The organism is Stieleria magnilauensis (assembly GCA_007753675.1).
GTDB lineage: Bacteria > Planctomycetota > Planctomycetia > Pirellulales > Pirellulaceae > Stieleria > Stieleria magnilauensis.
In genome coordinates, this window is sequence record CP036432.1 from 1,548,837 (window position 1) to 2,471,582 (window position 922,746).

General features: G+C 59.1%; 620 protein-coding genes, 4 tRNA genes, 1 rRNA gene and 2 pseudogenes (2 of these 627 running past the window's edge). 315 read left to right on the top strand and 312 right to left on the bottom strand.

Annotation, left to right across the window (positions count from 1 at the left end):
* A protein-coding gene (lepB, locus tag TBK1r_RS05725; RefSeq protein WP_419581006.1) for a signal peptidase I crosses the window boundary here: on the top strand, nucleotides 1-1,536 show its 3' portion. The gene continues 474 nt to the left of window position 1, outside the view; 1,536 of the gene's 2,010 nt are visible here — the last part of the coding sequence; its start codon lies beyond the left edge, outside the window; the stop codon is at nucleotides 1,534-1,536.
* Nucleotides 1,537-1,604: 68 nt separating this feature from the next.
* Nucleotides 1,605-2,528: an LPS export ABC transporter ATP-binding protein gene (gene lptB, locus TBK1r_RS05730; protein ID WP_145208025.1), complete on the top strand. Its 924-nt coding sequence runs from the start codon at nucleotides 1,605-1,607 to the stop codon at nucleotides 2,526-2,528.
* 29 nt (nucleotides 2,529-2,557) lie between these two features.
* Here lptB and TBK1r_RS05735 read toward each other — a convergent pair whose 3' ends face one another.
* From TBK1r_RS05735 to TBK1r_RS05740, 3 genes are all read right to left on the bottom strand, one after another.
* Nucleotides 2,558-3,040 (bottom strand): hypothetical protein, encoded by a 483-nt coding sequence (locus TBK1r_RS05735; RefSeq protein WP_145208027.1) that lies wholly within the window; start codon nucleotides 3,038-3,040, stop codon nucleotides 2,558-2,560.
* 72 nt (nucleotides 3,041-3,112) lie between these two features.
* Complete coding sequence (locus tag TBK1r_RS38340) at nucleotides 3,113-3,274, bottom strand: hypothetical protein (RefSeq protein ID WP_419581007.1); 162 nt, start codon at nucleotides 3,272-3,274, stop codon at nucleotides 3,113-3,115.
* A 74-nt stretch (nucleotides 3,275-3,348) separates the two neighbouring features.
* Nucleotides 3,349-4,584: a DUF1559 domain-containing protein gene (locus tag TBK1r_RS05740; RefSeq protein WP_145208029.1), complete on the bottom strand. Its 1,236-nt coding sequence runs from the start codon at nucleotides 4,582-4,584 to the stop codon at nucleotides 3,349-3,351.
* A gap of 85 nt (nucleotides 4,585-4,669) precedes the next feature.
* Here TBK1r_RS05740 and TBK1r_RS05745 point away from each other — a divergent pair, with 85 nt between their 5' ends.
* The 10 genes from TBK1r_RS05745 to TBK1r_RS05790 all read left to right on the top strand — a co-directional run bounded on the left by TBK1r_RS05745 (nucleotide 4,670) and on the right by TBK1r_RS05790 (nucleotide 12,611).
* The gene (locus TBK1r_RS05745) at nucleotides 4,670-5,842 is read left to right on the top strand and encodes a GspE/PulE family protein (protein ID WP_145208031.1); all 1,173 of its coding nucleotides are present in this window, start codon (nucleotides 4,670-4,672) and stop codon (nucleotides 5,840-5,842) included.
* Nucleotides 5,839-6,894: a type II secretion system F family protein gene (locus TBK1r_RS05750; protein ID WP_145208032.1), complete on the top strand. Its 1,056-nt coding sequence runs from the start codon at nucleotides 5,839-5,841 to the stop codon at nucleotides 6,892-6,894. The genes TBK1r_RS05745 and TBK1r_RS05750 overlap by 4 nt, the downstream gene beginning before the upstream one ends.
* Nucleotides 6,891-7,733, top strand: coding sequence for a hypothetical protein (locus TBK1r_RS05755; RefSeq protein WP_145208034.1), 843 nt, complete (start codon nucleotides 6,891-6,893; stop codon nucleotides 7,731-7,733). Before TBK1r_RS05750 ends, TBK1r_RS05755 begins: the two co-directional genes overlap by 4 nt.
* A complete protein-coding gene (locus tag TBK1r_RS05760; RefSeq protein ID WP_145208036.1) occupies nucleotides 7,730-9,016 on the top strand; it encodes a type II secretion system F family protein in 1,287 nt (428 codons plus the stop codon). The genes TBK1r_RS05755 and TBK1r_RS05760 overlap by 4 nt, the downstream gene beginning before the upstream one ends.
* Before the next feature lie 89 nt (nucleotides 9,017-9,105).
* Entirely contained in the window at nucleotides 9,106-9,483 is a 378-nt protein-coding gene (locus TBK1r_RS05765; protein WP_419581009.1) for an acyltransferase, read from the top strand.
* Entirely contained in the window at nucleotides 9,480-10,001 is a 522-nt protein-coding gene (locus tag TBK1r_RS05770) for a hypothetical protein (protein ID WP_145208038.1), read from the top strand. The genes TBK1r_RS05765 and TBK1r_RS05770 overlap by 4 nt, the downstream gene beginning before the upstream one ends.
* A gap of 50 nt (nucleotides 10,002-10,051) precedes the next feature.
* Nucleotides 10,052-10,357, top strand: a complete 306-nt coding sequence (locus tag TBK1r_RS05775) for a hypothetical protein (protein ID WP_419581010.1) — start codon at nucleotides 10,052-10,054, stop codon at nucleotides 10,355-10,357.
* A gap of 62 nt (nucleotides 10,358-10,419) precedes the next feature.
* Entirely contained in the window at nucleotides 10,420-11,265 is an 846-nt protein-coding gene (locus TBK1r_RS05780; protein WP_145208041.1) for a DUF1559 family PulG-like putative transporter, read from the top strand.
* Between the two features lie 13 nt (nucleotides 11,266-11,278).
* The gene (locus TBK1r_RS05785; RefSeq protein WP_145208043.1) at nucleotides 11,279-11,833 is read left to right on the top strand and encodes a sugar O-acetyltransferase; all 555 of its coding nucleotides are present in this window, start codon (nucleotides 11,279-11,281) and stop codon (nucleotides 11,831-11,833) included.
* Nucleotides 11,834-12,005: 172 nt separating this feature from the next.
* The gene (locus TBK1r_RS05790) at nucleotides 12,006-12,611 is read left to right on the top strand and encodes an SOUL family heme-binding protein (RefSeq protein ID WP_145208045.1); all 606 of its coding nucleotides are present in this window, start codon (nucleotides 12,006-12,008) and stop codon (nucleotides 12,609-12,611) included.
* On the opposite strand, the gene fmt is transcribed toward TBK1r_RS05790, so the two are convergent.
* Nucleotides 12,612-13,550: a methionyl-tRNA formyltransferase gene (gene fmt, locus TBK1r_RS05795; RefSeq protein WP_419581533.1), complete on the bottom strand. Its 939-nt coding sequence runs from the start codon at nucleotides 13,548-13,550 to the stop codon at nucleotides 12,612-12,614. It lies immediately after the preceding gene.
* A gap of 49 nt (nucleotides 13,551-13,599) precedes the next feature.
* Nucleotides 13,600-14,184, bottom strand: coding sequence for a peptide deformylase (def, locus tag TBK1r_RS05800; protein WP_145208050.1), 585 nt, complete (start codon nucleotides 14,182-14,184; stop codon nucleotides 13,600-13,602).
* Between the two features lie 252 nt (nucleotides 14,185-14,436).
* Here def and mch point away from each other — a divergent pair, with 252 nt between their 5' ends.
* From mch to TBK1r_RS05815, 3 genes are read left to right on the top strand one after another with little or no spacing between them, the layout of a single operon-like run.
* On the top strand, nucleotides 14,437-15,489 hold the full coding sequence (gene mch / locus TBK1r_RS05805) for a methenyltetrahydromethanopterin cyclohydrolase (RefSeq protein WP_419581534.1): 1,053 nt from the start codon (nucleotides 14,437-14,439) through the stop codon (nucleotides 15,487-15,489).
* Nucleotides 15,486-16,415 carry an ATP-grasp domain-containing protein gene (locus tag TBK1r_RS05810; RefSeq protein WP_145208054.1) on the top strand — a complete coding sequence of 310 codons (930 nt, stop codon included), beginning with the start codon at nucleotides 15,486-15,488 and terminating at the stop codon, nucleotides 16,413-16,415. Before mch ends, TBK1r_RS05810 begins: the two co-directional genes overlap by 4 nt.
* On the top strand, nucleotides 16,412-18,112 hold the full coding sequence (locus TBK1r_RS05815; protein ID WP_145208056.1) for a fatty acid CoA ligase family protein: 1,701 nt from the start codon (nucleotides 16,412-16,414) through the stop codon (nucleotides 18,110-18,112). The genes TBK1r_RS05810 and TBK1r_RS05815 overlap by 4 nt, the downstream gene beginning before the upstream one ends.
* Before the next feature lie 620 nt (nucleotides 18,113-18,732).
* Here TBK1r_RS05815 and TBK1r_RS05820 read toward each other — a convergent pair.
* Nucleotides 18,733-19,386, bottom strand: coding sequence for a toprim domain-containing protein (locus TBK1r_RS05820; protein ID WP_419581011.1), 654 nt, complete (start codon nucleotides 19,384-19,386; stop codon nucleotides 18,733-18,735).
* Nucleotides 19,387-19,421: 35 nt separating this feature from the next.
* Nucleotides 19,422-20,288, bottom strand: coding sequence for a carbon-nitrogen hydrolase (locus TBK1r_RS05825; RefSeq protein WP_372898360.1), 867 nt, complete (start codon nucleotides 20,286-20,288; stop codon nucleotides 19,422-19,424).
* Between the two features lie 39 nt (nucleotides 20,289-20,327).
* Here TBK1r_RS05825 and bioD point away from each other — a divergent pair, with 39 nt between their 5' ends.
* A complete protein-coding gene (bioD, locus tag TBK1r_RS05830) occupies nucleotides 20,328-21,014 on the top strand; it encodes a dethiobiotin synthase (RefSeq protein ID WP_145208062.1) in 687 nt (228 codons plus the stop codon).
* Between the two features lie 257 nt (nucleotides 21,015-21,271).
* On the top strand, nucleotides 21,272-21,976 hold the full coding sequence (locus TBK1r_RS05835; RefSeq protein ID WP_145208064.1) for a 3-keto-disaccharide hydrolase: 705 nt from the start codon (nucleotides 21,272-21,274) through the stop codon (nucleotides 21,974-21,976).
* Nucleotides 21,977-21,980: 4 nt separating this feature from the next.
* Here TBK1r_RS05835 and TBK1r_RS05840 read toward each other — a convergent pair whose 3' ends face one another.
* From TBK1r_RS05840 to TBK1r_RS05865, 6 genes and pseudogenes are all read right to left on the bottom strand, one after another.
* Nucleotides 21,981-23,081: a GTP-binding protein gene (locus TBK1r_RS05840; protein WP_419581012.1), complete on the bottom strand. Its 1,101-nt coding sequence runs from the start codon at nucleotides 23,079-23,081 to the stop codon at nucleotides 21,981-21,983.
* 267 nt (nucleotides 23,082-23,348) lie between these two features.
* Nucleotides 23,349-23,678, bottom strand: coding sequence for an ArsR/SmtB family transcription factor (locus TBK1r_RS05845; protein WP_372898914.1), 330 nt, complete (start codon nucleotides 23,676-23,678; stop codon nucleotides 23,349-23,351).
* 111 nt (nucleotides 23,679-23,789) lie between these two features.
* Nucleotides 23,790-24,374, bottom strand: a complete 585-nt coding sequence (locus TBK1r_RS05850; protein WP_145208066.1) for a HupE/UreJ family protein — start codon at nucleotides 24,372-24,374, stop codon at nucleotides 23,790-23,792.
* Between the two features lie 92 nt (nucleotides 24,375-24,466).
* Nucleotides 24,467-26,149 (bottom strand): annotated as a pseudogene (locus TBK1r_RS05855) (efflux RND transporter permease subunit); the annotation flags it as partial.
* A gap of 128 nt (nucleotides 26,150-26,277) precedes the next feature.
* The gene (locus tag TBK1r_RS05860; RefSeq protein ID WP_419581013.1) at nucleotides 26,278-26,661 is read right to left on the bottom strand and encodes a hypothetical protein; all 384 of its coding nucleotides are present in this window, start codon (nucleotides 26,659-26,661) and stop codon (nucleotides 26,278-26,280) included.
* 96 nt (nucleotides 26,662-26,757) lie between these two features.
* Nucleotides 26,758-27,288, bottom strand: coding sequence for a hypothetical protein (locus TBK1r_RS05865; RefSeq protein WP_145208068.1), 531 nt, complete (start codon nucleotides 27,286-27,288; stop codon nucleotides 26,758-26,760).
* A gap of 113 nt (nucleotides 27,289-27,401) precedes the next feature.
* Between TBK1r_RS05865 and TBK1r_RS38345 the strand changes: the two genes are divergently transcribed.
* Nucleotides 27,402-27,914 (top strand): hypothetical protein, encoded by a 513-nt coding sequence (locus TBK1r_RS38345; protein ID WP_419581014.1) that lies wholly within the window; start codon nucleotides 27,402-27,404, stop codon nucleotides 27,912-27,914.
* 102 nt (nucleotides 27,915-28,016) lie between these two features.
* On the top strand, nucleotides 28,017-28,880 hold the full coding sequence (locus TBK1r_RS38350; protein ID WP_473772491.1) for a TolC family protein: 864 nt from the start codon (nucleotides 28,017-28,019) through the stop codon (nucleotides 28,878-28,880).
* Nucleotides 28,881-29,025: 145 nt separating this feature from the next.
* On the opposite strand, the gene TBK1r_RS05875 is transcribed toward TBK1r_RS38350, so the two are convergent.
* Complete coding sequence (locus tag TBK1r_RS05875) at nucleotides 29,026-30,582, bottom strand: sulfatase family protein (protein ID WP_145208070.1); 1,557 nt, start codon at nucleotides 30,580-30,582, stop codon at nucleotides 29,026-29,028.
* 482 nt (nucleotides 30,583-31,064) lie between these two features.
* Here TBK1r_RS05875 and TBK1r_RS05880 point away from each other — a divergent pair, with 482 nt between their 5' ends.
* On the top strand, nucleotides 31,065-31,346 hold the full coding sequence (locus TBK1r_RS05880) for a cupin domain-containing protein (RefSeq protein ID WP_419581536.1): 282 nt from the start codon (nucleotides 31,065-31,067) through the stop codon (nucleotides 31,344-31,346).
* Here the strand turns inward: TBK1r_RS05880 and TBK1r_RS05885 are convergent.
* From TBK1r_RS05885 to TBK1r_RS05900, 5 genes and pseudogenes are all read right to left on the bottom strand, one after another.
* Nucleotides 31,307-31,894: pseudogene (locus tag TBK1r_RS05885) on the bottom strand (DUF1559 family PulG-like putative transporter); the annotation flags it as partial. The gene TBK1r_RS05880 and the pseudogene TBK1r_RS05885 sit on opposite strands and share 40 nt — an antisense overlap.
* A 41-nt stretch (nucleotides 31,895-31,935) precedes the next feature.
* Complete coding sequence (locus TBK1r_RS38355) at nucleotides 31,936-32,106, bottom strand: hypothetical protein (protein ID WP_372895344.1); 171 nt, start codon at nucleotides 32,104-32,106, stop codon at nucleotides 31,936-31,938.
* 175 nt (nucleotides 32,107-32,281) lie between these two features.
* Nucleotides 32,282-33,016: a dioxygenase family protein gene (locus tag TBK1r_RS05890; protein WP_419581015.1), complete on the bottom strand. Its 735-nt coding sequence runs from the start codon at nucleotides 33,014-33,016 to the stop codon at nucleotides 32,282-32,284.
* A 231-nt stretch (nucleotides 33,017-33,247) separates the two neighbouring features.
* A complete protein-coding gene (locus tag TBK1r_RS05895) occupies nucleotides 33,248-34,312 on the bottom strand; it encodes a peptidase M42 (protein WP_145208079.1) in 1,065 nt (354 codons plus the stop codon).
* A 315-nt stretch (nucleotides 34,313-34,627) separates the two neighbouring features.
* Nucleotides 34,628-35,944 carry an MFS transporter gene (locus TBK1r_RS05900; RefSeq protein WP_145208081.1) on the bottom strand — a complete coding sequence of 439 codons (1,317 nt, stop codon included), beginning with the start codon at nucleotides 35,942-35,944 and terminating at the stop codon, nucleotides 34,628-34,630.
* Between the two features lie 242 nt (nucleotides 35,945-36,186).
* Between TBK1r_RS05900 and TBK1r_RS05905 the strand changes: the two genes are divergently transcribed.
* Nucleotides 36,187-36,906: a hypothetical protein gene (locus TBK1r_RS05905; protein ID WP_145208083.1), complete on the top strand. Its 720-nt coding sequence runs from the start codon at nucleotides 36,187-36,189 to the stop codon at nucleotides 36,904-36,906.
* 265 nt (nucleotides 36,907-37,171) lie between these two features.
* Nucleotides 37,172-37,939: a 3-keto-disaccharide hydrolase gene (locus TBK1r_RS05910; protein WP_419581016.1), complete on the top strand. Its 768-nt coding sequence runs from the start codon at nucleotides 37,172-37,174 to the stop codon at nucleotides 37,937-37,939.
* Between the two features lie 214 nt (nucleotides 37,940-38,153).
* On the opposite strand, the gene TBK1r_RS05915 is transcribed toward TBK1r_RS05910, so the two are convergent.
* The 3 genes from TBK1r_RS05915 to TBK1r_RS38360 all read right to left on the bottom strand — a co-directional run bounded on the left by TBK1r_RS05915 (nucleotide 38,154) and on the right by TBK1r_RS38360 (nucleotide 41,765).
* Complete coding sequence (locus tag TBK1r_RS05915; RefSeq protein ID WP_145208085.1) at nucleotides 38,154-39,668, bottom strand: HTTM domain-containing protein; 1,515 nt, start codon at nucleotides 39,666-39,668, stop codon at nucleotides 38,154-38,156.
* Nucleotides 39,669-39,705: 37 nt separating this feature from the next.
* Nucleotides 39,706-41,466 carry a hypothetical protein gene (locus TBK1r_RS05920; RefSeq protein WP_145208087.1) on the bottom strand — a complete coding sequence of 587 codons (1,761 nt, stop codon included), beginning with the start codon at nucleotides 41,464-41,466 and terminating at the stop codon, nucleotides 39,706-39,708.
* Nucleotides 41,467-41,690: 224 nt separating this feature from the next.
* Nucleotides 41,691-41,765, bottom strand: a tRNA-Glu gene (locus TBK1r_RS38360).
* Nucleotides 41,766-42,064: 299 nt separating this feature from the next.
* Between TBK1r_RS38360 and TBK1r_RS05925 the strand changes: the two genes are divergently transcribed.
* The 6 genes from TBK1r_RS05925 to dapA all read left to right on the top strand — a co-directional run bounded on the left by TBK1r_RS05925 (nucleotide 42,065) and on the right by dapA (nucleotide 52,148).
* Nucleotides 42,065-42,301, top strand: coding sequence for a DUF4339 domain-containing protein (locus TBK1r_RS05925; protein ID WP_372898466.1), 237 nt, complete (start codon nucleotides 42,065-42,067; stop codon nucleotides 42,299-42,301).
* A 1,224-nt stretch (nucleotides 42,302-43,525) separates the two neighbouring features.
* Entirely contained in the window at nucleotides 43,526-44,179 is a 654-nt protein-coding gene (locus TBK1r_RS38365) for a pentapeptide repeat-containing protein (protein ID WP_419581537.1), read from the top strand.
* A gap of 1,065 nt (nucleotides 44,180-45,244) precedes the next feature.
* Nucleotides 45,245-47,692 carry a hypothetical protein gene (locus tag TBK1r_RS05935; protein WP_145208091.1) on the top strand — a complete coding sequence of 816 codons (2,448 nt, stop codon included), beginning with the start codon at nucleotides 45,245-45,247 and terminating at the stop codon, nucleotides 47,690-47,692.
* A gap of 1 nt (nucleotide 47,693) precedes the next feature.
* A complete protein-coding gene (locus tag TBK1r_RS05940; RefSeq protein ID WP_145208093.1) occupies nucleotides 47,694-48,620 on the top strand; it encodes an ABC transporter ATP-binding protein in 927 nt (308 codons plus the stop codon).
* A complete protein-coding gene (locus TBK1r_RS05945) occupies nucleotides 48,617-51,217 on the top strand; it encodes a hypothetical protein (protein WP_145208095.1) in 2,601 nt (866 codons plus the stop codon). Before TBK1r_RS05940 ends, TBK1r_RS05945 begins: the two co-directional genes overlap by 4 nt.
* A 25-nt stretch (nucleotides 51,218-51,242) precedes the next feature.
* Nucleotides 51,243-52,148 carry a 4-hydroxy-tetrahydrodipicolinate synthase gene (gene dapA, locus TBK1r_RS05950; protein ID WP_145208097.1) on the top strand — a complete coding sequence of 302 codons (906 nt, stop codon included), beginning with the start codon at nucleotides 51,243-51,245 and terminating at the stop codon, nucleotides 52,146-52,148.
* 75 nt (nucleotides 52,149-52,223) lie between these two features.
* On the opposite strand, the gene TBK1r_RS05955 is transcribed toward dapA, so the two are convergent.
* The 15 genes from TBK1r_RS05955 to TBK1r_RS06025 all read right to left on the bottom strand — a co-directional run bounded on the left by TBK1r_RS05955 (nucleotide 52,224) and on the right by TBK1r_RS06025 (nucleotide 79,718).
* The gene (locus TBK1r_RS05955) at nucleotides 52,224-53,534 is read right to left on the bottom strand and encodes a homoserine dehydrogenase (RefSeq protein ID WP_145208099.1); all 1,311 of its coding nucleotides are present in this window, start codon (nucleotides 53,532-53,534) and stop codon (nucleotides 52,224-52,226) included.
* Between the two features lie 46 nt (nucleotides 53,535-53,580).
* On the bottom strand, nucleotides 53,581-53,946 hold the full coding sequence (locus tag TBK1r_RS05960; protein WP_145208101.1) for a PilZ domain-containing protein: 366 nt from the start codon (nucleotides 53,944-53,946) through the stop codon (nucleotides 53,581-53,583).
* Nucleotides 53,947-54,264: 318 nt separating this feature from the next.
* Nucleotides 54,265-55,143 (bottom strand): sugar phosphate isomerase/epimerase family protein, encoded by an 879-nt coding sequence (locus tag TBK1r_RS05965; protein ID WP_419581017.1) that lies wholly within the window; start codon nucleotides 55,141-55,143, stop codon nucleotides 54,265-54,267.
* A gap of 189 nt (nucleotides 55,144-55,332) precedes the next feature.
* Complete coding sequence (locus tag TBK1r_RS05970; protein ID WP_145208105.1) at nucleotides 55,333-56,835, bottom strand: glutamate synthase subunit beta; 1,503 nt, start codon at nucleotides 56,833-56,835, stop codon at nucleotides 55,333-55,335.
* Nucleotides 56,836-56,961: 126 nt separating this feature from the next.
* Nucleotides 56,962-61,539 (bottom strand): glutamate synthase large subunit, encoded by a 4,578-nt coding sequence (gltB, locus tag TBK1r_RS05975; RefSeq protein WP_419581018.1) that lies wholly within the window; start codon nucleotides 61,537-61,539, stop codon nucleotides 56,962-56,964.
* A 102-nt stretch (nucleotides 61,540-61,641) separates the two neighbouring features.
* Entirely contained in the window at nucleotides 61,642-62,616 is a 975-nt protein-coding gene (locus TBK1r_RS05980) for a LysR family transcriptional regulator (protein WP_145208107.1), read from the bottom strand.
* Between the two features lie 384 nt (nucleotides 62,617-63,000).
* Nucleotides 63,001-63,261, bottom strand: coding sequence for a hypothetical protein (locus TBK1r_RS05985; protein WP_095736431.1), 261 nt, complete (start codon nucleotides 63,259-63,261; stop codon nucleotides 63,001-63,003).
* A 644-nt stretch (nucleotides 63,262-63,905) separates the two neighbouring features.
* The gene (locus TBK1r_RS05990; protein ID WP_145208109.1) at nucleotides 63,906-64,973 is read right to left on the bottom strand and encodes a hypothetical protein; all 1,068 of its coding nucleotides are present in this window, start codon (nucleotides 64,971-64,973) and stop codon (nucleotides 63,906-63,908) included.
* The gene (locus tag TBK1r_RS05995; protein ID WP_145208111.1) at nucleotides 64,970-67,369 is read right to left on the bottom strand and encodes a hypothetical protein; all 2,400 of its coding nucleotides are present in this window, start codon (nucleotides 67,367-67,369) and stop codon (nucleotides 64,970-64,972) included. Before TBK1r_RS05995 ends, TBK1r_RS05990 begins: the two co-directional genes overlap by 4 nt.
* Nucleotides 67,366-71,337, bottom strand: coding sequence for a coiled-coil domain-containing protein (locus TBK1r_RS38370; protein WP_419581019.1), 3,972 nt, complete (start codon nucleotides 71,335-71,337; stop codon nucleotides 67,366-67,368). Before TBK1r_RS38370 ends, TBK1r_RS05995 begins: the two co-directional genes overlap by 4 nt.
* 214 nt (nucleotides 71,338-71,551) lie before the next feature.
* Nucleotides 71,552-73,675 (bottom strand): BatA domain-containing protein, encoded by a 2,124-nt coding sequence (locus TBK1r_RS06005; protein ID WP_145208113.1) that lies wholly within the window; start codon nucleotides 73,673-73,675, stop codon nucleotides 71,552-71,554.
* On the bottom strand, nucleotides 73,672-74,649 hold the full coding sequence (locus tag TBK1r_RS06010; RefSeq protein ID WP_419581020.1) for a DUF58 domain-containing protein: 978 nt from the start codon (nucleotides 74,647-74,649) through the stop codon (nucleotides 73,672-73,674). The genes TBK1r_RS06005 and TBK1r_RS06010 overlap by 4 nt, the downstream gene beginning before the upstream one ends.
* 29 nt (nucleotides 74,650-74,678) lie before the next feature.
* Nucleotides 74,679-75,668: an AAA family ATPase gene (locus TBK1r_RS06015; RefSeq protein ID WP_145208117.1), complete on the bottom strand. Its 990-nt coding sequence runs from the start codon at nucleotides 75,666-75,668 to the stop codon at nucleotides 74,679-74,681.
* A gap of 133 nt (nucleotides 75,669-75,801) precedes the next feature.
* Nucleotides 75,802-76,638 (bottom strand): DUF4159 domain-containing protein, encoded by an 837-nt coding sequence (locus TBK1r_RS06020; protein ID WP_145208119.1) that lies wholly within the window; start codon nucleotides 76,636-76,638, stop codon nucleotides 75,802-75,804.
* Nucleotides 76,635-79,718 (bottom strand): tetratricopeptide repeat protein, encoded by a 3,084-nt coding sequence (locus TBK1r_RS06025; RefSeq protein ID WP_145208121.1) that lies wholly within the window; start codon nucleotides 79,716-79,718, stop codon nucleotides 76,635-76,637. Before TBK1r_RS06025 ends, TBK1r_RS06020 begins: the two co-directional genes overlap by 4 nt.
* Before the next feature lie 20 nt (nucleotides 79,719-79,738).
* Between TBK1r_RS06025 and TBK1r_RS06030 the strand changes: the two genes are divergently transcribed.
* From TBK1r_RS06030 to TBK1r_RS06060, 7 genes are all read left to right on the top strand, one after another.
* Nucleotides 79,739-80,821, top strand: coding sequence for an AAA family ATPase (locus TBK1r_RS06030; protein WP_145208123.1), 1,083 nt, complete (start codon nucleotides 79,739-79,741; stop codon nucleotides 80,819-80,821).
* Nucleotides 80,811-81,692 carry a DUF58 domain-containing protein gene (locus tag TBK1r_RS06035; protein WP_095736441.1) on the top strand — a complete coding sequence of 294 codons (882 nt, stop codon included), beginning with the start codon at nucleotides 80,811-80,813 and terminating at the stop codon, nucleotides 81,690-81,692. Before TBK1r_RS06030 ends, TBK1r_RS06035 begins: the two co-directional genes overlap by 11 nt.
* Before the next feature lie 14 nt (nucleotides 81,693-81,706).
* A complete protein-coding gene (locus TBK1r_RS06040; RefSeq protein WP_145208125.1) occupies nucleotides 81,707-84,115 on the top strand; it encodes a BatA domain-containing protein in 2,409 nt (802 codons plus the stop codon).
* Nucleotides 84,112-86,919 (top strand): VWA domain-containing protein, encoded by a 2,808-nt coding sequence (locus tag TBK1r_RS06045; RefSeq protein ID WP_419581021.1) that lies wholly within the window; start codon nucleotides 84,112-84,114, stop codon nucleotides 86,917-86,919. The genes TBK1r_RS06040 and TBK1r_RS06045 overlap by 4 nt, the downstream gene beginning before the upstream one ends.
* A gap of 1 nt (nucleotide 86,920) precedes the next feature.
* Complete coding sequence (locus TBK1r_RS06050) at nucleotides 86,921-89,272, top strand: coiled-coil domain-containing protein (protein ID WP_145208127.1); 2,352 nt, start codon at nucleotides 86,921-86,923, stop codon at nucleotides 89,270-89,272.
* A gap of 52 nt (nucleotides 89,273-89,324) precedes the next feature.
* The gene (locus tag TBK1r_RS06055; protein WP_145208129.1) at nucleotides 89,325-91,139 is read left to right on the top strand and encodes a hypothetical protein; all 1,815 of its coding nucleotides are present in this window, start codon (nucleotides 89,325-89,327) and stop codon (nucleotides 91,137-91,139) included.
* A 118-nt stretch (nucleotides 91,140-91,257) separates the two neighbouring features.
* A complete protein-coding gene (locus tag TBK1r_RS06060) occupies nucleotides 91,258-92,259 on the top strand; it encodes a hypothetical protein (protein ID WP_145208131.1) in 1,002 nt (333 codons plus the stop codon).
* Nucleotides 92,260-92,764: 505 nt separating this feature from the next.
* On the opposite strand, the gene lysS is transcribed toward TBK1r_RS06060, so the two are convergent.
* The gene (lysS, locus tag TBK1r_RS06065) at nucleotides 92,765-94,363 is read right to left on the bottom strand and encodes a lysine--tRNA ligase (RefSeq protein WP_145208133.1); all 1,599 of its coding nucleotides are present in this window, start codon (nucleotides 94,361-94,363) and stop codon (nucleotides 92,765-92,767) included.
* A 246-nt stretch (nucleotides 94,364-94,609) separates the two neighbouring features.
* Between lysS and TBK1r_RS06070 the strand changes: the two genes are divergently transcribed.
* The 5 genes from TBK1r_RS06070 (at nucleotide 94,610) to TBK1r_RS06090 (ending at nucleotide 101,313) form a co-directional block, all read left to right on the top strand.
* The gene (locus TBK1r_RS06070) at nucleotides 94,610-94,936 is read left to right on the top strand and encodes a hypothetical protein (RefSeq protein ID WP_145208135.1); all 327 of its coding nucleotides are present in this window, start codon (nucleotides 94,610-94,612) and stop codon (nucleotides 94,934-94,936) included.
* A gap of 87 nt (nucleotides 94,937-95,023) precedes the next feature.
* Nucleotides 95,024-95,106, top strand: a tRNA-Ser gene (locus TBK1r_RS06075).
* 469 nt (nucleotides 95,107-95,575) lie between these two features.
* Complete coding sequence (locus TBK1r_RS06080; RefSeq protein ID WP_419581022.1) at nucleotides 95,576-97,357, top strand: serine/threonine-protein kinase; 1,782 nt, start codon at nucleotides 95,576-95,578, stop codon at nucleotides 97,355-97,357.
* Between the two features lie 356 nt (nucleotides 97,358-97,713).
* Entirely contained in the window at nucleotides 97,714-99,411 is a 1,698-nt protein-coding gene (locus TBK1r_RS06085) for an acyltransferase family protein (RefSeq protein WP_145208137.1), read from the top strand.
* A 249-nt stretch (nucleotides 99,412-99,660) separates the two neighbouring features.
* The gene (locus tag TBK1r_RS06090) at nucleotides 99,661-101,313 is read left to right on the top strand and encodes an alkaline phosphatase (protein WP_145208139.1); all 1,653 of its coding nucleotides are present in this window, start codon (nucleotides 99,661-99,663) and stop codon (nucleotides 101,311-101,313) included.
* Here the strand turns inward: TBK1r_RS06090 and TBK1r_RS06095 are convergent.
* Complete coding sequence (locus TBK1r_RS06095; protein WP_145208142.1) at nucleotides 101,285-101,887, bottom strand: c-type heme family protein; 603 nt, start codon at nucleotides 101,885-101,887, stop codon at nucleotides 101,285-101,287. The genes TBK1r_RS06090 and TBK1r_RS06095 overlap by 29 nt on opposite strands.
* 214 nt (nucleotides 101,888-102,101) lie before the next feature.
* On the opposite strand from TBK1r_RS06095, the gene TBK1r_RS06100 reads away from it, so the two are divergent.
* The gene (locus tag TBK1r_RS06100; RefSeq protein WP_419581023.1) at nucleotides 102,102-103,505 is read left to right on the top strand and encodes a Gfo/Idh/MocA family protein; all 1,404 of its coding nucleotides are present in this window, start codon (nucleotides 102,102-102,104) and stop codon (nucleotides 103,503-103,505) included.
* A gap of 350 nt (nucleotides 103,506-103,855) precedes the next feature.
* On the opposite strand, the gene TBK1r_RS06105 is transcribed toward TBK1r_RS06100, so the two are convergent.
* Complete coding sequence (locus tag TBK1r_RS06105) at nucleotides 103,856-104,572, bottom strand: hypothetical protein (RefSeq protein ID WP_145208147.1); 717 nt, start codon at nucleotides 104,570-104,572, stop codon at nucleotides 103,856-103,858.
* Between the two features lie 671 nt (nucleotides 104,573-105,243).
* On the opposite strand from TBK1r_RS06105, the gene TBK1r_RS06110 reads away from it, so the two are divergent.
* From TBK1r_RS06110 to TBK1r_RS06145, 8 genes are all read left to right on the top strand, one after another.
* The gene (locus tag TBK1r_RS06110; RefSeq protein WP_419581024.1) at nucleotides 105,244-105,855 is read left to right on the top strand and encodes a DUF2202 domain-containing protein; all 612 of its coding nucleotides are present in this window, start codon (nucleotides 105,244-105,246) and stop codon (nucleotides 105,853-105,855) included.
* Between the two features lie 135 nt (nucleotides 105,856-105,990).
* Nucleotides 105,991-107,331: a sensor histidine kinase gene (locus TBK1r_RS06115; protein ID WP_419581025.1), complete on the top strand. Its 1,341-nt coding sequence runs from the start codon at nucleotides 105,991-105,993 to the stop codon at nucleotides 107,329-107,331.
* A gap of 24 nt (nucleotides 107,332-107,355) precedes the next feature.
* A complete protein-coding gene (locus tag TBK1r_RS06120) occupies nucleotides 107,356-108,699 on the top strand; it encodes a sigma-54-dependent transcriptional regulator (RefSeq protein WP_145208153.1) in 1,344 nt (447 codons plus the stop codon).
* Nucleotides 108,700-108,880: 181 nt separating this feature from the next.
* The gene (locus TBK1r_RS06125) at nucleotides 108,881-112,657 is read left to right on the top strand and encodes an AsmA-like C-terminal region-containing protein (protein WP_145208155.1); all 3,777 of its coding nucleotides are present in this window, start codon (nucleotides 108,881-108,883) and stop codon (nucleotides 112,655-112,657) included.
* Nucleotides 112,658-112,676: 19 nt separating this feature from the next.
* On the top strand, nucleotides 112,677-113,570 hold the full coding sequence (locus TBK1r_RS06130) for a polysaccharide biosynthesis/export family protein (protein ID WP_145208157.1): 894 nt from the start codon (nucleotides 112,677-112,679) through the stop codon (nucleotides 113,568-113,570).
* A 325-nt stretch (nucleotides 113,571-113,895) separates the two neighbouring features.
* Complete coding sequence (locus TBK1r_RS06135; RefSeq protein WP_145208159.1) at nucleotides 113,896-115,509, top strand: ribulokinase; 1,614 nt, start codon at nucleotides 113,896-113,898, stop codon at nucleotides 115,507-115,509.
* A 156-nt stretch (nucleotides 115,510-115,665) separates the two neighbouring features.
* Nucleotides 115,666-117,798: a hypothetical protein gene (locus TBK1r_RS06140; protein ID WP_145208161.1), complete on the top strand. Its 2,133-nt coding sequence runs from the start codon at nucleotides 115,666-115,668 to the stop codon at nucleotides 117,796-117,798.
* 142 nt (nucleotides 117,799-117,940) lie between these two features.
* Entirely contained in the window at nucleotides 117,941-118,630 is a 690-nt protein-coding gene (locus tag TBK1r_RS06145; protein WP_145208163.1) for a metallophosphoesterase family protein, read from the top strand.
* Between the two features lie 445 nt (nucleotides 118,631-119,075).
* Here TBK1r_RS06145 and TBK1r_RS06150 read toward each other — a convergent pair whose 3' ends face one another.
* From TBK1r_RS06150 to TBK1r_RS06165, 4 genes are all read right to left on the bottom strand, one after another.
* Complete coding sequence (locus TBK1r_RS06150) at nucleotides 119,076-120,428, bottom strand: sulfatase family protein (RefSeq protein WP_419581026.1); 1,353 nt, start codon at nucleotides 120,426-120,428, stop codon at nucleotides 119,076-119,078.
* Nucleotides 120,429-120,547: 119 nt separating this feature from the next.
* Nucleotides 120,548-121,741, bottom strand: coding sequence for a Tm-1-like ATP-binding domain-containing protein (locus tag TBK1r_RS06155; RefSeq protein WP_145208167.1), 1,194 nt, complete (start codon nucleotides 121,739-121,741; stop codon nucleotides 120,548-120,550).
* Entirely contained in the window at nucleotides 121,738-122,604 is an 867-nt protein-coding gene (locus TBK1r_RS06160) for a phosphoenolpyruvate hydrolase family protein (protein ID WP_145208169.1), read from the bottom strand. Before TBK1r_RS06160 ends, TBK1r_RS06155 begins: the two co-directional genes overlap by 4 nt.
* A 200-nt stretch (nucleotides 122,605-122,804) precedes the next feature.
* Entirely contained in the window at nucleotides 122,805-124,292 is a 1,488-nt protein-coding gene (locus TBK1r_RS06165) for an arylsulfatase (protein ID WP_419581027.1), read from the bottom strand.
* A 268-nt stretch (nucleotides 124,293-124,560) separates the two neighbouring features.
* Here TBK1r_RS06165 and TBK1r_RS06170 point away from each other — a divergent pair, with 268 nt between their 5' ends.
* Nucleotides 124,561-125,319 (top strand): PilZ domain-containing protein, encoded by a 759-nt coding sequence (locus TBK1r_RS06170; RefSeq protein WP_145208172.1) that lies wholly within the window; start codon nucleotides 124,561-124,563, stop codon nucleotides 125,317-125,319.
* A gap of 25 nt (nucleotides 125,320-125,344) precedes the next feature.
* Here the strand turns inward: TBK1r_RS06170 and TBK1r_RS06175 are convergent, their stop codons facing one another.
* On the bottom strand, nucleotides 125,345-127,531 hold the full coding sequence (locus TBK1r_RS06175; RefSeq protein WP_419581028.1) for a sensor domain-containing diguanylate cyclase/phosphohydrolase: 2,187 nt from the start codon (nucleotides 127,529-127,531) through the stop codon (nucleotides 125,345-125,347).
* A 362-nt stretch (nucleotides 127,532-127,893) separates the two neighbouring features.
* Here TBK1r_RS06175 and TBK1r_RS06180 point away from each other — a divergent pair, with 362 nt between their 5' ends.
* Nucleotides 127,894-128,442 (top strand): RNA polymerase sigma factor, encoded by a 549-nt coding sequence (locus TBK1r_RS06180; RefSeq protein WP_095740419.1) that lies wholly within the window; start codon nucleotides 127,894-127,896, stop codon nucleotides 128,440-128,442.
* Nucleotides 128,443-128,448: 6 nt separating this feature from the next.
* Nucleotides 128,449-129,729, top strand: coding sequence for a Gfo/Idh/MocA family protein (locus TBK1r_RS06185; RefSeq protein ID WP_145208176.1), 1,281 nt, complete (start codon nucleotides 128,449-128,451; stop codon nucleotides 129,727-129,729).
* Nucleotides 129,730-129,800: 71 nt separating this feature from the next.
* Here the strand turns inward: TBK1r_RS06185 and TBK1r_RS06190 are convergent, their stop codons facing one another.
* On the bottom strand, nucleotides 129,801-131,000 hold the full coding sequence (locus tag TBK1r_RS06190) for a diadenylate cyclase (protein WP_145208178.1): 1,200 nt from the start codon (nucleotides 130,998-131,000) through the stop codon (nucleotides 129,801-129,803).
* Between the two features lie 606 nt (nucleotides 131,001-131,606).
* On the opposite strand from TBK1r_RS06190, the gene TBK1r_RS06195 reads away from it, so the two are divergent.
* The 4 genes from TBK1r_RS06195 to TBK1r_RS06210 all read left to right on the top strand — a co-directional run bounded on the left by TBK1r_RS06195 (nucleotide 131,607) and on the right by TBK1r_RS06210 (nucleotide 135,141).
* A complete protein-coding gene (locus TBK1r_RS06195; protein WP_145208180.1) occupies nucleotides 131,607-132,212 on the top strand; it encodes a hypothetical protein in 606 nt (201 codons plus the stop codon).
* A gap of 273 nt (nucleotides 132,213-132,485) precedes the next feature.
* Nucleotides 132,486-133,898, top strand: a complete 1,413-nt coding sequence (locus TBK1r_RS06200) for an MBL fold metallo-hydrolase (protein WP_145208182.1) — start codon at nucleotides 132,486-132,488, stop codon at nucleotides 133,896-133,898.
* On the top strand, nucleotides 133,895-134,461 hold the full coding sequence (locus tag TBK1r_RS06205) for a YeeE/YedE thiosulfate transporter family protein (RefSeq protein ID WP_145208183.1): 567 nt from the start codon (nucleotides 133,895-133,897) through the stop codon (nucleotides 134,459-134,461). Before TBK1r_RS06200 ends, TBK1r_RS06205 begins: the two co-directional genes overlap by 4 nt.
* 29 nt (nucleotides 134,462-134,490) lie before the next feature.
* Nucleotides 134,491-135,141, top strand: coding sequence for a YeeE/YedE family protein (locus TBK1r_RS06210; protein ID WP_145208186.1), 651 nt, complete (start codon nucleotides 134,491-134,493; stop codon nucleotides 135,139-135,141).
* A 24-nt stretch (nucleotides 135,142-135,165) separates the two neighbouring features.
* Here TBK1r_RS06210 and TBK1r_RS06215 read toward each other — a convergent pair whose 3' ends face one another.
* Together TBK1r_RS06215 and TBK1r_RS06220 are read right to left on the bottom strand one after the other, a co-directional pair.
* Complete coding sequence (locus tag TBK1r_RS06215) at nucleotides 135,166-135,723, bottom strand: hypothetical protein (RefSeq protein ID WP_145208188.1); 558 nt, start codon at nucleotides 135,721-135,723, stop codon at nucleotides 135,166-135,168.
* A 25-nt stretch (nucleotides 135,724-135,748) separates the two neighbouring features.
* A complete protein-coding gene (locus TBK1r_RS06220) occupies nucleotides 135,749-139,126 on the bottom strand; it encodes a DEAD/DEAH box helicase (RefSeq protein WP_145222119.1) in 3,378 nt (1,125 codons plus the stop codon).
* 202 nt (nucleotides 139,127-139,328) lie between these two features.
* On the opposite strand from TBK1r_RS06220, the gene TBK1r_RS06225 reads away from it, so the two are divergent.
* The gene (locus TBK1r_RS06225) at nucleotides 139,329-139,697 is read left to right on the top strand and encodes a 2Fe-2S iron-sulfur cluster-binding protein (protein ID WP_145208190.1); all 369 of its coding nucleotides are present in this window, start codon (nucleotides 139,329-139,331) and stop codon (nucleotides 139,695-139,697) included.
* On the opposite strand, the gene TBK1r_RS06230 is transcribed toward TBK1r_RS06225, so the two are convergent.
* The 3 genes from TBK1r_RS06230 to rsfS all read right to left on the bottom strand — a co-directional run bounded on the left by TBK1r_RS06230 (nucleotide 139,694) and on the right by rsfS (nucleotide 144,122).
* Nucleotides 139,694-141,199: a serine/threonine-protein kinase gene (locus TBK1r_RS06230; protein WP_145208192.1), complete on the bottom strand. Its 1,506-nt coding sequence runs from the start codon at nucleotides 141,197-141,199 to the stop codon at nucleotides 139,694-139,696. The genes TBK1r_RS06225 and TBK1r_RS06230 overlap by 4 nt on opposite strands.
* 407 nt (nucleotides 141,200-141,606) lie before the next feature.
* Complete coding sequence (gene argS, locus TBK1r_RS06235) at nucleotides 141,607-143,604, bottom strand: arginine--tRNA ligase (protein WP_145208194.1); 1,998 nt, start codon at nucleotides 143,602-143,604, stop codon at nucleotides 141,607-141,609.
* A 74-nt stretch (nucleotides 143,605-143,678) separates the two neighbouring features.
* The gene (rsfS, locus tag TBK1r_RS06240; protein ID WP_236649553.1) at nucleotides 143,679-144,122 is read right to left on the bottom strand and encodes a ribosome silencing factor; all 444 of its coding nucleotides are present in this window, start codon (nucleotides 144,120-144,122) and stop codon (nucleotides 143,679-143,681) included.
* Between the two features lie 154 nt (nucleotides 144,123-144,276).
* On the opposite strand from rsfS, the gene TBK1r_RS06245 reads away from it, so the two are divergent.
* Nucleotides 144,277-145,626: a Gfo/Idh/MocA family protein gene (locus TBK1r_RS06245; RefSeq protein ID WP_419581538.1), complete on the top strand. Its 1,350-nt coding sequence runs from the start codon at nucleotides 144,277-144,279 to the stop codon at nucleotides 145,624-145,626.
* Nucleotides 145,627-145,648: 22 nt separating this feature from the next.
* Here TBK1r_RS06245 and TBK1r_RS06250 read toward each other — a convergent pair whose 3' ends face one another.
* Nucleotides 145,649-146,902, bottom strand: coding sequence for a DUF481 domain-containing protein (locus TBK1r_RS06250; RefSeq protein WP_372896880.1), 1,254 nt, complete (start codon nucleotides 146,900-146,902; stop codon nucleotides 145,649-145,651).
* A 261-nt stretch (nucleotides 146,903-147,163) separates the two neighbouring features.
* On the opposite strand from TBK1r_RS06250, the gene TBK1r_RS06255 reads away from it, so the two are divergent.
* The 4 genes from TBK1r_RS06255 to TBK1r_RS06270 are packed head-to-tail and all read left to right on the top strand — an operon-like array spanning nucleotide 147,164 to nucleotide 150,958.
* Complete coding sequence (locus TBK1r_RS06255; protein ID WP_145208198.1) at nucleotides 147,164-147,523, top strand: TerB family tellurite resistance protein; 360 nt, start codon at nucleotides 147,164-147,166, stop codon at nucleotides 147,521-147,523.
* Nucleotides 147,524-147,528: 5 nt separating this feature from the next.
* Nucleotides 147,529-148,179: a phosphopantothenoylcysteine decarboxylase domain-containing protein gene (locus TBK1r_RS06260; protein WP_419581029.1), complete on the top strand. Its 651-nt coding sequence runs from the start codon at nucleotides 147,529-147,531 to the stop codon at nucleotides 148,177-148,179.
* Nucleotides 148,180-148,189: 10 nt separating this feature from the next.
* Complete coding sequence (locus tag TBK1r_RS06265; protein ID WP_145208200.1) at nucleotides 148,190-149,110, top strand: dihydroorotate dehydrogenase; 921 nt, start codon at nucleotides 148,190-148,192, stop codon at nucleotides 149,108-149,110.
* A 27-nt stretch (nucleotides 149,111-149,137) separates the two neighbouring features.
* Nucleotides 149,138-150,958: an ATP-binding cassette domain-containing protein gene (locus TBK1r_RS06270; RefSeq protein WP_145222128.1), complete on the top strand. Its 1,821-nt coding sequence runs from the start codon at nucleotides 149,138-149,140 to the stop codon at nucleotides 150,956-150,958.
* Nucleotides 150,959-151,436: 478 nt separating this feature from the next.
* Here TBK1r_RS06270 and TBK1r_RS06275 read toward each other — a convergent pair whose 3' ends face one another.
* Nucleotides 151,437-153,266, bottom strand: a complete 1,830-nt coding sequence (locus TBK1r_RS06275) for a TolC family protein (protein WP_419581031.1) — start codon at nucleotides 153,264-153,266, stop codon at nucleotides 151,437-151,439.
* A 392-nt stretch (nucleotides 153,267-153,658) separates the two neighbouring features.
* Between TBK1r_RS06275 and TBK1r_RS06280 the strand changes: the two genes are divergently transcribed.
* From TBK1r_RS06280 to TBK1r_RS06290, 3 genes are all read left to right on the top strand, one after another.
* Nucleotides 153,659-154,480, top strand: a complete 822-nt coding sequence (locus tag TBK1r_RS06280) for a DUF6690 family protein (RefSeq protein WP_145208202.1) — start codon at nucleotides 153,659-153,661, stop codon at nucleotides 154,478-154,480.
* Between the two features lie 113 nt (nucleotides 154,481-154,593).
* Nucleotides 154,594-156,192: an AI-2E family transporter gene (locus TBK1r_RS06285; protein WP_145208204.1), complete on the top strand. Its 1,599-nt coding sequence runs from the start codon at nucleotides 154,594-154,596 to the stop codon at nucleotides 156,190-156,192.
* A 59-nt stretch (nucleotides 156,193-156,251) separates the two neighbouring features.
* Nucleotides 156,252-157,772, top strand: a complete 1,521-nt coding sequence (locus tag TBK1r_RS06290) for a carboxypeptidase M32 (RefSeq protein ID WP_145208206.1) — start codon at nucleotides 156,252-156,254, stop codon at nucleotides 157,770-157,772.
* A gap of 289 nt (nucleotides 157,773-158,061) precedes the next feature.
* Here TBK1r_RS06290 and rlmN read toward each other — a convergent pair whose 3' ends face one another.
* Complete coding sequence (gene rlmN, locus TBK1r_RS06295; protein WP_473772492.1) at nucleotides 158,062-159,153, bottom strand: dual-specificity RNA methyltransferase RlmN; 1,092 nt, start codon at nucleotides 159,151-159,153, stop codon at nucleotides 158,062-158,064.
* A 109-nt stretch (nucleotides 159,154-159,262) separates the two neighbouring features.
* Between rlmN and TBK1r_RS06300 the strand changes: the two genes are divergently transcribed.
* The 3 genes from TBK1r_RS06300 to TBK1r_RS06310 all read left to right on the top strand — a co-directional run bounded on the left by TBK1r_RS06300 (nucleotide 159,263) and on the right by TBK1r_RS06310 (nucleotide 162,831).
* Nucleotides 159,263-160,450, top strand: a complete 1,188-nt coding sequence (locus TBK1r_RS06300; RefSeq protein ID WP_145208210.1) for a M20/M25/M40 family metallo-hydrolase — start codon at nucleotides 159,263-159,265, stop codon at nucleotides 160,448-160,450.
* The gene (locus tag TBK1r_RS06305; RefSeq protein WP_145208212.1) at nucleotides 160,447-160,692 is read left to right on the top strand and encodes a (2Fe-2S)-binding protein; all 246 of its coding nucleotides are present in this window, start codon (nucleotides 160,447-160,449) and stop codon (nucleotides 160,690-160,692) included. The genes TBK1r_RS06300 and TBK1r_RS06305 overlap by 4 nt, the downstream gene beginning before the upstream one ends.
* Before the next feature lie 687 nt (nucleotides 160,693-161,379).
* Nucleotides 161,380-162,831: an arylsulfatase gene (locus TBK1r_RS06310; RefSeq protein ID WP_145208214.1), complete on the top strand. Its 1,452-nt coding sequence runs from the start codon at nucleotides 161,380-161,382 to the stop codon at nucleotides 162,829-162,831.
* A 227-nt stretch (nucleotides 162,832-163,058) separates the two neighbouring features.
* Here the strand turns inward: TBK1r_RS06310 and TBK1r_RS06315 are convergent, their stop codons facing one another.
* Nucleotides 163,059-164,330, bottom strand: coding sequence for a hypothetical protein (locus tag TBK1r_RS06315; protein ID WP_145208216.1), 1,272 nt, complete (start codon nucleotides 164,328-164,330; stop codon nucleotides 163,059-163,061).
* Between the two features lie 100 nt (nucleotides 164,331-164,430).
* Nucleotides 164,431-164,501: transfer RNA gene (locus TBK1r_RS06320), tRNA-Cys, on the bottom strand.
* Nucleotides 164,502-164,984: 483 nt separating this feature from the next.
* Between TBK1r_RS06320 and TBK1r_RS06325 the strand changes: the two genes are divergently transcribed.
* The 3 genes from TBK1r_RS06325 to TBK1r_RS06335 all read left to right on the top strand — a co-directional run bounded on the left by TBK1r_RS06325 (nucleotide 164,985) and on the right by TBK1r_RS06335 (nucleotide 168,268).
* The gene (locus TBK1r_RS06325) at nucleotides 164,985-166,253 is read left to right on the top strand and encodes a tagaturonate epimerase family protein (RefSeq protein ID WP_145208218.1); all 1,269 of its coding nucleotides are present in this window, start codon (nucleotides 164,985-164,987) and stop codon (nucleotides 166,251-166,253) included.
* A 366-nt stretch (nucleotides 166,254-166,619) separates the two neighbouring features.
* Nucleotides 166,620-168,077: a YeiH family protein gene (locus TBK1r_RS06330; RefSeq protein WP_419581033.1), complete on the top strand. Its 1,458-nt coding sequence runs from the start codon at nucleotides 166,620-166,622 to the stop codon at nucleotides 168,075-168,077.
* Nucleotides 168,074-168,268: a hypothetical protein gene (locus TBK1r_RS06335; protein ID WP_145208220.1), complete on the top strand. Its 195-nt coding sequence runs from the start codon at nucleotides 168,074-168,076 to the stop codon at nucleotides 168,266-168,268. Before TBK1r_RS06330 ends, TBK1r_RS06335 begins: the two co-directional genes overlap by 4 nt.
* A gap of 356 nt (nucleotides 168,269-168,624) precedes the next feature.
* Here TBK1r_RS06335 and acs read toward each other — a convergent pair whose 3' ends face one another.
* Entirely contained in the window at nucleotides 168,625-170,580 is a 1,956-nt protein-coding gene (gene acs / locus TBK1r_RS06340) for an acetate--CoA ligase (protein ID WP_145208222.1), read from the bottom strand.
* 127 nt (nucleotides 170,581-170,707) lie between these two features.
* Here acs and rsgA point away from each other — a divergent pair, with 127 nt between their 5' ends.
* Complete coding sequence (gene rsgA, locus TBK1r_RS06345; RefSeq protein ID WP_145208224.1) at nucleotides 170,708-171,856, top strand: ribosome small subunit-dependent GTPase A; 1,149 nt, start codon at nucleotides 170,708-170,710, stop codon at nucleotides 171,854-171,856.
* Between the two features lie 5 nt (nucleotides 171,857-171,861).
* Here the strand turns inward: rsgA and TBK1r_RS06350 are convergent, their stop codons facing one another.
* From TBK1r_RS06350 to TBK1r_RS06365, 4 genes are all read right to left on the bottom strand, one after another.
* On the bottom strand, nucleotides 171,862-172,836 hold the full coding sequence (locus TBK1r_RS06350; RefSeq protein WP_145208226.1) for an NADPH:quinone reductase: 975 nt from the start codon (nucleotides 172,834-172,836) through the stop codon (nucleotides 171,862-171,864).
* Between the two features lie 67 nt (nucleotides 172,837-172,903).
* Nucleotides 172,904-173,821, bottom strand: coding sequence for an NAD(P)-dependent oxidoreductase (locus TBK1r_RS06355; RefSeq protein ID WP_145208228.1), 918 nt, complete (start codon nucleotides 173,819-173,821; stop codon nucleotides 172,904-172,906).
* 64 nt (nucleotides 173,822-173,885) lie between these two features.
* Nucleotides 173,886-175,076 (bottom strand): ABC transporter permease, encoded by a 1,191-nt coding sequence (locus TBK1r_RS06360; protein ID WP_419581539.1) that lies wholly within the window; start codon nucleotides 175,074-175,076, stop codon nucleotides 173,886-173,888.
* Between the two features lie 22 nt (nucleotides 175,077-175,098).
* Nucleotides 175,099-176,055, bottom strand: coding sequence for an ABC transporter ATP-binding protein (locus TBK1r_RS06365; RefSeq protein WP_419581034.1), 957 nt, complete (start codon nucleotides 176,053-176,055; stop codon nucleotides 175,099-175,101).
* A 668-nt stretch (nucleotides 176,056-176,723) separates the two neighbouring features.
* On the opposite strand from TBK1r_RS06365, the gene TBK1r_RS06370 reads away from it, so the two are divergent.
* On the top strand, nucleotides 176,724-178,172 hold the full coding sequence (locus TBK1r_RS06370; protein ID WP_145208234.1) for an IS4 family transposase: 1,449 nt from the start codon (nucleotides 176,724-176,726) through the stop codon (nucleotides 178,170-178,172).
* A gap of 1,255 nt (nucleotides 178,173-179,427) precedes the next feature.
* Here TBK1r_RS06370 and TBK1r_RS06375 read toward each other — a convergent pair.
* The 4 genes from TBK1r_RS06375 to TBK1r_RS06390 all read right to left on the bottom strand — a co-directional run bounded on the left by TBK1r_RS06375 (nucleotide 179,428) and on the right by TBK1r_RS06390 (nucleotide 183,826).
* Nucleotides 179,428-180,009 (bottom strand): hypothetical protein, encoded by a 582-nt coding sequence (locus tag TBK1r_RS06375; protein WP_145208236.1) that lies wholly within the window; start codon nucleotides 180,007-180,009, stop codon nucleotides 179,428-179,430.
* Between the two features lie 1,179 nt (nucleotides 180,010-181,188).
* Nucleotides 181,189-181,659 carry a hypothetical protein gene (locus TBK1r_RS06380; RefSeq protein ID WP_145208238.1) on the bottom strand — a complete coding sequence of 157 codons (471 nt, stop codon included), beginning with the start codon at nucleotides 181,657-181,659 and terminating at the stop codon, nucleotides 181,189-181,191.
* 112 nt (nucleotides 181,660-181,771) lie between these two features.
* Nucleotides 181,772-182,227, bottom strand: a complete 456-nt coding sequence (locus tag TBK1r_RS06385; RefSeq protein WP_145208240.1) for a PDZ domain-containing protein — start codon at nucleotides 182,225-182,227, stop codon at nucleotides 181,772-181,774.
* A gap of 1,149 nt (nucleotides 182,228-183,376) precedes the next feature.
* On the bottom strand, nucleotides 183,377-183,826 hold the full coding sequence (locus TBK1r_RS06390; protein WP_419581035.1) for an ankyrin repeat domain-containing protein: 450 nt from the start codon (nucleotides 183,824-183,826) through the stop codon (nucleotides 183,377-183,379).
* 791 nt (nucleotides 183,827-184,617) lie between these two features.
* Between TBK1r_RS06390 and TBK1r_RS06395 the strand changes: the two genes are divergently transcribed.
* Complete coding sequence (locus TBK1r_RS06395) at nucleotides 184,618-186,951, top strand: hypothetical protein (protein ID WP_145208244.1); 2,334 nt, start codon at nucleotides 184,618-184,620, stop codon at nucleotides 186,949-186,951.
* A 94-nt stretch (nucleotides 186,952-187,045) separates the two neighbouring features.
* Here the strand turns inward: TBK1r_RS06395 and TBK1r_RS06400 are convergent, their stop codons facing one another.
* From TBK1r_RS06400 to TBK1r_RS06430, 7 genes are all read right to left on the bottom strand, one after another.
* Nucleotides 187,046-187,828, bottom strand: a complete 783-nt coding sequence (locus tag TBK1r_RS06400; RefSeq protein WP_145208247.1) for a sugar phosphate isomerase/epimerase family protein — start codon at nucleotides 187,826-187,828, stop codon at nucleotides 187,046-187,048.
* Between the two features lie 153 nt (nucleotides 187,829-187,981).
* Nucleotides 187,982-224,863 carry a CARDB domain-containing protein gene (locus TBK1r_RS06405; RefSeq protein WP_145208249.1) on the bottom strand — a complete coding sequence of 12,294 codons (36,882 nt, stop codon included), beginning with the start codon at nucleotides 224,861-224,863 and terminating at the stop codon, nucleotides 187,982-187,984.
* Between the two features lie 175 nt (nucleotides 224,864-225,038).
* On the bottom strand, nucleotides 225,039-225,662 hold the full coding sequence (locus tag TBK1r_RS06410; protein WP_145208251.1) for an HAD family hydrolase: 624 nt from the start codon (nucleotides 225,660-225,662) through the stop codon (nucleotides 225,039-225,041).
* Nucleotides 225,652-226,497 (bottom strand): alpha/beta hydrolase family protein, encoded by an 846-nt coding sequence (locus TBK1r_RS06415; RefSeq protein ID WP_145208253.1) that lies wholly within the window; start codon nucleotides 226,495-226,497, stop codon nucleotides 225,652-225,654. The genes TBK1r_RS06410 and TBK1r_RS06415 overlap by 11 nt, the downstream gene beginning before the upstream one ends.
* 51 nt (nucleotides 226,498-226,548) lie before the next feature.
* Complete coding sequence (locus TBK1r_RS06420) at nucleotides 226,549-227,172, bottom strand: LutC/YkgG family protein (protein ID WP_145208256.1); 624 nt, start codon at nucleotides 227,170-227,172, stop codon at nucleotides 226,549-226,551.
* A gap of 46 nt (nucleotides 227,173-227,218) precedes the next feature.
* Nucleotides 227,219-228,598: a lactate utilization protein B gene (locus TBK1r_RS06425; protein WP_145208258.1), complete on the bottom strand. Its 1,380-nt coding sequence runs from the start codon at nucleotides 228,596-228,598 to the stop codon at nucleotides 227,219-227,221.
* A gap of 75 nt (nucleotides 228,599-228,673) precedes the next feature.
* Nucleotides 228,674-229,429 carry a (Fe-S)-binding protein gene (locus tag TBK1r_RS06430; protein WP_145208261.1) on the bottom strand — a complete coding sequence of 252 codons (756 nt, stop codon included), beginning with the start codon at nucleotides 229,427-229,429 and terminating at the stop codon, nucleotides 228,674-228,676.
* A 255-nt stretch (nucleotides 229,430-229,684) separates the two neighbouring features.
* Here TBK1r_RS06430 and TBK1r_RS06435 point away from each other — a divergent pair, with 255 nt between their 5' ends.
* Nucleotides 229,685-230,965 carry an aminotransferase class I/II-fold pyridoxal phosphate-dependent enzyme gene (locus TBK1r_RS06435; protein WP_145208263.1) on the top strand — a complete coding sequence of 427 codons (1,281 nt, stop codon included), beginning with the start codon at nucleotides 229,685-229,687 and terminating at the stop codon, nucleotides 230,963-230,965.
* Nucleotides 230,966-231,311: 346 nt separating this feature from the next.
* Here the strand turns inward: TBK1r_RS06435 and TBK1r_RS06440 are convergent, their stop codons facing one another.
* Together TBK1r_RS06440 and TBK1r_RS06445 are read right to left on the bottom strand one after the other, a co-directional pair.
* Nucleotides 231,312-233,126, bottom strand: a complete 1,815-nt coding sequence (locus tag TBK1r_RS06440; protein ID WP_145208265.1) for a tetratricopeptide repeat protein — start codon at nucleotides 233,124-233,126, stop codon at nucleotides 231,312-231,314.
* Nucleotides 233,127-233,218: 92 nt separating this feature from the next.
* A complete protein-coding gene (locus TBK1r_RS06445) occupies nucleotides 233,219-233,707 on the bottom strand; it encodes a hypothetical protein (RefSeq protein WP_095742467.1) in 489 nt (162 codons plus the stop codon).
* Between the two features lie 398 nt (nucleotides 233,708-234,105).
* On the opposite strand from TBK1r_RS06445, the gene TBK1r_RS06450 reads away from it, so the two are divergent.
* Entirely contained in the window at nucleotides 234,106-235,392 is a 1,287-nt protein-coding gene (locus tag TBK1r_RS06450) for a hypothetical protein (RefSeq protein WP_419581036.1), read from the top strand.
* A gap of 11 nt (nucleotides 235,393-235,403) precedes the next feature.
* On the opposite strand, the gene TBK1r_RS06455 is transcribed toward TBK1r_RS06450, so the two are convergent.
* Both TBK1r_RS06455 and queF read right to left on the bottom strand, forming a co-directional pair.
* Entirely contained in the window at nucleotides 235,404-236,405 is a 1,002-nt protein-coding gene (locus TBK1r_RS06455; protein WP_145208269.1) for a sugar phosphate isomerase/epimerase family protein, read from the bottom strand.
* A 61-nt stretch (nucleotides 236,406-236,466) separates the two neighbouring features.
* Nucleotides 236,467-236,829: a preQ(1) synthase gene (gene queF, locus TBK1r_RS06460; RefSeq protein ID WP_145208271.1), complete on the bottom strand. Its 363-nt coding sequence runs from the start codon at nucleotides 236,827-236,829 to the stop codon at nucleotides 236,467-236,469.
* A 14-nt stretch (nucleotides 236,830-236,843) separates the two neighbouring features.
* Here queF and TBK1r_RS06465 point away from each other — a divergent pair, with 14 nt between their 5' ends.
* Complete coding sequence (locus TBK1r_RS06465; RefSeq protein WP_419581037.1) at nucleotides 236,844-237,593, top strand: 7-carboxy-7-deazaguanine synthase QueE; 750 nt, start codon at nucleotides 236,844-236,846, stop codon at nucleotides 237,591-237,593.
* Nucleotides 237,594-237,696: 103 nt separating this feature from the next.
* On the opposite strand, the gene TBK1r_RS06470 is transcribed toward TBK1r_RS06465, so the two are convergent.
* Nucleotides 237,697-239,214, bottom strand: a complete 1,518-nt coding sequence (locus tag TBK1r_RS06470) for a Gfo/Idh/MocA family protein (protein WP_145208273.1) — start codon at nucleotides 239,212-239,214, stop codon at nucleotides 237,697-237,699.
* A 221-nt stretch (nucleotides 239,215-239,435) separates the two neighbouring features.
* Between TBK1r_RS06470 and TBK1r_RS38375 the strand changes: the two genes are divergently transcribed.
* Together TBK1r_RS38375 and TBK1r_RS06485 are read left to right on the top strand one after the other, a co-directional pair.
* Complete coding sequence (locus TBK1r_RS38375) at nucleotides 239,436-240,407, top strand: hypothetical protein (protein WP_419581038.1); 972 nt, start codon at nucleotides 239,436-239,438, stop codon at nucleotides 240,405-240,407.
* Between the two features lie 2 nt (nucleotides 240,408-240,409).
* The gene (locus tag TBK1r_RS06485; protein ID WP_145208279.1) at nucleotides 240,410-241,579 is read left to right on the top strand and encodes a glycosyltransferase; all 1,170 of its coding nucleotides are present in this window, start codon (nucleotides 240,410-240,412) and stop codon (nucleotides 241,577-241,579) included.
* 198 nt (nucleotides 241,580-241,777) lie between these two features.
* Here TBK1r_RS06485 and TBK1r_RS06490 read toward each other — a convergent pair whose 3' ends face one another.
* The 7 genes from TBK1r_RS06490 to TBK1r_RS06520 form a co-directional block, all read right to left on the bottom strand.
* Nucleotides 241,778-243,241, bottom strand: coding sequence for a DUF1501 domain-containing protein (locus tag TBK1r_RS06490; RefSeq protein WP_145208281.1), 1,464 nt, complete (start codon nucleotides 243,239-243,241; stop codon nucleotides 241,778-241,780).
* A complete protein-coding gene (locus tag TBK1r_RS06495; RefSeq protein WP_419581039.1) occupies nucleotides 243,238-246,132 on the bottom strand; it encodes a PSD1 and planctomycete cytochrome C domain-containing protein in 2,895 nt (964 codons plus the stop codon). Before TBK1r_RS06495 ends, TBK1r_RS06490 begins: the two co-directional genes overlap by 4 nt.
* 91 nt (nucleotides 246,133-246,223) lie before the next feature.
* Nucleotides 246,224-246,709 carry a DUF1579 family protein gene (locus TBK1r_RS06500; RefSeq protein WP_145208285.1) on the bottom strand — a complete coding sequence of 162 codons (486 nt, stop codon included), beginning with the start codon at nucleotides 246,707-246,709 and terminating at the stop codon, nucleotides 246,224-246,226.
* A 4-nt stretch (nucleotides 246,710-246,713) separates the two neighbouring features.
* A complete protein-coding gene (locus TBK1r_RS06505) occupies nucleotides 246,714-248,066 on the bottom strand; it encodes a DUF1501 domain-containing protein (RefSeq protein WP_145208287.1) in 1,353 nt (450 codons plus the stop codon).
* Between the two features lie 23 nt (nucleotides 248,067-248,089).
* On the bottom strand, nucleotides 248,090-250,279 hold the full coding sequence (locus tag TBK1r_RS06510; RefSeq protein WP_145208289.1) for a DUF1549 and DUF1553 domain-containing protein: 2,190 nt from the start codon (nucleotides 250,277-250,279) through the stop codon (nucleotides 248,090-248,092).
* A gap of 183 nt (nucleotides 250,280-250,462) precedes the next feature.
* Complete coding sequence (locus TBK1r_RS06515) at nucleotides 250,463-251,146, bottom strand: hypothetical protein (RefSeq protein WP_145208291.1); 684 nt, start codon at nucleotides 251,144-251,146, stop codon at nucleotides 250,463-250,465.
* 86 nt (nucleotides 251,147-251,232) lie between these two features.
* Nucleotides 251,233-252,084, bottom strand: a complete 852-nt coding sequence (locus TBK1r_RS06520) for a helix-turn-helix domain-containing protein (protein ID WP_419581040.1) — start codon at nucleotides 252,082-252,084, stop codon at nucleotides 251,233-251,235.
* A gap of 171 nt (nucleotides 252,085-252,255) precedes the next feature.
* Between TBK1r_RS06520 and TBK1r_RS06525 the strand changes: the two genes are divergently transcribed.
* Both TBK1r_RS06525 and TBK1r_RS06530 read left to right on the top strand, forming a co-directional pair.
* Nucleotides 252,256-253,248 (top strand): dihydrodipicolinate synthase family protein, encoded by a 993-nt coding sequence (locus TBK1r_RS06525; protein ID WP_145208295.1) that lies wholly within the window; start codon nucleotides 252,256-252,258, stop codon nucleotides 253,246-253,248.
* 260 nt (nucleotides 253,249-253,508) lie between these two features.
* The gene (locus TBK1r_RS06530) at nucleotides 253,509-254,933 is read left to right on the top strand and encodes an oxidoreductase (RefSeq protein ID WP_145208297.1); all 1,425 of its coding nucleotides are present in this window, start codon (nucleotides 253,509-253,511) and stop codon (nucleotides 254,931-254,933) included.
* Nucleotides 254,934-254,939: 6 nt separating this feature from the next.
* On the opposite strand, the gene wecB is transcribed toward TBK1r_RS06530, so the two are convergent.
* Nucleotides 254,940-256,121 (bottom strand): non-hydrolyzing UDP-N-acetylglucosamine 2-epimerase, encoded by a 1,182-nt coding sequence (wecB, locus tag TBK1r_RS06535; RefSeq protein WP_145222140.1) that lies wholly within the window; start codon nucleotides 256,119-256,121, stop codon nucleotides 254,940-254,942.
* A 516-nt stretch (nucleotides 256,122-256,637) separates the two neighbouring features.
* Between wecB and TBK1r_RS06540 the strand changes: the two genes are divergently transcribed.
* Nucleotides 256,638-258,578: a hypothetical protein gene (locus TBK1r_RS06540; RefSeq protein ID WP_145208299.1), complete on the top strand. Its 1,941-nt coding sequence runs from the start codon at nucleotides 256,638-256,640 to the stop codon at nucleotides 258,576-258,578.
* A gap of 175 nt (nucleotides 258,579-258,753) precedes the next feature.
* On the opposite strand, the gene TBK1r_RS06545 is transcribed toward TBK1r_RS06540, so the two are convergent.
* The gene (locus TBK1r_RS06545) at nucleotides 258,754-259,539 is read right to left on the bottom strand and encodes an undecaprenyl-diphosphate phosphatase (RefSeq protein ID WP_145208301.1); all 786 of its coding nucleotides are present in this window, start codon (nucleotides 259,537-259,539) and stop codon (nucleotides 258,754-258,756) included.
* Between the two features lie 264 nt (nucleotides 259,540-259,803).
* On the opposite strand from TBK1r_RS06545, the gene TBK1r_RS06550 reads away from it, so the two are divergent.
* A complete protein-coding gene (locus TBK1r_RS06550) occupies nucleotides 259,804-260,883 on the top strand; it encodes a DUF368 domain-containing protein (protein WP_419581041.1) in 1,080 nt (359 codons plus the stop codon).
* Here the strand turns inward: TBK1r_RS06550 and TBK1r_RS06555 are convergent.
* Complete coding sequence (locus tag TBK1r_RS06555) at nucleotides 260,858-262,048, bottom strand: hypothetical protein (protein ID WP_145208306.1); 1,191 nt, start codon at nucleotides 262,046-262,048, stop codon at nucleotides 260,858-260,860. The two genes, TBK1r_RS06550 and TBK1r_RS06555, sit on opposite strands and share 26 nt — an antisense overlap.
* A 438-nt stretch (nucleotides 262,049-262,486) precedes the next feature.
* Here TBK1r_RS06555 and TBK1r_RS06560 point away from each other — a divergent pair, with 438 nt between their 5' ends.
* From TBK1r_RS06560 to TBK1r_RS06580, 5 genes are all read left to right on the top strand, one after another.
* Complete coding sequence (locus TBK1r_RS06560; RefSeq protein WP_145208308.1) at nucleotides 262,487-263,863, top strand: hypothetical protein; 1,377 nt, start codon at nucleotides 262,487-262,489, stop codon at nucleotides 263,861-263,863.
* A 12-nt stretch (nucleotides 263,864-263,875) separates the two neighbouring features.
* A complete protein-coding gene (locus TBK1r_RS06565) occupies nucleotides 263,876-265,006 on the top strand; it encodes a glycosyltransferase family protein (RefSeq protein WP_145208310.1) in 1,131 nt (376 codons plus the stop codon).
* Between the two features lie 170 nt (nucleotides 265,007-265,176).
* Nucleotides 265,177-266,178, top strand: a complete 1,002-nt coding sequence (locus tag TBK1r_RS06570) for an NAD-dependent epimerase/dehydratase family protein (RefSeq protein ID WP_145208312.1) — start codon at nucleotides 265,177-265,179, stop codon at nucleotides 266,176-266,178.
* A 107-nt stretch (nucleotides 266,179-266,285) separates the two neighbouring features.
* The gene (locus TBK1r_RS06575; RefSeq protein WP_145208314.1) at nucleotides 266,286-266,855 is read left to right on the top strand and encodes a hypothetical protein; all 570 of its coding nucleotides are present in this window, start codon (nucleotides 266,286-266,288) and stop codon (nucleotides 266,853-266,855) included.
* 78 nt (nucleotides 266,856-266,933) lie between these two features.
* Nucleotides 266,934-268,115 (top strand): hypothetical protein, encoded by a 1,182-nt coding sequence (locus TBK1r_RS06580; RefSeq protein ID WP_145208316.1) that lies wholly within the window; start codon nucleotides 266,934-266,936, stop codon nucleotides 268,113-268,115.
* Nucleotides 268,116-268,144: 29 nt separating this feature from the next.
* On the opposite strand, the gene TBK1r_RS06585 is transcribed toward TBK1r_RS06580, so the two are convergent.
* Entirely contained in the window at nucleotides 268,145-268,426 is a 282-nt protein-coding gene (locus tag TBK1r_RS06585) for a sialate O-acetylesterase (RefSeq protein ID WP_145208318.1), read from the bottom strand.
* A gap of 55 nt (nucleotides 268,427-268,481) precedes the next feature.
* A complete protein-coding gene (locus tag TBK1r_RS06590) occupies nucleotides 268,482-268,853 on the bottom strand; it encodes a hypothetical protein (protein ID WP_145208320.1) in 372 nt (123 codons plus the stop codon).
* A gap of 399 nt (nucleotides 268,854-269,252) precedes the next feature.
* Between TBK1r_RS06590 and TBK1r_RS06595 the strand changes: the two genes are divergently transcribed.
* Nucleotides 269,253-270,485, top strand: coding sequence for a lipopolysaccharide biosynthesis protein (locus TBK1r_RS06595; RefSeq protein WP_145208322.1), 1,233 nt, complete (start codon nucleotides 269,253-269,255; stop codon nucleotides 270,483-270,485).
* Nucleotides 270,486-270,637: 152 nt separating this feature from the next.
* Nucleotides 270,638-271,588 (top strand): glycosyltransferase family 2 protein, encoded by a 951-nt coding sequence (locus TBK1r_RS06600; RefSeq protein ID WP_419581042.1) that lies wholly within the window; start codon nucleotides 270,638-270,640, stop codon nucleotides 271,586-271,588.
* A gap of 106 nt (nucleotides 271,589-271,694) precedes the next feature.
* Here the strand turns inward: TBK1r_RS06600 and TBK1r_RS06605 are convergent, their stop codons facing one another.
* The gene (locus tag TBK1r_RS06605) at nucleotides 271,695-272,342 is read right to left on the bottom strand and encodes a DUF1294 domain-containing protein (RefSeq protein ID WP_145208326.1); all 648 of its coding nucleotides are present in this window, start codon (nucleotides 272,340-272,342) and stop codon (nucleotides 271,695-271,697) included.
* A gap of 180 nt (nucleotides 272,343-272,522) precedes the next feature.
* The gene (locus TBK1r_RS06610) at nucleotides 272,523-275,543 is read right to left on the bottom strand and encodes a hypothetical protein (protein WP_145208328.1); all 3,021 of its coding nucleotides are present in this window, start codon (nucleotides 275,541-275,543) and stop codon (nucleotides 272,523-272,525) included.
* A gap of 323 nt (nucleotides 275,544-275,866) precedes the next feature.
* On the opposite strand from TBK1r_RS06610, the gene TBK1r_RS06615 reads away from it, so the two are divergent.
* The 3 genes from TBK1r_RS06615 to TBK1r_RS06625 all read left to right on the top strand — a co-directional run bounded on the left by TBK1r_RS06615 (nucleotide 275,867) and on the right by TBK1r_RS06625 (nucleotide 279,624).
* Nucleotides 275,867-276,196, top strand: coding sequence for a co-chaperone GroES (locus TBK1r_RS06615; protein WP_095740147.1), 330 nt, complete (start codon nucleotides 275,867-275,869; stop codon nucleotides 276,194-276,196).
* Between the two features lie 225 nt (nucleotides 276,197-276,421).
* On the top strand, nucleotides 276,422-277,066 hold the full coding sequence (locus tag TBK1r_RS06620) for a sigma-70 family RNA polymerase sigma factor (protein ID WP_145208330.1): 645 nt from the start codon (nucleotides 276,422-276,424) through the stop codon (nucleotides 277,064-277,066).
* On the top strand, nucleotides 277,066-279,624 hold the full coding sequence (locus tag TBK1r_RS06625) for a serine/threonine protein kinase (protein ID WP_145208332.1): 2,559 nt from the start codon (nucleotides 277,066-277,068) through the stop codon (nucleotides 279,622-279,624). Before TBK1r_RS06620 ends, TBK1r_RS06625 begins: the two co-directional genes overlap by 1 nt.
* A 120-nt stretch (nucleotides 279,625-279,744) precedes the next feature.
* On the opposite strand, the gene TBK1r_RS06630 is transcribed toward TBK1r_RS06625, so the two are convergent.
* Nucleotides 279,745-280,890 (bottom strand): AraC family transcriptional regulator, encoded by a 1,146-nt coding sequence (locus TBK1r_RS06630; RefSeq protein WP_145208334.1) that lies wholly within the window; start codon nucleotides 280,888-280,890, stop codon nucleotides 279,745-279,747.
* Nucleotides 280,891-281,076: 186 nt separating this feature from the next.
* Here TBK1r_RS06630 and TBK1r_RS06635 point away from each other — a divergent pair, with 186 nt between their 5' ends.
* Both TBK1r_RS06635 and queG read left to right on the top strand, forming a co-directional pair.
* A complete protein-coding gene (locus TBK1r_RS06635) occupies nucleotides 281,077-282,198 on the top strand; it encodes a Gfo/Idh/MocA family protein (RefSeq protein ID WP_145208336.1) in 1,122 nt (373 codons plus the stop codon).
* Nucleotides 282,199-282,207: 9 nt separating this feature from the next.
* Nucleotides 282,208-283,263, top strand: coding sequence for a tRNA epoxyqueuosine(34) reductase QueG (gene queG / locus TBK1r_RS06640; protein ID WP_419581043.1), 1,056 nt, complete (start codon nucleotides 282,208-282,210; stop codon nucleotides 283,261-283,263).
* A 76-nt stretch (nucleotides 283,264-283,339) separates the two neighbouring features.
* On the opposite strand, the gene TBK1r_RS06645 is transcribed toward queG, so the two are convergent.
* Nucleotides 283,340-284,545 (bottom strand): aminotransferase class V-fold PLP-dependent enzyme, encoded by a 1,206-nt coding sequence (locus TBK1r_RS06645; RefSeq protein ID WP_419581044.1) that lies wholly within the window; start codon nucleotides 284,543-284,545, stop codon nucleotides 283,340-283,342.
* A gap of 233 nt (nucleotides 284,546-284,778) precedes the next feature.
* Here TBK1r_RS06645 and TBK1r_RS06650 point away from each other — a divergent pair, with 233 nt between their 5' ends.
* The 8 genes from TBK1r_RS06650 (at nucleotide 284,779) to TBK1r_RS06680 (ending at nucleotide 292,969) form a co-directional block, all read left to right on the top strand.
* Nucleotides 284,779-286,164 (top strand): IS4 family transposase, encoded by a 1,386-nt coding sequence (locus TBK1r_RS06650; RefSeq protein WP_145208338.1) that lies wholly within the window; start codon nucleotides 284,779-284,781, stop codon nucleotides 286,162-286,164.
* Between the two features lie 359 nt (nucleotides 286,165-286,523).
* Entirely contained in the window at nucleotides 286,524-286,646 is a 123-nt protein-coding gene (locus TBK1r_RS38380) for a hypothetical protein (RefSeq protein WP_372897105.1), read from the top strand.
* A 153-nt stretch (nucleotides 286,647-286,799) separates the two neighbouring features.
* A complete protein-coding gene (locus tag TBK1r_RS06655; RefSeq protein ID WP_145208340.1) occupies nucleotides 286,800-287,606 on the top strand; it encodes a hypothetical protein in 807 nt (268 codons plus the stop codon).
* A gap of 93 nt (nucleotides 287,607-287,699) precedes the next feature.
* Nucleotides 287,700-288,329 carry a hypothetical protein gene (locus TBK1r_RS06660; RefSeq protein WP_145208342.1) on the top strand — a complete coding sequence of 210 codons (630 nt, stop codon included), beginning with the start codon at nucleotides 287,700-287,702 and terminating at the stop codon, nucleotides 288,327-288,329.
* 335 nt (nucleotides 288,330-288,664) lie between these two features.
* Nucleotides 288,665-290,656 carry a serine/threonine-protein kinase gene (locus TBK1r_RS06665; protein ID WP_419581045.1) on the top strand — a complete coding sequence of 664 codons (1,992 nt, stop codon included), beginning with the start codon at nucleotides 288,665-288,667 and terminating at the stop codon, nucleotides 290,654-290,656.
* Nucleotides 290,653-291,318, top strand: coding sequence for a hypothetical protein (locus TBK1r_RS06670; protein ID WP_145208346.1), 666 nt, complete (start codon nucleotides 290,653-290,655; stop codon nucleotides 291,316-291,318). The genes TBK1r_RS06665 and TBK1r_RS06670 overlap by 4 nt, the downstream gene beginning before the upstream one ends.
* A 162-nt stretch (nucleotides 291,319-291,480) precedes the next feature.
* Entirely contained in the window at nucleotides 291,481-292,098 is a 618-nt protein-coding gene (locus tag TBK1r_RS06675; protein ID WP_259636129.1) for a response regulator transcription factor, read from the top strand.
* Between the two features lie 511 nt (nucleotides 292,099-292,609).
* Complete coding sequence (locus tag TBK1r_RS06680; protein WP_145208350.1) at nucleotides 292,610-292,969, top strand: hypothetical protein; 360 nt, start codon at nucleotides 292,610-292,612, stop codon at nucleotides 292,967-292,969.
* A 94-nt stretch (nucleotides 292,970-293,063) separates the two neighbouring features.
* Here the strand turns inward: TBK1r_RS06680 and TBK1r_RS06685 are convergent, their stop codons facing one another.
* The gene (locus TBK1r_RS06685; protein WP_145208352.1) at nucleotides 293,064-293,948 is read right to left on the bottom strand and encodes a Vgb family protein; all 885 of its coding nucleotides are present in this window, start codon (nucleotides 293,946-293,948) and stop codon (nucleotides 293,064-293,066) included.
* Nucleotides 293,949-294,193: 245 nt separating this feature from the next.
* Between TBK1r_RS06685 and TBK1r_RS06690 the strand changes: the two genes are divergently transcribed.
* Both TBK1r_RS06690 and TBK1r_RS06695 read left to right on the top strand, forming a co-directional pair.
* Nucleotides 294,194-295,543, top strand: a complete 1,350-nt coding sequence (locus TBK1r_RS06690) for a DUF6666 family protein (protein ID WP_145208354.1) — start codon at nucleotides 294,194-294,196, stop codon at nucleotides 295,541-295,543.
* A 129-nt stretch (nucleotides 295,544-295,672) separates the two neighbouring features.
* A complete protein-coding gene (locus tag TBK1r_RS06695) occupies nucleotides 295,673-296,761 on the top strand; it encodes an SGNH/GDSL hydrolase family protein (protein ID WP_145208356.1) in 1,089 nt (362 codons plus the stop codon).
* 535 nt (nucleotides 296,762-297,296) lie between these two features.
* Here TBK1r_RS06695 and TBK1r_RS06700 read toward each other — a convergent pair.
* From TBK1r_RS06700 to TBK1r_RS06730, 7 genes are all read right to left on the bottom strand, one after another.
* Entirely contained in the window at nucleotides 297,297-298,427 is a 1,131-nt protein-coding gene (locus tag TBK1r_RS06700; RefSeq protein WP_473772493.1) for an AAA family ATPase, read from the bottom strand.
* Nucleotides 298,428-298,430: 3 nt separating this feature from the next.
* Entirely contained in the window at nucleotides 298,431-299,954 is a 1,524-nt protein-coding gene (locus TBK1r_RS06705; protein WP_145208358.1) for a hypothetical protein, read from the bottom strand.
* Nucleotides 299,951-300,901, bottom strand: a complete 951-nt coding sequence (locus TBK1r_RS38385) for a DUF4129 domain-containing protein (protein ID WP_419581046.1) — start codon at nucleotides 300,899-300,901, stop codon at nucleotides 299,951-299,953. Before TBK1r_RS38385 ends, TBK1r_RS06705 begins: the two co-directional genes overlap by 4 nt.
* Before the next feature lie 800 nt (nucleotides 300,902-301,701).
* Nucleotides 301,702-302,697: a hypothetical protein gene (locus TBK1r_RS06715; RefSeq protein WP_145208361.1), complete on the bottom strand. Its 996-nt coding sequence runs from the start codon at nucleotides 302,695-302,697 to the stop codon at nucleotides 301,702-301,704.
* Entirely contained in the window at nucleotides 302,687-303,763 is a 1,077-nt protein-coding gene (locus TBK1r_RS06720; protein ID WP_145208363.1) for a stage II sporulation protein M, read from the bottom strand. Before TBK1r_RS06720 ends, TBK1r_RS06715 begins: the two co-directional genes overlap by 11 nt.
* On the bottom strand, nucleotides 303,760-304,869 hold the full coding sequence (locus tag TBK1r_RS06725; protein WP_145208365.1) for an RDD family protein: 1,110 nt from the start codon (nucleotides 304,867-304,869) through the stop codon (nucleotides 303,760-303,762). Before TBK1r_RS06725 ends, TBK1r_RS06720 begins: the two co-directional genes overlap by 4 nt.
* A gap of 375 nt (nucleotides 304,870-305,244) precedes the next feature.
* Entirely contained in the window at nucleotides 305,245-306,639 is a 1,395-nt protein-coding gene (locus TBK1r_RS06730; RefSeq protein ID WP_145207138.1) for an IS4 family transposase, read from the bottom strand.
* Between the two features lie 303 nt (nucleotides 306,640-306,942).
* On the opposite strand from TBK1r_RS06730, the gene TBK1r_RS06735 reads away from it, so the two are divergent.
* The gene (locus TBK1r_RS06735; RefSeq protein WP_419581047.1) at nucleotides 306,943-308,475 is read left to right on the top strand and encodes an Nramp family divalent metal transporter; all 1,533 of its coding nucleotides are present in this window, start codon (nucleotides 306,943-306,945) and stop codon (nucleotides 308,473-308,475) included.
* A gap of 152 nt (nucleotides 308,476-308,627) precedes the next feature.
* On the opposite strand, the gene TBK1r_RS06740 is transcribed toward TBK1r_RS06735, so the two are convergent.
* The 13 genes from TBK1r_RS06740 to TBK1r_RS06795 form a co-directional block, all read right to left on the bottom strand.
* Nucleotides 308,628-310,268, bottom strand: a complete 1,641-nt coding sequence (locus TBK1r_RS06740; protein ID WP_145208367.1) for a HEAT repeat domain-containing protein — start codon at nucleotides 310,266-310,268, stop codon at nucleotides 308,628-308,630.
* A 450-nt stretch (nucleotides 310,269-310,718) separates the two neighbouring features.
* Nucleotides 310,719-311,543, bottom strand: a complete 825-nt coding sequence (locus TBK1r_RS06745) for a sulfotransferase domain-containing protein (RefSeq protein ID WP_145208369.1) — start codon at nucleotides 311,541-311,543, stop codon at nucleotides 310,719-310,721.
* Nucleotides 311,522-312,907 carry an ABC transporter ATP-binding protein gene (locus TBK1r_RS06750; protein ID WP_145208371.1) on the bottom strand — a complete coding sequence of 462 codons (1,386 nt, stop codon included), beginning with the start codon at nucleotides 312,905-312,907 and terminating at the stop codon, nucleotides 311,522-311,524. The genes TBK1r_RS06745 and TBK1r_RS06750 overlap by 22 nt, the downstream gene beginning before the upstream one ends.
* Entirely contained in the window at nucleotides 312,907-313,773 is an 867-nt protein-coding gene (locus tag TBK1r_RS06755) for an ABC transporter permease (RefSeq protein WP_145208373.1), read from the bottom strand. Before TBK1r_RS06755 ends, TBK1r_RS06750 begins: the two co-directional genes overlap by 1 nt.
* Before the next feature lie 105 nt (nucleotides 313,774-313,878).
* Nucleotides 313,879-314,967: a glycosyltransferase gene (locus TBK1r_RS06760; RefSeq protein WP_145208375.1), complete on the bottom strand. Its 1,089-nt coding sequence runs from the start codon at nucleotides 314,965-314,967 to the stop codon at nucleotides 313,879-313,881.
* Nucleotides 314,964-316,127: a glycosyltransferase family 4 protein gene (locus tag TBK1r_RS06765; RefSeq protein ID WP_145208377.1), complete on the bottom strand. Its 1,164-nt coding sequence runs from the start codon at nucleotides 316,125-316,127 to the stop codon at nucleotides 314,964-314,966. The genes TBK1r_RS06760 and TBK1r_RS06765 overlap by 4 nt, the downstream gene beginning before the upstream one ends.
* Nucleotides 316,120-317,022: a class I SAM-dependent methyltransferase gene (locus tag TBK1r_RS06770; RefSeq protein ID WP_419581048.1), complete on the bottom strand. Its 903-nt coding sequence runs from the start codon at nucleotides 317,020-317,022 to the stop codon at nucleotides 316,120-316,122. The genes TBK1r_RS06765 and TBK1r_RS06770 overlap by 8 nt, the downstream gene beginning before the upstream one ends.
* Complete coding sequence (locus TBK1r_RS38390) at nucleotides 317,019-317,192, bottom strand: hypothetical protein (RefSeq protein ID WP_419581049.1); 174 nt, start codon at nucleotides 317,190-317,192, stop codon at nucleotides 317,019-317,021. Before TBK1r_RS38390 ends, TBK1r_RS06770 begins: the two co-directional genes overlap by 4 nt.
* A gap of 110 nt (nucleotides 317,193-317,302) precedes the next feature.
* A complete protein-coding gene (locus TBK1r_RS06775; protein WP_419581050.1) occupies nucleotides 317,303-317,650 on the bottom strand; it encodes a hypothetical protein in 348 nt (115 codons plus the stop codon).
* Between the two features lie 277 nt (nucleotides 317,651-317,927).
* The gene (locus TBK1r_RS06780) at nucleotides 317,928-318,548 is read right to left on the bottom strand and encodes a zinc ribbon domain-containing protein (RefSeq protein ID WP_145208381.1); all 621 of its coding nucleotides are present in this window, start codon (nucleotides 318,546-318,548) and stop codon (nucleotides 317,928-317,930) included.
* Nucleotides 318,549-318,562: 14 nt separating this feature from the next.
* The gene (locus tag TBK1r_RS06785; protein WP_419581051.1) at nucleotides 318,563-319,102 is read right to left on the bottom strand and encodes a PilZ domain-containing protein; all 540 of its coding nucleotides are present in this window, start codon (nucleotides 319,100-319,102) and stop codon (nucleotides 318,563-318,565) included.
* Nucleotides 319,102-319,941 (bottom strand): polyphosphate kinase 2 family protein, encoded by an 840-nt coding sequence (locus tag TBK1r_RS06790; protein ID WP_145208385.1) that lies wholly within the window; start codon nucleotides 319,939-319,941, stop codon nucleotides 319,102-319,104. The genes TBK1r_RS06785 and TBK1r_RS06790 overlap by 1 nt, the downstream gene beginning before the upstream one ends.
* A gap of 68 nt (nucleotides 319,942-320,009) precedes the next feature.
* The gene (locus TBK1r_RS06795) at nucleotides 320,010-320,999 is read right to left on the bottom strand and encodes an ABC transporter ATP-binding protein (RefSeq protein ID WP_145208386.1); all 990 of its coding nucleotides are present in this window, start codon (nucleotides 320,997-320,999) and stop codon (nucleotides 320,010-320,012) included.
* A 131-nt stretch (nucleotides 321,000-321,130) separates the two neighbouring features.
* Here TBK1r_RS06795 and ispF point away from each other — a divergent pair, with 131 nt between their 5' ends.
* Nucleotides 321,131-321,634 carry a 2-C-methyl-D-erythritol 2,4-cyclodiphosphate synthase gene (gene ispF, locus TBK1r_RS06800; protein WP_145208388.1) on the top strand — a complete coding sequence of 168 codons (504 nt, stop codon included), beginning with the start codon at nucleotides 321,131-321,133 and terminating at the stop codon, nucleotides 321,632-321,634.
* A gap of 200 nt (nucleotides 321,635-321,834) precedes the next feature.
* Here the strand turns inward: ispF and TBK1r_RS06805 are convergent, their stop codons facing one another.
* The 3 genes from TBK1r_RS06805 to TBK1r_RS06815 all read right to left on the bottom strand — a co-directional run bounded on the left by TBK1r_RS06805 (nucleotide 321,835) and on the right by TBK1r_RS06815 (nucleotide 325,485).
* Complete coding sequence (locus tag TBK1r_RS06805; RefSeq protein WP_145208389.1) at nucleotides 321,835-322,452, bottom strand: class I SAM-dependent methyltransferase; 618 nt, start codon at nucleotides 322,450-322,452, stop codon at nucleotides 321,835-321,837.
* Between the two features lie 314 nt (nucleotides 322,453-322,766).
* On the bottom strand, nucleotides 322,767-323,810 hold the full coding sequence (locus TBK1r_RS06810) for a molybdopterin-dependent oxidoreductase (protein ID WP_145208391.1): 1,044 nt from the start codon (nucleotides 323,808-323,810) through the stop codon (nucleotides 322,767-322,769).
* A gap of 769 nt (nucleotides 323,811-324,579) precedes the next feature.
* Nucleotides 324,580-325,485, bottom strand: a complete 906-nt coding sequence (locus tag TBK1r_RS06815; RefSeq protein ID WP_419581052.1) for a LysR family transcriptional regulator — start codon at nucleotides 325,483-325,485, stop codon at nucleotides 324,580-324,582.
* A gap of 247 nt (nucleotides 325,486-325,732) precedes the next feature.
* On the opposite strand from TBK1r_RS06815, the gene TBK1r_RS06820 reads away from it, so the two are divergent.
* From TBK1r_RS06820 to TBK1r_RS06835, 4 genes are all read left to right on the top strand, one after another.
* Nucleotides 325,733-326,872, top strand: a complete 1,140-nt coding sequence (locus TBK1r_RS06820; protein ID WP_145208393.1) for an isocitrate/isopropylmalate dehydrogenase family protein — start codon at nucleotides 325,733-325,735, stop codon at nucleotides 326,870-326,872.
* Nucleotides 326,873-326,958: 86 nt separating this feature from the next.
* Nucleotides 326,959-330,156: a DUF5060 domain-containing protein gene (locus TBK1r_RS06825; RefSeq protein WP_419581053.1), complete on the top strand. Its 3,198-nt coding sequence runs from the start codon at nucleotides 326,959-326,961 to the stop codon at nucleotides 330,154-330,156.
* A gap of 41 nt (nucleotides 330,157-330,197) precedes the next feature.
* Nucleotides 330,198-331,202, top strand: a complete 1,005-nt coding sequence (locus TBK1r_RS06830) for a Kelch repeat-containing protein (protein ID WP_145208394.1) — start codon at nucleotides 330,198-330,200, stop codon at nucleotides 331,200-331,202.
* Between the two features lie 89 nt (nucleotides 331,203-331,291).
* Nucleotides 331,292-332,407, top strand: a complete 1,116-nt coding sequence (locus TBK1r_RS06835) for a glycoside hydrolase family 62 protein (RefSeq protein WP_145208396.1) — start codon at nucleotides 331,292-331,294, stop codon at nucleotides 332,405-332,407.
* Between the two features lie 320 nt (nucleotides 332,408-332,727).
* Here the strand turns inward: TBK1r_RS06835 and TBK1r_RS06840 are convergent, their stop codons facing one another.
* Nucleotides 332,728-333,354 (bottom strand): hypothetical protein, encoded by a 627-nt coding sequence (locus TBK1r_RS06840; RefSeq protein ID WP_145208399.1) that lies wholly within the window; start codon nucleotides 333,352-333,354, stop codon nucleotides 332,728-332,730.
* 369 nt (nucleotides 333,355-333,723) lie between these two features.
* On the opposite strand from TBK1r_RS06840, the gene TBK1r_RS06845 reads away from it, so the two are divergent.
* Nucleotides 333,724-337,647 carry a hybrid sensor histidine kinase/response regulator gene (locus TBK1r_RS06845; protein WP_145208401.1) on the top strand — a complete coding sequence of 1,308 codons (3,924 nt, stop codon included), beginning with the start codon at nucleotides 333,724-333,726 and terminating at the stop codon, nucleotides 337,645-337,647.
* Between the two features lie 155 nt (nucleotides 337,648-337,802).
* Complete coding sequence (locus tag TBK1r_RS06850; protein WP_145208403.1) at nucleotides 337,803-338,582, top strand: hypothetical protein; 780 nt, start codon at nucleotides 337,803-337,805, stop codon at nucleotides 338,580-338,582.
* A 491-nt stretch (nucleotides 338,583-339,073) separates the two neighbouring features.
* Here TBK1r_RS06850 and TBK1r_RS06855 read toward each other — a convergent pair whose 3' ends face one another.
* Nucleotides 339,074-343,096 carry an FG-GAP-like repeat-containing protein gene (locus TBK1r_RS06855; protein WP_419581054.1) on the bottom strand — a complete coding sequence of 1,341 codons (4,023 nt, stop codon included), beginning with the start codon at nucleotides 343,094-343,096 and terminating at the stop codon, nucleotides 339,074-339,076.
* Between the two features lie 421 nt (nucleotides 343,097-343,517).
* On the opposite strand from TBK1r_RS06855, the gene TBK1r_RS06860 reads away from it, so the two are divergent.
* Complete coding sequence (locus TBK1r_RS06860) at nucleotides 343,518-346,952, top strand: DEAD/DEAH box helicase (protein ID WP_145208406.1); 3,435 nt, start codon at nucleotides 343,518-343,520, stop codon at nucleotides 346,950-346,952.
* Nucleotides 346,953-347,197: 245 nt separating this feature from the next.
* Here the strand turns inward: TBK1r_RS06860 and TBK1r_RS06865 are convergent, their stop codons facing one another.
* On the bottom strand, nucleotides 347,198-347,953 hold the full coding sequence (locus tag TBK1r_RS06865) for a hypothetical protein (protein ID WP_145208408.1): 756 nt from the start codon (nucleotides 347,951-347,953) through the stop codon (nucleotides 347,198-347,200).
* Nucleotides 347,954-348,388: 435 nt separating this feature from the next.
* Here TBK1r_RS06865 and TBK1r_RS06870 point away from each other — a divergent pair, with 435 nt between their 5' ends.
* The 4 genes from TBK1r_RS06870 (at nucleotide 348,389) to TBK1r_RS06885 (ending at nucleotide 354,314) form a co-directional block, all read left to right on the top strand.
* Nucleotides 348,389-349,066 (top strand): sigma-70 family RNA polymerase sigma factor, encoded by a 678-nt coding sequence (locus TBK1r_RS06870; RefSeq protein ID WP_145208410.1) that lies wholly within the window; start codon nucleotides 348,389-348,391, stop codon nucleotides 349,064-349,066.
* A gap of 15 nt (nucleotides 349,067-349,081) precedes the next feature.
* The gene (locus TBK1r_RS06875) at nucleotides 349,082-351,871 is read left to right on the top strand and encodes a protein kinase domain-containing protein (RefSeq protein WP_145208412.1); all 2,790 of its coding nucleotides are present in this window, start codon (nucleotides 349,082-349,084) and stop codon (nucleotides 351,869-351,871) included.
* Nucleotides 351,872-351,935: 64 nt separating this feature from the next.
* Complete coding sequence (locus TBK1r_RS06880) at nucleotides 351,936-353,003, top strand: hypothetical protein (RefSeq protein ID WP_145208414.1); 1,068 nt, start codon at nucleotides 351,936-351,938, stop codon at nucleotides 353,001-353,003.
* A 237-nt stretch (nucleotides 353,004-353,240) separates the two neighbouring features.
* The gene (locus TBK1r_RS06885) at nucleotides 353,241-354,314 is read left to right on the top strand and encodes an AraC family transcriptional regulator (protein ID WP_145208416.1); all 1,074 of its coding nucleotides are present in this window, start codon (nucleotides 353,241-353,243) and stop codon (nucleotides 354,312-354,314) included.
* 22 nt (nucleotides 354,315-354,336) lie between these two features.
* Here the strand turns inward: TBK1r_RS06885 and TBK1r_RS06890 are convergent, their stop codons facing one another.
* Both TBK1r_RS06890 and TBK1r_RS06895 read right to left on the bottom strand, forming a co-directional pair.
* Nucleotides 354,337-354,921, bottom strand: a complete 585-nt coding sequence (locus TBK1r_RS06890; protein ID WP_145208418.1) for a cohesin domain-containing protein — start codon at nucleotides 354,919-354,921, stop codon at nucleotides 354,337-354,339.
* Nucleotides 354,922-355,096: 175 nt separating this feature from the next.
* Nucleotides 355,097-356,284, bottom strand: coding sequence for a cohesin domain-containing protein (locus TBK1r_RS06895; protein WP_419581055.1), 1,188 nt, complete (start codon nucleotides 356,282-356,284; stop codon nucleotides 355,097-355,099).
* 494 nt (nucleotides 356,285-356,778) lie between these two features.
* On the opposite strand from TBK1r_RS06895, the gene TBK1r_RS06900 reads away from it, so the two are divergent.
* A complete protein-coding gene (locus tag TBK1r_RS06900; RefSeq protein WP_419581056.1) occupies nucleotides 356,779-360,252 on the top strand; it encodes a cadherin domain-containing protein in 3,474 nt (1,157 codons plus the stop codon).
* 68 nt (nucleotides 360,253-360,320) lie between these two features.
* Here TBK1r_RS06900 and TBK1r_RS06905 read toward each other — a convergent pair whose 3' ends face one another.
* Nucleotides 360,321-361,565, bottom strand: a complete 1,245-nt coding sequence (locus TBK1r_RS06905; RefSeq protein WP_145208421.1) for a BBP7 family outer membrane beta-barrel protein — start codon at nucleotides 361,563-361,565, stop codon at nucleotides 360,321-360,323.
* 906 nt (nucleotides 361,566-362,471) lie between these two features.
* Nucleotides 362,472-364,003, bottom strand: a 16S ribosomal RNA gene (locus TBK1r_RS06910).
* Between the two features lie 632 nt (nucleotides 364,004-364,635).
* On the opposite strand from TBK1r_RS06910, the gene TBK1r_RS06915 reads away from it, so the two are divergent.
* Nucleotides 364,636-366,444 (top strand): ATP-binding protein, encoded by a 1,809-nt coding sequence (locus TBK1r_RS06915; protein WP_419581057.1) that lies wholly within the window; start codon nucleotides 364,636-364,638, stop codon nucleotides 366,442-366,444.
* Between the two features lie 23 nt (nucleotides 366,445-366,467).
* On the opposite strand, the gene TBK1r_RS06920 is transcribed toward TBK1r_RS06915, so the two are convergent.
* From TBK1r_RS06920 to TBK1r_RS06945, 6 genes are all read right to left on the bottom strand, one after another.
* A complete protein-coding gene (locus TBK1r_RS06920) occupies nucleotides 366,468-366,914 on the bottom strand; it encodes a PEGA domain-containing protein (protein WP_145208423.1) in 447 nt (148 codons plus the stop codon).
* Nucleotides 366,915-367,633: 719 nt separating this feature from the next.
* A complete protein-coding gene (locus TBK1r_RS06925) occupies nucleotides 367,634-370,888 on the bottom strand; it encodes a hypothetical protein (RefSeq protein ID WP_145208425.1) in 3,255 nt (1,084 codons plus the stop codon).
* Nucleotides 370,885-371,415 carry a KdsC family phosphatase gene (locus TBK1r_RS06930; RefSeq protein WP_145208427.1) on the bottom strand — a complete coding sequence of 177 codons (531 nt, stop codon included), beginning with the start codon at nucleotides 371,413-371,415 and terminating at the stop codon, nucleotides 370,885-370,887. Before TBK1r_RS06930 ends, TBK1r_RS06925 begins: the two co-directional genes overlap by 4 nt.
* 21 nt (nucleotides 371,416-371,436) lie before the next feature.
* Nucleotides 371,437-372,549, bottom strand: a complete 1,113-nt coding sequence (locus TBK1r_RS06935; RefSeq protein ID WP_419581058.1) for a KpsF/GutQ family sugar-phosphate isomerase — start codon at nucleotides 372,547-372,549, stop codon at nucleotides 371,437-371,439.
* Between the two features lie 285 nt (nucleotides 372,550-372,834).
* A complete protein-coding gene (locus TBK1r_RS06940; protein WP_145208429.1) occupies nucleotides 372,835-373,923 on the bottom strand; it encodes a redoxin domain-containing protein in 1,089 nt (362 codons plus the stop codon).
* Nucleotides 373,924-375,165, bottom strand: a complete 1,242-nt coding sequence (locus TBK1r_RS06945) for an NAD(P)/FAD-dependent oxidoreductase (protein WP_145208431.1) — start codon at nucleotides 375,163-375,165, stop codon at nucleotides 373,924-373,926.
* 433 nt (nucleotides 375,166-375,598) lie between these two features.
* On the opposite strand from TBK1r_RS06945, the gene radC reads away from it, so the two are divergent.
* From radC to TBK1r_RS06965, 4 genes are all read left to right on the top strand, one after another.
* Nucleotides 375,599-376,552, top strand: a complete 954-nt coding sequence (gene radC, locus TBK1r_RS06950) for a RadC family protein (protein ID WP_145208433.1) — start codon at nucleotides 375,599-375,601, stop codon at nucleotides 376,550-376,552.
* 140 nt (nucleotides 376,553-376,692) lie between these two features.
* Nucleotides 376,693-378,441, top strand: a complete 1,749-nt coding sequence (locus TBK1r_RS06955) for an alkaline phosphatase (RefSeq protein ID WP_419581059.1) — start codon at nucleotides 376,693-376,695, stop codon at nucleotides 378,439-378,441.
* 98 nt (nucleotides 378,442-378,539) lie between these two features.
* Complete coding sequence (locus TBK1r_RS06960; protein WP_419581060.1) at nucleotides 378,540-379,388, top strand: suppressor of fused domain protein; 849 nt, start codon at nucleotides 378,540-378,542, stop codon at nucleotides 379,386-379,388.
* Nucleotides 379,389-379,410: 22 nt separating this feature from the next.
* The gene (locus tag TBK1r_RS06965) at nucleotides 379,411-380,787 is read left to right on the top strand and encodes a DUF1501 domain-containing protein (RefSeq protein ID WP_145208437.1); all 1,377 of its coding nucleotides are present in this window, start codon (nucleotides 379,411-379,413) and stop codon (nucleotides 380,785-380,787) included.
* A 170-nt stretch (nucleotides 380,788-380,957) separates the two neighbouring features.
* Here TBK1r_RS06965 and TBK1r_RS06970 read toward each other — a convergent pair whose 3' ends face one another.
* The 3 genes from TBK1r_RS06970 to TBK1r_RS06980 form a co-directional block, all read right to left on the bottom strand.
* Nucleotides 380,958-383,759 carry a c-type cytochrome domain-containing protein gene (locus TBK1r_RS06970; RefSeq protein ID WP_145208439.1) on the bottom strand — a complete coding sequence of 934 codons (2,802 nt, stop codon included), beginning with the start codon at nucleotides 383,757-383,759 and terminating at the stop codon, nucleotides 380,958-380,960.
* A 274-nt stretch (nucleotides 383,760-384,033) separates the two neighbouring features.
* On the bottom strand, nucleotides 384,034-384,924 hold the full coding sequence (locus TBK1r_RS06975) for an aminotransferase class IV (RefSeq protein WP_145208441.1): 891 nt from the start codon (nucleotides 384,922-384,924) through the stop codon (nucleotides 384,034-384,036).
* Nucleotides 384,899-385,963 (bottom strand): hypothetical protein, encoded by a 1,065-nt coding sequence (locus TBK1r_RS06980; RefSeq protein WP_419581061.1) that lies wholly within the window; start codon nucleotides 385,961-385,963, stop codon nucleotides 384,899-384,901. The genes TBK1r_RS06975 and TBK1r_RS06980 overlap by 26 nt, the downstream gene beginning before the upstream one ends.
* A 271-nt stretch (nucleotides 385,964-386,234) precedes the next feature.
* On the opposite strand from TBK1r_RS06980, the gene TBK1r_RS06985 reads away from it, so the two are divergent.
* From TBK1r_RS06985 to TBK1r_RS06995, 3 genes are all read left to right on the top strand, one after another.
* Nucleotides 386,235-386,756: a hypothetical protein gene (locus TBK1r_RS06985; RefSeq protein ID WP_145208445.1), complete on the top strand. Its 522-nt coding sequence runs from the start codon at nucleotides 386,235-386,237 to the stop codon at nucleotides 386,754-386,756.
* A 172-nt stretch (nucleotides 386,757-386,928) separates the two neighbouring features.
* Entirely contained in the window at nucleotides 386,929-387,906 is a 978-nt protein-coding gene (locus TBK1r_RS06990; RefSeq protein WP_419581062.1) for a transglutaminase-like domain-containing protein, read from the top strand.
* 346 nt (nucleotides 387,907-388,252) lie between these two features.
* Nucleotides 388,253-389,710: an IS1380 family transposase gene (locus TBK1r_RS06995; RefSeq protein WP_145208447.1), complete on the top strand. Its 1,458-nt coding sequence runs from the start codon at nucleotides 388,253-388,255 to the stop codon at nucleotides 389,708-389,710.
* 248 nt (nucleotides 389,711-389,958) lie between these two features.
* Here the strand turns inward: TBK1r_RS06995 and TBK1r_RS07000 are convergent, their stop codons facing one another.
* Nucleotides 389,959-392,106: a 3-keto-alpha-glucoside-1,2-lyase-like domain-containing protein gene (locus TBK1r_RS07000; protein WP_145208449.1), complete on the bottom strand. Its 2,148-nt coding sequence runs from the start codon at nucleotides 392,104-392,106 to the stop codon at nucleotides 389,959-389,961.
* A 191-nt stretch (nucleotides 392,107-392,297) separates the two neighbouring features.
* On the opposite strand from TBK1r_RS07000, the gene TBK1r_RS07005 reads away from it, so the two are divergent.
* On the top strand, nucleotides 392,298-394,298 hold the full coding sequence (locus TBK1r_RS07005; RefSeq protein ID WP_145208451.1) for an alpha/beta hydrolase fold domain-containing protein: 2,001 nt from the start codon (nucleotides 392,298-392,300) through the stop codon (nucleotides 394,296-394,298).
* 117 nt (nucleotides 394,299-394,415) lie between these two features.
* Here the strand turns inward: TBK1r_RS07005 and TBK1r_RS07010 are convergent, their stop codons facing one another.
* Nucleotides 394,416-396,305 (bottom strand): sulfatase-like hydrolase/transferase, encoded by a 1,890-nt coding sequence (locus tag TBK1r_RS07010; RefSeq protein WP_145208453.1) that lies wholly within the window; start codon nucleotides 396,303-396,305, stop codon nucleotides 394,416-394,418.
* Between the two features lie 492 nt (nucleotides 396,306-396,797).
* On the opposite strand from TBK1r_RS07010, the gene TBK1r_RS07015 reads away from it, so the two are divergent.
* Nucleotides 396,798-398,774, top strand: a complete 1,977-nt coding sequence (locus TBK1r_RS07015) for a serine/threonine-protein kinase (RefSeq protein WP_419581063.1) — start codon at nucleotides 396,798-396,800, stop codon at nucleotides 398,772-398,774.
* Here the strand turns inward: TBK1r_RS07015 and TBK1r_RS07020 are convergent.
* Both TBK1r_RS07020 and TBK1r_RS07025 read right to left on the bottom strand, forming a co-directional pair.
* Nucleotides 398,689-399,405 (bottom strand): RNA polymerase sigma factor, encoded by a 717-nt coding sequence (locus TBK1r_RS07020; protein ID WP_145208457.1) that lies wholly within the window; start codon nucleotides 399,403-399,405, stop codon nucleotides 398,689-398,691. The two genes, TBK1r_RS07015 and TBK1r_RS07020, sit on opposite strands and share 86 nt — an antisense overlap.
* Nucleotides 399,406-399,450: 45 nt before the next feature.
* A complete protein-coding gene (locus TBK1r_RS07025) occupies nucleotides 399,451-401,070 on the bottom strand; it encodes a DUF1559 domain-containing protein (RefSeq protein WP_145208459.1) in 1,620 nt (539 codons plus the stop codon).
* Between the two features lie 518 nt (nucleotides 401,071-401,588).
* Between TBK1r_RS07025 and TBK1r_RS07030 the strand changes: the two genes are divergently transcribed.
* From TBK1r_RS07030 to TBK1r_RS07050, 5 genes are all read left to right on the top strand, one after another.
* Nucleotides 401,589-402,998 (top strand): CmpA/NrtA family ABC transporter substrate-binding protein, encoded by a 1,410-nt coding sequence (locus TBK1r_RS07030; RefSeq protein WP_145208461.1) that lies wholly within the window; start codon nucleotides 401,589-401,591, stop codon nucleotides 402,996-402,998.
* An 18-nt stretch (nucleotides 402,999-403,016) separates the two neighbouring features.
* Nucleotides 403,017-403,925, top strand: coding sequence for an ABC transporter permease (locus tag TBK1r_RS07035; protein ID WP_419581064.1), 909 nt, complete (start codon nucleotides 403,017-403,019; stop codon nucleotides 403,923-403,925).
* A gap of 1 nt (nucleotide 403,926) precedes the next feature.
* Nucleotides 403,927-404,832 (top strand): ABC transporter ATP-binding protein, encoded by a 906-nt coding sequence (locus TBK1r_RS07040; protein ID WP_145208463.1) that lies wholly within the window; start codon nucleotides 403,927-403,929, stop codon nucleotides 404,830-404,832.
* An 89-nt stretch (nucleotides 404,833-404,921) separates the two neighbouring features.
* Nucleotides 404,922-405,368, top strand: coding sequence for a cyanase (gene cynS / locus TBK1r_RS07045; RefSeq protein WP_145222183.1), 447 nt, complete (start codon nucleotides 404,922-404,924; stop codon nucleotides 405,366-405,368).
* A 3-nt stretch (nucleotides 405,369-405,371) separates the two neighbouring features.
* On the top strand, nucleotides 405,372-405,971 hold the full coding sequence (locus TBK1r_RS07050; RefSeq protein ID WP_145208465.1) for an ANTAR domain-containing response regulator: 600 nt from the start codon (nucleotides 405,372-405,374) through the stop codon (nucleotides 405,969-405,971).
* A 55-nt stretch (nucleotides 405,972-406,026) separates the two neighbouring features.
* On the opposite strand, the gene TBK1r_RS07055 is transcribed toward TBK1r_RS07050, so the two are convergent.
* Nucleotides 406,027-407,100 carry a nucleoside hydrolase gene (locus TBK1r_RS07055; RefSeq protein WP_145208467.1) on the bottom strand — a complete coding sequence of 358 codons (1,074 nt, stop codon included), beginning with the start codon at nucleotides 407,098-407,100 and terminating at the stop codon, nucleotides 406,027-406,029.
* Between the two features lie 308 nt (nucleotides 407,101-407,408).
* On the opposite strand from TBK1r_RS07055, the gene TBK1r_RS07060 reads away from it, so the two are divergent.
* On the top strand, nucleotides 407,409-408,350 hold the full coding sequence (locus TBK1r_RS07060) for a putative 2-dehydropantoate 2-reductase (protein WP_145208469.1): 942 nt from the start codon (nucleotides 407,409-407,411) through the stop codon (nucleotides 408,348-408,350).
* Nucleotides 408,351-408,423: 73 nt separating this feature from the next.
* Here TBK1r_RS07060 and TBK1r_RS38395 read toward each other — a convergent pair whose 3' ends face one another.
* The 3 genes from TBK1r_RS38395 to TBK1r_RS07070 form a co-directional block, all read right to left on the bottom strand.
* A complete protein-coding gene (locus TBK1r_RS38395) occupies nucleotides 408,424-408,564 on the bottom strand; it encodes a hypothetical protein (RefSeq protein WP_419581065.1) in 141 nt (46 codons plus the stop codon).
* A gap of 61 nt (nucleotides 408,565-408,625) precedes the next feature.
* A complete protein-coding gene (locus TBK1r_RS07065) occupies nucleotides 408,626-412,861 on the bottom strand; it encodes a beta strand repeat-containing protein (RefSeq protein WP_145208471.1) in 4,236 nt (1,411 codons plus the stop codon).
* A gap of 172 nt (nucleotides 412,862-413,033) precedes the next feature.
* Nucleotides 413,034-414,740 carry a BBP7 family outer membrane beta-barrel protein gene (locus TBK1r_RS07070; RefSeq protein WP_419581066.1) on the bottom strand — a complete coding sequence of 569 codons (1,707 nt, stop codon included), beginning with the start codon at nucleotides 414,738-414,740 and terminating at the stop codon, nucleotides 413,034-413,036.
* A 472-nt stretch (nucleotides 414,741-415,212) separates the two neighbouring features.
* On the opposite strand from TBK1r_RS07070, the gene TBK1r_RS07075 reads away from it, so the two are divergent.
* Together TBK1r_RS07075 and TBK1r_RS07080 are read left to right on the top strand one after the other, a co-directional pair.
* Nucleotides 415,213-416,499 (top strand): hypothetical protein, encoded by a 1,287-nt coding sequence (locus TBK1r_RS07075; RefSeq protein ID WP_145208475.1) that lies wholly within the window; start codon nucleotides 415,213-415,215, stop codon nucleotides 416,497-416,499.
* 45 nt (nucleotides 416,500-416,544) lie between these two features.
* Nucleotides 416,545-417,798, top strand: coding sequence for a DEAD/DEAH box helicase (locus TBK1r_RS07080; protein WP_419581067.1), 1,254 nt, complete (start codon nucleotides 416,545-416,547; stop codon nucleotides 417,796-417,798).
* Nucleotides 417,799-417,890: 92 nt separating this feature from the next.
* Here TBK1r_RS07080 and TBK1r_RS07085 read toward each other — a convergent pair whose 3' ends face one another.
* Nucleotides 417,891-418,655, bottom strand: coding sequence for a HisA/HisF-related TIM barrel protein (locus tag TBK1r_RS07085; protein WP_419581068.1), 765 nt, complete (start codon nucleotides 418,653-418,655; stop codon nucleotides 417,891-417,893).
* 141 nt (nucleotides 418,656-418,796) lie between these two features.
* Nucleotides 418,797-419,348 carry a DUF2617 family protein gene (locus tag TBK1r_RS07090; RefSeq protein ID WP_095740128.1) on the bottom strand — a complete coding sequence of 184 codons (552 nt, stop codon included), beginning with the start codon at nucleotides 419,346-419,348 and terminating at the stop codon, nucleotides 418,797-418,799.
* 336 nt (nucleotides 419,349-419,684) lie between these two features.
* Between TBK1r_RS07090 and TBK1r_RS07095 the strand changes: the two genes are divergently transcribed.
* A complete protein-coding gene (locus TBK1r_RS07095; protein ID WP_145208479.1) occupies nucleotides 419,685-420,263 on the top strand; it encodes an anthranilate synthase component II in 579 nt (192 codons plus the stop codon).
* A gap of 253 nt (nucleotides 420,264-420,516) precedes the next feature.
* Complete coding sequence (locus TBK1r_RS07100) at nucleotides 420,517-421,227, top strand: hypothetical protein (RefSeq protein WP_145208481.1); 711 nt, start codon at nucleotides 420,517-420,519, stop codon at nucleotides 421,225-421,227.
* A gap of 38 nt (nucleotides 421,228-421,265) precedes the next feature.
* On the opposite strand, the gene TBK1r_RS07105 is transcribed toward TBK1r_RS07100, so the two are convergent.
* The gene (locus TBK1r_RS07105) at nucleotides 421,266-421,730 is read right to left on the bottom strand and encodes a hypothetical protein (RefSeq protein WP_145208483.1); all 465 of its coding nucleotides are present in this window, start codon (nucleotides 421,728-421,730) and stop codon (nucleotides 421,266-421,268) included.
* Nucleotides 421,731-421,870: 140 nt separating this feature from the next.
* Nucleotides 421,871-422,407 carry a hypothetical protein gene (locus TBK1r_RS07110; RefSeq protein WP_145208485.1) on the bottom strand — a complete coding sequence of 179 codons (537 nt, stop codon included), beginning with the start codon at nucleotides 422,405-422,407 and terminating at the stop codon, nucleotides 421,871-421,873.
* A gap of 298 nt (nucleotides 422,408-422,705) precedes the next feature.
* Between TBK1r_RS07110 and TBK1r_RS07115 the strand changes: the two genes are divergently transcribed.
* The gene (locus TBK1r_RS07115; RefSeq protein ID WP_419581069.1) at nucleotides 422,706-424,820 is read left to right on the top strand and encodes a multiheme c-type cytochrome; all 2,115 of its coding nucleotides are present in this window, start codon (nucleotides 422,706-422,708) and stop codon (nucleotides 424,818-424,820) included.
* Nucleotides 424,820-426,709: a hypothetical protein gene (locus TBK1r_RS07120; protein ID WP_419581070.1), complete on the top strand. Its 1,890-nt coding sequence runs from the start codon at nucleotides 424,820-424,822 to the stop codon at nucleotides 426,707-426,709. The genes TBK1r_RS07115 and TBK1r_RS07120 overlap by 1 nt, the downstream gene beginning before the upstream one ends.
* A 12-nt stretch (nucleotides 426,710-426,721) precedes the next feature.
* Here TBK1r_RS07120 and TBK1r_RS07125 read toward each other — a convergent pair whose 3' ends face one another.
* Nucleotides 426,722-428,389: a glutamate ligase domain-containing protein gene (locus TBK1r_RS07125; protein ID WP_145208486.1), complete on the bottom strand. Its 1,668-nt coding sequence runs from the start codon at nucleotides 428,387-428,389 to the stop codon at nucleotides 426,722-426,724.
* 138 nt (nucleotides 428,390-428,527) lie between these two features.
* Nucleotides 428,528-429,490 carry a uracil-DNA glycosylase gene (locus tag TBK1r_RS07130; RefSeq protein ID WP_145208488.1) on the bottom strand — a complete coding sequence of 321 codons (963 nt, stop codon included), beginning with the start codon at nucleotides 429,488-429,490 and terminating at the stop codon, nucleotides 428,528-428,530.
* Nucleotides 429,491-429,596: 106 nt separating this feature from the next.
* Between TBK1r_RS07130 and der the strand changes: the two genes are divergently transcribed.
* Both der and TBK1r_RS07140 read left to right on the top strand, forming a co-directional pair.
* On the top strand, nucleotides 429,597-430,934 hold the full coding sequence (gene der, locus TBK1r_RS07135) for a ribosome biogenesis GTPase Der (protein WP_145208490.1): 1,338 nt from the start codon (nucleotides 429,597-429,599) through the stop codon (nucleotides 430,932-430,934).
* 150 nt (nucleotides 430,935-431,084) lie between these two features.
* On the top strand, nucleotides 431,085-432,458 hold the full coding sequence (locus TBK1r_RS07140; RefSeq protein ID WP_145208492.1) for a hypothetical protein: 1,374 nt from the start codon (nucleotides 431,085-431,087) through the stop codon (nucleotides 432,456-432,458).
* A 26-nt stretch (nucleotides 432,459-432,484) separates the two neighbouring features.
* Here TBK1r_RS07140 and TBK1r_RS07145 read toward each other — a convergent pair whose 3' ends face one another.
* Complete coding sequence (locus TBK1r_RS07145; RefSeq protein WP_145208494.1) at nucleotides 432,485-433,474, bottom strand: CPBP family intramembrane glutamic endopeptidase; 990 nt, start codon at nucleotides 433,472-433,474, stop codon at nucleotides 432,485-432,487.
* A 7-nt stretch (nucleotides 433,475-433,481) separates the two neighbouring features.
* Complete coding sequence (gene pgsA / locus TBK1r_RS07150) at nucleotides 433,482-434,174, bottom strand: CDP-diacylglycerol--glycerol-3-phosphate 3-phosphatidyltransferase (protein ID WP_372894555.1); 693 nt, start codon at nucleotides 434,172-434,174, stop codon at nucleotides 433,482-433,484.
* A 202-nt stretch (nucleotides 434,175-434,376) separates the two neighbouring features.
* Between pgsA and TBK1r_RS07155 the strand changes: the two genes are divergently transcribed.
* The 5 genes from TBK1r_RS07155 to TBK1r_RS07175 all read left to right on the top strand — a co-directional run bounded on the left by TBK1r_RS07155 (nucleotide 434,377) and on the right by TBK1r_RS07175 (nucleotide 438,354).
* On the top strand, nucleotides 434,377-434,835 hold the full coding sequence (locus TBK1r_RS07155; RefSeq protein WP_145208496.1) for a 3-hydroxyacyl-ACP dehydratase FabZ family protein: 459 nt from the start codon (nucleotides 434,377-434,379) through the stop codon (nucleotides 434,833-434,835).
* 26 nt (nucleotides 434,836-434,861) lie between these two features.
* The gene (locus tag TBK1r_RS07160; RefSeq protein ID WP_145222195.1) at nucleotides 434,862-435,671 is read left to right on the top strand and encodes an enoyl-ACP reductase FabI; all 810 of its coding nucleotides are present in this window, start codon (nucleotides 434,862-434,864) and stop codon (nucleotides 435,669-435,671) included.
* A 39-nt stretch (nucleotides 435,672-435,710) separates the two neighbouring features.
* Entirely contained in the window at nucleotides 435,711-436,568 is an 858-nt protein-coding gene (ilvE, locus tag TBK1r_RS07165; RefSeq protein WP_145208499.1) for a branched-chain-amino-acid transaminase, read from the top strand.
* 599 nt (nucleotides 436,569-437,167) lie between these two features.
* Nucleotides 437,168-437,566, top strand: a complete 399-nt coding sequence (locus TBK1r_RS07170) for a hypothetical protein (RefSeq protein ID WP_145208501.1) — start codon at nucleotides 437,168-437,170, stop codon at nucleotides 437,564-437,566.
* Nucleotides 437,567-437,694: 128 nt separating this feature from the next.
* Entirely contained in the window at nucleotides 437,695-438,354 is a 660-nt protein-coding gene (locus TBK1r_RS07175) for a 3-keto-disaccharide hydrolase (RefSeq protein WP_145208503.1), read from the top strand.
* A gap of 37 nt (nucleotides 438,355-438,391) precedes the next feature.
* Here the strand turns inward: TBK1r_RS07175 and TBK1r_RS07180 are convergent, their stop codons facing one another.
* A complete protein-coding gene (locus tag TBK1r_RS07180) occupies nucleotides 438,392-439,090 on the bottom strand; it encodes an RsmD family RNA methyltransferase (RefSeq protein ID WP_145208505.1) in 699 nt (232 codons plus the stop codon).
* 165 nt (nucleotides 439,091-439,255) lie between these two features.
* Here TBK1r_RS07180 and TBK1r_RS07185 point away from each other — a divergent pair, with 165 nt between their 5' ends.
* Nucleotides 439,256-440,620 carry a peptidylprolyl isomerase gene (locus TBK1r_RS07185; protein ID WP_145208506.1) on the top strand — a complete coding sequence of 455 codons (1,365 nt, stop codon included), beginning with the start codon at nucleotides 439,256-439,258 and terminating at the stop codon, nucleotides 440,618-440,620.
* A gap of 319 nt (nucleotides 440,621-440,939) precedes the next feature.
* Complete coding sequence (locus TBK1r_RS07190; RefSeq protein ID WP_419581071.1) at nucleotides 440,940-442,325, top strand: asparagine synthase-related protein; 1,386 nt, start codon at nucleotides 440,940-440,942, stop codon at nucleotides 442,323-442,325.
* Between the two features lie 518 nt (nucleotides 442,326-442,843).
* On the opposite strand, the gene TBK1r_RS38400 is transcribed toward TBK1r_RS07190, so the two are convergent.
* Nucleotides 442,844-443,080 carry a hypothetical protein gene (locus TBK1r_RS38400; RefSeq protein ID WP_419581072.1) on the bottom strand — a complete coding sequence of 79 codons (237 nt, stop codon included), beginning with the start codon at nucleotides 443,078-443,080 and terminating at the stop codon, nucleotides 442,844-442,846.
* 165 nt (nucleotides 443,081-443,245) lie between these two features.
* On the opposite strand from TBK1r_RS38400, the gene TBK1r_RS38405 reads away from it, so the two are divergent.
* Complete coding sequence (locus TBK1r_RS38405) at nucleotides 443,246-444,046, top strand: transposase (protein WP_419581073.1); 801 nt, start codon at nucleotides 443,246-443,248, stop codon at nucleotides 444,044-444,046.
* 351 nt (nucleotides 444,047-444,397) lie between these two features.
* On the opposite strand, the gene TBK1r_RS07200 is transcribed toward TBK1r_RS38405, so the two are convergent.
* Nucleotides 444,398-445,708, bottom strand: coding sequence for a CCA tRNA nucleotidyltransferase (locus TBK1r_RS07200; protein WP_419581074.1), 1,311 nt, complete (start codon nucleotides 445,706-445,708; stop codon nucleotides 444,398-444,400).
* 84 nt (nucleotides 445,709-445,792) lie between these two features.
* Between TBK1r_RS07200 and TBK1r_RS07205 the strand changes: the two genes are divergently transcribed.
* Nucleotides 445,793-446,236: an NUDIX hydrolase gene (locus TBK1r_RS07205; RefSeq protein WP_145208510.1), complete on the top strand. Its 444-nt coding sequence runs from the start codon at nucleotides 445,793-445,795 to the stop codon at nucleotides 446,234-446,236.
* A 15-nt stretch (nucleotides 446,237-446,251) separates the two neighbouring features.
* On the opposite strand, the gene TBK1r_RS07210 is transcribed toward TBK1r_RS07205, so the two are convergent.
* Genes TBK1r_RS07210 through ubiE form a run of 3 tightly spaced genes read right to left on the bottom strand, consistent with a single transcriptional unit; the run spans nucleotide 446,252 to nucleotide 448,733 of the window.
* Nucleotides 446,252-447,232 carry a 4-hydroxybenzoate octaprenyltransferase gene (locus TBK1r_RS07210; protein WP_419581075.1) on the bottom strand — a complete coding sequence of 327 codons (981 nt, stop codon included), beginning with the start codon at nucleotides 447,230-447,232 and terminating at the stop codon, nucleotides 446,252-446,254.
* The gene (locus tag TBK1r_RS07215) at nucleotides 447,229-447,927 is read right to left on the bottom strand and encodes a UbiX family flavin prenyltransferase (protein WP_145208514.1); all 699 of its coding nucleotides are present in this window, start codon (nucleotides 447,925-447,927) and stop codon (nucleotides 447,229-447,231) included. Before TBK1r_RS07215 ends, TBK1r_RS07210 begins: the two co-directional genes overlap by 4 nt.
* Entirely contained in the window at nucleotides 447,924-448,733 is an 810-nt protein-coding gene (gene ubiE, locus TBK1r_RS07220; RefSeq protein WP_145208517.1) for a bifunctional demethylmenaquinone methyltransferase/2-methoxy-6-polyprenyl-1,4-benzoquinol methylase UbiE, read from the bottom strand. Before ubiE ends, TBK1r_RS07215 begins: the two co-directional genes overlap by 4 nt.
* A gap of 299 nt (nucleotides 448,734-449,032) precedes the next feature.
* Here ubiE and TBK1r_RS07225 point away from each other — a divergent pair, with 299 nt between their 5' ends.
* The 3 genes from TBK1r_RS07225 to TBK1r_RS07235 all read left to right on the top strand — a co-directional run bounded on the left by TBK1r_RS07225 (nucleotide 449,033) and on the right by TBK1r_RS07235 (nucleotide 451,729).
* On the top strand, nucleotides 449,033-449,707 hold the full coding sequence (locus TBK1r_RS07225) for an HAD family hydrolase (protein WP_145208519.1): 675 nt from the start codon (nucleotides 449,033-449,035) through the stop codon (nucleotides 449,705-449,707).
* Nucleotides 449,708-450,042: 335 nt separating this feature from the next.
* The gene (gene purE / locus TBK1r_RS07230; RefSeq protein ID WP_419581076.1) at nucleotides 450,043-450,567 is read left to right on the top strand and encodes a 5-(carboxyamino)imidazole ribonucleotide mutase; all 525 of its coding nucleotides are present in this window, start codon (nucleotides 450,043-450,045) and stop codon (nucleotides 450,565-450,567) included.
* 7 nt (nucleotides 450,568-450,574) lie between these two features.
* Entirely contained in the window at nucleotides 450,575-451,729 is a 1,155-nt protein-coding gene (locus TBK1r_RS07235) for a 5-(carboxyamino)imidazole ribonucleotide synthase (protein ID WP_473772494.1), read from the top strand.
* A gap of 194 nt (nucleotides 451,730-451,923) precedes the next feature.
* On the opposite strand, the gene TBK1r_RS07240 is transcribed toward TBK1r_RS07235, so the two are convergent.
* Nucleotides 451,924-452,592 (bottom strand): redox-sensing transcriptional repressor Rex, encoded by a 669-nt coding sequence (locus TBK1r_RS07240; protein ID WP_145208521.1) that lies wholly within the window; start codon nucleotides 452,590-452,592, stop codon nucleotides 451,924-451,926.
* A 518-nt stretch (nucleotides 452,593-453,110) separates the two neighbouring features.
* Between TBK1r_RS07240 and TBK1r_RS07245 the strand changes: the two genes are divergently transcribed.
* Both TBK1r_RS07245 and TBK1r_RS07250 read left to right on the top strand, forming a co-directional pair.
* Nucleotides 453,111-454,862: a hypothetical protein gene (locus TBK1r_RS07245; RefSeq protein WP_145208522.1), complete on the top strand. Its 1,752-nt coding sequence runs from the start codon at nucleotides 453,111-453,113 to the stop codon at nucleotides 454,860-454,862.
* Nucleotides 454,863-455,250: 388 nt separating this feature from the next.
* Complete coding sequence (locus tag TBK1r_RS07250) at nucleotides 455,251-457,059, top strand: prenyltransferase/squalene oxidase repeat-containing protein (protein ID WP_419581077.1); 1,809 nt, start codon at nucleotides 455,251-455,253, stop codon at nucleotides 457,057-457,059.
* Nucleotides 457,060-457,245: 186 nt separating this feature from the next.
* Here TBK1r_RS07250 and TBK1r_RS07255 read toward each other — a convergent pair whose 3' ends face one another.
* Nucleotides 457,246-457,704 (bottom strand): DUF2752 domain-containing protein, encoded by a 459-nt coding sequence (locus TBK1r_RS07255; protein WP_419581078.1) that lies wholly within the window; start codon nucleotides 457,702-457,704, stop codon nucleotides 457,246-457,248.
* 124 nt (nucleotides 457,705-457,828) lie between these two features.
* On the opposite strand from TBK1r_RS07255, the gene TBK1r_RS07260 reads away from it, so the two are divergent.
* Both TBK1r_RS07260 and gluQRS read left to right on the top strand, forming a co-directional pair.
* Nucleotides 457,829-458,641, top strand: coding sequence for a sugar phosphate isomerase/epimerase family protein (locus TBK1r_RS07260; RefSeq protein ID WP_419581079.1), 813 nt, complete (start codon nucleotides 457,829-457,831; stop codon nucleotides 458,639-458,641).
* Nucleotides 458,641-459,573 (top strand): tRNA glutamyl-Q(34) synthetase GluQRS, encoded by a 933-nt coding sequence (gluQRS, locus tag TBK1r_RS07265; RefSeq protein WP_145222214.1) that lies wholly within the window; start codon nucleotides 458,641-458,643, stop codon nucleotides 459,571-459,573. The genes TBK1r_RS07260 and gluQRS overlap by 1 nt, the downstream gene beginning before the upstream one ends.
* A 101-nt stretch (nucleotides 459,574-459,674) precedes the next feature.
* Here the strand turns inward: gluQRS and TBK1r_RS07270 are convergent, their stop codons facing one another.
* Nucleotides 459,675-459,878 carry a hypothetical protein gene (locus TBK1r_RS07270; RefSeq protein ID WP_145208526.1) on the bottom strand — a complete coding sequence of 68 codons (204 nt, stop codon included), beginning with the start codon at nucleotides 459,876-459,878 and terminating at the stop codon, nucleotides 459,675-459,677.
* A 111-nt stretch (nucleotides 459,879-459,989) separates the two neighbouring features.
* On the opposite strand from TBK1r_RS07270, the gene TBK1r_RS07275 reads away from it, so the two are divergent.
* Nucleotides 459,990-461,588 (top strand): BBP7 family outer membrane beta-barrel protein, encoded by a 1,599-nt coding sequence (locus tag TBK1r_RS07275; RefSeq protein WP_145208528.1) that lies wholly within the window; start codon nucleotides 459,990-459,992, stop codon nucleotides 461,586-461,588.
* A gap of 165 nt (nucleotides 461,589-461,753) precedes the next feature.
* Here TBK1r_RS07275 and TBK1r_RS07280 read toward each other — a convergent pair whose 3' ends face one another.
* Entirely contained in the window at nucleotides 461,754-462,695 is a 942-nt protein-coding gene (locus tag TBK1r_RS07280; RefSeq protein ID WP_145208530.1) for a nucleoside hydrolase, read from the bottom strand.
* 119 nt (nucleotides 462,696-462,814) lie between these two features.
* Here TBK1r_RS07280 and trpD point away from each other — a divergent pair, with 119 nt between their 5' ends.
* From trpD to TBK1r_RS07300, 4 genes are all read left to right on the top strand, one after another.
* Nucleotides 462,815-463,828, top strand: a complete 1,014-nt coding sequence (trpD, locus tag TBK1r_RS07285) for an anthranilate phosphoribosyltransferase (RefSeq protein WP_145208532.1) — start codon at nucleotides 462,815-462,817, stop codon at nucleotides 463,826-463,828.
* Nucleotides 463,829-463,952: 124 nt separating this feature from the next.
* The gene (gene mqnE / locus TBK1r_RS07290) at nucleotides 463,953-465,095 is read left to right on the top strand and encodes an aminofutalosine synthase MqnE (RefSeq protein ID WP_145208534.1); all 1,143 of its coding nucleotides are present in this window, start codon (nucleotides 463,953-463,955) and stop codon (nucleotides 465,093-465,095) included.
* Nucleotides 465,096-465,230: 135 nt separating this feature from the next.
* Nucleotides 465,231-466,667, top strand: coding sequence for a pectate lyase (locus tag TBK1r_RS07295; protein WP_145208536.1), 1,437 nt, complete (start codon nucleotides 465,231-465,233; stop codon nucleotides 466,665-466,667).
* A 146-nt stretch (nucleotides 466,668-466,813) separates the two neighbouring features.
* Complete coding sequence (locus TBK1r_RS07300; RefSeq protein ID WP_419581080.1) at nucleotides 466,814-468,154, top strand: outer membrane protein assembly factor BamB family protein; 1,341 nt, start codon at nucleotides 466,814-466,816, stop codon at nucleotides 468,152-468,154.
* Between the two features lie 147 nt (nucleotides 468,155-468,301).
* Here TBK1r_RS07300 and TBK1r_RS07305 read toward each other — a convergent pair whose 3' ends face one another.
* The gene (locus TBK1r_RS07305) at nucleotides 468,302-469,873 is read right to left on the bottom strand and encodes a BBP7 family outer membrane beta-barrel protein (protein WP_419581081.1); all 1,572 of its coding nucleotides are present in this window, start codon (nucleotides 469,871-469,873) and stop codon (nucleotides 468,302-468,304) included.
* 700 nt (nucleotides 469,874-470,573) lie between these two features.
* On the opposite strand from TBK1r_RS07305, the gene TBK1r_RS07310 reads away from it, so the two are divergent.
* Both TBK1r_RS07310 and TBK1r_RS07315 read left to right on the top strand, forming a co-directional pair.
* The gene (locus TBK1r_RS07310; protein ID WP_145208542.1) at nucleotides 470,574-472,664 is read left to right on the top strand and encodes a hypothetical protein; all 2,091 of its coding nucleotides are present in this window, start codon (nucleotides 470,574-470,576) and stop codon (nucleotides 472,662-472,664) included.
* Between the two features lie 139 nt (nucleotides 472,665-472,803).
* Nucleotides 472,804-473,043, top strand: a complete 240-nt coding sequence (locus TBK1r_RS07315; RefSeq protein WP_145208544.1) for a hypothetical protein — start codon at nucleotides 472,804-472,806, stop codon at nucleotides 473,041-473,043.
* Nucleotides 473,044-473,404: 361 nt separating this feature from the next.
* On the opposite strand, the gene TBK1r_RS07320 is transcribed toward TBK1r_RS07315, so the two are convergent.
* Nucleotides 473,405-473,659 (bottom strand): hypothetical protein, encoded by a 255-nt coding sequence (locus tag TBK1r_RS07320; RefSeq protein ID WP_145208546.1) that lies wholly within the window; start codon nucleotides 473,657-473,659, stop codon nucleotides 473,405-473,407.
* 239 nt (nucleotides 473,660-473,898) lie between these two features.
* Here TBK1r_RS07320 and aroH point away from each other — a divergent pair, with 239 nt between their 5' ends.
* Nucleotides 473,899-474,327 carry a chorismate mutase gene (gene aroH, locus TBK1r_RS07325; protein ID WP_145208548.1) on the top strand — a complete coding sequence of 143 codons (429 nt, stop codon included), beginning with the start codon at nucleotides 473,899-473,901 and terminating at the stop codon, nucleotides 474,325-474,327.
* A 23-nt stretch (nucleotides 474,328-474,350) separates the two neighbouring features.
* Nucleotides 474,351-475,358 (top strand): hypothetical protein, encoded by a 1,008-nt coding sequence (locus TBK1r_RS07330; protein ID WP_145208550.1) that lies wholly within the window; start codon nucleotides 474,351-474,353, stop codon nucleotides 475,356-475,358.
* Here TBK1r_RS07330 and TBK1r_RS07335 read toward each other — a convergent pair.
* Complete coding sequence (locus TBK1r_RS07335; RefSeq protein ID WP_419581082.1) at nucleotides 475,355-476,134, bottom strand: hypothetical protein; 780 nt, start codon at nucleotides 476,132-476,134, stop codon at nucleotides 475,355-475,357. The two genes, TBK1r_RS07330 and TBK1r_RS07335, sit on opposite strands and share 4 nt — an antisense overlap.
* Nucleotides 476,135-476,443: 309 nt before the next feature.
* Here TBK1r_RS07335 and ndk point away from each other — a divergent pair, with 309 nt between their 5' ends.
* Entirely contained in the window at nucleotides 476,444-476,902 is a 459-nt protein-coding gene (gene ndk, locus TBK1r_RS07340) for a nucleoside-diphosphate kinase (RefSeq protein ID WP_145222217.1), read from the top strand.
* A gap of 240 nt (nucleotides 476,903-477,142) precedes the next feature.
* On the opposite strand, the gene lexA is transcribed toward ndk, so the two are convergent.
* A complete protein-coding gene (gene lexA / locus TBK1r_RS07345; RefSeq protein ID WP_145208552.1) occupies nucleotides 477,143-477,745 on the bottom strand; it encodes a transcriptional repressor LexA in 603 nt (200 codons plus the stop codon).
* Between the two features lie 898 nt (nucleotides 477,746-478,643).
* Between lexA and TBK1r_RS07350 the strand changes: the two genes are divergently transcribed.
* Nucleotides 478,644-480,347 (top strand): DnaA/Hda family protein, encoded by a 1,704-nt coding sequence (locus TBK1r_RS07350; protein ID WP_419581083.1) that lies wholly within the window; start codon nucleotides 478,644-478,646, stop codon nucleotides 480,345-480,347.
* Between the two features lie 267 nt (nucleotides 480,348-480,614).
* Nucleotides 480,615-482,057, top strand: a complete 1,443-nt coding sequence (dnaB, locus tag TBK1r_RS07355; protein WP_095736481.1) for a replicative DNA helicase — start codon at nucleotides 480,615-480,617, stop codon at nucleotides 482,055-482,057.
* 386 nt (nucleotides 482,058-482,443) lie between these two features.
* On the opposite strand, the gene TBK1r_RS07360 is transcribed toward dnaB, so the two are convergent.
* A complete protein-coding gene (locus TBK1r_RS07360) occupies nucleotides 482,444-484,372 on the bottom strand; it encodes a DUF3352 domain-containing protein (RefSeq protein ID WP_145208556.1) in 1,929 nt (642 codons plus the stop codon).
* A gap of 300 nt (nucleotides 484,373-484,672) precedes the next feature.
* Between TBK1r_RS07360 and TBK1r_RS38410 the strand changes: the two genes are divergently transcribed.
* Nucleotides 484,673-485,287, top strand: a complete 615-nt coding sequence (locus TBK1r_RS38410; RefSeq protein WP_419581084.1) for a BON domain-containing protein — start codon at nucleotides 484,673-484,675, stop codon at nucleotides 485,285-485,287.
* Nucleotides 485,288-485,351: 64 nt separating this feature from the next.
* On the opposite strand, the gene TBK1r_RS07370 is transcribed toward TBK1r_RS38410, so the two are convergent.
* From TBK1r_RS07370 to TBK1r_RS07380, 3 genes are read right to left on the bottom strand one after another with little or no spacing between them, the layout of a single operon-like run.
* The gene (locus tag TBK1r_RS07370; protein WP_145208560.1) at nucleotides 485,352-485,804 is read right to left on the bottom strand and encodes a hypothetical protein; all 453 of its coding nucleotides are present in this window, start codon (nucleotides 485,802-485,804) and stop codon (nucleotides 485,352-485,354) included.
* An 8-nt stretch (nucleotides 485,805-485,812) separates the two neighbouring features.
* Entirely contained in the window at nucleotides 485,813-487,123 is a 1,311-nt protein-coding gene (locus tag TBK1r_RS07375; protein ID WP_145208562.1) for an ABC transporter permease, read from the bottom strand.
* A 16-nt stretch (nucleotides 487,124-487,139) separates the two neighbouring features.
* Nucleotides 487,140-488,663: an efflux RND transporter periplasmic adaptor subunit gene (locus TBK1r_RS07380; protein ID WP_145208564.1), complete on the bottom strand. Its 1,524-nt coding sequence runs from the start codon at nucleotides 488,661-488,663 to the stop codon at nucleotides 487,140-487,142.
* Between the two features lie 614 nt (nucleotides 488,664-489,277).
* On the opposite strand from TBK1r_RS07380, the gene TBK1r_RS07385 reads away from it, so the two are divergent.
* Complete coding sequence (locus tag TBK1r_RS07385; protein WP_419581085.1) at nucleotides 489,278-491,692, top strand: CehA/McbA family metallohydrolase; 2,415 nt, start codon at nucleotides 489,278-489,280, stop codon at nucleotides 491,690-491,692.
* Nucleotides 491,693-492,399: 707 nt separating this feature from the next.
* On the opposite strand, the gene TBK1r_RS07390 is transcribed toward TBK1r_RS07385, so the two are convergent.
* Together TBK1r_RS07390 and murQ are read right to left on the bottom strand one after the other, a co-directional pair.
* Entirely contained in the window at nucleotides 492,400-493,335 is a 936-nt protein-coding gene (locus TBK1r_RS07390) for an N-acetylglucosamine kinase (RefSeq protein ID WP_419581542.1), read from the bottom strand.
* Nucleotides 493,335-494,234 (bottom strand): N-acetylmuramic acid 6-phosphate etherase, encoded by a 900-nt coding sequence (gene murQ, locus TBK1r_RS07395; protein WP_145208568.1) that lies wholly within the window; start codon nucleotides 494,232-494,234, stop codon nucleotides 493,335-493,337. Before murQ ends, TBK1r_RS07390 begins: the two co-directional genes overlap by 1 nt.
* A 470-nt stretch (nucleotides 494,235-494,704) precedes the next feature.
* On the opposite strand from murQ, the gene TBK1r_RS07400 reads away from it, so the two are divergent.
* From TBK1r_RS07400 to TBK1r_RS07410, 3 genes are read left to right on the top strand one after another with little or no spacing between them, the layout of a single operon-like run.
* Nucleotides 494,705-496,249 carry a sodium:solute symporter gene (locus TBK1r_RS07400; RefSeq protein ID WP_419581086.1) on the top strand — a complete coding sequence of 515 codons (1,545 nt, stop codon included), beginning with the start codon at nucleotides 494,705-494,707 and terminating at the stop codon, nucleotides 496,247-496,249.
* Entirely contained in the window at nucleotides 496,246-497,472 is a 1,227-nt protein-coding gene (locus TBK1r_RS07405; RefSeq protein ID WP_145208571.1) for an exo-beta-N-acetylmuramidase NamZ family protein, read from the top strand. Before TBK1r_RS07400 ends, TBK1r_RS07405 begins: the two co-directional genes overlap by 4 nt.
* 5 nt (nucleotides 497,473-497,477) lie before the next feature.
* Nucleotides 497,478-498,671 carry an exo-beta-N-acetylmuramidase NamZ family protein gene (locus TBK1r_RS07410; RefSeq protein WP_145208573.1) on the top strand — a complete coding sequence of 398 codons (1,194 nt, stop codon included), beginning with the start codon at nucleotides 497,478-497,480 and terminating at the stop codon, nucleotides 498,669-498,671.
* Between the two features lie 13 nt (nucleotides 498,672-498,684).
* Here the strand turns inward: TBK1r_RS07410 and TBK1r_RS07415 are convergent, their stop codons facing one another.
* Entirely contained in the window at nucleotides 498,685-500,157 is a 1,473-nt protein-coding gene (locus TBK1r_RS07415; protein WP_145208575.1) for a leucine-rich repeat domain-containing protein, read from the bottom strand.
* A 162-nt stretch (nucleotides 500,158-500,319) separates the two neighbouring features.
* On the opposite strand from TBK1r_RS07415, the gene TBK1r_RS07420 reads away from it, so the two are divergent.
* The 3 genes from TBK1r_RS07420 (at nucleotide 500,320) to TBK1r_RS07430 (ending at nucleotide 503,542) form a co-directional block, all read left to right on the top strand.
* Nucleotides 500,320-501,000 carry a hypothetical protein gene (locus tag TBK1r_RS07420; RefSeq protein ID WP_145208577.1) on the top strand — a complete coding sequence of 227 codons (681 nt, stop codon included), beginning with the start codon at nucleotides 500,320-500,322 and terminating at the stop codon, nucleotides 500,998-501,000.
* 157 nt (nucleotides 501,001-501,157) lie between these two features.
* Nucleotides 501,158-502,468 carry an ADP-ribosylglycohydrolase family protein gene (locus tag TBK1r_RS07425; protein ID WP_419581087.1) on the top strand — a complete coding sequence of 437 codons (1,311 nt, stop codon included), beginning with the start codon at nucleotides 501,158-501,160 and terminating at the stop codon, nucleotides 502,466-502,468.
* A 6-nt stretch (nucleotides 502,469-502,474) separates the two neighbouring features.
* Nucleotides 502,475-503,542: a phosphotransferase gene (locus TBK1r_RS07430; RefSeq protein WP_145208581.1), complete on the top strand. Its 1,068-nt coding sequence runs from the start codon at nucleotides 502,475-502,477 to the stop codon at nucleotides 503,540-503,542.
* Nucleotides 503,543-503,892: 350 nt separating this feature from the next.
* Here TBK1r_RS07430 and TBK1r_RS07435 read toward each other — a convergent pair whose 3' ends face one another.
* The gene (locus tag TBK1r_RS07435; RefSeq protein WP_419581088.1) at nucleotides 503,893-507,153 is read right to left on the bottom strand and encodes an efflux RND transporter permease subunit; all 3,261 of its coding nucleotides are present in this window, start codon (nucleotides 507,151-507,153) and stop codon (nucleotides 503,893-503,895) included.
* Nucleotides 507,150-508,718, bottom strand: coding sequence for an efflux RND transporter periplasmic adaptor subunit (locus TBK1r_RS07440; RefSeq protein ID WP_419581089.1), 1,569 nt, complete (start codon nucleotides 508,716-508,718; stop codon nucleotides 507,150-507,152). The genes TBK1r_RS07435 and TBK1r_RS07440 overlap by 4 nt, the downstream gene beginning before the upstream one ends.
* A 469-nt stretch (nucleotides 508,719-509,187) precedes the next feature.
* Here TBK1r_RS07440 and TBK1r_RS07445 point away from each other — a divergent pair, with 469 nt between their 5' ends.
* Both TBK1r_RS07445 and TBK1r_RS07450 read left to right on the top strand, forming a co-directional pair.
* A complete protein-coding gene (locus tag TBK1r_RS07445) occupies nucleotides 509,188-510,417 on the top strand; it encodes a c-type cytochrome (protein ID WP_145208585.1) in 1,230 nt (409 codons plus the stop codon).
* Nucleotides 510,414-512,795, top strand: coding sequence for a PVC-type heme-binding CxxCH protein (locus TBK1r_RS07450; RefSeq protein WP_145208587.1), 2,382 nt, complete (start codon nucleotides 510,414-510,416; stop codon nucleotides 512,793-512,795). The genes TBK1r_RS07445 and TBK1r_RS07450 overlap by 4 nt, the downstream gene beginning before the upstream one ends.
* A gap of 140 nt (nucleotides 512,796-512,935) precedes the next feature.
* On the opposite strand, the gene TBK1r_RS07455 is transcribed toward TBK1r_RS07450, so the two are convergent.
* Both TBK1r_RS07455 and TBK1r_RS07460 read right to left on the bottom strand, forming a co-directional pair.
* Nucleotides 512,936-513,823 (bottom strand): SPFH domain-containing protein, encoded by an 888-nt coding sequence (locus tag TBK1r_RS07455; protein ID WP_145208589.1) that lies wholly within the window; start codon nucleotides 513,821-513,823, stop codon nucleotides 512,936-512,938.
* A 64-nt stretch (nucleotides 513,824-513,887) separates the two neighbouring features.
* Entirely contained in the window at nucleotides 513,888-514,910 is a 1,023-nt protein-coding gene (locus tag TBK1r_RS07460; RefSeq protein WP_145208590.1) for an SPFH domain-containing protein, read from the bottom strand.
* A 291-nt stretch (nucleotides 514,911-515,201) separates the two neighbouring features.
* Between TBK1r_RS07460 and TBK1r_RS07465 the strand changes: the two genes are divergently transcribed.
* A complete protein-coding gene (locus TBK1r_RS07465) occupies nucleotides 515,202-516,104 on the top strand; it encodes an SMP-30/gluconolactonase/LRE family protein (RefSeq protein WP_145208591.1) in 903 nt (300 codons plus the stop codon).
* A 138-nt stretch (nucleotides 516,105-516,242) separates the two neighbouring features.
* Nucleotides 516,243-517,406, top strand: a complete 1,164-nt coding sequence (locus TBK1r_RS07470; RefSeq protein ID WP_145208592.1) for a transposase — start codon at nucleotides 516,243-516,245, stop codon at nucleotides 517,404-517,406.
* A 323-nt stretch (nucleotides 517,407-517,729) separates the two neighbouring features.
* On the opposite strand, the gene TBK1r_RS07475 is transcribed toward TBK1r_RS07470, so the two are convergent.
* From TBK1r_RS07475 to TBK1r_RS07510, 8 genes are all read right to left on the bottom strand, one after another.
* Nucleotides 517,730-519,187, bottom strand: a complete 1,458-nt coding sequence (locus tag TBK1r_RS07475) for a DUF1501 domain-containing protein (RefSeq protein WP_145208593.1) — start codon at nucleotides 519,185-519,187, stop codon at nucleotides 517,730-517,732.
* A gap of 4 nt (nucleotides 519,188-519,191) precedes the next feature.
* Nucleotides 519,192-521,549: a PSD1 and planctomycete cytochrome C domain-containing protein gene (locus tag TBK1r_RS07480; protein ID WP_145208594.1), complete on the bottom strand. Its 2,358-nt coding sequence runs from the start codon at nucleotides 521,547-521,549 to the stop codon at nucleotides 519,192-519,194.
* A 175-nt stretch (nucleotides 521,550-521,724) separates the two neighbouring features.
* A complete protein-coding gene (locus TBK1r_RS07485) occupies nucleotides 521,725-524,283 on the bottom strand; it encodes a DEAD/DEAH box helicase (protein WP_419581090.1) in 2,559 nt (852 codons plus the stop codon).
* Nucleotides 524,284-524,345: 62 nt separating this feature from the next.
* Complete coding sequence (locus tag TBK1r_RS07490; RefSeq protein ID WP_145208595.1) at nucleotides 524,346-525,053, bottom strand: spermidine synthase family protein; 708 nt, start codon at nucleotides 525,051-525,053, stop codon at nucleotides 524,346-524,348.
* A 109-nt stretch (nucleotides 525,054-525,162) separates the two neighbouring features.
* On the bottom strand, nucleotides 525,163-526,542 hold the full coding sequence (locus TBK1r_RS07495) for a cation:proton antiporter (RefSeq protein ID WP_145208596.1): 1,380 nt from the start codon (nucleotides 526,540-526,542) through the stop codon (nucleotides 525,163-525,165).
* Nucleotides 526,543-526,596: 54 nt separating this feature from the next.
* A complete protein-coding gene (locus TBK1r_RS07500) occupies nucleotides 526,597-530,343 on the bottom strand; it encodes a CHAT domain-containing protein (protein WP_419581091.1) in 3,747 nt (1,248 codons plus the stop codon).
* Nucleotides 530,344-530,603: 260 nt separating this feature from the next.
* Nucleotides 530,604-535,922: a protein kinase domain-containing protein gene (locus TBK1r_RS07505; protein WP_145208598.1), complete on the bottom strand. Its 5,319-nt coding sequence runs from the start codon at nucleotides 535,920-535,922 to the stop codon at nucleotides 530,604-530,606.
* The gene (locus tag TBK1r_RS07510) at nucleotides 535,919-542,785 is read right to left on the bottom strand and encodes a beta strand repeat-containing protein (RefSeq protein ID WP_145208599.1); all 6,867 of its coding nucleotides are present in this window, start codon (nucleotides 542,783-542,785) and stop codon (nucleotides 535,919-535,921) included. The genes TBK1r_RS07505 and TBK1r_RS07510 overlap by 4 nt, the downstream gene beginning before the upstream one ends.
* A 536-nt stretch (nucleotides 542,786-543,321) precedes the next feature.
* Here TBK1r_RS07510 and TBK1r_RS07515 point away from each other — a divergent pair.
* Complete coding sequence (locus TBK1r_RS07515) at nucleotides 543,322-543,903, top strand: hypothetical protein (RefSeq protein ID WP_145208600.1); 582 nt, start codon at nucleotides 543,322-543,324, stop codon at nucleotides 543,901-543,903.
* A gap of 264 nt (nucleotides 543,904-544,167) precedes the next feature.
* On the top strand, nucleotides 544,168-544,785 hold the full coding sequence (locus tag TBK1r_RS07520) for a HEAT repeat domain-containing protein (RefSeq protein ID WP_419581092.1): 618 nt from the start codon (nucleotides 544,168-544,170) through the stop codon (nucleotides 544,783-544,785).
* 508 nt (nucleotides 544,786-545,293) lie between these two features.
* Here the strand turns inward: TBK1r_RS07520 and TBK1r_RS07525 are convergent.
* The 3 genes from TBK1r_RS07525 to TBK1r_RS07535 form a co-directional block, all read right to left on the bottom strand.
* Nucleotides 545,294-546,637, bottom strand: coding sequence for a sigma-54-dependent transcriptional regulator (locus tag TBK1r_RS07525; RefSeq protein WP_145222236.1), 1,344 nt, complete (start codon nucleotides 546,635-546,637; stop codon nucleotides 545,294-545,296).
* Between the two features lie 10 nt (nucleotides 546,638-546,647).
* Nucleotides 546,648-548,399, bottom strand: a complete 1,752-nt coding sequence (locus TBK1r_RS07530) for a sensor histidine kinase (protein WP_145208601.1) — start codon at nucleotides 548,397-548,399, stop codon at nucleotides 546,648-546,650.
* Nucleotides 548,400-548,972: 573 nt separating this feature from the next.
* Nucleotides 548,973-549,170, bottom strand: coding sequence for a hypothetical protein (locus TBK1r_RS07535; RefSeq protein WP_145208603.1), 198 nt, complete (start codon nucleotides 549,168-549,170; stop codon nucleotides 548,973-548,975).
* A 203-nt stretch (nucleotides 549,171-549,373) separates the two neighbouring features.
* Here TBK1r_RS07535 and TBK1r_RS07540 point away from each other — a divergent pair.
* From TBK1r_RS07540 to TBK1r_RS07555, 4 genes are all read left to right on the top strand, one after another.
* A tRNA-Arg gene (locus TBK1r_RS07540) sits at nucleotides 549,374-549,447 on the top strand.
* A 1,323-nt stretch (nucleotides 549,448-550,770) separates the two neighbouring features.
* Nucleotides 550,771-551,181, top strand: a complete 411-nt coding sequence (locus tag TBK1r_RS07545) for a glyoxalase superfamily protein (RefSeq protein ID WP_145208604.1) — start codon at nucleotides 550,771-550,773, stop codon at nucleotides 551,179-551,181.
* Between the two features lie 46 nt (nucleotides 551,182-551,227).
* Complete coding sequence (locus TBK1r_RS07550; protein ID WP_145208605.1) at nucleotides 551,228-552,040, top strand: EcsC family protein; 813 nt, start codon at nucleotides 551,228-551,230, stop codon at nucleotides 552,038-552,040.
* Between the two features lie 152 nt (nucleotides 552,041-552,192).
* On the top strand, nucleotides 552,193-552,942 hold the full coding sequence (locus TBK1r_RS07555; protein WP_145208607.1) for a carboxylesterase family protein: 750 nt from the start codon (nucleotides 552,193-552,195) through the stop codon (nucleotides 552,940-552,942).
* 143 nt (nucleotides 552,943-553,085) lie between these two features.
* Here TBK1r_RS07555 and TBK1r_RS07560 read toward each other — a convergent pair whose 3' ends face one another.
* Complete coding sequence (locus TBK1r_RS07560) at nucleotides 553,086-554,894, bottom strand: arylsulfatase (RefSeq protein ID WP_145208609.1); 1,809 nt, start codon at nucleotides 554,892-554,894, stop codon at nucleotides 553,086-553,088.
* Between the two features lie 821 nt (nucleotides 554,895-555,715).
* On the opposite strand from TBK1r_RS07560, the gene TBK1r_RS07565 reads away from it, so the two are divergent.
* The 4 genes from TBK1r_RS07565 to TBK1r_RS07575 are packed head-to-tail and all read left to right on the top strand — an operon-like array spanning nucleotide 555,716 to nucleotide 560,406.
* Nucleotides 555,716-556,327 (top strand): glycosyltransferase family protein, encoded by a 612-nt coding sequence (locus TBK1r_RS07565; protein WP_145208611.1) that lies wholly within the window; start codon nucleotides 555,716-555,718, stop codon nucleotides 556,325-556,327.
* Nucleotides 556,328-556,357: 30 nt separating this feature from the next.
* The gene (locus tag TBK1r_RS07570) at nucleotides 556,358-557,434 is read left to right on the top strand and encodes a glycosyltransferase family 2 protein (protein ID WP_145208612.1); all 1,077 of its coding nucleotides are present in this window, start codon (nucleotides 556,358-556,360) and stop codon (nucleotides 557,432-557,434) included.
* Nucleotides 557,424-558,593, top strand: a complete 1,170-nt coding sequence (locus TBK1r_RS38415; protein WP_419581093.1) for a glycoside hydrolase family 26 protein — start codon at nucleotides 557,424-557,426, stop codon at nucleotides 558,591-558,593. The genes TBK1r_RS07570 and TBK1r_RS38415 overlap by 11 nt, the downstream gene beginning before the upstream one ends.
* Nucleotides 558,586-560,406 carry an acyltransferase family protein gene (locus tag TBK1r_RS07575; RefSeq protein WP_419581094.1) on the top strand — a complete coding sequence of 607 codons (1,821 nt, stop codon included), beginning with the start codon at nucleotides 558,586-558,588 and terminating at the stop codon, nucleotides 560,404-560,406. The genes TBK1r_RS38415 and TBK1r_RS07575 overlap by 8 nt, the downstream gene beginning before the upstream one ends.
* A 67-nt stretch (nucleotides 560,407-560,473) precedes the next feature.
* Here the strand turns inward: TBK1r_RS07575 and TBK1r_RS07580 are convergent, their stop codons facing one another.
* Complete coding sequence (locus tag TBK1r_RS07580) at nucleotides 560,474-562,774, bottom strand: serine/threonine protein kinase (protein WP_145208616.1); 2,301 nt, start codon at nucleotides 562,772-562,774, stop codon at nucleotides 560,474-560,476.
* A gap of 279 nt (nucleotides 562,775-563,053) precedes the next feature.
* Between TBK1r_RS07580 and TBK1r_RS07585 the strand changes: the two genes are divergently transcribed.
* Nucleotides 563,054-564,379, top strand: coding sequence for a Gfo/Idh/MocA family protein (locus TBK1r_RS07585; protein WP_419581543.1), 1,326 nt, complete (start codon nucleotides 563,054-563,056; stop codon nucleotides 564,377-564,379).
* Nucleotides 564,380-564,384: 5 nt separating this feature from the next.
* Here TBK1r_RS07585 and TBK1r_RS07590 read toward each other — a convergent pair whose 3' ends face one another.
* Nucleotides 564,385-565,077: a gamma-glutamylcyclotransferase family protein gene (locus tag TBK1r_RS07590; RefSeq protein WP_419581095.1), complete on the bottom strand. Its 693-nt coding sequence runs from the start codon at nucleotides 565,075-565,077 to the stop codon at nucleotides 564,385-564,387.
* Between the two features lie 422 nt (nucleotides 565,078-565,499).
* Between TBK1r_RS07590 and TBK1r_RS07595 the strand changes: the two genes are divergently transcribed.
* A complete protein-coding gene (locus tag TBK1r_RS07595; RefSeq protein ID WP_145208622.1) occupies nucleotides 565,500-566,306 on the top strand; it encodes a hypothetical protein in 807 nt (268 codons plus the stop codon).
* Between the two features lie 41 nt (nucleotides 566,307-566,347).
* Here TBK1r_RS07595 and TBK1r_RS07600 read toward each other — a convergent pair whose 3' ends face one another.
* The 4 genes from TBK1r_RS07600 to TBK1r_RS07615 form a co-directional block, all read right to left on the bottom strand.
* Nucleotides 566,348-567,250 carry a DMT family transporter gene (locus tag TBK1r_RS07600; protein ID WP_145208624.1) on the bottom strand — a complete coding sequence of 301 codons (903 nt, stop codon included), beginning with the start codon at nucleotides 567,248-567,250 and terminating at the stop codon, nucleotides 566,348-566,350.
* 128 nt (nucleotides 567,251-567,378) lie between these two features.
* Entirely contained in the window at nucleotides 567,379-569,097 is a 1,719-nt protein-coding gene (locus tag TBK1r_RS07605; protein ID WP_145208626.1) for a Na+/H+ antiporter NhaC family protein, read from the bottom strand.
* Between the two features lie 116 nt (nucleotides 569,098-569,213).
* Nucleotides 569,214-571,232, bottom strand: a complete 2,019-nt coding sequence (locus tag TBK1r_RS07610) for a serine hydrolase (RefSeq protein WP_419581096.1) — start codon at nucleotides 571,230-571,232, stop codon at nucleotides 569,214-569,216.
* Nucleotides 571,233-571,344: 112 nt separating this feature from the next.
* Complete coding sequence (locus tag TBK1r_RS07615) at nucleotides 571,345-572,967, bottom strand: N-acyl-D-amino-acid deacylase family protein (protein ID WP_145208630.1); 1,623 nt, start codon at nucleotides 572,965-572,967, stop codon at nucleotides 571,345-571,347.
* Nucleotides 572,968-573,308: 341 nt separating this feature from the next.
* Here TBK1r_RS07615 and TBK1r_RS07620 point away from each other — a divergent pair, with 341 nt between their 5' ends.
* The 6 genes from TBK1r_RS07620 (at nucleotide 573,309) to TBK1r_RS07645 (ending at nucleotide 582,867) form a co-directional block, all read left to right on the top strand.
* Nucleotides 573,309-575,765: a DUF1592 domain-containing protein gene (locus TBK1r_RS07620; protein WP_419581097.1), complete on the top strand. Its 2,457-nt coding sequence runs from the start codon at nucleotides 573,309-573,311 to the stop codon at nucleotides 575,763-575,765.
* Complete coding sequence (locus TBK1r_RS07625; RefSeq protein ID WP_419581098.1) at nucleotides 575,762-577,108, top strand: DUF1552 domain-containing protein; 1,347 nt, start codon at nucleotides 575,762-575,764, stop codon at nucleotides 577,106-577,108. The genes TBK1r_RS07620 and TBK1r_RS07625 overlap by 4 nt, the downstream gene beginning before the upstream one ends.
* Nucleotides 577,109-577,125: 17 nt before the next feature.
* Nucleotides 577,126-578,736, top strand: coding sequence for an ankyrin repeat domain-containing protein (locus TBK1r_RS07630; protein ID WP_145208632.1), 1,611 nt, complete (start codon nucleotides 577,126-577,128; stop codon nucleotides 578,734-578,736).
* Between the two features lie 310 nt (nucleotides 578,737-579,046).
* Nucleotides 579,047-580,492 (top strand): sulfatase family protein, encoded by a 1,446-nt coding sequence (locus TBK1r_RS07635; protein WP_145208634.1) that lies wholly within the window; start codon nucleotides 579,047-579,049, stop codon nucleotides 580,490-580,492.
* A gap of 248 nt (nucleotides 580,493-580,740) precedes the next feature.
* Nucleotides 580,741-582,258: a sulfatase family protein gene (locus tag TBK1r_RS07640; RefSeq protein WP_145208636.1), complete on the top strand. Its 1,518-nt coding sequence runs from the start codon at nucleotides 580,741-580,743 to the stop codon at nucleotides 582,256-582,258.
* Between the two features lie 339 nt (nucleotides 582,259-582,597).
* Complete coding sequence (locus TBK1r_RS07645; protein ID WP_145208639.1) at nucleotides 582,598-582,867, top strand: hypothetical protein; 270 nt, start codon at nucleotides 582,598-582,600, stop codon at nucleotides 582,865-582,867.
* A gap of 31 nt (nucleotides 582,868-582,898) precedes the next feature.
* Here TBK1r_RS07645 and TBK1r_RS07650 read toward each other — a convergent pair whose 3' ends face one another.
* Together TBK1r_RS07650 and TBK1r_RS07655 are read right to left on the bottom strand one after the other, a co-directional pair.
* Entirely contained in the window at nucleotides 582,899-584,482 is a 1,584-nt protein-coding gene (locus TBK1r_RS07650) for a sulfatase family protein (RefSeq protein ID WP_419581099.1), read from the bottom strand.
* A 375-nt stretch (nucleotides 584,483-584,857) separates the two neighbouring features.
* Nucleotides 584,858-586,306 (bottom strand): IS4 family transposase, encoded by a 1,449-nt coding sequence (locus TBK1r_RS07655; protein ID WP_145208643.1) that lies wholly within the window; start codon nucleotides 586,304-586,306, stop codon nucleotides 584,858-584,860.
* A 1,428-nt stretch (nucleotides 586,307-587,734) separates the two neighbouring features.
* Here TBK1r_RS07655 and TBK1r_RS07660 point away from each other — a divergent pair.
* From TBK1r_RS07660 to TBK1r_RS07670, 3 genes are all read left to right on the top strand, one after another.
* The gene (locus tag TBK1r_RS07660; protein WP_145208645.1) at nucleotides 587,735-589,144 is read left to right on the top strand and encodes a DUF1501 domain-containing protein; all 1,410 of its coding nucleotides are present in this window, start codon (nucleotides 587,735-587,737) and stop codon (nucleotides 589,142-589,144) included.
* A gap of 131 nt (nucleotides 589,145-589,275) precedes the next feature.
* Nucleotides 589,276-591,936 carry an FAD-dependent oxidoreductase gene (locus tag TBK1r_RS07665; protein WP_145208647.1) on the top strand — a complete coding sequence of 887 codons (2,661 nt, stop codon included), beginning with the start codon at nucleotides 589,276-589,278 and terminating at the stop codon, nucleotides 591,934-591,936.
* A gap of 148 nt (nucleotides 591,937-592,084) precedes the next feature.
* Complete coding sequence (locus TBK1r_RS07670) at nucleotides 592,085-593,632, top strand: sulfatase (protein WP_145208649.1); 1,548 nt, start codon at nucleotides 592,085-592,087, stop codon at nucleotides 593,630-593,632.
* 173 nt (nucleotides 593,633-593,805) lie between these two features.
* Here the strand turns inward: TBK1r_RS07670 and TBK1r_RS07675 are convergent, their stop codons facing one another.
* Nucleotides 593,806-595,941: an alpha/beta hydrolase family protein gene (locus TBK1r_RS07675; RefSeq protein WP_145208651.1), complete on the bottom strand. Its 2,136-nt coding sequence runs from the start codon at nucleotides 595,939-595,941 to the stop codon at nucleotides 593,806-593,808.
* A gap of 192 nt (nucleotides 595,942-596,133) precedes the next feature.
* Here TBK1r_RS07675 and TBK1r_RS07680 point away from each other — a divergent pair, with 192 nt between their 5' ends.
* Both TBK1r_RS07680 and TBK1r_RS07685 read left to right on the top strand, forming a co-directional pair.
* Complete coding sequence (locus TBK1r_RS07680) at nucleotides 596,134-598,107, top strand: DUF1592 domain-containing protein (RefSeq protein ID WP_419581100.1); 1,974 nt, start codon at nucleotides 596,134-596,136, stop codon at nucleotides 598,105-598,107.
* Nucleotides 598,108-598,165: 58 nt separating this feature from the next.
* Complete coding sequence (locus tag TBK1r_RS07685) at nucleotides 598,166-599,548, top strand: DUF1552 domain-containing protein (RefSeq protein WP_419581101.1); 1,383 nt, start codon at nucleotides 598,166-598,168, stop codon at nucleotides 599,546-599,548.
* 544 nt (nucleotides 599,549-600,092) lie between these two features.
* On the opposite strand, the gene TBK1r_RS07690 is transcribed toward TBK1r_RS07685, so the two are convergent.
* On the bottom strand, nucleotides 600,093-602,414 hold the full coding sequence (locus tag TBK1r_RS07690) for an efflux RND transporter permease subunit (protein WP_145208655.1): 2,322 nt from the start codon (nucleotides 602,412-602,414) through the stop codon (nucleotides 600,093-600,095).
* 5 nt (nucleotides 602,415-602,419) lie between these two features.
* On the bottom strand, nucleotides 602,420-604,396 hold the full coding sequence (locus tag TBK1r_RS07695; protein WP_145208657.1) for a redoxin domain-containing protein: 1,977 nt from the start codon (nucleotides 604,394-604,396) through the stop codon (nucleotides 602,420-602,422).
* Here TBK1r_RS07695 and TBK1r_RS07700 point away from each other — a divergent pair.
* Nucleotides 604,368-604,757 carry a hypothetical protein gene (locus TBK1r_RS07700; protein WP_145208659.1) on the top strand — a complete coding sequence of 130 codons (390 nt, stop codon included), beginning with the start codon at nucleotides 604,368-604,370 and terminating at the stop codon, nucleotides 604,755-604,757. The two genes, TBK1r_RS07695 and TBK1r_RS07700, sit on opposite strands and share 29 nt — an antisense overlap.
* A 237-nt stretch (nucleotides 604,758-604,994) precedes the next feature.
* Here TBK1r_RS07700 and TBK1r_RS07705 read toward each other — a convergent pair whose 3' ends face one another.
* Nucleotides 604,995-605,996, bottom strand: a complete 1,002-nt coding sequence (locus tag TBK1r_RS07705; protein ID WP_145208661.1) for an aldo/keto reductase — start codon at nucleotides 605,994-605,996, stop codon at nucleotides 604,995-604,997.
* Between the two features lie 543 nt (nucleotides 605,997-606,539).
* Between TBK1r_RS07705 and TBK1r_RS07710 the strand changes: the two genes are divergently transcribed.
* Together TBK1r_RS07710 and TBK1r_RS07715 are read left to right on the top strand one after the other, a co-directional pair.
* Nucleotides 606,540-607,619, top strand: coding sequence for a Gfo/Idh/MocA family protein (locus tag TBK1r_RS07710; RefSeq protein WP_145208663.1), 1,080 nt, complete (start codon nucleotides 606,540-606,542; stop codon nucleotides 607,617-607,619).
* 76 nt (nucleotides 607,620-607,695) lie between these two features.
* A complete protein-coding gene (locus TBK1r_RS07715) occupies nucleotides 607,696-608,286 on the top strand; it encodes a Uma2 family endonuclease (RefSeq protein ID WP_145208665.1) in 591 nt (196 codons plus the stop codon).
* On the opposite strand, the gene TBK1r_RS07720 is transcribed toward TBK1r_RS07715, so the two are convergent.
* Complete coding sequence (locus TBK1r_RS07720; RefSeq protein ID WP_145208667.1) at nucleotides 608,255-608,512, bottom strand: putative signal transducing protein; 258 nt, start codon at nucleotides 608,510-608,512, stop codon at nucleotides 608,255-608,257. The genes TBK1r_RS07715 and TBK1r_RS07720 overlap by 32 nt on opposite strands.
* Nucleotides 608,513-608,656: 144 nt before the next feature.
* On the opposite strand from TBK1r_RS07720, the gene TBK1r_RS07725 reads away from it, so the two are divergent.
* Together TBK1r_RS07725 and TBK1r_RS07730 are read left to right on the top strand one after the other, a co-directional pair.
* Nucleotides 608,657-610,072, top strand: coding sequence for a sulfatase family protein (locus TBK1r_RS07725; protein WP_419581102.1), 1,416 nt, complete (start codon nucleotides 608,657-608,659; stop codon nucleotides 610,070-610,072).
* A complete protein-coding gene (locus TBK1r_RS07730; protein WP_145208671.1) occupies nucleotides 610,069-611,064 on the top strand; it encodes a C-terminal binding protein in 996 nt (331 codons plus the stop codon). Before TBK1r_RS07725 ends, TBK1r_RS07730 begins: the two co-directional genes overlap by 4 nt.
* 112 nt (nucleotides 611,065-611,176) lie before the next feature.
* Here the strand turns inward: TBK1r_RS07730 and TBK1r_RS07735 are convergent, their stop codons facing one another.
* A complete protein-coding gene (locus TBK1r_RS07735; protein WP_145208673.1) occupies nucleotides 611,177-613,594 on the bottom strand; it encodes an alpha/beta hydrolase family protein in 2,418 nt (805 codons plus the stop codon).
* Nucleotides 613,595-613,865: 271 nt separating this feature from the next.
* Here TBK1r_RS07735 and TBK1r_RS07740 point away from each other — a divergent pair, with 271 nt between their 5' ends.
* A complete protein-coding gene (locus TBK1r_RS07740; protein ID WP_145208675.1) occupies nucleotides 613,866-614,498 on the top strand; it encodes an adenylate kinase family protein in 633 nt (210 codons plus the stop codon).
* A 32-nt stretch (nucleotides 614,499-614,530) separates the two neighbouring features.
* Here TBK1r_RS07740 and TBK1r_RS07745 read toward each other — a convergent pair whose 3' ends face one another.
* Nucleotides 614,531-615,781, bottom strand: coding sequence for an outer membrane protein assembly factor BamB family protein (locus TBK1r_RS07745; protein ID WP_145208677.1), 1,251 nt, complete (start codon nucleotides 615,779-615,781; stop codon nucleotides 614,531-614,533).
* Between the two features lie 167 nt (nucleotides 615,782-615,948).
* Here TBK1r_RS07745 and TBK1r_RS07750 point away from each other — a divergent pair, with 167 nt between their 5' ends.
* Complete coding sequence (locus tag TBK1r_RS07750) at nucleotides 615,949-616,932, top strand: hypothetical protein (protein ID WP_145208679.1); 984 nt, start codon at nucleotides 615,949-615,951, stop codon at nucleotides 616,930-616,932.
* A gap of 194 nt (nucleotides 616,933-617,126) precedes the next feature.
* Here the strand turns inward: TBK1r_RS07750 and TBK1r_RS07755 are convergent, their stop codons facing one another.
* Both TBK1r_RS07755 and TBK1r_RS07760 read right to left on the bottom strand, forming a co-directional pair.
* Complete coding sequence (locus TBK1r_RS07755; RefSeq protein ID WP_145208681.1) at nucleotides 617,127-617,948, bottom strand: ParA family protein; 822 nt, start codon at nucleotides 617,946-617,948, stop codon at nucleotides 617,127-617,129.
* A 92-nt stretch (nucleotides 617,949-618,040) separates the two neighbouring features.
* Entirely contained in the window at nucleotides 618,041-618,382 is a 342-nt protein-coding gene (locus TBK1r_RS07760) for a hypothetical protein (RefSeq protein WP_419581103.1), read from the bottom strand.
* A 411-nt stretch (nucleotides 618,383-618,793) separates the two neighbouring features.
* Here TBK1r_RS07760 and TBK1r_RS07765 point away from each other — a divergent pair, with 411 nt between their 5' ends.
* Genes TBK1r_RS07765 through TBK1r_RS07775 form a run of 3 tightly spaced genes read left to right on the top strand, consistent with a single transcriptional unit; the run spans nucleotide 618,794 to nucleotide 623,782 of the window.
* Nucleotides 618,794-622,885 (top strand): S1 RNA-binding domain-containing protein, encoded by a 4,092-nt coding sequence (locus tag TBK1r_RS07765; protein WP_145208683.1) that lies wholly within the window; start codon nucleotides 618,794-618,796, stop codon nucleotides 622,883-622,885.
* On the top strand, nucleotides 622,882-623,373 hold the full coding sequence (locus tag TBK1r_RS07770; RefSeq protein ID WP_145208685.1) for a hypothetical protein: 492 nt from the start codon (nucleotides 622,882-622,884) through the stop codon (nucleotides 623,371-623,373). Before TBK1r_RS07765 ends, TBK1r_RS07770 begins: the two co-directional genes overlap by 4 nt.
* A 40-nt stretch (nucleotides 623,374-623,413) precedes the next feature.
* On the top strand, nucleotides 623,414-623,782 hold the full coding sequence (locus TBK1r_RS07775; protein WP_145208687.1) for a VOC family protein: 369 nt from the start codon (nucleotides 623,414-623,416) through the stop codon (nucleotides 623,780-623,782).
* 151 nt (nucleotides 623,783-623,933) lie between these two features.
* On the opposite strand, the gene TBK1r_RS07780 is transcribed toward TBK1r_RS07775, so the two are convergent.
* On the bottom strand, nucleotides 623,934-624,713 hold the full coding sequence (locus TBK1r_RS07780) for an ankyrin repeat domain-containing protein (protein WP_145208689.1): 780 nt from the start codon (nucleotides 624,711-624,713) through the stop codon (nucleotides 623,934-623,936).
* A 137-nt stretch (nucleotides 624,714-624,850) separates the two neighbouring features.
* Here TBK1r_RS07780 and TBK1r_RS07785 point away from each other — a divergent pair, with 137 nt between their 5' ends.
* The 7 genes from TBK1r_RS07785 (at nucleotide 624,851) to TBK1r_RS07815 (ending at nucleotide 633,369) form a co-directional block, all read left to right on the top strand.
* Nucleotides 624,851-625,240: a hypothetical protein gene (locus tag TBK1r_RS07785; protein ID WP_145208691.1), complete on the top strand. Its 390-nt coding sequence runs from the start codon at nucleotides 624,851-624,853 to the stop codon at nucleotides 625,238-625,240.
* A gap of 94 nt (nucleotides 625,241-625,334) precedes the next feature.
* Nucleotides 625,335-625,580: a hypothetical protein gene (locus TBK1r_RS07790; RefSeq protein WP_372896086.1), complete on the top strand. Its 246-nt coding sequence runs from the start codon at nucleotides 625,335-625,337 to the stop codon at nucleotides 625,578-625,580.
* 41 nt (nucleotides 625,581-625,621) lie between these two features.
* On the top strand, nucleotides 625,622-626,380 hold the full coding sequence (locus TBK1r_RS07795; RefSeq protein WP_145208693.1) for an ABC transporter ATP-binding protein: 759 nt from the start codon (nucleotides 625,622-625,624) through the stop codon (nucleotides 626,378-626,380).
* The gene (locus TBK1r_RS07800; RefSeq protein WP_145208695.1) at nucleotides 626,373-628,028 is read left to right on the top strand and encodes a putative ABC exporter domain-containing protein; all 1,656 of its coding nucleotides are present in this window, start codon (nucleotides 626,373-626,375) and stop codon (nucleotides 628,026-628,028) included. The genes TBK1r_RS07795 and TBK1r_RS07800 overlap by 8 nt, the downstream gene beginning before the upstream one ends.
* Nucleotides 628,029-628,155: 127 nt before the next feature.
* On the top strand, nucleotides 628,156-630,294 hold the full coding sequence (locus TBK1r_RS07805; RefSeq protein WP_145208697.1) for an ABC transporter transmembrane domain-containing protein: 2,139 nt from the start codon (nucleotides 628,156-628,158) through the stop codon (nucleotides 630,292-630,294).
* Nucleotides 630,295-630,319: 25 nt separating this feature from the next.
* Nucleotides 630,320-631,663 carry an HlyD family secretion protein gene (locus TBK1r_RS07810; RefSeq protein ID WP_145208699.1) on the top strand — a complete coding sequence of 448 codons (1,344 nt, stop codon included), beginning with the start codon at nucleotides 630,320-630,322 and terminating at the stop codon, nucleotides 631,661-631,663.
* Nucleotides 631,660-633,369 carry a TolC family protein gene (locus TBK1r_RS07815; RefSeq protein ID WP_145208701.1) on the top strand — a complete coding sequence of 570 codons (1,710 nt, stop codon included), beginning with the start codon at nucleotides 631,660-631,662 and terminating at the stop codon, nucleotides 633,367-633,369. The genes TBK1r_RS07810 and TBK1r_RS07815 overlap by 4 nt, the downstream gene beginning before the upstream one ends.
* Here TBK1r_RS07815 and TBK1r_RS07820 read toward each other — a convergent pair.
* The 3 genes from TBK1r_RS07820 to TBK1r_RS07830 all read right to left on the bottom strand — a co-directional run bounded on the left by TBK1r_RS07820 (nucleotide 633,366) and on the right by TBK1r_RS07830 (nucleotide 637,418).
* Nucleotides 633,366-634,730 carry a Gfo/Idh/MocA family protein gene (locus tag TBK1r_RS07820; RefSeq protein ID WP_145208703.1) on the bottom strand — a complete coding sequence of 455 codons (1,365 nt, stop codon included), beginning with the start codon at nucleotides 634,728-634,730 and terminating at the stop codon, nucleotides 633,366-633,368. The two genes, TBK1r_RS07815 and TBK1r_RS07820, sit on opposite strands and share 4 nt — an antisense overlap.
* A gap of 304 nt (nucleotides 634,731-635,034) precedes the next feature.
* A complete protein-coding gene (locus TBK1r_RS07825) occupies nucleotides 635,035-636,117 on the bottom strand; it encodes a formylglycine-generating enzyme family protein (protein ID WP_473772495.1) in 1,083 nt (360 codons plus the stop codon).
* Nucleotides 636,118-636,152: 35 nt separating this feature from the next.
* On the bottom strand, nucleotides 636,153-637,418 hold the full coding sequence (locus TBK1r_RS07830; protein WP_145208705.1) for an outer membrane protein assembly factor BamB family protein: 1,266 nt from the start codon (nucleotides 637,416-637,418) through the stop codon (nucleotides 636,153-636,155).
* A gap of 205 nt (nucleotides 637,419-637,623) precedes the next feature.
* Between TBK1r_RS07830 and TBK1r_RS07835 the strand changes: the two genes are divergently transcribed.
* The 9 genes from TBK1r_RS07835 (at nucleotide 637,624) to ribH (ending at nucleotide 646,880) form a co-directional block, all read left to right on the top strand.
* The gene (locus tag TBK1r_RS07835) at nucleotides 637,624-637,980 is read left to right on the top strand and encodes a YbaB/EbfC family nucleoid-associated protein (RefSeq protein ID WP_145208707.1); all 357 of its coding nucleotides are present in this window, start codon (nucleotides 637,624-637,626) and stop codon (nucleotides 637,978-637,980) included.
* A gap of 19 nt (nucleotides 637,981-637,999) precedes the next feature.
* Nucleotides 638,000-638,599 carry a recombination mediator RecR gene (recR, locus tag TBK1r_RS07840; protein WP_145208709.1) on the top strand — a complete coding sequence of 200 codons (600 nt, stop codon included), beginning with the start codon at nucleotides 638,000-638,002 and terminating at the stop codon, nucleotides 638,597-638,599.
* A 185-nt stretch (nucleotides 638,600-638,784) separates the two neighbouring features.
* On the top strand, nucleotides 638,785-640,248 hold the full coding sequence (rpoN, locus tag TBK1r_RS07845) for an RNA polymerase factor sigma-54 (RefSeq protein ID WP_419581104.1): 1,464 nt from the start codon (nucleotides 638,785-638,787) through the stop codon (nucleotides 640,246-640,248).
* A gap of 153 nt (nucleotides 640,249-640,401) precedes the next feature.
* Nucleotides 640,402-641,736 (top strand): excinuclease ABC subunit UvrC, encoded by a 1,335-nt coding sequence (locus TBK1r_RS07850; RefSeq protein ID WP_145208711.1) that lies wholly within the window; start codon nucleotides 640,402-640,404, stop codon nucleotides 641,734-641,736.
* 4 nt (nucleotides 641,737-641,740) lie between these two features.
* Nucleotides 641,741-643,243, top strand: a complete 1,503-nt coding sequence (locus TBK1r_RS07855; RefSeq protein WP_419581105.1) for a class I adenylate-forming enzyme family protein — start codon at nucleotides 641,741-641,743, stop codon at nucleotides 643,241-643,243.
* A gap of 61 nt (nucleotides 643,244-643,304) precedes the next feature.
* Nucleotides 643,305-644,021: a zinc ribbon domain-containing protein gene (locus TBK1r_RS07860; RefSeq protein WP_145208715.1), complete on the top strand. Its 717-nt coding sequence runs from the start codon at nucleotides 643,305-643,307 to the stop codon at nucleotides 644,019-644,021.
* Nucleotides 644,003-644,722 (top strand): dephospho-CoA kinase, encoded by a 720-nt coding sequence (gene coaE / locus TBK1r_RS07865; protein WP_145208717.1) that lies wholly within the window; start codon nucleotides 644,003-644,005, stop codon nucleotides 644,720-644,722. Before TBK1r_RS07860 ends, coaE begins: the two co-directional genes overlap by 19 nt.
* Before the next feature lie 180 nt (nucleotides 644,723-644,902).
* Complete coding sequence (gene rho / locus TBK1r_RS07870; RefSeq protein ID WP_145208718.1) at nucleotides 644,903-646,417, top strand: transcription termination factor Rho; 1,515 nt, start codon at nucleotides 644,903-644,905, stop codon at nucleotides 646,415-646,417.
* Nucleotides 646,410-646,880, top strand: a complete 471-nt coding sequence (gene ribH / locus TBK1r_RS07875) for a 6,7-dimethyl-8-ribityllumazine synthase (RefSeq protein ID WP_419581545.1) — start codon at nucleotides 646,410-646,412, stop codon at nucleotides 646,878-646,880. Before rho ends, ribH begins: the two co-directional genes overlap by 8 nt.
* Before the next feature lie 174 nt (nucleotides 646,881-647,054).
* On the opposite strand, the gene TBK1r_RS07880 is transcribed toward ribH, so the two are convergent.
* Together TBK1r_RS07880 and TBK1r_RS07885 are read right to left on the bottom strand one after the other, a co-directional pair.
* Nucleotides 647,055-648,971 (bottom strand): DNA gyrase/topoisomerase IV subunit B, encoded by a 1,917-nt coding sequence (locus TBK1r_RS07880; protein ID WP_145208722.1) that lies wholly within the window; start codon nucleotides 648,969-648,971, stop codon nucleotides 647,055-647,057.
* Nucleotides 648,972-649,022: 51 nt separating this feature from the next.
* The gene (locus TBK1r_RS07885) at nucleotides 649,023-651,452 is read right to left on the bottom strand and encodes a DNA gyrase/topoisomerase IV subunit A (RefSeq protein ID WP_145208724.1); all 2,430 of its coding nucleotides are present in this window, start codon (nucleotides 651,450-651,452) and stop codon (nucleotides 649,023-649,025) included.
* Nucleotides 651,453-651,871: 419 nt separating this feature from the next.
* On the opposite strand from TBK1r_RS07885, the gene TBK1r_RS38420 reads away from it, so the two are divergent.
* The 5 genes from TBK1r_RS38420 to TBK1r_RS07910 all read left to right on the top strand — a co-directional run bounded on the left by TBK1r_RS38420 (nucleotide 651,872) and on the right by TBK1r_RS07910 (nucleotide 655,555).
* Nucleotides 651,872-652,489 carry a hypothetical protein gene (locus tag TBK1r_RS38420; RefSeq protein WP_419581106.1) on the top strand — a complete coding sequence of 206 codons (618 nt, stop codon included), beginning with the start codon at nucleotides 651,872-651,874 and terminating at the stop codon, nucleotides 652,487-652,489.
* Nucleotides 652,490-652,545: 56 nt separating this feature from the next.
* Complete coding sequence (locus TBK1r_RS07895; protein ID WP_372897151.1) at nucleotides 652,546-652,908, top strand: hypothetical protein; 363 nt, start codon at nucleotides 652,546-652,548, stop codon at nucleotides 652,906-652,908.
* A 208-nt stretch (nucleotides 652,909-653,116) separates the two neighbouring features.
* A complete protein-coding gene (locus TBK1r_RS07900) occupies nucleotides 653,117-654,010 on the top strand; it encodes a hypothetical protein (RefSeq protein WP_419581107.1) in 894 nt (297 codons plus the stop codon).
* A 10-nt stretch (nucleotides 654,011-654,020) separates the two neighbouring features.
* Nucleotides 654,021-654,290 carry a WXG100 family type VII secretion target gene (locus tag TBK1r_RS07905; protein ID WP_095741995.1) on the top strand — a complete coding sequence of 90 codons (270 nt, stop codon included), beginning with the start codon at nucleotides 654,021-654,023 and terminating at the stop codon, nucleotides 654,288-654,290.
* 749 nt (nucleotides 654,291-655,039) lie between these two features.
* Nucleotides 655,040-655,555 carry a hypothetical protein gene (locus TBK1r_RS07910; protein WP_145208726.1) on the top strand — a complete coding sequence of 172 codons (516 nt, stop codon included), beginning with the start codon at nucleotides 655,040-655,042 and terminating at the stop codon, nucleotides 655,553-655,555.
* Nucleotides 655,556-655,614: 59 nt separating this feature from the next.
* On the opposite strand, the gene TBK1r_RS07915 is transcribed toward TBK1r_RS07910, so the two are convergent.
* A complete protein-coding gene (locus tag TBK1r_RS07915; protein ID WP_419581108.1) occupies nucleotides 655,615-656,586 on the bottom strand; it encodes an ABC transporter substrate-binding protein in 972 nt (323 codons plus the stop codon).
* Between the two features lie 320 nt (nucleotides 656,587-656,906).
* On the opposite strand from TBK1r_RS07915, the gene TBK1r_RS07920 reads away from it, so the two are divergent.
* From TBK1r_RS07920 to TBK1r_RS07940, 5 genes are all read left to right on the top strand, one after another.
* Nucleotides 656,907-658,865 (top strand): hypothetical protein, encoded by a 1,959-nt coding sequence (locus tag TBK1r_RS07920; RefSeq protein ID WP_145208728.1) that lies wholly within the window; start codon nucleotides 656,907-656,909, stop codon nucleotides 658,863-658,865.
* A gap of 163 nt (nucleotides 658,866-659,028) precedes the next feature.
* Nucleotides 659,029-659,547: an adenine phosphoribosyltransferase gene (locus TBK1r_RS07925; RefSeq protein ID WP_095742005.1), complete on the top strand. Its 519-nt coding sequence runs from the start codon at nucleotides 659,029-659,031 to the stop codon at nucleotides 659,545-659,547.
* 1,071 nt (nucleotides 659,548-660,618) lie between these two features.
* Nucleotides 660,619-661,782, top strand: a complete 1,164-nt coding sequence (gene nadA / locus TBK1r_RS07930) for a quinolinate synthase NadA (protein WP_419581109.1) — start codon at nucleotides 660,619-660,621, stop codon at nucleotides 661,780-661,782.
* Nucleotides 661,783-662,087: 305 nt separating this feature from the next.
* A complete protein-coding gene (locus TBK1r_RS07935) occupies nucleotides 662,088-662,924 on the top strand; it encodes a hypothetical protein (RefSeq protein ID WP_145208732.1) in 837 nt (278 codons plus the stop codon).
* Nucleotides 662,902-663,102: a hypothetical protein gene (locus tag TBK1r_RS07940; protein ID WP_145208734.1), complete on the top strand. Its 201-nt coding sequence runs from the start codon at nucleotides 662,902-662,904 to the stop codon at nucleotides 663,100-663,102. The genes TBK1r_RS07935 and TBK1r_RS07940 overlap by 23 nt, the downstream gene beginning before the upstream one ends.
* Here TBK1r_RS07940 and TBK1r_RS07945 read toward each other — a convergent pair.
* The 4 genes from TBK1r_RS07945 to TBK1r_RS38425 form a co-directional block, all read right to left on the bottom strand.
* Nucleotides 663,099-663,890: an SDR family NAD(P)-dependent oxidoreductase gene (locus TBK1r_RS07945; protein ID WP_145208736.1), complete on the bottom strand. Its 792-nt coding sequence runs from the start codon at nucleotides 663,888-663,890 to the stop codon at nucleotides 663,099-663,101. The genes TBK1r_RS07940 and TBK1r_RS07945 overlap by 4 nt on opposite strands.
* Before the next feature lie 193 nt (nucleotides 663,891-664,083).
* Entirely contained in the window at nucleotides 664,084-665,433 is a 1,350-nt protein-coding gene (gene hflX / locus TBK1r_RS07950; protein WP_095742554.1) for a GTPase HflX, read from the bottom strand.
* A 430-nt stretch (nucleotides 665,434-665,863) separates the two neighbouring features.
* On the bottom strand, nucleotides 665,864-666,475 hold the full coding sequence (locus tag TBK1r_RS07955; RefSeq protein WP_145208738.1) for a MaoC family dehydratase: 612 nt from the start codon (nucleotides 666,473-666,475) through the stop codon (nucleotides 665,864-665,866).
* A gap of 86 nt (nucleotides 666,476-666,561) precedes the next feature.
* A complete protein-coding gene (locus TBK1r_RS38425) occupies nucleotides 666,562-666,684 on the bottom strand; it encodes a hypothetical protein (RefSeq protein ID WP_419581110.1) in 123 nt (40 codons plus the stop codon).
* 240 nt (nucleotides 666,685-666,924) lie between these two features.
* Here TBK1r_RS38425 and TBK1r_RS07960 point away from each other — a divergent pair, with 240 nt between their 5' ends.
* Both TBK1r_RS07960 and TBK1r_RS07965 read left to right on the top strand, forming a co-directional pair.
* The gene (locus TBK1r_RS07960; protein WP_145208740.1) at nucleotides 666,925-668,184 is read left to right on the top strand and encodes an FG-GAP repeat domain-containing protein; all 1,260 of its coding nucleotides are present in this window, start codon (nucleotides 666,925-666,927) and stop codon (nucleotides 668,182-668,184) included.
* Nucleotides 668,181-668,534 (top strand): nucleotide pyrophosphohydrolase, encoded by a 354-nt coding sequence (locus TBK1r_RS07965; RefSeq protein ID WP_145208742.1) that lies wholly within the window; start codon nucleotides 668,181-668,183, stop codon nucleotides 668,532-668,534. Before TBK1r_RS07960 ends, TBK1r_RS07965 begins: the two co-directional genes overlap by 4 nt.
* Before the next feature lie 139 nt (nucleotides 668,535-668,673).
* On the opposite strand, the gene TBK1r_RS07970 is transcribed toward TBK1r_RS07965, so the two are convergent.
* The 3 genes from TBK1r_RS07970 to TBK1r_RS07980 all read right to left on the bottom strand — a co-directional run bounded on the left by TBK1r_RS07970 (nucleotide 668,674) and on the right by TBK1r_RS07980 (nucleotide 671,662).
* Nucleotides 668,674-669,447: a class I SAM-dependent methyltransferase gene (locus TBK1r_RS07970; protein WP_145208744.1), complete on the bottom strand. Its 774-nt coding sequence runs from the start codon at nucleotides 669,445-669,447 to the stop codon at nucleotides 668,674-668,676.
* Between the two features lie 50 nt (nucleotides 669,448-669,497).
* Nucleotides 669,498-670,004, bottom strand: a complete 507-nt coding sequence (locus tag TBK1r_RS07975; protein WP_419581546.1) for a hypothetical protein — start codon at nucleotides 670,002-670,004, stop codon at nucleotides 669,498-669,500.
* Nucleotides 670,005-670,180: 176 nt separating this feature from the next.
* Nucleotides 670,181-671,662, bottom strand: a complete 1,482-nt coding sequence (locus TBK1r_RS07980; RefSeq protein ID WP_145208746.1) for a hypothetical protein — start codon at nucleotides 671,660-671,662, stop codon at nucleotides 670,181-670,183.
* Nucleotides 671,663-672,387: 725 nt separating this feature from the next.
* On the opposite strand from TBK1r_RS07980, the gene TBK1r_RS07985 reads away from it, so the two are divergent.
* The 7 genes from TBK1r_RS07985 to TBK1r_RS08015 all read left to right on the top strand — a co-directional run bounded on the left by TBK1r_RS07985 (nucleotide 672,388) and on the right by TBK1r_RS08015 (nucleotide 680,015).
* Nucleotides 672,388-672,837 carry a type II secretion system protein GspG gene (locus TBK1r_RS07985; protein ID WP_145208748.1) on the top strand — a complete coding sequence of 150 codons (450 nt, stop codon included), beginning with the start codon at nucleotides 672,388-672,390 and terminating at the stop codon, nucleotides 672,835-672,837.
* A 475-nt stretch (nucleotides 672,838-673,312) separates the two neighbouring features.
* Entirely contained in the window at nucleotides 673,313-673,948 is a 636-nt protein-coding gene (locus TBK1r_RS07990; protein WP_145208750.1) for a prepilin-type N-terminal cleavage/methylation domain-containing protein, read from the top strand.
* A complete protein-coding gene (locus TBK1r_RS07995) occupies nucleotides 673,945-674,466 on the top strand; it encodes a type II secretion system protein (RefSeq protein WP_419581111.1) in 522 nt (173 codons plus the stop codon). Before TBK1r_RS07990 ends, TBK1r_RS07995 begins: the two co-directional genes overlap by 4 nt.
* A complete protein-coding gene (locus TBK1r_RS08000) occupies nucleotides 674,463-675,434 on the top strand; it encodes a prepilin-type cleavage/methylation domain-containing protein (RefSeq protein ID WP_145208753.1) in 972 nt (323 codons plus the stop codon). The genes TBK1r_RS07995 and TBK1r_RS08000 overlap by 4 nt, the downstream gene beginning before the upstream one ends.
* A complete protein-coding gene (locus tag TBK1r_RS08005; protein ID WP_145208755.1) occupies nucleotides 675,434-677,119 on the top strand; it encodes a type II secretion system minor pseudopilin in 1,686 nt (561 codons plus the stop codon). Before TBK1r_RS08000 ends, TBK1r_RS08005 begins: the two co-directional genes overlap by 1 nt.
* A gap of 92 nt (nucleotides 677,120-677,211) precedes the next feature.
* Complete coding sequence (pilM, locus tag TBK1r_RS08010) at nucleotides 677,212-678,843, top strand: type IV pilus biogenesis protein PilM (RefSeq protein WP_145208757.1); 1,632 nt, start codon at nucleotides 677,212-677,214, stop codon at nucleotides 678,841-678,843.
* Complete coding sequence (locus tag TBK1r_RS08015) at nucleotides 678,840-680,015, top strand: cadherin repeat domain-containing protein (RefSeq protein ID WP_145208759.1); 1,176 nt, start codon at nucleotides 678,840-678,842, stop codon at nucleotides 680,013-680,015. The genes pilM and TBK1r_RS08015 overlap by 4 nt, the downstream gene beginning before the upstream one ends.
* Before the next feature lie 69 nt (nucleotides 680,016-680,084).
* Here TBK1r_RS08015 and TBK1r_RS08020 read toward each other — a convergent pair whose 3' ends face one another.
* Complete coding sequence (locus tag TBK1r_RS08020) at nucleotides 680,085-682,268, bottom strand: sigma 54-interacting transcriptional regulator (RefSeq protein ID WP_419581112.1); 2,184 nt, start codon at nucleotides 682,266-682,268, stop codon at nucleotides 680,085-680,087.
* A 217-nt stretch (nucleotides 682,269-682,485) separates the two neighbouring features.
* On the opposite strand from TBK1r_RS08020, the gene TBK1r_RS08025 reads away from it, so the two are divergent.
* On the top strand, nucleotides 682,486-683,838 hold the full coding sequence (locus TBK1r_RS08025; RefSeq protein WP_145208761.1) for a DUF1598 domain-containing protein: 1,353 nt from the start codon (nucleotides 682,486-682,488) through the stop codon (nucleotides 683,836-683,838).
* A gap of 261 nt (nucleotides 683,839-684,099) precedes the next feature.
* On the opposite strand, the gene recG is transcribed toward TBK1r_RS08025, so the two are convergent.
* From recG to TBK1r_RS08060, 7 genes are all read right to left on the bottom strand, one after another.
* The gene (gene recG, locus TBK1r_RS08030; protein WP_145208763.1) at nucleotides 684,100-686,271 is read right to left on the bottom strand and encodes an ATP-dependent DNA helicase RecG; all 2,172 of its coding nucleotides are present in this window, start codon (nucleotides 686,269-686,271) and stop codon (nucleotides 684,100-684,102) included.
* A 254-nt stretch (nucleotides 686,272-686,525) separates the two neighbouring features.
* Complete coding sequence (locus tag TBK1r_RS08035) at nucleotides 686,526-694,862, bottom strand: FG-GAP-like repeat-containing protein (RefSeq protein ID WP_419581113.1); 8,337 nt, start codon at nucleotides 694,860-694,862, stop codon at nucleotides 686,526-686,528.
* Between the two features lie 473 nt (nucleotides 694,863-695,335).
* Nucleotides 695,336-695,836, bottom strand: a complete 501-nt coding sequence (locus tag TBK1r_RS08040; protein ID WP_145208767.1) for a glycine cleavage system protein H — start codon at nucleotides 695,834-695,836, stop codon at nucleotides 695,336-695,338.
* A complete protein-coding gene (locus TBK1r_RS08045; RefSeq protein WP_145208769.1) occupies nucleotides 695,820-697,136 on the bottom strand; it encodes a coproporphyrinogen-III oxidase family protein in 1,317 nt (438 codons plus the stop codon). The genes TBK1r_RS08040 and TBK1r_RS08045 overlap by 17 nt, the downstream gene beginning before the upstream one ends.
* A 102-nt stretch (nucleotides 697,137-697,238) precedes the next feature.
* Nucleotides 697,239-698,327, bottom strand: a complete 1,089-nt coding sequence (locus tag TBK1r_RS08050) for an RluA family pseudouridine synthase (protein ID WP_419581114.1) — start codon at nucleotides 698,325-698,327, stop codon at nucleotides 697,239-697,241.
* A 291-nt stretch (nucleotides 698,328-698,618) separates the two neighbouring features.
* Entirely contained in the window at nucleotides 698,619-699,554 is a 936-nt protein-coding gene (locus TBK1r_RS08055; protein WP_145208771.1) for a tetratricopeptide repeat protein, read from the bottom strand.
* Nucleotides 699,555-699,757: 203 nt separating this feature from the next.
* Nucleotides 699,758-700,129 (bottom strand): DUF2237 family protein, encoded by a 372-nt coding sequence (locus TBK1r_RS08060; protein WP_095742366.1) that lies wholly within the window; start codon nucleotides 700,127-700,129, stop codon nucleotides 699,758-699,760.
* Between the two features lie 241 nt (nucleotides 700,130-700,370).
* Between TBK1r_RS08060 and TBK1r_RS08065 the strand changes: the two genes are divergently transcribed.
* The gene (locus tag TBK1r_RS08065) at nucleotides 700,371-702,764 is read left to right on the top strand and encodes an ATP-dependent helicase (RefSeq protein ID WP_145208772.1); all 2,394 of its coding nucleotides are present in this window, start codon (nucleotides 700,371-700,373) and stop codon (nucleotides 702,762-702,764) included.
* 60 nt (nucleotides 702,765-702,824) lie between these two features.
* Here TBK1r_RS08065 and TBK1r_RS08070 read toward each other — a convergent pair whose 3' ends face one another.
* The 3 genes from TBK1r_RS08070 to TBK1r_RS08080 form a co-directional block, all read right to left on the bottom strand.
* Complete coding sequence (locus TBK1r_RS08070) at nucleotides 702,825-704,273, bottom strand: sulfatase family protein (RefSeq protein ID WP_145208774.1); 1,449 nt, start codon at nucleotides 704,271-704,273, stop codon at nucleotides 702,825-702,827.
* A gap of 382 nt (nucleotides 704,274-704,655) precedes the next feature.
* Entirely contained in the window at nucleotides 704,656-706,056 is a 1,401-nt protein-coding gene (gene aroA, locus TBK1r_RS08075; protein ID WP_145208776.1) for a 3-phosphoshikimate 1-carboxyvinyltransferase, read from the bottom strand.
* A gap of 142 nt (nucleotides 706,057-706,198) precedes the next feature.
* On the bottom strand, nucleotides 706,199-706,471 hold the full coding sequence (locus tag TBK1r_RS08080; protein WP_145208778.1) for a hypothetical protein: 273 nt from the start codon (nucleotides 706,469-706,471) through the stop codon (nucleotides 706,199-706,201).
* A 248-nt stretch (nucleotides 706,472-706,719) separates the two neighbouring features.
* On the opposite strand from TBK1r_RS08080, the gene TBK1r_RS08085 reads away from it, so the two are divergent.
* A complete protein-coding gene (locus TBK1r_RS08085; RefSeq protein WP_145208780.1) occupies nucleotides 706,720-707,544 on the top strand; it encodes an NTP transferase domain-containing protein in 825 nt (274 codons plus the stop codon).
* A gap of 646 nt (nucleotides 707,545-708,190) precedes the next feature.
* On the opposite strand, the gene TBK1r_RS08090 is transcribed toward TBK1r_RS08085, so the two are convergent.
* Complete coding sequence (locus TBK1r_RS08090) at nucleotides 708,191-709,225, bottom strand: hypothetical protein (RefSeq protein ID WP_145208782.1); 1,035 nt, start codon at nucleotides 709,223-709,225, stop codon at nucleotides 708,191-708,193.
* A 263-nt stretch (nucleotides 709,226-709,488) separates the two neighbouring features.
* On the opposite strand from TBK1r_RS08090, the gene TBK1r_RS08095 reads away from it, so the two are divergent.
* The 3 genes from TBK1r_RS08095 to TBK1r_RS08105 all read left to right on the top strand — a co-directional run bounded on the left by TBK1r_RS08095 (nucleotide 709,489) and on the right by TBK1r_RS08105 (nucleotide 713,655).
* Nucleotides 709,489-712,161 carry a PSD1 and planctomycete cytochrome C domain-containing protein gene (locus TBK1r_RS08095; RefSeq protein ID WP_145208783.1) on the top strand — a complete coding sequence of 891 codons (2,673 nt, stop codon included), beginning with the start codon at nucleotides 709,489-709,491 and terminating at the stop codon, nucleotides 712,159-712,161.
* Nucleotides 712,162-712,379: 218 nt separating this feature from the next.
* Nucleotides 712,380-712,664: a hypothetical protein gene (locus tag TBK1r_RS08100; protein WP_145208785.1), complete on the top strand. Its 285-nt coding sequence runs from the start codon at nucleotides 712,380-712,382 to the stop codon at nucleotides 712,662-712,664.
* 343 nt (nucleotides 712,665-713,007) lie between these two features.
* The gene (locus TBK1r_RS08105) at nucleotides 713,008-713,655 is read left to right on the top strand and encodes a hypothetical protein (protein ID WP_145208787.1); all 648 of its coding nucleotides are present in this window, start codon (nucleotides 713,008-713,010) and stop codon (nucleotides 713,653-713,655) included.
* A 395-nt stretch (nucleotides 713,656-714,050) separates the two neighbouring features.
* Here TBK1r_RS08105 and TBK1r_RS08110 read toward each other — a convergent pair whose 3' ends face one another.
* The gene (locus TBK1r_RS08110) at nucleotides 714,051-716,648 is read right to left on the bottom strand and encodes a hypothetical protein (protein WP_145208789.1); all 2,598 of its coding nucleotides are present in this window, start codon (nucleotides 716,646-716,648) and stop codon (nucleotides 714,051-714,053) included.
* 935 nt (nucleotides 716,649-717,583) lie between these two features.
* Between TBK1r_RS08110 and TBK1r_RS08115 the strand changes: the two genes are divergently transcribed.
* Nucleotides 717,584-719,227, top strand: coding sequence for a S41 family peptidase (locus tag TBK1r_RS08115; protein WP_419581115.1), 1,644 nt, complete (start codon nucleotides 717,584-717,586; stop codon nucleotides 719,225-719,227).
* Between the two features lie 112 nt (nucleotides 719,228-719,339).
* On the opposite strand, the gene TBK1r_RS08120 is transcribed toward TBK1r_RS08115, so the two are convergent.
* The 3 genes from TBK1r_RS08120 to TBK1r_RS08130 all read right to left on the bottom strand — a co-directional run bounded on the left by TBK1r_RS08120 (nucleotide 719,340) and on the right by TBK1r_RS08130 (nucleotide 722,727).
* Nucleotides 719,340-720,083, bottom strand: a complete 744-nt coding sequence (locus TBK1r_RS08120) for a polyprenol monophosphomannose synthase (protein WP_419581116.1) — start codon at nucleotides 720,081-720,083, stop codon at nucleotides 719,340-719,342.
* 163 nt (nucleotides 720,084-720,246) lie between these two features.
* Entirely contained in the window at nucleotides 720,247-721,824 is a 1,578-nt protein-coding gene (locus tag TBK1r_RS08125) for an ExeA family protein (RefSeq protein ID WP_145208792.1), read from the bottom strand.
* A gap of 123 nt (nucleotides 721,825-721,947) precedes the next feature.
* Nucleotides 721,948-722,727 carry a hypothetical protein gene (locus TBK1r_RS08130; protein ID WP_419581117.1) on the bottom strand — a complete coding sequence of 260 codons (780 nt, stop codon included), beginning with the start codon at nucleotides 722,725-722,727 and terminating at the stop codon, nucleotides 721,948-721,950.
* A gap of 150 nt (nucleotides 722,728-722,877) precedes the next feature.
* Here TBK1r_RS08130 and TBK1r_RS08135 point away from each other — a divergent pair, with 150 nt between their 5' ends.
* The 8 genes from TBK1r_RS08135 to TBK1r_RS08175 all read left to right on the top strand — a co-directional run bounded on the left by TBK1r_RS08135 (nucleotide 722,878) and on the right by TBK1r_RS08175 (nucleotide 732,537).
* Nucleotides 722,878-723,534, top strand: a complete 657-nt coding sequence (locus TBK1r_RS08135) for a phosphoribosylanthranilate isomerase (protein WP_419581118.1) — start codon at nucleotides 722,878-722,880, stop codon at nucleotides 723,532-723,534.
* A gap of 507 nt (nucleotides 723,535-724,041) precedes the next feature.
* The gene (gene ahcY / locus TBK1r_RS08140; protein WP_145208798.1) at nucleotides 724,042-725,388 is read left to right on the top strand and encodes an adenosylhomocysteinase; all 1,347 of its coding nucleotides are present in this window, start codon (nucleotides 724,042-724,044) and stop codon (nucleotides 725,386-725,388) included.
* 669 nt (nucleotides 725,389-726,057) lie between these two features.
* On the top strand, nucleotides 726,058-726,804 hold the full coding sequence (locus tag TBK1r_RS08150; protein WP_095737391.1) for a ParA family protein: 747 nt from the start codon (nucleotides 726,058-726,060) through the stop codon (nucleotides 726,802-726,804).
* Between the two features lie 79 nt (nucleotides 726,805-726,883).
* A complete protein-coding gene (locus tag TBK1r_RS08155) occupies nucleotides 726,884-727,780 on the top strand; it encodes a ParB/RepB/Spo0J family partition protein (protein WP_419581547.1) in 897 nt (298 codons plus the stop codon).
* Between the two features lie 283 nt (nucleotides 727,781-728,063).
* Nucleotides 728,064-730,187: an NfeD family protein gene (locus TBK1r_RS08160; protein ID WP_145208800.1), complete on the top strand. Its 2,124-nt coding sequence runs from the start codon at nucleotides 728,064-728,066 to the stop codon at nucleotides 730,185-730,187.
* A 3-nt stretch (nucleotides 730,188-730,190) separates the two neighbouring features.
* A complete protein-coding gene (locus TBK1r_RS08165) occupies nucleotides 730,191-730,778 on the top strand; it encodes an NfeD family protein (RefSeq protein ID WP_145208802.1) in 588 nt (195 codons plus the stop codon).
* 154 nt (nucleotides 730,779-730,932) lie between these two features.
* Nucleotides 730,933-732,036, top strand: a complete 1,104-nt coding sequence (gene floA / locus TBK1r_RS08170; RefSeq protein WP_145208804.1) for a flotillin-like protein FloA — start codon at nucleotides 730,933-730,935, stop codon at nucleotides 732,034-732,036.
* A 42-nt stretch (nucleotides 732,037-732,078) separates the two neighbouring features.
* Nucleotides 732,079-732,537 (top strand): hypothetical protein, encoded by a 459-nt coding sequence (locus tag TBK1r_RS08175; RefSeq protein WP_145208806.1) that lies wholly within the window; start codon nucleotides 732,079-732,081, stop codon nucleotides 732,535-732,537.
* Between the two features lie 63 nt (nucleotides 732,538-732,600).
* Here TBK1r_RS08175 and TBK1r_RS08180 read toward each other — a convergent pair whose 3' ends face one another.
* From TBK1r_RS08180 to TBK1r_RS08215, 8 genes are all read right to left on the bottom strand, one after another.
* Nucleotides 732,601-733,947, bottom strand: coding sequence for a serine/threonine protein kinase (locus TBK1r_RS08180; RefSeq protein WP_145208808.1), 1,347 nt, complete (start codon nucleotides 733,945-733,947; stop codon nucleotides 732,601-732,603).
* 2 nt (nucleotides 733,948-733,949) lie between these two features.
* Nucleotides 733,950-736,163, bottom strand: a complete 2,214-nt coding sequence (locus tag TBK1r_RS08185) for an APC family permease (RefSeq protein WP_419581119.1) — start codon at nucleotides 736,161-736,163, stop codon at nucleotides 733,950-733,952.
* A 417-nt stretch (nucleotides 736,164-736,580) separates the two neighbouring features.
* Nucleotides 736,581-737,393, bottom strand: coding sequence for a TatD family hydrolase (locus tag TBK1r_RS08190; RefSeq protein ID WP_145208810.1), 813 nt, complete (start codon nucleotides 737,391-737,393; stop codon nucleotides 736,581-736,583).
* A gap of 126 nt (nucleotides 737,394-737,519) precedes the next feature.
* Complete coding sequence (locus TBK1r_RS08195) at nucleotides 737,520-737,795, bottom strand: hypothetical protein (RefSeq protein ID WP_145208812.1); 276 nt, start codon at nucleotides 737,793-737,795, stop codon at nucleotides 737,520-737,522.
* A gap of 100 nt (nucleotides 737,796-737,895) precedes the next feature.
* A complete protein-coding gene (locus tag TBK1r_RS08200) occupies nucleotides 737,896-740,199 on the bottom strand; it encodes a biotin/lipoyl-binding protein (protein WP_145208814.1) in 2,304 nt (767 codons plus the stop codon).
* Nucleotides 740,196-741,374, bottom strand: a complete 1,179-nt coding sequence (locus TBK1r_RS08205; protein WP_419581120.1) for an HlyD family secretion protein — start codon at nucleotides 741,372-741,374, stop codon at nucleotides 740,196-740,198. Before TBK1r_RS08205 ends, TBK1r_RS08200 begins: the two co-directional genes overlap by 4 nt.
* A complete protein-coding gene (locus TBK1r_RS08210) occupies nucleotides 741,371-743,140 on the bottom strand; it encodes an efflux RND transporter periplasmic adaptor subunit (RefSeq protein ID WP_419581121.1) in 1,770 nt (589 codons plus the stop codon). Before TBK1r_RS08210 ends, TBK1r_RS08205 begins: the two co-directional genes overlap by 4 nt.
* A 756-nt stretch (nucleotides 743,141-743,896) precedes the next feature.
* On the bottom strand, nucleotides 743,897-744,184 hold the full coding sequence (locus tag TBK1r_RS08215; RefSeq protein ID WP_145208820.1) for a DUF202 domain-containing protein: 288 nt from the start codon (nucleotides 744,182-744,184) through the stop codon (nucleotides 743,897-743,899).
* A gap of 904 nt (nucleotides 744,185-745,088) precedes the next feature.
* On the opposite strand from TBK1r_RS08215, the gene TBK1r_RS08220 reads away from it, so the two are divergent.
* Nucleotides 745,089-748,082, top strand: coding sequence for a vitamin B12-dependent ribonucleotide reductase (locus TBK1r_RS08220; protein WP_145208822.1), 2,994 nt, complete (start codon nucleotides 745,089-745,091; stop codon nucleotides 748,080-748,082).
* Between the two features lie 252 nt (nucleotides 748,083-748,334).
* Here TBK1r_RS08220 and TBK1r_RS08225 read toward each other — a convergent pair whose 3' ends face one another.
* The 7 genes from TBK1r_RS08225 to TBK1r_RS08255 form a co-directional block, all read right to left on the bottom strand.
* The gene (locus TBK1r_RS08225) at nucleotides 748,335-749,084 is read right to left on the bottom strand and encodes a YebC/PmpR family DNA-binding transcriptional regulator (RefSeq protein ID WP_145208824.1); all 750 of its coding nucleotides are present in this window, start codon (nucleotides 749,082-749,084) and stop codon (nucleotides 748,335-748,337) included.
* A 42-nt stretch (nucleotides 749,085-749,126) separates the two neighbouring features.
* Nucleotides 749,127-750,260, bottom strand: a complete 1,134-nt coding sequence (locus tag TBK1r_RS08230) for a cell envelope integrity TolA family protein (protein WP_145208826.1) — start codon at nucleotides 750,258-750,260, stop codon at nucleotides 749,127-749,129.
* A gap of 109 nt (nucleotides 750,261-750,369) precedes the next feature.
* On the bottom strand, nucleotides 750,370-750,816 hold the full coding sequence (rbfA, locus tag TBK1r_RS08235; RefSeq protein ID WP_145208828.1) for a 30S ribosome-binding factor RbfA: 447 nt from the start codon (nucleotides 750,814-750,816) through the stop codon (nucleotides 750,370-750,372).
* Between the two features lie 101 nt (nucleotides 750,817-750,917).
* Nucleotides 750,918-753,668: a translation initiation factor IF-2 gene (infB, locus tag TBK1r_RS08240; RefSeq protein ID WP_419581122.1), complete on the bottom strand. Its 2,751-nt coding sequence runs from the start codon at nucleotides 753,666-753,668 to the stop codon at nucleotides 750,918-750,920.
* Nucleotides 753,669-754,381: 713 nt separating this feature from the next.
* Nucleotides 754,382-755,851: a transcription termination factor NusA gene (gene nusA / locus TBK1r_RS08245; RefSeq protein WP_145208832.1), complete on the bottom strand. Its 1,470-nt coding sequence runs from the start codon at nucleotides 755,849-755,851 to the stop codon at nucleotides 754,382-754,384.
* Between the two features lie 151 nt (nucleotides 755,852-756,002).
* Nucleotides 756,003-756,878, bottom strand: a complete 876-nt coding sequence (locus tag TBK1r_RS08250) for a hypothetical protein (RefSeq protein ID WP_145208834.1) — start codon at nucleotides 756,876-756,878, stop codon at nucleotides 756,003-756,005.
* Between the two features lie 50 nt (nucleotides 756,879-756,928).
* Nucleotides 756,929-757,144: a hypothetical protein gene (locus TBK1r_RS08255; protein ID WP_145208837.1), complete on the bottom strand. Its 216-nt coding sequence runs from the start codon at nucleotides 757,142-757,144 to the stop codon at nucleotides 756,929-756,931.
* A 276-nt stretch (nucleotides 757,145-757,420) separates the two neighbouring features.
* Between TBK1r_RS08255 and TBK1r_RS08260 the strand changes: the two genes are divergently transcribed.
* From TBK1r_RS08260 to TBK1r_RS08310, 11 genes are all read left to right on the top strand, one after another.
* On the top strand, nucleotides 757,421-757,849 hold the full coding sequence (locus TBK1r_RS08260) for a type II secretion system protein (RefSeq protein WP_145222282.1): 429 nt from the start codon (nucleotides 757,421-757,423) through the stop codon (nucleotides 757,847-757,849).
* Nucleotides 757,850-757,931: 82 nt separating this feature from the next.
* A complete protein-coding gene (locus TBK1r_RS08265) occupies nucleotides 757,932-758,423 on the top strand; it encodes a response regulator (RefSeq protein WP_145208838.1) in 492 nt (163 codons plus the stop codon).
* Entirely contained in the window at nucleotides 758,416-759,936 is a 1,521-nt protein-coding gene (locus TBK1r_RS08270) for a PAS domain-containing sensor histidine kinase (RefSeq protein WP_145208841.1), read from the top strand. Before TBK1r_RS08265 ends, TBK1r_RS08270 begins: the two co-directional genes overlap by 8 nt.
* A gap of 16 nt (nucleotides 759,937-759,952) precedes the next feature.
* The gene (locus tag TBK1r_RS08275; RefSeq protein ID WP_145208843.1) at nucleotides 759,953-760,285 is read left to right on the top strand and encodes an STAS domain-containing protein; all 333 of its coding nucleotides are present in this window, start codon (nucleotides 759,953-759,955) and stop codon (nucleotides 760,283-760,285) included.
* Nucleotides 760,286-760,303: 18 nt separating this feature from the next.
* On the top strand, nucleotides 760,304-762,139 hold the full coding sequence (locus TBK1r_RS08280) for a GspE/PulE family protein (RefSeq protein ID WP_145208845.1): 1,836 nt from the start codon (nucleotides 760,304-760,306) through the stop codon (nucleotides 762,137-762,139).
* A 31-nt stretch (nucleotides 762,140-762,170) separates the two neighbouring features.
* On the top strand, nucleotides 762,171-763,403 hold the full coding sequence (locus TBK1r_RS08285; protein ID WP_419581123.1) for a type II secretion system F family protein: 1,233 nt from the start codon (nucleotides 762,171-762,173) through the stop codon (nucleotides 763,401-763,403).
* Between the two features lie 174 nt (nucleotides 763,404-763,577).
* On the top strand, nucleotides 763,578-764,690 hold the full coding sequence (locus TBK1r_RS08290) for a hypothetical protein (protein WP_145208849.1): 1,113 nt from the start codon (nucleotides 763,578-763,580) through the stop codon (nucleotides 764,688-764,690).
* Nucleotides 764,687-765,460 (top strand): hypothetical protein, encoded by a 774-nt coding sequence (locus TBK1r_RS08295; protein ID WP_145208851.1) that lies wholly within the window; start codon nucleotides 764,687-764,689, stop codon nucleotides 765,458-765,460. The genes TBK1r_RS08290 and TBK1r_RS08295 overlap by 4 nt, the downstream gene beginning before the upstream one ends.
* Nucleotides 765,457-766,152 carry a hypothetical protein gene (locus TBK1r_RS08300; protein ID WP_145208853.1) on the top strand — a complete coding sequence of 232 codons (696 nt, stop codon included), beginning with the start codon at nucleotides 765,457-765,459 and terminating at the stop codon, nucleotides 766,150-766,152. The genes TBK1r_RS08295 and TBK1r_RS08300 overlap by 4 nt, the downstream gene beginning before the upstream one ends.
* On the top strand, nucleotides 766,142-766,678 hold the full coding sequence (locus tag TBK1r_RS08305) for a hypothetical protein (protein WP_145208855.1): 537 nt from the start codon (nucleotides 766,142-766,144) through the stop codon (nucleotides 766,676-766,678). The genes TBK1r_RS08300 and TBK1r_RS08305 overlap by 11 nt, the downstream gene beginning before the upstream one ends.
* Nucleotides 766,679-766,829: 151 nt before the next feature.
* Nucleotides 766,830-769,367 (top strand): hypothetical protein, encoded by a 2,538-nt coding sequence (locus tag TBK1r_RS08310; protein ID WP_419581124.1) that lies wholly within the window; start codon nucleotides 766,830-766,832, stop codon nucleotides 769,365-769,367.
* Between the two features lie 1,694 nt (nucleotides 769,368-771,061).
* On the opposite strand, the gene rimO is transcribed toward TBK1r_RS08310, so the two are convergent.
* Nucleotides 771,062-772,483 carry a 30S ribosomal protein S12 methylthiotransferase RimO gene (rimO, locus tag TBK1r_RS08315; RefSeq protein ID WP_145208859.1) on the bottom strand — a complete coding sequence of 474 codons (1,422 nt, stop codon included), beginning with the start codon at nucleotides 772,481-772,483 and terminating at the stop codon, nucleotides 771,062-771,064.
* Between the two features lie 209 nt (nucleotides 772,484-772,692).
* A complete protein-coding gene (locus TBK1r_RS08320; protein WP_145208861.1) occupies nucleotides 772,693-773,913 on the bottom strand; it encodes a prenyltransferase/squalene oxidase repeat-containing protein in 1,221 nt (406 codons plus the stop codon).
* 213 nt (nucleotides 773,914-774,126) lie between these two features.
* Between TBK1r_RS08320 and TBK1r_RS08325 the strand changes: the two genes are divergently transcribed.
* On the top strand, nucleotides 774,127-774,702 hold the full coding sequence (locus TBK1r_RS08325) for a hypothetical protein (RefSeq protein WP_145208863.1): 576 nt from the start codon (nucleotides 774,127-774,129) through the stop codon (nucleotides 774,700-774,702).
* On the opposite strand, the gene TBK1r_RS08330 is transcribed toward TBK1r_RS08325, so the two are convergent.
* The 3 genes from TBK1r_RS08330 to TBK1r_RS08340 all read right to left on the bottom strand — a co-directional run bounded on the left by TBK1r_RS08330 (nucleotide 774,687) and on the right by TBK1r_RS08340 (nucleotide 777,004).
* Nucleotides 774,687-775,178, bottom strand: a complete 492-nt coding sequence (locus tag TBK1r_RS08330; protein WP_419581125.1) for a thioredoxin family protein — start codon at nucleotides 775,176-775,178, stop codon at nucleotides 774,687-774,689. The genes TBK1r_RS08325 and TBK1r_RS08330 overlap by 16 nt on opposite strands.
* Nucleotides 775,179-775,700: 522 nt before the next feature.
* Nucleotides 775,701-776,291 (bottom strand): ATP-dependent Clp endopeptidase proteolytic subunit ClpP, encoded by a 591-nt coding sequence (gene clpP / locus TBK1r_RS08335; protein WP_145208865.1) that lies wholly within the window; start codon nucleotides 776,289-776,291, stop codon nucleotides 775,701-775,703.
* 53 nt (nucleotides 776,292-776,344) lie between these two features.
* On the bottom strand, nucleotides 776,345-777,004 hold the full coding sequence (locus TBK1r_RS08340) for a ClpP family protease (protein WP_145208867.1): 660 nt from the start codon (nucleotides 777,002-777,004) through the stop codon (nucleotides 776,345-776,347).
* Between the two features lie 452 nt (nucleotides 777,005-777,456).
* On the opposite strand from TBK1r_RS08340, the gene yacG reads away from it, so the two are divergent.
* From yacG to crtI, 4 genes are all read left to right on the top strand, one after another.
* Complete coding sequence (gene yacG, locus TBK1r_RS08345) at nucleotides 777,457-777,654, top strand: DNA gyrase inhibitor YacG (protein WP_145208870.1); 198 nt, start codon at nucleotides 777,457-777,459, stop codon at nucleotides 777,652-777,654.
* A gap of 112 nt (nucleotides 777,655-777,766) precedes the next feature.
* The gene (greA, locus tag TBK1r_RS08350) at nucleotides 777,767-778,249 is read left to right on the top strand and encodes a transcription elongation factor GreA (protein ID WP_095740583.1); all 483 of its coding nucleotides are present in this window, start codon (nucleotides 777,767-777,769) and stop codon (nucleotides 778,247-778,249) included.
* A gap of 981 nt (nucleotides 778,250-779,230) precedes the next feature.
* Nucleotides 779,231-779,917: a hypothetical protein gene (locus tag TBK1r_RS08355; protein WP_145208872.1), complete on the top strand. Its 687-nt coding sequence runs from the start codon at nucleotides 779,231-779,233 to the stop codon at nucleotides 779,915-779,917.
* A 601-nt stretch (nucleotides 779,918-780,518) separates the two neighbouring features.
* Nucleotides 780,519-782,012: a phytoene desaturase family protein gene (gene crtI / locus TBK1r_RS08360; protein ID WP_145208873.1), complete on the top strand. Its 1,494-nt coding sequence runs from the start codon at nucleotides 780,519-780,521 to the stop codon at nucleotides 782,010-782,012.
* Between the two features lie 191 nt (nucleotides 782,013-782,203).
* Here crtI and TBK1r_RS08365 read toward each other — a convergent pair whose 3' ends face one another.
* From TBK1r_RS08365 to TBK1r_RS08420, 12 genes are all read right to left on the bottom strand, one after another.
* On the bottom strand, nucleotides 782,204-783,763 hold the full coding sequence (locus TBK1r_RS08365) for an IS1182 family transposase (protein ID WP_145207977.1): 1,560 nt from the start codon (nucleotides 783,761-783,763) through the stop codon (nucleotides 782,204-782,206).
* Nucleotides 783,764-783,928: 165 nt separating this feature from the next.
* Complete coding sequence (locus tag TBK1r_RS08370; RefSeq protein ID WP_145208875.1) at nucleotides 783,929-784,375, bottom strand: hypothetical protein; 447 nt, start codon at nucleotides 784,373-784,375, stop codon at nucleotides 783,929-783,931.
* A 9-nt stretch (nucleotides 784,376-784,384) separates the two neighbouring features.
* Nucleotides 784,385-787,093 (bottom strand): hypothetical protein, encoded by a 2,709-nt coding sequence (locus TBK1r_RS08375; protein WP_145208877.1) that lies wholly within the window; start codon nucleotides 787,091-787,093, stop codon nucleotides 784,385-784,387.
* 49 nt (nucleotides 787,094-787,142) lie between these two features.
* On the bottom strand, nucleotides 787,143-794,837 hold the full coding sequence (locus TBK1r_RS08380; protein ID WP_145208878.1) for a hypothetical protein: 7,695 nt from the start codon (nucleotides 794,835-794,837) through the stop codon (nucleotides 787,143-787,145).
* Nucleotides 794,838-794,981: 144 nt separating this feature from the next.
* Nucleotides 794,982-796,604 (bottom strand): type IV pilus modification PilV family protein, encoded by a 1,623-nt coding sequence (locus tag TBK1r_RS08385; RefSeq protein WP_145208880.1) that lies wholly within the window; start codon nucleotides 796,602-796,604, stop codon nucleotides 794,982-794,984.
* A gap of 35 nt (nucleotides 796,605-796,639) precedes the next feature.
* A complete protein-coding gene (locus TBK1r_RS08390) occupies nucleotides 796,640-798,082 on the bottom strand; it encodes a pilus assembly FimT family protein (protein WP_419581126.1) in 1,443 nt (480 codons plus the stop codon).
* Between the two features lie 9 nt (nucleotides 798,083-798,091).
* Nucleotides 798,092-799,573, bottom strand: coding sequence for a type II secretion system protein (locus TBK1r_RS08395; RefSeq protein WP_419581127.1), 1,482 nt, complete (start codon nucleotides 799,571-799,573; stop codon nucleotides 798,092-798,094).
* 81 nt (nucleotides 799,574-799,654) lie between these two features.
* The gene (locus tag TBK1r_RS08400; RefSeq protein ID WP_145208887.1) at nucleotides 799,655-800,878 is read right to left on the bottom strand and encodes a type II secretion system protein; all 1,224 of its coding nucleotides are present in this window, start codon (nucleotides 800,876-800,878) and stop codon (nucleotides 799,655-799,657) included.
* Between the two features lie 177 nt (nucleotides 800,879-801,055).
* The gene (locus TBK1r_RS08405) at nucleotides 801,056-802,495 is read right to left on the bottom strand and encodes a type II secretion system F family protein (RefSeq protein WP_145208889.1); all 1,440 of its coding nucleotides are present in this window, start codon (nucleotides 802,493-802,495) and stop codon (nucleotides 801,056-801,058) included.
* A 146-nt stretch (nucleotides 802,496-802,641) separates the two neighbouring features.
* Nucleotides 802,642-804,354, bottom strand: coding sequence for a GspE/PulE family protein (locus TBK1r_RS08410; protein ID WP_145208891.1), 1,713 nt, complete (start codon nucleotides 804,352-804,354; stop codon nucleotides 802,642-802,644).
* A gap of 104 nt (nucleotides 804,355-804,458) precedes the next feature.
* Nucleotides 804,459-805,568 (bottom strand): type IV pilus twitching motility protein PilT, encoded by a 1,110-nt coding sequence (locus tag TBK1r_RS08415; RefSeq protein WP_145208893.1) that lies wholly within the window; start codon nucleotides 805,566-805,568, stop codon nucleotides 804,459-804,461.
* A 407-nt stretch (nucleotides 805,569-805,975) separates the two neighbouring features.
* Nucleotides 805,976-807,736 carry a GspE/PulE family protein gene (locus TBK1r_RS08420; RefSeq protein WP_145208895.1) on the bottom strand — a complete coding sequence of 587 codons (1,761 nt, stop codon included), beginning with the start codon at nucleotides 807,734-807,736 and terminating at the stop codon, nucleotides 805,976-805,978.
* Between the two features lie 770 nt (nucleotides 807,737-808,506).
* On the opposite strand from TBK1r_RS08420, the gene uvrA reads away from it, so the two are divergent.
* Nucleotides 808,507-811,509: an excinuclease ABC subunit UvrA gene (gene uvrA / locus TBK1r_RS08425; RefSeq protein WP_145208897.1), complete on the top strand. Its 3,003-nt coding sequence runs from the start codon at nucleotides 808,507-808,509 to the stop codon at nucleotides 811,507-811,509.
* 105 nt (nucleotides 811,510-811,614) lie between these two features.
* On the opposite strand, the gene TBK1r_RS08430 is transcribed toward uvrA, so the two are convergent.
* The 6 genes from TBK1r_RS08430 to TBK1r_RS08455 all read right to left on the bottom strand — a co-directional run bounded on the left by TBK1r_RS08430 (nucleotide 811,615) and on the right by TBK1r_RS08455 (nucleotide 817,888).
* The gene (locus TBK1r_RS08430; protein ID WP_419581548.1) at nucleotides 811,615-812,100 is read right to left on the bottom strand and encodes a GxxExxY protein; all 486 of its coding nucleotides are present in this window, start codon (nucleotides 812,098-812,100) and stop codon (nucleotides 811,615-811,617) included.
* Between the two features lie 56 nt (nucleotides 812,101-812,156).
* Nucleotides 812,157-813,113: an ABC transporter permease gene (locus TBK1r_RS08435; protein WP_145208901.1), complete on the bottom strand. Its 957-nt coding sequence runs from the start codon at nucleotides 813,111-813,113 to the stop codon at nucleotides 812,157-812,159.
* Nucleotides 813,110-814,663 (bottom strand): sugar ABC transporter ATP-binding protein, encoded by a 1,554-nt coding sequence (locus tag TBK1r_RS08440; RefSeq protein ID WP_145208903.1) that lies wholly within the window; start codon nucleotides 814,661-814,663, stop codon nucleotides 813,110-813,112. Before TBK1r_RS08440 ends, TBK1r_RS08435 begins: the two co-directional genes overlap by 4 nt.
* Before the next feature lie 23 nt (nucleotides 814,664-814,686).
* Nucleotides 814,687-815,649, bottom strand: a complete 963-nt coding sequence (locus TBK1r_RS08445; RefSeq protein WP_145208905.1) for a sugar ABC transporter substrate-binding protein — start codon at nucleotides 815,647-815,649, stop codon at nucleotides 814,687-814,689.
* 40 nt (nucleotides 815,650-815,689) lie between these two features.
* Complete coding sequence (rbsK, locus tag TBK1r_RS08450; RefSeq protein ID WP_145208907.1) at nucleotides 815,690-816,634, bottom strand: ribokinase; 945 nt, start codon at nucleotides 816,632-816,634, stop codon at nucleotides 815,690-815,692.
* Nucleotides 816,635-816,727: 93 nt separating this feature from the next.
* Complete coding sequence (locus TBK1r_RS08455) at nucleotides 816,728-817,888, bottom strand: LacI family DNA-binding transcriptional regulator (RefSeq protein WP_145208909.1); 1,161 nt, start codon at nucleotides 817,886-817,888, stop codon at nucleotides 816,728-816,730.
* 309 nt (nucleotides 817,889-818,197) lie between these two features.
* Between TBK1r_RS08455 and hisA the strand changes: the two genes are divergently transcribed.
* Nucleotides 818,198-818,926, top strand: a complete 729-nt coding sequence (gene hisA / locus TBK1r_RS08460; RefSeq protein ID WP_145208911.1) for a 1-(5-phosphoribosyl)-5-[(5-phosphoribosylamino)methylideneamino]imidazole-4-carboxamide isomerase — start codon at nucleotides 818,198-818,200, stop codon at nucleotides 818,924-818,926.
* Between the two features lie 232 nt (nucleotides 818,927-819,158).
* Entirely contained in the window at nucleotides 819,159-821,228 is a 2,070-nt protein-coding gene (locus TBK1r_RS08465; protein WP_419581128.1) for a prolyl oligopeptidase family serine peptidase, read from the top strand.
* Between the two features lie 121 nt (nucleotides 821,229-821,349).
* Here TBK1r_RS08465 and TBK1r_RS08470 read toward each other — a convergent pair whose 3' ends face one another.
* Nucleotides 821,350-822,060 carry a hypothetical protein gene (locus TBK1r_RS08470; protein ID WP_145208915.1) on the bottom strand — a complete coding sequence of 237 codons (711 nt, stop codon included), beginning with the start codon at nucleotides 822,058-822,060 and terminating at the stop codon, nucleotides 821,350-821,352.
* A 119-nt stretch (nucleotides 822,061-822,179) separates the two neighbouring features.
* Here TBK1r_RS08470 and TBK1r_RS08475 point away from each other — a divergent pair, with 119 nt between their 5' ends.
* Nucleotides 822,180-822,596, top strand: coding sequence for a VOC family protein (locus TBK1r_RS08475; RefSeq protein WP_145208917.1), 417 nt, complete (start codon nucleotides 822,180-822,182; stop codon nucleotides 822,594-822,596).
* A 13-nt stretch (nucleotides 822,597-822,609) separates the two neighbouring features.
* Here the strand turns inward: TBK1r_RS08475 and TBK1r_RS08480 are convergent, their stop codons facing one another.
* Nucleotides 822,610-823,596 (bottom strand): SDR family oxidoreductase, encoded by a 987-nt coding sequence (locus tag TBK1r_RS08480; RefSeq protein ID WP_145208919.1) that lies wholly within the window; start codon nucleotides 823,594-823,596, stop codon nucleotides 822,610-822,612.
* Between the two features lie 583 nt (nucleotides 823,597-824,179).
* Here TBK1r_RS08480 and TBK1r_RS08485 point away from each other — a divergent pair.
* The 12 genes from TBK1r_RS08485 to TBK1r_RS08540 all read left to right on the top strand — a co-directional run bounded on the left by TBK1r_RS08485 (nucleotide 824,180) and on the right by TBK1r_RS08540 (nucleotide 847,390).
* The gene (locus TBK1r_RS08485) at nucleotides 824,180-826,795 is read left to right on the top strand and encodes a polysaccharide biosynthesis tyrosine autokinase (RefSeq protein WP_145208921.1); all 2,616 of its coding nucleotides are present in this window, start codon (nucleotides 824,180-824,182) and stop codon (nucleotides 826,793-826,795) included.
* A gap of 62 nt (nucleotides 826,796-826,857) precedes the next feature.
* Nucleotides 826,858-828,717, top strand: coding sequence for an exosortase U (gene xrtU, locus TBK1r_RS08490; protein ID WP_145208923.1), 1,860 nt, complete (start codon nucleotides 826,858-826,860; stop codon nucleotides 828,715-828,717).
* A gap of 1 nt (nucleotide 828,718) precedes the next feature.
* The gene (locus TBK1r_RS08495; RefSeq protein WP_145208925.1) at nucleotides 828,719-830,257 is read left to right on the top strand and encodes a tetratricopeptide repeat protein; all 1,539 of its coding nucleotides are present in this window, start codon (nucleotides 828,719-828,721) and stop codon (nucleotides 830,255-830,257) included.
* A 220-nt stretch (nucleotides 830,258-830,477) separates the two neighbouring features.
* Entirely contained in the window at nucleotides 830,478-830,867 is a 390-nt protein-coding gene (locus tag TBK1r_RS08500) for a hypothetical protein (protein WP_145208926.1), read from the top strand.
* A gap of 454 nt (nucleotides 830,868-831,321) precedes the next feature.
* On the top strand, nucleotides 831,322-832,917 hold the full coding sequence (cimA, locus tag TBK1r_RS08505) for a citramalate synthase (RefSeq protein ID WP_145208928.1): 1,596 nt from the start codon (nucleotides 831,322-831,324) through the stop codon (nucleotides 832,915-832,917).
* A gap of 8 nt (nucleotides 832,918-832,925) precedes the next feature.
* Complete coding sequence (locus tag TBK1r_RS08510; protein ID WP_145208931.1) at nucleotides 832,926-836,024, top strand: valine--tRNA ligase; 3,099 nt, start codon at nucleotides 832,926-832,928, stop codon at nucleotides 836,022-836,024.
* A 71-nt stretch (nucleotides 836,025-836,095) separates the two neighbouring features.
* A complete protein-coding gene (locus tag TBK1r_RS08515; RefSeq protein ID WP_145208933.1) occupies nucleotides 836,096-836,365 on the top strand; it encodes a hypothetical protein in 270 nt (89 codons plus the stop codon).
* Between the two features lie 908 nt (nucleotides 836,366-837,273).
* Complete coding sequence (locus TBK1r_RS08520) at nucleotides 837,274-838,575, top strand: DUF1501 domain-containing protein (protein WP_145208935.1); 1,302 nt, start codon at nucleotides 837,274-837,276, stop codon at nucleotides 838,573-838,575.
* A gap of 143 nt (nucleotides 838,576-838,718) precedes the next feature.
* Nucleotides 838,719-841,166, top strand: coding sequence for a pre-peptidase C-terminal domain-containing protein (locus TBK1r_RS08525; RefSeq protein ID WP_419581129.1), 2,448 nt, complete (start codon nucleotides 838,719-838,721; stop codon nucleotides 841,164-841,166).
* A gap of 148 nt (nucleotides 841,167-841,314) precedes the next feature.
* Complete coding sequence (locus tag TBK1r_RS08530) at nucleotides 841,315-843,783, top strand: DUF1549 domain-containing protein (RefSeq protein WP_145208937.1); 2,469 nt, start codon at nucleotides 841,315-841,317, stop codon at nucleotides 843,781-843,783.
* 339 nt (nucleotides 843,784-844,122) lie between these two features.
* Entirely contained in the window at nucleotides 844,123-846,120 is a 1,998-nt protein-coding gene (locus tag TBK1r_RS08535) for a c-type cytochrome domain-containing protein (RefSeq protein ID WP_145208939.1), read from the top strand.
* 259 nt (nucleotides 846,121-846,379) lie between these two features.
* The gene (locus TBK1r_RS08540) at nucleotides 846,380-847,390 is read left to right on the top strand and encodes a PIN/TRAM domain-containing protein (protein WP_145208941.1); all 1,011 of its coding nucleotides are present in this window, start codon (nucleotides 846,380-846,382) and stop codon (nucleotides 847,388-847,390) included.
* A 1,080-nt stretch (nucleotides 847,391-848,470) separates the two neighbouring features.
* On the opposite strand, the gene TBK1r_RS08545 is transcribed toward TBK1r_RS08540, so the two are convergent.
* From TBK1r_RS08545 to msrB, 4 genes are all read right to left on the bottom strand, one after another.
* Complete coding sequence (locus tag TBK1r_RS08545) at nucleotides 848,471-853,573, bottom strand: Ig-like domain-containing protein (protein WP_145208943.1); 5,103 nt, start codon at nucleotides 853,571-853,573, stop codon at nucleotides 848,471-848,473.
* A 736-nt stretch (nucleotides 853,574-854,309) separates the two neighbouring features.
* Complete coding sequence (locus TBK1r_RS08550) at nucleotides 854,310-854,855, bottom strand: DUF6580 family putative transport protein (RefSeq protein WP_145208945.1); 546 nt, start codon at nucleotides 854,853-854,855, stop codon at nucleotides 854,310-854,312.
* A gap of 107 nt (nucleotides 854,856-854,962) precedes the next feature.
* Nucleotides 854,963-855,742, bottom strand: a complete 780-nt coding sequence (locus TBK1r_RS08555) for a hypothetical protein (RefSeq protein ID WP_145208947.1) — start codon at nucleotides 855,740-855,742, stop codon at nucleotides 854,963-854,965.
* A 658-nt stretch (nucleotides 855,743-856,400) separates the two neighbouring features.
* The gene (gene msrB, locus TBK1r_RS08560) at nucleotides 856,401-857,042 is read right to left on the bottom strand and encodes a peptide-methionine (R)-S-oxide reductase MsrB (RefSeq protein WP_145208948.1); all 642 of its coding nucleotides are present in this window, start codon (nucleotides 857,040-857,042) and stop codon (nucleotides 856,401-856,403) included.
* Nucleotides 857,043-857,195: 153 nt separating this feature from the next.
* Between msrB and TBK1r_RS08565 the strand changes: the two genes are divergently transcribed.
* Nucleotides 857,196-858,146, top strand: a complete 951-nt coding sequence (locus TBK1r_RS08565) for an ABC transporter ATP-binding protein (RefSeq protein ID WP_419581130.1) — start codon at nucleotides 857,196-857,198, stop codon at nucleotides 858,144-858,146.
* Between the two features lie 44 nt (nucleotides 858,147-858,190).
* Here the strand turns inward: TBK1r_RS08565 and TBK1r_RS08570 are convergent, their stop codons facing one another.
* The 4 genes from TBK1r_RS08570 to TBK1r_RS08585 all read right to left on the bottom strand — a co-directional run bounded on the left by TBK1r_RS08570 (nucleotide 858,191) and on the right by TBK1r_RS08585 (nucleotide 863,992).
* The gene (locus TBK1r_RS08570) at nucleotides 858,191-859,630 is read right to left on the bottom strand and encodes an aldehyde dehydrogenase family protein (RefSeq protein WP_145208953.1); all 1,440 of its coding nucleotides are present in this window, start codon (nucleotides 859,628-859,630) and stop codon (nucleotides 858,191-858,193) included.
* Between the two features lie 49 nt (nucleotides 859,631-859,679).
* Nucleotides 859,680-860,813, bottom strand: coding sequence for an acyl-CoA synthetase family protein (locus TBK1r_RS08575; protein ID WP_145208955.1), 1,134 nt, complete (start codon nucleotides 860,811-860,813; stop codon nucleotides 859,680-859,682).
* Nucleotides 860,814-861,085: 272 nt separating this feature from the next.
* Entirely contained in the window at nucleotides 861,086-862,222 is a 1,137-nt protein-coding gene (locus tag TBK1r_RS08580) for an MSCRAMM family protein (protein WP_145208957.1), read from the bottom strand.
* Nucleotides 862,223-862,816: 594 nt separating this feature from the next.
* On the bottom strand, nucleotides 862,817-863,992 hold the full coding sequence (locus TBK1r_RS08585) for a carboxypeptidase-like regulatory domain-containing protein (protein WP_145208959.1): 1,176 nt from the start codon (nucleotides 863,990-863,992) through the stop codon (nucleotides 862,817-862,819).
* 188 nt (nucleotides 863,993-864,180) lie between these two features.
* Between TBK1r_RS08585 and TBK1r_RS08590 the strand changes: the two genes are divergently transcribed.
* Nucleotides 864,181-864,444, top strand: a complete 264-nt coding sequence (locus tag TBK1r_RS08590; protein ID WP_419581131.1) for a hypothetical protein — start codon at nucleotides 864,181-864,183, stop codon at nucleotides 864,442-864,444.
* A gap of 338 nt (nucleotides 864,445-864,782) precedes the next feature.
* Here TBK1r_RS08590 and TBK1r_RS08595 read toward each other — a convergent pair whose 3' ends face one another.
* The gene (locus tag TBK1r_RS08595) at nucleotides 864,783-867,260 is read right to left on the bottom strand and encodes a TolC family protein (RefSeq protein ID WP_145208961.1); all 2,478 of its coding nucleotides are present in this window, start codon (nucleotides 867,258-867,260) and stop codon (nucleotides 864,783-864,785) included.
* 528 nt (nucleotides 867,261-867,788) lie between these two features.
* The gene (locus TBK1r_RS08600) at nucleotides 867,789-868,445 is read right to left on the bottom strand and encodes a hypothetical protein (protein WP_145208963.1); all 657 of its coding nucleotides are present in this window, start codon (nucleotides 868,443-868,445) and stop codon (nucleotides 867,789-867,791) included.
* A 399-nt stretch (nucleotides 868,446-868,844) separates the two neighbouring features.
* Between TBK1r_RS08600 and TBK1r_RS08605 the strand changes: the two genes are divergently transcribed.
* The 4 genes from TBK1r_RS08605 to TBK1r_RS08620 all read left to right on the top strand — a co-directional run bounded on the left by TBK1r_RS08605 (nucleotide 868,845) and on the right by TBK1r_RS08620 (nucleotide 874,114).
* On the top strand, nucleotides 868,845-870,350 hold the full coding sequence (locus TBK1r_RS08605; protein WP_145208965.1) for a SpoIIE family protein phosphatase: 1,506 nt from the start codon (nucleotides 868,845-868,847) through the stop codon (nucleotides 870,348-870,350).
* Between the two features lie 180 nt (nucleotides 870,351-870,530).
* Nucleotides 870,531-871,136: a nitroreductase family protein gene (locus TBK1r_RS08610; RefSeq protein ID WP_145208967.1), complete on the top strand. Its 606-nt coding sequence runs from the start codon at nucleotides 870,531-870,533 to the stop codon at nucleotides 871,134-871,136.
* A gap of 176 nt (nucleotides 871,137-871,312) precedes the next feature.
* Nucleotides 871,313-872,641: a protein phosphatase 2C domain-containing protein gene (locus TBK1r_RS08615; protein ID WP_145208969.1), complete on the top strand. Its 1,329-nt coding sequence runs from the start codon at nucleotides 871,313-871,315 to the stop codon at nucleotides 872,639-872,641.
* Between the two features lie 18 nt (nucleotides 872,642-872,659).
* Nucleotides 872,660-874,114 carry a sensor histidine kinase gene (locus TBK1r_RS08620; protein ID WP_419581132.1) on the top strand — a complete coding sequence of 485 codons (1,455 nt, stop codon included), beginning with the start codon at nucleotides 872,660-872,662 and terminating at the stop codon, nucleotides 874,112-874,114.
* A 31-nt stretch (nucleotides 874,115-874,145) separates the two neighbouring features.
* Here TBK1r_RS08620 and hemL read toward each other — a convergent pair whose 3' ends face one another.
* Complete coding sequence (gene hemL / locus TBK1r_RS08625) at nucleotides 874,146-875,447, bottom strand: glutamate-1-semialdehyde 2,1-aminomutase (RefSeq protein WP_145208970.1); 1,302 nt, start codon at nucleotides 875,445-875,447, stop codon at nucleotides 874,146-874,148.
* A gap of 175 nt (nucleotides 875,448-875,622) precedes the next feature.
* Entirely contained in the window at nucleotides 875,623-876,198 is a 576-nt protein-coding gene (locus tag TBK1r_RS08630; RefSeq protein WP_145208972.1) for a hypothetical protein, read from the bottom strand.
* Between the two features lie 414 nt (nucleotides 876,199-876,612).
* Here TBK1r_RS08630 and TBK1r_RS08635 point away from each other — a divergent pair, with 414 nt between their 5' ends.
* The gene (locus tag TBK1r_RS08635; RefSeq protein WP_145208974.1) at nucleotides 876,613-877,392 is read left to right on the top strand and encodes an N-acyl amino acid synthase FeeM domain-containing protein; all 780 of its coding nucleotides are present in this window, start codon (nucleotides 876,613-876,615) and stop codon (nucleotides 877,390-877,392) included.
* A gap of 407 nt (nucleotides 877,393-877,799) precedes the next feature.
* Here the strand turns inward: TBK1r_RS08635 and TBK1r_RS08640 are convergent, their stop codons facing one another.
* On the bottom strand, nucleotides 877,800-878,987 hold the full coding sequence (locus tag TBK1r_RS08640; RefSeq protein WP_419581133.1) for an ABC transporter permease: 1,188 nt from the start codon (nucleotides 878,985-878,987) through the stop codon (nucleotides 877,800-877,802).
* 442 nt (nucleotides 878,988-879,429) lie between these two features.
* On the opposite strand from TBK1r_RS08640, the gene TBK1r_RS08645 reads away from it, so the two are divergent.
* Complete coding sequence (locus tag TBK1r_RS08645) at nucleotides 879,430-880,308, top strand: SGNH/GDSL hydrolase family protein (RefSeq protein WP_145208976.1); 879 nt, start codon at nucleotides 879,430-879,432, stop codon at nucleotides 880,306-880,308.
* A gap of 275 nt (nucleotides 880,309-880,583) precedes the next feature.
* On the opposite strand, the gene TBK1r_RS08650 is transcribed toward TBK1r_RS08645, so the two are convergent.
* Complete coding sequence (locus tag TBK1r_RS08650) at nucleotides 880,584-881,891, bottom strand: glycosyltransferase (RefSeq protein ID WP_145208977.1); 1,308 nt, start codon at nucleotides 881,889-881,891, stop codon at nucleotides 880,584-880,586.
* 349 nt (nucleotides 881,892-882,240) lie between these two features.
* Here TBK1r_RS08650 and TBK1r_RS08655 point away from each other — a divergent pair, with 349 nt between their 5' ends.
* Nucleotides 882,241-883,731, top strand: coding sequence for an FAD-binding oxidoreductase (locus TBK1r_RS08655; protein ID WP_419581134.1), 1,491 nt, complete (start codon nucleotides 882,241-882,243; stop codon nucleotides 883,729-883,731).
* A 14-nt stretch (nucleotides 883,732-883,745) separates the two neighbouring features.
* Complete coding sequence (locus TBK1r_RS08660) at nucleotides 883,746-884,624, top strand: class I SAM-dependent methyltransferase (RefSeq protein WP_419581135.1); 879 nt, start codon at nucleotides 883,746-883,748, stop codon at nucleotides 884,622-884,624.
* A gap of 167 nt (nucleotides 884,625-884,791) precedes the next feature.
* Here the strand turns inward: TBK1r_RS08660 and TBK1r_RS08665 are convergent, their stop codons facing one another.
* Nucleotides 884,792-885,556 carry an IS3 family transposase gene (locus tag TBK1r_RS08665; RefSeq protein ID WP_419581136.1) on the bottom strand — a complete coding sequence of 255 codons (765 nt, stop codon included), beginning with the start codon at nucleotides 885,554-885,556 and terminating at the stop codon, nucleotides 884,792-884,794.
* Between TBK1r_RS08665 and TBK1r_RS08670 the strand changes: the two genes are divergently transcribed.
* Nucleotides 885,444-886,694, top strand: coding sequence for an IS256 family transposase (locus tag TBK1r_RS08670; protein ID WP_145208982.1), 1,251 nt, complete (start codon nucleotides 885,444-885,446; stop codon nucleotides 886,692-886,694). The genes TBK1r_RS08665 and TBK1r_RS08670 overlap by 113 nt on opposite strands.
* A 153-nt stretch (nucleotides 886,695-886,847) precedes the next feature.
* On the opposite strand, the gene TBK1r_RS08675 is transcribed toward TBK1r_RS08670, so the two are convergent.
* From TBK1r_RS08675 to TBK1r_RS08690, 5 genes are all read right to left on the bottom strand, one after another.
* Nucleotides 886,848-887,834 carry a hypothetical protein gene (locus tag TBK1r_RS08675; protein ID WP_145208984.1) on the bottom strand — a complete coding sequence of 329 codons (987 nt, stop codon included), beginning with the start codon at nucleotides 887,832-887,834 and terminating at the stop codon, nucleotides 886,848-886,850.
* A complete protein-coding gene (locus TBK1r_RS38430; RefSeq protein WP_419581137.1) occupies nucleotides 887,835-888,170 on the bottom strand; it encodes a hypothetical protein in 336 nt (111 codons plus the stop codon).
* 508 nt (nucleotides 888,171-888,678) lie between these two features.
* Nucleotides 888,679-890,073: a hypothetical protein gene (locus TBK1r_RS08680; RefSeq protein ID WP_145208986.1), complete on the bottom strand. Its 1,395-nt coding sequence runs from the start codon at nucleotides 890,071-890,073 to the stop codon at nucleotides 888,679-888,681.
* Nucleotides 890,074-890,282: 209 nt separating this feature from the next.
* On the bottom strand, nucleotides 890,283-892,427 hold the full coding sequence (locus tag TBK1r_RS08685) for a nucleotidyltransferase family protein (protein WP_145208988.1): 2,145 nt from the start codon (nucleotides 892,425-892,427) through the stop codon (nucleotides 890,283-890,285).
* A 72-nt stretch (nucleotides 892,428-892,499) separates the two neighbouring features.
* On the bottom strand, nucleotides 892,500-892,796 hold the full coding sequence (locus tag TBK1r_RS08690) for a hypothetical protein (protein ID WP_145208990.1): 297 nt from the start codon (nucleotides 892,794-892,796) through the stop codon (nucleotides 892,500-892,502).
* Between the two features lie 1,178 nt (nucleotides 892,797-893,974).
* Here TBK1r_RS08690 and tnpA point away from each other — a divergent pair.
* The 3 genes from tnpA to TBK1r_RS08705 all read left to right on the top strand — a co-directional run bounded on the left by tnpA (nucleotide 893,975) and on the right by TBK1r_RS08705 (nucleotide 896,614).
* Entirely contained in the window at nucleotides 893,975-894,331 is a 357-nt protein-coding gene (tnpA, locus tag TBK1r_RS08695; protein ID WP_145207197.1) for an IS66 family insertion sequence element accessory protein TnpA, read from the top strand.
* A complete protein-coding gene (gene tnpB / locus TBK1r_RS08700; RefSeq protein WP_145207196.1) occupies nucleotides 894,328-894,678 on the top strand; it encodes an IS66 family insertion sequence element accessory protein TnpB in 351 nt (116 codons plus the stop codon). The genes tnpA and tnpB overlap by 4 nt, the downstream gene beginning before the upstream one ends.
* A 112-nt stretch (nucleotides 894,679-894,790) precedes the next feature.
* Nucleotides 894,791-896,614, top strand: a complete 1,824-nt coding sequence (locus tag TBK1r_RS08705) for an IS66 family transposase (RefSeq protein WP_145208992.1) — start codon at nucleotides 894,791-894,793, stop codon at nucleotides 896,612-896,614.
* On the opposite strand, the gene TBK1r_RS08710 is transcribed toward TBK1r_RS08705, so the two are convergent.
* Nucleotides 896,589-897,779: an IS1182 family transposase gene (locus TBK1r_RS08710; RefSeq protein ID WP_145208994.1), complete on the bottom strand. Its 1,191-nt coding sequence runs from the start codon at nucleotides 897,777-897,779 to the stop codon at nucleotides 896,589-896,591. The genes TBK1r_RS08705 and TBK1r_RS08710 overlap by 26 nt on opposite strands.
* A gap of 427 nt (nucleotides 897,780-898,206) precedes the next feature.
* Here TBK1r_RS08710 and TBK1r_RS08715 point away from each other — a divergent pair, with 427 nt between their 5' ends.
* On the top strand, nucleotides 898,207-899,655 hold the full coding sequence (locus TBK1r_RS08715) for an IS4 family transposase (protein ID WP_145208234.1): 1,449 nt from the start codon (nucleotides 898,207-898,209) through the stop codon (nucleotides 899,653-899,655).
* 160 nt (nucleotides 899,656-899,815) lie between these two features.
* Here TBK1r_RS08715 and TBK1r_RS08720 read toward each other — a convergent pair whose 3' ends face one another.
* The 15 genes from TBK1r_RS08720 to TBK1r_RS08790 form a co-directional block, all read right to left on the bottom strand.
* On the bottom strand, nucleotides 899,816-901,123 hold the full coding sequence (locus TBK1r_RS08720; protein WP_145209000.1) for a glycosyltransferase: 1,308 nt from the start codon (nucleotides 901,121-901,123) through the stop codon (nucleotides 899,816-899,818).
* A gap of 204 nt (nucleotides 901,124-901,327) precedes the next feature.
* Nucleotides 901,328-902,470 (bottom strand): acyltransferase family protein, encoded by a 1,143-nt coding sequence (locus TBK1r_RS08725; protein ID WP_145209002.1) that lies wholly within the window; start codon nucleotides 902,468-902,470, stop codon nucleotides 901,328-901,330.
* A gap of 152 nt (nucleotides 902,471-902,622) precedes the next feature.
* Nucleotides 902,623-903,282: an acyltransferase gene (locus TBK1r_RS08730; RefSeq protein ID WP_145209004.1), complete on the bottom strand. Its 660-nt coding sequence runs from the start codon at nucleotides 903,280-903,282 to the stop codon at nucleotides 902,623-902,625.
* A gap of 222 nt (nucleotides 903,283-903,504) precedes the next feature.
* On the bottom strand, nucleotides 903,505-904,944 hold the full coding sequence (locus tag TBK1r_RS08735) for an ANL family adenylate-forming protein (RefSeq protein WP_145209006.1): 1,440 nt from the start codon (nucleotides 904,942-904,944) through the stop codon (nucleotides 903,505-903,507).
* Complete coding sequence (locus TBK1r_RS08740; RefSeq protein ID WP_145209008.1) at nucleotides 904,941-905,642, bottom strand: SDR family NAD(P)-dependent oxidoreductase; 702 nt, start codon at nucleotides 905,640-905,642, stop codon at nucleotides 904,941-904,943. Before TBK1r_RS08740 ends, TBK1r_RS08735 begins: the two co-directional genes overlap by 4 nt.
* 279 nt (nucleotides 905,643-905,921) lie before the next feature.
* Nucleotides 905,922-906,617: an IS630 family transposase gene (locus TBK1r_RS08745; protein WP_145209010.1), complete on the bottom strand. Its 696-nt coding sequence runs from the start codon at nucleotides 906,615-906,617 to the stop codon at nucleotides 905,922-905,924.
* Nucleotides 906,614-907,057 carry a helix-turn-helix domain-containing protein gene (locus tag TBK1r_RS08750; protein WP_145209012.1) on the bottom strand — a complete coding sequence of 148 codons (444 nt, stop codon included), beginning with the start codon at nucleotides 907,055-907,057 and terminating at the stop codon, nucleotides 906,614-906,616. The genes TBK1r_RS08745 and TBK1r_RS08750 overlap by 4 nt, the downstream gene beginning before the upstream one ends.
* Before the next feature lie 79 nt (nucleotides 907,058-907,136).
* Entirely contained in the window at nucleotides 907,137-907,442 is a 306-nt protein-coding gene (locus TBK1r_RS08755) for a hypothetical protein (protein WP_145209014.1), read from the bottom strand.
* Nucleotides 907,443-907,802: 360 nt separating this feature from the next.
* Nucleotides 907,803-909,737 carry an asparagine synthase (glutamine-hydrolyzing) gene (gene asnB, locus TBK1r_RS08760; protein ID WP_145209016.1) on the bottom strand — a complete coding sequence of 645 codons (1,935 nt, stop codon included), beginning with the start codon at nucleotides 909,735-909,737 and terminating at the stop codon, nucleotides 907,803-907,805.
* Nucleotides 909,738-909,885: 148 nt separating this feature from the next.
* On the bottom strand, nucleotides 909,886-910,314 hold the full coding sequence (locus TBK1r_RS08765; RefSeq protein ID WP_419581138.1) for an acyltransferase: 429 nt from the start codon (nucleotides 910,312-910,314) through the stop codon (nucleotides 909,886-909,888).
* 259 nt (nucleotides 910,315-910,573) lie between these two features.
* Nucleotides 910,574-911,704, bottom strand: coding sequence for a glycosyltransferase (locus tag TBK1r_RS08770; RefSeq protein ID WP_419581139.1), 1,131 nt, complete (start codon nucleotides 911,702-911,704; stop codon nucleotides 910,574-910,576).
* 29 nt (nucleotides 911,705-911,733) lie between these two features.
* The gene (locus TBK1r_RS08775; protein WP_145209022.1) at nucleotides 911,734-914,478 is read right to left on the bottom strand and encodes a hypothetical protein; all 2,745 of its coding nucleotides are present in this window, start codon (nucleotides 914,476-914,478) and stop codon (nucleotides 911,734-911,736) included.
* 83 nt (nucleotides 914,479-914,561) lie between these two features.
* Entirely contained in the window at nucleotides 914,562-916,445 is a 1,884-nt protein-coding gene (locus TBK1r_RS08780; protein WP_145209024.1) for a carbamoyltransferase family protein, read from the bottom strand.
* 2 nt (nucleotides 916,446-916,447) lie between these two features.
* The gene (locus TBK1r_RS08785) at nucleotides 916,448-917,413 is read right to left on the bottom strand and encodes a polysaccharide deacetylase family protein (RefSeq protein WP_145209026.1); all 966 of its coding nucleotides are present in this window, start codon (nucleotides 917,411-917,413) and stop codon (nucleotides 916,448-916,450) included.
* The gene (locus TBK1r_RS08790) at nucleotides 917,410-918,642 is read right to left on the bottom strand and encodes a glycosyltransferase family 4 protein (protein WP_145209028.1); all 1,233 of its coding nucleotides are present in this window, start codon (nucleotides 918,640-918,642) and stop codon (nucleotides 917,410-917,412) included. The genes TBK1r_RS08785 and TBK1r_RS08790 overlap by 4 nt, the downstream gene beginning before the upstream one ends.
* Nucleotides 918,643-918,822: 180 nt before the next feature.
* On the opposite strand from TBK1r_RS08790, the gene TBK1r_RS08795 reads away from it, so the two are divergent.
* Nucleotides 918,823-919,986: an ISAs1 family transposase gene (locus TBK1r_RS08795; RefSeq protein ID WP_145207505.1), complete on the top strand. Its 1,164-nt coding sequence runs from the start codon at nucleotides 918,823-918,825 to the stop codon at nucleotides 919,984-919,986.
* A 48-nt stretch (nucleotides 919,987-920,034) separates the two neighbouring features.
* Here the strand turns inward: TBK1r_RS08795 and TBK1r_RS08800 are convergent, their stop codons facing one another.
* The 3 genes in view from TBK1r_RS08800 to TBK1r_RS08810 are tightly spaced (at most 5 nt apart) and all read right to left on the bottom strand, a layout consistent with a single transcriptional unit that may run on beyond the window.
* Nucleotides 920,035-921,138 carry a sulfotransferase gene (locus tag TBK1r_RS08800; RefSeq protein WP_145209030.1) on the bottom strand — a complete coding sequence of 368 codons (1,104 nt, stop codon included), beginning with the start codon at nucleotides 921,136-921,138 and terminating at the stop codon, nucleotides 920,035-920,037.
* A 5-nt stretch (nucleotides 921,139-921,143) separates the two neighbouring features.
* Entirely contained in the window at nucleotides 921,144-922,181 is a 1,038-nt protein-coding gene (locus TBK1r_RS08805) for a KpsF/GutQ family sugar-phosphate isomerase (protein ID WP_145209032.1), read from the bottom strand.
* A protein-coding gene (locus TBK1r_RS08810) for a glycosyltransferase family 29 protein (RefSeq protein WP_145209034.1) crosses the window boundary here: on the bottom strand, nucleotides 922,171-922,746 show its 3' portion. 204 nt of this gene lie beyond the right edge of the window; 576 of the gene's 780 nt are visible here — the last part of the coding sequence; its start codon lies off the right edge, out of view; it ends in the stop codon at nucleotides 922,171-922,173. The genes TBK1r_RS08805 and TBK1r_RS08810 overlap by 11 nt, the downstream gene beginning before the upstream one ends.

Consider the following 922,746-nt stretch of genomic DNA (forward strand, 5'->3'; position numbering starts at 1 on the left):
CGCTGGGACGTGATCGTGTTCAAGTTCCCGGGGAACCCGAAACAGAACTACATCAAACGGCTCGTCGGGCTGCCCAATGAAACGATCAGTGTCTTTCATGGCGATGTCTACGCGGCACCGACCGATGAACCGACGTCGGATGTCATCCTCCGCAAACCGGCCGACAAACTGTTGGCGATGCGGCACCACGTCTATGACACCGACCAGCAGTCGGACTTGCTGATCAAGTCCGGCTACCCCAGCCGAATCCAACCATGGCGAGAAAACACCTCGGCCCCGCCCGAGGACTCTTGGACGATCGATCGCAGCCAAGACGGTTTGGTCGCCTCGGTCGAGCCCAAGAACGAAACCGAGACCCACTGGTTGCGTTACTTCCACCGCTGGCCGACCGACACGCAATGGAACACCGCCGCCAAGGGTGGGCCGCTCAATACGGTTGCCCCCTACAGCAGCCGACTGATCACCGACTTCTACGCCTATGACTGCTACATCACGGTCCCCAGTCGCGATGTCTATGAAACAACACCCTCCAACGCACGATGGGCCGGTAAGCCGCCATGGAATCCCGATTACAAGTCGGGTGGTCCGTTGGCACAATTCGGCGGCGATGCCCGCTTCGGCGAACGCGGTATTGCCGATGACGGCTTGCACTGGGTCGGTGACCTGATTGTCGAATCCGAGGTGACGGCGTCGAGTCAATGCAAGGAATTGACGTTGGAATTAATCGAGGCCGGGATTCAGTACCAATGCCGCATCGATCTGACAAACGGCAACGCCAAACTCGTCATCTTAGACGGTGACCAATCGCTGCAGTTTACCGGCACCGATGGCAAACAAGCGGCTTCGGTGCAAGGAGCCAGCGGGGCGCGGGCCGGCGAAACGTTTTTGGTCCGATTCAGCAACTGTGATGACCAACTGTTGCTGTGGGTGGACGACGCGTTGGTCGAATTTGACGGCCCGACTACGTTCGACGCCCGAGCTTTTCATGGCGACGACGAAGCGTATCCGCGATACCAAGCGGGCGTCCATCCGATGGACGCCGCGCCGGTCGGCATCGCGGTGCGTGGCGGGGCAGCAACGGTTGACCGAGTCAAAATTGATCGCGACAAGTATTACGTCGCCACCGACAACAGCTCGTTCGGCATCTTTGACTACGACATGAACGAGCTTTACCGACTCGCACAGCAAAACGTCAGCTTTCGAGACATCCAAGACGTGATGGCGCGTCCTGAACTGTGGGAACAATTTCCCGTCTGGCAAACACGCCGCAAGGTGACGTTTCGCTTAGAAGAAAATCAATTCTTTCCGATGGGCGACAATAGCCCCGAAAGTCTGGACGCGCGCTGTTGGGCTGGAACCAAACTGGGTGCCCGACTGCCCGACCGTTTCCGCGATCAAGCCTACGCGTTCGCTGATGCGTCCTACGTCCCACGCGATTTGCTGGTCGGCAAAGCACTGATGGTGTTTTGGCCCCACCCCTGGAATTCACCCGTCCCCTTCACTCCCAATTTCGACCGCTTCCGATTCATACGTTAGTGCCGGCATTGGCACTCCTACTGGCACCGGCCGGTCATCAATCATTCTCGAAACGGATTTCAAGTGCGATGAGTATCGATCACGACGAGCCCACGACGGTTCTGGAAGCTATCGATTTGCAAAAGACCTACGGCAGACGCCGCGTCGTTGACGGAGTCAATTTGCACGTCGGCAAGGCGGAGATCGTCGGATTGTTGGGCCCCAACGGAGCCGGCAAGTCGACCAGTTTCCGGATGATCTGCGGAATGATCCAACCCGATCGCGGCCGAGTTTATCTGGACGGACGCGATGTCACCGATTGGCCGATGTTTCGCCGCGCCCGTGATGGACACATGGGCTATCTGCCCCAAGAACCCAGCGTGTTCAAGAAGCTGACGGTGGAACAAAACATCTCGGCGTTGTTGGAACTGCTCGGGATGGACCGCAAGCAACGCAAAATCCGAACCCAAGAATTGCTCGAAGAGTTCAACATCACCCATATCCGCAAGAGTCGGGCGGCGGGATTAAGCGGCGGGGAACGACGCCGGCTGGAGATCGCTCGGTGCCTGGTTTCGGATCCCAAGATCGTGATGTTGGACGAGCCGTTTGCGGGGATCGACCCGGTCACGGTGCAATCGATCCAGGGCGTGATCAAGCAACTGCGTGATTCGGGAATCAGCGTTTTGATTACCGATCATGCGGCTCGCGAAATCTTGGGCACGGTGGACCGCTGCTACGTGATCTACCAAGGTCAAGTTTTGATCGACGGGACGCCCGAGGAAGTGAAACGACACCCCAAGGTCCGCGAAGAGTACTTAGGGGACATGGACGGGGCCGAGCGTATGGCCGAGGCGATCGACCCGCTGCCCGCAAACGCGCCCACAAACGCCCCCACCGCCGTCGCCGCAGCCCCCGCGAACGTCCATCCGGCTCAAGAAAAGTCCCCCGTGCCACCACCACACTTCCGTCAAAAACGTGCCCTGCGGCGACGCACGAATGTTTCGGATGTGTAGGTGCAGCGTCGCAGCATTCTTTTCGCCAGCTATTTGGCAAGAGATGGCAATTGAGATGCCGGGCGACCGAGCTTCATTTCTCTCAGTTCATCGTCAATGAGAGGAGCCGCAAACGTCACGCAATAACTTCGGTCATCGTTCAGCTGTAGCTCAGTTGCGGGCAACCACGACTCAGCTGCCTTGCCATGTCGACGAGACGGAAAGAAAACCATATCCAGCTTGGTGATTACCGATTGTGACTTTGAGTAGTACACACACGCATAGGTGTGATTGTTGTCAATCGTCACAACCAGATTTCCTTCATCAGGATTTCCTTTGGCAAAGGCGAATCCGCCCTCTCCAAATTTAACTTGCCGGTCGGAGAGGGCCTTCTTTGAATCAGCGAGAGATTGCCCGATGAACAGCTTGGCCGGAGCGCCCGTTGTCGCTGTTTTTTGGGTGGTGTGTTGCGAGTAGCCTACACAGCAAATCGCAGAAAAAAGACAGACGGTGGCAAGCATCGAGATTCGCATAGGAAACTCCTATTGGCGAGCGATTCAATTCGAATAATCTGCTCTTGGTACGTCAACTCAGGCACTACATCTTTATAAAACGGGTGCCGGATCGACCTGTTCTGGCAGTACTTTGCCCGGCGGTTCGATTGGTTCACCGACAACTTCCGGTGGTTGTTCCACTTCATCTGATTCACAACCGATCGTCATCGGAATCAATCCCATCACTACGGCCAGAATGCGTGTTGTACTCATAGAGTGGTCCTCAGGTTGACCGGTAAAAGGACTCGATTAGAACGGATTTTGGCAGAGGGTGCATGGCAGACCGCCTACAGAGACTCGCCAACCATCTCATTCTGATTGCGTGTTCCCAACGCTCCCCAGAGCCCGAAGGGGCTTGGGCTGCCGGGAGTCAGGTGGCCATGTCCATCGAGCGTCACGGTGCCTTTCATTTCACCCGACTCAATCGAATCGGTCAGGAACACGACGGAACCATCGCCCATTGCGACGTGGCCGCCGCCTTGGTGACGACTGCTCATCGATAACGTTCCGATCGTTGTTGAGTCGCCGCCGAAACAGAGTTGCGTATTGGGCGGCAGGACGGTGTTGAACCCGGTCATCAACGGCATCGCGTCTGCCCAACGATAACCTCTTCCCTGGCCGCGAATCGACGACAGCTGAACCGCGCCGCGTGCATCCCAAAACCGTGGACGCTCTGGATCGATCTGGCTGCGACAGAGTTGCACATCGTCTAACACGCCACCGGTCCATCCGTTTTCCACCGACGGAACCGTTCGAATGTCCTTGTCGCCAAGGTCGGTTGCGATCTCACCCAGCATGATCGTCGTGGACAGACCGTCGGTGACGTCGTCAAAGGAGGTGATCATCCGGGGAACAAACATCCCGCGTCCGGTCGCCTGCATCTGTGCCTCCCCGCTGGGCGACCACTTCGAATCCTGATAACGCCACAATCCTTCATCCAACCCTTCGATCGCGTCACCCAGGCACGCCGCATAATTGGTCCGCCCCAACGCGGGTGATCCGATGCCCGGATCCGACGGACAACGATACGTCGGGACCTCATGATCCCAGGGTTCATAGGATCCCATTGACGGAACCGGTCCCATGCTCGGATAGCGATGTTCCGGCTCGTTAAAGTCGTCGTCGTCCATCGACATGTCATAGAAGTCATCTTGCTCGGCGAGTAAGTCTCCCGCAGGCGGTGGTCCGGTCCATTCGCTACTGATGGTTTTCCACAGCGGCGTGCTGCCGAGAAACGGCGTGATGGACACCAGGAAACTCAGACGAAACTGATTGGTCGCTGCCGGATCATTGGTGTTGTTGAACGTCCCGGTCCCGTGTGGCGGAAGGATCGTGAACGCATCGTGATACTGGGCTACACCCAACGCCACCTGTTTCAAGTTATTGCTACAACTCATCCGACGAGCCGCTTCGCGTGATGCTTGGACCGCGGGCAACAACAGTCCCACCAAAATTCCGATCACACCAACAACAACGAGCAACTCCAGCAACGTGAATCCGTTATCATACCGGCGGTGGTTCATGGTCTATTCCAGTGGGTTGAAAACCATAGCTTAGCAATCTCCCGCATCACGCGTGCTCCGTGACGCGAGCTTTTTGGAATTCGGAATGCAGGTTTCTTTCTCACGATCGCGACGATCATCCACCGACCCTGAATTCGCAATCGCGATGGTCAACGAATGTTTGACCGCCGCGTTGGCTCGTGGCGCGAGTGACGTGCACCTTCAACCGCGATCGGGGCGCTGGGAGGTCTCGTTTCGGCTCAACGGCGTCCTGCAACCGTTTGATTCCTATGACTCTAGCGAGCAAAGCGATCCGGTTGCCCGCTTGATGGCGTTGTCGGGATTGCCGTCCTATCGCGGTGGCGTTCCACAGGAAGGGCCGCTTCGTTGGCGAGACGCGGGCGGAACAGAATACGAAATGCGGCTGGGCATTTTCCCGACGGTGCACGGCAATCGCGCCGCGATCCGAATCATCAGTGACCGCGAATCGATTCGTCACTTGGATCAGCTCGGCTTTGATGCTCCAACAGAAAAACAACTGCGATCGGTGTGTGATTCACGTGACGGATGGCTTCTCGTCGCCGGCCCCGCCGGCAGCGGAAAGACCACGACGCTCTACGCCTGTCTCCGCTACATCGCCGGCAGCGGGTTTCAGCGCAGCGTTTTGACGATCGAGGATCCGATCGAGTCGGTGATCGATTCGATCAGCCAAAGTCAATTGCAGCCGACCAGCGGCATGACGCTGGCGTCGGCGCTTCGCGCGGCGGTTCGCCAGGACGCCGAGGTGTTGCTGGTCAGCGAGATCCGCGACGTTGAGACCGCCGAAGCTGTTTTGGCGGCGTCGATGACCGGCCATTTGTGTTTTTCGTCTATCCATGCCAGCTCAATCGGCGTGACGCTGCGTCGATTGGTGCAAATGAAGTTGCCCAGTTACGCGATCCAAAGCGGACTGCGCGGCATCTTGTGCCAACGTTTGGTGCGGCGACTCTGCTCGCCGTGTTCGTCCGAATCAAACTCAGCCCCGAATCCGAATTGCCAGGGGTGTCACGGTACGGGATACCAAGGACGCATCCCGATCTCGCAACTTCTCGCCTTCGACGGATCGTCGGCCGGCCAAGCAGTATTCGACGGGTTGGTCGAAGGCCGATCCGCGATTGAAATCGACGCGATCGCCGCACGCGCAGGGATCGATTCGTTGCACGACCAGGCGGCGCGATTGATCGACCAAGGCGTGACGGATGCAAACGAAGTGTTTCGTGTGCTGGGGCGACGACCATGATGTCAGCGGACACACCGAAGATCAACTTGGACGACGACTCGCTGGTGATGCTACTGAACGAGGTGTCGGCGATGGCGGCGTCGGGTCGTCCCTTGATTGCGGGGCTGGCCGATTTGGATGACGCATCGATGGGAAAAATCGGTTGGGCGGCCAGGGCGGTGCGATCCAAGATCGACCGGGGGCAATCGGCGTCAGAGTCGATTGCGTCGTTGTCACGTGCTTATCAGGCGCCGCTGCGAGTTGCGATGGAAGTCATGGCACGGACCGGGTCCACTGTGCCGATTGACGAGGCCGGACGGTTGATTCGCCAAGCCAATGAGTCGCGACGTCGGATCCGTTTCGCGTCGATCAATCCGGTGCTGAACGTCATCGTATCCGCGGCGATTCTGTTTTTCGTGATGCCCTGGATCCTCGTGTCGCTCTCCGAGTCGCAATTGATTCGACCAGCGTTCGCGCCGTCAGTCACGGAAATCTGCCAGGCCTTTGCCCAAGACTTTTTACTGGCCGCCATCGCGACCCTGGTCGTCGTCGGATTGTTTTCGCTGGTGTTGTATTGGGGATTTTCCCGTTCCATCAACGGCGGTTCGGTGTATCGCGATCACGCCACGTTCTGTCGCTGGTTGGCGATCCAGGTCAGTCCGCCCGACCGACCGGATGCGACGAATGCCGGTGACTTGGAACTGGGCCGGTTGCTCCAGTCGTCCGCCGAAGTCGTCGGTCCCACGTTCACCGCATCGTGGGCCGGCGTGATCGAGAACATTCGCGGCGGAATGACATCGGAATCCTCGTTGGCGATCCCTCCCGACACGCCCGATCCGGTCGGTCGCTGTGTTGCGGATTTGGTCAGCGGAAACCGCCCAGCGGAGAGCATTGCGTTGGATCTGCAACGATTGAGCGACCTCTACACGCAACAGTCTCACCGCAACCAAGTGTGGTGGACCGAAATGCTGCCGCGTCTGGTGACATGGATGTTGATGATCGGAATGATGGTGATTTTGGTGCAGGCCATTGTGAAGCCGCTGTTGGACGTCGTCGGCGAGGTGGTTCAGTGAATCAACCGCAAATCGACGTGGAAAACAGCATTGCCGCGACCGCCGAACTCGAACTCTGGCAATCGATACGTGAAGACACGCGGCGCCGACTGACTCGCGTGGTTTCGATCGGGGTTTTGTATCTGCTGACCGCCCTGGCGGTCGGCGTGTACTTGATTCTGACCATGGCCGAAGTCGCCAGTGACACCGTGGTGTTGCGTTCCTGGAGACCGGAGATGATGGACGTGACTTGGATGAAGGTGACGGCGTTGGGCTACGTCGTCGCTGCGGTCCTCGCGATCCTCGGCTACCTCGTCATCCTGATGATGATCCTGCAACGTCTCCCGCCGCTGTTGTCAACCGTCGCCGGGTCGATGCCATGGATCGGATCGACCATGCGGATGGTCGCGATGGGCGAGTTTTGTCAATCGATCTATCAATCGTTGCTGCGCTCACAGACCTACGGGAACGCGCTGCAGCAGGCTTCGGAGACGGTTCATCATGCCGGGCTGCGGCGCTGGTCGGCAATTTCATCCAAACGCATCGAGCTCGGCCATCCGCTGTCGATGGTTCTGCAATCGTCACCGATCCAAGAACAACCGTTGTCCGCGGTGGCCGCCCTGTCCACCGTAGGGCTTGCGTCCACCGAAGGGCTTGCCGCCGATCAAGCGACCGAGCAAGCCGTTCAGATCTGGCATCGCGCGACGTCGGAGTGTCACGTTTTGGCTCAATCGCGGCTTGATCGCACGGCCGCATTCGTGTCGGTCAGTTTTCTGTTGGCGTCCGTCTTCATCGCCTTTTTCGCACTGCTGTTGATGGGAGTGTCGATGCAGACGCAGATACGGGGGTTGATCTATTGACCGATTCGATCCTTCAACTGTTCGTCGCGATTGTGGTTCCGGCTGTTTTGGCGGCGACCCTGCGCGCGGTTAATCGAACATTGCTGCGGCGTCCGGCGATAACAATGCCGGTGTTGTTGATCGCGTTTCTGGACGTGATGGAATGGGTGATGTGGGTGATATGCTTGTTGGCGGTGTGCGCCGCGGCACCGCATCCGGTGACCTTGTTGTTGGTCGCACTGTTTGTCGTGTCCATCGCAGCGGCGAGCCGGATGCGTTATCGTGAGGAGCAGCGTTCGCTCAACCGATGGCTGCGGATGGCCGCCGACAGCGGCGTCGCTCTGCCCGCGTTGCTCGACCACCTGGCCAACGGATGTCGCAGCCGAATCGCTCGCCAAGCCAAACGTTGTGTCAGACGCCTGTATCGGGGCGAAGCGATCGCCGACGCCGCCCGTCGCGCAGGACTTCCATTGGATGCCGATACCGTGGCTGCGATTCTGATTCCCGGGCACGATGTTTCGTCCGACGAAGAATCGTTGCAACTGAATTTGATTCGTGATCCGGTCGCACCCGTTGAACACCAAAACGAAGCGTCGCGTTCCATGACGCTGGCCGCCCAACAGTTCACTTACGTCATCGTCACGGTGCTGCTCGCTTGGTTGTTCGGTATGATCATCCGATCGGTGCTGATCCCGCTGATCGCGGAACTTTATGATTCAATGCCGTTCGCACGCATTCGTGCCAACGCCGCGCTCGAAACCGCTGCCTGGGTTGGAAACATCGTCGTGGGCTTGCTGCTGGTTTGGTTGTTGCTCGCTGGAATCGTTCGCTGGTTGCCGCATTGGATAGCGCGCTGCGTCCCTTGGTTTGGTAAGAAGGCGATCGATCAGTGGCGCTGTGAAATCCTTCGGGCACTGCAGCGCGGAATGCGTGCCGGACAAGCCGAGACACAGATTCTGCGGTGTGCGGCTGAATCCACGCGCGTCCGTTGGATTCGTTCGCGTTGCCGATCGGCTCTCCGTTTACTCGATGCCGGCACTCCATTGGCCTTCGCGATGCGTGGCGGCAAAATTGTCTCCGCCCGTGAGCAAGTTTGGTTGACCTGCGCAGCGAACAACGGAAACTTGCCCGCTGCGATCACGAAATTGGTCAGCGATGTGGGACGCCGCCAATCGCATCGCTGGAAAATCCGCATGGCGTGGTTCGTCCCGCTTGGGACGGTACTGGTCGGCGGCTTCGTGCTGTCCCACACGATCTTTTTGTTTCTATTTTTGTATGGCCTGATCGGAGGGATGGCCGGCTGATCTCCAGTTCCTTCCGGCCGTGACAGAACAAGTGCGACGAGACGAATGACCATCCAACCGCCCCCCGCGTGAATAAGAGTTTGAACTCCATGACTCGTTCCCATCGACAGAACCATCGACGCCGACATGGTTACATGTTGTTCGAGATGTTGGTCGCCATGGCGTTTATGGCGGCCGCGACTGGGATTGCGCTCAGAACACATCAAGCCCGGATGGACTACGATCGCGATTCATTGGATCGATTGCGTCGACAGTTGGTGATCGAGAATCTGGCCGAGCAGTTGGCGAGTGTCCCCTATTCGCAGATTTCGACCACGGCCTCTGAGTTGCAATCCGATTCGGACGCGGAAGTCAGCGTCGAACCGTTCGAAACCGAATCCAAACAAGGAGTTCACCTGACGATCAAGATGGAGACCGGCGGTCGTCTATTGCGACATCACCTGTGGCGACTGGAGCCGACGTCATGAACCGAATCAAGACGTCGCTGACGCATCCACGCCCCAGGGTGGGACGTGCCGGAACGGCCGGGGGGTTCACGCTGGTCGAGTTACTGCTGGTGCTCACCTTGACCGCCTCTCTCTTGGGCGGCGTGATCAGCTTGGTGTCGATCGCGCGGCGAAGCAGCCTGGAAGCGACCCAAAACCAATTTCACCGACAAGAGATCCGCCGTTTTGCCGACGATATTCGCCGCGACGTGCGGCATTCCGCACGCAGCGTCGTGAAAGACGGCGAACTGGAGTTGACCACCGCGACTTCGGATCGAACCATTACCTATCAGATCGACAATGAATCGCTGGTCCAGCGACGGCTGGTCGAATCAAACGATTCGGCTCCGTCGGTCGACCGCTACGCGTTCGGCAAGGACGCCAAAGTGGACGTTCAGTGGCTGGAAGAAATCCGAGCCGTCCGGTGGACGATCACATCAACGCAGCGTCCCCAGCAACCGATTGAAATCCTCGCTTCGGAAAGGTCAACACGAGAATGAATCGTCGCTCGTTATGCATCAGACGCTTCGGGTCCATTGGGTTGATCCTGGTGTTGATTTTGGCCTTGCTGGTCGGCACGTTCGCCGTGTCGACGACGCGTCATGCGTCGAATGAACGTCACCACACGCTGCATCACCAGTCGATCATGGTCCTTGAATCGGCGATCGAGGCGGTCGAACAGTCCGATCCTGACCCTGGCTCAACGCTGCGACTGCCCCTGGACCAGAACTCGAACCGATGGATCCTGGTGGAATCCGTCGATGGTCCCGATACGAAACGTCAGTACCAGGCCACGCTCTACCACAACGATCAACCCGGCCTGTCCATCCAGCGACTTGCAAGGAGCGACTCATGAGCTGCCCGAACGAGACGACAATCTCCCCGATTTTTTTTGAACCTCCAATTGATTTGCCAGCGATGTCTACACCCCGTCGAGCGTTCACGTTGGTCGAATTATTGGTCGTGATCGCGATCATCGGAATTCTGGTGGGACTGGCCGCGCCCGCGTTGCAATCGATGCGGGAATCGTCGCGCCGGTCACTGTGCCAATCGCGGTTGGTGCCGATCGGGATGGCGCTGCAAAGCTATCACGATCGCTGGCAACAGTTTCCCGTCGGCACGATTGCCGATTCAGGGCCGGTGCAAAGTGAACCGGTGGGGAATCATCACAATTGGCTGGGACGTTTGCTCGATTTGCTCGACCAGCCGGTGGTCGCAGCTCAGATCGATCGCTCCGTCAGCATCTACGACGATACGAACGCGGCGGTCTTGAAGCTCGAGTATCCGGGCGTGAAATGCCCGTCCGCCGGTCGCTATCCCCCCAATGCCAGTTGCTATGTGGGCTTGCATCATCCGACGGAGAAGGCGATCGACGAAACCGACCACGGCGCCTTTGTTTTGAACGTGCCGATCAGCCGGGATGACATCAGTGACGGCATGTCCAACACTGCATTCGTTTCCGAAAAGCTGCTCCGCGACGACGACCTGGGCTGGCTCAGCGGCACCCGTGCGACACTCCGCAACGTGGGGAATGGAATCCAGATCAACGAAGATCCGTCCGCGTCGTTGGCCCCTTTGGAGGTCGGATCGATCGGCAGCCATCATCCCGCCGGCGTCCACGTGCTGTTCGGATCTGGTGAAATCCGCTTCCAGACCGATCAGACCGATCAGCGTGTCTTGGAACAGATGGTCGATCGCCGTGACGGCGGTCTGCCGCTGCACTTTCAATCGATGGAAGAACAACGGCGCCAGAGTGTCGAGTGACTTTCATTTGGGCATGCCAAGTGAACGCGAAAAAATGTTGGCCGGCGAGCGCTACGATCCAAACGATCCAGAGCTGGCAGAAGCCCGCCTGACGGCCCGGATGCGATGTCATACGCTCAACCAGGCGTCGCCACGTGACGAAGCCTTGCGACGCAGCATCTTGCGAAAACTGTTCGCCAGCGGTGGCGATTCCGTTTGGCTGGAACCGCCGTTTCGTTGTGACTATGGCACGAACATCCATCTCGGCGAAAAGGTGTACTTCAATTTCGATTGCGTGATTCTGGATGTTTGCGACGTCCGCTTGGGTGACTTCGTTTTCATCGGCCCCGGCGTCCACATCTACACGGCCACCCATCCCCTGGAAGCGGTGCCCCGCCGAACCGAGGAGTTTGGCAAACCCGTCACGATCGGAAGTGATGTCTGGATTGGCGGCAAGGCGATCGTCTGCCCTGGGGTGACGATTGGTGACCGCAGTGTCATCGCTGCCGGCAGCGTGGTGACGATAGACGTGCCGCCCGGCGTCGTCGTTGCTGGGAACCCGGCCAAGGTGATCCGCACGATCGACTGAAACTCAATCAGAAGGACGGCCTTGACTGACGAACGGCCGCCGCACTTTGCCCGTGAGCCCCTGTTGTCTCGCTGTCGTCGTTCCGCAGCTTGAGTACAGCGGCGGGGGCGGTGCTTGCCTGCCGTCTACATTGAACGGGTAAGCAAAGTTCAATACGTTGGAGTGGAAGCGGATGAAACGGTCAATGATTTATGTCACGGGATTCGTCGCAGTCGCCTTGATCGGCGCGTTCGCCGTGGCATTGACGACCCGAGCGGGGTACGAGTCGGCTGAATACAAGGTCATCGAGACTGACGGATCGATTGAAATTCGCGAGTATCCGGACCTGATGCTGGCCGCCACCGATTCGAAAATGGATTCGCAAGGCCGTGATGGAAGCTTTATGCGGTTGTTTCAATACATCAGCGGAGCCAACGAGGCGGAGCAGAAAATCGCGATGACAACGCCTGTGTTTATGGAGGGTGAAATCGGCGAGTCGGACGTTTCGATGGGGTTCGTGATGCCGAAGGAGGTCGCCGCCGAGGGCGCACCCAATCCGAAGGGTGAAGGCGTCAAGCTGCGTGAACGCAAGGGCGGACGATTCGCGGTGATTCGCTTTTCCGGTCGATTGGACTCCAAGCTTGCCAAGGAACAGGAATCGAAGCTTCGTGACTGGATGGAGTCCCGCGGTCTTGAAGGCGAAGACTCGGCAGAAGCGGCCGGCTACGATCCACCGTTCACGCCGGCGGCACTGCGACGCAACGAGATCTTGATTCGGCTGGTGTCCAGCGAGGAGTGATCACTGAAACTGCGATCCCCGTGACAGTTGATAGCCGCGTTGAAATTCTTCACCGGTCATCTCGCGTTTACCGGCCGGACAGAGGGTGTCGATTCGCAACGGGCCGTCGCCGGTCATCACCACCAACTCCTTGCTGCCGGTCAGTTGCCCGGGCTGCAACTCGTCGGTCGGCTCGTCAACCGGGGTGACCTTTAGGATGGTCAATCGCAGCGGCGGCTTGTTCTCGCGGACCTTGATCGTCGTGAACGCGATCGGCCAAGGTTGCATGCCACGCACCAGACAATCGATCTCTCGGCGGCTTCGTCGCCAGTCGACTTGTGCTTCCTGTTTGCTCAATCGCGGCGCTTTGGTAGCCAGCGCCGGGTCTTGGATTTCACCGATCGTCGACTCACCGTCCCAACGCGAAAGTTCGTCGATGCTTTGCATCACCAGCTCGACGCCGAGTTGCGAAAGTCGCTCTTCGAGTTGCCCGGCCGTTTCCTGGTCGGAGATGGCGGTACGACGAGTGGCCACGATGGGTCCGCCATCCAACTTGGGCGTCATATGGATCACGCTGACGCCGGTTTCGCGATCACCGTTGAGCAGCGCTCGCTGGACCGGGGCGGCACCTCGGTAGGCGGGCAACAGCGATCCGTGCAAATTAATTCCGCCCAACTTCGCCACCGCCAACGCGTCGGGTTTCAGGATTTGGCCGTAGTCACAAACGACCAACAGATCGGGCTGGAGGGATTTGAGTTGCGCGATCGCCTCGGCGTCGTTGATACTGACCGGATCCAGAATCGGTAGCTCATGCTGCGAGGCCCAGGTTCGCACGGGAGCCGGCGGAGGTCCCTTGCGGCTCTTGGTCGGCGGTTCGGGTTTGGTGACGACGGCCAGCAGCGTGTGATCGGAACGACGAATGGCTTCGAACGAGGGAACGGCAAAGGGACCGGTTCCCATGGTGATGATACGCACGGTGATGCTCTCTTTCAGAAAACGCTGATTCGACTCAGCAGTATTTATTCGTCCATTCGGCCAACCGTGCGACCAACTGGTCATCCGGCGGAATCGATCCGGTCGCCTGTTTGGAGCGAAAATCGGTTTCCAACTCGTCGATGCCGGCTTCCAGTTCCTGCGCCGCGTGTTCGCCCATGCGATCGAAAAACAGGGTCCCGTCCAGGTGATCGATTTCGTGCAAGAAAACGCGAGCCAGAAAACCTTCCAGCGTGGTTTCGATGGGATTGCCTTTCAGGTCGTACGCGCTGATGCGGATCGATTTGGGGCGAATCACGTCTCCGGTCAGTCCCGGCAGTGACAGGCACCCCTCTTCGCCCACTTCGCTGCCCTTCGGCCGACTGACTTCGGGGTTGACGACCACGAACTCTTCGCCACTGCCTTTTTCGCCGGTGGGATTTGCGACAAATAGTCTCAGCGGCAGATCGACTTGGTTTGCCGCCAGCCCCACACCGCGGGCCTCGTACATCAAATCCAGCATCTCGTCAGCAATTTTTCGCAATCCGGCGTCAACACGCTTGATCGGCTTGCTGACATAGCGAAGTGTGGGATGCGGGTAGTAGATGATTTCGAGCGACATGACAGGCCACAAGGAAGCGATGGCAAGGTAAATCGGGTTGGATCGCAGTGATCGAGCGTTTCGGCGACGGCTGCTGCCACTAAGATGACCGATTCGCGGAGGTTTGTCAGTCGGGCTTAGCCGGTATCCCTGGCCCCCTCTCGACATTTTGCCGTCCTTCGGCCACGATCCTGACAATCCATCGCAACTCCATTTGCGATGGAAGACGCAGTGCTGACGGTAGCCGCTCTCGTGCTGGCAAGTTCGTGTCAGGTGCCGTCACGGCCGACCTGGAAACCTCGCTGGTCCGAGGACTTCGTCAATCGCGTCCCCCCCGTCCCACGATCCGCCGACCGCTGTTTTCTGCCCATGGACTATTCGCCGAACCAAGCTGCCGCCGAAATCTGGGATGGGCTGCGATCTGCCCCACTGGCCCGTGTCCAGTTGCATCGCATTGCCGAAGCGACCGTGTTGGATTTTGGTGTGGAATCGCCGGGCTCGATTCGAGCCGGCGTACTGTTGGCGCGAGCCTGTATGGGCGGACTCGGTCAGGTTTCGGTCGTCCCCTGCGACCGAGCCAGCTACGGCGTTGCCAACGCCGTCTTTGTCGAAACCGACGCGCCCCGCGTCGGCTGCTTGGGCTGCCAATACGCGGGCTGGCCGGTCCAGTCCGACGACTACTTCGCGATGGGCAGTGGTCCGATGCGATTGTTGCGGGGCAAGGAAAAGATGCTGATCCAACAGGAGCTCGGCGACGAGGGATCTGATTCAGCCTGCGGCATTTTGGAGTCCGACAAACTGCCCACGGTCTCTGCGATTGAAATGATTGCCGGGGATTGTGGCGTGGCACCAAAGTCGGTGACCGTCGGGGTGGCGTCGAGTACATCGATCGCCGGTTCGATCCAAATTGTCGCCCGCAGCGTCGAAACGGCGATGCACAAACTGGACGATCTGGAATTCGACGTTCGATCGGTGATTTCGGCGACCGGCTCGGCTCCGTTGCCGCCACCGGCTGAGCGTGGCAAGATGATCGCGGGGATCGGTCGGACCAACGACGCGATGCTCTACGGCGCCACGGTTTCGTTGTGGGTCGATTGCCCCGACGAGTCGATCGAAGCGATTCTGGACAAAATCCCCAGTTCGGCGTCGCCAGACCATGGCCGACCCTTTGCCGAGATCTTCGCCCAATACAATCACGATTTCTACGCGGTCGACCCGTCGCTGTTCAGCCCGGCAGTCGTCTCGATTCATAATCTCCGCACCGGGCGGACCTTCACCTCCGGACGAATCGTGACGGAGATCTTGCGAGAGTCCTTCGGCACATGAGCGGTTCGCCGGTCGCGTCGCGACGCCTGTTGATGCTCGGCCCGGACAGTGGATGGCACGCCGAACGACTTCGCGAAGCGGCATGTCGGCATGGCCATCGCTTGGAGATCGCGCCGTGGGAATCGATCGCCGCACGCGTCGGTGATGATCAAGCGCCGGTTTCCCTGCTTTCGGACCGACAGCAGCTTTCCGACTTCGACGCGATCCTGACGCGAACGATGCCAGCCGGCTCGATGGAACAGATCACCTTTCGTCTGGCGGCGCTGCACGCGATCGCCGACCGCGTGACGCCACATCGCACCGCCATCGTGAATCCGCCGCGTGCGCTGGAGTGGTCGATCGACAAATTTGCGTGTTTGGCAAGGTTGGCCGGTGCCGGATTGCCGACCCCCTCGACACGTGTCGTACAATCACGCCGTGAAGCAATGCAGGCGTTTGAAGAATTGGGCGGTGACTGTGTGGTCAAGCCGATCTTCGGAGGCGAAGGCCGCGGCGTGATGAGGATCCGTGACGCCCAGCTTGCTTGGACCAGCTTCTCCACTCTCGAACAGTTGGGCGCAGTGCTTCAAATTCAATCCTTCATCTCGCCGGGCGGCCGCGACACGCGTTTGCTGGTCATCGGCGAGCAGGTGTTTGGCATGCGTCGACACAACGAGAACTGCTTTCGATCCAATGTTTCCGCAGGCGCGAGATGCCAGCGGATCGAAGTGGACGGGTGTTTGAAAGCGACGGCCAAACGAATCACCCGGTTGTTCGGGCTGGTCTTCGCTTCGGTCGACCTGATCGATAACGATCACGGGCCACCACTGTTTCTGGAAGTCAACGCGATCCCAGGCTGGAAAGGGGCCCAAAGCGTGATCGACGAATCGATCGCCGAACACGTCATCACCGCACTGGTGGCTGAATCCGAAAGAGTGACAACATGAGCACAGAAGTTCGCGACGGAAACGTCGCCTCGCGGCTTCGCATCATCGCTTCGTTGACCCCCGGAGCGATCGCGATTGCCGAACCGAGCGGACCGCCGGCCGAGGACGGGCCCCGAAACTATGCCTTGACGACGTTTCAGAATCTCGACGAGCGCACTGATTTGATCGCGCGGGGGTTGGTCGCCTGGGGGATTCGTCCGGGAATGCGGTTGGCGATGTTGGTGCCCTTCGGAGGTCAGTTCATCGAACTGGTCTTTGCGCTGTTGAAAGCCGGCGTGATCGTGGTGTTGATCGATCCCGGGATCGGGCGCAAACACCTGGTGCAATGCTTGTCCGACGCCCGGCCTGACGGATTTGTGGGGATTCCCAAAGCGCAGGCGATCCGCACGTTGCTTCGACACCGTTTTCCCTCGGCCAGCTGGAACGTGACGGTGGGCAGACGTTATTTCTGGGGCGGCAAAACGCTTGACCAGATCATCCAACTGGGCCGTGATGCTACATTCGATACCAATTCGGACTCGCGAAAGACGCTGGAGTTACCGATCATCAATCGGCCCGATCCGGCAGCGATCATTTTCACGACCGGCAGCACCGGGCCACCCAAGGGTGTCTTGTATAGCCACGGAACGTTCCATGCGCAAATCGATCGCATCCGCGAACGTTATGACATCCACCGCGGTTCGCGCGATCTGGCGTGTTTTCCACTGTTCGGATTGTTCGATGCCGTGATGGGCGTGACCACCGTCATTCCCGACATGGATCCGACCCGACCGGCCGACGTCAATCCGCGACGCCTGATCGAAGCCGCCGAGCAATGGGAAATCGACCAGGCATTCGGTTCGCCCGCACTTTGGAACACCGTCGTGCGGTGGTGTAACGACCACGGCGTCCAACGTCCCTTCCCCACCCTGCGTCGCGTGCTCTCGGCCGGCGCCCCCGTCCCCGCGTCGACGATGGCCAAGCTGCGTGATTTGATCGCCGAAGAAGGCGAAATTTTTACGCCCTACGGCGCGACCGAAGCACTGCCGATCGCATCGATCGAATCACGCGAGGTGATCGCCGAAACCGGACCGGCGGCGACCAAGGGCAAGGGCGTTTGCGTCGGCACTCGTTTTCAAGGCGTCCAGTGGAAGGTGATCGAGATCGATGACGGTCCCATCGAGACGATCGAACAGACCAAGGCATTGCCAACCCAAAAGATTGGCGAACTGATGGTCACCGGCCCCATGGTGACGCGCAAGTATGTCGTCCGCAGCGATCAAAATTCGATGCACAAAGTCATCGACGGCGACACCGTCTGGCATCGTATGGGTGACGTCGGCTACCTCGACTCACGAGATCGGTTTTGGTTCTGTGGCCGCAAAGCCCATCGCGTGCGTGGCAGCAACCGAACCTGGTTCACCGTCCCCTGCGAAGCGATCTTCAATGCCCACCCGCATGTCTATCGCTCCGCGCTCGTCGGACGCGGTGAGCCGGGAAACCAAACGCCCGTGATGTTGATCGAACCGATCGGTGAACATTGGCCGCAGTCCGAGCAGGAATCTGGACGACTGGTAGCGGAACTGTTGGATCTGGCCGCAAGAAACCCGATCACGCGAACGATCCAAGAAGTGATCATCCGCGACGAACCGTTGCCGGTCGATATCCGACACAACAGCAAGATCTTTCGCGAAAAACTCGCCGCGGAACTTCGCTGAATCAGGGGTTGGGGGAAATGTCTTTGACCGCCGCCCCGGACTCATCTTGGAAGGATGGACATTAAGCGTTTTAGGAGGCCCCGCATCCGAGCTGCCCCGACTCGGATGCGAGTTAAATCCCCTCCAGCTGAATTCGCGAAAACGGTCGCTTGGAACCGCACTCTTCCGGCAAGATCAGCAGCCGATGCCCCTTGCGTATGTGCCCCTGCGTCACACCCGGCCCTCTCATGATACAGCCTGACGGCAATAATGTAAATTGAGAACCCGCTAAAGCCCCGCAAAGGCGGCGACTGGCCTGCTAAAGAACGGCACCCGACCTCCCATCCAGGTGGGTATCGTCGCGGAACGAGACGCTTGGTCGCGACACGCGCCGACGGCGGGTCGATCTCAAGGCCACTTAACTAAGTCAACGTCCATGAGGAGGCCCGGACGCTGGCGCGAACCGGCTGATCTCAAACGATGACTAGCCGTTTGGCGCGAGCCTACGGGCCTTGCGCTGGTCAAAACCTAGCCGATTTAGCGGTATTGGGCGCGAGCCTACGGGCAACTCGTGGAAACGACGCTTCACTCAGTGGTATTGGCCTTAAGCCTGCCCCCTGAGAAAAGACAGCCCTTCAATCTTAATGCCGCTGCGGCCCGAAAACCGATCGGGCGGCCAAGGCGTCGCTGTGGCGGAGCAAGTAAGCGGTTCTGGAATTCGGATCGACGCAGAGTTCTTTCAACGTCGTCTCGCTCAGGCTTGCCAGTCCGCGGAAACGTTGATGGCGGTGAACGATGTTCTTTTCATCCAGCACCGTACGAATCCGCTGCAGGTGGTCTTCGCTGTAGGCATGCAGGGCGTCGCCGTATCCGCGAGCGCGGATTTCGAACAACGGTGATTTGACCAGCGAGACGCGGTTGGCGTCCAACAGCGGCCGCAAATAAACGTCAAAGAACATCAGCATCAGCGCACCGCAGTGGATTCCGTCCGCGTCGGGGTCAAACAAGAACAGGATGCGATCGTACCGCAACTCCGCTAGATCTTCGGCGTGCCAGCCCGTCCCCAATGCATCGATCAGTGCGGCGTACCATTGATTTTTCCGCACCGACGCATCGGACGCTTTCGTCGCGTTCATCGGTTTCCCTTGCATCGGCAACACGGCCTGATACCGCTGGTCACGCACACGCGCGACCGCCTTGGACGCCGAATCACCTTCGACGATGAACAACTCGCGATAGGGTTGTTCGGTCGGTGAGCAATCGATGAGTTTGGTTTTTTGAGTGATGAACGTCATGTCAGGCACTATCCCCATCCGGCCGACACGTTTGGTCAGTCGATCATACGCTTTAAGAGTCCGTCGTAGGCGTCGATGCGGCGGTCGCGCAAGAACGGCCAATGCGTCCGCACGACGTCGATTTCGCCCAGGTTACAATCGGCGCACAAGACATGGTTGCCGGACTGAGCGGCTTGGGAGACAACTTCACCACGGGGAGAGGCCACAAAGGACGATCCCCAGAATTCGACTTGGCCTTCCCTGCCGACACGGTTGGGCGCCCCCAGCCAAATTCCGTTGGCGATCGCATGGGCCCGCATCGACGTTTGCCAAGCGTCCAGTTGCCCCGCACCGAATTCCTCCTTTTCGCCGTCGATCCATCCGATCGCAGTCGGGTAGAACAGTATTTCTGCGCCGGCCAGGGCAAACAAACGAGCCGCTTCGGGGAACCACTGGTCCCAGCAAACCCCGACGCCGAGCTTGGCGTAGCGGGTTTGAATGGTACGGAATCCCATGTCGCCGGGCGTGAAGTAGAATTTTTCGTAATACAGCGGATCGTCGGGGATGTGCATCTTTCGGTACGTTCCCGCCAGGCTGCCGTCCGCGTCGACGACGACCGCGGTGTTGTGATAGACGCCGGCGGCGCGCTTCTCAAAAATCGGCGCGACGATCACCATTTCGTGCCGCTTGGCCAGGTCTTGCATGCGACGCACCGACGGCCCGTCGAGGGTCTCGGCGTAGTCGAAATTACAATGATCCTCGGACTGGCAAGGATAGGGGGTTGCAAAAAGCTCTTGAAGGCAGAGGATCTGGACCGATTCGGAAGCCGCCTCGTCGACCCGTTTTTCAACTTCGTCGAGCGTTGCGTCGCGTGAGCCGGCGTACGACATCTGCAACAATCCGATTCGCACATTTCGATTGATCACGGTTTCGTTCATTTCAGGCAAGGGAAAGGCATAGCATTGGAAATCGTCTTCGTTTCGGGAACCGGAACGGAAGTCGGAAAGACTTACGTTGCCCAACAGCTTGCGGTTGCGAAACGCAGCGCCGGTGTTCGCGTAGGAGTCTACAAACCCGTGGCGAGTGGTTGTATCCGGCAACCCCGCAATTCGGAGACGAATTCTGCAACTCCGGTCGCCCCGCTCGTCTCCAGCGACGCCGTTGCGCTCTGGGAAGCCGCCGGCCGCCCCCTGAATCTAGACGCGGTTTGCCCCCAGCGCTTCGAAGCCTCGGTCGCACCGGACGAGGCGGCCAGACGGTCGGGGCAACGGGTCGACGTCGACCAGTTGACGCGCGGCGCTGATCGTTGGCGCGATCACTGCGACACGTTGATCATCGAAGGTGCCGGCGGGCTGTTGAGCCCCATCGCCGACGACCTGTTGAACATCGATCTGTTTGGACAGTTTCAAGACGCCGAACTCTATTTGGTCGCGGCCAATCGGTTGGGGGTCATTCACGAAGTGGTCGCGACCTGTCGCGCGGCCGCGTTGTCCCAGGTCAGTGTCAGCCGGTTGTACCTGTCGGCAACCGGACCCACGGCGGACGAATCCAGCCCATCCAACGCCGAACAAATCCGCCGCTGGTTGCCGGAACTGGACGTCCGCGAAGTCGGCTGGGGACAAGTCGATTGGAGCCGGGGGCTCCTCTAGCGATCCGGCGCCCAGCGACCCACAGCGCTGTCCACGCGACGAAAAGTCGGATAGTCGATCAAGCAACGCTCGGTGTATGAGTGTCCGACGGTACGATTGATCAGCCGTTTGGCGCGAGCCTACGGGCACAAACGAGCGGAAACGACGCTTCGCTTAGCGGTGTTGGCCTGCGGTCGACAAACTGCCAATCGTTTCGGCCGGCATGGTAAACTACCGCGAATCGATTTCCGCTTTCTACTTGCCCTACAGTTAAGAACATGCGCTACCCGTCACCGCTGCTATTGCCAGCTTTGCTCGTTTCGGTCGTGCTCTCCGCCGGAGCTTGCTCGGCAGAAGAATTTAAATCGATTTTTGACGGTCGAACCCTGGACGGTTGGAAGGCGCTCGACATGAGTTACTGGTCGGTGCGGGATGGCGCGATCACGGGCCAGTCGACGCCCGAGCACCCCTGCACCTCGAATCAGTTTTTGGTCTGGCAGGGCGGCGACGTCAGCGATTTCGAAGTCAAGCTCAAGTTCCGGGTGACCGGCAACGGATGCAATTCGGGAGTCCAGTTCCGCAGCAAAATCAGACCTGACGGTCTGGCGGTCGGATACCAGGCGGACATCTACCAGAGCGGGCCATACCTGGGAGGCGTTTGCGACGAAATGCATTCGCGGAAAGGCCCCGAGTTGTTGACCGGCAACGGCCAGCGGACCGTGATCGATGCTTCCGGCAAACGGACGGCGACCGACTTGGGCACCAAAGCGACCATGAAACCGTCAGGCGAGTGGAATGACTACCACATCACCGCCAAGGGCCGACACATCACGCTCCGCATCAATGGCGAACTCTGTTCCGAATTGATCGACGAAGAAGAAGGACACTCCGATTTAGAAGGAATCCTGGGGTTACAACTGCGTTCCGGTCAGCCGATGACGGTGCAGTTCAAGGACATTTTTCTCAAGCAGTTGTCGGACTAACAAACTACGTCCCAGCACGGTAGGTCGGCACGGGACGTCCGGGGCGAAAACTTTCGACCGACCTCACCTCAGCCTCAGCAGCGAACTCGGCGGCCAAGGCATCGACAGCGCTGGCGACGGATTCCTGCAGCGCGTCGGGCCCCAGACTGACACGGGCGTTGATGATCAGCGTCAACGCTATGCCCTCAGCTTGTGAAGCGACCGACAGCGTCGTCGCAGTGTCGCTGCTGACCAGATTGGCAACGCCGACCGCATCGCCGGAGGAACAGAAAACCTTTAAATGTGCCGGTTCGGCATCGCGCGCTTCCAGACGCGTTCGAATCAAGTCGACAATCCGCATGACGACGCCATCGATCGGCATCGGATCGCTGCAGGTCAAGGAAACGGTCGCATTGAGCCAACCCAACTCCGCTTCCCCTTCGGCGTAGACGTCATAATCCACGTCCATCAACTGCTCTCGCGCCGCCGCGTCACCGGCCAGTGACTGGCAAACCGCCTCCAAGTTTTCGCCGGTCTTGGCTGAAAGAAAAATCACCGGCCGACCGGGATACTGCTCTTCGACACAGTCCCGCAACAGGGTTTGCTGCTGGGGAGTCAATTCATCGATGCGGTTGATCAAAATCAACTCGGACTCTTCGAGTTGCTTGCGAAAGATGTACTCCGCCTTTTCCGAAAAACCTCGTCCCTGGCCACCGGTCAAAATCTTTAGCCCGTGACTCGGTTTCAAAATCACCGCGTACGGACTGTGAACAAATTTCTCACCGAGTTGCTCCATCATCGGGATCGCAATCGTGGCGATCAGGTCGGTGCAACTGCCAACGGGTTCGGCGAGGATGATGTCGGGCCGCTGATGGGTTTCAAAGGCTTCGATGGCGTCGGTCAAGCCATGGAAATTGCAACAAAAACACGACCCAGCCACTTCGTTGACATTCAAACCTTGGCTGCGCAGCAACTCCGTGTCGACCAATCCGGCGGCCTGGTCATTGGTCACCACACAGACGTGTTTTCCCTGAGCCTGGTAATGCCGCGCCAAGCCGGAGATCAAGGTGGTTTTGCCGGCGCCGAGGAAGCCGCCGATCATGATAAACCGAATGGGAGACGTCATCGTCGCTGTCGCTGGGTACGAAGGGTTTTGCCGAGGGCCAAACATGTCACGGCTGGTGTTCACGCCCCAACATTCTGATGAACGTTAGAATGTCCGTCAAGCGACGCCGATTCCCGGTGTGCAACGCTGTGAAGCATTGATTCCCTGCGTTTGACGAGGTGTTAGCGGCAGGGCGCAAGCCCTCCGGTCTCTCATCGTTCCCGAAACACCGGAGGGCTCGCGCCCTACCGCTAAAAAATGCTTCACAGCGTTGCCCGGTGTCGTGGTTCAGTCCGCCGGCGACTGGCCGACATCCAAACGGCAGCAGCCGAAATCGAGCACGCGATTGCGTTTGCGTCGACCCGCGTCGAGAAACTGGTTGTTGAGGGAATAGTAGATGTACTTGCCGTCGCGGCGGGTCTGGACGATGTCCGCGTGGTAAAGCACCCTGAGATGGTGCGAAACAACGCCGATCTCTTGGTCCAACAGCTCGGCGAGATCGGAAACGCTCAATGCTCCGACTTGCAGCGCCCGCACGATGCGAATTCGGAGCGGATCGCCGACCGCTTTCAGGTAAGCCGCGCAACGTGTTTCTTCATCGGCGTTTGCTTGCGACACGATTCGTCGATCTCCCGAAGGCCTGCGAAGAAACGAGCGGACGTAAGCGGTGTAAGCTGACAGCTGACGGATTCGCAAGCTGGAAGCGTACGCCACTTGTTGAGGGTCTGGTCAAACGGTGCCGAGGAGCAATGCGACACCGACGGCGCAGGCAATCGTGCCGGTCCCACGCACCCAGGTTGATCGAGACCTTGTCTGGTTGAATGCAGTTCCGATTCCCATGCCGACCAGATGCAGTACGGTGGTGCCCAGGATCATGCCGGCGAGGTATGGCATCGAGACATCGCCCGCGCCCCATCCGGCGCCGTGGGCAAACCCGTGCAAGCCGCCGCAGAGGGTCACAATGGCTGGCAACATCGCGTGGTGAAATCGACGGACCAAGCAGACTCCCAACGCGATCAGGGCGATCGCGAGTCCAAGGTCCAGCCGGAAAATCGGTCCGATTGCCTGCCCGGCCACGCTCGCGACTGCCATCGCCCCACAAAACAACGCCGGAAGCATCCAGCGACGACGCAGCCCGCTTTGCGTCGCCATCACCCCGACCAACACCATCGCCATCAGGTGATCGATTCCGGTCCAAGGGTGCGCGATCCCGGTTTCAACGGCGCCGCTGAAGTCATGCGAGTGGCCGGGATGTGCGTTGGCGGTCGAGACGGCCACGAACAAGCTGATCAAAGCCAAGATGCGAAGCATCATAAAAGTTCATCCCGTAAATGGTGAAGCGTTTGAAATCGTTGCGATCGGGCAACAGTCTCCGAACACAGAAGATATCACGGCGAGAGAGGGGTTCAATGGCCCATTGTATCACGCTCGCCAGCGTCGCCCTGCCAGAGTTCATCTTCCAGACCGAAACGCATCTTCAGTTCCAGGTAGCCGCAATAGAGTGTCGGCACGATGAACGACGTGAAGGGCTCGACCAACATGCCGCCAAAAACGGGAATGGCCATCGCGCGGGCCACATCGGCGCCGCGTCCATCGGCGATCATGACGGGAATCAACGCCGCCAGAGTCGTGACCGTGGTCATCACGCAGGGGCGAATCCGTTTGAGCCCTGCTTCGTAAACCGTGTCGCGGATCTCCTGGACGCTTGTGATCCGGCGTTTTTGGAGCAATTGATGGACGTAGGTTGCCATCACCACCCCGTCGTCCACGGCCAACCCGAACAGCGCGATGAAGCCGACCCAAACGGCGGTGTTGAGTTCGACTTGCATCCACGCGACCAAGATCATCCCACCGGCAAAGGCGACAGGGATACCGGAAAAGACCGCCAGAGAAATCGGCAGGTTCCGGAACTGCACATAGATCAGCAAAAGATTGATCCCCATCACGACGGGGATGATCCACATCAATCGGCGATTGGCTTCGATCTGGTTGCGGAAACTGCCGACGGCTTCGAGCGAGTATCCGGTGGGCAGCGAAAGTCGATTGGGGTTGGATTCCGGCAACGTCTGGGCTTGTCGCAGCTGTTCTTCAATGGCCGCAACCGACTCCAGATCCCCAACGCTACCGTTGGTCATGAAGGCCACGTGCGCGATCAGACGTCCGTTCTCACTGTTGATCGCACCTGGGCCCCAGGTGGTTTCCAAACTGGCAAGTTCTTCCAGCGGAACGACGGCACCGCTTTGCGTGACCACCGGTAAACGGCTCAGTCCGTCAATACGTTCCCGCAAGTCACGGTTGTAGCGCAGTCGAACGGGATAACGTTCGCGGCCTTCGACGGTCTTGATTAAGTTCATCCCGCCCAGTGCCGTCTCAATCACTTCGTTCACCATGGACGCGTTCATGCCGTATCGCGACGCGGCTTCGCGATTGACGCTGAATTCGACGTAAGGCTTGCCGAGCACGATATCTGGATTGACGGTTCCGGAATTGACATACGGGGATTTTTTGAGTTGTGCGGATACAGCGATCGCGGCCGTCGCCAGGGTCTGCAGGTCGTCGCCGTAGATGCGGATGGCCATCGGAGCTTTGATGCCTGATTGCAGCATCACCACGCGGCCTTCGATCGGTTGCAGAGCCGATGCGGGTGTGACGCCGGGCAGCGTGGCGACCCGATTGATCTCTTCCCAAATCTGGCGAGCGGTCACTCCCTCGCGCCACTCCGATTCGGGTTTCAGCATCACGTACGTTTCGACCATCGCGGCCGGTGCGGGGTCGAGTGCCGATTCCGCCCGCCCGATCTTGCCGAGCACATCCTTGACCTCGGGGATCTGGCCGATCAACACGTCCTGCGTTTGCAACACCTGCATCGCCTGCGAAAAGCTGGCTGCCGGGTACAGCGTCGGCATGTAGAACCAACTGCCTTCATCGAGGGCGATCCAATCGTCGCTTTGCAGCCCCGTAAACAGATGCTTGGCGTCGACATAGCCTGGCACGGCGTTCAAATCGACGCCGAGAGAGGCGGCGGCGCGTTCGACCGGCCGCATCACCGTCGGAAGTCCGACGTAGGCACCGACACCGAAAACCAACACCGCACTTTGAACGGCGCCGAACCGTCGGAGCGCCTTCAACGAGCGGGACATCCATGTCGCAGCGACGCGCGCCAGAACGTAGACGGTCCAACGTCTGGCGGCGTCAGCGACTCTCAGGGGATCGCCTACTACTGTGGCGAGTCGGTTGCGTCTTCGGCATGCTCATGACCGGCGTTGTCATCGTCGGCGGCATGATCGTGACCGGCATGCGCATCAACCTTCGCGAACTTTTCGGCTTTCACATCCTCGTCGAGTGCCGCCCATTTCTCGGGGCAGCCTTCACAGCAAAAACCGATCGTCTTGCCCTCGTACTCCGCCGTCAGTTCGGCGGTCGGCTTGCCGCCCATGATGGGGCACTTCGTGTTCGCGAAGTTGACTGCGGTGGCCTCGACCGGATCCGAAATCGCGGGGTCAGCAGCCGGGTCGGAGGCGGTTGGAGTCGTCTCACCGCATCCGGTGATCGCAGCGACAAGAAGCAACAGTAACAGGGAAGAACCAATAAAAAAGCGCATCGTCAATCTCTCTGGTGGCGACGGAATCTGTCCGTCAGAATCAAAATGGAAATCAGCACGGTTGGTCACAGTGGGCGCGCGCCCTGTCAAAACCGGCTAAATCCGCCACACACAGAGGATGCGTTGAGAGAAATCGGCGCGACTGCCGGGCGTGGCATCGACCAAACGCGGACGGACGATCGGCGAAACGTCCTCGGGCAAGACGAATTCCAACGAAGCAAGTCGCAAGGACAGATCACGAACGGCCGAGTCGGACGTGCTGGTTCGATCCATCGGAGGGGCCGAGACACGGCACGTGCATCGGCGGTTGACCGCCCGGTAATCGGTCGCGTCTCGACTGGCTTTCAGATCGATCAAGCATCCTCGCGACGAACCGACCGATTTGCTGGACAGTTTGTCATGCCCCACAGCCGGACGACCTTCCGTCCCGTCGCCGCGATCGGGGCAACAGCAGCAACGCTGCTCTTGTTGGGCAACGTCACAGCATCCACCCCCCCCGCACGTTGGCTCTTGCTCGCAAACATTTCCCGAACAGGTTCCCATCAGCGCCAACGCCGATACCGGCTGCATCGTCGTCATGACGACCAGGCAAACGGTGAGGGCAGTGCGGGTTATTCGGCGGTGCATGGGGGACGGGAGTAGCAAAGAAGCGTGATTGATGCCAAGTCATTGTCACCGCATGCCGAAACAAAGTTCAAGGCGATTCTTTCGTCACGACTGGCACGATGGGGACAAAACGCATGATCACAACGCAACAACGCAGACGGGTCTTCAAGGTGAAATCGGCCCGTCCATTGCTGCTGGCCAGCCTGATCGCAGTCACAGGTTGTCGCGGCGGGCTGACCAAGGTCGAGCGATTCGATGACACCTTTGACAGTCATCCAACAATCCAAACACAGCCGCCCGAATCGCAGCGGTTGGCCGGCCACCCCAGCGACGAATCCGAGGTGGTGCCGGCGGACGTCCATCTGGTGGCATTCCAAGACGGTGAAGAGCCGGCCGACCTGACTGCCCCGGCCGACCAGCAGGACATTGTGACGCTCGATTCGTTGATTGCCAACGCATTGGCCACACACCCGTCGATCGCCGCCGCCCGTCAAAAGGTCGCCGCGGCTCAACATCGCGTTCCCCAAGCGACCGCATTGGAAGACCCAATGCTCGGCAACACGTTCTGGCCGATTCACGACCAAGCCTTGCAAACCGCTGGCGGCCGTGTCGGACATCAATTCGCGCTGACGCAAAAGCTGCCCTGACCGGCCAAGCTGAGTGCGCGCGGCGCGGTCGCGATTCGCGAAATCCAAATCGCAAATGCCGAGATCGCACAGACCGAACTGGAAATCACCGAAGCGGTTCGATTGGCCTATTACGAATTGTGGTTGGCCAGTGAACTGATCCGAATTGTGGACGAAAACACCGAACGCGTCGAAGATTTGATCGCCGTCTCCGAAGCCCGTTATCGAACCGGCGGCAGCCAGCAAGATGTCTTGCGTGCGGAAATCGAAGGAGACCGCTTGGAAGATCAACGGATCGCGCTGCGTCGCCAACAGGAACAAGCCCGTGCCGACCTGGGAGCGTTGGTTCGTCAGCCGTTGCACTACATGCCCACAACCGTTGATCAGCTCAATCTGGACGAGGCCAAACCAGAACTGGATCTACTGGTCGCCCAAGCCGAACAACGCAATCCGATGTTGCAGGGGCTGGCAGCGGAGATTGCCCGTGACCGCGCGAAAGAATCGCTGGCGTGTCTGCAGCAATATCCCGACTTTCAACTCGGTCTGGGCTATTCCATCATCAACGACAACCACGACGTGTTAAGCCGTGTTGCCAATGGCCACGACAACATCAACTTCACCGTCGGCGTGACACTTCCGATCTGGCGAGACAAGATCAACGCGGGGATTCGCGAAGCGGCCCACCAGCGCAGCAGCACCGCACTTCGTTTGGATGCCGAGCGTGATCGCGTTCGTGGCACACTGCGCCGTCAGGTCGCTGCCGCCGACGCTGCAATCGAGCAATTGGAACTGTTCCGCGATCGCCTGATCCCACGCACCGAGCAAACACTGCAGATCGCGACGGCCGACTACCAAGGCAAGAAAGCTGACTTTACAGACCTGATCGCCACCTATCGCGAATTGCTTTCCTTGCAAGTCCAAGTCGCCCGCGCCCAAGCCAATCTGGCCAGCACGCTGGCGCAGATCGAACGCATCGCAGGCGAGTGATCTTTGTCACCCTGCGATTCGGGTAGGCGGTAGTGGACGAGGCGACGAGTCCTTGCCAGTACCGTAGGTCAGGCTGTGCCTGACGGCGGCATGGCATGCACAGCATGCCCTACGCGCTTACCGCTGACCGATGATGGCAGCGTCACTACGAGGCAGGACGACTGCGTCCCTGCTCGATCAGGTCATCAAGCTGCTTCTTCAGTCGCTCGGCGACGTCCGGGTGCTGTTCGATCACGTTGGACGTTTCGGCGGGATCGTTGTCCAAATTGAACAGTTGAAAGGGCGGCACGCTAGTGTTGGCCAACTGGGTCTCAACCACGACGTTGCGAGCCGTTTTTTTACCATAGCGATGCAGTTTCCATTGGCCGGCCCGCATGCCGTAGGTGCCGGCGGCGCCGTTGTCCTGTTGAACCAGATGGTCGCGGCCTTGCGCTCCGTCTCTTCCGAGCAGCGCGTCGATGACATTAAAACTGTCCAAGAAAAAATCGTTCGGCAGCGACTGTTCGGTCAGCGCCGCCAGACTTGCCGCCAAGTCGATTGTGCAAACGACTTCATCGCTGACACCGGGTTTGATGCGACCTTTCCAACGCGTGATAAACGGCGTGCGCGTCCCACCTTCGTAGACGCTGTATTTGCCACCTGAATACTGACCGGCGGCGCGGTGATCACCGATCTTTTCGATCGCACCGTCCTTGTAGCCGTCGTCCAGCACCGGGCCGTTGTCGCTGCAGAACACGACCAACGTGTTTTCGGCCAGATTCAATCGGTCCAACGTCTTCATGACTTCGCCGACACACCAGTCGAGTTCGATGATCGCATCGCCGCGGAACCCGAGTGATGTTTTGCCTTGAAATCGTTCGTGCGGCATCCGTGGTACGTGAATGTCGTGTGACGAGAAGAACAGAAAGAACGGTTCGTCCTGATGTTGCTCGATGAATTCAACCGACTTTTCCACCCACTTGTCGGCCAGGTCTTCGTCGCGGAAACGCGCGGCGTGTCCACCGGTGTAGAAACCGATTCGGCTGATGCCATTATGGATCGTCGAGTTGTGCCCGTGCGACCAATCCATTTTCAGCGTGTCGCGATGCGTCAGCCCGGTGGGATGATCGGGACTAGGTTTTGTGCGTCCCACCCACAACGGGTCGGCGGGATCCAGATTGGGAACCCGATGATCGTGGACATACACCTGCGGCACACGATCGTTGGTCGTCGGCAACAAGAAACAGGTGTCAAAGCCGATTTCCAGCGGCCCCGGTTTTAACTGGCCATTCCAATCCGGCCCGTCTTCTCCACCGAGTCCGAGGTGCCATTTGCCGATCACCGCCGTGGCGTAGCCGGCGCGCTGCAACAGAGACGCAACCGTGTCGGTTCCCGGTTTGATGATCGCCGGTGCGTTGGGCGGTGCAATGCCCGTACGTTCACCGCGAAACGCATAGGTGCCGGTCAATAACGAATAGCGTGTCGGCGTGCACGTCGACGCGGAGCAGTAGCCACTGGTAAACCGCAGTCCTTCGGCACTCAACCGGTCAATGTTCGGTGTCGTCAACGATGTCGCGCCATAACACGAAACATCACCGTAGCCGAGATCGTCCGCCATGATCACGATTACATTGGGTTTTTCCGCGACCGCCGGCTGGATGAATCCGGTGGGGATGACAACGACCATCAGCATCGTCAACAGCGGCAACAACTTGATTCGCATTGTGGTACTCGTGGGAGGATGAGTCATGGATGAGCTTCCATTTCGCGGAAGTCCTTCGCTGGGGACTTCACTGGCCATCAGTAACCGGCGTCTTGTTCGGCCTGATGAAACCGCCGCCCCCAAAGTGGCGTGAGGAGTGACCATCTTGGAGGATGTAACAGTGTACCCAATCATCACGCCGGCTGTCGGGGACGGTGCAAATTCCGCATGTGAAAAACCGGCGGCATAACCTCAGCGTTTGTCTGTTTCACTCGTTGCGGTCCGTTGGTCCACGGCACGATCTTGGCAATGCGCCAAAAAACCACGTGAAACGCTGTAACAGTTGTCCCCGCCAATCCGTGTCTAGAGGAACCGGCGAAGGATCGCCGGCCGTGATCTGTTGAAGCGCCACCCATAGGACCCCTCAGTTGATGTTGCCGAGCCACACTCTCGTCACTGCATTGCTGGACCGCCTGTACCTGCCGCTCTGGACCGCCAGAGAAATGCAATTGGATGCCGATGCGGGCCTGGACGTGCCCGCTGGACTGGTTTGCATGTACGTCATCACCCACGGCAGCGCATGGCTCAAGCTGCCTGACGATGATCAACCTCCGACACGCTTGACCGATGGAGACCATGTCATATTGACCCGCAGTCAGCCCCATCAAGTCGTCGCCCAACCGACGAGTTCCAGTCGTCCCATCGCGGATTGGCTGGAGCGGCCGTTACTGATGACAAACTTGCGCTTCGTGGCATCGAAATTCAACAACCCGACATTGGATTGATGAATCGAATCGCCCGATGAAGCGGCGTAGTTGGTGCGTCCCTGAGCCGGAAAACCGACCCCAGGATCGGACGGGCAACGCAGCGTCGGAATCTCCGTCAGCCACGGCGCATACATCGCCGTATTGTGATTCCCCAGCCCCATATTGGGGACCGGCCCCATCGAATTGTAAACGTCATTGGTCGTCGTCGGATCGCCGTCGGCATCGAGCGGATTTCGAATCTGGTCCCAGAGCGCCTGCTGCTCCATGAACGTCGTCAATCCGACAAAGATGCTCAACTGCATCGCGTTGTTGCTGGTTGCCGGAACCGCGTTGCTGGTGTTCGTTGCCGAATCCGTGCCACCCATCAACATGGGAAGCTGTTTGTAAGCCGAATGGTAATTGTGAAGTGCTAAACCGATTTGCTTGAAATTATTGCTGCAACTCATTCGTCGTGCCGCTTCACGAGCCGCCTGGACCGCCGGCAGCAGCAAGCCAACCATGATGCCAATGATGGCAATCACGACCAAGAGTTCGACAAGTGCGAATCCAGATTGCTTTCGTGTCATTTGTTCACTTCCATAAGAGAATAGAGGGTTGGGGCAGTCGCTCATTCCGCTTCAATTTCTGGCGGCTCGGCGTTCGCGATCTCGGGGTTGTCGGCCAAGAAGTCACTCAGCTCACCGGCAGTGGGTGCCCCCTCCGGTTTACCGCAACCACTGACAAAAGAAAGACAGACGAGCAAGGTCAGAAGACCGCCCCATGCTTGGATAAACTTCACGCGATTTCGCCTCGATCGAAGGAGCTATTTGGGACCAGTCCATTAAAGGACCGAAACCCAAAAAAGTGCTTCGAGAGTTTGTCCAGATCGCTGTCGAAATTGTCCACCGGATCGGAAAGAGTCCGATCGGTCGAATGCCGCAAGGCAATGAAGAAGTGTCGCTATCGCGGTTCAATCAACTCCGGTCGGCACGTCCCTGGCGGCTCAGCCACTGAGACTTTCCGATGCCGTGCATCTTGCCGGATTCATCTTCCTTGGCCGTCACGCCCAACACGATGTCAAAGTTCACGGAAAGCTCGCCGAGTTTTGAGTTTTGAAGCGGCGCGAAGTCTGCCAACACGGTTTCGCGAGACTTGGGATCGATCCCTTGGAACAGTCGATCACGGGCGTTGCCCGGATGTCCTTTCACGTACAACTGCGTGGTGAGAATCCGCTCTCCTCCCTGGCTGATCCCGAAATGGATGTGCGGGGTTCGCCCCGGATAGGGGACAGGCTTGATTGTACGGAAGTAGTAGTGGCCCTTGGAATCGGTCAGGAATCGGCCATACCCTTGAAAGTTCGTGTCTTGGTTTTCCCGATTCGTCTTGTCACCGGTGTGGATGTACACCGCGTTATGGTCAACCTGCCAAATTTCGACGAACGCGTTGCGGACCGGATTGCCTTTGCTATCCAAAACGCGACCGCTCAGGTGTGTGATCTCACCAACGGCCGGGGTGATCGAGTCGTTGATCACCAGCAGATCGTTGTCGGTATCAAGCGGCATCTTGTTGGGATAAAACGGGCCTTCGGTTTGAGGCGGCGTCTCGATCAGCTCCGCGAACAAACCTGGCGTGGTCAGCGCCGTAGCTCCCAACGCCATACCGCCTTGAAGAATTCCACGCCGCCGCCACATCGCTGCACTTTCATTCATGACCATTCCCTTCTTCTGCGCAAGTTGGATCCCACAGGATTTCGATTCGAATAAAGACGCCTGCAATGAAACGTCCTTGACCGCGCCAAGTTCCGCCGAAAGTCAGACTTTCGGCAATGGCTTGATTATACAGGACACCCGTCGGTCCCGCGTCGTTCCGCGAAGACCATCGGCGAACTCTGTGGTGAATCGGCCGTGTCGAATCGCACGGGGCGACGCCGCTTCGAATCGTTACTGCGGATCAGGCAACTCACAGATATTCCGCAGCAGTCGCAGCATCGCGGCGATGCTGGTTTTCTCAGCCGTTTCCGATGCGGTGTGATACGATGTGGTGGGCAGTTGCAACGTCGTTCCGCGGACCACGCCATCGGTTGCGGCGATGATGCGTCCCAATTCCGTGCGGCCGATCGAGAGTGGCTTTTCACGCTCCAAGTTCAACAGTTCGACGTAGCGATCTTTGAAGCGATGACGAATCTTCAACCGATCGCAGATCGCGACCAGTTTATCGGTCAGTGGTTCGTCGAAGGTCGCCATCGAGTCTCGATTGCGGAGCACGACGTCCTGCTTGGCGACTTCGTCTAAAGTTGGGAAGGGACTGGTGTCCAACACAATCAGTCGATCGGTGCGAAGATCATGTCGTTGAAACCACTCCACGGCAAACCGCCAACTGCGTCCGGCTTCTTCACCGGCGGTGAACAACGCCGTCCCCTTGAACCCCGAGCGGATCAACTCGATCAGCATCGCGACGGAAACCACATTGTCCAGCTGTGCCGAGACAAAGTTTTGATCGACACGCAATCGATCGAGAAACGAAACGGGAAAGCCGGGTTGCAAAAATTCCAATCCGTCGAGTTCAAAGATCAAGTTGCGTCGTCGCGGGCAAACGTAAGAACGCGTGATCTGACCTTGGCCGCAATAGGTTCCGGCGTAGGGCGTGTGAGCCTGGACACGCTGGCCATCAAAACGCCCGGCGATCAACTCCATGAACTGTTCCGATACTGAGTCGCCCGTCAATTCACCGCGGTTGCCCGCGATGAACGCGGCGTACTGAAACTCATTCGGCCCGGTGCACAGCAGTCCGTGTCGGTCGATGTGCGCCGACAAATAGACGCTGTCCGGCTCGCAGCCTTGGGCCACCAACAGCCCGTGATAGCGATCCACCTTGACCGGATACTCTTCAAGTTCCCGGCGCAGAACACGAAAAAACGCATCTTCCACGCCGACGACCGACGGTTCTCTGACCAAGGCCCGAAGCAGATGCAGGAATTCGTCGATGTTGGCAGAGGTCTCTTTCACCGAAGCTCCCTAGTCGATGGCCCGTGTTAATCCGCACTGGAATGGTTGACCGGTCAATGATAGAGACTACGTCGATGGTAGCGGAAGGGCGCGAGGGCAATACCGTTAACAACGGGCACCGGAGGGCTTGCGCCCTGCCGCTAACACCTCGTCAAACGCAGGGAATAAATGCTTCACAGCGTTGCCCGGCCGGGATCGCAGCGAATCCATCCGCCGGCGGTGCCGCAGTCTGCGTTCGTAAAGGAGTTGATTGGTGAGCTTGAGCGTGCGGGCTGGCCGGGTCCGAGGGCGCCGACGTCATTTGCATCGACACCTTTAGATCGAACCGCTTGCGTTGTCCTGCGTTCCGTCCTCTTCGCCAGTCTGATCTGGCAAACTGGCCAGCACCGGGGTGTCCAACGACGCGGAACCGGGTCGGACGGCAACGGTTCGCACTCCCATTTCGTCCGAATCCACAATCAGCCGCGGCACCCGCAACAGCAGCCCCAACGCTATTAAACGCCCAAGCGATGAGAGCCCGAACAAGACCAGATAACCATGGAAACTCAGGTCAAAATGGAACAGCACTGCGCCGCCCAGCAGCGCCCCAATCACCCACGCGGTTGTATTGAGCAGGTTGTAAATCGTCAGCACACTGGTACGTTCTTCGACCGCAATCGATTCAAAAAACAGCAGGAAAAAAGCGAGTTCATAGGCGGCCCAAAACATGCCGCTGGCCGCTTGAGCAAACACCAGCCAAGCGTAGTTTTGCGAGACGACCCAACAGGCGCTGATCGGCACAATGCCGATGCTGCCGATCCAAAGCAGATTCTTGGCACCGGTCCGGCTGGCCACTCGCCCCCAAATCGACAAGGAAACGACTTTCGCCAAAAACGCGATCGAAAACAGCCCCGTCAACTCTCCGTAGGAGAACTCAAGCTTGTTCAACATGAACGGCGTAAAAAACGGCCCCGACATTTGCACCGCGGCCTGAATGGCAAACAAATAGACCAGCAACTTTCCGCCGCTGCTCTCACGCAAATGATGAAAGACACGTTTCCAGGGGATCGCGCGCATTCCCGGTGGCAAGGGAACCGGCTCGCTCTGTTTGAGCAGCATCCAGGCCGAGACCAGCCGGCATCCCCCCGCAACGCCAAACAAAACGGTGAACGCGACCAGCCGTAAATCCAGTGCCGTGAACCATTGCAGCAACACGCCGCCGATCAGGAACCCGGCGAACACGCATCCCTGGGAGACTCGGGTGCGATTGGCAAAATAACGCGCCCGGATCGGCCGGGGGACAATCGTACCGATCCAGGTGTTCCAGGCCGGCCCGGTCGCCAATCCGGTTCCCCAGTAGACCGACACCACCAGGATCAACGTCACTGAATCAATCGTCCCGATCCACGCGGCGATGACCAGTGGCAAGAACGTCAAGGCTTGAAGAAACGCGCAAATGACGACCCAGCGTTTGTGCGACTGCAAAACACGGATCGCCGCGGGGGACGTCAACTGCATCAGCCCCCCGGCGATCAACGGCAAACTGCTGACCATTCCTGCGGCCATTTCGCCCAAGCCGATCGCCAACGCGAACGCGGCAATGTAGGTCTCGCCGAACCCCACCATGCCGCCAAATGCCGCACCGTCAATCATGCTGGCACTCAAGTCACCGCGCAGGCGGCGCCTTTCGAGAGTTCCGTTCTCCGGCAGCGCTGTCAAACCATTCTCCGCGGTAGTCGTGCGTTCCGAACGTATCGTGTGGTGGGGCGTTGGTCGTTCGCTGTGCGACGTTATAGAGATCGTTTCCAGATCATCAACCCAGGTCCAATAAACAGATGTCGTTGGACAAACCGCGAACAGCGCATCGGGTCGCCAGCGGTGGGCTCTGGATCAACATGGCCACTCGAAACGTACGACGACGTCTCCCGGTTTTTCCGTTATTGATCGCGGCCAGCCTGGTCGTGGGATGGTTCATTCCGTCGTTTTATGATTGGACCGGTTCCGACCAAAGTCGGCCTTCGCCACTGATCGGACAGTTCGCCATCGGAATGCTCGTTTCGGTATCGATTCTTTCTTTGGCGCTTCCGTGGATGCCATCGCCATCGCTGCAGCACGCCAAAGATCCGGCGGCCCCCATGCGATTCACGATTCGAACCGTACTGATCGCCACGGCCATCGTCGCCATGCTGTTGGCGGCCGTCGCGAAGTTTCCGTTGGTCACCAGCGGCGGCCTCTACGCCATCGTCTGGTGCCGGGTGGTTTGGTCGATGATGAAATGTCGGCAATCTCGTTTGCCGACCGCGGCGATCTTGGCGTGTTTGTACTTGCCGTTCGTGTGGATTGCGTCCTGGAATGGGCTGTCCGGAATCCTGGAGGCCCTGCTGGGGATCGCATTGGGCTTACCCGCGTTCTTCATCACCCTGTTCGCCGGACGGTTGAGCGGACAGTACATCCAGGAACTCACGTGGCTGTCGATGCTTTTCACCGCAATCGAGTTGGCAATCGGGCTCTGGGTCGTCCGACTCGGTCCCAAAGTCACGGTCGCCTACTGTCTGTGGGTGCTGGTGATTTCCATCTTCGGATCGTTTGTGCTCAATGCGATGGTGAGGATGTAGTGTTCCGTCAGCGATTCGAATGAAGGTGCCGCGGAAAAGGGGTCAGGTACCAAAAATGCGAAGCACCCGATGGGCCATTTGTTTTTTGGTACCTGACCCCTTTTCCGCTCGACGGCCCCCCTGTGCGGCGATTGTAACCGAAACCGCCGATGCATCTTGACCGCAGCGCGGCTGCGATGAGAATCGATTATCCTGGCGCTGATCCACCGCGGTTGTCACCGTCGCAGCCGCCCATTTTCCATTCACCAGCCGTTCGAGAACCGAAGTGTCGCGAAACTTGATTGAACAAACGCTCGTCCAGGGGACCCTCGTCTGCCTGTTTGCCGTCAGCGGATTTGCCGACGGCGGCAACATTGATCCCTCCCAAGCAGCTTGGTACGCCAAATACAAGAGCCAGCAGAACGCCCCCAAACCGGAAGAAATGCTGCTGAACACCGATCCGGAGCCGGATTTGACCGAAGGCTTTCGCGATCTGTTCAACGGCAACGATCTGACAGGATGGTCACCCAAAGGCGGGACTTGCAAATTCGAAGCCAAAGACGGCGTCCTGGTGGGAACCGTCGTGCCCGGATCGCCGAGCACGTACTTGAGCACCGACAAGACCGATTTCAAAGACTTTGTTTTCACCTGCGAGATGAAATGGGAAGTCGACGGCAACTCGGGCGTCATGTTCCGGGCCCAGACCAAACCCGGAAAAAACGGTGAGACGGTGTTCGGCCCACAAGCCGAGATGGAAGGGATCAGCGGAGACCGATTCTGGAACGGCGGCATCTACGGCCAAAGTTGCGGCGGTTACTTCTATCCCGTCTGGTTGACCGAACACAAACAGGCCCGCGCCGCCCTGGATCGCGAGGGTTGGAACCGGTTGACGATCTCCGCCAAAGGCAACGTGATCAAAACGTGGGTCAACGGAGTCCCGGTCGCGCACTGGATCGACGACGGAACCTACGCACAGGGTTTCTTTGGTTTGCAGATCCACAAGGGCGCCAAAGGCATCGTGCACTGGAAAGGCATTCGCGTCAAAGAGCTGTAATCGGCAACATCGATTGCAGTTTACCTGCCACCAGTATTCCGCCGCACCTTGGTTTTCGGGTAGGCGGTAGTGGACGAGGCGACGAGTCCTTGCCAATATGCCGACTACAGAGGACTCGTCGCCTCGTCCACTACCAGAAAATTGAGGGCCCTGCACTGCTGACGGGCGACTGGCCGATAGGTACTGGCCGCTGGCGTGTTTCTCCACGTTCTGTTCAAGGCGATTGCGCGGCCCGCTGCTGCTCGCCCAAACGGTCGAACTCGGCTTCGGCTTCACTCGGCCGCATCGAGCGAAGCTCGCCGAACGTCGCCGGCAGTTCGGTCTGTTGCCACCACTGGTCAAACGGAACCCGCCACGGTTCTGCCGGCAACGGCCCTGGGTCTTGCATCACCCAGTCGTCCGAAAACCAGCCCCGATCGACCTGAGTCAAATCAACCGTCGGGTCGACCAGCGGTCGGGCGGGGCGTCCGTTGAGTGAGACGAGATGCAAGGCATAAACCTTGCACTCCGGCTGGCCCATCTGGGCGGCGAGGGATTGCAGATGCAGCGCCGCCTGGCGGACCAGTTCAGGATCGCGCGGTGCGCGGAGGATTTGGTTCGGCGTCATCACGATCTTGGCCGGCACGATCAAATAGTCGTCCTCGGTTTGCATCCTAAACCACAGCAAACAGTCTTTGTGACGCAGCATCATCCGCCAAGCAAACCGCTGGCCCCGCTCATTCCAGCTCGGATTGCCGGGTAACACCCAAGGTCGAATCGGCAGCAGCAGCTGAATCACGACGTAAACAACCGCCAGCCGGATTGCGACGCGGTGAGCGCCCGAAACGGGACGGTCCGGCTGAGCGGTTTCGACGCTGCTGCCGCCCCCGCTGCTTCCCAGCACACCCCGGAAACGCTGCAGCACCTGGGGGACAAACGAAACCGGAAAGAACACGTACAGCGTCGCCAACATGAACCACGGAAAGACGCCGATTCTAAAGATGGTGGCATTGGTCAGGTGGAACACCAACGCGGCCACCACCGCCAGCGGGCGTGTCTTGTTCCACATCAACGCCGGGACAATCGATAAATCAAATAGCAAACCTCCCCAAGCCATCACAAACGCCGCTCCGGGCAGTTGGAACAGCGTTCCGATCACCGGTGTGTCGAGCCGCGCATGGACGAACAGGTCTGCCGGTTGGCCGGCCAGCCAATCGGAATCGAGCTTGGCGATTCCGCCGAACACATACGGAAGCCCGAGCTGAAATCGAACCAGCCACCACTGCCACAGACGCATGCCGGCATCGCCGGCGTCCCGCCGGAATAGCAGACGGTCCAGCGAGAGCACGCGACCACAAGGCAGAAAACAGCACAGCAGCGCGGTGCAGGCCAGCAGGTAGTCGTGGTTGTTGTAGATCTGGCGTTCGACCAACAACACATACGTCATCGTGGCGGCCAGGACGGCGGCGCTGAATCGGGTCAGAAACCCCAGCGCGAATGCGATCGCCGCGCCGCGTGCGATCTGAAAATGCCACCAGATCCCATTGCCCGGCCAAAGATTCACCCACTCGAACCCAGCGTACTTGAACAACACCGTGGGCTGGACGAACAGAATCCGCCAGCGGTCATCGGCCAGATAGTCGGTCGCCCAAAACCAAAAGGTCACGCCGAGGATCAAACGCAAAACGGCCAGCGGACTTGCATCCACCGGCCGCATTCCATCGAGTTCACGAAGCGGTTGAATCGACATGGCAGGACGTCAAAAGCGCTCGTCTCTTGCCGGATTCCTAGTTGAGCAGCGCGTCCATATCCGCAGGCACGGTTGCCGCCGGTGGTGCCGCCGGAGCCGGCTCGGCGTCGGCAGGTGGTTCGCTGCCGGCGGGTGCTTCGGCGTCCGCGGCCGGATCGAGGGGATTACCGAAACGGAAAACGGGAGCGTTGGTCGAGGCCCGTTTCGAAACCGATTTCCCCTCGGCAAGTGCCTCCAGCGTTGCGACCTGTTCTTGCAGCGCGGTGACATATTTCTTGCGGGTGTCCAGCGTGCTGTCATTCAACTGGCCGGTCACTTCGAACAGTGACGTCAGCCATTGCTTGGTCGCGGCGAGGGCGTCGGCGGGGGCCGAAGCCATCAAGCCACCGGTCGCTTGGATCGATTCAACATCTTCGACGACTTTTCCTTGACCGGTGACGCCCAACAACACTTGCTGCAGGACGTGATTGAGTTTTTTCCGGCTCGCGACAATCTCGGCGGGCTGAGGTTTGGCAGCCAATGGACGCATGCCCATGCCCATCATGCTCATCCCCATCATCTCATCCATGCCTTCCATTTCTCCCATGCCCATGTCCATGTCCATGTCCATCTCCATTTCCATTCCGTACATGTCATCCATCTCCATCATCGATTCACCTCGCATGCCGGGGACAGCGGGCACCTTCTCGTTGGGATCTTTGGTCTCCTTCAAGAAGCTCTCCGGGGCGGCAGGTTGACGGACGCCTTGAGTGGTCGTGGTTTTGTCCAATTTGGCCAACCGCGCCAGTTCGGCTTGGTAGGCAGCTAAAACGCGTTTGGACCATTGCTTCAACACCTCTTGGGTTTCCACGTCGCCTTCGGGCATCTTGCCGGGAAGCCGGGCGATGGCGGCGGCGGAATGAAGCGCGATCAGATTCGGTTTGTCTTCGTTGGTGCTGATGCTGACGAATTGCTTGCCCAAGGATGCGTCGGTGCTCATCTGTGTCAGAATGCTCACCGCGTACCGCTGTAAGAACGCATGTGCCAATTCGTCGCGCCCGGTGGGCGGATCTGACTCAAGCAACTGAGTCATCGACTGGGTCAACTGGTCTTTGACCCCCACAAGTGTCGGATCGTTGGATGGCGAGTAGCGGACGTACCGTTCGATGCCCTGCAGCGCCGCGGCGCGGACGCCGTCGGGGTTGTTGGCATCGTCGTAAATCGTTTTCAGATCCGTCAACACGAACGAGTAGGGCCGCGGGACCCCGCCGCGTTGTGCCGGGGGACGCGCCAGTCTGGCGATGAATTGAATCGCATTGATCCGCGCCGCGGGCTGGTAATTCCCCATCGCGACGGGCTTGAGCCCGCCGTAGAGCCACCTCATCACGTTGCCGGCACCGGGCGTCTGAGACCGAACCGCGCTGTCCATCACCGCGCGAACGTGTCCCATCACGTCATTGATTTGATGCGTGGCATCGGGCTGCGTGATCTTGGCCGGTACGTACTGCTGGAAGTACCGCTGCACGACCGCCAATTTATTCTGCGAAAAACCGCTCAGATCGCGTGACGTCGCATAGGTTCTCGCTTCCCGTTGAACGGTCGCCAAATTGTCGTCGATCAGCGGTTCGACATCGAGCACATCGTACTTGGCCGCTTGGCCCGACGCGGTCGCTGCGACGATCCCGGCGGCGGCCAACGCGACGAACAATGCCAAAGCACGAATCCCTAGCTGTTTTCGACGCAATTCGGTCTGCGGAACCGACGCCGCGACCGCTCGAGATGGGTCAGGGTTGATGGTGGCACGTTGAGTTCGTGTCATGACGAATCCGTTGTTATGTGTTGAGCAGACGGTTGAGCAGACGGAGGCAGAAGAGAGAAAAAAGGTCGCGAGTCGATGGGCATCCGGCCGAAGGCGAGTCTGCTTTTACTCCGCGACGCATCATTATCCTATGGTTAAACGAAGCTCGTCAAACAAAATTAGAGAGCAATTGCACCATCGGATGCCAAATTTGGCGAATTTCACGGTTGCCGCCCAAAATGCAGTACCCCCTGCTCGATTTGAACGAGCGTTTCCAGGCGGAAAGCCTGACGTCCTAGGCCAAACTAGACGAAGGGGGCCAAGGCGAGTCGCTCACTATAGTTGTTGCGAAAGATCTTGCCATCGGAGGTTGACGAACCCCCGTCTGCCGAGGTAATTGCGTGCCATATCGCACCGGGTGCACCAAAAAACTTCACTTTGCCGTATTCCGCCCCATTAATTGGCGCGCACTGTGCGGTTACTCTTCGTTAAACTGTAGCTTCGGTGGAGAAAGCGACGATGGTGATGTGGGACAGAGGGAGGAAAAACGACACACGCTGCCAAGTTCATGAGAGGCTCTCTCCCCAACTCTTTTCTTTTTTCGAAGGTGGCGATCGAGATGTCAACTCAATGGTTTTATATGGCGAGCGGCTGGATCCGAAAGGCTCGGCGCATCGGCCCCATCTCTGAAGCCGACCTGCTGAACCGAATCGACAAGGGACAAATTGATCCGTCGACACTTGTTCAGAGTAGCAAGACACGCAACAAGTGGATTCCAATGAATAAAGTCGGCCCGGCGATGGAACATTGGCGACGCAGCCATCCGGAGGACTCCGGCAAGAAAGCGGCTCAGTAACGTTTGCGTCCCCCGGCCAGGCGGTAGTGGACGAGGCGACGAGTCCGTGCCAGCGGCTACGCGGTAGTGGACGAGGCGACGAGTCCGTGCCAGCGGCTACGCGGTAGTAAACGAGGCGACGAGTCCGTGCCAGCGGCTAGGCGGTAGTGGACGAGGCGACGAGTCCGTGCCAATATGCCGACTGCAGAGGACTCGTCGCCTCGTCCACTACCGGAACATTGAGCAGAGGACTCGTCGCCTCGTCCACTACCGGAAAATTGAATCCCGCTCCAATCTTGAATTCTGACGAAGGACTCTCGCGGTCCAGGTCATCACAGAGTTTCAATCCCTTGGCCAGTCGTCCCCAACCCGCAGACTATGCCGCCATCGGCGTCGGACCGGTGCTGATCTTCTTGATGATCAGTAGCCTGGCAAACTTCTTCGTCTCGCTGCTCTACGATGGCAACTTCTCCGATCGTATTTTCTATCTGATCCTGATGTACACGATGGGCTCGGTCGCGCTGGCCCGAATGGTTATCGAAGAGAGCCGAGCCTATTCGGCGGGCTACGCCATGGCCCTGGGCGCGGCCATGGTGTTTGTCATGACCGGCTTTGTCGGGTCGATGTTCTTCTCAATCGGGCTGGTCATCCTGATCGGTTACCTCGCCGACCGCATCGTCCACGACTGCACCGTGATCGATGAATCGGTCGACGCCAGCGGCGAAGGGCTGATCGATCGCGGGTTGGACGAGGCGAGTGGCTTGTCTCGCCGAATCGCTGCGGACAACCATGACGAGCAGGCACCCGTGTCGGAGAAAGAAAGACGGCGTCGGAAATCACACCAACCCGGACGCACCGTGTTTCTGCTCGCGCTGGCGGCGTTGCCCCTGTTCGGGATCGGCCAGTTCATGCTGCAGAACAGTCCACAAGTCTGGGCGCGAGCACAGTTGATGCTGGGGCTGTATCTGTTTTCAAGTCTCTCGCTCTTGGTGACCACCAGCTTTCTGAATCTCCGTCGCTACCTGCGACAACGCGACGTGGACATGCCCGGCGATGTCACGGTGGCCTGGCTCGCCGGCGGAGTCGCCTTGATCGCGGCACTGTTGATGCTGGCGTTCCTGGCCCCCATGCCCGGTGCGGCGATCGCTAATTTTGAACTACCCAAATTCTTGAAGTCGGACCCTAAGACCGCCAGCAGCGCGGGTTGGGGCAAGGAAGCCGCGGAAAAATCGGACAACCAATCCGATGCCGAAACGAATCACGATCGCGCGCCGGGACAAAAAGATCAGAAGGGAGCCGGCGTCAATCAAAACCGCCCCGGAGGCAAGTCAGACGGCGAGAAATCCGGCCAACAACAATCCGGCCAACAGCAATCCGGCCAACAGCAATCCGGCCAACAACAATCCGGCCAACAGCAATCTGGACAACAGCAATCTGGACAACAGCAATCTGGACAACAGCAATCTGGACAACAGCAATCTGGACAACAGCAATCTGGACAACAGCAATCTGGACAACAGCAATCTGGACAACAGCAATCTGGACAACAGCAATCGTCTGATTCCGACGCTCAGAAACAGTCACGATCAGCCGAATCGACCGATCGTGGCAAGCAACGAAGTGAATCGGACGGGTCACAAGCTTCATCGAAGAACGACTCGTCGCGGCGCGAAGACTCCGAGCAGTCTTCCAACGAGTCAGCGTCCAGTGAGCCCGCACCGAAGCAAGAAAATCGGTCGGAAGATCCACAGCCCGACGGGCAAACGGAATCCGAAGAATCAGAATCCGCGGCCGAGCGAGGAGATGCGGCGGAGACATCCAGCTCGTCGTCCAGCAGTTCGATGCCGTCGCTGCCTGATGTGCTGCCCGCCGTCAGCGGTCTGTTTCGATTGCTGTTGATACTCGGGCTGTTGGCGATCGTTGCGTTCTATCTCTATCAAATGCGGGAACGGTTGGCGTTATGGTGGCAGTCGTTGTTCGGCCGCGAACGCGACGCAACCGGATTGGCGGACGCGATCGGCCCGGAAAAACTTCGCGACGCCCCTCGGCGACCATTTGCTTCGTTCCGAAATCCGATCGGTCATGAAACCGATCCTCGGCGTGTGGTGGTGATGACCTGCCAGGCATTTGAAGCCTGGTCCCGTGAACGCGGGTTTGAGCGCAACCGTGACGAAACGTTCTCCGAGTTTGGTTTACGATTGAGGCAGGCGACGAAGCAGCGGCATGATGCGCGGGCACTGTTTGCACCGGTCGAATCCGCGACGGGCCGATTGACTGCAGCGTACGACCGGATCGTTTACGGCCGCGGCCAGGCGAGGCAAGGCGATCTCGATGCCGCCAAGGTACTGTGGAAACACATGACCAACGCCACGATCCACGAGATGGCCGGCGCGTGAAGCCCAATGCCGCCAAGTTAATATCAATGATGGGACCCGCACGCTGGCGCGCACCGGCTGACGCCAAACGAATATCAGCCGTTTGGCGCGAGCCTGCGGGCCCCAGCACAAGGAACGAACGCCTAACCGATTGACATCATCTTCCTACCTCCAAAATTTCCCGACCCATCCACCCAGCCACCGTGCCCCGTCAATTCGGTGAGAATCAGGGCAAGGATGGCAGAATGATACGGGGCAGAATGATGGGGTGGCGTAAGCTGGCACTGACCGGCTGATCCCACGAAGACCCTCGCTGGACGGCGCGACTTTTTTCAAGAATCATCGTGAATCCCCATTCAAACGCAGCGACCTTCGCCTGCAGGTGGATCTCTGGCGTTTTCCACGCTCTGGCGAACGTAGCTACGACCGTGTGAAGCATTCAATTTGAAGCATGTCACTTGCATCGCCAGTTGGCGAATCTGTGCATCGGGAATCCTCTCCGGCGCACCAATCGCGTACACTAGTCACGGTTCGGACGGGGCCGCCCCCGACTCGTCTCCCCTGCCACTTTCCCACGTCGATTTTTCGAATGCCGCGTTCCGCGTTTTTCCTATTCGCCTTGCTCACCGTCCCGCTGATCGTCGGCTGTGAAGGCTGCACGACGACCCCGACGGCCGACCCCAACGCCCAAGAAGAGAATGCACCGCAGGAGGCCTATTCGACTCGCTCGGCGATCGTGTTCCCATCGGACCAAAGCGAGTCGATCGGCGCGGTCAAACCGGGGCACTGGATGACGGCGGAGCAGTCGATCCGCAGCAACAAGGCTGACACACGCGGAGAACTGTCCAGTCGATCGGAGGTGATTCTGCGCGACATCAACATGGAACGCACCGGGACGATCGAAAGCCTGCATTCGGTTCGTCCGGTCGTGTTGCCCAAGGGCCAGATGCGCGGATTTGATTTCCGTTTCCGATGCCCGACTCCCAATTCCATCGACATTCGACGCATCAACCTGTCCAGCCGTTTCGTCCCTCGCAGCGGCGGCATCTTGGATACCGGTGGTCAACCATTCAACGTGATGCGCGGCAGCGAGTATTTTTTCGTCGTTTTGACCGAGCGTCCCGAGCGATTCACGCGTCTGCAAACGGCCAATTGGACACGATCGTTTGAATCGGAGATCCAAGACCCGACCGGACACAGCAACTATCGCGTGGTGGTGCCGGATGCAAGCGACTTGCTGCCGTTGCCGGAAACGATGTTGGATTGGTCCAGCACCGCCGTGGTGCTTTGGGACGACCTGTCCGAAGACGCGTTGACGCCGCAGCAACACACCGCGCTGGCCGACTGGATTCGCTTCGGCGGTCGTTTGATCGTCAACGGGCCGGCGGCCGGCGACGCCATCGCCAACACCTCACTGTCCGACGTGTTGCCGCTGGTCCCGACCAGCAATATCGAACTGGATGGCAACGCGGCGGCGGAGTTGTTGACCAAGAACTCCGTGGCGACGGATCGATCGTTACAAAAACAAATCGAACTGGTTCGCTCTCAGATCAGCCACATCGCCGTCGACGGGCGTCTCGATCCCGACGCATCAGCCATCGACAAGACGGCGTCACTCGTTTTGGAACGACGCATCGGTCGCGGCACCGTCATCCAACCGCGGTTCGATTTGACCGACAACTGGATCGAAGCATGGGACTCGTACGACAGCTTCGTCAACAGCGTGATTCTGAATCGTCCCCCGCGGGAATACGTCGAACCCAGTTTCGGCGACGTCAGCCAAGAAGAATTGGCCGAACAAGGATACAACCCCACCGAACTGCGATTGTTTTTCCAAGGAACCACGCTCCGCAGCGACGCCGCGGTGAACTCCAGATTCCGCATCACCACCCGCGACAGTCTGCTCGCCGGCACCGACGACGAGGAGAAAAAGAAGAACAGTCCCTTCGACGCGTTTTCCAGGGTGGACGCAGTGACGGGCATTTCCGCCTGGAACGATTCCAGCGACGCGATCACGATGCTGCAACAAAAGCTAACCAGCGAAGCGGGGATCGAGATTCCGGGTTCCGCCCTGGTGATTCGATCGCTTGCGATCTATTTGATCGTGTTGGTGCCGATCAACTATCTCGTTTTTCGCTTGATGAATCGGTTGGAGTACGCTTGGTTTGCGGTCCCGTTGATCGCCGTGATCGGTGCGGCGTTTGCCGCCCGGCAAGCACAGCTGGATATCGGCTTTGCCCGCAGCACGACGGAACTTGCGATCCTGGAAGGACACGCCGGATACCCCCGCGCGCATTTGACCCGCATGATCGGCATCTACAATTCACTGTCCAGCCGCTACGAGTTGCAATTTCGCACGGTCGACGGCATCGCAGTCCCGCTGGACAACGAGCCGGATCCGAACACCGACATCCGACCGCTCATCCGCACCTCGTTCGAAGAAGGCCCATCGCTGGCTGATTTTGCCGTCAACAGTAACCGAATGCGTTACGTCCACAGCGAAGAGATGGTGGACCTGGGCGGCGCGATCGAATTCGACGGCGACAACACCTTGACCAGCGAAGCCGACATCGAGTTTTCAGACACGCTCGTGGTGCGAAAGAATGATCAAGGAGACACGGAAATCGCCGTGGTCGGGACCTTGAATCGCGGGGAGACCAAGACGGTTGAGTTTAACACGACCGAGCGTTCAATGGTCGCCAACGATTTGCCGATGCAAGCCGACGACCTGATGAGACGATTGGCGGCGACCGATTCCGTTCCCAACGGGACGATCCGCTTGATCGCACGAATCGATGGTGCGCTCGATGGACTCGAAATCTCGCCCGCGGCGAGCCAGCAATCGGCGCAGACCATCGCCATCATTCACCTGAAACATGCCGATCTGCCCGAACCGGTCGCCGACAAGAACCTTGTCAGTGACTTTCGCCGTGTAAACCGCATCGAGACCACGACACCGGAATCGGAAGATTCGAAACCGGATTCGGAAGCAACCGACACGACCGACAACAAGACGCCGCCGACGGAGAGCGAGTGAGATGATAACGTTGACAGGATTCGGAAAGGACTATGGAGACTTCACCGCGGTGCAGGAGTTGGATCTTCATATTGAAGCCGGGGAGACGTTCGGATTCATCGGCCCCAACGGTGCAGGCAAAAGTACGACGATTCGATTTTTGGCCACGCTGTTACGGGCCACACGCGGTCGCGGTGAAGTCGCCGGATGTGACGTCATGGCCGATCCGGTCGGCGTTCGTCAAGCCGTCGGCTACATGCCCGACAACTTCGGCGTGTACGACGGCATGCGAGTCTGGGAGTTTTTGGATTTCTTTGCCGTCGCCTACCGGATCGGACGCAAGGACAGAAAACAGATCATCGACAACGTCCTGGAACTGTTGGATCTGACGCACAAACGCGACGATTTTGTCAACGGATTGTCTCGCGGCATGAAACAACGACTGTGTCTGGCCAAAACCCTGGTGCACGACCCGCCGGTCTTGATTCTGGATGAACCGGCCAGCGGCCTGGATCCCCGAGCGCGCGTCGAAGTGAAAGAGTTGCTCAAAGAATTGCGCCGCATGGGCAAAACGATTCTGATCAGCAGCCACATCCTGACCGAACTGGCGGATTGTTGCACTTCGATCGGCATCATCGAACGGGGACAACTGTTGATGAGCGGTCCGATCGAAACGGTCTATCGGCAGATCCGACGAAACCGGCACGTCGAGATTCAGTTCGTGTCCGGTGAAGAGGCCGGGCTGTCGATCTTGCGCAGCAGCCCTGCCTTGCGATCGATCGAACAAGAACCGACCTGCATCGTCGCCGAACTAGAAACCGACGACGAAGGCTTGGCGACGCTGATGGAGACGATGATCGCCGAAGGAGTTCGCTTGCGTTCGTTCAATGATCGCGCCCCGACCTTGGAAGATGTCTTCATGACCGTGACCAAGGGCCTGGTGACGTGATCCGATGTCTTGCGTCGGTAGCCTTGGTCGTTGCCGTCATTCTGGGATCGACCTGGCCGACGCTGTTGGGAAAACGCATCGCCTTTCGCGACGTCAACCATTTTTACTTGCCGCTGTATGATTACGTGGCCGAGCGGACGGCCACTGAGTGGCTTCCGTTCTGGAACCCGCTCGATCACACCGGCATGCCCCTGATCGGTGAGACGTCGACGGCGGTCTTGTACCCGCTGCGATGGCTCGTGTATGCGTTTCCGCTGGCCAGCGATCGGCTGTCCAACGAATCCTTGATGAGCATCTATTTGATCGTTCATCTGTTGTTGGCCTCCGCCGCCGCGGCCTGGCTGGCCAAGTCGATCGGCTGCCGGCCGTTAGGGGTGTTCGTGGCGGCAATCGTTTATCCGCTCTCGGGCAGCGTTTTCTCGCTGTGTTGCAACCCTCCATTCTTGGTCGGTGCGGCGTGGATTCCGTTCGCCCTGGGCGCCTGCCTGCCGACGATAACCTTGGCGGGCGGATCTCGTTCGACGCGCCGGCGGATTGTGATCGCCGCCACCGCTCTGGCCATGATGGTGCTCGGCGGCGATCCCCAGTCGGCACTGCACTGCGTGATGACCGCCGGTGCGATTTCGCTGTTCCACGCCAGGAGTCAATTTCGACAAGCCCGTGATCAAGGCCGGACGTGGTGGCAAAGCGAGTGCGTCCGCACCGTCGTCGTCAGCGTGAGCGGCTGCGCGTTGGCCGTCGGGATCAGCTCGATCCAAATCGCGGCGTCGTTGGATTGGAGTCGCCAAAGTGTTCGCGCGGCGCGTGTTGCCCAACGCAGCGAGGTCTACGAGTTTTCGCTCGCCCCTTGGCACGCCATCGAAACCGTCTCGCCACGTCCCTTCGGCAATCTGTTTCCCATCCATCGGCGGATCGCCAACGTGATCCCGGGCGAAGGACGGATGTGGACGCCGTCACTCTACGCGGGTTTGATCGTGGGGTTCGCACTGCTTTGCCGTCTGGTCCGACCGCGAAGCTATCTTGCCGAACCTTGGCTGGCCGTCTCGCTGGTCAGCTTGGCGATTTGTTTCGGACATTTCGGACTGGTCTGGTGGCTGCAACAGATCCCCGGTGTGCTCGAGCATAGCGACAGCGCGATCGGGGGACCGTTTTGGATGCTCTGTCAGTGGATTCCCGGCTACAGTTCGTTTCGCTATCCGGTCAAATGGTTACCGATCTTCGCCATCGCCAGTTCCATGGTCGCGGCGCAGTGGATTTCGTCCCAGCGTGACAGACGTGAATTGCCTTTGGCGTTGATGCTGCTGGTTGGTTTTGTCGCTGGCGGCGTGTCGGCGCACTTGGCCAGCGAGCAATGGGAACGCTGGCTACCGCTCGACCCCGACAGGCTTCCGATCGATGAATATTGGGGACCGCTGGACGTGGCCGGCAGCCTGACGTTGATACGTGCGTCGTGTTGGTGGACGGTCGCGGTGTTGTGTGTGCTGGTCGGATTGCGTCGGTTTACCGAGTGGCAAGATCGGCGCCGGCCCGCAATTTGGATCGGCAGTGCATGGGTCGCCTTGATCGCGCTGGATGCGATCGTCAACACGTCGACCTTGTTGCCCCGAGTGGACGTTTGGCGGGAACGACAGTTGGCACACCAGGCAAGTCCGGCTCCGATCCCGCGGACACGCACCTTACGCACGCAAGCCGGGATGTGGCCGCAGCGATGGCGGACCACCGGATCCATCGATCGCCCGCTGGAAGTCGCCGCAAGCGAACGGATTGCCTGGTTCGGACGTTGGCACCTGATTCATCGACAGGCGGTGTTCAACAGCATGGTCAGTATCAAGAGCCGCAGCTACGGAGAGTTCTGGTGGTCGTGCAACCACCACCTGCAGAGTCTCGATCGCGAACAACGCTCGGCGTTTTGGAAGGCGATCCGTCAGTGGCTGGCGATCGGAGCGGTCTCGCACGTCGACGGCCACTCGGCCACCGCCGCCGATGGAATGACATTGGTCTCGGTGGAACGCCGGATGACCGAACCGGTCCGCGACGTCCGCGTTTTCACCGATTGGTTGCCGGAAAAACCGTTGCGTGAATTGGTACCAGAAATCGGCCTTCGCCGCGGACTGCCGTTGCCCCACCTCGCGGCGGCTCCACCGTCGTCCCGCTCGGCCGCTGCAGCCCCGGCTGGTTCCAGCACACGATCGGCTGAACGATCCGCCGGGCGATCGGCACGCGTCGAACGCGCGGCCGACGGAACGATCGTCGTCCGCTGCGACATCGACTGCGTACTAGAACGATGTGTCTATCAAGACGGCAATTGGCAGGCCCGGCTGGACTCCGTCACCGGTGATTCCTCCCGATCGCTGCCGGTTTTCCGCAGCAGCCACTTGAATCAGGCGGTGGTCATCCCACCAGGAAATTGGCGTGTGGCGTTTGAGTATCGGCCGTGGTGGAAAGCGCCGACGCTCGTCGTGGCGACTTCAGCAGCCATTTTGCTGGCGATTTTGGTCTTTTTGCCGAACCAATTCGGCAAGGCGACGGTCCGGGGAATTGTGTTTTTCCTGATCCGCGGTAGGCTGCTGCGCTCGTTTCGACCCTACACTCGTTAAAAATTCAACACCCCAGGGACTCCCTATGACCCAGCGTCGTGGATCTGATTTCGCCGGACTATCGGTCGCCATCATCACGCCCTTTGCCAACGGCGGAGTGGACTACGACCGGTTGAAACAGCAGATCGAATTCCAAATCGAAGCGGGCACGCGTTGCATCGTTCCCGTTGGGACGACCGGCGAATCGCCGACGTTGACGCACGACGAGCATGAGCGCGTGATCGCGGAGACGATTCAGTGCGTCGCCGGACGCGCGAAAGTGATGGCCGGTACAGGCAGCAACAGCACCGCCGAAGCACTGCGTTTGACGAAACGGGCCGCGGACGAAGGTGCCGATGCGACGCTGCAGGTCGCACCCTATTACAACAAGCCGACCCAAGAAGGCTTGTACCAGCACTTCAAAGCGGTTGCCGAAGCCGTCGACATTCCGGTCTGTGTCTACAACATCCCCGGCCGCACCGGAAAAGAAATCGACGTGTCGACCATCCAGCGATTGGCCGAACTGCCGGGCATCACGATGGTCAAGGAAGCAACGGGCAAACTGGATCAGTGCTCGGCGATCGTCGGCACGACCGATTTGACCGTGCTCTCCGGCGACGACTCGCTGACGTTGCCGATGATGAGTGTCGGAGCTGAAGGCGTGGTGTCGGTCGTCGGCAACCTGGTTCCCGGCGACATGATCAAATTGGTCCGGGCGGCCAGCAGCGGCGATTATGAACTCGCTCGCAAAATGCATCATCAGTTGTTCGCCCTGTGCAGCAACATGCTGGGGCTGGCCACCAACCCGATTCCGGTCAAGGCCGCGATGCGGATGGTCGGACGCGACACGGGAGAATTGCGTTTGCCGATGACTCCCCTGGACGAAGCGGCCGAAAGCCAGTTGCAGCAAACCATTCTCGCCTACGGTCTGGCGAGCGCCGCAGCGGTTTGATTCGGCTGGGCGACGTTTCCGTCGCGATCAGCGAATGCCTGGACGCCGGCGTGATCCGGCGGGCGTCCGACGACGTTATTCTTTCACGCGGAATCGCGTGACGGGACCTTGGACGGCGGTCAGCGATTCGATCTCCGCGGTCGCCAACTTCGCCGCACCCTCGGTCGCTTCGTGCGTCATGATCACCAGCGGCACCAGTTCCAGGTCCCCGCCGGCGGCTTCGGTCTCGTGCTGGATCACCGAGGCGATCGAGATCGCATGCTTGGCCAAGACGTTGGCGATGGCCGCCAGCGTCCCGGGATGATTGGCGACATGCAGCCTCAGGTAGAACCGCCCTCGCAACGTTTCGGCGTCGCGGAGGATGGCGCGGGGAGGATTGTCGCTGGAGAAATATTCCAGCGTCTGAAAGGTCAGCTTCGTTCGACCGACCGCGGTGTCGATCAAATCGGCCACGACAGCGGACGCCGTCGGCATTTGGCCGGCTCCCAGCCCATGGAAGAACACGGGGCCGACGGCATCACCGATCGCGCGAATCGCATTGAACGCGTTTCGCACTTCGGCCAGCGGCGTCCCGATCTTCAACAGCGTCGGCGAAACCGACAGTTCCAAGCCGTCGTCGGTCAGATTGGCGACGGCCAGTAATTTGATTCGATAGCCCAGTTCCCGCGCGTAGCGCAGATCCACCGGATCCAACCCGTCGATGCCGACTTTGGGGATGTCATTCCAGTCGACGGCGGCGCCGAACGCCAGGTGTGCCAAAATCGCCAGCTTTTGCGCCGCGTCCGTCCCGTCGACGTCCATCGTCGGATCCGCTTCGGCGTACCCGAGTTCCTGCGCCGTTTTGACGACTTCCGCATAGTTGGAACCGAACTCGTCCATCTGGCTGACGATGAAGTTGCTGGTCCCGTTCAGGATCCCTTCGAGCGATTGCAGCTGGTTGGCCGACAGGCACTGGCTGATGTTGGCGATGATCGGGATGCCGCCTGCCACAGACGCTTCGAATGCGATGCTGCGTCCCAATTGTCGGGCGCGATCGAACAGTTCCGGACCGTGCTCGGCCAGCAGGGCCTTGTTCGCGGTGACGATGTCTTTGCCCGATTCCAGCAACCGCAGCATGATCGATCGAGCGGGTTCGAGCCCGCCGATCAGTTGCGCCACGACGGTGATTTCCGGATCGTCGACGACTTCATCGATCGAATCGGTCAACACACCTTCGGGCAGATCGATCCGTGCAGCGGCTTTGGCAAGGTCTCTGGCGACCGCCTTGCGCAACCACAACGTTCGACCGGCATGACGCGCCGTGCGGTCTCCATGATCAAGCAACAGACGCGCAACACCGCTACCAACAGTTCCCAGGCCAACAATGGCAATGTTTGTCTTTTCCATGACGCCAGATGTTACCCGCCCGACCGCGTTTCAACGAGACCCGGCACTAGCGATGCATGTTGATGAATTGCCAGCCAGAAATCTTCCAGTTCGGCCCGTAGGGACGACACCAGCGACACTGCGCCAACATTTTGATCGGCCCACCCTTAAGCGACTCAATCGTCAGCACCGCCGTGGACCGCTCGGGGATCTCGTTTTGCGTGATCAGCCCAATGCCGGCGGCAGAAACGTTTCGCGAAAATGCCATGATTTCTTGCTGAGCCCCTCGGATCAGCAACGCCACGGGCCGGACCAGATGCTCGCGGTGCGACGAACGGTTCTCGATGCGATCGTAAAACGCGTCTTCCTCGAGAAGATCCCGAATGGCGTTCTCGACGTCCATGTTCGGTGCGGTACCGGAAAGACGCAACATTGTGGGCAGACTCCTGCACGTTCTGTGGGTGACGCGTGGTTTCTTGCGTCGGCAAGGGGATTCCAGGGATGTTGATCGGGTGCGGGTTCGGGTCAGGCAGACTATGCCGACACCGAAGCTTCCCGTTAACTTCAACCTTGCCGGGCGTTCTGCCCGCGTGCAAATGGATTTCCGCACGAATGCTCAAGAAATCGCCCGGGATGCCATGACCAATTCGATCGGCCCCTTCACCCTGCCACGATCTGGTCACCGACCACCCCCCTAATTGGAATAGTGAACAGCGAGCCCAAGCGTCCAGCGCAACCCACCGTGCGAGCGTTACAGCGACCGCAGATAGTCCGCGCTTTGCTGAATGCTTTTGACCGGGTGCGGCGAGTGGTCTTGCTCGACGTGGCAGTGTGACACGCCGGCATCCGCGGCGGCGGCCAGGATCGGTTCCATCGGGATCACGCCGTTGCCCAGTTCCTTGAACGCTTCCTTGGGGATGCCGTCGTATTGCGGCGGCGTGACGGATCGATCCAGGTCCTTGAGGTGCAACTGCGTCACGCGTCCGGAGAGTTTGCGAATCAGATCCGCGGCATCCAATCCACCGACGGCGACCCAGAAGACGTCAATTTCAAACTTCATGTCCTCTGAAAACTGTTCGACAAAAACGTCATAACCACACTTGCCGCCCTCGAGCGGTTTGAATTCAAAGGCGTGATTGTGGTAGGCCAATTGAATCCCCGCGCGTTTCGCTTTCTCGGCTGCCACGTTGCACCGCTCTGCGACCTGCTTGTACTGGTCCAACGAACCACGCAGTTCGGCGCCCAGGTACGGGACCACGACGTGGGTCAGTCCCAGGTCGTTGGCTTTGTCGAGCAGCTCTTCAAACGGCTGAACGCCTTTCTGGTCAGGCTTTAGGATTCCGTCGGTGTTGATGTGCGACGAATGGACCGCCATCCCATTGGCTTTGGCTTCGCGAATCATGTCGTCCGCGCCGGGGAACCCATACGGTTCGACTTGCTTGTACCCCGCCTCGGCAACTGCTTTCAACGTGCCCGCGACGTCCTTGCCGATTTCGTTCCGCAGCGTGTAGAGCTGGATGCCGATCTCGTTGCGATACTTGTTGTCCGATTCCAGGGCGCTGAGCCACTTGGATTGAGCCAGGGCGGCGGTCAGCGCTGCACCGGTCGCAATGAATTGACGTCGTTTCATGGTTGTGATGGTGTGTGGGGGAACGAAAAGCAAAGGAGATCGATGAACAATCGTGGGGCGTGTAGGCATTCCCCACGCGATCAGCCGGCTCGCGCACGCGTTCGGGCCCCGTGCGTGAACGCGCGAGGCCCGTGAGCTACCGCCAACCGGCTGATTACCGGTCGGGCGTATCGATGGGAAACCGCGGCGTCAACCGACTTGCATCGCCGTTCCCATCGTAACCCCTGGCGCGGGCAAATTGCTCTCGCCTTGCAGAAAAAGATCGATCGCGCGAGCGGCACCCCGCCCCTCGTTGATCGCCCACACAACCAGACTCTGGCCGCGGCGACAGTCCCCGGCGGCAAAGACCTTGTCGATGTTCGTCGCAAACTGGCCGTGTTCCGCCTTGAAATTGCTCCGCGGATCGGTCTCCATCCCCAGCGATTCGGGGACGTACTGTTCCGGCCCCAAGAATCCCATCGACAGCAGGATCAATTGGGCAGGCCACTGTTTTTCGGACCCTTCGACCTCGGCCATCTGCCATTTTCCCGACGCGTCTTTGGTCCATTCCACTTCGACGGTCTTGATGCCCGCAAGCTCGCCGGCGTCATCGACGACGAATTCCTTGCTGAGGATCTGGTACTCACGAGGATCGCGGCCGAACTTGGCTTCGGCTTCTTCGTGTCCGTAATCGACACGGAAGATGCGAGGCCATTCCGGCCACGGATTATCCGAGGCACGCTCTTGCGGCGGTTTGGGCAGCAGTTCGAAATTGACCAGGCTGCGGCAACCGTGTCGCAAACTGGTCGCAATGCAGTCGGTTCCGGTGTCACCACCCCCGATCACGATCACGTCTTTGCCTTCGGCGCTAATGAAGCCGTCGCCGAGCGTTTCTCCGTGCACGCTTTGCCGCGTGTTGGCGGTCAGAAACTCCATCGCAAAATGAACGCCCTTGGCGTCCCGGTTTGGGATCGGCAGGTCGCGCGGTTTCGTGGCGCCACACGCCAACAGAACGGCATCGTTGTCGTTGACCAACTCCTTGGGGTCGACGTCGACGCCGACGTTCACGCCGGTCACGAACTTGATCCCTTCGGCACTCATCTTGTCCACGCGGCGCTGGACCGCTTCTTTGGAAAGCTTCATGTTCGGAATGCCGTATTGCAGCAATCCGCCGATGCGATTGGCCCGTTCGTAAACGGTCACGCTGTGACCGGCTTTGTTCAACTGATCCGCCGCGGTCAAACCGGCCGGGCCGCTGCCGACAATCGCAACCGATTTACCGGTCCGGCTTTCCGGCGGTTCGGGCACGATCCAGCCCTCTTCCCAAGCCCGGTCGACGATCGCGTTCTCGATGTTCTTGATCGTCACCGGCGGGTGATTGATCCCCAACACACAGGATCCCTCGCACGGCGCCGGACACGTGCGTCCGGTGAACTCGGGAAAGTTGTTGGTCTTGTGCAACCGCTCGATCGCTTCCTTCCAACGGTTGTTGTAGACCAAGTCGTTCCATTCGGGAATCAAGTTATCGATCGGACACCCCGTGCCGGACTGACAAAACGGGACGCCGCAATCCATGCAACGGGCGCCTTGTTCGCGGAGATGATCGATTTTGTGTTCGGTGTAGATTTCGTCGTAATCGTTCAGCCGAACGACCGGCAATCGCCACGGTACTTTTTTACGATCAAACTCTTTGAATCCGGTTGGCTTTCCCATCAGTCTGCTCTTGGTCTTACGTTTTGGATGTATTGGAAATAAAGTTGTTGCGGCAAGCTGGGGACGCTTGCGGATTGGGCTGGCAAGCTGGAAGCTTGCGTGCTTACTCGTAGGCAAGCTGGAAGCTTACCCCACGGGGGCTGCTTGTTCTTTCTGTGCCAGCAGCACGCGTTTGTAGTCCACGGGCATGACTTTGACGCACTGTGACATGAACGTGTCCCAATCCTCGAGTGCTTCGGCGGCGACTTCGCTACCGGTGTACTGCTTGTGCCGAGTGATCAACTCTTTGATTTCGGCTTCCTCGTCCGAATCGTCGATCCGCTCCAGTTCGACCAATGCCAGGTTGCACTTGATATTGAAATCACCGCTGCGATCCCAGACGTAGGCGATCCCGCCGGACATTCCGGCGGCAAAGTTCCGTCCGGTTTCGCCGAGGATCACGACGCGACCGCCCGTCATGTATTCACAACCATGATCGCCGACGCCTTCGACGACGGTCTTGGCACCGCTATTTCGCACACAGAACCGCTCAGCCGCACGACCGCGGAAAAACGCTTCTCCGCCGGTCGCCCCGTACAAGCACACGTTGCCGACCAAGATGTTGTCTTGCGACTTGAAACTGCTCTGCTTGGGCGGATAGACGATGATGCGACCACCGCTGAGCCCCTTGCCGACGTAATCGTTGGCGTCGCCTTCCAGATCGATGGTGATGCCGTGGGCCAAGAAGGCCCCCAAACTTTGACCCGCCGATCCGGTCAATTGAAGTCGAATGGTGTCGTCGGGCAGCCCCATTTGGCCGTAGACCTTGGCGACCTCGTTGCTGAGGATCGTTCCCACGGTCCGGTTGATATTGATGATCGGTGATTCGATCACAATCGGCTCTTTGGTTTCGATCGACTTGCGTGCCTGGTCCAACAACACCGTCATGTCCAATGATTTTTCCAAACCGTGATCTTGGGTCTGGCTGCAAATCACTTGAACGTCCGGGTGCGGCTTGGTGGCGACTCGCAAAATCGCGGTCAAATCCAAACCGTCCGCCTTCCAGTGTTTGATCGCGTCGTCGGTGTGCAACACGTCGCTGCGACCGACCATTTCATCGATCGTTCGGAAACCGAGTTCGGCCATCAGGCGACGCGTTTCTTCGGCCACCATGAACAGGTAGTTGACGACATGCTCCGGCTTGCCGGTGAACTTCTCACGCAGGTAGGGATCTTGAGTCGCGATCCCGACCGGGCAGGTGTTCAGATGGCACTTCCGCATCATGATGCAACCGAGCGTGATCAGCGGCGCGGTCGAAAAGCCGAACTCTTCGGCCCCGAGCAATGCGGCGATCACGACGTCGCGTCCGGTCTTGAGTCCACCGTCGGTCTGCAACACCACGCGGCTACGCAGATTGTTCAACACCAGCACCTGGTGCGTCTCGGCAATCCCCAACTCCCACGGCAAACCGGCATGTTTGATACTGGTCAACGGCGACGCCCCGGTCCCGCCGGTGTCACCGGAAATCAGAATGTGATCGGCGAACGCCTTGGCAACACCACTGGCGATCACACCGACGCCGACTTCGGAAACCAGTTTGACGCTGATCCGGGCGGCACGATTCGCGTTCTTCAAATCGTGAATCAACTGCGCCAGGTCTTCGATCGAGTAGATGTCGTGGTGCGGCGGAGGACTGATCAGGCCCACACCCGGCGTGCTGTAACGAATTCGGGCGATGTTGTCATCGACCTTCTTCCCCGGCAGCTCACCGCCTTCACCTGGCTTGGCACCCTGCGAAATCTTGATCTGAATCTCGTCGGCATTGGTCAAGTATTCGATCGTGACGCCGAAGCGGCCCGAGGCGACTTGTTTGATCGCCGAACGTTTGGAATCGCCGTTTTCGAGCGGTTGGAATCGCAACGGGTCTTCACCGCCTTCGCCGGTGTTGCTTTTCCCGCCCAGACGGTTCATCGCGATCGCCAACGTCTCGTGCGATTCGGCACTGATGCTGCCGAAGCTCATCGCGCCGGTGCAGAACCGTTTGACGATTTCCGACGCCGGTTGAACCTCTTCCAACGGGATCGAGTTTCCGGTTTCCTTGAACCGCAGCAACCCGCGAAGGGTGCAGCGGGAGCGGTTGTCGGAATTAATTTTGTCAGCGAACTTCCAGTACGCGTCTTCGTTGTTGTTCCGCGCGGCGATCTGCAAGTCGGCGATCGAATCGGGCGACCAAGCGTGCTTTTCACCTTCGGCCCGCCAATGGTACTCGCCCAGGTTGGGCAGGGTCGGCAAGTTATCGCTCTTGCGTTTGGGATACCCCAACGCGTGGCGACGGAGCGTTTCTTCGGCGATCACGTCAAAGGAAACGCCCTGAATTCGGCTGGCCGTTCCGACGAAGCACTTGGCGATCACTTCGTCCTTCAATCCCAGGGCTTCAAAGATCTGGGCACCCTTGTAGCTTTGCAGCGTGCTGATCCCCATCTTGGCCATCACCTTGAGCATGCCCTTGGCGACGCCCTTTCGATAGCTGGCGACAATCTTGTCATCATCCAGCGACGGATCCATCAACGCGTCGCGGCGTGCTTGCCAAAGGGCTTCAAAGGCCAGGTAGGGATTGATCGCATCGGCACCGTAACCGATCAACAGGCAGTGGTGGTGGACCTCGCGAGCCTCGCCCGTTTCGACGACCAACCCGATTCGCGTCCGCTTGGCCTGTTTGACCAGGTGATGGTGGACCGCTCCGGTTGCCAACAGGGCGCTGACCGGAACACGGTTGGGTCCGATCTTGCGGTCCGAAAGCACCACCAATTCAATCCCGTCGTCGGCCGCCGATTCGGCCTCGGCCGAGATTCGGTCCAGCGTTGCTTGCAGCCCCGCCTTGCCTTCGCTGCGGTCGAACGTGATGTCGATCACGCGACTTTGCCAGCCCTCGTGGTTGATGTGGGACAGCGCGGCGAGTTCCTCGTTGGTCAGAATCGGGTGCTCGACCAACAAACGGTGGCAGTGCGCCGGCGTCGCGTCCAACAGGTTTTGCTCGGGCCCGATGTAGCATTCCAGCGACATGATCACCTCTTCGCGAATCGAATCGATCGCCGGGTTGGTGACTTGCGCGAACAGTTGCTTGAAATAGTCATAGATCATGCGGGGCTTGTCCGACAGACACGCCAGCGCGCTGTCGTTGCCCATCGAACCGACCGGGTCACGCAGGTCTCGGACCAGCGGACGCAACATGAAATTCATCGTTTCGCTGGTGTACCCGAATGCCTGCATGCGGTGCAGTAGCGTGTCGCTGTCAAACCCGTGCGGTTCCGCTTCCGGATGCAGGTCCGACAGACGGATACGTTCTTGACGGAGCCAGTCGCCATAAGGCATCGCTTTGGCGAAATTGGTTTTCAGCTCCTCGTCGGGAATCAGTCGCCCCTGTTCAAAATCGATCAGGAACATTTTGCCCGGTTGCAAACGGCCCTTCTCTTTGACGATGGCCGGATCGACCGGCAACACACCGACCTCGCTGGCCATGATCACGCGGTCGTCGTGGGTGACGTAGTAGCGACTGGGACGCAAACCGTTTCGGTCAAGCGTCGCGCCGATGTACTTGCCGTCGGTAAACGCGATCGATGCCGGGCCGTCCCAGGGTTCCATCATGCACGAGAAATACTCGTAGAACGCCCGCTTGTCTTCGCTCATCGAGTCGTGTTTCTGCCAGGCTTCGGGAACCATCATCATGATGGCTTCCTGCAACGTGCGCCCGTTCATCAACAGGAACTCGAGCACGTTGTCGAACGTTCCCGAATCGCTGCAATCGGGCTCGACGACGGGAAACAGTTTTTGCAACTCCTCGCCGAACAACTTGCTTTCGGCGGTCCCCTGACGCGCCTTCATCCAGTTGCTGTTGCCACGCAGCGTGTTGATCTCGCCGTTGTGGCTCATGAATCGCAACGGCTGGGCGCGGTCCCAGCTGGGGAACGTGTTGGTCGAAAATCGACTGTGGACCATCGCCAGGTGCGTTTCGAAATCCGGGTCGCGGAGATCGGGGAAGTACGGCAACAGCTGCGCCGGCGTCAGCATCCCCTTGTAGATGATCACCTTGGTGCTGAGCGAGCAAATGTAGAACATCAGCGCCTGCTTGAGCGTCTTGCTGCCGCGCAACAGGTGGCTGGCACGCTTGCGAATCATGTACAGCTCACGCTCGAACGCTTCGCCCTTGAGTCCATCGGCGGCACCGACAAACAACTGTTCGATCACAGGTTCGGCGGCACGTGCGGTGGGACCGACATCAGCGAAATCGGTCGCCTGGTGCACGTCGCGCCAGCCGTAGAACACCTGACCGCGATCGGCGATCAGCTTTTCAATCGTCTGCTTGCACTCGGCCCGCTCGGCGTCGTCCTGGGGCAGGAAGACCAGCCCGGCACTGAATCGCCCCGGCTCGGGCAAGTCGACGCCCAAGTCTTCCTTGGCCACCTTGGCAAGAAACTTGTGCGGCAGCCCACACATCATGCCGCAGCCGTCACCGGTGTTCGGTTCGCAACCGCAGGCACCACGGTGATCCATCGCGCGGAGGATCTCGTCGGCGTCGAGCACGTTTTGATGGCTGGGAACACCCTTGATGTGAGCGATGAACCCGACCCCACACGCATCTTTCTCGTGCTCAGGGTCGTACAACCCTTGCTTTTTGGGCAGGTGAAACAGTGGATCACGCATCTCGATTTCTTTCGTTGATGTCATCGGAGTGAAGGCTTCAGTTTCGTGTGTGGGGATGATTCGCCTCTGCCGATGCGAACCGTGGTCTTGATTGGTGTGTGATTTAAAAAGGGTTGTCGCAGCGTGCTAAGCGACGACGGAGGTACCGGGGACGATCGGCGGCCCCTGCGATTGCGACTTATGCCGACCGCGTCCGCCGGGTTTGTCTCGGTCGGGTTCCAAGGGGCGGCCCAACAACAGCGATCCGAATTCGTAACCGGCGGCACTCGGCCGGCCCGAACGCCGGAACACGATCCCAAGGGGACGGACCATCCGTAACGCACGACAGGCCACCACTCGCAACGCACCGGTCGCGGTTTCCCGCCGCACCGCCGCCTCGGGCAGAAACCCCGCGCCGTCATTGGCCTGGATCGCACGCACGATCGAATCGGCGTTGTCAAATTCGTTTCGAAAATCCACCCGGATCCCGGATCGTTTCAGCGTCGCGTCGATCATCCGGCGCAACTCCAGGCTGCGGTCGAATCCGATCATCTCGATGCCATCCAGATCCGACAACTCCGCTTCGTTGCGGCGAGCCAACGGATGCCCGGAGGCACAAACCAGTCGTACCGGTTCCTTCTGCCACGGCACCACGACGAGTTGCTTGTTCGTCTTGGGAAAACTGATCAGCCCGATCTCCGCATCGCCGTTGAGCACGTTTCGGATCACGGCCTCGTTTTGACCGTAACCGATTCGCACATCGACATCCGGATACAAACGACCGAACTCCTCGATCGCTTCGGGCATGTAACTCAGTCCCACCGAATAGATCGCCGCGACATGCAACGGTCCGGTCAAGCCGCGCCCGGCCGTGATCACGCGCTCTTCTAAACGGTGATACTCCGCCAAAATCTCTCGCAGTCCGCAGTGATAGTTGGCCCCCGCGGCGGTCAGCGACAACGGTCGTGTCGAACGATCGATCAGTTGAACGCCGAGTGCTTCTTCGAGATGTTGGATCGCTTGACTGGCCGCACTCTGCGTCACGCCACGAGCGTCCGCAGCTTTGGAAAAGCTACGCAGCTGGGCGACGTCACAGAAAATCTCAAGCGTTCGTAGTTGCAATCGTGATCCAGTATTAGATGGCCTAATGCTGCCAGCCGAGACACTTCGGACTTGCTAATGCGAAGGTAAACAGGCTTGAAACCGTCGTCAAGCCACGGAAGCCGGCGTCCACCATCAGGGCACCTAAGGCGACTTGATCCGCCACTATCTGCCCAGAATGTTGATATCATTCGGGGGGATCGAGTGCGGCACTCGTATTTCGCGGCACAGAACATGCCGGAGCCCGCCGCCAATCCGTGCCGAAACGAGCTGCCATGAGCCGCCATGAGCCGCCATGGTTCCATCACGCATCGCGCACCGGTAGATCGAATCCAAAGGTCCGCGCGGGATCCGGATACGACGCCCGATCCCTGCGATGCTCAATCACCGCGATCACCGCGATGCTCAATCACCGCTGGGCCTGAATCGCTGGGGAAGCGTGAACGAGTAGATCACGATCAGTGACCCTACGCTCAACACCAACCACGGAAACCACTCTTTGGGCTGCCAGGTGATCGTGGTCTGTCCGGCGATCGTGGAGGGACTGAAAAACTCTTTGGCGCTCGAACCGCGATCGGAGTAGATGTTCGCGCTGTCGATCACCAGCGATTCGAAACCGACGATGATCGCCATGATGCCCAGCGCAATAAAAAATGCACGCCACATCGGAAGGTGTCTCCGGAAAAGGTGGTCAGGGGGTTGCCGAACGATCGCCTGCGGGAAATCCCCCGCAAGGATCGGCTCCGGCGATTGGTGCCTAACAAGTCCATCGTCCAACGCAATGCTTGCAAATCAGCGGGAGCAACCCAGACGCTAGGAACGTCACGTCCGCGCTAAGACGTATCCTGACCTAAGCTTTCGTAGAGTCATTTCTACGGACCACGCATGCCGGACGGATCAAGATGATAGCGACAACGCTTGGGTCATCGACAAAACACGAATCACTGAATCGATCGGAAATCGCGACGCAACCGGATGATCCTCGCCGCGTGACAGCATGGCCGCCATGACATGCTGGTCAAACTTGGACGGGCACGCGGCGCCGTCGGACCGATGACTTATGGTCGATTCCGATTCCCGCTGGGCATCGTCTAGTTGGCGTCCAGCCTTCAGGCCAATACTGCTTATCACCCTGCGTTTCCGGTAGGCGGTAGTGGACGAGGCGACGAGTCCTCTGCCAATATGCCGACTGCAGGGGACTCGTCGCCTCGTCCACTACCCAAACATTGAGCAGGGGACTCGTCGCCTCGTCCACTACCCAAGCATTGAGCAGGGGACTCGTCGCCTCGTCCACTACCCAAGAATTTACGTTATTCACCCCCAGGCCCTTTCTCGGTATCCGACGCATCCGCTTCGCCGTACAGCTTTGCCAGCTCCAAGAGAATGGGAAGCGCCTCGTTGCGAAGCTGTTCTGGATCAACATCGCTGAGCCGGTCGCGGAGATCACGGAGTTTCGATTCCAGCTCGTCGCGCAAGGCAAGCTGTTCGTCGGTCAGCCTAACGCCGCCATCGCTGATCGGAATACTGAACCGGCTCGCCAATTCCCCGTCGACGTTGGCACCGCCCTTCGACGTGGCTTTGCCCAGCACCAGCGCCGCCGACGATCCCTTTCGGTCATCGTTGTCGTCCAGCAATGCGTGCTCGGTCGCCAAGCGGCCTTGTTCTTTGTAAAACCGATCCACATCGACCGCGGCCTTCAAAAACGCTTCGCGAACACTCACCGAATCATCGTGATCCAAATCGGCGTCCGCGGCACTGAAGGCGGCGGCAAAGTATTCGCCGAACCGGGCAAAGTTCTGTTCCGATCCGCTCTTGGTGGCCGTCACGATGACACGATTGCGGCTCGACAACCGGTTCACGAACGGACCGCTGGACGAGGTGCAGTTGGCGATCACGAGCGGCCGCCCGATCGGATCGAGCCAGGTGTTGAGTTCTTTCGCGTTCACATCAGGGCCGACCAAATTGAAGTCGGCCGAGGCACCGTCCCACGTTCCGTGACCGATCAAGATCAACCAGAGCGGCCGGACGCTGTCAGCCGACGCGGACCGCTTTAACGCGGCTTGAAGTTGGTCGCGGTCGGGAGTTTCGCGGTCATCTCCCGCCGGCCCGATTAGTTGCATCGTGAGCCCGGCCCGCTGACAGGTCGCTTTCCACGTCTCGGACCACTGCCCGAACGCCTCGCCGAACTCGTCGGTCCCTGGTGCACCGACGACGACAATCACGTCGACCGGTTTCGCCGCGTCGTCGGCCCGGGCGACCGCCCCCACCACAACCAACAGCAACCAAAGTGGCGTAAGCTTCCAGCTTGCGATCCCCGGCCAAGGATTGGCCGCATGGCAAGCTGGAAGCGTACCCCACTGTTTTGAAACGATGCTCATGCGAGGCCTCTCCATCGACGCAGTCCCCATTCTCCGCACAGACAGCCGAGCGCCAACGCGATCACCCACCCGCGGTGCCAAAGCGGGAACACCCAGGTTTCCATCACGGGGACTTTCTCGGACTTCAGCCGCCGTGACAATAGATTCAAATCTTTTTCCGCGATGACGTCGCCACCACTTTGCTCGGCAATCCGCTGCAACAACGCTTGGTTGACAGCCAGCGTGTCGAATTCCCGCCCGGCGATTTGACGGGTCCAACCGACTGTGGGCGTGCCGACCAGCTCACCGTCTTCGGCGCGAACTTCCGCGGTCGCCGTGTACTGTCCGGGTTGGTCGTCATAGTAAGCCACCGAATACGCCCCCGGGATTTCTCCGATCGGTTTGGCGTCCAACGTCAGCGCGTCGCCTCCGGGGCGAATCACGTTGACGGTGATCGTGGGGTTTTCCAACGGTAAAAATGCCTCGTCGCGGGCATCGACACGAAGCACCATCGAGTCGTCGTTGTCTGGTCCGGGCGCGACCGACAATTCGGCGCGACGCGGAACGTCACCGACCAGCCATCGCGTAATTTGCCGCCAAGCCTGGGCGGAGTCATCGGGGTTTTGTGGATCGGGTTGCATCGACCATCGCCAGAGGTCCCCAACGGTGACCGCACCAACTTTGCCCCGACCGAACCGTTGGACCGCGATCGCGGGTTGAGCCTGACCGTCGCTACCGCTGACCGTCGCCAGCTGATAGGCACCGGGTTTCAAGCTGCCGACGACATTGACCGAGTCGAACCGCGGCATCGTACGCAACCGCTTCGTTTCCGCGTCGGCCGTTTTACGCAGCCGCATCCAAGGTTGCAACATCCCTTCACGGGTCAGCTTCATCGAGTACTCGGCCGGCAAACCGATATCGGTTCGGCTGACGTAAACCGGTGAAAGGTCGCCCAGGAACGAATCACCAAATGCTCGTCCGCGAAACATCTCTTGGCCGCCCAGCATCAACAACCCACCGCCACGTGAGGAAACGAATCGGCGAACCATTTCCAGTTGATCTTGCGAAAAGAACTCCGCTTCGATGTCATCGAGGATCAACGCGTCAAATCCGAACAGTTCCTCTTCGACCTTGGGGAACCCCGACGCGAGTTCTTCGGTTTCCTTGACACCGATGCGAATCATCACCGGCTCGTCGTACTGCTCGGCGGTTTCTTCGGCGTCGTCACCGAGTCCTTGAAACAGCGGGTTGGTGCTGGAAACTTCCTTGTCTCGGAAGCTGAACTTGGGCTCCTTGTTGGCCATCCGAATCAGACCGGTCAACTCAACTTCGGCGTCTTCTGAAATCGCGCGTCGCAGAAACTTAAATTCCCAGTTCGGCCGACCGGCGACGTAGAGCACACGGTATGGCCCGCCCTTTCGATCAACCGCGATCAAACGGGTGTTGTTGACCAGCGTGGTTTCCGAGGATGGCGTGTCCATCAATTGGTCCAGCTTGTCGAATGCCGCTCGATCGGCTTCTCGGAACAAATCGACGCGATAGAACCTCAGTCCGACGTCGGCGGGGCGAAACTGAAACGACACGCTGAATGTCTTTTCGTCCGACCGCAGCGGCACCGTTTTCTCTTCAACCACCGATTGCAGCGCGACGTCGGTCAATCTGGCGATGGCTTGCCCGGGGAACGACCCGTCGATCGCGAATTGTACCGCCAAGGTAACGGGCGAGATTTCAAAATTGGTCTGCCGCACCGTCGTGCTGGTGATTCGCAAATCATTCAGCCCCGTCGTACGGCTGGGGATCACGGGATAAACCGGAAACTTCAGCGCCGGCAATTCCTCGAGTTCCTCCGCGACGCCCGGAACATTGCCGTCGGTCATCAGAAGCACACCGGCGACGGGACGTCCTTCCAGCCGCCGCGAAAGTTCGCCGAGGTTTTCCACCAACCGGCTGCCCGTCCCTCCGCGACGCAAATCAACGACTTCACTGGCGCTGGACAATCGCTTGTCGAATCCATAAATCCGCGTTTCGAACAATTGGGCCATCGACGAAAACACCGGCGAATCAGCTGACATGTCGGATTCAATTCGATCACGCCACGATTCGGTCGACCGCCCGATCTTCAGCTCCATGCTGCCACTGGTATCGACGACGATCGGCAGCAAATTCGCCCGCGGACGCGGACGCTCGCCGCGCTGCATCGGTTGCAGCAGGCAAACGGCCAGCAGCGCGATCGCAATCAGTTTCAACGTGACGCCCAGCCAGGCCGTCCGTACCCGACGGCCACCGCTGGTCGAATAGTTCCACAACACTAGGAACGTCAACACCGTCCCAATGATGATCGCGGGGACCGTCCACTGGGGCGAACCGATGACCAGCTCGGCAAAGACGACAGGAAACGAATCGAAGACCATGCTCACCTCGGCGACTCCATCGAACCCGTCTCAACATCCGCACTGCCAAGGTTCTCGTAGTAGCGGCGCACGGCATCGGTGAACTGAGCAGGCACCGGATCGCGGTCGATCGGAACCAGTTCATTCTTTGAAGCCGTGCGTCGAAGCAATTCGGCGCGGACTTCTTGCTTTAACTCTCGCAGCGGCTCGGCCACCAAGTCTTCGACCAGCTCCCACTTCGGAGCCTCGCCGTGTCGTTTCATTTCGGTTCGCATTTGACGGACACGGTCACGGATACTGTTCGCCCGGGCCCGCAGGTCCGGATCACCGACCATCTCTTCGACGTCCCGCATTTGGTCTGACCAGGCGCGGAAGTCACCGGTCAGAGGACCGATCGGTCCACCGCCCTCGCTGGGTGATTCGGCGGCAAAACGGCCCCCGGCCGAATCCTGCTGAGATTGTGGCGCATCGGACGACTGCTGCGGTCCGCCACGCAGTCCAGGCTGCTGACGTTGTCCTTGCTGCTGTCCTTGTTGTTGACCTTGCTGTTGGCCCTGCTGCTGACCTTGCTGCTGACCTTGCTGCTGGCCTTGTTGCTGGCCTTGCTGCTGGCCTTGCTGCTGTCCTTGCTGCTGGCCTTGCTGCTGGCCTTGCTGCTGTCCTTGCTGCTGTCCTTGCTGCTGTCCTTGCTGCTGGCCTTGTTGCTGGCCTTGTTGCTGACCTTGCTGCTGACCTTGCTGCTGGCCTTGTTGCTGACCTTGCTGCTGGCCTTGCTGCTGGCCTTGTTGCTGGCCTTGTTGTTGACCTTGCTGCTGGCCTTGCTGCTGGCCTTGTTGCTGACCTTGCTGCTGACCTTGCTGCTGACCTTGCTGCTGACCTTGCTGCTGACCTTGCTGCTGGCCTTGCTGCTGGCCTTGTTGCTGGCCTTGTTGCTGGCCTTGTTGTTGACCTTGTTGCTGGCCTTGTTGCTGGTCGCCCGGCGTTTCGGGAGCCTCCCGTTGCAGTTCTTGCTCGACGCCTCGGGTGAGTTGTTCGAGCTGTTGGGCGGCGCGTCGCAGCCCTTCGGTGGAATCGCCGAGCACCGCGTCGGCGGCTTCGTCGATGCTTTTTTGCAGTTGCTCAATTCCCTTGGCAGCTTCCTGCTCAAATTGTTCAGCTTGCGGCATAAAGCCTCGTCGGACCAATTCGGCGGCGTTCTGTAGTTGCTGTTCGGTTTGAGACCGACGCGCCTGACGGAAACCGTCGTACAGTTTTTCCGCCAGTAACGGCTCGGCTTCGTCGGCTTCCCGCACCGTCTGCTCCATTTTGTCGACCAGATCGCGGAAACGTTCAGCCTGGTCTTCCAACTGCTTCGGCGCGGCGTCGGTTTGTTCGTCACCGCGGAGCCCTGGAGAGGCCTTTTCCACTTGCTCTCGCATCGAACGTCCGATTTTCTCTTGTTCGTTTTTCAGCTCGGTCGCTTCCCGCTGCATCTCGCGAACGGTCTCATCAAACGCGCCGGCGGCACGTTGACGGAACTCCTCTTGCAGCTCATCGAGTTGGCGTTCGGCGCGGCGTCCGGCGGCGAGTGCGGCTGAGGCATCGTTTTCCTCGGTCGCCTTGCTCGCCTGCTGCAGGTCTTCACGCGACTCTTGCAGTTGGTCGGCTTGCTCGCTCATCCGCTCGCTGTTCTCTGGCGAACGCATGCGAGATTCCAATTCATCGGACATGCGAAGCAATTCCTGCTGCTGCTCCCGCAACCGTTTCAGCTGTCGGCGAATCTCTTCCGCCTCTTCTTCGTTCTCGGCCTGTTCCAGTGCCGACTGCAGCTTCGCCAACTCCTCGGTCAGATCTTCGGTGCGTTTGGCCAGCTCGCGAAGCCGGCTGAGAACCTGGCGATCTTCCGCGGCGGCCTGCTGCTCGGCCGTTTGCTGCTGGGCCTGTTGCTGCGTTTCGTAACGGTTCTCGTCGTCTTCCAGTTCCAATTCATCGAGCTGCTGCTGTCGACTCTGGCCGCCTCCGCCGCCTTGGCTTTGTTGTTGCTGTCTCTGTTGCCGCGAGACCTCAAACTCACGCGAACGCAACTTCAGCAGATTCGAAAAACTTCGTTGTGCCGACGATCGGGCTTCGGGAAGATCCGTGGCGGCAAGGTTTTTCACGGTCTCGTTCATCGCTTCGTATGCCCGCAAACCAATTTCCTTGGATTTTGCGTCGGTTAACTTCTCCGCCATCTCTTCAAACTGGGCGATCGCCTCGGTTTGGGAGTCACTGATGGTTTGGATGTCTTCCGGCGCTGGTTTGGTGCCGGCCATCTCGAGTCGAATTTGATTCCAAATTGCGGTGATGATTTGTTTTTGAAGTTTCGCCAACTCTTCGGCTTGCTGCTGTTGACCGGACGGTTGGCCGGGTTGGGACGGCGGCGGCGACGCGCCTTCACGAAAGATCTCTTCGAACGGGCGCACATCGGCAAAGAACAGATCGCTCTCAGTACGACGCGGTTTTCCATCCGGCCCGATGTCTTCAGCCCAAAAATAGTATGAAACCAGGTCGTCCGGTTTCGCCTGCAACGATTCAAAATCCAGTGTGTGATCGATGCTCGAATCAACGTTGCGAGCCAGGTTTTCGGCAAGCTCGACGGTCACTTCGGGTTCATCTTCGATCCGGTACGTGATCCCCGAATTCGAAATCCCATAGTCGTCACGAACGCTTGCACGCAGCGGCAGTTCTTGCAGCGCCGAGACGGTCACGTCGCGAGCCTTTTCGAGCTTCAATTTGGGCGGCTTGTTCGGCAGCACCTTGATCGACAATTCAGGCGGATACTTGTTCTCGCGCTCTTCGTCGTCAATCAATTTCAACAGATAGGTTTCCGATTGATCCGCCGTGACGGTGGCAACATAGGCGGCATAACGCTGCGTCGGATCATCGGTTTTGGGGTCGACGATCCGGGTCGCGGGCGAACAATCGATTACCTCGCCGCCTTTCGTCGTCAGCGTGCATGAGACGACGGGTTTGTTGAGCAGCAATCGCCACGTCACCTGGGTTCCCTGGACCACGCTGACCTTGACGGTGTCTTCGACGGTGCGTGACTTCATCTGCGTGTACTCAGGAAACTCCAGCACGGCGTCGCTACGTCGCAACTCGGGAAACTCAAACACGTCGACCGAATACGTTTGGCTGTTCCATCGCGGCGATTCGATTCGATAAGACAGCGGTTGATCGACGCGAGACAGAAAACCGCCGACGATCGGATCGCTCAAGTTGCGTTTCATCAAGACCTCCGATAACCGGCCATCGACGAACTCCGTGATCAGCGTCGCGGTCTCGGGTGCCGAGACGCTGAATTCGGCGGTCACGACCAGACTGGTGCCGCGTTCGATCGACACGTCACCGGGCAACACCGTCACGTCCTGTTGCGTTTCTGATTGGGACATCAGCGAGGTCGACAACAACGACGCGTCGGGATCCTGCCGGAAATCGATCATGGAAACGCCGATCGCAGCGGCCAGCGCACCGGCGCCACACAGTCGCGAGGCCCACAACGACAAGGTCGACACCACGGTCTGCCAATCATGGGACCGGAAATGGTCGTGTGTTTCGCCGATCAGATGCTGTCCGAGGGGGCCGGAAGTCTGTTCGTCATCCAGGTAAGCCGCCGTCAAAAGCCGTTCGCCCAACCCCGGAAACGCGGTTTCGATCTTCGAAACCGTCGCTTGCACGCCCCCGGCCAATCGGCTCGCCAGAACCCACGACGCAACCACCGCGATCACCAACACCGAAACGATCAACGTCCATGTGGTGGCATCGTCGATTTGCCCGGACAATTGCGCCCCGCGAAACATCAACGCGAACAACATCGCGATGATCGCAAACACCGCCAACAACGTCCAAAAGTGTCTTGATCGGACACGTCCGGAAACATGCTTCATCTCACGACGAATGCGTTCGAGTTGACGTTCCGCCATGCCGAGTTTGGAATCGAATCGAAGATCGTTTCCGGTGGTGGGGGTGTCGCTCATCGTTTCGTCACCTGGGACGGAGTTCGCGGTTTTGGAGAAGAAATGATGTCTGAAACGAATCGCACGGGCATCAGCAACCGTTGGTGTCTAGCCTTTAGGCGACTTGCGGTCGCTGCGTCACAGCGACCGTGGGCGGCTAAAGCCTGCACACCAACACTCGAGCCGATGCGATCGGCGTTTGAAACCTTTTGCCACATTGTTGCTGGATGAAACATCATGCTGCTGCCTGTTGACGGGTGGAGTCTTTGGCGGCGAGCAGTGTTTCCGCCGCGATGAATCCGAGCGTGGCCAAGATCAACCACTGCCACCAGCCTTGTCGTGCTTCCAATTCGATGTCGCGCAGTGCCCGCTCAGCGGTTTGCTCCTGCTGTCGCGCCAGCGGCGACGAGACGACGGCACCGAACTGGACGATCCGATCCTGGTCGAACGACGTCGTCACACTTTCCGTTGGATCCAAGTTGACCGCGTACGTTTCTCCATCGACCTCGACAAACCCCGGTTCGGTCGCGATCGCATCGTCGCCGAGTGATTCACCGACGATCAGTGATTCCGGGGCGAGCTGCATGTTTCGCCCCAACATGCCCAGCAGGACCGGGACAAACTTGGTCGACAACGCCAACTGGCTTTCCGAAGGTTGCCAGCCACTCGTCAAGACCCAAACCTTACCAGCGGGAAGATCCGGATCGTCGTTGGCGACATCTCGTCGGATCAACAGCGGCGAACCGTCGTCCAACTTCAGCGTCACGCTGGGCATTTCACTGAGCCCGTCAAGCCGCCGGTGCTGCCAAATTCGAATGTTGCTGAAATCGTTCACCCCGGGATCCGAAAGCGGAGCGATCAGCGCGGACTTAAAATCGACCGAAGCGATCAAGCGGTAGTCTTCCGTTTGCGTTTCACCGATCGCCAGTTCGGGAGATTGCAGCAAGCTCGCCAGCGCGGCAACCGTGGCGTCGTCGACGGCGCGATCGAGCACCACCAGAACACGTCCGCCCGATGCCAGGTATTGCTCGATGGTCTCGAGGCCGGACTCCAGTACCGCCGAAGCATTCATGATCAGCAGCGGAGTCGTCACCGGATCCAAGCCTTCGCTCCAATCGTCCTCGGTCCGCCGCTTCAACGTGACCTCGCGCGTGGGGTCGGACCAGGGCACCTGGTTGGCATAGAACGAGAGGGTTTCACGAACCGACGATTCCGAGTCGGATTCGGCCGAAGGCTCGCTGGGACGCGAGGCGTTGCGCGATGCTTCGACGAAGCGAACTTCTTGCTCGATGCGTTTGGGGCGAATGAAATGGAACGTGTTGTCAAAACTGTCGCGGTCTCCCGAAACGGTCAATGTCGCCGTCCGCACCGGGTCGCCGGCTTCACCGGATTCGGGCAACTTGACCGAAAAGAAACGCGTTTGCCCCGGTGGCACTTGGATCACTGCGGCATCCTCGTCCTGGTTTTCGAAGCGCAGTCGGAACGTGGACGTCTCGCCATCGTCGGTTTGCGCCACCTGGACACGAACGACATCAGCTGCCGCCTCTCGAATGGCTTCATCGGTGTCGGCTGCTGGCATCTGTGGCATCACCCGCAAGCTGACGTTTCCGCGAGTGGTGGCGATCAGCGATTCCATGTCCAGCCATACACGACTGGGCCACTCATATCCTTGCAGCGTTTCGATTTCCGCGCCGGACTGCAGATCGCTCAACAGCACGATGCGGGTTTCGATCGTCGCGCTGGCATTTGGATTGTTCGGCGTGGACGACGCATTCTCCGTTTCCCCGAGTTCCAGCAGCGCTGCCTGATCGGCGGCGTAGCGGATGGCTTTGCCGACATCGGTCGATTCCCATGTCGGTGACAATTGATCGATCGCGTCCCGTGCGGCACTCTTGCGGGTCTCTGCGACCAACCGAGTGGATTCCTCCAGCGACAACATCGTTCGCGGTACCGAATCAAAGGCAATCACCGAAAACAAGGTCTCGTCGTCTGCCTGCTCCAAAATCTGTTTCGCCTTTTTGGTCGCCTGGTCCCACAAGCCGGCGCGTTTCATGCTCGCACTCTGGTCGATCAACACGATCACCGCCTGTTTGACGCCTTCTACCGAATCGGATTCCGACAGCGGCAGAAACGGTCTGGCGAAAGCGAAGGCGAGCAGCAAGATCGCCGCACATCGCAACAACAACAGCGGCCAATTCTCCAGTCGGCTGCGGCGTGTCAATCGCGGCGGCGTCGAATCGAGAAACATCAGCGAACTGAATTCGACTTCGCCCTTGGGTTGTCGCCGGATCAAGTGAAACAGGATCGGCCCGGCAACAGCCAAAGCGCCCAGAAAGTACAGCGGTGCCAAAAAACTCATCGTCGCACTCCCTCGCTGATCGACCGGTGCCCCGACTTGCCGAGTCGGTTCCTGGCGTGGATCAAACTCGACAGCGCCAGATCAAGCGGTTTGTCGGTGATCAGTTCATAGAACCCCACGCCCGTCGATTCACAAATCGATTCGATTTCACGGCGATGTTGCTCGAATCGCTCAGCGTAGTTGGCTTTCGCCGCGGCCGGGTCGACGTAGATCTGTCGGCCGGTTTCGACGTCAGTCACCATCGCCGGATCCTTGATCCCCAACTCAAGTTCCCCCGGATCGATCATCCGCAACAACACGACTTCGTGGCCGCGTGCGCGAAGCGCCGCCAATTGCGTCTTCAGCATGCCCGGCGGGGCCAGCAGATCGCTCATCAAAATCACCAGCCCGCGACGCGGCACCAACGAAGTCACTTGGCGAAGCGGGGCTTCGATGTCGGTGCCCTTGCCGACCGCCGGACGGGACAGTTCGACCAGAATCTGATGAAATTGTTTGGCACCGAGTTTCGCCGGCAGAAAATCACCGAGTTCCGCATCGAACGTCAACACACCAACCGCGTCGTGTTGCATGGTCAAGAAATAGGCCAGTGTCGCGGCGACCGTACGGGCATATTCCATCTTGCTGTACTCGATCGATCCATAGCCCATCGAACGGCTTTGATCGACGACCAGGTAGCAACGCCGGTTGGTCTCGTCTTCGAATTTCTTGATGAAGTAACGATCGCTCCGCGCGTAGAGCTTCCAATCGAGGTTGCGCAAGTCATCACCGGGCACGTAAGCGCGGTATTCACTGAACTCGATCGAACTGCCGTGGGTCGGACTGCGGTGCAAGCCGGAGAAAAAGCCTTCGACCACCGTCTTGGCGCGCAGTTTCAAACTCTTGATCCGCATCAGTGCCGCGGGGTCGACACCGGCGCGATCATTCGCATTCGAATTCGATCCGGCGGAAGGCGGTCCGGCAGTGTTTCGTCGCACGGGGGGCGCCCCGGCATTCGCGGCGGCGCTCATGGCTTGGGAATCGTCTCCAACAGCTTGTCGATGATTTGCTCGATCGTGACCCCTTCGGCTTCGGCCTTGTAGGTCGGCAACACGCGGTGACGCAGCGTCGGATGCGCCAGCGCGACGATGTCGTCGGTTTGGACATGGGCGCGGCCCATCAACAACGCGCGAGCCTTGGCGCCCAGCACCAGGGTTTGCGAGGCGCGTGTGCCGGCACCCCAGCCGACCCATTCGTTGACAAAGTCCGGCGAGCCGTCGCGATTGGGACGGGTGGTTTGAGCGATCTTGACGGCGTATTCGGCGATCGGCGTCGCGATCGGGACGTCGCGGACGGTTTGTTGAAACTGCAACACGTCTTCACCGGAGAACAGCGGATTGATCGGCTCGGGTTTCGACGCAGTGGTCCGCAACACCACCGACAACTCGTCCTCAGGTGGCAGGTAATCGATTTTGACGTTGAACAGAAACCGATCGAGTTGGGCTTCCGGCAGCGGGTAGGTGCCTTCCATTTCGATCGGGTTTTGCGTCGCCAAGACGAAGAACGGTTCGGGCAATTCGTAACGCGTGCCGGCCGCCGTCACCTGGTGTTCTTGCATCGCTTCGAGCATCGCCGCTTGGGTCTTGGGCGGCGTTCGGTTGATCTCATCGGCCAAGATCACGTTGGCAAACACCGGCCCTTTGACAAACGTCAAACCACGATGCCCGTCCTTCGTTTCCTCCAAAATCTCGGTCCCGACGATATCGACCGGCATCAGGTCGGGCGTGAACTGGATGCGGCTGAACTGAAGGTGAAACACCTGGGCGACGCTGCGGACCAGCAAGGTTTTCGCCAACCCGGGAGGCCCGGTGATCAAGCAGTGGCCGCCGGCAAGCAGACTGATCAGCAACTGTTCGATGACGTCGTGCTGCCCGACGATGGTTTTGGAAAGTTCGCCGACGATTTTTTCGCGGGCCTCTTGGATCTGCTCGACCACGTTGGTGTCAGTGACTGTCATTGGCTAGTTGCTAGGTGGGTCCGAACAATGAAAGGCGTCCCGATGCGGGAAGCCGCTGATGAAGTGGTGAAAGGCAAAACGGAAATAGCACTCGTACAAGCGATTCGCTGGGCGGGGTATAACGGGCAGCGGTTTAGTGAGTCATGGCGTAGGTGACGATGTTGATGCCCATCGGGTAGGCCTTTTTGACCGAAAACTCACGAAAGTACTCTTCGTCTTCACCTTCGCGTTCCCAACCGTCACCCAGATCCGTGTTGTGGCAAATGAAGACCATGATCCGATCCTTGTCGTCGACGATCGCGCGATAGTGCGGCACGCTGTTGTCGCTGCCGTCGCGGGTGTCTTCCCAAGTGACCGATCCCCAAGCCCGGCCGATGGCTGGGACTTGCGGCTTTTCTTTCATGTCGTAAACGTTGTGAAAGATCTCGTGGTCCAGCGGGACTTCGAAAGGCTTGCGATCGGGAAAGACTCGTTCGAGTTCGAACGCCAAGTTTTCGTACTGGGTGTCGCCCCAGAAATCGTCCACCATCAGAAAGCCGCCGTTGAAACAATACTTGCGAAGCGCCACCACCTCGGCTTCACTGAACACCAACCCGCCGGGTTCGATCAGGTACAGGAACGGATAGTCCGACAGGTTTTCGTCGGTCAGATTCACGATCACGGGATCCGGATTAACTTTGATCGTCGTCAGTTGCTGCAGCCGCAACGAGAAATTCAGGTCACTGTCGGGGTAATCCGTTCGCCAGCCGCCGCCGCCCCGTCCGCGACCGTAATACGAGTCGTAGTACACCCGGGCAAAGGTGAAGGTGTCGCCCGGGAATTGCCGATCGACCTCCCACTGCGGAACGCCACGACGGTCTTCTTCGATGCTGCGAAAGCGACGTCCCCACTGGGCCAATGCGATGCCGGCCGCACCGACGACCAACATCACCGTCAGCATCACGAAGGTCTTGGATCGTTGGCGCATCATTCGACGACACTCTCCGCAGCAGGAATCTCGGACGGTTTGGCTTCGCCCGCAGGCGAAGGATCAGGCGAATCGGCCGCGTCTTGCTCAGTCGCGTCGGGCTTCTCATCCGCCGTTTTCTCGTCCGCGGCAGGCTCCTTCTCCGACCGAGCTTGCTCCGCCGGCGTCGGCTGTTGCTGCAGCGCGAGCAGCAAATGGTGGGCATCGCGATACCGCGGCGCGATCAACAAGGCGTCGATCAGGTGCTCGGTTGCCGCGTCGATCTCGCCGGCGGCGGCCAGCGACTCAGCCATTTGAAACTCCAGACCGGCCACGTCCACCGGATCCATCGCTTGCAGCGCACGCAGCGATTCGATCGCTTTCTCGCTTTGATCCAGCTCACGACACGCCGTCACCAGCGATTGATGCACGTCCAGCGCGAACGGCTGAATCTCAAGTGCATGGACGGCAGACTGCAGCACCGACGACCAGTCGTTTTGCGATTTCTCCATTTCAATGAAACGCTGCAAACTCGGTAAAGCATCGGAAGAAACGGAAAAAAGCTGTTTCAAAACCTCACGCTCTTTCTCTACCTCTCCCAGTTCGCGGTAACAGACCGCAAGCGATTCCAGCACGCCTTCCGATTCGCCCGTCGCGGCCTTTTTCTCCACCAAAAACGCAAGGTGCCCCGCCGCGTCGGCGTATTGCTTCCTCGCCAGCGCCGCCCGTGCCATCGTCATGCGGGCCCAATAGTTGTTGGGGTTCTCCTCGGCCCACTTCAAAACTTCTGCCGGGTCGACGTCTTCATTTCCTGGTTCATCGGGCGACTGGCGCCGCGTGAACTCCAGCCCGCTGCCAAAATCAGTGGCCAACTTGCGCGAATATTCAGCAAAGCCGGTTTCGATCCGCTCCATCGGCGCGATGTTTTTCGCCAACGCTTCGTTGATCGGAATGCCTTCGGCAAGCGATTCGAGCGTCGCGTTCAACGCTTCCGCACCGTACTGGTCGACCAGGTAACGGACGACCAACGATGATTCGTAGTACGCGAATTGCAGGTGGGTTGGTGAGGGCGGATTGAGGAATGCACCGCTCAATTGGGACACCGGGGTGAAGTCGTCGCCCAGGATCATCTCTCGATAACGGGCGGTCATCGACTGTCCCCATCGGGGGTCCCGCTCAAGCTCTTCATAGACAGAGATCCCTTCGCTCAACCATCGCGGCATTCGGTTTTTGGTTTTGGTCAGCGTGATCACATGGCAAAATTCGTGCCACAGCACGCTTTTCCAGTTCGACGGCCGCGGCCCTTGCGACGCCGGGCTGTTGGCCGTGATCACGCGTCCGAAGCACACCCCCAGAAACCCCTCGCCGCCGGGAAGCCCGAAGGTACGGATCGCGAAATCGCTTTGCTTGGGAAAGATCTCCACGATCACGGGGCGTGTCAGTTCCAATTGGTACTTTTCGCAAAGCACCTGCTTGGCTTCGGACAACAGCTCCGCGACCGCATTGCCATAGACCTGGCGTTCACGCGGATCCATTCGAATCAGGATCTCTCCCGGTTCGTGGTGTTCCTCAAAGCCCAACTCGCTGACCGGGTCGTCGACGACACGCGGCGCTCCCTTGGCCTCGCTGGCACGGATCGTTTCGAACCCGTCGATGCGATCTTTCAGTGTCATCAAGTTGTAGGCGACGACGTTGTACGGATCTTCGGTGTTGACCTGTTCGGCGAGTTTCCAGCCGACGTCATCATCGCCCAGACGCAACAGATCTTGCGCCAACTGGAACGTGGCCGGGATGTGCGAGGGATCAAACGTCAACGCCAATCGCTGATAGTGGGCCCCCTCGGCGAAACGGTACTTGTCGGACAATTTGCGTCCGATCAGATGATCCACTTCGGGGTTGGTCGGCCACCACTGCAGTGCCTGTTCACGAAACGCTTTCTCTTTGTCGTAGTCGCCGTCCAGGTGGGCGAGCACGGCCTTGAGCGCGAACGCAGCAGGGCTCTTGGGATTCGTTTTCAGCATCCGCTCGATCGTCGCCTCCGCTCCGGCGTAGTCTTCGCGATCAATCTCCTTTTCCGCTTTCAGGATCAACGCCGGTTCATAGACCGGATTGAGCCGCAGCGATTGGACGAGTGCCACTTGAGCTTGTTGCGGGTTGGACGTCTGCAACGCGACGGCACGCAAGTAATCCAGCCGAGCGTCTTCGAGGTCGCGTTGCTGAGCTTTTGCGACCGTTTCGGCGGCGACGGCAAAATCACCTTTGCTGATCGCCAGCTCGGCGGTGGCGATCAACGCTTCGAGATTGGTGGGATCTGTCTCGAGCACGCGGTCGTAAAAATTTTTGAGAATGATCCGTGCGTCGATCCCATTGTCGGAAAAAAAACGTCCCGCGGCGATCAGCGTATCGGACGTCGCATACTTCAACTGGCCGGTTTGCAAGTAGCGCTGAATCATCGCCGCTTCACTGGCAGCGCGATCAGGCAGGTCGTTGAAGTGGGTGACATCGATTCCCAGCACACGGAGCGGCAAACTGGTCGGATAGCGGCCGATCGCGGCGTCGTAGGTTTCCAACGCCGGTTCGTATTGCCCGGTCGCCAGTTGGCATCGAATCAGCAGTTCCGACCAGCGGCGATTCCAAATCCCCCGGTCGACTTCGGCCTTGGCGATTTCTTCCGCCTCGTCAATTTTCCCCGACAGAAACAACGCTTCGGCTTCGGAGTAATTGGCCGCCAACGCGGCATGGCACGGTAGAAGCAACACCAACAAGGCGAATGTGGCGGCCCGCAACCGGCCGGCGGCGATGATGGAATGATGTTTCGGTTGCCCGCCTTGAGTCCGATCCGCCGCGATACTGGACACTTGGGTGATGTGTCGACAAACACGATGACTGTGACAACTCGGGACGGCGCGGTGCGGCAGCACAACGCGAAAGGCAGACGGTCGAAACACGGCGGTGGGCACCATTGGGCGGGTCGGTTCAATCGCACAACCTACGATTGTAGCGGAACGGACCAGGGCAAGGGTCGATCGAGACAGTTCGGGCGCGTTCCTATATCCGGCGCGTAGTCCGGCTGGTATCCTGTAGCGGTTCAGTAAGCGTGGCACCTTTTGATTGTGGGAACGGAATGGATAACTCGGTCGAGTCAGCAGGGAACGACGGGGCGGCGATGGGCGAGCTTTCGGCAGCCGACGCGGCACGTCTTCACGATGCCAAAAAACAGATCAGCCAGGAACTTGGCAAAGTCATTGTCGGACAGCAGGAAGTCATCGAAGAGATCATGATCGGGCTGTTCAGTCGCGGTCACGTTCTGCTCGAAGGCGTCCCCGGGCTGGCCAAAACATTGATGATCAGCACACTGGCACAGACGATGGACCTGGCGTTTTCTCGCGTCCAGTTCACCCCCGACCTGATGCCAGCCGACGTCACCGGAACGGAGATCATCGAAGAGGACCGTTCAACCGGGCACCGCGGGTTTCGGTTCATGGAAGGCCCGTTGTTCGCCAACATCATCCTGGCCGACGAAATCAACCGCACGCCGCCCAAGACCCAAGCGTCGCTGTTGGAAGCGATGCAGGAACGGCAGGTCACGGTCGGACGAACCCGCCACCCGCTGCCCAATCCGTTCTTTGTGCTGGCCACGCAGAACCCGATCGAACAGGAAGGCACCTACCCGTTGCCCGAAGCGCAACAGGACCGCTTCATGTTCAAGGTGTATGTCGAATACCCCTCATTTGACGAGGAGTTCGAAGTCGCGCGGCGAACCACCGGCATGGAAACCGGCGACGTCCAAGCGGTGCTCAACGCCGAAGAGATCATCCGTTTGCAAGACTTGGTGCGACGGGTTCCGGTCAGCGATCACGTGGTGCGTTACGCGTTATCGTTGGTCCGCCAAACCCGCGTCGGCGACGACGGCGTGCCGGATTTCGTCAACGACCTGGTCGGTTGGGGAGCCGGTCCGCGGGCCGTCCAGTTTCTGATCCTCGGCGGCAAGGCCCGGGCACTGTTGGAAGGTCGTTTTCATGTCTCGATCGACGACATCCAACAACTGGCCAAACCCGTCCTCCGTCACCGCATGGTGGTCAATTTTGCCGCCGAAAGTGACGGGGTGACCAGTGACAATGTGATCGATCGCATCGTAGCGGCGACACCGACGACCGAAGACGAGCTTTCGCGTGATGCCCGATTCCAAAAAATATTTGCGTCCTGAAGTCACGCAGCGAATCCGTCGAATGGAATTGACGGCGCGTCGTGTGGTCGAAGGATTCCTGTCGGGCATGCACCGCAGCCCCTACTTCGGCCAGTCGATCGAATTCCTGCAGCACCGCCAATACAACACCGGTGACGAGCTTCGTCATATCGATTGGAAGGTGTACGCGCGGCAGGATCGCTTGCACATCAAACAGTACGAAGAAGAAACGAACTTGCGGTTGACGCTGCTGGTCGATCGCAGCGCCAGCATGTCGTACGGCGAAGGCGAAACGAACAAGTTCGATTACTCCGCGTCCATCGCCGCTTCGCTGGCTTATTTGGCTCTGCGCCAGAAAGACGCCTGCGGAGTGATCACGTTTGACACCGAAGTCCGTGACATCGTGCCGGCCAAAAGCAATCAGCAACAACTGGCGCGAATCTTGTCGATGTTGGATCAGGTCGGGGCCGACGGCCGAACCGATTTGGTCCGCGTCGCTAAACAGGTCGGCCAGGCGATCCCCCGTCGTGGGCTGGTGCTGATCGTTTCAGACCTGTTGGGAATCGACTCGCTGGTCGAAGGGATGCGGGTGCTCCGTTCGCGGGGACACGACGTCGCCTTGTTCCACGTTTTGCATGACGACGAAATCGAATTCCCTTTCAACGGTGCGACGCGGTTCGAAGGGCTCGAAAGCGACGACATGCTCAATTGCAATCCCCGCGCGCTGCGACAGGGTTACGTCGAGGCGCTCGATCAATTCTTGAACGCAACACGTAAAGCGTGTGGTCGGCTTTCGATCGACTACATCCAAGTCCGGACCAGCGACCCACTGGATGCACTGCTGGCACGATTCCTGTCGCACCGCACCTCGCTTCCCAAGCTACGCCGGTAAGGAGGCCGCGAACCATGTTCTTGTATCCCGCTCTGCTGGCCGGCTTTGCCTTCGTCGCCGTTCCGTTGTTGGTCCATCTGATCAACATGCTGCGTCACCGCCGACGACGGTGGGCGGCGATGGATTTCTTGCTGGCCAGTTATCGAAAACAAAAAAAGTGGCTGCGGCTGCGGCAATTGTTGCTGCTGTTGACCCGCCTGGCCGTCGCCGCGGTGTTGGTCATGATGCTGTGCGGATGGACCGGCGGCCGTCAAATCCTGGGCGCCCTGGGTGGGCAAACGACGCACCACATCATCATCCTGGACGACAGCTATTCGATGGGAGACGTCAGCGGGGGCGGTGAAGCGACCTCGTATGATCGGGCCCTGCAGGCGTTGCAGCAGCTGACACAACGGTTGGTCAACGACGAGGGCAATCATCAAATCACGGTGATGCGTGCCAGCCGCGCCGCCCTGGCCGTTCAGGGTGGCAGCGATTCCGGCGACGTCGCCGCGGACCTGTCCAGCCAAACCGTCCTGGGCGACAGCAGTCTGATCGCACGCGTGATGGCGACCGCGGTGTCACCGATCCGAACCGATCTGGTCCCGGCGCTGGACCTGGCCGGCGAATTGGCCGCCGCAACCTCGGCGGACAACCAGTACGTTTACATCGCCAGCGACTTTCGTGCCCGCGACTGGGGATCGACCGAGCGGCTGGCCGAAGCGATGCGCAAGTTTTCCAGTGACGATTTAAAGGTCCGCATGATCGACTGTGCCAATCGTCCCGAGCGAAATTTGGCCGTCACCGATCTCGCGCCCGTCCAAGACGTCTGGGTCGCCGGTGTTCCCGTCGTCGTCCGCGCGACGATCAAGAATTACAGCGGCCGCGAAGTCAAGAACGTCACGTTGGCCTGCCGCGTCATTCGTTATGGGGACGAGGTTCAATCGGTCGATCCGTCGCGCCGCGTCAGCGGTGTCGTCGATTCGTTGCCCGGGTTGGTCATCGAGTCGCTGGCCGCCGGTGCCGAAATCACCAAATCGTTTCAAGTCTTCATCGCCGAAACCGGGACCCATGCGATCGAAGTGGAACTGCCCTCGGATGCGTTGGCCGCCGACAACCAGCGAACCTGCACGCTGCCGCTGAGCGATGTCGAACGCGTATTGGTGATCGATTCGGATGTCGACGAAGCCGGCGCGTACACTGTCGCTGCCGTGCTCGATCCCGGCAGCCAAGTTCGTATCGGTGCCCAGCCGGACATCAAACCGCCGGCGTTTCTGCGCAGCGCGACGATGGAGATGTTGGCACCTTACCGCGCGATCTATTTGATGGATTTGCCGCAGATCAACGAAACCACCGCGACGGCATTACAGCAATACGTCGAAGCGGGCGGCGGGATCGCCTGGTTCCTCGGAGACGCCGTCGAGGCGAGCGACTACAACCGCATCTTGCTGACTCAAGATCGACGCCTGTTGCCCGCACCGCTGCAAACGATTGAAGCGTTGCCCGTCGGCGGGTCGACCCAAACGGGCGATGTTCTATTCGGCGACAACGACACCTTCCTGGATCCGCTACGCAGCGCCGGGGATGCTTCGCTGTCGATGATCGGCGTCGCCAAGGGCTGGACGCTTGCCGATGACGCAGACGCGACGGGAGAGCCCCGGCGGTATCGCAAGGTGTTGGTCCGCCGCGACGGCGTTCCCCTGGTCACCGAACACACCTCCGGCGCAGGAACCGTCGTCACCGTGCTCAGCAGCCTCGCCCCGGACTGGACCAACTGGCCCGGCGACCCGACGTTTGTACCGTTCATGTTGCTGTCCAACGCGCGGCTTTGGAGCGGCGCCAGCGCGTCAACGTCCCACTCAGTCACCGAACCGCTTCGCAAAACCCTTTCCACCCGATCCTATTTTCCGGAAATGAAATTGGTGACTCCCGCCCAGTCCCCGCCCCGCGTGGTGATGGAAATCATCGGCACCGAAGCGGAAGCGGACACCGTCCGTGTGTCGCTCGATCCGGTCGAACGCTTGATCGCCAGTGAATCCAACGTCGACGAACTGCTGCGTCCCGGGTTGTTCGAGTGGGGACTTTTGAAAGCCGATGGCGGCGGCGAGGTCATCCCGTCGGCCAGCACGATCGTCGGGGGTGAGGGTGACTTGGAACGCGCCGACGCCGCCGAGATTCGTCGCGCCCTGTTGCCGATCGACGTGCAATTTGTATCCAGCGAAGATTGGCGGCAACAGAATCAGTTCGCCGGCAGTTCCACCCTCGGGCTGATGCTGTTGGCGCTGCTCGGGTTGCTGTTGGCGGCCGAACAGGCATTGGCCTATTGGGCCAGCTATCACACTCGGGCAGCCGTTTCGACCGGCGGCACGCTGGCAGCGGACGATCCGCGTGGCGGTTCAAAGCGTCACGAATTTGGTTTGGCGGCGGGAGGGCGATCGGCGTGAACGAAACACTAGAACAGTCCACCGAAAGCAGCGTGGCGCTGGAGAGCACCGTTTATGAATTCGCCCGCGCCGCTTCGATCGAAGGCTGGTGGTGGTGGGCGTTGTTGTTGATCTCGACCGCGGTGGTGATTTTTGGCTGCGCGCGGTTTTACCGGCGCGACACCGCGGAACTCTCCCGTTCGGTCAGCATCACTCTGATCTTTTTGCGGCTGGCGATGATCGTCGCCCTGCTGTTTTTCTTCTTTGACCTGCAACGCCGCACTCAACGAGAGATCTTGCGACCGAGCGAAGTCGTGGTGCTGGTCGACACCAGCCAAAGTATGTCGCTGGCCCAGTCGGACTCGATCGGCAGTGAGAGTCGCGCCAAACGCGCCGCCGAACTGCTGGCTGACAACGAATTGGTTGAACGTCTCGGCGAGCAACACCGCGTCAGTGTGTACAGCTTCGGCGACGCCGCCGAACCCCTGTTGTTGCAATCCGGTGGCGGAACCGAAAGGGATGCCGAGCCCGAGCAAGACGACGCGGTCCAGCCGGCAACGTCCAGCCGCCAACCTTCACCGGTCGCCATCACCGGTCTGATCTTGCTCGGCGTCGCACTCGCGCTGTCGCTCGCCTCGCTGTTGGTCGGCGGCTTGTCGGCCCCCACGTCGGATTCGCAGTCCGGCGGTGGACGCGAAGGCCTGGGCTGGTTGCTGGGCGTGACCGCGGTGACGATGTGCGTCGGCTTCTTGTTGTGTGGCTGGGCGTACAGCAGCGCCACGTCGCGATCGTTCGCGTCGCTTGTCGGGTTGGCCGACGATGCGCCCGAAGCAACCGACGGAGAAGAATCCAGCGAGCCAACGGATCCGGCTCAGCAACCGATCAAGGTGCTCAACTGGGAAGACGCCGTCGCGGCATCGGCATCGCAAAGCCGGATCGGTGATGCGATCACCAACGTGTTGGCCAGCCACGACCCCACGACGCTGGCCGGCATCGTGGTGATGACCGATGGGCAAAACAACGGGGGCAGCAACGTGGCCTCGGCGATGGCCCTGGCCAAACGCAGCGAGGTCTCGGTGTACCCGGTCGGACTCGGCAGCAGCAAGCCTCCGACGAACGTCCGCGTGGTCGACCTCGATGCCCCCAAACGCGTTTATCCGAACGACAAATTCGCCGTCTCAGCCGTGCTTCAAGGGACCGGCGGCGACGCCTTGGACATCGAAGTCCAGCTGCTCGACGGTTTGGACGCGACCACCGCCGACGGCGGAGCCTCCAATGCGCTGCCGACCGAAGTGATCGATTCACAATCGGTCAAATTGAACGGCGACGGCTCCCTGGTCGGCATCAAGTTCGAACTCGAGCCCCAATCGGTCGGGCGACGACGACTGGCGATCCGCATTCTGCCGGTCGAGAAGGATCAAAACCAAAAGGATGACGTCAGCGACGCGCGTTACGAAGTCGTCGCGCGTAAGCTACGCGTGCTCACGATCGCCGGTGGTCCGACCCGCGAATACCGCTTCGTCCGGAACCTGCTGCACCGAGAAAAATCAATTCGCTTGGACACCTGGCTGCAAACCGGTCAACCGGGAATGAGCCAGGACGCCGATCAATTGTTGACCGAGTTTCCCGGCACCCCGGCGGAGCTGTTCGAGTATGACGCGATCGCGATGTTTGATCCCGATTGGACTCAAATCCCCGCGGCCTCGATCGAGTTGCTCGATCGCTGGCTGGCATCACAATCGGGAGGCTTGATCATCGTCGGCGGACCGGTCTATCACCCCCGTTGGCTGCGTCTGCGGACCGATCCGCGCGTCGCCCGCATCGCCAGTTTCTTCCCCGTCACCTTTTCCAGTCGAGGCTTGATGATGGGGTCGGGTCGCGAAGGGGGCGAGACGGCTTGGCCGCTGGAATTCACACCCGAAGCGAGGCGCGCCGAGTTCCTGTGGGTGACCGATGAACCGGCGACCAGCTTCGAAGCCTGGGATTCGTTCGGCGGCGTCTATGATTACGTCGGCGTCAAAGCGGCCAAACCGATCGCCAAGGTTTACGCCTACTTCTCCGACCCGACGACGCGGATCTCGGATTCGTTGCCCGTTTACATGGCCAGCCAATTCTATGGCGCCGGCCGCGTGTTCTTTCAAGGCAGCGGCGAGATGTGGCGGATGCGCCGCGAAAGCGATGCGTACTTTGACAACTACTACACCAAACTAATCCGCTGGGTCAGCGAAGGACGGTTGTTGCGCGACAGCAACCGCGGCTTGCTGTTGGTCGATTCGCCCCGGGCAATGGTCGGTGACACCATCACGGTCCGTGCGGTGTTGACCGACGAGCAGTTCGAACCGCTGACCGTGCCGGAGGTCAAGGCAAAACTGATCACGCCCAAGGGCGTCGAAGATGTTCGGCTGACGCCCGTCGAAGGCGAATCGCGACCGGGAATCTACAGCGGCCGATTTGTCGTTCGCACCGACGGCAATCACGAGTTGCGCCTGACACTCGGTGACGCGCTCGGTGAAGAAGTCTTTCGCCAAAACGTGCAGGTGCGGTTGCCGACGGTCGAACTGGAACGCCCCCGCCGCAACGACGAAGACCTGGCGGGCTTGGCCGAGACGACCGGCGGAGAATACTGGAAAGTCGAAGCCGACGCCGCTGGCGACTCGCTGATCGAAAACATCGTCGGCACCATCAGCCCCCAGCCCCAAACCACGATTCTTCCCGGAACCCCCGACGCGATTTTCACCGAACGCAGAAACGCGATGCTGTTGTGGCTGATCGCCAGTGTGCTGACAATGGAATGGGTCATCCGCAGACTACACAGATTGGCTTAACATGCTTGATCCCGAACTTCAATCGTTGCTTCAATCGCTTCGTGGGCGGATCCGCCGCTACGTGGTTTGGGACTCGGTGCTGGCCATCATCGCCGTCGTTCTGGTGGCGTTTTGGATTGGGCTGTTGATCGACTACGTGCCCGTCACACTCGGCGGCGCCGAAATGCCTCGCTCGGCACGGGGGATCCTGCTCGCCGCCGTCGGTTTTGCCGTGTTCGTGATCGTTGTCCGAATGCTGATCGATCGATTGAGCCGGCCGCTTCCCGACGACAGCTTGGCGTTGTTGGTCGAACGCCACCATCCGCAACTGGCCGGCCGATTGGTGACCGCCGTCCAGTTGTCGCGGCCCGGCCGAACGGGCGATTCGCACTCGCCCGACCTGTTGCGTCTGGTGCACCGCGAAGCGTCCGAGTCGGTGGACGAGGTGGATCCGGGGCGCGTGTTACGGATGCAACCGCTGATTCAGAAAGCCGCCCTGGCCGGCCCGCTGTTGCTGCTGGCGCTGATGTTTGCCGCCTACAGCCCGAGTGCGTTCGCCCGCGCGGCGGCCCGATTGACGCTGCTGTCCGACGCCCGTTGGCCGCGGCGGGCCAGATTGGAAATGGTCGGAGTCGACTTGCCGACCGTCACCGCGTCCAACATCCAAGATTCCGACCCGCAGCGAATTGAATTTGAAAATGGCGTGATGCGATTGCCCACCGGCAGCAGCGGCATCTTACGGATTCGCGCGGCCGCCGAGGACGCCGAAGTCCCCTCGGCATGTACCGTGTATTACGAAACCGATGACGGCACCCGTGGACAATCCAACATGCGTCGGGTGGGACGTCAGCGCGACGGCTACCAAGCGTTTGTGCTCGACGGGCCTCCGCTAAGCAACCTCGCGTCGTCATTTTCGTTTTCCATCCAAGGCCTCGATGATCGGTTGGTCGACTATCGGATCGAAGCCGCCGAGCCGCCGGCGATTTCGGCAATGAATGTCAAGATTCTTTACCCCGATTACCTTCGTGATTCCGCCACGTCCACCGCAACCGATGAATCCGAATACGATTTTGAAACTCCCTACCAAGCTGGTTTGCGGATCAGCGAAGGCAGCGGTGTGACGCTGGAAGCAGTTTCGAGTCTGCCGTTGGGTGATGTCGACGTGGTGCTGGAATCGGATGGGCAAGAAACCCGAGTGACCGACTTGGTGTACGCCGACGACCGCCAGTCCGTGCGGTTGAAGCTGGACACCTTCGACAATCCGACCGCGATTCGCATCGTTCCCTCCGACCCCGATGGTATCAGCGCCCAAGCGCCGTTCCGATACTTCTTGGGGGCGATTCTGGATGAACCTCCCAGCGTCTCGCTGGCGCTCAAGGGCATCCAATCCGCGGTCACACCGATCGCACGACTGCCGCTGGAATGTGTCGCCGAAGATGACTACGGCGTTGTGTCAGTGACCGCGTTCGTCGCCCAGAGTGCCTCAGCCAACCCTGGGGATGGCGAAGGCGGCGCGGCCCCGCCGGCACTGGCCGAACCGATCTCGCAACGGCTGGAATTGGACCGCGATGGGCAGGCAGGTGCCGTCATCGATCTTCGTGAACTGACCAATTCGGGGCAGATCCCCGCCTTGCAGCCCGGCAGCGCCATCAGCGTCTATGCCGAAGCACGCGACGGATACAACTTGGACGGAACCCACCTGACCACCAGCGAAATCTATCGCTTGCAAGTCGTCACGCCCGAGGAACTACTGACGCTGATGGAGCGACGGGAACTGGGCCTCCGCACCCGGCTCGAACAAACCGTCACCGAAACCCAGGGACTGCGCGAACAACTCGCTGGGTTCCGATCGGACCGGTTCGAGCTGTTGATGGAACGCCAGCAGGGGGAGTCGGAACAACAGACACGGCAACGCGAACTGCGAATCATCGGGCTGCGGGTCCAACAGAGTGGCTTGCAGACCAGCAAAACCGCCGAAGAACTAACCGGAATCGCCGAGTCGCTCGATGACCTGCTGTTGGAAATGGTCAACAATCGAGTTGACTCCAAAGATCGACAGGAAAGACTTGGCAGTGGCGTCCGTGACCCGCTGCGGAAGATCGTCGATGTCTCCATGGAGCAGCTCAAGCAGCAGATCCGAGCGATCGAAGGTTCCATCGAACAGCCCGAACAGGCACTCGAGCACACCGAGGCCGCGATCCAAACCGCCGACCAAGTGCTCTTGGAGTTAACGGCCGTTTTGGAGAAGATGCTCGACTTGGAAAGCTACAATGAACTGTTGGACCTGGTTCGCGGCCTGATCCAGGATCAAGAACAACTCAAAGAAGACACCCAGCAAGAACGTAAAAACCGTGTCAAAGACCTGTTTAAGTAACCAGCACTAAACTGCCGCAGACCTGGAAAACGATATGTGGGACAATGACTTGATGAATGAATCGAATCGCTCGGTCACAAGTCGAGCCGCCATGCGTCAATCCACTCCCTTCCGCTTCCTCGCGGCGGCTCTCTTCGTCCTCTCGGCCTCCCTCTGCGGGGCCGGCACCGCCACCGCCCAAGATTCCGCCGCCGACTCGGATCTGGTGCTCCGACAAGCCGGCGTCGCCGATCGCTACCAACGTCTCGAAGAACTGTTGCTGCGTCTGGCCGACGTCGAGGCCGCTGAAAACCCCGATCGCGCGGCGTTGCTGCGTCAGGCGGCCAAACAGTCCCGCGAAAAGTTCGTGCTGCAGCAACTCAGAAACGCCAGCGAAGCACTCCGAAACGAAAAATTCTCCGACGCCGTCAGCAATCAAGATTCCGCCAGTACCGGGCTGGCCGAGATCCTGAAACTGTTGACCAGCGAAGACCGGGCCAACCGGATTCGCGATGAAAAAGAACGGTTGTCGAAGATGATCAAGGATCTCAAACGCATCGAACGTTCGCAGCGAAGCACCCGTGCACGGACCGAAAATGGGGCGGAACTCGATCAACTCGAAAAAGAACAGGAGTCGATCGCCGATCGCGGGCAAGAGTTGAAAGACCAGCTCGCCGAAGAAAACGGCGAAGAAATGAAGGGCGGAGCCGAGGGAGGGGAATCTAAGGAAGGGGAAGCTAAGGAAGGGGAAGCCAAGGAAGGGGAAGCTAAGGAAGGGGAAGCCAAGGAAGGGGAAGCCAAGGAAGGGGAAGCCAAGGAAGGGGAAGCCAAGGAAGGGGAAGCCAAGGAAGTAGAAGCCAAGGAAGTAGAAGCCAAGGAAGTAGAAGCCAAGGAAGGAGAAGCCAAGGAAGGAGAAGCCAAGGAAGGGGAAGCCAAGGAAGGGGAAGCTAAGGAAGGAGAAGCCAAGGAAGGGAAAGAGCAATCTGGATCGGAGCAACAGGGACAACAGGGGGAGCAGGGCCAGCAAGGCGAGCAGGGACAACAAAGTCAGCAGCCACAATCGCCGCAGCAACAGGCCGAACAGAAGTTGCAGCAGGCGATCGAAAAGATGCGGCAAGCGGAGCAGGACTTGGAGCAGTCCAAGCGAGACGAAGCCGTCGAGGACCAGTTGGCGGCCGAAGAGAATCTGCGTCAGGCGATCGACGAACTCGAGCAAATCCTGCGTCAACTTCGGGAAGAAGAGATGCAGAGGGAACTTGCCCGGCTGGAAAGTCGTCTGAAGAAGATGGCTGCGATGCAATCAAAAGTGATCGACGACACGGCGGAACTGGCCGCGACGCCGAAATCGCAACGCAACCGGCAAACGGACCTGAAAGCGGGCGATTTGTCCTTTGACCAGAAGAAAATCACGGTCGAAGCGGATCGGGCGATGTTGCTGCTGCGGGAAGAGGGCTCCAGCGTGGCGTTCCCCGAAGTGGTGGCGCAAATCCGAGACGAAAGTGATCGAATTGCCCAGAGATTAGGCAAAACACAAATTGATGCCGTCACGCAAGGCATTCAACAAGATGTCCTCGCCGCCATCGAAGAAATGATTGGCGCTTTACAGCAGGCTCAACGGGACCTGGAAAAACAAAAACAACAGGGCCAATCCGCCCCCCAACAGGCCGGACAGCCCGGAGAACAGCCGCTCGTGGGCGCGATTTCCGAGCTGAAACTGATCCGAACGATGGAAACCAGGATCAAATCGACAACACAACGTTATGCCGGACTCCTACAATCGGATGAGACTTCGGCACAGGACGTGCTTCCTTTGCTAAAGAACTTGTCCGATCGCCAGGCTAGGCTGTACAAAATAACGCGTGACTTGGTGATGCAGCGCAATAAGTAAGCGACTCCAACACAGGCGGACCACTGTGATTCGTAATCGAACCTCTCAGAAGCGGCGGAGTTTTCTCTGTTCAGTCCCGTCTTACTGTTTCGTTTTCTTGCTCCTCGGGTCGACCGCCATGGCGGATCAGTCGCTGGAAAGTGAACAGAGTTGGAAGGCCCTCGACGGCGATCAGATGTCTGCCTTGCTGCGAGGTTCGCTTAACGATTTTGGCGCCCCACCGGCCGCCAGCGCGGAAGCATCCGAGCGGTTCCGGCAGCAATTGGAACAATCCGACCAGGACCCGATGGATGCCTTCATCGAAGCCGTTGCCGGTCTGACTGACGCGGTGGAACGGCTGGCGGATATCGCGGCCAAAGACCCACTCGCAGCCGCGGCAAGTATCGACCCCTCCGCCGCCGACTATGCGGAAATCGAATCGTTGCCCAAGCCGATCCGAATGACCGTGCGAACCTGGCTGGGCCGGCTGTTGGTCCGATCACGCCTGTATGACGAAGCACTGCCGGTGATCGCCGAAGTCGACGCGACCGAATCGATCGACCCCGCCAGCTCGCTGTTCTATCGCGGCGCCTGCTACCACGCATTGCTGATGAAACAAGAAGCGCTCACGGACCTGCGTACCTTGCTGGAAAACGAAGACGATTGTCCGGTCCGTTTTTCTCGCTTGGCCAAGCTGATGGTCGCCGACATCAAACCGCTCAAAGAGGATTCACTGGACGAGATCTCACGCTTGATGACCGACGTCACCCGCCGCTTGGACCTGGGGCGAAGCGACGAAAAGGTGTCCGGCCAAGAACAAAAGATCATCGACAAGCTGACTAAGTTGATCGACAAACTGGAAGAGCAACAACAGCAGCAGCAACAACAACAGCAACAGGGCGGAGGCAGTTCGGGGGGCGAGCCGAAGAACGGCCAAGAATCGCCCATGCAGGACAGCCAGATCGCCGGCGGCAGCGGCGACGGGAACGTCAAGAAGAAAAACCTGGGCGACGACGACGGCTGGGGGAACCTGCCGCCGGCCGAACGCAAGGAAGCCCTGCAAAAGATCAGCCGCGATCTGCCCACGCACTATCGCGACGCCATCGAAGCCTACTTCCGCAAACGAGCCACCGACGGCTGAGCGCCCGCGCCAGCGCAAGTTGGTGTCCAGCCTTCAGGCGTATCCTCACGCGCTGCGAAGCAGCAAGACGAGCGGCTAAAAGCCTGCACACCAGCGCAAGTTGGTGTCCAGCCTTCAGGCGCATCATCACGCGCTGCGAAGCAGCAAGACGAGCGGCTAAAGCCTGCACACCAGCGCAGGTTGGTGTCCAGCCTTCAGGCGCATCCCCATACGCTGCGAAGCAGCGAAACGAGCGGCTAAAGCCTGCACACCAGCGCAGGTTGGTGTCCAGCCTTTAGGCGCATCATCACGCGCTGCGAAGCAGCGAAACGAGCGGCTAAAGCCTGCACACCAGCGCAGGTTGGTGTCCAGCCTTCAGGCGCATCATCACGCGCTGCGAAGCAGCAAGACGGAGCGGCTAAAGCCTGCACACCAACGGTTGTTGGTGTCCAGCCTTCAGGCGCATCCCACTCGCTGCTCCGCAGCGAACCGAGCGGCAAAAGCCTGCACACCAGCAACGCTTCCATCAACCATTTTCCGTCGGCCGCAAAACCGGGAACAGGATCACATCGCGAATCGATTTCTGTCCGGTCAAGATCATCACCAGGCGATCGATTCCGATTCCCAGTCCTCCTGCCGGCGGCATCGCGTGACGCAACGCGCGGATGAAATCGTGGTCCATCTTGGCCATCGACTCTTCATCGTCCTGCCCTTCCAATTGCGTCTCGAACAGTTTTTGCTGCAGATCGGGATCGTTCAGTTCGGTGTAGGCGTTGGCCAGTTCCATTCCACTGATGAACAGCTCAAAGCGTTCGGCGATCTCGGGGTTGTCCCGCTTTCGTTTCGTCAGCGGACAGATACTGGCCGGGTAGTCGATCACAAAAATCGGCCCTTCCAGCGTGTCTTCGACTTTCTCTTCAAAGATCTCGTTGCGGACGACGTCCAGGTGCTTGTGTTCGGTGTCCAAGCCTAGCTTTTTGGCATACTCGATCACCGCCTTGTCATCGGTCTCGTCGATTCCGGTCGCCTCTTTGAACAACTCGGCATAGGTGGCCCGTTTGAACGGCGGCGTGAAATCGATCGTCTTGCCCGCGTATTCGCGTTGGTATCCGCCACCGATCACTTCGATGGCGTTACAGATCACGCGTTCGGTCAGATCCATCATCGACACGTAGTCCCCGTAGGCCTGGTAGACCTCCAGCATCGTGAATTCGGGGTTGTGCCGCGGGCTCAGTCCTTCGTTGCGATAGACACGCCCGAGTTCGTAGACCCGTTCCATGCCGCCGACCATCAGTCGTTTCAGGTGCAGCTCGAGTGCGATCCGCAGGGTCAGCCCCATGTCGAGGGCATTGTGGTGCGTTTCGAAGGGGCGCGCCGCGGCGCCGCCGGCCACGGTATGAAGCGTGGGGCCTTCGACCTCGCAAAAGCCATCCGCATCGAGGGTGGCGCGGATCGATTTGACGATTCGCGTGCGGTCCAAGAACGTTTCCATGGTGCCGTCGTTGAACGCCAGGTCGGCGTACCGCATCCGCTGCTTCAGATCGACGTTGGTCAGCCCGGCGTGCTTTTCCGGCGGCGGTTCCAGCATCTTGGTCTGGAACGTCAGCTTCTCGGCAAACACGGTCAGTTCACCGGTGTTGGTGCGTCCCAACCGTCCTTCGGCGGCAATCAGGTCCCCCAGATCGAACAACTTGGCGAGCGTGAAATCATCTTCGCCGACTTGTTTCTTGCCGATGAAGATCTGGATCGATCCGGTCCAATCCTTGATGTTCAAAAAGATCAGCTTGCCGGTCGGCCGGGCCAACATGATGCGGCCGGCGACGCGAACGGTGGGACCGATTTCTTCGCCCGGGCCGTTGTCCGATTTCCACTGGCGGTAATCGACGTCTTCGGATTCGACGTCCGGCAGTTCCAGAAGTTGGCCGTCTTTGGTTTGAAACTTGATTTCCGGGATTCGTTTGCGGCAATCGCCGATCAGCGTTCGGTCGTCGAAACGCGAGCCGTAAGGATCGATCCCCAGCGCTTCAATTTGTCGCAGTTTTTCGCGGCGTGCCACTCGCGGGTCGGTGGTGTCACCATCGTCGGGAGTGCCATTTCCGTTGCCGCCGTCTGGGTTCTGATTCATCTTGACTGCTGATTGGGTTGAAAACTGCCGCGGAAAACGACCGGCATTCCGGGCCTGGGGCCGAATTGTCGAACCGATCGCGTGTTTTGACAAGGCGAGCGCCGGTTTTGACAAGGCCAGCGTCTGGGAGCTGTCTTGACCCGGACCGCGGCGGTTGGTTATCAGACGTTTTGTTGTCGCCGGCGTCGTCGTGACGCCGGACCACGACGCGTTTCTCTCCCGCCACCGATCGAATCCGAGTCCCCCATGAGTCGTTTTCTCGCCTTCACCTTGTTCCTTGTCGTCGCCACCTGCTTTTCCGCCAACACCCAAGCGTCGGCGGCCGAAGTCGTCCATTTCCAGTGCAAGGAATGGAAAGCGAAACACATCCACGATGCCAAAAAAGCGACCGCGATCGCCGGAACGTTGAAAAAATTGGGTTGTGAAGTCAAGGAAGAACAGCACAACGGCCATCTGGATGTCAAATACCGCTGCGTCAAAGAGCGCACGCTGCCCGTCAAATCCCACGCCGAAGCCGTCAAATGGGAAAAGTGGTTCAAGGAATTCGGGTTCAAGGTCTACCACACCCACTAGTGCTTACGCCACTTGCCCCGAACCCGAAGTGTGATTTACACTTCTGTAGTGGACGGCAGGCCGTTTCGACGACGAAGCCGTTCTTGAGGAGGATAAGCGAATTGGCAAGCAGACTGATTCGAAATCAGTTGCCGCGCAAGCGGTTGCGGGTTCGAGTCCCGTGTCCTCCGCTGTGACCATCACACCCTCGAAAACACTCTGTTTTCGAGGGTGTTTTTGTTGGGTCGCACCCCACCCGGACGAACCTCGACGACCGGCGGCTCCCCCGCGCCGAAGGCCGGGGCAAATCACCTCCCGTCTCTCTCTGATTACCGGAAATGGCACCGGCAAAAGTGTCGGTGTGCGGGCTTCAGCCCACTGTCGCTGCTTCGCAGCGACCGGGGATCGCCTGAAGGCGAAAACACCAACGGTTGCTGAATCGCGTGTTGCTTTCGCTCGTGCCATGCGTGTCGCAAAACTTTTTCTGCATCTTGCTGTCGGGCAGTGGCGGAAAACGGCGGTTGCTGGATTGGAGGGGAGCTGGAACACAAAACTCCGCCGGCGTTTTCCAATAGACTCCGGTGCGTTCGCTTTGGGCGATCCATGGAGCTTTGTCGGCCCCGATTTGTAACTCATGTCCGCAGGAATGGTTCGAAGACGATGAATGTTCGCCAGAAAAAGCTTCCAATTGCGGCCCTGGAACGGATTGACGATCGGTGCACCGAATTTGAACGACGATGGCAGTCAGGCGATCCGCCGACCATCGAATCGGTCTTGGAAGGAGACGTGCGCGACGCGGAGTGCGACGTGCTGTTGGCTGAACTGGTTGTCCTGGAAATGGACTATCGGCGACGACGTGGTGAGGGGCCGACGAAGCAGGAATACCTGGACCGGTTTCCCGATCATGTCAACGCGATCAACGGCGCGCTGAAAGACGACGACAAGCGAGCCGGTGCCTTCGTGCCGCCCACCATCGCACGTCTGGCCGAACGGTTTCCCGCCCTGGAGATCATCGAACTTCTCGGTGCCGGAGGAATGGGAGCGGTCTACAAGGCGCGGCAAAAAGGGCTCGATCGCATGGTCGCGTTGAAAATCCTGCCGGAAGAATTTGCCCACGAAGCGAACTTTGCTCTCAGGTTCACCCGCGAAGCGCGCACGCTGGCGAAACTCAATCACCCCAACATCGTCTCGGTGTTCGAGTTTGGAAACGTCCAGGACACGCACTACTTCCTGATGGAGTTTGTCGACGGACCGACACTTCGCGACGTCGTCCGAGCCGGCCAATTGTCACCCGAACACGCCTTGGCGATCGTGCCGCATCTCTGCGACGCGCTGCAGTATGCTCACGACAAGGGTGTCATTCACCGCGACATCAAGCCCGAAAACATCCTGATGGCCGAGGACGGTTCGGTGAAGATCGCCGACTTCGGTTTGTCGCGGATACTGGGCAACGAAAACCAACAGACGATGCTCACGGGCACCCACCAGATCATGGGCACGCCGCGCTACATGGCTCCGGAACAACTGGAAGGCGCCCGCGGCGTTGACCATCGGGCCGACATCTATTCCCTGGGCGTTGTCTTTTATGAAATGCTGACCGGCGAGCTTCCGATCGGACGATTCGCCGCGCCGTCACAGAAGGCCCAGATCGACGTGCGGCTCGACGAGGTGGTTCTACGCACGCTTGAAAAGGAACCGCAACGGCGATACCAGCATGCCAGTCAAATCAAATCGGACATGCAAACCATCGCGTCGACGGGCAACCCCGCGCTCGCCCCCACCCTGGTTGCAGCCGAAGTCGCCGGCCAGACCGACACCCCCTCGGCCATCCAGCCGTCAACGGCAAGTCTGCATCACCAGGAAGTGGCCGCGCGATTGTTGTTGACCCGGCGCGACCTGATGGATCGCATCGGCACGTCGCTGCGTCCACTGTTTCGAGGACAACTCTTGCAAATCATCATTGGCGTGCTGATCATCGTCTTGGGGGCTCAATGCTGGGCGCGCAACATGGACGTCGCCCATCGAGTGATCTGTGGAATCATTCTGCACGTCTACGGGATCCTCGTGATCGCCGCGGCAGCAGCGGTCTGCACCAAAATCAATCGAATCGATTACTCGGAGCCCGTCGACCAGATCCGCGACCAACTGGAAGCCGTCAGAAACATCTATCTGAAAGTCGGCGCGGTGATCGGATTCCCCTGGTGGTTGATGTGGATCCCGGTCACCGTTGCGATCGGTTTTGATGCCGTCCTACATCCGAATTCACTGGTCCCGTCACTCATCATCGGAGTGATCGGAATCGTTGTCTCCTACTGGCTGTACTGGCGAGTCCAGCGATCGGACCGGCCGTCGGCGGAGGCATGGCGAAAACGCTTCGCCGGCAACAGCATCACTAATGCGTTTTTGGTTCTCACCGAGATCGAACACGCACAGATTCGGTAACGGCTCGATTGCCGACCGCCGGCGACACCAGAGGAACCTTCGATTCTGAATCGTGTCGCCGGGTTGAAGCTGGGCACCGGTTTATAGCCAAATACCGCTACGTTAAGCGTCGTTTCCTCTAGGGAAGGCCCGTAGGCTCGCGCCAAACGGCTAATAATCGTTTGACATCAGCCGGTTCGCGCCAGCGTCCGGGCCTTCACTTAGCGGTACCGGTTTAAAGCGGGTCGCTGTGATCCGTCACCACGTTGATCCTCTCAAGTCAACGTGTCTCGCTACCTTACTGTCGCAACCGCCAGAAAGCCCATCCATCCGTTCGCTCGTTTTAATCCTTCCGGCACCTGCATCAGGAGTTCAACATGAGTCCTACACTCGACACCGCCGTGATCACGGACCCGCTGGAGGACACTTCGGGATCTGCCGGTGCAGCCGCGGCGCCAACGACTGAGCCGACGATCAAACGGCGACACGACCTGGACGCACTGCGTGCGATCGCGATGTTGCTGGGGATCGTGCTTCACGCCGCACTCTCGTTCTCGCCGATTCCCTGGCCCGTGAAGGATTCGCAGACAGGCGAGTCTTACTCCGTACTGTTCGCCGTGCTCCACGGGTTTCGCATGCCGCTGTTTTTTATGTTGAGCGGTTTTTTTACGGCGATGTTGTGGCGCAAACGAGGACTCGGCGGATTGATCAAACAGCGACTCAAACGGATCGCCCTACCGCTTTTCCTCGGCTGCCTGACCATCGTGCCGAGCATGTGGGCGGTCAGTGCCTTCGTCAGCCGCCCGTCATCGACAGGAACGCAGAACGCGGCCGCCTGGGAAGCGGTTGTCGCCGGTGAGACCGACCGCGTTCGGGCAGCGATCGAGAACGACCAGTTGGGCGTCGACGCGGTCAGCCAAGATGGCGCGTCGCTGTTGACCGTCGCTGTGTTTCTCGGCCATACGGAAATGGTTGAAATGCTGCTGGATAAGGGAGCCGATGTCGACCAGCGAAACAGCGACCAGGGGACGGCGTTGCACAGCGCGGCGTTCATCGGCCGTGCGGAGGAGGCCGTCCTGCTGTTGCGTGCCGGAGCCGATGCGGACGCTTCGGACGCCAACGGACAAACGCCAAAGACCCTGCTCAAAACCGACTTCGGCACCACAAACTTTATCGCGACATCGTTTGGGCTTCCGCTGGACGAACAAACCTTGAAGGCCGGTCGAGCCGACATCGCAAAGCAATTCGGTGTGCGGGACTACCTCGGTTCTGGCAGCGGTACCGCGGCAGGTCCCGGTTGGGAAACGATCGAGTCGCTCTTGTTTCAGTTTCCGGTGTTCATGCATTTGTGGTTTCTGTGGTTCCTGTGTTGGTTGATCGCGGCGTTCTTGATTTACGCCCCCCTGGCCGATGCGTTAAAGCTTCGCAAGCTCCCGGCATGGCTGGTGTGTTCGCCGGTCAGTCTGCTGTGGCTGATTCCGCTAACGATGTTACCGCTGTCGTACATGAACCCTGTCAGCTTCGGCGCGGATCCATCCATTGGACTGCTTCCGCTTCCCAGCGTGCTCGCTTACTACGCCGTGTTCTTTTTCTTCGGGGCGCTGTACTGGGACATCGACGACACCGAGCATCGTCTCGGACGCGAGTGGGCGATCAGCTTGTCGGTCGCGCTGATCGTTGTCTTTCCGATCGGTCTGGATTGGGTGTCCGGGACGCTCGGAATCGTGCCGTCACTGCAAGATCCCACCCTGAATTCACTCGCCGCAATCATGCTGCAGGCCCTGTTTGCCTGGCTGATGATCTTCGGATCGATCGGGCTGTGTCGTCGCCTGATGTCTCAAGAGAGCCGTACCATGCGATACATATCCGATTCGTCGTACTGGCTGTATCTGGCTCACCTACCGCTGGTCCTGCTGGCTCAGTGGTTCGTCCGAGATTCGACGCTGCCCGCGTTTGTGAAGTTTTCCGGAATCACCATTGTGATTTCTGCGTTCCTGTTGCTGACCTACGAGTACGGTGTTCGCTATACGATCATCGGCCGAATCCTGAACGGGCCGCGAAAACGGGCCGCGTAGCGAGGTTCGCCCGCGTTGTTGCGGAGCCTCAGGTGGCAAATGTGCAGCGGGCTGGAAAGCTAGCGCCCCGCATTTTGGGCCTCCAACAGCCAGTCCGTCCGACTGGCCATCTCCCCGCGTGGCCGAATCTGGGTCACAATCACTGGTCTGGCAGACTAAGTTCCGCGGAGTGGCTCCCGCTGATTAGAGTGGCCCCCCGCTGATTTCTGCCCCCCGCCTCGCCCCCTTCCACCGATAGATTCACCCGAGATGCAGATTCCCTGTTTCAACAAGCAATGCTCAACACTCGTTTTCCTGCTCGCCTGCAACCTCGGTAGCGGCCTGTCATCAGCTCAAGATCCCGACCCGATTGCGACGCTTCAGGAAGAAGCCGTGCGAGCGAACCGTTCCGACTGGGGCCATTGGGGGCCCAACGGAGACGTTTATTCGAGCTGGAAGAATCACAGCAACCGGCTGATCCCCATCTACACGTTTGGCATCGATTTGAAATCGGTTGCGGGGGAGAACAGCGTGTATCGCGATCGTGCGGCGCTGGAGAAACTTTACGGCCAGGTTCCCGAACAAACCTTGAATCCCGAGGCGGAATACTTTGACCAGACCGATGTTTATCGGCTGCAAAAATCGGCGATCGAATCGGGCAAAAAGCGAATCATCTTGTTTATCTTTGACGGCATGGACTGGGACACCACGCGAGCCGCGGCGATCGCCAAGCAGGGCAAAGTCAGCTACGACAGCGGCCGCGGCCAGGGACTCGCCTTTCAAGACTACCGCGGCGCGAAGACGGACTTCGGATTCTTCGTCACCAGCCCGCACAACGATGGGACGAACATCAACGTCGACGACCAGATCGTCACCTCACCCGGCGGCAAGGTTCCCGGCGGTTACGATCCGGGCCTGTGTGGTGCGACTCCCTGGAGTCCGATTACCGACGCCGACTACCCGATCGGCAACAGCAAGCAGACCAAACACGCCTTCACCGACTCCGCCTCGTCGGCGACTTCGATGACATCGGGCATCAAAACCTACAACGCCGCGATCAACGTGGATCCCCTGGGACGCGAAGTCCTTCCGATCGCCAGAACGCTGCAACAAGAAAACGTGGCGATCGGTGTGGTCACCAGTGTTCCGATCAGTCACGCCACGCCCGCGTGCGCTTACGCGAGCAACGTGCATCGCAGTGACTATCAAGACCTGACACGAGACTTGATCGGACTTCCATCCAGCTACCATCCCGGCGGATTGTCGGGCGTCGACGTCCTGATCGGCGGCGGCTGGGGGACCGAAAAGGAAACCGATGGTGCGCAGGGAAAGAACTTTGTGCCCGGGAATCGATACATCACCAACGAAGATCTGGCCGCTATCGACGTGGCCAACGGAGGTCGGTATGTCGTGGCGCAGCGGACGCCGGGCAGGACGGGCACCGAAGTGTTGAACGATGCCGTCAGGCAAGTCAAAACCAGCGGCGATCGATTGTTCGGCTACTTTGGCGTCCAAGACGGGCACCTGCCGTTCCGCACCGCCGATGGAAACTACAACCCGGTGATCAGTTTCGGCAACCCCACACCGGAACCCGCCGAGGTGTACAGCGACGATGACATCAACGAAAATGTCCAGTTGCGTGAGATGGCGCTCGCGGCGCTTGACGTCCTCGATGCACGCTCGGATCGCTGGTGGTTGATGATCGAATCCGGTGACGTCGACTGGGCGAACCACTCCAACAACATCGACAACTCCATCGGCGCCGTCCACAGCGGTGACGATGCCTTCGCCGCCGTGGTCCAGTGGATCGAGCAACACGGCGGCTGGGACGAAACGGTGTTGATTTTGACCGCCGACCACGGACACTACTTTCAACTCGATCGGCCCGAAGCACTCATTCCTGGATCCAGAACCAGCCCCTGAGTTCGCCCTCGTTGAACCCGGTGGCACGATCGTCGGGGTACAGTTGGGCGAGCTTCTGCTTGATCTCGGGCAAAATTTGCTCCTCGGGACCGTGGCATAGCAAACACTGCGCCTGTAGCTTGATCGGCAACAGGGCTGCCGCAGAGTCATCGGACAGCACGGCGAAAACCGGTGTGTCGACCTTCTGCTCAACCAACGCTGCGGCCCACTCGGGAGGTTGATTGTTGGGGTTACGAAGCCGGACGCCCGTGCGGCCGATTTGCACCGCGTGTTCGGCCCCCACTTCGTCGGCAATCTTGGCCGCTTCCTGACTGCACACCCCGATCGCCCCCGCCGGGCCGGCATCCGCCATCGCTTCCATCAAACGTCCCGACAGACGCGTGAACAAGGCGTCCTTGGCGGCAAGCATTGCCGCTTTGCTTTCTTCGCTCGGCATCGCGCCCTCAACGATCGACCGGGACGGCTCGCTGGTGCGCGTCTGGTCCGTCACCGGCGCCGTCTTCGTCCCAGTGCATCCGGTGGCCGTGAACAGCAATAGCAATAGCGCTGATGTTGGATGGTGCGTCCGTTTCATGCTTGCGATCCCCTGCGAGTTGGATGGAGTGGAGACACCGGTACAGCCGGATCTCGACAGACCCCGTTGTATCGTCAGTTCGCGAGGTGTCAAGCATTTTAGCGAAGGCAATTTGCCGCAGACGAAGGGCGAGAGCGACGATTCAAGAATGCCTATAATGCCCGGGGTCCGAATCACGCGTTCCATCGCGCCCCACCCACACGGAGCAACGGCTGTGAGTAACAAGACATCCAGTGATCATCAGACTTCCGAGCGTGAAACTGTCACAGTGGCGCGGCGGCGATTGCTGCAAGCCGGTGCGGCGTCAATTGCCTACGGTGCGCTCGGTGCCAATGCGTTTGCGGCGGCCGACCGTCCGGTCAAACGCGTCGGGCTGATCGGCGCGGGCTGGTACGGCAAGAGTGACCTGTGGCGGTTGATTCAGGTGGCACCCGTGGAAGTCGTTTGCATCTGTGACGTCGACCAACGGATGCTTGATGAGGCGGTTCAGATCGCCAGCGAGCGTCAGTCGTCCGGTAAGAAACCGAAGACTTACGTCGACTACCGCCAGATGTTGAAAGAAAATCGGCTGGACATCGTCGTCATCGGCACGCCAGATCATTGGCACGCGTTGCAAGCTATCGCGGCGATGGAATCCGGTGCGGATGTTTACGTCCAAAAACCGATCAGTGTCGACGTATTGGAAGGCGAAGCGATGGTCGATGCGGCACGGCGGCTGAATCGTGTCGTCCAAGTCGGTACCCAACGCAAGAGCACCCCGCACCTGATCGATGTGAAGAAACAGGTCGTCGAAGCGGGGCTGTTGGGCAAGATCGGTCATGTCGAAATGTGCTGTTACTACCACATGCGGGCCAACGGCAATCCCGACGTGATGCCGGTGCCGGATCATCTGGATTACGAAATGTGGACCGGTCCGGCGCCGCTGAGACCCTATGACGGCTTACCCCACAAGCGATGGTGGCGAACCTTTACCGAATACGGCAATGGCATCACGGGCGACATGTGCGTCCATATGCTTGATACCGCCCGCTGGATGCTGGGGCTCGGATGGCCGAATCGCATCGCATCGACCGGCGGCATCCTGGTTCAAACCGACGGCAAGTCGAACATTGCCGACACGCAGAGCGCGACGTTTGAGTTCGATGACTTCAACGCGCAATGGACTCACCGGACCTGGGGCTCGCCGACCGATCCCGATTACCCGTGGGCGTTGTTCATCTACGGGGACAAGGGCACGTTGAAGGCCAGCACGATGCGGGCCGACTTCATCCCGCAAGACAAACGTGCCAAGCCGCTCCATTTCGATTGTTTCTTCGAACGCGAAAAGTACCCCGAAGACTTGACGGAGAAGGACATCGAACTGAACGCTGCACCGGCGACACGACTACACATGCTCGATTTCCTCGAGGCGATCGAAAACCGAAGCCGCCCAGTGGCCGACATCGAAGAAGGCCACATTTCGACGGCGAGCTGTATATTGGCAAATCTGTCCATGCGGCTCGGGGGGCGCCCGCTGGAATATGATCCGAAGCAACGCGTGATCATCGGCGATGAAGAAGCGACACAGTTGCTGAGGCGAGAGTATCGCGCCCCGTGGCAGCATCCGTTTAATGCTTGAAGATCGGTTAACGGCCAATACCGCAAACTGCATCCGCTATCTGTTAGCGGCACGGCGCGACCGCTCCGGTTGTTCGTTAGCGGCAGGGCGCGAGCCCTCCGGTTCTTTGTTAGCGGCAGGGCGCGAGCCCTCCGGTTCTTTGTTAGCGGCAGGGCGCGAGCCCTCCGGTTGATTGTTAGCGGCAGGGCGCGAGCCCTCCGGTTGTTCGTTAGCGGCAGGGCGGGAGCCCTCCGGTTCCTTGTTAGCGGTAGGGCGCGAGCCCTCCGGTCTTGCAAGCTGATACCAACATGCTGATGAATCATTTGCCAGCCCATCGGCCGGCCCACCAGCAGCATGCATCGGGTGCTCGATCACCGCTTCGGCGGAGCGTGGTTCTTGGGCAGCTCCGAGTAGCCGTTCTTGATAAAGAGCGAAACGACTTTGGCATGCTCCTGCAGCAGTTTGGCGACGTAGGCGTCCTCCGACGTCTCGCGGACCAGGACACCGTGCTCGGTGTGTTCCACATCCATCTTGATTTTCTTCGCGTTGGCGAAAATCTCGCGGAACAGAGGGTCCCGCATGCGGATCGGGTTGACGTTTTCCATCCGATCGTACATCGATTCGACGTGCTTCTGGATTCGTGCCGCCACGTCTTCGTCGTTCGATTCGGTCAGCGTTTCGATGCCGTTGGGCAGATTCTTGACACTGCGTCGGATCGCTTCTTTGTGTTCGATTAGAAAAAAGAAGTCTTCGTGATCGATAGCGTGCTGGGCATCATGACCGCGTCCCATCGCTGCCCCGCGTCCCATGCCGGGGCCGCCGCGCATCGCCATCCCTTTCCCGCCCGACGCTGTCTGTTTCGCGGCAGCTGCATCGATGTCGGTCTTCGCCGCGGCGCAGTCTTTGCATTGCTGCTTGCATTCGTCTTCGTTGCAGAAAGGACAAGCCTTGTCCTTGCAACAGGCGGCAGTCGGCTTGGCCGGTTCGTCGGTTGGCGTGTCGGTGTCAGTCAATGGTGCACCGGTCAAACCTGAGGCGAGCACGATCAAAACAGTCAAGGTCGCCGACAACAATACAAGTTTCTTCATTGAATTTTCCCTTTACGGTTCGCTCCGTGGACCGGAGCCACAGTGGATGGTTTCAACCAAGCGGTTGGCAAGCGGCGTGCCGTTCGAGATCAACTTTCCACGTCGCACCGGCCGGGACCACCGGAAATCAGCTTGAAACCGGGGAATTGGTGCTCGATGGGTGGGAATTCTTTGTCGCGCGTTTTTCGTTTGCAAGGGCCGGACGTCGATTCTGCAACGGACGCGACCGCCAACTGCGCAAAAATTGCAGGGTCAATCAAGCCGGCGCCTGCATTCATTGCAGGGGGTGATGTCATTCGCCACGGCGCGTTGCCGGTGGCCGCCCCCGTTTGACACACAACGACGTGCGAAATTGAGCTCATTGGCACAATTCCCAGTGCCGGTCGCGGTCGCGGCATTGGATTTGCTTTATCCCATGCATGAACAATCCAACCAACACAAAGGTGAGTGCCATGAAACGGTTACTACTTGGACTATCCGCAATCGCTGTCCTCGCGATGGTCCCACTGGATGTCAGTGCTCAACAGAGGAGAGGACGAAGTGCTGCCGGACAGGGCTCCGGGCAGGGCGCCAGACAGGGCCCCGGGCAGGGCCCCGGACAACGATCCGCTCAGCGACGCGGTTCTCAAGGGGCAATTCAGCAATCCAACCGAGGCCGACAACCACCGGGGTTGTATGCCACCAATGACAACTCGATCGATCTGCTCCGCTTGTGGGAAGAAGAAAAAATGGCGCGAGATGTTTACAACACGCTCGCGAAGACTTCGAGTCAGATGGTGTTCCGAAATATTGCACGCGCTGAATCCCAACACATGCAGTCTGTGGCCAGGTTGATCGGAGGCAGTGGGGCTGGGCTGCAGCGGTCCAGCAACACGCCCGGCGTCTTTGTGACGCCCGAATACCAACGGTTGTATCAGACTCTGATCGCCGAGGGCAGTCGCGGCACGCTGGACGCGCTGAAGGTCGGCGCCAAGATCGAAGAAATGGACATCGCCGATCTTCGCAAGCAGTTGGCCGCCACCAGTCATCCCCAAACCCGTCAGGTGTTGGAGCGATTGATGCAGGCGTCGCACAACCACCTTCGCGCGTTCGCATCCCAGATTGCATCGCAGGGGTCCACCTACACGGCACAATTCCTGACTCAGGCTGACTTCGACGCGATCGCCAATTCCAGCGGCAACGGCCAAGGACGCCAGGGTGCCGGAGGCAAGGGTCGCGGTCGCGGTGCGGGAGGCGGCCAGGGAAACGGCGGTCGCGGCAATGGCGGTCGCGGCCCCGCGTAGGACCAATGGCTGTCTCCGCAATCGGATGGCAGCGAGTCGCCGGCGATCGAGCGACGCCAGCACCGCCGGACCGGCGAGGGGCAACTGCCTACAATGATTTCCTTCCCCAACGCCAACACGAAAACGATGCAGCGCATGATCGCCAAACGAATCCCCAAGCCACGAATCGTTGGACTCGTGGTTTTGGTTGCATTGTGGGTGATGTTTGCACTCTGGCAGCGCGCCGAACATGTCCATCAATGTCGACTGATTCACGACACGCTGTCGTCCCAGGGTGATGCCTTGTCGACCGCCGTCAGCAATTCAATTCAATCGCATCGTTGGTTCAGCCCGTTTGTCCGGCAGCAGCTTCCCACGACGCTCGACACTCTCGCGCGATCGACGAACGTGCTTGCCATCGCGGTGATCGCAGGTGGCGACGCGGAACAGACGTACGTCTCGGGAGACGAAAGCCTGATCGCGTATCAGTTGCCCGCGGGAGAACATGTCGTCGATGACACGTTGCAGTTGGTCCGTGAGTTTGAGATGCAAAACGATCCGCCGATGCCGGGAGGATTCTCGGTGCCGATGGAACCGGCGGGGACGCAATCGTTTCGATCGGTTGTCGTTTTGGATCGGACGGAAACCATGTCCCAGTTGTACCTCGAAGCGCGAAGCCGGATTCTGATTTTCGTTTTGGGGACGTTGTTGCTTGTCGCCATCGGTGCGGTCTGGCAGTTCACGGTTCGGCTTGCCCAATCCGAAGGAAGGACGCGTTTGCTGACGGCCGAAACCAGGCATCTTCGTGAACTCGGGCAAGCGGCAGCGGGGCTTGCACACGAAACACGAAATCCCTTGGGTTTGATTCGTGGCTGGACACAGCGGTTGGTCGATGCGGGGTTGCCCGAAGCGGACCAGCAACAACAGGCCGAAGCGGTCATCGAAGAATGCGACCGCGTGACCGCGCGGATCAATCAATTCCTCGCCTTTGCCCGCCAAGCCGATCTGCAGATTGAAACGTTGGCGATCGAAGACCTGGTGACGGAATTACGCACGCTGCTTCAATCGGACCTGGATGCCAAGGGTTTAGTTTTGGAAACAGAGGGACTGCAAGGGCAAGCCATTCGCGCCGATCGAGATCAACTTCGCCAACTGTTGTTCAATCTATTGCAAAACGCCATCGGCTTTGCGCCCGAGCACAGCACGATTAGACTTTCGATGCAGCAGTCGTCCAACGGCGCCTTCCGAATCGAGGTCGCCGATCAGGGGCCTGGTGCCTGCGAGGAAATCGTCGACAGCCTGTTCGAACCTTACGTCACGCGGCGTCCCGGCGGTACAGGATTGGGGCTTTCGATCGTTCGGCGCATCGCGGTCGCTCATGACTGGGACGTGGGCTACAGGCCCGGTGACAAGCTCGGCAGCGTGTTTTGGATTGATGGCATTCGCAGCGCATCCCCCTTGCCAATTGGCGATCGATTTTCCTCCGTCAACCATTAACGGTTCCTGGCGAATACTGGACACATGAAACAAGCATCGCCAGCCCAACCCGTTTTGATGATCGTCGACGACGAACCGGCCCAGCGCGAGTTGATCGGTGGTTTTCTGCAGCGTCAAGGTTTGGAGATCATCGAGGCGTCGTCCGCCGAATCGATGCTCGAATCGTTGCAGCAACGTGCTCCGGACATGATCCTGTTGGATGTGCGACTGCCGAACATGAGCGGCATCGAAGCGCTTCCAGAGATTCGTCAGCGTTTACCGACCGTCCCCGTGGTCCTGATCACCGCCTTTGCCGATGTACGTCAGGCGGTTGAAGCGGTCAAACGCGGCGCCGACGACTATTTGTCCAAACCGATCGACTTGGAAGAACTGAAGGTCACTGTCTTCGATGCATTGGGGATGCGTTCGGTCGACGATTCCGCGGACAAGCCGACGCTGCCGCCCCTACCGGCGGAGTTTGTTTGTGAAAGCAGCGCGATGCGGGGCTTGATCGAGACGATCGCAGTCGTCGCGCCCTCGGACGCTCCGATCCTGATCCAAGGCCAAAGCGGTTCCGGTAAAGAATGGATCGCCAAGTTGATTCATCAGTGGAGCCATCGTGCGAAACAACCCATCGTAACGACCAATTGCGCCGGTCTGTCCGCCACCTTGGTCGAAAGCGAACTCTTCGGCCACGTCAAAGGGGCCTTCACCGGCGCGTCGGAAAACCGTTTGGGCATGTTTCGATCGGCGGGCGGCGGAAGCCTGTTTTTGGATGAAATTGGTGAGATGCCGTTGGAAATGCAACCCAAGCTGCTGCGCGCCTTGGAGACCCATCAGGTCACGCCGGTCGGCGCGGATCGACCGGTGGACGTTGACACGCGATTGATCGCCGCGACCAACCGCAACCTGCAAGACGAAGTGACCGAGGGGCGTTTTCGCGAGGACTTGTATTACCGGCTGAACGTGGTCGAATTGATTGTCCCGCCGCTTACCGATCGTCGCGAAGACATCATTCCGCTGGCCAAGCATTTCGCCAGCCAGTTCTCCAATCGGCAGGTGCGTTTTTCACCCCAAGCCTCGCGCGCCATGCTGGCACACACCTGGGTCGGCAACGTTCGTGAATTGAGGAACGCGATTCAACGCGCCTGTCTGCTTTGCCAAGGCGACGTGATCCTGCCCGAACATTTGCCCGCCCACGTCGCCGTCGATCAGCGTGCCGACTTACCCGATGCAGGGCGTCTGTCCCAAGTCGAGCGGGCGACGATTCTGGCGACGTTGGAGGAATGTGATGGGAATCGAACCCAAGCGGCAAAGGTTCTGGGGATCAGCCGCCGCGCGCTGATTTACAAGCTGCGTGATATGGACGAGGGTATCGAGCGGCCATGATCCGCCCCGCATGATATTGACGTGCGAGGCGCCGGCGAGTTACTCCCGTTGTCTCGGATGACGCTGAGACCGATTGGCAGACAAATTCGAGACCGCACGTAGGGACTTGGATTTGCGCTGGCCAAAACGACTCTTCAAGATTTTCCGCCGTACCGGATTGGGACTGGCTATCCTTGCGCTGGTGATACTGGTTTCACGCAACGATGTTTCACGCCGGGTCGCCGAGTCTGTCACTTCTTCGGTTCTGAAAACGGATGTCACCATTGACTCGGTTTTCATCGGATGGGGGCATGTCCAAGTCGCCGGGATCACTGTCTTTGATCCCGTGGCGAAACGAAGTCCACAGATCGAGGTCGGCCGGGTCGATCTCACGACATCGCTGCTGCAAGGCCTCCGAGACGGAGTTTGGCTCGATCATCTCGCCATCGATCACCCTCTGCTGAACGTGCAGTTCGACCCCGACGGCAATCTGCTGTCTCGGTTTCCGGCACCGGAGTCAGCTCCATCGGAAGGGAAACTCAAGATTCCGATCCGCTCCCTTACGGTCAGAGGGGCACAGGTCATGATTCATCAAGGAGATTCCCAAACGGCGGTGGTCGACGGGGCTGACCTAGCCGCCACCTTCGGCAAGTCGATCCTGATTGAAGGTCGCGTCGACAAGCTGATCGAAGGACGCGTCGATTTTGCGTCTCGGGTTGACGCTGTCACCTATCAAGGCACGACATCGTTGCGCGTCGAAGACTGCAGACTGGATAGCGAATCCCTACTCGGACGACTGCTGCCCGAACCGCTTCGCAGCCAACCCTTTTCGGGATCCGTCTCACTGGTCGCCAAAGCCCATCATCCCGCGAGCGTCAATGACTTGTTGCATCATCCGCTGCAAGTGAAACTGCAATTGCAAGACATTCGTCTCGCTGATTTCGAAACGTTGGTCAATGAAGTGACAGTCATTGCCAACAGCGATTCCGACGGAATCGCCATCGACATCGTCGGTGATCCCCTGGACGGCGATGCCGAGGTCCGGATCGACGTCTCGTCGCCGGTTCCGCCCTTGGTGGCGACGATCGAAACCGAGGTCTCGAACTGCCGCTTCACTTCGCTGATCCGAAAACTCTCCGGCGACATGCCGATGCAGGCGTCTGGATCGATGCGTGCGTCGACGCAGATCGATTGGGACGGTCGCCTCGCAACGTTCCATCACGCGATGCATGCCGTCGCGCATGACTTGGTCGCCGAAGACATTGAACTGGATGACGTTGTCTGTGACCTGCACTGTGACGGGTCCCTTCCCGTGGGGACTGCCGACGTCGACATGATCTCTCAATTGCGTGGCACTCTGGGTGCCACGATTCAGTCGGACGGTTTGAACCTTGCCCAAATCTCCGATCGCTTACAGATTCCTGATCTACAGGGGCGTATCGCGGCGAGCACCGACCTTCACCTTCCATTGGAAACACTGCTGGATCCCAACACACTGATTGCCAACGCCCGAGTCGACTTTCAAAACGTTTCCGGCCGTGGCGTTTACCTCGACAACACGCAGGGCCAAATGGAAGTCGGCGGCGGGAAAGCAACGGTGAAACTTTCAAAAGCGACGTTAAAAGACGCCGACGGCCGGCAACTTGCAGACATGTCAACCGTCGTGCGAGCAAATTTGCCGACCGATGAGGTTGTGATTGACGCGCAATTTGATCACACCAGCCTGCAACACATCGCGCATTTGTGCCAACTGGATGAAAACCAATTTCACGGTCAGATCATGGGGCAACTCGATGCAACATCCAGCATCACTTCGGTTGCCAAACCCGAGAGTTGGAAATCGACGGCATCGATACGACTGCGCGACTTAGTCATTGCCGGTGAACCCCTTCGCGACGCCGAGATCCGAGGCACGCTGGAGCAAGGAAATCTTGTTGTACCCCGGACTGAATTCAGCTGGCGAGAGAATCTGTGTCACGTGCAGGCCCTCGGGACGCTGAACAATCAACTGGTGATCGACGGAACGTTTGATGCGGGCCCGATCGAATTGGATGACGTCGCCGAATTGGCGACACGGCTATCTCACCAGCCGCTTCACCTCACCGGCAATGCGTCGTTGAGTGGCAAGATTCACGTCGATGCGATCGCAAAAACGTTTCACAGCACGGGCACCGCCATGCTGTCCGATGCGACCTATGCGGACGCGCAAATCGGATCGGCCGACTTGGATTGGAGCGTCGAATCGTCTGGTGTCACGCTGCGCACACAGTCAAATGATTTCCTGGGCGGAACCTACGCCTTGGATGCGCACCTCGCGGAACTGGATTGGACCCGAACCACGCTCGACTTGCGATTCAAAGAGATCCAATGTTTGAAAGGACCAGAATTGTTAGGGATCGACATTCCGGTCACGGGAACGATTGAAGGTGGATGTCGGTTGACATCGATCGGGGCGTTGAACGATTTGCGCGGCAACGGCTGGATACGAAGCCCCGGCGTTTCGATACACCAAGTTCCCGTGAGCCTCAATCAAGGTCGATTCACCATTGCCAATGGCGCGGCAGAACTCTCCGCCGAAGGCGAGAGTTTAAACGGCACCTACAACGTCAACGCCAAGTGTCGGCTGGACGAAACCCTTGCGTTTGCGAAACAGAAGAATCGCGACCTGCGTCGATTGCCGGTCATCGCCAAGGCCACGTTGACGGGACTTTCGATTAGTCAGTCCGTACGTTCGCTCGGCGCAAGCGGTGCGTTACAACCGTTGACCGGCGTCGTGCACGCAAGCTGTGTCCGAGACGAATCGACACAGGCCGAGGGGTTGATATGCACGGCATCCGCGACCGCAGAACATCTAAGCTGGCATGGAAAGTCGCTCACGGATCGATCTACCGCAACGGTTCGCCTTCATCCCGATCGCTTGGAGCTTTCGGGCATCGACGGACGACTCGCCGGTGGTCGAATCACCGGTCGGGGTGAAGTCGCCTTGGACGGCTCACAGCGAGGTTATTTTCAATTGGCCGTCGATCGCATCAACTTGCGTCAAGCGGCTGCACCACTGGGACGGTCCATCAAAGGGGTTACCGGAACGGCCAGCATGCAGGTCGACGGCCGGCTGGGGAGCGTCATCACCGGCCGCGCACAGATTTCGGCGAACCATCCCTCCGTTTCAAACTTGAACGTCCGCGCGGTGCGGTTTCCCGTCGACTGGTCGTTCACGCCCGCCACGCAGCGTTTCGGATGGCGATGCCGAGCCGGGGTGATCGATGCCGGCGCCGGCAAGATCAATGTTTCCACCGAAGGTGACTTCGCACGAACGCTCAACATGCGAATGACGGCCAAGCTAGATCACATCGACACCTCGAAAATGCTGCGCGGGGGTGCCACCGACCTGGGAATCATTGACGGGCGAGTCCATCTCAAAGCCAATCGCGCGCGTTCGCTCAATCAAATCAGCGGAACGTTTGACGTCAACCTGTCGAAAGTCGATTCGATGAACCTGCCGATTCTGGATCAATTGGGTGCCTTGATCAATCTCGCTCCCACGCTATCCACCGACCAAGACAACCAGGGGACGATCCAGGGTCGTCTGGCGGGCGGGCTGGTCCATTTGGATCGACTCGCAATCTCGCAAAGCAATGTCCAGGTCTTGATGGACGGGCAGGCCACGCTGGACGGACGGCTGGATTTTGACATCACCGCCGCGACCGGCCAAACCGGCCCGGCTGACGGGCTGGCTGCGTTGGCCAGTTCTCCCCTCTTGCTGGCCGCACCGGCGCCGGTCGCGTTGGTCTTGAAAGCCAACGAAGCGATGAAAGACCGCGTGGTGCATGTTCACGTGGGCGGCACCGCGACCCGCCCCGTCTTGCGGCTCCAGCCCGGGAAACAACTCGCTCAAGACACGCTTCGATTCTTTTTGAAAAACAGTTTTGGTTCGCAGGTCGCAGACGCTGTTGATACGTCGCGACGCGGCTTTCGATAGGAAGACAGGAAATATTACGATGCAGTCAGTACAAAAGAAACGCGGACGTCGATCCACGACAGCGACACTGGAGTTCCCGGTGACGGCTTGCATGTTCGTCGTCGTCGTGGCGGCGTTGCTCCCGGGTTGCCGCACGGCATCGTCGCTAGGGCTGCCGGTATCGGCCAATTCGAATCGGTTACTGCCCTACGCGTCACATCTGCGACAAAGCGTGGGCCACCGCCCCGATATTGCCACCGAATTGGCAAAACAGGCCTTGCCACCGCACCGTGTCGAAGCCGGCGACATCCTGGTCATCGAACCCAACGATTTCAATTCGCCGATTCGTTTGCAGAGCGATCAAACCGTTCCACAAGACGGCGTCATCGAGTTGGGCGAATACGGTCGCATTGCCGTGACCGGTTTGAACACCGAAGAGATTCAACAACTCGTTCAAGCACGCATCGCGGCCCGCGAAACGGTCCGGCGAAAAGGTCAGATCGGTTTGGCGACACACCGTCAGAACGCTGATTCGGCCGGCGAAAGCGTCCCGGATTACGGGATCACGGTGCGATTGGTCAATCTGGAGAACGCACAGTACTACGTGATGGGTGAAGTGAATGCGCCGGGTTCGTATCCGCTTGTCGGCGCCGAAACGGTGCTCGATGCCGTGATTGCAGCAGGCGGGCTTTCCGATCGCGCCAATGAGCACCAAGTCATCTTGACACGTCCCCAATTGGACGGCCAGCCACGTCAGATTTTGCCTGTTTGCTACAAACAAATTCTACAACTTGGCGATGTCTCGACCAACTATCAGCTACAACCCGGCGATCGCGTTTACGTTCCCAGTGTCACGCTGTGGGAAGACGTCAAACAGAGTCTGACATTCGGCAGCGACAAAAGCTGTCCGCACTGCCGAACTTACCAACGCTAGCTTCCTGCAGGAATGAGTTTCGAAGGTCACGCTGGGCGTGACGCCAGGCATGCGATCGACTGACTGCGGCACGGTTGCGAAATGCCGCCCAGGCTGTCGAACACACGTCACGCTCTTGCTAGACTAGTGCTCTATCGCAGCTTAATTTCCGGGTGGTGGACGAGGCAACGAGTCCTTGCCAATATGCCGACTACAGAGGACTCGTCGCCTCGTCCACTACCGCCTACCGGAAAACCAAGGTGCGGCGGAATACTAGTCTTAGTAGACGACGTCCGACTGCCGTCAAGGTTGGCGTCGCCTCTGGGGCCTGATCAACTGGAAACTGATGACCGCTGTAAATGATTCTGTCGCGTTGGGACTTGATTTTGGAACGGAGTCGGCGCGGGCAGTTCTCGTCGACCGCAATGGATGCGAATTGGCTGTCTGTGAGAGCCCATATCGTCACGGACAAATCACGCAAACCCTGCCGACCAGCGGCGCCGCGCTGCCGCAACACTTCGCGCTCCAAAACCCCGCCGATTGGATTGAGTCGGCCGCCAAAGCGACGACTGACGCGATCAAAACCTCGGGCATCGATGTGCGCCGTGTCGTTGGCATTGGAGTCGATTTCACCAGCTGCACCATGTTGCCGACCCAGTTGGATGGCAAACCGTTGTGCGAGTTGGAACGGTTTCGCGACACGCCTCTTGCTTGGCCGAAACTTTGGAAACATCACGGCGCGATCGAACAGACCGATCGCATGAACCGAATCGCCGAAGAACGCAACGAGGCGTTCATGGATCGTTACGGCGGAACCATCGGTTTGGAATGGTTCTTTCCCAAAATGCTGGAAACGATTGACAAGGCACCGGAGGTCGCCGACGCCGCCGAAGTTTGGCTGGAAGCCGGCGACTGGTTTGTCTGGCAACTGGTGGGCTGTGATGCGGCTGAATTGCCAAGGTCAACCTGCCAAGCCGGTTACAAAGCATTGTGGTCGGCCGAGACCGGGTACGCATCGGACGCTTACTTTGCGGCCGTGGACCCGGCCCTGGCGGCCGCGGCGCGCGACAAAATGCCCGGCCGAATGTTGTCGCCGGGCCAGTTCGCCGGAACGCTTTGTGAAGCCTTGGCCGATCGTCTCGGATTGCCCGCCGGCATCGCGGTTGCCGCTGCCACCATCGATGCCCATGCCGCGGTGCCCGGCGTCGGTGAAGCCGAACCGGGGACGCTGGTCATGGTGATGGGGACCAGCAGTTGTCACATGCTCAATGCCCGCGAAGGCAAACCAGTTGACGGGGTGGCGGGAATTGTCGACGGAGGCATTTTGCCCGGGATGTTCGGCTATGAAACCGGGCAAGCCGCCGTGGGTGATGCGTTCGCCTGGTTGTTGAAACTACTAAACCTGGACTCGTTTGAGCAACTCGCCAAAGACGCGATCGCGCTGCCAGCCGGTGCCGACGGCGTGATGTGCTTGGACTGGATGAACGGCTGTCGCACGCCGCTGATGGATGGAACCGTCAAAGGGTCCTTCAGCGGATTAACGCTGGCGACCACTCCGGCTCACATGTATCGAGCTCTTCTGGAAGCGTCTGCGTTCGGGGTACGCTGGATTGTCGATGTCCTTCGCGAAGGCGGAATCCCCGTCGATCGGTACGTCGCAAGCGGCGGATTGCCCCATCACAATCCCGCCGTCGTCCAAGTCTATGCCGATGTGCTGGGGAGCGAAATCGAGGTGCATCCGTCCCAACAAGGACCCGCGATCGGTGCGGCCGTGCTGGGCATGATCGCCGCAGGCAAATCCAAGAGCGGTTTCGCCAGCGTTGCCGATGCGGCACGCGCGATGGCAGCCGTGCCCGAATCCCAAAAGCAGATCGTCAAACCGAATTGCGATCACGAATCAAGCTATCGAGAACTGTATCAACGTTACCGGAAACTCGCCGATGTGATGCAGAACTTGTAGCGTGGCGTTTGCGGTGGCGGAGCAATGGATGGCAGAATGATGGGAGGCGGAACGATGGGAAGCATGAGGATCGTACGGTAGAATCATTTCAGGCAGGATGCACGGCTGCGGCGCGACGACGCGGACGACTCGGAATCAATCACGATGGGGATGAACATGCGATACGACTGTTCGGCCGACCGCCATTGGCGCACCCTGGGATGCATCGGCGTGGCAGTGGTTTTCGCCCTGCCGGCAGTGGCCGCCGAAGAACCCCTGCGCGGTGAAGCAAAGCGACCGACCACGATCACGCAGCTGATCGACGATTGGTTTTGGCCAGATCCCTACAGTCATCTCGGGCACGTCCGATCCAATGGTGCGGGCTGGGAATGGGTACGCATCGCCGCTGACGTCAAGGCCGGGACCGACGCCGGATTGTCGTCAGAACAAATCTCTGCGATCGCCGCGATCTATCGCCTGACCACCGCCAGTACTCCGCAAGGACCACTATCCGACCGACAGCAACACTGGCACCAGGCGGAGCTGGAGACGCGAAACCTACTCAGTGAAACCCAGCAGCATCGAGTCGACCAGTTGGTCATCCAACGTCGCGGATACCGAGCGTTTCTCGAATCGGATCTTGTCACGCGACTCGACCTGTCAACCGATCAAACGACAAGGATCCGAGACGCGATCGCCAAGCACACCAAGAGGATTGCCGAGAACACCCGCAGACTGACCGCCCAAAGCGATCGGGCCGCCGAAAGCGATCGGGCCGCCGACCAACCACGACGTGCGAGCGAACAAGCTGGATCGCATTTGGAGAAGGCGCGACGCGAAAAAATTCAACTCGGCTGGCTTTCGCATCAAAAGACGTGGAATGAGATTCGGGAGATTTTGTCGCCCGACCAAGTCAAGCTGTTCCGGAAGCTTCGTGGTGCGCGTCCCGGAAAACGCATCGCCAACACGCCCGACGCGGCGCCAGAATCAATGGCAAACGTCCAGCAAACTCCCGACGCCACCAGCGATCCGCCCGTGTCGCAGCTTGTCCATCCCAAGCGCGTTCGGACGGCTGAGGAACAGGCTGCCTTCAAAGCCATCAAGCAACAGCTCCAAGATCGTCTTCTGGAGGACCTCAATGCCCCCGAGAATCGTAGTCCTGATTCCGTCCTGCAAACGTCTTACGGTGATGAGCCGCCGGCCGAGGGGTCATCGCAAGCCTTGTTCCGTTCAATGGTCCCGCTGACGTACCGGGAATACATTCGGCGGCATCCCAAGCTGCATCAGCTCGAATTTGACCATCACGCTACCGTCTTTGTCTCCGAACAAACGCTCGCAGTACTGGACAATGCGTTGCCGATTTCGCTCGATGCGGCGATCGACCTGATGCTGAAAGCGCCCGTTCGACCCGCCAGACTGGCTGCGGAACTGATTCGGCAGCGACGCACGAAACTGTCGATGGAACAATGGATCCGCATCGTCAAAGGGTACGAATTTGTGCCTGCGATCCGCAAAGAGTATCCCATCGGGGTGCCCGTCGAGATCTGGGGAAACGGCGCGATCCCTTTCGGATTCCTGCTGTTCGATGATCCGACCGTCGCCGGCGTCGAGACCGAGACGCGTGCGCATCTGGATGGCAAACACGTAGCAACGATGCCCGGCAGCGGCTGGCGATCTAACTTGCCCGGAGTTTCACTCGGCGATGAGTCGCTGGGAGATCACACGATCGAGTACCAACTTGACTACACGTTCACCGTCACCGCGCAGCCAATCACCGGACAGCTCAGTTCTGGAAAGATTCCATTGACGATCGTTCCTGCTCAACCCGACCCACTGGCGGCCGCGATGTCCAATCAACTTCGCGAACTCGTCGTTTCTGGGATCCGAGCATTGCCGATCGCCCGGGGGAGAGAACGCGTGTATTCCCAGCCGACCGAAGCAGGAGGATTTCAACGTGTTGCAAAACTCCGGATTCCGTATCTGGAGCTGAAGCGTCCACTGCCGGTGGGATTGGCCATGGAAGTCGACGTCTATTTCGCGGATTCCGATCAACCCCACTCGCGACCCGTGTGGGTGGTCCCGGCTGGTGAAACCAGCCAATACGAAGTGGAAGGTATGATCGGTGACGCTCGCCTGGTGCAAATGCTCTCAGAGCGGGTCGATCAAGAGGGAATGGTTGATGCGCGAGTTGTTCTGACACCTTCCCGCAGCACCGCACTTTCGCACGCCCTGTTGAATTCGTATTACCCCGAATCGATCGAGGTGCACGCTCAGTGGCAACTGTTGTCGGTCGAATCCGATCAGCGATAGCGGAACAGCGCCACACGCATCGCTATCCAGCGAGTCTGGATTTGGCTTTGAATAAGATCGTCGAACGTGGTATCACTTTAGCTGGGCCGTCGCGCGACGGATGTCATGGGGCTTTGATCAAAGTATTGTTGGCGTAGCGGAAATGCGTACACTGGCGATCGGGGATATACATGGATGCTACCAGTCGCTGAAGCGATTGGAATCGGCCGCGAAGTTTACGCCGGACGATCAAATCATCACGCTCGGGGATTTCGTCGATCGAGGCCCTGATACACGCAGTGTGCTGGACTGGTTGATCGATCGCCAGGAACACGGTTTGGTTGCACTTCGTGGCAATCATGAAGTGATGATGCTGGCGGCAAGGAAGTCATTCAACCGGCATGTCGAATGGCGTGCCTGCGGCGGCGACGCGGTTCTGGCGTCGTACGGCATCGACCATGTCGAACAGATCCCCAAACGGCACTGGGAATTCCTGTCGACCAAGCTGAAGTCCTATCATGTCGGCAAGAACCATTTTTTCGTGCACGCCAACGCGTACCCCGAAATGGAATTGGACGAGCAACCGAGCCACATGCTCTATTGGGAATCGTCTGCCGAACGAGCCCCCCACCGATGCGGCCGCGTGATGGTTTGCGGGCACACGCCGCAACGCAGCGGCGCGCCGCTGGACATGGGACATGCCGTGTGTATCGATACGGCGGCGTGTAAAGGCGGTTGGCTCACCTGCCTGGACGTCGATGCCGGGTACTGCTGGCAAGCCAATGAACAGGGCGAGGAACGCAGTTTCTGGCTCGATCAAGGACCCTACGGCGCACAATTGGAACGCGCCTGAGCGATCGCGTTTGGCTGCTGAGACGGCGCCCACTCCCGCTCGTCGAGGTCATGCGGTTTTCAAGTCACCCTCCTGCCAGGAGGGGCGAGCGAAGCGAGGGGCATATGCATCAAGTTAAGAAGTAACCCTCCCGTGTGCGGGAGGGTCGAGCGCAGCGAGGGGAGGGTTTTCAGCGGCCCCGCACCCATCGATGCCAACAACGACGCCAGAGCCCCCTCCCCGCGTCATCGCAAACTCCTCCGCGACTCTCTCAGAGGACATCGATTGTATAAGCGACGGATTTGATCGTAGCGGAAGGCGCCAAGACTTTTGCAGCGTGAGCCCTCTCTGGCGTTTGCTTGCTGCGCAAACGCCGTCTCTCCCAGAGGGAGAGAATCTGAATTGGTTACCAAAATCTGCCGTAAGACCGCACGACCTCCGTCGCAGAAGGCTGACCTCATGAGCACTATTTGCCGTGGAACGCTTTCATTTCGCTGACCAAACGGGCGACCACCTCGGGATGCTGCTCGGCGATGTCATCCCGCTCGCCGAGATCGGCGTTCAGATTGAACAACAACGGTGTGTCGTACGTGGTGATGGGACGTCGGCGACGGGTCACCGGGTCGGTCGGCAGGCTGCTTGCGACGTGAATCTTGTAGCGGCCCGATCGGAATGCGTTTTGATGATAGGCCCATGTCTGTCGCGCACTCGGCTTGCCCTCAAGCAAGGTGGGGCTGAGATCAGTGGAGATGTACCCAGGCTTGTCGGACGGTTCGCTGCCGCCGGTGAGTGACGCGAACGTCGCGTACAGGTCCAAGTTCGCCCCGATATCGTCGATCGTGGCCGGCTTGATCGTTCCGGGCCAATAGAAAATCGTCGGAACCCGCTGGCCGCCTTCCCAAGTCGTCGCTTTCTCGCCACGCAACGGACCGGCGGTGCCGCCGTGCGGGCCGAAACAGGACCAGGGGCCGTTGTCACTGGTAAAGACGATCAGCGTTTCCTTCTCGATCCCCAAGCGACGAACCGTCTCGACGACTTGGCCGACCGACCAATCGATTTCTTCGACCACATCTCCGAACCGGCCCCCCGCACTTCGATTCTGAAATTCAGGTGAGGCAAAAATCGGCGCGTGCGGCATGTTGTGGGCCAGATACAGAAAGAAGCGATTGTCTTTCTGTTGCTCGATCCATTTCACCGCTTCTTCGGTGTAGCGGTGTGTGAGCAGTTCCTGGTTGACCGGATACTCGACCACCTCGCGGCCGCGAATCAGCGGGACCGGAAACGAGAATTTATCACAGTTGTCAAACACCTCGCGCGTCTGCTTCTTGCCCGGCGGGGGCGGCACGTCGTTGCTGCCCGGGGTGCCATAGTGATAGTCAAAACCACATTCCAAGGGATGCATCGAGTCAACGGTAAAGTCTTTGGGGTAACCTGCCAGGTGCCATTTGCCAAGAATGGCCGTCGCATAACCCTGCCGTTTGAGCATCGCCGGCATCAGGGCACTGCGATCATCGTTCAGCCCGTTTGCCTGGCGGGGAATGAACACGGGATGTCGGCCACTCATCAACCCTTTTCGGCTCGGCACACAGGTTGAACCGGAAGAATAAAAACTCGTCCAACGCTGGCCTTCGGCAGCAAGTCGATCAAGGTGAGGCGTCTTGTTCTTGGTGTTTCCGTAACACCCCAGATCACCGTAACCCATGTCGTCGACGAAGATCAAAACGATGTTGGGAGCCGCTGGGGCGGCGTCCAACGCGGATGAAAACAACCCGCTGACGGACAACAGCATTAAGCTCAGCAGGGCGAATCGATTGTGCATGGTTGCTGCAGCAATTGGAGGGGAAGAATGACGCTTGCGATAGGAGAACGAACGCGGGGGGGCAGCCATCGTACCCCATTGCCACCCGCGGTGCACGATTCGTTCGGTCGCATCCCACGCTAGCCATTGGCCAACAGCCGCAACAGCTCGTTGGCCGCGGCCGAGGCAAACGCTTTGTCGTTGATTTCACACTCGATTCGAACGACGGGCTTGCGGGTTTTTCCAATCGCTTCAAACAGAGCCGCATCGGCACCGGGATCGTGAAACGGCTGCCCTGGGGCACTGATCACACTGATCGCCCTGGTCGGAATCATCACAGTCACGTGGTCGCCGTAGCGGTCCACCTGTTCGGCGAGGGTGCGTCCGAGTCGCGCCGATTCCTCCGCCGTCGTTCTGACCAACGTGTTGTCGGGATTGTGTTCGTAGATCAGCCGCGACCGGTAGCGGTCCGGGACGGTGCTGCGCGGGCCAAAGTTGGCCATGTCCAAACATCCCGGCGCGATGACGGTCGGCAATCCCGCTTTCGCCGCCGCTTCCAACCGATTCGGCCCGGCGGACATGATGCCGCCCAGCAATTCATCGGCCAGCTCGGTCGTCGTGATGTCCAACACGCCGGCAACCATCCCGCTGGCGATCAGATCTTCCATGGCCCGTCCACCGATGCCGGTCGCATGAAACACTAACACCTCGTAGCCGGCATTCTCCAAAATCGGTTTTGCGATCTCGATGCACTTGGTGGTGTTGCCGAACATGCTGGCGACGATGATCGGTTTCGCCGCGTCCGACTCGACCTCCGCCTGGACCATGCCACAAATCGCGCCCGCGGCGCGCGTGAACACGAGTTGCGAAATACGATTCAGCCCCGCAACATCAACGACACTGGGCATCATCACAATGTCTTTGGTGCCGATGTAGGCAGACGTGTCACCGCTGGCGACGGTCGAGACCATCAGTTTGGGGAATCCGATCGGCAAGGCGCGCATCGCAGCGGTCGCGATCGAGGTGCCGCCGCCTCCGCCGAGCGATAACACGGCGTCGATCCGCCTTTCCGCCGCCAGGCTCGGCAACGCCGCCGCCGCGGCGCGCCCCATCAACGCCACACAAGCACCGCGGTCGCCGGCGATCGGTTTCAAGTCCGCGTCGACGCTCGCAAGCAACTCGTCGCGTGTGACATCGGGCGTGATGCGAGGCGGCTCGCCCGTCCCCACGTCGATGGTCAAAACCGCGAAACCCTGGTCACGAATTTTCTGGGCAACGAACTCCAGCTCGTCGCCTTTGGTGTCATACGTCCCGAGGACGGCGATCGTCTTCATCGCGAACGCACCGGAATCTGCTTGAACTCGCGCGTCAGTTTCAGCAACGATTGTTCAAAGGCCATGCGTTCCAAACTGCTCGCGCCGACGAAGCCGACCGCATCGGTGTGTTGGTTGATGTAGGCGGCGTCGTCGGGTCCACAAATCGGACCGCCGTGAGAAAGCAAGAAGATGTCGTCACGCACACTTTTTGCGGCATCACAAACCTCTTGCGTGCGCTTGGCAGCGTCTTCGATCGTACAGCTGGCATCGGTGACGCCGATGCTGCCGCCGATCGTGGTCCCGACGTGGGCAATGATTGCGTCGGCCCCCGCCTTGGCCATCGCCTCGGACTCTTCGGCCGTTGCGACATAAACGATGCTGAAAAGGTCCATCTGACGCGCCAAAGCGACCATTTCGACCTCATGGGAAAAACTCATCCCGGTTTCCTCCAACACCTGCCGAAAGTTTCCGTCGACGATGGCGTGGGTCGGAAAGTTATTGACGCCGGAAAAACCCATCTCTTTGACTTTGCCCAACCAATGCCACATCCGCCGTCGCGGGTCGGAGGCGTGGACACCGCAGATGACCGGCGTCTCTTTGACGATCGGCAACACCTCGTACTCGCCGATCTCCATCGCCACGGCATTAGCGTCACTGTAGGCCATCAAGCCGGCGGTGCTGCCATGGCCGGCCATTCGGAAACGGCCAGAGTTGTAAATGATGATCAGATCCGCGCCGCCCTGCTCGAGAAACTTGGCGCTGATGCCGATGCCGGCGCCCGCGGCGAGAATCGATTCGCCGCGATCAAGAGTCGCGCGCAATCGCGCCACCACCTCTTCGCGTGTGTACGGGTTTCCTGTTCCAGTCCACGGGTTTGGCATTGCAGAAGCTCGTTCAAAAGGGCGCCGAAATTCATCACGGTTGACCAGGTCCGACATGATAACGCAATCGGATCCGGTCATTCCAGCGATGGCGCGTCGGACCTGCGAAGCGAGTGGCGCCGCGCGGCCCCTTTGCTGACGCGTGCGGGCTTAAATCGAAAAACCGCAAACCTGGTCGCGTTCTACGAGCCGGCGGCGGTTTAACGTTCGTCGTAGATCTTCATCGGGAAATCGGGCTCGAACGTGCGGTCATTGATGAACGCCAGCTCGAGCCGCTTGACGATTTCCGGATGCGACTTGGCCAGATCGTTGGTTTCCGCCGGGTCGTCTGCGAGGTTGTAAAGTTCCCAATCGGCCGCTTGTTTTTGGTTGATGTTGCGACGAATCGCTTTCCAATCTCCATCTCGCACCGCAACGATTCCGCCGTATCCGTTGAAATTCCAAATCAAGGGTTTGCTGCGTTGCGTTTCATTTCCCTGGATCAAACCGACCAAGCTGACGCCGTCGAGTATTTGTTGCTCGGGAAGTTTGCCGCCGGCGATCTCGGCCAACGTGGGAAACCAGTCCGGGAAGTACGACGGGAAATCATTTTCACTGCCTTGGGCAACCTGCCCGGGCCAGCGGACCAGGCATGGGATGCGAATGCCGCCCTCGTAGCAGCTTCCTTTGTAACCCTTCAATCCGCCGTTGGAATTGAAGAACGTGCAGGCCGCTCCACCGACATGAAATTCGGGATTGCGGCTGCCGTGCGTCGGGCCGTTGTCAGAAGTGAAAATCACAACGGTGTTTTCGGTCAATCCGTGTTTGTCCAGTTGATCCAAGATGGTCCCAACGTGTTCATCCAAATCGGAGATCATCGCAGCGTACGCAGCCCTCGGCCGCGGGTGGGGCAGGTAACCGTTCTCGCCTCGATAGGGTCCGTGTTGGTCGTCCCATTCCGCCGGATACTTGTCGATCCATTCTTGGGGTGGTTGCATGGCGACGTGCGGTTCGACGAACGGGCAATACAAGAAGAACGGATTGTCTTTGTTCTTGTCCAGAAACTTGACGGCCTCCTGCAGGATCAAATCCGGTGCATACGTTTCCGCCCGATAGTCGTCCGCGACCACTTCTCCATCCGGTTTGCGGTCGTGGCCCGGAATCGGGTACTTGTTGATCAGAACTTCTTTTTCATCGCTATCGAGAAAGGGCGGGAAATAGCTGTGGGCGTTGCGTTGGCAGTTGTAACCGAAGTAGCGATCAAATCCCTGTTTGATCGGCGAACCGGTGGTGTTGGACGGCCCCAGTCCCCATTTGCCGAAGGCACCGGTCGCATAGCCGGCCTCTTGCAACACTTCGGCGATCGTGACGATCTGCTCGGTGATCGGAAATTGTCCGGGATAAATGCGCCCGTTGCCGGAATCACGGTTGGTCCGAATCTCGGCGTGCCCCAGATGCTGGCCGGTCATCAGGGTGCAACGCGCCGGAGCACAGACCGGCGCGCCCGTATAGTGTTGCAGGAACCTCATCCCGTCTTTCGCGAGCCGGTCAATGTTGGGTGTACGAATCTTTTCTTGGCCGTAGCATCCGAGTTCACCATAGCCGAGATCATCCGCCAATATAAAAACAATGTTGGGGGTTTTGGCCAGGCCAAATCGCGGGACACCCGCCGTCAGCACAACGGCGGTGATGAACAGTAAAAGACGCATAACAGGCATTTCCAGGGCGTTACTCAGCAGGGACGGTACGGATCGGCGGGACCCAAAACCAAGTTGCGGATTTGGACCGGTCGCATTGCAAGCAGTGTAACGGATCCACGGCGTGAATTGCTCTCGGGCGACTGTTCAATCGTCAAGATCATCCGAGGACGTCACGGCCATTGCGTCAGCGAATCAGTTCTCGATCATGCCGCCAGGCACAGTGATTCCTACATGCTAAGGTTTCCTCGGCCCCCCCTTTTCTCGCCAGTGCCGAATCATGCCCACCGTTGCATCCCCTTCCTCCACGCCCTCCGGCGCTTCCAGGACTCAGCCGCCCGCACGACGGTCGGCCGAGACACCGAAAGACAAACTGTCGGAAACTTCGTCAAATGACGATGACCGCTACGAGCCTCGCTTTCAAGTGATCGGCGGGCAAGATGTTCGCGACATTCAATGCCGGCTTTTGGTTCCTGCTCCGCTGGGAGGCGACGATCAAATTCCCTGTCAGATTGTGGATCTGAACTCCAGCGGTTGCGCGATTCGCTATCGGCAAACCCGGTCGCTGTTCAAGTCAACGACGTTGGAAATTCGTAACCTCGCGGGACACGACACCTTACAGATGCTCGCGCGGGTTTGCTGGTCTCGTCAATCCGGACTCGATCAATACGCCAGCGGTTTGTATTTTCGCCGTTCGCTCCCCGATGACTTCATTTCAGCTGGCATCCGCGCCGGGCAACTCAGTCGCCGAACGGCACAGCGAGAAACGGTCGACGTCGCAGTCACCATCCGGCAGTGCCAGCCCCAAAACCGCAGCGAGGGTCGAATCGTTTCGACCAGTCGTAGCGGACTACAAGTCATCGGCTCGGATGAATTACTGGTCGGATCACGACTGATGCTGCAGCTCGATGATGGCAACGCCGTCGTCGGCACGAGCGTATGGAGCTCGCGACGAGGGACGCAGTATGCCTCCGGGATCGCGTTCACGCACGCCGGCAACGGGCGTCAGTTCCACAACGCCGTGCTCGAACAGGCGTAGCGGAAGCCGCCAACGGTTTGCCGACTTACTCGCCGCGGTTGATGATCTCGCCCATCAGATAACAGCGAAAACTGGCGACGAGCTGTTGGACCGCGTCGTTCAATTCACGTCGACGGCGATCGCGGTTTCGGATCGGCTTGAGTTCCAAATGGACTTTCGTGCTGCAACCCGGTGTCGCGTTTTCGGTCAGCAGTTCGTCTTTTTGTGCATCGCTAAGCGTCAGCACTGCGTGGAAGGAGATTTTGTGATCGATGCGACGGCGGCCGCCCGGACTGGATCCCGAGACGACTTTCAACGAAAGCTGGTTTTCGGCGACATTGACGATCTCGGCGTGGTGATCGGCGATGAAGCCGCGCAGTTTCTCGATCACCAGATCGACCGGGACGGGTGTCAAGATGTCGACCTTCGTCGCCACGGCTTCGTCGCCGCCGATCAACCAGTCGAACCAACCGACGCGGTGCGCGGGCTCGGCGACTTCGGACATTTTCCCCAAGCCCAGCTGAACGACTCGATTGCGGCCGTTGTCTTTCGCCTTCAGCAAGGCTCGGTCGGCTCGTGCCAACACGGTTTCCGCACTGTCGCCGGATTGATATTCGGTGACGCCGAAGCTGGCGGTGATGCATTCACCGCCGAGGGCTTCGATGGGTGTCGATTCAAGTGTTTGACGAACGACTTCAGCGCGTTTGGCGCCCGTGGCGTTGTCACACGCGTTGGCCAACAGCAGAAACTCTTCACCGCCGTAACGCGCCACCAAATCCCCTTCGCGACTCTGCGACCGCAGAACGTTGGCAAAGACCTTGAGTGCCTCGTCACCGGCCGGGTGGCCGAACGTATCGTTGATTCGTTTGAAATGGTCCAGATCGCAAATCACCAGCGCAAACGTTGGTCCGCCCGCGGCGGTGGCGGCGACCATCTCTTCCAGCGTGGTGTCGAAATGGGCGCGGTTGGCGACACGCGTGAGTCCGTCCAGTCGCGTTTGTTTGTGTAGCGTATCAAGTCGACGTTCCAAATGCTCGCGGTCGGACAGGTCGTGAACCACAATCACCGTCCCGTGAGACCCAGGGCGCTCGCCGTGTACGGGAGCGACTTCGACGTGCACCGAAACGGGATCGGTTCCAACGGCTTCGATGATCATCGCACGGCGTACTGATTCGCCCGTTCGAAAACACTCTTGCAACGGACAGATCGTTTCGTCATCGCGGTCGCGGTCGGTGTCACGCATCCGTAGTGCCGCGGCAGACCATTGTTTTCCGATAATCGCTTCGGCGGGTAGATCGGTTAGTCGCTCCATCGCAACGTTCCACTGCGAGACGTTTCCTTCGCCGTCGGTGAACGCGACGCCGTCTTTGAGTGTCGACAACAGGCGTTGATTGAAAAGTGTTTCGCGGCGGACGACCTCTTTGGTTCGATGGGACTTGCCGACCGCGGGGTTTGCAGTCCCGGTCCAGAACGCCTGAGAATCTTCGGGACGCAGTTGCTGGAGCCAGCGGTGGACCATCGATCCTTGCAGAATCTCCGGCCGGGATTCGAGCAGGCGGCTGAAATCGAGGACCAAATCTGGATCGAACTGGGTGCCGCTACCGCGAACGAGTTCGGCAATCGCGCGATCACGGCTCATCGCCGGCCGGTACACATGCTCGGTCGTCATCGCGTCAAAGGCATCGGCAATCGCCAACATCCGCGCGCCCAACGGCAGCGCCTCGCCCTGCGGTGTTTCGCCATCGCGTCGACTGTCGTACCAGAGGTTGCAGTAGCGAATGATGTCCAACAGATCAGGGTCCGTGGTACAGCCTTGCAGAATATCGCAGCCGAGATCAGGACAAGTGTCCATCACAAGCTGCTCGTCGACCGTCAGTTTCCCCGGCTTGCGCAAAATGCGATCGGGAATCCCGATCTTGCCGACGTCATGCAGCAGCGCCCCGACTTCGATTCGATCGCGAACGTCGTGATCGAGTCCCATTTGCTCGGCCCAACTGCTGCAAAACAACGCCACCCTCAATCCGTGTGCGGCGGTCGCCGGGTGCTTGGTCCGCAGCGCGTAGAACAACGAGGTCGCGATCCCCAATCGGACGACGGCCAAACGATTCTCGGCGTCTTTCTCAGGACGTTCCGCAGGGGATTCGCTGACGGCGTCCGAGGCGATCTGCAATTTCGCCAGCAGATTGGTGACGCAATTCGCCGCCCCCCGAGCAACCGTCGACGAATTCGGCACGCCCCTCGTGGCGGGAACGGCAGCGTTGAAGGTACTAGATTGGGGCTCGAAAGGGGTCTGAGGATGAGTCATTAGGCTCAAATGCGGAGGAGTGACGACGAGAATACCGGCTACTGGCAACCATAGGTCACGTCGGCCGCTCGGGGCGTCGAAAAGAGCGTGATTCTCCCTTGTCGCCTGACTGGTAGAACCGGGACAAGAGGCGCGACGCGCGCCCCCCGTGATGGCGGAGGTTTCCTTTCAAAGCTTGCGATTTGCTGTCACCCCACCTACCATAAAGGGGTCTGCTGGGCGAAGGGTGTCGCCGAAAAGAAGGCAGCAAGCACCGGCTATTGTGAAGCTTCTCTTTTGGTATCGGCACCGTGAGTCTCTCTGACATCGATCGAATCCTGCTACAACGCTGCATCGACGGAGCGCCGCGCGCCTGGCAGGATTTCGTGGAACGCTTTCTCGGATTGGTGATCCACGTCGCCAATCACACCGCCGAATCACGCGGCCTGACGCTCGACGAATCGACCCGAGACGACTTGGTCGCCGAAGTCTTTTTGGTCCTGTTGGCTTCGGACCGTGGGGTTTTGCGACGATTTCGCCGCGACAGTTCCCTGGCAACCTACCTGACCGTGATCGCACGTCGGGTGATCGCCCGAAGGTTGCATCAGGAAGGTTTCCGAACCCGGTTGTCGGTCACCGGTGCCGAACCGGCGATGAACGAGCCGACCGAACGGATCGAGAATCGCGAAGAAGTGGAACGTTTGATGAGCCGGCTTGATCCCGAGGAATCGAGTGTGGTCCGAATGTACCATCTGGAAGGGATGTCCTACCAAGAGATCAGTCAGGCGATCGGGCTGTCCGAGAACTCGATCGGGCCGATGCTCAGTCGAGCGCGACAAAAAATGCGCGAGGGTGCTTGAGGGTTGATGAACAAGTCAAAGGAAAATGCTCTGTCGTCGTGCGCTCGGCGGAGTTTTATCAAGGATAGCGGGCTGATGATCGCCGGGGGCGCCATCGGTGGCGCCGTCGCGGTCGGAAAAGCGGTTCAGGGCGGTAGCACTGCCCCAATCAAAATCGCGATCATCGGTTGCGGTCGCCGCGCCCGTGAACTCGCCGATGCCGTCTGGGCCATCGACGACGAAGCGGTGCAACTGGTCGGGCTGGCGGATTACTTTCATTCGCAAACGCAGTCGATGTACCGCAGTTTGAAAGGACGCTACACCGGCCAGATCGCAGCGGATTGTGTTCGTTCCGGCGGCGAAGATTGTCTCAGCCCGATCCTGGAGTCGGACGCCGACATCGTCTACGTGACCACACCACCGGTGGATCGCCCCGATTGTTTTCAACGCATCGTCGAAGCCGGCAAGCACGCCTTTCTGGAAAAGCCACTCGCCGCGGACGCCGCCGGCGTGCTCCAGACCATCGACACGGCGAAACAGGCCGAGGCCGCCGGATTGACCGTGCATGTCGGTTTTCAGCGACGCTATGACAACCGTTACCAAGACGTGATCCAACGCGTGCGCAACGGCGCCATCGGAACGCCCATCTTTGCCAGAGCGTTTTGCAATGCGGGATCCCTGCGGCCACCGGTCCACGCCCGCAACGAATCAGACGCCGAAATCCAACGCCGCAATTGGAATCATTATCAATGGACCGGAGGCGATTTCTTGATCGAGCAGCACGTCGCGGGGTTGGACGTGATCCGTTGGGCGCTCGACCAACCCGCCTTCGTCGCTCAAGGTCAGGGAGGGTGGGGCAGCTTCGACACCGCTGAACATCAATCACTGCCAACCGATCGATCGGGCGATGTATTTGATCATCATACCGTTGAATTTGAATTCGCCAGCGGCGCGGTGTTGCTGTCGCAATGTCGTCGAGTGGCCAAATCGTGGAACAATACCAGCGAACACGTCCACGGTACCTTGGGACGGGCCGAATTGTCCGCGGGCAAAATCTATTCCCTCGACGGCGAGGTCGTCTGGCAGTCCGATCAACCCTCGTCGCTCAAAGCGGCGACGGTCGCACAGCAACGAGCCTTCCTGCAATCGATTCGCCGCGGCACCGCGGAAAACCAGGTGGCGTCTGCGGCCGCCAGCACGCTGATGGCAATGCTGGGACACCAAGCGACGCGAACCGGCAAACGGATCCAGATGGTCAAATGGATCAACGAAGCCAAGTACCGCATGGGACAAGCCACGAACGCCTGAAGCGATTCACTGTGGCGGCATCGGTATTTCCAACGGTGACAAACGGCAGTGACTTGCTGACACGAACGAGGCTACGGTTGGCCCGCCGAATCATTGTTGGACTTGCGTCTGATCGTGACCGACACCACCTCCGGCAGCACCGACTCGATCTCCAGCGACTCGGGAATGTTCTTCAGGTGAGCTTCCGTCCGCCAATAGTTTCTTAACCGCCCCCCTTCTCGCTCGGTGTCCAACGAGACCGTTGCGGTCGTCGCGTCCAGCAGAGCGAATGCGGATTCGGTACCTGAGAGCGTCACTTCCGCATACGTCGGTTTCGGCTCTTCGATTTCCCAACCGTCGCGGAGGTTTCGAAATTCCACCGGCACGACAAGCGTGCGCTGGATCATTTCAGTCTCGAAGGCAAACATCAGCCACAGCAGCAACGCGCCGGCCACGGATAGAACCGGGACCGACACACGACGAAACCAACTGGGGCGGGCCATGTTGGCCGACTCGGCGCCCTGCAACGACCTGATCAACAACGGCACAAGACTTTCCGCTTCGACGCGTTGCAGTTCTCCATCCTTGGCAACGCTAATCGTGCCACGCTCTTCGGACACGACCAAGATCGTCGCGTCGGAGACTTCCGCCAACCCGACGGCAGCAGCATGTCGGGTGCCGCCTTCGGACAGCTTCGCCGCCTGTTGGGTCAATGGAAGATGCACGCCAAGTCGACTGATGCGCTCGCGCTCAATGATGATCGCACCATCGTGCCCCGGCGACTTGGGATGAAAAATACTCAACAACAATGGCTGACTTGCTTTCGCATCAACGTCCACGCCACCACGGAGGTGACGTTCCAAAGGCTGACGACCTGGTAGAACGATCAGCGCCCCGACGCGATGGTCAGCCATTTGACAAACCGCTTCCGCCAAGATCTCTGCCAGACCAAACGACTGCCGATCACCCGGGGCATCGGACCGCCAAAGGCCAGGCGACCACGTCCACGAAGTCAGCCGCTCGAAGCCGTGCCGGATGTCCTGTTGGAAAACAATCACCAATGCCAACAGAATGGCGACCGAGCCGTAGTGAAAGACCATTGTCACCAGATAAAGGTCCAACCACCGCGCGAGCAGGAAGATCATGGCGATCGTGGTGACGACCACGCCCAACGATCGAGACGCACGATCCCTGAGCCAAAACAGTATCAGGCAAAGCAGCACGCCAATGATGGCGACGTCCAGCAGATCAGTGAGTGAAAATGTCTGCCAAGCGTCGCGTACGATCTTCATCAGCTCGCCTCTCCAGGGTCCAACCGAAACAACACACAAACACGACCGCCCACAGTGCCCCGCAAACGCAGGAGTGTCGTGAATGGATCAGCCAGTTCCTTCGCGGCCACCTCAGCGCAAGGAGTGATACTGCGTCAAGTCACCGAGCCCTTCTGCAATTTCCATGCCGTAGAAACTAGCGAGCACACTGGTCGGTTTTCGCGCATCGGAATCAACCTTCCTCTGCAATCGACGAATTGACGATCTGAGTGCTTCTCCCTCCCAGCCGGATCATCGACTTCAGTCCCGAGCGAAGCAGTGAGCCGCGACGCTCAAGCGGCCAAAACATCCTTCAGCCCCCGATTCAATTTGCCACTTGTTCTCATTCCATCATTGCGCCCTCGAGAACACGTTGGCAACGAGCGGACGATGACGCTTCGGAACGACCAAACCTCGCGAATTCATGAAGATCACCCCGTTGGCGATACGGTTGGAACGCAAGTTGCCTGTGGCCTGTCGCTTGAATCGATGTTCCGACAAGGAACGCGACCAGCAGTATCGATACCGTTCATTGCTCACCCCTGGCGACGGTCCACGATAACAACTCGAAAATGGAAGGCCCTGCGGATGAGTGATGATCAACGGCAAATGCTCGGCCGGCTGAAGAACGACCTGTTCACCGCAGCCGTGATCGGCGTGGTGATTGCCCTCAGCGTCGGCATCTCGACCTTCGCGATGGGACACGTGGGCGATGGAGAGGCGCGGCGCCTACTCGAATCGGTGATCCCGACCAGTCGCTTGTTCTGCTCGAGCATCTTGACGGTTTCGGCCACCGTGCTGGCGTTGATGTTGACCATGATCGGATTGGGGCATAACGCCGATGCGGGTTTCTCCGACGCTCACTATCACCGGATCATCAAGATTGCACTCTACGACGCGATCCTCTTCGGGGGCGGCGCGATCGTGTTCGTTTTGCACTGCGTGCCGATCTACGAGTCAGACACGATTCCCGGCTGGTGGTATCCCACGATCTATTACGGAGTGCTCGTCACGCTCGCAATCCTGGCCGGCGGCGCCGTCGCGATCATCACGTTGCTCTACCTGGCCGTCAAAGATCTCATCGAAGTGATCGCATTGGGGAGAACGGATCACTGCCTCGCAATGTCGGTCTCAGACAGTGATGAACCAGACGGCGATCAACCAGACGGTAAAGCATCGGACGACGCTGAATAGCCTAGACCGCGACCGTTGGGTCTCTCCGAAACCATCGGGCAAGGGCTGAGAGACCTGGCTGAGGGATAGGGCGCACCGATGCATCCGGCGATCGACCAAGCTGGAGGATTCGAGACCAGACCCTGGCGTGAATCTGTTTGAAAATCGGTCGGCGCTTCGAAGCTGGATGGCTCTGCGACAGCGACGACCAGCTTGGCCCGTCGTTTGCATGGAAGGCTCAACCGCAAGTTGCTCTTTTGTCAACAATGACCGTCCGCAGGAGGATGACCCAGCATGTTCGTTCAAGAAACTGTGTTAACTGATGGCATCGCCCAGCTGTCTTATCTGCTCGGCGATACCGACACGGGCCGCGCTGCCGTGATCGATCCGCGAACCGACGTCGAGGTTTATGAACAGCTCGCGCGGAAGCATGGCTTGTCGATCACCCACATTTTCGAAACACACATTCACGCGGACTTTGTGTCGGGAAGCCGGTCATTAGCCCAGCGCGTCGGACGAGCAACAATCTATTTAAGCGGAGATCATGCGGACTATCAGTTTGATGGTGAGCCCGTCGTTGATGGAGATTCCTTCGACTTCGGTTCCTTTCATCTGACGGCACGCCATACGCCGGGGCACACGCCGGAGCATTTGACGTTTGAAATCGCTGAGAGCGACCACCGCGACACGCCGTGGGCCGTATTCACCGGCGATTCACTGTTCGTGGGTTCGGCCGGTCGGCCTGACTTGCTCGGGGAAGGCCAGACCGCGCAGCTGGCCGAAGCGTTGTATCACACCTTGTACGGCTATTTCTTGAAGTTGGATGACTTCGTAACGGTCTTCCCGGGCCACGGCGCCGGCTCGGCATGTGGAGCCGACATCGGCGATCGCCTGCAGAGCACGATCGGGTACGAGCGACGCACGAACGCATTCCTCAGTTATCCCGACCTGGAGTCGTTTTGCCAGTTTGTGGTCTCCGATGCCCCTCCGGTTCCATGGCACTACCCGAAATTGAAGAAGGTCAACGCGGCGGGACCGGAGATCATGGATCGTCTGCCAACCATCCCGGCACTTCCGCCAGACGACTTCCGTCGCGTCGCACGCGAACCCGGCGTCCACGTCGTGGACACCCGGTCCATGCTGGCCTTCGGCGGAGGTCACGTTCCCGGTGCGATCAACATCGGAGGGCGACCGGAGATGTCGGCGTGGGCGGGGCAAATGCTGGACCTGGACCAGCGTCTACTGTTGGTCGTCGAAAGCGAAGACGATCTCGATCGGATCCAGCGACTGCTCGTCCGTACCGGGCACTGTAATTTCGCGGGCTACCTGAGCGGCGGAATGAAGGCGTGGGAGATCGGCGGATTACCGCTGGAGACTCTGGAACAAATCCCTGTCCAGCGACTGCGTGAGTTGCAGGTCAGCGACGGCGATCTGACGATTTTGGATGTTCGCGCCCCCGACGAATGGGCGTCCGGTCACATTCCAGGTTCGAAACATCACTTCGTCGCCGACATGCGCGACCGCATCAATGGCTTGGACAAAAATGCACGGTACGCCACGTATTGTGCCAGCGGATATCGGGCCAGCATCGCCGCCAGCCTGATGAAGTCGCGTGGTTTCAGCGATGTCAGCAATGTTCCCGGAAGCTGGGGCGCTTGGAAGGCGGCCGGGTTCCCGAGTGAACAACCCGAAGGAGCGACGGCATGATCCTGCAAACGCGATTCCCTTCGCTGACAATGCTCGCCGAAGTCAATCCGCTCGAGTACTCCGGTCCCGCGTGGTCGCCCTACTTGGTCGGAGCGTTGATCGGCGTGCTGTCGATGTTGACGTTCTATTTTTCAAATAAACCCTTGGGCGCGTCGACAGCCTACGCGCGTGTGGCCGGCATGCTGGGCAATCTGGCAGCGCCACGTCACACGCAACGGCTGAAGTACTTCCAAGACAATCCGCCAAAAGTTGGCTGGGAAGTCATGCTGGTGCTCGGCGTGATCCTCGGTGCCTTCTTGGCGGCATGGAGCGGAAACGAATGGACCGGACGTCTGTTGCCGCTGATGTGGCAAGACCGCTTTGGAGCCGATAGCGGATTGCTTCGTGTCATCGTCGCGTTCGGCGGCGGCGTACTGATGGCGTTTGGTGCACGAATGGCCGGAGGCTGCACCAGCGGCCACGGGATCAGCGGCACGCTGCAATTGGCGGTCGGATCTTGGATCGCCGCCATCTGCTTTTTCATTGGCGGTATTGCGACCGCGATGCTGATGTATGCCGTTTAGGCGGCCAATCTTCCCCAGGAGCCCACCTCATGTCCACCACCACTGAAAAGCCAAGCGATACACCGGCGACCGATACAACGGCACACGACACCACAACACCACACGCCGAAAACGATCATAACAAGCAACCCAAGCCGCTGCCGGCGGCCCACCGTTCACTTGCGTTGGGCGTGCTCTTCGGCTTTGTCTTTGGCTTCCTGTTGCAAAAAGGCGGCGTCGCGAAGTTCCACGTCTTGATCGGACAATTGTTGTTAGAAGACTTCACCGTGGTGAAAGTCATGCTGTCCGCTGTCGTCGTGGGCATGTTGGGAATCCACGCCATGCACAGGGCCAAGATGGTGGAATTCCACATCAAGCCAACTCGACTGGCATCCAACGTGATCGGTGGCCTGCTCTTCGGATGCGGATTCGCGTTGTCGGCTTATTGCCCAGGCACGGGAGCCGCCGCGCTGGGGCAGGGAAACTTTGATGCGATCGCCATGGTGGTCGGGATGGTTGCCGGTTCCTACGTCTTTGCCGAGGCCTCAGGTTGGATCAGTCGTCACCTCGATCCGATCGGTGACAAGGGCAAGCTGACACTCTTCGACCTATTCCCGCAAAGCCGAACCGCCGTCACGCTCAGCAGTGCGTCGTTGTTGGTGATCGTGTTGATCGTCTTGGAACTGACGACCACGCGGTAATCATAGCGCACGCAGAGAGGCGTGTTAAATACGGTTGGGGGTGAAGCTGTCGGCACCGCCGGCCAGCGGCCTGTGGGTGTAATCGATGACCAGCCAGGAATCGTCGGGCTGTTTTTGAAACGTCAAAATCACGCGTCGCGGGACTCGAACGTTTCTCATCGTGCCCGACGACAGGCTGGCGGTGACGGAAGCGTCCAGATCGACGGTTGCCTCCAAGGGATAGCTGCCGGTGACGAACTTGATTTCGATGTTGCGAACCGTCAGACGATGGAATTCATAGTTGGGCAATTCATTCAACGCCCGCTGTCGCGTCGTGGAGTCCGCGACGTAGACCACCGCCGACTCGTGATCGTTTCGTTCGACCGCGTCAGCCGTCTCATAGATGGCTTCGAGGATCTTTTCTCGATCCGTGACGATGGCGTCCGCGGCATAGAACGCCGCGGGAATCAGCAGTGCAGTGCACAAGGTGGCGATGCCCAGCCGTTTATTGCCTGTCTGTAACCAGCCATAAAACAACCCCGCCACGACGATCCCGATCATGATCGAGATCAACAATGGGTTTTCAGCCAGGATCGTCCACATCGCATCGGCCCTCGGCGGCTAGGGATTATCGATCGCCCGCTTTGATCAGACGAATCAAATCTTCGGTGTCCATCTTCGCCGCGCGGTCGGTTCCATCCAACACACCGGCGACCAGTTCACGTTTGTCGGCGTGCATCTCCAGAATCTGTTCTTCGATCGTGCCGGACGCGACCAAACGATAAACCGTCACGGGACGTTCTTGCCCGATTCGATGCGCTCGGTCGGTGGCTTGATCTTCGACGGCCGGGTTCCACCAGGGGTCTAAGTGTATGACGTAATCAGCGGCGGTAAGGTTCAATCCCGTTCCGCCGGCTTTGAGCGAAATCAAGAACAACTCGCCCTCACCCTCCTGGAATGCATCCACGCGACGTTGCCGCTCTTTGGCCGGCGTCGCTCCGTCCAGGTACTGGTACTTGATGCCACGCTCATCGAGCAATTCGCGAATCAGCCCGAGGTGTTTGACGAATTGGCTAAAGATCAAGGCCCGGTGTTCTCCGTCGCGGAGTTCATCGACGAGCGAGTCCAGCAAGCTGAGCTTGGCGCTGCCCTTGTCCCACATCCGGTCGACCAACCGGGGGTGACAGGCCAATTGCCGCAGCTTGGTCAACCAGGCGAGTGTTCGCATCCGGTGTTCGCCCGGCTTCGCATCACCGCCGGACAATTCGGCCAGCGCCGCGACCCGCGCCTCGTCGTACATCGCGCGTTCTTCGCCGCTGAGGTGCGCCTGCAGCGTGATTTCGGTGCGCGGTGGCAATTCGCGGAGCACCTTTTCTTTGGTGCGTCGCAGAATAAAGGGGCGAACCAATCGTGCCAGCGACTGACGGCGTTCGGGATCTTTGTGGCGTTCGATCGGATCGGCAAAGCGGTTCCTGAATCGGTCCCACGAGCCGAGCAACCCGGGGCTGATCGTCCGCAACAGGCTCCACAATTCCCCGAGATGGTTTTCCAGCGGTGTACCTGAAAGGGCGATCCGCCAGTCCGCTTCGAGATCGCGGATGGCGCGGGAGGTCTTGGTTTGAGCATTCTTGATGAACTGCGCTTCGTCCAAAACCAGCGTGTTCCATTGTTTGGCGGCGAAACGCTTGGCGTCACGCTGGACCAATTGATAACTGACGATCACCAGGTCACCCGCCCCGGCCGCATCGATGACTTGTTGCCGATTGCCTTCGCGATACAAGACCGGATTGAGCTCGGGGGCGAACCGCTGCGTTTCACGAACCCAGTTCTCTCCGACACTGGTCGGCGCGACCACCAGCGTGGGACCGCCAGCTGCACGATCGACCAAAACACCGAGTGTTTGGACTGTTTTCCCCAGACCCATGTCGTCGGCCAAGATTCCGCCCACGCCCCAGCGGCTCAACCGGGCCAGCCAACGATAGCCATCCAACTGGTAATCACGGAAATCAACATCCAGCGACTCAGGCTTGGTCGGATGGTAGTCGGCCAACGAATCCAAGTTTTCGATCACTTGGGTCCAGCGTGCCGAGACCTCCAAGGTCACGTCGGTGCCCAGCAATTCTTGAACGGCCGGGACGGCGGCATCGGCGACTTTTAATGTTCCACGGTCGGCGACAAGTGTATCGCCGAGTTGCTCCAACCGCTTGCGAAACGCGTCGCTGATCTTTGCAAATTCACGATCACCGACGCGGACCAACGCGCGACGCTCGGTCACCGCGGTCAACAGATCTTCCAAATTGACTTCTTGCCCGGCGACCGAAATGGTTCCCGAAAGCCCGAACCAGTCTTTCGAATCGTCGATCTGAACACGGAGTGCGGACGGCGTGATTTCACCGCGCACGCGAATCGTTTCGCCTTCGGGCCAGATCATCCGAGGCGCCTCGTCACCGGCATCGTACAGCCGCGCCAACAGATCGAGCGCTTGCTCGTCGCTTTGGGCGACCCATCCATAAGGTTCTTCGGGAGCAAGGTGATTGATCTGGAACCGATGGATCACTTCACCCGCACGCTCGCGTTCGGCCTTGGTGTCGCGGACCAGGCGAATGGGTCCCTGGTCGGTGATTCCCGGGACGATGGCCGGTTCTTCACCCGGACGCATCATGTCTTGCAATCGGGAATCGAACATCGACAGACGGACGAACATGCCGGCACCACCGCGGGGCCGCAATTCCAAAACCATCTCGGCCTGGATCTCTTCGAGCGGGCCGGCGAGCTGGTCCGGCAAATCGACGCGGACGAGCGATCCGATTTGGCCGATCTTCATCGTCAATTGGTGCGCCGCGTCGTCGTCCACCAAGACTTCATGCAAGTCGCTTTTGAGCAAGTAAGAAATCAGACGAGTCGCCCGGCGATCGCGCAGCGCAGCGATGATCAGCCGATTGCCGTTGGTCTCGGCGATCAGCACGACCGGTTGGGCGGGATGCAAATTGCCCAGCACCAGTTCGCATTGATTGATATCGATGTCGATCCCGGGCACTTGCAAGGCGACGCGATAAAGCGTCTTTCGTTTGGCAGGATCGGACTCACGTTCGATCTGCGTTTCACCGGCCCGTTCTTCGTCATCCAAGGAGTCGATTTCGACGGGCTGTAGAGCGACGGAAATTTCACCGCGTGAGACTTCGATGGGCGTCGCCGAGGCGTCGTCCCAAGCGACATTGGGATGCCCCACCAACAGATCGACCGATTGGAACAGGTTGTAATACTCGCGGTTCATCTCCGAGCTTGGTTGCGACGTGAGCGCCGCAATCTGGCTGTCGACCGCTGTTCCTTCGCCGTCACGTCGAAGCAGATCAAACGCGGGAGTCTGACGCCCCTTGGACCAGCCCTTGGAGTTCTTTTTCAACCGCTGGACGAACGGATTGATGCTGACCGGGCCGTACAGTTGGTTGTTCGAAATCTTGATCCGCCATTGCACCCGCGTCGACGTGTCTTCTTCTTTTGCGTGCGCTTCGTCGGTCAGTTTCAGCAGTTGGCTGACCACGTCACGGCCGGCAGCGACGGTGTCGGTTTTCAAGTCGCTTAAGAACAGCAGCACCTCTTCGCTGTTGCGACGGGAGATCTGTTCGTGCACCCACCAGGCGACCGCCAGGGTGCAACTGCATCGGCCCCGTCCATTCATCCGCGATTCGGCGCGTTCGTATTCGGCACAGGCGCAGGTCACCGAAGCGCGAAGCGACAGGTCCAACGGCGACTCGATCGCGTCGCCGTCGTCCTCGTCCACGTCCGGTTCGATTTCCAAGTTCACCAGATAAGGAAGTTTTCGTCCGGGACGCATCCGAAACTCAAAGCACATCTTGCCGTCGCTTTGAGAAAATTTGGGCGTCTCGACTCGCAGCATCGCCGCCCGCTTGTCCAGCGATTGATCGTGATCGTCCACCAGCCGCGAAACGGCTTCGCCGAGCAACAATCCAAACGCTGCCGGCAAATTCTCCGTGATCAATTCCATACTCAAACTAGGTTCCTTTTTTCGATCTGCCGCTGTCCAGGCCGGTGATCTCTGTCCTGGCCGGTAATCTCTGCTGTGCGACTTTTAAAAACGTTGGCCAACCCGCTATTCTACCGCTAGGCTGCTCGGTTGCGATGCCAACCGCGGCCCGAATGCCGGTTCAGACCAAGATTCTTCATAAACTTTCAACGAGTGGAAACGAATGCCGAAATTAACTGTCGAGGGTGTGGGTTCTTTTGAAGTCGCCGAGGGAAAACGATTGGTCCAAGCACTCGTCGAAGACGCGGGGACGGATCAATTACACGCTTGTGGGGGAATGGCAAGATGCACCACCTGTCGGGTCCAGTTCACCGACGGCGAACCCCCAAAAATGACGGCGGCAGAACGGGACACCCTCGCCGCGCGAGAAATCAGCGACGAGGGCGTTCGGCTTAGCTGTCAAATCCAGTGCGATCATGACATGAGTGTCAAATTGATCAGCCGTCTGGAAGGCAGCGGACGAAAGGACCAGGGATCGCCCGTTGCAGACACGATCCAGCCCGAACCGGTCTGGGTCGAGAAAGACGTCTAATACGTGCCCGCCGGGCGACGTTGGGTGCCGGCGAGCACTTTGATTAATCCCGCCCGGAGCTCCCTGACTTTCAACGGCAACGCCAACAGTTGCCGACGGGGACCGCGGCGGGCTTCCGAAATGATGCGTGCCTGACGTCGGTCCACCAACAGAATCGCAGGGATTTCGCTGGTGTGTTCATCGCTGGCGAATCTGTTGTAAGCCTCCAGCGCCAACGCCCCTAACTCCGCGGCGCTGAAAATCACACAGTCCGCCGGGGGGTCGTCGCCGGGTTCGAAACGCGACAACGCTCGATTGGGGTCCTGCGTGATCAGCACACGGTAGCCGCGCGACTTGAGCCGTTCGCGGATCGCATTCTGTAGCGCCGCCTTGGATTCGACCAACATCACCACGTAACCTTCGCCCTCATCGGTCGGCGCATCGTCATCGTCGTAATGCTCACCGGCACCGGGCGTTGCCCCGTCCGCACTCGATTTGCTCGGCCCCTTTTCCAGGATGTCCATCACCTTGCGGATCTCGGCCTGCAGCGCGGCGGACGATTGGATTCTCTGCTGCGGATTGAACTCCATCATCTTTCCGAGCAGCTGGGTGACGACCCCCGGGATGTCGGGAACGTACTGGCTGATCGGTTTGATTTCTTGAAACCGCGACACATTCAAACGGGCAAGCCGGTCGCGTGTTTCGGTCAGCGCGGGCTCACCGGCCAGCATGTGAAAGAGCATGTTGCCGGCGAAAAAGACGTCACTACGCGGGTCGTCCTTGCGGACTCCGGTGCCTCGCTCCAATGCGGCGTAGTCGATCGCCCGCGCGTTGGGGCAATCCGCGATCTCTTCGGGGTTTTTCCGATCGCTCAACGCCGCCAACCCGAAGTCCACCAATTTCGCTTTGCCGTCGGAAGAGATCAGCACGTTGGAAAGTTTCAAGTCACGGTGCGAGATCCCCATGCTGGCCGCATGGGCCAAGCCGGAAGCGACTTCGTGAATCAAACGCAGCGCCAGTTTGGGCGGCAGTTTTCCTCGCAGGCGGACGAGTTCTCGAAGCGTCTGACCTTCCACGAACTCCATCACCAGAAACGGATTCCGCGGATCCGCCACGACCTCGTGAATGCTGACGATGTTCGGATGCCGCAGCTTCAATCCCATGCTGCCTTCGCGGAGAAACTGTTCCATCTCCTTCGGCTCGTCGCGAAATCGCTTGCGAAGCACTTTGATGGCGAACACTTCGTCGCCCTTGCTGGCACGGTAGACGCGCGCAAACGTACCGGCACCGATCAGATACAGCACCTTGTAGTCGCCGTAAAAGTACCCGATACGGTCGCCGCGGAGAATTTTTTCGGTCTGCAGCGTCGTCACCAATCCGCGACGCTGCATCTGTTTGATCACAGAATCAAGCGTCAACTCCGTGCCACCGAGTTCCCCCATCGCGTGATCGACTTGGCGCCGCTCGGCGAGGCCAAGGTCTCCGATTCGGCGAGCAAATTCCTCTGGGGTCGGTTGTTCCATCGTTGCAAGAGATAAGAGAGCAGATTGGCGGGCATCGCAGATCGAAAAACCACTGATCGGACAGTCTACACCAACAAACGCCGAATCGTCTGCGTTGTCCTCCCCGGGTTCCCAAAATCGACCGCCGACGAAACGATTCTTCCCCACAAACGAGGGGACAACGGGGATGTAAGGGGCATTGTGGACCGCGCGCGGCCAGTTCGAGGGCAGCATGCCCGGCCAAAGATGGCAAAACATCCGAAACGGACGCGGTCCCCTCAGGGAACCCTCAGGCAGCGGAAGCCGGTGGCCCCTTTAGGCGGTAGTGGACGAGGCGACGAGTCCTCTGTAGTCAGATTGGCAAGGACTCGTCGCCTCGTCCACTACCCGAAAATTGAGCTACGTTAGACGATTAGCTGCGGGTCCAGCTACATCCGCTCGACGACTTCGATGCCCAGCAATTCCAAGGCTTGCTTGATCACACGGCCGGTCAGGACGACCAACGCCAGACGCGTGCTCTGAATGGCATCGGTCTCGGCGTTGAGCACGTGGCACTGATCATTGAACTTCGAAAATGCTTCGGCGGTCGAATAGACGTAATCGACCAAATGGTTGGGCCGGTAGTCTTCATAGACGTTCTGAAGCGCTTCCTGAAATTGCAACAATTGCAATCCCAGCGCCCGTTCGGCCGCATGCGTGAACGTGATGCCGGCGGCTTGGATTCGCTCGACCACGTCGGCTTCGGTCACCTCGTTTCGACGCAAAATGCTGGTCGTACGTGCGAAACTGTACTGGGCATAGGTCGAGGTGTTTCCCGACAGTGCGACCATCTTGGAGAGATTGAATTTGTAGTCGCTGGTTCGATCGTGCGACAGATCGGCGTATTTGATCGCTCCGATGCCGACGCGTTCGGACACCAAACGTTTCTCCTGGTCATCCATGGGAGGATTCAGTTTGACCAACCGATCGGGATTGCAGACGACTTGATAGGCGGCTTCGACTGCGTCATCCAACAGACTTTCCAAACCAATCAAGGTTCCGCTCCGCGTCTTCATCGGCCGCCCGTCCTCACCGAGCACGGTCCCAAAACTGACGTGTACCAGTTTGGCATCGATCAGTTTCGTCGCTTCGGCGACGGCGAACAGTTTTTCAAAGTGTTCACTCTGCCGAGCGTCAACGACGTACAACACCTCGTCCGGATTAAACGTTTCTTGGCGGTAGCGGAGGGTGGCCAGATCGGTGGTGGCATAGAGGTACGCACCGTCACTCTTCTGAATGATCATCGGCGCGTCGAACTGGTCCAAGAACACGCAGATCGCGCCGTCACTTTCGCTGGCCAAACCTCGCTGTTTGAGATCGTCGACGATTTCTCCGAGCATGGGGTGATAAAACGACTCGCCCAAGGTGTGATCGAAGGTCACGTTGAGCCGCGAGTAGATGCGGTTGATTTCATCTTTGCAGTGCGGCAGGAACTGTTCCCAGAGCGCGATGTTTTCCGGATCGTCGGCGTGCAGTTTCGACGTTTCATCCAAGACGGCTTTGCCGATGTCAGCGTGTGCTTCGGCGCGTTGTTTCATCACAGGATCCGCGTCGGTCGCCGCGATCGTCGCCCGAGCTGATTCCAAATTGGCTCGCGCCGACGCCACTTTTTTGGCCAGCGATTCGGCGGCCTTTCGTTTCTTCTTGGCCTCTTTTCCCTCGGCTCCTTCGGCTTCCTGTTGCGCCGCCGCGTGCAGATCCTCCAAACGCGCGATTTCGGCTTCGTACTTGGGCACGTTCTTGATCGCTTTGTGATAGCCCATCAGCTGATGCACGATGCGATACAGCTTGGCCAATTCCGGCACCGGGTCCTGGCGAACGACCTCGGGGTCACCGAAATGTTTGTAACCGTAGATGATGATGCCGAACTGCGTGCCCCAGTCACCGAGGTGATTGTCGGTGATCACCTCGTGGCCGAGAAACTGAAGTGTCTTGGCCAAACAGTTTCCGATCACGGTGGTGCGAATGTGCCCCACGTGCATCGGTTTGGCGACGTTGGGCGACGAGTAATCGATCAGGATTTTCTTGGGCGAGGCAACCGGGGTGACGCCGCAGCGGTCGTCGGCGAGCATCTCCGCCAGACGGTCCTGCAAGAAGCTGTCTTTGAGCTTGAGGTTGATGAATCCCGGGCCGGCGATCTCGGGCGTTTCGCAAATGTCATCGAGTTGCAGCTGCTCGATCAATTCCGCAGCCACCTGACGGGGATTGGAATCGGCGACCAATTTTCCGATCGGCATCGCGCAGTTGGCTTGGTAATCCCCGAACTTGGGGTTCCCCGCGGGCCGGATCATGGCGGCGTATCGATCCGGGTCATCGAGTTGCGACGCAAAGGAACATCGCGAGAGTGCGTCTGAAAAGCGACCGGTGAACAATGAAGGGAAGTGCATTGTGATTGCCAGAACGTGCCACGAGCGCGACTCAATCGCGGTTGCGGACCAGAAAGTAGGGAGGAAAGCGGAGGTCAGTCGGCCTGCTCGATACCCAGCTCAGAGAGTGGGATGGCAGTCCCGTCGGCCCAGAGAGATTCCAGGTCGTAGAACTCCCGCGTCTCTTCATCGAACAGGTGGACGACGACGCTGCCGTAGTCCAAGACGATCCAGCGGCTCTCGTCATAGCCTTCGATGCCGTCACGTTTTTCGCCCATGCCTTTTTCCAGCGCGTCGTCGATTTGCTCGCTGATGGCGTGCAATTGCCGTCGACTTTGGCCGGTCACCAGAACGAACAGGTCGAATTCCGCCGACTGTCCGCAAACGTCGATCACGACGACGTCTTTGCCGTTGTTATCCAAGGCCACGCGCGCCGCCATGGCTGCAATTTTGCGGCTTTCGGTGGTACCATGGGGTCGAATCGCCCGCGACGGAGCGACCATCGGGTTCTGAGAATCAGTAGGTTTGTGTTCGGTCATGGGGGAAAGTCTATCAGTTTTGTTTTTTCTGTCACGGGTCGGCGGAAACCGAGTCAACATTCCGCAGCAGGCGGCTACTACACTATGAGCTCGATCGCCCACCCGCCGGGATTGTTCCATTTGTCCCGGCGACACGTTACCCCACCTCAGGAACATTCCAATGACCGATTTCGACAATAATCAATCGACGTCCCGAGCCCAGGATTCCACGTCGTCGAGACGTCAATTCTTGAAAAAGGGTTCGGCCGTTTCAGCCGGAATCACCGGCGCCGCGATGTTGCCGCGTGCCGTGCGGGGAGCCGAGCCCAAAGATCAAGGCAGCAACGACGTGGTCCGAATCGGCATCGTCGGCCTGGGCGGTCGCGGAACCGGGGCGCTCAGCGACACGATGACCATCAACGAGCACATCAAACTGGTCGCTACGGCAGACGTCGATGCCAACAAACAACGTGTCCTGGGTCGGCTGCAAAAACAATTCGGCGACAAGGTGGCCGTACGCGACGACAAAAACTACGTCGGCATCGACGCCTACAAACGCATCCTGGACGACCCCGAAATCGACCTGGTCATCATGACCACCCCCCCGGGATTCCGCCCTCAATACGTGATGGAAGCCGTCGACGCAGGCAAGCACGTGTTCGCCGAAAAACCGTCCTGTGTCGATCCGGCCGGCTATCGAATCTGTCTGCAGGCCCACGACAAAGCGATCGCCAATAAAACCGCAATCGTCACCGGCACCCAGTACCGCCGCCAAACGAACTACGTCGAAGCGATTCGCAAGATCCACGAAGGCGCCATCGGTGACGTCATCAACATGACCGCCCGCTACTGCAGCACCGGCATCTGGCACAAGACACGCAAAGAAGGCATGTCGGATACCGAATACCAAATCTACAACTGGATGCACTTCATCTGGCTCTCCGGGGACCAGATCGCCGAACAGGCCGTGCACAACATCGATGTGATGAACTGGGTCATGCAGGGACCACCCGAATCGGCTTACGGAAGTGGCGGCCGATTCACCCGCCCCGAAGGCAGCGAGATGTGGGACAGCAACTCCATCGATTACGCCTATTCCGGTGACCGACAAGTCTCCTTCATGTGCCGACAAATCCCCGGATCGCAAAGCGATGTCAGCAACCAGATCTTCGGATCCGAGGGCACTGCAACGATCTACGGCAGCAACGGAGGCGCGTCGATCAAAGACCGTGACGGCAACGAAGTGTGGTCGATGAAAGGCGATATCCAGTCCGCCTACCGTCAAGAGCACAAAGACTTGGTCGATTCGATCCGTGCCGGTGACCCGATCGTCGAGCTCAAGGAAACGGCCACCAGCTCGATGACCGCCGTGCTCGGACGCGTCGCTGCGTACACCGGGCAAAAGGTGACCTGGGACTTCCTGACCAACGAGTCTCAGCTGGATCTGTTCCCCAACGATTTCGATTACAACGGCCCGCGTCCCGAGCCGTCGTTCGCCATCCCGGGCCAAACCAAACTGATCTAGCCGACGCCACCAGATCGAAGGCTCAGAATTTGACCAGCAACAACAGCGAATAGTAAACGTCGTTCGGCTTGGCACCTTGCGGCGTGCTGTCGTAGCGATCGGTCAACGCCAATTTCAACGACAGATTGTCGGTGTCGTCGAGCAGGATTTCCCAGGCGACGTCACTGACAACCCGGTAATCGGAAAAATCTTCCCAGGCCGGGAAGTAGTCCACCTTGGCTTTCATCTTGTTGTAGCGGTTGAGCTGGTATTCCCCTTCGGCACCAAACACCGCTTCCGGTTTCCAGTCGTCGTCCGGCGCGCCGATTTCTTTAGAAGCACCTGCACCGAAACGAGTGGCAAACATCGCGTCGTCGGTTCGGATGAAGTGGTAGCCCAGACCGCTGTTGAGATTCAGCCGCGAATCGAACGCTTTGAACTGGTCCCATTCGGCCCCAAACTTTCCAAACGCCGACCACTTGGAATCCTGGAAAAGCCGGTCGTAGTCCAGGTTCAACCGGCCGTTGTCTTCCGTCGTCAACCCGCGATTGGTCGCCTTGCGATAATCGAAATCGATCCCCAACGTGTAGCGTTCAGTCTTGCGTTTCATCTCCAAGCCGGTCTGCAGTGCCAGCGTCCGCGAGTTACCGCTGCTGCCATCGAGCCCGAGCTCGGCGTGGTTTTTCCAACCGCGGGTGACCCACCGCCAAGGGATTTCGTACCACGACGCGGTTTCTTCGGCCAACGGAGCCGATTCCACAGCCGCGCCCGTCGCGAGCGCCTGACCAATCGGTGTCGACGGATCGGCCGCCGGAGGAACGGGAAGGGCCGTGCCGGCCGGGGCGACCGGCAAATCGAGCTGCGCCGCCGCGGGCAAGGGCGGCATCGGCAGGCCTGGAGAAACGACCGCCGCCGTTGCGCCGGATAGGACTGTGCCCGAGTTGATTTGGTAAGCCGCCGGCTGGACATCCGCGATTGACCGTTCTGTCGGCCCGGGCTGTTCAATGCTGCCGGGCTGTTTCAGCGGTCCGGTCGCACCGGCGGGCAGCTGAGCGATCTCCGAAGTCGGGGGCGGAAAATGAAACGAAGGGCCCGCCTGTGCCTGCTCCTCGGGCTTCTTGCCAGAAAAGGTCGGTATGCCCAATTGCCATAGCGGCGTTTCGGCCATCGCAACACCCGACGGCAACGCTCCGCTGCAAATCAACCCGATCGCGAGAGCTGCAAGGCCTGTTCTCCCCAAACTCTTTGCGTTACGTGTCTTACCCATCTGAAGAATTCCCATGACGTCCAATCGCATCCAATGAATCGTTTTGCCCACCCACTCAATCGGGTTAACAAAGATTCAGCGGTGCTGTCAGGATCGATCTGGCCCGCAGCCGGGCAATCTTTCCGCTTTTCACAATCGGGGGCCTGAAACGGCGTCAAGCCGATGGCGCCAGACGCCGAGCGTGCCTGATCGGCTCCCCTCGCTCTGCTCGCCCCTCCCTGCCAGAAGGGTGACATCGGAAACTGCACTGCCTCGCTAGGCAGTCGGGACCGGGAGAGTTACGATTTGGGGATGAGCGAGAAACATTTCAGTGATCGAATGCGCCAGCTACGCAACCTCGTCGTGATGGCGATGGCCGACGGGACGATCGGCGAACGGGAGGTCGCGTTTGTCGCCGAACGTTGCCACGAACTCGGGTTGGGCGAAGCGGAATTGAACCGCGCGATCCGATACGGGTTGGGCGACGACGCGGCGTTGGAGCTGCCCCGCGACCCGGAAAGCCGCAAGGAGCTGATGATCGACTTGGTGCGAATGATGGCCGCCGACGGCGTTTTAGACGAGAGCGAAAAACGTCTCTTTGCGCTCGCCGCTGCCAAAATGGAGATGTCGACTGAGCAGCTCAATCAATTGCTTGACCAAACCCTGGAATAGTCGACGTGGCAAAGATTCTGATCACGTCGGGGCCGACCCGCCAGTATCTCGACCCGGTTCGCTACATCTCGAACGCGTCGAGCGGACGGATGGGTGCGGCGTTGGCCACCGCGGCGTTGCAACTGGGGCATGAAGTCGTCATCGTCTCGGGGCCGGTTCCCACCGTTTACCCGGCGGCCGCCCAAGTGATCCCGGTGGTCACGACCGACGAAATGCTGGCGGCCAGTCAAGAGTGGTTCGCCCGATGTGACGGCGCGATCGGCGCCGCGGCACCCTGTGACTACATGCCAAAAATTGTCGAGACGCAAAAGATCGCCAAGACCGGCGGGCCGCTGACGCTGCAACTGATCGAAACCCCCGACGTCGTCGCGACGCTGGGACAAACCAAACGTGACGATCAGTGGGTCGTCGGATTTGCACTGGAAACCAACGACCGCAGATTCCGTGCGACGGTCAAGCTGGAAAAGAAACACTGCGACATGATCATCAGCAATGGTCCCATTGCGATGGATTCCGATGTCAACGATGTCGAATTGCTGGACACCGCCGGCGAAGTCATCGCCCGCGTCGAAGGCACCAAACAGAAGGTGGCGGACGTTCTGATGACAGAAATCGATCGTCGATTGATTCACAAGACGCCTGCGACACCCTTGTAACCGAAGGCTTATGACTGCAACGCAAACCATGGATTTGTCGACCACCCTGGGCCGGATGACGCTGCCCAATCCGATCATGGTCGCCTCGGGAACCTTCGGCTACGCAAGGGAGATGGAGCACGTCGTCGATGTCTCTCGCCTGGGCGCAGTGCTGCCCAAGACGATCACGGCCGAACCACGGATCGGCAACGCGCCTTGGCGAACGGTCGAAACCTCCGCCGGATTGCTCAACGCGATCGGCTTGGACAACGATGGCGTCGATGCGTTCATCCAACACCACTTGCCCTACCTACAATCCTTGTCGACGCCGGTCGTCGTCAGCGTGGCCGGACGTACCCAAGACGAGTTTGTCACCCTGGCCCGACGGATCGGTGAATTCGGCGTCGCCGCGGTCGAGCTGAATCTGTCCTGTCCCAACGTCAGCGGTGGCGTCGACTTCGGTACCCACGCGACCAGTTGCCATGACGTCGTCGCCGCGGCGCGCGAGGCGTGCGCGGTCCCGATCCTGGCGAAACTGACGCCCAATGTGACGCGGATCGCAGACATCGCCAAGGCCGCCGCGGAAGCCGGTGCCGATGCCGTCTGCCTAATCAACACGGTGTTGGCCATGGCCATCGACTGGCGACGACAACGACCGATGCTGGGCAACGGAATGGGCGGCATGAGCGGTCCGGCGATCAAACCGATCGCGCTGCGTTGCGTCCACCAAGTCGCCTCAGCGGTCGACGTACCGATCATCGGAATCGGCGGCATCGCCACGATCGACGACGTCATGCAATTCCTCGTCGCCGGCGCCTCCGCCGTGCAAATCGGAACGGCCAATTATTATGACCCCACCGTGTCGACTCGACTGGTCGACCAATTGCCGACCGCCCTGGCCGAACTCGGCGCCGCCCGCGTGGCAGACGTCGTCGGCACGCTCAAGGTCTGAACCGGAAAAGGAAGCTCGGCGATGGCACTGTTGACGATTGCGGATGTATCCATCGGGTTCGCCGGTCCGCCCCTGCTGGACGGCGTCACCGCCCAGATCGAACCCGGCCAGCGGATCGGATTGTTGGGCCGCAACGGAGCCGGCAAGACAACCTTGCTGAAATTGCTCGCCGGTGAGCTCCAACCCGACCACGGTGAAATTCAACTCGGTGACAAGACGCGTGTGGCGCGATTGACCCAAGACGTGCCCGCACACCTGTCGGGCACCATCGCCGACGTCGTGCTGTCCGGCATCCCCACCGAAAAGATCGCCGACCCGACCACCCAATGGGAAGCCGAGCATGCCGTGGAGACGACGTTGTCACGCATGCAACTCGACGGTACGCTTCGATTCGAATCACTTTCCAGCGGCATGAAACGGCGCGTCCTGCTGGCCAAATCGATCGTGGCCCAACCCGATATCCTGCTGTTGGACGAACCGACCAACCATCTCGATATCGAATCCATTCTTTGGCTCGAAGACTTTCTCTCTCGCTGGGACAAGACCCTGGTCTTCATCACCCACGACCGTTCGTTCTTGCAACAATTGGCGACGCGGATCTGGGAAGTCGATCGTGGCCGGTTGTTCGACTGGTCTTGCGATTACCACACGTTCCTGACGCGTAAAGAACAAGCGTTGGAGGCCGAAGAGAAACAGAACGCACTGTTCGATAAACGTTTGGCCGAAGAGGAAGCTTGGATTCGCCAAGGCATCAAGGCTCGACGCACGCGAAACGAAGGCCGTGTTCGAGCCCTCAAAGCGATGCGCGTCGAACGCAGCAAACGACAAAACCGAGTCGGCAATGCGAAACTGGAAGTCCAAGATGCCCAACGCAGCGGTGTGCTGGTCGCCGAATTGACCGATGTCAGTTTCGCCTACGGTGATCACACCATCGTGGATCACTTTTCCACCGAACTGATGCGCGGCGACAAGATCGGGATCATCGGTCCCAACGGCGCCGGCAAGTCGACGTTGCTGAAGTTGCTGTTGGGCAAACTCAAACCCGACTCGGGAAAGGTCCGCCTGGGAACGAAGTTGGAGATCGCGTATTTCGATCAAATGCGTGACACCCTGGACCCGGAAAAAACCGTCCAGGAAAACGTCGGCGACGGCAGCGAACAATTGAAAGTCGGCGGCAAGACCAAACACGTGCTTGGCTATTTGCAGGATTACCTGTTCACGCCGGAACGGGCGCGGACCAAGGTCAAGTTTCTTTCCGGTGGCGAGTGCAATCGCGCCCTGTTGGCAAAGCTGATGACCAAACCCGCCAACGTGCTGGTGATGGATGAGCCGACCAACGACTTGGACGCTGAAACGCTGGAATTGCTCGAAGAGTTATTGGCCAACTACGAAGGCACCCTGTTGTTGGTCAGCCACGATCGGACGTTCTTGAACAACGTCGTGACCAGCACGATCGTCTTTGAAGACGACACGATTCGACAATACGTCGGTGGCTATGACGATTGGCGCGATGCCGTCGCCAGACGCCAGCAGTCGGCAGACGGCAATGGCGCCACCGCAAAGACCACTGCAACACCGCGCAAGAAAGAGACAGCCCAGCCTGACGCAAACTCGCCAACGGAACCGGCGAAACGAAAGCTGTCGTACAAAGAGAAGCGCGAGTTGGAAGCGTTGCCGGAAAAGATCGAAAGCCTGGAACAGCAGATCGCCGACCTGCATGCGGCCATGGCGGAACCGGAGTACTACCAAAGTGGTGGCGACACGATCGCCGCCGACGCCGCTCAATTGGCTACGGCCGAAAAAGAACTGGCGTCGGCCTACCTGCGATGGGAAGAGCTTGAAGAATAGCCGCCGTCGATTCTGATAAAGCGAATCGACGGCGACCGGTGGGCATCTTGCCCCGAGGGCCCATCCGTCGGTTGATGAATCTACAGATTCATCCATCTGGGGACAGAGGAATCACGGTACTGATTTCGAATTTTTCTTAACGTTTTTTGTTGCGCAATGGATTCGATGACATTGGCAATCTGCAAGTGGTCACATTGGTCGCGCAACACGCCATTCTCATTGCGGGGGACCACAATGGAGTATGTGATACCCACACGACACAAAGCAGTGGGGGAAGCGTTTTGCTTGCCAACACCGAACGGTGTTCTCGGTTAGCGGTAGGGCGCGAGCCCTCCGGTCTTTCAAAGCGTTCTCAACGCTCGCACCGGACGGCTCGCGCCGTTCCGCTACGACCTTCCGTTTCTGTTAGCGGTAGGGCGCAAGCCCTCCGGTCTTTCTTCCGTTTCGGTTAGCGGCAGGGCGCAAGCCCTCCGGTCTTTCAAGGTGATTGGAAACTCGCACCGGACGGCTCGCGCCGTTCCGCAATCAACAGCACGTCGCTGGTCCGAAGCAACGTTCCTTTTTCCAGATGCACATTCTTGGTGGCAATCGTGTATTCGACCAAGGCGGCGTAGTACCGTGACTGCGATTCGCTGACGCGCCGTTGGGCATCGAGCAGTTGATCAAAATTGATCGGCATGCCGGCCTGTTGAGACGCTTCCAACGCGGCCAGGGCATCGCTGGCGGCAAGGTATCGCTGGCGGTTGGTTTCGACTTGCGCATAAGCCCGATCACACTCGGCCACCATCGCCGTCAGGTCGTGAATGATTTGCCGCTGTTGTTCCGCCAAGACCGCCCGCTCCCGCGCCACCTGTAGTTTCGCGTGCCGAACCGCCAGGTGCCCCTGCCGAAATCCCACCGGTAGTTTTAATTCCAGACTGGCTTCGTATTCCTGCAGATCAAACGACGCCAGGTCTGAAATCGCGGAATCACTACCGCCCAGGTTCTTGTCGAGACCGCGAAGTCGATACAGCGTGACAAAATCCAACGACGGCATCAGAAAATTCTTGGCCGCCAACAGTTCCATTTCGCTTTGTTTGATCTTCAATCGCTGTTGCTGCAACTCACTGCGCAGCAAGACGGCTTCGGTAAAGATCGATTGCCAATCAAACTCGATCCTTGCGATCGATGGGTCATCGCTGGGACGAAGCAATGTACCGTCACTGATCGGCAACCCCAGGATCAGCCGTAGCCGTCGCTCGGCCGCCTGCACGCCGCCGACTCCCGCGAATGCGCCTCCGGTCGATGAGTTGCCGTTCTGAGTCCGCATGGAAGGCTTTCCGGCAACGGCATCTTGGTACTCGCTTCGAAACCGGTAGTACTGTTCCCGCGCCAGTGCTTCGGCCGCTCCCGATTGGCGATTACTCGATTTCTGAGCCTGATAGCTCTTCCACGTCTGTTCGCTACGCAGCATCGCGTCGCGTTTCGCATCGGCGTCTCGATAGGCAAAGTACAAATCCCAATACGCGTTGATCACGTTGCTGACGTAATCACGGACGCCTTGTTCGAACCTGGCCGACGTGATCTCACTGTTGACCTTGGCGATCAACACGCCGTTGTAAACTCCCGGCGCCGCGGCGGGTCCCGCGATGCGATTGAATTGCAGACCGCCGCCTTGCAGCAAAGGCTGCCGCGCTTCGGCATGCAACTGGGTTTGCCACGCGCTATCGGTCAGATTTCCCGTCGCATTGTTGGCATCGTAATCGGTCACGCTGCGCACCGAAAACTGTGCCCCCGTTGGCGTTCGCTTGCTCAACTGAAACACGTAGTCGTGCGTGTCTTGTTTGAACGCGTTGGCACCGCCACCGAAGAAACGGTTGTTGAATCGGCGGTCATTGTTCTGCCATTTCCCGAAGGCATAGAACTGCGCGTCGAAGGCACTGAGTGCCGCTTCGACACTCTCTTGCGGATCCAACCGCTGCAGAGATTCGCTGTATTCCGATTGCAACTGCCCGGGAGCCCGCAGCACGCCGGCTCCCAAGTCACGCAACACGCTGCGGTTTTCCAGCGCCATGGACAACGCGTCGCGAAGTGAAATCTCGCGCATCGGAGACGATTCAAGTTGCTCGGTCGATCGCAAGGTCACCGGTTCCGGAACCTGATCCACCGTCGCGACCACGGCGGCAGAGGGTGCTCCGATTTGACACAGCAAAGCATCGACACAATCGGTACGCTGGCCGATCGTCTCGGGCACGCTGTGATACAGATGGCAGCCGAAGTTGGGCAGCGCGACCAGCAACCCCAGCGCCACGCATGCCCAGCGCCGCACGCGCAGCCCAACCCGCTCAGACCGAATGGTGGCTGAGTGATGGTTGGCGTCGGATGGTATCGGTGGTTGCAGCAAGAGTGTGAATCAACAAAGGAACGGACCTGGACCCCAAAGTCGCGTCAATCCTCAAACTTTCTCTAGGCATCGCTTTCGTCAATTATCGAACACCCCGTCGAAATTCCTGAGCCGAAACCGTGTGTTTCGATTGATCGTGTCCGACTTTGGCGACCCGCATGAAGCAGCCGAGGCGTGAAACCGAGTTTCACGGCCGTTCGGTACTACGATCGCTAGAGTCATCGTGACCACCAAGGTTGGCTGATTCGAGAAGAATGCCCACCTGGCGTTCCGATGAAAGTCGTTGTGTACACCCTGGAAAACTCGGGACCTTGACCATGCCATCCCTCCGCTTGAAACTGACCGCCCTTCTCGCCGCTGCCGCCGTCGGACCGTACGTCGCGACGGAGACCGAGATGGGTCGCCGAACGATGTCCACGGTCGGCTCGCTTTTTGACGGCGCATCGTCCGCAGTCAACGAACTGTCGGGTCTGGCGCCCGGCATTTCGACGGACGAAGAAACCCGAACGAGCGGCTACGCCAACCACTCGCACTATGAAGTCGAAAAACTGCGACAAGTCCGTGCGGATCGCTATCGCTACGATTCCGAATTGGCGCGAAAGCTGGGCGCCATCCCGGAAGACCCGAACGCAGAACCCACACTCAGTGGTTATCAAGTCCGAGACCTGCGCGAAGTGATGCGATTCGATATCGGCCCCGAATGGGTCGTCAATCGATTCTCGCGCGTCAGCACGGTGTTGGCGGATATGAACTTGAAAGGCTTGCGTGTTCCGGTGGTGACTGGCATCAGGGCCGACGACGTGGCGGGAACACTGACGTTCTATTTCGACTATTCGGATCGATTGCAACGCCTAACCTTCCACGGATTCACCGGTGATCCGACGCGTTTTTCCGAAACCATGACGGGCTACTACGGCTTGCAACGCGAGCCGGCGTTGGAGGCGGGTGCGTTTACCAAACGTTGGAACGGACGGCCCGTGCATTTCATGCGTCTGACGCACGCACCGGTCGTCTACAGCGACGCAATCCACCAGAAGTACACCGTGTTCCTGGAACTGAACCAACCCGATTTGGCGTACGGGATCAGCAACGAAGCGCGCAAGATTGTGATTTCCGACCGCCAAACCGGTCGCTGGTAATCTATTGGCGCCTTCTTACTGGCCATCTGAGCCTGTCCGGTAGCCCCGTGCTCGTGCCGGGTCTTATGATGCGTCCACACTGATTCTCTAGCTACTCCCAGGGCATCGTTGCCGTGAATTCAGAACCCTCCGCAAATTCCGATGACGCTTCCCGTGATCGAGAAGCGCCGTCGTCGGCAGAGACCGCCGGCGTCCCAGCTGACGTTCAACCCGAGCCCGCTGCAGCCGCAGATGCGGCGTCTGTCGGGGCTGATTCACCGCCACGGACCGCCTTGGAAAAGTTACCTTCGATGGCGCGGATCACTTCGGTGATCATGTTGATCGCCGGAATCCTGGTGGTCGGGTTGCTGTTCTACAAGGTCATGGTGGGATTTTTCATTCCCCTGTTCATGGCCGCGGCACTGGTCGTCATCTTCCGTCCGTTCAACGAATGGATTCTGAAGAAACTCAAGGGCCGACGACGGACCGCGGCGGTTGCCACGACGTCGCTGATCCTGGCAATCGTGCTGATGCCGATCGTCTTGCTGCTGACCGTGGCCATCGGCCAATTGACCGGGTTGGTCAGCCGAACCGATCTGGACGATCTGAAAGCGGCGTTCGAGCGAGGCCGAACCCGCCTCGGCCTGGAACTTCAACATGCCGACCGCTTCCGCCGACTCGACGACCTGGCCGGAATGTTGGACCAGATCGACAAACCCGAATTGGTGCGAGCGCAGATCGCCGAATCGAAAGAGTTGATCACGTTTCTGGAAAAAGAAGTGGTCGGCGCCGCTCCGACGGGCGAATCCAGCGAAGTTGCCAAAGAGCGACTCAATGAGTTTGCCGATGTGGTCGAGCAATTGGAGACGGTCCAAGAAACAGAAGACCCGGCCGAACGTATCGCGACCGAAGAGCGTTTCCACCGTGGATCCGTCGTCGCATCGGCATCGATTCATGCTTGGATGAACGCCAAACTGGGCGGATCCTTTCGGAAGGAAGTCAAACTGTTGACCAATCCGAGTGAAAAAGACTTGGCCGAAGCGATTCGCGCGGCACGGGAGTACTTGCAACCACGATTCGTCAAACTGTCCGGGGTGACGGGAAAAGTCGTCGTGCAAATCGCGATCGGCATGTTGATCATGGTGATCTCGATCTACTTCTTCTTCGTCGACGGACCGGCGATGGTGCACACGCTGATGCGTCTCAGCCCCCTCGACGACGCGTACGAGTTGCGGCTGTTGGGCGAGTTTGAAAAGACCAGCCGCGCGGTCGTGCTGGCGAGTATCTTGAGCGCCATCGTGCAGGGACTGCTCGCCGCGATCGCGTTCTTCTTCTGCGGATTCGAATCCTTCATCTTGCTGTTCATGGTCACAACCGTGATGGCGCTGATTCCGTTTTTGGGCGCCGCATCGGTCTGGGTGCCCTGCGCCATCTACCTGGCGGCAGTCGACCAAAGCTACGGAGCGGCGATCTTCTTGGCCATCTACGGCGCCGCAGTCGTCTCGTCGATCGACAATGTGATCAAAGCCTATGTGCTGCACGGCCACTCGGAATTACACCCACTGGTCGCGCTGCTGAGCGTCCTGGGAGGCGTGCCGGTGTTCGGCCCGATCGGAATCCTGATCGGCCCCATGGTTGTCGTGTTCCTGCAAACCCTGCTCGAAATCCTTAACCACGAACTCGAACTCCGCGATGCCCACCCCGAGCAAGGCGCCGTCGCCTCGGAAGCGTAAGTTTAGCTGTTAGCTGTTAGATTTTCTTGTCTTCGATTCCCCATTTTCCTTCCGTCCCCATGCCCCTCAACGAATCCCAATTCGAATCCGTCTGCTCGACCGCTCGCCGAGCCGCGATCTTCCACTCCGCCGCAGATGCTTTGGAATGGGACGAGCGGACGGGGATGCCGATCGCAGCCGGTGAGTATCGCGCCGAGCAGGTCAGCACACTCCGTTCCTCGGCGCATCAACTGCGCACCGACGCCCAATACGGCGACGCATTGCAGCAGTTGCTCGAGCACAGCGGCGACTTGGATCCGCACTCTGATCAAGCCGCCACGATCCGCTCCCTGCACCGTGATTTTGTTCGCGACCAAAAACTTCCTCTCGATCTGGTCACCCGCTTGAGCGTTGCGACCGTGCGGGGACAACAGACCTGGGATGACGCCCGAAAACGCGATTCCTTCGCCGCCTTTCAGCCCGCGCTGACTGAGATCATCGCACTGAAGCGAGAAGCCGGTTCCCGCATGGCCGAAGGAACTTCACGCAGCGTCTATGAAGCGTTGCTGGACGAGTATGAACCGGACGCCAAGGTCAGCGAACTGAATCCCGTTTTCAGCGACGTGAAACAGCAGCTGAGCGAACTGATTGTTGCGGTGACCGACTCGCCCCAACAGCCGAATGTCGAGCCGCTTCAACGCAGTTATCCGATCGCGTCACAACGCGCCTTCAGTCGCGACGTGGCCGAGTGGGTCGGGTTCGATTTTTCCCGCGGCCGCTTGGATGAAACCAGCCATCCGTTTTGCACCACCTTGGGGCCAAATGACTGCCGCATACTGACACGCTACGAAGAACATTGGCTTCCCAGCGGTCTGTTCGGCACCTTGCACGAAGCCGGCCATGGCATGTACGAACAGGGTTTGCGAAACGACTGGTTCGGTTTGCCGCCGGGCAGCTATGTGTCGCTGGGCATCCACGAGTCCCAGTCACGTTTGTGGGAAAACCAGGTCGGACGAAGCCGTCCGTTTTGGGACTGGTTGTACCCGAAAGCTCAGCAGACGTTTGCGGCCGAACTGGGCGGAACCGATTTGACGGAAGTCTATTTCGCGATCAACCAGGTGCGTCCGAGCTTGATCCGTGTGGAGGCCGACGAGGCGACGTACAACCTGCACATTCTGATTCGATTCGAACTGGAACAGGCGTTGATCAACGAAGAACTCTCGATCAGCGATCTGCCGGATGCGTGGAATCAACAGTATCAGCAGTGTCTGGGCATCACGCCGCCTTCGGACGCCGATGGCGTGCTGCAGGATGTCCACTGGAGTGCGGGGCTGTTCGGGTACTTCCCGACGTACACGCTCGGGAACTTGGCCGCGGCGCAGTTGTTCGACGCCGCCGCGGAAACGTTGGGCGATCTCGACGGCATGATGTCCCGCGGAGAGTTTGCCCCGTTGCTGGAATGGTTGCGAGACAACGTCCACCGGCACGGTCGCAATTACAGCGGCAGCGAATTGATCACCGCCGCAACGGGCAAACCGCTCTCATCAGAACACCTGATGCGCTACCTGACAAACAAGCTGCGACCGTTGTACGGAATCTAAATCCGTCTTTCGTGCATCGCCGGACGCGCCGTGCAACCGTCCCAGCACGCGGCATCAGCCGGTGGCGCGTGCCCGGAACACCACTACGCCGGTCGCTGACCGGTTTGTCGATTTCATCAGCCGTTTGATATCAGCCGGTTCGCGCCAGCGTCTGGGCCCCCTCACTGATGTTAGCGAAGCGGAACTGGGTTGCGGCCCGTACGCTCGCGCGATACGGCTAATCCCACGTACGATCCGATTCGATCAACAGACCGTCACGCGTCCCGCTAGAAACCGTCGGGCAACGTTTTCACGTGCCCTTTCGATTGCGTCGCAACTGTCCGCAGGCGGCGTCGATTTCGTCGCCTTTGCGTTGCCGAAACATGACGTTGACGCCACCGGATTCAAGGATTTGTCGGAACTCCGCGATCGCTCGTTGACTGGGCGTCTGGTACGGCAACCCTTCGACCGGGTTGTACGGGATGACGTTCAGCAGCACCGTGCGATGTCGCAGCAGCTGTGCGAGTTCTCGCGCGTGTTCCGCACCGTCGTTGACGCCGCCCAGCAATACGTATTCGAACGTCAGCCGCCGCCCGCTGGCGGCGAAGTAGCGATCGGCCGCGGCCAGGACGGCGTCGATGCCGATCTTCTCGTTCACCGGAACAAGTTGGCTGCGCAGTTCTTCGTTCGGTGCGTGCAGACTGACGGCAAGGTTGTAGGGCACACGATTGTTTGCCAACCGATCGATCGCCGGCGGTAATCCCACGGTACTGATCGTGATCCGGCGGGGGCTGATCCCCAGTCCGTCGGCCGACTTCGCGGTCTCAAGCGCCCCGAGCACGCGATCCAGATTTGCCAGCGGTTCGCCCATGCCCATCATCACGATGTGACTCAACCGTTCCTCCGGTTCCAGCCGAGCCTGCAGTCGAAGCATCTGCTCGACGATTTCACCACGCGTCAAATTGCGATCGACCCCATCGAGCCCGCTGGCACAGAACACACAGCCCATTGCGCAACCGACCTGGCTGCTGACACAGATACTGCGGCGATTTCCATCGCGCAACAGCACGCATTCGACCTCTCCACCGTCGGCCAATCGCACCAGCAGTTTATCGGTGCCGTCGCGGCTGGTTTGCACCGCCGCCTCGTCGGATCGGTAAATCACAAACTCCGACGCCAACTGTTCGCGGAGCGTTTTGGGCAGGTCGCTCATTGAGTCGAAATCGCGCGCCCGCTTTTCATAGACCCAACCGAAAACCTGCTTGGCACGGAACTTGGGTTGGCCGTGCTCGACCAACCATTGCTGGAAATCGGCAAACGACAGATCCAGCAGGTGCGTGCGGCCGTCCCGCGCCGGGGGCTCGTTCGGGGTAGACTCGGTTTGGATGACGGGAAGATTCACGCAGACCAACAGACGGTAAAAGGAGGCGAGGCACTCGACATGCCGACGGATTGAACCCTACGCTAATGGGAAAGCCGGCTTTCTGGAACGCCCTCAATTTAACCGCAAGATGAAAGAAATCGTAGTCAACGAAGATGAAGCCCTGGCCCGGTACCTCGAATTAACCGCAATCAAGGGCGGTAGCGGCCATGAACGCGACGTTGCCGACCGCATCGCCGAGACCTTGATCCAGGCGGGATTGGACGAATCGGCGATCCAATTCGATGGCGCCGAGACTCGCACCCGAATGCCCGGCAATTGCGGCAACTTGATCGTTCATCTGCCGGGCAGCGGCAAGGGCCCCCGGACGATGCTTTCGGCACACATGGACACCGTCCCGATCTGTCTCGGCAGCGACCCAGTCGTCGAAGGGGACCGTGTTCACAGCCGCGGCGGAACCGGGCTGGGGGCGGACGACCGGGCCGGCTGCGCAGCGATCCTGACCGCCGCGATCGAACGACTGCGACTGGGACGGCCCGACCTCGATCCCGCCGTGATCGCCTTTTTCATTCAAGAGGAAATCGGACTGGAAGGGGCACGTCATCTCGACGCGTCGATGGTCGGTCCCGTGGACCGGGCATTCAATTTTGACGGCGGCGCGATCGAAAAGGTCACCATCGGTGCCATCGGCGGCGAGCGGATGGAAATCAGTCTGACCGGAATCCCCGCGCACGCCGGTGCCGCTCCGGAACAGGGAGCCAGCGCGATCGTGATGGCGGCCAAAGCGATCGCCGACCTGGAATCCGACGGCTGGCTCGGTCGAATCGAAAAAGAAGGCCGCAGCGGGACGGCGAACGTCGGCGTGATCCAGGGGGGCGACGCCACCAACGTGGTCACCCCGCTGGTGACCTTGCGGGCCGAAGCACGCAGCCATGATCCCGAGTTCCGATCACAAATTGTCGCCCAAATCCGTGCCGCGTTCGAAGCCGCAGCCGACTCGGTCACCAATGTCGCCGGTCTTTGCGGCAAATGCGATTTCAAGTCTCGCGTCGACTATGAAGCCTTCTGCCTGGACGACAACGATCCTTCCGTCGAAACCCTTGAACAGGCACTCCAAGCCATCGGCCGAGAGCCCTACCGCCAAGTCGCCGGCGGAGGACTGGATGCGAACTGGTTGAAAGAACACGGCATCCATGCCGTCACCGTCGGCTGCGGCCAAGAGAACATCCACACGGCCGACGAACAGTTGAACATTCCTGATTACCTGGCCGCTTGCCGAGTCGCGACCTTGTTGATCTGTCCCTCTGACGATTCATGAACGACGATCAACCGATCTGCCTGTGCTTTGGCGTTGCCAAACGGAAAGTCGTCCAGTTCATTCGGACCGAGCATCCGAAAACCGCGTCGCAACTTTCGGAGTGCTTTGGGGCCGGCACTGGCTGTGGTTGGTGCCGACCCTATTTGGAACAACTTTGGAAATCCGAGACGCCGGAATCGGAAGCGTTACCGGACGCAGATCAATACGCGATCGATCGGCAAAAGTACCGCGACGCGAAGTAGGGTGGAGCCCGTCGGCCCCGCGCGATGCGTCTGATCATCGCCTGATCATCGTTTGACATCAGCCGGTTCGCGCCAGCGTCCGGGCACCTCCGCTGAAGATTGGTGTCGTGGATCGCTCGGGACGTCGATTGTATTACTGACGAATTACTTGCCGTACCGCGTTGTGGGAACGACTCGCGAGAGGCAACCGCTCCTGCGGCCCGCACGCCAGCGGCGTGCCACATCAAAGCTTGGGGTCGCGCCCGCGCACCCCAAGTTCCGGTCGCCAAAAGGCCGCCAACCCCAACGGGGTTGAACAGAGCAACACGGTTCGCCCGATTCACGCCGCCGTTTGCGCACCCCGGATTGTGCCGCGCCGTTTGTTGAACCCCGCTGGGGTTCCCCTGTCCTCTGCGCCCCCACCCGGGGTGCGCTTCGCGACCCCGGGCTTTGTTGTGGCACCGCTCTGCGGTGTGCACCACAGTGCGGTGCTTAGCCCAAAAGTCGCTCAGTTATACAATCGATGTCCCCCGCGATCCTATGTCGGATCGGCGGAGCGATCCACGACAATGCGACTCTTCTTTCCCGCTCGTTGCTTAGGTCGTGAACGTTGAATCGACTCGCCGCGATGCCGATCCCACGGCTGGATCGATGGGCTTTATACTGCGGGTCTGCCGACTCATTCCTACCCGCCTGATCGTGACACCGATGCCCCTACCACAACTCCTTCGCAATTTGCCGTTCGTTCTTGGTGCATGCATCGCGCTGGCGTCCTGCACCGCCATCGCCGCCGAGGACCGACCCAACATCATTTACATCATGGTTGATGATTTGGGCTATGGCGATCTGGGAAGCTATGGCCAGAAAGAAATCCAAACGCCCCACTTGGATCAAATGGCCGCGGAAGGGATGCGATTCACGGACCACTACGCCGGCCACACGGTATGCCGTCCGTCGCGTTTGGTGCTTTGGACAGGTCAACATGTCGGCCACACGGGGCTGACCGGCAATCGTCCGTTCTCATTGACCGGTAAAGAACAAACGGTCGCAAAATTGCTGCAACAAGCCGGATACGCAACCGGGGGCGTCGGCAAATGGGCACTGGGTAACGTCAACGAGCCGGCGGAGATCGATAACGAAGGCCACCCCAATCGAAACGGATTCGATTATTGGTACGGCTACATGAACCAAAGCAACGCGCACAACTACTATCCGCCGTTTCTGTGGGAAAACGATCGGCAAGACTTTTTGCCCGGAAACGTTCTGATGGACGCCCCGGGCGCCCGCGGACGCGTCTCGAAAAAGAAAGAAACGTATTCGCACGACAAGTTGACCGACGCGGCGCTGGACTTCATCCAACGTAATTATCGCAGCCCTTTCCTGTTGCACATCCACTGGACCATTCCGCACGCGAACAACGAAGGCGGTCGCGTGTTGAAGGACGGCATGGAAGTCCCCGACTACGGCGTTTACGCGGACCGCCAGTGGCCGAACCCGGAAAAAGGGTTTGCTGCGATGATCACCCGCATGGACGCCGATGTCGGTCGCCTGTTCAAGTTGTTGACGGATCTTTCGATCGACGACAACACGCTCGTGATCTTCACGTCCGATAATGGCCCCCACCGAGAAGGCAATCACGATCACGAGTTCTTCGATTCCAACGGCCCGCTGAAAGGTTACAAACGGTCGATGCACGACGGCGGGATCCGCGTCCCGATGATCGCCCGCTGGCCCGGCAAGGTCGCTGCCGGAACTCAATCCGATTTGCCGTCGGCGTTTTGGGATTTTCTACCCACCGCGTGTGAGCTGGCGGGAATCGAAGCGCCCGATGGCATCGATGGCATCGATGGCATCGATGGCATCGATGGCATTTCGTATTTGCCGACGTTGATCGGTGAGACCGATTCCCAGCAGAAACACGACTACCTGTATTGGGCCAGCCAAGAGGGCGAAACGTCGATCGGTATCCGCTGCGGCCCCTGGAAATTGGTGCGTTACCGAAAGGATCGAGCCGGCAATGCGGATTGGCGATTGTATGACCTCCGCAGCGATCTCGGCGAAGTCAACGACATCGCTGCCGAGCACCCGGAGCAGGTCCAGGAGATCCTGTCGTTGGTCCAGCGCGATGGGTTGCCGCTGGAGACGAAAGCGAAACGTTGATGCCGTCCGTACTTGTTCCCAGGCAAGCATCTGGGAACACACGGTGATGGAAGCTCCCGGCCAATGCCACGAACGTTGGCGTCAAACGGGGGCTTTTGTTAGCGGCAGGGCGCGAGCCCTCCGGCCGCGCCATCGGCTTGTGGCTCCGCCAATCGAGCGCGCCACTTGAGCGTGCCGGCGGAGCCGGCGAGGGTGGCAAGCAGGATGCTTACCCCACGTCTCGCTTGTTACTTCGTTTCCAGCCGATTGATAAACTTGCCGGGGAAGTCCGATTCGCGAATCACCGTCAGCTTCTTTTTCTCGGGCTCGAAAATCACATATCTCGCCCGCGTCGGTGCGAGCAGGCTGATCGACATTTCGTCGTGCTCGCGAAGCACCACGGCCAGCTCCTCCGCAGACACACTGCGAAACGGATGATGCGACATCGCCGTTTCCAATTCATTCCAGCTCCGTTTAGCGAGCGGATTGCGACTGATGTTGGGCGGTGGCCAAGTGATGTCGCGGTCCAGATAGGTCGGCTTGATCGCCAACACCACGTACGAATTCTCCCGGCGAGACGAAAACCACCTCAAGATCTCGTCATGATCCTCCTTGTTGATTTCCAGCACCGCGGGGATTCCCCACGTCGTGTCCACCAGCGGATTTAGAATCGAACGCATCGGACGCCCGACGATGTACGGTGCCAACGAGTCACACCAATCCCGACGCGTTTCGCAGTGCTGTTCCAACACCAACAGTCGCACCAGATCGCTCGTATCGCTCAGCTCGAACCGCAGTCGCACGTCAAACAGGTAACTCGGATTCAGCGACGAAACGAAGCGTGCGTACTTCGATACCCAGGCATCATCGACGGCCAACGACTCGTCCCAGCTCATCGGTTCGGCCAAGCGTTCGAGTGTTTCCTGATAAACGCGTTGCACTCGTTTGTTTGCCCGATCCAAGACCGCTTTCCCAATGGCAGCGGGATCATCGGGATGCAGTTGCAGCAACGTCTTGTTTTCTTCGGCGTCCTCGATCATCTGAATCAGATCGTCCGGTTCGGGCACACCGACGCTGAAATGAAGCAGCCGGTACTGCCCGTCGCAGATCGCCGTGATCGCACGTGGCGGTAATGACCGGGCGACGTCTGCCGTCAAGTTGGCCGGCAATCCCGCCACGACACGCTGGGCGATGCAGCGATCCTTCAGGTCGGGGCGTTCGACGAACAGCTTCTGAAAGGACCGTCGAAAATTTGGGCCACACCAAACATCCGGTCCTCCGCCGAGACGACTTTTGTCGGCCTTGTCCAGCTTGGCCTTGGTCCATTGAAAAGGATCTTCGTCGGTGATCAGAAACACGATCAGCTTGGATTCAATCTCGCTGGCCGAGAGCCCCGAAAATGGCTCTCGAAACACCAAGCCATCGACTTTGTCGGCATCGTCGACCACTTCATCGGCGACGACCACCGAGACGCCGAGCAAGAACAAGCCGGCTGCCCAACGACAAATCGAATTCCACATGCAAGCACTCCGCGAGAGGGGTAGTGCCTACCAATGTAGCAGCTCACACGGGGCCATTGAGCGATCTCGATCGGTGTCCAAGAACACACCTCTCAAAGAGAGGCGACTAGCAGATTCGAACTGCTGTAGACGGATTTGCAATCCGCTGCCTAACCACTCGGCCAAGTCGCCTTCAACTGATGGAAAGATTAAGAAAACTTTCCCGAACCGTCAAGAACGCCCAAAACCGTCCAGTCTGCCTTTCGGGACTGACTCGGAGAATCGTTCTCGTCGTGAAGAGAGGTATCGGACGCTTCCCACGCTCTCTTGAGAGACATCGGGCGAATAAAAGAAGTTCGCCAGATTTGCGTCTTCTCTTTGCAACGCCCCCGTGTCGGTCGCGGCCCGGTCGCGGACGCTCCGATCCGGCAAAATTTTTTCCCGATTTTCTTGTCGGCGACCTTGGGATGGCGGGGTCATTTTGGTGAAGATCTCCGGTGCATTGTTGATGTTTCGCCAGAAATCGACCGCGATGGGTGCCGACGACGGTTTCCCTCACGCCGCACGGCCAGACCGCTACCATGCAGGTGCTTCAAGGATCTCAGATCCGACCGTAAGCTACCCCCCAAACACCACACGATTCCCAAACGTCCCCTCCCTGCTCAATAGATCGCAATGACCAAAAAGTGCACGACCCTCGGACTTGAACCCAGCTTCGGTTTCGGAGATCGAACCGGCCTCGCAACCCCCGGACACGTCGCCGCGATGAAACGTTGCGGAGAAGGAATCACGGCGATCTATCCCCAGCAATCGATTCGCGAGATGACGCGAACCAAGCGGACGCCCGAGGGTGTGATGGCCGACGCGATGCAAGCGGCCGAGGCGGCCGGATGGGACGGCCCGATCGGAGCCGATGCCGACCACTTGAAAGTCAATCAGGACGTCGACATCACCGCGGCAGCCGGGTTCACGTTCTTCACCATCGATCCCTCCGACGACGTCGACCAAAAAGCCGACGACTACGACGAAGCGACGCTCCGAGAAAAGTTTTCGTCCGCCCGCGACGCCGCCCCCTGGTTCGATTCGTACGTGGGCAAGTCGATCGAATTGCCCACCGGATCGACGATCCAACTGGACGAAGAAGCTTGCATGCGTGCGGCGGTCAAATACGGACCCGCGATCGCTCGCGCTCTCAAGCTGGGTGACTACATCCGACAAGTCAACGAGAAGGCCGGACAAGATTACGAAATCGAACTCTCCGTCGACGAAACCGACCAGCCGACCACCCTGCCGGAGCACTACATCATCGCCGATCAATGCCTCCAGGGCGGCATGAAGCTGGTCAGCTTGGCGCCGCGATTCATCGGCGACTTTGAAAAAGGCGTCGATTTTAAAGGCGACTTGGCGGCGCTCGAAGCTTCATTGGCCGATCACGCGGCGGTGGCGAATCTGCTGGGCCCTTACAAACTGAGCCTGCACTCCGGTAGCGACAAGGTGTCGATGTACGCCGCGTTGGCTCGCACCACCGCCGGAAAATTCCACGTCAAAACCGCCGGCACCAGCTACCTGGAAGCACTCCGCGTTGTCGCCCGCCACGATCCCGCTGCCTTCCGCGGTATCATCGATTTTTCACGCGATCGATACGAAACCGACAAAGCGACCTACCATGTCTCGGCAACACTCGCCGACGCCCCGACGACCGATCAAGCCGACGACCAAACGCTGGAAAGCGAATACCTGGAAATGTGGGCGGACGTCCCCGAAGGAAAAGGGTTCACCAAACCTGGACGCCAGATCCTGCACTGCACCTTCGGCTCCGTCCTGACCGACGCCAAGTGGGGTGCCGTCGTCCGCGATTGTCTCGTCGCGCACCCGGACACCTACTGCGACGTTCTCGACGATCACTTCGGACGGCACCTCGACGCCCTCCGCAGCGGAATGTAGGGCCCTGAGTAGGGGCAGTGCCCCCTGAACGATAGTGCGAACCGGCTGATGCCAATTGATGATCAGCCGTTTGGCGCGAGCTTACGGGCCCTGCGCTGGTCAAAACCTTGTCGATTGAGCGGCAGGGCGCAAGCCCTCCGGTCCGTCTACGCATCTTCGACGCTACCACTGGACGGCTCCCCCGCCGTTCCGCTAACAAAACGCTTCACAGCGTCGCCCGTCGCGGTCGAGTGATTGCCTCGATCGAGGCCTGGGCGGTTTGGGGCAAGTCAGCTACATCGCTTGCCTGCGTCATGATATTCTGTGGACCGCCCCAGCCATTGACGGCTTTCCCACCGCAGCCTATCCTTCCGCGCCGATCCCCCAATGAGCAACCCCTACGACGCTCCCAGCGAAGCATCGAAATCCGACATTGTTGAACAGCCCCGGGTGAGCACCTGGGAACAAATGAAGACCACCGAGGACTGGTGGGCGATTTGGTGCGCGGGATTGATTTTGATCGTTGCCTTTGTCGCCGTCTGGATTTCCGTCCCGGCAAACTTCTTCACCGCGATTGACCAAGGTGAATCGGTTTCGATCTCCAGTCCGCTGAAAAGTTGGTTGGCCAAGCCGGGGAAATGGACGCAAAACCCGGTCGACGCGTTCTACGTCGCCGGTGACGAAGGCAACAGTGCGACGATGACCTACCGGGGCGTGTTGGGTGCGTTTGTCATCATCGGCGTGTTGTTCACCGTGGCGATGACGATTCGAAAGAAGAACGCGATCGGGTTCATCAAAGCCTTTCCCGTCGTCTTCCTGTTGGCGACCGTCGCGTATGTCCTGGCCGGGCAGAGTGTGATCAAGGCGTACAATCTGGAATACGCGCTGTGGGCCTTGCTGGTGGGTCTGGTGATCAGTAACACCATCGGGACCCCGCACCGATGGCGGCCGGCGATCATGACCGAGTTTTTCATCAAAACCGGGTTGGTCCTGCTGGGTGCCGAAGTCTTGATGAGTCGCTTGATGGCGCTCGGGATCCCCGGAATCGGCGTGGCCTGGGTGGTGACACCGATCGTTTTGATCAGCACGTTCGTGTTCGGACAAAAGGTCTTAAAAATCCCGTCCAAGTCGTTGAACATGGTGATCAGTGCCGACATGTCGGTCTGCGGCGTTTCCGCGGCGATCGCGACCGCCGCGTCCTGCAAAGCGAAGAAAGAAGAACTCTCACTGGCGATCGGCCTGTCGCTTTCTTTCACCGTCGTGATGATGATTTTGCTGCCGTTGGCGATCAAGGCGATGGGGTTGCCCGACGACGTCGGCGGGGCGTGGCTGGGCGGAACGATCGACGCAACCGGTGCCGTCGCGGTCGCCGGAGCGACCCTCGGTGAAGAAGCCCTGGAAGTCGCGGCGACGGTCAAGATGATCCAAAACATCTTGATCGGGGTGACCGCGTTTTGCGTCGCCGCGTACTGGGTCGCCTACGTCGAAAAAGACAGCGACGCGGCCAAACCCGGCATCGGCGAGATTTGGTACCGATTCCCCAAATTTGTGCTCGGCTTCATCGGAGCGTCGATCCTGTTTTCGATCCTGCACGCCAACCTGGCCGGCGGAAACCTGATGATCGAAGCGATGATCGGTGGTTCGACGAAGACGCTCCGCGGTTGGTTCTTTTGCCTGGCGTTTGTCTGCATCGGCTTGGAAACCAATTTCAAACAATTGCTGCCCTACTTTCGTGGCGGCAAGCCGATGATTTTGTACGTCTGCGGCCAGTCGTTGAACCTGCTGCTGACGCTGATCATGGCCTACCTGATGTTCGGCGTGCTATTCGCGGAGTCAGGCCAATGAGTCATCGACGCATTCGGTTCTTAGCCGTGATCCTGGCCATGCTCGTCGTCTGGGGCGTCGTCTTGCCCCAGCTGGCGACGACACGAACCGTGCGCGAACGGACGCAGTGGTTGGAACAACACCAAATCGACCCGGCGGCGATGTACTACACCGAACTTCCGCTGATGGACCGCATTCTCGCCGACGAGTGATCGGAGCACCGCACGCCGATCACGACGCACCCCGACAGGCTTAGCCAAGCTGTGCCTGGACTGCGTGGAATCAGTCGCTGAGGCGAATTCATGTCGATGCGGAACCCCTTCCGCAGCGCTTGCCCAAAGGGCATCCACAACATAGCCTGGGGTCAGGGAACGAGCGCAGCGGAGTGACCGCCACCCCAGGAAAGGAAGCCCGAACCCTCGCCCTCCCGCTTTCGATCGGCCGGCGGCGAAGCCGCCGGCCGATCGAAAGCGGGAGGGTATTCGGTACGTCGACGGCATGCACAGCATGCCCTACGAAACTTGTTCCCAGGCCACCGCGTGGGAACGGGTTGATGCACCGCACGCCGCTACTCTTCTTCGCGGAGCTGGGCCAGGACGGTGAAGTCTTCCAGCGTGCTGGTGTCACCGGCGGCTTCGCGCCCGGCAGCGATGTCGCGGAGTAGACGTCGCATGATCTTGCCGCTCCGCGTCTTGGGAACCGACGCGGCGAAGCGAATGTCGTCCGGCTGGGCGAGTGCACCGATCTGCTTCCGCACGTGGTTCCGCAACTCCTGACGAAGCTCCTCACCGGGGTTCGGGTCCGTCACGGTGACGAAGGCCGCGATCGCTTCGCCTTTGAGTTCATCGGGGCGGCCGACGACGGCGGCTTCGGCGACCGAAGGGTGACTGACCAGGGCGCTTTCGACTTCGATCGTGCTCAACCGGTGGCCCGAGACGTTGATCACGTCGTCGATGCGGCCCATGATCCAGTAGTAGCCGTCCTTGTCGCGGCGGGCGTTGTCGCCGGTCAGGTATTCTCCTTTGAACGTGGCCCAGTAAGTACTCACAAACCGTTCCTCATCCCCCCAAATGCCGCGCAACATTCCCGGCCAAGGTTGTTCGATACACAACTTGCCGCCGTGCTCCTCGTCGACCGATTGACCGTTTTCATCCAAGATCACCGGAACCACCCCTGGCAGCGGTTTGGTGCAGGATCCGGGCTTGGTCGCCGTGATCCCCGGCAACGGACTCATCATGATGCCGCCGGTTTCGGTTTGCCACCACGTGTCGACGATCGGACATTTTTCGCCACCAATCTTCTTGTGGTACCACATCCAAGCTTCGGGATTGATCCCTTCACCGACGGTCCCCAGCAATCGCAAACTGGACAGATCGTGTTTGTCGACGTGTTCATCTCCCCATTTGATGAACGCTCGAATCGCCGTCGGCGCGGTGTACAAGATCGTGACCTTGTATTTTTCGATCAGCTCCCAAAAACGATCTTCCGCCGGATAGTTGGGAGCGCCTTCGTACATCAGGCAACTTGCGCCTGCGGCCAACGGTCCGTACACGATGTAACTGTGCCCGGTGATCCAGCCGCAATCCGCGGTGCACCAATAGATGTCATCGTCGCGATGGTCAAACACCCACTGGAACGTCCGTTTTGCCCACAAGTTGTAGCCGGCCGTGGTGTGACGAATGCCCTTGGGTTTTCCGGTGCTGCCGGACGTGTACAGAATGAAGAGCGTCGCTTCGCTGTCCATCGGCTCGGCCGGCAGGTCACCGCTCTGCTTGTCCACGACATCGTGCCACCACACGTCTCGGCCTTCCCGCATCGCGACTTCGTTACCGACCCGCTTCAACACCAAACAGGTCTGCACCGACGGCGACTTTTCGAGTGCCTCATCCACGGTTTCTTTCAGCGGCAACACTTTGCCACGTCGATACAGCCCATCAGAGGTGATGACCATCTTGGCTTGGGCGTCGTGATTGCGATCGGCGATCGATTCGGCGCTGAATCCGGCGAAGATGACCGAGTGGATGGCGCCGATTCGGGCACATGCCAACATCGCGATCGCCAGCTCAGGCGTCATCGGCATGTAAATGCTGATGATGTCGCCCGACTGAATCCCCAGTTCACGAAGTGCCGCTGCACATTTGCAAACCTCAGTCTTCAGTTCGTTGTACGTCAGCGTGCGGGTGTCGCCCGGTTCGCCTTCCCAAATGATGGCCGGTCGATCCCCCAATCCGAGTTCGATGTTGCGATCGAGACAGTTGTAACTGGCGTTGGTTTTTCCGTTGATGAACCATTCGGCATGCGGCGAATCCCACTTGCAGGTCTCGTCGAACGGTTCGAACCAGTGCAGGTGTTCCAGGGCTTCTTGACGCCAAAAACCGTCGCGATCGTCGCGCGCCCGCGCATAGAGTTCGTCATATTGTTCCGTCGTGCGAATCACCGCTTTTTGAGTGAATTCAGCAGGCGGGGGGAAGAGACGGCTTTCGTCGAGAACGTGGTCGATCTGGCCAGAAGAAGATTCAGACATCCAACGCGTATCCGAAAAAGGTAGGAAAGTGGAGAGACTGATAGTCTAACCAACGGAAAACCACACCACCACACGGCATTGGAAGGGCGAACTGTGCTCGTTTGCCGCTCGCTGCTACACTTCACCCATGGCCAAAAAGAAACGAAAATCCAACCAGTCACGCGTCAGCTTTCGAAAGCGACATCAGGGGCGCGTGCGCGACAGCGACTTGACGCGACAGTTCCACGTCGGCGATGCCGAATCACTCGCCGACGCGGTGAAAAACGAACGTGTCAGCGGAAAAGGCGACTTGACGCGCAAACGCACCGTCGTCGGCGTCCAAGCGGGTGCGCCGGCCTCCGCGGATGACCCCCAATCGCACGACTCGTTGCTGATCGGCGGCCGCGTGCTCCGCGCCCACGGACTCCGCAACACCGTTTTGGCCGACGACGGGCGGACGTTCGAATGTTCGATTCGCCAGGTCCTCAAATCGCTCAGCATCGACGGTCGCGGAACCGTCGTCGCAGGCGATCGCATTCAGTTTCGCGCCGAATCGGAAACGACCGGCATGATCGAATTCGTCGCGCCGCGTCACGGGATCATCAGCCGACAAAGTCGCGGCCAGCAACACATCATCGCCGCCAACGTGGACCATCTGCTGATCGTCACCAGCGCCGCCGAGCCGACGATCAAACCCGCCCTGATCGACCGATTTCTGCTGTCGGCCGAACAATGTGGTTTGAACCCCGTGGTCATCATTAACAAATGCGATCTCGTCGACCCTGCGTCGCTGCAGCCGATCCTGGGCGTGTACGCCTCGCTCGGCTATCGCGTGTTGTTGACCAGCGCCGATCGAGGAACCAACATCGACTATCTGAAAGAACTTCTAAGGGGAAAGCAGACGGCGCTCTCGGGACAAAGCGGCGTCGGCAAAAGCAGTCTGCTCAATGCCGTCGAGCCCGGGTTGGCGCTGTCCGTCTCGGAGGTCAGCAAAGACAACCAAAAAGGCCGACACACGACGACCACTTCCACACTGATCCCGCTGCAAGGCGAAAATGCCGGCTGGGTGTTCGACACGCCGGGCATTCGCCAATTTCAATTGTGGGACATCACCGCCGAAGAAGTCGCCGGGTTGATGCCCGACCTGCGGCCCCATGTCGGTGAATGTCGCTACGCAAACTGCTTGCACCTGAGCGAAGACGACTGCGGTGTCAAGAACGCCGTCGCCGACGGCCGCATCGACGCCCGGCGTTATGATTCGTATTGCCACCTGCTCGAAGACGACTTGCTGCTATAGACGCGTTAGACCGTCAACACGATCTTGCCGCCGACGTTTTCGGCTTCCTGGATGCGGTGCGCCTCGGCGGCTTCGGAAAGCCGAAGCGTCTGGGCGATGTTCGCTTTCAGCCGTCCGCTCGCCATCCAGCGATTCATCGCTTCGGCACAACGCTGCATCTCCAGCGGCGTCGCTTTGAACATCACGAACCCGTGCAGCGAGCACTCTTTGACGTAGAACGGGCCGACGGGGAATTCCGGTCTGGAATCGCGACCGGCCATCAACACCATCCGTCCCCGCGGAGCCATCAAATCGATCGCTTCGTCGAAGTCCGGCATGCGGCGCGTCTCCCAAAAGAGATTCACTCCCTTGGGCGCGATCTCCTTGACACGCTCGGCGATCGATTGCGACGAGTAATTGATCACGTGGTCGGCACCCAGCTCCATCGCGCGTTCACATTTAGCGTCCGAGCCGGCGGTCGTGATCACCGACGCGCCCGCCGCCTTGGCCATCTGCACTACCATCGCGCCCACGCCACCGGTTCCCCCGATGATGAACACGGTTTCCCCCGGTTCGATCGCCGCGCTGCGGAATAGCCCCAAGTGCGCCGTCACGCCGACCAACGCATTGGCGGCGGCGGTGGCAAAGTCGACCGAGTCGGGCAGCGGAAAACACCAATGGGCATCGACCGCGATCTGCTCGGCAAAGGTTCCCTGCCGGCCCAACAACCCTTGGTTGGTGCACCACACGCGATCTCCGACCGAAAACGATTCCACGCCTTCGCCAACGGACTCGACGACGCCCGCCGCATCGCAGCCGGGGATGAAGGGATCGGGCAGCTCGAACGCCACCAGACCGCTGCGCACATAGGTGTCGATCGGGTTGACCGAGACGGCATGGTTGCGAATCAGAATTTGTCCGGGACCGACTGTCGGGGGCTCCATGTCACCGAATTGGATGACATCCGGCGTTCCGGTTTGCTTGATGTAGGCTGCTTTCATGGTGGTGCCTCGATGTTGTGAAGTGAAAGATTCACCCGGCCTGACCCACGCCGGATGGGAGACGGCACTAGCGGTTTTCGTTTTTCCAATCAAAACCGTTCAGCTTTGCCAGCGCCAGGATCAACGACTGTGTACCGTCGCGCCGGTGCCCTTGTGCGGCCACGGCATGATAGAGCTGGTAACCGAGCGCCAGACCGGGCAGGGCAAGATTTCGCTTGGACGCTTCGTCGAGCGCGATTTTCATGTCCTTCAAAAAGTGCTCGACGAAGAACCCCGGATCAAAATCTCCGTTGATCATCCGCGGCGCCAAGTTCGACAGCGACCAGCTGCCTGCGGCGCCGGAGGAGACACTTTTCAGGACGGTCGGAATGTCCAACCCGACCTTGTGGGCATACAGCAACCCTTCGCAAATCGCAATCATCCCGCTGGCGATCAACGTTTGGTTGACCATCTTGGTGTGCTGCCCCGATCCCGGCCCGCCTTGGTAGACGATCGTCTTGCCCATCAGTTGAAATAGCGGGTCGATCCGCCGGACCGTCTCGGCATCTCCGCCGATCATGATCGACAGCGCCGCGTTGCGGGCTCCGAGATCGCCACCGCTGACGGGGGCATCGATCGCCTGAACCCCGATCGCCTTGGCCGCCTCGGCGATTTCGATCGCCAGACTCGGGTCGCTGGTCGTCATGTCCACCAACACCATCCCCTCGCGAGCCCCCTCCAGAACACCCCCCTCCCCGAGGATCACCTGCCGCACGTCGCTGGGAAAACCGACGATGGTGAACACGACATCGCTGTTTTCCGCGACCGCACGAGGTGAATCGACGGCCGTGGCGCCTTTGCCGACCAAGCCTTTCGTTTTCTCGGCCGTGCGATTGTAAACCGTCGCCTGGTATCCCGCGTCGATCAGATGGCCGCACATGCTGTGCCCCATCACTCCGGTGCCGATCCAACCGATCCTTGTTTTGCCGGGTTCAATAGCTGTCATTCTACGTGGTTGAGATGAGGAAACTTGAGGGAACGACGATGGGAGAGGCTTCGGCGCCGCCGGGTCAATCAAATTCCCATCGTATCGCGAGCGCCCGAGCGACAAGTAGAAACCCTACCGCGGCAATCATCAACACCGCTAGCTGTGGTAGCAATGCATCGACTGGCAGATCACGCCAAAAAACTTTGTCGTAGCCGTCCAGCGCCCACGCGTTGAAGGTCCAAAGCCCCAGTTCTCGCATCCGTTCGCTCATCACATAGCGGGGCACCATCGACCCGCCGAGCGCGCTCATCGTCAAAATCAAAATCACCGACAGCCCATTGAGCTGCCCGCGCGTCTTGCAAAGTGTCGCCAGGAACAAACCGAACGCCGCTGCGGCCGAACTGGTCACCAGCGTCATCATCACGAACCCGTCCAAGTGCCCCCGCAAGTCAATTCCGAAAACGTATTGTCCCCAGACGAACATCACACACACCTGCACGAATCCCAGTGCGGTGAGGTAGAACCATTTCCCCAACAATAGTTGATCCATCGTCAATTCAGTCGACAACAATCGATCCAACGTCGTGTTCTCGCGTTCTTCCAGCAACACACCGCCGCCGCCGGTGGCACCGAACAGCAAGAACATCACCGCGATGCCGGCGGCGTACATGCTGACCACCGGGTTCGCCTTGTCCTCTCCGATGACGTCCACGATCTGCACTAGTTCGGACGGGTCCAACGATTCCTCCGGAACGACAGACTGCTGTCGAACGAGTGGGTTGGACGTCGCCGTCGCCTCACCGGTGGGGGGACGGCGCACCATCGTCCGCCGCGCCCTGGCCGCTTGTCGCGTCTTGGCGATCACCAGTTCACGCCCCACCAACGCCGACACGACCTGACCGGCAACCTGGTCGGACGCGTCGGCAAGCAAATCCGATCGGATCGCTTCGCCCTGTCCCGGTTTGAGCACAATGGCGATGGTCACGTTGCCATGGCGAACCATGTCCGACGCGTCGTGAAGGCTTAAAGCTTCGTCTTGCGTATCATCGTTCATCAATCGCAGACCGGCGCTGTTGCGCAACGATTCGACGATCGCGGTGCTGTCTGGCGATTGAACCTCGTCGACAATCACAACCTTTACCTTCGGCGTGGTTCCGCTGCCGATCCCGTTTCCGAAGATCAACGCAAACACGCTGAAGAACGCAATCGGGACCACGAACGTCAACAGAAGTTCGATCCGATTGTGTAGCAGTCGCCGCAGACTGAGTTGCATGATCGTCCAAATCACGAGCGTTCTAGTCCCTCAGTTCGTTGCCGGTCAGATGCAGGAAGACGTGATGCAACGAAGGCACCTGTACCTCCATGTCAGACACCACGTAGCCACCGTGCCGGACCGCCTTTAAAAACGGTCCCAAATTGACGGTCACATCGTCGATCCGTGTTTCGATCAGGTCCCGACCGGCTTCACCGACGTGAACCGTCCGACGTTGACCGCCGTCGCCGGGCACCGTCACCGGCGCGGTCAGCGGGCGATCCACACGCACTCGAACCAGCCGTGAATGCCCGACGGTGCTCAACACCAATTCATCGATGGTCCCGTCGGCAATCACGCGGCCTTGATCCAAGATCACGATCCGATCGCTTCGCTGTTCCGCTTCGTCCAGATGGTGCGTCGTCAACAGAATCGAAGCCCCCTCGTCACTCAACTGATCCAGCATCGTAAAGATCCGTTCGCGACTTTGGGGATCGACGCCGACGGTCGGTTCATCCAACAAGATGATCTTGGGCTGGTGTAGCACGCCGCAAGCGAGGTTCACACGCCGCTTCATGCCTCCCGAGAAACCACCCACCAGGTCTCTGGCGCGGTCGGTCAATCCCGTCCACTGCAGCGCCCAGTCGATGCGTTTTTTCAGCTCACGGCGCGGCACGCCATGAAACTTACCAAACGCCATCAGGTTTTCACGCGTCGTCAGGTCTCCGTAAAGTGCCAGATCTTGCGGCACCAACCCGAGTGCCTGACGGGCTCCGATCGAGTCGATCGGGTGGCCGAACACCTTGATCGTCCCCTCGGTCGGTCGCGTTCGTCCGGCCAACGCACGGATCAGCGTCGTTTTCCCGGCGCCGTTGGGCCCGAGAAAAGCGAGGCATTCCCCGCGGCCGAGTTCGAAATCCACGCCACGCAACGCTTCGATCCGCCGGTAGTGCTTGCGCAGGTTGACGATTTCCAGGGCGGGAGATTCGGCGTAGATCACGGCATTGGAATCCGACCAGGATGGAAGAGCCTCTATCGAACGCCGAGTATGTCAAACCTTGCCGACCACGTCACCGCGAAAAGAGCCGAAAAGCAAACTCGCCCAGACCACCCAAATCACCTGCTCTATCACTCAGAACTGGCTTCGATGCCATCCTTCCTGCCGGCACAGGTATCGACGCCTCCTGAATCGCCCTCCTTGGCAGGGCGGCCGAGCGCAGCGAGGGGCATACGCATCAAGTTAAGAAGTAACCCTCCCGTCTGCGGGAGGGAGGGTCGAGCGCAGCGAGGGAGGGCGAGCCTTAGGTCTGCCGATCACTGAAGGAGCCACGAGAGATCAAAACGGCGACGTTCCTCCGCACGGAAGCGATGTCCTTATCCCGAAGGGATCACAGCGAGTAGCCGGAGGTCAGCGCAGCGCTTAGGTTTGACCACATCTTTTTGTTTGCCGGCGGATGTGTCGAGTTGGCGCGGCTGTGAAACCAATTGTTGATCTTTGTAAATGAGTCAAGCTTGGTAAGGTTGATCTGGTAATTTGGCGATGCCTGGAGTTTTTTCCCTGTGGGAACCGTGGCGTGGAACACACGCTGCGATTGATTCGCGACGGCGGGTTGAGATGGTTGCTGGTGACGGAATGGCTACCAGCACTCGTATCACGGAAGGCCCCCCATGGTTTTGCCCCTGCAGACATTTGGACAAGTCAACTTTGCCAACGCTCAACTCGGCGACAAACGTAGAACAAATCGTCTCGTACAACTCGCTGACTCGATGGCTCGACGACCAAGTGGAACATTGCCACAGAAATTCAATAGCCCCAAAGACCTCAGGGCTTTCTACCGGTTGATGGACCGTGACCAGGTGACGCATGAGGCAATTCTCGCATCTCATCGTGAGGCAACCTGTCTCAAGATCAAGCAAATCAGAGGCCCAGTCCTGATTCTTCATGATGCCACCGAGCTGGATTTTACCAATCACAAGTCACTTTCCGATGACATGGGCCAAATTGGCAACGGCAATCGCCGTGGGTACATCGCGCAAAACAGCTTGGCCGTGAACCCGAAAACACGGCAAGTAATTGGATTGTACAATCAGGTTTTGCACCATCGGGAGGATGCTCCCAAAGACGAACTGACCGCTCAGAAACGCAAGCGTGAATCACGAGAGAGTCGATTGTGGTTGCGCGGTGCCGATCCACTGGCTAACAGCGAGAAACTCGTTGATGTTTGTGATCGAGGAGCTGACACGTTCGAGTTCCTCGAACATGAATTGGCCAGCGGCCGTAGGTTCGTCATTCGTGCCTCTCATAATCGGGCGATCATTCCTGGACATGGCGATCAAGGCAGTAGCGATCAAGCCTGTTACCTTCGCAACTATGCTGCCAGCCTTCCGCCAGCAGGACACTGGACGTTATCGGTAACGAGCAAAGTCGACAAGAAAGTACGGGTTCGCAAAGGCAAAAAGAAATCAGCCAATCGACGGGCTCGTGAGGCGAAGATGGCTGTCTCATTTGCCCCGGTTCAAATCAAACCACCCGCGAAGAAACTAGGAGAACACGGCAACGATCCGCTTGCCGTCTGGGTTGTTCGAGTCTGGGAAGAAGATCCGCCCGCCGGAGAAGAGCGTCTGGAATGGTTTTTGATTACAAACCAACCCGTACTTGATTTTGAAGATGCCTATCAGGTTGTCGGTTGGTACGAATGTCGCTGGATCATTGAAGAGTATCACAAAGGGATGAAAACAGGATGTAGCATTGAGAGCCCGCAATTCACTAGCGAAGAACGTCTGCAGCCAGCGATCGCTTTGATTTCAGTGGTGGCGTTGACTCTGCTGCAAATGCGTGATGCCAGTCGTCGTTGGGACGCAAAGAAACGCAAAGCGACCGAAGTTATCTGCAGCGACTACGTGAGTGTGCTGAGCGCTTGGCGACATGGCCAAATCAAACCCGACTGGTCAATTCACGATTTCTTCTATGCACTGGCGAGACTCGGCGGTCATCAGAACCGCAAATCCGATCACCCACCGGGATGGCAAACGATTTGGCGAGGCTGGAACGACCTCCAAGCGATGCTCTGCGGCGTTGACGCAATGAAGATTGTAAAAAGATGTGGTCAAACCTAAGGCGCAGCGCCACCTCCGGACAACGCCCCCCGTTCCTCTGCCCGACCCCGAACGGGGTCGCAGCGAATTCCAGCCCCCGCCCGCACTGAGTTCGCCACTCTCCTCCAGCCCCTTTTCTAGAGTCACCTGCACGCAGCTCATCAGCGCCGCGGAGCAAACCGCGTTTTGATCTCATTGGTGCACTTCCAACATCCCAAGCCACTCGACTCCGCCGTCACTTGCGTCGTGTGTCCGCTCGGATTCGACTTTCAATCAAAGAAAAACACCCTCTGACCACACGACGCGAGTCACGGCGGAGTCATGCGGCAGCGGATCACACGAAGGGCCACGAGAGATCAAGACGACTGCCGCACCAAAACGCTGACGACCTGCGGCCAGAGGATTCAAGAAGCTGGCGCCAGCCTGACGCCCCGGAGTCCGCCGCAACGCCGCCCCACCGCGACCGCGCGTCAACCGTCGAAGCGGAATACTATTCGATTAAGTTCAACGGCACGCGTCACTGGGCCGGGGAGGTTGAGTTTCCATTTGAAAAAACGGCAAGATCGGCTCTGCGTGCACGCGATGGTTACCCGCCGTTCTTTTTCGCAGCCATTCTATACGCCACATTTACGTCCGCCTTGCCAGCTTTCAGCTGCGTACCGCTTGTCTCGAATCTTAAAGACTTTGGTGCATGAGCAAACAACTCTTTCAACCATTTCTTGTTATCGATCGTAATGAGTAGTGCATTGCCCTCGGAGCGGCAGTTCACCCGAACACCGTCAACGTAGGACGCGCCGCTACCATCCGCTTCAAGCGCTTAAACGTTGGCCTGACCCGTTGACAGCAATTCATCGAACGTCCCAGACTGCGGAAACGCGTCTGGATTGAAGTAGGAAAAGCCAAGCTGATACGTTGTGTCGCTGCCTTTCACGGTAACCATCCAGGAATACTCGCATTGATTCGCCGGACTCACGCCCCACTTCCATTCGCGTCCAATGTCTTCGATTGGAAACGTAAAAATACACTTGTCGGGTAGGACAGTTGCCGTTGGCAGTTTGGTTTCGGATTCGCCGTTTCATCGGCGGACGCTCAAGAGGGCGAGACCAGGATAAGAAACGAAAGAGCGATGATGCGATTCATTTTGGCACTGCCAAAAGTGATTTGGATCGGCAAACGGCGGCGATATGCGGACGGCGGCGAGTGACTCAACCACTGCAAGAACGGCGACCACCGCTGCTCCGTATCATCGCATGGTTCCCCGCTTGAATCGCAATTGTCATCGAGGTGCCGACTGGTAGTAGGCACGCCCAGAATCGCGATCATAGCCGACCCAGACACCGCCGCCATTGCCTTGTAGGTACCCGCAGTATAGACCGTCGCGAATCGTCACACCACGTTTCGCGATCGCCAATGCCAACGCTTCAATCTCAGCTCTGGTAGGGTTGGATGGTTCTTCAGGAAGTGTCGTGGAGAACGCTAAATATCGAGAAATTTGCACAGGCTTTGTGATTTCCGTCAGATCCCACCGCGACCATTCACGGAATTCACGTTCACTGATGTCGAATTCGTAAGCGGTGTTGAGGTATGAGCGGTAATACGAGACGTTTGTTGCAGCATCAGGAAGCCAGTCGACGCTTTGCAGCGACTCGCCGATCTCAACGTCAGTTAGACCGCGGTACGCGCCATAGACGAACCAGATCGCGAACGCGATGAACGCAACTATGAAAAAGCGTTTCTTCATCGAAAAACATTGATGTAGCGCCAGGCGATTGATTTCTGTCGCACAACGATTTGCGAACGATCCGCGCATCCGCAGGAACGCGGATCCATCGCCCGTCAGAACGATGTCGGCTTTCACTTGGGCCGGTGATGGGACTCGATTAGAACGCATCCTGGCTGTGCGTGCCAGCGTTTCAGTCCCAGGCGAACTCAAGTTGAACAGACTCGCTCCATTGCTTGTGCGTAGAACGCCGGTTCACGCAGCGTTACGCCAGCGGCGTGCCACATCAAAGCTTGGGGTCGCGTGAGCGCACCCCAAGATCTGGGAACCACCTCGTCGCCAACCCCGACGGGATTGAACAAAGCGGTTCGCCCACCCCGCTACGCCATTTGCGACGTCCAATCAACACGACGCCAATCCTCCACGCCAAAGCGATGTTCTTATCCCGAAGGGATTACAGCCATTAGCCGGAGGTCAGCGCAGCGCTACCTCCGGACAACGCCCCTTTCCTCACCACGCCCCCGGACGCGGTCGCAGCGAGTGTCCGCATCCCCATCACCGGAGTCAGCGACCCATGCAAAAGTGATCACCACCCCAGGATGCGCAAGCCCAGCGGGCAGACAGAGTGCTTGCCGGGCCCGTCAGGGCCCGGTTCGGAGACACCTTCGGCGCAGGCCTGGAAGGCCGACACAGTGCACAGCGGGTCGAGCCGCAGCGTGGACTCTGTCGCCCTTCCAGGGCTGTCGCAGCAAAGGAAGTTCCCAACCCGGCGGCTCACACCGCCGGCAGACACTCTACCGGCCCTCCGGGCCTCACCCAAGCACAACGCTTGCTGTGATCGCTGCCACGTTCTCCAAACCGACCGTTTCCAAACTCTCTTGCACGCAGTTCATCAGCGTTGTACTAGCACCGGCGTCTTGATCTCATTGGTGCACGTCCAACATCCAAAGCCGCTCGACTCCTCAGGACCGGCGCGTCGTGTGTTCGGTCGGATTCGTCTTTGAGTAAAAGCAAAACACCGTGGACCACACGACGCGAGTCACGGGGGAGTCATGCGGCAGCGGATCACACGAAGGGCCACGAGAGATCAAGACGACTGCCGCACCAAAACGCTGACGACCTGCGGCCAGAGGATTCAAGAAACTGGCGTCAGCGTTGCGGCCTGGAGTCCGCCGCAACGCCGCCCACCGTGACCACACGTCAACCGTTGCAGCGGAAAGCAATTCGATTAAGTTCAATGCTACGGATCACGCGGTCGCCGCGAGCGATCCTCCACTTCACTGACCACGACTCGGCGACTCGTCGTGCATCCGGTTGTTATCGCTCCGGTCGAATCTTCTGCCAATCCCGATAAATCGCATCCAGCATTTCGTCCCAACTATTCACGCTGACACCGGTTCGTAATTTGTCCAGGAATTCTAGTCGCGACGCGTCTACCGGAAAGTCCGGAAATTTCCAGTTCGCATTGCGTTCGTTCACCCGGCATTCAACGTTCTGCACTACGACTAAATCGAGAATTGGGAAGCGTTGCAGATCGCCGTTGGAAACTGAAGAAAGCGCGTCTTGTGGGATGCTGATCGACTGAAGCTGTGAGCTCTTAAATAGCGAGAACCCGGTGTTGGAATAACGTACAGTACCACCTCTCGATTCAATGGCCTTTAAAACATCACGCCGACGTGCGTCTTTGTATGCAAGGATAGCAAAGATTACTGCGCAGATGGAGAGATTTGCCAACATTGCTCGAAGCGAGAATCGCACTGCAAACAGTCGCTTGGTCAGATCAGTCAATGCACTTTCTCGCATGAACTAAAAGGATTAACGAGTCGGCGGCAAAAACCATTGCGATGGCCAAACCGACTCGACTCCGCCGATCCGTTACATCCGATGGTTCTGCAATCTCTCATGGTTCGGACACGGGAACGAGGAAGCCTTGTTGAAGTCTTCGTTCGAGGTTTAGCTCACGAATCGTTAGAGCATCGCACAATACGACGTCTACAATCTTTTCGTGACCATCCCGCTGGAATTGAATCGCGACAACATCACCTGGGCTTGTGTCTCGAATCACCGAAAGGAAGTGCTGCCCCGTCTCTGTCCGCTCTCCTTCAATCCCAATTAAATGGTCACCAACTTCTATTCCCGCGTCCCCAGCAGGACCATCCTCCAATACGCTGGTTAAGATCATCTCGTTGGGAGGCAATCCGAAAGTTACGCCGAGCACTCCATGACCTGGTAGCGTTCCTGTGTGAATCGCAACGACTCCACCGACAAATCGCGGCCGGTTGAAATAGCCGTAGGCAACATAGGTGATGAAAGCAATTGCTGACAGTGCGATAAAAATGGTGAAACTTCGGCTCATAGGGTCTTGTGCAGAACGGCCGGGGTCACCGCGTCGGCGCGATGGATCTGAACTCAAATACAAATTCGACTCGCCGACTGCGGTCCACCACTTGGTTCACGCGGATCGGCCACGACGACAGTTTGAGCCATCTTCGTTGGTTGCCAATGTACTCGATTGAAATCGCCTAGGGAAATCGAGTCTCCCAGTCAGCAGTCGGCGCGTCGGTCGTTAGCGTTGCGTCGACAGGCGTCGGTTCGACTCGCGCGGCCGAGTCGACAGCGCACCAAGAGAGAGAAGGATCACGCAAAGACGCCAAGCCGCAAAGGAGCGGGTTCAAGTCTTTGCGGCTTGGCGACTTTGCGTGAGACCGTTCCAGCAAGTACGTCAGCGCACCTGTCAAACCGTGACATCAGGAGCGAATCACAGGAAACAGAGGTCTGATGAAATCGGTGGGCGCGATTCGAGCGCACCAATCGCAGGCGGGACGTCAGGCGTTGGACATTCGGGGAACCAGCGGTGAAGAGATTGTCCACGAATAGCACGAATGACACGAATGGATTTGCTGCGGCGAAACTGGCGTTCGCTGGCAGCGTGAACAAATTGCGATCGATCCGCATATCCAAAGGCACGCAGATCCATCGTGCGGCAGAGCGTTGTCGGCCATTACGTGGGCGGGTGATGGGGACTCGATCAGAAGGCATCCCGGCAAGGGATGCCAGCGTCTTCGTTGCAGGCGAACTCGAGTTGGATGGCGGGAACAGCGTACGGCGGGCAGCCGTCGGGCGTTGGTCAGGATGCCAACAGAGGTCAGGTACGGACGCGGCATCAAGGCACGTCGCCCGGGCAGCCCCGCCTCCACATCGTCCGCTTCCCGAATCAACTGGCCGCAGTTCATCTGCGATGTGCTAGCAACGGCGTCTTGATCTCACGGGTGCACTTCCAACATCCAAAGCCGCTCGACTCCCGGGGATCGGCGCGTCGTGTGTCCGGTCGGATTCGTCTTTGAGTAAAAGAAAAACACCCTCAGACCACACGACGCAAGTGACGGGGGAGTCATGCGCCTGCGGATCATCATTCCGATGGGATGGTAACGAAGCATCTAGATTCATCATGAAGCATCTCTTTGAGGTTTTGATCGCATAGGGAGGCTTCAGGTTGAGCGATTTGCTACGCGTCTTGACTGCCGGATGAAAACTGTTGAAAGAACGCGACCAAAGACGCATCGCCCGTTCGCTCGGCCGCACTCAACGCCGAGAATCCTCTCGCATCCTTGTGCAAGACATCACCGCCCTGCTCGGCGATGAACTTCGCGATCTCCCAATGGCCGCTTCCGGCGGCGATCGTGAGCGCTGTAAATCCATCGCCGTCCGTAAAGTGGATGTTCGCTCCCCGTTCGACCAATAATTGAACAACCTCCAAGTGGTCCTGGTTTGCAGCCTTCATAAGGGGCGACAACTCCTTTGGCATGCCAGGGTGCGTGTTTTGATCGCCCCCTCGGTCGAGTAGCTCCCGTACTTGATCGAGTCGCCCACCGCGGGCCGCTTCTTGAAGCGCTTTGAAGTCTTCAAACGACGTGTTCATGCCTGCCACCGTTTCTTTCGCCGAACGATTAATCATTGGCGGGCCGACCGAGGTAAGAAAGCGATACTTCGTGGTTGGACTACGGAGCATCACAAACCACCCAATCTTACGGGTCTCCGATCAGCTGGTCAACCAAACGCTCGTGAACGGTGCAGAAGGTGTAGACGAGCGTGCAGGTCTGCTCGGAAGGTGGTGGACGATGTGAGGTGGGAACCTGATGCGGCGCGAGCCCTGCCCGTTGCGCGGGCCCCGTGTTGATCCCGTTGTAAGCGTCGCCGTGGATCTCGGGCCGCTTGCTGCACGACCAACGTGCACGCCTCAATGGTCAGGAGATTCGTTGGCAAACGAGGCCATCTTGGCTCGCCTATTCCGATGTCAATGCTCCCGACGCTTTTGACAGCTCCGACGAAATACGGTCAAACTCCGGAGCGCTCGCACCTAATACCGCTCAATCGACAAGGTTTTGACCAGAGCAGGGCCCGTAGGCTCGCGCCAAACGGCTGATCATCAATTGATATCAGCCGGTTCGCGCCAGCGCGAGCGGCGCCCCTCAATGTCGATTGAGCGGTATTGGGCTCGCGCCCTACCGCTAACAAGACGCGCCCCAATTGGTGCAAAGCAAGTGGCGTTGGGCGAGTCACCTCGGCTCTCGAACGCTTGTCGAGTTTCTCCACCCGACACCGCGCTGACATAAACCTACGGACACTCGGCCTCCCATCCTCTGGCAGGAATTCACGAGATTCCCATCTTTTCTCTGGTCTACTCCCCCCACCCCCGTTCAAATGAAGGGGTCGACTCGAACGATCCCCCACAAGGAGAACATCGCGATGCTCCGCAAACTTCTTCACTTCATGGCGGCTCTGTTGGTTGTTTCAAGCTTCGGGATCGGGACACCGGCGGTCGCCCAGGAGATGCGGGTGCGGGATCTGATCGTTCCGGACGGGGCGACCGAGTACAGCATGATGAAGCGACGCGGTGACGTGCGGTTTCAAATGCCCTCGGACTTCAAAACGGTCGGCAAGCACTACGCCCAGAAACTGACCGAACAAGGCTGGCGTAAATCGGCACGCGACAATCTACAAAGCAGTTTCTGGGTCCAGACCTTTGCCAAAAACAACATGACCCTGGTCGTCCGCGTGAGTGAAGAAGACAGTGGCAGCGCCGTGCGTTTGACTCCCACCGGAATGATGTGGGAAGAAGACGACCAACCGACGCCCAAAGAATTGCCGATCCCTGACGACGCCACCGACCTCGAATACAGCGACTTTTTCGAAACCGTCGAATTCAAGACCTCGTCCGACCTGAAAACCGTTCAAAAGTTCCTCGTTGAGGAACTTGAAAAACGCAACTGGACCAAGGACAAGACGACGATGGATTTCGACCACTACGTCAGCATGAATTTCTCACAGAAAAAGTCAACGCTGAAGGTCAACCTGACCGCCGAGGAGGACGGCTGCGAAGTCGAATTTCGAACCGAGGGCATGCAGTGGGACGGAATGAAGGAAGAGATCGCGCGGATGAAACAGGAAGCCAAGCAGGCGAAGCAAGCGGCAAAAGCGATCGCGGCCGAAACGGCAACGCAGGAGGACATGGTCGAATCATCGGTGGCACTACCATCACGCAAAGAAAAAGCGAAACAAGGCATCGCCCAAATGCCCAAACTTCCCAACAAGGGCACGATCGTGATGGATGGCACCACCTATGAACTGCCGCACGTGATCGCGTACGAAGTCTTTCAATATGACGAGTGGAGGACGAAGATTGTGGCAACTCCAAAAGCCGTCAAACAGGACACGCTTCTCGCGCGACTCCGCAAGACCGGCAGCGACGAAGACGACGAGGGCGGTCCCTCTTGGCCGCAGCCGCACTTGCTGGTCGTGTTGGATGAAGACGACCAACCGGGTCAGTTGAACCTGCAAGCCGGTGGAACGCCCGGACACGGATCCGGCGACGAACTTGTCGGCACCGCGCTGGTCGAAGACGGCCGCGCGCGCGGCACTGTCGCACTGAGGGAACCCGGCGACTTTTTCGACAAGGTCTACACCGCCGAAATCAGCTTCGACGTGCCCGTTTTGACTCGCCAGTCCACGCCCGTCAAACGGCTCGCCGATGCGCCCAAGCTGGCCAATTCCGGCAAGCTGGTCATGGGCAACAGGACCTACAACCTGTCCAACGTGGTGGCGTATCCCGTGATGTTCTTTGACGATCCGATGACGTCAATTGTCTTCTCGGAAAAACCGCTCAACATGACCAAGTTGACCGCGGCCTTGGGCAGACCCGCCGCAGACGATTACTTTGAATTCACGCCGCAAGTCAAATTGCTGGTCGACGCCGACGACAACGTCAGCTCCGTGTCGATCTGGGCTGACAACAATAGCGTCGGCAGCAACAGCGACCTGGACGACGCCATCGTGATCGAAGACGGACGTGCCCGCGGAACAGCGAAAATGACCAAGCCCGGTGAGTTCTTGGACACCAAGTACAGTTTCGACGTCAGCGTCGACGTCAACATCCTTGGCAAGAAGTCTTCCGCCTCCCAGAAACCGGTCGGCGGACTGCCCGCAGACAGCTACGACGCGTTGCCGGTGCCGCAGGGCCACGAGGGAATCCAAGCCGAAGGCAGCCCGTTCCGCAAAGTGATTCAGACGACCGTCGCCGCGGAACTGGGCGCCGTGGTGGATTTCTATCGCCGTCAGCTCGCGTCGGGACAATGGGGCAAATGGGACGCGGCGGCGCAGGACACCATGATCGATCGCCAGAGCGCCGAGCTGTCGTTTACCGGGCCCACCGGCGGACTGTTGGTGCAGCTGGTCGGCAAAGGGACGGAAACGGCGATCACGCTGGTGTCACGCGATGCCCAAGCCGCCAAGGCCGCCGGTTTATGGCCGGCACCGGGCAAGGCGCGATTGTTCCTCGCCAATGATACTGCCAGCCCAGTCGTGCTGACGATCAACCGACGCGACTACACCATCGCCGCGGGTGCGGGTGCCAGAGATCCCAAGACGGGGATCAACTGGGAAGTCGCCCCCGGGAATTACACCATCGAAATCAAACCGGCCAGCGGATCAGGGCAGTCGGAGAAGTTGAAAATCAAAGCAGGCACCACGACGGGCGTGATCGTCACGTCTTCGGGCGCATTCATGAAGGTGGATCTCTACTGAGGCTGCGGTTTGCTGGCAGGCAGGCATCCACGCGACCTGGCGAAATGGTAGGAAGATTTTGGAGGTAGGAATAATCTTCCTACCCTCTCCCGGCCTACATCCCCAGATTCCCCAAGTACTCCACGCCTTGCTGCAGTTCCGCGAGCGAGGAATCATCTCGCCCGACGATGCACGGCCCGCGAAAGCCGACGTCTTCCAAGGTGGCGAAGATTTGCGGGAAATCCGCGGTGCCTTCGCCGATCGGCACGTGAAGCCCCCGTCCGGCGGCCAAGTCGAGCACGCCGTCGGTCGCGCACACCACTTGAATTCGCTGGCGAAGCAGTTTGACGGCATCGAAGACACTGTGCCGGTTGACAATCAATCGGCCGGGATTGAGCGCGACGGCGACAAAACCGTCTTCGTCCTTGTCGAGCAGGTCGGCGAGGGTTTTGCCGGATTCCGCGCCGGTCTCGGCGGCCAAACAGGCGCCCACCTTGGCGCCGTGCCGGCCCAGATCGCTGAGCACCGCTTGCAGCGATTCATACCGGGGGTCCGTCTCATCGTCGGGAATGAATCCGATCGAATTGATCACCGTTCGCGACTTCAACTTGTACGCCAGAGCCATCGCCGCCTTGGTCGCTTCGATTCGGCGTTGCAGGTCCTGGGGGTTGTCGTATCCGCGTCGTGTTTGGAACCGCAGACTGGCGACCGACAAGTTGCGTTCGTCCAACATTTTTCTCAGATGCCGTAGACCGGTTTCGGAGAGCGATTCGGGATGAATCTCGCTGCGGGCATTGAGTTCCACCGATCGCATGCCCATTTGGGCGGCGACATCGAGCGCACGTTTCAGGGGCAATCCAAGCGAATCGACGCGGATCGCAAGGTTCAGTTCAGCCATGGGGTGTGGTTTTCAAGAAGGTTAGGAGGTCAAGTCAGCTCAACCTTACAACCACAACCTCGCAAGCGGAAGTCGTGGCTACCGAGGGGGCTGAAGTAGGGCATGCTGTGCATGCCGGTGGTCGCGCACGCCAACCGTCACACGCAGCGTGACCTACATTTCGTCCAACAACGCCTCCAGCGCCTCGTCAAACGCTTCCGGTTCGGCGGCTTGCTGGCGGGCGACCTCGTTGATCACGCGGAGCGCGTCCCTGGGGGTGATGAACCCGTCGCCGTTGACGTCGTAGAACGGTGGCGGACCGACGGTGTCGGTGATTTCAAACAGCTTGTTGGTCGAGCGATGGTAGACCGAGGCACGGGCCAATTCGTTCAACACCACCAACGCGTCCAGCGGCGACACGGACTTCACACCGTTTGTGATTTTGTCATCGACGTCAAACGGGTTGATCGGATTCTGCCAACCGTTGCTTGCTTCCAACAGGATGTTGCTGACCTGGACCTGGCTGTTGTCCTCCCCGAACCCGACCAGATCGAACATCAACGTCGCGACTTCACCGCTCGCTTCGGGCGGCAGGCTGATGACGACATCGATCGGCTTGGTCAAGTCACCGATTCGGCCGCTGCGACGAACCCCTTCGACGGTCACGCCGTCGGCAAAGTACACCGTCCCATTTGCCTGAATCGATAGCAACGCATCCCCGCCGGACAGTTTCCCCATTTCGCCCATCCACGACGTCGCCCCCACCGAATCCAACAGCGCGACCTCAAACACCTCCGGCGGATGCACAGCATTGCCATCGGCCACTCCGCCGACATCCATCGAGATCCCCGTCAGCGTAAACGAAATCGTATTGACCCCATTGGGAACGACAAACGTCTGCGACAGATCGCTGAGCATGCCGACGTCTTCGCTGAGGGTCACTGCGTTTTCGGCGACGGTAATGTCACCGATCGATTGCCAGGACGAACTTGCAAGAGGCTGAAGACCGACGTTCGGCATTGACTGCAGCGCCGACTCGATTTGATTTGTCAAAGTCACAAATCCGGTATGAGATGCGACGTGTTGTTCGACGTGCAGAAACGCTGGTGTGCTCTCAACATCCTTCAGCGAGGACGCAGATTCGCCATACTTAAGCAGACTGGAAAACACGTCAATGTCGACATCGGTCAACGACTTTCGTTGACCGATTGGGAGCGTCGCCGACATAAGTGAATCACCGTGGGCTTGCGGCGATAGCTCATTGCCATTTGGTGCGAGAAGGTAACTGCCCTGATTACCGACGAACACAAAACCGTTCTCATCAACCTCCAGCATGTCGTTGAAGGTTGTGTAGATCGATCCAAAGCCGAACGCGTGTCCGAGCTCATGCGAGATGACGGTGGTGAGATCATAGCGGGCATTGGACGGATCGGACATCAGATGGCCGTCGATAAACTCGGCATCGTCGCCGGGTGTTTCATCGATGAACCAACCGTGACCATCGGCATCTCGATCCAGCGCGATCTCAAACGACTGCGGATCCGTGTCGCTTTCGGGAAGCCAGAGACCGCGGCCAAGTTGACCGGAAGGTAGATCCTCCCAGATGAAGCGGATCCCGGAAAATGTGGTCTCGATCACCTCCTCGGGGAATACTCGCTCAAATCGCTCAGCAACCGTGCGGGCGTAGGCGGTCAGCCACTCGATTGTGTCGACGCTGAATGCGGTTGGAATCGCTACGGTCGGAGTAACGTTCCCCTGTGGCCCCTGCTCGCTCAACAGAAAGACGGAGCTTCCAAACTGAACTTCTGGGCCGAACAGTGTGTTTGGCGCTCCGAGCGTTGGGCCGCCATATTTGAAGGGCGCGGGACCAAACAAGACATCGGGATTTCCAATCACTGGACCACGATAATTCGGGGCGGCCGGCCCGAACAGTACCGCTCCTGGCCCGTTGTAGGACGTAGAGATGTTCCAGGCGGTGACATCGATTTGGGGACCGTTCATCGGTGGATGCACGGCGCGTTGCAAGTCCTCAAACGCTTGCGTGCCGAATGCCGGCGGCTTTTCGAATTTCGGGTTGAATACCGGACGCCCGTCACCGGAGAACTTGATGATTGGCGCAAAGGGATCGTAGTTTCCTTTGACGACCGCTTTCGAATCGACTAGTTCAATATGCGCATGCCAGGGGCCGGCTTCATCAGCGAATCCCTTGATCGTTCTACCGTGAAACCCGACCGGATTCGGATCGATGCGTATCCCCAGCGTATAGCCGGTGTCGCGGCCGAACCGGTCTCGGATCGCTTTCGTCAAAACATTGGTCGGGCCAAATGCGGATGCGGGACTACTCGGATCAGCCTGTGTGAGCGAATAGCCACGCTTCCGGAACATGGAGATTGCGGATTCGGGGGTGATACCAGGCAATGTATGGAAGCCAGCGACTTGCTGGATTTCGTTCTGAATCGCCAACGCTCTCATATTTGCCGCGGTATTCCCGCTACCGAATGATTCCGGCACGGAGATGGGAGTTGGCGATGTACTGGGCCTCCCTGCGCTGTCCACACCTACTCGCGGGGCACCCAGTGCGGGGGCACCAGCAGAAGGAGCCCCCGGCGATTTAATACCTTGAGTGCTGGCCCTTCGGTTGGCCGAGTACTGCATTGCTCGCTTCGCTGACTCGAACGCCTTGAGGCTCGGTACGACGGCGTTGTTACCACGCTGCAACTGACCCACAAATTCGTCAATCAACTCAAACTGAAGCCCTTTTTGGTGCGAATTGCGGATCGCGATGAACTCATTGCCCTTGTACCGAACCCGATCGATCGCAGTCACCGCGTGCCCACTTTTTGCGATCACCACTGGTTTCCGAGACATCAATGCTGATCGGAGATCGTCAGCATTGCGTATTCCAATCGTCGCCGCATCAGAAAGCCCAGCTTTCCGCATAGCATTCTGAATAAACTCCAACTGAGCAAAAGCGCCGGTGAGCGTCTTGCCGCCGACGACAACGCGATTCAAATGCTGGTAAGCCTGAGCTCTACCAGCCCGAAGAATGCCGAGAAGTTCGGATGCAAGCCCTGGGATGGGGAAGCTTGATACACCTGACAATGCAATTTGTGCAGTAGCAATCTGTGCCGAATCGTTGGTGAATTTAATTAATGACCCCTTGAGGTCATTGGCGGAGTCCCCGAGTGTATACGGCTTTGCAGACGAACGATTGGAGTTTCCATTCACCGCAGCACATAGAGCTTGGTTTGCACAGTTGGGAATGGAACCCTGAGTTGAAACATCGTCAGCGTGTTTTCGAACCTTGGTGCGCGAGCTATACAATTCGTTTGTCAGGAACTTACCGCGTTGGTTTTCGTACGCACTCTTGACGCCCTTAACCCAAAGGTCAGCGTCCATGAAGTGCACCTTATCCAACGCGACTTCGCCATAAATCTTTCTGAACGAATCCTTAACGACCTCATAACTCCACTTATAGCCCGGTTTTCTGTCACCCGCCTTAAATGCCGTGACTCCCTCTCGCTGGATAATATCATCAGCCAGCTTTCTGGTTGCGTCGTCGAACCAATTGCTTTTCCCATTGTTTCCGAGAGCGGGTTGCGAATTCGCCCCCAATGAATCGTCAATCGAATTGAGCAACGCATCCGGCCCCGGTCCGGGCTCGGCAGCAGGCCGACCAGAAACGGCCTCTTTCGCCAACGGTTCAGGTCGATTGACTTTTTGCCTGGAAACATTGGTTGACGTATTGCCTTTTACTTCCGTCGCATTGGACACAGGCGGCTTCGCGCGAGGATTTGTTCTGAGCGCTCGTAACCCCGGTTTGACCGGACCGATTGACATTCCGATTCCCACGACACCCGCCGCAATCTTTCGCGGGTCGCGAGACTCATAACCGCGACGAATGTCATTCGCTCCCGTCGCGATACCGAACGCGCTTCCGGCCAGGGCAAATCCGCCGATTGCACCAGCAGGGTTGAAACCGGTCGCAACAAACCCGATTCCGGCCCCGACAACGCTTGCACCTAATCCGAGTGCAAAAGGTGCTAAATCGGACAGATTCGCTTCACCATGGAAATAGCTCTCCCAATAGCTTCCGAAGGTGTAGTAGTCAAAGTTTCCGGCCTGGCTTCCCTCGCCGTAGTAATCCAGAAAAAAGCCGGTGATTCCGATGATGAACGGATCGAAGACCAACCCGACAAATTCAGTAACCACCGAAACTGCTGCCTCAGGCAAGTAAACGAAAGCTTGCGCAAACAGCATCGCATCGTTTACGATGAAATCTCTGCTGCCGCTGTACGGATTTGCCCACGGATGTGGCTGTTGATCGACCGCCAATCCGGTCGGGTCCGACATCGTCACTGGATTATTTAACGCGTACCGGTACCCGTTGATGTCACCATCGATCGGCCCCAAAGGATCATCACTAATGAAACGACCGGAGACCGGGTCCATGTACCGGGCTCGCACGTAGTAAAGCCCTGTCTGCTCATCGTACTCGCGACCGGCCAGGAGGAACCGGACTGAATGCTGCGAGTCGGTCTGTTCGAGGATTCGGCCGAAACTGTCGAGCGTTATGTGATTCGCCAGGCTACCATTATCGAACGCCACATCTCGGATCGTCATTGACTGATCCGGCAATAGCCACAAGACCTTTCCGTTCGTGTCGTCAACTGCCAATACTTGGTCAACCTGGGGCCCGAACAGATTCACCGCGTCCAGCGATACGTTTCCGCCATCAAAGGAACCGTACTCCAAGACGATGTTGATTCCCTCGTAGACAAACCATTGATCCTGGACGCCTGCCTCAGTTGAGGTCCGGTCGGTCCGGATCCTGATCCGTCGATCTAAGGCATCGTATTCAAATTCGGTGATCTGTCCAGGAGAACCGTCACCGGAAAACTCTCGGATCTGAACAAGCCGATTCCGGTGGTCGTAGTCGAGCATTGTACGCGCGCCGCCATCCACCGCTATGCGCTCGATCAGATTTCCCTCGGCATCGTAACTGTAGGTGAACCTGCCATCAGCCAACAGGCGACTGTGGTCTCCAAACTCGAGCACAAATCCCGCTACCGATTCTCGTTGCCCGTCCGCTCCATAAATGTAGGTCTCATTGGACGCAACATTGCTGGAGTAGGATACCGACTCAAGTTGACCGGAGTCGTCGTAGGAAAGTGTTTGCGAGTCGTAGGAATCCGATCGGTCTGTCAAACGCCCCGCCGTATCGAATGAGAAGGTGTACTGATTCAGCGTCCCGTTGCCGGAATGCGTCAGCGACCGCAGATAGCCACGAACATCGTACGCGTGTGTCGAAACCACCGGAGTAGCTCCCGGACTGCTAGACGAACGCGTCACGGACGAGGTCGCATCGAGACCGGACGCATATTCCCATAAGACGTTCTTGTTGGTCACTGCGTCGCCCGACTGGGTGACTCGCGATATCCGCCCCAGAGGATCGTTGTACTCGAAGTCGTGACGTACGACGGTTTCGGTTCCCACCAGAAACTCGCTGAAATGTTTGCGTCCCAAATCATCGTAGTCCACCGATAGCTCGATCTCGCCTTGCCCCGGTACAAACGATGTGGTTTCGCCCGCCACGCGCCGGAATCCATCGGCTGAGTAGGTTCGCCGGACATCGTTGTCGCCGGACCGGGCCAGGCTTAACTTTCCATCTTGCGTGTAGTCAAAGTGCAGCGTGTGGACAAGGCCCCCATCGCCATCCAACCACCGCTCTTCAATTGGTTGATTGTAGGTATTGAAATCCCGCTGAATGACTCGCCCCAGCCGATCTATTTGCTGCACGGCATTTCCCATTGGGTCATACGCGCGGATGCGGTCTCCGAAGACCGTGGATTCCTTCCAGGGACGCCCGTCAATATCGCGTTCGTAGCTGGTCGTCGCGCCGGCCCCATCCGCGATCGATTCGATGAAGTTTGAATCGCCATAGGAATAGGTTGTTGTTGATCCGTCCGCCCCGGTACGAGTACGTAATCTGCCCAGGGTGTCGTACGTCATGACAGTCGGTGCTGCCAGCCCCGGTTCGAGCACGGAAAGAACATTGCCTTCCGCGTCATGCGTGAATTGCGTCACGTTGTCGTCACCGTCTTTCTGCTGCAGCAAGTGGCCACGATCGTCATACTCATATCGCGTGATCACAGAACCGATTGACTGCGTCTCCAGCAGCCCTCGTTCGTTGTAAGTGTAGCTTCTGGGAACGCCGCCCAGATTAGCACGCTCTAGAACGCGTCCGAGAGCGTCGTACTGTGTCCGCTGAACGAGTACATTGTCCCCGCTGCGTTGTTCAACAAAGTCACCCAACGTATTGGTCCCGTAGGTCCAAGCGAACGTCTCCGGATTGGATGAATCCGCCCCCACCTCGCGCGTCGTGATCCGATCGATGGCGTCAAAGGTCTGTCGCGTGGTGTAGCCGGTAGCGTCGACCTGTTCACGAAGCCTTCCAGCCGTGTCGTACAAGAAAGTCTCGGTCACGGGCGTCAGTGTGCCACCCACCGTGGCCAAATACGACTGCGACTTCAAAAAGTCCATCGCATCGTACTCGTAGTCGATTCGATAATCATCACCGCCGGCCGGAATTTCATAGTCCAATTGCCCGGTCGGAGTGTATCGCCACTGATGCACTGCCGCATCAAACCCCTGCGTGTTAATCCCGGGGATTTCGGGAGTTCCCGTTGGCTTGTGCTCTTCGATCAGCCTGCCCAAGTTGTCGTGCACATACCGCGCGGTGAAAAACTCGCCCCGAGGATCAACGACCGATTCTAAACGTCCGAGCACGTCATACGTCATCCTAGTGACCCGCTCGTGCTCGCTTCCGGCAGCCTCCTTCACTTCAAGCGGTAATCCGAAGGCATCGACTTTCGTTTCGGTAACCAATCCACGACGATCTTGTGTGCGGATGACATTACCGACCTCATCGTAAGTCGTTTCCTGAAATGTTCCGAGCGGGTCGATCGACTTCACTAGTCGCCCCATGGCGTCGAACTCGCTCTGCCCGATCAGCGTTCCGTTGATGGTCGTCTGGACGACGGCATCTCCCTGCAGGTATTCGATGACCTCAATGTTGCCAACCGCATCCTCGGTTCTGGTCAAGCGGTCGAGATCGTCGTATTGATACCGCGTCGTGCCCAGGGGATCGGTGATCACCGCTCGATTGTCGAATCGGTCATAGTCCAACACCGTCACTCGGCCGAGGGGATCTGTACTTTTCACGAGACGACCGCGGCCGTCGTAGACATTTTCAGTCACGTCAGTCGGTCCGGTCAGGGCGTGCATCCGCAGCAGATTCCCTTCCGCGTCATATTCGAAGCTCTCGGTTCGGCCTCCTGGGCGATCGTCGCTGGGATAGGTGATCGTCGATAAATTGTTTTGCAGATCAAACGTCTGCGTGTGGGCAAACGATTCGCCCCGCGCGTCAATGACTTTCACGGGGTTGCCGACGATGTCAAATTCAAACCGCTCGATGTTTCGCAAGACTTCGTCAACTGTTCCACCGGCTCGATCAATCTTGACCGTGTTCCCCTGTGCATCGACGGTGAACAGCGTGGCAAATCTCTCCCCTCGCGGATCCACCAATTTGATCAAGTTCCCGTCACCATCGTACTCATATACCGTTGTGATTCGATCGCCGGGTAACTCAACGCTACCCGTCGGTTCGTCAACTTCTCGGACACGGTTCGCGCCATCATAGGTAGTCGACACGTTGTAATACGCGCCGCGCGGATCGAGTGTCTCAATGACGTTGCCGACGGCATCACGTAGATAGCCCGTCACGTTCCCTTCAGGATCTGTTTGGGAGTTAACGTATCCCAGAGCATCGTAAGTGATCTCGATCTTGTTAGGATTCCCCTGCTTGTCCACCAAGGGGCCGAGCGCCTGAGTGAGGTTTTCCTGCGCATCGTAACGCCGCTCAATCACGTGAGTTCCAACGCGTTCGAATCGAAGCTGATTGCGTTGATCGTACTCGTACCGGGTGGTCCGATCTGGTCCGAATTCGCCACCCGGCTCTCGCATCAATTTGAGATTGCCTGCATCATCGTATTCGTATTCGGTGCGGTAGCCCGCCGCATCGATCTGGAAGTTCAGCGAATTGCGGCCGTTGTAGTCAAGTATCGTGACAAATGGATCCCCCGATTCGCTAACACGCGGGTGAGTGATCATGATCGGATTGCCGGCGTCATCGTAATCCGTTATCGTGACCGCGTCGGGTCCGGGCTGAGCGAGAGTACCGGTGGGTTCGATCCGCTTGGTCTGGCGCCCCGCGGCATCATATTCGTAGCGAATATCATACTCTTCTCCGCGATTGTCCCCCGACCGAATCAAGTTTCCGGCCAGGTCGTATTCGGAGTGGAACTCTGCGACAGGCCCCGGATCTGCCTCCGTCCCGGTCGGCTCTTGAAGGAGTACCAATCGGTTTCCGGCATCGACCGTCATGCGACTTGTGTAAAAGTTGCCTCGCGGGTTGGTAAGCGACGTCAGATTGCCTACTTCGTCGTAACCCCGCGTTTCGACTAGCGTTTCAGCACCATAGACCAAATGCTGCGTTGACTCAGTGAGTCGATAATGGCTGTCGTAGTCGTAAACGATTTTGTACTCCGCACCACGACCATCCGCGTGTTCCAGCAAATTGCCAATCACGTCGTAACGGTAGGTCTCCACTACCGTTTCTTCGCCGCCAGCGCCGGCTTGTCGCTCCACACGTAGAACATGATTCAGTCCGTCGTAAGTGTACTTTGACTCGAAACCGCGTTTGTCAATGATCGTTCGGGGATTCCCGACAGCGTCGAAGTCTTGCCACCGTCGAATGTAGCCCTCCGCGTCGGTGGTTGATTCCATCCAACCCATCGCGTTGTAGGTATTTATGGTCGTGTGTGTTCCGGCGTCGGCATCGGCGGTACACGTAGAGAGACCAGCGCCCGGACCGATTTCCCGGATGACGTTGCCGACCGCATCGAGGTCCCAGCAAGTCGCCCCAACACCCGGCTCGCGCATCCCGATCTCTCTATCCAGTAAATCAAAGTAGTACTCCGTCGTATACTCTGGGTCACCATGGGAATTGCCGCGTGGGTCAGTCACCGCGATCTGATTCCCGACCTCATCGTACGAAAAGTAGGTGACGTGACCGAGCGGGTTCTTTAACGTCTCCAAGCGTGAGTCGGCGTCATACTTGTATTCTGTTTTCCAGTCAGGATTACGCGGATCACTTTCCGATTTTAGATTTCCAATCGCGTCGTAATCGTATTCGATCTCGTACGGCTTTGGATCGTCGGGCGTCCCGGACGGCCCCCGCTTTAGCCGCACCTGCCCAACCAAATCAACGTCGTAGGTGGTCGTGTAAAAATCGCCACGGGCATCGGTGAATGAGCGAAGATCGCCCATTGTGTCGTACTCAAGTTTCCGGACAAAGCTCAACCCGTCGTCACCTGTCGTCGTGATCGAGCTAATTTGGTGGAGAGCGTCATACGCAAAGACCGTCTCAAGCCCCAGCGGGTCGACCTCCGTTGTCATTCGCCCCGCTGCGTCGTAATCAGACGTTCGCTTCGCTCGTTCAGGCCTACCCGCAACCGTCGTATGCGAACGCGTGCGATTGAGACGATCAAATGTCACTTCGGTTCGGTATTCCTCGCCCCGCGGGTCGATGATTCGGATCGGATTACCAACGAGGTCATACTCGTATTTGTTCAGCTGACCGAGTGCATCGGTCATCGTTTTGATACGGCCATCGGCAAAATGCGTCCAACGAGTACGCCGCTCGAGTCCTTCCTCCCCATAGATCTCTTCCAGATTCTTGTAGTTGAAATTAGCGTCATATCCCATCACCAGAACTCTGCCTTCGGGCTCCTCCATCCGTATGAGATTCCCGACGGGATCGTACGTCATCGTGGTCGTTGTCAACTCATCGCCGTAGGTTGCCGACCGTGGGGAAATGACCTCGGTCACGTTGCCCGTCCCATCGTACTCGTAGCGTGTCACATGCCCCATCGGCGTGGTGATCTTCGTTTGCCGGTTTGCGGCATCGTATTCATAGCGAGTAAGAAACGCTTCGTCGTCGCGACCGGAACCGCGGGCATCGACCACACCAATGATGTTCCCGACTCCGTCAAAGATCGTATGCGTCACCCGATTCTCCGCGTCGGTCTTGGTGAGCACAGCGTCGAGCGTCCCGTAAACGAAGGAGGTGACACCGCCTCGCGCATCAAGAATTTCCCTGATCGTTCCGTCACCGTTGTATTCGTACCGTGTCTCAGCAATTCCCGCCTGAGTCCTAGTCTTGATCCGGTTGCGGGCATCGTGCGTGAAATCCGTTCGGAATTCGCTTTGAGTTCCGGCAGCGATGATCTCGGCGGTTCGGTTCGACGCCGCATCGTAATATTGTTTGTGCGAAGCCAGTTCCGGGTCGACCATCAAGGCAACCTGATCGAACAGGTTGTAATCATAGGTCGTTACTTGATTGCCACCATTTGTGTTATTTAGTTTGGTCTGCTTGATGACACGATCAGCAAGGTCGTACTCGAACAGTGTCGTATTTTGGCTTCCGGCACCGGGCCCCGCGATCTTTTTGACCCGCCCGATCTGATCGGGTGTGTAGGTGATCGCGGAACCGTCGGGCAATCGAGTCGCTGTTCGATGATGATTCGTATTGTATTTGTGCTGAGTTGCACGACCGAGTTCGTCGTATTCACGAATCAGCAACCCATGCTCGTTGAACACCCTGGCGGTCCAGAAACCACGCGGGTCGCGTTCCAATTGGTATTCGTAATTCACGCCGGTTGCAATCGGGTAGATGCCGACCGCATCCTGCGGCTCGTAGGCGTAAACCGTTTCGAGATCCAGAATCCCGGCAGCGTCCACTCGCTCTGCGGGACGGTCAAGAACATCGTACTCAAATGTTGTCAGGTGACTGTTGTAATCGTCAATGCTTCGCAGATTCCCCTCGGCGTCGTAGCGTCGGGTTTCGGTGTAGGACTTCCCGTCGAGAGGTTCGTCGTAACGGGTTTCGACCAACCGACTCATCACGTCGTAGCTGTAGCTGACGATGTCGCCGGCAGCATCGGTGATCTTTGTGATATCCCCCGTCTCGTCGGAGTACGAGTTCGTGCGCACGCCGTCCGCGTAGGTAATGGTGTCCAATCGACCGAGATTGTCATAGGCGAAGAAGATCTTGTTCCCTTTTCCGTCAGTCGTTGATTCGACAAGCCCGCCTGCGCCAAAGCTGAATTGATTCATGACGCTTGCGGGACTGCCTTCGGGAGGACTTGGATCAACGATTGTCTCGCTCGTTGCGTTGCCGTTGTCATCAAGCACATAGGTGAACGTGCGATCGACGGCATCCTTAAAGAACTCGAGCTGATTCGCTTTTTCGTAGTTATAGCGATACTCTTGAACGGCCCTCGGTCCGGTGAGGCCCTCCGGAAATCGAGTGATTTTGACGACATTATCAAAGATATCTCGTTCGTAGCAGGTAACGTTGCCGCCTGGGGAAATCTCGGCAATCACCACGCCGTTGTCCGCTGCTCGAAGCATCTGGCGATCGATCTCGCCCTCGCGACGGGTTCGAACAAGCGACCCAAATCCATCCATGGAAAACTCATGGACGCGACCGTCAAAGTCGGTGTACATGGCATCGGCCAGATACTGCGTACCCAAACCCTCACTCGGATCAGGATCGGTGACACCGCACCACATCGTCACTTGATCGATCGGACGAATAATCGAATCGGTGTTGGAAAGCTCGGTCAGTTCCGGAGCGTCTTCGATCAGCCGGAAATCCTTCGGCAATTCGGCGCCCAGAATCTGTGCCGGCGTCAGCGAGAACTCGCGGTCGTTCAATCCAGTACCGCTACGAATACGACCAAACGTGTCATAGCTGTACGTTTCTCGAAACGGCCCTGTGGTTTCGCCCGGGCCGTCTGGATCACCATTTCCACGTTTGTGGATCTGCGCGGTGAGCAGATTTTCGAACGGCCGCTCGGACGGATCGTCGAATGCGATGCGGGGTTTATATTCGAATGACCGGATCGTTCCATCGGGATCGATGATTTTCACCAGTCGATTCTCTTGGTATTCAAACCGAGTCCTGCGGCCAGCCGGGTCAACGATTTCCGAAACATGATCGCCGGCGTATCGGAATAGCGTTTCCAGTCCGACCGGATCAGTCATTTTCACGAGCTGTTCGCCGTCGAACTCGAACGTCGTGGTGTTTCCGTTTCGATCTTTCGTGGTTTCGAGTCGTCCTTCCTCGTCATACGTCTCGACCGTTCCGTTGAGCTTCCTTCGTGTGAAGGTCCCGTCTTCCAATTGACGCAACTCGGAATGGTCGGGCACCAACGGTGTGTAAGGTTGACCTTGCTCCTGCGGACTCAGGAAAATCTGTTCTGTTCCGCCACCGTCGACCAGCAGTACGCCGTCCGGTCCCGGGAACAACTGCATCCAGCCTTCCAATCCCCATCCTGCACCGAACGGACTTTCAATTCCATTGACCACCGCCAATGGTTCAGTCTGAGCGATCGACGTTCCCAATTGATATCCGTCGCTGACGCGTCTGAGAATGGACGCGTCGATCTTCAAATTGTAGAGCCCAGTCGGCGCGTCGGTGAAATCGATCGGGATCCCTGCTCCATAGCCATTTCCCTCGGTCGGCGGAGGGATTCGGAAGAGCGCTTCACCACCGGTTAGCCCCGATGCGACAAGTTCCTCGGAAACCTCCAAGTCGACTCCAGCCGGACGGATACGAATATCACCGCCGATCGCCGTCAATCCGACGCTCAACAAATCCTCTTCCCTGGCGTCGACAGAATCCAAATTGCTGATCTGAAAATACTGCAACGTTCGCGGTTCGGCTCTCAGCGAATCGTAGCGCAATCGAAGGGCGCGATCCTCGCCCTGCGAGTGATAGGGAACAAGCACATGACCTTCGTGCAGCGTTCCGGTGTGGACTTCCGCCTGGGCAAATTTCCCCGCTTCGACCGTAAGTGATTCGCCTGGGAACGCCTGCAAGTTGGGACGGTTGCCGTAGGGCGTGGGCGACAGTTGAATCAGCTTCCCTTCAATCTTTGGCTGCACCGAAACACCTCGCGGCAGAGCATCGACACGGAGCGGTGCAAAATCATTCGGGTCGGATCCATCGGGGCCGATTTGTGGAACGCCATAGCCCACGGTCCGCCGGCCTTCGATCTCCGTATCGAAGTACCGATAGTCCGCCGCAATCGCCAACGCTGGTTGCAAAGCATCGATCGGTACTGTCGAAAGCGGTCCTCGCAGAAGGCGGCTCAGCTCTTCCGTGTTTGCCGCCGATTCCTCAGTGAATTGGCTCCAGGCGGGAATCACGCCCGAGTCATAGGCAGATTCAATGGTTCCGATTGTTCCAACCAGGTCGTAGGCAAAGACCGAATCGATGGACTGGAACGGTGTAATAAAGACACCGGTCCCTAGCGATGCCGCGACGTCATCTGGGAAACCGGATTGAATCGGCCGTGTCGCCGCTACAATACGAGGTTGCGTCAGGTCTGTGGTAAAGTCACCCAGCGGATTGCGTATGATCCCGATCGTACCGCCCGCTCCCAAAGGCACCGAAACCGATTGAAAGCTACCGGGCGATTCCGGATTTTCCAGACGAGGGTTGTAAGCGAAGAACGGCGCAAGTCCGGGGTCTTTTTTGGAATCGCCGATTCGCTGCGCATTGTATCCGACAATGAGCGCGTATGACGGGTGCTCTCCGCTGATTCCATCTTCCTTGTTCTCAAGCTGCCGCTGGAAAGTATTCGCGGGCACAAACACGACACTCTGTGCATTGCTCACAGCGAACGCATGGGTATCTCGTCCCTCGACCAATCGCGGGATCTGTCCAAATTCCACGACCGAAACGTATTCATCGGCGAAGGTTGAAACGCCATCCACCGAAGTTTCTTTCCGCAAAACTCCAAGAGCCTGCGAATCGGCGACACGATCGGTCACCAGAATGACGTTCGGATCATCGGTCGCGGTCACATCGAATGGCGCTGGTCCGACCGGCGTCACCGACTCAGGAAGATTGGTGTCAAACTGAAGCAGCATCGGCGGCGGATCGGTGTCACGTTGGAATGAACGATCCTGCTCTCTTGGCTGTTCCCTGAGACTTGCAATCGAAATCGTTAGCAATGCACCTTTTTCACCAAACCGCTGACGGAACAGATCCGTCGCCGGCGCGGCAACGTGCAAAAAGTTGCCATCCGCACTGACGGCAAGTCCTCGAAGTCCCAGCCTGCCATACACGGCATCACCGACTTGGCCCGATCCGAATTGGATGGTGCCCCGAACACGATGGAAATACGGCGAGAATCGATCGACATCGACCACGTACACCGAACTGCGATGTAAGTCGCTGATGAAAAGAAATCGTCCCTGCGGGTCCATCGCCAGGTCGAACGGAGTCGCACCAGAAGGCAATTGGATTGCTTGAACTCCGTTTTTATCGGAGTCAAAATCGATTTCCTGCAAACTCACAGCATCAACGACAGCAAGTCGAGCGCTGCGTTGTAGCGTGACATAGAGTAGTGAACCGTCGGTCGAGGGCACAGACTTTCGTGGCGCTTCTTGCACGTCTTCCCGCTCGGAATCCCCCGTCCCCAAAGGTATTTCCGCGATCACTTCGGGCTGGCGTTTGACCGGCTCGCCGTTGCGTTCAAGCACATTGGACAAATCAATGACCGTGACGGTGTCCTCGGATCCTGAGAGACTGAATCCGTATCGCCCATCTCCCACCGGTGCGACCGGGTTGCTCGTAAACACCTGCCGCCCGAATTTACCGTCCAAAGGCAATTCCATTGGACGGCTGACCGTGATCGTAGTCCCGCCGATCATGGCGTTGGGCGGGATCGAAACAAACAACCGCTTCTTATCGATTTCGGAGCCTTCCTCATCGGGCTCATCCTCAAGCCGAAGGTCATCACCGCTGATCTGATAGTCCGCTTGCCCTAAGACGATTAGGTCTCCGTTGGTGTCAAAAAAGTCACGACCACCGACCTCAACGGTGACAAACAGATCCTCCAGTTTGCTACCCAGGTCCGAAGCTTCTCGATAGGGGTTCTCGGCCAGGAAATTACTGCCTACCAACTCGATTTGTGGACCGGTCACCACCGTGTCAGTCCCGAACGTGACCTTCGCTTCAAAAATTGAAGGAGCCGCAGGCCCAGAAACCACCGCCCGCGGTTTTAATGGGACCAACAGTCCTGCGGTCTCTCCCTCCGAAACAAGGACATCGGTTCGAGCGATCTGCGTGAGCCCGTCTTCCTCTGCGGACAAATAACCCATCCGATAGGGGAAATCCGGTATCGCCGGAACGAGGAAATCGAAGTCCAATCCTGGATACACGTAAAACGCATCGGAACCGCCGAAGTCACCCGTGGCATCCATTTGGACGATCGACTGGTAGCCTCGCGGCTTCGAAGCGTGGTTGCGATAGGCGAGTTCACGAAGATCGAGATCCGTGATCGCCGCGAGTAACCCGAGCAGCGATCCCGGTGAAGCTGCCATCAACGCTCCGCCGAGAGTCGGCTTGGGAACGACACCCCCATTGGCCCAACGACGACGGCTCGCACCGATGTTCGGCAACGAAGTTGTTCGCGCCATGCCATCGTCACCAACGACCATTGAGTCTACAAGTAACCAACTTTGGTCGATGGTGCCGTCAGCGTTCAGGAATTCGGCCGGCTGAAACAGGTACAGCGGATCGCCCAGCGAGGAGCCGGCAGGACTAGGAATCGCGACCGAAAGCGGCTGTTCCGCGTCCACACCGCCGGTGTCGATTCGCAAGCCAAACGAGGCATTCCATCCGAACGGGGCGTCGTAGGGAAAGTCTGCCAAGTCCACTTCTTCGACGTCGATTGAAACAGATTGTTCATAGGCTCCCGCCGGAATGCCAACTTCGATTCCCTGCGAAGCGACCAATCCGCCGTTAATATCAATGACTGAGCCTCCGGCCTGAACCGACGCGACTTTGATCGTCGTCACGAAGCTTCGACCGCGGGTGACTACGGTAACCTCCGTGGTTCCTTCTGAGACCGCTGTCAGTAGGCCAGAAGCGTCGATCGTTGCGATCGATGGGTCCGCCACAACGTATCGCGTTCCTTCGTCCGCCGCCAAATCGATCACGCCATCCGGTGTTACTTCTCGAACCTGATATTGCCGCGTCTGCGAGCTGGCCAAAACGTAACTTTCTGGGAACACCCGTACGATCCGGTCTTCCTTCACCCCGACCTCGATTGCCGTCGCGGCAAACAAGCCTCCCACACCGAGCACGATGTTTGTCGTCCCGACCTCACCCGCGATGATCAATCCCTGGTCCGTGACCGCCGCAACCGAAGCGTCGGCGGTCGTGTAATCGACCTCACTGGTCGGGACCAACTCACGTGTCCCATCGGCCAGCACGCCAAAGACATGCAGCCTAGATGTTGACCCCGGAGATAAAACCGGATCACGTCGAGATAGTTCCAAGCGTTCGTAGTCCACCGATCGAATTTCGATCGGAATATCAAGCAGATTACTCTCCAGCAATCCATCGTCGGCGACGAGCGATGCCGCGCCAGCCGTTTCGCTGGGAGCAATTTCGATCAATCCGGCTCCGAGCGATCTTATCATTCCATTGCCATTCCCGTCGCTGACAAACACCGGATCTCCCTCCGGATCAGTCACAAGTGTCGTTGCATCCACAACGAAAGGAGTCGCCCCCCGACTGTGTAGCGTAGTGGGTGTTCCGGTGGGAGCTCTATTGGCCACAAAACCAAACATGGCGCCCAGGCCAATGCGGTCGATAGCGTCGATGTCGCCGTCTCTGTCGGAGTCGGCTGTAAGACTGTAATTGGCGTCAACCGAGGTGCTACCGAAGGCGATCGCGAACGCCGTGCTGTCATCGCTGTCGACTCGGTCGTCGCCGTTGAGATCACCGACCAGATAGAGTGCGACGGTGTAGCTTTCGTTGGCCGTACCCGCCACATTCAACCGGTATGTTCCCGGCTCATTGATCGTGAACGTGTTGATCGTCCGCGTGCCGTCGACAACACTCGTGCCGGCGGTCAGCCCAACAATCTGGCCGACCGCACCATCCACATCGATTCCGATCGTGATTCCGCCGCTGGGACTGCTGCGCAATTCGCCTTCGGTGATCGTGAACGCGTAGGTGTCGGCATCGCTTCCGAGTGTGCCCGTGATCGGGGCGGCCAGTATTTGACGCGTGCCGCCCAGGTGCGGTTGGATCGTGGCGATCTGGTCCACCGCACCGTCGACGTCGTAGCTGATCGACTGGCCGGCGGTGGAACGGGGACTGATCGTGGTCAGTCTAGAGTTCGTGTCGTAGCCGTAGAACGTCCGGTCGCCCGTTGACACGTCGATCGCGACTGCCAATCGGCCGTCGTCGTCATAGCGATAAACAATCTGCTCGCCCGCCGGCCCCACCCATTCGCTGATTCGCCGATCGCTATCGCGCACGATCGTCAACCGCTCCCCGCTCGGTGCAACGATCCCGCTGTCGGTCACCCGCAGCGATGTGCTGCCATCGGCCGCCGTGATCCGCACCAGTGAAAACGAGGCCGACGCCGTTTTCGCAGCATAGGAAAACCGTTCGCCGCTGGGGGAGACAAGCGTGAAAACGGTGTCGCCGACAGGGACCAGCGAGGGGCTGTAGGGTAGGCCGCTGCCGACGACGTAGTAGCCCGAACCGGCTTTGCGCAGGTTGGCTCCAAAGCTTTCGAGCGTCCAATCGACTCCCGAATCGGCTTGCCAAGCCGGCGCGAAGGTGGCGACAGTGCCCGAGGACAGGGCTGCCGGCGCGAATTGGAATCCGACGCGTTGTCCATCCGGCAGTGTGAGGTAGATCCGCGCGTCGTCGGTCATCGCCGCAAACGCGTCGCCGGAATCGCCTCCCAAGTCAAGCGACAATTGCGGATCAAGCAACGGCAGCGTCCAGCGGGCGCCGAAGGCCGAATCCGCAGCGGCGATCGTCAACGAATCGTGGACCCGCGTGATCGGCAGGGTGATCCCGCCCAGCGTCACCGAAAGATCCGTCGCCGTTTCAAACAGCGCCCCGGACTTATCGCTGGAATTGATTTCGATGTCGTGATTGAAGGTCGACGACAAACCGCCGAAATCACTCGCGGTGACACGCAAGGTGTAAAACCCGTTGCGGAATTTTGCGGGATCGACTTCGACGTTCTGCGTGATGCTGGTCGTCCCCTGACCGATCAATCGCGCCGACCCGCCGCCTTTCGGAATCAATTCGATCCGATACTCGGCCAGTCCCGTGTCGGAGATATTGACGATCAGATCCCGTGTCTCGGTGAACACCGGCGGAGCGAGTTGCAGGACTTCGATTACCGGTGCGGCGAAGTCGCTCGGGTCGCGAACAAAAATCGGCTTGGTGATCGTCGTCGTTCGGCCTTCGACATCGGTCACCACCGCCGTTGCCGTGAATCGTCCGGGAGCGCTCGCGATGAAGGTTCCGCGTCCGAGTGCGTTGAGCGCAACCGGCGTGCCATCGATGGACAACGTCGTGCTGGAAAGTGCGACGTCGCTGTCGGCGATCGGTTCGATCGTGATCGGTTGCCCCGGCGTGGCAGGAAAACTGGGCGTGGTGATGACTTGCACCTTGGGACCGACCGGCTCCAGCGACGCCAGAATCGTCAGCGGACGGACCGTGGTTGACTCGCCATCGTCCGCCGTCAATCGCACCGTAAACGTGCCGGCTTGGAAGCTGGCCGCGGTCCAGCGGATCACGTCATCGGCGTCCAGCGTTGCACCGGCGGGTAAGTCACTGGCAGTCAACGTGATGGTGTCACCGTCGGGATCGGTCGCGCGGATTGGAATTTCCAGCAGGGTACCGATCTGGGCGTTGCGCAATTGCGGCGCGCTGATCACGGGATCACGATTCGTTCCCGACACAGTGACCAAGACGTCGATCGAATCCTTTGCCCCCGAGGGATCCGTCACGCTAAACGGGAACGTGTAGCTGCCGGCAGAATCAAAATCGACGTCCCAAATCACCGTTCGGCCGGCTGGATCAAAATTAAATCCGTTCGGTGCCACACCGTCAAAGCTGTAGATCAGGGTCTCGCCATCGGGATCGCCGGCCGAGAGCGTGAACACCAACTGATCGCCTTCACGGGTGAACAGTCGCGGCAACGTGCTGAGCGTCGGTGGCTGATTGGTGTTGGTCACGGTCACCACGACGTCTTCGCTGCGCGATCCGGCACCGTCGCTGGCGGTGATGCGAATCCGATAGGTTCCCGCCTGGGATTGATTGGGCGTCCAGCGGAATTGCCCGGATTGGCCGTCAAACGTCGCACCGCCTGGCAGTCTTCCCACGACGCCGCCGACAACCAGCCCCGCCTTGAAGAAGACTGGGTCATTGTCCGGATCGGTCGCCGCCGCGGTCAGCTGCAACGTCTGGCCTTCGGCGATCGTCTGTTGCCCGATCGGGTCCAGGTTCGGACGGACGTTGTTGTCGCGCACGTTCAACGTGATCGTTCGCGTGTCCGACAGCTTCAACGCCTCGTCACCGTTGCCGCTGTCGGTGACCGTAAACGAGATCGTATGTGATCCGATGGCTGCGGCGGTCGGTGTCCAACTGAACTTGTGCCGCCCGTACACGCCGGTATCGATCAATGATACACCGGCCGGCAGTCCGGTCGCGGTGACGGTCAACGCATCTTGATCGGCATCACTGATCAACAAGTCGATCGTGAACGCGGTATCAACCAACGCGACCGAGTCGAAGAACGGCGTGAACTTTGGTGGCTCGTTCGGGCTGGTGACCTGCAGCGTGAACTCGACCGTCGATTTCAGCGGCAGCGGCCCCGTGGTTTCGGTGGCGGTCACCGCGACCAGAATGTCATCACGATCACCGGGCTGTGGAGCGAGTGACAACAATCCGGTTCCGTCTCCGTTGTCGGTGAAGGTTGCAAAGTCCGGCAGTTGTGTCGCGCCACTAAAGGTGACTGCCAATGCCAGCGGCGCGCCTTCAAAGTCGCTGGCGGAAATCGGAATGTCAAGTGTCTGACCGACCGCCACGGACTGCGCCGCCACTTCGACGATTTGCGGTGGGAAGTTGGCGTCGGCGACGGTCAAGGACAGCGTCACGGTATCGGTCGTCGGCACGCCCGTCCCATCGCCATCGTCGGTGGCCTGGAACGTGATGTCGTATTGACCGGAATCATTAAAGCCCGGGGTCCACGTCAGCAACTGCGTGGTCTCGTCGTAGTTCGCCCCGGCGGGCAATCCCGTCACGACGTAATTGAGATCGGGAATGAAACTCTGGTAATCGACGAAGAAGTCTTGCGTATTGGCAGACGGCGTCACGGGAGCGACAGTGAATTCGGGGTCAAACGCCGCGACTCGCAACTGGAACGATTGGCCTTCGAAAATTTCAAAGGGATCAATCGCCGGGAATCGAACGGGCCCATTGAGATTATTGACCGTCAACACCGTTTGCGTTTGGGCGAGCACCTGACCGTCATCAACGTACAACGTCAATTCATAGACACCGTGTTGGTCGAATCCTGGGGTCCATTCAAAGATTCCGGTATTGGGATCCAGAAACGCTCCGGGCGGTAGGTTCGGCGAGAGGTACCGCAGTTGGTCGCCATCGGCATCGTCGCCGAACACGGTGAACGAGATTTGATCGCCTTCGTTGATCGTTCGCGACGCAATCGGTGCGATCGTCGGTGCGACGTTGTTGTTGGCGATGACGACTTGGAACGACACACTGGATTCGACGAAACCGTCGCTGGCGATCAAGGTCACGTCGTCATACACACCGGCTTGATTGCCGCCCGGCCGCCATCGCAGGGCTTGGCCGAAGGGGTCGAAGACGGCCCCGGGCGGCAAGTTGTCGGCGAAGTAGAACAGGTCGTCGCCGTCGGGATCAAAACCGCTGATGGGGACCTCGATCAAATCGCCTTCGGTGGCAAAGACATCGCCGATGGGTGCGACGACGGGCGCGCGGTTGGCGCCCGTCACATCCACGATCCAGGTCTGACGTTTATAGGCCCCCCGCGCATCGTAGGCTCGCAGCTCGAACTCGGCTTTCGGCGATGCGTCTCGGCCCGGTTTCCAATCGACGACCCCGGTGTTCGGATCAACGGTCGCACCTTTCGGCCCGCCGGCCAACACATACGTGATTGTCGCACCATCCGGGTCTTCGGCCTCCGCGGCGTACTGATACTGGGCGTCCGCGGCCGCCGCCAGAGCGGGTGAGGACGCAAAGTTCGGCAACTGGTTCGGCGGCAACGTGGCCAGGATCCGAGGGTTGAAATTCAGATCCAACAAGTTGGGGTTGGCGATGGTGACGGTGTGCCATTGGGAACTCGAATTGGCCCCGAGCACGGTTCCGTCCGCCATGACTTGATAGCCATTGGCGCCGGCCGGTTGATTGGCATTGTCAAAGAAGACGACGGAGTTATCGCCGAGGTTATCGAAGACCACATTGATCGGACCGGAGATATCGAAATCGGCCGAATTGGACACCATCACGTCAAACAACAACGTGCCATCGGCGCGGTTGAGGCGTGTGTTGGAATACGAGAGACGGGTCGAGATCGAGACGTCTTCGAACACGCGGAAGGTTGTGGTGAAGCCGCTGCCCCCGATCGGGATGCCCTGTTCGCTCTCCACCGTCGACGACACCGTCAGCTCATATTCAGCCGGCGCGAGTGTTTCGAACAGCAACTGTGACGAGCGTGTGGCTTTGTCGTAGCGGACCGCGCCGATGTTGACGCTTTCACCGGTCTCTTTGTTCTTGAGCGCGTAGTTGGCGGGATTGTTGCCGCCGACGGGACTGGAGACGTTGTTGGCCAAGGCGACATCAAACACCAATTCGGCGCGGTTCATCCCGTCGGCAATCCGCGTTTGGATCACACGCGGCGCCGCGACGGTGAAGAAGACGTCGACTTGGTCGCCCCGCGTGACCAGGAATCGACCGTCGCTAATCGGTTGGATGCCTTCGACACGTCCACGTCCGCCGGTTGCGATTTTGGTTTGGCGCAGTGACAACGGGTCGAGCACCGTGACGCTGCCTTCGGTTTCATGACCGACCAGCAGCGCGCCTTCAAGGATCGATCCCACCGGACCGAATGCGATCGACTCGGCGCGGCCGCTGACCGTGGCGACGCGTTCGGCGCGGCCGCGGAAATCAAACCGCAACACCTCGCCGCCCTCGGGCCAGGCCGTTCCATAGAGTGTCCCGTCGGCTGCGACCGCCAGCGAATCGACGCGGATATTGCTGAACGGAGTTAGCTTGCGTGTCGCCGTGTCGAATCGGCTGATCCCCCCGGTCGTGGAAACATACAGAGCCGTCTGGCCGGGAATCGCCGCGATCCCCAGCGCGATGCCCGCCCCGATCCGATCCAACACCGCGCCGGTATTGGGATCCAATTGCAACAGGCCCTCGCCACCGGTCGACGCCCACAGTTGTCCCGACGCATCGAACGCCAGTTCATAAATCGGCGTGGTCGTGGCGTACGCTTCCAGCTTGCGCAACCCGGCCGAGGGCGAGCTGGACGTTTGCCCCACTTTGTACAACTCGTTCCTGCCCGCTCCACCGGACAGATAAACCGATCCATCGGGTCCGACCGCCATTGCCAGCGCCCCGATCCCCGCACCGCTTTCACCGGGAATCGTCGCAAAACGTTCTGCCGCCAACGGGCGAATCACCCGAGTGAACTTGCTCGGTTGCGTCGCGCTGGTCCGCGAGGGGATTCCAAACGCGGCTTCTGCGAACACGCGATCGGCGACAGTCTCCGGGCGAACCTCCGCTTTGGGGATCACCACGGGCTGGATCACACTGACCGACGGAGCGCTGCCGAGATTGATTTCCGGTACCAGTCGCGGCACCCGCACACCTTGGGCGACGGGTTCGACGTTGCCGGCGTTGTCGATCGCGCGGACCAGGAACAACGGTTGCTCACCGGGATCGGCCTGGTAGAGATACGACGTCTGATCGGTCCGATACAACACGCTGCGGTACCGCGTGCCGCCGTCGCGAGAAACCAACAACGAATAGGCCGCGACACCGCTTCCGCCGGCGTCATCGGTGGCGGTCCAGGAGACTTCGAATTGATTTCCGCCGATTGCGGTCGTCGTGACAGTACTGGCCGGCGCGAAGGCATCCAGCGTTGCCAATGAAACTCGGCTATCAACCTCCGCCCCTCCGTCGATGATCGAGCGAGCCGTCATACGGATTTCGTCGCCGGTGGCCAACGGATCCGTATCCCCTGCGGCGACCACATTATTGGCTGCCGCCCAGAAACCGACGGTGACCTGCTCACCCGGCTGTAGCAGACCGATAGCGGGGTCCACCGGTGGCAACCCGTCGCGGCCGTCGATCGCGCGCAGCAAGTACGATGCGACGCGGGTGTTCGCATCAACGCCGGCGGTGACTTGCAACACGTAGCCGTCGGTTTCGGTGAGATCAAATTCGCCGACAAAGTTAGGACGCGCCGCCGGAAGCGAGATCGAGCGACCGCCCAGTTGGATGTCCGCGACTTGGAAACTGCGTTCGTCGAGTGGGTCATCGAGCGGAACCAGAATACGGATTTCCCTCGCCGCATCCACCGCATCGGTGTCATAGGTCGTACGGACGGTGTACGGCAGCGGCGTCGCAACCGGGACAAAGTTCTCGTCGCCGAATCCGGTCGGCCCGGTCAATGACGTCGAATCGCCGAGCTGATTGCCGAGATTGTCGAGGTTAAACGCGATTTCATCGGCGATCTCGCCCGATTCAAACAACGGCGGAGGACCGGCGCGAAGCGTGAACGTGACGAAGGATGTCGGACTGGAGAGTCCACGATCAAAATCTTCGAAATCGGCGACAATGCCACCCCCAGTCACGTCAGGCGTGTGGCCGTAGTAATCGCGGATCAACTCGATGAACGCAGACAGATTGTCACTCGCCGAAGCCAGCGACACGGCGGCGTCATCGACGACCCCTGCCCCCGTTTCTCCACCCAGCAATCCGCCGATGACAGTGAAGAAAGCGTTGATGTTTTCGGCTTTGCCGTCTGCGATCGGCGGCGTGTCTTCAGGCCGCAGCAAGCCGCTGTCGGCCAAAGCTTGCAGATAGAGACTTGTGAACGATTCGGCGTCGCCGGCGATCGACACGAGGGCAGAATGGGCCCGCCGCAAGAACAGATTCGTACTATCCTCGGCATTCTCGACATCAATCTGATCTGCCAGAATCGCACTGCGCAGTTTTGCAGCTTCGTCACGTTGGTAATCCAAGTACTCATCGGCCGTCATCGGCGTCGCCGCGGCTGCGACGTAGAAGTCAAAGCCCAGATCCTCCAACTCGAATGGACTGAGTTCTTTCAGGAAATCCGGATCCGTCTCCAAGATTTCTCGCAAGCCCGGATAGATTGTCACCGCCGAACCGACTTCGGTCACCCCTTGATTGGGCAAATCGATTGCGACGCCGCGTGCGGTCAGCACGCCGGATAGATTCAGTTCCGGAACGACGCTCGAAAAGTCGAAGGTGCTGATTGAGTCAAACAAGGGCGCAACGGTCGACGCATCACCCCGCAAACCACTCGCAAATTCGATCGCCGGCCCGGGGATCAGATCGGGGCGACGATTGGGCGCATTGGGGAACGCGTACTCCAGCAACGTATAAGGCGTGTCGACGTTGGCCAGATTTTGGACGGCAAATCCATAGCCGCCGGTCGCCCCGAGGTCGATCTGGCTGGGACCACCGACGCCGACGTTGACTTCCAACGCATCAGCCGACTCGACTTGGAATCGGTACGGATCGACGGCGAGTCGCCCATCGGGATGCAAAACTTGGATGTCGTACAAACCGTACGGTGCATCGCGAAGATCAAACACGGCGACGATCTTGGTGGCGTCGATTCTCGAAACCGAGACGGGCGCGAATTCCGCCAGCGTCGGACGAACCAAACGCACCGCCGCCTGTTGGGGAAACTCGGCTCCGCGAATCGTCACCGTCACGTAGCGATCGTCTCCGCCTGAATCCGGCGTCACATCGGTGATACCAAACGGAAGCCGGGTCGCGTTCATCGTGACCGGGTATTCCGATCGGCCGCGTGGATCGTTTTCTTCGACATCGATCCGAACTCCGCCGCGGGCGAGCACGAAATATCGCCCGCCGAGTGTTTCGGGAATGATCATTGACTGATCGGCCGACAGGTATCCTTCGTAAGCGGCGTCAAAATCGAAAGGCGAAGGCAGTCGTTCGTGGGCGGCGTACAGTTCGTGCCGCCCGATACCGGTCGTACTGTCCAAGTCGACTCGGATGGTCTGGCCGGGCGAAACGTCCAACTGGAACAACCGACTGACGCCGACCGCCAACTGGTCTTCCAACGGGATGTCCAACCGCAGCAGCGGCACCGTGATGTTGACTTCGTCGGCCGATGCCGACGCGTTGTTGCGGTTGTTTTCGCCTTCGACGACGTCATCAAAAATGTCCGTGCGGACAATGATTCGATAACCGTCCGGCAGCACGACGGGGACTTCAAAATCCAGCGACGCGGAATAAGAGTCACCCGGTTGCAGCGTGCGAACCGAAGCGGATTCGACCCGCCCGAGGAAACGGTCACCGATGTCCCACTGGCTGTCGGCGGACAGATAAACGGCGTCGGCAATCCTTGCCTTGGCCTGCTCATCACCGCGGTTCTCGACGGTCCAAGAGACCGACAACACATCGCCGACGCTGCCCGATGTCGGTGCGGAAATGTCGATCACCTGCAAATCCGATGGCGGCGGTTGGACGATCAAAATCGGCGTCGCCGCGACGGTGATGTTGTTCGTTTCGTTGGTCTCGATGACTTCGCCGTCGGGCCGGTAGGCGTTAGGAAAGTCGGTCGCGACGATGATGAAATAATCGCCGGTGATCCCCCGCGGCAACCGCGCAGTCTCGGTAATCGTGCCGGTTTGTCCCGGGGCCAACGTTTCACCGCGCACAATCTGTTTGACGAAGTGGTCACTCGAGACATCGAGCAATCGGTCCCGCGACAGATAGACTCGATCGACGAACGGCACCTGCGAATCCGGGATCACGCCTCCGTCGTTCGTGTACGTGTAGGTAAACGTGAAATCGTTGCCGACCTCCACCACGTTGGATGACGGATTGGAGGGATTGACGAAATCGACCGAATCGATCACTAAATCCGGTGCCGGAACAAATTGCACGTCCAGCTGCACCGAGGTCTGGTTGTCGCCTTCGTCATTGAATTCCAAGACCTTGTTGGCCACGCCGCGAAGTCGCGGCCAGCCTTCGGCGATCGGATACGGCAACGAGTACAGCGCGGCACTTCGATCGGCGAAGGTGGCATCGGTTTGCGCGATCACGTGGAACTCGCCGCCGATGTTGTTCGGCAAACGCACCTGTAACGCCACTTCATAGCTCTCGCCGATACCCAGCACATTGTTCCGTCGGAACGTCCCCAGTTCGATGTCATACGCATCGGTCGACGTATCGGTCGACAGGAACACGCGATCGGTCCACTGGTCGACACGCGTCGCCCGAGTCCCTGAGTTGGTGACCGTGAACGAAACGTCCATCAGTGACCCACTGTCGGGACTGGTCGGAACGGCCGACAAATTGGAGATCACCAAATTGGGTTCGGCATACTCGATCGCGATGATCTGCGATGACGCAAAGTTGTCCGATTTGCGTCCGGCTTCCCACGTCTTGTCGACAAAATGTCGGGGCCAATCCGGGAAGCCACTTTTGCTGAACGCGGTCAAGACCGGTTTTCCACGGAACAGGCCAACGTTGGCAAACACGTGGGCGTACCAGTTACCGCTACTGCCCGGCGGCGACGACACGACCATGCTGGCGTTGTACGAACCATCCACCGCGATCGGACTGTTCAAGACTTTCGTCGGTGATCCGACCAAGATCGCTCGACTTGCATCAAACACAGGGTCTTTGGATAGATAAACGTATTGTTTGATCGATTGAGTGACCTCGTTGGTCGCGGAGTCACCGGCATTGCGAACGGTCCAAGCAACAGTAATCGGTTCACCGGATTTGCTGGTCGGTGTTGCGGTGACGTTCTCGACCAACAGGTCCGCGATCGCATCGACCACGGTGGCCTCGACCGAGCCGACATTGTTGTCGGTAAAGGGGCCTTCGTAGACTTGAACCAGGGTATTGGTTGGACCGGCAAGGATCGCCAACAACTCGCTACGTGAGAATTGTTTCAGATCCCCAATTTCAGTTTCCCCGATCGGTTTCCCCGTCGCCGCTTCGATTCGCTTCAGGACCGCCGCAACTTCCTCCAGAAACTTCGCTTCTTCGGTCAGCGCGATTCGTGGATCCACATTCGTCTGGACGAAAAAGTGGCTTCCCTTGGCCGACGGCGGCAGCGTGAATTCGACGTCGTGCCTGTAGTCGTCCCCCGGTTGCAGCCGACCGTCATGCGGAATCGCGAACACGAGTTGGTCACCGGAATCAAAAACAGCGTCTTCGGACAGATAGACGGCATCGGCCCAGGACTCACGGTCGGTCGCCACCGTCCCGATATTGTCGACGATCCAATTGAGTGACACCTTTTGTCCGCCCACGATCGGCTGATCCGTGGCGACGTTCAATTCACGCACACGCAAGTCTGACGGCGGCGTCAATAGAATATTGATCGGCGTGCTGGCATAATTGTTCCCGTCCAGATCGTTGGGCGCGTCGGGGTTCGTGTTCTCGGCAAACGACGCTTCGTAGACGCTGCGATAGCCATCGGCATAAACCGTCAAAAAATACTGACCGGTCAACCCCTTGGGAATTCGCACCGTGGTCTCGGCCTCATACGACTGGCCGACCTGCAGGACACCGCCATGACGGTAGGACCCGATGAATCGATCGCCGCGCGCCGAATTTGGACCGTCCAGTCCGAGCGTCAGCCACAGTTGATCCGTCCAGGCACCCGGATCGGTCACGCCCGCACCGCGGTTGGTGACCTTGTAACGCACCGTCAGCGAGGAATCATCGAACGCATCGCCGGGACCGGCAATGAAATCGGCGACCAAATCCGGCGGCGGAACGGGATTGGCATCGATCGCAATGGCTTGCGCATCGCGATTGTTTCCGTCGTTGGGAAATTCATCGACGGCGTTCTTCGCATCGGTTTCGACCAGCACGAACCAGTTGCCCGAGAGCGCGCGGGGAATCGAGAAAGTCGCGGAACTGCTGTACTCGGTCGCCTGTCCCGATGTTGTTCCGACGAACCCGAGCGCGGATCCATTTTGAAGTTCTCCCAGCAAGATCGCACCCGACGTGCTACTGGACGAAGACGACAGCCAGACACGATCGACCCAGCGACTGCCGGCCGAAGGCGTGTCGGCGGTACCGGCGTTGCGGACGGTGAACGTGACATCGATGGATGTCCCCGCGGTCACACCCGCCGGGTACTCGCTGGTCACGTCCACTCGTAAGTCGGGCCGTGGTCGGAAGTTCAATTGGAACGGATCGGAGAACGACGTGTTGTCCAACTCGGTCGCCTCGAGCACCCGGTTGGTGACATCGGTTTGGACAAACAGTCGAAACTGGCCGGTCGCACGCGGCAACGTCACCAGCTCGGTTCGCGCGACCGATTTGCCCGGTTCCAAGGGATCGGCGACGGCGAAGCGTCCCAATTCGAATGTCTGTGATCCGTCGGTCGATTGCAAATAGACGCGATCGGTCCAGCCGTTTTCGGTGGTGCCATTGGCGTCGATTGAATCATTCAGCACGGTCCAACTGATTTCGATCTGAGTGCCATCCTGGAAGCCGGCTGGGGAATTCGGAACGACAATGGAGCCGTCTTGGACGACCAAATTGGCCGTCGGCGGCACGAACAACACGTCGACTGCATCGCTGCGCCCCTGATTGCCTCCGCTCGCGTCGATGCCCGAATACAAGAATTCGTAGGGACCGCCGGTGCGAACAAACACGTAGTACTGGCCGTCCAAATCGCGCGGCAGATCAAACGCCTCCGTTCGCGTATACGTCCCACCGACCGCCAGCGCCCCGCCGTGGGTGCTGCTGCCGATCAATCGCAAGCCGCTGCCGTTTTCGTTCTTGCTGACGTAGATGTAGTCGATCCAAGTGTCGCGATCGGTCGTCGCGATGCCCCGGTTGCCGATCGTCCAATTGACTTCCAATGGCAATCCCGCGGTCGCCGATTGCCCACCGGTCACGGACACCGATTCGACAAACAAGTCGCTGTAGGGTGCGGTGGTGACATCGACGTTGTTTGTCGGTGAACCGACGTTGCTGGCGTGCCCGTCGAGTTCGTAGACGACATCGCCGACGTCTGTTTGAACGAACAAGGTGAACCGACCATTGGTCCGAGCGGCCAGGGGAATGATTTCTGTTCGCGTGTAGGACTGGCCGTCCGGAACGGCGCCGAAATGCTGAAAATCGCCCAGCACGATGTCGTCAGCGTCACCCAGAATGTCGTCGTTGGACAGGACGACGCGATCGGTCCAACTGGTTTGTCGCCCCGGTCCGGCACCGACGTTTTGGACGGTCCACGACACGGTTAAATCCACCGGGTCGCCGATCAACAAGTCCGGGGCGACCACTTCGCTGACCGTTAGATCCGCATAAGGGAATCCGGTGATGTCAAATTCCAGCGTCGCGATCCCCGTCGATTCTCCATCGCCCTCGTTGACCGTGTTGTCCGCATCGGGAACGACGATCAAATAGTTCGTACCGCTGACGCCATCGGGCAGCTTCACCGTCAGGCTGCTCTGAATTTCGCCGCCGACCGGCAGACCGCCCGCACTCGATTTCTGGCCCAAAGCGACATCGTCCGCGGACAGCGTCGAGTCGGCCGACAGATAGACGCGTTCGATCCACGGTGCTGCGGCGGTGGCATCGCCATTGTTTCGCGTCGTCCAGCTGACGGTCAGGTTTTCGCCGCTGGTGGGCGTGACGCCCGCGTCGATCGCGACGCCCATGGACACCAAATCGGGAAGCGGTGTCCGTGCCACGCCGACCTGCGTGTTGCTGGCCGAAATGTTATTGCCTTCCGCCGTCGGTTCGTCGACTCGATTGGTCGCATCGGTTTCGACAAGCACATAGTAGTTACCGACCGCGACGTGGGCGGGAATCACGGGACTGGCGGTCATCGTGTAGGACGCATCCGAAGCCAGACTTCCCGTGTGGGTGTAGCTGCCCAAGAAGGTGTCGTTGCCGCGCACGTTGTCGCTGCTCAAATAGAGCCGATCGGTCCAACTGTCGACCAACGTGGTCGCCGTGCCGTCGTTGCGCACCCGCCAAGTCACCTTCAGCGTGTCGCCGATGAACGCGGATGCTGGAATCGAAATCGCATCGACGATCAAGTCCGCCGGAGGGTCAGCTTCGGCGATCGTGATGGCTCTTGACAGCGTGTTGTTCATCTCGTCTTCTTCGAAAACCTGATTGCTGTGGTCGGTTCGAATGAAGACGTAATAATCACCGGCAATGCCGAACGGAATTGATGCTTCGATGGACGCGGTGTAGCTTACGCCCTGGACCAAGTCCACGTCATGAGTGACGCTGCCGAGGAATCGGTCGTCGCTGCCACCGTAAACGTTGTCCGCGGATAAGACGACGCGATCGGTCCATGGTTTCGCCGCAGTCGCACCGCCGCTGTTTTCGACGGTCCACTGAATCGTCACCGTGTCGCCGTTTTGAACTTCGCCGGGGATGGTCGCCGATGCGATTTCCAGATCGGGCGAGGCGAACATGACCGTTCCGCTGAACAGGTCCTCGATCGGTTCGCCAAAATTCCCGTCGCCATCCTGGTCCATCGGATTGCCGGCCAAGTCGGTGATTTGGGGACCGACCTGGAACGAATACGTGCCCTGCGCACTTTGGGTGCCGAACGAGACACGGACCTTGTTGACATCCATCGTGATGACCTGGCTGACCGGAATCGCTCCGCCGGGTCCGGAGAAATTCACGTCTTGGGGCGTGAAGCTGCCCGGCGTGATCGCTTCGTCAAACGTGAAGTCGATGAAGGCGTAGGGCTTGGTGACAAAGTCGGGCGTGTAGGCGGTGATGGTTGGTCCGGCGGCGTCGATCGTGAACGAAGCGTTGAAGACGTCCTGGACCGCTTCGCCGGCGATACCGTCGCGATCCTGGTCCATCGCCAGTCCGCCAAAATCGTCGATGTTGGGACCGATGGCGAAGCTGTACGTTCCGCCGGCGGACTGTGGGGGAAATGCCAGCGAGTAGGAACGGGGGCCGATCGGCTGGATCGACGTGATCGGGATCAATCCGCTGGGACCGCTGAAGACGACGTCGGCCGTCGTAAAACTATTCAGCCGAACGGGTTCGCTGAACGTGATCTCGGCGGTCTCGCTGCCCGGTCCGAGCGTACCGGTCGGTGAAAAGCTGGTGACATAGGGTCCGCCGCCGGCAACTTGCAGGGAGCCGACGTAACGGTCTTCCAGCTCGCCCGGTACGGCGTCGCCGTCGCCATCCATCCGATTTCCGGCCGGATCGGTGATGTCGGGGCCGATGAACAGTTGATAATTTCCGTCTTCGGTCGTCCGCTGGACGTTGACACGATACGTCGTCGCATCGACTTGCTCGATCGATGTCACGGTGACCACGCCGCCCGGCCCGATCACGCGGGCATCGGTGGTGGCAAAACTGTTGGGATCGATCGGGATGTTGAAGGTAACGGTGAAGTTTTCGAACGCGCCGTTGATGGACGTTGTCGGCGATTGGCTGACGACGCGCAGCGGATCTCGCGCGACCGTGATCCGGCTGATGTAGCGATCCTCGACCGGCTCGCCTCCGATGCCGTCGTTGTCTTGATCCTGCAAATTGCCCTGCAGATCGGTCGCCTTGGGATCGACCACCAACTGGTACTGGCCATCAGACGGTTGCGGCGAAAAACTGATTCGGAACGTCGTGTTCGATGGGTCGATCGGCTGGACGGACAGAATTTGAATGTCACTTGTCGGGGCAACCGGATTGGTTTTGACGGACAATCCGCCGGACGATCCCACCAACGCGAAGGTGCCGGCGTTGAACGTTGATATTTCGCCTTCGGCCGCGGCCAGTTCGAACCCCAATCCACCGGTCTGATTGAACATGACCAATCGAAGCGGGTAATCGCCCGCGGCGGGGAAATCGAAGACGTGCAGGTCCGTTGAGAGTCCTCGGAGCCCCGGGAATTCGCCGATCCGGCCACCAATGTCCAACCTGTAACCGTCGTCACTGCCGACCGAAAACGTCCACTTGCCCGCGGTCGGTATGGTGATCGTTGCGTTGGCGTCCAACACGATGTAATTGGTGTCGGTTCCCGATAGGGGCACCGATTGATCAGCGGCGTAGTTACCGACCGTCGAACCGTAATTGATCACAGACTCGTTGACGAATTGCTTGAATGCATGACGAGAGGAATCGTCGACGACCGTCAACGCTCCGCTGAGACCATTGAACGTATCGCTGGATTCGATCACCGCCACGCTAAAACCATCGATGAACGCGGCGGGGTCATGAGCATCCAAGGCAGCCAATGCCTCCGGATCGAACAACCGGACGTCATCGACCAAAAGCGAGTCCGGATCGATCGGCTCGTTGAAGGTGACGTCGATTGAGGAGAGAACCGTTCCGGTCGATCCCGAGGGAGACTGCCCCACGATCCGCGGGCCGAACGTGTCGATCAAGATGGATGTCTGGAAGACATCGTCAACCGGCTCGCCCGACACGCCGTCGGCGTCTTGGTCCATCAGTGTTCCGGCGGACCCCGCCACATCGGGCCCAATCGACGCGACGTAAGTTCCTGCGTTACTGAGGCGGCCCGAGAGCGTGACGACCGCCGAATACCGAGTCACGCTTTCGACCTGGACTGCAGAGACGGTCGACGGTCCCGAGATGCCAATGTCATCGGGTCCAAAGGTGGACATGTCGACGGGCCGATCAAACGTTACCAGGAATCGGTCTTGGGGGTTGAACGGATCGAGTGTTCCCGAGTCGCGCAAGGAAACGATCTTGTCATCGCTGACACTTCGTTCGACAATCGAGACCTCGTCGATCCGCCCATCGAAGAAACCGGCGTTGTTGAACGTTGAACTTCCCAACCGGACTCCAGAGGCCGACGGCACATAGGGCGTTGAGACAACAACGCTGTTGCGCAGCACACCGTCGGTATAGACGTGCAGCGTTCCGTCACGGAGAGTCGCCGCGACGTGCGTCCAAACGCCCTCCGACGCCGCGACGCCGCTGTCGAGGTGTTGGCCGTTACCATACAGCGCGATGTAGTTGCCATCACTGATCGAAATCGACCAATCGCGACTGGAGGACTGGCTGCCGGCCAGCCCCACCAACCCGGTCGCCGGAACGGTGTTCGGGTTGACCCAGGCAGCGACCGTCCAGTCGTCTGCCGGAGCCCAGGCGCCGAGATTGAAATAGTCGCCGTCGCCGTCGAGCAAGAACGAGGAACCACCCGTCCGCCCCGCGCCGTAGGTTGCGTCGCCTACGGGGGTTCCGTTGCGGGTGCCACTCGCGTCGAGCGCGTTGTTGGTGGCTTCGTAGCGATGATGAATCGGTTCGGTCGTCGGCGCCAGTTTTTCCATCGCAACGACGCGTGGCCCGATGGCTCGATTGGCCGGCGACGTCAAGAAATTGCTGTAGTCAACGTAGTCCGTCACTGGCTGACCGGCCGGGTTGTCGTTGACGATCCCGTCGAGTGCGGAGGGGTCATGCGGTCCTCCGGAACTGGCCCACCAGTTGTTTTGAAACAAAGCGAGTCCCGGATCCGTTCCGTCGTTTCGAACTGCGATCGTGTTGCCGATGAAATTGCTGTTGGAAACACTGGCGGATTGTCCATTGAGGACATAGACACCGAGATCGCCCGGACCATCGTTTGCGATCACATCCAAGTCGGTCGCGGTGAGTGTTCCATCGACCACGACGATCGCCGAACGGGCGGTATTGGCTGATGCGGTGGTCGAATCCAGTCGTCCCCCCGTGTACGTCACGTTCGCACCGCCCTCGATTCGCAGACCGCCACCGTAGGACGATTCGAGGTTGACGTTGGTCAGCGTCATGTCGGCAGAGACTTCGATCGCCTGCCTTTCACCAGCGAAAATCCCATTGCCGTCGGTGTCACCGGCATAGCGTACGACCACATTGGAAAGCACACTTCCCGCACCGTCGATGTAGATCGATTCCCAGAAACCTGGATAGGGGCTGCTGGCATCACCGTCGCCGGTCACATCGCCGCCGACGGTGTCGTCGCTGGCTGCGGTGAAGTAAATCGGCTCGGTCGGCGTTCCCGGGGCGCGCAATGCTCCGTCACGGGCCCAAACGTAGTTTGCTTTGTCGATCTTGATGACCGTCCCCGCAGCGATGTCGAGATTGGCGGGATTGGATTCCGCGTCGGCCCCCAGAACCAGATTGCCCGAAATAATGTGAATCGGTAGATCGCCATAATCCCAGACACGACTTTGCGTCAGTGTTCCCGCCTGAATCGCGATGCGATCGCCGCCGAGATTGTCTCGGCCGGTCAGATTGGTGACCTGGGGAGCGGCGTCGAGGTCAAAGTAGTAGGCCGCGCCGACGTTCTTGAACACGTCAACGTTCTCCAGCGTTGGTGTCGCTGCGAGGACGTTGATCCCGTTGGAGTAACCGTGGGAAACCGTGACGTTTGTCAGTCGGCTCTGGGTCTCCGGTGTGGTGCCCGCGTGTTCCAGTTCGATCGAACCGACCTGTCCGCTAAAAATCCCATTGCCATCGGTGTCGCCGGCGTAGCGAACCTGGACGTGTTCCAAGACGTTGGACGGTCCGTATAGGTAGAGCGATTCCCAAAAGCCGGGAAACGGAGTGCTTTTGTTCCGGTCGCCGTTGGAATCTCCGCCGACGGTGTCATCGGTGGCAGCGGTAAAGACGATCGGATCCTCCGCCGTACCGACCGCGTGGATCGTACCCTGACGCGATTCGAAGTACTGCGCATTGGGCATCTTGATCACCGTCCCGGCGGCGATCGTCAACGTGACCGGATTGCCTTGGGCGTCCGCACCGACGATCAAGTTGCTGGCGGTCAAGTGGATCGGCAGGTTGCCATAATCCCAGGTTCGATCTTCGGTCAACGTTCCGCCCTGGATCACAATCCGATCGCCGCCCAGATTGCCGCGTCCGCTCAACCCCGTCGTGTCGGGATCCGTATCGAGTTCAAAGTAGAACGGAACACCCAAGTTGTCTTCGGTGTGGATGTTCTGCAGGATCGGATCGCCGGCGCTGACGTTGATGCCGTTGGAGTAACCGTCGGAGATGCGAACATTGGTCAATCGCGTTTGCTTTGTCGGATCGTCACCGGCGTGCCGTAATTCAAAACCTCCGACTTGCCCACTGAAGATCCCATTCCCATCCGTGTCGCCGGCGTAACGAATTTCAACGTTCTCAAAGACATTGTTCGGGCCGTCCAAATAGATCGATTCCCAGTAGCCCGGGTAGGGTGCCGTCGCGTCACCGTCGCCTTCCGAATCGCCTCCGATCGAGTCGTCCGTGATGGCCGTGATGATGATCGGATCCGACGGCGTCCCGTTTGCGACAATCGTGCCTTCGTGAGACCACAGGTATTGCGCCTTTGACATTTTGATCACGGTGCCGGCCGCAACCGTCAACGTGACCGGATTGCTGGCCGCGTCTTTTCCGACAACGAAATCACCGGGTGCAACGTGCAGCGGAAGGTCACCGTAGTCCCAATTGCGGTCCTCGGTCAGCGTTCCACTTTGCAGCACGATCCGGTCACCGGCCGCGTTGTCATTACCGGTCAATTGGCGGGTCGATGGATTGGCGTCCAGATCAAAGTAGAACGGATAGCCGAGCGAATCCTCGACGTGCACGGTGTCCAGGTTCGGGGCACCGGCGCGGACGTTCACGCCGTTGGAATAACCACGCGAGATGCGGACATTGGTGAGCCGGTTCTGCAGATTCGGATCACGGCTGTCGTAGCGGACTTCGAACGAACCCGTCTGTCCGCTAAAGATGCCGTTGCCATCGGTGTCCCCTGCGTGGCGGACTTCGACGTTTTCAAAGACACTGCCCGGACTATCCAGATAGATCGATTCCCAATAACCGGGGAAGGCAGTGGTCGTCTCGCCGTCACCGTTGGAATCTCCCGCGATCGAATCGTCCGTCGCGGCGGTGAAGACGATCGGCTCGGCCGTCGTTCCTACTGCGTGGATCTTCCCCTGAGCCGCGTGGAGGTAACGCGCCTGCGGCACCTTGATAACGGTGCCGGGTGCAACCGAGAGTGTGACGGGTTGACTGTCACCGTCTTGCCCGACGACATAATCTCCACCGAAGATCGCAACGGGCAGCTCACCGTAATCCCAGGAACGGTTCTCGGTCAATGTTCCCGCTTGAACCGCGATGCGATCACCACCGGCGTTGCCGGTTCCGCCGATTCCCAACACGTCGGGATCGGCATCGATGTCGAAGTAGAACGGCACGCCGAGGGAATCGTTGACGGCGACGTTGTTCAAACTCGGGCTGCCGGCAAACACATTGACGCCGTTGGAGTAGCCGTGCGTGACCACGACATTGGAGAGCTGCGTTTGTTCGGCCGGTGCCGACGAGTCAAAGAATGTCTCGATCGAACCGGTTTGACCACTGAATGCCCCATCGCCGTCCGTGTCGCCCGCGTAACGGACTTCGACATGATCGAGCCGCGTGTTCGGTCCTCTCAGGTAAAGCGATTCCCAGTGTCCGGGATAGGGCACACCGTCGACGCCGGGTGTCAGGTCTTCACCGACGCTATCGTCCAAGGCACTGGTGAAGACGACGGGTTGTCCCGGCAAACCGACCGCCTCGATCGCGCCGTTTCCTGTCAGCCACTTTCCCTTTTCAAACTTGACCACCGTGTCGGGCTGGAGCGTTAATTTCGATCCCGCCGGGACGCTGACGTCGCCGGTCACATGGATCGTTCCTGACCAATCGTCGTCTCCGGCCAGCGTGCCCGAGACTTCGCGGGCGAGGAGCCGCCGTGCTTCAAGTGTTTCGAGATGACTGCGGCGGGTTGGGGACTTCTTCGTCTTCCGACTTCTTTTCGACCGGTGTGCTCCGGTCTTTTGCCACTGGAACATAGGAGGCTCGGCAAGGATGTTGAGGAGGCGGACGCAAGCCGCCTCAACACAACAGCTATTCGCCAGTCCCCCAGCAGGGATTTCTGCTCATTCTCCTCCCCAGGGTGGCGGAATACAACACTTGTCCACCAAGAAATGGCGACCTCTAAACGTTTCGCGAGACCGGTGGCCGGCTCTACTTCACGCCCAAATGTTGCTCGATCACGGATTTTGCCTGTTCGCCGCCCAAGCACTGGTGGGCGCGCCAGCCGCGCTCCGCCGCTGCTCGGACATTTTCCGGCTTGTCATCGATGAACAGAATCCGCTCGGGACGCACCCGCGCCGCTTTTTCGGCGGCCTCGTAAATCTTCATGTCCGGTTTCATCGACATCACTTCGCAGCTCAGAATTTTGACGTCATAGTCGATCTGCGAGACCGGCCAGGGTTGCTTTCGCACCCAACGCCAATGAGCAGGGCAGGTGTTGGACAACACGCCCACGCGACCGGCACTGCGGCGGGCAAGCTCCACGACCTGGACCATCGAATCGATGGGCGTGAACATGTCGCTGATCGCGTCCAGGACCAGATCTTGCGGCAACCGTTTGGCGTCTAAATCCAAGACTTGCCGCAGCGTCTGCGTGAACGAGCGGCTGGTGATCTGACCGCTCTCGTATTGATCTTGCAGTCCACTGTCATAGAGGACTTCGCGGGCCCTGTCGGTGGAGATCCCGGCCAGCTCAGAAAGATTGCGACAGGCGATCTCCGGGTCGAACGAAACCAGCACGTTGCCGAGATCAAAATAAACGAACTCAATTTGCATGATCTTCTTCGCTGTTCGCTCGGTCGCGGAAAATAAACTCGATGATCGCCGTCGGGTCTTTCAAGCTATGTGGGTGATGCCCGACTCCGGGTTTGTGGATGACTTCGATCGGTCCCCCCAAGTCGCGATACCGTTGTTCCAGGATCGCGGTGTTTTCATCCACCGGCACGACCACGTCGGCATCGCCGACGACGCACAGAATCGGAACATCTGCCGCCGCCAATGGTCCCAGTCCATCGATGGGATTGCAATGCGACTTGGTCGATTGCGGGTCCATCGCTTCCGCTTCGGTCAATCCATACGCGTTCAAACAACGTTTCCACTCGCCCGGGCTTCCCGCCCCCTTGCCTTTGCCGCCCGGCCAACTCTTGATGTCGCACACCGGTGCATCACCATAGATGCACTGAACCTTGTCGGGATTCGCTTTCGCCCAGTTGAAAATGATCAATCCGCCGCGGCTCATCCCTTCCAACACCGGCTTGGAATGGAATTGATAAGTCGTCGTCACGTGGGCGTAGAAGTCATCCCAAATCTGCACGGCCTGGGGCGCGCCGAACAAACCCGCCACATCCACGTAGGCAACGTGAAATCCACGTTTTAACAACGCGACGTCGACCTGAGGCTCGTGCCCGAAAAAGCGTGCCCGCCAAATCCACGGATTGCCTGGTGCGGGCGATTTCGGAGCCACGATGATGCACTTTCGGCCATTGTGTTGAAAGTCATACCGGGCAAAGGAATGGAAATCGGTCTGTTTCCCCGGCAGCTCGTCCGCTTGTACCGCGACAGCGCAACAAACCAGGGCGAGCACCAAGTGGGTTCGCATTAAAGCGTTCATATCACGGATGTCCGGGTGTCCAATGGCTTGCGACGAACGTGCAACGGAAAATTAAAGATCGCCGACGATGAGGACCTGCAGTTTACGGCAGCCGTGTGCCCCGAGCACCAACGACTGCTCGATGTCAGCGGTCTTGCTGGGGCCGGAGACGAAGACGCCGAATCGGGCCGAAAAGTTTTCAATCCGCTCGTAGGCCTGGTGCATGTTGGAAACGATTTGAGATCTCGGCACGACGATCGCAAGGTATTGGGCGATGAACAGCAGCACGCGATGCGGTAGGGTGTCTCCGTCGATCCAAATCGATCCGTTTTCCGCGACCATGAATTCACCGCGGGCGATCGTCCAGTCGACGGTTGACAAGTCGTGGGGATCTTCGATTTGCGTCGCGTCGATCGTCCCGGCGATGGATTCGGGCGCCAACGAAACGATGCGGGTTGCGGTGCGGAATACCTCGATCTCCTCCAGCTGCGCGCGGACGTCGGCTTGTGAATCGACTTGGTGTGCCTGACCGCCGACCATCGCCAGCATTTCGACAAACTTGTCGATCGGTTCATCGAATTGGATCACACGATCCACATCGACGTCCGGCAACGGCGGGATGTCGACATGTTTGGTGTTGATGCGATCCAGGATCCCCTGCCGCGCGTCGGTGTCGGCGAGTGTCGGTTTCATCATCTCGATTCTCAGTATTTCCGATGGCTCTCAGTGATTCCGATGGCTCTCAGTGGTTCCGATGGCGTCGATGCCATTGGTGAAAACTTTCTTTGGGAGGCTCGGGAAGCTCGCGTGCGATCGTCCAGACGTTCAAGCGATTGTGGGTGGCCCAACGCGGCAGCACCCGCAGCGCGAAGCGTCCGACTTTGCCGACCAGCCGAAACAGTGCGGGGAAGCGAAACAGATACGAGGCACAGCGCATCGAGAGCCGTTTGGAGAGCGGCAACAACTTTTTGCCGACCAGTTCCCCGCGCCACGCCAGCAATTGATGGTGCAGCGGTATTTTGACCGGGCAGACATCGCTGCACGATCCGCACAAGCTGCAGGCGTACGGAAGACTCTTGTAGGAATTCTGGTCACGGGTCGGCGACAGCACGCTTCCGATCGGGCCGGGCACGGTGGCGCGATAACTGTGCCCGCCGCTGCGTCGATAGACGGGGCAGGTGTTCATGCACGCGCCGCAGCGAATGCAATGCATCGCGGCGCGAAACGTTTCGCTCTCACGCAATCGGCTGCGGCCGTTGTCGACCAGCACGATATGGAGTTCGCTGTTTTCGTCGCGGGGGCCATTGAAGTGCGACGTGTAGCTGGTGATCGGTTGGCCGGTGGCCGAGCGAGCGAGCAAACGCGTGAACACGCCGAGATCGCGTTGTCTCGGCAACAGTTTTTCGATGCCCATACAGGCGATGTGCACCCGCGGCAGCGACGTTCCCAAATCCGCGTTGCCTTCGTTGGTGCAGACGACCAGTCCGCCGGTTTCGGCGATGGCAAAGTTGACGCCGGTGATGCCGATTTCGCCGGCGAGAAACTTGTCTCTCAAGTGCCCGCGTGCCGCTTCGGCCAAGTACTTCGGATCCGATGCCCCTTCGTCGGTCCCCAGGTGTTTGTGAAACGTATCGCCGACCTCTTCTTTTTTGATGTGAATGGCCGGCAACACGATGTGGCTGGGGGTTTCGCCACGCAGTTGGACAATCCGTTCTCCCAAGTCCGTGTCGACGACATCGATGCCATTGTCTTCCAAGTAGTGGTTCAACCCGCACTCTTCGGTCAACATCGATTTGCTTTTGACGATCCGTTTCGTCTTGTGGTCGCGAAGGATGCGGAGCACGATTTCGTTGTGATGGTCCGCGTCGCGCGCCCAATGGACGACCGCGCCGCGGGCGGTCGCGTTGCGTTCGAATTCTTGCAGGTAATGCGCCAGATTGGCGATCGTGTGCGTTTTGATTCCCGATGCGGTCTCGCGCAAGTATTCCCATTCGGGCAACGAGGCGGCTTGCTTGTCGCGTTTGCTGCGAACGAACCACAGGGCTTGGTCATGCCAGCGCGACCGGTTCGGGTCGTTGACGAATTCCTTGGCAGCGGCCGGATGCTGGACGATCGGGAGCATGGTAGCGGGTGGCTGAAGTGATTTTGGGAAAAGGTGTTGCGTAGTTGTTGGTCAGTCGCCAATCGGGTCACCGACTCACGCCGCGCCGAGCGGCCGCCCGGACAGGATTTGGGCGACGTGCATGACTTGAATCGGATTTTTTTCTCGGCGAATCAGGCCTTGCAGATGCATCAGACAACTCATGTCCGCCGACGCCAGCACCTCGCTGCCCTTGTCGCAGTGGTCGGCGATGCGGGCGCGGCCCATTTCGGCCGACACGTCCGCTTCATTGACCGCAAACGTGCCGCCGAAACCACAGCAATCGTCGGGACGATCCGGTTCGACCCACTCGATGCCTTCGACCAGATTCAACAGCTTGCGGACTTTGTTCTCACGCGGCGTCATCGATTCACTCGATTGGCCGAGCCTCAATTCGCGTAACCCGTGACAACTTTGGTGCAGCGAGACCCGGTGCGGGAATTTGACGTCCAGGTGGGTGACGCCGACGACATCGTGCAGGTACTCACACAATTCATAGGTTTTGGACGTGACGTGCTGAAATTTTGCGTCCTCGGGATCGAAATAGGCGGCGTAGTGATTGCGGACCATCGAGACGCACGATCCGGATGGACAGACCACGGCTTCGAAATCAGCGAACAGGTCGACCAGACGTCGGGCCACGGGCGCCGTGTCGGTCTCGCAGCCCGTGTTGGCCATCGGCTGGCCGCAACAGGTCTGGCCGTCAGGATACGCCACGTCGACCCCCAATCGTTCCAACAATTCAAGCGTCGCAATCGCCACGTCTGGATACAACTGATCGATGTAGCAGGGGACAAACAGTGCGACAGTCATGGATCAGTGGCGATCGAGAGGGAGGAACAGGGAGAGAAGACGGGTCAATGTGATCAGTATAGTAACCAAATGCGACCGGTTTGTTCAGCACGGTCCTGTGCGCGCCCCCCCAATTCCGCGGCCGACGTGACGATTCGGAGGCCGAATCCCACGTTCTTCGGAACAATCTGGGCGAACCCCTGGGAGGAAACGCGTTTCTGATCGACAATGGGGCGATCGTCAGTTCTTCCCCGGCGCAGTAACGGTTTGGCCAAAATGAGTGACACAGCCAGTCTCGATGATTCCAGTCTCGATGATTCTCCCAATATCGACGCACCCGCGATTGATGCGCCGACGACTGATCCCGTCCCCGCCCCGTTCGAGGTCAAGTTCGCCTCGCGCGTCGATCGCCTGCCCCCCTACATGTTTGGCCGCATCAACAACTCGCTGTACCAAAAACGGCGTGCCGGCGACGATGTGATCGACCTGGGGATGGGAAATCCCTCCGACCCGCCCGACCCGATCGTGATCCAAAAACTTCACGACGCGTCGTCGGATCCCGGCAACCACGGCTACAGTAAATCCAACGGCATCGCCAACTTGCGGCGGGAAGTCGCAGGAAAATACTATCGCAAGTACGGGGTGCGGCTGGACCCCGATTCCGAGATCATCTCCTGCCTGGGCAGCAAAGAAGGGTTCTCGCACATGTGCCTGGCCCTGATGGGCCCGGGTGACACCGCGATGATCCCGTCGCCCTATTTTCCCGTCCACATGTACGGCGTCATCTTGGCCTCGGGCAATGTCGTCGCCCTCGACGTGGCCGACCCGGACAAATTCTTGCGGAACGTGGCGTACACGTGCGAGAACATGATGCCGGCGCCCAAGGTCTTGATCGTCAATTACCCGCACAATCCCAGCTCGGCGGTGATCGAGCCCGACTTTTTTGTGGAAGTCGTGCGGCTGGCGAAAAAGTACGGGTTCATGGTCATCCACGACTTCGCCTACGCCGACGTCGCCTTCGACGGTTATGTCCCGCCGAGTTTCCTGGCCGCGGCCGGTGCCAAGGACGTCGGTGTGGAATTCACGACGATGAGCAAGGGTTACAACATGGCCGGCTGGCGGGTCGGATTCTGTGCCGGCAACGCGGACATGGTTCGCGGCTTGGGGACCATCAAGGGTTATTACGACTACGGGATGTTCCAGGCGATTCAGATCGCCGCGATCGTCGCGCTGCGAGAAACCGAAGCGAACGTCGAAAAGCAATCCGAAATCTACCAGGGTCGCCGCGACGTGCTGGTCAACGGTTTGCGTCGACTGGGCTGGAAAGTCGAACCGCCCAAGGCCGGCATGTTCGTCTGGGCGGAAGTCCCCGAGCCGTGGCGGAGCGCCATGAGCACGATGGATTTTGCGATGAAATTGCTCGAAGAAGGCAACGTCGCCGTCAGCCCCGGCAGCGGATTCGGCGCCGCCGGCGAAGGTTTCTTGCGGATGTCTCTGGTCGAAAACGAACACCGATTGCGCCAAGCCGTCCGACAGATCAGCAAATGCTTGGGGTAGGGCATGCTGTGCATGCCGGACACCCAAGTAGGGCATGCTGTGCATGCCGGACGTCCTCTGGTATTGCATCCCGAAGGGATTGCAGCGAGTAGCCGGAGGTCAGCGCAGCGAACACCGCCGGAGTAAAACCAGCGCCCTGCCACGCCCCCGAGGGGCAACGCTGTGAAGCATTGATTCCCTCCGTTTTACGAGGTGATAGCGGCAGGGCGCAAGCCCTCCGGTCCCTCATCGTTCCCGAAATACCGGAGGGCTCGCGCCCTGCCGCTAACAAGAAACACCTCGTTGCGTGTCAATGGAGAGCGCCAGCGAATCCACTATCCCGAAGGGATTGACATCACGCCACGACTCAGGTGTCGATCAAATCTTCGGGCGACAGAATCGGGACGGCGTTTTCTTCGGTCTCTTGTTTCTCGCGCCAAGGTTTTCCGGCACGGTACTGCTGCAGTTCCTCTTCGAGTTGTTGGAGCTGTTCGTGCTCTTGTGCCTTGCCGACTTCGACGGCCTTGCTGCTCCACTCGATCGCCTTTTCAAAGTTCCCCATCTCGGCATAGCCTGCCGCGAGCGTGCTGAGGATGTGGGGTTCCTTTCCGTCGGTCAGTTCGACCGCGCGCTCACCCAATTCGACCGAGCGGGCACCGTCGCGGACGCTGTCTTGGGGACTGGTGGCCAGGACCCAAGCGAGGTTGTTTAGGATTCCCGACAGGTCGTAGTTGGTGGAATCGTCTCCGGCGGCTTTGATCGCACGTTCGTAGTCCTCGATCGCTTTGTCGTGATCACCGACCGACAGATAGGCGTCGGCTCGTGAACGGAGGACGGAAACGTTGGTCGGATCGCGATCCAAGATCGACGACAGCACCTCGATCGCCTGACGCGGCCGCTCGTCTTGCAGGTACAGGTTGGCCAATTGCAGTTTGCGGCCGTCGTTGGTCGGATCGCGATCGATCAACGTTTTCATTTCGTTGATGGCGTCGGCCATGCGGCCTTCTTCGATTGCGATCAGGCAGCGGACGAAGATCGCCTGTTCGGCCGCGGCGACTCCGGGCGCGATCCGCTCGGCGGCCCGCAAGTCATCTTTGGCGGCTTGTAGATTTTTGCGTGCGACGGAGATCTCGGCGCGTTGCAGCAAGGAAATCGGATCTTGGGGTTGCATCGCGAGCGCCTTGTTCAGGTCCGCCAATGCCTCCTCTTCTTTCAGCTGCATCCGGTACAGGATCGCCCGCATGCGGTACAGCCCTTCGCTGGGTTTGGCTTCGAGTGCTTTGCTGAGCAATTCCAATGCATCGTCGACGCGGTCGAGATCGGCAAGCTTTTGCACGACGGTTTGCGCGACTTGCAAGTTGGTCGGGTCCTCGGCGAGCACCCGTTCCATGTCTTCGATCGCCCCGGCGACGTCTTGGTTTTGCAGCCGAACCGCCGCGCGAGCCTGCAACGCCTCGCGATTCTTGGGATCGTCCTTGATAGCGGCATCCAAATCGGCCAGACGCTTGTCTTCGTTTCCGGGTCCCCAAGTCAACGCGCGCAGCAAATACGCGGCGCTGCGTTCGACGGGATTGTCGGCCAACAGATCGATCGCGCTGGAGGTCGCTGCGGTGATGGCGTCTTTGTCGCCACCGGGCAGCATGTTCAGTCGAGCGACCAGAAGATGGGCTTCGACCAGTTCGGGGTCATTTTTCAGGGCGTCTTCGAGCGTCCGCAGGGCCTCGTCACGCAACTGGATGGCGCGGTTGCGATTGCCGGCGGTTTGCCCCATCGCGGCGATCAGCTGCTGACTTTTTTGCAACAGCACCGAGCCCAACATTTTTTTCGCGAACGACGCATTTTCACCGGAAAGTCCTTTCTTGATCGCCGTTTGCAGCAAACGTTCGACCGCCTCCAGTTCACGGGCGCTCTTGGCGTCGAATCGCAAGATCGCGGCCTCGTCCAGTTCGTCCTGTCCGGCATCGATGCCGTCGGCCGCATCGGCCGCGGGCTCCGTCTCGTCGGCGGCCTCGGCTTGAGGCGTCTCGGCTTGCGTGCCAGCGTCCGGCGAAGCGGACTCGCCCGTCTGCGGGGATTCCTCGGCCGCCTGTTGAGAAAACGCGGGGGAGGGAGCGAACAAGAGCGAGCCGCTCAGGCACAGCAAGGCGAGCAGCGTAAGGTGCTTGGAAGACGATCGTATCATCGGCGTAGGCTCGTGCGGGGTTGAGGTAAGACCCCTTCATTATGCCGTGCCGGCGAATCGATGCGTAGATGAGCTTGGCAAGAATCGCTCGATCAGGCCGACAATTCAGCCGACTCTCGCTTTTCCGCGGCCTCTGTCATCAGCTTCAATTCGTTTTCGAGTTCTTCGCAACGATTCTTCAAGCGGATGTGTTCTTCGTAGAATCGATTGAAATCCGTTGCCGTTTCCTGCCAAAAATCGCAGGGCCGGAATCGCAGCTTCATCGCCCGTCCGCCGTCGGCCAATTCATTCAAGATGCCGCGCAGGCGTAACATCGGGCCGGCGAAACGATGGCTGAGTTTGACGATGTCCCAGACGTACACCGGATACAACATCAACATAACGCACAACAGCGGTGCCTGGGCGCCGAACGACCGCGCGATCATCTGTCCGAACGTCTGGTTGCCGGGGGCGTAAATCAACTGCACGCCAATGCCGATCGCCAGCAATGCCAGGATGGTCAGCGACCAATGCATCGACATGCGGCGGATAATGGACCACTGGACCGGGGGATCGATCAGAAATCGGTTGCGTTGCGACATAAGTGAATTTCCGGTTCGCGGACGGTGCGACTGGCGTACGGAGGTGTGGTTTGGGGACAAGCTTACAATCGCTAGCTCGCGGTCTTTCCAGCGCTAGCTCGCGGTCTTCCCAACGCTAGCTCGCGGCAGGCGGCACCGCGCCGAAACGGGCACAATTCCACGTGAGGGATAGGGGCCATCGAAAACTTTGTCGCCGGAAAACTCAACGCAGCCCCGACAACCGAGTCAGACGGATCCGGTCCACCGCAATTTGCACGCTCCCGCTCGCTCGACGACCAGGAATCGCGAGGAATTTGCCGATTAATCGTCCTGTGAACTGCATTTCCGAAAACGGGATCGGCGTCGCTTCGTCGCCCGATTTTCACTTCGCGACCCTGTCACGGATGACGAGTCGGCTCATGCCAGGCAAATCAAATCAACAGCGACCCACGCCTCTCGATCCGCCCCGTCCGCGTCGAGTGACCCGACGAAAGCGTCTGGCAACCGCCGCGGCTGTGACGCTGGCGGCGCTGGGTCTGGCCGCGGCCGACCAGACGCTGCCCGAGGCCCACGCCGATCATCCCGCAACGATGCAGCGGCTGGGACGATTACTCGGCGTCGGTTGGGGCGATGGCTACCACGTCTGTCGCGACGGCGGATTTCGCCCCGGGGCCGATCTGCCGCCGCATGGCTATCCCGATCAATTCGGTCACGCCAGTTGTCGCGACGGCTGCGGCCAAATCTATCCGCCGGGCACCGGGCTGTCCCAAGTCCACAGCGGCCTGCCCCATCTGCTGACCGGTCTGCCGAGTCTGCCGGCCGTTTCGGGGCCCGTCGTCTACCCGAGCGGCGTCGCACCCTGCAACGACGAAGGATGCGACGCGTCAATTTTCCCGTCCGGCAATCCCCCGGCGTCGTGCGACGATGCGGGCTGCGATACCGCCCTGGACTCGCACGATTTCACCGCCACCGGCAATTCGGCCGACGACACGGGATTGGCCGACACTGGATCCGCCGACGCTGGCGCCCCGCCGACGGAGTCCGATGAGGCGATGGAGCTGCCCCAGGACTGGACGGTTGAACAAGACGTACCGATCGATGACGAACCAAGCGATGACAAAGCACTCGAAACGTCCGAGCCGCATGTCGTCGAACCGAATGGTATCGCCTCGCCGAGCGATCAATCGATGCCGTTCACCGTCACCGCGCCGAAGGTGAAACAACCACTGCTTGATTTTTCGGGTCCGAACCAGCTTCCGTTCGCCTCGGCCGACTCGGATCCCGCCGACGCCGGCGATCAGTTTGGCGGTGATCCACTCGACGTTGAGCCCGATTTGTTGAACGACGAAGCGATCGAACAACAACTGCCTCCGTCGGCCTATTTCCGTGGCGACGACGACCTGGGACTGGAGCATTCGGGCACCGCTGATCTGGTGGCGCCGCAAACGGAACTGCCGGAAACGGAGCTGCCAGTGCAACTGCCTTCGGTCCAGATGGAATCCCCACCTGCGGCGGACGCGCCGGAGGTCGAGGCGCCGACGGTCGACGCACCGGCAGTCACGGCACCGCCGATCCGCTCCAACCCGTTCCTCGGAACCGGCTTGCGATCGGCCCCGTCAACATCGCGGAACACGGTGCCGCGGGTGGCGACGTTGCCGCATGCCGCTCCCACACGCGACTGGAATCCGATTCACCAGCCCGACTGAACCGTCGGGAATCAGCCCTTGATGTCGGCAAACCCACGCAGCTCATACGGGATCTCGACATAATCGAGCACCCGACAGAGGCCGCGCAACGCGACGCCGAACCCGTCGGGGCCGCTGAATCCGCCGAACTGACCACCGCCTTTGACGTGCGGTTCCAGATCCAAGAACACGCCGTCGGCGCCACGCCGGGTCGCCCGCTCGTGCAGCTCGGGCAAGAAGTCTTTGAAATCGCGCAAGATCGCTTCGTGACCACAATCGCCGCGATCGGCGGGCACAAAGTTGTCCAAGCTGGCCTCGTCGACGTGTTCGACGCGGCCGGTGGGCGACGGATCGTGATAGTCTTTGATGTGCATCCATCCCATGCTGTCTTTCATCGCCACGTACTGGGCGAAGGTCTCATCGGCGGTGAAGCCCTGTGTGACGATGTTGGCACCGTCAAAGATCGTCAGCATCGCCGGATGGTTGACTTTCGCCGCGATGGCCTGCAGCAGCGTCCCGGTTTGCCCAACCAAATTGGCTTCGACTTCCAATCCGAACGTCAGTCCGCGTTTGTCACAGGCTTCGGCGATTTGCCCGAGCTGATCGGCCACCTGATCGATATGATCTTCCGGCGCCGTGCCTTTGGGATGATAGAACGCGAACCCGCGAATCAGTTTGGCACCGAAGGCTTCGGCGCGATCGCAGGCCGTTTGGACGTCTTCGGCCAAGTACTTTTCGAACGGGATGAACTTATTGGCGGTCCCGTCATCGACGTCCAACAGTTTGACCTTGCCGATCGGAGAGCCGATGCTGCTGACCTTCAGTCCATAATCGGACTGCATCTTGACCAGATGATTGATCTCGGCATCGCCCAACAACATCACGTTCTTGATGCCTTCGCCGGCGTCAACGAACCGGATGGAGTAGTAGCGCAACCCCAACGCGGCGAACGCCGAATATTGCTGGACGGCAAGTTTTTCGTTGGCGGCTTCGTCCGCGAAACCACTCAAAAGGACGGGAATTCTGTCAGTCATCTAATTTCAAGGATGGAGAGGGGGGAAAACGATCGGGGAATGGGATCAGGGTTCGCTCGGCCTAGGGCATTGGATACTGGACAATGATATTGCTGTGCAGGCCCCCGCGGGGCGTCCACTGGCTCTCCACCGTCGCACTTTTTGGCTGTACAACGGCGAGAAAGTCATCCATGATGCGGTTCGTCACGGCCTCGTAGAACATGCCTTCGTTCCGAAATCGCTGCAGATACATTTTCAAGCTCTTCAGTTCCACGCACAATTTGTCTGGAACGTACGTGAAAATGATCTTCCCATAGTCCGGCTGACCGGTCTTGGGGCACACCGAAGTGAACTCGGGGCAATGGTGCACGATGGTAAAGTTGCGCGACGTGTTGGGATTGTCGAACACTTCCAGGATGTCGCTAAAGTTCTCTGAATCACTCAACGCTGTTTTCTCCCTTGGGTAAATCACAATTTTCGCACGCACCGGCCGAATCCACCAGGGGACCGGGTCACGCCCAATTGCTGGTCAGTGAAACCTTTCTGAGCCGACAGGGCGAAGGCCGACTGACGGGGACGGAAAGCTTTTTCATCCGTACCAGCGGCTGCAACCTGCGCTGCTGGTTTTGTGACACCCCCTACGCGTCTTGGGACCCGTCGGGCGACCGCCAGTCGATCGAATCGCTGGTCGATGCCGCTCGGCAAAGCGGTGCCGAGCACGTCGTGCTGACCGGCGGCGAGCCCCTGTTGCCCGCCGCGGCGACGGAGCTGTCTCACGCGCTGATGGAGGCCGGGTTTCACCTGACGATCGAAACCGCCGGGACGATCGACAAACCGATCCCCTGTGACCTGCTTTCGCTCAGCCCAAAACTGGCCGACAGCACGCCCGACCCGCAGCAGCATCCGCGCTGGAGTCGTCTGCACGAGCAGCGCCGCATGCCACTGGACACGATGCGCAAACTGATCGACGCCGCGATCGCGTTTCAATTGAAATTCGTCGTCGGCGACGCGGCGCAATTCGACGAAGTTCAAGATGTTTCCCGAGGGCTGGAAGTGGACAACGACGACGTCTACATCATGCCGCAAGGTGTGACCAACGCCCAGATGGACGCCGCCGAGCGCTGGCTCCGCCCGCTGGCTGAATCAGCCGGCTACCAATATTGCGATCGCATGCAAATCCGCTGGTTCGGAAACCGTCGCGGGACGTGATCGCCGGGCAGGACGCATTGCCAATCCGTCCCGCATCGACTCGGTAGGTCACGCCGTGCGTGTCGAATCACACGCACAACACAAATTCCTCCCGCTGCGTCAATCAGACCGCATCGACGGAGGGGATTTCATAGCCCGGGTTGTTGGCGTCCTTGACCAACGCGTTGGCTTCGTCGGCCCGTTCGCCTTCGAAGCGTTCGGTCTGGGCGTTGAAGTTCAGCATCGGTCCGAGTTGGTAGCTCGCGTCACTGCCAGAGATCCCGACGCCGTCGGACATTACCTTGTGCAAACGGCCGAAGTGCTCGATCGCGTCTTGATTGCCGCCAAAATCGCTGGCCGTTTCGCTGAACGGGACTTCCGATCCCAAGCGGTAGGAGTTGTTCATGATGTGGCCGAGCACGCATCCGTAGTGGGCATCCATCACGTTGCCATTGGCCATCGACGGGTTACCGGCGCGGACGGCGGTGATGAAGGCATTCCAATTGCCACCCGGGGTGACGTCGCCGGGTTCGATCTTCAACGGTTCGGCCTTGGAGGCTCCCGGACGCAGGATCTGGTAATTGCCTTCGCCGGTGATCACGCTGCCGTCTTCGAGGTAGTACTCATTGAAGACCTGACGCTGGTAGCCTTTGTAGTTGACGTTGCGAACATTGAAGAACACCATTTGACCGTTCGGATACTCGGCCATCGCGAACATCGTGTTCGGGGTTTCTCCCTGATCGTCCCACTGAAAACGGCTTCCGATGGCCATCGTTCGCGTGGGGTGGGTCTGGTCGTCATCGATCGCCCAACGCGCGACATCCAGTTGGTGCGTGCCCTGGTTGTTCAAGTCTCCGTTGCCGGTTTCCCAGAACCAGTGCCAGTCGTAGGGGACATAGTTGGCGTGATAGTGGTCGATCACCGCGGGGCCTTTCCAGTGCTCCCAATTGAGATCCGCCGGCGGAGTGCTGATCGGCTCGTGACCGATGCCGCTACGCGGTTTACAACAGTAACCGTAGGCGATTTTCAACCGCGGCAGTTTGCCGGACTTCAAGGCTTCGTGCAGCCCCGCGACTCCGGCGTTGCTTCGTCGTTGGGTGCCGTGCTGGATCACGACGCCGTATTTTTTCTGGGCCGCGACGGCGACCCGACCTTCGGCGATGTCATGGCTCATCGGTTTTTCGACGTACACGTGTTTGCCGGCTTGGGCGCCCCAGATCGTCATCAGCGAGTGCCAATGGTTGGGGGTGGCAATCGAAATCGCATCCACGGTCGGGTCATCCAATGCCCGCCGAATGTCGTCGATTCCCTGAGTCGTCATCTTGCCCTTGACGCGTTTCTGGACACCGCTGATTCCTTTGGCCAGCGCCTTTTCCCACGGATCAGCGACGTAGGCCAGTTCCACGTTGGGCGTACCCAACCAACCACCGATGTGAGCTTGGCCGCGGCCATTGAGGCCTGCGACGGCGATCCGGACGCGGTCGTTGGCCCCTTCGATCGCACCACTGGCTTTGGTGCCGGTGATCAGAAAACTGCTGCCGGCTAAAAAACTGCCGCCGGCGACTGCAGACCCGGTTTTCTTCAAAAAGCTGCGGCGTGTATTGGCGTGAGTTGACTTCGGGCGGGGATTCGGGTTGCTCATGGCAAACAAGCCTTCTCGGTCTCGGGAGGGAATGATTGGCAGGGGGGGAGGACGGAGGCCGATAGACGGCCGACCGACATATTAACAGCTTCCGACAGGCCCAATGAGGGTTTTGGGGCACAATTTCGGAGGTAGACTGAATAGATCGGCGATGATCGTGTTGCGAGTGCAACGAATGGATCAACGTCGATGAGACTGTTTCCTCGACTGAGATCACCGAGATGACTGGTATCGTTCAACGAACTTCGACTGCGATTCGCTCTACCCTCCGCCGCATGCTTCCAACGGGAGTCGCGGTCGCCGGGCTGTTGTCCGTCCTGGTGGCCAGCGACGAAGCAAATGCACAATTCTTTCGAGGCTTTCGCGCTCGCGGCCCGGTGTTGGTCGGTCCGCCGATTTTGCCCACGCCCTACTACGGAAATGCCTGGGGGGCCTGGCCGCCGGCTCCGGTTGTCGTCGGGCCGCCGAGTCGTGTCCGTGTGCAGACCCCGTTCTTTTCGCTGAATATCGGACCCGGCTCGATCGTTCCGCCGCCCTATGCCGGTTATGACGATCGCTACGAATCGTATCGCCCCCGCTATGATTCACGTTACGATTCGCGCGATGACTCTGGCTATCGATCACCGTATCAACGCGGTTACATCGAGCCCCGTTCGCTCGTGCCCGAATACCGTTCGCCCGCGCCCGAATACCGTTCGCCCGCGCCTCAATACGGTTCGTCCGTGCCCCAATACGGTTCGTCGGGTAACTATCGACCGGGCAGCGGAGGCGGAATTCCTGACCTGACTTCACCGATCGAATTCTCGCTGCCCGAACTGCGTCAGGCCGCCGAAACGCTTTACCGCACCCTGGCAGCGCGTCCCGATGACGGCGAGGTGTGGTTGGAGTATCTGCAACCCGAACGCATCATCGCGGCGACCGAATCCGGTCAGCTCTCCGCATCGATGAGCGAATTGCATTCGCGGTTTCTGGGCGTGACAAAGAACCCCGACCTGGTGGTGATGACTCGAATCAACGGATTCCAACGCACCTTGCAACTGCTGGGAATGTGGATCGAGCTGGAAGGCGACGCATCGGCCACGGACGACTTTGTCGAGCCTAGCGAGGACACACAGACCTCACCGCCGCCGGACCCACAACCGGAAACCACTCAAGAGATCTTGCCGGCACCGCTCGGACAAGTCGATCTTTAGGCATGGCGGCCGATGAGAGGGCGGCCGAAGAAAGGGCGGCCGATGACACGAACTCAGCAAGCCTGTCGATCGCCTGTTTCATCCACTCGCTCCATGGCGGTGGTGCCGAACGTGTGATGGCAGGCTTGACGTCGCGTTTGGCCGAACGCGGGCATCGCGTCAGCTTGATCACGTTTGATGATGGAGCCTCTGATCGTCACGTGATCGCGCCGAGCGTCCAACGCGTGCCGCTCGCTCTGTCTGTCGACGCCAGGGGATTGTTGGCCAAGTTCCGTCAAGTTCGCGCGCGGCATCACGCCATCGCCGACGCCGTGGAACGACTTCGCCCCGACGTCGTGTTGTCGTTTTGTGATCGAACCAATCTGGACGTCTTGATGGCGACCGATCCATCAGGCCCACCGGTGGTGGTTTGCGAACGCAGCGATCCGGCGCGTCAATCACTCGGACCGTTCTGGAATGCGGTTCGTCGACACCAATACGGTCAAGCGGCAACCGTCGTCGCGTTGACCGAGACCTCGGCAAGCTACCTGCGTCCGTTTTCCAAGTCGGTTGCCGTGATTCCTTCCGCGGTCGACCGGCCTCCGCTGACCTCTGACCGCGAGCAAGCCGGTGCGCGAAAACGGATTGCCGGTGTCGGCAGACTGGAACCGGAAAAAGGTTTCGACCGCCTGTTGATCGCGTTTGCCCAGGCCACGTCCGACGATCCGAGCTGGCGGTTGGTGATCTACGGCGAAGGCACCCAACGTGACGCATTAATTGCCCAGGCCAAATCACTGGGAATCGACGACCGATTGGAATTGCCCGGCTGGGTGCGCCCGCTTGCCGAACCGCTCTCCCAGGCAACGCTGTTTTGTTTGCCCAGCCGGTATGAAGGATTCCCGTCGGCTCTGCTGGAGGCGATGTCGTTGGGCGTCCCTTCGTTGAGTGTCGATTGCGAAAGCGGCCCGCGAGTGATCATCGACCACGGCCGTGACGGCTGGTTGGTGGAATCATCCGTCGAAGGCCTGCGCGGCGGGATCGAGACACTCATCGCAGACGTCCGCCAACGCGAAGCACTCGGTCGGGCGGGAATGGGAATCGTTGATCAGTTCGGTTGGGACACAATGGTCGATCGCTACGAACAGCTGCTACGCGATGTGGTGCGAGAGCGTCCATCGACAAAACGTAGCTGACGTCGCCAGAAGGCGGCGTTGGCGAGACGAGGATGGCAGAATCATGGGGATGGCAGAATGATGGGGCAGCCGGACGATTCTGGCTCCGCGATCTGAGCGGTCAGAACATCATTTTGCCCCAAATCATTCTGCCACTTCAAATCGATCTGCGACGGCCATGCTCCGGCGAGCGTAGATACGGTCGTTTTCTGTTCGTCGCTACAGCAAGATCTCTTCGACCACCCGTGCCGGCTTCACGCCGGTCAGTTTTTGATCGAGCCCTTGGAACGGGAACACCATCTTGCGGTGATCGATCCCCAACAGATGCTGCATCGTCGCATGGAAATCACGCAGATGCACCGGCGACTCTGCGATCTGGTACCCCAGTTCGTCCGTCGCACCGAGCGTCATGCCTGGGCGAACCCCACCGCCGGCCATCCACAGGGTAAACGCATTGGGATTGTGATCTCGACCGTGGAACCGAGTCGCCTGGCCACCACGGTTTTCCGCCATCGATGTGCGACCGAATTCACCGCTCCAGACCACCAACGTGTCGTCCAACATGCCGCGGCGTTCCAGATCATTCAACAGCGCGGTCATCGGGCGATCGGTCTGCATGCACTTTTTCGACAGGCCTTTGCCCAGCGATTCACCTTCGTTGGTTCCGTGGGAGTCCCATCCCCAATCGAACAATTGAATGAAGCGGACCCCGCGTTCGGCCAACCGCCGCGCCAATAGACAATTGTTGGCGAAGGATTCTTTTCCGGGTTCGGTACCGTACTCCTCGTGCGTTTCTTTGGTTTCCTGACTGATGTCCATCGCATCGGGCACGGCCGTTTGCATGCGGAACGCGAGTTCATACTGCTTCATCCGCGTCAACGTTTCCGGGTCGCCGAAGGTTTCGTAGTTCATCTGGTTCAAACGATCCAGCGTGTCGAGCGCCAAGCGTCGATCGTCGCGTGAGACGCCGGTCGGGTTGGAAACATTCAACACCGGATCGCCCTTGGAACGGCACTGAACACCTTGATAAACCGAGGGCAGAAACCCGCTGCTCCACAACGCTTTTCCGACACGCGGTTGCCGTCCGCCGGACAACAGCACGATGAACCCGGGCAGATCTTCACTTTCCGATCCCAAGCCCCACGTCACCCAGGAACCGATCGAGGGGTACCCGACCCGCGACTGGCCGCAATGCACCATCAGCTGTGCCGGGCCGTGATTGAACTGGTCGGTCTGCATCGATTTAACGAAGCAAACTTTGTCGACGACCTTGGAAAAGTGTGGCAACCGATCCGACACCCACGCGCCCGAGTCGCCGTACTGTTGGAACGGGTAACGCGGCCCCAACATTTTTGGCGTGCCCTGGATGAAGGCGAACCGGTTGCCTTCCAGATACTCGGCGGGGCAGTCTTTTCCGTCGACCTCGTGCAGCGCCGGTTTGTAATCAAACAATTCCAATTGGCTCGGCGCGCCGATCATGTGCAAGAAGATCACGCGTTTGGCTTTCGCGGCAATCGCACCCAAACCACCAGCGCTGGGACTGGCCGACACCGCGCCGGCCTGGCTGGCCAACCATGCCGCCCCCAACCCAGTCGCGGACTGTTGCAGAAAATGTCGCCGTGTCTCGAATTGCAGACTCCGTGTGAACACCTCGCCGGCGAGTCGTTGTTCGATGCTACTCATTTCGTCAAAACCTCATCCAAGTTCAGCAAGACGCTCGCGACGGCGGTCATCGCCGCCTGCTGATTCGGCTCTTCGCCGTCGTGCTTTTGTAAAATTGAATCGTAAAGTTCTCTGATGGCCAGCGATTCCGCTTGCTTGGGCTGTCGACAGGTTGCCAATCGGAAACCGTAGCGAAGCTGTTGATCGACGTCGTCGTCTGCCGCGATCATGCGACCGGCCAATGCCTGAGACGCTTCGACGAACGTCGCGTCGTTGAGCGTCATCAACGCCTGGGTCGGCGTGTTGGAAGGCAATCGCCGCATTGAGCAAAACTCGCGCGACGGCGCGTCGAACGAGGCCATCATCGGATAGGGAATCGACCGTTTCGTGTACGTGTAAATCGTGCGTCGGTAGCGGTCCGGGTTGTTCGGGTCCACCGTCGCCCATTTGTCGCCACCTTGGAACGGTTTCCACACGCCGTCAGGCAGCGGCGGATGCACCGGCGGGCCAAATTGTTTTTCGCTCAACAGACCGGCGATGAACAACGCCTGATCACGAATCGTCTCGGCAGGCAAACGTCCCCGCGGGCCTCGGCTGAGCCACCGGTTGGCTGGATCGATTTCGTATCGCTCCGCGTCGACGGTTGCACTTTGACGATACGTGGAACTGAGCACCAATTCGCGCAACAACGTCTTCACACTCCATCCCATCTCGGTGCGGAATCGAACGGCCAGATCATCGAGCAACCGCGGATGCGTCGGGGGTGCCCCGGCGATCCCGAAGTCTTCTTGTGTTTCGACGATGCCGGTGCCGAACAGTTGCGCCCAAAAGCGATTGACGGCGACGCGTGCGGTCAGTGGGTTCTCGGGGCTGATCAGCCACTCGGCCATCTGTAACCGCGTCAACGAAGCGTCCGGTTCGACCGACGGCGTGGCCAAAAACGCTGGAATCGCCGGGTCAACGGGATCGGTTTTGGTGGTTTGATTGCCGCGATCAAACACACGCGACGGTCGGGCAAACTGCTGGGGCCGTTCGATCAAGATCGGCGTGTTGATCGAACGGATCGATGCCCGTTGGCGACGAAGCGCCGCGATCTGTTCGCGGGCCGCCACGCGTTGGGCGTCCGTCAGCCAGTCGGTAAACGCGCCGGATTGGCTGACCGCAATCCTGCCGCGATGGGCGATCAGTGGGAACGCCCCCAATTCGACATCATTGAACGCGATCTCCACATCCAGTCGGTCGCCCGGTTTGACCTGGACCGGCGGATTGGCCAGGAACGCGCCGGTGCGTGGGTGATGGATTCGAGAATACGGACCGAATCCGTGGTTGGACTTGGGGTTCAAACTTTCATTGGGTTGCAACAGCGGATCGGGTTCGTCGGAGATCACTTGCTCGAATTGAATCGCCGTTTCGGTCCCGTCCTGGGAAATCAGTTTGGCCGTTAGGTGCGAGACGATGAATCCCCATTCCGAATCGATCAGGGCTTGTTGCTCGTTCTTGGGAAATCCGGTGAACCGCAGGGCCGTGATTTGCGCGATCGATTCGTCGACCTTGCCGTTGATGTGCACCTTCGTCTTGGTTTGAACCGTTCCGGTCGTCTGATACTCCGCAACCCCATCGACGGTCGCGGCGATGACGCGTGTATTGTTGTTGGTGGACAATTCCAGATCGGAGATCGGTTTCCAGAGTTCGTCATCCTTGACCAATTCGCGAGCGCGTTGCCATTCGGTCAACCACAGCTGGTCGGCCTGTTCGTCCAATTGAAACGCTTCGTCGAATTGATCGTGATCGATGGGAACGGCCAGGGTCGGCAGATCGTTGCCCAGATCACTGTCGGCGGTGTTGTTGAAGAACGCCAGGAATTGATAGTACTCCTTGTGCTCGATCGGATCGTAAGGATGCGAGTGGCACTGGACGCAACCGAACGAGACGCCTTGCCATGCTTGCCACGTCGTGTTGACGCGGTCCATCACCGCTTCGGTGCGAAACGTCTCGTCATCCGTTCCGCCTTCTTCATTGGTTTGCGTGGTGCGATGACACGCGGTCGCAAGCAGATCGTCGAGCGTGCGATCGGGCAACAGATCACCGGCCAGTTGCCGGACCGTGAATTGGTCATACGGCATGTCCTCGTTGAACGCGCGGATCACCCAGTCGCGGAATTGCCAGATCGTGCGGCGACCATCCAGCCCCAGACCTCTCGAATCGGCATAGCGGATGACGTCCAGCCAAACACTTGCCCAACGTTCGCCGAACGCGGGCGAGGCCAGCAGATCGTCGGCGGCAACCCGGTATGCGTCTTCGCCGTTGCGGCGGACGTCTGCTTGAAAGGCGTCGACTTGTGCGGGCGTCGGTGGCAAACCCGTCAAATCCAACGACGCCCTGCGCAACCATTCTTCCGGCTCAGCATCCACCTGGGGCGCAAGCGCATGCTGCCTGATCTTGTCCAGCACAAACGGATCGATGCGTGTCCGCGACCATGGATCGGATTCAAGCAAACGGGTCTCGGCGCGTTGTGGCTGGGTGAACGCCCAGTGTTTTCCCCATTGGCCGCCACCGTCGATCCAACGCTTCAGAATGTCGATCTCCGCCGCATTCAGTGAGCGACCGTGATCGCTCGGCGGCATGTGTTCTTCCTCGTCGGCAGGGAGCAACACCCGTTCCATCAAATACGAATCTTCGGAGCTGCCTGGATCGATCACCGCCAGCACGCTGTCGGCATAGACGAAACTCAGCCCTCCGGCTTGCTTGACGCCGCCATGACAGGCGACACAGTGCTGGTTGAAGATCGGCCGCACGTCACGATTAAAGTCCACCGGTGGCGAAATTGTGTTGTCTTCGGCGGGGGCATCCCCCCCCAGCACACAGCCAAACCAGAACCCGATGCCTGCAATCAATGTGAGTAAACGTATCACGTCGCTCCGCCAAAAATGAACCTTCAACTAACCCATGAATCTCCTTCGCAGTCTAACCGAACTCTGGATTGGGATCTAACCGCTCGGGTGATTAGGCACGTCGATAGACCGTTTCCACGGCCTTGGCTTCCGAACCGTCCGGGAAGACGTTGAAAGCCGTGATCGTCAGTTCCTGCGGGCCGCTTTTTTTGTATCGCGTTTTCCAGCCCCAGCGGGGTGCATCCTTGGCGACGTCGTACTCGCCGACAACCTCAAAACCACTCTCATTCGCCTCGCCCTGAGAGAACATGATCGCATCGCTCATGTGAAAACTGTCGATCCAGGCAACTTGGAATTGCTCCGTCACACCGTTTTGCGAGATCAACTCTTCGCCGCGGCGGGGTTTTCCTTGCATCGCGCCTTCGTAGGTGTGTCTGGCGAACGAACCTCCCAGGATCAACTGAAACTCCCCTCGGACCGCGGACTCGTCGGCCAACTCGTCGGGCTCGAACCAGGTCCGACAGGTGCCCCCCCACTTGCCGGAAAGCCACTCAAAGAACGCTGCTTTACTGACGTCGGTTTTACTGATGTCGCTCATGGTTTCACCCGATCAGGTCGCCGATCACGGTCCCGTCGCGATTGACTTGAACGGGACGACCGTCGGCAGTGTTTAATTCCAAATCACCATCGATACCGATCAAATGATAGAGCGTGCGGACCAGGTCGGCCGGACTGATCGGTCGCTCGGCCGGTCGTTCGCCGTGCGCGTCACTTTTGCCGATCACTTGCCCGCCGACGATTCCGCCGCCGGCCAGGGCGACGCTGAAGGCACCGGGCCAGTGATCGCGTCCTCCCCGCAGGTTCAACTTGGGAGTCCGACCGAATTCTCCCATCAGAATCACGAGTGTGGAGTCGAGCAGCCCGCGTTCGGCAAGATCGCTCAGCAGCGCTGAATAAGCTTGATCCAGCTTCGGAATCTTACCCGCCGTCCCACCGGTGAAGCCCTCTTTCAAACGCAAATAGATGTCTTCGTGCGTGTCCCACCCGCGGTCGGTCACGGTCACAAATTTCGCTCCCGCTTCGACCAAACGCCTGGCCATCAGGCAGCCGTGTCCGATCAGGTGCCGCCCGTAGCGATTGCGATCACGTTGTGATTCTTGTTGCAAATCAAACGCCGCGCGTGCCTGGGACGATTGCACCAAGCGAAACGCCTGGTCGAACGCCGAATCGGATTGCCCCGACTCGGCCAGACGCGTTTCGGTCTGCCGGGTGAGTTCGTCGACGGCGTTTCGAAATTCGCGGCGACGCGTCAAACGATCGGGGGTCATGCCGGCGGGCAACTCCAAATCTTGAACACGAAACTCCGGTCGGGAGGGGTCGCCTTGAACGATGAACGGCATCGTCGACTCGGGCAGGTAACCGCTGCCGATCATCCCATTGGGTTTCGCGATCGCGATGTTGGTGGGAATCGCGGTCTGGGACTGCGAAAGGTGTTTTTGGACCGATGGAATGCTCGGATAGGTCAGCGCCCGATTCGGTTTGTATCCGGTCAGCAAATAGTGACTGGCGAAATTGTGTTCGCCCAGCGGCGACGTCATCGATCGCACCAGCGCGACCTTGTCCATCAGTGCCGCGGTGCGAGGCAATTGTTCACAGACCTCGATGCCGTTGACGTTGGTCGGAATCGGCGCAAACGGACCGCGAATCTCCGCGGGTGCGTCGGGTTTCAAATCAAACAGGTCCAGATGACTCGGGCCGCCGTCGAGCCAAATCAGAATGCACGCCTGGGCTTTGGCCGAATCATCGATGTGTCGTGTGGCGTATGATTCGGCGCGGGCCTGTTTCGCCATCAACCAGTCGCTGACACCGATCCCCAGCGCCGACAATCCGCCCACGTGCAGCAACTCGCGGCGGTGAACTCCATCACAGCGTCGATTGGGATGACGATTTCTCATTGGATTGGTCGCTTGTACGTCAGCTAGTGATTGGTCAGGAAAGTTTCACTGGTCAGCAAGCCCCAGAACACGTCGGCAAAGAACCTCTGTCGCGCGGTCGGATCATGCCATTGCCCGTCGGATTCGGTTGCCAATTCCAATCGCGTTGTCCAATACCGACGTTCCGATGCGTTGGGCGGACGGGACAAGGTTTGTTTGTACAGCCGATCCATCAGTGTGAAGTCGTCCGGGTACAGCTGCAACCATTTCGTCAATCGTCCCTGCGAATCATCCAGACGCCGGTTCAACAGGTCGCCATTGAGAAAATGCAGGACCTTGGCGAGCGAACCGGCACTCAGGTCCGGCGTTTCACAAGCCGCTTCGCGGTCGCAGCGACCGAGAATGTCCAGCGTTTCCGACGCCATTCGGTTGTCGGTCAGCCGGATCGCATCGCGTTGATCGTCTTCACCGTACACGATGTCGACACCGGTGGCGTCCGCGATCGCCCCGGCAACTACCTCGGCTTCCAATCCGCGAGGAATGAAGTGCGAATAATAGACCGATTCGGATTCATTTCCCGGACGTGTTTGTGACGTTCGTCCATAAGCGTCGCTGTTACAGATCAGACGAATGATCCGGCGGAAGCGAAACCCTTCAGCGGTGAACTCGCCTGCCAACGCGTCGAGCAATTCGGGATGGCTGGCGGGATTGGTCGCGCGGATGTCATCGACCGGATCGATCAAACCGCGTCCCATCAGTTGCGCCCAAATTCGATTGACCGCGGCTCGGGCGAAGTACGGATTGGAAGGGGCGGTGACCCAGCGGGCAAATTCCCCCCGACCGTCCTCGTCCGTCGACAGATCTCGTGTGCCGGGAATCCGCGCCATCGCAGGTTGCCCGGTCACCGGATGAGTGACTTCACCACGCGTCGAGGTGCTGACGACACGCCCGCGTTTGAGTTTGGCAAAGATCGCGGCCAGCCCGTGATAGTCATCTTGGGTCCAGTGGTCCAGCGGATGATCGTGGCAGTTGGCACAGCGCAGGCGAACCCCCATGAACACCCGTGTCGCCAACTCGGCCAGCCCATCGGGGCCATTGCCCGAACGCAAGAAGTTGACGCTACCCTCGACATAACCGTCCCCGTTGGCCGTCAACATCGCCAACGCCGATGCATTCCACGGGCTGTCCTGACGAAACGAATCGGTCAACCAACCGTGATACGCTTGACTGCCTTCGGGCTGCAGCGACTTGCTATCGATGCCCAACAGATTGGCCCACTTCAGCGCCCAGTACGCCGCAAATTGATCGGTGTTCAACAAGCGGTCGATCAACCGTTTCCGTTTGTCGTCGGCTTGGTCTGCCACAAACGCATCCAGCTGGCCGACCGACGGCAGGTGTCCGGTCAGGTCCAGCCAGACCCGCCGCGCGAATTCATGATCGTCGGCCCGGGGTGACGCGGGAATCCGTAGCTGTCGCAGCTTCTGATCGATCCATCGGTCGACAACGGACTGCGCCCCACCGTCAGGCGACGACTCGAGTTCCTTCGTTCCCAGCGGGATGCCCAGGCGAATAGCGTGAACCCGATCCAGATACCGCGCGATGACGATGTGCTCTCCACGGCGATGGACCGTCAGACGGTTGGCATCGCGGTCGATGGAAACCGATTCGGAATCGTCCGACGTCAGCGTCGTGACATCGGTCACATCCTGCGTCGATCCATCATCGAACCGCGCGATGACCGACACGGTGACCGAGTCCTGCACATTTTCCAGCAAGACGTTGCTGGGCGTCACTCGAACGTCCGCCAATTGCCGCCGCTGCAAACGTTTGCCGCCCTGGGCGATCCATTGTTCCAGCAGCGCGTATACGGGTGACGCATCGTCAAACCGTTCCCCTCCGCCATGCTCCATCGTTTCCGTCGCTTTGCGCAGCAACAGGCTCTGCTGCGGTTGATACAAATTGACGCGACGACCTTCCAATTCCTGCACGATGGCCAACTGGTCGTCGGCCGCTCGGGAACCGAACAGCGACAGCTTGAACCCGCCACGCCCGATCGCGGCACCGTGACAGGCCCCCGCGTTGCAACCGTACCGCGTCAGGATGGGCACGACTTGGGTATCAAAATCGATCGCTTCGTTCGGTCTCTCGCCCCACGCCCACTGCGACGCACCGCCAGCGCAGAGAACAAACGCCATCATCGAAAACCGGAACATGCGTCGAACGGTGAAGACCAAAGAGATCGCCTCGGGGTAGCGGTTAAATTTCAGGTTTCAGGTTTCAGGTTTCAGGTTTCAGATTTCAGATTTCAGATTTCAGATTTCAGATTTCAGATTCAAAAGCTAAAAGCTAAAAGCTAAAAGCTAAAAGCTAACAGCTAACAGCTAACAGCTTCACCCCCGTGGACTTTCCACCACTGCTCATTCCCTGCTGGGGTTCGGGCGTCTTCGCATGTTCATCGCTCGCCCGGGATAAGCAATTTTCTGGAGTTCTTCCGCGGTCGGCGGCGTCTTTCCGAGCGCTTTGGCGAACTCGCCGGCGATCTTCACGCCGTCGGTCATCGACGGTTGGATCAACGCGAAGTTTGCCAGCACCTTGTTGTCTTTGGCCACCAAGACGGTCAACTCGACGTTGCGATTGAGTCCATACGCGCCGGGCCCTTCGCCGCCGTCGATCGAAATGCCGACAGGGACCTTCAAATTCAACGACGGCCGTGCCCGATTCAGGAACGCTTCGGCTTCCGCTTTGTCGTCGTTGAGCCAAACGATGGCAGAGTAAGAGGGAGGGTCTTTGAGCGAATGTGCATAGTTGGTCAATCCGCGGGCCAATCCCAATCCGGGGCGGGTCAGTTTGTGAACGAACACCAGCAGCGTCGGTTTGCCATCGGCGTCCGCGACCGCGTCGAATTCTTGGCCGGCGGCGTCATCGTAAACGCCCGACAACTTCAACGGCGTCAACTTCTCTCCGGGTTGCGGTCCGGAGAACACTGGATCCTCCCCGCGCGCCACTGGCGCCGATGAGACGCCGATGAAACCAATCGTCCACAGCGCCACAAGGACCAGCCCGGTCGGCCTGAAGCGACGTTTCTCAATCACAGACTGCATCACAGACATGGGGGTTTTCTCAACCAGAAGGGGGATCGGAAGGTTTCCGTTATACCCCAAGCCCACCGCAATCGCGACTTGATTCTTCAATCCGCAGCGATCGATTGACGATAGCTCTTCGGCGATACCCCGACTTGGGATTTGAACTGGCGATAGAACGTCGACAAGTCGTTGAAACCGCATTCGAACGCGACCGATGCGATCGACAGATTGGTTTGCGCCAATTGATGTTTGGCGTGGTTGATGGCCAGCCGACGGACATGGGTCAGCCAGGTGGACCCGGTGACCTCTTGAAACAGCTTGGTGAAGGCGCGGCGCGACAGGCCCAGCGACGCCGCGGCGGCATCGATCGTCGACGCCTCATAGAACTCCGTGGACAGTCGCGCCACGTAGTCTTCGATGATCGCGCGGTCGTTGCTGCGACGGCCCCGCGAAACATTCGCCCCCGCCGTGGATTGCCCCAACTGCATGACCCATTCGACGATTCGCAGTGCCGACGCGACCATCGAGATCGGACGTGTCAGATCACCGCTGACTTGATGGTGTCGCATCCGACGAAGCTGTGTTGCCACCCGATTGGAAAAGTGCGGATTTCCCGAGACCAAGCCGCGGCGCAAACGGGAAATCAGCCCGTCGTCGAACGCGAATAACGACGGATCGATGCAACAAACGTACAAACTGCTCGCCGCATCCGGGGCATCGGTGATCCGGTTGGCGGTCATCGGCGGAACGATCACCAAATCCCCCGACTCGAAATGGTGCACGCGATCCTGGAACTCCAGCACGCCGCGGCCACGCAGGACGTAGACCAGTTTTAGAAACGAGTGCTCACGCCATTCCATCGTGAACTGTGGCGAATGGTGGCTCTCCAACACCAGCACGCCCCACTCGGGAAGATTCTCGTGCAGCGCTCGATCGGTCAGTGTTTGCTTTGGCATTGCCACAATCTCATTGACATCGGTCACACCGGCAAGCGGGCATCCATCAACCAGCCACATGCCCGAAATGCCAAACGCGACGTGACCGATTTTCCAAGACAGCCCTGGAAGAATCGTCTATTCTCTTCCGATCAGACATCAATTTTGCCCGAAACGCAACTGGCCAGGAACATGAATCAAGTGGAACCGATTGACCCGATCAAGATGTTGAAACCGCGGCGAAAAATCACCGGCGTTTCGGCGATTCTGTTGCCGCTGTTGAGCGATCTTTCGGTCGACTGGCCGGGCTTTGACGCCCATGTCGAGCGGACGTTCGATGCCGGATTGGCCCCCGCGGTCAACATGGACACCGGCTACGGGAACTTGATCGACGATGCGACCCGCCAACAGGCGCTGGAGCGGACACAGTCGATCGCGGGGGGCCGCGATTATGTCGCCGGAGCCTTCGTCGCCGACCAGCCCGGCGCCCCCTTCAACGCCGACGCCTACCGAGTCGGGGTCGAGCAGATTCAATCGCTCGGCGGAACCCCGATCTTTTTCCAGTCCTATGGGCTGACACAGGGAAGTGACGATCAGATCGTCTCCCGCTACGAAACCCTGGCCGCGGCCTGCGATTCGTTTTACGCGTTCGAACTGGCTCCCGTGTTCGCACCCTTCGGCTGCATCTATTCCTTGGACGTCTACGAACGTCTGATGCAAATTCAAAATTGCACCGGTGCCAAACACTCGTCGCTCGATCGAGTCCTGGAGTGGCAACGCTTGCAACTCCGCGACAAGATCCGCCCGGAATTCAAGGTCATGACCGGCAACGACCTGGCGATCAACATGGTGATGTACGGAAGCGACTATCTGTTGGGACTCAGCACGTTTGCGCCCGATGCCTTCGCCGCCCGTGACGCCATGTGGGAAAACGGTGACGAGGCGTTCTACGAACTGAACGATTTGCTTCAGTACCTCGGCGCGTTTGCATTCCGCCCGCCAGTCCCCGCCTACAAGCACGATGCGGCCATGTTTTTAAAGCTGCGTGACCAAATCCAAACCGATCAAACCTATCCCGGCTCCCCGGCTCGGCCGGACAGCGACCGCGAGGTGCTCGGCCACATCGCCCGCGATCTGGAATCAATACTCGATCGCACCGGAAAGTCACTCGAAACGACCGCGTAGGGTGTGAACACAATTAATTTTGGAGTTGCGTTGATCGAGCGGAAAAGGGGTCAGGGCGGAAAAAACACCCACGGATGGCAGCGCGAACCCAAGGATGATAAGGCGCCAAAAATCCGTGGGTTCGCGCTGCCATCGGCGGGCTCAATGACCATTCAACGCAACCCTCGAATGAAACCTGAACAAAGCACTCGCCACAGCCTGGTTGCCGGACGCACCATTCACTTCTCTTCACCTCATTTACCCCACTGACGTCATTTTCCATGCCGACTTATCCACGCATCGCCAGCCTGAAGACGTTTGACGATTTCCAAACGCGGCTTCGCGAACTTGATTTGCAGCTCGCCGCCGATGAAGTCGTTGACTCCGGCGACACCTCACCGCTAGCGCAATCCGCCAAGGTCGGCGAGTTGACGATCGGGAACCGATTCTGCATCTTGCCGATGGAAGGTTGGGACGGCACAACGGATGGCAAGCCGACCGAACTGACCCGACGGCGTTGGAAGAACTTTGGCATCAGCGGCGCCAAACTGATGTGGGGCGGTGAAGCCGTTGCGGTTCGGCACGACGGCCGGGCCAACCCGAACCAATTGTGCCTGACCGAAAACAATCTTTCCGAAATCGGTGCGCTGCGTGAACTGTTGATCGCGGCGCACGCCGAACGGTTTGGCGACACCGATGATTTGGTCGTGGGGTTGCAACTGACCCACTCGGGACGGTTCGCCCGCCCGAACGAAAAAACGAAACCTGAACCACGCGCCGCCCAACGAAACCCGGCGCTCGATCCGCGACTGAACATCACCGATGATTCGGGCATCATGACCGATGATGAACTCAAGTCGCTGATCGATGATTTTGTCATCGCATCGGCCCGCGCCGACAAGCTCGGCTACCAGTTCGTCGACGTCAAACACTGTCACGGCTATCTCGGTCACGAGTTGCTCAGTGGTGTCGATCGGCCGGGCGAATTCGGCGGCAGTTTTGAAAACCGAACGCGGTTCTTGCGCGAGATTGTGGCGGGGATCCGCGCCGAAGCTCCTGAGCTGGAATTGGGCGTCCGGCTCAGCATCTTTGATTTCCTGCCCTATCGGAAATCCGATTCGGGCGTCGGCGAACCCGAGCCCGCCGGCGACCCGCGACTGGTCTTCGGGTCCAATTCACGCGGCGACGGTGTGGAATTGTCCGAACCGATTCAGTTTCTAGAATTGATGCAGTCGCTTGGAATGAAATTAATTTGCACGACCGCGGGCAGCCCCTACTACACACCGCACCTGCAACGCCCGGCCTTCTTTCCACCCAGCGACGGATACCAGCCGCCCGAAGACCCATTGATCGGGGTGGACCGTCAGATTGAGGCCACCGCCGAACTGAAGAAGCGGTTTCCGGAAATGTTCGTCGTCGGCTCGGGGTACACGTATCTGCAAGACTGGCTGCCCAACGTGGCGCAAGCCGTCATCCGCGACGGGCTGGCCGATTCCATCGGACTCGGCCGCATGGTGCTTTCTTATCCGGATCTTCCCGCCGATGTCCTCGCGGGCACCCAGCTGGCCAGGAAGAAGGTCTGCCGCACATTCAGCGACTGCACGACCGCACCGAGGAAAGGCATCATCAGCGGTTGTTACCCACTGGATCCGTACTACAAAAACCTGCCCCAGCGGAAAGAATTGCTCGAACTGAAGAAGGGGTAAAAACTTCTACTCCAGCATCCAATCGACGATGCGATTGGCAGCCTTTCCGTCTCCGTAAGGATTGTCGATCACCTTGGCTCCGCTGCTGCGTTTGGGCTCGGCCAGCAATTCGCTGGCCCGGCGGATGATCCGATCACGATCGGTTCCGACCAGTTCCGCCAGACCAGCCTCGACCGCTTCGGGGCGTTCGGTTTTCGTCCGCGTGACCAGCACCGCACTGCCCAGCGACGGTGCTTCCTCTTGAACACCACCGGAATCGGTGATCACCAACGTGGCGCGATCCATCAGCCAAACGAATTCAGGGTAGTCGGCTGGCGGTAGCAGATGGATGTTGTTTGAGTCCGCTAACAGTTCATGAACCGGGCCCATCACGTTCGGGTTCATGTGAACGGGATAGATAAATTCGGTCTCGGGATGACAGGCGGCCAAATGCGAGAGCGCGGCACAGATCTGCTGCAGTCCGCCGCCAAAGTTTTCGCGTCGGTGGCCGGTGACCAAGACAACGCGGTCGGCCAACGCCATCGGATACTTTTGCCGCCACCGGGCATCGTCGGCACGTTCTTTGGCGACGCTGTGCAACAAGGCATCAATGACCGTGTTGCCGGTGACTCTGATGGACGATTGCGGAACCCCTTCGGCCAGCAAGGCGGACTCGCTGCGCTTCGTCGGGGCACAGTGAAGGCTGGTGACGATCCCGGTCACGCGGCGGTTGAACTCTTCCGGCCACGGCGCCATCAAGTCCCCGGTTCGCAAGCCTGCTTCGACGTGCACGACCGGCAACCGATGGTAGAACGCGACGATCGCCGAGGCCATCACGGTGGTGGTGTCCCCCTGAACGACGATGCAATCGGGCTCGTGTTGCTGAACGACCCGATCGACCGCGTCCAGGCAGCGTGCCGTCAGACCACTGAGCGTTTGCCCGGGCTGCATCAATCCCAAGTCGATTTCCGGGGTGATCGAAAAATAGCCCAGGACCTGTGCCAGCATTTCGCGGTGCTGGCCGGTGCTGCAGACGATCGGAGCGATCTGGTTGGGACGCGACTGGCACTCCCGCACGACGGGAGCCAGTTTGATCGCCTCGGGACGAGTGCCGAAGACGATCAGCGGTCGCAAATGCGGCCCCTGGCGACGGGGGATGACTTGTGACGACTCGGAAGAATACGTGGACGGGGCGGTTTGAAGAGGCATTCGCAAGCGAGGATTCTCGGGAAGACGGCAGAAATACCTGATTGATCGGTGATCCGAAGCTCCATTGGCCCGGAATCCCCTTGGGAAACCGGAGGTACGCGGCTATACATATAGACCACGTCCGTCAACAGAACCGACCGAATTGAAATCGGCCGGCCAATTCGGGCATCAATCACAGCAGACAGCCCCTTTTACGAGGACAGCGGCAGGATACACACCGTCGGGAAAGTGCGAGCTACCGGTGAACCGCACCTGATCTGGATTTGCCGGATCTGGAATTGCCGGACAACGACTCGCTGGAGTACTCAATCGCTCTGCCAACACCACTTCCGAAGCTGACACGTGTTTGCATTGGAACAGTCGCATCGTGAAAGACCCATCGACCAGATTCTGGGTGGGTGCTTCGGGCATCGAGCGAGTTGATCGGACTCCTTTTCTGAGGGAAACCCTACATCCGTCACGCAGCGTGGGTTGGTTGACTGCTGGCCCCTCCAAAACAACTCATTATTAGACCGAATGTCAGACAATTGGAACCTTCTTGCCAAGCTTCTTGGCACCCCTGGTCCGCCCGCACCCCCCAAAGCATCCGAGACGCCGAAGAAAGCCGAATCGAAAGCCGAAAACGAGGACGAACGCCCATCGACGTCGGATTCCTCAGGATTTTCCGACCAACAGTCGAACGAACCGGCATCACGAGACATGCCCCCGGTCGCCGAGGCGGTTGCGGATGTGCCTGACGAATCCGATGTGGTGGACAACGACCCCTCCGCCGAAGACGTGTTGCAAGCACTGACGGCCGAAACCGCTTCGACCCAGCTTCCTGGATTCGGCACCCGCGCGAAGGACCCTCGGATCGACGAACTCGCCGCCGGCGGCCCCCCGGCCAAAGAAGAGCCCGTCGTCGAAGAATTGCTTCACGTCGAAGCCACCGTAAGCGAATCCGACCGGCTGTTTGCCGACTCTACGTCGCCCGATGCCTCTGTCACCGAACAAGAACCCGAGCAAACGCTTGAGCCGGAACCGGAGCCCGACAGCGGCGCCTGGTCCGAACTGGCTGGCGAACTGGGGATCGAAGCCACCGACGAACCCCCGCCCCACCGAGCCCCCATGCAAATCAAACCGGCTCGCAAAGAATCGGCATCGTCGAAATCGAAAAAATCCCCGCGAAGCTTCGGCGACGGCCTGGGAATCGACCTCGGCCCCGAACCTGAACCCGAAGTGATCGACGAGCCGAGCGACTTGGAAGACGAACCGCACGTCGCGCCCGCGCCAACGCGGACGTTCGATGATGATCCGGCGCCGGCGGCGAAACGCGAGTCCAGCACAAACAAGCCGGTCGACCCGCTGTCGTTCCGCTCCTTTTCCGACCTTGAGGAAGACCTCGACGACTCGGAACCGGAATCGGTCGAAGCAGTGGCCGCACCGACCCAAGAATCGCCCCGCCAGGATCGATCCCCCGCGCGTGAAGAGCGACCGCGACGCCGTCGTGACTTTGACGACCGCGACGAATCCGACGACGACGATCGGCCCTCGCCTGCGAGAGAACCACGTGGACGTGGCGAACGCAGCGATCGCGACAACCCTGAGCCCGGCCGCGACCGACAGGAAGACGAGGAAAGCCCGCGACGAAGGTCCGGACGCCGTGGGCGGCGGGGACAACGTCAGCGGATGAGCGAAGATGCGCTGGAACTGGAACCCAAGACCGCCGACGCCGTCGCCAGCCGCGACGACGATGACATCAGCAGCGACGACGGAGACGATTCACGCCGAAACGCTCCCAAACGCCGCGGGCGAGGCGGACAATCCCGCCGCCGAACGATCAGCCGCGATGAATTCGATCCCGCCGACGGCGAAGAATTCGAATTGGTCGACGATGGATTCGCAACGGGCGTCGAACTCGACGCCGACGATTCCGAAGACGAAACGGACGAAGAGTCCGGCACGCGACGCCGACGACGTGGCCGCCGCGGCCGCGGTGGCAGACGATCGCGAGGCGCCGGAACCGGCGAATCCGAAGAAGCCCGGCCGCAATCCCGCGGACGTGGCGACTCAGACCGCGACGATGCCGACCTGGACGACGATCTCGACGACGAACCGATCCCCTCGTCCGCCTTTGACGATGACCACGAAGACGACGAAGAAGTCGATGTGATTCGTCGCGGACGCCGACGACGCGGACGCCGAGGCGGACGCGGTCGATCGAGCCGAGAATCCGAACCGGCCGACCAAGACGATCGCCCCGCCGCGGACGACTTGGACGACGAGGACGTGCGACCACGACGCGGCTCGCGAAGCCGTCAGGATGAACCCGAATCGGAATCGCGTGGCGAGACCCCCACGCGACGCAAGGTCGTTCCGACGTGGCAAGAAGTCGTCAACGTGCTGGTCGACAATAATCTTGAAAACCACAAGAAGTCGCCGTCGGGCAAAGGCCGCGGACGCGGACGACGCCGCTAGCGGCCTGCCGTCTTGAAGCTTCTTGATAGCGGAAGGGCGCGAGCCCTCCGGTCTTCCAAGCCGACACCGGACGGCTCGCGCCGTTCCGCTAACACCTGAGTGCGTCGCACGCTGACACGCCCCCGACGGGGCCAAACGACGGCTTCATTCGGCACGCCGCTGGCGTGCGGGCCGCCTAAACCAGCCCGGCAAAACACAGCCCCAGCACCAACACGCCCGCCGGAATGCACCATCCGGCGAACCAGTGCAAGCGTTCTTGACGGCTCCATCCGATCAGCCACTTGAGCGCGAAGATCCCGACGCCGAACGCGACCAACGCGCCGATGGTCAACTCGACGATCGAGTGATCCATCGGCACTCCCTCTTGCACCTCGTCCACCAGGTCCTTGATCGCCAGCACGGTCGCACCGGAGATCGCGGGGATCGCCAACAAGAACGAGAACGTCACCGCATCGTCGGTTTTCAGCCCCAGCAACCGGCCGCCCAGAATCGTCGACCCGCTGCGGCTGATCCCGGGCAGGATGGCGAAGGCCTGGAAACAGCCGACCACGAACGCGCCCCAATACGAACCGTCCCGATAAGCGCGTTGGCGAGCGGGCAGCCTACCCAGCACAATCAGCATGACCCCGGTCACGATCAACATCGCGCCGGCCAGCATCGGGTTCTTCAGAATCCAACCGAATTGAGATTTGATCGTCAGCCCGACCACCACCGCCGGTATCGTTCCGACAACCAATAAAGGGATCACACGCCGGTCACTGGTCAGCAAATCTAAGATGCGACGCCAGAAAATCACCAGGATCGACCCGAGCGTCCCTGCGTGCAAGATAATCTCCAACGTCGGCGACTCGCTTTGGGCGTCACTGAGCATCGCCCCCAAAATCACGAGATGACCGGACGAGCTGATCGGAAGGAATTCGGCAATCCCTTGCACTATGGCCAGGATGATGGTCTCGATCACGCCACTAGTTCCATTTGATTACTCACGAGGCTTGGATACAGATGGAAAAGGGGTCAGGCCCCAAAAATGCGGAGCACCCTTGGGGCCATTTGGTTTTTGGGGCCTGACCCCTTTTCCGCCCCGTTCTTAGTGCCTGCTTACAAAACACTACCCGAAAACTCAAAGTTAACAAAGCGCTCAATCGACCGCTTCTCGCGGCGCACCATCCTGTTCAAACTGTTGCCGCAGTATTCATCGCCGCAGCGAACGAGGGAACCATCCATCATGTCACCGGACCACCAGAACGCTGACACAGAGTGCATCGATCCGAATGCGCGGCCTGTAACGAATCAACCGACTTCGGAAGTCTCCGCCACACCCGCCGCACCGGATGTTGCATCGCCGCTCGCGTCGAATTCCATTCGCTTGGACGTCATCAATCTGCTGCGTGGATTTTGTATGGGGGCAGCCAACATCGTGCCAGGGGTCAGCGGAGGAACCGTGGCGCTGGTGCTGGGACATTACCAACGCCTGATCGATGCGGTCAGCCGCGTCGATTCTCACTTGATCGGCCAAGTCCTCTCGCGTCGCTGGAAAGAAGCTTGGGAATACGTCGATGCCCGCTTTCTGGCTGCGATCGGCGCCGGGGTGGTGATCGGCAGCGTCGCGCTGGCGGGGCTGATCAATTGGCTGTTCGACCATCACATGCCGGAGACCTTTGCCGTCTTTTTCGGAATGATTCTGGCCAGCGTGCTGATCGTGCGACGGCAAGTCAAACGCTGGGGTCCGGCCAGCTTGGCCGCCTGCGTCTTCGGCATCGGCGTCGCGGTGCTCGTCGGACGACTCTCGCCCACCGACGGTGGAGACTCGTTGATCTACCTGTTCGGATCGGCCGCCATCGCGATCTGCGCGATGATCCTGCCCGGCATCAGCGGCGCGTTCATCCTGCTGTTGTTGGGCGTCTATCACCCGATCACAGGACTGATCAAAAACACGGTGAAGCTGAACATCGATTTCGATTCCATCCTCCAGCTCGGCGTGTTTGTGTTCGGCTGCCTGTTCGGGCTGCTCGCGTTCTCTCGCCTGTTGAGCTGGATGCTCGATCACCACCGCGACAAGACGATGGCGGTACTGGTTGGACTGATGATCGGCAGCGTGGAAAAGCTATGGCCGCTGCAGATCCCGACCGCCGAGACGGCCGGATTAAAAATGAAGGAGCGGATCATGCAGGTCGTCCCGCCAAGCGAATGGAACGGAAGCCTGATGCTACTGATCGCGTTGGTCGTTGGCGCCGCAGTGTTCGTCCTAGTCCTCGAACGCGTGGCCGAAAGCGACCTGATCAGCGACCATGAACCCGTCGATTGAAAATATCCGGGTCGAAAGGGTTTTCAACCTTGGGCATGCGCCGAGTCCGCGGCGCGGCTTCGGTCATCGGTGGCCCTGCATTCCAAACCGATTCCGTCTGGAGCGTCTCCGGCAATTCAGGAATGCCTGTTGCCGAAGCCGCCTGGCCGACTTGATCGATTGCGGCAAGCTGCGGCGGTGACGCCGGAACCAACGGTTCAGCACCAGCACTTTGCTCCATCGCCGCCTCCCATTGCGACGGCGAATGGGCGGAAGGAAGCTGAGCGAGCCAACGGTCCAAGTTGGACATCATGGCCGAACCCTGGCTGCCAAAGGTATGCCGTCGGCCACCATGTCCGTCGGAAGCTCGCAAACGGATCAGACTGTTGGCCGGGGCATTCAGGTCGACGTACTTCATCACGGCTTGCAGGTTGTCTCTGGCCACATCCTTCGGAGCCCATTTGGAGGTCAGTGCGGTGTGGATTTGAAACTCATGCGTGTTGCGGTCGTCGCGGGCGTGACAACTGGTGCAGCGATTCATCAGGATCGGCTGAATCCGTGACGTGAACTCATACACCAGTCGCTCAGGCAACCCACTCGACTCGGCGGCCGTCTCAGGTTCGACGTCCCTGCGATCGTCGGTCACGACGGTTTCGTGCGAGACCATTCGCAGGGCAGGAGTTTGCTGATCGTCAGCAGCCGGCGGTTTCGCGGGCTCGGATTGCTGTTTGAGCATCGCTGCGATCTGACGCAGCAACTGAATCGTTTGTGGATTCGACGGCTCCAGCGACCTGGCTTCCAAAACGTCTTGGGCAGCTTCTCGCACCAACCCATGTCGCAAACCCCAACGCACGTCCGCTTGAACGCGTTTCAAGTCACCTTCAAAGCGATTCTTGCGTCGGTATTCGTACAGTTCGCTTAGCGATCGCCCCACCGTTTCGACCTGAGCGCTCGGTAGATTGATTTTCGACTGGTCGCTGCGCGTGATGCAGACCGTCCCGCCGATCTTGGTGACCGCACCGACCAGGACGTTGCCGTTGCGAAGCAGGACACACGATTCTGTCTGCGGGGCAACCTGTGGCAACTCATCCGCCATCGCAGGCGGAAACGATGCCAGCGTGATCGCGATTGCGACGACGAGCCCGGCGAACGGGAGGGGTGTCAACAAGGAAAGGGAATTGTTCATTCGCTTGGGCTATCAAACTCCACCACCCGACGTCAAGAGCGACGTTTTTCGGGCGTCAGCGTCCCTCGTGCTGCGGCAGCATTGATTCTTCGGGCTGCGTTTGTCGAGCGGACAAGGAGGCAGGGTGTAGCTTGCGGATCGATGAACTGACCACTGAGCCCACGGATGGCAGCGCGAACCCACGGATATCTGCCCCCTGCCATCCGTGGGTTCGCGCTGCCATCGGTGGATCAAAATTTCGATGGTCAGCCCGGTAAAACTGCTGGAATTCTTCGGGCTGATTGACGTTCGGGTCAAAGACATAGCGGACGCCGCCAGGGCTTTCGGCGAACCAACATGGACGCCAAAGTCAGGAATTGCTATGACCGGCTCAATCACTTCCGTCGCCCGGTCCGCACAGCGTTTGCGTTCTCACTGTCCATGTCCACCCCCCCGCCCATGACACCGCGAATCCTGTTCCTGGACGACAACGTGCGCGACATCGGCGGCCACTATTTGGAACTGGCTAGCCTACTCGCCGACGGCGCGCGCCAGCTCGGCTATCAGCCCCGATTGGTCACCCATGCGTCGTTGCCGCAACGCAATCCACAACTCGTTGGTGATTCGCGACTAGAACATCTCGAGATCGAACCGCGATTCGAAGTCCGGCGGATGGAAAATTGGTCACTCGGTGTCGATGGCCCTTCGATGGTCCAGCGAGACTCTCGCGGGATCCCGATCGGAGGCTCGCTGTTCCGCCGGATCCGACAATCGGTGGACGATTTACTCTGTCGACCGTCGCGACGCCCGCGCGCGATGCTCGAAGCCTGGTCGTCCGTCTTCATCGATTCGATTCGACGCTTTGGTCCCCTGCCGCACGACCGAATCGTGATCAACACGGGCGGCGACTTTCAAATCTTGGCATTGGCCCACGCCATCCAAACACTGGAGCGAGAGGGCAAGCTCGCCCCGATGACCATCCACGTCCTCTTCCATTTCGCTGTGTTTGAATCCACCGTGACCGAACGCGCGATCGCATTTGGTCGCCAAGTCAACGCAGCGGTGGAGGCGATCAAGGGTCATCGGATTCATCTGCACGCGACCACCGAATCACTGTGTCAACAATTGGCGACCGTCGGTGTGAACGCGACCGCGATTCCGTACCCCACCCGTAACGAACACCTCGCGTCTACGTCGAGTTCGTCGACCGCCGGCACGAAGATCCTGTTGGCCGGGATGCCGCGAGCCGAAAAGGGCCGCGACCTGATTCGCGACTTGCTAGAATCGATCGAAACCCCTTACCTCCGCGCGGGCCGTTTCACTTGGTCGATGCAGCTTCCTGAAAAACGTTGGCAGCGGATGATCCCGCCGTCGCTGCAACCCGCCTGCATCTCGTTGGCGTCGGGCCAAGCGGATCCTGACACCAGCGCTGGCATGGAAATCCTGCGTGGAAACTTGACCAGCGAAGCTTACCACGGCTGGCTGGACACGGCCGGGATCGGATTGTTTCTGTACGACGCGGACCGTTACGTCGCGCGGTGCAGTGGCGTCTTGTTGGAAATGATGATCCGCGGCGTCCCCGTGATGGTCCCGGATGGTTGCTGGCTGGCCGATCAAGTTCGCGCCGCCGAACCGACCGGCGCAATCGGCTGGATTTATCAATCAGTCGACCAGATTCCTCAACTGCTGAGCACGGTGGACGAAACGTTGGCGGAGGTCACTGCAAACTGTCGGCAGCACGCAAAACACATCGCCGCGTACCACTCTGGAGAGAACACGTTGCTCAAAATGGGCATCGTCGATCATGCGTCATCGTCGGTTCGGTTGGCCGGATAGGATGGATCAAAGATGAAACTAAAACACTTGCTTCGTTATCCGTTTGACATTCGCCTGGCCGAGCAGCAACTCGCTTCGCCGGCGAAATCGGCATCGGAATCCTCTGCCGCCACCATCGGAATGGATCTCTACGCCGATCATTTGCTGTTTGACGGCGGGCGGCATTTGGCCTGCCTGGCGGCGTTGGCCGGCAAGATCGGTTCACCCGTCGTGCTGCGATGCAGCCGCGTGCTGTTGGCGGCGATCGCGCACAAACCCCATGGCGGTCGCTTTCTGGCGATGCCCCATGTCAATTGGATCGAACCGTCCCGTCCGTTTCCGCCGCACTCGCTGGTGCTGCTCGATGTCGACGGCGGTCGCGCTGATCGGGTCCTCAGCCGACAACGCACCGTCGCCATGCTGATCGGACGCGAGCCCGCCGCAAAAACATTGGTCATGCCCTATCCGATGCATCCGCAACAGATCCAGGATTCGATCGACGGTCGGTTCAACACGCTGCGGACCCAAATGAAAGCGGGCATCTTCTTCGCCGGAAATCAGAACCGCCGCTACGGTCGCGATTCGATGCACAGCGAGTTCGGGGTGCTGTCGCGTTTAGAAATCGTGTCGACGTTGTCCAAGACCTTCGATGTTCGGATCAGCGCGCGTGAGGCGGACGGGCGTGACGACCGGATCGTGCTTCGCGACAGTGCGGTTGACCCGATTCCGGCACAAGATTGGATGGCGACCTTGGCGTCACACCAATTCTTTCTGTGTTGCCCAGGCGCGTCGCAGCCGGTTTGCCACAATGCGATCGAGGCGATGTCGGTCGGCACCATCCCGATCATCGAATACGCCGACCGCTTCCATCCGGAACTGGTCGACGGCGTCAATGCGATTTGCTTCCGCGGCCGCAAAGGCTTGATCGCGGCGATCCGTCGGATCGATTCCATGCCACCGGAGAAACGAGCCCGTCTGTCCCGAAACGTGTGCCAGCACTACGACGAACACCTGGACGGCGCCCGGTTTTTGAAACGATTACGCGACGAGTTGAACACCGATTTTGTCGATCAGGTTTCGATGCCTTTTCACAATCGCAATTTCTTTTCCACAGCCTCGCCGCCCAGCGGTCGTGTTCCCTTGAGCCACTCCCGCGCTGCTTGACGGATCGCGAGTCAGCATCGAAGATTCGAACCAGACTTCATCAACGCGGAAAAGGGGTCAGGCCCCAAAAATGCGGAGCACCCTGCGGGCCATTTGGTTTTTGGGGCCTGACCCCTTTTCCGCTCGCAACGAGCCCCGTTCGATTCTTCCCTTTGCTGGCCCTTTCCTTCATGCGTGTTCTCGTTACCGGACCGGCCGGATTTCTGGGCGCCGAGATTGTCAATCAGTTGCTCGCCCGCGGCGACCAGGTCGTCGGTGTCTCACGCGGTGACTACCCCGATCTGGCCGACAAGGGTGTCGCGTATCATCGCGGCGACCTGTCCGATGCCGCCGTCACCGAGCGACTGATTCGCGACGTCGACGCAGTCGTCCACACCGCCGCCGTCGCCGGCGTCTGGGGCGCTTACGAAACGTTTTACCGCATCAACACGCAGGCCACGCTGAATGTGATCGACGCCTGTCGCCACAACGGCATCGGCAATCTGGTTTTCACCAGCAGCCCGAGCGTGACGTTTGCCGGTGACGACCAACGTGGTGTCGACGAATCGGTGCCCTATCCCGAACGCTGGCTGTGCGCGTACCCGCAAACCAAAGCGCTGGCCGAGCAAGCGGTTTTGCAGGCGCATCGGACCGGCGAGTTGAACACGTGCGCCCTGCGTCCGCATCTGATCTGGGGCGCGGGCGACCCCCATTTACTCGCGCGTGTGATCGACCGCGCCGCGGCGGGCAAATTAAAAATCGTCGGCGACGGCAAGAACCTGATCGACACCGTTCACGTGGTCAACGCCGCCGCCGCCCACCTGGATGCACTCGACGCGCTGCAGCAGCGTCCCGAGGTGGCGGGTGGACGAGCGTATTTCATCGCCCAGGATGAACCGGTCAACTGTTGGGATTGGATCGCACAAATTTGCCAAATCGGCTCGGTCGCAGCCCCATCCCGACGTGTCCCGTTCCGCGTCGCCTACGCCGTCGGGGCTGCTCTCGAGGCGGCGTATCGCGTGGCCGGCAGACAAACCGAACCGGTGATGACCCGCTTCGTGGCGGCCCAATTAGCCAAAGACCACTATTTCGATATTTCTGCGGCCAAGGAGCGTTTGGGGTACACCGTCCGCGTTTCGATGGACCAGGGCCTGCAAGAATTGCGGTCGGCGTGGCAAGACCAAACGACTTGATCAGGGGCATCCCCCTCGAACGACGGTAGCTGCGCCGGGCAAAGCGTGGTCCAATGGTCCAGACGTTCCAGACCCGAATCCTCCCCCACACCATGCAAGGCGCTCCCATGTCGACTAGCGACGTGCGAAACATTGATTCGCTTCAGCGGCTCCGCACCGGGGTGCTCTCGATGGCCGAGAGCTGGGAAAAAACGCTGCAGGAGATTCGAATCTCCATCCACCGGGCCGATCAGTATTTCGGCGACGAGGTGCCGAGGTATTGGCGTCATCAGACAGAGCTTGCCGAGCGTGAGCTGACCGAGGCGAAAGACAATCTACAGCAGAAGCAGTCGGCCGCGCGGGCCGGTGATCGCGTCAGCGCCCTGGAAGCTCAAAAGCGGGTGGCCGCTGCCAAAACCCGCCTGGACATGTGCCGCGATCGATACCGAACCGCCAAATCGTTGGCGATCGAGATTCGCCACCAATGCGACGAACTGCTCGGTCCACTAGCGGACATGACCGAACACAGCGACAATCTCCTGCCCGCCGCGGCGCTCAAGCTCGGCACGCTGCTGGAATGGCTGCATCGCTACGCCGACGCCGCCCAGTTGCCCGTGTCGCCCGATGAAGCGTTCGCGGCACCGACCGGCCCGCCTTCGGATCCTCCGCCGAATCCCCCCGCATCGGACACCCCGTGAAGCGATTCGTGGGATCGGATTTCCATCCGTCGATGCTGACACTCTTCAACGACTCCTACCGTCATTTCAATTCTGTCGATGTCTGAACCTGCCAGCCAAATCTTTGAAACCCTCCGCCATTGTGACTCCTCTCGATCGGAATTGCTCCAACAGCTCGCGGACTACTTCCGCCAAGAACAGTTGCCGATGGAGTTGTTCGAGGCCCGCAAGATGATCGTCCGCGACCGACTGGGGTTGCCGCTCTTGACCAGCGAAGACGAGCCGACGCGGTCCGAAGAGGTCGAGCGGCAATTGGAAGCGGGCCTGTTGGAAGCGTGCCGCGAATCGGGCGAGATGCTGATCCAAGCCGGACGCGTTTTCGAAGGCTGGACCTACCTGCGGCCGACCGGCGACAACGAGCTGATCCGGAATCTGATCGCGGAAGTCGAAATCACGGACGACAACTACGATGAAATGCAACGTGTGTTGTTGCACGAAGGCGTTGATGTGGGGCGGGGATTCCAAGCCGTTCTAGACCATCAAGGCACCTGCAACAGCATCACGCTGTTCGACCAAGCGATCGCCCAACGCAGCAAAGCGGACCGCCGCGCCGCCGGCGAACGATTGCTAGAACATTTTTACAACGAATTGATCACGCTGGTCCGCGACGATATCACCGCCCGCGATGCCGCCCCCGGCGAAGACGAATCGCTGTCCGACATGCTGGCCAGCAGGCCTTGGGTGATGAAAGACGGCGGCTATCACCTCGACACCACCCACCTGTCATCGACCGTGCGGATTGCGTCCACGCTGACGGACCCGAAACAGCTTCGCAAGGCCTGGGAATTGACACAATACGGACGCCAACTGCATCACCAGTTCCAATACCCCGGCGAAGAACCGTTCGTCGATTTCTATCCCGCCTACGCCGCGTTCTATTCGATCTTGCTGGGCGAAAACGTCGATGCCGGGTTGAAGCTGTTCGAACGAAAAGCGATCAACGTCGATTCGCAAGAACACGGTACCGCTGCGATCGAAACCTACATCGATCTGCTCGACCGCGTCGGACGCCCCCTGCAAGCGATCGAGTTTGCGATCCGCCACGTGCCCGAAGACGTGCCGTCGCAATCGATCGTGCCGCTGTTGATCGAATTCGCCGGTCACGCCGCCGAATCGGGCGACACCTCAGGCTATGACCTGATCATGGACTACTGTGCCGCCAAGCAAGACGCACTCGGGTTTGCCGTCGCCAAACACGCCACCCTGGCAAACAATACTTGATCCAGATCATTCGTTCTCGCGAATCAATCTCACGGCGTTTTCGGCGAACCGCTTTCCCAGCGTCTTGTAGCCTTGAACCAGCGTTGGATCGGTTGCCCGCCGAGCGCGTCCTGGACCACGATCACGTTGTCCTCTCCCAAGGCTTCTTTGACAGCCGGTGTGAAAGCTTCCTCCGGCCGATGCCCCTGCATGTTGGACTGCCCGGAGAGAATGAACAAATGCTTGCCGTCTGTTTCCGCGGCATGGGAGTGAGCACCAAAAAAGGCAACCAGCGGGAGCAGAACGGAAGCAGCAAGGCGCAATAAACTCATCGATGAAATTCCTGGTGAGAAAGTGTCTTGTCTTGCCAGCTGGCACGCGACAGTGTCACGTCAACAATTGTGCGAGCCCCAGCATGACGAAGAAGGTCCCGAAAACCCCCACGATGATAACCAACTTGACGGCGACCAAGGGCGACAGGAAAACCGCGGCCGCGACCAACAATGCTCCTGCCAAGACGACGCTCATTCCCCGCACGCGTTTTTTCCGAGTTTGATGCCTCAATGCGGTGTCAGCTAATTCGTCTGCATCGACATCACCCAGCCCGATCGCGCGAAGCTTCCTGACGATCGCTCCCTTGGCTGCTCCCGTCGCAGCAACTTGGCGGGCCAGTTCACGCCCGCGTGCTCGCTGCTCGGGACCGGCAGCATTTCGTCGCGGTGGGGAAAACGGATTGGTCGGCTCCATCACAACATTCAATTCAGGGGACTCGGCGTTCGGCTAGTAGTCTATGGCAGGTCAATTTTCGGGTAGCGGACGAGGCGACGAGTCCTCTGCGGTCGGCAGATTGGCAAGGACTCGTCGCCTCGTCCACGACCGCCTGCCCGAAAACCGAGGTGCATCGTTTTCTCAGGTTGGGGCCCGTAGGCTCGCGTCAAACGGCTGATCATCGTTCGACATCACCTGAGCAACCGTCGTCAAGTCAATCAAGCCGGGGTTACCGGATCGCCCTCGGTCACTAAACTCTACGCACTCGAAGACAACATAGCCGAAACTGTCGCCAATGAGCCAGCGTTCTCCAATGATTCTCCGTGGCCACCGCCGATGAAACCGGCCGAACTTCTAGCACGTCTGCGGGGCACCGCGCGTGGCGACACGATGATGTCGTTAATAGATCAGGTCGTGGTCAGCGGGACGCGTTTTGCGACCACCGTCATGGTCGGACGATTCGGCTCGGAATCCGAATTGGGCTATTATTCGCTGGCCTTCAGTGTGTTTGTGTTGCTGGTCAGTTTCCAGGAATCGTTGGTCTCGGTTCCGTACACCGTTTTTGTCAAACGGCTATCGGCGGACGACCAACGCAAATACGCCGCCAGCTCGCTCGGGCAGTCGATCGGTTTAAATGGGCTGGCGATGCTCGTCTTGGCGGCGACCTGTGTGATCGTCCAGGTGACCCGCCCGGCGACCGGTCTGCTCGGCTTGTTGTGGCTACTGGTGCTCTTGCTGCCGTTCTTGATGCTGCGTGAATTTGCGCGCCGCTTCGCCTTCGCCCACCTCCGTGTTGCGACGGCAATGGCATTGGATGTGGCGGTCAGCGTGCTTCAATTGGGCGGGCTTGCCATGCTGGCACTGCAAGACCAGATGGATGCGACCGGCGCCTACCTGGTCTCCGGAGGCGCCGCGGGGATCGCCGGTTTGGCTTGGCTGTTTTTTGTCCGATCCGATTTCCAATGGGACCGAACGCGACTGCGAACGGACTGGATCAAGAACAGCAGCTTCGGCAAATGGGTCGTCGGTGCGCATCTGACGTCCGTGCTGCACATGTACTTCGCCCACTGGTTGCTGGCCGCGATCATCAGCGAACGCGCGACCGGAATCTACGCGGCCTGCATGACCGTCGTGATGCTCGCCAATCCGTTCATCTTGGGGATGAGCAATGTGCTGTCGCCCAAAGCGGCCCATGCCTTCGCCGCCGGCGGTGCCGCGGCGGCAAACCGCTTGGTTTGGCGGTTTACGGCCGTGATGGTCACGGTCCTGTTGGTCTTTGCCGTGCTGGTGGGGGTGTTTGGAAACGCATTGATCGTCTGGATCTTTGACGAACAGTACGGCGGGCATGGCGTCGCCGTTGCGGTTCTGGGCTTCGGAACCGTCGCGTCGGGGGTCAGCTATGCGATCTCCAGCGGCCTGCGGGCGATCAATCGTCCCGCGGCAAATTTTTGGGCCGCCACGTGGGGCTTGGTCGCGACCGTCGCGATCTCGTCGGCACTGGTTCACTCGATGACCATTTTGGGCATGACGATCGGGTTGGTCAGCGGATTCTACGTCACGGCCATTTATCGCGTGTTGGCCTTCCGAGCCGCGATCAACGAATATGCAGCATCCTCGGAGTGACCGTTGATCTTGTTGTAGTGGTTATGACGCATCTGTGGTTTTACGCCGCGTCCCGAGTCCGCAGCCAGATCAAGCCTGCTAGCTGTCCGCGTCGCATCAACTATGCTGGGCAGCACGCCGCACCCCACGCCCCGAACAGTGCCAGAAGAACGATGGAGAACCCCGTCTTGCCCGCGGATCAAGAACCAGACGTTTCCGTTTTGATGACCGTCTACAACGGCATGCCGTATCTGGCCGAAGCCGTCGAGTCGATCCGCGCGCAAACCTATTCGCGGTGGAAGATGATCATCGTCGATGACGGTTCGACCGACGAATCCGGCGACTACCTCGATTCGCTCGACGACGACCGGATCACGGTCCTCCATCAAGACAATGCCGGCACCGCAGTCGCCTCCAACCATGGCCTGAAACTCTGTGACACGGAGTTTCTGGCACGCATGGACAGCGATGACATCTGTGACCCGACACGTTTGGAAAAACAAGTCGCCTTCTTGCGCGATCACCCCAGCGTCGGACTGGTCGGTTCACAGATCGTCCCCCGCGGCGCCCAGAAAGCCGGGCGAGTGATCCCGCTGGCGACCGATCATCAATCGATCTACAGCCAGCTCCGCAAGGGACAACACGCCATGTGCCATCCCACCATTCTGATGCGCACCGCGCTGCTCAAGGGCATCGGTGGCTATTGGAAACAGCATGGCATGTTCGACGCCTGGGACATGTTTTTGCGGATGGGCGAAGTCGGTGAACTGGCCAACCTGCCCGAACCGCTGCTGGAATACCGCATCCACACCGGAAGCATCAACGGCAAGCACATGCGAAAACTGCAGGCGAGTATTGAATTCGCCTGTGAGCTTGCCCGGCGGCGTGAAGAGAACCTGCCGGAGATCGCGTATGAAGATTATTTTGCTCAGCGCGAGCGCGCCGGGCTCGCGAATCGGCTCGCGAAACAAATCAATGTCTATGCGTTGCTGCAATACCGTTTGGCATCGATCGATCTACTCGGCGGACACCGTCTTCGCGGCTATGCCCGACTGGCCTGGTCCGGCCTCTGTTCCCCGGGTCGAAGCGTCAATCGTCTGCTAAGACAACTCAAACTCGCCTGACCACCCACCCCATCATTCTGCCCCGAATCATTCTGCCATCCCTCACCGCATCAACGCGCCGCTCCACCGTTCGGTCGATCGCCTCATCTTCTGAACCCCGTCACGACTACTGGGCCCACACCAGCAGCACCGTGACGAGCATCACGCCGTTGAACAGCACGGTCAGTCCGAAGACGATGCGAAAAGACTGTTTTCGGGTCTTGTGACGCAGTTTCTCTTGCGCGATCAGTGCCCCCGGCCAACCACCGATCATCGACAACAGATGCAGCGTGCTTTCCTGTGTTCGCCAGTTGCCGCGGCGAGCCGCTGATTTATCGATCGCGTAAACCAGATACGTGACCAGGCTGGCGGCCAAATAGAACCACAGCACCAGACGAGGCAATTGGGAGGTCCAGACCAACAGTCCGACGAGCACCAAGAACAGCCAAGCGGCGATCACCGGCAGTGAGGTTTTCGATCCCGTTTTGACGGCCACCCGCAACGCCCCCGACCTCACACCGGCGGGGCGGGAACTGCTCGTGCCGGGTGAAACGTCACTCCGCCGGCCGGGCTCACTCACCAGTCTGGCCTGGTCGGCACAAGGCCTGCCCTGGCGATCGGAGGACATTTCATAGGTCACCGACTGGCCGGCAGTGGGGCGAGACGTTCGGTTTTGAAACGCTTTGATGTGGACAAACACCTGGCGGCCGCCCTCGTGGGGCGTGATGAACCCGTAGCCCTTTTCATCGTCCCACCTGGCAATGACACCTTCCATTGACGTCGTCCTTGTTGCTCGACACTCGTTTTCGATCGCGACCCGCCGAGAGGCCTGCACGGGACTTGCCACTCGCCGGCGCGTCTGGCGTAACGCGTCCGGCCGCAACGCGTCCGGCCGTAACGCGACCGGCCGTATTGCATCCGGTCTGGGGCGGTCCGGTGTTGCGACGACCGACGCTTACCGAATTCCCACCGGGCGGCTGGCGACGCGTTGGTGTTCGGTCGTTTTGCCGATCGAAATGCCGACCCAACCGTCACGCAATTCGAACTGCGTGATCCCACTTTGCTCCGGCAAGCGTTCGGCCAACAACTCCGGCGACGTCAATGGCAAGGGCCGTGTCGGCGAGAGCACTTTGTTGAAAATCGCTCGAACAGGGAATCGCTGTCGCATCGACATGCCGGGGCCGCTGATGCTGAGATGACCGTCGCGAACCAAGGCGGCATTGAGCCCGTCGACCTGAGCCGTGTAGGCCGCTCGGACAATAAAATTTCTCAGCCGCACTCGATCGCCCTGCAAGCGGATGATTCGCATCGTGATCCAGACCTTGCCGTCTTCGATTTCCACCGTGATCGGTCGATGCTTGGCAAATTGAATCATGATGTCTTCGGGAAGATCATCCGGCAGAGGACGATCGCTCACACCGAGCACGTCAAAGCATTGCGTCAACACCTGATCGATCGGCAGCGCCTCATCCTGGGGGACCAATTGCTCCAGCGTGTTGTTGATCGCCGACTGATGCAATTGCACGCTGAACAGGTTGTCGCTGAGTGCCCGCGGCCGTGGCGTCATCGCGGCCAGTTGCCAATCCCCGGCCATGCGATAGCGTGCGATCAATCGTGACGAAGTCGAACTCATGTCGATCACGCGGGGTTCCAGCTGCAGCCGATTCAACGGACCGAGGATCGTTTCGCTGAACTTCGCCGTCGCCTGGTCGACCTTTTCCGTCACACTGCGGTCAATCTCGTCGCCGATCTGCGAGCGAATTCGGTTGCGGCCGATGCGGTCCGCCAACGAAGCTTTTTCGAAGTACTGGGTTTCGGCAATGCTCTGGACCAACGTTCCGACCAGGGGCCAAGAATCATAGGTCGTGTTGATTCCACGCAGTCGCGATCGGCCGCCGACGTTGACCGAGGGATCGCCGAGGAAGATATCGTCCGGTTTGATGGTGATCGGCGTGGCCGCGGTAAACGGATTCACGCTGGTTGTCTTGATCGCCGCCGGCCCGCTGCGTCCGACGCTGCGTGTGGACACATCACCGATCGTTTCCAACGTCATTTCCCACGTGGACGGCGACGGAATCAGCCGCAACCGCAGGTCGGTGCTGACGCGACTGACACCGGTCACTCGGCTGCCCAGCATGGTGGTTCGAAGCGGAACCTCGCGGGTGGGCAATTGCGGCATCAGATCACGCAACAGTTCTTCGCTGAGCGAAAAGCGGACGTTCGCGTTGCGGTAGTGCGTGTCCAGGTTGGCCGACAACTGCTGGGCCTGAGGATGATTGGCATGACCGAGTGCCTGCATCGACTGTGCGATCTCGGCGGTCACCAAGTCGATCGCGTTGGACTCCGCCCTTTCGATCTGGTGCAACAACGCCGAGTAATCGATCGCGCCGCTGGCCCAAGGCTTGATCGCGACGGCGACGTCATTGACCGCCGGGTCGGCGAGGAATCGCTGATGCGGTGCCGCCAAGTTCGGCCACGTCAAACGCGACAAGAACGTTTGGGCGACTTCACGGCGGGCGTTGTTATCGCCGGACTCAAACGCGTCGCGAACCGACTCCAGCAGCAGGAACTTCGACCAGCCTGCACCGTCACCGGTGACCACCAACCGGCTTTCCAATCGATCAATCGCGTCGGCGACCGACGGCACATCATCACCGACATGCTGCACCGCGGGGAAACTGCCCGAATTGATTTTGAAAATCGGTTCCCACACCGCCAAACGTCGTTCGATCGAATACGCCGCTTGTAGCCACGCCACACGGCGACTGCGCGAACGCAAGGATTCCGCTTCGACCGATGCAAACTGTTGCAACTGTTTCAGTTCGTCCAGCAAGGGCTCGACGTCGCGCTGACCGAGACGATTGGCTTGGTGAAGCTGACTCAGCAGATCACGAACCTGTTTGGACCATTGCAGCAATTCGTGGTGACCGATGGTTGAGATCGGCGTCGTCGCAGGATCAAGGTCAAAATCATCAGCCGGCAAGTCCGTGCGAATGACAATCGAATCAAGGATGTCCAATTGTTCGATCAATCGATGCGGGACGGGCCACGCGGCCGAACGCGGCTGGGTCAGTTTTCGAGTCGAACCGGAGTCCTCAGCATCGCTTTCCTTTTTCCGCGTGACCTCGGAAACCTCCGGCGGAGCCTGGGTGTCGGCTGAGCTGTCGATGTTGCCGGGCGTCGCAGCAGGCGTGACCGACTTCTCTTCGGCACCCAACAAATCCGTGGCGGGCTCGCCCGGAGTCGCTTCGATTTCAGTCCGCTCGGGCGCGAGATCGGCGACCGTCGCGGCGGGTGCTTCAAACGCCGAAGGCAAGGCGACGTCGTAGGTCGGACGTTCGGCCATGCGGGGCGTGGGGTCATCCAAACGCGCGTGCGGTTGTCCCTGTGACAGCGGTCGCTCATCGGCGAAGAACACATCGGGATCGATTCGAATCACCAGCTCGTCCGGCGACGCGACCTTTGGTTTATCCAGCTCGACCGAAACCTGGTGCTCGGCCGGCGGAGTCAGCTCCAAGATCGGCAGATCCCCGATGGACGCCCCGCCGGCGGCCGCATCGAAATCAGCCTCAAACCCGAAAATGTCGCTGTGGCTGTCCAGCGAGGGTGCCGGGATGCCAGTGATGCTCGGCTGCTGAAGCTCGAACGACGCATCGCTCCAGGATTCGATCTGTGACAACTCGGCCCAGGCATCCGCGACGGCTCCGCGGGCCGGTGAAGCGGTCGTCTGGGCGGCTGTTTTGACCGTCGACGCCATCTGACCGGATGACAGGCCTGCCGGGGTGGCACTGAGGCGGGGGGCGAGTGGCCGGGCCGTCGGCGGCAAGATCGTCCGGGCCATGCCGGAGGTTTTCCAAAGCGAGACGGCGCCGGAGACAATCATTTTTGCCCCGGGATCGGCCTGCATCCCCAGCCAGCTGAGTCCGGTCACGAAAATAGACGCTGTCAGCGGCCACATCACGAGGGAACGTTTCACATCCTTGCGCATCGAAAGACCATCGGTCAAAAGAGAAAAGCATACGGTTTCCATTTCCGCCTGGGCTGTGAATCGGCCAGATCACTTTGGCCGGTCCAGCGCGGTTGCCAAGTGCTGCGAAAACTCGCCAAACGCCATGACGGCTGTTTGCCCGTCGATTTACCCTAATCGGCAATTCTTGCCGTTTTTACTCATGTTGCCACGGCCCCACCCACGATGCCGGGTGTACGAAAACGCCCTGTCTCGCAAGACTATTGCCTCAAACCCAGATCCCGACCAGCACTGATTCGGGGCGGAAAAGCATGAATCCTTACGGAGTGGAGATGGCGAAGAAAAAGGCAAACGCGGCGTTCGAATACGTCGAGCCGATTGGCGATCGAGTGTTGGTCCGCAAGGACGAGCCCAAACGCGAAACCCGCGGGGGCATTGCGCTTCCCGATGCGGCCGAAATCCCGACGATCACCGGACGCATCGTGACCATCAGCGCCGTGGTCGAAAACGACGAAGAGCTGCCGCTGCGCCAATACGACAAGATCCTTTTCCATCCCAAGAACGCCGTGCCGGTCGACCTGGAACACGACAATCAGCTGTTTGTCGTCCCGGTCGAGGATATCGTTGCGGTGTTCCGTCGCAACAAACCCGAGGACGATTGACGCCGCTGCCGCCGGAGCAACACCCCTGCCCGGCGACGACGTGCCGGGGACGGGCCGCAAACATTTGAGAACATTTTCGCCGTCGGTGCAGTTACACTACTTGGATAAGTTACACTGGGGGGCGGGCGGTCATCCGCCGAGGATGTCGCTAGATCGAACTCACTCGCTGTAGGGGGAGGATCGGTCGCGACGGACGCCAAAGTCGCTGATGCCTTAGCCGAAACGATGCCTTCAGTCACCGATTTAATTAGCCGCAGCCAAGAGGGAACCGAAGGCGACACCGACCGTCTGTTCTCGGTGATGTATGACGACCTGCGCCGCTTGGCAGGCCGATTCCTGCAGAACGAACCGCTGCGCAACCGACTCAGCAGCTCGTCGCTGGTCCACCAGGCCTACATGCGGATGGTCGACCATTCCAGGATCAACTGGCAGGGCAAGACGCATTTCTTTGCGATCGGTGCCACCGTGATGCGACGCATCTTGGTCGATCACGCCCGCAAAGTCCAATCGTTGAAGCGGGGCGGAGGCTGGGAACGACGGCAATTGCACGACGATGTCACGTTTCAGCTCAATCGAGACGACGATGTCGTCGCCTTGGACGATCTGCTCGAACAGCTCGCCCAACTGAACCCCCGACAAGCCAAAATTGTCGAATTGCGGTTCTTCGGCGGCATGACGATGCGCGAGATCGCCGCGGAAATGAAATTGGGACTCCGCACGATCGAAAAGGAGTGGGCGATGAGCCGCGCCTGGATGCGACGCGAATTGCGACGTGACAGCGAGGAAGCCGAGGAAACCGAGTCGTCCGCCGAACAGGACACCGACTCCCCTGTTTCTCCTCCCGCGGCAACGGAACCCGAGACGACTTGATGAATGCGGAGCGTTACGCGCGGGTCCGTGAATTATTTCTAGCCGTCGACGACCTTCCCACCGACCAGCAACACGCGTTTCTGGTCTCGCAGTGTGGCGACGACCAGACGCTGATCGACGAAGTGATGTCCTTGCTGGACGAGCACGACCACGAATCGGCTCGGCTGGAAGGCAACTCGGCCAAGCAACCAGCGATTCCGCCCGCCTTGGCGGACTCATCGCCCCCCGAATCCTCCGCTCAAGGCACCGACGGTCATGCGGCGACGTCCAACGCGCCGTTCCTGCCTCCCGGCCAACGCGACTCGATCAGCGATGCGTCGACCTCCCCGTCCAATCCGGCGCCCGCGGCCAGTGGTCGCCAGCCGAAGCGTCAGACCTACAAGAGCGGTGTTCGAAAATCGAAGTCCGGATCGATCCCCGCCCCTTCCAAATCAGCGCAGGTCACCCAGCAAAGTTCTCAACGAACCCACGCCTCGCCGCGGTATCGGGACGAAGAGCCGCGGGCCCGGCGACATCCCTCGGCCGGCATCTGGCAGACACGGGCGACCAAACATCGGCGTTTCAATGCCGGCTGGTTATGGCTGGCCACCATCTTGCCGACCGCACTGATCGGATGGTGGACCTACACGCAAGTGGAATCGAGTCTACGTCAATCGACCGCGAACGAATTGGCCGGCGTGGCCGATGCCGTCCGGACCAGCGTCGATCAATTCCTCGACGATCAATCCCGTCTGACCGAATCGTGGACGCGTCACCGCGACCTGAGGGATGCGATCATTGCCCTGGTTCACACGAGCGAACAAGATGATTCGGTCGACGCGCTGCGTGAGGCCCCCAGCGCGAAACAAATCCGCGCGGCGCTTGTCGCCCAATCAAAACAACCCGATATCAAGTATGTCGTCTGGGATCGCACCGGAAAGGTCCTCGCCAGTTGGCTGGTCGACGGAGCCGACGTCGGGGGCAACGTCGCGCCGGACGGGGCGGCCAACCTGGCACGTGCGATGCGTGGTGAAACGGTGTCGTTCGGTCCCGAGATCTTGATCGCCGACGAGAGCGGCGTTGAACCCGATACGCGTTTGCCGGTGATGGCTGAGATCTTGCCGATTCATGATGACAAAGGGCGCGTCGTGGCCACGATCTTGATTCGGGGCTTTGGCATGTACGACGCCTTGGACCAGATCTTTCGCGAAGCTTCCAACGCGGGCGGGCTGGACGTGTATGCCGTCAATGCCAACGGCATGATGGTCACCAACAGTCCCCGCGCGCTCGACTGGCTGACGCTCGGCGCGTCCGACGACGATTCGGTGTCTTGCCAATTACGAGTCTCCGATCCGGGCACGTCCGCGGCGTCTGCGACTCTTCTGGCAAGCCAAATTCGACGCACGCAACCGCTGACCTATTCCGTCGCGGCGGCTTCGTCGGGACAATCCGGCTCGCAACTGGCCCCCTACCGCAATTACGCCGGCATGGACGTGGTGGGTGCATGGCGTTGGGTCAATCGATGGAACGTGGGCATTGTCGTCGAACGAACCGCACCCTCGGCGTTTGCGACCGCGCAAACCGTCTGGTTGGGATTCGTCGCGCTGGGAATCATCCTGACCTTCACCGCGCTGACCGCCGCCGGACGGATCGCCAGACGAACCGCCATGGCTCAGGCCGCCGTCCACCCGTTGAGCCGCTATGAGTTGATCACCGAGTTGGGCAGCGGCGGGATGGGCGTCGTCTATCGCGCCAAACATGGACAACTCGGTCGCGATACCGCATTGAAGGTACTGCGCGGTGACCGCGATAACTTGGAAGACCGGCTGCGGTTCGATCGCGAAGCCAAACTGGCCGCCTCGCTGAGCAATCCGCACACGGTCACGATCTATGACTACGGCCGGGGTGACGAAGGCGAAGCGTATTGCGTGATGGAATTCTTGAAGGGAATCACGTTGTACGACGTCGTGGCACGCAGCGGGTTTCAGCCCATCGGACGGGCGCTGTTTATTCTGCGCCAGGTATGCGACTCACTCGGCGAGGCTCATAAGTTGGGGCTGGTGCACCGAGACATCAAACCCCAAAACATCATGCTGTCCCTGGACGCCTCCGTCGGTGACTGGGCGGTCGTGTTCGATTTCGGTTTGGCCAAGCCGCTGCAACCCGACGCCGATTCCTACCAGACCGCGGAAACGATCTGGGCCGGCACCCCGATGTACATGGCGCCGGAACGCTATCGCGAACCGAACAACATCGATCCCCGTTCGGATATCTATTCCGTCGGATGCATCGCCTACTTTTTGCTGTCGGGACGTCCGCCCTTTATCGAGTGCGACCCGGAATCATTGTTTGCGTTGGTGCTGACCGAACAACCGATCAGCATCGGTGTGCATCGCGACCAAGACGTCCCCGAGCCGATCATCGCGTTGGTCAAAAAGTGCATGGCCAAGAGCGTCGAAGATCGCTTCTCGACGATCGACGAATTGGCCTTGGAATTGGATCGGCTGATCGCGTTGCATCCCTGGTCGGTCGAAGAAGCACGGTCGTGGTGGCGAATCCACGGAGCGGAAGTCGGCTAGCGCCTTGTCAACCGTTGAGACGTGTTGGTGTGCAGGCTTTAGCCGCCCATTTTCGCTGCGTAGCAGCGCCCCGGAATCGCCTAAAGGCTAGACACCAACGGTCGCTCAATCGCTTCCCCATCAGCGGAACGAAGCTCGGTACTTGCCGGGCGTGATCCCACGTTGCTTTCGAAACATCACGCTCAGATACTCCGCATGCTCGATGCCGCAACGCCGCGCGATCAAATCGAGCGGGAACGAGGTTTCGCGCAGCAAGCGTTCGGCCCGCTGGATCCGCGTGGCGACAATCATCTCGTGTGGCGTCTTGCCCAACATCGCCTTGAAACGCAATTCCAACGCGCGTCGCGTCATCGAGGTTGTGGCCACCACATCGCCGACCCGAATCCCCGAACACGCGTGGGCCAAAATGTAGCGCGCGGCGTTTTCAATCTCGGGATCGTCCACCGCGACGGTATCGGTCGAGCGTCGTGTGGAGATCCCGATCGGCGGCAACAGGGTCCCCGTCGCCGGAACAGATTGACCGTCCATCATCTTTTCCAACAACTCCGCCGCGACGTAACCTGCCTGCTCGGCATCCGGAATGACGCTGGTCAACGGCGGAGACGCCAGCCGGCACAACAGTGGATCGTCGTCGACGCCCAAGACGGCGATCGAATCGGGAACACGCCGTTCCGCTTCGTCACACAAATCCAAGATCCGCCGGGCCAACGAATCATACGCCGCCATCAGTCCGCAGGGACTCGGCAAGTCCCGGATCCAACGCAACAGCTTCGGCCGCTGACGCGCCCACGTCGAGCGCGCTGTTTCCGGCGGGATGTCAAACACCGAAACCTCCAACCCACGCGATTGCGCCGCAGCGACAAACGCATCGCGACGCCAACACGCCCAGTTGAACTCGACTTCTCCACAAAACGCCAACGCGCGCAATCCCCGTTCGTGGAAATGTTCGACCGCCAGATCTGCGATTTGCTGATCATCGGTTTCCAACCATGGAATGTCAGGCAGTCGCCGCGCCGCGCTCAGATCAATCGTCGGCAACCCGGTCGCTCGGACGGCCTGGGCGATCTTGTCCGTTTCGATCCGCGCCAAAATGCCATCGCCCGGATACCGGCGCAACCAACTCGGCGGATCCGCCCCACGATGCTGCTCCGGTAAATCAACCTTCCATCGGCCGAACTCTTCCTGGTATCGCAACACCCCGCGCAGCAGCCCTCGGGCATACTCGTTACTGGATTCGATCAAAAGCGCCACGCTTCGTTGTTGCATGTGAAATAGCTTAGCAATGATGCGCGATATTGCATTGATGGCATCACGATTTTTGCTAAGTTTGTCGCTTGCCCCGGTCAAACACCATTGTTTTGTTACTGCGGTTTCGCCTCCCTGCGCCACCGTCGATCCGGCACCGGCACTGCGATCCGTTTCCTCTCTCGCTACCCTTGGTAAAGGTTTCCCATGTCCAAACCTGTTCGCGTCGCAATGATTGGCCTCGGCTTTGGCGCCGAATTCATTCCGATCTATCAAGCCCATGCCGGCGCCGAAGTCGTCGCTATTTGCCGACGAAACGAAGTCGAATTGAACAAGGCGGCCGACCAATTTGGAATCGAGAAACGCTTCACCGACTACGCCGATCTGCTGGCCGACCCGGACATCGATTACGTCCACATCAACAGCCCGATTCCCGATCACGCCTGGATGTCGCTGCAGGCACTCGATGCGGGCAAGCATGTGATGTGCACGGTACCGATGGCGACGACGATCGACGAATGCCGTCAGATTGTTGAAAAGGTCAAGGAGACGGGGTTGAAGTACATGATGGCCGAGACGGTCGTCTACAGCCGCGAGTTCTTGTTCATCAAACAGATGTACGAGAGTGGCGAACTGGGAAAGATCCAACACCTGGCCGCATCGCACCCGCAAGACATGGACGGCTGGCCGAGTTACTGGGAAGAAATGATCCCGATGCATTACGCGACGCACGTCGTCAGCCCTTGCCTGGGTCTGACCAACGCACTGGCCGAATACGTCAGTTGTTTCGGGTCCGGCGAAGTCCGCGAGTCGATTGCGAAAAAGTCGGGAAATCGGTTCGCCGTCGAGAGCTGTCATCTCAAATTGAAGGACAGCGACCTTTCGGCGCACATCTGGCGTTTCCTGTATGACGTCGCCCGCCAATATCGCGAAAGCTTTGACGTTTATGGAACGAAGAAAAGTTTCGAGTGGACGCTGATCGAAAACGAACCACACGTCCTGCACACCGCGAAGAAACCAGAACCGGAGATCGCGGAAAAGATCGAAGTGCCCGACTTCGCCCATCTGCTGCCGGCCGAAATTCAGAAGTTCACGCTGCCATCGGAAATCCACGACGCCGGCCATTTGTCGTTCGTCCAGGGTGGCGGACATGGCGGATCACACCCGCACTTGGTTCACGAAATGGTCAGCGCGGTCAGCGAAGATCGCGATCCCTGGCCCAACGCCGTCACCAGCGCCAACTGGACCTGCGTCGGGTTGTGTGCTCACGAGTCGGCGACCAAGGGCGGCGAGATCGTCAAGTTGCCAGAATTCACGCTGCAATCGTGAACCACGCCCGTGAATGAATCGCCCCCCGATCCCGCCGGATGGCTGCCGCTGTTTCGACAGCGGGCCGCGGAATTGGGGTTCATCAACGCCGGGATCGCCCCGGCGGTTGATTCCGCAGGCTTTACCGATCTCGTCAAATGGATCGAGTCGGGTTACGCCGCCGGGATGCAGTACTTCGCCGACCGCTTGGACGCCTACCGCCATGCCGACGGCGTGATGGCGGGGACCAAGAGCATCATCGTGTTGGCGTATCCTTATCCGGCCGATGCCGACCGTTCAGCGGCGGACGGACAGGGATCGGTGGCGCGTTACGCCTGGCCCGGTGTCGACTACCACGACACCATCCATGCCAAACTCAAGCAACTCAAACGTCTGGTCGCCGAAGCCGCGCCGCAGGTTTCCAGCCGCGGTTGCATCGACACCGCACCGTTGCTGGAGCGCGAACTGGCGCAACTGGCCGGGCTAGGTTGGCGCGGCAAGAACACCTTGCTGCTCCATCGCCAACACGGCAGCTATTTCTTTCTGGCGTGTTTTTTGGTCGATGTCGAATTGCCCTATGACGCACCGCACCACACCAGTCATTGCGGCACCTGCACGGCGTGCCTGGACGCTTGCCCGACCGACGCCTTTCCCGCCCCCGGCGTGCTCGACGCCAGTCGCTGCATCAGCTACCTGACGATCGAACACCGCGGTGCGATCCCGATGGAGTTGCGAGAGGGAATCGGTTCATGGGTCTTTGGCTGCGACGTCTGCCAAGAGGTCTGCCCGTGGAATCGCAAGCCGGCGCGTCGAAGCGAAACGCCGGCGGAGCAACGGGTGCTCGATCGCATCGATCTCCAATCGCTGTTTGAAATCGACGAAGACACGTTTCGTGCCCAGTATCGCAAATCGCCGTTTTGGCGAACACGGTTGCGGGGCATGCGTCGAAACGCAGCCATCGTGCTGGGCAATCAAGGCAACCCCGATGCGCTGCCCGCTCTCAAGCGTGGAGCCGACGACGAAGACGAAGTCGTCGCGGAAGCCTGCCGCTGGGCGATCCAAAAGATCAGGCAGTCGCATCCCTAGATGCGGTGGATGACGGTTTGGGCGTGACGACGTCAAACGGTTTCGATGTACGGAAAACCGTTGGAGTCAGGAGGTTCTAATTCCGTTCCGATTCCAAGCACAACGGCAATACGTCAGCCAGCCGCTTGTATTGATCCAGACTGTTGTACGCCTGGGCCGAAATCCGCAGACAGGGTAGCGTCCCTTTAAGCAAGAAGATCGGCACCTCGATCGCGTGCTCATGGAAGATCCGACGCTGCAACCTGTTTGCGGATTCGCCGTCACCGACACGTTCGGCCGGCAAGGGAACCGACGCCAGACTGCCCAGCATGTCCGCCGGCGCGGGAGGGTCACAACCAAGTGCGTTCAGCAACGCGTCCCGCCCCGCCAGCACGAGCGCGTGATTGTCACGCATCAACTGCGCCAAACCGCCTTCTTTGAGACCACACAGAAACTCAATCGCCGTCGGCATGGAAAGAATCGGCGTCGGGTCGTACGTGCCCACCCAATTGAATTCTGCCAGGAACGGCGTCTTTCCAAGCCCCGGTGAATTCGCACCATGACTGATCGTGGTCGGATGGACTTCATGCTGCCAGTCGCGCCGCACGTACAGGAACCCCGATGTCTTGGGACCACACAACCACTTGTGATGATTGCCGGTATAGTAATCCGGATTCAAATCAGACAGATCGACGGGGACCATCCCCGGCGCATGCGCCCCATCGACCAACACCCGCACTCCGCGGCGATGTGCCAGTTCAATCAGTTCCTTGACGGGCAAGCCCAAGCCGGTCGGACTGGTGACATGATCGATCAACAACAACCGCGTCTTGGACGTCAGCGTCGCATCGATCGCCTCGATCACCTGCGCGTTTGACTCAATCGGAAACGGCAGCTCGGCGACCGACACCGTGGCGCCGCCAGGCTGTTTACCGCAGCGTTCGGCTGCGTACCGCGCGGCATTGTTGCAGGCGTTGTAGCCGTGGTTGGTGATCACCACTTCGCCGCCGGGGGAAAAGGGGAACGATCGCAGCACCGCGTTAACCCCATCGGTCGCATTCCGCACGAACGCCAAATCCCGGGGGTCGGCACCGACAAGACTGCCAATGCAATCACGGACCCGATCCAGTTTTGGCAACAACGAACGTTCCGGTCCCAGAAACTCAATCGGGTCGTATTCAAGCCGTTCGATCCACTCGCGCTGCGCCTCCATCACCACCCTCGGCGTCGCGCCAAAGGAGCCGTGGTTCAGGAAGTCGACGTCAGGGTTGAGACGCCAATGCGATCGAAATGGATTTGACACACTGTCCCCAATTCATCGGTCAGGCCCGCGCCGCAAGCCCAAAAGGTGTCCGACACGAATGGCACGGGCATAAGTGGAATCAACTAGATGTGGTGCGATTGCGTTCGTGCTAGCACAACGGGCAGTGATATCAAATCGCAATCGCACTTTGCGTGCCGTAAATGAATTGAAAACACAGCGAGCCTCCGGTGCAATGGAGTTATCAAGCACATCACTTCACTGGAGGGCTCACCGTGAACGATCAGTCTACCGATGCAGGCTTCGAAGTTCAAAGCAAATTGCGAAAAGCCTCATCACTCGTTTTGGACCTCCTTCTGCCTCAGGTTGAGGTGGCAAGGGTTTGCGCTGAACTGAAGCACAAATACCGCGATTGCCCCTACAACCCGATGATCACCGTTTGGTTGTTCATTTCACAGGTCCTTTCGGCAGACCACAGTTGCCAACAGGCCGTCACCCGCTTCAATGTGTACCGCGTCGCGAAGGGGTTGCTTCGCGTCAGCAGCGAAACAACATCGTATTGCAAGGCACGCGGCAGGCTTCCTGAGCAACTCTTCGAAAGGCTGCTTGCATGGACCGCGAAACGTTGCGAAGAGGCGACCGACCAAGCTTGGCTGTTTCAAGACCGGATTGTCGAAATGGTTGATGGCTGGACCTTGACGATGGCTGACACCGACGAGAACCAAGAAGAATACCCCCAAATGAAAAGTCAAAAGCCTGGCTGCGGTTTTCCGATCGCCAGGATGATTGGCTTGTTTTCCCTTGCGACAGGTGCAATTCAACGCACGGCAGTGGGGCCGTACCGAGGTAAACAGACTGGTGAGACAGCGCTACTGCGGACGTTTTTGGACTGCATTTTACCGGGGCGAATCTTGCTGGCTGACCGCTACTACGCAAACTTCTGGTTGCTTGCCATGGGGCCGATGCGAGGTATCGACTTGGTGGCCAGGGCGCACCAACTTCGCAAAATCGATTTTCGCCGTGGGCTCAAACTTGGCTACCTGGATCAGTTAGTCGCCTACCGCAAACCGCCACGTCCCAAGTGGATGAGCAAGAAAGAATACGATCAGTATCCTTGTTTGGTCATTGTCCGTCACCTGAAGTACAAGGTTGAGCAGCGAGGTTTTCGAACCAGGGAAATTACCCTGGCCACGACGTTGGTGGATGCCGAAATCTATGCCGCGGAAGATTTGGCCGAACTGTTTCGCAAGAGATGGCAGGTGGAGCTTCACATCCGAAGCCTGAAAACTCAAATGCAGATGGAGCACTTGCGATGCAAGAGCCCGCAAATGGTTCGCAAGGAAATCCACTGCCACATGATTGGATTCAATCTAGTCCGCGCTGCGATCATGGCATCTGCGTTGAAGTTCGGGCGATGTCCGACAAGGCTGAGCTTTACCGGCGCGATGCAGGCGATTGAAGAGCTTGCAGCATTTCTCCGACTCCGCTGCGGAAGCCCGGGCGAACAATTCGACAACCTGCTCGAAACGATCTCCGAACTGGTTGTCGGCAATCGACCAGGTCGCCAAGAAAAACGGGAACTCAAACGCAGGCAGAAAAACTACAAGCTCATGAAAACGAGACGCAACCCGAACCGAAACCGTTACGCCACAGCAGCTTAGGCTTATGCCCGTGCCATTCGTGTCCGACACCTTTTGGGCACTCAATGCGTTCTAGGCAATCCTGGGTGTCACCCGCAAGGTTAGGCGACTTCGTGAGATCCCTCTGCAACGCTTCGCCTTCGAAACATCCGTTAGCGGCGTCGGCGACCGAACGGATGCATGTGTGCGCTTTCGAGGCGGGTGTCACGCGTGTTACGCTATCGAGTTAAGATGGTGGATAGCTGAATGGTGATAAGACGCAGCTGTCCGTTTTACTTTTCACTGCATAGAAGGGGCGTTTTGTGTTTGTTGAGAAATCGAAACCAAACCGAGACAACGAGTCGGTCCGTGAGCAAACTGGGGGGACGCAGTCGGCGCGCGTGGATGCTGCGGTTGATCCGGCGGCGGACCTTCAGGACTTGGTTTCTTACCTCCGCCGGGACGCAGCGGACGATCCGATCCACTATCTGATCCGCAGCAATACGTCGGGTGACGGCGAATGACGGCTGCCCCCGAGTGAACAAAACCGCGAAAGATCCCCAAATTTTTTTTCCGACCGCCCCAAGAACTCCGTTTGGGTGCCGAACAGGAGAGCGAAACCCGAGCCGACCCAATGAAGGCTCCCTTCGAACGCCAATTTTTGGGGATCTAAGTCCATGTTAAAGAAAGCCATCGTCGCCGGCGGTGCCGTCGCACTTTTGTCAAGTTTGGCCGTCGGTGTTCCGCTGGCCAGTTACACCCGATGCGGAGTCAGCTGGCTTCGCGATTCTGCCAGCGACGCCGTCCCCCTGGAGTGGGAGCTGAAGCGGGCCCGTCAAATGATCACCGACTTGAAGCCCGAGATCACGGACAATGCCAAACGGATTGCCCGCGAAAAAATCGAAGTCGTCCGGTTGGAAAAACAGTTGAATGAAACCGAATCTCGGCTGGCCTCGGCCCGAAACGACATCGAACGATTGACCGGCGATCTGGAAGGCGGCAACGAGTACTTTACCTACGCCGGTCGCACCTACACTTCGGTGCAAGTCCAAGACGATTTGAAGAACCGCTTCAAGCGTTTCAAGACGCGCCGCGCGACGGCGGATAAACTGCAACAAATGCTGACCGCTCGTCAGGCGACGTTGACCGCCGCACAACATCGCATGGAAGAGATGCTGAGCGCGAAACGACAATTGGAAGTGGAAGTCGAGAACTTGCAAGCACGCTTGGGTGCACTGCGAGTGGCCCAGACGGCGAGTGAGCTGAGTTTGGATGACAGCCATCTGTCCCAAACCCGTCGACTGCTGGACGAAATCGAAACCCGTATCGACGTCGAAGAAGAAACGATGAGCGTGGATGCGGAATACTTTGGCGAAATCAACTTGGAAGAGTCCGGTGACGAAGACTTGTTGGACGACATCGCCAACTACTTCGACTCCGAGCCCAGCCAACCCAAGGCGCTCGTCTCCATTCAATTGGACTGAACGTCGCGCCTAGTTGCCGAAGTAGTCTGTTCGCCGAAATAGTCTGTTCACCGAAGTCGCTCGCAACCTTCGCTTCTCCTCTGCTCCTGTCCGATGAACGAAACGATTCGCCCAACGACCGACACTGCTCAAACGTCCGCGTGGCGTTTGTGGATCGATCGTTGCGGCGGATTCGCGTTGTTGGCCGGAGAGAGTGTCAGCGTCGGCGGCGCGCGACCGGATTCAACGACCGACATCCAGGTCCGCACCGATTGGCGGCGCTGCGAAGGGACCGTGGTTCGCCGCAACGGTGACTATTTCTGGTCCGCTGCAGACGATCAAGCGTTACAACGACAGGACGCCGGTGGGCAATTGCTGATTGCCAACAGCGTGTTTCCGATCTCGGGTTCGGCCACGCTCAGGCTGCATCAGCCCTCGCCGCTGTCGCGTTCCGCGATCCTGTCGCTGGATCCGCCCCATCGGTTTGACCAGCACGTCGATCAGGTTTTGTTGGTCGATCAAACCGTTTTGATCGGGCCGAGTGCCGGCGACCATATCCGTTGTACCGCCCTGGACACGACGGCGGTGCTGGTGTTTCGCGACGGGCGCTGGCAAGCGAAGTTAAAACCCGGCGCGACGACGGCCGGATTGTCGCGTCGAACCAATCGACCGCAACCGGTCGACCTCGTCCCGGGACGCCGCGTCTCGATCGGTGAACTCGACATGATGTTGGAAGAAGTATGAAGACTCTCGCCCCCGAAACACGCACACTCGTTGGCCGAGACATGACAGAACAACCGATCGAGTCGGTCGAGGTTGCCGGAACGCCACAGGGCATCGACAATCCCCATGCCGCTCCGACAGGCGGCGAAGCGGAGCCCACGCAGCGTCAGGGACGTAAAAGCAGAGCAGGACTTGCCGCGAAGTTCTTTCGATGCTGCCAACCGAAGTCCAAGGAGCAAGAGCGAAAATCGAGCCACCCCGAACCGCAATTTTCGGGTGACGGTTCCGTGAATGAGGATAGAATGCAACCTGCGTTCACCGAAACTTCGCTCGGATCGCCCCCCGAAACTCGACCGATGTCCTTTACCTATGCCCCCGGTTCTCAGCCGCTGCCGCCGTACACGATACGGCGTGGAGTCGGTGTGGGTGGATTCGGCGAAGTCTATTTTGCGGTCAGCCAGGCGGGCAAAGAAGTCGCACTCAAGCGGATCCAACGCAACCTGGAAATCGAGTTGCGTGGCGTCTCGCAATGTTTGAACCTGAAGCATCCGAATCTTGTTTCCCTGTACGACATTTGCCGGGACGCCGACGGTGGGTCTTGGGTGGTGATGGAGTACGTGGCGGGGGCGAACCTGCGTGAGATCCTCGATCGCAATCCGGACGGGTTGCCCGAGGCCGAGGCGCGGCGCTGGTTTGCCGGCATCGCTGCCGGCGTGGCCCATCTGCACAGTGCCGGTTTGGTGCACCGTGACTTGAAGCCCGGCAACATCTTTGATGACCTGGGGATCGTGAAGGTCGGTGATTATGGCTTGAGCAAATACATCTCGTCGTCACAGCGGGGCGGCCACACCGAGAGCGTGGGCACGTTTCACTACATGGCGCCGGAAATCGGCCGCGGCAAGTACGGTCGCGAAATCGACGTCTATGCACTGGGCATCATGCTCTACGAACTGTTGACCGGCCGCGTGCCCTTTGACGGCGAGAGCTGTCACGAAATCATCGTCAAACACCTCACCGCGCTGCCCGATCTGTCCGGTGTGACGTCGCCGTATCGGGAAACGATCCTGGCGGCCTTGGACAAGGACCCGGCGAAACGGCCGGCAACGATTGCCGACCTGGTTGCCCCGCTGGGACTTTCCCTTTCCGACGCCGCGGCGGTCCCCACCTTGGTCAGCGCGACCATTGGGGACGCCCCATCGCCGGCCGGCAAGCCGGGTTTACACAATCGGCTGCAGGGCAATGGGAAGGACGACGTGCGGCACGACGGCCGATCCGCCGAAGCCATCGATCCGGTGCTGGGACTGGAGTATTCCGATTCGGCGGCGGCGGCTCCGGCCTCGATCGACGAACCGCTGCTGCGAGCGATCCGCTCGTCAGCACATGATCTACGCTGCTGGTGGAAATCGCTCGAGCAATCGCCGCGGTCACGGTTTTGGATCGGCGCCTTCCTGGCATTTGTGCTGTTCATCAACACACATTGGTTGTTGCCGGCGCTTTCGATCTTGGGGGCGTTCTATGTGCCGTATTACATCATCCGACAAATGGTGCTGCATTCGAGTGAACAGCCCAGCTATGCCAAGGCGCATCGGATTGCATCCCAAGCCGGCCCGTCCAACAAAGCCAGGACCAGGCAAGAATGGCGCAGCGAGGTACGTCATCTGCTGCGAGCGAAGCATAACTTGGTGCGAATGGCAGAGCTGAACACGTCGTGGATCGCGTCGTCGTTGACGGTGTTGACGATGGCGGTTGCCGCCGGAGTGATCGGACTGCGCAGCGGCGATGTCAGCGCCGTCGACGTGGCACCGTACTTTTGGATGGGCTTGGTCGTGTTGGTCGGGGCGCAGGGCATCTTGGGACTGGGAAAACTTTGGGAACGCGACGACGGCGAAGGGCTGCCCAGGCGATTGGTGCTTGCGGGGGTCGGTGCCGGCGTCGGACTGTTCGCCTATGCGTTGAATGAATTTTTCCTGCTGTCGCTGGTTCCCGGCGGCAGCGAAATGCTGGGCTCTGAATTGCCGCAAGCGCTGTATCGTGAGGATTCGACGATTCGGGCGTCGGGCATGATGGCCCACTTCGCGTTGTTGTTCGGAGGCATCCGTTGGTGGAAGTCCGTGGATCCACTGCGGCGAACACGATTGAGTCTGTGGAGCGTGGCGGTCGTGTGTGTCGCGGCCTGGGGAGTGCATCAATTGATTCCGGTGCCGCAACCGGTGGGATTGCTCGTCGCCGGCGGGCTGGCGATGGCGACGCAAATGTCGGCCCCTTGGATCAACCCACGCATGTTCGCGGCCAACCCGTGGCCGAGACGCAAGCATCCGTCACCCCGTCTTCGGGAGGCTAACGCATGAAAACGCTCTTTCCCGCCGCGTCGGCCTGTTTCGTCGTCGCGTTTGTCGCATCGGTCGGACTTGCCGAATCGTCTCTCGAAGCCACGGCCGAACGCGCCGGCAAAAACATCTCCGAGCAGCCGCTATCCCTGTCGTCCGCATCGGCCGATCCGGTGTCGTCGGCCAAGCCGAAACAGACGGAACTGTCGGTCGCTCCGATGCACCATGTGACCTATCCCGAGGATCGGCCGTCGTGGATTGAAACCGAACCGGACCTGCAGTCACCGGTCCACCGGTGGGTCGTCACCACCAGCGGCGCCGAGACCATGGAACAGTGTGAAGCGGAATTGGAGGTGCTCAAGCCCGCCGCGGTGGCGCTGTACATCAAAGAAACGACCGGCTGGGTGTGTGACGATGCGGTCCTGGATGAGCGGTGGATCGAAGACGAACTCGTCGATCGACGGTACGTTGGCACGCTGCAAATGGGTGATCGCCAATTGCACGAGATCGCGGTCGAGCTGACGTTTGATGCCGACAGCCGAAAGCGCATCCGCAGGGCAATGAACAATTCGGTCGTCGGAGAACGGTTGCGGGCGATGGCAGGTCTGTTTGCGTTGGCGCTGGTCGGGCTGTGTTGCACCGGAGGCGTGCTGGGGGTGTTTAGCCGGCGCTACACGTCGTAGCGATTGGTCATCGCCGTCATTGGCACCATCACCGGGGCGAGAATCGCGGTTTTTGGTAGTCGGGCCGCTGCGGTGGGATAGCCGATCGCGCACGCCTGTCTACAATCTGCTGTAAGCTTTCCCTTTGGTGGTTCCCGGTGCCAGGCAGCAGAAACGATGATCATGACAGACGAAATTGCCCCCGTTTACAATGCCGCGACGATTGGAGCGGACAGCATCCTCCTGGTGGACGACACGTTGATTTTGCGTGATCGACTGGCGATGGCGATGCGGCAACGCGGGTTTCGCGTTCAAACCGCGGGAAGCTACGACGAAGCGGTTGAAGTCTTCCAGCACTCGCCCACCGATTTGGCCGTCTTGGATCTGAGAATGCCGGGCCGTTCAGGACTGGATTTGCTGCGAAAATTGTTGCAGATGAATCCGAATGCACGAATCATCATGCTATCTGGATTCGGCAGCATTCCCGCGTCGATCGATGCGGTCCGCGCCGGGGCGATCAATTTCCTCAGCAAGCCCGCCGATGCCGATGACATCTTGGCGGCGTTCGCCCGCGGCGACGAGCCGTCGGTCCCGACCGGCGAAGTCAGTTTCCCGGCGCCCTCGCTGGCCCGGAACGAATGGGAGCACATCCACCGCGTGCTGTCCGATTGCGGAGGCAACATCAGCGAAGCTGCCCGTCGGTTGGGAATCCACCGACGATCGCTGCAACGCAAACTGCGCAAACGAGCCCCCGAAGATCCGGCCAGTCCCGAAGTCGTCGAAGACGACGAACTGGAGTGAATCCGCCCGGGGTCTGTCCCCGCGAGCAATCTGCGACGAATAGGACCCATAGGACAAATGGGACCTATGCGTCCCCTCTGTCCCATTGGTCCCATTTCTGACTGCCAGATCGAGGTCTGTCCCCGGTGGTGTGACCGATCGGGGTCTGTCCCCGGTGGGGCGGGGCGCGTCGGGTTGAACACCTTTATCGCGAGGTGTGTGACGATTCGCGCAGGCTTGATCCGCAGGCGCCATCATTCTGGCTGCTCCATCTGATTTCATGCAGCGGACCGCTGGCGGCCGTTACAAGCTCAGAATGGCTGCGAACCTGGATGCGGCCGCGCGGGGGTCGGCTGGTTTGGCCCCGTTTTGACCGGCATAACCGTCAAAAGGTACATCAATTGCTGCAAAAGATTAAAATCTGGGCGACTTGCATAAACCTTGTTGGTGAGCAAAACTTCGCCAATCAGATTGATGTCGCCCCCCCTTACCTGCGGCACCGAACGAGACACCCCTAGAAGAAGGAAAACCAATGAAAGGTCTTCGAGTTTTTGCGGCTTGCACTGCGTTGTTGATCGGTTCACTTGCCGCCGTGAACGCGTCGGCTGGTTGCTGTGAGCCTGCACCGGCTCCTTGTTGCGAACCCGCACCGGTTTGCTGCCCACCGCCGCCGCCAGTTCCCGTGACGTTCTGCGTCGTCGATCCCGTGACGTGCTGCAAGTACCCCGTCACCGTCTGCGTTCCCTGCGAGTGCGCCGGTGAAATCCCTTGCTACGTCGGATGCCGCAAAGGACTTCTGGGTCGCAAGATCCTGACCTACAAGTTCCAGTGCTGCGGCGCGTGCGTCGACATCGTGATCACCAAGCACGGCCGCGTGATCGTCCGCGACTGAGGGATTCTGTGACCCGTTTGCTGGCATCAAAGCCCCGGTTTTGAGGCCGGGGTGACGTCAGCCAAATGGTGCTCTGAATCTTCTTGACGAACGCTTAAAGAACAGGTTCCACCGCTTTGGTCTCGCGATCAAAGCGGTAAACCTGTTTTTTTTGTGGGTCGGCGACATACAAGTACTGGTCGTCGGCCGTGATCCCGACTGGTCCACCCAAAGGATCGCCTTCGAACCACTTTTCGGTCGTCCCATCGGCACCGAACCGCCAGATCGCCTTGCCATAGCCGTCGGTGACAAACCCTCCGTCGCCGGTCCAGACCAGACCGTTGGGGAATGCGTAGGGGCGATCACCGACAACGGTTTCCGCAGTCTTCTTCTCCACGTCGATTTTCTGAATCGCTTCGGCGTCTGGCGTCACCGCCCAAAGATTCCCCTCGTCGTCCAATGACAATCCGCGGGCGTTGACTCGGGCGACCAATTCAGGCTTGCCACCTGCGATCGGTAGCCGAAACACCGCCCGCCTCTCCGCGTCACCGACATAGATCGTCTTGCCGCCGTCACCAACCACGATCGCCATTGGAATCCCCAAGTAGCCATTGTTCAGTGCCACCAGTTTGGCGCCGGGCTGCTTGGCATGATAGATCTCGCGGGTGGCCGAATCGCCGATTAAAATGCCACCGTCTGGATGGGGGGTCACGCACCAGGGCGCGTTCATCGGCTTGCGCAACAGCGGCGTCCCGGGGGTGAAAACCTTAAACCCCTCTCCATCCTGAATCCAAACACCCGGCAAGAATCGGTCCACGACCAGCAGCTTGCCGGCATCGATCGCGACCGCTCGCGGGTAATTGACCGTCGCCTTGTCCGAATCGATCGGCTCAGGGACTTCGATCTCCTTGCTCGCTGCGGCAGGTTCGCTGCTCGCCGCCCCAGGTTCGCTGCTCGCCGCGGCAGGTTCGGCGTCCTCTTGGGCCATCGCCGTTCGCATGGGGCTCGCCACCCCCAGCGGAATGACCAGCAAGGCGAACAGGGCGGAACGGTGGCAGGATATTCCGATTGCGCAAAGTTTTCTAATGATCACGATTGGGAGTGCCGAACATAAAACAAGAAATGTACCGAGAAGCGGTTTCGGATGTCGCAACGCCTCCCAGCGGAAAGATTTGGAACATGATAACGTCAAGCCACTCGATTACGCGGGTCTTGCCTGGTCGAAACACGTCGAGTCGTCGAAAAATGTCTGCAACCGGCCCTTTCCGCCACGTTTGGCAACACGCCGCCTGGCTTTTGCTGGTCATCGCCGCTTTGCTGGCGTGGGGAACTCCGACGATGGCCGGGGAACCGGTCGTGCGTGCGGCAGCCGACGTCTTTGAAAGCGAGCGGGTTGATCTTTCCGGTGTGAAACCGGTCAAACGCGCAGCACGCGACGTCGCCGTTGGTCACGCGGTCGAAACCGACGGGGTGGTGCGGCCGGTGTCGTATTACGAAGGCGAGATGGGTTACGGCCCCGCCGTCTTCGAATCGAGCTGCGGCTGCGAGACGGTTTGTGACTGCCCGGTGGGCGGCGTGATTATGGATCCCGGTTGTGGGATCGAAGCGTCTTGCGGGTTCGAGGCATCCTGCGGTGCGGAAACATGGATCGAGCCGGCATGTGGATGCGAGGGTGTCGGATGCGACGCCTGTTGCGACGGCTATGACCCGATGTGCGGATGCAACGCGTGTTGTGGCGGCATCGGAGGATTCATCGATTGCTTGTTTCCGCGACTGCGGATCCAGTGGGCTCAGCTGGACCTGTTTGCCGGCGTGGCCGGGCACACCGGACCGATGAATTTCGCCAACACCAGCTCGACGGGAACCGACCGTCGCGGAACGGGCAGCTTTGGATTCTACGAAGGGTTCAACAAAGGAACGGCGGTTCGTTTTTTCGGCGCCGACCTCGCCTGGCAATCCGGCGTTCGCTTTACCCAAAATAATCTTTCTGGAGCCGGATTCAGTGACGAGACGCGGGGCCAAGTCTTTTTGACCAGCGGCATCTTCCGCACCGTCGACTACGGTTTTCAGTACGGGTTGGTGTTGGACTATCTGTACGAAGACTGGTACTACCGCAGCGATCTCGTCCAGCTCCGCGGCGAACTCGGCTGGGTCAATCGCGGCTGCAATGTGTTCGGATTGAAATTCGCAGTCGGCATCGACGACGACACCGCGACCACCAGTGTTGTGGACAACAGCGGAACCGTCGTCCGCAATGACATCGCGATGGAAGCGATGACGCAGTATCGATTGTTCTATCGCCAACGCCTGGCCCGCCTCGGTTCCTGTGAAGGTTTCGTCGGCTGGACCGACAATGACGACGGCTTGCTGGGCATGGAACTCGATCTACCGATTCACGGAAACCTGCTCTGGAACACCTCGGCGACGTATCTGATTCCCAATGAGGGAACCGGTAGCGGCGGCAACCAAGAGGAAGGCTGGAATCTGGCGATCGGATTCACCTACCGCCCAGGCGGACTGGGCGGACAATCACGCTACTCACGGCCGCTGCTGAAGGTCGCCGACAACGGAACCATGATGGTGGATCGGAAGTAATCCGATTGGCCGCTCCGGAGGTCTCTGGTTGGACGTCGTATGTTCTCTCTGATAACCTAAACGACGCGCCGGCGGCTTTTCGATCAGGCGATTTTGTTGTTTGTTTAAGCGGCTTGCTGCAGGACGACCGTGGTTAAAAAGAAATCGCCTTCCCAAAGCAAGCCAGCGCCGCCGCAAGCTGCTCCGCCACGCCCCAACCTTTCGGTCCGCCGGAAGGTCATCCTGAGCATCGTCGTCGTCGCGTCGTTCTTTTTGGTCGCCGAGGCGTTGCTGCGTGTTGCAGGGTATCGCGTGCCTCTGGGCGTGGAGCGAATGGAATTCACGTTTCCAATCGACGACTACAACACAAATTCCCCCCAGCCGTTCTTGGCTCGCGACGACACCCTTTTTTGGCGTCCGCGGCCCGGAGCGCTCGGACACAACAGCACGGGGTTTTACGGCCCCGAATTTTCTGCCGACAAACCAGACGGGGTGTTTCGCGTCGTCTGTCTCGGTGACTCCTGCACGCACTTCGGACCGATCACGTATCCCGACATGTTGCGTGCGTACCTGGACAAGGTCGCGCCGGGGAAGTTCGAGGTCATCAACGCCGGCGTCATCGGCTACACCTCCTTTCAAGGCAAACGGTTGTTAGAAACCGAAGCGATTGGATGGGAACCCGATTTGGTGACCGTGTATTTCGGCTGGAATGACCATTGGCTGGCGCGAGGGTTCCAGGACAAGGATCAACAATCGGGCGAATCAACCGTGGCCGACGGCTTGGGAAACGCACGCATCTTCCAGCTGATTCGAAGTTTCGTGAAGCGTCCCTCGGCGACCGCCGATTCGGGGATGCGAGTCGAGCCGGAGGATTATCGCGCCAACCTAAAAGAGATCGGCGCGATTTGCGAAGCCAACGGAATTCATTGTTGGTACCTGACCGCACCCCACGCGTTCGACATCGGTGTTCCGCCGTATCTGATCGAGTCGGGAGAAGCCAAGAATCTGGAAGACCTACTTGAGATTCATCGCAACTACAATCAGATCGTCAGAGACGTTGCCGACGCGCGGGGTGACACGCTGATCGATTTAGCGAAGGAGATCGACCCGATGAACAAGCTGGAGTTGTTCATCGATGATCACATTCATCTCTCGCAACAAGGCCGGCTGTTGGTCGCCAAGCGGCTTGCCGAGGAACTGCGCGCGTCAGGGATCTTGCAGGTTGATGACGCTGAGTAGTGGCGGTTAGATCAATCCCGCTCACTGAGGACAGGCTGAGGTGCCCGGACGCTGGCGCGAACCGGCTGATGTCCGTTGATGATCAGCCGTCTGGCGCGAGCCTACGGGCCCTGCGCTGGGCAACACCTCTTCGATTGAGCGGTAGGGCGCGAGCCCTTCGATCTTGCACCCTTTTTGTAAGCTGAAACCGGACGGCTCGCGCCGTTCCGCTAAAACCACCAGTGAAGCGTTACTTGTTAGCGGTAGGGCGCGAGCCCTCCGATCTTGCACGCTGTTTGTAAGCTGAAACCGGACGGCTCGCGCCGTTCCGCTAACACCACCAGTGAAGCGTTACTTGTTAGCGGTAGGGCGCGAGCCCTCCGGTCTTGCACGTGTTTGCAAGCCGAAACCGGACGGCTCGCGCCGTTCCGCTAACACCACCAGTGAAGCGTTACTTGTTAGCGGTAGGGCGCGAGCCCTCCGGTCTTGCACGTGTTTGCAAGCCGAAACCGGACGGCTCGCGCCGTTCCGCTAACACCACCAGTGCTACGACTCATCAATCGCGGGGGACTTCGATGCCTCGGATCATGGCCAGCAATTCTTCGTCGACGTCGCGTCCTTCGATTTCGGCTTCGGCGCTCAGCTGAACACGGTGCCGCAACGCCGGGATCGCCACTTCCACCACGTCATCGGGGATGGCGTAGTCGCGACCGCCGAATCCTGCCAGCGTGCGAGCGCATTGCATCAACGCCAACCCGGCGCGTGGCGAGGCACCGATGTGAAACGCCGGCCACGAGCGCGTCGCGCGAACGATTTTGTTGATGTAATCGACCAGTGCATCTTCGACGTTGACCGTTCCGCACAGCTGAATCATCTTCCGCACGGTCTCTGGGTCGGTGATCGTTCGCACCTCGTTTTCCAGCCGTTCATTCAGATTCACCTGCTTGCTGTGCAGTTTCAAGATCTCCGCTTCTTGGGCTTCGTTCGGGTAGTCGACCTTCAACTTGAACATGAACCGGTCCAGTTGAGCTTCCGGCAGGTTGTAGGTGCCTTCGCTTTCCAACGGGTTTTGCGTCGCCATGACCAGGAACGGTTGTGGAACGACGTGGCTGGTGCCGTCGATGGTGACGCGGTATTCCTGCATGATCTCCAGCAGCGCCGCGTGCGTCTTGGCGGGCGAGCGGTTGATTTCGTCGGCCAACAAGAGCTGAGTGAACACCGGCCCGGGGCGAAAGCGAAACTCGCTCTTTTGCATGTCGAACACGGGGGCGCCGGTGATATCCGAAGGCATCAGGTCGGCGGTGAATTGGATCCGGCCGAAATCACAGCCGAGTGCCCGTCCGAGTGTCCGGACGAACAGCGTCTTGCCTAGCCCGGGAACCGATTCGATCAGCACATGTCCGCCGGAGAACAGCGCCGTGAGTGTTCCGAGCACCAGTTCGTCCTGGCCGACGTACAATTTGGCAACTTCGGCCGAGACCGCTTGGTACAGCCTTTCGACCGGTTCGAATCGTTCGCTTTTGCCTTGAAACGCAACCGGATCCGTTGCCGCGGCAGCGGTCGCTGTCGAGGCCGTCGTGGAGGTCGTCGTGGAGGTCGTCGGCGCGTTCACGCTTGTGCCATGGGGTGCCAGCAGGTCGTCGGAACCTGATCCGGCTTGTGTGTTTCCAGGAGTCGGGTCAGTCAACGGTCAGCCTCGATCGGGTAGGTCGGAATCGTCTCGACGACGATCAGTAGATTCTGGATGGATTGTACTCGTGTCAACCGCCTTGGCTGTTTCGCCGGGCGGGTCACGGTGTGATTCACTGGATGTTTCGCCCGATGTTTCGCCGGGCGGGTCCGCGATCGGTTGTGGCGCCGTCACTTTCGGAGCCATCCGTTTCGGATCGGGAACGTGCAGGTGGAGCGCCGGGTCGGGGGCGTGAACGGGTTCTTCGATCACCCACGGTCCCGATGATTCATCTCGAACGTGTTTCATGTAGTCACTGATCCGACGCCGGGCGAATGTTTCGCCGCCGCGTCGCCGCATCAAGGTAGCCACAGCGGTCAAGTGGTCTCCGAAATGCGTCAAGACGCCGCGATCGACTCGCTTGGGCCGTCCAAAGATCGGCATCAACATCAAGCAAATGACAAAGCCCAAGATCGCGATGTGAAAGGTGACGAAGCTGAGCGGGAATTCGGTGAAAAATTCCGCTCCGGAAGCTCTGGGAACTTCGGTGCCGCGGTCGCTGATCGGCAAGGAGTACGATGCCGTCGCGAAACTCACTTGCGGCTGTGAGCCATCGGCCAATAACCGCTCTCGTGGATCCACCCGTTTGGACTGAATCAACGGCTCGAACGACGTGCGGATCAAACGCCCGGCGAGTGCCTGGTTTTCTGGTTTGGTCAATCCATAGTTGGTCAGCAAGGAACCGCCGGCGACCACCACGACTTGTGAGTTGCCCCAGGCTTTGCTGGTGAGGCGTGCAACGATGGCGTCACCGTCTTCGGACAACACGATGGGCTGGAACTCGGTTTTCGTGGACGTCGGTGTCACATTCTGTCCCATCGGCCAGACCGGCGCCCCCGGGCCGACCGGTTGAAACACGAAGGTTCCCTGCTGTGCCTTGTTTTTGCGATCATAGGCTTCCAGCACCCATTCGACGCGACGCGGATGCTCGGATTCGGCCAGATCACTCCATGCGTCATCGCGCGCGGCCTCGGAATCCGCCAACACCATTTGGGTCTGCTGCACCTTGGGCTGGATCGATAGCCAACCGTTGGACGGCAGCGCCGTTCGCAACAGTTGCCACTGGTGTTCTTTGATCAGGTTCTCGGCGTATCTCCTGCGATACTCCAGCCGTTGCTGCGGTGGCGCGAGTGGTCGGGCATCACGAAAAAACTCCGTTTCACTGCCGCTATCGGGCACCACATAAATCAGCGTCTTGTCGCCCATCCGCAACCATTGTTCCATCCACCGTGTCGTGTTGGCTTCGATTCCCGTCGGATGCGTCGGCGTCCAGACGATCACCGCGCTGCGTTTGGATCGGTTGGTCAAACGAGTCAAGTCGCGCGTCGCAAAACCGGCGTTGCCAAATGCGTTGCGCAACGTCGTGAATCCATTGACACTGCGTTTGGCCAAAATCCCGACGCTGGGGCCGTAGCTGGTCCGCAAACCGCTGTCACAGCCGACGAGTACCAACAGCAGCAGCACCGGGAGCATGATGCGTTTCATTTGCCCGCTCCGTACGCTTGGGTGGCCGATTCCAACATTTCGTTTTGCCGCCACAGTTGTTCAAACACGTGGGCGGAAATCTCGTGCCGACCGAAATAAGACTGCTCGAACGCGTCGGCAGTCGCCCGCAACCAAGTGGCGATGGTGTCGTCGTGGTTGCGGGTTTCGCGAACATAGCGCCCATTTGTCTTTCCGCGACTGAGCCGTAGCAGCCCGTTGCGATCCAACAACAAAAGCTGATGGCCGAGCATCAATATGATCGCCTGGTCGTAACGTCCTTCGTGCATCAAGCGTTGGCATTCGGTCCGAAGGTTCACATCCGTTCGCCGCAACTCGGGCGGCAAATGTTTGATGCGTTCCAGGGTCTGTTCATCGGGCAACCCCTTTGCTCGAGAGGCGGCGGCCGCTGACGTGCGATTTTCCATTCGCAATTCCGCTCGCGAGACGACGTAGACCGTGATGCCAACAATCCCCAGCACAATCACGGCCAACAGCACCCATCCAAACAGATTGCCCCACGTCAATGAGCTTCCGAACAAACCCGTTGACGGAGCGGCTCCGGTGGTCGCCGTATTGGACGACGGATCGGGCCGATCAATCTTTTTCGGTTTGGGCAACCAGCGGCTCTCGCGATGGACCGAGTCGTCTTGCCGGAGTTCCAGTTCGATGGGCACCAGTTTCCTGGATTCCGGATCGTACCAGGGCGTCGAATCGAGCGACTCGGTCACGCTTGAATCAACCTCGATCGTCGTGGACGATTTCGCAGCGTCGCCGGTTTGGACGAGTGTGATGGCGACGGGACGTTGTACGTTTGGCATCCGCCGGTGCGCGCCGGCGTCCGGGCCTGTCCCCAGATCCGCCCCAACCGATCGATTCAACGGTGCAACGCCGGCGTCGGCGACGTGCCCGGTCAGCGACGGTGGCACGATCAGTGCCAGAACGATCACTGTCAGGCCGACCAGGCAACGCTGTGAAGCGCTTATTCCCTGCGATTGACGAGGTGTTAGCGGCAGGGCGCAAGCCCTCCGGTCCCTCAGCGTTCCCGGACCACCGGACGGCTCGCGCCCTACCGCTAAAAATTGCTTCACAGGTGTTAGCGGAAGGGCGCAAGCCCTCCGGTCCCTCAGCGTTCCCGAACCACCGGAGGGCTCGCGCCCTACCGCTAAAAATTGCTTCACAGGTGTTAGCGGAAGGGCGCAAGCCCTCCGGTCCCTCAGCGTTCCCGAACCACCGGAGGGCTCGCGCCCTACCGCTAAAAATTGCTTCACAGGTGTTAGCGGAAGGGCGCAAGCCCTCCGGTCCCTCAGCGTTCCCGAACCACCGGAGGGCTCGCGCCCTACCGCTAAAAATTGCTTCACAGGTGTTAGCGGAAGGGCGCAAGCCCTCCGGTCCCTCAGCGTTCCCGGACCACCGGACGGCTCGCGCCCTACCGCTAAAAATTGCTTCACAGGTGTTAGCGGAAGGGCGCAAGCCCTCCGGTCCCTCAGCGTTCCCGAACCACCGGAGGGCTCGCGCCCTACCGCTAAAAATTGCTTCACAGGTGTTAGCGGCAGGGCGCAAGCCCTCCGGTCCCTCATCGTTCCCGAACCGCCGGAGGGCTCGCGCCCTACCGCTAAAAAATGCTTCACAGCGTTGCCAATCTGGATTCCCTGCCAGGATTCTGGCCGCCGGTCTCCTGGCGGCAAATGGCGCGAACCGCTGCGGGATGGTCGGCGAGAGACGCTGGGTCGAATCGGGATGCACTGAATCACGGCGATTCTCCGATTGCAGCGTTGTCGAGCGGGATCGGCGGCGGGACCGATTCGACCGGCCGCTGCGACGCCACTTTGGGGACGCCGGTTTCTTCGCCGAATTGACGCAGCGCCTCGGCCCGCACGGCCAGTTCGACGTCCCAGCCCTCCAGACGGATGCGTGTGTCCAGATAGGCGATCATCCGCACCACCACGCTCAACCCGCCGACCACCCAAAGGGCCAACGGATAAAGCACCAGCAGTGTCACCAGGCCAAAATTCCAATAACCGGTCGCGATCCCACGCACCCACACCAGACTATAAAACAGTCCGGCAAAGATGACGGTCAGCGTCATGGCGACCGCGATCCAGCGGCTGCCGACGTCACTACCGGCGGGCCGATGCAAGGCGCGTGCCCGGCGACCGAGCGTGATCTCGTTGGCATTCTTGCTTCGCAGCGGACACATCTCCAACAAAATCATCTCCGGCAGAAACGGCCGCCCGGCACGGACCACTAAGGCGACGAAAAAAATGATGATGGGCAGCGTGATGTCCAGGAACGTGTCGTAGGGCTGGAACAATCGCAACGCGACCAGGATCATCACCGGGATTGCCAACCGCCGAATCCCCAAACAATAGAACCAACGCCAGAATTGTTGCCGCGAGATCTTCAGCGCGCTGCGCCAACTGGGCTTTTGTTCGAACACCGCTTGGCCCAAGTAGATCGTCGTGACGACTCCCGCCGCCGGTGTCTGCAAAAATACCAGCAACGCCATCCAGGTGCCGTAGCGGATCAGTTCCCAAGTCGCCTCGGAATCATCCAAGCCATATTGGGCTTCGGTCAAGGGAATCCAAGACAGCAGCAGCGCGTTGGCAATCATCCAAGGCCAGGCACCCAACAAGAACCCGATCAACAGCATCGACGGGTAGCGGTGCAACAGCACGAGCGCCAGGTCGCCGATTTCCGTCAACGTTCGGACCCGGACGGCCACGTGGGTTTGATCAAGTTGCATCGCGGTCTCCATCGTCAGCGGAGACGCGCGAATCCACCAGATCGGCGTAGCGTGCCGTCCGCACCAACGATCCACGCTCGCTTTCGTTTCGGGGGAATCCGAGCACGACGAAATACAGCGTGATCATGCCGCTGGAAAAAATCGACCACGCCACCTTGATCAAATAGGGCGCCCCGCTGGGAGACAGAAACCCTTCGGTGAACGCTGCCAACACAAACATCGTCGCGCTGGCTGCCATGACCGGCACCGCGTCTCGTCCGGCTTGACGGACCGAGTCGACACGCGACAGCCCACGGGTGTAGAACAGCCCCATGCCCAATCGCAATCCCGCGCCGGCCGACAACGCGATCGCCGTGAGTTCAAAAGGACCATGCGCGGTCACAAATTCGAAGAAATGATCGGCCCCTTCGATCCCGTCGCGGGACATGTAACCGAAGGTCGCGCCCAGGACGATAGCGTTGTAGGCGAGTGTGACCAGACACGGAATCAACAGAATGCCATAGGCAAAACACTGCAGCCCGATCCCGGTGTTGTGGCGGATGTAGAACGCCGCCCGCGCGGTGTATTCTTCAGGACGCACCGCCAGCGGTTCCTTGAACGACTCCGCCGTCCCCTCCAACATCTTCGTGCCGCAGATCCGCTCGGCGAAACCTGGGAACTGTTCTTCACTGGCGCCCATCACCATCGAAAGCGCGAACAGTCCAAAGAAAACCAGCGTGGCGACGCGGACGCAGCCATCGTTGAAGATCCGTTGCGGGGCTTCCTGAAATAAGATGCGAATCCAACCGCCGGGGGCCGGGGTATGGGTGCGATAAAGCTGGTTGTGCGCGCGGGCGACTAACCGATGCAGGTAGGTGACGGTGTTAGGCGGTAGCTGGTAGGCATCGGCAAGTGCCAGGTCGGCGCAGGCCGCCCGATACAGCGAGGAAAACCGCGCCACGCCCGACGCCCCGCGGTGTTGGGGGCTGACCGAGTCCGTGCTGCCACGCAATTCCATCGCTTCGCACAAACGCTCCAGCTCCGTCCAATCGACGCGACGTTTTTCTAACAGCTTGGCGACATTCACTGGCCGTCCCCCGCAGTCCGAGGTGGCTCGCTTGTCGGTGCGGCGGGTGCCGGAGCGGTTGCAGGTGGCAGCGGAGAAGGTTTCGCCGCCACGCTCGACGACGCATTGCTCCAAACGTCCGGACGCTGCGTTGTCTGTCGACGCTGAAGCGGTTGCCGCTGTGCCGGTTTCCCCAGTTCATCCGGAATCGCGCTTTGCAACGGCTCGGCCAACCCCGACGGTTTGTCGGCATCTTTGGCCAGCGGGCTGTAGCCGGCCAACGGCCCCAGATCGGCCGGCTCGGTCATTGAATCGGCCAGAAACGTTTTGTAATAAAGCGCGTACAACAGCAAGTCGGGGTCAATGTCCTGGCGGAATTCAAAACGTTCGATCAGCGGGTCGGACAGGTTTCGCGCAACTTCGCGGCGCCGCGGTGGGGTCAAAAAATGTCGCCGTTCGACATACGTTGCCAGGGTCCGCGCCATCTTTCGTGTGACCAAGTAATCGCCAGGAACGTACGACGCCAGTGCCGGCACGCGTGCATCGTCGACTTTGGCGATCGGTAATTGCCATTTCCGCTCGTCCACCACGACCATCGTTCCGGCCGCCAAATCGCCCAGACGCTGCATCCGCTCGGTCATCATCATCGTGACCAGCCCGATGATGCCCGTGGGGATGAAGTAGATCGGCGGAACGTCGGGGTCCCAAGTATTGATCGCCGCGACGGGCGCGAGGTCCGCGACGCGGAGCAAATTGCGAAGCAACGCGCTGCGTGGCGAAACAGGGCGGCCATCGACCTCGATCACGCGGATGCCACAAAACCACTTCCCCACCGTGCGGCCGTTGAAATACGCCTCCCCGATCGTGCCGTAAAACCAATTGATCACAAAGATCAAGATCACGATGAAGGCAAAGGTCAGGGGGCCGTAAAACGTCGACAACGCGCTGAGCATGCCGCCGATGATCAATATCGCCAGCCCGACCCCCAAAATCACGCCCCAGCGGACCGCCAAATCAATCAAATACGCCGGCAAACGACGGAACGGCCCCGCCAATTGGTACTCAAAGGCGATGTTCTCCGGCGTGACCACGGCGATGGTCGTGTCGAGCGGTTGGACTGCAGCCATGCAAATGATTGAGAAGCGAAAATGGTCAACGGCGGTCCCCCGATTATCACCCCCCGAGGCCACAGGACGCAACCGTCGGGGATTTTTAAGTTTCAATTGGTGATCTCAAATCTTCTGACTCTAACGTTTTCTATGCACCGGATTTTGCCGGATAGGCGAAGTCCGGAAGGCCCGGAGGGCCGGCAGAGTGGATGCCGATGGCGTGAGCCACCGGACATCATTTCAAGGAGTCTCTGAGGCCCAGCGGGCCGACACAGTTCCCCATCTATTAGCAATACCCGCAGCTCATGAGACCGATTGTGCCGGCCTTTCAGGCCTCCGTGATCGAGGTCTTTCCATTCCGGTGGCTGACGCCCAATGCCACCTACTTTGTGGTCATTCGGGTGGTATATCATCGGGCTGCTGTTTTTTTCTTCGAAGTGACTTCTGGAATTTCGTTGTCTTTTGGCGCCGCGGGTGGGCTATGCGTGGGTAGCTGCGAGGCAATTTTCGATTGGGAAGTTTGCGGCCCGCTGCGCTCACCAAAGCGCCGTGATAAGCCAGCCTCCATTCCTCCAGGGTCGTAAGCTTTTCACGTAGCAGATGATGCTTGAACGTCGTCCAAACTCCCGTGAAGCTGAGCTCGCGAGGGTCAACTCGAATCAATTTCGCTGCTTGTTTGCGTAGCTGAGCGACAAGATTATAAGCGATGATCGATCCCATTAGCTCCTTCATCACCGTGTCGACACTCTTGGCGCGAATGTTTTCTGTGTCCATCGTCACTTTGACATCGCGGATATCGAACTCCACATCGTAGCGACGAACGTACAGGGCAGCGGCCGAGTGAGCGTCCGTCTCAAGGCTCGTCACGATCTCCAGCGTGTCTCCATTTTCAAGTTCAATTTGGTGGAGAAAGACTTCGATAGACGTGTCTTTACTAAGATCGAGATTGGTTCGGCGGTCCTTCGGTGTCGGCCGCCAAATCAAGTGAAACGTCTTGTACCCGTCCCCTTGGTCGACCAACGTAGCCGACTTGCGGTACGACCTGAATCGCTGTTTGGTCAGCCGCAGCACGAAGTCTTGATGATGTAATTGGCAGTGGTGGGCGACATTAAAAATCCCAAAACCGCTATCAGCCAGAACGATCGAGCGTTTCGGGAGTCGTTCAATAATCGGCTTGGCTTGCTCAAGTTCACTTTTGTTGTCCGCTCCGTACATCGGATCGACTTGCGGCAACAACGCGCACCCGGTCTGCATTTCATTTGCGACCAGCAATCTCGCAATAGGCCAAACCGTCTCTCCGTGTTGGTTGGACGCCGGCGGGAACGCTTTCTGAAGTGCTTCGGTCGGAGGAAGCGTGATCGTCGTCCCATCGATAATGAATACACGTCGATCGAGAAAGGCTTTGGGAGCGCGGGAAGCAAGGTGATCGCAGATTCGATGGGAAAACTCTTCCACGACAGCGAGCGGAATCCTTTTTCTGGCGGCGTTGTAGGCCGAATTGTTTTCGGAAAGGCGATTCTCTTGAACCCTTCGATTGTCAGGCAAAATATCCGTATGATTTTTGAGCAAATCTGCGACGGCATCGGTTAGTGAGATGCCTCCTTCGAGCCGTTGTAAAACGAGTAGCCAGAGGGTCGGGGCCTGCGTATAGACCATCCGCGCGTTGGCACAATCGTGATCTTCAAAGACCCGTTGTAGTTTGGGTAATTCAAGAAGCTCAGCCAGCAACGCTTTGGCTTTGCCAAAGCGAGACTCTTCATCGGCACCGAGTGTCGTCGGGTCGACCATGGCGATTCCCAGTCAGAAAGGCAGTAAGTGTAAACTTACCTGCCAGGCGCAAAAATCGTGCCAAAACCGGGTTTTTGGGACCGCGCCACCCGATAGGGTCCAGAATAGGTGGCATTGGGCTGACGCCACCGGCAAGCATTGTGCCAGCCCTCCGAGGCTTCACCGCGAACAAACATAGAAAACGCTAGAGTCTGAAACCTGAAACCTGAAACCTGAAACCTGAAACCTGAAACCTGAAACCTGAAACCTGAAACCTGAAACCCCAAAACCCCCGCCCGCTCCGGCTCTGCTAAACTTTCCGCCATGAATCAAGATCAAAGCGAAATCATTTCCCCTCCGACCTCGTTTGGGCGGATTCTATTGGCGGTAGGGCCGGGGCTGATCGTGGCCGGGTCGATCGTCGGAAGTGGCGAATTGATCGCCACGACCAAGACAGGAGCCGAGTCGGGATTCAGTTTGTTGTGGCTGATCGTGATCGGTTGCGTGATCAAGGTATTTGCGCAAATCGAATTCGGACGCTACGCATTGATCAGTGGCAAAACCACGCTGGTGGCGCTCGACGAAGTGCCGGGGCCGCGGATCAAGGGGCGTGGGAACTGGTTGGTGTGGTACTGGTTGATCATGTGGCTGGCCAGCATTTCGCAATTGGGCGGCATCGTCGGCGGCGTCGGTCAGGCGTTGTCGATCAGCGCCCCGCTGACGCAGCAAGGCGTCGCGTACAACCAGGCCGCCGACGCAGAGCAACTGGCCCGTTTCGACGCGTTTCGCGCCGCACATGATCGCGGCGAATCCGAATTCGAAGTCTCCACGCCGAACACCTGGGTCAGCTACGACGCCAGCTATCAACCGGCAACCCCGGGCGAACACCGACAGCCCCATGACACGGCGATCTGGGCCATCCTGATCTCGCTGATCACCAGCGTGATCTTGGTCGTGGGACGCTACAACCTGATTCAATCGTTTTCCACTGCGCTGGTGGCGTCGTTCACGCTGTTGGTCGTCGTCAACGTTTACTGGTTGCAAAGCGAAGCCGAATTCGCCTTTAGCGCCAAAGAGTTTCTTTCCGGGTTGATGTTTTCGTTCCCGGAAAAGACGGCGGGGGTCAGCCCGATTCGCACCGCGCTGGCGACATTCGGGATCATCGGTGTCGGTGCCGCCGAACTGATCACGTACCCGTATTGGTGTCTGGAAAAGGGCTACGGAAAATTCACCGGCAAGAACGATGGCAGCCAAGCGTGGAAGCAGCGTGCGGCCGGATGGATGCGGGTGATGCACGTCGATGCATGGGGGGCGATGCTGATCTACACCTTCGCCACCATCGCGTTCTACTTGCTAGGCGCCTCGGTCCTGCATCGGATCGGATTGAACCCCGAGAAAGGCGACATGGTGCGGACCTTGGCGGTGATGTTCCAGCCGGTTTTCTCGGAATGGGCCGCCACGGTGTTTTTGTTCGGTGCCCTGGCGGTGTTGTATTCGACGTTCTTTGTCGCCAACGCATCGCACGCGAGAACGTTTTCCGATGCGCTCCGCGTGATCGGCTTGATCGCCCACGACGAACAGACGCGAGACCGCTGGATCCGGATCCTCAGCGGCGTTTTCCCGATCCTCTGCGTGGTCATTTTCATCGCTTTTCCCGCGCCAGCCCAACTGGTTCTGATCAGCGGGATCGCCCAAGGCATCATGTTGCCGATGCTGGCCGCAGCGGCTTTGTTTTTCCGCTACAAACGCTCGGTCGAGGGTTTGGAACCGAACAAGCTCTGGGACACGTTCCTGTGGTTGTCCGCCGCGGCGATGCTGGTCACCGGCGCGTGGACCTTCTACGCCCAGTTCATCTAGTCGTCTATCGCAGCTCATTTTTCGGGTAGTGGACGAGGCGACGAGTCCTCTGTTGTCGGCATACTGGCAGAGGACTCGTCGCCTCGTCCACTACCGCCTACCGGAAAACCAAGGTGCGGCGGAAGACTAGAGATCACACGGAAATGAAGGGTCTATTCGTCCAGAAACACGTGATCGGGTTGAACGGACTTGTACCATTCACGCCATTTCCGTTGAGCCGTTCGGACCTCGGCATTGGTCGGCTCATCAGGCATACCAAAGCCTTCGAATTTTCGGCTGATAAAGCGTAGTCCGTCGCGTGCGTAGGAGCGGACAATTTGGTCGGGATCACTCAGTGCAAAGATCAACGCGGGGGCGACACGCAGCTCGTCGCTGGCTCCGAGCACCTTGGCCGAAACGCGTCGGGCCTGCCACGACCGGCTGCCGCGAAGCAGGCGAGAAAGTCGCTCGAGCTGTGCGGTTCGTTCCACCGGGTCGGTCGGCAGTTTCGCGTTGTCGATCATCGCTTTCCCGTCCAACTCGTCGGCATTGTCGCTTTCGAGCAGTTCCAGCATGTTGGACACCGATTCGGCCGGCACCGGAGAAACCGCTTGGCCGTTCTGCATCTTCGCACCGCTGACATCTTCACCGAACCCGAAACCACCGATCGTCGAGGCACTGGCTCCGGCACCGAGCGACTTTTTGGTGCTTCGGATCAGGAATAAGATCGCAAAGCAGGTGTTGCCCGGTCCGAAGATGTGTTGCGTTTCGCCCCAGCCACCCTCGGGCTTCTGCGACCGTCTCAGTTCACCCACGATTCGGTTGTACCAATCCGGTTCCGACTCGATCGGCAAACCCCGAGCGATGTCGAGGAAACTGCGATAACGTTCGGTGGTGTAGCAGGTGTAGTAGTAGTAACGGTCGTTGACGTGATTCGGCGTCGGGTTGGCTCTCAGCCAGTTCTCCATGCGGCCGATCGCCCCGAAGATGGCGTCTTTCTTGATCCGAGCGTTGTTGGCCTTGCGGGCCGTGTTTTCATCATTGCGCAGCACTTTGACCGCTTTGGGTAGCCCTACAATCCCCGCTTCCTCGGCCGTTTTGCTCGATCCCCACATGCCCATGACGTCACCGGCGATCAACAGCGTCGCCCCGGCGGCGAGCGACATGCCTTCGGTGATCCGTTCCTGCTGGATTAAGCGACCTCCGGAGGGAATCTCGCCCTGGTAAGGCCACGCGCCGCGGATATCTTGGACCTTGAAGAACCACTCCATCGTCAGTTGCAGGCGACTGTAGTCGACCTTGTATCCGAGTCGGTCGAGCGTCCACAGCGCCAAGATCACGTATTGGGTTTGCGACGTGTCGCCCTTCTTTTCTTGCGGATAGGTGTAGGATCCGTGATCGGGCTGGACCTCGTCAAAGTAACGCAGCAGCGTGGTGAGTTCTTTGCGATATAAGTCCGGATCGACTTCGCAAAACAGCAACGTCGACACCGCCGCGTGGTAGTTGGATTTAAATTCCTGGCTCCGAGAAACGATGCCGACAAACTTTTTCGCCTGTTCCAGCCCCTCTTGCACCACCGGATTGGTCGGATCGGGTGCCGCTTTCATGATCGTGTAAGCCGCCAGAACCAGCTCACCCTCGTCGGTAAACTTGGTCGATTCCAGGTATCCGATCGCCCGGCTCACCATTTGCTGCACCGCCGGATCTTCCGGCTTGATGGCCTGGGCGGTGGGGCTGACGACGAGTTGCAGGGAGACGGCCAACAAGCCGCCGAGGAGGACGAAACGATTCTGGCGTTGCATCAGAGAGACCATGCTGACGTCGAGGAAAAGGCTGTCGCGGGCCGCAAGAGAAGGGGCCGGCACTGGATCGGACAAGTATAGCACAACGGCTGGAAAGTGGCGATTATGGAGTTGTCCGTCCGCACGGCCTGGATCCCGCCGACAATATCAGCGAATTCACGCAAGTGGCCGATCCTACCGGAGGGATAATAGCGAGTAGCCAAAGGTAACCGCAGCGTCACCTCCGGGAACTGGCTGCAACCCCGTCCGGAAACGCGGTAATTGTTAGCGGTAGGGCGCGAGCCCTCCGGTACTTCGGGAACGATTGAGGGACCGGAGGGCTTGCGCCCTGCCGCTAACACCTCGTCAAACGCCGAAAACAAATGCTTCACAGCGTTGCCCGTCCCGGGGTAAGCCCACGATCGCGTGAACGATCACTCGCTCCAAACCGCCGCTCCTCACGGGGCAACCCCTCCCGTCCTTTCACAGCGGATAGCCGAGCTGCTGCAACGCCTCTTGATAACGTTCGTTGAACGCGGCGATCTGCTCGGCCGTCATTTCGTCTTTGTATCCCCCGCTGACGCCGCGGCGGACGAAGCGTTTTTCCGCGGGCCACAGTTTGTTGTCCCAGCCGAATCGCCGCTCACGATCCTGCATTCGATCGACTCGGGTAGAGTCGGCGATCGCGGCAAGTTCCGCCGTGCCCAGGTCCAATTGCATGAACGTCGCGATACGTCGCAATTGGTTCCCACAGTCAGTCTTCAAATCCTCGTAGCGGACCGTCAGAATCTCTGCGTCAAAGGGGTTCTGTTGCCAGGCGATCACGTGGCGATGCCATTGTCCCCAACGCATCTCCACCCGGCCGGCGATCATGTCGTCCAAATCGTCCGCCTCGCCGAGCGCTTCGTTGAAACTGCGATAGGAACACAGCACGTCACGTCCATCACGCACGATGTTCAACACCCGCTTGTAATCGGGGTGCGGAAGCGCGTGGGTCTTGAAGCACGTGATCGGCAAGAAACGTTTGTAAAACGCCTTGTAATGAATATCCGGGACGAGTTCCTGGACCAGCGAATCGGGCGCGTGGCTCGGGTCGAGCCGATACAGCATGGCGGCGACCATCAGCTGCAGCCACGTGTTTCCCGACTTGGGATAGCCGGCGATGAAGACGTCGGAATCCTGAAACAGGTCCGTCGGAATGAACGCATCGGCGTGTCTGGCCAAAGCGTCACGCTCGGCCGTCAAGGTCTCAATCTCGGCACGTAAGATTCGTCTTGCGATTCGCTTTAAGATGGTTTCGTCTCCCATTGGAAACAGGGCTGAAGCACTCCCGAACGCCGGGTGCGCTGCGCCCGGTCCAGTTCACTTTCATGAATCCTGAACTTCACCACCCCGGCTTGGTTGAATAGGTTTTCCACGTGTGGGATCCCGGCGTTGAGAGTCAGATAGTACCAGCCCGGACTGAGCAGGTGACCGGGGATCGTGCAGGTGCTGCAGTAGCGTCCCGGTAACCGGGGACCGCGACAGTCGGGGGCGTCCGAATCGTAGGCCTCCACCACCACCGGGCCTTCGCCGGACAGGATCTGGAATCCGACTCGCATCGGCGGCAACGGTTTGCCGACGGTGTACCGGATCGTGATTTGAAAGGCCTCGTCGGGCGAAATCACATTGGATTGGTCCGTCGCGTCGTACGATGGTTGTCCCTGACCGACGACGCTGACATGCTCAACGGCAAACGCCGCCGTCGGGTCGACGGTACCATGCCAATGCGCCCCGGTCTCCGCCCCGGCGTTGCGTTCAAAGTAATCGCGGATCGCGTCGGAAATCGGCGCCATCGTCACCAGTTCGCCTCGATCCAACACGACCCCTTGGCGACACAGCGACCGAACTGATCCCATGTTGTGGCTGACAAACAGAACGGTTTTCCCGCCACCGGCCGAAACCTCGCGCATGCGGCCGATGCAGCGGTTTTGGAACTCCGCATCCCCCACCGCCAGCACTTCGTCGACGACCAAGATCTCACAATCCAGGTGCGCCGCGACGGCAAAGCCCAAGCGAACGGTCATGCCGCTGCTGTAGCGTTTGACCGGCGTATCGATGTACTTTGCACAGCCGCTGAACTCGATGATTTCGTCCAGTCGCGACCGGATCTCGTGTCGCCGCATGCCCAACAGCGCGCCGTTCAAATAGATATTTTCTCGACCGGTCAGTTCCGGCTGAAATCCGGTGCCCACCTCCAGCAAACTTGCCACACGGCCCTTCGTTTTGATCCTACCGGACGTCGGCGCGGTGATCTTGGACAGCAGCTTGAGCAACGTCGACTTGCCGGCCCCGTTGCGCCCGATGATCCCCAGAATCTCGCCCCGTGGGACTTCGAAATCGATGTCTTTCAACGCCCAAACGTAGTCATTTCGTCGCTTGGCTCGGCGGCCGCCGGAGACGTTCCCCGATGTTTCGCCGCCGGCGCTGTCGCTTTGCACGTCATCGCTAGATCCATCGCCGAACCCGTCCGCAACCTCGCGATCGTTGATCGTCCCGACCAACGCAAACGGGTCCGGTCTGCCGAGCAAGCGAGCTACGAAACGATGCAAGTCATGCGAGAGCGTTCCGGTACCGACCTCTCCCAATCGGTAACGTTTTGAAACGGATTCAAATCGAATGGCTGCCGACACTAGACCGAGTCCATAAAGGTTCGTTCGACACGATTGAAAATCACCGTCGAAATCAGGAACGCAACGACCGCAAACGTCGCAGCATAGATCAAGCCGACGATCGACACCGTGCCCGAGCCCAAGAACCCGAGACGGGTCAGCTCGAAGACCGGTGCCAAGGGGTTCCAAGCCAGCACGCCGGAGATCCCTTCGGGGATCTGTGACATCGGGTAAATCACCGGCGTCGCATACATCAGCAACTGAACCCCGAACTGCAACAGAAAGATCAGATCGCGGTACTTGGTGGTCAATGCCGAAAACAGCATCCCGAAGGCAAGCCCCAGGGTCGCCATCACAAACACACTCAACGGCAACAGCAACGCCCATGCATTGGGTGTCACCTCACCGATCGCCACAAAGTAGACCAGCAACGCCAGAAACAATCCGAACTGGATCGCGAACCGAATCAGGTTCGACGTGACGATCGACAACGGGATCAACAACCGCGGAAAGTAGACTTTGCCGAACAACGCGGCGTTATCGCGAAACACGGTCGCGGTCTTGTTGAAGCATTCGGAAAAGTAGTTCCACAGCACCACGCCCGACATGTAAAACAAAATCTGCGGGATGCCGTCGGAGGAGAGCTTGGCAATTTTGCCGAACACCAACACGTAGACGAGCGTGGTAAAGATCGGCTGAATGAAAAACCACAGCGGCCCCAAGATGGTCTGTTTATAAAACGAGACGATGTCCCGATACGTAAACAGATACAGCAGGTCGCGGTACAACCAGACTTCACGCAATCGCAAGTTGAAGACCGCGGCGTTGGGCTCGAGAATTTCATCCCAATCCTCGGAACCTAAATCGGATTCAGTTTCGATTGCCATCAGGTCCGTTGTGCAGTTCAGGAGTGAAACACGATGCTGTTTCAGCGGTGGACGCGACTCCCTTCGAAGTCGCGCGTGCCAGACCCGGTGAGTCGGTCACCAAAATCACTCGGCGACCTGTCGCGACCGCCGCAGGACGGCGCGCTCGTAATCGTCCACTCGTTTCGCGACGGTGAACTCCGCACTGACTCGGACATGCGCAGCCCGCCCCATAGTCTCTCGCAACGCCGCGTCCCCCGCAAGCCGATCGATTGCGGCCTGCCACTGCGACAAATCTCGCACCAAAAACCCTTCCCGTCCGTCTTCGATGAGGGTCTGATTGAAACCGACGTCCGACGCCACCGTCGGCAGCCCGCTGGCCATGAACTGAATCATCTTGGCGTTGCATTTATACGTCGACCATTCGTGGTCCTCGGGTAATGGCATGATTCCGACATCGAGCTGTCTCAGTTCCGCCGCGATGTCGCATCGATCGATGTCGATCCAGCGCAACAGGTCTTTCGTTCCCGCGTCCATGCTTTCGTGTGCCGCCCGCGCAGTAATGATATGAAACCTCAACGGTTTTTGTTCGGCGAGTTTCTCGATGGCCGGCAGGATTGCCTTGAGCAGCGCGACATTGCCCGCCGATCCGACCCAGCCGATCTTGACAGCCCCCGTCTCACCGGCGAGCGAACCCGCCGACGCGAGCTGCTCCGATTCCCACTTCGACGCGTAAACACGCTCATCCACGCACGTCGGAATGATCGAAAGCGACGGATTGTACGGTCGGATCCAATCCGCGATCGCCTGGTTTCCGGCAATCACGTGATCGCACATCGCCGCAATCCTCTTGATTTTCTCGGGAAACAACAGAAACACGGCGTCGTCGATGTCGTACACCAGCCGTCTGGCCACCCTCCGCAGTTCATGCTCCAGCACGTCATCGTCCGAGTGAAGGGCACCGGTTTCGAGGATCACACTGTCAAACGAACCGTTGGCGATGCTTCGAATTTGCCATCGACGAATCGCAACCTTCAGCGTTTGACTGACTCGCCATCCCAATAGCGGCCAATGCTCATAGCGGTTGGGGATGCACGGATAGAAACGAACGTGATGCCCGAGTTCTTCCAAACGGTTCAACAGGGGCGTGCGGAAAATGACCGAGGGGACCCCCGAACCACCATTGAAATACGCGATCCGAGCTGGTTCACTCATGGAGCGCCATCCCGCCAAAGTGATTCGTACGTGTCGACGAGCGTGGCGGCGGCGCGGTCCCACGAGAAGCGTTGCAGATTCGCTTGCATCGCCGCCGGACCGACCTGTTCCGGTCTTTCGACCGCCGCTTGAACCGCACGGGCAAGCCCCGCCGGATCATTCGCAGGATGAAAGATCGCAGCGTCACCGGCCACCTCGCGAAACACGCCGGTGTCACACAGCACCGGGATCGTGCCGTAAGATTGCGCTTCCAGAACAGGCAACCCAAATCCTTCTCCCAGACTTGGGAAAACAAAACAGGCTGATTTTCGGTAGCACTCGCCCAACCGATCGTCGCCCACCGCGCCGAGTGAAACGATTTTGTGGGCAACCCCGTGCGATCGGATGAAGGCCTGTTCCGCTGCGTCGAACGGTGCCCCGACGACAACCAACGGCAGATCATCAGGCCACTGGGGCGTTGCCAGCGCACGAACCACCGTCGGAAAGTTCTTGTACAAGTTCCGCCCGCCGACAAACAGACCATAGCGTGGCGGCAGCACATCGTCGCCGCTGTGAGGTGCCGCATCGAAATCGCCCGTGGACTCGGGGACGCTGGCCGGCGACGGGGTCAGTTGCCCACGGTGGTCGGCGGCCAAGTGCATCACGGTCACCCGCCCGCGCATCGCGGGAAAGTACCGGACCAACCGTTCGGCGGCATCGTGGGAGATCGTCAGCACGTGGTCGGACTGTTCCACGCACCGCTGTTTCATTTCGCGTTGCAGCGCGAAGTCTCCCATCCAGTAAAAGTCTTCCGAAAGCATGTCGTAAACGGTCGCCAGACGTTTCGGATGGTCAGACCCCACAGCCCTGCCGCGTGGATCCAGCGAGAAAAACGTCGGGTGCCAGATGTGATCGGGGAACCGGGAGCGCAGACGACCGTGCAACATCGGGCGGAGCATACGCCAGACGACGTGCCGCCTGGTGACCAACTCGGGGCCGCGAACAAAACGGGCCACGTCAACTCCGGCCGGAATGTCCTGCTGTGGTGAGGCACCCACCAACAGCGTGTAATCCACCTCGTTTGTCGTTCGCGAAATCAACTCATAGAACAGCCGCCAGACGCCGATTCGCCCGCGGCCTTCAAACACCGTGCCGTCGATCAGGACTTGAGGCTTAGCCATCGGCGGGTTCAATCGGCGGTGTGTTCTGATTCGCTCCGTCGCGGTCCCAGGACTGATGCAGCCGCTGCAAGGCGAGTTGATAATCGGATTGGCGGAGTGCTTCGCCGGCTTGCAGGGCCGCTTCGGTTTTCGACACCGTCACCAGACCCAATTTCGCTCTCAGCTTGTTGATAACCTGACGAATCGGCCCGGCGTCGCAAAACGGATCGCGCGTGATTGTCTCGCGTGTCAACAGATGATGCGCCACGCCGTCGGTGTACAGCGCGGCACCGAATTGATCCGCGACATATTGCAAAGACGGTTGCGTATAGAACGACACGTGTTGGCCCGTTTCAGGCAAAAAGTACCACCACTGATCCGCGGAAGTCGGCGTCGGATCGGGGACCAAGATCGTTGAAAACAGCAGCGACCTTCCCCGACCAAGCAAGTCGTCGAAGACCGTCATCGGATCCTCGAGGTGCTCAAAAACTTCCCAAGCCGTGATGCAATCGAACGTTTCGTCGGTGGGGGTGTCCGCCAAGTCCACCTCGAACCCCTTGGCAAACAGGCAGTCGCAATAGGCGTCGGTGTGTTGGAACGGGAACCCGCGATCGCGCATCATTCGAGTGAACACGCCATATCCGCCACCATAGTCGAGCAGACGTCGGCCGTCGGGACAAATTCGGCGCAACACCGCGCAGGCCAGTTCGACCTTCTCCGCATTGCGTTGCAACAAGCCGATGTCCAGATCCGCGATCACCTGCTGGTAGGCTTCGTCAAGCCAGTACGGCGGCTCGGTTTGAATGAACCCGGTCTGATCACAACGAGAGTAGACGACTTCGTATCGCCCCAAGACCTTCGCCGAGAATAACGGTGAACAGGGACCGCCAGTCAATCGACTTTTCGAGGGGCTCACTTTTTCGCTTTGATTTCCGCCGCCTCGGCTTCCAATCTGGCGATCTCGTCTTCCAGCTCTTTCAGCTCGCTCAAGTCATCGGCTTGCTGACGCGAGCCGGCCAATTGTTGCCGCAAACTGGTCAGTTTTTTGTTGATGACGTCCAGCCGTTTCTTCTGCTTTTTGTCCACGTAGATCCTGCTTTTCAAACCGAAGTTGCGAAAGGGTGACTCGGGGTCGATTCGTCAATCGAACCCCGAGTCCTCAATAGAACTTCACCGGCGGTCGGATCGCAAGACGCTTAGAACCCGAATCCGATCGAGATCCCGCTACGGCCGTAGCCGTAACCCGGATAACCGCCAAAGCGGACGCTCGGTCCGATGTAACCGCCATAACCCGGTCGGTAACCATAGCCCGGTCGATAGGACGAGTAGGGGCGGTACCCGGGGGCAATGTAGGGGGACACCGGAGCGCGATAGACGCCGGAGTAAACACGTGAGACGGCGACCGGGGCGCGGTAGGCGTAGCCCGAGCGGACCACCGGTCGGGCAACCGAGCGACGGTAATAACAGTCCCCTGCCTGACTGGTCGATTCTGAAACGGCCAGTGAGCCGACGCAAACCGCGGCGGCGAGTAGTAGTTTGTTCATGGGAACGCTGTTCCTTGGGATTGGGAGTGACCTGGCTGGGTGCCCACGGCGAACCCTTCGACAACGGGTAGCACCCGAATCGATGATTCCGCGTGCACATGACGGGCCAATATATCGTCGAAACGGGAAACCGCGACCATGGCGCCGGAGTCCGCACCTCCTAGACACCCTTGCTTTCCTAGACACCCTTCTCTCACGCCCCACCGCAGCCGACTTGACGCCATTCACGCTCGACGCCGCGTGACCGTGGTGTCAAAATGACGCCACCGGTGTCTCATTACCAGCCTTTCGCGCGGCCCTCGGCGTAGATCTGCGCGATGTCTTCTTCGCTGATGCCGTGAACCAACGCCATGTGCGTCACTTCGCGATCGACGACCGATCCGAGAGTTTTGTTGAGCGCTTGGCCGGCGGCTCCCCCGCTGGGAATCTTCTTGGACTTGCCGAACGAAGACGCGATCATCTGGGAGTAGTCGCGATAGATCTGTTGACGCGTCGATTCGGGCAGATTGACTTCGCGATAGTCCGTGTCGGAGGGCGTCTCGTCCAGGTTCAGATTTTCGACGACCGTGGCTTGCGTCCGGACCGGAAGCTTGGGTTTTTCAGGCTCCTCCTCGCCCCCGCCCGAAAACAGGACCAGCAGAATCAGTCCGACGACGGCCACGCCGGCGACTCCGCCGACGACCAGCCACTGCCCGATCCGGTCCTCCGAACGGCCGTCGTCTTCGTCGTCGACCGCGGCGGATTTGGAATCGGCCCCGCGTTGTGGCTTGGCCTGCCCCGCCCCGGCTGCGGCGATTGCAAACGTTTCGCCGCACGACGCGCATCGCGTCGACGCCATCGAAGCGGGGACATTCATCGCCGCGTTGCAGCGAGGGCAGCTCACACGTTTAATCGACATCGACGGTTCCTGCGTTAAAGATCTTTGCGAAGCATCATCCAGCGACGTTGCAGATCCATCACGATGCGTCGAACCGTTGGTGGTGGATCGACGTGTTCGCCCTTGAATGCTTCGGGGAAGAACAATCCAAAACCGTTCGGCTCGATGCGTCGTACGATCGCTTCGAGTTCGATTTCCGTTTTATTCATCGACAGCCGAGCGCGAAGTTCGTCGTTGATGTCCAGGGGGATCGTGCGGTCCTTGGGGACTTCGACGAACACCCCGGTCATGCTGATGTTGGTCGGCTTGGACTCGCAACGTTCTTTGCCGGAGATCAGGGTGACGCGCAGTCCGCTGTCTTCGATCACCGGAACGCGAAACGACTCCCTGCGGTTTTCTTCTTGTGTCTGTGTCTCGGTTTCTTCCGGCGGTGAGAGAAGGTGCACGAAATCAACGAGTCCCTTGACCGACTTGGGATCGAAGGAGACGGATTTATCGGGGTCTTCGCTGCTGGAGATCTTCAACGTTTCGCCGTCATAGAAAATCTCAATGTCGCGTAGGGTGATTTCTGCCATCAGATTTTCTGGGCGTCCTTTGCTAAGTCGTACAAGCGTCGAATCTCGTCCAAGTCGACATCGACGGGAGGGAATTTCGGATCCATCTCGCTCAACGTCTTGGCGACGATGGAGGAGATGGCGGCATCGCGAAACCATTTGTGGTCTGCGGGGATCACATACCAAGGGGCGTATTTGGTGCTGCAACGTTCAAATGCATCTTCATAAGCCCGACGGACGTCGTCCCATTGGCTGCGGGCCTCGTAATCGCCGGGGTTCAGTTTCCAGTGTTTGGCCGGGTTTTCCAAACGCTTTCGAAAGCGTTCTAGCTGTTCTTCGGGGCTGATGTGAAGGTAAAACTTGAGAATCCGCGTGCCGTTGGCGGCCAAATTGCGTTCAAAGTCGTTGATGATCTCGTAACGCGGGCGCCAAACGGACTCGGGAACCAGGTTTTGAACTCGGACCACCAGCACGTCTTCATAATGCGATCGGTTAAAGATCGCAACCTTGCCGCGTGCCGGGGTGCAGGAGTGGATCCGCCACAAAAAGTCATGCGCCAGTTCCACACTGCTGGGGACTTTGAACGGGTACGTTCGGCATCCCTGTGGATTCATCTTGCCCAGCACCTTGCGGATCACGCCATCCTTGCCGGCCGCATCGGGGGCCTGCAGAACGATCAACAGTGACTGCTTGGCCTCGACGTACATGCGGTACTGCAGCTCCTGGATCGTGGCGATGTTCTTTTCCGTCGCTGCGACCGCATCCGCCTTGTCCTCGAAGGGGCCTTTGGTTTTCGTTTCGCGTTTCTTCAGCGAAACCGATTCGGAGGGCTTGATGCGAAATTCTTTCTCAAAATCCATTGAGCGATCGTGGTGGCTGGAGGAGCATTGGGAAAAAATACGCTTTTTGGCGATTCTGTTCAATCATTCTAGCTCGCCTGCTTCTCGCTCGTCTCCCGAAACAACCCGGCAATCACGTCTTCCAGTGGCGGATCTTCCACCGCCACGTCTTCAATCGGATGGTCGGCCAGACAGCGTGACAAGACCCGCGGAACGTCCGCCCGGGCGACCTTCAGCCGCACTTTCGGCCACGTTTCGGACAACACCTCCCCGAACGCCCGCAAGTCCGGATGATGCTCTTCGGCGAATTGCAGCGTGATGATCTTGTAGCCGGAAAACTTGTCGACGATTCCCGACAGCGAACCGTCGTACTCGATCGTGCCGCGGGCGATCACCACCACCCGCTTGCACAACGCGGCGACGTCCTTCATGTAGTGGCTGGTCAGCAGGATCGTGATCTTGCGTTTTTCTTGGTAGTAACGCAGGAATTGCTGGATGTTGTGCTGGGCGATGACATCCAACCCGATCGTCGGTTCGTCCAAAAACAGCACGTCGGGACTGTGCAGCAAGGCCGCGATCAATTCCATCTTCATCCGCTCGCCCAGCGACAGCTCTCGCACCGGCTGGCTCAGCAACGAACCGACCTCCAACAAATCCGTCAGCTCATCCATCGTGCTGCGAAACTGATCTTCCGGAACCCCGTAAATCTGTTGCTGCAACCGGTAGGACTCCTGCGCCGGCAGATCCCACCACAGTTGGTTTTTTTGCCCCATCACCAGGGCGAATCGGCGGCGATAGGCGTTTTTTCGTTGCCAGGGCACATAGCCCATCACCGTCGCATCGCCGCTGGTCGGGTCGATCACGCCGGACAGCAATTTCAGCGTCGTCGTCTTGCCGGCTCCGTTGGGTCCCAGAAACGCCACAAACTCCCCCGCCTGGACGTCCAGGTCGATTCCGCGGACCGCATGAACCTCCTGGTATTCCCGGTGAAAGAGCCCCTTGAGACTCTCCCTCAGACCTTCGCCCTTGCGATAAACGCGATAGGACTTCGTCAGGTCTCGGACTTCAATGATCGACATGGCACTCGGGTGACGCTGGAGAAAAATGACAAGCGGCGGTATTGTAGTGGCGAGATCCATTTGCCACGAGACAGCCTGTCTCACATCGTCTCCCGCTCGATCGTTCCCCGCCGCCAAATCCACGCCAATCGATGACCTCGACGCCCGCCAACGTGCCAAACCTCCGGATCGGATTGGGGTACGACTCGCATCGATTGGGGGCCGGCGGGCCGCTGCGGATCGGCGGCATCGACGTGCCGGCAGAACTGCACGCAATCGGGCACAGCGATGCCGACGTGCTGCTGCATGCAATCACCGACGCGTTGTTGGGCGCGATCTGTGCCGCCGACATCGGTCGTCTGTTCCCCGACACCAGCGACGTCAATGCGGACCGAGACAGCCGCGACTTTGTCCAAGCAGCCCTGGACAAAGTTCACCAACGCGGGATGGGAATCGTCAACCTGGACTGCGTGATCCTGGCCGAACGCCCCAAAATGGCGCCACATATCGACGCCATGCGGGCTCACGTCGCCGACATGCTGGGCGTCGATGCCGATCGGGTCAGTATCAAGGCCAAGACCGGCGAAGGTGTCGGCGAAATCGGCACGGGGAAGTCCATCGCCACCCGCGTCGTCGTGTTGTTGGCCGGTCGCTGAGCGGGGCAAACGACCGAGTCGATTTCACGCACAAGTTCACTACCGCAACGTAAAGCGTTGCTTCCTTGTGCGGGGGCCCGTAGGCTCGCGCCAATCGCGCTGATCATCGTTTGCTGATCAGCCGGTTCGCGCCAGCGTCCGGGCGGCACCTCCGCCTGTCTTAACGTCGCGGTTTCGAGCGGACGCCCGCGCGCGGATCGTCAATCGCGGACCTTGCGCAACAACCGCATCTCGTTGGGTCCGATGAACATCAACAGCAACGCGCCATTGGCGGCGTAGCGATCGAAAACATCTTCGTGGAATTGGTCTTCGCCCGGCCAGGGATAGGAATAAACGATCGCAAAATCGTCCAAGTCCAATTCCCACGCATGGTAGGCTGATTCGCCGGCGTGCCCCAGCGACGGCAAGGTCGGGTCGAAGGAAAGCTCCGCGGCCCCGGGCGGCAGAAAGTTGCCTTCAAACAAATCGACCGTGGCCGGCCAGCTCGCGATCGTCTTCCGCGCCTGGACAATCAGATCCACATGGGCTTCGATCGCGTGGGAATTCCAGCCCAGTTCATCGGCCAGACAGGCCACCGCGGCAAAACCACAACCCCACTCCAGAAATCGGCTTCCGATCAGCGGCTGGTACTGGCGCACCCAGTCGAGCGTCTGGTAGACCAATTCGTAGTCTGCCGCAACGAACTGTTCGGCTCGATGCTGATCCCAGCAATCTTGAAACGCTTCGATCCGCGCACGCATCGACGACAGTTGTGCGGCGACCGGGGACGGAATCGGTTGCGTGTCGACCTGGGACGGAATCTCGATGGGTTGCAACATCGCGGTACTATAGCCCGATTCGCCGTGGAGTTCACCGGCCCGATGCGATCGATCGAGCCCGCGCTGGCAGCGCGACACTCAATTTTCGGGTAGTGGACGAGGCGACGAGTCCTCTGCTGTCGACCTATTGGCAGGGGACTCGTCGCCTCGTCCACTACCGCCTACCCGTCATGCAAGGACTCGTCGCCTCGTCCACTACCGCCTACCCGTCATGCAGAGGACTCGTCGCCTCGTCCACTACCGCCTATCCGTCATGCAAGGACTCGTCGCCTCGTCCACTACCGCCTACCCGTCATGCAAGGTGACAAGACGCACTAACACAACGTCGCCGATTGCAAATGCAACCAATCCCGTTGCTCCGGTGTCAGCGCGTCGAGTGACGTTGCCGTGAACTTGGTCGTCGCATCGATCAAGGCAGCCTGTGAAAGTGTGCCATCGGCATTCACCACGCCGAAACTGACGCCGAACAGCGATGCATCGCGCAGGTCCGCTCCGCGCAGATCCGCGGCTGAAAAATCGGCTCCTTCCAGATCCGCCCCGCGCAAATTCGCGTCACGTAGATCGGCAGATTGCAGATGCGCGTTGGAAAGATTGGCGCCCCGAAACTCCGCGCGACGCAGGTTCGCGTTTCGCAGATCGGCGTTGCGCAAGAGCGAATTGTCGGCATGCAGGTTTTCCAAATCCAAACCGCGGGCTTCCAGACTCAACAGATCGCGGCCGCTGAAATCGCGATCGCGAATCAGCCGAGCGGCGTCTTGCTTGCTGAGACTTGCAGCGATGTACCGCTGCTCCTTCCAAGGGTCGGCCCCGTTGTGGTAACCGGCATCAGATTCCCAGTAACCGAGACGATCATCGGACAGAAATTCGATGCGTTCAAGCCACTTGATACTCTTGTAAAAATACTTGCCCGGCACGACCATCCGAACGGGTCCGCCGTGTTCGACTGGCAACCGCTCGCCGTCGGCTTTTAGCGCGATCAACGGATCCAGGTCCAACAGTTCGTCCAGGGGCAGCGACGTGCGATGAGAACGCTCGCTGCGAGCGACGAACGAAACAAACCGGGCTTGCGGATTCCAAAGCGGCTGACCGTTTGCATCTGCGACCAGTTCCGCAAATCGAACGCCTTCAAACTCCATCTGCAACTTCGACCACCGCGTCACACAATGCACGTCGATGCATCGAGTCGTTTGCGGCATTACGGCCAAGTCGTCCAAATCAACGCGACGTTCGGCCCGCACCTGGCCACAAACCGTGATCGTCCACGGTAGGTCAAGGTTGCCGGGAGACCGTTCGCCGACGACCGGCCAACAATCGCGGCGGACCAATTGCTGATTGGGAGGGATTGATTTGGAGTTCATAAGGGGAAATAGAAACACATCGAAAGAAGATTCGCAACCGCGCTGGTGTGCAGGCTTCAGCCGCACCGCTGCTCCGCAGCGAATGAAGATGCGCCTAAAGGCTGGACACCAACCTGCGCTGGTGCGCAGGCTTCAGCCGCCCGTCATGCTGCTCCGCAGCGAGTGGGGATGCGCCTCAAGCCTGGACACCAACCGCGCTGGTGTGCAGGCTTCAGCCGCCCGTCTTGCTGCTTCGCAGCGCGTGGGGATGCGCCTGAAGGCTGGACACCAACGGTTGCTGGTGTGCAGGCTTCAGCCGCCCCGTCTCGCTGCTCCGCAGCGACCCGTAGGATGCGCCTAAAGGCTGGACACCAACCTGCGCTGGTGTGCAGGCTTCAGCCGCCCGTCTTGCTGCTTCGCAGCGAGTGGGGATGCGCCTAAAGGCTGGACACCAACGTGCGCTGGTGTGCAGGCTTCAGCCGCCCGTCTTGCTGCTTCGCAGCGCGTGGGGATACGCCTGAAGGCTGGACACCAACGGTTGCTGGTGTGCAGGCTTCAGCCGCCCGTCATGCTGCTCCGCAGCGAGTGGGGATGCGCCTCAAGCCTGGACACCAACCGCGCTGGTGTGCAGGCTTCAGCCGCCCGTCTTGCTGCTTCGCAGCGCGTGGGGATGCGCCTGAAGGCTGGACACCAACGGTTGCTGGTGTGCAGGCTTCAGCCGCTCCGTCTCGCTGCTCCGCAGCGAGTGGGGATGCGCCTGAAGGCTGGACACCAACGTCCGCCCCCAAACTCACTCCGGCGCCAATTTCAACTGTTCGACCAAGTCCACCATCGGGTCGGTCAGCAAACGTCCTTTCCGCCACATCAACACGATTCGTCGCTGCCCCAGTTTGTCACTGAGTGATCGTGAGGCGAGTTTCTTACTCAGCTCGCCGTTGCTGCGACCGGCCAGAATTCCGATCCCCATGCCGGCGGAGACACAAGCGATCGTGAAGGCGCTGTTGTCGGTTTCAACGCTGATCTTGGCCTGCAAACCTTCGCGATGAAACGCCTGGTCGAGCGCGTCGCGTCCATGCGTGCCCGCCAACGTGACCACCAACGGGTGCTCCGCCAAGTCCGCCAATTCCGCTGATCGTGACTTCATGTAAGGGTGCGATTTCTTTGCCACCGCCAAGAACTCGACCGTGTAAGCCGGTTCATAGTGCAGGTGGGGTGACTTGCGGTCCGGTCCCGGTTCCAAGGCCATGGCGAGGTCAGCCTGGTCGTCCATCAGCAACTCTTCGGCGCGGCGATCGCTGCCCTGGCGAATCACCAGATGGTTGGGGTGCCGTTTGTGAAACGCCGCCAAGGGAACTGCCAGGTCTTCCAGCATCATCCGCGCCCCGGCGACCATCCGTATCGTTTGATCGATCGACGATCGCGCCACCACGTCAAACGTCGATTCGATCTGAACCAGGATCGAACTGACGTGTTCGTACAACGTCTCCGCCGCCGCGGTCGGCTCGACGTGTCGTCCCGCTCGCGCGAACAACTCCACCCCATATGCCTTCTCCAACGCCTGGATGTGTTGCCAGACCGAAGGCACCGAGAGATGCGAAACGCGGGCCGCTGCCGCATAACCGCCTTCCTGCATCACCAACTGAAACGTCCGCAGTTGGGCGATGTTTAAATCTTCAGACTGGATCGGACGGGGCACGACGCACCATTTACAAATACCAAATGAATGTTTCAGACTATTTTATTGTAACGAATGAGAGCAAGGGCCTACAATCCGCCTCTGCAGCGGGACACAGCGGCGGGCGCGACATCGCGTCGGCAACCGACAACGGCGTGTGCCGCGTGCAGCGTTGTGCTCCCCGTGCCCGGATCGGTCGAACGGACCACCCTCGGCTTTCCCCCCTGTGTTCTACCCTGTCCTTCCAGTCCTTTTTTGTTTGAGTCGTATGAGTTCTTATCGAATCGCATTGTTACCCGGCGATGGCATCGGACCGGAGTGCATGGACGCGACCTACCGGGTACTCGGCCACATGGTCGATCAGATCGACGGTTTGGATCTGGGGTTTACGTCCCACCGCGCGGGCGCAGAACTGTATCGTGACACGGGTGAAACGTTACCCGCGGCAGTGTTGGAAGATTGCTTGGCCGCCGATGCGGTGCTGTTGTCCGCGATCGGTCTGCCTGACGTGCGCTACCCCGACGGCACCGAAGTCCAGCCGACGATGATGGTCGGATTGCGCCGTGCATTGGCGGTGCACTCGGCCGTCCGTCCGGTCAAGCTTTATCGCGGCGCCCCTTGCGTGCTCAAAGACACCGGGCCGGGAATTGATTTCGTCATCATCCGAGAGAACCTCGAAGGACTGTTTGCATCCTTCGGCGGCGGCAGCAAGGTGGGCGACGAAGTAGCCACCGACACGCTGGTCGTGACCCGCAAGGGCACGTCGCAGGTATCGGATTTTGCGTTCCGTCTGGCCCAGCGTCGCAACGGACGTCCCGTCGACGGCAAGAAAATGGTCACCTGTGTCGACAAGGCGAATGTTTTTCAAAGCATGGCGTTCTTCCGCAAAGTCTTTTTCGATGTCGCGAACCACTATCCCGACATCCAACCCGACGCGGTGTATGTCGACGCGATGAGTTTGTACATGGTGCAAAACCCCTGGGACTTTGATGTCCTGGTGATGGAAAACCAGTTCGGCGACATCCTGTCGGACCTAGGAGCCGGCTTGGTCGGCGGGCTCGGTGTCGGACCCTCGGCGGAGATCGGCGAAGAACACGGTTTATTTCAGCCTTCCCATGGGACGGCACCGCAACTGGCCGGCAAGAACGTTGCCAATCCGCTGGCGACGATTCTGTCGGCTGCGATGATGTTGGATTGGCTGGGCGACAAGCACAACGACGCCGTTTGTCTGCGCGCGGCGGTGGACTTGGAACAGGCGGTCGAAAAAGTGATCGCCGACGGAAACGTGATCACGCCCGACATGGGCGGAAACGCGACCACGTCCCAAGTCGCCGCGGCAGTGTGTGACGCATTGGGATGTGACGCGCCGGGCCGCGATGTCCACAGCGTCGCCACCCCCGCCAATTGAATCCGATCCCTTTGCTTCCGCAACGTCGTTCCCCGACGAAGCGTATCCCCATTCCCCTGCTTCCCTCCCTTCCCCACCGGGCATACATGATGAGACGAACAACACGATTGAACCCCCACATCGCAACCACATGGCTGCTTTTCGTTGCCGCAGTCAGCGCCGCGTCAGCGCAGGCACAGCAGCCGATCGTCGATGAGTCGGTCGTGTTCGCCGAGCAGGACGGCTTGGTAGCCGTTGAAGCGGAGCATTTCTTCAAACAAACCGCCAACGACGTTCGTGCGTTTTACCTGACACACGCAGACTCGACACTGTCGATCACACCCGACGGAGATCCGTCACACGTCGCCGGAGCCAGCGGTGGCGCCTACTTGGAAATCTTGCCCGATACACGTCGCACCCACGGCGACAAACTCATCCGGGGCACCAACTTTTCACCCGAACCCGGTGCGATGGCCGTGCTGCATTACAAGGTCGATATCTCGACGCCGGGGACCTACTACGTCTGGGTCCGCGCCCATTCGACCGGATCCGAAGACAACGGTCTGCACGTCGGCATCGATGGCACTTGGCCCGAAAGTGGCCAGCGGTTGCAGTGGTGCGAAGGCAAACAGACATGGCGCTGGGAAAGCAAACAACGCACGGAGAAACAACATTGCGGCGAACCCTATAAGATCTTTTTGGAAATCAACGAACCGGGCGAGCACGTCATTCATTTTTCGATGCGTGAAGACGGTTTCGAATTCGACAAGTTCTTGATGACGACCGAGCGAGAATTCCCCCGCCCCAGCGGCGCCGGTCCCCAACCGCGCGTCAAACGTGGGACGCTGCCCAAAGCATTCCCCTTGGTTGCCGCCCCCCGCAGTGACACTGCGTCAACCACCACGGCGCCGACAGCACCAGCGTCATCTGCCAGTGGTGACCGGGCGTCGTTGAAATTGACCGCCGCCGAGTTCGCCGAAGGCAACAAGTCGGGCTACTACCTGGACCAGGGCAAATGGCTGGCGATCAACCCCGATCAACACAAACGAGCATCGTCCGCCAAAACCTTTCCGTTCCCTACCGGACGATACAACGTCACGCTGGAAACGGTCGGTGAAAACGATGGCCAATCCAGCTACGAGGTGTCGGTCGATGAGACGAAGATCGGCCAGTACACCAACCCGCTGGCCGATGCGATGTACAAGGAAGGCAAAGCGTTTCACAAGACATGGAAAAATGTGCCGATCACCGAAGGCGCCATGATCGGCGTTTCCTCAACGATCGGCAGCAAGGACGGACAAGAATTCAGCCGCGCCCGCTGGGCGGCCGTCGCCTTCACCGCCGCCGATGCCGCGACCGCTCAGTCGATCGCGCCGGTCCTGGCAAACCAGGCGGCACAACCGCAACACGTCGCCACGGGCAATTCCAAATCCAGCCCCACCAAACCCTCCAGCGACCAACCGCTGCAACTGCCACGCGGCAAAGACGGTGACGGCAGCGTCAACGTGTCCGGTGAATTGAAACAGTGGCACAAGGTCACGCTGGACGTGAACGGCCCCTACGCCCACGAAAAAGACAACCAGCCCAATCCGTTCACCGACTATCGCATGACGGTCCAGCTGAAACACTCCGGCGGAACCCACTACACCGTGCCGGGCTACTTCGCCGCCGATGGCAACGCCGGCAACACCTCCGCAGAATCAGGAACAACGTGGCGCGTCCATTTCGCTCCCGATCAAACCGGCCAGTGGACCTACACCGTTTCCTTTCATCAGGGCGAACTGGCGGCACTGGATTCCAACGTCTCCTCCGAGCCGGTGGCTCCCTTTGACGGGATCAGCGGGACGTTCACCGTCGCCGAAAGCGACAAGTCGGGCCGCGACCTGCGTGGCCAGGGCCGATTGACGTACGTCGGCAAACACTACCTGCAATTCGCAGGATCAAAAAAATACTTCTTGAAAGTCGGTGCCGACGCGCCGGAAACCCTGCTCGCCTACGCCGACTTTGACAACACGATTGCCGGCAACCCCAAAAAAGCTCCCGTGAAAACTTGGGCGCCGCACGTGCAAGACTGGAAAGATGGCGATCCGACCTGGGGCGACGGCAAGGGCAAAGGCTTGATCGGCGCGGTCAACTACTTGTCCGGCAAGGGCTGCAATGCGTTTTCCTTTCTGACGTACAACGCCGGAGGTGACGGAGACAACGTCTGGCCCTTCATCCAACGCGAAGACAAACTGCACTACGATTGCAGCAAGCTGGACCAGTGGGGAACCGTGTTCGATCACGGGACGGCCAAAGGCATGTACCTGCACTTCAAGCTACAGGAAACCGAAAACGACGACCACAACAAGCACAAAGCGTCCGGCGGTGTTCCGGAAAGTCTCGACGGCGGCGATCTCGGTTCACAGCGCAAACTGTACTGCCGCGAATTGATCGCCCGCTACGGTCACAACTTGGCGCTCAACTGGAACCTGGGCGAAGAGAACACGCAGTCGACTGAGCAACAACAGGCGATGATCAACTACATCGCCGAACTCGACGCCTTCGGGCACAACATCGTCGTCCACACCTTCCCGTCGCAACAGGACCAAGTCTATCGACCGCTGCTCGGTGATCGATCAAAATTGACCGGCGTTTCCCTGCAAAATAGCAGCCTGGAAACCACGCACGCGCAAACGGTCAAATGGGTTTTCGAATCCGCCAAAGCGGGCAAGCCTTGGATCGTCGCCTTCGACGAATCCGGCAGCGCCGCCCACGCCCAGTGCCCCGACCTCGGCTACAAGGGCTTTGACGGACACGACCGGACGGGCAAGATGGCGTACACGCAACACAAAGTCCGCAAACAAACGCTGTGGGGAACCCTGATGGGCGGCGGTGCGGGCAATGAATACTACTTCGGATACCAGTTCGACGAAAACGACATCGTTTGTGAAGACTGGCGCAGCCGCGATCAAAGCTGGGATTATTGCCGGATCGCGATCGGGTTCTTTCATGACCACCAAATCCCCTTTTGGGAAATGAAGAACGCCGATGAACTGATCGGAAATCCAGATCGTAAGCCGACCAAATACTGTTTCGCCAAAGCGGATGACACCTACCTGGTGTACCTCTGCGACGGCGGATCGTCGACGTTGGATCTGTCCGGCACCGCGGCAGACTACGGCGTCCGCTGGTTCAACCCGCGTGATGGCGGAGCGCTGCAATCGGGCAGCACAACCAGCGTTGCCGGCGGCGGCACCGTCTCCCTCGGCAAAGCCCCCTCCGATCCCGATCAAGACTGGTTGGTGGTCATAAAAAAAAAGTAGTCGCTGACTCGGGGCAAGCCGCTGACTCGGGGCGAACGGATCTGGGACAGACTGAAACGGGCAGCCGACGGCAGTGGGAAACCATCGATGCGATCGGCAGCCCGACGGCCCGCCACGAAGCCACCTTGGTGGTTTTCCGGAACAAGCTGTATCTGATCGGCGGGCGTCGGGTGAACCCGGTCGACGTCTACGACCCCGCGACGAACACGTGGACGGCGAAGTCAAAGACGCCGTTGGAACTGCACCATTTTCAAGCCGTGGTGGTGGGCGACGCGATCTACTTGATGGGGGCGATGACGGGGCCGTACCCCAACGAAACGCCGCTCGAAAAGATCGTCGTCTATTATCCCGATGAAGACCGTTTTGATTTCGTGCATGGTGTTCCTGAGAGTCGGCGTCGCGGCGGTGCCGGAGCGGTCTACCATGACGGCATGATCTATCTGGTCGGCGGCATCACCAACGGACACATCGACGGTTTCCAGCCTTGGCTGGATCGATACGATCCGGTGACCGGCGATTGGGACGTTCTCGCCGATGCGCCCCACGCGCGGGATCACTTTCAAGCCGTCGTCTCAGGCAACCGTCTCTATTCGATCGCGGGCCGAACGACGTCAAAAGCGACTAACGAGGTGTTCAGCCGTGTCGTGGCGCCGGTTGATGTTTACGATTTTAAAACCTCCCGTTGGCTTCCCGAATCCGAATGCCCAGTCCTTCCGACGCCGCGGGCAGGCAACATGGCCACCGTCTGGCAAAATGAAGTGATCGTCGGCGGGGGTGAGACGACACAGAAAACGGCGCACAACGACGTCGAAGCCTTTGACACGGTGTCGGGCACGTGGAGGTCATGGCCCGAACTCAATCGCGGACGTCACGGTTCGGGATTCGCGATTGTGGGCGAATACGTTTACACTGCGTCTGGATCGGGCAACCGCGGAGGGTCGCCGGAGTTGACGTCGATTGAACGATTGGAATTGCCGGTCGCGAAACCCGCCCCGTCATCCAGCACGACCCATCGGGGGCGACTCCGAACAGCCACGGCGGACTGATCCATTCAAATTGCAATCGCTTGGTACTCGCGCCCTGCTGAGGCGGTGCGGGTGCGAGAATCTTCCTCCTAACCTTGTTGTGATCGGGTATGAAACGACGTCTCTTCTTGACCACGTTACAGTCACTCATCGCGTCCAATGTTGCGGTGCTGCTGTGCCTCACCGGTTCCCCTTCAGGTTCGGTCGCAAGTGGCCAAGAAACAGGGGACGCCGCCTTGCAACATGTGAACGATCCCGACGCCAGTGATCCCCTCGATTCGGGCGTCTTCCGTTGGCGCGTCGGACCTCCGTTTCTGCAGGTCGACGCCCAGCGTTTGCCGGCATCACCGGAGCATCCCTGGCTGGCGGTCAAAGATCCCAGCATCGTGCGTTACGCCGACCGTTGGCATTTGTTTTGCACGTTGCGGAAACGCAAATCGGGCGACGGTCGGATTCGAATCGGATACCTTTCCTTTGCCGACTGGGCCGATGCCAAGGAGGCCGACTGGAGCGTGTTGGACTTGACGATGGGCTACCACGGGGCGCCGCAGATTTTCTATTTCCAGCCGCATCGCAAGTGGTACCTGATCTATCAGGCCAGCGATGACACCCGCGGCTTGAAATACGGCCCCTGTTTTTCCACCAACGATTCGATCGATCAGCCCGACCGTTGGACGCGTCCCGAACCACTGTATGTCGTCAAAGACGGCGCCAAAGCGGGATTGGATTTTTGGGTCATCTGTGACGATGCCAAGGCACACCTGTTCTTCACGTCGCTCAACGGTCAGATGTGGCGGGCCGAAACTTCACTCGCTGATTTCCCCAATCGCGGATGGTCGGATCCCCAAGTGGTCTTGCAAGCCGACATCTTCGAAGCCAGTCACACGTACGCGATCCAAGGACGACAATTGTATTTGACGGTGGTCGAAGCCCAAGCCGGCCGCAGGCGTTATTTCAAGGGCTTCGTCAGCGACCGGTTGGACGGAACCTGGAAGCCGTTGGCGGCAAGTCAGCAAAAGCCGTTGGTCTCACCGATCAACGTGGTCAATCAAGACCAATCGTGGGCGACCTCGTACAGCCACGGCGAACTGATTCGCAGCGGCTACGACCAGCGATTAGAAGTCAACCCCGATGATTTGCAATTGTTGTTCCAAGGAGCCAACGACAAGGAGTACCAACGCGGCAATTACGGCGACATCCCCTGGCGGCTGGGAATTCTAAAGTAGCGACGCTCGCCAGAGCTGGACGTTCAGGATGGTTTGATTTGGCAGAATGACACGGGGCAGAATAATGTTCTGACCGCTCCGAAGCGCGGAGCCAAAATCCGACGGCTCCCATCACTCTGCCTTCCCCATCATTCTGCCTTCCCCATCATTCTGCCTTCCCCATCACTCTGCCTTCCCCATCACTCCGCCTTCCCCATCGTTTTGCCCCCATCGTTTTGCCACCCCGTTTCGCCGAGGCCACCGTCTGGTGACACCCACTACCGCCCATCAGCCAGTCATCGTCCGCTCGTCGCTTTCACCTAACCGCTAACCGCTAACCGCTAACCTCCAACCGCATCTTCCTGCAGCAATCGAACGACCGGCGATGTCTCGCTCGCCGACTCGGACTCTTCGAATTCCGTGATTTCCATGAACGACACACGGGCGCGATTGACGATGGCCACACTCATCTGTTGCGGGCTCTCGGGCGACTCGGCATCGATGACGCTGGCATCGGCCACCGGAAAGAAGTCGCGGTTGGCGTGCAAGAATTCTTTGACGGTTTTGTTGCTCGTCATGTGCAACCGTCCCCGCACGATCCAACGATCGATGGCCACCACGGCCTGGAACAGTTGCAGCGCACGCCGACTGCCGATCCGTTTCTCAGCAGCCTCGTGATGGTTGCCCGCGATGCCCGCAATCATGATTTCGGGTTTGCGGACCTTGACGCTGTCGACGTGGTCGATCTTCTGGCCGCGGCGAAGCAGGCTGGCGTTGGTGCATTCCATGTAACCGCTGATCGACTGGTTCATCTCGTCGGACATCCGTCGCCCGCCCAAGTCGCAATCGGCATGAATTTCAAAACCGGTCGTCAGCAGACGAATGGCCGTCGCCGGCCTCTCATCGGTCTTCCGCACCAGCGACTGGCACACACTCAAGTTTTTTAAAAGCTCAGCTACATCGTCCATCGGAGCGCTCATCCAAGTTGATTCGGTGTTCATCGGACCGCGTTGCTGATCTGACGCCAGCGCATCAGAAAAACAGCGGGTATGGCTTCAATTAGGTCATCGCTTCACCTCTCCGATCCGCAAAGCGTCAAAAATAGGGGCCAGCCTCACCGCGCCGGGCTAGCGTTTCCACCAAAATGTGAATAACCCGCAAGACAACGAGCGTGGATGCGGGGGGAGTGTCCTCCCCGACCGAGACGCATGATCTTAGTGGGGGCCACAGTCGGTTCTGGTGCGGGGGCGAGCCGGTCGACGCGACCGCTGAGGTGGTTTTGGCGGGGATTGTTCACTACAACAGGGCTTGCCCCGTCCCCGTAGGGTCGCCAGAAAATGCGTCGCTTCCTCCGACTTTTCTTGTTTTCGCTCATCGCGTCCCTGTTCGCGATCAGTGGACTTGCGCAGCAACCGGCACCGATCGCGCGACCATGGCAAGTCGTCTCGTTCTTCGATGATGCCCAGTTGGCAGAGAAGTCGGTCACGCATGCCGACGTTGCGGCCGATGGATCGGTTTGGCTCGCCGTTTCCGACGGGCTGTATCATTACGACGGGTATCGCTGGAAACGTTACACCACCGCAGACGGTCTTCCTAGCAACTACGTTCGCTGTGTGTTGGTTGCCGACGATGGCGCACTCTGGGTCGGGACTGACCGTGGCGCAGGCCGGTTTGACGGTGAAACGTTTGATGGCAGCACGCTGCAAGGTCAATTGGCCGGCCCCAGCATCCGCCGCATCGTTGAAGACAGTGACGGGTCACTGTGGTTTTGTTGCGACCAGTGGCCCAAGGGCGATGTCACCGCCGGCCTGACCCGCATGCAAGACGGACAGTTCACCACCTGGCGTCAGAGCGACGGGTTGCCCAGCAGCTACACGTCCGACTACGTCCGAGTCACCAGCGGCCAACAATTCGTCTTGACCAACCAAGGCCTTGCCGAATTCACCGACGACGGTTTCCGGCAACCGCTCAAGGATGCCGGGCTGTGGGAACAAGACACCTACATCTGGTCCATGGTCGAGAGTGCCCGACACGGATTGATCGTCTCCACCGATGATCATTTCTTTCAATTCAAAGACGGATCGTGGCGTCGCATCCCCAATCAGATCGCGGACCTGGAACAACCGAAACTGGTCGCCACCCGAGACGGCGAAGTCTTCACCTGCACGCCGGGACGGGGACCGGTGATCTATCGTTGGGTCGGCGGCGGTTGGGAGAAAACGTCTCGCCAGTTGACGGACGTCACCGGTGGCAACAATTACCTATTCGAAGACGACCAGGGTGCGGTCTGGATCGCCGGCTCGGAACGCCTGCTCCGCTGGAACCGAGGTGAACCGGAGTGGCAGCTGCATCAAGATGTCGGCGGACCGGTCCATCGAGACACACAGGGCGGAGTCTGGTTCAAACAGATTCAAGGCGGTTTGGTGCGTTGGGCTTCGGATCGACCGACGCACTACCGCGACCTTTCCGAACCGATCTACGAAGACTCCCAAGGCGTGCTCTGGTCGGCGTCCGAAAAGGGTCTTTATCGATGGGACCACGGTCGTCTCCAGCAGGTTGATCTGGCAGACCACATCAAGCCGAAGCTGCTGGGGATCGACGGCCGCGATGTGGTCTGGCTCTCAGCAACAGACACCGATCGAAACCGATTCGTGATCGGGATCGCCGGCGACCAGATGTACGTCAAAGACATTTCGCATTTTCAAGATCGGGTTCGTGTGAGTCGCTCCTATGCCGACCCGCGTTCAGGGATTTGGGCAATCCTGGGCGCGAACAACTTTCCGCCGTTTCAACTGGTGCACTGTGATCCCGAATCGATCACCCCGATTGCGCTACCGAACCGGGCTCAGATCAGTCATCCGCCGAATGTGACAGCGTTGGCCGACGGCTCGGTTTTTGTGTCGGGATTTTTTGGGCTGATGCGGACGACCGATTTAGGTGCGAACTGGACCGAAGTCCCGATGCCGTCCTCGGCCTTGGGCAAGATTCGCGTGCTCGGCGGAGAAGCGTGGGTGCAATGTCGCGGCGACTTGGGCGGTCAAGCCGCGTTGGCGCGGTTCCGCGACGGCGAGTGGGAAATAATGTTTGATCGTCAAGGCAAGATCGTCGGTCAAAACGGAAGGAAACAATTGTTCGCATCGTCACAAGGCAAAATCGAAGTGCTGACCGCGGGCGTGGAAGAACTGCCGCCGCCGATCGCCACCACGCCGTTCGAAACCCGCGTGTCAAGCGTCGTCGCGGGAGACTCCGGTGAGCTGTGGGTGGGGGTAGGCACGCGTTGCTATCGCTATCGGTCCGATGCCGATGCGCCGGAAACTGAAATCATTGACGGCGATCAAACGCTCGGTGAAGACGAAACGCTGCGGTTACGTGTCCGTGGTTTGGAACGGTTCAAACCGAAGCAACAGAATCGGTATTTCCGTGTCTCCACTCGCGTCGACGACCATGATTGGACGCCCTTTGAAACGCTCGACGAAGAGATCGTCTTTCCGACCTTGCCGCTGGGCGAACACCGCGTGCAGGTGCGGGTTCAGGATGCCGCGGGCCAAATCGATCCGACACCCGCCGTGTTCCGCTTCAGCGTTCTACCGGTGCCGCTGCAATCGAGAGCCTGGTTCAAACCAGTCGTGGCTATCGGTTTTGTGTCCATTCTCGCCTTGGCGCTGCTGGCATTCTTCAATTGGGCCAGGGTTGGAAAAATGGCTCGCGATCTGGAGCGTCAAGTCGCCCTCAAGACCAATCGAGTGGTCGCCAGCGAGCGGGAATTCCGGCTGCTGTTCGAAGACTCACAAGACGCGATTTGTTTGTTCGCCGATGATGGGACGTTGCAAAGTTGCAACGGTGCCGGGACAGAGCTGTTGGGCAAGCAAGAAAACGCGACCACTCATCTGCGGACGCTGTTTGTGGACCTAGACGAAGCGGATCGGTTTGAGACGGAGTTGCGGAAAACCAATCATCTGCGCGGCAGCCGCTTTCGAATGCAAACCCTCGATGGGAAACCGTTTGACGCGATCGTGTCGGTCAATACGCGAACCGACGCCGCCGGAAAGCAGAGCGGGCATCAAGTCATCATTCGTGACATCTCCACGCTCGTCGATCTCCAGCAACAGCTTTCGGAGACCAAGAAGATGGAAGCGGTCGGCCGCATGGCCGGTGGCATCGCACATGACTTCAACAACTTCCTGGCGGTCGTGATGTACGGCGCCGAGTTTGTCCGAATCAGTGCCAAGGGCGACCCGGCGGTGGATCAAGGCGTTCAGATGATCTTGGACGCCGCCGAACGCGGACGAAACCTGACCGGCCAGATCCAAACCTTCAGTCGCGCGTCGACGAACAAGATGGACATCGTCAAGACGGACAAGGTGCTCGAGGGAATCGAACCGCTGCTGCAAGGCGTCGTCGATTCGTCGGTCGCGGTGGAGTATCACGTCACCGAAGGACTTGACAACATTCGCGCCGATGTCAGCCAACTGGAACAGATCTTCGTCAATCTGGCGATCAACGCCTCCCACGCGATGCCCGATGGCGGAACGCTGAGCATCCATGCGTCCAACGCGGACGTTACCGAAGAACAATTGCCGGAACTGAATCTCGATGTTCCCGGTCCCTATGTCGTCATCGAAGTTGTCGACACCGGTCACGGTATGGACGCGGCGACCTGTGAACGAATCTTTGATCCTTTCTTCACGACCAAACCGCACGGCCAAGGAACCGGGCTGGGGCTGGCAATCGTCTACGGCATCGTCCGACAGTTCCGCGGCCAGATCTCGGTGGACAGCCAGCCCGGTCGCGGGACGCGGTTCAAGATCTTCCTTCCAGCCACCAAAGAACACAGTGACGAACCGGCCACCGAATCCGCCGGCCAGGATCCCACCCAAGGCAGCGAGACGATCTTGTTGGTCGAAGACGAACAGGCGATCCGTGATCTGGCGTGCCGGTCGTTGCGACATTACGGGTACCGTGTCGTCGGCGCCGTCGACGGTTTGGATGCCAAACACAAGATCGAAACCGGTGGCGAGTTTGATCTGGTGATTTCAGACGTACTGATGCCTGGAATGACCGGGACGGCGTTGTTGACGTGGCTCCGCAAGTCGCGGCCGGATATGCCGATCCTGCTGATGACCGGTCACGCCGACGGTGGCCCCGATCAGGCGATGGACCAACTCGACGTGCCCTGTTTAAAAAAGCCGTTTCTTCCGGCGGCGTTGGCCGCGCAAGTCCGTCAATTGCTCGACGGTCGGTTGGCTCCGACCTCCTCTTGAATCTTTTTTGCGAAGATTTGGTCGTCCCGATGGCGACCGTTGGTTCCATCGAAGCACCATGAATCGACGCATTCAAGGCTCCATCGTCGCTCTGACCGGGCAACGAGCGATCTATGCTTCCGCAGATGTTTGTAACGTACACCTGCGGGGTTCCCATGAGTCGTCTATCCGTCATCCTGGTCGCGTTTCTGTTCGTCGATTGCGGTCTTGCCCAGGCGCAATGGTTTGGCAATCGCTCTCGGGGGATGCGTTCCGGACGTGCCACCCGAGGACACGCCAGTGCCACCGTGCCCAACAAGTATCAGACGCCGTACCCCACCTCCACCCGTGGCATCAGCATCGGTGTGTTCAGCTATCCCGATTACAACCATCCGCGTCCCGGCGCGTTTGATCCCTACCGGTTCGACAACTACGTCTACGATCCCTATCGATTCGGCAGCTTTGAAGCACCGGATCTGTTGAACGATCCCTACTTTCGCGAGCGGCACCGATACGACAGTCATTTCCCGGGTCGGCGGAAGCCGCCGTTGGTGATGCAAACGCCGCAGGTGGAATTCGCAACTCCGTCACCGCGAAACCCGTGGCTATACAAAGGCAGCCCGGAAGCGCTGCGGCATCCGGCGTCGCGCAGTCTTTCGCCGACCGAGTCGGCCTCCCAGCGACTGATCACCAGTCTGTCGGCGATGGAAGACGGAGAAGCATGGATCGAGTTTTTGGCTCCGGACCGCGTCGACGACTTGGTTGCCCAGGGTGACACCCCCGAACTGCGAGAACTGCTTTCGCACTACGACGGGATTCTCAACAGCCCGGCGTTGAAATCCATCGCCACCGCGGCCGGATTCGAAGCGACCCGGCGGCTGCTGCAACAGCAAGTCGAATCAGCCAACGAATCAACGCATTCCCCCAGCGACCTTCTGCCGACACCCCAGATCTAAGCACCATCCGCATCGTTGGTGTCCAGGCTTCAGCCGCCCCTTCCAAACGCAAGGCGTGCCACCCCCGCGTCCGTCACACGATTGAGCAGCCACCCCACCGAAAAAGGTACAAACATTGCGGGTAGGAAGAAGTGGTGCAATCGCTATGCTCTCCGTTGACCACCAGCGAAGTGTTTCTTGTTAGCGGCAGGGCGCAAGCCCTCCGGTTCACCATCGTTACCGAAACACCGGAGGGCTCGCGTCCTACCGCTAAAAAATGCTTCAAAGCGTTGCCCGGAGCGTGTCGAATCAAATCGCGCCCGAGCCTGGGGTCGACGAAATTTCGGGCCGTGCTTCCCGGAGGTGGCACTGCGCTAACCTCCGCCGACTCGCTGGGGTAAGCCTTCCAGCACGTGGCGTAAGCCGGTGGCGGGTGGCGTCGTTGCGTTGACCACATCGGCCGGCAAGGGAAACACAAGCACCAACGTTTCAATCAAATAGGCCGGCGGCCGCTAAAACAAACTTGCGATCGCATGGTCGATCGCCCACGGCGATTCGTCGGGTTCGCCGGTTTGACGACGGAGCGGATCGATCAGCACTTGGCTCAAGGATTGCCACGAACCGTCGCCATCCTGAACGGACTCTGCTTCGGCAACGACCGCTTGACGTCCGAGATAATTGATCACCATCAAGGCGTCGATCGGACTGAGCATCGAGTCGCCGGAGACATCGTGAAAGATCGGATTTGTCTGTTGGAACACACTCGGCGATCCCAACACTAATCCGTCTTCACCCCGACGTGCGATTTCGTTGATGACATTGAGTGCGTCCAACGGTGAAACCAATGCGGAGCGATCGACGTCATAGCGATCGATCGGGTTTTGCCAAAGTGACGGTCCGCCCACGATGACGCGATCCGACCCACGAACAATCTGACGTTTGAAGACATCGTTATCCCAAACCAATGGCCCGGTGGTCCACTGCGGTCCGGCATGCAATGTTTCCCCCGCGGCGAGCGTCACCTTTGAATCCGAAGACCGACTTCCTTGAAACGGCGCCGTGTAAATCTCGACGGTTTGCGAATCAACGGTTTGTCCGGCTTCATCGACTGCAACGAGCGACAGTTCGACAACTCCGGTCTCTCCCGCACTGGAAAATTGCTGCACCGTCACAAATTGAGGATCGTTCCAGTCGTCGGTGTCGAACACCAGCGACGGACGGGACACCGACAAAAAGTCTGGGAAGTCATGATGGATCTGCACGGTGAGATCGGAATCCGGCTCCCGACTCAGATGAACCGCGAAACGAACGGATCCGTCTGCAGCATCGGTCGAGAGGGTGTGGCCGGAGGTTCCGATCACGATCTGCGGCGTGGACGCAGTTATTGGATTGCCAACAAAGACCCCCGAATCGATGACTTCTCCGTCAGGTGCCAGCCCCGTCGGTCCCAAGTCCCGCGCGGAACTAACCCGCGTCCGCAGATACGTGACTTGACCCGCCAATGTTTTTGGAATGGACACGGGGATCGAGTGCTCGGCGACACTTTCCCAAGGACGAAGTTCCAGCCAATGACCGCGCACGATGTGCTCGCCCGGATCGTCCCAGTCACCATCGCGATTGAAATCCAACCATGCGTTGACGAACCCACCTTCGCCCCGAATCGGTATGGCCAATTGACTGAACTCGCCGGCGACAAAATCAGTCTGAATGACATATCCATCGTTGATTTCCTCCGACGAAGCGAACCGGTTGGGCATCGCATCGTCATCGGGGTCGACCTGGACTGACATACGCGGCCCACCCGACAGATGCCGGGCGCCATCATCAGCCAATCGACTCGGATAGCTGGAAAGAAAATCACTTTGAAAATCAGCGGGGGCGTCCCCGAAATCCATCAATCCCCACTCGATGACCTCGACCGAGTAATCTTCGACTTCGCCGTCGAGCGCCATGCCATCGACACCGACGCTTGCTTCGTCACTCAATCGAATGCGTGCCCAAGTTTTCCCCAACACCGCGTCGACGGGAACATCATATTCAAAGAGTTGCCGATCGAACCCACTGGCGGGCACCCCGTCGACAATCTGTTCCGAGTCGGACCAGATTCCATCGTGATCGAAGTCGACCCAGGCATTGACAAACAACTCGACGCCATCAGCGCCGCGAACATCGACATCGAAGTAATTCACGTTGCCACGAATAAGCCACGGAGACGTTTTCAGTGAACTGCCGTCGTCGCTCGATCGTCCCCATCGCACGTTGATACCCGACGCAAGATGAATCATGTCGTGTCGACCATCGTCATTGAGGTCGCCCCGTGCCGCGGACTTTAACGCCAGCGAGCGACCAGCGTTGCGCACCTCGTCCGCGATGATCGCACCTTGCAACGTGTAGACGAAGAGCGTGCTCCGATCGCCTTCGATCAAGACCTCGTCAACTCCATCTCCGCTCGAATCGCCCGCACTGAGTCGTACGGCATAACCATCCAGATCCAGTTCAACGAGTTCATATCCCCCCGCCCCGTCACTCACGTAAACCTCTTGGGGAGCATTGTAGACACCGCGACTGACAACGACGTCGGCGATGCCATCGCCGTTCAGATTCACGGCAAGAAATCGGCGTATCTGTTCAGGTGAATCGATCGTGAACAGATTTTCGGTCGTCGCGGACGATCCATTCGTCCCCAGTTCCGTGCTTCGTACGACGCCGTCGGCGTGGACGCTCAACAATCGACCGTCCAGCAAGCGATCGGAGGCGAACAGCGTCCGCGATGGGACGACCGTTTGATCAGAATCGTAGACGTAATCACCGCCTCCATCTCCACGCCAGACCTGCCAGCGGGCATCGCCGGCCAATTCGGTGATCGCCACCACGTCCACGTTGCCGTCGCCTGTAACGTCATCGAGAACAAATCCGTCAAGCGTCGCGCCGGCCTGGAAAACCAAATGCTCGGGCAGAGCAAACGTACCATCTCCGAGTCCAGCCATCCGCACCATCGACGCCGTTCCGTCTTCGGGGACGCCGAGCAGATCCACGAAACCGTCATGATTGTCATCCGTTGCCAGCACATGACCGATTGCCAGGCTGCCGGGCAGATCGTGTCGAATCACATCGATCTGACCGCGGTCTTCCAAACCACGCGCCCCCATGATCATTGAAAAATGATCGGTACGCCGATGAAAATAGGCGACGTCGTCAATGCCATCACGGTCAAAATCTGCGACGACATGGGAAATCGGCGACGGACTGTCGAACAACGTCACGTTGCGAAGCTGAGAAAAAGAAAGGGAGTCATCGACGTCCAACACGCTGGCAACCGTCGAGTGCTGGATCAACACGTCGTCAATCGAATCGCCGTTCATGTCGGCCAGTCGCAGGCTCGATCCGTCCGGAATACTGATCGTGTCCAATCGACTCACCGACGATTCATCGACGATCTGAAGCAATTCGATCCACTTGCTGGGAAAGTCGTAGGTGTTTTGCATCATGACGTAGACCAGCGGCCCGCCATCGGTCTCCGCCTCTGACACCGCCAGATCGACGACGTAGTCCGGCATCGCAATCGTTTCGAGCCGATAGCCGAACGATTCTTTGTACCAGACGCTGATCTGCCTGTGATAATCGGATGTCATTAGATCGGTCGCGCCGTCGCCATTGAAATCCGCCGCAGCAATCGCAAGAAAACTCCGGTTACCGTCGATACCGACCAGCGTTTCAAGACCACCAAATGTGCCGTCCCCGTTTCCGTGTTGAACCCAAACCTGATCGCTGTCGCCGAACACGAAAACGAGGTCATCCTTGGCGTCATCGTCGACATCCCCCAAGTGAAAATGTCGTACATATGAATCGTTGGTTTGCAACGTTTGCTGCGGCACCAGCGTTCCGCTGCCCGTTCCCAACAACACCCGCGTCTCGCTATGCCTCTGGTTTGACACAAACACAAAATCGGCAATCCCGTCGTCATTCAGGTCGGAACTCGCAGCCATGTCGGCACTGAAACGAAGCTCACCCGATTGATAGAGAATGCGGTCAAATCCTTGCTGAACGTCAAACTCCAACACAAAGACGCTATCTAGACAAGCGAAGACCACTTCCGATGCAGCATCGCCATTGGTGTCGGCCAAGGAAAAGTCTTCATTGACACACGTACTTAACGGTGAGAGATCGACGAGATTCGTATACATCCGCGGCCCCAGCGAACCGTCCGGTTGCTGCAGCCGAGTCATCAATGTGGTGTACGACAGGCTGACAATGTCCGAGCGGCCGTCTCCATCGATGTCTGCGACGCGTGTGCTGCGTGCCGCCGCCCCCAATGAAAACTCGCCGTGCTCCCTGTCGACGTTGAAAAGTTGATCCAGCATCCGGTCCTGGGTCGGGACCACGTTTCCACCGACCTGGCCAAGCGTCGCGTCGACGCGAACGTGCGCGGCGACTTGATCCAGAGGCGCCCAACCGAAGTCAACCGGGGCGACGTCGCCGGCGAGCAGGCGACGTTCTTCGAGGGGTTGAAGGCGCCGCGGCGAACGTTTTTTCATCGAGAAGAGAGGAGAGTGGTGACGCGGGGCGAGATGGCGTGGGAGATTGAGCATAACTGGTGAGAACGCCGGTCGCAATCAACGGCGACTGCGTTGCCTGACGTCAAAGCCCCGCGTCCCGCTGGGACGTCCCAGCACGTCCCTCAGTCAGTGTCGCGTGGTCCGCGACATGGCGTGATGCCCGACCGCTGACGAGAATCGGCTGATATCAATCGCGGGATCGGGCGTTTGACACAGTGGCGGATCGGATGCGGCGCGTCAAAACGACGCGACGCTCGCTGACGCGTCCCGCTGGGCCGCAGGATTCTCCATGCGTCGCGGATTTTGGGGTCGCTCGTTTTCACCACAGCTCTACAATTGGCGGCACGATTGACCATCCCATGATGACTTGAATCTGCCCCCGATTGGATTGGGTAACAACATGAAGTTGACAGCGGCCACAACGGACGAATTTCATTCCGGTGACCGTCGCCGCGGCGACACGGTGGAGATGATCGGAAAGGTTCGCTTGTTGGAAGTCGGAAAACTGGGGCTGCGGGCCGAAGTCGAGGGATCGATGGGCGACGCCTACGAGGTCCTTCTCGATTTCGCTGAACTCTTCGATTCCTCACTGGGCGTCTCGTGTAACTGTCCAAGGTTCTGCGACGGGTTCAATTGCAAACACCTTTGGGCGACGATCGCCAAGTTCGACTTACTCTACCCCAGCCCGCTGGTCGACACCGATACGCTTGACCTGTACGAGGTCGACGACGTGGTGACCGGGCACCCGATCACGCCGAGAGTCACCACAGGCCCATCGGGGGCGGCGCGTTCGAACAAGCCAGCGTCCGATTCGAAACCCCACACGCCACGCAAAACCCAGCCACCTTCCTGGAAGTCACAACTGGTCGGTATCGCGAGTTCGATGACCGCTGCGTCGGGTCCATCCCCGCTGGGATTGCCCCACGAACATCAGCCCGATTCCATTGCGAAAGCACAACACTGGTTTGTGTTCTCCACCTCCGATCCTGCCAACAGCGATACACTGCGCGTCACCGCGATGCGAAGCGAGCGCAAGATCGACGGTGATTGGGGGCGGCCCAGTGGTGTCGAACTGTTTGCCACGGACATCGCAAAACTGAGCGACCCGACCGAGCGGCACGCGCTGGCCATGCTCGAACCGCGACAGGAAGCCAACACGCATCGCTTCTATGGAGCGTATCGGCAATGCAACCGGCAGTTTTCGGTCAAGCCACTGTTGGTGCGGGAATCGCTCGAAGCCTTACATGCCACCGGACGGCTGGCCTGGAAACTGGGCGATTCGAAACAGCATTTTGAAGACGCCCGCCCGGTCGACCACCTTTCGGTCGCGACGCCGACGACGCTGCGATTGCGAGTCTCACCCGATCCGGAAAAATCGTCCCAGTTAATCGTCGCGGCCGAACTGGTCGTCCCCGACGCCGAGGTCTGCTCGATCGAGCAACTGATGTGGTCGTCGACGATCGGTTGTGCGCTGCTGCAAATCGACTCCAAGCCGACGGCGGTTGATGACGACGCGGAATCCAGTGATCCGCAAGAGACGCTCCGTACCCGCCTGGTCCGGATCACACCGAGCGATTGTCGTCGGATTCGGGCGTGGCAACAAACGCCTTCGATCCGCGTGCCGCGCAAGAGTTTAAAAAGCCTGTTGGTCGAGCTGTCATCGCACCACGACGACGTTGATCTGGTCTTGGACGATTCTCTGGAGATCCCAAAGCGCATCGATGAGCCGTCGGCGCACTGCTTGCTCGATCAGCGAGAACCCAAGTCGCCCGACTTCACCGTTTCGATGTCCGTCCGGTATCCGAATCGAGACCTGGCGTTCGACTGCACGTCACAGTGGTGGTTCGACGCGGATGCCGGTGTCGTGCAGCTTCGCAATTGGGACGCCGAACGGAACTGGTTGTCAAAGCTGGACCACGACGTGCTGGACTTTTCAATCGATCGCTATTCGTCCAATGTGCGTCTGGCTCCCGATCGATTCTTGACGGTCGTCGAATCCCTGCGTGCATCGGGCTGGAACGTGACGGCCAACGGCGCGCCGCTTCGCATCGCATCCGACTTTGACATCCAAGTCACCAGCGGGGTCGACTGGTTTGACTTGGACGCGGAAGTGAGCTTCGACAGCGTCAACGCTTCGCTGCCCAAGTTGTTGGCGGCGTTACAGAAAGGCGATGCCACCATCCAACTGGATGACGGCACGGTCGGCATGTTGCCAAAGGACTGGTTGTCGAAGTTTGTCGGCATTCGGGAATCGGGAAAAGAACATGACGGTTCGATCCGCTTCCACCGATCTCAAGGCTTGTTGCTGGACCTGCTGTTGGAGGAACAGGGCGAGGTCAAACGCGACCGCGACTTTTCTAAATTCTTGCGTCAAGTGAAATCGTTCGACGGCATCAAACCGGCCGACCCACCGAAGACCTTTACGGGCCAGCTGAGGGATTATCAGCGGAGCGGATTGGGTTGGTTGCGGTTTCTGCAAAAATTCGGCTTCGGCGGATGCCTGGCCGACGACATGGGGCTGGGGAAAACGATTCAAGTGCTGGCGTTGCTCGATGCGCGTCGTAAACGACGTGTGCCCCAGGGACAGACGCGAAAACCGTCGATCGTCGTGGTTCCCAAAAGTCTGGTGTTCAATTGGCTGGAGGAGGCATCGAAATTCGCGCCCAAGTTGCGCGTCCGCAATCACACCGGGACCGAACGAAAACTCAATTGGGACGCCTTGGCCGAGTCACCCGATTCGATCGATGTCCTACTGACCACCTACGGGACGATGCGTCTGGACGCACCCCTGTTGGCTCAGCTGCAATTCGACTACGCCATCCTGGACGAGGCCCAAGCGATCAAGAACCCCAAAAGTCTGGTCGCCCGGGCGGCGCGTTTGCTGCCTGCCGAACACCGCTTGGCGATGACCGGGACGCCGATCGAAAACCACTTGGGTGACCTGTGGTCGTTGTTCGATTTTCTGAATCCGGGAATGCTTTCCAACGCGAAATCGTCGTGGGGTCAGCTGCCTGACTTGGAAGACCAAGCCCAACGCCAGCATGTTGAACGTTTGGGCAAGTCGCTGCAGCCGTTTATTCTGCGACGCACCAAGTCGGAAGTCTTGACGGAGTTGCCGGAGAAGGTCGAGCAGACCTTGGCGTGCTCGATCGACAAGAAACAACGTAAACTCTACGACGAACTGCGGGAGCACTATCGCGTCCACCTGAGCAACAAAGTGAAGGAACTCGGTTTGAAGAAGGCCAAGATCCATGTGCTCGAAGCATTGTTGCGTTTGCGTCAAGCCGCTTGTGATCCGCGGTTGATCCATCCCGACTGTGGTGTACGGGGCGGCAAAATCGAGGAGCTGCTGGAACGACTGGACGAACTGCATCGCGAAGGCCGCAAGGCATTGGTGTTCTCGCAATTCACTTCGTTGCTGGGGCTGTTGAAACAAGACTTGGATCAACGGGGCTGGAACTATGAATACCTGGACGGCAAAACCCGCAAACGCGCCGAGAAGGTGCGACGATTCCAGAACGATCCCGAATGCCAACTGTTCTTGATCAGTCTGAAGGCCGGCGGCAACGGGCTCAACCTGACGGCGGCCGAGTACGTGTTCATCTTGGATCCCTGGTGGAACCCGGCCGTGGAAGCCCAGGCGATCGACCGTGCCCATCGCATGGGACAGACCCAGAGCGTGAATGCCTATCGAATGATCTGCAGCGAGACGGTGGAAGAAAAGATCGTCGAGTTGCAGAAGTCCAAACGCAACCTGGCAGATGCCATCGTCAGCCAAAATAAATCGCTGATCGGACAACTGACGGCCCAGGATCTACAAGACTTGCTGGGCTGATCGGAGGCGATCGGGCGGTCGGTCGAGGGGCCGGTACAGCGCCCCGTCACACGGTCTTGGGGCGTTTGGAAACGGTGTAGAGAGGGCAGAAAGATTGGGTGGGAGCGTGGGGAGGTGGGCGACAAGAAAAGGGGTGACAAGAAAATAGGGGGTGCGGGCGGACGTGATGCCCGTGTCATGGACATCGCCAGTGTCTGGACACTACGTCTGGACACCAGCGTCTTTTCCACGCTTGTGATTTCCGCTCAATCGTCTGCGTGGTCGATTCGCAGGATCTTGTCGCCGTCGGGGAGAACCATTTCATCCTGTTCCATCGGGTTCCCCTCGGCGTCGAACAACGCTTCGATGCCTTCGGGAGCGCCGATCTGGTGGGTGGATTCATAATTCCCTTCGCCGGCGTGTTGGCTAAGGCTTTCCATCACGCGTCGGATGAATTGAGGACTGTCATGGGGGCCTTGGATGTAACACGGTTTTCCATTGCGACCAAACCGAAAGGTCTGTTCACATTGGGATTCGTCGACGTCGTGCCAAATTCGGCTGGTGCGTTCATAGTCCCCCAAAGGATCGAGACCGAACTGGGCCGCCCACTGGACCGCATCGGTGACAAGTTTTTTGGCCACGCTGGGATCACACTTGATCAGTTTTGAGCGCGATCGCAAACGATCTAAATGGTCGGAGAACTGTGCGGGCGTCACCAATCGGGCAAACGCGTCCTTGACGCCCAAGCAAGCCTTGTCGACGAGAAAACAGGCGAACACGACTCGGCCGTCGGGAATCGGGCGGGTGACCAGAACCGCTCCGATCGCCCCGTCATCTTCGGTGTCGTCCATCAGCGATGCGTAGGCATAGCAGCGGTCGATCGGCAGTCGCATCGACGCAGCGATCTGGCCGGCGACCGATCTCAACGCGTTTTTCTCCGCCGCCAAACGCTTCCGTTTCGCAATTTCTTTGCTGCGTTTTTTCGCCAATTTTTTTTGACGACTCTGTTCCGTTTTTGCCATCGTCGGATCTCCGTAAGGGCCATGACACGTCGTTTACGACCGGAAGTACACCGCTCAATTTCGAATTTGACCACCGCAGTTGCCGGATTGTCCAGCCCGGTGGGAATGCATCGGATCAGACGCATTTCACTGTCTGGAATTCCGCTGTCTGGGAGGGATTCCAACGACCCGATGGAACTGTCCAAATGCCACCGTCGTCAAATTGCGTCCTATCTTCTGCATAGCGTGGGTTTCTCGGCGGCGATTGTTAGAGTATCAGAGTTTTCCTGACACTCGTACCGATCCAAAATCGAGCGGAAGATCATTACACCTATCCGTCGCTCCCGTGGCCAGATGGTGACGCGACGACGCTAAACGGGCGGTTGCGAGGACAGCAAAGTGATGTCGCAACGAACAGACGGTGGCCTCGCGCGAACGGACATTCCTAGAAAAAGCATGACCAGCATTTCTATCGACCCAGCCAATACGACCGAAATCGATGTCTCGCAGTTGCTGAGCGCAGCCCGTCAGGATGCAGCCCAACAGGATGCCGACGCCGCTGACGCCGAGGCACTCGGGCAATTGTTGCAGCTGTACCGCAACTACCTGACAATCTTAGCGACCACGCAACTTGACCGCCGGTTGCGGCGGCGGATGAGTCCGTCCGATCTGGTCCAGGACACGATGCTGGCAGCCCATCGCGATTTCCGGTCCTTTCGAGGGCGCAGCGAGCCGGAGCTGTTGTGTTGGCTCAGGCAAATCTTGGTGAACTGTCTGCGTGATGCCATCGACATGCATTTGAACGCTCAAAAACGCGACATGCGGCGCGAAGTGTCGATTGAACAGGTCGGCGCCACGCTGGACAAAAGTGCCTGTCATCTGGCCAACGTGCTGGCCGATCGCGGCCCCTCGCCGAGCGAGCCGGCCAGGCGGCGTGAGCGTGCGGTCGAGCTGGCCGATCAACTGGCCAAGCTTCGCCCGGAGTACCGCGACGTGATCGTGTTGCGCAATTTGCAAGGCCTCTCGTTCAACGAGATCGCCGACCGGCTGGATCGTCGCCCCGGCACGGTTCGCATGCTGTGGTTGCGGGCGATGGACAAGTTCAAACAGACCTACGACGATCCCCGAGCGTAACGACCGAACGACGTGTTGGACTATTCTTCGATTTCCGATTTAAGCGTCGAACCTTCGGCAACACGGCACCTGTCCGATGCCCAAAAGGATCGGATGACGCTATTGCTGGACCGTTACCTGTCGGCATTGGAACAAGGCGTTCCGCCGCTACTGGAGGATCTGGCGGTCGACGATCCGGAGCTGGTTCATCCGCTGCGATGCTACATCAATGGGCTGGAAGATCTGCATCAGATCGCAGCCGGGTTCACGCCGCAATCCGATGCCGATCGCGACGACGGTTCCGACGGAGGTTGCGACGACGAACGCCTGTTGGGCGACTTTCGATTGCTGGAGGAAGTCGGCCGCGGTGGCATGGGAGTGGTCTATCGCGCGCGACAGTTGTCGTTGGATCGAACCGTCGCGATCAAACTGTTGCCGTTTGCCGCCGTCTTGGACGCTCGTCAAATTGCCCGCTTTAAAAACGAAGCGCACGCGGCGGCGCAGCTGAATCATCCCCACATCGTACCGGTCTACACCGTCGGCGTTCAGCGTGGTGTCCACTACTACGCGATGCAGTACATCGAGGGACGTTCGCTCGATGCGGTGATCGCAGAACAAACCGACCGTGGGCAGATACCCGATATCGCGGTCACGTTGCAACGGGCGATCGACGTCGCCCATGCACTGCACGCCGCCCACGAGTTTGGCGTCGTGCATCGGGATGTGAAACCGTCCAACTTGATCTTGGACAACGACGACAAGATCTGGGTGACCGATTTCGGCTTGGCACGTTGTCAGACCGACGCCAGCATGACCAAGACGGGTGACATCGTCGGAACGATGAAGTACATGAGTCCCGAACAGGCTCGTGGCGAATCTGCGATCATCGACGGGCGCACCGACGTCTATTCGTTGGGTGCGACGGTGTACGAGATGCTGTGCTTGCGTCCGGCGCATGATGGCAACGACACGCCGGCCGTGCTGCGTCAAATCGGTGAACGCTCGCCCGCCCCGCTGCGGACGATGCGCAACGACATTCCCAGGGACCTGGAAACCGTCGTTGCCAAAGCGATGTCCAAATCGCGTGACAACCGTTACGAAACCGCGTTGCGATTCGCCGAAGACATGCAGCGTGTGTTGCGTGGCGAACCCACCGTCGCACGACCGCCGACAATGATCGACCGGTTGTCGCATTGGGCACACGCCCATCGCAACATGGTCGCCACGACGTTTGTATTCGGGCTGGTTGTCGTCCTCGGACTCTCGGTCAGCATTGCGATGGTTGCCGCGGCGAAACAGGAATCCGACGCCAACGCGCTGCTGGCCAAACGCAGCGACGCGCTCGCCCGCGCGACGGTCGATCGCCTGGGCGCGCAAATGGCCGAACTGTTGTCCGAGATCCCGTCGGCCAGTGCCGTGCGCCAACAGTTGCTCCGCGAGACGCTGGCCTATTACCAAGCTTTCGCCAACCAGGCCGACGACGATGTCAGCTTAACCAGAGACTTGGCGATCACCTACGGCAAGATCGGATCGTTGCAAAACGAAATCGGCTCACCCGGCGAAGCGATCGATTCACTACACGAGTCGCTGCGGTTGTTTCAGCAGCTGTCGGTCAGCGACCAAGACAGTCGGTCGATCAATCACCAGCTGGCGACCAGCGAAAACAATTTGGCGTTGGCGTTGGAACGCGCCGGCCAATACCGAGATGCCCAATGGCACTACGAATCTGCAATCCAGCGCTGGCAATCGCTCGCCGACGACGACGCCCAGGACGTGGAAATCCGCGCGGGATTGGCGATGTCGCTCAGCAACTTTGCGTTGCTGTTGAGCAAGACCGATCGCCCGGACCAAGCCGAGACGATGTTTCAACGCAGTGTGAAGATCGCGGAAGTCGAACCGCAGAATGACGTCCTCGTCAAGCAACTTGCATCGACTTACCAGAATCTCAGCGGATTGTTGGCCGAACGCAATCCGCAGCGGGCGGTCGGCTATGCCCGCGCCGCCCTGGAGCATCAGATGCAGGAACTGTCCGACGACCACGCAACCTCCAAAGCGGCCAGCCGTGTCGCGTTGACGATGAACAGTTTAGGTGCGGCCCAATCGGCGGGCGGGAATCTCGACGCCGCGATCGAATCCTACCGCCAAGCCGCTCAGATCCAACAACAATTGATCGATCGCTGGCCGGACGAATTGACCTACCAACGCGACTTGGCCGTCACGCAGAACAACCTCGGCATGGCATTGGCCTCGCAAGACCAATTCGACGCGGCGAGGCGGGCCTTTGACCATGCATTGAAGTACCAAATCAACTTGACCGACGTGTTCGACGATGACGCGGAACTGCAAAGTACACTGGGCGGAATCTATAACAACCACGCCTTCGTGTTGGAGCAATTGGGGCGCCAGCATCAAGCACTGGATTCCTATCGACTGGCGGTCGAGCATCAACACTTGGCCCATTTGGCGGCCCCCGAAGTCCCGCGCTATCGCGACTACCTGAGCAAGCACTTTTTCAACTGCGGCAGGCTGTTGCGGGAGAGCCGAAACTTCCGCGAAGCGATCGAGTTCGCGCTCCGTCGACGCCAATTGTGGATTGACGACGGTGAACGCCTGGCCGGTGTCGTCGAAGAACTATTGACGACCGCGTTACTGATCGATCGCACGGGTGCCACGCCGGAGAGCCAAGTGTCGAAGTCCGATTGTGTCGAGTATGCCAACGAAACGCTACAGATGGCGACCCAGACAGGCTATCGAGACGACACCGACTTGTTCGATCGTCCAGAGTTCGCGGAATTGCTGCAAAAGCATCCACTCGACGAAACCTGACAAACTAATCTTCAACGCGGTTTCTCGTTCAACCGATCCAGACGCCCCCATGAGACACGACTCCGTGAACCGTTCCCCACGCCCCCGCCGCGACGCCGCCCGTCGAACCCTGCGTTTCAAGGTCGAAAGACTGGAGTGCCGGACGATGCTGGCTGGTGATGTCGATTTGGGTCTTGCGTTGGACGTCGAAACGGACGATGCAGGCCACGTGCCCGCGGCGGAGGTCGCTACGCCGCGAACGGGGGCGACAGCTTCGCCAACCGCGCCGGCGATTCGTCTGGAGTCCATCCGGCCGACATCGCCTGATCCCCTGGCTCGAACCGCGAATCGTCAATCGACCAACGCCCCGGCTGATGAACTGCCGCAAGAACCGTCGGACAAAAAACGCAAGACCGGCCCGTCGGTCCCATCGACCGACGACGCGTCACCGTCGGACAAGCCGCTGACCGATGACGAGGGAGGCATGATCGCGGTACGAAGCCCTGAAATACCCTCCGATCACGCCGACGAACTGGCCAGTTTTGATTTCACCGCCGATCTGGGAATGCAGTTCCTGACCGTCGATTCCGACATGAGCGATGTTCAGCGGACGCCTGCGGTTTCGCCGGCAACCCTTCGATCAACGAACCTGTCGCAATCCGCCGTCACGGCATCGACGCCGCCAAACATTCAATCTGGGCCCCCGCTGGCGGACACCCCGATTCAGCCGCTGGTTGAAAACCCGGTGAAGCCGCTGGTCGAGAATCCGGTGCGGTCGCCCGCCGCCTCCGGCAGTGACCATGGTGGCATGATCCGCGTCTACAGCACCGCGCTTCCCACGTTGGGACCAACGGCATTGTCGTCCAAGATTCGAATCGAACTTGCGCCCAGCACGGGGCACTATCGGAACTTTCGAATCGCCGAAACACCGGGGCTGGATTCAGAGCGTGATTCTGAACGCTCGGCAACCTTGGTCAGCCGGTGGACGCAGGGCGATTCGGTCGACAAGAATCGAATCAAACGAAAATCCGTCGGTGTCCGTGGATTTCCTCGTTCTGTCACGAACACGCCCTCGGTGGTCTCGGGAAGTGCCCTGTTGAGTGGCGAAATCGCCGGTCGCAGCGAACCGGCAAACGCCGCGCGTTCGCAGTAGCCTTGACGTGGGATCGTCTTCCAGCTGATCCATCTGACACATGTTTTCCGCTCGATCCTGACGGGTGCGTGATCTTTTCTTAAAAAACTGTGCCCATGCCGTGACACTCGCACCGGGGTTTCCGCCTGGAACCCCATCGGCAGCGTCTTGTTTGGCGCTACCGCATCAGGTCCCAGTGGTATTGGATTGACATCTCATTTGCGTCTCTCGGTACCCGCAACAGCGGACCCTACGCCAATGAACGGTCGTCTGATGAACCCCTTGGAATCCGATCCGGTCACGGAACTCTTGTCGAAGCTGTACCTGCCCCGCTGGCAGGCCGCATATTGGCATCTGCCGACTCGCTGGGGCCTGGAAGTCCCCGCCGGCGTCGTCAGCATGTACGTCATCACGCGTGGCGGAGGCTGGTTCGTGCCCGGTGGCAACGGTACCAGCGGCAACATTGCAAGTGGCAGCGGGTTGGCAGGCAGCGGCTTGGCAGGCAGCGGCTTGGCAGGCAGCGGCTTGAGCGGCAGGACGTCCGACGCGACGGCTGCCAAACCGATCCGCGTCATCGCCGGTGACCACCTGATTACCACCGATGGCGGTCGACACCAATTGGTGAGGGAACTTGGCAGCGACACCGAACCTGTCGCCGAACGTCTGTCCGATTGCATCTGGCCGATCTTGCCGGGTCCACACGATTCGACCACCGTGCTGTATGGACAATTTGAATTGACGGGGCTGTCGATCAACCCCTTGGCGATCGGATTGCCGCCCCTGATCCACCTCAATCATCGCCGCGACCGTGAATTGAAAACGTGCCTTCCGCTACTGGATCTAACGCACCAGGTGATCCGCGATGCGGCGCCGGGTTGGCAGTTGACGGTCCGCAAGTTGTCCGAGCTGGTTTTGATTCAAACCATCGCGACCCAGCTGCATCGCAACACTCAGTCAGTCGACCAAATCGATCAATCGGGATTGCTGCGGGCGATGACCGACACCGTCATCGGTCCGGTGCTGAAGACGATGATCGAAACCCCCGAATCCCCCTGGACCGTCCCCACGATGGCTCAGCGGGCTAGGGTTTCCAAGTCCGCGTTTTCCGACCGATTTCGCAATCTTCTCGGTCGCGCGCCGCTGCAATACTTGACCGAGTTGCGGATGCAAAAAGCGCGTCGTTTGCTACGCGAAACCGACGTCGAAATTTCACACATCGCCACCCAAGTCGGCTACGAGTCTCCGTCATCGTTCAGCAGCGTGTTCAAACGATGGAACGATTGTTCTCCGGCCGAATTTCGACGCTCACGGTCTCTGGTCAAAACCGGATAGCGGCTTGTTCCGATTCAATCAGTCACCAACCCGACATCAACACGTCCACTCGATCGGGACGCAGCGGCCCCATCGGCGGATCGATTGCGTGATGGATCGTGTGATGGATTCGACGGGACGAGTGACCGGCGAGTTCCGACAAGGGTTGCGAGACCGGCAGGCGATCGACCGGCGCGGTGACCGACAATGCGGCGGCGCGCTCGTCGAAATGCACGTGGCTGACGGTGATCGGTGCCGCGCCGGGTTGGCTTACACAGGCCTCCTCTTGGAATCCAATGCTGATCAGATCTCCGTCGCTCGCCTCAACCGGTTCCGCCGTGAACAAGAACGCGGTGATCGTCCCGGCTTCCTGATCGATGTTGACAGACATGGAAACGTTTCCGTTCCAGAACTTCCCCGGTTCGACGGTCCATTCTTCGGCGCGGACGACGTTGGGGTCGTATTCGATTCGGATTTCCGCGGCGCGGATGTCATGGGCGTTTTCAACGCGTAGCGGCAAACGAAGCTCGCGTGCCGATTCGTCGAACGTTTGCGTCACGGAAACGGTTGCCAACAATCGCCTGAATTCCAACCGCTCCGCGGCAAGCCTGCGTGTCTGGACTGCCATCCTGGTACCACTGATCGAGAAGCGTGCCGTCCCTACACGGTGCGTCACGATCTGTGCTGTACCGATTCCCGGCCCCAGCGAACAAGACCAACCGATAGAAGTTGGTGAAGTGCGCGAGCCATTTGGACGATCGAGCAAGCCGCAATGTCGACGATGCCGCTTCTCCGCTGGCCGCCTACCAAAGCTGCGTCGTCGCGTAGACCTGATCGAGAGCTTCGTCTTCGTCCTGGGTTTTGTTTTCAGGCAACACAGCGCTTATTGCTGCGGGCGATCGGAACGTATCAAGGATCGCCTCGCTGGCCGCGGGAACCATCTCCCCCTCGCCGGCTGAAACACTCAGCAACGATTCGGATGTCGCTGCAGCAAGCGTTGCCGATTCATTCGCCGCGTCCAACGAACTCAGAGACGTTGCGGCGACCGCGGCGGAGGTGATCGTGGGTGCCGTCGCGACGCTTCCGGATTCTGCGTCGTCGTTGATTCGAGCGATTTCGTTGGACCATGCATCCGAACCGATCGGCATCACAAGTGTCGTCAGCAGCCGGTTGTACAAGAATGATGGAAGCAGGCCGAGTTCGGTGAAATTCTGATCCTGCAACGCTTCGCCGGCCGTCAGCGTCACAGTCAATTCGTTGTCCCCGCCATCCAAGTAGGCGACGGGTTGTTGTTGAGTGATCGTGTACGACCCTGCCGGTAATTCGGTGAACTGATAGCTTCCATCAGCTGCCGTCACCGTCTGCTGCTGCGCCCCAGACGTCGTGTTGACCAACGTGATCGTGACGCCCGGAATTGCCTCGCCAGCGTCCAAGCTACCGTTGGCATTGGCGTCTGCGAACACGAAACCTGAGATCGTCTCCGAGCCGGTTGCGACAATCGTCAGGGTCCCGTCGGTTTCATCGTCCCCGGCGATGGGTGACGGTGTGACGCTGAGCTGGCCTTCGTTTAAAACGACCGAGGTCAGATCAAGTGTGGTCGTAGCACCCACCGTTGCGTCGTGGTCGACGGTGAACTGCAACTCGACCAGGCTTCCCGCGGTCGCGGCCAATTCGGATGACGACGAGATGAAAATAATAATGGTGCCGGTCGCATCGTCGACATTCACGGTCACTTGGGTGTCATTGCCACTGTCCCAGACCGAACCGGCGGTGACATCGGCTTTTTCCAGATCCAAGAGATCGGTGTCATAGCTGAGCCGAATCTCGGCACCGCGGACTCCATCGGCGTCATCGATGTTGACGGGAACGGAAACGACCGAGGCCGGCGCCGCCGTCAAATCATCAGCAATGTCGACTGCGGCCAGCAACCGACGGGCCGAGAGACTTTCGATCGCCGGGCGCCGTCGTCTGTTTCTGGAAATCAATTTCATGGGGCTGTCAGGCAGGGATTCGGGTAGGTGCTCAGGGACTAGGCGGATTCGCGGGGCGAGGTGTCACAGAGATTTTGGAGAAAATCACGCTCGGTTCTTCCGAAAAGGCACTGGTCACCAACACATCCTAAGTCACCCTCCCTGGCAGCAGGCGGGACGAGCGGAGCCATCATGTACCAACATCAATTGTGCAAAAAACTTTCTTTGCGGTGTGACATCCCCGCTGACGATTCCGCCTGACAGGCACGGGCAGATCGTCGGTGTCGGCGGATCTGCCCTGTTAGCCAAACGCCGCAAAATGGATTTTTCGACGGCGATTGATCTTCCGCGATGGACTGCCCCACACCGCTTTTTGCACCGGCATTCCCCGGACAAGGTCACACGTCAATATGCGTCAACACACCAAGGGATTTTTCTCGCGTCTCACGTCACGCCGCTGGTCCGCCAAGCCTTTCGGAAATCGTTCGCGGAAACAATTCGGGCGAAGAAGTCGATTGGAAACACTTGAATCGCGACGTGTGTTGGCCGCCACGATCGCTTCGTTCAACCCCACGTCCAGCGGGTTTGTGGCGGAACTGAGCGAAGAAATTGACACGTCCGTCATCAACCTTTACGACGCTGAAAACGGGTTGGCCGGTGCCGCCGATGTCACGCTGACCGGAGCGACGACCGGAGACGTGGCGGGGTCGTTGATCATTGACGGCACGTCGCTGACGTTCATCGCCAGCGGCGGACCGCTGGCAGCCGACACCTACACCGTGACGCTGCGCAGTGCGACCGACGGGTTCAAGGATCTGGCCGACGGCGAATTGTTGGACGGCGACGATGATTCGGCGGCAGGCGGAGATTTTGTGGACACGTTTACGGTTTCCAGCGGACCGGCGCTCGTCGTCAGGTTGCCGGACTTCGTGCGCGGCCCGACGCAAGCGATTCAGGTTCCGGCCGCCGGCAGCGGACAGGATCTGCCGCCCGGATTGCCGATTCAATTGAGCGATGCAGACGGCGTCACGTCGCTGACGTTGACGATCCAGTACGATCCCACGTTGCTGGACATCAGTGGCGTTCAATTGGGTAGTGATGCCCCGGCAAACAGTCAAGTCGATGTCAATTTGACCGTCCCCGGCGTCGCCACCATCTCCTTCTTCAGCCTCGCTCCCTTGGCCGCCGGCGCCGCCGATCTGGTCGACATCATCGCCACGGTCCCCGAAGACGCACCGTATGGGACCAGCCAATCGGTCCGCATGACATCGATCGAAGTCAACGCGGGTGCGATGGATGCGGCCGCGGATGACGCCTTGCATGTCGTGGCGTTCCCCGGCGACGTCAATCAGAACCGACGTTACGATGCCGAAGACGCGCGACTGATCGCCCGGGTCGGAGTGGATTTGGATTCAGGGTTCGTGTTCTCCAACCCGACCGGCACCACCGCGTCGACTCGCTTGTTCCCCAACATTGATCCGGTCCTGTTGGGCGACGTAACCGGAGTCGACGGAGTGAGCCCGTTGGATGCCAGCGATGTGCTGCGCCGAGTCGTGGGGCTGTCGACACCGAACATCCCCGACCTTCCCGATGCTCAAGCTCCGACGGGAATCAGTTTGTCGTCCGACAGCATCGATGACTCGTCCGCCGTCGGCACGACCGTGGGAACCTTCACGACGTCCGACCCCGATTCCGGTGACACACACACTTACACACTCGTCAGTGGCACGGGCGACACCGACAACGCGTCCTTCACCATCAACGGCAACGCGCTCGTCACCGCGCAGACCTTCGATGCCTCTGCCCAGGACTCGGTTACGATCCGCGTGCGATCTACCGATTCGACCGGACGTTTCGTCGAACGGGTGCTGACGTTGACCGTCGAACATGCCAACGCCGCGCCGACGGCGCTGGCGATCAGCAGCACGACGGTCGACGAAAATGTTTCCAGCGGAACAGCCGTCGGAACGTTTACCACCACCGATGCCGACAGTGGTGACACCCACACCTACAACATCGTCTCCATCGACGGTAGCACCACCAGCACCGCGTTTACCATTTCGGGAAACTCGCTGCTGGTCGCAACGGCGTTGGACTTTGAAACCAAGTCCAGCTACAGCGTCGTCGTCCGAAGCACCGATGCGGGTGGATTGTCAGTCGACCAGACGTTTACCATCACCGTTTCGGACGTCAACGAAACACCGACCGCGCTGACCCTTAGCAGTTCCACCGTCGGCGCCGACGCCGCGGTCGGCACAACGGTCGGTACACTTTCCACCACCGATGTCGATTCCGGCGAGACGTTCACGTACTCCCTGGTCAGTGGAACCGGAGATGATGACAACGCCTCGTTCTCCATCTCCGGCGACGAATTGCAAACCGCCGCAACGTTAGACTTCAGCTCGCAAACCAGCTATAGCGTGCGGGTGCGGACGACCGATGCCGGCGGTGAAACCTTCGAACAGGTGTTGACGATCACGCAAGGTGATTCGGCACCCTCGGAAGTCACACTCAGCAGCGACACGGTTGCCGAAAACAGTGCGACCGCGACCGTGGTGGGTGACCTGCAAACCACCGATTCCAACCCCAATGACACGCACACGTACGGGTTTGTTTCCGGCGACGGTGACGACGACAACGCATCCTTTACGATCTCGGGCGGTCAACTTCTGACGGCTGAATCGTTCGATTTTGAGTCGCAAGATTCCTACACCATCCGCGTCCGCAGCACCGATTCGAGTGGCTTGTCTGTCGAGCAGGTGCTGGTGATTTCCGTCACCAATGTCAACGAATCAGCCACCGCGGTTTCGCTCAGTCATGCCAGCGTCGCCGACGGGCAACCCAGCGGCACCGTCGTGGGAACACTCTCCAGCGATGACCCCGACAGCGGCGACACGTTGACGTACACCCTGGTGTCGGGAACCGGCGACGATGACAACGCGTCCTTCACCATTTCCGGTGACGAGCTGGTGACCGCGTTCGCAGCGGATCAAAGCACCAAGTCCAGTTACTCGATTCGAGTTCAGGTCACCGATGCCGATGGGCTGGTCGTCGAACAAACCTTCACGATCTCCGTCACCGAACCCAATGCCGCCCCGACCGCGATTTCGATTTCCCAGAGCTCGGTTGCCGAAGACGTGGCGGTGGGAACCTCGGTCGGAACGTTGACGACAACCGACGCCAACTCCAACGACACACATTCCTATGACCTCGTTGCCGGCGACGGAGACAGCGACAATGCCTCGTTCGCGATCGTCGACGGTGTCGTGCAAACTGCGGCCGAACTGGATTTCGAAACACAATCGACGTACAGCATCCGTGTCCGCACGACCGACGATTCTGGCGAATCATTTGAACAGGCATTCTCGATTTCGGTCACCGACGTCAATGAAGCGCCGGAGAACCTGAGCCTCAGCTTCTCGTCGGTCGCCGACGATCAACCGGCCGACACGGTGATCGGAGACCTGTTCGCCGACGACCCCGACAGCGGTGACACACTGACGCTGTCACTCGTCTCCGGTGACGGCGACGCGGATAATGCCGACTTCAAGATCGAGAACAATCAACTGGTGATCACCGAAGCGGTCGACGATGCGATCCAATCGCTGTATTCGGTTCGAGTGCGAGCCGAAGATTCGCAAGGGCTGTTCACCGAACAGGTCTTCAGCATCGACGTGACCGAAGCCAACGTCGCCCCCTCAGCCGTCGCGCTCAGCAATTCGACACTCAACGACGGCGATCCATCGGGCACCGTCGTCGGGACGTTGACGGCGACCGATTCCAATTCAACCGACGTGCATAGCTTCAGCTTGGTAGCCGGAACAGGCGATACCGACAACGCCTCCTTCACGATCGACGGCGACCAACTGAAATCGGCGGTGCCCATCGATTCCGGATCCCCCAGCTCCTTCAGCATCCGTGTGCTCGCCCAAGATCGCTACGGATTGACGGTCGAGCAGGTGCTAACCATCACCGTCCAATCGTCCTAACAACCATCGCGAGAAAAGTGGCGTAAGCTTCCAGCTTGCGTTTCCAACAGCGTAAGCGTCCAGCGCCACTAGAACGATACCACGGCACCAAAGCTCAAACCGTGAGCGATGAAGGTGTCGGTTTCGAATTGGAACGAAGGGTCAAGCGTTCCCGAAGGGACCTCCGGAGGGAACTGCGAGACGTTGCGATCGATCATGTCTGCAACACGCAACGTGTTGGACCAGATGATCACGTTGTAGCCGATCGATAATTCGATGTAGCGATCCAAACGCGTCGTGAACATCACACCCAACTCAGGGATCACACTGAATTCCGACTCGTCATAGCTGCCGATGTTGGTCGATTGAGCCAGCAGCCCGCCGGTGAAGGTGCTCGAACCCGCGCCAGGAACGGTGTTAGTGGTTTGACCGTTGATCCGCGCCTCGGCCTGATTGACTCCGAAGCCGAGTTTGGCCATCGCGTTGAATGTGGAGTGGCTGCGGCAGCGGCGCAGGTAATGCAGTCCGATCTGAGCTCCGTGGAATCGGTTTTCAGCCTGAAAATCGTCGAACAGGGTTTGAGTCGTTCCCGAAATGATTTGACCCTGGGCGGCCGTGAATGCGCCGACTTGGTCGATCCGCAGCGATTCATCGAGGCGTCCATGCCGGTAACCGACCAACAGATCCAGCTGATCGCACGATGAGGTGCAAAGTCGTTGACGACGCAGGGCGTCAAAGGCATATAACTCACTGTCGACCTGTATGGAAACGCTGCCGGCCAAGAAGTCCGGATGGGCGATCAGCATCGCGCTTTCGCTGTTCGACCCGGTGTCAAAGACGGGGCGGGCCAACAAGCCGCGTCCGTCGCGAAAGCTCTCGCTGTCCTCAAAGACGCCCAGGCCGCTCAATTCAAACCCATCGCCGCACGAACTGATGCCCCAGCTCAACGTGACACGGGCCCCCGAACGCATTTCGTCTCCGACCCCGGTTCCGCCAAATAAAATCGACGTCCCGGATTGATCCAGACGCCCGGTGTCTTCCAACGCCGTCCCGGCGGGGCTGGTCGTGACCAAGGCGGGTAGCTCGACCGCATCGAGTGACCACAGCAAGTACTCGGTGTGGATCGAAAACGGGAATCGATGGCGTCTCATCACTCCCATGCTGTCACAGCCGAGACCGTCACAGCCGAGACCGTCACAGTGGGCGTCGAACGATTCGCCGGGGAAGTACTCGTGCGACACCATGGCGACCGAAGGGCGCTGGTGGTTCTGGGGACGTGGTTCACGTTTTCGTCTGGCATCGGCCTTGCCCGCCGTGACGGGCCGCCAGGTCATCAGCGGCGAATCCGTTTCTGACTGCGCGGCTTCTGACTGCACGACGATCTTTGTTTCCGCAGCGGAACGCCCCTCGGCGGCGGGTAGTGGTTCGAGGGTGGAACCGAAAGTGATCCACACAGCGCCAGCAACGGCGGCAGCCCAAGGGTTTCGCAGCAGCGATAGAAACGACATTTTGCAGACTCAGCGTCATCGACATAGGAAATGAGTTGCACGTACACAACTTCCTCAAATCCATTTATCGGTTACCAGCCACCTAATCGTTAATGCTTGCCTAATCGATAAACTCGATTGTCGAATCCGACCATCGCAAGTCAGCAGCCACACCATCGTCCAGGGTCTGCCCCCACCGCGGTCGCTGTTGCTCCGGGGTCTGTCCCCACCGCGGGCATTGAAAAAATGGGACCAATGCGACAGATAGGACACATGCGTCGCCTAGGTCCTATGGGTCCCATTTCTCCCAGCACACCGGGGTCTGTCCCCATTCGCCCGGGGTCTGTCCCCATTCGCCCGGGGTCTATCCCCATTCGCCCGGGGTCTGTCCCCATTCGCCCGGGGACTGTCGCCAGGGCGGGCGTTGAAAACAGGACCAATGCGACAGATAGGACACATGCGTCGTCTAGGCCCTCTTGGTCCCATTTCCCCCCGGCTAACCGCTAACCGCTAACAGCTAACTGCTAACTGCTAACTGCTAACAGCTAACCGCTAACCGCTAACCGCTATCCGCTCCCCCGGAGCGCGCACGAAAAAACCCGCGTTGGCTGGCGACAGTCCAACGCGGGTCTTCGTGATTCTTTGGTGGTGAAATGCAGTGCGAGCACTGCGCTGTTGAGTTGTTTGCGAGATCACTTCCACGGATTCGGTTCCCACTGTCACCAGTGAAAACCTATTTCTAAGAATCCTTAGAAAGGAGGTGATCCAGCCGCAGGTTCCCCTACGGCTACCTTGTTACGACTTAGTCCCAATCGTCGAGCTGACCTTCGGCGCCTGCGTCAGTAAACTGTTCGCTCAGCGACTTCGGGCCCTCCCAACTTTCGTGGCTTGACGGGCGGTGTGTACAAGGCTCAGGAACACATTCACCGTAGTATGCTGACCTACGATTACTAGCGATTCCGGCTTCATGCAGGCGAGTTGCAGCCTGCAATCCGAACTGAGGCACGGTTTTTGGGATTTGCTCCACCTCGCGGCTTAGCGTCCATTTGTCCGTACCATTGTAGGACGTGTGCAGCCCTAGACATAAAGGCCATGAGGACTTGACGTCATCCCCACCTTCCTCCGGTTTGACACCGGCAGTCTCTCTAGAGTCCCCGGCATTACCCGCTGGCAACTAGAGATAAGGGTTTCGCTCGTTAAGGGACTTAACCCGACATCTCACGACACGAGCTGACGACAGCCATGCAGCACCTGTGCAAGAGCTCCCCGAAGGGCACTCTCTACTTTCATAGAGACTCTCAAGCATGTCAAATCTAGGATAAGGTTCTTCGCGTATCCTCGAATTAAGCCACATCCTCCACCGCTTGTGTGAGCCCCCGTCAATTCCTTTGAGTTTCAGCCTTGCGACCATACTCCCCAGGCGGAACACTTAACGCTTTCGCTACGGCCGAGAGGATGTGGAAGTCCCCTCAACCCAGTGTTCATCGTTTACGGCTAGGACTACCGGGGTATCTAATCCCGTTCGCTACCCTAGCTTTCGTGCCTCAGCGTCAGAAAAGACCCAGTGTTGCGCCTTCGCCACCGGTGTTCCCTATGATATCAACGCATTTCACCGCTCCACCATAAGTTCCCAACACCCCTGTCTTCCTCAAGCTTGAGGGTTTGCGACGCAATTCCACGGTTGAGCCGTGGGCTTTCACATCACACCTACCAAGCCGCCTACGCACGCTTTAAGCCCAGTGATACCGAATAACGTTTGGACGGTTCGTCTTACCGCGGCTGCTGGCACGAACTTAGCCCGTCCTTCCTCTGAAGATCGGTCAAGACCTGCTCTGCACAGGCCCTTCCTTCCAACTGACAGCGGTTTACAACCCGAGGGCCTTCATCCCGCACGCGGCGTCGCTCGGTCAGACTTTCGTCCATTGCCGAAGATTCTCGACTGCAGCCACCCGTAGGTGTCTGGGCAGTGTCTCAGTCCCAGTGAGCCGGGCCATGCTCTCACACCCGGTAACCATCGCTGCCTTGGTGAGCCATTACCTCACCAACAAGCTAATAGTATGCGGTCCAATCCAAGGGCGGAATCTCACCTTTGATCCGAAGATGTCATCCAGTATTACCGCCAGTTTCCCGACGCTATCCTGGACCCCTGGGCATGTAACCACACGTTACTCTCCCTTTCGCCGCTGTCCGAGTTCAATGCAAGCAAAAAACTCTTCTCGCACGACTTGCATGCCTAATCCACGCCGCCAACGTTCATTCTGAGCCAGGATCAAACCCTTCAATTTTGTATTGCATCACGAGCGACCGAAGTCACTCGGGAAAATCAAGTTAAACCGAAAGTTCAATTCTGCTCCGGGCCGTTCGGTTAACGACCCAGCGATTCGCCATTTTGCTGCCAGGAAAAACACCCCAAGGGGCATCCAGCTTCCCAGCAAAGCGATCTCGCAAATGCTGAACTCAACAGAAGTTTCACCACCAAATTGTCAATGATCAGTTGGCTCGGGGAGAAGCGACTTGCGTCGCTCGCCCTCACCAAGGAGGCGGAAAGATAGGGGCGGGTTCGCTGATTGGCAAGAGGCATCGGTGAAATTTCTGAAAATTAATTGCGAGACGCGTTTTTTGGCAGGCTAATTGCCCTGGCCGCCGCACCGACCGCCTTCGGAGTGCGTTTGGCCGGCAATCCGTCCACCCCGGCTTTCGCCGCAATAGCTGCTCAAATGCCCACCCAAATGCCTCTCCCGATGCGGCTCGGTTGAGGGAATTCCGCCACAGCGGCGACCCCCACGCGGACTGACTTGTTTAACCCGAAAGGTCCGATGATTGGAAGAGTCGCGATCACGGCAGTCCGATATCGAAGAAGCGGCATGCTCCGTTGGTCCCCCCCACCGCCCACTCTCACTTCGAAGGTCGATTCTCGATGTCATTTACGCCTCCTTCTGCCGGCAACGGCGCGGATGCAGATCGCCAACTTGATGCCCTGATCTCTCGAATCCAATCCCTCACCGGGGGCGAATCGGTCGCTCCGGCTGCCAAACAACAGCCGCGGCCCGCCCAAGCCGCCGGCGGGCCGAGCCCGATGGCGACGAACCCATCGGCACCGGGACAGGTCGATCCCGGCAGCTCCAGCATCGGCGGCTCCCGTCCACCGGCCCCGCCGGCGGGACTCTCCGGCGGACCACAGCCGGCACAGCGGCCGACCGTGCCCCAGCGACCGGCCTCCCAGAATCCGACGCCAGCAGCCGGCGACACGCCTGTGACGCCGCAGGGAGCCCCCAGAACCCAACGCCCGGGACCTCCCCAGGGCGGAGCACCGGGCGGGGTACCGGGCGGCGCCACGCCGCCCCAACGCACACGCCCCCAACCTGCCAACCCGCCCGCCAAAGAAGCCGCCGGTGGGCCCAAGCAGTCGCTCGGCGGAGGCGTCGACATCCCTCCGGGCCCGCTCGGGTTCGAGCCCTCACGCGACGAAGCCTGGCGACCGGTCGAGCCGGAATCGATGGAAAAAGCCGGGATCAATGAATCGATCCTGGAGGCGATCATGTATCGCTATCTGCTGACCGCCGGTGAATCCGAAGGCCGTAAGATTGCCGACCAAGTCAAGGTGCCGTTCCGCCTGGTCGAACCGATTCTGACCCGCATGAAGATGGAACAGAACATCGCCTACAAGAACGCGACGGCGACCAACGATTACGTTTACATCCTGACGGAAACCGGACGACAAATCGCCCGCAACCACGCCTCCGATTGCACCTATTTCGGAGCCTGCCCGGTTCGACTGGAGGATTACATCAAGAGCGTTCGCTACCAGACGATCGAAGGACAGTATCCGAAAAAAGCGGATTTGGTTCGCGCGTTCAGCGACCTATTGATCAACCCCAAGATGCTCAATCGCCTGGGACCGGCGATCGCCAGCGGGCGGGGGATGTTTTTGTTCGGCTTCCCGGGGAACGGAAAAACATCGATCGCCGAACGGGTCACCGGGGCGTTTGGCAAGTACATCTGGATCCCGCGCAGCGTCGACATCGACGGCGACGTGCTACGGGTCTTTGACCCGATGAACCACGTGCTGGCGATGCCCGAAGAAAACACCGGGTTGCTGGACATCGGCGGTTTCGACAAACGCTGGGTGCGGATCGAACGGCCCACGATCATCGCCGGTGGTGAATTGACGATGGAAATGCTCGAAGTGCTGTGCAACTCCGACACCAACATCAGCGAATCACCCCTGCAACTGAAAAGCAACTGCGGCACGCTGGTCATCGATGACTTCGGCCGTCAGAAAATGCGCGTCGACGAGTTGCTCAACCGCTGGATCATTCCGCTGGAAAAACGCTACGACTTTCTCAACATGGCCAGCGGAAAAAAGATCCAAGTCCCGTTCGACCAGCTGGTGATTTTCAGCACCAACCTGGAGCCCAAGGATCTGGTCGACGACGCCTTCTTGCGACGGATTCCCTACAAGATCGAAGTCGAAAACCCGCCGGAGCAGGACTTTCGCAAACTGTTCGAAATCATGTGCCGGATCACCAAGGTGCCTTACAACGCCGACGCGATCGACTACTTGATCAAGACCCACTATCTGCCGGTCGGCCGTCCGTTCCGAAACTGCCAGCCGCGTGACTTGCTGCTGCAAGTCCGCAACTTCTGTCTATACAACGACTTGGAAGTGGAACTGAAGAACGAATACTTCGACTTCGCCTGCGACAACTACTTCTCGGTGATGTGATCGTGAGCGTTTCGCGTCGGTGATCACTGCCGCGGCGCGGTCACGATGCCCGAATTGGATTGCTGCCGCAGCCCGTCGGCTCTGGCGATGATCTCCTCCGACGCCGGTAGCGTCTTGGGGACCAACGTCACGTCGATGATACGTTCGTCACGAATCTCGCCTGGCCACAGCGTTTCGGCGACAAAATCGATGCCCGGCCACTGGTACCAAGGCGGGTTGAATCGGCGACGGATCGTCTCGGTGCGATACCCGTCTGCCTCGATACGGAATTCTCGCGTCCCGTAATAGACAAATGGGGTCGCAGCCGGTGACGCACCGATGACTTGATTGTCGACCGACACCATCGCACCGGGAGGATTGGTGCGAACCGTCATCCGCCGACGGACACAGCCTGTCGACGTCAAGCAGAAGCACGACACGGCCGCAACGAAAAACAAGCGGCGATCAAGACGGCTGGCGGGGATCGGCATGCGAAACAGGACCCAAACGGCGGACGGAAAGACAGACCCAAAAACGTAGTAGCACGTTGAGGGCCCGCTGTTCCAGGCCAATCTCGCCAGCCGCCGGGGTCTGTCCCCAGGCCGCCGGGGTCTGTCCCCAAGCCGCCGGGGTCTGTCCCCAGGCCGCCGGGGTCTGTCCCCAAGCCGCCGGGGTCTGTCCCCAGTGGAATGGGACCTAGGGGACGCAGGGGACCTATTTGCCGTATCTGTCCTATTGGTCCTATTTTCGACGCGCGCAAGCATCCGGGGTCTGTCCCCGAGCATCCGGGGTCTGTCCCCGAGCATCCGAGGTCTGTCCCCGAGCATCCGAGGTCTGTCCCCGAGCATCCGAGGTCTGTCCCCGAGCATCCTCCGGGGTCTGCCCCCGAGCAACCCGAGCATCCGACGCGCGCGAGCAAGCGGGGTCTGTCCCCGGTGGAATGGGACCTAGGGGACGCAGGGGACCTATGTGTCGTATCTGTCCTATTGGTCCTATTTTCGTCGCCGGCAAACAACCGGGGTCTGTCCCCGATCCGATGGGGTCTGTCCCCGGCGGGATGGGACCAATGGGACGCAGGCGACGTATGCGTCGCATTTGCCCGTATCGCCCTACAAGCCTCATTGGCCCTATTTTGCCGTGTGGCGCTGTGACACCTGAATCTGCGGCGCGTTCGCGTGCCCCGCGTCAGCGGATCACTTGGGCCAGCGGATCACTTGGGCAGTGTCACGTTGTTGAACTGGGCGTCTTGCATGACCGTCTGGAACTCAAATGTCTTCAGATTCAACAGCATCCTCGGCGAATGCGTTTGGAAGCCCTTGCGACCGTCCGGCCACGTCTGCCGCACGAAGGCGCTTTGGCCTTGGGTCCCTTGGACGTTCAACCAGGATTTCTTCGATTCGTAGGACACCCGCGCCGCGGTGCCTTCGATCAATCCCCGCTTTTCGGTGTTCGTCCGTACGACCACGCCGCCATCGGCGATCATTTCCCATGGCGTCGGCATGCCGGGAATGCTTCGCAAGTCGGCGGGGGTTCCCGGCGAAACGCCAAATTTTAATTGTCGGCAATCCATCGTCATCTCGCCGACGGCCAACCGTTCCATTTGCGCCACATCGACGACTTCATCCCAGGATGAGACCTTGCGGACGCCGGTGCGCACCCCGCCGGAGAATTCCAACGTCTCGTGCTTCAAGTCGCCGTGCATCGCTTCGCGGAACGTCAGGTGAACGCCTTGCAGCACCAAGCCGCCGAGATGGTCTGATTGGGCAGCCTCCGGAGCCAGAATCGAACTGTCCTGATCCATCAACATCCAGCCGCGATACCATCCCGGCCCCGTGCCCAACAGTCGGCCGCCGTCGCCGGGCGAAAAATCCAGACGGGCTGCAGTGATGACGTGGACGGACTGGGTGGCCAAATCAGCCGCACGCTGTTCCGCCCGAACAATGACCGCGTGCTGATCGGTCTCAACAAGACTAACGCTGGAAAGCTCCGCCGTCGCCATGGACGCTCGATCCATGAACTGAACCGGCTTGGCCAACGTGATCTGCATTTCGCCGCCGTTCATCCGGGCCAACCAAGGATCGGAGCCACTGACGAATTCCGAGTCGATTTGAACGCCACCGGTGAGCAACGCGGCTTGACCATCAAATTGCATGTTGCCGCCCCATCGGCACAGCGGCGGTGACGTCCAGTCGATGGACGACACCGAAAGCGCGTCACCACCCGCAGACACCTCCCCCGCGAGCGACGCGGCAACCTGCGGTTCGGCGGGTTTCGGCGCGGCATCGCGCGCGAGCAATTCCGCGGGAACCTTCATCTCGCCGGCTCCGGTCACTTGAACGACATTTTCACCCGGCCACACCTTGATCATCGGGCCGACAAAGTACCCGTCTCCCATTCGCAATCGGGCCGGTGCGTTGGGGCCGCTGCCGAGCTGCAGATAGTCCTGCCCGGAGGCCTGGGCAACGGCGCTGCGTTGCATCCGCATCGTCTGGCCGGACATCTGGATCGGCAGCGTGGTCGTGCCGGCGTTGACTTGGTGTTCGACCAACACGTCTCCGACAATGCTGACGTCTTTCGGTTGAACCCCGGCCGGCGTGATCAACAATTCTGCACTGACGTGATCTCCGCTTAGCTTGGGTCGTGGGCGAGCGACGGGGGAACGCAATTGGCTCGATCGGTCAGGCTGACGAGAAGGGTCAGGCTGATTGACAAAACTGGCCAGTCCACCCGGCGAGGTCGCTGCCGGACGTGCGCCCGGTTGGCCAGGTGCCGGCAGAATCGCACCACTCGTCTTTTCGGCTGTCGTTCGTTTCCCAAAATCCGCCGACGGCTGGAAAAACAGACTCAACCGGTTCGTGTTGGCGAGCAATTCGTTCGAATCGATCGTGACTGATTCCAGCGCATGAAAGCTTTCCGGAAGCAAGGTCATGGTGCGTTTGAATTGCTGAGCCGGCTGAATGATTGACTGGGACGATTCCGGTTGACCGATTGATGAGGAGCCGCCGAAGGAGTCGACGGGTTGTTCGACGTAATGCGGTTTCAAGATGCCTTCGACCGCTCCGGCACGGGCGATGCCGCCGTCGGACAATCGGGCTTGGATGTCGCCATCGATCTGAAACCGCAACTTGCTCTGCTCTCGCTTTTCCTTGAACGCCGTCACGGTGGCCTGCCCCGTCGGCTGCAGCTTGAAGCTTTCCGTCCAACGGACATCGCGGAGCATGATCCCGGCATCGTTGATGGCAACATGCCCTTGGCCGCGGACATCGATCACACCGATTGTCTCCGGCGTTTCGGGGTTGAACTGGTAGGCGAAACGGTCGAGCGTGGCTTGCAGGTTTCCGCGCCGGAGCACGACCGAATGGGCATTCTCGGGTTCGGGGGCGGCATCGGCAATCAACAGCCCTCCGACGGCATCGAATTCAATCTCGTCTGCGGCAAGTTGAAAGTCATAGGACGTCAGTCGGATCCGGGCGGGACGACCGGTGGCATGCACGCGGTCAATCCAATCGAGCGGTCCGCGGCGAACGACGGAGCGGTTGGACGGATCTCGCAAAATCAGGTCCACCGTGTCGCAGGTGAACGTGTCGATCGGTTGCCCCCGCACGGTCCGCACCATCGTGATCGAATCGCGCAACGACAGCCGATCGAGGGCAAAGTCGTAGACCAGCCCATTCTTGCATTTGATCGAGATCTCGCCGTGATCGTCCTCCGCTTGCTTGGTCCCGATCCGGCGCGGTCGATTCGCGTTCTGGGCGGGGTCATTGAGCGGAATACGCAGCTCTTCCAGATAGACCAGGTCCATGCGATCCAACAGCGTCGAGGGGACTTCGGCTTTGGTCGCGGAGGTTGCCGAAGCGGCCAGATAGATGGTCAAGTCACTGCCCACCAATTCGGCGCCGGCGACCTGCATGGCGATCCGCTCGGTCGTCCAAACCTTTTGGTTATCGATCCGAACGTTGCGGGTTTGCACGGCCAGGGTGTCGCTGCGTTTGGTCGTGCCCCTTCGCTCGATTTCAACGTCGCCGATCATCCGTCCCATTTTGATCGGCGGCGCGCTGCCTCCCATCATGTCCAATGACTGTGCGAATTGAATTTCCGCACCCTCTTTCGCGGTCAACACGATCGGCGTTGCCGCCGCATCGTCGGAAAGACCGCGTCCGACGATGATGGTCAGCGGTTCCAGTTTCCACTGGTCTTCGGAAATCTGGCGCCAGTTCTCGAACAGCAATGCACCGTTGCTGGTCAGCAATCGCTTGCAATCCCCCAGCTGCCACGCGTCGGCGGGAAAGAGATCCGCCAGGTCTTCCTTCAGATCGACGCGTTGGGTCGGCGGTCGAGGCTCCACGCGGGCGACATCGGGAACGGTCAACAGCCGCTGCGCCGCGGCGCGATACAGGCCGGCAGCGATCGACAGCACCGTCAAGGCGATCAAGTAATTTCGAACATTACGACTGATCCACTTCACGCTGTTGCCCCTGTCGCAGACCAAAGATTCTTGGCACGCAAAAGTCGCTCGATCGTCTCGCGTACGGCGCCGTGTCCGCCGCCGCTGGAGAGCACCCAATGCGCGACGTCACGCGCGTCGGCCGCGGCGTCCGCCGGGGCGACGGCAAGACCGACACGTTGCATCACGGGGACGTCCGGCAGGTCGTCACCGATGTAGCAAACCGACGAGAGTTCGCAGCCCCACTCCGGAAGAATCTGCAGCGCCCGCTGCAACTTATCACCGCTGCCTTGGCTGACGTGGCTGATGCCAAGTTCCACGGCACGCCGCTCGACCATGGGGCTGTTTCGGGCGGTGATGATCCCGAACGGGAATCCGGCCTGCATCCAGAGCTTGATGCCCAGCCCATCGCGAACATGAAATTGCTTGGTCTCCGCACCGGCCGAATCATAGATGATCCGACCATCGGTCATCACTCCGTCGACATCCGACAGGATGCATCGAATCGGCTGGGCAATGGAAGAATCGCTGTCAGATGGATCGGGCATTCGAAACGGCCGGCCTAGGGTTTAACCGCGAAAAGGAATCGTCGACGGCGAGGAGTGAACGCCGGATTGGTCGCTGATTTCGCCGAGCGTGATCAAATCGGTGATGTCGACCATCCCGATCGGCTTGCGATCAGAATCCACGACCGGCAGCTCGCTGATCCGAAGCTGACTGAGCAGCGCGATCGCATCACTGAGTAGCGTCTGCGGTGCGACACAATGGGGGTCGAGTGTCATCTTGGCCTGGATCGGACCGTCCAACGCTTCTTCGCATCGCGACTCCAGCAATCGCGCCAGATCGCTGTCGGTAAAAATCCCGGTCAGCTGGCCGGCACCGTTGGTCAACATCACCGCGCCGCTGCGGCGACCGGAGATCGAGCACGAAACCATGCACTGGCGAATGGAGACGGACTGGTTTGCGACGCGACAACACGTCAGCGGCCGCATCAACTGGCCGACGTTGGAAAGTTTTCGGCCCAGCGCGCCGCCGGGATGGAACTTGGCGAAATCACGGGCGGAAAATTCACGCAGCTGACTGGCCAATAGCGCCACCGCGTCTCCGACGGCCATCATCACCGTCGTGCTGCTGGTCGGCGCCAGACCGTGCGGACAAGCCTCGGCATGGCGTCCGTAGACCACCCTGCATGTCGCCGCCGCGGCCAATGGGTTGTCATCGTCAGCGGTAAACGAAATCAATCCGGATCCCTGTTGCCGCAATTGAGACGCGATCCGCGTGATTTCTTCGCTGCGGCCGGAATTGGAGAACGCCCAGACCAAATCGTCGCTTTTGACGCGGCCAAAGTCCCCATGAACGGCTTCGGTCGGGTGCAGAAAGTGGGCGGGGGTTCCCGTGCTGGCCAACGTTGCGACCAACTTTTTCCCCACCAATCCCGCCTTGCCGACGCCGGTGACGACGACGTTGCCCGGACAAGCAGCTGTCAATTCAGCCGCAGCGACAGACGATGGCCCGATGGCTTGGGCAGCCTGCGTCAGTGCAGTCGCCTCTCGGGAGATGATTTCGCGAATCGACCGGAGTCGTTCCAACAGTGTTTGTGGCACCTTCGGCGGCACGCCAAATTCGTCAGAAGTTGACTGTCCCGGAGTGCGATCTGACGGCAATGGCAGTGCAGCAGACACGTGGATCCTTCCCAAAAGCGTGGTTCAGCCGGTTTTCCCTACCCGGCCCGCCAACAAACGCCCCTCCACGGCACGCCCGATGACATCAGCAAATCCTACCCAAGATCCCCGAACCATTGAAAGGCCAGACTGGAGGGGTTAGCTGTTAGCTGTTAGCTGTTAGCTGGCCAAATCCCATGATCCGATTTTCCTGTCACCCATTTTCTTGTCCTCCAGTCCCATTTCTCTGCTCTCTCCTTGTCTCCTTGTCTCCTTGTCTCCCCCTCTCAGCGTCTCCCTATCCCCTCACTCCTCCGCTAGCAACTGCTCGATCGTTTCCCGCATCTGGGCCTCACCCGGCGTTCCCTTCCAGTTCATCTCACCCTGCCACCAACGCCGCAGAAACCCTTTCTTGTCGACCAAATAAACCGTCGGCCACATGGTGTTGGACCACTGTTTCCAATTGGCCGACTGGGCGTCCATCAAGACCGGGTATTGAATTTGTTCGGTCTGGAGTGCCGCGGCGACGCGATCGGCTGATCGTTCGGCGGCGGTTTCCGGCGTCTGGATTCCGATCACCACCAACCCTTTGTCGGCGTAGTCGGCGTGCCAGCGGTTGTAATGGGGCAGATTGCGTCGGCAGTTGATGCATTGAAATGCATAGAAATGAACGGCAACAACCTTGCCTTTCAAACCATCGAGTGTCAGCGGGTCGCCCTGCAACCAGCTCGCTCCTTCGCTGGTCAACTCCGGTGCGGCGGGATACATGCGTTTGACGGCTGCAAAGTTGAACGCTGGCCCGGTCAACGAACTGAGTGTGCGTTTCTGCTGGTTCGTCAACGCATCGACAAGTGCCTTCTTTTCGTCCGCTTTCGCCTTGTCGATTTTCTTGGCGGCGGCGGCAGCATCCAACGACTGAGCCTGCGACTGTTGCTGGACGCCTGCGACAACGCTGTCCGTTTTCGCAAACACTTCGTAAAGCGATTCTCGAGTCGCCGGCGACAACCCCAACGCGGTGGCAGTTTTGTCGCGAACGATCATTCGGGTCCCGAGAGCCTGGTTGTGCAGCTGGTCCAGACGGTTCAACTGTTTGGAATCCAGGATCTCGGCCAAAGCATCGGCCAATTGTTCGGACAATCGATCGATCGTCTCGATCCGTTCTTGGGCTGGGCGGATACGGACGCGAAACCAAGGCCCATCGATCGGTTCCAGTGCGGCGAAAACTTGGCGGACCTGATCTTCCGAAAGGTTTAACTCTCGATGAACCGCGTCGTCGCGGATCATTTGCAGCAGCACCGGCTGGATTTCCGGCGGGGCGGTCTGGGCTGGCAACGCGGGTGCATCGAAGGCGATCGCTAACAAGAACGCCATCACGACGAGAGATTTGTTGAACATTTACGTCGCCATCGACATCTTGGCTTGTTGGATCGATTTTTCCATGTCGTCGAACATCTTTTCGGCGCCTTCTTTGAAAACACGTCCGATCAGCAGATCGGTCAACGTCCCGCGATGCTCGGGGTGTTCTTTCATGAAGCGGCCGATACTGAATTCTTTGGTGTAGAACGCATGGACCAGCTTTCTCACCCACATCGCCCCTTGTTTGAATTCGTCGGCCCAGGCGGCCAGTCGTTCGCCGGACAGATCATTTTCTCGGAAGCCTTGCACGACGGCGTCACCGGCTCGTACGCCCATGTCGAGCGCAAAATAGACACCGGAGGAATAAACCGGGTCGATGAACCCGAAGGCGTCGCCGACCAGCACCCAACCGTCGCCGGCGTGTTGCTTGGTCATGTAAGAAAACTCTTTGGCGGTTCGCAAATTGCCCAGACGGGTCGCCGGTTCCAATCGCGGCTTCAGTCCCGGACAGCGATCCAGTTCCTCCGCGTAGACCTGTTCGGGAGTCCCACGGCCCTTGAGCAAATAGTCGTTGTCGGAGACACAGCCGATGCTGGTGATGCCGCGGGAGAGCGGGATGAACCAGAACCAAGCGTCCTTGGATTCGGTTTGCAGAATGATCGTCGCCCCTTCGTTGTCGCCTTCGTCCCGCACAGCGTCACGGTAGTAGCCCCAGATGGCCGCTTTCTTCAGATCGGGATTGACCTCTTTCAACCCCAGCTTGTTGGCGATGAAAGATTGCTGCCCGGTTGCATCGATGACGACCTTGCAATCGATCGGTTTGGTTTGGCCGGATTGATCTTTGACGACGACGCCGATCGCTTTGCCGGCATCATCAAAACGCACATCGGTCAAACGGGTCTCGTCGTAGCAGTCGGCACCGAGCTCGGCCGCCCGATCGAACAGCATCTTGTCGAATTCACTGCGTTCGACCTGCCACGTGTCGCTGCACTCGCGTTCGTCGTGCTCGCGAAAGAAAAACGGTGCCGATTCACTGCCTCGGTGGGAAACAAATTGCACACTCTTTTTGACCTGCCATCCCGCCGAACGAATCCTGTCGGTCAGGCCCAATCGTTGCAGTGGCCAAAAGGTTTCCGGCATCAGCGACTCGCCGACGTGAAATCGGGGAACACGTTCTCGCTCGATCAACAGCGTTTCCAGCCCGGCTTCGGCGGTAATGGAAGCCGCCGACCCACCGGCCGGCCCTGCACCAATGACAACACAATCGTAGGCAGACTTCATCTTCGTATTATTCGTTCGTCTAGAAGAAATGGGGCGGATTGACACTCAGTACGCCCGCTCTGATCGGGCCGATCCCGCGACGGTCTTCTCGCCGCAGGTGTGAAACACCTACTTGCCGCCGGCAGAACCGCAGCTTGGTTGATTCAGCAACGATCTGCGTGCCAGTTTAGCAACTCGAACAGTGGCGGTCGCGTCGTCGAAGACCGATCGCACGGTTCACCCAAGCCTGGCCAAGACCGAGAATCCACCCTTCTGGCAATGGTTGAGACGGTGGTTGGCCCGCCAGCAGACGGACGGACCGCACGTCGCAGGGCGTTCCATCCAGACGCGATTCCCCACAGGCGGGGCCAGCCACCCCACGAACGGGCTCAGGTTCGTTACGATCTGCGTATCAAATCGAACCAATCACGCAGGGAATCAGCGGGATCCAGCCATGGGGCAGCAGAAGAAACGCAAAGAAAAACTTCTTCAACTCTTCAAAACACTCTCGCCCATCAGTGCATTTTCGAAACAACAGGCACGGGAGCGGTGTACGGAACTGACCCCACATTTCGTCTCGTTGGCACTCAAAGACCTGGTCCGCGAAGGGATTTTGGATCGTTATGAATCGTCCGACCAGGAGACCTATGCCTGGCGGAACGCACAGGTCCGCGTCGATCCGTCGCATTGGATCGAACGCCAAGTCAGCGGCAACCAGGTCACGGCGCAACCGGAACAGGAACGACCGCGGGAACGGTTGCTGTCGTCCGGCGCCGAGACGCTCAGTGATGCCGACCTGTTGGCGATCTTGATCCGGGTGGGGGTAAAGGGCGAATCCGCGATCGAAGCGGGAAAGCGGCTGTCCAAGACGTTTTCCGACAAGCTTTCCGATCTGCGACGCAGCGGCAAAGACGAACTGCGAAACATCAGCCCGGCGATCACGGTGACCAGCTATGCCGCGATCATGGCCGGCATCGAACTGGGACGCCGCGTGGCGCGGCATGAACAACAGCATCGCCGGGCGCACGCTCCGATCACGAGCACCAGCGCGGCGGTGGAGTATTGTGACGACGCGTTCAGCGGGCTGGCGATCAGCGGGGTCCAAGAGGAATTTCACATCGTCACGTTGAGCACCAAACACCTGCCGATCAACACGCATCTGATCACCCGCGGCACGTTGGACGCCAGTCTGGTGCATCCGCGCGAAGTCTTTCGGCCGGCCATCCGCGATTCCGCTTCGGCCGTCATCCTGGTGCACAATCATCCCTCAGGGGATGCGACACCGAGTCGCGAGGACCACCAAGTGACTGATCGGATGACCGAAGTCGGAAAGCTATTGGGAATCACGGTGCTGGACCATATCGTCGTCGCCTCGGAGGGGTCGATCAGCATTCGAGAATTGGCGTGAGCCCCACTCGGAGAACGGCTCGACAGCGACTATTCTGTCCGCCCTCCAAACACGATTCGTTTCCGTATGGGACGCGGCATGTGATGCCGCTTGCGGACGCGATCGCACGAGCCCCGTTTCTTCATGAAATCTTAACGACCATGGATCCTCGCCAAGCCATCTCTGATCGGCGTTTCGGACCTGCCCTAGGACTGTTGATGGCCTCGCTGGCATCACTCTTCACGTTGACCGTCGTCGCCTCGGCCGAGCAGCCGACCACCGGCGGAACGGCAAAATCACAGCCGGCCAGATCACAACCGCCGGCGGCGGGCCGGGGGGACATGATGCGTGCGTTGCAACAGCGGGCGGCCGAGACACAAACACCCGTGTACGGTCATTGGGGCTTGGACGCGACCAAGTACAGCAGTTGGAACGAACACAGCAACCGCTTGGTTCCGGTTTACACCTTCGGTCTGACCCTTTCGGACTGGCGTGAACGGGGCAGCCTGTACGCCGACGCCCAGCGATTGAAACCATTGGAGCGGTCTTCGACGGCCAGTTCGATCAATCCGACCGCGATGTACTTTGATGAGACCGATGTCTATCAATTGCAGCGAGCGGCCGTCGATGCCGGTTACAGCAACATCATCATGCTGGTCTTTGACGGGATGGATTGGCAAACCGCGCGGGCCGCGGCCATCTACAAAACCGGTCGCATCGATTATGAATCGGGTCGCGGTACCGGGTTGGCGTTTCAAACCGACCGACGCACGCTGACGGACTACGGATTGATTTCCACCAGTTCGGCCGCCGATGAGGCGACGATCGACGTCGATGCGCAACGGGTTCTCAGCGTCAGCGAGCAACCGTCTTTCGGTTACGACGTCAGACTCGGCGGGCGAACGCCGTGGAATGAACGCAACGGTAGCGGGTACTTGATCGGCCAAGATCTTTCACGACCGCATACCGTCACCGACTCCGCCGCTTCGGGCACCAGCCTGTGCAGCGGCATCAAGACGTACAACGGTTCGATCAACGTCGCGCTCGATGGATCGCAAATCGTCCCCCTCGCGCGTGAGTTGCAACGCGACCAGGACTTCATGATCGGCGTGGTGACCAATGTTCCCGTCAGCCACGCGACTCCCGCGGCGGCCTACGCGAACAACGTTTCACGCAAAGATTATCAAGACCTCGCCCGTGACCTGATCGGGTTGCCGTCCGCAGCCCATCGCAACGATCCGCTACCGGGCATCGACGTGCTGTTGGGCGCCGGCTGGGGCGAACACAAGGACGAAGACGAACTTCAAGGCGCCAACTTTGCCAAGGGCAATCGATACTTGCATGAAGAAGACCTGCGGACGGTCGATCTGCGAAACGGCGGCCGATACCGAGTCGTCGAGCGCACGGCGGGAAAATCGGGTCGCAAGTCGCTGCACCGTGCCGCCCAAGCCGCGGCGGACAACCAGGAACGATTGCTCGGATTCTTTGGAACCCGGGGCGGCCATCTGCCGTATGCGACCGCCGACGGTGGCTATGACCCGGCCGCCGATGTCGTGGACGCGGAAACCTATTCCGCAGCCGACATCGACGAAAACCCGACACTCGCCGAAATGACTGAAGCGGCGCTGTTGGTGTTGGAACAGTCGATCGACGGGTTTTGGTTGATGATCGAAGTCGGAGATGTGGACTGGGCCAACCACGCCAATAACCTGGACAACAGCATCGGCGCCGTGCTGAGCGGTGAAGCCGCGTTTGTCAAAGTGATGGACTGGGTCGACGAGAACAACGCCTGGGACCATACCGCGGTCATCGTCACCGCCGACCACGGTCACTACCTGGTCCTGGATCATCCCGAAGTCATCGCGGCGGCGGGACGGAGCGAGACGGCAAAGGAATTGGCCGAAAAATAGGCAGCTGAAAGAGGCATCCGGAATTCCGCCGCTGAACAACTGTTAGACTGTTGCGTTGGTTGAAATCTGAGCGACGCAAACGTGAGCGGTGAATCGAGGTGGACGTAGAATTCCGGTGCCCCAAATGCGCCAAACGCTATAAAACCAGCGAAGCGCATTCGGGAAAAAAGACCCGATGCGGCGGCTGTGGCGAAACGATCGAAGTCCCTTTTCCGCCGCTGGAGATCCCGGACGAAGTGACCGACGGCGGCAGCACGGTTTATCGCCATGAAGCGAGATCGCGCGAGTTTGAATTGGCGATCGGCGACAGCGAGAATATTGAACGTGTCGAGGCTCACATCGCCGAACACGTCGGCGAGGTCGACAGCGTCTGGCATGAGCTGATTTCTGATCTGGTGCACATCGACGTGCACTGGGTCAAACCGTCGTCGGAGCGTCCCTTCCACACGCTGATCACCACCGGCATGAGCGATCGTCCGATGTCGCCACCCGAGGGTGCCGAAGAATTGGCGTACGCCGAGTTGATGCTCTGCCTGCCGCCGGATTGGAAACTGGACGAACAATCGCTGAACGACACGACCAACTACTGGCCGATCCAGTGGCTGAAATTCTTGGCCCGGTTTCCGCACGAGTACGAGACCTGGTTGTTTGATGGTCACACCATCCCCAACGGAGACCCCGCCGACCTGCTCGACCCGAGCGTCGACTTCATCGGCTGGTTACTGACGTTCCCATCGACGACCAACGAAGAGTTCATTCGACTGAAGATCTCTGAGGAAAAGTCCATCTACTTCCTCGCCGCGATCCCATTGCTGCAGAACGAAATGGATTTCAAACTAAAATACGGCACCGAAAGTCTGTTGAAACGTTTTGACAAGGCCGGCTACAACGAAGTCTTGGACGTCAATCGCAAAGACGTCTCGAAGAAACGATTCTGGTTATTTTGACTCCGCCCGCTACACCCAAACGATGCTGACACGACGACAACTGCTGGCAAGCTGCGGCACCGGACTGGGATCCTTGGCGCTCTCGGACCTGCTGGCCCGGGATGCGACGGCGAACGGATTGCATTTTCCGGCCAAAGCCAAACACGTCATTCATTTGTTCATGAATGGTGGTCCCAGCCAAGTCGATACCTTCGACTACAAACCGCGTCTGAACGATTACGCCGGCAAAACCGCGCCGACGGAAAAACTGAAAACCGAACGCCCGACCGGCAATGTCCTGGGCACGCCGTTCAAGTTCAAACCGTATGGACAGTCGGGGATTCACGTCAGCGAGTTGTTCGCCAAAACGGCCGAACACATTGACGACATCTGCTTGATTCATTCGATGCGCGCCGATGTCCCCAACCACGAACCGTCACTGATGTTGATGAACACGGGCGAATCGCGTTTGGTTCGCCCCAGCGTCGGATCTTGGCTGACCTATGGCCTGGGCAGCGAAAACAGCAACCTGCCGTCGTTTGTGACCATGTGCCCGGGCGGCTATCCGATCAAGGAGTCGCAGAACTGGCAGAACGCGTTTTTGCCGGGCAAGTACCAAGCGACCTATGTCGACACTAGCCACCGTCAAGTCGACAGGTTGCTGGAGAACATTCGCAGCGAATTGGTTGCCGCAACCGATCAACGCGAACAACTGGACCTGCTGGCGAACCTGAACCGCCAACACGCCGCGTCTCGGCCCCATGACGAACGGTTGCAGTCGCGGATCGAATCATTCGAGTTGGCTTATCGGATGCAGAGCGAAGCGGCCGACGCGTTCGACGTCACGCGCGAACCCCAGTCGGTCCGTGACGAGTACGGCGACGGTGACTTTGCGCGGCAGACCCTGATCGCGCGACGGTTGGTCGAACGCGGCGTTCGCTACGTGCAGCTCTACACCGGTGCGGGACAACCGTGGGACAATCACGACGATTTGGAAAAGCAGCACCGTAAACTGGCCCAGCAGGTCGACCAGCCGATCGCGGCGTTGTTGGCCGACCTCAAACGCACCGGACTGCTCGACGAGACGATCGTGATCTGGGGAGGCGAGTTCGGCCGCACCCCCGTCGTCGAGATGCCTCGCAAAGGCACCAACCAAGGCAAGATGAACGGCCGTGATCACAACCACTACGGCTTTACCGTGTGGATGGCCGGTGGCGGCGTCAAAGGCGGACAAACCGTCGGGGCGACCGACGAAATCGGATTCCAGGCGGTCGAAAATCGTGTCCATGTCCACGACCTGCACGCGACCTTGTTGCGGCTGATGGGGCTGGACCACAAACGATTGACCTACCGTTACGCCGGACGCGATTTCCGTCTGACCGATGTCCACGGACGGATCGTGGACGAAGTGCTGGCGTAGGTCTTACGTGATGCTGGCATGCACAGCATGCCCTACCAATCGGCAGACGGCCACTCAATCCGCGACGGCTGACGGTAGGTCACGCTGTGCGTGACGGCGGACGGTTGTGATGCCGGCATGCACAGCATGCCCTACCGATCGTCAGCGATGTCGGCATGCACAGCATGCCGTTACGGCAGCACTTCGACGGTGATCGGGTGCGAGGCCAATCCGCCGTCGACGCCGGCGGTCAGAAAGAACGAGCGTTTGCCGGGGACGGCGGTGGGATCGGCGGTCACAAAAAACTCTCGCTGCGACGCGCCGGCAACGATCAACAATCCGTTCAGACCGATGTTGTCGACGTAAACACCCTGGCTGGCGTTGCGACCGGATTGCTCTTTGCCGAACGAAACTTCATTTTCAAATTTGTCTCGACGCTGAACCAACACGCGTGCCGAAACCGTCTCGCCCCGCCGCACTTGCAGCGTCCAATTCTCGTGGGCGGCGATCTCGGCATCGACGGGTTTGATGATCGGGACGACCTGTGCCGGGCTGGGATCAAATTTTAATTTCCCCAGCGATCCCGCCTGCCGCTCGACGCGTGTTGCGTTGATCATCGCCGATGCGGTGAGCGTCGGTTCGATCTCGCCATCCCAGCCTTCTTCGTTGGGATCCGCCCAAATCACTCCCGTTGCGAATCGTTGACCGGCTTCGATCGTGAGGGGGAAATTGCTGACCAACCGATCCGGCAGCCCGTCGATTTCGAATGTCACGGCGCCGTCGAATCCATCTAGCCGATCGATCTGGACTTGAAATTCGCGTCCGGTGCCCGGATGCAGCGGTTTGCTGATGGCTTTGGTCGTCGGTCGGAATCCCGGTCGTGCCGGGCGGATGGCCAACCGATACCCGTACGACGAACCGCCTTCACCCCGCGTGTCACCGATGCGAACGGTGTACAGCCCATCGGCCGGAGCGGTAAACAACAACCGACTGTTCTTGCCCGCCAGTCGTTGCGGGTCATCGTCGTTTTCGTAGTACACATCAAACACGGGCAATCCGTTGGCCAATGGTTCGGCACCGGCCGGCAACGGTCGAACGATGTAGGCCGGTTCTCCGAGCGCGTGGGTCGTCCCGCTGGTTCCGAAATACGTCCAGCGATTCCCTTCACCGGGATACACATTGAATCCCGAATCGGGACCGCGTGGATGCATTTGTAAGCGCGTCACTTCGCCGGCCGCATACAGGTACTCGCCGAGTTGCATCTCTTCCCAATTGAACACGCGAAAGTCGCTGATCTGCTCGCTGTCTTTACCTCGAAAGGTGAAGTACGAATCCCGCACGGCTTGCAACCGGACTCTCAGGACGGGCTCGCCAGCGGCGTCCAGCACGGTGACGATCGGGTCGAGACGGCTATCCATTTCAGCGTCCGCGTCGATCGCCCAGACTTCTCCCTGGTGTGCCGGCCAGCGATACAGATCCACTTCACCGGCCCGGCCGATTTGTCCCTTGATCGACACGTTGCGGTCGACATCCAGGATGCCGGCGGAATCTGCCGCGGCGTCAGCCTTTGTCAGCGTTTGACGCAAGGTTGATTCGTCCAGTGAAATCGCGTCGCCCAGGTCCATCCAGACGGGCTGCAGTTCCTGTTCCGAGCGGCTCGTGCTCTGCGATTCGATCGGCGGCAAGGGGCGGGAGACGACTTGTCCGTTCATCATCGAGATCACCACCTGTAGGCTGTCTGCGGTGATAAAAAGATCGGTGCCCGATTCCGGAAGCGACTCCAGCGACGCCACCGGTTGCCAATCGGACATCCGAACGCGTTTGACGCTGCCGGATTCCGAGATTGCGACGAGCGATTGGTCGTCCGGGGCGATCGCGAAGTTGACGATCGGCGTCTCGTCCATGAATCGCGTGGCCACCAACGGGTTGATACGCGGCGTTTGGGTCGATCGCAATCGCCAGGCGCGAAGTCGATTGTCGGCACTGACCGCCACGATGTGTCGTCCGTCGTGGGTCACGGCAACGGCAAACACTTCGCCTTCGGGCTGGCTGAGCGTGTCCAGTCGGATGCCTTGCTCGACATTCCACACCTTCACCGTCTCGTCGGCACAGGCGCTGACCAACACCGTTCCATCGGGCGAGAACGCCAAGTCAAAGATGGCTCCGTTGTGTCCGGTCAAACGCCGAACCACATTGCCGGATGCGACATCCCACAGCACGATCGTTCGGTCGTAGCCCGCCGTCGCCAGCATCGTATCGTCGGGCGAGAAGACGGCGGCGTAGAGTGTGTCCTTGTGTCCGACAAATTCTCGAATCAGGGCGCCCGATTCGGTGTCGTAAATCGCCGCGCGACCGTACGCCCCCGTCAGACCGGATGCGACCAGCAATCGCGTCGCATCCGACGAGAACGCGAGCGAGTTGATTTTGCCCAGTTGGTCATCGGAAATTTCTGTCGTCGGTTTCGAGTCCCGGTCGCCGGTAGCGTGCCGGATTTCGATGCGTCCATAAGACGCGCGTGCGGTCGTCCTCCCATCGGGAGCACGGGCAATCGCAGTGATCGGAGCGACCAGGCCTGGAGACGGCTTGATCGAGGGCGTGCGCAGCTCGCGTTTGACCGGCATTTCACCCTGCGGTCCGACGGCGCCCTGTTCGATCCATCGCGCCAGAATTTCCAATTCACGTTCGTCGGGGCCGTCGGTACCATCGGGCGGCATGACGGGTTCGACTTCGCCGCGGACCATCATCAGCAATCGGCTGCTGGCTGGGACGCCCGGGGTGATGGCGACACCGGTTTCGCCCCCTTTCATCAGACCGACGAAATCATCCATCACCAAGCCGCCTTGCGGGTCGTCGGCGTTGTGACAGCCGACGCAGTACTTTTCCAGGATCGGATAGACATCGCGTTGAAAGTCAGCCGGCTCGGCCGCCAGCGCAGGCGAAGGACCGCTACACAACACAAAGACGATCACAGCAACGAGGGTTTGCAGTTTCATTTCGTCGGCTTCATTTCGTCGGCGAAGGGTGGGAGAGGAAGGCGAGCAGCGGTCCATTGTAACCGTCCACGAAGACAGCACCGATTACCGCCGCGTTTTTTGCCCAAAGGGCATGCATATCCCTAGCCTGGGGCAAGCAAACCGAGCATTTGCGAGGGTTGCGCCGCCCCAGGAACCTCATCGCAATGAGGTTCAATTCGGCCAACGGCCATGCACAACTGAAGGGGAAGCTACCGGCCGGAGCAGGACCCTCGCGCCGGCGCTGAGACATCCACTACCCGACACGGCCCTCGAATGCCGATCGGAGACGCTGATAGACGGGTCCGGCCGCTCGCAGCGGGGAGCGGTCGATCGAGTTGGCGAACCAGATCCCGCAGCTCGTTCCCGTCAGTAAGACTTCTTCTGCGGCGGCAAGTCGTTCGCGCGAGATCCGTTGCTCGCGCCAAGTGATCCCGATTTCAGACGCCAGTTCGCGGACCACTTGCAGCGAAACGCCGCTGAGAATCTGATCGCTCGGCGGACACACCACGCCGCCCGCTTCGACGATCAGCAGGTTTGCGATACTCGACTCGGTCACCGTGCCGTCGGAATCGACCAAAATGCCGATCGCGTCGCTGTCCGTCTGTCGTGCCTCTCGATCGGCCAGGTAGTAGTGCAGTCGACAGCGGACTTTGATGTTGCGCGACCAACACGCGCTCGGCGGTTGCTGGACGGACGTGACGACCAGGAGGCTGCCGGATCGTGTTCGCCGCTCGATCAATGCCGAGTCGATCGGGTACAGATCGATCACCAGGGTCGGTGAATCAGCCGTGCCGGGTGTTGCGAACCATAGCACGCCGAATTCTTTTTGCCTCGCTAACCACGCCCCGTTCCGCGCGATGGCTTCGTCAATCAATCGCGACAGCGATGGGCGGGACGGAAGTCCGGTCAGATCGAGCGCCTTGGTGGTGCGTTGCCAACGATCCAGGTGCCGGTCGAGTTCGAACAGCCGGCCGTTGTAGGCGCGGACGCGCTCGACGGCCGTCACCGCTTGGGTGACCGCGGGGTCTCGCGACGACAAACACACGTCATCCGCGTTGATCCATGATCCGTTGTGATACGCCAGACGCGTGACGCCTGAATCGACCGGACGGGTGGAATCAGAAACTGATTCGTCGGATTCCATTGATCAGCCTCGCCATGTCGACTCCGGCGTTGCAACCGCCTTGATAGTAGTCCATTTCCGAGTGGCGAAGTTTGACGATCGAGGCACAGTCGCGCGAGCGAACCGGCAATCGCGTGCCGTCGACACGATTCGCAAAGATGGTCGGCCCGCTGTAACCCAGTGCCGTGTCGCGGCGAATTCTCTCCAACAACCAATAGCGTTTCAACACCACGTCGCGTCGGTTGTAGAGCAACACGAGTTCGTCCATGTTCTTGGTCGCAGAACCATGGTAACCGTTGTCGCCAAGCCATTTCGACTCGATCGCGGGGGCCACCAAACCGACGCGAACGTTGGCACCGGTCAACGGAGGCTCGGGCAATTGTCGCCCTGAAAGTGCGCCCCCGGCCAACGCATGCAGTGCGCCGGTGGTCACGCGTGCTCCGAAACTGTATCCGATCATCGCCATCGGCACCGAAGCCTGGACATGGTGACGCAGAAACGAAGCCAGGTACAACCCTTGTGCGTCACAGCGATCTGCCTTGAGTCGAAAATCCTTGACACCGATCATTTCCTTTTCGCTCGGCCAACTGTAGATCATCCAATCGATCGGACCGCGGGCCCCACGCATCCGAATCCGATTTCGAATCATCGACGATCGGTTGACGACTTCGCACACCGGCATACGGTTGCCGTGGACATAGAACACGACGGGGCGTTCGGGCGAAACGGATGCCAGGTAGTCATGCTGATTGATCTCACAGACCGTTCCGCCATCGATGCGCCACATCCGAAAGGGAATCTCGACCAGCGAGGCGCGACAGCAATCCGCGGTGAGGTGACGGGTCGAGACGAGAAAGACGCGATCGTCATCACAAACGCAACAATCACTGGCGGCGAGAAAGTCGGCCACCGCCGCTTCATCACTATCACAGTTCGCGGCGATCGCGGCGAAAGTTTCCGGTTCGTTCGCCTCGACACCGTTCGGCTGGGACAGGTCGACCGAGGCCTCGACGACATCGACAATCACTTCGTGGTCGGTTGCCGCGGCATGATCGCCCATGCACGCAACGGGCAGTGCAATGGGCAGTGCAATGGGCAGTGCAACGCACACGAGCGACACGAAGATTCGGATTGACGGGAACATCCGCATCATATGGCTTGAGGTGGGATCAAAGGCGGGTGGGTGAGAACTAGCGTCTGACTGGACGCAACAAATTGTTGCTGAAAAAAAACGATGTTGCGTTTGCACATCATTCAGAGCGTCCTAGTTTTGTGTGGTTCTCGATCCGAGACCAACGAATACGCTCCCTGTGCATATCGCGGAATCTCCAATGAACAATCGTATTATTCTAGTCGCAATGACTGTCGCTGTCGTAACGACGACTTCGGGCTGCACCCCGTTCCGAAACTTCTTTTTCGGTCGCGGAGCCAAATGCGGTTTGTGCACGCGATTGGCCACCCCGCTGCGGCGGCAAGCCCCCCTGGCAGCGGACCAGCCGACCTGCAACCAGCCCCTGGCGGCCCAACCCCGATATGCCCCGCCGGCGGCCGGCTATGGATGCAACCCCGATCCCTGCGCCACCGGCTATGCCCCGGCGGCCCGCGCGATGAGCGCCTACCCGGCCGATCCGTACTGCTGCACCCCCGCCAACGGCGTGGCCCAGGGTGGAATCGTCAACGGCCAGGGCTACATTCAACCGTATAGCGGCGTTTGGCAACCCGCACCGACCGATGCCCAAGGCTATCGGGCGAACTACTACGGGTACCCCGACGTCGGCTACCGAGTCGACGCTGATGGCGACCGAATCATCTATGAAGAACCGTTGCCGCCCGGTGCCCGAGCGGTCAACTGATCCGGCATTCCCTATCGCACGAGACGCAAGCGGGTGAGACAGGCACGGGGAGACTCACTCGTTTGCGTTTCGTGCTTTCCATCGTTCAGACTACTCTAGGTAGGTTGCTGGGTGTCGTTCGGTCTCATCAGCCGACTCCCATTTCAACCCGCTGCTGCCCTCAGGAACCTCCATGCGATTTAACGATTCGATCCGTCGACGACATTGGATGAAACGCACGGCGCTGTGGGGCGCCGCGGCAGTCGGTTCGATCGATTCCCTTGTTTCATCGCCGGCCTACGCCCAATCACTGGTTTACGAAGAACAGCCGGTGACGCACTGGCGGATCGGTCTGGTCTTGACCACACCGGTGACCTGCACCAACGTCCTGGCCACCTTTCCCGTGCCCACCGACTGGCCCGAACAAACCGTCACGGTGCGGAATCAGAACATCGCCCCCCAAGTCACGCGTTGGGAAATCCGCGAGTTGGGAGGAGGAACAAAACAGGTCGTCTTGCAAATGGCGCGTGTCGCTGCCGGATCAACCGCCGAATTCACCATCGATGTCGACATTCAGCGGTCGCGAATCCTGCCCCCGGATGACACGTCGACGCTCGTGATTCCCAAACGACCACCACGCGACGTCAAACTCTACACCGGCAACAGTCCCTTCATCGATGCCTCGCACCGTTCGATCCGCGAAGCGTCCAAAGAAGTCGCGGAGATGGAAGCGGACAATGACTGGCGGCGCGTGGAATTAATCTATGACTACGTTCGCGACAAAGTGCAGTACGTCGAAGGCGATTTGAAAAACGCATCACAGGCCCTGCAGGAAGGCAAGGGTGATTGCGAAGAGATGACCAGTCTGTTTGTCGCGATCTGCCGCAACCTAAAAATACCCGCCCGCGTCGTCTGGATTCCCGATCACTGCTATCCCGAATTCTATCTGGAAGACGCCGACGGCAACGGACACTGGTATCCCTGTCAGGCTGCCGGTACCCGCCAGTTCGGACGCATGGACGAAACCCGTCCCGTGCTGCAAAAAGGCGACCGATTCAAAGTCCCCGAAAAGAAGACGCCGGTGCGTTACGTTTCGGAATTCTTTCGCTGTGACCGCAAGGGACGCGGAACGCCCAATCCGACCTTCATCCGAGAACGCTTGGACGCCTGAGCCGTGAGTACGGCACGGGCATGAGTGTTGGTGTGCAGGCTTCAGCCGCCCACGGTCGCTGCGTCGCAGCGATGTTTCCTCAGGTGAGGGCCCGTAGGCTCGCGCCAAACGGCTGACAATCGTTTGACATCAGCCGGTTCGCGCCAGCGTCCGGGCCTCCCCGTTGGTCTTCACGTAGCGGTATTGGGCTGCAGCCGCCCACCGTCGCTGCGTCGCAGCGACCGGGAATCGCCTAACCCGGATATTGCATCCGCTTATTCGACTGCCCCTATAGCGCGAAAGCCTTAGTTCGTGTATCTATTGGAGTTACGACACTTCATAGACCACAAAACCAAGGCTTTCGGCAATGACAAAGCGTAAACGAAATCGTCCCGCATTGAAACGCCTCAGAAGGCAGGCCGTTGAGGTAGATTTCGACGGCGGATCGCTCACTTCCGATGGGGGCCTCGTCCTGCTTCGCGAAGTCGACAAAAAGCTCAATTTGATCAAGCGGATCGACCAAGCGATTCACGACCCGCGTGATCCGATTCACACCGTTCATTCTCAAGCGGAAATCCTTATCAGTCGAATCTTTGCGATCGCGGCCGGATACGAAGACGCAAACGATCAACAGCAGCTTCGCGATGATGCCGCCTTTCAAGTCGCCGCCGGACGGCCCCCTCGAATCAATGACAGGTCGGATGACGATTGGGATCCCACTCTGGCGAGCCCCTCGACTCATTCCCGATTTGAAAACCGAATCACCAAAAAAGAACTCTTCGAACTCAGCAAGATCCTCGTCGACATTTTTCTTGACAGCTTCGACACCCCGCCTGATGAAATCACACTCGATCTAGACGCAACGGACGACAAGGTACACGGCGATCAAGATAAAAAGGCTTTCAATGCCTACTACGACAGCTATTGCTTCCAACCTCTGTACGTGTTTTGCGGCGACCAACTTCTCGTCTCGTATCTTCGTCCAGCCAACCTCGGTGATGGCCATCACGCACGCGGAATCACAAAATTGCTTGTTGCAAGGATCCGCCAACGATGGCCTCGGGTCAAAATCACCCTTCGTGGTGACGGAGGTTTTGCGATCGAACGCCTCATGCGCTGGTGCGACAAAAACGATGTCCACTACGTCTTTGGTTTGCCCAAGAATAAGGTTTTGGTCAAGCAAATTGCCTGCGAAATGACTCGCGCAAGAGTCGAGAGATTCCACCGTGGTGGCAAACAAGCCTTTTACAAGTGGTTTCGCTATCGCACCGGCAGGACGTGGGACCGCCATCGCTGGGTGGTCGGCAAAGCAGAGTATACCGCCAAAGGCCCCAATCCTCGCTTCGTCGTAACAAACTGTTTCTCAAGTGACGACATTGTCGACACGACCTACCATCGACCGATGGTCGATGGCAAAAGGCAGCCGCTACAAGTTAAGACTCCAGGGACATGGTGCTCTGTCGCTTATGACCCGGAGAAGTTTTATCGAGAGCACTACTGCATGCGTGGCGAGATGGAGAATCGGATCAAAGAGCAACAGCTTTGTCTGTTCGCTGATCGCACCAGTTGCACCCGTTTTATTGCCAATCAGTTCCGCGTGATGCTTTCATCATTTGCTTACGTTCTACTCGATGGGTTGCGTCGCCTGGGCCTGAGTGGAACGAAACAGAGTCGTCTACGTGTGGACACGATTCGATTGCGACTGTTGAAAATAGCAGCCCGAGTTCGAGTGACTTGTCGTCGGGTGGTATTTCATCTTTGCAGCCATTGCCCCTGGGAACCGCTGTTCAATCAGGTGCTGGCACGTCTGTGCCGTAGCGATTAGCCACTCCCATCGCATCGTGTGGCACCGCGCAGCGACTTCCGGTCGTCTGGGGGTAGGGGGCCCTCTGCCCGCAGCGAATCGATTGCAGCAAAAACCGGCTATCGTGGACAGCCTCGCCGTAACTCAGTCTAAAATCAGAGTCAACCAGTCAGCGGATGCAATATCCGGGCTAAAGGCTAGACACCAACGGTTGCTGAATGCGTTCTGCTGTTACCTTGGCGGCAGACGATCGGCGTGCACAACATGCCCTACTCGGTTTTGACGGGAAACGCGAACTCGCTGACGGCTTCTCCGTCGACCTTGTGATGACGGAGCGTCAATCGCGGCTCGTCTTCTTCACCGGCGTATTTCAATTCACCGGACAAAAATCCGCCGGCGACGCGTAGGAAGCGGTGTTGGGGGCGTTCGTCGCCCGGTTTCCAACCCAATTCATGTTCCTCGCTGCCCGGTCCACAGCCGAACTCCCAGAGGTCGGCTTCGGAATCGAACGATGCGTATTGCCAATGTCGGTCGCCGCACAAGACGATCACATTGTCGATCGTCGCCAGTTTGGCGCGAATTTCGTCGCCTTCATGGGCGAAGATCTCGTTGGCGTGATTGTCTTTCTTGTTGTCTCTGTCAGGGCCGACGACCGGCGTGGGGCTACAGATCACTTTGAATGTCGCAGTCGATTCATCGAGCGTCTTGAACAACCAAGCCTTCTGTTCGTTGCCCAAAATGGTCTTCTCCGGTCCATCCGGCATCGAGTTGGGGCTGCGGTAGTCGCGTCCCTCCAAGAACCAGACTTCCAGATCACGCCCCCAGCGAACGTTGGTGTAGCGTGGAGTCAACGAAGGGAATTGTTCTTCGTTGAACAGCTGGACGCCTTGCTCAAAACTGACCGAACCATAGGCTTGCCCGGCCCAACAATCGTTCTTCAGCGTGTCGTGGTCGTCCTTCAAAAAGTAGCTGGTGGTGTGGCTGTAAAAGTCACGGTTGCTCGGCAAAGCAAAGATCCGCCCCCACTTGAAACGCATCAATTCGATCGTCATCGCCCAGGGATCGGGTTTGTCGTAGTATTCGATGTCACCGGCGTGGACGACGAAATCCGGTTGCATTTTGGTCATCGTCGGATAGATCTTGTGTCCCTTCATCCCGTCGTCGCGGCGGATGAAGTCGTGACAAGTCGTGATGCAAAACTTCACGTCCTTTCGCGCGTTTGCTTTCGGTGCGGTTCGGAAGGCGCCACGGACGACCGCGGTTGTTTCGTCGCGATCGAGTGATTGTGCTTCGATAATCGCAGCGTATTGCGTGTCAGGCTTAAGCCCTTTGAGTTTCCATTGGGCGGTGAAGTCGCTTTCCGGTTTCGTTGTGATCCACTCGGTGGTTTTCAGCGCGTAGCGTTGCTTGCCCGGAAAGTACATCAGACGGACGCGGCCAGGCGCCCCAGGACATGCCCCCAGCATTTCGGACAATTCGGCGCCCTCGGGCAGTTGGACACGGAGCAATTTTTCGGCATCGGTTTCGTTGGCAAGTTTTCTAGCGTCGTTCCTGGAGACCGACACGAACGCTTTGCCGTCGGCGACGAAATCGGGCCGCGCGGTGGTGCGAGTCCAAATCACGATCGAATCTTGATCCGCCCAGCTGTTCCGCATCGCATTGCCGAGGAACGGTGCCGTCGCGATCGGCGTTTCGAGATCCGCGGGAGCGACGTCGATCGCGGTGAACTGAAACTTTCGATAGACCGCTTTTCCGCCGTGGTCGGTCAACATGATTCGATCGCCGGGCTTGGGGCTGCCGAAATCCTGCGAACCATAAAACTTGCTCAGCGCGATCGTCTTGTCCCAGCTCGGGCCGGTCGTCTTGGCAGAAGCAACGAGTTGGCCATTCAAATAGTGTTCCAGTCGATGGCCGCTGGCGACGACACGGGATTGGTTCCATTGGCCGGCCGGGTGCAGCACCTTCTCGTGCTCGGGCGCCACCAGATCGTAAATCGAAGCCGTGCTGCCCTTGGCCAGACTGGTCGGTTTGTCGTCGATGATCTGATACTCGATTCCCAAATAATTGTTGCTGAACAGGTGCTTGCCGAATCGACGTACCCGGTACTTTAGTCCCGTGTTCGTTTTTTCGTCGATCTTCCATTCCCATGACAATTCAAAATTGGGCGGCAACGGCCCACTGACGAGACTGCCGTTGCCGCCACGTGGCTGGACCAGACGCACCTCCCCATCGGCGAATTCCCAGCTGTCCGTCACCGGTTTTCCGTCAAGCGTTTCCCAAAATTCCGCAATGGCAAAATCGAGCGTGTTGCTGGATCGTTGATCGTCGGGTCTCGCATCTTCGGCGAAGGCTGCATGGAGACCAACCGACGACGCCAAAAAGAGGACCAGGAACGGAAAACGCTTGAATCGAATCATGAGTGGATGCGTTCGTTGGCAAGGGGAATGGAAGCGCGTCTTGTCTGTAGGACTGGCGTGCTGAGCAAGACGCTCGATCACGCGACCTCGCTGGAAGACACGAGGCGGCGGGTGGGGCTATACTCTAATCCATTCCAGCCTCCGGCGTGTTCCACGCCCCTTCCGATTTCTCTCCCGTTTTGGTGGCCCACATGTCCCACAGAGTTCCCGTTCTCCTGGTGCTGATCGCACTGATGGCGATCCCCAACGTCGGCGTGCACGCCCAGGATCAAGAAACCGAAACAAAGATGCGCGCTGCCGGAGCAGCGGTCGAGGTTTACAAGACCACCGAGGACGCCGAGGGAGCCCCGGTGTCGTTGAAACTGTACGTGTTCTACCCCGACGATCACAAACCGACCGATCGGCGTTCGGCCATCGTGTTCTTCTTCGGCGGTGGATGGAAAAACGGTACACCCAACCAGTTCCTCGAGCATTGCAAATACCTCGCCTCACGCGGCATGGTCGCAATGACCGCCGACTATCGCGTGCTGAATCGCCAAGGGACCAAGGCGCTCAAATGTGTCGCAGACGGCAAGTCGGCGGTCCGTTGGATCCGCGAGCAGGCCGATCGCTTGGGTGTCGATCCCGATCGCATCGTCGCCGGCGGCGGTTCGGCGGGCGGTCACGTCGCCGCCTGCACCGGCGTGATCGAGGGATTGGACGAATCCGGCGAAAACACATCGGTCAGCAGTCGCCCCAACGCGATGGCGCTGTTTAATCCGGCGGTCGTGCTAGCGAAAATCAATGACCGGCCGCCACTGGATCCGGAGAAACTGAAAGGACTCGCCGAACGAATGGGAACCGATCCTCGCGCCCTCTCGCCGGTCCACCACGTCGATTCAAACGCCCCGCCGACCATTCTGTTCCATGGGAAAGCGGACGAGACGGTGCCTTATTGGACGGCCGAAGCGTTCTGTCAGGCGATGAAGAAAGCCGGCAATGCATGCGAGCTGATCGGATTTGAAGGCCAGGGGCACGGCTTTTTTAATCACGGACGAGGCGATAATTCCAACTACCAGTCAACGATTCGCGAGCTAGATCAATTCCTGGTGTCACACGGTTTCTTGGAACCACAACGCACATCCAAGTCACCGCAGTTGACTACGATCGATCTGGGGGATGACACCGACCGTCAAGTGATTGTCGATCGCGAGCCCGGCCAATACCTCGGACACCCGACCACGTGTTTGCTGGAAGACGGCAAGACGATGTTGTGCGTTTATCCCAAAGGTCACGGTCGCGGGGGCATTGTTTACAAACGCAGCGACGATGGCGGATTGACGTGGAGCGACCGTTTGCCGACCCCGGAGAACTGGTCGACGTCCAAGGAAGTCCCCACGCTGCACCGCGTGATCGGCCCCGACGGGACCAAACGTATCATCATGTGGTCCGGGCTGTATCCCGCACGATTGGCGGTCTCGGAGAATGACGGGCTAGATTGGAGCCCGCTGAAACCGGTCGGCGATTGGGGCGGGATCGTCGTGATGGGATTTGTCGAACCGCTCAAGACCGGTCCTGGCCATTACCTGGCCATGTTCCACGACGACGGGCGATTCTTCACCGCCGATGGAAAGCGCTCCAAGACCTTCACGCTCTACAAATCGTTTTCGACCGACGGTGGCCTGACTTGGTCAGCCCCCGAATCCGTTTACCAATCCTCCGACGTTCATCTCTGCGAACCCGGTTGCATCCGGTCGCCCGATGGCAAGCGACTGGCGGTGTTGCTGCGTGAAAATGCCCGCCGAAAGAACTCCCACATCATCTTCTCCGATGACGAAGGCAAAACATGGTCGTCGCCTCGAGAATTGCCGCTCGCCCTGACCGGGGATCGCCACACCGGAAAGTACACCGCCGATGGCAGACTGTTCATCAGTTATCGTTGCCAATCGCCGGTCCAATCCCGCAAAGACCGTCCGTTTGAAGGCGATTGGGTCGGCTGGGTCGGAACCTGGGACGATCTGGTCAACGGCCGCGACGGTCAGTACTTCGTGCGACTGGGCGACAACACCAAAGGCGCCGACACCGCCTATCCCGGAGTCGAAGTGTTGCCCGATGACACAATCGTCACGACCACCTACGGTCACTGGATCAAGGGCGAGCAGCCCTACATCATGAGCGTCCGGCTGAAGTTGAGCGAATTGGACCAAAAGTAGGGCATGCTGTGCATGCCAGTCATCAACAACAGCGTGACCTACGGCCTGCAAATTGCGGCCTCAGAGTAGGGCATGCTGTGCATGCCAGCCGTCGCGCACCGCTTGAACAACCGTGACTCAATCCACCACGTTGGACGTTCCGTTGAGTTCGTTCAATGCTCGGTTCATCACGCGAACGCGGTACTTGCCATCGGAATTGAATCCTTTCTGATACTCCAATCCTTCGCTCATCTGATCGATCACCGGCCGCGCCTGTTCGTCGATCTCGTCAAGCACGATGGCCGCCTGCAGACGTTCCCATTGGGCGCCGGTGGTCATCTCATCAATCAAAACCGGTAGCGCTTGTTCGGGCAACTCCATCCGGCACAGCGCTCGTGCGGCCGCGGTACGAACCGCCGAGGAGGAATCGGTCAGCAACGTCTTCATCGCATCCGCCGCCGCGGCCCTTGCCGCCACGCCCAGATTGCCGATGCCGGTGGCCGCCCAATAGCGAATCACGCTATCGCGATCATCGGCCGAATCAACGAGCTTCTTGAGCGCCGACGGTCCGCTGGAAGCGGCGACCGCGATGTCGGCGAGTTGCGCGTTGTACTGTTCCGCGTCGGCTTGTCGTAGGATCGCATATTCACTTCCCAGTTCGTTCGCCCGCTCGGCGATGATCGCTTCGGGGATCAACCCCAAGTCACCCGTTTCGCCGATCCACTCGGTTTGTGCAGCACGCATGCGTTTCAACACATCGGCATAGTCGCTGTCGGCCGCCAGATTGTTGACTTCGTGTGGATCGGCCACGCAATCGTAGAGTTCCTCGACGGGCTTGGTCGGTGAGAAATAGTATTCCGCTTCGGCCGTCAATTCGCCGGCGTCATGCAACCGCCGCAACTCACGCATCGTGGCACCTTTTTCGCAGGTGTTGATGTACTGGTGATAAGTCTTCAGCGGTTCAAAATTGCGGAGGTAACGAAAGCGTTTGTCGCGCACCATGCGGATGATGTCGTAGCGTTCGTCCATCCGGTCGCGGGCACCATAAACGTATTGCCGTGCCGGCGGCAGATGGGTGCCAAGAAACGGTTGCCCCTGCACGTGGGAGGGAATATCCAGCCCGGCAAGGTTCAAGACGGTGGGACCAAAGTCGATCGAGCTGACCAGCCGATCGGAGACCTCACCGGGAGTGCCCTGTCCATCGACGCGATACGCTTTCGGGATCCTCACGACCAGCGGAATGTGCGTGCCGGAATCGTACAACCAGCGTTTCGCCCGCGGCAGTCCGACGCCGTGATCGGACCAAAACATGATGATCGTGTTCTCGTACAGACCGTCCTGTTTTAATTGGTCGATCAGCTTGCCGACCCAGTGGTCCATCGCCGTGATCAGTTCGTAGTTGCGTTTCCAATCTTCGCGCGTCACCGGCGTATCGCAGTAGTAAGGCGGCAACTGCAACGCCGCCGGATCTTGACGCTGGTCGTCGGTCAGAACCTCAGTCACCGATTGGTACTTGCTTTTGTTTGCGATGCCGGACTCATGGCAACCGGTGAAATTAAAAACGGCGAAGAACGGCGTGTCCTCATCGTCCCGGTCACGCCAATGTGCCTTGCCCGAAGAGACGTCCCATGTGTCGCGGGGTGTCTTGAATTGGTAGTCCTGTTTGGAGTTGTTCGTACAGAAGTAGCCGGCGTCGCGAAGATAGGTTGGGAACGGACGGATCGAATCCGGCAGGGTTGCCGTGCATCGCATGTGATGTGTCCCGAGCGTCGTTTGATACATGCCCGTGATGATCCCGCTGCGACACGGCGCACACACACCGGCGGTCGTAAACGCGTGCGTGTATCGAACGCCCTCGCTGGCCAATCGATCGATGTTCGGCGTGATCGCGTGTGGGTCTCCGTAACATCCCACGTGTGGACTGATGTCTTCACAGGAGAGCCACAAAAGATTGGGACGCGATTCCGAGGCGACCGATACGGAAACACAACAGGCGACGAAGCAGGCTTGGAGAAAATGTCTGAACATGTCGGGGGCGAGGCGGGAATCCGGGGAGGAAAACGGCGCGGAACCTTGCAGCGCCATCCGCATATGATAGCCCCCGAATCCAACGGCGTCGCGGAGATTACCGCGCTGGCTTCCACACGTTGCCCTCCACACGCTGGCCTGCACGCGCACGCCCCTGCGGCGTGTCGGCAACCGAAGCGTCAACGAAGCAGTTTCACATCGCTCTATTCTTTTTAATCTTTTTCCACGCAACATCCGTTTTGACACCACGATCATCTCAGCAGCGGGCATTCGCGAGGCGGCTCGAAGACTTCAGTTTTTCTAATGCAGGTTGACGATTCTGAATCCCTGTTCAGGCACCGTCAAAACCTCAATTCGCGAAAACATTGCCGATTGGAGAGCTAGATGACGACGCAACTGATTCGGCCTTTTCGCTCGGAAATCAAGTCAACCACGCCACAATCACGTGTGCAATCGGACACGCGAAGCGGATTCACTCCAAGTCTGCCGAAGATGATCTCACGATCCCAGCGGCTCGCTGCAGCGTTTTCAAAGCTGGGAAGTTGCATCGGCGACTTTGAACTGATCAGCCTGGCCGGCGAGGGATCGTTCGGCAAAGTTTTCCTCGCACGGCAACGCTCGCTCGACCGCGACGTGGCACTCAAGATCACCGCCGACTTGGGCCACGAGGGGCGCACGATGGCCCGTCTGGAACATTCCCATATCGTCCCGGTCTTTTCCGAAGAGGTGGTTTCGGAAAAGGGAATCCGATTGTTATGCATGCAGTATGTGCCGGGGGGAACCTTGCACGACGTGATTCAGGGCTTGAGTGCTCTGGATCGCGATCAACAGGACGGCAACGCGATCCTGGACATCGTTGACGCTCTCAACTCGCATCCGGCCGTCATGGATCCGGCCAGCCTGAGAAGCCGCGAACAGCTCTCCCAATGCAACCGCGACGAAACCACCTGCTGGATCGGCCAACAGCTGGCCGAAGCACTCGCGTACGCGCACAGCCGTGGCGTGCTGCACCGGGATATCAAACCCGGCAACATCATTGTCAATCAATACGGAAAACCGTTGTTGATGGATTTCAGTTTGTCGTTGCCGGCGGCGGACGTTTCGGATGATGGGGACGCGGTTTTTGGCGGAACGATCGGCTACATGGCACCCGAGCATTTTGACGCCCTCAACCCCCAACACCCCAGCGGCCCGGATCAAGTCACCGAGCAAAGTGATCTCTATTCGCTCGGCGCAGTGTTGATGGATCTGGCGATCGCGGGACACCACGACGCCCGGCTTGGGGTGGAGCGAGAACCCGACGTGGCCGACGCCGAGCAGGAAACCGAAGACGCCGCGTCGAACGCGTTTTTCGATCACCTGCACACCAACCATGCCGAATCAATCGACCCCGCGAGCCGACTTCGCAATGCGAACGTCGCTGCGCCGCTGACTCGCATCATCTGTCGCTGTCTCCAACCGTGCAAACAGGATCGATATGCTTCCGCAAAAGAACTCGCCGATGCACTGTCGGGCTGTTTCGAATTGCTGCGCGTCGAACGCTCCCTGCCGGCCAAGGGGACGCTGACCACCATCGCCCAAAGGTACCCGCTCTGGTTCATCTTGTTGTGCACCTGTGTGCCGAACGTGACCGCCAGTTGCATCAACCTGCTCTACATCGGCCTTGTCGTGATCAAAGATCTGACGGCGGCGCAGCAGACGGCGTTTGTTCAGATGGTCGTCGGCTACAACGTCGCCGTGATCTCGCTGATGGGCGTGATGCTGCACCGGACCTTGTTCCGCGCCGCGAAGAGCTGGAATACACTGCGCGGCGATCAATTGCTCCGTGCCAGTGAACTCCGCGAAGCGAGGCGGCAGACGCTGAGTTTGCCGTTCTGGACCTTCGTGCTCGGCAGCGTCGGATGGCTGCCGTTTGCGATCACGATCCCTCTGGGGATGGAACTGCTGGCCGGACCGGTCGACCGCGGCGTGATGTTACACACCGCCATCGCATTTGTGGTGACGGGGTTGGTCGGGATCGTCACGAACTACTACGTCGTTGCGTTCGTCGTCTTGCGAGCCGTTTACACCTCGCTGTGGCGTGACGTTTTTCGCCTACGCGAAACGGCGTCGCAAGAAATCGCTGACGTCCCGGCCAAGAATCGTGTCTGCCAGATCATCGCCGGGTTGACTCCCTTGGGTGCCGCGACGCTATTGATCTTGGTCGGGCCGGAACACTTCACCGCCGACAGCTATGATCAATTTCGTCATACGCTGGTGGTGCTGATCGCACTGGCGATGGCCGGGTTTTGGCTCAGCATGACGGCCACCGCGTTCCTGAACGAGGTGGTTGCGGTGATGACATTAAAATCACATGTCAAAACAGAGCGTATCTCGGGAAAGCTTATGTCTTGGGTTGGCAGTATTTTAGCAACCGCAACGTGCGCAGCTCCTGCCGAAGCTCTTCTTCGGTCGGGGAATCAAGAGTAGCGGCGACCTCATCGATTAACAATTTGGCAAACTTGTCACGAGCCCGGTGCAGCATCACCCGATAGCGATTCGCCGTGAACGGACTGTCGAGCATTCCCTGGACGATCCTCCCTTTTTCAGCCGCCGTCAGTTCTTCGTTTTCGACGTGCGCCCGCAGCACCGCCGCCAGCGTCGCACTGGATTCATCGAGTGCCGTCCAGGTTTTTTGCAGCAACTCGTCACGCCAGCAATCGACGAACTCGCCCTCACCGTCGATCGCGGCGGAGACGTCCTTGCTGGCCAGCGCATCGGACAACGCCTGCGACGATTCCCCGTCGGGGCGTTTGCGGTAGTGGTCCCTGACCAAGTTGACCAGAACGGTCTTCAAATAGTCCCGAAAGCGGCCCTTGCTTGAGTCGGCGTGACGCAAATCGCCACGCAACATTCGCAGTGCCAGCTCTTGAAACAGCTCCTCGGCAATTTGTTCGTTGCCGGTGACGGCGAGCAAATAGCGCCACGCCGCCCCGCAGTAGCGGTCGACCAGGGCGTGGCGCGCCGACGTTGCCGACGTGTCGTCACCGGCGTGCGCCTTGCGGATCAAACTCCAACGGGTCGCGATGTCGCGGATTCGTGTCGGGTCGTCACGGTCCATGGAATTTCACCTGGTTCGTCCATCGCAGCAGCGCAGGACAACACGCTAAAACTCGATCGGCTCGGCTCCGGCACTTGTCAGCAGTTTCTTGAACGTTTCGGGGTCGATCGAATTGGCAATAAACCTAACTGCGCCATCGCCCATCAGCACGTGAAACCCTCCCGGCCGGTTGCCACCCGTTTTGGCCAGCGGATCGGCAAGGTCAAATTCCATGTCGACCGGTTTGGTCCACGGCACCGCCGCCTCCCGACTGCTTTCGATCACCATGATCGTATTGGACAGGCCATCGATCACATCACGGAACGCGGTTGGGCCGGAATCATGGAACAACAACCCGTCACCGTGGGGAACCTGAAACACGGTATGTCCCGGCGGCACGATCGCACTGGGATCGGCGTAGACGCTCGGCATCTGATCCAGCAGGGGCCGGTTGTGGGGACTATCCCAGGGCTCATCGAGATGGAACTGCTCGTAGAGTTGCTGCTGTTCAATGAAGGGCAGGATGGCGACGCGCCAACTGAGCAGGGGCTTGCCGTTTTCGTCTCGGATCGCGCGATCGGGAAGCTTTCGAAACGCGGAGTGATAGTTATGCATCGCCAAACCGATCTGCTTCAGCTCGTTGCTGGCTTGCATCCGTCGCGCCGCTTCGCGTGAGGCTTGGACGGCGGGCAACAGCAACCCGACCAGCACGCCGGTGGTACCCACGTTGCCGGAAAGTTTCATCGTGACGATTTTCTCCCTGCGTTCAGGACGAAGCATCGCGGAGATTTCGGTGCCCAAACGTTCGATGTACTTTGCCATCGCCTGATTGACCGGATCGTCGCCTCGGACGTTGTTCATCATTTCGGATGTTGCCATCATGCGTCCGAAATCGATCGCCTGATTCAGCGTTTCCTCCAGCTTGGCCGCGGAATCTTCGTCGCGACCGATCGCCGAGATCATCAATGATCCGGACATCGGTGCGTAGTCCATGTTGACGTACAACGCATCGGTCAGTTCGCCGATCTCCGTCAGCCCCTTGAGCTGCGGCGGCAATTGCCCGGCATTTTGTTGCAGCATGCCGGTCACCAGAGGACGGATCTGCTGCATGCCGGCGACCAGCGTCACGCCATCTCGACGCGGAATCCGTGAAACCAGAGTTGGCACTTGGCCGGTTCCACCTTCACCGGCGGCAAGCATTTTCGTCAGGTAGCCGCCGCTGCCGACCAGAATCGTGCGTGGCCCGGCTTGATGAAGCCGAACGATCGGCGGACGTCGGCTTTCGTAGACCTCGAGTCCGTCGACTTCTTTCGCTTCAAATTCGTTCAGAATCATCGGATTCAGTTGGCCGATGGCGGTGTCCACGTTGAGTTCAAACACCGCGCCGGCCTGAGGGCCCATCGGGCCGGGCATGCCGACGATGACTTTAATGTCGTTGATATTCAGCGGGTCGACGCCGACATACTGCATGCCCGCGGCTTGCGCGACTTCGATCGGTGCCAATTTCCACTCCGGTGAGGTCAGCATTTGACGCGGAGAAAGGAATCCGGCGGCGACCGCATCATCGGGGATGTACTGATTGGAAAGCTTTTCGGCGGTTTGCGCCGATGAAGTCGACGGCAGCAACGAAACCGTCCAACACAGCCAACAGGCCGTGATCGAGCACAAAGTCTTGCGGGATCTCATGGTTGTCTCCGGACAGGGGGAATTGGGCGAACACAATTCTAACGAATTTCGTGTCAGCCATTCGTCGGGGGAATGATCAATCCGAGCCAGATGGATTTTTTGCACTCCCACACGAAGGGTCCCGGCGAGGTGTAGCGTTTGGCGTGATGACCGTTCCTTCGTCTCGCATTGCACGATCCATAAGCAGGCTTGCACCGACCTTGCGCAGCGGCGGTGCCTGAGCAATCGTATCGAAGATGAAAGCGATCGTTTTTTACTGCCGTCCGGATCGCCAAATCATTGACAAACAAGCGATCCAATTGCGCTGGCGTTGAGATCCATCGCATCAAACGAGATGTTTGGCACAACGGTTGCGACGTAAGAACGCCAGCGAAGCATCGGAGTGATCGGATGTTTTGAGCGATCAGACAACAAGCGGATGCGCATTGCGTCGTTCCGACTTTCTAACCCGCGGACCCTTCCGCCATCACGAGCCGGCGTGCTGCCGCTCGTCGATTCGTATTCCAAGGAGTATAGCCATGAGTGTCTTTCGCCGTGATCCGTTTGATCCCGATCAATCGCTTGAACACCAACACCACGCGGGATGCGGCCATGGACACACGCATTGCGAACCGGCCGATCAAACGCAGTGCCAACACAGTTCCGTCAATGATGTCCCGCAACGGGCGTTGTCGTCGGAAGACGCGATGAGCCGCGCGGTCGAAACGGCGGTGGTCAAGGCGATCTTTGGACAGAGTGATGTTTCGCGGCGGAAAGTGTTGGCGGCTGCGGGAGCCGGTGTGGTCGCTGAAATCGTCCGCGGCATGTTTCCCTTGGATACGGCCAAAGCAATGGCCATGGAAATCGGCAAGATCGAAAAACCGGATCTCTCGATCGGTTTCATTCCGATCACCTGCGCAACGCCGATCATCATGGCCGAACCGATGGGTTTCTACGAAAGACACGGGCTCAATGCCAAGGTCCGGCGTGCCAGCGGCTGGGCGATGGTCCGTGACTGGGCGATTACCAAAGAAGTCGACGCGGCACACATGCTCTCGCCGATGCCGCTGTCAATCACACTCGGTGCCGGTTCGCCCAAGGTTCCGTTCTACATGCCGGCGGTTGAGAACATCAACGGGCAAGCGATCACGCTGGCGAACAAGCACAAGGGCGTCAAAACCGCTCAGGACATGAAAGGTTTTCGGTTTTGCGTGCCGTTTGAATATTCCATGCACAACTACCTGCTTCGCTATTACCTGGCCGAAGGGGGATTGCATCCGGACAAAGACGTGCAAATCCGCGTGGTTCCGCCGCCGGAAATGGTGGCGAATCTGAAAGCCGGCAACGTCGACGGTTACCTGGCCCCGGATCCTTTCAACCAGCGGGCGGTGTACGAAAACGCGGGGTTCATTTTCAAGCTTTCCAAGGAGATCTGGGAAGGACATCCGTGCTGTGCGTTCGCGATCTCGCAAGAGTTCGCCAACACACATCCCAACACGTTCCTTGCGTTATTCCGTTCCATCGTCGACGCGACAGCCTACGCGTCGGACAAGGCCAACCGCAAAGAAATCGCCAAAGCGATCGCGCCGCGGAATTACTTGAATCAGCCCGTCACGGTGCTCGAACAGGTGCTGACCGGGCGCTATGCGACAGGCTTGGGCGGCATCGGCAACGCTCCCGATCGGATCGATTTCGACCCCATGCCGTGGCACTCGATGGCCGTCTGGATTCTGACCCAAATGAAACGTTGGAAGCACGTCGACACCGACTTCGATTACAAGACCGTCGCCGAAGAAGTTTATTTGGCGACCAAGTGCAACGAACTGGCTTCCGAAATGGGTTACGAAGATCGCACCAAAACCTACACCAAGCACGTGATCATGGGCAAAGAATTTGATCCGGACAAACCCGACGAGTACTTGGCAAGTTTTCCGATCAACAACCTTTAATCCCCGACAGGTGAATTCATGATGAATCGCAAAACCTGGCGCTTGCCGAGCGATCCGAAGTGGTGGCAAGCCAAAATCCTAAGCGTCGTGATCCTGGTCGTTTTGCTGGGCGGTTGGCAGTACGCGACCAGCCGGGCCGCGTTTGATCCGACAGGCAAGACCGAAGAGGAACTGATGTTGCTCGAGTTCAACGGTGACATCGTGATGAACGACGCCGGAGACTATGTGTTCAACGAGGAAAAGACCAGTGGCGTGCCCGGACCGCTGATGGTGGGCAAGAAGATCGTCGAAGAACTTTCGCATCCGTTTCACAAGAACGGAACCAACGATCATGGCATCGGACACCTGATTTTCTACACGGTGTCGCGGTTCAGCGTCGGGTTCCTGCTGGCGAGCGTGGTCGCGATCTTCGTCGGCGTGATCGTGGGACTCAATCCCGTCATCTTTCACGCCGTCAACCCGTTCCTTCAGGTGCTCAAGCCGATCTCTCCGTTGGCTTGGATGCCACTGCTGTTGTACACCGTTCAAAAACCGACGATCACCGCGATCCTGGTGGTGTTCATGGCGTCCCTCTGGCCCACGATCGCAAACACGGCGTTCGGATTGTCATCGATCGACAAGGACTACTTGAGGGTTTCGCGGATGCTTGAATTCGGATGGTTCCGGCGGCTGTTCACGGTCATCTTGCCGGCCGCGGCTCCGGCGATCGTCGCGGGGTTGAGAATCAGTTTCGGTTCGGCCCTGGTAGCCGTCGTGCCGGCAGAAATGCTGCTCGGGGAACTCGGGGTGGGCTATCTGACATGGATCGAGTGGAACAACTTGGACATTGCCGGCGTCTTGTTCGCCATCCTTGTGGTCGGCTTCGTGGGCTTCTTGATGGATGCCCTGTTCTCAAAACTTTCCAAGGCGGCCAGCTATGCAACTTGAAATGCCAACTCCCGAACTTCAATCCGCTCCGCCAGCCGAAGCGGACCAATCCAGCGACGGTCAATTGTCCGTCCGCGAGGCGTCAAAGTTTTTTCCGTCCCTGACCGGTGATGGCGAAGTCTGCGTTTTCCGCGACGTGTCATTGGACATCGCCAACGGGGAATTCGTTTCCATCATCGGGCACAGCGGCTGTGGAAAAAGCACGCTGTTGAACATCATCGCAGGATTCGACCAGCCGACGTCCGGAGAAATCCTGGTCGACGGCAAGAAGGTACTGGGACCGGGATTGGACCGGATGGTCGTGTTCCAGTCGTTCGCCTTGATGCCGTGGATGTCCGCCTTTGACAACGTCCGCGTGGCCGTGCGTTCGGCATTCCCGTCGTGGGACAGCAAACAAGTTGCCCAACACACGACGCGTTATCTGAATCTGATGGGACTGTCCGATATCGGCAAAAAGATGCCCGCCCACCTGTCTGGCGGAATGCGTCAACGCGTCGGACTGGCGCGAGCCTTCGCGGTTCAACCCAAAGCCCTGCTGTTGGATGAGCCGTTCGCTCAGATCGATGCGTTGACACGTGGATCGATCCAGGACGAATTGGTTCGGATGTGGGACGTGGCCGGCGCGACCGTTTGCATGGTCACACACGATGTGGACGAAGCGATTTTGTTGAGTGACCGAATTGCATTGATGACCAACGGCCCGGAAGCCCGGATCGCCGAAATCGTCGACATCAACATCCCGCGTCCGAGGACTCGCGAACAGTTGATCGAATCGGAGGACTACATGCGTCTACGGACACGCATCCTGCGCTTCTTGATCGACCACAACCGCCGGCCGACGGCGCTGGATGACACCGCCCACGCCATGCAAGCTTACCCCCACAGCGACGAAAACCAGCCGGATTGAGTGGTGTTCCTCGTTTGCCCCAACCCTTTCACCCAGCAGTTCCTTTCTCCTTTCGCAGAGTACGCTTTATGACCACGATGACAGAATCCATGCCAACCCTCGAGCAAGTCGTCACCAAGATCGAATCGGTCAAGGTCGCCAAAAGTCTGACCTGGGCCGAATTGGCCGAAAAGATGGGCCAGAGTCCCGTCTGGGTCGCCGCGGCATTGACCGGTCAATGCTCGATGAGCGAAGACGACTGCGCCGCGGTCAAGGACGCGTTGGAATTGACCGACGCCGATTGCAAGGTCTTGCAAGGCTATCCCTATCGGGGCTCGCTGACGCAAACGATTCCCAGCGACCCGTTCGTCTATCGCTTTTATGAAATCATGCAGGTCTACGGCATGGCGATGAAAGAAGTGGCACAGGAAGAATTCGGCGACGGAATCATGAGCGCGATCGACTTTTCGATTGACGTCGATCGTGAACCCGATCCGAAGGGAGACCGCGTGAAAATCACGTTCAGCGGCAAATTCCTTCCCTACAAAAAGTTCTAACTGATGGCGACACCGCTTCCGCCGCCGACGCTCAAGCTGATGCTGGTCGACCAGTCGAGCCAGCGTCGCGAAATTCTGGAAAAGATCCTTCGGGACAACGGCTACACCAACGTCTTCTCGACGTCTGGGCTGGACGACCTGTTCGCGCTGGTGGCGACGGTCAAACCCGACGTTGTCCTGATCGAACTGGATAGCCCCAAACGCGACACGTTGGAACAGTTGCGGGAGATCAGGCAACGCCAACCCACCCCCGTGGTCATGTTCGCCCAAGACCAAGACGCCCAAACCGTCCACGCGGCGGTCGACTCGGGCGTCTGCGCGTATCTGGTCGACAGCGTGGATCGTGTCAAAGTCAAGCCGGCGATCGACCTGGCGATGGCAACCTTTGCAGCCTACCGTCGCTTGCGGAACGAAGCCGACAAATATCGGACGCAACTGGATTCACGAAAAGACATCGACCTGGCCAAGTCGATGTTGATGCGGCACGAGCGCCTCGGCGAAGCCGAAGCGCACCGCATGCTTCGCAAAATGGCAATGGACAGCAACCGTAAATTACACCGCGTCGCCTTGGACGTGATTTCAACGTTCAAGAACAAACGCTGAATTCACCGGCACATCCATCCGAGATGGGAACCGCGTCCGCTTTCCGCTGGTTCGATCACTTCGACGGCGGTTGGCTGGTCAGATGAACGAGCGCTTCGGTCGCCCGGGCCTTTTGCTCCTCACGCAGAATCAAATAGCGGTCGCGTCCGTCGTCGGCCGGCTCAAACGTCGTCAGGCCGTCTTTGTCGACCGTCACCTGTCCGGGCGGCGAAAGGTCAAAGTAGCCTCGGTCCGGCCGCACCGCATGCAAGACCGACGTCAGGTCCCACGTCGGACGATCGTGCGGCGGGGGATTGTAGAGCACGTAAGCTTCGGCGACCGGATGATGTTCGACGTAACCAAAATCCTTTTCAATGCTCTCGTGCGGGTAGCGAAGATTCAAACCGATCTCAAATCCACTCCACACGATCGGGACGGGCCAATGTTCGGCCAAGTACTTGGCACTTTCCAAGTCCTTGACCACGTTGTATTCGCGGTGATCGTACAGTTCTCCCTTGTTGTTCGGGATCTTGGTGAACGCACCGGCCATCGCCGACAACAGGCGCACCTTCTGCTTGACCAAGTCCACGCCGGACAACTTGCTGTGCTCGTCCGGGCCGCTGCGCAGCAGGTTTGCCAGGTTGGTGGAGAAACCGACTTGGGCGATCACGATGCTGTGATCCTCGGCCCCGGCCAGCGTTCGTCGCAGCAAGTCGACCGCGTCGGGGGCGTCTTCGCCAGAGCGGAGGTCGTGCTCATAACGCAATCGACCGCCATCCTTCTGTTCGGCCAAGACATTGAATTTCCCTTTTTCGGGCGTCACGCCACTGTCGCAGACGCCGATGGGAATCTCGCCGCGTCCGTAGAACGTGTTGAGCGCGTCGGTGAAGGCGGCCGCCAACGGATTGTCCTTGGTGATCGTCACGGCCAGCAATTCACACTCGCCACGTGACTGCAGCGAGTGGATCACCCCGACGGCCATCACGTCGTCACAATCATTTCCGATGTCGGTGTCAAAGATCAATTGGACCGGTCGCTCGACCTGTTGCGCTGAAACGCTGGACACGGCGACGCTGGACACGGCGAACAGCGAAAGTGAACCGAGCACGAGGGGGGCCAGGCAGCTCAAAAGCGGTGAAAAAGATCTCATGAGTGTCATCGTAAGGTGGGGAAAAACACAGTAGCACAAACGTTTGTGCCAGATTGTACCCTCGGTCGACTCCGGTTTGCCAGTACGCGTGGACGGAAGTCGACTACCGCTAACTGAAGACACGCTGACCTGCTCTCGAACCGGCTGATCTCAAGCGAGAATCAGCCGTTTGGCGCGAGCCGACGGGCACCGACCCGAGGAAACGAGATGCAACGTAGCGGTCTTGGACTCAAATCGACAAACCGCCCCGAGTTTCGTAAGTTGAGCCCGCCGAGTCATTCGCGATCCTATCCACCTATCCAATCAAGATGATCAAACAAAGCTATGCGATTCTCGGGTCGGGCGCCGTCGGAGGACTGTACGGGGCGATGCTCGCCCGGGCCGGGCACGACGTTCATTTTCTGTTGCACTCCGACTACGAGCACGTCCGCGAGCACGGATGGAAGATCGAAAGCCACTGGGGCGATTTCGATCTGCCCCAGGTCAACGCGCACGCGTCGATCGACACCGTTCCGGCCTGCGACGTCACGTTGATCGGATTAAAAACGGTCAACAATCATCTGCTGCCCTCGCTGCTGGCCCAGCCGACTTCTCAAGGCGGTGTGGCGCTGGTGCTGCAGAACGGGCTCGGCGTCGAACAATCCGTCGCAGAACTGCTCGGCGCCCCACGCGTTTTCGGCGGTTGCTGTTTTCTATGCAGCAACAAAGTCGGGCCGGGCCACATCCGCCACATCGACTACGGACGCATCGTCTTCGGCCCCTATCAAAACTCTGCGGAGACGTTGTCCAAGGCCGAACAGATTTGTGCCGAGATGAGCGCGGCGGGAATCGAAGTTCAGACATCGGATGATCTGAACATGGTGCGTTGGCGCAAATTAATGTGGAACATCCCCTTCAACGGGCTTTCGGTTGCACTGGATGCATCGACGGACAAGTTGATCGGAAACGAGATGTCGGTTGAACTGATCCGTGACATCATCACGGAAGTCCATCGCGCGGCGACCGCTTGCGGCGCCTCGATCGACTCGTCCTGGATCGAAAAAACCATCGATCACACGCGGACAATGAAACCGTACGACAGCAGCATGCGGCTGGACTATTTGGCCGGGCGGACGATGGAGTTGCAAACGATCCTGAAGACCCCGATCGACACGGCACAGGCCGCTGGCGTACCGATGCCCAAGGTCGAGATGCTCTACCAGATGCTGTGTTTCATGGCGACATCTCGCCAGTCCCAAAGCGAATCTTGAGCGAGGAGAACAACGCGGGAGATTTCACAGCGATCGCCGCGAAACCTTAGAATCGCAGACTCAGTGCCGGACATCAAACCGTCAGCACATGAAGCATTGCAAACACAATAAAAAAACGCACGGCCTTCCCCCCGAAAGGCCGTGCGTTGGCAGCTTCCTCGCCAATGCGTGAGAGTGTCGCGTCGACGCGGTTGATCGGATCGTCTTTCAGCATTTCGCTACATCACCGGCTCCGGCGAAGTGCGAGACGAAGGATCATTCCGCGGGGACAGTCATCACGAGGACGCGAGGAAGCGTCGTTTCGATAGCACTTGTGCTCGTTCTCCAAAGTTAAATCCGGTTGCGTCTTCGTCGATTCCGAGGTCCAGATCGGTGAAGACGTCGTCGACGACGGTGGCGGTCGCTCCGCTGCCGACGGTGTTCTGACCGGTGACGAAATCATCCGGCTGAACCTCTTCGACCTGGTAGGTTCCGGCGCCCAATTGGGTGAATTGGTAATCGCCGTTTTCGTCGGTCAACACCGTGCGCTGAGCGATCGCATCACCGGAACTGTCGGTTCCGGTCAGTCGAATCAGAACACCCTCGATGCCGACTTCATCGGAATCAAAAACGCCATCGTTGTCCCGATCAAAGTAGACCGAACCGCTGATCGACCGAATCATCGGATCGACGGCCGTCGTCGCTGAGTCGGTGTTATTGGTATCGTCCGATTCATCCGTTGTCGTTGATACAACCACGACGTTTTGCAGGTTTCCACTTGCCGTGCTATCAACCGTTGCGTTGATGGTGAAACTGAACGACGCACCGGGCGCAAGATCGCCGGCGTCGACGGTTACCACACCGCCGCTGGCCGACAAGGCATTGTTGTCTTGGTCGGTACCGCTGACGAAGGTGACACCGGACGGAAGCGTATCGGTCGCGACCGAACCAAACGCCGTCGACACACCGTTGTTGGTCACCGTCACGGTGTAAACCAGTGTGTCTCCGGTTTGCACGATATCGTCATCGACCGTTTTCTCGACCGTCAAATCGGCCTGCGGCGTCGCGGTGATCGCAGCGGTTGCCGTGTTGTTGGTCGTGTCCGTCTCGCCCGTGTCGGCGGTGACGCTGGCGGTGTTGGTCACCGTCCCGCTGGTGTCGACACCGACGGTGAAGACCAACGTCGCAGTCAAGGTCTCGTTTTCGTCCAACGAGACCGCGGGGAAGGTCACCGTGCTGCCCGACAGCGTTGCCGATTGTCCATCGATGGAACCGCTGACAAACGTCAATCCGGTCGGCACGTCATCGGTCAGAACCACGTTGGTGGCCGTGCTCGGTCCGGAATTGGTCACATCGATCGTGTACGTCACATTGCTGCCCGGATCCGGAGTCGTATCTCCGGCGGACTTGGTCAGCGTCACATCAAACTGGGGTGTCACGTCGGTCGTCGCCGTGTCACTGTTGTTGGTCGTGTCGGTTTCCGTACCGGCCACGGTGATGCTGCCGGTGTTGACGATCGATCCCGTGGCATCTTCGTTGACCGAAACGGTGACGGTGAACGTTCGGGTCTCGCCGACGGGAATCGGGTCGTGGACCACGGTCACGGTTTGTTGGGCGGTGTCGAACCCGGACGACGTGGCGTCGGGCGCGTCAATGGTCAACCCGGTCACGCCGGCCGGCAGCGTGTCGGTGAAGGTGACTTCGCCGGAATCGCTGACGCTGTCGGTATCGTGAGAGATCGTGAACGTGTAGGTCAACGTGTCCTGTCCGGGGACCGCGGTCGCCGCATCGACGTCTTTGGTGATTACCAAATCGGTGTCCACGGTGATCGCGACGTCAACGTCGTCGCTGTCGTTGGTCGCGTCGGTATCGACATCGCTGGTCGTGATGTCGGCCTGGTTGTTCAAGGTGCCCGTGGCGGAGCTGGCGATGTCAACGACGAAGGTAAACGTTTCGGTTTGCCCGCTGGTCAACGTGCCGACATCGAACGTCAGGATCTGGCCGTTCTCGGTGACGGTGACGCCCGATGTTCCGGCGTCGAAGCTATTGAACGTTAAACGCGAATCCAACGTATCGACGACCTCGACGCCTCGGGCGACGCCCGGACCGCTGTTGGTGACTTCGACGGTGTAGGTCAATGACTCACCGGCGACGGCGGTGCCGGTCGTCGTTTTGGTGACGGCAACATCCACGTTTCGAACCACCGGCGTGGATTCGGTCGCCGAGTTGTTGGACGGATCGGAATCGGTGTCAGGCGATCCGGCGACGGTGGCGGTGTTGTCGAGCGTGTCGCCGGCGTCGGCCGCGACGAGCACGACGACGTCAATCACTGCGGTCGCCGAAGCGGCCAGATCATCGATGCTGATCGACAGGCTGCCGCTGCCGGCCGGATTTTCGGTCACCGTTCCGCTGCCGGTGGTGAACGTGGCACTGACGAACGACAGGTCGGCCGGCAGATTGTCTGTTGCCGTGATTCCCGTCGCGGTGTCCGGACCATTGTTGGTCACCGTGATGGTGTACGTGAATTCTTCACCGGCGACGACCGAACCGGTCGTGTTGTCGGACTTGGTGATGGCCAAGTCGGTCGTGACCAAGGACGCCACGGCGTCATCGGAGTTGTTCGTGTCGTCGGTCTCGACCTGGTCGCCACTGATCGTCGCGGTGTTGGTCAAATCGGCGGTTTGTCCGTTGTCGATATCGACGGCAATCCGAATCGTGTCGCTCGCTCCGGCGGCCAGCGTGCCGATCGCGACGCTCAGGTCTTGTCCGTTGATCGTCGGGGTGTAGCTGCCAAAGTTCGAATTGGCCTGATTGATCGTCATCCCGTTGGGAATCAAATCCGCGATCACCACGGTGGTGGCATCCAGCGGGCCGTTGTTTTGGAAGGCGATGTCGAAGAACGCTTCGCCACCGCTTTGCAACGTCGAGGCGGCCGAGTCGAGCGTCTTGGTGATCGCCAGATCGATCGTCGGAACGACACCGAAGTCCACCGACAAGTTGGTGCTGGAATCGGTATCGCCGTCATCGGTGGGTTCGGACCCGGCGACCAGAGTGATTTCGCCGGTGACGATTCCGACGCCCGCGACCAGGGTTCCGTTGTCGTCGTCACTGACGTCGTCATCCGGATCCGCTGCCGGGTCGTTTCCGGTACTGGAGATGTGGCCGAACAAGGATTGCCCGGTTCCCAATTCGGACTCGGGAATGACCACCAGGTAATTGCCGGCGGAGAGTTGGGCGAAGGAATAGTCGCCGTTGCCGTCAGTCGTTGTGGTTGCAACGGCGGCTTGCGTGCTCGGATCGATCGCACCACCGCCGCCGGGTTCGGCGTACAGTTCGACGGTGACTCCGGAGACCCCCGTTTCGCCGGCGTTCAGCACGCCGTCATTGGTGTTTGCTCCACCGCCGAAATCGGAGAAGACGGTACCGCCGAGGGTCAACAACTGCGTGTTCTGCAGATTGCTCGTGACCGGGGCTGGGCCTCGCGATTCGACGACGGAAAAGAAGATGTCGTTGTCGGCGTTGGTGACGGTGGCTTGGGCGCGAATCGCGATAATGCTGTTGAAGTCGGCCGGCGCGGTAAATCCAGGCTCGCTCGCGATGATTCCCCAACCGGCATCATCGAACTGGACAAAGATCGATTGCAGCGTCGCGTTTTGCTGAATCGGAATCGTGATCTCGGATCCTTCGGTCGCCGATGTGATCACGGTCACGATCATCGATTCTGCTTGGTTGGCCCCACGGCCGACGATTTCAATCCCGGTATTGGTCGGGACGGCTCCACCGGCGGTTCCGCCTGCTAACGACGAGATCGGTGAAAATCCAGGCGGCACGGTCAATCCGAAGGCTCCATCGTTGCCGTCATATTCGACCGTCACTTCGCTCGTCGCACCGCCGCCGGTGCTCAGACTCATCAGCTCGTTGGCCGTGTCGACTTGGAACGTCGTGTTGCCGGCCGCACCGGTATGCGTCAACCGGGCGTCTCGGAATCCACCCAAGGCATTGGTCGCCGAGACGGTTTGATCGACCGTCTGGGCAGCGATGGCGGTTGCGATTTGTGCGCCGCTGGTGAAATCATCGATCGTCACGATGGTTTCGCCATCGGCGTCATCGGCGGTGATTTCGACCAGTTGAGCCGACGGCTCGTCGATGTCACCGGGTGCCGCACCCTGGACCACGAAGTAGGTATCTACCGAAAGATCGTCAAAGCGGTACTGCCCCGGCACAGGGTCCGCACTCGTGTCGGTCGTCACAGTGTCGACCAACACGTCTGTTCCGGCATCGAAGGTGTTGTTGGCGTTGGTGTCGCGGTAAAGCTCCACCGTCACGCCTTCCAAACGTGGATCATCGCCGGTCAGACCGTCACCGGTCAGGTCCGTAAACGCGACACCGGAGATCGCACCAATATCAGCGGCCAGCAATTGGCGTTTGACCAACGACTCGTGCCGCAACACGCGACGGTTGTTGCTTCTTGTTTCGGTATCTGAACGATGCTTGCGACGCACCAGTCGCTGAATCATTCGCTGCCAGACCATGGGGACGTTCCTGTAATCGGGTGATCCGAACGCCGATCCTCACGATGCGTTGATCGTGAATGATTCACTGCCTGAATGCGATCGGCGTTCAATTGTTCGGGGGGAGACCAGTCTCAATCGCTGCTATCGGCCCGAGGCGGAGAAGAATTCACCCAGCTGCAGGTTTTAACGATTACCACCGGTACTCCAGGCCGTAGGTCAAGCCGTGAGCCCAGTAGTCGGTCGTGTCGAAGGCGAACAGGGGACGGGGATCGCTGGCACCGGTGATCGCCGGCGGCAACTGATTGGTGTCAATCATCGTCGGGATGTGTTGCCCCGGACGGACAACGTTGGACCAGTAGATTCCGGTGTATCCGAAGGTCGCCTTCAAGTGATCGGTCAACTGGTATCCCAGTGTCAGATTCAACTCTGGCAGCACGGAGAACTCATCTTGTTGGTGCGTCCCGCTATTGGACGCCAATGCCAACAGACCGGCGTCGTAAGTGTCCGTGGTCTGATTGCTCGTGTCGTTGCGATCGACGATCACCGTCTGGCCTGCGATGCGAACGGTTTGACGCGTGTTGCCGACCGCCAGGCGGACGAGGCTTTCACATGTCCAGTAGCCGCGTGTGATGCGGTAGTTCCAAGCAAAGTCGATACCGTTGAATTGGTTCTCGGTATCAAACTGATCCATGATATCGAAGTCACCAATGTTGAAGGTTCCGTTGTTGGTCAGGTCTTCGCTGATGGCCACCCCTTCATCGAGTTGCATGAATCGATATCCCACTCGAAATTCCGATCGCGAGCAGTAGTGGCCGGCACATCCGCAGAACAACCATTGGCGGCAACCCTCGTCGCAGCACATCATGCGTCGCAGATAAACGCTGCCACCGGCAAGTTCGCTGTAAGCGGTCACGCCGACCGTTCCGGTCAATTGAATGTCGGCACCGTTGTTCAACGCGACCAGCTCGGCGTCCTCTCGGCCCGTCAGTGTGTTGAAGAACGGTCGAGCCAAGATCGGGTCGCCCGTGCTGGTGGCCGAGAACGTTTCCGATTCGCGATCGAGTTCCAAGTAGTCTGCACCGACACCCCAGGTGTGGCATCGATCCAACCAGAACCCGAACTTCAGTCTCCAACCGGTCCGTGAATCGTCAAACAGAGCGCGGCCGGGGCCACCAAACACCGTCGTCGTGGTGTCTCGCGTCAACACTCCGGCGTCGGCTTGAGCGGTCCCCGAGGGTGATTGCGTGACCAGAGCGGGCAGCTCCATCCCGTCGGACCAGATCCCGAGGCCTTCGAATGAAACCCAGCCGTCTTGAGGAAGACTGAGCGTGATGGCCGGTCGCCAAGCACGCCCGCTGGGAAGCTCGCCGCACATGCTGCATCCGCAATTAGGCCCACAACTGCCCATCGAATCACAACCGATGCCATCACAGCCGAGCGAACCGCAACCGCAGCTCGCTCCCATTGCGTCACAGGAGCCGTCGACAATCGCTGATTCGTAGATGATTTCGCCTTCCATCGGCGGAGGCGTTGGGATTTGGTGTCCGGCTTGCCGGACGCCCGACGGACGCGCCGCGGCGGCATTCGTCGAAGCCGATTTGCCGGCAGACGTTCGCTTGGTCGGCCGCACCGCCTGGGCGTGGCGACTGTTCTTGGGTTGCACTGCCGGCTGGCTCGTTGGACGCTGGACTTGTTTCGTCACGCCCGCAGAGGTTCGGGTGGGAGACCAGCTGGCACGGGCCGCCTGCACATGCTCGGACGGATCGACGTCATCGCGATGCTGCCCCGATGAGGTCTGTGCGCTGGCACTCGGTGCGCCGAGCGGGCTGAGCGAAAATGCTGCCAACAAGGCGACAGCAAGCGGGCGGGATAATTGAAAGTTAGGCACGGTCGTCACCACTTGAGACTCTGGGGGGGTAAAACCCGGCTGCGGCCGGATCCGCGACGCTCGCGGAAGACTGACGTCATGGCAAAGGGAGGCCAAACGCAGCATGGGTTTTCGGAGTGCCGCCGCGTTTCACGCAGCGGGCACGACCTGTCAGTTGCGATATCGACGAGCCCCTGAAGTCTCCTAAAGGCAAAATCGGAAAAATCGGAAAATTCCTCAAACACGGCGTAACCGCTACAGCTTGCCAAACACAGCTACTGGGCCGGGGAGCATCGGTCCCATCGAGGTGTCATAGGACGAAGAGGACCAATGCGACCAATGCGACCAATGCGACAACCTGAAACTTGAAACCTGAAACCTGAAACAACAGGAACACTTGACCTGACCGCCCTCTGATTGGTACTCGACACACAGCGAACCGGTGCACCGGACGTTCGCTGTTGTTTCTTCAGCCAATCATCTGACTTTTTCAAAGCTCCTTGTGACAGCGCGACCGGCCGACTCCGTTCCCGTCTTGCGACACGCCAGGCTTCCCAAAGACGCCTGGGATGCTAGCAATCGCTCCGCGCGTTTCCCCGTCGCGCTGCTTGCGATCTGCTGTCTGATCGGATTGTCCCCAGGCTGCCGCGGCCGTGCCCACGAAGACCTGTATCGCGCCAAGATGGCCAATGAGATTCGTGTGCTGGAAGATCAGCTGTATGACGCCGATTACCAGAACCGCGTGCTCCGCGATGAACTGGAACGGTCGCGCAACCAAGACCTCCGCCCGGAAGGGCCGTCGGATCGAGATCCCCGAGAACGCATCCTGAACCAAAGCCCGCCGCAAGTGCCGGACGATCAGCGCGCGACCCCACCGGATGACTACGAGATCTTGGACCTGAATTCGCCCAACGTGACCGAACCGGCCCGGCCGACCACTCCAGACCAGACCGAACAACCTGGAACCGAAACACCCACACCGGCGCCAACGCCGGAGCCCGCCGCCGGATCGGGCCTGCCGCTGCCCCCGGCGATCGATAACGTGCCGGTCCAAGACGCCCCCAAGACGCCTGATTCGCCCCTGCCGCTGGTCGACCCGCCCACGGAAAGCGTTCCCAAAGAAGGCCTGGGCATGCCGACCGAAACGCCCGCCGCTCCGAAGCCGACGGAATCGGAAGGCCCGTTCCTGGAACTTCCTCCTCCGGCCGAACTCATTCCGCCCGGAGAGGGCGAATTGATGGACGATCAGATCATTCCCGGCCCGCCGCTGCCTCCGGACGAGGATCCAGAATCGCCGCCGGGTAAGGTGAAGAATCCTGACGACGCCAAAACAATGGGGTTCGAACCTCCCACAACCGAACCGCTCGCGATCCCGGACCGGCTGGAGTTGCACGACGGCCTGTCCGGCGGGCATCAATTTGACCAAGACGCCGACATCGACGGGCTGTTCCTGGTCGTGACGGTCGTCGACGACAAAGGCCGTTCACTCTCGCTGGAAAATTTCGACGTCGACGCGGACCTGACCGTTGTGGTGCTGGATCCCGACGACGATTCGGAAGACGCTCGGATCGGACGCTGGGACTTCAACCCCGAACAGGTCCGTGACATGGTTCGACAGACCCCCATCGATGGGATCCACATCCCGATCGCCTGGCAGGACCGGGTGCCTGCGGGCAACGACGTGATGGTGCATATCCGAATGGCGGCTGCCGAAGAAGAAATGCGGTGCCAGGGACGCGTTCGGCTGGAACAATCCGTCGCCTCGGCAAATTGGTTGCCCCGAGGGTGACGAGCTGTCGTAGTGGAAAACGCGCGTTGTCGCTATGCTAGCGGCATGAATGCAAATCAAATGGAAACCCTCGAACCTGCACAAGCCAGTTTCGACGACCTGGACCTGTCCCCGGTGATGCGCCGAGCGCTCGCAAAAGCCGGCTTCGAAAAACCTTCCCCGATTCAATCGGAACTGATCCCCTTGGCGCTCCAGGGGCTCGATGTGATCGGCCAAGCCCGCACCGGGACTGGTAAGACCGCCGCGTTTTCGATCCCGATCCTTGAACAGCTCGATTCACTCGAAGACTGCCGCGACCCGCAAGCGATCATCGTCGTCCCGACGCGTGAGTTGGCCGACCAGGTCGGCCGCGAGGCGCAGCGATTGGCAGCCGGCGTGCACACCGAAATCGCGGTGTTGGCCGGTGGCAAGAACATCCGCACCCAACTGCGACAACTGGAAAACGGCGTGCAAATCGTCGTCGGCACCCCCGGACGACTGCACGACCACCTGCAACGACGGTCCCTCCGCACCAAAGACGTCTGGTGCGTCGTGTTGGACGAAGCCGACCGGATGCTGGACATCGGATTTCGGCCCCAGATCGAGCGCATCTTGCGAAAGTGCCCGCGAGACCGACAAACGCTGCTACTTTCGGCAACGCTGCCCCCCACGGTCCAACGACTGGCCGAATCCTACATGGTCGACCCGATCGTGATCGATTGCTGCAAAAACGAAATGTCGGTCGAAACGATCGAGCAGCATTACTTCACGGTTCCGCAAGAACGCAAGCAAGACCTGCTGGTCGAGCTGCTGAAACGGGAGAAACCCGAGCAAGCGATCATCTTCTGTCGCACCAAACGCGGCACCGATCGCCTGTATCGTGCGATCAGCAAAGAACATCCCTCCTGTGCCGCCATGCACGGCGACATGGCTCAGCGTGAGCGCGATCGCGTTCTGCAACGCTTGCGTGATCGTGACCTGGAGATCCTGGTCGCCACCGATGTCGTCGGACGCGGCATCGACATCAGCACGATCTCACACATCATCAACTACGACGTCCCCGAAGACAGCGACGACTACGTTCACCGTGTCGGACGGACGGGGCGGATGGGCCGCGACGGCGTGGCGTTCACGTTCATCGTTCCCGGCCAGGGTGATTTCCTGACCAGCATCGAACAGCGGATCAACAAACTGCTGATCCGCGACTCGATCCCCGGATTCGAAGCCCCCGAGAAACTGGCCGAACCGGAGAAGAAAGAGGTCGACCCGATGCGAAAACGGCTCAACCCGATGCACCGCAAAGTCAAACGCCGCCGCTAGGGACACCGAAACTCCTTGCGGTTCTCCGTTGCAATCCCAACCGAAACGAACCGCAGACGAGTTCCGCGACGCGAATGCGTCAACCAGGACGATCACTCGGCAAACAGACTGGCGACGAGCAATTGATCAGCGCCGGCATCGAGCAAACACTGCGCATCGCCGGCGCTCCGAATCCCTCCGCCGGTCACGTAACGCGGTTGTGGCAATTGACGTCGAATCCGCTTGCACAACTCAAGCGTACGCTCGATCGACGTGCCCCCGACAGACGCCAGATCCAGTCCGATCACCGTGGCGATCGCGGCCCGGCGACAGGCCTCGAACCAAGCGTCTTCCGAAGTCGATGCGGACAACCAGCGCCCGTCTTGGTAGTCAAAGCTGACAGCCACTTGATCATGCGGAACGCGCGACAACACGTCTCCCAACAACGAGACATCGCCGGCGCATTCGGTTGCCAGGATCACCACGACGTTCGCGTTGCTGCGAACCAAAGATTCCATCCAGTCCCAACGCTCTGGAGCGACCGTCGCACGCAGCCCCAGGTCCAGGAACAGAGTTCCACGGCGATCGGAATCATTGGCCGCCGGCTCACGATGGACGATCGCTTCGATGAGCGACTGTTGCCAACGGTCATGCCGGATGCCATCCAGATCGGCAATGTAGAGAGAACCGATCCCGACGCTTTGGTAGCCGTCGATCAATCGACACGCATCTCCGTCGACTCGAAGGGACGACGGACCGGCGGTTCGAAAAATCGACACCGGCAGATACTGATCGCGCTGCCCACCGACACCGTGAACCGCGAGCCCGTCTTGCAGATCGACGACGCCGACGAAACGCGAAACAAGTGCGCTATCCAATTCAACCCCAAAGTGGCGTACGCTTCCAGCTTGCGAAACCGAAGCGTCCGGCTTGCGAAACCCAAGCACCCCGCTTGCGAGCTGTAAGCTTTCAGCTTGCGAAGACCGGCAAGCAAGATGCTTACCCCACGCCTCCGGACATCACGCGTCGGGCAGCGAGAACAACGATTCGACTTTCACGATCGCATAATCGTCGGGAAACGTGTGAATCGCCTGAACCAACATCGAGCGTTGGCGTGTCTCGATATTGACGTAGCTAAGTGCCCCGAGCGACATCCTGCCGCTGGCATCGAAGGTGTGTAGCAGGCCTTCGGTGGGCTGCTTGGAAAGTTGCTGCTGCACCATGAAGAACATGTCCGGCGCGACAGGCTCGAGCTGGAAATGGGTTCGATAGCCGATGCCGAAATGAAAATCGGCCTTGTCGGTGCGACTGCCCTTGAGCGAATGGCTGATCAGACAGCGTTTGGTGGGCAAGGGTTGATGGGCACTGGTGGCGACTTCACACACGGTCACCGGCGTTTTGCCGGTCGTGTTCCAGGTGATCACGTGCCCACAATTGGTGATATTGACTTGCGCGTGATACGCACTTCGCTCAATTCGCCGCGTGCGATGCACCCGGTAGAGTTCGGGGTGGAGCGAACGGCTGAAAACGTGAAACGCGAGTTCGGCGACTTTGGGGCGAACCGAGAGCACTGGCGGAATTCCGGGATCGACGAATGATAAGGGGGCAGAAACCGACAGCAAATCCGGGGCAACGCCCCCACCTTGCGATGGTCCGATTCTGCCGACAATGGACAACAGATTACGATAACGCGCGACCCGAGGTCGCAAACCGCCGAGCGTTTCGTCTCTTTTCCGATTCGAAGTGACGCGTCAGGCTCTCGGCAAATCGCCTGATGCACGTCATTATAGATGCTCTCGCGAACAAGACAGAAGAGCGTTTATCGCTCCAAAATGAAAGATTTGCATTTTGTCCAATCGCGTTCAGATTCCCATTGACAGACAGCCCCGTTGTTACCTGGTTCCCGCATGGTCATCGTCATCGATAACTACGATTCATTCACCTACAACCTCGTGCAACGACTGGGCGAGATCGACCCGACGACGAAGCTGCGCGTGTTTCGCAACGACGAAGTCTCGGTCGACGAAATGGAATCGCTGTCGCCGGATCGGATCTTGGTTTCGCCTGGCCCCTGCACGCCAAACGAAGCCGGCGTCAGTGTCGAGTGCATTCGTCGCTTCGCCGGCAAGGTGCCCATGCTGGGCGTCTGCCTGGGGCATCAATCGATCGGTCAAGCGTTCGGTGCGACGATCATCCGAGCACCTCAACTGATGCACGGCAAGACGGACGAAATCTATCACGACGACAAAGGGTTGTTCGAAGGGCTTCGCAATCCGTTCGTCGCCACGCGCTACCACAGCCTGGTGATCGACCCCGAAACCATGCCCGACTGTTTGGAAGTCGCCGCCTGGACTGACACCGGGGGACAACGACAAATCATGGGTGTCCGCCACAAGAACTTTCAACTGGAAGGATGGCAGTTTCACCCGGAAAGCTTTCTCACCCAGCCGGGGATCGAAATGCTGACTCGGTTTCTGCGCTGGTGAACCGATTCAACATCGATCATCAACAAAAGGTTGCTGCGATGCGTGACATTTGAAACGGCAATTTCCCTTACAAGTCAGGACGCGCGAGCGAGTGTGCCAAACCACATCCACAGCAACGCTTCGCAGCTTCCAAACTCACCGGTGCAGACGCTTGGCATGCGTTACCGAACAACCCGGGAATCTCATGCATCCGTTACGCCGTAACCCTTCACCGTCAACTCATCGGTTGGCTTGCATCGCCAGCGTGTTGGCGATGTCAATGATCTGCACTGCGCCAGCGCTGGGCCAAAGGGATACTGCCGATCGCAGTCCCGAGCGCGGTGGAGACCGAGACGACCGCAGCGTTGAAATCCGACTCGATGATTTGCCCAAACCGACACCCGAAGTCGCCGCGTTGATCCGTCGCGGGACGGTGCGATTGATCACCGGCGGTCAGCCGACCAGCGATGCGGCATCGCTACCGGTCGGTCAACGGTTGGCCGGTGAGACTCGGTTCACGTTTCGTTATCGCTACGACAGCCGCGCGCAATGGCAGATTGAAAGTCGACGAAACGCACTCAGCCAAACGATGGTGTCGATTCGCGTGCGCTTTCGCTCCATCAAATTAATTTCAACACACGATGTCTGGTTGCGTTCTCCGCCATCGACAAATCAGTTTTGGGACGACCGCGTGGTGCGTCACGAATTCGATCATGTCCGGATCTCCTCCGACCCACGGATTGAAAAACACTTTCTTGATGCCGCCAAAGAACTGGAAGTCATCCGGGCACCGCTGTCTTCGGTGGCGGGACGTGGCGGCAAGATTGACAACGCCAAAGTCCAATCGTTGATCGAAGCCGGAATGAAGCAGGCCTTGAACAACACGACCGACTATGTGCGTATCCGCTACCGTGAATTGGACCGCTTGACCCGGCATGGAATGCTGCCACTGCCCGATGACGCCGTACTGATCGACGAACCGTAAGCACACGGCGATGACGGCCGCATCAGCGGGGCGACGGGTTAGCGAAAATCGGGCGGCGAGGGTTCACCGGGGACGATGCTCGCGTTGAGCATTTTCTCTTTCTGGAACCGTTTCAATCGCTCCTGAAATTCCTGCTCGGTTTCTTCTTCTGACTTTTTCTCGAGTTGGGGTGGTTCAGGCGTCGGGTCGCCGTCGGATCCCCTGGATTTGACGCCACCGAGCGGTGCGACCCGCTCGCGGGCTTCGATTTCATCACGCCCCGCGTCGCGAGGTGAAACGTCTCCGACCCGCGCCCCGCCGGGATCAAACAGACTGCCGACGCGTCCCGAGTCACGCTGCGTCCGCTCCCAACTGCCACCATAGGCCGAATAGGCCTGGTCCTCGCGGTCGCAACACAGTCGGCAACCGGTGCTGGATGTCACGGCGAAGCCGAGCAGCGCTAGGCCCATCAGCGTGCGTGAAACACGACTCAGTCGCTCGTCTGGTTTGCGGTCAGCTCTCATCGTGTTGCTCTCGTTCACCACTTCACAGCGGGATAGAGTGTCAGCCCAGGTGCCAGGGCGCATTAAAAAATGGCGTCCGCGGATGCGAACACCATTTGTATCGGTTACGACGACGAGAGGCTTTAGGAAAGATTTGCGGGTTAGTGGCGGATTGCGTGCACCACGTCGGTGATGTTCTTGCTCATCATCGCCAGGGCCGATTCGATTCGGGGGGCCGTACCGAGCTGATCGCCGACGCCGGGCAGCGCCATGACGCAAAACAGCACCAACACGAAACCACCGTAGGCTGCACCACTATTGATGCCAGAGTCATATCCGATCACGCGAGAACCTTTGGTAAAGGGGAGACGAAATGCCCAGCGCTCTTTCGGTTCGTATTCACGGATCGTACCGACTTGCAATCGAGCCTCCCCTTGAACCGTTTCGACGAACGTTTCGGCGATGACTTGAATGCGACGACCGTCATAGCGAAGGTCGTAGCTTTTGCCCGACTTGATCTTTTTTGCCAGTTTGGGGCCAAGTCCTAGTGTGAAACCGCCACCGGATGTTTCACGAACGAAGACTTTCAGTGCCTTGCGACCGACCTGAAGTGTTGCGACGCTGTCTCCGACCACTTTGCATCGATACGTTTTCGCTTGCCCTTCGGTGGGCAAGGTCTTGTAGGAATACGCTGGCATCGTTCTGACAACCGTTGTGAGAGGGTCTGCCGGGATTGGACTGAGAACCAGTCCGGTTTGATTAGCTTCCGCGCCGACTGCGCGAACACTGAACGCTAGCTCGAAAAATCACCGACAACGTGACCTGCGGTGACCCCGCAGAGGGTTTTTCCTCAATAAGCTGTTCCGATTAGGAAGCCTGAACCAGCTATGACAGTCCGACCGGATGCAACGGTGCTGTCAGGACGAATCGAAGAGTCAGGCCGGTGGCAGTCGACCGGCCCCGTTTTGATCCTTCCGAGCTCCGGACAGGCGGGCAATGCAAGCCAAATCCATCGTTCTGGTGGCATCCATCACCGTGATCTTGACGCTTCGCCCAGCCCCCGCGGCGGCGCAGCAAACGATGCCGCAGTCCTGGTCGCATCCGAGCGACCGAGATTCCTGGCGAGAATCATGGCAGCCCCCACAACGCTCCCCCCACCCCGCAGCCTGGCATCCAGAGTCGTTCTACCAACTCCAACGCATCGCTCCGGCCCCCGATCGCGACACGCAGGCTCCGCTGTCGGTCGACCAATTGCGCAACACGCTGCGGATCGCAGCACGAGCCCAGCGTGAAACGCCAGCGGCAAACGACCTGTTGACCGACGGCGGTGACGATCTGCTCGGTGACGATCTGATCGGCGGCGACTTGCTCGGTGGTGGGCTGCAAGATGAGTTGCTGGACGGATCGTCCGTTGATCCGTTGGCCGGTCTCGGCCCGGACCAAGACCGCGACGCCACCGCCCCGCGTGATCCCCACGAAGACCTGTGGACCGAAGACTGCTATCCGTCGGCGGAATCCTGCCGTGCCTGCCACCCCGTTCAATACGAACAATGGAGGGCCAGTGGTCACGCCTACGCTAGCGTCTCGCCGATGTTCAATCGGTTTGACCAAGCGATGACGGAACTCACCGAGGGCACGGTGGGCAGCTTTTGCAATCGCTGTCATTCTCCGGTCCAAACCCAACTGAAAATTCCCCGCTCGACGAGCGTGCTCGATGCACCACCGGTGGTCCGCGAAGGCGTCACCTGCATCGCCTGCCACCGCATCAACGAACACTATTGGCGCAGCAACGGGGACCGCCGAATCGTCCCCGGCAACATCCACGCGCCGGTCTACGGCGGACGCGGCGGAGCGGGGGTTCGTGAAGCGATCGCCAATGCCGATACCTTGAAACTGAAACTTTCGCCCGAGGACACCGGTCCGGGACAAGCGATTCACTTGCAGGGTCGGTTCTTTCAGCCTCTGACCAACAGCGACGTGTGTGTGTCCTGCCATCAGGTCGCCGTCCACCCGGGCATCTGGTTGGAAGTCGTTCACGCACAGTATCGAAGCGGCCCCGCTGCCAAACGCGGTGTCAGTTGCCAGGACTGTCACATGGGTGCAGTGCCCGGCAAACCGCACGGCTATCAAAGTGACTTCGTGGCTCACCTGGGCGACAAGCCGTTCGGCGAAAAACGCAAACAATCCAACCACATGTTTTGGGGTCCGGGCTTCTCGATCGCCCACCCGGGAATCTTTCCGCACCACCCCAAAGCGAAACAATACACGCCGCGTGAGTGGCTGGCGTTCGACTATCGATCTGGTTGGGGAACCGACGCGTTCGAGAATTCGGTGACAGCAGCAATGACATTCCCCGAACCGTGGGACACCGCCGACGATCGACGCGACGGACGCAGGATCATCGACGCCAACCTGGCCAAGCTCGCCGAAAAACGCGCCGGTTCGATCGCCACGATGGAAGGCGGACTGAAAATCGAAGGCCCCTACTTTGAACACGAGCCGACCGCCGGACGCCGTTTGAAATTCAGCTACACGGTTTGCAACACCAGCGAAGGCCACAATCTGCCGACGGGCTCCCTGGGAGCTCAACCGCAACTTTGGTTGAACGTCGCGTTGATCGATCCCGACGGCTGTCGCGTTTGGGAAAGCGGTTATCTGGATCGACACGGCGATTTGGCCGACATGCACTCGGTCGATGTCGCGACACACCGCGTCCGGCGCGACAAAGATCTGTTCAACCTGCAAACCAAGTTTCTGATCAACAACGTGCGTGGGACGGACCGCGAAGCCGCGTTGCCGCTGAATTTCTCCCTCGACCAACTTGTCTTCTTACGCCCCGGTGCCGTTCCCGTTTCGGTGCTGAACCACCCGCCCTTGATCCGAATGGAAGCCCACTCGATTGCGCCGCTCGATTCACGAACGGCCCGCTACTCGATTCCCGCCCACGTGATGACAAAGAAAGGACCGTACCGATTGAGCGTGCGGATGCGAAATCGAACCGAACCGATTTACTTCATGCGTCAGATCGACAGCACGCCGGACATGATTCACCGCATGCTGGAAAACACGCTGGACTTGCACCCTTCCAGTCATACATTTTGGGTGCGCTGATGAAGAGTTCCAAACGATCCTTGTTCGGGCTCACGCTGCTGTCGTTGTGTGCGATCGGTGCGGACCGCCCTCGCCGTCTGCCGCCGGTTCTTCCACCGGCGAACGTGGCGGCTCCGCTGGACGCAACGCCATTGGTGACACGTGATTTCGAACGTGTGCTGCGACAAACGCTCGACGAGCTCGACCGGCAATCAATCCAGTCGGCGGTCGAACCACCCGCAGCGACCGATCCGCGTGCCGATTCCGGTGAACCGGCAGACGCATCGATGCGGCGTCTCCAAAACGTTCTGCGGCCACAAACGGGCCTGCAATCAGACCGCTTCACCGCCGCGCTGGATCGCTACCTCGCGCCGCAGTTGGAATCGCAACCTGAGATGGCGATTCGTCGTCTGCCCACGACGGAGACGCAACTGCCGCAATTGCCTGCGGACTTGCTGGGCAGCGACACGGCGGTATCCAACGCGACTCCAACAACTCAACCGCTGATTGACGTTGATCGACCCCATATCGAACCGGCACCCATCGTGCTGCACGATCCCGGCTTGGATTTCTCTCCGATGCCGCTGGATCCCGATGCCTGCTACCACGATTCCGGCCGCGAAGCCTGGGTCTACGATGCGAAACACGACGTCCCGACACAACATCCCTGGGTCGAATGGGGACGCATCTGGTATGGAGACGGGATCACACCGCGCGGGCGCGATTTGTTTGGTCCGATGAATCTGGTGCGGCCCAAATTCTATGTCTACGGAGACTTTCGCACCGGCATCCAGGCGGGACGCAACGCCGGTGGGCGGGCCGACAACTGGGCCAATCGCTTGAACCTGGACATGGATCTTCAGATCACCGACACCGAACGATTCCATGCCTTTGTCGGTCCCTTGGACAAGCAGAATCGATTCACGCGTTGGGAAGTGATCGACGGTGATTTACGTTACCGCAACGAAATGAACCTGACCCCGGCGACCGCGTTCTTCGAGGGCGATTTGGGCGTCATGCTGGGAGCCTTGGGTAATCAATCCTCGCCGTTCGAGTTGCCGATCTCGGCGGGACTGATGCCGCTGTTGTTCCAGAACGGCATCTGGATGGAAGACGCTGTCAGCGGCATCGCGTTTGCGTTGCCGGCCAAACACAGCCGTCTACTCAACTGGGCAAACTTTGACGTCAGCTTCTTTGCCGTGTTCGATCAACTCAACAGCCCCGCGTTTGCCGACAACAGCGACGCACAAGCGTTCGGGACCGCCTGGTTCATCGAAGCTTATGGCGGCTACATCGAAACCGGCTATGCGTATTTGAATCACCGCAACGATGATTCATTGAGCTACCACAACGCGACGTTCAGTTTTACGCGGCGCTATTTCGATCGCATCAGCAACAGCGTTCGTGTGATCGTCAATGCCGGGCAGGACCGGGCCAAGGCCGATCGAACGGCCGACGGCGGATTGTTGCTGGTGGAGAATAGCTGGATCACGGCGGCACCGTTGACCGTGGTTCCCTACGCCAACTTTTTCTACGGTTGGGATCGGCCACAATCGGTCGCCCGCGCCGGGATCTCCGGCGGCATCTTGCGCAACACCGGAATCAACTTCGACACCGACGGACTCAACGGCTTTGCCACACTGGACACCTCTGCCGCCGACACGGCCGGCGGTTCGGTCGGCGTGGATTTGATCGGCGACGACCTGGACCGACAACTGTTGCTTGAACTGAGCTATCTCACGCCCCACGGTGACCGCGCGATCGCGCGTGGTGATCAATACGCGATCGGTGCCCGGTATCAGTTTCCGATTTCCAACGCGACGCTGCTGCGGTTCGACGTCATGCACGGCTGGCGAGAAGGCGATGACGACGTGTACGGCACACGGATGGAATTCCGCTGGAAGTTCTAGGCTCTGTCAACATTAACGAAACAGTTTCAGCTTGATCGGAGCACCAACTTCCGCGGCGGAATCGGAGCCCGACGCGGCTTCTTCTTCGGCGTCCTGCTTGGACCGGGCGGCATCGACCAGTCGCGCCAGTCGTTCGATCTCGGTGCGTGAGTCGTGCGCCGACTGAACCCGTTGGTTGGTGATCACGACGATCGTGTCACGCGCTCGCGAGGATTCGATCGCCCACTCAATGGCTTTGTCTTGATCGGCGACCAAGCGAATCGCGGCGCACTTTTTGACTCCGTCGAGCAGTTGGTGGGAACGCTGCAGAAACGAACCGGCTTGGTTGGGACGTGACGTGACGACGCAATGATGCGCGAAGCGTTCGATCGCGTGGCCGTAGCTGGCCAACAGATCGTCGCCGTCGGCTTCCCCGATCGCCAAAACGCACCACACTCGACCGCCAGCCCCCACGGCCTTGGCCGTCCGCAAGGACTCGGTCACGCGGTCCACCGTCCCGCCGGTTTCCAGCACCACCGTGGCGTGGCCAAAATCGACCAGTCGCTGACCGCGGCCGGGAATCGATCGCAGCGTCGACAAGTGCTTGGCAATCTCATGAGGCGAATGGCCCAACAGCGATCCCAAAGCGGCGGCGGCGGCGATGTTCGACGCCATCGAAATCCCGCACAGCGGCGTTTCCATCATCGCACTGGTGTCTCCGGCGGTCAGCATCAGCGTCGCCATGCCACCGGATTGATCGATCATGATCGCACCAAACTCACTGTCCGACGACGTGCCGTACAAGATCGGCTTGCAGCGTGCCTCGTCCAACAACCGAACCGTCTTGGCGTCGTCACCGGGAGCGATCACGATTCCCGTCGGCGTCAGTTGTTCCAACAAACATTGCAACCCACACGGCCCAAAGTCATCGGACAGTTCGCGTTTGCCGGTCACCATCAGCACATCAAACTGCAGCGAGTCGTAGTGCCCGTCCCGAGCTGCGGTTTCATTGATTTCGATGATCGCGATGCGGCTGAGGCAGTCGCTCGATTCGGCAATCCACTCGATCAACTCGGCGCCGTAACAGACCTGTTGCGATGACGTTTCATTGACCACGCCGTCGCTGGATCCGAGATCACATTGGTACGCGGTTCGAATTCCCAACGCTTTGGTCAACGTTGCCGCCAACAAACACGTCGATGTCTTGCCGCTATGACCGAGGACGCCGACGGTCAACAACGTCCGATCGGGCTGACGGTGCCGGGCCGAAGCGATTCGGGCCAGGGCATGGTCGACGCTGCCGACGATGCACTGGGGCAGCGGACAAGGCAACATTTGTTCGGTCAGAATGCCGCTGGCACCGCGAGCCAACGCCACCGAAATCAATTCGTTTGGATCGCCTTCACCGATCCGATACAACACCACGTCGCCTTGATCACAATCCGCGACGTCGTCGACAAGATTCGAAACCGCAAGATCTTCGCATCCAAAAAACTTGGCCTCGGGAAACAACGCGGCCAACATGATCGGAGTTGCCGCCGCGTCGTCTTCGGCCGCAAAACGTTCCACGGTCACCGACGTCATCGGCGGGGCCCCCGTACCGGACACCTTGGACAGCGGAACCAGCTCTTTGTTGACCGAGTCATCGTCAAGGAGAGTGCGAAAAGAAACGCTTTGTCGAACGTCAAATGCGTGTCGCATGTGATGGCCTCCGTGCACATCGTGGGGTTCAGCTTTCACGAATGAGTAAGCGATCCTTTCGCTTACGTTTGGTATCCGCGATCGATGCACAGATTGTTCTCGTATCGCAAAACCGGTCAATACGAGTTTTTTCGGCGGCTACATCAAGCCGGCGTCGCGAAGCATCAGCTGTAAATCGTCCCAGGCCGCTTTTTTCGCGGCCGGATTGCGCAACAGATAAGAAGGGTGATACGTCACCAACACTTTGCTATCAAAGTATTGATGAAATTTTCCTCGCAATCGTCCGACGGACAGTTTGGTGCTAAGCAGTGCTTGGGCGCTGACCAGCCCCAAGCACACGATGTATTCGGGGCGCAAGATTTCGAACTGTGCTTGGAAGAACTCGCGACAGTTTTCGATCTCGGTCGGCTCGGGGTTGCGGTTGTTGGGCGGCCGACACTTGACCGTGTTCATGATGTAGACGTCTTCGCGGGCGAACTTGCACGCTTGAATCATCTTGGTCAGTAGCTGGCCGGCCTTGCCGACAAACGGACGTCCCGACAGGTCTTCTTCGCGACCGGGGCCTTCGCCAAAGAAGGCGACTCGCGGCGCCACGTTGCCTTCGCCGAAGACCGTTTTGGTGCGGCACTGGGAAAGGATTTCACAGCGCGTGCAGGCGGCCACCTGTTCGGAGAACTTTGCCAGTTCTGCGGCGCGCATCTCAGGGACCAGCGATGGTCCCGGGTAGGGCTCGGCGGGATCGGCCGAATCGCTCTGCAGCGAGAACCCAGTCGTGGGTCCTGCGGTGCTCGGCTGGGCGGAACCGGCGGCGACAGTTGGGGGCGCCGCTGCGGGTGGAACCGTGGGGGGGGAAACTGCGGGCGGCGCGGACACCTGCTCAGAGGTTCCCTCGGGGGTTCGCTCCGCAACTTGCTCGGATCCTTCTCCGGGCGAACCGTCGGCGGCGAACCGCAACTGTTCCGCCAACGCGGTCACGGAGTCGGGGTCGGCCGCCGGCAACCACTGGACGCCGACGCGTTGCAGATGTTCGGCCAATCCGGCGGCTTGGGCGAGGGTGACGGCCGGATCGGGCCCTTCGAGATTTTGATTTTCTTGCGGCATGGCACCATAGATAACACACGGCCTACTTGTTTTGCACCATGGCGTTTAACATAGCAGGCTTGTTTCCCATCCCGTTCCGCGCCACGCCTGTCCGACAGTCTTTTCCATGCCCGTCCCCCAAGTTGCGATTGTTGGCCGTCCGAACGTCGGCAAAAGCAGTCTTTTTAATTGGCTCGCCCGCCGCCGTTTGGCGATTGTTGACGACTACGAGGGCGTCACCCGCGATCGCATGACGACCCTGATCGAGACGGAGGACCAGTTTTTTGAGCTGACCGACACCGGGGGGTTGGGTATCGAAGATCCGGACGATTTGACCGCGGACGTTCGTCGCCAGATCGAATTTGCGATCAACTCCGCAGACGTCATCTTGCTGGTCGTCGATGTCCAGACCGGGCTGATGCCCCTGGACCAGTTGGTCGTCGAGCGGCTTCGAGCGGTGGAGCGTCCGGTGATTCTGGTCGCCAACAAATCCGACCAGCAGCACCATGACATCCACGCCGAAGAGTTTCACCGACTCGGCCGCGGGCATCTGATCACGGTCAGCACGACACAGAATCGAAACCGCGACGAGCTGTTGGAACTGATTCGCGACCGGCTTCCGCCCTCGGACGAAACGGCCAACGTCGCGACCATGAAACTGGCGATCGTCGGGCGGCGAAACGTCGGCAAAAGCACCTTCGTCAACACATTGGCCGAAACCGATCGGATGATCGTCAGCGAAGTGCCCGGCACGACCCGCGACAGCGTGGATGTGCACTTCGAAGTCGATGGCCAAACCTTCATCGCGATCGACACGCCGGGATTGCGAAAACGAAAGAGCCAACGCACCGACCTGGAATACTACGGCATGCACCGGGCCCAACGCAGCATCCGCCGCGCCGACGTCGTGTTGATGTTCTTTGACGCCAATGAAACGGTCAGCAAAGTGGACAAGCAGCTGATCGGTTACGTCATCGAAAACTACAAGCCGTGCATCTTTGTGATCAACAAGTGGGACCTGTTACACGACACGATTCCGACCGAGCGGTGGGTGCGTTATCTGCGCCGTCAATTTCCGACGCTCTCGTACGCGCCGATCGCATTCATCACCGGCCAGACGGGAAAGAACGTCAAAGCGCTGATGAACCATTCGTCGATGTTGTTCAAACAGGCTCGCGAACGGGTTTCGACCGGACAGTTGAACCGTTTACTGCGCAGCGCGATCGAAGCCCACCAACCGCCGCTGTACCAGAATCGTCGTCCCAAAATCTATTACGCCACACAGGTCGCGACCGAACCGCCGACGATCGTCGTGATGTGTAATGACCCCAAGGCATTCTCCAACGATTACCAGCGTTACCTGATGAACGTGATGCGCGATCATCTAAAATTTGGCGAAGTGCCGATTAAGATGTACCTGCAAAAACGCGCCCGCAACGACGAAGAGGACGTGATCAATCGCTGAGCGGCGATCGGCAACGCGGTGCGAGAGGCTTCCAGCCTGTCAGCCCCGAACTGAATCCAACCGGGCACGGCGAAGCCTAGCAACACCGCGAAGCCTAGCACCACTGCAAAGCCAAGCCACACTGCGAAGCCCATCAACCTTGCGAATGTCATGAAATCGAACGGCGGTCTGATTCGGTGGATCTTGTTCGTCTTGCTCGGCGTTGCCCTGGCCGCCGTCTCGGGCCGTCTCTCCGTACACACGGTCAATGACACGCCCAGCTATGTCAATTATCCGCTGAACTCATTGACCGATGCGTTGCTTTCGACTCGCACGCCGGCCTACCCGATCGCTTTGTCGATCATCGATGCGACCGTCGGCCTGTCCTGGGTTCCGCTGCTGCACGTGCTGCTGCACGCGACCGCGTCGTGGATCCTAGCCGAAGCCTTGATCGGTCGTGGCATGCCGCGACGTTCGGCAACCGCGGCGGCTGTTTGCGTGTTGGTCGGATGCACGGCGGCGGACCACATCAGCACCGTCAGCACCGACGCGCCGGCGGCGTCGCTGGGTGTGATCACCGCGGCGTTGTTGATGAACGCCATTCGCACACGATCGACGCCCCAAGCGATCGCCTGTGCGGTCGCCGCGGTATTGACCATCTTTGTACGACCGGCCTATCTGTACCTGATCCCGTGGCTGGCGGTGGCCGGATGGCTGTTGTCCCATCACCGCCAGACCGACGAGGTTGCGGGAACAACGAATCCAGCGTCCCAGCCGTCACGACTGCTGGAATTCAAACTGGCCCTCTCGGTCGCGGTGGTCCTCTTGGGCTGGATGTGCTTTCGGAAACTGGTGGTTTCCGATTTCGGCATCGCGCCGTTCGGTCACCAGAACCTTTCCGCGATCCTGGTTCAAACGGTGTCGCCGCAGACGCTGAGAGATCTGCCCGGCGAGTCGGGCGAGCTGGGACGAGCGGTCGCCGACGAACTGGAGAGAAAGGGGTTTCAACTGCCCGGCCCAAACGGCGGCTCGTTGCCCACGCTGACGATCGAGGAGCAATGGGGACAGATCAACTATGGCGTCGTTTGGCCGCTCGCCCGCGACCAGTTCGCACAACGAGATGCGGTCGGCTTGGTCGCGCCGCAAGTCGCCGTTCATCGACGAATCGGTGACTTCAACCGAGCGATCCTCTTGCAGTCCCCGGGCGGTTACGTGCGATGGTTGTTGTTGGCGGTGCGTCGTAGCGTCTGGGGCACCGCGGCGAACATCGCGATGCATCCGATCTTTCTGCCGATGATCTTGATGGGATTGTTGGGGCTGTTGATCAAAGCGACCAAGCAACCGACGCTCGGCCCGATCGTTGTCCCCGAGGGTTGGAATGCGTTTGCGGTCGTCGCGATCTCGTACGTGATCTTCAACGTCGGCTTTGTGATTCTGTCGAGCCCGCCGCTGGGACGCTTTGCCGACGCCGGCGCGATCTTTTTGCCAGGATTGATCGCCAGTGTGTTGGCCGCAAATGTTGCAACGCCAAACGCAGTCCGCTGATGCTGCCCGTTGACGCTCGACGGTGACTACAACCCCGCGTTGACGCGGCAAAACTCCATGCACAGCGTCGCCGCGTTGAGCAGCATGTGAACGACGATCGCTGGAACCAACCGTCCGGTTCGCTGGTACAAAAAACCCAATCCGACCGAAAGGAAAAACAGCGGAATCGGCGCGGCCCCTTGGCCCCAATGCATCGCCGCAAACAGCAAACTGGTGACGTAGATCGGCCAGGCAGTGGAGGGTTTCCAAAACGACATGGCGTCCGAATCAGGCGGCGGGTCGGCGATCTGCTGCAACCCGCCTTGCAGAAGCAGCCGGAATTGAAATTCTTCGACGATCGGGGTCAAACACGCCGCTGAAACAAGCAGGGCGAGAAACGTCTGTGTCCCGCTCTCTTCGGCCAGCAAGTTGGTCACCGTGTGTTCGTATTGAACCAGATTGGAAACCAGCAGATTCAACAACAAAACGGGAGCCAGGATCCAAACGGTTGCGAACAAACCGCGGCGGATGTCGTCTCGATTGGGAACCAAGCTCAAGTGCGCCAGCGTCGCCCCTTGCGTCAGTCGTAAGAAGATCAGGGTGAGCACGAAGGCGGCGAGATTGGCGATGAAGTGGATTCGAACCTGGCTGCGAAGCTTCGCGGCGCGATCACTCGGCGCTTCGGCAGGTGCATCATCAGCCGCAGCATCATCCGGCGGAGCGTCGTCGGCTTGCTCGACCACGGCGGCGGCGGGTGGCGTTTGGTCCGTCTCCTGCTGCGGTGTTGACAGCGATTGCTGCAACGACGCCCCCACCAGGATCATGATGCCGAACATCAACAGGAAATCAAAAACCGTCCAGCGTGGCCGGGGCTGGGGGAGCCGGGTGATCAAGTCGGGCGAAACGTCTCCGCACAGATTTCGTTTGCCCCGTCCACGCCACCACTGAATCCAGAGCACGCTGCCGGCAATGAGGAGCGTGAGCACGGTCAGCGAGATGGCGAGGAAGCCGATTTCAAAGAGGTTCACGCGCTGCATGGAGCGTTCATTCCGGTTCGTCGGGTTCGTCCTGCATCAGCCTTGCCGCGGCCAGTGTGTAATCGTAACCCGAGTACACGGTCAGCAGGATCGATCCCCACACCAAACCCAGCGTGGTGAAGGTCAGCCAGGACGGAGCCGTTTCGTATTGCAGATAGATCAGCGAGGCGACGACGGCGGCGCACTGCAGCACCATTTTCCATTTCCCCAGCCAACTGGCCGAGAAATCTTTGCCGCTGCCCTCGACCATGCCGCGCAAACTGGTCACCAACAACTCGCGACCGACCACCAGCGTGGCCATCCACGAGGCGACGGGTGAGTTGACCACCCCGACCAGAGCGATGAACGAGCCGCAAATGATGATCTTGTCGACAAACGGGTCAAAGATCCGGCCGAATTTGGTGACTTGGCCATACTTGCGTGCCCAATAGCCGTCCATCCAATCGGTCGACGCGGCGACCAAAAAGACGACCGTCGCGGCCAGGAAATAGCCCGCCGGGATCAGCGCCATCACAGCAATCGCCATCGCGAACCGGATGCTGGTCAACGCGTTCGGCACGTTGTAAATCGAACGCTTCCCGATCGAATCGAGCAGTTCGGGAGGCGATTCGGGAGGCACGGACTGCGGTGACGGCGGCAAGGGCACTGCTTTTTGGGGATGATTCAGACGCGTCGGGGCTGCACAACGGACTGTCGACATGATGATCGTCTCTGGCCAACGAGGAAAGGGGCACGTGGCGTTTTCGCCCGGATGAGCCTTTAGAGCCCTCTCGCAGCGTTATCCTGCGCCCGTTACCCCGCGCCACACTGCCTGCCGGATGCACTGGCCGGATGCCAGTCCCATGGCGTTCCCCTCCGCGTGCCGTCTTGGCGCTGCGCGAAACAACACTTCAATTACGCCCATGAGTATCGAAGCAATAGAACAGGCGATCCCCCACCGCCCGCCGATGCGTCTGATCGACGAAATCTGCGAGCAGAGCGAGACGACAATCGTCTGCAAAAAATCCTTTTCGGCGGATGAATTTTTCGTCCAAGGCCACTTTCCGGGGCAACCGATCGTCCCCGGCGTGATCCAGTGCGAATGCTGTCTGCAGGCCGGCGCGGTGTTGTTGCACCAACAGATGGACAGCGCACCGGGCAGCGTGCCGGTGGCGACCCGCATGGACAGCGTCAAATTCAAACGCATGATCCGCCCCGGCGACACCGTCGAAATCCACGTGACGCTGAACGACCAGCTCAGCAACGCCTACTATTTGACCGGCAAAATGCTGCTCGAGGGAAAAATGGCGATGCGGCTGGATTTTGCCGTCAGTGTCAGCGCGCCTGAACCGCCGGCGACGAGCGAGGAGACGCAGCGGTGAGTGACCCGAGCAACCAACCGGCCGTGATGGATTTTCTGCAGATGTCCGGAAAGACCTATCTGGTCCTGGGCGTCGCCAACAAAAAAAGTGTGGCCTACGCGATCGCACGGATCATTGAACAATCCGGCGGCAAGGTGATTTACGCCGTCCGCAGCCAAGCCCGCAAGGAAAGCACCGCGAAATTGCTGCGTGACCGCGACGTGCGGGTTTGCGATGTCGAACACCAAGACCAGATCGACGCCTTGGCGAACCAGCTCGGCGACGAAGGTGTCACGTTGGCGGGAATGGTGCACTCGATCGCGTTTGCCGATTATCCCGATGGCATTCGGCCGTTCCACGAAACGACGCGACAACAATTCTTGCAGGCGGTCGACATTTCCGCCTACTCCCTGATCAACCTGTCCAACGCCTTGAAAGATCGCTTTGCCCCCGACGCGTCGGTCGTCACCATCGGGATCAGCACCACCCGCATGGCCAGTGAAAGCTATGGATTCATGGCCCCGATCAAGGCGGCACTGGAATCGTCGCTGGCGTTTCTGACCAAGTCGTTCAGCCGGTTCAGTCGCGTCCGCTTCAACGCCGTGGCCGCCGGATTGCTCAAGACCAGTGCCTCGGCCGGCATTCCCGGCTACGTCGATTCTTACCTTTACGCCGAACAGGTCATCCCCCGCAAAGAGGCGGTGAAAACGGAAGAAGTTGCCCAGACGGCAGCATTCCTGTTGTCATCGCGAAGTAGTGGGATCACGGCCCAATCGGTGGTTGTCGACGCTGGAATGTCGATCAACTATTTTGACGCCTCGGTCGTCGGTGCCGTGACCGATTCCCAGCTCGGCTAATTTCGTTCCTCCCTACCGCGTCCCCTGTTTTCAATCGTCATGTCCCGACAGATCTATATCAACGGCCAATTCCATGCCCCGGAAGACGCGAAAATCAGCGTCTACGATCACGGGCTGCTCTACGGCGACGGCGTCTTTGAAGGCATGCGGATCTACGGCAAGAAGGTGTTTCGCTTGACCGAGCACCTGAAACGGCTCGACGAATCGGCCTGTGCGATCAATCTGCAACTTCCCATTTCCTTGGAACAGCTCGCCGCCGACACCAACGAAACGGTTGCCAAGAACGAGATTGTCGACGGCTACATCCGCTTGATCGTCACGCGCGGCGCCGGTCCGCTGGGGCTCGATCCCTTCAAATGTTCCGATCCACAAGTCATCATCATCGCCGACTCCATCACGTTGTACCCCGAGTCGTATTACGAAAATGGTTTGGAGCTGGTCACCGCGTCGACGATTCGAAACCATCCGGCGGCGCTCAGCCCACGGATCAAGTCGCTCAACTACCTGAACAATATTCTGGCCAAGATGGAGGGTCTCAAAGCCGGTTGCATCGAAGCGTTGATGCTCAATCACAAAGGCGAAGTGGCCGAGTGCACCGGCGATAATTTGTTCGTGATCAAAAATGGTCGACTGAACACGCCGCCGATCGAAGCCGGCATTCTGGAAGGCGTCACCCGCAACGCCGTGTTGGAATTGGCGCGTGAAGCGGGCATCGAAACCACCGAGTTGCCGATGACACGACACGATATCTACGTCGCCGACGAGTGTTTTCTGACCGGCAGCGCGGCCGAAGTGATCCCCGCCGTGACACTCGACGGACGCAAGATCGGCGATGGCAAAGTCGGCCCGATCACGCAGCAGCTGAACAAAGCTTTCCGCGAACTGGTGCGGAAGTAGACGGTGGCCCCCACGGGGCAACGCTGTGAAGCGTTTTTTAGCGGTCGGGCGCGAGCCCTCCGGTGTTTCGGGAACGATGAGGGACCGGAGGGCTCGCGCCCTGCCGCTATCACCTCGTAAAACGCAGGGAATAAATGCTCCACAGCGTTACCCAGGAGGGCAGCGGAAGTTTTACCTACCGTTCGCGGGTCCGTTGCCCCTCAATCGCTCGGCTGTTATCAATTCTAGCACCCTGAACAGTCGATCCATGTATGTGCAGCAGCAACTGACTCGGAGTGCGTGGGGCAGGCCGGGTCAAAACACTGCCAGCAGCAAGTCGAGCGACCTGGGTTTTCTCGAAGTGCCGGCCCGAGTGGCTGGTGCCTTGGGGCAGAAAGCCCGGGTCGTCTCGCATGCGCTGAACCCGCTGTCGAGCCAGCTGTAAACGGCAATTCCGCTCGAAAACCCTCTAAAAACGCCGTGCCCGATTTGACTTTTCGGTCGATTTGAGCGTTAATTAGGTCAATCGGTTGATCAAAACCGATCCCCCACCCACCTAAGCCCCCTATCTTGGGCATGCCTCCGCGTGCGAGGCATCGATTATTCCTCGGAGACAATGCATGAAACGGTTCGCAATTCTATTTGGTTGTCTCGCTCTTCTGGCCAGCCCCGCGTTGGCGACGAGCGAATTCAGCAAACAATGGAAAAACAAATACTTGAGCGGCGATGACGTCGACGAGGCATTCGTTAAAAAAGCACGCAAACACGGCTGCTACATCTGTCACGTCGACAAAGAAGACAAGAAAAAGGTCCGCAACGAGTACGGCAAGGCCATCCACGAGTTCTTGAAGGCCGAAGACTTCCCCAAGGACTGGGTCAAAGAAAACCCCGAAGAAGCTCAAAAGAAGATCTACGCCGGATTTGAAAAAGCCGGTGAGAAGAAGAGCAAAGACGGCAAGACCTTCGCCGAAAAGATCAAGAACGGCGAAGTCCCCGCGACTGATTCTGGCAAAGAATAGTCGTCGATCCGACTGCCGACACGGCCACCCCAAACGCTTGCAGCACCCCGGTGCCGCAGGCGTTTTTTTTCGAGCCTAGCCAGACTGTCCCCTCCCCCACGTCCCTCCCCACACACGAGTAGTTGCAAATGCGTTCGTTCGTCTGTTCTCTTGCCGTAGCCGTTGCCTGCATCGCCGGCACCCGCACCGCCCCCGCCGAAACACCCTCCACTGAAGACGGTTTCGTCAAGATTTTTGATGGCGAGTCGATGGAGGGCTGGAAACTGGCAGAAGAAAACACCGATGCCTGGCAGGTCGAAGATGGAAAGCTGGTTTGTCGTGGCGAACGCTGCCACGCGTTCTACGTCGGTCCGCTGGCTCCGATGAAGGACTTTCATTTCAAGGCCGAAGTCATGACGACGCCGGGCAGCAACGCCGGGATCTATTTCCACACCAAGTACCAACCGACCGGCTGGCCGAAATATGGTTATGAATGCCAGGTCAACGTGTCGCACAAAGACCCCAAGAAGACCAGCAGCTTGTACGCGGTGGAAAACGTTTCGGCCGAAGATCTCGCTGCCAACGGGATCAAAGACAACCAATGGTACACTCAAGAAATCATCGTGACCGGCCGTCGGATCCAATTGATCGTCAACGGGAAAACCCTGGTCGACTACACCGAGCCGGAAAACAAAGAAGCGTTCGACAAGAACTTTGAGCGGCGTTTGGGTGAAGGCACGATCGCGCTGCAAGCCCACGACCCCAAAAGCGTTTGCTATTTCCGCAATCTGCGCGTCAAACCGCTGTAGCTTCGTTGCCGCGTGGCCGACAGACCTGCGGTTTGATTCACATCCGCATGCCGCAAATCATCGGCGGCTCGATGAACGACAGACGTGTTCCGCCGTACAACCGGTGGTCCCACTGCCCCGGCGGCAATTGGGATTCGTCGTAGTGTTTATCCGTTTCGGCGACGATCAGACTGCCCGGCGGGGAGTGATTCATGGCCAGACGGATCAGCCCCTGCAGCGACTCCGCGGCGGTTTCCCACATCGCGTAGGGTGGGCACAGGTAAACAATTCGCGGGGTATCGTCCAATGGGGCGTCTGGATCGGCCGGCCCCAGAAGACTGCTGCCCAAACGAAACGCGTCGCCGTAAAGGATCTTGATCTTGGACGCCACACCCAACGTTTCGGCGGTCGATTCCAAGAACGCGTGGGCTCGCCGGTTCTTTTCGATCGCAATGGCCGACGACGCGCCCCGGCTGAGCGATTCAAAGGCGACCGCTCCGGTGCCGGCAAACAGATCGTACGATTTCGAACCCTTGATGCGGGGGCCGATGATGTTGAACAAACTTTCTCGCACGCTGTCCTTCATCGGCCGGGTGAATTCCGCACCGTGGTAAACCACCGTCCGGCCGCGCATCGAGCCGCCGATGATCCGCAGCTTTTGCGGACGCCGTTTTTGCGGTTTCTTCGGGGTTGGGGGTGGATCTTTCGATTCGAGAGATCCGGTTCGCGGTCGACGCGGCTTGCGGGAGCGGTTCATCTGGGGAAGTATACGCGGGCAGCGTTTTTTCGCGATCCCCGCTGGAGTCAAACGGCCCGCCGCCCGCCCCAACCGGCCCCGTCAGCGAACGCCCAAAACCGAAACGCAGCTCGATGCGTAGTGCTGCTGAGCTCCTTCGTTCCCACCGCAGGTTTCCAGAACTCCATGATCGTCCGCAGCCCACTCCAAACCCTTGTCCCCGTCTGCCTCATCGCGGCGCTGTCGCTCGGTCCGGTCCAGGATTCACGCGGCCAACAACCGGATGCCGAACCCTCGCAGCCGGCTCCAACCGCTGCATCGGCGGCTGATTCGGCGGCAGGGTCTGCGACGGTAGACCACAGCGGGCACGACCATGCCGCCGATTCGGCGACGGCCCCCCCTGACACAGCGAAGGAGACCGAAGCGATCCTCAAGGAATTCAAGGAGATGGCTTCGCCTGAGTTGTACGAAGAAGGGATGGCGGCCCGTGACGCCTTTGAAGACGCTTCGCAGCAGTTCAAGGACAAGGTGTTGCAGATGCGGCGCCACTACATCCTGTTCGTCAACGAATTCAGCGACGATCGCCAAACCTACCTGACGCTGCGAAACGAAAGTCGCGAGCTGATGAACCAGGCCTATCGAAAAGCACTCGATCTGATCGACTTCTATCCGGACCCGGTGGCCATGCGATACGTGGTGACGGTTCTGGAACAGCGATTCAAACACGACGTGTACAACGCCGAAACGCTCGAAGGTGCGGCGAAAATGCTCGATTACGGAATCCGGCTCCGCTACGTCGCCCTGGCAGCCGCGCGTGCCGCGATGTGCGCCGGCGATTTCCCGCTGGCCGAAAGTCTCTACAAGAATCTTCAGGAGGATGAAATCGAAGACAAGGACAAGGCGATGATGGTGCAGTTTGATGCCATCAAAAAGCAGTTCGAAACCGAGCAAGAACTGTTGCGCAACGATCCCGAAGAGCTGCCCCAAGTCCGCTTCAAGACGACGCGTGGCGAGATCATCGCCGACCTGTACATCCACGAAGCTCCGTCCACCGTCGCCCACTTCATCGAATTGGTCGAATCGGGGTTCTACGACGGATTGGATTTCTTTCAAGTCGTCGAAGGGCTGCTGGCGTTGACCGGTGACCCGCTCGGCGACGGCAGCTCCCGACCGGATCGCTTTCTGGCCGATGAACATGGCCGCGACGTCGTTCGCATGCCCCTGGCCGGCTCACTGGTGATGGCGAAACTGCCCGGCCCCAACAACGATTTCATCCCCAACACGGCGGGCACCCAATTCGCCATGCTGTTCATGCCGTTGCCCTCGGTCAGCGAGCAGCAAACCGTGTTCGGCAGAATCACCAAGGGGCTGGACGTCTTGGGAGCCTTGCGGAGAGTGGACCCGCACAAAGAAAAGAAGAAAGGCGCCGTGGTGATGCCGCCAGACCGCATCCTCGAAGCCGAAATCCTGAATCGCCCCGAAACGCTGCCCGAAGTGATTTACGCCGATCCCCTCGCTCCCCTGCAGAACGCGCCGGGGCCGGTTGGATGAGTGAGCCGCGACGCGTCAGCGGCCGGGCCCAACGCAATGCCCGAGGCCTTACGGCCAGCGACTCACCCTCCGTTTCGCATTCACAATTGATCCGATAGGCCGGGTAGTGGACGAGGCGACGAGTCCTCTGTTATCGGGTCGTGGACGAGGCGACGAGTCCTCTGTAGTCGGCAAATCGGCGGAGGACGACGTCGCCCACCGAGGCCCGCGGACTCACCGCAAACGGCTGATCCGCCACTAGCTGACGCTTCCCCCCGGGACCATTAAGCTATGCAGTAGCGAATCCCTCCCCTCCTTCACGTTTGATCCCGTAACCGCGATGTCTCAGCCAACCGACCCGATGTCACGCGCCGCATTTGATGGACAAGCCCCGGCACTTATCGACCGGGTGGTCAACCTGATGGATCCCGACGGGGACGTGATTTTGAACATGTCGCACGAGCAAGCGTGCGCGGCCGTGGCCAGCGGCGATGCCGAAGCGGTCCGTCGCATCCGCGGTCAGTTCGCGATCTGCCAACAGGAAGGAAAAACGATCCGCATGGCGCGGTCGATCGGTCGACCGATGCGATACTTTTTGGCCAAACGCGCCGAAGGGCCGGCATTGGTGATCGCCGAGCGGATGAGTCAGATTCTCGAGCAACTCAAGGTCGAAGGGCTCGCCGATCAATTCCATCCCTCCTACACCCGGATGGTGCCGGCCCATTATCTGCTCGAACTTCAGCTGGTCGGCTGTCCCGATCCGAACCCACAATTGACGCGTTACTTCGCCCCCGAACGCAACCGCTTGCCCGCCGACATCGATGCCATCGGCGCCGCCTACATCCAGCGGCTGGCCGAAGTGATCGATCAGTATTTGATCACGATCCCCGACCAAGAACCGATCGGCGTGATGTTCAGCGGCGGAATCGACAGCGGTTCGATCCTCGTGCTCGTCGATTACCTGCTCCGCCGACGCGGACATTCCTCGTCACGACTCAAAGCGTTCGCGTTGTCGTTGGAAGGCCGCTCGCAAGACGTCGATCAGGCACGTGAGTTCCTCAAGGCGATCGATTTGGAAATGTTGCTCGAGCCGATCGAGGTCGCTCTGTCGGACGTCCGTTGGCAGGACGCCGTCGCATCGATCGAAGACTACAAGCCGTTGGACGTGCAGTCGGCGACGATGGGCTACGCACTGCTCCGTGAGATTCGCAGGCGCTATCCGGATTGGAACTACTTGATCGATGGGGACGGCGGCGATGAAAACTTGAAGGACTATCCGATCGAAGACAACCCGGAGCTGACGGTCCGCAGCGTGCTGGGCAACCGGATGCTGTACCAGGAGGGCTGGGGTGTCGACGCCGTCAAACATTCCCTCGTCTACAGTGGCGGGCAAAGCCGGGGACACAGTCGCACCAGTGCGCCGGCCGCCGAATTCGGTTTCAAAGGGTTCAGCCCCTACGCCGTTCCCGATGTGATCGAAATCGCCGAAGCGGTCCCGTTCGTCGCGTTGACCAACTGGGACCATCAGAAACTCTACGCGCTCAAGGGCGACATCGTCGCCGCGGGCATTCGGCAAGTGACCGGAGTCGAGATGCCGGTGTATCAAAAACGCCGCTTCCAACACGGCGCCGCCGACCCGAAAACGTTCGAGCGATTGTTCCCCAAAAACGAACAAACCTACCGCGATGAATTTTCCCGAATGATTCGGGCGCACGTTGGTGTCTAGCCTTCAGGCGATTCCCGGTCGCTGCGAAGCAGCAAGACGGGCGGCTGAAGCCTGCACACCAGCGCACGTCGGTGTCCAGCCTTTAGAGACCGTCCAGCTTACGAGCGATATTTGCTGGCAAAAAAAATGGCCTCGCCGCTATAGGAGATTCGCACTAAATGTGCGAGTGCTTTCTTCTCCAAACGACAGGCCATTGGCAAGGATAGCCATGATTCGCGTTCAAAAAAATAGCATTCCGCGAGAATCCGCTCGGTCCGGGAGACCCGAAATGGGAAAAACTCCGAGAGAGATTCGCTGACGATAACCATGTCCAAGCGGTTTTAAGAACCATCGCCGTAGTCGATATTGACTCGCTTCACGCGGCGTATCGCGGCACTGGATCGAAGCCATTTCGCCCTGAATGTTTGCTTGCCATTGCCTTGGTCGAGACTCTTAAAGGCGTCACTTCACCGGCGGCATGGCACTCGGATGCCAGCACTCGCGATCAGTGTAAGTTCGTTGGCAACGGCGTCTGTCCTTCACGTACCGCCTGGTACGATTTCCGAGATCGATGCGGGAAGTTTATTGATGACGTTCATCAATCTCTTGTCACCGACGCGATCAACAAGGAACTGATCGATCCACACGAATGTTCGATCGACGGTACCTTTACAGCCGCCGCCGCTTCGCGTCACAAAATCTTCAATCTCAAACAAATCAATCGTCGCCTGGCGAAGCTCAAACGCATCATCCGAGAGCTCGACGATCCCGATCAAACAGCTTCTTCGAAACGCGTCAAAGCCATTCCGAATTGGGTAGGCAAAACGCCCGTTGGTCGCCAAGACCAGCGCCGTCGGCTTGCCGATGCGAAACGTCGAATGCTCGAAAATATTGGGGAAAATCGACTCAAACCCAGTCGCTACCGGAAAGATGAGTCGCGAATGGTCATCAGCCCCGCTGATATCGACGCCGTGATTGGCAAAGACAAAAAAAAGGTGGTTCGTCCACTTTACAATGTTCAGTACATGACGGACTGTGCCAGTGACGTGATTGTCGCTTATGGGGTTTGGGCGCAGAACAACGACAATGGAACGTTAGTTCCGATGATTCAGAAGACAAAAGCAATGACCGCTGGGCGACTTCGTAAGGTCCATGCTGACTCGGGATACTGTTCAATACTCGATCTTCAAGACTGCACCAACGAGAACATCGATCTGTTCGCTCCGGTTCCGAACAACACGGCAGCATCCCGCAAGCTTCCTAACGGTGAGATCCAGATTCCATCGAAAGACTTTTGCTTCGACGAATCCACACGCACGATGACTTGTCCCAATGGAAATGAGATGAGATTCGTCAAAGAGGTCCAAGTTCCGCGTGCATGTGGTCGCACCGTTGGTGAATTGCGTTTTGAGCAATCTGCTTCGGTCTGCTCGGCTTGCCCGCTTGCTTTTCGGTGCATCGGCGGCAAGTCAAAGCGGCGTACAGTTGCTCGCCAAAGTCAGCAAGGAGTTCTTGATGCCCAAAAAACGAAAATGGAGAGCGAGCAAGGCAAACGGAGCGGTCGACTACGTGGCCAAGTAATCGAACGGCGGTTCGCTGATGGAAAATTACATCGCAATCAGGAGCCCCAAAACGGACGTGGCCTGCACCGAGTGCGCCCCGAGGTGGGACTCCTCGCGGTTGCGCAGAACACCCTGACCCTGTACAACCTCGAAAAACGCGGGCCAAAGCCCGCCACCTAAGCTGGACGGTCTCTTTAGGCGCATCCCCCCGCGCTGCGAAGCAGCAAGACGAGCGGCTGAAGCCTGCACACCAGCACCCGTTGGTGTCCAGCCTTTAGGCGCATCCCCACGCGCTGCGAAGCAGCAAGACGGGCGGCTGAAGCCTGCACACCAGCGCACGTTGGTGTCTAGCCTTTAGGCGATTCCCGGTCGCTGCGGAGCAGCGAAACAGAACGGCTAAAGCCTGCACACCAGCACCCGTTGGTGTCCAGCCTTCAGGCGCATCCCCACGCGCTGCGAAGCAGCAAGACGAGCGGCTGAAGCCTGCACACCAACACGCATGCCCGTGCCAATCGTGTCCGACGCGTTTCGCTAACGCTTGGTGATCATCGCCAATGCTTCTTCACCGGTCGTGATCTGGCCATCGAGTTGGGCGTCGCGGGCGGCTTGCAACCAGGTTCGAAATTGGGGACCGGGCTGGTGGCCGGCGGCGCGGAGCATGTCGCCGGTCAGCAGCGGCCGAGGGTTCAAACGCTCCTCAGGCCACGCCAGTGCCTTGCGACACAAGTCCACTCCGGCTTGCGGCAGCTCCTTGGCACAGGTGATCGCCGCGGCGACGTGAAACACGCAATCGGCGTCACGATCAACCAGCGTCGGTTGCACGGCCGACCACTGCTGCCGATGCGCATCAGCGATGACCGACCAGCGTTTCGCCGCCGCGGTGATTCGACGCGTTTCTTCGCTGGAAAGTCGCCACTGATGCGAAATCCGTTTGACGAGTGTTCCGATCGGCGAGGCTGCCGGGTTTTCTGCGATCACGTACAAGATCAACGCCATCGAAGACTCGAAATCCAACGACTGGCGATGTCCCAGATAATTGACCAAGGAGGACGGTTCAGCGAAGCGCAATTCGGGCAGGATCAACCGGTCCAGCCCGCACTCGATCAACAGCTCCAAGCCGCGCGGGGCATGGATCGAAACCACAATGCGTCGCATCTCCGCGCCGATCCGTTCGGCGCTGACGACCGCGATCTCATCGGCGCGGTGAACGATCTCCGCTTTGGTCGCCGCATCGAGTTCGAAACCGAGCGTGGTCGCGAATCGAACCGCTCGCAACATTCTCAATTTGTCTTCTTCGAAGCGTTCGTCGGCGGCGCCGATCGTCCGCAATCGCCGCGCCGCCAGATCGACTTGGCCGCCGACATAGTCGATCACTTTTTCTTCGGCGGGATCGAAGAACAGGCCGTTGATCGTAAAATCGCGGCGCAGAGCGTCGTGTTTGGCGTCACCGTAATGGACCTTGTCGGGGCGTCGACCGTCGCTGTACTCGCCGTCGCTGCGAAACGTCGCGACTTCGGTGGGATGGACGTGATCGAGCTTGGCCCACGAGTCGTCGGCTCGTTTTTCGGGCAACACCCCGATCACACCGAACGACGCGCCGAAGGCGAGCGTCTTACGTTTTCCGAAGATTTCGCGGACACGGTCGGGGGTCGCGTCGGTGGCGACGTCGAAGTCCTTGGGTTCGCGACCGAGCAGCGCGTCGCGGACGCATCCGCCGGCAAAATACGCGACGTGTCCCCGCTCATGGAGCCGCGCACAAATCCGAGTCGCCTCGGCAAACGATGCGCGCGTCTCTAGTGAGTGATCGCTGCTGGAATCAAACAGGGGACCAATTTTCGTCAATGGTTTGCCGTGGAAGGAGGATGTTTCGGGCAATCGACCGGATCACGATTGTCGATTTCTCCGTGTTCGGTTACAAGCTGGGCTATGAACTCTCCCCCGATCAAGCCGAGAACGCGCCGCAAGCGAGGCGTCGTCGCCGTCGTCTTTCGCGACGCCAAACTGCTGATCATCCGTCGCGCCCTGACCGTGACGGCACCCGGCAAGCTTTGTTTGCCCGGCGGAGGGATTGAACCAGGAGAGACAGAAGCCGAGGCCCTGGTTCGCGAAATGCAGGAAGAACTCGCCATCGACGTCACTCCGGCCGGACTATGTTACCGCAGCGTGACGTCGTGGGGCACCAATCTGGCCTGGTGGCACGCCAATTTGGACGAGGGCCACCATCCGATCGCCAACCCGGACGAAGTGGCCGACGTGTTTTGGATGAGTCGCGATGAAGTCCGGTACGCCGCCGACGTGCTGCCGAGTCTGCCGCCGTTTCTGACCGCCTGGGAACGGGGCGAAATCGAGCTGCCGTGCGACTGGCGCTGATCGACCGTCGATTCGCTACAACCACAAACAATCGATCGATCCGGCGACCAACAACAACATGCTGATCGCGACGTTGGCGTGGAAGAACGCTTCGTTGACGCGATTCAGATCGTTCGGCCGCACCAGCGTGTGCTGTCGCACGACCAACGCGGTGATGCAGACCAGCGTGATCCAGTACAGCCAGCCGAATCCCACATTCGGGGCCAACCCGGGCAACAGCGCCAAAAGCACCAGCATCACCACGTGTGATCCGGCCGCGATTCGAAAGGCACCAGCCACCCCGAATCGACTCGGCACGCTGTGCAGCCCCGCGGCGGCATCAAACGCTTGATCCTGGCACGCGTAAATGATGTCGAATCCCGTCACCCACGCGGCCACGGCGGCGGCAAGCAGCAACGGCGCCACCAGATCGCTCGGCCAGGCGAACACCGCCGGCCCGCGAATCGCAACCCAGGCGCAGATCGGCGAAAGACTGAGCGCCACGCCCAGCCACAAATGCGCCGCACTGGTGAATCGTTTGGCCAGCGAATACCCCAGCAAGAACAACAGCACCGGGACCGAAGCGGCTAGCGGGATCCAGTTGGGCAGGAACAGGGCGGTCGATGCGACAAACAATGCCCCACATCCGACCGTGAACGACAAGACCGACTTCCGCGACAGCACGCCGGCGGGAAGGTGACGCCCTTGGGTGCGAGGGTTTTCCGCATCGATCTTGTGATCGACCAATCGATTGAACGCCATCGCCGCGCTGCGGGCGGCGACCATGCACAGCAAGATCCCCAGCAGATCGCGGAAACGCACGGTCACGGCATCTCCATCGGGCAACGGCGTCGCGATCGCCATCACGGTCGCCAAGGCCGCAAAGGGCAACGCGAACAAGGTGTGACTGAATCGAATCAGCCCTAGCCAATCGGCCAATCTGCCGCTGCCTGAGGCGCTGCCTGCACCGCCGCCTGTCGGCCCCTGATCGCCGGAATGTACACCGCCTGATGTCATGATCCGTCCTTCCATCTTTGGATCAATCGGTTGTCCAACGTCAGTTGATCCAAGATCCGACTGACGACAAAATCGACCAACGAATCGAGCGAGTCGACGTCGTGATACCACCCCGGCATCGCCGGCAAGATCACGCCTCCGGCCAACGCGATCCGGTGCATGTTTTCCAATTGCAGCGCGCTGACCGGCGTTTCCCGAGGCACGACGACCAGTTTACGATGCTCTTTCAAGTGGACTTCGGCCGCCCGCTGAATCAAATTACTCGCCGCCGCCCGTGCGATACCGCTGAGCGTGCTGCCGCTGCACGGACAAACGACCATCGCGCTGGTGCGAAACGATCCGCTGGCGATCGGGGTCATGTAGTCATCGTATTGGTGATAGTGAAACCGCTGGGCCAACACGCTTTCCCAATCGGTTTGCTGCACCACGTCGCGATGACGATCGGTCGACCACGCCGGGATGTAGGAAACCAGCTGGATCAAATCCAAACCGCGCAGATTGATCGCCAAGCCCGTTTCTTGTTTGATCACCGCCGCGCCGCTGGGACTGATCGTCAAATGCACGTCGATCTCGCAATGGGCCAGCGATTGCAGCAAACGGATCGCATACATCGCCCCACTGGCACCGGTGATCCCGATCACCAGCGGATCCCTCAGTGGCTCCCTTTGCGCGGCCAGAGTTCCCGCGGCACTCATTGGGGCTCCCCATCGGGGTTGGAATTCGACTCGGGTTTGGTGCCCTCGTAGATGGTGCAAACCCCAAACGTCAGCGGGGTGAATTTGACATCCGTCAATCCGGCAGCCTGCATCCGATCGGCCAATGCTTGCCCGTCGGGAAAGCGGCTAACCGAATCAGGCAGATACGAATACGCCGACTTGTTGTTGCGGGCGAACCATTGTCCGACCCGGGGCAGAATGTGCTTGAAATAAAAGTTGTAGGTCTGTCGCAGCCCCGGCAGAGTCGGCTTGGAGAATTCCAACACCATCACCTGGCCGCCTGGACGACACACCCGCGTCATCTCGCGCAGCCCTCGATCGGTATCGGCGACGTTCCGCAACCCGAAGGCCACGGTGACGCATTGGAATCGGTTGGACGCGAAGGGCAATTGTTGGGAATCGGCTTCGAGAAAATCGATCGATTCCGATCGCGCACCGACGACGCGTTTTCGCCGGGCGATTTCCAGCATCGCGAAACAAAAATCGCTGCCCACGACCTCGACGCCGTCCGGCGCCGCGTCGGCGATCGCGATCGCCAGATCGCCCGTCCCGGTGCACACATCCAATGCCGGCACGCCGGGAATCAGACTCAATCGCTTGACCGCCTGGCTCCGCCAGTATTTGTCGATGTTCAGCGACAGCAGATGGTTCATCAGATCGTAACGGGGCGCGATCTGGCGAAACATCTCGCGCACCCGAGCATTGCTCTTGTCCAATTCCCCGGCCGGTTCGGTGGGGGGCGTGTCGACGGTGGGAGGCGCTGGTTCGGTCACGTTGGCGGTCATGGAACGGGTTCGATGGATAGGCTGGGGGTGTGGCCGCGGCTTGACTTTCGGGGTAGCGAGCGAGCGTCAACGGTTTGGTGATTCTCCCAATTCAACGCGATCATGTCAGCCGGACGCGGAAACCGTCCTTAGGTTCTGGCATGACGGTCCCGATTTGGGAAGGACACGACAAGCAACCGCAAAACGGGCGGGCGCAAAACACGCCCCAAAAAAAGGCCCCAATCTAGGCCACAGTGCGTCGCGCCAGTTTCGGTGCCAAGGTGCTGCTGCGGGGCCCGAGATCTGCTAACTTTTTCGCCATGCGGACACTTTTTTTTGATATCGATGGGACCTTGCTCATCACCCAAAGAGCCGGCAGCGGTGCGTTGGTGCGTGCGATGGTGAGTGAATTTGGGGTCGCCGACCTGGCCATCGAACACATTTCCTTCGGCGGACGCACCGATCGCGATTTGGTTTGTGAGTTTCTGGTGGCCGGTAAAATTGACCCGACGCCCGAGAACCAAGGCCGATTGCGGCGGCGTTACGCCGTGACGCTACGCGAAACGCTGCCGACGGTGCGTGGCGAAGTGTTGCCGGGGGTCACGGAATTGCTGCCGGCGTTGTCAGCGACGCCCCACGTTTCGCTGGCTGTGATGACGGGAAATTTTCCGGAAACGGCGCGGATGAAACTGGAGACATTCCGTCTGATCGATTTCTTTCCCTGGGTCGTCGGCGGCGATCTGGACGCGGTTCGCTGCGACATGGCCCGCCGCGCGGCCGACCAATTGGCCCGGCGTCGAGGCGAGGCGGCCCGTGACGACATGATCGTCATCGGCGACACCCCCAATGATGTCCGCTGTGCCCACACGATCGGCGCCAAGTGTTTGGCGGTCTGTACCGGGACGGCCAGCCGCGAAGAACTGGAACACGCCGGCGCCGACCGCATCGTCGATGATCTGACCGATCGGGACGCGCTGGAGTACTTGGTTCGGTAGGGGGGGGTGAGTTTCAGGTTTCAGGTTTCAGGTTTCAGGTTTCAGGTTTCAGGTTTCAGGTTTCAGGTTTCAGGTTTCAGGTTTCAGGTTTCAGGTTTCAGGTTTCAGGTTTCAGTTTTCAGTTTTCTTCAATATTTTCCTGTCATCCATTTTCTTGTCTCCGTCTCCTCTGCAACGTCCCAACTTTCTGCCCCCCCTTTTTCTGCCAGACTCCCCAACCGCAGCCACCTGAGCCGACTGTTCTTTCCCACTCTCGCTACTTCCGGTTTGGCGAGTTTCGCTTTAAAACTCTTGTTGAACCGGTTTTCCCTCCTCCGCCAGCGCCACCAGCGAGCATGACGACACCCGAAACCGACGGAACGCAATTCCCCGCCACCGATGCTGTGGTCGGCGTGATCATGGGCAGCAAGAACGACTGGGAAACGATGCGTCCGGCGTGCGAGATCCTGGACGCCTTGGGGATCAAGCATGAACGGACCGTCGTCAGCGCCCACCGCACCCCGGCACGGATGTTCGCCTATGCCCAATCGGCGCGTCAGCGGGGACTGAAAGTGATCATCGCGGGGGCCGGCGGCGCCGCCCATCTGCCGGGGATGGTGGCATCGGAGACTTCGTTGCCGGTGATCGGTGTTCCGGTGCAGAGCCGGGCGCTGCAGGGGCTCGATTCGCTGTTGTCGATCGTGCAAATGCCCGGCGGGATTCCCGTCGCCACCATGTCGATCGGGTCCAGCGGGGCCAAGAACGCTGGCTTGATGGCCGCTCGCATGCTGGCGATCAGTGACGAGGCCGTCCGTGCGGCGTTGGAAACGTTCATCCAACAGCAGACTCAGCAAGTCCTCGCCGCCACCGAACTGGAGTGATCTCGACGTGTCAGCACTGAAATCGAACGACTCGATGGTGATGCCGGGGGCGACCATCGGCATGGTCGGCGGCGGACAACTGGGACGAATGTTTGCGATCGCGGCGATGCAGATGGGTTACGACGTCGTGATCTTTTGCGGCTCGGCCGACGAACCGGCCGGACAAGTCGCCACGCGAACCGTCGTCGGCGATCTGCTCGATCACGCGGTCGTGTCAAAGTTTGCCAAGCAGTGCCAGGTGATCACGCTGGAATTCGAAAACATTCCGGCCGAAACGATTCGCTGGTGCAGCGAGTTCGCGCCGACGTATCCCTCGCACCATGTGCTCGCCACCGCACAGGATCGACTGGTCGAAAAAACAACGTTCCGCGATGCCGGGTTGGCGGTGACACCCTATGCCGCGGTGGATTCGGCCGCCGGCGTCGGCGAGTTTGCCGAGCAGCATGGCTGGCCGGTGATCGTGAAAACGGCGCGGAGCGGATACGACGGCAAGGGACAGCATCGCTTGGATGGCCCCTCCGACGCGGAGGCGGTGCCGTGGGAGTCGGCGGATTCTTGGATCGCGGAGAAATGGATCCCGTTCGAGCGCGAAGCGTCCGTCGTGGTGGCGCGTTCGACCCGGGGCGAAGTCCGCTGTTTCCCACCGTTTGAAAATGATCACCGCAATCACATCCTCGACGTCTCGTTCTGCCCGTCGACGTTGTCGCCGGCACAACAACAATTGGCCACGACGATCGCCACCCGGGCTGCAGACGTGTTGCAGTTGGTCGGCGTCCTGTGTGTGGAATTTTTTGTCGTCGACGCGGAAACGATCTTGATCAACGAAGTCGCGCCGCGGCCGCACAACAGTGGCCACTTGACGATCGAAGCGTGTCACACCAGCCAGTTCGAACAACACGTCCGAGCGGTCTGTGGACTGCCACTCGGATCGACCGAACTGCGTGTCGGCGGCGCAGCGATGGCCAACTTGCTGGGTGATCTGTGGGGCAGCCAAGGACAGCCGCCATGCTGGGATCGGGCGGTGGCCGTGCCATCGGTTTCGCTGCACCTGTATGGAAAATCCGACGCCAAAGTCGGACGCAAGATGGGGCACCTGACCGCCACGGCGGATTCCGCCGCCGCGGCCGTCGCCACCGTCCAACAGGCGCGTGAAACGCTCTAGTAGGCCGCGTTAGAGAATGAGCCGTTCGGCGCAAACGCAATACCGCTAAATCGACAAGGTATTGACCAGCGAGCAGGGCCCGTAGGCTCGCGCCAAACGGCTGATCATCAATTGACATCAGCCGGTTCGCGCCAGCGTCCGGGCACCCCTCAATGTCGAGTTAGCGTTTTGGCGCGAGAAAATCGATCCAACCGTCAGCGGTTCTGGACGCTGAAGGCGAGCCGTTGCAATTCGCTGGCCAAGTCGACGTTCACGACGGCCGTGGATCCCGGCAACCGCAACGTGGTGGGCGCGAAATTCAGGATGCCGCTGACGCCGGCGGCCACCAAATCGGCGGCGACGAATGCCGCTTGGTCGACCGGGACGGCCAGGATGGCCAGGTCCGGCGAGAGTTCGGCCAGCTTGCCGGTCATCGTGGCGGCATTCCAAATCGAAACCCCGCCGATCTGTTTTCCAATCTTTGCCGGGTCGAGATCGAACGCGGCGACCAGTCGAAACCCTAAACGCTCGAACCCTCGGTAGCGGAGCAAGGCATCGCCGAGCGATCCGACGCCGACCAAGATGACCTGCCACTGCAGCCCACTTCCGAGCACCGCGCCGATCTGTTCGGTCAGTTTGTCGATCGGATAGCCCACGCCGCGGCGGCCGATCGTTCCCAAACTGCTCAGGTCGCGGCGGACGACGGCGGGAGACACATCGACGAGTGCACCGAGCTGTTTGCTGTTGAGATGGGTTTCGCCCTGATCGGCCAAGCGATGCAATTCGCGAAAGTACAGACTCAGCCGCCCGACGGCCGGCCGCGGCAGTTTGTTGACGCCGCTGTTGGGGTCCGAAGTCGTCTTGGGGTCCGGTTCTGAGGGCATGGCAGGATTGTAACGACCGAGCGGACGGGAGAGGGGCCGCGGGAGCGGGCAGAAACATGGATCACCGGGGGGGAGAGTCTCCAGTGTGAAACCTGAAACTCGAAACTAAGCCCGTTCCCCCCGCCGTCCCGATCGCTACATCTGTTACGGATTGCAATGACGGCACTCCTGGACAGCCTAGGCGTCTTATTTTGCCCTGATCGTGCTGTTTACTTGGTCGGATCACTTTACGCAGACGATGAATTGACAGCATAAGGACCCAATTCGTTGGCACGCAGAGTTTGTGTGTCCGCACCATCTTCCTCCCACCGTGAAGTGCGGGTAGATGGGAAAGAGGTTAATTCGGGCCACGATCGGCACTTTCGGGTGCAGTGACCGGAGTCGGATTCATCTTGAACGGGGGGTCTTTCGTCGCAGTGCACGTGCACGCAAAAAGTGCAGGAAGGTGTGAGCAATGGGTCTCGCATCATCCAGTGCGTCCCTTTGCAACCCAAAAGTGTTTTCTGGAGAAAGAAGAGATGAAAAGGCTGTGGTTATTGCCCGCCTTGGCGATCATTGCGATCGTCTCGGGGGCTCAATCCGCACGCGCCGCTTATTGTGGTGCGATCAGCTATCAAGGCTGTAGTAATTGCGGAGAGTCAGTGGTCAGCGACGGCACCGTCGTTGATGGCGCGTCACCCGTCGCTGACGGAGCTGCATCGGCTAACGCCGATGGAAGCTACACCGTCATGCGTAACGTGACCGAGACCGTGTACGAGCAAGTCCAAGAGACTCGCTATCGTACGCGGAACGAAACGTATTACGAAGACAAAGAAGTCCAAGCGACTCGTGTCGTTCCTTACACGGAACAGCGTGAAGTCCAGTACACCGTGATGGTGCCGACGTACGAAACCAAAACTCGTACGATCAACTACACCGTCAACAAACCGGTTTACGAGACTCACGAAAAGGTCATCAACTACACGGTCAAAAAGCCCGTGTACGAGACCAAGACGCGTACGATCAACTACACGGTGATGAAGCCGGTGTACGAGACGCACGAAAAGGTGATCAACTACACGGTCAAAAAGCCCGTGTGGGAAACCAAGACGCGTACGATCAACTACACCGTCAACAAGCCGGTGTACGAAACTCGCACGAAAACCATCAACTACACGGTGATGGTTCCCGTTCACGAGACCAAGACTCGTACGATCAACTACACGGTTTACAACACCGTGCGTGAAGACAAGGTTCGCACCGAGAACTACACCGTCATGGTTCCCGAACAGTACACCAAGACCATCACGGTCAAAGGTGGACATTGGGAAACGCAAACGGAAACCGTTCCTGGTCCGATGATGCGACGCACGGTTCGTGAACCGGGCACGTGGACCTACGACCCGGCGACCTGCCGTTGCGTGTACTGCCCCGGCAAGTGCCGCGTCGAATGCGTCCAAGGTTGCCCCAAGACGATCTGCAAGAAAGTCTGGGTTCCGACCTGCGAGGAAAAGGAAATCTGCTGCACGCGGTACGTCAAAGAGTGCCGCACGCGTGAGATCCCTTACACCGTTTGCCGACGCGTTCCTGAGTGCAAGACCAAGACTTGCACCTACACCGTCTGCAAGATGGTTCCCGAGTGCCGCACCAAGACTTGCAACTACACGGTTTGCAAGATGGTTCCCGAGTGCCGCACGAAGACTTGCGAGTACAAAGTTTGCAGCTACGTCTGCGAGCAACGCAGCAAGGTTTGCAAGTACACCACGTGCAAGATGGTTCCCGAGTGCCGCACGAAGACCTGCAACTACACCGTTTGCAGCTACGTCTGCGAGCCTCGTACGAAGGTCTGCAAGTACACCACTTGCAAGATGGTTCCCGAGTGCCGTACCAAGACTTGCGAATACAAAGTTTGCAAGATGGTTCCCGAGTGCCGCACCAAGACGATCTGCGTCAACAAGTGCCGCACCGAGTGCTACACGAAGATCTGCAAGGTCAAGAAGTGCCGTCAGGTCTGCGAGCCTTACACGGTCACCAAGTGCGTTCCGCGTACGGTCTGCAAGCAAGTCCCCGTGACGGTTTGCTGCCCGGCCCCGGTCTGCTGTGGTGCCGCTGACGCTTGCGGATGCTGCGAGCCGGCTTGCGGATGCAGCAAGGCTCGTGGCGGATTGCTGAAGAAGCTGTTCGGCGGACGCAAAGGCTGCTGTGACAGCGGCTGCGACGTCGCTCCCAGCTGCGGATGCGACGCTGAGCCGACTTGTGGTTGCGAAGCCGCTCCTTCCTGCGGCTGCTAATTGAAAAGGCCGGGCGGTCTCGCCGAGTCTCAAAACTCGGCGGACAGCCTAGCCGCTCAAAACTGCACGCGACAAGCCAGGCGGGGTGAGCCCCTCAGTTGAGGTGGCTCACCCCGTTTTTCGCGTCTCGTCTTGATTGGGAATCAAGTGGGAGAGACTTCCGGGCTGGTCCCAATGGACGCCACCAGACTGAAAGCCTCTCCCACTTCCCAAAGACGAGTGGATTTGGCGAGCGGATTTTTTGTCTGCTCTGGACAAATGCGATATACTGAGTAGAAGCACCGGGAGCCGCGGAACTCTTTCTCTTCTACCTTTCGAGTCGAATGCTGTGTCGCAGAGTCTTTTCACGAGTGACTCCTCGTCTGCCCGCACACCGCGATCGATCGATATGCCCTCTGTCCCGCCGGTCCCGCCACCTCCACCGTCCCGCGGAACCCCGCGTGAGCGCAGCCCCTGGGCCGCTGCAGACGGGGACGAAATGCCGCTGCCCGGACCGCCGCAACATGGCCCGCCGCAGCCGGCTGACGTGATCGATTCGGACGAAGAAACGCTGGGGGCCGAACCCGTCGACGCTCCACCCGATCACAACGCCCCGACCCAAAACGGCAACGTCACGCCGGCCCGAGACGTTCCCTCGATCCCTCCGCCCCCCCCGCCCCGCGCCACCCTGCCCCCGACGCGTCCGATCACCGAAGTGTCCCAGCCGCGAACCGGGATCGGGTCCGCCGTGACCCGCTGGCGCGGAAGTTTGCCCGAAGTCACGACTGCGGAGACCGAGAACGCCGAATCAGACGCCGCGGTTGCCGCGGCGGACCCAGACGCCCCCGCCCCCGCGGACGTCGTCACCCGGTCGGCCCCCTCCTGGCTGCTCAGCCTGGTGATCCATTTGATCGTGCTGCTGATTCTGGCCCTGATCACTTCTCCGACCGGCAACGGTTTCACCAATTTGGTGCTCGATTTCGGGATCAGCAACGAGCCGATCGAGGACGCGTTGGAACTGGACCTTTCCTCACCGCAAACCGATGACCTGATCGAAGCGCCTCAAGACGCATTGGACGACACGCTATTGGAAACGGAGATTCCGGAAATTTTTGAAACCGTCGAACCGGCGGAAATGGAAGCGATCCAGCCGGTGCTGCTGGGCGCGGCGCCGATCGAGATTTCCAAACCGATGTTCAGCGGTCGGACCGGGGCGATGCGAAAAGCGTTGATGGCGATGTACGGCGCGACCGATGACACCGTCAACGCCGTCAAACTCGGGCTCGCCTGGCTGAAACGACAACAACATCGCAGCGGTTACTGGAGCATGGTGCAGCCCTACAGCAACGGTGCCGTTTCGGAAAACCGGACCGCCGCGACCGCGATGGCGCTGATCGCGTTTGCCGGAGACGGCAACACCCACCTGGAAGGCATGTATCGTGACGAAGTCGACAAGGGGTTGAAATACCTGGTGTCACAACAGGATCGCGGCGGGTTCATGGCCGCCTCGGCCCGCGGCAACGAGCGCACATACGCCCAAGCCCAAGCGACGATCGCGCTGTGCGAACTGTACGGGATGACCAAAGATTCCTGGTTGCGTGCCTACGCCCAACGCGCCGTCGATTACGCACTCAAAGCCCAGGCGTCTGACGGCGGATGGAGGTATCGGCCGAACGAACCCGGCGACACCTCGGTCACCGGTTGGTACGTGATGGCGCTGCAAAGTGCGCTCGGCGCCGGGCTGGAAGTCGATCCGGAGAAGATGAAACTGATCGACAAGTACCTCGATTCGGCGAGCGTTTACTACGGGGCCGGCTACGCCTACCAACCCGGTCGCTCGGACGCCACGCCCACCATGACGGCTGAAGGTCTGTTGTGTCGCCAATACCTCGGTTGGGAACGAAACGATGGCCGCCTTCAAGAAGGCCTCAAGCTGTTGCGCACCGATGCCCCCTTCGACATCAATCAACAAAACGTCTACTACTGGTACTACGCGACCCAGGCATTCCACCATGTCGGCGGCCCGCTGTGGACCGAATGGAACAATGAAATGAAAGTCAAACTGCCGGCTCTGCAAATCAAAGACGGCAGCGAGCGCGGCAGTTGGGCACCGCAAGGAGACCGTTGGAGCATCGGCGGCCGACTCTACACGACGTGCTTGTCGATCTACTGCCTGGAAGTCTACTACCGACACCTGCCCCTGTACGACCAAAACTAAAACCGCCAAAGTGGGGTAAGCTTCCAGCTTGCCTGCAAAGTGGGGTAAGCTTCCAGCTTGCCTTGCTGGTTTCACTTGTGAAACGCGGGGAGCAGAAACGGTCCCCAATTTTCAACCCAACACCGCGAAGAGAAGCGTCGTTTCCTCTCGTTGTGGTCCGTCGCCAACCCCCACGCACCGCGTGACCTACTGCCCCAACACCCGCACGCCCCAATCGGCCAGCGTCACCGCCGCGATCGCGATCAGCGCAATCGTGTAGCGTCGAATCGTCCGGTCGGCCGGCATTTTTCCGCGACGTACGATCTGCAGCAACGTCGCCAGACCGCCCAACGCGTACAGGACCAACAGGAATCCGCCCACGTTAGCGCGCGCCGCGGCGACAAGATTTCCCTTCATCGCGTGCGCCCACGACGTCGTCATGCCGCAACTGGGACAACGAATCCCGAACAGGACACGAATGCTGCACGGCGGGAGTCCCAATTGGTGATGCGTCCCCAAGCCGGACGAGTTGGGATTCAGCATCCATGCGGTCGCCAGCAATCCGACCAGCATTAAAACCACCGATGCGGCAGCGATCCGCAACAACCAAGAGCGCAGCGGTGTCGCCTCGCATTCGGGTTGCGGCGACGATCGCGATGAGTCCACGCGCGTGAATCCTCGGCGGTTGGGTTTGGAGATGTGAAATGCTGGGCCCGTGCGAACGGATCTCCCGGCTGTTATTCTGTCGGTTCGTTTTAACACTCCGCAACTTGAACCCAAACCACAGCCCGTGAAGTACGCCATTTGTAACGAGACCTTCGGTGAGATGCCACTTGATCAAGCACTTCAGATCGCTCGAGAGGCGGGCTACACCGGCTGGGAAGTCGCCCCGTTCATGATCACCGACGACGTACCGTCCTTCACCGCCGACCAGCGGGCTGCGTATCGCGACGCCGTTTCCGCGGGCGGATTGGAAATCATCGGGTTGCATTGGCTGTTGGCCAAGACGGAAGGCTTTCATTTGACCACGCTGGACGAGGACGTGCGTCGAAAGACCAGCGAGTACCTCTGCGAACTGGCGCGGTTGTGCCGTGACCTGGGCGGAGACGTGATGGTGTTGGGTTCCCCGCAGCAACGCAATTTTCCGGCCAGCCAAACCGAAGAGCAGGCGATGGAAGCGGCGGCGGCGTGTTTGCGCGGCGCGGTGCCGACCCTGGAAGAATGCGGGGTCCGGATCGCGATCGAGCCGCTCGGGCGTGGCGAAGGTAACTTCCTCAACACCGCCGCGGCCGGACGCGATTTAATGAATCGAATCGACAGCGAGCAGGTGGGATTGCACCTGGACGTCAAAGCAATGAGCGACGAACCGACACCGGTTCCGCAGATCATCCGTGACAACGCCGACGTGATGATGCACTTTCACGCCAATGATCCCAATCTGCTCGGTCCGGGGATGGGTGACGTGGACTTTCGGCCGGTTTTTGAAGCGATCAAAGAAGTCGGCTACGACGGCTGGACCAGCGTCGAAGTCTTTGATTACTCGCTCGGCGCCGAGACGATTGCCCGCCAGAGCATGGCCAACATGCTCGCCGCCCAAACGTGATGCGAACCCGCCTGGCTCCCTCCCCGACCGGTGCTCAGCATCTGGGCAACGCGCGAACGCACTTGATCGCGTACTGGGCCGCGCGTCGTGCGGGAGGCGAATTGGTGTTTCGCATCGACAACCTTGACTCGCCCCGCGTCAAGACTTGGGCGATCGACCAGGCCGTCGAGGACCTTCGTTGGCTGGGCATCGATTGGGACGGGCAACCCACGCTTCAAACCGAACACGAAGCTCTCTACCAGCAAACGCTGGCGACGCTGACCCACGGCGGCGACAATCTGGCATACCCTTGCGTCTGTTCACGCAAAGACATCGCCGAAGCGCTTTCGGCACCCCATGAAAGTCGATTTCGCGGTGAAGGGCCGATCTATCCGGGAACCTGTGCCGGCTATCGCGACGGCGACGACGTCCCGCAACAGCCTCATTGTTGGCGACTTCGTGTCAGCGACCAGACGTTAGAATTCGACGATTCGGTGCTGGGGATTCAGCGTTGCAATCCGGCCCAGGAACTCGGCGATTTCCCGATCACGTCCAAAAACGATCAAGTCTCGTACCAGCTTGCCGTCGTGGTCGACGACCATGTCCAAGGCGTCGACGTTGTCATCCGCGGCAACGACCTGGTCGCCAGCACATTTCGGCAACTGGACCTGTATCGTCACCTCGGCTATCCGCCGCCGCGTTACGCCCACGTCCCGTTGGTCTTGGGCAGCGACGGGCGACGATTGGCCAAACGTCACGGCGACACGCGGCTGAGTCACTATCGCGAGTGTGGCGTCGCGCCCGAAGCGATCGTCGGTTGGGCGGCCCATTCGCTCGGGTTGACCGACACCGCCGAGCCGCAAAAAGCGGCCGACCTGATCGACCAGTTCGACTGGTCGCGTTTGCCCACCCAGGACACCGTGATGGACACGGACCGATTGTTCGGATTGTGAGCATCGTCGCGCCCACGTGTTAGATGCCGTCTGCCAAATCGTTCTCGCTTAACCCATCGCGGACGGTTGTCTCGATGCGTCTGGCAAACACGATTGCGAGATCACGGTCGACGCATCCCCGTCAAAATCGCCCGACTATCGCGGCGACGGAGCGCCGTGGAGTCGATGCAAAACGACAGCGACCGTTCGTTTCCGTTGAGTTCACGCGTGACCGCCTTCTCGACCGCACGTGCGATCGCCAGCCCCTCGTTTCGCCTCCCTTTGATGGCGTTGGGCTTTCCCCGCACCCGTGGTTGGTTCGTCAACTTTCTCTCACATCGAACGCGACGAAGCCACCTTCGTTTTCCAGGCCGACAGTGTCCGAGTAGGAAGCGACTTAAACAGGATGAAGGAGTAATACTGTGAGAACTCAATTGATGCGACACTTCGCAATCGCACTCGGATTCAGTCTCGGGGCCGCCGCCGCCCTGGACTGCACCGCAGGCAATCCCGGCGTTGCCGACAATGGCACCTATCAGGCCCCCGCGCGATGGAACAATTTTCGACGCCCGACTGCGCCGATCCAGCCCAATCGTTCCGGCAATATCGCATTGCCCTTCGGCGCTTCGGTTCAATCGGTCGCCGCGCAAAACGCGATTGAAGAACTGCCGCATCCCGAAGGCGAGCGCGTCTACCCACCGGTGCCGAGCATGCCGGCGGCACCCGGGTATGCACCGCAGCACAATCACCACCCCCATCCTACCGTAGCGGTGCAATCCCCGGTCGCCGCACAGGCCCCCTTGGGATCGTCTTGTGCCCCCGCGGGATCGTCATGCGCGCCCTGCGATTCCTACGGGCACACCAGTCCCTACGCCGCCGCCGCCGCGGCACCTTGGCAGGGTGCATCCAGTGGAAGCTGCGCGACGGCCCCCGCCCGGGGACCGCGCCCGATTTCACCTTGGTTTGGTGGTTCGAATCTGTTGTTCTGGAATATCGCCGGCAGCGACAACACTCCGCTGGTCACCGACGACAGCAGCATGGTGCTGTTGCGAAACAGAGACTTGGAACCGACCGACGACACCAGTTTCGACGTGCACGCCGGTCGCTACTTCGGATGTGGTCAGTACGCCATCGATGTGGGCTACATGCTTTGGGACCCGGACTGCTTGTGCCGCCAGGTTCCCGACAGCGGTGCCGGATTGCGATTGATCAACCCCGCGCTTCAAACCGCATCGATCAACCGGGGCGCCGGTGCGACGACCGTCTATGACGATTACGACATGAACGCGGCGAGCATTCAAGTGATCCGTGACTTGAGAATCCAAAGTCTGGAAGTCAACCTCGTCGGCTTCGGTTTGATGGGTGCCCGGCGATTAGGATCCTGCAGCCCGGGTTCGATTTGGGGCGGTGGCTGTGGTTTCGGAGGCTGCAAAGACAAAGCGTGCGGCAGCGCCATCGGTCCGCTCGCACGGGCCGCCGGCGGGCGACTTCGAATCCAGAACTCACACGGTTTCCGTTGGTTCCAACTCGAAGACGAACTGGAAATCGGCGGCGACGTCGACGGCATGACCGGCTACGGAGCGAATGACTTGTATTACAAGTCGATCACCGAGAACAACTTGTTCGGATACCAATTCGGCTCGCGACTGAGTTATTGCATGGGCAGCCGAGCGATGTTCAATCTGGGCGGAAAAATCGGCGTCTACGGCAACGATGCGGAATTCTTTCACAGCATCACCACCACCACCGCAACCGGCTACACCAACTCGCAAGGTGCCGGTGCCGGCGATCTTTACACCCGGCAATCGGACATCTCGGTGGCCGGACTGGGCGAATTGGACCTCGGACTCGGCTACCGAATCAGCAATTGCTGGACCATCAACGGCGGCTATCGCGTCTTGGCGGCTTGCGGTGTGGCCACCGCTGTGGGCCAGATGCCGACCGAATACACCTCCGCCGCTTCGGCCGGGGCGGTACGTGCGGACGACTGCTTGATCCTGCACGGGGCCTACGTCGGATTCGACTACAACTGGTAAGCGTCGCGAGCACTTCGCCGACGTCCCCTTTCAAACGCGAGCGTGGTTGCCACGCTCGCGTTTTGTTATTGGGGGTCAGCCGCGGGTCGAACTTCAGGACGAGGACCTCTCACAAGATCCACGACGGGTCCGTCGACTCTTGAACTTAGGTTTCCGCTCTCTGAACTACGACTTCTGCCCGGCGTAACGCAGGCTGCGGCAGACCAGTCCCTTGACCGCTTCGATGTCTGCCGACAACGCGACTTCCATGTTGGCTTGCCATTCCGGACGCAGCCGCTGGTCAAACACCGACATGCCGCGGGTGAGCAGACCTTGCGTTTCGACCTTGCCCGCCATTTCCGTCCACTGGAACAGCTCGGGTTCGACGACGGCTGCAATCGTCGCCGCATCGATCAACGGGATCAGCTCGCGTCCCAAGCGTTGGTGGGCGGTACGGAAAGCGAATGGCATCATTTGATGCAGCAATTCGCCGGCCCGAGTCTCAGTCGAAGGCAGTTGTTCTAATAATTCGACGCCAAACTGCACCTCGCCGGTAACATCCAACGGCAGCAGACTCTTGGTCGTCGGCGAGGCGAACACTTCACTGGCCGCAGCCGGATCAAAAAACAAGTTGAATTCGGCCACACAGCTCGCATTGCCGGCGACATTCACCGCTCCGCCGCTGATCACGATTTTGTCGAGCAAGTTGATGGCTGCCGGATCTCGGCGATACAGTCGAGCGACATTGGACAGCGGTCCCAGGCAAACCAGCGTGATTTCGTTGGGATACTTGCGGACCAGTTCCGCAATCACCTTTTCACTGCTCGGTAAATGCTGACGCTGTGTTTCACCGACCGACAGTTCGCCCAGGCCGCAGCGACCGTTTAAGAACAGATCGTCGATCGCCGACGCCGTCTCCGGCGGAATCGCCTTGCCGATTCGCGGATATCGTGGGGGATCGAGCATCGAGACGATGGCACAGACGTTGGACGTTGCCTGTTCGGCCGTAACGGTCCCCGCGGTCGCGGTGACCGCCAAAACCTCCAAGCGAGGGTCAAACAATGAGGCCGTCAGGGCGACGGCGTCGTCAATTCCAGGGTCGGTGTCGATGATGATTTTTCGTGTCATGCGAAAAGTGTAAGTTCACGGGCGTTTCGAAACGAGCCCGATCCGCTAAAGTGCTGGGCGTTCCACGAAACCGACGCGATCCCCGCCCCATTTGGCTCATCAAATCCCCCCAACTGCCGATGACAACTTTTGATGACGCGATCCAGCAAGCCACCGCCGGAGAAGACCTCTCCGCCGAGCAAACCGCCGTCCTGATCGACCAAATGCTCAGCGGTGAGGCACCCAAAGAGCAAATCGGGCAGTTGTTGCTGGCGCTGAGCAGCAAGGGCGAAGCGGTTTCCGAAATCGTCGGCGCCGCGACCGCGATGCGCCGCCACATGACGCGAATCCCACACCATCACGAGCTTTTGCTGGACACTTGCGGAACCGGTGGCAGCCGCAGCGGATCGTTCAACATCAGCACGGCGATTGCGATTGTCACCGCCGCCTGCGGCGTCCCGGTCGCCAAACACGGCAATCGCAAAGCCACCAGCGTGACGGGCTCGGCTGATGTGCTGGAAGAACTCGGCGTGGGAATCGAATCCGATGCCCAGCAAGTGGCCCGGCGGCTCGATGAAATCGGCTTGTGTTTTTGTTTCGCCGTAAAATTACACCCGGCGATGCGACACGTCGTCGGCATCCGACGAAAACTGGGCGTCAAAACCTTGTTCAACCTGCTCGGTCCGCTCTGCAACCCGGCCGGGGCGACGCACCAATTGCTCGGGACCAGCAACGTCGACGCCCAATCGAAAATCGCCGACGCGATCGCACAACTGGGCACGGCGCGGTCTTTTGTCGTGCATGCCGCCGATGGCCAAGACGAAGTGTCCCTGGACCGTTACACCGACGCCGTCGAAGTCGCGGGCAATCAAGTCACCGAGCGGTACCGCTGGACTCCGGACGATTTCGGCTTGCCGGCGGCGACCGTCGACGCTCTGGCCGCCAGCGGCCCTGCCGAGAGCGCTGCGATCATTCGCCGCATCCTGGACGGCCAACCCGGTCCCACTCGCGACACCGTCGTCGCGGGCGTCGCAGCGGCCTTGTTGCTGACCGGATCCGCTCCTTCGCTGGCCGCCGGCGTCCAACGTGCCGCCGAGGTGATTGACAGCGGGGCGGCAAAGGCCAAATTGGAGCAACTGGCGAGCGCTCTGTAATGGCCAGCGCGAGGCAAAAGCCGGCGCGTTGTCAAAGTCGCCACGTCTGATCCGGTTAACGTTCCCCAGGATTTGCGGTTCCTACCGCGTTTGAAACCAATTCACCCGATTTCTGCATCCCAACATGCCTGCAACCGATTACGCCGCACGATTCCGCGAAATCCGTGACAAAGTTGAATCCGAAGAACGGCTCAGCTTGGACGACGGGATCTTCCTCTACAATCCCGCCGTGCCACTGCAGGAAGTCGGACAATTGGCCAACCTGGTCCGTGAACGCAAAAACGGCAACGTGGGTTATTTCAATATCAACACCCACCTGAACCCGACCAACGTCTGCGTCTATCGCTGCCGGTTCTGCGCGTTCCGCAGCGACCTGCGCGACCCCAAGGGCTACGTGATGAACGACGAACAAATCGTCGAACGCGGCCGCGAAGCCACCGAAAACGGATGCACAGAAATGCACATCGTCGGCGGGCTGCATCACAAGATGCCGTACGAGTGGTACCGCGGCATCATCGAACTGCTGAACAAGACCTACCCCCAAATCCATCTCAAAGCATGGACCGCCGTTGAAATCAATTGGTTCGAATTCCAGACCAAGAAATCGAAACAATGGGTGCTGCAAGACATGCGCGATGCCGGGCTGGGAAGCATGCCCGGTGGCGGGGCCGAGATCTTTCACCCCGAAGTCCGCGACCAGTTGTGCGAGCACAAAGCGAACACGCACGAATGGCTGCAGATCCATCAAACGGCCCACGAAATCGGCCTGAGAACCAATTGTACGATGCTGTACGGTCACGTCGAACAGGCCTACCACCGCATCGATCACCTGATCCGGTTGCGTGAATTACAAGACCGGACGGGCGGATTTCAAGTCTTTATCCCGCTGGCGTTTCACCCCGAAAACACCAAGCTGGACAACATCAAGAAACCGTCGGCCCTGATGGATCTGCGGACGATGGCGATCAGCCGGCTGATGCTCGACAACGTCCAACACATCAAGGCGTACTGGATCATGCTGGGCATCGAAACCGCACAAACCGCGCTCGCCTATGGCGCCGACGACATCGACGGCACGGTCCGGCACGAATTGATTTATCACGACGCCGGCGCCACAACCCCGGAATGCCTGAGCGTCGATCACATCAAACAGTTGATCGCCGAAGCCGGTCGCGACCCCGTCGAGCGAGACACGGTTTACAACCACGTCCACCGCGAACCCCACGATTTCACGAAATGGACGTCCGGCGCTCCGGTCGGCGTCTGAGAGAAACCTGCGGGACAGGCTTCCAGGCGGTCGTGCTACTGATTCGATCGCGAGAAGCCTCTCCCCCCATCGGCCGCGGCGGCGGGTTAGAATTTGGGACACCCCGAATTCCCGCCCTCAAGCTCCGCCGGTCCCATGCGTCACCACACGTCGATGCCCCGTCCGCGACTGTCTTGCGTGTGTTGTGCCGCAATCATTGCCGCCCTCGCAACGCCAGCCCATGCCGATCTGCCCGGCGAAGCGCTCGCCGCGGCCAAAAAAGCGACGTCGTTTCTGGTCGAACAGGTCAGCACCGAAGGCGGTTACCTGTGGCGTTATTCGGCGGATTTAAAACATCGTGAAGGCGAAGGCGTTGTCGAAACGTCGACCGTTTGGGTCCAACCGCCGGGCACACCCGCAGTCGGTCAGGCGTTCGTCCAGCTTTACCAAGCCACCGGTGACCGTCAGTTTCTGGACGCGGCCCGTGCGGCCGCCGAGTCGCTTCGTCGCGGTCAAATGCAATCCGGCGGCTGGCAGGCGATGGTCGAGTTCGAACCGGAACGCCGCCGTCGCTGGGCCTACCGAATCGACCGCCCCGGTTCCAAGGCCAAAGACCAATCCAGCCTCGACGACGACAAGACGCAATCGGCACTGCGTTTCCTGATCCAATTGGATCGGGCGCTCGAGTTCAAAGACGAATCGATCCACGAGATGACCCTCTACGGACTCGATGGGTTGATCCAGCGGGGGCAGTTTTCCGGCGGAGGATTCCCGCAAGTCTGGACGGACCGACGCGACCTCGACACGCCGAAGTTGAACGCCAGTTATCCCGACTCCTGGCCGAGAACCTATCCCGGACACAACGAATATTGGTATCGATACACGTTGAATGACCACTTGGCACGCGACGTCATGAAGGTGCTGTTGTTGGCTGACGAAGTCTACGGTGATCCGCGATACCGGGCATCGGCCGTCAAGCTTGCCGACTCATTGCTGGCCGCCCAGATGCCCGCTCCCCAACCCGCCTGGGCGCAACAATACGACGCCCAGATGCAGCCGATTTGGGCGCGAAAATTCGAACCGCCCGCGATCACGACCAGCGAATCGTTCAGCGTGATCGAAACGTTGATGATGGTGTACCGCGAACTCGGCGATCGAAAATACATCGAACCGATCCCGCACGCACTCGACTACTTGGAAACCTGCCATCTGACAGACGGCCGCGTCGCACGTTTTTACGAACTGAAAACGAATCGCCCGTTGTACTTCACCCTCAACTATCAACTGACCTACGACGACAGCGACATGCCCACGCACTACGGGTTCCAGCTACAAAGCAAAGTTCCCCAGTTGCGGAAGAAGTACGAACGGATCGCCCGACTGACGCCGAAACAGCTCGCCGAATCCGAGCCGAGCCGCCCCCCAAGTCCTCGCGAGGTTCAAGAGATCATGGATGGACAAGACGAACGCGGCGCATGGTTGAGCGACGAAGCGATGCGGTACCACCGGGTCCCCGGACCGACGATCAACATGGACGTCGCGGTCGAGCACCTGACGACGCTGGCGGAGTATTTGGACGCCGTGGATCAATGAGCGGCTGTCTCTCGTGACGCTCTCGACGGCCGGCTGGTCAAAGCGGTCATGAAACATTCACAATGAAACACGGAAAGATCGCCTCGGCCAGACGGTATAGATCCGTAATAATGGCTGACCTGAATTCCTCAATGAGTAACCAATTGATGACAAAACACGTTCTTTTGATCGCCTGTCTGTGCGTCACCGGCTCGATTTTGACGAGCCCCGATCGAGTCAACGGCGAAGACTGGCCGGGCTGGCTTGGTTCCTCGCGAGATGGCGTTTACCGCGAGTCCGGTGTGATCGACCACATCCCCGATTCGGGGTTGCCGATCAAATGGCGAACCCCGATCGCGGGAGGGTACGCCGGCCCCGCCGTCGCCGACGGCAAGGTGTTCGTGTTTGACTATCAACGCAGTGGCGGCGAAGTGGTCAACGATCCCGGCCAACGCGCCACCCTGACCGGCAAAGAGCGTCTGCAAGTGTTGGATGCGAAAACCGGCGAGAAACTCTGGGAATACTCGTATGACCGCCCCTACGAAATCAGCTACCCCGCCGGCCCCCGTGCGACCCCGACGGTCGACCGGGACAACGTTTACCTGCTCGGTGCCGAAGGCGATCTGACCTGTCTGTCGGTCGCCGACGGTTCGTTGGTTTGGACACGCAATTTGCCCAATGACTTTGGCGCCGAAGTGCCCATCTGGGGCTTCGCGTCGCATCCCTTGGTCGACGGCGATCTGCTGTACACGATGGTCGGCGGCCAGGGACAAGGCGTGGTCGCGTTTGAAAAAGCGACCGGAGAGGTGCGTTGGAAATCGTTGGACGCCAAAGCCGGGTACTGTGCGACTCGCATCATCGAGGCCGGCGGAACACGTCAGTTGATCGTTTATCACCCCGAAGCCGTCGAGGGCTTGGATCCGGCCACGGGAAAATCACTGTGGAACATTCCGATCACGCCCGCCTACGAGATGTCGATTGCCCAACCGATGATCGAAGGCGACCTGATGTACGCCAGCGGGATTCATGCCGAAGCGGTCATGTTTCGGCTCGGCAGCGATTCGCCCACCGCGAAAGAACTCTGGCGCGGTGGCCCCAAGAACGCCGTCCATTGCAGCAACGCGCCGCCGATGATCGTCGATGGTGTGATTTACGGAACCGATTGCGTCAAAGGAAACCTGATCGCCGTCGATGCAACCAACGGCGATCGACTTTGGGAAACCTTCCAACCCACCGTGCCCGGCGAAAAACGATTTGCCCGACACGGCACCGCGTTCTTGACACGCTTGGGACAATCCGATCGCTACCTGTTGATGAGCGAAACCGGTGAATTGATCGTCGCCGAACTGACCGCCGCCGGCTACGAGGAAAAGGGTCGGATGCAGGTGCTCGAACCGACGAATGAATCGTTCGGCCGCCCAGTACTTTGGAGCCATCCGGCCTACGCCGACAAGACCGCGTTCATCCGAAACGACAAAGAAATTGTCGCCGTCGATTTGAGTCGCTAGACCACTGTGGCGTAAGCTTCCAGCTTGCGCTGGCGCAGTCGGTTGTCTAGATCACACCATCACAACCAAGATGTCTCAATCGCAAAAAAACCCCGCTCGTTATCCGAGCGGGGTTTTTGTCGTTGCGAGTCGCTGGTTTTCACAGCCCTACCACATGTATTCCGCACCGACGGTGAAACCTTGCAGGGTCAGACTGTCGTAGGCCAGGTTGCCAGCGGTCACCCGTTGGGGCGAACTGCTGGCCTGAAAGTCCATGCCGCCGAAGGCAATATCGTCGACAGCCAGGACGTAGTACGAACCGCGTAGGGTCAGCGAGTGCGTCAGGCGATAGATCCCTTTCAGTTCAAGGTCGGTCAGGATCGTTCCGCGTTGATCGCCGTCGACAACGGTTTGGGGTACGAGCGAGTTGGCCGAGATCCGAATCGTTCGGTCGACGTCGTTCTGCACCCAAGCTCCTTTCGCACCCAGGCCGAGCGAAATTCCCGGAGCCACGTTCCACCAGAAATCGAATCCGGTCTGCGGCCCGAACAACCGGTTTTCGGTATCGGAGTCGGCATTGAAGAACCGGTCATAGATCCCCGGATTGGGGCCGGTCGTCACGTCGGTTTGTCCTTGAGTCGAGTAGCGAAGCCCATCGTCATATCGCATGAATCGCAAACCGACGAGCCAAGAGCTTTGGAATCGGCAGTAGGGGAACATCGTGCGGCGGCGATAGTTGAACTCGGCCGAGTGAAATCGGCTTCGTGCTTCGATCGATTGCGTGGTCGAACGGTCGGTGTCATCGAAACCACCGGCGACCGGGGCGGTGCCAAAATCGGTGAGGAAGGAATACAGGTTGCCTTCCAAGTTGACGCCGATCACATCCGCTGTTGCCGATGCCCCTTCCTTCCATTCGTTGCCGCCCATGTAGGTCAATTCGACGTTGCCGCCCACACCCCAGATGAATGCAACCGACGCTCGCACGCCGGCTTCCAAATCATCCAAGCCGTCGTCGTTGAGCGTCAGTGCGGGAGTGCCGCTGGTGCCGCTACCACGTTGGGCGATGACCGAGGAACTGGTCCCTTTGATTTGCCGATCCAGGAACAATGCTTCCAAGCTGATGTCATACCAGCGTTGGTTGCAAATGCCGGCCTCTTCGTAAGGACGCAACAAGCTGACGGCCGATGCCAGGCACGAGCCCGCATAGCCGAACGGCAGTTCTTTACACGCCGTGCATCCGGCACCGCGACAGAACAGGCAACCCGTGCCGCCGCTGCGGAGTTTCCCAAGGATGCCGCCGCCGCCGAGCATGCCGTTGCACGAACAACCGCCTCCGCCGCCACAGGTTCCACAGACCATGCGGTCCATGCAAGCCTGCATCGGCAGTGCACCGCAACCGCCGGTGTCGCATCCATTGTTGTAGCCGACCGGCATCACCGGTGACCCACTCATACCCATCATGCCAGGAGCGCCGATCGGCGGCATTCCGGCTGGAGTGACGAAGCCGCTGGCGGCTAAGTCATAATTGGCAAGCGATACGCCCGATGAGGGATAGCCCTGTGCCGAAGCCTCGCCGGAGAGTAGTCCGGCGGCAAAAATTGCCGCGGCCACTGCTAGGCCGGTCCCCACCAGCGCCGAACCGGCACGGTAAAGACCAGGGAGAGGTTTGGCAGCGGGCAGACGGGACGTACCCGCTTCGCTGTCTGTGTTTGTCAAACGGTTGACCATGTTTCGAATCATTCGGTGCATCGCAAACGTCTCCGCGGTCGCAGCCGCCTCGCTGTTGGGGCTCGTTCGCCCGAGCCATGCGTGCACACCTGTGCCACGCTGGGATCCCGAGCCGCAATTTGGAGAGAGGAAATGACCGGCGCGTCGATGCAATGCATCCACGCCCGCCGCATCAAGGTGCAGCGATCAACCAGTTCCCCCCTGGTAATTCAATGTTGAAACGAATCCCGCTCGGCAAACCGCGTCCATCCAACCGGGTCAAACCCGGCCTCGATTGGTGCATCGGATGCGTCCTAAGAATCGCTTCAAGCGGAGTTATCGGCAAAGACCACCCCGGTGGTTTGGTTAATTCCGGTAGAACCACTCAGGAAATCTGTATCAGTCAATACGGATACGCCAAAAGTCATGTTTTTTTTGGCTTTCGTCGGGGGAGCAACACGCTGTTGGGTTTGCTTGACAGCTGTCTCCTACCGACAATAGCAGGTCGCTGAAATCAGGGTCGGTTTGCCCTCAACCGCCTCACGCCTCCCCAAGCCCGTTGCCACGCTCGGATATGTCCCCCTCCTCGCCCGACGCATCGAATCGCAATGGATCGCAAGACGTTCCCGCGACCAGGTCAGCGCGAAGAGATCGGAAACGTCCGCCGGGCGACAGCCAGCCCCGACCTACCCCTGCCGCCGCCGCTGAATCGGTCGCATCATTGGTAAGACGCTTGGGGACACCACCGCCGGATCTTGCCGCACAACTGGCACAACGTTTCAAGGACGCCTGTCGACAACACCTGGCCGATGGCGAAACCATCGCCGCGATCAATCTGGACGATTGGACGATTGGCCTTGATGGCGAGCTTTGCTTCACCGGTATCGCACCGCCGGCCGATCAAGGCAGCCGCGATCTCGAAATGCTCTCCGCAGAGTTCCTCCAACTACTTTCCGCGCCACGCCCCGCGATCGCTCGCCAAAGCGTCCCCTCCCGCACCCGGAACCGCGTCGATCGAGATCGCTTCCAATCCCACAATCGTTTCGAAACACACGCCACCGAACCGACGCAATCTCTCGCGCTGTCCAGCATCGAACAGGCTCGACGAGAAAAACTGATCGAACAATTCACCGCGTCGCTGGTCGATCGCTTCGGTCCAGCCGCGGTCGCCCCGCCCGAGCTGAGCGAGGAGAAAATTCGCCCCGGCAAACCCCAGCCGATCGCGCGCGATCGGCGATTCAACTGGAATCTGGTCCTGGGGGTCGGATCCGCCGCTGTCGCCGTCGCTTTGATCGGCACCGCGATCCGAATCCAGCAGCATCGCTCGCAGCGCGCCGAAATCCGTGCCAGCCAAACCACAACGGTCGAACAAACGGCGGCGCCCTCCGTGGGCGATCCCCCCGCCCCGCCAAAAACGACCGAACGCGAAGCACCACCAGGGCCGCCGCTCGTCGCTTCCCCACCCATTGATCAAGATCGTGATCCAGCCGACGCGCCTGCGCCGTTGGAGTTTACCGTCCCCTCGGTCATCGATCGTGAAGACATTCGCGGCGGATTCGATGTCATGGACGATCTGGATGACTTGCTCGCCAGCGGCCTCTCGGGTGATCCCACGGACCTGCTTGATCCCTCGGTCGATCTCGCGATCGAGCCCCCCGAAACAGCGAAATTCGAATCACCGGAAATCACGACGCCACTGGCACCAACCGAGGACTCGCGATCCGGCTCGGCGGCCCGCTCAAGTTCATTCGTTTTCTCTGAAAACGACGCCACGAACGACGTGAACGAAACGCTGGAATCGGTGCTCCAGTCGGATGCCTCCGATCAAGACGCCGCCGAAGTCCCTCAACAGACCCGGCCGTCGGCAGATCGATTCGTCGAATTGCCACCCCGCGTCGACAGCCAAACTGAAACCGTCATCGACCCATCGGCCGGCTCGGTCGAACGCATCGAGTTTCCCAGCGCGGTCGCTATCGCACTTTCCGACGCGGCAACGGACGATACGCGAAACCTGATCAATCAACAGACCGGAAATCCGATCGCACAACTGATCCGAACCGGCCCCGCCACGGTGCTCCGCTGGTCAGACAACGCCGCTCGAGACGGCCTGTCACAGAAACTGTTGCATGGGCGACTGGTGCTCTCCGACGGACAATCCGTCTACCTGCGACCGTCGATCGAGTCCGATCCCTATCCGTTTTCGCTGGATCCGCGCCGATGGCGCCCCAGTTGGCCACTCGGCGCCCCGCTGCCGGCCGACGTGTCGCGATTGGAAATCGAGCTGTCCGCCCCCGATTCGATCGACTTGGCTTGGCACACCCCCTTCGATCCGGAACACCCCCACCACGGTTCGGCGATCGCGATCTTGACACCGACCGACGGAGAGACGGTCGCAATTGCTGTCAAACTGGACATCGATTGCTCGCGCAAGCTTTCTTGCCGGATGCAGTTCGGCGGCCGATTAGATCCCTCGCTGCCCTGGGTTTCGCTCAGCCGAGAGAGCTTTGCCGCCGAAAACGCGTTGTGGACCGAAAATCACCGCAAACTGGTGATGCAACGCGGGATGTACAAACAAAGCTACAGTTCGGCCAACCAGATGGATCGCCAAATGATGCGGACACGTGGGCAGAGGATCGAAGCCGACCTCGAGCGTGCGGAGGCGGTTTTAGAGCGGTTGACGCTGCTCGGCGAGCTGGCGGTCAGAATCGAGCAGCATGTCAAATTGCATCTGCATGCACTCGTCCAATGGCCCGATGCCCCCCAGACACTTCTCCGCACGACAAGCCAAGACACGCCCAGCCAAGACACAGCCCCCGAAGAATAAGTGTGCCACGCCCACGATTTCGACAATTTCTGCATGCCCGGTTAATCTTTGCCGGTTATTCATCCGATACCGGTTGTGACGGGATTCGAATTCATTCGACGGCCCCGGTACGTGACGATTCAAACAAGGCATGGAAGCCATGAGCCGAAAATCGACATCTGGACGCATCACACGAGCTACCGCTATCGCCCTCTTTGCAGGCACCTGCCTGATCGGCGCGAGCGGATGCCAAGTGGGCATTAATGGGCAGACATTGCCGAGTCCTTACTACTTGCAGGACGACGTGCAGTATTTCCCGAGCGGGCCAGAGTTCAAACTCTCCCGTGAAGCGGCGGCCCTCAAAGCTGCTCGAGCCCAAGAAAAACAGTCTCGCAACTGAGCAAGCCTGAGCGATTGCCGGCTGCGTTGCGTGGCTGCGGCTCATCGTTGACGCAGTTCCGCATCACCGAGCTGAAATGCTGCGCGAGTGTTCCCGCTCGTGCTCTGGAATTCCATCTTGGGGTTGCGTTTGCCGAGCGGAAAAGGGGTCAGGCTGCAACTTGCGGAACAATCAAATGACCACTGAGCCCACCGCTGGCAGCGCGACCCCACGGATCTCATGCACCCTGTCATCCGTGGGTTCGCGCTGCCAGCGCTCAACAGGATTGGTGAGCCGCCGGCCGTAGGGCGCTGGCCGTAGGACCTCGGGCATGGCGCCAGCCCCGGCCGTTTCGATGCGTTTCAGCGGCCGTAGACGATTTTCAGGCGAGCTTTCCGATCGCCTCGGCGACCAACGCTGGGTCGTCTTTTTCCCGCAGATGTTCGATCTGCTCGGCCGGCAATCCGGCCTTCTCCAGATGGCTGATCAGCCGTTTCCAGACGGTTTCTCGCTTCTTGCCTTGGCTCAGGTACAGCTCGCTGACCGCTTCTTGAGCCTTTTGGATCCCGATCGAATCCCGGTTTTGGTAGTAATTCTTGATAATTCGTTCTTGATAGGGCGAACGGTGGTCGCTCATATTCAGTTTCCGAATGGAAAGGTGTGGTCGAATGTCATGGGCCGGTCAAGACGGTTATCGGCCGGGCGGTTCGGTCCCTATAGTAGGCGTTTCCGAGTAAGCTTTATACGGCTAAATCGGCGTCAGGAAACCCGTCAATTCTGACCACCGTCGAAATCGGGCGATGAGCGAAACGCGCCCGCGGGCGGCTCACGCCGATCCCACGGCGATTGGTCCATTGCCCTAAGGAATCAGAAAGTATGTTGGCTTGCCGAGGCGTCCGCGGTGCGACAACGGTCCAAGCGGATGATCGTGACGAAATCTTGCTCGCAACGAGACAGTTGCTGGCGCTGATGATTCGCCAAAACGGGATCGACACGGCGGACCTGGCCAGCGCCTACTTCACCGTGACCAAAGACCTGTCGGCGGAATTCCCCGCGTTGGCCGCGCGCCAACTCGGTTGGCTGGAAGTCCCGTTGTTGTGCGGATACGAAATCACCGTCGAAAAATCGTTGCCACGCTGCATTCGCGTGTTGCTGCACTGGAACACCGAGAAATCACAGTCCGAGATCCAGCACTTTTACTTGCACGACGCGGTAAAATTGCGGCCCGATCTGTCGGAGCTTCCGCCCGTGGATTTTGACGAGCTGGAACAATGGATCCAGTCCCAACTGTCTTCCACCCCCTAGATCGCTGCACGAGTTTCAAAGCCTTGGCCAAGAAATCCAACGTCCGATTTCACCCTGCGGTCGATTTGAGCGTGATTCACGCCTCGTTCGTCGTCGCCACCGGTGGCGTCTGCAGCGACCAGCGGACCGAATCGGCACTGAGCGGTCCGACCAGCGAAATCAACACCCGGCTGGTTTCGGCGCTGGCCGACGTCCGAGCGTTCTGGTCGGCACTGTTCGCCTCGGTTGCCGCCGGGCGGACCGCCCGGCAGTCCTGTCCGCCGGCCCTGGTCGCCGCCGGCTGCAGCGAACTTCAAATCGACCAGACCGCCGCGGCGCTGGGAACCCAACTCGACCAATGCCGGATCGCTTACCAACAACGTTTTCCCAAGCTGGAACAACAGCTCGGCCTGCGTGCCGGTCCCCTGAAAGATCGCTGGCAAACCTATGGTCCGGGCCTGTTGATCGAAACGGCGCGACAGATCTGGGGGTCGGCGCCGCCGGAGAAATGGTGGCCCGAGAACGTCGATTGTCTGTTGGTCCAACCGGTCCGCGGCGGCGATGGCGGGTTTGACTCGGGCCAATGCCGCGTCTGGATCGAAGCGATGTTGACCGACGCCGATCCCGCCGTGAGCGAGATCTTTCGATTGGCATTCTGGGTCACACAAGTCGCCGTGGGTCGGCACTTGGCGGCAACACTGGGACAGGGCGAAACCCCCAGCCACCCCGAAGACTTCGGCTCGGGAACTCACCGCCGCACCACGTTGCCCTGGGATCTCGGCTGCGTGCCGGTCGTGTTGACCGCCGGGGCGAATCTGGAATTGTTCCGCGCCGATCCCCTGCCGGTCCAGACCGCTGTGGCGTTGTGGCGGCTCGGCGACGAGTCGGTCGGCAAGATCGTCGCCAACTGGTGGGACCAATGGAAAGACGCCGGCGCGGCGATGCCGGTCGCCTTGTTAGCCCTCGATCGCATGCTCGCCCCGCTTCGCAAACGGTCCGAAACCGCACGATCGGCGGGACAAGACGACTTTGCCGACCACGAACTGGACTAATTGGGACCGCTGTCGTCGCCGATCTTGACCTTGATCGATCCCAGCATTCGCGTCATTTGGTCTTCTTTCTTTCCGACGAACAGAATGTTGTCCAGCACGATCGCCCGCTTCTCCGTCGTCGGGTGCAGAATCAATCGCCCCGCCCCCAACAACATGTATTCAAACACGTCGTTGATCTCTTTGTCGACACGCAAGTTCGGAGCCGGATAGCGTTTCAAATCGCTCAGCAAACCGTGGTGATGCAGCAGTTCGTTGTTGGACAATTCCCAATAGTTGAATTTGGTGCTGACAAAGACCGCGATGTACATCAACGTCATACCGATCGTCGTGCACAGAAAGAACGTCGTGTTGGCGACCGGACGGATCCGCTTGATCCAATCCCCCACCGCAGGCAATAAATCGGGGCGGGTGAGAAATAGCATCCACACTCCCATCGCGACCGTGGTCACGATAAACACCAGCGTTAGCGACGTCGCCCTGGGAAAATCAAAGACGATGATGAACAAGTTGGCCATCATCACACACAGGAAAATCCCTGTCATCACAACCGGGACGGTCTCGCTCGGATCGGCAATCGAGTGACCGCCAGCCCACAACACCAACGTCGCAAGGGTCGAGATGATCAACGTCGGGTACATGAAAATGAACTTGGGATACGGCACCAGATAGATCCGCTTTTTCTGCGATCCACCCGATCCATGCGAATGCACATGGGCATGCCCGTGCTGCTCGTTTCCCTGGGCTTCGTCCCCGTCATGCTGCTCAGCTTCTGTCATCGTGTCGCCTTTTTGAGATTCTTACTTCCGATGTCGATCCAACTACAGGCCCGGGCACCAATCGATGCCCCGCTCGGGCGCGCGACACGCCGACAATCAATTCCCTCGGTCGCGCCGTTGCCACGGTCGGGTCGGGACGCTGAAATCTATCAGGTCCGAACCTTGCACTTAATACCCGCTTCGCGCAACCGCGACAGAAGCTGATAATTCGTGCCGAAATCGTTTCGACACGGCCCCGCACAAAGTCCTAGGCGGCTGCCGCAAACATCCGAAAGGCTTGAGTGGAGTTTATTTTTGATGAGTGATCTGATGCAACGCACCCTCGTTCTTCTCAAACCCGACGCGGTCCAGCGGCGATTGATGGGACAATTGATCGCGCGATTCGAAGCCAAAGGCTTGAACATCGTTGCAATGAAGATGCTGAAAGTGACGCCGGAAATGGCGAAAAAGCACTACGCCGAACACGTCGATAAACCGTTTTACCCGAGCCTGGAAGCGTTCATCACCTCGGCCCCGATCGTCGCCATGGCGATCGATGGACTCGACGTCATCAAAGTCGTTCGCGACATGCTGGGCGCCACCAGCGGGCTCAACGCCGCCGCCGGCACCATTCGCGGCGATTTCAGCAGCAGCCGGCAAATGAACCTGGTCCACGCCAGCGACGGTGCCGAAGCGGCCAAACGAGAGCTGGGCATCTACTTCGACGACAGCGAGATCTGCCGCTATGAACCCGTCCTGACGCCCTTCCTGCGCGCCGGCGACGAATAACGAAACCGCGTGGCATCGAGAACCACGCGTAAAGAATCACGCCCGCTGCGAGGCGTGACGTCACCCTGCCTGATTGGGCATTGGATCGACACATCGTTCGTCACCCTCCCAATGGGAGGGTGACTTCACTCAATGACGATTCCACGGCTTAACTTGCTGCCTATGGAGTCGAACGCAGCGAGGGAGGGTCAATAAGCCGGCACCGAACAGGCCGCCTTGAACAAGCGCCCCAGCGGCTGCCTACAGCACGTTCCGCACGACGCCCACGGCGACGCCGACAACCTTGGCGTCGTCGACATACAACGGCGACATCTCCGCGTTGGCCGGTTGCAGCCGAATGCGGCCCTCTTCCGGGAACCAAAACTTCAGCGTCGAGTCTCCGCTGGGAAGCTCCGCCACCACCATCTGGCCCGGTTCAGCCGATTCCTGCTTTTGAATGACGACAAAGTCGCCGTCTTGGATGTGCGCTTCGATCATCGAATCACCCGACACCTGCAGGATAAAACGGTCGTTCTGGCAGAACATCCCGCTGAAATCCATCGTGTCGCTCTGCTCAAATGCCAAGGCAGTCGTTCCGGCGGCAACCATCCCGGCCATCGGAAGACTGTGATTTTGACGATCGAGCTTTTCGGTCAATTCGATCGCCCGCGACTTGTTGGGGCTGCGGTGGATCAATCCCTTTCGCTCCAGCGCACGCAAATGACACATCACCCCGTTGGGGCTCTTGATGCCAAATGCCTCGCCGATCTCACGAACCGTTGGTCCATAGCCCCGGTTGAGAATTAACTCTCGAATCAACTCGTATACCCGCCGTTGGCGGTCGGTGAGTTGCTTGGTCCCCATTAGCCTTCTCAGTAAACGGTGTGATGTCGTCGCAGTGACAACATGAACAGTGTATGTGGTCCATTTGCCAAAGTCCATGAAACCCGAACACGGGCCAGATGGAGTATAGCAGGACCCCCGGCATTAAATCGTGCGGAATTGAACCGGTGCCAAAATGATTAGGAGCACATCTGTCCAATACCGTAGTGCTAATCGGCGTGCCGTTCGATTTCCCGACGCGTTGTCGCCACCGAACACAGATTTTCGTGGATCGGGCCGCATCGATCAGCCACCGTTGGTGCGGCCGGTTTTCGACTTCGACCGCCAGGCAAACGCCACAAACCGCTGCACAGAAAGACTTTACAGACACACTTTCGTTGGCAGATGGGACTCACCCCCGCCGCGGGCGACACTTTTTCCACGCCCCGGAAAACTCGCACAAAGCGGGCAGGTTTGACAACGGGCAAGTCCAGATTCGGACCATGCGACCGGGAATTATTGCCCCAGTCGAATGATCGTCCGGGTCGAAAAAAAAAGCATCCGCAACTTGCTAGCAATCGGTTTGACTTGCGTGCTAGCAAACATAGAATCTCGCCCACTTGATGAACGCGACGTGAAGAAATCACGTCCCCACACCAACGTGTCCGCAAACGCTGTGGACCGCACCACCGGGGGGGCCAGTTTCAACGTCGACGATTCAAGTCCCTCATCGATCCGGGAGGCTGAGATGCCACCCAGCGGAGCTAGGTTGGCTGCTTTTCTTGCCAACGCTTTGGCTGCTTTTCCGGTTCGATGGATTCCCCAAGAACACACCAATCCGATCGACACAGCACAACGATGCGTGGCCGCATGTCCGTGTCGTCTGGTTGGTTCCCGACTGATCCCGCGAACATCCATGATGGAGGACTGCGCTCCCGGTATGTCCACACCGCACGGCTGCACCGATGACTCGGACGTCATCGCGACATTCAAGGAGGCTTTGAAGCAACGTGTGGGGCACGAGCGTTTCCAGATTTGGTTCTCGGGCGTTCGCTTTGTTCTCGAAGCCGCTGACGCAGTTGCCGGGACCGCCGACCCCTCGCGATCGATCGTCGCCGTCGCGGCCGGACAATTCGCTGCCGACCGACTGAGCAATCACTACCTGGCCGCGATGCGCGGTGCCGCCGCATCGGCCTGTGGCGCGTCGACGACCGTCAGGGTCCACGTCGAGGATCGCCCCACGCTCCAAGCCGAGTTGCCATTTGCCGAAGCGGGCGCCAGCGATGCCACCGACGCAGGCGATGCGACCGACGCTCGCGAGCCTGACGAGACTTCCCGCCCCGCGTCCTCGGTGCGACAAGAACGCCGAACCGCGGCGAAAGCAGCCGCAGCATCCGTCGTGCGAAAGCCGCGGGGCACCCAGTCGCTGCAAGCGATCCTGCGAGACGGCACCGATTCACGAAAGTCACCGCGGCCGAAACGAATCGCGACATCGCGACCGACGGTCTCGGCCGCTGGCGCGTTCGCCGGCGGGATCACATCGCAGGCAACAAAAGCCGAAGTCAAGCCATCGACCACCGAGACGCCCCATCACGCTTCCAACACGCGAAGCGAATGCAGTTGGGAGAACTTTGTCGGCGGGCAGTGCAACGAGCTGGCGCGGACGGCCTGCAAAATGGCCATCGAAAGCCCCGGTCTGGCGTCCCCCTTGGTCCTGTGGGGACCGCCAGGGTCCGGCAAAACGCACCTGCTGAGCGCCGTGGCTGGAAAATTACGCGGTCTCCATCGCATGCGACGGGTCGTCTACCTGTCCGCTGAAGAATTCACCAATGACTTCATCAAGGCGCTCAACGGAAACTGCTTGCCCGCCTTTCGGTCTCGTTTTCGTGACGCCGACGCACTGTTGATCGACGACATCCAATTCTTCGTCGAAAAGAAGGCCACGATTCGTGAACTCCACCACACCATCGAGATGCTTGCCGAAGTCGGCAAACCGCTGGTGTTTGCCGGAACCAAGTCGCCCAATGAGATCAACGGACTGGGCGGAGAACTTTCGGGGCGATTGGCTTCGGGGCTGGTTTGCCAAGTCGAATCGCTGGACACCCAGACGCGAACGCAACTGCTCGCACGCTACGCGGAAGAGCGCTGTTTGATCCCTTGGCCCGACGCGACGCTACAAGAAATCGCATCGGTCGCCGGCGGTGACGGGCGACTGCTCAGCGGCATCGTCAATCTGGTCGCACTGCTGCAACGGATGCACGGCCAAATGCCCTCGATGGACCAAATCCGTCAGCACGGCGCCCACCTGCTCCGCTCCTCCGGTGTCCCGATCACGCTCAGCGCCATCGAACGTGCCGTCGAAAAAGTCTTTCAATTGGATTCCAAGTCGCTGCAGTCGGGTTCACAAACCAAGTCCATCACCGAACCGCGAATGCTGGCGATGTACTTGGCCCGCGAGATGACCAGCAGCGCCTACTCCGAAATCGGCGGGCACTTCGGGGGACGCAGCCACAGCACCGCGATCCTGGCCAATCAGCGTGTCCGCCAATGGCTCGACGCCGGACGCAGCGTCGGCAGGGGGCAAGCCGCCCTCTCGACCGATGAAGCGATCCGCAGAATCGAATCCATGCTGAAAACGGGGTAGGTTTCAGGTTTCAGGTTTCAGGTTCTATGAAACCACCCGATATTTTCTTGTCACCGATTTTCTTGTCTGATTCTCCTGTTCCGCCTTCCCTTTTTCTGCCCCCAGTTTTTCTGCCAACTGCCAACTCACTTGAAACTTGAAACTCCAAACTCGAAACTTAAAACCCGCAGCTTGAAACTTTTGTCGAAACACCAGACACTGACCTAGTCTCCCGCTCGGCGGACTTTGCCGCTGCTTCTTCAAAACCTTCCAGGGATCGGAAACTTCATGGCTGACCAGAACGAACGTCCGTGGGACAAAAAGAAAAAGAAACCGCTCTCGGCTGCCGAAATCCTTCAGCGCCAGCCGCCCTATGATCTCGAAGCCGAAATGGGCGTGCTGGGCAGCATTCTGCTGTTGCCCGAAGTCTGTGACGACACCGCGTCCTTGAAAGCGGATGACTTTTACGACGATGCCAATCGGATCTTGTACACGCACTTGCGTGACATGTACGACAACGGCGAGAAGATCGATGTGATGCTGCTCGTTTCCCGGCTGAAAACGTCGGACGAGTTCGACAAGATCGGTGGGGCCGCGTATCTGGCCAAGCTTTCCAACTCCGTGCCCAACGCCGCACACGCGGTTTACTATGCCGGCATCGTTTCCGAAAAAGCAGTTTATCGGAACCTGATCAACGCCAGCACCGAAATTCTCCGCGACGCCTACGACCAGGCCAGCGACGCGCGAGAGCTTTGTGCCCAGGCGGAACAGAAAGTGTTCTCGATCATGGACGGACGCTCGTCCAACTCCCTGCACTCGATGAACGACGTGCTGCACGCCGCGATGGACCGGATGGAAGCCCGCTTGCGCGGTGAAGTCACCGACGGGACCGTTGAAACCGGTCTGGCCGACTACGACACCATGACCGGCGGGTTGCACAACGGCGAATTGATCATTCTCGCCGCCCGACCGTCGATGGGAAAAACGGCACTGGCGATGAACATCGCCGAACACGGGGCGATCGAAATGCGACAACCGGTGCTGTTTGTTAGCTTGGAAATGTCGGGCATCGAATTGGCCGACCGGATGCTCTGCTCCCTCGCCCGCGTCAACGGTCACCGCCTGCGAAACGGAACGATCAGCGCCGAGGACCAAACCCGCTTGATCAACAAGGCTAACGAAATCAGCACCGCGCCGTTTTTCGTCGATGACTCTCCCAGCCGAACGGTCAGCGAAATCGCCGCCGCCGCACGACGGATCAAACGGCGGCACGGCAGTCTCGGTTTGATCGTGATCGACTACTTGCAACTGATCGAACCGGATAACTCGCGCGACCCCCGTCAAGAACAAGTCGCAAAGATCGCCCGTCGCCTGAAAGGGATGGCGCGTGAACTGGGCGTCCCGATGTTGTGCCTGTCGCAATTGAATCGCCAGGCCGAAGACAGCAAAGACCACCGCCCCAAACTCAGCCACTTGCGTGAATCCGGGGCCATCGAGCAAGACGCCGACGTCGTGATGTTCGTCCACCGCGAAGAGTATTACCATCGCGGTGAAGAACGCGCCCAGTACGCCGGGCAAGCCGAAATCATCATCGCCAAACAGCGGAACGGCCCGGTCGGCGACGTGCAATTGACCTGGGAATCCGACTTCACCCGGTTCAGCAACCGCGCCCCCGAACACCACGATGAATTCAGCGACTACGCCGAGTTCACCGCGCCCGGCGGGTTCTGATTGGACAGCGGCATCACTGGTTCACCCAATGCTCATGCACTTACGCGCCGACGCTGCGTAACGCGTGTCCTCGTTCTTTGCATGGCGCCTTGTTTTCGGCAAGGCCGAGATTTCTTGTGGCTCGAATTGGTCAAAAAATGATGGGGTCAAAAAATCTCAGCAACGGCTCAATCCCCGTTCGATCGCGCTGCCAGAAACCCCATTTTTTGACCAATCAATTTTTTGACCAATCAATTTTTTGACCAATCAATTTTTTGACCAATCAATTTTTTGACCAACCAATTTTTTGACCAACCAATTTTTTGACCAACCAATCGCGCGTCCCTCGTTCCGCAAGAGACGCGTTCGGCAAACACCACGATTCCCGCCCGCCTCCGCGGAACGTGTCAATCGTCGGTCGGATCGGCCCGCAGGGTGAAGAACCCGAAGTGAATCCCGTCGGGCTCGTCATATCCGAAAAAACCGGTCGGAGCGAAATACTTTTCGAACTCCGAAAACGGTGGCAACTCGTTTTGATCAAGCAACTCGGAGAACTTTCGCGCCACGATGTTGTTCTCTCCCGCGCGGCGAATCATGTTGCGTGAGTTCTCGTCTTTGGCCAAGTCGTAGATCACGCGGATCCCTTGGGCACCGTCGATAAACGACAACAGAAACGGCGATTCCCCATCCAGTTTGCCGCCCAATTCACTCGCCACCAGATCGTATTCGGGCAGTTCAACCAGACGCGGCAAGTTGCCGGCATCGGCCAACGCAGCCTTTTCCATGAACTGGGTGCTGTCGGCATAGATCAACCATTTCCCCAAGATCATGAAACTCGGTTCGGGACGTCGCATGTTCTGGGGAAAATTATCGCCGGGACCACGAAGCCGATAGACGACATGCCCGCTGATCGAATCGACCTTCATTTGATTCGGCATGCGGTCACGGATCTGCGCCAAATTGGATTTGGTTTTCAGGGCGTCTTTCATCTCGATCGCCAGCACATTGACACCACTGTTGAAGCGAATCGGCTTTTCCATCCACGTCACGCGGACCAACCGGCCCGTCATGTTCTGCAGCAGATCCTCGCGGAGCTTCACGCCTAAACGTTTCTCAATCGGCGCCTCTGCGATTTCTTTTAAGGCGTCGGTCCGTTGTTGCAGTTTGTCGATCACCTTGCCAACGTTGTCATACGCTTTTTCGAAATCCCAATTGATCGACGTGTAACCGGCCACGGAATCGGGCACCCAGTTGGGCGGAGTCGTGTCACCGGTTTCGGGCCGCAACACGCCCAACACCCCATCGCGCGGCGGATCGATTTTGATGTGGTAATGCGCGATCCCCTCAAACACGTCGCCGCCGGAAAATGAACTGCCGCCGATCCCGCCGATGCGATTTGCCCCCAAGTCCTGGATCACCGGCCAAATGAAGCCGGCCGTCAACGATCCGCTGCGCTTGATGACCCGATCGACGATCGCGTGCGGATCGACGAAGAACGTCAGTTGGGGACGGGTTTCCTCGGCACCAATACAGCGTGAAATGATCGTTCCGAATTTCGCGTTGTCGGCCAACGTCGGTTCATCGTTTTTGTCCAACCAGTGGTTGAGCACATCTTGTGCGGTCGAATGCCCAACCCCGATCACCAAGGTTCCGTCTTTCTCAAAGAACTCGATCGGCTGCTGGCCGAAACGCCCGGGCAACAGCCGTGTGACTTCAGTCGATCCGATTTCACGAATTCGGCGGACGTAGCGGCCCTGCAAGACCTGCTCTTCGAATCGCTCGACGATCGCCATCAATTGATCGATATTGTCGTCCGCATCGATGATCAATGTTCCGCCGAACGAATACAACTCACGCCGCTTCTGACGTTCACGGCGTTGCTCCAGTTCGGTTTGGTCTTCGTTTTCTCGGGCCTGAATCTCTGGTTTTTCATCCTCCTCCAGCGGCTTGACCGGGTGGATCGCAATCGCCACTTGGCCGTGCGGAATCGCCAGCAGCTCGTCCAGATTCACGCCGACCCGATCGCTGATTTGATCGAACAAGTCGCGCGCGGTCGCGTAAAACTGATCCGCAAACGGCCTCATTTTGGGATCGTTGATCATCTTGCCGATCGACGTCTTGTCCATCTGTTTCCGCAAGTCATCGGCACTGTCCAGCCGGACATAAACGAGTGTATCACTTGGTAACAAACGCGGTGCGCCAGGGGCGTCGTCCGCGCCCGGCTTGCTGTCATCGGCCGCGGAAACGGGAGCGGCCGCCAACATCAAACAAACACAAGCCGATGCGAACACCGGCACAGTGGCGCGAAAAATGGAGACAGGAGAAGAGATCGACATCGATTTCGTCTTAGGTAGAAGGGAGTAAAACGCCCGTGAAGTCGTTAGAAACGGGGAAAACGGTTCCAGGGCAAACGACAGCCGCTGCGGTCCGGCCGGCCCGGTCGCGACCCAACGCAGCGTTGCCGACAGGCAAGTGCGGGCTGGACATGACGGATGATTCGATTCTCCGGGCTCGATCTTGGTTGGCAACCCACGAAGTGTACTCGGCAGAAACCGAAACGTTTGGAGGCGCCGATGGTTAGACTAACGTAACAGATCAACAAATCTGGTTGCCCATCTTTTGTCCAAGGTTCCGTCATGGTCTCACCGAATCGAATCACTCGGTTTTGTCGCTCGCTCTCGATCGTTTTCCTGGCCGCCGTTTTCGCCGCCAGCGGTGGATCTGCACAAGCACAGGAAGGGGCCGAAGACACCGGCGGGACCCAGTTCCAAGGCGCCGAGCCGGACTTGAGTGTGTTCGAGGGGGTCGAACGAGGCGATTCCATTGGCACGGCGGCGACCCAAGGCTTTGGAGTGGTCGCGGAAGCCGGCGGAACGGCCGGACGCACCGCCGGCGGGGCCGGTGGTGGCGGGTTCGGTGGCGGTGGACTGGGAGGCTTGTTCGGCGCACTCGGCGGAGCGTTCGGAGGCCAAGGAACGTCCACTCAAAAACCGATCATTCGGGTTCGATTGCGATCCGCCATCGAGGTGCCGCCGCGTCCGACCACCGAAGTCCAGCAATCCGCCCGGCGAACCTTGAACCGTCTGCCACCGAGCAGTCGTATTCGCGGCGTCAATGTCACCATGGACGGACGCACCGCAGTCCTCACCGGCTCTGTCGCCAGCGAGAAAGATCGCCGCATGAGTGAACTGCTGATGCGATTAGAACCCGGCGTCAACCAAGTCGACAATCGAGTCGTCGTGGGGAACTGAATCCCGACTCGGTCGAGTGCGAGCCTGCCGATGCCGGCGTCAACCGGCTGATGTCGATGGAGGATCAGCCTTCTTCACGCCATTGCATCTGCCTGCCGCGTTCCCAAACACTCCGCGCGATGGTCCATCCCGCCTGGATCACGATGGCAAACACGACCGTTGCCGCTCCGATCGGAGTCTGTGCTTCCCCAGGAGACCACTCCAGCAAGAAGATCGTCAGGAAACAACCGATCGTCATCGCGATCATCGATGCGCTGAGGATCCAAAACCCGCGCAGTCCAGGCCGAATCGAAAGGACGGCAAGAATGATCGCGCACAACGACAACAGCGGACCGCTGACCACAATCGACTCGATATCATAAACCGCGCACGCCGACGCGAGCAGCGATCCCGTCATCAACAGTGCGGCAAACCCGACCGCAAATCGCAATCGTCGACGCCCGAAATCGCTCGGCAGCGGCGGCGCTCGTTCGGGTGCACTCTGCGGCGCCGCGTAGGGGTTGATTTCCGATACCATCTAAATGGCTATTCATGACGCAGGGCTTCGATCGGGCTCATGTACGCCGCACGCCGCGCCGGATAGACCCCAAAAATCAATCCGACGCCGAGCGAGATAAACAGCGACAACAGCACCGACCACAACGCAATTCGAGGCTCGAGAGTATAAACGATCTCGGGCAAGATGTCGGGGGAAACCGATGCCACGATGGAACGCAGAACGCGAAAGATCGGCCCGCACAGCAACCCGCACAGCACGCCCAACAGACCACCGCTTCCGGTCAGCACCAGCGTCTCGGTCAAGAACTGCTGAATGATGTCGATGCGTCTGGCCCCCAAAGCCCGACGGATCCCGATCTCCCGTGTCCGTTCGGTCACCGTCGCCAACATGATGTTCATGATCCCGATCCCGCCGACCAACAACGAGATCCCCGCAATGACCACCAACAAGACGTTGAACATCGTGCGTGTCCGTTCGGCCTGACGCAACAGTTCCTTGGGAACGACGACCGCAAAGTCTTCTTGCTCGTGGTAGGTATCCAACAGGTGCTTGACGATCGCGGCGGTGACGTCGACGTCTTTGATGTCACGCACCGACAACGTGATCTGCGTCAATTCGACGATCTCGCCCTTGAAATTGAACCCGTCGCCGGTCCGCGTCATGATTTGATCGCCCACCCGATGCTGGAACGTTTTCAGCGGGATGTAGGCATCGCTGCTGTATTCACGCGCATCGAGTGACCCGCCGACCGCGGCAGAGGCTTCGCGTGGTTTGGTTTGTCCGATCACCCGGTAGACATCGCTTTCGACCCGCACCTTCTGGCCGATCGGGTCTTCCTGTGGGAACAACCGTCTGGCCGTCCCGTCGGCCAGGACGACCACATTTTCGCGGTCATCCCGCTCATTGATCCAGCGTCCACGGGCGATCTCCAATCGATTCAGCTGCAAATGCTCCGGCGTGCATCCGACCAATTTGGCATCCATCCGCCGCCCACCGACCATGAACTCGCGACGCAGTTCGCGGATCGGCACCGACGTTTCGATCGTCGGCACATTGGACAGAATGCGTCGATAGTCGGCCCGTGTGACGCCATACGTTTTGACGCGTTCGTCGGCGTCCTCACTCGACCGTGGCTCGATGGTGCGGACGATGATGTTCTTCGCGCCCAATTGCAAAATCTGTTGCTGCGCGTCATAGCTGACACCCTCGCCCATCGCGACCAACCAGATCACGGTCGTGGTGCCGATGAAGATCCCCAACGCTGCCAGCGCCGAACGCAGCTTCTGGACCATCAGACTTTTGAAGCCCAGCTTCAGCGTTTGCGTGAATTTGCCCATCTCGTTTCAGCCTCGATCACGTTCCGGGAGCGGGCTCGGACGACGATGACTCGGTCGACGACGACTCGGTCGAAGACGACTCGGTCGAAGACGACTCGGTCGAAGACGACTCGGAATCCTGCTTCACGATGCCGGCCAACTCCGCAGCGTCTTTCTCGCCTGTTTTCGCCGGACGCAAAGCCTGCTGCTGCGCTTCATCGACATAGGCCAACGGATCCAACACGACTTTCTCGCCACCGGCCAGTCCGGCGGTGACGATGGTGAATTCGTCATTGGTGTCGCCCAATTGGATCAGACGACGGGTCACCTTGCCGCGTTCTTCCACCCAACAGAAAAACTGTCCGTCACTTTCCAAGATGCTCGCCACCGGAACGGTCAACACGTCGTCGTGCTCGGCCAGCACGACATCGACGATCGCACTCATGCCCGGCTTCAACCCTTCGCGTTGTTGCAATTTGATGATCGTGTCGTATTTGACCAAGTTGCCCGTCCACCAACCCGCCGGTTTGGTGACTTCGGCAATCTCACTGACCTCGCCCACCAGCTCAATGTCCTGCAACTCAATTTTCGCCGGCATGCCGACCTTCAATCGATCCACTTTTGATTCATGGATCCCGACTTTGACCTGCATTTGACTGACATCGGGAATCACCAACAGCGTTTGCTGCTCACGCACCACGGCCCCTTCTTCGATGTCCGGAGTCGATTTCCAGTCTGCCATCGACGGGAAAATCACCATCCCACCAATCTCCGCGGTGATCGTGCAGTTCTTCAGCTGTTCCTTTTCGCGTTCCAACCGGGCTTGTTCGAGTCGCAGTGACGCGTCGAAAGACGCCAATCGCGCCTTGGCAGCCCGCAAGTCACTCTGCAAAGTCTGCATTTCCTTTTGCTTCTTGTACTTCTCCAGCGCCATCAACTTGGTCTGTTTCAGTTCCAGCGCCTTGCGAGCCGATTCGACGGCAAACTTTTCGCCCTGCAATTGAAGCGTCTTGATCAGCCCCTTGGCGGCCATCCGAACATTGGACTCGTAACTCAGTTCGGCCTGCTTGAGCGCTTGCTCGGCATCGAAGATTTCTTTTTCGATCGTGCTTCGTTCTTCGATGAACGTCCCTTCCAGGTATTCCGTGATGCTCGTCTCCGCGACGGCCACGTCGCTTTCGGCGGTGATCTTGTTGGCCAGCGCGTTCTCGTAAATGATTTCCTGGGCCAAGATGTTGTCTTCGATTTGTGAGGTGTCCAATCGCACCAGTTCATCACCGGGCTTGACGATCGTCCCGGTCTCAATCACCCACAGGACCGTGCTGCCGCCCTTGACCATGCACTTGATTTCTTCGTTGTTGCTGCTTTCGACCGTCCCGTTTTCGGTCACCGTGACCGCCAGTTTGCCGGGTGAAACGCGGTGGGTCAGAATCGACGACTCGACGTCACGATCGAGCGAACTGGTTGCAAATGTGGTGACAGCACCGACTGCCCCCAGCACGACGAGAGCGATCAACGTTCGTCGCCCCCAGATCGAAACAAATGAAATCGGATGGGCCATTGGACAGTCGCGGAAGGTGGGTGCGGATTCCAGGGAACGGACACGAGTGTTGGTGTGCAGGCTTTAGCCGCCCACTGTCGCTGCTCCGCAGCGACCGGGAATCGCCTCAAGGCTAGGCACCAACATGCGCTGGTGTGCAGGCTTTAGCCGCCCACTGTCGCTGCTCCGCAGCGACCGGGAATCGCCTAAAGGCTAGACACCAACATGCGCTGGTGTGCAGGCTTTAGCCGCCTCCTATCGCTGCGTCGCAGCGACCGGGAATCGCCTAAAGGCTAGACACCAACATGCGCTGGTGTGCAGGCTTTAGACGCCTCCTATCGCTGCTCCGCAGCGACCGGGAATCGCCTAAAGGCTAGACGCCAACATGCGCTGGTGTGCAGGCTTTAGCCGCCTCCTATCGCTGCTCCGCAGCGAGGGGGAATCGCCTCAAGGCGAGACACCAACGATTGCTGAATCCCTGACCCTCTCTACTAGTGTACCCGCTCATGGCATTTTGTTGAGAACGAATTTGAAATCCGCGATCCTCGAAAAACCCTGGCACGCACGCTTCCGCGATGGATACGTTACAAAATGATACCCCGCTCAGCCCCACATCCCCGCCCAAGGAACGTTCTATGAGCACTGCACGTTACGTCTCCCGCTGCAACCTTCTGGCAATCGGCATCGCGATTTGTCTGATGCCGACGGGTCGTCTGGCCGACGGACAAGACGACTTGGCGATTGTTCATCACGTTCCCAAACAACCACTCGTGGCGTCGACCCGGCGGCTCATCGAAGCGCTGGAATTCGCCGGATCACCGCTCAGCGAGACGACGATCGCCGCGATTGAGTTGGCCGCAGAACTCGACAAACCCGCCGACGTGACTCGCGCCATTCAATCGACGTTGGACCCGCTGTGTTTGGCGTCGGTGCACATCAATGCCGAAAGCCGCGTCAAAGTTGCCGAGGGGCCCGTCAAGAAGCAACTGATGCAACAGGGTTGGCGGGCCTTCCTGGTCAAAGTCCACAACGAAGCCGGCATCACGCCTGAACTGGTCGCCGATAGCCCCAATGCCGCACCGGTCTACCAAAAGGGACGCGGCGCGAGACAGCAGCCTCGTACCGATGAAGACTTGGTCGATCCGAGTGAAACCGAAGACCGTTGGCTGGACCTATCGATGCTCAATCGGGCACCGCTGAAAAAGCAACTCAGCGGTCTGAACCTCGAGTACCGAATCGTAATGCTCGGCAGCCGTGATGCGGGCAAACGCGAAGCCAACCTCTCCTTCCATGTCGGCCAGGGAACGCAGGATATCGGCTTTCGAAACAGTGTGGCGATCCTGTTCGATTGCCAGCGTGCCGTTGAGGTGCAATTGGGAATCACCGATGTCGATGGAAAACCGACGACGGCGTCATTGCTGATCACCGACGATCGGGGACGCGTGTACCCAAACCCTGCCAAGCGGCTGGCACCCGATTTTTTCTTTCACCAACAGGTCTACCGGGCCGACGGAGAATCAGTCTTGCTGCCGCCGGGCGAATACAACGTCTCGGTCACGCGCGGGCCGGAGTACATTCCGATCCGACGCCGTCTGCAAATCCCCGAAGCCGCCGAGCATCACGAATCCTTTCAACTCAATCGCTGGATCCATCTGGCCAAACGCCGCTGGTATTCCGGCGACCACCACGTCCACGCCGCCGGCTGTGCCCACTATGACAGCCCCACCGAAGGCGTCGGTCCCGAAGACATGATGCGACACCTTCTGGGCGAAGACGTCAATGTCGGCTGCGTGCTCAGTTGGGGCCCCTGCTGGTACACCCAAAAGGAATTCTTCAACGGCCAAACGTCGGCGTTGTCGACCGAAGACAACCTGATGCGTTACGACGTCGAAGTCAGCGGATTCCCCAGCTCGCATGCCGGTCACTTGTGCCTGTTGAATCTTTCCGAAGACGATTATCCGGGCACGAAAGTTCTCGAAGACTGGCCCAGCTGGACCTTGCCGGTGTTGAAATGGGGCAAACAGCAAGGCGGTGTTGTCGGCTACAGCCACAGCGGATGGGGATTGGCACTGCCGGACATTATGCCCGACGGGTCTCGCAAGTTTGTCGGTCGTCCCTGGGGCGGAGCCACGGGAGACTGGAGAGGCCAAGCGGCCGCGACGCTGCCCGATCATGCGATGCCAAAATTCGATGGCATCGGAGCCAACGAATACATCGTCACCGTGACCGAAGACGTCTGTGATTTCATCTCCGCCGTCGACACGCCGGCGATCTGGGAATTGAACATCTGGTACCACACGCTCAACTGCGGCATGACCGCCCGGATCAGCGGCGAAACCGATTTCCCCTGTATCTATGGCGACCGCGTCGGCTTGGGGCGGATCTATGTGCAGCTCGACGAAGACCAACCTCTCGACTATGAAAACTGGATCGCGGGGTTAAAGGACGGCCGCAGCTATTGCGGGGACGGTTTGAGTCACATCATCGATTTCGCCGTCGATGGTCTGGGCATGGGGCAAAAACAATCGGCAAACGACTCGCCCAGCCGACTTGATCTGGATCGCCCCCAAACCGTCGATGTCACCTTCGACGTCGCGGCGTTATTGAAGGAAACGCCGACTGAGGAAACCGAGCGGATTCGAAAACTCCGTTTGGATGAGAAACCGTATTGGCACATTGAACGCTGTCGACTCGGTGATTCACGCCGCGTCCCGGTGGAAGTCATCGTCAATGGGCACGTCGTCGCCACGCGCGAAATCGTCGCCGACGGATCGCAGACCTCTCATTCGATCCCCGTCGAGATCGAAGCGTCCGCGTGGGTGGCCATCCGCATCCTGCCCTCGGTTCACACCAATCCCGTCTTTGTCCACGTCGCCGGCGAGCCGATCCGGGCCAGCAAGAAAAGTGCCAAATGGTGCATCGATGCCGTCGAGACGTGCTGGAATTCCAAACGAGGTCAAATCCGAGAGTTCGAACGATCCGAAGCCAGAGCCGCCTACGACCGCGCCGCCGAACGTTATCGTACGATTCTCGCCGAAGCGAAGAAGTAACCGGAAAGCCCGTCCCAAAATCCCCTCGCCCCCGGGGCTTGACGCTTTTTCTAGCGGTAGGGCGCGAGCCCTCCGGTGCTTCGGTCACGATGAGGAACCGGAGGGCTTGCGCCCTATGCCACTTACTTTGGCACTGAATGAGTTAGCGGAACGGCGCGAGCTCGAGCCCAATACCGCTAAATCGAAATTGATGGGCGCCGCTCGCGCTGGCGCGAACCGGCTGATGTCAAACGAGTATCAGCCGTTTGGCGCGAGCCTACGGGCCCTGCGCTGGTCAAAACTTTGTCGATTGAGCGGTATTGGGCTTGCGCTGGGCTGCTAAAAGTTCGGGGTTGACGGCCTTATTCCTTTGCGCAGGTTTCATTCCTGAAATGCCTGGCACCCGTTTCCCCGTTGCAGGACACGGAGCAATAGATTGAAAATTGCAAAATGAAAACTTCCAATTTTCAATTTTCAATTTTCAATTTTCAATCTTCAATCTTCCGTCCGTTCAGGTTCCTCACGACTCATCCTGTCTCGGCTGAAGCGAGGCCGGGCGGTGACGAAATCAAAAGGAAGCAAAGTCGCGTAAACCGAACAGAGTGTCAACACCAACGTTTTAGCGGTCCAGGCTTGCGCCCTGCCGCTAAGCAACGAACGTAAAATGACTGTCGGATCTTACCCCTGTTCGAGTGTCATTGAGCTCTTCGTTCCGCACGACTCCATTGCTAACACTCGGTCGCGGCCAAGACCAACGATCCCGCAACCGGGTCTTCGATCCGTTGCAGCATCGGCTGCAGCTTCGAATCAATCAGCAGCTGCCGCAGCCGCTCGGCAAACCCTGGCTGCTGCGTTAGCACACCGCCCGTGACGGCAAAGACAAACGGCGCATCCGCAAACCCCAGACGCTGCGCCAGCACGGCCACCATCTCAGACAACTCCTCCGCCGCGGACTCGACGATGGCTGCTGCGGCGGCATCTCCCGACTCCGCAGCCGCAAACACGATCGGAGCCAGCCGGGCGATCGATGAGCGGTCGGTTTGCTCGGAATAAATGATCGGAACTAATTCGCTCGGACTGGAGATTTGAAAGCGCTCGAGGATGCGTGGCAGCAAACTGGTTTGGGGACCACGACCATCGGCAGCCCGCGCGACGGCGCGCAAACCGGCAATTCCGATTTGATACCCGCTGCCTTCATCACCGAACAGTCCGCCCCAACCTCCACACCGCGCGGTCGCTCCGGTAGCGCTGCGTCCGATCGCCAGTGAACCGGTCCCGGAGATCAAGCCAATCCCCACTCCGTCATCGGACGCCGCGTACAACAACGGAATCGCATCATTGGTAATCTTCAAGTGACGTGTTAGCTGGCGTTGCTGCGCCCAACTTCGAATTTCGGCTTGCTCGGACTCCCGATCCGCACCGGCGAGCGATAGACAGGCGCTAGCCACCGTCGTTCGGGCTCGATCGGCATCCTCAAAGGCAGTATCGATGGCGAGGTCCAGGTTCGCCGTCGCTTGTTCGAAGCCGACGCTGCGCGCGTTGGAGGGCCCCGAACGCCCGGCCCCGATTCTTTGGAATTCGCCTTGGTCATCGCGAATCGCAAGCCACGCCATCGTCTTTGATCCGCCCCCATCGATGGCGAGGATCAAGTCGTCTTGGTGCATCACGCGTCGTCTCGTTGAAGGGCGCGGCGTAAATGGCCATCGCACTCGGAGAGCTGTTGACGAGCCTGTTGGGCGGTGACGCCGCGTAAATGCGAAACGATTGCCGTCTTCACTTCGCCATCGCAGCGGTCCAACAAACGGTGCGCCTCGAGCGGCGGAACCCCCGTCAGTTCGGCAACAATTTGACAGGATCGCATGGTCAGTTTTTCGTTGGTGGCACGCAGATCGACCATCAAATTGCCATAGGTCTTGCCGATCCGGACCATCGCACCGGTGGTCAGCATGTTGAGCACCATTTTTGTGGCGGTCCCCGCCTTCATCCGCGTCGAACCGCTAATCACCTCGGGACCGACGACCGGCGTGATCATGATTTTACAATGGGGACTCAGTTCACAATCGGCATTGCAGCTCAATCCGATCGTAAAGGCACCGACCTGGTTTGCGAATCGCAAGCCGCCGATCACGTAGGGGGTTCGCCCACTCGTCGCGATCCCCATCACGACATCTTGATCAGACAGTTCTTTGTCGGCCAAGTCGCGTTGGCCAAACTCAGGATGATCTTCGGCGCCTTCGATCGCACGCGTCAACGCTTTCTCGCCTCCAGCGATCAAACCGACCACCATCTCTGGCGGGGTGTTGAATGTTGGCGGACATTCACTCGCATCGAGCACCCCCAATCGGCCCGAGGTCCCCGCCCCCATGTACAACAACCGCCCCCCGGCGCGGAAACGGTCGGCGATCACGTCGATGGCTGCGGCGATCGACTCCGCTTGTGCGGCCACAGCGGCAGCGATCAATGCATCTTGGCGGTTCATCAGCCGAACGATCTCCAGTGCCGACAGCGAATCAATTTCGCTCGATTCAGGATTCCGGGCTTCAGTGGTCAGATTGTTCAGCATGTCGGGTGGTTGGGGGTCTACTCCTGATTTCGGCATCCGTCGACAAACCACGACGGCGATTCGATTCGATAAACTAACCGCCCCGAACCATTCGAGGCAGTTACCAATGATACGGGCATGAGTGCTGGTGTGCAGGCTTTAGCCGCCCATTGTCGCTGCTACGCAGCGACCGGGAATCGCCTAAAGGCTAGACACCAACGTGCGCTGGTGTGCAGGCTTTAGCCGCCCACTGTCGCTGCTACGCAGCGACCGGGAATCGCCTAAAGGCTAGACACCAACGTGCGCTGGTGTGCAGGCTTTAGCCGCCCACTGTCGCTGCTACGCAGCGACCGGGAATCGCCTAAAGGCTAGACACCAACGTGCGCTGGTGTGCAGGCTTTAGCCGCCCATTGTCGCTGCGACGCAGCGACCGGGAATCGCCTCAAGGCGAACACCAATGACCATACCGTCAGTGATCACAATACAGGAACATGGATTTGTCAATCAGTTTGATCGACGCTTCGATCTTAGTCGTCTACATGCTGGCGATGGTGGCGTTGGGCGTGTGGGTGGGGCGTGACCAGAAAGATCTTTCGGGATACCTGCTGGGCGGGCGTGATTTGCCGTGGTGGGCGATCCTGGGTTCGATCGTCGCCACGGAAACCAGCACCGCCACATTCTTGAGCGTGCCGGGGATCGCGTTCGCCGCGGGCGGCGACATGCGGTTCTTACAGCTCGCGCTGGGGTTTCTGTTGGGCCGTGTGATCGTCGCAATCGTGCTGGTGCCGCTGTACTGCCGCGGCAAAATCTTTACCGCTTACGAAATACTGCAACAGCGATTTGGAGGCGCCAGCAAGCAATGTGCCTCGCTGCTGTTCCTGATCACGCGGAATCTGGGTGACGGATTACGGCTCTTTTTAGCCGGCATCGCGCTCGAAAAGGTGCTCGGAATCGACCTGCATTTCTGCATCGCCTTGATCGGCATCGCCACCATCCTGTACACGTTCTTCGGCGGGATGAAGGCCGTGATCTGGAGCGACTGTCTGCAATTGGTCGTTTACATGGCCGGAGGATTATTGGCGCTCAAGATCCTGGTCGGGTTCTTGCCCGGCGGTTGGGCGGAACTGTGGGAATTTGGCAACTCCAGCGGACGATTTCAGCTTCTGGATTTCCGCTGGCAGTCGACCGAAACATTCAGCCTTTGGACCGAAACCTACACGTTTTGGTCGGGTTTGATCGGAGGTGCGGTGTTGACGTTGGGAACCCATGGTACCGACCAAATGTTTGTCCAGCGCTATTTGTGTGCCCGCAGCTCGCGCGACGCGCAGCGTGCGGTGATCGCCAGTGGTGTGGTGGTCTTCGCTCAATTTGCGTTGTTTTTGCTGTTGGGCGTCGCCCTGGCCGCCTATTACACCGCGGTCGAACCGCAAACGTTCGAACACAACGACGAAGTTTTCGCGACCTTCATCGTCGATCACCTACCGATCGGCCTCGTCGGAATTACCCTGGCTGCGGTTTTCGCCGCAGCGATGTCGACCCTTTCCAGCTCACTGAATTCATCGGCCGCCGCCGCCGTCTCCGATTTCTACGCCCCGTGGGCCTACCCCGAACTTGCCGACGATGATTCCCAAACCGATCACTCACACAAATTGCTGTCCGCCGGTCGCGTCTTCACGATCATTTTTGGCGTGTTACAAATCGCCATCGGCATGGGAGCCAGCTACCTCTCCCGCAGCGTCGTCGGCGATGCCTTGGCGATCGCGGGCTTTACCGCAGGCATCTTGCTGGGAGTGTTCGGGCTGGGCATGTTCAGCCGCTCGGCCCACCAACGCGGCGCCCTGGTGGGGATGGTGACCGGGATCGCAGTCTTAACCGCGGTCAAATTCGGAACCTCCATCGCCTGGCCTTGGTTTGCCATCATCGGATCCCTCGCCACGTTCGCCTCCGGTTACCTTGCCAGTCAATTCATTCCATCCCAATCCCCTGCTGCATCCAGCGTCGAGAAAGACTCACGACACGACGAGGAATCAAGATGAACAAGCATGTCTTCATTTCACTGTTCTTAGCCCTTGCACTGATGACCGTTTTACCGCGTCATGCCGCCGCGCAAGTGTTGGCAGGCATTGATGTGCTCCAACGGGACGATTTTCAGCAACTTGCCGGCCGCAAGATTGGCTTGATCACCAACCATACCGGCACAAACGCTCGCGGCGTCTCCACCGTCAAGCTGTTCCATGAATCACCGAACGTCACGTTGGTGGCTCTGTTCAGCCCCGAACACGGTTTCGCCGGCGTCTTAGACCAAGCGAACATCGATGATCAACGCGACTCACTGACGGGTCTGAAAGTCCATAGCTTGTACGGCAAGACCCGAGTCCCCACGCCCGAGATGCTCGAAGGGATCGACACACTCGTATTTGACATTCAAGACATCGGAACGCGTTTCTATACCTACATCTCCACCATGGGTGGGGCGATGAAGGCGTCTGCCCAACACCAAATCCGTTTTGTGGTGCTGGACCGACCGAACCCGATCAATGGTGTCGCCGTGCAAGGTCCCGTGCTGGATCCCGGTAACGAATCCTTTGTCGGTTACCACCCGATCTCCGTTCGCCATGGGATGACGGTCGGCGAATTGGCAATGATGTTCAAAGCCGAATGGGAACTTGATGTCGAGTTGCAACTCATTCGCATCGAGGGCTGGGATCGCAGCAAAATGTTTGACGCCACCGAACGTCTCTGGATCAACCCGTCTCCGAACATGCGCAGTTTGACGCAGGCGTTGCTCTATCCTGGAGTCGGGCTGCTGGAAACGACCAACGTCTCGGTCGGACGCGGTACCGACACTCCCTTCGAAGTGTTAGGCGCCCCCTGGATCGATGCCATCACCCTGGCACGCGAATTGAATGCCCAACCACTCGACGGAATCCGGTTTGTGCCGATCGAGTTCACGCCCAACGCGAGTAAACACGAGGCCCAGAAGTGCGGCGGCGTCAACCTGATCGTGACCGACCGAGCCGCGTTTGACCCGCTGGAGACCGGACTGACGTTGGCCACCACACTGCATCGACTCTATCCCCAAGATTGGCAAACGAATTCGCTGAACCGATTGCTGGTGAGCGAAAAAACACGCGACGGAATTCTGAGCGGCAAATCGGTCGATCAATTAAAAGCCGCCTATGAACACGAACTCAGCGATTTCAAACACCGCCGAGAAGCGTTCTTGCTGTACCACGATTCTGGCAAGAACGAACCGTGAAAGTGATGCAGCACCAACCCCAACTGGGACTGGAAATCTGTGTGGCGGAGCGACCTCGGGTGCTGCAGTCCGCGCGAATCGGACTGCTGATGAACCGTGCGTCGGTCGACCGGGATCTTCGCCTGGCGTGTGATGTCTTGCACAATGCGTATCCGGGTCAAATCGCCGCCTTGTTCACGCCCCAGCACGGGCTGTGGGGTGATGCCCAAGCCAACATGATCGAAACCGACCACGGTTGGCATGCGGGCTTAGACGTTCCGATCTATAGCCTGTACAGCGAGTCACGACGCCCCTCGCCAAAGATGCTGGCCGGGCTCGATTGCTTGGTGATCGATTTGCAAGATGTCGGCACGCGCGTTTACACCTTCGTGTGGACAATGCTCGAATGCCTGCACGCGTGCGCCGAAGCGAACGTTTCGGTCCTGGTGCTGGACCGGCTCAATCCGATCGGCGGCCGGATCGTCGAAGGCCCCCTGCTAGAAGATGCCTATCGCAGCTTTGTCGGCGGGGCGCCGATTCCCATGCGTCATGGGCTAACGATGGGAGAGTTGGCGTTGTTGCTGCAATCCGAATTGCAAATCGACGTCTCGCTGGAAATCATTCCAGTCCGAGGATGGTCGCCCGACGACACGTTCGATTCACTCCGCCGACATTGGCTGTTACCCTCGCCAAATTTGCCCACCGCCCAATCCGCCATGGTCTATCCCGGCCAAGTCTTGCTGGAAGGAACCAATTTGTCCGAAGGCCGCGGCACCACCACGCCCTTCGAAATCGTCGGGGCGCCGTTCGTCGATCCCGACACACTGATCCAGGCGCTCGACGACATCGACTTGCCCGGAGTTCATTTCTTGCCGCTCTCGTTCCGCCCCACGTTTGACAAATGGGCGGATCAACTGTGCGGCGGCATCTCGATCCACATCACCGACCCCCAGCAGTTTCGATCACTGAAAACATCGATCGCCATCCTGTCGATGATCCAGCACCATTGGCCCGATGCATTTCGCTGGCTCGGTCCGCCCTACGAATACGAAACGCAGAAGCCACCGATCGACATCATCCATGGCTCCAGCCGATTACGACTGGGATTAAATCACGACCACACCATCGACGACCTCGCCGAACTCGACGTGACATCGTGGAACCAGCGCACCCACAAGTTCCAACTCTACGATCCGAAAGAAGATCGTTTTCGCGGTTGAGCGACGAAGACTTTCACGGATCAGTGACCGAGCCCGAGACTTCTGTTTCGTTCTCTGCACAAACCCGCTGCAGATACGCCTCTGCCTCCGGCGTCAGCTTGCTGATCCGGGCCATCGTCAGGTGATTTAATTCCCCGAGCGGTTGAACGTCTTCCAACGTCACCAGGTTGCGATTGCGTAGGTGCAGCCACGACAATTGTTTCAAATTGGCGATTTCCTGAAACGTTCCCTTGTTCGGATAAAACCTGCCGTACAGGTATAGCGATCGCAGCGTAAGTCCATCGACGAATCGAATCGGCGTCGACACATCGTTGTACAACGTCAGGCCCTGCAATTGATCCATCTGTGACAAGAATGGCCAAACGAACAAGTGGTTCCGTATCAGCAGTTCGATAGGCGGGTTGATCGCTGCGACAAGTTCCAGATCACGGGCGAGATTTTCTTCGACGTTGAGATCCAGCTCTTTCAGTCCCAGGTCAAGCCACTTTTGCAGCAGGGCTCGACTCAGCGGCTCAGTTGGAATCGTTAATCGATACTTCCAAAGCGTACTCGGCTGGTCCATGAATTCCACGTATCCGTCGTACATGCCGACAGAGTGCAATCCATTCGGCAACCAAGCGGTGATTCCTTCGAGCGTGATGTCGGGTCGTTTCGTTCCCTTCCGGTTGGTGATATCGATCCGGCCAAAAGGCTTCGGGTCGATCAGTTGCAATCGACGATCATCTAAATTGCACAGTTGCAGATCCAATTCTCTCGCCCGCAGCGCGCTGATCGCCCTGCATGCCTGATCGGTGAGTTCGCACTCACGCAACAGTAACTTGTCCATCCGTGAGGTGTCGGTCTGGCAAAACATCTGTATCTCGTCGGCGTCAAAGTCCCATAAGAAACATGAACCGACCGGTTGCAATTGATCAATCGAAGCGAGTTGACGCATCACGCTTCCATTCATCCGACTGCTTTCCTGATAATAGAAATCCGTGGAAAACACCAACCGACTCAGACGCGGCAAATCACTCAAACGGCCGAGCGCTGAGGGATTGATCCGAGTTTCATGAACATCCAACGCCTCCAGCATCGGGCACGTGAGCAGATGTTCGATCGCGCCGCTGGTGATGTTGTGGTTGCCCCACAGCGACAATCGTTTCAGTCGCTTGCACTTGACCAATTCGGCAACGTCGTCGTTAGCGATCCCGGTGCGATTGAGATACAGTCTCTCCAACGATTCAAGATGCTCGATTCCCACCAGACCGCCACGGTGAATCCGACTGTGCGACAGCTGGACCTCAATCGGCGTGGCCCAGAAGTGTCCCGTCCGGGCATGAAACCCATCCAGGACTGACGCGCGGTACCGGACCGTCCCTCCAAGCGACTCAAATCGCTTGACGGTGCTGTGAATCCGCGCATGACGCTGATAAACGACGATGCCCAACGCCGTGACAACAGCGAGCAACAGGAGTGTTCGAATCGAGAATCGAATTCGTTTCATGCGGGACGTCAAAACGTGGTTTTCTGAGAAAAACAGCCAAATCAAGCTCACCGTGACCCGAAGACTCCAAACGTGCCTCGACTTTCGGTTAGTTTATCAGCTTGATCGACGCCGGGTTGCCCGCCGCGGCACAGAATCATTCAACATGCTAGCCCCCCTGAGATGTCTGACGCGATGAAATTTACAATCCTCTTCTGCGCGGCTCTACTTCTCAGTTCCATCGTGACGAGGCCCCCGAACGCCTCCGCAGCGATCGTCGGATACACCGACTACGCGTCGTTCCAGTCCGCCGCATTCGGCAGCGAGAGTGTCATCGACTTTGATTCCATTCCCGGCGGAAATACGATTGACCGGATTGACGACGTCGTGTTCTCTAGCGGCGGGTCGATGCGCGTTTATGTAACCGACGGTATCACTGACGGGACCATCAGCCCGGATAACTTCATTGGCAATGCAACCTTCGGATTCCCCGAATTCGAGAATGAAGTGATCACGATGAGCTTCGACACGGCGCGATCAGCCGCAGGCATCTTTGTCATCTATGAAGGCTCACTGTCTACTTCTTTTTCACTCACGTCGGCGGGCGGCAGTCAATCGCTCGAAGCAACAAGTACCGTGATCGATTTGCCCGGCCCCGCAAATGGCTACTTTCTCGGATTGGTCGACGATACGGGAGCAAACAGCATCAACAGCGTTTCGCTCAGAAACGCAACTGCAGATCGCCCTTACTATTTTGACAACCAAACGAGCTTCATCTCTATCCCTGTCGCGATTCCGGAACCTGGATCCTTTGCGATGCTGGCTCTGATTGGCAGTACAGTGGCTTGCCGACGCCGACGCTGAACGGATCTCATTCGCGCATGGCGCGAATCATTCGTCCACCGCACAGCGAGGCGAATCATTGCGGCCAATCGGTCAGTTCTCCGTTCGAGCACGACGTATGAAACGCCGCAGAATCTTATCCTCATTTGCAGTCCTATGGGCTGCTTCCGCCGTCAAGGTGAGCGCCCAGACGACAGCGGATCAATCTAAAACGACCGACACTGCCGAAGCCCTCGCCCATCGGCTCGGCATTTCGCTCGACCGCTTGCGTGGCTTTCTGATCGGGTCGCTTTTGGGAGACGCTCTTGGCGGACCGATTGAGTTTTCCGATCCCGACCGTTTGCCCGACGACATGCCGCACGTCCGTCAGTGGAAGGCCGGAACGAAACTGACAGCGACGCACTGCGAAACGCTTGCCCGAACGCTTCGACTGCGTGGCTACGAAACGTTGCGTCCCGAAACGGCGCCCTTCGGACCGTGGCGAAAACGGGCACCGGCAGGCACCATCACCGACGATTCGCGTCACAAGATCATTCTGTTGCGTGCCATCAATCGAGCGATCGACCACGCCGGACAAGCCCCCGTCACCATTGACCGATCGCGTTTGGCAGCCGAGTATTTGCGTCCGCTGCGACACGTGGATGAATCCGCCGAATCGACGGCAGCCCTGGACCGTGACGGATTCAAACCCTACCGCGACGCCGCCCGTTGGTGGGCGGCCAAGTCAATTCAATCGTCGCCCGAGCCAACGCCCGAGCCAACGCCCGATTTTGCTTCCGAACCGGCTTACCCGCCCGAGCGACTTTGGGCAGGCGTGGCCAACTGCTCTGGCCAAATGGCGTTGCTTCCCCTGGCCGCCGTCTTTCCTGGCAAACCAGTCGCTGCATACGAAGCGACCTACGCCATCGACTTTTTGGATTCCGACCATGCCGTTGACTACTGTGCCGCAATCAACGCCGGAATCGCAGAAGTGCTTTCGGATCGCCACAACGACTCGGATCCGGACGCGCGAATGCAGGCCCTGATCCAGACGATGATCCAAACGGATCCCTACCACTACGCCGACATCCCGTTCACCGAAAGGCCGTTTGCCCAGTGGCTTGGCCGAGGGAGGCAATGGGCCGAGTTGGCCGATAGGGATCCGCGTCAACTGTTCGAAAAACTAGAGCGAGAGGGAAAACCTCATTTCTGGTGGGATGCCCATTTTACGTTCGTCGTGCCGCTGGCGATCATGCACCTCTGTCGCGACGACCCGATGGCGGCGATGAACCTGTGTCTCGATTTTGGTCACGACACCGATTCCTACGCACAGTTGCTGGGGGCGTGGATCGGGGCGATTCATGGACGCGAAGTGTTTCCCACATCCATGGTCCGCCACGTCGAAAGACGCTTAGAAGTCGATTTCGGCGAATCGGTCGACGATTGGTGTCGAACGCTATTAAACGCCGCCCACCGCGCCGAACAGCAACAACTGCGATTTGTGAGGTAACCCCAAGTGGATCACGACCAACCGCGGACAGGCCCCCTCCACTTCGACCCGATCTCGAAGAATGATCCGGCGTCGGTCGCCACGTCGCTCGGGCGAAACGGATGGATGCGAGACGACGAAATTCTCGTCGGTGTCGAGTCGGCCGGAGAAGGCAACATGAACTGTACGCTCCGCACGACGCTCCGAGACCAAGCTGGTCGCGAACGAACGCTGATTCTGAAACAATCTCGTCCCTGGGTCGAAAAGTATCCCAGCATTGCCGCCCCCGTCGAGCGTGCGTGGTCGGAAGCTCGGTTTTACGAATGTGTCAGTTCCGTTGCGTCAGTCGCCGCGCAGACGCCAACCCTGGTCGGCAAAGACACCGCCAACTACACGCTCTGCTTGACGGATCTTCCCGGCTCCGTCGACATGACCGATGCTTACGGGGAAGCTTCGCTACCGCTAGACGCCGCAGCGCGTTGGCTCGGACCATTGCATTCGATCGATTTACAGCCAGAACAATGCGCAGCGTTCCAAAACTTGGAACTTCGAAAACTCAATCACCAGCACCTCTTTGTGATCCCGCTGCAATCGCAGCTGCCGATCGATTTGGAACTGATCACAACGGGTCTGGAAACGACGCGTCAACAAGTCATCGCCGATGACAACTTGCTCGCGATCGCGAAACAAATGGGCGAACTGTACGTCGACGCGGATTCCTGGAACGATCCCCACGCTCGCCTATTGCACGGCGACTATTACCCATGCTCCTTCCTGCGATGTCCGTCAACCGATTCCGCCGATGCGCCGTCGTTGTTTGTCATCGACCCTGAATTCTGTTTTGTCGGCCCGCCCGAGTTTGACTTGGGAGTCCTGCTCGCGCACGCGTTGTTCTGTGGAATCGATTGCGAGGGAGCGAAGCAGCAAATCCTGACTGCCTACTGCGGTGGCGCAGTCATCAGACACGACCTTTGGACACGTTTTGCCGGCTTCGAAATCTTGCGGCGTTTGTTGGGCGTCGCGCAACTGCCGTTGACCGCGACCTTGGAAACCAAATGCCAATGGATCGACGTCGCCCGGGCGTGGATCCGGTGAAGAGGGTCGCGTCATCCGATTTCACATGACCCGCGGATGGGAGCACAGCAATCCGACGCTGCGCCCCCGTCAGGCAACGCTGTGAAGCATTTTAGAGCGGAAGGGCGCGAGGACTCCGGTTTGGTGGAGATGAGAAACCGAAGGGCCTGTGGCCTGTCGATTCAAGCCCGCTTGCTCCCAATACCACTCAATCGACAAGGTTTAGACAAACGCAGGGCCCTGCCGCTCACAAGCATCACTCCGATTGGTGTCAAAGGAGAGCGGCAGCGTCCGCGCGGCGCTAAATCTCGATTTAGCGGTATTGCGTTTGCGCCCTACCGCTAAAAGTTCGTGGAACACAGGAACGCGACTCACACCGGAACGGGCACGGCCGGTTCATCGCTCTGATACTCTTCGCCGGCGTCTTCCGATTCGTGAACCAATCGCCCGCCGGCGCTCCAGTACAACGAGTACGTCACCGGAACCAGATACAGGACCACGACGGTGGCGAACAATTCTCCGAACGCGATGCTGGTCGCCATCGGGATCAAGATCTGCGCCTGGATCGACGACTCCATCAAGATCGGAACCAATCCTCCGATCGTTGTGATCGTGGTCAGCAAGACGGGGCGAAACCGTCGCACCCCCGATTCAGACAGCGCTTGACCGATCGGCATCCCGCCCCTGACGCGGGAATTGATAAAGTCGATCAACACGATCGAGTCGTTCACCACGATCCCGGTCAACGCGATGATTCCGTAAAAACTGAACAGCGTCAGCGGCAATCCCATCAACAGGTGCCCGACCACAGCACCGAGCGCCCCAAAGGGAATGATCAACATCACCAACAACGGCTGCACCGCGGACTTGAATTCGATCGCCAGCAAGATGTACATCACGAACAACGCCACACCAAACCCGCTGAACAAGCTGCCCATCGACTCCGCACGCCGCTCCTGCTGGCCCTCCCATCGCACTCGCACGTCGGGGTATTTGGCCAACAATCCCGGCATAAACTCCGCTTGCAGATCCGCGACAATCTCTTCCGCATTGCCGGTCTCCTCGTCCAAGTTGCTCGACACCGTGATCGACCTGGCCTGATCGATCCGATTGATTTCGGAATAGCTTCGCACCACATCGATCTCGGCCAGTTCCGTGATCGGGCGTTCCACTCCGTCACTCAGCCGCACCCGGACCTCGTCAAAGTTGGCCAACAACCGGCGATCGTCACGCGGATAGGTGACCATGATTTTGACTTCATGACGTCCGCGTTGAACCCGCATGACTTCTTCACCGTAGTAGGCCGCGCGCACGGTTTCGGCCAAATCCGCCGTCCGCACGCCCATCGCAAACGCTTCGGGTTTGACGCGAAAACGATATTCCCACTTGCCCGGCACCGAATCGTCCTTGATGTCATAAACGCCGGGATACTTGGCCAGTTTTTCCTTGCACTCGATCACCGCCGCTTCCAACTCAGCGACGCTTCGCGAGGGGCCGAGCAATTTAAATTCGATCGGCGTTCCCCCCGGTCCAAACGAACGGGTACCCAAGGTCAGTTCTTCGGTCCCCACGATCGTCCCGACCGCTTCTCGCCACTGGGCGACGATCGCTCGGCTGTGCACGCCGCGGCTTTCCGCATTGACCAGTTCCACTTCGACGCTGCCCTTGTGACCGCCGCCACCGGACGGCATGGGAGATCCACCGGGTCCGCCGCCTTGCACCGAGGCACCGACGACACGGTAGGACGTCTTTGCAATGGGTTGGCCCTTCTTTTCATAGCGATCGGCGATTCGCCAGAACGCATCCTCGACCTTCTTGGTCGCCGCGATCGTCACGCTTTCCGGTGTCCCGTCGGGAAATACCACGTTTGCACTGAGCGTGTTGCCGTCAACCCTGGGAAAAAAGTTAAATTGGATGATCCCCGATCGGTACAAACCGCCGGTCAAGATCAACGCCGCAAAACAGAGGGCGACTGCGATTGACCGATTGCCCAACGACCACTCCAGCGTCGGCTTGTAGATGCGGTCGATGTATCGGCCCAACAGCCACGTTGCCGCCACGTTCAGTTTTTGAGCGACAAACAGCAGCGGCCGAAAAACGTACAGAACGACGTGAAAGATCCGAAAAATGGTGCTGTCTTCGTGTGCCAGGTGACAGGGCAGAATCGTGATGCATTCGATCAGTGACACCAGCAAGATCGCGATGATCGCGGCCGGCATCACCGCCGTGAATTTCCCCATCGTCCCGCTGACGAACAGCAATGGTGCGAACGCGACCACGGTCGTCAACACGGCCGTCGTCACCGAAGGGATCACTTCCACCGTTCCATCGATTGCCGCTCGCATGTGAGACTTGCCCATCTGCCGGTGGGCGAAGACGTTTTCGCCCACGACAATCGCGTCATCGACCACGATGCCGAGCGCCATCACAAACGCGAACATCGAAATCAGATTCAACGTTTGCCCCGTCCAATACAAAAAGATCCCCGAGGCGAGGATGGCGAACGGGATTCCCAACGCCACCCAGAACGCCAACTTCGGATCCAAAAACAATAGCAACAGCGTAAAAACGATCAGCAATCCCTGTGCCCCGTTGTTGAGCAACAGATCCAGTCGGCCACGGACCTCGACCGATTCGTCGCTCCACGTCATCAGCTGATATCCGGTCGGTAATTCGGCCTGCTCGACATAACTCTTCACCGCGTCGATCATCACGAACAAGTCTTCCGAGGTGCTACGTTCGACCGACAGCGCCAACGCAGGTTGTCCATTGATCACGTTGATTGCCGTCGCGTCGGTGAACTCATCACGAACCGTGCCGAGGTCTGCAACGGTCAACACCGCACCACTGGACTCGGTGACCAGCGGCAACTCGGCCAATTCGTCGCCACTGGTACGACGATTGTTCCCACGCAGCAATACTTCCTGCGATTGGCTGCGAATCGAACCGGCCGGCAGCTCGCGGTTTTCCCGCCGTATGATTTCTGCCGTCTGACGCAGGGTCAGCCCATGAGCCCGAAGTGTCTGTTCGGGGATCTCGATGTCGATCTGGTAGTTGCGTGCGGCGAGGAAGTCGACTTGTGAAACCGATTCAATCGCCAGCAGGTCGTCGCGGACCCGCTCGGCGACCTCTCGCAAATCCAACTCCGCGGACGAAGAAAGCGTGTCGTCTTCGTTTCGGAGTGACCACTCAGGTGCTAACACGCCGACGCGAATCGAAGGTCGTCGATTGGTGACCAGCGTGACCACCGGGTCTTCGGCTTCCAACGGAAAACTGGGGATTCGATCGACTCCCGAGCGGACCTCGTCCAAGATGCGATCCGGAGAGCGTGCTCCGGGAACCAACTCCATCAACACCGTGCAGGAACCTTCCATCGCCACCGTCGTGACCTTTTTGATTCCTTCGATCGAACGAACCGCTTCCTCCACCTTCTGTCCGATCCCCTGTTCCGCTTCTTGCGGCGCCGCCCCGGGATACGGCACCGTCACCGTGATCCGGTCGAGTTCAAATTCGGGAAACGATTCACGGTGCATGGCCCGCAAGCAGAACCAGCCGACGATCATGATCGCGACCATACACAGATTGAGCGCGGCGCGATTGTTGATCGAGGCCTGGACGATGGACTTCATCATTGGGGCCGCCCTCCACGAGTCGAGCCGCCGGGACGTTTGCCTGCTGCGCCACCGTCTGCAGCTGCATTAGCCTTGCCACCCGGTGGTCCGCGTCGGCCCGCACCGGTCACCGCATCAGCCGACGTGCTGACCGGCATCCCTTCGACAGGTGTCGCCAGCGGTGACGTCACGATCAGATCGCCGGCGCGCAGTCCGCCGCTGCGCTGATAGGCGACGACGTGCTGTTCAGACGAATTGGCGATCGCAATCGATTTCTTGTGAAGCTTCCCCGATTCAACGATCCAGACCGCGTTGCCGGGCTGGATCGCCTGGTGGGGCAACCGGACCAACGGAATCGGCGGCGCCGCATGAATCCGCACTTTTACGAACATGCCCGTCATCAGCGTGGGCGGTTGCAGATTGACGCTATCGGCGGTGATTTCCGCGCCAAGACTTGGCGCATCGTCCGCTGTTGCGTCGTCGGTGACGGGATTCGAATTCGACGGCTTCGCCACCAAGGCTTCGGCACGCCTGGTCGATTCCATGTCGCCCAGCTTCATTACCGACGTCGGGTCATCGACGTGCACGCGACACGGCACCATGCGTGTTTGGGCATCCACGCCGGCCCCGTCATAACGATCAACAACGCCTCGCCACGCGTAGTCTTCTTCACCGAGTGAATAAATGACGGTGGCCGGGGTTTCGGGAAAATCGTAGCCGCGTTCATAGCCCTTGGCCGAGCCGTCCACCGAATCACTCTGCCACAACCAGTGCATCTGATGCATGTACAGTTTGCAGCTGACATCCAGCTGCGACGTGTCTTGCAGCACGACGACGGGACCTCCGGCTTGAACGTATCCGTCTTGCTCGACACTTTCGCTGACGACAACGCCGTCGATCGGTGAAACAATTTCGGTGCGGGTCAGATTCAATTTCGCCTTGTCCAGATTCGCCTGCACGAGTGCCTTGGCACTTTCCATTCGCAGCCGCCGTTGGATCAGCAAGTTCCGCTGATCGATTTGCGATTGCAGGGTATTGCGGGTCGTCAGCTCGGCCCGGCGTGCGCTGTCGACTTCCGTGTCGGACGCGGCACTGCGACGCATCAAATCTTCGCTGCGTTTCAACTGTCGAACATCGATCGCCAATTGCTGACGCGACGATTCGATCTGGTTATCCGACGAGGTGATTTCTGCATCCAGCTCCAAAAGCATCGCGTCGGCCTGAGCAAGCTCTTCGGTCAGACGCCGGACCTCAAGCTCGTAGTCGTCCGGTTCGATGCGCAGCAATACATCGCCTTTTTGGACCGTGCGGCCACTCCGACACGCTTCCGACTTGTACTCAACTCGACCCGAGATCTGAGCCGTGATATCGATCTCGCGGTATGGAACGACCACGCCATCGACGTCAAACGAGATGCCTTCGGTGTGTGCCACTGCGGGCTGGGCGACCACCAGCGGGGGAGGCGCCGGCACGGGTTCCTGGACCGGAACCTCGGGCGTCCCCATCAGAAAAAATCCGCCCACACCGGAGGCCAAAATGGCGATCGAAAGGAAGGTCTGCCCAAGAGCCGGAAACCATTTATTCATCAACGACACCCGAAGTATCTTCAAGCTGTAAACGCGGCGGTGCAATCGTGTTCGATTGAAACCCCACATGATAGCTCAAGTAGCGGACGTCCACGAATTTCACGTTCTAGCCCTCCCACCACGTCGCCCGCACCGACACAACGACATCGCGGGTGCAACCAGCCATCACCTCCTTCCCACCGATCTGCTACGCCAATCATTCCGCCCTGTATTATTCTGCCATCCCTTTTTCCCAACGCTGTGAAGCATTTTTTAGCGGTAGGGCGCGAGCCCTCCGGTGTTTCGGGAACGATGAGGGACCGGAGGGCTTGCGCCCTGCCGCTAACACCTCGTCAAACGCATGGAATAAATGCTTCACAGCGTTGCCTTTTTCCCCATCGTTCTGCCCGATCGCTCTCCCCCATCCCGGAAGAGGATCTACTACAATCATGCTCCCAAGAGCCAATGACCTGCCTCCGTTCCCCACCCGATGAAACCGTTTTTCATGCACAGCCTCGATTCCCGCGTGCGTCTCAGACGGATTGCACTGCTTGCCGTCCTGCTTTTGCTAACCGCTCCCACCACCGCAATCGCGGCTGACGAATCCGCAACACTCTCCTTGCTCGTTCGAACGATTCGCCAAACCGATCAAGACACCGTGCGGGCTTCGTTAATGAAAGGCATGCTGCGGGGGCTGGAAGGCCGACGAAACGTCCAAGCGCCGGAAGGATGGAGTGTGCTGGCGAAGGAATTGTCCCGTAGTGAAAATGCTTCGATTCGAGAATCCGCCAATCTCCTGTCACAGATTTTTGGCGACGCCGCGGCAACCGAGCGCGCACTGGCGACACTCCGGGATTCCAACGCGCCCGTGTCCGAGCGTCAGGCCGCGCTCGGCTCGTTGGTAACGCAGCGCGACGAGGGACTGGCCGACGAATTAGAAGAGTTGTTGGAGATCGACGCGCTTCGACTTGATGCGATTCGCGCCTACGGAGTCATCGCGAAACAAGACGCCCCCAAAATCCTGCTCGATCGCTACCCCGACGCCACTCCCGAAGCACAACGTGCCACGATCGAAACACTCGCGACGCGAAAAGCTTACGCGAAGGAATTAGTCCGCGGAATCAAAAACCAGGTCGTCCCCCGCGAACACATTCCCGCCTACATCGCCCGGTCCCTACGGGACATTCTCGGCAAGGAGTTTACGGAGGTCTACGGCGAGATTCCTGAACTGAATAAGAATACGAGTGAAACGATTGCGAAGTACAAGCGGTTGATCACCGATGACGCGTTAGCCAGTGCCGACGCGGGCCGTGGGCGCGTGGTGTTTCAGAAGACTTGTGGTGCCTGTCACTTGATGTACGGAACGGGCGGCAAAGTCGGACCAGACTTGACCGGATCCAATCGAGCCAATTTGGACTACTTTCTGTTAAACAGCGTCAATCCCAGCGGGGACGTCCCCGAAGGCTACCGAACCCAGTTGATCCAGACCGTGGATGGACGCGTGCTAACCGGAGTGTTGGCCGAAGAGGACAATCAACGTGTTGTGCTCAAGACGGTCGATCAGCCAAGGGTGGTGATCGCCAAAGAAGACATCGAAACCAGAAAGGTGTCCGACAAGTCCATGATGCCCGAAGGGCAGCTCGATCAACTGAGCCGCAAGGACCTGTTCGATCTAGTCAAATACATGCAAACGAAATCGCAAGTGGAGGCGGCCCAATGATCATCACAAAAACAATTTCAAGTCAGCAATTAAAACTCGATCAGCCGTCTGGCGTTAGCCGACGGGCCCACGCCCCAACGACACCGCTCCCAGGCATCTGCCTCTCATTGGCAATCCTGCTCTGTTTCCCAGCCGCCGTCACCGCTCAACAACTGCTGCCCAAACAACAGCACCGGACCAGCGACGCACCGTTTTTGAAACCGGACGAAGCGGTCAAAAAAATGTCGATCCCGAAAGGGTTTGACGTTTCGATCTATGCAGCCGAACCCGACTTGGCCGAACCGATCGCGTTCTGCTTCGATGACCGCGGCCGCTTGTGGGTGGTCGAAAATTTGAATTACCGCACCCGCCGCGAACACACCGACGACAAAGTCAGCCGGATTCAGATCCTGGAAGACACCAACAGCGATGGCGTCTTCGACAAGAAGAAAACCTTTGCCGACGACCTGACCTTCACCTCCGGAATCGCGGTCGGCTTCGGCGGCGTGTACGTGGGTTCGCCGCCGAATTTTAGTTTTATTCCCGACGCCGACGGTGATGATCGACCCGACGGACCGCCGCAAGTGCTGCTGGACGGCTGGGGCATCAACGACCGCCACGAAACGTTAAACAGTTTCATCTGGGGGCCGGACGGATGGCTGTATGGATGCCACGGGGTGTTCACTCAGTCGCGCGTGGGCCGTCCCGGCGAAAGTGATTCACGGCGTCAATTCATCGACGGCGGAATTTGGCGATTCCACCCGGTCACAAAAAAGTACGAGGTGTTTGCCCGTGGCCTCTCGAACCCTTGGGGTTTCGATTTTGATAAACACGGTCAAGGATTCGCCACTTGCTGCGTCATCCCGCACCTGTTTCACGTCGTCCAGGGCGGCGTCTACACCAAGCAAAGTCGTCCGCACATCAATCCGCATATCTATGATGACATCAAAACGATCCGCGATCACACGCACCTGTCCGCCCACGGCGGGGCAAGGTTTTATCTGGCCGATGCGTTTCCCGAGGAATATCACGACCGCCTGTTCATGTGCAACATCCACGAGCACTGCGTCCTGACCGACGTGATGGTGCCCAATGGTTCCAGCTTTATCGGCAAACATGGTGACGATTTCCTGCCCACCAACGATTTGGCCTGGGTCGGATTCAGTGTCGAGATCGGCCCCGAAGGCGGCGTCTACATTCTGGATTGGCACGACACCGACATCTGCGGCAATGCGATTAACTTTCCCCAAAGCGGACGCGTCTATCGGATCATGCCCGAAGGAGCGGCCCCCATTGACCGCCCCAATCTACGATCGCTCTCCGACAGTGAGTTGATCGCCATGCAATGGCATGCCAACGATTGGTACGTTCGCCAGGCGCGCGTGTTGTTGCATGCTCGGGCCGCCGCCGGAACGCTCGATCGATCAAACGCCAAGACGCAGTTGGTTCGGATGTTTCATCAGGCCGACACTTCGCCGAAACGATTGCGTGCCTTGTGGGCGGCCCACGTGACCGGTTCGGTGACACCTGAGGAACTGACGATGTTGCTCGATCATGGCGATCCCTATGTTCGCGCCTGGACGATCCAATTGTTGAGCGAGCAAACGACGGTCGACGCCTTCTTTCTGGCGGACGTCGAATCGTCACAGACCGGGTTGGACGCGACGGTTTTGAGAAAATTCGAATCGATGGCAGAACAGGATGAATCGCCCGTGGTACGGCTCTATTTGGCGTCTGCCGTCCAGCGTCTGCCGTACGCCGACCGCTGGCCGATCCTTCAGGCCTTGGCGATGCACGCCGAAGATGCAACAGATAACAACCTGGCACGGATGTACTGGTTCGCGCTCGAACCGATGGTGCCAGAATTCCCGGAACAGGCGTTGGCACTCGCGGTCAACGGAAAGCTTTCCAACTTGCAAGAGTTTGTGGCCAGACGATTGGCGACGGGAGATGTGGCTGAGGGATCGGACCCCGATTGGCAACGCGTGGTGGCGCGAGTCGCGCCGGGATTTGATGTCCGCAACGTCGGCGAGGGAGGCATCGTGCACCACAAAGTTTTCCGTAACCGATCGGCGATGCAGACGCATCCGAAAGATCGCAACCAGCCCTGTCGAATGATTCGCGATGTCAAAATTCCCGCAGGCAAAACGACGAGCTTGCAGATGCGCGTCAGCCATCACCCGCACGGCGATTGGCAATTGCGAGTCCTGGTAGGCAAAGACGTTCTCGCAGATCAGACGATCAGCTCAAGCACCGTTTCGCAGGACGAATGGCTGGACGTCCACGTCGATCTGTCCAAGTATGCCGGCAGCCAGATCCGTCTGGTTTTGGAGAACCGAGCCAACGACTGGCACAACGAATGGGCCTACTGGAACGAAGTCAAATTGGTCAGTCAATAACCAACCGCTTCACCCATCTGCCACCCCATCATTCTGCCACCATCATTCTGCCCCGAATCATTCTGCCAACTCCCATCCCCCGGAGTGAACCGCTCAAGCAGAACCAAAGATCGCAACACGCTCAAAACGACAACACCAGCTTACCGCTCGCGTCCGGCACCTTCGCCGACTTGGATCAGGACGTTGCTGGAATCGGGCAGCAAGTCGACTTCGGCGTTGGACTCGATCAGCGTGTCGACTTCCATGACCGTCAAGACGGTGTTCAAGATTTCGGGGTCGGCGGCGGCAATTTCGTTGAGCGCCTTGCCGACGATTTTGGGGCGTGACGCGGACGCTTCGGCCATTTTCTGTGACACCCGGAACGCGGTTTCACTCTTGATCAGACCGACGCGATTTTCTCCGTCCTGCTTCATCGCGCTGGTCACTTGAACCAGTCGTTTGACAACCTTCTCGGTGATGTTGTCGACCATCAGCCGATCGGTGAACGCGACTTTACGAATGTAAACCGATCCCAGCGTGTATCCCCATTTCTCTGACAACGGCGAGACCGTTTTGCGAACCGTCCGGCTGAGCGAATGACGGTCTTCGAGCATCTTTTCCATTTCCAAGTTACTGAGTGTGGAAATGGTCGAACTGGTCACGTTGGCTTGCAGCGAACCATCAGGATTGGCGTTGGTGAACAGATACGAAACCGGATCGGTCACCCGCATCTCGTACCAGATACCGACGCCCATCGGCGTGCCTTCTTCCGAATTGACCATCTGGCTCCGTAGGTAATGTTGACGAAGCGACGTGTCGACGACGTAGGACTTGCCGAAGAACGGCACCAGCAAGGCTCGAGGGCCGAACTTGAACACCGGGATCTGCAACCCCGGTTGGTCAAGTGTCCCGATCACCTTGCCGAACAAGGTAAAGACATGTGCCTTGCATTCGCCGACGCAGGCATAGAGCCCGAAGAAGCGTGCGAAGCCAAGCAGAATTGGAATCAACATCAAGCCGAAGATAAATCCGCCGCCGAACCATCCCATCGTATCACCCTATTAATAATCGTTGTGTTTTCAGTTTCGAATGCCAACCGGTACCAATCGTGTCTCAACCGCCGGTGTTTGCCTGGGTGGTCTGGATCACACGTCGGGCGACGGAGTAAAGCGGAATCCGGGCGTTCCGTAGATAGGCTTGCAGGCAGGACGAGCCACCTTCCTTTTTGATCTCGGTCAGCGTTTGGGCAAGTTCACGAAGGGGTGCGACCTCTGCTTGTGCGTTGTTCGTCGCGATCTCCACAGCCCGTGCACTCATTGTGATCTGCTGCTCGCTGTCGGCCCGCGCGGTGCTGAGGTCGGCGGCGACTTGGTTTCGCGTGCTGTTGATCGCCGACAACGCGCGATCGACTTCACCGGGAGGATCAATCTCGGTGATCAGTGCCGCGTCGAGTTCGATTCCATAGCGACCGGTCGTCGAACGGCATTGCTCTTCCATGTACTGATTCAGCAGCGGCAAGTTTTTTCGCAAGTCGTTGATCGAGACACCTTCGGACAGGTCGATCGCCGGTGACGTTTGCTCGCCTGCGTCTTCGTCGACATCCGCATCGACCAGCAGCGTTTGGCCCTTCGGATCCACGAAGTTCGCGACTCGCTCGCGAAGCACGCTGACGAAATAACCCATCACGTGCTCAAGCGGACTGGCCACGCCGAACAGGTAGGGATAGAGGTTGCTTTCGCTGATTCGATAGCGGAGTTGGCCGTTGATCCCGGTCGTCAGGTTGTCCTTCGTGACCGCTTCGATCGTGTCCTGGGCCTTCGAGGGGTCCCACGAAAGGTCGACCGCCTGAGTCGCGACGGAAACCTTGTGGACGTCCTGCCATGGCATTTTGAAATAGGGACCGCCGGGGCCAACGACACGGACTTGAGGGTATTCGTACCGTTGGTGTTCTTCGTCACTCAAGCCGTCAGAATCCGTGTCACCGCCGGTGACCTGCATCCCTTCTAATCGCTGAGCCTTCCCGAAACTCGTCACAATCGCCCTTTGATCGGGACTGACCGTGTAGAAACCGCCGACAATGCAGCGGAAGAAGCTGTAGATGATGATGCCCATCATCAGTCCGAGGATAAATGACATAGCCGTGCTTGGTGTGATTGGGCGAAAAGTGGGACCGGTACCTTGAGTCCAAAGATACCCCACGCTTAAGCGCGGGCGGGGCGTTCCTCCCCGCAACACCCAAAATGGGCCTCAACTCCCACCTTCAAGGGCGATTTTTTTCAGACAAGTCGACAATTCCACGCGTATTGTCCTGCCACCCCATCATTCTGCCTCCCATCGATTTCCTCCATTGTTTTGCCCAACACCATCCCTATCGACTAAAATCCGCCGACTACCTCCCCAATTCGAACGCCTCCCACCGACTCGACGATGCATTTACGCGCCCTCTTGTTCCCCTGTTTGGCTTTCTTCTTCGTTGTTTCCGTCGCGCCAACGTCGGCGGAATCCCCAATCATTGCCCCAGATGCGAAGGTGGTCAAAGTCGGCAGCGGCTACCAGTTCACCGAGGGTCCGACGGCAGACTCAAACGGCGACGTCTACTTCACCGACCAGCCGAACGATCGAATCGTGCGTTACGAATTCGCCAGCGGCACGACCACGGACTGGCTTTCGCCATGCGGCCGCAGCAACGGGCTGTACTTCGTCGCGCCGGGCCAGCTGATCGCCTGCGCCGACGGCAACAACGAACTGTGGCGTATCAACATCAAGGACAAGACTCATCAGGTGCTTGTCGGCCGACACGACGGTGTGCGATTCAATGGTCCCAACGACTGCTGGGTCGACAGTCGCGGCGCGATCTACTTCACCGATCCGCTCTACAAACGCCCCTATTGGACGCAAGAGATTCCTGCCGATAGCCCTCGCGGGGTCTATCGACTTTCACCCGACGGAACGCTTTCCCAAGTCGCCGGGGACTTCACCCAGCCCAACGGAATCATCGGCGACGACAAAAACAAGGTCCTATATGTCGCGGACATTGGCGCGCGCAAGACCTACAAGTTCCCGATCAAGGAAGACGGTTCGTTGGGCGAGCGATCATTGTTCTGCGAATCCGGCAGCGACGGAATGACGATCGACGAGCATCGAAACGTTTATTTGACGGGAAACCGAGGCGTCACCGTCTATGATCCTTCCGGCAACCTGATCGAGACCATTCCGGTCCGCAAAGGCTGGACGGCCAACGTCACCTTCGCCGGCCCCCACAACGACCACCTCTTCATCACCGCCGGCGACGCCGTCTACACCATCCAAATGGCCGTTCAGGGTTTATAACCCCACCACCTCTCCCAAATGGTGCCACCCACCATTCACTTCACCCCTCATCTAAATGGTGCCACCCACCATTTATTTGACTCTATTTCCCCACCGGGGTAGAATCGGTCCACCATTGCTTTCGGGGAGGAAGATGCCATGGGACGTCCGTTGCGTTCAGAGCAGGTTGCGGGTGATGAAGTGTCGATTGTCCATGCCGTTCAGCGGTGTGTCCGGCGCGCGTTCTTGGCGGGCGTCGACCGGGCGACGGGGAAGGATTATGGCTTCAGACGCGAGTGGATTCGGCGGCGGATGGAAGCCCTGGCGTCCGTGTTCGGTGTCGATGTGCTCTCCTATGCGGTGATGTCCAATCACCTGCATCTGATCCTCCGCAATCGGCCCGACGTCGTCGCCGCTTGGACCGATCAAGAGGTCGCCATCCGGTGGCTGAAAGTCTTCCCCGGACGTCGAATCGAAGAACACTTGGGCGAGCCGACCGAAAACGATGTACAAATGCTGGTCTCCGATCGGGAGCGTCTTGCCGAAGTACGGCGTCGGTTGTCGGATATCTCCTGGTTCATGCGTTCCCTGAGTGAGCCGATTGCGCGGATGGCTAACCGGCAAGACGAGTGCACCGGTCGATTCTGGGAAGGCCGATTCAAGCTGCAACGCATTACCGACGAGGCGGGATTGTTGGCGTGTGCAATGTACGTGGACCTCAATCCGGTTCGTGCCGCGCTGGCGGAATCGCCCGACCAGTCGGTGCACACGTCGGGCTACGATCGGATCAAGGCAGAGCAAGGCCAGCAGATCGACTCAGCCGCCTTTGACCTGGTTCCGATCACCACAAAACAGGCTGGCGAAGAGCGTCGCAACACGCCGGTCGATGAACTGCGTAACAAGAAGCGAGCGAAACGCAGGAACCCGACCGGCAAACGCATTCGTCGCGACGGTTGGCTGGCGCCGTTGACCCTGAATCGTTCGACACTTTCGAGCGATGCGGAGTTGAACCGCGAGGGTGTGCGGGCGAGCGACAAAGGGTTCTTGGGGATCAGCCTGACAGACTACACCAAACTGCTCCGTTGGACGGCGAAGCAAAGCGAAGAGGGAGCGGGACGCAAGGTCCCCCCGAGTCTGCAGAGACTGGTTTCTCGGTTAGGGATCGACTTGTCGATGTGGCGTGATCTGGTCTGGAACTTTCAACGTTACTTCGGCAATAGCTGCTGTGCGGGATCACCGAGCGGCATGACACAGTTTGCCGAGTCGAGCGGTCGCAAATGGGCCAAAGGGCACCGGCAAGTCGCCGAGTGCTTCGCTGCATAACGAAAATGTAATCAGCATTGCCAAGCATGCTGGCGCGACCAGTCGGCCAATCGACAGACACGTTTGGGGGCTCGCTGTGTGGGAAGCTGACAGCTTCGTGCAAAACCGATCCGCACTTCAAACTCCAGTTCGCTGTGATTCCCTCCGCAATGCCCCTGTCGCATTGTGGGGCCGGACGGTGTTCTCAAAGGACCGAGTGCACTCCCATAGACATGGTGAGTGGCACCAATCAAGTGAAATTCGTAATAGACATGGTGGGTGGCACCAATTGAGTGAAATTCGCAACACCTCCGGTCGTGTCGGGTCCGAAATCCCGACGGTGTCTACACCAACATGTCTTGGAGGACATGCGCCTTTTCCACTCCGGTCAAACGCACATCAAGTCCCTGGAATCGCACGCTCAGTCGCTCGTGATCGAGTCCCAACTGGTTCAAAATCGTGGCGTGAATGTCTCGCACGTGACACGGATTCTCGACCGGACCGAAACCGAACTCATCGGTCTCGCCGTAGACATAGCCTGGCTTGAATCCGCCGCCGGCGAACCACATCGTGAAGGCATCGATATGATGATTGCGCCCCGTCGACTGACGCACTTCTCCCATCGGCGTCCTTCCGAACTCACCGCCCCAGATGACGAGCGTTTCATCAAGCAAACCACGCTGCTTGAGGTCCGCAATCAAACCTGCAGTCGACTTGTCAATCTCTTCGCAAATCTTCGGTAGGTGTGTCTCCAGATTCTCCGTCGGTCCGCCGTGATGGTCCCAATTGGTGTGATACAACTGCACAAACCGAACACCGCGTTCGACCAACCGACGGGCGAGTAAACAGTTGCGTGCATAACTTGATTCGTTCGCATCCTTGATGCCATACAGCTCAAATGTCTCGGCCTTTTCGTCACTCGTGTCCATCAACTCCGGTGCACTCGATTGCATTCGGTACGCCATTTCGTAGGCATTGATGCGCGTTCCGATTTCCGGATCGCCGGTCGCCACAAGACGCTTGAGATTCAATTCTTTCAACGTGTCGACAAGTTGTCGTTGCTGGGTTTGGCTGACCGAATCAGGTGTTGAGAGATTTAAAATGGGTTCACCTTGATTTCGCAGCGGCACGCCCTGATAAGTGGTGGGCAACATACCGCTACTCCAATGAACCGCTCCACCGCGCGGGCCACGTGGACCACTCTGCAAAACAACGAATCCGGGCAGGTTGTCGCATTCGCTGCCCAACCCGTACGTCGTCCACGCCCCCAAACTCGGTCGACCGAACTGGCCGGTTCCCGTGTTCATGAACAGTTTTGCCGGCGCATGATTGAACAAATCGGTGCTGCATGTTTTCACAATACTCAGCTCGTCAACGATGCCGGCCGTATGCGGCAAGTATTCGCTGACCCAAATTCCGTTTTCGCCGTGCTGTTTAAATTTCGGTCGAAAGCCGAGCAGGTCCGTGCGATGACTGCTGCTCATGAACGCAAATCGCTTCCCCTTGGTGAAACTTTCGGGGATCGGTTGGCCACTGAGCTCGTTCAGTTTCGGCTTGTAGTCGAACGTTTCAAGCTGTGACGGCCCGCCGGCCATGAACAGAAAGATCACGCTCTTCACTTTCGGCGGAAAATGGGCCACGCGAGGCTCAAGTGGGTTCTTGATCGCTGCCATCGGATCGTTGCCGAGCGATTTGTCGGCCATCAACGACGCCAAGGCGATCGAACCAATCCCCATCGCGCAGTCACTGAAGAAATGGCGCCGCGTCGAGTCCTTAAGTTCGGATTCTTGCTGATGATGCATCTACTTATTCGCGATTGATGGTTTCGTCGAGGTTCAAGAGAGCCCGCGCCGCGCCGAGCGAATCGAGTCGTTCGAGCAGTTCCAGTTCATCCTGCGTCGGCTTGCGTGTGGTGCAGCGGATGAAGGCTGACTCGAGCCCTTCGTCTTCGATCCGCTTTTGCAAAGCCTGAGCGAATTCGTAGAACGCGGCGTCGTTGAGCAACGTGAGTGCTTGCAGTGGCGTATTACTGCGAATTCGCCGCGTGCAACTGCTTTGCCCGTCAGGAGCGTCGAACACATTGAGCGCCGGTGGTGGTGTGGCCCGATAGAGGAACGTGTACAGGCCACGACGATAGCGATCCTCTCCTTGACTGGCATTCCAACTGCGCCGCACTTGCCCCAACGACATCACTCCCTCGGGAATCGGCGGGAACACCGGGGGGCCACCTATCTTTGGAGTAAACAGACCACTGGCAACGAGTGCGACGTCGCGAACGATTTCGGCATCGATTCGCAATCGATTTTGCCTCGCCAGCAGTACATTGAGCGGATCGACCTCTTTCAAGTCGTCGCGAACCACCGAACTCTGGCGATAGGTTTTCGACATCACGATCTGGCGGTGCAGCTGCTTCATGCTCCAGCCGGACTCGCGAAAGAAAACGGCTAACCAGTCCAACAATTCCGGGTGCGAGGGCGACGTTCCCTGCAATCCAAAGTCGCTGTCGGTTTCGACGAGCCCACGGCCGAAATACTGTTGCCAAATTCGGTTCGCAATCACGCGAGACGTCAAAGGGTTCTCGTCAGCAACGATCCAACGAGCCAAATCCAGTCGTGTTGCCGACTCCTGATCGCTCTTGAGCGGATGCAGTACTGCAGGCGTCCCCGGTTGGACAGGCTCGGCAGGGCGAGTGAAGTCGCCTTTAATGAACACGGTTGTTTGTCGCGGCGTGGAGCGTTCGGACAGCACCATCGTCGAAACACCTTTCGCCAATTCTCGATCGATGGCCGCGATGCGAGCTTGCTTGGTTTTGATTTCGTCTAGCGAATCCAGCACACCGCTCGCTGCAAGGATCGCTAGCTTGTCGCTGAGTTTGCGTTTCCTCGCGTCCACACCGATGGCTTTTTGAACCTCTTTGGCAAGCTGTTGGTTGCCCTTGTCCTCGTCATCGACGGTTTGTTCCCAAGCGGCCACCGATTCGGCGTGCTCAGTCACAATGGTTTGCAACTCGCTTTCGATTCGCTTCTTCTCGGCTTGCAGCTTGGGTGCATCGACGTCGTCGGGATAGACCGTCAGCCTTGGTTCGTCTTGATTGTTCAAGAACGCAAACATTCGGTAGAAGTCTTTTTGCGTGATCGGGTCAAATTTATGGTCGTGGCACTGAGCACAGCCAATCGTCAAGCCAAGCCAAACGGTCCCCGTCGTGCCGACTCGATCAAAGATGCTGTCGACACGAAACTGTTCCGGATCAACGCCGCCTTCCTGATTGATTTGCGTGTTGCGGTGGAAGCCGGTCGCAATTTTTTGATCGGTCGTTGCCTGCGGCAGTAAATCACCGGCCAACTGTTCGATGGTGAATTGATCAAATGGCATGTCGTTGTTGATCGCGTCGATGACCCAGTCGCGGAACTTCCAGATCTCGCGTGGGCCGTCGATGGAATACCCGTGGCTGTCGGCATAGCGGGCCTGATCGAGCCACCATCGCCCCCAACGTTCTCCGTAGTGCGAACTCGCAAGCAGACGATTCACCAACGACTCGTAGGCAGCGTCCGAGTCGGTTTGAACCTCCCGTTCAAACGCTTGCACTTCTGCCAGGGTCGGCGGTAAGCCGGTGAGATCGAGACTGACTCGGCGAAGCAACGTTGCCGGGCTGGCAGGCGGTGACGGCGCGATCCCGTTTGCATCAAGTTTAGCCCGCACGAATCGATCGATCGGATGAGCCACTCCGTCGATGCTCGGCGGCATCGGTGCGGTCGGTGCCGTGAAGGCCCAATGCGTTTCGTACTCTGCCCCTTGCTCGATCCACTGACTCAGTTTTTCCTTTTGAGCAGCCGTCAACGTTCGTCCCGATTCGGGCGGAGGCATCATCTCATCATGATCTGTCGACGAAATCCGTTCGACGAGAAGGCTTGCCATCGGGTCGCCCGGGACAATCGCCCCACCGTCATCGATCGCCCCTTGGCGGGTATCTAGTCGCAAGTCCGCCTCGCGTGCATTGGCGTCGAACCCATGACAGGCAAAGCAGTTTTCCGACAAGATTGGCCGAATGTCGCGATCGAAACTCAACCTGTTTCCGACCGATGGCTCAGCTGCCGACTCGCCAACGAGAAAGCCGACAGAACAAATCGCGGCGAACAACGAAAGATTAAAGAACAGGCGATACATGAAGGCGGGATGACCTAAAACATAGGACGATCAAATGTGGGACTCCTCAGGTTAACCGAAACCCGACGCCATTGTCATCTCGCTTGAGAAAACTCCGTCCAGATTGGGTCCCCCCCGCACGCGAGTCGCAAATCGACTCTCCCCTGCTCCCCTCCGAGATCGAGACTCGCTCCGCTCAGTTTTTCCGTCGTCCGCTGCTGATCAACGCGTCTTCGAGAGTTTCGTCGTGGGCCAGGACTTCGTCGGTCGTTTGCGGGTCGGCTTTGCGACAGGTCTCGGTCAAGATGTCCGCGAGATCGTCCAGCGGGTCTTCCCAGGTTTCGACGGTCGTGTTCTCCGGCGGAACATTTGCCATCTCGTCGAGAAACAAGATCATCCGCAGGCAATGACGCAGCAAAATACCTTCTTCCTTTTGGAGTTTCTTTGTCGTTACGTACTTATTGAAATCGCCGTCGTAATTGAGCAACTCTCCGACGATCCAGACCGGTCGCACGCGAACGCCCTGAACTGTGGGATAATCATTTTGAAATAGACGATGAATCTTTTCACCGATCGTTAACGGCCAGACGCGTGGTTCTTCGAACATCACGCGGCCAAATCCGCGGTCCTTGACGTCCTCATCGTCGTCCTCGCCCCGCGCACCAAGCTCTTCCGGAGTCGCCAGGCCGAGCGTCAGCAACTGGGGATCCAGCCGCGTGGTTGCCAACGTTCCCGGCGGCATGTCTTCAATCCGCGGCATGCGTGTGAAGCGTGCGACGGTACCGGGAACTTCCAAGACGCTTTCGAGCGCCGCGATCCGTTCTTCGGGATCCGCGGTTGCTAACAGGTCGGCCATGTAGACGCCGAACAACGGATTGATACTGCGCAGATGAACCAAACGTTCCAATCGCGAGGTCGGGGTCGCGGTCTGCGGCCGATACGCATCCAGATCATATTGCTTGACGCGCGGCTGGTCATGGTCATCTCCACCGTCAGTCTCCGGCGGTTCCGGGGCCGACTCAGGTGCCTCGTCGCGCATTTGATCCAGCAACTCACCGAACAATCCGCCCGTGCCGGATTTCGGCTCCGCGACCTTGCCCTTCTCACCGGCGATCTTCTTCTTAACCGGCGGTTTCGGTTGAAGATCGCTCGCAGACGCGGGAACCGGTTTGGGATCGAGCTGTAAATAGTCGGCTTGCCACATCGTGATCAGCATCCGATTCAGTTCCCGTTGCCCCTCTTCAATCTTCTTGGGCGTCAACAATCGCTTGGAGACCAGTTCACGCAGCGGCGCCACACTCGAATCCTTTCCCAGCATGTAAGCCAGTAACCGCCACGGCAATTGCCCACGGCTGGCGAGGTCGGCCGAATCAGCCTCTTGCAGTTGAATGAATTGCTGTTCGGTCCAGTAGGTCTCGCCGGCGCGCCGCTTGGGCATCTTCTTCTTGAGCTGTTTCTTGGCTTTCAACAGTCCCGGATCTTTGGTGTCCTCGGGGATCGAGTCATACTTTTCACGCCACTTGTTCAGCTTGACGTCGTCTTCGTGGGCCAAGGCATACACGAATCCTCGATCGTCAAATTGTGGTCGTCCGGCGCGGCCAAAGATTTGTTGTGCCGAAGCGGTTTCGACCAGCTTGCGTTTGTCCTTGGGGCCTTTCAGCAAACTCGGCAAAACAACACTCCGCGCGGGCAGGTTGATGCCCGCGGCGAGTGTCTCGGTGCAAACGCACATCGCCAACAACTTGCGTTGAAACAGCTCTTCGACCATTCGACGATAGCGTGGCATGACGCCGGCGTGGTGGACCCCGACGCCGCGCATCAAAATCTGTTTCAGTTTTGGTCCCGCACCGTCCGCCATGTCGGCCGCGTTGAGGTAGTCGGCCAGTTCGGCTTGACGCTCTTTGTCGATCAGACTTTTCCCCTTGAGCATCTCGGCGACGGTCCAGCACTGAGAGCGGGAAAAACAAAACACCAGCGATGGTGTGCGCCGAATCTCGTCATCACCGGCGGCAATCTTCTCGGCAAAGTCGTTCAAGATCTCATCGCCGATCCACTCGTACTGCAACGGCACCTTGCGTTCATCGCCGGTGACCAGTTGCAGCCGGCGGTTGTGGGCACGCGACAGCCACGAGGTGAATTCCAGCGAGTTACCGACTGTCGCACTCAATAACATGGTGCGAATGTGCGCGGGCAGTAATGCCAACGTCAGCTCCCACACGATGCCGCGTTCGGGATCGTTGAACGAATGAAATTCATCCATCACCACCGACGTGACGTCCGAAAAATCAAACGCCTCGGGATTGAGCAACCGGTTGAGCAGGATTTCGGCGACGACGACCAGCACCGGCGCATCTCCATTGACGCGCCGATTTCCCGTCACCAGCCCGACGCTGTCGGCGGGAAACCCCCAGCGCACTGCGCTCTCTCGCAATTCATCGAGTTTCTGATCGGTCAACGCGATCAGTGGCGTGGTGTAATACATCCGCCGCCCGGTGCGGAGCGCCTCGTAAACCGCTGCTTCAGCGATCATTGTTTTGCCGGTTCCCGTCGGCGCGCAAATCAACACGCCCTGGTCGCCGCGATCGGGGTCGCCGGCAAAGTACGCCAGCATCGCTTCTTCCTGAACCGGGTAGGGCTCATAGGGGAGCAGCGAAAAGTACTCGGTGGCAAGCGTATCGCGATCCAGGTCGCGATCGACGGTCATCTGTTTTGCTGCCGCCGAAGGGTCAACGGCGGCCGGTTCTTCGTGATTCATGCCCATGTTGTAGCATGGCGGGGTACCGCGTTGACACGGGGCAAACAGGATTGCCCCCTCGCTCAATCGTTTTTCAACGCCGTGGTGCCGACGTACAACCAGTCGGTGAACGATTCCTGAACGTGTTGATTGAAATAGGTGATTGGATGAGCCGTCGAGGAGGCAAAAACGTGCTGCATCGCGTCCCAAAGCGGCGTGTGTTCATCGTAAGACCACAAGGCAAACGCCCCTTGCTCGGTTAGATGCGCCGCGGCCTTTCGTAGGCCGTCAACTTGATAAAACGAATCGTGCTTCTTTGCCAGCTGGTCTTCGGGCGAGTGATCGACGTCGATCAAAATCACGTCGAACCGTTGCTCTGTCGGCGACGCGAGCAAGAACTCATAGATGTCGCCCTCGGAGACGTTCAGACGGTTCGACGCGTTAAGTTCCTCGGCCAGCGGAGTCATTTCGTCACGCAGCCAGCCAATGACTTGCGGCAGGTACTCGATTACCTCCACGTGGTCCACTTTTTCGAACGTCAATGCGGAATGGGCGGTGTAGCCGAGCCCCAGTCCACCGACCAGCACGCGTTGACCGCTTCCGGCGGCCTGCTGTAACGGAATGGTTGCCAATGCCCGTTCGGAATCCGTGTGCAAACTACTCATTAGAAACTCATGATTCAGCGTCACTTCCGTGACCCACTGACGCGGCTCGGACAACGTCTTACGACGCCGCAAGCAAAGGGGGCCCAAGGAAGTCTCTTCATAGGCCAGAATCTTGAGGTCGATCACCGTTTCCTACCGTTGGATGGGGAGCATTGTGCCCACCCGAACCAGCGATTGGCATGGCGGTGCTCAACGAGTTTAACGCGTCAGGCGAAACATGCGGCGGCTAAATCGTTCAAACCGACGCCTTTGCCGACTCTTCCGCTTCCCTGCCGATCAACTTGTTGGCCAGCATGCCCACGGTCAGCCCTTGAACGATGATCGAGAACACGACGACGGCGTAAGTCACCGTGACCAACAGCCCCCGGTTCATCTCGACTGGCAAACTGAGCGCCAACGCGATCGAGATGCCACCCCGTAATCCGCCCCAAGCCATGATGGTTGACGTGTGCGGCGCAAACTTCAGCCGCTTGGCAAAGAACCAGACCGGCGGGATCAACGACAGGAAGCGAGAGACCAATACGATCACGATCGCGGCCAGAGAGGCGAGAATGTACTCGGTACGCACCTCCAAGATCAACAATTCCAATCCGATCAACACGAACAGAATCGCGTTCATCAGCATGTCCATCAGCTCCCAGAACTTGTCGACATACTGTTCGGTTTGCTTGCTCATCATCGTGCCGCGAACCGTGTCGTTGCCCACAATCAGCCCCGCGACCACGATCGCCAACGGTGCGGAGAGGTGCAAGGCATGTGCGAGCGAATAGCCGCCCATCACACAGGCCAGCGTGATCATCACTTCGATCTCATAATCGTCGATCGAACGCAGCAGCAAGAACACGATGTAGCCGAGCGCCAATCCCAGCAGGATTCCGCCAAGCACCTCCTGAACGAACAATTGAACGACGCTGCCGACAGTCATTTCGGCTTCAGCGTCGGGATCGTGGGTTTCCGCCCCCATTTCCGCCGGGGCGGTCGTATCCGTCACGGCGATCACGTTTTCGCTGGCGGCAGCGTGACCGTTGCCGTGGTCCGTCATGCCGCCGCCGGCAATGCTCATGATGGTCAAGAACACGACCACGCCGACTCCGTCATTGAACAACGATTCGCCGACAATCTTTGTCTCCAGCGCTTTCGGCACACCGGCTTTCTTCAAAATCCCCAGCACGGCAATCGGATCGGTCGGTGAAATCAAGGCACCGAACAGCAGGCAGTGAATCATTGGCACCTCCAGGCCCATCCATCCGAATACGAAGTTGACCGATACCGCGACGATGAATGTCGATGCCAGAACCCCCAGGGTCGAAAACACGAGCACGGGCCAGCGTTGGATCCGCAATTGGTCGAAATTGGTGTGCATCGCGCCGGCGAAGAGCAAGAAACCCAGCATCACGTCCAGCAACACCGATTCAAAGTCGATCGCGCCGATCAGACGCTCCGCGCTGGCGAGAAACACATCGGTGAACATCGAACTGGCGAACAGCACCAGGGTGAAAACGATCGCGATCACCATCAAGCCGATCGTGTTGGGCAACTTTAGCAGTTTGACGTTGACGTAGCCGAACAAGGCGGACAGCGCGATCACCGTCGATGCGATTGTGAACAATTCCATCGTCTGTTGATTCCTTCAAAATGAGTCATTGCACTCGCACGCGAGCGTGACAGTTCAGGGTTGCACCTCGACGGTCGGATTCCCGAAAACGACGAAAGGAGCCCACTGGCGAATCGGCAATCGTCGCGACGAGCCTGTACCACTTTCGCGGATGCCCTGCTTGATCAAGCTCACTTTTGCCAACCGAACCGCCTCAGACACATCGGCACCATCGATCAGCAGGTGACGATAAAAGTGCTGCATCAACGCAATCGTCGACAGATTCTCGATACTCCAAAGCGTTGTCACCGAAGATTCAGCTCCTGCCGTGGCCAGCGCCCGCTGCAATGAGAGTAGTCCTTCACCCGGCGCCTCGGTTCCCGCCGCCGTATCGCAGGCGGACAGCACAACCAATTTTGCGTGGGTGAAGTCTAACATGGCTAGTTCGTCCGCCCAGAGGACCCCATTTCCTTCGTCGGCAGCGTTGATTCCGCGATTGGCATTGGAGACGGCAAGCCCGGCGCGACTGGTCGGATGACGGTCCTGGGAGTCGACTCCTGAATCTTCGATCGGCAAATAGAACCCGTGCGATAGAATGTGAACCACGCCGGCGCCGGGAACTCGATCGCGAATCATCGCCTCCGTCGCGTTCTGACCGGTCAATCGTACGATTTCCGACCCGGCCATCTGGCGATCAAACATTTCCGCGATCGAGGCCAACTCCCGATTGGCCTCCGCGAGTTCACTGAAGTAGTAGCGAGCCGACCGCAAGTTCTTCACGTCACCATAATCGATGTCACCGACCAACAATAACATGTTCGGGCGATCGTCGATTGACTCGCTGCCCGGGTCGCCTTGAATCATCAACCGGGGCGCGATGGTGTAAGAAATGGCACAGGATTCCACCAAATAGTGACCGCCCTGCTCCGTCGGCAATGCCGACAGTGGACACTGGGTGAGCGGACCATCGGGCGAAACAAACACACGCGCGGGAGTTTCCCCCGAGGGAAAAAGTGGGTCCCAAACCAGTTGCCGAAGCTCTTCACCGAGTTGGTCAATCGTATGTTCATCGTCACCGGTGACGCTCGACCCGCCCCCTCGCGAGCCGGATTTGATCGCGTCGACCCACTGCTTCGTCTTCTCCTCAATGGGAGCCGCGGGGCCCAAACGAACAAATTCAATCTCACGATGATCGGAGTAGATAAACGCCCCCAGTTCCATCTCGTCGCGACCTCGAAGTGTGGCCAACAACGACGGACGGAGAAAGTGGACGAAGTCGATCACGACGGTACCCGGCGGAAGTGTCCCAAGTATCGCCGCCACGCCATCCATTTCGTACGAACTCGCAGACCATGGTCCGAAGGTGGATGGCCCTTTCTCTGCGATCCGTTTAAGGATTTCATCGCGAGTGGCGACAAGCTGGTCGATTTCAACGTCCTTTGTGTTCTCAGTGTCACCAAGAAGTCCCGCCAAACGACTCGTCACGTCCTGCAATTGCTGGACTTCCTTTTTTAGCTTCGGATTTCGCCGGACCGTTGCTTGGGCACGCTGATACTGCAGCAGGTTGCCCTTGGCTGCCAGGACCATGTGATAGCCATCTTTGACTTTCAGCAGGCCGTTGCGGACGAGCAACATGATCCGATCGAGCGATTTGCGATCCACCGCCGAACGTTCAAATTGCTCCGCGGCCGAATACACCTGGAACAGGGTTTGCCTCCGGACGTCTTCGAACGCGATCATTTCTCGCACAAGACGACCGGCCCCGACGGAATCGCGAATCCCGACACGCGTTTTCAATTCGGAATCCAAGACCGCGTAGTGGGGTCGGCTGTTGCGTCCAAATAGTTCAATCGCAAGTTGTTTGGCGTGTTGATGCTTTTCCAGTGCTTCCTCCGTCCGATTCTCCCACAACAATTGGATCGCTTCTGAGAATGCGACGTCGTACTTTGCCGTTGCATCTTCACCGCCCGATTTTTCCAGGATCCTGCGTTGCTCGTCCAGCAACTGTTTCGCTTTGCGCGCCTCTCCCATGGCTCGATAAGTATCCGCCAAGTGGGTGCGAATGCTCTGAGAGAGTGGACCGAAATTACGATCCTGCTTGACGAGAATTGCCTGGGCGCGATTGAGCGAATCGAGTGCGTCTCGAAAGCGTCCCACGCGTTTGAGATGTCGTCCGTACAAGTGCAAGCCCAAGGCATACTCATAGCTCTCGGACCGCTCATCGCTTTCCATCAGGGTGTTTGCTTGGTCGAACAGCCGATCGGCCTCTTCTTTTCTCTGCACGATGCTATAGATCGAAGCAAGCTGGTACGCTGCGGTCGCAGAACACAAATGTTCTTTCCCATAGAGCCGCTCAGTCGTCTCAAAAACCTCTTTCAGCAACTGAAGTGCGCGCCCGGCATCCCCACCGTTCGACGCTCTGATCGCGAGATTTGTCTTCAGCGAAAGAGTCTTGGAGTGATCATTGCCGAGATGTTTCAAGCAGGCTTGATACAGTTCTTTCTCCTGTGCCAGCGGTGTCGCCCCCCCTTTTTGCCTGATATCAGCAAGTCGGGTATAGAACTGGTCGATGTCGATCAATGCCTGCTTTTTCGCTGCATCGGCACTGTTGATCAGCTTGGCATAACTGAGTTCGTCAAGATAATACTGATAGCGTTCTGATTGGCCGTCCCGGAACATCGTTTGAATCTCAAGAAATTCCTCGAGATGTCGCTGATAGGTTTCATAGTCAGACTCCGTATGAGCCTGTGTTGCCCAGCGTTGCAAGGTATTTCCGGCAAGCGTCAACGCCTGCTTTGAATGCTCACAGTCGCAACCAGCCAATTGCATTAATTTCATCAAGTCCTTGACCATTTCGCCATCGTCGCTGACGGCGTTTTCGCCACGGGACGCGGCGTCGCAAGCGAGGATCCGCGACCGAATGGCTTCGGGATGGTCGTTGCCGAAGGAAATCGAGAAAACATGAGCGGCTTCTCGATACGTTTTCGCAGCGTCTTCCAGTCGAGACTGCTGGTCGTAACATTCGGCAAGGGACTGAAGCTCGACACCGCTGGCGTAATAGTTTTCGCCAAAGTGTTCGTCAAACAACTTCAACTGGTCACGCAGAAAGCTTTCTCTGGCGGAGTGTAAACCGAGTCGCTCGGAGGAAGCCGCGCGCGTCTTCAGACGGTTGATCTCTTCGTGCACTTCGGCCTGTTCGGGCGTCTGCCGCGTCTCGGTTCCCGAAAATCGGATGGTCTGCAAGGCAACCTTGCTGTTGCGTTGGCCGACGACCACTGCGTGACACCAAGCACCAAGACAACCGCTGAATGCCGTCCCCACCGACTCGTCGTCGCGAAAAACATGTAGCACGCCGGCTTTGTACTTCAGCTTCCATTGCGTCTGGATTGTTTGACTTTGTACCGGCGGAAATCGCCGCAAGAAGTGCGGGCTCGGTTTGGACCGGCCATCGACGCTACGCAGGTCCGCCAATTCAACTTGCTCGGACCAGTTGTCGTCCGATTTCCGGCGAACAATGGCGACAATGATTTGACGGCCCCCTGAAAAGGCGAAGTGAATTTGGGTCGCGGCATCGCCTTGCTGATTCGGGTCTGGCGTCAGATCAATCGCAACCTCGAAATCCGCTTCAGACTTCACACGTCGGACGATCGATGCTCCCGACATGAGTGTGAGCGAGGAATCCGCCCACCGTGCGTTTCCGTTGACCTGGTAGTCCGCTCTCGTATCGACGGAAAAATCGTCTTCGAAAGCCGCCGGAAATTGCTCGCTCTGCTCCTCTCCGTACGTGCTGCACGACGTCGGCCACAGGAGCAGTGTTGTCAACAAGCAGCCAAAGCATTGGTTTAGGAGCGGAATTCGGCGTGAGGGAGTCATGAGAGCGGATTGTCCTGAACGTCTTGAGTGGTCGCGATCGCGGCGTAAGACTTTAGCATGCCGATTGTGGGTTTGGGGTTGGGGTTGTCGGGTGGAAAACAGGTCCCGCGGTGTGTTGCGGTGCGATGAAATGACCACTGAGCCCACCGATGGATTGACCGACAAATTGCTGGTGTGCGTCGTCCAGATTCAATCTTAGGAAGAACGCACTAAGGCGCGTCGGGACCGAGCGTGGCAGGTTGGGGTGCCGGCCAGAGCAGCACTTTTCCGTCTCTGGCAGCGGTCATGATGAGACTTCCGTCGACGTCGCAATCAATCGCCGTGACGCCCTGGGTGTGGCGGCGCAGGGCCAGTACTTCGCGACCGAAGATCAAGTCGGAGTCAGCCGACAAGTCGTCCTCCAGAACTTCTAACCGCGGATCCCACACCCGCGCAGACTTGTCGCGCGACGCCGTGAGCACGCGCACCTGGCCGGAATCATCGTTCAACACCGCAATCGATTCGATCCGATCGGCGTGTCCACGCATCACCCGTGGCTTGACGTCGGCGTCTGCGTTCGAATCAATCAACCACGCCGTTTTATCCGACGCGCCGACCGCCACATAACGACCGTCGGTCGAGAACGCGATACAGGTCGGCGCGAGACCGTGGGGCAGTTTCCAGCGGAACGTCGCCGCGGAACCGTCGATGGGGTGTCGTTCGATCGAACCATCTGAACCGGCCAGCAGCAACCGCCCGCCATCGGGCGAAAACCGCAGATGTTTGACTTCGGTTCCTTTGATTTCGAACTCGCGTTCCAAGCGGAACCCCGATTGGCGATCCTTCCAAATCCAAAGGCGTGCAGCCGCGCCGGCGCCGCAGGTTGCGATTCGATAACCTTGTTCGTCCACATGGCTTGAAATATCCAGCCCCGTCATCGCACCGGCGTGGGGGTTTTCAAGCTTGTCGATCGCCGCTCCGGAATCGGTCTGCCACAGACGCACGCTTCGACTGGCCGTCGCGGCGAACTTTCCATCGGGAGAGAAACACGCGTCGATCACCGAGGCGTGGGGACGATAACTTTTCACGTGAGCCATCGCGTCGATCGACCAACGAAAGGCGGCTTCCCCATTGAGCGTGATCAACTGGTCGCTGCCTGACAACAACCCCGTCTCCGGTGCTCCGATCGTGATCGGTAAATCGAAGGCCTTGCGTTGTCGGCTGGCCAGATCGATCAACACCACCCGACCGCCGCGTCCCTGTTTGGTCTGACGACAGAGGACGACATGGTTTCCTCGATTTCCGAATCGCGCCGACGTCAGTCGCGCATTGTCATCAGCCGCCTCGCCGTCGGATTCGAGCGGCGCCTCCACCCGGTCGAGTCGACGGCTGTTTTGTGATGCCAGATCCCACCATGTCGCGGTCGTGACGAAACGATTGTTTGTCGTTTGCGCCGAAAGCGTGATTGCCTGATCGCCGCGGTGTGACAACGAGACGCCGGTCACGAATCCGTCATGATCCAGCCGGCGACGCGGTTGACGTGATGCGCAATCAATCTCCGTCAATTGCCCGTTGTCACTGGCCATCCAAAGCGATCGGTTGTCCGGCGAAATCGCTAGCTCATTGATGCGGTACCCTCGCAACAGATCGATCGGCGGCCCGATGGGTTGCCCGGTCGCCGCGTTCCATAGCAGGCACCGCCCCCCGCGATCTCCCGTAGCCGCGAACGCCCCATCACTGGACAACGCAAACGCGGTCACGGCTTGATCGCCGGCGGTAAAGCGGTGCACGATTGTGGGAGTTCCGGTGCGCCGATCGACATCCCACAACAAGGCCTTGGCGTCCGGTCGGCTGGAACCGGACAATAACCGGCGTCCGTCTTGGGAAAGGGCGAAGGCGTTGTTGAGCCCCGTCCCCGGCAACACGCCGAGCTGGGTTCCCGAGTCGACATCCCAGATGCGGATCGTCGCATCCGCGCTGCCGACGAACAACCGTGCTCCCGATGCATCCAGCTGCGCCGACATCGCCAAGAACTCGGTCCCTTCGTTCAATTCACCTGGCGCACCTTCTTTGGTGTTGATCCGCGCGATCTCGCGAAACATCATCCGGCTTCGATCGAGCCCCAGGATCCGGGCGGTGTGGTCGCGGCTGGCGGAAATCAATCGTGCTCCGGAACGATCGAGCCGGGCGGCCAGGATTTCGTCACCGTGTAGTTGTGTCCCGTGCAGCTGCGTCCCGTTTGACTGACTCGTAGGCAATCGATTTTCGTCGGTCGGGTCGTCCAGGTCGGGCCGAAGCGAGCCGGGTGCCGAACGATCCCAAACCCGGACGGTTCCATCGGCCGATCCCGACATGACGGCAGCGTCGCCCGGCGCAACTGCTTTTTCTCGGATTGCCAACGCGCGCACCCAACCACCATGGCCACGGAGGGTGTACTGCAGCGATTGATCAGAGACCATCCATGCGGCAATCGTGTAGTCATCCGAACCGGTCAACAGTGTTTGGTCGAGATCATCGAATCGCATCACGCCAATCGCGTCGGGGTGCGCTTTCCAACTCGCGACGGTGGCCTCAGGGTTGGAGCGTGTGGGGGCAGGCTGATCCGAGGCTGCCTGCTCGGGCGCTAGCGGGTCGGGCGACTCGGGTGTGTCGCTGATTGAATCGATCGCCTGCTCCAGCGCGGCGTCGAAATCCGTCGGCTGCAATTGCTGCGGACGCCACAGGAACACGTTGCCGCGAGTGTCTCCGGATGCGGCCAGTCGTCCATCGCTGGAAAGCGCCAACGCAATCGCCGGAAACGGGTGGTCGGAAAACTCACCGATCCGCGCGAACTGATCGAACTTGAGATGCCACGCGACGACTCGTCCCGATTTTCCGTCGCTGACCGCAGCGATGATGGTCGGCGGAGCATCGGCGTCGGCTGGACGGGACGCCAACGAGACAACCGGTGCGATGTGCCATCCGCGAGCGACACGTTGCTCGTTGACGGGATCCCACAGCGCGACGGTGCGATCGGAGGAGGCGGACAACAACCGTCCGTCGGCCAAAAACTGCAGATCATTGACGGTCGCTGAATGTCCGTCCAACGTGTGCACGGTCTGGCCTGTCGTCGGGTCGACGATCAAGACAGCCCCCCGCTGGGTTCCGATCGCACACCAGCGGCCATCCACGGCGATATCCGCGCAGGTCGCCGCGAGATCGTCGCGGGTCCAAGTCGGCCCCGCCGGCTCATCAAACCACGCGCGATGCACCGTCCCATCGCTGCAGACGACGACGCCAGACAGACCGTCCGCCATGGTGGCAAGATCGATGACACCGGAATCGAATCGGAACGCCGATCGCGATTGGTTGGCCAGGTGCCACAGGTACCGCCATTCCCAGGCCGGCGGCTGTCCGGGGCGGGCGGCGCGAATCGCAGCCAGGATCAATCGAGCGTCGTCGAACTCATTGCCGTCGACACGGGCTTTGGCCAAACCGATCTGCGAGAGATACGACTCATACCGTGCACGCTGGAGCGCGGCGAGCGCGGCTTTTTCACTCTGCTCGGCCTTCAACTTTTGTTGCAGTGCATCATCGGCGTTTTGCTTTGCGATCAGCTCCTGTGCTTTCGCTTTCCGTTCGTTGCTCTCGGCCAAACGACGGGCGTCTTTTGCATCCTGCTCATTCTCTTCGGCGATTCCCTTTTGAATTTCAACGTTTTCCTTTTCCCGCTGAACCTGGATCAGTCGATTGGCTGCCAACTTTTCCGACGTCTCGGCGCGATCCCTCTGCTCGTTGGCGATCCGAGTTTGCTCCTCGGCCGCCTGCCGCTGGGTGTCGGCGATCCCGCGCTGTTCATCGGCTTCCCGACGTTTGTCGTTGATCACGTACAGTGCGATACTTCCGCCAACCAGAATGAACAGCAAACTGGCAGCGACAAGGCGACGGAGCAGTCGCAACCGAACCAAACGGTGTTCGCGCTGGTGCAGCCCAGCGTTCAGTTTTTCGATCAGTGGCAGGTGTTTGGAATCACTGGGATTAAGCAACGACAATCCCAGGTCGAAGTCGCCGTTTTCGTAGGCGGCCGCTGCGTGATCGATCCGGCATCGATCCAAACCTTCCGCGGCGGCTTGATTGCCATCCCAAAGCGCGAGGGCCTGTTCAAATCCATGACCGGCACGTGAAAAGGACTCGTAGCGCAACGTTTCTTGGGCGCGCTGATATTCCTGCTGGGCGGCCGTCGAGATCGCGATGCTTTCGGAGTGGGATCGGTAGGAGCGGATCGCTTGCTGGAAGGCCTGCACACTTTCGAAGCGTTCCTTGGGGTCGGTCGCCATCGCTCGCAAAGCGATTTGCAACAATTCGCCGTCCTGCTGCGGCGGTGTGTCTTGAATCTCGTTCTGAGCGACCTTGCGAATGCACTGGCTGACATTGTCGGCCCGGTGCGGTGGAACGCCGGAGATGATGTAAAACAGCGTCGCACCGAGCAGATAGATGTCGCTGTGCGGACCGATCGCCTCGACCGGACCGAGCGCCATCTCCGGTGCCATGAAGGCCGGTGTGCCGCCCAGGCCGGCGGTGAAGGTGATCGAATCGCGTTTTTCGAATTCGGGTTTGGCGATCGCCAGTCCCCAGTCCATCACCAAGACTTCGCCAAAATCCCCGAGCATGATGTTTTCGGGTTTGATGTCGCGGTGGATCACGCCACGCGTGTGCGCGAACGCGATCGCGTCACAGACCTTCAGCAAGATTTCCAGGTTTTCATCGCGTGATTTTTCTTTGATCGTCTTCAGCCAGGGCTGACCGACGACACGTTTCATGGCGTAGAACAGCGTGTTGTCGGCCGCCACGGCGATGTCGTGAATGGGAACGATATTGGGGTGATCCAGATCACCGGTGACGACCGCCTCGGACAAGAATTGCTGACGCCGCTCGTGTTCGACGTCTTTCAAACGTCCGGATTGGTGGAGCGACTGACGTTTGGCCTTGGGCAGCGGCTTGATCACTTTGACCGCAATCATGCGATCCAGCGATGCTTGACGAGCCACGTAGACATTGCCCATGCCGCCGCGACCGAGCAATCGAATCAAACGAAAGTCCGACGGTGAATCGGGGTCGCGCGTCGGGATGGCCAGATCACGCTCGCGAATGTGCAGCTTCGATTCGGTGATGGACCGTTCTACCGCGGGGCGAAGCTTCGACAGTTCCTCCTTGTTCTGCTTGCTGGCACCGATCGCGGCGGATCCCCAGAACGCCGCATCTTCCTTACTCAATTCACGTGGATTGATCGTCTGGGAGATATCTCGGCTGTGCATCACCGATGCCGGTTCGGCCTCCGCAGTCTCTTCATTCAGATCGCTGGCGGTCGGATTTGCCGCCGAGCCGCCGGCAAACACACGAGTGGCCTCGGCCTTGGTTGGCGGAAGATCGGTTGTCGTCTGTTCCGACGGTCCCTCAAATTGCAAGGTTTCTTCGATCGCGTCGCCCTTGGTCTCGTCAGAAGACGCGTCACCCTGGTCGAGATCGTTCAGCGAATCGTCTCGCTTGTCGTCGCGGTCATCGGCATTCATCGCTCGCTTGCCTCCCGACCGTCAGCGGCGCTGAGCCCATCGACACGTGCTCGAAAACGCCCCGCCACCGAGAACCGGCTGAGTCGAGGAGCCTCCCACGCGTCCGGTTCGCGAACCTCGGGGGGGCGGTCCAATCGCATGGGCGGAACCCAATGCGAAGATCGATCGAGTTCCTCGACCGCGTCGGTTTGATCATCAGCGTCGGAGTCATCAGCGTCCAGATCATCAGCATTTTGAATGTCCAGTCCCGCACCCGGAACGACAGGGACCAAACGCAAGGCGCCTCCATCGGGTGCGTCACCCGGCAGAACGGGTTTTCCGTTACGCAAGTCCACGCTCAGGATCGAACGCACGTTACCGTCGCCGAGCACGTATTGAATCTGGTAGCGTCCATCGGGCAAGGATTGGAACAGCTTCTTCAGTTGATCGCCGCTGATGATGTCATCCGGCAGGCGTGTCGGCGGCACCAAATCGTCGCCTTCGGGATCAGGTGAAAGCACGCGGATCTGAAAGAATTCCTCTCGGGCGGTCGTCGTTGACGCGACCACTTCGGTCGTCTCCATCGTACCACCCAAAACGACGACGACCGTTTCATTGCTGACGAACACGGGAACTTGTTCGATCACCGGAATCACGTCTCGGACGGGAAAAAACGCCACTGGAATCGACAACGATGGAATGATGAAACGGGCCGTGCCGTTCTCCAAGATCGGTACGGACGGAGCATCTTCGGTCAGCGGATTGTCGGTCGACGAAATCAGCTCTCCCTCAACGACGTGGACCACACTGTCTGCCTGCTGAATCGTTGTTCCCGTCACCACGATCGACTCGTGATGTCGCACCGAGAACCGCACTTCCAAAGGATCGGTCGCGGATGTTCGGCCGTTGAAGCGGGCATCGAGAATGTCAGGTTCCAAGTACAAGTGTTCGACTTGCAACGGTGGCGCATCTCCGCTCAATGAATCGATTTGTTGAAAACGTTGCGTCGCGGCGCCCCAATCGATGTTGATCGTCAATCCGCGTTCGCCGGGGTTGCCGATGTCAACGGTCAACACGCCGGTCGCATCGTTGACGGCCGCTTGCTCCAGCCGATTTGTCGCAATTGTGGTGGCATCATAAAAGGCGGTGTCACTGAGCCCGTCGTCAGGCCGCGTGGCAAACCGACGCGCAACCCCCACGCCCTCACCGGTTTCGATTTGAAAGTCTTCTCCCAACACGATCTGCGGGGCGTCAATCGTGACGGCCCCGATGACGCTCTGGCGAGCTTGGATTTGGACTGAATCGTCCAACTGAATCAACCGACCGGCCTGCAGTCGAATGCGACCGTTGGCACCACCGGCAATCAGTTCGACATCGCCGCGCCGCGAGTTCAGATCGTCTACCCGAAATGAATCGAACACGAGGATCGACTCCGACGCGCGGACTCGGATTTCTCCGTTGACCGTCGAGACCGTTTCGCCGTCGTCCTGCCGATCCGACGATGCCAATCGGATCGTATCGACTTCATCGATTTCCACGTCACCCCGCGCGGTCCCCAATACGCTCAGTTCCAAGTCATTGACGTTTGTCACCAACCGAATCGCGTCGCCCGCATCAGCGGTCGCGTTGCCACTTTCGACCCGCAAATCGTCCGCGACCAACAGTGAGTTTGCGCCGAAGGACAGCACGTCGTCCCCGGCCACCAATTCGACATCGGTCACCTGCTCGGTGGAGTCAGCGGAGTCGGTCACGATCAATCGGACCAAGATGTCGCTGTCGCCCGCGGTGGCAACCAACCGTACATCGCGGTGCTGGCCGGCGTCTTGGCCGGCGGCATTTTGCGAACGGACTCGCTCGGCCACGATGTCCCCGACGGCGACGATCTCAATTTTCCCATCAGCCGTCAGCACGTCGACCAGCTCGATCGCCGAGCCCTCGCGGATCTGGAGCGCCCCGGTTTGCCGAACGAACGCAGCCAACCCCACAATTTCCGTCTCGATCGCGTCCCGGTCACCGACTCCCCCGGCAACATCGATGCGCACCAAACCAGACTCGGCGACCAGATCCACATCCTGGTCACCCGCATCGATCAACGATCCGAATGGTGATTCGATCGAAATCGCTTGTCCGTTGTGGGTCGAACGAATCGACGAGACGAAGACGTTGCCCGGCGTTTGGATCGCGACGGTGCCCGACCCGGCATCGATCACTGAGCCGTCTTGCAGCGCAATCGTGCTGGCGGGCAAATCGGGGGCATTGCCGCCGGACAGAAGTACGCTTCCGCCCAGGGACGTTAAATGTCCCGACGGGGTGAACACCAAGTTTCGTCGGGCCGCGATTGTGACGTCACCCGATTCGCTGACGACGCCGCCCCGAACTGTGATGTCGGACTGGCCGCCGAGATTTTGCAGCACGACCTTGCCGATGCCTCCGGCTGACAACGCCGTCGGCGACACTTCTGATAAGACGTCCATCGAGGCGGTTTCCGTCAAGAGCGTGACATCACCGTCTGCGTTGCCGACGTCGATGATCGACAAGCGATCGTCGCCGCTGTGCCGGATCAGGATTTCATCGCCATTGCCACCGCCGGTCCGGACACGAGACAATTTGACGGTGCGATCCGCCAGAACGTCCATCCGAATCGCCCCTAGGTCCGTGACCGCTTGGACATCGGCGACGCCGGTGACCGTGATCGTGCCACCAGCTCCGATGCCGGCGCGGGCGCCTAGACGGATCTCGCGTCCGATCAGATCAACGGTCGAATCCAAATCCGCATCCTCGATCGCAACCGCATCGATCTCAATCCGCCCGTTGCCGGCGTCGACCAAGCCGATCGGCAACGTGCCGGTGGACGCGATCACCCCGGACACTTCAAAACTGCCCACAAAGATCGATCCACCCGTCGCCGATGTGCTGGCTGAAAACGATTGCAACGCCGCGACCTGGATGGGAACGGAAACCGAACCGATCGAGGCCATCGTTTCGGTGGTGTTGGATTGTCCCGGGAAGATGCCTCCCGCCGTGATCTCCACGACGTCGCCGCCCACGTTGACGCTCGACTGCCCCGCGTCGGCGACGAGATTTCCGGCAGCGACCAGCTTGACCAAACCATTCGTCGTGAACACCGATTCCAACACCAGATCGCCGGCAACCTGAACGTCGATCGTGTCTGCGGCGGAGACGAACAACCGCAGATCGTCCGCTGAATCACGCACCGTCACGCCCTGGTCGGCGGCAACATGAACATTGTCGATCGAGTTGGTTGTCGATCCCAGGTCCAGCTGCCCGGTTGATGAAGCGGTCACTTCAATCGCATCGATCTGTGAACCGATCGCTTGCCCGACCGACCCGATGGTGCCGAGGCTATCGTCGCTGCCCAGGACCAATGTGCCATTCGGCGTGAAAATGTTTCCCAACAGAAATTCGCCGCCGTGCAGCGACACCGCGACGCCGGCAGCGGTGCTGCGGAGCGTCCCAAGCGACAGATCGCTTTGGGGCGCGGCGGAGTCAATGACGATTTGACCGGTATTGGCATCGACGGTCGAACGCACGACAAGCGCGTCGCTGGCATTGATTCGAATGTCACCGCCGATCAACGTCAGATCACCATCGATCGCCACCGACTCGGCGTCCAGCAAGAATGTGCTGGCGACATTGAGCATCCCGACATCGATATCGGCATTCCAATTGACTTCGTCCACACCCTGACCGCCGACCACCGTCGACACCGCATCAAAGTCCTGGCCGAAATCGGCAAACGACAACCGATCGTTTCCATCACGTCCATCGATGGAAAGACTGTCGGTCGGGTTTTCGAAATGCAATTCGCCGCTCCGACCACCGCTGAACAGTTGCCATTGCGTCATCGTGGGGTCTGAATCACCGATCACGTCCAGTTGATCCGCCGCGCGGGTGAGCTGTGCGGACAGCACCGCCGACGGTAACTGCAAATCGACCAGACGAACGCCGAGCATGGTGATGTCATAGGCCGGCGCAAGCGATGGATCATGTTGGACGGTCAAGCTGAGTTCATCGGCGGTGTGATAAACGAAATCAAATTGATCGGGGGAATCGAGCGTGCTACGGTCGCTGTCAAAGATCGTCACCGACGCGTCGCCGGGAACCTGCGCGGTGTCAAAAACGATATCCACATCGAAGTGCAATGGATTCGCGCCGACGTCCACGAAACCGTTGACGTCGATCAACAATTCCGATTGCTCGGCGGTCGCATCCAAAACAAGCATGCGTCCGTTTAATCCGGCGATCGGACGCACGGTCGGATCGGCCGCCTGGGCGTCGGCCAGCGAATCGCCGCTACGGATCTCTAAATCAACGCCGGCTCGCGAAACGATCGTGACCTTTCCGGCTGGCTGCAGACGATCACCGGCGGTCACGATCGCGACGTCATTGCCGTCGCCGCCGAAGTAGGTGATGAACGCCGGCACGGCGGCAGCGCCGGGGCCAAACCGCGTCAACACACGGGCTCCGTCGAACAGTTCTCGAGGCGTCGCGAGCGGCTGGCCGTCCTCGTCGACGTTCGAAACGAACCGCCCGGTCACCGGTCCGTCGGAGTCGTTTTGGACGATCACCAACTCGGTATCGCCGGGCAAAGTGACGGCGACGTCCAACTGCAACAGGGCACCGACAATTTCAATCGGTTGCCCGTCGATGGCGACGGAGTCCAGTGATTGGCCCACGGTCGCTCCGTCCACATCCACCTGAAACGTCGCGTCGGCGCTCAGACTCAACGCGCCGAATCGTAACTGACCGGTCGGCGATCCGCTGATGAATTCGTTGGGTGAGAGCGTACCACCGGCGACTGTCACGGTCCCACGAATCTCGCCGCTGCCGGCAAGCACGGCGCCGTCACGAACTTCCACGACCGCAGCCGCATCGATGCTTCCGTCGACCCGCAACGTTCCGCCGACAATGATCAGATCCGTGCTGGATGTGTTCTCGGCCAGCAAAACGAGTTCGCCATCACCTTGCTTTTCGATTGCCGTCTGGCCTTGGGAATCGATCATCACCGCACTGAGTTCGACGATGCGACTGGGTTGGACCGATATCGCATCATCAAATCGAACGTGCATCGCTTGCAGTTGCGTGTCGGCTGCGAACGTTACATCATTCTGGAAGAACACCGATCCTGTTGCCGAGATTTGCCGCGTGCTCGATGAGTCACCGGCGACTTGGATGCCTCCATCGGCGGCCAAGCTGACTCCGTTCCAATCGGTTAAATCAGCGTCGACGACGATGGAACCGGCCGCGTCGACGGAGAGCTGATCACCGCCTTGGAGTTCAGCCCGGATCGTGGCGGAATCACCTGCCAAAAGCATCACACTGTTGTTGGGACCGAGCGTGCGGTGATTGCCATCGAGCGTCAACTGCTGGGCCGCGTTCAATTCGGTGATCGTGCGTTCGAACACAACGTCGCCAGACAGCTGAATGTTGCCGCCGGCGTTTGAGGAGCTGTCAGTCGATCGGATCGTCGCACCGGCCAGGCGAATCTGATCGCCGGCCAGAACCACGTCGCCGCCGTCGACGGACACGTCACGCACGGACAAATCCTCCGCGGCGATCGCAAAACCCGCCAAGTTTTGCGGGCTGTCGGCCGATGTCCCGCCAACGTTCCCCTGAATCTCGACACGACCGCCGGCCGAAGCCCCGAGCGCTTCGATGGTCAGTGCGCCCGCCGTCAGTGTTCCGGCTGGCATCGAGTCATCCGACGTGATCGGACCAATCCAGATTACATCGCCGCCTGTGGCGGTTGGCCCCAGCGCAGTATCGAGCACAACTTGACCGGAGATTCGCGAGTTTCCGCTGACCAGCACATTGGCACCGTCGGTGGTGATCGACGCATCGGTCAAAAACAAATTCGGAGCACTCAGGGTGACATTGCCAGCGGTGCCAGCCGCCGCCCCATCGACTCGACCGTCGATCACCAAGCGGTCACCGGCGATCAAAACGAGCGCGCCAGAATCGGTCGCGATGTTCCCCGCAGCCACGATCTCGCCGGAACGAATCCCCACGTTCCCCGCCGTCACATCCCCCTGAAAGTCGACTTGATCACGCGAATCAACCGATAGGGAGTCGCGGATCGTGACATCACCGGTGAATCGAGTCTCGGTCGCGCTGACGACGCGAACGTCTTCGATCGTTTCGCCGGCGGACGTATCGATCTGCCCGAGACGGATCACCGAATTTGCATCGGGATCAAACTCAAAGAACAGACTCAGGTCATCCGACGACGCACTGATGGTCGCGTCTTGCCAGAGCACCTCGCCGGAATCGCCGATCACACGAACGCTACCGTCAAGCGTCACCGTTCCTTGAACTTCGAATACTCCAGCGCCCAGGTCGATCTGCGTCAACCCGGTCGGCAACGCCGCACCAAGGATCACACCTCCGGTCAGAGAAACGATCCGGTCGGCGAACTGAATCGATGTTCCGCTAGGCGTCAACTCAATCGTCTCGCCGACGATGTTGATCTCCGTTGGCGGCGATGGAGACGTGATGGGCTGGAACCCGAGCACGGTTCGGTCGGCGCCACCGGCATCAAGGACATCCAAGTTGATTCCGTCTGGCAACTCGATCTGCAACAGATCGTCACCGCCGCCCAAATCGATCGTCACCTGACCGTTGGTGATCTGAGAAACCGCCAACGGATCGGTCTCGCTGCCCGTCGCCCCTCCGTGATGCCCTGCGATCGGAATCACCGTCCCGAAGGCGTCGGTCAGTTGAATGGAGTCGCCGCTGCCGACGGTTTGGAAGTGGACTTCGTCGTCGGCCAAGTCGCCGAAGATCAACAGCCCGCTGGCGGCCGAGAGTTCTGCCGTCGCGTTGAGGACGATTCGAGGCTCCAGGGGGGTGAGGCGAGGCGTCAACCATTGCGGTCCCCCCGGGCAACGCTGTGAACCATTTATTCTCTGCGTTTGACGAGGTGTTCGCGGCAGGGCGCAAGCCCTCCGGTCCCTCATCGTTCCCGAAACACCGGAGGGCTCGCGCCCTACCGCTAAAAAATGCTTCACAGCGTTGCCCACCGGGGACTCGATCGGACATTGAGCCGCAACGGAGCATCTGTCGATCAAATCGCGCAGCCAGCGCCCGATCTGACGACCAGCCCGCTCGTCGTTTTTCGCCCCACGGCCAAGCATGATAAATCCCCTCTAAGGGCTTGATTCGGAGTCGCCACTATGAGGCTTGATGAGAACCACGACATCAGACTGCGCAAACCAGTCAAGGCCGACGGATCAGGCAGACCAATAGCATCGTGACGGCTGTTGTGGGCGTCAAATCTCAGTTTGATAAATAGGGGAAAATGTACTGGCCGTAACGATTTTACTGGCAATCGTCGCTCAGGGCAGTCGAAAACTCACTGAGAGTGGCTTCTTCTCGACCGCCGACCGACCGCAATCTGTCCATGAACTCATCGACTCTCTCGTTGATCACTGTGCTGGTGATCGGTTCCAGCCTGCCGGGACAGGACGCGGCGGAGCCGCTGCGACTTGCTCCGGTCCTAATCGAAGACGTCAGCCGAGCATCCCCGCCGGACGATTCACCATCGCTATCGCGACCAACCGCCGAGCCACTGCGACAGCGCGGCGACGCTTCCGAACCGGTCTCGCGCCCGCGCGAAAGCAAGCCGAACGCCACGACAACACAGCTTGCTCAATTGGACAAACCGCTTTCGCAAATTCGGCTTTCCGGATTGGCATCGCCGCGGCAGGTTTCACAGCCGGGTTTCACGCAACCAAGCGTTTGGATGACCGCCGGCGGAGTGGGTCCCGGCGAACCGCTCGACTCGGTGACCACCTACACACGAAGGCGGTTGTATTTTGAAGACGCGCCGCTGGAGCGATGCGGCGAAACCGAATGGATTTTTTCTGGCGGGATCATGACCAATTTACATTCGGGAGCAAAGTTTCTGATCGATACCGCCCTGCTGCCGTACCGCTTGATCCGCCAGCGACCTGACGAATTAGTCGGCGCGGTGGCCGAATGAACCACGGAAGTGGTCTTGGCGAGCCCGCCTTGACTTTGATAAGTCCCAATGTCCGACGGTCTTGCCGTCACGAACCATTCCCGTTGAAGTCTTGGTTTTGGAAACGGAATGCCGCACCAACCAATCATCGATACTGACATGACACATCGTCGTCGCCTGCGCTCTTTCACCTGTGGCGCCCTCGCCGCAGTCCTCTGTGTGCTGGCATGCGGGTGTCATGACGGGCCGCTTTACGGTCTCAAACGGATCAACCCATACTTCGCGATGCGAGAATGGAAACGCGACCGAGAACTCGGTGTGACCGACCACCAGCGACGGCAAGAGCTGCAGAACCTGGCCAGTCAGATCGGCGGCATGAGCGCGAAAGAACAAGCGAAATGGGCAACCCACCTGGATCGCATCATCGAAAACGATCCCAGCCCTGAAATGCGACGACTGTCGATTCTCGCAGCCAGCAAACTGAGGACGCCCGACGCGATCGACTTGATCGAACGCGGACTCGACGACGAAAGCTTGAAGGTGCAAATGGAAGCCTGTCGCTCGCTGGGAAAACGCCGTGAACCCGAAGCCGCCCAGTTGCTCGCGTCCACACTCGGCACGACGCCCGAAGCTGATGTCAAGAATTCGGCAATCGCCGCACTCGGCAAACATAAGGGCAACGTCCCCGTCGAATCACTGCGATTAGCCTTGGAAGACCGCGACCCGGCAACCATTCATCTGGCGATGCAAAGCTTGAAAGGCGTCATCGGCAAAGACTACGGCAACGACCCGCAACAATGGATCGCCGCAATCGATGCGCAATCCGCGCCCGACGCCAGCGGCACAGAATCGGACGACGTCCGCGTGGCCGACGGCCAAGGCGACGAGAAAACGATCCGGTAAAGCCTGCACCCTGGTGAGAAACAGCGGAACGCGGCATCGCTATCGGCCGATGCTTGCCAGCGCCCGACATCCGAGCGCTTTCTAACAACTTTATCTTCGGGCGGCTCGCTTGATCGGAACCGAAGCCAGACCGGATATGAGATCAGACCGGAAGCGGGGCCAGGCACCAAAAGCCAAATGGCCCGAAGGGTGCTTCGCATTTTTTGGTTCCCGCCCCCTTTCCGCAGACGATCCTAAAAACTCGCTGTGACAAAGCACGAGATCGAGTTTCAATACCATTCGATCAGCCTCGTTGATGACGAGCAAACGGCGTGGCTTTAAGCTGAAACCGAATGGCTCGTGGCCGTTCGATTGATTCGATCCTCCGAATCTGACCCGACCACATTAGTCGGGCGCCTTCGTGACGGGCCCCACGCGGTCCCTTGCCAACGCGCGCGGGCTTCAATCGAAAGGCTGCTGGTACCGCCCCGCGATTACCAGCCGCCCAATTCCCGACAGACACGAACCGCTACGCCGCTTTCTCTTCGGCGGCATTGAGTTTGTTGTACAGCGTTTTGACGCTGACCCCCAATTCCTCGGCGGCGGCCTTTTTGTCACCGTCGTTTCGCTCGATCGCGCGTTCAATCGCAATCATTTCCATTTCGCGAATGGTCATCGGACCGGCATCACGAATTTCGCTTCGCAACTGGCGGCGACTGAAGTGCCGCGGCAAGTGCTCTGCATCGATCGGCAGGGCATCGCACAGGATCGCGGCGTGTTCGACCACATTTGCCAGTTCACGGACATTGCCGGGCCACTTGTGGGCCAGCAACTCTGCGGTGGCCTGCGGTGTGAACAAGGCGTCATCGTCGCCATCGTTGCGGTGACGGCGCAGCAAGTGAACCGCCAGCGGCATCAGGTCGTCGATCCGCTCTCGCAGCGGCGGCACATGGATTTCGAAGGTGTTGATGCGGAACATCAGGTCTTCGCGGAACTGCTCCTCGCCGACCATCTTTTCCAGGTCGCGGTGGGTGGCGCAGATGACGCGCACGTCGACGCGTTTGGATTGGTTGCTGCCCAATCGCCGGATGTCACCGGTTTCTAACACGCGCAACAGTTTCGCCTGCATCGTCATCGGCAACTCGCCGATCTCGTCCAGGAAGATCGTGCCTCCGTCGGCCACTTCAAACAATCCGACCCGCGCATTGTCGGCGCCCGTGAAGGCGCCTTTGACGTGCCCGAACAGTTCGCTCTCGATCAGGTTTTCCGGCAGGGCACCACAGTTGATGGAAACCATCGGCTCGCCGGCCCGCAGGCTGGCCTGGTGGACCGCACGAGCGACCAGTTCTTTGCCGCATCCGGTTTCGCCCAGGATCAATACCGTGCTGTCGGTCGGGCCCACTTTTTCGATCACCTTGCGGACCTGCAGCATCGACTTGCCGTCGCCCACCAATTCGGAATCTCCCTCCGCTTGGCGGACGCGGTGCTCCAGCGCGGCCAGACGTCGCGATTGCGACAGGCGATGATAGACTTCGCTGAGCAAGGATTTGATTTGCTTGAAACTGCACGGCTTGCTGATGAAGGCGAAGACGTGGTTTTCGATCGCAGTCAACGCGGACTTCAGGTCAGGTTTGCCGGTGATCACGACCGCTTCGATCTCCGGGCGAATCTTGCGTGCCCGAGCGATCACTTCGGCACCCTTGATGCCCGGCATGTCCAAATCGACGATCATGCAATCGAACGGCTCCCGCTCGAGTGCCGCGATCGCTGTTTCTCCATCAGGGCAGACGACCACGCTGTGGCCGAGTTTTTCAAGCTGAGTCTTCATCAGCGTCTGCAGCGACGTTTCATCGTCGGCGTACAGGACGTGCATGGATTCACATTCAGGCGACTTTTTGGACATCATTCCACTTGGTCGAAGAGGGCAGTTCATCATGATCGTTCAGCTCCCGCGACGCGTAGAACGTCGAATCGGAAGGAGACTCTTTCTTGGCGGGCTCCGTCGGCAGCCGCAAGATCATTTTCGATCCCCGGCCTTCTCCCTCGCTTTGCGGCGTCAGGGACCCGTGATGCAACGACACGATTCGATAGCTAATGCTCAGGCCCAATCCGGTGCCGCTGTCATCGCGGCGGCGGGTAAAGAACGGCTCGAAGAGATGGTCCATCACTTCCTGGTCCATGCCGCAACCGTCGTCCTTGACTTCGACAACGGCCTCCTTCGTGCCGCTGAACGGGTCGATCTCGTGCCGCACGTACACGTCGACGTTGCCGTCGGTGTCCACCGACTCCAGGGCATTGGAAACCAGGTTCAAAACGACTTGCTGGATCTCCTGGGAATTACAGTACGCGGCGACACCCTCGTCGGCGTGCGTGCGAATCGTCTTGCAGCGGTACTCGCCGACCTTTCCGACCATCGACACGACTCCCGCGACCAGTTGGCCGAGGTCTTCTTGATTGCGGCTGGAATTACTCAATCGGCTGAAGTTGAGCAGCCGCTGGGTGATGCCCTTGCACCGAAACGCTTCGGATTGGATCAGCCCCAGGTTGGTCTGCAGCTCTTGCAGAAATTCCTGGTTGAACCGTTCTTTCTCCTCCGCCGGCAGATCTTCGAGCGTGCCCTCGAGCGCCTCGGCGCCCCAGGCAATCGCACCCAGCGGATTGTTGATCTCATGCGCAACGCCGGCGGCCAGGAATCCGACGCTGGCGAGTTGTTCGTTCTGGATCACTTCTCGTGTTCGCTCACGGACCTCCTGCTCGGCACGCCGTTTGGCCAGCGTTTCATTCGCCACCGCGCGGTTGAATCGGTCGGTAATGTCGTTGACGGTGTCGGCCATCAATCCGATTTCATCGTTGGTGCCCAACAGGATCTTGTGTTGGTGATGACCGCTGGCGATCAATTGCGAGCCGCGGAACAGGGTTCGAAACGGCACGACGATCAGCGTCCAGAATTGCCACGCCATGAAGATGATCAGAAACGCGGACAATCCCGTGTAAACGCGGAACCCATTGCGGTTTGCCCTCTGTTCGGTGTGAACGCTGTCGCGAAACTTTTTCATTTTCCCCTGGATCTCGCCGAAGTACTCGTTCGTCAAGGTCGCCAGATCGTCGATCGACTTTTCCAGGTGCTGAGCGTCGTATCGTGAAAGCGTTCCGTCGAGAAGATTGCGTTGGGACCAGGTTGTGGTGACGTCTTGCAGTAGCGCATTAATGCCGCGCAGGCTGACGTCTTGTTGGCCCCTGTCGAGCAACAATCGTGTCTCACCACGCTCGCTCGGACGCGCCAGAACCGTCAACAGGTAAGGTGCGAGATGGCGACGAAAATGCATCAGGCGATCATCGATACTGACCTCGTCCATGCCAAGCAAAGACCCTTCGATGCCCTCGAATCCGATCATTTGATTCGACTCGATGCGTGCCTTCAGGTCGATGAATTGCTCATACGACTGCCTCAGCAATTCCGCCTGTTGATTGAGCTCATGGGCGTGCTCGATCTCGTCGGCCAGCAGGCTGATCTCGGTCGCCAGGTAGCGGTCGCGGGCAAGTTGCGACCAGCTGTTGAAAACCAGCAGCCCGATCACGAACGCCAGGCCACACAGGCCGAAGATCATCTTGGTTCGGATTTTCCATTTTCGCATCGCTGCAGGTGCCTTCCCTTGCACGAATCAGAGCCAACTGTCCACCGTGAAACTCGGCTGGTGTCGACGATACGGACCGCGTCGGTCAGCGGCAAGGTCAACCCGATCCGAATCGGCACAGATGGTAAAATGCGTCCGATCGGCTGCGAAATTTCGTGCTTTCCATCGCCCCGCGAACCTTTTAGCAGGGGCGTGCGTCATAGAGCACAGTCAGATTGTTCTTGCTTTTTACTTGCCGAGTAAGGATACTTCTGTTGTCGGGTCGCACTGACGCGGTGCGACGGACTACTTCCGAACGCTTCCGGCACCACTCTTGTTGGCGCAAGGGTCGGACGCGTCAAACCAAAGTTTTAAAAGGAGGTGATCAAGTGGATTATTGCTGTACTAGCCAACGGGGAAGCAACCCGTAGACCAAGTCGGCGGGCTGACGCTCATGGGTCAGCTTCCCCACTCGAGATCATCTTTTTGATCACGAGATACATACCCGTTCGTCGAGATTTTACCTTGGTCTCGGCGAGCGGGTTTTTTCATGCCTCCGCCGCCTCAACCGGCAGAGTGCATCACCAACCGGCGTCACTCTGGCGCCGCCACCGGCACCGGCTCGGGTGGTGACGCTGTCGCCCCGAGCGTCAGTGCAAGAATCCCGAAGAAGGTGAGGGCGAATCCGAGCAACAGCAGCCAGAAAAACGTCCACCCGACGACCACCAAGCAACCGGTCGTCGACTTGATGTGGGGGTCCGTCGTCGGCGTGTAAGGATTCGATTCATTCATGCCTGAATTGTACCCGCCCCCCGAGGCCAGCGCGGCGGTGCCGTTCGGCCTCAGCCGGTGTCAATCTCCCCGCGGCAGTGCGTGACATTGCCGCCAGGGTGCCGGATCGATAAACTTCCGGTTCTTGCAACAGGGACCGCATTTCGGCAAAGCCTGCCACGAAACGCACGCCTTGCCAGAACAAACCGCCCCAAACACCACCCGCGCCCATAGCTCAGCTGGATAGAGCATCGGACTTCTAATCCGACGGTCGGAGGTTCGAATCCTCCTGGGCGTGCTGTTGAGGGGATTGGGGTCAAAAGATGGATTGGTCAAAAAATGGAGAAAGAGAGCGCGGGCGGGGTGTCGTCGTACGGACTCATTTTTTGACCACCCCATTTTTTGACCAGCTGCCCGGCTCCTGATTCCGAACTCGTCGGGACCGAGGGGCGAGATCTCGTGGCGCCCCATCCCTTGCGATTCAAAGACACCGAACAAATTGGCGCGCTAATCACCAGCTTTGCGTCTGCACGCAATGCAGCCGATGGCACAAGTATTGAGCATCTGTGGCCTGGGATTCGCTTTTGACGTCACGGTTCGATACGTGCCCTGGCGTACTTGCTGGAAGGACCTCACGCAAAGCCGCCAAGCCGCCAAGATTTGAACCCGCTCCTTTGCGGCTTGGCGTCTTTGCGTGATCCTTGAGTCTCTTCGTGCGCGGTCGACTCGGCCCGGGAAAACAAACCGACGCCTGTTAATCTCAATGCTGAGAATCGACGCCTGAATGCAGGCTGCAAATTGGGACGCTGAATTCCCCCCGCCGATTCCGTTCGGCTACCTTGTTCACGTGCGTCGATCGCTCAAACTGTCATCGTGCCCGAACGCGCGAACCGTGCGGTGCACCGTTGTTGAACTCAATCGAATTGCTTTCCACTTCGACGCTTGACGTGCGGTGTCGATGGGTTGGGCAAATGCGTGACTCCAGCCCGCAAGGCTGGCGCCAGCTTCTTGGATCCTTTGGCCGCAGGTCGTCAGCGTTTTGGTGCGGGCGCCGTCTTGATCTCTCGTGGCCCATTGAGTGAACCGCAGGCGCATGGCTCCCCCGTCACTTGCGTCGTGTGGTCGAAGGGTGTTTTTCTTTTCTTGAAAGACCAATCCGACCGAACACACGACGCGCCGTTCCTTGGGAGTCGAGCGCCCGCGGATATTGAACCTGCACCAATGAGATCAAGACGCGGTTCACAGTTTCCCGGAGGTGACGCTGCGCTCACCTCGGGCTAATGGCTGTGATCCCCTCGGGATCAAGGAAAGTGTCCTCCTCCACGCGCGTCGTGTGGTCGGGGTGGATTTCCATTTCGCGTTCAACGACGAACCACCGCGGAGCGGTGCCACAACACAGGCCGGGGTCGCGGAGCGCACCCTGGGTCGTGATTCCGCCCGGAGATGAAAACGCTGGCAACCTCAGCCAGCATCCGTTCTAATCGAGTCCCATCACTTCACCTGAGGGGCGACAAAGTTCTAGCGCCCGATGGATCCCCGTTCCTCTGCATGCGCGAATCGATCGCAATTCGTTATCATTCCGACCAGCATGTGCGCATGCTGACAACTGAGGCTCATTATCATGAGTAAATCATTTCATGAGTCACCGCACGCGTTCGAGGTCCGATCTTCAATCCCGGTCCTGCGGATGTTCGATGAAGCCAAGGCGAACGCATTCTATCTGGCGTATTTGGGATTTGAGATCGACTGGGAGTCTCGTTTTTCGCCGACGGCGCCACTGTATTTGCAGATCCACCTCGGAGATGCCATCCTTCATCTCAATGGGCATGCGAAAGAGGACGCGCCGATTTATGAGGTCAATATTCCAGTCCTCGGATTGCAAAACTATTGTGACTATCTGAATGCGAAAAAATCCGAATATCCAGAGGCAGTCGCCGTGGATCCACGATACCAGGGACGGAATACAGACCTAAATATCTGGGATCCGTTCGGCAACTATCTGGTTTTCTGTTCGCAGACGACAGAAAGTTAGTGACCGATAACAACCAATAAGCATTTGACTTGCGACTGAGACTTAGATGACGAATGATTTGATCCGCGTCGGGCTTCCTGACGAATCGTTGAGTGAACTGCGGGAGGCCAAGCGGGTGCTGGAGCACCACGGGATCGCCGACCGTCTGACCGAATTGGTCGGGGCGCCGATCACGGCGTCGTTGAAGATGTTGCCGGATGCGGCTGAAGGCATGATTCACAGCGCGATCGAAAAGTCGCTGCGGATTGCTCTCGACGCCGCGGTCAAGACGCTCGGTCAGGGAGCCGAGAAGGATCGAAAACCAAAACTGTTGACACACAAATTGCTCGCGGGGCTCAGCGGTGCCGCCGGCGGAGCACTCGGGGGCGCCACCATCGCCGCGGAATTGCCGGTCTCGACGGTGTTGATTTTGCGGAGCGTCGCGGACATCGCCCGCAGCGAAGGCGAAGACCTGGCGAAAATCGAAACTCGGCTCGCCTGCCTGGAAGTCTTCGCGCTCGATCCCGGCAAACCGTCCGACATCAAGGACGATACCGAGATCGGTTACTTCGCGGTCCGGGCGGCGATGGCAAAACAAATCAAGGACGCGTCGCAGTACATCGTCAAGAACGGCTTGGCCGATTCCGCCGCGCCGCCGCTGGTCAAGCTGATCGCGCAAATCGGCAAACGATTCGGGATCGTCGTCAGCGAAAAAATCGCCGCGCAGGCCATTCCCGTGATCGGGGCCGTCGGCGGGGCACTGATCAACAGCTACTTCATCGATCACTACCAAGACCTCGCCCGGGCACATTTCACGATCCGACGCCTGGAACGCACGCACGGGGAACAGCCGGTCCGAGAGGCCTATCGGCGGCTGTGAGACGTCGCGACGCCCGCCGAATTGGACCATGTTCCCGATCCCCCATCCGGCGATTCAAGTCGCACGACACCCCGCCTGGCTCGCATGAGATAAACTTGTGCCGCGTCCCCGGACATGCCCTTCTTTCCCCCCTTCGAATTTGGAACTTGACCATGAAGCTGGCGTTCACCTCTCTTGCCCTCCTGTCTGTCGCGTTGTTGAGTGGCGGGCCGATCCTCGCCGACGAGGCTTCCGCGCCGACGGCGGGGAAGCAGATCGAACAGACGTTGCAGACGAGCGACGGCGGCAGCATTTCGTACCTGCTGTATCTGCCCAAGGACTACGACGGCGAGTCGAAGCAGCCCCTGATTCTGTTCCTTCATGGTCGTGGCGAAAGCTACGGACCACTCAGTCTGGTCGCCAAGTGGGGACCGCCACGCTTCGCCGCTCGGGGTGACGATCTGCCGTACATCCTGGTATCCCCGCAATGCCCCGGCGACGATTCATGGAGAAACCCGACGCAACAGAAGCGACTCGTCGAGCTGCTCGATCACATCGTCAGCACCCTCAGCATCGATGAAAACCACGTCGCCCTGACCGGGCTGAGCATGGGCGGCTACGGGACCTGGCGATTAGCAGCCGACCATCCGGATCGGTTCTCCGCCGCCGTCCCGGTGTGCGGCGGTGGTGACCCGGAGGATGCAGCGAAACTGAAGGACTTGCCGATTTGGATCTTCCATGGTGACCAGGACGGAGCGGTGCCGTTTCAACGATCCGTCGAAATGTTCGACGCGATCAAGCAAGCCGGTGGCGAGAAGGTTCGCTTCACCTCTCTCGAGCACATCGGACACAACTGCTGGTCGGCGACCTACGCGACACCCGAACTGTTCGACTGGATCAGCAAGCAGAAGCGGGAGAATTAGAGACGCCGGAAAAGGGTTAGTCAAAAAATGAAGTGGTCAAAAAATAGTCGCCCTAGCGAACGTGGCACGGCACGCCTGAGAATGCTTCATTTCTTGACCACCGAATCTTTTGACCAACTCCTCAGACACCGTTCCCCGTGAATTCACTCGCGTGCGACGTAGACGTAGTACGCGCCACAGATCTCGTTTCCTTCGTCGTCGAGAAAGGTGGTCGTCAGCTCGATCGGCCCCGATTGCAAGTCGACCGTGGTGGCGAAGAAGGATTGTGATTCATCGGGCTGAAGTGTTTTCGTGATGTCCCCGATCTGGACGGTGGCCGACGCGATCGGCAACGATTCGCCCCTGACGAAGGTTCCGTCAACGACCTGCGTTTCCGGAACGGATGCCTGGAGCGAGAGTCCGGATTCCCGTGGCCAACGGCGGAGTTCCATTCGATACGTTCCGGCGCGATCGACGGCCAAGTGCCAGGTACCGTTCTTGCGATCGGCGCGGCGGATTTGCCGCTGCTGATCGACGAACACATCCAGCCATTCACATGCCGTCAGCAACATCGGGTTTTCGGCGTCGTTTCCGATGATCACGCGTTGCGGCGTCATGACATCGTCTTTGACCCCGTCCCACCACGTCTGCAGATGCGAGCGCATTTTGGCGACGACTCGTTGGTGTGCCGCGGCAACGTTTCGATCCTGATGCGGGTCCGCGTCGATGTTGTACAGTTCTCGGTTTTCCAGCAATCGCCACTGTTTCCACAACACGCCGGCGCCGTCGCGGTGCGGGATCGCCGGACTTTCTTTGGTGTATTTGACACGGAACCCAGGCATGCGACTGTAATTGATGACCAACATGCGATCGCCCAGCGAGTCACGCTCGCGGCGCATCAACGGCGCCAAACTTTGACCGTCCAGGCGAGTCGACGGGGGCGGGACATCGGCCAGGTCGGCGAGCGTCGGCAACAGGTCTTGGACGTGGGTCAGTTCGTCGATCTCGCGAGCCGGCCCGATCGGTCCGGCAGGCCAGCGGATGAAGCAGGGCACACGGTGGCCGCCTTCCCAGAGCTGCGTTTTTTTGCCTCGCATGCCGGCGTTGAAGTAGTCCTGGCCCATCGTGCTTCCGTTGTCGGTCAAGAACACGACGATCGTGTTGTCAAACCGTTGCGCTTGCTGCAATCGCTGATCCAGCTTGCCGACGTTTTCATCGATGTTGGCACCCATCGCGAGGAAGCTGATCAGGTCGGCCTGCTGTTGTTGGTTCAGGTGTTTGACGATTTCCGGGTTGTCTTCGATCGCCTTGCGCAGTGGCTCACGATACTTTTCGGGAACAAACCAGGGCCAATGCGCCGCGTTGAGTGCGATGTAGGCGAAGAATGGTCGGTCATCGTCTTTGGCGATCCAATCGGCGGCTTCATCAAAAAAGACATCGGTGCAATACCCCTGGTATCGCTGTCGCTTGGTGTTGTGAATGTAGGTGTCGTCGAAATAGTCGTTGTCCCAGAAATCGGGCACGCTGTTGATATGCGACGAAGGGAACCACAACGCCTCTTCGAAACCGCGGTCTTCCGGGCGGAAGGGGTAGTTATCGCCCAAGTGCCATTTGCCGAAGATCCCGGTGCGATACCCGGCGTCTTGAAACACGTTGGCGATCGTCTTCAGATCCGCTTTTAGCAAGGTGCGACCGCTGCTGACGTTGCTCGCCCCGTTGCGAAACGCGTCCAGTCCGGTCATCAATTGTCCGCGTGTCGGCGTGCACATCGGCGCGACGTGAAAGTCAGTCAATCGCACGGATTGGCCGGCCAGTCGATCGATGTTCGGCGTCTCCGTCAGCGGGTTTCCGTTGCACGAAAATTCACCGTAGCCTTGATCGTCGGTCATGATGACGATCACGTTGGGTTGGTCGGCACAAAGGTCTGGGACACACAAGACGGCCGCGGCGGCGGCAAGAAGCAAACGCATCATCGGGTGGGGCAAATCTGGAAGGGCGGGAGCGGAGATCGCCAAGTTTAATCGGCTCGACAACCCAATGGAACAAACCGATCCGCGACGAACAAGATGTGTCCGCCTCTAACCTAAGCCCCAACATCTGGACGGCCGGGTGTTGCTCTCACCAAGGGCTTCTTTCAACTCTCCGAGTCCACCGGAATCCGGTCTGTTCGCGGCTCGACAGATTACGCATCGTCGGTTCCTTCGCGGTGACACGCTGCTTCAAATCCCAAGCTGCATGAAAGTCCTTGCTGCCGGCGGTGGCCGACGAAAGCGGCGGAGTGTTTCGCGTGATGTGATCGGTCCCAGCGTCGTAGTAGAGACCAGTGCCGGTTTCGGCTGCCGCCAATGCGGATCGATGGGAGAACGGTTGACTGCAAAATGAGCCACTCGTGACGGCACTGGACATTAAGACTCTGATCGTTGCCAAAATATTGACGGATAATTTGGAACAAAATCACCTGAAGACTGCGGGAGGAGGACAGCCGCTACGGAGTGACAACGAATCCTCAGCCGCCATTGGCCCTGCGGTCAGAACGTGTTTTCGATGGTGGGGAAATCCGAGCGTGTCTGCAGAGGACGCTGCGATCCCCCTCAGTGGACACTTAACGGGGATCTGGTTCGCGTACATCGGTCGCATCGCATTGCGTTGTTGATATAAAGAAGCCTTGGTGATGTCGTGTGTGGGGAGGGTGCGTAAGGCCCGTGGACCTGGTTGATGACGGAACGCGAATCGTTACAGTGAGCTTCGGGGCCAACGATCCGTTAACTCAACAGCAGCATTGTTTGGCAACCACGTGAGCACATCGACGTACAAGCCTGCCGGTGAAACTGATTTTGGCTCCACCTCGAAGCCGCCGTTCGGGGAGGATTCGCGAGAACACTCGAGTGTCGGAATCTGCGTGCGGGACACCCGGCCGCAGACCTTTTGCGAGCACTCATCCCCGTCGACCGACGACGTTCTGGTCAACGTCTTATGCAAACGAGATCAGCGGACGCTGCTCGTACTGATTGCCGGCTGGTTGCTAGGCGTTGTCTTTTTCTACCTTTGGTGGTTCGATGGAGATCACGTCGCCGGGCCATTCAAGTTCGCGCTCAACACATTGCTCGTTACGTGGACCTCGGTGGTGCCTGCGTACCTGTTGTTCTTTGTCGTTCAGATGAAGCGGGTCAATCCGCAGCTAGCCATCCCGCAGACGTGGCGGGTGGCAATGGTGACCACACGCGCTCCATCAGAACCGTTCGAAGTGGTTCAAGAAACGCTGTTGGCAATGCTGGATCAAACGTATCCGCACGATACGTGGCTAGCCGACGAAGACCCCAGCGACGACATCCTGCAGTGGTGTGCCGACCGTGGCATTCAGGTTTCGACGCGACGAGATTCGCCCGAGTACCATCAGCAAACTTGACCACGACGGACGAAATGCAAAGAGGGCAATCTGGCGTATTTTTATGATCACTTCGGTTATCAAAACTACGACTTCGTTGCTCAGTTGGATGCCGACCATGTTCCCGAACCGGGCTATCTTGAAGCGGTGCTTCGTCCCTTCGTCGATGAGTCGGTGGGATACGTTTCCGCTCCGAGCATCTGCGACAAGAATGCCACGGGGAGTTGGTCCGCTCGGGGGCGATTGTACGCCGAAGCAATCATGCATGGTCCGTTGCAAGCGGGATACTCGAACGGTTTTGCGCCGCTGTGCATTGGTTCGCACTACGCCGTACGCACGGCGGCTTTGCGTGATATCGGTGGCCTTGGACCGGAGTTGGCCGAGGACCACAGCACGACCCTGATGATGAACGGTCACGGTTGGCGAGGGATCCATGCGCTCGATGCGATCGCTCACGGAGAGGGACCGCCAACGTATGCCGACTGTGTGACGCAAGAATTTCAGTGGTCGCGCAGCCTGATGGTTTTGCTATTGACGCTGTTGCCCAGATACTGGCGCCGACTACCTTGGAAGCTTCGGATCCAGTTTTTATTCAGCGAGCTTTGGTACCCGTTGTTCTCCCTCTCGATTCCCCTGGGCTTGGTGCTTCCGGTTTGGGCGATCGTTTCCGGTGAGCCGTGGGTCGAGGTCAGCTACCTGGGTTTTGTTGTCCATACGCTGCCGCTCTGCCTGTTGTTGATCGGCATTCAGTCGCATCTGAAGCGGCACGGGATACTGCGTCCGATCGATTGCCCACTGCTGAGTTGGGAAGCCGCTTTGTTTCAAATTGTGCGGTGGCCGTGGTCGCTTTATGGTTCGGTCATGGGCGCCTACATGTCGGTGCGTCGCCAAGTCGTTGAGTTCCGCGTGACGCCCAAAGGCGGTTCAAAACCGACCTCGCTGCCGTGGCGTGTGCTCAGTCCCTATATCGCAGTGTTGATCGGGACCTTTGTTCCAACCATGTCGGTCACGGAGGCGGGACGCGCCACCGGCTATTTTTTCTTCATTATTTTGACGCAGGTGTTTTACGTCGTTGCACTTTTTTCCTTGGTAGTGATTCATCAGCATGAAGTCTCAAATGAAAAATGATAAACGGCTCGCGATGCAATTCGTCAGCCTTGTCGTTCTGGCGGTCTTGCCGATTTCGATGATTGCCGTCAACGGTGCCCGCGCTTTCTACGGAATCTTGGCAGAACCGTCCGGTGGAAATCGCGATACCGGAGATTCGATGCACGAAGACGAGGGGACGGACACGATAGCGTTGGACTTACGTGCGGCGCCCAGCGGTCCATCCGCCGATACCATTTCCGCTGAGGCGAATGCCGAGGGAGAAGATTCGTTGATTTTCGGTGTATACGACCCAGACGGGGAATTCGAGCGCGACCGCTCGTTGCGTTTGCGACACGTTTATGTCTCCTGGGCAGACTTCGATCGCAGCAAGTTGCGTCAGTCACTCGTTGCGATGGAGAACCGAGGATTTCAGATCCTGCTGACAATCGAACCCTGGCCCATCGCCGGCCGCGGCGACGACTTGCTGGCTTCGATCCTGGCCGGCGGCTACGACGAAACGCTCAATGATCTGGCGAGGATTTTGGACTCTCTGAACGGGCCGGTCTATGTTTCCTGGGGGCATGAAATGGATCAGGATTTGACCGAACGGTATCCCTGGTCCGGATCCGATCCCGATCGCTTCGTCGGTGCCTATCAACACGTCGTCAATTTCCTTCGTCGCCACGCAAACACAGAGTTGCGTTTCATTTGGGCAGGCGTTTTGAAGGAGGGTAGCCTCCGCTACTGGCCGGGAAACGAGTACGCGGACTATGTCGGCATGCCGGTTTACAGCTACCCGCGATGGGATCAGAAGACCTACGGATTCATCCGAGACTTTCGCACCACGTTTGAGGAAAAGGCGAAGGTCGTGGAGGAGCTCGACGTCCCACTACTGATTACCGAACTCGGTGTCAGCGGCAGTTCCGACTTCGAAGCCTTTTGGCTGCATCAGGCGTTTATGGGATTGCGCGACTATGAATCCTTGAAAGGCATCGTCTTTTTCTATGCACAGGACGTGGAAGGTGCTTGGGGCAGTGACATCGCAACGCCCGATTGGCGGGTTCATCCAGATTCGATCCGTGGCTTGGTGGAATGGGAACTACGCCAAGCAGCATCGCTGGATGCGCGCGGCCAGAACCATCAGTCTTTCGAGGCCTCTGCCCAACTCGATCAAAACGCATCTCCCCCTGTTGAATGATCGAACAAGACGCATGGCCGGAATAAAACAACTGCTGTCGGTGTGTTTGTTGCTCCTGTCCATCATTGCAGGCTTCTGCGCGTTTCGGACGGCACCGGTTTCTGGGACGCCGATGAGACAGTTCACCATTCGGCCGAACGAGCATCTCGGAGAGTTTCTGCCGAAGACGATAATCCATGTCGCGCACCCCGGTGATACGCGGACGGTGCGTTGTGAATCTACGGTCGACAACGCGTGGGTGAATCTGGACTTCCGCCTGGAAGAAACGACGACCGGCCGATCCATTCCCTTCAATGCGAACGTTTCCTATTATCACGGAAACATCGGAACCGAGGCTTGGGAATCCGGCAGCAGAGTCACGACGCAGTTTCTCGAGATTCCTGAACCGGGTGAATATTGCGTGTTCGTCAAGGGAACCACGGGGCAAGGTAACGATCCTGAGCCCATGGTTGCCCAGTCGGGAATGGACATAGATGTCTTTATCTATAACGGCCCGCAACAGACTCGCGCCTGGTTGTTGATTTTGGCGGGTTCATTGGTGATCGGGACATCCATCTTACTTTGGACGCTCGCCCATCGTCGGCCTCAGTCAAGCCGGCGGGAGGAGCAGCGATTGAACGAGAATCCGACGGCGGCGCTAGCTACCCCGCAGCACCGCGACGATGTTTTGCCCGTCCCCACATGGCCGGCACCCGCGCCGCCAAGCCGTTTGGCCATGCTGGACGGTATGCGTGGTGCGGCGGCATTGGCCGTGGTGTGCTGCCACTTTTTTGTTCCCGAGCTCTCGTCGCTTGCCACGACGTTAAACTCGATTTTCCCCGATCCGATTCCGACGTTGGCTCAGCATGGGGATTTGGGAGTCGAGGTCTTTTTCGTCCTCAGCGGATTTGTCATCGCCTTCTCGATAGGCAATCGACGAATGTCGGGACGCTATGTTGCCAACTTTGCGCTTCGCAGGTCGATCCGCCTGGATCCTCCTTACTTGGCCACGCTTGCCCTTTCGATGCTGCTGTGGGCAGCGTATTTGCCGGGAGGACTAACGGAGTGTTATCAGCAGAGTCTCGGTTGGAGAGGCGTGCTGGCGAATTCGTTCTATCTGCAAAACATCTTCGGGTTTCCCAGTTCAGTCGGGGTGGCCTGGACGCTCTGCCTGGAGATTCAATTCTACCTTGCTTACATCGGCTTATTCAGTTTGGCGCAGTTCGTGTCAGGTGCTCTGGGATCGGGTGGGCAGGATGACCGCCGCGATTTCAGTACCTCACAAACGGCGTTGTTGGCCACCTTCTTGCCTCTCTCGATTGCTTCGGTCATTTGGTGGAATTGCAGCCTTGCAGATTTCAGTTTTTTCGGTACTTGGCATCGCTTCTTTGTAGGCGTCATGTGTTACTGGGCGTTTTCGCAAAGGATCACTTCTGTCGGGTTTTTCGTGTTCGCTGTCGCACTCGCTGCACTTGCAATTCACTCACATGATCTTCGGGGTGGCACCGCCGCGACGACAGCGATTCTCATCTACGTCGCGGGACGAACTGGTCATTTGTCGACAGCGTTGTCGGCATCTTGGCTCCAATATCTCGGTCGCATCTCCTATAGCTTGTATCTCGTGCATCTTTTGGTCGGAGTTTCCTTGGTCAACATGCTATATCGCTCGGACCAGTCCAAGCCCATGGCGTTGTGCTTGCTTGTCATCGGGTTGGTCGCCAGCATTGCAGGCGCCGAATTGATGTACCGATTATTTGAGCTGCCGAGTGTCCGATTGAGCCGGAAAATGAAATGCAGAACGACAGAAACAATCGCGTCGCCTGTGTCTTTCTAAGTCGCATCGGGTGTCATGCCGCCGACGACAGAGGCGCCAATCGATGGATGGTCAATTCCGTCGGTCGTTACTCGGAAAGCGATTCGATCGAGCCGTTGTCATCGTGGTCTTCTCTTGTGCCGACGTCGAGGGTTTGATCCATCGTGGCCACTTGATCGACCCCGCTGAGTGAAGCATTGAGTGGGGCATTGAGTGGTCGGATGATCGGTTTGTCGCCGGAGGTTCGGTCGTGCCGGCCCCACCAGCGGTCGCCGTCTTCGATCGTCCATTTCCCCGCCGCCGGGCAGCGCGAGATCTGCACCCCCAAGTCGCGTGCGGTTTGCGGGCGTTTGGCGCGTGACTTTTCCAGACAACTCATGATCGCGTCTTCCAATTGGCCGGAGACGTCGATCTTGGCCCGCTTGGACGGCGGCACCGGGTATTCTTCGATGTGTTTTTGACAGAGCTGTGCGATGCTGCCCGCTTCGAAGACTGCGTGTCCGGTCAGCAGGAAGTACCCGATCGCTCCGACCGCATAGATGTCCGTGCTGGAATCGATCGTCATCGGCGCCTGGATCGATTCGGGAGACATGTACAGCGGGGTGCCCGTCAACATTCCGTCCTCGGATCGATCGCTCCGCTTGTTCGGACCGCCGCTACTCTGCGTGATATCTTTGACCAAACCGAAATCAAGCACCTTCACCAAGTCCGGTTCACAGCCTCGCCGATTGAGCATGACGTTGGCCGGTTTGACATCTCGGTGGACCAGACCGTTGGAGTGGGCTTCGAAGAGCGAACCACAGATCTGTGACAAGATATGAATCACTCTCGATTCAGGCTGTGGCCCGTACTGATTGACCAACTGTTGTAAGTCGATCCCGTCGAGATACTCCATCGCGTAGTAGAACACGCCTTCGGGTGTTCGTCCGTAGTCGTAGATCGCGATCGTGTTGGGGTGGTTCAGCTGGCAGGTGATTTGGACTTCGCGTTCAAATCGGGCGATCGACGCTTCGTTGACCTTGTCGGCATGCAGCAACTTGATCGCGGTCGGGCGCCGCAGCATGGAATGACGTCCTTTGTAAACGACCCCCATGCCTCCTTCGCCAAGCTTTTGTTCCAACGTGTATTGCCCGAGTTGTTGGGCTTCGATCACGGCTTCGCGGGCTTGACGCTGCAACCGTGCGACGATCAGCGTGAACACAAAGATGGCGATCGCGCTGAGGATCAACAACGTGTAGATCGCCAGAAACGCTCGTTGCAGAATCACCAACGGTCGAAAGGCTTGTCCGACTTCGACCTCCATCGCCACACCGATTTCGTATTTAGGCATCCACGTCCAAGCGCCAATGACCGGAACCCCGCGATAGTCACGATAACCGTCGACATCAAAACCGGACTGACCCGCGATCGCCTCGGTCGCCATTTTCGTCAGCGGCAATTGCGATCGGCGGACGTCGGGGCGAAACCCTTTGGTCATGTCATCGCCGGGGTCACGGACGAGTAATTGCAACATGGAGCGCGAATCCGCTTGGTCGGGCAGCAGGCCGAGCAGAATCAAATCCTCGTCGAACCGGCTGTTGGAAATCATCACGCCCGCGGAATCAAGGGCGTAGCATTCGCCGGACGATCCGATGCGACCGAGTTGCAGGATTTCGGTGAATTCACGGTCCGGAGGGATTTGCAGGGCCAACACGCCGACGACTTGAAACGCTGCGTCGCGCACGGGGGCGCAGACATACATCGTCGGCACCCCCATCCGCATCTGGCCGCTACTGTTTTTGAGCATCACGACGCTGGGAAAGGGCGTCGACACGAACGTCTCGCCTTCGAGCGCCCGGTCCAAAAACCGGTCGTACTCGTCGATCCCTGACTGACCGATCAGTGAGGCATGGGAGGAGGAGAGGATTCGCTTGCGATTGTCCGCGAGCAGGAAGCCGACGAAATCGTGTGCCGCGAGCGCGGGGGCAAGCTCCGTAGCCAGTTGGCGGTGCAGTTCTGAATCGGCTCCGGCCGCGGGCGACGATCCGGCCTCCGGGGATTCCAGCAGCTTGTAAACGGTCTGTCGGACTTGGCTGTCGTTGGCCAGAGATTCGGCGGTCGATTCTTGGACCGTGAACCACTTGGCGAGCATCTCGGACTCCAGTTCCACCAATGTCTGCAGTCCCGAGCTGACGTTGCCCTTGATCGTCGTTTCAATGGCATCACGCACGAAATAGCCGACGATCGACAGGATCACCACCGCCACGATCGGCCAAACCCAGATCTGTTTCTTTAAGAACACCCCGGTCCGGGTGATGGTGCTGGAGACGCTCTGCGACGCCCAGGTCATGTGCGCCTGGGGTGGTTTGGCGGCAAGTCTGGGGCGGCGGAAACGTTTCAGCGGGTTCATTGCGACGAAGGGGAGCGTGGTTCGGACCCTGGGGACCGCTCCGAGATTAGTCCAAATCGCGAGACAGGCGGCGTGATATTTTCAGTATAATCGGCGGTCATGCTGGACGAACCGGATCGGTGACGGTCCGCTCGTGCCGTCGTTGCGATGCGGCGACACACCGTTTTCCGGCCCAATGTCCGTCTTGCCGTCCCCCCTCCATTGCATTCGCTTTCGCCCCGAGGATTAATACAGATGTCAACGTCTCGCAAAACAACCCGCCGTCAGATTCTTCAGGGCATGGCCGCCGTCGGGGCGGCGAGCATTCTGCCGTCCGCGTCCAACCGCGCCGTCGGATTCGAATCCGCCAACGGGCGTCCCGTGTTTGCCACCATCGGGCTTCGCAACCAGGGTTGGACGATCACTGAAAAATCGTTCCGTTTTGCCGACTTCGCCGCCTTGGCCGATGTGGATGCGAACGTGTTGGGAGACAACGTCGAAAAAGTCAAGAAAGCTCAGGGCAAGGCGCCCGATGCCTACAAGGACTATCGCAAAATCTTGGACCGCAAAGACATCGACGCGGTGATGATCGCCACGCCGGACCACTGGCACACCAAGATCGCGATCGAGGCCATGTATGCGGGCAAAGACGTCTACTGCGAGAAGCCGCTCACGCTGACGATCGACGAAGGCAAACAGATCGAAAAGGTCGTCAAGGAAACCGGAAAAGTGTTCCAGGTCGGCACCATGCAGCGATCCGAATCCGAACAACGCTTCCTGCAGGCGGTCGCGTTGGTCAACAACGGTCGCATCGGCACGGTCAAGAAAGTCACCTGCGGAATCAACGGCATGGTCGCGTCCCCCAAGATTCCCGTTGCCCCCGTGCCCGACGGGCTGGATTGGGATCTGTGGCTCGGACCGGCACAGAAAGTTGACTATCGCGCGTTACCCGAGCTGCGGGAAGGCTACGGTGGCGGCGTGCCGCTGTACAGCAATTGCCACTATTCCTTCAGGAACTGGCACGAATACTCCGGCGGCAAGCTGACCGACTGGGGCGCCCACCACGTCGATATCGCTTGCTGGGCTCTCGGCGCCAGCGACACCGGTCCCAGCAAAATCGCTCCGATCGATTACACGTTGCCGGTCGAATACAAGGACGGTCACCCCACGGTCGCCGACCAGTACAACGCGGCGACGCAGTTCAACATCCGAGTCGACATGCCCAACGATGTCGAGATGATCATCACCAGCGAAGGCGACAACGGCATTCTGTTCGAAGGCACCAAGGGCCGTTTCTTTGTCAATCGCGGAAAGATCGTCGGTCGGCCCGTCGAGGACCTCGTCCAAAATCCGTTGCCCGAAGGGGCAATCGAAGCGGTGTACGGTGGACCGGTCAGCGAAAACCACACCGCCAACTTCATCGAAGGCATGAAGTCACGCAAGCAACCGATCTCCGACGTCTGGACCCACAACCGGATGCTGGAGATCTGCCACCTGTCCAACATCGCGATGCGGCTGGGACGCGAGCTGAACTGGGATCCGGACAAGCGAGAAATCATCGGCGACGACCAAGCCAACTCCTTCCTGTCGCGGGAAAGCCGCAAGGGTTTTGAAATCCAAACCTGATCGACTTAGGGATCGATGACTTTGGTCGCGATGGCTTCTTGGACCAGTTCGCTGACGGAGCTGAACCCCGGGCCGCCTTCGACCAACTGCGTCATCATCGCACGAGTCTCGGCCACCGTCAGGCGACGCCCTCGGGTGTCGCCCCAGATCAGTCGCGCCTCGCGACAGGGTTGGCACAGCATGTGGAGTTGATCGTCTTCCTTGATAAACACGACTTCACCGGGCTTTTGGCAGCACGCACAATCGTCCGTGAAGGTTTGTGATTTATCCAACGCTTCGAAGTACTGCCACGACAGAAAATCCTTGGCGGCCAGGATGTGGTTCAAGTAGTTGCGGGACGGCCGAAGCCCATCAGCAATCTTGTCGGGCCGGGCCTGGTAGGTGATGCACGTCACCGATTGGTCCTTGGACGAAACGGTGACTTCGATCCGCCCGTAGTGATCGGGATAGCGTTCGGATTCATCCAATCGCCCCAGAGAATCATCGGCGATCTCGTAGAGAATGCCTTCGACTTCGCCGGCCGGGTCTTCGTTGATATTGGCGAATCCGATCCCCGACGGCAACGCCTCGCGCAACGCCATCTTGTTGAACAGCAATCGATAGCCCGGCAGCACCGCCGGCTCGGCGCTCGTGAACGCGACGCCCTTCTTTTCCATGATCGCCTGGTTGCAGTTCGAGCCGTAGGCGAAATATTTCATGTTTCCGTGCGTGTGTTTCAGGAAAAGGTGGAGTGGCCGGAGCAATGTCGAGTCCATCGCTGACCGTCATGCGAACCTGAGTCAGTCTAACACACGCCGAACACTTGCATCAATTCGCGGCTTTTAACGTTCGTCAGGCAGACAGCGGCACCGTCCAGACAGCGGCACCGTCCAGACAGCGGCACCGTCCAGGCAGCGACACTTTCCAGGCAGCGGCGCCGTCGGTCGATCGCGACGTGACAGCCGATTTCGCCAATCGCGACCGAAAGATTTGCTTTGGGACCGTCGATGCGCGAAGATAGAGTCGTGATTCTGCCAAATGGGGCGCCTTGACGGGCAGAGCCTGCGGCCTGAACCAGGATGCGAGGGACGCATGAATAAGGGGGAAGTTTTCAGGCCGACAAATCAAGTGGGGGAATCCGATGGCAACGTTTTTGACGCAAGCACAAGTGGATGTCACGTTCAACGCGTGGTGGAATGAGTATGGCCGAACCCCGCAAAGCGTCCATCGCGCTCTGACACGGACGATCAAGCAGATCAACGGGGAGCCCGTTCGCCGACCCAACGGTCCGTTTCCACCGGGCTACATTCCGCCGCCGTTGCGCAACAAGGGCAAGGCGACTCCGCCGCCCAAACCGGCAAGCGAAAACGATGCCAAGCAGCTCAAACGTCAGGCCCAGCAAAAGGCCCCCGCGGGACGCGTCGCCGCGAAAAAGGAGCTGCGGCAAACCGAACTTGAGATTTCCCGTCTAAAGAAACGTTACGCGGTCATGGAGCGTGTTCTCAAGGAACGGAATCTGACCATTCCCGGCCATGTCGCCGATGCGCTGTTGTTCATGCCGTGTTACCGAGATCCGGCGGACAAATTGCGACACGAAGAGGAGGTCTTTAAACGCTACAAAAACGATATCGATAACGCGAACCGGAGCTCGCATCAGTGGCGGTACCAGCAAGAAACCGAGCGTCTGCAACGTGAACGGCGGCGAAAGATGCTTGCGGAGATCGAATGGATGAGCAAAAACACCATCGGCGCGGGGGTTTACGGAATGCAACGCGAGGCCGGTCGCAGCCACGAGGACGCGATGGCTCGTGCCAAAGAAACGCAACAGATCTTCGACATGGCGGGCAGTGGGGTTGCTGACCCGGCCGGGGCTCGCGAAGCGAACTCGGTCCGGCACAACACGCGGTCGCATCGCAGCGACAAACAAACGGTCGGGCCGAGCAGGTGACGCGCCGCGGTCGTCTGCTCCGCGGTCGTCACAGCGTCGCTTTATAAAAACCGACGCCGGGTATTGCGTATCACCGCGGGCAGGTAACGCTGGACCAACCCGACGAAAATCAGTCCGCCACCGGCAAGCGTCCACCACTGGGGCGCGTCATAGGACGGGTGGTGCCGCCAAGCGAGGTAGACCCAAATTGGTACCAGGATGGGTTCGATCAAGATCAACATCGAGGCTTCGGCGCTGTTGACTCGGCGTAGTCCACGGGCAAACACGATGTACGGGATCGACATCTGAATCACGCCGAACGCGCCCAGTGCCACATACGCAGAAAGCTGAATCGTTTGGTGGCTGGACCAGGCCCAGGGAAGCAACAGCAACACCGTCGCGGCGTGGTTGAGCGTGATCAACCACGCCGAATCCACATCGCTCATCGATCGGATCGTCAGGACCACGCCGGCGAAGGTGATTCCCGACAGGACGGCCAGGGCGATTGCCAGCAAGTTTCCTCCGGCCCGCAGTTCCATGGCGAGGATCAAGGCGACGCCGGCAATGCAGAACAAGAACATCCGCACGTCGGCGACGCGCACGCGATCTTTGAGAATCGTCACCGCGCCCAGCATGACCCAGGCGGGGGAGAGGTATTGCAGCCAGATCACACTGGCGGCCGGGATGGACACCATCGCCGACATGAACGACCAGACCATCAATGCAAAGCAGACCGTCATCGGGATCATCGCGAGCCGAAACTCCGGGCGACGAACTAGCGGGACCAGAATGATCAATGCGAACAGGCTGCGGAAAAACGCCAGCAGCACGCCCCGAGACTCCGGCGGCCAACCGTCGAACCAAGGCGCCTTGGCGAAGAAGCCACTCATGCTCCACATCACCGCCGCCAGGACGATCAATAATCTGCCGCGCCAGGCTTCGCTCGGAGGGGGATTCGAAATCACGGGCCGCTTCGGTGTCGCTGCGGTCGCCAGAACGCAGACGGTGATCAGGGGAAAGCCACCCGCTGGCGAAGGTGGCGACGTTCAGCATCCGCGGCGGTGGTGTTCGTCACCGCGACGGCGATCAATACTCAATCACTCGTCTCGCTCGGCGTCCGCTTCCCCACGATCGCCACCACGCCGACCAGCAGCATCGCTTGGATCAAGATCAGCCATCCCCAGTCGATGCCCCAACCGATCGGCAAGGTACCGGCGACGATCGCGATCGTGCCAGCGGTGACCGCGTAAGGCATTTGCGTCAACACGTGTTCCATGTGGTCGCAGCCACAGGCTTGTGAGGACAGGATGGTGGTGTCCGAGATCGGTGAACAGTGATCGCCGAACACGGCACCGGAGAGCACGCTGGCGATCGTCGCCAACATCAACGGATGGGTCAACGCATCGACTGTCGAAGCATCGGCCGGCAGCAATCCGATCAGCGGAGCGGTCAGCGTCAGTGTCATCGGCATCAACAACCCCATGGTGCCGAAACTGGTTCCCGTGGAAAACGACAGCACCGCGGCCAACAAGAACACGATCGTGGGCAGCAGGCGAACCACCATCGGTACCGAATGGGATGGGGACGCCGAGTCATCTTCCGGAGAGACCCTGGCCCCGGACAAAATCGTTTCGGCGACGAACTGCCCCGTGTAAAGCCGATGATCTTGGAACTCATACGCCGTACCGGATTGCCCATCGACGGACTTGCCACTGGTCAACCGTGACAGCGCCGAAGCGGTCCAAAGGATGATGATCGCCGGCAGGACGATTTTCATCCCTCCCCAGCTGGCTTCGCGGATCTGCTGCAACGTCAACAACTTTCTCGTCAGACAGATCACTGCGATCGTTGCCAGCCCCATTAGCGCACCGTATTGCAGGGCCAGACTGGAGTCGGCGGCACCGAGGATGTCGCGCAGCGGCGGCGTGTCACCGCTGGGCTCCGACGAACCCGACCGCAGCGAAGCGGTTCCAGTGGCGTACAACAACGCGATCACGACGGCCAACGTGACCGCGATCGGAACGACCGCGACCCGCCACGAGGCCGCCGCAGTCGGTTCGGTCAACGGGTCAGCGATCGAACCGGGATCGTCTTGCCGCTGGTCTGATCCGGCAACCACTGCTTTTTCGGCCTTCAGCATCGGACCAAAATCTCGTCCCATCAGCGCCAAGATCGGTACCATGCCGAGCGCCAGGATGGCGTAAAAACGATAGGGCACGCTGGCGATGAACAGTTCCATCGCGCGCGAGACGTTTGCCCCTTCGATGTCACCGAGTCCTTCGGCGATGTAATCGATCTCGACGGCGATCCACGTCGACAGCAGCGCCAAGCTGGCCATCGGTGCCGCCGTGGAATCGACGATGTAGGCGAGTTTTTGCCGCGAGATTTTCAGCCGATCACAGAGCGGTCGCAGCGTCCCGCCCAACAACACGGTGTTGGAGTAGTCATCAAAGAACACGACCAATCCCAACATCCACGTCGTCAGTTGGCCGCCGCGCCGTGTTTTGGCGATCGGAGAAATTAATTTGATCAGCCCCAGCATCCCGCCGCTGCGACTGATCACGCCGATCATCGCCCCCATCAGCAGGGTGAAGGAAAAGATTCGCAGCTTTCCGGGGTCGGCAAGTGTCGGCCACAAATGGACTTCGCAAAAATCGACCAACGCCCCGATCGGGTCACCGCCGTTGGTGATCAACGCACCGCAAAGAATGCCCATCAACAGCGACAACGCGGCCCGCTTGGTCACCATCGCCAACACGATGGCGACCAGCGGAGGCAGTAAGCTGAACCAGCCGTAGGGGTGATCGTTCAAGGGATTGATTCAGGTTTCTAGGGAATCGGTCGACGGCAGCGTTCGGGTCGCACCACGCGATTCCGCGATCCAGTGGTGCGTGGAGCGCCGGTTTTCGAGCGACTTGCTGATGTCTGCTACGGGCGGTCTGTGTCCGCCTGGCCCGCAAGATAGCGATTCCAGCCCCAGCGAAACAGGTTGCGGGTATCGCTGTAGCGGGCATCCGAGGAAGCGGAGCCGAGTACCACGACGATCCGCGACTGTCCGTCGCGTGTTCCCTTGGCAATCAAGCACGCGCCCGCAGCACCGGTGGTACCTGTCTTCACGCCTTCATAGCCGTTGATTTTTAGGAGTCGGTTGGTGTTGTACCACGCGACGTGACGTTGATAGCCGCCGGGGCCAGTGACGGTGCAGCCGTATTGCGGCGTCGCGACGACACGCATGATTTTCTGACGTGAACCCGCCGCAACCGCCAGTTTGGCCAGATCACGCGCACTTGCCTGGTGTCCCGGTTCGGTCAAGCCATGCGGATTGACGAACGTCGTGTGTTGCAACTCATGACGCTCCGCTAACAGGTTCATCGCTTCGATAAAGCGATCGTAGGCCGCGGTTGCCGTCCACGTTCTCTCGGGAAACGCTGTGGCGAGCAGTTCATGCTGAGCCCCGAAGTGTTCGGCAAAGGCAACACTGGCATCGTTGCCCGAGGGCAACAACAGCCCATACATCAATTGCTCGACGGTCAGCGACTCGCCGACGCGGAGCCGCGTACTGGATCCGACCGTGTCGTCAGCGCGTTTGGAGAACGTGACCGTTTGGCTCCAGACGCCCGAATCATGCTTGGCCAGTTCACTGATCACCATGGCGGTCATCAGCTTGGTGGTACTGGCCATCGGTCGCGGGTCGTTTTCATGTTGACCGGCGATCAGCGCGCCGCTATCCGCGTCGACGATCGCCCACGCTTTGGCGGTGACAAACGGAACGCCTTGGAGCGGATCGGCGGATTCCTTTTCGGGCCACTGAGCATTCAACGTCGCGGGGGCAGGGACCGCTTCGTCTTGATCGATCAATGTCCCGAGTGCCGCAAAGGTTTCTTCGTCGACAATGCCGGTCGATGGCAGTTGTTTCGATTCTTGAAAACGCATCACTGCCGCTTCGGTCATCGGTCCAAAATCGCCATCGATCGACAGTCTGGGCGACGGGGTCATCCGTGCGTTCAGGGTGCGTTGCAGCGATTCGACCAGGTCACCGTGGGCACCTAGTTGGAGCCGCGTGGATTCGGGCGAGTCGGCGGAGGCGGCGTTTCCGTAAAAGGCTTGGTAGGCGGCACGGCCGATGTCGGCGATCAAGCGATGCGGCGCACTATCGGCCGACCAACCGCGATCCTTGTTGTTCTCGGTCAACACACAGATCGCAAACGCTTGGTGTTCGCCCGGACCAAAGATGATCCCCGCGTCGGTACGGACCGAGGAGACGCCGCCGGTTTTGTGCGCGATCTTGGTTCCCGATGGCAACCCCGCCGCCAATTTGACCTGGTCATCACAACTCAACAGATGTCCGATCATGGCCTCGCACGATGTCTTGCTGGCGACTTGATGCGTATGAATTCCCTCTAGCAACTTGATCATGTCGGCGGCCGAGGTGCTGCCCAGCCCGTATCGTTGGCTACGCTTTGGAGCGATGGAAGTGTCGCGGCGATAGACCTTGGCATGAAGTTGCGTGTGAACCAGTCCAAGCGATTTCATCGATTCAGTGGTCGTCGGCAACCCCACCTGATCGATCACCAAGTTGGTCGCCGTGTTGTCGCTGTAGCGGATCATCAACCGGATCGCATCGATCAGCGGCAGCTTCAATCCCGGGCTGAAATGTTGGCTCAAGATCCCCGAACCGGGCACTTGGTCCTCGCGCGTCAACTCGATCAATTGGGCGGGATCCACGGTCGCCGAATCAATTTGCTGATACGTCGCGACCAGCAACGGCAGCTTGATCAAACTGGCCGTTGCCATCGGCTGATCGTGACGGTACCAGAATTCTCCTTCGCCGGACAAATTCTTGATTCCGACTGCCACATCTCCCTGGTAATCGCTGATCAGGGGTGTGATGCGTCGGGCCAAATCATCCGAACGTTTGTCCTGGGCGACCAAGCCGACACAAGGCATGACGGCGAGAACGACGGGTCCGAAAAAACGCCAGAGGCATCGCCCAGCTGACGGACCAACGGCAGATCGGAAAGCAGAAGTCGGGGAATTCATGGTTGATGGTGATCGAGATTTATCGATTGTTCGTGCCCTTGCGGATCGCGCGGCCGGCCAAGCTGCCTGTCGCCCTGCCATCGGCGATCGCCGGTATGCCATTGACCCACAAGTGCACCAACCCATCGCTGTACTGATGCGGGTTGACGAAGGTGGACCGATCAATAAACGCGTCCAGATCGATGACGGCGATATCTGCGGCGTACCCGACCCGAAGAAATCCTCGATCCTGGATGTCCAAAATCTCCGCCGGCAATCCGGTTGCACTGTAGATCGCCTGTTCCAGCGGAATGACGGTTTCACGGTGGGCGTAGTAGCCGATTCGTCGTGGAAAGGTGCCGTAATTGCGAGGATGGGGGACCGACCCCGACGGCAACTTCGCCGAACCGTCCGAAGCCGTCGCGACCCAGGGTTGCTGCATCACGAACCGCACGTCGCCCTCATTGATGCTGTGGTTGACGACCGACGCGCCACCGCTGCGCTCGATTTGCAAGACCAAGTCCAGTGTGTCGACACCTCGTTCGGCGGCGATTTCATCCAGTCGGCGTCCTGCCCAGTCCGGCTGCAACGCGTAGGAGGCGATTTGAATGCGATGCCCGTTGTCCGTGATTTCAAGTTTCTTGCTGATCGCGTTGATGATCCGTTTGGATTGTTCGTCGTCCTTGTCGATCCTCGCGATCATCGCTTCCCGTCCACCGGCGCGTGCCCAAGCGGGAATGCAGGTCGCGCCGAGTGACGTGCTCGATGCGGTGTAGGGGTACTGATCGGCGGTGATGACTTGGCCTGCGTCGCGTCGCTTGTTGATTTGTTCGACGGCCCTGCGGACCAGTCCCCAGGAGTCTTTGCCGGAGGACTTGAAGTGCGAGATGTGAACAGGAAGTTTCGCCCTGCTGCCGATCTCCAAAGCTTCGGTCACCGAATCGAGCAATCCGGTGCCCTCGTTGCGGATGTGGCTGGCGTAGATTCCGTCGTGCTCGGCGACCACTTCGGCAATCGCGACCAGTTCGTCGGTATCGGCGTACGAGCTGGGGACATAGATCAGCCCGGTCGACATTCCCCACGCTCCGTCGGTCATCGCCTGCTCGGCCAACCGGCGCATTTCTCGCAGCTCGTCGGCGGTTGCGCTGCGTTGTTCGCTACCGATGACCTTGCGACGCAGGCTGCCTTGGGGCAACAAGTGCATGATGTTCGGACCGGCGCCTCGCTCGTCGATTTCATCGTAGTACTGGCCGACGTCGACCGGACCACTGCCACAGTTGCCGGTGACCAGGGTCGTGCAACCTTGCGTCAGATAGTTCATTCCCGACGCGGTTTCCTTCTCCTGGATCTCTCCGTCACTGTGATTGTGCAGGTCAATGAAACCGGGGCAGATGATCAGACCGGTGCAGTCGATTTCGCGGATCGGCGAACGCTTCGGATCAATCTCGCCGACGGCCACGATTTTGTCACCGGATATCGCGACGTCACCTGTCGTCGGGGGGCTGCCATCACCGAGGTGCAAGATGCCATTGCGTAGCACCAAATCGATCGGTGCCGGGTCTTGGCCGCAAACGTTCGTCGCATCATGAAGTCCCGGCAGTGCGAAGGCGAGTGTGCCGGCAATCACCGTTGCACGAAGAAAACGGATAGGGCTGGCAGGCATTCGTTCGGCGACCTCAGCAGTTCGTCGGGGGGCAACAACGCGGCGGCAGTTTACCACGCAGCAATCGCCGACGTGGAGATTCGGATCGATTCGCTGCGCCCCCGTCCGGGCTCGGGAGGGTTTTGGGACGTGCTTTCCGGAGGTGTCGCTGCGCTGACCTCCGGTTACTCGCTGGTATCCCTCTGGATTTTCGGGTGGAAAACCACCTGGAATGGAGCTTCCGCTGACGGACATCTGTTAAACTGACTGTCCCACCAAATTCGCCGGCGGAACGCGTTTTGATCGTGTGGCCGGCCGTTTCTCGCGCCGATCACGTCGGCAGACCACGTAGAACGCGACGAATGCGAAACCAAGAAATGAATCGATGCACGCTCAACCGATTCTCGTTTTGTGGTTTCCTCGCTTGTGTCGTCGCCGTGTCGCTGTGGTTCGCATCGCTGTCGGTGTACCACTTAAACGCTGCGGAACCGACCGGTTCGCCTTCGGACGAAATCGCCAAAGTGCTGTCCGAATCGGACTACTCGGGTCTGGAGACGTTTCTGACTGAGTACTGCTTGGATTGCCACAGCGAAGATGAACCGGAGGCGGACTTGGATCTTTCCGTGGTCGGCGAACAGAGCATCGAAGCGAGCGCACAGCTTTGGGAACGCGTGCTACGAGAACTCAGGTCCCGCCGCATGCCTCCGCCGAACGAATACCGTCCCTCCGAACAGATTTATCAGGACACGAGCGAACGGTTGGTCGAAGCCTTGGCTCACGTGGCCGCCAAGCATCCCCGGCCTGGCAGAACCGATACCTTTCGGCGGCTGAACCGATTCGAATATCAAAACGCGATCCGAGATCTGTTGGCGCTGGACATCGACGCCGAAGCCCTGCTGCCGGCGGATGAATCGAGTCATGGATTCGACAACGTGACCGTCGGGGATCTGCCGCCTACGTTGGTTTCCCGCTACATCAATGCGGCTCGAAAGATCAGCCAACTGGCGATCGCCCGACCGTCGGATCAGTTGGAAGGCCACACCTATCGAATGCCTGCCGACGTGACGCAAGAGGAACACGTGGTCGGGCTGCCCCTGGGCACTCGGGGCGGCATGTTGCTGCACCATACCTTCCCACGATCGGGTGTGTACGAAGTGCAAATCAACCTGGCCCGTGACCGCAACGAACACGTCGAGGGGCTCAACGGAAAGTACCAGATGGAGTTCCTGTTGGACCGCAAGCGCGTGGCCGAGTTTGAATTGGTTCCGCCCAAGGCTCGAAATCAATACTTCTTTGACGACAGCCGATTGAAAGCCCGCGTGACGGTCGAGGCGGGGCCCCATGATGTGGGCGTGACGTTTATCAAGAACAAGTCATCGTTGATTGAGACGAAACGGCAGCCGCTCAACGTGCATTTCAACTCGCACCGGCATCCGCGTTTGACGCCCGCGGTCTATCAAGTTTCGATCACCGGACCCTATGCCGACGACGATATATCAGTCGCCGCTGAATCGCCGCCCGACACCCCCAGCCGCCGACGAGTCTTCACCAGTTACCCTGCCTCGCCGGAACAGAACGAGGCCTGTGCCAGGCAGATCATTTCGCGACTGGCCAGACTCGCCTATCGTCGACCGGTCGATGCCGCGGATGTCGAACGACTGATGGAATTCTATCGGGACGGTGCTGCGGAAGCCGGGTTTGAGGCGGGGATCGAACGCGCGCTCGCTTCGATTCTGGTCAGCCCACGGTTTCTGTTTCGCATCGAACGCGATCCCGAAGGCCTGGATGTGGGCGACGCCTATGCGATCAGCGACGACGAGTTGGCGTCACGGCTGTCGTTCTTTTTGTGGAGCAGTCTGCCCGACGACGAATTGTTGACCGCAGCCGAACGCGGGAATTTGCGAGACCCGAGTGTGCTGCGCGATCAAGTCCGACGGATGTTGAACGATCGCCGCGCCGAAGCCCTGGTGACCAATTTCGCCAACCAGTGGTTGCATCTGCGAAACCTGGAATCCAAAACACCCGACGCGCGGTTGTACCCGGATTTTGATGACAACCTGCGGCAGGCAATGCGGCGCGAAACGGAATTGTTTTTCCAGAGCATCATCGAGGAAAACCGCAGCGTCTTGGACTTGCTCCGATCCGACTACACGTATCTGAACGAGCGGTTGGCCAAGCACTATGGCATCCCGCATGTCTACGGCAGTCGCTTTCGTCGCGTCGATCTTTCCGGCGGTGAACATCGTGGCGGGTTGTTGCGGCACGGTAGCATCTTGACGGTGACCTCCTACGCCACCCGCACTTCGCCGGTGATTCGAGGCAATTGGGTGCTGGTCAATCTGCTCGCCACCCCGACGCCGCCTCCGCCGCCGAACGTTCCGTCGTTGGAAGAAGAAGTGATCGGTGCGGAGCTTCCGATCCGCGAGCGACTTGCCAAACACCGTTCCAATCCGGCCTGTGCCAGTTGTCACGTGATCATCGATCCGATCGGGTTTTCGCTGGAAAACTATGACGCGGTCGGACGTTGGCGGGACACCGAATTTGGCGTGCCCGTCGATTCAGAAGGCGCCCTTCCCAGCGGCGACAGTTTCCAAGGCGTGACGGGGTTGGAGGCGGCGATCATGCAGTGGCCCGAATTATTCGCCACCGCGATGACCGAAAAGCTGCTCACCTACGCCTTGGGGCGAGGGATCGGCGAATCCGACGGCCCGGCGATTCGAGAGATCGTGCGTCGCGCCGGACAAGACCAGTACCGTTTTTCCACGTTGATCTGGGAAATCATCAACAGCCCGGCATTTCAAATGAGGACCTACCGGTGAACTTTATTCGAAAGAAAGCAATCTCGCGTCGCACGGTGTTACGCGGCGTCGGCGGTGCCATCGCCCTGCCGTTGCTCGACGCAATGGTACCGGCCGCCACGGCGCTCGATGCGACCCCGGCGGCACCCGTACGACGTCTCGGTTACGTCTTCATGCCGATGGGCTGCGACCTGTCACGCTGGAAACCGCCCGGCGAATCCACACTCGGTGAGTTGCCGCCGATCCTCCGTTCACTCGAGCCGGTCCGAGACCAGGTCACGGTGATCAGTAATCTGGAATTGGCCAACGCCTACCCGGGTTCGCACGCGACATCCAACTCGGCGTTCTTGAGTGCGGCCAAGGCGAAGCATACGGAAGGGACGGATTACTATTTGGGAACCACCGCCGATCAGTTGGCGGCCAAACAGATCGGCCAGTCCACGCAATTGCCGTCGATGGAATTGTCGATGGACCTGATGCAAACCGTGGGGCAATGCGACAACGGCTATGCCTGCGTGTACCAGAACAATCTGTCTTGGTCTTCACCGACGACCCCGTTGCCTTCCGAAGCGCATCCGCGGATCGTGTTCGAGAGCATGTTCGGTGCGGGTGGGACGGCCGCACAGCGCCGAGCGGAATTGAACGAAAAGGCGAGTTTGTTGGATTGGATGTCCGAAGACATCGCCCGTTTGAATCGCGAAGTCGGTGCGTCGGATCGTGTCCGGATCGGCCAATACCTGGATTCGGTGCGCGAAGTCGAACGACGGATCCAGAAGGCCGAAGCGGACGCCAAAGACAACGAGCTGCCGGATTTGGATCGGCCGATGGGTGTTCCAGCTTCGTATGCCGATCACGCCCGATTGATGTTCGACCTGCAAGTCTTGGCAATGCAGGCGGATATCACACGTGTGATCACGTTCCAACTGGCTCGTGAAACCAGCAACCGTAGTTATCCCGAATTGGGAGTGCCGGAGTCGCATCACCCGCTGTCGCACCACGGCAACGACGAAGAAAAGATTGCGAAGATGGCAAAGATCAATCAGTTCCACGTGTCGCTGTTCGCGGGCTTTTTGGAAAAGCTGCGAGCAACGCCCGACGGGAACGGCACGCTGCTGGATCATTCGCTGTTGCTGTACGGCAGCGGCATGGGAAACCCGAACGTTCACGACCACACCGATTTGCCGATCATCGTCGCCGGTGGCGCTGCCGGCGGTATGCAGGGCGGACGGCACATCCAATACGATCGCCCGACGCCACTGGCCAACCTGCACCTGACGCTACTCGACAAGGTCGGCGTCAAACTGGACAAGTTTGCCGACAGCGAAGGACCGGTCGACGAATTGTTTGAACCGCTCTCGGTGTGATCGCAATGGAACGAGTCATGAATCGATTTGTCGAGAAACACGCGGGCGAGAGTACGACGCAGCGGACGCACTCGCGCATCTTTGCAATCGCGGTTTGCAGCCTTTGCTTGGGCGTCCTGCCCAGCGGTGTGGTCGTTCTGGCTGCGGAGCCGGAACTGACCGCCGAATCGAAATCGGCCACCGAACCGGAATTGGCCGACGCCGTTGAAAAACAGGATCGCAAGCGGATCGCTGAGTTACTCAGCCGCGTTTCGACCGACGCAGGTGACGATGCGGTCGACATCGATGCGACACAAGTCGACGGGATGACGGCGTTGCACTGGGCGGTGTACTTGGACGACGTGGAAACGTGCCACGCGATCGTCAACGCGGGCGCGTCGGTGGATTGCCAAAACCGTTATGGAGTGACGCCGTTGTCGCTGGCCTGCAGCAACGGCAACAGGCAGCTCGTCAAGCTGTTGCTGGAACATGGTACCGATGCCAACGCGACGCTCGACGGTGGTGAAACGGCGTTGATGACCGCGGCCAGAACTGGTCGCGTTGATCCCGTCCGCGCTTTGCTGAAACACGGCGCGGACGTGAATGCGACCGAACGCAATGACCAGACGGCGTTGATGTGGGCCGCGCACGAAGGACACGCCGAGGTGGTCGATCTGTTGCTCGACGCCGGAGCGGATTTTGAAACGGCGCTGAAGTCGGGTTACACGCCGATGATGTTTGCCGTTCGACAAGGACACTGGCCGGTGGTGAAACGGTTCTTGGATGCCGGCGTGGACGTCAATTTGGCGATGAAGCCGGCCAACAGCTCGGGGAAAAACGTCGCCAACAGGACGTCACCACTGATCCTCGCGATTGAAAACGGGCATTTCGAACTCGCCGTCGAACTACTCAAGGCCGGGGCCGATCCCAACGACCAACGGACCGGGTTTTCGCCGCTGTTCACGATGTCCTGGGTTCGCAAGCCACCGCTGGGCGACAACGCCGACGGCGACCCGCCGCCGATCGGTTCGGGATCCATGACCAGTCTTCAGTTCGTGCGTGCACTGGTCGAGCACGGCGCCGATGTCAATGCACCCAAAGAACGCAATGGCGGTCGCGGCAAGTTCGGCAAGAAGGGCGCGACCGCGTTCTTTGCCGCCGCCGGGACGGCCGACGTCGCACTGATGCAGACACTGCTGGAACTGGGCGCCGATCCCACGCTGGCCGCCGACAACGGTTGGACGCCGTTGATGATGGCCGCCGGCATGGGGAGTGGTTCCGAGGGCGATACGGCGGGCTCGGAACCGGAATGCCTGGCGGCGGTTTCCTACCTGATCGACTTGGGCGCTGACGTCAACGCGGTGGACAGCAACGGCGAAACCGCGATGCATGGGGCGGCTTACAAGATGCTGCCATCGGTCGTCAACTGTCTGGCGGCCAACGGTGCCGACATCAACATCTGGAGCAAGGTGACGAAGCAGGGGCGGATGCCGCTGTGGATCGCCATGGGTTATCGCGGGGGCGGAAACTTTAAGCCGTCCTACGAAACCGCCGACGCCATTCGCGCGCTGATGATCGCCGAAGGTATCACGCCACCACCGCCGCCGAAACAAAAACTCGAGAAAGGCTACCGGCGAGGCGGCGTCTGAAGAACCGTGGAGGCAAAACGCGGGGGAGGAGATTGGCAGAATGATTCGGGGCAAAATGATGTTTTGGGATGGGGGACGGAATGAGCGAGATCCAGGACGCCGCCGCGTTCTCTCTCACCGTTACTCTTCAATTGCTTGAGTGTGTCCCCTAAATCCACTGCCTCCCGCTGTCGTCCATCATCCTGCCTCCCCATCATTCTGCCTCCCCATCGTCTTGCCCCCATCGTCTTGCCCCCATCATTCTGCCCCGAATCATTCTGCCTTCATCGTTTCCGCCCTCTTCCTTCCCACCTCGCCACCCACCTTGCCGATGACCGCCCGAAAACAGATCCTTTCCTTTGCCATTGTTGCAGCACTCTGTTCACAGCTCGTTTGCTGTTGGTCACTCAAAGCCGAGTCGCCCGCGCGGCCGCACATCGTGCTGGTGATGGCCGATGACCACGGCTATGGTGACACCGGATTTACCGGACATCCATTCGTCCAGACGCCGCACTTGGACGCGATGTCCAAAGCGGGAGTCGTCTTCAATCGGTTCTACGCCAGCGCACCGGTTTGTTCGCCGACTCGGGCCAGCGTGATGACCGGGCGTCATCCGTTTCGCACCAACGTTCCCAATCACGGCCACTACATGCGGCCCGACGAAACAACAATTGCCGAGGCGCTCGGCGATGCCGGTTACGTCACGGGACATTTCGGCAAGTGGCACATCGGCTCGGTGCAACCGGACAGTCCGACCAGTCCGGGCGGGGCCGGGTTCGACGAATGGCTCTCGGGATTGAATTTCTTTGACAATAATCCGTACCTGAGCCGCAACGGGAACTACGAGCATCTTCAGGGTCCCGGTAGCGTGATCAGCATGGATGCGACGATCGAGTTTCTGACCAAACATCACGGCGGCGATCGGCCGATGTTTTCGGTCACCTGGTTTCCCTCGCCCCACGACCCGCAACAGGAATTGCCGCAAGGAATCCCCGCCGCCGCGACGCTCTACAACGATCAGCCGACCAAGAAACCCGGCTACTTTCGTGAGATCACACTGTTGGATCAGCAGGTCGGACGGCTGCGAAAGACCTTGCGAGATCTGGGCATCGCCGACAACACGCTGCTGTTTTATTGCAGCGACAACGGCGGTTTGATCGTTGAATCGTCCGGCGGGAGAAACAAGAAGGGCAGCATCTACGAAGGCGGATTGCGGGTTCCGGCGATCTTGGAATGGCCGGCGCGGTACCGTCCGCAGTCGATCGAAACCCCGGCGTTTGCCGCCGATCTGTACCCGACGCTCGTGGCGATCGCCGGGGCAAACGTCGCACATCAACCCAAGCTCGATGGCATCGACCTTGCCGACGTGCTGGCTGGCAAACAAACGGTTCGTCCCCCGATGGGATTCTGGCATGGGCACACGCAAGGCCAAAGCACTCATAGTGACCGCATCATCCGCGCGCTCTTGGAAGCCAAACAAGCCGGTCGGCCCAATCCACATCCCGAACGGATTTTGAAGAACGTGGAAGAGTTTCCGACGTTCGGCGAAGACGGCATGCGAGGCCACGCGGCGTGGAATGCTTGGCCATGGAAACTGCACCGCATCCAGAACGGGAAGCAAGTGACGTATGAGCTGTACAATCTGGTGGAAGACCCGATGGAGCAAACGGATTTGAGCGAATCGCAGACGACGCGTGTCGCGGAAATGAAAGCGGATCTTGAAGCCTGGCAGCGATCGGTATTGGACAGCTGGTCTGGGAAAGATTACATGAAATGAAGCGTCGCCTCGTAGGGCATGCTGTGCATGCCAATCGTCACGCACAGCGTGACCTACCGACGTGACGCTGTAAAGCATTTGGTAGCGGAAGGGCGCGAGCCCTCCGGTTCCTCAGCTTCACCCAAATGCCGGAGGGCTCGCGCCCTTCCGCTGAAACCGTGTAATACACAAACATCAATGCCTCACCGAATAGCCTATCGGGGTGACCCATGCCATCGATCGACAGACCGACCACAACGGACCTCCACATGAAAACCAACCTGCTCCTTCCCCGCCTCGCGGCGTGTTTCCTGGCCCTCTTGTTCGGCTCGTTGATCCACGCCGACGATCGCCCCAGTTTCATTCTGTTGATGGGAGACGATCACGGCTGGAGTGAAACGGGGTACAACGGGCATCCCTATTTGCACACTCCCGTGCTGGACCAGATGGCAGCAAGCGGGTTGCGACTGGATCACTTCTATTCGGGGCATCCGTCATGTTCGCCGACCCGTGGCAGCGTGCTGACGGGGCGGCATCCCAACCGCTACGGCACCTTCGCCCCTGGCTGGTCGATCCGTCCCCAGGAAATCACGATCGCCCATCTGTTATCCGATGCGGGTTATCGATGCGGGCATTTCGGCAAGTGGCACCTGGGGCCGGTTAAAAAGGAGTCTCCGACCAACCCGCGTGCCATGGGCTTTGACGAATACCTGTCGCACGACAATTTTTATGAAATGGATCCGCCGTTCTCCCGCAACGGTGGACCGCCGGAGCGATTCGAGGGCGAAGGATCCGAAGTCACGATTGACGAGACGATCAAGTTTATCGATCGTGCCCGCCAGGACGGAAAGCCCTTTTTGGCGGTGGTCTGGTTCGGCTCGCCCCATGAGCCGTACAGCGGGCTGGACAAAGACCTCGCGCTCTACGATGACCTACCCGAGTCGTTGTCCAAGCGGTCGGTTCGGTTGACGTCGATGGAGACCGGCCGGCCGACGACGCGTCCGTTGCGGGACGTGTTGCGCGAACGCTATGCCGAAATCACCGCGATGGATCGTTCGATCGGAACCTTGCGTGAGCACCTCAGCGACACCGGACTCCGCGACAACACCTTGCTCTGGTACTGCGGCGACAACGGAAGTCCCCGCAGCAGCGGTCGCGCGACGACTCCCTTTCGCGGCGAGAAAGCTTTGATGTATGAGGGCGGGATCCGCGTTCCTGGTCTGATCGAATGGCCTGCACGAATCCGCCAAGGGCGTGTCAGCGACGTCAATTCGGTCACCAGCGACATGCTTCCGACGCTTTGTGAACTGGCGGGGGTCAACGTGCCTGAGCGGCCCCTGGATGGGATCAGCGTCGTGCCGGTGATCGAGGGGACGATGAACCAACGGCCTAAACCAATTTGTTTCTGGAGCTATCCGGCCAAACGCGTGACCGGAGCGAATCCCAAGCCGGCGCCGTACATCGATCTGGAGTTGCAGGAAGGGACGACGCCGTTGGTGAAAGAAATGGCCGGCAAACTGACGCGCAGTTTTAATAACTTTCATCAACCGGACATCGCGGAGGCTGATTACGTGGGGCCGCGGGTGATCTTGGACAACCGCTACAAACTGGTCGTCGATGGCCAATCAGGCAGCAACACAAACGTCGAGTTGTTCGATTTACATGCCGATCGAGCGGAACAGAACAATCTCGCCGGCAGCAAACCAGAGGTCACCGAACGTTTGCTCAGCGAACTCCGTCAGTGGCAAACGTCGGTGCTGAACAGTTTGCAGGAAGCGGATTATTGATGGTTGTGATCACGCGCCACTGGCTCACGCCACGTGCTGAAAATTCAGCGGGACGCGTAAGCGAGCGGCGCGTGCCATCCCATTCCAGCGGGACGCGTAAGCGAGCGGCGCGTGCCAATCGTTCCACCTATTCGTCACCGGCTTAACCCGCAAGAGTTGACTGTTCGTTACCTTTTCGGATTCTCTCCAAACTCCCCTGCGATCCTGCCGAAAGGGATCAAACCAAGGTCGGGAATCATTGTCGTGAACGGATGCTGAGCCAATTTGGGAGATCCATCCGTGCGTTACTTGCTTCCCGTTTTCGTTCTGCTGCTTACCGGTTGTAGTGCTTCAGGCCCGTTGAGTTGGTTTCGACGAACACCGGTGGTGTATCACAATCCGTCCTGTTCGCAATGTGCTCCGTCGACAGCGGTTCCGATCGGGTCGGCCGTTCCTGATTCGATGGTGCTGGAAGGTGCGACGGTCGACCATGGCATCTACTACGACGACATGTTGGACGAAGGCGCGATTGAAAGCCGACTCGATCCCCCGATGAGTTTGCCGTCGACCGACGGTTCCGCTCCGAACGCGGAGTCGATTCCCACGCCGACGCCGGATCCGGAAGCGTAGGCGCGTCGCGCAGGTGGTGCCTTGCCATCGGTCACAATGACGCCGGGTGACGACGTACTTTGACGTCGTTGCGTTGGGGCGGTCCGGGCGTGCTGCGACCGGCGGTGATCGTCGTTTCCAGTAACGCTTGCATCGATTTCAGCCGCTCGGGTTGCTCGGCGGCAAGGTTGCGTGTTTCGGCAAGGTCTGTGGCGAGGTCGTAGAGCTGGACGGGTTGGCTTTGGTCGCCGCCTTTGCCCCAGCCACCCGATCCCGGCGCGGCGATGTATTTCCAGTTTCCACGGCGCAAACTGGGCACACCGCGAATCGAACAGCTGACCGACGTTTCGCGAATCGGTTGGCTTTCCCCCTGCAGCAGCGGCACCAGGCTGAAGCTGTCTTCGCATGCGGTTTCGGGCAATTCTGCATTCCAGATGTCAGCAAACGTGGCCAGCAAATCGGCTTGATGGATCAACTGTGGGCAGACGCTTGCCGGTTCGACGACGCCCGGCCAACGGACGAGGAAAGGGATGCGATGCCCGCCTTCCCACGCATCCGCCTTGTAACCCCTCAGCGGGCCGCTGGGGTAGTGGCCCTGCTGTTCCAGTGATTCGACGCCGATGTACGGTGCACAGCCGTTGTCGCTGGTGAAGACGACGAGTGTCTTGTCCGCCAACCCATGCTGCTCAATCGCATCGAGCACTTGACCAACAACGGCATCGGTTTCCATCACGAAATCGGCATACAGTCCTAGTCCACTCTTACCTTTCCAAGCGTCATTGACCGACAGCGGCGTGTGGGGTGAAGTCAGCGGCATGTAGACCAGGAACGGATCGGGCGACTTGGCTGCGGCGGCGATGTACTGGGCGGCTCGATCCGCCAGCGCGGGCAAGATCGGCTCCAGCGTCCAGCCGGCCAACGCGGGACCTTGATTGCTGGCTTGGTTCTTGCGCAGCAACTCCGGCGGCAAGAATTCGGTCGGGATCCCGACGGTTCGATCGTTTTCGATGTAGCAATACGGCGGCCAGTTGGGGACGTCGGTGCCGAAGTAGACGTCGAAGCCGCGTGTGCTGGGACCGCCGCCGATCGGTTGCTCGAACACCTCGCGCCAGACCGCTCGATGCTCGTCGGTCGCGACGACGTTGCCTTTTGGGCGTGCTTTAAACAACTTTGCTTTCGAGGCGGGAATCGGCCAGTCCCATCCCAAGTGCCATTTGCCGATGCACGCGGTTTGATACCCGTGCTGTTTCGCCAGCGATCCGATTGTCATCCGGTCCGGGGCGATCAGCGGCGCGCCCCAAAGTCCGACGATGCCGCCTTGCAATCGAGAACGCCAGTGGTAGCGACCGGTCAGCAGCGTGTATCGCGACGGAGAACAGACGCCGGACGAAGAGTGCGCGTCGGTGAACTTCATGCCCTGTTTGGCCAACCGATCAATGTTTGGCGTCGGGATCTTGCCACGCTCGGGGTTGTAGCACTGCACGTCGCCATAACCGAGGTCGTCGGCGTAGATCACGACGACGTTGGGCGGGGCAGTTGATTCAGCCTTCACCGACGCCGGCCAATGGCTAAACGCGACAACTGCCGCAAGCGCCCAGCAAGCGAGCGGCGTCACTTTAGCAATCGATTGAATCATGATGAATCTCATTTTGGCGGGGGCACACGGGCGCGACGATCCACGGTCGCCGGGGACAAGGAAACATCAAAGTCCAAGTGCCACGTTCCCGAGGGCTGTTCAAAGGACTTCAAGTGTACACTCCAAACGTCGTGCGATGCTCGCCCTCGCAAGGATCGCCGCGTCGGCGTTCGGTGGGTTTCGTCTTTTTGAGGTCATTGGTGCCCTGCTGACATCCTAAGACGCTCGAATCCCCAAGATCGGCGCGTTGTGCGTTCGGTCGAATGTTTCTTTGAATCAAAGAAAATCCATCACGACCATACAACGCGAGTGGAGGCGGAGACTTGCCTTGATCCCGAGGGGATCACAGCGATTAGCCGGAGGTGAGCGCAGCGCTTAGGTTTGACCACATCTTTTTACAATCTTCATTGCGTCAACGCCGCAGAGCATCGCTTGGAGGTCGTTCCAGCCTCGCCAAATCGTTTGCCATCCCGGTGGGTGATCGGATTTGCGGTTCTGATGACCGCCGAGTCTCGCCAGTGCATAGTAGAAATCGTGAATTGACCAGTCGGGTTTGATTTGGCCATGTCGCCAAGCGCTCAGCACACTCACGTAGTCGCTGCAGATAACTTCGGTCGCTTTGCGTTTCTTTGCGTCCCAACGACGACTGGCATCACGCATTTGCAGCAGAGTCAACGCCACCACTGAAATCAAAGCGATCGCTGGCTGCAAACGTTCTTCGCTAGTGAATTGCGGGCTCTCAATGCTACATCCTGTTTTCATCCCTTTGTGATACTCTTCAATGATCCAGCGACATTCGTACCAACCGACAACCTGATAGGCATCTTCAAAATCAAGTACGGGTTGGTTTGTAATCAAAAACCATTCCAGACGCTCTTCTCCGGCGGGCGGATCTTCTTCCCAGACTCGAACAACCCAGACGGCAAGCGGATCGTTGCCGTGTTCTCCTAGTTTCTTCGCGGGTGGTTTGATTTGAACCGGGGCAAATGAGACAGCCATCTTCGCCTCACGAGCCCGTCGATTGGCTGATTTCTTTTTGCCTTTGCGAACCCGTACTTTCTTGTCGACTTTGCTCGTTACCGATAACGTCCAGTGTCCTGCTGGCGGAAGGCTGGCAGCATAGTTGCGAAGGTAACAGGCTTGATCGCTACTGCCTTGATCGCCATGTCCAGGAATGATCGCCCGATTATGAGAGGCACGAATGACGAACCTACGGCCGCTGGCCAATTCATGTTCGAGGAACTCGAACGTGTCAGCTCCTCGATCACAAACATCAACGAGTTTCTCGCTGTTAGCCAGTGGATCGGCACCGCGCAACCACAATCGACTCTCTCGTGATTCACGCTTGCGTTTCTGAGCGGTCAGTTCGTCTTTGGGAGCATCCTCCCGATGGTGCAAAACCTGATTGCACAATCCAATTACTTGCCGTGTTTTCGGGTTCACGGCCAAGCTGTTTTGCGCGATGTACCCACGGCGATTGCCGTTGCCAATTTGGCCCATGTCATCGGAAAGTGACTTGTGATTGGTAAAATCCAGCTCGGTGGCATCATGAAGAATCAGGACTGGGCCTCTGATTTGCTTGATCTTGTGACAGGTTGCCTCACGATGAGATGCGAGAATTGCCTCATGCGTCACCTGGTCACGGTCCATCAACCGGTAGAAAGCCCTGAGGTCTTTGGGGCTATTGAATTTCTGTGGCAATGTTCCACTTGGTCGTCGAGCCATTGAGTCAGCAAGTTGTACGAGACGATTTGTTCTACGTTTGTCGCCGAGTTGAGCGTTGGCAAAGTTGACTTGTCCAAATGTTTGCAGGGGCAAAACCATGGGGGGCCTTCCGTGATACGAGTGCTGGTAGCCATTCCGTCACCAGCAACCATCTCAACCCGCCGTCGCGAATCAATCGCAGCGTGTGTTCCACGCCACGGTTCCCACAGGGAAAAAACTCCAGGCATCGCCAAATTACCAGATCAACCTTACCAAGCTTGACTCATTTACAAAGATCAACAATTGGTTTCACAGCCGCGCCAACTCGACACATCCGCTGGCAAACAAAAAGATGTGGTCAAACCTAAGGCGCAGCGTCACCTCCGGGAAACACGCCCAATTCTCTCCTCGACCCCGGACGGGGTCGCAGCGAGTTCCGACACAGTGGGCAACCAATCGAGGCCGCGGTTTGGACTGTGTCGCTCTTCCAGGGCTGCTGCAACGAAGGGAGTCTCCTAACCGGCGGCTCACACCGCCGGCGTGCACTCTGCCTGCCCTCCGGGCATCACCTAGGCCCGACCATTCGCTGCACAGATCACCTGCACGCCGTCCATCGCCTCGCCACCGTGTCGTGCATCTCGTGGCTACCCGCCGGTTGTCAAAGGGGTCAGGACTCTTTTGTTGAGCGATATGCATCAAAGAGGCCAGACCCCTTTTCCACGCTTCAAAGGTTGCCAGCGTTTTGATTCCGAGGGGATCACAGCGATTAGCCGGAGGTGAGCGCGGCGTCACCTCCGGGAAACGCGCCCAATTCTCTCCTCGACCCCGGACAGGGTCGCAGCGAGTTCCGACACAGTGGGCAACGAATCGGGGCCGCGGTTTGGACTGTGTCGCCCTTCCAGGGCTGCTGCAACGAAGGGAGTCTCCTAACCGGCGGCTCACACCGCCGGCATGCACTCTGCCTGCCCTCCGGGCATCACCCAGGACGCCGTCGAAGGGGTCAGGACTCTCTTGTTGAGCGATATGCATCAAAGAGGCCTGACCCCTTTTCCACGCGAGAGCGGATCCCGGCACTGGTCGCCAGCTTCTTAGGTGCTAACGAAGTCGACTTGGCTGCCAGCAGAGCGTCGTGCCGCCGGCGGCGTGCCAACTGTCAGCCTTGGGGCGCAGTAGCGGTCCCCAACATCTGCCCGCCGCCTCGCCGCTACGCCCGCGGGGTTAAACAAGACGGATCGCGCGCCCGCGACGCCGCACTTGCCGTTCGACCGTGCGCATCATTTTTCGAACGTGTGCATCATCTATTGATCCTCGCTGGGCAACGCTGTGAAGCATTTTTTTAGCGTTAGGGCGCGAGCCCTCCGGTGTTTCGGGAACGATGAGGGACCGGAGGGCTTGCGCCCTGCCGCTAACACCTCGTCAAACGCAGGGAATAAATGCTTCACAGCGTTGCCCGGACGGGGTCTCATCGAGTTGCAGTACGCAGCGACAGTGGGTTCATGATACGATATCAGGTGCTCGACCCTGTGCCACCGTTGGGGAACACCCGTTATGCTTCGATTCACAACCGGCCATGCGTTTGCCAACTGCAGCGGTTTTCGACGCCGAAGTTTTCTTTGCGCCGGTGCCAGCGGGATCGCAGGGCTGACCCTCCCCGACGTGCTCGCCGCGGACGCACAATCATCAAGCGGATCGTCGCGAAAATCGGTCATCATCATTCACCTCGACGGTGGTCCGCCGCAGATGGATCTGATCGATCCCAAACCGGACGCCCCGGCGGAGTTGCGTAGCGCGTTCGCGCCGATCGGGACGAAGGTTCCCGGAATCGGACTGACGGAGTTGATGCCACGCTGCGCGGGAATTGCGAACCAACTCGTTTTTCTGCGGTCACTGGTCGGCGCGGATGGGAAACACCATGCGTTTCAATGCCAGAGCGGTTATAAGGAAATGGTGCTGCAATCGATCGGCGGCCGGCCGGCACTGGGCTGCGTGGTCAATCACTTGCTCGGGTCGCCGGAAGATCAGGTGCCCAATTTCGTTGATCTGATGCAGGGCCGGCCACTGGTTCGCAACAGCGCGCGACCTGGTTTCTTGGGGCCGAGCGTCAAACCGTTTCGACCGGACATCTCGGATCGATTCCAACGTGAGCTTGAGGAGGGCATGAAAGGCGAGTTGGCTCGGTTGGGCGACGGCCACAAAACAGAACTCAAGTTGATCAAGGAGTTGCCGGTCGATCGAATCGATGATCGCCTTGCGCTGCTGAAGCGTTTGGATCAGTTCAATCGCGCGCTCGACGATTCCGGTGAAATGGAAGCGATGGATCATTTCACAAGGCAGGCATACACCATCCTGACGTCGGGGGCGTTCGCCGGAGCAATGGATTTGGACCAGGAGGATTCTCGCGTGATCGCACATTACACGCCGGAGTTGCCCGCCGGCGGAACACAGTCCTACACCAGCGAAGGCCCCGAAGCGGCGCTGAAGTTTCTGCTGGCGCGGCGGTTGGTCGAAGCCGGTGTGCGTGTCGTCAGCATTTCGCTCAGTGATTTCGACACGCACTCGGACAACAACGATCGCATGAAACAACTCGGTCCACTGTTCGATTTCGGGTTCCACGCCTTGATCACGGATCTGCAGTCGCGCGGCATGCTGGAAGATGTCACCGTGCTGGCGTGGGGCGAGTTCGGTCGCACACCGAAGGTCAACGCCAAAGGCGGACGCGATCACTGGCCGCGACTGTCGATGGGGATGATGGCCGGCGGTGGCATGCCCGGAGGCGTCGTGCTGGGAAATACTGACAAGGTTGCCGGTGAAGCGACCGATCGTCCGGTCGACTATACCGACGTCGTCGCGACGCTGTATCACCAGCTGGGGATCGATCCCGGACGCATGATTCACGATCGCTCCGGCCGCCCCCACGTTTTGATGGATCACGGCGAAGTGATCCGCGAGTTGATCTAGCGGCACGCGGAAAACGCGTGCGATTGGATTTCCGTCTGTCGTGTCAGCGTTGCGGGCTGAAAGCCTCTCCCACGTTTTGAACTCGACACTTCTTCACTGCTTGTTGCGTCCTTGATCTGGGTTATTGCACGATGCGATATTTCTTTGTTCTCCTGATTGGCCTGTTGGTTTCCATTCCCGATGCGAAGTCGGCGGAACAGATGGATGCCGACGTACTGATCGTCGGTGGGACGGAATCAGGTTGGGCCGCGGCGATTCAAGCCGCGCGATTGGGCGTCAAGAAAATCGTCGTTGTCCACGACGGTCGCTGGCTGGGTGGTCAATTCACCGAACAAGCGCTGGCCTGCGTCGATGAAAACAAAGGCGTCGGCAAAGTCGGCTGGGGCGTGGACTGGCATCCGATGAAGCGTTCCTTTCACCGTTTCGGCCTGTTCAAAGAACTGATGGATCGGATCGAGGCGTTCAACACGGCAAAGTATGGATCGCCGATGCCGGGACGGCCCCACCACGGGCCGTCCACCTTTCGGCCGGCGGAAGCGGAGGCCATCTTCCGCGAGATGATTCGCCCCTATTTGCAAAACGGCCAAGTCCTGCTGGTGACCGATCGTTACCCGGTGAAAGCGGACGTCGAGCGGTCGGGGACGATTCCCAAGTTGTCGGGACTGTGGTTTGCGTCCGTCGATGGATCCGAAGCGGATTTACACGTCCGCGCGAACATCACGATCGACGCTTCGGATTGGGGCGATGCAATTCAAGTGTCAGGGGCCGCGTTCGAATACGGACCGGATCCACCGTCACGTTACGGCGAACCGAGTGCTCCAGAGAACGCGCCGAAGAATGAAATGAACCCGATCACTTGGGCGATGGTCGTTGAGGAATCCGATCAGGAGACACCGATCGCCGAGCCACCACGATTCGACGATCGAAACTATCCCCGCGCCACGCATTTCAGTTTGAACGAATTTCGCAACCTGGATTGGGACGTCAATCAAGTGGGACTGGGTGCGATCCGGCATTGGCCCGATGCCGGTGAGACTTCGAAGCGGCAGTTGAGCGTCTACTCGGTTCGTCGCATTGTCGAAGGCCGAACCAGTCGCGACGGCAAGACCGCGATCCTGCTGAACTACATGAACGGCCAGGATTATCCGCTGGAACGATTGCCGGCCCACGTCGCCGATGCACTCGACGCCACCGAGCCCGGCGCGTCACAGAAGAACATTGTGGTTCTGTCGCGGGCGCAGCGTGAGATCATCTTTCGAGATGCCAAACAACACGCACTCGGGGTGCTGTATCACCTGCAAAACTTTGTTCACCAGCGTGCGACCGACCGAACCAATTCCTTTCGTCGGTTTCATCTGAGCGACGAATTCGGAACACCGGACAGATTGCCGCCCAAACCTTACATCCGCGAGTCACTGCGTTTGAAAGCGATGTACATGATGCGTGAGCAAGATGGTCGCAATCGTGACGGCGAAACAAAAACCAAGGCGACGCCACGCTTCGCCGCGGTGATGTATCCCGATGGTTTGTTTGCCTGGCAGTTTCACTACGATTTCCACCGCACCGGGCGGACGTTTTTGATCAGCGAGAACCCTGACAGGGACGGAAACCAGGGACCTTGGATTGATTATCACAAACCGCTGCGACACACCAGTTTTTTGAGTGACCGCAGCGTGTTTCCGCTGCGTAGTTTGGTTCCCCAACGATTTGACGGGCTGCTGGGGGCGCAGGGCAATCTGGGGTTCAGCAGCATCGTCAGTGCCGCGATCCGATTGCACGATCAACGGATTCACGTCGGACAGGCGGCCGGAGCGACGGCCGCCGTTGCGATCGCCGCCGGCGTGGCGCCGCGAGAGATCCCGTACGATCGAGCGTTGCTGGAATCGGTTCGCCATGCATTGTGCGGTCAAGTCGATTCCGCGACTCCGATTCTGCTGTGGCCGTTTCGGGATTTGGATTCGGGGCATCCGGCGTTTGTCGCGATCAACCGCTTGGCCGCACTGGGGCTGCTTCCCCTGGGAACTCGCGACGTCGACTTTCGGCCCGATGATCGGGCAAGCTCAGAGTGGATCGCCGAAGTGGTGGCCAGAAGCGAAGGCTTGACGGTACCGCGGGAGTGGACGTCGGGGACGCGTGGAGCGTTTTGTCAGCTTTGGTGGAACGTGATTGAACAACAGGGGTGGGACGCGTGGAAAATCGATCGGATCAGTCTCGACGACGCAGACGGCGATGGCATCCCCGATCAAGACGATGCGTTGATATTCACGCCGAACGAACCGATCCGGTTCGAAATCGAGCGTCGTAAGTTGCCCGGCGATCGAGACGGTGTGCCGGATAAGACGAGCGCACCGAATCGATCCTTTGATTTTTGCGGTCCCGGTGTCGGCGTGGACGACGGATTCGTTGCCGACCATGGGCAACGTTTTGATCGCGAGCGGGGATACGGATGGACCGATGATCTGAGCCAAAACCATCGCAAGCGAAATCGGATCGATGGGCCGGGCGATTCCTTCGTGTTCACCCGCAAAACGGCCACCTGGGAGTGTCGCGTTTCCGACGGGCGTTATCGCGTCAGCCTCTGTGTCGGAGATGCGGGACACGAACAGTCGACGCAATCGGTGTCCGTCGAAGGGCACCCCTTGATCGACCGGATCAGCACGCCCGAGGGCGAGTTCATCGAAGTCACGCGAGAGATTTCTGTCCAAGACGGACGGTTGACCGTTGACATCGGCTCCGGTGCAGAGGGTTCCAATACCTGCCTCAATTGGCTGCAAGTCGAAGGGCCGCTTTAGCGGCAGGTGGGACAGGCTTCCCGTCTGTCTGATCCACATCAATGATGCCTGGAAACCGATCTCACCGCGCGCTCGATTGACACAAAGCAGCTACAATCTATTCTCACCGATTCACTTTGATCCTCTCCCTCCACAGACATCTCCTGTCATGAAGTTTCTTTGCACGTTCTTGGTGGTCGCCGCCGGATGGGCCGCCCTGCCGAATTTCTCCGTCGCCGCGGAACAACCCAACATCATGGTTTTCCTGGTCGATGACATGGGAATGATGGACACGTCCGTTCCCTTTTTGACCGATGAAGCGGGCAATCCAAAGCGCTACCCTCTGAACGATTATTACCGCACGCCTGCGATGGAACGGTTGGCCGCGCAAGGCATTCGGTTCAACCAGTTTTACGCGATGAGTGTTTGTTCGCCGACGCGGGTGAGCATCATGACCGGGCAGAATGCCGCTCGACACCGGACGACCAACTGGATCAACCCGCGGCAGGACAACGCGGGAAAGAACGGCGCACCGAATTGGAATTGGGCAGGGTTGAAAGAAGGCGACGTGACGTTGCCGGGCGTGCTGCGTGGACGTGGTTACAAGACGATTCACGTCGGCAAGGCGCACTTCGGACCGGAAGGGCACGAGGGGGCCGAGCCGCTGAACTTGGGGTTTGACGTCAACGTGGCCGGTGCCGCATTTGGAGCCCCAGGCAGCTACTACGCAGAAAAAAACTACGGTGCGGGAACCAAACGCGCCCATCACGCAGTCCCCGGACTGGACAAGTACCATGGCAGCGACACGTTCTTGACCGAAGCGTTGACGATCGAAGCCAAGCAACGCGTGACCGAAACGGTGGAACAAGACAAGCCGTTCTATTTATATTTCTCGCACTACGCGGTCCACGCCCCGTTCGATTCCGACCCGCGTTTTGCCGACCACTACAAGGATTCCGGCAAACCCGCCAACGCGCAGGCCTTTGCCACCTTGATCGAAGGCATGGACAAATCGCTCGGCGACATGCTGGACCACCTCAACGAACTCGGTGTCGCCGAAAACACACTGATCTTATTCTTGGGTGACAACGGCAGCGACGCGCCTTTGGGGCATCAGCACGAGGTCGCTTGTGCAGCACCGCTGCGTGGAAAGAAAGGCGCACACTACGATGGCGGCATGCGTGTGCCGTTGATCGCCGCGTGGGCAAAGCCGAATCCGGACAACGCGCTGCAGCAATCCCTTTCGATCCCCGCCGGCGCGATTCAACACCAAGTCGCATCGGTCGAGGACTTGTTCCCCACGTTGACGCAGCTCACCGCGGCCGAAGTCCCGGAAAGTCACGTCGTCGACGGGGCACCGTTGCAAACGCTGCTGACCGGGCAAACCGACGCCGATCGCCCGCAGCAATTCTTGATGCACTATCCGCACGGGCCGCACCGCAGCAACTACTTTACCGTCTGGCGTGACGGGGACTGGAAAGTCATCTACCACGCGCTGCCGGAAACGAAGACCACCGGTGGTCACATTCAGTTCAGCGATGGAAACTACGAGTTGTTCAACCTGGCCGACGATCCCTTTGAGTCGAACAACTTGGCCAAGTCTCGGCCCAAGGTGCTCAAACGCATGATGCAGGGATTGATCGAGGCCCTGCAGCAGCACGACGCGGTCTACCCGGTCGATGACGCGGGCAATGTGGTCGTGCCGCAATTGCCGTAGTGAACGAGGATGGCGGAATGACTGAAGGATTGAAGTGGCAGGATGATTCGGGGATAAGTCAAATGGCTATCTCATCATTCTGCCAGCCGATCATTCTGCCATTCCTGTTTTGGAGAGGCCGCCGGTGCGGCGGGGAGTCGCAAGCTGGAAGCTTACGCCACTTTGGGCTTACCTTACTTGGGAGCAATTTGCTTGAGGTGCTTTGATTCGAGTTCGGCGTAACAATCTGGCAGATCAAAGTGGGCGAGCACATCGGGTAACAAGGTCGCCAGCGGCCAGTCGTAGTGCTCGCTTTCGGCAATCGCGGAATACGATGGCAAGGCCTGCTTCAGCGTTACCTGCTTGACATGGTCCGAAAGAACACCGGCGAAGGTTGCTGGTAGGGTTCCCCAGCCAAGTCCTGCCAAATGGATCTCGGTGTGACCGATCGATGCGAGCCAATCGAGCACGCGTAGCACATCAAACGTTTTCTGGCCCACGTAGGGTCGCCCCAGCATCACGCTGTGGATGGCGTACAGGTAGTCGCTGCCGTAGGGGCTGTGGAACGTGCCGGGTTGGCTGGTGCCGGGAAGTGACTCGCCGATGCCCCGGACGTCGAGCGTGAAGAACGGCGTTTCGGGTTCGGATTGAATCAGTTCGCCGATCAGCGGTTCGTCGCGCAATTCGGCGTCGCTGGACAAATGTGAAACGTACAGCACGGCGCGTTTGCCGGCGCGCGGCGGACGTGAATGCCAGCGCTGGTCGGTCAAGCGATAAACGATCGCATGGATTCCCGGTTCGGTTGCCACGGTGTAACCCATCGCGTACTTCGAAGGGTATCCCTTTGCGTTCAGGTAGCTGAAGTTTCGATAGTCGGGGACGTTTAGCCCATCGAGGTTCAGCTTTAGAACATCGATCAGGGTCGATCGCAGCGTTTGTCCGCGCGGGCTGTTCCGTTTCTTCGCGAGCTGTTCTGATTTCTCTCGCGTGAAATCAAAGACAGTGCGAGTGCCGTCCAACCGTGCGACTTGTCCCTCGGGGGTGCACCACAGCGTTTCGTCTTTCTCGATCTGGATGTCCGGCTCAGCGGTAAAGGGAACCTTACCCGTCGTGGTCAACATGCCGTCGAACAGGCCGTCGGTTTGTCGATCGTCCCATCCAACCGCACGGTTGAACCAGGCATACATGGCCTCGCGGTTTTCTTGCGAGTATCCATGCCCGGTCGGTCCGACAAACAGCGCCACGTTGTCTTCGGCGCCGAGCAATTTGTACAGCCGGCGAAGACGCTCGTACGTCTCTTCCGCGCCGCGAACGTCAAAGAAGTCTTGTTCTTTGGCCAGAATGATGATGGGCTTGGGCGCCATCGCGGCCAGGAAATCGCTGTGGTCCAGTCCCAGAGGAAATACATCCGGCGGGCACTGCTCGGTGTCTTGCGGCAATTCGTTTTCCAAATTGCGTCGGAACGTGGAAACAAAACACGCCGGGGCTCCCATCGACCAACGGTCATCCAGCCCACACAACCAGGTGGTCATCGTCCCGCCGCCGGAATTGCCGGTCACGCCGATCCGCTGTGGATCGACTTCGGGGCGGGTGAGCAAATAATCAAGGGCGCGGATTCCATCCCAGGCGCGCCAATTGCCAAAAAACTCGCCGACAAGAAACTGTTGGTTGCCCGCGTGCAGGTGTTCACGGACACCGACGCCGATTTCGGATTTCAGGTTTTCATCGGGGTACTGCAAACGTTCGCCTTGTCCGATCGGATCGTAGATCAAACAGACATAACCGAGTCGCGCCAACCCTTGTGCGAACGCTTGATAGGGCTCGGCGGCCTTGCCGTTGGAGGAATGGCCGCAGGTCCCCACGACCGCGGGCAGTTTCCCGCTTGCGTCGTTGGGAATGTAGAGGTTCGCCGTGACAGGAAACCCGGGACGGCTTTCAAAGATCACGTTTTCGATTCGATAGGTGTCGCGTTGGACGGTTCCGGTGACGCGGGCGTTCAGTGGTGTCTTGTCCGGATTGGGGCCAAAAGATTGGCGACACTTCGCTTGAACCGATTCAACATAACGCCGCGCATCTTGCTCGGTCTTCAATCCATTGAGTGATCGGCGGTGTTCGTTTTCGAACTGTCGCAACTGGTGAACAAAGAATTCCTGAATCATTCGCGGGAATCGATTCCGGGGGGCGACCTCCTCCGCTGCAAACGCGGTCGGGTGACACAACGAGCCGATCATCGGCAGCGCGAGGGAATGCCCGGCGACGGCTTTGAGCGCATGGCGACGTGAAAAAGAGAAACGCGGCGGTTGATCGGGTCGGAATCGCGAATCGTTCATGGAGGGCAACTCTTGGGGAAGGGGGTGGGCAATCGCGGAGGCGTCGAATTGACGGACGAACCGATTCGATTCGAGTATTCGTCGAGGGCATCGTCGTCTATAATGACCAGCCCATCCTACAATGAAGAGAGAATCCCGTGTGGCAACTTTGATTGCCAACCCGGGTTGCTCCTGCCCACCTCAACAGTTTTTATGGCATCACGATTTGCCCAATCGGTTTGCGCGCCTGTGGTTGTGTTTTCACTGGCAGTTATCTTTGCAGACCTGTGCGGTTCGGAACGACCTTTCGCCAGTGCCGAAGACGCGCGTGCAGTCGACTCAGGTACCGACGACGCGGGTTCGAAGGGGTTGACCGCTGAGGGTGCCGTTGAGTTCGTGCAATCGTATTGCATCGATTGCCACGTCGGCGAAGATGCGGAGTCGGGATTGGACTTGGAGGGATTCGCATCAGCCGAAGACGTCGCAAGTTCGATTGAGGCTTGGAACCGAATCGCGACCCGGGTTCACGAAGGCCAAATGCCGCCGTCGGATTCCGAGATGCCATCGCAGCAGAGCCGCTCGGCATTCGTCCGTTGGATTCGCGACACGATTTATCAAGCGGTTTGCGACGACGGCGTTCAACCAGGCGGCCCGATGTTGCGACGGCTGAACCGGACCGAATACGCCAACACCGTTCGCGACTTGCTGGGCATTCCCATCAACGCGGGCCACGCGTTGCCCGACGATGGAGCGGGCGGCGAAGGGTTTGACAACGCGGCGGAGACGCTGTTCATTTCGCCGATCTATGCCGAAAAGTACTTGGATGCCGCACGGTCGGCGATCGGCCACGCGTTGAAAGACCCCGACGATCGAGAACGGATCATCACCGCCACGCCGAACGACAAACGGTCACCGGAACAAGCCGCCCGCGAAGTGCTCGCCGGATTCCTGCCGCGAGCGTTTCGCCGTCCCGCCAGTACGGAAGAAATCGACGAATACACTCAGCTGTTCAATCAAGTCTACGAAGAAGACCAGTCCTACATCAGCGCGATCGAGTTCACGTTGGTCGCCGCGATGGTGTCGCCCAAGTTTTTGTTCTTGTTCGAACAAGCCGCCGAAACCGACGAACCGACTCTGGTTTCACAGTACGAGATTGCATCGCGGCTGTCGTACTTTCTGTGGGCGTCGATGCCGGACGACGAACTGATGCGTTTAGCGGCGCAAGGCAAGTTGCACGACGACGACGTTTTGGAACAGCAGGTCGCCCGGATGTTACGCAGTGACGTCGACCGCCGCGGTCTGAGACGCGGGGCGAAGGTTCGTGAATTCGCCACCAGTTTTGTCGAACAATGGTTGGGCACGCGGGCGCTCGGACGCGAATTCAAACCCGACAAATCCGTCGCGCTCAAGTACGACTCCGAACTCGAAGGCGGCATGAAGTACGAGCCGATCTTCTTTTTCGAAGACTTGCTGGCCGACAACCGTTCGCTTTTGAACTTGATCGATTCTGATTTTACCTACGTCAATCGAACGCTGGCCCGGCATTACATGGTCAAGGGTGAGTTTCGTGAGCAGCCCAAGAAGGTCGAACTCAGTGAGAAGGACCATCGTGGTGGGTTGTTGGGCATGAGCGCGGTGCTGGCCGTTTCATCGTTCCCGCACCGAACCAGTCCCGTTTTGCGCGGGAAATGGGTGTTGGAAACGCTGTTGGGCACCCCACCGCCGCCGGCACCGCCGAATGTACCGGCCTTGGAAGAAACCGTTGATGCCGCCCAGCCGTCATCGCTGCGGGAGCGATTGGAAAAGCATCGATCGGATCCGGTCTGCGCCTCCTGCCACCAGGCGATGGATCCACTCGGGTTCGGACTGGAAAACTATGACGTGCTCGGCCGATGGCGGACGGTGGCCGATGGCGTCGCGATCGATGCCAGTGGACAGCTTCCCAGCGGCGAGACGTTCAACGGGCCCGACGAATTGAAGGGGCTGTTGATGGATCGCAAAGAGCAGTTCATGCGGAATTTGACGTCCAAAATGCTCGGCTATGCTTTGGCTCGTGGACTGACCAATGAAGATGCCTGTGTGGTCGAGTCGATCACGCGAAAACTGGCGGAAGACGACTACAAAGCGCAAACGCTGATTCTAGAGATCGTCAAGAGCGTGCCGTTTCGATACAAGCAGGGTTCGTAGCTTCGCTTGTTTTCAACAAGCTACAATGAAAGCGAACATTCAAAATAGGATGAAACACATGAACGTCTACTTGGACGACGAGACGAATCGTCAGATGCCGCTATCACGTCGTACGCTGTTACGTGGTGCGGGGGCGGCCTTGGCGCTACCGTGGCTCGAAGCGATGATGCCCGGCAAGGTTTCGGCGGCCGAATCGGAGGGCAAGGCACCGGAGGATTCGCCGCTGCGGATGGCGGCGCTGTTCGTCCCCAACGGCGTCCGGCAAGACATGTGGACGCCGGAGAAGACCGGCCGCGATTTCGACTTGTCACCGACATTGGAGCCGCTGGCCGACGTCAAGGATCAGCTTCTGGTGCTGACGAAATTGTGGAACCAGGCCAGTAACTTCGGCGACGGGCACTACGTCAAGTGTTCTGGATTCTTGACCTGCACCACGATCAACAAGTCATTGGGGATCGATCTGAACTGTAACGGGCGGTCGATGGATCAGGTGGCCGCCGATTACGCTGGGAAACTCACGCCGCTGCCGTCGCTGGAACTCGGCATCGATCCGGTCACGACCGGCGTCGACACCAACGTCGGTTACACGCGTGTTTATGGATCGCACATCGCCTGGAGCGGTCCGACGAGTCCGCTGGCGCGGGAGTTGAATCCGCACCTGGTGTTTGACCGGCTGTTCCGCGCCGGCAACCCCAACAAGGGAGCGGCTCAGCGTGATCGGCTGCTGTTGGACCGCGTCCTGGAAGATGCCGATCAGTTGAAGCATCGACTCGGTGCGGCGGATCGACAGCGGATGGAAGAGTACCTGCAATCGGTCCGCTCAGTCGAGAAACGCTTGCAGAACCAGGATGCCGGCGGAGCCACACAATGGCAACCGCTGGTCAAGCTGGACCGCCAGAGCCGGCCTCCGGAACAACGTCCCGACGCCTATGTCGAGCAGGTTCGGTTGATGTTGGACATGATCGCGCTGGCGTTCCAAACCGACACCACACGCGTCTGTACCTTCATGTTCGGCAACGCCGTCAGCGGCCGCAACTTTTCGTTCCTGGACGGTGTTTCCGGCGGTCACCACGACACCTCGCACCACCAGAACAACGAAGACAAGCTGCGTCAGTATCAACTGATCAATCGCTGGCATGTGGAACAGTACGCGTACTTGCTCGAAAAACTTCGCTCGATGAAAGAGCGCGAGGGAACGGTACTCGACAACTCGATGATCTTGTACGGGTCTGGGTTACGTGACGGAAACAGCCACAACCCGCACAATCTGCCGATCTTGCTGGGCGGCAGCGGTGGCGGACGCATTGCCACCGGCCAACACCTGTCCTTCGGTCGCGACACGCCGCTGGCGAATCTGTATGCCGCGATGTTGAACGCATTCGGAACCGGGCACGAGCGATTCGCCGATAGCACGGGGATTTTGCCGGGAGTGCTGAGCTGATTGATGGAGGTCCGGTCGCTGCGGAGCAGCGTGTGGGATGCGTCTGAAGGCTGGACACCAACATGCGCTGGTGTGCAGGCTTTAGCCGCTCGTCTTGCTGCTTCGCAGCGCGTGGGATGCGCCTGAAGGCTGGACACCAACCTGCGCTGGTGTGCAGGCTTTAGCCGCCCGGGTCGCTGCTTCGCAGCGAGTGCGTTGCGCCTGAAGGCTGGACACCAACGTGCGCTGGTGTCCAGGCTTTAGCCGCCCGGGTCGCTGCTTCGCAGCGAGTGGGATGCGCCTGAAGGCTGGACACCAACCTGCGCTGGTGTGCAGGCTTTAACCGCCCGTCTTGCTGCTTCGCAGCGCGTGGGATGCGCCTGAAGGCTGGACACCAACCTGCGCTGGTGTGCAGGCTTTAGCCGCCCGGGTCGCTGCTTCGCAGCGCGTGGGATGCGCCTGAAGGCTGGACACCAACCTGCGCTGGTGTGCAGGCTTTAGCCGCCCGGGTCGCTGCTTCGCAGCGAGTGCGTTGCGCCTGAAGGCTGGACACCAACGTGCGCTGCTATCGACGTCGGGGCTTGGCGAATCGGCTGAGCATGGCGGGCAACAGCAGCACGTCGGCGAACAGCGCGGTGGCCAGGGTCAGGCATCCCATGATGCCGAACAGTCGAGCGTCGCGAGAATCACCGGCGATCGCCGATCCCAAGCCCGCGACCAGGACAATCGTCGTCATCAACAGCGCCGACCCGACTCCGGTGAACGCGCGGCGAATGACCTCCTGGTGTTGCCCACCGTGTTTCATCTCTTCCTGGTAACGCGTCAGAAAATGAATCGTGTCGTCGACCGCGATACCGACACAAATCGTGAACACACACACCGTCACCATCTCCAGATGTTGGCCGCTGACGACCAGCATGGTGGCCGTCGCGGCGAGCGGAAACAGATTCGGAATGATGGAGATCAATCCGATTCGGATCGAGCGATAGACGAGCGTCAACACCATCCAGATGACGACACTGGCTGTTCCCAAGCTGGTGGCCAGATCGGTGACGATTTGATAGATGTTTCGCCATCGCCAGACCGCGTTTCCCTGTAGCTCCAAGTCGAAATCGGGATGCCGCTCGGCGATCGTATTCAATCCAGCGTCGATCCGTTGAAACGGCTTGCTGTAGGCGGCGATGCCTAAATCCTGGACACGAAACTGGATTGAGGCGAAGCGGTGTTCGGGGATGTAGAAGGCGCGTTTGAGCGACGGCGGCAGCAGTTCGAGCAGCGTCATGCGTTCCTTTGCGTCTCCGTCACCCGGCAGTGCCGCCAGCAATTGTCCGATCCCCAGCGGATTGCCGATCAGCGGTTCGCTGGCCAACAAGGCATCGATTTCGCCGAGCACGTCCAGCAGTTCGCTTTCGTCCGAATCGTTGAACCAGCGGACGTCGACAGTGCTGAATTCCAGTCCGCCGAGTGACCGGTCCAGGTGCCGAAGCGCCTGAGCCGCCTCGCCGGACTCGCTCAATCCGCTGTAACGCTTTTCGTCGGGTTGCAGTTGCAAAGAAATCAATGCCATGGCGAAGGTGGTGGCGATGGCGATACGGGCGACCGCGCGGTCTCGGCGCAGCACCCAATCAACCAGCGGCCCGATCCGCCTCAATTGGCCGTCGACCAGACTTTTGCCCAGCCCGATATGCAGGCGTCGTCCCAGTGGCGACCGACATCCCAGCGGAATCACTGTCAACACGCTGATGAACGTCATCGCAACACCGACGACGCAGCAAAGCCCGAAGTCGCGAACGATCTCGTGATGAGCCCATAGCAGCGACAGGAATCCGATTGCCGTGGTGGTGCTGGTCAGCAAACACGCCATGCCGACGCGCGAAATCCCACGCCGTGCCGCCTCTTTGACTTCCAGACCGTTGGCACGTTGTTGGCGGATCTCGACCATCAAATGCACCGAGTCGGTCAGTCCGACCAGACTGACCAGCACGGGAACGATGATGTCGTTGAACGGGTTGTCTTGCAGATCCAGAAAATGCAACATCCCGGTGGTCCACAAAACACCGACGGCCGGCGCCACCGCGACGATCACCACGGCCGAGAATCCGCGAAACAGAATCACTGCCGAGAGCAACATGATCGAGTACCCGATCAGTTGGTACTTGGTCGAATCCGTCACGTGATTGTTGGCCATCATCAAATGCAACGGCACCGGTCCGGTCAGTTGAAACTCCAATGCGACACCGGGGATGGTCGCTGCAATCGACTCGGCACGTTCCCGGATCTCGCTGGTCACCGCTTCGTCGCTGGTGACAAAGAACCAGTCGATGCCGAGGTGCATCAACACCGTCCGCCCGTCCTGGGAGATCAGTTGACCGACCGCCAGCGGATTCTCCAGCACTCGACTGCGAGCCTCGTCCAACTGACGCTGCGATGCGTTGTCGCTGGGCAGCAGCGTTCCCGAGAGTCCGAACAGGTTGAAACCGGGAACGCTGTCGAGCCACATCACGTCGTCGATTTGGGGCATCGACTGCAGCCCTTCGGCGACCCGCCGCATCGCTCGCAGATGCGATCCGGTGAACAAGTCCGCTGTGCCCGACGGGTCGACGCGCGCGACCAAGACGCATTGTCCGCCGCCGACTTGAAAGGGCTGGACGTTGTCGGGGACACGGCCGCCACTGGGGTAGTCCATGTCGCGTCGATCGGAGCGATTCGTTGCTCCCGAATCGTCAGCCTGCTGCACCGTTTCGGGGATCAGATCCGTGATCAGTGCGGGGTTGGTAAACCCGATCGTCGCCAGCGTCGACATGGCGAAAAACACCGCCAGTTGTGCCCCGGGGTGATCGGCCCACCAAAAGAACAGCCGTGCGCCGATCCCCGCTGTTTGTTTCATCCGTGTCACAGGCGCTCCGCCGCGGCGGCTCTGATCTCATCACGTTCGATTCTTCTGTCATGATTCCGGTCGATGCGATTGAATCCGAATCGCTGAAATGCAACCGGTGTCTCGTCACGTTCGATGATCCCGTCTCGGTTCGTATCCATGGACGCCATGAACTTGGTCACGTGGTCCTCGATCTGTTTGTCGCGTTCGGCCTGTTGGCGTTGCGAGAGTGGCTTTGGCTTTTGAACTCGGTAATGCGGACCGCCGCGGGGGATGGCGACGTCAAAGAAAGCAATGGCCATCTCTTCCCAGGTTTGATCACCCCAGGAGACGAAATCGTCGGGGTCGGGGTTAAACGGATTGCTCGAGGAATTGTCAAAGCGGACGGACATCTCCAATGATTCGACATCGTTCAGATCGACCGGTGTGTTGAATTCGTACCAATGCTGCCAGTTGAAATCGTAATGGGGCACGCTGAGTAACGGTTTGACTTGCCCGCCGGGGCGATTGGCTTGCAACCAGAACGATTTGCCACGCAGGTGCATGTGCGGTGTGATGCCCAGCATTCGGCTGTTCGGCGGAAAAGAATCGACCGTCATGGTGACGGTGTGATCGCTGACGCCGGGGGGAATCTCGAACTCGTGATCGATCGCCAGTTGCGTGAACACCTCGTGGCTGACATCGTCCGCGGCGGTCTCCCACACGCCGACCCGCGTCAAATCACCCGCCTTGCGGCCGTTGGGGGTGTAGTGCATTTGGAACACCAGTTTCGAACCGGCGGGGACCAACCGAGCGTGACCTTCGGGCAGGGCGACGGCGCGTTGTCCGGGCACATAGGCCGCCATCCAACCGATGCCGTGGAATCCGTTGCCGTCGGGCGGTCGCACAAAAACGATCGCGTGGTGCACCACACTCGCATTCCCTGGGATCACCTGTGCCGCGCGAATCCAACGGTCTTCGGTCCACTTCGGGTCGACCACAAAGTACTGGTATTCGACGACGCCTTCGGCGGGGACGGTGAAGGGACGGTCGCGCATCGCGATCTCATCGTCCGGTTCGGTTTCAAACTGCCACCCGCCGGTCCATTGCGGAAGCGGCGGGAGATCTCCGTTGTCGCCTTGTGGCATTCCGCTGTCCAGCCAGGTGGCAATCTTGTCGCGCGTCTCCTGCGGCATCCTCCGCTCGCCGACGAAATGCCCGATGTCGGGGTCGGCGTGCCAGGGCGGCATGCGTTTCTGGTCGATGACTTCCAAGATCATCTGCCCCCAACCGACCACTTCGTCGTAGTCCGTCAGGGCCATCGGCGCGATCTCACCGCCGCGGTGACATTCCACGCAGTGTTCGTTCAGGATCGATGCGATGTCGGCGTTGAAGGTCACCGGTGCCGTAGCAGAATCCTTCGTCGAATGTTTCGCGGTGCGTGTAATCAAGCAACCGACGCTGGTGGTCTTGGGCGCTGGGATCGGATGGCCCGACAACAGGGATTCGAGGGCATCGTGCAGATCGTTCTGCGTCGGCCGGGCTCGCGAGACGCCTGGTTCGTACTGATCGTCGATGCGTCCTTGGTAAACGATCTTGCCACCGGCATCGACCACAAACACTTCGGGGGTGCGTGTCGCACCAAAGGCGTCGGCGATCGATTGATCGGCGTCTTTGACCATCGGAAACTCGATCGCGTACTTCTTTGCATAGGCATCGATTTCCGCAGGAGAATCTTGCACGTTGCTGTTGACGCCCAGACACACGACGCCACGACCGGCATACCGATCAGCCATTCGCTGCAGACGCGGGCCGTAAAGTCGTGCGAGCGGGCATTCTGTCCCCAGGAAACAAACCACGTGGACCGCAGAATCGTCCAGCGAGATCGCTCGTCCGTTCGTTCCGCGAAAGGTCAGCCGGTGAAGCGTGACGGTGTCCGCGGCAGAAGCATCTCCCGCGAACAGACAAACCAACAAGCTGCAAACGATGAAAATGCGAAGCACAATCGTGTTCATCAATGGAAGGCTTCCTACGGTCGATCCCAGCGGGTACGCGATGTCACTCAGCCCCGTTCGAGTCCACCCTGCCGGGGCGTCTCGATTCCGCCATCGCCCTAGCGGCTCGTTCGGCTGCCATTGCTTGTTGGCGCATTTGTTGCACTTGTTGCCGCGCACGCTCGGCAGTAAGTCTAGCGTGCATCAGCCGCATTTGAAACAGAGTGCCGCCAGCCAGCACCAGGCACAGGGTGATGCCGACGACCGCGCGTTTGCGGTAGGCCTGACCGCCAATCCATGTGACAACAAAAAACGCGAACGCGATCAGCACGAACCCGAGCGGAGGCAGGTTTCGAATGAACATCGCAAGGAAACCGAGTGATGCGAACGCGAGACCGGCCCAAAAGCAGATCTTGCCAAACCCACCCGTTTGACGATCGGCGGGATCGTGCGAAACGGTTTCCGGCGGTGACTGATAGGGGTTTGTGCCCTAGTATTCCGCCGCACCTTGGTTTTCGGGTAGGCGGTAGTGGACGAGGCGACGAGTCCTCTGTAGTCGGCATATTGGCAAGGACTCGTCGCCTCGTCCACTACCCGAAAATTGAGCTGCGATAGACTACTAGTGGTATCGTGAATTGTCGCCGCCGTCCCAGAGGTCGGGGTTGCTGCCCAGGGCGGTTTTCAGTTCATCGGTTGCCGCGTCCAAGGCGGCGACCGTGTCGGCGGACAGTGAGCGTTCAAGGAAATCGACGTTCTGTCGTAGCTGATCGGTGTTGCGGGCACCGGCGATCACGCTGACCACGCCGGGTTTGGAGAGCGTCCACGTCAAGGCGAGCTCTGCCATGCTGCAGCCGACCGAAGCAGCGATTTCGCGGATCCGATCCAGCGCCGCAAAGGTCTCGGATTCGCATCCGGGTTCTCCATGTCGCGCCAGTGGGCGGTCGGTCGTGAAGTGTCGCGAACGGGCTCGACCGTCGGGAACTTCGGCGGCCGTTTTGTATTTGTCGGCCAGCATGCCGTGCATCAATGGGCTGTAGACCAGGATCCCGATGCCTGCTTCAACACACCGTGGTTGTATTTCGAACTCGATCATTCTGGCGATCAAGTTGTACGGCAGTTGATTCGTCAGCGGTTTTTGCAACGCGAGGATGTCGCCCAAGTCCTTGACACCTGCGTTGCAAACGCCGATGTGACGCACCTTGCCTTCCTGTTGAAGCTCTCGCAGGGCGTCCCAGGTTTCGGCGATCGGGACGTCGGGACTGGTCCAATGGGTTTGATACAAATCCAAGTAGTCGGTTTGCAGACGAGCGAGTGATGCTTCGCAATCGGTTTTGACATCCGCCGGACGCATCATGTCCGGACGGACCTTGCTGGCGATGACCACCTGGTCACGCAGGTTGTTCTCCGCGATCACTTTTCCGAGCAAGGTTTCGCTGGCACCGTCGCCATACACCGGAGCGGTGTCAAAGAAATTGACGCCGGCATCGACGGCAGCCAACATCGCCCCGATCGATTCCTCTTCGGCGCGATCGCCCCAATGGAAGTCGCTGGTGATTCCCCAACATCCGAAGCAAAGCTGGGAAACAGAAAGATCGGTACCGGGGAACAGATGGTATTTCATCGAAATCGTTGTCGTGGGAAAACGCGGCTGGATGGTTCGAAAGACGGCTGGTGGGTTCGTAGTTTAGCAATGAGTGGCCAATCGATGTCTTGGGTTGCATCGCTGGTGGGACGGTCATGGTGAGACGGGGTGGCAGGATGATGGGGTGGCAAAAAAATGGGGGCAAAACAATGGGGACAAAACAATGGGGACAAAACAATGGAGGCAGGATGATGGGGGCAGAATGATGGGGGTGTTGTCTGATTCTGGCTTCGCGATCTATGCGGTCAGGACATCATTCTGCCCCGAATCATTCTGCCACCTCATGCCTTCTTTCATTCCCCCAACTCGCACACTTTCGCAACGAACGGACGATTACGGTTGTGTAATGACGACATCTAGATTCCGTCCGTCGCTAGGAACTCCCGCGTCGCGATCAAGGTCGTGTGGTCGCGAAGGCAGATCCGTATCGCGCAAGGGCATCGCCTTTGCTACACTTTGGACGATTCAAGATCCCAGAGGGAGTGTCATGAAGTCCCTCCACCACCAAGAGTTTTGCAATAGATGAACAACCCGCACTTTCTTACACGACGTCATTGGCTGGCCACCTTGCCGGCCGTTGCAACAGCCGCCGGACAGCTCTGTCACGCCGCCGAAAAACCTCGCCTTCGAATCGGCCAGATCGGAACCAAGCACGCCCACGCCAGCGGCAAATTGCAAGCGATTTTAAAATTCCCCGAGACGTTTGATTTCGTCGGAATCGTGGAACCCGATGCGGAGCGTCGTGCGGCGATGGCGAATCGTGATCCGTACCGACGCGTGACGTGGTTGACCGAGTCGGAGCTGCTTTCGACACCTGGGCTGCAAGCCGTCGCGGTGGAGACGGATATTCCCAATCTGGTGCCGACCGCGGTGCGTTGTTTGAAGGCCGGGAAACACATTCACTTGGACAAGCCGGCCGGCGAATCGTTGGACGCCTGCCGTGCGATGCACCAAATCGCGACGGATCAAAACCTGACCATCCAGATGGGCTACATGTTGCGTTACAACCCTGCGTTCCAATTTGCCGATCGGATCGTCCGTGACGGTTGGCTGGGGGAGATCACCGAGATCAGCGGCATGATGGGAAAGTTCATGAACGACGGCGGCCGATTGGAACTGGCAAAAATATCCGGCGGCGGGATGTTCGAACTGGCCTGTCATCTGATCGATCAGGTCGTTTCGTTGCTCGGACCGCCCGACAAGGTGACGTCTCACTTGCGGCGGACGTTTCCCGAGAAAGACACGTTCGCGGACAACCGGTTGGCGGTGTTTGATTATCCCAAAGCGATCGCGACGATTCGTTGCAACCACATTGATCCGATGGGCGGCGCGCGTCGACAGTTCTCGATCACCGGGACGGAAGGCACGTTTGAAATTCGCCCGCTGGAACCGACACCGAAAGGTCGGCTGGGGCTGGACCGTCCCCGCGGCGAATTCAATAAGGGATACCAGGACGTGACGTTCGAAAGTCCGACGGGACGCTACGATGCGGAGTTCATGGACTTGGCAAGTGTTATTCGTGGCGAGAAAAAATTGCGTTGGAACGCCGAGCACGACATCGCCACGCACGAAGCGGTGCTGCGTGCCAGTGGCATGCTTTGACGTGCCAGATGGCAACAAGTTATGATGAGAACGTTTCCGCGACAGACCGTATTGTTGACTTTTTCAAGCATGAGAGATGAGCACCAGTTTGCATTTAACCGCGGCCGAATTCGATCGCATGGTGACGTGCGGCGCGTTTGATCACCTCCATCGCAAAGTTGAATTGATTCGTGGGGAACTTCGTGAAATGAATCCGGCCGGACCGCTGCACGACGATTTGATCATGTATCTCACTGGCTGGTCAGCACGCTCCACGTCGGCCGATCAAATCTCCGTGACAGCACAGACGGGACTAGACCTCGCGAGCCTCCACAGCCGCCCAGAGCCTGATTTGCTTTGGGTCCGCGCGGGACGCTATCAAGAAAAGCATCCGTCGGCCGAAGACGTCAAGCTCGCCATTGAAGTGTCGCACAGTAGCTTGAATTATGATCTTCAAGAGAAGGCGGAGTTGTATGCCGAAGCCGGGATTCAGGAATACTGGCTGGTCGACGCCGGTGGTGCCTGCGTCCACGTTTTTCGCAGTCCGCAAGGTAAAGCCTTCACGGACCACACGATCGCTCGCCGTGGTGATCGGATCTCTCCGCTGGCGGCTCCCGAAGCCGTGCTCGATCTGGATGATTTGTTTGGGCGGAGGCCTAGTCGTCAAACACCGGTGGATCCATTTTGATTTCATCGATCACTTGGCGGGCGCGCTGGGCATCCTCTTCGAACGTTTTGATCTTGACCATGCCGGGCGCTTCGGCGCGAAAGCCGGACGTGAATCCCCCGGTCGCGATGGCGCGGATTCCGGCGTCCTGAAGCACCGACACCACGATCGAAGCCGACAATTCATCGGTCTGTTCGGCAACTGTCACAAGGTTGGCGGTATCGAGGTTCTTTTCGTTGTCGGTCATGAGTGGGTTCCGAGTGAACAACCGGCGTATGGCGGGATCCATTAAGATCATCGCGTTGCATTCGGAGCATCGACGCAAGCGACAACACGTCCTGCAACTCCGCAGATCTAACTTACCACGACAGATGACGCCATGCAGAAAACGATGACTGTAATTCGAGCCTTTGCATCTGTGTTCGTGACGGCCCTGTTGTTCTTGCCAGGTTGTTGGTCAAAAAGTGCATTCGCCGCCGATCCGCGTCCGAACTTTCTGGTCATCGTCAGCGATGATCAGCGCCCCGACACGATTGCTGCGCTGGGCAACCCAGTGATCGAGACGCCGAATTTGGATCGTCTGGTTCGCGAGGGAATGACGTTTACGCGGGCGACCTGTGCGTTTCCGTTGTGTGTGCCCAGCCGCGCCGAAATCCTGACCGGCGCGACCGCGTTTCGAAATGGCGTCCCCTACGGAGGCGGCCGCTTGAAACGGGGGCAGACGTTTTGGGCGGACGCGCTGCGTGACGCCGGCTACCAAACCTGGTACTCGGGCAAGTGGATGAACGACGGCTCGCCGAAAACGCGTGGCTACGACGAAACAAGTGGATTGTTCAGCAGTGGCGGCGCTGGCGCACAGGGAAAAGAACCGCGATCCGGGCGATTTGGACGACTGATCACCGGTTACCGCGGCTGGACGTTCAAGACCGATGACGGCAAACCGGAGTTGGAGAAAGGGATTGGATTGGTCGGCGAAACGAGCAAGCACATCGCCGATGGCGCGATCGCGCTGCTTCAACGTGATTCGGATCAGCCGTTTTTTCTGCACGTCAATTTCACCGCGCCGCATGATCCGCTGATCATCCCGCCGGGGTACGACGGCAAATACGATCCCGCCACCGTGCCCCTGCCGGCCAACCTGTTGCCAGAGCATCCGTTCGACCACGGAAATTTGAAAGGCCGTGACGAACAACTGTTGCCATGGCCTCGCACCGAGAAAGACGTTCGTGAAGAGATCGCAGCCTACTATGCCGTCATCGACGACATGGATCATCACATCGGGCGGATCTTAAAATCGTTACAGCAGTCGGGCAGGTACGACAACACCGTGATCGTCTTCACCAGCGACCACGGCCTGGCGCTGGGCAGCCACGGGTTGATGGGCAAGCAAAACATGTACGAACACACGATCGGAGTGCCGTTCATCGTCGCCGGTCCGGGGATTCCACAAGGCGAACGCACCGAAGCACAAATTTACTTGCGGGACATGTATCCGACGACGTGTGAGATGGCCGGGATTTCGATTCCCGATTCGGTGGACGCCAAAAGTTTCGCTCCGGTCTTGAATGGAACCGCAAGCGAAATCCATCCGGCAGTCTTCGGGTATTACCATGACGCACAACGGATGATTCGGACATCGAGTTGGAAACTGATTCACTATCCGTTGATCGACAAGGTGCAACTGTTTGACTTGAGAAATGACCCGGACGAGCGAAACGATTTGTCGGCGCGACCTGAGTACGCGGCGTTGCGGAAGGAGCTTGCCGGGCAACTGCACGATTGGTTTCAGGAGCAAGGTGGCACATGAACAATCGATTCAAGGTGGTGATCACCGATTTGATCACCGAGCCGCTGGACGCCGAGCGCGGCGTGTTGGATGAAGTCGCCGACGTGGTGGCGTTGGACGCGAAGTGTGAAGCGGACTTGATCGGACAGATCGAAGACGCCGATGCGGTGATGGTCTATCACTATTTGACGTTCTCGAAATCCAGTGTCGATCGGCTGAAACAGTGTCGCGCGATCGTGCGCCCGGGTGTCGGCTACGATGCGATTGATCTGGCTGCGGCACGGCAGCGAGGGATTCCGGTTTGCAATGTACCCGATTACGGGACCGAAGAAGTCGCCGATTCGGCCGTCGCCATGGCAGTCTCGCTCGCCCGCGGCACCCATTTGCTCAACAGCCGACTGCGACGTGGCGTCGGTCAGTGGAACGTCGACCAAGCCACGCCGATTGCTCGGCTCCGCGGTCGGCGTTTCGGGATCATCGGCTGCGGACGCATCGGAACTGCCGCGGCGCTTCGTGCCAAAGCGTTCGGGCTGGAGGTGGCGTTTTATGATCCGTATCGCCCCGACGGCCTGGACAAGGCATTGGGGATCCGCCGAATCGAACGGCTTGATGAACTGTTGGCGACTTCGCACATCGTCAGTGTGCATTGCCCGCTGACCGAGGAAACGCGAGGAATGATCGCCGGTCCACAAATCGCGCGGATGCCGCGTGGTTCGTTTTTAGTCAACACGGCGCGGGGCGGCATCGTGGACACGGTTGCGGTGGTGGAGGCGTTGGCGAGCGGTCGGCTGGCCGGAGCCGGGATCGATGTGTTGGAACACGAACCGCCGCCACACGACAGCCCAGTGCTGGCGGCGTGGCGTGACCCCAACCACGCTGCCCACGACCGATTGTTGCTCAATCCCCACACCGCGTATTACTGCGACGAAGGCTGCGAGGAGTTCCGCACCAAGGGGGCCAAGGAGGTGTTGCGGGCGCTGTTAGGCGAGCCATTGCGGAATGTGGTGAATTAGCCTGAGGGCATGCACAGCATGTCCGACGCGCCGTTGGCATGCACTACCGGGAGGCCGATGGCATGCACAGCATGCCCTACACGCTACGCGCCGTTGGCATGCACAGCATGCCCTACTCGGCGGGTGGCTTGGGCCAGTTGAGATGTTTGTGCAGAAAATCGAACGTGCCTTGGCCGTTGATGGTGTGGGGGCCGTCGAACCATTCGATTTCGGTTCGCTCACCGATCTTGAGGCGGGCGGCGTAGAGATTGCGCACCTTGGCGTATTCATACGCAACCCACTGGTCGGTTGCGACACCGTCAAAGTGTCCGCGTTCGACCATGAACGGACGCGGGCAAATCAGAGCCGCCATTTCCGAGTAGTTGAAGGTTTCACCGAGGTTCCATTCAAAGATCTCGTACTCGCCGGTCCCGACGTAACTGAACGGGTGCCGCGTCGATACGTTCTTGAGCACCCATTCATTGAAGTCGGCCGAGCAGATCGAGAGACAGTAGTCCGTCACGAGGGCGGGGATTCGCATCGCCGATTTTCCGCCGTAGCTGAGACCATAAAACGCGATCCGCTGCGGGTCGACTTGGGGCAGCGACTGGAGCCAATTGACGATCTGTTGATGCTGGGGAACGATCACCGAGAACAGCGTCTTGCCTAACGGATTCGCTTTGCGTTGCAGCGTTCGAAAACGATCTTTGAACAGATACGGGTTCTGCGGTGCGAAGGTGATGAATCCGCGCCGCGCAAGCTGGGCGGCAAAGTCATGGTAGGCTCGGTGATCGCCCAGAAAGGTATCGGTGGGGCGGCCTTCCAAGCCATGTTGGCAGACCACAACCGGACGTTTTTCACCGGGCCCGATGTCATCGGGCACGATCAGCACCCCGTAGGCGATCACATCCTCAAAGACGTCCAGGACCACTTCGTAGCCCGTCCATCCCGGTTGCTGCCACGTTTGTCGCACGCGGGCGTTTGGCGGCAACAACGGATCGTCGAAGCCCCCGATGACTTCGTCGCGAAAGATCTGCCGATAACGCTGTGAAGACTGAACATAGTCCTCGATTGAATTCGTGTTGAGACCTTTCATGAACGTGCTGCGGACGAATGGGGATTCACGCAGCAGCAATTGATTGTGTCGATCGAGCTGTTCCACCAGCCGCGTTTGCATGGCCGCTTCATCGACCTGTCGAACCACATCGACGTCGCGCTGTGGTTGATCGGCACTGGGTTGATCAGCACTGGGACGATCGATCAGCAGTTCGACGAAGCGGTCCGTGGTGGCTTGATCGCAAGGTGCGTCGCGGAACGTTGTTTCGTCGATCTGCCAATGCTGGTTTTTGATCAAGGGGCGGACGAGCTGTCTGGCCCGTTCGACTTCTCTTCGGCCTTCGGTGGCGTCAATCGGGCGAATCGTTCCTGGGGCGCCGCCACCGCCGCCGTCGAAGGAACGTGCAGGTGTCCGTGCGTGATTGATCAAGGCCTTGCGAGGCGCCACCAGGGTCAGGGTTTCCGCGTTGCCGAATTCAGCCAACCAACCGAAGACGTTGCGATCGATCGGTTCGGCCCGAATCGCCTCGCTTGCACCGAAGCTGCCGCCGACGCAGAGCGCATCGACCCGTTCGTCAAGCGCCGCGGTGGCCAGGGCGATGCGACCGCCTTCGCCGGCACCGATCACTCCGATCGGGCGCGACGCATCAAAACTGTCGATCGCCGCACGCACCATTTGGACTTCGTAACCGATCGGATGCCGTCCCAATTCAAATGCCGCTCGATAGATGTATTCACGGTTGGTCAGCTTCGCGCGGCCGCCGCGGGACTTGATTTCGCGGCTGATCAACATCGGAACCAACACGCGACAATCTCGCTCGGCCAGACGCCTGGCGAATTGCAGCTCGGGGGCGACCTCGGCGGCCATTCCACTGATTTGCGAGGGCGTTTGATCACAATCGGGAACCGCGACGACATTTGCCGTCACCGCGGTCGGTTCGATCGGTTCCAGCAACACGCCTTCGCCGTAAACCGAAACGATTGACCGACCGGGGTCGGGGTCTTCGAGCACCGGCCACCGAACCGAATAGACCCGATAGCCTGAGAGCGAGCCGTCGACTGAGGAGCCGGCGACGAAGTTGCGATCAATGACGACCGGCGCAACGCGGTCTTCGTGGGCGCCGAGCATGCGGGCCAAGCGGTCTCGATTGGGCTGGACCGAGCGGGCGTAGGCCTGCGGGGAAGTGAAATCGCGTTGCCAATGTCGCTCGCGGGTTTCGGCGGATTGATCCAATTTTTCAAGCAAGAATCGGTCAATGCCGTCGACCATTTCCGAGGCAATGTCGCCTTCGATTTCGAGCGGCGCCGCGCCGGGGAACTGGCGTTGCAGCGATGAGGAATCTGAATCCTGGGCGAGACAAAGCGAAAGGCCGACCATCGCCAACCAGATGCCCGCTGGCACGGAGACACGAGACCACTGCTGAAGCCACTGCTGACGCCACTGCTGACGCCACTGTCGAACGATGAGTGTCAGGGGCATGCGGAAGAAAGCCATGGGAGATGCTTGGGCAGGAGTAATTCGCGATCGACGCGGTGGAAGACGCGGGCGGGAAACGCATCAGGAACTGGCACGTGTGCTAAATGATGGGGCACCGGAAGACCGGCCGCGACCCCTTTGACGCGCTGATTGGGCCATTGTGGCTCATTTTACGGGCAACGGCACTTTAATTGCTATGATCTTGGCAGCGCGAACGTCACTCCTTGCAATCAGATCTGTTTTCGAGCCGTTTCGCGACACACGACGTTCGCTTCGGAGATTGGGTGGAATGCACAAGTACGTGATCATGGGTGTTCAAGGATGTGGCAAGGGAACGCAGGCGGCCAGGCTGGTCGACGCATTCGACTTGGTGCATATCAGTGTCGGCGACATCTTTCGTTGGCACATCAAGAATCACACCAAGCTGGGCGCGCAAGTCAAACGCATCGTCTCATCGGGCAACCTTGTCGGTGACGACGTGGTGGAGACGATTGTGCATCGCCGATTGGACGAGCACGATTGGAACTACGGTTTTATCCTGGATGGATTTCCCCGCAGCGAGTCGCAAGCTCTGTTCTTTTTGGAGACGTACGACATCGACGCGGTGATCCACATCGAAGTCCCCGACGAAGTGGTCCGGCAACGCGTCTTGTCGCGGCGGTTGTGCAGCGGTTGTGGGCTGGATTACAACCTGATTTCGCACCGGCCGGCGGTCGAGGATGTTTGCGACGTGTGTGGCAGCGGGCTGCGTGCGCGTCCCGATGACACCGAAGAGGCGTTGGCGGGGCGATTAAGGGATTACCACACGAAAACCAAACCGGTGTTGAGTTTGTTTGAGCGGAAGGAGCTGGTGCTGGACATCGACGGGACGGCAAAACCCGATGCGATCCATCAAGAGATTCGGACGAGGCTGGGTTGTTGAGCTGACCGCGACGCTGGTTTCTCGCTGTCCGGTCAGGGGCTGCCGATGCAAACGAGATGTTCACGCGTGCGAATGTAAAGCTTGCCGTCCGAGATCGCCGGGGAGGCGAACACCGATTCGCCGAGGGAGTTCTTGTGAACAATCTCTGGCTGGCGCGAGGCCTTCATCACGATGGTTTCGCCGTCGTCGGTGGTGAAGTAGACCAATCCGTTTGCGGTCACCAAGGACGCGCTGAAGTGACGGCCTAAGCGTTCTCGCCAAACCCGCTCTCCGGTTTGGCTGTCAAAGCAATGGGCGATGCCGCGGTCGTCGGCGATGAACAGCAAGCCGTTGGTGACGACCGGTGAAGGCACGTAGCTTTGCGCTTCGGTGACGTGCCAGTTGACGTGAGACTCCGTCACATCACCGTTGCCGCCGGGACGAATCGACATCACATGGTAGGTCGGAAAACCGGCGGTCAAATAGAAGTTCTCGTTGTCATAGACCATCGAGGCGACAAACTGTTCGGTCGGACCTTCGATCCACCAAAGTCGCTTTCCGGTCCGGGGATCGAATCCCGCGACGCGTTTGCTGCCCGTCATGACCGCTTGCACCGCGCCGTCGATCTCGCACAGCAGCGGAGTCGCGTAGCTGCGTGTTTGGTGCAGGCGTGGGGTTTTCCAGACCAAAGCGCCGGTCGATTGGTTGAGTGCCGCCAAGTAGGATTCACCGTCGTGGTCGCCATTGACAAGAATCAGGTCTTCGAACAAGACCGGACTGGTGCAGTAGCCGTGGATGCTGGAGAACGAGCCGACAGTGACCAGCCAGTCCTGATTGCCCTGGTGGTCGTATTTGGCCACGATCATCTCGCCGGGCTGGCCGCGTTCTCCGCTGGTGTCATCGGTTTGGAAGAACGTGACATAAACATGTTGATCATCGGCTGCGGGGGTGCCCGAGGCGTGGCTGTTCAGCTTATGCATTCCCTCCAGCGGTGCTGCGATCACCTCGCGAGTCCATTTGGTTTGCCCACTGGCGCGATCCAGGCAATGCAACAACCGGGCATGGGTGGTTTCGTCGCACGAGGTCAGGAAAATGGAATCTCCCGACAGGATGGGGGATGAATAACCCGATCCGGTGACCGGGGTTTTCCACAGAATGTTGTTGCCGGTGGCGGCATCCCATTGCACCGGAACACTCGTTTCGCGACTGGTTCCATCGCCACGCGGCCCACGCCACTGCGGCCAATCCTCGGCATGGCAAAGGGAGCCAGCGAACATCATCGCGAGCAGGAATCCGATTCTCATCTTTGAACCTGTTACAAGTCTGCGGGGGGCGAGTGGGAGCCTCGTGGATCTGCAAAGTATATTCGAATCGGAGCGTGTCCCGCAGCGGAGTCGATTTTCGTAGGATGTTGGCTGATCGATGAACTCCGATCGCTCTCTTCTTTTCTTCACCTCAGTTTCGAATCAACATGAGAAGACTTTCCCTTTGTGTACTGCTGGTTTTGCTGGCCATCGTGTCCCCTCGGCAGTTCCACGGTGCGGAGCCGTCGACGCAGCAGGCGGCCAAAACGCTGAACGTGCTGTTCATCGGCAACAGTTACACGGCCAGGCACAATATGGCCGATGTGGTCAAAGCGATGGTCGAGGAAGGCCAGCCGGGCGTGAAGTTGGAAGCCAAAACCGTCATCTATGGCGGCCGCCGGTTGGCCGACCACTGGCGATTGGGCAGTCAGAATTTCATCCGATCCAGCACCCTCACCGCGGATCAGATCAAAGCGACCATCAAGGACTTGGAAGTCCAACTGCGCCAGGATCCGCGTGACAAGTACGCCAAGTATGCGGTTGAACGTCAACGAAAACTGTTGAACGACTATGAAACAACGCGAACGCGATGGGACGTGGTGGTGTTGCAGTCGTATCGCGACGACGTGGAGGGCGGACCGTCGTCGCTGTATGCCCAATACGCACCCAAGTTTGCGGAGCTGGTTCATGCTCAAGGCGGAAAGGTCGTCTTGTATGAAACGACGCCGACCACGCAAAACGACAAACCGTTGACGGGGATGCCGGATGCGGAGCCGGTGTTGGAAAAGGCTGAGGCGATCGCCGCGTTGGCGGACAAGATTGATGCCGAGGTGGCACCGATGTCACTGGTCGCGCTGGAATGTCAGCGTCAACGTCCTGATTTGACCCTGCGTTTTGTCAACGACGCCCACTTGAACCAAACGATGGCGTACCTGACCGCCTGCACGTTGTACGCTGCCATCCTGGACGCCGACCCACGCAGGCTGAAACTCGACTCGATCACCGACATCCGCTATTGGCAGAACAAAGATCGGACGAAGGACCGTGACAATCTGCCGATCAAGAAAGTCTTTTCGGATCAGGATCGGGCTGATCTACAGCGGATCGCTTGGGAAGGGTACCAGGCAATGAAACAGATGCGGAAGCAGTAGTAGCGGGCGCCGGGCAGGGCGACGTTCCGTGACGGCTTCACTTTAAGATTCAATCCGGACGAAGCGGTCCAGCAGTTTTGCCGGGCTATTCATCGGAGGTCAGACCCACGGGTGGCAGCGCGAACCCACGGATGACAGGATGCCAAAAATCCGTGGGTTCGCGCTGCTATCCGTGGGCCAATGTACACGGCGCGTTAGGCGGCCATACGCTCGGGCATCTCGGCGTTTTGTTCTTGTGCGATGACTTCTTCGGCCAGGGCTTGGTAGTCGATCGAACCGTTGCTTTGGGGTGCGTACTGGAAGATCGACTGTCCGAAGCTGGGGGCTTCGGCCAGACGCACGTTGCGACGGATGCGCGTGTCGAAGAACCGGGCGCCGCGGAAGAACTCGCGACCGCCTTTGGTGGCTTGAAAGAATTCGTCGATGTCCGTGCTGACTTCGGCCGCCAATCGGGTGTTGGAATCGTACATGCAGAGCATGACGCCGGAGAGGCGAAGTTGGTCGTTGAGACGGCGTGAGACGACCTCGATCGTGCGGAGCAGTTTGCTGAGGCCGTGCAGGGCGAGGAAGTGGGGTTGCAGCGGCAGAAAGACTTCATTGACCGCGACCAGGGCGTTGACGGTCAGCACACCCAAGCTGGGCGGGCAGTCCAGGATCAGGTAGTCATATTCGTCGGGGTCGTCGTCGAGTCGGTCGCGAAGGATCATTTCTCGACCGACTTCGCCGGCCAATTCCAGTTCCGCCGCGGCCAGGTCCAGATTCGAAGGCACGACGCACAGATTGTCATTGACGCGCCGTTTGGCTTCGGTGATCGAGGCGTCCCCGCAGAGGATTTCGTACATGCTGGGCTGGTCGTCGACTGCGGTGATGCCGAGGTGCAGCGAGGCGTGGGCCTGGGGGTCCAGATCCATCACGCAGACACGGCGACCGGATTGGGCCAGGGCTGCCGAAAGGTTCACCGAACTGGTGGTTTTTCCAACCCCGCCTTTCTGGTTGATCACAGCGATGGAACGCATGGTTTCATTTCCTTGGAAAATAATCACGTCGATTCGAACGACGTTTTGGGGGAGGTGTTAGCGCCAGAGCCGGGCAGGCTGACCGGGATCGGTCAGGCCGCGACTCCGCGGTTCAGGTTCTGTTCGGCTGGGCCCTTGGGTTCCTGTTGAAGCTTCTCAAAGGCCAGCAGCACTTCGTGTAAATCGGAATCAATCACGACCACGTCGTCGGCAAAATCGTCCAGCCAGGCGCTGTTGCAGCGTTGGGCGCTGAGCAGCAACCGGGCGAGCGTTTTGATCGGGACGGAACTGGTTTTTATGGGGCCGGTGCCCGCAATTTGATCCAGTTCACGTAGCCATCGGGGATCCGATCGGGGTGGTCGGTGGTACTCTGATGGATCGTCTTCGGACCAGACTCTCCATCCCGCCTGCAATCGCTGATCAAAGTTGCTCATCAATTTCTATGGTCGATCGAAATCCAAAGGTTAGTGGCGTCGGCAAACCGACGGGTATGCGTAACCGGTATCGACTTTGACGGTTGGGAAAGTAAAGGCGAATTGAATGATTTTGCCGGTTATCCCAGTTTCACGGCCGGGGGAGGCGCGTCTGATTCGTGGGTCCCTCAGTTGACAGGTCGGCCATGCGGCGCTATTCTCGCGCGGCGAACACTGGGGGGGAACTCGTTGTGAATTGAGATTCCACCCGGATCGCCCCACGTGGGGATTTTTCCGCTGCGGATGTCAAATGCCGATTTCGGCGTCCGGCAACGCGGCACACCAACGATTCCTGGATCGCCGCCCGTGTTGGTGCTTTGTTGGCACCGGCGTTGTGCGTGGCGTCCGGACCAACACCGAGACCGACTGATCATGGCTGTCGATCTAGAAGCCATCGCCCGACGCGGGCGATGCGACGCATCGAGTCTGAAACTTGCCTTGCCGCTGATTGAGCAAGGCTATGAAGCGCCTTTCTTAGCACGTTACCGTCGCGACGAACTCGGCGGGCTGGACGAAGCGACGCTGTGGAATCTGAAAGCGGCCGTCGATGCAGAGAAGTCTCTGGCCGATTATCGCGACGAATTGCACGAACTGTGGCAGTCCACCCCGCTGGCCGATCCGGCCATCGGTGACGCGATTCGCAAAAGCGGCTCCAATCGAACGCTGCAACGACTCGGGAAACGGCTCCGCCAAGAAACCTCCGCCGGAATCGACTCCGACGCCAATCGCTTGGCCGTGCGGATGCTCAATCCCCAAAAAGGCGATCCGTCCGATCCCGCCGCGGTCGCCGAAAACTTGGAATCGATCTCCGATACCGCCGCGGCCGTCGAAGGGCTGCCCAAGGCGATTCCCGGGCGACTGGCCGGTGACCCACGCGTGATCAGCGCCGCGGTGCGTTGGCTGAGCCGGAATGCAAAACTGCATATCTCCGACGTTCACGACCCCCACATCGCGGCGGCGGAAAACGAACAGGCCCAAGCCGCCAAAGCCAAGGCCGAGGAGAAGGCCGAAGCCAAGGCCGTGAAAGCGAGCGAGGCCGCCGAGGCGAACACTGCCGAGGCTGCCGCCCCGGCGACCGACGCCGCCGAGCCGGCGACCGCGGAGACTGCTGCCGAACAGGCGCCTGCCGAACAGGCGCCTGCCGAACAGGCACCTGCCGAACAGGCACCTGCCGTCGAGGCAGAGACCGCGCAAGCTGAAGCCGCGGCTCCCGCCGAATCCACCGCCGCGGATGCAGGTTCGGCCGAAGCATCGACGGAAGCGGAAACGCCGGCCGCCGAGCCCGAAGCGACGGCCGCGGCCGAAGCAGTGACCGAGACCGCAGAGTCGTCCGAGTCGGCTGACGCAGACGCACAAGCCAGCCAGGGCGAACCCGCCAACGCCGAAGGCGAACCACCGGCAGCCGCCGATGGCAGTGCCGCCGCCGAGGGCAGTGCCGCCGCCGAAGGCAGTGCCGCCGCCGAGGGCAGTGCCGCCGCCGAGGGCAGTGCCGCCGCCGAGGGCAGTGCCGCCGCCGAGGGCAGTGCCGCCGCCGAGGGCAGTGCCGCCGCCGAGGGCAGTGCCGCCGCCGAGGGCAGTGCAGCTGCGGAATCGGATCTGCCGGGGTTCAAGCCGGATCCGGACGAGAAGCCGACGGGCAAGAAATCGAAGGCGAAGGCATCGACGCCGAAAAAACAGAAAAAAATCTCGCCCCGCCAACGTCGCCGTCGGTGGCTGGTCAGCGTCCTGAAGCCCTTGGAAGGGAAGCGGATGCCGGCGACCAAGTTGAGCGCATTTCAAGTCGTCATGCTCGGTCGGGCGTTGCGAAGCCAGGTCGCGGTGTGTGCGTTTGAGTATGACGCGGCAAAATTGGTCGCTGAAATCAAGCGAGCAGTGGTTGGATTGAACCCGGGGCTGGAATCCACCTTGGGTGACGTGGTGATGCAACACGAAGCCGACATCCGCGAGGCCGCCGAGGCGGCTTGGTGGGATGAGCTTCATGAGCGCGCGTCGGCCCGCTTGGTCAGCGTCGTGGCGGACCACTTGCGACGCCAGGTCAACCGCGGGCCCGTCGAAGCGAAGGTCGTGATGTCGATCGATGCCGTCGGGCCGAAGACCGCCGCGACGGCCATCGTGTCGTCCGACGGCCGCGTGCTGCACGGCGAAGATCTGCCCTGTCAGTTGTCCGGAAGTGTGCGTGGGCAAACCGTGGCCAAGATGGGCGAGTTGATCCATCACTATCACGTCGATCTGGTCGTCGTCAGCAACGGGCCGGCCCGACGCGCCTGCTTGATCGCGCTGGGAGACTTGATCGCACAAAGCCCCGATCATTCGGTTCGCTGGACCGTCGCCGATCGCTCCGGTGCGGATACCTATTCCAGCAGCGACGTGGCCAATTCCGAGATGCGATCGACTCCGCGGCGATTCCGCGCCGCAGCCTGGATCGCGTTTTCCGTGTTGCATCCGCCCCAAGCCTACGCAAAAGTTGATCCCTTGCGACTGCGACTGGCGTCGTTCCAGAGCGAACTGTCCGAAGACGCGTTGTCGATTTCGCTGGGGCACATCATGTCCAGTGGCGCGTCACGCGGCGGCGTGGACAGCAACGCCGCGCCGTTGGGTTGGTTGCAGCAACTGCCCGGCATGAACCCCGACGTGGCACGCTCGTTGATCACCCGACGCGAACAAAACCTGCTGCGTTCGCGTCAGGAACTGTTGGAATTGGAGGGTTGGGAATCGGTCGTCCAGACCCGCCAGGCGATTCCGTTCCTGCGAGTCTTCGAAAGCGACGAAGTGCTCGACGGGACCTTGATCCATCCGGACGACTACGGGTTGGCCAAGAAACTGGCGACGGCGCTCGAAATCGAATTGCCTCCGCCGGCTCCCCCGGGATACGAAGCCCCCAGCTACGAAAAACTGGCCGACCTCGCTGAACCCAAATTGGTCGACGCGACCCAACCCAAGCAACCGGCTCCGGTCGAAGATTTCGATCATGCCGGCGAAAAGGCGGGTGAATTCAAAATCGGTGAGGACGCCGACGCTGCCGAGTCGTCGGAGCCCGCGGCGGCTGTAGAGTCAGCCGAGTCACCCACCGCTGAGACGTCGACTGAAACCCCCGCTGAGACCGCTGCGGAGAACGTCAGTGAAATCGCGTCGGTCGAGCCGGCTGCCGAAGCCGAGCCAGACGCCGCGGCTTCTGATTCGACGGCGACGGACGACTCGGACGCTGCTCCGAATTCTGAAAGTCAGGACACCGAGTCGCAGACGGCCGACAGCGAGGGTGCGGCCACGGTCGAGTCGACCAGCCCCGGGCCGGAGAACTCCAGTCCCGAACCGATCAAGCGTCCCCGTCCCGAACGCGCCAAGATCGACAAGTGCATCAAGGAATGGCAGGTCGGTCGGCACCGCGTGAACCAATTGGTCGGATGGTTGTGTGATCCGTTTGGTGAAACGGCGATCAGCAATGATCCGCCTGGTGTGCTCGACACAATGCCCACACTGAAGACGCTCAAACCCGGCGATCAGGTCGTCGGCGTCGTCGTCGGGGTGATGAGCTTTGGCGTGTTTGTCGAATTGGCCCCCGATTGCAGCGGACTGATTCACGTCAGCCGTTTGAGCGACGGATACGTGGAAGATCTCAACGAAGCGATCCAGGTCGGTGATGTGGTCACCGCTTGGGTCACCGGCATCGACGAAAAACGACGCCGCGTCGGCTTGAGTGCCCTTTCGCCCCAGCAGGAAGAGCGGCTGGAGAAAGAGCGGCACAATCGCGATGCCGGCGGAGGTCGTGGCGGTTACCGACGCGACGCCCGTTCGGGCGGCGGCCAGGGACGACAAGGAGCCGGGCGTTCTGGCGGCGGACAAGGTCAACGCAGCGGCCAACCACAACCGGCCGCTCAGGGTGCCGGGGCGGCACGCGGTGATCAACCGGCCGGCGGCCAAGGTCGCGGCGGACAGGGACGCGGAGGCCAAGGTCGCGGCGGACAGGGACAGGGACGCGGGGGCCAGGGTCGTGGCGGACAGGGACGCGGCGGCCAAGGTCGTGGCGGACGAGGCGGCCAGGGTGGTCGCGGTGGTCGTGATTCGCGAAAACCACGCCAGCCCGAATCTTATCGCGTGGTCGCCAAGCCCGAAGCAAAACCGCTCACCGATGCGATGCAAAAGGGAGACGAACCGCTGCGATCGTTCGGCGATCTGTTGCAGTTCTATTCCAAACAGGAAGACACGCCCGCGGCAAAGGAGTCCAAACCCAAGTCGGACGCTGCCAAGTCGGATACCGCGCAGACTGAATCCGCGGCGACCGAAGCGGCCAAACCGGTCGAGCAAGTGACGGCGGCGACGCCACCGGCGCCTGTTCAAGCGGCACCCGCTCAACCGGCACCTGTTCAGGCGGCTGTCGGCGGTGAAGCCGGGCAACGCGACGCATCGGCTCAAGCAGCCAGCCCCAGCGATGCGGGGTCCGATAAGCCAACGGAGGCGTCGGAATGAAGGATGATTTTCAATCCCGTCTGGAATCGGCGATCCAGCGGGGGCAACGGCGACGCGATCATTCGGCCAGCGAAGCGAAACGCAAGGAGTTGACCGAGGAGGAACTGAAGCGGCTGCACACGTCCTATCGGCTCTCGTTGTCCGAGCGAATCGAAGTCAAGATGCGCAGCATCATCGACGCCTTTCCGGGGTTTCGCCAGGAAGCCCTGTTCGGCGAAGTCGGTTGGGGAACGGCGTGTTATCGCGATGATTTGAGAATCAAAAGCGGACGTCGATCCAACGCCTACAGTCGATTCGAAATGGTCATCCGCCCCTACAGCGATCTGCGTGTGTTGGATCTGAAGGGCAAGGCGACCGTCGAAAACCGCGAGATCTTCAATCGGTCGTTGTTCCGCAACATCGAGGAAGTCGATGTGGAAGAATTCGAAGACGTGATCGACGCGTGGACGATCGAGTACGCCGAGCAATACGCGGCCAGGTCGGCGTAGGACGAGACGAAGTTTCAAGTTTCAAGTTTCAAGTTTCAAGTTGAACGTTCATCAACTCAATCACGTGGCACTGCATGTTGCCGATGTTCCGGTCAGCGTGGCGTTCTATCGGGACGTTCTGTGTTTGCCGGCGATGGATCGTCCGGCGTTCGATTTTCCCGGTGCCTGGTTTCGCTTGGGCGTCGATCAAGAACTGCATTTGATCGGCGACCGCGACCTGCCGGTGCATTCAAGCCATCGTGGAACGCATTTGGCGCTCGTCGTCGATGATCTGGATGCTTGGGAAAAGCACCTGGACGCCCATCAGGCGACCCGACTCCCCCGCCGAATCCGCCCCGACGGTGCCCAACAGACCTTCGTCCAAGACCCCGACGGACACTGGATCGAACTCTGCGTCCCGGGGAAATAGGTTTTAGGTCTCAAGTTCCAAGTTGCAGGTCGTCAGATTGCAGATTGGTCCGATCTTTTCGTGTCACCCATTTTCTTGCCTACTTCCCGTCTCCCCCATTTTTCTGCCAACTGCCAACTGACTTGGAACCTGGAATCTGGAACCTGGAACCCTAACGTCCTTCCAGCCGTTCGGCGATTTTGAGGTGGCCGTTTTGTCGGGCGAAGTAGGCGGCGGATTCGCCATCGATGTCGACCAGGTCTTTCTTCGCGCCTCGGGCCAGCAAGACGTCCACGACTTCGGCTTGTCCTTCGGCAGCGGCCATCATCAGCGCGGTCCAGTGTTCGCCGTTGTCGACGGCGTTGATGTCCGCGCCGGCGTCCAGCAGGATTTCGACCGTGGTCGGTGCGGGGCCGCTGGCGGCGTGAATCAGCGGCGTCTTGCCGGTCCGGTCGCGGGCATCGATCGTGGCATTGTGCTTGATCAGCAACTTGACGATGGCGTCGTGACCGTTGTAGGCGGCCATGGCAAGCGGCGTCAGCCCGTTGGCATCGGCTTCGTTGACATCCATACCGCTTTCCAGGCAGAGCTCGACGACGCGTAGCTTGCCGTCGTGGGCGGCCACCCGAAAGGCTTCGGGGCTGTACAACGCATTCGCAGTGCTCTGCGGCTCGGACAGGGGTGCCGGCTCGGACAGGGGTGCCGGCTCGGACAGGGGCGTCGGCTCGGATAGGGGCCTCGGTTCTGGTTCGGTGGCCTCGCCGTCTTGACTGTCAGTGTCTTGCGTGACGCTGTCCGCAACAGCGACCGTTTCGTTTGTGGTTTCGGTTGGGGGGCCGGTGTCGGCGTTGGAATCCGACGTTTCCCCGTTGCAGCCGACCGCCAACATCAGCGCGGCAAGACAGAGCGTGGTGGCCAGAACGTGGGGAAAAGAGGTCAAACGGGTGGGCATGATGAGCGATCGAAAAGGGGCGTTGGGGTGATGTGACCGGTTGTGTCAACGGTCTCGCGATCCTGTTGGTGGTCACGGAGGCGAAAACGCTTCCGCGGTCTTCAGTATCTCACATTTCTTCACGGAGGAGCGATCCGGTGGCAAAGTTTTACGTTCAGTGTGGTCAGACGGAACTGGTACTCAACAGCGACACGGCGGATTCGGCGGCTTTGGCGATGATCGATCGCATTCTCGGGCCGCATTTGTGGATCTACGATGATCCCGGGTTGAGCGAATTGGAGTGCTGCCAGCATTTGATGTTGGAAGCGCTGTTGCATCTTCCCACCGAGATTTCGGTTAGCGAGCAGGGGTTTGACCGCGACGATGCCGTGAAGATCTCGGTCCCGGAGACGATTCACTGCTGGCACGCGTTGATGATCGGAATGCGGCGATTGTTCCGCGAAGCGGGTCTGGACCGCAGCGTCGCGGTGCTCGCCGGTGCCGAGGCGATCGATCGCGTGGTCTCGTCGCCTCGATTGCCGCGCTAGAGCAGGCTGACCGCTCGCATGGCTGGAACCGGCGTGCTACCTTGGCGGATGTCGGGTCGATCGTGCGAACCCCGGGATCGGCCACGTTTTCTTCATGCCAAGAACGAGAGTGCGGAGTATTCACGTGCAGCAGGTCAAGATTTTCAAGTCCGTCGATACCGAACTGGAAGACTTGGAAAAACAAATCAACCGGTTCATCCGAAAGAACAATGTGCGGGTGTTGTCGATCTCGGGCAATCATTCGGCGTCGGTGGATACCGGCACGGGACCGATGAACACGTTTTCCGGTGGCGATGTGACCGTGATCATGTTGTTCGAAATTGAATCTCCCAGTCGTTGATTCGGCCGCGTTCTTCTGAACCATGCACCCGGCGTCAGACCATGATCGAAGTCGAAGCGTTCGTCAAACGTTACGGTGACTTTGTTGCCGTGGCCGGTGCGTCGTTCGCGATTCCGGCCGGTTCGGTCGCGGCGTTGGTCGGTCCCAATGGTGCCGGTAAGACGACAACGATTCGAACCTTGTGCGGGATTCTTCGACCGACCGCGGGGCGAATGCGAGTGGCCGGCGCTGATCTGGCGGTCGATCCCATTTTGGTCAAACAACGCACGGCCTATGTTCCCGACGACCCGCCGTTGTTTGACACGTTGACGGTCCAGGAGCACCTGCAGTTCATCGCGTCGGCGTATCGTTTGACCGACTGGCAACACGACGCCGAGGACTGGTTGAGTCGGTTGACGTTGAGCGACAAGAAGAACACGTTGGCGTCGGAATTGTCGCGGGGGATGCGGCAAAAGGTGGCGATCGCGTGCGCCTATCTACGCCGCCCCGACGTCTTGCTGCTGGACGAACCGATGACCGGGCTGGACCCGCCGAGTATTCGCACGTTGAAGGAAACGATTCGCGAGCAGTCGCAGCGAGGCGCGACGGTGCTGGTCAGTTCGCACCTGCTGTCGCTGGTCGATGACTTGTGCGATTTTTTGGTGTTGATTCGACAGGGCAAGGTGTTGTTCAGCGGTCCGCTGGGCGAGGCCCGCGAGCGGTTCGGGGGCGCCAGCGGTTCTTTGGAAGAAGTCTTCTTTCGCTTGACCGGGCAACCGGAAGAACCCGACGATCAGAATCTTGCGGTGAGCGATGATTGATCCCGCTCTGACGCAATTGATGCGGATGCTGATGTGGGCCGCGGTTCGCCAAGGGTGGCGGTTGGTCAAGAAACCGTCCGGAGCGTTCTTCACCCTGTTCATGCTGGCGATGGTTTCATTCGGTCTGATGCCCACCGTGGTGATGGCGCTGAGTGATCAGAAACAGCCTTCCTCGATCATTGCCGAGTTGCTGGGAAGTGCCATCCCGATGTTGATGTATGCCGCGGCGGCGATGATGGTGGTGACCGATTCGGGCAAAGCGATGTTGGAACTCAAGCCAGCGGAGCTTCAATTTGTGCTTGCCGGACCGTTCACCAATTCTCAGATCCTGTCGTACCGATTGTTGACGTTTGGGCTCGGATGGCTGCCGCTTAGTTTTTTCTTTTCGGTGTTTCTGCTGCCACACTTCGGCAGCCTGTTGGGCGGTTTTCTGGGGATCGCGTTGGGGGGAGCGTTCATCACGATGATCGCCTTTCAATACACGCTGGTCAGATCCCGGATATCGCCAGCGCTCTTGCGAGCGATTCGCTGGAGCGTCGGGGCCAGTCTTGCATTGATCGCAACGGAGGTCGCTCATCAGGTGCTGCGGTCGCCGGACGTTTATTCGGTGGAGATGATTTCCCGGGCGATCAATGACGGTTGGGCTGCACGAGTGTTGACGCTTCCGTTTCGTCCCTTTGTGTTGCTGATCGAAAGTGCGATCGGGATGGAGTGGCTGGGGGGGCTGTTGATGAGTGTCGCCCTGGTGGTGGGCATCACGGTCAGTTGTTACCGAACCAACGGCGGATTCTCAGAGCTTGCGGTCGAGGGTGTCGCACGGCGGCAAAAGAAGCTGGAGCGGATTCGCGGCGGCAACGTCTACGCCATGTCGACGCGTCAGGCGGAACGGTCGCGGTCATTGCCCGCGTTCGGATGGTGGGGCGGTGTTGGGCCGGTGGCCTGGTCACAAGTCACATCGGCTATCCGCCGCACCGGCCGGTTGGTACCTGGGATGATTCTTATGGGGGTGGTGGCGGCGATCGCCGCTGCGGTACTGCTGCCCCAGTTTCCGGACACGATTCCCGATCCGGCCCGAACCTATGCGGTGCCGCTTGCACTGGCGGCGTCGGCCTACGTGGGGTTTCTGGTGTCGATCACGGCGCAGAGCGGGTTTTCCGCAAATCGGCGTCTGTTGACATGGTACCAGACGTTGCCGATCCGCCCGATGGCGATTGCGACGGGGATGGTCACCGGAACCGCGACGGTGTTGCTGGCGATCGAGTGTGCGTTTTGTTTGCCGGCCCTGGTGGTCAGTTCTCTGACGATGGTGCAGTCGCTGTCGGTGGTGTTTGCCGGGGCTTCATTCAGTCTGGCGTTTGCGTCGATGACCAATTTTATTTCGGCGGTGACGGGGCTGCGTCCGATGCCCAGCGGAACCCCCGACGTCTTTCAGGGAGCGCGGGCGTTGATTTTCATGATGATCCTGGGACTTTCCATGACACCGATCTTGCTGTTTGCCGTCGGATCGGCGGCAATCGCCGGGGTGCTGGTGGGGTTTTCTTGGACGTTTTGTTCGATTACCGCGGGGCTGGCGATGTTGGCGGGGCTGCCGGTGATGTGGTGGTACTCCGGGATTCGGTTTGTCGACAGCGAGTTTTTGGGTGATTGACCGAGTTATCGGCTTGTCAAAAATCGAGCGTTGACCGTACAGTTTGGCCGGACCAGTGATTGGGTCAGTCCTGACCGCGTCAGGATGTGGACCGGGTTTTCGTCTCCTAATTCTCTAAATCATTGACATGTTACGACCGGGTGAGGGCAATGCCGCAGAGATCAATCGCGCCGGCGAGGCACGCGACTTGGACCGAGTTCCGAGTGTCAGCGTGGTCGAAAAGACGATCGCGGTGTTGGTCATTGCGCTCGATGTCCAGGTCAACAAGCAGCCGATCGCGTTGCACGTGCTGGTACACGATCCGGCAGATCCGTTTCGGCAGTTGATGGACGCGGCGGAGAAATCCGACATCGTGTTGCGGGAGTCGCCGTTCCGCAGCGCGGGGGAGACCTTTGCGACCGTTCGCCAGGGGTATGCGGTCGTGTTCGCCTTGGAGACCGGCAAGATGTTGGTGCTGGAGCGGGCCGAGGGGAGTCGGCTGGAAGCGTCCCTGATCGGCGAGACCACCGAGCATCTCTGTTTGAGCAAATCGGAGCTGGCCGGCCTGATCGGGAAGCGCGAATCGGTGCGAATGTTGGTCGCGAAAAAAGAGCTGGAGTGCGAAACACTTTCGGGCGCCCAGGCACACGACGGCGTCGGCGAATATCCGACACCGGTCCGGCGTTTGGTCGCGCTGTTGACTTTGGATCGGCGTGACCTGTGGCTGGTGGTTTTGTTTGCCGGCGTTGCCGGGGTGTTGGGCTTGGCGACTCCGCTGGTCATCGAAGGGTTGGTCAATGTCGTCAGTTGGGGAACGTATTTCCAGCCGCTGGTCGTGTTGGCGGGGATGTTGCTGACGTGCCTGGGGATCGCGGGTGTGCTCAAGGTCCTGCAGACGTGGGTGGTCGAGATGATCCAGCGACGTCAATTCGTGCGAATCGTCAGCGACCTGTCGCATCGATTTCCGCGTGCCAACCAGGCTTCGCTGCGGGGCGAGTATCCGCGTGAGTTGGCCAACCGCGTGTTCGATATCATGACGATCCAAAAGGCGACGGCGGTGTTGCTGCTCGACGGTGTGACGGTGGTGCTGACGACCGCGATGGGGATGATTCTGTTGGCGTTCTACCACCCGTTTCTGCTCGGGTTCGACCTCGCCCTGATCTTCACGATGGTCTTCTTCACTTGGATCCTTGGTCGCGGTGGGATTCTGACGGCGATCAAGGAATCAAAGACCAAGTATGAAGTCGCCCATTGGTTGCAAGACGTGATCGCAATGCCTTCGGCGTTCAAGACCGGCGGTGGCGAGCGGCTGGCGATTCTGCGTGCGAACCAGCTGACTTCGGAATACATCAAAGCGAGGAAGAAGCAATTCGGCGTCGTGATCCGTCAGGTCATTTTCGCCGTCGGGTTGCAAGTGGCAGCGTCCACCGTGCTGCTCGGGCTGGGGGGCTGGTTGGTCATCGATGGACAATTGACGCTCGGACAACTGGTGGCCAGCGAGTTGGTTGTTACCGTCGTGGTCGGTGCGTTCGCCAAGGCGGGGAAGTCGCTGGAGAAGTTTTACGACATGATGGCGGGGATTGATAAAGTCGGTTACCTGCTGGACATTCCGCCGGACCCACGGACGGAGATCGGAACGATACCCCCAGGCCCCGCGGAGGTGTGTTGGAGCGAGCTGACGTTCTATTCGATGATGTACCATTGCAAGGTTCCCGAGGCCGAGGTTGCGGCCGGTTCTCGCGTGGCGATCATCGGCGACGATCAGCCGGGCATGGACTACTTGGCAAAATCGCTGGCCGGTCTGATCGATCCTGACGCCGGCGTGATCCAGATCGCCGGGTTTGATGCCTTTGAAGCGGCCAGTGCCGACCCGGGTGAACTGGTCGGATACGCCGGACCGCCCGAGATGTTTTACGGTTCGATCATCGAAAATGTCAGCCTGGGGCGTCCCAACGTTTCACCCAATCGGGTGCGTCATGTACTCGCCGCTACCGATTTGCTCGAAGCCGTGCTCGCACTTCCCAGCGGACTGAACACCCCGGTCCAGACCGGCGGCTATCCGCTGACTCAGGATCAGCAATCGCGATTGATGATTGCCCGCGCGATTGGGCCGTATCCCCGACTGCTGGTCATCAACGGGCTGATGGATCATTTGAGCCGCGAACATCGCGAATTGATTTGGAAAAAATTGACCGGTCCCGATGCGAATTGGACGTTGATCGTCTTTACCAACCGGGATGACGTTGCCGCACTTTGCGATAGCCAGATTTCGTTGCACCTATCCTAACGACACGCACTCGTTGTTCACTGACATGATCGCATCCGAACCTTCCGCCGATGACTTTCCGGCGCTGCAAATGGTCCGAACCGGGCGGATCGTACGCATCGTCGGTCGGATCACGTTTGTCACATTGATCCTTTCGATCGCGGCGATGGTATTCGTGCCGTGGCGGCAGACCGCGCGCGGCACCGGAATCGTTCGGGCGCTCGATCCACAGCAACGGCCGCAGCCGATGCTCAGCCAATCCAAGGGCGTGGTCAGCTACGTCAAACCGGGACTGCGCGAAGGCAGCTATGTCGAAGAAGGCGAGTTGCTGCTGCAGATGAGTCCGTTTGCAGCCGACGGCGTGGCGCAGATCAATACCCAGATCATGGCATTGGAATCCAAATTGCAAGCCGAAAAGGCGAGCCTGGAGGTTGCCAAGACCAACGCCCAACTGCAATTTCAATCCGGCGAGTCGCTGAAAAAATCGCTCCAGCAAGACTTCAACGCGGCCAAGCAAAAATGGGAACAGGCGAAAAACGAGGTCACCGCACTGCGCGCGGAACTGCGTGACAAAATGAATCAATTGCAAGTCGCCGAAGACGTCTTTCCGCAAGGCCTGATCTCCCGCGAAGAGCTGTTTACCAAGCGTCGCGCGGTCGACGCTCAAGAAGCCAAGGTGCTCAAGGCCGAGAACGCCGAGCAGGAAGTTTACGCCGCCCTCGCCTCCAAAGAAGAGGAAATCGAAGCCAAGAAGCGGGACATCCGGATCAAGAACCAGGAGGCCAATGACAAGATCAATGCGGCCACCGGAAAGGTCAACACGGTTCAAAAAGAGATCTCGGATTTACGTAACAAGCGGTCGGAACTGGATCGATTGGAGATTCGGGCGCCCCGTTCCGGTTACATCCAGCAGTGGAACGGTGTCACCGGCAGCGACACCATCAAAGAGGGCGATCAACTGTTCGTCATCGTGCCCGATGCCGATGAATTGGCGGTCGAAATGAAGGTCAGCGGCAACGACATGCCGCTGATTCAGGAAGGGGATCCTGTGCGTCTGCAATTCGAGGGGTGGCCGGCGGTGCAGTTTGTCGGCTGGCCCTCGGTGGCGGTCGGGACGTTCGGCGGTAAAGTCAACCGGGTTTTCCCAACCGACGATGGAATGGGGTATTTCCGCGTGATCGTCACGCCGGACAATCATTTTCCACGGGAGGATGGCTGGCCGGATGACCGATACCTTCGTCAAGGTGTGCGGGCAAACGGATGGGTTTTGCTGAAACGAGTTCCTCTCGGTTATGAGATATGGCGTCAATTGAACGGATTTCCCCCTGTCGTGGCCGACGACGAGCCCAAGAAGCAAAAGGCGGCGAAAGTCAAACTGCCCAAGCCTTGAGTGCCATCGCCCGGTCCAGCCGCCGCGGTGCCACCCGATTGGCACTCGCGGCAATGCTGTGGGGTGGATGCACGATCCATGCCGGTGCCCAAGAGGGAATCCGAGCCCCGCAGGACGAGACGGATCAGCGTTCGTTTGCGGCGTTTTTGGCGATGGTGGAAGACGAGGTTCAGCCGCCACCGGCCGAGGTGGTTGAATCAAACACGTCCGAGGGCGCGCAAGCGGCACAATCGACGGCCGCTGCCGAAGAGCCACTGAAATTGGCCGATGTCCTGGCCAGCTTGTATCGTGCCTATCCGGACATCCAGCGCGCCCGGCAACTGCGTCCGCTGGCCGGTGGCGAATTGTTGTCCGCCTATGGCGCCTACGACACAAGATTTAATGCCCATTCGCTGTCCGAGCCGACGGGGTTTTACGAGAACTATCGCAGCGGACTGGGCGTGGCCAGACAGACCTGGTGGGGCGGCTATCTGTCGGCAGGCTATCGAATCGGGCGCGGGTTTTATCAACCGTGGTACAAAGAACGCCAGACCGACGATGCCGGCGAGTTCAAAATCAGTGCCGCACAACCGTTGCTGCAAGGTCGGGCGATCGATCCGCAACGTGTCGCCGTCTTTCAGGCTTCGCTGCAACAACAAGCCGCCGAGCCGCAATTCCAACAAGCCATCTTGTCGATTTCGAGCGAGGCGATCGAAGTCTATTGGGAATGGGTTGCTGCCGGGGCGGTGTTGCAGGCACAACAGGAACTGTTGGATCTGGCCGTCAAACGCGGCAAACAATTCGAAGTCGGCGTGAAGGCGGGAAAGTTCGCGACGATCAATCTGGTCTTGAATCAACAGTTGATCGCCGAGCGGAGCGCCCTGCGGCTCAAGGCACAGCAAAACTTCCAAGCCACCGCGTTCAAGTTGGGGCTTTATCTGAGAGATGAATCGGGGCGACCCTTGGTTCCCGCCAAGAGTTGGTTGCCGACGCAGTTCCCCGTGATCAAACAACAGACCGAATTTGATTTCAACGCAGACCTGGCCGCCGCCCTCGGTCGTCGCCCCGAACCACAAATCCTGCAGTACGAACTGCGTCAGGTTCAATGGGATCGCCGTCTGGCGTGCAACGAACTGTTGCCCCGCTTCGACTTTGTGACCGAAGCGTCACAGGACATGGGGGAACCGGCGACGAAATCTGACGACAAAGGCGAATTCGAACTGATGATCGGGTTCCAAAGCGAGGTGCCCATTCAACGTCGCAAGGCGCGGGGCAAGATTCAATCGACCTCTGCCAAGATCATTCAAATCAATGAAAAGCTGCGGTTGGTACGGGACAAGATCGCAACCGATTTGCAGATCGCGCAGAACCAATTGATGCTCGCTCAGCAGATCGTCGAACAAAGTGAATTGTCGTTGCGCGCCGCCTTGGACACGTTGGCTCGCTACCAGAAAGGATTCGAGAAGGGCTACATCGACCTGATCTACTTGAACCTGCTGGAAACCAAGGCCAACGAAACCGAGATCAAGCTGGTCGAAGCCCAACGCGATTGGTTCACCGCGTTGGGGGCAATGCAGATCGCGCTCGGCCTGGATCCGCTCGATCAAGCGGTGGTGGTTTCCTCGCTTCCGGCGAGCGAAAGGCCAGGCCCTGGAAACTTACCCGAGGTGGAAGCGTTCGACGACCAAGAGATCGAGCAGGCCTTCCAGCCGCCGGCCGCGGATTAAAGGTATTCGCGGTTCTTGACCAATCCGGGCATCGGAACGTTGTACTTGCCTTGAGCATTCAGCTGCAGCGGCGAATCCGAATCGAGCGTCAGTTGGTCGACGTTGGGGGCAAATTCATGGTCATGTTTCATGAACTCATCCAACGTGATTTCCTGGCCGGTGTGTGCCGCCATGCGTCCCATGCTGGTCACGGCACTGGCCATCACGCCGCGTTCGACTTCGTTGTACGCGGTGTCGTTACGAATCGCCGCGACCAGATCGTCCCATTCGACTTGATAGGGATTCGGTTCCGGCTGGGGGAATTCCCAGGTCAGGTTGTCTTTTTCGAACGATTGTCCGGAATAGATTCGGGCTTTGGCCGGAGTGTGTGACGCGGTGGAGATCACTGCGGAGCCTTTGGTGCCGTGGGCGAAGCTGGCGAATTCGCGTTTGCAACCCGGCATGGTGCGGCCATCGACGAACAACTTGGCGCCATCGTCGAACGTGTATTCGATCGAGTAGACGTCAAAGTTTTGGTCGACGTCTTCGCCGCGATAGTGGCGTCCGCCGCAGGCGATTGCTTTGACCGGCCAGGCGTTTTTCATCCAGCAGGATTCGTCGATGTTGTGAATCAAGAAATCGCTGACCGCCCCGCCGCTGAGCCACAGGAATCCGTGGAAGTGCTTGATCTGGTACATCAATTCGCTCAAGTCGCCCGTGTTGGGCGGCGCCGCGGCCGAGCCGGTCGGTCCGGCCATGCGGTAGGCACGCAGCATCATCAGGTCACCGATCTCACCATTTTGAATCCGATCGAACAATTCCTGGCGGGCGACACAGTGGCGGCACATCAATCCGACTGCGACCTTCAGGTTCTTTGCGATTGCCGCTTTGTTGATTTCCAGCATTCGCACCGAGGTCGGGGCGTCGATGGTGACAGGTTTTTCCATGAACACGTTCAGCCCACGCTCGATGGCGTAGGAGTAGTGCACCCAGCGGAACGCCGCCGGGGTGGCCAAGATCACGACATCGCCGGGTTCCAGCGTGTCCATGACTTTCTTGTAGGCGTCGAAGCCGATGTACCGTCGCTCTTCGGGCACGTCGACCTTGGTGCCGATCTTTTTCTTTTCCGACAGCGACGTGTAGGAACTCTTCATTTTGTTTTCGGACACATCGCCCATTGCGACCAGGGTCATCGGCCCGTTGTCGACGGTCAGGGCGTTGATCGCCGCTCCGGTTCCGCGTCCGCCGCAGCCGAGCAGCCCGACGCGAATCATGTTGTCTTCGGCCGCGTGGACGGTTTGTGGTCGTGCGGCGGCAAGGGTGGTGGCAGCTGCGGCGGCACTGGTGGTCGCCAGGAACTGACGTCGGGTGGGGTTCGTCATCGGAGAAATCTCGTTTCGGGGAGTCGGAAAAGTTGTTGGTTTGATTCCCAGGGCCGACCCTGGAACGTGGGTTTAGAGACGCTGCCTCTGGGGGCTAGGTTGTGAAGCGGAGCTTCACACGAAACGCGGTGAAGCATTTCTTAGCGGTAGGGCGCGAGCCCTCCGGTCTTTCACGGTACTTTCAAGTTGGAACCGGACGGCTCGCGCCGTTCCGCTACCTCCTTGCAGTGTCAAAATAGTTGCATCGGGCTTGCGCCCCATGACGCTCACTTTGGCGCCAATCGGGGCGTTGATTGTTAGCGGATCACTCTTCCGGATCTTTTTGTTCCGGTTCAGTCTTGTCCCACTTGGCGGCCTTGGCTTCTAGCGTCGGCTCCTCCAAGGGGCGGACGATGCGAAAGCCGACCGACAAGGCATCGGTGTGGTACCAGATGCTTTTGGGTTCTTGCGGATCCTGTTCCTTCCATTCGTCCGACGACGCCTTTCGCGCGGCACTGCGTAAGACTTCGGGATCGTCATCCCAACCCCCGCCTCGAACGACGCGGGGATAAAGTGTTTTGGGAACGACCAGGGGGTCCATCGACTCTTTGATCGAATCGTAAGGCGTGTACTGGTCGAGCACCCATTCGGAAACGTTGCCGTGCATGTCGTACAGGCCCCACGGGTTGGGCTTTTTCTGGCCGACGCGTTGGTAGGTATCGTCGCTGTTGTCAAAGAACCAAGCGTGGTCTTCCAGTTCGTCGACGTTGTCGCCGAACGAGTAGGGCGTCTTGGTGCCCGCGCGGCAGGCGTATTCCCATTCGGCTTCGGTCGGCAAACGGTAGTAGCGTCCTGTTTTGGCAGACAGCCATTTGCAGTACGTGCGTGCGGCATGTTGGGTCATGCAGATCGCCGGATAGTCTTCGCGGCCCATGCCGAAGCTCATGTCGGTGTACGGCTCGGTCGGTTTGGAGACTCCGTCGACGGCTAGGTCACGTGGCGTGGGAGCGATCGCCAGCATCTTGCGCATCCGCTGGTCGACGTCTTCGTTCCAGACGTCGTACTGTTCCCAGGTGATTTCGAATTTGCCCATCCAAAACGGCGAGACTTTGACGGTGCGTTGGGGGCCTTCGTCGTCGCCACGATCGTCTTCGTCATCGGGGCTGCCCATCACGAATTCGCCGCCCGGGATGGGGACCATTTCAATTTTCAGCTGCGTGTGCTCGATCGGCTCGGCGTAGGGCTTCATTTCCGTCGGGGTGCTGGCGACGGCGTCGGCCACTGGCAACGGTTCGACTTTGGCCGGTGCCTCGCCCGATGCCGGACTGATGAGCACGCCGGGACTAAGAAGCAACAACAACGCGACGGGGAAACCGAGCGTGCGAAGGGATGGGTTGGGGTAAATCACTGTGGTTCGATTGACAGAAAAAGGAATGGAAACGTCTATTTTGAAATGCAATACAGTCGTTGATCGCTACGTAACAATAATCGATCCGACGCGATTGCGGGGGTGGCGTTGAAGCGTTCGGATTCCGTCCCCAGCTTGTTGACCGCCAGTTCTTTGTACTCGGGTTGGGCGGCCAGTACCAACACACCCGCATCACGCGTGGTCAGGTACAGCTTGCTGCCATCGCTGACGATCGACCCATAAACCCGACTCCGCGTGGGCATCCGTTCGCGATACATTTCTTCGCCATCGCTGGCTCTCAGGCACAGCGCGATCGATTTGTCATGCGACCAGTACAGATGACCGTCGACGAGGATCGGGCTGGTCACGTTTGCGCCTCGGGATTGTTCCCAGACCAGGTGAGACTGAGACACATCGCCGCGTCCGCCGGGACGGATGACGAAGGTCATGTTCGAGCGACCGCCGCTGCAATAAAGCAGGCCGTCGTGCTCGATCACGCAGGGGACGATGTAGTCCTGGATCGCATCGCAGGACCAAAGTTGTTTGCCGGTGTGAGGATCAAAGCCCAGGATCGCCAGTTTCTGGTTGACGACCAATTCGACCGAACCGTCGGGTAGCGTGACGAGCGTCGGGGTCGTCCACGCGCTTTGAATCCCGTCGGTTTTCCAGCAGATCTCGCCGGTCTGTTTCTCCAGACCGTACAGGGTGCCGGATTCGATCGACGCGTTTTGGATCAACAGGTCGCCGAACAGGATAGGGCTGGCCGCGGCGCCAAAGCCGACCGTCTTGGTTCCCAGATTTCTTTGCCAGCGGACTGCACCCTGGTGTGAGACCGCGACGCATCCGGAGGGTCCGAAAAAGGCATAGACCCCGCTGTCGTCCACACAGGGCGTCGGGGATGCATAGCCGTGTTCACCGACCCGCTTGCTGATCTCTTGTTCGTCCGGCGACGGCTTGATCGGGCAATCCCAGACGAGGTGTCCGTCATGTAGATCGATGCAAATCACGTGCAACAACAGCGCGGCCGGATCGCCCGGGTTTTCCAACTCCATCCCATAGCCGGTGTAGGCGGTCAGGTAGACGCGGTCGTCCCAGACCACCGGGCTGCTGCTGCCTTTGCCCGCCAGGTCCGTTTTCCACGTCAGATTTTCCGTCTCGCTCCACGTCGTCGGCAGATCCGCTTCGGCGACGCCTCGGCCACCGGGGCCGCGAAATCGGTTCCACTGCTGCGCTTGGATGGACTCGGAACAACAGAGGCTGGTGATCAAGCAGACCACACAGAAGAATCGGAGACGCGGCATAGGTGATTTGGATCGCGATCGGGGGCAACAGGCGGGAATCGTATTTTAACAGCAACCCCGCTCGCGTGCCGTCGTTTCGAAGACTTTCCTGATTCGCTACAATTCACCACGTTCCCGGCACGGCCCCGAGGCACGTCAAACGGCCGTGGTTCGGTTGAAAAACAAATCCATTCCATCCCTTTCCGAACTCGTTTTCTGCAATCACATGTTTAAAGGACTTGGCAATCTCGGCAACATCGCGTCCATGATGGCCGCATTCAAGGATTTGCCGCAAAAGATGCAGGAATTGAACGCCCGCATGCAGGACGAACATGTCCGCGGCGATTCGTCGTGCGGCAGGGTGTTCGTGATCGTCAACTGCGTCGGGCAGGTCCAATCGGTCAACATCACTCAGGACGGCATGAGCAAGGCGGAGATCGAACAGGGGGTGCTGGAAGCGACCAACGCCGCCGGCGCCGCGGCCAAGCAGACCTACGCCGAAGCGATCCAGGCCATGGTCGCGGACATGAATTTAGATATCCCCGGGGTCGATGGGTTGTTGACCTCCCTGATCGGCCGCTAATCGCGACGGAGTCTGCGAAGTGGACAAGCATGCAGGTGCTGTTTCTGAACTCGTCGACCAGCTTGGCCGGCTGCCGGGCGTGGGGCGTAAAAGCGCCGAGCGACTGGCATTTCATCTGTTGCGGGTCCCGGAGGCGGAGGCGATCGCGCTGGCCGATGCGATTCGGCGGATCCGCAGCGATATCCGTTATTGCCAGGCGTGTTTCAATCTGTGCGAAGAGGAACTTTGCGCGATCTGTCGTTCCGGCGATCGTGACACCACCCGGTTGTGTGTCGTTGAGCAACCCCGTGATCTGATGAGTCTGGAGCAGTCCCAGGCCTTCAACGGGCTGTACCACGTCCTGCTCGGCCGGATCGCCCCGCTGGACGGGATCGGCCCGGACCAATTGACCATCGATGCGCTCGTCGATCGGGTGCGAAACGGGAATTTTTCGGAGGTCATCATGGCCACCAACCCAAATGTCGAAGGCGATGGCACGTCGTTGTACATCAGTAATTTGTTGGCAGAGTTTCCGGTGCAGATCACGCGGCTGGCCCGTGGAATCACCGCCGGAAGCGTGTTGGAATATGCCAATCGGGAAATGATTGCCGATGCCTTGGTGGGTCGGCAAAAATTATAGGCGCAAAATCGCCGGCTTTGGCACAAGATATGCTCCCCGCCTAGTCAAAAAGGGTATGATGTGGCAGAGCCGAAGGTCGCCGGAGCACTCGCGCAGGAAAGTCATTGCGTTGGTGAAAGAGCGTCCAAACGTGTAAAGCGGATCTCATGAGCGGAATGCGAATGTCGATGGGCCTGCAGGCCCGAATGGTTCAGACTCAAAAACTGGCCCCACGGATGATCCAGTCGATGGAGATTCTGCAATTGCCGATGCTGGCGTTGCAGGAACGCATCGAACAGGAGATGAACGAGAATCCTTTGCTGGAACAGCAGGAGAGCGAGCCGGGCAGTCTCGAAGACGGCGATCTGCCGCCCTCGGCCGACAATCGCAGCGAGGATGAGAAGGAGTTGGTCGTTGAAGACAGCGGCGACAACTCGGACGACTTCGAGCGATTGCAGAACATGGTCTCGGAGCTGCCCAACACGTTTGACGATTCCTTCCGGCGTTCGTCCGGCAGGATGCAAGAGGAAGCCGATCGGCGACACGACCTGATGGCCAATGCCCAGTCGCGCCCCGAATCGCTGAACGATTTCCTGCTTCACCAGCTCGCCGAATTGGACATCGACGACGATGTCGAACGGATCGCCGAACGGATCATCAGCACCCTGGACGCCCGCGACGGCGGTTACCTGCGGACGCCGTTGGCGGATCTGCTGCCCAGCGACCACACCGCCGAAAACTACGAAGTCGCCGAGCGGGCGCTGAAGGTCGTCCAATCGCTCGAACCGACCGGCATCGCCGCCCGCTCCTTGAGCGAATGCCTGTTGATGCAATTGCGTCCGGAGTTCGAGCATTTTGAGGAAATGGAAAAACTGATCAGCTCGCACTTGGAGGATTTGGCCGCCAACCGATTGCCCCAAATCCAAAAGGCGACAGGCTATTCCATCGAGCTGATTCAAACCGTCCGGGCCGAACTGCAGATCCTCAATCCCAAGCCCGGCGCCGCGTTCATGGAAACCTACGTTCCCAACGTGACGCCTGACATCATCTTGGAGCAAGACGAGAACGGCGATTACAAGATCACACTGGACGACGACCGTGTTCCGTCGCTGTACATCAGCGAATACTACCGCCGACGGCTTCAAGACCAGTCGTGCACCGAAGAAGAACGCGAGTACATCAAACGCAAAATCAACAGCGCCCAATGGTTGATTGAATCGATCGAGCAACGACGAAGCACGTTGACGAAAGTCGCCGAAGCGATCGTCGCGCATCAAAAGAAGTTCTTTGACGAAGGCCCCGAAGCGATCGAGCCGCTGAAAATGCAACAGATCGCCGAAAAGGTGGGCGTGCACGTGACCACGGTCAGCCGCGCGGTCAACGACAAATGGATGCAGACGCCGCGCGGAATCATTCCACTGCATCGTCTGTTCGTCGGCGGTACGCAAACCGATGACGGCGAAGACGTCGCGTGGGATACGATCCGGTTGAAGCTGCAAGAGTTGATCGACAGCGAAGACAAACGCGATCCGCTCAGCGACGAAAGTCTGGTCAAGAAACTCGCCGAAGAAGGCATGACGGTGGCGCGGCGAACGGTGACCAAGTACCGAAAACGCATGGGCATTCCCAGCAGCCGTCAACGCAAGGATTGGTCGCTGGCGAAGAAGTAAAGCGGGATTGCCGCTGAGCACGCAGCTCGTGATTCCCGGTGATCCCAGCGGGAAGCGTCAGCGAGCGGCGCGCCGAGCGGTGGCTTTTCCGTCACACGCCACTGGCTGACGCCACGTGCTGGGATGCACGTCTTCAACAACTTTTAACCGTGGATGACCGACTCTTCTGCTGACTCACCGCTCGGATTTGACCAGGCTGCCGCCAAGGTCAAAACGTTTCCCCAGTCTCCCGGCGTCTACTTGATGAAGGATGATGCCGGGCGGGTGATCTATGTCGGCAAAGCCAAGAACCTGCGCAGTCGCGCCGGAAGCTATTTTCTGAAAGCCGCGGCGGAGGACGCCCGGACGGCCGGCTGGATCGGGGAGATCGCCGACATCGACTACATGGATTGCGACAGCGAGGTCGATGCCTTGTTGATGGAGTCGCGGCTGATCAAGGACATCCAACCGAAGCACAACAAAGAACTCAAGGACGACAAGAGTTTTCCCTATCTGATGATCACGACGCGTGAAGAATTTCCACGGGTCGAAGTCACGCGGGAACCGAAAGAGAAGGGCGTCAAACTGTACGGACCGTTTGCCAGTGCCGGCGCGCTCCGCGGTGCGATCCAAGTGCTGCAGCGGATCTTTAAATTTCGCACCTGTTCGTTGGACATCTCGGAGTCCGATGAACGTTGGAAATGGTTTCGCCCCTGTCTGTTGGCCAGCATCAATCAGTGCACCGCACCCTGCAATTTCCGCATCGGCAAAGAAGAATACCGACGCGACATCAAGCGGCTGCAAACGTTTCTCGAGGGCGGGAAACGCAAATTGATCAAGGAGATGCGGGACGAGATGACGGCGGCCAGCAAAGCATTGGATTTCGAGCGTGCGGCCATCGTTCGCGATGAAATCCAAATGTTGGAGCGACTGGAAGAACGCGGCGAACTGGACACGCATGCCCAGCCGGAGGTGTTTTATATCGACCCAAAGAAAGGCCTGGCCGGTCTTCGCAAGGTGTTGTCGCTGAACGAAACACCCCGGGTCATCGAAGGCGTGGACATCGCGCATTTGGGCGGCGGACAAACCGTCGCCAGCCTGGTCCAATTCATCGACGGGCTGCCCTTTAAGCCGGGCTACCGTCGTTTCAAAATCAACGACGTCGACGGCATCGATGACTATCGCAGTATCTATGAAGTAGTCTCACGACGCTTTCGCCGGCTCAGCGATGACAGCGACGCGTTCCCCGACATCTTGCTGATCGATGGCGGGAAAGGCCAATTGAGCGCGGCGATGGCGGCATTCCGCGATCAAGACATCACGCCGCCGACCGTCATCTCGCTCGCCAAACGCGACGAGGAGATCTTTCGGCCGGGCGAAAGCGAGCCACTGCGGTTGAGCAAGAATTCGTTTGCGCTGCGATTGCTGCAATACGTTCGCGATGAATCACACCGATTCGCTCAGCACTACCACCACATTCTCCGCAACAAATCGACGTTCGATCGGTGAATGCATGGTGCCATCTTCTATCCGCACCCTCGTCGATGCACTGAACCGAAACGCGGAGCAATTTGCCGCGGGGCGGGCGCTGCTGCTTTGGGATCATTCGGATGCGTTCCAAGCCACGGACTCGGTGACCTGGGCGGAACTGGGACGCTGGGTGAAGGCGGTTGCTGCTCTGCTGCGGTCGCACGATTCGCATCACGCCCCCCTCATGCACGTCGTCCGCAATACACCGGCCGACGTTGTGATCGCGTTGGCCTGCCAAGCTACGGGGATCATCGAGATCCCGGTGGACGTGGACGGCGGAGACGACTATTTGGCGAGCTGTCGCCGCAAGATCGATTGTGATTGGCTGGACGATGCGGCCAAGCAAGAACTGGTTCGCCGCGGCTACGAGGCGACGCGGTCAAACTCCGCTCGATCGGTCGTCGTGGAGCTGCCGCAGGTTTCACCGACAAACGACGCGCTGGTGTTGTGGACCAGCGGCACCTCGGGCGAACCCAAGGGAGTTGCGTTGTCGCACGCGAGTCAGTTGCTCAATGCCGCTGCCAAATTGCGGTCGGTTCCCCAGTCCACGACGGATCTGCGTTTGACAGTGCTGTCGATCGCTCATGGTTACGCCAGGACATGCGATCTGGGCACCTGGTTGCTGTCCGGATGCACGTTGGCGATCGCCCGCGGGTTCGAGGGATGGCAACGCGTTTGTGAGCGACATGAGCCGACGCTGTGCAACCTGGTCCCCAGCTTGGCAGGCCGCGTGCTAGAAAGCGGAACGGTTCCGCCGTCGCTGCGGTTGGTCGGCTGCGGTGGGGCGGCGATGACGGAGGATCAGTTTTGGCGGTGGGGCGAGCGCGGTGTGACGGTGATCCAGGGTTATGGCTTGACCGAAGCGGGGCCGGTGATCGCCAGCCAAACGCCCGATGATTCGATTCCCGGCCACGCCGGTCGCTTCGTTGATGGCTGGGAATATCGCCTGGCAGAGGAACCGGTGGACGAGGGCGGGCCGAACGAAGCGAGGCCGGCTGAAGGCCGGCTGTTTGTGCGTGGGCCGCATCTGATGCGCGGTTATTGGCAGGATCCTGACGCGACGGCCTGCCGCATCGACGCGGCGGGTTGGCTGGACACCGGCGATCGCGTGCGCGTCTGTCCCTCCACACGTCAGTTACAGATTCTGGGACGCTGCGACGACCGGATCGTTTTGTCCAACGGGCACAAGATCGACCCGATGGGACTGGAGCAGCGGCTGGTGGCGATCAACGGGGTGCGAACGGCAGTGGTATCGGCGGGGGCGGAACGACGATCGGTCGAGTTTTGGGTGGAGACGACCGAGTCGACGCTTCCGATGCCTGAAATCGACGCGATCGTCCGCACGCTGCCACGTTGGGAACAGCCCAAACGGATCCATCGCTTGGTGTTTCCCGAAAACCTCAGGCAGCAGCTGTTGAATCGAAAAGGGGCAATTCGGCGATCCGAGATGCTGCGTTACCTGGATCGGTCGACGGGTTCCTGCTGAGCGGGATCGGGCGGTATCATGGAGCCCGCTGCGTTCACTTCTCCTCGGGAACTAGATCTTCATGGCCGTCGACAACAAGACACAATTCGAAAGCGCGTTGTTGCGTCGCTTGCACTCACTGCTTTTGCAAATTGGCGACTTGGAGGGGCAGCTCGAACGGGGGCCGAGACAGATCAAGGCGGGTGAGGGCGTGGTCCAGGCCAGTCAGGATGCGCTCGACCAGGCCAAGCAGGCGGTCAAAGCCGCGACGCTGGCATGCGACGAAAAACAGCTGCAATTGAAGACGCGAGAGGATCGGATCGAGAACCTGAAAGCCAAGCTGAATACGGCGTCGAGCAACAAGGAATTTGATCTTCTGAAGGAGCAGATCGCTGCCGACGAACAGGCCAACAGCGTTCAAAGTGACGAGATTTTTGAAGGACTGGAACGCATCGACGAGCTACAGGAAGCCGTCGTGGTAGCCGAGCGTGAGTTGGCAGAAAAGACGGCCGAGCACAAAAAACGCGTCGAGCAGGTGGAGAACCGGATGGTCGTGGTGCAAGCCGATTTGGACCACGTCCGCAATGAACTGGCCAAGGCAGAAGCGGAGGTCCCGGTCGCGGTGCGATCGGAGTACAAACGTTTAACCGAAGGCCGCGGTGACGAAGCGTTGGCACCGATCGAAGACGATTCCTGTGGCGGGTGCAATCAGACGTTGACGACGCAGATGGTTGATCGCGTCCGCTTGGGATTCTTGACACATTGTCCGGCCTGTTCGTCTTGGCTTTATCTTCCGTAACCGAGTTGAGCGATGCGATGTTGATTTTGGGGTTGGTCGGATCACCGGCCGGCGGAAAATCTTCGGCGGCCGAATTTTTGGCGTCCCTCGGGGCGGAATGGATCAACGCCGACCTGATCGCCCGCGACTGTCTCGGTCGCCCCGACGTCGTCTCGGCGCTGACGGCACGATTCGGCGACAGCATTCTCAATTCCGACGGAACGATCGATCGCGCTGCCCTGGCCGATTTGGTCTTTGGTAACGATCAGGTAAAGCGGGACAATCTGGCGTATCTCGAATCGCTGGTGCACCCGCTGACCCGCCAGGAGATTCAGCGCCGGATTGTCGAAGCCGCCGATCGCGGGCGACGGGTCGCGTTGCTGGACGCGCCGCTGTTGTTTGAATCCGGCTGGGACCGTAGTTGCGACCAGATTTGGTGTGTCGACGCGACACGTGAGAATCGTTTGCTTCGCTGCAAAAAACGGGGCTGGGACGCGGCCGAACTGGATCGACGCGAGGCCAATCAGATGCCGATAGAGACGAAATGCCGACTCAGCAATCTGATTATGCGCAATGACGCGACCTTAGATGCTTTGCACCAAAATCTTCGTCTACGGTGGCAGGATCTCGTTAGAATGATTTCTGCAGCCGATGCTCCCCTGGCCGCCGAATCGGCGCCCCCGGAGCGTCACTGTTCCTCCGACCGCGGGACGATTTCCTAATTCAGGCCCCGCAAAGCGTCGGTTCCCTTTCAACGACGGTCATATTTCCGTTACCCTCAGTCTTCGTGTCTCCTTCACCGGTCCCCTCAGACACCTCCTCCTGCCTCCCTCCTCGTTGCAGTTTGCTGCCAAACTCTCCACTCCTCTTCTTCCCACGCGTCCTCCCCGGGCGCCACGACTATGCAATCCAATCGGCCTTCGGGCGACGAACACCGCGCTGATGATCGCGGACCAAAACGTCATGGCGGATCACGTGATTATTCCAGTCACCGCCGGCAACGCCAACAACGACATCCGGACAAGGTCGTCGATCGACGTATCCGCGAACTCGACGCAGAACGAGATCCGCTCTCGCTGCCCGAAGAGATCGTCAGCGAAGCGACCAAGGTCGGACAACGCGTCGGGATTCCCTCCGGCGGCGACGGTCCCCAGCTGAACCTGGCCCAGTTGCAGGAGATGGAGGACTCGAAACTGTTTGAAATGGCTCGCGAAGACGCGATCCCCGACTTTGAGATGATGACGAAGCAGGAGCTGATCTTTGCCGTCTTGAAGCACCGCATGAAAGTCGGTGGTTTGATGTATGGCGAAGGGACGCTGGAGATCCTGCCCGACGGGTTCGGGTTTCTGCGGAGCAGCAAACATCATTACGTCTCGTGTCCCGACGACATCTATGTTTCGCCCAGCCAAATTCGACGCTTCGGACTGCAAACCGGCAGCCATGTCGCCGGCCAGATCCGTCCGCCCAAAGAAAATGAACGCTATTTCGCCCTGCTGCGAATCGAGGCGATCAATCGACGCGACCCCTCGCAACGCAACGCCGCGATCCCGTTTGAGGACCTGACGCCGTTGCATCCCGATCGTCGGATCATGATGGAGCACGAAGGCGGCGAGATGTCCACACGCGTGGTCGACATGTTGACGCCGATCGGGTTTGGACAACGTGGTTTGATCGTCAGCCCACCCCGCGCCGGCAAAACCGTGCTGATGCAAAACATGGCTCGCGCGGTCCTGGCAAACTATCCCGAAGCCTATGTGTTTATTCTGCTGATCGATGAACGTCCCGAAGAAGTGACGGACATGGAACGCGAAGTCCGTGGGCCGCAGTGCGAAGTCATCAGCAGCACGTTTGACGAACCCGCCCAGCGACACATCCAAGTCGCTCAGATGGTGATCGAAAAAGCCAAACGGATGGTTGAAGCCGGCGTCGACGTGGTCGTCTTCCTCGATTCAATCACGCGGCTGGCCCGGGCCCACAACAGTGACGGCGAATCCACCGGCAAGTTGCTCAGCGGCGGTCTGGATGCCGGCGCGATGCAGAAACCCAAGTCGATCTTTGGCTCGGCCCGAAAAACCGAAGAGGGCGGGTCGCTGACGATCATCGCCACCGCGTTGGTCGACACCGGTAGCAAGATGGATGACGTGATCTTTGAGGAATTCAAAGGGACCGGAAATCTGGAAATCGTCTTGGACCGGGCGTTGGTGGATCGACGGATCTGGCCGGCAATCGACATCAGCCGAAGCGGCACGCGCCGCGAAGAAATGCTGCTGGACAAAGAGGAGTTCAAACGGATCTCTGCGGTGCGACGCGCGTTGTCCGAGGTCTCGCCGGTCGATGCCATGGACGACCTGATCAAACGGTTGAAAAAGACACAGAACAATGCCGAGTTTTTGCTGAGCGTGAAGGATGTTGACTGAGATTACGGGTGTTGATGGCCAGCTGCCCTCCGGCAAAATTGTCATCGTCGCCAGTCGCTATAACGAAGGCATTTGTGATTCACTGGTCCGCGGCAGCGTCGAAACGCTGACCGAAGCCGGCTACACCGAAGCCGACCTGGAGATCATCCGCGTCCCCGGTGCCTGGGAACTGGTCATGGTGGCCGCCAATGCACTCGACCGCGACGATGTGCTCGGCGTTGTCACGCTCGGCTGCGTGATCAAGGGCGAAACGACGCACGATGAACATATCAATCGCAGCGTCAGCGATGCGGTGATGCAATTGGGTGTCCAAACCCGCAAACCCATCGGTTTTGGACTACTGACCTGCAACACGCTCGAACAAGCGCTTCAGCGCAGCGGCGGAACGGTCGGCAACAAAGGCAACGAAGCCGCCGAAGCGGTGGTGGAGTTGTTGCGGTTGGGCGAGAAACTAACGGCGTGAGCGCTGGCGATTCCGTGGAGGAATCGGGCAGGGGAAAGGCAGAATCATTCGGGGCAGAATGATACGAGACATTCCCTCCCCGTCACTATGCCACACGGTCATTTTTTAGGTCCAGTGTATCTGCCTTCCATCATTCTGCCCCGTATCATTCTGCCTTCCATCTTCCAGCCGCACCTAGACATCCACTTCGGCGTCTGCGGCGCGGTCCATGATGAACCGGAACCGGGCTGATGCATCGCGTCCCATCAGGTCGCTGATCACGCGGTCGGTTTCCAGTTGGTCGTCGACTTCCACCCGCAGCAGTTGACGTTGGGCGGGGTTGAGCGTGGTTTGCCAGAGGACTTTGGGCATCATTTCGCCGAGTCCTTTGAAACGCGTGATTTCCGGTTTGGCCCGTCCGCCGTGCTTCTGCAAAATTTCTTCGCGATGGGCGTCGTCTTTGGCCCAGTAGGTTTCCTTGCCCAGATCGATTCGATACAGCGGCGGGACGGCGATAAACAACCGCCCGTCGGAAATTAATTGTGGCATGTGGCGATAGAAGAACGTCAACAGCAGCGTCGTGATGTGGTGTCCATCGGAATCGGCATCGGCCAACAGGATGATGCGGCCGTAGCGGAGACCGCCGATGTCCATCTTGGGGCCGATCCCGCAACCGAGTGACGCGACCATGTCTTGGATTTCTTTGTTGTCCAGAATCTTCTTCAGCGTCGCGCTTTCGGTGTTCAGGACTTTTCCGCGGAGCGGAAGGATGGCCTGGTAGTTTCGATCGCGGCCTTGTTTCGCGCTACCACCGGCGGAATCACCTTCGACGATAAACAGCTCGGACTCCATCTTTCCGCTGGACAGACAATCGCTCAGTTTGCCCGGCAACATCGTTCGTTTCGCACCGCCCTTACGCGAGACGGCTTCGGACGCAGCTCGGGAGGCGGCACGGGCGCGGGCGGCGGCGATGATCCGTGCGACGATCGAGTCGGCGATGGATCGATTGCTGTTCATCCATTGTTCGATTTCGCCGCGCACCGCCGCTTCGACGGACGTCTGGACTTCCGGGTTGTTCAAGCGGTCTTTGGTTTGACCCTGGAACTGCGGCTCGCTGACGAAGACCGAGATGATCCCCACCATTCCTTCGCGGATATCTTCGTGGGTGATCTTGACGCCACGCGGCGTCAGATTGTGGGTGTCGATGTAGTTTCGCACGGCCTTGTTCAGCCCGCCACGGAAACCGTTTTCATGGGTTCCGCCGCTGCCGGTCGGGATTCCATTGACGTAGCTGCGGACGTGTTCGTCGGTCGATTCGGTCCACTGCAAGACGACTTCGATTCGCATGTCGTCGTCGACCGAATGGCTGAAGGGAGTCGCGTGGATCGGACGCGCCTTTCGTTCCTTCAGGACTTTGTTGAGAAAGTCGACGATGCCTTGTTCGTGAACGAACGATTCTTTGGTCTTGGCGACTTCATCGACGTAGGTGACTTTGACGCCACGGTGCAAGAAGCTGGCCGTTTCCAGGCGGGCGCGAATCAACGTCGAATCGAACGTCGTCTTGGGAAAGATCTGCGGGTCGGGGGTGAACGTGATCGTCGTCCCGCTGCCGCGGATGGCGCCCTTGAGTTTCTTAAGTTTCGACGTCGGCTTGCCGCGTTGGAATTCCATCTTGTACTGCGCGCCGTCGCGACGAACCACCGCCGTCAGTTCTTTGCTGAGCGCGTTGACCACCGACGCCCCGACGCCGTGCAGACCGCCGGCGGTCTTGTAGTTCTGGCCTTCGAATTTGCCGCCGGCGTGCAGAATCGTCAGCACCATTTCGAGCGCGGGCTTTTTCGTCTTGGGGTGCTTGTCGACCGGGATGCCGCGGCCGTTGTCGGCGACCGAAATGGTTTGACCATCTTTGTGAAGCGTGACCACGATCTCACTGGCGTGGCCGTTCATCGCTTCGTCAACCGAGTTGTCGACGATTTCCCAGATCAGATGGTGCAGCCCCGCGGTGCCGACGCCCCCGATGTACATGCCCGGACGCTTCCGGACCGGGTCCAGGCCTTCGAGTGCGACGATGGCGTCGGCGTTGTAGGTCGATTTAGTGGCGATTGCTGTCATGGATGATCGAGACAGGGAGGCGGGGAGACAAGGAGATAGGGAGGTGGGGCGTCAATCGTCGTCGAAGGGTGCGGGGGCGGCGATGGGCGGCGAGATGATCTTGGCGATCTTGCCGTTCTTTTGCAGCTCGACGCCTTTGCCGCCGCGACTGGTGACGCGGTACTTGGCGGTGGAGACGGTTTTGCGTGCGCCGCGATTGGTTTCGATGGTCAACAGGTCACGGTCGCCGCTGCTGGCTTTGAATCCGAGCAGGCGATCACCGCTGGCCAATCGGATCAGGGTGACGCCTTTTCCGGCTCCGGAGAGATAATTGACTTCTTCGGATTCGCACACGATCGCGCGACAGTTTTCCGAGACGGCCAGGATGATTTCGCTGCCGGTGATCGGGATCACATCGATGATGGCGGCGTCGCCGGTGACGCGGGCGTACCGGCGTCCGCTGCGGGTCGACGGTTCGGCAAACGGGGCCAGTCCGAAACGCAGAGCAAAGCCATTGCTTGAGGCGGCGAAGGCGTGGATTTCGGGACAGTAATCGGGGTGCTTGGGGTCTTCGTGAATCTTGCCGATGCAACGCGGGTCGAACGAGATCGCTGCGATGATGCGTTCGCCGTCCTTCATCTTGAACAGCTTTTGAATCGGTTCACCGAAGCCCGTCGAGGCGGGGATGTCGATGAAACGGGTCGTGTAGCAAACACCGAGGGACGAGAACAGGCCGAGGGTGGCGCGGGTGCTGCCGGCGATGCAGGCGAGCACCGAATCGCCTTGGCGGAGTCGACTCTTGGAGGGATCGACGATTTGTTTTTGCCGTTTCACCCAGCCGTCGGTGGTGACCAGGACGTGGCAGTTTTCGGCGACGATAAAGTCTTCGACCGAATACTCGACTTCGACTTCGACGGCATTGATCTCGGTCCGACGACGGCTAGCGGCGTCGCTTGCGTAGGTCGTGATCAGCCCCTCGATTTCTTCGCGGACGATTTTCCAGCGGCCCGAAGCGTTGGTGTCCTTGGTGTCTTCGTTGAGCAATTTACGGATCTGTTGGGCGCGTTTCTTTTTGTCTTTGAGTTCATCCAGGATCAGATTGATTTCCAGACGCGCCAAGCGATACAGTTTCAGTTCCAGGATCGCGTCGGTCTGCTCGGCGTCCAAGCCACCTTTGCTGGCCGGAAACCGTTTCATGATTTTTTCGGCCGCATCGGCTTTGCCGTCCGATTGGCGAATGATCTTGATGATCTGATCGAGCGCGTCGAAGATCAGCGCGAAACCTTCCAGGATGTGGATCCGCCGCTCCAGTGACGCCAGTTCGTTTTCCAGGCGACGGGTGACGACTTCCAAGCGGAAGTGCAGGAAGTGCCAGAGCATTTCTTTGAGAGAGAGTCGCTCGGGCGTTCCCAGTTCGGGGTTTTCGGTGGGAACCAGACAGGTCAGATTGACGTTGAAGTTCTTTTGGAAATCGGTGTGCTTGTAGAGAAACGCCAGCACCTTCTTTTCGTCGGCGTCTTTCTTGAGCAGCAGGTCGATGCGGATTTCATCGGTCGACAGATCCCGGACTTCGGTGACCAGTGGCAGCTTGCCGTCGAAGACGAGTTCGCTGATGCGTTCGACCAACAGCGCCTTGTTGACGCTGTAGGGGATCGAGTCGATTTGAATGACCTTTCCGCCGCGATCCTTGGTGCCTTGTTTGATGGTGCCGCGCAGCTTGATCGTGCCCTGGCCGGTCTGATAGATCTCGCGCAGTTCTTCCTTGGTGTTGATGATTTGGCCGCCGGTGGGAAAGTCCGGTGCCTGGACGGCATCGTTGGCGACCAGTTGATAGTCTTTGATTTCCGGATCGCGCAACAGCTTCAGCAGTGCGTTGCAGATCTCGCGGAGGTTGTGTGGCGGGATGTTGGTGGCCATCCCGACGGCGATGCCGGTGGCGCCGTTGAGCAGCAGGTTGGGCAGGCGGCTGGGCAGGACGACGGGTTCTTCGCGGCTGCCGTCATAGTTGGCCTTGTAGGCGACGGTGCGGGTCGCCAGATCGGTCAGCACTTCGCCGGCGACGGGCGTCATGCGGCACTCGGTGTAACGCATCGCCGCGGCGTTGTCGCCGTCGACGCTGCCGAAGTTGCCGCTGCCGTCGACCAGCGGCATCCGCATGGCGAAGGGCTGGGCCATGCGGACCAGCGCCTCGTAAATCGAGCTGTCGCCGTGGGGGTGATAGTTACCCATCACGTCCCCGACGACTTTGGCACACTTGCGGTGCTTGGCGGTGCTGGAGAGCCCCTGTTGGTGCATCGTGTAGAGGATGCGTCGCTGGACGGGTTTGAGTCCGTCGCGGACGTCCGGCAACGCCCGGCTGGTGATCACCGACAGGGAATAATTGAGGTAGCGTTCCTGAGCCGCCTGGCGCAGCGGGACCGCCGTCAGGAGCGATTCCTCGACGGCGTCAAACAACGATTTGCCGTTCTTTTCCGATTGCTTGCGGGGACGTCGTTTTGCCACGCGATAGGGATCCTTTTACACAAATTAATACGGTGCGTTCTTCACCTTCTCCATCGGTCGCAGGGTCGCGCCGATTTGCCCAAGTTAGGGTAGAGACGGTGAAAATTCTAGACAGGCAGTGGCGGCAGACTTTAGCGGTTGGCCGGGTCGAATGGCAAATGCAGTCGACGCCGGTGTTAGCGGTGCTCCGAAATGATCCGAAATCGCCAGCGCCACGCGCCGAACTATCGCCCAGTGGGCAATCCCGCCGAAACAACAAACCGTGTGAAGAAGAAATGCCCGCATCCGGCCGGCCGCCTTCGGGGGATCCCGATTGGGGTGGTCTGCTACCGCCGAGAGGGAATGGCGGCGGATCGCATCCGGGGGTCGGGCGAGAACGGAATCAATGGCTGAAAACAAGGGTTCGGAGGAACCACCGGATGAAACTTCGATTGACAAAACAATTTTACGGCGCCGTCGCGGTGCTGGCACTTGTCGCTTCGGCCGGTAATGCCATGGCGCAAGGCGAATCCTTTATCGTCTCCAGCCAGGTCGTCAGCGATACCGCGCTGCCGGCCTCGGGCGGCTACATCGGCGATCTGGCTTCGGCCACGATCAGCGACAGCGGCTGTGTGAATTGCCAAGGCGGCGTCTACACGAGCGGTGATAGTGGCGTCGTCGTCGGTGGTGGTGCTGGTGGTGGCGGTGTGCTGGGGAAACTCCGCGGCACCTACGGCGGTGGCGATTTCGCCGTCTGTGAAGACCGCAAGTACGACCACTCGGATCTGTTTTACAATTTCTACTCCGGTGGCAATTGCAACACGGCCAACGCCCAGATGTACGTCTCGCCGGTCCCCGTACCGGCATTCGTCGGGCACACGTTCAACACGTACCAGCCGCTGTACCCGCACGAATTTCTGTACAAGCACACCAACCGTTACCACAACTACTACGACAACGGACGTGGCATCAATCGCACGAAAGTGCATTATTCCTATCCGCCGGTCAAGCAAGCGATCAGCAATCTGTACTGGAACAAGTTGCGTTTGCCGCGCTGAATTTAACGCCGGTTCTGAACCGGCACGTTTCACTTCCACCCACCGAGATCAAACTCATGCGTACGCTGTTCGTACTCGTCGCGTGCCTGGCGACCCTTCCGATTGCCTCGCAATCCGACGCGACCGCCGCGGGGCCGGGGCTGTTTCAAAAGAGCCCCCCGGTCAGCCATCCGTGGCATGGCGGCTACTATCACCAAAGCTGGGGCCAACCCTTGGCGGTTGTCGTTCCGCCGACAGCCAACATGCGTCAAACGTACTCGTGGGGTGTGGGGCAGAACTTGATGTACCCGATCAATTCCCAATACGGGCGTAACGCACCGGGCATCGGCGCCGGCCCGCGGGGGGCGTTCCGACCAACGCCGGCATGGCCCAGTCACACCGACCAGTTCGGTTACTACTACATCCGAGCGCCCTGGTAGGGGCATCGCCGCGCGGGTAGTGGACGAGGCGACGAGTCCTCTGTAGTCGGCATCTTGGCAGAGGACTCGTCGCCTCGTCCACGACCGCCTACCCGAAAACCAAGGTGCGGCGTCATACTAGATTTGCATCCCGCCGCGTTTGCGTTCACACTGAAGTGTCCGCCGCGGTCCGCGGCGATGCTCTTTTCTTTTGCCGCGCAGTGAACCGATGGCTGATCCCGACACAACGACCGCTTCCTCGGCCGGGGATCAAACGCCATCAAGGCAGTCCATGGTCGACTCCGGCAACCCCGATCTCAGCCCGCTCGACGGAGGCCGATGGCGGCCGGTCAGCCCCGGCGAGTTGCTGCGAAAAAACGTGACGGATCCGAACGAGCAATTGGATGACGATCAGCGGGAACAACGCCGCACCGTTCAACTGGAACGGCGCCAGGAATTGGAGCACAAGTTAAAAGCCAACCCGACCGATTTGGATGGCTTCTTGGAACTGGCCGGTATCTATCGCAGCGAACATCGGCCGCTGGAAGCCAAACGGTTGCTGCAACAGGCCACGCAGATCTTTCCCGACGACGAACGCGTCTTGTTTCAGTTGGAAGAGGCGATCCTTGCCCGCTCCTTGCAACAATACCGCGAAGTCAGTGATCTCGCCTCGCGGTTGAAAACGCCCGAAGCGGATCGAGAGTTGGAGCGAAGTCGTGGCGATTGGGCGATGCGACGGATCGAAGTGTGTCGCGCCCGATTGGCGCGCGACCCGTCTCAGATCCAGTTGCGATTGGCGATGGCCGATGCGAAATTCGACGCCGAACTGTTTGAAGAGTCCTTTGCCGACGCGGGGCACCTGTTGGAGCTGGACGAGTTTTCGCCGCAAGCGCATTTCCTGCGTGCCCGCTGCCTGCTCGCGCTCGGAAAAGACTTGCCGGCCATGAAGGAGCTGCGCGCCGTGGCGCTGCGACGGTCCGTCGTCGCGCCGGAATCCCTGCGTCACGCCAGCTTGAAACTGCTCTGCGAGCTGGCCGACAAGTTGTCATTGCATGCGACCGGGCAACAATACCAAGCGCACCTGAAGCGTCTTCAAGCAACCTCCTCGCCGTCGAAGTCCTGAGAGCCCGACCATGAATCAAGCCGTCGTTGATCCCGAACAGTTACGACAATTCGCTTCCCATCTGCATCGCTTCACCGAGGAGTTGAAAGAGCGATCGACGGCTTTGGGCACGCAGATGAATCAGCTCGAGCAAACGTGGCGTGATGAACAGCAACGCAAATTTGCGGGCGAGTTCAGCGAGCAACTGCGTCAGCTGTCACGATTGGTCAAGACCACTGAGCAGCACATTCCGTATCTGCTGCGCAAAGCGGAACAAATCGACGCCTACCTGGGCAGGTAGTATTCCGTGTCACCTCGCATTGCGGGTAGGCGGTAGTGGACGAGGCGACGAGTCCTCTGCCAAAACGCCTTGCGTTTCGGGTAGGCGGTAGTGGACGAGGCGACGAGTCCTCCGCCAAAACGCCTTGCGTTTCCGGTAGGCGGTAGCGGACGAGGCGACGAGTCCTCCGCCAAAACGCCTTGCGTTTCGAGTAGGCGGTAGCGGACGAGGCGACGAGTCCTCTGCCAAAACGCCTTGCGTTTCCGGTAGGCGGTAGTGGACGAGGCGACGAGTCCTCCGCCAAAACGCCTTGCGTTTCCGGTAGGCGGTAGCGGACGAGGCGACGAGTCCTCTGCCAACACGCCCACTGCAGAGGACTCGTCGCCTCGTCCACTACAGAGGCCCCGTCGCCTCGTCCACTACAGAGGACTCGTCGCCTCGTCCACTACGCGAACATTGAGCTGACGTAGAATTCGAGTGCTCTGGCGGTATGGGGGCAAACCCTCAAAACGTGCGGCCGTTGCCCTCGGCGAACGGTTTGTTGGGTTTAGATGGGCAGTCCTCTTTGTCGATAACGGGTTTTTCCCCGTTTTCCCTCGCGATCCCAAACATTTATTGCGGCTGTAGCACAGTGTTATCGCGTTCACCCTGATGAGCATCCATTCTGCGCGAAAGTGTTTTTCGCATGTCGTCTCATCTGCAGGGTGGTGTCACTGAAGTCGATTGGGTGTCCTGCGAGTAGCTTGCAGGGCAAGAGGGTTTCCTTTTCCATGCAATCACCACGTTTCAAATTGATGATCTGCGTCGGCGCGACAGCGCTGAACTTGCTGCTCGTCGCTTTGGGATACTACTTGTTCGGCCCGGTTGCCGCCTTCGGGTTTGGGGCGACGTTCGGGATCGCCATTTTCGAAGCGGTGATCTGGTATTTTCGACGCGGAAAAACAAGGACCAACGAACGCCGGATCATGACCGCGGTGATTGTCATCGCGACACTGACCGGGATCGTGATCGGAGTGGATTCGTATCGAAACGGTCTTCACGAAACGCGCGCCCGCGTCCGCGAGGCGAATCGTTTGCGGTCTCAAGTGAAATCCAAGTCGCAATACGAACTGGTCACGATCTCCTATCACGCGCCGCCGCTGCAGACCGATGAGCGGTTGTCGGTTCACGGCTATGTGACCAATCCCGAAGACTTGGATTCGTTGCAAGAGATGGTTTACCGCAACCGAAAATGGAAGGTGGAGTGGGACGTGGGGCTGATGTCCAAGAGCCCGTCCAGGCGATAAGCCACGAGCGGGGAATAAGAGTCGCATTGTCGTGGATCGCCCGCTGCCACCTGCTTCACTCAATCCACAAATTCGAGTGTGTAGCAGTCTTCGACACGGACCTTGTTTGGGTCGACCAGATCGAGCGCGGTGAGCTGTTCGAACAGTTCGCTCCATCGCTGAGCGGTCATCGTGCCGACCATTTCGACACCCGCCGCGTCCGGCATCGCCAGGTCGCGCATCACCTTGGCTCCGAACTCGAGTGCTTCAGGCGTCATGCCTTCTTCGTTGACGGTCAAGATCGCTGCGTTGCCTTGGCTGCCGTCGGTCAGATAGTCGCGCCAGCCCTGTCGCGTGACTGCGACGAAACGCCGAACCAGATCGGGTTGCTCGCGGATCAGTTTTCCTGTCGTCACCAGAACGCTCGAGTAGGGATTGAACCCGAGATCGCTAACCATCAAGGTGTTGACCGGCACCCCCTGCTGTTCGGCGAGCAGGGGTTCGGCACAGCTGTAACCTTGGATCACGATATTGGGATCGCCGACCAGCGACGCGATGCTGCCGTGGTAGGGCACTTCCTTGACCCCGTCCAAGATCCCTTTGGAACGCATGAATTCGACAAACGCGCGTCCGGCCTGGCGTTGCAGTGTTTTGCCCTTCAGGTCGGCAAACGATTCCACGCCGCTGTCCTTGCGGGCCAGGATGCAACGCGGGTGGTTTTGCATCGCGGCCATCACCGCCACGACGTCGATTCCTTGTTGGCGATAGATGATCACGTCGTCCGCATTGGCGATCGCGAATTGAGCACGCTCCAAGGCCAGTTCGGGACCGATCGGTGTGGCCCGTCCCCCCGGCTGGACCGTCACGTCAAACCCCTCGGCCTGATAAGATCCGTCAGCCAGAGCTTGGAATAATCCCCCGTGTTCGGTTTCGGGATACCAGTTCAATTGGACCTGAATGGGCGTGCCGCCGTCGGGTGACGGCGCGGGCGTCGAATTGCATCCGGCCAGGATGACAAGAACGGCAAGGTAGGGAAGTTGCAGAAGCTTCATCGGATTTGGCTCGGGCGGCCCGTTGGAGTGGCGTTTGCAGAATGATTGCAATGTATCAATCCGCAAGGCAGCTGCGAATCCACTGGTTCAGCCTGCCGCGGTCGGCGAAGAGCACTGCGGCGAACGTTTCGCCGGGCAGCTGGCGTGAAACCTCTCTTTACGTTTGGCCGCCGCTGCCGTTACCTTGTCATGAAACACGCGCCGGAAATGCGTCTGAGCTGTTTAGCGTTCTGTTTTGGTGGTCTTATTTGGAGCTCAGCTCATCGGGTTTGGCCGTGAAACGGATTTGAAGTCCAATCGTTTGTTCAGGGAAGAATGTCATGGGCGAAACCATTCGTTATTTGATGGTCGCCGTTGCCGCACTGATCTCGATCCTCCAGATCGCGCCTGCCCGGCTTGTGGCGCAGGGGCCGAGCGGCGGATTTGAAATTCCGTCGTCGCTTTCTGGCGGTTTCGGATCGCCCGCGGAGTCGTCGCGTGGCGCCGGCGGATCGGCTTCGATGAGCTTGCCGAATTTTACCGGCGGAGTCGACACACAACGTGTGGGGCCTCGAGCCGGTGGCCCGACGACCGATCCGACAACCTCCCGCGATCGTGCCTGGCTTTCCGAGACGACGTCCGGGGTCAAGCGACCGACGACCGAGCCGGTGGGTTCCACCGCGTTTGGCGGCCAGTCGTCTCCGACGTTGCCCAACGACCTCCGCAGCAACCCAAACCGAAACACGATTGCAACGGTCGGTGCCACCCAGGATCCGCAAAGTCGCGAAGCTCAATTGATGGCGAACGCGCGAGAGTCGACGGGATCGACAAGCAGCGCCGGCAGCGGGGCATCGCGAGGCTTTGGCAGTCTACCGTCCGGCGTTCGGTTGCCAGACCAAGGCAACACGGCGGGATCCAACGCCACGTTCGGCAGCGAGTTCGCACGGAATCCGGCCACGGCGTCGCCGAGTCCGACAAACCGCCCCGTCTACGGCCCACCGACCGCTCAAGAAGCCAACTACGATCTGTCGGTCTTCAATGCCAACAACCGAACCAATTCAAACGCCGCGTCTCCCCAGACCGCCAATTCCCAAAATTTCGGTACGCAAAATTTTGGACAAAACTCGACCAGGACGACGGCGCAGCAAGACCTCTTGTATCCGGGAAGCCTGTCCGGTGGAGCTGCATCGCGGCAAACCGCGACCGGTGGTTCGGCATTGGGATTCCCTGCGGCCGATCCCCGCTCGATGACCTCGACCGGGGCGACCAGCGGGAACGCGGCGACCAGCACGACGCCTCCCAGTGTGCCTTCCAGTTGGACCTACGAACAGATTGCTCAGCTAGGGCAATTGTTTGGGGTCCAACCGACTGATCCGCGGATGGGCGACAAGGCCTTCGTGAACGACCTCTATGCCAGCTATCGAGAGTATTTGGCGAAACAGCAAGCGGCTCAGGCGAGTGCCGAAACGACAGCCAACGCAGCCGCACCGGGGCGCTGGTCGGCCGGAGGCATCGGGGTGGGTGGACAGGCGGGATGGAACCTGCCAGGCGTTCAACCACCGGCCGGAACGTCTCAACCGGGCGGATTGGCGGGGATGGATCCGCGTCTGGCCAGTCTTGATGGCCTCACCACCACGACGGGTGGCGGCACTTGGGGTTCAGAAGACAATTCTACGCGCAGGACCGACGTGGATCCGCGTTTGTCCCAGAAAGACATCGATGGATTGCCGCCAGGGGCGTGGTCCTATGACAAGTACGGCAATCCGATCGACAAGGAACGTTATGTCTTGGATCGATTTGGCGAGCGTGTGGATGAGGAAACTCAGTGGGAGCTGACGATCGGTCGAAAGCGTCGCATGGAAGAAGAGCGTCTGGCTAAACTGGAAGCCGAGCGCGTCCGCTCGGCGCTGCCGGCTGATTCATCGCTGGGCCAGCCCAGTGCCAGCGACCGTTTGCTCGGCGGCAATGGAGTCACGGCGGCGGGGTCGTTGCGACCGCCTGTCGGTGGCGTCAGCGCGGCGGATCGGCCCAACCTTGCCGGCACCGGAGCTGCGGGTGGCGTCGGTCAGCGAGACCCGGGCCAACGAGATCCCAGCCAGAGCAACCGCCCGCCGTCGGCCGACCAGGCAGGGATCGCGGGTGCGATCGGCAGATCGAACCCCTACGTCAACGTCTTCTTGTTATGCTCGCTCGTTGCCAACGCGTTCCTGTTCATCTCGTTGCATCGCTTGTGGTACCACCACCGCGATCTGATCGCGTCGAGCCGCATGGCTGCCAGCGGGATGTCTAGCAACGACTAGTATTCCGTGTCACCTTGCGTTTCGGGTGGGCGGTAGTGGACGAGGCGACGAGTCCTTGCCAATATGCCGACTGCAGAGGACTCGTCGCCTCGTCCACTACCCGAAAATTTAGCTGAGACGGAGCACTAGGCGAATTTCATCTCGACACGCTCAAGACCATCTGATGACGATTGATCTAAAAAGTTTCATCCGCGACATCCCCAATTTTCCCAAGCCGGGAATCATCTATCGCGATATCGCCCCGTTGCTGCTCGATCCCCAGGCCTTCAAGGCTGCCACCGAAGCCATGGCGGCACCGTTCGACGGAGAAACGGTCGACGTGGTTGCCGCCGCCGAAGCGCGGGGATTCATCTTTGCCGCGCCGTTGGCGCTGCACTTGAACGCCGGGTTCGTGCCGATTCGAAAACCCGGCAAGCTGCCCTTTGAAACGCATTCCCATTCGTATGACCTGGAGTACGGCAGTGACGAGTTGCACGTCCACATCGACGGCGTGCTTCCCGGCCAGCGGGTGATCATCGTCGACGACCTGCTCGCGACCGGCGGCACGATGCAGGCCTGTTGCAAACTGCTGGAACTCTGCCAGGCCGAGATCTTGGGGTGTTCGTTCCTGATTCACTTGGCCGGGCTAAAGGGCGAAACCAAGCTGCAGCCCTACCGCGTCGAATCGGCCATCGTCTATTAAGTTTCGCGTCGATCATCTTGCTGCTTCGCAGCGCGTGCGGATGCGCCTGAAGGCTGGACACCAACCTGCGCTGGTGTGCAGGCTTCAGCCGCCCGTCTTGCTGCTTCGCAGCGCGGGAGGATGCGCCTGAAGGCTGGACACCAACCTGCGCTGGTGTCCAGGCTTTAGCCGCTCCGTCTTGCTGCTTCGCAGCGCGGGAGGATGCGCCTGAAGGCTGGACACCAACCTGCGCTGGTGTCCAGGCTTTAGCCGCTCCGTCTTGCTGCTTCGCAGCGCGTGCGGATGCGCCTGAAGGCTGGACACCAACCTGCGCTGGTGTGCAGGCTTCAGCCGCCCATCTTGCTGCTTCGCAGCGCGTGGGGATGCGCCTGAAAGCTGGACACCAACGGTTGCTGGTGTGCAGGCTTCAGCCGCCCGTCTTGCTGCTCCGCAGCGCGGGAGGATGCGCCTGAAGGCTGGACACCAACCTGCGCTGGTGTCCAGGCTTTAGCCGCCCGTCTTGCTGCTTCGCAGCGCGGGGGATGCGCCTGAAAGCTGGACACCAACGGTTGCTGGTGTGCAGGCTTCAGCCGCCCGTCTTGCTGCTTCGCAGCGCGTGAGGATGCGCCTGAAGGCTGGACACCAACGGTTGCTGGTGTGCAGGCTTCAGCCGCCCGTCTTGCTGCTTCGCAGCGCGGGAGGATGCGTCTGAAGGCTGGACACCAACCTGCGCTGGTGTGCAGGCTTTAGCCGCTCCGTCTTGCTGCTTCGCAGCGCGGGAGGATGCGCCTGAAGGCTGGACACCAACCTGCGCTGGTGTGCAGGCTTCAGCCGCCCATCGTGCTGCTTCGCAGCGCGTGGGGATGCGTCTGAAGGCTGGACACCAACCTGCGCTAGTGTCCAGGATTTCGCTGCTCCGCCGCGAATTTCAATCGCCGGGCAGCTGGACACCTCCCTGCGATGGACCCACGGGGGAGAAATGGACGGCAATGGGGCGGGTGAATCGACCGAATGGTCAACCTCCCCTACAATAGAACCAGTGGCAGGCCGGTTGCTTGTCGCTCGTTCCCCGTCTTTTTGAAAGTGAGTCCCTTGACCACGCCAACGCTCCCTACCGTCCCATCCGATCCGAACACCCACGCGGCTCACCAACTGGCGACCTACAAGACGCTCTCCAGCGAGGAGTTGATCGCGAGAATCACGGCCGTTCGCCAGGAACTGGGAGACTCGTTGCTGATCTTGGGGCACCACTACCAGCAGGATGAAGTGGTCGAGCACACCGACCTGCGCGGCGATAGTTATCAGTTGTCCGAGATGGCCGCGCAGAGTGAAACGTGCCGGACGATCGTGTTTTGCGGTGTGCACTTCATGGCTGAAACGGCCGACATCCTGGCCAACCGTCCGGAAAAACTTGCCAGCCGGAACGGGGAACGTGTCCGAGTGATTTTGCCGGACATGGCCGCAGGCTGTTCGATGGCCGATATGGCGGCGATTGCCCAGGTCGAGGCGGCCTGGGAAGACATGTCCGAAGTCATCGACACCGAGCGGGTGATCCCGGTCACGTACATCAACAGCGCTGCCAGTTTGAAAGCGTTCTGCGGAAAACACGGCGGCATCGTCTGCACCAGCAGCAACGCCCGGGCGGTGCTGGAATGGGCTTTTGAACGCGGCGACCGTGTCTTTTTCTTCCCCGATCAGCACCTGGGACGCAACACGGCCCTCAAGATGGGGATCACCGAAGACCAGATGCCGGTTTGGGATCCGTACGAATTGGAACTCGGCGGAAACGATGACCAGGCGATCCAAGACAGCCGGGTGATCTTGTGGAAAGGCCACTGCAGCGTCCACCAAATGTTCCGCCCCGAGCACGTCGCACAATTTCGGGCACAGCACCCGGGGATCAAAATCTTGGTGCACCCGGAATGTCCGCGGGAGGTCAACGATTTGGCCGACGTCTCCGGCAGCACGGGCTTGATCATCCGAACGGTGAAAGAAAGTCCGCCGGGCACGAAGTGGGCGATCGGAACCGAGTTGCATCTGGTCAATCGGCTCAAGGCCGAGCATCCCGAGCAAGAAATCCACTTCCTCAGCCCCGTCCTGTGCATGTGCGCGACGATGTATCGCATCGATCTGCCCCATTTGTGCTGGGCGTTGGAGAATCTCCGCGAGGGGACTCCGGTTAACACGATCGAGGTGTCTGAAGAGGTGACCAAGTGGAGTTTGGTCGCATTGGAGCGGATGTTGGCGGTGAAATAGCGGCCCCTATGACCGTCAAACCCGGTGCAAACTCGACGAGGGACAAAGTTTCACCACGTTGAATCGGGGCAAACTGGGCGTTTGATGCTTTTAATGCCGATTTCGTTGACAGTTGATTTTTGCGGTAACTATACTTCCGGGAGTGCGGAATGGCGGTTGATGCGAGGGCATCCTGCGTTTCTGCAAGGAAAATCCATCGTGGGCACCCGGCTTATCGTCGCTCACCAACCCGGCATTTTGTCGCCTGAACCCTACCAAATTCGACAACGTGTTCGGACCGCTCCTGTCAAAGGAAAGCTCCTAAAATGACCTTACTTGGGAAGTCGTTTACCGTCATCATTTTCCTGCTCAGCCTGTCCTTCATGGTCTTGGCCCTGGCGGTCAATGCTTCGCATCGCAATTGGCGCGATGTCGTGTTGGGGCCGAGCGGGTACAAGGAAAAGATCGAGGCCATCTCTCGCGAGAACGAGCAGCTGGAGGACGCCAAGCAGCGGGCTCAAGCGGCGCTCAGTCGTGAGCAGGTCGCCCGTCGAACCGCACTCGCTTCGTTGCAAACCCAGCTCGACCAACTGCAAGAAGAATTGCAATTGCGAATCAGCTCGGTCCAGAAGCTCGAAGGCGAATTGTCCAACTTGGCTCAGGTCGACAAGATTCGTGCCGAGGAGCTGCAAACGCTGACCGACACGACCGCAAACCTTCGCGATCAGGTACGCAAAGAGCAGCAAGATCGCGATGCCTTGTTCGCCCAGACGCTGGTGCTGCAGGACAAACTCAACGAAGCTCGCGGTGTCCGCCTCCAATTTGAAACGCGGAATCAGAATCTGCAAAAAGAGCTGACTCGGTTCCGAGAGATCGCCGACCACATGGGGATCGACCCCAAAGCGCCACTGGACGGGGCTCCGCCGGAACGCAATGGAAACGTACTGGTCATCAATCGAACCAAGGGTTTGGCCGAAGTCTCGATCGGCATGGATGACGGAATTCGACCAGGCCACGAACTCGAAGTCACGCGGAAATCGCGTTACATCGGCCGTTTGAAAGTCCTCAAAGCGACGCCCAACCGAGCCGTCGGCGAGATCATGAAAGACTACAGCGAAGGATTTATTTTGGAGGGTGACCGTGTCGACACTTCCATCGACTGAGGGTGGCAAACAGCCGCCGAGCGTCTACACCGTCATGCTGGTGCTTAGCATGGTGTTCTTGTTGATCGCTGTGATTGCCATGTGGATCGAACTGCGACGCTGGGCACCGGATTATTTCCGAACCAGCGGAGCTAACCCGATGGTGCAGGTCGTCACCGACATCGACCAATACGCCTAGTGCTCCTTGCGGAGTAGCCAATTCATCAGGGGCGGGCAAATCCGGTCGGCATAGACCAGCATCTTACCTCCCAGGCTGAGGATCACTTCGGAGCGACGTTTGCCGACCGCGGCAAGCGTTGCCGCGGCGACGCGATCAGCCGGCCAACTGCCAATACTCTTCGAAGTGGCGTTGGCGTCGGAGTCTACCAGCACATCGAAAAATTCACTCTCGGTCGTGCTCGGACTGACCAAGGTCACCCGGACCGACGTCCCGGCCAATTCGGCACGCAGCGCATCGCTAAAGCCATGCATCGCAAACTTGCTGGCACAATACTCCGATTTGTCCGGCACCGCGCGATGGCCCAAGACGCTGCCGAGATTGCAAATCACTGCGTCGTCGCTGGATTTCAGGTACGGTAGCAAACGACGCGTCAGTTGCGCCGGGGCAAAGAAGTTGACCTCCATGATCTTTCGCAGCCGTGACTCCGTCGCCTCTTCGAAGCTGCCGATCGCGCCGATGCCGGCGTTGTTGACTAGCAGATCCAGTGAGCCACCGCGGGATCGGACCAGCGATTCAATTTGATCGTGTGTCGCCGAGTCAGTCACATCACCATGGATCGGCAGCAGCAGATCGTTGTCGCCGTCGCAATGGATCTCTTCGGAGAGCGACTGCAAGCGATCCGCCCGACGTGCGACCGCGATGACTCGGCAACCGGCCGCGGTGAGCCGCTTGGACAAGCATCGGCCGATGCCGCTGCTGGCACCGGTGACGACAGCCAGTTTTCCGCTCGGATTCCAGTGGGCCAAGTCGTGGGTCCTTTAACGGATGTTGCACGGCGTTGCCGCTGCTGTGGGGGGGCGCAAGCTGGAAGCGTACGCCACTGCTGGGGACGTAAGCTGGAAGCGTACGCCACTGTTGGGGTCGTAAGCTGGGAGCTTACGTCGCTTTGGAGTCGCAAGCTGGAAGCGTACGCCACTGTTGGGGACGTAAGCTGGGAGCTTACGCCACGTCGGTGGCTGGGGTGTCGACGGGCGGTTCAACGGGGGTTTCAACCGGTGCGAAGGTGCCGGTGCCGGCCGGGCGGATGGAGATTGCCGACTTGCGGGCCGGCCCCATCGCCGCAACGGGCATCTTCACACGCACGTTGACGACGTCGGCACCGAAGTGCTGCGAAACAATTTCTCCCTTGGCCGCCAGATAGGCCAGCAATTTGCCGTCACCGGGATCGACATCGATGTCCAAATCCAGGAATTCCCGGCCGAGCGCCTCGCCGACCGCCTCGGTCAACATCTCAAGTCCCTTGACGCTCTTGGCGCTGACGGGAATCGCGTTCGGGTAGCGATCCAGCACCCGGTTCAGCATCGCCGGCGACTTGATCGCATCGATCTTGTTGAGCACCAACAGCGTGTCTTTCTCTTCGATCTCCAGTTCGCTGAGCACCTTGTACACGGCGCTGATCTGGTCAAACACGTTCGGGTTGCTTGCGTCGGCGACGTGCAGCAACAGATCGGCTTGCCGCGTTTCTTCCAACGTCGATTTAAAGCTGGCAACCAAGGAGTGGGGCAGGTCGCGAATGAACCCGACGGTATCGCTCAGCAGGACGGTGCCCCAGTGAACCAAGTACCAGCGACGGGTGCGAGTGTCCAGCGTGGCAAACAGCTTGTCCGCCGCTTGCACTCCCGCCTCGGTCAACGCGTTCATCAACGTGCTCTTGCCGGCGTTGGTGTAACCGACCAGCGACACAGTCGGTGCTTCCTTGCGCGAGGCGACTTGGCGTTCGCGACGCGATTCGACTTTGCCCAATTCTTGTTTGAGATCGTGGATGCGTTTTTGAGCCAATCGGCGGTCGACTTCCAGTTGCTTTTCACCCGGGCCACGCATCCCCACGCCCATCGCTTGACGTGACAGGTGGGTCCACATCCGCTTCAATCGCGGCAGCGTGTATTCCAATTGGGCCAGCTCGACGGCCAAGCGGGACTCGTAGGTTCGCGCACCGGCGGCGAAAATATCCAGAATCAACTCGGTCCGATCCAGCACTTTGGCGCCCGTCGCTTTCTCCAGATTTCGGATCTGCCCGGGAGTCAATTCGTTGTCAAAGATCACCACGTCGGCTTTGGTCTTTTCGACCAGCAAACGCAATTCCTCGACTTTTCCTTTTCCGAGGTAGGTGCCATGTTCAGCCGACGCACGCCGCTGAATCAATTCGCCGACAACTTGGGTGCCAGCCGTCGTCGCCAATCCATGCAATTCCTCCAGCGGATCTTCCGGAGCCGGCGTGTCGGGCAAGATCAATCGTGCCAAGACGCTTCGTTCCGGAGTGTCATCACTGACTAGATGTTGTTCACGCACTTAGGGAAAAGTCCTCCTGAAATCGTCGGGTCGCTCGGACCCCTCTATTATAGCTTGGCAAGACTGACAACGTCGGCCTGGTGCCGTCCAACAGTGCACCTCGCATACCAACCGGGCGAAAATCAGCCGCTTTTGGGCGACGCTGTGAAGCATTTTTAGCGGCATGGGGCGTGTCCCCCACCGCGAATCGCTCGCTAAACGCAGGGAACACGTGCTTCACAGCGGTACCCGTCGGGGCCGGATTGTAAGGCTTCGATGGGTAAACCCCAAAGGATTTTCGGCCGGATTGTTGATCTCGAAATCTGGATCAAACCCTCAAACCACAGGCCGTCGATGCCAACCAGACGCGTTCGGCCGGGGAGGGGTTCGCGGCGGACCGGAGAGAAGACGCGATGCAGGCGGATAGCCCACCGAACACAGATCACCGGGCTCAGCGTGGCTTTTTGCGACCGCGTGCTTTGGAGCCGACCAGGGTCACAAAGTACCCCTCTTGGGTCACTCGACCGGTCTCGTCCAGCAATTGTCTCAGCCAGCGCACCTTGACGGCACGGCGACCGTGGGGCTCGATCTGGACAATCTCGTTGCGTCCCTGAACGCGATCCCCAAAGAAAACCGGGGCGACAAACCGCCAGTCTTCCACCGAGACAAAGGCCAGCGTGGATGCTTTGGGATAATTCGTGCCCAGCCCTGCCAACACGCTCAGCCCCAGCAATCCGTGGGCGATCGGTTTTCCGTACGGAGAGGCCGATCCCTGATCGCCGTGCAGCGGCGTGTGGTCGCCGGTGAGGTCAGCGAACGCCTGCACATCGCCGTCGGTGATCTCACGCGTCTCGGTCAACCAAACATCTCCGACGGCCAAGTCTTCCGCGTACAGCGTCGGATCGGCCGGAGGGAGCGTTTCGAGCGGGGTGGCGGTCGAAACCAGATGCGTCGTCTCCGGGTCTTCCGCGCTGACAAGTTCGGTTTGTTCCGAATTGATCCGAAAGATCGCTGTCTGTGGATCCGTTTTGGCGTCCGTTTCGTTGGCAGTTGATTCGGTCATCAGGACTACGGCGATCTCAGGAGACGGAGGGGGGACACGCATCGTCACGTGACGGGCACCATCATGCCGCATGTGGTCCGGTCTTCCTAGGATTCAAGGAGGTCATTCTTTAGTTTTTTCCCGCATTTCTCGATCTTTTTCGTTTGCGGCGACGGCAACGGTTCGGCCGTCTGGGGGATGTCGGTAGACTCGGCAAGATGGCGGTTCATGACGTCTCCGCCCCCGAACCGGCCTGTCGATTCAAGCCCCCACGCGTTGGCAAAAGTCCACGCAGCACCCCTCGCCCACGCGTCGCGCGTGGCGTCATGGCATTGATTTCGGAACATCGATTGAGTCGACAGGCCAGAACGGAGAAGGGATAAGATAGAATGCGACAGGCCCGCTGCCGTTTCGGCCGGGCGATTGTCGCCTGCTTGCTTTCTTCCCACTCCCCACCCGCATCTCCCGCCATGACCACACGGATCTCGCTCTGTCTCGCTCTGTTTGCCCCGATTTTGTGCACCTTGCTGGCGACAAGCGGCGAGGCCGATGCCGGCAAACCGGTTGAATTCTCCGTGCGAATGCTCGCGCTCGATGCCAACGAGGGGATTGCCGCGGGAGACGTCGATGGCGATGGCGTGACCGATTTGGTGGCCGGTCGCCAGTGGTACAAGGGCGGCGATTGGGCGGCGCGACCGCTTCGCAACATCGATGACTGGAACGGTTATGTGCAAAGCAACGGCGACTATTTGTTTGACGTCAACGGCGACGGCCGGTTGGATGTCATCGCCGGATCGTTTTTACCGACCGAGGTCTATTGGTATGAAAACCCCGGCGAGGAAGCGTTGCGATTGGGAAAACAATGGCCGGCTCACCTGTTGAAAGACACCAAGAAGTCGCAGAACGAAGGTCAGCTGTTTGAAGACTTGGACGGCGACGGACGGCCCGAATGGATCGTCAACAGTTGGAAAAAGGATTGCCCGATGATGGTCTATCGGTTGATCGACCGAACCGGCGATCAGGAACCAGCGGCCGACGACACCAAGGCAGCCGGCAAGCCGGGCGCCAAGAAAGCCGCTGCCAAACCGGAGAACTCGGCCAAGTATTCGCTTGTCGGCCATACCCTGGGCGAATCCGCCAATGGCCACGGCGTGGCTGTCGGTGATTTGAACGGCGACGGGAAAACCGATGTCTTGGTCGGCCAAGGTTGGTATGAACAGCCGCAATCGGATCCCTGGGGCCAACCCTGGATCTTTCACGCCGACTGGGATTTGCACAGCTCGTTGCCGATGATCGTGACCGACTTGGACGGCGACGGTGATAGCGACGTGATCATCGGCAAGGGACACGATTATGGATTGTCGTGGTGGGAACAAACCGATCCGGACAAGGAAACCGGCAAGCTTCAGTTTCAGATTCACGAGATCGATTCCAGCTACAGTCAGCCCCACACCCTGGCTTGGGTGGATTTGGATGGAGACGGCAACAAAGATCTGATCACCGGCAAACGCTATTACGCCCACAACAGCCGTGATCCCGGCGGCAACGAGCCGCCGTGTCTGTACTACTACACCTGGGATCAAGAATCCAAATCGTTCGAGCGTCACACCATCGACGAAGGTCACGTCGGCTGTGGATTGCAAATCGTCGCCGAAGACCTCAACGGGGACTCCAAAGTGGATATCGCCGTGGCCGGGAAAAGCGGCACCTATCTGTTGTTGGCCCAATGAGTCCATCCGCCGCCCAGCCGCCGCTCACGCTTCGTCAGGCACAGGACGAGGTGGACCATTGGATCCAAACCATCGGCGTTCGCTACTTCGACGAGCTGACCAATTTGGCGCAGCTGGTCGAAGAGGTCGGCGAGGTCGCGCGGATCCTCTCACGCACCTGTGGCGAGCAATCGTACAAGTCGAGCGATCCACCCGGCGACTTGGCCGATGAGTTGGCTGACGTACTGTTCGTGACGATCTGTCTGGCCAATCAGTCGGGGATCGATCTGACCGCAGCGCTGCGAGCGAATTTGGAAAAGAAAACCAAACGCGACAACGATCGCCATCGCAGCAACGAAAAATTGCAGTAGTGGCGTAAGCTTCCAGCTTGCGTTGCAGCAGCGCAGGGCATGCTGTGCATGCCGTCTGTCACGCACAGCGTGACCTACGTTTCCGTCACAAGTCCGCCGGCGGAGCCGGCGAGGGTGGCAAGCAAGATGCTTACCCCAGTTACTTCTTGCGCAACACGAAAAGGCCTTCGAGCAGCTCTTTGTCAAAGGGTAGCGGATCGTCGATGTCGTAAGCGAAGTCGAACGATTGGACCAACTCGAATTGGTCGCTGACTTTTTTGAACAGCCGTTTCAATTGCGTCGGCGTGTAGAGCCGCAAGGGAAACTCGCTTTGGATGCGGATGATCTCCCCGCTCGACTTGACGGCTTTCAGTTTGACGCGGAGGGTTTCCAGGCGTTTCTTTTCGTCGGTATGGGGAACACTGATCGTGGTCGTCAGCGTCGTTCCGGCTTGACTCATTTTAAATCGCTCGACGACCGCTTCGTAGTCTTCTTCGGGCACCAGGTGCATGCCCAAGATATACAAGCCGCCGGTGGCAATGGAGTCGGCCATGCTGCGCAGGTGGGCGACGGCGTCTTTTTCGGTCAGCAGGTGACGGAACGTGTTGTAGGTGCAAAACGCCGCGTCGAACGGTTGGTCAAACTGCAGGTGCGTCATGTCACCCTTGACGCACGTCGCTTGAAGCTTTCGTCGCTTCAGCTTGCGGCGCATGTAGTTCAACATCGCGTCGCTGAGGTCCAGCCCCGTCGCGTCGTACCCTTTGGCGGCCATCGCCACGACCAGCCGTCCGCTGCCGCAACCGGGTTCAAAAACACGCCGCACCTTGCGCTCGGCAAACCGCTGGAAGGCTTCTTCAAAAAAAGCGACTTCGACCGGCGTCTCTTCTCGAAACAGCATGTCGAAGTATTGGGGGTGGTCGTACCAGTTTGCCAAGGTGATGCTCAAGTGGTGTAACGTAACTGCGCCGCCAAAGACGCGGACTCTTAATTCGCTCGGCCGCCGTTTTCCGATGCCGGTTCAGGGGAGTTTTCGGCCGCGTTCTCCGCCGCGTTTTCAGCGGAGTCTTCAGAGAGGGGAACGATCTTCCCGAACAGGTGCCCGCCGTGGTCTCCGTGTTGCCAGGTTCCGGCATAGCGACCGGCTTGGGGACCGGGCTGAATCAAGACGCGGGCGTCGAAGGTGCCCATGCCGGGGATCCACAACGAATCGAGCGTGATCACCGGTGTATTGCCGGCCCACACGATTTTTAGATCCATCGGCAGTTCCTGGTCGACGTTGCCGTACTTGATCCGCGCGGTGAACCGATACAGATCCGCCGCGGGAAGTTTTTCGCACGACTTGATCGTGTAGGCTTCGGTTTTCGGCGCCCCGTCCTTTCCATCGACGGTGAACTTGCCGATGAACTGAGTTCCGCTCAAGTACTTCGCCAATCGGGTTTCTCGCGAGGTTGCTTCGTCGGCAAACGCGGTCCCCGAAGCGGTCAAACCCATCGCCAGGATGGCGAGCGAGAATCGAAAGACATGGTTGGTCATGATGGCACCTCAAAGTGAACAATGGGATGCCATCAGTCTAACGTTGTCGCCGAGCGAAGAGTAAGGGCCGGTCGCCAGGCTTTCCCGACGTCGACAGACTGGAAGCCTGTCCCGGTCCTTTTCCCATTGGTTGCTTAGGGACTGACGATTTCGTTGGTCCGCTGCACCCGTTCTTTTTGTTGCTTGAACATGTCGGGTAGATCGACGGGTCGACGACGCGCGGGGCCTGGGACCGGCTCGGGTTGCCAGTCTTCGCCACGCACCGCGGACCCAAACGGCGTGGTCAACGAATCATCGAGCGTCTTGAGATAGGCCTGTAATTTCCAGGCGGGGATCACGGTCACACCGGCTTCGGTCGCCCGCTGCTTGGCCTCGCCGAGTGCCGCCAATTCGGCGGCGGCGACTTCTTCGTCACGCCCTTCGATTTGCGGCGATTCACCGACGACCAGGAAGCGAACGCTGGGGTCGATTCGGCCGGTCCGCTCGCCGTTGTCCGCGATTTCCGCACCGGCTGCTTTGATCATGCCTTCCAGGATGTCGTTGTCGGGGCGTCCATCGTCATCGATATCGATGCCGCCGGCCAAGGCGATGCGTACGGTCCGTCCGGGTGCCCAAAACGGCGAGTAAACGGCGTCGCCTTCGATGATCGGGTTGCCGACTTGGGGCATCGCCACGACGCGTGCTTCGGCCAAGTGGGGGCCGAGGATCTTGGTGACCTGGATAGACGCCTTGATGTCGGCGTCTTGAAGCCGCGCGGTGTCATCGCGATCGACCACGCCGAAGGTGATCCCCGGTCGCAACGCGTCGGCGGAGCCCAGGTTGATCGAGACGATTTTGCCGCCACGGAGGACGTAGCGGATTTCGCCCTGGACGGTTTCGAACCTGCCTCCACGAAGTTTGTTCAGTTCCAGCTTTTGCGTTTCAATCGTGTTTTCCAGAATTTTGGTCTGGGCGAGCAGGCTGTTGACTTCGGTGCCGGCTTTGCGTTGGAACGCCTGCAGCTCGCGTTCGCTCTTCGTCTTGCTGTCCTTGGCCTGCTCCATCTTGGTCAGCATGTCGTTTCGATAGGTGGCGAATTGCGTTCGCTCGTCTTCGAGTTGTTTCGCCAGGTTTTCGCGTTCAGTTTCCGCTTTCTGCTGTGCGGCACGGGCGGTTGCGACATCGGCGGCGGCTTGTGCCCGGATCTTGTTGGCGTCGTCGCGGGCGACCCCGTACTGTTCGTTGCGGTCGCGGATCGCGTTCATGAAGTAATCAACCAGCGCGCCGTAGTGGCGGTCCTGGATGCCGACGTCTTGGCCGAACACCTGCATGTCGCTATGGAACTGGGTGGCCAGGGCGTCGAATTCCGGATCGCCACTGCTGCTGTTGGCAAAGGAATCGAATTCGTCCTGGGTCATCTGCTCGGCACCGAGCATCTTCTGCATCGTGATGTTCTTTTCCTCGGCGTTTTTCAGACCGTTTGAGACGTCGGTCAGGCGAGTGGCAATGGTCGCCCGTTCTTCCGCTTGGCCGCTTCCCCAACTCCAGAGGATAAAGTTCAGGGCAAGGGAGAGGACCAGCAGAATCAAACAGGTGATTAAGCTGCCGCGAATGACTGAATCGTCGCGTGCCGCCATGGGAAACTTCCGAGCGAAAAGTGGAGAGGATACGAGAAACCGACTGGATGGACGTCTCACCTACCGGTCGGCGCCATCGAACGAGAGCGGCAAACGGCAGGAAATCCATCCACAGAATATTCACAAGTCTGCGTCATTCTAGCATTTCTGCCCGAGAATAACCCAGCTTCCCGGTCCGACTGAGCGGGTTTTAGCGCGCCCGAGCGGCCAAGACAGGTGATTCCTGTCTGATTGGGCGACATCCGGGGGGCTGAGCGAACAATCCTCGGCGGCAAATCTTGGGCGAGAAATCTCGGCCGCGGATCAGGGTCAGGTACCAATGGCACGGGCATCAGCGTTGGTGTGCAAGCTTTAGCCGCCCACTGTCGCTGCGAAGCAGCGACCGGGAATCGCCTCAAGGCTAGACACCATCGGTACCTGCCCCCTGTTCCGCACTCGTCGTCTGCCTCAACTTCCGCGTCGGGTCGGGCGTAAACCGGTTCCATTGAGTCGCCCGCCTGCGGCTTGTTGGTTAAATCGCGGAACCTTTTGGTGGGCGAGTGGTTAAGATACAAAGAGCACCTCGAGTATCGCCCCCCCGGGCTGGTACGCTGTCGCTGCTCGTCCAGGCAAGGCCTCACACGCGGCGTGGGTCGACCGCCCCCCTCGCACGTCCGCTGGTGATCAAACGGGCGGAGCCCCTTTCCCCTTTCGGAACCCTTCCCAGACTCATGCAAATCCAATCCATGTCACGTCCATCCTCCCCGTTTGCCGCTTCCACCCGTCGCCGTCGCCATCACCGTCGTGCCGCCCGACACGCGTTCACGCTGCTCGAGCTGTTGCTGGTGCTCGCCATTCTCGTGGTCCTCGGTGGCATCGTCGCGGTGAACGTCGTGGGGACCGGTCAGGCCGCCAATGCCGACGCGACGATGGCTCAGATGAAGATGCTCAAGTCGAACATCGACATGTTCCAAATCCGCATGAACAGCCTGCCGCAAACCCTAGAAGAACTCCGTGACGGACCCTCCGATGCGGCCAAAAAGGCGAAGTGGGTCGCGCCGATCATCACCGAAATCCCCAAAGACGCCTGGGGCAATGACATCGACTACAGCGTCAACGGGAACAGTTACGAACTCCGCAGCGGAGGCATCGACGGCCAGAAAAACACCGAGGACGACATCGTCGTGACGCCGTAGGCGGCAAGCATCGTCGTGGCGTTCGCCAGAGATGTAGAGGGTTCCGCCGCCCGACTTTTCCATCCCGGACACGGCCCCCGCTCCTGAGATGCCACGCCGCCAAGCATTGATTCCTTGCGATTTACGAGATGTTAGCGGCAGGGCGCAAGCCCTCCGGTCGCTCATCTGCGATTTGCGAGGTGTTAGCGGCAGGGCGTTATCCCAAATACCGGAGGGCTCGCGCCCTACCGCTAAGAAACGCTTCACCGCGTTATCCCAAACACCGGAGGGCTCGCGCCCTGCCGCTAAAAAACGCTTCACGGCGTTATCCCAAATACCGGAGGGCTCGCGCCCTACCGCTAAGAAACGCTTCACGGCGTTATCCCAAATACCGGAGGGCTCGCGCCCTGCCGCTAAGAAACGCTTCACGGCGTTACCCGAAACACCGGAGGGCTCGCGCCCTGCCGCTAAAAAACGCTTCACTGCGTTACCTGACATGGTCGCACTTGAGAGAGATCGCACACGAGAACGAGAAAGTGGTTTTACGCTGCTGGAGTTGCTGTTGGTCTTGGCCATCCTTTCCGTCCTCGCATCGATCGCGATTCCGCAAGTCGCCTGGTTGCTCGGCGACCGAAGGATCGTCCGTGGGGCCAAATTAATCCGCGAAGAATTGATGCTGGCGCGCGTCGATTCGATGCGGCAAGGCCGGATCTTGATGGTCGATGCGATGCTCGAATCCAGCCAACTCCGCGTCCAGCCGTATTTCTCCCTGGCCGACTCCGTCAACGCGATCGACCAGACCGGCACGCAGTCGGCTCTGTTGTCCGGCGCCGAACAAGGACAGTTTGTTCCGGTGATCCAGGACGAATCGGAAATCCGTCAGGTGGATTTGCCCGACGACGTCGTGGTCAAAAGCGTGTCGGTCGTTTCCGCAGCCCGGGCGATGGAAATCGAACAGGCAACGATGAGCAACCAAGCCGAAGGATACAGTCAACCGATTTTGTTTTACCCCGACGGGACCACCAGCACCGCCGCGGTGGTGCTGATGCATCCCGAGCACGGGCAGATCACAATCAAGCTGCGTGGCATCACCGGCGACGTCACGATCAGCGAGGTGGGGGCCAATCAATGATCGTCTCGCAATCACCGAAACGAGCGTCATCCAAAGCTGCGATGCGACGTCGCGGGAGCGGTTTTTCGCTGCTGGAAATGATTCTGGCGTTGGCCATCCTCGGCAGCAGTCTGGCCGTCCTGGCGCAAATCGCCGGGACCGGCGTCAGCGCCGCGCGCGAAGCCCGCGCGCTGGTGACCGCCAGGATGATCTGCCAATCCAAATTGAACGAACAGCTGTTGAATCTCCAAGCGGGGCAATCACCGACGACGATCGTCGAAGCGCCGGCCGAGTCATTCGACAGCGCGTCGACCGAAACGTTCGTCTACACCGTCGAAGTCATGCCCGGCCAACTCGATGGATTGCTTTCGCTACGCGTGACCGTGTTGGCTCGCGCAGGCGACGGCACCGAACAACTGGCCGCGTTCGCGCTCGATCGCTGGGTGATCGACCCCGCGCTGGGACTGGAAGAAGCCGAGGCGGAAGAAGAGGCGGCGCGTGAAGAAATCGCCAACGGCGGTGAGGAGCCGCTGACATGATTGCATCGAACCTGACCAAGGCGACTCGGTTCAGCCGTTCCCGGCGACGACGCGGTTTCACCTTGCTGGAACTGTTTTTGACGCTGTCGATGGCCGTCGTCCTGATGACGCTGGTCAACGCCGCGTTCCGTTTCTATGCCGTCGACATGGATTCCAGTGACATGGACATGCGGCGAACCATGCTGGCCGCGGCCGTGATGCAAATGATCGAAGATGACTTGCGGGCGTCGCTGCACCCGGAACCGTTGGACACCAGCGCGCTAGAAACCTTGCTGGCCAGCACCGCCGCGTCGGCCACAGGCGGTGGCAACACCGGCGATGCGGGCGATCCCGGCGCCGCCGAGGCCGCCGGCACGGACGACCCGGCGCTGGAAGAGGACGTGACCACAACGGTATCGGGAGTCGCCGTGCTGCAGACGCCCGGTTTGATCGGAGACCAGTACCAACTGCAAGTCGACACCAGTCGCCTGCCGCGGTTGGAAGAGTATGCCGTGCTGATGGACGTCGATCCCGGCAACCTGGCCGATTTGCCCAGCGATCTGAAAACCGTGACGTACTACGTTCAGGCGGCCGATTCGATCGGGATCGAGGATCCGCTGGCCAAGTTGGATGCGACGACCTCGACGACCGCCGGCGGCTTGGTACGACGCGTCTTGGATCGCTCCGCAACGACGTTCGCATCGACCTCGGGCAACCTCGCGGCACTCGGCCAGACCGGCGAATTGCTCGCACCCGAAGTCACCGGAATCGAATTCTCCTACTGGGACGGCGTGACCTGGCAAATCGAATGGAACAGCGACGAACTCGGGGAACTACCCTTGGCCGTGAAAATCCAAATGGTCATGGTCGACCCGCTGGTCGCCGAGAGTGAACAGGAACCACGGGTGTTCCAGCACGTGGTCAAACTGACGATGGCCAAGATCATCGAAGAAGAAGAGGAAGACGATCTTTCGGGGGTAGGCCTCTGATGAATTCACCAACCAAACTCAACACGCAACGTCCACGCCGGCGGCGAGGTTTTTTCCTGGTGCTGGTGTTGTTGGTCGTTGTCGTCGCCACGCTGTCGGTGTACTCGTTCACCGGAGTGATGGTCGCCTACGATGACGCCGCGTATCTGTCCGGTGACCTGGTCCGGGCCCGTGTGGCTGCCGATTCCGGCGCCGAGGCGATTCGTTTGATTTTGTCTCAACCCCGAATGATGCGGGACGACATGGGAGGTGTTTACAACAATCCCAACCTGTTCCAGGCGATCGCGGTTTCCAATCAAGACGCCGCCAACGTCTGTGATTTCTCCGTCCCCGCGCCGGATCTGAATGAGAACGGCATGCTCAGCGGAATCCGATTCGGGTTGCAGGACGAATCGGCTCGTTTGAATCTCAACACGTTGACGGTCTTGGATGAAAACTCCGAAGGCTTGATGGCCGCGCTCAGTCTGCTCTCGGATCCAGACAGCGGCGACGCGTTGCCCGAGAGTATCGCCACCGCGTTGTTGTTGGCCTTGCCGGGGATGACCGAAGAGATCGCTGATTCGATCATGGACTGGCTGGACGCGGACGACGAAGTGCGACCCTATGGAGCGGAGCTGGAGTATTACAGCGGACTGCCGACGCCCTACGAACCGACCAACGGCCCGATCAGCAGCGTCGAAGAACTGTTGCTGGTCAGCGGGATGACGCCGACACTGTTGTTCGGTGCCGATACCAATCGCAACGGCGTGCTCGATCCGGACGAACAGCAACGCTTCAACGTCACCGTCGACACGCCCGGTGCACTCGGCTTGGCGGCCTACTTCACGATCCACGGGCAAGAAGCCAACAAGCAGCGTGACGGCACGTTTCGGGTGAACATCAACGCGGACGATTTGGAAATCCTCTACGAAGACTTGACCGATGTCCTCGGCGATGACGTCTACGCCAGTTTTATTTGTGCGTACCGCATGTCGGGGGCACCGTCGACGTCCATCGCCGGAGCGGCACTGCCGGATGCGGCCAACGCCGCACCGGATGCCCAACCGGCCAACGACGGAGGCATCTGGACGGCGGACTTGCTGGAGAATTTTGATCTGTCGGCCGGCGGCGGAATCGAGTTCACCCAGGTGCTCGATCTGATCGACGCCACCGTCACCGTCGGAGGCGGCGACGACGCGGTGACCTACCGCAGTCCGTTCACGTTGCTGACCGCGGGCATCTACCTGCCGCTGATCATGGACAAACTGGTCACCGGCGACACGCCGGCGATGCCCGGTCGAATCAACGTCAATGAATGCCCCGCGGAACTGTTGTACGGCATCCCGTTTTTGACCGAGGAACAAGTCGGCATGATTCTGGAAGCCCGCGGGACGGAAACCGACGACGAGAACCGGTTCTATGAGACCTGGTTGATGGTCGAGGGCATCGTGACGTTGGCGGAAATGAGAAACCTGGTGCCGCTGTTGACCGGCGGCGGCGACGTCTATCGGGCCCAGATCGTCGGCTACTTTGAATCGACCGGCTTGGCCCATCGCCAAGAAGTGATCATCGACGCGACCACCGTGAACCCCAAAATCGTGTCCTATCGAGACCTCAGCCATCTCGGTCGGGCGTTTGATGTTTCCGTGCTCGGAATCCGCAACACGGCCGCGGTGTCCGGTGACCAACCCGCCGCCTCCCAATAACAGCGTCCCAGTAACAGTCCCCCCTAACGATTCCCAGCCAGCCCTACCGAGACGGACCGTGCGTTTTGACCTTATCGAACTAGACTACCACCATGCCTAAACGAATAGCCCTCGACTATGACGACCGCGAATTGCGGATCGTCGTCGCCAACTGCAACGGTTCCAAGGTGCAGGTGACCGATGCACAGGTCATCCCGATCCCCGAAAACGGATCGGTCTCGGAAAAGCTACGGGCCTACATCACCAGCGAGGGCCTGCAGAAAACGGAAACGCTGGTCACGATCGGTCGCGGCAAGGCGGAGTTGCGAGAATTGCAGTTGCCGCCGGTGCCCGACGACGAGCTTCCGGACATGGTGCGATTTCAGGCCATCCGCAGCTTTGCCTCGGCCAGCGAACGCGCGATCGTCGACTTTTTGGTGACCCGTCGCACCAATGACAACAACACGCTGATCGCGGCGGCCGTTTCTCCAGGGGACATGGATCGGGTCCGGGAACTCTGCAAGACGTCAGATCTATTGCCCAAACGCATCGCCTTGCGTCCGCTCTCGGCCGCATCGCTGTACTTGCGAGGTCAGAAGACGCCGCCGATTTGCGTTTTGATCGACCTGCTCAACGATGACGCGGAAATTGTGATCGCGCGGGACGGCAAGGTGATTTTCGTCCGCACCGTCCGCTTGCCTTCCGAAGCGAGGCATCGCAGCGGTGCGATCGCAAGTGAGTTGCACCGCACCATGGTGGCCTGCGGCGAGACCTCGACGCCGGGTCGGATCGTGGTTTGGGGGACCGAGTCGGTGCACGCAGGGGACATCGCGGCGATCAAGAGCACGATCAGCTGTGAAGACGTCCAAGCGGTCAATCCGTTTGATCTGGTCAGTCTGCAGATCGACCGATCGGCCTTGCCCGAGCACATCGGCCGTCTCGCGCCTCTGGTCGGTCTGCTCGCCAGCGACGAAACGGCTCCGGAAACGCTGATCGATTTCTTGAACCCACGCAAGAAGCCGGAAGAGGAACCGGATCGTGTCCGCCGCATCTTGATGATCGCCGGACCGATCGCAGCGGTTTTCCTGGCGGGATTCTTTATCTACCGGCAATTCGCCCAGTGGGATCGAAAGATCGCCAACGCGACCAACGAAGTCAACTTGTTGTTGCCGTCGGCCAAAGCCGCCGAAGAGAGCATCGAGCGGACCGAGACTATCGACCAGTTTCTCGACGGCGACGTCAATTGGTTGGACGAAATCCGACGGCTGGCTGAAAAAGCACCGCCGAGTGACAAGATGATCGTCCGCAATATCTCGGGCACCGCCAGCATTCGCGGCGGAGGCGGCACGCTCCGCATCGTCGGCGCCGTTACCGAGCCGAGTGTGATCGACGAATTGGAAGAAGCACTGCGTGATCCGAACCACGGTGTCGTCGGCAAGGGATCGCAAGAACAAAAAGGCCAAGACACCTACGCGTGGACGTTTACCGAGTCGGTGATGATTTCAGGCGAAACGATTCGCAACACCCGCTACCAGCGGATGGCGGAGCGGATCGCGGAAGCGGAATCCCAAGCCGCTGACGAACCGTCCACCGCTACCGAAGCACCGGCTGCCGAACAAAGCCCATCCGAAGCGGCCCCATCCGAAGCTCAAGATTCCGAAGATCAAGAGGCTGAGCAGCAGCCGTCCACCCCCGAGCAGCCGTCCAACGAAAACGCCACCGACACGGCGGAGGTCCAAGCATGAACCAACGTGAGAGAATGTTAGCGATCTTGGTCGGCGGACTGTTCGTCCTCGGGCTCGGCCAATGGGGATTGACGAAATACCAAACCGCCATCAAGCAGCGGCGGACCCAGTACGAAAGTCTTCAGGAACGCCAGGTCCAACTGGCCGAACAACGCAACCAAGGCGCGCTGGCCGATCGGCAGATGGGCGAGTACTTGGTGCGATCGGTTTCCAGCGACGTCGAGCGTGCCCGCAGCGACTATCAGAGCTGGCTGTTCGATGTGATTGAAAATCACAACATCAAAGACGCCAAGGTCGACAGTGGACGGACCGTCCCCGTCGGCGATCTGTACCAACAGATGACGTTTCTGTTGACCGGCCGCGCCGAGACGCCGGACATTTTTGATTTCATGCACGAGATCCAGTCCAAAGACTATCTGCACCGGATTCGCGAGTTTGATCTCAAACCGTCCAAGACCGATTCGGGGTTCACGATCAGCATGACGATCGAAGTGGCTTCGTTGCGGAACGCTCCCGTCGACGCCAAATCGCCCGAAACAAACGCCTGGCGCGTCGACCCGGATTCGCTGGCCTACAGCGATCCGATCTTGAATCGCAACCTGTTCGAGCCGCCCAACCGGGCGCCTTCGTACGACGGCAGCCGGACCGTGGAAGTGACCAAGGGACGTAGCGAAGCCGTATCGCTGGTCTTCAAAGACGCCGAACAACACCGGTTGTCGTATGAATTGGTCGATCCCCCAGAAGTCGTCTCGATCGACGATCGCAGCGGCACGTTGCGCGTCAGCAGCGACGAACTGAGGGAGTTCGACGTGACGGTTCGCGTCACCGATCACGGCTACCCCAAACGCACCGTCGAAGAAACGTTGTTGGTCAAAGTCGTCGATCCACCTCCGCCACCGCCGCCCGAAAAGCCGCCGCTGGAATTCGACGATGCCAAGCAGACCTATCTGACCGGGTTGGTGCAGGGTGCCGAAGATTGGACGGCCTGGATGAACGTTCGGACGCGCGGCACGACGCTGAAGTTGCGTGTCGGCGACGAATTTGAAATCGGCAGCGTGCGTGGGGTCGTCGAATCGATCGACGCCGACGCCGTGAAAATCAAGATCGGCGACAAGACCATCACGCTCACCAGCGGCGGAACCTTAAAATCCGCAGTCGATTCGGTGGAGTGATCCACCGTGGGTTAGGCTTCCAGGCTCGTCATTGCCGCGTCGACAGGCTGGAAGCCTAACTCATTTTCGTTACGATTGCCGATCGAACTTCTTCAGCTTTCGATCCAACGTGCTGCGTTCGATGCCCAGGATCGCGGCCGCGCGACTTTTGTTGCCATCGGTGTGACGGAGCACGCGTTCGATATGCGATCGTTCCAACTCGGCCAACGAAATCTCGACCGGACTGGACGCGGCGATTGACTCCGCGTCGCCCGTGCCCGCCGACATGGCCGGCGTCAGCAACAGGTGTTCGGCATCGATCGTCGAACCGCTGTTCAGCACCACCGCGCGTTCGATCACGTTGCGCAGCTCGCGGATGTTTCCGGGCCAGCGATAATCCAACAGCATCCGTTTGGCCGCGTCGGTGATCGTCGTGATGCGTCGGCCCATCTGTTCGTTGAACTGTGCCAAAAAGTGCTCGGCCAACAACAGGATGTCGCTGCCACGCTTGCGTAGCGGCGGGACGACAATCTCGACGACGTGCAAGCGATAGAACAGGTCTTGGCGAAATTTACCTTCGGCGACCATCGCTTGAAGATCACGATTGGTTGCCGCGACCACGCGGACATCAACTTTGATCGGACTTTGGCCGCCGACACGTTCAAACGGATGGCCTTCCAACACGCGTAGAAACTTGGCTTGGATCTCTGCATCCATCTCGCCGATTTCGTCCAACATCAGCGTGCCTCCGTCGGCCGCTTCAAACTTGCCCTGCTTGCGATCGGTCGCGCCGGTGAACGCACCTTTCTCGTGCCCGAACAATTCGCTTTCCAGCAGCGACGGCGACAACGCGGCACAGTTCATGCAAACCAGCGGCGCCGAGGCGCGTCCGCTGGCGTGGTGGATCGCCGAGGCGACCAGTTCCTTGCCGACTCCGGATTCGCCGCGGACCAAGACCGTCGCGTGAGTCGGGGCCACCATGGAAATTTTTTCGATGATGTCACGGACCGCATCGCTCTGGCCCACGATTTGAACTTTTCCGCCGATCTGTTTTTGCAGCGTTCGGATTTGGCGTTGGGATCGGCGGAGCGAGCGATCCAGTTTTCCGCGGACACGCAGATTCCGCAGCGACTCGGCCAGGATCTCGGCGACAGCCAGAACAAATTCCAGATCGCGCGCCGACAACACCGTTTCTTTGTCGGTCGTCAGCAGGTGCAGCATGCCCAACAGGTTTTCTTCACGATCCCTGACGGGGGCCAAGATCATGCTGACCGCATCGATCTCGCCTTGGCTGTTTTCGGTTGCCAACGTTCGGTCACCGGAAACGTTTCGGGCCAAGATCGCTTGTCCGTCCGGGCCGATGACGCTGGCGATCGCGGTATCGGCCGGACGTCGGTAGCTGCTCGATCCCGGTGCCGCATCATTGGAATGACGCGTCGCAACCAAGGTCAACATCGACGGATCCGGCCCCGATCGCGGGTTGGCTTGCCGGCCGTCGGTGGATGGGTTCTGCGGCGGTTGGTTCTGAGTCTGCCGGCGTTTTTGTGAATCGACGACGAATGCGCCGGCGCTTCGAAACGGGATCGATGCGGCCAGGCGGTCCAGGACCAAATCGATCGCTTGGGCAGCGGTTTCCGCACCGGCCAGTTCGAAAGCCAATTGCAGCAGTGTCGCGCGGGCCTTTTCGGTCTGCACCAGTGCCCCGGGTTGGGCGGGTGATTCGATGACCAATGGATCGCTGTGCAAGTATTCGCTTTTGGCGCGACGATCGGTGATCGACGCCGCTTCCATCGCCAGGGTCAGGTGATCTTCGGTCGCCCCGGCGGGTCTGGGCGAGGCGACGGGCCCCTCGGCGGACTGAATCTGGTGAACAAACTGCAGCGAGAATCCGGCGATTTCAATCTTGTCGCCGTCGGACAGGGCCGTCGGAGCCTGGATCCGCCGGCCGCCGAGAAATGTTCCGTTTCGGCTGCCCAGATCCTCGATCATCCAGCCCGCCGCTGTCGACCAGACCCGAGCGTGTTGGCGGCTCGCTTTTTCGCTGCGGATCGCGATGTCGTTGGTGCTGGACCGTCCCAGAATGACTTGTCCGGGTGCGGAGAGTCGAAAAACGTCGCTCCAACGCCCCGCCGACTGGATCACCAGGTATCCGCCATCGATGCCACCCACGGGGGTGCTCCATTGGCCGTTTAAGGCCGAAACCCCCTTCAGCGGCAGACGGTTGGGGCCCGAATCGTCGTCGTGGGGCGGCAAGGTGAGGCTGCTGTCGCTCAAAGTGCTCTGATTCCCTGGAAGTCGCTCGAAGAGGCTGGAGTCGATTGGATGCCGAATAGTTTATCAGATCACCGGGTCGAACTTGCGACTCGAATGGGCGGCAACTATTCTCTTATGCAGTCTAGGCCGCCTCCCAACCGACTTTTCCGCCGTACGATGACGCGTCTTTGCGAATTGCCGGCGTCTAAAATCCAATTCCATTCGGAGTAACTTTTCGATGAAACTGAGCCAAGCTCGATTCATGATCGCGATTGCGATGAGCTGTCTCGTTGCAGTCGCCTCGCAGACCAACGCCCAGTTCGGCGGTGGCGGATTCGGCAACAATGTTGGCGGTGTCTCGATCGATCCGACTGGTGTGGTCCGGTCTGCGACCGTCCAAGAAAAACAGGAACTGGTCAACCTACTTCGCGACCAAGTTACCGCGCCAGTGGGCGATCTGACTGCGGCAGCGGATCTACGGATGGTGTCCCTCTCTGGGCTGCAGCAGGCAATTGAGCAATCAATTGCGACCGGCGATCTACTGCCGGCCGAGATTCGCTACATGGCCGGGCTGACGGGGATCCAATACGTGCTGCTCGATGAGCAAAACAACGACTTGATCCTGGCTGGACCGGCCGAACCCTGGACCCTGTCGGAAACCGGCAGCGTCGTCGGCACCGAAACCGGCGCCGCGATCCTGCAGTTGGAAGACCTGGTGGTCGCGCTTCGCAACGTCGAAAACTCGCGTGCCCAAGGCATCAGCTGTTCGATCGAACCGACGGCCGAAGGCCGGCAACGTTTGAACGCGTTTCTCGGTCGCATGAAACTCCGCCCCGGCCAGAACCCCTCTGCCCTGGAAGCCGGGATGAAGCAGGCATTCGGACCGCAGATGATCAAGTTGAACGGCATTCCCGCGACCAGCCGCTACGCCTGCATCCTTGTCGCGGCGGATTATCAAATGAAACGGCTGGCGATGGCGATTGAAGATTCACCCGTCAAAGGGCTTCCCAGCTACCTGCAACTCGCCCGCAACACCTCTCACGCCGGCAGCATGAATCCTCGCTGGTGGATGGAATGCGAGTACGACAGCTTGACGCGTAACGAAGAAGGCACGGTTTGGAAATTGACCGGTCAAGGGATCCGAACGATGACCGAACAAGATGCCATTGCCGCCGACGGCACGGCAACCAGTGCCGGAAAGTCCGACAAGCTGGCCGAGAAATGGGCCACCTCGATGACCGAACGCTTTGAGCAATTGGCCAAAGAAATGCCGGTCTTCGGTGATCTGCAAAACCTGATGGATCTGACGGTCGCTTCGACGCTGATCGTGCAAGAACAGCTCGAAAATCGCTCGGGACTGGAATTGGTCGTGCTCCGCGATCAAGAAATGCTGGAAATGCCGACGTTGGACGCGCCTCAAACGATCGCACCAGAGTGCAGCTTCATCAAGGGACGAAGCGGCTGGGTCGTGACGGCATCCGGTGGCGTTAGCATCAACGCCTTCCAAATCGTTCATGACCAGCAAGTCGACACCTCGCTGACGAACCAAGTCGCCGCCTCCCGATCCAGCACCTGGTGGTGGAACAAGTAGGGCATGCTGTGCGTGCCAAGTAGGGCATGCTGTGCATGCCAACACTCACGTAGGGCATGCTGTGCATGCCAACGCTCACGTAACGCATGCCGGGAAGCATTTTTTTAGCGGTAGGGCGCGAGCCCTCCGGTGTTCCGGCAACGATGAGGGACCGGAGGGCTTGCGCCCTGCCGCTAACACCGCGTCAAACGCAAGGAATTTAACGCTTCACTGCGTTGCCCGTAACGCATGCTGTGCATGCCGATGGGCCTGGACGGCCGGCTAGGCCACGTCGCCCAGGTCCAAGCGTTTGCCGTAGCGGCGCATCAGTTGTTTCTTGAGCGCGTCCCACTTCGGGTCGGACAGCTCTGGATCTTCGTCAATCGTTTGCTGGGCGATTTCGCGTGCGACTTGCAGCACGTCAATGTCGTTCATCAGATCGGCGATCCGCAGCGGGGGCATGCCGCTTTGCCGTGAACCGAACACGTCACCGGGACCACGCATTTTGAAATCGGCTTCGGCGAGTTCAAAGCCATCGCTGGTGCTTTCTAACACTTTCAATCGCTCGAACTCTTCCGGCGATTGTTCACCGTCGGTAAAGACGCAGACGTGTCCGGCGTGTGTGCCGCGTGAGACTCGCCCGCGGAGTTGGTGAAGCTGGGCCAATCCGAATCGCTGGGCCCCCAAGATGGTCATCACGGTTGCATTGGGCACATCGATCCCGACTTCGATCACCGTCGTGCTGACCAACACGTCGGTCTCGCCGTCTGCAAACGCCTCCATCACCGCACGCTTCTCGTCACTGGACAGTCGGCCGTGGAGCAACCCGACCTGGTACTTTGCCAGGGTGCCCGTGCGAAGCTCTTCGTAGACAGTCTCGACCGATGAGACATCTTCGTCGGTCGCCGAGTCTTCGTCGGGTACCTCGACGTCATCTTGAGTCGGCGAGGCCTGAGCACTGACGCGGGGAGCGACGATGAAGGCTTGTCGGCCTTCATCGAGTTGTTTTTTGACAAACGTCCACCAACGGTCACGCCACTCGTCGCGACCCAGGTAAGTGTTCACGCTGCCGCGGCCCGGCGGTTTTTCACGCAGCGTCGTCAAGTCCACGTCGCCGAAGATCGTCATCGCGACCGAGCGCGGGATCGGCGTCGCACTCATCACCAGGTAATGGGGGTCGACCCCGCCGCTGCGAAGTTGAACACGTTGGCGAACGCCGAACTTGTGTTGTTCGTCGATCACGCACAGACCCAGATTCTTGAACTCGATGCCGTACAACAGGGCTTGGGTACCGACGAGCAGATCGATTTCTCCGGACGCCGTTTTGCGAAGCGTCTCACGCCGCTCTGCCGCGGTCAGCGAACCGCACAGCAGCCCGATGCGAACGCGACTGTCGGCCAGCATCCGGGTCAGGGTTTGGAAATGTTGTCTGGCCAAGACCTCCGTCGGCGCCATCAAGACCGCTTGATGGGAATGACCGACGGCCAACATCATCGCGTAAATCGCGACGACCGTCTTGCCGCTGCCCACGTCACCCTGCAGCAAGCGGTTCATCGGAAACTGGCGGCCCATGTCGCGACCGACGTCTTTCATCGCCGCTTTTTGGTCGCCCGTCAGTTCAAAAGGGAATCGATTGATGATTCGCGCGTCCAGCATCGCCGAGGCGGGCAGCGGCGTGGACCGCAGGTCCGTGGTCAGTTTGCGGCGCCGCATCGCCAATGCAAGTTGCATGACCAGCAGTTCTTGAAAGACCAAACGCGTTCGCGCCGCCGCCAAATCGTTTTGATCGGCGGGCCAATGAATGCTGCGGACCGCGGTGCAAATATCCGGCAGCGGCAGCCGAAGATCGATCTCGGCCGCGCGCAACGCAGCGGTCGCCTGGTCGCGAAGATCAACCGGCAAGACTTCGGTGAGCGTTTCGCACAGACCGTCGATCGCCGCATTGACATAGTGCCGCATCTCGTTTTGTTTGACGCCTTCGGTCAGCGGATAGATCGGCAGGATTCGTGGCTTCTTGATTTCCCCGTCGTCTTCCAGCAACGTCACCTTGGGGTGCACAAATTCCCATCGCAAACCGTTCAGCTTCGGTTCGCCGCTGATCATGACTCGACGGTCAAACGTGATTTGCTCGGCGCGAAACGGCTGGTTGAAAAAGACGATTCGTACCGCACCGGAATCGTTTTGAACGACGGCCCCGAAAATCGATTTACCGGGCGTCCGGGAGACGATTTCGGCGTCGACGATCGTGCCGACCAACGAAGCGGATTGGCCTTCACGCAGCTGGTCGACTCGGGCCGGCGGTGCAGGGAATTCGTAGCTGCGGGGAAAACAAAACAGCAGATCACCCGCCGTCCGCAACCCGATTTTGGCAAGCTTCTCGGCGCGCAACGAACCGATCCCGGGCAAGAACTTCGCCGGCGTGCCGAGAGTCGTTTCGATCGAATTCTCCGTCATCGAAGCCGAGTATACCGAAGCGGCCGTCACCGATGAACCTTGTCCCCATTGCGGCCCGCCTTAAACGGCGCGAAGAAAGCTGGGGAGCTGGAAAACGTGGGTGACGCGAAATGAGTGCGACCATGCGATATTTTCTTGCCACCTTGCGTTTCGGGTAGGCGGTAGTGGACGAGGCGACGAGTCCTTGCCAACATGCCGACTGCAGAGGACTCGTCGCCTCGTCCACTACCCAGAAATTTAGCAAACACGCACCGCTAGCCGATGGACGTCGACCACAGGTCGATCCAATCCATTTCCGCGGAGTCCGATTCATCGTCGTCCTCCTCGCCCATCACGTCGGTCAGTGCGTCAATGGCCTGGTCGACACGATTGGGATCCCAATTTGCCCAGGGGGCGGGATCAGCCGGTGACAACTCGGACGGCTTGATCGGGTCAGCCATCAACGGCGACAGCGAGTTGGATGTCTCACCACCAGCCGGTTCGGTCATTGACGCCGCATCGGGCCCGGCCGGTAGGGTTCCAAACCGCGGTGATTCTCCTTCGCTTCCGACCTGGGCGGCGAGAGAGTTGATGATCGCGAGCGCGTCACGACTGGTCGCCAACCCGTCGCCGTTGACGTCGTAGAATTGGTACGAACTCATCTCCGGCAGCGTCGGCAACTCATTCTGACCGTCAACGGCCAGGCGATTGATCGTAATCAACGCGTCGATCAGACTCACTTCGCCGTTCCGGTTGACGTCGAAACGGTTGAAGGGGTTCTGCCAAACGGAGCCGCTGGACACATGGATGGTGGCGTCGTCTTTGACCAATCGGTGCGTGGCGTAACCGGCGACCTTGATAGGCGTTTCGAACCGCCAACCATTTGCCAACGTCAATTGGTCCTCCGGTCCGACGTTGATGTGTAGCGAGTTGTTGGCATCGGTCATCGCGATCACCGCCGGAGCGTCCAAGTCGAGTGCCTGGCTGGCCGAATCGGTCAAATCAAGTCGTTCGATGTTTCGCAACACCACGCCACCGGACAGCTCCGGTGGAAGCAATCCACCGGCGAACAGCGTGACCGTGTCATAACCGTCTCCGCCGTCGACCTCGCCACCGGTCATTTCGGACAATGCAATTTGGTCGTTACCGTTGCCAGACCGGATGGAGACCTGCGTCGGATCGGGCAAGGATTCGACGAAGATCGATTCGCTGCGGTCGCCGGTTTCCAACGTAGCCCCACCGGGATCTCCGACAGCGGTGCTACGCAGCGTTTCGCCGCTAATCTCGTCGATCAGAACAATTCGATCTCCTTCCTGACGGATCCTGAGGTCGCTGAGGATCGAGTCGATGTGGACGACACCGATGATTCGTCGACTGGCTTCGGCGTAGACCGGGTCACTTGGACCTCGATCAACGTTGACATAAACCGATCCGATCAGGTTCCGGTCGGCAACAAAGTCGAGCGGGGTGCTGACCACGACGACCTGGGGCTGATCCCAATTGTCGGGCGTGAACGTCAAGACCGAGGGGGTGAACACGGCCTCGGGCACAGCCGCGCCGTCGATCGAAATCTGCACCGGAGAAAGCGGACGCGTTTCGAGCGCCAACGAGAACGGGTCATCCAATCCGAATTCGTTGACGATCGTCGAACCGTCGGTCTCCTCCAGCCAAATCCAAGCCACGTCGTCGTCGATCACATCGACAATCAGCGTTTGTGGTTCCAGCTCATCAAACGCGACGCCCGACGTCACTGTCGCGGTCAGCGTCACTTGAGTGTCCCCTTCAGAAGTGAAGTCGTTGATTGCGGTGGCTTCCAGAATCTGTGGGATCGACCAATTGTCGGGCGTAAAGGTCAACTCCGTCGTCGAAACGTCCAATTGCGACGGGGCACTCGACGCGATCGCAATCGTGACGTCACTGATCGGTCGAACCGACAGTGCCAACGACGTCACGCCGGGCGCGGCGCCTTCGGTAACCCGCAAATTCGAAGTCAGAAAGTCAAAACCGGCGACCTCGTCATCGAGCACCGAAATCGTGACCACTTCGTCGGGATGCCCGGCACCGGCAAACGTCAGATCGATCTCGCGCGTGCCATCGACGACCTGGTTGTCCATTGCGGCGATTTCAAACGCGACCGTCGGTCGACCGGGAAGGAAGGTGATCGAGGAAGGCAGTTGCAGCACGTCGGCGACCGACGGCGTGATCGAGACGGTCATCCTCTGGAGCGTGTTGCGAGTCAATCTGGCGACGCTCCGTCGGCTGCCTTCGACGAGATGGGGCGAATCGATCAACAGACGCATTTCCGGAGTGTCGTTGTCCTGGATCGTCTCGGTCAACGTGTCGGCAATGTAGCCTGCCGATGCCACGGTGACATCAACCTGTTGATCACCAGCGACGGTCGGGTTGTCGACGACCTCCGCGGTGAAGAAGACCTCCGTTTGCGTGGCGCCGAAGCGAACACTTGCCGGCAGCCTCAGACTGCTAAACGCACCGCCGCTGATCACCACGACCGCTTCGCCCTCCGGGGCGGGACGCGTGACCCGATAGGTGGCCGTGCCGCTCGATTCGGTCAAGGGGTCTCCGAGACGGGTGAGCGTCAGTTGCTCGTGATCGGTGATGGTCAGCTCCGTTCGGCTCAGTTGGTACCCCGTCGCCGATGCAACCACGGAGACGATTTGGTCGCCTTCCAATTGATCGTTGTCGATCGCGGCAGCAAAGAAAGGTCGTGAGAGATGACTTCCGTCATCGAATTGCACCGCCCCCGGCACGGCCAGTCTGCCCGGGCTGGTCGACGCCAGGGTTGCCACCGTGTTGCCACGCGGGTCACTGCGACGCACTTGCATCTCGATGGTGCCGCCATTTTCCGCAATGGAATTCGATGCGGTCACCAAGGTCAATTCTTCGTAGTCGGTCACATTGACGGTGTCCGTCGCGGTGATGTATCCCGGGCCGGACGCGGTGACGGTTCCGACACGAATGGCATCGAGCGTGGAATTGTCATTGGCGGTGATCACAAAGGGATCCGACGTTGCCGCACCATCGGCAAACGTGATCGTCGCCGGCACACTCAACAATCCGGCCGGCGTGGTCCCGATCGTTGCCGTCAGCGGTTGGCTGGTATCGGTGCGTGTCAGCCGCGCTGTCGCCGTGCCGCCATTTTCACGGATGGAATCTTCGTCGATGATCAACGTCAGTGGCTCGTAGTCGAGCACGTCGAGGGTGGTTGCTGCGTCAATCATCCCGACGCTGAACGTGGTGATCGTGACGCTTTGAGTGCCATCAAGGATCTGGTTGTCACGACCGGTGAGCGTCACCGTCGCTTGAGTCTGCCCGGCGGGAATCGTGATGCGAGTGGACGAAAGCAACAGTTGGTCGGAGCGTGAGACCGCTAGGTCGACCACTGCGGATTGGCGGGCATCCAATCGTGTCAGCGTCAGCGTGACCGATGCGGAATTCTCAAACACCGTACGGGAACTCAACCGCATGCCGAAGGTCTCGTAGTCGGTGACTTCGACAAACGCGACATCACTTTGGAAATTGCTGGCCGTCGCCGTCACGCCGACGAACTGGGGTCCGTCGAGCAGGTCATCGTCGACACCGAACACGGGAACCGTGACCGAGTCGACGCCGGCCGGGATGGTCACAAACGACGATCCGAGTCGCAATTCGGTGTTGTCCGACACAGACAACGAAACGACGATCGGCGTCGACAAATCGGCGTTGCGACGGTGGATGGTGGCGATCGCCCGGCCGCCGTTTTCGCTGATCGATCCTGGATTGATTTCGATGTCCAACAACGGACGCGAGACCGAGAACGCCGCCCGGAAGTCGCCGCCGGCGATGCCGTTGCCCGACGGTTTCTTGTCCCAGAGAAACAGGCTGTCATTGCCTGAGATCGCATTGCTGAGAAACTCACCGTCGAGCAGATCGCCGGTGGAGTTGGTGATACCGCCGGCGTCGCCGTTGATCTCCAACAGGTAAAACCCGGCACGCAACGACTGGCCGAATTCCAAGGTTGCTACGTTCCGTGATGGATCCCAACCGATCAATCCATCGGCGTCCGGCACCACCACATCGTTACCGTCGAAAAACGTCGCATCATCGCTTTGCAGCAACGTAAAGTTATCGGCGGTCAACGTTCCGAGATCCAGGTTCCCGGAAAAGGTGACGTCGAGCGACTCGATCGAATCATCAAAGACGTGGGTCCCCGGTGTGACCGAGACGTCAGTGACTGACGGCCCGTGGATGAATCCGCCGACGTCGACGCGGCGACCGGGCCGGATCCAATCGAAATGCATTTCGTTGCCGCCAGCGGTTTCCTGGTACTGGATCCGAACCTGGTAGGTTCCGGCAATCAACCCGGGCGTCAATTCGCCGGACAAGAGCGGTTGGTTGCTGCCCCAGCCGTTGTCAAACAATTCGCCCGAATCAAACGATCCGCTGCGATCCAGGTCGATCCAAAATCGGCTGCTGTCGTCGCTCCGTGTCAGCAACTGAACTCCGTCTTCGGGCACGACGACATAACCGTCCCATTGGACGGAAAAGTTGTCCCAATTGTCGTCGTCACCGCCGGTGATTCCGACCGTCGAACGAATGCCGAATTCCGAACGCAGAAACGAAACCTTGGGATCGATGCGGGTTCCCGATATCGTCTGCGTCGCTCTCCAGTCCATCTCGTCAACGGTGCGGAGACTGGTGTTGACGTAGCTACCGGTCAGCCCGGGGTTGCTGAGTGCTGCGTCGGTGAACAGGTTCGCTTCAGCGACGCTACCAGAAACCGTCACCAATTCGAACAATCGCACGTCGTGTCCGGCGACGTCTACCAAGTCCGCTTCGATGCGATAGCGTCCCGAATCGACCACGCCACGCGAGTAGAGGTTCAACGTCGAATTGAAGGTCGAATTAATCGCTTCGTAGGTCGCGTCCAGTTCGGTCAAGGTGTCATCGGCGTTGTCGAACACCCCATCCGGACCGGTGCCCCGCAGCGTGTAGGTTGCCGAATGAACGCTGGGCATACTCAATTGATCATTCATCCGCACGACAAAGCGACTGGCGTTGTACGGGTCTCGAATGTACGAGACGCTTTGAACCCGCGCCGGCGTGGTGTCGGTCCCGCTGATCGTCAATCGGGTGACAAAGTCCTCGGCCGGCGAGGTCGCGCTGCCGCTGCGATCGGGGAACGCGTAATCCGCTTGCACCAATCCGTTGAGCGGGTTGCCGGCCAGGTCGGTGATGCCGCCGGTGCCGCTGACCAACCGGATGGTGTAGTTACCCGGCGTCAGCGGCGAGTCGGCCGTCCAGACGACGGTCGAATCGAGTGGATTGAGGACGGCGGTCCCTGCGATCACGCCCGCCGACGAATCGCTGACGACGATGTTTTCCGGCGTCAGAGTGGTTTCGTCTAGGACGCTGTCAAAATAGAACGTGATTTGCCGGGTGCTGTTGACGACGTCGCCGTTGTCGGGGTGCATCGCAAACACCGTCGGACCGACCGAATCGATGGCACGCCCCGGTGTGACTTTCAGTCGGTAGTTCCCGGCCGAGCTCAACTTGCCTTCGATGCGAACGGTGATGGTGTCGTCGCTGGCAAAGGTCCAATCCAGAAACGGATCGACACTCTTGATCCCGCTGTTGCCGTCGGTCGCATCGTCGCTGGTCGCAATCAGCGACCCGTCGGACAAAAAAATCGACATCACGCTGTCGAGCGGGTATTGGAATTCCGCGGAATCGATGTCGAACGTCAATCGTTGGCCGGTGGCCACATCGACGGTGTACTGGTCGACATCGCGGTCGCTGTCGATCATTGCGAACACGACCACGCGGTCGTTCTTGGTCGCGTCGGCCGGCTCATCGACCACCGACAGTGTTCCTTCCCAATAGTTCGTGATCGCCAGTTCGTTATCGCCGTCGCCGTCGAGATCCGCGACCGCTCCGACCGCTTCGCCGTTGCCGGTTTGAATGGAGATCGGTCGGGTGAAGGTTCCGTCGGGGCTGCCCAGTTGAACCTTGAGTGTGTTGCCGAACCCGCCGACGATCAGATCTTCGAATCCGTCTTGGTCGATGTCATCGGAGGAGATGAAGTGTGTGGTGATTCGCGTGTCGTGAAACGCGTCGAGGACCGGCAACCCCGACGCATCAGACAGGAACACGCGCACGGCCCGGTCCTCTCGATACACGACGGCCAGGTCGTCCCGTCCGTCATTATTAAAATCGTCCGACGTCACGCTTTCGGGTCCGTCCCCGGTCGCAAAAACGACGGGACGATTGAATCCGCCCGCTCCGTTTCCGTACCAGAGCGTCAGGTCATCGCTGGTGAGGTTGGTGCTGACCAAGTCTTGGTTGCCATCGCCGTCGAAGTCCCCCGAGGACACACCGTGGGGTGCCGTCCCCGTCGACAACTGTTCCAGAAAACTGAACCGCCCGTCTCCGTTACCGGTGTAAACGCGGATCGAGTTATCGTTGCGGACCGTGGTGGCAAAATCCAGGACGCCATCGTTGTTCAAATCCGAAACGTGCAGCCCGTTGGGATTGCCGAACAGGGGATAATTGAACGCGGGAGCAAACGTGCCGTCGCCGTTGCTGATCAACACGGAGACACGTTGGGCGCCGTTGACGATCATCGCGATGTCGTCGTCACCATCTTTGTCGAAGTCACCGACTTCTAACACATCGGTCCACCATCCCAGGTTTCCGCCGGCGGCGATCGTCAACGGAGCCCCCAGGGTGCCGTCGGCGGCGGCGATGAAGATCTGCAAGCTGTCGTCGGTGTCACTGGACATGACGATGTCGTCTCGACCGTCATTGTTAAAGTCACCGGCGGCCACATCGGTCGGCCGATCGCCGACATCGTGAAGGGCGGTCGGCGAGTAATCGATCGACATTTCCCGCAAGTAGCTGTCCAGGGAAACCTGGCCGGCACTCTCGGTTTGTTCAGAGACGTAGACTTGGGAGCCCGGTTGAAGGATGAAATCCAAGTAGTCGCGGACGTCATAGACTTGATTGCCCGGACGCCGCGAATCGGTTCCTTGAAAGGCATAGGTGCCGCCGACCGGTAGATATTCGGTTGTCCCGACATACGACATGAAGGCTTGGACGTCACGGGCGTGCGGCAGACCGGTCGCGTGACCGAACTCGTGGTTCACCGTCGTGGTGGTCAACCGCCGCAAGGCCGTCGCGGAGGTTTCCCTGGCACTGTTGACGGTGTTGCCATTGCTGCTCCGCACACCGCGATAGCCGCCGCCGAAACCGCCCGCTCCGATGTCGCCGAAATTGCCGATCCCCGAGGCGACGCGTTCTTTTCCCGCCGCAGGTTTGACGCGAGTCGCTTCGGCATCGTAGACGCCGTAACGTGAATCGAAGGTTCCGAGGTAATAATCGATCGCTTCGGGAACGGCGTACGGTGCGACGCGATCAAATCCCAGATACGCATCGGTGCTGTCGAAGTCCATGAAGTGAACGGCGTTGTCCCGCTGCAACGAAAAATCGGTGATCGTCACATACTCGACCGCGTAGGCTCCCGTACCGATCGGACTGTCGGCGAGGACCTCCAAGAAGTAGCTGCCAGGCACCAGGGCATCGTCGACCTCGGTCGAGATCCGGCCGTTGGGCGAATAGATCAGCTCTTGCCCGAAAGCGTTGTAGAGCCGCATTTCTTTGCCGCTTTCGACGATTTGTTCGCTGCCGCTGAGCTGCAGATCGAACCGCAGAAATTCGATGTCGTCGATTTCGAATTGAAAGAAATCGCGATCGGAGGGACCATCAAGGATGCCGACGAAGTTTCCTCGATAGGACGTGGTATCGAGCTGTCCGGCTGTTTCGAAGGAGTCGCCGAGGTCGGGGAATGCCTGAGCATCGTCGACCAGATCAACGACCATCGCGTAGTCACCGGAGACGGGGCCGGATGAGTTTGCGCCCGAGAGCGCGACGAAGACTTGCTGGTCGTCTTGGATTTGCAGAACGATTCCGGTTCCCGATTGGTTTTCGCCGATCACGTTGCCCAGCGAATCGAGAACCTCGACCGCCGGACTGGTTGTTTGTAAACCGGCAAAGGAAACCACCAGTGTTTGACCGGCCGAAGCGCTCACTGAAAAGACGTCTTGTTCGCTGGCGTCGGCGAGTTGTCCGATGACTTTTTGGCCGAGCAGTCCGTTCAAACCGTCGGCCACCGCGAGCGTGCCGTTGGGTTCGGATTCAAAATTCGCCGGCGCCCCGGTGTAACTACTTTGCATGCCGTAGGGGCCGACGAAGGTGCCGAAGACGTTTTCCGAACCGACGCGGATGAAGTACTGGCCCGTCGCCGGGGCCACGAACCGCGCGGCGTCCCCGTCATCGGACGTGACCAGCGTGCGTCCGCTCGAATCCAAGATCTCGAGTCCGGGAGGCAGCGTGGGACTGAACAGGGGCGCGTTGACGTTGAACGTGTTGATCGAAAAGCGGTCGCCGCGATTCAAATTGACGCGAAAGAAATCGACGTCACGCGTGGAGCTGATGGTGCCTTCTAAGACGTCGCCGCGGGGCAGGGCGGTGGCGGAAGCCGGCACATCATTGGGCTCGATTTCGGCCGCCAGCAGTTGCCGTTTTTCGAGCGTTTCCGCCTGCAGTTTTCGACGCATCCGATGTCGGGACGCCGCATTGCGGGGGCGAGTGAGTCTTCGCGCAGCAGCAGCAGCAGGCGGACCGGCACCCCGGTCGGCGGATTTGGAGAACAAAGGCATCGTTGCGGGATCACGGTGGGGAATGACGAGGAAGCAATGAAGAGTGGGGATGGCCCGAGTTTAGCTAATCCGCGGCGCCGATGTTGCAATTGGCGTCCACCCACCCCCCCGGAAATGCCCAGAGTCCGCGTAACCCGCCGGCGAGATGGCCGAGTATCCCCAAAGGATTTCAGAGAGTAGCCGGAGGTGTCGCTGCGCTCACCCTACGCACACGTATTCCGTGTCAGCTCAATTTTCGGGTAGTGGACGAGGCGACGAGTCCTTGCCAATATGCCGACTACACAGGACTCGTCGCCTCGTCCACTACCCCAAAACAGGACTCGTCGCCTCGTCCACGACCGCCTACCCGACACGCAAGGTGACAAGAAGCACTAGAAGTTCGCTTGCCCCTTGATCGTTCGCTGGGCGACTTTCCACGCTTCGGTCAGGTGATCGGCATACTGATCCGGCGACAGCAAGACGCCCGAGCCGTCGGGGGCGACGTCCAGTTCGATCATCCATCCGGCGCCGTAGGGATCGGCGTTGATCAGGGAGGGGTCGGAAAGCACGTGTTCATTGATCGCCGACAGCGTGCCGGCGACGGGCGCATACAGATCGCTTTCCGCCTTCTTGCTTTCGATCGCGCCGATCATCTGACGGTGCTCGACCGCCGACGGAGCTTCGACTTCCCAGTCCAGAAAGTAGACGTCTTGCAACAAGCGAACGGCGTAGGCCGACAACCCGAACCGCCACGTGCTGCCTTTAGAACCTGAGCCGGGCTCGATGCATTGAGCCCACATGTGGTTCTTGGCGTAATGGCGGTCTCGCGGAAACGTGGCTTCGAATTCACCCATCGCAAAGGTGAATGATTCGGTGCTACGTGTATCGGACATTCTGATGTTCCGGCTCAAAGAACACTGGCAACATGGCGTCGACTCGCAGCAACCCGTAGCGGGTCAACTCGACGCGGTCCCCGCTGATCGTTGCCCAGCCGTCTTCGACATACTTGTCCCATTCTGATTTCCATCGCTCAAGAATGTTGACGCCGAATTTGTTTTGGAAGTAATTCACTTCCAGGTACCCGAGCTTGAGCATCAGGACCATCTCGCGGATCAGACGCTGGTGATCGGTCGGAACGTAGCCGCGTCCCAGCGGCAGCGAACCCGATTCGACCGTCGACAGGTATTGTTCCAGCTCGGCGACGTTCTGGTAGTGCACGCCGCTGACGTGGCCGAAGCTGGCGATTCCGGTGGCCAGCAAGTCGGCGCCTTTGAACAGATTATCGCGGTACGAGAAATTCACCTTGGATGGATCTTTCACAACCGTGTAGGCGCTGCTGATGCTGTAGCCGGCGTCGAGGAATTCGTTGAACGCGTAATCGACCCAGGCACGCTTGGTGGTCCAATCGGCCACGGGGCTGGTCGTGTGGTTCTCCAGCATGTCCTTGCTGATCACGGTGTTGAAGGGCAACTCCATCTGATAGATCGTCACGCTTTCGGGCGACATGTCGATGGCTTGACGAATGTTGTCCTTCCAGTTGTCCCAGGTTTCACCGACCATTCCGGAAATCAAGTCGATGTTGACGTTCGGGAACTCGGCTTCGGCGATCCATTCCCAGGCCCGAAACACCTGTTTGGACAAGTGGGCACGTCCGTTCTCCTCGAGCAGCTTGTCCGAGAAATTTTCGACACCCAGGCTGAGCCGCGTGACGCCGAGTTCTTCACGCAGTGTTTTGACCTTCGTTTCGCTCAGCGTTCCCGGTTCGCATTCAAACGTCACCTCTTCGGCGCCGTCCCAGGTGATGTGCTGGCGAAGTCGTTCGGCAAGTTTCGTCAGTTGCTTCGGCGAAAGGAAGCTGGGGGTGCCGCCGCCGAAGTAAACGAAGCGGAACGGGCGGTCCTTCATCACCTCCGTTTCGCTGACCATTGAGATTTCATTGCACAAGGCATCGACGTAGCGCTGGACTTCCGGCGCGGTCACGTCCGTGAAGACTTTGAAGTAACAAAACTTGCAACGCTTTCGGCAAAACGGGATGTGCAGATACAGCCCCAGCGGTGTGGTTTCGACTGCGGGGCTATGCAGCGCCGAAACGATTGCCTCCAACGCGTCCTTCTTCCATTGGCTGTAAGGCGGATAGTTCGAAATAAAGTAGCTGCCGACTTCAGTTTTCGAATCACTAGCGGCGGACGACATGGGCAGGCTATTTCAAAGAGCGTAGAAATCAGTGAACGGCGTTCTCGGTCAACGGTGTCGTTGATCGACAGAGATTATTGTAACCGGTCGTCACCCCCACGGTCATCGGTGCTCTCGCTGACGGATCACCTGGATCGCCCGCTCAAGATCATCCGGAAGGGGGGCTTCGAAGGTCATCGATTCGCCGCTTTGGGGATGACAAAGTGTCAATCGACGCGCGTGCAACGCCTGCCGATCGAGAACCTCGGGGCTGCCGGCGACGGTGCCCCGTCCCTGCAGCCAAGATTCGGTCGCGACGGCGTGCCCCGCGTAGAGTCGGTCACACAGGATCGGGCAGCCCAGGTGGGCCAGGTGGACACGAATCTGGTGGGTGCGGCCGGTTTTGGGGCGGACCCGAACGAGGGTAAAGCGACCGATCCGCTCCATCACCTCGTAGAACGTGCTGGCCGGTTTGGTGGTCGGGTGATTTTCCCGAATCGCCATCTTGTCACGTTGATACGGATGCCGCCCGATGGGGGCATCGACGACGTCGCGATCGCGGTCGAGTCGTCCGACGGTGATGGCGAAGTATTCTTTTTCGACTTCGCGATCATGCCACTGCTGGGCCAGCGCCATGTGAACGGCGTTGGTCTTGGCGACGACAATGACGCCGCTGGTATCGCGGTCCAGCCGGTGAACAATCCCCGGTCGCGTCGGGCCGCCGACGTCGGACAGGCACTGGAAGCGATGCGCCAGCGCGCTGGTCAACGTCCCTTGCCAATTGCCGCGGGCCGGGTGCACCACCATCCCCGGCGGCTTGTTGACGACGACAAACCCGTCGTCTTCGTACAACAGGTCCAGCGGGATGTTTTCCGGGACCACTTCATCGGAGAACGCTTCGGGCAACTGAAAGCGGATCGTCTGTCCAGCCTTGATCCGAAAACTGGGACGGACCGTTCGCCCATCCACCGCCGCTTGATCCTCCTGAACCGCCTGACGGATTTGTGTGCGGCTGTAGCCGTCGCAGGCGCTGGTTAGAAACAGATCGATACGTTGATTGGCCGCCGAATCGGGGACGACGAAATCCCGGAAAACCGGATCGCTCGATTCGTCGTCGAGGGCCTCGTTCAGAGCTTCGTCATTCGAAACTTCGTCGCGGGGTGGCTCGTCGCTGATGGCAGCGTCTTCGTTAGAAAGTGACTCGGACTTCACGCGAGGTGGATCAATGGATCTTTGATTCTGTATGAGTATCGCGGCGGAGTCGATGGGGAGAGGAACGGCCTAGGCGTCTGGGTCGGTCCGGTGGGGGGCCGATCGTCATCCACACCGAGCGGGCCGTTGTTGTTCGCGGCAGGACGCGAGCCCTCCGGTCTTACGAGCCAAAACTGGACGGCTCGTGGCCTGGCGGTGAAGCCCGCCTCTGTCAGCAAGGGGCCATGCGGCGCCCCTCGCTTACGCGTCGCACCTGGCACCAGCGCGCCGCTTTCACCGCATCGAATTCCGCTACTCGGCCGATTCGTCGGACGTGTCTTCCGGTTTCTCGTCCACCTTCTCGTCGCTGGTCGTTTCCGGCTCGGTCGTTTCCGGCTCGGTCGTTTCCGGCTCGGTCGTTTCCGGCTCGGTCGTTTCCGGCTCGGTCGTTTCCGGCTCGGTCGTTTCCGGCTCGGTCGTTTCCGGCTCGGTCATTTCCGGCTCGGTCGTTTCCGGCAGTTCCAGCCCGCCTTCGATCGGGGCGCTGGGTTCGTCGGACGACTTCAAATCGTCGCCCATGTTCAGATCGGGGAGGTCCAAATCGGGCAGATCGGGAAGCGAGGACGCACCGGGAAGTTCTGGCGGCAGGGAGGGGTCAGCCGGCGAGAAGTCTTGGTCGGCGAACCATGCCAAGAACTCGACGGTGTCCGGGTTGGAAAGGCGGTCGATGCGTTCCTGGGCCACCGCAACCATGGCTTCGGACTCGTTGGCGTCGACGGTTCGCTTGTAGGCGTCGATCGCCTCGTCGATTTCGCCCAGCGATTCGGCGGCCATGCCCAGGCCAAAATTCGCCCGGGACAACAACAGCGTTTCTTTCGATGCCGCTCGGGCGTCGCTGAAGTGATCCTTTGCCTGCGACAGCAAGGTTTCGGCTTCGTCGCGGTCTTGGTACAGCGAGTTGATGCCTTGGGCCAAGCTGTCGTTGCCCTGGAACAGCAGCGACCAAGCGGCCGCGACGGTGTCGGGGTACTGGGACGCAACCTCGGGGTTTTCCATCAGCAACTGTAACGTCGCGTCGCTGCGTTTGGCGACTTCGCCGCTGGAGTAAAGCCCCACGGCGATCAAGGCCACAATGACGATCACCACGGCCGTCAGGATGAGCTTGGAATAGGGCTCAATCTTCTTGTAAAAGCCGGCCAAATTTTCGGCGACGATGTTCTGTTCCAGTTGTGCCTGGCGATCTTTCATGAGTGGTCTTGTCCGCGTTGTCTAAGCGAGACGAGCCGATTGCGGTGAGGGAACGAGTTGGAAGCGTGGAGCTGGGCGAGCGTCAATGTCGCACAAGTGTCGATCGCGAAGTATAGGAGCGACAAAAACTTATCGTCAATAGAAGGCGCCGCAGAGGCGGCGACATCCATGCCATTTGCCGCAAGTCCCCCAGCTAGCCAACGCTACCGCTCGGATTCGTCCACCGCGTGCTCACGCAGCTCTTCCAGCGAGGCAAACTCCAAGGCCGAGACATGGGTGGCGCGGAGCACCACCTGCGGGGCCTGGCCGGCATCGTAGGCTTCTTTCCAGCGTGCCGCGCACAGGCACCAGCGGTCGCCCGGTTGCAGTCCGGCGAACCGGTAGAGCGGATTGGGGGTGCTGAGATCGTTGCCACGCGACTTGCTGAATTCCAAAAATTCTGCGGTCATCACGGCGCAGATCACGTGCAGACCGGCGTCCGACGCGCCGGTGTTGCAGCATCCGTCACGATAAAAGCCGGTCATCGGGTCGGTGCTGCAGGTCTCGAGGTCAGTTCCAATAACGTTTTTTGCCATGGGGTCAGGTTCGAAGGATCGGGCCAGGTGTCGCGCATCACACTACGGATGTGATTGTAGCGAGTCGGTCGCCGCGGCGTGGGGGGTGACGTCCGGGGTTCACGCTGCGGTTTCTCGACTTCGCTTGCATTCTGCCAACGCGATGAACGATCGGTGGTTTTAGCGTCATGGCCTTGGAGTGGTTTTTCGCTATATGATGACGACGTTTCGTCCGCTTTCTCTTCCCGCCAGTCGACCCGCCATGGATGCTCCCCACAGCGACGCTTTGCTCCGCGAACTGACAGCCCCGCAATGCGAAGCGGTTCAGCACGTCGACGGGCCGATGCTGATTTTGGCCGGCCCGGGCAGCGGAAAGACGCGGGTGGTCACGCACCGGATCGCATATCTGTTGTCCCAGAACATTCCGGACTGGCAGATTGCGGCGTTGACGTTTACCAACAAAGCCGCCGATGAGATGCGCTTGCGGTTGGACAAACTGGCGCCGGGGCAAAAGGTCTGGATGGGCACCTTTCACCGTTTCTGTGCCCAGTTGTTACGGCGTTATGCGTCGATGGTGGGGCTGCAAGAGAATTATTCGATTTACGACACGTCGGATTCGAAGCAGGCGATGAAACGTGCGACCGAAGCCGCCGGAGTCTCCACGACCCATGCGTCTCCCGATCAGATCGCCAACGTGATCAGCAAGGCGAAAAACAAGCTGATCACGCCGGATGTCATGGAAGGCCAGATGCTGTCGCCCAAAGAAACGGTGGCCGCCAAGGTGTACCCGGTTTATCAGCGCCAGTTGCTGACGGCCAACGCGGTCGACTTTGATGACCTGCTGTTGCACGTCGCCAATTTGTTGCGGCACAGTCCCGAATTGCGGGGCGAGCTGGACCAGCGATTTCGCTACATCCTGGTTGACGAATACCAGGACACCAATCTGGCTCAGTACGCGATCGTCCGGGCGCTCTCGATCGATCACCCCAACCTATCGGTCACCGGAGACCCGGATCAATCGATCTATGGCTGGCGCGGTGCCGACCTGAACAACATCCTGGATTTTGAAAAAGATTACCCCTCGGTCAAAACGGTTCGGCTGGAACAAAACTATCGCAGCACGCCCAACGTGTTGCGGGTCGCCGACCAATTGATCCGTCACAACCGACGCCGCAAACAAAAGAACCTGTTCACCGACAACGACGAAGGGGAACCGGTGATCTTGCGGTGGTTCGAAAACGGCTATGAGGAGGCCGATTCGATCGCTGATGAGATCGTCGCCGCGATTTCGTCTGACCTCGCCCGGCCCAACGATTTTGCAATCTTTTGCCGTATGAATTCGCTGACGCGGTCACTCGAACACGCACTCCGCGGCCGTGGCGTTCCCTATCAAATCGTCAACGGCGTCGAGTTCTATCAGCGGAAAGAAATCAAGGACGTCTTGGCGTACCTGCATCTGGTCAACAATCCCGGTCACGACGTCGCCTTGACGCGTGTGATCAACACCCCAACGCGAGGAATCGGCGCCAAGACGGTCCAGCGGATCCAGGCGTTTGCCGACAGCCACAACATCCCCATGTTGGAAGCCGCTCGACGCGCCGAGCAGATCGAATCGCTGGCCAAACGCAGCGTCACAATGGTCAAGAAATTTGTCACGATCTACGACCGGATCGCCGCCCGCGCGACCGCTCCGCTGGAGGAGTTGATGCGGTGTGTGGTTCAAGAGTCGGGGTACGACAAGTTTTTGGAAAAGAATTCCGACGATGCGGACGATTCCAGTCCGCTGGGAAACGTCGACGAATTGATCAGTGCCGCAGTTGACTTTGATCGTCGACATCCCGACGACGGATCGCTGGAAGCGTTTCTGGAACAAGTCGCACTGGTCAGCGACACCGATGCCTTCGAGGAAAACGACCAACGCGTCACCCTGATGACCCTACATGCCTCCAAGGGGCTGGAATTTCCGCGGGTCTTTATCATCGGCGTCGAAGACGATTTGCTGCCCCACAAACGATCCAAAGAGGACGACGCGCAATTCGAAGAGGAGCGGCGGCTCTTGTTCGTCGGTATCACCCGCGCCAAGCAATGGTTGCAACTGAGTTGTTGCAAACGTCGCATGATTCGCGGCGACACGCGACCGGTGATCGCCAGTCCGTTTTTGAACGAGCTGCCGTTGGAGGAGATGAAACGCATCGAGTCGACGGTGCAGCGAAATTATTTTGATCACGACATCGACCAGAGCGGCGGCGGGGATTGGGATTTGCCGGAAATCCAAATCCGCGACGAGGTCCAAGCAGACGTGTCGTTCGATTTCGGAGCCAATCAAGACGAAGACGTGTTGTCGGCGGACGACCAGGCCCGAGAACCCGCGCCGACGTTTGATGCGGTCGCCGAAGAATCGTCGCCGCAGGAGGTCAAGTCGCAATCGATCCCCGAGATCGGTGCGCTCAAAACGGCCGCGGATTTGATGTCGGGCAATCGACCGCCGCTGACGGCGTTTCGCGAAGGCACCACGGTGCGGCATTACGACTACGGCGAAGGGACGATCCTGGCCGTCAGCGGACTCGGCCCCAAACGCATGGCACGCGTCCAGTTCGCCGACGGAGAGCACAACTTTCGACTCGCCTTCGCCAAGTTGGAAGTCGTCGGCCCGTAGGCTCGCGCCATACGGCTGATCATCGTTTGAGATCGGCCGATTCGCCGTTCCGTTTGATTCTCACGAGCCCGTGTAGCGCGACAGGTCACCCAGGTTCAGCGTGTCGTTCATTTCGGCTTGCAGCGTTTCCAGACGCGAGAACAATCGCTTGACCGTCTTGGCATGCTCTGCCGAACCGGCCAGATCGTTCATCTCCTGCGGGTCCTGCTTCATGTCGTACAAGCGGATCTTGTTGGCAACGGGGTAAACGATCAGTTTGTAATTTTCGGTACGGATACTGCGTTGTTTATCCAAGTAGGCGCCGTAGACGACGTCATAGGGGCTGTCGGCACCGCCGAGCATCGGCAACAGGCTGTTGAATTGGACGTGTTCGGGTTGCTTGATGCCGGCCAATTCCAAGGTCGTCGGCATGATGTCTTGCAGGTACACGGGGTGGTCGATCGATTGGCCCGCTTTGGCGTCCGGCCCGATCACCATCAACGGCACTCGGACGCTGTGATCGTACAGGTTTTGTTTGCCCATCAAGCCGTGCTGTCCGCAGGCCAGGCCGTGGTCGGCGGTAAAGAAGATCCACGTGTTGTCCTCTTTGCCGGTCGCTTCGACGGCATCCAGAATCCTGCCGATCATGGCATCCATGTGCGTGATGATTGCGTAATATTCTTGACGGTTTGTCTTGACCGCTAACGGCGTGCGGGGGAACGGGGCGAGTTTTTCATCGCGCAGTTTTCGCCCGGCCGCCATCGCTTCGGCGTACGGATATTCGGGCAAAAAGTTCTCCGGCAGCTTGACCTGGTCGACCGGGTACTTGGCAACGTATTCGGCCGGCGATTGACGCGGATCGTGCGGGGCGTTGAAGGCCAGGTACATGAAGAACGGTTGGTCGCCGGAACCGGCCTCGCTGAGGAAATCGACCGAGTGATTGGCAACCACTTCACTCCAGTGCGTTCCGCCTTCCCAAAACCCGCCGAACTTGGGATCACTCGGAGACCAGGGATCGGTCACTTCGCCAGTTTCCGGGTCAACGAGTGGGCGGTTGTAGCCGGCCGGCGTTTGGCTGGGCATGCCGCCGCGGACATCACGTGCGACGTCAAAGGATTTTTGGGCGTCGGCCCGGCAATGCCATTTTCCGGTCATGTACGTTCGATAGCCGGCGGCTTTCATGTACTCACTCCACCACCGCCCCGCTTCACGTTCCTGTTCGGCGGCTTGATAAACCGGTTCGGCGTCCCAGAGGAATCGCCCGGAATTGAGCATCATGCGGCTGGCGACACACACCGCACCCGACCACGAACCCATGTTGTAGGCGTGGGTGAAGGTGGTGGCACGCTTGGCGATCCGATCCAAATTCGGTGTTTCGACTTCCGGGTGCCCAAACGCAGCGACGGTGTCGAAACATTGGTCGTCGGAGAAGATGAACACGATATTGGGAGGTTCAGCCGCGCTCGCACCCGGCGTGAGCGAAAGACACCAGACGGTGGCGACAAGGAAAAGTAACGCGAGTCGTGACATGGAGCGAAATTCCGAAGAGGAGAATGGAAATCGACGTTGCATTATACGATAGTCGCTGGCGGCGAATGCGATGTGTGACCTAGCGATCCGTCTCAGCTAAACTTTCGGGTAGTGGACGAGGCGACGAGTCCTCTGCGTTCGGGTAGTGGACGAGGCGACGAGTCCTGTTTTGAGGTAGTGGACGAGGCGACGAGTCCTATTTTGAGGTAGTGGACGAGGCGACGAGTCCTCTGCAGTCGGCATATTGGCAGAGGACTCGTCGCCTCGTCCACTACCGCCTACCCTGACAAGGAGTACCAGTGCTCCGGCCACATTTAGATTTAGGGTACCGCGGAGAAGATCAGGCGGTAACTTGCCAATCACCCTGCCAGTTCCACGACCATCAGCGCCAGCGGTGGGGGCGGCCGATCAGTGTTTCCAGATCGGCAAAAAACTCGGGATAGGTTTTTCCGGTGCAGGAAGGGTTGAGCACCCGGACGCCTTTGGCAGCCAGTCCCGCCAGCGAAAGACTCATGGCCATCCGATGGTCATGGTAGGTTTCCAGTGTGGCCGGCCTGATCCCGTCGCCGGGCGGATGAATCGTCAGCCCGTCGTCGTGTTCGTCGATGGTCGCGCCGAGTTTTCGCAGTTCGCAGGCCAGATCACCGATGCGGTCGGTTTCTTTGAACCGGTTGTGGGCGACGCCGCGAACGCGCGTCGGGCCGTCGGCAAACAGGGCGACCACGGCAAGCGTTTGGACGGTATCGCTGATTTGGTTCATGTCCACGTCGATGCCACGCGCGGCACGACCGGAAATGGTCATGCCGTCGCCATCATGATCGAAGCGGCAACCCATCTGCTCAAGCACGCGGCAAAATCCCACGTCGCCTTGCATCGCGTCGGGAGTCAGCCCCAACACGGTGACTTCGCCCCCAGTGATCGCCGCGGCGGCCCAGAAATAACTGGCAGCCGACGCATCGGGTTCGATCGCGTACTCGACGCCTTGATAACCTTCGCCGGACACATTGACACGCAACGAGACCGTCTCCACCGCGTTCAGGTCGATTTCTTCGATGTCGACGCTCGCCCCAAAGGAACGCATGACCGCCGCCGTCATTTCGATGTAGGGTCGCGAGACCTGCTCGCCGATCACATTGATTTGGATGTCGCCGACAGATTCAGCACCGTTGGCACGCGCGCGCCGAGCGTGCAGGGCCACCGGAGCGGCCATCATCAATCCGCTCAGATACTGGCTGCTGACACTGCCGCCGACGCGTATCGCTTTGTCGCTCCATCCGCGGGAACGAATCGCCACCGGTGGGCATCCGCCGGGGGATTGCGTGATGATCGAACCGAGTTGGACTTCGGCAAGGGCGTCGACCAAATCCGCGATCGGCCGTTGGTGCATGCGTTGCACGCCCGACAAGTCGTAGTTGCCGCCGGCCGCCGATAGGGCAGCGGTCAGAAAACGAATCGAAGTGCCACTGTTGGCGATGAACAATTCATGGGTCACGTCGGTGTTCGTGCTGCGGGTCGACGCGTCGACTTGAATCGTTCGCCCGGCTTCGGAAACATTGATCGAAACGCCGCAGGTGCGGAGACTGTCGATCATCACCGCCGTGTCTTCGCTGCGTAACGCTCCCGATAGCGTGGACTGACCCTCAGCCATCGCGGCGCAGATCAGCGCCCGATTGGTCAAACTCTTACTGCCCGGAGGTCGAATCGCTCCGCGGATGGCGCCGCCCGGTTGGACAGAAACGCTTGTCGGTTCAGGGGTCAGGGTGCTCGTCGGCTGGTCGGGCATTGCATTTTCAGGGCGCGCGAAAGGGGACAGCGGCCCAGTATCGCTTGCTGGCCAGAATTCGCAAGCTGGAGGCTCTGGCTAGAAATCGCAAGCTGGAAGCGTACGCCACCGGAGTCGCAAGCTGGAAGCGTACGCCACCGGGTTAGATCGCCAGGGCGCCTTCGCGGCTGGGGACGGTGAACACACCCAACACCATCGAAGCCAGCGTCAGGGTGTGGATCAACCAGACGTCATCGAGACGCATCACGGTCCGCAGCGTCACCAGGCTGATGATCACCAACGCGATCAGGAAACGGCGTTCGGCACGTCGCAACGCGTCGCCGACAGACAGCTTGGTCGACAGCAACGCCCACAACCCAAACATGGGAAGCGCGAGGGCATTGACCACGGCGAAAAACTGGGGCAATTCGAGCATGACGATCCCTCGTCCGGCAGAGTGTTTGAAAAGCAAAAAAGAAAAGGATTTCCTAACGCTGCTGAGGATCGCAGGAGGAGACCTCGCAATGGAAGCCGGACTTGAGCGAAAATTCCAAGATTCGCCAAAAAGTTACAACCGATTTCCATAGACGCCGCGTTCCGGGCGCCTCCACAATGGGGTGTGGCGATGACGATTCGATCGACGGCTGATCGAATCATCAGAACATCAATGGAGGGGGAGAGGTGATGTCAGAAGCAAAAGGGACGCGGTGTGGCCAGCGTATCGTCGCGGTCATTGATCTTGGGGATCACCAACTGGGTGATGACAGTTTGTCCGGCGGTGCGGCGGCCGAACGTGAAGACCGACGGGTCGATCAGCCGCATCCGATCCAGCGGTTCGCCCATCGACGACTTGCCGGGCAACCCCTGCTGTTACGGATGGCGGCGCGGTTGAGCGAATGCCAATGGGTCGATGAGATTTACGCGGTGGGCTGCAACTTGCCGGATTCGATGACGCAACTAAACAGCGCCGTCATCCGCCCGCTCAGTCTGCCGACGTGCCATTTGGTGGAACGGGTCGGCACGATCGTTGATCGCACGATGCCCACGTGGGTGTTCTATGTTCCTGCCAACCGGCCGTTTATCGACGCCGCCTTGGTCGACGGATTGTTGTCCAAGGCATCGAAAAGCCAGCAGGGCGACTACTTCGGCTACACGTCGACATCTCAAGGACGAACCCCGATGGAGCATCTGGGGTTGGCCGGCGAGGTGTGTCACGCCGATGCGATCCGGCGGCTGCGACGAAACGCCGATCGCTTGTCACCCAGCCAAACGATTGCCGGATGCCTGGAGGATGCACCCGGCAACTATGAGCTGAGCTTTGTGCCCGTTCCCGACGAACTGGACCGCTGCGGCCTGCGGTTCGCCATCGAAGACGAGCACGACTGGGACGAAGCGCACCTGGTCTGCGAATCCGTCCGAGAAGTCGATGCCGGATGGCAGCAGGTCGCGCGGTTGGTCAGCCAAAAGGAGCATCTGCGAGACGCGACACCCAGCGTCGATTCAATTTAGCAGCGAAGGTGTTAGCGGAACGGCGCGAGCCGTCCGGTCGCGCTTCAAAGACATCGTGAAAGACCGGAGGGCTCACGCCCTGCCGCTAACGATGAACTCCCAGCGTGTTAGCGGAACGGCGCGAGCCGTCCGGTCGCGCTTCAAAGACACCGTGAAAGACCGGAGGGCTCGCACCCTGCCGCTAACGATGAACTCCCAGCGTGTTAGCGGAACGGCGCGAGCCGTCCGGTCGCGCTTCAAAGACATCGTGAAAGACCGGAGGGCTCGCGCCCTGCCGCTAACGATGAACTCGCAGCGTGTTAGCGGAACGGCGCGAGCCGTCCGGTCGCGCCTCAAAGACATCGTGAAAGACCGGAGGGCTCGCACCCTGCCGCTAACGATGAACTCCCAGCGTGTTAGCGGAACGGCGCGAGCCGTCCGGTCGCGTTTCAAAGACACCGTGAAAGACCGGAGGGCTCGCGCCCTGCCGCTAACGATGAACTCGCAGCGTGTTAGCGGAACGGCGCGAGCCGTCCGGTCGCGCTTCAAAGACACCGTGAAAGACCGGAGGGCTCGCGTCCTGCCGCTAACCAACAACACCCCGTTGGGTGTGGCACTGGGCTTGCACCGTCGGCTCAGCATTCAACTTTCGCCCCTGACGACGAGTCTAACTGCGGAGCATGACACCGACGGCTTGCAGGTAGCGTTCGACGACGTCCAGTTCGACATCGCGCCACTCGGCCGCTTTGTGCCGCAGGATGGCCAGTTTGAGCGACTCGATGGCGTCGTTCAGGTCATTGGGCAACTGGGGCAGTCCGATGAAGGGTTGAACCGGTGCCGCGGGGGCTTCGGTTTCCGATCCATCGGCTTGAATGCCGGCTTCGCCATCCTTGTTCTGGCCCGCCAGGGATTGCAGTTCTTCTTCGTCGCCGAAGTCGGGGCCTTCGAACGTGGGACCGGATTCAACGCCGCCGCTGTCGTTGTCGTATTCGCGGTTCTTTCCGTCGCCTTGCGCCGGTAGCGTGACGTCTTCGTCGGTGTCGACCTCCACGATTTGGCTGTCGGTCGGGCGGTTGCTGTCGACCGCACCTTCGGCCTGCCAGCGTTTCTCACGCATCACCGAAATGCTCCACTTCTCATTCGCGGCGCCTTCCAGCCACAGCGGAGCGTCTTCCCAGTCCAGGGCCGCCAGAAAGTGGCTCCAGTACAGCCCCTGATAGCTCTGATAGGAATCGTTGAATCGCTCATAGACCCGGCGGAGTCGCCCGACGTGTGGAGCGGTCACACCGCCGACGCGTCGCGACCAGGCGTCATCGGAGTATTGGGTCGCATCGACACCCGATTCGATCAACTCGTTTCGCCACTGGCTGATGATCCGGCCTTTTTCCCAATTGGTCGTGCTGATCAATTGATTCCATTGACCGACAAACGGCTCGGCCAATGCGCTCGCCCGCTGCAAGTCTTCTTCGCTGACGGTTTCATCGCTGGCTGTTTCCTCGCTGGGGGCGGTCGGCTCCTCCCAGGCAGCTTTGGCGGCATCCAGATCGGCGTCCTGGATCACTTCGTCGGCCGTTTCGGGAGCGTCCACGGGCGGTTCGGCGGCGGAGGCGGCGGGGTCCGTCGGCCCTGCCGAAGGCTCCGCGATCGTGTCGGTAACTTGAGATTCCGTTTCGTTGGCGGAAGAGAGTTCGTCCTGAGGCATCAGCGTCCGAGTGGTAAAAATGTCGTGTGGAGATGATTTCGTGACCCAGTCACAGTGGTTGCACACGCTAACGAAAGAAACCGCGGCTGAAAAACGGTTGGCGGCTCGAGAACGCCTGAGTCGACGATTTTCCGATTCACACACGCCGTCTGGGCAAACTTTGACATGTGGAAAGCCTGTCGGGGACTCACCGTTTGATTTGGCGTTTTCCACTCGGTGCGGTTATTCTGTTGGCCCCACCACCACCACGCCCACCGCTCGCAATGAAATACGCCTTCGTCTTTGCCACAGCCATCGCTGTCGCAGGCTTCACCACCGCTCCGTCTTCCGCCGCGGACGTCTCGCCCACCGCGCCATCCGATGGGAAACAAGCCCCGAAGATCGCTCCTGAAGAAGAAGCGTTCTTCGAGTCAAAGATTCGTCCGTTGCTGATCGAGCACTGCTACGAATGCCATTCGCGCCAATCCGGCGAATCGTCCGGTGAGTTATTCGTGGACGCTGCCGACTCGCTTCGGACCGGCGGCACGTCCGGCCCCGCCCTGGTGCCCGGAGACCCGGAGGCGAGTTTGATGATCAAGGCCGTCCGGTATGACGACGCGGAGTATGAAATGCCGCCGACCGGAAAGCTCGATGAAAGCGAAATCAAACTGTTGGAGCAATGGATTCAGATGGGGGCGCCCGACCCCCGCAATTCGATCGCCGAGCCGCCGCAAAAAACATCGCCGATGGACATCGATCCTCGGTCCCACTGGGCCTTCAAAGCCCCCCAACGGTTTCGCGGTGACGTCGCTGTCGGCGAAGACGATTGCGACGTGATGGACGCGATCGCCAGAGCCTTGGCAGACGACGAGGGGGTTGCGCTTTCCGATCGATGCGACGACCAGACGTTGATTCGGCGTCTCTACCACGACTTGACCGGGTTGCCGCCGACGATCACCCAGATCAATGCCTTCGTGGCCTCCAGCGACACCGACAAGCATTTCCGTTTGGTCGATCAGCTGCTCGCCTCGCCGCAGTTCGCCGAGCGATTCGCCAGGCATTGGATGGACGTTGCGCGATACGCCGACACGATCGGGTACGCTTTGGCGGGCAAGGAGCGTCGGCTCCAGGGCAGCGATCGTTATCGCGATTGGCTGATCCGGGCGTTTGCGACCGACATCCCGCTGGACCAGATGATACGTCTGCAATTGGCCGCCGATCGATTCGATCCCGCCAACAAAAACGGCGATTTGGATGCGATGGGGTTTCTGACCGTCGGCCGCCGGTTTCTCAATCGCTACGACACCATCGACGACCGGATCGACGTCATCACGCGCGGGTTGATGGGCATGACTGTCGCCTGTGCACGCTGTCACGATCACAAGTTTGATCCGATCCCGACAACCGATTACTACTCCTTGCTCGGCATCTTGCAAAGCAGCGAGACTCCCGAAGACGCCGCCAGCCCGCTGGCCCTGGTCGACCGCGCGAAACCCGCCGACAGCCACGTGTTCCTCCGCGGTCAGCCCGGCAATCGAGGTGAAACGGCGCCACGCCAGTATCTGACCGCGCTACGAAAACCCGACGAGCCGCGGTTCACCGATGGCAGTGGTCGGCGCGAGTTGGCCGAACGGCTTGCGTCGCACGAGAACCCGCTGGTCGCACGCGTGTTCGTCAACCGAATCTGGATGCATCTGATCGGCCGACCGATCGTTGATTCAACCAGTGACTTCGGTGTCCGCACCGAGGCGCCGCCGTTGGTCGATGTGCTGGATGAACTGGCAGCGGAGTTTGCGGAGCATTGGAGCGTCAAGCGGCTGGTTCGACGCATCGTGACGTCGCGGGTGTATGCCCAATCGGCCGAACCCGCCGATGACCGAGCGCTGCGTCTGGATCCCGAAAACCGTCTTGCGGCACGCGGGAACCGTCGGCGCCGTGATTTCGAATCCCTGCGTGATTCGGTGCTCGCGGTCAGCGGGCGACTCGATCGCACCATCGGCGGCCCGCCGGTCGAGATTCATTTGGCTTCGCCCAGCCCGCGACGAACGCTCTACGCCATGATCGATCGCCAGAACCTGCCGTCGTTGTTCCGGACGTTCGATGTTGCCAGTCCCGACGCGCACACACCCAAGCGGTTCTTCACCACCGTGCCGCAGCAAGCGCTGTTCTTGATGAATCATCCACAAATCGGCGCGTTTGCGCGGTCGCTGGCCGAGCAAGTCGAAACGAACCGCCAGGACGCTGCGGCGCAAGTCGATCGCATGTTCGAACGCATTTTGTCGCGTCCACCGAGTGCAGGGGAGCGTGGGACGTGCGTTGCGTTTTTACGGCAGCCGGCCGGTCAGCGCGAGCAGAGATTCAATCCCCAGCTCGCCTGGCGGTATGGAACCGCGCCGGCGAACGCGGAGAGCCGCGTGACCGAGTTTCGTCCACTGGCGGTGTTCAGTGGGGCGACGTGGCAGGACCAAGACAAGTTGCCCGCAACGAGCGAACTCGGCTACGCGTCGATCGGTGCCGAGAATGGACACCCCGGGCGCAAGCATGCCGTCGTGCGACGATGGACCGCACCGGCCAGCGGTCGCGTGACGATCAGCGGCATGGTGGGGCATCGAAACGATCAAGGTGACGGCGTCGAACTGGCGATCTGGGTCGGCGATCGTCGGCTGTGGCGAGAAAACCAGAAGAGCAACAATCGTCCGTTTCGCAACTTAAGCGCCGACGTCGCCGCTGGTGAAACCGTCGATTTTGTCGTCTCCCCGCGAGCCTCAGATAGCTTCGATTCGTTTTTCTTACGGTGTCAGGTGTCGCTCAAAAGTGATCACGGCGAATACTTCGAAGGCGATTCGAAACGCGATTTTGCGGGGCCGATCGAACGGGGCAACGAAGAACCCCTGAGCCGTCTGGCGCAACTCGCCCAGACCTTGCTGCTGTCCAACGAGTTTGTGTTTGTGGATTGACGGAGCTACCGATCTCGCGGGTGATCGCGAACACGAATCGGCTGATTTCAATCGCGGCATCTGCCGTCTGGTGACAACGAGCCACAGGCGTAGAGGAGCAATGTCGTCATGACGACACGCCCCGCGGACTGACCTTTCCCTCTGCCATCGACTCTTCGTAGACTGCGGCTTTCATGGACGAAAGTGCCAAGGTGATACGAACCACAGAGGGAAGTGAGATGTTTCGGACGCTTGTGATTCTGGGAGTTTTGGCTGTTTGCGCCTTCATGGCCGGATGGTTCACGATCCAACGTGATGAAAACGAGACGACCATCCGATTCAATCGAGAAGAAATTCGCGAAGATGCCTCCAATGCGATCGCCAAAGGCCGTGAGCTGCTCGATCGCGCCGAGGACCTACCGGAAACCGAAGAGTTGATTCCTCAACAGGCGACTCGCCCGATGACACCGCCTTGGGAACAACCCTACCTGGACGACGCATCGGCTGCGCCGCGGCAGTATTAATGCTTCGGCCCTAAGATTCCATCTTGACGAAGCATTCCAGCTCGTTCACCGGACCAACGTTCGGAACCAATCCCACCGATGGCAGCGCGCACCCACGGATTTTTTTCCCGCTGTCATCCGCGGGTTCGCGCCGCCATCCGCGGGCCAAGTCATCGTATCATCGTTCCGCAAGTTACAGCCTGCCCCGTTTTCCGCTCCAAGTTCCGAGTCGTCGATCTTGTGAGAGAACCGGGTAGCTGACAGCGCTCCCGTGGCGGGCGGATTGGGATACAATCTCAACCTTGTGGATTCCATTTTGCGGACTCCAACGTTTTGAGATTGATGTTGAGCAGGAGTGTCGATCGTGACGAAAGATCCCTTCGCGGTGCCCGATGACGAAGCCAATCCGTTTGCGATTCAGCGGCCGGTTGCCGCGGACGCCGCGCTCAATCCCTACGCTCCCACGTCGCACGTGTCCGAGACCGAAGGGTTAGAGTCGGATGTGGAATCGTATCGGCGGCGTTACCTCAACCACGAGGCGTCGATCAAATCGGTCGGGATCCTGTATCTGATCCCCGGCGTGCTGCTGCTGGTCTTTTTCGTCGCAATGGCAGGAATGGCGGCGGTTTCGCTGCTGGTCGACGGCAATGGGATGCAAGGCATGGGGTTGGTCGAGGCGGCGTTGGTGGTCGGGCTGTACGGTGGTCTAGGGGCGGTGCAGATCTATACCGGCCTGGGACTGCGACGATTCAAGATCGCCGCGCGCCGATTGGCGACGGTGTTCAGCACTATCGGACTGCTCATGTTTCCGATCGGCACATTGATCAACGGTTACATCCTGTACCTGCTGCAAAGCCAGAAAGGGAAAGTCGTCTTTTCCGAATCGTATCAGGACGCGATCCGTCGCACACCGCACATCAAGTACCAGACGTCATTGATCGTCAAAGTCTTGGTCGTGATCTTGATCGCGGTGATGACCCTGGGGATCGTCGCGATGTTTCTCGGCACCTAGTCGTCTATCGCAGCTCAATCTTCGGGTAGTGGACGAGGCGACGAGTCCTCTGTAGTCGGCATAGTGGCAAGGACTCGTCGCCTCGTCCACTACCGCCGAGCCGGAAACCAAGGTGCGGCGGGATTTTACGGGCGGCGAGACTGGAGCCGCGACTTCGAGTAGACCATGATCATTTTGAGGGTGCAGGAGAGGAGTACCGCGATCATTGGATCAATTTCCTGGAAAGGCGAGCGAATGGGGGAGGGAAAAAGGTCCGCTCATTCTCGTCAGGAGGAGGGAACCTGTGAGAATGAGCGGACCTGGCAGTTGGAGTCCGAATCAAAGTGCCTGCCGGCAGGATGGAGAAGACCGGCTTGATTCGTCGTGTTTACCGAAAGCGTTCTTGAAGACTTCGTTTATCGCCGATTCGAGTCGTCCTGAGTTCCACGATGAAGGGCAACCTCAGTCACGTCGTTTAGGTGATCAGAAAGATCATCTAGAACACTTTGGGCCACGCCGACCCACTGCCTGAACATGGCGTCTGCCTGGGCGAGCTGTTCTGGCGTGAAGGGCTTCGCCTTGCCCTCCGCCGGTAACTGCTCAGCGGCCTCGGCTCGCGCCAACAATTTAGCTCCACTACCCGGGATCGGTTTCGCGGGTTGTGCGTTCGCCGGCCATACCAGGGCCAGTTCGCTTGCCACCCGCGTTGCCACTCGGTCACCGCCCACCACCAGCGATGCCAATCGTTTCCCGACCCGGTTGGGGCGGAGCCATTGGTCAGTCACGTTTGCGTCTTCCATCGCAACACTGACCTGCCACATCACATCTTCCAACAAACAATCCGGAGACCCGACATATCCGGGCACCTCCTCCACGATTTCCTCACCTTGGGGAAGAGAGGGATTCGCGGCAACCAACTCCATCGACTCAGCCGGTGGCTCGGGCTGGTCAACGTCTGAGACCACTTCCTCTTGCATCGGCTCGGCGTCCGCGGGTGCTTCCTCCGCGGCATCGGCGACGAGCGTTTCCACTTCCACCGTGGGCTCGGGCTGCTCAACTTCGGCGACCACTTCCTCTTGCATCGGTTCGGCGTCCGCGGGTGCTTCCACCGCGGCGTCGGCGACGAGCGTTTCCACTTCCACCGTGGGCTCGGGCTGCTCAACTTCGGCGACCACTTCCTCTTGCATCGGTTCGGCGTCCGCGGGTGCTTCCTCCGAAGCGTCGGCGACGAGCGTTTCCACTTCCACCGTGGGCTCGGGCTGCTCAACTTCGGCGACCACTTCCTCTTGCATCGGTTCGGCGTCCGCGGGTGCTTCCTCCGAAGTGTCGGCGACGAGCGTTTCTACTTCCACCTCGGGCTCGGGCTGCTCAACTTCGGCGACCATTTCCTCTTGCATCGGTTCAGCGTCCGCAGGTGCTTCCTCCGCGGCATCGGCGACGAGCGTTTCTACTTCCACCGGTGGCTCGGGCTGCTCAACTTCGGCGACCATTTCCTCTTGCATCGGTTCGGCGTCCGCGGGTGCTTCCACCGCGGCGTCGGCGACGAGCGTTTCTACTTCCACCGTGGGCTCGGGCTGCTCAACTTCCGCAACCACTTCCCCTTGCATCGGCTCGGCGTCAGCAGGTGCTTCCTCCGCGGCATCGGCGACGAGCGTTTCCACTTCCACCGTGGGCTCGGGCTGCTCAACTTTCGCAACCACTTCCTCTTGCATCGGCTCGGCGTCCGCGGGTGCTTCCTCCACGGAGTCGGCGACGAGCGTTTCTACTTCCACTGCGGGTTCGGGCTGCTCAACTTCGGCGACCGCTTCCTCTTGCATCGGCTCGGCGTCCGCGGGTGCTTCCTCCGCGGCGTCGGCGACGAGCGTTTCCACTTCCACCGCGGGCTCGGGCTGCTCAACTTCGGCGACCACTTCCTCTTGCATTGGTTCGGCGTCCGCGGGTGCTTTCTCTGCGGCATCGGCCACGAGCGTTTCCACTTCCACCGTGGGCTCGGGCTGCTCAACTTCGGCGACCGCGACTTCTTCGGCTACAAGTGCGACGGGCTCGGTCGAGGAGATCGTCTTTTGTGCCAGCGGACTCCAACCAGGCTTTCGCATCAGATCCAGTGAGTGGATGCAGAAGGGTTGCAGCGAGGGCGAGTACAGCCCATCGGTCCAAACGACTTGGCGATCTTGGGGCTTGTCCGCCGCCGGCGTGTCCTCGGAATCGTTGGCATCGACGTCGCTGGCTTGCGATGCTGCGGCTAAATCTTCGGCGGCCAAGTCATACGGCTGATACGCTTCTTCGATGGTCGCAATGACGGCGGAGCTTCCGATCAAGGGCCGGGCGACGGTCACCGACAGGGCGGGTTTACTGTCCTGCACCGCAACCGATTCATTCGCCGGGCCGGCGACCTCGCCATCGAAATCGACGACGGGGATGAACCCGTTGAAGTCTCCGTTACCGAGGCCCGCAACGAAGGCTTTCCCGTTGTCAAACCATGCTTGAAAGGCTTTGATTTCTTGCGGTGTATGACTGCCATCGGGACCGATCATGGCGAAGGGCTCGGTCCACTGGCTGAGCGGGATGGGGTTTCCCGCCGACGCCGCTGCCGCGATCGTCGCGAGCGTCGAATTGAACTGGCTGGATGTCCGCGAGGCGTTGGATTTGGCGAGATCGGACGTTTCGGGTTCGATGTTTTTCGGAGCGTCGGACGGCTTGCTTTCAGCCGGCGGCAGGATGCCTGCCAGCCAGGTGTCAAAGTTGCACGTGTCGATCGTTAATTGGTCTTCCGCGGAGACCGTCAAGAATTGGGGTGTGGTTGCCTGGGAGGCGAGCTTGCCAATCGCAACCGATTCTTGGCTGAAGGAGCTTTGCGAGAGGTCTTCGACCCAGCCTCGCAAGTCGCTGCTGTCGTGGGTGTCCTCGGCGACCGAGGTCTGTGAGGTTTCGAGAAAGCCTGCGGTGGTGGCTGTGACTAAACAGAGCAGCGCATATCGGCGAAGCCGTTTTCGTAGCGATCGAGAGATTGTCATCGTGACTTGCTCCTTCCATAAGAAGGACTCCATCCGTACTGGATTGGGAATTCCAATGGCGAACCGCGGGGGAACGTTCAAGTGTGGGGGCATGCACTAGTCGCGTCTGGAAGAGACGCGTTCCATCCCTACTGCATTGCCATCCTTCGGGTGAAGGATACTGACCGAATCGCGATCGCGTTTAACTGGGAGTCCTTTCCTGAATGAAACGGGGTGTGGTTGGGCGGGAAGTGGTTCGCGGTGAACCGTGTTCATGAGGCCTGCCGAAGCAGGAGTCGTCCGAGTCAGCGACGGGGAAGCATTGCCGCTTGGCGACATAAGCCACTATCGGGAACTTTGCGTTCTGGGTCCCCTGTTGTGACTGGTAAAAGATTGAGATTCACGTGACCGCATCCGGTTGTGCCGGTGGAACGCGATGGACGGAAAACGAGGGGGAGGCGTCTTAGGTTTCAGGTTTCAGGTTTCAGGTTTTTGACTTCGAAGGGGACAGTGCGTATCGTTGACTTGCCGCCTTGAAGTGCGGCTAAAGGAATCTGAGGCCATGGCAGCGACTGAGTTGCTTTCTGCGTAGGGAACGCACGATGGGCCGCGACAAAATCGAGATCAATCGGATGATTTCTTTTCGTCGCAACTTGACCGACCGGCTTAAACCGAACGCTTCGTGTTAATGCGTAGCGATCGCAACGCCTGACCCGGTTACCCATCAGACGGTTTTTTGACCGGGCATCTTTTGTGTCCTATATTCGCGTGGCCGCCCGCTGTGGGTGTCTGACGCGGCCGTTTGACAGATCGCCCCCTCCCGGCGTCCCTGTCGTCCTTCCCTCCCCTCCTGAAGACACCCCATGGGCCGAATCGGTATGCCAATCAATGCACGGGTTTTTCAGTCGCGACCGGTCTGTCGACCATCAAGCACAGCCGGCAAGTGGACATCGTCGATGACACTGCTCTGCCTGTTTGCCCTGATGTTCCAAGGCGGGCTGACGGCGACGGCACAGCAGCCATTGGCCGCCGAGCCTGCGGCCGAAGCCATCGAGCAAGATGGTCTCAGTCGAACGATCGCCCGCGGCGCGTCGTTGGAGCGGGAACGACGATGGATTGAAGCGGTCCGCCACTACGAGCAGGCGTCGCGTGAGTTCCCCGATTCGCGGCATCTCTATCAACGGTTGGTGATCAGCCGATTGCACTACGACGTCAATCGCCGCTATGCGGACAAGAGTTTCGTCGCTTCGGCCCATTCGATGAGTGTCTCGCAAGCCCTGGATCTGTATTCCGAAGTCTTGGCGAACTTGGACACGCACTACGTTGAATCGGTCGATTGGTCGCGGATCCTGTTGCATGGAACCGCGGCTCTGGAGATCGCGTTGACCGAAGACCGATTTGTTCAAGACGCCTTGCCGGGCAAAGACCTGGGCATGCTGCATGAGTTTCAGCAAACGATCCATCGCCGGATCGCCGATCGGCCGTCGGCAAACCGATTCGATCTGCGAGCGACCGTGGCCTATGTGGCGGAACTCGCCCGCCAGGACATCGGGATCAACCCGACGACCGTCGTGCTGGAATACGTCAGCGGTGCCATCTCGACGCTGGACCCTTACACACGGTTGCTGTCCGGCGACCAGTTGGACGACATGTTCTCCAACATCGAAGGCAACTTTGTCGGATTGGGCATCGAGTTGGAAACGGATGAAAACTCGCTAAAAATCCTGTCGGTGATTCCGGGCGGCCCGGCCGAAGAAGCGGGGCTGCAACCGGGCGAGCGGATCGTTCGGGTCGAACAAGCTGAAACGCATCTTTCGGATCCCGAGATCGCCGCCGACCTGCTGCGAGGTCCGGAACACACCTACGTTTCGATCACGTTGCAAAATCAGCAAGGCGAACGCCGCGATCTGAGAATCCAGCGGCGTCGCGTCGAAGTCCCCTGTGTGGAAAATGTCCACATCGTCGACCCCGCCACCCGGATCGGCTATCTGCGTCTGACCAATTTCCAAAAGACGACCACACGAGACATCGAACGTGCACTTTGGAGTTTGCATCGCCAAGGCATGCGAGCGTTGGTGCTGGACGTCCGCGGCAACCCCGGCGGTCTGCTATCGGCCGCGGTCGAAGTCGCCGATCGATTCCTGAGCAACGGACGCATCGTGACCACCCGCGGACGCAACTCACGCGAAAACTTTGACTACGTCGCACACCGGCCCAACACCTGGGATGTTCCCCTGGCCGTCTTGATCGATTCCGACAGTGCCAGCGCCAGCGAGATTTTTGCCGGAGCGATCTCGGACAGCCGACGTGGGATCCTGATCGGCGAGCGGAGCTACGGCAAGGGCAGCGTCCAAGGCATCTTCAGAATGCAAACCGCGAAATTCGGACTGTGCCTGACGACCGCAAAGTTCTATTCGCCCAAGGGGACCGCGATCAGCCAAAACGGTGTGACGCCCGATGTGAAGGTCGAGTCTCCGTACATCGCGGCACGTCCCAACGATCGCGGGCAAGTGACGCTGGACCACGAAGACCTGGTGCTTCAAGAAGCCATCGAAAAGCTGTCCTCGGGCAACAACCTGATCAGCCAGCGGACTCCCTAAACGCCAAGTGGGGTAAGCTTCCAGCTTGCCCTCCACTGTTAGGCCCGGTGACGGTACGGCCTGGTGACGGAGTCGATGTACCCGAATCAACGGGATCAAGTCCAAGCTCACTTCACCGCAGCGTCATGGCCAATCGCAACATGAAGCGGACCGAGCGGACGGCTTCGGCGAAGGTCAATTTGCTGTGTCCGAGTTCTCGCTCGGTGAACGTGATCGGGACTTCCGACATCTTGCGTCCGTCGCGGTGCAATTTGACCAGCAACTCTTCAAGCACGGCATAACCGGTGCATTGCAGCGAATCCAAGTCCATCGCATCGAGCGCCGACGTGCGATAACAACGCATCGAGCCGCTGCAGTCCTTGACCGGTAATTTCAAAAATGCCGTGGCAAACCGGTTGACCAGTTTGCTCATCAATCGCCGCCGCAACGGCCAACCGACGATCTCGCCACCGGGCACGTAGCGTGACCCGATGACGACGGCGAGGTCCTGATCGGCCCGCGCGCGTTCGACCAGATCGGGCAACTGGGCCGGGTCATGACTTTGATCGGCGTCCAGGTTGACAAAAAAACGATAGCCCCGAGCCACGGCGTACTTCATCGCGTCGACGATGGCGGACCCCAGTCCACGCTTGTCGCGGCGGACAATCAGCTCAATCCGAGGATCCGATCGCTGGGCTTCGCGAACCAAATCGGCCGTGCCATCGGGCGAGTTATCGTCGACCACCATCAGGCAGGCGTCCGGAAAGGCACGTCGCAAGCCGACCAGCATTGCCTGGATATTCTGTGATTCCTGATAGGTGCAAATCGCGATCAGAAGGTCGCTCGGAATCGATCGGCTGTTCGGGGAGTCGTCCAAGACGAGTAGCGATTGGAAAAAAACCGGGGGCGGGTGGATTCATTGCAGATTAAAACCACCGCGCTGGTCTGACAAGGGACTGGGGCCGAGGGACGGCAAGATCGCCGGATGGGGCGGCCACCAGGCGCGCCCCAGAGGGTGTCGAAGCGTCCCGGGCAAACCCTCAGGCTTGATTTCGCATCTTTTCGAGCATTTCGCGATAGTCGACCGACAACTTCGGCGCGTCTTGATCGGACGCCTGATCGATGCGATGCGAGCCACCCGCGGAGGCCGGTTTGATGATCTTGCGGTCCACGTCGATGTCTTCGGTGATCCACAACAGGTCGGTGTCATCCAGCACCGCGGAATCCTCCGCATCGGCACCTTGGCCGGGTTCGTCGTACCAGACCACACTTGGAAAATCTTTGCCGGCCTCGGCGACCGGTTCGCCCGCCGTCGCTTCCGACAGTCCGCCCGGTGGCTCCTCCAGCAGCTCGGCGGGTGCCGAGTCCTGGATCATTCCCGGTTCTTCGAAAACTGCCAGCGAATCAATCTCGGAATACCGCGAAGCCGTGTTTTCGGAAACAAACTGGCTGAGCCCGACGATCTGGGAATGCAACATCGTCTCCAAGTCGACTTCGGACGACTCGTTCGGCTTCGCTTTGACCTGTGCGACTCCGACTTCGATGTTTTCTTCGTCCTCGAATTCGCCGAACAGCGAGACCGGATCAGGAACGACCGACACGGCGGCATCGGTGGGCTCGGATTCGATCGATTCCTCGGGTTCGTCAACCAACGCTTCCGCCTCCGCAACGGTTGCTTCGGCAGGCTCGGCAGGCGTCGATTCGATCAGATAGTGATCGTCGGCGTGGACCGCCGGATCGCTCAGCTCTCCGAACTCGACGACCGAACTTTCCGGTTGCATGCGGGGCTCTTCGATCATCGGGCTGGGCAATTGTTGCAAGCTTGCCCATGCCTTGTTGACGGTGTGTTCATCGATCAGCGTCTCGCCCAACTCGGCGGCGCAATCGATCGCTTCGGTCATCAAATGGTTGATCAACCGGGGGACGCCGCTGGTGGCGTGGTAGATGGCTGAGATCGCATTGTCGGCGATGGTGTCATCGGACGACGCGTCACAAACTTCGATCGACTGGCGGATGTACTGCCGCGTTTCCTCGGCATTGAGCGGATGCAGATAACACCGTGCGGTCACACGTTGCACGAACGGTTCCAAGGAAGGTGCCGTCAGCGTGTCATCCAGCTTGACGCCACCGGCGACGACGGCGCTGACCATCGGTTGCCCGTCGCGCATCAGATTGGTCAGGCGTCGAATCGCTTCCAAAACGTCGGTCGTCAAGGAGGCGGCTTCGTCGATGACCAACAGCGCGCCGTGTGGTTTTGCGTCGGGGCCGCAAAGACGATCATGGATCATCAATTCGAAATCGTCGCGTTTGCCGGTTTCCAAGGGCACGCCGAGACGGTGCAGCAAAAATCGATAGAACGCGGTGTCATCGGCGATCGGTGTGTCGCCAAGGGCGATGACGTCATGGGTGGCGGCGAATTCTTTGGCCAACAACGCACAGACGAGCGACTTGCCGGTGCCGGGCGGTCCGATCACCAACGAGATCGCTTCACGCGCCAAAACGCTGCGTGAAACGCGTGAAAAAGTCTCCAGCACCGGCCCGACGGGGACGAATCGACTGGCGGACGGAAAACCCGGGAAGGGAGGCAAAACGAAATCGTGCTCGAAGTTTTTCATCATTCGATCGTGTCCGAGAGGCTTGTGGGTGTGGGGACGGCTTGGCGAAAGCGATCCCTCCAATCGGAATAATCGGCAGAATCTAACGCGAACGTGAGAACTATCTTGGCATTCCGACCAGGCGGCTCAGAGCCAGACGGCGACCGCGCTGAGCATCGCCACGACGATCGCGCCGGAAAACGTTCCGATGCGTGCCAGCACGCCGACCGGTTGTTCGCCGAACGAAGCTCCGGTGCGCAGCGGAGCGTGCCGCAGCCAGTGCATGTAACCGCAGGCCGCCGCGATTCCCAGCAGGAAGGCGAAGTGAAATGCCAATTGAGGCCAACTGGCCGGAGCGACTTTTTCAAACACAACCGGGACGTTGGCGCTCCGCTCCTCGACGGCTTCCATCGACGCGACCGCCGACGCCTTCACCGTCGACCAATACTTCGCATCAGTCGGACTCGTCTCGGGCTGCTCGGCGATGGGTTCGATCGGCTCGGCGTAAGCGGCCTGTTGAATCACGTCGGCCGGCTCGTCGATCTCTGTTTCGTAGGACGCGGTCGTTACCGTGTCCGAAATCGTCGCCGTCATGGGTCTTCGATCCGCACGCTTGACCGGACGGGGGACCGCGCCGTCTTGGGTGCGTGCCGGTTGGCTCTTCTCATAAAACTCGGCCACTTCCTTTTGCCATTTCGCGGTGACATATTCGGGATGCGACTCGGGCTTGCTCCAGGTGCGGACCTTTCGTTTCAGCTCATCCAGGCTAGGATCGTCGATCGCGATGCTGTAGGTTTTCCAACCGTGATCGGTCAGATGGCAACGAACGATTTGCCGCGGTGCGTCGCGGGGCCAGACGGCCAAAGTGATGACGAACGTGGCGGCAAAGGCGAGTGCCAGGTCGACGATGTTGGATCGATCTCTCATCGCTGGGATGGCTCCGAGGTCTGTTCGCGAAAAAGAAGAGGGCTCCGCCGATGGAGCTCGCTGTTTTCGGGTTATCGTCATCACCCGTTGGAGCGGCCAGCGGAATTGGTGCAGTTTGTCTGGATTGAAGGGATCACTCGGGTAGCAACCGTGTTTCGTACAAAAATCTGCGGCGTTCGACTGGAGCAAGACGTGCGTGCGGTCGACCAATCGGGCGGCGACGCGATCGGATTGAACTTTTTCCCCAACAGCGTTCGCTACGTCGATCCGCAGTCCGAAGCCACCCAACAACTGTCCCGGCTGGCCAACGAGCTGGGACTGTTGCGTGTCGGCGTGTTCGTCAATGAGTCCGCCGAACGCATCGCCGCAAACGCCGCGACCGTAGGACTGGACGCCATTCAGCTGCATGGGGACGAACCGATCGAGTCGGCCGAGTCGCTGCGCTTGATGGGGTGGCCCGTGCTGAGGGCCATCAAGTTACCTCGAGGCGCGTTTGCTGCGGAGCTGATGGAGGAACGGTCAGCCGCTTGGGTCGCGATCGGCTGCCAGCTGTTGTTGGATGTGGATGCCGGTTCGGCGCACGGAGGCAGCGGCAAAACCTTGGACTGGCCCTCGGTGGCTTCATGGGCACACGACCATCCGTCGGTCGGCTGGACGCTCGCGGGTGGTTTGAAACCGGAGAACGTCCGCCAGGCGATCGATGCCACCGGAGCCGTTTCGGTGGACACCGCCAGTGGCGTGGAGTGCCCGCGCGGCGTCAAGAACGAATCCCGGATCAAGGCCTTCATCGCCGCGGCGATCGGCTGACCTCCGGCGACCGGCTGGCATCCCTCCGGGATACCGGAATCGCGGAGGCTCACCGTTGAGACAAACGGGGTATTTTTTTCAGCGGCCGCCCACGAGCCCTCCGGTCGTTCGATACTTTTTCGACGGGGCCACCGGACGGCTCGCGCCGTTCCGCTATCTCCTTCCATTTGTTGTCAGCGGCAGGCCGCGAGCCCTCTGGTACTCCAGGCCACGGAGGTCTGAGGGGCCGCGCGGCGCCCCTCGCGAATGCGTCGGCCGACCGTCGGGGGCTTTTCGGGTTCTTTTTGACCAGGCCCGGTGCCCAAAAAACGATCCCTCGCTAAACTACGCGGTTCAATCGAGTTGAATGGTCCGGCAGGTGCCGGCGCTCGATTCAGCCGTTTTCGATGGTTCGAAGACGGTTTGCAATCGCGTTCGGGGAGCGCGTGCCAGCGGGAGTCCCTGTGGTAGGTTCGTAGCCCCTCATACGTGAGTGAATTTGATTCACCACACTTTAGGAGTTTACCCGTGTCGCAAGTCGATACCGAACGATTGCCTTACAAGGTCAAGGATCTCTCGTTGGCCGAGTATGGCCGCAAAGAGATCAATTTGGCCGAGACCGAAATGCCGGGCCTGATGGCGCTGCGCAAGAAGTACGGCAAAGAAAAACCACTGGCAGGGGCCCGCATCGCCGGCTGTCTGCACATGACGATTCAGACGGCGGTCTTGATCGAGACGCTGATCGAACTCGGCGCCGAGGTGACTTGGAGCAGCTGCAATATCTTCAGCACCCAAGACCACGCGGCTGCCGCGATCGCCGCCGCCGGCATTCCCGTCTACGCCTGGAAGGGAATGACGGAAGAAGAATTCGACTGGTGCATCGAGCAGACCCTGACGTTCCCGTCGGGAGGAAAGCTGAACATGATCCTGGACGATGGCGGTGACTTGACCGCGATGGTTCACGATCGCTTCCCCGAATTGCTCGACGACATTTACGGCATCAGCGAAGAAACGACGGCCGGCATCCACCGTCTGGAAGTCCTCAATCGCTCCGGCAAGTTGCAGGTTCCGGCGATCAACGTCAACGACAGCGCGACCAAGAGCAAGTTCGACAACCTGTACGGCTGCCGCGAATCGCTGGCCGACGGCGTCAAACGAGCCACCGACGTGATGTTGGCCGGAAAGGTCGCCGTGGTCTGCGGCTACGGTGACGTCGGAAAGGGATGTGCCCACAGCCTGCAACGCTACGGCTGTCGCGTGCTGGTGACCGAGATCGATCCGATCAACGCCCTGCAGGCTGCGATGGAAGGCTTCGAAGTGACGACGATGGAAGAGGCCTGCAAAGAAGGCCGACTCTATGTCACCACGACGGGCAACAAAGACATCATCTTGGGCGAGCACATGAAGCAGATGCCCGAAGACGCGATCTGCTGCAACATCGGCCACTTCGATACCGAAATCGACGTGGCGTGGTTGGAGAACGAAGTCGAGCAGGGCCGGGCGACCAAGGACGAAATCAAACCAGCCGACATCGGTGCCGTGGACCGCTACACGTTCAACGACACCGGTCGCAGCGTGATCATTCTGGCCAAGGGCCGCCTGGTGAACCTGGGCTGTGCCACCGGACACCCCAGCTTCGTGATGAGCACCTCGTTCACCAACCAAGTGCTCGCACAGATGGAACTTTGGGGAAGCAAGGACACCAAGTCCTACAGCGTCGCCGTTCACATGCTGCCCAAAAAGCTGGACGAGGAAGTCGCCCGACTGCACCTCGATCAACTGGGCGTCAAGCTGACCCGGCTGTCCAAAGAACAAGCCGAGTACATGGGCGTCGATGTCGACGGCCCCTTCAAACCGGATCACTACCGGTACTAACGCAAGTTCCAAGTTGATCGTTCCAAGTTGAACGTTCCAAGTTTCAAGTTGACTCGCGGCGGGGATTCGCCCCGCGGCGAGTTTTTTATTGCGCCCGAATGCCGCGGAAGATGCGAGTGTTGTTGCCAACCGGCGACAACGAGCACGCCACGCGGTTCGCCAGCGGCGGTGGAACGGGGAGAGGATGGCTTTTGCTCCTTGGGCGGAGGGCTTGCCTGGGTGGCGGGCTCGCTTGGGTGGCGGGTTTGCTTGGGCGGAGGGCTTTCCGCTGCGATCGTTGTCAGCATTGCGTACCCAGGACTCAGTACCCAGGACTCAGTACCCAGGACTCAGTACCCAGGACTCAGTACCCAGGACTCAGTACCCAGGACTCAGTACCCAGGACTCAGTACCCAGTACCCAGGACTCAGTACCCAGGACTCAGTACCCAGGACTCAGTACCCAGGACTCAGTACCCAGGACTCAGGACTCAGGACTCAGGACTCAGGACTCAGGACTCAGGACTCAGGACTCAGGACTCAGGACTCACGCCCCTCACATCCCGACTTCCCGCGTCAACCCCAGTTTCTTGTGAAACCGACCTTGTTTCACCAGAGTGAGATTGCCTAGTTTCCCGCGAAACGAGAACCGCTGTTCGGTTCGAAGCTGTTTCTTTTGGGAACTTGGGCCGTGGGACGAATCCTTTGCGTTGTGAACCAGAAAGGCGGGGTCGGTAAGACGACCACCGCCGTGAATCTGGCGGCGGCGCTCTCGATTGCCGAACAGTCCTGCTTGCTGCTGGACATGGACCCGCAGTGCAACGCGACCAGCTCCCTGGGTCAGGAGCCGACCAATGGACATGCCCTGGTCAGCGACGTCTCGATTGCCGAATCGATCGTCCCGACGAGCCAGGCCAAGCTTTCCCTGTTGCCGGGCAGCCGCACGTTCCAAGACATTGATCTGCTGGCGACCTCGGACGACCAGCAATCGATGCGCGTCCGCAAGCACCTCGACAGCGTGCTGGACGAGTATGACTTTGTCTTGATCGATTGCCCGCCCAGCGTCGGCGAACTGACGCAAACGGCTCTGGCGGCCAGCACCGAAGTGTTGATACCGATCCAGTGCGAGTACTTCGCCATGGAAGGGCTGACCCAGCTGATCAAAACCATTCGCAAGGTCATTGTCGCCACCGACGGCAGACTGACCTTTGGCGGGATCCTGCTGACCATGTACGATCCCGGCCTGGAACTGACTCGCGAAGTGGACCAGGAGGTCCGCGAGTTTTTCGGTGATATCGTCTTTGAATCCGTCGTGCCGCGGGACGTTTCGCTCAGCGAAGCCCCCAGTCACGGCAAAAGTGTTTTCCACTACGCCCCGCGATCCCGCGGAGCGTTCGCTTATACGCAGTTGTGCATGGAGGTGCTACAGCGTGACTAGTTCATCTGCCGGGACAAAAGATCGTCGCTTGGGAAAAGGGTTGGCCGCATTGCTCGGCAGCCCGATGGACGAGGATGGCATGCTCTCCGAAGGCGACTCTCCGCGAGGCAAGTCTCGTGAGGGCGATTCAGCCGGCGTCCAAACGCTGTCGTTGCCGGTCAACGAGATCGAGAACAATCCCTTCCAGCCTCGACGCGAATTCAATCCCGACGAGATCGCCTCGCTGGCCGAGAGCATCAAGAGCCATCAGCAGCTGCAGCCGATTCTGGTTCGTATCGTCGACGGTCGCTACCAGCTGATCAGCGGCGAACGGCGTTTGCGGGCGACGATCCACGCCGGCATGGACACGATCCGTGCAGAGGTTCGCGAAGCCGATGATCGTCTGGTCGCGGAATTGGCCATCATCGAGAACCTGCAACGCAAGGATCTCAACCCGATCGAAAAAGCACTTTCGTTCAAACGTTACATCGACGAGCACAAGTGCAAACAAGATGACCTGGCGCGACGGCTGAGCATCGACCGCAGCACGATCGCCAACCTGATGCGTCTGCTCGAATTGCCCGAAAGCGTGCTGGACTTGTTGCAAGCCGGTAAAATCACCGCCGGACACGCACGTGCCCTGTTGCCGATCGGCGACGAACAGGTCCAAATCACGACCGCAAAAAAGATCATGGACGAGCGGATCAGTGTCCGGGCCACCGAAAGCCTGGTCGCGGAAATGCTGAAGGCCGAGGAGGACCAGGAGACCGGTCGCAAAGTCACCAACGCGACGCGGCAAAAACGCCGCCAAACGTCCCCGCACATCGAGGCGATGCAACAGGAATTCCGAATGGTTTTCGGCACCAAAGTCGAAATCAAAAGCAGCGCGCGTGGCCGCGGCAAGATCACCATCCACTTCAGCGATGGAGAAGAATTCGAACGGCTCCGCACCATGCTGACCGCGGAGTCGCGGCCCCAGCTGCGGGTAGCCGGCTAGCGGGCTGCAGCTAGGAACAACGACGGCGATACGCCGTCCGCCCTCCACGACCTTCGCTCGACCCCATACGCATCAAGTTAAGAAGTAACCCTCCCGTGTGCGGGAGGGTGACTTTAAAATCCGCACGACCTCCTTCCAGGAGCCTGAATCGCCAAGCGTCCGGACGGCTTTTTCTGCGGCATACCGGCAATCCCCTCCCCGCGACCGTTAACGACCTCGTCTCGGGGCATTCGTGCCCTATAATCACTCGTGCGTCGTTTCTGTCGTCTTTGGAGTGGGTGTCGTGACCTTACGAGCGTGGCTTTCGTTTGTCTTTCTGGCACTTCTGTGCATCTCGCCGGGATTCTCGGCCGATGCCGAGAATGGGTACGTGGTGGATGTGCCCGTCCCACTGGGCGGCCAATCGGCCACAGCGCTGATCGGACAGCTGGAGCGATTGGCAAAATCCGCGCCACAAGACGGGCGGCTGGACGTCGTGCTCCGTTACGATGCGGAGTCCTCCGGAGGCGAAGCGACCTCGTTCGAAGACGCGTTGAAAGTCGCCCGGGCGGTCACCGGCGACCGGCTCCGGTCGCTGCGAATCGTGTCCTTTGTCCAAGGCAGCGTGACCGGTCATTCACTGCTGCCGATCCTGGCATCCGACTCAATCCTGCTTTCATCAGGCGCCCGACTGATCGATGCCTCCGCCGGCGAGAGCGACCAGGACGAAACGATCGTCTTGGCCTATCAAAGCATCGCCGCCCGCCGTGGCCTGTTTCCAAAACCGGTCGTCGCCGCGCTGATCGATCCCGACGTCGAACTGGCTTGGGTCAGCAACGTCGGCGGCGGAAAGTCCTTCGCCGGGGGTGAAGAACTCGTGAAACTACGTGAAACAGGCGAGGTTTTAGAAGAAGAAGTGTGGAGCGCGGCGGGCGTGCCGGCCACCGTCTCGGCCGATCAGCTGCGGTCGGCGCGGATCGCCGCCGGCATCGTCGAGACGCTCGAAGAAGCCGCCGAAGTGCTCGACCTGGCACAGATCATTCCCGTCGAATCGGACGCCATCGGGGGAGTCACCAACGGAGTGCTGCTGGAAATCACCGGCTCAATCTCTCGCAGTCGGGTGCGGCGCTGGCAAAGCAATCTCAACGGGTCGCTGGTCGAGGGCTCGGTCAACACGTGGCTGATAGCACTCGATTCGATCGGCGGCGACCTGGATCAAAGCGCCAGCTTGGCCAGCTCATTCGCGATGCCCGAACCGCCGCTGCGAACCGTCGTCGGGCTTGTCAGTAAAGAAGCTCGCAGCGACAGCGCGCTGTTGGCGGTGGCGTGCAAACCGCTGTACATGACCCCCGATGCGATCCTGGGCGGGACCGGCGCCGATGAGATCTCGCTGACCGATCTGGACAATCACGACGAGCTGATCGACAGCATCGCCCGAGCCACCAAACGCCCCGTGGGCTTGATCCGCGGCCTATTGTGCAGTGACCTGGAAGTCTATCGATACACCAACAAGAAGACGGGCAGGGTCAAATACACCACGCCGGCTGACCTGGTTTCCCAATCCGACGATCCCGACTTGGAACGCGATCGCTGGGAAAAAGGCGAACGCATCGAAATGAAAGAAGGACTGACCGCCGAACGAGCCATCGAGCTGGGACTGGCCGACGGGCGCAGCGATTCGCTCGACGATGTCGCCCGTCGCAGCGGCATGGAAGCGGTGCCCAAACCGGTTTCCGATCGAGGCCTGGTTCGATTCGTCGAACGACTCGGTCGCAGCCAAGGTCTGATGATGATCTTGCTGATGGTCGGGTTCGTCGCCCTGTCCGCAGAAATGAACGCCCCCGGCATGGGTGTGCCCGGTTTTCTGGCCATGGTCTGCTTCGGATTGTTCTTTTGGATGAACTACTTGGCCGGAACCGCCGAATGGCTGGAGCTGGTCCTGTTGATGCTCGGACTGTGCTGTATCGCGTTGGAGATCTTCGTGATTCCCGGTTTCGGAATCTTCGGCATCGGCGGGCTGATCATGACGATCGCATCGATCGTGCTGATGAGTCAGACCTTTGTGTTGCCGCAAAACTCCTACCAACTGGCCGTCATCACGCGGGGACTTTGGGCAGCCCTGGGAAGCCTGCTAGGCCTGTTCGGGGGGTTTGTATTGATGCGGCAATTCTTTCCCCATCTGCCGCTGTTTCGCCACTTGATCATGGAAACACCGGACGCCGAAGCGATCCACCAAGCCGAGAAACTCGCGGATTTTAGCGCGTTGTTGCACCAAACCGGTCAAACCACGACTCCGCTGCGACCGAGCGGAAAAGCCCGTTTCGGCGATCAAGTCGTTCAAGTCGTCAGCGACGGGTCGATGATCGACAAAGGGGTCTCGGTGACCGTGATCGATGTGCAAGGTGCCAAGGTGGTCGTCGAAGAATAGCCCATGCCGCTGACATACTCCCTTGCTTTGCTAGCACTCTTTTACGTCCTGCTGGTGGGCGAGTTTTTCATTCCCAGCGCGGGGATGGTTGGTTTTGCCGCCGCGATCGCCGCGACGACATCGATTGTGATCGCGTTCACGCACAGCGCGACGGCTGGTTTTGCCGTGACGGCCACCGTCGTGCTTTCCACGCCGGTGGTGCTGGTCATGATGATCCGCTACTGGCCGCACACGGCGATCGGCAAACGGATCCTCAACCGTCGCCCAGGCCAGCTCGACGAGCCGACCGAAAGCCGCTTGCGGAGCGGCGAGAAGCGGAAAGATTTGGTGGGACGCTCCGGGATCGCCAAAACCAACCTGCTTCCCAGCGGGTTGGTCGTCATCGACGGCAAACGACTCGACGCGGTGTCCGACGGCAGCCCGATCGATGCCGGCACGGAAATCGTGGTGATCAGCGCGGTGGCGGGCAAGTTGCGCGTTCGGGTTGCCGAGCGAGCCGACTTGCATCCCGAACAAGTCGACGTTGAGCGGCGAACGGAATCGATCGAGGCGACGCTCGAGTCGCTGGATCTGGATGAATTGGACGAGTAACCGTGGGCAGGTTTGTCGACGGGTGTCGCGGGCCGCGATCGGATCCGGTACATTTGACAAAGGTATTGTCGGTCCAAGGACGTGGAATCATCACACGGGTTGGCGTGACAAACTGATCGGCTGAACTCGATTCGCACGGACAGGATGCAACACAATGGTTTTCGGGTCGTCACCTCCAGCTACTCTCATCGCGTGGTCATCGAATTTACTTGCCGTCGAAGCAAGTGATTTGACCGTTCCGGCGCTCGTGGGCGCCTTGATTTTGATCGGCATCGCGCTGGTCGTCTTTTTTGTGTTTGCCAGCTACTTCGGCATCTGGGTGCAATCCTGGTTGACCGGTGCCGGCGTGGGCATCGGCGACTTGATCGGCATGACATTTCGAAAGGTCAATGCACGGTCGATCGTCCGCAGTAAGATCATGGCCGTCCAAGCGGGCTTGGATGACCCGGCGATGACCAGCGAGGCATTGGAAGCACATTACCTGGCCGGCGGAAACGTGCAACAAGTCGTCCGTGCGGTGATCGCGGCCAAGAAAGCCAAAACGATTTCGTTGACGTTCCGCGAGGCCGCCGCCATCGATTTGGCCGGACGCGATGTCTTGGAATCTGTCAAAACCAGCGTGTACCCCAAAGTGATCGACTGCCCGCCGCGTGGCTCCGTCAAACCGTCGTTGGATGCCGTCGCCAAAGACGGAATCCAATTGAAGGTGCGTGCGCGAGTCACGGTTCGAGCCAACTTGCAGCAGTTGATCGGCGGTGCGACCGAAGAAACCATCATCGCACGCGTCGGCGAAGGGATTGTCAGTGCGATCGGCAGCGCGGACAGTCACGCCGCGGTGCTCGAAAACCCCGACGTGATCAGTAAAGCCGTGCTCGCCAAACGTCTTGATTCGCAAACCGCGTTTGAAATCGTTTCGATCGACATCGCGGACATCGATGTCGGGGCCAACATCGGCGCCCGGCTGATGGCGGACCAGGCCGAAGCCGACACGCAAGTCGCCCGGGCTCGCGCCGAAGGCAAACGTGCCGCGGCGGCGGCGGAAGAGAAAGAGATGGAAGCCAAGGTCGAAGAAAGCCGTGCCGCGCTGGTGATGGCCCAAGCGTCCGTCCCGGAGGCGATGAGCGAAGCGTTCCGAACCGGAAAGCTGCACATCCTGGATTACTACAAATTGCAAAACGTGAGCGCCGACACGGAGATGCGGAAATCGATCGCATCGACGGGCCAGTCACGAAACAGTTCCGACAGAAAGAACGCATGATCGATGCGTCCAATGCGACTCAGACCAACACCCGAGTGAAGCATGGCTGGTGATCTAGAAGACTTTCTCAAACGCGCCGCCGAACGCCGCGCCCAAAAGCAACAACAGGCCGGTGGTGGTGGTGCAGGCGGTGGCAGACCGGCAAGGCCGGCGCCGAAACCACGGCCCAAACCGGAATACACCGAGGCCAGGCGGGAACGTCAAGTTCGCCAGCGCTACGAAGAACCGATTCCGGTGGCAGAACTCGTCGAACCGGTCAACCCGCTTGCCGAACAACAGCGCAAGTTGGCCGAGTCGAAGAAAAAAGCCGCCGAAGCACGCGAAAAACTGGCGCAACAACAACGCGACATTCACGAGCCTCAGGAAGCCGATCGCGGAGTCATCTCCATCGCCGGCGGATCACCCGCGGAGCAATTGTTGGATCTGATCCAACGTCCCGGCGGGTTGCAGCAGGCGTTCCTGCTACGCGAAATCCTGGAACGCCCCGAAGACCGCTGGTAAGCCGGCCGCTCCGTCCCACTCAACGTCGGGCATGCTGTGCATGCCGGTCGTGCTTCGTCAACGCTACTGCGACACGAACTCGCGGACGCAGTACAGCGCGGTGAGGGCACCGAGCACGATGCCGAGCATCAGCCCGCCGACAAAGCCCACGGGGAAAGGTTTGCGGCGTTCTCGCGGCATCGACGGATCGATCGGTTGATCCAACACCAGCGGAATCGATGAATCCGAGGGGACCATTCCGACCTTGGACCCCTGCGTGCCAGAGCTTTGGTTGCCGGAACCCTGTAGGCCGGAACTGTACTGGCCCGAACCGATCACCGGTGGCCCATCGGCGGAGACCGTTGGCCCCCACTCCGGTCCGTCATCCATTCCGATCGGCGGCGCCGTCCATGCCTGACGCTCGATCGGCCGATCGACTTCAAACGAGGTCGTGCACCAAACCTCCAATCGCTCGGCCACTTCGTTCGCGGTCGCGATACGCCGCGACGGATCCTTTTCCATCATGTCGGCGATCGTGTCCACGAAGTCCTCGGACAAATCCGGGGCAAATTTTCGCGGATGCCAGGGCGTCTGCTCGCAGTGTCGTTTGCATTTGCTTTTGGAATCGCCACCGGGAAAGGGCACCTTGCCCGTCACGGTGTAATACAGCGTACAACCGAGCGAGTAGAGATCGCTGGCCGGTCCGATGGCCCGGGGATTTCGAATCTGTTCGGGGGACAGATAGTCCGCGGTCCCGACGATCTTTCCGGCGCGTGGATCGTCATCCAATCCCATGCTCCACGCAGCCAAGCCGATGTCAGAGACCTTGGCGTGGCCTTCGGGGGTCACGAGGATGTTTCCCGGTTTGACGTCGCGATGCACCAGCCCCAAGTCGTGAGCGTATTGAAGCCCCCGTGCGGCTTGCGAGATCACCAAAGCAGCGTGATTCATGCTGAGCGGGCCGCCGCGACGCACCAATTTCCGCAAGTCGGTTCCCGGAACATATTCGGTGACCAGGTAGTGCACACTGCCATCTCGGCCGGCGTCGTAGGCGCGGACGACGAAGGGGCAGTCCAACCCGGCCTGCACGCGGATTTCACGGGTGAAGGAATCTCGCGAGAGGGCCGTCGACTTTTCTAGCGGCAGCACTTTGACGGCGCATTCGCGGCCCATCACTTTGTGCACGGCCTTGAAGACTTGCCCCATTCCTCCCTGGCCGATCCAGTCGGTGATCAGGTAAGGTCCCAACGTCAACTTGGTCCGTCCGGTGTGTAGTTGTTGCGCCTGGTAGGCGGTCAACAGTCCGCTTTTGACCAGGGTCGCGGCGATCAATGCATCGTCGTCCGCACCGACTTTATCGATGACTTTGGCCATCTGACGCTGGGACACCAAGCCGCTGCGGATGGCAGATTCTTTGAACACACTGCCCATGTCTAACTCTCCAACTTCATTCCGCCGCCGCTTCGCACCAGCGCGACCCGTGGTAAGTCGCCGACGAGTTCTTCCAGGTGCATCAGAAACTCCGTATCCTCGCCTTCGGCAGGAATCGCAAGCCCCAGATAGACGAACGCGGCATCACGGCTGGTCGTTTGGATGGCGTGCGCCGCATTATCGCTGACGACGACTTTGGTTTGCCCGACGATTCGGGCTTCCCTGAGCAAACCTTCCAAGTGGGAGTTTACTTCATCGATCGCCGAATCGCTTTGCACGACCCGCAGTAATCGCAACTGCCGCCCCTGCCAGGTCGGGTGGGACAGCATCAGATGGGCCAACAACACCATCAATTCACCGTTGGCCCGTCCCCGCCACCAGACGTCGACGGTCCCGCTGGGCGCGACGTCCTCGCCTTCGGATTCATCGATCTGCCGCAGCACCACCACGCTGCGATCGAGGCCTTCGAGATTTCGCAGCAGGCCGCCAAAGACGTGCATTCGATCGGCCGACAAGGGGCATCCCATCAAAACCACGTTCGGTCGCAACCGTCCCAGCCCCTGGCACTGTACCAGCGCCTGAACCCCCGCGGTGTAATCACTGGCCACGACCACGGCGGGAAAGGCGGCCAGCCGGCGTTCCTTGATCATCGCGTGCAAGATCGATTCCTGACTCGCCAGACGCTCGGATTGGTCATCCAGTCCACCGGGGATCACCTGCGCCAATGCCAAAACCCCTGTCTCCCGCGACAACCAACTGCCAAACACGACCAGGTGCGGACGCGAGAATCCGCTGCCACTGAATGCCAGGATAAACGGTCGCCAGTTCTTGGGATGGTACAGACTGTCTTCCAGCTTCAACAGATTGCGACGGGTGCGTTCGAACAACAAGCCGCTGCCCAAATCGCCCCAATCGGCGTTCACATCCGCACGCGTCAGGTAGGAGTGCAAGGCGGCGACCAAACCGCTCGCCACGATCGCCCAGCGCCAATCGATCAACAACATCACCAGCCCACAGCCGATCGCGCCGGCGAGGGCAGTGACCCAATTGCTGTAACGGAACTGGGGCCGGTAACTGGGGTTGTTGGTGATCGATTCGTAGAACGTCGCCAGATTGAGAAGTCCGTAGGTCAGCAGGAACGCCATCGTGATCAGGGGCGCGATCGAATCGAGGTCCGCCGCCATGATGCCGGTTTGAGCGATCAGTGCCGTGACCAAGATCGCCCGCCGAGGCTCACCGTCGTCGCTGCTGACGCCCAGGGGTACCAGTTGCAAGAAGACACGGTCGCGGGCCAGCGATTGCAAGATCCGCGGGGCCCCCATCATGCTGCCCAGCGCCGAGGAAAGCGTCGCCGCAAAAACGCCCAGCGTGATCAACAACGGAAACATCGCCACATTGCTGACGACCATGTTGCTGCCGATCAAGTCTTCACGACTCGCGCTGCCGCCCAGACAAACCGCCATCGATGCATAAATCAACATCGTGACGACGACGGCTGAGAGCGTGCCGATCGGGATCGAACGCGCCGGATCACGAAGATCACCCGACATGTTCGCCCCCGCCATGATCCCGGTGACCGCGGGAAAGAACAACGCAAAGACGGTCCAGAATGACTCCGTCCCCTCGAACCCGGTGCCCCAATTGGACGCCAAATTCTGCATGTCGAAGTTCCCGGCCGCACCGCCGAAGAACGACAGCAGCGAAATCACCACGCTGGCCAAGATCACGAATTGAATCTTGATCGCCCAGCTGGCACCGACCCAAACACAAACGGTCACCATCAGATTGGTCAAAGACGCAACCAGGATCGGTGACGTTCCCTCGGGCAGCAACACCAACAACGCTTCGGAAAAACCGATCACGTACATCGCCACCGAAAGCGCCTGGGCGGCAAAAAAGACCAATCCGATCGCGCCGCCAAATTCCGGCCCCAGGCTGCGGCTGATCAGAAAGTACGCGCCTCCGCCTTCGACACGCGTGTTGGTGGCGATCGCTGAAAGCGACAAACTGGTCAGGGTGGTGATGGCGTTACTGGCCAAGACGATGACCAGGGCAGCAAAGACGCCGGCCTGTCCCACGACAAAGCCGAAACGCAAAAACATGATGACGCCCAGGATCGTCAGCACACAGGGTGTGAAGACGCCCCCGAAGGTCGAAAATGAATTCCCTTTCTCTCCACCCTTCACAGCGGACTCCGGATCGCTTGACGGAAACACACGACCGGTTCGAACCCAACCGGCCGGTCACCGCAGTGATTCTAGCGGCCGGGGACCGTTTGCGGGATCCCGCGACGCCCGCCCCATTCCAATCGCGGACGCCACGGCCTGTCGATCTAAGCCCGTACGCGTTAACAAGGGGCCACGCGGCGCCCCTCGCCCCTGCGTACCTGGAATCAGTGCGCTGATTTTGGAACTTCGATTCAATCGACAGGAAATCAAACGGGCCGATTGCAGTGCAACGCTAGTAGTGCCCGCGTGAAGACAGCCCCATTACGCGATAATAATGAACCCACGGATGGCAGCGCGAACCCACGGATGAAAACCAGCTAACGATCCGTGGGTTCGCGCTGCCATCGGTGGGTTTAAATGGGGAGGGACCGGAGACGCTTGCGCCCAATCAAACTCGATACCGCACTACCTGCGTGGGGTGAAATTGAACTGCTTGCTTTTGGAAAAGAATTCAAGCGGGTTGTCGTAAACGACTTTGCGGACCAGGGATTCCGACAGACCGCGACGTCGCATCTCGAAGATCAGATCCGGGACCGCAGTCGGTTTACTCGGCCCCCAATCGCCGGCCGAATTGACCAACAACCGCTCGCCGCCGGTCTGCTCGATCATGTCGACCGCTCGCTCGGGCGTGCATTTGGTGACCGGGTAAAGCGTCATTCCGCCCCAGAACCCGCGATCCAACACTTCGCCGATCGTGTGCTCTTCGACGTGATCGACCAAAATCCGATCGCGCTGCAGGCGTTTGTCATCACACAGCATGTCCAGAATCATCCGCGTTCCCTGGTATTTGTCTTCCAGGTGCGGCGTGTGGATCAAAATCGATTGGCCGTGCTCGGCGGCCAGATCCAGATGCTCCAAGAAAATGGTGGCCTCGTTCTTGGTGTTCTTGTTCAGCCCGATCTCGCCGATCCCCAGCACATTGGGCTTGTCCAAAAACTCGGGAATCATCGCGATCACGTCGCGTGACAGCTGGACGTTTTCGGCTTCTTTGGCGTTGATGCACAACCACGTGAAATGCTGGATCCCGTATTGTGCCGCCCGAGCCGGCTCGGTTTCGGTCAACTGACGAAAGTAATCACGGAATCCGTCGACGCTGCCCCGGTCATATCCGGCCCAGAACGCCGGTTCACTCATCGCCACACAGCCCATCCGCGCTAGGGTCGCATAATCATCCGTCGTGCGGGAAACCATGTGGATATGCGGGTCGATGTAGTCCATACGTGATCTATGTCAGTGAAAGTGAAAGTTGACCGCGACGATGCACCACTCGCGGGGCATCGATCGACAAAAGTCATCGCGCGACTCGTTCGGCGACCTGCCTGAAGTTTAACGCAAGCCCGACGTTTACGCTTCTGTGATCCCCAGTTGTTGACGCCAATCGGTGTCATACTTTCGCGAAAACAATTGCTGCAACCGCTCCGCCCGACTCGGCTCCTCGGACAACAGAATCTTCGTCGCTTCGATCAACAGCTCGCGTTTCGATCTTGCCCCATCCTCAAGCGGCGCTGTTTCACACGCCCGGTCGATTCGATCCAGCGTCGCGGCAACTTCCAACAGCTTCGCCCGGACCTCCAAAAACGATTCCGCGACAATTTGATCGCCGTTTCGCACGTTTGTCATAAAATTGCTCGATGATTAAAAATGCCGGCTCTGTCGTTCATTCTCGCTCAGTATAACCCAGACGTGCTGCTTCGCTCGACTCCCCCCAGCGTGTACTTGATCACAGCCCTCGGTACTCCAGCGCCGCGATGCGACGCAAACGATGCCACAAACTGCTCGCTTCCACATTGATTTCCGCCAGCGCCACCGACCGCAACGGTAGCGGCGGCGACGAAGCCGGGTCGAGCGTGATGCGGACAAAATAGTTCGCCTGCGACACGTCCAGCCGATCCTTCGAATCCGCGGCCTCGACGAGCAACTCCGGGGGGATCGATTCTCCGGCGGCTCGTTCGAAATGTCGCACCGTATCTTGAACCAACGTCTTTTCGATCATTGAGTCTTGAGTCACTGCTCCTTGAATCACTGCTCCTTGAATCTGACCTCGCGATCGTGACGCGTGGCGAATCCGCACGTGCTGTCCGGCGCGGATCAGACCGACGTGACTCTGGTCCACCAGCGCGACCCCCTTTCGATGCTCGGGGTGTCCGACCCAACCCATCAACGTGCCCGACGGAACCCATTGTCCGGGACGCCACTTTCGATCCCGCGCATCGATCGGGGTTGGGATCGAATGTGTGAAGCGACCGGCGGAACGGGCGACCAGTGTCAATCGTTGCTTGCGTTGGGCGATCAACCGACGATGCTTCTCCGCCGCCTCGCTGCGTTTCAATGCAACGGACAAGGCGGCGGAGTTTTCAGCTGGGGTGCCCTTGCGTGACTGCCACGCGGCGACGAGCGCCGTGGCCACGGCGAGTTCCGCATCGGCCTGCGCCAGTTGGTCGTCGAGGTCATCGTTCCGCAGCCGAATCAGTACTTGGCCGGATTCAACCATCGTCCCCGACTCGGCCAGCTCGACGATGCGTCCCGATTCAATCGCGTGCAATTCCTGCTGCTCGGCGGCTACCACCAACACCGGCACGACGACTCGCCTGGAAAACGGAATCACCATCCCGATCCACAGCAACCCGACTACAGCCGCAACAAACACGATCGGCCGGCGATGATTCCACCATCGTCGGCGATGCGGCGCCGACGACTGGCCGCTGGAATTTTGCCCCGACCGCGGCCGTGCATCGGGAGACCGCAGCACCGAGGTGATGGCCCGCAAGAGCATTGATCCCAACAGCGCCGCGGCAAACGCGGCGCCCAACCAGCCCAGCCCCACATCGACGGATCCGTGGTAGATCAAGAGCGTCAGCAGCCCGACGACGAACAAACGATACGCCGCGCTAGCGGCGGCATAAAACACCAGCGCCGTCGTTGGCACGGCACGCCCGATTTGCGGAACCACGTCGGCGTCGGCCGCTTGGCCCCACACCCCTTTTCGTACCACGTTTCGCATCGCCTGGTTGGCTCGTTGCGAAAGGTTCGGAACACCGATCCAATCGGCCAACATGAAATAGCCGTCGTAGCGCAACAAGGGGTTGCCATTGATCAACACCGTCGAGACGCAACAGACCACCATCACGACGAGCGCCAAATCGTGAACGATCGACGCATCGGTCACCGCCCACACGATGGTTGCCAGTCCGGCAAGACACAATTCGGCCATCATGCCTGCGGCGGAAACCAACACCCGCCGGCTGCGACGCGGAACACGCCACAAATCGGAAACATCGCAGTACAAACAAGGCGCTCCGAACAATAACATCACGCCCAGCTCACGGCACTCCGCCCCGACCCATCGACACGCCACCACATGCGCCAATTCATGAATCGATTTGGCCGCCGCAATCGTGACCAACACCAAAACAAACCAAACTGGATCGCGGCGGGCAACGGCGCGCGAAAGTTCGCCGGTCAACACGTCGAACCGGGCAACCAGCAGCGCGAGGGAAATCACGGTCAGGCCAATCAAGCCGATCCATATCGCTTTCGAGCTTGACCATCGCTTGGCTGTCTTGGGAATCTGGAACCAGGCGTTCGGGTTCAGCCCCGGCAATCGAAACGCAACCATCTTGCCCAGCCATCGGCTCAACCGAGTGGAAAAGGGAAACGCTGCGTGTTGGCCCAGCGATTGATCAAACACCGCCCGATCGATCGGCCCGCCGTTGCCGACCGTCACCAGCATTCCTTTTCGACGAGCCTGCGCGTAAAACGAAACCAACGCATCCACGCTGGATTCCAACGGCTTGATCGTCGCGGCGGCGATCTGGCAAAGCTCGCGGATCGAGTGACCGCCATCGGCAAGTTCCAACAAACGCTTTTCGATTTTGGAAAGGTAAAACCATTCGCCGGCCAAAGGATCGTTCACAACCCAATAGCCTTCTGCGGCCCCGATTCCGTCGACCCAACGGAAGTAGAGATCGCCGCGAAGTCGCCAGACGTCGCGATCGTTTCCATTGGCCGATGCCGATCGATTCACCAATCAATCTCCACTTGATCACCAGGGAAAAAGGCGCTGCCGTCGATCCGAACCAGAAACCGAAATTCGCCGCTGACCGAATCTCGCTCGGAGCTGACGAAATCGATCGTCCCGTCGACCTCGCGGTCCGCCGATGACAGGCGAACCTGTTGACCGCGTTTGGGTCGGACCCGCCCGCTGAAAAAACCTTCCGCATGCAGTTGATCAAGGTTGATCACACGCACCACCGAGTCTCCCGGTCGAACCCACTCGCCGCGGCGTTTGAAGATTTCGACAACCACACCATCGATCGGTGACGCGACCCGATGCCGCGCGACGGTCAACTCCTGAATCTGAAGCGTCTTCTGTTTTGACTCGATGTCCAAACGCAACGACTCCGCGTCGGCGACCGCAACGGATCGTCGCAGCTCCGCCCGTTGGGCCGCCAGTTCGGCGATCTTCACCCCCTGAGCTTCCCCCTCGGCCGAAAGCTGATCCATCCGCCGCTGAAACTCCGCCTCCACGCGTTCCAAACGCGAACGATCGTATTTCAATCGCAGGTTTTCCAGCTCGGAATCGGAGACGCTGTCGGCGAATTGTTCACGCGCGCCGATCGCACGCGACCATTCGTTCTTGGCCACCGCTTCCGCTTTCTCGGCGGCCGACACGCGAACCTGACTGAGCGCTTTTTCGGAGGCGATCTTGGCCAATAATCGTTGTTGCTGCAAAACGGCTTCCTTCTCGTTGGACTCCGTTGCGGCAATCTTGTCGTCGCGGTATTGGCTCGATCGTTGCCGACTGATCGCCAACTCCGTCGCCGCCAGTTCACGCTGAGCGTCGCTGATGCGGTCGTCGATGCGGGCGATGACTTGCCCCGCCTTGACGGTATCACCCAAGCGAACGTCCAAACTTTCGATCGCACCTGGCTCAAGCGCAGGGACCTCGACTTGATCAATCAACTTGATCACCAACGGGCCGACCACCTGGGGTTCGTTTGCACCGATCGTCGGCAACGGCATCACCAACATCAACCACGCATGGGCAAGCGTGATCCTCACCGCCCGCCCGATGCCCCCGTGAAGGTTCATCCAATTCATTTGACCGCGCTGCGTCGACGTCACGAAGCCGGGCGGCGCGTCGATCACACGCTGATGGTCCGCTCGCTTCGTGCCGGTTCGGATTCGATTTCGATTCACAACCATCCCCACAATCTGAGTTGTTCGATGACTTTACGGCAGAGCACGAACCCCGCCGCCGCTCGATCGCAATCGATCCAGCCGACGACGCCCGCGTCCGCAGCAAACGTTGCGTCCTGGTCATTGGGATCGATCGACGCAGTGACGACCAACCGGCCGAAACGGTCTAGGGACGCCGCCTGGTCCAAGCCACGCAACGTGCCCTGCCGTTGACGCTGCGGTTCGGAACGGATTCGAAAGTGACACTCGACCGGGGCGTCGTCTTGCCGCTCGGCGGCCGCCAACACGTATCCGAACTCCTGGTCCGGCACGTCCAATTCCACCCGGTACCCGTCCTGTTGATCGATCACGCGAATCACCGAATCCCCCACGCGTACCGGGCGTGGCGTTTGCAGTTGCCCGACGTCATCCGGCGTCACCAACGTCACCGTTCCGTCGATCGGGCTGTGCACGACCATGTCAGCCTGGCGTTGCTGCAGCAGCGTGATCTGACTGTCCAGCCCCTCGAGTCGAGCTTCCAGGACGCGGCGATCGGAGGTAACGTCCTTGGAGGAATCATCACCGCGGCGCGTCGCCGCAATTTGCAACTGTTCCTGCACCGCGACCGATTCGCCGCGCAAACGCGTGATTTGCAAATCCAGTTCGTGGCTGGAGAATTCGCAAAGTACCTGACCGGCGCTCACCCGCATCCCCGACTGGCACGCCATCCGCCGGATTTGTCCGGTCACCGGCGCATACACCGTGTGCTGGGTGCGTGGAACAATGCGACCGTCGGCGGCAACACGAATCGTCATCGGGTACAAGCACAGAAACGCCAACAGTGCGGCCGCCGCAGCAATCCGCCATCGGATGGAACGCTGCCCGAGCCAATCCCGTCCCCGACGCAGATAACCGCGAGGCCGCGATCGCAACACGTCTCGGATCGCCGCATCGAATAACTGGCGTTGCGCCGCTGTGAGATCGGCTGCACATCGCTGGTCGGCATCGAAGACTTCACCGATCGCCAACATCTTGCCAGCCGCAAATCGTGTGACCAGCAATTCAACGGCGTGACCGGTTTGAAAAAACGTCGCGACCGCATCGTCGTCTTCGCCGCGAAACGTGACGGTGGCGCGTGGCGCTGCGACAAATTGTTGATCGAGCTGCCGGTCGATCGTGGTTGCGATCGCCTGGGTCTGATGGACTTGATCGGCGCGGGGATCGAACCGCGCTTGGACCGACGATCCGACCAGTTCAAAGCGTGCACCGCAACGCAGCAGCAAACTCAATCGATCCACCTGCATCGACGATCCCAGCTCGATCGCGATGCGATGCAAACGCACGCTCCACGGGCCATCATCGAACAGCCGAGTGCTCAACTGGGAAACCGAATCGAGTTCGTTTTCGGTTTCGTCCAGACGGATGCGAGCGATCGCACCAACCAGCAACCCACCGATCGCAGGCAACGCTTCTTCGACCGCCCGCCGAGTGGTCGTGTCCGACGCCGAGTCTGGACGCAGCCAGAGTTGAATCGACAACGCGGAAGCGTCCGTCACCGCGGCGTCCCACCCCAGATCCGCTGCCCGTGAAGGCCGCGCCCCGACCGCGCAAAGTGGCGGGTCCATCGAATCACCGAGACAACCGATCTCGACCGCCGCCACCGCAGGCAACTGCTCCATCAGCTCGCCGGCTGTCCGCAGGAACAATCCCCGATCCAACGCCGATTTCAATCGCGTCTCAAGCGTTGCGATGACCACCGCGCAAGCGTCCCAGGGATCATTCGACATGGCAGAACCACCGGCCTGGCATGCAACGCTGTGAAGCATTTTTTAGCGGTAGGGCGCGAGCCCTCCGGTGTATCGGCAACGATGAGGAACCGGAGGGCTTGCGCCCTGCCGCTAACACACCATTTTTTAGCGGTAGGGCGCGAGCCCTCCGGTGTTTCGGCAACGATGAGGAACCGGAGGGCTTGCGCCCTGCCGCTAACACACCATTTTTTAGCGGTAGGGCGCGAGCCCTCCGGTGGTCGGAGAACGATGAGGGACCGGAGGGCTTGCGCCCTGCCGTTAACACACCATTTTTTAGCGGTAGGGCGCGAGCCCTCCGGTGTTTCGGGAACGATGAGGGACCGGAGGGCTTGCGCCCTGCCGCTAACACACCATTTTTTAGTGGTAGGGCGCGAGCCCTCCGGTGTATCGGGAACGATGAGAGACCGGAGGGCTTGCGTCCTGCCGTTAACACACCATTTTTTAGCGGTAGGGCGCGAGCCCTCCGGTGTTTCGGCAACGATGAGGAACCGGAGGGCTTGCGCCCTGCCGCTAACACACCATTTTTTAGCGGTAGGGCGCGAGCCCTCCGGTGTTTTGGGAACGATGAGGGACCGGAGGGCTTGCGCCCTGCCGCTAACACACCATTTTTTAGCGGTAGGGCGCGAGCCCTCCGGTGTTTCGGCAACGATGAGGAACCGGAGGGCTTGCGCCCTGCCGCTAACGCCTCGTCAAACGCAAGGAATAAATGCTTCACAGCGTTGCCCGGCATGTTAGCTAGCCCTCCCGCACAGCATTCAATCGCCGTTTCAATGACGCAAACCGATACATGCCGATCACTCCGACGATCGCCCCCGCCGCAATCAGCCCCCAGCCCATCAGCACAAAACTGAACGATACGTCCAAGAATTCGACCAGCGAAACCCCCGTCGCGACCAGCATCAACGCGCTGCGACCGTAGGCCAACAGCGTGCGTTCGTTAGCGAGGTCCGTTCGGACCAGGGCGAGGTTGGGGGCAGGTTGTCCACTCGTGGGAGGCGGCGATTGTTCACTCTGCGAACTCATCAGCGTTTCTATGGCAGTTAGCGGAACCCGGTCCATCGGCCGCGCAGACGGACGTGAAATTGAACAACGGACGACTGCAAAAGCGACAAGCTTGGCAACCGACCGAAACATCTATCCTAGCCTCGGTCGCAGCGAAAAGCAGACAGGAAGACGCCGCTGGTGGCTACCTTACGCCGGGGTTCTGCGTGTTGGGGAGCCCTAAATCTTGCGGAATGATCGGCTTGTCCGCTCGTCAAACCTTCCCCCTACTACCCATCCCACCCATCCCCCCTGGTGATCCGAGTCCCGCTAGAAAAGTTTTTGTCACACACATGTTTTCCACCAAGCTCCCACTCAACCACGGAATCTTCACTAACCCTTCATGTCGCCTAGGCTTACGTCGACGACCGGGTGACGCGGCGTCGGCGGGGGGCACCGTGAAGATGCACGTAACCCATTTGCAGGCAAAGAGTTGCAAATCGTCCAGAAATTTCATTGACACCCCAAAAGCAATCTCTAAGATTCTTCGCGTCGCCCATATTTAGTGCTGACCGCGGCAAATTCCACTACCGGTAGTGACATCATTACTGATATTGCTGGATTTGACGCGAGTGGCCCTTAGGAAGACTAGCACGGTCGGGAAGGATCCCAGGAGGACTTCTTTGCCGCTGTCTCGGCATCCTCATGTGGGCTGACGTGATTGATGTGTTCTTATTTTCCCTTTTTCACGGACGACCAAAACCATTCAATCAGTGCGATGAATTCCCCCCCGGGCAGAGCCTGCCGGTGGAGTTTTCATGCCGACGAGGCGGCGCACGATGCGGGGCACAGACCATTCGTGTCGGGCCATTCGCGTCGGACGACCTACTGAAGGATATTCGAATGGAGTTGGTCCCACGGACGATTCACGGAGTTTGTTTCAACGATGGCAACTGTTCTCCCCACTCAATCTCAGTCTTCGGCCGGTGGTGACCCTGACTTCGAAAAGGTCAACGAGCAACACGGCTTGGACTACGCGACGGGCGTTTTTGGCACGACACTGCGTGGCGGCCGATCCGGCCTGAAGGTCGATCCGGTCTTCTGCCCCGCCGACGGCAAGACCCCCTTTGCAACGACGCAGTGGGAACTGCGTTCGGCCGCGATCAAGGACGAAAATGGCAAGGCGCTGTTTGAGCAGCACAATTGCGAGGTGCCTGCCAAATGGAGCCAATTGGCGACCAACGTGGTCGTCAGCAAGTATTTTTACGGTGACCCCAAGAAGATGGAGGAGCGTGAGCGTTCGGTGCGTCAGTTGGTGCATCGCGTGACGCGGACGATCGCCGACTGGGGTTTGGCCGATGGCTACTTCGACACGCCCGCCGATGGCGAAAATTTCTATCGTGACCTGACTTGGTTGTGTCTGCATCAGCACGGTGCCTTCAACAGTCCGGTCTGGTTCAACGTCGGGCTGCACCAGCAATACGGCGTGACCGGTGCCAAGTGCAACTGGGCCTGGGACCGTACGGCCAACGAAACGTTTCAGCCCGAGAATCCCTACGAGTTCCCGCAGGGCAGTGCGTGCTTCATCCAGGCTGTCGAAGACAACATGGAAGACATCATGCGTCTGGCCTGTGCCGAAGCGATGTTGTTCAAGTTCGGTTCGGGAACGGGCACGGACCTGTCGACGATCCGATCATCGCGTGAAAAACTCTCCGGTGGCGGAACGCCGTCGGGCCCGTTGTCCTTCATGCGTGTGTATGACTCGATCGCCGGCGTGGTCAAAAGCGGCGGAAAGACGCGTCGTGCCGCCAAGATGCAGTCCCTGAAAGTCTGGCACCCGGACATTCTGGAGTTCATCGAAAGCAAGTGGTCGGAAGAGAAGAAAGCGCATGCCTTGATTCGCGAAGGCTACGATTCGAACTTCAACGGCGAAGCCTACAGCAGCGTTTGCTTCCAGAACGCGAACCTGTCGGTTCGCTTGACCGACGACTACATGCACGCGGTCCGCGACGGCCAACGTTGGCAAACCCATTGGGTCTCGGACAAGGCATCCGGCGACGCACCGTCGTACGACGCCAAAGAATTGCTCAACAAGATGTCCGAGTGTGCCTGGCACTGCGGTGACCCCGGCGTCCAGTACGACACGACGATCAACAACTGGCACACCTGCCCCAATAGCGGCGCGATCAACGCATCCAACCCGTGCTCGGAATACATGTTCCTGGACAACACGGCTTGCAACCTGGCGTCGATCAATCTGATGAAGTTCGCCGGCAGCGACGGATCGTTCGACGTGGCACGTTTCCGTGCCGCCGCACGGTTGTTCTTCATCGCCCAGGAGATCCTGGTCGATCACGCCAGCTATCCGACCGAGCCGATCGCTCGCAACAGCCACAAATTCCGCCCCTTGGGACTCGGGTACAGCAACCTGGGCTCGCTGATCATGTCGCGTGGCATGCCGTACGACTCCGACGCCGCACGCGGGCTGTGCGGATCGTTGACGGCATTGATGCACGGTGAAGCCAACCGCACCAGCGCCGAACTGGCGGGAGTCGTTGGACCGTTTGACGGCTACAGCGAAAACGAAAAACCGATGCTCGGTGTGATGCGAATGCACCGCGAGGCCGCCGACAAGATCAACGACGAAGGCCCTGCGGTTCTGAAGCAAGCCGCCCAAAAGCTGTGGGACGATGTCCTGGAGATCGGCGAACGGTATGGTTTCCGAAACGCCCAAGCGACCGTGCTGGCCCCGACCGGTACCATCAGCTTCATGATGGACTGCGACACGACCGGCATCGAGCCGGACATCGCACTGGTGAAATACAAGCAACTCGCCGGCGGCGGTATGCTGAAAATCGTCAACCAGACCGTCGCTGCGGCTCTCCTGAAACTCGGTTACACGTCCGATCAAATCGAAGCCATCCTGGCATTCGTCGATGTCAACGATACGATCGAAGGTGCACCGGAACTGAAGACCGAACACCTGCCGGTGTTTGACTGTGCCTTCACCCCGGCCAATGGGGTTCGGAGCATTTCCTGGCGAGCCCACATCACAATGATGGCCGCCGCCCAACCGTTCCTCTCCGGAGCGATCAGCAAGACCGTCAACATGCCGCAGGACGTGACCCCGTCGGACATCGCCGATGCCTACTACTGGGGTTGGGAACTGGGACTCAAAGCGATCGCCATCTATCGCGACGGCAGCAAACAGTCCCAACCGCTGAACACGTCGTCCGACGAAGGCGAAGAGACCAACGGCAAGCAAGTGGTCACCAAGACGGTCGAAAAGATCGTCTACAAGCCACGCCGCGAACGGTTGCCCGACACCCGCAGCAGCGTGACCCACAAGTTCACCATCGCCGGACACGAAGGTTATCTGTGCGTCGGTCAATATCCCGACGGACGACCGGGCGAAGTCTTCATCACGATGGCCAAAGAAGGTTCAACCGTCGGCGGCATCATGGACAGCTTCGGCACCGCACTTTCGATCGCGCTGCAATACGGCGTCCCGCTGGAGGTGCTGGTCAACAAGTTCAGCCACACCCGGTTCGAACCGATGGGTCACACCAGCAACAAGGACATCCGCATCGCCAAGAGCGTCGTGGACTACATCGCGCGGTGGCTGGGGCTGACCTTCATGAGCAAGGATTCCAGCATCACCGCCGATCCCCTGCCGACCGCGACCAGCGATCCGATCAACAGCAGCAACGGCCCCGAAGTCGCCGCTGCCGAGTCGTCGATCATGGCGTCCGAGCGAGCCGGCATCCTGGCCAGCTTGAACGGAGGCAACGGCAACGGTCACAAAGAAGGAAACCGACAGGACCAGTTTGCCAGATTCCAAATCGACGCCCCGAGCTGCGATAACTGTGGCAGCATCACGGTGCGGAACGGAAACTGCTACCTCTGTCACAACTGTGGCGCCAGCATGGGTTGCAGCTGATCGGTCCCGCATCGCATTGCAAAACGACGAAAGGCCTACGCGAAAGCGTGGGCCTTTTTTTTGAGGGGCAACCGGGCGGCTCGCGGCCAATAGCGCTACGAACGCATCACCGCGGCTGAAGGCGGCTAGTAGGCTATCGCAGCTCAATCTTCGGGTAGTGGACGAGGCGACGAGTCCTCTGTCGATATGCCGATTACAGAGGACTCGTCGCCTCGTCCACTACCGCCTAGCCGAAAACCAAGGTGCGGCGAATTACGAGTCTTCGCTCATCATCTCGTCGGTGATGTTCAAATTGGTGCTGACGTTTTGCACGTCATCATGGTCATCCAACTGCTCAAGCAACCGCATCGTTTTCTGTCCGGTGTCGGGATCGACATCGACGGTGGTTTGCGGGATCAGGGTGACTTGTTTGACTTCCATGGCCAACTCGGCTGCCTCGAAGGCGTCCGCGAGTGCATCGAATGCGTCCGGCGAACAGGTCACTTGCAGTTTCCCATCGTCGGTCGCTTCGACGTCTTCGCCGCCGTGTTCGAGGGCGATTTCGGTGACGCGTTCTTCGTCGATCGATTCGGCATCGAAGACAAACAGGCCCTTGCGATCGAAGAGGTACGAGACGCAACCCGTTTTGCCGAGTTCGCCACCGAGTTTGGAAAAGATGGAGCGTAATTCGGGAGCGGTCCGGTTGCGATTGTCGGTCAGGCTTTCGCACATGATCGCCACGCCGCCGGGGCCATAACCTTCATAGACGACTTCTTCGACGCGATCGCCGCCTAGTTCACCGGTACCGCGTTTGATCGCCCGAGTGATGTTGTCCTTGGGCATGCTGACGGCTTTGGCGTCATCGATCGCCTTGCGCAATTTGAAGTTTGCCGTCGGATCACCTCCGCCGCTCTGAGCGGCCATGATGATCGCCTTGCTCAACTTACTCCAAAGTTTACCGCGGGCGGCATCCACACGACCTTTGCGGTGCTGAATGTTCGCCCATTTCGAGTGACCTGCCATGACCGTGCTCGGAATCGAAGATTGAATGAGGGTTCGGAACGTCTAACGAGGCTTTCGTTTAGACAGTTTTCGGTTGGTGGATTTTTTGGTCGGCGTAGCCTTGGTGGCTGCGGACTTGGACGAACTGGCAGCCTTTTTGGACGTTTTCTTCGTCGTCGCGTCGGCGGACTCTTTGGCGTCGGTCTTTTTCGCCGTCACTTTTTTCTTGCCGGCTTCTTTCGTTTCAGCTGACTTGTCGGCGCTTTTTTTTTCCCCACTCGTTTTCTTCGCACTTGCGGGCTTGGCTTTACTCGCGCCCGCCTCGGCGCTGGCCGCCTTCGGATCAGACTTCGACGTCTTGGTCTTTGCGGGTTCGGACTTCGCCGCACCCTTCTTCGCCGACTTTGCAGCCTTAGCCTGTTTGGCCGACTCGGCTTCCGCTTCCGCTTCTAGCTCCGCCGCCTTTTCATCGCGTCGACGCTTTTTGACGCGCCGGATCGCGGCTTTCTTGCTCGCTTCCCACTCGTCGTATCGTTCCGAGGAACCCTTGGCGACGGCATCGATCAACGCGCGGGCTTTCTTGTCGTTGTGGTCCATCAACAGATCGACGCCGGCCTGATGCAGCAGCGCGGAGAAATCGAGCGCCTTGTTTTTGGGGATCGCCCGTTCCAGGCCCGGGATTTTTCCGCCGGCGGCTTCATTTTGCGATGCGATTCCGGTGGCCAACATGATCACCATGCCGGCGTAATCGACCGGAATGGAGTGGCCTCCCAAACCATGTTGGATGGTGTAGCTGAGCACGAACGGCGTCATAACGGGCATCGATTCGAATCGTGCAACCGCCTTGCCCAAGTTTTCTTTCTTGAGGTGATCGAGATCGAACGCGTAAAACTCTTCGAACACCGCTTGCAGGATTTCTTTCAATCGCCGCGCCGTCTTGGCAGGGTCGGGCATTCCCGAAAGCACCTGCGTCAGTTCCGTGACCGTGGTCACGCGGACTTCGTTCCAGTCAAAGAATTCCTGTTCGCACTTGGCCAGCCCCTCGTCGGCCAGATCATAGGGCGCATCCTGAAGCAAACAGGCGTACAAGAGATGTTCGAGCAGCGGGCGAGAGGGTTGAGATGGTGGAAGCGTGTACTTCTTTTTCAGCTCGGTATGCAGCTTGGTAATCAGCTTGGCTCGGTTGCTTGCAGCCATCGTTTTTGTGGTTAGGGAAATTGTGTTTGCGGAAGTTGCGGCGTACGTTGAATCGCTGCGTCGCAGTCTTATCGGAGTGGAAGGTCTGGGTAGGTGCTGGCCGCGAGAATCACGAAGATTCTGTGACACCGCTGTCCGCAGCGGGGGGATCGCCGTCGACCGGCGTCACCTCGCCGTCGGGTTCATCAATCGCTGCCGGCGGATCGCCCTGTTGTTCACGGCGAATCTTGCCCAGCAACTCGCCGACGACCATGGCGTTTTCCATGCCTCGGTTGAGCTCAAACTGCAGGCGGGGCGTGTAGCGGGTGTCGATCCGGTTGGCGATCTTAGACTGCAGAAAACCGGCCGAGTTTTGCAACCCCCGCAACGAGAGTTGTTTCTGCGCTTCGTCTCCCATCACGCTGATCGAAACCGTGGCTTCGCGCATGTCGGGAGTCACTTCGACACCGATCACGGTCACGTCTTTGACGCGTGGATCTCTAATTTCGGTCAAGATAGCCGACGCGACGACCTCGCGGATCGCTTCGGCGGCTTTCAACATTCGACGACTGGTCACGATGAGCCTGAGCGGGGAATAAACGATAGAAACGGTAGCTGGACTTCTCGATCGACTCCGGCGTGGCAATCATCCCACGCCCTGGTCGATAGGGATCTGGATCAATCCAACGTTCGGGCCACTTCTTCGATTCGGTACGCTTCCAACACGTCATCCTGTTTGACGTCGTTAAAGCCTTGCAAACGAATCCCGCACTCCATTCCACGAGGCACTTCTTTGACGTCTTCTTTGATACGTCGCAGCGAATCCAGGCCATAATCGCCGATCGTTCGACCGTCGCGATTGACGCGGATTCGGCAACCGCGTTGGATGGAACCTTGCGCGACGTAGCAACCGGCGATCGTCCCGACGCGGCTGATCGAAAAGACTTGCTTGACGAGTGCCCGTCCGAGTTCGACGACGCGTTCTTCCGGTTTCAGCCGGCCTTCGATCATCGCCCGAATGTCATCGGTCAACTTGTAGATCACATCGTAACGGCGAATCTGGACGCCGCGTTCATCGGCCAATGAACGAGCCTGCTCGTCGGGAATAACGTTGAATCCCAGGATGACCGCCTCGGACGCACTGGCCAACGTCACATCGGCCAGGGTGATCCCGCCGACGCTGCGTTGCAGCACTTTGATCTCGACTTCGGGATGATCGAACTTGCTGAGTTCTTTGTCGATCGCTTCCAGCGAGCCTTTCACGTCGGCACGAATGATGACGTTCAGCTTGACTTTCTCGTCGCTGACGCCCAGTCGACCGCCTTGCAGCATCTCTTGGAAGTTCTCGAACGAAACCGCCGTGGTGTTACCTGAGAGCGATTGACGGCTGGACGCATCGGCACGGGTGGCCGCGATTTCGCGAGCGTCGGTGATGTCCTCCAGCACGTGGAACCGGTCGCCCGCACCTGGCGGCTCTTCCAATCCCATCACGTTGACTGGTGTGCTCGGCCCGGCTTCGGTGATCGCCTCGCCGGTCAGCGGATTACTCATCGCACGCACGCGACCGTAGGTCGGCCCACACACCACGATATCGCCGACTCGCAGCGTTCCGTTTTGCACGACCAATTTGGCAACCACACCGCGGTCGCCCTGTTGCTCGGATTCCAGACAGACGCCCAACGCGTTGCGATCGGGGTTGGCCGAGTATTCGTTCAACTCCGCAATCGTCAGCAGCGTTTCGAGCAAGTCGTCCATGCCGGCACCGGTGATCGCACTGGTCGGCACGACTTCCACGTCGCCGCCCCACTCGCTGGGTGTCAACTGATGTTCGGTCAACTGCGTCATCACACGGTTTGCGTCGACGCCTTCCAGATCGATCTTGTTGAGCGCGACAACGATCGGCACCTCCGCCGCTTTGGCGTGGCTGATCGCCTCTTCGGTCTGTGGCATGATCCCGTCGTCGGCAGCCACCACCAGCACGGCGATGTCGGTGACGTTGGCACCACGCGCCCGCATTTCGGTGAACGCTTCGTGGCCCGGCGTATCGACAAACGTGATACTGCGGCCGTCTTTTTCAATTTCATACGCACGGATGTGCTGGGTGATCCCGCCGGCTTCGCCGCTGACCACGTTGATGCCAATCAAGTAGTCCAGCAGACTGGTTTTTCCGTGGTCGACGTGCCCCAGGAACGTCACGATCGGCGGTCGCGTCACGAGCGCTTCCGGATCGTCGTCCAGCTCTTCGATCTCCGTGATCAACTCGTCTTCGAGCGTCTCGGATTCTTTCAGCTGAAGCTCCAGATCCAACTCCGCCGCGATCAATTCGGCGGTTTCAAATTCCAATTCGGCGTTGATATTGGCCATGATGCCCATGCCCATCATCGCCTTGAGCACTTGGGCGACACCGATACTGGCCGCTTCGGAGAAACTGCGGACGGTACACGGCAGCTCGATCTGAACCGGTTCCTTCCGCGGTGCGGCGGTGTTGGTCCCTTTGTGCTGCAAGGTTCGGCGTTGGCCGCGATTGTCGTCACGTCCGTACGACCGCGAGAAATCTCCGGATCGTCGGCGTTTGCCGCTGCGGTCTTGGCGGACGCCCGCCATGCCCGACAGGCCTTTCTTGCGCGGCTTCTCTTCTTCTTCGACGCCTCGTTTGCCTTTCTCGGTGAACCCCGACAGACCACCGCGTTTTCCGGCCGGCCGTTTCGATTCGTCGGACTCCGCGGCCAGCTTTTCCAGCGGCGCCTTCATTCCTTGTTTGTGACCGGCGATCAGATCCGGACTGAGCTTGATCTCCGGTTTCTGGGCCTTCTGCTCACCCTTGACCTTTGCCGGGATCTCCGGGGGTGCATCGGGCAGCGACGCCAGATTGACCGCAATCCGCGGTTCGCGACGCTTGGGTTTTGCCTCGCCCTTCTTTCCTTCGCCAGCGGCGCTGGCACGTTTATCCAACGAACGGACACGTCCGGCGCCGGTATTGCCACGAACGGCCAGTGGACCGGCGGGGCGATCGGGCAGCGGAGACCGCACGGGAGCCGCAGGTCGCTCCGGCGAAGCGGGCTTGGCGGGTGGTGTTGAGTCGGGTTTTCGAGTCGGCGGTTCGGGCGGTCGCGCAGCCGGTTTCTCGGCGGCAGCGGGCTTGGACGCTGGCTGGGCCGGGGCCGCCGGTGACTTGGGCGAACTGGGCGAACCAGGTTCCTTGCCGCGGGCGATTCGAGCGGACAAACCACCGCTTCGCCGACTGGTCGCCGGAAGACGCACATCGGGCGCTTGGGCCGACGTTTCTTCGCCGGCCGGAGCCTTCGGCTCTTCAACGGGCGGCAACGGAGCGGGCGCGCGGACTTTGGGTTCTGTCTTGGCGGGCGGCTTGGATTCCGACGGAGCCTTCGCTGCTCCGCCGCCAGCCTTGGAAGCGGGCTTCAGATTCACTGGCTTCCGTTCCGGGCGCACGGCCTCGCGGACGGCGACGGGCTTGCTTTCTTTGACTGCCGTCGCGGTTGAAGCCGGAGCGGGTGCTTTTGCCGTCTCTGCACCACCACTTAGATGATCGCGCACACGTTGGGCCTCGTCATCGGTTAGACTGGCAAGCGCCGAGCCCTTTCCGGTGATTCCAACTTTCTTAACGAGATCAACCAGATCTTTACTATCGAGATTAAGTTCTTTTGCGAGCGCGTAAATGCGTGCCACTGGGTCCAAATCCTGTCAAATTGGGCGGAACCTGCCATGCCTCTCGTGCATTGCATGCTTTTCTCATGGCGGCGTTCCAAATATTTTTCTGCAAAGGTCACATAAAAAGCTCCTCCATCGGCCGGGTATCAGCACACACCTTGGACGCCAGGCGTCAAGCATGCAACCGTACCAAGTATCCATCTGACGCGGTGAAAGGTTAGACCGCGATAGGATGAAACGGGGCAGACCGGGATGGTTTTCGTCTTTCAGTTAATGGTGGAGTCACGGCGAGCAAATCGCTGTGACCCGCGTTGGAAGCAAAGGATAGCGAAAAAACACGTCTTCGCAGAGGTCTGACCTGGGGGCAAGAGTAGATTTCACTCGACTTTTTCCCCCGGCCACCGCTCGTGTGCCTCCACCAAGCGGTGTTTCGTGTCAGTTGAGCACACCCGCGACACGAAATCTGGCAATCGCTAGCCGTCCTGCTGCGACTTCACCTCCGACGCTTCGGAAGGCCCGGAGTCGGCACCCCCCTCTGCGGGTGAGCCTCCTTCGTCTGCGACAGACTTGGCATCCTCGCCCCCCCCGGCGTCGACCGCCTCGGGTTCAGGTTCGGCTGCTGCTTCAGGTTCGGCTGCTGCTTCGGGTTCGGCTGCTGCTTCGGGTTCGGCTGCTGCTTCAGGTTCGGGTGCTTCGGGTTCGGCTGGTGTTTCGGGTTCGACCACGCCGGCCGCTTCGGCTTCCTTGTGCAAGCGTTCCCGCTCACGACGAGCCTGGCGTTCTTGCGCCGCCGCCTCCTCGGCTTCCTCTGCCTTCTCCTCGGCAGTGTTGACGATCAAGTCGACTTGCTCCTCGGTCAGCCCGCTCATTTCCATGAAAGCGTCGGGCTCGATGACGGACAAATCATCATAAGACAAATAACCCTGCTCGACCAACACTTGAGAGATCTCGGGGGTCATGCCTTCGAGCTGGCTGAACGCCTCGACGGCGCGTTCGATCTGCTCTTCCAGCTCGCCGCCGGTCATGATTTCGATGTCCCAACCGCACAACTTGCTGGCCAGGCGAACGTTTTGGCCGCGTCGTCCGATGGCGAGCGACAACTGGTCTTCTTGGACCAACACGATCGCGCGGCCGATCATGTCGCACAACAAGACTTGTTCGACTTCGGCCGGCTGCAAGGCGTTGGGAATCAGCACCTCGGGGTCTTCGCTGTAACGGACGACGTCGATGTGTTCTCCGGCCAGCTCTTCCCGGACGGCTTTGATTCGGCTGCCGCGATAACCGACGCAAACCGCGATCGGATCGACCTGGCTGTCTTCGCTGCTGACGGCGACCTTGCTGCGGTAACCGGGTTCTCGGCTGATGGAGTTGATCGCGATCACCCCTTCGCTGAGCTCGGGGATTTCCTGTTCGAACAACCGCTGAACCAACTGGGGCCGAGTCCGACTGAGCACGACACGGACGCGGTTGCCGGTCGCTTTGACCTCAAACACGACCGCCCGCACACGTTCGCCGGCGTGCAGGGTCTCGCCGGGGATCTGTTCGCTGCGTGGCAGAATCGCTTCGACGTTACCGAGATTGACCGTCGCGACACCGCCATCGGCACGGCCGATGATTCCGGCGACGGTGTCTCCGATCTGTTCGCGATACTCTGCCATCAACGAATCACGTTCGGCCTCGCGGACCTTTTGGATGATCACTTGCTTGGCGGTTTGGGCACCGATTCGCCCGATTTGATCGTCGCCGAGCTGTTCGCCATCGAGGGTTGCCGCGATGCGTCCGTTTTCGCGATTCAACTGGACCTGGATGTCAGCGTCTTCACCATACTGTCGTTTTGCAGCCGTCTGCAAAGCCGCCTCGATTGCCGAGAACACGAGTTCGGTGTCAATATTTTTTTCGCGATGGAGCGAATCGACATATCGCAGAATGTCTTGTGGGTTCATAGCGAGCGTCGCGGCATGCGCTGGTTGGGCGGAATCGGGCTTGGTTCAGGGCTTAAGCGAGCAATCGAGCACTGATCCTACGACAAAAAATAAACCCGGACCTTTCGGCAGGACCGGGCAGTTGCGTGAACCAGTGCTGAGAAGTGTCAAGTTACTGATAGGGCCAACGAGTGTCAACCAAGACCGAGGGGCGCAATGCGATCGGGGTGACCGCATCAAAAACCCCTTCACCCGGCACCGAAACCCGAATTTTCAGTTGTCCGAAACTCGCCATCCCGATCGCCGACCATGCGGCAGGTCGACTTTGAGAGTCGCTCAACGCCGTCCGATCCTGGAATGCCGACGTGGTGTGGCGAATGATCCCACGCCGTGATGAGTGGAAGCCACCGGCCCGGCCGACTGCCGGATGCGAGGTCGAGGGCCAACCGATCAACGGCGCGAGAGGCTTTTGCAACGGCAACCGAACGGTCGCCACCCCGTCTTCGGCGAACGTCAACGGCACGTTCCATTGGACCGGTGTGATGTTGGCGTCGACATAGCCGGTGAAGTCGTGGGTCGGAAGCCGAGGCGTCAATTCGAATCGTGCCGTCGCCCGGCGAACCGCGACCGGCTGGTCATCGCTGCCCATCAGCATCACGCTCGCCAGCCAACCGTCGGGATCCGCATCGGAATCGAACTGGGCGATCTCGGCAGAGACGAAAGCAGACTTGGGACGCATCGACCGCGCCGGCTTGGCACGTTCCCGATGCGGCGAAGACGCCCGTTCGGCGGAGGCTCGTTTGACCAGCACCACACGATCACCGATCCGCATTTCGGTGTACTGGGCCGCTTCGTCCGGCCCCACGACCTGGTCGGCGGTGATCACTTCGCTCGGCGACGCGGCTTCACTCTGCGAAGCCGCTTCACTCGGTGTCGTGGCTTCGCTTTGCGGCGTGTCGGAAATCCCTTGGCCTTTGGTCCGCAGCGCGATGCTGGCCAACAGAATCGCAAAGATGATGATCCAGAGGGGGCGTTGGTTCTCGTTCAACGGACGTCTCGGCGGTGGTGTGTGGTGATCGAACATGATGCCCGAGACCATTAGCAACTCAGGGGCCAACCGAACGTCGACAGATCCGGATCGATTCCGCCGGTCGGCCCATTGGCGTGTGATGATTCCGGCCAAAAGCGGCCAAATCGTGGTTCGATGCGGTCCTCCATCGCAACGCCACCCATTTCGACGCCCTTCCGGTTGGCGTCGACGGTCGGCCAATCGAATGTTGCTCCTGCGGTGCACACGATGCGTTCGGGCATCATGCCGGTTCCCCCCGTGCAACGCCTGTCGCATGACCGCCACCGGCGATCAATCATAACGGTGGTGCCGATCGCACAGCGGCGGGACACTCTGCAGGGTGGCCGAAAAAATCAGAAATCGCACACTCACGTCATCATTGCGACAAACCCGTCCTAGTTTTCAGTGCGTCACCAAGCGAGCCAGAGCACGAAACACGATCTCACGGGGAGTCGAGTGCTGGATCGCCGCTCACCACACCCTGCTGACGCTTCAGCAATCAACCAAAAAGGCAAACGGACATGACACGCAAAAAGCGTCAAGGTTTTTCTCTGATCGAGATGGTCATCGTCATTCTCATCTTGGGCATCATCGCAGCAGTCGCAGCACCACGGATGTTCGATACCGCCGAACAAGCGGAAATCAACACCACCCGTCAGCAATTGGCAGTGCTTCGCAACGCGATCGAAATGTACCGAGCGCAAGAAGGCAGCTATCCGGCCAGCGGAGATCTTAAAACGGCAATGGCGGACATGCTCAATGGCCCGTTTCCGGAGCCCACGATCGGCCCGGTTCGAGGGCTGTCGGATGTCTACTACGACACCACCACGACTTCCGCGCCGGTCGTCCCGGCACCCGACGGCACCAGCGGCTGGGCTTACAAACCTCACAACGGCAGCTTGAAACTGAACCTGGATCCGGCCGGAACCGACATCGGCAAGGATTGGTAGACCGGGTCGCCGTCCAGGCAACCCATTCGTTTTGCTTTCCAGATTCACGACACTTGAGCCAGCCTTTTGAGACTGTCTGACTATGCCCACCACACCGACCGTACTGATCATCGAAGATGACCCCGTCTTTCGGCGGGTGTTGAGCTTTACGGTTGCCAAAAGTGGGCTCGCCGTGGAAACCTGTTGCGATGGCGAATCCGGCTATCAGCGTCTGCTGCAAGGCGGCATCGATTTCATCGTGACGGACTTTCAGATGCCCGGCTGCGGCGGTGTCGAACTGCTTCAGCGGCTCGACGAACTGTCCGATTACCAACGACCGCCGGCGATTCTCTGCACCGCCAAAGGGTTGGAACTTGACAGCGAAAAGTTGCGTCGAGATTTCCGACTCGCCTGCATCATGCACAAACCGTTTAGCCCGCGCAAATTGAGCGAGGTGATCCACCGACACCTCGAACAAGACGGCGGCGCGGATTCCGCTGCCAGTGTCCGGGCCGAACCCGAATTCCCCACCCTGCCGCCGTTGAGCCCGCTACCGGATATTTCTCAACCGTCCCAAGGCTGCGGAGATGCCTGATTCTCAATCGACAGCCGCGGTTGCCTCAGGCGAAGGCGCCTCCTCGGCGTCGGAGACCACCGCATCGTCACCGAATTCGAATGCCTCCGGCCGACTGTTGGTCACGACCAGGATCGGAATCCTGTTTTGCGTGACGGCATTGTGCGCGCTGCTGTGCGGCGTCGCGGCCAGCTCCCTTCCGCAACTGCGATCGTTCCAGTCCATCATGTGGGTGGCGACCGTCGCGGTTTGCTCGTTGAGCGGTTTGATGTCGATGCGATCGGTTCGCACGCTGCGGACCATCGAAACCGAATTGCTGCATAGCGGTGGCCAACCGGAACGTTGGAGAACGGTCCGCCCGATCATCGGCCAAGAAAAAATCACCGAGGCTTGGAACGAATTGCTGCGCGAAGCCGAATCGGGCTGCACCGCAAGCGACGAACGCGTTCCGGCCTCATTGGATCAAGAAGCGATCACGCTAGCCCGCGCGATGCGTGGGCTGCCGGCGGCCTGGGTGATCACGGACCTGGACGGCCGGTTGTTGTTCATCAGCCCGCCGGCATGCAGCCTGTTCAGTCTCACCGAAGACGCCAACCACATCGGACGCGATCTGTTGGACTTGTTGGGATTGCGAGCCGGCGACGACTCGGTGATCGCCAAACGCCAACGTTTGCTCAGCAACGTGCGCATGATCCAAGAACGCCATCAAGTCACGATGGCCGGGGAACGCGTTCACCTCCGCATCGCTCGATCCAGACTCGACGGCCGCAGCGGTGACGGCGAAGGGATGGCCTGGATTCTCACCGACGTCACGCAGCAAGAACTGGCGACCAAATCTCGCGACCAATTCCTGTTGACCGCCACCCACGAACTGCGGACCCCGCTGACCAACCTGCAAGCCTACGCCGAGGCGCTCGAGGCCGAAGACCAACTGGAAATCGATCAGCAAAAAGAGTTTTGCAACGTCATCGTTTCCGAAGCACATCGCTTGGGCCGCTTGGTCGACCAGTTGTTGACGGTCGGCCAAATGGAAGCCGGGTCGATGGTCGCCAACCGGCACGAGCTGGAACTGTTGCCGATGGTCGAATACGCCGCCGATCAGATGAAGGCCCAGGCCGAGCAGAAGCATCAACGACTGGTCACCGATTTCGCAGCCAAACTGCCGACCGTGTTCGGCGACCGCGACAAATTGCAGGCGGCGCTGGTCAATCTGGTCGGTAACGCCGTCAAATACACACCAACGGCCGGCGAAATCATCGTCCGCTGCGGTGTCCAAGACGACTGGGTTCGAATCGACGTCCAGGACAACGGGCCGGGGATCGAAACCGAAGAACAAGACAAGGTGTTTGACAAGTTCTTCCGCGGCAGCAATGCGGCCAATAGCGAACTGCGCGGCAACGGATTGGGGTTGGCGTTCGCTCGCGAAGTCGCGCGGATGCACGGCGGCGAAGTCGAATTGGAAAGCGAAGTCGGTCGTGGTTCCACGTTCATGATGCGTCTGCCCATCGGCGGCCATTCGCGCAGCGGCATCTAAACAAAGGCGTCTCACCATGGCCCGACTTGATAAACACGGCAGCGTCTACGTCGTTCGTTCCGAAGGACCGCTTCGCGCCGAATCGATCGGCCCGATCGGAGAAATGATCGGCAGCAAACTGACCGGCGGTGTCCCCGCCATCGTCGTCGATTTCAGCGACACCCCGCTGATCGACAGCCGCGGATTGGAATGGCTGCTCGGACTCAGCGAAGAATGCTGCCGACGTGGCGGATGTCTGCGGCTGTGCAACGTCGGCGAACTCTGCGACGACCTGTTGCGGATCACCGGTGTCGGAGCCCACATCGAAACGTTCCCCGATCTGACGACCGCCCTCGGCAGTTTTGCCTAACCGGAGGATTCGATAGCGATGAAAACGATTTCGAACCCGTCCTCCGACGCCGCCGGTCTCGGCCCGCCGCGGATCGTGCAACCGTCCCGCCGCCCCGGCGCCGAACACGGCGTGGTACCGCTGGGAAGCCGCTTGATCGAAGCCGGTTTGATCCGCGAAGACCAATTGGAAACCGCCTTGGCCCACCAGGCCAGCGAAGAAGACCGGTTGCAGGCCCTGGCCGCACAGGAGGGCACCGAATCGATCGGCCGCGTCAAACGGAAACACTTCAAACGACTCGGCGAAGTCGTGGCGGAACTGGGCTTGGTCGATGAAGCCAGCTTGCTGCCCATGCTCGGCGAACAACTGGGCGTTGAAGGCGTCAAGCTGCGCGAAGGGCTGATCGACCCGACCGCCGTGACGCTGATCCCCCGCGAAGAAGCCGAACGCTACCGCGTGCTGCCCTTGATGCGCGTCCGCGATGAGTTGACCGTCGCGATGGCCGACCCCCAGGATCTGGCAGCGATCGACGCGCTGAGCGACATCAGCGGATGCCGCATCCGACCAGTGCTGACCCTGGCCAGCGGCATCGAAAGGCTGCTGCCACGCTGCTACGAAGACGACTTCGCCGTCGATTCGGTGACCGCGGATCTGGACGTCGAACAGCTGGAAATCGATGCCGAAACGATCGACTTGGACCTGCACGGCACGCAACAGTTGGCCGAAGGCAGCCCGGTCATCAACCTGGTCAACTACGCGATCATCCAGGCCGTTCGTCAAGGCGCCAGCGACATCCACATCGAAGCCGGCAAGAAGTTCACGTCGATCCGCTTTCGCATCGACGGCGCGCTCCGCGAAGTCATGAAACCGCGCAAAGAAATGCACGCGGCGATCGTTTCGCGGATCAAGGTCATGGCAAAACTGGACATCGCCGAACACCGGCAACCCCAGGACGGGCGACTGCACGTGCGAATCAGCCGCCGCGATGTAGACCTCCGTGTCAGCACGCTCCCCACCGTGCTCGGCGAGAAAGTCGTGATGCGGGTGCTCGATCGCAATAGCGTCACCTTCGACCTCAATTCGCTCGGGCTGCCCAACACCTCGCTGACCTCCGTCCGCCGCATGCTCTCACGACCGCACGGTTTGGTGCTGGTGACCGGACCGACCGGCAGCGGTAAAACCACGACACTCTATTCGGCCATCGAACTGATCAAAGGCATCGAACGGAACGTGATCACGGTCGAAGATCCGGTCGAGTACCAACTGGAATTGATCAACCAGGTTCAAGTCGCCAAAGAAACCGGGATGACGTTCGCCCAAGCGCTGCGGAGCATCTTGCGGCAAGACCCCGACGTCATCATGGTCGGTGAAATCCGTGACCGCGAGACCGCCGAGACCGCGATCCAGGCGGCGCTGACCGGGCACCTGGTCCTGAGCACCTTGCACACCAATGACAGTGCCGCCGCGATCACGCGTTTGATGGACATGGGCATCGAGAGTTTCAAAATCGCCGCCAGCCTGGTCGGTGTGATCGCGCAGCGTTTGATGCGAAACCTGTGCCCGCATTGCAAGGAAACCTACTACCCGTCGACCAAGATGCTGGAAGAACTGCATTACGTCGGTGACCCGCGTCAGGGGTTTGCCCGCAGCCGTGGCTGTGGCGAGTGCTACGAGTCGGGCTATCGCGGCCGATCGGGCGTTTACGAGTTGTTCGAAATGAATCCTGACATTCGCACGCTGATCAACGACGGTGCGGACCTGGAAACTCTGCGTCGCTCTCGGACCGGCCCGTCGTTGCTGAGCGAAGGGATCGAATTGGCAAAGAACAAGGTGACCAGTTTGGAAGAGGTCGGACGCGTGGCACTGGTCGATTGAAATCATGAAGGCGTTCACCCCACTCCCTACCGTGCCGAGCGAACGAGAAGACCTGTCCGGTTTTCCCGCGCCGCCCTCGTCGTCCACACGCGGTGCACGCGGTTCGGCCGACACGGGGTATCGCGGAAACCGAAATCAGGCCGCCGGCCATTCCACCGGCCATTCCGCCGTCGTGGCGTTACCCTCGCCGGCTCGCCAAGCGGGATCCGGCGGTATCTTCCTGTTCCCGGTTTCGTCTTCGACGGTGTTATTGAGCTTGAACCAACTGGCCGTGATGAGTCAAAACGGTGTCGAGATCGCTGAAGCGGTCGGCCACGTCGCGGACCATTGCCAGGACCCGCGTCTGGCCGAGTCCCTCGATGCGATCTACCAGGCGCTCAGCGGGGGCAGCCGATTTTCCAGTGCCGTCGCGGCACACGGGCAATACTTTCCCGCCTCGTTGCCGCCGATGCTCGCCGCGGCCGAAGCGACCGGCGACGTCCCGCAAACCCTCGGCAACGTTGTCGAACGGATGCGAGGCGAATTGGAGATGCGGGCGTCGATCATCGGCGCGATGATCTATCCGGTGATCTTGATCGCCGCCGCCTCGGTCGTGATGACCGCACTGATTCTCGGTGTGCTGCCCCAATTCGGACGCGTGTTCGAATCCACCGGACGGCCCGTTCCGGCGTCGACACAATTCTTGTTGGACGTCGGCACCTTCGGTCGGGAGTACTGGATGGTTCTGTTTCCCGTCGGCATCGCCGGAATCGTGGCGCTAGTCATGCTCCGCAAGCACCCCTTGATCCAAGGACCGATCGGCAAACTGTTGCTGTACGCACCGATGATCAAAGATGCCTATCGCCCATTGATCGCCGGTCGATACTTTCGCACCATCGCGGCGATGGTCCGCGGCGGCGTCCCGATGTTGCAAGCGGTACGGCTGACTCGCGATACCGTGCAAGACCGTTCCTGGCACGATCTGCTCGATCGTGTCGAAGCCAACCTGATCGATGGGCTCAGCGCCAGCGACGCGTTGGCGACGGCAGACTTCCTGCCGACCGAAGCGACCCAGATGATGGCGACCGGCGAACGAACCGGGCGTGTCGCAGAAGTCCTCGACGACATCGGCCGCTTCTATGAACAAGAAGGCGGGCGAAAAATCAAACGGCTGGTCATCGCACTCGAACCGGTGATCATCCTGGTGATGGGTGTCTTTGTCGCCGGTATCGTGATGTCGGTGATGCTACCGTTGCTGGACGTTTCGACCATCCAGGGCGGCTGACGGATCCGAATCTGCCAATTGCAACGACAACACTAGTCCCCATCGCGTGTGGACTGGTTCGGCCCGGGGACACGGGCTTGCATTCGTTTGAACAGTCTGTCTCCGTAACGTACATCCATGGTGCCGAGTCTTGATGCGGATTCTGGGCCGGCCCTTCCACGATGCTTCCCTGTCATGACGTCCAACCAGTCTCTCACCTCGCAGATTCGGCCAAGCGTAAAACAGCGCGCGCCGGCGATGACGTTTTGGCGGCGATCGAGACAGTTTACGCAAAACGGCACGGCCTACATCGGGATCGACATCGGCGAACAAAACGTGCGAGTGGCGACATTACGCTCCTCCAACCGTCCGTCGGATGAACACGCATGGGTCAACCGTCATCAATTTGCATTGCCGACCGATCGCGACCAAGAGATGACGCCGCAGTGGTTGCAGGGAGTCCTGACGGCGATCAAACAGCGGCTGCCACGCTGTATCGAAGGGGAAACCAACGTCGCGGCCATCGCGTTGCCGATCGCCTGGACGCACTACCAAACCGTCGTCGGCAACGACATTCCCCAGATCCGTCAACGCTGTAGCGAAATGTTCGGCCAATCGGTGTTCCAAAGCGCCGCACACCTGTGCCATTGGCCGGTCGTGGGTGTCCATCACGGTCACCCCTGTGGAGACGATCAATACGTGATCGCCGCCACGGCAGAACGGACCGCCTGTCAGGTCACCGACATTGCCAGCGTCAATGGTTACAACGTTCAATCAATCCTACCGCACGGCGTCGCCCTGGCCCACGCCGCGGAATCCTTAACCGGCATCGATGCCCAAGCGGTGCTATGGCTCAGTCACGCCTCGGTGCTGATCGCGGTGCGTCACCAGACGGGCGTCGGTTTGACACGGACACTTCCTTCACTGCCCGAGCAGATCTTGGAATCGGACCAACCCGATCGGCCGCTCGATGCGCATGCCTTGCGTCCCTACCTGAGTGACATCGCGACCGAATTCAAGGCGACCGCCCGCTATGCCGCCCGCGCCGACATGGGCGGCGTCTCCGGTAAACCGATTTTGATCGCCGGGCCGCTGGCGGAAATCCAGGGGGTCGACGAGATCATCGCCACACTGACTGAAACCCCCGTCGCGATTTGGTCCTACAGCGGTGCCCAGCGCCCCACGCCCTTGGCCAAGCACCTCGATCGCGACGTCGAATTCGTCCGTCGACTCGATTCGTCCTACGCCGGTGCTCTCTCGCTGGCGTGGGCCGCGGCGCGCTGTTCCAGCCGAGGTTACGGACGATGATGCAACTGGAACAACACGCCACCACCGAGCGTGATGATCTCGGAAATGTCGGCATCGATTTTGTCCCCGAACCCTCCGACGCGATGGCGCCGATGCCATGGCCGCCGGAAGAATCAACGCCGCCGGTGCCCTGTGAAAATGTGATCGACAGTCTGGGCGGCTGGCAGGACTTCGAGTTGATGCCGCCACGCTACCGCTCCCGACGTCATGCCGAACAGGCCTTTCAGAAATGGTCAGTCGTGCTGCTGGTGCTCTTATCGATCACCATCGGATCGTCCGTCACGCTGTGGCTGCGCGGCCGTCAGACCATCGCCAAGAACGCCGTGCTGGTCGAACAAGCCCAGCCGATCGCTGAACTTCAACGCGCCACCCGTCTGCTGGAAACCGAAAACGTGCTGTTGGAAAAATGGTGCACTTGGGTCGAATCGGCAAAACCCGACGACAGCGTGGCGCAGGTGCTGGGCGCCGTGACGCGAGCGACACACCCCGGCCCCAAGGTCCCGGTGACGCAACATCTCGATGTGCAGTCGATCGAAATCAAATTGCCACTCGAATATGACCTGTCACTGAAAGAGCCACCGTCCTGGGCAGTGCCTCGAGTCTCGCTGGCCGTGGTCGCCAACAGCCGTGATGTCTTGATGCCGTGGAACGATCGCCTGGAAAAATCCGGCCGCTTGCAAGACGTCCAACTGAACACGCCCGCTGGCGCATGGCGCGAAGCCCTGATTCAAGTCTCCGCTCAGCCGCTCTCGTCGACGTTGGTGCCATGAAAAACCCAATTCATCTCCATCGGTCCAAGACGGGCTCGGGTGCCGAGTCGTCTTCGCTCCTGCGCTGGGTCAGCACGCCGCTGCGGTGCCACGTCGTCTGTGGAATCATCGCCTCGGGGTTGATCGCGTTGGCGAGCACGATTTGGATCTATCCCGAAATCTTGGCCGCCGACCAACCCTACCGCCCACAGCAAATCGCCGAAGCGATCGAATTGATCTCCAGTCGCAATCGCCTGCAGAATCAATTCAATCAAGCCGATCAACGTCGACGCCTGACCCAGCAGCGTATCGAACAGATCGCGGCGTGGTTGCCACAAGACCGTTCTTGGGAAAACGTTCGCTCGAGCTTACAAAACGAAGCCGCAGCCTGTGATGTGCAGTTGATAGCGTTGGATCGTGGTCGCCCTCATCAAGGAGAACGAATCGCGGTGCTGGAAGCGGAATGTGAAATCCGAGGGTCCTATCCGGATGTCTGCCGATTCTTGCAACGGATCGTTGCCGCCGACTTACCGATCTGGTGCGACGAGATCCGTCTCGTTCGCGCCGACCGAGACCATCACGCCGCGGCGACACACGACGGTAACCCGGCCCCGGTCCGATGTCTCGCCACCGTTTCGATGCGCATCCCCTCGGCAGGGAAAGACACGACCGCCGCAAAATTGCTAAAGCGGAGGAGCGACCATGAAACCTGACCCAAGCGGCTCCGCCGGCCCGCGACCACGTGCGGCTGCACCCAACGACGCAAAAAAGAAGAAACAACTTGCCCTAGTCGCCTTCCTGCTGACGGTGCTGTTGATCGCGTTGGTTTGTTCCTCATCGGATACCTCGCCAACCGGCGACGGTGCGACCTCCGTCAAAACGTCATTGGTCTCCCTCAAGCCACCTTCCGAGCGGAACCAGGAAAGCGACCAGGACGAATTGATGGAGCATCTCGTCACGGCCGTCGTACTGCCCGCACTGAGCTACGACGAAATCACCGCGACGGATCTGTTTCGCGGTGCGGCAATCGAAGTCGTTCAAACCACCCCCGAACCGACTTCGCCGCAAGCCGAGTCCCAATCGACCGTCGAATACACCCTGGGCGCCGTCTACGGGGCGTATGATGGAACCGACCGAAAAGCACTGATCGATGGGCAAATCGTGCGATCAGGTGAAAAACTGGAAACCGGCGTCGTGGTCCTCCAGGTCTCCGATGAGGGGGTCGAAGTCGCTCCCTAGGGCTTCGACAATTCTCCCTAATTGGATCAAGTTCCCAGGATTTGCTTCGCTGTCGCGCGTCAGAGGCCGATACGACAACAATGTTAGTCTGTGCCGATTGTGTCGGTTGTTCGGATTTTCAGTTCATCCAATGTGCAAGGAAGCTCTCCGGATGCGGATTTTGTCTCTGGCGATCATCGGAACCCTCTGCCTGGGGATGATGCCGTGTGCGCAAACCGCGGATTCCAAAGACGACCGCGCAAGCAACATCGCGGCGGCCGAAGCTGGCGGCCCCCGACCTGCTCGTCTGCCGGAAAAATCCAGCGACACCGCGTGCGAGAACCCGCCGGCGCTGCTGCTCCGCGGGAAATCCAAAACCGTGCTGCAAGCAGAAAACGCTGCGACCGGCGTTTTCCAAGTCGACATGGCGACCGCCCATCAATTGTTTGCCCTGCCTGCAGAGATCGATGCCTCGGCGATTCAACTGGTCGCACCGTCTGACGATCTTCCCCAGGGACCGGTCGCCCTGGTGGCGTTCGAATCCACCGAGTCCTCGTCTGCTGCCGATTCAGCTTCGTCTGACGACTCAACGTCGCCTGCAACCGAACCGTCACAGTGGCGGCTTCGCGGGCGATCACAGTCGTCATCGCAGCACGACAACGCTCCGCTCACCGCACTGCCTTCGCCGCCGACCGACGTGAAACCGCTCACCGACTCGGCCGACCCATCCTCCGTCGATCCATCCAACACCCAGGCCGACACACCGCACGTGGCGGCGGGCATCCGGCCTGCCACCCGCCAGCGAAAGACCACCGGTGCATCAAGAATTGCCTCAATCGTCGGCAAGACACCGATCGCACTGCCCGTCCCCAATCGCCCCAGCGACGTTCGCTCCTCGGGGCACACCTCACTCCCAACGGCAACGTCCGCCGGCACGACCCAACGTCGGCAAACCGCGCTTTCACCGCAACGCATTCCAGACGCCCTGCGTCCCGTGGCCTCGGCGCGGTTGATCGCCGCCCCCGACCCGGTCGGGACGATGCCACAACCGCTCAAGCCGATCGCCGCGCGTGCGACCTACACACCGATGGCGCCGTCCCACCCGACCGACATCGGCAATCTGCAATCGCTCCACGTCGCCGCTTCATCGACAGATCAACGATCCACCGCGGCGAACACGACCGATCGCCGCGGGAGCATCGACTACGTCGTCCATCATGCCGAACCAGACGCCGCGCAACGACGTGACGTTCAGATCGCGGACCTGATTGTCGGCTCGCTTCCGCAATCGACTCGTCGGGTCGCCCAAGTCGGTGCCGAATCCGACAGCGCCGAGTCTGACGAGGCCAAAGACCCTGCTGTTCCGGCGGAGTTGCCCCAGCCGGCGGCGGACCGAAAAGGGTTCGCAATCCCATTGAAACCGGCTCCTGGCACCGATCGCGCGACGCTGGAAAAGCACGCCGACCTGGTCACGCTGATCGCCAACGATGCCGACTTGCGCAGCGTGCTGCGGATGATCGCCGATCACCACAAATTGAACCTGGTGATCGGCCCAGACGTCAATGGTCCGGTGACCGTCAGCATCCGCGGCGCTCGGCTGGACGAAGTGCTCGATGCCATCCTGGGTGTCGCGGGATTTCATTGGCATCGCTCGGACAACCTGCTTTATGTCACCGGAGCCGACTCGGCGGCGCTGGATCGCAAAGTCCAAGGACGCAGGCTTCAGGTCTACCCGCTCAACTACGTGGCGGCCACCGATGTCCAATCGGTCGTGACCGGGCTGCTGTCACCGGTCGGCAAGGCGTACACCAGCGAAGCCGATCAATTAGATCAACTGAAGACACGGGAGCTGTTGATCGTCGAAGACAACGAAGCGGGACACCAGCGGGTTTCGCAGTACATCGCCCAAGTCGATATTCCGCCACGGCAGGTGTTGGTCGAAGCCCACGTGCTACAAATTGACTTGAACGACGAAGAACGACACGGTGTGAATCTGCGTGCCTTGGCGCGGGTCTCGGGCGCCAAAGTCCTTTTGGAAGGATCGGGATTCGCCGAAGAGAACCCCGACGGCCCGTCGCTGGCTTTCCGAATCGATGGCACCGACATCGGCCATTTGATCGAAGCGATTCACGTCAACACCAACTCACGCACCCTGGCCTCGCCCAAGGTCAGTGTGGTCAACCGGCAAACCGCCAAGGTGCAAATCGGGCAACGATTGCCCTACGCCGTAGCCACCACCACGCAAACCGCGACGATTCAAAATGTCCAGTTCTTGGACGTCGGAATCGTCTTGGAAGTCACACCCGTGATCACCCAAGACGGCAACATCCTGATGACGGTCCTGCCCAAGGTCTCCGGCGGGAAGATCACCGAAAGCGGTTTCCCCGAAGAAGACACCACGCAAGTTTCCACGACGGTGCTGATGCCCGACGGCAGCGGGCTGGTGATCGGAGGACTGATCCGCGAAACCGATTCCCAGAGCGAAGCCAACATTCCGCTCGTTGGCAACATTCCCGTCATCAAACGGATGTTCAACAAACGCGCCGTCGAATCCCGACGCAATGAATTGGTCGTCGCCCTGGTCACCCACATCATGCACGACCCCAATCCGGTCCGCGAAAAAGAATGCCTGGACCTGCAAAAAGCCCTGCCCCCGCACGCGGCCCGCGAGCTGCACTATTCACCCGAGATTCGTTACTCGAATCATTGATCGGCCACACGCAGGTGTCCATCCCTCTGGCGCATCCCCAACGCGCTGCGAAGCAGCAACACGGGCGGCTAAAGCCTGCACACCAGCAACGTTGGTGTCCAGCCTTCAGGCGCATCCCCACGCGCTGCGAAGCAGCAAGACGAGGCGGCTGAAGCCTGCACACCAGCAACCGTTGGTGTCCAGCCTTCAGGCGCATCCCCACGCGCTGCGGAGCAGCAAGACGGAGCGGCTGAAGCCTGCACACCAGCAACGTTGGTGTCCAGCCTTCAGGCGCTTCCCCCACGCGCTGCGAAGCAGCAAGACGGGCGGCTGAAGCCTGCACACCAGCGCACGTTGGTGTCCAGCCTTCAGGCGCATCCCCGTGCGCTGCGAAGCAGCAAGACCGGCGGCTGAAGCCTGCACACCAGCAACCGTTGGTGTCCAGCCTTTAGGCGCATCCCCACGCGCTGCGAAGCAGCAAGACGGGCGGCTCAAGCCGGCACACCAGCAACCGTTGGTGTCCAGCCTTTAGGCGCATCCCCACGCGCTGCGAAGCAGCAAGACGGGCGGCTAAAGCCGGCACACCAGCAACCGTTGGTGTCCAGCCTTCAGGCGCATCCCAACGCGCTGCGGAGCAGCAAGCTGGGCGGCTGAAGCCTGCACACCAGCAACGTTGGTGTCCAGCCTTCAGGCGCATCCCCCACGCGCTGCGAAGCAGCAAGACGGGCGGCTCAAGCCGGCACACCAGCAACGTTGGTGTCCAGCCTTTAGGCGCATCCCCACGCGCTGCGAAGCAGCAAGACGGGCGGCTCAAGCCGGCACACCAGCAACCGTTGGTGTCCAGGCTTCAGGCGCATCCCCACGCGCTGCGAAGCAGCAAGACGGGCGGCTAAAGCCTGCACACCAGCAACGTTGGTGTCCAGCCTTTAGGCGCATCCCCACGCGCTGCGAAGCAGCAAGCTGGGCGGCTCAAGCCTGCACACCAGCAACCGTTGGTGTCCAGCCTTCAGGCGCATCCCCTCGCGCTGCTTAGCAGCAAGACCGGCGGCTAAAGCCGGCACACCAGCAACCGTTGGTGTCCAGCCTTCAGGCGCATCCCCACGCGCTGCGGAGCAGCAAGATGGGCGGCTGAAGCCTGCACACCAGCAACCGTTGGTGTCCAGCCTTCAGGCGCATCCCCACGCGCTGCGAAGCAGCAAGACCGGCGGCTGAAGCCTGCACACCAGCGCACGTTGGTGTCCAGCCTTCAGGCGCATCCCCCACGCGCTGCGAAGCAGCAAGACGGGCGGCTCAAGCCGGCACACCAGCAACCGTTGGTGTCTAGCCTTCAGGCGCATCCCCACGCGCTGCGAAGCAGCAAGACGGGCGGCTGAAGCCTGCACACCAGCAACCGTTGGTGTCTAGCCTTCAGGCGCATCCCCCACGCGCTGCGAAGCAGCAAGACGGGCGGCTCAAGCCGGCACACCAGCAACCGTTGGTGTCCAGCCTTCAGGCGCATCCCCCATGCGCTGCGAAGCAGCAAGACCGGCGGCTGAAGCCTGCACACCAGCGCACGTTGGTGTCCAGCCTTTAGGCGCATCCCCTCGCGCTGCGAAGCAGCAAGACGGAGCGGCTAAAGCCTGCACACCAGCAACGTTGGTGTCCAGCCTTTAGGCGCATCCCCTCGCGCTGCGAAGCAGCAAGATGGGCGGCTAAAGCCTGCACACCAGCGCGGTTCAGCTGCCCACTGGCGCGGCGACCAAGTCATAACCTTGGCTGGCGACGATCTCACATTCGACGATGTCGCCGACTTGCGGCTCGGAGCCTGATTCGACACCACTGACGTAGACCACCCCGTCGATCTCGGGCGCTTCCGAACGGGTTCTGCCGATCCAGACCCCGTCTTGCTCTTCAAACTTGGAGTCGATGATCACGTCATCGAGTGATCCGACGCGAGCCGCGTTCCACTGAAACGCGATCTGCTGCTGGACGGCCATCAAGTCACTCATCCGCCGCTCGGCGATCTTGGCGGGCACTCGGTTGGGCAACTTGGCCGCCGGCGTGTCTTCTTCGACGGAATAAGTGAACACGCCCAGATGCTCAAAGTGTTGCTCGGCGACGAAGTCGACCAACTGCTCGAAATCATCTTCGGTCTCACCCGGGAATCCCGTGATCATTGTCGTCCGCATCACCAGGGATCGGATTCGTTCGCGCAAACGCCCCACAATCTCTTCCTGCAGCGAACGCGTCGTCTTACGGGACATGCGTTTCAACATCGCGTCACTGGCGTGCTGCAACGGCATGTCGATGTACGGCAAAATCCGCTCGGCTCCGGCCAACGTTTCCACCAACCGGTCGTCGATGTACATCGGATAGAAATACATCAAACGGATCCAATCGATCGAATCGATCTTGTCCAATTCCGTCAGCAATTCGGTCAGCTTCGGCGTGCCATAGAGATCCTTGCCGTAGTACGTCGTGTCTTGAGCAACGATGACGACTTCGCGAACGCCACTGTCCCCCAGCCGTTTCGCTTCATCGACCACTTGTTCAATCGGCTTGCTGTAGTGTTTGCCGCGCATCTTGGGGATCGCGCAAAACGTGCACAGCCGATCGCATCCTTCGCTGATCTTGAGGTAAGCAAAGTGGCGTGGCGTGACGGCCGAACGAACCGCATCGGAAAGCGGCCGGATCGGCGCGGGACGAAAGACCCGCTGTTGTTCTTGAATACCGCTCCTTAGTCGGTGGGCCACGTCCACGATATCGTTGCGTCCAAAGACGCCGACCATCGCATCAATCTCCGGACGCGCCTCCAACAACTTGCCCTGCTGACGCTCGGCCAAACATCCCGTCACGACCACTCCGCGAATCTTGCCCTGGCGTTTCAGGTCCAACATTTCATCGATCGCACCGAGCGACTCTTCGCGTGCCGAGTCGATGAACCCGCAGGTGTTGACGACGACAAAATCCGCCGCATTCACGTCGCCCACCATCCGGTACCCGTCCTGGTCCAGACGCCCGAGCATCTGCTCGGTGTCGACCAAGTTCTTGGGACAGCCCAACGAAACCACGGCGTAGCTGCCGCGCGCATCCGACCCCCCCTCCTGCGGTGCGGGGACCGGGGCGGAATCAGATAAATTGACGACGGGAAGTTGCATTGAATTCAGGGTAAAAGGCTGATGGGGCATTCAATCGCTGGACGCAGCCGATCGAAGCGAACCATTGGAACCGAATTCCTCCAAACGAGCAAATGGTTCAGGGGACAGGAACGCAACTCGGTCACGCCGTGCGGGACGATTGGCATCCACAGCAGGCCCGACCGAGACGGACGGCAAGCCCCACACAAGCCCCCCGGCTGCCAGATCACTCATTCGCGGCAATATTTCAGCGCCAGCAGCGCGTAGGCCGTCACCAGGTTGCGGTTGCCTTCCATCCACCGGTCGTTGCCGTCATTGACCCAAGACCCGTCGGCCTGTTGGGCGTTGATCAAGGTTGCGGCGAGTTCGCGTCTCCAATTGTGATTTTCGCCATCCGCATCGGTCAGCACGCGGATGTCGGCCGCCGCCAAGGCCTTGCCGAAGGTGTGGTAGTAGTAATACAGCCCGGCTTTGCCCATCCCCGGATTTTCGTCCAGCGAATAGGTCTTTTGGATGAAGTCCATGGCGGCCGCGACGCGTGGATCGTCGTCGGTCAGGCCGGCATAGATCATGCTCTTCAGCCCCGCGTAGGTCATCGAGCCGTAGCTGCGAAGCGCCCCGCCGTTGTCCCCGTCTTCGCTGTCGCCGTCTTCGCTGACGACCTTGGTTTCACCGCCGGCGGCCGGCGTGTAGTAAAACCCGCCGTCGCCGATCTTGTCGGCATGCTCGGTGTCGTTTCCGTGGCCGGCCAAGTTTTGCGTCCGGCTGATGAATCGCAGCGCCTTTTGGATCGCTTCGTCGTCCGCGTCGTTGCCCAAGTCTTTCAGGGCATCGACCAAGAAGGACGTGTTGGACAAATCGGGACGAGCGTGTTTGCCGTAGCCCGCACCGCCATAGGCCGTGTCCGACGACTCCACGCCTTCACCCTCGTCCCACTGAATCTCCTTCAAATACGCTTCGGCGCGGTTGAGTTGACTTTCGTAGCGCTTGTCGCGATTGGCTGCGACCAAGGCGCCCACGGCAACGGACGTTTCATAGTTTCGGTACATCGATCCCGTCGCGTGGATCCCACCGCTGGGACGAACGTTGTCCAGAATGAACTGAATCGCTTTCTGGACGACTGGCGAATCGACGTCGGTGGGGTGATGCTCCAGAATCGCTCGGACACACAGCGACGTCACCGCCACGCCAGTCTCCGGGCTGAACGCACCGTCGCCGGTCTGGCCGCGATTCTTTAAAAACCCGATCGCCAACTCGACACTCTTGTCGATCGCCGCGTTGGTCTGCTCCGGTGTCTGAAATTCCGCCACCTCGCCCTGGGTCGCGTTCCCCTGCGACGCCACGTCGTCCCCGGTGACCCCCGACGGCAGCAATGCGACGCCGACCAGGAAAGCTGGGATCAGTCCGGAAACAACAGCGCGTGACCCTTTTGAAACGTCGGAGAGATGCATCCCGGTTCGAACCCCTAACAGTGGAAGGTGGGCGGTGGGCGGTTTGAACGTCACAACCGCTGCGATGACGATAGCTTACGCCCCATTTTACGCTCCAGGCGGACAAGCGTGCAGGTCTCTCGGCCGAGAGTGACGAACGAAGCCCTGGGGGCCACACCCTGACTGCCGGTGACGAAACGGCCATTCGTCACACTTCCTCCAAACCGTCGTCCGATGCCACCGACCGTTACCCCAACACCGTTGCAACGAAAGATCACGGGCGGCGCGAGGATTCGCCGCCGGCCGATCGCATCGGCGCCTCGTCCGCTCGCGGTGGGCACGGGAGCGATCGCACGTGACCACAACGATTCGATCGCCGGCGGTGCAACTGCAACGACCGCAAACCGACCGGGCGTTGCACCACCCACCTTGTTCCGCCTCAAGACGCTGCGTCACCCCACGCGTGCCGAACAACGGCTCGCCACGCTACAGGTTCGGCGGCGATCGCCCGCTGACGGCCGACCTGGAACCGCAGATCAAAACGAGGTGATCCTGCGAATCGATCCTCCGCAGCCCGCCGGAACAGTGCAATCGGCTGACCGCAACGCTCCGGTCAATGCTCCCGTCAACGCATCACCCAAACCGCCCGCTCGGCCGAAAGACCTGTTCCCCGATCACACCGGCGACTTGATCGCCAGCCTCAGCCAGTGGTCCCTTCGGCTCGATCGACGCGAAGCCGAATTGGATCGGCGTGAACGTGAATTGAACCAGCGATTGCGGTTATTGCGGCAACATCAGTTCGCCGATTGATCGGCCGCACCCAACAACTGGTGCAGCGCACCGGGCGGCTGATAACCGACCTTGTGGGCGAGGACCTTGCCATCGGGATGCCCGATCAACGTGGTCGGATAGGCCGGCACGTCGATGCGTCGCAGGACGTCAGCGTTACGATCCGGTGACAGACGAATCGCGACGAACCCGTTCTTCAATCGGCTTCGAATCGTGCCATCGGTCCAAGTATCACGTTTCATCGCGTCGCAATAGCGACATCGACTGGAGGTGATGAAGATCACCATCGGCCGGCCCGACTGTTTGGCCGCGCGCCAGCCGGCATCAAGATCCTCGTGCCATTGGATCGCCGATTCCGCCGAGGAGACGGTGTGTCCGACCGGGTGGGGATAATTGCCGACAAGATCAGCCGCATGGGCTGTGCAATGAGAGACGGCGAACAGGACGACGATCGCCAAAAGGGCATACTGCCCTGTGCAAACCATGAATCGTTTCACGGCGGAGCTCTGTGGTGATGAGGAAAACGGCGTAGAAAAGTCCGAATGGGCAAATTCTAACGCGTCTGTTCATCAACCACAGGAAGTATCCACAACACCCGCCAAACAGCGGGGCAACAAGTGAAGCGGTCGATTCGCTATTAAAGTGAAGTTACCCTCCCTTTGGGCATTGGTATCTACGCAAGTCGCTTCTTGCCCAAAGGGCATGCATATCCGTAGCCTGGGGCAAGCAAACCGAGCATTTGCGAGGGTTGCGCCGCCCCAGGAACCTCATCGCAATGAGGTGAAATTTGGCCAACGGCCATGGACAACCTTCGCGTTTGACGAGGCATTTGTGTATGGCCGCCGGCCAACCCCTCTCGTTCTCGTTTGGGGACCTTGGGCGATGCCCAAGGCTATGGATGTAAACGGCCGTTGGCCGAAACCATCCACTCAAAACCGATCTGACATGCAAAAGATGTGTAGACACAATGCCCTTTGGGAGGGTCGCGAAGGCTATCCCACTCTGCTTCGCTCGCCCGTTTAGGCTTCGCCGGCGCGTTTGACGACCTTGTCGATCAAGCCGTACTCGCGGGCCTCTTCGGCGCTCATGAAGCGGTCACGATCGGTGTCCGTTTCAATTTTTTCCAGCGAGTGGCCGGTGTGATCGATCATGATTTCGTTCATGCGTTTCTTGATCCGCCGCAGTTCTTCGACGTGGATCTCGACCTCCCGCGCGGTGCCTTGCATGCCGGCGAGCGGCTGGTGAATCATGATCCGCGCGTTGGGCAGCGCGTAGCGTTTCCCGGCGGCACCGGCGGTCAACAGCACGGCGCCCATCGACGCGGCTTGACCGATGCAGTAGGTAGCGACGTCACAGGAGACGAATTGCATGGTGTCGTAGATCGCCATGCCGGCGGTGATGCTTCCACCGGGGCTGTTGATATACAGGTGGATGTCCGCCTTGGGATCGTCGCTCATCAGGAACAGCATCTGAGCGACGAGCGAGTTGGAGATCTGGTCATCGACTTGTTGACCGAGAAAGATGATTCGGTCTTTCAGCAGTCGGCTATAGATGTCGTAAGTGCGTTCTTCGCGTCCGCTCTTTTCAACGACGTAGGGAATCAGTGGCATATCGGTATTCTTGGTTAGTTGGACGGGAGAGGGAAAACGAGACGGGCGACGGCTCAGTTGGCGTCTTCGTCTTCGTCTTCGACCGGCGGCTTGGTCAGGATATCGTCGACCAATCCGTACTCTTTGGCTTCGTTGGCCCCTAAAAAGAAATCGCGATCGGTGTCTTCGGCGATTTTTTCGACCGGCTGTCCCGAGTGGCTGGCGATGATCTGGTTCAGCACATCGCGATAGCGGAACATTTCGGCCGCTTGGATTTCGATGTCGCTGACCTGTCCGCCGACGCCGCCCATCGGCTGGTGCATCATCACGCGGCTGTTGGGCAGACAGTACCGTTTGCCTTTGCTGCCGCCGACCAACAAGACGGCCGCCCCGCTGCAGGCTTCACCGACGCAGTACGTCGCGACCGGGCACGAGAGAATCTGCATCGTGTCGTAAATCGCCAACGTCGCGGTGACGCTTCCGCCGGGAGAATTGATGTAGAAATGAATGTCTTTGCGGCGATTTTCGCTCTGCAAGTACAGCAACTTCATCACCAACTCGTTGGCGTTGCCGTAGTGGATTTCGCCCTGCAAAAAGACAATGCGATTTTCAAGCAGCAAATCCCCGAGCGTCAGTTGACGCTGGCGTTGGTAACTCTGGTAGGCGTGGCTACCGGAAATCGGGTTACCGGAGAGCTGGCTCGCGGCAAGCGGGTGCGTTAACGGTGAATCCATAAAGTGTCTTTGGGAGTTAAAAGCAACGAAATCGCATCGGGATCAGACCGAACAATCGATGCGTCGGCCTTTCAATGACCGCTTAGTGTTCGCATCTGGGGAGAATCTGACAAGACCAGTGCCTCCGACCGCAAGGTCAGTCTGCACGTTCAGGCCGACACCGGTCGCATCGGACCGGTTACGCCAGTCGGTTGCAAATCGGATACCAAACCGCAGCGGGCGTCGCAAGATTCACTATCTTGACATTTTGCCGTCACACTGGCATCAATAGCATGTCGCGGCGAATTTCCTCCTGCCAAGCTGGCATGTGACCGAAGCTGTCGACGACGCGCCAGAGCACTTCGACTCCATTAGAATTCTGGACCAAGCCCGTTCCGAACACTCGTTCAGACGTGACGCGCCGAGCCCCCTCCTGCGGTGTCACCTCCTGCATTCCCCCTCAAATCCGTCCCATGCCCAACGAACCCCGTGACAAATCGAAGTGTCCGACCTGCGGAAAACGCTTTCGGATGGACGAAACCAATGCCCCGCCGTTCTGCTGCGAGCGCTGTCGGCTGATCGATTTGGGCCGCTGGCTGGACGAGGACATCGGCCTGCCATTCGAATCCGACGAATCGCCCAAGACGATCGACCCGGACCTGACGCGTTAAAGACCTTTACATTAACGAAGAAAGCGGCAAAACTACCCAAACAAGCAACGAAGCCTTTCCCGCCGTCTGGGTGGGGAAGGTTTCTTTTTTTCAGTGACCCGTGGAGAGTGTGATGGTTGAATCGGTGCCGATGACCCGAGAGGGATACAACAAGATCAAAGCCGAAATCGAGCATCTTGATCGCGAAGTGATGCCCGAGATCGCCGACAAGATCGCCCTGGCGCGCGAAGAAGGCGACTTGAAGGAAAACGCGGAATACCACGCCCAGCGTGAAAATCAAGGCAAGGTCCAAGCGCGGATCAATCTGCTCAAAGACAAACTCGCCCGCGCCACGATCGTCGACATGTCGGAACTGCCCCGCGACGAAGTCGTCTTCGGCTGCACCGTCACGGTCGAAGACCAGGACGACGGCATGGAAGAGGAATTCACGTTCGTCGGCGCCGGAGAAGACGACTACAAGTCCGGCAAGATCCTGGTCACCAGCCCGATCGGCAAAGGTCTGATCGGAAAAAAGGTCGGCGAAATTGCCAAGATCGAAGTCCCCGCCGGCATGATGACGCTGAAAGTCATCAAAATCGAGTTCCCCGACGTCTAACGTCTGTTCGCTGTCGGTTTCGCTGCTCCGCAGCGAAACCGGGCGGCTAAAGCCTGCACACCAGCAACCGTTGGTGTCCAGCCTTCAGGCGCATCCCCACGCGCTGCGAAGCAGCAAGACGGAGCGGCTAAAGCCTGCACACCAGCAACGTTGGTGTCCAGCCTTCAGGCGCATCCCCACGCGCTGCGAAGCAGCAAGACGGAGCGTCTGAAGCCTGCACACCAGCAACCGTTGGTGTCCAGCCTTCAGGCGCATCCCCACGCGCTGCAAAGCAGCAAGACGGAGCGGCTAAAGCCTGCACACCAGCAACGTTGGTGTCCAGCCTTCAGGCGCATCCCCACACGCTGCGAAGCAGCAAGACGGGGCGGCTCAAGCCTGCACACCAGCAACCGTTGGTGTCCAGCCTTTAGGCGCATCCCCACGCGCTGCGAAGCAGCAAGACGGGGCGGCTGAAGCCTGCACACCAGCAACCGTTGGTGTCCAGCCTTTAGGCGCATCCCCACGCGCTGCGAAGCAGCAAGACGGGGCGGCTCAAGCCTGCACACCAGCAACCGTTGGTGTCCAGCCTTCAGGCGCATCCCCACGCGCTGCGGAGCAGCAAGACGGAGCGGCTGAAGCCTGGACACCAGCAACGTTGGTGTCCAGCCTTCAGGCGCATCCCCACGCGCTGCGAAGCAGCAAGACCGAGCGGCTAAAGCCTGCACACCAGCAACCGTTGGTGTCCAGCCTTTAGGCGCATCCCCACGCGCTGCGAAGCAGCAAGACGGAGCGGCTAAAGCCTGCACACCAGCAACCGTTGGTGTCCAGCCTTTAGGCGCATCCCCACGCGCTGCGGAGCAGCAAGACGGAGCGGCTGAAGCCTGCACACCAGCAACGTTGGTGTCCAGCCTTTAGGCGCATCCCCACGCGCTGCGAAGCAGCAAGACGGGGCGGCTCAAGCCTGCACACCAACCAACTCCCCTTCTTCCCCAAAGTCACCCCATGACCGCCGACGCCACCCAAGACCCCTCCGACGCGCCAGAGGACGAAGGGCCGGGCTGCATGCCGGCGATCCTGGCGTCGATGGTCTTGATGGGCATCGTCGGGTTCCTGACCTGCGGCGTGATGACGTGGCTGATTTTCGACAAGCAAGACGAATTGGCGTTGCGTTCGATGCGCGGCAGTTTCATTCCTGCGGTGGAGCAGAGTTTGCTCGAACCGGAAGAAAAGGCGGCGACGGTCAAATTGCTCAACACCTTTGCCGACGAACTCGAACGCGGCCGACTCGAAGGCTGGCAAGCCTCCGGCGTGATGCAACGCATGACCCGGTTGCCGGTGCTACAGTGGGGACAGATCCGCCGCATCGAAAAATTCGTCGATGATCATCCCGATCAGTTTTCCGCCGGCGATTCCCTGCAATTCGTCCGTTTGCGCAAAGGCGTGGAACGAAACAAGATCACCACCATTGACTTCGTTCATATCCTAACACCGGTGCTCCAGTCCGATCCCGGCAACGAGGAGGCTCAGTTGGTTGAACCGTTGACCGTCGATGCAGTCCGCGAAGTCGTCAAGCGGGCTCGAACCTCTGCCGACCGTGGCGAAATCGAACTGACCCCCAAAGATGACGTCGGCATCGATACGCTCGTCCGCCGCCAGATCGAAGCTGGAATCCAAAAGGGAACGTATTAGCAACCGTTGGTGTCCAGCCTTCAGGCGCATCCCCACGCGCTGCGAAGCAGCAAGACGGAACGGCTGAAGCCTGCACACCAGCAACGTTGGTGTCCAGCCTTCAGGCGCATCCCCACGCGCTGCGGAGCAGCAAGACGGAGCGGCTAAAGCCTGCACACCAGCAATGTTGGTGTCCAGCCTTCAGGCGCATCCCCACGCGCTGCGAAGCAGCAAGACGGGGCGGCTAAAGCCTGCACACCAGCAACCGTTGGTGTCCAGCCTTCAGGCGCATCCCCACGCGCTGCGGAGCAGCAAGACGGAGCGGCTAAAGCCTGCACACCAGCAACCGTTGGTGTCCAGCCTTCAGGCGCATCCCCACGCGCTGCGAAGCAGCAAGACGGAGCGGCTAAAGCCTGCACACCAGCAACCGTTGGTGTCCAGCCTTCAGGCGCATCCCCACGCGCTGCAAAGCAGCAAGACGGAGCGGCTAAAGCCTGCACACCAGCAACCGTTGGTGTCCAGCCTTCAGGCGCATCCCCACGCGCTGCGAAGCAGCAAGACGGGGCGGCTGAAGCCTGCACACCAGCAACGCTACCATTCCCAACCTCCAAGGAAAACGCCAGTGTCAAATCGAAAGGTGGTCGTGGTCGGTGCCGGCCCGGGTGGATTGGCCGCGGCGATGCAATTGGCCCACGCCGGCTGTGACGTGACGGTGTTGGAACGTCGCGATCGTCCCGGCGGTCGAACGTCGGCTATCGAAATGGACGGCTATCGATTCGATTGCGGCCCCACCTTCTTTCTGTACCCCCGCGTGCTCAAAGAAATCTTCGCCGGCTGCGGCTACGACCTGATGAAGGAAGTGCCGATGGAGCGGTTGGATCCGCAGTACCGTCTGACCTTCGGTGGCGGCGGACAACTCGATTGCACCCCGGACCTGGCGGAGATGGATCGTCAGATCGCTGAATTGTCGCCGCCCGACGTCGGTTCGTTGGCCCGCTACATGGACGACAACCGGATCAAGCTGGAAAAATTTCGGCCGATTCTCGAGTCGCCGTTCTCATCGATCGCCGACCTGATGCGTCCCTCACTGATCGGTGCCGCCAAACACCTGCACCCGTTTCGTTCGCTCGGCCAAGAATTGCAGCGGTACTTTTCCGATCCCAGGCTGGTCATCGCGTTCGCGTTCCAATCCAAGTATCTGGGCATGTCACCGTTCAATTGCCCCAGCCTGTTCAGCATCCTGTCGTTCTTGGAATACGAGCACGGGGTCTGGCATCCGATCGGCGGTTGCAGCCGAGTGAGCGAGCGGATGGCGGAAATCGCGGAGGAGTTGGGCGTCAATTTCCGTTACGACGAACCGGTTCGCAGCGTGGAGATGGAAGGCCGGCACGTGCGATCCTTGACCACCGATCAAGGCAACTATGCGGCCGACGCGTTCGTGGTCAACGCCGACTTTGCCGACTGGATCAGCCGCACCGTTCCCAACGAGAAACGCAAGCGGTGGACCGACGAGGCGATCGCCAAGAAACGGTTCTCCTGCAGCACGTTCATGTTGTACCTGGGCCTCGAAGGTTTGTACGAAGACCTGCCCCACCACAGCATCCACATCAGCGAAGACTATGAAAACAATCTTCGCGAGATCGAGCAGACGCACACGCTCAGCCAAGACCCGTCGTTCTACGTCCAAAACGCCTGCGTCACCGATCCCTCGTTGGCTCCGGCTGGTCACAGCACGTTGTACGTGTTGGTCCCGGTGACGCATCAGACCGGATCGATCGACTGGGAAGCCGAAGCGCCGGCGTTCCGAGAATTGACGCTCGATCGAATGGCCGCGATCGGTTTAGGGGATCTTCGCAGCCGGATTCGGACAGAGCATACGATCACGCCACAAAACTGGAACCAAGACTACGCGATCCACAAAGGCGCGACGTTTAACTTGGCGCACAATCTGGGCCAAATGCTGCACAACCGACCGCGAAACCGATTCGAAGACTTGGGCAGCGTTTACCTGGTCGGCGGAGGCACGCATCCGGGCAGCGGCCTGCCGGTGATCTACGAATCCAGCCGCATCACCACCGGGCTGGTTCTCAAAGACTTCAACCGCAAAGGCGTTTAACCGGAAATGGCACAAGAACGGAGTTCGCAATCTCAGCGGGACGCGTCACGGCCTGTTGATTTTCTGCTCACGATTGCGATTTTGAGCGTGTCCCCCCCTGCCCCCCGTTCCCTCAAGACACAGCGTCCCCCCGGTTATTATTCGAGGGTCGGCTGGCTGGAGGAAACGGGCGGGATGAAAAAAACGATCGTTTAACGTCGCTGTGGCGGATCTGGGCCGCTGGCCTGGAGCGATAGCAATCGTTCGAGGTTGAACGCGCTGACCAACCACAGCCACTCGTTTCGCACACGCTGCAGACCACGGCTGAAGAATTGCCTCGCCCCGTACTTGGCCTTGATCACTGCGAAGGGGCGTTCGCCGGGAGAACGACGACGAGCGTACTTGGCTTGTGATTCGGATGTCTTCATCTTCTCAGCATGATTGCGACGCTTCGATTCATGCTCGCCGTGACTGACCCCACGAGTCTTGGACTTCGCGCCAAGACATCGAGACGCAAGCGGGCAACCTTGACACGACTCCGTAGAGCTCTGGTAACGGTAAAAGATTCGACGACGACCGTTCTCCATTTGGCTCGTTTGGTGCTGATAGGCAAGTTTCTCGCCGGCAGGACACCAATAGCAGTTCTCGTCAGTGTCGTAGATAAATGCGTTCTTGTTGAATCGCTTTATCTTCTTGCCGTCGCGCTTCGTCGTCGAGGTGGGCAGGCGATCCCAGTCCGCTTCGGGCACAGGCTGACGCGGGTCTTGGCGGTCTGCCGGGTTGTCTTTGCAGCCCAGCTTGATCGGAGAATAAAAGTCGATCCCCAGCTCTTCGCAACGGGCGAGATTCTCGCCAGTGCTCATCATGCCGTCGGCCAACAATTCACCAGGAACCTTGTCCAGGCCGAACGATTCTTTCACGTCCTGGACCGCCGAAATCATGTGCTTGTCTTCATCGGTATGAGGAATCACATCGGCGGAGACAGCCAGGCCGCTGTCGATATCAACGGCCAGGTGCGGGGTGTAATTCGGGGCAAAGCCTCCATCTTTGTTCGGGGTGAGACGAGATTCTGGGTCGACGATCGGCAGTCGCTTAGGTTCCTTGTCTAGCTTTTCCAGTTCTGCGATCGCCGCGTCGACCTTTCCCTGACGCTGCTGCACCTCGGCCAATTCTTCGCTCAACTGAAGTCCATTGTGGTTTCCCAGGCGTTCGCTTTCGCTAGCGTCAGCCTGAGCCGCTTGTTCCTCTAGCTCGACAAATCGTTGTTGAAGCTCGTCCTTCGCTTGGCGAAGTTCTTCCGGCGAACGTGAGCCGGAACGGCGATTGTTCGCTCTGATTCGTGTGCCATCAAAACCGAGGGACTCCAGCGGCAAATGCCCGAGTTCGCGAGCGACCAAGCCGACTTGGACGAACAGGCTCTTAAGTGCTGCAGAGTTCTTCTGCCGGAATTTGCAAATGGTGGTGTGGTCGATATGAAGACCTTCGACAAGCCAACGAAAATCATTTCGAACCCACAAAGCCTCTTCGACAGCCCGCGAAGATAAAATGCGATTCATGATTCCGTACAGCACGGCACCTGCAATCACGCGGGGATGAAGCGGCGGTTGTCCCTTGGTGAGATCGTAAGCGGCCTCCCAATCGGTCCAGTCGAGGCGTCGCAGAATGTCATCGAGCAATCGGACTCGATGGTCTTGCGGGATCACCTCATCGAGTTTTTCAGGAAATAGAACCAGCTGGTCTCGACCCAGCGGTGGTGTAGCAAAACCTGCCATGAAAAAAAGCCTCCGTGCCCCCCATCATAGCGCCAAATCCCACAACTGAAACCGCAGAAAATCAACAGGCCGGTCAGCGACCGGCGCGTGGGTTTCGCCCCGAACACGCGCCACTGGCTGACGCCACGTGCTGGGATATTTCCTCATCATCCCGCCTTCTCTCCACTAACGATTCACAATCCAACCCAAGTCCGGCGTCAGATACCGCGGCGGATCGTCTGCCGAATCGCATTCGACAAAGCCGCCTTTGGAGATGCTCAGCGTGCCGGGCCTATCGAGCGCGTCGTGGTAGCCCGCATCGGCGGGTCCCAGGCATTCATCATCGCTGCCGACGGCGCCCGTTTCACGACGGTCATCGACGACGCCATTGAGGTTATCATCCACTTCGGCTTGACCGGGTTGTCCGTCCTTGCCGACGGTCAGCAAGACGGCAACGTCATCGGCAAAGCAATACGGCTGAACATCATCGCCGCCTTCGGTGACCGCACGTTTGACGTCTGCACGGTCCAGGCCCGCGGTGGGCGGAGCGAAACGGCGGGTCTGGTTGAGCATCACCAACCGCGCGGCCACACCGCCGAGCAACAGAACCACGATCAATAGACGAATCACCATCACGTCGAATCAAAACTCCTGAATCACCGTCTGCTGCCGAATCGTCTCGGCGCTGAAATCATCCACGCGAATCGTAATCTTCAGTGCCCGAAGCGGTTGAGGAATGGGCGGCTCGATCTTAAACGGTGTGGTGCTGGTCGGTGCAATTTGTATGATTCCGGCCGACTGAGCTGCGAATTCCCCGCCACTGTTGACAGAGCTGCGCGCACTGGTCCAGCGTCGGTAGCTCAACCCCAACACACCTTGGATCTGCATGTTGGCCGATTGCGGTCCCGCAGCGGCATTTGCCTGCGGAACGCGACGTTCGGTGTAGGTGCCGCTCACCGTCCCTGTACCAGAGAGCGGCTCACGCGTGTACGGTCCACCGTTGAATCCCTCTTGGTCAAAGTCGTCCGTGGCGTAGCTATCGGTCCAAGTGTCGTAGATCGGTTGATAAAACGACGAAATGGACTGCGAACCGCCGCGGCGGAGCAAGAACCGTCCACTATCCTGATAGGCATCGGTAAAGGGGACGAATGTCTGCGTCCCGACCGTGACCGTTGGCAACTGGATCCCGCTGAACGGGCTTTCGAACGCGTCAATGTTTTGGAGCATCAGTGCGTTGCCGTTGACGATATCACGGTGAAAGAGGCCTCGCATGGGCCCGCCGGCGAGCCGCACATAGTTCAGATCAACGAAGTCGCCGCGATTGACAATGCCGAAGCGCGATATATTGCTTCGGCCACCGGAGGATCCATAATCGAATTCCCCCTGCGCGTTCCGCGTTCCGTTACCAATCAGGACTTCATCGAGCCGGTGGCTATCGATCGGGACCACTTCATCATCGCTGCCGGCAATCCCCAATTCGTCGATTTCGATCACAGGCGCCCCGGCTGCGCGGGTGTCGTCCGGCGAGATCCCATCGCCGTCATCATCGCCCAGATTTCCGGGAACGCGATCGCGACCTTCCCAGATAAAGTGCGGTGCCGACGGATCAAAGATTCGAATGTCGAAACTGACCACATCGGTGGCGACAACATCCGACCCGCCTCGATTGATGATCTCCGGCCTCTCGCCGGCCTCCTGCAAACCGGCACCGGCGTCGGACATCCGATCGACCAACGCAAATTCCGGACGTAAGAACGTCGTCATTGTGAATCGCCCGTACGGATTTAAAAAGTCGATGTCCGATGTGGGAACGATGTCCAGTCGCGGATCATCGGCTTGGGCCGGAAAGGTCGTCGGCCACGGTGGGCCTTGCACGTGTTCGCTGACCGTGGCCCCTTGTGGCGGAGTCGGCGTCGATGTGAATCGGCTGTGCAAGTAATCATGCGGAGGGCACAGCGCCAACTGCGGCATCGAAGATGACTCTAACCCGGTCGATCCAGATGTCCCACTCAAAATCGGCTCGGGAATCCGCACGAATCCGAAACGGTTTTCCGGGCGCGTCAACTGACCGAGGTCATTCGCACGGACGACATTGGACGGCATTCCACGATAGGCAACTTGCTCGGGCGCGGCGGTCGGCGATGGTGGCGACGCAAACAGATCCGTACGGGTGGGAAATGCGGCCGACAGCGACGGCCATGTCACTGTTTCGCGGCTGATGGACAGGTCCATGACCTGCTGCATCCGCGCCAATCCGGTCAACCAAGATGGCGACGGATGATTGAACCGGTTTGCATCGGATGGATCCCACCAAATCCCGGGCGCGTTCATCCGAGGGACGGTTGGATTAGGTGCGAGCAACGGATTGACGCCCGCGGTGTTGGGGCGATAGAAATCCAGATTGCCCTGCGCCCCGGATCCGAATGACAACGGACGAATGTAAATCTCACCCGCGGCATCGCGTGTCAGAAACGGGATCGTCGGAATGGTGTCGGGGACGAAGGGGGTCGCCGGGTTGAACGCGATGATGTTCAGCCCATTGTAACCGGCGCGGGCGGCCATCGTCGCGTTGCTGACGAACATCTCTTCGATCGTCATGTTTAAGTCCGGTCGAATCAGCAAAACACGTCGATGCAAATCCAAACGATCGGGCAAAAGGTCTCCGTTTGCATCGCGAAATCGCGGTGCCGTCGTGGTCGGTGTCGTTGAGGCGCTCAGCAGATTGGGTTGGTCATAACGCAAGGTGCCATCACCGCTGCGCGTGTAGCGTGGCGATGCCCAGTAGGCGATTTCGGCGTACTCGGAATAAAACGGCACCAACCGAGTGGCGTCGATGTGGTTGATCCGCGAAATCTCATCGGGGGTGAGTTGCCCGCTCGCAAACCGTTGCGCCCAAAGAATCCCTTGAGGGATGAACCCGACAAACGGGCTGTCCTTTTCCGCGCGTGCGGTGAAGGCCAAGTAATCATCGATATCGCCATAGCGCGTGTCCGGAAAGAAGCCGGTGTTGCGTGGGGTAGGCGTTTGGGTGCTGCCGAGCACTGTGGTCGATGAAGTAAACGGTCCCTCGTGATAGACCAGATAGCCTTCCGAACCACTTGCACTGGCTGGCGGTTTCATCTGACACGTCGCCCGCGACAACTCGTCTCTCATCCGCAGTGCGACGTCACGCAATTTGCTACTCAGTTCCAGCTGTGACTGACGCTCGGTGATACGACTGCCCAGCAACTTATAGGCACGGGTCAATCCGAGCATCAACAACAACGCAGCGGTCAGCGCGATCAGCACTTCCAGGATGGTGAATCCGGGGGGCTGAAAGGGTGCCGGAAAAAATTTGTCGTTGCGTCTCATTGCATTGGTTTGTCGCGTCATGGATTTCGCTTCGATTCTGGTCACACCATCACTCCTGAACTTCCGAGTAGATCACGGTGTTGCGTGCATTGAGTGTCTTGCCGCGGAGGAACCCGACGGGGATCGAACGGTCGACCATGAAGGTTGCCTTGGACCGGACAGGTTCACCAGTCGCGTCGACGTACTCTTGGCCGACGGCGCCGGTGATCGGATCGACGACGAAGTAGCTGGTCGTCATGCGGATCAGGAACACGTTGCTGTGATTGGTGGTCAGGTTGGCCAATCGAGCGGCGTTTTCGAATCGGAACTTGCTATCGCGGTTCAAGTGGCGGAAATTCGAATGAAGTTCCGCTTGCGGACGTTCGAACAGCCCCGAATTGAGCATCGAGATCTTATGTCGATTCACTGCGACAGAGGTGTTATACGTGTCCGCCGGCAAATCGGTCCGCACCTGTGTCGCCGGTAACGTCGTATCGTTCGTCGGTTGACCGCCATCATTAATTGCATCCGCTGTCGGATCATATTCAACCACCAATGCAAAACTTGCATCACCGCCGGTCGCACTGGGACTATTGACGCTGACCGAGTACGTCGTCGGATCCGTCGTCGTATCGTTGTGCTGATCACGAACAGCCAAAGGAATCAGACGTTCGTCGAAATCAGGGTGCGGTCGCAAAAGCCCCATATCGTGCGTCCTACGTACTGAACCGATATCAGTCCCACCCGTCCAGGTTTCGTCCGCACGCATGAAACGCTGGACGCTTCCCAACGAACTCGAACGTGCGGCACCGAAAACGCCTGCAAACCGGGTCGGATAACGCCAATCCAACTCGGGATTCAAAAGGTTGGCTGCCCCGCGAAGAGTATGTGGATATCCTCGACGACTCTCAATAAACGCTTTAAACGACCGACCGAAGGGCGAATCCACCGTTCGTTCGTACGCGTTATTCTCGCCCATCACAGACGGCGCTCCATAGTTGATTTGAAACTGTGGAACCGCTGAAGTATCGAAGTAAGAATCAAGTTCATATTGCGTCGAAAACCCATATGCCAAGGACCGATAGACCGAGCCGTTACCAAACAACCGGGAGTTTCGGAATTCGGGCGTAAACCCATCGTTGTCGGCGGTCAGATTGGTCGGATTCGCACGCAGAAGGTTGACCACGGGGGCCGTTGAGGCAGGTGTATCGGGCAGCTCCAACGCATCAAGGAATCGATCCCGAGTCTCGGCTGCCAAGACAGCGGGCGGAGCCGACGGGTCGGTGCCTTGGAATCCGGGGCCCTTGCGAATGTAATCCGGCGTCGTGTTCAAATTGATTTTGCCGGGAGTACGGTGCTTGCCGACATAGTTGTACGGCGGCTGCAATGTGGTCACGACGCGGTTAAACAATTGTGCCCGTTGTTGGTAGTTCACCGTCTGGCCGGACAGCAATGAATCGGTTCGGTGCACCACCTTGATCGGATCAAACCAACGCTGGCTGTCAAACCAAACCGGTCCGATATCGATGTAGTCGAAGATCTGTTCAAATCCGGCTCGATCACCAGTGAATTGACCAACGTTGTCTAGATAGTCTGGGTCCTGCGCATCTTCGGTGTTCCCCAGCGGCAGGCGATTGGTATAGGTACCGCTCACATCCTGCTGAATATCCGCGCCGCGGAATTTTGAATAACCGCTTTCAAAACCGAGCAGGTGCCCAAACGGCGTTGTTCTCTCACGCCATTCTTGCGTTCCGCTATCGACGTCGAGCAAAGTTCCGGGCGTAAACGTTGCGAGCAAGGACGTGCGTGAAACTGCGGGCACATTGATCAATTCCATCGGTGATTGAAAATCACGATTCAACCACGGCAAAGAAAGCATCGCGACATCCTGCGGCATTCCCACATTGGCAGTCGCGTTGTTTCCGCTGGTGGCTTGTGGCTGGCCAAATCGGATCGGAAATCCATATTCCCGATTGACATAACCCAATGTCTGCTTGAATTGCTGGCGCGGAGCCGCCGGGTTGACATCATCATCAAATGTCAAATTGGGACTATAACGCGTTTCAATACCATCATCATTGCCCATGCCAGATCCATCGATACTCTCCCTGTCTTGGTCATACCAAGTGGATCCGATTTCAAATTCCCAATAGGCCCGCGGCGCAGCGGGTGGTCCACCGAGCACACGCGTTTGGCTTCGTCTGAGAACATTAAACGTCGCACTGAATGGTGAACGGTGTACCCCCGTTACTCGATCGAACGTTGCTGCAATGCCTGTACCGGCACTTCCATTGGGAATCAGAGCGGTAAATGGCCGATCTTTTCCGACAGCAGGGATTTTGCGACGCGAATCCATCTTTACCGGGGGAGTGAATTCCATTCCCATGTCGTCGTAAAACGATCTGGCTTGATCGGCAAAGTAGTTGTCATTCGTGGGGTCGCCGTCCCCGTCTCGATCCACCGGGGTCCGTACGTCTTCTTCACCGTTGTAAGTTGTAAGATCGACCGGAATAAAGTCTTCTGTCAGATAGGGGTTGTCGACAGGATGGAAGGGGCGTGTCGGATCCGCCAGCCGCTGCAGAAAGATCGTCCTAGCGTCTTGATGGGTTCCAACGGCACTCCAAGTGACAAGGACCTCGTTGGAAGCGGGCCCAACGGTGTAACTGTTGTCGTTAAGCGGACGTCCGGCTTCGTGATCGAACGGAACATCAGGGTGCAGCCCGGTTAAACTCTCATAGTCGCGATATCCATCGGCGAGAGGATAATTGTCCGCATTCATCGTCAAAATGCGTTGCGTCGGTGCCGGATAGTAGTTCGGCCCCGGCAGAGGAGCACTTATATTGAACCCCATGTCGACGCGGTTTTCTGGCGCAAAACGCGGGTCACCGAAGTAGGTGCTCCAGGATGCACTCACCGGATCCACGGCCATCGGATCGACCTGATGCGGATAAAGCGATTCACAGATGAACGGCCGAACGCGCCGAATGTGATAGTTCGCATGGTCTTCAAAGTATCGCGGAGTGTTTGAATTTGCCCCCGCGACCAGTGGTCCGAGGTCGCGATAATTCAACCTAAAATCGATTGTCGCTCCCTGAAGAGCAAACTCGAATCGTTGTTCGACAGGGCTATAAAGATAATTCGGAGTGGTACTGGAATTGGAATTCCGCGTCTGGCCAAGGACCGTTGAAACGCGTGGCGCGACGATTCCATATTCACCCGGTCCCAATACGGCCGGTGCAATTGTTGGGTTGGGATTGCCCGGGATTTGAATCTGTTGCGGGTTGTAATAAACGTTTGAAACGTTCATCCCACTCCGCAAAGCACTCGTCGGATTCATCACATCCAACGTCGCACTCGGAGTGACATTCGAGAAAAGCACGAAACGCTCAAGAAATACGTCAAAGTCTCGAGTTCCAGCACCGGCAGTTGAGTAATCCGGGTTGGCTAAGCGAACACGCTCAGTCCCGGCAACTAACGGAAACGGCGGGGTCGCGATCTCTACGCTGTGGCGGATGCCTTCATTCCAGTCGTCACGCGCGTCATTGACACTGGGCGCGGTCGGCGGCGCCGCCATCGGATCGTAGTCATTCATCTGATTCCCGTCATACTCCAAATGACTCGTCTCTTCGATCCTTCCGTCATTGGAAGCCAAATCATGGAGCCTGTTTGCATCAAACAGCCAACGGGTGCTTTTATTTGCATCTCCTCCTGTCGGTGCGCCGACCGCAAGTCTCCAAACGGGTGAAATATTGCTTCCAGACCCGACGACTCGTCCTAATTCCAACTCACCCACCGCGTTATAGAATTCACGCGGAAACGACTCCTGCCCGACGACGGCGTTCCCATCATCTGGCGATCGTAGCGAGTGAAGTTCGACAAAGGCGCTGGCCAACGGAATCCGAAACTGATCCATGTCACTGTCTGGATCCGGAGCGTTAGCGGGGTCATTGTCTACGTCATCTTTTAACTCGCCATCTGCATCAACGAGGTTTAGATTCGTTTCCAGATTTCGTTTCAATCTCTTATCGTGAAACGCGATTGCTTCGGTCAGTTCCACCTCCGGACGTTCCATTCCCCATACCACGTTGACGGCGGCTATTTCCGGATTGAATCCGTCAAACGGATTGAGATCAAAGCGAAGCCGCGTTCGGGCAACGTTTGTGTCACGGAAGTCCACCACGTTGACCGCCCATTGTGCTAGACGGTTTGCTACGTAATGGTTTCGATTATTGATTTCCGCGGCCGTCGGGTTGTTGGTGTTTCCGCCAAACGCACCACCGGGATACGGAAAATGTCTCACCAACTCGATGCCGTTGGGGTGCGTGATGGGATCATGAATCAGCGTGAACATCAACACGTACAAATGACGCGCAAGAAGCTCTTCACCGGTCGGCGCCTTCAACATGGTTGTCAACGGTGCGGTTGCAGAGTCGTTGTCGTGATCAACACTAAACATGGTCCCCACGTCGTTGGTCGTATCCAGGATTCCGTCACCGTTGAGGTCATACCCATCGAAATCCGGGACCATCGGAGTACCCGGGGCGGTCGTCGAATGCACCGGCATGTAATGCGTCGGCGCATACTTCGCATTCGCCGTGGCTTGTTGCGGATACGAACCGGCGATCACCGGGAAGGCCCGTTCGTTGCTGCGGACATTGTTCGGTTGTGGACCGCCCGTGGAGACCACGCGATTTTGGCCTTCTCGCGATTCATCAACGACGATATCTGGGTCAACAGGATTGAACGCGGCTCCAGGATTGGTCGGCGTCCGCCCATCGGTGAACAACTGCGTGGAGATGCTGTTTTCGCCGTTGCCAAGAGCCCGGTTGACGTTCAGCTTGGACCCTTTGCGCAGTTCAACCGCAAGCATCCGATCCAAGTGGACTTGTTGTTCGAGGTAAGGAACCGACGCGATCCGCAGCTTTTCGGCAAGCAATCGTCCCAAGCTGGGAGCGCCAGGAACCTCGGGTGAATCGACACTTCGGCTTTCGACCGTGATCAGGTTACGAAGTGCCGCATTTCGTCGAACCGCATCCCCAAGCAGTTCCGACAATCGTCCGCCGATGCGACCATTTTGAAGCAGGTCAATGTATTCGGTCGGAGTATAGGGAGTGTCGTCGCCAAGCGGAGAGGTGACTCCCAATTCATAGACGTGGTTCGCCTTGTCATCGATGTCCTGTTCCGAGTTCGGGATCACGCCGGGCGGAACGACACCCAATGTGAATTGCTGATTGCCGCGGTGATCCTTACGAGTCGTGGACACGCCCATCAAGTCCATTGGGCGTCCCCAATAGCTGTATGACCCGTGGAGTAACGGGTCCGTCGGGTTTACCGGCAACGGAGTCGGGAATGGGATCTTTGAAAGCGCGCTGGATAACCGGAGCGGATTTTGTGCGTCGCCGGCGGCGGGTAGCTTGTGTTCGTTCAGCCCAGGGTAGGGCGCCAGATAGTCGTAAATCTGACCACCATTCCGCACGTTCAACAGGTTTCCATAACGCGAACGCAAGAGACCGATATTCGTTGCGTTATTGCGAAACGACAGTCGTGTTCCAACCTGGCTGGTCGGCAGCGGGCCGATGAATCCACCAGGAACCGAATCGGAACTGAAAAGATGCGAAAAGTCGACTTCGCCAGGGCCAACGCCACCACCAAACCCGAACGATCCGAGCATCTGTTGCACCGAAAAGTATTCGGTTTCGTTGAAATAGCGGCGATCGGAGCGGCCTCCACTAGTGGGACGCTCAACAAATCGGTTTTTCACCAATTGAGACAAGTTGCCCGCGAAATTCAGGTTCAACTTGCCGTCCATGTCTTCGATCAAGGGAGCGACCAGCGGACGGATCAATGTCCCATCGGGCGCCTGGATGTCCGGCAGCCCCATGTCGGTCCAAACACTATCGGGCAAACCGTCGCCGTCGTTGTCGACATCCCACGGCCCATTGACCAACCAAGTCGCAAGTGCCCTCAAATCCTGAGCCGTCTGGTTGAAGTTGGCCATGTTCGACAAGTCGACACTCAAGTCCAACGTTTGACTCATCACGGGGACGGGATTGGATCCGGAGAATCCGGGGGCGCCATCGTAGGACACCCCGTCTCCGTCCAGGTCCCCATAATTGTCGCGGGCACCGCCGGTCAAAAACTGGTGCGAAATGTTCAACGGCCGGGTCGTTGCCCGGCGAATGCGGCGAATCAATGCGGCTAGGCGCAAATGATCGTTGGTCGGCGACGTCAAGTTTGGGCTCGCCACGATCGTCGCGAAATTTCGCTGGTTTGCAGGGTTGGACCGATCGATTCCGTTGGCAATGTCTTCCTCGATCCAGATCGGTGCGTTCATCAAGTAGTTGATCACCGAGGGACGATGGAACGACGGGATCACGTTCTGGCCAAGCTGCCGATGCAATTCTGTTTCGTTAAACGTCCCGGGATAGACGGGCACGAAGGTCGGCGACGTCGTGTCGACGCGACGATGGTCGCTCGGTTGATAGGCCAGGAACCAGTTTTCCAACCCCGCCGCATCCCACTGCTCATCCGGTTCAGGGAACCGCCCCGTGGAGGCAAAGTTGCCGGGCCGAATCGTGCCGCCCATCAACGCGGCGTTCTGCTGCAATTCCATGTCGGCGAAGGGATCAACGACAACGCCGTCGCGGCCGATCCCCGTCAATCCGCTCGGGTTCAGGCCGCGGCCATTGAACGGAACTCCGTTCATCGTGAATCCGTAACCGATGTCATCGCTGTACGGCGCGCCGAACTCGCCGGCATCATCAATCACATTGTCGCCGTTGTCGTCAACGCCGGCCCGTCCGGGCTGGCCATCGGGTCCTGGGCTGTAGAGCAAGGCATTTGGAAATCGATCCGCGACGTCGTACAGCGGTTGCTGGGTGCCTTGAAACTCGATTTCCTCACTCGGCATCTCCGACAAGTCGATCACAAAGCAACCGGCCAGCAAGTACTCTTCGGCAACGTAGTTGTTCGGGTTGTTGTACGGTGCGTTGGTGTTGTCAGTCGGATCGGGCCGAACCACATCATCCAGCGTTCGTCCGACGGGCAGCGGCGGCGCGGGCAGATTGTTCTGTCGCGCCACTTCGGGTTCGCCGTTTTGACGACCAAAGGAACGGATCACCCGAAACGTCACACCCGCTAGCGGCCCTTCGTCAAACGTCACCAATCGGCCGGCAAACACGTCGTCCAGATCGGGACGTTGTTCGATGTGGTAACGATAGGTGTTGACCGGGCTCAAACTGGCATATCCCGGCGAACGATCGATCGCCGGGTTACTCAGTTCACCTTCGTCGTACCAGGAAACCAAGTTGGTCGGGAACTTGAACAGCGTCGTCTCGGGGGTCCCGTTGATGTTTCCGCTGCCGTCACGCGGTATCGGCAACAGCAACGTGCCAGCGACTTTATCTCGCAACGCTGGTTGGTTGTACAGCGTGATCGGCAAGTTATTGCGGTTAACATTGCCGCGCAGGTGGCCGACTCGCATCTGCACGCCGTCGTTGCCGTACATGTCCTCCAGCAAACTATGCCCGAACGCCGCCGATCGCGGATTGTTGGTGCCGACGACCAATTGCAACAGCGCCGATTCGATCGGTTCGTCCACCGGAATCGCGGTCCGTTGCCGTTCCTTGTTGGAGTACGCGGTGCGTGCCATTTGGGAGCTGAACACGACAAAGCTGATCACAAGGACCGTGAACAGGGACAACATCCCCAGCACGATCAAGAGGACAACACCGTGGCGATCTTGTTTGGAAACTTTTGGTATCATGTTTGGTCTTGCGATTCGGTGATTTTCAGAAAAGGCCAAATCGCTTGGCTCGATGAGAAACAGGGGGAGCGCTTCGCCTTGTCATAAGATGGCAGCGCGATCAATTCGCACCGACGGCGTCTGTGCCGACGGTCTTCTCTAACACTAAAACTGAAACGGGAATTGTTTGACGCTGATCACGTCAGGCATCACGACCACAATGGTTCCCAGGTCCGGATGTCCGGTAGCCGCTGTGTAGCTGTATTCGGTTGTCGCTCCCGGCGGCACGACTTCATTCCTGCGATACGGCGGACCGTAGTGGCCGTTCCCATTGATCGCCGGTTGAATTTGGCTGGGATGAAACACCCAATCGGGGCCGCGCACGGCAACTTGTGTGTCATAGACCGGACGTAGGGGGACCGAACTGTCCAGCGTCGGTCCTGCCGTCACGGAGGTGATTTGGAACCAAGCAAAGTGCAACGGGCCCGTGGGCTCGTTATCGAAGACCGAGGATCGCGCCGTCGGCGTCAATTTGTTTAAACGTCGACTAATTGTCGGAGGGACGACAGTCGGGGCACTTGAATCAGGAATGGAATATGGATCGCGGCGATACTCCTGCCGTATCAAGCAAATCCAACCGCCTTCCTTCACGTCCGGGTAGGTCGCGCCAGAAGTTCGAAAGATGAATTCTCCTCCTCCGCCTCCACGAATCACGTTCGCCGCATAGGTAACATATCCCATCACTTCACCGGGAAAGGTCAGCTGGTTGTCCGGAGGATTCTGTGAGCCGGGAACCGCCCAAGAGTACGGTCGCAGTTGATGTTTCAAGTCGTCGCCACTCGGCAGAATCTCGCCTCCGGGAACGGTCACCAAGCGACGGTCCTTCATCGTGACCACTGCGGCGTCGTATGAATTGCTTCCCCTGGCCGACTGGCTCATCATCACCATCGATGAGTATCGCCCGGTGACCGTCGACTTGGTCAACGATCGCATGTCATTGGTGCTGCGTTGGACAAACAACCCGGCACCGAGCGTTGAGTCCGACGCGGTGACGATCGACAGGTCATCGCCCGAGGTCGAGAAGAAACGCGACGCCGCAAGCGCCGGGGTGTCGTTTTGTGCGATCGCCGGCAATGAGAGTCTGACAAACCGGGGCGTATTCCAACGAACTGTGCGGGCAGGAATGTTGGCACCTGCTCCCGGTTGTGATCGATTGGTGTATGCCGGCCACGTCCACGTTTCCGCGTGCGACTCGGCGATCGCATTTGCGGGGGAAATCGCCGGAACGTACTGCGGGTCATAACAAGGAAACAACGTGCGGTCGTATCCGTTGGCGTCGGCGGACGATCCGTTGAATCGCAACGTATTGGCCGAGGAAAGAAACCAAGGATCGATGCAAAACGCTCGTGGCAATTGATCCAACGACACACTGGTGAATCGATCGAGCGTCCCGGGCAGTGCGGCGCCGTTGGAGTAAAAGCCTTTGTCTTCCAGCACGACGGTCGGATAAGGAGGTGATGTCGTGTAGAAAAAGTTCTGCGTCGTGTGCGCGTTTTCCGCTTGCGTCAAGTACGAAATGTTTTGATTCAGCTTGGCCAGATCGGTCGCGATTCGATTGTTGACTTCTTCAACCGCGCGATCGTCCTGCAGCGCCATCGCGGCATTGTTCGTCGCGACCGGCAGGATGAACGCGACGCCCATCAATCCGATCGTCAACACGCCGATCGCGAACAGAACTTCCATGATCGACAGACCGCGGCGACGAGGTGAATGTCGCCGTGACGTCATTGGATCGGTAGGGATTGGAGTCGTCTTCGGCATAATCATTGAGTGGTACCGGCAGTGGTGAGTCGGCGAGATTGGTGCAGGCGTTCTCGAATCACGTTCCGCGCCGACTGGCTTCCGTTGGCCGTGGAGAATCCGTAGTACGAATAGAACTTCGCCTGCGGCGGTTGACCGGCAACGGTGTCCAAAGAGATCGCGCCGCTGAGTGGATGGATGCTGATCCAAGCACAATCCGAATTGGCAAAGTTGGGAACCTTCTTCGACGTCAGTGCACTCGGCCACGGCGGCAAGCTTTCCAGCGGCGGATCATCGGTGTTGACCTGTGGATCCGTCCCCGGGACCGCGTACGGATAGCGAGCCCCGTCATCGATGTTGTCCAAAATGCCGTCAACGAACCCAACGTTGAACGCGACGGTCGTGGACGGATCGAGTCGTTCAACGTAAAAGCCCGGGATCGTCTGGGGCGCAGAGATGGACGGATCGCGGCGGCTGGAAAACACGCCGTCCAGCCGACCGTCCGGCGCGAACATCACCACCACGTCTTGCAACAAGGAATCGGGATCCAACGCCGGAATCACATTGGCCGGATCGGTGTCCACGATGTTCTGTGCGTTGAACAGCAAAGGTTCCGAACCGGTTCCGGAGATCGACAGGTCGACAACCGTTTTGCCGATCATCGTTACCGGTGACAATGGTGCACGAATCGGGTTGGTTTGAAATTTGAAACTGTAACCTTGGCCCAATTCCAAACGCGCCGGGAACTGCGACGTTGCGATGGCGTTGGTGTAAACGCCTGGATTCGAATTGCGTTCGGGGGCAATCGATCGGTGGTTAAAAATGATCAGCGAACCGGGCACGGCGGGTGTGATCCCCAACGTCGATGCCTGGGCGGCAGTGATCGTGCGTGACCGCGCCAAATCGAGTTCGAAATCGTAGTCCGACCCGCCGATCGCGAACCGTGTGCCGTCACCGATCAAGCGCCTCGCGGGGGCCGAACCGTTCACGGCGGCGTAGAGCACCCCGGCGGATTCCAGCGGAACGAAGAATTTTGCGATGACCGAGTTGGGAAGGGTTTGGTTGGCCGGCGGGGCCGGATTGGGAGCCCAAGCGGTACTCAGATAGGGATAGGCCTGCGCGTTCTGAGAGTCACCACGATATTCGATCGGCGATTGGACGTAGTAGATCCGAGTGGCGTAATTGGCGCCAAAGAAATTTAGGCCGCTGGCGGCTCCGTCGCCGATCCGACGTTGGCGACGTTCAATCACCAACCCGAACGGACGTCCCGTACGGATGGCTTGGCCACGGGCGTTGATGAATGCGCCTTTGACCAGCGACGCACTCCGCGACAACGTATTTTGCCGCATGCTGTCTTTGAGCGTCGGCAATGCGATCGCGGTCAGCGCCGAAGCGATCGTCAACGCGACGAGCAACTCGATCAGCGTGAACGCTTTCGGAAACAGCGTCTTGCGATTTGTGATCATCGAAATCATTTAGAAGCCTGCGTCCAGAGATGAGATATTGTCGGCGGCCGCGTCGCGGAAATCGCCGTCCGGATCGGGCTGAATCACCGCTCCATAACCGCCGCCTTCTTTGGTCAGCACCGTGCCGGCCGCGGACATGTAGTACGGCCCCGCATTGGCGAATGGCACGGAGGACACGTTGAAATAGGGATCGGGAAACCGGAACCCGGGCAACCCCGGGTATATCGGGCCGATGCTGCCGGGCGTCAAGCCGACGACCGATGAGCTGTAATAAGAATTGACGCCGAACTCCACCGTCCCGTCGTTGTCCTCGTCCGCATACGAACGCTTCAATCCAAATGTCTTGTCCCTCCCGGAACTGATCACCGCGGGCGGCAAATAGATCGGGTGAAACGGCGACTCGGTCGTGTAGGGAGACGGGTTGGGATGGGTTCGCGTGTCGAATCGGAAATCCACCAACAACAGGTCCAACGCATCGGGCTCGGAGGGATATTGCTCGATCTCCGTCGCGCCGGTCGGATCGTAGTTCGCGATCGCTGGTGAACGAAAACCGACCGGATTGCGGACGAACACATAGGGTTGGTCCCAGGCGTCTAGAATCTCTGGGACGCCGTCACCATCGGTGTCCTTGATCCGCGACGTAGGGATCTGGTCGATCGCTTTTTTCCCGAACAACTCGGTCGTCGCCAGAATCAAAAACAAACACTCCGACGATTCGTGCTGACGCGTCCACGAGATCGGTGTCGCGGACGCAGGGCCCGTGTAGGGCACGTTCACGTTGTGCCGCAACAGATTGTCAAAATCAGTGTTGCTTGCCGCCAACGCGATCGCATCCACCTCCGGATCGGTCGCGGGGCTGCCAGCCCAATGAAAGTCAATGGTCTCGGCCGAGTACAACCCCAGCAACGTCCGCATTTGATTCCACTGCGCCGGCGGCTTCAGTTGCGCGGCGTTAGGATACCAGTTGGTCGTTCGAGCCGCTGCTGAAGTCGCAGCGACCGCACGTGTCCTGTATTGCAACGTCGCCGGCGGATACAACAGATCACGTTGACATTCTGGCATTACCATTCTCAGCATGTCGCGACGCGCCAGCAGGATCAAGCGCGCTTGTTCGTCCGCCATGATCTTCTGGTACTCCGACGTTGTCGGCTGCGGACTACCGGGGTTTGTCAATACGGTTCCGTCCAAGGCCGTTGTCCCCAACACACCCGCCCGGACCAATTGCGGAATGGTTCGTCCGTAGGCCAGATTCATCTTCGACAATGAGACATCACTCAGTCGCGTTTGAAGCAACTGTCCGATCGTCACAACGTCCGCCTGAGTGCGTTTGATCCGCGCGTCTGTCTGGGCCGAGGCAAGGGCATAGGTCAGCATGCCCCCCAGTGAAACCATGACGGTCATCACAACCAACAGCTCGACGAGCGTGAACGCTCGCGACTTGCCACGTCGTGAGCGTGCGATGAGTCTGTCGTGTGATTTTCGGTGGTGCATGGGTTCTAAGCCAGATTGGGACGATTGCATTGACGGACCACAAATGATCGATATCGGAGTACAGAATCAAGCAGTTTGTCGTCAATCCAATGCGTCATAAAATGTGCCTTGGTCGAGAAAGTTGGCCAAGTTGTCACGGAAGGGATTCTGGGAGGCTTTCAGTGAAGGTGTGGGCAACCCGGTCACATCAAATTTCTGAACCGCTGATACCTGCAACCCCCCCGAACCGAGCGGTCCAGTCGGCGTATTCGCAGTCGGATCGAGGACAATCATGCCGCCGTTGACTTGAAAATACGCCGGATTTGCATTAGTAGGATCCTCACCGTCCGAATCAGCAACGTCGCTATACAATCCATCCAGCCCAGGAGATAACACCTGGTACGTTTGTGGGTTCATGAATTGCCAGCCTTGTGAAGCCGCAAAGCGAGAACCATAGGGTGGGTTCGTCGGTGGGTTGTTGGACGTCGTTGAATAGACCGGACGAATGGAATCCCATTCGCCTTCGACCAAGCGGGCGTAGCCGTTGAATTGATCGCCGCTTCCGGTGGTGACGAACGAGTTGTATGTCCGGGCATCGAAGTACACGGTCGGCGCGCCGCCGTCACGCAAAACGTAACTCGGAAACACGTCTGCGTTTCCGGTTGAGTATATAGACTCGTCGTTGCTCATGTTGCGGTTGGTAAAGGACCGAGCACCGAGCGAGGCGTTGTAGTTGACGATCGATAGTCGATCGGGCGCAAAGTTAACTTCCGGCGCATTGCGGGTCGGGTTGTATTCGTAGTACTGCGGATCATCGGGCGCCGGATTCGCAGTGTTGGGTATCGTGACCAACGGACCGCCTGGGCCGGTGAAGGGGTATTGCGGATCGGCGCTGAATCCCCCCAGCGACCACACCAATACCTCCGATCGGTCCATCGCCGTCGGATCCCAAGCGATCGATTGCGGATTCGGAGTCATCTGGGGTGGGTTGCTCGTGTTGTCGTTGTCGATCCGAACGTCACACAGTCGATACAGGAGATCCAACTCGCTCTGCGCGATGTCGGGGAAGATTTTTAGGTAGTGACGTTTGACGATGTTCCAATTGGAAAAGTCCGGCGGGTAGTCACCGTACTTGGTGTAGTACGAATCGATGCCGCCTTCGATGTTGGACATCTCCGCACGCATTGCTTTCATGCGAACCGTTTTCATCACCACGCCGACGGCCGGGATGGTCAGGCCGGCGATGGCGGCGATGATGGTGATCACCACCAGTAATTCGACGAGCGTGAATCCGCTTCGATGCGTTTCGCTTCGTTGGTTGTTCATTCGTTTGATCATCGTTCGGTTCCGCTCGATGGATGGCGCAGCCTGCTGGCCGCTGGTCGTTAGGTGATGACTCGCTCGCTTGCACGGCGAGTCGCTGCGATTGGGCGGGCCGCGAAGCCCGTCAAAATGGTTTCGTTTGACAGGCTCCAAGCCTGCCAAACTTGGTTTGATTAGTTGTCAACTGGACAGGCTGGTGATCAAACTGATCAACGGCATGAACAAGCTGATCACAATGAAGCCGACCGTGACCCCCAGGAACACGATCATCAACGGCTCGATCAACGCCGTCAGGCCGTCGGTCATCGTCCGAACCTCTTCGTCATATTGGTCGGCGACCTTGTACAACATCGTGTCCAACTCGCCCGTCTCCTCGCCGACGTCGACCATGTTGACGACCAGGTCGTTGACGACGCGGGTTTTGATTTTGAGTGCGTAAAACAGACCGGCTCCGACCGCCCCGCCGCCGATCGCGTAAGCCGCGATGAAGGTCAACGTCTGGACCATCACGCCGTCGTCCAATTTCGTCCCACGACTGGTGATCGCGACCGACAACAGCAACAAGCCCGGGAACGCGCCGAAGACTGCGAAGAAGAACACCGCCATCGGGTGAAATCCCAGCCGGCTCTCCTCTCGCAGCGGTTTACTGATCACTTCCCCTTCACGCACCGCCTCGTTGACTTTCGTGAACAGTTTCTCGAACACCGCGTTGCCGGCCGTCTCCCGCGTGATCGCCAACGCCTCCAAAATCGGCACACCGCTACTGACCAGTGTCCCCAGGGTCCGCGTCGTCCGGGCCAAAATGTTCTTTTCCAACAAGCCGCCGAAGATCGGGATCTTGATGATGAACATGTCAAACCCGGTCCGCCCGTGACGGAACTTGCGCATCAATTTGATGAACAACAGGAACATGATCGGCATCACGATCAACAGCCACCAATAGCTGGCCATGTAGTTACTCATCGCGATCAGCAACAGCGTCGGCGCGGGCAGCTTCAATTCGAACTCTTCGAACATCTCTTCAAACGTCGGAACGATGAAGATCATGATCCCGGTCAGAATCAAGATCGCGACGATCGCCACGACGATCGGATAGATCAACGCGCCCTTGACCTTTCGTTTGAGCGATTCGGCGCGTTCGAGGAACTCCGCCAACCGCTGCAAAATGGTTTCCAACGCACCACCGGCCTCACCGGCCTTGATCATGTTGACGTACAGCCGGCTGAAGATCTTGGGCGACTTGGACATCGCTTCGCTGAGCGTCGCCCCGCCTTCGATTTCATCGCAAACGTCCATCAGTGCGAACTTCAACTTGCCCGGCTTCTGGTTGTTCTCCAAAATCTTCAGCGAGCGCAGAATCGGCAGCCCGGCGTCTTGCAGAATCGAGAGCTGACGGGTGAAGGCGCAGATGTGCTTGGTCTTGGCACCGCCGATCGCAAAGCCGCGTTTGCCCTTCTTCTTGGCACCACCGGCGGCCGCCTGTTTCTTGACGGAGATCTTCGTGACGAAGTACCCCATCTGGCGAATAGTGGTTTGCGCCTCCTCTTCGCTCGCGGCATCGATCTCATCCCGGATCTCTTGTCCGGCCGCGTCCATTGCTTCGAATTGATAGGTAGGCATTCTCGGTAGCCCTCGGCGGTAAGCCGGCTCCTGCCCAACGCGTACTGCGTTGCGGCACGGCACCGGCCGTCTCTTTAAAAGTGATGCTTAAAAATGTGTGTTCAAATCGGCGTGCCCGTCGCCCCTGCGGCGGCACGCCACTGGGCTTATTCCGAAACCGTCTCGCGGACGACTTCGTCCAACGTCGTGATCCCGTCATAGGCCATCGCCATCCCCGCGTCGCGGAGCGTCGTCATGCCGTCCTTGGCCGCTTCTTCACGCAATTCATCGGTCGAGGCATTGCCCATGACCATCTCGCGAATCTTGTCGTTCAAGATCATTAATTCGAACAACGCAATCCGGCCCTTGTAGCCGGTGTTGTTGCACTGATCGCATCCCGTGCCGCGGAAGAACTTTCTGCCGCCGACGTCTTCGGGCTTGAGCCCCAGTTGGAACAGCAGCTCGACGTTGGCCTTGGTTTCTTCACGACATTTCTGGCAGATCCGGCGAACCAGCCGCTGGGCCAAAATCGCTTCGACGGTCGCACAGGTCATGAACGCCGGGATCCCCATGTCCTTCAACCGGGTCACCGTCGCCGGGGCGCTGTTGGTGTGCAGGGTGCTGAACACCAGGTGGCCGGTCAACGCGGCCTGGATCGCGATTTCCGCCGTCTCCAAGTCACGGATCTCGCCGACCAGGATGATGTCGGGGTCCTGCCGCAGAATCGCCCGCAAACAGCTGGCGAAGGTGACGCCGGCGTCGTGGTCGATCGGGATTTGGATGATGCCGTCGATGTCGTACTCGACCGGGTCTTCGGTCGTGATCAATTTGTCCTTGATGTCGTTCATTTCCGACAACGTCGAATACAACGTCGTCGTCTTTCCGCTACCGGTCGGCCCGGTCACCAGGATGATGCCGTTGGGACGATCGATCGCGTGACGAAATTTCTTCATCATCGCCTCGTCCATCCCGACGTTGTCCAGCGACAGGTTCACGACCGAGCGGTCCAGCACCCGCATGACGACGCTTTCGCCGAAGATCGTCGGCAACACGCTGACGCGAAGGTCGACCGGGTGACCGCCGACCATCAACTCGATCCGACCGTCTTGCGGCAACCGTCGCTCGGCGATGTCCAAATTGGCCATCACCTTGATGCGTGTCGTGATCGCGAACGCCAAGTGCCGCGGCGGCGGAACCATTTCGTACAACACGCCTTCGGCTTTGATACGGATCCGAAACTCGTCTTCGAACGGCTCCAAGTGAATGTCGCTGGCGTGGTCCTTGATCGCCAACAGCAACACCATGTTCAACAGCTTTCGCACCGGCGCCGAATCGGCCAACGCCTCGGCGTCGGTGATGTTGAATTTCTCACTCTCCAGCGCCGACACCGCCGCCTTCAATTCCTCGTCTTCGGCCAGCTCGGCGACCAGCTTTTCGACGCTCTCGGCTTCGCTGTCATAGTAGCGTCCGATCGTCGTGTTGATGTCGCGTTCGGTCGCCACTAGCACTTCGATGTCGTAACCGAGAAACGTCCGCAATTCGTCCTGGACGCTCAAGTTCTGTGGGTCGCACGTCGCGACGGTCAACTGGTTGCCTTCGAATCGAATCGGCACCACGCGGTAAAGCTGGGCCATCGTTTCGGTCAACTTCTCCACTAGCTCCGGCTCCAGCTGAATCTCTTCCAGCGAGATCGTCTGCATCGACATCTGCTCGGCCAAGCCCTGGACCAGCTGATCTTCGGTGATCAACTGCATGTCCTCGGCGACTTTTCCGAACAGCGCACCGGGCTGCTGCTCCTGTTCCTCCAACACAATGTCGCGTTGTTCGTCGGTCAGGAAACCAAGGTCGACCAGGATCTGTCCAATGCGACGCTGTGCCATGGGTGTAATGCTTGAAAAGGAGGATTCGAGATTTTGGTAGTGTCGGCGGAGACCGGCTTGGGTGCTGCAGTCCGCCGCTGGTTCATGTCGTCGCAGTGGTCACGCTAGTCTTCGTCACCGATCGGGACCGGCGAATCGTCCAACCCGCGACGGGCCTGGACGATGCGTTTGGCCAAGTCATCGGGACGATGCGCCTTGGCCAGCGCGTCTTCGACGGTCACCAATTCGTTCTTCCAGTGGAGGAACAAGGCATCATCCATCAACTGCATCCCGAACTTGGCACCGGTCTGCATCGCACTGCTGATCCGGAACGTTTTGTTCTCGCGGATCAGGTTGGAAACCCCCGGGGTGACCACCAACACTTCATAAGCCGCACAACGCCCGCCGCCGATCTTGGGCAACAGCGTCTGGGCGACCACGCCGATCAGCGTACTGGCCAACTGGGTCCGAATCTGGTCCTGCAGGTTTCCCGGGAAGGCGTCGATGATCCGGTTGACGGTGCCCTGGGCACTGTTGGTGTGCAGCGTGCCGAACACCACGTGACCGGTTTCGGCCGCACTGATCGCCGCTTCGATCGTCTCCAAGTCACGCAGCTCGCCGACCAGAATCACGTCGGGGTCCTGCCGCAACGCCCGGCGAATCGCTTCGGAGAAACTCGGCACGTCCACCCCGACTTCACGCTGGTTGATCGTGCTCATCTTGTGGTCGTGATAAAACTCGATCGGGTCCTCGATCGTGATGATGTGGTGGTCGACCGTCTCGTTGAGCAGGTTGATCAAACTGGCCAACGTCGTCGACTTTCCCGAACCCGTCGGGCCGGTCACCAAAAACAGCCCCCGCGGCCGGTGCGTCAATTTGACGACAGCTTCGGGCAATCCCAGCTGCTCCGGCGTGAGCTTGTCATTGGGAATCTGACGCAGCACCATCGAGATGAAACCGCGCTGCTTGAAGACCGAAACCCGGAAGCGGGCCATCTCGCCAAACGCGAACCCGAAGTCGGTGCTGCCCGATTCCTGCAATTCACGCTGGCAACGCTCCGGCGTGATCGACTTCATCAACGCGACCGCGTCCTCGCCTTCGAGCGTCTTGGTTTCCAGCTTCCGCATCCGACCGTGCAAACGAAACACCGGGGGCTGACCGACGACAATGTGAATGTCGCTGACGCCCTGTTTGATTGCTGCATGGAGCAGTTTGTCGATCAGCACGGTTGCCATCGATGGTTTACCTCAAGTGCGAGAAGAATCATTTTTCTCTAGGGGTTGCGGCCGGGGCGGGTCAGCGGAACCGTCCGCTGATCCGCTCCGGCCACTCCAGGGGAACGATTGTGATGGCGAGAAGTAGAACAAGTTTTCCCCGAAGTGCAGGCATTATGTCCGCCCCACGCGAAAACTTCAAAAAACTTCGCCATCGACGCGAAACTTTTCGCCAAGGCCCCCCCGGAAGAACCGAACGGGTGGATTGGCGACCGCTGTCGATTCACAGCGGAACCGTCCTGCTCCCAGCCGACGTTTGTCACGATGTCGCGGACAAGGCTGGGAGAGGAAACAGCGGCCGAATTGCCAGCATTCCAAAACCGCTCGGCGGAGCGGATGGTTTGCCCAAATCGACCGATCGGAAGGGCTTAGAGCGAATCCAAATCGGCGACCAAGTGGCTCAGCGCGAGCGGCTCCTGCTCGGTCTGCTTGGCCACCCGATAGACCTCTTCAAAGGTCGTGATCCCGCGGATCACCTTCAGCATCCCATCGGCGTAAAGTGTTGACATACCGCTATTTATCGCTTCGATGCGGAGCTCCTTGGTGTCTGCCCCGCGGAACATCATCTCACGCAGCTTTCCGTTGACGACCATCAGCTCGTAGATGCCGATTCGGCCGCGGTACCCGGTCCGTCCACAGTAGGGACAGCCCTTTCCCCGAGAGAACTCCCCTTGGGCGACCATTTCCGGCGGCAGCATGGAGTCGGCGATGACCGCTTCGGTGGGCTGGTAGCGGACCTTGCAGCGCGGGCAAATCGTCCGCACCAGCCGCTGGGCCAAGATCGCGATGACCGAACTGGCCACCATGTAGCTGGGTACACCAATGTCCACCATTCGGCTAATAGAACTGGGCGCATCGTTCGTATGCAGAGTACTAAAAACCAGGTGTCCAGTCAGTGAAGCCTGGATTCCCATCGATGCGGTCTCGTGGTCACGCATTTCTCCAACCAGGATGATGTTGGGTGCCTGCCGCAGCATGGAGCGGATGATGCGGGCGAAATCGAGCCCGATCGAGTGCCGGACTTCGACCTGGTTGATCCCCGGCAAGTAGTACTCCACCGGGTCCTCCGCCGTGATCACCTTGCGGTCGGGTCGGTTGAGCGCGTTGAGTGCCGCGTACAGCGTCGTCGTCTTTCCCGACCCCGTCGGGCCGGTCACCAGGATGATCCCGTTGGGCCGCCGGATCAGCGAGTTGAAGGTCCGGTAGTCGCGCTGGTTGAGCCCCAGCTGCCGCACGCCGACTTTGATGTTGTCCTTGTCCAACAGCCGCATCACGCAGGATTGGCCGTGGTTGGTGGGGATGATGCTGACCCGCAAATCGAGTTGCTTGTCCCCCACCGTGATTTTGATCCGCCCGTCGGTCGGCCGCCGTTTTTCCGAAATGTCGATCTTGGACAGAATCTTGATCCGGGCGATCAGGGCGGACAGCATCCGCCGCGGGGCGCTTTCCCGTTCGACACAAACGCCGTCAATTCGATAACGGATCCGCACCCGCTCTTCGAACGGTTCGACGTGGATGTCGCTGGCCCGCAACTGGACGGCTTCCTGGATCATCAGGTTGACCAGCTTGATCACCGGCGCGCTGCTGTCATCGGCATCGTCGGCGGCGTCGGCGGAGTCGCCCGATTCGGTTTCGGTGAAGTCGATCGCCGTGTCGGTGAACTCCTGCAACATCGAGTCAGCCGATTCCCCTTCGACCTGCCCGTAGTACTGGTTGATCGCCCCCTGAATCGCCTCTTTGGGGGCCAACGCGGTTTCGATCTTGCGGTTCAGGATGAACCGCAGCTTTTCGATCGTTTCCAGATCGAAGGGGTCGGCGATCAAAATCCGCAGCGCGCCGTCTTCGACGCTGTAGGGCAGCACCATGTTTTCCCGGGCGACCGATTCGGGAACGAGTTCGATCACGTCTTCGGGGATGCGTGCTTCCCGCAGGTCGACGAAGGGGATTTTGTGGAACTTGGCCATTGCCCGGGCGACTTCCTCGGGCGTGGCATATTCCATCTGGACCAGAATGTCGCCGACATCGGTCGAGGTGTCTCGGGAGACCTGTTCCGCTTCGGAGAGCTGGTCCAAGCTGATGATGCCTTGGCGAAGCAGCAGATCGGTGAATTCTTGAATAGCTTGGCCCATGGTTTCGCCTTCGTTAGCGCTTTTGGGGGATCGTTGAACGTTGGAAAAGGGTGCCGACGGATGAATCCTCTTCATCCGGTCCTGTCCGCACCTGACACAGGATACCATCCCACGCCCGAAACCGGTCACCGACAGACCAAAGAACTGTCGTCATTTCGCCCAAACGGTTCGTTTCACGCGGGGTGAACCCCGTGCGATTGTGGACGACTCGCGTTAAGGCGCTACCCGTTTCGCTGCGGAGCAGCGAAACGAGGCGGCTAAAGCCTGCACACCAGCGCACGTTGGTGTCCAGCCTTCAGGCGCATCCCCCACGCGCTGCGAAGCAGCAAGACGGGCGGCTGAAGCCTGCACACCAGCAACCGTTGGTGTCCAGCCTTCAGGCGCATCCCCCACGCGCTGCGAAGCAGCAAGATGGGCGGCTGAAGCCTGCACACCAGCGCACGTTGGTGTCCAGCCTTCAGGCGCATCCCCTCGCTGCGGAGCAGCGAAATGAGGCGGCTAAAGCCTGCACACCAGCAACCGTTGGTGTCCAGCCTTCAGGCGCATCCCCACGCGCTGCGAAGCAGCAAGACGGGCGGCTGAAGCCTGCACACCAGCAACCGTTGGTGTCCAGCCTTCAGGCGCATCCCCTCGCTGCGGAGCAGCGAAATGAGGCGGCTGAAGCCTGCACACCAGCAACCGTTGGCCTTCCGCCGGTCGTCAACGGCGGCCGATGCGCTACACTTCTCACTCAGCACTCGCTTCACCTCAACCACGCCCCCACTGCGCCCTTGTCCTCCCCATCTGCCCCCTCTCGCTCTTCCGCGGCCGCCCATTTGATTTCCGTCCGGGGCTGCCGGGTTCACAACCTTCGCGACGTCGATCTGGATCTGCCTCGGGGCAAACTGATCGCGTTTTGCGGGCTGTCCGGCAGCGGTAAAACTTCGCTGGCCCTCGACACGCTGTATGCCGAAGGCCAACGCTGCTACATCGAAAGCTTTTCGGCCTACACGCGGCAATTCCTGCAGCGACTCGACAAACCGGACTGCGATTCGATCACCGGCATCCCGCCGGCGGTCGCGGTGACCCGGGCGGGCGGCTCGAAAACCAATCGCAGTACCGTGGGGACGGCGACGGAGATCGCCGACCACTTGCGGTTGCTGTTCGCCAAGTGCGCCACGCTGTACTGCACCGACTGCGGCCGCGAGGTCTCGGCAGATGATCCCACCACGATCGCCGAAGAACTGGCCGCATCACCCCAGCGCGCGATGATCGGGTTCCAAGTCTGGTTGCCCAATCGCAAATCCGGCGGCGAGATCCTGCTGGGGCTGCAACGGGCCGGGTACCTGCGTTTGATCGTCCGTGGCCAAACGTTTCATTTGTCCGATTCCGATCGAGCCGCATTGGCCAAGAAGATCGGGCGTGGGGGCGCGGAATGCATCGTGGTCGTCGACCGGGTTTCAGCCGACACCGAACTGTCGCGTTTGACCGAATCGCTAGAAACCTCGATGGGCGAAGGACACGGCCGGGCGGTCGTGCTGATCGAAGCGCAGGCGACAGCGATCGCCGAAGCCGACACCGAACCACCGTCCGCGCAACGCGTCGGCGAATCGAATCTTCGCTTCGTTCCCCCGAACCACGATCTCTCGGCCGCTGATCCGAGCGCTGGTGTTAGTACAGACGGCAAAACGCCGACGGGCCGCATCACCGAGATCGATGGCCGCCCTTGGATGCAGCGGGTGATCAGCGATCAACGGCGCTGTGATCAGTGCGACCTGGATTACCCCGATCCCGTCCCCAGGCTGTTTAATTTCAACAACCCGCTGGGCGCCTGCGAAAAATGCGAAGGCTTCGGCGATCTGGTCGACGTGGACATGGACCTGGTCGTGCCGGACCCGTCGCTTTCGATCGCCGAGGGTGCGATCGCGCCCTGGAACACGCCCTCCTATGAACATGAGCTGGAGGAATTGCTGGCGCTGGCCGAGGACTACGACCTGCCGACCGACGTGCCATTCAGCAAGCTCAAGAAGAAGCACTTGAAGTTGATTCAGCGCGGGGTGCCCGAGCGAAACTTTGGCGGACTCGATGGCTTCTTCGCCTGGCTGGATCGCAAGAAATACAAGATGCACATCCGCATCTTTGCCGCCCGCTATCGCAGCTATCGAACCTGCGACGCCTGTGACGGTCGTCGCTACAACGCAGCGGCACTGGCCTACAAGATCGCCGACCGGACGATCGCGGACCTGCTGGAAATGTCGGGTTCGGCCGCTGCGGACTTCTTTCATCACGCGCCGCTGGGTGAGCGGCAGCGCGAGATCGCCGCCGAGCCGCTGCGACAAATCTGCGACCGGATCGGATACCTGCAATCGGTCGGGCTGGGCTACCTGCAACTCGATCGCCCCCTGCGAACACTCTCCGGCGGCGAAACGCAACGGGTCGCGTTGACCGCGGCCCTGGGCGGCAACCTGGTCAACATGCTGTACGTACTGGACGAGCCGACCGCGGGGCTGCACCCCAAAGACGTCCGCCGGCTGGCCGATTCGATCGCATCCTTGCGGGATCGCGGCAACACCGTGATCGTCGTCGAGCACAACGAAACGATGATCGAAACCGCCGATCGCGTCGTCGAGATCGGTCCCGGTGCGGGCAGCGACGGCGGTCGGATCGTGTTTGAAGGCACGCCCAAGCAGATGCTGCGCCACCGTGACTCGCTGACCGGGCAATTCCTCTCCGGACGACGCGGCGCGACTCTGCGGCACCACGATCCGCGGTCGCCGCGTGGTCGGATCACGCTGCGAGGGGCGCGCGGCCACAACCTGCAAGACCTGACCGTGGATTTTCCTTTGGGCGTGTTGTGCGTCGTGACCGGCGTTTCCGGCAGTGGCAAAAGCTCGCTCGTCCAGGACACGCTGTTCGAAGCAATCCGCCACGAGAAACTTCGCCAAGCCGCCAAACCGCTGCCCTATCAATCGATCACCGGACTGGGCCAGATCCAGGACTGTGTGTCGGTCGATCAATCCCCGATCAGTCGCTCTCCACGCAGTTGCCCGGTGACCTACCTGAAGGCGTTTGATCCGATCCGCAAGGTGTTTGCCGACAGCGTCGAGGCGCGGGCGCGCGGATTGACTCCCAGCCACTTCACGTTCAACAGCGACAAGGGACGGTGCCCGGAATGCGAAGGCGCCGGGGTGCTGGAAATCGACATGCAATTCCTGGCCGACGTTTCGATGCAGTGCCCGGAATGTCGCGGCACGCGATTCCGCGATGACATTTTGAAGGTCCGATATCGCGACCGCTCGATTGCCGATGTGCTGGCGATGAGCGCCCGCGAAGCCTACGCGTTTTTCCGAGGCGCCGACAAGGTTCAGGCGCGGCTGAAACGGATGATCGATGTCGGGCTGGGCTATCTGTCGCTCGGCCAATCCGCCACCACGCTGTCCAGCGGCGAAGGCCAGCGGTTGAAATTGGCCGCGTTCTTGGCGTCGGCAAAACGCAAACGCACCCTGTTCGTGATGGACGAACCGACCACCGGTTTGCACTTTGACGATCTGATCCGCTTGGTCGATTGCTTCGACGCCCTGATCGCCGACGGACACTCGCTGTTGGTCGTCGAACACAACCCGCTGCTGATGCTCTCAGCCGACCACCTGATCGATCTCGGCCCCGGCGCCGGAGACGCCGGAGGCCGAATCGTCGCCGAAGGCACACCGGCGGAAGTCGCAGCGTGCCAGGAAAGCGAGACAGGGAAAGTGCTGGCGATGGAGATGGAGCGCGGAGGGATGGCAGAAAGATGAGGGGCAGGAAGATGGAGAGCAGTGGAGAGGGAGACAAGAAAATGGATGACAAGAAAATGTTGCCGGTCCGCTCAGCACCGTCGGATCGTTCGGAATGTCACGGTGTCACTGGCGATGTTGAGCCACTGTACGACAGGAATCTCCACGTAACGAAGAAATCGGAGGATGTTTTTCAGGTAGGATTGTTTTTGTTTGTTGATTGCAGTGACTTTTACGATGGAGCCTTATGGTCTCCGGACGTAAGTTCACAAGTTTGCCACGCTGGAGTTCACAGAGCATGAGGTAATTCAGCAATTGTGCTCGGTGCCTTGAATGGAGGCGTTCAACCGCTTTCCACTCGAAGACAGCCACCGCGTCAAAGACAGTGTCGATAAAATACTCATGACGAAACCTGTCTTGTCTAATGACGATTGGCACTTCTACTTGCGTCTGTTGGAAACTCTCACAAATCTTCGTCTGATAGATCTTTTCTCGGAAGAACGGTCCCATGGTCTTCCGAACTGAAAACACACGCCCCATCACCCTGTAGCAGACGTCCGCAAAAACCTGCTCCTCGACCGCGCGGACTTCGCCCAGGACCTCAACCGGCATCACTCCAAACGTCCACACAACATTTTCTTGTCACCCATTTTCTTGTCTACTTTTCTTCACCCCGACCTCCTGCCCCAGCGGACTCGGAGGGCGTCGAGGAGAACGGCGGCGATGATGACGGCACCGGTGATCAGCTGTTTGATCGCGTCTTCGACGCCCAACTGCGCCAGGCCGGATTGCAGCACGGCGATGATCAGGACGCCGATAAAGGACGCGACCACGCTGCCGCGTCCGCCCATCAAACTGGTGCCGCCGATCACACAGGCCGCGATCGCCGAAAGCTCTAACCCGATCGCCGCGTTGGGATCCGCACTGGACAATCGGCTGGTTTGCGACAGTGACGCCAGACCACACAGCAGCCCCAAAATCATGAAGGCGGCGATGGTGATCGGTGCCGTCCGAATCCCGCTCATCCGAACCGCTTCTTCGTTGGTCCCGATGGCAACGCAATAACGCCCGAAGACGGTTTTCGTCAGTAGGAACTGCCCCGCAATCACCGTCATCACCGCGACGAGAAAAGCCGGTGAGAGCGGCACCCACTGCAACGGTTCCCCGAACGCTTCGACGCGGCTGCCGATGTACATCGTCTGTGAATCCGTGATCACCTTCGTCCCGCCGCGTGCCATTTCCAACATGCCCAGGCTGACGATGAACGATGGGATCGAAAACCAAACCGAGACAAACCCGTTGAACAATCCACACAAGCCCGTGACCAGCAAACACACCGAAAACGCCGCCGGCAAACTCCACTCGTGTCGCACCATCAACACCCCGATCACCGCCGACCCGAGCGCGATCAATGATCCGACCGACAAGTCGATTCCGGCGACGATCAAGACCAACGTCATCCCGACCGACACGAAGATCAGGTCCGGATTGGAGTTGGCAATCGTGACCAGCGTCTGGGTCTGAAAGAAGTTCTTTGAACTGAGCGAAAACACCGCGATCAACAGCACCAACACTCCCAAGAGTCCGGCGTACTGCAAAAACGATTGAGTCAACTTTTGTTTCATGTTCCAGTCAAACGTTGAGATTCTTTGGTTCGATGCCCGGCAAAACTCGCCTGCAAGATGGCATCTTCGGTCCACAACGACCGCTCGCGGGTCTCCACCAGCCGCCCGGCCGACATCACGGCGATCCGATCACAGGTCTCCATCAGCTCGTCCAAGTCACTGCTGACGATCACGATCCCCTTGCCGGCCGACGCCAGTTCGTCAAACAGTTCATAAATCCTTCGCCGGGCACCGACATCGATCCCCCGCGTCGGTTCATCAAACAGAAACACGTCGGCGTCGCGGGTCAGCCATTTTGCGATCGCGACTTTTTGTTGATTGCCGCCACTGAGCGTTCCGACACTCTGTTCAATCCCGGTGCAACGCGTTTCCATCGCGCGACACATTTGCCCGGCGACCGTCGCTTCACGTGCCGGCCTGATCAAACCGAACCGTGAAAACCGTTTGATCATCGCACTCAGCGACGTGTTGCAGCGAATCGACTGCTGCAGCAACAAACCGTTCTGCTTGCGGTCTTCGGTCACCATCGCCAAGCCTGCCGCGACCGCTTGCGACGGATGCCCAAAACGCGTGGGAGCTTTTCCCGCGACGCAAACCTGTCCAGATTCCGCTCGATCGGCGCCGAAGATCGCGCGCAGCAATTCGGTCCGCCCCGATCCGACCAAACCCGCAATGCCAAACGTTTCCCCGCCGCGGACCTGAAAGGAGACGTCGCGAACCATGCCACAGCACAGGGCTTCCACAGTCAACACGGTCGAATCGTTACGCCGATCTGATTCGTCCGCCGAGACCGCCGACGTCGTAGCGCGTTGACGGGTTTCGGCATCAGGCTGTTCATCGGACCGTTCATCGGCGACCTCGCCACTCATCCGCTGGACCATCTGGTCGGTGCTCATCGATTCGGCGGTTTCGGTGCCGACGTGACGTCCGTCTCGCAGCACGGTGACGCGGTCGGCGATCTGTTTGACTTCGTCCAGACGGTGCGAGATGTAGATCATGCCGACGCCGCGATCACGCAGCTGACTGAGCTGGTCGAACAACAGCTGCGTCTCGCTGCCACTGAGCGCCGCGGTGGGTTCGTCCAAAATCAGGATCTTGCACTCGCGTGCCAGCGCCGCGGCGATCTCCACCATCTGTCGATGTCCGACGCCGAGCTGGCTGACCAACGCGTAGGTGTCCACGTCGTCCAATTGCAACCGGTCCAGTGCGGCGCGTGCCTGGCGATGCAGCGTGCGACTTGAAACGATCCCGGCGAACGAAGGAAGCCGATTGAGCAGCAGGTTTTCGGCGACGTTGAGCGTGGGAATCAGGTTCAATTCCTGTTGAATGATCTGCACGCCGGTCGATTCGGCAGCCTGTTTGTGATGCGGTGCATACACGTCACCTTCGATCCGCATGCCGCCGGCGGTCACCTCGGTCAGCCCGGCGATCATCTTGCACAGCGTTGACTTTCCGGCACCATTGGCCCCGAGCAGCGCGTGAATCTCGCCGCTGCGCAAATCGAAGTCGACGTCACGCAACACCGTCACGTTGCCGTAACGTTTCGTCATCCCGGCTGCATCCAACAAGACGCTCACAGTGATTCTGCCGTCACCAGGTCGACGGGCGTTTCGACGTCACTCGGCTGATCGGTTTCGCCGTTGACCAATTGCAGCGCCGTTTCGATCCCGAACACGGCCAGCTTGTCACCGTATTGATCGGCCGTCGCCAAAATCTTTCCATCACGAATGGCCTGTTGGACGGCGGAGATGTTGTCGAATCCGACGACCAGCACCTCGCCCGTCTTGCCGGCGGACTTGACCGCGGCGATCGCGCCGAGTGCCATCGAATCGTTGGCCGCCAAGATGGCTTTGATGTCCGGATGTTCGCTCAAGATCGACGCCGCGATGGAATTCGCTTTGGCCATCTCCCATTCGGCACTTTGGCTGGAAACGATTTCGACGCCGGCGGCTTTCATGGAAGCTTCGAAACCCGCCAGTCGCTGCTGAGCGTTGAACGACGTCCGAATGCCTTCCAGGATCGCCACCTTGTCGCCGGCGGCCAACTTGCCGGCCAGGTAGTCACCGACCTGCTTCGCCCCGGCTTTGTTATCGGGACCGACAAACGGAATCGTCACGCCTTCGCTGGCCAGCACTTCGGCGTCCAACTGGTTATCGATGTTGATCACGACGACGCCCTTGTTGATCGCTTTTCGCAGTGACGGGACCAACGCCTTGGAATCGGCCGGGGCGATCACGATCGCGTCGGCACCGGCGGCAACCATTTCATCCACCAACGCCACTTGCCGGCTCAGGTCTCGTTCGTCTTTGATGCCGTTGACGATCAATTCATACTCATCGGCATGCTGACTTTGGTGCGTCTTGGCGCCTTCGGCCATCGTCGAAAAAAACTCGTTGGCCAAAGACTTCATGATCAATGCGACTTTGGGACGCTCGTTTGTGTCCGCCGAATTGGACTGGGCAGTCGACGTGTCGGATTTCGACGAACATCCTGCCACCGCGACGGCGAACAGGATCGGAAGCAAGAAGTGACGCATGGGAAACTCGTTGGCGGGAAAGGAAACGGGGAAGAAAACACTACGAAGACAGCGAATCGATTTGTTGATGGGTCGGCAAACTCGGCTGCGCTCCGGCGCGGGAGGCGGCCAGGGCACCGGCCAGATTGGCCCACTGGATGGCTTGGCGAAGCGACCCGGTTTGCGCCCAACGGACAGCCACGGCGCCGGCAAACGCGTCACCGGCGGCGGTCGTGTCGACGGCGTCCACCTTGATCGACTTGATCAGTTCAGCGGTCTGCCCGTCGTACAGCATGGTCCCCCGCGCGCCCAACGTGATCGCGACCGCCGCCGGCCCCTTGGCGTGCAAACGTTTGGCAATCTCGGCCGCGTCGTCGATCGTTTCCAGACGGCCGCCGACGATCGCGGTGGCTTCGGATTCGTTCGGGCAGATCAGATCGACGTCGAACAGTGCCTCGGCAAGCGTTGCCGCCGGAGCGGGATCCAGAATCACTTTGGCCCCCGCCCGCTTGGCCGCTTGAATGCCCGCCAACACCGTCGGCTGAGGCGTTTCCAATTGGACCATCAACACGTCACAATCGGCGAGGATGGATTCGCTACGGTGGATGTCTTCGGCCGACAGCCGCGCGTTGGCTCCGGGGATCACGATGATCGCGTTCTCGCCGCTGTTTTCGACACTGACGATCGCGAGTCCACTTTCACACCCTTGTGCGGTCAAGACGGCACTGCAATCGATCGATTCCTGCAGCAGGTTGTTGAGCAATTTTTGCCCGAACCCGTCGTCGCCGACACGCCCGATCATTTGCACCGCACCACCGCAGCGCGCCGCCGCGACGGCTTGATTGGCACCCTTTCCTCCGGGGACTTCGGTCATCGATCGAGCCGCAACGGTCTCGCCGGGCTTGGGTAACCGATCGCATCGAATCACCAGATCCATGTTGATGGATCCCAACACCGCAATCTTCGGTTTGGAACGTTCGTGGGGACTTGTAACGGGGGAAGACATGGAATGATCAGCCGGCCGGCAGGATGTTGAAATCGAAAAACAATTCAAAGGGAACGAACGTGGAGCGGTTCGCGAAGGTGGTGCATGGTCGCGTTAGTGACGTGGGGCAGCAACGGACGACCGCTGCAAGAGCGTGGTGGGGACCTTCCACAGCGACGAGGCAGATTGCAGCTCCGAAGGAGTGCTCAGTGGGGGCAGCTCTTGACCGCTCGATTCAGCGCTGGAATCAGCGCTGGAATCAGCGCTCGGATTCACGTTCAATCGCTTCAACAAGACTGCGGTGGCCAATCGACCCAGTCGGGGAATGTCTTGAACCGAAACGGTCAGCGGGGTTTTCATCAGTTCGGCAAAGGGATGGTCATCGAAGGCGACGATGGACATGTCGCGCGGGATCGCGATTCCGCGTTCGGCCAGCGCGCCGATCGCACCGATCGCCGCCGGCGTGCACATCGCAAAGATCGCGGTCATCTCGGGATGTCGATCCAACAATTCGAGCGTCGCGTCGTAGCCGGATTGCTCGGTGAACGCGTTTCCCGCCAGATACGATGGATCGAGTTTAAATCCCGCGTGCTGGGCTGCATCGTTCAAGCCTTGCAGACGGGTCTTGGCGGGCAAACTGTCACGAACGCCCGACAGGACACCGATCTTGCGATGGCCCTGCTCGATCAACACCTCCGCCACCGCTCGCGCCGCGGTCCGATTGTCCGACGTCACACTCGGCAATTCAATTCCGTCAAACACACGGTCGGCGACCACGACCGGCAATCCCGACCGATCGAGTGTGACCAGATGATCCGGAACCACCCCGACCGGGCACACCAACAAGGCTTCGACCTGTTTGGCACGCAACTGTTCGACCAATCGCTGTTCGATCTGCGTCTCTTCGCGGCTGTCGCCAAGCAAGACCGAGAACCCATACGCTTCGACGCCCAATGAAACTTCGCGGGCGATGGAGGCAAAAAACGGGTTGGAGATATCCGGAACGATCACCCCGATCAAGCCGCTTCGTTTGAGCCGGAGCGAGCGGGCGACCTGACTGGCTTGGAACCCCAGGTCCGCGGCGACCTTGCGAACCGCTTTCTCCGTCGTGGGGCTGATGCGATACTTGCGGGCTTGGCCATTGAGCGCGCGCGAGGCGGTTGAAACACTGACACCGGCGCGGTCGGCGACGTTTTTGAGCGTCACGGGATGGCCCAGCGTCGCAGAACCGGGACCCTGCGGCGTGTCGGGTGTGCGATGATTCGGTGGTTTCATGACTCAACCCCAAGGTGCAATCTTGACAGAGCACTCCAGCACTTTCACTGGGCTAACCATCGACAACAATCCCCACCGATAGCAGCGCGAACCCGACATAAAACGTGGCGGCAGCACGAAAGCCGTTTCGGCGGTCTGGTTGTGACTTCGACGCGTGGAGGCCGCTTGCACAATCGTTTGTGCTCTGTGCTGGTCAGTCTACCTGCCTGTGCGGTATCGTTGCAACCGGCCGACGCCGACCGCTTGGTCGTCGGCGTCTCGCCGTATGTTCCACTGAAGCCCTCACTCACACGAGAGTCCCACATCACCATGGAAATCTGGCCCGCAATCGATCTGCGTCATGGAAAACCGGTCCGTTTGCGGCAAGGCGACTATGACCGAAAAACAGTCTTCGGCGACGACCCGGTGGAGTTTGCCGTCCAGTGGCAGCAAGCCGGGGCGAAACGATTGCACCTGGTGGATTTGGATGCCGCCCGGGGCGACGACCCGACGGCCAATCGCGACGCGGTCGCGAGGATCGTTGCCGCGACCGGACTGCCCTGCCAGATGGGAGGCGGTGTGCGCGATCAAGCTGCGATCGAAGCTTTGCTCGACTTGGGTCTGGCACGTCTGGTGGTCGGATCGGCCGCGCTGAAGCAACCCGAATGGTTTGCCTCGATGTGCGATGCGTTCCCCGGCAAATTGGCGGCGGGCATCGACGCGCGGGACGGCATGGTAGCGACCGACGGATGGCTGGAAACCAGCTCCACGCCGGCGATCGAACTGGCCCAAGACCTGCGAGAGCGAACGGCCAACATCGCAGCGATCATTTACACCGACATCGCCCGCGACGGAATGATGAGCGGCCCGAACTTTGACGGACTGCGTGACATGGCGGAAGCGACGGATATCCCCTTGGTTGCCAGCGGAGGCGTGACGACCTACGACGACGTTCGGAAGTTGGTCGAAATGAACATGCCGGCGGCAATCGTGGGGCGATCGATCTATGATGGAGTGATGCAACTGGAACAAGTCATTCAGATCGCCGGAGACACCTGAGATGCGGGCCATTCCCTGGGCACACGACCACACAACGCGCCCGGACGCTGGCGCGAACCGGCTGATATCAAATGCACATCAGCCGTCTGGCGCGAGCCTACGGGCCTACAACCACACAACGCGCCCGGACGCTGGCGCGAACCGGCTGATATCAATTGCACATCAGCCGTCTGGCGCGAGCCTACGGGCCTACAACCACACAACGCGCCCGGACGCTGGCGCGAACCGGCTGATGGCAAAGGATCATCAGCCGTCTGGCGCGAGCCTACGGGCCTTCGCCTGCACCTTCGCGTTCGCGCTTTCGGCTGCGTGGGCCGCCAACGGCATCGCCCAATCGACGACTCCACAGCCTGTTTTCAAACCCTTGCCGCCGCCGGGCATCCAGATCGATCCACCACGGCGCACGGCGCTCGAACAACGCGTCGAATCGATCCGTCAGCAACTCAGCCGAACGGTCGCCGAATCGACCGATGCGTCTCAATGGCAAAGCGACGTCGACGTGTTGATCCGAGCGGTGCAGCTGGCACTGGAGCAAAACTTGTTTTTCAAGAACAGCGAAGTCGATGCGGCGGAACGGTTGCTCGACGAAGCCGCGCGGCGGATCACCGCAGCGGCCGCGGGGACACGTGGCTTGGAACTGCTGGGATTTAATCCCGACGCCAACGACCATCCCCAGCCCTTGGTCGCCGGCTTTGTTTCCCGCATCGATGATTCGGTTCAGCCCTATGGCCTTGTTGTTCCGGCGGGGTTCACGATCGCCCAGGCCGAAACGCCGATGCGGATGGATGTCTGGCTGCACGGCCGCGGCGACACCAAAACGGAGATTCCGTTTCTGACCGAGCGGATGACCAAAGCCGGGCAATACACGCCCGAGGCCACGTTTGTTCTGCATCCGTTCGGCCGCCACTGCAACGCGTTCAAGTTTGCCGGCGAGACCGATGTTTATGAAGCGATCGATGACATCCAATCACGCGTTGCCATCGATCCGAATCGCGTTTCGATCCGCGGGTTTTCGATGGGCGGGGCGGGTTGCTGGCACTTGGCCGTCCACGATCCCTTTCGCTGGTTGGCGGCCAATCCCGGCGCCGGATTCGTCGACACACTCCGCTACCAGGGCTGGACACAATCGACGCCGTTCCCTCTCACCGCGACCACAGAAAAACTGCTGCGTTGGTATGACGTCTTGCCGTGGACCCAGAACTTGAAGGGCACTCGGACGATCGCCTACAGCGGTGAAGTCGACAAACAGAAGATGGCGGCCGACCGGGTCGCGGCCCGCGCCGAGGAACTGGGATTTCAGTTCCCCTACGTGATCGGGGCGGGGATGGGGCACAAGATCGACGATCCCTCGAAACAGCAGATCGACGCCCAGATCGCCAAGTGGGCCGCCGAAGCCGACCAGGGTCCGGAGACGGAAATTGATTTCGTCACCTACACGCTCCGCTACAGCCAAGCGGGCTGGCTACGCGTCGCCGGGATGCAGGAACACTGGACGGCCGCGGCGGTCAGCGCCCGGCTGGACCGCGAGAATGAGAGCCTTCGCATCGAGACCGATGGGGTGACCCATTTGGAGATCGATTTTTCCGACACCGGTTGGCCGGGCCGTCGCGGCGCGGTGGACATGGAAATCGACGGCCAACGATACTCGGTGGACGACACCGGCAACCTGCGTGGATTCCAGTGCACATTAGCGAAAGACGCATCGGGCGAGTGGACATCGACGCGTGATGATGAGATGACGCTACGTAAACGCCCCGGATTGCAGGGGCCGATTGACGATGCGTTTTGCGACCGGTTTGTGATCGTCATGCCCAGTCGCCCGGCACGCCATGGCCAAGTGCAACGCTGGATCGATCGCGAGGCGGAGTATTTCAAGCAGCGTTGGTCGCGACTGATGCGCGGCGACGTGCGAGTCGTGCTGGACCGCGACCTGACCGACGACCACCTCGAAACCTGCCACCTGATCTGCTTCGGCGACTTCAGCAGCAATCGGTTTCTGTTCAACATCGCCGACCGGCTTCCGATCCAGTGGACGCGTGAGACGCTGCATGTGGGCGACCAGAGTTTTGATCCGGTGCATCATGCCCCCGTGTTTTGCTATCCCAATCCGCTTAACCCGCGGCGCTACATCGTCGTCAACAGCGGCATGACGTTTCGCGAGTTTTCCAACGTCAGCAATTCCCGTCAAATCGCGATGCTGCCCGACTGGGCCGTCTTGGACGTGGAGTCCGATGACGATTCGATCTACGCCGGCGAGATCATGGGCCAAGGGTTCTTCGACGAAACGTGGGGCCTGAAGTAGGTCACGCTGTGCGTGACGATGTAGGTCACGCTGTGCGTGACGATGTAGGTCACGCTGTGCGTGACGATGGACACGATCGGCATGCACAGTATGCCCTACGCACCGATCGTGACGGCATGCCCTACGGGTTGGATTTCGTCTCCGCGTCCTCGGCGGCTTCGAACTCGCCGTCGTCTTCATACTCCTCTTCGTCGCCGTCGTATTCTTCTTCCGCTTCGGCGGCTTGTTGGAGGGCGATGCGCTCTTTGTCGCGCTCGAGAAAATCACCGGTGACCTGCTCTTCGGTCAACTGGGCTTCGGCGAACTTCATCAGTTGGCCCATCGGTTCGCGTTCGTATTTAAAATCGTCCATCACGAACTTCTTTTTCTTTCCGTCGACTTCGTAATGGATTTTCGCGATCCCTTTGGCATCCCACTTTCGTTTATCGATCTTGGTGATCGCGTCGATGGGCACCTCCTGGCCCTTGCTGTTACGAATCACGGTTTCATCGCCTTCGACCCAGGTTCCTTGGCCGGACATGAACATCATCAGCGCGGGGATTCCGAACAGCATGCAGAGGATCAGCTGCATGAATTGAGTGCTGATGTCGTGACGAATGTCACTGGCGGTTTTGGACGGTGTGATCGTGGGCCAACCATTTTCAGCGGCGAGTTCTTTCCAGGCTTCGCGACGGCCCTCTTCCGGCAGCCCCTCGTAGGCTTCGGCGATCGTCAGATTCCTTGGATACTTGATCAATCCGTCGTACAAGCACCATCCGGCAAACGCGGTACAACCGAGAAAGACGTACAGGAATTTGCGGAAGAAGGGCTGGTGAACTTGCGCACGAATCATCAATTCAGTACCGGAGAGCGTGAAGCAGGCGAGACAGATCCATTATGATTGAGAATGCTCGATCGAACAGCTCAATCTGACGCGATCGGCGGATCAAACCACCACAAAAGAGACTTCGAATGCCGGATACACCGCTTTTCAAACAACTCGATCATATCGCCATCGTGGTGCGAGACACCGATGAGGCGCTGGCGTTTTATCGCGACACGCTGGGGTTGCCCGTCGTGTTGAGCGAAGTGATCCCCAGCGGCAACGTACGCCTGACGCATCTGGACATGGGCAACGTGCACTTGCAATTGGTCCAGCCGCTGACCGAGGACCATCCGTTGCAGACCCATCTGGCCGAACACGGCGAAGGGTTACACCATCTGTGTTTTCAAACGAACGACGTCTCCGAATCGCTCGCGTCCTTGCCGGCGCGTGGGATGCGGGCCAAATCCGAAACGCCGCACGACGCCCCGCGTGGCCGCAAGGCCGGATTCATCGACCCGGCCACGACCCGCGGCGTGGCGTGGGAAATGACCGGGCCGATGTGATCAGCCGATGTGATCAGCAGATCGATCGATAGTAGTCGACGCTTTGCTCCAAACCACTTTTCATGTCGACATCGGGCTCGAACTGCAGCCGCGTTCGGGCCTGGGTGATATCGGCCAGCGAATCCTTGATATCGCCCAACCGGGGCGGATCATGAATCGGCTCGATGTCTTGGCCGAGGATGTCGCGGAGCGTCGTCAGCAACTCCAACAGCGTCGTGCGCTGTCCCTGCCCGATATTGAAGGTGCCGCCGTTGATGCCGGGAATCGTGGCGGCCAACAGATTTGCCTTGGCGACGTCGCGGACGAACACAAAGTCGCGTGACTGCGACCCATCGCCGTAAATCACCGGGCGTTTACCGGACAATATCATCGAGACGAAACGTGGGATCACGGCGCTGTATTCGCTCTGGGGATCCTGGCGGGGTCCGAAGACGTTGAAGTAACGCAGGATCACCGTTTCCAGCTTGGACGTTCGCGAGAACGATTGCATGTAGGCTTCGGCGGCCAGTTTGGAGGCCGCATAGGGCGACAGGGGTGCCGGCGGATCCTCTTCGCGTTTGCTGACGTAGGGAGAATCTCCGTAGGCGGCGCTGGTGCTGGCCAGCACCATGCGGCGAACCCCGGCGGCCTCCGCCGCGGCCAACAGGTTGATGGTGCTGGTCGCGCACCAGGCGTGGCACAGTGCCGGCTCGCGCATGCTGCGGGGCACGCTGGCCATCGCGGCGTGATGAAAGATGGCATCGCAGCCGGCGACCGCTTTCTCCGTCACCGCCGGATCCGCCGCGTCACCGCGAACGACTTCGACGCCGGGGTGATCGGCCACGTGGGACAGATTGGACTCATAACCGGTGCTGAAGTTGTCCAACACACGGACGGTCGCATTGTGCGAGAGCAGAGCGTCGACCAAGTGCGATCCGATAAATCCCGCCCCTCCGGTGACCAGACAGGTCCTTCCGGCGAGTGGCAAAGCGGCATCGGGAAGCGTGATGGGAGCGATCATGAAGAAAACTTTTTATGAGGCAGGTGTATCAGAATTGCGGCGCTCGTTGGCCGGTCGCCAGGATTGATTCCCGGGGCGACCGACGCAACCAAGTGTTGCGCGAAAATGACGCCGCGCAGGCGGAATTCAAGGAACCATCAGTATTTCATCAAGTCAGACTCAAGTGTTTACCACGATCGGGCAAGTGTCCGGAAACCGCCAACATTTTGCCGGTGAAGTCGATTCTGCCGACGGGGAAGGGTTTTTGAGCGGCCCGATTTGCGAAAGCGCTATGGACGTCAACAGATGAGGGTTAAACTACATCGGCACGGTTTCCCGGTAGGTGTTGAGTGGTGACTCCATCGACCGGCCTTCGGGAAAACGCGTTTTCGAAAGGATTTTCGGAAGGAAAGGGCCCGGCGGTGTTGTACCCGGCGGGCCGACAGCACGCTCCCAGACGCTGTCGGTTTTCCCCCATCAGGACCGATTCGATCAACGGATCCTTGTTTATAAGCTTCACCGCGACCAGACTGCTCGCGCCCGGCCGGCACGCTTCGGTGTCGGTACTCCCCCACGCTCTGCCGAAACAGATTCACGCCCCACGATGATTGCAGAACAAACTTCGACTCCACCCTCCAACCGCCGCAGCCGCCAGATCGCGTCGACCGGGGCGACGCAGCCCCTGGATGTCCTCGGAGCGCTGTGGCGCTACCGCTGGGCCGTGATTTTGCCGGCCATCGTGTTCGGCGTGATCGGATTCCTGGTCTACTCGCGAACCGAAGAGACGTTTCGCAGCAGCACCCGGCTGATGGTCGAATCGAATCGGCCGCCGATTTTTGACGCCTTGACCGGCGAAGTCGTCGGCGGCGTCCCGGATATCGAAGTGTTGCAGGCCCAGTTGTTCAGCGACACCGTCGCCACAATGGCCTTCAACGATCCCGACATGGTGCCGCACCGCGAATTCTACGGCAACAGCATCGATCGCTTCATCGTCGAGGTTCAGGAACAACTGGAACTCGAACCCGAAGTCACGGACGTCAAAACGGCGCAATCGCTGATCACGTTGCTGCACTTCGACAGCAACAACACCGAACACTGCGAAGCGGCGATCAAGGCCTACAGCAAAGCGTTGCAAGAGTACTACAACCAGCGACACAAAACCGCCCAGGCGGATCTGGAGCGGTTGATCACCATGGCGATGACGACGCTCGGTCCCAAGTTGGCCCAATTGGAAGATCGCTACGCCGAGTTCCGTCGCGACGCCCCGCTGACCTGGGATGCCGACGGACGGGCACAAAACCCGCACCGCGAGCAACAGCAACTGCTGACGAAACGACGCTCGGCCCAATTCGAAGAACTCCGTCGCGAAGAAGAAGTGCTCAAACGGATGGAAACCGTCGCCGCACAAACCGAAGACCCGCGGATCGCGCTGAGTGTGATGAGCCAGTTGTTGGGGGTAAAAGTCAGCAGCATTGCCGACGCCCGCGAACCCGATCCGATCATCGGCGACAGCTTGCTGGCCGAAATCGACCTGGAAAAGAAACTGCTGCCGCTGATCGTCGCCAAAAACCAGAACGTCTCTCAATTCGGTCCCTCCCACCCAACCGTCAAGGCACTCGATCAAGAACTCGAAACCACGCGTGAAGAGCTGCTCCGCCTGGTTCGTGAGCAAGCCGACCGCATCACCAAACTGCGACGCGAATGGTTCGAAGACCTGGGTGACCCGATCGAACGGGCCAAAGAAACCGTCCAAGCGGTCGTCTACTCGCACCAAGCCAAGGTCGAGATGCTCAAAGGGTTCATCAAGGAATTGGATGAGCAGATCGCAACAGAAAAAGTGCTCGCGGCGAAAATCTCCAGCGAGGAACTGCGTAACGAATCGATGGTTCGCGAGATGGAGCAGTATCGCCAATTGATGCAACAGCTCAAAGAGAACCTGGGCAAAACGCAACTGTCCGACAACGACAGCGTGACGCAGGTGGTCGAGTTGATGAAACCCACCCCGGCGTATCTGGTCGGCCCCAGCATTTTGAAACTGGGCGGACTCGGCACGCTGGTCGGCCTGTTGCTCGGCGGCGGGCTCGCGCTGCTGTTGGAAAAGAACGCCAACACGTTCCGCGACCCCGAAGAGATCTGTTCGATGCTGGGCGTGGCGATCTTGACGCACATTCCGTTCTTCCGCGGCAAACGGCGAAAGACCAAGAAAGGAGAACTCGATCCTTACAAGACACTGTCGACCGACTTGACGGTGGTCCATCAACCGTCGTCGTCGGCTGCCGAGGCGATCCGGTCGCTGCGAACCACCGTGTTCTTTGACACCAACAACATCAAGGGCGGCAAGGTCATCCAGATCACCAGCCCGCTGCCGGGCGATGGCAAGAGCACGATCGCGTGCAACCTGGCCTGCTCGATCGCCCAAAGCGGCAAACGGGTCCTGGCAATCGATTGTGACCTGCGTCGCCCCCAGCTGACCGACAACTTCGACTGCGATGAAAAACTGGGACTGACCAACGTCCTCAACGGCGAATGCGAGCCGCTCGAAGCCGCCCATGCCACGCCGCTGCCCAAGCTGTCGATCATGCCCTGTGGTCCGATCCCGACCAACCCGGCCGAGGCGCTTTCGTTGCCGGTGATGAACGAGTTGCTCGAGTATCTCCGGGAACAATACGATTACATCATCCTGGACACGCCCCCGCTGTTGGTCGTCACCGACCCGAGCATCACCGCAAGCATGTCCGACGCGTTGATCTTGACCCTGCGGATCCGCCGCAAGAGCAAGCCGAATGCCCGCGAAGCACTCAATATCCTCAACGGCGTCGGCGCCAATGTCTTGGGCGTGGTGATCAACAATTCCGACGAAACCAGTGCGAGCGACGGTTACCGCGGATACGGTTACTACAAGTACGGACGCTACGGCGGCTACTATCGACGCAACGGCCAAACCTCCAGCACCAGCGTCGCGGTCACGTCTCAAAACACCATTCGTCTTTCCCGCCCCGCGGGGGCGGCGATGTCTGGCAGCAGCCCGTCCGGCAAGGGACCCCAAGCGGCGAAAAACGGAAACTCGGTCTCCCGGGCCGCCGCATCCGGCCCACCACGCCCGTTTTCCGCCGGCACCTTGCTGGCCGACCCGCCGGGCTCGCGCGACGAACCGGACTCACATAGCGGCGCGGATGCTTCGTCTGGCGGATCGTCGAACAAGCCGAATTTCGATGGCTGACACCCGTCGCCCCATCGCCACACCACACCGACCTGAACACTCTCCAGTAGACTGATTTGCCAATGTCGACCACCGACTCGACAGGCCTGTACACGTCCATGCTCGACCAGGCCGAACCGATTCAGCCCGCGACGACCAGCGATTCCCAACCCCACCCCAACTGGCGTTGGTTTTGGCTCGGCTTGTTTCTCGCCGTGGCTCCGTTGTTGGTGCCGTACTTCATCGGCATGTGGGGCAATCCGACCTATCGCTATTTTCCGTTCGCGATCGCCGCAGTGGCCTGGCTGACGTACCTCCGCTTTGACGGCTATTTCTATCCTCCGCGCGGTTGGTTCAGCTGGGCGGCGATCGGATTCGCGTTGCTGCTGACTGCCTTCGGGACGGTGGTGCAGTTCCCCTGGTTTGCGGCAGTCGCATTCGCGATCCTTTGCGCGACCATGCTGTACGCGATGCGTGGACCGGAGGATTCAACGTTGTTGGTCCTCGTGCTTCCGTTGCTGACGATCGTTCAACTGGTTCGCGCCGACACGTTGTTGGTGCTGTGGCTGCAGAACGTGACGACGTGGATGTCGAGTGTCTTGCTGGACACGCTGGCGGTTCCACACGCGGTGACCAACAACGTGATCCAGCTTGCCGATCGCGAGCTATTTGTTGCCGAAGCCTGCAGCGGTATTCAATCCGTCTTCACGCTCAGTTTTCTCGCCTTTCTGATGATCTCGTGGCGACGGCGACGGATTTGGATGGCACCGATCTACCTGGCGATCGCATGCCTGTTGGCCATTTTCGCCAACGTCATTCGGGTCACGGTCGTCGCCTTGGTCGCCAATTCCTTTCAGTTCGATTTAGCCGAGGGTTGGCCGCACCAATTGCTGGGCTACGTCGCTTTGGCGATCGCCTTCGGGTTCCTACTTTCCTTCGACTATTTGATTGCCACGCTGTTGCATCGCGTCCCGGAGGAATCGGAGTTCAACCCGCTGGTGGCGGGCTGGAACTACCTGTCCCTGAATTCGGCCGACGAAGCGACCGGCGGCCGCGGCACGCAACGAAACGTCATGGATCTTCTGGCTCGCGACAAACGCAGCGGAGCGTTCCGCTGGGCCCAGGGTTTGGTCGACAACCGCATCGCGCAGATCGGTTTCGCCGCGCTGGCCGGTCTGATTTGCCTGGCATCATTGACCCAAGTCATTCGGTCTCGCAAACCAGCCAACCTGGTCCAGAGCGACAAAGCACTTGTGTTCGACCCGCCACCGGACCTGATCAACGACTCGCTGAATGTTCTGACCGTCGTCGGGCACAAGGCGAACCGGGGTTACGAAGACCCACGCTTGGGAGCCAACTCGGACATCTGGGAATGCCAGTGGGATGACGTCACCGTTCAGTTCGTGCTGAGCCAACCCCACCAAGGCTGGCATGAACTGTGCAACTGTTACGAGCGGCTGGACTGGATGCTGTTGGATCGCGACATCCAATCGCCCGACCAATTCGAATCGATGGAGATCGTTGCGAAGAACCCCGACGCCCTGACATCCACGTACGTCTTGGCCCGGTTCAAACGCGGCCCGACACAGCATGGTTACCTGATCTTTGCCGGCATCGGCAGCGACGGAACTCTGGTCGACGCACCGGACAGCTTGTCGGCGTTCACGCACCGGGTTTGGAATCGCATCGATTCAACCGGCGTTTGGGAGCAAAACGAAGTCATCATGTTCCAAATGTGGATCACATCGCCGGACAAACTCAGTCCACGCAAGTTGCAAGATCTGCAGGAGGAATTCATCGCCGCACGTGGCCGGATCGCTGACGCGATCATTGAAAACGCCGGTCGCACGCTGCCCGCCCAGGCGCTTCGAATCGATGCCCCGGCCGCTGTGTCGGCGGTGGCAAAATCAGAGCAACCGATGACGGCAAAGGAGTTGAATTAAGATGCACGCATTCAACCCACTGACGTGGTTTCGCTGGATCGGTGAGTTCATCCGCTGTTGGTTCTTGGGAATCCCCTGGCGTGACGCGCCCAAAGCGATCCCGGCGGTCATCCTGTCGATGGTTCTGTTCACGACAGCGTTCATCGCCTTTAGCGGCGGCGCGGGCTGGAGAAACCGGCTGTTGGACCGCCAATTACGGGTTTCCTTGGACCGCGAAGATTTCCCGACCGCGGAGATCGTGATTCGGCGACAGCTGGAAGCCGATCCGAAAAACGTCGACCTGATCCACCGCTTTGCGCTCGTCCGCGAAGCCCAGTCGTTTGAAGAGGAGGCCAAGGTGTTGATGCGTCAACTGCTGACGCGTCGCCATCTTCCGGCTGCCAAATGGCTGCTGGAGAACCAGATCATCGGCAAGAAACTGACCGATTTCAGCCCCGAAGAACTCGACGAAGTCGGCAGGGTTTTGCAGTTGATCACCGAGCGAGAAGACGAGAATCTCGGTGCGAAACGGATGTACGCGGAGTACCTGATCTTTGAACAACGCCTCAGTTCCGCGATCCCCGTCGTGTTGGAACTGTCCGAAGTCGAACCGATGCGTGGACTGCAGGCGGCGGCCTTGGCGCGTCAATTGAATGAATTTGATGCCGCCGAACAGTATGCGTCCGCGGCGTTGGAACGGGTCAAAGAAATGCACAAGGACGACCCGACCAATTCCAACATTGCGATGAGTATTGCTCGCAACCAGATCTTTTTGGAACGGCACTCCGACGCGATCCGAACGCTTAAAGGCAGCATCGACGTCGCCAAGACGCCAGAAGAGCGGCGAATGCTGACCCAAGCGCTCGGAGACGCAATCGTCGCCTATGTGACCTACATCGAAAAATCTCCGACCAACACCGTGCAGGAACGATTGCGTGTGCTCACGATGCTCGACGCTGCGGTCAAGATCGCGCCGAACAATCCGCGCGTGGTGACGATGGTCGCCGACCACGTGCTATCCAGTTTGAACGAAGACGACGAACAGATTGCAACCGTCCGAGCGGCGTTGATCTCGGGATCGCCGGCCGGGATCGCCCATTTTATCAAAGGCACGTCTGCACTGATGAAAGAGGATCTCGCGATGGCGGAGTTGCACTTGGAGAAGGCGGCCGAACAGCTGCCGCGAAGCGGTGCGATCCTGAATAATCTGGCCGTCGCGTTGGCGCTGAAAGAGGATCCCGAGTACGAAAAAGCGCTGCAGGTCGCTAACGCGGCAATCGACAACGTCCCCACCCCGACGCCGCACTTCTTCGAGACACGCGGACAGATCCTGTTTCGCATGGGGCGGTTCCGCGAAGCGATCAGCGATCTGGAGCGTGCGTTGCCCGCCCCGGACTTGAAGCGACGATCGCATCTCATGCTCGCCGATTGCTACGACAAGGTGGGTGACGCGGACCTGGCCCAAGGCCACCGCGACGCAGCCGAACGGTTGAAGGACGCCGAACCATCCGACGGCGAAGCGCCCGAATCCAAGACCGAGGACGGTTCGCAACAAGACTAACCGGACCCGCCCGCACACCAGCGGGACGCGTCAGCGACCGGCCCATGACGATCGCGCCGGCAGCATCACGTGCCACTGGCTATCGCCACGTGCTGAACTGTCGCACCCTGGCGGGCTGCGTCAGCCGGGCGGTTCACAGAGGGCTGACATTGCCGATAAAAGAGAGCTAGGATTTAGTCAGCTCAGGCGGCGATGGCACCCCCTTTTTCGAAAGCGATTGATGGCTCGATTTGGCATTGTTTCTGGACTTTTGCTGTGCATCGACACGGCGATCGCCCTGTTCGGTTCGCTGAACAAGGCTCCGATGCTGTTTATTCCCATGATGCTGGGAATTCCGATCCTGTTTTTCGGCGTCGTGGCACTCAATCCGCATCGTCGCCGCCAAGCGTTGGCGACGGCGGCGATCCTCGGTGCCTTCGGCTGCCTGATCGGTTTTGGCCAGCTGTTTCACTTTTTCTCCGTCTGGCGCAAGCAGGGCGTGGTGAACCTGCATTCGACCCAAATTGTCTCGCTGATGGTGGCGATTTGCATCGTCTTTTCGCTCAGCTACCTGTGGACGGTGGTCCAGGCCGGACGCCAGCGCGGACGGCGGTCCGCCGCCTCGCCCTGACCGAGTCTTCCGCTTCGCCGTGGTTTTCGGGTAGGCGGTAGTGGACGAGGCGACGAGTCCTCTGCAGTCGGCATCTTGGCAGAGGACTCGTCGCCTCGTCCACTACCCGAAAATCGAGCTGAGAGAGACGACTAGCCCCCCCCGGTCGGGACGCGTCCGCGATTGACGGATGATCGGTGACGCCGTATTCTCTCGATTCTTAGGTGAATTCAAGACATCGATTCCGCTTCCTCACAACGATCATTTAATCCACGACGATCACTGTGCTAATTCAACCTGTCATTATTTGCCGCGTCCCTGGCACTGTTTGCCAGCGATGACGCGGGGGACCGATCGGCTTCGTCGCCGGCACGTTGTGCCCGCCGAGTGAGCCGTTCAAGCACAGCCTTTGGAAGAAACTTTGACCCCCGTGGCGTTCCAGCTCCGGGGGTTTTTTCGTAATGAAAAACGAACCATGACTTCAAAACCGATCCAAATCTACGACACCACGCTGCGGGACGGATCCCAGGGCGAAGGCGTCAGTTTTTCCCTCAACGACAAACTGCAGATCGCGCTGCGATTGGCCGAAACGGGCGTCGATTTTATCGAGGGCGGCTATCCGCTGAGCAACGAAAAAGACGTCGCATTTTTCCAGGAAATCCAAGAGCACGACTTGGGCGACACCCAGGTCTGTGCGTTCGGCATGACCCGTCGTCGCGGGGTCGAAGCCGCCGAAGACCCCGGAATGAAAGCACTCGTCGCGGCCCGCACGCCGGTGATCACCGTGGTCGGAAAAACCTGGGACTACCACGCCACCGAAGTCCTACGCGTCTCGCTGGAAGAAAACCTGGCGATGATCGGCGAAAGCGTCCAGTTTTTGGCCGGACATGCCGCGGTCATCTACGACGCCGAACACTTCTTTGACGGCTATCGCGCCAACCCCGAGTATGCCCTCCAAACGCTGCGGGCAGCCGCCAGCGGCGGAGCGACGGTGATGTCGCTGTGTGACACCAACGGCGGTTCGCTGCCGGAGCAAATCGCCGAAATCACCAGCGCCGCGATCGACTCGCTGCGTGATTACCCGGGCGTGACCTTCGGAATTCATTGCCACAACGACAGCGAGCTTGCCGTGGCCAATTCGCTGGCCGCCGTCGACGTCGGTGCGACCCAGGTGCAAGGGACGATCAACGGCATCGGAGAACGCTGCGGCAATGCCGACCTGATCTCCGTGATGGCCAATTTGGCGCTGAAGAAAAAAGGCTACTCCGTGCTGGGCGGCCGCAGCCTGCAACCGCTGACCGAGTTGAGCCGGTTCGTGTACGAGACCGCCAACTTGCAGTGGCGCGGCGGGCAACCGTTCGTCGGACAGAGCGCCTTCGCCCACAAAGGCGGCATGCACGTCCACGCGATCAACAAGGCCGCCTCGACGTATGAACACATCGACCCCACGCTGGTCGGCAACGAACGGCGGATCTTGGTCAGCGAACTGTCCGGCCGCAGCAACATCGTCGCCGTGGCGAACAAGCACAGCATCGAAGACGACCGCGAAGTTCAAGACAAAATCCTGGCCGAAGTCGTGCGTCTGGAAAACCAAGGGTTTCAATTCGAGAACGCCGGCGGCTCATTCGATTTGCTGATCAAACGCGTGCTCGGAACGTTCACCCCGCACTTCAGCCCGATTAAATACCGTGTCGTCGCCGGCGAAACCTCCGCCGACGAAAAAGACGTCTACGCCGAAGCGATCCTGAAAATTCGCGTCGGCGACCAGGACTGCTTCAACGCCGCCGAAGGACACGGCCCGGTCAACGCACTCGACACCGCACTCCGCGAAACCCTGCTGCCGTCCTATCCCCAACTGCGTGACATGCGTTTGGTCGATTACAAAGTACGCGTGGTCGACAACGGCGCCGGCACCGCGGCCAGCACCCGCGTCAACATCGAGAGTGCCGATCACCACGAATCCTGGGGAACGATCGGCGTCAGCGACAACATCATCGAAGCAAGTTTTCAGGCGTTGATCGATTCCGTCGAATACAAATTGCACAAAGAAAACGTTACACCGGCAACATAAGCACAAACATGATTCCAAACCGATTTGATCATGGCACCGCCGCAGGCGAAATCAGTGCCAAATGGGATGAAGCAGGTTGCAACCACGCCGAGATCAATCCCGACAAGAAACCCTACACCATCGTGATCCCGCCGCCCAACGTGACCGGCGCGCTTCACCTCGGGCACGGGCTCAATAACACGCTGCAAGACATCTTGATCCGCACCAAGCGGATGCAAGGGTACGAAACACTTTGGATGCCCGGCACCGACCATGCCGGCATCGCCACCCAAGCGGTCGTCGAACGGCGGTTGAAAGAACAGGAAAACCTGTCGCGTCACGACATCGGACGCGACGCCTTGGTCAAACGCATCTGGGATTGGAAAGACCAATACGAAAAGCGGATCCTGGGCCAACTCAAACGCATGGGTTGCAGCTGCGATTGGCGTCGCTTGCGGTTCACCCTGGATCCGATGTGCGGCGCGGCGGTGCGTGCGACGTTCTTTGATCTGTTCCACAAGGACCTGATTTATCGCGGCAAACGCCTGGTCAACTGGGACACGTTCCTGCAAACCGCCGTCAGCAATGATGAAGTGGAAAACGTGACCAAGAAAGGTCATTTCTATCACTTCCGCTACCCGGTGATCGATCCCAAACCCGGCGAACCGGATCACGTGGTGATTGCGACGACCCGCCCGGAAACCATGCTCGGCGACACCGCCGTCGCGGTGCACCCCGACCCGGCGCAAACGTTCGACAAATTGGAAGCCGAGCTCCGCCAAAAACTCGCCGGCGCGACCGCCAAAGAAAAGCCGGACGCGCAAAACCAACTCGACGCCCTGCTCGAGCGCCGCAAGACGATGCTGCCGAAGCTGGAGCAACTGCGCGACATGGCCGCCGATGGCCGTTGTTTGATGCTGCCGCTGGCCGAACGCAAGATCCCGCTGGTCGCCGACGTGTGGGCCAAACCGGAACTGGGTTCGGGCTGCGTCAAAATCACGCCGGCCCACGACCCGAATGACTACGAAGTCGGCAAACGGCAATCGCTGCCGATGCTGAACATCTTGAATCCCGACGGCACCCTCAACGGCCTCGTCCCCGCCTACGAAGGCTTGACGATCGCCGAAGCCCGCAAGCGGGTCGTGGCGGATTTGGACGAAGCCGGATTGCTGGGCGACATCGAGGATCGCGACATCGAAATGCCGCTGTCGGACCGCAGCAAGACGGCGATCGAGCCGTATTTGGCCGACCAGTGGTTCGTCAAAATGGACCACCTGGCCCAGTCGGCCATGGACGCCGTCAGTGACAATCGTGTCCGCATCTATCCGACGCGTTACCGCAAAGGCTACCTCGATTGGCTCGGCGAAAAACGCGATTGGCCGGTTAGCCGTCAACTTTGGTGGGGGCACCGGATTCCGATTTGGTCGGCGTCCTTTGCGACCAAAGCCGAGGCCGGTAAAGTCGCCGAGCAAGCCGCGGCGCTGGGCGGCGAGCAGCTGATCGCAACGAAAATCCAGGCCGACGATGAAGACGAATCGGCGACTTCCTACAGCGTGTTCGTCTGTCTGCGCGACGAAGAGTCACCGTTGGAAGCGAAAGTCGAGGCGCTCGGGCTGGAGCGTGATCCCGACGTGCTGGATACCTGGTTCTCCTCGGCGCTGTGGCCCCACAGCACACTCGGTTGGCCGCAACAGACCAAGGAACTGGACTACTTTTACCCCACGTCCACGCTCTGCACGTCACGCGACATCATCACGTTGTGGGTCGCGCGGATGGTGCTGATGAGCCTGAACAACCTGAACGAAATTCCGTTCGACGAAGTCTTTATCCATCCAACGATTTTGGACGGAAACGGCGAACGGATGAGCAAGAGTAAAGGCAACGGTGTGGACCCGATCGATGTGATCGACAAATTTGGTCCCGACTCGCTGCGGTTCGGTTTGGCTCGACTGGCAACCGAAACGCAAGACGTTCGCATGCCCGTGCAGTACGAGTGCCCGCATTGCGAAAAGCTGATCGATCAAACGAAAAAGAATCGGGTTGCAAAAACCGTTCCGTGCCCCGAGTGCAAGAAAACCTTTGCGACGCAGTGGGCCGAATCCGAAGCCGACCTGGCACACCCCAAAGCCGCCGTCGTCAGCGAGAAGTTCGAGACCAGCCGAAACTTTGTCAACAAACTGTGGAATGCCGCCCGGTTCGTGTTGATGAACCTGGAAGGCTACACGCCGGAGACGATCGACGTAGCCACCCTGCCGGTGGAAGACCGCTGGTTGCTCAGTCGCTTGGCAACGGTCACCCAGCAGGTGACCGAGGGCATCGATCAATTTAAGTTCGCCGACGTGTCACGAATCCTCTACGACTTTGCCTGGCACGAGTTCTGCAGCTTCTACGTCGAAATCGCCAAACCACGTCTATCCGACCCGTCTCAACGCGGCGTGACCCAAAACGTGATCGCGCATGGGCTCGACACGCTGCTGCGATTGTTGCATCCGATCATGCCGTTCGTGACCGAATCGATCTGGGGCTTCCTGGGCGAGCTGGCTCCTGAGCGTGGCCTGACGCCGGTGAAGGTGTCCCAGTTTGCCATGAAAGCAGACTGGCCCCAAGCCAACCGCGACCATTTCGATGAGACGATCGAACGGCAATTCACCGAGTTCCAAAACATCGTCGGTGCGATTCGGCAGATCCGCGCCAGCAGCAACATCCCGCCGCGTGAAACGGTCCCCGCCGCCATCCGCTGCAGCGAATCGAGCCGCAAACTGCTCGAGCCGATGAAGCCGTACTTCGGGGCGCTGGCCGGTGCTGACGTGCTGGAGATTGGCCCTGCGGCCGAAGCGTTTGAAACCGATGCCCCGCTGGCAATTCCGTCCATCGACGTCGAAGTGCACGTCGACTTGGAAAAATTCATCGACGTAGAAGCGGAACTCACGCGTCTGGAAAAACTGCTCGGCCAATTGCTGAAACAAATCACCGGCAAAGAGTCCAAGCTGTCGAACGAGAATTTCGTCTCACGCGCCCCGGCGGAAGTCGTTGAGAAGGAGCGAGCAACCCTCGACGACCTGCTCAACCAACGCCAGTCGGTCGAAGGCGACATCAACAAACTCAAGGAGAAGGTCTCATCAAACTGAATCACGCCCCCGAATTTGATTCAGGCCACAGCGAGCGGGTGGAGTTTGTCCGCCACACGATCCGAGTCGCCATGAAGGACCCCGCGTTGTGCAAAGCGGGACACGTCACAGCCGAAGGCGTTTGTCGGGTCTTGCTGGAATTGGCCGTCGACCACTTCGCCGAATCGGGCCGCGAAGAGCTGATGGCTTGGGAGTTCGGCTCCAGCCAACAGCTCGGCGAGTTCGTCCATCAATTGGCCGAACAGGGATCGATCGAATTGGCCCCAGCCGATCAGCTGGAACACTTCCACGGCTGGTACGACTTGGGGCAATCCCCCGAGACGTGGAAATTGCAGTGGTAACGAAAGCCGCTCGCGGCCGTCCGGTGGCGGCGTCGAAAGCGCGTTGACGGACCGGAGGGCTCGCGCCCAGCCGCTAAATCGACAAGGTGTCAAAGGAGCGCGGCAGCGAACCGAGTATCCCGGAGGGATGCCAGCGAGTAGCCGGAGGTCAGCGCAGCGCCACCTCCGGGAAGCACGCCTCAAAATCCCCTCGACCCCGGACGGGGTCGCAGCGAATCCATCCGCCGGCGGTGCGGCAGTCTGCGTTCGTAAAGAAGTAGATCGGGGAGCTTGTGCGCGCGGGCTGGCCGGGTCCGAGGGCTCGAACGTCATTTGCTTCGACACCCTTCGGGGTCGCGTCGGGCGGGGAACCGGATACCCGGAGGTATCGCTTCGCTCACCTCCGGCTACTGGCTTTGACCCCGTCGGGGTCATACCGCCTGCTAGCGACAGCTACAACAAACCTGCGTTGCCTACCGGACTAACCACACCGAGCACCGCCCAAAACCAGCCCCAATAGACCGCACTGGCACCACCCACTAGATAGTGTAATTTGACTCCATTGGCGGTTACCGCTACGCTAGCGCGAACCTTAGGAGGATTACGTCCGCAATCCGGAAAGGATAATTTTTCCGGTTACGTGATTTTCTAGGGTTCATCCGGTCGATAGACTCGTTGTCGTTCAGATAGTATTCGTTTGTGCAAGCATGCGACGAATTGTCTGGACACCACACCCACCCCCACAGCATCACGACGAAAGCATTCGGCGTTGATCGCTGTCCCCGCCTACCAAAACACTTCAGCGAGATCGGATGCTCCGATTCTGCTTGAGACGTGAAACCAATGCGATGCGTCACCGATGCATTGGATCGGCCGCATTTCAAGCCGCTGATAGTCACCCACCCATCACTGATTCATGGAGTCGTTCGATGCGTTGCGAAGGAAACCCATTTAGCCGTCGCGGATTCTTGGCCGCTGGTGCTCTCGGAGGGATCGGGCTCTCGTTGCCTGAGTTGCTGATGCGTCAGGCGATGGCCGAGCAAAAGCACTATGATTTTGTCGAAGCCAAAGCGAAGAGCGTGATCCACGTTTATTTGCCTGGTGGAATGGCCCAACAGGAATCATTCGACCCCAAACCGTACAGCCCGTTGGAATACCGCGGCGAGATGCGGACGATCAAAACGAACACGGGTGAAGTGTTCGGCGAAGCGGTGCCGCAGTTGGCCAAACGGGCCGACAAGTTCAGCGTGATCCGCTCGATGACCCACGGTGAAGCGGCCCACGAGCGGGGCACCCACAACATGTTCACCGGGTACAAGCCCAGCCCGGCGCTGCGTTACCCGTCGTTCGGCGCGGTCGTCAGCCACGAATACGGACCGCGAAACAACCTGCCTCCGTACGTGTGCATCCCGAACGTTCCCAATGAATTCGCCGGGACCGGTTATCTGCCGAGCAGCTACGGCGGATTCGCACTCGGCTCGGATCCGGCCCAAAGCGGATTCAAAGTCCGCGATTTGGACTTGGCCGGCGGAGTCGATGCCGACCGATTCATGCGACGTAAAGAAGCGTTGGCAGCTGTCAACAAACAATTTGTTTCGGCCACGGCGGCGGACAACGTGGGAGCGATGAACACGTTCTACGAGCGAGCCTACAGTCTGTTGGACACCCCGGCGGCCAAAGAAGCGTTCGACATCGACAAAGAAGACGCCAAGGTTCGCGACCGCTACGGCCGTAACCAAGCCGGACAGCGGTTGCTGATGGCCCGTCGTCTGGTCGAAGCCGGCACACGGTTGGTCACGCTGACCTACGGCGGCTGGGACATGCACAGCAACATCACCAACGGCTTCAAGAGTCAAATGCCCGCGCTCGACACGGCATTGGCAGCCCTGTTCGACGACTTGACCGATCGCGGCATGATGGACGAGACCTTGGTGATGGTCAGCAGCGAATTCGGCCGAACCCCCAAGATCAACAACGACGCCGGACGTGACCACTGGCCCAAGGTGTTCAGTGTCTTGATGGCTGGCGGCGGGATCAAGGGCGGCATGATCTACGGTGCCTCTGATTCGACCGCAGCCGAACCGGAAGACAACCCTGTCTCACCGGCCGACTTGGCCACCACGATGTACCGCTTGCTCGGCATCGTTGCGGACAAAGAATTGATGGCGCCCGGTGATCGACCGATCGAAATCGTCGACGGCGGAAAGCTGATCGAACCCTTGATGGTTTAGACGAAAACACGCTTGCAGCGCGTGGCGAGAGTTTCCAGCTTGCGCCACGCGTCTGAAAGCGAACGTGACCATTGCCATTGCCACCAAACGCTTGAAAGATCGGGCGTTCGAATCCTGCCTGTTCCACAATCGTTTACGAATCGATGATGAAACAACAAACAGCTCTCCGGCCGCACGCTGCGGCATGGGTGGGCGCGTTCCTGATCGGAACGATGCTGATCCAAAACGCATCCGCGACACTCCCTGCCGTCACCAGCTTGGAACCGCGCGGCGTCGTCCGCGGTGAAGAATCGGTCGTCACCTTCAAAGGCACACGCCTGAGTGACGCCTCCGAAGTCCTCTGCGACTTGCCCGGCATCGAGATCTTAGAAGTCAAAGCGGTCAGCAACAGTGCGACGGAAGTTAAACTTCGCGCAGCTGCGGACCTGACGCCGGGCTTGTATCCGATCCGGTTGGTCACCAAGAGCGGGATTGCCAACCTTCGCCTGCTGGGCGTCGGTGCGATGCCCGTCGTTGCCGAAGTCGAACCGAACAACGATTTCGCCGCACCGCAGGTGATCGAGTTGAATTCGACGATCGACGGCGTGGTCAAACGCGAAGACATCGACCACTACCAGGTCGAGTTGAAAGCCGGCCAGACGCTGAACGTCGAAATCGAAGGCATTCGAATCGCCAACTCACTGCGCAACCAAAACATCCTCGATCCCTACATCGCGATCCTGGACGAAGGCCGATTCGAAGTCGCCTCCAGTGACGACTCCTCGCTGTTCCAACAGGACGGTTTGTGTAGCTTCACCGCTCCCGCCGACGGCAAGTATTCCATCCTGGTCCGCGATAGTTCCTTCCTGGGCAGCGATTTGGGTGGATACCGGCTTCATGTCGGCACCTACCCGCGACCGGTCGCAGTGATCCCGGCCGGCGGCCCGCCGTCGACCGTCTTGGATGCCAAGTTGATCCTGTCCGACGGCAGCGAACGGTCGGCCAAGATTCCGCTTCCCAGCGAAAACTATCCACAATGGGGCGTGACGACCGAAGACGAAAATGGAGTCACCCCGTCGCCGAACTGGATTCGCGTCAACGAGCTGCCCGTCGCGATGGAACAAGAACCCAATGATGATCGCCGATCCGCTCCCGTGGTTCCGGTTCCCGGTGCCTATTGTGGTGTGATCGAGAAACCCGAGGACTACGATTGCTTCACCTTTGAAGCCAAAAAGGGCACCAAGTACCGCGTCGAAGTGTTTGCCCGAGACGTCCTGCGTTCACCCTTGGACGCCGTGCTGAACGTGTTCGATCCGAAGCACGCGACGATCACGTCCAGCGACGACAGCCGCGGAAAGATTGATCCGTTTCTCGAATTTGATGCCAAGGTCGACGGCAAACACACCGTTCGAGTTTATGACCACCTTCGTGGCGGCGGACCGACCTACACCTATCGAATCGAAGTCAGCACGCCGACGCCGGCGGTCAACCTGTCGCTCAAGGAACTCCGTCGTGACGAGGCTCATGTCGTCGCGGTTCCGATCGGCGGAAGCGTCGGCATGGTCGTCTCGGCCGCCCGCGACCGATACAACGGCGAAGTCAATCTGTCCTTCGAAGGACTTCCCAAAGGCGTCACGGCGACGACGTTCCCGATGCCGGCCGGACGCCCCGAGGTCCCGGTCTTGCTGACCGCGGCCCCGGACGCCACGCACAACGCCTCGCTGTACACGATCTTTGCCAAAGGCGACGACAAGAACCCGTTGGTCGGCGGCAAGCTTTCGCAACACCACAAACTGGTGCTGGGACAAAACCGCCGCGAGATGTGGGGATACGATACCGAACGCGCCGCGATGGCCGTGACCGATGAAGTTCCCTTCACCATCGAAGTCGTGCAACCGAAGACGCCGATCGTGCGGAGCGGCAGCAAGAACCTGAAGGTACGGATTAACAAGAAAGAAGGCTTCGACGACGCCGTCTCCATCCGCACCCTCTACAACCCGCCGGGTATCTCGATCAACAACAGTCGCTCGATCGCCAAGGGCAAAACCGAAGTCGACATTCCAATCACCGCCAACACCGGTGCCGGAATCGGAACCTGGCCGATCATCTTCGTGGCCTCCTACAATACCAAAACGGGTCCCGCCCAAACGGCCACGCCACCGATCATGTTGGAAGTGGAAAACTCGATCTTCAAGTACACGTTCCCCAAGTCGGCCGGCGAACTGGGAACTGAAGTCAGCGTTACGATTCCAATCGAAATCCTGCGTGAATACCCTGGGGAAGCCGAGGTGGAACTGGTCGGAATCCCGGCCGGAGTGACCAGCCCCGCCGCCACCCAGCCGGTCACCCCGGAATCGGAAAGTGTGACGTTCCCGCTGGTCATCGACGCGAAGGCGAAGGTTGGCACCCACCGGACACTCAATTGCATCGCCCGCGTCAAAGTCGGTGACGAAACGATCGTCCAGACCAACGGTTCAGGTGAGCTGCGGATCGATAAACCACTGCCGTCGAAAGTCGATGCCCCAAAACCGGCCGCTCCGAAACCGGCCGCCAAAGCACCCGCCAAGCCCAAGCCGCTCAGCCGCTTGGAACAGCTTCGGCAAAAGAAATAAACCAGCGACGAGGGCACCCGCCGCATCCGCGGGTGCTTTCGTTTTGACACCACCACAGTTTTGGTTCCGAATGGTCCACGCCATTCGGTGACTCACCTCGACAGAACCCCGGTTCAGATCGAGTGTCCCCCCAAACAGCGTTTTTGACATGAAGACTCGCCCCGTCGCATCCCTGTTGCTCCTCGTTGCACTGGCAATGCCATCCCTCGGCGTGACCCCCGCCGACGAAGCAGCATCCCGCCCTTCGGACTCGCCGCGGAAGCCTGACCTGGCGGTCTACCCGCCTGAAATCAAGCTCAACTCGGCTCGTGACTTCCAGTCCTTCGTCGCCGTGCTGCGACGTGATGACGGAATCACCGAAGACGCCAGTGATCGTGTGATCTGGAAAATCGCCGATGAATCCAAGGTCAAACGAGACGAATTCCAACTGTTGCCGTTGGCCGATGGCACGACCGAATTGATCGCGGAGTATCTCGGCACCGAAGTCCGCATCCCCGTCACGGTCTCCAACTCACAAACCAAACCGCCGATCAGCTTCACCAAAGACGTGATGCCGGTGTTGACGCGGTCCGGATGCAACACCGGTTCGTGTCACGGAGCCGCCCGCGGGAAAGATGGATTCCGAATGAGTCTGTTCGGTTTCGATCCCGATGGCGATTACCTTCGCATCACCCGTGAAATCGGCGTTCGCCGCATCAACCTGGCGATCCCCGAAGAAAGCTTGTTCCTGAAGAAGTCGATCGGCGCGGTTCCGCATACCGGCGGCAAACTGTTCGACACCGATTCGGATTACTACGCCACCGTGCTGGAATGGTTGTCCGATGGGGCACTTGCCGATCCGGCCGACAACAAGCCGCCGACCGTCGATTCCGTCGCGATCTATCCGCAACAAGCGGTCATCGAGGGCGAGGGTTCCACCCAGCGGTTCGTCGCTGTGGCGACCTACAGCGATGGAACCACGCGTGACGTCACGCGATTGGCCGCCTTCACGTCCAACAACTCCGGCACCGCAGCCATCGATGACACCGGCAACGTGACTGCGGGTCGACGCGGAGAAGCCTTTGTGATGGCCCGCTTTGACACACACACCGTGGGCAGCCAAGTGCTCGCCCTGCCGACCGACTTGGACTACACGCCGCCGAAAATCACCGGCAACTACATCGATCAATCGGTCGGCAAGAAGCTCCAACAGCTGCGGATCCTGCCGAGTGGTTTGTGCAGCGACGAAGAGTTCATCCGTCGCGTGACGGTCGACATCACCGGCATGCTGCCGACTGAAGAAGAGTACCGCAACTTCGTCGCCGATCCGGCCGACGACAAACGCGCTGCCCTGATCGATCGATTGCTCGAACGAAAGGAGTTCAGCGAAATCTGGGCGATGAAGTTTGCTCAGCTGTTGATGATCAAGAGCACCAACCAGGTCAGCTACAAGTCGGCCTTCTTGTATGCGAACTGGTTGACCGACAAGTTCGCCAAGAATGTCCCGATCGATCAGATGGTGCGCGACCTGCTGACCAGCACCGGTGGAACGTTCACCTCGCCGGCGACCAACTTCTATGAGATCGAGCGTGACACCCTGAAGACCGCCGAGAACGTGGCGCAGGTGTTCATGGGGATTCGCACCCAATGTGCCCAGTGTCACAACCATCCGTTCGACCGCTGGACGATGGACGATTACTACGGGTTCGCGTCCTTCTTCTCGCAGATCGGCCGCAAGAACGCCGAGGACTATCGCGAGAAAATCGTCTACAACCGAGGCGGTGGCGAAGTCAATCACTTGGTGACGAAGAAACCCGTCCCGCCGAAGTTCCTCGGCGGTGAAGCACCCGATACGCGTGGGAAAGATCGCCGCGCGGTGGTAGCCGAGTGGCTGACCAGCCCCGATAACCCGTTCTTCGCCAAGTCGATCGCCAACCGTGTTTGGGCCCACTACATGGGCGTCGGACTGGTGGACGAAGTCGATGACATCCGCGTCAGCAATCCGCCCAGCAACCCCGAGTTGTTTGAACTGTTGGGCGAAAAACTGGTCGAATACGACTTTGATTTCCGTCGACTCGTGCGTGACATCTGCAACAGCCAAGCCTACCAGCGCAGCTGTGAAACGAACGAAACCAACGCCCACGACAATCGCAATTACGCCCACGCGAACATCCGTCGGATTCCCGCGGAAAGCTTGTTGGACTGCATTTGCCAAGTCACCGAGGCGCCGGACAAGTTCACCGGATTGCCGATCGGAGCACGTGCGGTGCAAATCGCCGACGGCAAAACGAGCAATTACTTCCTAACCACCTTCGGTCGCGCCCCACGCGCAACGGTGTGTGAGTGTGAAGCCTCGACCGATCCTTCGCTCTCTCAGGCACTGCACTTGCTCAATGGCAGCAGCGTCAGCAGCAAGGTCGCTCAGGGAAACAAGATCAAGCGATGGATGGAGACGGAGAAGCTGACCGAGGAACAGGTGATCGACCGGATCTATGTTCGCTGCCTGTCGCGCAGCCCTTCAGCGGCTGAGCTGGCCGATTTGAAAGCCACCGTCGATAAGGCGGAAAACAAGACGGCCGCCTTGGAAGACATCTTCTGGGCCGTGCTCAACAGCCGCGAGTTTGTATTCAACCACTAGTATTCCGCCGCAGCTTGGTTCTCGGATAGACGGTAGTGGACGAGGCGACGAGTCCTTGCCAATCTGCCGACTACAGAGGACTCGTCGCCTCGTCCACTACCCGAAAGTCGCCTCGTCCACTACCCGAGAATTGAGCTTCGATAGACGACTAGGAACTTGCGAAGGTTTTGACGACCTTCGTGACGACAAGAACGCTGAGCCGTACCAGGATGAGTCCTGGACGACAGCGATAAATTACGCGTCGCCCCTCGGGCGACGCTGATTAAACTGGATCGAGTACCGAATTCGACGCGGGCCTAAGCCCCAGGCCCCCTCTCCCCCGCCTTACCCTCTCCCGCCATGTCTGTTCGATCTGCATTAGTTCGTTTCGCTGCGTTCTCGACCCTGTCGGCTGTATCCGTTTGCCAAGCGGCAGACGCGGCTCCGAAGAAAGTCACCTACGAAGACGACGTCAAACCGATCTTTCGACAGTACTGCCTGAACTGTCACCAGCAGAGCGACAAAAAGGGTGGACTGGCACTGGACACGTTCGGCTCGGTCGTCGAAGGCGGCGGCAGTGGCGAAGTCGTTTTCGACGATGGTGATGCCGAGAGCAGCCGTCTGTGGCAACTGGTCAACCACGACGACACGCCCGTGATGCCGCCCAAGCAAGACAAGCTGCCGGCAGACAAGTTGGCGATCATTCGAGCCTGGATTGAAGGCGGGATTCTGGAGAACTCCGGATCCAAAGCCAAAAAAATGAAGTCGAACGCGCTGGCCTTTGTCGCTCCCACCGGCGGCAAGCCCGACGGCCCCGTCGCGATGCCCGAAACGCTGCCGTTGGAAACCCCGGTCGTCACCTCGCGAGCCGCCGCGGTGACCGCGATCGCGGCCAGTCCCTGGGCTCCGCTGGTCGCCGTCGCCGGCCAAAACCAAATCGTGATGTATCACAGCGACACCGCGGAACTGCTGGGTATTCTGCCGTTCCCCGAAGGCGTCGCTCAGGAGCTGCGTTTCAGCGGTGATGGTTCGTACCTGATCGCCGGCGGCGGCGAACACTCCGTGCTCGGACTCGTTGCGATCTATGACGTCAAAACCGGCGAACGTGTCGCGACCGTCGGCGACGAATTGGATATCGTGTTCGGTGCCGACGCCAACGACACCCTGTCGCGCGTCGCGATGGGCGGACCGCAAAAGATGCTGCGGATCTTTGACGTCAGCAGCGGCGAAAAACTGTTCGACATCAAGAAACACACCGATTGGATCTACGCCGTCGCCTACAGCCCCGATGGAGTGCTGCTGGCCTCCGGAGACCGCTCGGGCGGGCTGATCGTTTGGGAAGCCGAAACGGGTCGCCAGTACCTGGATCTTGCCGGTCACAAAGGCGGCATCACCTCACTCGCCTGGCGCGATGATTCCAACGTCTTGGCCAGTGCCAGTGAGGACGGGACGGTCAAGCTGTGGGACATGGTCTCCGGCAAGGCGATCAAATCGATCAACGCCCACGGCGGCGGTGTCACGGCGGTCCGGTTCGACCACCAAGCCCAATTGGCCACCGCCGGCCGGGACAATCGGGCCAAATTGTGGGATGCAGCCGGCAAGGAACTGAAGTCGTTCAGCCATGCCGGCGAAGACATGCTGGAAGTCGCCATCACCCACGACGGAAAACGTCTGATCTATGGGGATTGGGCCGGATCCGTGTTCAACACTCCGGTCGAAACCCCCGATGCCATGGTCCGCTTGGCAGCCAACCCCGAACCGGCCGCCAAACGGGTTGAAGCCGTCAAAACGACCCTGGTTTCCATCCAACAGAAACTGACTCCGGCGAAAGCGAATCTGGACCAGGCCAATGCTGCGGTGACGGCTGCTAAGAAGTCGCTGGCGGAATTGGATCAAAAGGTCGCCGCGCTGAAGAAACAGGCCGCCGAAAGTACAGCTGCCGCCAAAACGGCTGAACAAACGTCTGCAACTTTCGACCAACAGCTGCCGACGCTGACCACCGCCGTTCGCGATCTTCAAGACGAAGTGACGGCGCTGCGTGTGGCATTGAAAGCCGACCCCTCCAAGATGATCGCGGTCGCGGAATCGGAAGAGAAACTGGCGGCGAAATTGACCGACATGGCCAAGCAACGCCGAAACCGGATCGCCCTGATCGATGTCATCAAGACGCACCAGCAAACCGCGGCGGCCCGTCAGGCCGAAGCGGATAAACTGCTGGCCACCCGCGGGGAGCTGCAAAAGAAGCTTGAACAGGCCCAATCGCTCGCTCAAGCGGCGCAGAAAGCCCACGACGAGATCGCCGCGGTCGCCTCGAAGATCCAATCGAAGATGGATCGATTGCTGGCCGAGATCAAATAGCGAAGGTGGGGCAAGATTCTTGCTTGCCCTGGGGATCTGTTTGCATCCGGCAGCCGGACGAGGGTATCACATTGTGCTAATTCTCCCGTTTCTGGGGGTTTTTGGGGCACTTTCTTGCTGTCATCGGGTTTCGATTTCCGAGTCCCCTTGGGGACTGATCGCTGCGTCATCTAGACTGTGCGTTGGCCGATGGTGCCAGTGCGGCGATAGAGATTTCCCAAACCGATCCAAAACATTGATCCCGTGACCAGCTAGTCTTATGGAATTGATCATCCTTCGATGCGTTTTCTTACTTTGCGCCGGCGGGGTGTCGTGGATCATCAACACGGCGTTGCCGAGTGACGCAGACATCAATCCCTACGTCGTCTTTGCCGGCGTGATGGGGATCGCCGTCGTCGCGATCATGGGGGATATCTTTATCCCGCGCAAACGCATCGATTCCATCTCCGCGGTTTACTTCGGAGTGCTGATCGGAATTTTGCTCAGCTATATCTTGTGGATCGCGATCGCGCCGCTGTTTGCCCAGTCTTTGCTGGTCGGCAACGCGGTGAAACTGATCATGGGGATGCTGTTGTGTTACGTCTGTGTCAGCATTCTGATCCAAACCAAAGACGATTTTCGCTTCCTGATTCCCTATGTCGAATTTGTCCGGGAAGTCAAAGGCTTTAAACCACTGGTGCTGGACACCAGCGTGGTGATCGATGGCCGAATCGCGGATTTGGTCAATACCGGCGTTTTTGACAACCAATTGATCATGCCGCGTTTCGCCCTCAGCGAGTTACAGGCGATCGCCGATAGCAGCGATAAACTTCGACGCGTCCGTGGACGCCGCGGATTAGACGTGCTGAACCGGATGCGGGCCGATGACAACGTCGACCTGATGATCTTTGACCGCGACCTGCCGGAATTAGCCGGCCAAACGGTCGACCTGAAACTCGTCCTGTTGGCCAAACACCTCGAAGGCAAGGTGGTGACCGGAGACTTCAATCTGAACAAGGTCGCCAAACTGCACAACGTCCCGGTCATCAACCTGAACGAGATCAGCAATTCGCTGCGTCCGGTTTATCTTCCCGACGAGTCGTTCAACGTCAAAATCATCAAGCCGGGTGAAGGCGCCGAGCAGGGCATCGGTTACTTGGACGACGGGACCATGGTGGTGGTCGAAGGAGCCCGCAACCGAATCGGCCAGGAGCTCGAAGTGCGTGTGACGAGCACGCTGCAGACCAACGCCGGCAAAATGATTTTTGCCAAGTTCGACGCTCGCGGCTGATCTCAGACGGAGTGCGATTGGTTAGCGGCAGGGCGCGAGCCCTCCGGTCCGTCAACGTGTTGACAAACCGAGACCGGACGGCTCGCGCCGTTCCGCTAACACCATCCCTTTCTTCTAGCGGTAGGCCGCGAGCCCTCCGGTCCCTCTGGCTTCGCGCTGCGACCCTGACGGGGTCGAGGGGATTGTGGGACGGGCTTCCCGGAGGTGGCGATGCGCTGACCTCCGGCTACTCGCTGGCATCCCTCCGGAATGTCGATTGTATTACTGAGCGACTTTAGGGCAGGCACCGCTCTGCGGTGCACACCGCAGAGCGGTGCCACAACAAAGCCCGGAGTCGCGAAGCGCACTCCGGGTAGGGGCGCAGAGGACAGGGGAACCCCAGCGGGGTTCAACAAACGGCGCGGCACAATCCGGGGTGCGCAAACGGCGGCGTGAATCGGGCGAACCGTGTTGCTCTGTTCAACCCCGTTGGGGTTGGCGGCCTGTTGGCGACCGTATCTTGGGGTGCGCGGGCGCGACCCCAAGCTTTGATGTGGCACGCCGCTGGCGTGCGGGCCGCAGGAGCGGTTGCCGCTCGCGAGTCGTTCCCACAATGCGGTACGGCGAGAAACTCGTCAGTAATACAATCGACATCCCTCCGGGATGCTGGAACCGCTGTCGCTCTCCTGCGACAACAATCCGTGCATCGATTGTTAGCGGTAGGGCGCGAGCCCTCCGGTCCGTCAACGTGTTTACGAACGGAGACCGGACGGCTCGCGCCGTTCCGCTAACACCATCCCTTTCTTCTAGCGGTAGGGCGCGAGCCCTCCGGTCCGTCAACGTGTTTACGAACCGAGACCGGACGGCTCGCGCCGTTCCGCTAACACCATCTCTTTTTTCTAGCGGTAGGGCGCGAGCCCTCCGGTGTTTCAGGAACGATGAGGGACCGGAGGGCTTGCGCCCTGCCGCTAACACCTCGTCAAACGCAGGGAATAAATGCTTCACTGCGGTGCCCAAAGGGTGTCGCATTGAACGCGAAAGGGGACGCAGCACCGAAATGCTGCGTCCCCTTTGATCGTGATCCGAGCAGGACGAGGTGTCCTACGCTAACTCGCTTTGGTCATCGGCTAGCAAGGCGAGCAGGTCGTCGTCTTCGTCGTCGGCATCGGCGAAGGTCAACGCGACCGATTGGCTCGTCGCTTGCGTCTCGTCGGAATCAGCGACGCTCACCAATTTGGCTTGCAGACTGAGGTCGGCGAAGGCTTCGTCACGCGACGCCGGGTCAGTGGCGGCAACGTTTGAGGCGAGTTGGTCGCTGACCACGGCTTCGCCTTCACCCGTTTGGGCGGCGATCAACGCCAGATGGTTGATCACCCTCAAGGCATCCAGGGCGGTCGTCTTCATGTCACCATTAACGTCGGTGTACATCCCCAGTCGCTGGGCTTCCCCTTCACCTTCGCGGGCCAGGGCGTTGATGACCGTCAGGGCGTCCGAGGGAGTCACAAAGCCGTCGTTATTGACGTCTTCAGGCATCGCCTGGTTCTGCAACGCACTGGCAGCTCGCACGGTCACATTCAGCGCGTGGTAGCGGATTTGCGAGACGTCGACCGGCTCATCGCGGTCACGCAGCAAGGTGTCTTGGAACGGCGATGAATCGGCCGGGCTGCCAATCACTTGCGTGACGGTATCTTGGAACACGGTTCCGGCGGTGAAGAAGACCGTTGCCATCAAGTTCGGCTCGGCCACTCCTCCGCCTTCGGCCACGTTTTGCAGCAGCAAGGAGCCGAATTCATCGATGATTCCGCGACGAGCCGCGGTGCCGACGCCGGTGCTGGCGTTGAAATCACCGTCAAATGCGACTCGGAAATCGTAACGGCCGCCGCCCGCAGCCGGCGCCGGATTGATGATTCCGGTGTCGTACAGCATGTCCAGGTAGGCGGCAAAGACGAACGTGTTGCCTTGGAATTCCGTTCTCAGGTCCTCCACGAAGACCTGCACGCCGAAGGTCTGTCCCGACGCGACCGACGTGATCGAATTGCCGAACTCATCGACCAAGCCGAAGGAGATATCGACGATGTCGTCGTTGGCCGCATCACCGATCGCCATCGTGACTTCTGCGATGCTTCGCACGCCATCGCTGGAGACGATCACGTAGGTGAAACTGTCAAACCCGTTGGCGTTGACATCGGCGAAGTAGTCGATCGTATCATCGCTGAAATCGGTCGGCGTGCCGTTTCGGTTGACGACGGCAGTTCCCAGCGACGGGGCGGTCACAATCCCGAATTCCTGAAGCGTGCCCGTGGGACCGAACAGGTCATTGTCGAGGACGTCGAGTGTATTGGGCAGCACGCTCTGCACGATACGGTTGCCGACCGAGTCGAAACCATCGACGAAGGCATCATCGATCGCACTGGCAAAGTTGTCACTGGCCGGGAAGATCGTCAGTTCGGTACGACCGAGACGTTGTTGAGCCGGCGTCAACGCCACGTCTTCGCCGACCAGGATCGTTTCGGCGACCGGGCTGTCAGCGGGATCGGCGGCGAACAGCGCGACCCCCGGGGAAATCCCGGTCATGGTCAGCGTGAACAATTCGGCCGGATCGGTGTGCTGAATCAGATTGCCGTCGCCGGGAATCGGCTGGACCGCACCGACATCGTTGATCAAACCGGGCACGATGGCGTCTCCCAGTTTGAAACCACCGCCTTGGAAATTTTCACCGAAGGTGATGTCAAATCCGAATGAATCGGTGCTGATCGTGTCGTTGGTCGAAACCAGCTCGTCGGTGTAGAGCAGATCCAAGAACGCCGAGGCCACGCCTTCGGGGCTGAAGTTCGGATTGTTCAGCTCTTCGACGAACACGCGGACGTAGAACGGTTGTCCGACTTGGACGCTGGAGATCGGTTTGTTATTGACGACGTCGAAGATTCCGATCGTGAAGTCGACCAAGTCATCGTTGAGCGCGCCGGGTTGCGAATTGACGGTGACCTGAGCCGTACTGATCGATCCGTTGGCATCTTCAATGCTGTAGGTGAACTGTTCGGTTCCGGCGAATCCGGGTTGCGGTGTGTACCGAATCGTCTGGCCGCCGCCTTCCAACGTCACTTGGCCACCCTGGTCACCCGCCGTCACGCTGGTGATCGAGATGCCGCCGAAGATACTCGGCACGTCGTTGTCCAACACGTTCAATGCCCGGTTGGCCGAACCCTGGGGAATGTCGAAGGTGTCATCCACCGCGATCGGCACGTTGGACCGGAAGTTGACATTGACGACCACCGTGGCGGTGTACTGCGTGCCGGTCTGGTCGACCACCACGTATTGGAACACGTCACGTCCGGTGAAACCGTTGGGCGGCGTGTATGAGATCGCACGCCCGTTTTCGATGATCGAAACGACTCCGCGTGTCCCCACCGTACCGGTGGTGTTGGTCGAGATGATTCTCAGTTGGGTGACGCTGGTTTCGAAATCGTTGGCCAGCACATCCAGCCGGTTCGAAAGCGAGTTTCTCGAGACGGTGAAGTTGTCGTCGTTGGCGACAGCCGCCTGCTGCAGGATGTCGAACTGGTAATCCTCCACTTCACCCGAATCGGCTTCCCCGCCGACACCCAGACCGGCAGTCGGACTGTAGCGGAATCGAGCAAAGGTCGATCCGACCACCGCGTCGGTGGGCACGTTCACGGTCAGCGTCGAAGTACCGGCGGCAAGTTGAAGGTCCTTGAACACCTGCTCCGAAGCGTCGAAGACACCGTTGGCGTTGAAGTCGATCCAGCCTTGCAGGAAGGCCGCGCTGCCGGTGGTATTACGCGTCGTGACGGACAAGCTCGCTGTGCCACCCGGTCCCAACGGCGACAACAGCAGCACGCCGTCTTCATCGTCGATGTTGTTCAGATCGTCGCCGAGTGCGGACGTGGTCGGGATGCCATCGGTCTCCCGATCGACCAATGCACCAAGCCCCAAGGCCGTGCTGATGCCGTGGCTGGGGCCATTGGCAGCGACGGTCGTTTGATACGTATCCGGGGCATCACCGTAGTCGCGTGACGGCAGGTTCCCGAAGTTGTAATTGTCTGTCAATCCAATTCCATTGAAATTGACAACATGCTCGCCGCCGGACGGGAAGGTTTGCACGAAACCTGGTCCAACAACTTCCCGAATCGTATAAGTGCCTGGGCCGGGGAAATTGATGGAATAACGACCATTGGCATCGGTGATGGCGGACGGTTCACCGATGTCCGGGCTGTCGTCACCGTCCAAGTCCAGGTAGATGTAGACCCCTTCGATCCCAGACTCGGTGGAGTCAAAGACTCCGTTGCCGTTGGTGTCGGCGAACTTGGTCCCGGTGATATCGGAAATCACCTTGGTGAATCCGAAATCGATGCCGCTGTCACCGCCGGAAGCGAACCGCGTGGTCGGCAGGCTGGCGGCAAATTGCGGCGGTGTCACCGCCAGCACGTTGTACGTCGTGCCCGCCGCAACATTTAAGGAATACAAGCCGTTGCCATCGGACACGGCCACGGGCTCGGTCGGATCGATAAAGCCGTTCTGAATGATATCGGCAAACACGGTGACGCCGGGCAGTCCCGGGTCGCCGGTCCCGCGTCCGTCGCGGTTGAGGTCGTTGAAGACGCGTCCGGTGATGCCGGTCCCTACGGTGCCGGTCGAAAGGCTGTAGGCCAACGCATTGGCCGTGTCTTGGAACCCAAACAAGCCTTCGTTGAGATCAAAACGATCGATCGAGAAATTTGGGATGGTGTCGTCGTCCGTTCCAAAAATCCCGTCAAAACCGACGCCCATTCCAAACTCATCGCGGCGGGGCCCGACCCCGTCGATGATCGAGCCGACGGCGTTGGTTCCATCGGTGTGACGCAGACCGAACGTGTGCCCGGCCTCGTGTGATACCGTCCACGCCATCGAGCGGGCGACGGCATCCAGCACGCTCTTGCTGTTATCGATTGGGAACTGAGTTGCAGCGGCAAGGAAGAAGTCGATCGGCAGGATCGAGTTCTCGCTCATGTCAAAGTTGCCGATGTCCAGCGACTGGGCGATGCCCAAAATGCCGTCGATCCCCGCATCCGCGATCGTGCCGCCGATGAACAGACGCGTCACCAACGGATCGTCCAGCGCTGGCTCGGGGTACAGCCCCAACGCGGCGTCGCGGCTGTTGAGAATTCGGATTCCGAAGTCACCCGGATTGCCGGTGCTGTTGTAGTCGCCGTTTTGTCCGTCGGTGATGACGGAATAGAAGTCGCTGTGAACCAGATTGACCGTCTTGTCGATCAACTCGTTGTATACCGCCTCAGAAGTGTTTTGCAGCCCCAACGCGGCCATGTTCTCGCGGAGTGACGAGAATCGAATGATCCCGAACGGGTTGGTGCTGCCCGGGAACAGCGTGCTCGGATAGAAGCCGCCTTCGAAATCCAGGTAGATGGTTTGCTGGGCACCGATCGGCAAGCTCTCCGAGATCGGTCGATAGACACGCAGCCCCACGGTGTAGTTGACCGAGGTGGTCGATGGCGCAACGAGCAAATAATAGGTACCGTCATGGGGCACGACCTGGGCCCCCACCGCGTTGCCGGACGTCATCAGCGGAGACGGATCGGGGTGGATCAACCCCTGATTGGAATCGGTCCCGAACCAGAACGCACCGTTGGTCGCCCGCGGATTGTACGTCGTGCCGAACTGCGATGGACCGTACAGGACCGTCAGGTTCGCCCCCGCACCGACCACGGCGATGTCCAGAATGTCACCCGCTCGCAGGTTGAACGCGTAGGTGTCGAGGTCCGCGTTGACGTTCCCCTGCCCACTGATCGTCACCGGCAGGCTGCCGTTGATGTCGATCGTGTCCTCCTCACCAGGCCCCGTCCCCAACGGAAGGAACTGGGCGCTGAATCGCGAATCGTTCACGCCCTGCTGGTTGGCCGTTTCCGCCTCGTTGACCACAAACGCCGGCACGGTTCCGATGTTCCGCGGATTCGACGGTGCAAACAAATCCGTGTCGATCGGAGCGTTGCTGCTGCCCGCACTGCTGACGGCGGCGAGCAGTTTCCGGCTCTCTAACCCCTCCATCAACAATCGCCGACGCTGTCGGCGCTGACCCCCACGGCTTCGTCGCGTCTTTCTTTGTTTCCGCGAAGAATCGACGTTCATGTCGCTCATCTCGTTGTTAGAAGCGTTGGGACTAAGAATTTCCGATTCAGTTCGTTGGATCATCGAGGGTCTCTACCAAACGTGCCGGCCTCTAGGGCCTTGACGAAAAGCGGCGGTGTCGCGGGTCGGTCGTACAAGTTGCGGGTTCTGCAGAGTGTAATTCTGAGACGCCCGGCTATCCATTTAATTCCATTTTCTCATCGATCGCGGCCGTAACTGTTCGCATGGATTGCCGTAGCGCGGGAATTCGCTCGTTCGTATGCATCGGACGAACGCTGCCCCAAGCGTTGCTAATCACCAAGGGCTCGCCCAACCAGGAAGATGGGAAAAATGCGAAGTATGAGGCGATTGGATAAGGAATGGCTGCGATTCTAGTTGGGCCGATAACCGTGTCAACGAATCGTGGCTCTCTGACGCCGCTTGTTTGGGAAGAGTTCCGACCAAAACCGGTATTATCGGTCAAAAGCGGTCCCGAAATCGACCTTCGGCGGATTCTAAGCCCGCCAAAATCGGGCGTTTCCGCACAGAAATCGGCCCGTCAGGCGGACTTCCTTGGGGGAATCGCAGGTTGCCTGGCGAGAAAGCGCACGCGCGAGGCCGTGGCCACCGCTTGGATATCGGGCAATACCGCTAAGTGAAGCGTCGTTTGCTCGGGTCGGGTCGGGCCCCGTAGCCTCGCGCCAAACGACTGAGATTCGTTCGATATCAGCCGGTTCGCGCCAGCGTCCGGGCGCCCATCAATATCGATTTAGCGGTATTGCCCCAGTGACAAGATCTGATCCTGAGTGACCGCCCAGCGCTAAGCCGCTTGGGCTGCCGCGGGGGCGGGGACTGACCGCTTCACACCGGACAGCTCATAAGCACCGAACATCACACCGGCAAACAGCAGGTCGCCGGCTGCGGTGTAACCATAAAACGGAATCGCGTTGGTAAAACACGCCACCAACCCTTCCACGCTGGCGGGATACCAAGGCCCCAGCCAAACCCCTAGGTTGCTGACGACAAAGAACACCGTGGAGGCGGCGAATGCCCCGATCGGAAGTCTCCGCCAATTCACACCGCTGGCGTCCGCGTGGGCTCGGACAAGTCGCCCCAGTGGAACCGACAACGTGACCCCGACGTAGGTCGCTGCCATCACCATCGGGTTGTAGAATCCCATGCCGGGAATCCCCATCAAATGGGAAACCGCATCGCTGATCAACAGGGCTGCGGCCGGGACCAGATAGGCCTTGCGTCCGGCGAAATAACAACCCGCGAACAACCCAAGTGCCCCCAGACAGGCGAAGTTGGGCGGGTGCGGCAGAAAACGAGTCGCGGCGATGGCGAGGGTCAGCAAGTAGATCATTTTTTACCGATCGGTAGGAGAGACTTGACTCCCACCCTTTTTAGCGACTTGCCAACCATTTCGAAAGTCCCAACCGCCGCGGACGCGGCCAACGATTTTTTTCGCCGCTACTGCAAAATGGCGGTCGCCACGCCGACCGCAGTTGCCTGCGAAACGACGGCCTTGCGTTGATACGGCGGCCGCTGCTTGAGCGCGGGAACACAGGACCCGGCGCGGTAGTAACCCAGGCTGTACTGGCACTCCGACGGCGGCGCGATCGCGGTCAGGTAGGGCAGCGAGACGGCCTGGGCCAAGAACCGTCCACCGCTCACAAACGGCTGAAGGCAGGGGTAACGCTGGTGGCCGTGGCGTTCCAACATCCGGTCCTCAAAGTAGAGCGGATGGGAAAACGTATTGGGGGCGGCCCAGTGGCGGGCGGTCCATTGCCATGGCAATCCACGATCGATTCCAGACTCGGGCAACGGGATCAGCGGAACGGTTTCTCCTTGACGAAACCCGAGTGGAACTTCGCCGTTGCCAATTTCCGTCGTGTCGGTCGTCAGGGCCGCGATCGGCGGCAGCACCAGCTTGCCATCGGCCAGTTGCGTTTGGCGATCCGAGAACAGGGAACGATTGGCATCCTCAGCGACAGGCACGGTGGCGTCGTTGGTGCGTGGCGCGGCGTCGGCTTGCGCCGTATCCGCCGCAGCGTCAACGGCTTCGTCGGCCTGGCCATCGCCCTGGACCAATGCCGCAAACGTCAGCGGTGTCTCCGCCAAGTACGACGGCAAGTCGCTCTGCACCGGGTCCGCTGCGAACACCGAGGTCGCGGGGGCGACCGTGGCAAGCGCAAGGCACGCCGTGATCTTCGCCATTTGCACTAACTTGCTCGTTTGATTCCAAAACATCGTTTTTCTCGCATGCTCCGTTTGGACGGACAATCAGATTCATTCCCATTATCTGGTTCGACCGATCGGATTCGAAACGAGAACAAACACGCCAGAATGCGGATGACAAGCACAACACGCAGCATGCGTTTGATCGCGACATTGGGTGCGACGGGTCGAGATCATCCAATCGTCAAGGTTTCCCAGACGATGCGTGCCAGCGCCTCATAGGCATCGCGGCCAATCCCTCCTGCTTCGGCACTCAAGCTGTTAGCGGAACGGCGCGAGCCGTGTCTCGAATATCCCGGAGGGATGACAGCGAGTAGCCGGAGGTCAGCGAAGCGACACCTCCGGGACGCAGGTGCCAAAGTCCCCTCGACCCCGGCGGGGTCGCAGCGAATCAAGCTGCTGGCGGCGTCGCAGTCCGCCTTTCTAAATGAGATTGATGGGACGCTTGTGCGCGTTGCAGCAGATCGAGCCCGAGGGCTCTGGCGTGATTTGCTTCGACACCCTCCGGGGTCGCGTCAGGCGAGGGAACGGATGTCCGGAGGTATCGCTTCGCTCACCTCCGGCTACTGGCTTTGACCCCGTCGGGGTCATGGCAGCGATCGCAAGCAGCCCGAGGGCCCGCACCATGCCGCACACAAACCACGGAAGCTGTTAGCCGAACGGCTAACCGCTAGCGTTTCTTGTCCGGCGCAGACTTCGACTTCTCCGTCGCCTCTTCGAACTGCAGCGCCGCACTGTTGAGGCAATATCGCTTGCCCGTTTTGTCTTTGGGGCCGTCGTTGAACACATGCCCCAAGTGGGCTTCGCACCGGCTGCAATGCACCTCTTGGCGAGGATAGATGAGCCGAAAATCGACCTTCATCCCGATGCGTTCCTTGCTGATCGGATCGTAAAAGCTCGGCCAGCCGGTGCCCGACTTGAACTTGGTCTCACTGGTGAAAAGCGCCTGACCGCACACGATACAGCGGTAGAGCCCTTCTTTCTTGTTGTCCCAATACTTGTTTCGGAACGCCGTTTCAGTCTCTTCGTTCTGAGTGACTTTGAATTGAATCGGACTGAGTAATTTTTGGAGCTCCGCGACGGTTTTGGGAGTGTAAGGCGGGTCCTCGATTTCGTCCGAGTCGCTCTTCTCTGACTCGATCGTCGCCGACGCGTCCGCGTTCACCTCCACCGCTGCTGCCGCATCGGCCCCGGATGCTCCGGTGGCGGCATCCTGACTGCCGGCCGGCCGCAGCCCGATCGAGACCAGGACCGCTGCGAAGATGAAGGCGAATACCCGCTTGGCATCGACCTGATGGATGGAATGATTCATGGTGGCTCCAACTATTCAGTCAAATCTTTCGCTATCATCAATCGAGCATCCACGCCCTGGCCGAACCGGACGAGGCGTATTCGATGGCGGTTGAAGTGGTCCATCAAAATGGGCCCAACGGCGCGGGGCCGCTCGGCCTTCGCAGACCCCACTATGGTTGATTGTATGCAGGTCGTCCAGCTAAACAACGTTTCTCTCCGTTATGACAGCAACAAGGTCCTGGATGAAATCAGCGTTTCGGTCCAGGAAGGTGAATATGTCGTGATTTTGGGGGCCAGTGGATGTGGGAAGACGTCCTTGTTGAGAATGATCGCCGGGCTGATTTCCCCGACATCGGGATCCATTTTTTTGACGGGCCGCGATGTGACCCGCGTGGCGCCCCGACATCGCGACGTCGCCCTGGTGCCCCAGCAAGCCGGCGTGTACCCCCATTGGCCGATCGGCCGCTCAATCGGAATGGGGGTCCGCGGCCGCCTCTCTCGCCCCGAACGCGAGCAACGGATTCGGGAAGCGGCAAAAATGGTGGAACTGGAATCGCTGCTGGATCGTCTGCCGGAGCAACTCAGCGGCGGGCAATTGCGCCGCGCGGCGGTCGCCAAGGCGATCGCCAGCCGGGCATCGGTGAGATTGCTGGACGAACCCCTGTCGGCGATCGATGCCAATTTGCGGTATCAGATCGAAAAGGACCTTTCGCGGCTGCACCAGCAATCGCCGGGCGTCACCATTCACGTCACCCACGACGGCGGAGAGGCGATGCGTCTGGCCAGCCGTGTTGCGGTGATCGAAAACGGCAAGATTGCGCAGTTCGATACGCCCGACCAGCTGCGAACTCGCCCCGCCACCCCCGGTGTCGCTTCGGCCCTCGGTCGATCGGCCCTGATCACCGTGCCTGTCACGCGTATTGACGGAGCCTGGGCATCGAAAGACGGCCGGAAAGTGGCTGGCCCCGACGCACCGACCGGTTCAACGTCGGTGCTGGGTTATTACGAAGAAGACCTCAAGCCGCTCGAGGCGGGTCAGGCCCCGGAGTCGTCCGACCACTGGATCGACCATCAACGAAACGCGACCGTCAATCACGATCGCATCGTTTGGTTCCTGGAGTGATTTACACCCAGCACGTGGCGTCAGCCAGTGGCGCGTGATCGTGACTACGCCGTCGCGGCGACGGGCAGATCAGCGACTTGATAAGCTCGCGAACGGAACAGGAAATCGATGATGTTTCCTTCGTGCGGTTGCAGCCAGTTGAGCCGATTGGTCGGGATCGGCCCGAAGTTCACGCGATCAATCTCGACGCAAGCTCCGGCTGCGGCGACCAATTCAGGATCTCGGGTCAGCACGGTTCCGACGAGTGTCGGGCCGATGCGACGAAGCATTTCCGCTTGCGGGCATTCCACGACGCTGACGAACGGGAACATGTATTCCTTCATCGCGACGCCGCGGTCGGGTGAATCGGCATGAACGACCATCGGCCGCAGGTAGGCACAGTGCTCGCGCTCGATCAGCTTGTCACCGTAATCGGCCGTCATGTCGGTGACACCGCTTTCGGCCAGATCCTGCTGCACCATCGCGTACGTTCCGGTCGCCATCGCGGGAACGGTAAACGCGGCCAGTTGGGCCTGGTCATCGGTCGGCGGCAACACATCGACCGGGCCGATCCGTTCGGCGATCGCTTGGGCGATCTCGCGGGTGTGCCGACTGGCCCAGATGCCGCTGCAGTTGATACAGGAGCGGCCGGAGTTACTGAGCACGCTTTCGACCATCACGTCCAAATACAATTCCCAGTCATCGACCACGTCGTCGCCGATCAAGATCTTCGACCATCCCGGTCCGTGGGCTTGCACGCGGGGATTGCCGGCGTGCTGTGCGACGGTTTCGGCGCTTCCAAAAATCATGCTGCGAGGCGTTTTGGTCATGATCGCACCGCCGGCGTCGTGCCCGCCGGGATACAAACCGAATGCCTCAGCGGGAACACCGGCTTGGATGAACGCCGACACCATGCGGTACGGTGTCCAAGGTTCCTGGGAGCCCGGTTTCAACGCCAAGCCGATTTGCAGCGGGATCGCCGGCAGCCACAGGGTGTGAACGCCCGGTGAATTGTTCGGCAGGATGGCACCCAAGACCGGCGTTTGTGCCTGGTAGCTGACGATCACGCCGCGGCCTTCTTCGCCATAGCCCCGGCTCAGGATATCGAGATCCAATCCGCGGGTCAGACAGTCCAAGATCTCGTCCATGTGACTGAGAACGAAGCTGTTCTTCTTCAAGTTCGATCGACACATGTGCTCGGGCAATCCGGTACTGGCCGATTGCTGATGCACAAATTGGTCGACCGATTGCATCGAGTCGCCGACGGGCAGCTCCGCGTTTTCGAACAGGTCGGCCGCCTTCTTCGACATCGCGATCAGATCGGCCGTCGAGTGTTTCAGCAGTGCGGCACGAGCCTTGTGAGCCTGCTTCATATCACGGGCGACGATGCCGCCTCCGACGCTGCCAAACTTCGCAATCGGTTCCCCGGTGTCAAAGTGAACGACGTCCTTGATTTCCATCGATTCGTAGGGCTTGCCCCAGCGAAGCGGTTGCAATGTGATCATGTCTATACGTTGATGTTGCGAGTGAGAGATTGGTGGGTTCGGGCGGGCACTAATAAACGCCGACGGTGGTCGCGCTTGCCAACTCGTGGAACGGCCGCACGCCGCTGACACCGTCCCAAGGGTACATGTCGAACGGCGCTTCTCGCTCGCCTTCGTCGCGTTCCATAAACCCGGGGACAAAGAATTCGTCGGTCAACGTGTACAGCTTCACACGTCCGGTTTCGCCGAACCCGACGACCTGGTTGTAGTCATCGAAACTGACGACCTCAGTCACCGCGCGCGGCTGGGGGGCGTAGTAACTGATCTTGTATCCGTCCGCGGCCGAGATCGGTTTGCTGCAGGCCAAGCCCATCAGGGTGTTGCCGTAGGTCGGGGTCATGTACACGCCGCCTTCTTCCACCGGTCCACCGAGCAATTCTTCGACACAGAAACGCGTCCACTGTGGCGTGAACTCGGTGCCGCCGGAAAAGATCCCCTTGATGCCGACTTCTTGCAGGCTGGTGCCGCGGTCTTCGAGGGCTTCACCGAGCGATTCGAGCAACTTTGGCGTCGCGAACATGCACTTGATGTCGTGTCCCGCAGTCAGCACGGTGACGGCTTGGTCGATGCAGTGCTTCTTGTACTCTTCCAGATGCTCCATCCAGCCTTTCTTGATCAGCTTGACGACCCAGCGGGGGTCCAAGTCGATGCAGAAGCAGATGCCGCCGCGATGTTGAGCCAAGTGCTCGACGGCCAACCGCAGTCGCCGCGGACCGCTGGGCCCGAGCATCAGCCAATTTGAACCGGGCGGGAAATGTTCGTCCGGCAGGGTATCGCTGAACAACTCGTAGTCTTTCCAGTGATCTTCGATCACCATCCGGCTTTTCGGAACCCCCGTCGTGCCGCCGGTTTCGAACACGTAGACCGGCTTTCCGGCATGCCCCTTGGGGACCCAGCGCTGGATCGGGCCGCCACGGAGCCATTCGTCTTCAAAGTGCGGAAACTTCTTCAGATCGTCAAAGGACTTGATGTCGGTGAGGGGATCGAATCCCAATTCCGCCTTCTTTTCCAACCAAAACGGGCTTCCTGTCTCCTCACTAAAGTGCCAATGCACAATCTTGAGAGTGTGTTCATTCAATCGATCTCTGGCTTCCGAAGCACTCTTGGCGACGTCTTCGGGAATCGAAGTCTGGGCGGCACTCATTCGTTTAGTCGTCTCGCGGGCGGTGAAGGGACAGGCGGGGGAGTTTACATCTGGCGGTGACGTGACCGGCTCCAGAGAACTCTGCTGCGTGAATCTTGAAGGACCCTATTGTTGCCTTCAGGAAAGTGCGACGAAAGATCCCCGGGCAGTCTGAATCGGTATTTATCGAGAACGAAAAAAGCCGCACGTGATTCACGCGCGGCTTTTTGATCATTCGGTAAACTTTCCTGGCAGCTGGCTGCTGAATCAGGCAAGTTCGCGAGGTGCCAACCCTACGGATTGACAACAACCGGTGGTTGAATCTGATTCGGCAATGAGGGGCTGATGACCGGCGGGGTATCGATCGAATCGTCGTCGCTGGCGCCAATCGCAATCGCGGCTCCGATTCCGCCCAGCACTGCGATGCCTCGAAGACTGCCACCGCCACCGATGCCGCCTCCACCACCGCCACCGCCTCCGCCGAAGGATCCACTCATCGCAGTGGGATCGTATCCGCCATTGGGCAGCAGCAGACCACCCTCATCGACTTCTTCCTCTGAAATCAATCGATCTTCGATGACCGTGATCGGCCCCGGAGCGACTTGCATGATGAAGGTGTCTGAATTGGATTCGGTTTGAGCGACCAAGGTGGTGTCGCCGTCGGTCGTCCCTTGCGCGCTCTGCACCATCAACGGATTAACAAGCTCGATGCCCATCAACCCAAAACCGTCTTTTCCAGACCCCAAGACCGAGTAACTTCCCGGAGCCAGATCGGCGACTTGAAAGTAACCTGTGGCATCGGTCAATGTTCGGGCGACTTCTATGCCGTCGCGGTAGATCACCACGTTGGCGCCTTGGGCGCCGGGGTTATCGGTGAATCCGGCGCGCGTCAAACGGCCTCGCAATCCGCCTTCATATTGACTCAGACGGACGGATTCTCCGGTGAAGGCACGATCGGTGGCCATCGGGTTGTTGCTCGGATCGAACTCGACCTTGCTCGCTTGGCCGGTCGGCATGTAACGCAGGATCGCGTTTCGCACGACGCTGAACTCAACCGCACCCGCGGCGATTTCAAATTGCTCGCTGATCGGGACTTCCTTGCTGACGATGTGCATCGCACAGCAGGCGAAGGTGCCGTCACCGCGAATCATCAACGTGTAAACGCCCGGTTTGACGTCGGTCAGCGTGAACCGACCCGTCTTGTCCGATTCGGTTGCAGCAGCGGCCGGCTTGCCGAATTGGTCGATCAACACGACCTTCGCACCCCGTGCCGCAGCAATCCCTTCGCTGCGCGGGACGATGACGCGTCCCTGGACCGATCCGCTCTCCGAAACGCGGACCCATTGCTGTTGGGCGACATCCGCCGCGGAGACAAAGCCAGAAGCACACACCAGCGCTAACGTGGCGATGGAACAGATCAAACGTTGCATTTCCAGATTCCAATCAAGATTGAGCGATGTTGCAGAGGGAAAACATACCTCTGCATCAGACTATAGGAGCAGCAATTGAGGAATTCAACGCTCTTGACGGCGAATTGGCAATTTAGGAGAGCTAGGACACCCCGATTCACAGCCCTTATAGAGAAGCCACAAACGCTCTCAAGAGGGGCTTCCGTCGGGGATCCAATTCAGCGAGCGGTCATTCCACAATGAAAACCCACAAGATCCGCGGTGCCGGCCCGCACCCGCGGCCTTTTTCGAGGCGTTCCCCTACCCCAAAACTTCACGAAGAAGCTCCACGAGTGCCCTGGTCACGGGAAAGCGCGACAGGCTGTCTGACGGAGCGATGAGGTTACCAGTGAACCCACGGATGGCAGCGCGAACCCACGGATTGTTTGCACCCTTACATCCGTGGGTTCGCGCTGCTATCCGCGGGTCTTCTTTTCGAAGGTTCGCTCGGTACAACCACCGAAACGCTTGGCGAGTTCCGCTCACCCAAAATTTAATGCGCCGCGCACCACGAGCTGGGCGACAACGGATCCGCGAATCCACCGTCGACCGCGTGTCACAGCGTTTGATCGTCTGCTACGGAGTGATCGGGCTGGTGACCGGGGGAGCTGCAAAGGCGTCATCGTCGTCGGACGACGAAGCCGCCACAGCGGCTCCGGCAGCCGCAAATCCCAGCACGGGCAGTAAGCTGCCGCGGCCTCCGAGACTTCCTCCTCCGCCACCGCCGCCACCACCACCTCCGGCGACACTGCCACCGGGAGGGCCTTGCATGGCGCCCGGCTCAACGGGCAGCCCGGCTTCGCCCTGCGGAAGTGTTTCGGGCTGCGGGACTTCGTCTTGGATCAGCTCATCAATCGCAGGCGATTCCAATCCGCTCGGGGCGAGCTGCAATTCCAATTGGGGCTGAAACGCAGGCTCTTGAAGGGTGACCAAGCGACTTCCGTCACCGCCGGATGAATTGCGGCGTGCCAGCACTTCTTCGACCAGTTGGAAACCGACCACGCCGATCCCATCGGGGCCGATCGCGATCAAGGAATAGGACCCTGGGGGCAGCGAATCGATCGAAAACGTCCCGTCTTCGCCGGTGATCGCCTGAGAGATCAGCTCGCGGTTTTGGTACAGCAGCACATTGGTCTCGGCAGCACCGGTCAGTTGGGTTTGGGTGGATCCGGCACGATAAATTCGGCCACGCAGCCCGCCGGCGGCTTGTGCGACGCGTAAGGTCCCCGAGGCGTGCAGCGCGGACATGGCTTTCGGCCCGTCCGCACCGCCGAAATCTGCGACAAAGGGGATCGTCGAAGGCATGTAGCGGATGACCGCGTTTCGGACTTTGTTGATCCGCAGCGGGGCGGCGCCGATTTCCAGTCGATGGTGATGCGGATCCAACGCTTCGTCACGGCTTTCGACGACGTGAATGGCATAGCACGCGGCCAGACTCGGGCCACGGGTCACCAGGGTGTAAACACCGGCGGGAACACCGACGAAGGAATACTGGACATTTGATTCGGCGGAGCGTTGGGCCCGATAGATCGCACCGTCTTGGGAGACCAGGGCAACTTTCACGCTGCCCGCTTGGAGGGTGTCCGCTGGGACGTCCGGCGCTACAATCACCGCGTCGATTCGGCCTTCGGGGCTCGCCGCGACCCATTGCTGGACCACCAAGTGCTGTCCGTCTCCGTCAGCACGCACGAAAGAGCTTGTCAGGAACAGACTTGTCAGCGCAAGCGCGAGGGTCAGTGGGGAATAACGCATCGGAGAACTCTGACAGGCGGTAAACTGGGTAAAAGACGAGCCGGGTGAGTCATACTAGCTTGAGGGATTTCCTCGGGCAAGCGAACAGATTGATCATTAATCCATATTCCGTCACAGCCGCCGCGCCTTTGGAGAAAGGGTACTTTGGGGACCATTCCCGTCGAAAGGATGGCGCATTCCTCTATCGGGTGGTCGAAATCCGGCACCCGATCGCGACCGAGTTCGTTTATTCAGGCTGGTGGTTCCGGCAGACGATCGACATCGCTGGCGAGCGGGTGTGGGGCCAAATTAGCTGGCTGGACCTGAAGAAGGAGGCCGAATTCAGGTTGCCCGAGTCGGTCGACCCGGCACGCCGGCCGGGCCGCATGGAGATCGACTTCACCCGCGGCCTACGCATTCGCCGGTTTCGCATCTGGATCGCCGACGAACTGATCTACGACGAAGTGGCCTAAGCGCAAAGTGGCCTAAGCGAAAAGTGGCGTAAGCTTCCAGCTTGCGACCCCCACAAGCTTTAGCTTGCCCCCAGTAACCCCAACAGAAAGCGTCAGCGACTGGCTCTTCGCGGCAACCTTCCCCGGTCCTCAGCAAGCTGAGGAGAACGCAAGCTAGAAGCTTACGCCACTGAAAGCGTACGCAACGACGAAAAGCCCGAGGCACCTTGTGAGTGCGACTCGAGCTAGTCGTTGGCATGGCCGCCCATTACTCCCGAAGCGTCTCGGGAACGGCCACACGGTTCCTCCGCCCTACGGATGGATTGATGTGAACTGGTGCAGGGGGGAAGGGTTCGGCGTCAACGCGCCGGTTGAGTCGCGACCGGAGGAGGAGTTTTGGAGATCGCTTTGCGACGCACCGGGATCGGAGCCCCCGAGGCGGCGTCGGTCGATTCGGCCGCCGGTCGTTGGATCACCCGTTCGGTCTGGTAACTGATCGGGGCAATCGGACCGGACGGCTGTCCGGGGACCAAGATGCTTTGGCTGGCCGGCCCAGGCGTCGGGGCCGCTGGCTTCGGGGCATTCGGTGCCGGTGCATTCGGCATCGGGGCAGCCGACTCGGGATCGGTCACCGACGGATCTGGGACCGGCATGACCGGCGGATTGATCGGCTCGGGGGAGAGCATTTCGCTCGGCGATCCGAACTGATCCAGCGGCATGTCCTCGACCGGAGCCACTTCGTTGTACGACCGTTCGAACAGTCCCATCGATCCGGCTTGGCCGGGCGAGAGGATTTCTCCGGCGGTTGAATCGCTGAAGCCCATGACTTCGACGGCGTCGGCGTTTTGCACCGGGCCTCGCCGGACCACGCCGGGACGCGTCACACCGTATTGCAATTGGTAGCCGGCTGATCGCTCACGGGCACGTTCCAGGGCGTCACAGTAGGCCTTGCTATTCCAGGGGCCTTCCTGCAGTGCGATGTTGCTGTTGGCCAGCAAGGTGCCACGCAGGTAGTCGACGTAGTTGATCGATTTGTTGTATTCGACCAGGGCACGGTAGTAACTGATCTGGGCTTCGGCACGACGTTGTTGACTTTGCAGCACCACGTTCACCGGGCTGAGTCCTTTTTGGTACTCCAGCAACCGCGCGTCGACTTCTTGCTCGGCGGCTTGCCATTCGTTGGCCGCGTCTTGCAGCTGTGCGAAGTGGCTGGCCGATTTGCCGATCGCGTCGCTGAGCTGGCTGACGGCCAGTCGCTCGGATTCTTGCAGGTACGCTTGTCGCTGGCGGAGCGTCAGTTGGGTTTGACGGATCCGGGCCAGTTCACGTCGCAGTCCGACGGGCATCGAGAACTCCAATCGTACCACGCCTTCCTGGTAGTCGCCGCTGGTCAGTCCGGCCAACGCACTGCTGCCGACTGCGGGGAACGAGTTGTCGCCACCGGGCGGGCCCAGCGTGTCACCGAGTCCGACGAAGCGGTACAGCAGCGACAAGTTGACATCGGGCAGGATCTGGTTTTTCGCCAACGCCAGTTCCAGTTCGGCTTGTTTGATCGAGTACTTTTGGCTCCGCAGCTCGGGGCTCAGGTACAGCATTTGCGCGACCGAATCGGTCCATTCGAATTCGACACGTGCTTGGGTCGGTTCGTCGATCGGTCGGATCAATCGTCCGTCGGTGGCGGTCAGCCCCAGCAACTCACGCAGGGCACGTTCGCGACCGTAGACGCCGAAGCGATCGTCACCGGGCAGGTTGGATCCGTTCAGTGCAGCGGTCAAACGTCGTTGCAAGTTCCAATATTGGCCGACCGACTGCGACAATTCTTGAATCGTCCCCGTTCCGGCGTCCATGTTCAGTTTGGTGAATTCGGCCGTCGCTTGAGCACTGTCGCGGGCGATCGTGGCGGTGGCCACGGCGCGATAGCTGAGGTACAGATCCCAGTAGGCGACTTCGACGTCACGGACCAGGTTGCGAATCTGTTGTTCAAACGTCGCGATCGAAATGTCTTCGTTCATGCTGGCCAGCATGACGGGGATGCGGTTGATGTAGGTGCCTCGGTTTCGCAGCAGCGGGTGTTGGACCTGAGCTTCGACGATCGCGGTGTAGTCACTGGCGAACAGACGCGAAATGTTGCTCAGTTCGGTGTTGTTGCGCGAGTAGACGACTTGTTGACGGGCCGTCACGACACCACCGGTGGCCAGTCGCTTGCTGAGCGCGGCTTGCTGGGTCGAGTTCTGCCCGACCGAGAACTGGCGGTTGATCGTGTTGCCGTCGCCGACGTTTTGCGGACGGTCGGTGGTCGACGAATCGATGAACCCGCTGACGATCGCATCGAATTCAGCCAAGGCGTCCTCGACACCGCCGATCTGGTTGGCCCGGACGGCCCCACGCGGCAGCAACCGGTTGCCGCTGCCGTCGGTGGTGATCGGAATCGACTGAGTCGTGGTTTGCTGGAGTGCGACGTCGTAGACGCTGCCGAATTGCCCCGGCGAGCCGCTGACGAACTGCGCCGCGATGTTCTGACGCGTCTCGGCGTTGCCGCCGGTCGTCATCAGGAACCGCGCATTTTGCAGCGCCATCGTGACGCATTCTTCCAGCGTCATGTTCCAGAATTCGTAGTTATGATTCCCCACCGTCAGCGGCGGCAACGACTGAGTCGTCTCCGGCATGCTGGCAACCTCCACGTCCGGATACTCGATCGACGTGGCGGTATTGAGGTAATGTTGCAGGTCCGGCGACTCGTTCAAAAAGAACGGTTGCGTCGGCGTACATCCAGTCGCCAATACAATCGCCAAAACGAGTTGCAGGTGCGTAGCGATACGAAACAACGAGCGATTCATGCCCTGAGCTTCCCTAGGCCGCGATTTCGGTCACCTTTCGATCGTGAAGGAGGATCACATCGAGGGATGAAGTCAATCGCGAGCAGTCCAAACGGAAGCCCCCCACCAAGATCGCTCCGGCTCACTACGTCATAAACCGTGAGAGATCTTGTCCAAGAGTGGGTATCGGTGGCTGAGTGGGTAAACTTTGACGGTTCTAGTGAAAATTCTGGACTTCCGACCAGTTCGTCCGTGAACCGGCTCCGCAAGCGTCTTTCGACGCCCCCCGAGCCCGAGACCGCTAGAAAGTTGAGCGTCGTTTTCCTCGGGTTGGGGCCCGTAGGCTCGCGCCAAACGGCTGAGATTCAACTGACATCAGCCGGTTCGCGCCAGCGTCCGGGCACGTCCGCTTGTCGTGATTTAGCGGAAGGGCGCCAGCCCTCCGGTCCGTCGACGCGTTTTCGACGCTGCCACCGGACGGCTCGCGCCGTACCGCTAACACGTTCGGCGTTGAAGGTACGCGATCCCTTCGTGTTTCACGTCACCGTTCTACTTCCCCGATTCGCTGACCAGTTCAGCGAAGGTCACGCCGGAAGGAGTTGGCTGGACGTTGGAAACATGAACATCCCAAAAGAAAAAGTCGCCGCCGTCGGACGCCGATCCCACTTCCTCGTTGGCCTCAATCTCAGGCAGCTCCAATTGCGGATCCGCGGCGGGCTCGGGCAGCGGGTCGACGCTCGGGGGCAGCGGCTCGGTCTCCAGCATCTCCGGGATCGACTCGGGGGTCCTCATCGCCGACGGATCGGTGGATCGTCGCGGGCCGACGGTCAACGCGTGGTACGGCTTGGGATAGAAATAATGCTGTTCCAGCCGCATGTGCTTCTTGGGCGCTTCGTAGGCGCCGGCATGTTCGGCGCGGTGCCACGCCATCGCTTCTTGGCTGGTCGGGGCGATCAGATACGCGATCTTTCCCCCCCAGTACGTCGGGCGGTTGTACACACGGCGATAGCTTGGATCGAGCCGATTGCCCATCGGGCCGATCAGATCGACGCGTTGCCGAACCGGTTGGCATTCGCGATCGGGGTGATGCGCGGTGGCGACGCTGGTCATCGCGACCGTCAACAAGGCCAGCGCTGCAACGCCACGTGATCGGATGCCACGTGATCGGAGCGAGGTCGAAACACAGTTCCAATTGAGTTGAGTCATGGGGACGTCCTTTTCCCGTTGAGTCGATTGTCGGCGTGCTTTCCCGGCCCGCGACGGTGGCCACACGTTGGGCCGGTCGGTCGAAGTGCAGTGGTCGCGTCGAAGTGGCCGTCCTGGCCGCGCGCCGAGCGATCGCACTCGCCCTGACCCTAAATTCGGCCAGGTGAATCGTTCTGTGCTGGATTTCGCTTTGAGCACCCTTTGCGACGTTCCTATCGATCATTCCGGCCAGGCGTGGCACCTCGGCAGACTCCGGAAACTTTGCTGGCAAATCCGTTCAGCGCGATTGCTACCGATGACGATCCGACCCTTACGGCAAGGATCGCCAGGCAGCATTCGACTCGGAATTCCGAGCGATTTCATTCGTCTTACGCATTCCTTTTGCCAGAGTAGTTTCTCGTGACCACACCTGTTCCGTCTTATCTTCGACTTCACCTGGGCGACGACGCAAACGCTGCGACTCGTCATGGGCACTCTTCAAGCGACCAGTTTTGGAGCGCGTTTTCTGCCGCGACCGGATGGCGGATCGATCACCGACACAAGAACGACGACGTCGAAGTGTTGCCGGCGGTGCAGATGGACGTGATGGCCGATGACCCGGCCCAGTCCCAGCCGCCCGTTGTCAAGGAGAACGCGACGGAACTGGCCAGCGTTGCCCGGGCGATGTCCAAGGAAATCGAGGAGCTGCAATCACAGGTCCGCCGCCAAGAGATCGAACTGGCGAGTCAGGCGACGGTCCAGTTTTCACCCAAACGCAGCGAAGCCGCATCCGAAGCCGTTCATTTGACGCTTCAGCGGGCGATCCAAGCCATGGGGTTTGACGCCGCAGCGATCTACATGCTCGATGACGAGACCCAATACTTGAAGACCCGCGCGGTGGTCGGTTTGCCATCGGAACGATTGAGCAGCGAGCCGCGGATGTTGCGTGGCAGCCGCGCCGATTTGGAAGCGATGGTCCAAGACGCGGTCTTGATGGAAGACCTACATGGCATCGCCGCAGAAACGTGGACGCCGCCAGAACCCTTCGGCGCGGCGGTGTGCACGGCGATCTACAAAGGCGACTTGCCGATCGGTACGCTCTGGTTGTTCGCCAACGAACCGCGCCAGCTGGACGCGTCCTTTTCGGCGATCGCGCAGATGGCATCCTCGCAAATCACGCTCGAGCTTTCTTCGGCGGCAACGGTCCGCCGTGAAGAGCGCAGCCGTCACGCGGTCGAAGCGATTGCCGACATCGCCGCCTGGCAATATTCGTCCTTGCCGATCGGCAACGTGTTGGCACCGGGCTGGTTGGTCGACGGGATGATCGAATCGCCACACGACTGGTCGACCGGTTGGCACGTGTGGGATGTCCTGCCGGATGGGTCGTTGATCTTGGCGATGGCCGAAGCGCTCGACCGCCGCGCCGGCGGTGCGATGATCGCCGCGACCGCGCGAGCGGCGCTGACGGCACACAGCGGCTATCAACACACGCCCCAACAAATGTTGCAACGCATCGGCGACACGCTGTGGGAAACCAATACCGCTGATCAGTTGGTTTCACTGTTGTACGCGCGGATCAATCCCGAGACCGGCGAAGGCGAAGTCGCGTCGGCCGGAGAGATTTCGGGACTGATCGCGGGCAAGTACGGGTATCGACCGCTGACGCAAACCGGTGGACGCCCGCTGGCGGCCGCGATCGACGTCGAGTGTTACGAGTCGACGTTTCATTTGGCCGAAGGCGAAACGCTGGTCACGTTCGGGCAAGGGTTGCAGTTGGACGGCATCAGCCAAGAACTGGTGGGCTGTTGCATGCGATCGGCGATGCAGACCGACGAAAACCCGCTGGCGGTCCTGCGTCGTGAGATGGCAGGTTTTCCCAATCGTCACGAGCGCGGACTTTTGTCGCTTTCGCGGCGACGAGGCTGATTTTTGCGGCGGCGGACGACCCTGGCCCGGATAAAATCGGTATGCTGTGAAAGCCGCGCCCGCTGGCGAGGGTATCCTCTGGCAGATTCACGTTGCGATTGCCAGACATCACCTCGCCGGTGAATCCATCGGGGGTATCCAGGCCTCGTTCTCCGTTCCCGCACTCATGCTCCGTTTCCTATGACGCCCAATCCCACGCTGCGGGAGCTCGTTTCCCCGATCGATCAGCGCTGGAGCCCTTACCGGTTCGAACCCCGCCCCGTCGAGCAAGACAAACTGGCACAGTGTTTTGAAGCCGCCGGCTGGGCCGCGAGCAGTTTTAACGAGCAACCCTGGCGCTGGATTGTCGCCACACGCGAGGACAGCGACGGGTTTGAAAAGATGCTCGGCTGCCTGATGGAGGCGAATCAATCGTGGGCGTCGGCCGCCGGCGCGTTGGTGCTGACGGCCTATCGGAAAACGTTCGCGCGCAACGAAAACCCCAACCGCGTCGCCTTGCACGACCTCGGACAGGCCGCCGCACACCTGGCCCTTCAAGCCGCCGCGATCGGATTGCAAGTCCATCAGATGGCGGGCGTCAATCTCAGCCAAATCCGTACCGAGTATCAGATTCCGGAAGAATTCGAACCGGCCACTGCGATCGCGATCGGCTATCCCAAAACATCCGAACCGAGCGATGAAACCGAACAGGCGCTGGCCAAACGAGAAGCTTCGGCACGCAAACGCAATCCACTTTCTCAACATGTGTTCAGCGGATCATGGGGGAATTCGGTCGACTGGAAATGATCGCGCACGCCCGCAACACGCCCGCGTTGCCGCTCGCCACAACGAAACCAGGCGGCACGGCGGTCGGGGGGCGACTAGGTACAGCGGTCAAATCGAAATACAATAAGGTGTTGCGGCCGGCACGGGTCGCAGCGAAGCCCATCCGCATTTAAACGCCACAGCTGGAAAATCGATCGGTGTCGGAATCTTGGAACCCTGGAGTCGTCTGTGCCTCTCGCACCGACGTCGGCATGCGCCGAACCAATAACCAAGACTCGCACTCGGTCATCCCCGCACAGTCGCGAGAGCGATTTGAAAGCCGTGGGCATCTGTTTATCGTGGCCGACGGGATGGGAGCCCACGCGGCCGGCGAGTTGGCCAGCAGCATGGCGGCCGAATTGATCGCGATGAATTACTTTCGCACCGCGGTGGCTGACGCAAAAGATTCGTTGCATGTCGCAGTCAGCGAAGCCAACGCGGAAATCTATCAGCGCGGACAACAGAACCCCGAGTTTCACAACATGGGGACGACCGCCAGCACCTTGGCACTGCTGCCGGTCGGCGGCGTCATCGCGCATGTCGGTGATTCCCGCGTGTACCGATTGCGACGCGGCGTGTTTGAACAAATGACCTTCGATCACTCGTTGGTCTGGGAAGTCCAGGCGAGCGGTCAGGTGCATCCCGACAGCGCCCTCGGACAAGCGTTGCCCAAGAACGTGATCACGCGTTCGCTGGGACCAAACTCAGATGTGCAGATCGATGTCGAAGGCCCTTTTGAACTGGAACTGGGCGACAAGTTCTTGCTCTGTAGCGATGGGTTGTCCGGACAGGTCGATGACGTCGAGATCGCGACGTTGCTGGACTGTTTGCCAGAAGAGCTGGCGGTCGAAGTGTTGGTCGATCTGGCCAACCTGCGAGGCGGTCCAGACAACACAACCATCGTCGTCGCAACGGTCACCGAAGGTCCTTTGATCGACGACAAGCAACCGCTACCCAAAATGCCGTCCGAAGACGCTTCGATGAGGCGGGGCATGGTGGTTTCGCTGGTCATCGCGATCTTGCTGGCGATCCTTTCAGTCGTTTTCCTGTTCCTGCGTTTGAACGACGGGGCGATGATCGCCACGCTGTTCGGTGCGCTGGTTTCCGGAGTGATTGCCGCCACCTTCTATTCCAATCTGAAAAAACAGACACGGCGACGCAATGCCGCCGGAAACGGCAAGCGAGGCGGCATCCCGAAGGCTTACGGCGGGAACGCACCCTATCGACGTTATGTCTCCAAGCCTGACCAGACGTTGTTCGATCGACTCGGTAAAACCGTCGACGAACTGCGCGAAGCGGCCAAGCTGAAGAACTGGATGATGGACTGGACACAGATCGATCAGTTTCAACACGACGGCTTGGCGGCGATGAACCGCGGTGACGGAAAAACGGCGATCCATCTGCAGGCCAAAGCGATCGTCGAAACAATGCATCAACTCCGCGAACAACACAATCGCTCGGCCGACGAAACCGCCATCGACCACTGACGTGCCGATCCACCTCCCGTGAATCAGTCCCCTTCCCGACTCGCCATCCCGCTGATTCCCGCCGCGCGCCTAGGCTCCTCGGCGTGGCTGCTGCACCTGCGATCCTTTGCCGTCGCAGGCCAATTGGTCACGATCCTGTTTGCCGGTTGGGGCATCGGCGTCCAACTGCCCTATGTTCCGCTGTTGGCGCTGGTCGGTTTGACGGCGGTCACCAACGTGATCTACGGCATTTGGCTGCGCCGCTACGACGGCCCCCACAACCATGCTCGGGATTTGGCCAACGAAGCGGTGACAGCCCCGCGACGGCGCGATGAATCGTCGGATGCTGCGTCCTGCCCCACCCCGCGCTGGGGCTCCGATCTCGAGCTTGCGGCGTTGGAACAGGACGGGTCTCCGCGGGTACAGAAGGTCGCGTTGGGATTGATGTTGCTGGACCTCGCGACGCTGACCGCAATGTTGTACTTCAGCGGTGGCGCCGCCAACCCCTTCAGTTTTTTCTACTTCGTCAACTTGGCGGTCGGGGGCGTGATGATCTGGCCCAAGGCGGCTTGGTCGTTGACCCTGGTCGCAACGATCGGCTACGCATTGATTCTGCGATACAGCATTCCGGTCAAGGAACTGGGGATGGAAACCGTCTCGGACGGATTTGATCTTCGAACGCTCGGGTTGATGTTGGCGTTCACGACCTGTGCCTCGGTCGTCACGTACTTTGTGACGCGGACGAGTAAATTGTTGCGGGCGAGAGAAAAGCAGCTGCGGGAAAACCAATTGGCTCAGGCCGCCGACCGCAAGCTGGAATCGTTGACGACGCTCGCCGCCGGCGCGGCCCACGAGTTGGCGACGCCGCTTTCGACGATCGATGTCGTGGCGCGTGAGCTGTCGCGGCACCTCGAAGGAGTCGAGAAACCGGCGACCGTCGACGAAGACCTGAAACTGATCGACCACCAATTGGATCTGTGTCGCCATATTTTGCAACGGATGCGGGGTGCCGCCGGCGACTCGATGGCCCAGGAATGGTTTCGGACCACGGTCGGTGAGCTGATCGATGCAACGCTGGAAGGCGTCCGCGATCCCCACCGCGTCGACGTGGTCGATGGCACCGAAGACGTCGAAAACAAAACGCTCTGGATGCCCGAAGAAGCGGTCGCGCAGGCGATTCGCAATCTGATCCACAACGGACTCGATGCCAGCGGAATCGATGGACGGGTGCGAGTCGAATCGAGGCTTGATCAACGCAACGTGGAATTCATCGTGACCGACCAAGGGCAAGGGATGAGCGACGAAATCCTGGGGCGTGTCGGCGACCCGTTTTTCACCACCAAAGAACCGGGTCGAGGCATCGGGTTAGGACTGTACCTGACCCGCAACGTCGTCTCCCAGTTAGGCGGCTCGCTCAATTTCCGTTCCGCCCCCGGCCAAGGCACCTCCGCCGTCGTCACCCTGCCGATCGCCAAACCCGAAAACGTGCCATAGCCGCGATCAATGATGGTCACCCGCCCCTCCCCTACAACTTCGCCATCACCTGATCGGCCGCGTCGATTGTCTCGTCGATCAGGGCTTCGGTGTGTCGGTTGCTGAAGAACAACGCTTCGAATTGGCTGCATGGCATGTAGACGCCTTTTTCGATCAGCCCCCAAAAGTATCGACCGAAAGTGTCTCGGTCACTGCGATCGGCTTCGGGCCAATTCGTCACCGGACGCGCGTTAAAGAACAGCGTCAACATGCTGCCGACATGTTGGACTTGGTGGGGGATGCCGTGCTTGGTTGCCGCGGCATGCAAGCCACTGGCCAAGCGATCGCCCATCGCATCGAGTTGTTCGTAGGGCGGATCTTCGGCCAGTTGCTGCAGCGTGGCGCTGCCCGCGGCGACGGCCACTGGGTTTCCGCTCAGCGTCCCCGCCTGAAAGACTTTGCCCGCCGGCAGCACGTTGTCCATGATGTCCGCCCGACCGCCGTAAGCCCCCAACGGCATGCCGCCGCCGACCACCTTGCCCAGCGTGGTCATGTCCGGCACGACGCCGAACCGTTCTTGGGCGCCCCCATAGGCCAAGCGAAAACCGGTCATCACTTCATCGAAGATCAGAATCGATTGATCCGAGAGCGTCTCGGCACGCAGCGTTTCCAGAAACTCCATCGTCGGCGGGACACAGCCCATGTTGCCGACGACCGGTTCCAGAATCACCGCCGCGATCTCACCGGGGTGCGCTGCGAACGCGTTCTTGACCGCACTGCAATCGTTGTACTCCAGGACCAAAGTATCTTGGCCGGCCCCCGGCGTGACGCCCGGGGAATCGGGCACGCCCAGCGTTGCCGCGGCGCTGCCCGCGGCGACCAGCAGACTGTCGACGTGACCGTGGTAGTTGCCGGAAAACTTGATGACCTTGTGCCGGCCCGTGGCACCGCGCGCGACCCGAATCGCACTCATCGTCGCTTCGGTTCCGCTGTTGACCAAGCGGACTTTGTCGATGCTCGGCACCGCGTTGATGATTTGTTGGGCCAGACGCGACTCGGCTTCCGTCGGTGCGCCGTAACTGGTGCCCTTGGCGATCGCTTTTTCGATCGCCTCGATGACCGGAGGCGAACGGTGTCCCAAGATCATCGGGCCCCACGACCCGATGTAATCGATGTAGCGATTCCCGTCGATGTCGAACAAGTACGGCCCGTCCGCGTGATCGATGAACAGCGGAGTGCCACCGACGGCGCCGAACGCACGCGCGGGGCTGTTCACACCACCGGGCATGAGTTTGCAAGCTTGTTCGAACGCGGCGACGCTTTTCGGCCCTGCGGAGTGACGGGTCTGAGTCATGGCTGGAAATGGTCCTGTTTGGGGAAAGTGACCACGCCATTGTCAGCCAATCCGGGATCGAACGAAACCCGGCCAAACGCCACACCCCAGCACGCCACACCAGCACGTGGCGTCAGCCAGTGGCGCGTGACACCTGCGATTCCACCTCGCGCCGGTCGCTGACGCGTCCCGCTAGTTACCCCGCGAGCCGCTCGCGTTTCTCTGGAATCCGCACCCGCTCGCCACCCAAGTACTCTCGATCGCTGCGGACCAGCACGAACGGAATCACGCGACGAAGCTTATGCAATCGTCTCGCCCGCGGGCCGAAGGTTCCGATTCCCAACAGAACGTTTGCACTGACTTGGCGCAGCTCCCCTCGCAGCCAACGGATGGGGCCGCGGTTCTTGCTGCGGTAGTCCAGAATGTACGAATTGCCGGGCACGATGTTCGAATGGTCGATGTACGTGTCCATGGGCAACAGAGCCTTTCGATCTTCCACGGTCCCGAATGCGTTGTAGCCCTCGCCATCGGCATGCGAGAGCGGGCGGAAGGCCTTGCCGACCCAGGGGCCTTTGGAACCAAACGCGACGCGCGTCAGGAAGGCACCGAAACGGTCCCCCTGGTCGAGCAACTGGGCGTCGTATTCTCCCGAAACATCCGCCACCGCCGGCGTCGGCAAATCCCAATAGGTCATCTTGAGTTGAAACCGATCCAGCTTCAGTAGTTCGGCCAGCTGATCCTGTTCACCGGCAGACAGATTTTGCCCGAGCATGTTGAGGTGCCTCATCCAGCAGATTGAAAAAGAACCCGACAAGAGGCGGATCTACCAAAACACCCCCGCCCCCCGCAAGCGTCGTCACCAGTGGCGTACGCTTCCAGCTTGCGACCCCCGCAAGCTTTAGCTTGCCCCCCAAAACGCCAACGAAACACCAGGGTCAAATGAGATGTTGGTCAATAGCTAGCGGCCCCATCATCATTCCGATTGCGCCATCGCAACGATCCCGCCAGGTTGTCAGGGCGGACGGTTCCACCACCGCACATGCTCACCTGTCAACCAACTTTCCCGGTCGTAAGTCTTTATCCAAATTCGGCTTACGACCCGCCTTGACGCATCCCCCCTAAACATCTAAACCACGACTAACCGTCAAGGTCGGTTGCATTGCATGCTGAAAACGAAGAGAGCGGAATGAGTCGGGCATCAGAAACCAGAGCGATTATTTCCGGCACGATTCGGCGTCCAGCGATGGGCGCCCACACCGTCCACCTTCACGACTCGATTCGTTGTGTCCAAGCGACGTCGGCGAGAGAGCTTGCCCGGGCGCAGCGGTTCTGGATTCATCGCTATCGTGAAGCGGGTTTGCAGGGTGTCAACCAACAGACGCCAAGCTTCGACAGCCTCAGCTTGCCGCAAGTTCCCGCTGGTCCACTCGATCCGCCCAGTCGGATCACCAACTGGCGACCGATGGTTTTTCTGGCGTACTATTCCGCTGATCCGAAACAGACACGTCGCGCCAAGTTGCGATCGATTCCCAACCGCTCGATGGATCGGCTGCTGGCACCTGAACAAATCTGTGGCACGGTGACCTTGTTGGTGCCCAACACGCACGGTGCGATGACCAAGCGTACCGGCAGCCACGCGATCGGCCGGATCACGCGTCTGGCCGTCGATCATTCGTGGTTTTGGACCGGTGACACGCCGACGGGCTACCGCACGGTGTTTCTGGAGATGACCAGTTGCATGCACCGAACGGCGTTGCAGGCGGGGCTGACGCACCTGGACGCGATCGTTCATCCGCGGCACGCCAAGTTGTACCGCCGCGTGTTCGGAGCCGAACCGATCGGCAAGCCCTTTGCGTGCGAGCAAGTCGGAGGTTCACCGGGGCAATACATGCGAGCCGACATCACCCAGCCGAGCGCCTTTCACGCCCGCCTCCGAGACCGCTACCAAGCCAAAGCCGCCTCCTAAACCATCAGTCAATTCCAGCCCGCACGCGTCAGCAAGGGCCCACGCGGCGCCCCTCGATCAGGCGTTGCGTCTAGGATCGTAGCGTTGATTTCGGAGCATCGATTAAATCGACGGTCCGTAAAGAAGCTGGCATGAGAGGGAAGAAAAATCAGGGGCAGAAAAGCGGGAGTGGTGGATAAGCTGTCGACAGCAAAATGAGTGACAAGAAAATAGTCTGCACCCATCATTCAGTCCCGAATCATTCTACCTTCCTGCCTTCATCGTTTTGCCCCCACTCGATCTGCCATCCTACGCTTTTGTTCATCCAATTCGACGCATCGCCAGTCACCAATAAGCCGGCATCGAGACAGGTCACCGACAAGCCGACCGATCCACCTCCTTCTACGTTGCATTCCTGAGCCACCTGGTCACGACTGCAATGCGGTATGGGGATCAATACGTCGGACACGCCAGTACGGTAGTCCGGCGGCAAACAAGCAGATCGCGAAGATCAATGCACCACATCCGACGTACAGCATCAATGGAATCTCGATCGTCGCCCGCGGAGTACTCAACATCGTCTTCAGCGCGATCGTGATGACCATCCCAATCGCAATCCCGATCGACGCAACCAGAACAGACTGAAACGCCAGGATCGACAGTAGTTCACGCTCACTCAGTCCGATCGCCCGTAGCGTCGCGTACTCGCTGATTCTGTCGAGCACCATCGCATACAGCGTCTGGCCGACCATCACCAGTCCGACCAGCAATCCCAGCATCGTAGCCGCACCAAAGCTTAGCCCCAATCCTGTACGCGTCATCCAGAACTTGATGCTCACGGAGGCATATTCGTCCGCCGTCATCGCTTCGACGTCTGGCAGCAGTCGCTTGATTTCCCGGCAAATCGCAGCGTGATCCGCACCAGGAGCGACATTTGCGAGCAAGTACGACGTTTCCGACGGATCCGAACCCGCAAGCTCGATCGCGTTTTCATAGTCCGTGAAGACGTAGGGAGTCACCAGAAAGCTGAGGATCCCGTTGCTTTTTCCCGCAACGCGCACCCTGCGCCCGTTCACTTCCCTCAACTCGCCGATCTCGGGCCCAACGAGCTTCTCGCTATCGCACCGGTCAACGATAATGGCATCGTGCAAATCGAGCGCATGCTGGGGACCATCGACGATGCTGTACGCTCGGCCCAAGTCAGTCCCCTCGGGAATCCCGACCAAGACCACATTTTCGAATCCTCCGCCTGGCAGCGACATTTCGCCAAATTCAACTCGCAGCGGTTGAACTTCCTCGACGCCCTCAATGCCGGCGACCACATAGCGCCATCGCTCGGGAATCGAGTGGGCAAAGTCAACGTTGTGCATGCCGCGATGCCCGATCCAGAGGTCCGCATTGCTACGGTCAACCAGCATGCTGGCCTTGTGGATCAATCCAAAGAACAAACCGCCCTGGATATTCACCAGCACGACCGAAAAGATCACCCCGACCAATCCGGCAATCAGCTTGCCACGGTCGTGGAAAAGAGTGCGATAGGCAAGGTTCCAACGCATCGCACAGGAGATCGGGGAGAGGAGCTGATGGTCAAACGGTTTCCCTGTCGTCATCGACATCGTAACCGTCAAACTTGAACAATTCCAGTCCAAGCCGAAAGCCACCAGTGGCGTACGCTTCCAGCTTGCGACCCCCGCCAGTGGCGTACGCTTCCAGCTTGCGCCCCCCACCAGTGGCATACGCTTCCAGCTTGCGCCCCCCACCAGTGGCGTACGCTTCCAGCTTGCGACGCCCGCCACGCCCCGTGGCCACCCCACTCCCCACCCTACTCACCACCCATTTTCTTGTCACCCATTTTCCTGTCTCCAGCTCTCCCCTGCCCCGCTCCCCTCCCCCAACTTTCCGCCATCCCAACCGTTTACCCAGCCGATTCGACGCACCGCCCACCGTCAATAAACCGACAGTGAAACAAACCACCGGGTAGCTGACCGAGCCCCCCACCCTCTACATTGCGTTCCTGTGCCCCCCTGGCCACCTTGCCCCTTTTTGCAGGAATCGCAAATGTTCCGAACGACTCGCATTGTCCTTCTCGCCGCCGCCGTTTTCGTTGTCACGGCCGCCGGCCAACTTCACGCCCAGTACTCGCGGGTCGTCGTTTTCGGCGACAGTCTGTGCGACACGGGAAACAGTTTTGCGGCGACGGGGATCCCTCCGGCTCCGTACTATTCCGAGGGCCGTTTTTCCAATGGCCCGATCTGGATCGATTTTCTTCAGCAACAGATGGGGCTCTCCGACGCCCAACTCCTCAACTTCGCCGTCGGCGGGTCCAGCACCGGGTTTGGATTCAAGGAGCCGCCGGAAGGCATCTTTGAAACACCACCGGGCACCCTGATCCCCACGGTCGGCGAGCAGATCGGCATCTACCAATTGGTCAGCGGCGGCGTCTCGGATCCCGACCAGCTGACGATCTTGTGGGCCGGTTCGAACGATTTGTTCACCTACAATCTGCCTGCATCGGTCGTCAACAACATCGAGCAGCATGTTCGGGATCTGGCCGCAACCGGCGCCGACGAATTCCTGATCCCGGGGATTTCGCCGATCGGTTCGACGCCCTCGCTACGTTGGACGTTCGAAGGTTTCATCCTCAACTACTTTGCCCGTCAAACGAATCGAAAGCTGAACCGTCGTCTCAATGCACTCGAAGACGAGCTTGGCATCACGATTCACCGATTGGACACCTACACGCTGACCGTCCTGGCCACACTGTTCCCCAGCCACTTCGGCCTCACCAATACGACCAACTCAGCGTTGGACGACATTGCCGACGGCCTGATCACGCCTGCCGAAGGAGCGACGTATCTGTACTGGGACATCATCCACCCCACCAGCATCGTGCACCAAACCCTGGCAGCCGCCGCGATCGACGTCCTGACGGACTGATCCGGAAAACGACGGCAAAAAAATCAGGGGCAAAAAAAATGTTGCAACGTCCCGCCCGCACCTACGGGATCCCGGGACGAGACGCCGAGTGACTTAGCAAAGGACCGCCCGCCATCATCTCCCCTGAAATCTTCCTACCCCAAAATCTTCCTACCCCAAAATCTTCCTACCCCAAAATCTTCCTACCATATTCCTGCCCCCATCATTCTGCCCCGAATCATTCTGCCCTCCCTCCCCTCATCGTTTTGCCCCCATCGTCTTGCCACCCATTCCCTTCAGCCGTGCGTGGGATCAAGCAAATCACGATAGACCGCAGCGACCTTCTCCATCCGGCTAGCGAAACTGAAGCGTTCCTCCACCGTCTGTCGCCCCGCGGCGGCAAGCCGATCGCGCAAAGCCGGATCGCCGAGCAACCGTTCCAACGACATCCGGATCGCGTCTCCATCGCCGGTATCAACCAACAACCCGTTCTCTTGATCGACGACCAGGTCCGGCATGCCCGCGACCTTGGTGGAAAGCACCGGCAACCGCATCGCCATCGCCTCCAAGACAACGTTCGGCAGCCCCTCGCGATGGCTGCTGAGCGTGTAGACGTCGCCGGCACGGTAGACCAATCGGGGATCAGCGACGAAACCCAGCAATCGGATCCGATCCGCGAAGCCCGTGGCGTTGATTTGTGTCTGGAGCGCATCCTTCGCCGCACCATCACCCGCGATCGCGAGTCCAACGTCGTGTCCGCCATCGATCAATCGGGCGACGGCATCGATCAGCAAGTCAAAACCTTTCTCAGCCGACAGGCGTCCGACGCCGACGACGAGTTTCGTTTCGGCTGCGAATCCTAACTTTTGCTTGGCAGCCGACTGTTCCAGATCAAAGTCGTAGTCGTCCAACGCGATCGCGTTATCGATCAACGAGAGCCGGTTGTCGGGCACACCCAGCCGCTGGCAATCCTCAAACAGGTCGCGTGAAACGCAGATCACGTGTTCGTAGCGTTTCAGGCACCATTTATCGATCGCGTAGTACAGCGGCGTCTTCCAAGTCTTCTGCACCCAGCCGTGGACCGTCGTCACCAACCGCATTTGGGGAAAGTGCTTCTTCAGCAGCAAGCCCAGTAAGTTCGACTTGTAATCGTGGCCATGCCAGAGGAAGGGTCGAGTCGCAAAGTCACCCTCCCCCTGAGAGGCGCAAGCCTTAAAGCCACCCTCCCCCTGGGAGGGTCGAGCGTCAGCGAGGGGAGGGCTGGCTTGCCTTCTACAATCCGCGGCCCACTCCCCCACTACCTGCTCCACCGCCTGCCGCATCCGCCCGACGACGCGCCAATCCCGAATGCCCAAGTCATCGACTTCGATCAGCGGCGCACGCTTCTGCTCCGCCCTCGCCCGCACGACCGCAAACCCAGCGTCCCCGGGATCTCGCAAATACACACAAACCCCTCGATACCCCAACGGCCCCAGAAACCGGGGAGAATTCAAGATCGTCTTCTCCGGCCCTCCACCCTGGCCACTGATCACCCGGGTGTGCAGGACCAGCGGGTGGAGTTGTCCGCATTGGACGCCCTGGTTGGAAGAATCATGCTGAATCATTAAGCTGCTATCCGAAGGAATTCTTTTCGCCTATTTTACCCAAGCCGCATTCGCCGCGAGCCGATGTTCATCTTGAGTCATTGGGGCTCGATGTCATATCGTCCGAGATGAAAGGAATCATCGTCATCTCACGGCGTCGCGAATGGATCACAACCATCCAAACCAGGCACCCGCGTTGTCTGCCCCTATTCCAATTCCTGCAGGCGTTACAGGCAGGTCCGCGACACCGGTGGAAAGTACTCATCGCGCTGCGATCCAACAGTGGACTGACCTACTAGGTCACGATCGTGTCACAACAGCTCCCGAACGACTGAAGCTGTTTGCGGCGAATGCGATCGGAAGCGAAGTGATGCCGATTGCGGTCGTTCGCCCGCAGGCGGGGGATCAAGTCGCCAAAATCGTCGAGATTGCAGCACGTTTCAAAACTCCGCTTTATCCGATCAGCACGGGGCGAAACTGGGGTTATGGCGCCGCGACGCCGGTTCAGCGTGGTTGCACCGTGGTCGATCTGTCGGACCTGCGAGCGATTCGCTTCGTCGACGAGCAACTGGGACTGATCGAACTGGAGCCGGGCGTCACCCAAGGCATGCTCCACGAATTTCTGGATACCCGGGGATTGGACTGGATGGTGCCGGTACACGGCGGCGGCCCCGATTGTTCGCTGCTGGGCAACGCACTTGAACGCGGATACGGGTTGACGCCCACAACCGATCATTTTGCGGCATTGACGTCGCTAGAAGCCGTGCTAGCCGACGGCAGCACCTACCAATCGCCGTTCCGCAAACTGGGCCTGGACCTGATCGCCGCGGCGCACCGTTGGCAGATCGGACCGTACGTCGAAGGACTTTTTAGCCAAGGCAATTTCGGTATCGTCACACGGGCGACATTCGAGCTTCAACGACGCCCGGAACATGTGGAAGCGTTCTTCCTTCGATTGCGGGATGACTCACAACTGTGTGCGATCGTCGAGTCACTACGAACCGTTCTGGCGGACTTGGGTGGCAGCATCGCTGGCGTGAACCTGATGAATGACCGCCGCGTGCTGTCGATGTCGCGTCCCTATCCGGTCGATCAGGTGGAGCCTGGAGACATCATCTCAGAATCACTTTGCCACCAAATGACGGCATCAGCCGGGATCAGTCGCTGGACGGTTGCAGGTGTGATCCATTGCCCAACGGACATGCGACGGACCGTACGAAAACTGCTGTGGCGGCGTCTTCCCGACAGTGTGTCTCGACCGATTCACATGAACCGCCGCCGCGTCCGCGTGGCGCGGGCGATTACCAAACGACTGCCGATTGGATCCCGCAGCGTCCTGCAGCAGATCGATTCGATCGAATCGCTGTTGGACTTGGCCGACGGCATTCCCCGCCGCGTCGCACTGCCGCTGGCGTATTGGCTGCGCGGCGAGCAGCCCGAAAGCTCCGCAGAACTCAACCCTGCACGAGACGGATGCGGGCTGCTTTGGTACAGCCCACTGGTTCCGATGAAGCAAGAATTTGTCGAACCCTATGTCCAAATGGTGGAATCCACCTGTGCGTCATTCGGGATCGAACCACTGTTCACGTTGACGACACTATCGGATCGGCTGTTCGATTCGACGGTCCCGATTCTGTATCGCCCCGAAGAGCCCGGCGCGATCGAGCGAGCCCATGCCTGCTACGCGGCCCTGGTGGCCGAAGGCATCAAGCTGGGCTGCGTGCCCTACCGGATGAGCACACGGACCTTCGCGGAAGGCGAAACCCCTGGCACCATGAGCGAAGCAACGAACCTTACAAAACAGCTGAAAGACGCCACCGACCCCAACGGATTGATTGCTCCCGGCCGATACTTCCTCTAACCAACCACCTACCCATGCTCAATCCACTCCAGGTTTTCCCCATCGTCCTCGGCCAGGCGTTTGTCCCTCAGACACTGAAGCGGACACCCGAGGTATTTGACGAGACGGCTGTGATGTCGGCTGAGGAGAGCGTTCAGCAGTACAACGAAGCGATGGAAAGCAAGTTGGTGATCATCTACGCCGCCGTGCTGGAGCATATCCATCGAGTGCGACGAAAGACGGAGGGCGGCCGAGCGATCGACCTGTGCTGTGGCCCGGGCCACTTTACCTTGTTGATGGCCAAGCACTTTGACTTCGAGGAAGTTGTCGGGGTTGACCTTTCGGAGCCGATGGTAGCAGCGGCCAACCGAAATGCCGATTCATGGGGGTTATCTGATCGTGTCCGCTTTGAAGTTGGTGATGCGACCGCTGTTCAGGCACCAGACGGCGCATTCGATGTGGTCACCTGCAACGACGCGGCGCACCACATGCCCAACCTGCAGCTAGTCGGCGAACTCCTTGGCGAAATGGATCGCCTCTCTCCGCACGATGGGATCGCTGTGCTCAGCGACTTGGTACGCCTCAAGACCGATTCACTCACCCAGCGCTACACCAAACTGATCGGCCAGGACTATCTCGACCGAGGCCTCGATTCCTTCCAACAAGACTTCTGCAACTCCATGCAAGCCGCCTGGACCGGCGACGAACTGCGTTTGGCAGTGCCCTCGCGATCGAACAAAGCGTGGCACCACACCATCCAAAAACTCCTCCCCACGGTGCAACTGATCACGGCATACCCCAATGATGGCAATCCGATTCAAATCCGCAAAAGCCTCCCCTGGTCCGATCACGACCACCCTGTCCCATCTCACATGAAGACAGACTGGAATCTTTTTCGAGTGCTCTTGGCTTGACGGCGCGAACCAGCAATCAGCCAGACCATAAAAACGCAAGTGAAACAAGACAGAGCCTGGCATTGCCAAACTGTCGATCAGCGGCGGCACTCACAACATGGAGTTGCCCACGAAAAGTTGACAGTGGACCGATCTTAACGGGAAGGTAAATAGCGAGCCCTGATGGATCAGGTTTCACCAACGAGTGACGTTCTGGCAATCGCATGCTCAAAGTCGATTGGGCTTCGGTAGTCCAGTGACGAGTGCATGCGGCGAGGGTTGTAAAATTGTTCGATGTAATCTGACACGCCGCGTGTGGCGTGTTCATGGGTGCCGTAGACTTCTTGGACTTCCTCGGTCTTGCAGCTCTTGAAGAAAAATTCCATCGGTGCGTTGTCGTAGCAGTTCCCGCGGCGACTCATGCTCTGAACAAGTTCACGTTCGACCAACCGGCGTCGAAATGCCGCGCTCGCATACCGAGAACCGCGATCGCTGTGGACGATCAACCCCGCACTTGGGGAACGAAACACGATCGCTTGATCGAGCGATTCAATCACCAGCTCGGAATCGATCTTACGACTGGTTTTCCATCCGATGATCTTTCGTGAATGCAGGTCGACAAACGCGCACAGGTAGGTGAATCCTTCTTTTGTAGGGATGTAGGTGATGTCGGTAAGCCAGACTTGATTGATGTCTTCTGTCGAGAAGTCTTGGTTGAGTCGATTGGGGGCGATCGGCTGATCGTGATTGGAATCGGGTGTGGGCCTGTCAGGAATTTTGTGTTTGCCAGCAATAACTGTAAGCTGACCCAAACACCTTCTCCTGCAGGAGCCCCTTCCCATGGATTCCAAGACGAAAGAGCAAGTCGAACAACTTGCTGCTGAATTTGCTCGCAATGCTTCGAGCATCGGTGAATTGAACGCATTGGTCAAGACAATGATGAAGTCGGGCATCGAAACGATGCTCAACTCCGAACTCGATCACCATCTCGATCAAGAACAATCCGAACCGGCCTCCGGCAGCACGCCTTCCAAAGAAAAACGAAACAACTGTCGCAACGGACATTCTTCAAAGAAGCTCAAGGGTGACTTTGGGGAACTGGAGATCGAAACACCTCGGGATCGAGACTCGACGTTTGAGCCGAAGATCATTGAAAAGCACCGGCGTCGCATTGATGGATTCGATGACAAAATCCTGGCCCTCTACGCAAAAGGATTGACCACCCGCGACATCCAGCAGATCGTCAAAGACCTCTACGGCGTGGATGTTTCACCAACGCTGATCGCTAGCGTCACCGAGGACCTGGAAGCCGAGCTAAAGACTTGGCAGTCGAGGCGTCTCGATCCGGTGTGTCCGATCGTCTATTTCGATGGGATCGTCGTCAACGTTCGGGGTGCATCGGCCAAGGTCAGCCCCCACACGATTTACGTTGCTTTGGGAATCAATCTGGATGGTAAGAAAGAGCTCTTGGGCCTCTGGATCGCTGAAACCGAGGGGGCGAAATTCTGGTTGAACTGCTTAACCGACCTGAAAAACCGCGGACTTTCCGACATCTTCGTATGCTGTGTCGACGGCCTTGCCGGGTTCCCCGAAGCCATTCGAGCCGCCTTTCCACAAGCTCGAATTCAGCTTTGCTTGGTGCACCTGGTTCGCGCCGCCCTTCGCTACGTCTCGCATGAAGACAGCAAGGCAGTCGCAGGTGATCTAAAATCAATCTACCGCGCATCGACAACCGAAGAGGCTGAAAGCGAACTGGAGCGGTTCTCGGAGAAATGGGACAAGAAGTATCCGACGATCTCGCGGCAGTGGCGAAATAAGTGGACGGACATCATCACACTGTTTGACTTCCCGCCCGAGATTCGTAAGGTGATCTACACGACCAACGCAATCGAGTCGGTCAACAGCACGATTCGCAAGTTTACTAAGAACCGCAAGATCTACCCGAGCCAGGACTCAGCAACCAAGTTGATCTATATGGCGATCATGGAGGCATCCAAACGCTGGACCCGCCCGATCAAGTATTGGAAGCAAGCACTCAACCACTTTGCAATCCTCTTTGAGGGCCGACTACCGCCGAGCCACCGATACTAAACAACTGAACCGGTGACACAAAGTTTTGGACAGGCCCGCAACATACTATGGCCTCTGTTTAAAGTCTGCAGTTCTGCTATTACCAACAAAAAAAAGCCTCCCTGCATAAAGCAAAGAGGCCCATCGATTATGTACAAAACGTCTGAAACGGGCTTACGCCTGCGCCACTTGGCCACGTCGCCTTCGAACTCCGCAAACAGTCGCCAGTGCAATCGCGGCGAAACACATTGCGGATGATGGCTCCGGCACTACGTTGATGGTGACGGAACTTACCGATCCGGTCAACACCCAACCTCGCTCTTTGGCCTTATTGGGTTGCCCGTCTAGAGACGGGGAAACGAACAACGGACCCAAACCAACGTCAACAAGAACCTGAGAACCACTGGGCAGTTTTGTAGCTGGGACTGGTACAAAGATCGTACTCGGGTCAAGCGCATGCTTGGTTACGCTGAACCCACCAGACTGAATTCCACTCGTAATGGGAGGTGCAGCAAAAGTAAACAAGTCAAAGAACCCACCATCACTGATATCTAGCAGCGCTTCGAAATCATAGTTAGTCGGACTGAATTCGGCAGCGCTAAGCCAATCGCTCGTCGTCGGACCGCTTGCGCCGGTCAACGCGCCGGTTCCTTGAGGGAAATTCGACGAAATCACCATTGCAATCGTGTCAGACTTTAGCGATGCGGTGTCAAACTGCGCAGCGAAGCCATTCGATGCTGCCGACAAGAGTCCGAACAGCGTTTGCCCAGGTGCTGTTGGAGCAACCAAACTGAACAGACCCGGCGTTGCAGACGACGCAACTTCAGCAGCGAACATGGTAACAATAGTTCGACTGACAGTACCCGGCGTACCTGTACCGTCGTTCGAGACTGTGTTAGATGTCACAAACCCAAACCCCACATCACCAACGTGGAGCCCTGGACCGCCGCCGTTATCGATGATACCCACCAACCCTGGTGCGGTATTGTCAATACTGTCCGCGATACCGTTAAACGTAAGGATCGAATTGAGATAGCCAGCATTACATGAGACAGATAGCCCCACAACTAGCACAAGCGACGAAAAGTAACGAAACATACCGAAACCCTCAAAGGTAAATTTAGAAAAAGTTGCACTATTGAAAAACCCTAGCAACTTCATCTAGGCCGGCTTCAGTAGTCCATCTCCATAGGGCTGGCAAGGAAGTACCGAGTTCGCGATGATGACTGAAGACACCGAAAGCGGAGGCTCACTTGGAATAAAACCTGCAACCGAGCAGTGGAATTCCACCTGCGTAACAATGGTCGAACTTGCGCAGGTCATTCCCGGATCATCCTTGTCAACACGAACAACCTGGTGGTCATGGACTGGGGCCACGTCCAAAGAGCCAACGCGATTCTGCTCGACAGATGGCCCATCGCTGAATACCAGCACCCCCGCGTGAGCGGTTCCGCTCGCGAGAGCTGCGACGACGATGAGCAGGAATCGAGTAAACATGCAATGTAGTGTAATCAACACTCGTTGGGGAAGCAATGTCCGTCCGCTTACCACTCTTCCGATTTACGTAGAAAATTTGGATCACGCCGCCATTCCGCATGTGGGGCTATGTTTTGGCGTCCAAAACCCGTATTTAGATTAGTGTCAGCCCTCCCATCTCCGCCGTTCGACCACTTGGGACATATGCCGCGAGCGAATCTCACAAAAAGTTTTCGATTCCTCTCCTGCTCCGTCGCCTAGTTTAATCACCGCCTGCCACTCTTTGCACGGGGGAGTGGCATGCAATCAAGAGGGAGGGGGGGCAGCGGACTTAGATGCCCTATATTCCGTAACCGCCCCCCCCCAACCGACCTGAAGCTCACTGAAGGTGAAATTGGTAAGCCTCTTTGTCAAGTTTGACATCCAATCGGAGCGATTGAAGTCGGTAGACACTTCTTGTTGCAGACATTCCTGGACCACCTTGCGTAGATTTCTTCGGGCCTGAACGGGGGCCAGAGGGCCATGGTAGTCACTGCACAAGTCGGTAGTGCCAAAAGATCGGCGGCGGCTCAAATCGGTTGATGCTTAGATTGGCTTTCTGCTGGACCACAACTAATTCCTGGACATCGGGCAGGTAGCAAATTCCTACCTGCTCTCGTTTGTTCAAAAAAATTTCCGAATTGGCGTCTCGCTTGCCTCCCCAACTCCACATGTTGCTATCGAGATACGGCAGCTTTACCAAAATCTCTTGCGTGTGTCGTACTTGGAACGGGGATCGTCCATCCAGCGTCTTCACGTACTCGGAAAGAGGAAATACGAGCAATCGCAATTCGTACCCGTTCGCGGCATAGCCGCTGATCTGGTTACCTTTTTTATCCTTTGGCTTGTAGTCAACCCACCCCAGTCCGACGCCGACGATGGCGATCAGTTTGTCGCCCACGATTGTCGCGTCGACGATGTCGTCTGTGTGCTTGATGTGCTGGTAAGGAGCTTTGTAGCTGGCCCAAATCGATCGGTTATGAAATCGAATGGGTTTAGAATAATTGATTCCGTCATTTGTTGGATTTTGCAGCAAGAGCGGATTGCTGTTCGTCCAAAATGCCAAAGGAATTGTGTCCATCGTCTCGAAATCCAAGGCAAATGCAGGGGGGCCAAACGAAGTTGACCCACTGCCCGTCATGGCAATGCCTCCTACGATCGCCTCGCAATTTGCAAGTTTCGGGTGGGCGGCCTGCCAAGATTCGGGAAGCTCGATAATGTACTTGGAAATTCGGTTGTGCATTGCGAATTGGTTGCGTCTGGTTTTCGTCAAGACTCCGCCCCGGTCGGTCACGCGAAATAACTCCCGGTTCGAAAAATCTAAATTACATCTCCCCAAGTCAAATTGTGTGTCGTCCGCCGCCGTGTTGTAAAACTCGAACATCGTGAAGTAGAGTTTCTCATCGATTACTGCGAAGCCTTCTGCTTGGCCCTGGTCGGGGTTGTTCTCATCGATTGCGCTGACCGACGCGATAGACGCCAATGGAGTTTTCGAAGCGCGAGGAATGGAAATAGTCGAAGTAACGATCTTTGGAGCTGGAAATTGCAGCAGCGCAACAGCGTCCGACAATCCACCATACTTTCCGGGGCTAGCTAAAACCCGTTTTCCTCGTACGTAGAATCTTCTGCCTCCCGCATAGGCAACCCTGGCACCTGCCGCGCCAATTAGGCATTCGCCGGCCTCCTCGTCGCATGTCGTGCAACCTAAGTATTTCAGGGTTAACTTGGCGTCAGCCCCCGATTTCCCAGACCCAGACGTCGAGGGGATCTCGTAGCCTGGGAGTTGGGCGGCGACGTTGCTACCAAGTATCAGGATCGTCGCAATCGTGATTGCCCAGGCGTGGAATGGAGTTTGGTCCGTCACGATTTTGCGCGCTGAATTCATCTTGCTTCCCATCCGTATTGATAAGTGTGATCTCATTGTATCTGTATTTTCCAAAACGATGCCAATTAGTTGCGACAACGGTGCGATCCCTCGCGTGCCCCATGACGAAAAGAATTTGACGTCACCCTGCGTTCGCCCCAATGCCAATTTGGCAATTGACAATAGTGTCTGGCATCGACTCCGGAGCACTGCGAAGAGAGAGGGCAATGCTATTGGCCACCTCGGACGAATCTGATCCGTTTGGTCCAGGTGAGCGGATCTAACCATGTCTGAATCTTGGGGACCGGATAGTGCTCCATGAACCAATTTGCCACTCGCCTGCGTCGTGATCGATAGGCACGACCGGAGGGTAGGGCCGCACTCCGCATCAGTCGATAAACCATACTTTGGCGAACGTCGCTTTCTGACTTTCCAGAAATCTCGCGGACCCAACCCTCTGGAATCGACAGTCCGATCAATTCGCTGGCCAACACGAGCACGCCGGTAACCGTTTTGATCAAGCCTAGGCTGACCGTTCGTGTTGCAAGCTCACTCCAGTCAAAATCAGTCACGTCATCCGCTTGCTCGATCAAATGACGTAAATCCCAAAGATCGCGAAACGCACGCCGATACTCACCGGTATGCCCCAAATTGATCGTGGAATGAATCACGCCGTCAACCGGATCAAGCCAGCGATACGGCCCACCCTCGATCGGTCGGGAACGCTCGATGAATTCGTTCGTTTCGAATGAAAATGGATCGCAAACCGGAAGCAAGCGGAAGTGCAAATCAATTTCAATGCCACGGTACACGTGACGGCGAGGCGCCAACTCGTGCAACCAGCGGCGATAGTATTGTTCGTCTCGCTCGCTGTTGGAGTCATTAGGTGCGAATTCATTTTCACGCATCAAACGATCGACACGATCCAGGTCCTGCTGGCGAACCAAAAGGTCGATGTCGCCTGTCGTGCGTCCGGCCGCCCAGTCGCATCCCGCGGTCAGATACGCGCTTCCTTTTAACAGCACCAAAGGGACATTCAGCGGCGCGAGAATTCGCCCCACGGCATCGGTCTCGTAGCGAATGATCCGATGGTTGAACGCCGTCAGCCAGTTCTCACGCGCGAGTCGTGATCGAACACCGGCTGGCAATTGTTCGACATGTCCGCCACGCTGAAGGTCGTGGGCAATTTGTGCCAGCGATGAAGTGTGGTTGGCAAATCGAATGGCTCGGTCCCAGGTTCGCAGATCCCAGTGAAGGCATACGGCTGGGTCTTCACGAAGACGATTGACAAGCCGCAACACCTCCGCGGGATCGCGTTCGGTTTCCAGGTCCCCGCCGTCATCAGCACAAACATCCACTTGACTCGTCCGCGCGCTTCGGTTTGACGTCGTGTCGCGTTTAAAGGCCAACCGTTGCTCGGCAGCGCCGACAGGTTCGTCGACGACGGCCGGTGATGCAGTCGCAAACAAATCTTGCTCGCGCAAGTAACGCTCCGCATCGCCCGCATCATGGTATCGCAATCGATAGGCAGGCACCGTCCGGGCCAAACGAATGGTGTCGTCGAAGCCTCGCCGCCCCATCATCCGATAGTTGATCCCTAGCTGCGTGAGCTGAACAAAGATCTCGTCAATCGAAAGCCGCTCAAACTGGCACGGCGTCGAAGGATCAGGGGATCGGTACGGCAACACGAACGCCCCGATCGGGAACGTCGCTCCTGAATTTGCCACCGATTCCGGAGTCGGTCGCAGGTGCGCGATCGCACTCGGTGGATCTAGGATTTTGGCCTGCGGGCCGAACGCCGCTTGATCGCCGAATCGTTCCCTGATCAGGTCTAACGAATGGCCTTTCAAGATGGTCGGGCGTCCAAGTCCATACACCCTCTGAGCGTCCAGATTGAACAACGCCGTTTCGTCGCTCAACAGTTTCCATCCGGAGAGCATCAGCGTCGAAGCAAGCGTGCTTTTGCCGGCGCCTGAATCGCCGGGAAAGACAATCGCTTGGTCGGTTCCAGGGAGCACTGCCGCTGCAGCATGGAACGCCAAATGGTTGTACGACTGGCGAAAGAAACACCAGCTCGTGATCCATTCCATCGCCGCAACCGACAACCGCTTGGGCCACGTATGCCAGATCACGCCGTCGACGCTACAAATCGTCACATGGCGAAACCGCTCACGTCCCGCTTGAAAATCCAACGTGAAATCGGGAAGCGATTCAGCCTGTCGAAATTCCCGGTGGGCCTGCAGCACATGGATCGCCTCGGCGATGACCCGAAGATCGCTGCGAATGCGAAACTCGTAGGGACCAAAGGAAAACCCGAGTCCCTCGCTGCGCAGAGATGCGAAAACCTCCGTTAATGCGACATCCTTGATCAACACTCCGTTCGCTCCGGCAGTTGACGTTTTGACTGGCCCCGCAGTGCTCAACAACGATTGCGACACCGAATCGAATCAGCGTTGCCCGGGCTCGACTGCATGAACGTATCCCAGCGTTTCCATCTGCCGCAGGCATTCGACGCAATACTTGGAAAGGGCCTCCCGCTCATATGAATCGGTGTCTGCCGCGAGAGCTTCGACGAGCGAAGTGGTTGAGACGGGGCCACCAGATTGACGCAGATGATCGTAGACCGCCATATCAATTGGGCCGAAGACGGCAGAATCCCAATAGTGGGCATTGAAGACAGCCCACGCGGAATCAGAGAGCTGCTCGATGACAGCCTCATCGCCAATGATGATCCAGCGTTCCATCAACCGGGATGCACTAAGAACCGGTCGACGAGGCCGATGGAGACGTACCGTTCGCTCGTGCCGTCTGAGCACTGGTGGCGATGATCGCTGGCGTTGCGATCGCGGCGGTGATTAGCAACCGTCGACTTTGGTTACCCGTTCGGGCAATCGGCTTCGTCGTTTCGGCGTCGGGCTTTGATTCGTTCACAGGTTGTTTTGACTCAAATTCCATAGTTGATTGCTCCGCGTGATGAAGCTCTTTGAACTACACCTTTGTTCAGATTGTCGCGGTCGGTTCATCCTCGCCACGCTCCTAGATTAACTGCGTTTTCTACCGAGAATACCCGCAATAAACTGATTTTGACCAAATATCGGCAGAATCAAATTGACGCGCCCAAACTTTGAATACGATTCGCCCCCCGCCTACGACCAGTACTCCAGAGGGGTGGTGACAATGCATGTTTTTGGCGGGCTTTGGGGCGCGAAGAAACGCCTAGATCAGCCGTTTGGCGCGAGCCTGCGGGCCTCAACCCGAGGAAACTACGCTTGGCTGAGCGGTACGCCCCGGTCGGCGGCCCGGCGCACAAGCATCCCGATCAATTCGTTTTGCGACGCGGACTGCGGCACCGCCGGCGAATCCATTCGCGGCGTTCCCGGTGTGCAACGCTGTGAAGCATTTTTAGTGGTATTGGGCGCAAGCCTCTCCGGTGTTTCGGGATCGATGAGGGACCGGAGAGGCTGTGAATATTTGGCTTACCGCAGCACTCACCTTCGTTTTTGACGCTATTTCAAAAACGGACAGAGAATCTTCGGTCGTAGTTGCTCCTGCCGATCCCCATTTGAAGGCGGCTGAGCAGGAAGGCCTCCTAAGTTGGTTTGCGAATCGAGCTCTTTTGGCTCGATTCACCGCTATTAACTCAATTTGCAGTAGTCTGCGCGCTATGCTCCCCCATCAATTTCGGTAAGAAACCCATGTGTTGGAATCGATTGAAGTTATTCACCAGCACGTGCCATAGTGTTTGACCAAGGGCTTTGCGTTGACCGCGAACACGAAATTGATTCAGCCCACGGTTGCGGCACTCCGCATTGGGGAACTCCGCAATGGAGGGCCGTTGCTGGGTAACCGTACACCAGAACCGTTGTAGGCGCGGAGTTTACCGTGGTGGGTTTTGTTTCGTTTCACCAAACGGAGAAAACTCATGCCCCGATCCAAAACTGCCAAGGTTTGGCAGGAACGGTTGCGTCGATTTGATCGCTCGCGAATGACCGTCGCCCAGTTCTGTCGAAATGAAGGCGTCTCGCAGCCGTCCTTCTATCAATGGAAGAAAAAGCTGCGCCAGTCGCCAGCACTCCTCGAGCCAGAGCCAGGCGAGCCGAACGTCCAGTTCGTGCCGCTTCGCCTACCTGGCCTGCCCGGCGATCAGGCTGGCGAGCCTGATCGGGTCGTCGGCCCGGCGACTGCCTGCACCACCATCGAACTTCCCGGCGGCATTCGAATCCGCGTGGAGGTCCCGACGGATCGGCAACCAAGCCAACAGCCGGAGGCCCGGCCATGATCGGGTTGCCCTCCGGTGTGCCGATTTATCTTTGCACCGAACCGGTCGATTTTCGCAAAGGCTTCGACGGACTGACCGGCATCGTCACCACTGCGATGAATCACAGCGTGACCGATGGTTCGTTGTTCCTGTTCGTCAATCGCAGACGCGATCGCATCAAAGCCCTGTGGTGGGAAACCGGCGGACTGACGCTCTGGTATCGAAGGCTCGAACAAGGCACCGTCGAAATACCAAAGGCAGAGGACGGCAGCTCGCACATCGTGATCGATAACGTCGAACTGGCCATGTGGATCGCAGGAGTGTCACTGAAAGCGGCCAAGACCCGACGCAAACGAATGGCAGCTTAGCCCATCGCCAATCGACTCGAAACGAACCGGCTCCACGAAATTTGTTTCGCGGAGCCGGTTTTTTCGCGCCTTGCTTTGCGCGATTTGGAGTGAAATTTATAATGTCGCCATCATGAATTCGAAGCCTCTTCCAAACGACATCGACGCTTGCCATCAACTGATTGCAGAGCTGCAATCGCAGGTCGGCGAACATCAACAGATCATTGGCAAGCAGGCCACCGAGCTATCGCTCAAAGACAAGCTGATCGAGGAGCAAGCTCATAGCGTCCTGGAACTCAAAGCCGATCACGACAAGCTCGACGAGAAGGTCATCGAGCTAAACCTGAAGATCGAAAAACTGCTCAAACAACTCTACGGGCGCAAGAGTGAACGACGCGTCGATGGCGAAGGCCAGTTGTTTTTGGATCTCGGAGAAGAGCCCACGCCCGAGGTGGTCAGCGCGCTGGAAGAAGCCATTCGCGAGGCCGAACAGATTGTCGATGACGCCGAAGAGGCAAACAAGAAACGCAGAAAGAAACGTCCGGAACCAAGCGACCGCAAGTTCCCCGAACACTTGCCGCGATACGAAAAGATCGTCGACCTGCCCGAAGCCCAACGCAAAGGCCTCATCCTGATCGGCTATGACGAAGTCGAGACGCTCGAAAGCACCGCCGGTGAACTGAAAGTCCGGGTGACCAAGTATGCCAAGTACGCTCACCCGACCGACAAATCACAAGGAATCGTCACTCCCGAGCGTCCCACCGGTCTGGTCGAAGGCGATCGCTTTGACGCCTCGATTGGAGTCGAAGTTGTGGCCTGGAAATACTTCTATCACCTGCCGTTTTATCGTCAGCAAGATCTGTTCGCCGGCAGTGGCTGGACGCCCAGTCGCAGCACATTGGGGAACATCGAAACGGCCGTCGAGTTCGCGCTGCGTCCGCTTGCTGATTACTTGCGAAGCGTTTTGAAGCACGATCGAACGGTCGGCTGCGACGACACCGGTGTGTTGTTGATCACACCGAAGGCCATGCCTGACCTATCGGAACATCCCCGCGGCAAGCGGATCGGCGAAGTGCTTGGAAATGCGATCGAGTCCGGCAAGCCAAGCATCAACGCAAACATGTGGGGCTACTACGCTTCACGTCTTCCGGTGGTGGTGTTCGATTTTACGGTGAGTCGTCACCGCGATGGACCGGATGATGTACTGAGTGATTTTAAAGGCAACGTCCTAGGAGACTGCTGGTCGGGTTTTCAAAAGATCGATCTACGAAGTGACTCGCGAATCACGTTCGCGGCATGCTGGGCGCATGCGCGTCGCAAGATCGATGAGTGTCGCGGTGCGTTCCCTCTGCAAGTGGCGAAGTTGGAGTCGCTGATTCGGATGCTTTACGACGTAGAAGACCAGATCAAGGAGCTTGACGATGCAGCGCGTCTTGCGCGACGTCAAAGCTTATCGCGTCATGTTCTCGACCAGATCGCGGAGTACCTCGACAGCGAAGCGATGCAGTCACCGTCGGTTCTTCCCAAGAGCAATCTCGGTGTGGCGTCTGGCTATGTGCGACGTCACTGGGAAGCACTGTGCCGCTTCACCGAGGACGCGACGATTCCGCTGGACAATAACGATTGCGAGCAGTTGATGAAACGCGTCGCCACGGGAAGGAAGAACTGGCTCTTTAAGGGCTCGGTGGCTTCAGGAGAGCGAGCCGCGAACCTGCTAACGATCATCGGCAGCGCGATCCGCAACGACTTGGACGTGCGAGCGTACTTGGACGATGTCTTACGGAGGGCGCTCGCCGGCGAGACAGACTGGTCCGTACTGACTCCCCACGCATGGAAAGCGGAGCACCCTGAATCGATTCGCGAGTACAGGCAGGACGAACGCCGCCAAGCCGCCGACCGCAAACGCACCCGCCGAGCCCGCCGCCGCCTCCTCAACAAGTCAACCAGACGTCGCTAACTGGTTCTGGTGTACGGTTACGTTGCTGGTAAATCGCTTGAGCTTCCTCTGCCCCCATCCGCTCGCGAAAACGCCCCATCGCTTCGCTGTCAGTGGACTTCGCTTGATAAGGGGCTTTGCCATCGGCGACGTCTTTCTCGGCACCTTTGACAGCACCGTAGACCGTCGTCCCAGCGGCATCCAACGCGTCGATATCCGATGCTTTGATAAAACCACCATCAACTAGGTACTGCCCCGGCACGACACCGTACGTCGAACACACCGACTCAAATACCGGAAGCATCTGCCCCATGTCACTGCCTTGATTGTTCACGTCCACGCCGACAACGATTCGCGTCTCGCCGTCGGTTGCAAACTGCACATTAAACGCCGGACGAAAGCCGCCATCGCCCATCTTCATCCGAACCGCTTCGGGGTCCGTCGTCGACGCTCGTGGAGTTGATTTACTTTTGCGAGACTTCTTTTCCCGGCGGCGGCGCTCGAGTTCCTCAAGGTTCTCTTGAGCGGCTTTGATACGTTCGAGCCGTTCTTCGGCGGCACGCTCTCGAGCGGCTTGCTGCGCGACTGAGACATCGGCTTGGTTCTCTTGCTCGGATTGTTCTTTGAGTTCTTCAAGATACTTCTCCGCTTCCTCCTGCATCCTTTGCAACGTCGGCTCCGATCGAAACGAACTGCTGCCCGCCGAAGCACGCACGCGCATGCCATCCTGACCAATCGTTTCCAGCGTGATCAGTTTTTCATTGAGAAGGACGGTAATTGAATCGCTCAGCAGCTGTTCCAACTCTTCAGTGTGCTTGGTGCGAAAATCACTCAGCGTGTGATAGTTGACCGTTACTCCGCCGCAGATCCACAGGTAGCAAAAATCGCGTGTCGTAAGCTCTGCGATTCGTCGCGCGCTGGTGATTCCTTCGAGGGTGGCATAGAACCACAACGCGAAGAGAATCCTGGGATCGATGGGGTTTCGTCCACGTGTTCCTTGGCGTGCTTTGATCGGCTGGTAGAAGGGAGACAGATCCAGCGACTGGCAGTAGGCCCAAACCAGTCGCACGCGATGATCGCTGGCGACGAGTTGGTCCAGCGAGAGCATCCGCATCTCGATCTGAGTTCGCTCGGGCCGATTGGTACGAGCTTGTCCACGCTGAGTAGCATTGCTTGGATTATTCATGCGATAAATTTAGCGCCAAAATTAAATCAAACAACCGTCAGCCCAATTATTCACAGCCTCGGAGGGCTTGCGCCCTGCCGCTAACACGTCGTCAAACGCAGGGAATAAATGCTTCACAGCGTTGCCCGCCGGGGTCGAGGGGATTTCCGCGACGGGTTTCCCGGAGGTGGCGCTCCGCCTTAGGTTTGACCACATCTTTTTGTTTGCCGGCGGATGTGTCGAGTTGGCGCGGCTGTGAAACCAATTGTTGATCTTTGTAAATGAGTCAAGCTTGGTAAGGTTGATCTGGTAATTTGGCGATGCCTGGAGTTTTTTCCCTGTGGGAACCGTGGCGTGGAACACACGCTGCGATTGATTCGCGACGGCGGGTTGAGATGGTTGCTGGTGACGGAATGGCTACCAGCACTCGTATCACGGAAGGCCCCCCATGGTTTTGCCCCTGCAGACATTTGGACAAGTCAACTTTGCCAACGCTCAACTCGGCGACAAACGTAGAACAAATCGTCTCGTACAACTCGCTGACTCGATGGCTCGACGACCAAGTGGAACATTGCCACAGAAATTCAATAGCCCCAAAGACCTCAGGGCTTTCTACCGGTTGATGGACCGTGACCAGGTGACGCATGAGGCAATTCTCGCATCTCATCGTGAGGCAACCTGTCTCAAGATCAAGCAAATCAGAGGCCCAGTCCTGATTCTTCATGATGCCACCGAGCTGGATTTTACCAATCACAAGTCACTTTCCGATGACATGGGCCAAATTGGCAACGGCAATCGCCGTGGGTACATCGCGCAAAACAGCTTGGCCGTGAACCCGAAAACACGGCAAGTAATTGGATTGTACAATCAGGTTTTGCACCATCGGGAGGATGCTCCCAAAGACGAACTGACCGCTCAGAAACGCAAGCGTGAATCACGAGAGAGTCGATTGTGGTTGCGCGGTGCCGATCCACTGGCTAACAGCGAGAAACTCGTTGATGTTTGTGATCGAGGAGCTGACACGTTCGAGTTCCTCGAACATGAATTGGCCAGCGGCCGTAGGTTCGTCATTCGTGCCTCTCATAATCGGGCGATCATTCCTGGACATGGCGATCAAGGCAGTAGCGATCAAGCCTGTTACCTTCGCAACTATGCTGCCAGCCTTCCGCCAGCAGGACACTGGACGTTATCGGTAACGAGCAAAGTCGACAAGAAAGTACGGGTTCGCAAAGGCAAAAAGAAATCAGCCAATCGACGGGCTCGTGAGGCGAAGATGGCTGTCTCATTTGCCCCGGTTCAAATCAAACCACCCGCGAAGAAACTAGGAGAACACGGCAACGATCCGCTTGCCGTCTGGGTTGTTCGAGTCTGGGAAGAAGATCCGCCCGCCGGAGAAGAGCGTCTGGAATGGTTTTTGATTACAAACCAACCCGTACTTGATTTTGAAGATGCCTATCAGGTTGTCGGTTGGTACGAATGTCGCTGGATCATTGAAGAGTATCACAAAGGGATGAAAACAGGATGTAGCATTGAGAGCCCGCAATTCACTAGCGAAGAACGTCTGCAGCCAGCGATCGCTTTGATTTCAGTGGTGGCGTTGACTCTGCTGCAAATGCGTGATGCCAGTCGTCGTTGGGACGCAAAGAAACGCAAAGCGACCGAAGTTATCTGCAGCGACTACGTGAGTGTGCTGAGCGCTTGGCGACATGGCCAAATCAAACCCGACTGGTCAATTCACGATTTCTTCTATGCACTGGCGAGACTCGGCGGTCATCAGAACCGCAAATCCGATCACCCACCGGGATGGCAAACGATTTGGCGAGGCTGGAACGACCTCCAAGCGATGCTCTGCGGCGTTGACGCAATGAAGATTGTAAAAAGATGTGGTCAAACCTAAGCGCTCCGCTGACCTCCGGCTACTCGCTTTAATCCCTCCGGGATACCGGAGAGTTTGTGTTTGATAGCGACAGCCCGCTCGCGCCTTTCCGCTACCTCGGTGCCCCGCCGCGCGACCCGTGATTCCCCGACCGCGATCCCTTATCCGAACGGACAGCCCCTTAAGATCCCACGCCAACCGGTTTCTCGATCCACTCGAGCAACCGCTGCGATTTCGCTCGCCAGGACTCCGCTTCCAGGCGTTTGCGCAGCTCCCGTCCCCGTTCTTCCTCTGTGTCGTCGCCAGCACCGTCGGTCAGGCTTGCATGCACCTTTTCAACGAATTCCCCCGCATCACGTGCCACCTGCAAAAACGCTTTCCAACCTTCCGTCGCCGGCAGCGGAGAAACCACGACCGGTTTTCCGGTGGCCAGGTACTCCTTCAGCTTCAGCGGCTGCATCGCCCGGGTGACCGGCAAGTCGGCATAAGGCATGATCAACACATCGGCCACCCGAGCCAGTTTGGGCAGTTCTTCAAACGGCAGCGAACCTGGTAATTCGATTCGGTCATGATTCAACAGCCGAGGGTCCGGATCCTGCTGGGGACCGGCGAGCAAGATCTTGCCGGCGTCCAACGAATCCGCCAACGCCAACACCCAATCCGCATTCATCCGCCTGTCCACGACACCCCAGAAGAGGATCAGAGGGGTATTTATAGTTGAAAGTTTCAAGTTCCAAGTTCCAAGTTGCGACTCACTGGGAGATTCGCGAGCTGCGAGCCCCGTCTTGCTGCGCCAAAACTCGACGTCGACTCCGTGGGTCAGGAGCTCAGCGCGGCAGTTTCGATTGACGAGGCTTTCAATCAGATGGTCGCTGACGGCGATGGTGCGATCGACTTTGGCGATCAATTCGTCTTCCAGACGACCGAGCGTTTTGCCGTCCAGGCCCGGCCAAACCGAAAAGTCATCCACGCAGTAATAGATCCAGGACTTGACCGGCAACCGGCCGATCAAATCTGCAACGATCGGGATCGTCGTGATGGCCACTGCGCCGTCGGCTGCATCGCCCAATTGCTTCGCCAACAGATTCTGGTTCAACCAGCGATCCCAACGCCGCGACATCCAAGGCCACATTTTCGCGTCGATCACCGTCGGGGCTGCCGACGGTGATCGATCCGATGCGTTGCGCGATGCGAGTTGCGAGCTTCCATTCACCAAATCCTGCTCCGCACCACTCCCAACTTGCACCTCGGAATCCGGAACCTGAAACTTGGAACCTGAAACTTGAAACTCAACCTCCCGTCGCTCGCGACGCACCCACCCCGCAAGCTTTTCCGCACCGCGCCGGGCGGTAAGCAAATCCAATCGCGGAGGACGCATGCCGATGGTGTTGACCCACGTCACCTGGTGCTCGGGCAACAGTTGTCGAATCAAATGCTGGCAGCTGGACGGATGCCGCCCCCAGTCGTCAGAGAAAACGAGAAATTTCAAAGGATGTAGGGCATGCTGTGCATGCCTGTGGTGCTGGGGAGAGGAGGGAGTGGCTAGTGGTTTGGCTATCGCTGTTTGACTTACAGGTTGAAGATCTTGCCCCGACAGACTTGCAGGCGAGATACCAGGTTCGCCAACGGCGATCAAGACGCCAGCCTGAGGCGAGGCTGGATGAGCCCCAGCGAATCTGGTAAGACCCCCAAGCTACTCTGCCGATGCTTTGACGTGGTGCTGACCAAACAACCAGTTACCGACGTGTCTGCGAAGCTTCGCCAGACTAAGGATGTGGCGGATGACGTGCGAGATGCAGGCGAGCAAGACAAACAGGACAAAAAAATTGGCCAGTTGACGGGTCCAACCACCGGCGGAGAGCGAGTAGTAATATGGTGTCACCACGTCCCGAAACGGCATGTGGGCCAAAAAAACGAACAGCGTGTTTTGCGACAAAAATCGGACGAAACGATTTGCCGGAATACCGACGAAGAAACCATAGAGCAAAAGGGTGTAAACAAGGTATTCCACCGACACCGCCAGCGAGGTCACCAGCGAAGTTGTCACGTCGTCGCCAACCGCGATCCTGCCAAACGGATTACTCTTGGTGATCCCCAGTCCCTGGACCATCGCCAGCCAACCAAACATCATGGCTGCAAACGCCAACGCAATGCCGATGCGGCGAGTCGCCGGCGACACCGGAGACCGCGGCTTGGCGTTTTCCGCTGCTGTGCCTTGGGCCGACGCCTTGAGTGAATCCGCCGTGCGCGTCTCTCCGGCAAGACGACCAAAATACGTCCCCACGAAAAACACACTCAGCCAACTGGTGAACACCATGTAGGCATTGAAGTCGTTGGCCTGGTGGATGAACGCGCTGCGAACGGTGACCTCGATCAGCAACAGGCCCGCCAAAATGAACCAGCGAGCGGGCAAGAAACGCAAGGCGACCGCCCAAGCGACCAACAGGTGCAGGTACGTCCCGACGTACCAGGTCGTCGGATTGGCCGGAAATGCGTTCTCCCAAAAGACGTTCAGCCCAAAGACGAACGGCAGGTAGTTCGATGCGTTGATGTCGCCGATGCGGAACCACTGAACCACGCTAACAAACATCGCCAGCAACACGCCGAGGACAAAGACCTCAAAAAAGCGGTTGTAGACAACCTGTAGCGGTCGCCGCGTTTCGTTCGCGAGCGTGAATGCCGTGGCGAACACGAACAGACAAACGCCCAATTGCTTGGGATTGATCGGGTTGAAGATCATCGGGATCAAATCATCGCCGCCGGAGTGACCAAAAATGATCACGGCCATCCCGAGGACTTTCAGCCAATCGATCCAAGGTTGATAGGGGATTTGCATGTGGGGAAGCGGCTAGTGGCTAGTGGGTGTGTTGATCCGGCTTCGAGTCGGAGAGAAGGCAAGATATTGGAGGCAATTCGTAAGGCATGCTGTGCATGCCGGCGAGACTGCTAACCGCCAACTGCCAACTGCTAACCGCCAACCGCCAACCGCTAACCGCTAACCGCACCCATCGTTTTGCCACCTTCTTCCGGCTCGCTCGGATCTTCCTCGACCAAGCGTTTGACAAACCGGGCCGGGTTGCCGGCAACCATCACGTATGCGGGAACCTTTGCCGCCGTGACCGCTCCGGCGCTGATCATCGCGCCGTCGCCCACCCCCGCCATCACGATCGCAGCCTCGCCGATCCAACAATACTCGCCGATCTCGGTGATTTGAAACAACAGGTTATCCGGCGTCGTCCAACGGCCCTGACCGTCCATCACATGGTGCTCTCCGGTACTCAAAATACTGGATCGGCTGCCGATCAAGCTGCCGCGCCCCAGCTTGACCCGGCCCATCAATGCGTAGGGGCCGATATAAACTTCCGGACCGACGATGGCTTCGCGATGATTGAACAGGACACCAAATCCAATCTGGCAATCGATGCTGCAACCGGTCAACGTCCCCCGATAAAACGCCCGTCTCAGACACATCCCAAACAGTCCCGGCATCACGGCATAGAACTGTCCCCACCCGTGAAAGAAACGCTCATAGCCCGGTCCTCGCTTTGTCTCCAAGTAACACACCAGCACCGACGGAGCGACCAGAACGGCCGCCGAGGTATTGAGGGTGATCTTGATCAAGCGGCGGAGAACGGGTTCAGACTGCACGACGGGGGGCTAGGCAAAACGATGGGGGCAAAACGATGGGAAACCCAAGGCAGAATGATACGGGGCAGAATGATGTTGCTGGCACCGGAGGACGGCTACAAAAACACGAAAAGGCACAATGAAAGTGTTAGTTTGCAAGCCGATTGTCTGTGTGTCTCATTGTGCATTCTGTCGCTCCTCTGTCGCTCCGCTAACTGCTAACTGCTAACCGCCAACCGCTAACTAGCAACCCTCTCCCCTCGCTCGTTTGAATCGATCGGTGACCATTGAGGTTTCCGACAAACTGACCTTCACCGGGATCGCTTCCTGCGGCAATCGATCCTTGCAATGGCTTCGCATGGCGGATTTGAATTCGGCGATACTTGATGCATCGGCCAGTCGGACGCTGGCGCGGACGACTTGCCCCATCAACGGGTGCTCCATGCCACTGACGGCTGCTTCACAGACACTCGGCATTTCCAGCAGCACGCTTTCGACTTCGATCGGTGAGACCTTCGTCCCCCCGACGTTGATGAATTCCGACTTGCGGCCCATCACACGCATCCATTCGCCGCGGATTTCCACTTCGTCACCGGTATCCATGAAGCCGTCCTGGTCGAACGGTGACGGAGCGTTCAAGTAGCCCAGCATCGCCGTTTGGGCGCGAATCCACAGCCTGCCGTCGACGATCTTGGTTTCGTAGCCATCACCGCCGACCTTCATCCACAGCGATTCGTTGTTCTCGGATTTTGATTTCAAGATCCCCATTTCCGTCGTGCCGTAGGTCTGCAACAGGTCAACACCGGGCAGAGCTTGGCCGAGGCGTTTCAGGACGCTCTCGGGCATCGGTTCCGATCCATAGGTCACCCGGCGAAGCGATGAAAGATCGTACTGATCGATCACACCGGTGATCAGCATCAGGTTGAGGAACGTCGGCGAAACCGGAAGCACTTCGATTCGGTGTTCTTCGATGCACGCCGCAACGTCCTGTGGCGATCGACTTCGCGGGACAACCAGTGTGCCGCCATGAGTCAACACGTACAGCATCGTGTTGATCCCGCCGATGTGGTCCATCTGCATGAACGCCAGCATCTTTCCCACGTCACGGTGCTGGGTATACCGTAGCCGCAACCGATCGAGATCCTGAACGGCCGCCTTGGGATCACCGGTCGTCCCGGACGTGAACAGCACCAATCCCGCGTGCCCAGATGCCTGGAGTGATTGATACAAGGGATGTGCTTCGTTCCGACTCGCGTTTTGGGGCGTGACATCCGTTCGCAAACTGTCGCTTCCCGCCCCGCGCATGGGCGGAGCAGTCGACGGCTGTGGTTGGACCGTGATTCTTTCGGGCGGCGAGTCGGGGCGGCACGCCGGCAGTCCCATGCGATGGGTTGCCAGGGCAATGTCCAAGAGCCGGTCGATGCGTTCATCGGCTGCCTCGGGCAGCGGCACCGCGGTGGCGTGCCGATCCGCGACGGCGAAGAACATCGCCAGACTATTCGGCGAATAGTTTCCCGGAAATCCGATCACCGACGTCCCATCGATGTCGGCATCGGTCATTTCGCGGCACAGTTGCTTGACGGATTCGGCGAGTTCGCGATACGTGACCCGAGAGTCGTCGCTGCCGCCGATGAACGCCGGCTGGTCTCCATGACCGGCAAACGTTTGTTGCCAAGAACTCATCCTGCGCCTCCCAGGTAGACGACTTGACCGGTGACAAAATCGCTTGCGGGATTGACAAAGAAGTCGACCACGTTGATCACATCATCGACGGTCCCCCAACGTGGAATCGCTTGACGCCCGATCAAGGCGTCGAGTTTTTCTTCCGAAATGCCTCGAATCAGATCCGTGCGAATCGGTGTCGGGGCGACGGCGTTAACGGTGATCTTCAACGCCCCCAGTTCCTGCGCCAAAACTCGGGTCCATTGTTCGATCGCCGCCTTGGTCGCAGAATAAATCGCTTCGCCTTCCAGGCGAAACGGAACCGCGACGGTCGAGAAGTTGACGATCCGAGGATGATCACCGCGGCGAAGCAATCGAATAGCGGCATGGGTGACATCGACGACCGCGTTCAGATTCAGATCGACCACCTTGCGAGACGCCGCCGGCGGTTGCAGCGCGACCGGCGCCATCGACGCCATGCCGGCGTTGTTGATCAAGACATCCAGTCGCCCGAACCGCGAGCGAATGTCTCGCATCATCCCGCCGACCTCATCGGGATCCGTCAAATCAACTCGAAAGTGAACGAAGCGATCAGAATCCAAATCCATCTCTGACCGCGAGCACCCCACCACCATCGCGCCCGCATCGAGAAAGTGATCCGCCAGCGCCCGCCCAATCCCCCGACTACACCCCGTCACCAAAACAATCCGATCAGACATAGAGTGAAGTGGCTAGTTGCTAGTGGGCAGGACGGATAAACCACGAAATGTGCAAAGAACATGAACGAAGCATGGAAAATCAGTGGTCAGTCTGTCATGGCATCGATCAGCGGGAGCGATGCGGTCAGGAAGCCAACCGGGATTCCCGATCCCGTCCAACCCTTCGTGTCTTTCGTATCTTTCGTGATGAACCTTCAGCCAAGCCCACGAATCCATCAGCCATCCCACCGGTAACCAGCTATCCCGCCCCCCATCGCGCCACTAGCCACTAGTGGTGCGTCAAAGTCTAATTTTAGGGTAGACGGATTTGAGTTTAACCCGGGCGTCGTCAATTTTCATCTGCCAGTCAACGCCTCGTTGTCTTGCATTGATGTCCGATGACCATGCTGCAATCTCTCTGGCCAACTCCTCAATACTTCCAATGCGTCGCCCGCCAACACATTGACGGGTGATGCTGCTTAACTCGTTCTCTGCGATATTGAGCCAGCTACCGTGCTTGGGCGTATAGCACCAGTTGATTCGCTTCACCAACGCCCGTGCTCGAGACGGCTCAAACACTTCGTAGAAAGCCCCGCGAGTGTGCGTGTTGAGATTGTCGCAAACCAACGTCACCGTCTCGCAATCGGCGTAACGTCCCTCAAGCAGCTCAGCCATTAGCAAGGCCCAGTCCGCTTTGGTCTTGGTCTCTCTGGCGTAGGCTTCTCGCCATCCTGCCAGCGGCTCGGTGTACATGAAAATGTTCGCTACTCCGGCACGTTCGTATTCATAGTCCACCCGGCGGGGATGTTCGGTGGTCGCTTCGATCGGAACGTTGACGTCCTTGATCAGTTGGACCGGTTGTTCATCCATGCAGATCACCGGATGACTCGAATCGTACGGTTTTTCGTAAGTTTCTAGCACATCTTCCATGCTCGCGGCGAACTCCGCATCGCACTGTGGCGGGATCACCCAGTACTCGATGTTGCGATTATTCATGCGATTTTTTTTAGCGTCTGGCGAACGGTTTCATGCGAGACCGAATCGCAGATCCCCAGTTCGACGACTTTCTCGGCGAGCAATCTCAGCGACCAGTTGGCATAGCCTGCTGGCGGTTTGCCTAGACGAGTGGCGATGATTTTCGCCTCTTCTTGACCGCTGAGGCATTTAGGTCTGGCAGGCTCCGCACGTTTCTTTCCCTGCAGTGTTTGCTCAAAGCCAAACTCGACAAACCGCTGTCGTATATTTTCGACCGTCTTGGTGCGGCAACGATAAGCTTCAGCAATCGCCGCATCGGTCCATGCCAAATCGTCTGCATCCGCAGCAAGCAAGATTTGGGCACGACGCACCTTCTGGCTAGAACCGCTAAACTTCTTGACGATTGCATCGAGCGTCCGACGCTCCTGATCGTTCAACCGAACGATGTACTTTTTCTGCATTGGAAAACCCTCCGTGTTCCCCAAAGCATGAAGCTTTTACGCGATTAGACCAACCCTAATTCTTGAAGCTGACGCACCACTAGCCACTAGCCACTAACTTCTCCTCAATAAACGCCACCAGCGTGGGAACATCGCGATACGGGCTGCGTCGCTGTGACATAGCTTGGGCGTCGCTGAGGCTGATTTCGGCCCCCCGTTCCGCCAAAAGGTCTTCGATGTCCATCATTAAGGTCACCAGTCCGAGCGAATCGAGTGGACTATCGCCTCCGAAGATCTGAGCGTCGGGCGCGACCGCCAGTTGGTCGTTCGATTGCCGCAGTTGATTCAACCGCCTGATGCAATCCAAAATGGATTGTTCGATCTCAGCCCGAGATAACAGTGACATCAAACTTCCCGCCTTCGATCTCGGCTTTTAAAGGTTGATCCAGCCCAACGAATTGTCCTGTCAACGCACGAGGGGTCGATGAAGGACAATGTACATCACCCAAGCCATAAAACTTTGCCACAAGCCTCGACTTTACTGCCCCTGTCGATCCAGAGCGGCTGACCTGCCTCCCCCCAATCTAACACTTGAGTAACTCCCCAGCTACCGTTGTCCGTTGATCAGCGGAATAAAATCGTTGGCACCCTAGGAGCACGCGACTAACTTGGAATGCCTGTTCTATACACTCCCTCAGCGATTGCCCCGGTTCGAAATAACCTTATGAAGCACGACTCCCGCCCGTCGGCTTCCAACGGCAAGATATCAGCCACTGAAGCAGGGCGATCGGCTGCCCACCTCGCTGCCTTGCTGTTGTTGACGCCCCCAGGACTCAAGAAACAAGAGGCTCCAAATTCGGTCGCCGTGCTGCGCATGACCGCGTGCGTGTTGATCAAGTAGGGAGTCAATTGCGGACGGTTGGAAGTAGCGGTGGCAGAACGCATCATGCGATAGCAACGTATCGTAAGCGTAAGATTGCAAGTCACCTGAGAACCAACGATCAAGTGGAACACGAAATCCCATCTTCGGACGATCGCGAATCTCGCGTGGAATCATTGATTGAAATGTATTAGCCAAAACAGGCTTGACCGAATTTCGCCGAGACAGATCTTTGAAACGAAATTGTCCAGCACATTCGACGACGTGGTGGTCCAGGAAGGGACTTCGACACTCAATACCGTTGGCCATGCTCGTAATGTCCACCTTTGCAAGCAGATCGCAAGGAAGATAAGAGTGCAGATCCGTCCTCATGGCTCGTACTCCATGCGCCAGTCCTTCGGTGGAATCTAAGATGCACTCAATGAAATCCAACGTATCGAACTGATCGACACTTTCCCTCATTTCTTTGTGATACAATGCATCGCGATGAACACCATGAAAACCGCTCACCCAACTTGCATACCGTTGCCGAAGCGGTTGCCGAAGGACTTCCAGCCGATGTCGCAACCGGTGCCTGAGCGAAGCTTCAGGGCCATCGGGAAGCATATGCTTCAGCGGTCCAGTCATCATTCGGCGAACTGCGCAAGGCAAGCGATCGAACATACTGAGCCGATCGACGGTTTGATAGCGATCGTAACCGGCAAAAAGCTCATCGCCGCCATCTCCCGTGAGCGCTACTTTGACATGCTGTCGCGTTAGTTGAGCAACATAGTAGGTTGGTATTGCACTACTATCCGCAAATGGCTCATCAAACAACCACGCGAGCTTGTCGAGTAGGCTGACAGAATCGGTTTCCACCTCCATTAAGTGGTGATTGGTTTTTAAGTGACCTGCGGCAGTCTGGGCAAAACCTGACTCATCAAAACTATCAACTGGAAAACCTATCGTAAAGGTGTTCGTCGGCGTGACCGCTAAACTCTGCATCACACCCGTGATGACAGTGGAGTCGATCCCCCCGGAAAGAAATGCACCAAGGGGAACATCGCTTCGCATCCTTAGCTTAACGGACTCTGTGACGACGTCGCGAAGCTGATCTTGCAAGTCGGATAAGCTCGCACTTTCATTCGGCAGCAACGCCGGATTCCAATAGCAGTGCAGACTCAATTGCCCCCTCTCAAAAACCGCCATGTGGGCAGGAGGCAACTTATGGATCTTATGGTAAATTGTCCGCGGATGCGGAATGTAACCGTACGTCAAATATTCATCGATCCCCTGTTCGCGAATTTCCCGCGGCACGTTTTCAATGGCAAGCAGTGCTTTAATTTCACTTGCAAACAAGAGTCGATTTGCGTCACAGTGGTACACCAGCGGCTTTTGCCCGAGTCGGTCTCTTACCAAGATCAATCGCCTCAAGCGTTCATCCCAGATGGCGATTGCAAACATACCTCTCAGTTTACGTACAAACTCGAGGCCGTATTGCTCGTAGAGATGGACAATAGTTTCTGTATCAGAACTTGTTCGAAATTGATGCCCTTGACTTTGCAATGCAGGCCGCAGTTCTTGATAGTTATAAATCTCACCGTTGAACGACACCCAGACAGATTCGTCCTCGTTACACATCGGCTGTTTACCGCCGACGAGATCAATGATGGACAACCTTCGATGGCCGAGGGCAGCACCAGATCCATCCGCATACTGCTTGAAGAAGGTTCCCCGCCCGTCCGGCCCCCGGTGTGCAAGAGCATCCGTCATTCGATCGAATGCCTCCTCACCGATTGACTCTCCGAGAGCACTCCAAATCACTCCTGCGATTCCACACATGTTTAGTCAGATCGGGTAAAAGCGTTGTAATAAAACTGCATAGCAATACACCTGCTGTTTCTGGATAGGCCGCATTGGGATTCTCTCACAATGCCATAAAACTATTCTTCGCGTCCGGCCCGACCGAAACGTTGACTGATGATTCGAGTCAACTTGTTGAGTCAATCTGCTTAACGACGTAAGCCGGGACCCCGACCGCGATCACTCTGTCCGGAACGGCTTTAGTGACCACCGCACCCGCGCCAACGATGGAAAATTCGCCCACGTCCGCCATGACAATCGCGCCAGCACCGATCCAAGCACCTTTACCGATCGACACTCGGTGGAAAGTCTGCCCTTGTTCGTGGGGTGATGCAACTGGGTTTTCTCGATCATGTTCGCGACCTCCGCTCAACACCTGAACGCCGTCGGCGAGCATAGCCTCATCACCAATCGCAGCAAATCCAATACTGCAAAATCGTCCCAAGTAGGCGCGTCGTCCTACGGATGCTTCTGCCATTGAAAACACTGTGTTCCAGCCGATGTAAGCGTCCGCATCACAGTGCTGTAGAACAAAACGGTAGAACGCTTGACGCATGTAGACCCCCCGCAACCCCGGAAGCCTCGCGATTGACTCGGCTGACGCAGACAGGGCCTGAGGCCCACGAATGAGCTTTGCAAATGCGTACGCGACCAATCTAGGTGCCACAAGAGTGAGAAACACACATTGGAGCATCCGCTTTGGCAAACGCGGCGCATCACTACAGGGGGGCCTTCGAACAACACCTCGCACGCTACTTGCACGCGAACCGCGGGAGTCCGGCAGCCCGTACCCAGATGGGTCGCTCGGAGGAAGATCAGTGACCAACGACTGCCACCTCCGCGGTCCGCGGATACGATGTCCGACACATCTCGCGGTAGAGACTCCGATAGGAGGCGTGCATTGCCTGATCTCCAAAATGCAGATTGGCCCTTACCAGCCCACTGGCACCGAATTGACGCCGAAGCTCTGAATCATTCGCCAAACGCCGAATCGCGTGTGCGATGCCGCTTGCGTTACCAGCCTCGACAAGCGTTCCCGTTTCGCCGTCGACTACGACCTCCGGGACTCCACCGACGCGGGTCGCGACACAGGCAATCGAAGTCGCCATTGCCTCAATGAGAGTGAGAGGTATCCCTTCTGAAATGCTTGTAAGCAGGAACAAGTCGGCCGCGTTAAGTAGACCGCCCACGTCGGTTCGTTCACCCAAAAACGTTACACGACGATTGAGCTTGAACTTATCAACAATCGATTCGAGTTGGGGCCTCTGATCACCATCACCGACAATAAACAACCGGATTTGTGGGTCGCTATCGAGAAGAGTAAACGCCCGCAATGCCGTCGCGTGGTCCTTCAGAGGGTGGAGCCGCGCCACCTGAACAACCGCGATTTCGAAATCGCGGAGCCGCAATTCGTCTCGAAATTGCTTGCGAAGCAAGGCGCTTGGCGTAAAGGCCTCAAGATCAATGCCGTTGTAAATCACGTCGATCCGATCAGCTGGAAGACCTTCGTTTCGAATTAAGGCAGATTTAACCTGCTCCCCGACTGCAATGCATCGATCGCTTTGGCCGATCAAAATTCGATTAGCGACCACATGCTTGATCCGACGTCTATCAGGGAAATGACGTCCATGTTCGGTTAGCAGTATTGGGGGATACGAACGGGGAAATCGCCCCAGAGCCGAATAAAAAAACGGCGAATACTGCTGTGCGTGGATCATCGCCGCATCGTAGGCCCGGCAAAACGATATCAGCCGCTTTGCCATTGCAAAATCGAGACCAGGACGGCGTCCTAACAATTCAACCACGAATCCGTCAGCCCGGAGCTGTTCGCCGATGGGGCCTATTTCATCCAGCACGGCAAAAACCGTATTGAACTCTTCTCGAGCGCGAATTGCATAATCTCGCGCCAATAACTCTGCTCCACCGATAACCAGTGAGTGAAGCACCTGACAGATCGTTGGACGTTGACGGAGGCTCATCGCTTTGCAGACCATTTCCGGTAACGCCGGCCAAGCGATGTTTCGGGCAACGTGTGCCTCCATCGGTACGGAACGATTGCACGCATTCCTAAGCTGACAAGCCCTTTTGGTGACCGCAGTTTCGACCTTATGTCATCTTTCTGCGTCACGAACTGCTGCCGCGCAGGATAGTTTATATCCCTGTCCCTCCAACTGCTTTCGTGCTTAAAATTATTTTTGAATCGCCATCTAGATTGCCATGCGATCGGGAGCTGCTGGAGAACAATTGCTGCGGGGCGTGTGAAATGCTTAGATTCGAATCCCATCAAATCTCGCCAAGCAGAATCAAAATGCCGTTCTCCAATTTTATATATTGTTTTTGATTCACTTGATTCTAAATGTGATGCAATGGCCATTAGCAGCGTTCCTTTCCTTAAGTCCTGTGCAACCCACGTTTCAGTCGGAAATTCGAGCTGATCTATATCGTCGAAAAAGAAACGTTCGTTGGAAGCCATCCAACGGGCATAGTGCATGACGCTTGAGATGGCATAAGAGGACGTTTTCGAATCGACATCTCCGACAATCTCCACGAAACGCAGTAACGCATGCAACGCGACAGGATACGACCACCGGAGTTCCGCATTAAGCAATTGCAGTGATTCGATATCGTCATGAGGATGAATGCTACGAAAAATCAGTTCTCTACATTTCACAACATATCGTTCACTGCCGGTGAGTAGCCATGCATCGATCAATGCGTTAATTGAATTGCCGACGCCTCGCCCCAACCCATGATAACCTGCTTCCTTGGTAGCACTCGCCTTGCCAGTCGAAACACCACTCAACGGTGCTAGCACACTACGTTCCCCGTCGTCCATGGCGAGGACCCAATCGGCGAGCATCAAGACAGCTTCTTTCGCTCTCCCAGAACCCGTGAGGTGGTAATAGAGTTGAAGGCCACTCGTGTAATTGTGCTCGTTCCCCGGCCCTCCGCCCTGAACTGCGTGCTTTTCCCCGACCATATTGCGAGAACAGGTCCGGTGCGTGCTGGTGGATGCGTCTCGATAGTGGGCCGTGTGCCAGAAAAACCCACCGTTGTAAACGGCCCTGTCATCGCGCGTGTGATAGAGATCAATATCGATGATGTGCTCGGCAAGTGGACGTGCAAGTGACCACCATTTCAAATCAGAGGTAAGAAGGAATTGCTGAAGCATTCCATGCAGCAGATCGTATTGATTGTTGTAATGGGAAATTACCGGCGAGGTATCGTCTGAATACTTTTCCTCATGGTCTGCCCAGCAGTCTCCGAAGTTCCGCCACCCATACTCATCAACGGCTTCACGTTTCCAAAAAAAGTTAAATTCACCCGAAAGCAATTCCTCGATGTAGTCGACTTCGGAGGTCCGGGCCACCTGGGAAACCAGGCCCCGCGTCATCCATTCGGGTTCATTGTGAATCGTTTGTAGCTCTGCTCGGTTGCCTGTCCGATGCCCATCTCTCGACTGCGGGCCGGGCGCTGGTCCATCAGGAACCGAAGAGCGAGGCCGATCGGTATTAATAGTGGGCAACGATTGATGACCGGACACGTCGGGCAGAGACAGTGGCCCTCCGGTCGGAACGATGACCAGTGGGCCATGAATTCGATCTAAACGATCCGGTGGACCGATGGCTTCTGCGCACTTCAGCCAGAATGTCTTGGAGACGCGTTCACCTCCCTGCAGTTCTTGCTTGCCATAGGGTGAGGACGGAAAAAAATGGATATCGACAGAGGATCCATTTGCTTCGATCCCACTCGGAAATTTTTCCCAAAAATCGGCAACCGTCGCCGTGACCGATCCGCCTGCTCCGCTCAACCGAACAACTGGACTTGCACGCATGCCCGTTGCTTGGTCCGCCCCTGCTTGTCGGTGGTATCCGTTCGGCCAGTTCGGGACGACGCCGTCAGAGTTTACATGAGTGCGTGAACGCCAATTCTTGCCACCACTAGCGAATTGCATCAAAGACAGCTGACCTTCGGATAGTGTATTCCATGCTCCGTCGAAATGATCTTTCCAGTCGATTCGCTGGTGAGCGCCGACGCCCGCTCGAATCGAGACCGTTACGGAGTCAAGCAACTCAGATTGAGGGTCACCAAGGTCCCAGAATCCGCCTGCGTGTTCCGCTCGGCGAGGATTGTGTAGTGTGAGCTCACACCTCAAAGTGCCCACTCCCCGAAATTCAGTCAACCGAAGAATGTACGCGAGCCTTCGCCTACCTCCGATCGTTCCCTCAAGCACCCATTGACGCATCCGCGAGCCGTGGAACACGGTTCGTAGCGACCGACAATCTGCCACCATTAGTTGGCCGCCGTCACAATGGACACATAAATCGGCCTGCAGGCCTGGGAGACCACATACCCCATCGCCTCGAATCTGAAATAGCTGGTTGGGTTTGGCCGCGAAATTGATCGGAAGCGCCGCGGGCACAGCACTCGAAAGAGAATTCAAGCGAATTACTCGAAACCAACGAATTGCCCCCGCGGGAACGTCTGCCACCGCGGAGATAAGTACCCAGCGAGGAGAACCAGATGGCCAGGTCGAGAGAACGTTAAGCTGGGCAGGAACAATCTCATCGAACTGATCGACCAACACGACCGAGCCATCGACCGACGTGCCGTCAACAACAGGCAATCCGATTTGAAAGGGCTGTCCGCTTCGGTCAAGGCCATGTTGTTCCCGTACGCTGAAGTGCCAACATTGCTCCAGGTGTTGTTCTTGATACATCTCGGATTCTGTCAAGCTTGGATTCACGCGGAGAGTCGTTCAGCATCTCGTGGCAAGAAAATATAAATGTCACACCCCTTCGACTACGGTGACCCGGCTGCGAACTCCTGCGACCGTTCTTGCGAAATTTCTGAAAGGCTGGGATGGGGAGCGAGGTAAGCACCGATCGCAAGAAGGTCGATTCGGCCTTGCAGAAACGCCCGCACCGCGTCATCGGGTGAAGCGACGATCGGCTCTTCATGCATGTTAAAGCTGGTGTTGATCACCGCCGGAATTCCCGTCAACCGATGGTAAGCAGTCAGAATTCGGTAAAAACTTGGATTCGAAACGGCGCTCACCAATTGCGGGCGGGCAGTTCCGTCTACGTGGACTGCGGCTGGACAGAGCTTTTTCATCTCCTCGGTGCAGTCGAACGTGATCGTCATGAACTCAGCGGTTTTCTCGGCACCTCCGATTCCTTTGAACAAACTGTTTGCTTCATCCGCGATTGCTGCGGGAGCGAAGGGCATGAACTCGGTGCGTCCAAGCTGATGATTAAGCCATAGGTTGACCTCTGGGTCTTGAGCCGGATAGAGAATGGATCGGTTTCCCAAAGCTCTTGGTCCATACTCCATGCGGCCGTTGAATCGGGCGACTATACGATTCTCGGCAAGCCGATTGGCAATCTCAGACTCTATATCATCATGCTTAGTAAATTGGACGTTGGCTGCTCGCAGTGCATTTTCGATCTCCTGGTCAGAAAAGTCGGGTCCAAGATATGCATCGGCAAGCGGTTCGGTAGAGACGCAAGGCATTTTTAACGCCAACAATGCTGCACCGGTTCCACAGCCTCCGTCGCCCATATTGGGGTAAACGAAGACCGAGTCAACACCGTCGCACTCGTGAATCCGTTGATTGAGTTTGACGTTTGCGTTGACGCCGCCTGAAAGGCATACATTCCGCAGGCCGGTCTTCCGAGTCCAAAAATCCGCAACTTCTTGAACAACTTCTTCAAGAATACGTTGATAGGCAGCGGCGACATCTCGTTTCGAAAATGTCTGCGCTAACATTCGAGTAAAATAGAAATTGGTTGCTGCACGAATCCGAATATCGCCTTGATCCATTCCCGTAAATCTCTCGCGCAGCACCGGGCCAAGAATTGTTGGATCACCGTACGCCGCAAGTCCAACAATTTTCCCTTCGTGGCGGCCTGGGCGAAAGCCGAGTGCTGAGGTCACATATTCGTAGAATTGCCCTAGGGAATTCGGAAAAGAAAACTCATGCAGTTTCTCAAGTCCGCCTTTGCCTCCGCGATAGATGGCCCCGCAATTTCCTGATCCATAACCATCGAACGACATGACCAGGGCGTCATCAAATCCCGAGCAATAGTATGCGTTGGCAGCATGGCATAAATGATGGTTGAAACGCTGGAGTTTCTCCAACAAGCCGAGTTCGCGGAGTCCTTCTGTGAGTTGCTCTGTTCGCAGATGATGGTCGGCTGACGCCACTCGCACCCATTCTCGAAAATTTCGCCGATGTAGTCGAGTATCTAATTTGGGCGAAAGCGTTGCCAGGCGATAAATCTGTTGTTTGCACCAAGCTTTCGGGGGCATCATTTCTTCGGATTCTGCAAGGCCCGGTATCGATGTGCTAAAATCGGGCGTGTAGCCCGAGCGGTGAATCCTTGCAAGTTCCTGCAGTGACTCGCTAGTACCCGACGAAGAGTGATATGCGAAATCATGATGCATGGCTTCATTCATCAGGCGAGTTTCCGTCTGCCCATCGAAAAAGGAGTACGCCACCGCATCAATCGAATCGATTTCCCATCCGGTTCTTTCAAGCCCCATCTTGACCGCTCGCATTGGAAAACCATCTTGCAGCTTCGTTCGCGACAAGCGTTCTTCACCACACGCGAACAGAATTTGACCATCTTCGACAAACGACGCGGTCGCGTCTTTGTCTAACGGACTGATTCCCAATACTCTCATCGTTACTGTTCCAATTGCTCTACGAGTTCGGTGACTGTACAGGTCGCGTAATTGCCGCGGTCCTGCATCAGCTGAAATATCTGTTCGATGCCATCCATGATTCGATCGACATCTGTCGATGTTCGTGCGTACGGGTTTGGACCGACGGATAGTGAAGAACTATGCACGGTGAAGCAAAGATAAGGAAGCTGCAGTCGTGAAGCATGAATCACCAACCACTTCATGCGACTGACAGATTCTGTTTCAAAATTGAGCCAAATCCGACGAACTAGACCGAGTACGTCCATAGCTCCGATTAACTTTAGCCGGCGGAGCCAAGATTCCTCAATTCCCGACGTTACCGCGTTCCAAAAGTAGTGAGGCGTGCGTGAATAAACACGGGTTAATGGAATACTCCAAAGGGTCGCAATGTCATCGCTGATCCGATCATGGCGAATTTGACGGGGCAAAACACCTTCTGAGCCGTAATCCGGCGCCCCCACGTCCGCCCAGCTGCTATAGGGGCAGATCGAAGCGTCCGCGCGAAATCCATGTTCTAAAAGAAACTGCCACGTGACGGGGCCACTGGAATAGCGGCCTCCACGGAAACTCGTAGGGCGGAATCCTCGTTCTCGAAGGAGCTGATATGTGATCTGGAGTTTTTGGTTAGCGACATCGGCAGGAAGATTCTCGAGAAACGAATAAGCAACAAGTTCATCTTCGCCCACCTTGGGAGGAGTCGCCCAGGGATGCACATGCATACCAATTTCTGTACGCGGTGTCCGTGCAAACTCCTGGATAATGCTCGCTGCTGAATCTTCAACTAGAACAGGGTGGTTCACGAAATAGGTCGTCGCCACATTAAACCGCTGGCACAGTTCATGAAACCGCTCCAGCTTGAGGATATTGTTGACGGAGGAATTGCGAACCGGGAACCCTGCGTCCCAGTCCCACTCTTCTTCCGTGTCGATCGTAACGACAAACTTCATCGACGCTGCGGTCCTGACATCTGAGGGTGACTTGATGTGGCCTCTTGTTTGCGATTTCTGCCTTCGTCGCCGAGGTCCGACTCGACCTCGGCGATCAGCTCCTTTGCCTGCTCAGAAAGTCGCACCCAGCTTAGATTATCAAGCACCCATCGCCGGCCAGATTTCCCCATTTCAGAACGAAGAACCGGGTCCTTTAGCAGTGGGAGCAGATTGGCCGCGAGCGATTCTGGCGACGTGCAATCGGCTAATACACCAGTTCGACCAGGCAAGAATGCTTCGCACGTTCCACCAGAGTCACCAGCAATTACAGGGCGTCCACATGCCTGTGCTTCCAACAGTACGATTCCGAAACCCTCTATGTCTCGTCCCACTGTACGGTTGGGAAGTGCAAAAACATCGCATTGTTGGTAGAGAGTGAGCAGCTCACTATCGGACACTTCACCCAGGAATTCGACGCGATCAGAGACACCTTGATCCGCTGCCAATTTCACCAAACGTCTGCGTTCGTCTCCATCACCCGCAATGGCGTACAGCAAATCGGGCACATGCCTCAGCAGTTCGGGAATCGCTCGGATCATGGTGTCATGCCCCTTGCGTTCTTGAAGCCGGCCGACCGTTAAGACGACGGTTCGGCTAGTCCATCCGCTGCGACGAATTTCGTTGATTGCTGGCACAAACCGTTCGGTATCGACGCCAGGGTGCATGACGCAAATTTTCTTCGGCTCGACCTGCCACCGGTCTCGCAAAATCCTGGCCGTGCTTTCACTATTTGAAATCAACCGCTCTGCATTTGAAAAGACTCGCCGCACCATCCAAGACTGCTCTCTACTGGAGCTTGCCGCTTCTACATCTTCGCCATGAACATAGACCAAGTAGCGAGTTCCCCGAATCTTGTGATGCATCCAGGCAATCCATCCCTCCGGAAGACAACGTCCGGCATGAACCCACTGGCTGCCATTGCTTAAAAGAAGCTGTTTGGTGGCGCGATAGATTCGGCGGTAATAGAGTAGCCCGGAGACGCTCTTCAGGCCCCACTCGGACGACGCTAACGTCAATCGTTCAATAGGCAAGCGAGCCATTGATCGATCAAAGTCAACATCCCCTGGGCATCGCCCGCACGCAACGACCGTTTGGTCGTCGTTAAGCCTAGAGTACACCTCCAGAAACCAACGTCCACTTCCGCCGACACGAGGGGGAAAGATTTCAGAGAGCAATAATCGAGTTTTCAAAGTCCGTCGCCATGGCTGGGAAAGATCACATCACTCAAGAGATAAGAACCGATCACAAAGGAGATCGATCTGGGTGCACGACGATCGCACCAAAATCTGGTTTCAGTATTCGTCGAAGCCTTGCCTCAGTGAACCCCTCTGCCAATAAATTCAGCCAGACTGGTTTTTCACTGCCCTGTTATGGAGATGGCAATGGCTTCCCAAATCGATGTGTTTCACGAGTGTTTTGATCAGGTCGGCGACCCGCGAGTCGCAGGCCGGACAATCCATCCACTTAACTCGATTCTGTTTTTGGTTGTCTCGGCGGTCATCGCAGGCGCGGACGGACCTGATGAGATCGAAAGCTTCGGTGGTGAGAAACTGGATTGGCTATCCAAATTCGCCGACTTTGATGCCGGCATTCCGTCTCACGATACCATCACGCGAGTGTTGTCCCTGATCAAACCAGCCGAGTTTCAGAAGGCGCTGCTTCAATGGCACGCTCATCTCTGCGAGATTAATTGGGATCACGCCAGCAAGGACGACAATCGTCCCGTTCACGTTGCGATCGATGGCAAGACGGTGCGCGGATCCTATACCGATGCGGAGAAATCTGATGCGATTCATATCGTCAGTGCCTGGGCGACCGCAAATGGTGTCACGCTTGGGCAAACCGAGGTCGACTCAAAGTCCAACGAAATCACGGCAATTCCCGAATTGCTCGATCTAATCGACTTACGCAATTCGATCGTGACGCTCGATGCCATGGGATGCCAAAAGTCGATTGCTGAAAAGATCGTCGAGGGAGGTGGCGACTATCTGTTCGCTGTCAAAGACAACCATCCCAAGCTCTGTGCTGCCATCGCCGATCACTTTGAGATGGCCCATAACGATGGGCTCACAGCCCACGGTGTTCGGGCAATGACGACCACAGGAAAGCAGGCCGCGCGTGAAGAGGAACGCTTCTATGCGACCTGCCCAATTCCAAAAGCACTTCGCGAACTGACCGACCAGTGGAAAGGAGCAAAAAGTATCTGCCAAGCGAATACTTGCACGACTCGTGGTGACCGGCAATCAAGCGATGTTCGCTACTACATTTCGAGCCGACCGGCGCGGGTGCATGAATTCTCAAATTGTGCTCGTAGCCATTGGAGTATAGAGAGCATGCACTGGGTCCTCGATGTCGTGTTTCATGAGGACTCCAGTCGGCTCCGAACCAAGAACGCGACATCGAACATGAGCTTTGCTCGTCGGTTTGTGACGACGCTTCTCAAGCGAGACACTCGGAAGAAGAGCCTCAGGCGGAAGCGAAAAATCGCTGGCTGGAACAGCGAATTCCTCGAGAAACTCCTGTTTGCAGCCTAATTTTGGTGCGATCGTCGTGGATCTGGGTGGTGGGCAAAGCATAAATCATCAATTTCCTTCTGATTGCCCGAATGACCCATCGTTGCTCAACGAAGGACATTGCCGCTTGACTTCAACATTGAAGTCACAGCTTCCATGCCGAAAGACGGTGCACTCAAGTAGTCGATCGATTCGACGTTCTCGCGCCGAAAACCATGCGTCATCAGCGTAGTCACGCCAGCGTCCAACGCGGCGGGCATCGATGGTCTGTGCGATGCCGGTTTCGTTCAAACCGGTGCAACCGCAGACACTGCCGACCAACTCAAGCGACTGTTCTGGCTCGGACACAAGCTCTTCGTAGCAAATTGTCAAATCAGCAAAATTACGCCCATACCGATTCGACATGCTCCAGACCAAATAGGAGAGTTCGAAAGGATGCATGTCATCGATCTCACCGAGCACAGGAAACCACCGACGAAGATCCCGTGCCCAAGCCAAAAGGTAGAACTCATCGAATCGAGAAAAACCGGACACTCTGGCGGTCTTTCCTACCGGCGATCCCCTTAGAAACGTCGACAACCACTGATCCCTAGGATTCCGAACCAAATGTAACAAAACCGCATCCGGAAACCGTAAACGCAACCAGTGCAGTCGAAAATCAATGCGATTAAACTGCAACAATGCGCGTCCCGGTGCCTTGTCAATTAGCAATCGCAGGTACTGGTCCAGGGTGTCATGGGAAAGCTGGGGCGAAAGGTACAACTCATGACTGGCCCAACGATCCGACCAAGGGACCGGCGTCGATGCCAGTTGGTCGTACTCTCGCCAATAATCCTGGACGTCACGATGAGTCGCATCGACACGGTCACCGCGGCTCCGCAAATCAAACCATCGCCGCTCATTCAGTGGTTCGTAATACGCGGTGAAGGAGCATGACTCTCGAAAGCAACGCCATAACAGTGTCGATCCACTCCGGAACCGAGACGTAACAAAAATGGGTGAGTCTTTGCGAGACTCTAAGGACTTTCCCACAAATCGTTGGTTGGGCAAGAATCCGGGTGGTGCCACTGCAGGAGAAGGTAGCGAACGCACGACAACATCTTCGATTCCGCGTTGGACAACACTTCGATTCAATAACCAGCAAAGCCAACGGGTTGCGAATGTCCTCAACATTTTGCCTAAAATTTCGCAATATCTTTCAAGACGAGCAGGCCCACGACCGTGCCTTCATCACTGACAACAGGAAGGTCATCCACCCCTGTTTGAGAAAACAGCCGTACCGCGTCGGAAAGTGACTGAGTCTGCCGGATCGCACGGCAAGGGGCTGTTGCAAACAAGGCGACTGGCTGTCTCAACACCGATCCACCCACCAAGAGCGCTCGGCGAAGGTCTCCGTCAGTGAAAATTCCATAAAGCTTTCCGGTATGATCCTGCAGAACCGCAGCCCCAGTTTTGGCTTGACTGACCAATTCCAATACTTCGCGGATGGGAGTCTCAGGTAAGATGCAAACCATGCGCACCCCCGTTCGCATTTCAGCCGCAACGCTGCGTGTCCTCAGACCGAGCGAGCCCGCCGGATGATACTTCGCAAATTCCTGTTCACTAAAACCATTGGACTGAGCGACTCCCAACGCGAGAGCATCGCCAATGGCCAGCATTGCGGTCGTGGAAGACGAAGGAGCCAGACCGACACTGCAAGCTTCGTCAACATGACCAATTTCAATGGAGGAGTCGCAGAGCACTCCCAGACTGCTGTCGCGACTTTTTGTCACAGACACCAATGAACAACCCGTTCGCCTCATTTCTCCGGCCAGCCGAACGACCTCGATCGTTTCACCCGAGTATGAAAAGAGCAGCCCGGTATCACAGGGACGCACAAAACCTAAATCTCCGTGCAATGCTTCGACGGGATGCAAAAACGTAGCAGAAATTCCGGTTGAGCTAAAGGTTGCCGCGACTTTGCGTCCGATGATCCCTGCTTTTCCCACGCCACTGACGACCAGTCGTCCGTGCCTATCCCCATCGTCACGACATTGGCCGAGAATTCTGCCTGCGTTCTGAATCGCATCGCGATGGGAAGCAAGATGAGTCTCGACCAGTTGCAATGCCTCGCGTTCCTTGCTCAGAATCCTGCAAAACGCATCGAACAAGCATCCTGTTTTTTCAGCCGTATGACTCATCGCCGACTCTCTGTTTTCTGTTTTTTTAATTTGCACCGGATGCCTTACCTTCCGCGATGCGTCTCAATTGCAATCCGAATCTGATCATCCTCCATGACAGACCATCTGCAATTCGGGTCACAACTTTCCCACCTACCCCCGTGGTCGTTTTCGTTTTGACCCCTTCACATAGATCTTGAACGTCGCTGGTGAGCACTAAATCTCCGGAAAAGCGGCTAAGCAACTCAGAAAAAATCTTCTGTTCCACGTCAATATCGTGAAAGTGGCCCACCGAGCCGCGGGGATCGTCGTAGTACTTCTTTGCCGGCCCCCCAACGGCACCGAACATCGTGAATCCCGTCACGAACAGCCGCTTTGGCTGAAGCATTCCCATCAGCATGTGCAATACATAGGTCCCGCTAGTCAACGGGCGCTGTCGGTCACCCCCTGGCACTCCAAAAAGATCCGGACCGAAAGCAATCAAAATCGGCAAATCCCCCACCCACTGCGAGAACGCCTCCAAATTCGCACCTGGCACCCCCCTGGGTGAGATGAACAAGACAACGCACTTCGGCTTGACGGTTTCTGCTGGTGACGGAGCTCGATCCAAAGAATTGTTCGC

Excerpts from the sequence above, each read along its gene's own strand:
- TBK1r_RS06945 (WP_145208431.1), bottom strand. The coding sequence starts at position 375,165 with ATGAAGTCTGCCTACGATTGTGTTGTCATTGGTGCAGGGCCGGCCGGT.
- TBK1r_RS08530 (WP_145208937.1), top strand. The coding sequence starts at position 841,315 with ATGAAGACTCGCCCCGTCGCATCCCTGTTGCTCCTCGTTGCACTGGCA.
- TBK1r_RS06130 (WP_145208157.1), top strand. The coding sequence starts at position 112,677 with ATGCAGTCAGTACAAAAGAAACGCGGACGTCGATCCACGACAGCGACA.
- TBK1r_RS07695 (WP_145208657.1), bottom strand. The coding sequence starts at position 604,396 with ATGAACACGATTGTGCTTCGCATTTTCATCGTTTGCAGCTTGTTGGTT.
- TBK1r_RS06090 (WP_145208139.1), top strand. The coding sequence starts at position 99,661 with ATGCAGATTCCCTGTTTCAACAAGCAATGCTCAACACTCGTTTTCCTG.
- TBK1r_RS07245 (WP_145208522.1), top strand. The coding sequence starts at position 453,111 with ATGAAAAGGCTGTGGTTATTGCCCGCCTTGGCGATCATTGCGATCGTC.
- TBK1r_RS06725 (WP_145208365.1), bottom strand. The coding sequence starts at position 304,869 with ATGGCTGCAGTCCAACCGCTCGACACGACCATCGCCGTGGTCACGCCG.
- TBK1r_RS06280 (WP_145208202.1), top strand. The coding sequence starts at position 153,659 with ATGCCATCCCTCCGCTTGAAACTGACCGCCCTTCTCGCCGCTGCCGCC.
- TBK1r_RS08355 (WP_145208872.1), top strand. The coding sequence starts at position 779,231 with ATGACCGCCGACGCCACCCAAGACCCCTCCGACGCGCCAGAGGACGAA.
- TBK1r_RS07760 (WP_419581103.1), bottom strand. The coding sequence starts at position 618,382 with ATGAGCAACTTTGATCAGCGATTGCAGGCGGGATGGAGAGTCTGGTCC.
- TBK1r_RS06040 (WP_145208125.1), top strand. The coding sequence starts at position 81,707 with ATGTTCTTGTATCCCGCTCTGCTGGCCGGCTTTGCCTTCGTCGCCGTT.
- TBK1r_RS07610 (WP_419581096.1), bottom strand. The coding sequence starts at position 571,232 with ATGCCTTGTGTCGGCTTGGTCGCCCAGGACAAACGTTCGGATGATTTG.
- trpD (WP_145208532.1), top strand. The coding sequence starts at position 462,815 with ATGACAACTTTTGATGACGCGATCCAGCAAGCCACCGCCGGAGAAGAC.
- TBK1r_RS05850 (WP_145208066.1), bottom strand. The coding sequence starts at position 24,374 with ATGATGCTTCGCATCTTGGCTTTGATCAGCTTGTTCGTGGCCGTCTCG.
- TBK1r_RS06290 (WP_145208206.1), top strand. The coding sequence starts at position 156,252 with ATGCCCCTCAACGAATCCCAATTCGAATCCGTCTGCTCGACCGCTCGC.
- purE (WP_419581076.1), top strand. The coding sequence starts at position 450,043 with ATGACGACACCCGAAACCGACGGAACGCAATTCCCCGCCACCGATGCT.
- TBK1r_RS06055 (WP_145208129.1), top strand. The coding sequence starts at position 89,325 with ATGAATGAATCGAATCGCTCGGTCACAAGTCGAGCCGCCATGCGTCAA.
- TBK1r_RS06165 (WP_419581027.1), bottom strand. The coding sequence starts at position 124,292 with ATGCGTCTTTTACTGTTCATCACCGCCGTTGTGCTGACGGCGGGTGTC.
- TBK1r_RS08520 (WP_145208935.1), top strand. The coding sequence starts at position 837,274 with ATGCGTTGCGAAGGAAACCCATTTAGCCGTCGCGGATTCTTGGCCGCT.
- TBK1r_RS06190 (WP_145208178.1), bottom strand. The coding sequence starts at position 131,000 with ATGAAGATCGTACGCGACGCTTGGCAGACATTTTCACTCACTGATCTG.
- TBK1r_RS07995 (WP_419581111.1), top strand. The coding sequence starts at position 673,945 with ATGATCGTCTCGCAATCACCGAAACGAGCGTCATCCAAAGCTGCGATG.
- yacG (WP_145208870.1), top strand. The coding sequence starts at position 777,457 with ATGCCCAACGAACCCCGTGACAAATCGAAGTGTCCGACCTGCGGAAAA.
- TBK1r_RS06655 (WP_145208340.1), top strand. The coding sequence starts at position 286,800 with ATGTTAAAGAAAGCCATCGTCGCCGGCGGTGCCGTCGCACTTTTGTCA.
- TBK1r_RS06735 (WP_419581047.1), top strand. The coding sequence starts at position 306,943 with ATGAATCAAGATCAAAGCGAAATCATTTCCCCTCCGACCTCGTTTGGG.
- TBK1r_RS07240 (WP_145208521.1), bottom strand. The coding sequence starts at position 452,592 with ATGCCCTCAGAACCGGACCCCAAGACGACTTCGGACCCCAACAGCGGC.
- TBK1r_RS06820 (WP_145208393.1), top strand. The coding sequence starts at position 325,733 with ATGAGTTCTTATCGAATCGCATTGTTACCCGGCGATGGCATCGGACCG.
- TBK1r_RS06540 (WP_145208299.1), top strand. The coding sequence starts at position 256,638 with ATGTCAGACAATTGGAACCTTCTTGCCAAGCTTCTTGGCACCCCTGGT.
- TBK1r_RS06330 (WP_419581033.1), top strand. The coding sequence starts at position 166,620 with ATGAGCAACCCCTACGACGCTCCCAGCGAAGCATCGAAATCCGACATT.
- TBK1r_RS07515 (WP_145208600.1), top strand. The coding sequence starts at position 543,322 with ATGAACTCATCGACTCTCTCGTTGATCACTGTGCTGGTGATCGGTTCC.
- TBK1r_RS08655 (WP_419581134.1), top strand. The coding sequence starts at position 882,241 with ATGCCGATTGCGGTCGTTCGCCCGCAGGCGGGGGATCAAGTCGCCAAA.
- TBK1r_RS08220 (WP_145208822.1), top strand. The coding sequence starts at position 745,089 with ATGGCAACTGTTCTCCCCACTCAATCTCAGTCTTCGGCCGGTGGTGAC.
- TBK1r_RS05900 (WP_145208081.1), bottom strand. The coding sequence starts at position 35,944 with ATGATTGACGGTGCGGCATTTGGCGGCATGGTGGGGTTCGGCGAGACC.
- TBK1r_RS07675 (WP_145208651.1), bottom strand. The coding sequence starts at position 595,941 with ATGAACGATTCGCGATTCCGACCCGATCAACCGCCGCGTTTCTCTTTT.
- tnpB (WP_145207196.1), top strand. The coding sequence starts at position 894,328 with ATGATCGGGTTGCCCTCCGGTGTGCCGATTTATCTTTGCACCGAACCG.
- TBK1r_RS06840 (WP_145208399.1), bottom strand. The coding sequence starts at position 333,354 with ATGGACGATGTAGCTGAGCTTTTAAAAAACTTGAGTGTGTGCCAGTCG.
- TBK1r_RS06790 (WP_145208385.1), bottom strand. The coding sequence starts at position 319,941 with ATGGATTTTGAGAAAGAATTTCGCATCAAGCCCTCCGAATCGGTTTCG.
- TBK1r_RS07280 (WP_145208530.1), bottom strand. The coding sequence starts at position 462,695 with ATGACACGAAAAATCATCATCGACACCGACCCTGGAATTGACGACGCC.
- TBK1r_RS06020 (WP_145208119.1), bottom strand. The coding sequence starts at position 76,638 with ATGATGCGCCAACGATCCAAGACCTTCGTGATGCTGACGGTGATGTTG.
- TBK1r_RS07175 (WP_145208503.1), top strand. The coding sequence starts at position 437,695 with ATGCGTTCGTTCGTCTGTTCTCTTGCCGTAGCCGTTGCCTGCATCGCC.
- TBK1r_RS07655 (WP_145208643.1), bottom strand. The coding sequence starts at position 586,306 with ATGGTTTTGCCCCTGCAAACATTTGGACAAGTCAACTTTGCCAACGCT.
- TBK1r_RS08445 (WP_145208905.1), bottom strand. The coding sequence starts at position 815,649 with ATGCGTCACTTCTTGCTTCCGATCCTGTTCGCCGTCGCGGTGGCAGGA.
- TBK1r_RS07520 (WP_419581092.1), top strand. The coding sequence starts at position 544,168 with ATGCGAGAATGGAAACGCGACCGAGAACTCGGTGTGACCGACCACCAG.
- TBK1r_RS07250 (WP_419581077.1), top strand. The coding sequence starts at position 455,251 with ATGCCCTCTGTCCCGCCGGTCCCGCCACCTCCACCGTCCCGCGGAACC.
- TBK1r_RS06755 (WP_145208373.1), bottom strand. The coding sequence starts at position 313,773 with ATGGCAATCGAAACTGAATCCGATTTAGGTTCCGAGGATTGGGATGAA.
- TBK1r_RS08800 (WP_145209030.1), bottom strand. The coding sequence starts at position 921,138 with ATGTTGAGGACATTCGCAACCCGTTGGCTTTGCTGGTTATTGAATCGA.
- TBK1r_RS06730 (WP_145207138.1), bottom strand. The coding sequence starts at position 306,639 with ATGGTCGACCCGACGACACTCGGTGCCGATGAAGAGTCTCGCTTTGGC.
- TBK1r_RS38405 (WP_419581073.1), top strand. The coding sequence starts at position 443,246 with ATGGTCATCAGCCCCGCTGATATCGACGCCGTGATTGGCAAAGACAAA.
- TBK1r_RS07160 (WP_145222195.1), top strand. The coding sequence starts at position 434,862 with ATGGATTTTCTGCAGATGTCCGGAAAGACCTATCTGGTCCTGGGCGTC.
- TBK1r_RS06805 (WP_145208389.1), bottom strand. The coding sequence starts at position 322,452 with ATGTTGCAACCCATCGAGATTCCGTCCCAGGTCGACACGCAACCGATT.
- TBK1r_RS08405 (WP_145208889.1), bottom strand. The coding sequence starts at position 802,495 with ATGCCTACCTATCAATTCGAAGCAATGGACGCGGCCGGACAAGAGATC.
- TBK1r_RS06220 (WP_145222119.1), bottom strand. The coding sequence starts at position 139,126 with ATGGAATTGATCACGGAGAATTTGCCGGCAGCGTTTGGATTGTTGCTC.
- rbsK (WP_145208907.1), bottom strand. The coding sequence starts at position 816,634 with ATGTCTTCCCCCGTTACAAGTCCCCACGAACGTTCCAAACCGAAGATT.
- TBK1r_RS06870 (WP_145208410.1), top strand. The coding sequence starts at position 348,389 with ATGACCAGCATTTCTATCGACCCAGCCAATACGACCGAAATCGATGTC.
- TBK1r_RS06690 (WP_145208354.1), top strand. The coding sequence starts at position 294,194 with ATGTCTGCAACCGGCCCTTTCCGCCACGTTTGGCAACACGCCGCCTGG.
- TBK1r_RS07040 (WP_145208463.1), top strand. The coding sequence starts at position 403,927 with ATGCCAACTCCCGAACTTCAATCCGCTCCGCCAGCCGAAGCGGACCAA.
- TBK1r_RS07130 (WP_145208488.1), bottom strand. The coding sequence starts at position 429,490 with ATGCCGCAAGAAAATCAAAATCTCGAAGGGCCCGATCCGGCCGTCACC.
- TBK1r_RS06170 (WP_145208172.1), top strand. The coding sequence starts at position 124,561 with ATGCCCACCGTTGCATCCCCTTCCTCCACGCCCTCCGGCGCTTCCAGG.
- TBK1r_RS08510 (WP_145208931.1), top strand. The coding sequence starts at position 832,926 with ATGATTCCAAACCGATTTGATCATGGCACCGCCGCAGGCGAAATCAGT.
- TBK1r_RS06915 (WP_419581057.1), top strand. The coding sequence starts at position 364,636 with ATGTCATTTACGCCTCCTTCTGCCGGCAACGGCGCGGATGCAGATCGC.
- TBK1r_RS07295 (WP_145208536.1), top strand. The coding sequence starts at position 465,231 with ATGCGTCACCACACGTCGATGCCCCGTCCGCGACTGTCTTGCGTGTGT.
- TBK1r_RS07920 (WP_145208728.1), top strand. The coding sequence starts at position 656,907 with ATGGGCGAAACCATTCGTTATTTGATGGTCGCCGTTGCCGCACTGATC.
- pgsA (WP_372894555.1), bottom strand. The coding sequence starts at position 434,174 with ATGTCGACAGTCCGTTGTGCAGCCCCGACGCGTCTGAATCATCCCCAA.
- TBK1r_RS07685 (WP_419581101.1), top strand. The coding sequence starts at position 598,166 with ATGAACGTCTACTTGGACGACGAGACGAATCGTCAGATGCCGCTATCA.
- TBK1r_RS07710 (WP_145208663.1), top strand. The coding sequence starts at position 606,540 with ATGAACAACCCGCACTTTCTTACACGACGTCATTGGCTGGCCACCTTG.
- TBK1r_RS07700 (WP_145208659.1), top strand. The coding sequence starts at position 604,368 with ATGAAAATGCGAAGCACAATCGTGTTCATCAATGGAAGGCTTCCTACG.
- TBK1r_RS06470 (WP_145208273.1), bottom strand. The coding sequence starts at position 239,214 with ATGAGCAACCCGAATCCCCGCCCGAAGTCAACTCACGCCAATACACGC.
- TBK1r_RS06485 (WP_145208279.1), top strand. The coding sequence starts at position 240,410 with ATGGCGGCCGATGAGAGGGCGGCCGAAGAAAGGGCGGCCGATGACACG.
- TBK1r_RS07665 (WP_145208647.1), top strand. The coding sequence starts at position 589,276 with ATGCGATATTTCTTTGTTCTCCTGATTGGCCTGTTGGTTTCCATTCCC.
- TBK1r_RS07440 (WP_419581089.1), bottom strand. The coding sequence starts at position 508,718 with ATGAATAAATGGTTTCCGGCTCTTGGGCAGACCTTCCTTTCGATCGCC.
- TBK1r_RS05965 (WP_419581017.1), bottom strand. The coding sequence starts at position 55,143 with ATGAAACGACGTCAATTCATTGCGACCGGTGCAGCGCTGACCGCCGCC.
- TBK1r_RS08680 (WP_145208986.1), bottom strand. The coding sequence starts at position 890,073 with ATGAATTCAGCGCGCAAAATCGTGACGGACCAAACTCCATTCCACGCC.
- TBK1r_RS07770 (WP_145208685.1), top strand. The coding sequence starts at position 622,882 with ATGAAGGATGATTTTCAATCCCGTCTGGAATCGGCGATCCAGCGGGGG.
- ndk (WP_145222217.1), top strand. The coding sequence starts at position 476,444 with ATGCAACGCACCCTCGTTCTTCTCAAACCCGACGCGGTCCAGCGGCGA.
- TBK1r_RS38420 (WP_419581106.1), top strand. The coding sequence starts at position 651,872 with ATGAAACTTCGATTGACAAAACAATTTTACGGCGCCGTCGCGGTGCTG.
- TBK1r_RS07485 (WP_419581090.1), bottom strand. The coding sequence starts at position 524,283 with ATGAATCACGAAGAACCGGCCGCCGTTGACCCTTCGGCGGCAGCAAAA.
- TBK1r_RS06105 (WP_145208147.1), bottom strand. The coding sequence starts at position 104,572 with ATGAAGAAACTTGTATTGTTGTCGGCGACCTTGACTGTTTTGATCGTG.
- TBK1r_RS08000 (WP_145208753.1), top strand. The coding sequence starts at position 674,463 with ATGATTGCATCGAACCTGACCAAGGCGACTCGGTTCAGCCGTTCCCGG.
- TBK1r_RS06850 (WP_145208403.1), top strand. The coding sequence starts at position 337,803 with ATGAGTCGTCTATCCGTCATCCTGGTCGCGTTTCTGTTCGTCGATTGC.
- TBK1r_RS07110 (WP_145208485.1), bottom strand. The coding sequence starts at position 422,407 with ATGCCAGCGTATTCCTACAAGACCTTGCCCACCGAAGGGCAAGCGAAA.
- TBK1r_RS06305 (WP_145208212.1), top strand. The coding sequence starts at position 160,447 with ATGAACGACGATCAACCGATCTGCCTGTGCTTTGGCGTTGCCAAACGG.
- TBK1r_RS07115 (WP_419581069.1), top strand. The coding sequence starts at position 422,706 with ATGCAAGCCAAATCCATCGTTCTGGTGGCATCCATCACCGTGATCTTG.
- TBK1r_RS08640 (WP_419581133.1), bottom strand. The coding sequence starts at position 878,987 with ATGTCGATGACGACAGGGAAACCGTTTGACCATCAGCTCCTCTCCCCG.
- TBK1r_RS07705 (WP_145208661.1), bottom strand. The coding sequence starts at position 605,996 with ATGAAATACCATCTGTTCCCCGGTACCGATCTTTCTGTTTCCCAGCTT.
- TBK1r_RS08415 (WP_145208893.1), bottom strand. The coding sequence starts at position 805,568 with ATGGCAACCGTGCTGATCGACAAACTGCTCCATGCAGCAATCAAACAG.
- TBK1r_RS06385 (WP_145208240.1), bottom strand. The coding sequence starts at position 182,227 with ATGAGCCGAAGTTTCACCATTTTTATCGCACTGTCAGCAATTGCTTTC.
- TBK1r_RS08500 (WP_145208926.1), top strand. The coding sequence starts at position 830,478 with ATGGCTCGATTTGGCATTGTTTCTGGACTTTTGCTGTGCATCGACACG.
- TBK1r_RS07630 (WP_145208632.1), top strand. The coding sequence starts at position 577,126 with ATGAATCGATTTGTCGAGAAACACGCGGGCGAGAGTACGACGCAGCGG.
- TBK1r_RS07170 (WP_145208501.1), top strand. The coding sequence starts at position 437,168 with ATGAAACGGTTCGCAATTCTATTTGGTTGTCTCGCTCTTCTGGCCAGC.
- TBK1r_RS08650 (WP_145208977.1), bottom strand. The coding sequence starts at position 881,891 with ATGATTCAGCATGATTCTTCCAACCAGGGCGTCCAATGCGGACAACTC.
- TBK1r_RS06860 (WP_145208406.1), top strand. The coding sequence starts at position 343,518 with ATGAAGTTGACAGCGGCCACAACGGACGAATTTCATTCCGGTGACCGT.
- hemL (WP_145208970.1), bottom strand. The coding sequence starts at position 875,447 with ATGACTCAGACCCGTCACTCCGCAGGGCCGAAAAGCGTCGCCGCGTTC.
- TBK1r_RS06390 (WP_419581035.1), bottom strand. The coding sequence starts at position 183,826 with ATGATTAATCGTTCGGCGAAAGAAACGGTGGCAGGCATGAACACGTCG.
- TBK1r_RS08225 (WP_145208824.1), bottom strand. The coding sequence starts at position 749,084 with ATGGCAGGTCACTCGAAATGGGCGAACATTCAGCACCGCAAAGGTCGT.
- TBK1r_RS07800 (WP_145208695.1), top strand. The coding sequence starts at position 626,373 with ATGATTGATCCCGCTCTGACGCAATTGATGCGGATGCTGATGTGGGCC.
- TBK1r_RS08180 (WP_145208808.1), bottom strand. The coding sequence starts at position 733,947 with ATGGGCAGTGTGTTCAAAGAATCTGCCATCCGCAGCGGCTTGGTGTCC.
- TBK1r_RS07350 (WP_419581083.1), top strand. The coding sequence starts at position 478,644 with ATGTCCACACCGCACGGCTGCACCGATGACTCGGACGTCATCGCGACA.
- TBK1r_RS05790 (WP_145208045.1), top strand. The coding sequence starts at position 12,006 with ATGAAACGGTCAATGATTTATGTCACGGGATTCGTCGCAGTCGCCTTG.
- TBK1r_RS05785 (WP_145208043.1), top strand. The coding sequence starts at position 11,279 with ATGCCAAGTGAACGCGAAAAAATGTTGGCCGGCGAGCGCTACGATCCA.
- TBK1r_RS07360 (WP_145208556.1), bottom strand. The coding sequence starts at position 484,372 with ATGTCGATCTCTTCTCCTGTCTCCATTTTTCGCGCCACTGTGCCGGTG.
- TBK1r_RS07670 (WP_145208649.1), top strand. The coding sequence starts at position 592,085 with ATGAAGTTTCTTTGCACGTTCTTGGTGGTCGCCGCCGGATGGGCCGCC.
- TBK1r_RS05875 (WP_145208070.1), bottom strand. The coding sequence starts at position 30,582 with ATGCGAATCAAGTTGTTGCCGCTGTTGACGATGCTGATGGTCGTTGTC.
- TBK1r_RS07320 (WP_145208546.1), bottom strand. The coding sequence starts at position 473,659 with ATGAGCGACCACCGTTCGCCCTATCAAGAACGAATTATCAAGAATTAC.
- TBK1r_RS08665 (WP_419581136.1), bottom strand. The coding sequence starts at position 885,556 with ATGCCCGACTTCATCATTGTCTTGACCAATGCGTTCAATTCACCGATG.
- TBK1r_RS07535 (WP_145208603.1), bottom strand. The coding sequence starts at position 549,170 with ATGAATGAATCGAATCCTTACACGCCGACGACGGACCCCCACATCAAG.
- TBK1r_RS07740 (WP_145208675.1), top strand. The coding sequence starts at position 613,866 with ATGCACAAGTACGTGATCATGGGTGTTCAAGGATGTGGCAAGGGAACG.
- lysS (WP_145208133.1), bottom strand. The coding sequence starts at position 94,363 with ATGAATCAGAACCCAGACGGCGGCAACGGAAATGGCACTCCCGACGAT.
- TBK1r_RS06670 (WP_145208346.1), top strand. The coding sequence starts at position 290,653 with ATGAAAACGCTCTTTCCCGCCGCGTCGGCCTGTTTCGTCGTCGCGTTT.
- TBK1r_RS06310 (WP_145208214.1), top strand. The coding sequence starts at position 161,380 with ATGCCCCTACCACAACTCCTTCGCAATTTGCCGTTCGTTCTTGGTGCA.
- TBK1r_RS08540 (WP_145208941.1), top strand. The coding sequence starts at position 846,380 with ATGGAATTGATCATCCTTCGATGCGTTTTCTTACTTTGCGCCGGCGGG.
- TBK1r_RS07910 (WP_145208726.1), top strand. The coding sequence starts at position 655,040 with ATGCAATCACCACGTTTCAAATTGATGATCTGCGTCGGCGCGACAGCG.
- TBK1r_RS08115 (WP_419581115.1), top strand. The coding sequence starts at position 717,584 with ATGACACTGCTCTGCCTGTTTGCCCTGATGTTCCAAGGCGGGCTGACG.
- TBK1r_RS07410 (WP_145208573.1), top strand. The coding sequence starts at position 497,478 with ATGCAGCACCAACCCCAACTGGGACTGGAAATCTGTGTGGCGGAGCGA.
- TBK1r_RS06350 (WP_145208226.1), bottom strand. The coding sequence starts at position 172,836 with ATGAAAGCAGCCTACATCAAGCAAACCGGAACGCCGGATGTCATCCAA.
- TBK1r_RS07720 (WP_145208667.1), bottom strand. The coding sequence starts at position 608,512 with ATGACCGACAACGAAAAGAACCTCGATACCGCCAACCTTGTGACAGTT.
- TBK1r_RS07010 (WP_145208453.1), bottom strand. The coding sequence starts at position 396,305 with ATGTTCAGACATTTTCTCCAAGCCTGCTTCGTCGCCTGTTGTGTTTCC.
- TBK1r_RS08705 (WP_145208992.1), top strand. The coding sequence starts at position 894,791 with ATGAATTCGAAGCCTCTTCCAAACGACATCGACGCTTGCCATCAACTG.
- TBK1r_RS07960 (WP_145208740.1), top strand. The coding sequence starts at position 666,925 with ATGACCACACGGATCTCGCTCTGTCTCGCTCTGTTTGCCCCGATTTTG.
- TBK1r_RS06615 (WP_095740147.1), top strand. The coding sequence starts at position 275,867 with ATGGCGAAGAAAAAGGCAAACGCGGCGTTCGAATACGTCGAGCCGATT.
- asnB (WP_145209016.1), bottom strand. The coding sequence starts at position 909,737 with ATGTGTGGAATCGCAGGAGTGATTTGGAGTGCTCTCGGAGAGTCAATC.
- TBK1r_RS08230 (WP_145208826.1), bottom strand. The coding sequence starts at position 750,260 with ATGGCTGCAAGCAACCGAGCCAAGCTGATTACCAAGCTGCATACCGAG.
- TBK1r_RS06355 (WP_145208228.1), bottom strand. The coding sequence starts at position 173,821 with ATGACAGCTATTGAACCCGGCAAAACAAGGATCGGTTGGATCGGCACC.
- TBK1r_RS07855 (WP_419581105.1), top strand. The coding sequence starts at position 641,741 with ATGGTGCCATCTTCTATCCGCACCCTCGTCGATGCACTGAACCGAAAC.
- TBK1r_RS08755 (WP_145209014.1), bottom strand. The coding sequence starts at position 907,442 with ATGTCACTGTTATCTCGGGCTGAGATCGAACAATCCATTTTGGATTGC.
- TBK1r_RS06795 (WP_145208386.1), bottom strand. The coding sequence starts at position 320,999 with ATGTCGATCATTGAAGTCCGAGACCTGACGAAGTCCTATCGCGTTTAT.
- TBK1r_RS06225 (WP_145208190.1), top strand. The coding sequence starts at position 139,329 with ATGCCGAAATTAACTGTCGAGGGTGTGGGTTCTTTTGAAGTCGCCGAG.
- TBK1r_RS08380 (WP_145208878.1), bottom strand. The coding sequence starts at position 794,837 with ATGATACCAAAAGTTTCCAAACAAGATCGCCACGGTGTTGTCCTCTTG.
- TBK1r_RS08750 (WP_145209012.1), bottom strand. The coding sequence starts at position 907,057 with ATGCAGAAAAAGTACATCGTTCGGTTGAACGATCAGGAGCGTCGGACG.
- TBK1r_RS05770 (WP_145208038.1), top strand. The coding sequence starts at position 9,480 with ATGAACCGAATCAAGACGTCGCTGACGCATCCACGCCCCAGGGTGGGA.
- TBK1r_RS08610 (WP_145208967.1), top strand. The coding sequence starts at position 870,531 with ATGACGCCCAATCCCACGCTGCGGGAGCTCGTTTCCCCGATCGATCAG.
- TBK1r_RS06210 (WP_145208186.1), top strand. The coding sequence starts at position 134,491 with ATGTCCACCACCACTGAAAAGCCAAGCGATACACCGGCGACCGATACA.
- TBK1r_RS05925 (WP_372898466.1), top strand. The coding sequence starts at position 42,065 with ATGTCAACTCAATGGTTTTATATGGCGAGCGGCTGGATCCGAAAGGCT.
- TBK1r_RS07145 (WP_145208494.1), bottom strand. The coding sequence starts at position 433,474 with ATGCAGCGCGTGAACCTCTTTGAAATCGGCTTCCTCGCCATCTCGCTG.
- TBK1r_RS07975 (WP_419581546.1), bottom strand. The coding sequence starts at position 670,004 with ATGGGTTTGACCGCTTCGGGGACCGCGTTTGCCGACGAAGCAACCTCG.
- TBK1r_RS07470 (WP_145208592.1), top strand. The coding sequence starts at position 516,243 with ATGGGACGTCCGTTGCGTTCAGAGCAGGTTGCGGGTGATGAAGTGTCG.
- TBK1r_RS08420 (WP_145208895.1), bottom strand. The coding sequence starts at position 807,736 with ATGGGCCAAGCTATTCAAGAATTCACCGATCTGCTGCTTCGCCAAGGC.
- TBK1r_RS06360 (WP_419581539.1), bottom strand. The coding sequence starts at position 175,076 with ATGCAACTCAGTCTGCGGCGACTGCTACACAATCGGATCGAACTTCTG.
- TBK1r_RS08365 (WP_145207977.1), bottom strand. The coding sequence starts at position 783,763 with ATGGCAGGTTTTGCTACACCACCGCTGGGTCGAGACCAGCTGGTTCTA.
- TBK1r_RS07525 (WP_145222236.1), bottom strand. The coding sequence starts at position 546,637 with ATGCACGTCCTGTACGCCGACGATGAAACGTCGCTGCAGACGCTGATG.
- TBK1r_RS06195 (WP_145208180.1), top strand. The coding sequence starts at position 131,607 with ATGAGTGATGATCAACGGCAAATGCTCGGCCGGCTGAAGAACGACCTG.
- lptB (WP_145208025.1), top strand. The coding sequence starts at position 1,605 with ATGAGTATCGATCACGACGAGCCCACGACGGTTCTGGAAGCTATCGAT.
- TBK1r_RS08100 (WP_145208785.1), top strand. The coding sequence starts at position 712,380 with ATGTTTCGGACGCTTGTGATTCTGGGAGTTTTGGCTGTTTGCGCCTTC.
- TBK1r_RS07560 (WP_145208609.1), bottom strand. The coding sequence starts at position 554,894 with ATGATGCGTTTGCTTCTTGCCGCCGCCGCGGCCGTCTTGTGTGTCCCA.
- TBK1r_RS06605 (WP_145208326.1), bottom strand. The coding sequence starts at position 272,342 with ATGGAAGGTGTCATTGCCAGGTGGGACGATGAAAAGGGCTACGGGTTC.
- TBK1r_RS06555 (WP_145208306.1), bottom strand. The coding sequence starts at position 262,048 with ATGAACAATTCCCTTTCCTTGTTGACACCCCTCCCGTTCGCCGGGCTC.
- TBK1r_RS07015 (WP_419581063.1), top strand. The coding sequence starts at position 396,798 with ATGATCTCACGATCCCAGCGGCTCGCTGCAGCGTTTTCAAAGCTGGGA.
- TBK1r_RS08495 (WP_145208925.1), top strand. The coding sequence starts at position 828,719 with ATGCACGCATTCAACCCACTGACGTGGTTTCGCTGGATCGGTGAGTTC.
- TBK1r_RS08080 (WP_145208778.1), bottom strand. The coding sequence starts at position 706,471 with ATGCTCGAATTGCCCCAGTTTTTCGCCGTGGTCAATGCCCTCGCGCTT.
- TBK1r_RS08385 (WP_145208880.1), bottom strand. The coding sequence starts at position 796,604 with ATGACGTCACGGCGACATTCACCTCGTCGCCGCGGTCTGTCGATCATG.
- TBK1r_RS08690 (WP_145208990.1), bottom strand. The coding sequence starts at position 892,796 with ATGGAACGCTGGATCATCATTGGCGATGAGGCTGTCATCGAGCAGCTC.
- TBK1r_RS08070 (WP_145208774.1), bottom strand. The coding sequence starts at position 704,273 with ATGTCACGACTCGCGTTACTTTTCCTTGTCGCCACCGTCTGGTGTCTT.
- TBK1r_RS07965 (WP_145208742.1), top strand. The coding sequence starts at position 668,181 with ATGAGTCCATCCGCCGCCCAGCCGCCGCTCACGCTTCGTCAGGCACAG.
- TBK1r_RS06490 (WP_145208281.1), bottom strand. The coding sequence starts at position 243,241 with ATGAGTAGCATCGAACAACGACTCGCCGGCGAGGTGTTCACACGGAGT.
- TBK1r_RS06665 (WP_419581045.1), top strand. The coding sequence starts at position 288,665 with ATGTCCTTTACCTATGCCCCCGGTTCTCAGCCGCTGCCGCCGTACACG.
- TBK1r_RS08765 (WP_419581138.1), bottom strand. The coding sequence starts at position 910,314 with ATGCGTCAAGCGTTCTACCGTTTTGTTCTACAGCACTGTGATGCGGAC.
- TBK1r_RS07935 (WP_145208732.1), top strand. The coding sequence starts at position 662,088 with ATGACCTTACTTGGGAAGTCGTTTACCGTCATCATTTTCCTGCTCAGC.
- TBK1r_RS06630 (WP_145208334.1), bottom strand. The coding sequence starts at position 280,890 with ATGCAACAACGAAGCGTGGCGCTTTTGATCGAATCCAGTAACGAGTAT.
- TBK1r_RS06975 (WP_145208441.1), bottom strand. The coding sequence starts at position 384,924 with ATGGAATCCGACGAATCAGTTTCTGATTCCACCCGTCCGGTCGATTCA.
- TBK1r_RS08570 (WP_145208953.1), bottom strand. The coding sequence starts at position 859,630 with ATGATCACATTGCAACCGCTTCGCTGGGGCAAGCCCTACGAATCGATG.
- TBK1r_RS08095 (WP_145208783.1), top strand. The coding sequence starts at position 709,489 with ATGAAATACGCCTTCGTCTTTGCCACAGCCATCGCTGTCGCAGGCTTC.
- TBK1r_RS07465 (WP_145208591.1), top strand. The coding sequence starts at position 515,202 with ATGCATTTACGCGCCCTCTTGTTCCCCTGTTTGGCTTTCTTCTTCGTT.
- TBK1r_RS06435 (WP_145208263.1), top strand. The coding sequence starts at position 229,685 with ATGAGTGACACAGCCAGTCTCGATGATTCCAGTCTCGATGATTCTCCC.
- TBK1r_RS06680 (WP_145208350.1), top strand. The coding sequence starts at position 292,610 with ATGAAAGGTCTTCGAGTTTTTGCGGCTTGCACTGCGTTGTTGATCGGT.
- TBK1r_RS06060 (WP_145208131.1), top strand. The coding sequence starts at position 91,258 with ATGGCGGATCAGTCGCTGGAAAGTGAACAGAGTTGGAAGGCCCTCGAC.
- TBK1r_RS08645 (WP_145208976.1), top strand. The coding sequence starts at position 879,430 with ATGTTCCGAACGACTCGCATTGTCCTTCTCGCCGCCGCCGTTTTCGTT.
- TBK1r_RS06145 (WP_145208163.1), top strand. The coding sequence starts at position 117,941 with ATGCGTACACTGGCGATCGGGGATATACATGGATGCTACCAGTCGCTG.
- TBK1r_RS07880 (WP_145208722.1), bottom strand. The coding sequence starts at position 648,971 with ATGACAGCAATCGCCACTAAATCGACCTACAACGCCGACGCCATCGTC.
- TBK1r_RS08280 (WP_145208845.1), top strand. The coding sequence starts at position 760,304 with ATGAAAACGATTTCGAACCCGTCCTCCGACGCCGCCGGTCTCGGCCCG.
- TBK1r_RS08040 (WP_145208767.1), bottom strand. The coding sequence starts at position 695,836 with ATGTCCGATACACGTAGCACCGAATCATTCACCTTTGCGATGGGTGAA.
- TBK1r_RS08595 (WP_145208961.1), bottom strand. The coding sequence starts at position 867,260 with ATGAATCGCTCGTTGTTTCGTATCGCTACGCACCTGCAACTCGTTTTG.
- lexA (WP_145208552.1), bottom strand. The coding sequence starts at position 477,745 with ATGGGGACCAAGCAACTCACCGACCGCCAACGGCGGGTATACGAGTTG.
- TBK1r_RS08035 (WP_419581113.1), bottom strand. The coding sequence starts at position 694,862 with ATGCGTCGAAAACTGCAGGCGGAAACGCTCGAAAAACGGCAACTGCTG.
- TBK1r_RS08305 (WP_145208855.1), top strand. The coding sequence starts at position 766,142 with ATGAAACCTGACCCAAGCGGCTCCGCCGGCCCGCGACCACGTGCGGCT.
- TBK1r_RS07420 (WP_145208577.1), top strand. The coding sequence starts at position 500,320 with ATGTCTGACGCGATGAAATTTACAATCCTCTTCTGCGCGGCTCTACTT.
- TBK1r_RS07375 (WP_145208562.1), bottom strand. The coding sequence starts at position 487,123 with ATGGGCAAATTCACGCAAACGCTGAAGCTGGGCTTCAAAAGTCTGATG.
- TBK1r_RS07300 (WP_419581080.1), top strand. The coding sequence starts at position 466,814 with ATGACAAAACACGTTCTTTTGATCGCCTGTCTGTGCGTCACCGGCTCG.
- TBK1r_RS05890 (WP_419581015.1), bottom strand. The coding sequence starts at position 33,016 with ATGAATGAAAGTGCAGCGATGTGGCGGCGGCGTGGAATTCTTCAAGGC.
- TBK1r_RS06565 (WP_145208310.1), top strand. The coding sequence starts at position 263,876 with ATGAAACTAAAACACTTGCTTCGTTATCCGTTTGACATTCGCCTGGCC.
- TBK1r_RS07080 (WP_419581067.1), top strand. The coding sequence starts at position 416,545 with ATGAATGCAAATCAAATGGAAACCCTCGAACCTGCACAAGCCAGTTTC.
- TBK1r_RS07215 (WP_145208514.1), bottom strand. The coding sequence starts at position 447,927 with ATGAGTGCCGCGGGAACTCTGGCCGCGCAAAGGGAGCCACTGAGGGAT.
- TBK1r_RS08430 (WP_419581548.1), bottom strand. The coding sequence starts at position 812,100 with ATGCCGGTTGAGGTCCTGGGCGAAGTCCGCGCGGTCGAGGAGCAGGTT.
- TBK1r_RS07795 (WP_145208693.1), top strand. The coding sequence starts at position 625,622 with ATGATCGAAGTCGAAGCGTTCGTCAAACGTTACGGTGACTTTGTTGCC.
- TBK1r_RS07120 (WP_419581070.1), top strand. The coding sequence starts at position 424,820 with ATGAAGAGTTCCAAACGATCCTTGTTCGGGCTCACGCTGCTGTCGTTG.
- TBK1r_RS06420 (WP_145208256.1), bottom strand. The coding sequence starts at position 227,172 with ATGATGAAACCGACACTCGCCGACACCGACGCGCGGCAGGGGATCCTG.
- TBK1r_RS05735 (WP_145208027.1), bottom strand. The coding sequence starts at position 3,040 with ATGCGAATCTCGATGCTTGCCACCGTCTGTCTTTTTTCTGCGATTTGC.
- TBK1r_RS08325 (WP_145208863.1), top strand. The coding sequence starts at position 774,127 with ATGCCACCGACCGTTACCCCAACACCGTTGCAACGAAAGATCACGGGC.
- TBK1r_RS07745 (WP_145208677.1), bottom strand. The coding sequence starts at position 615,781 with ATGAGAATCGGATTCCTGCTCGCGATGATGTTCGCTGGCTCCCTTTGC.
- TBK1r_RS07055 (WP_145208467.1), bottom strand. The coding sequence starts at position 407,100 with ATGAGATCTTTTTCACCGCTTTTGAGCTGCCTGGCCCCCCTCGTGCTC.
- TBK1r_RS05820 (WP_419581011.1), bottom strand. The coding sequence starts at position 19,386 with ATGACGTTCATCACTCAAAAAACCAAACTCATCGATTGCTCACCGACC.
- TBK1r_RS06985 (WP_145208445.1), top strand. The coding sequence starts at position 386,235 with ATGAACAATCGTATTATTCTAGTCGCAATGACTGTCGCTGTCGTAACG.
- TBK1r_RS07405 (WP_145208571.1), top strand. The coding sequence starts at position 496,246 with ATGAACAAGCATGTCTTCATTTCACTGTTCTTAGCCCTTGCACTGATG.
- TBK1r_RS08515 (WP_145208933.1), top strand. The coding sequence starts at position 836,096 with ATGAAGGACCCCGCGTTGTGCAAAGCGGGACACGTCACAGCCGAAGGC.
- TBK1r_RS08025 (WP_145208761.1), top strand. The coding sequence starts at position 682,486 with ATGAAACTGAGCCAAGCTCGATTCATGATCGCGATTGCGATGAGCTGT.
- cynS (WP_145222183.1), top strand. The coding sequence starts at position 404,922 with ATGCCAACCCTCGAGCAAGTCGTCACCAAGATCGAATCGGTCAAGGTC.
- TBK1r_RS08660 (WP_419581135.1), top strand. The coding sequence starts at position 883,746 with ATGCTCAATCCACTCCAGGTTTTCCCCATCGTCCTCGGCCAGGCGTTT.
- TBK1r_RS08210 (WP_419581121.1), bottom strand. The coding sequence starts at position 743,140 with ATGTCGAATGATCCCTGGGACGCTTGCGCGGTGGTCATCGCAACGCTT.
- TBK1r_RS07915 (WP_419581108.1), bottom strand. The coding sequence starts at position 656,586 with ATGAAGCTTCTGCAACTTCCCTACCTTGCCGTTCTTGTCATCCTGGCC.
- TBK1r_RS07390 (WP_419581542.1), bottom strand. The coding sequence starts at position 493,335 with ATGCACCAAGACGACTTGATCCTCGCCATCGATGGGGGCGGATCAAAG.
- TBK1r_RS06400 (WP_145208247.1), bottom strand. The coding sequence starts at position 187,828 with ATGGCTGAACTGAACCTTGCGATCCGCGTCGATTCGCTTGGATTGCCC.
- TBK1r_RS07750 (WP_145208679.1), top strand. The coding sequence starts at position 615,949 with ATGAGAAGACTTTCCCTTTGTGTACTGCTGGTTTTGCTGGCCATCGTG.
- TBK1r_RS08265 (WP_145208838.1), top strand. The coding sequence starts at position 757,932 with ATGCCCACCACACCGACCGTACTGATCATCGAAGATGACCCCGTCTTT.
- TBK1r_RS07455 (WP_145208589.1), bottom strand. The coding sequence starts at position 513,823 with ATGGGATGGTTCGGCGGCGGATTTATCTTCGGCTTGATGTTGATTCCA.
- TBK1r_RS07755 (WP_145208681.1), bottom strand. The coding sequence starts at position 617,948 with ATGCGTTCCATCGCTGTGATCAACCAGAAAGGCGGGGTTGGAAAAACC.
- TBK1r_RS08300 (WP_145208853.1), top strand. The coding sequence starts at position 765,457 with ATGAAAAACCCAATTCATCTCCATCGGTCCAAGACGGGCTCGGGTGCC.
- TBK1r_RS07990 (WP_145208750.1), top strand. The coding sequence starts at position 673,313 with ATGGTCGCACTTGAGAGAGATCGCACACGAGAACGAGAAAGTGGTTTT.
- TBK1r_RS06990 (WP_419581062.1), top strand. The coding sequence starts at position 386,929 with ATGCGATTTAACGATTCGATCCGTCGACGACATTGGATGAAACGCACG.
- TBK1r_RS07475 (WP_145208593.1), bottom strand. The coding sequence starts at position 519,187 with ATGCATCATCAGCAAGAATCCGAACTTAAGGACTCGACGCGGCGCCAT.
- TBK1r_RS07095 (WP_145208479.1), top strand. The coding sequence starts at position 419,685 with ATGGTCATCGTCATCGATAACTACGATTCATTCACCTACAACCTCGTG.
- TBK1r_RS08125 (WP_145208792.1), bottom strand. The coding sequence starts at position 721,824 with ATGATGAAAAACTTCGAGCACGATTTCGTTTTGCCTCCCTTCCCGGGT.
- TBK1r_RS08535 (WP_145208939.1), top strand. The coding sequence starts at position 844,123 with ATGTCTGTTCGATCTGCATTAGTTCGTTTCGCTGCGTTCTCGACCCTG.
- TBK1r_RS06095 (WP_145208142.1), bottom strand. The coding sequence starts at position 101,887 with ATGAAACGGACGCACCATCCAACATCAGCGCTATTGCTATTGCTGTTC.
- xrtU (WP_145208923.1), top strand. The coding sequence starts at position 826,858 with ATGTCGACCACCGACTCGACAGGCCTGTACACGTCCATGCTCGACCAG.
- TBK1r_RS07025 (WP_145208459.1), bottom strand. The coding sequence starts at position 401,070 with ATGAGATCCCGCAAGACTTTGTGCTCGATCACGGCCTGTTGGCTGTGT.
- murQ (WP_145208568.1), bottom strand. The coding sequence starts at position 494,234 with ATGCTGAACAATCTGACCACTGAAGCCCGGAATCCTGAATCGAGCGAA.
- TBK1r_RS07765 (WP_145208683.1), top strand. The coding sequence starts at position 618,794 with ATGGCTGTCGATCTAGAAGCCATCGCCCGACGCGGGCGATGCGACGCA.
- TBK1r_RS07100 (WP_145208481.1), top strand. The coding sequence starts at position 420,517 with ATGTCAATGATCTGCACTGCGCCAGCGCTGGGCCAAAGGGATACTGCC.
- TBK1r_RS07050 (WP_145208465.1), top strand. The coding sequence starts at position 405,372 with ATGGCGACACCGCTTCCGCCGCCGACGCTCAAGCTGATGCTGGTCGAC.
- TBK1r_RS06585 (WP_145208318.1), bottom strand. The coding sequence starts at position 268,426 with ATGAGTTTATTGCGCCTTGCTGCTTCCGTTCTGCTCCCGCTGGTTGCC.
- TBK1r_RS06450 (WP_419581036.1), top strand. The coding sequence starts at position 234,106 with ATGCCAGGCAAATCAAATCAACAGCGACCCACGCCTCTCGATCCGCCC.
- TBK1r_RS08370 (WP_145208875.1), bottom strand. The coding sequence starts at position 784,375 with ATGGTGATTCGTCTATTGATCGTGGTTCTGTTGCTCGGCGGTGTGGCC.
- TBK1r_RS07180 (WP_145208505.1), bottom strand. The coding sequence starts at position 439,090 with ATGAACCGCTCCCGCAAGCCGCGTCGACCGCGAACCGGATCTCTCGAA.
- TBK1r_RS06160 (WP_145208169.1), bottom strand. The coding sequence starts at position 122,604 with ATGCCAAACCCGTGGACTGGAACAGGAAACCCGTACACACGCGAAGAG.
- TBK1r_RS08745 (WP_145209010.1), bottom strand. The coding sequence starts at position 906,617 with ATGAATAATCGCAACATCGAGTACTGGGTGATCCCGCCACAGTGCGAT.
- TBK1r_RS08485 (WP_145208921.1), top strand. The coding sequence starts at position 824,180 with ATGATTGCAGAACAAACTTCGACTCCACCCTCCAACCGCCGCAGCCGC.
- TBK1r_RS07065 (WP_145208471.1), bottom strand. The coding sequence starts at position 412,861 with ATGGTCTGGCAGCGAATGATTCAGCGACTGGTGCGTCGCAAGCATCGT.
- TBK1r_RS07590 (WP_419581095.1), bottom strand. The coding sequence starts at position 565,077 with ATGAAATATTTCGCCTACGGCTCGAACTGCAACCAGGCGATCATGGAA.
- TBK1r_RS05905 (WP_145208083.1), top strand. The coding sequence starts at position 36,187 with ATGGCCACTCGAAACGTACGACGACGTCTCCCGGTTTTTCCGTTATTG.
- TBK1r_RS08525 (WP_419581129.1), top strand. The coding sequence starts at position 838,719 with ATGATGAAACAACAAACAGCTCTCCGGCCGCACGCTGCGGCATGGGTG.
- TBK1r_RS07205 (WP_145208510.1), top strand. The coding sequence starts at position 445,793 with ATGAACTCTCCCCCGATCAAGCCGAGAACGCGCCGCAAGCGAGGCGTC.
- TBK1r_RS06440 (WP_145208265.1), bottom strand. The coding sequence starts at position 233,126 with ATGATACGATCGTCTTCCAAGCACCTTACGCTGCTCGCCTTGCTGTGC.
- TBK1r_RS07725 (WP_419581102.1), top strand. The coding sequence starts at position 608,657 with ATGACTGTAATTCGAGCCTTTGCATCTGTGTTCGTGACGGCCCTGTTG.
- TBK1r_RS08155 (WP_419581547.1), top strand. The coding sequence starts at position 726,884 with ATGCTCTCCGAAGGCGACTCTCCGCGAGGCAAGTCTCGTGAGGGCGAT.
- TBK1r_RS07860 (WP_145208715.1), top strand. The coding sequence starts at position 643,305 with ATGGCCGTCGACAACAAGACACAATTCGAAAGCGCGTTGTTGCGTCGC.
- TBK1r_RS07435 (WP_419581088.1), bottom strand. The coding sequence starts at position 507,153 with ATGATGAAGTCCATCGTCCAGGCCTCGATCAACAATCGCGCCGCGCTC.
- TBK1r_RS05970 (WP_145208105.1), bottom strand. The coding sequence starts at position 56,835 with ATGGGAAAGCCAACCGGATTCAAAGAGTTTGATCGTAAAAAAGTACCG.
- ubiE (WP_145208517.1), bottom strand. The coding sequence starts at position 448,733 with ATGACCGCCAACGTGACCGAACCAGCGCCTCCCACCGTCGACACGCCC.
- TBK1r_RS08255 (WP_145208837.1), bottom strand. The coding sequence starts at position 757,144 with ATGATGCCCGAACGCATCGTGTGCACCGCAGGAGCAACATTCGATTGG.
- TBK1r_RS06685 (WP_145208352.1), bottom strand. The coding sequence starts at position 293,948 with ATGCGAACGGCGATGGCCCAAGAGGACGCCGAACCTGCCGCGGCGAGC.
- TBK1r_RS06430 (WP_145208261.1), bottom strand. The coding sequence starts at position 229,429 with ATGACTGTCGCACTGTTTGTCCCCTGCTACATCGATCAGTTGTATCCA.
- TBK1r_RS08410 (WP_145208891.1), bottom strand. The coding sequence starts at position 804,354 with ATGGCACAGCGTCGCATTGGACAGATCCTGGTCGACCTTGGTTTCCTG.
- TBK1r_RS07715 (WP_145208665.1), top strand. The coding sequence starts at position 607,696 with ATGAGCACCAGTTTGCATTTAACCGCGGCCGAATTCGATCGCATGGTG.
- aroH (WP_145208548.1), top strand. The coding sequence starts at position 473,899 with ATGTTGGCTTGCCGAGGCGTCCGCGGTGCGACAACGGTCCAAGCGGAT.
- TBK1r_RS06410 (WP_145208251.1), bottom strand. The coding sequence starts at position 225,662 with ATGCAAATTGAGTTCGTTTATTTTGATCTCGGCAACGTGCTGGTTTCG.
- TBK1r_RS06300 (WP_145208210.1), top strand. The coding sequence starts at position 159,263 with ATGAAAGAAATCGTAGTCAACGAAGATGAAGCCCTGGCCCGGTACCTC.
- dapA (WP_145208097.1), top strand. The coding sequence starts at position 51,243 with ATGACCCAGCGTCGTGGATCTGATTTCGCCGGACTATCGGTCGCCATC.
- recG (WP_145208763.1), bottom strand. The coding sequence starts at position 686,271 with ATGACGGAGAATTCGATCGAAACGACTCTCGGCACGCCGGCGAAGTTC.
- TBK1r_RS08465 (WP_419581128.1), top strand. The coding sequence starts at position 819,159 with ATGGCAAAGGATCATCAGCCGTCTGGCGCGAGCCTACGGGCCTTCGCC.
- TBK1r_RS06715 (WP_145208361.1), bottom strand. The coding sequence starts at position 302,697 with ATGCAACTTGATCAAACCCACGTGGCCGTCCGGGTCCGAACGTTGACG.
- TBK1r_RS07595 (WP_145208622.1), top strand. The coding sequence starts at position 565,500 with ATGGCAACGTTTTTGACGCAAGCACAAGTGGATGTCACGTTCAACGCG.
- TBK1r_RS07620 (WP_419581097.1), top strand. The coding sequence starts at position 573,309 with ATGCGAAACCAAGAAATGAATCGATGCACGCTCAACCGATTCTCGTTT.
- TBK1r_RS08545 (WP_145208943.1), bottom strand. The coding sequence starts at position 853,573 with ATGATCCAACGAACTGAATCGGAAATTCTTAGTCCCAACGCTTCTAAC.
- TBK1r_RS05860 (WP_419581013.1), bottom strand. The coding sequence starts at position 26,661 with ATGCGCTTTTTTATTGGTTCTTCCCTGTTACTGTTGCTTCTTGTCGCT.
- TBK1r_RS08435 (WP_145208901.1), bottom strand. The coding sequence starts at position 813,113 with ATGAAACAAAAGTTGACTCAATCGTTTTTGCAGTACGCCGGACTCTTG.
- TBK1r_RS08710 (WP_145208994.1), bottom strand. The coding sequence starts at position 897,779 with ATGAATAATCCAAGCAATGCTACTCAGCGTGGACAAGCTCGTACCAAT.
- TBK1r_RS07690 (WP_145208655.1), bottom strand. The coding sequence starts at position 602,414 with ATGAAACAAACAGCGGGGATCGGCGCACGGCTGTTCTTTTGGTGGGCC.
- TBK1r_RS05865 (WP_145208068.1), bottom strand. The coding sequence starts at position 27,288 with ATGCACCGCCGAATAACCCGCACTGCCCTCACCGTTTGCCTGGTCGTC.
- TBK1r_RS08550 (WP_145208945.1), bottom strand. The coding sequence starts at position 854,855 with ATGATCTACTTGCTGACCCTCGCCATCGCCGCGACTCGTTTTCTGCCG.
- TBK1r_RS07555 (WP_145208607.1), top strand. The coding sequence starts at position 552,193 with ATGAAGCTGGCGTTCACCTCTCTTGCCCTCCTGTCTGTCGCGTTGTTG.
- TBK1r_RS07820 (WP_145208703.1), bottom strand. The coding sequence starts at position 634,730 with ATGACGAACCCCACCCGACGTCAGTTCCTGGCGACCACCAGTGCCGCC.
- TBK1r_RS05940 (WP_145208093.1), top strand. The coding sequence starts at position 47,694 with ATGATAACGTTGACAGGATTCGGAAAGGACTATGGAGACTTCACCGCG.
- gluQRS (WP_145222214.1), top strand. The coding sequence starts at position 458,641 with ATGCGAACCCGCCTGGCTCCCTCCCCGACCGGTGCTCAGCATCTGGGC.
- TBK1r_RS05740 (WP_145208029.1), bottom strand. The coding sequence starts at position 4,584 with ATGAACCACCGCCGGTATGATAACGGATTCACGTTGCTGGAGTTGCTC.
- TBK1r_RS07615 (WP_145208630.1), bottom strand. The coding sequence starts at position 572,967 with ATGCCTGCCAGCCCTATCCGTTTTCTTCGTGCAACGGTGATTGCCGGC.
- clpP (WP_145208865.1), bottom strand. The coding sequence starts at position 776,291 with ATGCCACTGATTCCCTACGTCGTTGAAAAGAGCGGACGCGAAGAACGC.
- TBK1r_RS07335 (WP_419581082.1), bottom strand. The coding sequence starts at position 476,134 with ATGACAGAAGCTGAGCAGCATGACGGGGACGAAGCCCAGGGAAACGAG.
- TBK1r_RS06530 (WP_145208297.1), top strand. The coding sequence starts at position 253,509 with ATGCCGACTTATCCACGCATCGCCAGCCTGAAGACGTTTGACGATTTC.
- TBK1r_RS06550 (WP_419581041.1), top strand. The coding sequence starts at position 259,804 with ATGTCACCGGACCACCAGAACGCTGACACAGAGTGCATCGATCCGAAT.
- TBK1r_RS07035 (WP_419581064.1), top strand. The coding sequence starts at position 403,017 with ATGATGAATCGCAAAACCTGGCGCTTGCCGAGCGATCCGAAGTGGTGG.
- TBK1r_RS05745 (WP_145208031.1), top strand. The coding sequence starts at position 4,670 with ATGCAGGTTTCTTTCTCACGATCGCGACGATCATCCACCGACCCTGAA.
- TBK1r_RS07680 (WP_419581100.1), top strand. The coding sequence starts at position 596,134 with ATGGCATCACGATTTGCCCAATCGGTTTGCGCGCCTGTGGTTGTGTTT.
- TBK1r_RS07550 (WP_145208605.1), top strand. The coding sequence starts at position 551,228 with ATGACGAATGATTTGATCCGCGTCGGGCTTCCTGACGAATCGTTGAGT.
- TBK1r_RS06315 (WP_145208216.1), bottom strand. The coding sequence starts at position 164,330 with ATGTGGAATTCGATTTGTCGTTGGGCAGCCGGCTTGTTCTTGCTCGGC.
- TBK1r_RS07730 (WP_145208671.1), top strand. The coding sequence starts at position 610,069 with ATGAACAATCGATTCAAGGTGGTGATCACCGATTTGATCACCGAGCCG.
- TBK1r_RS06455 (WP_145208269.1), bottom strand. The coding sequence starts at position 236,405 with ATGACTGACAGAATTCCCGTCCTTTTGAGTGGTTTCGCGGACGAAGCC.
- TBK1r_RS06070 (WP_145208135.1), top strand. The coding sequence starts at position 94,610 with ATGAGTCGTTTTCTCGCCTTCACCTTGTTCCTTGTCGTCGCCACCTGC.
- TBK1r_RS07780 (WP_145208689.1), bottom strand. The coding sequence starts at position 624,713 with ATGCCCACCCGTTTGACCTCTTTTCCCCACGTTCTGGCCACCACGCTC.
- TBK1r_RS07105 (WP_145208483.1), bottom strand. The coding sequence starts at position 421,730 with ATGAGAGCTGACCGCAAACCAGACGAGCGACTGAGTCGTGTTTCACGC.
- TBK1r_RS07400 (WP_419581086.1), top strand. The coding sequence starts at position 494,705 with ATGGATTTGTCAATCAGTTTGATCGACGCTTCGATCTTAGTCGTCTAC.
- TBK1r_RS08630 (WP_145208972.1), bottom strand. The coding sequence starts at position 876,198 with ATGCTCGGGCAAAATCTGTCTGCCGGTGAACAGGATCAGCTGGCCGAA.
- TBK1r_RS08670 (WP_145208982.1), top strand. The coding sequence starts at position 885,444 with ATGGATTCCAAGACGAAAGAGCAAGTCGAACAACTTGCTGCTGAATTT.
- def (WP_145208050.1), bottom strand. The coding sequence starts at position 14,184 with ATGTCGCTCGAAATCATCTACTACCCGCATCCCACACTTCGCTATGTC.
- TBK1r_RS08340 (WP_145208867.1), bottom strand. The coding sequence starts at position 777,004 with ATGGATTCACCGTTAACGCACCCGCTTGCCGCGAGCCAGCTCTCCGGT.
- TBK1r_RS08580 (WP_145208957.1), bottom strand. The coding sequence starts at position 862,222 with ATGCAACGTTTGATCTGTTCCATCGCCACGTTAGCGCTGGTGTGTGCT.
- TBK1r_RS06085 (WP_145208137.1), top strand. The coding sequence starts at position 97,714 with ATGAGTCCTACACTCGACACCGCCGTGATCACGGACCCGCTGGAGGAC.
- cimA (WP_145208928.1), top strand. The coding sequence starts at position 831,322 with ATGACTTCAAAACCGATCCAAATCTACGACACCACGCTGCGGGACGGA.
- TBK1r_RS06520 (WP_419581040.1), bottom strand. The coding sequence starts at position 252,084 with ATGCCAAAGCAAACACTGACCGATCGAGCGCTGCACGAGAATCTTCCC.
- TBK1r_RS08085 (WP_145208780.1), top strand. The coding sequence starts at position 706,720 with ATGTCAGAAGCAAAAGGGACGCGGTGTGGCCAGCGTATCGTCGCGGTC.
- TBK1r_RS06780 (WP_145208381.1), bottom strand. The coding sequence starts at position 318,548 with ATGTCGATTAAACGTGTGAGCTGCCCTCGCTGCAACGCGGCGATGAAT.
- TBK1r_RS06015 (WP_145208117.1), bottom strand. The coding sequence starts at position 75,668 with ATGACAGTCACTGACACCAACGTGGTCGAGCAGATCCAAGAGGCCCGC.
- TBK1r_RS05960 (WP_145208101.1), bottom strand. The coding sequence starts at position 53,946 with ATGTTGCGTCTTTCCGGTACCGCACCGAACATGGACGTCGAGAACGCC.
- TBK1r_RS07810 (WP_145208699.1), top strand. The coding sequence starts at position 630,320 with ATGATCGCATCCGAACCTTCCGCCGATGACTTTCCGGCGCTGCAAATG.
- TBK1r_RS05750 (WP_145208032.1), top strand. The coding sequence starts at position 5,839 with ATGATGTCAGCGGACACACCGAAGATCAACTTGGACGACGACTCGCTG.
- TBK1r_RS06825 (WP_419581053.1), top strand. The coding sequence starts at position 326,959 with ATGATGAGACGAACAACACGATTGAACCCCCACATCGCAACCACATGG.
- TBK1r_RS08195 (WP_145208812.1), bottom strand. The coding sequence starts at position 737,795 with ATGACAAACGTGCGAAACGGCGATCAAATTGTCGCGGAATCGTTTTTG.
- TBK1r_RS06835 (WP_145208396.1), top strand. The coding sequence starts at position 331,292 with ATGAAACGACGTCTCTTCTTGACCACGTTACAGTCACTCATCGCGTCC.
- TBK1r_RS08065 (WP_145208772.1), top strand. The coding sequence starts at position 700,371 with ATGGATGCTCCCCACAGCGACGCTTTGCTCCGCGAACTGACAGCCCCG.
- TBK1r_RS06705 (WP_145208358.1), bottom strand. The coding sequence starts at position 299,954 with ATGAAACGCATCATGCTCCCGGTGCTGCTGCTGTTGGTACTCGTCGGC.
- TBK1r_RS05880 (WP_419581536.1), top strand. The coding sequence starts at position 31,065 with ATGCAATTGGATGCCGATGCGGGCCTGGACGTGCCCGCTGGACTGGTT.
- TBK1r_RS06395 (WP_145208244.1), top strand. The coding sequence starts at position 184,618 with ATGCTCCGCAAACTTCTTCACTTCATGGCGGCTCTGTTGGTTGTTTCA.
- TBK1r_RS07530 (WP_145208601.1), bottom strand. The coding sequence starts at position 548,399 with ATGCGAAAATGGAAAATCCGAACCAAGATGATCTTCGGCCTGTGTGGC.
- TBK1r_RS38340 (WP_419581007.1), bottom strand. The coding sequence starts at position 3,274 with ATGAGTACAACACGCATTCTGGCCGTAGTGATGGGATTGATTCCGATG.
- rsgA (WP_145208224.1), top strand. The coding sequence starts at position 170,708 with ATGGCCAAAAAGAAACGAAAATCCAACCAGTCACGCGTCAGCTTTCGA.
- TBK1r_RS07895 (WP_372897151.1), top strand. The coding sequence starts at position 652,546 with ATGCGTACGCTGTTCGTACTCGTCGCGTGCCTGGCGACCCTTCCGATT.
- TBK1r_RS06570 (WP_145208312.1), top strand. The coding sequence starts at position 265,177 with ATGCGTGTTCTCGTTACCGGACCGGCCGGATTTCTGGGCGCCGAGATT.
- TBK1r_RS06405 (WP_145208249.1), bottom strand. The coding sequence starts at position 224,863 with ATGTTCCAGTGGCAAAAGACCGGAGCACACCGGTCGAAAAGAAGTCGG.
- TBK1r_RS06335 (WP_145208220.1), top strand. The coding sequence starts at position 168,074 with ATGAGTCATCGACGCATTCGGTTCTTAGCCGTGATCCTGGCCATGCTC.
- TBK1r_RS38345 (WP_419581014.1), top strand. The coding sequence starts at position 27,402 with ATGATCACAACGCAACAACGCAGACGGGTCTTCAAGGTGAAATCGGCC.
- TBK1r_RS06050 (WP_145208127.1), top strand. The coding sequence starts at position 86,921 with ATGCTTGATCCCGAACTTCAATCGTTGCTTCAATCGCTTCGTGGGCGG.
- rpoN (WP_419581104.1), top strand. The coding sequence starts at position 638,785 with ATGGTTCAGACTCAAAAACTGGCCCCACGGATGATCCAGTCGATGGAG.
- TBK1r_RS06635 (WP_145208336.1), top strand. The coding sequence starts at position 281,077 with ATGTCCAAACCTGTTCGCGTCGCAATGATTGGCCTCGGCTTTGGCGCC.
- TBK1r_RS08585 (WP_145208959.1), bottom strand. The coding sequence starts at position 863,992 with ATGCGTTATTCCCCACTGACCCTCGCGCTTGCGCTGACAAGTCTGTTC.
- TBK1r_RS08295 (WP_145208851.1), top strand. The coding sequence starts at position 764,687 with ATGATGCAACTGGAACAACACGCCACCACCGAGCGTGATGATCTCGGA.
- TBK1r_RS06930 (WP_145208427.1), bottom strand. The coding sequence starts at position 371,415 with ATGCCCGATCCATCTGACAGCGATTCTTCCATTGCCCAGCCGATTCGA.
- TBK1r_RS06445 (WP_095742467.1), bottom strand. The coding sequence starts at position 233,707 with ATGTCGCAACGCAACCGATTTCTGATCGATCCCCCGGTCCAGTGGTCC.
- TBK1r_RS06760 (WP_145208375.1), bottom strand. The coding sequence starts at position 314,967 with ATGAGTGAACCAGCTCGGATCGCGTATTTCAATGGTGGTTCGGGGGTC.
- TBK1r_RS06810 (WP_145208391.1), bottom strand. The coding sequence starts at position 323,810 with ATGAACTCCAAATCAATCCCTCCCAATCAGCAATTGGTCCGCCGCGAT.
- TBK1r_RS06920 (WP_145208423.1), bottom strand. The coding sequence starts at position 366,914 with ATGCCGATCCCCGCCAGCCGTCTTGATCGCCGCTTGTTTTTCGTTGCG.
- greA (WP_095740583.1), top strand. The coding sequence starts at position 777,767 with ATGGTTGAATCGGTGCCGATGACCCGAGAGGGATACAACAAGATCAAA.
- TBK1r_RS08565 (WP_419581130.1), top strand. The coding sequence starts at position 857,196 with ATGGTTGATTGTATGCAGGTCGTCCAGCTAAACAACGTTTCTCTCCGT.
- TBK1r_RS06855 (WP_419581054.1), bottom strand. The coding sequence starts at position 343,096 with ATGAAAAAACGTTCGCCGCGGCGCCTTCAACCCCTCGAAGAACGTCGC.
- TBK1r_RS06845 (WP_145208401.1), top strand. The coding sequence starts at position 333,724 with ATGCGTCGCTTCCTCCGACTTTTCTTGTTTTCGCTCATCGCGTCCCTG.
- TBK1r_RS08735 (WP_145209006.1), bottom strand. The coding sequence starts at position 904,944 with ATGAGTTCTTGGCAACAAACGTTTGCCGGTCATGGAGACCAGCCGGCG.
- TBK1r_RS07005 (WP_145208451.1), top strand. The coding sequence starts at position 392,298 with ATGTCCCACAGAGTTCCCGTTCTCCTGGTGCTGATCGCACTGATGGCG.
- TBK1r_RS07835 (WP_145208707.1), top strand. The coding sequence starts at position 637,624 with ATGTTTAAAGGACTTGGCAATCTCGGCAACATCGCGTCCATGATGGCC.
- TBK1r_RS08725 (WP_145209002.1), bottom strand. The coding sequence starts at position 902,470 with ATGCAAATCCCCTATCAACCTTGGATCGATTGGCTGAAAGTCCTCGGG.
- TBK1r_RS08785 (WP_145209026.1), bottom strand. The coding sequence starts at position 917,413 with ATGAAGTTTGTCGTTACGATCGACACGGAAGAAGAGTGGGACTGGGAC.
- TBK1r_RS06785 (WP_419581051.1), bottom strand. The coding sequence starts at position 319,102 with ATGGCAGAAATCACCCTACGCGACATTGAGATTTTCTATGACGGCGAA.
- TBK1r_RS07545 (WP_145208604.1), top strand. The coding sequence starts at position 550,771 with ATGAGTAAATCATTTCATGAGTCACCGCACGCGTTCGAGGTCCGATCT.
- TBK1r_RS08390 (WP_419581126.1), bottom strand. The coding sequence starts at position 798,082 with ATGATCACAAATCGCAAGACGCTGTTTCCGAAAGCGTTCACGCTGATC.
- TBK1r_RS07000 (WP_145208449.1), bottom strand. The coding sequence starts at position 392,106 with ATGATTCGATTCAAGCGTTTTCCGTTCCTGGTCCTCTTTTTGGCGTCG.
- TBK1r_RS07225 (WP_145208519.1), top strand. The coding sequence starts at position 449,033 with ATGCGGACACTTTTTTTTGATATCGATGGGACCTTGCTCATCACCCAA.
- TBK1r_RS06120 (WP_145208153.1), top strand. The coding sequence starts at position 107,356 with ATGAAACAAGCATCGCCAGCCCAACCCGTTTTGATGATCGTCGACGAC.
- fmt (WP_419581533.1), bottom strand. The coding sequence starts at position 13,550 with ATGGGAACCGGTCCCTTTGCCGTTCCCTCGTTCGAAGCCATTCGTCGT.
- TBK1r_RS38365 (WP_419581537.1), top strand. The coding sequence starts at position 43,526 with ATGCCGAAACGAATCACGATCGCGCGCCGGGACAAAAAGATCAGAAGG.
- TBK1r_RS06005 (WP_145208113.1), bottom strand. The coding sequence starts at position 73,675 with ATGAGTTTTTTGGCACCGCTGTACTTTCTGGGCGCTTTGGCTGTTGCC.
- TBK1r_RS07210 (WP_419581075.1), bottom strand. The coding sequence starts at position 447,232 with ATGACATCAGGCGGTGTACATTCCGGCGATCAGGGGCCGACAGGCGGC.
- TBK1r_RS06620 (WP_145208330.1), top strand. The coding sequence starts at position 276,422 with ATGCCTTCAGTCACCGATTTAATTAGCCGCAGCCAAGAGGGAACCGAA.
- TBK1r_RS07495 (WP_145208596.1), bottom strand. The coding sequence starts at position 526,542 with ATGGAATTGTTCACAATCGCATCGACGGTGATCGCGCTGTCCGCCTTG.
- TBK1r_RS08780 (WP_145209024.1), bottom strand. The coding sequence starts at position 916,445 with ATGAGAGTATTGGGAATCAGTCCGTTAGACAAAGACGCGACCGCGTCG.
- TBK1r_RS06595 (WP_145208322.1), top strand. The coding sequence starts at position 269,253 with ATGATGTCGTTAATAGATCAGGTCGTGGTCAGCGGGACGCGTTTTGCG.
- rimO (WP_145208859.1), bottom strand. The coding sequence starts at position 772,483 with ATGCAACTTCCCGTCGTCAATTTATCTGATTCCGCCCCGGTCCCCGCA.
- TBK1r_RS07805 (WP_145208697.1), top strand. The coding sequence starts at position 628,156 with ATGTTACGACCGGGTGAGGGCAATGCCGCAGAGATCAATCGCGCCGGC.
- TBK1r_RS08675 (WP_145208984.1), bottom strand. The coding sequence starts at position 887,834 with ATGAAGTTGCTAGGGTTTTTCAATAGTGCAACTTTTTCTAAATTTACC.
- TBK1r_RS05920 (WP_145208087.1), bottom strand. The coding sequence starts at position 41,466 with ATGACACGAACTCAACGTGCCACCATCAACCCTGACCCATCTCGAGCG.
- argS (WP_145208194.1), bottom strand. The coding sequence starts at position 143,604 with ATGCACTTCCCTTCATTGTTCACCGGTCGCTTTTCAGACGCACTCTCG.
- TBK1r_RS08600 (WP_145208963.1), bottom strand. The coding sequence starts at position 868,445 with ATGACTCAACTCAATTGGAACTGTGTTTCGACCTCGCTCCGATCACGT.
- TBK1r_RS07905 (WP_095741995.1), top strand. The coding sequence starts at position 654,021 with ATGAATCAAGCCGTCGTTGATCCCGAACAGTTACGACAATTCGCTTCC.
- TBK1r_RS08455 (WP_145208909.1), bottom strand. The coding sequence starts at position 817,888 with ATGAAACCACCGAATCATCGCACACCCGACACGCCGCAGGGTCCCGGT.
- TBK1r_RS07185 (WP_145208506.1), top strand. The coding sequence starts at position 439,256 with ATGATCGTCCGCAGCCCACTCCAAACCCTTGTCCCCGTCTGCCTCATC.
- TBK1r_RS07850 (WP_145208711.1), top strand. The coding sequence starts at position 640,402 with ATGACCGACTCTTCTGCTGACTCACCGCTCGGATTTGACCAGGCTGCC.
- rho (WP_145208718.1), top strand. The coding sequence starts at position 644,903 with ATGCAATCCAATCGGCCTTCGGGCGACGAACACCGCGCTGATGATCGC.
- TBK1r_RS08395 (WP_419581127.1), bottom strand. The coding sequence starts at position 799,573 with ATGCACCACCGAAAATCACACGACAGACTCATCGCACGCTCACGACGT.
- rsfS (WP_236649553.1), bottom strand. The coding sequence starts at position 144,122 with ATGACCGAACACAAACCTACTGATTCTCAGAACCCGATGGTCGCTCCG.
- TBK1r_RS06775 (WP_419581050.1), bottom strand. The coding sequence starts at position 317,650 with ATGAACAAACTACTACTCGCCGCCGCGGTTTGCGTCGGCTCACTGGCC.
- TBK1r_RS38410 (WP_419581084.1), top strand. The coding sequence starts at position 484,673 with ATGGTCTCACCGAATCGAATCACTCGGTTTTGTCGCTCGCTCTCGATC.
- TBK1r_RS06150 (WP_419581026.1), bottom strand. The coding sequence starts at position 120,428 with ATGCACAATCGATTCGCCCTGCTGAGCTTAATGCTGTTGTCCGTCAGC.
- ilvE (WP_145208499.1), top strand. The coding sequence starts at position 435,711 with ATGTCCCGACAGATCTATATCAACGGCCAATTCCATGCCCCGGAAGAC.
- TBK1r_RS08715 (WP_145208234.1), top strand. The coding sequence starts at position 898,207 with ATGGTTTTGCCCCTGCAGACATTTGGACAAGTCAACTTTGCCAACGCT.
- TBK1r_RS07985 (WP_145208748.1), top strand. The coding sequence starts at position 672,388 with ATGTCACGTCCATCCTCCCCGTTTGCCGCTTCCACCCGTCGCCGTCGC.
- TBK1r_RS08740 (WP_145209008.1), bottom strand. The coding sequence starts at position 905,642 with ATGTCTGATCGGATTGTTTTGGTGACGGGGTGTAGTCGGGGGATTGGG.
- hisA (WP_145208911.1), top strand. The coding sequence starts at position 818,198 with ATGGAAATCTGGCCCGCAATCGATCTGCGTCATGGAAAACCGGTCCGT.
- TBK1r_RS07460 (WP_145208590.1), bottom strand. The coding sequence starts at position 514,910 with ATGTCATTTATCCTCGGACTGATGATGGGCATCATCATCTACAGCTTC.
- TBK1r_RS07450 (WP_145208587.1), top strand. The coding sequence starts at position 510,414 with ATGATCATCACAAAAACAATTTCAAGTCAGCAATTAAAACTCGATCAG.
- TBK1r_RS07640 (WP_145208636.1), top strand. The coding sequence starts at position 580,741 with ATGAAAACCAACCTGCTCCTTCCCCGCCTCGCGGCGTGTTTCCTGGCC.
- TBK1r_RS07030 (WP_145208461.1), top strand. The coding sequence starts at position 401,589 with ATGAGTGTCTTTCGCCGTGATCCGTTTGATCCCGATCAATCGCTTGAA.
- TBK1r_RS06265 (WP_145208200.1), top strand. The coding sequence starts at position 148,190 with ATGACTGCAACGCAAACCATGGATTTGTCGACCACCCTGGGCCGGATG.
- TBK1r_RS08055 (WP_145208771.1), bottom strand. The coding sequence starts at position 699,554 with ATGAAAGATCGCCAGGCACAACTGGAACAGAACATCGTCGCCGAAAAT.
- TBK1r_RS07305 (WP_419581081.1), bottom strand. The coding sequence starts at position 469,873 with ATGATTCGAAACATGGTCAACCGTTTGACAAACACAGACAGCGAAGCG.
- TBK1r_RS07020 (WP_145208457.1), bottom strand. The coding sequence starts at position 399,405 with ATGGACCGTGACGACCCGACACGAATCCGCGACATCGCGACCCGTTGG.
- TBK1r_RS06970 (WP_145208439.1), bottom strand. The coding sequence starts at position 383,759 with ATGAAACTGCAAACCCTCGTTGCTGTGATCGTCTTTGTGTTGTGTAGC.
- TBK1r_RS07955 (WP_145208738.1), bottom strand. The coding sequence starts at position 666,475 with ATGACCGAATCAACTGCCAACGAAACGGACGCCAAAACGGATCCACAG.
- TBK1r_RS06740 (WP_145208367.1), bottom strand. The coding sequence starts at position 310,268 with ATGGTCTCTCTGATGCAACGCCAGAATCGTTTCGTCCTCCTCGGCGGC.
- TBK1r_RS06745 (WP_145208369.1), bottom strand. The coding sequence starts at position 311,543 with ATGGGAGACGAAACCATCTTAAAGCGAATCGCAAGACGAATCTTACGT.
- TBK1r_RS05955 (WP_145208099.1), bottom strand. The coding sequence starts at position 53,534 with ATGGAAAAGACAAACATTGCCATTGTTGGCCTGGGAACTGTTGGTAGC.
- TBK1r_RS08795 (WP_145207505.1), top strand. The coding sequence starts at position 918,823 with ATGGAGATGGCAATGGCTTCCCAAATCGATGTGTTTCACGAGTGTTTT.
- TBK1r_RS08090 (WP_145208782.1), bottom strand. The coding sequence starts at position 709,225 with ATGCCTCAGGACGAACTCTCTTCCGCCAACGAAACGGAATCTCAAGTT.
- TBK1r_RS08440 (WP_145208903.1), bottom strand. The coding sequence starts at position 814,663 with ATGACGAAACGTTACGGCAACGTGACGGTGTTGCGTGACGTCGACTTC.
- TBK1r_RS06625 (WP_145208332.1), top strand. The coding sequence starts at position 277,066 with ATGAATGCGGAGCGTTACGCGCGGGTCCGTGAATTATTTCTAGCCGTC.
- ispF (WP_145208388.1), top strand. The coding sequence starts at position 321,131 with ATGACCTCGACGCCCGCCAACGTGCCAAACCTCCGGATCGGATTGGGG.
- radC (WP_145208433.1), top strand. The coding sequence starts at position 375,599 with ATGGGGCAGCAGAAGAAACGCAAAGAAAAACTTCTTCAACTCTTCAAA.
- mqnE (WP_145208534.1), top strand. The coding sequence starts at position 463,953 with ATGCCTGCAACCGATTACGCCGCACGATTCCGCGAAATCCGTGACAAA.
- TBK1r_RS07735 (WP_145208673.1), bottom strand. The coding sequence starts at position 613,594 with ATGGCTTTCTTCCGCATGCCCCTGACACTCATCGTTCGACAGTGGCGT.
- dnaB (WP_095736481.1), top strand. The coding sequence starts at position 480,615 with ATGGCTGACCAGAACGAACGTCCGTGGGACAAAAAGAAAAAGAAACCG.
- TBK1r_RS06505 (WP_145208287.1), bottom strand. The coding sequence starts at position 248,066 with ATGAGAAATCGTCATCCCAATCGACGCTGTGATGGAGTTCACCGCCGC.
- TBK1r_RS07660 (WP_145208645.1), top strand. The coding sequence starts at position 587,735 with ATGCTTCGATTCACAACCGGCCATGCGTTTGCCAACTGCAGCGGTTTT.
- TBK1r_RS07635 (WP_145208634.1), top strand. The coding sequence starts at position 579,047 with ATGACCGCCCGAAAACAGATCCTTTCCTTTGCCATTGTTGCAGCACTC.
- TBK1r_RS08130 (WP_419581117.1), bottom strand. The coding sequence starts at position 722,727 with ATGAGAGATCGATCCAACATCGTCGACCTGGCACTCGCCTTTGCCGCC.
- TBK1r_RS06895 (WP_419581055.1), bottom strand. The coding sequence starts at position 356,284 with ATGAAATTGATTTCCAGAAACAGACGACGGCGCCCGGCGATCGAAAGT.
- TBK1r_RS07480 (WP_145208594.1), bottom strand. The coding sequence starts at position 521,549 with ATGTATCGCCTGTTCTTTAATCTTTCGTTGTTCGCCGCGATTTGTTCT.
- TBK1r_RS08175 (WP_145208806.1), top strand. The coding sequence starts at position 732,079 with ATGGCTGGTGATCTAGAAGACTTTCTCAAACGCGCCGCCGAACGCCGC.
- TBK1r_RS06115 (WP_419581025.1), top strand. The coding sequence starts at position 105,991 with ATGATCGCCAAACGAATCCCCAAGCCACGAATCGTTGGACTCGTGGTT.
- TBK1r_RS08015 (WP_145208759.1), top strand. The coding sequence starts at position 678,840 with ATGAACCAACGTGAGAGAATGTTAGCGATCTTGGTCGGCGGACTGTTC.
- TBK1r_RS06660 (WP_145208342.1), top strand. The coding sequence starts at position 287,700 with ATGAACGAAACGATTCGCCCAACGACCGACACTGCTCAAACGTCCGCG.
- aroA (WP_145208776.1), bottom strand. The coding sequence starts at position 706,056 with ATGCCCGACCAGCCGACGAGCACCCTGACCCCTGAACCGACAAGCGTT.
- TBK1r_RS06370 (WP_145208234.1), top strand. The coding sequence starts at position 176,724 with ATGGTTTTGCCCCTGCAGACATTTGGACAAGTCAACTTTGCCAACGCT.
- TBK1r_RS07380 (WP_145208564.1), bottom strand. The coding sequence starts at position 488,663 with ATGGCCCATCCGATTTCATTTGTTTCGATCTGGGGGCGACGAACGTTG.
- acs (WP_145208222.1), bottom strand. The coding sequence starts at position 170,580 with ATGTCTGAATCTTCTTCTGGCCAGATCGACCACGTTCTCGACGAAAGC.
- TBK1r_RS06675 (WP_259636129.1), top strand. The coding sequence starts at position 291,481 with ATGACAGACGAAATTGCCCCCGTTTACAATGCCGCGACGATTGGAGCG.
- TBK1r_RS05985 (WP_095736431.1), bottom strand. The coding sequence starts at position 63,261 with ATGTGGCGTGCATTTTTTATTGCGCTGGGCATCATGGCGATCATCGTC.
- TBK1r_RS07900 (WP_419581107.1), top strand. The coding sequence starts at position 653,117 with ATGGCTGATCCCGACACAACGACCGCTTCCTCGGCCGGGGATCAAACG.
- TBK1r_RS38430 (WP_419581137.1), bottom strand. The coding sequence starts at position 888,170 with ATGTTTACTCGATTCCTGCTCATCGTCGTCGCAGCTCTCGCGAGCGGA.
- TBK1r_RS06765 (WP_145208377.1), bottom strand. The coding sequence starts at position 316,127 with ATGGCTAAGCCTCAAGTCCTGATCGACGGCACGGTGTTTGAAGGCCGC.
- TBK1r_RS38370 (WP_419581019.1), bottom strand. The coding sequence starts at position 71,337 with ATGAGCGACACCCCCACCACCGGAAACGATCTTCGATTCGATTCCAAA.
- TBK1r_RS08635 (WP_145208974.1), top strand. The coding sequence starts at position 876,613 with ATGAGTCGGGCATCAGAAACCAGAGCGATTATTTCCGGCACGATTCGG.
- TBK1r_RS08275 (WP_145208843.1), top strand. The coding sequence starts at position 759,953 with ATGGCCCGACTTGATAAACACGGCAGCGTCTACGTCGTTCGTTCCGAA.
- TBK1r_RS05780 (WP_145208041.1), top strand. The coding sequence starts at position 10,420 with ATGTCTACACCCCGTCGAGCGTTCACGTTGGTCGAATTATTGGTCGTG.
- TBK1r_RS08475 (WP_145208917.1), top strand. The coding sequence starts at position 822,180 with ATGCCGGATACACCGCTTTTCAAACAACTCGATCATATCGCCATCGTG.
- TBK1r_RS07415 (WP_145208575.1), bottom strand. The coding sequence starts at position 500,157 with ATGAAACGAATTCGATTCTCGATTCGAACACTCCTGTTGCTCGCTGTT.
- TBK1r_RS06560 (WP_145208308.1), top strand. The coding sequence starts at position 262,487 with ATGACACCGCGAATCCTGTTCCTGGACGACAACGTGCGCGACATCGGC.
- TBK1r_RS07190 (WP_419581071.1), top strand. The coding sequence starts at position 440,940 with ATGTCTCAGCCAACCGACCCGATGTCACGCGCCGCATTTGATGGACAA.
- TBK1r_RS08270 (WP_145208841.1), top strand. The coding sequence starts at position 758,416 with ATGCCTGATTCTCAATCGACAGCCGCGGTTGCCTCAGGCGAAGGCGCC.
- der (WP_145208490.1), top strand. The coding sequence starts at position 429,597 with ATGCCCGTCCCCCAAGTTGCGATTGTTGGCCGTCCGAACGTCGGCAAA.
- TBK1r_RS05810 (WP_145208054.1), top strand. The coding sequence starts at position 15,486 with ATGAGCGGTTCGCCGGTCGCGTCGCGACGCCTGTTGATGCTCGGCCCG.
- TBK1r_RS07830 (WP_145208705.1), bottom strand. The coding sequence starts at position 637,418 with ATGCCGCGTCTCCGATTCTTCTGTGTGGTCTGCTTGATCACCAGCCTC.
- TBK1r_RS08575 (WP_145208955.1), bottom strand. The coding sequence starts at position 860,813 with ATGAGTGCCGCCCAGACTTCGATTCCCGAAGACGTCGCCAAGAGTGCT.
- TBK1r_RS06865 (WP_145208408.1), bottom strand. The coding sequence starts at position 347,953 with ATGGCAAAAACGGAACAGAGTCGTCAAAAAAAATTGGCGAAAAAACGC.
- TBK1r_RS06140 (WP_145208161.1), top strand. The coding sequence starts at position 115,666 with ATGCGATACGACTGTTCGGCCGACCGCCATTGGCGCACCCTGGGATGC.
- TBK1r_RS08400 (WP_145208887.1), bottom strand. The coding sequence starts at position 800,878 with ATGAACAACCAACGAAGCGAAACGCATCGAAGCGGATTCACGCTCGTC.
- TBK1r_RS06425 (WP_145208258.1), bottom strand. The coding sequence starts at position 228,598 with ATGCTCCCGATCGTCCAGCATCCGGCCGCTGCCAAGGAATTCGTCAAC.
- TBK1r_RS08375 (WP_145208877.1), bottom strand. The coding sequence starts at position 787,093 with ATGAGACGCAACGACAAATTTTTTCCGGCACCCTTTCAGCCCCCCGGA.
- TBK1r_RS38395 (WP_419581065.1), bottom strand. The coding sequence starts at position 408,564 with ATGCTGAAAGACGATCCGATCAACCGCGTCGACGCGACACTCTCACGC.
- TBK1r_RS06955 (WP_419581059.1), top strand. The coding sequence starts at position 376,693 with ATGGATCCTCGCCAAGCCATCTCTGATCGGCGTTTCGGACCTGCCCTA.
- TBK1r_RS06255 (WP_145208198.1), top strand. The coding sequence starts at position 147,164 with ATGAGCGAGAAACATTTCAGTGATCGAATGCGCCAGCTACGCAACCTC.
- wecB (WP_145222140.1), bottom strand. The coding sequence starts at position 256,121 with ATGCCTCTTCAAACCGCCCCGTCCACGTATTCTTCCGAGTCGTCACAA.
- TBK1r_RS07445 (WP_145208585.1), top strand. The coding sequence starts at position 509,188 with ATGAAACCGTTTTTCATGCACAGCCTCGATTCCCGCGTGCGTCTCAGA.
- TBK1r_RS08215 (WP_145208820.1), bottom strand. The coding sequence starts at position 744,184 with ATGAGTTCGCAGAGTGAACAATCGCCGCCTCCCACGAGTGGACAACCT.
- TBK1r_RS07385 (WP_419581085.1), top strand. The coding sequence starts at position 489,278 with ATGAGCACTGCACGTTACGTCTCCCGCTGCAACCTTCTGGCAATCGGC.
- TBK1r_RS08110 (WP_145208789.1), bottom strand. The coding sequence starts at position 716,648 with ATGACAATCTCTCGATCGCTACGAAAACGGCTTCGCCGATATGCGCTG.
- TBK1r_RS08005 (WP_145208755.1), top strand. The coding sequence starts at position 675,434 with ATGAATTCACCAACCAAACTCAACACGCAACGTCCACGCCGGCGGCGA.
- TBK1r_RS06965 (WP_145208437.1), top strand. The coding sequence starts at position 379,411 with ATGCTGACACGACGACAACTGCTGGCAAGCTGCGGCACCGGACTGGGA.
- TBK1r_RS08480 (WP_145208919.1), bottom strand. The coding sequence starts at position 823,596 with ATGATCGCTCCCATCACGCTTCCCGATGCCGCTTTGCCACTCGCCGGA.
- TBK1r_RS07060 (WP_145208469.1), top strand. The coding sequence starts at position 407,409 with ATGATCAAACAAAGCTATGCGATTCTCGGGTCGGGCGCCGTCGGAGGA.
- TBK1r_RS07125 (WP_145208486.1), bottom strand. The coding sequence starts at position 428,389 with ATGCGACACGCATTTGACGTTCGACAAAGCGTTTCTTTTCGCACTCTC.
- floA (WP_145208804.1), top strand. The coding sequence starts at position 730,933 with ATGGTTTTCGGGTCGTCACCTCCAGCTACTCTCATCGCGTGGTCATCG.
- TBK1r_RS08060 (WP_095742366.1), bottom strand. The coding sequence starts at position 700,129 with ATGGCAAAAAACGTTATTGGAACTGACCTCGAGACCTGCAGCACCGAC.
- TBK1r_RS05915 (WP_145208085.1), bottom strand. The coding sequence starts at position 39,668 with ATGTCGATTCAACCGCTTCGTGAACTCGATGGAATGCGGCCGGTGGAT.
- TBK1r_RS38415 (WP_419581093.1), top strand. The coding sequence starts at position 557,424 with ATGAAAAATGATAAACGGCTCGCGATGCAATTCGTCAGCCTTGTCGTT.
- TBK1r_RS06580 (WP_145208316.1), top strand. The coding sequence starts at position 266,934 with ATGTCTGAACCTGCCAGCCAAATCTTTGAAACCCTCCGCCATTGTGAC.
- TBK1r_RS06890 (WP_145208418.1), bottom strand. The coding sequence starts at position 354,921 with ATGGCAGTCCAGACACGCAGGCTTGCCGCGGAGCGGTTGGAATTCAGG.
- TBK1r_RS06135 (WP_145208159.1), top strand. The coding sequence starts at position 113,896 with ATGACCGCTGTAAATGATTCTGTCGCGTTGGGACTTGATTTTGGAACG.
- TBK1r_RS06185 (WP_145208176.1), top strand. The coding sequence starts at position 128,449 with ATGAACAAGTCAAAGGAAAATGCTCTGTCGTCGTGCGCTCGGCGGAGT.
- TBK1r_RS07980 (WP_145208746.1), bottom strand. The coding sequence starts at position 671,662 with ATGGCGGCACGCGACGATTCAGTCATTCGCGGCAGCTTAATCACCTGT.
- pilM (WP_145208757.1), top strand. The coding sequence starts at position 677,212 with ATGCCTAAACGAATAGCCCTCGACTATGACGACCGCGAATTGCGGATC.
- TBK1r_RS08555 (WP_145208947.1), bottom strand. The coding sequence starts at position 855,742 with ATGTTTTGGAATCAAACGAGCAAGTTAGTGCAAATGGCGAAGATCACG.
- TBK1r_RS06155 (WP_145208167.1), bottom strand. The coding sequence starts at position 121,741 with ATGAAGACGATCGCCGTCCTCGGGACGTATGACACCAAAGGCGACGAG.
- TBK1r_RS08190 (WP_145208810.1), bottom strand. The coding sequence starts at position 737,393 with ATGGACTACATCGACCCGCATATCCACATGGTTTCCCGCACGACGGAT.
- TBK1r_RS06980 (WP_419581061.1), bottom strand. The coding sequence starts at position 385,963 with ATGGGCGATCATGCCGCGGCAACCGACCACGAAGTGATTGTCGATGTC.
- TBK1r_RS38375 (WP_419581038.1), top strand. The coding sequence starts at position 239,436 with ATGACTGGTATCGTTCAACGAACTTCGACTGCGATTCGCTCTACCCTC.
- TBK1r_RS06200 (WP_145208182.1), top strand. The coding sequence starts at position 132,486 with ATGTTCGTTCAAGAAACTGTGTTAACTGATGGCATCGCCCAGCTGTCT.
- TBK1r_RS06525 (WP_145208295.1), top strand. The coding sequence starts at position 252,256 with ATGAATCAAGTGGAACCGATTGACCCGATCAAGATGTTGAAACCGCGG.
- TBK1r_RS05840 (WP_419581012.1), bottom strand. The coding sequence starts at position 23,081 with ATGACGTCTCCCATTCGGTTTATCATGATCGGCGGCTTCCTCGGCGCC.
- gltB (WP_419581018.1), bottom strand. The coding sequence starts at position 61,539 with ATGACATCAACGAAAGAAATCGAGATGCGTGATCCACTGTTTCACCTG.
- TBK1r_RS06415 (WP_145208253.1), bottom strand. The coding sequence starts at position 226,497 with ATGAACGCTTTAATGCGAACCCACTTGGTGCTCGCCCTGGTTTGTTGC.
- TBK1r_RS08290 (WP_145208849.1), top strand. The coding sequence starts at position 763,578 with ATGACGTCCAACCAGTCTCTCACCTCGCAGATTCGGCCAAGCGTAAAA.
- TBK1r_RS05835 (WP_145208064.1), top strand. The coding sequence starts at position 21,272 with ATGCGCTACCCGTCACCGCTGCTATTGCCAGCTTTGCTCGTTTCGGTC.
- TBK1r_RS07580 (WP_145208616.1), bottom strand. The coding sequence starts at position 562,774 with ATGAACCCGCTGAAACGTTTCCGCCGCCCCAGACTTGCCGCCAAACCA.
- TBK1r_RS08045 (WP_145208769.1), bottom strand. The coding sequence starts at position 697,136 with ATGTCGTCCGCCGCTAGTGATTCGAAAACTGAAGTCGGCAGCTACTTT.
- TBK1r_RS06940 (WP_145208429.1), bottom strand. The coding sequence starts at position 373,923 with ATGTTCAACAAATCTCTCGTCGTGATGGCGTTCTTGTTAGCGATCGCC.
- tnpA (WP_145207197.1), top strand. The coding sequence starts at position 893,975 with ATGCCCCGATCCAAAACTGCCAAGGTTTGGCAGGAACGGTTGCGTCGA.
- TBK1r_RS06575 (WP_145208314.1), top strand. The coding sequence starts at position 266,286 with ATGTCGACTAGCGACGTGCGAAACATTGATTCGCTTCAGCGGCTCCGC.
- TBK1r_RS07925 (WP_095742005.1), top strand. The coding sequence starts at position 659,029 with ATGACGATTGATCTAAAAAGTTTCATCCGCGACATCCCCAATTTTCCC.
- TBK1r_RS07650 (WP_419581099.1), bottom strand. The coding sequence starts at position 584,482 with ATGATTCAATCGATTGCTAAAGTGACGCCGCTCGCTTGCTGGGCGCTT.
- TBK1r_RS06905 (WP_145208421.1), bottom strand. The coding sequence starts at position 361,565 with ATGACCTGGCGGCCCGTCACGGCGGGCAAGGCCGATGCCAGACGAAAA.
- TBK1r_RS38425 (WP_419581110.1), bottom strand. The coding sequence starts at position 666,684 with ATGAACCGCCATCTTGCCGAGTCTACCGACATCCCCCAGACGGCCGAA.
- TBK1r_RS07275 (WP_145208528.1), top strand. The coding sequence starts at position 459,990 with ATGCGACACTTCGCAATCGCACTCGGATTCAGTCTCGGGGCCGCCGCC.
- TBK1r_RS06250 (WP_372896880.1), bottom strand. The coding sequence starts at position 146,902 with ATGCGATTGGACGTCATGGGAATTCTTCAGATGGGTAAGACACGTAAC.
- TBK1r_RS08320 (WP_145208861.1), bottom strand. The coding sequence starts at position 773,913 with ATGCATCTCTCCGACGTTTCAAAAGGGTCACGCGCTGTTGTTTCCGGA.
- TBK1r_RS07155 (WP_145208496.1), top strand. The coding sequence starts at position 434,377 with ATGAGTATCGAAGCAATAGAACAGGCGATCCCCCACCGCCCGCCGATG.
- TBK1r_RS06325 (WP_145208218.1), top strand. The coding sequence starts at position 164,985 with ATGACCAAAAAGTGCACGACCCTCGGACTTGAACCCAGCTTCGGTTTC.
- TBK1r_RS07585 (WP_419581543.1), top strand. The coding sequence starts at position 563,054 with ATGGCCGCCGTCGGGGCGGCGAGCATTCTGCCGTCCGCGTCCAACCGC.
- TBK1r_RS08310 (WP_419581124.1), top strand. The coding sequence starts at position 766,830 with ATGCGGATTTTGTCTCTGGCGATCATCGGAACCCTCTGCCTGGGGATG.
- TBK1r_RS06215 (WP_145208188.1), bottom strand. The coding sequence starts at position 135,723 with ATGTGGACGATCCTGGCTGAAAACCCATTGTTGATCTCGATCATGATC.
- nusA (WP_145208832.1), bottom strand. The coding sequence starts at position 755,851 with ATGAACCCACAAGACATTCTGCGATATGTCGATTCGCTCCATCGCGAA.
- TBK1r_RS08470 (WP_145208915.1), bottom strand. The coding sequence starts at position 822,060 with ATGATTCGTGCGCAAGTTCACCAGCCCTTCTTCCGCAAATTCCTGTAC.
- TBK1r_RS06885 (WP_145208416.1), top strand. The coding sequence starts at position 353,241 with ATGAACGGTCGTCTGATGAACCCCTTGGAATCCGATCCGGTCACGGAA.
- msrB (WP_145208948.1), bottom strand. The coding sequence starts at position 857,042 with ATGAATCATTCCATCCATCAGGTCGATGCCAAGCGGGTATTCGCCTTC.
- TBK1r_RS06515 (WP_145208291.1), bottom strand. The coding sequence starts at position 251,146 with ATGCAGTCTGTGATTGAGAAACGTCGCTTCAGGCCGACCGGGCTGGTC.
- TBK1r_RS07790 (WP_372896086.1), top strand. The coding sequence starts at position 625,335 with ATGCCAAGAACGAGAGTGCGGAGTATTCACGTGCAGCAGGTCAAGATT.
- TBK1r_RS06500 (WP_145208285.1), bottom strand. The coding sequence starts at position 246,709 with ATGAGCGACATCAGTAAAACCGACGTCAGTAAAGCAGCGTTCTTTGAG.
- TBK1r_RS06205 (WP_145208183.1), top strand. The coding sequence starts at position 133,895 with ATGATCCTGCAAACGCGATTCCCTTCGCTGACAATGCTCGCCGAAGTC.
- TBK1r_RS06030 (WP_145208123.1), top strand. The coding sequence starts at position 79,739 with ATGGATAACTCGGTCGAGTCAGCAGGGAACGACGGGGCGGCGATGGGC.
- TBK1r_RS05815 (WP_145208056.1), top strand. The coding sequence starts at position 16,412 with ATGAGCACAGAAGTTCGCGACGGAAACGTCGCCTCGCGGCTTCGCATC.
- TBK1r_RS07370 (WP_145208560.1), bottom strand. The coding sequence starts at position 485,804 with ATGGTATCGGAAATCAACCCCTACGCGGCGCCGCAGAGTGCACCCGAA.
- TBK1r_RS05935 (WP_145208091.1), top strand. The coding sequence starts at position 45,245 with ATGCCGCGTTCCGCGTTTTTCCTATTCGCCTTGCTCACCGTCCCGCTG.
- TBK1r_RS05765 (WP_419581009.1), top strand. The coding sequence starts at position 9,106 with ATGACTCGTTCCCATCGACAGAACCATCGACGCCGACATGGTTACATG.
- TBK1r_RS06600 (WP_419581042.1), top strand. The coding sequence starts at position 270,638 with ATGGAGAACCCCGTCTTGCCCGCGGATCAAGAACCAGACGTTTCCGTT.
- TBK1r_RS08165 (WP_145208802.1), top strand. The coding sequence starts at position 730,191 with ATGCCGCTGACATACTCCCTTGCTTTGCTAGCACTCTTTTACGTCCTG.
- TBK1r_RS07505 (WP_145208598.1), bottom strand. The coding sequence starts at position 535,922 with ATGAATGCCGATGACCGCGACGACAAGCGAGACGATTCGCTGAACGAT.
- TBK1r_RS06230 (WP_145208192.1), bottom strand. The coding sequence starts at position 141,199 with ATGGAACAACCGACCCCAGAGGAATTTGCTCGCCGAATCGGAGACCTT.
- TBK1r_RS08260 (WP_145222282.1), top strand. The coding sequence starts at position 757,421 with ATGACACGCAAAAAGCGTCAAGGTTTTTCTCTGATCGAGATGGTCATC.
- TBK1r_RS06995 (WP_145208447.1), top strand. The coding sequence starts at position 388,253 with ATGACAAAGCGTAAACGAAATCGTCCCGCATTGAAACGCCTCAGAAGG.
- TBK1r_RS06080 (WP_419581022.1), top strand. The coding sequence starts at position 95,576 with ATGAATGTTCGCCAGAAAAAGCTTCCAATTGCGGCCCTGGAACGGATT.
- TBK1r_RS07315 (WP_145208544.1), top strand. The coding sequence starts at position 472,804 with ATGAGCCGAAAATCGACATCTGGACGCATCACACGAGCTACCGCTATC.
- TBK1r_RS05990 (WP_145208109.1), bottom strand. The coding sequence starts at position 64,973 with ATGAGCATCGTTTCAAAACAGTGGGGTACGCTTCCAGCTTGCCATGCG.
- TBK1r_RS08775 (WP_145209022.1), bottom strand. The coding sequence starts at position 914,478 with ATGTATCAAGAACAACACCTGGAGCAATGTTGGCACTTCAGCGTACGG.
- TBK1r_RS07140 (WP_145208492.1), top strand. The coding sequence starts at position 431,085 with ATGAAATCGAACGGCGGTCTGATTCGGTGGATCTTGTTCGTCTTGCTC.